We start from the raw sequence: 903,032 nt of genomic DNA on the forward strand, positions 1-903,032 counted from the left end.
CATACTGGTCACGGCGATGAGCCAGATCGTGCAGGATCTACACGGGCTGTTGTTCGGCGTTCAGCCCGGCGGCCGGCTTTCCGGCATGTTCTCGCTCGCCAATCCCATGCAGGCTCTGATCCCGGCGATCGGCGGCGCCCTGCTTGGGTTGACGGTGATATGGCTGCGGCTGCGCAAATTCCGCACCCCGGTCGATCCGATCGAGGCCAACGCGCTCTATGGCGGTCGCATGTCGCTGACCGACACCTTCATCATCGCCGGCCAGACGATGATCTCCAGCGGCTTCGGCGCTTCGGTCGGCCTGGAAGCCGGCTACACGCAGGTCGGCTCCGGCCTGGCGTCGCGGCTGGCGCGCATCTTCAGGCTGCGCCGCAACGATGTCCGCGTCCTTGTCGGCTGCGGTGCGGCCGGGGCCATCGCCGCCGCGTTCGACGCGCCGCTGACCGGCGCCTTCTACGGTTTCGAACTGGTCATCGGCATCTACTCGGTCGCCAATGTCGCACCTGTCATGACGGCCGCGATCTCCGCCTCGCTGACCGCGGAAATGTTCGGCGGCGTGCCGTTTCCGTTGGAGCTTTCTGGGCTGCCGCAACTGACCGCCAGCCAATATGTGCCGTTCCTGCTGCTCGGGCTGCTGGGCGGCGCGGCCTCGATCGCCATCATGCAACTGGTGACGCTGATCGAGCGCGGTTTCAACAGGCTGTCGGTCGATGCCTCGCTGCGCCCCGTCGTCGGCGGTGTCATCGTCGGCCTGCTGGGGCTGATCACGCCGCAGGTGCTGTCCAGCGGCCATGGCGCGCTGCACCGCGAATTCGCCATGAACTATGGGCTGACCGTGGTGGCCAGCGTCTTCGTGCTGAAATTGGCGGCGTCGGCCATCTCGCTGGGCTCCGGCTTTCGCGGCGGCCTGTTCTTCGCCTCGCTGTTCCTCGGCGCGCTGCTCGGCAAGGCATTCGCCGGGGTGATGGCGTTGGTTTCCCCGGCGACCGGTATCGACCCTTCGGTTGCCGCCGTCGTCGGCATGACCTCGCTTGCCGTCGGTGTCGTCGGCGGCCCGCTGACGATGACCTTCCTGGCGCTGGAATCGACCCGCGACCTGACGCTTACCGGGGTCGTGCTGGCCGCCTCGATCATGGCGGCGATCCTGGTGCGCGAAACCTTCGGCTATTCATTCTCGACATGGCGCTTCCATCTGCGCGGCGAGACGATCCGCAGCGCCCACGATGTCGGTTGGATGCGCAGCCTGACCGTCGGCTCGATGATGCGCAAGGACATCAAGACCATCGATGCCGCGACGACGCTGGCGGACTTCCGCAAGCAGATCCCGCTGGGTTCGGCGCAGCGCGTCATCGCCGTCGACCCGGGCGACCAGTATGTCGGCGTGCTGATCGTAGCCGAACTGCATAGCGATCCCGCCGGCGGCGAGGTGCCGGTGCGCGATCTCGCGCAGTACAAGGATGCCGTCCTGGTGCCCAGCATGAACGTGCAGACCGCCGCCGAGACGTTCCAGCGCGCCGGCGCCGAGGAACTGGCCGTCGTCGAGGATTTCACCGACCACATCGTGCTCGGTCTGCTCACCGAGGGCCACCTGATGCGGCGCTATGCCGAGGAACTCGAAAAGGCACGCCGGGACCTTTCGGGCGAAGGATAAGGCTTCTCCCCGCGCGTCCCCTTGTCAATCGGCTGCGCGGCTTACTCATGCGACCTCTCCGACTTGCAGGCTGGCCCAGCTAGTGGCGCCGTGCTGGCGCCCATGGATGGCTTGTCAGTTGTACAGTGGTACTGTACATAGTGTTAAGTGCGGTGAGGAGACGGCATGAGCAAGGGGTCGGACAAGGCTTCGGCGAAAACGGGCGAGACACCGGCCGCGACGCACGCCCACCAAGTGCTGGGCATGCGCCTCAAGAGCCTTCGCCTCGCCCGCAGGCTGTCCCTGCGGGAGCTTGCGGAAGCAACCGGGACGAGCGCCAGTTTCATCAGCCAGCTCGAACGCGGCCTGACAGGGGCCAGCACCGCCTCGCTCAACCAGATGGCCTCGGCGCTCGGCGTCAGCGTCGCCATGCTGTTCGAGGAAAGCACGGCGCAAAACCATGGCGTTCTGAGACGAAGCGAGCGGCCGAGCCTGCCGCCCAGCGACGGCTGCCGCAAGATGCTGCTGTCGCGTCCGCCGCTGAGCGATATGGAGGTCTATGTCGGGGAATTCGACATTGGCGGCTCGACCGGGCCCGATCGTTACACCCACGGCGACGCGCAGGAGATGCTCGTCGTGCTGCGCGGGGTCGTCGAGGTCTCGCTCGGCGACGCCCGTCACGTCCTCGAGGAGGGCGACAGCATCGAATACACGACTTCGACACCGCATCGCTCAGAGAACATCGGCAGTGGCCGAGCCGAAGTGATGTGGATCATCGCGCCGCCGACCTCGGTGCGCGCCGAGCTTGATCAATACACGGCCTGGAAACCGCTCGCGGCCAGGTAGGTCCAATCCAATGCGGGCATCAATGGGAGAATGACAATCATGCAGAAAACGAAAGCTTTGTATCTCAGCGCCGTGATGGCGCTTGGCGTGCTGGCAACCGCAGCGTTCGCACAGGAGAAGCCGGTTGCGGGTGAGGTCAAGGAGGGGTCGCTGAAGGGCAAGACCCTGACGTTCGTCTCCTATGGCGGCATCTACCAGGACGGCCAGGCGGCCGCGCTGAAGGATTTCGTCGACAAGTCCGGCGTCAAGCTGCTCAATGACGGTCCGACCGAGATCGCCAAGCTGCAGGCGCAGGTCGAGTCCGGCAATGTCACCTGGGATGTTGTGGATACCGACGACCTGCCGCCTTACGTCTATTGCGGCAAGCTGTTCCAGAAGCTGGATCTGACGAAGCTCGACGTCTCGAAAATCCCGGAAGGCCAGGTCGGCGAGTGCTCGGTGCCGGCGATGAACTACGGCGTCGTGCTGATGTACAACAAGGAGAAGTACAAGGATAACCCGCCCAAGAGCTGGGCAGACTTCTTCGATACGGCAAAGTTCCCGGGCGTGCGCGGGATCGACGGCTCCGGCAGCCCGACGGGCGGCTTGCTCGAACAGGCGCTTAAGGTCGCCGGCGGCGATCCGAAGGCGATGACGGTGGCCGATATCGACAAGGCCATCGATGTGGTCCGCAAGCTCGGCCCCGATACCATCTTCTGGAAGACGGGTGCTGAATCGCAGCAGCTGGCGGAGTCCGGCGAGGCCGACATGCTGATGATGTGGACCGGCCGCGCCATGACCGCGGTCAAGAACGGCGCCAAATACGCGCCGGCCTGGCAGGATTGGCTGGTGGTGATGGACCAGATGACGATCCCGGTCGGCGTCAAGGATACGGACGCATCCTACGCGCTGCTCAATGCGTATCTCGGCAAGCATGCACAGGAGGTTCTGGCGGAGCAGACGTCCTACACGCCGATCAACAGCGACGCGCAGCCCAAGGTCGACGCTTCCGTCTCCGCCTTCCTGACCAACACGCCGGAGCGCCAGAAGCAGGGCTACAAGCAGAATTTCAAGTTCTGGGTTCCGAACTTCGCGGTGGCGCAGGAAAAGTGGTCGGCGCTGATGGCCGGCAACTGACCGGCTGGCGGAGGCAAAGCCCGTGAGCGCGCTCGAACCGACAACGCCTTCCGTCCTGAAACGGGGTTGGCTATCGCGGCCGTTCGCTCTCACGCTGCCGGCGCTGATTCTGCTGGCAGCCGTCATCGGCTATCCGCTGCTCACCATCGTGTTGCGCAGCCTCTCGGAGCCGCAATGGGGCGTGCAGAATTACCTCTGGTTCTTCGGTGCGCCCGTCAATCTCACGGTGCTCCAACGCACCTTTGTCATCTCGGCATGGGTTACGATCGTCTGCGTGGTCTGCGCCTATCCTTATGCCTATCTGATGACCGCCGTCGGGCCACGTGCGCGGCTCGTCCTGGTGCTCTGCGTGCTCATCCCGTTCTGGGTGAGCGGGGTGGTTCGCACGCTCTCCTGGGTTATCCTCTTGCAGGATTCGGGTGTCATCAATTCGCTGCTGCGCGCGGCCGGGTTCGACGGCATCCGTCTGATCCGCACCCAGACCGGCGTGGTCATCGGCATGGCGCAGGTGCTGTTGCCCTTCATGATCCTGCCGCTCTATTCGGTGATGAAAGGCATCGACCTCAGGCTGATGCGGGCGGCGCAAAGCCTGGGCGCCCGGCCTTCGCGCGCGTTCTTTACGGTGTACCTGCCGCTGTCGCTGCCGGGCGTCTATGCCGGCGCGATCATCGTCTTCATCCTGGCGCTGGGCTTCTACATCACGCCGGCACTGCTCGGCGGCCCGCGCTCGACCATGCTGTCGACGCTGGTGCAGACCCAGGTGCTGAGCCTTTTGCAATGGGGCCGCGGCGGTGCCATGGGCGTGGTGCTTTTGGTCACCACCTTCGTGCTCCTGGCGCTTGCGGCGCCGGTGATGCGGTCCAGGTACCGGGAAGCGGGGCGGCGCTGATGGAAATGAAGCCGCTCACACGCGTCATCCTCGGCCTCGTCTGCCTGCTGGTGGCGATATGGCTTGTCGCGCCGACGCTGGTCGTCGTGCCGATGTCGTTCAACGAGAACAAGTCGCTCGCCTTCCCGCCGCAGGGTTTCTCCTGGCAATGGTACCAGAACTTCTTCACCAATCCGGACTGGATGTCGAGCTTCCTGAACTCGGTGAAGGTCGCCTCGATCGTGGCGGCGCTGGCGACAGTGCTCGGCACGCTTGCCGCCTTCGGCCTCGACCGCATGAAAGCGCGGCCGGCCAACCTCCTGCGCATGCTCATGCTGACGCCTATGGTGGTCCCCGGCGTTGTGCTGGCCATTGGAATCTACGCCGTTTATCTCGACGCCCATCTCGTCGGAACGCTGACTGGCTTTGTCCTCGCCCACACCATCCTTGCGCTTCCCTTCGTGCTGATCGCGGTCTCCGCCAGCCTCGAAGTGTTCGACCGGCGCCTCGAGACGGCGGCGGCGAGCCTCGGCGCGGGAGCGCTGACCGCGTTCCGCACGGTGACCTTGCCGCTGATCCTGCCGGGCATCCTGTCCGGCCTGCTCTTTGCCTTCGCCACCTCCTTCGACGAGATCGTCGTGTCGCTGTTCATCACCAACCCCTACCTCAAGACCTTGCCCGTGCAGATATTCTCTTCCATTACCCGCGACGCCGACCCGACGGTTGCCGCCGTCGGGACGATCCTGCTTTTGGCCACCACGATCCTGATCGGCGGCGGCATGCTTCTTCTTGGCCGCGAGCGGAAAGGACCCCTATGAAGCCGGGACAGGAGAGCAAGGGCGCGGCGATCGATCTCGAATCGATCAGCAAGGCGTATGGCGGCTTCAAGGCGTTGGACGGCGTGTCGCTGCGCATCGAGCCCGGCGAGTTCATGACGCTGCTCGGCCCGAGCGGTTCCGGCAAGACCACGACGCTGAATGTCGTGGCCGGCTTCACCGATCTGACGAGCGGCAAGCTGCTGGTCGGCGGCAGGAACGTCGTCGGCGTGCCGGCGCACAAGCGCAACATCGGTGTCGTCTTCCAGCACTACGCGCTGTTCCCGCATATGAGCGTCGGCCGCAACGTCGCCTATCCGCTGACGCTGCGCGGCGTCGATCAGGCAGAGCGAAAGGCGCGCGTGGCAAGGGCGCTCGACATGGTCAAGATGGGCGACTTCGCGCATCGCTATCCCAGCGAATTGTCGGGCGGACAGCAACAGCGCGTGGCGCTGGCCCGCGCCATCGTCTTCGACCCACCGCTGTTGCTCATGGACGAGCCGCTCGGCGCGCTCGACAAGAAGCTGCGCGAATGGCTGCAGCTCGAGATCAAGCGCATTCACCGCGAGCTCGGCACCACCTTCGTCTATGTGACGCACGACCAGGAGGAGGCGCTGGTTCTGTCGGACCGCATCGCCGTGTTCAATCGCGGGCGCATCGAGCAGGTCGGCACCGGCCGCGAACTCTACGACGAACCGGCGACGCTGTTCGTCGGCCGCTTCATCGGCGACTCCACGGTGCTGCGCGGAGAGGCGCGAAGCGACGGCACGAGCACGGCGCTGCGCATTGCCGGCGAGACGGTGACGGCACCGCGCCGGATCGCCGGCGAAGCCAGCCCGGTCATGTTGCTGCGCCCCGAAAAGCTCGCCATCCGCCGGTCCGGCCAGGACGCGGCAGGCACCACCAACCGGCTGCCGGGGACGATCGCGGAGGCCATCTATCTCGGCTCGGGATCGAAATACGAAGTCAGGCTCGCCGACGGCTCCGTGGCGATCGTGCGCTCACCGCTGACCGGCGACAGCTTCGGCCTCGGCGACAAGGTGGAGCTCTGCTTCGACGGTGCCGACGCCAAGCTTCTGGCCGACGACAGCTCGGCCGATGCGACGCTGACCTGATCCAATCAATTCGAAAGTCATCCCATGCAAGCCAAGCGCAACGGCGACATATCGTTCTGGTATGCGGACCTGGGAGGGGTTCCCGCGCCCCGGCCACCCTTGCCCGGTGATATCGAGGCAGATGTCGCGATCGTCGGTGCCGGCTATACCGGCCTGTGGACCGCCTATTATCTGAAGAAGGCGAGGCCCTCGCTGCGCATCGCGCTGATCGAGCGCGAGTTTGCCGGTTTCGGCGCTTCGGGCCGCAATGGCGGCTGGCTGTCGGGCGGCTTCTCCTGGTCGCGCGAAAAATATCTCAAGACCTCGACCCGGCAAGGTGTCAGCGCCATGCAGGCGGCCATGGCGGGCTGCGTCGACGAGGTGATCCGGGTGGCGAGCGCGGAAGGGATCGATGCCGATATCCGCCGCGTCGACAACCTGACGGTGGCCACCAATCCCGCGCAGCTAGAACGCGCGCGCGAAGAGTGCGAAACGATCCGCGCCTGGGATATCGATCCGAGCCGCGTCGAGATGCTGGATCAAGCGACGACGCGGGCGCGCATCAACATCCGCAATGTCATGGGCGGCTTCGTCGTCCACGGCCAGGCGCGGGTGCAGCCGGCCAAGCTGGTGCGTGGACTTGCCGCCGTCGTCGAGCGCCTGGGCGTGGCGATCTACGAACAGACGACGGTGACGGCCATCGCCAAGGGCAGCGTGACGACGAACCGCGGCACGGTGCGGGCGGAAACCATCATCCGCGCGACAGAAGGTTTTACCGCGGGCATTCCCGGCGAAGAGCGGACCTGGCTGGCGCTCAACAGCGCGCAGATCGTCACCGAACCGCTGTCCGAGGCGCTTTGGCGCCAGATCGGCTGGGAGGGTCACGAGCTTCTCGGCAATGCCGCCCACGCCTATTGCTATGCCCAGCGCACGCGCGAGGGGCGCATCACCATGGGCGGGCGCGGCGTGCCCTATCGCTACGGCTCGCGCACCGACGTCAATGGGCAGACGCAGCAGGCTACGATCGACCAGCTGCATCAGATCCTGACGACGCTGTTGCCGCAGACGGCGAGCTGCCGCATCGAGCACGCCTGGTGCGGCGTGCTCGGCGTGCCGCGCGACTGGTGCACGACCGTCGGGCTCGATACCGCGACCCGCATCGGCTGGGCCGGTGGCTATGTCGGGCTTGGCGTCTCGAGCTCCAATCTTTCGGGTCGCACGCTCGCCGACCTGATCCTCGGCCAGGACACCGAGCTTACAAAGCTGCCCTGGGTCAACCGCAAGGTCAGGCCATGGGAGCCGGAGCCGTTCCGCTGGCTCGGCGTGCATTCGATGTACCAGCTTTATCGCATCGCCGACGGGCGCGAGGCCGCCGGGCTTGCGCATACGTCGAAACTGGCCGCGCTCGCCGACGGCATTACCGGCCACTGACTGATGGAGACCAGTTTGATCGACCTTTCGACCTTCCACGATCTCGCCAAGGCCGACATCGGCGCGTTCTCACCCAAGCCCACCTCCATCGAGGGGGACCAGGTCGAGGCGGTGCGCTCGCTTTTCCAATCGCCGGACGGGACCGTCGACATCGGCATCTGGGAATGCACGCCCGGCCGCTTCACCGCCGACCGCACGGGTTCGTCGGAGATATGCCATATCATTTCGGGGCGGGTCGAGGTGAGCCGCGCCGACGGCGAGGCGCGTGAACTGGGGCCAGGCGACCTTCTCGTGCTGCCGCGGGGATGGAAGGGCGAATGGCGCATCCGCGAGACCACGCGCAAGCTCTACATGATCCAGTCGGCCGGCTGATCGGCTGATATCAGCTAGGCGGGGTCAGTGCTCGATCGGCCCCTTGGCCATCACCAGTGCTGTGCCGGCGGTGGTCGGACGCTCGATGACGCGACGCACGCGCGGCGGCTCGTCGCCGCTGTGCAGCGCCCGCAAGCGCTCGCCGACCATGGCGTCGGCATGGGTGATGCGGCCATTGTGGCGCACATATTCGAGCCAGGTCGGCGTGTGGTAGTGCTCGATCCATATCGAGGGATTTTCGAGATCGCGCGCCAGTGTCCAGTTGCGGGCGCCGTCGCGGCGGCGGATGCGGCCGCGTTCGGCCATGGTGGCGAGGAATTCCGCCTCGTCCTCGTGGCGGATGATGTATTCGATCATAATGGCGATGGGGCCGCTGCGCGGCTTCAGGTCGAGCGCCAGATGCGGCTCCTTGAAGCGGTTGAGCGGGTCGAGGTTCAGCACCTGCTGCTGCGGCAGCGGCAGGACAAGACCGATGGCGCCGCCGGCCAGCATGGCGATGGCGGCGGCGATCAGCGCCGTCTCGGCGCCATGCGCATCGGCGACGACGCCCCAGATCCAGCTGCCCAGCGCGATGCCACCGAAGGTCGCGGTCTGGTAGACCGACAGCACCCGGCCGACCACCCAGCGCGGCGTCGCCATCTGCACGGTGACGTTGAAGTGCGAGAGCGCGATCACCCAGCAGGCACCGCCGACCAGCAGGCCGAGCGACGTCTGCCAGGCGTGATGGCTGAGCGCGGCATTGAAGGCGCAGACGGCGAAGCCGGCGAAGGCACAGCGCACCATCGTCTCGCTGGAGAGCAGCTGCCGCAGCCGCACGCTGATCAGCGCGCCGCCGACGGCGCCGATGCCGAAGGCGCCCAGCATAATGCCGTAGGTCAAGGCATCGCCCTTGACGACGTCGCGTGCCACCAGCGGCAAGAGTGCCAGGACGGCGCCGGCGGAGAAGCCGAAGGCTGCGCCCCTGACCAGCACCTTGCCGATGTTGGGGGACATGGCGACATAGCGCAGGCCGGCACCCATGGCAGCGCCCAGCGACTCGCGCGGCAAGTTCGACACCGGCACATCCGGCTTCCAGCGGGCCATCACGATGATGAGGCCGATATAGCTCACCGCGTTCGCCGCGAAGGCGGCCGCGGCGCCGGCGGCCGCGACGATGATGCCGCCGATCGCCGGGCCGACGCTGCGTGTCAGGTTGAAGCCCATGGAGTTCAGCGCGACGGCCGCGGGCACCTTGTTGCGGGGTACCATGTCGCCGACGGACGCCTGCCAGGACGGGCTGTTGAGCGCCGTGCCGCTGTCGATCAGGAAAGTGAAGGCAAGCAGCGTCCAGGGCGTGAGCAAATTGTAATAGGTGAACACCGTCAGAAGCACCGAAACGACCAGCATGAAGGTCTGCGCCACCAGCATCACCTTGCGCCGGTCGAAGCTGTCGGCGATGGCGCCGGCGACAAGCGCGAACAACATGATCGGCAAGGTCGTCGAGGCCTGGACCAGGGCGACCTGATAGGGCGAAGTGGCGATCGTGGTCATCATCCAGGCGGCGCCGACGCCCTGGATCAGGCCACCGAAATTGGAAACGAGACTTGCCGACCAGACGGCGCGGAAAATGCCATGCCGAAACGGCGCCAGCGCCGAAACGCCTTCGCTGTCCGGTTTCTCGTCAATCATGGATGGGTTCCTGCCAGAGCGTGCTGATCCTTGCGGTTTCTCCGCATCGTTTGCCGAAACTATGGCATTGCGCCGCAAAGGGCGAACGTCATGCGCGGAAGATCATGGTCCAACAAGGGGATAGAGGAGGGCCAGCTTTGCTGTGAGGGGCCGGGTTCATCCGCGCGCAGCATGCCTTGCATGCCGCGATGAAATCGGCCGATAGCTGGAGCCGTTCTTTCGCGCCTTCATGTTCTGAAGCGGAATGTGCTTTTCCGCGACTTCTTCAGAACCCGTTCTGGATGCGCTGGAAGATGACGTTGGTGAAGGCCGATATCTGGCCGCCAATGAACGGGCCTGTGAGCGCCACCACCAGCATGATGGCGACGATCTTCGGCACAAAAGTCAGGGTGATTTCCTGGATCTGCGTCAGCGCCTGGATGAGGGCGATGCCGATGCCGACCGCCATGGCGACCAGCACCACCGGAGCGGACGCGGTCAGCACCGTCCACACAGCGTACTGGACGATGTCGAGGGCGTCGGCCTCGTTCATGCGGGCGGTTGGCCTAGCTTGCCGGCTTGATCGACACGCCCGGGCCGACGGGGACCTTGGTGCCATCCTGCAGCACCGCGATCAGTCCGCTGCTGGCGAGCGTCACCGAAGCCACTGTTCCGGTGGTCTTGCCGTCGGCCGACGTGATCGAGCGGCCGATGATCGCATCGGCCTGCGACAGCGCGGAGGACTGCATGATCTGGTCGAGCTTGGTGTTGGTCTGCACCGATTGCTCGACCTGCGAGAAGGTAGCGAGCTGGGCGACGTACTGCGTCGAGTCCATCGGCTTGGTCGGATCCTGGTTCTTCATCTCGGCAATCAGAAGCTTCAGGAAGGACTGGTAGTCGACCGCCGTCTTCGAGGTCGACGTGGTGGTCGAATTGGCGCCAACCGGTATCGTCGTCGTCATGTCCACGGTCATCAGTAGCGTGCTCCCACGGCCAGCGGGCGCGGTTCGCCCGGAACATCGTCATTGCCGCCAAGCGCGCGGCGTTCGAGAGGATAGAGCGAACGGATCGCCTTCAATGCCTCGTAAATATGATCCTCGCCGACCATACGGTCGATCTGCTTCAGTGCGCTGCAGATATCGGCGTCCTCGAAACTTGCGATGAGCAACGGCAGCGAGCGGCGGAACATTTCGCGGGCGTCATCAGCGCCGGCCGGGTTGATCAGCATGACCTGCACGATGAAGTAAAGCTGCCTGAGCGGCGTCGACGCCTGGTCGGCCTGAATCACATGACCTTCGAGCAGGAACTGCACGTCGTTCATCAGTTCAATGGTGACCTTACGGTCGACGCGGATGACCGCGCCGTTGATATAGATCTTCTCGTTGGGCTTCAGCGATATCTTCAGCGTGTTGGTCATTGAATGCCGTCGCGGATGATCTGGGACACTTCGATCAGCCCTTCGAAATTGTTTGTGCGGCCCTGGCGGATGTCCTCCGCCTCGCGCAGCAGCCAAAGGCCGATGGAAATCAGGTTGGCACGCAATTCCTTGGGAAGCGCATTGTCGCTGGAGCCAAGATCCTCGACGAAGATTGTCCAGACGCGGTTGGTGAAATTCAGCGCCTCGATCGCCTCCATCGAATCCTGGCCGGCCGTGGCGGCCGCCGACAGCATGTCGATCGAGCGAGTCAGGAGTTCGCGCTCACGGTCCTTGGCGTCCGAGACGGAGGTGCTTTGGACGTCGGCGTAGGAGAATTGATACATCGTCGGCTCTACCGTTCCGCTGGAAGTTGTCAGGTCAGGTAATTCAACAGGCTGAGCTGCTGCAGACGCGCTGTCAGGGCGAAGGACGTCTCGATATGCTGTGTCAGATCCGCGACTCTGGTGGCGGCCGTGGCCGGGTCGACGGCTTCGAGATCAAGGATATGGCGTTCGAACAGATCGATCTGCGTCTTCATGCGGTCGCTGGCATCGGAGACGCGCTTCTGCACGATACCGGTCTCCGACTGGACCTGGGCGATGCCGCTCAGCGCCTCGCCGACCAGTGTCTGCGAGTGGGTGACGATGCTGTCCTTCGCCGCCCGGCTGATGTTGCTGGACATCAGGCTGGAGACCATTGCCGCGGCCATGGCGAGCTTCCTGATGCCGTCACTGTTGGCGCTGGTCGAGGTCTCGGTGGTTTCGTTGAGCGCGATGCGGCTGACGATCTGCTGGTCGGTGGCGTTTGACATATTGGTCTGCCAGCCGGCGCCGAGGAACTGCGGCGCAACGTCGTTGGTGATGAAATCGTCCATCTGGGCGGCGGTGATGTTGGCCGCTGCCGGATCGTTGGGCGTGAAGCCGAATTTGGCGACGAAGGAGGCGTCGAAGGCGGCCTTGGCCGGTGAGCCGGCGGCCGTGAAATCGTTGATCGGCTTGACGTCGGTGTTGGTGCCGGCAAACAGATATTCGCCGTTGACGCTGGTGTTGAGGATCGAGGTCAGCTGCTGGAGGGTCGTCTGGCCGGTCGACTGCGTCAGGCTGTTGGAGTTGTCGCCCGATGATGCGGTGGTCAGGGCGGACAGGAAGGTCTGCGCCACGCCGGAGAGCTGGCCGAGCGACGTCTGCGTCGACGCAAGCCTTGCGGTGACCAGCCCGTTGGAATCGACGATCACGTTCAGCCGGTCGAGGTCGCGTGAAAAGGTGACGGACTGGGCGGTGCGTCCGCCCAATGCCAGGCCGACATCGGCGACCCTGCCGGTCGAGGATTCTTTCGTGGCTTTGACGAGGTCGGCCTGCATGCGCATCTGTTGATAGCGCATGGCGTTGGTGAGGGCGGCCGAAGAGACTGAAGTCATGGGTTATCCCACCGCGTTCAACAGGGCCGTCATCATGTCGTCGACGGTCTTCATCATCCGGGCCGATGCCTGATAGGTATGTTCGAGGTCGAGCATCAGCGACATTTCCTGGTCGACATTGACGCCGGTCGCATTGGATAGCGCCTCGGAGCTGCGCTGTGCCAGCGCTTCCTTCGCGTCGGCGGCGGTCGAAGCCTGCTGGCGCATGCCCTGCAGCCAGCCGATCGAATTGGCGGCGTAGTCGGAAACGCTTGATGTTGCCGAAATGCCGGCGGCGGGGTCGAACGTCATCGGCTGGTCGAGCCGGTCGCCATAGGCAATCAGAAGGCTGGAATAGGAAGCGCCGCCGCTGGTGTTGGCGACATAGGCCGCACCGTTGGCGCCGCCGTCGCGCAGCAATGTCGGATTGCCGCCGGCGCTCGGATCCATCGCCGCATTGATGCTGATCGTGCCGGCCAGGCCATTGACCAGCGTGCCCGCAGCCGGCACCGCCGGCGCGCCGGACCAGGTGAACAGGCCGGCGGCGTTGGGCATCGAGGGCGCGGTCTCGGCAAAGGCCGTGATCAGGCCGCGCGCGGTCTCGTCGAGCTGGCCCTGCATGGTCGAGGCGACGCCGTCGCGCAGCTGCAGCAGGCCGGCAAGCTTGCCGCTGGCGGTGGTGTTGCCGCCGCTTCCCGCCGAGACCGGCACATTGTCGATATAGATGGTGTTGCCGGGGGCACCGGCGGCATAGCCGGCCGCCGGCGTGAAGCTCACCGTGCGCGGTATCGTCTCGAACAGCGTGGTGCCGTCACCCGTGGTGATGACCATGTCGTTGTCGCCGCGCGTGAAGGTCGATATCGGAACATAGTCCGCGATCTTCTTCAGCAGCGCGTCGCGCTGGTCGAGCGCATCGGAAACATCGGTGCCGGAACGGGTTCCGGATATGACCGCCTGGTTGGCGTCCTGGAACTGGCCGAGCAGCGAGTTGAGGTCCTTGACCGCCGTGTCGATCTGGCCGTCGGTCTGGGTGCGGAAATCCTGAATGGCCTTGGAGCCTTCATTCAGGGAGCGCACGACCTGCTTGGCCGTGTCGATGACGCTGGAGCCGAGATTCTGGTTGGACGGCGAGGTGGCGTAGAGCTGCAGCGCCTGCTGCAGATTGGCGATGGCCGTCGAGGGCGAGGAGGCATTGTCGACGCCGTTGACCGAAACGTCCAGCTGATCCATGCCGCTGTAGAGCGCGTTCTGGCCGCTATAAGCCGACAAGGCACCGAGATTCTGCCGGAAGAGCAGGTCGTTGGCGACGCGCTGGATATCAACCGAACGCGCGCCGGGCGCCGTACTGGTGACGACGGCGATGCGGCGCGCATAATCCGGATTGGAGGCGTCCGAGACGTTGCGCGTGACAACGCTGGTCTGACGCGCGGTACTCATAAGCGCCGATTGGGCGATGCTCAATGCGGAAGATAACGACATGCTGGTCTTTCACGGGCCACGCCCGGTTTATCTCTTCAGGTTGACAAGGACGTCCATCAGGTCGGAACCGGTCTGGAAGACTTTCGAATTGGCGGTGTAGCTGCGCTGCGCCGCGATCATGTCAGTCAATTCCTCGGCGATATCGACGTTTGAATTCTCGAGCGCGCCGGAGATGATTGAACCGGCCTTGCCCTCATTGGCGAAGCCGACACGGATCGCGCCGGAATCGGTGCCTTGCGCATAGACATTGCCGGGCAGGGCCTTGAGCTGGTCCGGGCTTTGCACGTCGGCCAGAGGGATCTTGTAGAGCGGCTTGGTGGAACCGTCCTTGTACTGGGCGTAGATGGTGCCGTCCTTGCTGATCTGGACCTTGTCGATGGTGCTGGGCGCGTTGCCATTGACCTGGGCGTCGGAGACCGTGAAGCCTGTGCCGAGCTGCGTCAGCTTCGACAGGTCGAGATTGAGGCTCGCGCCACCCGGCACGGTGAATGAAACGCCGGTGGTCGCGCCGGTGAGCTTGCCGGTCGTGGTGTCGAAGGTCAGGTTGGCCGTGCCGAGGGCGCCGCCGGTGTAGGGGAACGATGTTCCTGGCGTCGCCTTCGACTGATCGAAAACCGCCACCTGCCAAGTGCCGGCACCGGTATTGGTGAAATAGACGTCGAGCAGTTTTTTGTTGCCGAGGTTGTCATAGGCGACCATCGACGATTTCGAGGTGTACTGCGCCGTGGCGGCGTTGGCGCCGGGCAGGTTGGCGGCGACGACCGGCGTCGCACCCGCTGGCAGATTGCCGCTGTAAGTACCCTGGGTGCTTGGTGTCGCGGTTAGGCCCTGGTCGGAGATGACGACCGGCTCCAGGCCTTCGAAGCCGTTCACCGTCGCCGCCGGGGTGCCATTGGCGTAGCTGTAAGCCATCAGCTGGAAGCCGGCCGCGTTGACCAGCCTGCCCTGTGCGTCGGGGACGAAGGCGCCGGCGCGGGTCAGGAAAGGCGTGCCGCTCGGATCCTGGACGACGAAGAAACCATCGCCGCTGACGGCAAGGTCGGAGACAGAGGTCGTGTACTGCAGCACGCCCGGATCGCTCACCGCCTGCCGGATCGTCGTGGTGACGCCGCCGGAATTATAGGCGCCGCCCGTCGACGGCATGATCAGGGTCGAGAATTCGGCCGAGGACCGCTTGTAGCCGGTGGTGTCGGAATTCGCGATGTTGTCGGCGGTTGTCGACAGGCGGTTGGCCTGGGCGTTCATGCCGGAAACGCCGGTCCGCATCATTCCGTAGAGGCTCATCGAGATGTCTCCGCAATATCCATGCCACTGGTGGCGAGGCTACGCGTCCTGTCTTGCGCGAGGCTGGCGCGGCGCGGCATCAGAAGACGAGCCGGTAGCCGAGGAAGCGTTTGGAATCGATCGGGTCGGTGCCCAGCTTCTCGCGCAGCTTCTTGCGCAATTTGCTGATGTGGCTTTCCACCACGTTCTCCTCGACCTCTTCGTCGAAGATGCCGTAGATGGCGTTGAAGACCTGGGTCTTGGTGACGCGGCGGCCGCGGTTGCTCGCCAGATATTCGAGGATGCGGCGTTCGCGGCGCGGCAGGGGCAGCGGCTGGCCGTCGATCTCCGGGTCGCGGCCGTCCATGAAGATGCGCATGGCGCCGATCTCGGTGTAGGCGACATCCTCATGGGCGCGCCGGCGGATGGCGGTGATGCGGGCCAGGATCTCTCTGATGTGGACGGGCTTGCGGATGACGTCGTCGACGCCGCTCTCGAACAACCGCAGCGTGTTTTCCAGGGAATGCTGCTCGCTGAGCGCAATGACCGGAGCGTCGGTGCGGTCGCGGATCTGGCGCGGAGAGATGGCGCCGTCGCGGCAGTCGCCGATCAGGAAGGCGCGCACCGATCGCAGGTCGGTGTCGGCGGCCGAGTTGACCCACTCGCCGAATTCGCCGGGCGCGAAGCCCGCGCAGGCGACGCCCTCGCGATCAAAAAGTGAATTGTATCCCTCAGTTACGAGCTCTCGCTCGTCAACGATCACGATCATCGGCCCCGCCTCCGAATCAGCACATTTGCCCCGTGGGGAAAGGCCTAACCGTTGGCGGGAATCCTGAACAACCGTCATTTCTTGTAACTAGTTTCTTGGGAGTCTGGAATCGTGCCGGTTGCATTAGCGTGCAACCAGATATGCTTGCGGGGGGAAGTTCTGGGTAAGTTAAAACGGCAAGCCCTGAGCAGTGCTACGGGCGTATTAGGGGCAGAAGATACGCTTAAGGGTTGCAGAAGGTGCGGGCGTTGGTTGTCCATTTGCCGAAACCGGTGGCGACCATATTGGCGATCACCCTGCAGACATAGACCTTCTGCGCCGGGTCGTTGTCGGGGCCGGCATGGTAGCGGGCGACGGCCATCGACCAGGTCTCGTGGCGGGCATGGAGACTGGCCAGGAAACGCGCCGCATAGTCGACGTTCTGGCGCGGGTCGAGCATGTCCTCGACGCTGCGGAAGTGCGAGGAATGATAGTGGTGGTTGATCTGCATGCAGCCGAGATCGATCAGTGTCTTGCCCTCGCGCTGGGCATTGGCGAAGGTGGCAAGCGCTTCGGCCCGGCTCCTGGGGAAGATCGCTTTTCCTTCTATATTCAATGCGTTAGGCTGAAGGCTGACTTTCTTGCCCGTCTCGGTCAAGCCGACGGCATAGAGGATGCCAGCGGGCACGCCATAGCGATCAGCGGCGCGCAGGATCTCGGGCTCGCAGGGATTGGTAGCGGCGAGGGCGGCGTTGGCGAGGCTAGATAAAGATATCGCCGCCAGCGCGCTCGCGAGATGGCGAAGCGGCGCGGCCGTGGGCTTGCGCGTCATCATGATTACCCCTTGCGGACTGCTGGCCCTGTTGCTGGCCGCCGGCTCCACCGTTGCCGCCACTGGAGTTTCCGGGCTGAAAGGCGGATTGGTCGCGGCCAGGCGCGGCCGTGAGCGGGGCGGTTGCATCCGTCCGGGTCGTAGCCGCAACTGCCACCGAAGGTTGCATGATGGTGACCTTATCAACCTCGAAGCCCAGCCCGCGCAGCGACTTGACGATTGCCTCGCTGTCGCTGGAAAGCCGGCGGTAGGCGTCGTGTGTTTCGGGCTTCAATTCAATCGAGAGTTGTTCTCCCGAGAGGCGAAGATGGGCGGTGACCATGCCCAGTTCGGCCGGGTGAAGTTCGATCTTCAACACATGTGTCGGAACGGCAACAGAGCCGGCCATCTGGGTGGTCGCGGCGGCGGTCGAAAACGCATGCTGCGGACCAACATCGGCCGCTACGGCGTTGATTACGTTGAGTGCTGCCTGGCTCATCGACGCCTGCGGCGGAGCAGGGAAGCTGCGCTCGGAAACCACGTCGACGCGCGCCTGGGCCGAGAGCTGTTTTCCTGGCTCCGACCGCAACGAGGACTGGACGTCGGCGATGGACTTCAGCTGCGGCGCCGCCTGCTTCTGTTCGACGCCCGGCACATCGGCGGTTGTGGTCTCGGGCAGCGGGCCGGCGGCCATTGCATTGTCACGCCGTGGCGCGCCAGTGCCGGCGCTCGCGTCGCGGCCGGATTGGCCGTCGAGCTTCTTCAACGGCCCGTCCACGAGTGAGACCTGCTCGGGCTTCGGCATCGGTTCGAGGTCGTCGTGCCCGGCGGCGGATGTCGCCCGATAGGCTTTTGACAGGAGCTGCCCGTCGAGCGCCGGTTCCTGTCCGGCCTCGCTTGCGTCGGCTGACTTGGCCGATGTCGAGAAATGGCGCAGGTCATGAAATGCCATCAGCAAAGGCAGATGATCGTCGAGCGGCATTGCGCTGGCTTCGGTCGCTGGCGTTTCGGTATCGGCGTCCTTGTCCGCCTCGACGCCCTTGGCGTCCTTCACGGATTTCGCTGCCGTCGATCCGGTGGGCGTGGTCCTCGCCCTGCCGGCCGGCATTGCCTCGTCCTCGCCTGCCTGTGCCGCAAGGCCGGCGGCAAGCTTGCTCCAGCGCGGGTCGCGCGCGCGTCCCTCGGTCGTCGGCTGCTTTTCCGCCTGGCCCGCGCTGCCATGCACCATCTTGCCGAAACCAGCATCATCCTTCTTGCCGGGGGCGGCCGGCTGCTCCGCCGTGCGCGCGGCGGTAAATCCTGGCAGGGCCGGGCCGAGACTGGGGGTCATTTCGGGGCGGCTCCAAGCATCTGGTCGATCAGGTCGAGCTGTCGACGGGTTTTCATCATGGCGGCGTCGGTCGGATCGGTCGTGTCGGGACCGGCAGAAGCTGCCGGCGCCGATGCCGGCAGGACCGTCGCCGAATCGGCTGAAGGCGCCGGCGCGCTCGGTGCGGCGGCCACCGTCCCGCCGGATGGCGAGGCGGCGGGCTGTTCGGAGACGGCACCCTCGACGGGCGGCAATCCGGCCGCGTCGGTGGCCTGTGTGGCGGCGACCTCGGATTTGGGCTGCGGTGCAAGGGGTGCAGACGCCGGAGTTGCCGCCGGAAGGGAAGCAGGCGGCGCCACCACCTCACCGGCGATCGCCTGTGCGGCGTCGAGCAGGGCACGGTCACCGTCCGATAGCTTGCTGCGGTCGATCTTGCCGAGCTTGGTGCGCACATCCTCGATCGTACCGGAAGTCACAGTGGACAGGCTCGAGTAAAGCTCGGCGCGCGGATCGCCCTGATTGGTGTTGCCGTCGCGGCCCTGCTCGGCCCGCGCGGAGGCAAAGGCCGACAATTCGCTGAGGCCGTCGATCGCGGCGCGGCGGGCGATACGCAGATAGATCACCTTCTCGCGCTCGGGATCCATCATCGAGGTGATGTCGGCGAGCTTGTCCTGGCTGATCGACATGTGCAGGGTAATGACGCCGGAGACGAAGGAATCGGCGAACTGGCTGGCATAGGGCGAATAGAGATAGCGCTCGACATATTGGGTGGAGGCACGTGCGAACCGTGCTGCGTCGCCTCTGGTAACGGCGATGCCGACCGAACGCCGCAGGGCCGCTTCCTCGACCAGTGTGCCGGGGCTGAGCAGCTTGGCCTCATCGAGCAGCGTGAGCGCCATCACCGGGTCATCCGTCGCCATTAGCGATCCCTTGACCAAGGCAAGAAAAGCGCCGAGGTCGCTGGGCAGCGTCATAGGATCGATTGGCCTCAGGACTTCGATCGCACCGGTGGGTCGGCCAACCAGATAGTTTATGACGCCCTTGGCGATTGAGAGGTCTTGGGCATCGACGGCCTTGGCACGAGAAACCGCCGCCTCGACGGTCACGGGATTGCCGCCGCTCATGCCGTAGACCAGCAGCGCGCGAAAATTCTTGGGGTCCTTGAAGTCCTCCGCATCCGCTTCGCGCAGCCGGGTATCAATCATCTCGAGCAGCTTCGCCTGCATCGGCATCGCGGCGTGATCGCCGGCGGCGATGCGGTCCTGGACCAGCTGCAGCGAGCGCACCAGCTGGTAGGGCTGCAGCGTGTCCTGGGCAAAGCCGGCCGACGGATATCCGGCTGCCAGCAGCAACAGGCCCATCAGCCGGCTGGTGACGGCCGCCCGCTTCATCCGCCGGTCGCCATCAGGATCTCGATGCGGCGGTTGGCCGCCGACAGGGGATCGGCCGGATCCTTCGGCTGGCGGTCGGCGAAGCCGGCGACCTCGGTGATGCGACGTTCGTCGACGCCGCCGCGCACGAGCATGTAGTAGGCGGAATGCGCGCGCGCCGTCGACAGCCGCCAATTGTCGTAGCTGGCGCTGCGGAAGGGGCGCGCATCGGTGTGGCCGTTGATGCTGATCGTGCCCTTCTGGCTGTTGACGATGCGGCCGATCTTTTCCATCGCCAGCACCAGTTCGCGGCTCGGCACCGCCGATCCGACTTCGAACATGCCGAAGTCGAGCTGGTCGGTGATCGAGATGACGACGCCCTTGTCGGTGGCTTCGACCGAGACGCCGTCGTGCAGCTTGTCGCCAGGCTTGAAGGCTTCGGCCAGCTGTTGCTTGACGTCGGCCGCGGCCTTCACGGCAGCGGCGGTCGGCTGCTTCTCCCCGGCTTTAGGCGCGGTCGTCTCTTGCACGGCGGCTGCACTATCCGCCTTGGCGGCAGCCACGGCCTTGCTGTCGCCCGCCTTGGCATCACCGGCATTGGCACCGCCGGCCTTGGTTTCGCCAGCCTTGGCCATCGTCGCGGCGGCGTCCTTGCCATCCTCGGCCAGGGGCTCGAGCGGGGCATCCTTGACGGGCGGCGCCGGCGGCACGGCCTTGACCTTGGCGACCTGCGTTTCGGCGGCCTTGTCGCCTGGCTTGAGCGGATCGCCCTCGATCTTGGGGCGTTGGGCGCTCGCCTCGGCGGCGGGTGTGGCCACCTGCTGCGACCAGAAGTCCGGCTCGAAGGGATCGCGGTAGGATGCGCCGCCCGAGGCGCCCGTCGCCGGCCCGGCGCTTTGCGCGCCGCCGTCGCCCTTCTGGCTGACATTCTGCATGACGCCGGTGTCGGTGGCGATTTCGGAGAGCACCGCATAGGGGTCGGCGAAGAGGTGATCGTCGGTTTGTTGCGGCTGTTGCTTGTCCTTCTTGGCGTCGGATGAGCCCGCGTCACCGCTGCCAGCCTGGCCGGGTTTGGCTTTCGTCTGCTGAGGTTTGTCGGCCGTCGAGCCAATGGCGCTTGGCCCGTCGCCCAGATCCTCCAGCCCCTTGCGACTCGAATTGCGGTCGACCAGCTTGACCGGGTTGAAGTAGCTGGCGACGGCCGCCTTGGTCTGTTCATTGGCGGCGTTGATGAGCCACATGACCAGGAAGAAGCACATCATGGCGGTCATGAAGTCGGCGAAGGCGATCTTCCAGACGCCGCCATGATGGGCCTCATCGTGGTCGTCATGACCCCGCCGCACGATGATGATCTCGTGCCTGCCGTGATCGGCCTCGGCGACACTCATGACAAGACCTCGGAAAGGGTTGTCGACCATTCGGCCATGCGTGTCTCGAACACGGCCTCGTCAATGGTCACGGTCAGGTCGAAACCTGGCGCCTCGACGAAGTCGAGATTTGCAGCGCGTGGTCCAAGAGATGCCTTCAGCGTTTCGAACAGCGACAGTGGCCCGCGGACGGCGATGCGCACCGCTTCGCCATCGCCGACGGCTTCGCGAACCGCGCCGGCGAGCGCTTCAAGCGAGCGCTTCTGCAGATCGTCGCTGACAATGGCGCCGATGATGCGGGCGACCGTGGCGGTGACAAGATCCGTTACGCGTGCCTCCATGGCGTCGATGCGCAGCGAGACCGCCTTGCCGATATCGCCGCCGAAGCTTTCGAGGAAAACCCTCGCTTCCTCGGCATGCGCCTGGCGCTCCGCTTCCAGCGCCGCGTCATTGGCAGCGACAAGCCGTTCCGCCAGCGTTGCCTCCGCCTGGGCAACCGCCTCGGCGATCAGCGTGCCGATATCGGCCTGCGGTGCGGATGCTTCCGGCCTGTGCTCGGATGCGGCCTGGGGCTGGCTGACGCGCGGCGTGCGCGTACCGAAATCAGGGAGAAGATCGAAAAGGGCTGCGGAGGCCATGGTTTACGCCGCGACTTCCTGGGCCGCCCATTTGCGCAGGATCTGCGCTGTGCGCTCCTCGTTAAGATCGACCATGCGGGCAAGCCGCTCCTGAGGCGCCGGCCTGATCTTCTGGCGAAGATCATCGAGTGGATTGGTGCCCGGCCGCGAGCTAGGCAAGGCGCCGATGGCGGCACCCGCATCGGCGGAAGCAGCCGCCTCGGGTGTCGGCAGCGACCGCTGGACTTCATCGAAGTTCGGGCCCGACAAAGCGGGCGCCGCTTTTGCCGTCAGCGCTGCCGCCATCGGCCGCAGACCGAAGAAGGCCACCAGGAACACCACGACGATGAAAGCGCCGGCGTTGATCAGCGTGCCGGCGTGCTGGCCGATGGAATCCAGCATTCCAGCCTGCGGGATCGCTTCGCCGTCGAGCCCGTCGATGAATTCGACCGCCGAGACGTCGATGACGTCGCCACGCTTGTCGTCGAGGCCGGTGGCCGACGTCACCATCTTCTGGATCTCGGCGACGCGCTTGGCGATCTGCTCCGGGGTCGCGTCCTTGCCCAGGATCGCCTTCAGCCGGTCCTGGTTGACGACGACGGCGATCGACATCTTGGTGACGGTGTAGCCGTTGGAGACGGTGGCAATCTTCTTGGAGTTGATCTCGTAATTGGTGATCTCTTCCTTGCGGTCGTTCGCCGAGGTCGTTTGCGGACCCTCGGTGCTGGCCGCCTGGGTCTCCGGCAGGTTCTGTTCAACGCTCGCCGGGGTCGAAGCCTGCTTCTGATTGCTGTTCTCATTGGCGCGCACCGACTGCACCGAGCGCTCGACACGCGAATTCGGATCGAAAATGGTTTCTTCCGTCTGGCGGGTGTCGGTGTTGACCTCGGCCTTGACGCTGGCGCGGAAATTGTCAGGGCCGAGGTATGGCGCCAGCGCGCGGCGGATGTTGTCGCCGATCTGCGCCTCGACCGTCTGCTCGACGCCGAGTGTGCGCGCCGCACTGGTGTTGGAGGGATCATCGCCGGCGGCCAGCAGATTGCCGTTGGAATCGAGCACCGTCACCTTGTCGGCCGACAGGCCAGGCACGGCGGCGGCGACGAGATGGCGGATCGACTGGGCGCTTTTCTCTGCGTCGATGCCGGCATAGCGGATGACCACCGATGCCGAGGGCTGCTGTTCGTCGCGGCGGAAGTTGGCGCGCTCGGACATGACAATGTGGACGCGAGCCGCCTTGATGCCTGATATGGACTGGATGGTGCGGGCGATCTCGCCTTCCAGCGCACGCACGCGGGTGATCTGCTGCATGAACGAGGTCAGGCCCATCGCACCGACATTATCGAACAGCTCGTAGCCGGCATTGGCGCTGGTCGGCAGACCCTTTTCGGCAAGCAGCATGCGCGCCTGCGCCGTGGTGCCGGCCGGCACCAGAACCGAGGTTCCGTCGGCGCCGACGTCGAAGCCGATGCCCGCCTCGCCCAGCACCAGGCCGATCTGGTTCACGTCGGAGCGGTCGAGCCCGACATAGAGCGTGTCGTAGGCCGGGCGGTTGAGGTAGACCGAGGCGATGCCGATGACGCCCATCACCAGAACGGCGATGCCCGCCAGCATGGCGAGGCGCTTCACACCAAAACCACGGAGATTCGAGATGATGCTCTGGATCTGTTCCGGCACGATAGAGCGACTCCCAGCATGATTGTCCGCCGGAACACTAACCCTCGAAGCTTGTGCGAAAATGAAATCGGGCCGCGCTTGCGGCGCGGCCCGTGAATTGGAGGGAGCAGTGTCTGCCAGCTACGGCCGGATCAGCCGTTCTTGAACAGCGACAGGATCGACTGCGAGGAGCTGTTGGCGATCGACAGCGACTGGATGCCGAGCTGCTGCTGGACCTGCAGGGCCTGCAGGCGGGTCGATTCCTTGTTCATGTCGGCATCGACGAGCTGGCCGACGCCGCGGTCGATGGAGTCCATCAGGCTCTGCGTGAAGGTTTTCTGCAGGTCGATGGAGCTCTTGGCGGCGCCAAGGATGGTGGCCTGGTCGGTCAGCTGGCTCATGACCTTGTCGATCTTGCCGATCATCTGGGTGATGATGTCGTCGGTCACGCCTGCTGCCGTGATGTCGAGATTGAAGGCGGAAACGTTGTCGATCCTGGGGACCACCGCGCCCGCAGCCGTCTGGCCAGCGGTGTTGGCGGCGATGTCCGTGCCACCGCCGGCGATCGCAGCCGCGTAGGCGGTGTCGTACAGGTTCTGGGCGGCCGCTGTCGCGTATACGGAAGTCTTGCGGTCGAGCGTGCCCTGGTTCTTGACGGCGGTGGAAAGACCGCTGTCGAACAGTTTCGTGCTCTCGACATTGATGTCGATCGTTCCGAGCGAGATGGCGCCGGAGGAGGAGCGATTGAAGGACGCGACGATTTTGGCGTCGGGTTGGACGCCGTCATTGGGGGCCGCGACCTGCGTCGATGTCACCGAAAGGAAATTCGAACCCGAGAAGGTGGCGGCATCGGCAAAGGACTTCATCTGCGCCTGGAGCGTGGTGATTTCCGTCTGCGTCTTTGCCTTTGCGGCATCCGTCTGGCCGACGGTGGAAAGCAGCTTGGTCTTGAGCTGGCCGATCGACGTCAGCACATTGTTCATGCCGGTGTAGGCGGTGTCGACCTTCGAGGCGCCGAGGCCGAGCGCATCCTGCACCGTCGACAGCGCCTGGTTGTCCGAACGCATCGTCGTGGCGATCGACCAGTAGGCGGCGTTGTCGGAGGCCTCGGAGACCCTGTAGCCCGTCGAGATTCGCGACTGTGTATGCTCAAGCGATTTGTTGGTGGCGTTGAGGCTTTGAAGTGCGGTCAACGCCGCAGCGTTTGTCATGATGCTCGCCAAGAAACTCGCTCCTTTTTCCCAGGCCGGTCTTTCTCAAAAAACCGGCATTGCCCTCGCGAGCCGGTGGCCCGCCCGTCGATTGCCGTCGCCCCGACCGGGCCGATTCGCCAATCCGTTGTAAGCTATGGTTAACCATGACTAACGCGTTATGGTTAACGGCCTGTTAAAGGCCCGCTTTCGAGGGTTAAGAAACGAGGGTTGTGCGGGGCTGGAGCAAACGCAAAACGGGCCGCGCTTTTGGCGCGGCCCGTTTGCCTGGTTTGGTCTGCTGCTAGAGCGATCAGCCGCGGAAGAGCGACAGGATCGACTGCGACGAGCCGTTGGCGATCGACAGCGCCTGGACGCCGAGCTGCTGCTGGACCTGCAGCGCCTGGAGGCGGGTCGATTCCTTGTTCATGTCGGCATCGACGAGCTGGCCGACACCGCGGTCGATGGAGTCCATCAGGCTCTGCGTGAAGGTCTTCTGCAGGTCGATCGAGCTCTTGGCGGCGCCGAGCTTGGTGGCGGCGGTCGTCATATCCTTGAGCGCGGCGTCGACAACGGTCATCATCTGCGAGATCTGACTGTCGCTGGCGGCCGTGGTACCAGAGAAGATGGCCAGGCTGGCGACCGAATAGGTATCGGTGGCCGCAGCCGCAGCGCCCAGCGTCGGGGCCGAAGCCGTGGCAGTCTCGGCGCCAGAGACGCCGAGACGATTGGCGTCCAGGATGCCCTTCGACGTAGCAGCGGTGCCGGCTTCATACAGCTTGATGCTTTCCACGTTGACGTCGATCGTCGAGATCGAAACCGCGCCAGCGGAGGTGCGGTTGAAAGCCGAAACGACCTTGACGTCAGCGGCGGTGGTGGCCGTCGCGCCGCTGTTCACCGACAGCATGTTGGTGCCGGAGAAGGTGGCGGAGTCGGCGTAACCCTTCAGCTGTGCCTGAAGAGCGGCAATTTCGACCTGGGTCTTTTCCTTGGCGGCGTCGGTCTGACCGTAGGACGCGGTCAGCTTCTGCTGGATCGCGTTGATGGTGGTGATCGCGCTGCTCATGCCGGTGTAGGCGGTGTCAACCTTGGAGGCGCCGAGGCCGAGCGAGTCCGAAACGGTGGACATGGCCTGGTTGTCGGAGCGCATCGTGGTCGCGATCGACCAGTAGGCGGCGTTGTCCGAAGCCTGGGAGACACGATAGCCCGTCGAGATGCGGGACTGGGTGGTGTCGAGGCTCTTTTGGGTGGCGTTAAGGCTCTGCAGCGCCGTCAATGCAGCGCTGTTCGTCATGATACTGGCCATGGCTACTCGTACCTTGTTTTTACAGGTGTTTTTTTGACATACCGGCTTTTCCGGTATGACGGAGCGGCATCATGCCAATGATCGTCGAGAGATCACCCGCCATCTGCGAGCGACTATGGCGGCGAGTTCCTACCAAAGGGCTAAATCGGACGGTTAATCGAAAATAATTCGAGAAGAAAACGACGATGTCCGGCGCACCGCCCGGTACTGTCGGCGGACGCGGCTTCGGGCCGGGATCGTGACGTCAGGTGAAGGAGCGCACCAGGCTGCCGACGAGCAGGTTCCAGCCATCGATCAGGACGAAGAACAGGATCTTGAACGGCAGCGACACCACAGTGGGGGGCAGCATCATCATGCCCATCGCCATGGTGATGGTAGCGACGATCAGGTCGATGACCAGGAATGGCAGCACGATCAGGAAGCCGATCTCGAAGCCGCGGCGGATCTCGGAGATCATGAAGGCGGGCACCAGGATGCGCAGGTCGACCGTCTCCTTGGCAACGACCTGGCCGCGCTCGCGGGCGAGGTCGGCGAAAAGGTCGAAATCCTTGTCGCGCACATTGTGCAGCATGAAGGTGCGGAACGGATCCGAAATCTTCTCGAAGGCCTCGGTCTGGCTGATCTGGTTGTCCATCAACGGCTTGACGCCGGTGTTCCAGGCCTGATCGAAGGTCGGCGCCATGACATAGAAGGTCATGAACAGCGACAGTGAAATGAGGATCAGGTTCGCTGGCGTCGACTGCAGGCCGATGCCGGCGCGCAGGATCGAGAAGGCGATGACGAAACGGGTGAAGCTCGTCACCATGATCAGCAGCCCGGGCGCCACCGACAGCACGGTCAGCAGGCCGAACATCTGGATGATGTAGCCGACGGTGGTGCCGTCGGCCTTGCCGATGCCGCCCAGGTCCAGCTGTTGCGCCGCCGCGACGGAGGTGGCGGCGCCGATCAGCGCCGCGGCGAGAAGGAACTTCTTCATTCGAGCAGCAATGTCCTGATGAGAACCTGTTTGGCGTGCCCCTGGCTGCGGATCGAGGCACGTTCCTCGATATCGGCTTTCAGGTGCTGGTAACCGCTGGCGCCCTCGACCTGATGCATCTTCAGCGTGCGCACGAAGGCCAGAAGGTCCTGATGGATGTCCTCCGTCATCGCCGGCGGCTGCGGCGCGTCGTAGACCACGGATACTTCCATCCTGATCCAGGTGTCGGCGGGGGAGGCGATATTGGTGGTGATCGGCGCCAGCGCGACAAGCGTCAGTCCCGTGCCAGGCTGTTGCGCGGCAGCGGGTTCGGCGATTTTGCCCTCATTTTCAGGTGCAGCCGGCACCGATGATGGTGCGCCGGCACCCTTGAGATAGCCGCCGGACATCCAGCCCATGCCGGTGGCGGCGACCGTCACCACCAGCAGCATGGCGCCCTGAACCACAAGGGATGGACCCTTGCGAGACTGGAGTTGTTCGACATTGGCCACGGCGCTTTGTTCTCCAATCCCTAGAACGGAAGAACCTGGTCGAGAACCTGCTGGCCGTAGGCCGGCTGCTGGATCTCGGTGATACGGCCGCGCCCGCCATAAGAAATGCGCGCCTCGGCGATGCGTTCGTAGGGGATCGTGTTCTCGGCGCCGATATCGGCCGGCCGCACGATGCCGGCGATGGTCAGCACCCTCAGTTCGGCGTTGACGCGCACTTCCTGCGACCCCGTGATCATCAGATTGCCGTTCGGCAAGACATCGGTGACGATCGCCGCGACATTGAGTTCAAGCGTTTCCGATCGCTTGATCTCGCCATCGGCCGTCGTGTCCGTGGCGGAGTTGAGCGTGCCAGCACCCTTGCCGGCGGTGCTCCACTTATCCCATTGTGCGCTGAGGTCGAAGCCGAGCTTGCGGTTGGCGGTGCGGCTTCTGTCGTTCTGGTTCTTGAAATTGGCGCGGTCGTTGATCTTGATCTTGACGGTCAGGATGTCGCCCTGCGAGAGCGCCCGGGGATCGGTGAAGAGGCGGCTCTGGCGATCGTCCCACAGCGAGAACTTCTTCACCGGTGCCCGAGGTGGCTCGGGGTATTTATACAGGGAAGACGTGTTGCCGCCGTCAATGCCCGAGCCGACCGGCGACAGCGACGGTTCCTTGCCGACTTCCCTGAGGTTGGTGCCGCAGCCGGACAGCGCTGCCACCGCGCACAGGATGAGCGTTCTGAGGATCATGACGGATCTACCCTTCGGGCTGCGCTGGCCATGATGCCGGTGAGCGTCGCCGCCGCCTTCTGGTCCATTTCGTTGAGAATGACGCCGGCCTTGCGTGAATCGAGCTTCATCAGGATGGCCGCGGCCAGGTCGGCGTTGACAATCGCCAGGCGTTCGGCCGCCGCATCGGGCTTCATGCCGGCATAGATCTTCACGACGCCGTCCTCGGCCCGGGCCAGGAACACTTCACGCCGCTTCAGCCAGGTCTCGTATTCGGCTTTCTTTGCGTCCAGCGCTTTCATGCGCTCGTCGATGCCGGCCTGCAGCTGCTTCAATTCCTCGGCCTGCAAGGCATAGCGGCGGTCGCGGGCGGCGTCGGCGATGTTGGAGCAGAAGCGCTCGATCTCGCTCTGGTCGGGCGCCTTCTCCCGCGCCAGTTGCTGCGGCGCCACCGCGGGCTGCGCTCCGGGCAGAACCTGGCGAACGACATCCTCGCCATGCGCGCCGCCACTGGCAACGGCCATGGCCGCGAGAGTCGCGGCCGCGAACAGGATTGCGCGGGAGGAGCGTCTGTCGCGGGATGGGAGGGAGGGGATCATCGGCATCGCCTATTGAAGAACCAGATCGGCTTGCAGGGCGCCGGCCGACTTGATGCCTTGCAGGATGGCAATGATGCCGTCCGGCTTGACGCCGAGGCGGTTGAGGCCGGAAACGAGGGTTTGCAGGTCGGGTCCATCGAGCACCGCGACGCGGGCATCGGGCCGGCTGGCGTCGATGGCGGTGAACGGCTCGACAGCGGTTTCGCCCTTGGAGAAGGGTTCGGGCTGCACGACGCGCGGCGCTTCGGTGATGCGCACCGTCAGCGTGCCGTGGCTGATGGCGACGCGCGAGATCTTGACGTCGTTGCCAATGACGATGGTGCCGGTGCGCTCGTCGATGACGACGCGGGCCGGGGTATCGGATTCGACCACGAGGTTTTCGATCTCGGCATAGAAGCGCGCGGCCGAAACGCCCTTTGGCCTTCTGATCTGCACGGTGCGGGAATCGCGCTCACCCGCGACGCGCATGCCGAAGCGCTGGCTGGTATAGTCGTTGATCGCGTCGGCGATGCGGATGGCGGTCGAGAAATCGGGATTGCGCAATTGCAGCGTCAGCGTCGACTGGTCGTCGAATTCGGCCTTCACCGAACGCTCGACGATGGCGCCGTTCGGCACCCGGCCGGCGGTCGGCACGCCTTGCGTCAATTGTTCGGCCTGGCCCTGGGCGGTGAAGCCCGAAACGATGACCGCGCCCTGGCCAACGGCGTAGATCTCGCCATCCGCCGCCTTCAGCGGCGTCATGATCAGCGTGCCGCCGGCCAGCGAGGTGGCGTCACCCATCGAGGAGACGTCGATGTCGATGCGGGCGCCCGATTGCACATAGGGGGGCATGTTGGCGGTGACGATGACGGCGGCGACGTTCTTGGCGCGCGCGCTGCCGCCTTCGGTGGCGATGCCGAGATTTTCCAGCATGGCGCGGATCGACTGCTCGGTGAACGGCGAATTGCGCAGGCTGTCGCCCGAGCCGGCGAGGCCGATGACCAGGCCGTAGCCGACCAGCTGGTTGTCGCGCGAACTCTGCAACTGGGCGATGTCCTTGATGCGCGAGGCGACCTGGCCGGGCGGCAGCGAGCTTGGCCCGGGCGAAACGCGGAACATGCGGGTGGTGGTCGCCGGATCATATTCCGGATCGTCGTAGACGCCGCCGTTCTTGGCGGCGAGTTCGCGCTTGGCCTTGGGCGTCAGGCCGTCGGCCAGCGCCGGCTGCAGGCCTAGCGTGGCAGCGAGCAGAAGGGCAAACGGGCGCATCATGAAGCGCTGACCTGGATGGTTCCGTCGGCCATCACCGTGCCGGAGAGGATCTTGCCGCTATCGCTGTTGCGAACCTTGATGAGGTCGCCGGCCGAACCTGGTTGCAAGGTTACCGCGGTGGCCGATATCGTCAGTCCGCCGGCGATGAAGAAGACCTGCACTGCAGCACCCTGTTCGACCAGCCAGGCCTCGCGGATGGCGGCGGTCGGGATGTAGCGACCGGGCAGCAGCGTGCGCTTGGCGATCTTGCCTTGAAGCTCCTCGGCGCGGGTCGCCATCGCATCGGGCTTGTGCTTGCCGGGGATGAGGGTCACCTGTTTCAGGGCGGCGAGTTCGATGGTCTCGCCGGGGTAGATGACGCGGCTGGGGATCAGCACGACCTCGCCGGCAGGCTGATTGCTGGCGATCTGCGTTGCCGATTGATTTGTCGATTGATTTGTCGATTGATTTGTCGATTCCTGGGCGAAAGCCGGCAAGCCGCCGGCCACCAGCGCAAGGACCAGCGCGGTGCGGCGGAATGCGGAGCAGGAGATCGGCATGGCCATCATCCCTACCTGATGTTCTTGGAGACGACCGAGGCCATGTCGTCGGCGGCCTGGATCACCTTGGAATTCATCTCATAGGCGCGCTGCGCCGAGATCAGCTCGGTGATTTCCTTGACCGGGTCGACGTTGGAGGCCTCGAGATAGCCCTGCTGGATGGTGGCGAAGCCGGGATCGCCGGGCACGCCGGCATTGGCCGGGCCGGAGGCCGTCGTTTCCTGGAACAGATTGTCGCCGAGCGGCGCGAGGCCCGCCTCGTTGGCGAAGTTGACGATCTGGAGCTGGCCGAGATTCTGCAGGTCGGTCTGGCCGTCGATGCGGGCAAAGACCTGACCGGTCTTGTTGACGATCACCTCGACCGCATCGGTCGGCACGGTGATGGCCGGAATGACATTGGCGCCATCCACCGTCACCAGCTGGCCGGTGGCGTTGGTGTTGAAGGCGCCGGCGCGGGTGTAGAGCGTGCCGCCATCGGCGCCCTCGATCTGGAACCAGCCCCTGCCGGTCAGCGCCATGTCGAAACTGTTGCCGGTGCTGGTCAGTTCGCCCTGGGTGTGCACGTTGCGCACGGCCGTCGTCTTGACGCCGAGACCGATCGAAACGCCTTCCGGCACCAGCGAGGCGTTGGAGCGATTGGGTACGCCTTGCGTGCGGTCGACCTGGTAGAGCAGGTCGGAGAATTCGGCGCGCGCCCGCTTGTAGCCGGTGGTGTTGATGTTGGCGATGTTGTTGGCGATGACTTCCAGATTTGTCTGCTGGGCATTCATGCCGGTGGCGGCGATGGAAAGTGCTTTCATGACCTGCTCCTCAGATACCCATGCGACTGACTTCGAGGTAGGCCGAAACGACCTTGTCGCGGATGGCGACGGCGGTCTGAAGCGCCTGCTGCGCGCTCATCACGGCATCGACGACCTGGCGGGTGTCGGCATCGCCCTTGAGCGCCTGGAGCGACACCTGTTCGGCATTCTGCAGCGTGTTGACGGTCTTGGAGGCTGCCTGGCTCACCGCTTCGGCAAAGGAGGTGCCAAGGTTGCCCGAAGTCGCCGGCGCGACACCGCCCTGAAGCAGGTCGGTCGCCGTATCGCCCAGCCCGGGCTTCAGGTTGAGCGCGCCGATGCCGTTCACGATCATTGGTTCCTCATCAGGTCGATGGTCATTGAAATGAGGTCGCGCGCCTGCTTCACGACTTGCAGGTTGGCCTCGTAGGAGCGGTTGGCCTCGGTCATGTCGGCCATTTCGATCAGCACGTTGACATTGGGCATCTTGACGTAGCCCTTCTCGTCGGCGGCCTCGTTGCCGGGCTGGAATTCAACGGGGAAGACACTCGGATCGCGGTCGATCGAGTTCACTTCAACCGTCGAGGCGCCGGAAGCCCGGTCAAGCTCGGAGACGAAGCTGATGGTCTTGCGGCGATAGGGGTCGGCGCCGGGCGTGGTGCCGGTCGACTGGGCATTGGCGAGGTTTTCAGAAACCACGCGCAGGCGCTCGGACTGGGCGCCGAGGCCGGATGCTGCGACTTTCAGGGCTGCGGTCAGTGCGTCCATGGTCAGCTCTTCACCGCCATCATCATCATCGAGTGGAAAGCCTTGACGATCGCCGTGTTGAGCTCGAAGGAACGGCGCACCTCGCCGGCCTTGAGGAGTTGGTCCTCAAGCACGACGGTGTTCTTGGACGGCATGACCACGCCGTCATCTTCCTGCGGCTTGATGGTGAAGCCGGCATTGGTCGCCGCGCTGCCGAGATGGCCGGCCTCGGTGGTCTGCAACGACACAGCCGTGCGGTCGAGCACCTTCTCGAAGGGCTCGACATCGTTTGCCGTGTAGCCCGGCGTGTTGGCGTTGGCGATGTTGCCGGCGATCGCCGACTGGCGCACGGAAAGCCACTGCGCTTGCTTGGCGGCGAGATCGAAAAGGGAAACGGGCTCCATGGGAATCTCCGGGCATGTGCCCAAAGACTAGGCCGCCAGTCTTGCGCGGACCTTGCGGGCAGCCGCTACCTGGAAAGCTGGATCAACTGGTTGGTGCTGGTCAGCATGACCCATTTGCCGTTGCGCTGCTCGATCGACGAGACCGTGCTGGAGTCCGGCAGTATCGAGCCGCGCTGGACGATCCACAGGCCGGTGTCGTCCTCGATCATGGCGCGGCCGTTGGCGACATGAACCATGCGGAATTTCGTGACATCGGCCGGGAAGGGCTGGTCGCCGGGCGGCTGCGCCGGGGTGGCCTCATCCTGCACCGTCCCGGTGGCGAGCAGGTCGATGCTGGTGTTGGGAAGGTCCTTGGCCGTCAGCGGCGCGCTGCGCGAGGTCACCACGCCGCCACCCTCGCGTCCCGAATTGGTGCCGGTGCCGCCAAACTTGATCGCCTGAACGCCGAACTGCTCCTGGTTGAAGAAGATATACCAGGGAAACAGGGCGCAGATCAGGCCGAGCGTGACGCCGAGCGCGGCGATGACGAAGTCGCTGCGCCGGTCCGCCTTCTTGCTCAATTTTGGAAATTGCGCCTTTGGCGGCTGCGGCCATTCGGTGACGGGAAACAGGCCGTCGATCAGCGATTCGCGGCTAGCCTGCGTCATCTCGGCAGGCTCGACGCGGGAAACCACAGGCGCGACGGGCGCAGCAGCCCGAGCCACGGGTTCGGATCGGGGTAGGACCGGCTTGACGGCTCTGGCCAGAACAGCCGCGGTCTTGGCTGCGATGGCGCTGGCGGCCTTTGCCTTGGCCCTCCTCTCCTCCTCGGCTCGAGCTACCTCGGCGGCGTTCGCCGCGGCGATCATCTCATTCAGGATGCGCTCGGTGTACTGGCGTTCAGTCTCCTGATTCGGCATTCAGCTTTCCCTTGAGATGGCGGGCGAGATCGGAGAACGGATCGGCGGATGGGCGGTCCCTGGGTGATTGCGTCAGCGCCTCGTAGATCAGCGGCACCTGGCGCACGGCGATGTCGAGCTCGACGTCGGCGCCACCCTGATAGGCCCCGAGCAGGCGGATGTCGCGCGTGTCCTCGAAGCGGGCGATCATCGACTTCAGCCGCGTCACCAAAGCGCGCTGTTCGACGCTCCAGGCCTTGCCGGCCAGGCGCGATATGGACGACAGCGGATTGACCGGCGGATAGCGACCCTGTTCGGCGATCGCGCGGTCGAGCACGACATGGCCGTCGAGGATGCCGCGCACGGAATCGGCGACCGGATCATTGTGGTCGTCGCCGTCGACCAGCACGGAAATGATGGCGGTAATCGACCCCTTGCCTTCGGCCCCCGGTCCGGCGCGCTCAAGCAATTTGGGAAGTTCGGTGAAAACCGAGGCGGGATAGCCGCGGGCGACCGGCGGCTCGCCGGTTCCTGTCGCCACCTCGCGCAACGCATGGGCGAAGCGGGTGATCGAATCCAGCACCAGGAGCACACGGTGGCCCTGGTCGCGAAAGTGCTCGGCGACGCGCATGGCGGTGTCGGGCGCGCGCCGGCGCATCATGGCGCTCTCGTCGCTGGTGGCGACGACGGCCACGGTCTTGGCCATGCTGTCGCCGATCGTGTCCTCGAGGAATTCGCGAACCTCGCGGCCGCGTTCGCCGATCAGCGCCACGACGACGGTGTCGAACGCGTCGGCGCCGGCGAGCATGGCGAGCAGCGTCGACTTGCCGACGCCCGAACCCGCGAAGACGCCCATGCGCTGGCCAAAGCACAGCGGCGTGAAGATGTCGATGACCTTGACGCCGGTCATGAAGGCGGTACCGACGCGCTGCCGCGCCATGGCGCCTGGCGTCGTGGCGCGGCCCGACAGGTCTTCGCCCCTGATCAGCGGCGGACCGCCATCGATCACCCGGGTGAGCGCGTCGATGGTGCGGCCGCGCCATGAAGCATGGGGTGCCACCGCCAGCGGCCCCCTGCGGAACACCGCATCGCCGATGCCGGCATCGGCGCTGCGTTCGAAGGGAGCAACGACCACTTCGTCGCGGCTGATTTTGACGATCTCGCCGCGGCGCGCGCCGGACTGGCCGCGCTGCTCGACGATGTCGCCCAGCCTGGCGAAATCGGAAAGGCCGCGCACCTTGTAGTGCGTGGACGTGACTTCGGTGACGAGACCGCCACGCTTGACCAGCCCGTCGGCGTTGCCGAAACGCCTGATAACCCGTTCCAGTGCGGCGAGCCGATCTTCGGGCGCCGGCTGCAACTGCCTTTCGGGTGCGCGGATGGAGGACCGGTCGAGCGACATACTATGACTTCGAGCCGAGCGTCTTGATCGCCTCGTCAGTGGAAGAATCCGTCTGCCGCATCAGGGCGGCAGTGTTCTCGAAGGCGCGCTGGACCATGATCAGGCGGGTCATCTCCAGCACCGGATTGACGTTGGATTCTTCGACGAAGCCCTGGGCGATGCCGACATCGGAGCGATCGGTGACCGGCTCGGGGGTGCGCGCCGGCACGATGCCGGAATTGCCGTAGCGCACGAAATTCTCGCCCGGGTCGAAATTGTAGAGGCCGATCGAGCCGACAAGCTGGTCGTTCTGGCGCAGCGAGCCGTCGGCGCCGGCCTTGGGCGGACCGTTGCGGGGGTCGAGCTGGATCGGCGCGCCGCCGGCGTCGAGCACCGGATGGCCTTCGATCGACATCAGCTCGCCATTCTCGTTCATCGAGAAGCGGCCGTCGCGGGTCATGACGGTGCCGGCCGGTGTGTCGATGGCGAACCAGGCGTCGCCCTGGATGGCGAAATCGAACGGATTGCCGGTCTCGGTCAGCGAACCGTGGGCGCCCGAAAGATAGGTCTTGCCCGACGAGGCGAAGGACACTGATTTCTGCCCAGTGCCCGACACCATGTCCTCGAATTTCACGCCGGTGGCGCGAAAGCCGACAGTGTTGGCGTTGGCGACATTGTCGGCGATGGTGTCGAGCCGGCGCTCGAGCGCCATCTGCGCGGAAAGGGCGACGTAAAGACTATCCTGCATGATCAGAACTTCAACTTCTGCATGGCCATCATCAGGTCGGTGGAGATGCCCGCCGTGACCGGTTGGGCAAAGAGCACGCTGACTGACGTCACGGCCGTCGAGGTCGGATTGTTGATCTCGTACATGCTGGTGAAGCGGGTCAGGAACTTGCCGAGTTTCACGGGGTCGGTGAAATCCGAGATGTCGAGCTTCTGTTCGAAGAGCTGCGCCTGCTTGTCGATGTCGGCAGTGGCGAAGGAATCGGGGAGCCCCAGCGCAGTGCGCACGACGCTCGCAAGGGCAGTGTCGGCGAGCACATCGTACCAGCTGGTGATGTCGGGCGCCTTGCGCTGGAAATAAAGCGCCAGCCGCACGCCCTCATTGGTCTTGCCGGCATCCTCCTCGAGCGTCTGGCGCATATACTTGTCGACAGTCGGCTGCTGCGCCGGATTGATGGTGGTGGCGGCTTCGCCGTACTGCTCGAAGTTGAAGGCCGAGGCCAATGCCGCGTAGGCCGGGTTTTTCTGTTTGTTGGCGACGCTGTTGGGGTCGCGCACGCCACCCTGCAGGACCTGTTTGATGAGGTCCTTGTTCTCCGTCGCCGAATCGAGACCGAACGCGGCCAGCGCGTAAGTGTAGAGCCGGCTGTTCGACATCAGGTCGTCGACCGATTTCACCTTGGTGATGTTGGCGAGATAGTAGGTCGTCTCGCCCTTCACGTAGTCCGAATTCGGATCCAGGCCGGCGATCTGCGCCTGCGTGGCGTAATTCTTCGTCACCAGCTGCTGCGCCTTGTTGTAGATGGTGGCGTCGGCGCCATTGGCGGCGAAGTTGAAGGCGCTGACGAATTGGGCATAGCGCTTGTCGGTCAGCTTGTTGGCGAAACTGTTAGGGTCGGTGACGCCTTCCTTGAGCGCCTTGACCATGAAGGCCTTGGCGTAGTCCATGTCCTCCAGCCCGTAGGCCTTCATGGCAAATTTGAAAAGCCGGTCATTGTTGACGAAATCATCGATCGATTTCACCTTGGTTATGTTGGCCAGGTAATATTTGGTATCGCGGTCGACAGTCGGCTGCTGCTCGATGCGGTCGATCGACTTGTTTATGTCCTTGGTGATCAACTGGTAGCTGGTAAAGGTATTGAGCAACGTCATGCCTCCGGCCGAAGCTTAATGTCGCGACAATAACCTCACTTCCTTGCGCGAAACTGAATCGCCCAACATTCGGTTCCGTGGCAGCCCGGATTCAAGCCTCACACAAGGCACGGGGACTATCCCTTGGACCTGTTGTGAAATGCGGAAGGACCTGTCGTGGGCATTCTGATTGGACTTGTGGTGACGCTCGGCTGCGTCCTTGGCGGCTTCATGGCCATGGGCGGGCATCTGCACGTGCTGGTCCAGCCGTGGGAAGCCGTGGTCATCTGTGGCGCCGCACTGGGGACTTTCCTGGTCGCCAACCCGATGAAGACGGTCAAGGATACCGGCAGGGGCATTCTCGAGGCCTTCAAGCAGGCAGTGCCGAAAGAACAGGACTATCTGGAAACGCTCGGCGTCCTGCACAGCCTCATGCGCGAATTGCGCTCGAAGTCGCGCAGCGAGGTCGAGGCGCATATCGACAATCCGGAAGAATCAGCGATCTTCCAGGCCTTTCCGACGGTGCTCAAGAATCACGATCTGATGAATTTCATCTGCGACTACTGCCGCATCATCATCATCGGCAATGCCCGCTCGCACGAGATCGAGGCGCTGATGGACGAGGAGATCCAGACCATCAAGTCCGACAAGATGAAGGCCTATCACGCGCTGGTCGCTGTCGGCGACGGCCTGCCGGCGCTGGGCATCGTCGCCGCCGTGCTTGGCGTGGTCAAGGCGATGGGCGCACTCGACCAGTCGCCGGAAATCCTCGGCGGCCTGATCGGCGCCGCGCTTGTCGGCACATTCCTCGGCATCTTCCTGTCCTATGCCGTGGTCGGGCCCGTCGCCACCAAGATCAAGACGGTGCGCGAGAAGAAGAACCGCCTCTACATCATCGTCAAGCAGACGCTGCTCGCCTACATGAACGGCGCGCTGCCGCAGGTGGCGATCGAATTCGGCCGCAAGACGATCTCGTCCTATGAGCGGCCGACCATCGACGCCGTCGAGCAGAGCACGATGAACACCGGCGGCGCCGAGAAGAAGGCCGCTTGAGCAATGCACGACAGATCGGTGCCGACACGGTCATGACCAGCCCAGGCAGCCCCGCGCAAGCGCGTTCGTTGATCATCGAGCGCCTGGTCGGCGACAGCGGCGAGGCCGATCAGGTCATCGACGCCGGCCGCGCCATGGCCGAACGCGCCGTGCCGCTGCTGCAGAAGGGCCTTTCGGACGAGCTCGGCGTTCCCGTCATCGTCGACCTCAAGGCCGTCGAGGTCAGCCGCGTCCCCGAGGCGCGCTCGCGCGCCGGCGACAATTTCGCCATGACAGTCGTCGGTTCGCCGGCATCCTCTGATGCGATGACGCTCGTCATCGACGCTGCCGCGATCGCGATCATGGTCTCGACGCTGTTTGGCGGCGATCCGGATATGCCGGCGTCGCCGATCGAGCGCGATCTGTCGCCGATCGAGGCCGATGTCTCGACCATGGTGTTCCAGGAGGTGGCGCAGGCGCTGAACGGATCCGGGCGGCGCTCGCTCGACCTGCGTCTGCCCGTGCCGCGGGCGATGTCGGGTACCGAGGCGAAACGGCATGTGCTGCGCGACGGCGCTGCCATCCGCATCGTCCTTGGCATCTCGACGCCGGTCGACAGCGGCTCCATCACGGTGACCATGCCGCAGCGTGTCGTCCTTGCCGGCCGCGACGGCACCGCCGGCCTCAGCGAAGACGATCATGGCAGCAGTTGGCGCGCACGCTTTTCGGAAGAGGTGATGCGCTCGACGGTGGCGCTCGAAGCCACCATGCCGCTGACGCGGCTGACGCTTGGCGACCTCGCCAATCTCCAAGTGGGCCAGGTCATCGACTTCGACGAAACGGCGCAATCACGAGCTCGCCTCAGCGCGCGCGGCCAGACGCTGTTCGTATGCGAGTTCGGCAAACTGGGGCAGAATTACACCGTCCGAATCAAGCATCCCTTCGATGCCGGGCAGGATTTCATCGATGGGCTCATGCCGGCCGGTGCCGGGCGCGCCTGAGCTTTTGGAGACAACGCATGGCCAAGACCAAAGTGGAAGCAGAACTCGACCAGCCGGACGAGCAGCTAGACCGCGCCATCGAGGAATTGCGCGGGGTCCTGCATGAAGAGGAGCAACGCCCAGATGCGGCTTTCAGGGCCGCCGCGGGCGCCAATTCAAACGTCATCATGAACATCCCCGTCGATGTCCAGATCATCCTCGGCAGCACCGAGATGGCGGTGGCCGACCTGATGGCGCTGCAGAAGGGTTCGACGGTGGCGCTCAACCGCCGCATCGGCGAACCGGTCGACGTCGTGGTCAACGGCCGCAAGATCGCCCGCGGCGAGATCACGGTGCTCGAAAGCGATCCCTCGCGCTTCGGCATCAGGCTGACCGAAATCATCGCCGGCACGAAGGGCGCCTAGACATGGCTGGTGGGGCTTGCCGGTTGCAGCGGAGGCGAGAGGCAGCATGACGCCGCTGACGACCTTGACGCGCGCGCAGAAGGCGGCCGCCATATTGGTGGCGATGGGCAAGCCGTCCGCCAGCCGCCTGTTGAAATTCTTCAAGCAGGAAGAGCTCAAGGCGCTGATCGAGGGCGCGCGGCTGCTCAGGACCATTCCGCAGAGCGATCTCGAGCGCATCGTCGCCGAGTTCGAGGCCGAATTCACCGAGGGTGCCGGCCTGCTCGATTCCGCCGACAGGATGGACACCATCCTCAACGAATCGCTGTCGCCCGAAGAAATGAACGCCATCATGGGCAACAAGAAGCCGGAGGCGGCGCCCGAAGGGCCGCCACCGATCTGGCCCGATCTCGAAAAACTCGAACCTTCGCGGCTGGGCACCTTCCTGGCCGGCGAACATCCGCAGACGGCGGCCATGGTGCTGTCGAAGCTGGCGCCGCAGGCGGCGGCGAGCGTGCTTTTGACGCTGACGAAGGAGATGCGCGGCGAAATCATCAAGCGCATGGTGACGATGGCCAATGTTCCGGCGGCCGCCACCAGGATCGTCGAAAACCGGTTGCGCACCAGCGTGCTGTCGGAAACCTCGACCAAGGACACTTCGGCCGGACAGGCGCGCGTCGCCAGCGTGCTCAACGAGCTGGACAAGCCGCTGCTCGAGGAGGTCATGCAGGACCTGGAAGCCGCCGGCACGCCCGACCTCGACGGTGTGAGGGCAAGGCTCTTTGCCTTCGACGACCTGCCGCTGCTCACCCAGAAGGCGCGCGTGCTTCTGTTCGACGGACTGTCGACCGAGCTTGTCACGCTGGCGCTGCGCGGTACATCGGCGGCACTCGCCGAAGCGGTACTCTCGGCAATCGGCGCACGGTCACGGCGCATGATCGAAGCCGAACTTGGACAAGGGTCGGAGGGAGTTCCGGCTGCCGACATACTGGCGGCGCGCAAGACCATCGTGACGACGACCATCCGGCTGTCGCGCGAGGGCGCATTCGAACTTCCCGCGACGCAGAACGCCGCCTAAGGCATGTCCGACGCCGCCGACAAGGACTCCAAAACCGAAGAGGCGACGGAAAAGAAAGTCCGCGAAACCATCGAACAGGGCAAGCTGCCCCATTCGAGGGAAACCGCGATCCTCGCCTCCTTCGTCGCCATACTGGTGTTCACCGTCTTCTATGCCAAGGACGCGGTCATCAACCTCGGCATGTTCCTGTCGATGTTCCTCGAGAAGCCCGAGGCCTGGCCGATGAACACCGAGACCGATGTCATCGATCTCTACAAGATCGTCATGCTGGAAGTGGGCCGCGCCGTCGTCAGCCTGCTGGTGCTTTTGACCGTCGCCGGCATCGGCGCCTCGGTGCTCCAGAACATGCCGCAATTCGTCGGCGAGCGGATCAGGCCGCAGCTGTCGCGCATTTCGATCACCAAGGGCTGGAACCGGATGTTCGGTGCCCAGGGCTGGGTCGAGTTCCTGAAATCCCTGGCAAAGGTCGGCTTCGCCATTGCCGTGCTCACCTTCACACTGTCGGAGGATCACCGCAAGCTGCTTGCCGGGATGATCACCAATCCGGTTGCTTTCGGCCTCGTCATCCGCGGCATCGCGGTCGACATATTGGTGGCGATCGTCTTCGTCATGGGGCTGATCGCGGCGATCGATATCGTCTGGTCGCGCTTCCACTGGAAGCAGGACCTGCGCATGACCAAGCAGGAGTTGAAGGACGAGTTCAAGCAGTCCGAAGGCGACCCGATCGTCAAGTCGCGGCTGCGCTCGCTGGCACGTGACCGCGCGCGCAAGCGGATGATGACGGCGGTGCCGCGCGCGACGCTGATCATCGCCAACCCGACCCACTTCTCGATCGCGTTGAAATATGTGCGCGACGAGGATTCGGCGCCGCTCGTGGTGGCCAAGGGGCAGGATCTGGTGGCGTTGAAAATCCGCGAGATCGCGAAGGAGCACAACATTCCGATCTTCGAGGATGTGACGCTCGCCCGCTCCATGTACAAGCAAGTTTCGGTCGATAATGTGATCCCGTCGCAATTCTACCAGGCCGTCGCCGAGCTGGTGCGGATCGTCTACTCGAAAAAGGCTGAGCGCAGACAGATTTCATGAACCGCCAACCACACGCAAAATCCCGCGAGATCATCGTCGCCAGCGCCATCGAGCAGGTGGTCGGCGAACTGAGATTGATCGATGTCGCCGACTACATCGCTTTCATCCGGCTGGAGCATTTCGCCTGCCTTTCGGATCTGGTCGATTCAGCGGTGGAGCTGTTCTTCATGCCCGGCACGCTCAAACTCGGTCATGGCGGCGAGGCGCATGTCGACTGGAGCGGCAGTCCGCGCATCGTGCTCGACCTGGAACTCAGGCCACCCGGTGTGACCGTCTATTTCCAGCTGACGCTGAGCGAGGCCGGCAATTCGGTCGCGGTCAATTACGTGTCGTTCGAAAAGCCCGGCGAGGACCCCGAGCACAATACGGCGCTGCTGGAGGCGGTGATCGAACAGGCCCGGATCCGCAAGGTCGAGCCGCTGGCCTTCTGAGGTCTGTTGATATTCAGGTGAGGCCGGCCTGCAATTGGTGGCTCCGTGCGCTTCCCCGTTCTACTGCGTCGCAGTAGAACTGAGCGCACGTACCCAAAAGTACGCTCCGCTCCGGTTCTCGGTATCAACCATTTTCGGCTCAGCCTGACCTGAATCTCAACAGACCTGAGCGCCTTATCAGCGATTACTCGATCAGGCCCAACCGCAGCGCCTTGGCGACCGCCTGGTTGCGGTTGACGGCGTTGAGCTTCTGGGTCGACTGGGTCAGGTACTGGTTGGCGGTATGCACCGACAGCTTCAGGAGCCGCGCGATCTCCTCGCTGGTGTTGCCGTTGGCGGTCAGCTTCAGGCATTCCAGTTCGCGCTTGGAGATGGCTCGCATCCTGCCGGCATCGCTCGGACGGATACGCGCGACAGCGGCGAAGAGGGAAAAACAGCGGGCGTGGATTTCGTAGAGTGCATCCTGCGGCAGCGCGATCTCCGATCCCAGGAAGACGACAAGGCCGCACTGACCGCGATCGGCGTGGACGGGAAAGGCAATGCCGCTGGTGCCGGGCGCCAGGGGAGATATCTGCGCGGTCCAGGCAAGGTTGCCGAACATTTCGGCCATGGCCGCGACGCCGTCATCCGTCCACCAGCGTGGCTCCGTCGAGTTGTGGGTGTGGCGCACGATCTCCTCGCCATTGGCGCCCGAGATGAACTTCGTCGCCACGGCAATGCCGGGATAGTCGGAATCGAAGCACGGCACCAGCCGCGCCCGTTCCGGCGACGGGCTGACGAAGTACAGGCCGAAGGCCGAGGCGTTGATGTCTACCGATATCCAGCGACAGCGGCGCACGGCATCGGGAATGGTGACGGCGTGATGTGTCTCGGAGCTGAGCGAGAAGGCGCCGAAGGGGCTGCGCTGCTCGTTGAAAAGGGCCTCCGCGGCGTCCTTGATGTCGGCGTGTTTCAAATGATGCCACTCCTGATCGCCGTGGCGATGGCCATCGCACGGTTCGAGGCCGCGAATTTCTGGATGGCGTGGGTGATGTAGCTGTTGACGGTGTTGGAGGAGACGCCAAGGATGACCGCCACCTCATCGGTGGTCTTGCCCTCCGAGACCCAGAACAGGCATTCGCGCTCGCGATCGGAGAGCGGATCCTGCATGGCGGCGGCGGCGATCAGCTGCGGGATATGCGAGAGCGCGTAGCAGCATTTCAACTGCGCCTTCATCAGCGCCGGCTGGTCGATATGGCCTGATGTCGCCGCCGAGAACAGGGCGAACAGACGCTGGCGGCCGACATTCAGCCGCAGCGAGTAGATCTCGGCATGGCCGAGCACGTCGAGAAGGCGGGCCTCTTCGCCGGAGACCAGCCCGTCGGCATCGGGCGCCTCGGCGGCCACCAGCGGTCTAGGCCGGATGCCGGGCGCGACCGTGAGGGCCCCTTGGGCAAGGCTGGCGATCAGCCGCTTGCCGATCAGTTCGATGGCGTCGAAGATCCAGTTCGAGGAGACGATGCGCGCGTCGTTGCGGTCCTGGTCATGGACGATGGCGACCAGCATGTAGCTGTCGGCGCCGATCTCGGCGATCAGCTCCATGAAAAAGCTGGTCAGATCACCGCGCGACGTCAGGCGCGAGCCCAATGTGTCGGATTGAAGAAGCGCGGCGGGACTGCTCATTTGTTGCTTTTGGCCGGAATCGTTTCTGCCGTCCGGATGCTGGAGGCCAGCCGCCGAACCCGAAAACGCGTTACTTTTACGAGACACACACGAGGCGCGGGGCCGCGCCCAACCAGACGGAATCCATTCAGGGAACGCGAAGACATCCGCGTCTGGCGCCGGAAGATTCCGGAACGTGAGACTTTGGGTGGTCGCCGCGCCCCCCAAGGACCGGCTGATTCGGGTCTAATCTACCCGCAGATGAATCCGACATCAAACGCGATTTGACAAAATCGAATCCGACGGACTCACATGCGACTCAGAGGTCGACTTTCGCGGCCTTCGAGCGTGCGAAAATGCCGGGACTGCGCAAGCCGGCCATATCCGCGCTCCGTCCGATGCGATAGATTCGCAAGCGCCGAAGGGGTGGGCACCTTCGGCAATGGAGTTCGTAGCTGCGTTACGGCCGCGGTCGTTGGCAGCGGTGCCATGCGGGCTCCCGGCATCTTTTGTTTCGGGGGAAACGATGAGCGATTCATTTCGGGAAGTTACTTCCGTCTCGTGGTTCGGACGGATCAAGCGCGCGGTCGGTGGGGTTATCTTCGGCCTGCTCTTGATCGTGCTGATGGTGATCGGGCTGTTCTGGAACGAGGGCCGCGCGGTGCAGACGGCGCGCTCGCTGGCCGAAGGCGCCGGCGCCGTGGTCTCGATTGGCGCCGACAGGGTCGATGCCGGCAATGACGGCAGACTGGTGCATGTCAGCGGGCCGGTGACGGCCGATAGCGGCCTGTCGGATCCGGATTTCGGCATCGCCGCGCAAGGACTGCGGCTGTCGCGCAGCGTCGAGATGTATCAGTGGAAGGAAGAGTCCAAATCCGAGACCACCAAGAAGCTTGGCGGCGGCGAGGAGACGGAGACCACCTACAGCTATTCGAAAGTGTGGGACGACAGCCAGATCGACTCTTCGGACTTCAAGAAGCAGGACGGCCATCAGAACCCGCCAATGGCGATCCACAGCCGCGCCTTCCAGATCCCTGAAGGCAAGCTCGTCGCATTCGATCTGGACACGCCGGTGCTCGACCGCATCGACGGCGACAAGGCGTATTCGCTGTCGGCCAGCCAGTCGGCGGCGATCAAGGCCGCCTATTCCGGCACGAAGCCGCTCAGCGTCGTTGATGGCAAGATCTATCTCGGCAGCGACAACACGACGCCCGCATTGGGCGACTACCGCATCGGCTACGAACTGGCGCCGCTCGGCGTGGTCAGCATTGTGGCGCGGCAGGCCGGCAGCCGCTTGGAGCCGTACCAGACGCAAGCGGGCGATGCGCTGCTGATGGTCGATACCGGCAACGTGCCGGCCGACAAGATGTTCGCCGAGGCGGTGAGCGCCAACACGCTGATCACCTGGCTGCTGCGCGCCGCCGGTCTTTTGCTGCTGACCATCGGCTTTGCCCTGTTCCTCGGCCCGATCGGCGTGATCCTCGACGTCATCCCGTTCCTCGGCAGCATGGCGCGGATGGGAACCGGCATCATCGCCTTCTTCCTGGCGATCCTGGTCGGCACGACGACGATCGCGATTGCCTGGTTCTGGTATCGGCCGGTTCTGGCGGCAGGCATACTGGCGGCCGGCGTCATCGCGGCGGCGGCGGTCTATTATCTCGGCCGCTCACGCAAGGTTGCCGCGCCAATGGCCACGCCGAGCACAGGTACCGCAACGTAGCTTGCAAAAAAGGGCTGATATGCCGCCCTTTTTCGTCGTACCTCTTATTGTCCGCTCCGGGTTTGTGGGCAGGCTTAGCGGTCCTCGAAACCGGTCAGCACGCCGACGGCGTTGATGCCGATCTCCTCGACGGCATAGCCGCCTTCCATGACGAACAAGGTGGGAAGGCCGAGCCTGGCGATGCGGCGACCGATCTTGGGATAGTCGGGGCTTGTCAGCTTGAACTGGCTGATCGGGTCCTTCTCGAAAGTGTCGACGCCGAGCGAAATGATGACGATGTCGGGCGCATAGGCGGCGAGCTTGGCGCAGGCATCCTCAAGCGAGGCGTTCCAGGCGTCCCAGCCGGTGCCGAACGGCATGGGATAGTTGATGTTGAAGCCTTCGCCCGCGCCCGCGCCGCGTTCATCGGCATGGCCGAGGAAGAACGGGTATTCGACCATCGGATCGCCATGCAGGTTGAGGACCTGCACGTCGGCGCGGTCGTAGAAGATTTCCTGCGTGCCGTTGCCATGGTGGTAGTCGACGTCGAGGATGGAGATGCGTTTGGCGCCCTGGTCGAGGAACCACTGCGCGGCGACCGCGGCGTTGTTGATGTAGCAATAGCCGCCCATGAAGCCGGCGCCGGCATGGTGGCCTGGCGGGCGGCAGAGCGCGAAGGCCGACCTCTCGCCGCCCTTGACCAGGCCGGCCGCGGTCAGCGCCACGTCATAGGACGATTTGATCGCGGCCCAGGTGCCTTCGACGAAGGTGGCGCCGGCATCGAAGGAATAGTAGCCGAGCAGGGCATCGACACGCTTCGGCGGCACGTCGCCACGCAGGCCGCGCGTCGGCCAGGTGAAGGGCATGGCCGTGCCCTCGTGGCCGGAGGCTACCCATTGCGGCCAGACCGTCGGCAGGAAGTCGATATAGTCTGATTTGTGGATGCGCTTGGCGGCGGCAAGATCGTGCTCGAGCGGCAGGACGATCGGACCGAGCTTCTCGCTTTCGACCCGTGCCTTGATGAATTCCGCCCGCGAGGGTTTTTCAAAACCCGGCACGATCGCCGAGGTGACCAGTTCCATCTGGCCGGCATGGCCAGCATGAAGCGGCGAATAGACAGTCTTCATGAAATTCCTCTCGAAATGCGAAATCAGTCAAGGTTGAGATAGGGGCTCACCAGAGCGAGCCACATGGTTTCCACATCGTCCTCGATGAGGTCGTATGTCCTGCGATCTCTCTTCAGTCCGACCAGCCGGCAGGCGTGGCCGACCTCCATCATCACCAGGCCAAGCCGTTTGGCGATCTTGTCTTCGAGAGCCGGATTCACATGCCGCAGCCAGGCGGCGTAAAGCGCGATGATCTGCTGATCATATTCGTCCTGGATAGGCCTGAGATCGGCGTTGCCGGATATGGCCTCGATCACCGGCATCAGGGTCGCGTTTTCGAGATAGATACTGGACGTGTCGATGAAGAGCTTGCGCACTTCGCGCCGAAATTCGTCGCGGTTGGTGGGCCGGGGGACCTTGATGCGCTTCTCGATCACTTCGGGAAAGGAGGACAGCCAGCGCCGGGCGAGGTCCAGAAGAATGGCTTCCTTATTGGGAAAGTATTGATAGACCGAGCCGACCGACAGGCCCGCGCGCTGCGCAATGGCGAGCGTCGTCGGCGTCCTGGTTCCTTGCTCCCGCGTCAAGATCAGCGCCGCGTCGAGAATGCGGTCGACCACCTTGCTCGACCGTTGCTGCCGAGGCTGCTTGCGCGGCTCGAGCGCTATCCTGGTTTTGCGGTCGAGACTGCGCTTCACTGCTCTATGTCCTCGTTCCCCGCCTGGTCCCAACACGAGCGCAGGGTGCTGTCCACAATACATTCTAAATTCCGCATGTTGACAAACGCGAATAATCAGTCGCATTCTTTATCCACGCTGTCCCTAGGGATAACAAGGGGAATTTCGAAGGCAGCGGACTGGCATCGTTTTTTGTTCCGTGGCGCCGCTCCGGTGGAGTGGCAGGTCGTTGAGCGCAGGGCTGTCGGTCTCAGTCGATCATCAAAAGCGCGGAGTCGCGATGTCTGCTACGGGTACGGGTCACAATGCGGATCTGATCGTCATCAATGGTCGTGTGCTGACCATGGACGGTGGCAATCCCGTAGCCGAGGCCGTTGCCGTCAAGGATGGCGCCATCATCGCCGTTGGCAGCCGGGTCGCCATCGAAGAACTCAAGGGAACGGCCACGCAGGTGATCGACGCCAAGGGCGGTTCGGTCCTGCCCGGCTTCATCGAAGCCCATATGCATCTGTTCTCGGGAGGGGCTGAGCTCGCGCATCTTCAGCTTGGCGGTGTCCATGGCTTCGAAGCGCTGCAAAAGGCGATCCGCGACTATGCATCGACCAAGCCCGACGCAAAAATGCTGGTCGGGCAGGGCGTCGACTACACGGTGCTCGGCGACGAGCGGGTGACGCGCCACCATCTCGATGCGATCCTGCCGGATCGCCCGTTCTGCATGGCGGCGCCCGATCATCACACGATGTGGGCCAACACCAAGGCGCTGGAGATGGCCGGCATCCTGCAGGGTCGCGCGCTTGGTCCGGGCAATGAAATCGTCATGGGCGAGGATGGCCTGGCAGCCGGCGAACTGCGCGAGGGCGAGGCCTTCGGCCCGGTGCTCGATCTTGCCGGCGAGGGCCGGGTGCGGCTGGGGCTGGCGACCGGCGGCGAGCCGGATCCAATGCCATCCGCAGCCGAACGCGCCGCCGACCGCGACATCATGCGGCGCGGCCTGGCCTGGTGCGCGCGTCACGGCATCACCTCCATCCAGAACATGGACGGCAATCTCTACCAGCTCGAGCTGCTGGCCGAAATCGAGGCCGAGGAGGGGTTGCCCTGCCGTGTGCAGATACCCTTCCACTACAAGAATTTCATGACGCTCGACATGCTCGACAAGGCATCCGTCATGTCCGAGCGCTACAACAGCGAGTGGCTGTCGTCGGGCATGGTCAAGGTGTTCTATGACGGTGTGCTCGATTCCTGGACGGCTGTGATGGTCGAGCCGTATGCCGACCGTCCCGGCTGGGTGGGCGAGCCGCTTTTCACACCGCAGCAATTCATCGATCTCGCCGTTGCCGTCGACAGGCGTGGACTGCAGATCGCGGTGCACTCGATCGGTGATGGCGCAGTGCGCGCGGTGCTCGACGGCTACGAGGCGGCGCAAAAGGCCAATGGCAAGCGCGACAGTCGCCATCGCATCGAACACATCGAGGTCACCACCACGGCGGACGTGCCGCGCTTCGCCGAACTCGGCGTCATCGCCTCGATGCAGCCGCCGCACCCGCCCGGCGCCATGGATTTCCCGCTCGAGCCGACCGTGTCGCGCATCGGGCCGGCCCGCTGGCCATTGAGCTATGCCTGGCGAACCCTGAAGAATGCCGGCGCGCATATCGTCTTCGCCTCGGATTGGCCGGTGTCGCCGATCGACCCGATCCTGGGCATTCAGGCGGCAGTGATGCGCAAACCATGGGCAGACAGCGACCCGGACCAGAGTTTTTCGCTGCAGGAATCGCTCGCCGCCTACACGGTCGAGGGCGCCTATGCCGAATTCGCCGAACACCGCAAAGGCACGCTGAAACCAGGCTATATGGCCGACCTGGTGGTGCTGTCGGCCGATATGGAAAAGACGGCGCCGGCCGATCTGCACAAGGTGCGCCCGGTGACGACGATTTGCGGCGGCAAGGTGACCTATCAGGCCTGACAATGGCATGAGGCTTGCTGGCTAAAGACGGACTGAACTGTGATTCAATGCCGGGCTTGCCAACCTACCGGGCGTGTGGTCACATCGAACAGGGGAACAGCTCCGCCAGCAAGAGCGGGGTCAACAGTGAGGCGTAATCGTGCCGGACAAACCGGATCGGAATGCGATTGAAGTAGTAAACGTCAGTAAAATTTTCGGATCGGGTGAGGGGCAGGTCGCCGCCCTCGACAAGGTGTCGGTATCCATTCGCGAGAACGAGTTCTTCACGCTGCTGGGACCGTCCGGCTGCGGCAAGACGACCCTTCTGCGACTGATCGCCGGCTTCGACTTTCCAACCGCCGGTGAAATCCTGCTCTACGGTCAGGACATCGCGCCGCTGCCGCCCTTCAAGCGGCCGGTCAACACCGTCTTCCAGTCCTACGCGCTGTTCCCGCATATGACGGTTGCCGACAATATCGGCTTCGGCCTGGAGATGCTCGGCAAGCCGAAGGGCGAGATCAAGGCGCGCATCGCCGAGATGCTCAAGCTGGTCAAGATGGAAGCGCTGGCCGGCCGCCGCACGGCCCAGATTTCCGGTGGCCAGCAGCAGCGCGTGGCGCTGGCCCGGGCGCTCGCGCCGCAGCCGAAAGTTCTGTTGCTCGACGAACCGCTCTCGGCACTCGACTACAAGCTGCGCAAGGAGATGCAGATCGAGTTGAAGCGGCTGCAGCACGAGACCGGCATCACCTTCATCTTCGTCACCCACGATCAGGAAGAAGCGCTGACCATGTCGGACCGCATCGCGGTGATGTCGTCGGGCAAGATCCTGCAGGTTGGCTCGCCCTGGGATATATACGACAAGCCGGCGGAGCGCTTCGTCGCCGACTTCATCGGCGAGACCAACTTCCTCACCGCCGCCATATCGGGCACCGGCAACGGCAAGACACGCGCGACGCTCAAATCCGGGACGACCATCGAGGCGACCGTTGCCGAAGGGTTCCAGCCGAAGGACAACGCCACGGTGGTGGTGCGGCCCGAGCATGCCAAGCTGACCAAGGACAAGGGAGACCTGTCTGGCACGGTCGAGAACATCGTCTATTTCGGCACCGACACGCATATCCATGTCCAGCTCGACAGCGGCGAGGCCTTCACCGTGCGCCAGCAGAACACACGCAGCGCAGGCTGCGGTTTCGAGCGCGGCGACAAGGTCGGCATCCTGATCGGCAACGACGCCGCGCAAGTGCTGAGGGACTGATGGCCACCGCGGAAGAAGTCGCCAAGGCAGCGGAACGGCGTGATGTCCGTGACCGCTGGCTTTTGTCAGCACCGGCGCTGCTGGTCATCCTGCTCGCCGCGACCGGCCCGTTGCTGATCGTGCTCGTCTACTCGTTCCTGACGCCCGGCACCTATGGCGACGTGAAATGGCAGTTTTCACCCGATGCCTGGGTGTCGGTGTTCATGGAACGTGACATTTTCGACGACACGCTTTCGCTTGCGGCGGCGCATGTCACCATCTTCTGGCGCTCGATCAAGCTTGCGGTGGTGACGACGCTGGCGACCTTGGCGCTCGGTTTCCCGACCGCCTATTTCATGGCGACGCGCAGCGAGAAGACCAGGGATCTCTGGCTGTTCCTGATCACCATCCCGTTCTGGACCAACCTCCTGATCCGGACTTTCGCGGTGCTGCAGATCATCCGCAACGAAGGCATCATCAACACGATCCTGCTCAAGCTCGGCATCATCTCGGCGCCGATCCAGATCCTCTACACCGACACCGCGATCCTGATCGGCATGGCCTATGTCTACCTGCCGCTGATGGTGCTGCCGATCTACGCCAGCATGGAGAAGCTCGATTTCCGCCTGGTCGAGGCCGGCTATGATCTCTACGCGACACGCTTCAAAGTGCTGCGGAAGATCATTTTCCCGCTGGTCAAGCCCGGCGTCATTGCCGGCTCGATCCTGGTCTTCATTCCGGCACTCGGCGCCTATGTGACGCCGGTCGTGCTGGGCGGCGGCAAGAACATGATGCTGTCCAACCTGATCGAATTGCAGTTTGGACAAGGACGCAACTGGCCGCTTGGCTCGGCGCTGTCGATCACGGTGATGGTCATCGTCATGCTGGCGTTGCTTGCCTATGTGCGCAACGCCGGCAAGTCAGGGGTGCGTCATGGCTAGCAACTTCTCAATCAAGCACCAGCCGGGCTTCACGGCGATCGCGGCGACCTGCTTCGTCGTGCTCTATTTGCCGATCATCGTGCTGGTCCTCTACGCCTTCAACGCGGCGAGCTCGACATCCGAATGGGGCGGCTTTTCGCTGAGATGGTTCCAGTCGGCCTACCAGAACACGCAGGTCATCGACGCAACGCTGCGCTCGTTCCAGATCGGTGCCATCGCGGCGGTGCTGTCGACCATCTTCGCCACGATGGCGGCACTCGCCACCACGCGCACCGCCCCCTATCCCGGACTCACCTTCAAATATGCGGCAATCAACCAGCCGCTGATGGTGCCCGAGATCGTCACCGGCGTGGCGCTGCTGATCTTCTTCTCGCGCATCAAGATCTTCACCGGCTATTCCGGCCTCGGTTACCTGATCGCCGCGCATACGGCGTTCTGCATTCCGTTCGCCTATCTGCCGATCCGGGCGCGGCTGGAGAATATGGACCTGACGCTCGAGCGCGCCGCGGCCGATCTCTACGCGACCCCGTGGAAGACCTTCCGCCGTATCACGCTGCCGCTTTTGTGGCCCGGTATCCTTGCCGGCCTGATGCTGGCCTTCGTCATCTCGCTCGATGACGTCGTCATCACCGAGTTCGTCAAATCGGGCGGCCAGGACACGCTGCCCACCTACATGCTCGGCCAGATCCGCCGTGGCGTCACACCCGAGATCAACGCGATATCGACCGCCTTCCTGCTGCTTTCGGTCGCGATCGTCACGTTGTTTTTCTTCGTCAGCAGGAAACGAGACTGAACCTGAAAATGGGAGTTAGAACGATGAACTGGAAGACAACGGCGACCGCCATGGGGTTGGCGCTGCTCGCTTCGACGGGCCTCGCCCGCGCCGAGGGCGTGCTCAACATCTACAATTGGGGCAACTACACCAGCCCCGACATGATCAAGAAGTTCGAAGACAAATACAAGATCAAGGTGACCATCACCGACTACGATTCCAACGACACCGCGCTTGCCAAGATCCGGCAGGGCGGCACCGGCTTCGACATCGCCGTGCCGTCGCAGACCTACGTGCCGATCTGGATCAAGGAAGGCCTCCTGCTCGAGACCGATCCGGGCAAGATGGAGAACTTCAAGAATGTTGCGCCGGAATGGGCCAATCCCGAATTCGATCCGGGCCGCAAATATTCGGTGCCGTGGGCCTGGGGCACGATCGGCGTCGTCGTCAACACCGATGCCTACAAGGGGCCGGCCGATACGTGGGGCATCGTCTTCAACACGCCCGACGAGCTGAAGGGCAAGGTCAACGTCGTTCCCGAGATGAATGACGTCATCTTTGCGGCGATCAAATATGTCGGCGGCCAGCAATGCACCGACGACAAGGCGGTGCTGAAGAAGGTGCGCGACCTTTTGGTGGCGGCCAAGCCGAACTGGATCGCGATGGAATACAACACCATCGAAAAGATGGGTGCCGGCGACTTCAAGGCAACCAGCGACTGGAACGGCTCGGCGCTGCGCCAGCGTCTGGCCAATGCGGCCATCCATTACAACTATCCGAAGGAAGGCTTTGGCCTGTGGAGCGACAATGTCGTCGTCCTGAAGGAAGCCAAGAACGTCGAGAACGCCAAGCTGTTCCAGAACTTCATCATGGATCCGGAAAATGCGGCTGGCCTCTCGGCCTTCCACCGTTACGCCAACGCCATCACCGGCTCGGACAAATACATGCCGGCCGACATGAAGGACGCGCCGGAAGTCGTCATTCCGGCCGACGCCAAGCCGAAAGGCGAATTCCAGAAGATGTGCGCGCCGGAAACGCAGGAACTCTACACCAAGATCTGGACCGAACTGCAGAAATAATCGCTGCATGCCAGACCCGGCGGCAAACACCGCCGGGTCTTTTCTTTTCCGGGAATGGCCTTTCATGGACTCCTATCGCAACAGCGATCCGCGGCCGCCGATCATGCAGGGCTCGCCGCCAGTCATGGTGCCGCCAAAGCTCGACTGGGACCGGCCGCCGTGGAACCGCTGGGCGTTCCAGCACATCAGGGAAATTCTGCCCACCGCCGAAGTCTGGCGCGGCAATGGCCATCGCCATCGGCTCCAACGCGCCGAGGTCGATCTCGACGGGCTGCCGGTCGAGGACAGCGAGGGCAGGCCCTCGACGCTCTCCGGGTTGCTGGACGAGACCTATACGGATGGTTTCCTCGTGCTCAAGCACGGCAGGATCGCCTATGAGCGCTATTTCAACGGCATGTACGTGCGCACGCTGCATCTGTCGCAGTCGATGGCCAAGTCCATCACCGGCTCGGTGTTCGGCATATTGGCCGGGCGAGGCCTGATCGATCCGGCCAGGCCGGTGACCGACTATTTGCCGGAACTCGGCGCCACAGGCTGGGCCGGCGCCAGCGTTCAGCATGTGCTCGACATGACGACGGGCGTGCGTTTTTCCGAAGAGTATGCCGACCGCTATTCCGATATCGGCCAGGTCGATGTCGCCACCGGCTGGAAGCCGGTGCCGCCGGGCAGCGATCCGGACTTCCGCTGGCCCTCGCATATGTTCGAGCTGATCCTGGGCTTGAGGGACACGGTCCGGCCGCACGGCGCGGCGTTCGAATACCGCTCGATCGAGACCGACGTGCTCGCCTTCATCATGGAGCGGGTGACGGGCAAGCGGCTGGCGCAGCTGGTGTCGGAGGAACTCTGGCAAAAGCTCGGCGCCGACGAAAGCGCCTGCTTCACCGTCGATAGCGCCGGCTATGCGCTGGCCGATGGCGGCTTCAACGCGACGCTGCGCGACTATGGCCGCTTCGGCCAGATGATCCTCGACAATGGCGGCGGCATCGTGCCGGCCGAATGGATCGAGGCGACACGCAATGGCAGGCATGGGCCTGATTTCTCCGCCAGCCTGCCGCAGGGCAGCTACCGCAACCAGTTCTGGATTGAGAATCCCGCCTCGCGCGCGCTGATGTGCCGGGGCGTGTTCGGGCAGATGATCCATATCGACTGGAACACGGGAATGGTCGTGGTGAAGCTTTCGACCTGGCCGGATTTCAGCAATCTCGCCTACTCCACGGCGACGCTGAAGGCCGTGCACGCCATCGCCGCCGCGCTGCTCTAGGCCCCCCACAAGAAACGACCTTAAAGGAAACGCCATGACCGGCAAGACTGCGTTCGAGATTCGCCACGGCTTCCGCCGCAACGAGGTGCTGCTTTCCAACTGGCGCGAAAGCCCGTTCAACCGATGGTCGTTCCAGAACCTTGGCGAACTGGTGCCGACGGCACGCGTGGCCGCGGCGTCGGCTGGTGCCGAGGCACAAGCGATGGATTTCGGTGGTTTGCTCGGCGAAAAGGTTTCGGTCGCCAGCGCGCCGGAGAAGGTCGCCGAATTCCTCATACGCTCCAGCACCGACGCGCTGACGGTGATGAAAGGCGGCAAGGTGATCGGCGACTGGTTCGCGCCGCACATGGATTTCGGCGCCCGCCACATCATCTTCTCGATCAGCAAGTCGGTGACCGCGATTATAGCCGGCATATTGGAAGGCGAGGGGGCGTTCGATCCGGAAGCGCCGGTGACGACCTACATTCCCGAAGCCGCCGGCTCGGCCCATGGCGATGCGAGCACGCGCCATGTGCTCGACATGAGCGTCAGCCTTGATTTCGAAGAGGCGTATCTCGATCCGGAAAGCGCCTTTGCCCGCTATCGCCGCGCCACGCTATGGAACCCGGGTGGCGGCACGGAAAGCCTGCGCGAATTCATCCTGTCCTTGCAGCGACTTGCCGAGCCGCACGGCCAGACTTTTCGCTACCGCTCGCCCAATTCCGACCTGCTCGGCCTGCTGCTTGAGCGCGCGTCCGGCCAGCGCTTCAGCGACCTGATGCGCGAGAAGCTGTGGCTGCCGCTTGGCGCTGTCAGCGAGGCCTCGATCGGCGTCGACATGGAAGGCACGGCGCGCACCGCCGGCGGCATTTCGGTGACGCCGCGCGACCTGGCGCGCATCGGCGAGATGATGCGGCAAGGCGGCACCGCCAATGGCCGCCGCATCGTGCCGGAGGCCTGGGTGCGCGATACGGTCAGCACTGGCGGCAGTGCGGAGGCCTGGCAGCGTGGCACGATGGCTTTCCTGTTCCCCCAAGGCCGCTATCGCAACAAATGGTACCAGACAGGCAAGCCGAGCGGTGCCTATTGTGGCATCGGCATTCATGGCCAATGGCTCTATGTCGATCCGAAGGCGGAGGTGGTCATCGCCAAGATGTCGTCGCAGCCGGTGCCGGTCGACGATCCGCTCGATGCCGAGATTGTAGCGTTCTTCGAAGCGCTGACCCAACTGGTCTGACCCGTCGGGCGCGGCTTCGTTGCCGCATGCTTTCCTGTGGACCGCCCGCGACGGTTGAAAACGTCGCGGTTGGCGAGACAGGCGTCTGCGCCTATGGTCGCCGCTCTTTTGATGAGAGCAGGAACGACATGGCATCCGACATCAAGCGCATCGCAGCCATTATCGCGGCAGAGATCAAGGCGCGGCCCGAACAGGCGGCGGCGGCGATCGAATTGCTCGACGAGGGCGCGACGGTGCCGTTCGTGGCGCGCTACCGCAAGGAGGTGACCGGCGGGCTCGATGACACGCAGTTGCGCGACCTTGCCGAGCGGCTCGCCTATCTGCGCGAGCTCGACGCCCGCCGCGACACCATCCTCGGCTCGATCCGTGAGCAGGGCAAGCTGACCGAGGACCTGGAAACCAAGATCGCTGCCGCCGCCACCAAGGCGGAACTCGAAGACATCTATCTGCCCTACAAGCCGAAGCGCCGCACCAAGGCCGAGATCGCCCGCGAGCGTGGGCTGGGACCGCTGGCCGAGGCCATCCTTGCGAACCGCGCGCTGGTGCCCGCCGAACTGGCGCTGGCCTATGTCACCGAGGAGGTCGCCGACGCGAAGGCAGCCCTTGAAGGCGCGCGCGACATCCTGTCGGAGCAGTTCGCCGAGAATGCCGATCTGGTCGGCAAACTGCGCACCTACATGAAGGACCGTGCCTTCATGCGCGCCCGGGTGGTCGACGGCAAGCAGGAGGCCGGCGCCAAATTCTCCGACTATTTCGACCATGTCGAGCGCTGGGCAAACGTGCCGAGCCATCGCGCGCTGGCCATGCTGCGCGGCCGCAACGAAGAGGTGCTGTCGCTCGACATCGAGGTCGATGCCGACGATGCGTCGCCGGTGAAACCGGTCGAACGGATGATCGCCAACGCCTATGCGATCGGCGCCAGCCTGCCCGGCGACCGCTGGCTGATGGAGGTCGCCGGCTGGACCTGGCGCATCAAGCTTTCGCTGCACCTGACGCTCGATCTGATGCGCGACCTGCGCGAGCGGGCCGAGGAAGAGGCGATCCATGTCTTCGCCCGCAATCTGAAGGATTTGCTGCTGGCCGCGCCGGCCGGATCGCGGCCGACGATGGGGCTCGATCCCGGCATCCGCACCGGCGTCAAGGTGGCCGTGGTCGACGGCACCGGCAAGCTGGTGGCGACGACGACGGTCTATCCCTTTCCGCCCAAGAACGATGTGCGCGGCACGCAGGCCGAACTCGCCAAGCTCATCCGCCTGCACAGGGTCGAGCTGATTTCGATCGGCAACGGCACCGGCAGCCGCGAGACGGAGAAGCTGGTGGCGGACATGCTCTCCGACATGCCTCCCGACGGCGGACCGAAGCCGCTCAAGGTGATCGTCAGCGAGGCAGGCGCCTCGGTCTATTCGGCGTCGGCGACGGCGGCGGCCGAATTCCCCGGCCTCGACGTGTCACTGCGCGGCGCGGTGTCGATTGCGCGCCGCCTGCAGGATCCGCTGGCCGAACTGGTCAAGATCGAACCCAAATCGATCGGCGTCGGCCAGTACCAGCACGATGTCGACCAGTACCGGCTCGGCCGCTCGCTGGAGGCGGTGGTCGAGGACGCGGTCAATGCGGTGGGCGTCGATCTCAACACCGCTTCGGCGTCGCTGCTGGCGCGGGTTTCGGGCCTTGGCGCATCGCTCGCCGACGCCATCGTCGCGCATCGCGATGCGACCGGCCCCTTCGCCAGCCGCAAGGACCTTCTGAAGGTGCCGCGGCTGGGACCGCGCGCCTTCGAACAGTCCGCCGGCTTCCTGCGCATCGCCAATGGCAGCGAGCCGCTCGATGCCTCGTCGGTGCATCCGGAAGCCTATGGCGTGGCCAAGAAGATCGTCGCCGCCTGCGGCCGCGACGTGCGCTCGCTGATGGGCGACAGTGCCGCGCTCAAGGCGCTCGATCCGCGCGTCTTCGTTGACGAGCGTTTCGGCCTGCCGACGGTGCGCGACATTCTGGCGGAGCTGGAAAAGCCCGGCCGCGACCCGCGCCCCGGCTTCAAGACGGCGACCTTCGCCGACGGCGTCGATGACATCAAGGACCTCAAACCCGGCATGCTGCTGGAAGGCACCGTGACCAATGTCGCGGCCTTCGGCGCCTTTGTCGATATCGGTGTCCATCAGGACGGGCTGGTGCATGTCTCCCAACTGGCCGACCGCTTCATCAAGGACGCGCATGAAGTGGTCAAGGCCGGCGATGTGGTCAAGGTGCGCGTCGTCGACGTCGACATCAAGCGCAAGCGCATCGCGCTCTCCATGCGCAAGGATGGCGGCGAGGGTGGTGCGTCGCGTGGTGGGCCGCGCGACAATGGTGGCGGTAGGCCGACGCCGCGCACGCCAGCGCCGCAACGCCAACCGGAACGGCCGGCCCAGCAAGGGGCCTTCGGTGCGGCGCTGGCGGATGCGCTGAAGCGCAAGTAGCTACCAGGCCAGAACAGCCGGCTCCTTCTCAACCTGCTCCAGCAGCCAGTCGCGAAAGCTGGCGACGGGGGGATGGTCGCGCTTGTCGTGCGGGACGACGAGGTAATAGGCGCTACGGCTTTGCATGGGCTGGCCGGGCGCCGGCACCAACTGGCCGCGCTGCAATTCGCCCGCGATCAGGAGCAGCGGCAGCAGCGCGATGCCAAGCCCCGCCGTGCAGGCCTGGGCGGCGGTGCCGAATTGTTCGAACTGCATGCCTGGTCCGGCCGGCGCGCTCAGGCCCTGATGCTCGAACCATTCGGTCCAGGCGCCGGGTCGCGTCGCCATATGCAACAGCGGCAGGCGGCCAATATCGGCCGGCGTGGCGATGGCGCGGCCGGCGAGGAATTCGGGCGACGCCACCGGCGCGACGGTTTCACGCACCAGCAGTGTCGAATCGGCCTCCGGCCAGTCCGGCAGGCCGTAATGGATGGCAGCGTCCAGCCTTTCCCTGGCGAAGTCGAAGCGGCCGACGCGGGTGACGAAGTTGATGGTGATGTCGGGATTGCTCTCGACGAAATCGGGGATCATCGGCATCAGCCAGCGCGTGCCGAAGGTCGGCAAAATGGCAAGGTTCAGGATGCCACTATGCCGATTGCTCATCAATCCAAGGGCCGCGTCGCGCAATTGGCCAAGCGCCGAACGCACTGCTTCGGCGTAGATTTCCCCAGCCGTCGACAGCCGGACATTGCGGCTGTCGCGCTCGAACAGGCGGCGGCCGAACTGGTCTTCGAGCAACCTGATCTGCCGGCTGACCGCGCCCTGGGTCAGATCCAGCTCTTGAGCAGCGGCAGTAAAAGACCCAAGCCTGGCCACCGCCTCGAAGGCGGCGAGGGCACTGATTTTGGGCAGGAGGCGGCGCTGGACACTCATGATCTATTCCTAACGCTCATTGATCCGTGAATCAATTTCGTTTGATTTTTTAAGGCTGCGGGCCGATAAGCCGGGCTTCACCCGTTTGAGGATCGACAAGCCATGGCCGCCGACAAGAATGCATTCGTCTGGGAAGACCCTTTCCTGATCGAGGACCAGCTTTCGGAAGAAGAGCGCATGGTGCGCGACGGCGCGGCGGCCTTCGCCGCCGACAAGCTCGCGCCGCGCATCGAGGATGCCTATCTCAATGAAAAGACGGATGCCGGCATCTTTCGCGAGATGGGCGAGGCCGGCTTGCTCGGCATTACCATCCCGGAAGAGTATGGCGGCCTCGGCGCCAATTATGTGACCTACGGGCTGGTCGCGCGGGAAGTCGAACGCGTCGATTCCGGCTACCGCTCGATGATGTCGGTGCAATCGTCGCTGGTAATGTATCCGATCCACGCCTATGGCTCGGAAGAGCAGCGCAAGAAGTACTTGCCAAAGCTTGCCAGCGGTGAGTGGATCGGCTGTTTCGGCCTGACCGAGCCGGATGCCGGCTCCGACCCGGGCGGCATGAAGACGCGCGCCGAGAAGACGGCAAACGGCTACAAGCTCAGCGGCTCGAAGATGTGGATTTCCAACGCGCCGATCGCAGACGTGTTCGTCGTCTGGGCGAAGTTGAAGGGCGAGAACGGCAAGGACGAGATCCGCGGCTTCGTGCTGGAAAAGGGCATGAAGGGGCTGTCGGCGCCGAAGATCGGCGGCAAGCTGTCGCTGCGCGCGTCGATCACCGGTGAAGTGGTGATGGAAGGCGTCGAGGTCGGCGAGGACGCGCTGCTGCCGAACGCCAAGGGCCTTGGCGGCCCGTTCGGCTGTCTCAACCGGGCTCGCTACGGCATCTCCTGGGGCTCGATGGGTGCGGCGGAAGATTGCTGGCACCGCGCCCGCCAATATGGTCTCGACCGCAAGCAGTTCGGCAAGCCGCTGGCCGGCACGCAGCTTTACCAGAAGAAGCTCGCCGACATGCAGACCGAGATCGCGCTGGGATTGCAGGCATCCTTGCGCGTCGGGCGGCTGCTCGATGCAGGCAAGATGGCGCCGGAAATGATCTCGATCGTCAAGCGCAACAATTGCGGCAAGGCGCTCGACATCGCCCGCCAGGCCCGCGACATGCATGGCGGCAACGGCATCCAGATCGGGTACCACGTCATGCGCCACGCGCAGAATTTGGAGACGGTCAACACCTATGAGGGCACGCATGACGTGCATGCCTTGATCCTGGGAAGGGCGCAGACGGGCATTCAGGCGTTCTTCTAAGTCATGCCTCAAGCTGGTTTCAGCTGCTTAAATTAGGTGCACCGCAACATCTGTGCTTGGAGAATGGCCAGCAGATGTGTCAGGGTTCGGCGAATTCGTTTGAAACGCCGATCTCCGGGGCCCCATGGCAATTCTGGCAGCCGTCTACCATCTGACCCATTACAAATACGACCGGCCGGTGGTTCTCGGGCCTCAGATCATCAGGCTGCAGCCGGCGCCGCATTCCCGGACAAAGGTGTTGAGCCATTCGCTCAAGGTCGAGCCGGCGAACCATTTCGTCAATCTGCAACAGGATCCTTACGGCAACTTCCTTGCCCGCTTCGTCTTCCCCGAGCCGGTGACGGAATTGAAGATCGAGGTCGATCTCGTCGCCGACATGACCGTCTACAATCCGTTCGATTTCTTCGTCGAGCCGTCGGCCGAGACGTTCCCGTTCGAATATCCGGAAGAGATCAGGGACGATCTCGCGATCTACCGGACGCCTGAGCCGGCAGGGCCGCTGCTTTCGGCCTTCCTGAGAACCATCGACACCAGCGCGAAAAACACCGTCAATTTTCTCGTCGACCTCAATGCGCGCCTGCAGCGCGAGATCGCCTATATCGTGCGCATGGAGACCGGCGTGTTCTCGCCGGAGGAAACGCTGGCCGCCGGCAAGGGCTCGTGCCGGGATTCGAGCTGGCTGCTGGTGCAGATCCTGCGCAATCTCGGCATCGCCGCGCGTTTCGTCTCCGGCTACCTGATCCAGCTGAAGCCCGATCTCATCGCGCTGGACGGTCCGGCCGGCACATCGGTCGATTTCACCGATCTGCATGCCTGGTGCGAGGTCTATCTTCCAGGTGCCGGCTGGATCGGCTTCGACCCGACCTCGGGCCTGCTCACCGGCGAAAGCCATGTGCCGCTTGCCGCAACCCCGCATTTCCGCAACGCTGCACCGATTTCCGGCATGGCGAGCTTTGCCAATGTCGAGTTCGGCTTCGACATGCGGGTCGACCGCATCGCCGAGCATCCGCGCATCACCAAGCCATTCTCCGACGAAAGCTGGCAGGCGCTCGACGCACTCGGCAACAAGGTCGATGCGGCACTTGGCGAAGGCGATGTGCGGCTGACGATGGGGGGCGAGCCGACCTTCGTGTCGATCGACGATTTCGAGTCCGCCGAATGGAACACCGCCGCTGTCGGTCCGACCAAGCGCGAAAAAGCCGATGCGCTGATCCGCAGGCTGCGCGAACGCTTCGCGCCGGGCGGCTTCCTCCACTACGGACAAGGCAAATGGTATCCTGGTGAGAGCCTGCCGCGCTGGACTTTCTCGCTCTACTGGCGTGCCGACGGTCAGCCGGTGTGGAGCGATCCGTCGCTGATCGCGCGGGAGAAGAGTTCGGCGGATGTCGGCCCGAAACAGGCCGAAAGCCTGCTGACTGCGATTGCCGGCGAGCTCGGCATCGACAAGGCCATGGTCAGCGAAGCCTATGAGGATCCGGCCGAGTGGCTGCTCAAGGAAGGCAAGCTGCCCGAAAATGTCGATCCGTCAAATTCGAAGCTCGAGGACCCGGAAGAGCGCAGCCGCATGGCAAGAGTGTTCGAGCGCGGGCTGACCAAACCGTCGGGCTATGTGCTGCCCGTGCAGCGCTGGAACAGCCAGGCGTCGGGACCGCGCTGGCGTTCGGAGAAATGGAAGACGCGACGCGGGCGGCTGTTCCTGGTGCCCGGTGATTCACCGGTCGGCTACCGCTTGCCCTTGGGCACACTGCCCTATGTGCCGCCGGCGCAATTCCCCTACATCGTGCCGGTCGACCCGTCGCTGCCGCGCGGCCCATTGCCGGCGCGCGAGGCGATCCTGCCCGCTGCGGCGCCGGCCGAACTGGAAGGCGCCGACGAGATGGCGCGCCGCCAGCAGGCGGCGTCGTTCACCGCCGCGACCGGCCAGCAGGACCGGGTCGAACAGGAGATCACCGAGATCGGCGGCGCGGTGCGCACCGCGCTCTCCGTTGAGCCGCGCGACGGCCGGCTGTGTGTGTTCATGCCACCAGTCGAGGCGCTGGAGGATTATCTCGAACTGGTCGCTGCCGCCGAGAACGCGGCGCGTGCCATCGGTCTTCCCGTGCATATCGAGGGCTATGGGCCGCCGCACGATCCGCGTCTCAACGTCATCCGTGTGGCGCCCGACCCCGGCGTCATCGAGGTCAACATCCATCCGGCTTACAACTGGCAGGATTGCGTGGCGACGACCACGGCGATCTATGAGGAGGCGCGGCTGACGCGGCTTGGCGCCGACAAGTTCATGATCGATGGCCGCCACACCGGCACAGGCGGCGGCAACCATGTCGTGGTCGGCGGTGCGACGCCCAATGACAGCCCGTTCCTACGCCGGCCTGATCTGTTGAAGAGCCTGGTGCTGCAATGGCAGCGGCATCCGTCGCTGTCCTATCTGTTCTCCGGCCTGTTCATCGGCCCGACCAGCCAGGCGCCGCGTTTCGACGAAGCGCGCCACGATTCGCTTTACGAACTCGAAATCGCCATGGCGCAGGTGCCGCATCCGAACCAGGGCGCGGCCCCCTTGCCATGGCTGGTCGACCGGCTGTTCCGCAATTTGCTGACCGACGTCACCGGCAATACCCACCGCTCGGAAATCTGCATCGACAAGCTGTTCTCGCCGGATGGCCCGACCGGCCGGCTGGGACTGGTCGAGTTCCGCGGCTTCGAGATGCCGCCCAATGCGCGCATGAGCCTCGCGCAGCAGCTTCTGGTTCGCGCCATTATCGCACGTGCGTGGAAAAACCCGCTCGACGGCCGCTTCGTACGCTGGGGCACTTCTCTGCACGACCGTTTCATGCTGCCGCATCATGTCTGGGCTGACTTCCTCGATGTGCTCGACGACCTCAAGCTCAACGGCTTCGAGTTCCGTCCCGAATGGTTCGATGCGCAGCTCGAATTCCGGTTCCCGTTCTGCGGCGAGGTCCAGCATGCCGGCATCAAGCTCGAGCTGCGGCAGGCGCTGGAGCCATGGCATGTCATGGGCGAACAGGGCGCGATCGGCGGCACCGTGCGCTTCGTCGATTCCTCGGTCGAGCGGCTGCAGGTCAAGACCGAAGGCCTCAACCCGGAACGCCATGCCATCGTCTGCAACGGCCGTATCGTGCCGATGAAGGTGACCGATAACCGCGAGGTCGCGGTCGCCGGCGTGCGCTTCAAAGCCTGGCAGCCGGCTTCGGGGCTGCATCCGGCGCTGCCGGTCAACACGCCGCTGGTGTTCGACATCTATGACCGCTGGTCGGGAAGGGCGATCGGCGGCTGCGTCTACCATGTCGCGCATCCCGGCGGCCGCAATTACGACACCTTCCCGGTCAACGGCAACGAGGCGGAGGCGCGGCGGCTCGCCCGCTTCGAACCGCGCGGCCATACACCATCGGCCTATGTGCTGCGCGAGGAACAACCGGCGGAAGATTTCCCGATGACCCTTGACCTCAGGCGACCGGCAAGACTCTGATCAGCGATGGCAAAGGGGAATCACAAGAGGATACGCGGCAAGCCGCAGATCCATAGCCTGCTGGAGCACTACCAGCCCATCGACGGCGTCGTCGACGAGATGGTCGACGCCGCAGGCAATCCCCGTCCGGTCTGGAAGCATTTCATCGAGGCGCTCGACGATCTCGGTGCCGAGAAGCTCGGCCAGCGTTTCGCCCGTGCCGACCAGTATCTGCGCGATGCCGGCGTCTATTACCGCGTCTACGACAAGGCCGGCGCCAATGAGCGCGAATGGCCGCTGGCGCATGTGCCGCTGCTTATCGAGGACAGCGAATGGGCCGCGATCAGCGCCGGTCTCGTGCAGCGCGCCGAGTTGTTCGAGGAAACCATCGCCGATATCTATGGACGCAACCGGCTGATCGAAAAAGGCATCCTGCCGGCGGGATTGATCGCGGCCAGCCCCGAATATTTGCGGCCTGTCGTGGGTACCACGCCGGCCGGCGGCCATTACCTGCATTTCTGCGCCTTCGAGCTCGGCCGTGGGCCTGACGGCCAGTGGTGGGTGCTGGGCGACCGTACGCAGGCGCCGTCGGGCGCCGGCTTTGCCCTGGAGAACCGCGTCGCCACGACGCGCGCGCTGTCCGATATCTATGGCGAGATGCATGTGCATCGCCTGGCCGGCTTCTTCCGCCGTTTCCGCGATGCGCTGATCGGCATGGCCAGGGAAAGCGAAGGCCGCGTCGCCATATTGACGCCGGGGCCGCTCAACGAAACCTACTACGAACACGCCTATATCGCCCGCTATCTCGGCATCATGCTGCTCGAAGGCGAGGACCTGACCGTCTCCGGCGGCAGGCTGATGGTGCGCACCGTTTCAGGCCTGATGCCGATCAGCGTGTTGTGGCGACGCCTCGATGCCGCCTTCGCCGATCCGCTCGAATTGCGGTCGGATTCGCAGATCGGCACGCCGGGGCTGGTGGAAGCCATCCGCCGGGGCGCGGTTGCGACCGTCAATGCGCTCGGCTCAGGGCTGATGGAAACACGGGCGCTGCTCGCCTTCCTGCCCAAGATCGCGCGCGAATTGCGTGGCGAGGAGCTGCTCTTGCCGAGCGTCGCGACATGGTGGTGCGGGCAGGCGACCGAACGCGCCCATGTGCTTGCCAATATCGACCGCATGGTGGTCGGCCCGGCGCTGTCGACGAGACTCGCCTTCGAGGATGATGGCCAGACCACGCTCGGCTCGACGCTGTCGGCCGGGGAGCGGGCCGAGCTGGTGGCGCGCATCGAACGCGATGGCGGCGCCTTTGTCGGCCAGGAAGCGGTGACGCTGTCGACGACACCGGTCTTTGTCGGCGGCTGGCTGGAGCCGCGGCCGGCGAGCCTGCGCGTTTATCTGGCGCGCACGCCCGAGGGCTGGACGGTCATGCCAGGCGGGTTCGCCCGCGTCGGGCTGTCGCTCGATCCGACGGCGATCGCCATGCAGCGCGGCGGCCAAGCAGCCGACGTCTGGGTGGTCAGCGACAGGCCCGTCGAGCGCGAGACGCTGCTGCCGCAAGAGGGCGACAGCTTCACGCGCACCAGGCCGGGCAGCCTGCCCAGCCGCGCTGCGGAAAACCTCACCTGGCTCGGCCGCTATATCGAGCGTTCGGAAGACACGGTGCGCATCCTGCGCGCCTATCACGTGCGGCTGGCCGAGACCTCCGATCCAGACATGCCGTTGCTGGCCGACGTCAGGGACTATCTCGAACCGTTCGGCATCGACGTCGAGACGGCGATCCCGTCAGGGCTGATCGGCACGCTCGACAGCGCCGTCTATAGCGCGGGCCAGATCCGCGACCGGTTTTCCCCCGACGGCTGGCTGGCGCTCAAGGACCTGTCGAAGACCATCCACCAGTTCGCGACGACGGTGGCGCCGGGCGATGACGCGACGCGGGCCATGACGGTGATCCTGCGCAAGCTCGCCGGTTTCTCCGGCCTGCTGCATGAGAACATGTACCGCTTCGCCGGTTGGCGGTTCCTTGAGATCGGCCGGCGGCTGGAACGCGGCATCCAGATCGCCCGCACGCTGTCCCGGCTGACCAGCCCCAAGGCGCCGGACGGCGCGCTCGACATGATGCTGGAGATCGGCGACAGCGTCATGACCCATCGCCGGCAATATCCGGTGCAGGCCGGCCGGCGCACGGTGATCGATCTTCTGGCGCTCGACCCGCTCAATCCCCGCTCGATCCTGTTCCAGTTGGAAAGGCTGAAGGCCGAGATCGGCCTGTTGCCGTCGGTCGGCGGCGAGGGGCACATGTCGCCGGCGGCGAAGGAGATCCTGCAGCTCAACACGGCCATAGCCATCAAGGAGCCTTCGGACATGACGGCAAAGGCGCTGGACGAACTCGCCTATGAAATCGGCGGTCTCTACAACAGCCTCGCCAAAGCCTATTTCGGCTAAGCAGGTTCCGCAAAAGTGTCTCACGGTTTTGCGGCAAGAACCTGCGGCAAAACAAGAAAAGTAGTCCATGCTTTACGACATCAGGCTTCATCTCCATTACGACTATGCAGCGGCGGCGGGCGGCGGTCGCCACCAGATCCGCGTGCTGCCATCGACGATATCGGGCGTGCAGCGCGTCATTGCCGCTTCCCTGTCTTTTGCCCCGGCGCCCAATGAACGGTCGGATTTCTCGGATTTCTTCGGCAACAACGTCACTTCGATTGCCTTTCGCGACGCGCATGACGCGCTCGACATCAGGATGAGTGCACGCGTTTCGGTGTCGCGGCCGGAGCCGGGGCTCGACGGGTCGCCCGATATCGGGCGGCTGCGGCAGGAACTGGCCGCGGTGCGGTCGCTGGCGTCTGACTCGCCGCACCATTTTCTGGCGGGAAGCGCTCACTCCGGCATCGATGCGGCGATCACTTCCTATGCGCAGGACAGCGTCGGCACCTCGGCCGCCGGCACGGCAATGGATCTGTGCAACCGCATCCATCGGGATTTCACCTATGACGGCGAGGCGACCACGGTGCGGACCCGCGCCAGCGATGCCTTCAGGCTGAAGCGCGGCGTCTGCCAGGATTTTTCGCACATCATGATCGCGGGCTTGCGCGGCCTCGGCATTCCGGCCGGTTATGTCAGCGGCTTCCTGCGCACCATCCCGCCCAAGGGCAAGCCGCGGCTGGAAGGCGCCGACGCCATGCATGCCTGGGTCAAGGTCTGGTGCGGGCGTGACGCCGGCTGGCAGGAGTTCGACCCGACCAACGGCATGCGGGCCAGCAACGACCATATCACCGTCGGCTACGGCCGCGACTATTCCGACGTCGCGCCGATCGTCGGCGTGCTGAAGACCACTGGCGGACAGGTCGGCGAGCAGGCCGTCGACGTTATTCCGGTTGCGCTCGAGAAGGTATGAAAGCGCGCTGAGAAGCGCGAAGCGTTCCGCTGCGTGGACGAAGCGACTTCTCAAACATCCAAGGGGCCGCTAATCTCTGTTCGTTTCGGCGCGGGCGCGGGGTCTTGTAATTGAAAGCGGTCAGCGTCGTCATCCCTGCTTACAATGCGGCGGCCACGATCGCGACAACGCTGGCGTCGCTTGGCAGTGAGGCCGAGGTCATCGGCGAGATCCTGCTGGTCGACGATGCATCGACTGACAACACGGCTGATGTGGCACGGCAGGCAGCGGCGCAATTGTCTTTGCCGCTGCGTGTGCTGCCGGCTGAATGCCGCGACGCCGGCGGCGCCCGTAACGTGGCGCTGGCGCAGGCGCTCCATCCCTGGGTGTATCTGATCGACGCCGACGATTTGCATCTTCAGGGCGGATTGCGCGCGCTGCTGCGGCAGGCGGAGAACCAGCCGAAAGCCGGCATGATCGTCGGCGCCTACCGGCGGCGGGTGAACGGGCAGGATCGGCAGATCAAGGTGCCGAACGGCTATCAGGCTGCGTGCCTGGCAAATGCTTCGGCCTATGTGAAAGGCGACATACGCTCCGTCGCCGTGGGCAGCGTGCTGGCGTCCCGGCAACTGATCGGCGATACACGGTTTCCGGTGGGCCTTGCCTATGACGAGGACACGCTGTTCTGGGCGCGGCTGATGAGCAAGGCTTCGCTGGCCATGATTCCGCAACCCGTCATGGTCTATGAGGTTTCGCCGGCTCGTTCCGACGACCGCTTCGCAATCAACCCGGTGCGGCGCTTCCTGGAGTGGCGCCGGGAATTGCGTACGCTCACCGATTGCGGCATCCCGGTCTCGGCGCTCAAGACCAGGGAAGGGCTTGTCGCCCTCAAGATCGCCCGCGTCCACTACGCACGTGGCGACCTCGACGTCGCCGCGCGCTTCCTGGCAGTGGCCGCGGCCGCGCCAAAGCGGCGGTCAGAAGCCTGGCGCTGCCTGCGTTACAGGCTCAAGCTCGCGGTGCGACGCCGGCTGTCGGCGCCGCGGGTAGAACTGCAGGGCGTCTTGTAGTCGTAAGGTTCCGCCATTCGCTTATCGCGGCCAGCCGACTTTCGCGCGGCGTGGAACCAGCTGTCGGCCAACAGCTTATCTACGCATATTTGCGTGGAGCTTACATGCTGCAGACATCCGGATTGCCGCACGGCCGGCCAACCGACGGCGCCGTTGCCCCGAAGAACGGGGCGCAAAGCGCGGCTGAGCACGCCGCGCTGACCTATGTCAGCGATGCCGAGCCCGGCATCCGCCGGCTGAAGACCGGCAAGGGATTTACCTACAAGGGACCGGACGGGAAAGCGGTCTCGGATGCCGCCAGGGCGCGTATCGAGGCGATCGTTATTCCGCCGGCATGGACGGATGTGTGGATATCGCCGGATGCCGACGGGCACATCCAGGCGACCGGCAGGGATCAGCGGGGGCGCAAGCAGTATCGCTATCATCCGCAATGGGCCGAAGAACGCGACGGCGCCAAATATTCGAGCCTCGTTGCCTTCGCCGAAAGCCTGGCCAAGCTGAGGCGCACGATCGACGGTGATTTGCGCCGCCACGGCCTGCCGTTCGAGCGCGTCGTCGCCGCGGTCGTCTGGCTGCTCGACAATACGATGATCCGCGTCGGCAATGCCGCCTATGCGCGCGACAACAAGAGCTTCGGCCTTACGACGTTGCGCGACCGCCATGTCGATATCAAGGGATCGAGCCTGCGCTTCGCCTTCAAGGGCAAGTCCGGCAAGGAATGGAAACTGAAGCTGGTCGATCGCCGTATCGCCGGCATCGTGCGGGGTGCGCAGGACCTGCCGGGCCAGAAACTGTTCCAGTATCTCGACGAGGAAGGCAACAGGCGCCCGGTCCGCTCCGACGACGTCAACCGCTACATCAGGGACGCCGCCGGCGATGCGTTCAGCTCCAAGCATTTTCGCACCTGGGGCGGCACCATCCATGCCGCGTCGCTGTTTGCGCAGACGGAGCTGCCCGAAGCCAAGGCCCAGCAAAAGCGGGTGATGAACAGCGTCATCGACAAGGTGGCCGAGCGGCTGGGCAACACGCGCGCTGTCTGCCGCAAGTGCTATATTCATCCGCAGGTTTTCGAAGCCTGGTCGCAGGGACGGCTGCTGACAGAAATGGCGGAAGCCAACAAGCGCAAGCGGCCCATGGAGGGTCTCGATGACGAGGAAGCGCTCGTGCTGAGATGGTTGAAGACGCACGAACGGTGACTGGCGGCAATTGACGGTCGCTCTATCCGTCTTTTTTTATCGACGTCGTGTCGGGATCGGTCATACTGTTTCGTCCTTTGATACAGAAAAGGACCGACCATGCTCTACGCCATACTCTGCTATGCCTCCGAAGACGTCGTCAGCTCCTGGAGCAAGGCGCAGGACGACGAAGTCATGGCCAATCTCATCAACGTTCAGGACAAGTACGCCAAGGCTGGCCGGCTTGGCCCGGTGGCGCGGCTTTTGCCGACGACAGCGGCGACGACGCTGCGGAAAGTGAAAGGCGAATCGGTCGTCATCGATGGGCCGTTCGCCGAGACCAAGGAGCAGTTCCTCGGTTTCTACACGCTCGAATGCGCCGATCTCGACGAGGCCGTCGAATTCGCCCGTGAGCTCTCCGAGGTCAACCCGAGCGGCGGATCCTATGAGATCCGGCCGGTCTCGGTGTTCAATCCCACTAAGGTGGTCGTATGACCGAACTTGCCTGGATCAGCTCCGCGATCAGCGCTGCTCGCCCGCAGGCAATGGGCGCGCTGCTGCGCTATTTCCGCGATCTCGATACGGCGGAGGAAGCTTTCCAGGATGCCTGTCTCCGGGCGTTGAAGAACTGGCCGCAGAACGGGCCGCCGCGCGACCCGGCGGCCTGGCTGATCTTCGTCGGCCGCAACAGCGGTATCGACGCGGTGCGCAAGCGCGCCAAGCAGGCGCCGATGCCGGAAGAGGACCAGATCTCCGATCTGGAGGACGCCGAGAGCGACATCGCCGAGCGGCTGGACGGCGCGCACTATCGCGACGACATATTGCGGCTGCTCTTCATCTGCTGCCATCCTGACCTTCCGGCAACGCAGCAGATCGCGGTCGCACTGCGTATCGTCTCCGGTCTCACCGTCAAGCAGATCGCTCGCGCCTTCCTGGTCGGCGAGAGCGCCATGGAGCAGCGCATCACCCGCGCCAAGGCGCGCATCGCCGACGCAGGCGTGCCGTTCGAGACGCCGGGCGCTGCCGAGCGCTCCGAGCGGCTCGCCGCGGTGGCGGCGATGGTCTACCTGATCTTCAACGAAGGCTATTCGACCAACAGCGGCGAGGCGCCGGCCCGCGCGCCGCTGTGCGAGGAGGCGATCCGGCTCGCCCGGCTGTTGCTGCGGCTGTTCCAGACCGAGCCGGAGATCATGGGGCTGACGGCGCTGCTTTTGCTGCAGCATGCGCGCGCGCCGGCCCGCTTCGACGCGGACGGCGAGATCGTGCTGCTCGAGGACCAGGATCGCAGCCTGTGGAGCCGCAAGATGATCGACGAGGGGCTGGCGCTGGTCGACAAGGCGTTGCGCCATCGCAAGCCCGGTCCCTACCAGGTGCAGGCCGCGATCGCCGCTTTGCATGCCCGGGCAGAGAAGGCCGAGGACACCGACTGGGTGGAGATCGACCTGCTCTACGGCCTGCTCGAGCAGATGCAGCCGTCGCCCGTCATCACGCTCAACCGCGCGGTGGCGGTCTCGAAAATACGCGGCCCGGAAGCCGCCCTTGCGATGATTGAGCCGCTGGAAGAAAGGCTTTCCGGCTATTTCCACTTCTTCGGCCTCAAGGGCGGGCTGCTGATGCAGCTCGACCGGGGTGAGGAGGCGCGGGTCGCCTTCGACCGCGCCATCGCGCTGGCCAACACGGCGGCGGAAGCAGCCCATATCCGCATGCATATCGACCGTTTGATGAAGGACGGCGCCGTGCGCGTGCCGGCGAAAAAGGCCAACTGAGCCGCGTTTGCCCATCTGGCTCAATCGTGTCGCCCGGGCTTAGACCATGCCGGGGTGGCGATTTTCCCTCGAAACGAGTAAGGCCACGCCATGACTGTGCCTGAAGTGCCTTTTCGGTACGCGGGCGAGATGGCGCGAGGCTTTGACCCGACGCCATATGATGACGACGGATCTGAAAGGGACAAAAATGACCATAGCGAAGGAAACGGCCGAGCTTCTGGCGAAACTGGGTGTGGCCAAGGACGCGCTAGTCGGCGGCGACCTGATCGTGCACAGCCCGGTGACGGGCGAACAGATCGCGGCCCTGAAGACCATCTCGCCGGCCGATGCGGCCAAGACCATCGATGCCGCCCACAAGGCGTTCCAGTCCTGGCGGCTGGTGCCCGGCCCGAAGCGCGGCGAACTGGTGCGGCTGCTCGGTGAGGAGTTGCGTGCGCACAAGGCCGAGCTTGGCCGGCTGGTATCGATCGAGGTCGGCAAGATCCCGTCCGAAGGCTTGGGCGAAGTGCAGGAGATGATCGACATCTGCGATTTCGCCGTCGGCCTGTCCAGGCAATTGTACGGCCTGACCATCGCCACCGAGCGTCCGGGCCATCGCATGATGGAAACCTGGCATCCGCTCGGCGTGGTCGGCGTTATTTCCGCCTTCAACTTCCCGGTCGCGGTATGGTCGTGGAATGCGGCGCTGGCGCTCGTCTGCGGCGACGCGGTGGTGTGGAAGCCCTCGGAAAAGACGCCGCTGACCGCACTTGCCTGCGAGGCGATCTTCAAGCGCGCGGTCAAGCGTTTCGGCGCCGACGCGCCGCAGGGGCTGGCGCCGGTGCTGATCGGCGACCGCGCCGTCGGCGAAATCCTGGTCGACCATCCCAAGGTGCCGCTGGTCTCGGCCACCGGCTCGACCCGCATGGGCCGGGACGTCGGCCCGCGTCTGGCCAAGCGCTTTGCCCGCGCGGTGCTGGAGCTCGGCGGCAACAATGCCGGCATCGTCTGCCCGACCGCCGATCTCGACATGGCGCTGCGGGCGATTGCCTTCGGCGCCATGGGCACCGCCGGCCAGCGCTGCACGACGCTGCGGCGCCTGTTCGTGCATGAGAGCGTCTACGATGCCTTGGTGCCGCGGCTGAAGAAGGCCTATCAGAGCGTGTCTGTCGGCAATCCGCTGGAGACCTCTTCGCTGGTCGGGCCGCTGATCGACAAGGCGGCCTTTGACGCCATGCAGAGGGCATTGACGGAAGCCACGGCCCATGGCGGCAAGGTGACCGGCGGTACGCGCGTCGAAAATGGCCACCCGGATGCCTATTATGTGCATCCGGCGCTGGTCGAGATGCAAAGCCAAGTCTCGCCGGTGACGGAAGAAACCTTCGCGCCCATCCTCTACGTGATGAAATATTCCGATTTCGACGCCGTGCTTGACGAGCACAATGCGGTGGGTGCTGGCCTGTCATCGTCGATCTTCACGCGCGATCTGCAGGAATCCGAGCGGTTCCTCGGTGTCGACGGTTCGGACTGCGGCATCGCCAATGTCAACATCGGCACGTCAGGAGCCGAGATCGGCGGCGCCTTCGGCGGCGAAAAGGAGACCGGCGGCGGCCGCGAAAGCGGCTCCGATGCGTGGAAGGCCTATATGCGGCGCGCCACCAACACGGTGAACTATTCCAAGGCGCTGCCGCTTGCCCAGGGCGTCTCGTTCGACATCGATTGAGAACGCCGAGGTCTGCCCAAGATCAGTGTCGGTGATGCTCGGCGAGCATCAATCGACACAGGGCGTACACGTCGCTGTAATGCTGGACAGCTTCTGACGCTTGTCCAGCATCGGCCCTTCGGATACCGCTCCGATCAGCGGGCCGGTCGTCGGACCAAAGGCTTCGGCGAAGCTTGGGCGCGGGCACAGCGATGCAATGCCGGATGAGCGGCAACGCTGGCCATCAATAGTGGGTGAATGTGTACAGTGGCCACAATCACGGACGCAGCTTCATTGCTACGCGGAAGCGCAAAATCGGTATCTCTTCTTGTCCGACCTGATTGCGGACGGAAATCCGCCTTACGCTTTCCCCAAAATCAGCCCTTGTGCAGGGCGCTGCTCAGTCACCGCCTTGCGATGGCGGAAAACAAGCCTTGAAGGCATTGTCGACGACAGCCAGCTTGGCGGCCTGCACGGTCATGTATTCCTCGTAGAACCCGTGCGACACCCACATCACCGAATGGCCGCGTTGGCCGAGCCAGCCAATGCTGCCGAGTTCCTCGGCGGTGCGCAGTTTGCGGCCGAGATGGGTCCGCGACAGCTTGAGCCATTTGGCGAAATCGCCGATCGAAACCACACTGGTCGGAATCCGCTCCAGGCCGGCGTGGTCCGGATCGATGCCGGACATCAGCCAGTCCATGACGATGCCGCCATTGTTGAGCCAGATGAAAAGGGAAAAGGTCTGGTTGGGTTCGCGCACCGGCTTTGAGGTCAGCAGGCCGTCAGCGATCAGCGGCTGCAGTGTGGCAAGCATGTCGGGCCGTTCCAGATATCTGCCCAGCCGGTCGCCGCCATCGATATGGTCAAGCGTGCGCAGATGGGCGGTCACCCAGCCGGTGAACCTCTCGATGGTGGCGGCCGTCGGTTGCAGGGGATGCGTGCGGCCGTCCCCGCCAGCCACATACTCGGCGATGTTGTAGTGCAGCATCTCCTTGATGAATGCATCCGCCGTATTGCGGCTGGCCACGGCGTTCTTGTGCACGACCTCGATAAAACGCGATACGGTCAGTTCCTTGCGGCGGTCGTTCCGGTCCCGCCGGAAGTGCATGGCAAGGCCGACATGGGCCATCAGCCAGCGCTGCTGCGTGGCAAAGATTGAAGCCAGTCGCGGGGTTTCCTCATAGATTCGGATCAGGGACTGCGACTGTTCCTGTACGTAGCGGTGCAAGGCCGGATGGGCGGCTATGTCTTCCAGATTCAGCGCGGATCTCCCGATCTCTTGAATCAACTGGGATAGCGAAATCACGTTCCCTATTTTTCAGCCTTCAACACCTGTGTCCAGACGTACCATTTGCGGACAACAGGGCCAGCCGAGGCATGGATCGACAGTGACGGGTTATGGCTTGGATAACAGCCGAAGGGCTGCCCGTTGAATTGACCTTCATCAGGCCAGGCATAGTTTCCGTCTCATCCGAGCGGCGGGGCGCGCGCCTTTCGGACATGAATGCAGACCAGCCGTGGTTTTGACGAGCGATAAGACATCGCGCGGCGGCGAAGCTTTGCCGCGTTCTACTTCGAAATGCGAGTGGCTGAGTGGATTATCGAAAGAGTATCGCAATTCCCGCCACTGCCAGGGCCTTGGCGACGCTTCCATCTGCACCATCGCCTCGGTCTAGTAGGCTTCCCGCCTTGCTTGCACCACTGTGCGAGGGCCGAGTGAAAAACCGGCGCCCCGAAATGGGGCGCCGAACGATCATAAGCGGTCCGCGTCAGCCATTCGGGTAATAGCCGCCATCGGAGCCGTCGCCCATGTATGTGCCGCCGCCCGTATCGACCTGCAGTTGCTGGTCGAGCTTCTCTATCTGGCCGAGCAAAGCTCGATATGCGCCGCCACCGGTGGCCGAGCGGTGAATGCTTTCGGCCTGCATCATCAGATCGTGCTCCTGCTGAGGGGTGATCGCCTTTGCATCCATGGCCTCGACGATCCCCTGCCTGACGCCCTGCAACTGGTCCAGGACCGCACTTGCCTCGACGGACATGCCGCCCGGTTCGACCCGATGGCGATGCACCGCGTAGGCGCTCGATAGTGGCACCGCCGCCAGAAGCGATGCGATTGCTATGACCTTCGGTGTAAAATTGCGCATGGTTGCGCCTCCCTTCAACGGGAAAAGCGGTAAGGCTATCGCTTTCCGATCGCGGGCAATCTGCTCCCGTCACGTCGCGATGATCCTCTCATCGCCGGCGGTTCGTGGCCCGTACCCATCGATATAGGGGCGTTCCAAACCGCTGGACGGCAAGGAACGCAAAGTTGACAGTTTGTGATCGGCGGAGAGCCGGCTCACTCTCCCGGTTGTATGCCTGCCTGCCAGGAGTACCGGGTCCGCGACGGCAATCGCCGGCACCAGCGACCAAAACGGTCGATATAGATGTAGATGACCGGCGTCGTGTAGAGGGTCAGGATCTGGCTCAGGATCAGGCCGCCGACGATGGCGATGCCGAGCGGCTGGCGCAGTTCCGCGCCCTCGCCAAGGCCGATCGCCAGCGGCACGGCGCCGAACAGCGCTGCCATGGTCGTCATCATGATCGGGCGGAAGCGCAGCAGGCATGCCTGGTAGATGGCGTCATGCGCCGATTTGTTCTCGTTGCGCTCCGCGGCCAGCGCGAAGTCGATCATCATGATCGCGTTCTTCTTGACGATGCCGATCAAGAGGATGATGCCGATCAGCGCCATGATCGAGAACTCGATGTTGAACAGGGTCAGCGCCAGCAAGGCGCCGACGCCGGCCGAGGGCAGGGTCGACAGAATGGTCAGCGGGTGCGCGTAGCTTTCGTAGAGAATGCCGAGCACGACATAGACGGCGATCAGCGCGGCGAGGATCAGCAGCGGCTGGTCGGAGAGGGAGTCCTGGAAGACGCGCGCCGTGCCCTGGAAACTGCCATGGATGGTGGCCGGCATGCCGATGCGGTCGGCCGCCGCGTTGATGGCCGCGACGCCTTCGCTGAGCGCGACGCCCGGCGCCAGGTTGAACGACAGGGTGGTGGCGACGAAGAGGCCCTGGTGGTTGACCGACAGCGGCGTGCTGCCGGGGCCATAATGCGCGACGGCCGACAGCGGCACCATGATCTCGGCTCCGGTGCTGACCGCCGAGCCGGTCGAGGCGGCCGTCCTGCCGGTGCTTGTGATGGAATTGTTGGCCTGGTTGCGCGCCGCGTCGGCGGCGACCGTCTGGGCGCTGGTGGACCGGCCTGGTGCGACGAATGTGCCGGCAACCGCATTGCTCGCCTGCGATCCTCCAACCGAACCGCCCGATGTGCTGACATAGACTTTTTTCAGCGCATCCGGGTTTTGCCAGTATTGCGGCGCCACTTCCATGATCACGTGGTACTGGTTGCGCTGGACATAGATGGTGGACACCTGGCGCTGGCCGAAGGCGTCGTAGAGCGTGTTGTCGATCTCGCTGGCCGATATGCCGAGGCGCTTTGCCGTGTCGCGGTCGATGGTGACGTCGGCTTCCAGGCCCTTGTTCTGCTGGTCGGAGTTGACGTCGGTGAGCCTGGGTTCCGTCTGCAGCGCGGCGGCGAGCTTCGGCGCCCATTCCGCCAACTCATCGAAACTGTCGCCTTGCAAGGTGTACTGGTACTGCGCGTTCGATTGCCGCCCGCCGACGCGTATATCCTGCACCGCCTGCAGGAAAAGCGTGGCGCCAGGCACACCAGCCAGTTTGGGCCGCAGCCGGGCGATGACCTGGTCGGCCGAGATCTTGCGCTCGGCCAACGGCTTCAGCGACACGAACATGAAGCCGGAATTGGTCTGACCGCCGCCGGTGAAGCCGACCGCGGCGTCGACCGCCGGATCCTTGCTGACGATGCCGGCGAACTGGATGAGCTTTTGCGACATCGACTGGAAGGAGGTCGCCTGGTCGGCCTGGATCGAGCCGGTCAGCCGTCCGGTGTCCTGCTGCGGGAAGAAGCCCTTGGGAATGGTGACATAGAGATAGCCATTCAGGCACAGTGTGGCCGCGAGCACCGCCATGATCAGCAGCGGATTGTCGAGTGCCCAGGACAACGACCGGCGATAGAAGCTCAGCATGGCCTCGAAGATGCGCTCGCTGAAGCGGTAGAGCCGGCCGTGTTCGCGTTCTCCCTCGGGGCGCAGCAGGATCGAGCACATCATCGGCGTGGTGGTGAGCGATATTGCGAGCGAGACCAGGATCGCCGCCGACAGCGTGACGGCGAATTCGCGGAACAGCCGGCCGACGATGCCGCCCATCAGCAGGATCGGGATGAAGACGGCGATCAGCGACAGGCTCATCGACAGCACGGTGAAGCCGACCTCCTGGGAGCCCTTGATCGCTGCTTCCATGCGGCCCATGCCGGAAGCGGTGTGGCGGGCGATGTTCTCCAGCACGACGATGGCGTCGTCGACGACGAAGCCGGTGGCCACCGTCATCGCCATCAGCGACAGATTGTCGATGCTGAAGCCGAGCAGATACATGACACCCAGTGTACCGACGAGGGACACCGGCACGGCCACGATCGGCACCAGCGCCGAACGCACGTCGCGCAGGAAGGCGAAGACGACGAGGATCACCAGGCCGATGGCGATCATCAGCGTCTGCGCGACCTCGCTCAGCGAAGCGCGGATGGTTGTCGAGCGATCGACCGCCAGCGACAGGTCGATGGCCGGCGAGATCGAGGCGCGCAGCGCCGGCAGCAACGCCTTTACCCGGTCCACCGTCGCGATGATGTTGGCGTTGGGCGAGCGGTTGAGGATGATCAGCACGCCCGGCTTGCCGTTGGCAAGACCGGCATTGCGAATGTTCTCGACGGAATCATTGACCTGGCCGACGTCGGAAAGCCTGACCGGCGCGCCATTGCGGTAAGCGACGATGAGGGAACGGTAGGCTTCGGCCTGGTTGGCCTGGTCGTTGGCGTAGATCTGGTAGCGCCGGCCGCCGACATCGACGGCGCCCTTGGGGCTGTGGGCGTTGGCCGAGGCGAGTGCGGCGCGCACATCCTCCAGCCCGATGCCGTAATCGTAGAGCACCTGCGGGTTGAGCTCGACGCGCACCGCCGGCAGCGAGCTGCCGCCGACCGACACCTCGCCGATGCCGTCGACCTGCGAGAGTTTCTGCGCCAGCACGGTGCTGGCGGCATCGAAGAGCTGACCCTTGGACAGAGTGTCCGATGTCATCGACAGGACGAGGATCGGGGCGTCGGCGGGATTGACCTTGCGATAGGTCGGGTTGGAACGCAGGCTGGACGGCAGGTCGGCGCGCGCGGCGTTGATCGCCGCCTGGACGTCACGCGCGGCGCCGTCAATGTCGCGGCCCAGCCCGAACTGCAAGGTGATGCGCGCGCTGCCGACGCTGCTCGACGAGGTCATTTCGTTGACGTCGGCGATTTCGCCGAGATGCCGCTCGAGTGGGCTGGCGACGGTGTTGGCCACCACCTGGGGGCTGGCGCCGGGCAGCGAGGCCGTCACCGAGATGACGGGGTAGTCGACCGCCGGCAGCGGCGCCACCGGCAATTGCGGAAACGCCACCAACCCGGCCGCCAGCAGGCCGAAAGTCAGCAGCGTCGTCGCCACCGGCCGCCGAATGAAGGGAACCGACAGGTTCATGGCCCGGCGTCCGCACCATTGGTGCGAGGAAGATTGGGGGCACGGGCAAGGTTGGGTTCGATGCCTCTGAGACGAGCCGAGAGACGATCAAACCAGAGATAGATCACCGGCGTGGTGAACAGCGTCAGCAACTGGCTGAGCAGCAGGCCGCCGACGATGGAGACGCCCAGGGGATGGCGCAGTTCCGAGCCGACGCCGGTGCCGAGCATAAGCGGCAAGGCGCCCAGCATCGCCGCCAGCGTCGTCATCAGGATCGGGCGGAAGCGCAGCAGGCAGGCCTGGTAGATGGCCTCGCGCGGCGTCTTGCCTTCATGGCGCTGCGCGTCGAGCGCGAAGTCGATCATCATGATGGCGTTCTTCTTGACCACGCCGATCAGGAGGATGATGCCGATGATCGAGATGATGGTCAGGTCCTGGCCGGCGATCATCAGCGCCAGCAACGCGCCGATGCCGGCCGAAGGTAGCGTCGACAGGATGGTGATCGGGTGGATGAAGCTCTCATAGAGCACGCCGAGCACGATGTAGACGGTGACCACCGCCGCCAGGATCAGGAACAGTGTGTTGTCGAGCGAAGCCTGGAAGGCGCGCGCCGCACCCTGGAAGCTGGTGATGATGCTGAGCGGCATGCCGATGTCGGCCTGCGCCTGCTGGATCGCGGTGACCGCCTCGCCGAGCGACACACCTGGCGCCAGGTTGAACGAGACGGTGGTGGCGGGGAATTGCCCCATATGGGTGATCTGCAGCGGCGTGGTGGCGATATGGGTGGCTGCCACCACCGATAGCGGCACCGGGGCGCCGCCAGTCGAGGAGGGCAGGTAGACGGAAGAGAGCGCCTTGAGCGAATCCTGCTCTGAAGGGGCGGCCTCGAGAATGACCCGGGACTGGCTTGACGTGGTGTAGATGGTCGACACCATACGCTGGCCGAAAGCATCGTAGAGCGCATTGTCGACGGTCGCCGGCGTGATGCCGAAGCGCGCGGCCTGGTCGCGGTCGATATCGACAAAGACGGCAAGGCCGCTGTTCGATAGGTCGCTGGCGACGTCGGCGAGCTGCGGCAGCGTGTTCAGCCTGGCAAGCAGCTTCGGCGTCCATTCTCCCAGCTCATCGGCATTGGCGTCCTGGAGCACGAATTGGTACTGGGTGCGGCTGACCTGGCCGTCGATGGTCAGGTCCTGAACCGGCTGCATATAGAGCATGACACCGGGCACGGCGCCGGCTTCCTGTTTCAGCCGCGCGATGACCTGCGTGATATCAGCGGTGCGCGCTTCATGCGGCTTGAGGTTGATCAGGATGCGGCCGACATTCATCGTCGTGTTGGTGCCGTCGACGCCGATGAAGGACGATAGGCTGTCGACATCGGGATCCCTAAGGATGATGGCGGCCAGCTGCTGCTGCCGGTCGGCCATGGCGGCATAGGAGATCGACTGTGGCGCCTCTGATATGGCCTGGATGACGCCGGTGTCCTGCACGGGGAAGAACCCCTTGGGGATGACCACGTAGAGGGCCGCCGTCAGCACCAGGGTGGCCGCCGCCACCACGAGCATCAGCGTCTGCCGGTCGAGTACCCAGGTCAGCGCCCGGCCGTAGCCGCGGATCACCCAGTCGAAGAAGTCGCGGCTGGCGCGCTGCAGGGCGTTTTCGCGCACCGCCGCCACCGGTTTGAGCAGCTTGGCGCAGGCCATCGGCACCAGTGTCAGCGACACCACCGCCGAGATCAGGATGGTGGTGGCAAGCGTGATGGAGAATTCGCGAAACAGCCGGCCGACGACATCGCCCATGAACAGAAGCGGGATCAGCACCGCGATCAGCGAAACGGTCAGCGAGATGATGGTGAAGCCGATCTGCTGCGACCCTTTCAGCGCCGCCTGCAGCGGCGTAGCGCCCTCCTCGACATAGCGGGCGACGTTCTCGATGACGACGATGGCGTCGTCGACGACGAAGCCGGTGGCGATGGTCAGCGCCATCAGCGAAAGATTGTCGAGGCTGAAGCCGAACAGGTACATGACGCCCAGTGTGCCGACCAACGACAGGGGAACCGACAGGCTCGGGATCAGCGTGGCGCGCGCGCTGCGCAGGAAGACGAAAATGACCAGCACGACGAGGATGATCGAGAGCGTCAGCTCGTATTCGACGTCGCGCACGGAGGCGCGGATGGTCGTGGTGCGGTCGGTCAGCACCTTCACGTCGACGGCGTTCGGCAGCGAGGCCTGGAGCTGCGGCAGCAGCGCCTTGATGCGGTCGACCACGTCGATGACATTGGCGCCGGGCTGGCGCTGGATGTTGAGGATGATCGCCGGCGTGCTGTTCATCCAGGCGGCAAGTCGGTTGTTCTCGGTGGCGTCGACCACGTCGGCCACATCGCTTAGCCGCACCGGTGCGCCGTCCTTGTAGGCGACGATCAGCGAACGGTATTCGTCGGCGCTCTTCAGCTGGTCGTTGGCATTGATGGTGTAGGCGCGCGACGGCCCGTCGAAATTGCCCTTCGGCGTGTTGACGTTGGCGCTGCCCAAAGTGGTGCGCAAATCGTCGAGGTTGAGGCCATAGGCGGCGAGCTTGCGCGGATCGGCCTGGACACGCACCGCCGGCCGCTGGCCGCCGCTGAGGCTGACCAGGCCGACGCCCGGCAGCTGCGATATCTTCTGCGCCAGCCTGGTGTCGGCAAGCTGCTGCACGTCGCGCAGCGGCATGGTGGCCGAGGTCAGGCCGAGGGTGAGCACCGGCGCGTCGGCCGGATTGACCTTGGCGTAGATGGGCGGCGCCGGCAGGTCTGCCGGCAAAAGATTACCGGCCGCGTTTATGGCCGCCTGAACCTCCTGCTCGGCGACATCGAGCGATATCGCCAGGCTGAACTGCAGCGTGATGACCGAGGATCCGGCCGAACTGACGGAGTTCATCTGGTTGAGGTTGGCGATCTGGCCGAGCTGGACTTCCAGCGGTGCCGTGACCGAGGACGTCATGACGTCAGGGCTGGCGCCGGGATAGAAGGTCTGCACCTGGATGGTGGGGTAGTCGACCTCGGGCAGGGCCGAGACGGGCAGATAGCGATAGGCCAGCAGGCCCGACAGCATGATGGCGACCATGAACAGCGATGTCGCCACCGGCCGCAGGATGAAGGCGCGCGACGGGCTCATTGCTGCTGCCCGGACTCCGCGTGACGATGCTTGCGGCCCTGGCCCTTGCGCTTGCCCGTGTCATCCGGCTTTGGCGCATCCGATGCGGGCTGGTCCGGCGCCGACGCCTGTGACTGAGGCGCTGTCCCGGCGGGCGTGGCAGCCGATGCCGGAGGTGACTGCGCCGAGACCGGTGCCGAGGGCTGTGCCGGGGCCGGCGCATCCTGCTGAAGGTTGACATGGGCGCCGTCGCGGAGCTTGTCGGCGCCGTCGACGACGACACGGTCGCCGGGGTTCAGGCCGGCGAGGATCTCGACGTGTTCGCCATTGGTGACGCCAAGCGTGACCTTGCGCACGGCGACCGTGCTGTCGGGGTTGACCAGATAGACGAAGGTGCCGGGCAAGCCGCGCTGGATCGCCGCGATCGGGGCGATCGCCACGTCCTTGTGCTCGTCGACGAGAAGCGCGACGTTGACGAACTGGTTCGGGTAGAGGACGCGCGTCTCGTTGGCGAAGCCCGCCCGCAGCTTGATGGTGCCGGTGCTCGGGTCTATCTGGCTGTCGAAGGTTTCGAGCTGGCCGTCGGCGAGCTTCTTGGCTCCGGCGCGGTCGAAAGCCGATGTGGGCAAAGTGGCTCCCTGCTGCATGCGCTGCGCGATCGCGGGCAATTCATCCTCGGGCACGGTGAACAACACACTGATCGGCTGGACTTGCGTGATGATGACGATGCCGTTGGCATCGCCAGGGGTGACGTAGTTGCCCTGATCGACCTGGCGCAGCCCGGCCCGTCCGTCGACGGGAGCCAGGATGCGGCAATAATCCAGATTGAGGGTGGCGGTCTGTATCATCGCCTGGTCGACCTGGACGGAACCCTGGTCCTGCGCGACAAGGGCGACCTGCGCGTCGAGGGTCTGCGGTGTCGCCGTCCCCTGCGCCACCAGTTTCTGGTCGCGGACGAGGTCGAGCTGGGCATCCCTGAGCATGGCCTGGTCGCGCACCAGCTGGCCCTGGGCCTGGGCGAGCGCCGCCTGATAGGGGCGGGGATCGATCTCGGCCAGCAGGTCGCCCTTCTTGACGTCCTGGCCCTCCTTGAAATTCACCTGGATGAGCGGGCCGGTGACCTGCGGCTTGACGGTGACGGTGGAGAGCGAGGTCACCGTGCCGAGCGCATTGAGGGTAACGTCTATCGTGCCCTTTTCGACGGCGGCGGAGCCGATCGTCGTCGGCTGCGCGCCGCGTCTGCCGCCGGGTTGCCTCGCCTCGACATGCGGACGCTGATAGAGATAGGCGGCGGTTGCGGCGACAATGGCAATGAAGATCAGCCACGGGATCCAGCGACGCGATCGGCGTGGCGCGACGGTCGTCTGCAGGGGCATTTCCAATTGCTGGTCCATGGCGGCATTCTTTCACCCCCATCCACCAATATGGCCGAAGCCTGACGAAGTCGAATTAACAGTTGGACAGGTTTGGCGCGGCCTCGCGGACCGCTCAATCACACGGGATTGCGGCTCACTCGGCCGCTTGAACGCGGCTCGCCTGGATGAGGGCGCGGATCTCCGACCGGCAGGAGCCGCAATTGGTGCCGGCCTTCAGCGCGCCGCCGATGGCTTCGACGGTGGTGCAGCCGGCTGCCACTGCCGCCACGATCTGGTTGGCTCCGACGCTGAAACAGGAGCAGACGGTCGCGCCCGCGTCCGGCCGTTCGGCACCGGCACGACCGGCGACGATCCTGAAGCGCTCGCGCTGGCTGGCGTGGACCTCTTCGAGCTGTTCGGCCGCCCAGCCGCGCGATACCGCGACCGGGCCCCGGGCGACGAACAAAGCACCCGTGAGGTGCTCACCGTCGAAGGCGGCGATGCGGTGCTGGCCGGCGTCGCGGTCGTGATAGGCGAGCATTTCGGCCGAGGGGGCCTCGAAGAGCGAGCCGGCGAAGGCTGTCCAGTCGGCGTCGTCGTTGGCAAAGGCAAGTTCAACCCGCCATCCGCCCCGGCACCTGGCAACCGCCCAGTAGTCAGCGGCAATCGCCTCGGGACGGCGGCGCATCACGGCGAACGCAAAGGCCTTTGCGACAAATTTCTCGATGCGGGCCGCGACATGTTTCAGCGCCGGCTGGCCTGAGACCGGATCGATGAGCGGTGCGGTCAATGCGTCGAGCCGGCCTTTTGCCGCGAACTGATCGGTCCAGTGCATCGGTGCGAAGACGCTGCCTTGGCGCTGGCGTGGCGTGATCAGGGCGCGGACCAGTACGTCGCCGCGCGGGCTGGAGATACGCACGATGTCGGCGTCGCCGATGCCGTGGTGCTGCGCGTCCAGGGGATGGATTTCGACAAAGGGCTCGGCGATGTGCTGGGACAGGCGCGGGCTTTTGCCGGTGCGCGTCATCGTGTGCCAATGGTCGCGGATGCGGCCGGTGTTGAGGATGAGCGGGAAGTCGGGGGTGGTGCGGGTTTCCGTCGTGGGACGGATGGCGATGAAGCGGGCTTTGCGGTCGGCTGTGTAGAAATGGCCGTTGGCGAAGAAACGGGTGGGGTGCTGCTCTGTCGTGCCGCCTCCTGGGCTCGGCGCTGGCCATTGGAACGGCGCCAGCCTTGCATAGCCCTCAGCATCAATTCCGGCATAAGCCCCAATATCGAAGTCCCGCCCACCATCATTCTCGAACCCCGACAGCGCGGCGTGCTCGCCAAAGATCTCCGCCGGCGTCTCGTGCGCGAACGCCTCGCCAAAACCCATCCGCCGCGCCACCTCCGCGATGATCCACCAGTCGGGCTTCGCCTCGCCGGGCGCCGACAGAAACGACCGCTGGCGCGAGATGCGGCGCTCGGAGTTGGTGACGGTGCCGTCCTTTTCGCCCCAGGCGGCGGCGGGCAGCCGGACATGGGCGTGACGCACTGTGTCGGTGCTGGCCAGGACATCCGAAACCACGACGAACGGGCAAGCCTTGATTGCTGCTTCGACGGCGTCCGCGTCCGGCATCGAATCGACCGGGTTGGTGGCCATGACCCACAGCGCCTTGATGCGCCCGTCGGCCACGCCTTGAAACATCTCGACGGCCTTCAGCCCGGGCTTTTGCGCGATGCCGGGCGCATTCCAGAAGCGCTGGACGCGGTCGCGGTGTTCGGGATTTTCGATCTCCATATGGGCGGCGAGCATGTTGGCCATGCCACCGACCTCGCGGCCGCCCATGGCGTTGGGCTGGCCGGTCACCGAGAACGGGCCGGCTCCCGGTTTGCCTATGCGGCCGGTGGCGAGATGGCAGTTGATGATGGCGTTGACCTTGTCGGTGCCGGACGACGACTGGTTCACGCCCTGGCTGTAGACGGTGACCGTCTTCGCGGTCGCGGCGAACAGGCTGTAGAAACCGCCGAGCTCGTCTTCGCTGAGGCCTGTGGCAGCGGCAACCCCGGCAAGGTCAAGCGCCGATGCGGCGAAAAGAGCTTGCCCGAAGCCGGTCGTGTGCGCCGTGATATAGGCGCGGTCGAGTGCATTGTGCTGGCCGAGCCAGGCGAGCAGGCCGGTGAACAGAGCGACATCGCCATCGGGCGCGATCGCCAAATGCATGTCGGCGATATCAGATGTCATGGTGCGGCGCGGATCGACCAGCACGATCTTCATCTCCGGCCGCTTTTCTCGGGCAGCGGCGATGCGCTGGTAGAGCACGGGGTGGCACCAGGCGAGGTTGGAGCCGACCAGCACGATGAGGTCGGCGCGTGCCAGATCCTCATAGGTTCCCGGCACCGTGTCGGAGCCGAAGGCGCGGCGGTGGCCGGCGACGGACGAGGCCATGCACAGCCGCGAATTGGTGTCGATGTTTGCCGAGCCGACGAAACCCTTCATCAGCTTGTTGGCGAGGTAGTAATCCTCGGTCAGCAGCTGACCCGAGACATAGAAGGCGACCGCATCCGGTCCGTGCTCGGCGATGGTTTGCGAGAAGGTCGAAGCGACGTGGTCGAGCGCCTCGTTCCAGCCTGTCCGGCGGCCGTGGATTTCGGGATGAAGCAGCCTGCCGTCGAGGCCGACGGTCTCGGCCAGTGCCGAGCCCTTGGAGCAGAGCCGGCCGAAATTCGCGGGATGATCGGGGTCGCCGCGGACGGACACTTGCCCGTCCGCGGCGACCTTCGCCAGCACGCCGCAGCCCACCCCGCAATAGGGGCAGGTGGTCCTCACCTCGCGTGCTGCGTCGATCTCCATGGTCAGGCGGCGCAGCTCGCCAGCGCTTCCAGCGCCAGGAACAGGCGCTCGCCCTCGACCTTGACTGGGATGGTGCGCACCGCGCCCTCATCGGCGCCGAGCGCCTTGCCTGTCTCCAGCGAGATCACCCAATTGTGCAAGGGGCAGGTTACCGCCGCGCCATGGACGATGCCTTGGCTCAGCGGCCCGCCCTTGTGCGGGCAATGGTCGTCGATGGCATAGACCTGATCGTCCTGGGTGCGGAAGACCGCGACCTTGCCTTGCGGGGTGGCGACACAGCGCGCACCACGGCGGGGGATGTCGGAGAGGGAGCCGATGGCGATCCAGTTCATTGGGCTCACTCCGCCGCCTGCGCAAACCCGACCGAAGCCATCGGCCGGAATTCGTGCTTGTCCTTGCCGGAGACGCGTTCCGACCATGGATCGACCTGGGCGAATTTCTGGCTGAAGACGAAGCGGTCGTAGTAGGCTTTGCGCTTGGCATCGTCGTCCATGATCTGGCGCTTGATCTCGGGGATGCCGATGCGTTTAGCCCATTTGTAGATGCGTTCGAGATATCGGCCTTGCTCACGGTACATCTGCGTCAGCGCCACGATGTGCTCCAGCGCCTCGTCTTCTGTCTTCACAAGGCCGAGCACTTCGGTGCCCTTGATGTCGAGGCCGGCGGCACCGGCGAAATGAATCTCGTAGCCTGAGTCGACGCAGATGACGCCGACATCCTTGCAAGTCGCCTCGGCGCAGTTCCTCGGACAACCGGACACCGCCATCTTGACCTTGGCCGGGGTCCACGACCCCCACATGAATTTCTCGATGCGAATGCCCAGCCCCGTCGAATCCTGCGTGCCGAAGCGGCACCAGTCGGAGCCGACGCAGGTCTTCACCGTGCGCAGGCCCTTGGCATAGGCATGGCCGGAGACGAAGCCGGCCTGGCCGAGATCGGCCCACACCGCCGGCAAATCTTCCTTGCGGATGCCCAGCATGTCGATGCGCTGGCCGCCGGTGACCTTGACCATCGGGATCTCGAACTTGTCGACGACATCGGCGATGGCGCGCAGTTCGGCGGCATTGGTGACGCCGCCCCACATGCGCGGCACCACCGAATAGGTGCCGTCCTTCTGGATGTTGGCATGCACCCGCTCATTGATGAAGCGCGACTGGTAGTCGTCGGCATAGTCGTCCGGCCAATCGCAGACGAGATAGTAGTTGAGCGCCGGCCGGCATTTGGCGCAGCCGCAGGAGGTCTTCCATTCCAGCTCCTGCATGACGGCGGGAATGGTCTTCAGGTGCTTGGCCTTGATCAGCCGGCGCACCTCGTCGTGGCCGAGCGTGGTGCAGCCGCACATCGGTTGCACGGCCGCAGGGTTGTAGGTGTCGCCGAGGGTCAGCACCATCAGCTTCTCGACCAGCCCGGTGCAGGAGCCGCAGGAGGCCGACGCCTTGGTGTGGGCGCGCACATCGTCGAGCGAGGTCAGGCCCTTGGCCGTGATCGCGCCGGTGATCTTTCCCTTGCAAACGCCGTTGCAGCCGCAGATTTCCGCATCATCCGGCAAGGCTGCAACGGCCGCCATAGGGTCCAGCGGGGCACCCCCCTGGTATGACTGGCCGAAGATCAACGTATCGCGCATTTGCGAAATGTCGGTCTGCTTCTTCTTGAGATCGTTGAACCAGGCGCCATCGGCCGTCTCGCCATAGAGCACGGTGCCGATGATGCGGTCGTCCTTGAGCACCAGGCGCTTGTAGACGCCGGCCGAGGCGTCGCGCAGCACGATCTCCTGGCGGTCGTCGCCATCGGCGAAGTCGCCGAGCGAGAATAGCTCGATGCCGGTGACCTTGAGCTTGGTCGGCGTGTCCGAATGGACGAAGGCAGCGGTCTCGTCGCCGGCAAGCTGGCTCGCCGCAACGCGCGCCATTTCGTAGAGCGGTGCGACCAGCCCGTAGACCATGCCGTTGACCTCGGCGCATTCGCCGAGCGCGTAGATGTCGGGGTCGTTGCTGCGCATGCCGGCATCGACGACGATGCCTCTGTTGACGGCGATGCCTGCCTCTTTCGCCAGCGCCGCATTCGGCCTTATGCCGACGGCCATGACCACCAGCGTCGCCGGTATGATCGTGCCGTCGGAGAGTTCCACCTGCTCCACCTTGCCATTGCCCGTGATCGCCTGCGTATTGGCCTTGGTGATGACCTTGATGCCGCGTTGTTCCACCGCGCGCTGCAGGAGGTAGCCGGCGGCCGGATCGAGCTGGCGCTCCATCAGCGTCGGCATGACATGCAGCACGGTGACGTCCATGCCTTGTGCGTTGAGACCCGCCGCCGCCTCCAGGCCGAGCAGGCCGCCGCCGATAACCACGGCCTTGGCCCGCGACTGCGCGGCGAGCATCATGGCGCGGACGTCGTCGAGATCGCGATAGGTCAGCACGCCGGGCAGATTGTGGCCGGGCACCGGAATGATGAAGGGCACCGAACCGGTGGCGATGACGAGCTTATCGTAAGGTTCGGTGACACCGTGATCGGAGGTGACGGTCTTCGCCTGCCGGTCGATGGCGACAATCTTGTGGCCCTTGTAGAGGGTGATGCCGTGCTTGATGTACCAGCCGTCACCGTGGATGATGATCTCCTCATAATCCTTCTCGCCCGACAGCACCGGCGACAGCATGATGCGGTCGTAGTTCACGCGCGGCTCGGCGTTGAAGATGGTGACCTGGTAGCGGCTGGGCGCCTTTTCCAGCAAATGCTCCAGCATGCGCCCGGGGGCCATGCCGTTGCCGATGATGACGAGTTTCTCGGTCATGTCCGGTCTCACTCTGCCGCGTAGGAAAGGGGTGACGCTTCGGCAGAAGCCGCGCGCTGCATCCTGCGGATGGAAAAGTGCATCCAGGCAAAGCCTGTGACGACGATGACGAAGAGCAGCATGAAGCAGCTCGACCACACGCCCGTGAGGTCGTTGAGCGCGCCGAAGGCGATCGGCAGGATGAAGCCGCCGAGCCCACCGATCATGCCGACCACGCCGCCGACCGCCCCAACGCTCTGCGGATAGTAGGCGGGGATATGCTTGTAGACGGCGGCCTTGCCGAGGCTCATGAAGAAGCCGAGCACGCAGGCGACGGCGATGAAGGCGAGCGGGCCGATCTCGAAATGGAAGGCGATCGGACCGCTAATGCCGCGCACGACGTAATCTGCCGAGGGGAGAGACAGAACTAGAGTCGCGACGGCACTGACCACGAAGGTCCAGTAGAGCACGGTGCGGGCGCCGATCCGGTCGGACAGCACGCCGCCATAGGCGCGGAAGACGCTCGCGGGAATCGAATAGGCGGCGCCGATCATGCCGGCGGTCGCAAGGCCGAAGCCGTAGACGCCGATCAGGTAACGCGGCAGCCACAGCGACAGCGCAACGAACGCGCCGAAGGCGAAGAAATAGTAGAAGGCGAAGCGCCAGACCTGCAGGTTCTTGAGAGGCGCGAATTCCTGCCAGAAGCTTCTGGTCGGTGCTGCCTTGCCGGCGCGGCGCTCGCGGATGACCGGATCGTCGCCGGTGGTGAACCAGAAGATGGCGGCCATGACGACGAGCGCGGCGGCCCAGATCAGCGCCACCGACTGCCAGCCCCAGGAGAGCAGCACGAAGGGCGCCAGGAACTTGGTTACAGCGGCCCCAACATTGCCGGCGCCGAAGATGCCGAGGGCCGTGCCCTGCCTGTCTGCGGGGAAGAAGCGCGAGACATAGGACACGCCGACGGCGAAAGAGCCGCCGGCGAGTCCGACGCCGAGTGCGGCAACCAGCATCTGCCCATAGGTGTGCGCAAAGGCCAGCAGGAAGGTCGCGACCGCGGCGGCAAGCATGGTCGCGGTGTAGACCAGCCGTCCGCCATAGCGGTCGGTCCAGACGCCGAGCACCATGCGCACGAGCGAGCCGGTCAGGATCGGCGTGCCGACGAGCAGGCCGAACTCGGTCTCGTTCAGCCCGAGTTCCTGCTTTATGCGCACGCCAATGATCGAGAAGATCGTCCACACCGCGAAGCAGACGGTGAAGGCGATGGTGGACATTACGAGTGCCTGCCGGGGAGCACTGTCCTGGCTGGGCGCGGCTGCGAGATTTGCGGTCATTGTCTGGCTCCGTTTTGCGGCGTGGGAGGCGCCGCGAATGTTTTGTGGGTCAATGATCAGCGGCGCGGCACCGATGCATGCAACGAGACCGAGCCCGCCGCGGCCAGGTTCTTGCTTTCAGTCTTGGCGCTGGCGGGAAATAAAAGGAGCGCGGCGGTGAATAGCGCCGCAGTCAGCGCGCTGCTGACGAGAAAGTCGCGGCGGGTGAAATCCTTCAGCGTCGTGGCCGTTCCGATCCGTACTGTCATCGTCGTCTCCGCCTGGCACCACTTGGGATCGGTGCCGCCGATTGCGTGAAAACAAAAAAGCCGCCGGCCAGGTCTTCGCGCCCGAGAGACCGGGAGCGCGTTTTGACCTGAGCGGCAGCTTTGCCTGTGGCGCCCGCCATTGGACGCCTGTTCCGTGACCCATAAAGGGCCTGGTTATTTCAAAGCAGGAACCGTGCCAGTTTAGATTGAAAGGAAAAACATAAATGAAATCAGCGATTCTTGTCCGTCGAGGGCGTGCAGCGCTACATGGCGAGCAGGCCAAAGATTGTTCATGAGGACCATTGTGCGCACAATTTTTGTGCAATGCACAAGAGTGGCGCGGAAATGATCAGGCTTCCGTGCGGACCGATTTCTGGCGCGCTATGTAGGTGTTGATCTCGTCGGGATCGAAGATCTGGCCGTCGAAGAAACCGTCCGGGCCGAGCACCAGGCCGGCGCCGGTCGCGCCGACGGCGGTTGCGGCCTTGAGCGCGCCCTCGACCTTCGCGTTGGCGCCGGGCAGTGCGACACCGAGCGGCTTCAGCGCCGAGCGGTAGAGATCGGGCCGGTAGCAGTCGCGCGCTATGGCGAGATTGCCGGGCGTGTGGGCGACATGTCCCCAGCGCACCATCTGCGTGTAGAACCACAGCGCATGGCTCTTCCACGGAAAGTTCGCCGCCTTGTCGAAAGGCACGAAGAAGTCGTCGATATCTCGCTCCGCCCCGCCGCCCAATTGCAGATGGCCGGTCAGGATCGGCATCTGCACCGCCGGCGGCTGGCCGAGGAAGCCGGGCTGCGCCATCACCGCGGCCAATTCGGCGTGGTTGGCCGGATCCTGGCACCAGCGCGCCGAATGGTGCAGCGCGCGCAGCAGCGCCGCCAGCGCCTCGGGATTCTCGTCGGCCCAGGCCTTGCGCACGCCGATCACCTTCTCCGGGCTGTTGCGCCATATCTGCGCCTTGACGGTGACGATATGGCCGGCGCCGGCGGCGACCGCGGCGCTGTTCCAGGGCTCGCCGACGCAGTAGCCGTCGATGCGCCCGGTGGCCAGCGCATCGGCCATGAAGGGCGGCGGCACAATGACGATCTCGATTTCGCGGTCTGGGTCGATGCCGCAAGCGGCCAGCCAGTAGCGCAGTTCGTAATTGTGCCCGGAATGCGGATGCACGACGGCAAAGCGCAGCGGTTCGCGGCCCGCGACCGCCCGATCGCGAATAAATGCGCGCAGTGCCGCGCCCGCGCGCGCGGGATCGAGATCGGCTTCGGCACCATGCGCCGCCATGCCGGCCCAGACAGCGTTGGAGACGGTGACGCAATTGCCGCCGAGCCCGAGCGAGAACGGCACGATGGTCTCGGAAGCGAGCGGCGTCAGCCCGAGATTGCAGGCGAGCGGCATAGGCCCCAGCATATGCGCGAGATCGAAGTGGCCGATGGCGATGCGGTCGCGGATGTTGGCCCAGGAGGTTTCGCGGTGCAGCGTCAGCCCAATGCCTTCGCGGGCGGCGAAACCAAGCTCGCTGGCGGCGACCAGCACGGCGCTGTCGAAAAGCGGCATGAAGCCGGCGGTGATCTGGTGCCTCATGCTCATTCGTCCTCCGCCGGCCCCAGCAGCCCGGCCGCCGTCACCAGGCTCTGGGCGATGTCGCTGATCTTGCGGTTCTGGTTCATCGCCGTCTTGCGCAGCAGCGTGTAGGCGGCCTCTTCGGAGAGGCCGCGCGACTTCATCAGAATGCCCTTGGCGCGATCGATGACCTTGCGGCCCTCAAGTTCACTGCGCGCCTCTTCCAGTTCGCGCGCCATGCGCGAGAAGGCATTGAAGCGGCTCACCGCCATGTCGAGGATCGGCTTGACGCGCTCTTGCCGCAGACCGTCAACGACATAGGCGGACACGCCGGCATCGACCGCGGCCTCGATCGAGGCCTGGTCGGAGCGGTCGACGAACATGGCGATCGGGCGCTTCACGGCGCGCGACAGCTGGAACATGTTTTCGAGCATATCGCGGTTGGGGTTTTCGAGATCGATGACGATGACGTCGGGTTCGATCTCGGCAATCCGCCGGGCAATGCCGGTCACGTCATGGATGACAGTGACAAGCTGATGGCCGGCCTCGCGCAGGCCGGCCTCGATGATCGAGGCGCGGATGCGATTTTCATCGATCACCAGGACGGCTAGGGAGGATCGGACCATGCCTGCATTGTGGGCAAGGCCGAGAAATTGTGCAATGCGGCATAGCACGCCGGTTGAAGGAGCGTGGCTATGCCGCACTATCGCTTGCCGCTGGATCGCCTGTGAAAACGGCGCGGCGCTTTTATTTCATGGGGGAGATCAGCCGCAGACGCGGACCTGCTCGATCACCTTGTGGTGGTGGCGCCAGTGCTTGACCAGTTCGATATGGCAGCGGTGATGGCGGTGGTGGCGTCGATAGTCGCCATTGTAGTTGCCATCATACTGCACGTTCTGGTCGTCGCCATACTGGTTGTCGTAATTCTGCCGGTGATGGCGGCGAACGACAATCTGGCCGTTGTCGGACTGATCGTCCGATGAATATTGGTTGCCATCGTCGGATTGGATAATCACGCTTGCGGCTTGCGTCGGCGCAATGACTGCGGCTGTGGCGGCCAATGCCACCATGGAAGCCAGAAATAGCTTTTTCACGTCTCGTCCTCCTGTGGTTCAATGCGTATCAACTCGCGGAGAGAATTAGCGTTCCAAAATGAATCGCGGCGCTTTTCGAAGCCGGGACGACAAGTCGGTTCTACAGGCGAACGAAGGCCGTGAGCGGGAGATGGTCGGAGGCGACGCGCGAAAGCGGCGTGTCGTGCGCTTCCACGGCTGCGATCATCCCGTGCCGGTTGGTCATGATCCTGTCGAGCGCCAAAAGCGGCAGGTTCGAGGGGAAGGTGGGAACCGCCGGTGGCTGCGGCCCGAACGTCGCGTGCAGCGTGTTGAGCGCCGAGCGGTTGCCGAGCCGCCATTCATTGAGGTCGCCAAGCAGCAAAGTCGGCTTTTCGTCCGGGCTGCTCATGAGATCGAGCACGACACGGGCCTGCTGCGAGCGCGAATGGCGCAGCAGGCCGAGATGGGCGGCGATAATGCGCAGCGTCTCGCTCCCGTTCAATTCGATCTCCGCCACCACCGCACCGCGCGGCTCCAGGCCCGGAAGCCTGATCTGATGCACGTCGCGGACGACGCCCTTCTTGAACAGGAGGACATTGCCGTGCCAGCCATGGCCCTTGCCGGTGGCCGAAATCGGCACCGGCACCAGGCCGGTTTCCCGCTCGAGGCGAGGCAGATCCAGCAGGCCATCACGGTCGCCGAAACGGTTGTCCGCCTCTTGTAGCGCGATCACGTCGGGGTCGATTTCGCGAATGACGCGGCTGGTGCGCTCTGGATCGAACTTGCGATCGACGCCGATGCATTTGTGGACGTTGTAGGAGGCGACCAGCGTTCCAGTGGCGGCGGTCGCCTTGTGCGCAGCCGCGTTTGCCTTGCGCATCCGCCTGTCGCGAATGGTCAAAAGCATGCTGGCCGGGAGGCTACGCCCGCTCATCCGCATCACATGTTCGCCATTTCAGCCGCTCTCACCACACACCTCAAATAGAGCCTTTGCGTCTATGTTCCATGACCGACGTCAAACTATTCGGCAAACACGTCTTTCTATTAAAGCCAGGGGTTCTAGAGATAGGGCGATCCCAGCCACAGAATACGATCGAACAGCCGGATGATGAATGGCCGAGCCCGCAAGGAGTCCAGCGTGACGGGAACGGCCGCTTCGATCGCCGATCCGATCCGGGCTTCGATCTCGCGGGCAAAGCCTGCGTCGAGGACCTCCAGATCGATCTCGAAGTTCAACCGCAGCGACCGGGCATCGAGGTTGGAAGAGCCGACATAGGCCCACACGCCGTCGATCGAAAGCAGCTTGGAATGGTCGAATGGGCCTTCCGTGCGCCATATGCGGCAATAATTCTTCAGGATCTGGTCGAATTGCGCGGTCATGGCGCGGTCGACGAGGAAGAGATTGTTGACCGCCGGCACCACTACATCGATCTCGACGCCGCGCCGGGCGGCGGTGATCAAGGCGCTGATCAGTTCGCGGTCCGGCAGGAAATAGGGCGACATCAAACGGATCGACTTGCGCGCCACCGAGAAGGCGCCGATCAGCAGCTTGTGATTGGTCTCGTTGCTGGCATCCGGCCCGGATGCGACCGCCCGCACCAGCATCGGCTGGCCGGGGGCCGGCGACAGCGGGGCAATTCGCCAGGCATCGCCCTTCAACGCTTCGTTGGTGGCGAAGCGCCAGTCTTCGGCAGCGACCGAGAACAGGTCGGCGACGACAGGTCCGGTGACCTTGAAATGCGTGTCCCTGGCGCTGTTGGAGCCTGCGAACTCAGCCGAAAATCCCTTGCGGATGTTCATGCCGCCGGTGAAGACAACCGTGCCGTCGACCACCAGGATCTTCCGATGGGTTCTGAGATTGGCGTAGGGCAGGCGCAGGCCCATGACGATATTGCCGTTGAAGACATCGGCGGGGATGTTGGCGCGGCGCAGATGGCCGAGGATGCTGGGAACGGAGTAACGGGCACCGACGGCGTCGATCAGCACGCGAACGGTAACGCCGCGCACGACGGCACCGGCCAGCGATTCGACGAAAAGCAGGCCGACGGCGTCATTGTCGAAAATATAGGTCTCGAGCAGGACGCTGCGCTCGGCGCCATCGATCGCCGCGCACATGGCGGCATAGGCCTCGTCGCCGGTCTCCAGCACGTCGATGGCGTTGCCCGGGTTGAGCGCGCGCCGCGCCACCCTGTCGCCCAGCGTCCGCAGGCCGGTGAAGCGCTGACCGTAGCGCTCGGCGATCAGGGCTTCTTCTGCGGCGATGTCGCGCTCATGCTTGGAGGATACCGCGTCGCCGGCAAGCGGGCGCTGCGCGGTGATCGTGGCGCGACGGATGCGGTTGATGCCGGCGACGGCATAGATCAGCACGCCGAGGATCGGTGACAGCACCATCACGCCGACCCAGCCGGTGGCTGCGCGCACATCCTCCTTGGTCATGACGGCATGGGCAATGCCGACGGTCGCCATGACCGCCGAGATGATCGCCAGGATTTGGGTCCAATGAGTCGCAATGGTCTCGAACATTGCCGGGACTATCCAGCGAGCGGTTGCAGAAGGCAATGCGGCCGGTTCATGCCGCGCATTCGCCGGGTGGCGGTCGCGACCCGGGTGGGGAGATCTAGTCCCAGGCAGAGTTTGAACCGATGAAGTTCCTCTGAACTCCCGCCTGGGAAAACCAACTTAACGCGAGGGAAAGCATAGAGATGGCCTGGTCCGGCATCGTCCTGGTCGTCCAGGGCTTCCTGTACTTTGGTACCACATCTGTTGTATATCAGGGGGAACGAAATTAGCGGTGTAACACTTTAATTGGAGGCGGGGGGAGCGCCGAATGATGAGATTCAACTTCAAGGGGCCTCCCGTGGGGGATGCCGACATGTCGGTCCAGTGCCAGGGCCAGTTGCTGCCTTTCGTCCAGGAAATCGTCCAGGCGGCGGTCGCGGCGGGCTGGAATCGGGACGATGTCCTCCTGGCCTTTGTCGAACTCACCTGGGATCTGTACGAGAAGCGTCGCGGTGATCCGTAGCCGCCGCTCGTGACCTGTTGGCTCGGCGCCCCATCTTGCCGCCGATTTCGGTGCCAAGAAAACGAAGCAATGGATTCTCGGAAGCCTCGCCACGGCTGATAAACGAAACTCGGGCATGGCGAACACCTGCCGTTCCCGTGGAATGGAATGCTCGTCAACTTCTTCGGTCGGTCATTTTTTCTGTCTTTTCGCGAATAAGAATTTTTCTTTGCGCATGGGAGTTCTTCCCTAGCCGAGACGCCTGCGTTACGTTGGTTCCGGGTTCGGGCAAAGGGGATTTCAGGCGGCGGCAAGGCGGCTGAGGCGACGCGAATGAAAAATGCGGGCGAAGCTCGGGAAAGCGGCGTTTCCCGAGGCGTCGATCGGGTAGCCCGATATGTCCTGGACATCATTCCAGAAAGTGCCGGTCCCAGAAGAGCCACCGCACGTGGCAGCGTCATCCATTCCGTCCGCGGTCCCGGGTCGCAGACGTTCCTGGCCAAGGAACATTCCACGGGCATCGTGCTGAAGCCCGGACGCAAATTCAGAGCCTCGCTCGGCAGCGACAAGATCACGGAATACGATGCGCCGGTCGGATGCCTTGTCATCAATCCCGCTGGAGTCGACAGCAGCCTCACCTGGTCGCAGACCAGGGAAAACGCCGTCGTTTCCATCTCTCCCGAAGCACTGTCGGAGTTGGCTGCGCACGAATTCGATCGTTCCGATGTGGAACTTGAACCGCCTGCGTTCGGCAAGGTCGACCTGAATGCGCTCAATATTCCCCAGATGATCCATTCCCCAGATGATCACCGCCGAGCTGACCGGCAAGCTGCCGCCGAACGATCTCTATCTGGACTCGCTGCTCACCGTGTTCGGCGTCCATCTGCTGCGCACCTACACCGGCCGCAGCCGGCCGGCGGCGTCGGCCAAAGGCGGGCTCTCCGCCGCTGGTGCTCGGCGCGTGCGCGAGTACCTCGACGAGAATTTCGTGCGAAAGGTCATGGTCGCCGAACTGGCGTCGGTCGCCGGGGTTTCCTCCAATCATTTCATAGCAAGGTTCGCCAGCACGTTCGGCATTCCGCCGCATCGCTACCTGATCAACCTGCGCCTGGACTTAGCCGAAAAGTTACTCGTTGACGGCGAGCTAGCAATCGCCGAAATCGCCTACCTCGCCAGGTTTTCGGATCAGAGTCATCTGGCCGCACCATGAAGAAATACAGGGGCAGAACACCGACCATGACCGGATATGCGCCGGGCAGAAACTGAAAGCCTGGGATGGCAAAGTGGCAACACCTGCCGTCCGATAATCCAAGACCGGAATTTCCTACAAGGCTTCCGGAGTTTTCCAAAATACGTCCGTCACCACTATGCCCCAGGCATTACCGGAGTCATTCGAAATAGCATGGAGCCTGTGCATTATTCGCCATCTGGCCGGACTGATCGAATGAACCGGAGCGACAATGCAGCAACAGCTCGATCAATCACGAATTGTTTTTGGGGGGAACGGGGAGGGCGGTCTCGGGTTGAAGTGCATCTGCGAAATATCAAGGGACCGAAAGATGCGGTCTGAAGATGGCCCTCCGGGATCGGCGTCCGGACCCGGTCCCGCGCGACTGCCGGCGCTGAACGTGAAAGGCGGCCTTTCCGCCCACAGCGCGCGCAAGGTGCAGGAATTCCTGGATCAGAATTTTACGCGCAAGATAGCGCTTGCAGAGATGGCGGCGGTTTGCGGGCTTTCATCCTATCATTTCGTGCGGGCTTTCTCCCGGACGTTCCGGGTGCCGCCGCATCAATATGTGCTTGATCTGCGGCTGGACTTCGCTGAGCGGCTGCTTGCCGAAAGCGGCATGACGATCGCCGATATCGCGCATTTGAGCGGCTTTTCGAGCCAGAGCCATTTTACTACCGTAATGAAGAAATACCGGTGATTGACGCCATTGCAGGCCCGCTTCGGCAAGCTTAATTCGAAGCTTAGGTGATATATTGATCGCTTGATTCTTTTACTTTGCCTTATTAAAGCACGAGCTAAAGTAACTATCCGTTAACTCCCGCGAAGTTGCCGCAGTTTTTCTGACAAAACAGCAATTTCCTGAAATACGGCAAACCAGAATCGTGGCTTTCTGCGAGTGCTGGAATTTGTCAGACATTTCCTGGCGGCTGGCGAACGGAGAGGACCATGACCGACAATCAGATTTCGAGTGGCTCGTTTGTTCAGCATCGCGCGGCGCATTTCGCCAGGCATTGGATAGCCGGGGCTGATGCCCGCTCTCGCTCGGTTCGCCGCCGGCTGATGGCGGTCCTGCGCATGGCGCATAGCGTGCTCGGCATGCGCCGCAAGCGCCTGCGCCTGGGAGCGCTGGGCGCCGGTGGGGCGCTCGGGGCTGTGGTGGGGATCATGATCCCGCAGGCGGCGCTCGCGCAAGTTGTCATTGGCAACGGGGTTCTGACAAACGCCGCGAACTGCACGAACCCCTCCGCAGGGGTGCAAAGCATAGCGATCGGTTGTGGCAACACCGCCCCCGGCGCCGCCTCAACCGCCGTTGGCAATAACGCCCACGTGAATGGCAATAACGGCGTGGCGTTGGGCACCGGTATCACCGCTACAGGCGATGCTTCGATCGCCATTGGCTATGCGATGGGTGCCAATGGCCTCAACGCCATAGGCATAGGTGTCTTCGCGAACGCGACCGGCATCAATGCTCTTGCCGTAGGCGGGAACGCCCGCGCACTCGTGGATGGAGCATCAGCCTTTGGCGTCAACAGCACCGCAAATGGGGCGAACGCCGTCGCCCTCGGCTCAACGGCCAGCGCTTCGGGTGGCGCCTCGGTGGCGATTGGATTGTCCTCCAACGCCTCATCGGCAAACGGTTCAGCCATAGCCATGGGCGTCGGCGCCAAGGCAAACGCTGGAGCGGGCGGCGGTTCTCCCGTTTCCATCGGCACGAATGCCAATGCAAGCGGCACCGCTCCTGCCGGCTTCACGTTCGAGGCCGTCGCGCTCGGCACAGCTTCAACCGCAACGGGGGCATGGTCGGCCGCGGTAGGCTCGAGCGCATCCGCGACCGGGACCGGGTCCAGCGCGTTCGGAACCTCCGCCACAGCGTCGGCGAACCAGTCCACGGCAATCGGTAACGGGGCGGCCGCCTCCGGTGTCGGGACCACGGCGATGGGTTACCTGGCCAAAGCCGCCGGGACGAATGCCGTTTCGGTTGGCAACCAGGCCAGCGCCGGAGGGTTGAACTCGCAAGCTCTCGGCAACGTCGCCAATGCTTCGGGCAACTTCGCGCTGGCGCTCGGCAATTCGGCCGTGTCGAGCGGAGTAGGCTCCGTCGCGGCGGGCTCAGGAGCCCAGGCCACGGGCGTGTCCGCCACCGCACTCGGCAACAACGCCGCGGCGACCGCTGCGAACGCAAGTGCGCTGGGATTGGGCGCCACTGCGGGCGGTGTAGACGGCACGGCGATCGGCAAGCAGGCCAATGCGAGCGCGCAAGACGCCATCGCCATGGGCACCACCTCAATTGCGAGTGGCACCGCCAGCACAGCGGTTGGCAACGTCGCCGTCGCCAGCGGCGCGAACGCCTCCTCGTTCGGGTCCGGCGCGAATGCCACAGGAGACAATTCCCTCGCTGCCGGCGTCAGCGCCAACGCCGGCGGACTCGACAGCACCGCTCTCGGCATCGGCACCGTAGCCAGCGCCGACAATTCCACTGCCGTCGGACGTGAAGCCCGCGCCACCGGACTCAACAGTACCGCACTCGGCCGCGGCGCCCAAAGCAGCGCCCTGAACTCCATCTCTCTCGGCGCTGGGACGAGGGCGACCGGGATAGGCGCCGTCTATGTCGGCTCAAGCACTTTTGCAACGAGCGCCAGTGGAGACAACGCCATCGGCATCGGCACGGACGTGACGGCGTCTGAGGACGACGCCATTGCAATGGGGCGCGACAGCCAGGCGACGGCAACCAACGCCATCGCTGTCGGTCTACAGTCCGCCGCGCTCTCCGCCGACTCCGTCGCCATCGGCACGGGCGCGACTACCGATGGCGGCAAGGCCGTGGCCATCGGCGCCGGCAACACAGCCTTTGGCGACGGCGCAGTCGCAATCGGCGATCCGAGTTATGCCAGCGGTACCGGCGCCTTTACCGGCGGCGCCAACAACATCGCCAACAGCGATGGCACGGCGAGCGCCACCGCGGCCAATATGGCGGCGGGCGCTGTCGCCATCGGCAACAACAACACGGCGATCGGGCAGGGCTCCGTTGCCCTGGGCAATGGCTCGACTGCTGGTGCTGCCGGCCTTGCGGGCAATGTCGCGCTGGGCAATGGCGCGACGGCGGCTGCGAGCTCCGGCGATGTGGCGCTTGGCTCTGGCTCGGTGACCGTCGCAGCGGTGGGCACGCCCAATGCCGTGATCAACGGCACGACCTATGCCTTCCAGGGCATCAATCCGACCTCGACGGTCAGCATCGGCGCGCCGGGTGCGGAGCGCACGCTCACCAATCTGGCGGCGGGGCGGATCCGCGGGTCCTCGACCGATGCGGTCAACGGCTCGCAGCTCTTCGCCACCAACCAGGCGGTCGATGCCATCGGCACCACGCTCAACAACATCAATGTCGGCGGCGGCATCAAGTATTTCCACGCCAATTCGGCCCTGCCGGATTCCCAGGCCCTTGGAACGAATTCCGTCGCTGTCGGACCCAACGCCGTGGCCAACAATGCTGGTGACGTCGCGATCGGCCTGAATTCGACGTCAGGAGCAACGACCAATGTCGGCGGAGCCACGATCGGCGGCGTGAACTACACCTTCGCCGGCGGCACGCCGGCGGGCGCCTTCTCGGTCGGGTCGGCCGGCGCCGAGCGTCAGATCCAGAACGTCGCGGCCGGACAGTTGAATGGCGGCTCGACCGACGCGGTCAACGGCTCGCAGCTCTTCGCCACCAACCAGCAGGTGACCGCCAACACCACAGCCATCGCCAATATCGGCAGTGGTGTCACCAATCTTGGCAACACGATCAACAACATCGCCGGCGACACCTCGACCGCCTATACCGACGCCAATGGCATAGGCATCCGCTACGCCCGCACCAACGAGGCCGGGCTGGCGCAAACCGATTCCTTCGCGCAAGGGGTAGGCTCCACCGCCGTCGGCTACCAGGCGACCGCGACCGGCGTCAGCGGGCTGGCGCTCGGCCGCGACACACTGGCCAGCATTGACGGCAGCGTGGCGCTTGGTTCGGGTTCCGTGTCCGACCGGGCCGTGGCGCCCGCAACCGGCCAGATCGCGGCCGGTCCTTCCAACTTCATCCAGTACAACACCACCGACAAGACGCTGCTCGGCGCCGTGTCGGTCGGCACCGCCACGTCCTACCGCCAGATCACCAATGTGGCTGACGGCACGCAGGCGCAGGATGCCGTCACCGTGCGCCAGCTGCAGGGTGTGATCGCCTCTGTCTCGGCGACGTCGACCAAGTATTTCCACGCCAATTCGGCGGCCGGCGACTCGCTCGCGGTGGGTGCCGAGTCGGTCGCTGTCGGCCCGACGACGGTCGTCAACGGCGACAATGGCGTCGGCATCGGCAACGGCGCCATTGTCGACCAGACAGCACCGGGCGGCACGGCCATCGGCCAGAACGCCCATGTCATGCTGGCCGACGGACTGGCCCTCGGCACCAATTCGCTGGCGTCCGGCATCCAGTCGGTGGCGCTTGGCGCCGGCGCCCAAAGCACCTTCATCAACAGCGTCGCGCTGGGCTCGCAGTCCATCACCACGGTCGGCGCCCAGGCCGGCTACACGGCCTTTGCACTCACCGCCCCACAGACCTCGTTCGGCGAAGTGTCGATCGGCGCCGCGGGAGCCGAACGCAAGCTCACCAATGTCGCGGCGGGCTCGGCCAATACCGATGCGGTCAACGTCTCCCAGCTTAAGGGCGTGTCGCAAAACGTCGCCAATCTGTTCGGCGGCAGCACCACGGTCAATCCCGACGGGTCTATCACCGGACCGACCTATACCATCCAGGGCAACACTTACTTGACCGTCTATGACGGGTTCACGGCCGTCAACAACGCGCTGACCAACATCAGCAATGGCGGCGGCATCAAGTATTTCCACGCCAATTCGACGCTGGCCGACTCCACCGCCAGCGGCACAGACAGCGTGGCGATAGGGCCGGCCAGCGTGGCCAGCGGCACCAACAGCCTTGCCGCCGGCAATGGCTCGACGGCCACGGGCCAAGGCGCGGTGGCGCTCGGCCAGGGCGCCAAAGCCAACAACGCCAATGACGTGGCGTTGGGTTCGGGCTCGGTGACGCAGACCGCGGTCGGCACCTCCAGCACCGTCATCAACGGCAAGACCTACGCCTTCGCTGGCACCACCCCGATCGGGACCGTCAGCGTCGGCGACGCAGGCGCCGAGCGCACGATCACCAATGTCGCCGCCGGACGGGTCAACGCCGGCAGCACCGACGCGATAAACGGCTCGCAGCTCTACGCCACCAACACGGCGGTCGAGGATTTGAAATCGGGCCTTGGATCGCTCACCCAGAATGCCGTCACCTATGACACCAATCCGGACGGCAGCAAGAAGAACAGCATCACGCTGCAGGGTGGCGACGTCAACGCGCCGGTGGTCATCTCCAATGTCGGCCCGGGTGTTGCCGGCACCGATGCGGTCAACGTCACCCAGATGAACAACCGTGTCGATTACGCCATCAACACGTCCAACAGCTACACAGACAAGGTGGCCGCCACGACCTTGCAGCAGGCCAACAACTATACCGACCAGAAGCTCAGCCAGCTCAACAGCGACTTGGGCGGCATACGCGACGAAGCCCGCCAGGCGGCGGCGATCGGCCTTGCGGCTGCCTCGCTGCGCTACGACGACCGTCCCGGCAAGCTGAGCGTCGCGGCCGGCGGCGGCTTCTGGCGGGATTCGAGCGCCTTGGCCTTCGGTGCGGGCTACACGAGCGAGGACGGCCGCATCCGCGGCAACGTGTCGGGCACGGCCGCTGGCGGTCATGTCGGCGTCGGCGCCGGCATCAGCTTCACCTTGAACTGAGGCAGGAATGAAAGGACTTGTCGTACTGACTTGCCTGGCGCTCTGCGGCGGCCTCGCGCCGGCCGCGGGGCAGGTTGCGTCGCCCTACAGGATCAAGCCTTCGGATGTGGTGCTGCCGCCCGACGTGAAACTGGGAACCTATCAGCGCACGATCCGTCCCTTCGAAAACTGGACGCTGATCTGCGACGAGAACCTCAAGGCGCGCAAGAAGGTCTGCAATGTCTCGCAGGTGATCGAGGACTCCTCGGGCAACATGGCCTTCAGCTGGTCGCTGGCCGCTACGCAGGACGGCAAGCCCTACATGATCGTCCGCACCGCGCCGAACGCCAGGAGCGACGGCCTGGTGTCGCTGAAGTTCGACGGGCGGGACCAGGCGATCGACGTCCACCTGAACGGCTGCAATGAAGTGGTCTGCGTCGGCATGCTGCCGGTCGGCCCCGTCATGCGCCAGCAGATCTCGCAGAACGCCACGCCGGCGATTTCCTATCCGACCGTCGACGGCAAGACGATCACCGTGACCGCAGCAACACTCAAGGGGCTGACGGCAGCCCTTTCGCCACTCAAATGACCGGGGCAGCACAATGAGCCAGCAGGACCAGTTCATGTCCGCAAAACGCAGCAGCCCGGCCGTCGAGGCGGATCGGCAGAAGCTCGTCGAACCGACGCGGCGGCGATGGCCGCGCGTCGTCGGATTTTCATTGTTGGGGCTCGTCGTGGCCGGCCTTGGCTTCGCCGCCGGGAACTATGCCGCGATCGCCAATCTGGTCGGCAGCGCGACGGCCGCACAGCCCGAGACGGCCAACCCGGCGCTTCCGGACACGCCCTTTCTCGAGCATGTCAAGCAGGCCGGGGTCCAGGCCTGTTCGACCATCTATCCGGTGCTCGGGCAGATCTTGACGACAGGCACGAAATACAGCGTCAAATCCTTGTGGAACGACCAGGCCGCCGACAAGCATGCGGTCCAGGCCTTCGTCGGCATGGACTATGCGACGGAACGCTATAGCGGGCCTGCCGCCGGCGTCGTTTTCGCATCGCCCACCGCTTCGGGTTGCGAAGGGACGATGGTGCGGGTGGCGCCGTTCGCCAGCCCGTGCGCCGACATCCCGTCCATTCTTCCGCAAGGCAGCAAGATCACCGACCATCTCGGGCAGGTCGAGGTGTACGAGCTCGGCGGCAATGCCGGTGAGGCCCTTCTCTTGCCGACGGGCAAAAGCTGCGTGGTGATCTCCGTCGCCTCAGCGGCGAAGTAGGCGAAGCGACCAGGATCAAGGAAAGGGATGCCGACCATGAGATTGCGGGCTTTGGCAGTTTTGGGCTTGACCTTGTTGTGGAGCGGACATGTCGTTTCGGCCGACCTGGTGGCGCCGTCGGAACCGCAGCAGGAGGAAAAAGGCATCTGGGCGGCCATCGCCTATTCGCAGTCCGACAGCAAATACGGCTTCTTCTGGGGGGCGGACAAGCGGCAGGAGGCGAAGGACATCGCGCAGAAACATTGCGAGAACGCCGGCGGCAAGGCGTGCAACGTCGTCTCCGTCTTCCGCAACCATCGCCATTGGACTGACGACGACGAAACCGGCTTTCCCTACAAGCACTGCGGCGCGCTGGCCATGGCCGACAAGGTCGAGAACCGTTTCACGCCCTGGGGCGTGAACTCGGCAGAGACCCGCCTGGAGGCCGAAGACCTCGCCTTGCAGGCCTGCGAGGCGTCAGGGGCCAAATGCAAGATCCGTGAATGGGTCTGCACATGAAGCGTGGCCTCAAGGCCGCCTGCGCATACGGGGCAATCGCATTCTCGTTGATGCCGCCAGCGTCGGCTGAACAGCAGACTGCGACTGCTCCAAATGGGCCGTCATCGCTGCGCGAAGTCTATCAGGACTGGAGCGTGGCTTGCTCTGTCCAGGAGAATGCGAGGGTCTGTACGGTTTCGCAGGACCAGGTCCAGCAGAACGGCCAAAGGCTGCTTGCCATGGAGATACAAAGGCGCGCGGACGGGTCGACGATGGCCACCCTGCTTCTGCCCTTCGGCATCTTGCTCGATCCGGGGGTGACGCCCCAGATCGACGATCAGCCGCCATTGTCCCCGCAGCGCTTCAGGACCTGCTTGCCGACAGGCTGCATCGCGGTGTTTTCCATTGACCGATCCGTGCTTGGAAAGCTGAGGGTAGGCGAGGTGCTGAAGCTCAATGTCACGACAGATGCAGAGACGCCTTTGACTTTCCCGGTGTCGCTGCACGGCCTGACCGCGGCGCTCGACCGCATGGTCGCGTTGAGCGCACGGTAGGGACAAGGACCTACGCCCCCGCTTGGGCTGCAGATGATTATTTTTCCCGCATCGCCCGGCGGAAGTTCTGCGTGATCGGCTCGGCGAGGTAGGAAAGCACGGTACGGGCGCCCGTCCGGATCATCGCCTCACTCGACATGCCGGGCAGCAGCTTGCGACCCTCCAGCTTGGCGAGTTCGTTTCTGTCGATCAACACCGTCGCGGCGAAATAGGGTGCGCCGCTGCGCTCCTCCACCATGCGGTCGGCTGACACGATCTCCACGACGCCGTCGAGCGGCGGCAGATTGTAGCGCGCGAAGGCCGGGAAGCTGACGTGCGCGGGCTGTCCGGCAGCGATCGTCTCGACATCCTCCGGTTTGACCATGGCCTCGACCACGAGTTGTTGTCCGAGCGGCACGATCGTCATCAATGTCTCACCGGGTTTCACAACGCCGCCAGCCGTGTGGACCTTCAGGTCCATGACGATGCCGTCGACCGGGGCGACGACATCGGTACGGGCAAGCACGTCCCTGGCGGAACGCTCCTCCTGTCTAAGATCGAACAATTCCGCTTCGACCTTACTCAACTCGTCGACGGCCTCGTTCAGCCGCACTGTGCCGAGATTCAAGATCTGCATGTCGATCTCGGCCATGGCACTTTTGGCACGGGCGATCGCGGCGATGTTGGTAGCGCGATCCCCCTCGATCTCCTGCTGTTGCCGCCTGAGCAAAAGGTTCCGTTCGCGCGTGGTCAGTCCCTTCGCGAGCAGGGTCTCGAGATCTTTGGTTTCACGCTCGATCGCGTCGATCTGCTTATCTTTGGTGACGATAAGCCGCTGCAGCCCTGTTATCTCTTCCTCGGTCTGGCGACGGCGCTGATTGAGAATTTCCTGCTCGTCCGTCAAGTTGTGATGCTTGGCCGCGAACACGTCACGCTGCGCTGCAACCGCGTCCTTCGCGGCGGTGGCGGGATTTGCGAGCAACGCCGGGTCAAACGCGATCACGTCCTTGCCGTCACGCTCGGCCCTGAGGCGCGCGGCCAGCGCCTCTCGCGTGGCGATCCGGTTCTGGATCAGGTAGAGCTGCGCCTTTGCCTGGGTGTCGTCGAGCCGGATGAGGACCGTGCCCGCCTTGACGATATCACCGTTGGCGGCATCGAGCTCCGCGATGATGCCGCCCTCGAGGTGTTGGATGAGCTTGCGGTCGCCAGCGACCTTGACGACGCCCGGTGCCACCGCGGCGCTGTCCAACGGCGCCAGGGCCGCCCAGCCGCCTGCCGCGCCGAAGAACAGGAACATGATCGCGAACCCGGTGCATGTCACGCCCGTTAGACGCAGGGGCACGGGTTCCAGCAGGGAGGGCGGCGGGACGGGTAACGGCACGACGTTCATAGCTGTTCTCATTTCATGCCTGGTTCGCCACGACAGCCGTGCTCATTGCGCTTTGACGCGACGTACGCTTTGAAGAGGGACGCGGCCGGTTGTCGGCGCCGATCACGGCGGCGGAGATTTCCGGCGCCGGATTTGCTGGTATCGCCGGATTTGCGGGTATCTGAGTGACCTGGCGGACGCGCGCGGCGAGTTCGTTGAAGACATGGTCGCGTGAACCGAAGAGGTCTTGTTGGCCCCGGTTGAGAACCAATATCTTATCGACCTTGTCCATCATGTTCGCCCGGTGCGCGATCAGGATAATGGTCGTGCCTGCCGCCTTCATCGCGCCGAGGGCGGCGATCAGAGCGTCCTCACCCTCGCGGTCGAGGTTGGAATTGGGCTCGTCCAGGATGATGAGTGCCGGATCGCCATAGAGTGCCCGCGCCAGACCGATGCGTTGGCGCTGGCCACCCGACAGCACCGCGCCGGCTTCGCCGATCTCGGTGGCGTAACCTTTCGGCAGTCCTTTGATCAGTTCGTGGACTCCCGCCAGCTGCGCTGCCTTGACCACGTTGTTGAAGACCGCCGGGGTGATAGTCGCGAAGCGGCAGATGTTTTCGGAGACGGTGCCGGCGAAGAGCTCGATGTCCTGCGGCAGGTAACCGACATAGTGGCCACGGTCCTCCGCCGCCCATTGGGCAACGTCCATGCCGTCCAGCAACGCACGCCCTCCGGATGGGCGCCAGGCGCCGGCCAGTATCCGCGCCAGGCTTGTTTTGCCGGCCCCGCTCGGGCCGATCAACGCCATGGCTTCACCCGGATTGAGCCGGAAGCTGATGCCTTTCAGGATGTGCTCGCCACCCGGTCGGGCCAGCACGAGGTTCTCGGCCTCGAACCTGCCTTTTGGACGGGGCAGCGGCAGAACCGGCGTCGCTTCCCGGTGGTCTCCGGCGACCGCGGTGAGACGCCGGTAAGCGGCACGCGCTCCGACCGTCGCCTTCCATGTGCCGATCGCTTGCTCGACCGGGGACAGCGCGCGCCCCATCAGGATCGAAGCGGAGATCATGATGCCGGGCGAAGCCTCGTTGCTAAGCACCAGGTAGGCGCCAAGGCCCAGTATGGCCATTTGCAGGGCCAGCCGGTGGCAACGGGCGATGGCCGCGATGACGCCGCCACGGTTGGCGGCAAGAACCTGTCCCTTGTTTGCCTCGTCCTGCTGCGCCTTCCAGCCCTCCAGCAGTGGCTTCAGCATGCCCATCGCCTGCACCACCTCGGCGTTGCGGATCGCCGCCTCGGCTTGCACATAGGCCCGCGACTGTGCGTTCGCGGCCTCGGTCAACGGCTTGCGTGTGAGGTATTCGTTGAGCACCGCCAGGGCAAACAGGACGACCCCGCCGCACAGCGCCAGCCAGCCCAGCCAAGGGTGCATGACGAATATGGCGGCGAAGAACAGCGGTGCCCAGGGCGCGTCAAGGATTGGGAAGATGCTTGGGCTGGTGAAGAAATTCCGGACTTGATCCAGATCGCGCAGCGGACGGGCGTTGGCATGGCCGGGCGCCGAGGCGGCATACTCCACCGATGCGGTCAGGAGAACCGGCGCCAATCGCGCGTTCATCCACGATCCGACGGTCGCCAGCAGACGCCCGCGCACCACCTCCAGCCCCGCCATTGTCACGAGCGCGGCTGCCGCCATCAGCGACAGCATCACCAGCGTCTCAAGGCTGTGGCTGGATAGCACGCGGTGGTAGACCTGCAGCATATAGAGCGCCCCGGTCAGCATCAGCACGTTGACGCCGCCGCTGAACCAGATAAGCGGCCGGATGGCGCGTCTGGCCTCTTTCATCACCACCTGCAGGGCAGGGGGCTGTTGTCTGTTTTTCATCATCGGGACGACATCTCCGTGCAACGGATCGCGGGAGGCAGTGCGGGGGCAGCCATAGCTGCCCCCGTTGGTCAAGCGTCAGGCAACATCTACAAAAATGTGCTGCAGCGCCGTCTGATCCAAGTCCGCGTCCGCCACGTGGAAGGCGAAGTCGAGATGGGCATCCGGCGTCGTGGTCTGCGTCGAGGTGAAGCCGATGTCCGTGATCTTCAGCACATCGTTGTCGGTGGGATCCCAGTTCTGTAGGGCGAAGGTCGTGCTACCACCACCGGAGCCCGTCGCCCGCTGCAGGTCGATCGCCGTCGGTGTCTCCTGAAGGCCGGCTAGGTTCGGGTTGCTATCGGGGCCGGTGAGACCGTTGCCAGACTGCATGATCTGGACACCCTGAAGTACCCAGTTCTCGCCTGCACCGTTGTAGTCGTTCCTCTCGACGATGACGAGACCGTCGTTGTTGTCGAGCGGGAAGTCGGCAGCGTAGGCGGTAGGTACCTGCCCTGTCTTGAAGATGTCGGCGTTTGAGACGTACATCGCCTTCGTGGTAAACGTGTCGGCGGCGGTGCCTGTGCCGCCCGCGACCCCGTCGGTACCGAAATTGACGAGGTTGAGGATCAGCATCAAGTCCTCGCTGTTGCCGATACCGTCGAACTTGATTGCCATATCGTTGGCCGTCTGGTTCGGGACGTTATTGGCACCGTCGTCGGTGACGATGCCGGGGCTGTGGTCGAAGAACCGCAACGTCAGCAACTCACCCTTCTGGATCGTGTCACCGGCAACCCCGTTCGTGGCTTGGGTTGCAGAAACCCAATCCTCGAAGTTGCTGCTGATCTGCTGGCCGGCATTGAAGATGGTGTCGTTAACACCGCCGACAACCGGATTGCCGTCACCCGTCGCGTTGAACCCGAAGGGGCTCCCGTTGGGGTTCGAGTTACCGGTGAACTGCACGAAGAAGTCCCGGTCAGTCTGATCGGTCGTGGTGCTAGCGTCGAAAAGCTTCTCCACCACGATGTTTGGGTGACCGACGTTGCTCACCGGCTCCTTGGACAAGAGCTCAGAGGTGTGCAGGATGTCCTTGGTGAAGCCCTCGACCGTGTCGTTCAATGTGATGGTGTAGGTGTCGGCAACCTTGTTGAAGACAAGGGTGCCACCCGCCGTGGCAGTCTGGTTGCCGGCCGTGTTCGGGTCACTATCGTACGAGATTTGCCAGTTGAACGATGCTGAGGTGTCGCTTTCCGACTGGAGCGTCGCGAACGAGCCAAGGAACGAAGTCGTCCCTGGTGCCGGCACAAGGCCGGTGAGGTTACCGGTGAGCCCGATCTGGATACCGGCAAGGGCTCCCTCGGCATCGACGAAGTCAGAGTGCGCGGCGTCGTAGAACGAGGCCGGATGGCCGTCCGTGCCGATGTCGTACCCGAAGGCTCCGGTAGCCGACGCGTTGAGCGTGTTGGCGAGAGTCTCGTGGGTCCCGGTGCCGTTGCCGGTGTTCTGGTCCCCGTCGAACGGCACCGTGATCGTCGGGCCGTCGTCCCTGATCTGCACCTTGTCGCCAATGGCGATGCTGGTGCTGTTGGTGTCGCCGTCGCCGTCGGTGGCGGTGATCACCGCCAGCAAGGCGCTGTCGAGCATCGTCTTCACATCATTGGGGTTGGTCGTGTCCGGATGGGCGATCGCGACATATTGCGCGATGCTGAGGATGCCGCCCTGGCTGATGGAGATGGCGATGGCGACGGGATCGCCAGTCGTGGCGCCGTCGTTGCCGACGTCGATCCGGCCAACGACGAGGCCGCCCTCGACGTTGAGCAGGATGTTGCGGCCGTCGAGCGAATCGAAGCCGGAATCGGCATTCGCGCCGCTGACGCCGAGCGAAAGCGTCTGGGTGCCGGGGCCGTCGGTGCCGAAGCTCGAATTGGGTGTGACCACCGCCGAGGCGCTGGCCGCCCAGCCGAGCGCTGTGCCGAGCGCCGCGAAGGCGGCGGGCAAGGCGCCGGCTTGGTCATTGGAGCCGGCATCGACGCCGGCCGTCTCGTCATGCAGCACCTTGGCCGCGTTCTCGGTCAAGGCCGCCGTCGGGCCGTCGTCCCTGATCTGCACCTTGTCGCCAATGGCGATGCTGGTGCTGTTGGTGTCGCCGTCGCCGTCGGTGGCGGTGATCACCGCCAGCAAGGCGCTGTCGAGCATCGTCTTCACATCATTGGGGTTGGTCGTGTCCGGATGGGCGATCGCGACATATTGCGCGATGCTGAGGATGCCGCCCTGGCTGATGGAGATGGCGATGGCGACGGGATCGCCAGTCGTGGCGCCGTCGTTGCCGACGTCGATCCGGCCAACGACGAGGCCGCCCTCGACGTTGAGCAGGATGTTGCGGCCGTCGAGCGAATCGAAGCCGGAATCGGCATTCGCGCCGCTGACGCCGAGCGAAAGCGTCTGGGTGCCGGGGCCGTCGGTGCCGAAGCTCGAATTGGGTGTGACCACCGCCGAGGCGCTGGCCGCCCAGCCGAGCGCTGTGCCGAGCGCCGCGAAGGCGGCGGGCAAGGCGCCGGCCTGGTCATTGGAGCCGGCATCGACGCCGGCCGTCTCGTCATGCAGCACCTTGGCCGCGTTCTCGGTCAAGGCCGCCGTCGGGCCGTCGTCCCTGATCTGCACCTTGTCGCCAATGGCGATGCTGGTGCTGTTGGTGTCGCCGTCGCCGTCGGTGGCGGTGATCACCGCCAGCAAGGCGCTGTCGAGCATCGTCTTCACATCATTGGGGTTGGTCGTGTCCGGATGGGCGATCGCGACATATTGCGCGATGCTGAGGATGCCGCCCTGGCTGATGGAGATGGCGATGGCGACGGGATCGCCAGTCGTGGCGCCGTCGTTGCCGACGTCGATCCGGCCAACGACGAGGCCGCCCTCGACGTTGAGCAGGATGTTGCGGCCGTCGAGCGAATCGAAGCCGGAATCGGCATTCGCGCCGCTGACGCCGAGCGAAAGCGTCTGGGTGCCGGGGCCGTCGGTGCCGAAGCTCGAATTGGGTGTGACCACCGCCGAGGCGCTGGCCGCCCAGCCGAGCGCTGTGCCGAGCGCCGCGAAGGCGGCGGGCAAGGCGCCGGCTTGGTCATTGGAGCCGGCATCGACGCCGGCCGTCTCGTCATGCAGCACCTTGGCCGCGTTCTCGGTCAAGGCCGCCGTCGGGCCGTCGTCCCTGATCTGCACCTTGTCGCCAATGGCGATGCTGGTGCTGTTGGTGTCGCCGTCGCCGTCGGTGGCGGTGATCACCGCCAGCAAGGCGCTGTCGAGCATCGTCTTCACATCATTGGGGTTGGTCGTGTCCGGATGGGCGATCGCGACATATTGCGCGATGCTGAGGATGCCGCCCTGGCTGATGGAGATGGCGATGGCGACGGGATCGCCAGTCGTGGCGCCGTCGTTGCCGACGTCGATCCGGCCAACGACGAGGCCGCCCTCGACGTTGAGCAGGATGTTGCGGCCGTCGAGCGAATCGAAGCCGGAATCGGCATTCGCGCCGCTGACGCCGAGCGAAAGCGTCTGGGTGCCGGGGCCGTCGGTGCCGAAGCTCGAATTGGGTGTGACCACCGCCGAGGCGCTGGCCGCCCAGCCGAGCGCTGTGCCGAGCGCCGCGAAGGCGGCGGGCAAGGCGCCGGCCTGGTCATTGGAGCCGGCATCGACGCCGGCCGTCTCGTCATGCAGCACCTTGGCCGCGTTCTCGGTCAAGGCCGCCGTCGGACCATCGTCGTCGGTGAACAGCTTGTCGCCGACCGATTGGGTCACCGTCACGCCTTGCGACAGGTCGACCCGGCCGACGTCGAATTTGCCGACCACCGCCGTCGCCTGGAAGCGGTTGAATGTTTCCACTGCCTGTGTGCTGCTCTTGTCGGTGAACCACTGCACCGTATAAGCATCGTTGAGGTGCTGGGCGGTTATGGTTCCGTCCGCGTTGAAGGTGACGAAGCTGTTCGACACCGTCGTGTCGGTGACCGGCTGCCCGTTGCCGTCCTTGATGACGACGCGAACGATAGCCACCGCCGCATCGTCGGCAAGCGCGCTTTGGCCGGCGTCGTTGCCAAGGTTGCTGCCGCTGCCGAGATTGTTGTCGATATAGCTTCGGCCTTGCTCGGGAGAGGTCGTCGCGCCGCCGGCGCTGAACGCGCCGATCTTGACGGTGAAGTTGGTGCCCGGACTGCCCTAGGTCTGCGAGATGAAGAGCTTGGCGTCGATGACATCGATGAAGTCGGTGTAGCTCATATTATCGATGTCGCCATAAGTGCCCGGTGCCTGACCTTTGACGAAGCTGAACACGGCCGTCTCACCCGGATCGAACATCTGGTTGTTGACGCCGATCGTGGCGCCAATGCCGCCCTGGCTGGTCTTGATGTTGTCACCTGAATTGTCGAGCGATCCGTCTGCCTGGATGACCGGATGTATGCCGCTCACCACCAATCCTGCGCCCGATGTGCCGACTGCCACGAACAGATGGTTGCCGGAGTCGAGATTGTCGAAATTGAATGAGGTCGATCCCGAAGCAGAGACATTGAGAAGGTTGGTCCAGTCGATCCGGTCATCTGGATTCGCGGTATTGGGATGAGCAATGGCCTCGAAGGTCACCATCTCGATGCTGGCGCTGAGATTGTCCCCGGCAGCTTTCAGGTAGAAAGCAGCGACCACATCGCCTACTCCTTCGGTGGCGCTGGTCGTGGCTAGCACGATCGTGCCGTTCGCATAGGAATGCAGATAGATGGCGTCGCCATCGACCGTTTGCAGCGGGCTGCCATTAAAGATGACCTGGTCGCCGTCAAGCGGCGCGCCGCTGCCATCGGAGAAGAACAGCTTGCTGATCGTCGCCCCGTCAGGATTGACCGTGACGAGGCCGGCCGCGCTGACCGCGGCCTCGACATTGTCGGCATAGGCGAGCTGGCCAGCAGACAGTTGCAGGTCACCGGCAAGGCCGTTCAGGAAAGTCTGGAAAGCGGAGGAAAGCCCACTGAGATTGGCGCCGATCACGGTGTCGTTGCCGTCTACCGGCGTCTGCTGCCCCGAAGTCTGATCAAGGATCAATGTGCCGTTGATGGTGATGGTGGTGGCCATGGTCGTCGTCCTCTTTGGCGAGGTTTGATGGCGAGGTTTTATTAGAACGATCCGCACGTCCGGTCATGCCGGAATGCCCCTACCCGAGTGCATCCGGTCGCGCACTGTGCGGCCCTCCTACGCGATTGTGCCGCCGACGCGGAGGACGCGTCCATTCCCGCTTCGATAGTGTTAGGGTGAATGGCCGTAGCTGATCGAACGATATATATCCTTCGATAGATCAGGTCGGCGCGCGGCTGCACTGTTGTCGCGGCCATTGCTATCAGGCGGCTTTCCGGCCCGTTGCGGGCATGTCGATGCCGGGTTGAAAGCGATAATCAGAGCAGGCCGGTTCGGCCTGTTCTTGGACGCTCGGCATCGTTGCCATTCGCTAGCCAGGCCAATTCCGCCCGGCTGCCGAGTTGCAGCTTTTCGTAGACGTGATGCAGGTGCATCTTCACGGTGCCTTCGGATACATGCAGCCGCTGTGCGATGGTCTTGTTGCGCAACCCGCGCGAGACGAGGTCGGCGATCTCGGTCTCCCGCCCGGTCAGCCTGGATTTCGGCTGGGGCTGCGATCGGGGCATCAGCAGTTGCTGGACGATCTTGTTGTCGATCCACTTCTTGCCGACCGCCACCGCATTCACGCATTCGACGAGATAGCGGTGACTGATGCCGTCGAGCAGCAGGCCGTCGCCGTCGAGCGCCTGTATTTCCTTGATGTCGAGCCTGCTGTTCGGTTGCACGATGAAGATGACGCCGAGCGTGCTGTTGCAGGCCTTAAGCCGGGAGGAAAGACCGATCGTCTGCGGATCCGCGATGTTCAAGCCGACGATGACGATATCGGGCCGATGGCGCGCTACATAAGGGAGAATGTCTGCAGGGCGGCGGCACTGGGCGACAACATCGTGTCCAGCCTTGCGCAGTACCCATTCCAGACCGGCGAGATACACCCCCCGCGGGTCCGCAACAACCAAAGTTGACATGCGAACCGTCCGTAAAAAACGCAACGAACTTGTCTAAAAATCCGTAGATCAGGAAACCAGAGCTTAGGCAGTTTGTCAAGAAATAGCTAATATATATTTTGCTATGATAGCAAGCCAATGCTTTTGAGGCAGCCGGCATGGACACTTCGCACGGCAGCAGGTCGGAATCGTCGTCGCGGCGAGGGCCTTTGAGCACACTCCGATGCATCAGGATCTTTGAGGATCCTCGGGTGCTTGGACTCAAAGGCCGCAGGCCGTGATCGTCGGCAACGGCCCAGCGCCTGGGGTTGCTAGGGGGACTGGCAGCGGAAGGCCGCTGGGCCTGACCGACAGGGGCCTTGAGGACGGGCGGCGCCGGCTGGCGGGAATATGCACTCCTATTGATATCCGCGAAACATGCGAATGAAGGAAGTCAAAGCCGGCTGAAGGCCGTGCGACATGTCACCGGCAAGGAAGTCGAGTTTATCGGATGAAGCGCCCCGCGGCCGGTACAGCCTCCTACTGCTGGGTAGCCCAACAGGCTTAGTTGCAAATTTGCTAATATATGGACAAACTCATTGGAGCGGGGAGGAACCCGAAAACTCACCGCAATGGCCGGTGCGGCGTCCGTCGCGCCCCAAAGCCCACCCGCACCGGCCATTCCCCACGGTTAGCCTACAGCCGATCGAAATCAGCGAGCCCGAGACGTCTTCGCTGACCCTCTGCATATGCCAGGGCAAACGACTCCAGTTCGAATGCTCGGGTTAGTTCCTCGTCGCCATCGACCACACGGACGAACCACTCCCCGCAGGCTTCGATCACTTCAACGCAAGGATTGACCTCGCCGTCACGCGCCACGCTATCCATCGCAAGCTCCTTAGAAAGCAATGGTGAACGTCGATTTTATAACGGTCGTCCGAATCCGTTTTCAATATCAAATGTGTATCGGGACATTCGTTGTCTCTAGGAATTTATCCGCGCGGCAGGACGGTGCCCTCCATCCTCAGCCGAAGATCAGGCCCCCCGATCGGCACGCACGCCTCTGTCTGAGAGCGCGGGCTTTAAACCGCCTCTTCAGCGACATCAGGAGGCGTTGGCTCCGGACGCGACTTGAAATCATCCACCCGGATGCAGTTGAGGGGATCCAGGTAGCTGATTCTTATTTGAAGAATTTGGTAGCGGGAGAGAGCTACCGCCAATACAGCGCTGCAACCGAGTTCATCTGCTGAAGGGACTTCGCAAGCGAGATCAGCAGAGTCAAATCCTGTCCCCGCAACCAATTTCATCATAAATCAATAACCGTCCCGGTCTAACCGGGGCGGTTTTTTGTTGGCTGGCGCAATCGTCGTCGTCTATCGTGGTAACGATCGGCGCGGTGACCAGTCGACAGCGGCGCGCGGCCAAACGCTCAGCGCGGAAGGGCTGCGGGGCCTAGATTATCAGCCCCATTCGCCCTGCATTGCAGCCCGCACAGCCTCCGCAATCTCCGCAGCCTTCTCGTCATAAGAGAGCCGGCGGCGGGACGGGTGCCATGTGGGAGTGCACGAAATGCGATGACGGGCGCAACAGGCGGCGGCGATCGTGCCCAGAGCTACGACCTTCCGCCCCTTCAGTTCATGGCGGGTGACGCCTTCAAACGACTCGTCGAGAAGGTGCCGGGGTATTCGTGATTCCGACCGCCGCTCCTTCGGCAGAAGATGCAGACACTGTGTGACGTACAAATCCGAGCGGCTCTTTTCCAGTATCACCAAGACCCGATTTAGAACCTGATTAAACGGCATGCTCTCCAGGAAGCCGCTCGCAGCGAGTTCGCCTTGATAGGCACGAGCGGAGAGCCCATCGAGCCAATGAGTGGCTAGCAGTACCGGACCAGCCGTGGACTTCGAGATACGCTGATATGGACTGACATAGGGACCATCCAATCCTGCGTCTGCCAACGTCTCAAAGTCGTCAGTGCCCTTCAATAGTCGACGAGCTGCGATGATTTCGTAGCGCTTCATCGGCTATATCCTCTCAATCCCGCTTGTCGAACGGACCCCGCCCGCCGCGCTCGTCGCCTTGACTGAGAGGCGACAATGTCGCCGCTGTCCAGGTCGATGATGAGCCGCACTTTATTTTGCGCTGACGATCGTCACGATCGCATACAGGCTGATGCTTCACCGCGTTTGGTCAGCCGCGGAAAGGCGTGCGCGTCGACCTCTAGAAATCGTCCATTTCGCGCGGATCGATGTCGAGCAGTTCGATTGCCCGGTCGACAACCGCGCGATAGCGCATGGATACCAAAGTCGACCAAGTACTCGCCGATGTTTGTCCCCGAGGTGACCGTATTCGACTCCAAGTGCGGCCTGTCAGCGTGGGTCGCGTTGACAACCACGAACGAGTGAGAGCCATTGCTCAGCGCCATCCGACACATCAGCTCGAAATTCGTTGCATCCCTCGGGTGCAGTGTCGCCACTAGGCTGAGCGTCGACGCCGAAAAGCTACCGGGGCGTGCAATTTCGCCGGAAAGGATTCGCGAAAAAATGATCCTCATCTCAGCATTGCTGATCCGGTCAGCGGTTCGCCAAAAGTGGGTCAGGAAATCGTCCGAAATCGGATGTGTATCGCCCCCAATTTTCGCCCCCCTCCCAGGAGCAGCAAGCTGCTCTGCCGCGATCGCCAATATCTCGGCGCGACCTTCCAACATGTTGGCATCTTCGCGCAGTCGATAATTCAGCAGGGCAGCGTAGATCTCGCGATGATCAATGCTGTCAATAGCCTGGACCATCTTGTTCGTTACGGCTTCATCGATCCGCGCCTTGAGAGTTCGGTTCTTTGCCCGGTCGAACGTTGTCGGAAACAGTCCTGAGAAACCCAGTTCCACAGCCCGCGCGAAAGATACGCCGGCCGAAGGGGGCAAGCTCGCGTCTACCTTCACCTTGCCAATCGGGGAATCCAGTTCGAAACCGCCCTTGTAACCCGCGTCCTCTTTGTCTCTGCTCATTTGACTCCTTCCGTCGCCGGGGTCTTCAGGCTTCGGCGCGTTGCTGGACATTCTGCTTACTCAGTGCACGGGCAGCGGCTTGCCACTGCCCGTGTTGCGAAGATGATAGTCGCCGGTAACACCGCGGGCCTCGCACCGCGAGCGGCAGGAGCACGATAACGCAAGTCTTAAGTCAACGATGCCTCACCTTGTCCTTAAAGGTTCGGCCGATGCGCCCTGCACCAATCTTGTTGAGACGAATAACGTCGTCCAGGATATGCGGGACTGCCGTAAGATCGTACCGATATTTGACCTGATAGTGCTGCGCGAGTTTCCTTCGAGCTTTCTGGTCGTCAGTCATATGCCAATCGAGGTTCCGAAGCGCCTTGGTCTTCATCTCCCTGCCCGCATGGGCAACCACTTCGTCCGGCGTTGGGCAGGCTACGCGACACAAATGCGTCGCGACGTATTTGATCGCTCGCGTGAAGAGAAGAAAATCATCCAAGATCAAGGCGTCAGGCTCGTTAGGAGCCTTAAGTCCGAAATCGACCGCGTAAACCGGTGACCAGTAATCCACTTCCTTGAGGGCCTTGTCGATCCCTGATGCCTTCTTGCGAGTATGCATAAATCGGTTTCTGACAGCCCGATAGTATTCAAGGATAGCATACAGTTCTACCCGTACCTTTCGGAGGTTGGCGGCTTTGCCGCCTGGTAAAACGTCTAGCGCCCAGTCCAGCGCGGCTTCTTTGTCAGTCCGTTCCCGTGACTTGCGACCGCAAACCTCATCTGACTCTTCAATCAGGTCGATTAGAAAGCTTTCAAGCTGTTGATATGCTCCGACGATGTAGAGGGTCGCCGCACGCGTTGGTAGATTTTCGATGTCTAGTTCATACGCGACGATTTTGTGGTGCGCGGATCGCGTCCTGATGTAACTGCCGAGATCACCCGACGCCTGAGCAGCCTCCAGGAAGTCGCGGCACGCGACTTCGATAACCTCCGCCATGCCGTCGCCATGGCCCAGATTATCTAGGAGCTCTCGATAGCATCGAAACCTCCAGTTCATCCGCGGACTGTTGTCCGGCATTCGTTCGAGTCGATCCTTATGCTTAAGGCTCTCACGCAGGACATCAAGGTCTGGCATATGAAAAGTACCCCTCCGAATAAAGATTTCGCACCACTAGCTTTTAGAACGCAAGCGTCCGGCGCCGCTTGCCTTCAATCCGTGCGCAGACGCAAGCCGCTCAGCAATTTCCGGTCCGCACACGTAGCTCCGATTGCAAAGAGATGCGGAAGCTATACTTGTTACGCTCCGCACCTGGCGCAGTCTGACGCCTGATTCGTTCGCTTGGTCCTTCGCGCCGGCTTGGGCGTGCATTCAGGCCGAAGCAGCCGACCGGAATCGCAGCGGCACACGAGCGGCAAATCGGCAGACTGCGCGTTTTCAAGGTGAGGTGCTCTTGACTAGGCATCTATGACCGGCCATTTTTGACCGGTCAAGGAGGCCTCATCATGCTTCGCTACAACCCGGACAAATTCGCTTCGCTGTCGGAGTCCGACGTCGGCCAACGCATTTGGTCGTTTCTGACGCGGCCTGCCACTATCGCACGCCTGGAGACGGCCTCTGAGCTCGGAAAGCCCGCAGTCGAAGGCATTGAGGAACAGCTTCTGGAAGAGTTCCGTGAAGAAATCCTGGCTGGCCGCGTCAAGCAGATGGTCGGCCATATGGTCAGGCAGATTGTAGAGCAGCGCGGCTGGGTGCTCGACCAAAGCGACGTGAAGGTTCAATCGGTGCCGTTCAGCAAGGCGGCACGCTACAGGCGGCCCGACTGGATCACCTTCCATGCCTTCCGCAATACGAAGGACCCCCGCGATGTCGTCATCACCGACCGACGGCAGAACGCGCCTTTGCCGAAGGACGCTCGCTGGACCTTCTACGCGACCTTTGCCAGCCCCCTGAAGGCAGCCATCGCATTCGGCATCAACGATACACCCAAGCTTCGCCAACAAGTGCAGACGCACGGTTTTCACCGTGTCCACATCCCGCGAATGCTTCGCCGCGCTTAATCGAGAGGGTATGAGGGCATGGTGCAATTCGACGACTGGTGTGACGGAGCCGATACTCCACTCGGTAATCACCAACTCCACATCAAGACCGGTCGCGCTGCCGACCGCTCGGCGGGCGTCCAGCTATCCGCCGCCGCGGTGCCTGGGTACTATGCGGCGGAAGAGCGCGTCGCACGCGCATTGCGTCGTCTCGGCAAACCCGGGGCTGCCGATCTGGTCACAGGATTGTTGCCTCAGACAAAGCAGATCCGGTCCGGCGATCTCGGGGAGATCTACGCGACCGAATGGATCGATGCGCATAGCAGCTATCGCGCCCCGATCAAACGTCTGCGATGGAAAGATCACCGCAACATGGCAATGCGCGGTGACGACGTGATCGGCATGGTTCTCGACCAAGCCACACAACGACTTCGCTTTCTCAAGACCGAAGCAAAGAGCCGAGCCTCTCTTCGCGCGCAGACCCTCACGGAAGCACGTGCTGGACTTGATAAGGACAATGGACGGCCATCATCGCATGCGCTCTCGTTCATTTCCGCGCGCCTTCTCGAACTTGCGAACGAGCCGCTGGTGGATGCAATCGATGATGCGCTGGTGCGTCATGGCATCCCTTTGGCCAGCGTGCAGCATCTGCTCTTCACGTTCTCGGGCAACTCGCCGCAAGCATTGTTGACGCAGTCACTTCAAGCCTACCCGGGGCCGATCAATCAGTGGGGCGTCGGTCTCCACGTCGATGGCCATGCGGCCTTTGTCGGCGCTGTCTATGATCGTGTGATCGCCAATGCCAACCAACCCTGACGCTATCTCGGCCGCCATCACTGACGCAGCCGCAGCTGGCTTTCGAGGCAGACTCATCGCGCAAGGGCAGGCCCGCGCCATGATATGGCGGGACGGCGTTCTGCCTGCCGACGCGCCACAGTTCTCGCCGCAGCTCAGCTTCGATCTTCATAGCTACGCCTACGGACTCCTCGGTCTTGGCCTTCGCATGCTTGAGATGGGTGGTGATGCCGATCAGGCTCGGGTCGCTTTTGCGCAAGCTGCGACCGCCCTTGAGTCGGTGATGGCCAAGGGTAATCGCGGCGAAGCGGATCGGGACTTCCATTTCGTCATGGCGGCCGCAAGCTATCATCTCGCGCAGCTTTCCGCCCGAGCCTACTCGCTTCTTGCGATCGTCATAAACGAGGAGAACTTCTCACCGCTCGAGCGCGCATTAGCGCAGCTGATGCGGCGGGATATCAATGGTCTCCGCGCACGGGTTCATAATTATCGCCTGGATGGAGAAGGCTCTGACGCGCGGATCACAGGCCTATTTCAAGAGCGACTCGCGCTCGAACCCATTCAGCAAGCTGACGAAGCAGCTCCCGACCGCGACGGCCATGACTTCCTGTGGGAAGGGCTGGATATTGCGCTCACTGACAATTTTTTCGGCGCCATCTCGATTTTCCTTTTAGCCCTCGACCGCGGCGAGCGTGCCTTGGTCGAGCAAGCAATCGCGCGGCTGCGGAACGCCCTTTCCATCTGTGCCGAACTCAACCTCCTCCCGCAATGGTGGGCGCATCGGGTGGCTATTCATCTGCTGTCCGACCTCTGGTCCAATACCTTTCATGAGAGGGTCCCTTTGGCTCCCACGAGCGGTGCGGCACCAGACTGGCTGCGCTTGCGATCGCTCTTGATTGCGTCGCTTTCCTGCCGATCAAGGGCGGAAATCGATCTATGGCCGTCGCAGACCGAGGCGGCGGCTCGCGCCGTCGATCAGTCCGATAATCTCGTCGTCTCACTGCCGACAAGCGCCGGCAAGACCCGTGTCGCGGAGCTGTGCATTCTCCGGTGTCTTGCAGGCGGCCGCAGGGTCATGTTTGTGACACCGCTGAGGGCTCTGTCAGCCCAAACGGAAGCGAATCTCCAACGTACCTTTGGGCCCCTCGGTAAGACGATTTCGGCTCTTTATGGGAGCATCGGCGTCTCGGGGTTCGACAAGGACGCTGTTCGGGGACGCGATATTGTAGTCGCCACGCCGGAAAAGATCGATTTTGCGCTTCGCAATGATCCTTCGCTGCTCGATGACGTCGGTCTGCTGATTTTCGACGAAGGGCATATGATCGGCCCAGGCGAACGTGAGGTTCGTTACGAAGTCCAGATTCAGCGCTTGCTTCGCCGACTCGACGCCGATCAGCGCCGGATCGTGTGCCTCTCCGCAATCCTGCCCGATGGCGACCAGCTGGAGGACTTCTCCGCATGGCTGCGCCGCGATCAGGCTGGCGGGCCTATCAAAAATGATTGGCGCCCAACGCGACTCCGGTTCGGGGAAGTGGGCTGGAATAGCCCAAATGCACGCCTGAACCTCCGGGTCGATGACGAACGCCCGTTCGTGCCCCGGTTCTTTACCGGCTTCATTCCGCAGCTTTTCATCAAGCCTAAGAGAAAGCGGACGAAGATCTTCCCTTGCGACCAACGGGAGCTTTGTCTCGCCACGGCTTGGCGCCTGGTCGAAGAGGGGCAAACGGTTCTCATCTATTGCCCGCAACGCCGGAGCGTGGAGCCATACGCCGAGGTCATCGTCGATTTGCATGAACGCGGCGCGCTGTCTTCGCTCCTGGCAGTGGACTCTGCGGCGCTCCAGACGGCCATCGCTTTGGGGGAAGAATGGCTGGGCCCGAATAGCGATATTCTCAAATGCCTCCGGCTCGGCGTTGCACTCCATCACGGCGCTCTCCCTACGGCCTACCGGAAGGAGGTAGAGCGCCTCCTCCGCGACGGCATCCTCAAAGTCACGATCTCGTCGCCTACGCTTGCCCAAGGGTTGAACCTGTCGGCCACCGCTGTCGTCATGCATTCGCTTTACCGGAACGGCGAGATGATCAAGGTCTCGGAGTTCAAGAATGTCATTGGGCGCGCCGGCCGAGCCTATATCGACGTCGAAGGCCTTGTCCTTTTTCCAATCTTCGAGGATCGACGGAGCAAAAAGCACAACGAATGGGTCCAACTGATTGGAGACCGGGGCGCTCGGGAGATGGAAAGCGGCCTGATCCAACTGCTCACGGCCCTTCTCCTGCGCATGCACAAAATCGTCGGCGGTGACCTCAATCATCTGACGGAGTACGTCGTCAACAACGCGGCTGCTTGGAACTTTCCGGAAGTGCCAGGCGAAAAGCCCAAAGACCGAGATGACGCACGCAAACAATGGGAAACGCACCTCGCGACGCTCGACACCGCGATCCTCAGCCTCATTGGGGAAGAAGAGGTTCCGGATGCCGACATCGAGGCGACGCTCGACGCGATCCTGCAATCATCTTTATGGCAGCGACGGCTTCTGCGAACATCGAACGAAGCTCGCATCGCTTTAGGATCGACGCTGCTTACCCGTAGCCGGCACATCTGGGCCAATTCCACCCCAGCAAAGCGCAGAGGCTACTTCCTCGCCGGCCTCGGCTTGGCAGCAGGCCAAGCGCTGGATGCCGTTGCGCTGGAGGCCAATCAGTTGCTTGTCCAGGCGAACGACGCCCTGCTTGTTGGAGACGGCGATGCGGCAATCGCTGCGATCACCGGCATTGCCGAGCGCATATTCCCTTTCCATCCCTTCTCGCCGGATCCGCTGCCCGGCAACTGGCGCGACATTCTGCGCTTTTGGCTTCGCGGAGAGCCTTTGGCGGCCTTGGTCGCCGATGGCGATGGTGACGGCTTGCGGTTCATCGAGGATGGCCTTGTCTACCGGCTGCCGTGGGCCATGGAAGCGCTACGCGTTCGAGCGGGTGCCAACGGCGATGTCGTTGGCGGTCTCGGCGCGGTTGCCTCGCTAGAAGATTATGAGCTTGGTCTAGCGCTGTCTGCGGTCGAAACCGGAACGATGAACCGGTCGGCGTCGATCCTGATGCAAGCTGGATTCAACTCACGACTCGCGGCTATCAAAGCCGTGCATGACACAGGGGCGATATTCGCCACTGGACAGGAGTTGAGAAACTGGCTCCGGTCGCCAGAAGTAGCCGCTTATGCCGCCCAGCCGGACTGGCCAACGCCCGAAACAAGGAGGATTTGGCACGATTTTGCGCAGGAGTTCGCGCCACGTGCCAGCCAGATCTGGTCGGAGCGCGCTTACTTGGCGAACGTAAACTGGACCAATCTGCCGCCACCTCCGGGGTCACCGGTTTCGCTGCATCACTGGAATGGCCAGCCTCTCGTCCTGTCACCCGAAGGATTGTCGCATGGCGTCCTCCCCTACGCATTGAACGCAGATCGCCGTGGACTTCTACGGGCCACAGTCGCAGCACAGGGTGGGCAACTCGATCTCGTCTATCTCGGCCCGGATGACCTCTGGAACGTGTAGGAGGACGTGTGACGAAGCCCCGCTCCGAACCATAGAAGGACTTTTGCTAATTGCGACTGCACGTGTCGATGGACGAGACGGACGGTGTGCGTCGACGGCTAGAGCCTCGAGATACTCAACCCTTCCTCAGGCGACTTCACCGCGTCGGCCACGAGGCAGGATCACTGTCGCCGTGGCTTCATCCAGAGCTCAAGAAACTCGGCCTGCCAGTCGTCTGCCTGGAGACGCAGCACGTGCGCGCCGCGATGTCGGCGCAGCGCAACAAGACCGACAAGGCCGATGCGCTCGGCATCGCCCATATCATGCGCACCGGCTGGTTCCGTCAGGCTCATATCAAATCGGAAAGCTGCTACCGAACGAAGCTTTTGCTGATGCACCGGCGCAACCTCAAGGCCAAGTTCCTCGACCTGGAGAACGCCATCCGCCATTCGCTGAAGGCATTTGGAATCCGACTGGGCAAGGTCGGGCGAGGGGCTTTCGAGAAAGCGGTGCGCACCGCGGTGGCGGAGGATCCGCTTTCTTCCGAACTGATGGACGCCATGCTGTCGGCGCGCGCAGCGCTGTGGAGACAGTATTGCCGGCTGCACGATCTCGTCGTCAAAATGGTGGCACGCAGCGAACTGTGCCGACGCTTCATGGCAATCCCTGGCGTCGGCCCCGTCACGGCACTTTCGTTCATGACGGCGATCGACGATCCGTCGCGGTTCCGCCGCTCACGCGATGTCGCGGCCTACTTCGGGCTGACGTCGCGGCGATGGCGGTCGGGCACCTCGATCGACGTTCAGGGTCGCATATCGAAAGCCGGCGACGCCGATGTTCGACGCTCGCTCTACGAGGCGGCGTCGGGGTTGATGACGCGCTTCAAGGGCGGGACAAGGTCAAGAGCTGGGGCCAGGCGATCGCCAGACGCTCCTGCCACCGCAAGGCCTGTGTCGCCGTGGCGCGCAAGCTGGCGGTGATCATGCACGCGATCTGGACCGACGGAACGTTCTATGTCGGCGATCCGGCGGCAAGCCAGGCGGATGCCGGCCGGCGTGCCCATGACAAGGCCCGCAAGCTGCTCGGAGCGCATCGATGAGTAGAAGACCGACAGTTGAAACGCATGGCGCCGGCACGTTGACGGACACCATCTGACACAAGGAATCCGCTCCGGCGGATGAGGACCGATGCAGACCAGGAACGACGGAACGCAAATTATCTTGCCTGCGGCCGCGCCGATCGCGAGACGGCCGGACCGCGCCGGATTGCCTGTGACGCTGCTCCGTCACTCCGATGGAAAAGTGCGCCACGACGGTTCCCGTGCTGCAAATAAGCAGCGCTGCTACGCCGTCGCAGAGCGCGGAAGACTGCACGGCGCATCGGCACTCAACGCAAGAGTACGGGATCGTGGCGTAGAGCATAGAATAGTGTATTATCGTAGGTTAGAAGAGGAGCGACGATGGATAGAAAGTCTATCAAAATACGACCGATTAAGACGGCAAGATAAAAGCGCGCACATTGTGCGGCGGTCGGTTGGTTGTTTTTGCTAGGATTTCTACCGTCCTCGGCACATTGTGAGCCTTTGTCGCAATGTGCGCTCCAATACGAAACAATTGTATTAGTTCAACAATTTGCAATGTGCGTCTCAATCGGCGTTTGCGATTGTCCACGGATATTTGGAAGTGGTTCCGCACCGCCTCGAGGTTAGGCCCTGGATGGCTGCCGCGTTGTCATGGGGGCAGCCTGCATCCTTGTCGACATCGCATCTTTGACCGTTGGTCTGCGACCTCGATCGCCCAAACGTGCGAACGTTGGACCGGCACCATGGATAAGCCGGCACCACGCTGTCTTAAAAGTTATCCAAATCGCTGATAGGCGGATGACGAGCGATGTGCATCACCAGCCGCTGCTGGCGGTGCGATATCGGCAACGATTGAATTGAGACCTATTTCGCCGTGCAGCTGACACGCCTTGAGCTCTACAATCGGGTCTGCGAGAGGCCTCTCAGCAAAATCGCTCCAGAGCTCGGAATCTCCGGCACGGTGCTAGCATCGATATGTAAGCGATATCAGGTTCCCTATCCTGGGTCGGGGTATTGGACGCGTAAATTGCTCGGGCTGCCGGTAGACTTGCCGCCGCTGCCGGAGGCATTGGACGAACTGATCGAGCTAACGGCGTCGACCCCAAAGCCTCGACGAAAGAGAACCGTCAAGGAAGGCTCTGTTCGCAAGGCCAGACCTGCCGCGAAACCCCATCGCCCGGCGCGCCATCGGCTGCTCTTCGGCGTTGAAGAGCACATGCGAAAAACACGCGACGTAAAACAGGGCGAGTTCCTTAGGCCCTACAAGAGAATCCTGCCGGATCTGATTTCCTCAGAGACCCAGTTGCTTCGCGCACTCTCGATCGCCAACGATCTCTATCTCGCGTTGGACAAACAGGGATGCCGCGTTCAAGTCGCGCCGCCTGCCGACGACCTTGATCGCATCCGCATCAAAAGACAGGAGGTGGAGAGCAAGGATCGCAAATACGGGCAATATCACTCAGGGAGCATCTGGGCTCCGGATCGACCGACTGTCCTCTATGTCGACACGGTGCCGATCGGGCTCGCCATCACCGAAATGACCGAAAGAGTGACGGTGCGATATTTCAATGGCGAATACCATCGGGAGGACAGCAGGCTCATCCGGTCCGCCAAGCCTTGGCAGCTAACGCATTCGTGGACAAACGAGCAGGACATGCCCTGCGGGCGCTTTCGGGTTGTTGCCTATTCGCCGAAAAAGGGCGTCGACTGGTCCGTGACCTGGCAAGAGACCGAGCATGAAGCGATTGGCGCTCTGATCCCGAAAATCGTGGAAACAGTGAAGGCGGCCAAGGGCACTGTTCAGCGCCTTATGGACGCCGAGGATGTGGCGGCGGCCAAAAGGAAGAAAGAAAGAGAGGAGGAGTGGGAGCGCTATCTAAAGCAGGAGGATGCCCGCAAGGTGGCTCAGGCACTAGCGGACAGCCAGCAGCAGCTCGCGGAAATTATTGAAAGGTGGGGCAGGGCGATGACAATAGAGCGCTTTTTCGTGGACGCCGAAAAGCGGTTGAACACTACGGACGATGAAGATCGCCGCAAGCGCCTGGAGGAGCGCCTGGCTCTCGCGAGAGCGATGATGGAAAGCGTCGACCCGCTGGATTTCATCGAAAGCTGGCTCGCACCACAGGAGCGATACCAGGCAAAATTCGCCTAGACGAGATATGTGCTGCCTAGACTTGTTCATGGCGGCAATGGGGCCGGGAGCAGACTGACGGCTCTTGGCTTTGAAACTTCAAAAGCGGACTTTCAAGAAAGCGCTTGTGGTGATCTGGCCAAGAAAGGACATTAATCCCACAATGCCTTGCCGGTACGCTCTGCAGCAAGCCGGCTTCGTATACTGCAGCCGCCACACCGCCCGGCTCTGTCGCCCGCCCGCTCCTGCCAGCACTTCGTGACGATCGTCGAGATGCGATAGTCGATCGGCACCGCTCACACCCCAGCCTATTCGCCTCGTCCCGTATCGGCATTGACCCGTATTATAACCCCCGTAAACTGGCTCTTGGATGAAAGCAACCTTCGTTATGTCTGACGAAAAGCCAATCCTGAGGCTTCCTCAGTGGGCAAAATGTTCGACTCGATGCAGCCTTTTCGGATGTAGGTTTCGAAGGACGCAGCCACCGAATGGGTTTGCGGCACTCGCGGCAGGCTCTATTGGGCGCGGCAGATAGTGTTATCGAGCTATCCGGAACAAGGTGGCCGGGTTGCTCCAAAGCTGGGCTGCTTTTCTTGAAGAAATATTGGACTCCGACGTTATTTCATGTATTGCTAATATGAGGGAAAAGATTGGGGACGCTACCCAAATAGGGGCAGCTCCGAAGAGATCAAGTTTGGGCGGTATTACTCCGTCTGGACTGGGTTCTTGTTGCCCCGAGGCGAGTGAGCCCCGCGCGTAAGAATCCCGAGCTACCCCCAATGCCGGGTAACCCCATGAGTAACATCAGGGGTATGTCCTATGGCCAACAAGTTGCCCAAAGCCACACCGCAGACCAGCTTTAGCGGCTCTGAAGATCATCTCATAACTGTCACCTTAAGCGGAACGGATCAGGATGGGACGGTCACGGGGTATATCCTGGCCTCGCTACCTTCCAACGGCACCCTCTACCTCGATGCTGCTCATACACAGCCCGCACTCATAAACTCTGTCTACTCGACCAATACCTTTTACTTCCTTCCTTCCGTCGATTTTAGCGGTACTGCCTCCTTCAATTTCAATGTCCGCGACAATCAAGGTGGCGTTTCGTCGAGTACTGGATCTATCACGATCAACGTTACTGCGGTGAATGATGCTCCGGTCGTGGATCTGAACGGGGCGGCTAGCGGCACATCCGCAAGCTTGAACTATTCGCCTGGTGGCGCAGCAGCAAAAATTGCCCCCTCTGCAACCGTTACAGACATCGACTCCTCGAAATTCGGCGGCGGATCGCTGCGCGTCTCGATTACTCAGAACAAGGCAACGTCTGACCAACTAACCATTGCCACCGACGCGACCGTCACGGTTTCGAACGGCTCTGTTTTTGTAGCTGGCACCAAGGTTGGCGCGGTTTCAGGCGGCAGCAATGGCTCGGATCTCATCATAAGCTTGGCAAATGGTGCAACGCCGAGTTTGGTCTCGACACTTCTCGAACATATTTCCTATTCGAATTCGTTAGGGACTCCTCCTTCGTCACCACGCACGGTCACGTTCACAGTGGTGGACGGCGGCGGAACGGCCAACGGTGGTAACGATACTGGCCTGGCAACAGCGACCATCAATATCGCCAGCGCCAATCATGCGCCGACGGGTTCGGTGACGGTTGCCGGGACAGCCACCGAGGATCAGGTGCTGAGCGCCTCGAACACCTTGGCCGACGCCGATGGACTGGGCACGATCAGCTACCAGTGGCAGCGCAACACCGGCTCCGGCTTTGCCAACATCGGTGGCGCCACCAATACCACCTATACGCTGGGCGACGCCGATGTCGGCGCGGCCGTGCGCGTCGTGGCGAGCTACACGGACGGGCATGGCACGGCGGAATCCGTGGCCAGTGCCGCGACCGCGGCGATTGCCAACGTCAACGACGCCCCGACGGGTTCGGTGACGGTTGCCGGGACAGCCACCGAGGATCAGGTGCTGAGCGCCTCGAACACCTTGGCCGACGCCGATGGACTGGGCACGATCAGCTACCAGTGGCAGCGCAACACCGGCTCCGGCTTTGCCAACATCGGTGGCGCCACCAATACCACCTATACGCTGGGCGACGCCGATGTCGGCGCGGCCGTGCGCGTCGTGGCGAGCTACACGGACGGGCATGGCACGGCGGAATCCGTGGCCAGTGCCGCGACCGCGGCGATTGCCAACGTCAACGACGCCCCGACGGGTTCGGTGACGGTTGCCGGGACAGCCACCGAGGATCAGGTGCTGAGCGCCTCGAACACCTTGGCCGACGCCGATGGACTGGGCACGATCAGCTACCAGTGGCAGCGCAACACCGGCTCCGGCTTTGCCAACATCGGTGGCGCCACCAATACCACCTATACGCTGGGCGACGCCGATGTCGGCGCGGCCGTGCGCGTCGTGGCGAGCTACACGGACGGGCATGGCACGGCGGAATCCGTGGCCAGTGCCGCGACCGCGGCGATTGCCAACGTCAACGACGCCCCGACGGGTTCGGTGACGGTTGCCGGGACAGCCACCGAGGATCAGGTGCTGAGCGCCTCGAACACCTTGGCCGACGCCGATGGACTGGGCACGATCAGCTACCAGTGGCAGCGCAACACCGGCTCCGGCTTTGCCAACATCGGTGGCGCCACCAATACCACCTATACGCTGGGCGACGCCGATGTCGGCGCGGCCGTGCGCGTCGTGGCGAGCTACACGGACGGGCATGGCACGGCGGAATCCGTGGCCAGTGCCGCGACCGCGGCGATTGCCAACGTCAACGACGCCCCGACGGGTTCGGTGACGGTTGCCGGGACAGCCACCGAGGATCAGGTGCTGAGCGCCTCGAACACCTTGGCCGACGCCGATGGACTGGGCACGATCAGCTACCAGTGGCAGCGCAACACCGGCTCCGGCTTTGCCAACATCGGTGGCGCCACCAATACCACCTATACGCTGGGCGACGCCGATGTCGGCGCGGCCGTGCGCGTCGTGGCGAGCTACACGGACGGGCATGGCACGGCGGAATCCGTGGCCAGTGCCGCGACCGCGGCGATTGCCAACGTCAACGACGCCCCGACGGGTTCGGTGACGGTTGCCGGGACAGCCACCGAGGATCAGGTGCTGAGCGCCTCGAACACCTTGGCCGACGCCGATGGACTGGGCACGATCAGCTACCAGTGGCAGCGCAACACCGGCTCCGGCTTTGCCAACATCGGTGGCGCCACCAATACCACCTATACGCTGGGCGACGCCGATGTCGGCGCGGCCGTGCGCGTCGTGGCGAGCTACACGGACGGGCATGGCACGGCGGAATCCGTGGCCAGTGCCGCGACCGCGGCGATTGCCAACGTCAACGACGCCCCGACGGGTTCGGTGACGGTTGCCGGGACAGCCACCGAGGATCAGGTGCTGAGCGCCTCGAACACCTTGGCCGACGCCGATGGACTGGGCACGATCAGCTACCAGTGGCAGCGCAACACCGGCTCCGGCTTTGCCAATATCGGTGGCGCCACCAATACCACCTATACGCTGGGCGACGCCGATGTCGGCGCGGCCGTGCGCGTCGTGGCGAGCTACACGGACGGGCATGGCACGGCGGAATCCGTGGCCAGTGCCGCGACCGCGGCGATTGCCAACGTCAACGACGCCCCGACGGCGGGATCTCTTTCGCCGCTCGCGCTAGCAGTGGCCAGTCCCTTGAGTTTTACGATCCCTTCGGACCTCTTTTACGATCCAGATCCGGGCGACCATCTCACGCTGACTTCAGCGCGGGCCAACGGAGATCCTCTGCCGTCTTGGCTCAGTTTTGATCCGGATACTGGTGCGTTTGCCGGCACGCCCTCAAACTCCGATGTGGGTACGATCGAGATTCGGATTACCGCCGTCGACACGTCCTCGGCCGAAGCGCATGTGGATTTTGCCCTCAGCGTGGTGAATGGAGCCATCGTCAACGGAACGCCCGGCGACGATACGCTAACCGGAACTATCGATGTGGATGCCATCTTCGGCCTTGCCGGCAACGATACGCTGTCTGGTTCGGCGGGTGACGATCTTCTGGACGGCGGCGCTGGCAATGACACGCTTAATGGAGGCTCTGGCAGTGATGTGCTGGTTGGCGGACTGGGTGATGACACCTTGAATGACGGCAGTGGCAACGATTCGCTTTATGGGGGAGACGGCAACGACAGTTTGAACCTGACGTATTCGGGGCCTTCGGGTGTTTCGCTGACGCAAGTGGCGGATGCCGGCGCAGGTAATGACGTAATCTCGCTGAACTCGGGTGGTGCATCGATTTCGTATGGGATTAACGGCGGCGATGGGGATAGCTTGCTGATCGCAAGTGTAAACAACTCAACAATCACTGGATCATTCGGTTCAGGGGCTGATGTGGCATTTATTGGGGGAGCATCAGTAAATAGTACGATCAGCTTGGAAATGGGCGATGGTAATAATATTTTTATTAGTAACAACTGGGATTATGGATTTCAGAGCAGTTCTTTTTCTTTGAATTTTGGATCAGGTAATGATTTTGTAGGGTACGGGTATGCTTACGGTGCTGTGCTGGGGAACTATTATTTTTATAGTGACTATGGATACCTTAGGGTCGGGGATTCTTCCCATATAGACCTTGGTGACGGAAACAATATTGCAAGATTGATCGGAAATGGTTCTGTAGAACTGATTTCCGGAGCAGGTGTCGATTCAATCACAATATCAGCAGTTACCCTGTCCGTTCAAACCGGCGGCGGCAATGATAACGTGAATGTGACCGGAGCGGGCTCTGTCTTCACCGGCGACGGCAACGACACAATCAACGCGGGCGGCTCCCTTTCGCTCGCAGCCGGAAACGGGGACGACATAGCGTACATCTCCGGATCGGTAACCGCCGATCTCGGCTCAGGCAACGATACGGTGCATCTTTCACTAACCGGCAACTCGACTCTCACCTTGGGTGACGGGAGCGACAAGCTTTACATTGATTCCTGGAATGGAACGGCTTCTGCAACTGTCACCGACTTCGTCGCCGGCGCAGGCGGCGAGACGCTCGACTACAATGCGCTGCTCAACCAACTGATCGGATGGGACGGCTCATCCAATCCGTTCGGCTCCGGCTTCATGCAACTGGTGCAAGATGGCGCCGACACTCTTCTCCAAGTCGACCGTGACGGCAGCGGCTCCAGCCAGGCCTACGCCACCCTGATCCGCTTTCAGAACATCGATCCTACAGAATTCACAGCGGCAAACTTCAATCCAGCATATCCAACAGATGGGACAACTCCTTCGGGTCAAGCGATCGATGGCACTCCAAATGACGATACTCTGATAGGCGGTGTCGGCCCCGACGCCATCTTCGGCCTTGCCGGCAACGATACGCTGTCTGGTTCGGCGGGTGACGATCTTCTGGACGGCGGCGCTGGCAATGACACGCTTAATGGAGGCTCTGGCAGTGATGTGCTGGTTGGCGGACTGGGTGATGACACCTTGAATGACGGCAGTGGCAACGATTCGCTTTATGGGGGAGACGGCAACGACAGTTTGAACCTGACGTATTCGGGGCCTTCGGGTGTTTCGCTGACGCAAGTGGCGGATGCCGGCGCAGGTAATGACGTAATCTCGCTGAACTCGGGTGGTGCATCGATTTCGTATGGGATTAACGGCGGCGATGGGGATAGCTTGCTGATCGCAAGTGTAAACAACTCAACAATCACTGGATCATTCGGTTCAGGGGCTGATGTGGCATTTATTGGGGGAGCATCAGTAAATAGTACGATCAGCTTGGAAATGGGCGATGGTAATAATATTTTTATTAGTAACAACTGGGATTATGGATTTCAGAGCAGTTCTTTTTCTTTGAATTTTGGATCAGGTAATGATTTTGTAGGGTACGGGTATGCTTACGGTGCTGTGCTGGGGAACTATTATTTTTATAGTGACTATGGATACCTTAGGGTCGGGGATTCTTCCCATATAGACCTTGGTGACGGAAACAATATTGCAAGATTGATCGGAAATGGTTCTGTAGAACTGATTTCCGGAGCAGGTGTCGATTCAATCACAATATCAGCAGTTACCCTGTCCGTTCAAACCGGCGGCGGCAATGATAACGTGAATGTGACCGGAGCGGGCTCTGTCTTCACCGGCGACGGCAACGACACAATCAACGCGGGCGGCTCCCTTTCGCTCGCAGCCGGAAACGGGGACGACATAGCGTACATCTCCGGATCGGTAACCGCCGATCTCGGCTCAGGCAACGATACGGTGCATCTTTCACTAACCGGCAACTCGACTCTCACCTTGGGTGACGGGAGCGACAAGCTTTACATTGATTCCTGGAATGGAACGGCTTCTGCAACTGTCACCGACTTCGTCGCCGGCGCAGGCGGCGAGACGCTCGACTACAATGCGCTGCTCAACCAACTGATCGGATGGGACGGCTCATCCAATCCGTTCGGCTCCGGCTTCATGCAACTGGTGCAAGATGGCGCCGACACTCTTCTCCAAGTCGACCGTGACGGCAGCGGCTCCAGCCAGGCCTACGCCACCCTGATCCGCTTTCAGAACATCGATCCTACAGAATTCACAGCGGCAAACTTCAATCCAGCATATCCAACAGATGGGACAACTCCTTCGGGTCAAGCGATCGATGGCACTCCAAATGACGATACTCTGATAGGCGGTGTCGGCCCCGACGCCATCTTCGGCCTTGCCGGCAACGATACGCTGTCTGGTTCGGCGGGTGACGATCTTCTGGACGGCGGCGCTGGCAATGACACGCTTAATGGAGGCTCTGGCAGTGATGTGCTGGTTGGCGGACTGGGTGATGACACCTTGAATGACGGCAGTGGCAACGATTCGCTTTATGGGGGAGACGGCAACGACAGTTTGAACCTGACGTATTCGGGGCCTTCGGGTGTTTCGCTGACGCAAGTGGCGGATGCCGGCGCAGGTAATGACGTAATCTCGCTGAACTCGGGTGGTGCATCGATTTCGTATGGGATTAACGGCGGCGATGGGGATAGCTTGCTGATCGCAAGTGTAAACAACTCAACAATCACTGGATCATTCGGTTCAGGGGCTGATGTGGCATTTATTGGGGGAGCATCAGTAAATAGTACGATCAGCTTGGAAATGGGCGATGGTAATAATATTTTTATTAGTAACAACTGGGATTATGGATTTCAGAGCAGTTCTTTTTCTTTGAATTTTGGATCAGGTAATGATTTTGTAGGGTACGGGTATGCTTACGGTGCTGTGCTGGGGAACTATTATTTTTATAGTGACTATGGATACCTTAGGGTCGGGGATTCTTCCCATATAGACCTTGGTGACGGAAACAATATTGCAAGATTGATCGGAAATGGTTCTGTAGAACTGATTTCCGGAGCAGGTGTCGATTCAATCACAATATCAGCAGTTACCCTGTCCGTTCAAACCGGCGGCGGCAATGATAACGTGAATGTGACCGGAGCGGGCTCTGTCTTCACCGGCGACGGCAACGACACAATCAACGCGGGCGGCTCCCTTTCGCTCGCAGCCGGAAACGGGGACGACATAGCGTACATCTCCGGATCGGTAACCGCCGATCTCGGCTCAGGCAACGATACGGTGCATCTTTCACTAACCGGCAACTCGACTCTCACCTTGGGTGACGGGAGCGACAAGCTTTACATTGATTCCTGGAATGGAACGGCTTCTGCAACTGTCACCGACTTCGTCGCCGGCGCAGGCGGCGAGACGCTCGACTACAATGCGCTGCTCAACCAACTGATCGGATGGGACGGCTCATCCAATCCGTTCGGCTCCGGCTTCATGCAACTGGTGCAAGATGGCGCCGACACTCTTCTCCAAGTCGACCGTGACGGCAGCGGCTCCAGCCAGGCCTACGCCACCCTGATCCGCTTTCAGAACATCGATCCTACAGAATTCACAGCGGCAAACTTCAATCCAGCATATCCAACAGATGGGAGCGGCATTAGCGGACAAAGTCTTTCTGGTTCTTCCATTGTCGGCACGATCGGTGACGATACGATAGCGGGCACGAGTGGAAACGATGTGCTCAACGGTGCAAACGGCAGCGATCATCTTACCGGAGGCGGTGGCAACGACACTTTGACCGGGGGATTTGGCGCGGACACCTTTGTCTTCGGAAATGGATTCGGCCATGACGTCATAACAGACTTCACCATCTCTTCCGCCGGCCACGACGTCATTCAGCTTGCCCAAGGCCTCTTTGCAGATTTCGCGGCGGTGCAGGCTGCGGCCGAACAAGTCGGTGCTGACGTTGTGATCACCCACGATGCGGATAGCACGATCACACTAGCGAACGTCGCTTTGGACCATTTAGGAAATAGCGATTTTGCGTTTGTGTGATCGAGGCTCGTAGGCCAAGGTCCACACAATGGATAGCGACTAAAGCGTTTCCTATTTTGAGAGAATCGTAGGATTTCCACAGAAGGGTGTTTGTGATTCAAGATGCTGGCTGGATGGAGGCCAGCATCTAATGACGCGAGCCCTTTCAAACGATCTTCGTGAGCGTGTTGTTGAGGCAGTTGGAGCGGGTGAGAGCCGTGCGGTGGTATCGCGCTTTGGCGTGAAGTGGTCGCAGCTTTGCCACCGGCTCGCTGGCGAAGGGCAAGACGGGCGGACACCGCAAGCGCGTTCTGGAGCCGCATCGGGCTTTCATTGTGAACTGGCGCCGCATCGGCTGAAGGACGGGTGGATGCGCGCGGGGTCAAGGTCTCGCACGACGGTCGAGTGTCGGTGAACCTGTGTGGCCGCCTATCGTTCTCGGAATGCCCGTTGGAATGAATCCACGAGCGGCTTGGTAAGGTAGGACAGGAATGTCCTTTCGCCGGTGGAGATAAAAGTCTCGACTGGCATACCCGGATAAATCTGTTCGGGCTTGATCTGCGCCGGCAGATGCTCCGCCATCCTGATCCGCACCGTATAGTAGGGCTGCCCGGTGTTCGGAGTGACTAATCTATCCGCTGAAATGTAGAACACCCTGCCTGATACCTTTGGAGTCGTTCGAGCGTTGAGCGCCGTGAACATCATGCTCGCATCCTGCCCAACCCGGATGGAGTCAACGTCTTCAGGCTTGATCTTGGCCTCGACAATGAACTGCTCCATCGTCGGGAGGAGTTCCATCGCGGATTCTCCCGCTCGGATGACGCTACCCACCGAATTATAAACGGAGTGGACCACGATGCCGTCGACGGGAGTTCGAATGGTTGTTCGGTCCAGCACCGATCGTGCGGCGTTGATCTGTTCTTCCAGGTCGGCCACCTCTGCACGGGCCTTGTTCAAATCGGTGACGGCATCCTCGACCCTGGCGGTCGTCAGCCGTTCGATTTGCTGACGATCCTCTTCAATTTGACTCAAGAAGCTCGCGATCTGCGCTTCCATGGCCGCGGCTTGGCCGACGAGGTCAGCGGTGCTGCGCAGCAAGTCAGTGTATTCGGATCGGTTCGTCAGCCCTTTGTCGAGCAAAGTCTTTTTTCGTTCCGTCTCCTCGTTAACAATCGCGAGTTGCTTTTCGACGGCCGCCTTCCGAGCCTGCATCCCGACAATCGCATCCTGGAGGGCCGCAACCTTTTGCTTCAGAATTTCCCGATCCGCCGTATAGCGGGCAAAGCGAGCCTCGAACTCCTTTTTTTGCTCGACGATAAATCCGCTGTAGCTGGGGTCGGTCGAATAAGGGCGGAGCTCATCGGGTAAATCAATCTCCTTCGAACCGTCCCGCTCCGCGTCGAGGCGGGCGACTTCAGCGCTTTGAGCAACCCATTGCTTCAGGACACGGTTGAGCTGGGCTTGTGCCAGGGTCGTGTCGAGAGTGATCAGCGCCTGGCCTTTTGAGACCCGATCCCCTTCTCGCACTCGGATGCTGGTGATGATCCCGCCATCAAGGTGCTGGATCATGACGTTCTGGCCCGCAGCCGCGACAACGCCCGGGGCGATTGTCGCTCCACCTATCGGCGCTGTGGCCGCCCAATACCCAAATCCAAGCAAGAAGACGGCCACACTCAAAAACCCCGCCAGGGACACTCGACCGGTGCGGGTATCGACATTCTCTTGCCAGTGATAAGCCCTGGCTACCACCGGGAGGGTTTGACTAGGCCCCGTCATTGGCAGCTTTCGCCTCAGTACGGGACGTTGACGGGAAGGCAACCACGCCTTCGTTGGCGACTGGCTGCGCCGCCGCTGTATGAGCCTGCTGATTCATTCGCTCGGCCAGCTGGGCTAATACGTCTTTGGTCGAGCCGTAAAGCTCTATCTGGCCATCCCGTATCACGAGCATACGGTCGCACTTGGATGCCAGTGAAGGGCGATGCGTTATGACCAGAACGGTCCTCTTGCGGGAACGTGCCTGAAGGATCGCGCGCTCAAGTGCGGCCTCGCCGTCAGCGTCGAGATTGGCATTCGGCTCGTCCAGTATGACAACCCTGGGGTCGCCGTAGAAGGCGCGAGCCAGCCCAATCCGCTGAAGCTCACCGCCCGAAAGCCGGACGCCGGTTGGACCGATCACCGTCGAGTATCCCTCGCGGTATCCCAGAATTAGCTCGTGCGCCTGTGCAAGTTGCGCCGCTTCAACCAATTTCTCGTCAGGAGCCGCGGGTTCAAAGCGCGAGATGTTCTGGCCTATGGTCCCTGGAAAGAGCTCTACGTCTTGGGGGAGATAGCCTACATGTCGGCCGAGCCTTTCAGGATCCCAGTTTCGAATGTCGCCGCCGTCGATGCGGATCGCACCCGAACGCGGTTCGATGGCACCAACAATCAGGCGCGCAAGGGTGGATTTGCCTGCCTGGCTCGGGCCGACAATCGCTACGGATTCCCCGGCTGCGACTTGAAAGCTCATGCGCTTGATCAGCGGCGGCGACCCGTCGGGCAATCCTGGAGGGTAGTAGACAACTTGATCGGCGCTCAAAGCCCCTAGCGGTGTTGGTAGCGCCACAATTTCCTTTCCCCTTGAGTTCGAATGGATGGTCCCCAGCCGTTTCCACGCAAGTTTCGCGTCCGTGATCTGGCGCCAGCTTCCAATGATTTGGTCGAGAGGCTGAAGCGCCCGGGCTGAGATCATCGAGGACGCGAATATCATTCCGGCCGTCATCTCACTGCGCAGGACCAGAACGGCACCGACACCTAAGATCGCGATTTGCAGGATCGACCGCGCAGTGCGGGAGACGCCGCCGTAAAACGCGTTGACACGAGCAACTCTATCGGAGGCCTTCACGGAACTGGAAAATCGGCTGCCCCAAAACTCCACCGTATGGGACACCATTCCGAGTGCTCGAACGGTCTCGAAATTACGTGCGAAGGTCTGAGCGGAGTTCATTGAGGCATTAAGGCTCTCGGAGGCCTCCTTGGTTGGTCTGGAGCTGGCAGCCTGATTAAGCAAGGCGATGACAGCCATCAGAACGGCGCCGACGACCGTGACGAGGAACAACAGAGGGTGGATGAAATAGAGAAGGCCCACAAAAATCGGCCCGAATGGAAGGTCGAAAAGAAAAAACAGAGCTCGCGATGCGACGAAACTCCGAAGCAGCGTCAGATCACGCAGTGCTTGAACATCGCCAAGCCCAGCACGAGGGCCGCTCATGGCAGCGAGAAAACACGTTGAACCCAAGGAGACATCGAGCTTGGCGGCGAGACGGCTCGCATACATCCCGCGGACGATTTCAAGGATGCCGAAAAGCACTAGGGAGGATAGAGCAATCAATGAGAGATAGACCAGCGTATCCAGATTGGAGGCCGGTAACACCCGATCATAAACCTGCAGCATGTAGAGGGGTAAAACCAGCAACAGCGCATTCATCAACGTCGAAAAGATACCCAGTTCGACGAGACTTCTCGACACGACAACGCGTGCGCCAGTTGTTGGCATTGGCGATCTGATCCCTCCCGACTAAAATCATATTAGAAAAAGCTGATATGTCATAGGCCATAGTGCCATCGATTCCGATATTTGATGGCGCGGGAGACATTCTGACCGGAGGGACTATCGACTTATTGTGAAGGCAGGGAAGTTCAAGCCCGTCCACTCGTGATGCGAGCGACGAGTTATAGGCCGAACTTGTGAGTGGGCGTTGACGCTAGACTTGCTCGCAATCTAGCGTTGTCTAGGTCCGCTTCTGGCGAAACCGCGGCTTCAAGCGATCGCCGGCGATGTTGATTTTGGGGAGCGGTAAAGCCGGTTTCCACAGCTGCCATGCGGCGCATCGCCGTTCGACAGCTTTGGGGCCGGAAGCGGACGGTCGTATTTTGGCAAGGTAGCTTTGAAAGCAGCCGTTCCGCATCGACCCCTTCAAAGACATTCGATCTCATCAGGTTCGATGACCGCAAGGCGTGCTAACTGACGTTTGGAATTTCCGCTGCTGGGTAATGCCCCTGCGGAACGCTGAATGGAGCGTCGACGGCAATTGTCTACGAGAAATACAGATTAATGGAAGACCACGAAGCTCGACCGAATTTCAAGATGATGTTGCGAGATACTCAACTCCGCCGCCTTCCCGCCCCGCCAGTTTGATGATTTCGGCGAATCTGGCGTCGTCGATCTGTCCGGCCATGCAGACTCCGTCGGTATTCCATCCTGGCCGCGACATTTCCTCAAATTCAGGGTCCTGCAGCCGCTCGGCCAGCCTGCGATTGGAACCGAGATAGGCGTCTTCGAACTGTCTTACGACATAGGGCGGCAACCCGAACGGCGGCCCTGGCAGATTTCGTTGAAGAGCCAAAAGCGCTTCTGACATCGGCGGTAGACCTCGCTCGTTGAGCATTCGCGCAACCTCGGTCATTTCGGCGTTAAGGCTCCGGTTCGTATGAATTTCCTGCACCTGATCGATCGTGTCGATGCCAATGCCCAACAGCATCTTGAACGCACTCAGCAGCGAACGCGGGCTGTAGTTTATCATCCGCATGGCGGCATCGGGGAATGCGCCGGCCCAGCTTTCGTAGAGACAATTCCAGTCAAGATAGGGAAAATATGCGGCGCCGGTTACAATATCGCTGCGACCGAGCGATTTGACATCCTGCGCATAGCCGCTAGCTGCCAGGATGTCCTGCCGCCTCAGGACACAAACGATCATGACGACGTCCACACCCTCCTTCTTGAAATATTCAGCCACGTGCAGCGGATTGCAGATATAAAAAAATTCGGACGATATGATCGAAACCAGATCGAACGAGAATAACGTCTCCCTCTGGTCAGGAAGGTTAGCGAGAAAAATGATATCTCCCATAGCTCGCCGGGACACATCCTGGACCAGGCTTCCGGCGACTTGATGGGAGGCCATGTCAGGAGCGACATGGAACCCGGCCTGTCGGAGGATGAAACTGTTGTATCGGAGCCAGTTCTGCAGGAACGTCGTCCCGGTCTTGGCGAGACCAATATGAAGGATTGCCTTGGGCATGAGTGCGAACTCTATGACGGACTTGTTTCTCTCTACACCTAGTCGGATCAGTTGAACAAGGATCGACGCTGCCTGTCCGTTCTCACGACCCGTGCCGACTGAGAACGGTCACAACACCGACCGGCGGCAGCACAATACTCCACATCTGCCCCTAAGCCCGGAACAAACGCCATGGGAGTCCTCAGGCTCCAAAACCCATCGCTGGAGTTTGAAGTTCCGGTCGACGCTTCCAGTTGTTGAACATCGTTGACGATAAATTTTGTGAAAAAAACGCGACCTTTAGGTCAGGCTTCGGATTGCCTAATCGTTTCTAGAATGTAGGTTGGCGGCAAACATCTTCAGAGAAAGATACCCGATGTCAGATATCGATATTGCCGGCATACTGGCCGAACAAGAGCCACTCGCCCGGTCGATCGCCGAAACGAAAAAGGTGGCTTATGAGATCAGCAAGGACGACATGCTGTTCGATTTTTTCGTCCGGGCCGTGTTCCCGACAGATCACCGGAAAGCAATTGAGGCTTATTTCACAGGGGGAGAAGATTGCGCCATACGCTTCGCCAACCTTTGCCGCGAGCACCTTTCACCCGGGCCATCCAGCGTCCTTGAGTTCGCGTCGGGTTATGGCCGCGTCGCGCGCTACGCGATGCACGTTCTACCGGATGCAGCATGGGTTTGCAGCGACATTCACCCTAACGCCATCGACTTCCTATCAAACAAAGTCGGTGTCAGGACACACCTCTCTTCCACAAAACCGGAGGACTGGACCATCGAAGGCGAGTTTGATGCTGTCTTCGCCCTATCTTTTTTTTCACACATGCCAGACGCCACTTTCGCGCCGTGGCTTTCCCGCGTTTTCACTGCGGTGAAGCCGGGGGGCATCTTAATTTTCACAACTCATGGGGCCGTCTCTCTTCGAAACATGAGAGCTGGGGGATTGTCTGCGCAATTTGATGACAACGGATTTTATTGGAACTCGAACAGTGACCAGCGCGATCTGGACGCTCGCGACTATGGAACAAGCGCCGTTTCCCCTGACTATGTTCAAAAAGCCGTATCTGATATCGAGGGCGCCGAGCTTATACGCTTCCAGCAGGCGTTTTGGTGGGGACACCAAGACCTTTATATCGTCCGGAAGCTCAATCAATGAGCTTGCTGTACAACCTTCTGATGCGTCGCACGAGGATCATGACGACTGCGACCTAGTGCGGCCGATCCGTCTTCTTTGCCACAGGCATCAGCGGCCCGTCAGCACGCGATCTAACTCTATGAAGGCATTTTCAGTACCCAACTTCAGTTACCAACTCGTGCCGGGCGCGCGCAAACCGGCGGTATCAAATCCTGCCTTGCGCGCAACAAACGGCATCAAGCGCTCGATCGCATGGAGGACGGTGCCGTCATAAGGAACGGGCTCCGATGGGTAATCATTCCAATCGAGACCCAGTTCGCGAAGCGGAAGCAATACCTTTGGTCGGCACCAGAACATGGTTCCGAGCGGGAAATCGAAAAAGTCTGCCAGCGGCATGCCGATGCCCATCCGTCTCGCCAAATCTTCAGCGATCTCCCTGTTGTCGTTCCAACCGACGAGGTGTGGATCCTCGGCCATCAAAAGACCTACCGCCGGTTTCGATGCGAAGACCGCCGCAGCCAGGTCCAGCATCGCGTGTTCGCCACCAACCAGGTTCTCCCAAAGGAAGTGGCGCCATGCCTCACCCATGGCCGCGTCGGTGCCCACGCTCCTCTTGGCGTGCACGTGCCCGATTAGATCGTAGCGACCATCAAGCAACCGCGGCAAGAATTCAGTAAGAAGCGGTCCCACATCTCGCCCTCTGTTGGGAACGATTGCGATTTCAACGGAACCGTGGTGGTCGCCGAACGCATCACGAAGATGTCTGGATTTCGCGTCGGTGTCTGTGGACAGGAACAAATCGCAGCGCGTGCGGTTACGCTTGAGCCGGAAGGCCAGGTCATCAGCCAGATCTTCATAGTAGAAATGGGCGTGAAGAGCTATACGTGGCATAGCTTCCAACGGCAGGTAAATGCCGTCGCCAGGATTGAAAACGTCCCGGGACCAGGGGCCGGCGGGGCGGCCGGCGCGGAGCCAATGGGCTAAGGGATGAGCTTTTCCCGGTCCGCACTCGTCTGGATTCGCATGTGCATAGCTTTGCGGATTGAAGCCCGCACAAGGACGACGGAACTGTGGATTGGCTGTCGAATCGCCCCCAAGGCCCATGATGCTCCATTGCAGGAGCGTGCGCCGCTCCGCCTCCAACTCGGCAACGGGCGCCATACCTGGAGGAAGAACCATTTCGATATCGACAGCAGCAGCCGCCATCAGGGTGGCAAGATCCTCGTCATGAAGTGCTGCCGCAGATGTTTTGCCCCACTCTTCGATTTGTTGCACATAGGCACTCATGTTGTAGGCCGCATGTCCAACTCGCGCCACTTCCGCTCCAAGGGCTTTTGCCTTGTGGCGGTCGTCCGCCAACCCGCACAAGATGGCGGCTGCGGCATAAGTATCGAGGTGAGGCGCAATGAGAGGACGGGTCGCAGCATCGGCCCCCAAGATTTCCGCCGTCCCACAGGCTCCTTGGAAGCACACAGTCGGGATGCCACGCAGAACTGTATCGATGGCTACGTTTGGCTGCGGATCAAGACGAGAACTGAGAAGGAAGGCGTCTGCAACGGCATATGCAGGTTCCAGGTCCGATACCGGATCAAGGATCACCAAAGTATCTCCCAGTTCTGACTGGGCTATCTGGTAGGCGAGATAAGCCGAGTAGCCACTGTCATGCTCTGGATCGTACCCATGACCGATCCAGACAAATCGAAAGCGAACATTCGGCCGCAGCCGCTTTGCTGTCGCAGCTGTGCTTATAAAAAGATCAACGCCTTTTCGAATGTGCACCATGCCCGCGCCAAGCACGAGAAAGGAGTCCTCCTCACCTTCGGGTCGCAAACGCAACAGGAACTCGCCACTTTCTTTGTCAGCCGGCTCATCGGCTGAGGACACTGGCGGCGGATCGCTGCGCCCCTGAGCCATGATATGAATTCCCGGGCGCCTTTCGAGGCCAGGAAAGGCATCGTAAGAAGACTGCGCAACGATCTCGGCAGGAAATACGACATTCTGCGCCCAGTCATAAACGTTACGCATCTTGGCCACAGGACGCGTGTAGGCGGCAAACTCATGCACCAAAGCAACGCTTGGCACCCCACAAGACGCCAAGGCAGGCACCATGATCTGCGTCTCTATGCTGTTGGCGATGGCATAAAGCGGCCTGAATTCCTCGGTGATCCGCCTGGCCAACCGGGTCGCGTCCGCCCAGTTCCAGTCCTCCCATGTCAACGGTCCAACGGACGAGGCGGCAACGGCGATGAAGTCTTTTTCCAGTTCTCCACCGCGCATCATCAGGGAAACCACCGTTGCCCTTTCTGCTAGTTTTCGGGCAAGGTTCCAGCCCAGCATCGGCGCACCTGTTCTCGAAGCCTCGTGCGAAATCAAAAGCACGACAGGCTTTTCGGACTGCGGCAAGGACGAAAACTCTAATCTATCAACGACTGAAACTCCTCGCCGACCTTCGCGCCTGCCATGGCGTTCGTAGTGCAAAAGAGGCGAAAACCCAGCGCTCGCGACTTCTGGATAACGTTCCCGATAATAAGCTGAATCAAACAGAGGCGATGCGCGCCAGCCCATCGGCTCACCAACCACCGCATAGTGCAATGCGGGATCCATACCGGCAGGTAAACGGCGGGCGTAAAATTCTGCATCGAAGTACGGCGACACTCGCAAGGCTGCAGCAAGATCTTCGGCTTCGTGCCTATTCGCGGGCAGCTGCCCTCCCAGAGCCGAAAGTTCTAACCAGACATAGGCAGGCGGTTTGAACATCCCTGCCGTCTCGTAGAAGGGACGCAAGAAATCGCCGTTGAATCGCGCATTTGGCTCCAATCCAATCCGCCAGCCAATTTCGGCGTAGTGCCCCGCTGGATCCCGCAGTTCCGGCCGGTTAAGGGCGGAACGGTAATAGTCGGCATCTACAAACCGTGCTGTTTCCAGGATATCGAGGAATTCGCGGCGAATTTCATCAGCCAATGTGCTTTCGCGACTATCCATCATGTGCGTCCCGGTCCAAGAACACGATTACGGACAAAGGCGCGGAGCGAGCGGGGAAAAAGCCGGGCCGCGCCAAGTATACCAAAGCGCTTCAGAATGGCCTCGAGGCGGCGGCGCAGGCCCAAGTAGCGCTGCTCCCATTCGGCAGCCCTGCGCTCCAAATCCGCAGCTCGGCCTTCGCACTCGGCATTTCGCTGGCGCAATTCTTGGGCCTCGGCGGCTTGCCTGAGACGCCATTCAGTAAGAAGGTTCGCGTGGCCCCGGAAAGACGTTCTCAAAACGTCCCGCTGCAAACATGCCGCGGCGAGTTCAGCGCGTACTTGAGCCAACTCGGATCGCAACCCGTCGAGTTCAGCCAAGCGTTCGGATGCCGGAAGCGGAATTTCGGTTGCCGTCGAATCAAACGTCCCGGTGGGCTGCTGCTGGTCCTTGGCATTCCCGGCGGTGCCCAGCGGCCCCTCAACGTCAACAACATACCCCGACTGGGCTAGGGCCAAAGCGGCTTCGGCTTTTTCGGCCCGTTCGACTTGAGCTTTGACGGTTTCACTAGCCGTTTCAATTTCGCGGCGGAAACCGGAAGCCTGCAATTCCGTCTGCTCCATGTGACTTCGAAGATCTGCGTGAGCGGCATGCGTTTCGGACTGAGCCATGGCCAAAGCAGCTTCCGCCTTTTCGGCTCGTTCGACTTGAGCTTTGATGGTTTCACTAGCCGTTTCAATTTCCCGGCGGAGACCGGAAGCCAGCAATTCCGTCTGCTCCATGTGTTTGCGAATCTCTGCATGAGCGGCGGCGGCACTCTTTGCTTGGGCCAGTATTTCACCGATCTCGCTCGTTTCGATGAACAGCGAATTAGGAATACTTGGAAGTTCTGATACCGACGCAACCGCAATATTGTAAGACGGTCGAGGCAACCCGTGACTGCCCTCGTAATGCGTTTCTCCTCGTCGCTCGAACGTTAGCGTTCTCGAAATTCCAGCCTCGTCATCTGCGATAAGCGTTGATCCGAGTAGCGGTCTTTGAAGGAGTATCAAGACATTGCGGAACACTCCCTTCAGCAGGGCCTCGAACTCCACACGCGAAAGCTCGTGCACGTGATAGGGATTAGCAGGGCTTCCGGGCGGAGAATAGACATCTCGTTCAGGGGACGAAAGGATGAGAAAACCAGTTGGCCGCAAAACCCGCTGAACCTCTGCAATGAACAGATCATGCTCAAAAAAATGCTCAAGCGTTTCGAACGATATGACCACGTCGACACTCGCGTCTTCCAAAGGCAACTTGCGAGCGTCTCCTTGCTGATAGCGAAGGTTGGGAGCGACATAGCCCCCCTGGGCGTGCGCTACCGCCTCCTCCGACAACTCGATGCCAACGACCGATCGCGCGACTTGGGCCAGGAGAGCGGAGCCGTAGCCCTCGCCTGATGCAACATCGACAACATCCAGGTCACGACAAAGAGCCCGGGCAAGAAAATAGCGATGAAGGTGCTCGATCTCTACCTGACCCGCTGTAGCGGTTGTCAACCGTTCGCCGGTCCACTCTAGTGCTTGCCGCGGCAGCACCCGTTCGAATATCTCGCCCATTTGATTGTCGCCAATTCCTCTCACCGGTCTAATGCGGCGCCACTTACAGCTGACCTGTCACGATGCGCTACACTACCACCAAGATCAGCGAGTGTTTGGCTCAAGCCTTCCGAAAAGGAGAGGATAGGTTGCCACCCCAGCGTCTCCCGAATGAGCGAAATATCGAGCACGCTCACTGGAACATCAAATTCCCGACCGCGCTCATAGCGAACGTCCAATCTGTGGCAGAGTTTTGTTTCAAGCTCGGCAATCACCCCGTTAAGGCTGACGCCCTCGCCACTCCCGATATTGAATACATGATGTGTGTCTAGCGGATGTGCGCGGGCCAGCGCGACCAAGCCTGCCGCTGCGTCGGAGATGTGAATAAAATCACGTATGACTTCGCCATCGCCCCAGACGACTATTGGTTGCTGCGACAATGCGTGGTGTAGGAACGTGGTTACCGCACCTAGGCCTTTTGCCAAATTCTGCCCTGCTCCAAACGGATTGGCTAGACGCGCCACACGACAATCGAGCCCGTAGAGAGCTCGATAGGTGCCTAGATACAGTTCAACAGCGGCTTTACCAGCCCCGTAGGCGGTGATCGGATTCAAACGGTGATCTTCGTGCACCGGAACGCGCAGCAGTTTGCCATAAACCGTACCACCGGACGAAGCGAAGATAAGCCTTGGTGCCTGCGATCCTTTTTTTCGGAGCGCCTCTAGCAAACCCAGTGTTGGCGCGACATTGGTTGACAGATCAAGGGTGGGATCGCTGTTGGCGCTGGCAGGGACGGATGACCATGCATAGTGGTGAATTACCGTGACCCCGTCGATCAGGCTATCCCATTGCGCGTTTGCGAGATCGAAATTACGCCATCCGACTCGCCCGTCAAGTGCAGGAGCAAATGTCGGCTTCGAAAGTGAGCGGCCGGCCAAAACGACCTCGCACCCACTTTGTACCAAGATCGCAGCAACATGTCGGCCAATGAAGCCGCTTCCACCAAGAATCAGATGGCGCTCTACAACGTTAGGCTTTACTAATTTAGATGACATGCTGATATACTGTGCTGTTCCCGAACACGGTTAACTGCGATTGCGGGAACAGAATATTGAACCGCAATTCTTGTTGGGCAAGAGTGCGAGTGGCCGTTCCCGAGTCGTTCCGTACCCTGACTGCGCCAGTGCGTCAAAGCATATTGGTTTGACAGCTTGACATTATCAGAGCGTCGCGCGCGCTCTGTTGCGAAAGCGATCTGCGAAGTGATGCACCGGCCGTCAAATGCGGTTCGTTCCGATCAAGAGCGTAGAGCAGCAGGACGTGCGCTTGATGACTCGGACCCGTGATCTCATGATTCGGCAGAAGACGATGCTCTCGAATGCCTTTGCGCTTACATGGCCGACGTCGGAAATCCCCGATGGCGCTTGCCTCGATATCCGGATCACGCTCCGGAAGAGGACGATCTGATCTCTTGCGACCCTTCGCGAGAAGGGATTCTGGTACTAGCGCAGGGATTGACTACGTGGCGACCTCCTCGTTACCGTTTCGGGGCAAGTATCGATGTTCAGGTGGTTTGAGGTGAATTTTCTGGAACGATGCACTACGCCCGCGTTTCGGGCTCAATATGAAAAGATTCGCGCGCAAGACCCCAGCATCGAAACCCTGTCCTACATGCTAGGCCCTCATCGAATCTTAGAATGGGCACATTCGGTCGGCGTCGCGACGAACGATGATCTAAAAAAGGTGGCTCCGCCCATACCGCCGTACAGTCTGAGATCGATTGTTGCAGCCTCCAGTGAGGCCTTGTTCCTTTGGACAGGCATTGTCGATGCCAGCAAGTTCATGAGCACGTATCTGCGGCATGCTGGGCCGACACCCGACAATGCGAGGATTCTTGATTTCGGGTGCGGCTGTGGCCGGATGACCCGATTTTTCGGGCAGGTCCCTGAAATCGATATTTCCGGTACTGATATCAATGCAGCCACTGTTGCGTGGTGCCAAGAGAACTTGAGGGGCGTAAAAACAGTCTCGAACAGGGAGAGACCGCCACTCGATTATGACGATGGCAGCTTTGACATGGTCTATTCCCTTTCGATCTTCACGCACCTGCCTGAGGGAGCTTCAAAGGCATGGCTTACCGAGATCGGGCGCGTCCTGGCGCCTGGCGGCGTTGCAATTCTAAGCACGCACGGGTATCCCGCGATCAACATTATTGTGGACTCCGAGACTCATCAGGGGATGTTTCGGCTACGCAAAGCTGATGCAGAACGAATGCGCGATGATCTTGAAATCAAGGGCTTTCAGTATATCCGTTGCGACCCAAAAACTCTGGCAGTGGCCAAAGCGGGCGACGACTACGGCCATAGCTTCGCGCATGAGCGGTATATCCACGAGGAGTGGCCGAAGGCCTCTGGCATGGAAGTAGTCGAATTTATTCCGGGCGGAGTGCGGGGCTGGCAGGACATGGTTGTTCTACGAAAACGAGCCTAGCCGAAAAACCGAATCTCCCAAAACTCGCTGTAGACACAGGCATAGCGCGCTGTTGATCGACCGCTGTCGGGTCACAGCTTGCTGGCTGCGCGGATCTCTATCTCTAGGATCTCTCCGTTCACGACGACCGGCGGTTTGGCAGTGCCTTTCTGTTTGAGCTACCGGTCTACGGAACCTCAAAAAAGGCACGGACCATGGTCTTCACTTCCTACACGCAGTCAGTTAAATGGCACATGGGCGGACAAAATCATCCGAGAGCGCTAATCCTTCCGCTCACTGGTTTGCGATTCTTCGCCGCCTTTGCCATTGTCCTTCATCACATCCAGGGGAACTTCGGTGTGCCGGTTACAGCGTTTCAAGGCTGGAACCTAGCTAACGGCGTCACCGTTTTTTTCGTTTTGTCGGGATTTGTCCTGACCTATTCCTACCCTTCGCTGAATAAGCTGGGCGAAACACGTCAATTCTATATCGGCAGAATTGCCAGGATTTTCCCGGCACATTTGGTGACCCTGCTGGCAGGGCTGGCATTAGGTGTGCCATTCGTTGCTTCGTATTTCTTCGCAAATGTCCTGTTGCTGCAAAGCTGGGTACCAACCGGCGATTACTTTTTCAGCTACAATGCGGTCAGCTGGAGCATCTCTACCGAGATGGGTTTTTATCTCGCCTTTCCGTTTCTAATCCGCAGTTTCGAGTCGACATGGCCCTGGAAGCTGGCAGCATGCTTTATAGCTTCGTCGGCGATTGGTCTCCTTGCCTCGCGACTTGGGCTGCCCTTTTACAGCGGCGGGAAAGATGTCGTCGTACAGGGCTTGGTTATGGTCAACCCGGCCGCAAGAATCTTCGAATTTTGTCTCGGCATGACGGCGGCATTGCTGTGGTCGCGTTCCAGCAACGATCTTGCCCATTTTAGATTTGGCACATGGGCCGCCATCGAACTGATCGGCGTCCTGCTGCTGACTTGGGGGGTTCACTGGATCAACGTGATCCTACAGCCATTCATGCGCTCGGGCGCAATGCAGTATTGGACGGCCCAGACACTCTCCCCTTCCGTTCCGGCGGCCTTGCTACTTGTTATTCTGGCGTCGAGCACCGGGCCGTTGGCGAAAGTGCTCGCCTGCCGGCCCGTGAGGTTCCTTGGCGAGATTTCATTCGCCATCTACCTGACACACCAGCTCGTCATCAGGTTTTTTGTCGGGCACCCACAGATATTGGACGACCTGTCACGACCAACGACGATTGGGGTGTTTCTGATCACCGTGCTTGCCGCATCAACAGCACTGCATTTAGTCGAAGGTCCGGCCAGAAAGATGATTCTCAGGTGGTTCGGTCGCACCCTAATGACGAATGCTGCGACCATCGACGACCAATCTTTAGTCAACCAGAGCCAAATCTAGGGTAAATTTGCCCTGTCATTGGGACCATCATGCTGACAACGACGGTTTTCGTCGCTCTGGCTGGACGCCTCAGATCGAGGGGATGGTTATCGACCGAGACCTTGAGCCTGTCAGGTTCTTGATTTTCGCAGTTGGCTATGGGGTACTAGCTGCGGCATTGCTCCCTCGTGATTCAATGTCAATTACCAGCCCGTGGGCGGACATCCGCCTGCAAACATCCGCCCAGCATGGACCGCGCGAAATGCACACTCCCGACGTTTCAATCATCGAGCGCGGCGGTGGCAGATGATTATAGCGCACTCAAAGAGATTTATCCTGATGTCGCCGTGGAAGACTGCGAGTTCTACGTGTCACGCAAGTCTAGGTCAGTACAATGAGGGCGAGTACCCCCGTTTCTTTTATTTCAATAGATTCCTCAATCGCGTTGTAACTCAACATGCCACCCTCGCTGATTTGACAGCGCTTCCCGAAGGCAAACTAGGATACAAAGTAGGAGCTTTTGTCAGGAACCCTTACGACCGTGCTTATTCAGGATTTATTCAAATACAGAGGGACTTTCAAGAGCAACCACAATTAGAAATTGAACCATCATGGATCACACAGTTAGTGAGAGCGCAGATCGCCGCCAACATGTCTCGAGTTATATCATCAGGTTTCAATTTTGACGCTTGGATCAACTTATTGCCCGAATATGAAGTATATGAACCCGGCTGCAACACAAACATGGTCCTGCACCCCTGCCACTACTGGACGCACGTGAATGGCCAGCAGCTCGCAGGGTTTGTGGGAAAAGTCGAGCAATTCGAGGACGACTTCCATCGATTTTGCGACTACGTGGACATTAAGCCGCCGGCTATTCAGCTATCAAATATCTCCGAACATGAGCCTGAACAACCGACGGGTGCCCCCTACAAATATGCCGGGAGAATGTCTCGGCGGGCACTAGACCGTATAAACGAACTCTTCGTCGAAGATTTCGAGCGTTTCGGATATGATAAGCTCTAGAATTTGCAGAAAATCGACGCCGCCTCCGCATTTTACTGATACTAGTCGAGGGCATCAGATTGACTCGGCAAATGAGGCGAACACCGGCGGTGAGGGTCCGGTTAAGGCTTGGTCACGGCAACAGCCATCGTCACCCGCGATGTCCGCTTCCGGGCAGAGGGAAGGTTTGCCTCTATGGCCGGGATGAGGCGCAAACCCGCTGCTCGCTCGCTACGGCGCTGTTTACGGCGCGCTCGCGAGCGGCTACGCGCGGACCTATTCTGAGTGACTGCCGTTCGCTTTGCGAATGAGTGCTTCCAGCTCCATTCCTAACGCGTCGGCGATGCGCCCAAGCACGCTTGCTGAAACATCAGCGCGTTCAAGGGCACTTATATGGCCGGCGATGAGGCCGCAGTTCCTCTTGAGTTATGTGCCGCCTGGTTCTGGATTACCGACTGGCTTAGAGCCTAGACCAGCCTCGACAAGTCGTCGGAAGGCCTCCGATCTGGTGGGTAGATCGGGCTGATTTCGGCGCCATTCGTCAACGCGGGCAAGCAAGTCACTCGTAAGCCGCAGTTCGAAGCGCTCAGTTTTGTTATCAATAGCATCGGGCGTGTTTGACAATGACTATGTCCGTAATGTACGGTATGTACGTAAATTGTGGTTTGCGCTTTGCGGCCGAACAACGTGCACGAACACGTCGCTCGGCCTGACCACAACCCAAGCTGATTGGAGCTCGGATCGTGATTGATTCCGACAATACCACGACTTTGCCTTTCGTCATCGGTCGCCAACGCGATGAGTTCGAGAGGCCCGGGCCCCAAGCCACAGATTCCGCTTTGAGACTATGGAGCGAGTGGCAACGAGCTCGATATGCCTCATTGCTGTTGTGTCGAATTCAGCAGCGGATGGAGGCGCGAATGATCGCTAATACCGGAATTCAGGTATTGACTGCGGGCGAGCCGATGCCGTGGCAACTATCAGTGTCTACTAGGGTTCCAGACTCTGAGCATGCCATAGCTTGCGAAGCCGAGGTCTTTGCGATGACCGAAGCTCTTAAGCTCCAAGATTCGATCCCCGAAGTCGCGGCTACATCGCTCGTCGGCGTCATCGCCAAGTTGGAAATGATCGTCGGCGCTGATCGAGATATCGGCGACCCTACCGACTTCCCGTGGCCGCACATAGGTTCCGTGCTGCGTGACTTGAAGGCGATCGCGGGAGGTTTGCCGGTTTGTTGCGGGAGCCGGGAAAGGACGCGGAGCGATATCGCCAAGCATTGGGAGTCCGCCGTCAAGCTGGTCGCCGCTCTGAAAGAGGAGGGCGAGGCGGAGCAGTCTGGCGATGTAGCGGACTTCCCACACGCCTTCTGAAGTGATGGCGCGCCTGGATGTCAGCATCAGGACGTTCCCACTTGTCGCCTGCAGCCCGACCTTAATGATTGAGACGAAACCGCACGACGCAAGTCATTGCACGCTGTGGCCCTACGATATGAACTTCGTGCTTTCCTTGGCAGTCCGAAGGACTCTGATTGCGGATCGATCCATAGTTGGGAGACCGCAATGGCAGAGGAAACCAGGACTGGCTCACAGGCTTTGGCTCCGGCGAACGACAACGGCGACCTCGCCGGCCTTGAAGGTTGCCCTGAAACCATGGTGGCGGCCAAGCTGGATGGGGTCGTGCTGGATATCGCCCGGCTGATCGGCCGGCAGCTGGCGCGGGAGGCATTCGAGGCGGGGCTGGCGGCCAACGACAATCGGCCGGGCCGCCGAGAGGGAGAGGGCAGGGTGCCGGATGGCAAACCCTCTGGGAACAGGAGAGAGGATCCGCCGCCATGACCCGTGTTGCACTCTATGCCCGCTATTCGTCCGACAACCAACGCGAGGCCTCCATCGAGGACCAACTGCGACTTTGCCGAGAACACTCAGTTAAAGAGAGATGGACTGTCGTTGGGACCTATGCCGATGCTGCCATCTCTGGTGCAAGCATAGTCCGTCGACCAGACATTCAGCGGCTGCTGAGTGATGCTCAAAGCGGGCAGTTCGAGATCGTTCTTGCCGAGGCGCTTGATCGCCTCTCACGCGACCAGGAAGATGTGGCTGGTCTCTTCAAACGGCTGCGCTTCGCCGGCGTCAATCTCGTCACCCTTTCCGAGGGTGCAGTCGACGAACTTCATGTCGGCCTCAAGGGAACGATGAACGCGCTCTTCCTGCGTGACCTTGCGGTTAAGATCAGGCGCGGACAAAGCGGACGAATATTGAATGGCTATGCAGCTGGCGGCCTTTCCTATGGCTATCGCGTGGTCAAAAAGCTTGATGAAAGCGGCGAACCGATCCGCGGTCTGCGCGAGATCGATGAGCATCAAGCCCAGGTCGTGCGCAGAATCTTTCAGGAGTTCGCGGTCGGTCGATCAGCGCGTGCGATAGCTGCTGATCTCAACAAAGAAGGTATCCCATCGCCCTTTGGTGGCGCTTGGGGCGCCTCGACGATCAACGGCAATCTCAAGCGAAGAAGCGGCTTCCTTTACAACGAAATCTATATCGGTCTGCTCGTTTTCAACCGTATAAAGATGGTCAAAGACCCAGAAACCGGCAGGCGCATCTCGCGGCCGAACCCGCCCGAAGCGTGGCAGGTCATAGAGGTCTCGCATCTACGCATCGTGGATGATGCGCTCTGGGAAGCAGCCCAAGCTCGCAAGAAGCTATATGGAGGTGCGAAACTCCATAATCGCCGACGGCCGAAACATATGTTCTCAGGGCTCGTACGGTGCGGCTGCTGTGGCGCTTCCTACACCGTGAAGAATCAAGACCAACTGGCCTGTGCTGCGCATCGTGAGAAAGGAACCTGCACCAACAGCAGGACGATCCGTGTTGGCGACCTCGAAAAGCGTGTGCTTGCTGGCGTCCAGCGGCGATTGCTGGCGCCAGATGCTATCGCAAGCTTCCTTGCCGAATATCACGCCGAGCAAAAGCGGCTGAATGCCATGAACTGCCAACGGAATAAGGAAGCTGAGAAGCGGCTCATCGGCATCGACAGGCAGATTGCCAATATCGTCGATGCCATTGCCGACGGTGTCTCGACGGCCAGCATGAGATCGAAGTTGCTGGACCTTGAGAGCGAGAAGGAAGGTCTAGCGCGAGAGCTACAAGCCATTGCAGCCGCTGAGAGCATCGTGGAGTTTCATCCGGCGGCGGTCGAGGCTTATCGCCGGAAAGTGTCAGAACTCCAGCGGACGCTGCAATCCGACGAAAGCGAGCGTCACGAGGCAGCGAGGATTGTCCGTTCGCTAGTTGCCACGATCGAGATCATTCCGACCGAGGGCAGGGGGCATATTGAGCTAAAGGTCCACGGCGCGCTGGCGGAGCTCCTCAACCTGGCAATCCGCAAACCAGGAGAGGCGCCTAACGCTGTATTGATGGTAGCGGGAGAGCGCTACCGCCTTTCCCCCCGCTCGGAAACCCCGCGATATTTTCTACAATGTCGGGCGTGATGCGCCTCTGTCTAGGTGGCGCAAAAGACCGGTCAACGGGAACACGTTGGCTTGGTCTATACCGCCGATACCAGCCCGACCGGCTACACTACCAGGGAGAAAAAGCCCGGTGCGGGGGGCGCGACCGGGCTCTTCCTTTTAGACGACAACGGCCGCGCCTAGTGATTTTGGCGCCAACGGTCCCAATGCTAAATTAGAAAGTCTGAATAAACCGTTGCAGGTCAAATCTGCCGGCGCCGCAACCCTGTCCCAAGACAGGTGGGCAAGTGACGGTCTTGCCGGGACAGCCTGTTCGGTGTGTGCCTCGCGGGCAGCATTTTCCGTCCGAGGCTACCCGTTCGCTGCAATCAAAGATTTTACCTGTACCCCCACAGCGAGGGCATCGAAACCGTCTGAAATCCGTCACAGACTGCCAGCCCCGGCTAACACACTTACGGTGCCAGCAACGGCGAAAGAGATAAGTTAGTCGCACCTAACGTGCCTACTTCCGCGCCTGACCCTCCGCTTGACGGAACATTAGTCATTCCTAAGCGATAGGGTGGTGCCCGCGTCCCCTTGCCGAAGATCGGTCTCCGATCGGTCCGCGCATCCCCGAGTGGCGCGGGCTTTCGACTGCCCAAGGGGAAAAGATGCCCGACACCAGCCTGCCACAACCTACATGGGCCGGTACTTGTAATTTAACTAAATTAGTTACAACTTATATACCTGTTCTCGGGATTGGCCAGGCGATGTATTTTCCGCAGTTTCTGGTGGGAATGCTGACGTCGTCTGGCGTCGTCGGGGCTTGGGTCTATGTGGCCACAGGATCTGTCTGGAAGGCTGTTGCCTGGTCCATTATCGCTGCGGTTTTGTTGCAGGTCGGGTACTTCGCGCTTGTGTTCAGGCTGGTCTATGGGCGGCGGCGAGACATGAAGCAAGAGCACATAGACGAGGCTACTCCGGTTCGCCCTTCCGCAGCCTCACCCCGGCGCCGCCGCCATTCTCGGGGATGAACTCGACGCCGGCCGCTTCGGATGGCGTCCAGGTTGCCCCTGGAACGCGTTGCCCCTTTTCGAATGAAAGGACGTCGGGATATCTTCGCGGCCTCAGCAAGGGCCGCTTGGTCTAGTTCAACTAGCCCGCTCTGCGTCGATGCCCTGCCCACTATCGAGTGCGGAAACCCCATAGTGTGGGATCGAGACGCTGACACGATCTTCGGTCACGCGCTTCCGCACGATCGCTGTGATCGCAACCTCGTCGCCGGCCTTGATGCCCTTCGCCATGCCACGATTCTGGCGCCGTGGGCGGCTTCGTCAAGCGGTCTACAATATCCGAACGAAAACTTGCTTGCCGGTCAGCCCGCGATCGCCATTTCAATGCCAACGCCAAGGCCGATTGCGAGGACCATGAGCTATTGCTAATTTAGTGAAATTTTAACCACTCACTTAGGACCAGGCTGGTAGGGATCGGCTTCTGTCCATATAGCGGTACTGAAAACGAATGTTTTTTCCGCGATTTCTGGTGGGGATGTTCACCACTACGGCCGTAGTGGCGATCTGGACTTACCTTGCAACGAGTCTAGTTGTTGAAAGCGCTGGCCTGGACCTTCCTCACTTTGATCGTATTGCAGGTTGGATAATCTGCTGCTGGGATTTGTGCTTTTCAATAGGTCCACGCCCGCGACGAAGGCGACCGAAGAAAAACCGGAACCGGTTCAGACCATTCGTCGAGACACCGGTGTTCATCACAGAGCCGATAATTCAGCGACAAGCCGGCCACAACCTACATCGTGAGCGTCTTCGACAAGCGAACTGGCGCAAGACTTTAGTCCTGCCATTTTCTAAGCTGAGGGAAATATAAGAACCTTAGCGCCTTGGTTCCTTCTCTCCCGGCTTTCGGCCTCTCGGAAGACCAGCAACAACATCAGCATTTCGGCGGTACCGGCAGGCGATCTGGGCGGCAGGTTCGCGGCGAGAGCTTGAAGCGTCAGGTCGTCCATTCTGCGAATATGCGCCTTTGTCTCGTCTATGACGGCGTCCAGCGCTGATAGGAATTCGGCTGACCTCTGCATCATTAGCTTTCCGTCGATCAGCCCCCCACCATTCCCAATATATGCAGCGACGCTCGCAGCTTTCTAGACGGACCTTGGTGCCACTTTAGCCCATCATAAGTCCTATTGTGCGCGTGGATATCTCCGAAACTTTCAAATACCTGACTTCTGCATCAGGTCGGCGACTCGCATGCCAAGCCTAGCGGTGAATTCGCCATTGTTGGCGACGAAATCCCAACAGAAGAAGGCTCCCAAGCAAAAAAGCAGAATGGAGAGTCGCATTAGCGTCGCGCCAAAATTCAGTGGGTAGGCATCACATCCACGAAACGGCTGGTTATTGCGTCTTTCCATCCGTCGACAGTGCGTCTGCAAGGGAACACGAGCACGTGGATCTCGTCCTCATCCAGAACGCCCAGTTCGAGGCTATAAAAGAAGGGGGCATTGAGTATGGTCTGCCACATGATCTCGACGAGGCCCTATGGGGAGAGGGATAATGGCTTCAGTTCGAATTTCCCTTCTTTGATTTTAGTCGGTGAAGAACGGCGACATCTTTGCCGGACAGGCCCTACAGGCCAGTTGTTATAATCCACGGGTTGGTGTCATATCCCAACCGTGGCTTTTCCGGCTTTGTTCCATCCGGCAATTTGGCTGTTCCGGTCAAGCTGCAGTCAAGCGCTGGCCTCGGCTTCTTGCTCGAATGTTTGGTAGAGCACAGGGCCGCAGCATCACTGACCCCCACCTTCTTCTCCTTGGCAACGGCGACACAAGTCGCAGCGATCACGAGCGCCGCGCAAACTATAACCACTCTCATCGTATTTCCCCACGGTTGCGCATCCCCAAGATGCCCCGGAGTGACGTAACGTCACTTTTATATTAGCGCAAGCGAATATTGATGACCTTTTTCGCGACAGGAGTCGCGGCTGCTTGGCCCGACTGTTCTTAGCTACCGACCAACGGCACGGTAACGGTTGTTGCGTAGTTGATGGGAAAGCTATTGAGGTAAGGGAAATCGACGACGAACGCATAGGTGGCGGTGAGATGCGCCATGCGGAAACCGCCGCTTGCCGGGTCTATGGCGATCGTCACGTTCACATCCTTCAAACCCAAGGCCTGCAATTTCTGCGTGGCGATCGATTGGATGTCGGCCTGGGTCAGCGTGTTCTGAAGCTGCAGCGAGCGCGATGATGTCTCCAGCGTATAGCGAACGCTGGAGACCGAATGCATCGACCAGCCCAGGGCGAAGATCCCGAACAGCAATATGATGAGGAACGGTGCGATCAGCGCGAACTCTAACCCGGATCCGCCTGATCGATCCCGCCCGAACCCCCTCGCCCTAGCGGACACGGATCACCTCCAGATGGCCGATGACGCTGGAGGCGGAAAAGACCCCGAAGGTGAAGGGCGGCGTCCAGGTGGCCGATGCCTGGATCTGAACATAGACCGACGGCACCTTTGGCCCGCTGCACAGAGTGGAGGCGTCTACCACGGTCGTCCCGCACATATAGATCCGGCTTAGCGTGACCTGGCCGTCCGCAGGCCGTTTCTCCCAGCTTGAAATGGCAACGGCCTGCGTCGCCGTATCATTGGTCGATCCTTCCATGATCAGGTTCGCGGCGGTCTTCACGCCGGCGCGCATCGACAGCGAACTCGTCACATAGGACCAGCCGTCGATGATGCCGAGCAGCGCCGCGCACAGGAACGGCAGGATCATCGCGAACTCGACCGCCGCGACGCCCGTATCGTCGCCAAGGATCCGTTTTGATCGGCGCTCCACGGACAGCTACTCGACCAGCGCGACGGACTGCGTCGCTGGAATGTCTCGCATTCCGAGGCTCGTGCAATCCTGGTTGATGGTTGAATTGCCGGACCACTGGATCGTATCGGCAACCACCTGGGTGCACCCGTTTTGGCCAGCGAAATTGCCGAGATAATTCACCTGCTGCTTGGGGAAATAGAGCGCACCAGTCAGCAGCGAGGTCGCCGTGCCGTTGAAGGTGCTCTGTCCGCCGGTGCCCGTCCTGTCACCATACATCAGCACGCCGGAATAGGTGCCGGACGTCGGTGCGCTCAGGGTAACGGTTGCGTTGCCGTTCATCGAGACACGCGAGGCACCGGCGAAGTAAATGGTGACGCCGTTGCCTGAGACGTTGGCGTTCGCATTCACTTTGAAGTCGCCACCCTGGATGACATAGACGCCAGGCTGCAATGTGACGTTGCCGCTGAGGCTGAGCCCGTTGCAATAAGTACCCGGCGCCAGGCTTGATTTGTTGGCGTTCTGACAGGGATTCGAAGCCGCGGGAGCGGGCAGGTCGGCAAATGGATCTGCGGCAGGCAGCGCCTGGGTTATCGGGGCCGGGCAGACGGTCGTAACGGGATTGCTGAGCGAGACACCGCCTCCCGAAATCAGGCAATCAGCCTGGAGGCTCGCCGAGCCCTGGAGCTTGATGGCGTCAGATGCGATAGAATTGGCCATCACTGAGCAGCCTGTGACTTTCACGCTGGTGTTTCCTGAAAACAGCGCTGCCTGCGAAGCGGATGGGTCGAGCGCGAGCATGCAGGCCTTCGAAGCGTTGGTAATCAGCGCCACAGCTCTCGCCTGCTCGGGTACCTGACCCTGCGTGAAGATCGAGGTGAAAATTCGGTCGAGGTTCTGGGCGACGATGACCTCGACCGCTTTCTTCGCCGTGTTCGGCCCGGACACCGGCGGCGTATTAACGACGATCGTGCCCGAGCCCAGCCCGTTCGTGGCCGCCGACCGAGTCGCGGCCGCGATGACCGTCGGCTTATCGGACCCAGAGATCTGTTCGAGCGCGCCGGCATAGGCCGCGGCATCGGCCGTCGCCTGCAATTTCAGGCTGTTGTAGTACCAGTAAGAGGTCTCGACACCAAAGCCGGCAGCGCCGACAACCATTGGCAAGGCCAGGGCGGCAATGATGGCAACATTTCCACTTGTGCCGCGGGCCGTTGCAATACGCCGAATCTGGACAAAGCCGTTGAATGCCATGGGATAAATTAGAAAGCACGCATATATGAATGAACCGCTAAACCGTCCTTTATATTTTGCCTCTGACATCGAGGGGCGAACGTTTGTTTACAAGCCATCGCTTAATTATTATTCAAGATGTCTAATTTAGAAATCGATTATGCGTTTTTCGATTCTGCTTTTTGGCTGGGCAGGTTTTTTTGGGTGGGACTTCGCCGCTAACCATGGCGAATTCACCGTCGGCCTCGGCATGAGAGTTGCCCATCTAATTCGCTAGCTTCTATACGGTAGGTTTGATGTCTTCAAACACGCGAAGAAATCCTGCGGAACTGCTGGCTACCCTTGTCGAGTGCATTGAAGACATGAACTCCCAAGTTTCTGAAATGAACGACGCTTCTCTCGAAAGACTTTTGGATTCGCTACCCGCTATAATAGCCGCAGGCAGCGCTGAAATGGTGTTGTCTGTGATGCTCTATCGGGAAATCCAGTCTCGTGATCGTGGAAACGTGGTGGCCTTCCCTATTGCCAAGCGGTAGCCATCGCCCTTCGCCTGTGTACAGGTTTGTGATGGTGCCGAGATGCCGCGCAGAGTCGGATAAGACTATTGCGGGGACCGCCAAACAGACGCACTGGGGTCGCGACCGCCCGCGGACAAGGCTGCTATACGTCATGTTTCTTGCACGACAGCGGCTAACACAGTGAAGGAAGTACCACTGTATATCGTGGGCTGATCATCTAACCGGCTGTCTCAAGAAATCGATCAGCGAAGTCAGCGAGTGCGTTCCAGTCAGTGAATTCGTGATCGCGCTCCGGGCTTGGATCGCCGCTCTTCATAACGACGAATTTGACGAACTGCTCCTGAAAGTAATCGTATTTGTTGAAGCGCAAAGCACCCCCGAGAAGGAGGGTCATGGATGGTTGCCACTCTGTCACGGAGACGAAGTGATCCACGTATTTTTGAGCTTGCGTCTTATGGTCCCTCAGCGCCGCCGAAAGACTGACGGATATGAAGGCCGAAGGCTTGTTGCTCAGCGCGTCGTGATGCGCAAATACGAAGTTCGTGACGGTTTCCTGGTGGTGCTCTTGGTGGACCGACGCAGCGATGATGAACGCGTCGAAGTGTCCGAGCTTCAAATCGGATGCGGGCGCTGCGCTGTCACGCAACTCCACCTGGTGCCCGCGCTCGCGAATACGCGTTGCCGTCCGTGCAGCAATTTTCCCCGTCTGACCTTCGGTCGTTCCATAGACAATCAGGATGTTCACGATATTCCTCCGACAACAGCGCCCCCGTCTTGTTTACCGAGAGGACCCGGGGCGCGAGCCAGGGAATAGGCTCTGCTAACCGCTGGCGAGCGCGGCGTCTGCGCAATTCAACCGTCAGGAAACCGATCTAACCTCGATCCGCTTTGCCGCTGCCTCCGGAGCTCTCGGGATGGCGAGGTGAAGCACACCGTCCTTCATGTTCGCCTCAATTCCATTGATGTCGAAATCCCCGGAGAGAGTGAACTGCCGCTCGAAATCGCCGACATCATACTCGCGATAGGCCTGGCTGTAGCCCTCTGGCGTATCCTGTTTGACGCGGCCATAGATCGACAGCACCCGCTTCTCCAATGTGACCTCCAAACCCTCGGGGCCAACGCCGGGCAGATCCGCAACGACGACAAGGCCCGTTTCGGTTTCGTAGATGTCAACTCGTGGCACGAAGACCAACTTCTCATGGGTCCGCTCGCCCGCGTCCTGCTCCGCGGGCAGCTTGCCTTCCAATTCCGGTTGGCTAGCCGGCGTGGCCTGAGAATGCTTGCTTCCCTTCGTTCCCGCTCCCGGGGCCTCTCTCTTAGCCATGACCCGCCTCCTTGCTCGCCTTCACATGAATGCGCTTTGGCTTGTCCTCTTCGGCCCGAGGAAGATCCAGAGTCAGTAGGCCATTGAGGAGATCTGCTCCAACCTTGTTCGGGTCCACCACAAACGGCAATGACACAGTCCGCGCAAACCGGCCTTGACGACGCTCGCGCCGGTGGTATGCCCGCCGGGCATCGTCAGCTTCGGTTTGCCGCTCTCCGCTGAGCGTAACGGAATCTCGGTGGATCAAGATGTCCAAGTCTTCTGATCTTACCCCAGGCAGTTCAGCGGTGATGATGACGCCGTCCTGGTTTACGAAGGCATTGACCGCAGGGAATTCCAGTCGGCTCACTTCGTCTTGGAGGCGGCGTATGTTGCGGAAAGGATCTGCGCCGAATAGCGTCCGTGCAATCATTGTCTCCTCCTCGGAAAGCCGCCCTGCAACGCCCTCAGATTTTCTGGGGCAGGGCAATCGCCGCTCTTCATCGCCCATCGGCGGAGCGCTGTGAGCCAAGTACCGAACCTACGGCTCCCACCTTGCAGCTCTTAACCCCAGAGTCGCCCAGGTGGTGCCGCAGGTTCGTCCATCATGTTTCACTGGCAATCTGGTTTACCTGACTGGATTCCCGTTCGCTTGAACGGTTCTCCATGTGTATGGCCAGGTTGTCTCCGCATGACGATCAAGAGAATGCTCCGCTAGCACTTTGTCGCCTTGACCTGAATCAATTCGAGCAGCACATTGGATGGTTCCACTCTGATCCTGTTTTGGCTAAAGCTGATTGACAACCCGTAACTCGCCGCCTCTGTACAAACCATTGCCGATCCGGATCATGTCGATTTAGGGTTCTCGGGCCGTACAGCGTCGTGTAACGCGGTGACGCGAAATGCTTCCTGTCTCACGGAAGTCAACTCGTGGCGCGGCCGCGACAGCAGCCGAAAGGTTTCAAGGACCAGCAGGCTCAACATGCCGTCGCGAGCGAAGTTCTGAGCGCAAACAAAAAAGTCCGCAGCTCGGAGCCAAGCGGGGGAATATCAATGCGAATTTGTACCGCGATGGGCGCGTGCGGGTCATAATCGCTCTTCATGACAAAGCGAGGGTCGCAGCGATGGCCTACACGGTGATTTGGTACGGCAAACAGGGCATAGTTGAAAAGGTGCCCTTCGATGCCGAGAAAGCCGCGCGGCATCATGCCCTCGCGACTTTTCCCGCTCGCAGGGAGGTTGACGGTATCGTGGCGGTGGAAGTTCGCAAGGAGGGCGGCACAGTTGTATTCAGCAAAGCAGGGGGCAGCTAAAATCTCAGCGCTTTGGGCTTAGGCCGATCTCCTCGCCCCTCACCTTTGTCGCCGATCTCTTTATCCAGCTTCCTATGCTTGTCCTGATTTTCAGTGCTGTTCGCCAACCCCGGCTGTTCGAACACGCTGACGACTACGTTCGTGCCGATTATTGGTCCTTCATAGTTTGTTGATCATATTAGCCGATGATAATAAGCGGACATGCTAGGTACTTCGTACATGCCACAATGGCCCTGGCGCATTCACCCTGGCGCCGGGGCTACAGCGCCGCTAGCCCGGCCGAGGCATGGCCGGCACAATAACACCTTGATCAGATCCAAATGCATACAGCTATGTTCCTCGCCCAACCGGTCGGCGAGCGCTGCACCAACGGCGGAACTTTCCGGCGACGACAATCTCCGGAATTAGCCGGCCAGCATATCATCGGTGACTTCGCGGCCAGTATGGCGAGGGACGATCAGGTTCGTGAGATCGAATCCCTGGCGCTTCGCTTCGGCAAGATATCGTTCGCGGGTATCCTGCGCCAGGTCTGGGCTGCGTGCGAGCAGCCAGAGATATTGCCTGTCGGGCGAACCAACGAGAGACACCTTGTATTCGGGATCGAGCTTCAGGACCCAGTAGTCACCGCTAGTGAACGGTATCCAGCGAATGTATTTCGGCAAGAAGGTTACTTTCAACCTGGATCGGGCGTCGTCGACCGGAGTGGCCTCGCCGATTGCCCGCGATGGTTTGCCGTGCTTGTCGAAACAGCGGTTGTCGACGCGAACCTTGACACTGTCGTTCAGTGAATAGTTGGCCGTGATGTCCGTCGCCGTTTCATCTTCATATTTAATCGGGAGCCGGCACAGTTCATACCATTTACCAAGATATTGGCTGAGGTTGATTGAGGTAATGGCCGTGACGGCCGAAGTGTCTGTCATGAAGGTCTCCTTGCCATCGATCCAACCCCTGAACACGCGTAGGGTTCCCAGAGGCCAAATCTTGCGATGTCAATCTCCTTTCTTCGTTCGAGTCGACAGATCCTAAGAGTTGTCCGACCGGTCGTTTGTCGCCAGAGCATTTTGGCTTGGAGAACCCGTGTGGCATAAACCAAAGGCAGAGCCGAAATCCACGACTTCGTGCGCAAGATTGACAAGCCGGACGATGCGACGATGGAGGCACAGCGGGCTGCCCTTGAACAACTTGGTGCCGTCTTCATCGAGGAGAACGGCGGCGGCATCGGAGTCCGGCTGAAGTTCACAGCGGCCGAGACCCGCTGCATAGCCACGGCAATCGATACTAGGCCGAGTGAATGCAATTTTCTCAAAAAACCCCGCTAGCTAAGAGCAAGCGGGGCAAGTTTTGACAGAAGATAGAAGTTAGAAACCGCCTAGTCGGTTGATCGTAGCCTGGTCCGAATCACTCCGGTGTCAACCAATCAAAAGATTATAGCTTGGCTACATGCAATCAGCTGTTGAAGGCCGACTCGACCTGGTGTGGCTGCGGTAGCTGTCCGTTAGGCGTCAGCTTGTCGACGATGCCGGGCAAGGCGGCGGACAGCTGCTTGAGCAGTTCCTGCTCGTCCATCCCTGTCCTTTGTGCGATCTCGCGAATAACTTGGGGCCCTATGGCGCTGCCTAGATCATTCGCATTGATCGGCTGGTTTTGCCCGGTCCCGACCCAAGAATCGGCAACACTGCCATGGCCCGCCTCTTTCAGCCTGCCGAGAAGGCCTCCGAGTCCTCCCAACAATCCTCCATCGGCAGGGGTCGTCCCGGAAGGAGCGGGACTTTGCTGTTGATCCGGCTGGCCGGCGTTTCGGCCGCTCAGCATTTTTCCCACCAAAAGCGCACCGAGCGCGACCATCAGTGGTTTGGTGATGTTTCCGCCAGGAACGGCGTTGTCAAAAAGTCCCATACCAAATCCTCCATTCAACCAAGCAAGCCCTTCGCAAACATGGCGCATCCCGGCGCATATTCAAGCTGGCTTGTGCTTTTGATGATCCTATGAAAATGATGAGCCTGCGGAGGATGGAAGAATGTCAATCATCAGTTGGATCATCCTTGGGGTTATCGCTGGCTTCCTGGGCAGCAAGATAGTCAACAAGACCGGTCAAGGTATTCTCCTCGACATCGTGCTCGGTGTCGTCGGTGCCATTGTCGGCGGACTTATTTTCAGCGCGTTTGGCGCTTCGGGCGTTACCGGCCTCAATATATACAGCTTGGTGGTTGCGGTCATCGGAGCCGTTATTGTGCTGTGGGCCTATCACCAGATCACTGGCAACCGCGCACCTTAGATCAGAATACTTCCAGCTGAGACGCCGGTTTTCCGAGCAACACGTCCGGTCGACGCCTAACCGGCGCTAGGCGGGTGCCCGTCCCTTTCCAACAGCGCGGCTGCGAATAACCTGACTCCTCCAGAAAGCCAGCTTTTGACTATCTCCTGGCGAGGAGGTCGCGAATTTCCGTGAGTAGCGCGACGTCGGCGGGCGGTGGAGCCGCTGGTGTTGCCGGTTTTTCACGCTCGAGCCTTCTGCGCAGATTGTTCACAGCCTTGACCATAAGGAAGATGATGAAGGCGAGAATGACAAAATTCAACGCCACGGTGATGAAGCTCCCGTAGGCAAAGACGGCACCTTGCTTCTTGGCGTCGGCCAGCGAAGTGGCATTGACCGCTGAGGAAAGGCCGAGAAAATAGTTATTGAAGTCCAACCCGCCAAAGATCGCACCGACAATCGGCATGATAATATCGTTGACCAGTGAATCAACGATTTTGCCGAAAGCTGCGCCGATGATGACGCCGACAGCCAAGTCCATCACATTGCCCTTGGAGATGAATTCCTGAAACTCCTTGAGCATCATCGTATCCTCCGGGTTACTGCCTGTTCGAGAGATTGAACTGAGGGCGATTGCGATAGTTGTAAGGATCCAGAACGAAACGGGGCCGGCGCGCAACTGCACCGGCCAAAGCGGGCCATGAGAACACGCTCTGAGCGTATCCTACCGCACATTATCATTGTCGCAAGTGAGACTGAGTGTCCAAGCGCCCACCCAATCTGAAACGCTCAGCCGGCCAACGCCATTCAAATACCAACGCCAAGGCCTCTAGCAAGGCCCACGAGTAGCTTCCCGGCAAAGTCTGGCGAAGGCCTGCTCGATCGGATTGAGGTCCGGAGAGTAGGGCGGCAGGCAGCAAAGCCTGGCGCCTGCAGCCTTGATCATCTGCCTCATGGCCGCCGACTTATGACTTCCCAGATTATCCATGACGACGATGTCGCCGGGCTTCAGAACGGTGACGAGATGCTGCTCGACATACGCGCGAAAGCATTGGCCGTTGATCGGTCCGTCGAAGACGGACCTTAGGGCCACTTTAGCCCATCATAAGTCCTATTGCGCGCGCGATATCTCCGAAGCTTTCCAATGCCTGACTTCTGCATCAGGTTGGCGACTCGCATGCCAAGCCTAGCGGTGAACATTGTTGGCGGCGAAATCCCAACAGAAGAAGGCCCCCAAGCAAAAAAAGCAGAATTCGAGAGGCGGAGGAAACCGCCGAAGCTGCGCAGGCGGCAATGCTCGTTGCGCGTAACAATATCAGGGCCGCCACCGGCCTGGCCGAACGTGCGTTCGATCGTTTCGAGAAGAAGGCGGTGATCACGCCCTTGCTGGTGAAGGAGGGGACCGGGTCGTCAAGGTCTTCCCCGGCAGCACTTACCCAGCGGCTACCGCTGACGAGATCGCCCTCGGAAAATTCTACGCCAACCAGGATGAATCCTCGCCAACAATCCCGTCGGGCGTCTGGCCACTGCGGCCTAAGCGGAGAACATCACCATGTCCGAACAAGCCGGCTCCGTCACGGCCAACACGACCGCCTTTGAGGCGGCGCTTGCTCGGGCGAAAGAGCGCGCTACCGAATGAGATGGTGAGGCAGTTCTTCATCGAATTTGCCGGATCGAGCGACGAGATGCGCGAGCGGCAACTAGCTGCGACCATCGCCAAGGTTGAACCGAAGGGCCAGGCCTGATGCACAACGCAACGAAAGAGGTAAGGGCATGAAAACGCTTCCCATCGGGGGCAATGAGGTCATCAGCCTCCCTGCCTACAACGTGATTTCATCACAAGCGGTTCGGGCTCTATCGAGCGACTTGGCGACAATCCTGGCGATCCATCATCTGGAACGAAGACGACGTTCACAGCCGATACGGCCATCGGCCCATTCCCAGGCTGGACCAGGCACATGCTGCGGTGCGTCCCGTCCAGTGCCGTTCAGTTACGACATCGCTACTGCCGATTTCCCGGCCGTCACATCGGCGATCGAGGCATCACAACTCTTTCCCAAGCAGACTATGACGCTCTGTCGCCTCCCGAGCCGGCAACGCTCTACCTGATCATGGGCTGATGGCTGCCCGGCTCGCCTTGACGCTTTCGGCCGGCGTCGTGCTGGCGCTTTGCGTGGCCCTCTAAAGAACGAAATCTGTGGGGCTTGCCTTGCCGCCGTCGTCTACCTGCGGATGTACCAGCGACTACGGGGACAGTCACAACGCCGCTTGGGGTCAAGTTCGAAGCCTAACGCCCCGTCCAATGATCGTCGTTTCGCCAATAAACTGTACGCCGCCCGCCTCAAGCGCCTGCTGAAGTGCGGAAACGGTCCTTCCCTGAGGGCCGGTTGTTGCGCCACGGTCAAGATTCGCTACGCAAGTGACAGAGACTCCCGCAGCCTTTGACAGTTCCTTTTGTGTCCACCCCAACAGCGTGCGCGCACTGCGGATTTGTTGTGGCGTAACCATTCGAATCACCCCTCCTAAAAGGTCGTCCTGATTTTCGACGCCTGCTAGAACTTTCAATTCGTGTAAAATGTTCCGGAAATTAGCACACGCTGATTGAGTCGCGTTTTGCGAGTGTGTGCATGCGTCTGAAGTTCATCGAGCCTCTGGAGATGATGGGCGGCTGAATCTAAGCCGGACTTCGAAAGCGGGCGTCTAGCGCGTCGCCAAACTGACACAGGCTGAATACGACGCTCTGTCGCCGGATCCGACGACGCTTTACCTGATCGTCGGTTGATGGATGCCTAGCCGGCCTTACAAATTGGTATGTGAACGTACAACCGAATCCGCTTGAAACACCGACTGGGGCAGATCTATAAAATTCGCTTGGTTCCCCATTGCTACGAGGCAACGGCGATGGACGGCGGGACGAATGGCAAGGTCCACCCTTGCGTTGAAGTGGTCGAAGCCTGCGGCGAATGGCACGTTCGCGTCGTCGACGGCGATCAAAACAAGACCCTGACTTTCGAACTGGAATCCTACGCCCTAGCCTATGCGGAAGGCCAGCGGATGCGGCTAGGGCTCGATAAGATCGAACGCTCTAGGGCTTTTTGAGTATCCGTGCTTCCCTCAAAAGAGAGGCCCAATTGTGCTGCCCCAGCAAGGCGACAAGCTCGCTGGCTTAGGCTTCAGTTATACCGGTTGCTTGCGTCAGGCGACGCGCGACAACGCCGCCCACTGTCTCTGGTGGCCTGCCCAAATCGTCAACCATGTCGGGTATCCTTCGCTGACCCAACGGAACTAGCGCGTTATGGTTCCGGCGACCGAGACGGTCAGCCCGCGATCGCCATTCCAATGCCAACGCCAAGGCCGATAGCAAGGCCCATGAGTCGAGGCATTGGAACCGAATCAGGGGCATGCGGCTTGTTAGCTTTCAACGAAGCTTACATGAGGCGCGCCTAATGTTCCGAGACAAAGAAACACGAGCTCTAGAAGCGGCGCTGATAGCCGCGGTGCCAATCTCGATCCTGATCGCGGTGGCGATGGTTCCCCTTACGTACGGTTGGTTTGGGTAATGAGCGCGCGCGGCACAGACTTGCTTACAAGTGGATATCAAAGCACGTCCCTAAAACGGCTGTCGCCGATGTCATCTCGGTCGCCGACCTTACCGAGCAGCTATTCGCGGACGCCAAGGCCGCAGGCATTAGCAGCAACGAGATCGAGGAAGACACTGGCAGCGTCTACGAGGCGATCCTTGATGCCATAGTGCATCACGAACCTGGCATGGCTGACTGACTTGTGCGCGGCTATGATCGCCCTCAATGACAAAGGGCTGGACGTTCCAAGAACTGATCGACGCCAGGATGACGGTGACGGCGTTCTGCAACAACCCGGCCTGCCATCATAAGCAAGAGCTCGACTTAGTGAAGCTCCGCGACCGCTTCGGCGCGGATGCGCCGGCAATGGAATGGGACATCAGGCCTAAGCTTCGCTGCAAGAAGTGCAACGGTAACGACGTTGGCTTGGTCTATACCCCCAATACCAGCCCGACCGGCTACGGCAAGACCACGGGTGAATAAAGGAGTGAGGGCTCAAGCTACATTGCTTCTGCGGGCGCGAAGAAGCAGTTTTCGTGCTCCTCGGTCGGGTGCAGGCAGATATGGAAATTGTCATCGCCGGAAGGAATTACGACATCATAGGGGACGAAATAGCGTTGTTGGTGAGTGACTCTACGGTGATCGCCAGGCTTCAAGATGACGACGTAACCATCAGGTCGTGGCGTCACAGATGTGCTGGGAATTTTGTCGCACTCCCCGTTCACCAGATCGCCATGACAGCAAGCGGGTGGATAGGTCCAGTTACTATCGGCGCTGTGCGCAAATGCAGGGACATCGTCAAGTGATGCGGCCGTGGCGATCACGAGGGCGAAGCTCCCAATGGGCCGATGTGCGATCCCGTGCAATCTAATGGTTCCCCAGAACGGCGACCCCTCGCTTTTCGTAATGAGAATATATTAGCGCGGGCTAATTGTCAGCCCCTCCAAGCTGAGGGAAATTAAGGACCTTTGCACCTTGGTTCTTTCTCTCCCGGCTTTCGGCCTCTCGGATGTACGCGCGATATCTTCGAAGCTTTCAAATCCCTGACTTCTGCATCAGGTTGGCAACTCGCATGCCGAGCCTAGCGGTAAACTCGCCATTGTTGGCGGCGAAATCCCAGCAGAAGAAGGCCCCGAGGCAAAAAAGCAGAATGGAGAATCGCATTAGCGTATTCTAATATAGGACATTGAATAAGCGTTAAGGCAAATGCGCCGTCTTGAGTGCCAGGGGGTAGCGATGTCTGAACAGCCGGAAACGACCTACGTGGTGAGCGTCTACGAGGCGCCGAATTGGCGCACAGTGCTAACGACCAACGATAAGGCCAAAGCACTCGCCTGGGCGAGAGAGATCGGCGACAACGTGCGCGTCGAGGAGATCACTCCGAAGCAAATTAAGCGCTAAAGCGCTCGGCGAAGTCGGCGACATATCCTGTGATAGATCGGCGAGCTTTGCAGGTCTCGGGCTGCGTGCGTAAGCAGCAACACGATAAAGAGAACCACCACTGCTGACGCGAAGCCGGTAACGAGAGCCATCCGTGAAAACGGCCCTGATGTCGGGAGGTTCCCTTGAAAGATGGCCGACACCTTGTTGGGCGGGGGCGTTGGGGTAAAGGCGCCGGCCAGGCGAAAATTTGTCCGCCGCGCAGCATATATGCCCGATTTGTCAGCCTTGGGTTATGGTGTGATCGCGGAAGGGGCTCACCCGAACTAGGCTTCCTTATCCTCTTCACCCCAATGTCGCCAGTGATTGGGCACCACATCTACTAAATGGCCGGTTATGGCGTCTTTCCATCCGTCGACAGCGCGTCTGCAAGGGAACACGAGCGCGTGCATACCATCCTCGTCCAGAACGGCCAGTTCCAGGCTATGAAAGAAGGGGGCATTGAGTATAGTCTGCCATGCAAAAACGATGCGCTCTGTCGTCTCCGCCGGCTTTGATTTTACGCAAATCCTTAAAAGCCCAACAGCGGCCGACTCGGAGAATGTTACATTATCGCTCCCGGGAACATTAGCTGCCTCTAATGGTTGAGCCGAGCGGCAGGTGGTGCCCTCCATCTCCTGCCGAAGATCGGTCTCCGATCGGCCCGCGCTCCCTCCGCCGATTAGGGGGTGCGGGCTTTAAGAAATATGGGAATAGCAATGGCAGACAAGTCGGGCACAACGTACATCGTCAGCGTCTTCGACAAGCCAAACTGGCGCACGATCCTCACCACAAAGGATGAAGCTGAAGCCCTGGCGCTGGAGCAGGCGATGTTTCAGGTTGGCGCGAAGACGCGCGTCGAGGAGATCAGGCCGAAGCCAAAGAAGCGGTAAGTCGGCTCACTTGCACCGCAACCGCTGGGGCAGCAGAGAAAAAGCCCAGTGCGGGGGCGCAACCGGGCTTTTCCTTAGATGCACGACAGTGGCGCCTACTGATTTTGGCGCTGACGGTCCAATATTAAATTAGAAATTCTGAATAAACCGTTGCAGGTCAAAGCGGTGGACGGCGCAACCGCATTCCATCTCCAAGGCCCGGCAGCGCTTCGATCACGCAATCTCTGGTTCTTACCTAAAACCGCGCCATTCCACTGCGCGAATTATCGGGCAACGCGTTCGAGCAAAGCAACGATTTGCTTGGCGATTGGATCAGCTTCATTGTTAAACAATTCAATCATTTGCTTAGCCGGTACCACAGGCGATTGATATCTATCGTTGAGCAAGGCGGCCACACATTGCTCGACTGAAATTGACCCATCGAAACCAAACTCAGGATGCCGCTCCGGATTCGCTGTAAACCATTCACGGAGAAGCACAGACAAGGTCGGTGGTTCAGATGAAGAGAGTGCGGTTTCGACAATCCGACGGACTGCTTCTGCCCTCGGCGGCAAATCAGGTTGGCTGCGTCGCCATTCGTCGACAAGCTTCAGGAACTCCGGATTCGCGCGCATTTCAAAACGTTCAGTCTTCATCATTGCGATATAGCCGTTTACGTGCATTCCGGCAAGTACGTACAAACCCGTTGACACATTAGCCATAGCGGGATGCCGAACACCCATGTTCCGGCACCTGGCGGAGCTATGCCCGCTATCTGCCGCATCTTCCGCCTTCGCCTAGCGCTCTCATGCTGCGCACTGCCAACCAGCTTTCCGACCATGCTGCTCATCAAGAGCTATGAGGGGAAGGATCGATGAACACTCATGTCCGCGCCCTGAAGCCCTACGGAATGCCAAAGGGGATGAACCCGCGCATATGGCGCCAGGAAGTCGAGAAGCGCCTGAACGACCTCCTAGACCGCGCTATGAGCCTGATTACCGCATCTCATGGAGGCCGATTGCGATCTGGAGGAAACGGCCGACGACGAGCCGTCGATCGGCTGGGCGGATCGAGGCCCGCAAGCTGGCGGACTCAACGACGATTGCGAAATGGACGACTCCGACCGAGAGGAAAGCGGCGACGAGCATGAGCCGTCGCTTGGCTGGTCCAGCGCGACCGACCAGAACCTAGCCTTGGCCGACTTCGGCACCGCGCGCGATGTCTGTTTCTTTGATGGTGAGCAGCACGGCGGCGATGCGCCCGAGCAGCCCAACTACTATTGAACGTCGCGGAAATGTTTTCCGCCAAGCAAGGCCCGCTGCCTCATCGTGGCGGGCCTTTAGTTTTGTGCCGTAAGGACGAGCGTTTTGACGGATTTAGTTGAGCCGCCGCCCCGCTCCAGGCAATGATCCGGAATGTTTGGCCACGTCGCGTTAGCGCACTCTATTTCCTTGACCACAGCCGCCCCGGCGGGTTGGGTCTCCTCAGAAGCATACGACATCATGAAAACGGTTTTAGTTACCAGGGTTGCCAAGACTGCAACCTGGACCATAAGGGCTACGAAAGCGATCTTTTCAAGCATACGCAATTAATGCGGATGCCACGCGCCGGTTCCATCTAACTCGATATTGTCGCCCTCCCGCTGCCTCACGGTGGCGGGCCTCTGTCACTGTGCGACGAAACTGGAATCGACAATTGTGCAGTTAGCGGTATTCAGAGAGCCTACCGCGATGGCGGTATTATGGCCGCCAAACCCATTCTTTGCGCGATATTCCATGAGCACAGTCCGGCAGCCGTTTGCATTTGGTGTTGACTTGGTCCTTACGTGCTCAAACGAATCCGGATCTCTCAATCTGTCCTTGACCTTCGCGACTAGATCGCTGCTCGATCCGTCCCAGACGCTGAAGCATTTTCCAGCTTCAATGCTGGCGTGATCACCCCCCGAGCAAGCCTTCGACGCGGCAAACACCGCAAACAAAATCGCCAAGGTGACACCAACCCTTTTGTTCCGGCCCACGTCGCTGACTGAAGTCGCACTAGCTGCTGGCTGCGCTTGCGGCTTGGGCGGGGGTGACTGAGCCGCGACCCGATATCGCTTTCTCAAAATGTCACGAGCAGCCTCAAAGTCGCTCTGGTCAACGTCGCCCCTTGCGCGCATGGCCGTCAGGTCAGCCATTGCTTTACTATATCTAGGATCTACCGCTTCCCGCTTGATTCCCCCAGACGGGGGAGACCCGCCCGAGAATCGCCCTCCCATAACCCCCTCCATGTCGCGTCCATGTCGCACGGACCTGCCGATAGTCGCAGGAAACTCTTGGAAATCAACCGGTGGTGGTTCGCCCAAATTCGCGGGCGTGCTGGCGTGGTCGCCGCTGTAGACGGCCCGGCCGCCGCACAGCTCTGGGTGACAAAGGGGGACGGCAACCGGGCCTTCCGGGAATGGAGATACCCGGCCCGTCAAATATGCACAAAGGCTAATGGAAGGGCAATCTGCACGTTCCGTTCAGGTCGGCTTGTCGACGAGTGGCTTCCTTTTCGTCGGCGGCACATAGCTTGTCACCAGCTTCACGGCTGCAATGTCGACCGTCACCGGCGGGGACAGATTCACAGTAACTGTATTCTCGTCGACCGGGAGGACATTGCCGGTGAGTTCTATCGGCTGGCCTTTCTTCAGAGTCGATGTCCGGTCCACTATCGAGTGTGGAAACCCATAGTGCGGGATCGAGACGCTGACCCGATCTTCGGTCACGCGCTTCCGCACGATCGCTGTGATCGCAACCTCGTCGCCGACCTTGATGCCCATCGCCATGCGATGATTCTGGCGCCGTTGGTGGCTTCGTCAAGCGGTCTCTAATATGCGAATGAAAACTTGCTTGCCGTTCAGCCCGCGATCGCCATTCCAATGCCTACGCCAAGCCTAGGACTGAGACACTACCTGCGGTCGCGCCGGTTGGCGAATACATACGCTTCTGCTAATATAAAAGCATTTTATCAATATACGTGAGCCCAAAAAGAACCAACGCCAAAGAAATGGGGGGTCGGCGACAGAGGGAAGGAGCGCAAATGGCCGCCCATCTTATCGCGGATGTAGATATAGAAGACGCTGCCGCGTTTGAGGAATACCGGCGGGATGTTCCAGCCACGGAGGAGCGCTATGGTGGGCGATATCTGGGTCGTGCCGGTGCGACCAAGGTTCTCGAAGGTGATTGGGAGCCACACCGCTTGGTTATCGTCGAATTCCCCGACATGGCTTCATTGATGGGTTGGTACAATTCGCCGGAGTACGCCCGCCTGATCGAAATTCGAAAACGTTGCGCCAGCACCAGGATCATTGCGCTGGAAGGGATCACACCACCCACTGCGTGACAATCCTGCGAAGCGGGCCTTTGGGCCGGCAAAACAAGGATCTCAGTCTCAAAATTGGCCGGAGATATGCCTATGGAATCCAATCATGGCAATAGGGATAGAGATATGGTCTGTTATGGCGCTTTCATCGCCAAGGCAGGCTACGATCACGTTCGATCAATGACGCTGTGCCGGCCGGATTGACCTTTCGATCTGACGCCGTCCTGTAAAGTGTCGATACCGGGGAACCTAGTCATGAGCGACAATAAGCCGACTGTAGACGTTACCAAGGACTGGCAAGCATCGCAGGGCCAGAAGTCCGGTGCCACGCGCCTTCGCCTTTTCGCAGTGCTGTCGTGGGTTGTTGCCATTGGCGGCGAGATCGCCGGCATTGTTTTGCTCTACCGGCACAAATTCGACCAGGACAACCTGCCGCTACTGATCGGCATTCTGATCGGGATCGCGATTTTTGCCATCGCCGGCAGCCTGCTTTGGAAGGCGGCCAACAGGCAGGACCCGGCTCGCGAATCCGAGCCATTCAGGTTCTTCGTCCAGAACCAGCTCGGCGCGATCATCGCGCTTATTGCCTTCTTGCCGCTGGTTCTGCTGATCCTCAACGACAAGAACATGGACCCGAAGAGCAAGAAAATTGCCGGCGGCGTCGGCGCGGTGCTCGCCGTGCTGGCGACGCTGATCGGGGTCAGCTACCAACCCCCGTCGGTGGAGCAGTACACGCAGGACATGAACGCGTGCGCTTCGCAGATCAAGTCGGGGCAGCCGACCACAGCCTGTTCCCCCGAGGTCGCCGCCCAGGCGCAGGCGATCGCCACCGACTCCACCACGGTGGCTGCTGCGACGAAGGACTCGGCACACCCCAATGGCCAGGATATCGTCTATTGGATCGCGCCGGAAAACGGCGCCGCCAAGTCCGGGACAGAGCATGTCTTCCACCTCTGCGCAGCCGTCAGTCCGCTGAAGGACAAGACCGTGAACAGCGGTACCGTGACGGAGGCCTACGCACAGAACGCCATCCGCATCACCAAGCAGATCGAGATGGAACAGAAGCAGTGCGGGTTCACGACCACGACCCCATAAATCCGCGATGAACTGGCCGTGCGAGGCGAGTATCTGGCTTGCGCCCCCGCGATGCGGTTCATTGAGGATACCGTCGTTCGAATACCGGAGCGCGTGATCCAGATCGCCACAGCGCAGTTGCGACTGAACGACGCCGGGGCCGCCTCCCCTTGCGTTGAAGTGGTCGAAGCCTGCGGCGAATGGCACGATCGCGTCGTCGATGGCGATCAAAACAGGACCCTGACGTTCGAACTGGAATCCTACGCCTTGGCCTAGCGGAAGGCCAGCCGATGCGTCTAGGGCTGGATAAACTCATGCGCCTTGTAGCGCATGTGGATGAGAACGTAAGGTGAAAACCAGCATGGGCTTTGCGGCGGGCAGCTACCCGGCGATTGCGGATAGTTGTAAGGACCCAGAACAAAACGGGGCCGGCGCAGTTGTTTAACCCCAACCCGTGCAACTGCACCGGCTAAAAGCGGGCCATGATAACCGCTCTAAGCACAGCCTATCGCAAATTAGTCCTGTCGCAAGAGAGACTAAGTGCCCAAGCGCCAGCTAAAGCGGAAATTGGCTCAGCCGGCCAACGGCATCCCAATGCCCACGCCAAGGCCGAGTGCAAGGCCCATGAACAGCTTGCCGGCAAAGCTATTTCAATGGCGCGGAAGGGCGCCACCTGGCGCTCCGAGGGCTTGTGATCGTGTCTATGGCCAGATTCTTAGATCGAAAGCCGGAACCTGTGAATCCCCTCGCTCCAACAAGGTCTCTCGGCTGGGAAACGCTACGGAAAGCACGTTGGGTAACGGTTGATTCAACCATTGCTGGTATTATCTCGTAGTTAGGTGGCGGCCCCGACGGTGCGGCAGGGGGTGCTGGGTTGTCGGAGCCGCCTGCGCAGTCCGGTTGGATTTGACCGCGCTGTTCCAAATTAGGACAGCGCGGTCAATTAACCGTTAAAATCTTTTGGAACTAATTAAGCGCATGCTAATTGAATCGCGGTTTGCGAGTCCTGTGTATGCGTTTGAAGTTCGTAGCTCCCCTAATGCCGACCCTTGTTGAGAAGCCTCCGGAGGGCGACGCCTGGATTCACGAAGTCAAGTTCGACGGCTACCGTTCGCAGTTGATCATCGATGAGGACCGGACGCGCATCTACACGCGCAATGGTCACGACTGGACAGCCAAATATTCCGACCTGGTGCAGGAGGCGAAGGGCCTCGGCGCCGAAAGTGCCATCATCGACGGCGAGATCATCGTCACGAACGAAGATGGGTTGTCCGACTTCCGTCCACTCCGCAAGGCGATCACCAGCCGGCAGCACCACCTCTATTTCGTGGCGTTCGATCTGTTGCACCTCAACGGATTCGATCTTCGCGATATGGCGCTGAAAGACCGCCGGGCTGGGCTCTACGCGATAATTCCGACCGGCCTTCGCATCCAATTCAGCGACGCGCTGCCCGGCGATGCCAAGGCGATCTTCGAACTGGTCGACAAGGCCGGGCTTGAAGGCATGGTCTCGAAGCGCAAAGACAGTAAGTATCGGAGCGGGAAATCGACGACCTGGCTGAAGATCAAGGCATATACCATCGACGAATATGAACTGCTCGGGGTCGAGTGTGAGGCCGGCAAGCCGGCATTCGCACTGATGGCGGATCGAAATGCCGGCCGCTATGTCGGCTCGGCTTTCATCAATTCGAGTCAGGCCATCCGCGAGCGGCTGTGGAAGCGTGTCCAGGAGCATGCCGGGCCGGCCCCGAAGGGCCTGAAGCGGCCGGCGACGCAATGGGTCAAGCCCGGCATCATCGGCCGTGTGAAGCATCTGCGGGGCGAGGAAGACCTCCGCCACGCTTCGTTGCAGGATTTCCGTGAGGAATGAGCACGCGAGGCAGCGATTTTGTCTACCATTGGATATCGGACCACTTATCCGACGATCCGATCAGTGACCACGTACTGCTGATCATTGAAATGGCTGTGGATGCGAAACGCGCGGCTGAAGCCCAAGGCATTCCCGGTCACGAGATCGACGAGGAAATTAGCACTATCTACGAATTCATCGTGCATGCGCTGCGCTGACCGCCGCTCGCCGGAGCCTAAGCGGCAGGGCGAACCTATCGCCACATGAGCAGCGCGGAATCAACTTCCTGCATCAGTGGATAGCCGACAACGTGCCCGAGCCCAAATAGGATCGGTGCGGCCACCTACGGTTGGTTGGCGTCAGCTCGAGTTTAACTCGTGCCCTTAGGAACGAAGAAACACGTCCATCTGAATCTATAGTAGGCTTGGAACTTTGTATGGGGAATGATCACTCGATAGAACGTCATTAAACGCTCACAGAGATGGTAGTGGTCATCAAGGGAGGCTTGGGCGCGTTCCCTGGGGATAAACCACTCCGGCTCTTGTGGCTCATTGAGATAGGCAGGGCGGGGCAGGCGGACGTAATAGCCGTCTTTGGTCTCCCTCACGGCGCGAGAGTCTATCGGATGGCAATCTTTGTTGCCGCAGCAATCATACTGCAACACCGGGTCTTTTTTGCCGGTATACCAATCGTGGGCATCTGCGTCGCCGGCCAAGAGAAGCCCTGCCAGCGCGATCCATCCCCGTGGCTGTTTCATGTTACCCCTCGCTTTTAAGGGGTAGAGTATATTAGCTATATCTAATTGTCAGCCTGCAGCTCGGACACCGTCACCGAAGGTTACCCGACACGGTTCACTACGTAGGCAGGCCGCCCAGCCAGGCGATGGGCGTCCCTGGTATGCGAGGCGCGGCTGTTGAAGGAGCTATAGCCGTATCGATCAATATTATTGTTGACTAAAGTAATGGAACGTTCAATGGACAAGACAGGAACCAAAACAGTCGCGCCCGACCTTAGTCTGTCAGGCGCAGGACTTTAGTCCTGCCATTTTATATTTAAGCACGCAAGTTAATGGGCTCGACATAGGGCCGCACCTCGTGGGATCAATAGCAGAATGAATTCGAGCAGCTATGGTGTGAACGCGGAAGGATCGCACTAGGCTTCCTCATCCTCTTCCCCCCAAAGTCGCCAGTGGGTTGGCTCTACATCCACGAAATGGCCGGTTATCGCTTCTCTCCAGCCGTCAACGGCGCGTCTGAAAGGGAACACTCCCTACGGCCACTGGTGTCGCTGGCGTCATCACATATCATTAGTCATTACTAATGTAGCCAGAAAGTGCGAATGGATAAGGGCACCGAAATCGAGGAGCTGGAGAAAGGAGCATCGCGGCTCTTCTTGGCAGTGCGTAGTGGCCACGTCGAGGCGACGGAACTGCTGATCAAGCGCCGTGCCGATGTCCACAAGGAGGCGGTTCTCGGGCTGCCGATGGCCGTTGCCGTGCTGAAGAACGCCGCCGACATGGTTAGGCTGTTGCTGGCGCATGGTGTCGACGCCAACGCCCGGACGCGGGGTTAACCGACGCTGACCCTCGCGGTCACCAATGGCTGCCTCGACTGCGTCAAGGCGCTGGTCGAGGCCGTCGCTGATGTCAACGCCGTATGGGTCCAAGTCTGACGAATCGCCAGGAGCCTTCGTCAGTCGGCGCAGGCGCCACCAGCGGGTTCGCGCGCCTATGGTAAGCATGGGCTGTCATTCTTTGACGTCGTGCCCGCGCGGTTGTCATGAGGAACTGGCAGCCGTGAAATCACTCCAATCCTTAGTGACTCTTTATCGTCCAGGCCTCTCTCCGATCGTGTCGCAATCGACGATCGGTCGTGAGCGGCTCCGATAAGTCGCGGGCTGCACGATAGTGGGCAAACCGGCAATTTCATTCACGAGCTTCTTGCGAATGGCGCTCGCAAAGCCCGCAGTGTTCTCGACCGTTATAGAGAAGGCACCAGAACCGCCAATGACACAACTCTCGTAATACAGCTCGATAAAGTGCGGCCCAAAGCTGTCCAGCGTGTCGGCAGCGCGCAGTGAGATAGCCAGTCCGTTGACGGTAACGCCGTCAGTTATGAGTGCGTCGTGCACGAGTTGAAGCGGTAGACCGGCATTGTTGGGTCCGTCGCCAGATAGGTCAATAACCCTGCGCGGGCTCCCTAAGCCACTCTTCGCGAACAAAGCATTCGCAGCCGACAATGCGCCGGAAATAGACGTTCCACGGCCTTCAGTCAACGGCAGCGCCGCGAGCCTGTCTGCCAACATCAGAGCGTCGTCGAGGCTTTCGACAATTGTCCATGGCATAACGACTGTTTGCTGACGTGGCCCTGCCCATTCGAGATAAAGCACTGCGATTCTGCCTCGCTCTCCAGACTTGATCGCCCTCGCGATATCGGCGTGACGGAAGGCCTCGACGTAGCCGTCGCGTTGCACCCTTTGCTCAGAACTGCTCATTGAAGGAGATACGTCCACGGCAAGGATCAATTGCAGATCGACTTCGGCCAAGCCGCCCGCGGGACGATCTGTCGAGTGAGCCTGCGGGGCTACCGCGAAGAACAGCGTCAGCAGGCAGGCGCCCATTAGCCGCAGCACCGGTCTTGCACCCATACTCCTAGCAATCCGCAATAAGTAACCCATGGCGAGACCCTCCCGTTGACAAGGGAATTGTCGGTCCTAGGCCCCTCCCAGGTCACGAATGCCTTCCGATCATTCGCCGAAATCTGCGTTCCCCGCCCGGTCTGGCCGATGATGGCTCTTCACGACGCGGAACCGTGCTAGGATCGAAGCATCGACTGCGGCTTCGTGCTTGAGGGAATCGGCTTGAGTAGCTCGCGCCCCACCACGTTCGTACTCAACGGCGTTACTGCCGATCTGAGCAGCGAGACGTTGCGCGACAAGTCCAACAGGACAATCGCACTACGCCACCAGACCTTCGCGGTGCTTCGTCACCTTCTGGAGAACGCTGATCGCGTCATCACCAAAGACGACCTGATGAAGGCAGTCTGGAATGGGATAGCCGTGACCGATGACAGCCTGGTGCAATGCATTCACGAGATACGTGCGGCGCTCAATGACAGTCGACAGGTTGTCGTGCAGACAGTGCCTAGACGCGGTTACAGGCTGGTCCTTCCCTCAAATTCCGGACCGAAAATGGCCACCATCCTGGCAGCCGAATTGGCCCCAGACGCCCGGCCGGCAGGCAAGGATGAGCGGATCTCTCCTGCAACCTTCCGGGCGTTCAGCGAGATCGTCGATCGGCTCCTGGTGCAACATGCGGCTCGCGTGTTCGCGAGCCCCGAAGGGAACGTCCTCGCCGAGTTCACGGGTCCTGTCGAGGCGCTGCGGTGCGCGAGCGAGATTCAGCTTGAGGTCAACGGCCGGAATCGCAATGTTCCCGAGATGGAGCGCCTGCGCTTACGCAGCGGCGTTCACCTGGGTTATGTCGTGGCCGAGGGCGATCATCTCACTGGCGAGGTGGTCGAGGTTGCGGCTGAACTGCAAAGCTTGTCTCGGCCGGGCGGGATTATTGTTACAGAGGCGATCCACGCCCAGGCTCAAGGTCGGCTCTCGCTGGAATTCGTCGATCTCGGCGAGTACGCGCTGAAGAACTCCGCACGCACCTTGCGCATCTACCGCGTGGCCCTTGCCCCGGAAGAACCGGTTAGGTCGCCGTTTCGCGGTCTCGACGCCTTCGAATTCGAAGACGCCGATCTCTTCTTTGGCCGGGCGCGGGCGATTGCTGCCTGCATTGCCAGACTGGAGCAGCAGGCAGCAAGCGGCACGGCATTCCTGCTCATTTACGGGATGAGCGGTTGCGGCAAGTCTTCCCTCCTGCGCGCTGGCCTGCTGCCGTCATTGACATTGCATGGAGCCGTGGCAGGCATATGCTTGTGGCGCCACTGCCTGATACGCCTCTCCGAGGGGCCTGATGCATTCACTGTGCTGGCTGCGGCGCTGCTTCACGAAGCTGCCGTGCCGGAGTTGTCCTGCGAAGTGACTGCTGCTGAGTTTGCTCGGCTCTGCAGAAGCACGCCGGATCGAGCCCTGGTGATGGTCCGACAGGCACTTCTCAAGGCCGCCGGGCCGGCCCGGTCGCAGATCAGATTGCTTGTCGCCATCGATCAACTGGAGGAACTGTTCACGTCAGAGAGACAGCCGGCGACGCGTGAGGCCCTTGTGCGGTTCATGGCGGTGCTGGCCGCCAGCGGACTCGTCTGGGTGATCGCAGCGATCCGTTCGGACTTCTATCACCGCTGCGGTGAGGTCCAGGGTTTCTCGGCGCTCAAAGACGGCCTCGCTAGCTACGAACTCCTGCCGCCGACTGGCACAGAGATTGGGCAGATCATCCGCGAACCCGCGCGCGTTGCCGGCCTTCGTTTCGAGGAGAATGCCGAGCGGGGGCGCCTCGATGATGTGCTGCAGGATGCAGCAGCTGCCGATCCCGGATCATTGCCGCTTCTCGAGTTTGTCCTCGACGCGTTGTACGAGGCGGGCCGCGACCGCCGAGTTCTCACCTTTGCGCACTATCGTGCGCTCGGCGGGCTCGAAGGGGCTATAGCGCGCCGCGCCGACGAAGTCGTGGACTTGCTGGCGCCCGATATCCAGGAGGTCTTACCCGCGGTGCTGCGCGCCCTAACCACGGCAAGTCCGGGCGATGGAACGATCACGGCGCGTCCAGCGCTGTTCACCGAAATTGCAAGCACTGCCGCGCGTTTGGCCCTCGTCAGGGCCCTGATCGACGCAAGGCTCCTCGTCAGCGATGAGGACGCAGGAGGGCATGTCTTCGTCCGCGTTGCACATGAAGCCCTGTTAAGGCGCTGGCCGCGAGCCGGTGACATTGTGAATACCAACCGGAACTTCCTCGAGACGCGCGAACGCCTCAGGGCTGACGCCCACCGATGGCACCTGGAGAACAGGAATCGAGAGCTTCTCCTTCCGCCCGGCAAACGTCTCGCGGAGGGCGAAGAGCTGATGCTGTCGAGACGAGAGGAGGTCGACGATGCCGTGCTTGAATACATAGAGGAGTCCTTGCATGCTCATCAGCAAAAAGAAGAGAAGGACCAACACGCAGCGCGTGCGCTGATCGCGGCCGCCGAAGAGGCAAAACGCGAGCGCCTGGAGCGCGAAGCCGAGCGCCGGAGCCTCGCGGCCGCCGCAGCAAACCGGCTTGCCCGACGTACTCGCAATGCCGCCGTTGTGGCGCTAACGCTCGCTCTGATGGCGGGCGCCGGTGCACTAGTCGCGTTCAGGGCGCAGGAGGAGGCAAGGTGGCAACGGGACCAGGCGCTGCGCAATCAGTACCTTTCGCTCTCCTTCCTTTCGGAGCAGTCCGCGTCGAGAGGCAACACGGAGGCTGCGATCCTGTTGGCGCTCGAAGCGCTGTCCCCGAAGGACCAATCCGAGCGGCCATATCTCTTTGAAGCGGAGGCCGCCCTCTACAAGGCTCTGCTGGCGCACCACCAGATCAAAATCTTCCGGCACCGCGCCGGCGTCGCGGACGCGGCATTCAATCCGACCGGCGATCGCATCGTCACCGCATCCTACGACAAGACTGCCGGGGTCTGGGAAGTCTCCAGCGGTGTCGAGACCGCAGTTTTAAAAGGTCATCAAGAGGTTGTGGAGAGGGCTGAATTCAGCCCGAGCGGAAGCCGTATCTTGACTGCCGCGAGGGACGGTACTGCACGTCTCTGGGACGCCGTCTCGGGAGAGCAGCTCTTCATCCTGCGGCCGGTAGGCAACTATCCAACCGCGATCTTCAGTCCGGATGGCAACCGGGTGCTGACGGCAGGACAGGACAGCGATGCAACGCTCTGGGACGCTCGGACCGGAAAGAAAGTCCTGAGTGTGAGCAGCGACGGATATACGCGTGCAGCCTTCAATTCAGTCGGCCATAGTTTCGCGACCGCATACAGGGGAGTCGTTTCGATCTGGAACACCGCGGATGGCGTACTGACACGGTCGATTCGAGTGAGCTGCTGGCCCTACAGCCTAGCCTTCAGCCCGGACGGGAGCCGGATACTGTCCGGCGCGTGGGGCCCGCTTACATACGGCGGCCCTTCCAGCCTCATCGATGTGTCGAAGGGAACCGAGATCGCAAAGTTGGCCGGCAACACGAGCGACACACAGTTGAACGGCGTGATCTTCAGTCACGGGGGTCAGCGGATCGCCACGGTATCCCTCGATGGCGCTGCCCGGATCTGGGATGGAGCGTCAGGCACACTGCATGGCCTGCTCGGCCAGGAGGTCTCGGGTTTGAGGCTGACTGATATCGGTGGCGATGAACGCGATGAGGAGATGAACGGTGCTTTCAGCCCGGACGACCGCTTCCTGGCGACCGCCTCGGTCAATGGCCCGATCCGCATCTGGGACGTTGAACGCGCCTCGCTGGTCACGACCATCGCCGGTCATGAATCCTTGGTAGAGCATCTGGAATTCAGCCCGATCGACAGCAACATCCTTCTAACTGCTTCACACGATGGCACCGCTCGGCTGTGGGATATCAACGGCGCTCTCACGACCACGCTCTCACATGAATATCAGCCGATTTTCGCGGTCTTCAGTCCTGACAATGTCCACCTGCTGACCGGTGGCGGCGATAGCGCGGCGCATCTGTGGAATGTCTTGAGCGGGCGCGAGACAACCCGGCTCGATACACATGAGATGGTTCAAAGCGCGACGTTCAGCCCGGATGGAAAGCGCGTCGCGACGGCATCTCTTGAGGGGCAGGTCCGTGTTTGGAATGTGGTCACGGGACACGAAACCGCCCAGTTTCGCTCACGTGGCGGACTGATAGATATCCAATTTGGTCCCGACGGCAAATCGCTTCTATCCGCATCGATACACGGTACCGCGCAGCTTTGGGACGTGGCGACCGGGACCGAGCAGGCCGCCATCAATACGAGCAGCAATCTGCCGCGGGCTGTTCTTAACCCTGGCGGAAATCTGATGCTCGCGGCCCAGGAAGACAATGCGGGCCACCTCCTGAAGACGAGCGGGGGTGAGCTTAAGGCACTTGTGGGGCATCAGGACCGCATCACGGCAGCCGCCTTCAGCCCAGATGGTCAACTCGTCGCCACAGGCTCGCGCGACCACACGGCCCGCATTTGGTCGACCTCGGACGGAGAAAACGTCAGAACGCTGAAGGGACATACCGGCGCGGTAACAGTGGTCGCCTTCAGCCCCGACGGTCAATCGCTGCTGACCGCCTCGCGCGATGGAACCGTGCGGATCTGGAGCGTCGCTGGGGGGCAGGAAAAGGTTCTTAGGGGCCACAGCGCTGCAGTGAACAGCGCCGAGTTCAGTCCCAATGGCTTGTACGTCGTGACCGCGTCGACCGAAGATCGAACGGTCCGGTTATGGGCGACACAATCGGGGCGCCAGATTGCAGTCCTTGGCAGTCAGGACGAAGCAACCGTTCTACCGGGCTTTCCACGCGCAGCTTTCAGCGCCGACGGCAACCATGTTGCTATTGTTTCCGGCGAAAAAAGGATCCGCATCGTTCGCGTCTTCCAGACACCCAGGGACCTCATTGACTTCGCCCGGCGCACCGTCCCTCGCGACCTCACCGCTTGCGAGCGGCGAAGCTTCTTCCTGCCTGAAGACCCGGCAAGCGGCACTTGTCCGGGCTGAAGTCGCAACGAGGTGGTCGATCTCGGGTGCTCGCCGGCTGGTGGAAACGTTTCTGTACCGGTTATGCGATACGGCGGCGAGGCGAAGCGAGGGGGCGTCAGATGCGGAGCGAGCACAACGATCATGGGCTGCGAAGGGTAGGCAGGCGTTCGATGTTGAACAGCGTGAAGAGCCGACGGGACGGCAACTTAGCCGACGAAGAACCCCAGTCGGTCGCCGATTACGCTTACTGCTGTGGGGCCGACAGCTGAACGTCGCAATCAATCTCAGCCCTGGAACATTACGTCTAGCTCAGCGATTGGTCGAGCACATCGATCAGCCGGTCGACTTCGACAATCGTGTTGTAGTGCACCATGGAAACGCGAATGACGCCGCTGGGCGACAGTCCAAGCGCTTCGGCCAGGCGGCGCGAATGGAAATCGCCGTGACGCACGCCGATCTTGGCCTGGTCGGTTCGGGCGACGATATCCTGAGGGGCGTGGCCGTCGACCGTGAAGCTGATCGTCGGCACCCGAAATGCCGCCTGCGAGTTCTGGTCGCCAACGATCCGGACGCCATTGCGCACGCGCAACCACGACAGCAGGCGTTCGCCGATCTCCGCCTCGTGCGCCGCGATCTGGTCAAATGCGCTCTCGATCGCATGACGGCCTTTGCCTCTGCCCAGTGCCTCCAGATAGTCGACAATGCCGGCGGCGCCCCAGACAAGTTCGTAGCAGGGATTTCCAGGCTCAAGTTTTCCGGGCACTTTGTCCTTGCCGTAGAAGTAATGGTAAAGCCCGTCGAGTTCGAGCAGCAGTTCATGGCGCCCATACATGACCGCGTAATGCGGCCCGTAGGTCTTGTAGAAAGAGAATACGTAGTAGTCGACGTCGAGTTCCTGGACGTCGAGGGTGCGATGCGGGGCGTAGGCGACACCGTCGACGCAGATGCGAGCCCCGCGCGCATGAACGAAATCTGCGATTTGCCGGATCGGATTGATGGAGCCGAGCAGGTTGGAGGCATGGGTCACGCAGACCAGCCGCGTGCGAACGCTCATCAGAGCGTCGAGCGTGTCGAGGGATGGCATAAGCGTTTCGGGATCAATCTCCCAAACCCTGAAGACGATGCCGCGCTGCTTGAGGATCAACCAGGGACCAATGTTCGACTCGTGATCGAAATTGGTCACGATAATCTCGTCGCCCGCCGTCAACTGGCTTGCCATGGCGGTTGCCAGAAAGCGCACGAGCACGGTGGTGGAAGGGCCGAAGAAAACCTCCTCGGGTCGCGCCGCGCCAACGAATGTGGCGATGCGGTCGCGTGCCTGCGCCAGCAGTTCGCTGGCTTTGACCGACGGCCCGTAAGAGGCGCCGGTCTGAACGCTGGTCGTTAGCATATATTCGGCGACTCGCTCGGCCACCGGGCGCAATACTTGCGAACCGCCAGCATTATCAAAGAACGCCCAGCCTGTTTCCAGCGCCGGAAATTGGGAACGAACAAATTCGATATCGAGCGACATGGATGGCCTCTTGGGGAAAGTCTTCAACGTTCAGATTTGGCGAGCCGCTTCTCCAGCATGCCGACAAGCCGGACCAGAGGAAGCAGGATGATGAGGTAGATGGCGGCTGCTACGATCAGCGGCGTCGGATTGGCTGCCAGCGCCTGCGCCTGGTTTGCCTGTTTGAGCAGATCCGGCATTGCCACCACGGAAGCCAATGCAGTGTCCTTCATGACGTTTATGGCGTTCGAGGTCAGCGGCGGCACGACAATCCTGATCGCTTGCGGCAAGATCACCTTGAGCATGGTCGAATAGAAGTGGAGCCCAAGCGCCCGTGCGGCTTCGAATTGACCTTTCGGAATAGCGACGATGCCGGCGCGGATGATTTCGGCGGAATAGGCGGCCGATATCATCGAGATCGAGGTTGACGCGGCGGTGAACGAACTGAACCGGATGCCGGCAAAGGGCAGCGCGTAGTAGACGACGAACAGCAGCACCAGAACAGGTATAGAGCGGAAGACGTCGATGTAGGCGACTGTCACAAACCGCACAGGCGAGGGCCCATAAAGTCGCAGCATCGCCAGACCAATGCCGACAAAGAACCCGACCAGGATGCAGACGACGCCAAGTGTCAGCGTGGTGGCAAGGCCACTCAGGATGAGCGGCAGCGTCTCCACGAAGACGCGGTAGTTCAAAAACGTATCGAAAATGGACATGTCCCAGCCTCTGCGTCACGGGAGAAGGAGGCCGCAACGCGATCTCCTTCCACACAATGACCGGGATCAGAGCTTCGGCATATCCAGGACAGTCGCCGTGGCAAGCCCTTCATCGGGCTTGGTGCCAAACCAGGTTTCGTGAATCTTTGCCAGCGTGCCGTCTTTCTTCAGAGCCGTGATGACGTCGTTGACCTTGGCGGCCAGCGGCGCATCCTTGGCAAACATCACGGAGTATTGCTCCGTGGTCTTGATGCGTTCGACGACCTTGAACTGCGGTTTGTCCTTCGAATAATAGAGCAATGCCGGAATGTCCGAGATGTAGCCGTCGATGCGCCCCGCCTGCAGATCCAGCATCGCCGGCTGCAAGCCCTCATATTTGTTGATGGTGGCGATTTTCGTCTCGGCCTGATGCGCGGTGGTCCAGATATCACCGGTCGAACCCGTATCGACGCCGACGGTCTTGCCAGCCATGCCGGCGAGGCCCGTGATGCCGCTGTCGCTCTTGACGGTCAGCGACTGGTCGCTGTCGTAATAGGGCTGGGCGAAGCTGACCGATTCAAGCCGCTTCTTGGTGATCGTGATCGATGAGACCGCGGCGTCGATCTGACCGGACTGAACGGCGGCGAACAGACCGGCAAACGGGATGTTCGTGAACTTGACGTCCATGCCGAGCCGCTTGCCGACCTCTGTCATCAGGTCGATTTCAAAGCCCACCATCTTGCCGTTGGCGTCCTGGAACTCCCAGGGAACATTGCCGATGTTGGCGCCGACATTGATCTCCGCAGCGTGCGAAATGGCGGCAGTTAAGGACCCCAAGGCAAGTGCTCCCGAGATCAGAATTGCTTTAAACACTCTCATTGAATTCCCCTTTTTGATGACTTTTTTGATTGAAGTGGTTAGACCGGTCTGACCAGTCCGACCAACCAATCATGTGCCCCTGAAAAATGCAAGGCATTCCGTCCGCCAGCAGGATCGGCTACCTCTGAAGCGACCAGAGGTTCAGCCTGATCGGCGCTGTCGTCCCAGAATGGAAGAAATTCGATGCTTTCGCGTGTTCCAGTACCCCACGCCGCCGCGAGGAAAATCCAGGGCATGATCCTGAGTGGAGAGCTAAGGTCAGGTGAGAAGGTGCCGTCCCAGCGCGAGTTCGCGCTCAGTCTCGGCGTCAGCCGCGCCTCATTGCGCGAAGCCCTTCTGACGCTCGAGACCCTGGGCTTGCTGAAGACAGAGCCGGGGCGAGGGACTTTTGTTTCGCAGGGAACGCCCTCGGCTTCACGCAATATGGCGCGCTGGCGCTATGCCGACAGCTATCCGGTCGCCGATGTCTTCGAAACGCGCATCATGCTGGAGGGGCGGATCGCAGGTCTGTCATCGCAGACGCTGACAGAGATCGAGTTTCAGGCTCTCGAGGCTGAAACGGATACGATGGAACGCAATTGGGAAAGCGGCGACCTGTTGGCCAACGTTGACGCTGATCTCGAATTTCACGCAATCATTGCATCTGCCTGCCCAAACAGAATGATCGTCGATCTCTACCAGTCCCTCCGTAACAAGCTGACCGAGACACAAATCCAGCCGATCCCAATCACAGACCCTGCTCGCATGCGAGCGTCGATCGCGGAGCACAGGCGCATCATCCGTGCCTTGCGAAGTCGCGATGCCGCAAAGGCAACGAGTGAGATGCAAAATCACATCAGCAACACAGCGCGGTGCGCCGGTATCTCAATCGCTTCAAGCGTCCCCAATTCGGGTTGAATATAGACGAGATAGACCGCTGTTAACATCCCCAGAGACGTCTTACATACGTCATTGCTCGACGCTCGCCCGTAGTTGGATCAGGCTGCGCCGAAGCCAGGTTCGCATTGTGTTGAGCGGCACGTTGTGACGCTTTGCAAGCTCTGCGTAGGAGACGCCCTCCTGATACGCGCCCCTAACCGCTGCGGCTTTGTCCTTGCTCAGACTGTCTATGCATCGGGCAAGACTGGCCTGCTGGTCGTTTTCAATCAGCATTCCTCGGCCCACGGCGTCGTGTCGGCTACATCGCCCGCGGCCGCCAGGTCGACAGCTGGAGGGCGGCGCGCTCTGATAAGATCGATCGAATGATTGCGCGCAATCGCCACAAGCCAGGAGATCGGGCTGAGTTGCGAGGTCGCATATCGATCTGCCTTGGACCATATCTTTACATAGACGTCTTGCATCGCCTCCTCGGCCTCCCCACTGTCGCCCAAAATACGCAGGCATACACCGAACAATTTCGCGCATGTATGCTTGTAAAGCAGATCGAACGCCGCCCGATCATGCATGCTTGTTCGCAAGATGAGCTTTGTTATGTCGTCTCGAGTCAGCATGACGCAGCACTTCCCCCAAGCGGCTCACGTCCGCCTGCCACTTCGACCTACGTGCCTTCTGCGAGATGGGAGGAGACGTCGCGACTGACCCGAGGCTCATGTCGAACAATATCGGCCTTGCGCGCCCGACCGCGTCCCCAGCAACCATCGCTCGGAGGAACCGACGCTGGTAGCCGGTCTACCGATGAACGCCAGCGTTGATCTATTTTCTCCAGCGCGGCTTCATCGAAAGCCGACGCGTGTTCCCAGTACCTCCCATGTTCGACAAAATATCCGAGTTCAGCCTCGAGCGTGTCGGCCGTCTCGATGGAAATCGGATCGATGGCGCCCTCAAGCATCGCTCTGAGCGCCTTGATCCGAAGCGGAGTAAGGCGTTCGATAAACCGCAGGTTCACACGCGGTATGGCAAGGCGACTTTCAGGAAGATTCGAAAGGTTTAGGCAGACTGTTCCGTAACGCAGGGCTTTGGCGAACAGCCTTCCAGACTTCGCTTCCAGGTCCCTCAACGTCAAATCGTCGCGTAGCGGGTCAGCTGTCCCAAAGCCATAGAAATGCGTCGGCGCGTTGTTGGGGTAAATCATATCGCAGCCTAGGAACGCTATGAAATCAGGCCGGAGGGCCTTCAGAACCCAATAGCCAGCGGTGAAGGCCATTGTGCCGCCCGCATAGACAAAACCACCGAATTCGTTTTGGGCGGGGACAAAGGCATCCGATTTTACGATCGACGCTGCTCGGGAACGTTGGTCGCTCGGCAGGCGTTCATCAGGAAAATCATCGGGGTGAATCAAATAGTCCCAGTCGGACCGCACTCTCCAAGCGTTGTTGATAACGACAATCGAGGAAAACGTCGTTCGAGGCCATTCCCTGCATCGAACCGCATCCGGGCCACTGCCGACGATCAAGACAATGTTTGGCATGTCAGGCCTCTTTCCTGTTTTACCTTGGATCAGCGTGCGCCGAACGGGTTCTGACCATGTTTGTTGCGATACGGCTGCCGGCGCGAACTGGATCACCCCTCACGCTAAAAACTTATAGGCTGATCGGACAAAAGTTATCTGGAATATCAAAAGTCGATCAAACCGCCTGGTCTTATTGCATGCCTTTCGTAGATTGATTGTGACGTTCAGCTGTCGGCCCCACAGCAGTCAACGTACAGTTCTACAATCGGGGATCGACTGGGGTTCTTCGTCGGCTAAGTTGCCGTCCCGTCGGCTCTTCACGCTGTTCAACATCGAACGCCTGCCTACCCTTCGCAGCCCATGATCGTCGTGCTCGCTCACCTTCATGGCTCTGCAGCTTGGCGCTGATCCAAAGCAGTGCGCCGTAGATGGTAGCGCGATCATCTTTGGTGAGCTCAACAATGCCTGCCTTGACGACAAGGCCACCGAGTTCGATCAGATGCCTGGTGCGCTTGCGCCGCTCGACCTGCCAGGCGCGCATGTCATTGCGAGCCTGTGCCGCCTGCCGGCGGTTGCGGGCTGCCCGGTTGCGCTGGAGTGCCGCGAGGGTTGCGCTGAGATGCCGGAGCAACTCGCCGGGACCGGCTCTCGAAAAACATCACCCCACGCTTGGCCCATGCCTCACGCTTTGCGGTGTCTTTTGTTTCAGCGATTGCGACGAGTGCGCCGGCCAGTTCGTCGGTGTTGAGCTGATCGGCGCCGGTGGAGATCACCAGCTCGCCAAGTTGCTGAAGCTTTCGCGTTTTGAGCTCTCGAGCCTTCTCTTCCAGTGCCTTCAGTTCCGCGTCGAAGTCGCGTGGTTTTCGCATGACTGTCTCCGTCGATTGTGGATGCGACGATAATAGTTGAGCGTCCGCCTGAAGGCTTCAGGGTTGCCGAGACAGCCCGGGACGGGCTGGTCCATCCCGAGAATTTTTCGAGGGAGGGCGCGCTTATACGTCGTGCCGACGTGCGCTTTGACGTGCAAATGATCCTGTCGCGATGGCGATCTATCATCTTCACGTCAAGGTCATTGGCCGCAAGGCAGGCTCGAGCGCTGTGGCGTCTGCCGCCTATCGCTCGGCTTCGCGGCTGCGCGACGAGCGGATCGAACGCAGCCACGACTTCTCCGCCAAGCGCGGTGTCGTTCATTCCGAGGTGATGCTGCCGGACGATGCACCGGAGGCCTGGCGCGACCGCGAGAGGCTGTGGAACGATGTCGAGGCGTTCGAGGTGCGCAAGGATGCGCAGCTTGCCCGCGAGGTCGAGTTTGCGCTGCCGCGTGAACTCAGCCAGGCGCAAGGCATCGAACTGGCGCGCGACTTTGTACAAGTCGAGTTTGTCAGTAAGGGCATGGTCGCTGATCTTAATGTGCATTGGGACAGGGCAGAAGATGGCAGCCCCAAGCCGCACGCTCATGTCATGCTCACCATGCGGTCCGTGGACGAGAACGGCTTTGGGTCAAAGGTTCGAGAGTGGAACCGCACCGAGTTGGTCGAGCGGTGGCGCGAGCGGTGGGCGGAGCTGGCCAATGAACGCCTGGCGGAACTCGACATCGACGCCCGCATCGATCATCGCAGTCTGGAGGCGCAGGGCATTGCCCTGGAGCCGCAAACGCAGATTGGTGCTCCGGCTCAACGCATCGAGGGCAGCGGCCTTGACGCAGGCGACAGTGAAGCAGATCGCGCCGAACTGCATCGCGAGATCGCGCGGAACAATGGCGCGCGCATCATTGCCGATCCTAACCTCGCGCTCGACGCCATCACGCATCAGCAATCGACGTTCACCCGAAGGGACATTGCGAAGTTTGCGCATCGGCACAGCGATGGAATGGAGCAGTTCAACGCGGTGATGGCCGCCATCAGCAATGCACCCGATCTGGTCGAACTCGGCAAGGATGGACGCGGCGAAGACCGCTTCACCACCCGGCAGATGATCGAGACCGAGCAGCGCCTTCACCGCGCGGCGCAGCGTATCGATTTGGACGAGCGCCACGCGGTGAGTGAGGCACATCGTGAGGCAGCACTGGCGCGAGCTGCGCAACGCGGGCTTGTCCTGTCAGGCGAGCAGGCCGATGCGCTTGCGCATATCACCGATGGTCGCGGTCTTGGTGTCGTTGTCGGCTTTGCCGGAACCGGTAAGAGCGCCATGCTGGGCGTTGCGTACCAGGCATGGGCAGCAGCAGGCTATGAGGTTCGAGGCGCGGCCCTCTCCGGTATCGCGGCCGAGAATCTCGAAAGCGGATCAGGCATCCCGTCACGCACCATCGCCAGTATGGAGCATAGCTGGGGACAGGGCCGGGATCTGCTCACCACGCGCGATGTCCTGGTGATCGATGAGGCCGGCATGGTCGGCACGCGCCAGTTGGAGCGCGTGCTCTCCCATGCGGCGGACGCTGGCGCGAAAGTCGTCCTCGTCGGCGATCCGCAGCAATTGCAGGCAATCGAAGCCGGCGCTGCATTCCGTTCCATACATGAGCGTCATGGCGGCGTCGAAATCGGCCAGGTGCGCCGGCAGCGCGAGGACTGGCAGCGCGATGCCACGCGCGATCTGGCAAGCGGCAGGATCGGCGCCGCGGTCGGCGCCTATGACGCGCAAGGCATGGTGCATCAGGCTGCAACGCGCGATGAGGCTCGAGGTGAACTCGTCGAGCGCTGGGATCGCCACAGGCAGGCCCAACCAGAGGCAAGCCGGATCATTCTCACCCACACAAACGACGAGGTGCGCGCACTCAACCAGGCAGCGCGCGACCGCATGCGCGCTGCCGGCGATCTCGGCGACGATGTCCACGTGGATGTCGAACGAGGTGCAAGGAATTTTGCAAGTGGCGACCGGGTCATGTTCATGCGCAACGAGCGCGGACTTGGGGTCAAGAACGGCACGCTCGGCATCGTGGAGGAAGTCACCACACAAAGCATGACGGTTCAAACCGACGACGGCCGTTCCGTGAGCTTTGACCTGAAAGACTACGCGCACATCGACCACGGCTATGCCGCGACCATCCATAAGGCCCAGGGCATGACCGTCGACCGCACCCATGTGCTGGCAACGCCGGGCATGGATGCGCATGGCAGCTACGTCGCCTTGTCGCGGCATCGAGATGGGATGGACCTGCACTACGGCGGCGACGACTTCAGTACGCACGAACGCCTCGTCCGGACGTTGTCACGCGATCGCGCCAAGGACATGGCGTCGGATTACGACCAGGTCGACCCGGCGCAGAGCTATGCCGAGCGGCGCGGCATCACGTTCCGCGAGCGCCTGGTCGAGATCGTGCGTCGGATCGTTCCGGAGAAGCTGCGCGACAGGATCGGCGGGCTGCTGGACGGGTTGCGCTCGCCCGGAGACAGCGAGCCCAGGCACGAACGTGGACCTGGGCCGGGAAGGGAGATTGTTGGGGTGCGGATCGGAGATGGCGCTGCCGCGCCGGAAAGGGAGAAGCCAGGGCCGGGTGTACAGCGCAACACGGAAGCACCGCTGGATCCGGAAGCTGCGTTGCGCGGCGCTCGTACGCAAGCGCTTGTGCGTCACGCGCGTGCGCTCGACGCGATCCTAAGTACCGGAAATGCGGACGGGCAGGGGACTCCCGAGCAGATGGGCGAATTGAGAGATGCGCGCAACGCTTTTGAGAAGGTTCGGCCTCATGGTTGGCGCGATGCCGAAGCGGCTTATGTGAAAAATCCCGAGCTGGTTCGTGAAGCGAGCTCCGGCCGCGTCAGCCGCGTCGTGCTTGCTCTCCAGCTTGAAACGGAAATCCGCACCGGGATGGACATCGATCCCGGCCGCCGTGCCGACCGTTTCGTCGAACGTTGGCAAAGGCTCGACCGTACGGGACAGGAGCAATATCAGGCCGGCGACATGTCGGGTTACAAGTCAACGCGTTCGGCCATGTCCGATATGGCCAAGAGCCTTGAACGCGATCCGCAGCTTGAATCCCTACTCGCCAATTATAAGAAGGCGCTCGGCATTCAGATCGAATCCGGCCGTCGTCTCGGAGCGGAACTCGCCTTTAACCACGGCATCGGGCTCGGCCGAGGCAAAGGCATCGGAATCTGACCATTCGATTTGCCGCCGTTTCCGCGCCGTAGGCGAGTGAGACGACAAGCCTGATTGCCTGCGGCATGGGTTCGTCCAGTCTGTCCCAGCAGAAATCAGCAGCAACCAGCGACGTGCAGGCAAGTTATGTCCGAGCCGGATCGTATCATACGCCTCAAAACCGTCCTTGCCCGGGTCGGCCTGTCCCGTTCAACCATCTATCGCAAGATAGCCGAAGGCACGTTCCCGGCTCAGATCAAGATCAGTGTCAACGGGGCTGGCTGGCGTGAATCCGAGATCAACCGATGGGTCGGAGATCCAGTTGCATGGCGAACAGAGCGTTAGGTCTGATTGCGAGACAGACGAACACCCGGCCCGCCGCCGTTCTCTGGGATGAACTCTATTCCCGCTGCTTCGAATGTGTTTCGTAGTGCAGAAACGGTAGTCCCCTTTAGTTGTTCTCCCCGCTCAAAGCGGGCAACAGTATCAGGTGAGACCCCGGCATTTCGAGCCAAGTCTCTCGTCCCCCACCCAAGGGCAACGCGCGCCATCTTGCACTGGATGACGTTCATTTCGTAACGTCGATACGATTTGCGTTGATCTGCATCGTCACTTGAGATATCGTAACCCTGATACGATTATGGGAGTCGCTTACTGCGGCTGCTGATGGTGTTACGACCACCCTCAGCAGCCTTGCCACGCCCCAAGCTGTTAGGAGCTCGGATCATGACTGATTCCGACAATAGCACGACTTTGCCTTCCGTCACGACCAGTCGCCGCGATCGGCAGACCGCAAGTGAGCCTGGACGTTTGGAGGATGCAGACCCAGCAATTCTGCTGATGCGAGGCTGGTCGCGGGCACAGCACGTTTCGCACGTCCTTTGCCGACTTCAGCAGCGCCTAGAGAGGCGCGTTCTCGACGCTGCAGACCCAGAAGGGATAGATGAGAAGGTCGGTTATTCAATCGCTTGCCAAGCGGAGGTAGAGGCCACAACTGCGGCTCTAAAGCTTCAGGACAAACTCCCTCACATACAGGCGCGGTCGCTTCTTGGCATCGTCGCCAAGCTCGAAATCATCGCTGGCGCGGATCGCGACATCGACGATCCAACAGACTTCCCCTGGCCGCACATCGCGTCGGTCCTCCGTGATTTGAAAAAGATCGCGGGCGGCCTTCCTCTTGAACGGCCTGAGCGATCCGTCGTTCAGGCTGACTGTAAGCGATTTCAAGCGAAAGCGGCCGATCTGCTCGGTCTGGAAAAGCATGCATCTAAATTGCGTTTGGGGGCGGCAACCGTCGTTGGCACCAGCTCAGGATAGGAATCCTTCTGTCCACCGTGTTTGTTCAACCGACGCGACTAAGTGATAACCCGCGTTTTTCGTTACGACAGGTTGAGCCAGAGTAGCGGATCAGGGCGAAGTATGTCCGAATAGCACGCCTTGCTATCCCTTTCTGCGAGCGCCCATTGTGGCGAATTCCCTTGTCTCGCGCATAAGCACATCTTGCGAGACATGGAGGAGCTACGTTTTCTTGGCAAACTTGCTGGCCCGCAGCCATCCTGCCGACTGCTATCGTTCCGGGTGTTGTGTCCCCCGCTATTATTGCCCCGTTGCAAGCTGTTCCTGCAATGGTGGTGAAGTCCCGGAAGCGCGTCTTGCGCAAGGCGCCCGACCGGGCGATTCTGCGCCTTGCAAGCGCGCTCGCTCGCCAAGCAGCCCGCGAAGACCATGCGCGAGAACAGGCCGAGAAAACTCACCATGAATCGGACCGCGATCTACGCACGCTTCTCAACCGACCTTCAGAATGAGCGATCGATAGACGATCAGCTCGCTTTATGCCGTGCATACGCAGAGCGTGAGGGATTGAACGTTGTCGCAACGTTTGACGATAGAGCACGCTCCGGTGGTTCCGTCCTGGGCCGTGACGGTCTACTTCACCTCATGGACAAAGCGCGTGAGCACGAATTCGACGTGCTCGTCGTAGAGGCACTTGATCGGCTCTCGCGCGACATGGAAGACCTTGCTGGCATTCACAAACGCCTTTCATTTCTTGGCATCGAAATTCGTGCCGTCCACGAAGGCGTAGTGAACACCGTCTTGGTCGGCCTACGCGGTCTTGTTGGCCAACTCTACCGGGAGGACATCGCTCACAAAGTCCGTCGGGGCCAGGCCGGTCGGGTCAAAAACGGACTCCATGCCGGTGGATTAACCTATGGCTACTCTTATGTGCTCGGCGACCCTGGAAAGCGGCTAATCGCCGAGGACGAAGCGGAGATCGTGCGTCGTATCTTCAGGGAGTATGTCGGTGGACAGACCCCGCGTGACATCGCCCACAAACTCAATTGCAACCACATCCCACCGCCTCGTGGGCGAGCCTGGAATGCATCTACTATCAATGGAAATGTGCAGAGAGGGACGGGGCTGCTTCACAATGAGCTTTATGCTGGCCGCTTGATCTGGAACAGGGTCAGAATGATCAAGGATCCTGACACGGGGAAACGTGTCTCGCGCCCAAATCCCAAGGGCGAATGGCGAGTGGTCGCAGTGCCCGACCTCGCTATTGTTCCGTCCGACCTGTTCGACGCAGCACAAGCACGCAAGAAGGCGCGTGCAACCACCCATCCAAGCCACCAGCGCCGACCACGGCACATGTTGGCGGGGCTCCTGAGGTGTGGTGCCTGTGGTGCGGGTATGTCGTCAAAAGGGGTGGACAAGTCGAAGCGCATTCGTATCCGCTGTTCCGCTGCGACTGAAAGCGGAACATGCGCCGATCCCAAGACCTTTTATTTGAATACGGTTGAAGCTGCAGTCCTGAACGGCCTTTCCGCCGAGTTGCGCCATCCCGAAGTGATTGCCCAGTACGTCCACACGTATCACGAAGAACGGAAGCGCCTGGCCGCCGACACCGATGCGAGGCGCAATCGTTTGGAGCGACGGCTTGAAGAGCTAACTCGGGAGATCGAGCGGCTGGTCAACGCCATTGCCAAAGGCCACGGCGACCCAGCTGTACTGGGACCGCAATCAACTACACTGAATGAGGAGCGCAAGGGCATCTTGGCCGAGTTGGATCAGGTACCCGCTGCGACCGGAGTGATCGCGCTGCACCCTGCGGTGCTCGCCCGCTACGAGGAACAACTGAACCAACTTCAGACCGGGCTTGCCAAGGGCATTGCTTCTGGCGATTCCGAATGTGCAGAGGCAATGCGTGACTTGGTCGAAACCGTCACGGTGTTTCGAGATCCATCGAGAACCGGCGGGGTTGAAGTCGAAATCGCTGGTCGGCTGACGGTACTCTTGGGCGAGAGTGCCTTCCCCCACGGCGTCAAAGGAGTGGGGGGAATGGTGGTAGCGGGAGAGGGACTTGAACCCCCGACCCCAGGATTATGATTCCCGTGCTCTAACCAACTGAGCTACCCCGCCAGGGCGGCGAAAGGCCCGAAATCCTCGTTAAATCGAAAGGCATTTCGAGGCGTTCGCCAAGGTCGCGCGGATATAAGGTTGGGAGGGCGAGCCTGTCAAGCTTCGAAGCATTCCATATCGCCGCATATTCTCATTGCCGAAAAAAGCTTTGCCGCATGGACATTTGGTTGCAACCGCCGGGGTTGAGTTCGAAGGGGCACGTCGCTATGTCTCGGCCACGAGTTTTTAGAGTTTGAAACAGATGAAGCCGCGCATTGCAGTCCTCGGTTGCGGATACTGGGGCAGCAACCATATCCGCACCCTCAAGGCGCTTGGCGCGCTGCACGCGGTTTCCGACGCCAACCGGGCGCGTGCCGAAGGCTTTGCCAGCGAACAGGATTGCCTGGCGATCGAGCCGGACCAGCTGTTCGGCCGGGACGACATCGACGCCATCGTCATGGCCTTGCCGCCACAATATCATGCCGACCTCTCCGTGCGCGCCGTCGAGAGCGGCAAGGACGTGCTGGTGGAAAAGCCGATCGCACTGACCGTGCCGGATGCCGAGCGCTCGGTGCAGGCGGCCAAGGACAATGGCCGCGTCTTCATGGTCGGCCATGTCCTGCGTTTTCATCCCGCCTTCGAGACGCTGAAGGGGCTGATCGACAATGGCGAGCTTGGCGAGGTCCGCTACATCCACTCGCACCGGCTTGGCCTTGGCAAGTTCCATACCGAGAATGATGCGCTGTGGGACCTGGCGCCGCACGATCTGTCGATGATCCTGGCCATCACCGGTACCGAGCCGATCGAGGTGCGCGGCGAGGGTGCGGCACTCCTCGACAATCTCAGCGACTTCGCGCATCTGCACATGCGCTTTCCCAATGGCCTGCGCAGCCATCTTTTCACGTCGCGGCTCAACCCCTATCGCGAAAGGCGGCTGACCGTGGTCGGCACCAAGGCGATGGCGGTGTTCGACGATGTCGAGCCGTGGGAGCGCAAGCTTGCCGTCTACCGACATGCGGTCTGGCAGGACAGCGGCCAATGGGCCTTCACCACCAACGAGCCGTCCTATGTCGCGGTTGCGCAAGGCATGCCGCTGACGCGCGAGCTTGAGCATTTCATCCACTGCATCGAGACACGGGCCGAGCCGCGCACCAGCGGCGAGGAAGCAATCAGGGTGCTGCGCATCCTGACGGCGGGGACGGTCACCCACACCAAGTCCTGAGACCGTTTGGAGATTCTACTCTGGCGGCCATCTGATGGCGTTTTCTGCGCTTCCCCGTTCTACTGCGTGCAGTAGACCTGAGCTCACGGACCCGAATGTCCGCTGTGCTCCGGTCCTCGAAACCACCACCATATGACTCGCCAGCGCGAATTTCGAAACGGTCTCTGAGAGGGTAGTGTTTATTCGGCGGGAATTTGCGCCGGCCTTGCTGCAAGCTTCGTCAGCATGGCTTCGGCCTCGGCGCCGCGCTCGGAGCGCTCGATGAAGCCGCCGCCGAAGACGCGCGCTTCGTTACCGTCGTCGGAATAGAGCACGCAGGCCTGGCCGGGCGCGATGCCGGACTCACCGTCGGCCAGTTCGACGGACGTCACGCCCGCGACGTGGCGCAGCACCGCCGGACGCGGCGGCCTGGTCGAGCGCACCTTGGCGAACAGTTCGAGGCCGCCTTCGGGAATATCGTCGAGCGGTCCGTCGCCAAGCCAGTTCATGTTGCGCAGATAGATCTTGTGCGTCTCCAGCGCCTCGCGCGGGCCGACGATGACGCGGGCCCGTTCGGCATCGAGATGGACGACATAGAGCGGCTCGCCCGACGCGATGCCGATGCCGCGGCGCTGGCCGATCGTGTAGCGCAATATGCCCTCGTGACGGCCGAGCACGCGGCCGTCGATATGGACGATGTCGCCCGGATTGGCGGCGGCCGGCTTCAGCTTGGCGATGATGTCGGAATATTTGCCCTGCGGCACGAAGCAGATGTCCTGGCTGTCCTGCTTGGCCGCCACGGTCAGCCCCATCTCCTCGGCTATGGCGCGAACCTGCGGCTTCGACAGGCCGCCCAGGGGAAAGCGCAGATAGTCGATCTGCGCCTGCGTGGTGGCGAACAGGAAATAGCTCTGGTCGCGATCGGCATCGACCGGCCGGTAGAGCGCGCGGTGGGCGCCATTGGCACCGGAGCGAATGTAGTGGCCGGTGGCGAGCGCATCGGCGCCCAGTTCCTTGGCGGTGGCCAGCAGATCGGCGAACTTCACAGTCTGGTTGCAGGAGACGCAAGGAATGGGGGTCTCGCCGGCGACATAGCTCTCCGCGAAGGGGTCGATGACCGCCTTGCGGAAGCGCTCCTCGTAATCGAGCACGTAGTGGGGAATGCCAAGCGTCTCGGAAACGCGGCGGGCATCGTCAATGTCCTGTCCGGCGCAGCATGAACCGGCCCGGTGCGTGGCCGCGCCGTGATCGTAAAGCTGCAGGGTGACGCCGACGACATCATAACCTTCGCGCTTCAACAGGCCGGCTACCACGGACGAATCCACGCCGCCCGACATGGCGACGACGATGCGGGTGTTTTCGGGACGTCCGGGAAGGTCGAGACTGTTCATGATGCTTTCATTCTGAGCGGCGTCTGAATGCCGATGTCGAGAATATAGGTCAAGCTTTCCGCCGGCGCCAGCTTGCAAGGCGATCGACGGTTTGCGGGCGATCCGCGATCGGCCGGATTTTTTCCAACCAATTCAAGGCTTCCAGCCGGATGTTTCAAATGCCTGCGAAAAGACTAACGCGGCGTTCACGATCCTTACCTAGTCATTAGGGTCTGCTTAGGCAATTTTTAAAGCTGTGGCGGTAACGTGGCGGGGATTGGGTCTTTGAGTTTTTTGTAGAGAGTACGATGACCGATCTGGTTAGACCTAGAGTTAAGTATGTTATCGGGCCTGACGGCAGCCCTCTCACGATTGCCGATCTGCCGCCGACCAACACGCGTCGCTGGGTTATCCGGCGCAAGGCGGAAGTGGTCGCGGCGGTGCGCGGCGGGCTTTTGAGCCTCGAAGAGGCATGCCAGCGCTACAAGCTGACCACCGAGGAATTCCTGTCCTGGCAGGCGTCGATCGACGAATATGGCCTTGCCGGGCTGCGCACCACGCGCATCCAGCAATACCGGCACTAGGGCCGGGCTGAAGAGACAAAAGGGCGCGGCATTCCGCGCCCTTTTGCTTTTAGGTCGTGTCTTCAGTTGTTCAAACCGTCAGCGCCACCTTGCCAATCGGCTTGGTGGCGAGAAAGGCGTGGGCGGCCCCGGCCTCTTCGAGCGGGAAGCTCTTGGCCACATGGACGGAGAGCTTGTTCGCGTCGATCAACCGGCCAAGTTCCACCAGGCCATCGCGGTCAGGCACGACAGACATGCGCTCGACGCGGATGTCGCGCGCGCTGGCCAGCGCCCTGGTGGTGTCGTTCAGGTTCAGCAAGGACACCAGCACGCCGCCGTTCCTGATGACCTTCAGCGAGCGTTCGGCATGATCGCCGCCGATTGGGTCCAGCACCAGATCGATGTCGCTGACCCGGCCGGTAAAATCGCCTTGGGTATAGTCGATGACGTCGTCGGCGCCGAGCTCGCGGACGAAATCGAGCTTGTTGGGGCTGGCGGTGGCGATGACGTAAGCGCCGCGCGCCTTGGCGATCTGCACCGCCAGGTGGCCGACGCCGCCGGCCGCCGCATGCACCAGCACGCGCTGGCCCGATTTCAAGGCGCCATGGCGGACAAGGCCCTGCCAGGCGGTCAGGCCGGCCAGCGGCAGCGCGCCTGCCTGGACATAGTCCGCCGCCTTCGGCTTCGGCGCGATCTCGTCGGCCGGCACTGCTGTAAGCTCGGCGTAAGCCGCCGCCTGCTTGGGGAAGCGTGGCATGCCGAACACCTCGTCGCCGACCTTGAGGCCGATGACGCCGGCGCCGAGCGCCTCGACGGTTCCCGAAATATCCCAGCCGAGGATGAAGGGCGGCTCTCCGAGAAGCTTATAGTGACCAGAGCGGACGGCGCCGTCGACCGGGTTGATGCCGGCTGCCTTGACGCGGACCAGCACTTCGCCGGCCTTGGGAGAGGGATCGATCTGGTTGGCGATGACAAGGACTTCGGGTCCGCCGAAGGAATTCTGGATAACGGCACGCATGGTATCTCTCCTGCTTGGTTGGTGTCGCTATCATTTGGATAGTAATATTCCCTTGTCCAGTATGTACCTTTTTGATATATACGCACCTCATGGATAGTAATGACGACTCCCCCTTCGGCTATGATGCGTTCCGGCGGACGTGTCCTTCCCACACCGTGCTCGAGATGCTGGCCAGCAAATGGGTCTATCTGGTGGTTTGCGCGCTGCGCAAAGGCCGGCTGCGCAATGGAGAGCTTGCCCGCAAGCTCGAAGGCATCACGCCCAAGATGCTGGCGCAGACATTGCGCGTGCTCGAGCGCGATGGCCTGGTGCGGCGTGAGATCTTTCCGGTCATTCCGCCGCGCGTCGAATATGAATTGACCGAGCTCGGCCATAATCTAGGGGAGCTGCTTACCCAGATCAGGGGATGGGCGGAGCAGCACGCGCCTGACATCAAGGATGCCCGTGCCAGGGCGATCGCCGTCAATGAAGGGGATTGGGCCGCCTAGAGCGGGGATCTCGCGGCAAGTGGGTGGCTCGGGCCGATGGCCCGATGAGCTCCCCGCCCGCGCCGGTGCCGATCTCGCCGGGTCAGCCGATCATGGCGCTGCGGCCGCCGGTTTCGGCTTCGCGGACCTTGGTGTCGCGCGATTCCAGCATTTCAGCTTTGGAAAGCTCCGCTTCAGCTTCGCCGAGTAATGATTCGGCAGTGCTTCGCTGTTGGGCGAGGTCGCTTTGCGAATTTCTGAGGTTGTCGCGGCGCAAGCGCGCCGCCTTGGCGAAGGTCGGATAGGCGAAATGATTGATGTCGGTGATGCCGGCTTTCTTTTCCTCGGCGGTGATCTGAAGCTCCAGTTCGACGGCCATGCGTTCGAACTCGGCGATCATCATGTCGAGCTGCAGCAGCTGCCGCCGCTTCTCATTCACCTGAAACTGTTTCAGCCGAACGAGGTTTTCACGTGACTTCATGATTCGGTACTCCCGGAAACGCACACCCGCACATATCGTCCAAACCACCTGGAAAGGCCCAGGCATTGCCCGTGTCCACCGGCATCTCCCGAACTATGGGAAACAAAACCCTAAAGTTTTTTGCCGGCGGTAACCATTCGTTTACGGGCATTGTTAATCATACGGGTCAGGACTTAAGGCCGGGTAAAAATTCCGGTCGCCGAAGCGAAGGCGCGTCGATGAGTCCCTGGAGTCGCTTAGTCCAGGTTGTTAATGTGTTGCATTAGGAATTTGGGTATGAGATTCGTTATTAGATTCAAGAGGGTGTAGATAGGGGTTAAAAAATCTGATACCGTCATGGACGGGAAATTAGGTTTTGTTAACCATTCAATGGCAGCCTCTGCACAAGGCAACCACTGCTCCGGGGCAGGACGGGTCGTGAAATGGTCCGGCAGCAGAAAAGGGGAATGAAATGCGTGTTCTGCTGATAGAAGATGACAGTGCAACCGCACAAAGCATCGAACTGATGCTGAAATCGGAAAGTTTCAATGTCTATACGACGGACCTCGGCGAAGAGGGTGTCGATCTGGGCAAACTCTACGACTACGATATCATCCTTCTCGATCTCAACCTGCCCGACATGTCCGGCTACGAGGTCTTGAGAACGCTTCGCCTATCCAAGGTAAAGACGCCGATCCTGATCCTGTCCGGCATGGCCGGTATCGAGGACAAGGTGCGCGGCCTCGGTTTCGGCGCTGACGACTACATGACCAAGCCGTTCCACAAGGACGAGCTGGTGGCGCGCATCCATGCCATCGTGCGGCGCTCCAAGGGCCACGCCCAGTCGGTCATCACCACCGGTGACCTGGTGGTCAACCTCGACGCCAAGACCGTCGAGGTCGGCGGCCAGCGCGTGCACCTCACCGGCAAGGAATACCAGATGCTGGAGCTGCTCTCGCTGCGCAAGGGCACCACGCTGACCAAGGAAATGTTCCTCAACCACCTCTATGGCGGCATGGATGAGCCGGAATTGAAGATCATCGACGTCTTCATCTGCAAGCTGCGCAAGAAGCTCGACGCGGCATCCGGTGGCCAGAACTACATCGAGACGGTCTGGGGCCGCGGCTACGTGCTGCGCGAACCCGAAGACATCCGCGTCAGCGCCTGAGCGGTAAGCGCCGCCCGAATCATTTTTCATCTTCAACAAAAAACCCGGCTTCGGCCGGGCTTTTTGCGTCATGGATCAGCGATGAGCGGCCTCTGCTGCCTCAAGCGGCGATTTTCAGGTTGCGAAAGCGCTCGAGCAATTGCGGGCGATTGAACGGCTTCAGGAGATAGCCCTGGGCGCCGGCGCGCTTGGCCCGCATGATCGAGGCGATGTCGAGCTCGACCAGCGAGATCAGGATCTGCGGCCTTATCGGGCTTTCCATGGCGCGCACGCGGCGGATGAGGTCAACCGCCTGCACGTCCGGCAGGGCACCGTCGACGACGATGATGTCGGGCATGTCGGCGGCGCACATCTCCAGTGCGTCAAGCCCGCTGGCTGCTTCGATGACCACCATGTCGGAGCCACCCAGGATGCGTTTTGCAACCTTCCTGATGACGCTTGAATCGTCGACGAACATGCAGCGTTTCATTTCCGGGTCCTCTTTGCCTTGGGGCAATCCGGTCGTGCGGGGCATCTGGCGACCACCCTAGGCCGATCTGGTAAAGAACCCGAAAAGTCTTTAGGTAAAATTTTTGGAAAGATGCCGCCCGAGAGGCTTTTCTTCACGAATGCTTCGCTGCCGCTGCGGATTGAGCCGTCACGGCAATATTACGCCGTTGAAATACTTTGTTCTCCCGGCAAGCCGGCCGGACGCTCAGGCTGCCGAAAGCACGATTTCTTCCGCCGTCGCATGGATCGATATCGTCATGCCGGCCTCGCGGGCCAGCAGCAGCGTGTAGTAGGGCTGCACCGAATGCGCATCGATCGGCTCTTCCGGCTTGTGACCGGAATGCAGTTCGAGGAATTTCGGCGGCACGCGCAGCATCGGACCGCTTGCCGAAAGAGAAATGCGCGGCTCGGTTTCGAGATTCTCGAGGGTGACGACCAGCTTGCCGCCACGCGGAATGGCGGCGTTGGCGACGAGGATCAGGTTGAGCAGCAACTTGACCTTGTTCTTGGGCAGCAGCGCGCGCGCCCCGTTCCAGGTCAGTTCCGGCTTTTCGTTCTTGAGGAAGGCGATCGCCACCGCTTCGGCGTCGCCGGTGTCTATAAGCATGCCAGCGGAGCCTGCCGCGCCGAAGGCGATGCGGGCGAACTGCAACCGGGCCGAGGCGTTCTTGGCGCTCTGGCGGATGAGCCGCATGGCGTCTTCGTCGGCGCCGCCCTCGTCAAGCAGTTCAAGCCCATTGTTGATCGCGCCGACCGGCGAGATAATGTCGTGGCAGACGCGGCTGCACAGAAGCGCCGCGAGGTCAGGCGCGGAAAGGGTGAACAGATCGGCCATCGGTGAAAATCCCTGCAAAATTCCACAATTCCTGGCCGAGCGATTGATCGTCGCGCCTGCCCACACGAATCACGCCTCAACCCGAGGCTTTCTGAATACACAGCACCCGTACGTACAGCAACAAATCCAAAATTGTCGTCGGCAAATGGCGCGTTTGCGCAGACTTTCAGCGCCGCGCGACCCCAAAAGCCAGCCTTCGAACCGCCATCTTCCTGTGGGAGTTAATGGTTGAAAAAGGATTACGGCATAGTTTGCCCCTAACAGTCATCCTTAACGGCCGCCTAAAGAGCCGGACCGGATGCGAGGCGTCGGCGAAAGTGCTCCATGACGGAGATTGGAAGCATGTTTTCCCGATTCTACGACCGGAGTTTCCTCCGTGTCATCTCAGGCCGGAAGTTTCTCCGTGTCTGCTCAATGGCGATCACGCTCATGGGCGTTCTCGTCTTCTCGACTTCAGCCCTGAGGGCCCAGGAGTACACCGCTCAGGAGATTGTCGATTCCGGTCACAAGTTCTTCGGCGCGACATCGGGTGGGCTCGCCACCGTCGTCGAGAAGATCTTCGCCTCCTACGGCCTGCCCAATGGCTATCTGCTCGGTGAGGAGGGGTCGGGCGCGCTGATCGGCGGCCTGACCTACGGCGAAGGCACACTCTACACCAAGAATGCCGGCGACCACAAAGTGTTCTGGCAAGGCCCGTCGCTGGGTTGGGATTTCGGCGGCGAGGGGTCCCGGGTGATGATGCTGGTCTACAATCTCGACGATGTCAGCAACCTCTACAACCGCTATGGCGGCGTCGCCGGTTCGGCCTATGTGGTGGCGGGCGTCGGCTTCAATGTGCTGAAGAACAACAATGTGCTCCTGGTGCCGATCCGCACCGGCGTCGGCGCCCGGCTCGGCGTCAATCTCGGCTATCTAAAACTGACCGAGCGGGCAACCTGGAATCCGTTCTAAAGTCCACCCGTCATGACCGCAATGCCAAGTTTTCGATGGGAATTGTAGCCCTTTGACCCTCCACACGCTGTGGCAAGCTCTTGCCGCAGCGCCGGATTTCCGCCATGCCAGTGTGATGCGGTCCAGTTCCGGCGGTTGCCGCCGATAGCGGGTAGTCCTTTGGTTCAGTCGGTCCTGTTCTTTGCCCTCGGCTTTCTCTGCGCCGGCTTCCTGGCGCTGATGGTGGCTCCGGCTGTCTGGCGCCGTGCCGTCGCGTTGACCCGCAGGCGCATCGAGGCCTCTATCCCGCTCACGCAGACCGAAATCCAGGCAGACAAGGACCGCATCCGGGCGGAATACGCCATGGCAAACCGCCGCCTCGAAATGAACGTCAAGGCGCTGCGCGAGAAAGCGGCCGAACAGCTCGTCGAGATCAGTCGTGGCCACGAGGCGTTGAAGGGGTTGGCGATCGAACGCACGGACAAGAACCACGCACTTGCCGAACTCGGCGCCAAGAACGAGGCGCTGCGGCAGCGCGAAGAGGAACTGCACCGGCTTTCGGAGCTGCTCAAGGAAACCGAACGCAAGCTGGAGAAGCGGGCGCTCGAGCTCGAGAAGCTGGAGCACATGTATGACGATGCCAGTTTTTCCTCCTCCAGCCGCCAGATCGAGCTCGTGGCGCGGGAGTCCGAATTGCAGAAGCTAGCCAGCGATATCGCGCTGCTGCGCGGCCAGCGCAAGGAAGCGGACCGGCGCCAGCAGGAGATCGCGGCCGAAAGCAAGGCCGCGCGCGACGCGCTGAAGGCGGAGAAGAAAAGGGTGGCCGAACTCGACAAGAAGGTCGAACGGCTGCTGGCGACGCTCGCCGATCGTGAGGACAAGCTCGACCGCCGCGAAAAGGAGCTGGCGCGGCTGCGCGAAAAGGCGAAGGCCGAGGATGGCGCACCGGCCTTGCGGCTGGTCGGCAAGCCGGATGAAGCGGGCAGGCATGACGAGGCCAAACAGCGCGATGATCTGGACCAGGCAATCGCCAAGCTCGATAGCGACCGCGAGCGGCTGGAGGCCAGGCTGACGGCACTGGCGCGCGAGAACAAGCGGCTCAAGGCGGATCTCGGCGCCGCGGCATCGTCGGGCACGGCGAATGCCAGTGCCGCGCTGCGCGAGCAGATGAACGAGCTGGCGGCTGAAGTCGTCCACCTGACGGCCAAGCTCGAGGGGCCTGATTCCCCGATCGCCAAGGCGCTGGCGGCGCCGCAGGACAGCCGATCCAGCGGCGGCGATCGCAGCCTCGCCGACCGCGTGCGGGCCTTGCAGAAGGCGGACGCGAACTGAAACGGCGGTGCGCCGCCGCCGCCCTTGCTCAACGATGCGAGAAGTGATGCAGGGCAATGGCTGACGCGGCGGCGACATTCAGGCTGTCGAAGCCTTTCGACATGGTGATCCGCACGGTTTGCAGGCGCGCCAGCAGGCTTTCTGGCAGGCCTTCGCCCTCGGTGCCGAGATAGAGCGCCAGGCGCTGGGCCGGCCTTGCGTCGCGTATGTCGGTATTTCCGCGCGGCGATAGGGCGAATTGTTCAAAACCCCGTTCGGCGAGCGTCGCCGTAAAGCCTGACGTGTCGGTGAAGGATGCAAACGGGATCTTGAGCGCGGCGCCGACGGAAACACGGATCGCCTTGCGGTAAAGCGGATCGCAGCATGTCGCATCCATCAGCACCGCATCGGCGCCGAAGGCGGCGGCGTTGCGGAAGATCGAGCCCATATTGTCGTGGTTGGCGATGCCGACGAGCACCACCACCAGGGCCTGGCCGGACAGGGCATCCAGCAACGGTCCGACCGCTTGCGGCGTCTCCTTGCGGCCGATGGCCAGGATGCCGCGATGCATGTGGAAGCCGGCGATCGCATCCATCACCGCGCTGGTGACGATGTAGACCGGCAGGTCCGCCGGCGCCTTGTGCAGGATGTCCTCCAGGCCGTCGAGCCGGTTTTCCAGGACAAGAATGGATTCGGCGCCGAAGCGGCCGGACGACAGAAGCAGGTCGAGGACCACTTTGCCTTCGGCGACGAAACGGCCTTGCCGGCCGGCAAGATCGCGCTCGCGGATATCGAGATAGGCGGCGACGCGCGAATCCCGTGGGTCGTCGATGCGGATTGGGTCCATGTCCTGCGCTCAAATATCGAGAGCGTGGTCCGCGCGTCGGGAGAGACGCACAAGCCACGCTCCGGAAATCGTCAGCGAGGTAAGCGGGCGCAGGAGCGTCCGGTCAAGTCCCGGCGCGGCGCAATCTCTGCGCCATCTGGGACAGGTCCTCCTTGCCGGTGCCGAAAATACCATCCAGCACGACAAGCAGTTCGCGCACCGCGTCGGATTTGCAGGAGTAGTAGATCATCTGACGGTCGCGGCGGGTTTCCACGAGGTCAAGCGCCCGCAGCTTGGCCAGATGCTGCGAGAGCGCGGATTGGCTGAGCATCACCTTGTCGGCGATGGCGCCGACCGACATTTCACCGTCGATCAGATAGCTCATAATCAACAGCCGCTTTTCGTTGCCCATGAGCATCAAAAATTCGGCAGCAGATTCGGCGTTTGCGATTAGCTTTGTCGAGACCATGAATGCCCCATGCTGTTTGCTCATCGAGGCGCCATGGGGGCAATGGTGCCTGAATCCATAAATTCACTTGCGAAAGGCCACCGACGAGTCAGCGCCCTCTCTGGAGGGTAGAACATTTCTTTCAAATCTCAAGTGTTGCTTTTGATCAAATGCAATTAAGTTTCATTATTTGCCTGCCCGGCCGCCCGGCCGCCCCTGGCCATTTCGACCAGAACGGGTCGCAATTCCCGCGCTGATACCAGCGGTTGTGGGAAGAATACGCGGCAAACATTGTCTCCCGACACCAGATCCATGCCATCAACGTCCAAACCGGCAATGCTCCAGCCGTCGCCAGATGCCCCGGCGTAATGATGCGCGTAAACGGCGACCGCGTCCAGATGGTCCGCGTTCATGTGCTCGACGGCGGATTGTTCGCCCGCCGCAAGCTCTTGGACGATGGGTCCGACGGTGACGAGATCGGAGCGATCGAGCAGATAGGCCTTGCCGAAACCGCCATTGAGGCTGGCGCGCTGGGGCTCGAGGCGAAAGATCGAGAAGTCGCCGAGCCCGGCATAGAGGCTCGCCTTGGGATTGCGGTTGAGATAGCGGCGCTCGGCGCGGGCGTGCGTGTCAGAGCCACGCTCGAGCCGCGACCCCTGGCAGATCAGCGTCAGGCGCGGATATGCCAGCGGGTCGCCCTTGCCGGGCTCGCCGAGCAGCAGGGAACAGCGTGGATCGGCAAGCATGGCGGGCGTGTGCGCCGAGAGCATCGAGACCAGGATCAGCGGTGCGCCATCGATATCGGTGGCAACACCAACCCGGCTCGCCAGCGGCGACCCGGTCTGCGGCTCCAGCACCGCCAGGGCGCCGAAGCGGGCGCTGCGCAGAAGCGTCTTCGCCAAGCGGATCGCCTCGGCGTCGGTCTGGCGGATCACGTCCTTCTTTTGATCGTCCAAGGGTCTCGTCCTGCTAAGTTGATTTTAATATTCCACTTATCAGACGATGATGCCGGTTTTGGCAAGCGTTCTATGCAAGCCGCCCAAAACCGCATCGCACTTCTGGACTTATACTACTTCGGCGCCATGCGGATGGCGCCGTCGAGGCGGATGGTTTCGCCGTTCAGCATCTGGTTTTCGATGACGTGCAGGGCAAGTGCGGCATATTCGGACGGTTCGCCGAGGCGGGACGGGAAGGGCACGGCGGCGCCGAGCGAATCCTGCACCTCCTGCGGCATGCCGGCCATCATCGGTGTCTTGAAGATGCCGGGTGCGATGGTGCAGACGCGGATGCCGGAACGGGCGAGGTCGCGCGCCACCGGCAGGGTCATGCCGACCACGCCGCCCTTCGAAGCGGAATAGGCGGCCTGGCCGATCTGGCCGTCATAGGCGGCGACCGAAGCGGTGTTGACGATGACGCCACGTTCGCCGCCCTGCAGCGGCTCGAGCCTGGCGGCGCGGTCGGCGACCAGGCGGATCATGTTGAATGTGCCGATCAGATTGACCTCGATCACCTTGCGGTATTGATCGAGCGGGTGCGGCCCGTCCTTGCCGATGGTCTTCATACCAATGGCGATGCCGGCGCAATTGACCAGGAGGCGCGGCTCGCCAAGCTTGCTCGCCGTCTCGGCGACGGCGGCGGCGCCACTGTCGGCGCTGCTGACGTCGCATTGCACGGCAATGCCGCCGATTTCGGCCGCGACCTTGGCGGCGCGGTCGATGCCGACATCGAAGATGGCGACGCGGGCACCCTTGGCGGCAAGGGCACGCGCCGTTGCCTCGCCAAGCCCGGAGCCGCCGCCGGTGACGATTGCGATCTGGCCGTTCGGGTTCATGGCGTCATCCTCTCCCGGAGCATTTCATTATTTCACGAAAGCGCCGAACCGTTTCACATCTTCCTAGAATTGCTCCAAGAAAACAGGGATGGATCAGGCCCGGATCGACGGTCAAGGTCAAGCCATCGCCTAGACGTGCTCGGCGACCCTGGCCTGGGTGGCATGGCCGACCTCGCCCGTGAGCCTGGCCACCGCGCCCGGCGTGATCTCGTGCGACAAAAGGCGGTCGAGATCGACAGGGCGCGGCATCGAGATCTGGCCGCGCGGGATGCGCTTGAAGCCGAGCGGCCCATAATAGGGCTCGTCGCCGACCAGTATGACGGCGGGCGCGCCGGCCTTTGCAGCCGCTTCGAGTGCGATCGCCACCAGCCGACGGCCGATGCCGAGATTCTTGAAGGCCGGCCGCACCGCGAGCGGCCCGAGCATCAGCGCGCGGCCGGCGCCGGCGGCGATGCGGGTCATGCGCACCGAGGCGACGACGAGATCGCCATCGACCGCCACAAAGGACAGCGCACGCTCGTGGCCGCCGGCTTCGCGGATCTTGTAGGCGGCCAGCACGAAGCGGCCGGGCCCGAAGGCCTCGTCATTGATGGCTTCGATTTCGGGGTCGTGCGCCGGAGTTTCCGGCAGGTATTTCACGTCGGCAAGGCTCATGGTCTTTGCGTTCCGGTAGAGGAGGAAAGGTTGCTGCAAACGGCAGCGTTCGCCAGTCAGCGCTTCATCAAGCGCGGGCGCCCTTTCGTCGTCGGTCAAACCGGATCAAAGCAAAGTCGAACATGCGGAGTGTCCGCTAGCATCAATTTTCGGCCGCCGCAATTGGCCTGATGTGTTCGCCGTCTCCGTCAAGTGACGGTCTGTTCAGCGCCTGATGTCTTCGGCGGGGCAAGCTTGCGCCTAGATAATGTGAAAGGACGCAAGGAGATTCGCATGGGATTGCTGGTCGAGGGCAGGTGGCAGGATCGTTGGTACGATACGGCGGACAATGGCGGCAGGTTCGTGCGGACGCAGTCGCAATGGCGTGACTGGATCACCGTCGACGGGGTGCCGGCCGAAGGCCGGAGGCGCGGCTTCAAGGCCGAGCCGGGCCGCTACCATCTCTATGTCTCGCTCGCTTGCCCGTGGGCGCATCGGACGCTGATTTTTCGCGCGCTGAAGAGGCTCGAAGGCATCATCTCCGTCTCGGTCGTGCATCATTTCATGGGCGCCAACGGCTGGACATTCCTGGCCGAGGACGGCGCCACGGGCGACACGCTTTACGGCTTGGATTTCCTGCACCAGATCTATGCCAAGGCCGATCCCGCCTATTCCGGCCGGGTGACCGTGCCGGTGCTTTGGGACAAGAAGGAGCAGACCATCGTCTCCAACGAGTCTTCAGAGATCATCCGCATGCTCAATTCGGCGTTCGACGCATGGGACGATGCAAGCCTTGATTTCTATCCCGAGGATCTGCGCAATGAGATCGACCGCGTCAACGCGCTGGTCTATCCCGCGGTCAACAACGGCGTCTACCGCGCCGGCTTCGCCACCACGCAGCGTGCCTATGAGGAGGCGTTCGGCGAATTGTTCGCGGCGCTGGATACGTTGGAGGAACGGCTGTCAAAACAGCGCTATCTCGTCGGCGACCGCATCACCGAGGCCGACTGGCGGCTGTTCACCACGCTGGTGCGCTTCGATCCGGTCTATGTCGGCCATTTCAAATGCAATTTGCGGCGCATCGCCGACTATCCGAACCTGTCGAACTATTTGCGCGATCTCTACCAGGTGCCAGGTGTCGCCGCGACCGTGAACCTCCATCATATCAAGGCGCATTATTACGGCAGCCACGAAACAATCAATCCGACACGGATCGTGCCGGTGGGGCCGGAACTGGACTATGGCGCGCCGCATGACCGGGCAAGGTTCGCGACCTGAGATCTGCAGTCCCCGCGGCGGGGATGGTCGCTATCGGAAGGTTTCCGTGTTGATGCGAGCCTGTCTGTCAAGCTCGGCCTTCAGGAAAGGCATGCTTACCAATAGGGCGACGCGGGTTCCTCCTCAAAAACCTCGGCGATACGTCGCAGCGTTGCCGGCGTCGTTCCCTCCGGCAAACCATCGAGCGGGAAGAAGCCGGCCTCGGCGATCTCGTGGTCCGGCAGCTTCGGTATCGTCTGACTGAATTGCTCGATGACGTAAAAGCCGACATGGTCGCGGCGGCTGGAGCGGCGGTTGAAGTGCATCGACTTCAGCACCGCCGGCGCGTTCAGCGCGATGTTGCCTTCCTCGGCGAGTTCGCGCACCAGCGCCTCGGCCAGCGTTTCTCCGACCTCGACGCCCCCACCGGGAAGCTGCCAGCCGGGCACATAGGTATGGCGGATCAGGAAAACGGAATTCGTCGCGGTATCATGGACGAGGCCGCGCACGCCGAGTGTCATTGGCCGCCGCAGTACGAAATAGAGATGGAACAACCTGGCCCGCAAACCCGACCAGCCGGTCTGGCGGAAGATGTCGTCCGGATTTGCCATCAGGTGCGAAACCGTGGGTGATAAGGAAACCTTGAGTGGAAAGCGGGGCGCTGGTCGCCTATGAGGGATGGATGTTCAGGCTCGCGCATATTTCAGATGTCCATCTGGGGCCGCTCCCCGATGTATCCTATCGCGATCTCGCCTCCAAGCGCGTGCTCGGCTACGTCAACTGGCAACGCAATCGCCGGCGCCATATGCATGACGCCGTCATCGACGCCATCACCGCCGACATCAAGGCGCAGAACCCCGACCACCTCGCCGTCACCGGCGACCTCGTCAATTTGGCGCTCGACGGCGAGATCGAGATGGCCAAGCACTGGCTGGAGACGCTGGGATCGCCGAACGACGTTTCCGTGGTTCCGGGAAACCACGACGCCTATGTGCCCGGCGCCTTCGACAAGGTCTGCCGCTCATGGGCGGCCTGGATGAGCGGCGACGGCGTCAACACGCCGGTCGACCGCAACGCGTTCCCCTATCTGCGCGTGCGCGGCAATGTCGCGCTGATCGGCGTCTCGACGGCGCGCGCCACGGCCCCCTTCATGGCCAATGGCTTCTTCATGGAAGGGCAGGCGGACCGGCTCGGCAAGATCCTGCGCGATACGGCCGGGCAAGGCCTGTTTCGCGCGATCATGATCCACCATCCGCCGGTGCGCGGCGCCGTTTCGCAGCACAAGCGGCTGTTCGGCATCGCCCGCTTCCACAAGGTCATTCGCAAGAACGGTGCCGAGCTCGTCCTGCACGGTCATTCGCATCTGCCGTCGTTGTTCCAGATCGGGCTGCGCAGCACCAAGGTTCCAGTGGTCGGTGTCGCCGCCGCTGGCCAGGCGCCGGGTGGCAAGCATCCGGCCGCACAGTACAATCTGTTCGATATCGATGGCGAAAAGGGCAATTGGCGCATCCGCCTGACGCGGCGCGGCCTGACCGGGCCGGCGATACCGCCCGCCGATCTGCAGACCTTGGAACTGGGTGTGGAGGCCAGCGCTTCTATGGCCGCAGGCTGAAAACCATCGCCACGAGGCGGTCCCAGAACAAGGCGACCGACACCGCCAGGCCGACCAGCGCGCCGGCGGCGACCAGGCCAAGGCCTGACAGGAAGGCCGACCAGCCCTTGCCGCGTTGCGGCGACCGCAGCGGCGGCTCGGCCTCAGCCACCTCGGCGCGCCTCATGGCGGCGACGGCCGGCTCGACCCCGCCCTCCATCATCCTCTGGCGCTCGACGATGCGCTCGGCGACATAGCGGGTCACGGAATCGGCAACTGGCTTCATCTCGGTCGATTCGGCAAGCACCACACGGCCGATGCGGGTGTCCTTGAGGAAGCGATAAGTGCGGCGGTCGCGCCCCATGGCGACATGGCTAACGGCATCGATCCACAGGCGCGGCTGCAGCCCTGACGAAACGACGAAGTCGAAATTGTCCATGTCGGCGGGCACATCGGCAAAGACGGGTGCGAGTTCGGCGGCCAGGAGATCGAGGCGCATGCGATGCGCCTCGCGCATGTCGACGACGACATCGTCGCGGTCGGCGAAGGCGTTCTTCACATCACGGATGGCATCGGACAGTTTTCTCGACGGATCGATCTTTTCGCCTGCGTCCTTCATCGGCGTCTGCCTCGCGGGTTTGGTTAACACGGGGTTAACACAGACGCCGGCAAAATGCACTGGCGAGATGAAGCGGACAGAGGCGGTCTGGGATGTTGCGCTGAAGCGCGTCGCGTTGCGCGACGCGCTTCAGATCTTTGTTTCATGCACGTCGTTCTCCCAAAACCGAGGTCACTTTTGGGCGACATGCATTAAGCAACTCAACTGGCCGCCGCGGCGAGTTTGGGGCGAACGGGCCTGGCGCGACGGTTCATATTGCGCCGGATGATGCTGGCGATCAGATCGGGCGCTTCCTCGATCAGCATATGGCCGGCCTCCAGCACGTGATGCACATGAAAGCGCGCCGGCAGGTCGTCGGCCTGGGCGAAGGGCAGCACCGCGTCATCACTGCCCCATACCACCATCACCGGTATGGCCAGCCTGTCCAACAGTTCACGCGGGATGACGCCTTGGCGGTCGTCCCTGGTCATGGCGGCGGCGATCTCGACGAGTTTTTCCGATTGTCCGGGCCGCTTGCGCATCTCGCAGAGCATATCGGCGATGTGATCAAAAGGTCGCGCCAGTGGACCCGACATAGCGGCAAGACAGGCGAGGATCTCGGATGGGCTCCGTGCGGCGGCATAGCGGCGCAACAGCGGCCCGTTGATCTCCGGGCCGAAGCCGCCAGGCGCCAGAAGCGTCAGCGAGGCCACCTTCTCTGGCTCGGCCAGAGCCATCAAGGTCGCCACCGCTCCGCCCATCGAATGACCAACGAGATGGATGCGTTTGACCTTGCGTGCCGCAAGGTCGGCAAGAACCGCCCTTGCTGCCACCTTTGCGGGCCCGGCACCGGCAAAGTCGAACGACAGGCCATGTCCCGGCAGGTCATAGGCAAGCGTGCACGCGGAAGGGGCGAGCGAGGCGATCACGTCGCGCCAGACGTTGTGGCTACCGCCAAAACCGTGCAGCAGGACGATGGTCTTCGAACCAGATCCTTGTTCGGCGGCATAGAGCGATGAAATCATGAAGGTGGGAGCTTGTTGCAGATTGTGAAAAGCGCGGACCTGACACCAAATGCGGCTGGATTGCGCTTCACCCAGCGTCATAGCCAGTAAAATTTTCGCGATTGTTCGCGAAGGCGAGCCTGTAATTCAATGGGGTTTGTCCAGCGGAAGCCGGCAAATCAGCCCGATTGGGGGCCCTTGTTCTCCGTGCGCGACCGCCCGGCAATTCCATTGGTCCAACGGCCGGTGTTTGTTCAACTTCAGCTGGCGTCGCCGAGCCCGGCGGCGCGCAAGGCGCCGACCAGCCGCTCGGTCAGGTCGGCCGGATATTTTCGGTCGATGAAGGTCGCGCGCGGATTGGCGGCGAATTTGGGGAATTTGGCGGTGAGTTCATCGAGCAGCTTGCGTGCCAGGCTGTCCTGACCGGAGATCCTGGCGCCGATCAGCCGGGCGGCAAGATAGTGCGATTTCGTTGCCGTGGTTCTCAGTGCGGAGCTGGCGATCGCGGCCTTGCTCGTGTCGCCGAGCATCAACTCGCCGGCGAAAAGCCCGAAATCCCACCATGTCGGATGGCCGCTGGAGGCATCCACCGCATGAGCCAGAAGGGGTGTTCCCTCGGCGTAGCGGCCGGCGAAGACCAACCCATAACCATAGGCGGCCGCCATGGAGACGTCATAGGGGTTGAGATCATGGGCCTTGCGCATCCAACGCAGCGCCTCGTCGGCATTGCCAAGACGCGAATTGATGTAGCCGTAGGAACGATGCGCATAAGGACTGGTCGGGCCCATCTGCACGGCGCGATGGGCGAATGTCATCGCCTTCTCGATCGTCGCATCCGGCGGATAGGCGTAATGGTCGTTCACGGCCTCGAGGTGCAGCGAGGCGAGCTCGGAGTAAACAAGCGACGATTTTGCGCCGTTCTCGGCAAGGGTTTCGAGGCAGCGATAGGCGGCCTCGTGGGTTCTGGCGTTCTGATCGAGATAGTATTTGCCGTTGAGCAGCAGGCACTGCGTCAGGCCGTTCTGAATGCCGCTCTGCTCGATATAGTTGTAGATCGTGCCGGACGCGGGCAGTGCCGAACTCAGGATGCCGGCGATACGGTCCTCGACGGCCGATGGCGCGCTGTCGGCGGCTGTCAGGTTGCGCGACAAAAGCACACGTCCGGTCGCCACGCTCTGCAGCTCGATGGTGATCTCGCCCGCGCCCGGTCCAGGCAGGACATCGAACATGAAGCTCGTTGCACTGGCGACCGGGTCGGTCTTGTCGACCGTGTCGCGGCCGATAAAGTCGATGGTATCGAAGCCGCTCAGGCCGGCACGCAACGACGCGGCGACGCGGCTGGCGTCCGCGCCGCTGGCCTTGACGGCGATGTAGACGAGCGGCAGGGCCTCGCTGGCCGGGGACGGTGCGATGCTGCTGGTCAGGCCGGCGCTCTCGAACGTCGCCGGCAGATCGCCGCCGGCGAGCAGCGCGCCGCCGCCCTGGCGCAGGATCAGGACGCCGAGCATGGCGATGACCACAACGATCGCCATCCAGAAGAACGTGAGATGGCGCGCCACAGAGGGCGCGGGTGCCGCCGCCGGCGCCAGCAACGCGGCGGGCGCAACGGCCTCGTCGGCAGTATTGGGGTGCTCGGCTGGAGCTGCTGCCGCTGGCGCCTGCTCGGCGGGTTTGGCCACTTCCGGCAGACGGATCGCGTTGAGCTCATAGGCCGGAACGTAGCCGCCGCGTGGGATGGCGATGCGGACGGGCTCGGCGATGCCTTCATTGGCGAAATACTGCTGCAGCAATTCGCGCAGCCGGCCTGCCTGCACCCGCACCACGGCATCGGTCGACGGATCGAAATCGCCGTCCTTGCCGAAGACGTCCATGGCGATGGAAAAGCCCTTGAGCCTGTCGGCTTCGCCGGCCTGCTCGCGTTCGACGAGATAACGGATCAGCTTGCGCGCGCGCTCGGACCGTCCGAACGTTTCGCTGGCAAGCAGTCGCTCCAGTGTCTCGCGCACTGCGGGGGCGGCAGGCGTGGCATGCTGCAAGTGTCGATCCTCTCGAAGTCGGCACAGGTTGAGGCGCGATCATATAGGGCTCGCACCACCACACAAGTATACACCCGTTATGCGATCGCGTACCTCACCGGATAATTTTCCGGTGGTTAATGACGCTGCCGATGCCGGCTACAGGATTGGTGTGCCGCCGGTGTCAGCCGTTTGAGGCCAAGGCCTTGTTCGGCTTGAAAAAATGGCTGGCGCGAGAGTGGCTGTGATCTCTCGCGCCAATCGTCGGTAGATGCTACCGCGGCTTGCGGCCGACGATGCGGTTGGCTGCCGACGTCACCGCTTCCAGCGAGGCGGCGACGATGTTGGTGTTGATGCCGGCGCCGAACAGCTTGCCGCCGGGATATTCCATTTCGACATAGGAAATGGCGGATGCATTGGAGCCACGCTGCATCGAGTGTTCGGAATAATCGAGCACCGACATCTCGACGCCGACATGGCGTGACAGTGCATCGACGAAGCCGTCGATCGGGCCTGTGCCGGTGCCTGATATGGTCACTTCCTTGCCCTTGTCGAGGATCACTGCCTCGACCACGCGCCGGCCCTTGACCACTGTATCGGGATAGGTGTGGTGGTCGAGGAATTTCAGGCGCGCGCCCGGCTGGTCGACATAGGTTTCGAGAAAGCGCTCATAGATGCGCTTGGCCGGCACTTCCTTGCCCTCGGCATCGGTGATCGCCTGGATCGCCTGGCTGAATTCGATCTGCAGGTTGCGCGGCAGATTGAGGCCGTAATCGGCCTGCAGCACATAGGCGATGCCGCCCTTGCCGGACTGCGAGTTGATGCGGATGATCGCCTCGTAGCTGCGGCCGACATCGGCCGGGTCGATCGGCAGATACGGCACTTCCCAGAGGCTGGTGTTGGCCTTTTTCAGCGCCTTCATGCCCTTGTTGATGGCGTCCTGGTGCGAGCCGGAAAAGGCGGTGTAGACGAGTTCGCCGACATAGGGGTGACGCTCGGGGATCTTCAACTGGTTCGAATATTCATAGACGTCCTTCATCCGGTTGATGTCGGAGCAGTCGATGCCCGGATCGACGCCTTGTGTGTACATGTTGAGCGCCAGCGTGACGATGTCGACATTGCCGGTGCGCTCGCCATTGCCGAACAGCGTGCCTTCGACGCGGTCCGCGCCCGCCATCAAGCCGAGTTCGGTGGTGGCGATGCCGGTGCCGCGGTCATTGTGCGGATGCAGCGAGATGATCAGGTTCTCTCTGGCGTCCAGATTGCGGCACATCCATTCGATGCGGTCGGCATAGATGTTGGGCGTCGACATCTCGACCGTCGACGGCAGGTTGATGATCAGCTTGTTGTCCGGCGTCGGCCTGACGATCTCGGTGACGGCGTTGCAGATCTCCAGCGCCACTTCGAGCTCGGTGCCGGTAAAGCTTTCCGGCGAGTATTCGAAGCGATAGCCGCCGCCGGCCTTGGCCGCCATGTCGGTGATCATCTTGGCCGCGTCGGTGGCGATGCGCTTGATGCCGCCGACATCCTTTTCGAAGACGACGCGGCGCTGCAATTCGCTGGTCGAATTGTAGAAATGCACGATCGGGTTGGTGGCGCCCTTCAGCGCCTCGAAGGTGCGCGTGATCAGCTCGGGCCGGCACTGCACCAGCACCTGCAGCGACACATCGGCGGGCACGTTGCCTTCCTCGATGCACCAGCGGGCGAAGTCGAAATCGGTCTGCGAGGCCGAGGGGAAGCCGATCTCGATCTCCTTGAATCCCATGTCGAGCAGCAGGCCGAACATGCGCGCCTTGCGCTCATGGCCCATCGGGTCGATCAGTGCCTGGTTGCCGTCGCGCAGGTCGACCGAACACCAGATCGGCGCCTTGTCGATGACCTTCGAGGGCCAGGTCCGGTCGGTGAGGCCAACGGTCGGATAGGGTTGATATTTGCGGGCCGCGTCGGGCATGCCGCGGGCTGGTTCGACATGCTTGCCTGCTACAGCGGCATCAGGGCGGATCTGTTCTCGTGCGTTCATCGTCTTGTTCTCCCGGCGGCCCTCGGATCCGTCTCGGACGGATGGCTGGCGAGTGGCGCCTTTACCAGATTTTTTCGTTCGCTTGATGTGACTGCCAATTTTGAGACTGGCTAAGGAGCATGCGCTTGCGCGGCGGTTCGACCGCCGGGCGCTCCTTCAGCGAACCCGGCGATCGCCGATAAGGCCGAGAAGAAGCAGGGTCGAGGCAAGCGCGCGCACGGTCTCGCCGGCAAAGCCGGTCTGACGGGAAGCGATGGTGGCGCGCGTGTTCATGCCGGTTCTCATACAGGAGCGCCCCGGCAGAGGCAAGCGGGGGCTGAATCCGTTGAACATTATCCCAAATGCCGGTGCTCTTCCCCAGGCGCCGCAAATGCGCCAGACTTGGATGCCGACGGGGCTGCGGTGCCCTGTCACCGGGAGGTGGTTGTCGATGAATTTCGTGTTCTTCTCGCCGCATTTTCCGACCAACGGCGCCGATTTCTGCGACCGGCTGAAGAAGGCCGGAGCCACCGTGCTCGGCATTGGCGATGCGCCCTATGACGCGCTTGACGGGAGGCTGAAGGCAGCGCTTTCGGAATATTACCGCGTCGCCGACATGGAGGACTACGATCCGGTGTTCCGGGCGATGGGGCATTTCATCCACAAATGGGGCCGCGTCGACCGGTTCGAATCGCTCAACGAACACTGGCTGGAGCTGGAAGCCAACATCCGCACCGACTTCAACATCTACGGCACCAAGCTCGATTTCGTGAAGAACCTGAAGCGCAAGAGCCGCATGCGCGCCTTTTTCCGCAAGAGCGGCGTCGAGACCATCGCGCAGCGCAAATGCTCCGACCGCGCCGGCGCCATGACTTTCATCCGCCGCGTCGGCTATCCCGTGGTGGTGAAGCCCGACAGCGGCTCTGGCGCTTCCAACACTTTTAAGATCTCCAACACAGGGGAGCTCGACCAGTTCTTCCGGGACAAGCCCGAGGACGTGACCTTCGTCATGGAGCAATTCATCGAGGGGCTGGTGGTGACCTATGACGGGCTGGTCAACCGCGACGGCGAGGTGGTGCTGGCGGCCAGCCACCGCTACGACCAGAGCGTCATGGAGGTGGTCAACAAGGACCGCCATATGAGCTACACCTGCTTTCCCCATATCAGGCCAGCGGTCGAGGAGGCCGGCCGCAAGATCCTGAAGGCGTTCGACGTGCGCGAGCGCTTCTTCCACATCGAGCTGTTCGAGACCAGGGACGACCGGATCATCGCGCTGGAGGTCAACATGCGGCCGCCCGGCGCCTGGATGACCGACGCCATCAACTACACGTTCGACATCGACGTCTACGCGGCATGGGCCGACATGGTGGTCAAGGACGCCGCCGGCGGGCCATATGAGGGCAAGTATTTCACCGCCTATGCCAGTCGCAAGCGGCACCTCCACTATTTGCACAGCCATGAGGACGTGCTAGCGGCGCACCGCGACAAGATCGTCCACCATCAGGCCATCGAAGAGGTTTTCAGCCGCGCCATGGGAAATTACGCCTATCAGATGCGCTCGAAGGATCAGGCGGCGCTGCGCGAGGCGGTCGCCTATATCCATGCGGAAAAGGCCTGAGGCGATGGACATCTCCTATCACAAGCATTTCTCCGGCAAGCTCGGCCGCGACATGGAATACAAGCGCTACGGTCATGCCGGCCGGCCCGTGGTGGTGTTCCCGACCTCGCAGGGGCGGTTCTACCAGTTCGAGGATTCCGGCGGGGTGGGCGCTTTGGCCGAGTTCATCGATACCGGCCGCATCCAGCTGTTCACGGTCGACGGCATCGATTCGGAATCCTTCTTCGACAAGCATGCCGACGCCGCGCATCGCATCGGCCGCCACGAGGCCTATTTCCGCTATATGCGCGAGGAGGCGCTGCCGGAAATCCTGTCCGCCGCATCGGCTGCCAATGGCGGGCGCAGACTGAAGCCGTTGTTTTCAGGCTGTTCGATGGGCGGCTACCATTCGTCGAATTTCGTCTTCCGCTTTCCCGAACTCGCCAGTGGCGTCATCTCGCTGTCGGGGGTCTATTCGGCTCGCGACTTCTTCGGCAAGGCGCTGGAGGGCGACATCTTCTACAACTCGCCGCTCGATTACCTGCCCGGCATCGTCGATCCGAAGCTTTTGGCGCGGCTGAAGGCGCTGCGGCTGATCTTCTGCTGCGGGCAGGGCGCCTGGGAAGAGCGCATGCTGGTCGAGACGCGCCAGCTGGAACAGATCCTGCGCGACAAATCCATTCCCGCCTGGGTCGACTATTGGGGCGGCGACGTCAGCCATGACTGGCCATGGTGGCACAAGCAGCTGGTCTATTTCTTCGGCCGCTGGCTGGATGATGATCTGATGCACAGGCTCGATTGATGACGACCCCCGACCCCATCCGTCGCTTTGTCGAGGCCACCAATGAAGGTGATACCGAAGCCTTTCTCAACACCTTTGCCGACGACGCATTCTTGAGCGACTGGGGACGATCGTTCCAGGGGCGCGAGCAGATCGCCCGCGGAACCAGTCCGACAATATCGGCGTGAAGTCGAACCTGAGCGTCGTCGGCATCACGCCGACGGAAGGCGTCTATCGCGTTCGCATCGCCGTCGAGGGCAAGGGCTTCAACGGCGAGGGCGACATGACCTTCACGCTGGATGGCGACCGTATAGCGAGCCTTGTCATCACCTGACAAAGGCTGAGCCAGCTATCCTTCCTGGCAAACCGGCACAGAAACAGGCTCGTGCTGCGCCGCCGATCCGCGACGCAGGCCGAGGAAGACGACGAGGGCGGTGACGATGGTGATTGCCGCCAGCACGATCAGCAGCCTGTCGAAAGCCGTCTCATAGGCCTGGACCAGGGTTGCGGCGTTGGCCGTTGGCAGATGCTGCGCCGTTTCACCGACATTGCCGGTCACCAGCAGCTGCGCCGCGGCGGCCGCATCCCTGGAAGATGCTCCTTGAGTAGCGAGTTGCGCCGCGGTGAAGCCTGACAGGGTCGCCATGACAATGGCCACCGCCACGCCCTCGCAAGCGACACGCGTGGTGTTGAAGATGCCGACCGCCATGCCGGCGCGCTCGCGCGGCACGACGCTGACGGCGAGCCCGTCCATCAGTCCCCAGGGCAAAGCGATGCCGATACCGATCAGCACAAGCGGCGCCACAAGCGCGACGGCGACCGGCGGCGTCAGGCTCAGCCAGAGGAGGCCGGCGGCGGCGATGAGCAGGCCAGCGCCGCAGATCGTGGCCGGAGCGATCCAGCGCGCCAGCTGGCCGGCAAGCAAGGGCAGGATCAGCAACGGCCCCGAAAGGCAGATCATCAATTGCCCGGCCTCGATCTCGCTCATCCCTTCAATGCCGATGAAGCGGATCGGCAGAAGCACCAGCAGGACGACGAAGCCATAGGCGGGCGCCGCCGCCAGGAACTGGACGCCGACGAAGCGGGGGAAGCGAAACAGCGTGAGGTCGAGCATTGGCCGGCGCACGCGTCGCTCGACGATAATGAAAGCGGCGAAGAAGAGGGCTGCCGCGGCGAGCAGCGTGACGACCAGGGGATCGGTCCAGCCGCTCTGCGGCGCCTGCAGTACACCATAGGTCAGCAAGGCCAGTGCTGTCGTGAAAGTGCCGGCTCCCGCCCAGTCGAGGCCGGTCGCATCCGGGTCGCGCGATTCCCGGATAGTGCGCATGCCAAGCACCGCCGAGGCAATCGCCAGCACTGCCACCAGAACAAAGATCGACCGCCAGCCGAATGCGGATATGAGCAAGCCCGAGGCGATCGGACCGAAGGCGAGGCCGATGCCGAAACTTGTGCCGAGGAAGGAGAAGGCGCGCAGCCGCAGCGGCCCTTCGAATTCCTGGGCAAGTGCGGAGGCGCCGCCGGCGAAGGCCAAGGCACCGCCGATGCCTTGCGCGGCCCTGAACATGTCGAACCAGACGATGCCGGGCGCCAGCATCGCGCCGAGCGACGCCAGGACATAGAGGCAGAGGCCGGCGAGGAAGATGCGCTTGCGGCCGTGGTTGTCGGCCAGCGCTCCAGCCGCCATCAGGCTGGCGCCGAAGGTCAGCATGAAGGCGTTCGTCACCCAGTTGAGCGCGATCGGGCTGCCGCCGAGATCGGCCGCGATGCGTGAGAGTGCGACGGCCGGGCCGGTGAAGGTCAAGGGCATGGTCATCGCGGCAAGGCATACCGACAAGAGCACGAGCCATCGCTCGGCTGGGCCGGTTGTGGTCTTCGAGGTCATGAATTTTCCTATCTGAAGCAGCATCCGTCGGCATGCGCGTGGGTCGCGGCGCCGTCGCAACGACAAGATAGGTCAGCAGCCTTTCCGGAAAAATGGTATTATATCTCCTGATATACCGGACTGAAACGCTCGAATGGAAGATTACGATGGATCGTCTCAGTGGCCTGTTGGCCTTCGCCCGCACCGCCGAGTTTGGCAGTTTCATCGCTGCTGGCCGGGCGCTCGGCATTTCGGCCTCCGCCGTCGGCAAGAGCGTCGCAAGGCTCGAACAGGAGCTCGGCGTGCGGCTCCTGCAGCGCAGCACGCGGCGCGTCGGCCTGACGGAAGAGGGCAGGCTGTTCAATGAGCGGGTGCGCCGCATCCTCGACGACATCGACGATGCCGAGGCGATGCTGTCGCGGACGCGGGAAACGCCGCACGGACGGCTGCGCGTCTCGACCCCGATTGTCACCTATCATCTGCTTTTGCCGGTGCTGTCGGAGTTCATGTCCCGCTATCCCGAGATCGAACTCGACATCGATTTCAACGACCGCGTGGTCGACGTCATCGAGGAAGGTATCGACGTCGCGATCCGCAGCGGCGAGCTGCCCGATTCACGACTGGTGTCGAGACCCGTTGGACCCTTTCGTATGCTTTTGTGCGCGGCGCCTTCCTATCTCGAGCGCCATGGCACGCCCGACAAACCGGCGGATCTCACCAGGCATTTCGGCATAAACTTTCGCTTTCTCAACAGCGGCAGGCTGCTGGAGTGGCCATTCACGACCGGAAGCGCCGAACCGCAGACCCGCTCGAAGCTGACCTGCAACAATATGGAGGCCTTGAAGGGTGCCACGGTCGCCGGGCTCGGCATCGCCTGCATGCCCGATTTCCTGGTCCGCGAGGCGTTGCTGGACGGAAGGCTGCGCACCGTGCTGGACGATCATATCGACGGCCGTGGCCAGTTCCGGATGCTGTGGCCCTCCAATCGCCATCTGTCGCCAAAGGTGCGGGTCTTTGTCGATTTCCTTCCCGAGCGGCTTGCGGCGGCTGCCGGCCGGTGGGGGTGAAGAGTGGGCACCGAAAGCGCTGCAGCCTGTCAGTCCCGGATGCTTCTGGCAACCAGCCGGGCGACGCTCGGGCCGACGAGCAGCACGACCAGGAACCGGGCCGATTGCAGCGCCATGACGAAGGAGATGTCGACGTTCTGCGCCGCGGCGGCGATGATGGCGACGCTGTCCATGCCGCCGGGGCTGGTCGCCAGATAGGCAGTCAGCGGATCGATGCCCAGGAGATGGCTGATCAGGAAGGCGAGCCCGCCGCAAAAGGCGATCAGCGCCACGATCGAGGCGATGATCTGCGGCAGAGCACGCGTCGCATGGCGCAGGATCGGCCTGGTGAAGTTCAGCCCGATCGACCAGCCGACCATGGCGTAGCTGATTGCCAGCAGCCAGGGCGGCAGCTGCATCTCGACGCCAAGGCCGAGATGGACGACGGTGCCGAAGATGAAGGTGCCGAGGAAGAAGGGCGAGGGCAGCCGGCACAGCTTCCCCGCAAGGCCGCCGACCAGCGCGATACCTGACGTGGCGGCGAAGGCTTGGGCATCGATCGGCGGAAACCAGATGATGGGCGGGACTTCGATGCCCGATGTGTCGACCCACATCTTGGCGACGATCGCCGCCGTCATCGAAACGAAGATGACCCGCAGATACTGCATGAAGGCGACGAGGCGCTGGTCGGCGCCAAAAGCGCCGGCCATCAGCACCATGGCGGTGGCGGCGCCAGGCGAGGAGCCCCAGACGGCGGTGGTGCCGGGCAGGATGCGCCAGCGGCTGATCAGCCAGCCAAGCAGGCTGGAGGCCGCGACTGTCGCAATCACCACGCCCAGGAACAGCGGCCACTCGGCATAGAAGACGGGAAAGATGTCGGCCGAGATCGACGCGGCGACGAGACAGCCGACAATGGCCTGGGCGGAGCCGAACAGCAGGCGCGGCACCCGCACCGTGGCGCCATTGGTGCCGGCGATGATCGCCGCCAGCATCGGTCCGATCAGCAGCGCCGCCGGCAGAGCGGCCAGTTCGAGCGCGCTGGCGAACAGGGCCGAGATGGTGAGCAGGACCAGCCATTGCCAGGGCTTGCCCATACGCGCCATGCGCTCGGTGGCAAGCTGGTCGGGAGGCTGCGCCGAGGAATCCATGTTTCGGTCTTAGACGCCAAGCACGGCGATGCGAACCCCGCCGTGCTGAAAAAGCTGCCCGAAGGCCTCAGCCCGTCTTGCCGTCAGGCAATCCGAAGCCGCCGACCGGATGGGTCTCCACCTGGAACTCGAAGCCGGCGATGAAGGGGCGCGCCTTGGCGATTGCCGCCTGAACTTCCGGAAGCTGCAGCGAGGCCTTGTGGCTTGCCTGGTCAGTCCACACTTCGGTCACCCAGATCGCATCGGCGTCGGCCGGGTCGGTGGCGACGATATAGCTCAGGCAGCCCGGCAGGGCGCCGGTGCTGGCGCGCAGCACGTCCATGACCGAGTCGCGCTGGCCGCGCGCCGCCCGCATCTTGCCGATCAGTCCGTACATTCAGCTGTCTCCCCTTCAAAGTCTTCGACAAGAGTATGCGGACCGTCAGTATGCAGATAGCCGGTCACGGCATCAACTGGCCGCCATTCACCTCGATCACCTGGCCGGTGATGTAGCCGCTCAGCAGGTCCGACGAGAGGAACAGGTAAGCGCCGACGCAGTCTTCCGCCGTGCCGGCGCGGCCCTGCGGAATGGTGGCGACCATGCCCTTGATCTGCTCCTCGGTCGAATAGCGCTCATGGAAAGGGGTGAGAATCGTGCCGGGCGCCACGGCGTTGACGCGGATGCCGAAGCCGATCAGTTCCTTGGCCATGCCGCGTGTGACATTGGAGACGAAGGCCTTGGCCGAGCCGTAGAGGCCGGCGCCGCCGCCGGCACCATTGCGCGCGGCAATTGACGAGGTGTTGACGATGAAGCCGCCCTGCTTCTTCAGCCATGGCATCGCCTTGCGCGAGGCTGTCAGCACCGAACGCGCATTGAGGTCCATAACCGCGTCGTAATGCGCTTCGGTCTGGTCGGCATAGGGTATGCGGCCGAGCATGCCGCCGGCATTGTTCACCAGCCCGTCGAGGCGTCCGAAATGCTGCGCGCTGTCCTCGACGACGCGCTCGACGTCGGCGGGAACGGAAAAGTCGCCCTGGACGAGGAACACCTCGCCGCCGCTGTCACGAATGGTCTTGGCGAGTTTCTCGGCGGCCTCCTGGCTCGAATTGTAATGCAGCGCCACCCTGGATTTCTGCGCGGCATAGGCCAGCGCGAGGGCCGCGCCGATACCGGTCGAGGCACCGGTGACCAGCACCGCCTTGCCGGCGAGATCGGGAATGCTGAGTGTATTGGTGGCTGGCACTGTTGTTCCTCCGGGATGTCTGCCGCCCTTCGTAGGCCTTTGCCACCCCGGTGTTCAAGCCTCAGGGGCGCAGATAGGCATAGCCCTGGCTTTGCAGTTCCGCGAGCTTCACGACGCCACCCTTGTCGGCGGCATGGAAGCCGTCGAGCAGGTCGGCAAGCGAAATATCCATGCCCCGCATGGTGTTGCCGCAGGCTTGCGGCTCGAGCCCTTGCTGCACCAGGCCGGCGAAGCGGCCGGAGATAGCGGCCGATATGCCCTTCGACTTGAAGCTCGCCAGGGCCGGGCCATGCACGACCAGCACGATGTCGGCATTGCCGCCGGTGCCCTCATAGTGGTTCTTGATGTTGCCGAGCACGAAGTTGACCTTGTCCACATCGCTCAGATGATAGGCAACCTTCAGCCGTGGGGTTTCCGTCGCCGCGGCCTGCGCGGCCCGCAGGCCAAGAAACGTCCCGGTTCCGGCAAGAACCGCGCGGAACATGTCGCGTCGGCGCATGGCATCCTCCTCAGATTTCACCGCTATTTGCGTGGCTGCGGCCGCAATACTAGCATAAGTTGACGCTACGTCCTGTCGATGCGAGGAGAGGTCACATGACGTTCAGGGCAAGGGAATGGAAGATAATCGCGGGCGCCGGATTTGGTGCCGCGCTGCTTGGTTTGCTGACAGGCACAGCCGTCGCTGACGACGCGCTCAAGCTCAGGGAACTCAGCCCGAGCGGGGCGGACGTCTGTTTCGGCCGGGTCTATGACGCGGCCCATCTCAAGGCGCATCCGAAGCAGAAGGTGGCACGGATCTTCTTCTACTATGGTCATGACCCGGTCAGCCGGCCGAACGAAGAGCCCACGGCAAACGCCGACACATCCTATAATGGCTTTCTCACCACGACGTTGCGTGGCGCCAAGGCGCCGCAATGGGCCGGCGGCTGGTGCAACCATGAATCCGAGGATGGCACATCAGGGCCGATCCGTTGCGGCATGGACTGCGACCGCACCATGGCCTCGCTGAAGGTCGATGACAAAGGCCGTCTGGTTGTCACCGATGTCTCGGCCGACCTTTATCTCGATGCCGGATCGGAAGAGGAACTCGGCAAGGCCGAATATGACAGGCAGGCGCTGGGCACAGAGGACGACAATTTCCGCCTCGACCCGATGCCGGCCGCGACCTGCAAGGCCGAGTTCGCGCGCATCGACCCGATCGATCCGGCGCTCGGCCTCCCGCTGCGCGAGCGGCTGAAGCCCGACCAGGCCTTCTGCTACGGCCGCGACTATGACGCGGCGCATCTGGCCTCGCATCCCGACCAGCGGACGCAGTCGATCCGAGTTTTCCGCGGGCCGGTGGAACTGGCGTCCTTCGCGTCGGGCGGTGACGTCGCCAACTGGCCTGACGGCGCCGACATCGCCGTTTCGGTGACCACCAGGCTGAAGTCGGGAAAGGTCACGCAGACCTATTCCTGCCAGGGCGAAGCCGACCAGTGGCGCTGCGCGGCAAGCTCGAAGATGAGCGATTTCTCCTGCGACATCGCGCAGAAGGAAATCTTCCTCAAGCGCGGCGCTAACGGCACGATGATGCTGGCCAATCCCAACAGCAGCCTGGCGATCGTCGATCTCTGCTCGAAGGCAGCGGACGGCAAGACGAAGTCGGACGACAAGGTCTATCGGCTGGTGCCAATGCCGCAATCGGCCTGTGCGCCTTGAATACCAGCGCGTGGTCATCCTATGGCGTAGCAAGGAGCGAAGCGACGCGGCTTAGACCATAGGATCCATGCCGGGACTCCTGAGCGCTGCTGCGGTGCAGAATTGTCTTCCGCCGTGTGCTTCATCCTAGGTCGCGGCATGGATCCTCGGGTCTCCGCGACGGAGCTTCGCTCCTGCTCCGCCCGTGGATGACGAAGTCGAGAGGCTTCGACTAATTTTTCCAAGGTCGCGCCGGCGAACCGCCTCACGCAAACGGTACGGCCGTCGTGCCTTTCGGCAGCTTGGCCTCGTCGTCGGGCTCGACATGGATGGTGACGCGCACCGAGGGGATTTCGGCTTTCAGCGCGTCTTCGATGCGGTCGCAGATGACGTGGCTGGCGCCGACCGACATGTCGGCGTCGACGACCAGATGGAACTCGATGAAGGTGGCGCGGCCGGCGATGCGGGTTTTCAGGTCGTGCACCTCCAGCGCGCCCTTGCAATTGGCCGAGATGACGTCGCGGATGCGCATGTGTTCCTGCGTGTCGACGGCACGGTCCATCAGGCCGTTCATCGACGAGCCGATGACGTGCCAGCCCTGCCACAGGATGTTGAGCGCGACGATGACGGCAAGCGCCGGATCGAGGATATGCCAGCCGGTCAGGATTGCCCCGACCAGACCGCCGAAGACGCCCACCGAGGTGACGACGTCGGTCATGATGTGGTTGCCGTCGGCGACGAGCGCCGGCGATTTCTCCGCCCGGCCGACGCGGATCAGCATCCAGGCCCAGAAGGCATTGATCACCGTGGCGACGCCGTTGACGGCAAGACCTTTCCAGGGCTGTTCGAGTGGTGCTGGCGTCTGCCAACTCCGCCAGACCTCGTTGAGGATCAACAGCGCGGCAACGACGATCAGCACGCCTTCGAGCACCGCGGAGAAATATTCCGCCTTGTGATGGCCGAATGGATGATCCTGGTCGGCCGGCTTGTAACTGACCTGGATCGCCCACAAGGCGGCGACCGAGGCAATGACGTTGACGATCGATTCCAGAGCGTCCGAATAAAGTGCGACGGAGCCGGTAATGTACCAGGCGGCCAACTTCAACGCGAGCACGACAAAGGCGACCACGATCGACCAGAAGGCAAGGTTGGCGACCCTGCGCTTCGCGGCCGCCTTGGCTGCGATCGCCATCGTGTTCTCGGCTTCGGCCATCTAGGTCAGGCTGCCTTTTCCTTCGCCTTGCGCGGCAAATGGGCGACGATGTTCTCGATGATGCGCATGCCGGCATTGTGGCCGAGCGTCATGATCGATTCCGGATGGAACTGCACCGCCGCGATCGGCTCCTTGCGGTGCTCGAAAGCCATGATAATGCCGTCCTCCGTCTCTGCCGTGACGATGAAATCATCGGGCAAGCGCACCGGATCGGCGAAGATCGAGTGATAGCGGCCGACAGTGACTTCCTTGGGCAGGCCGGAGAAGATGATGCCCGGCTTGGAGACGCGGATGCGCGAGGGCTTGCCGTGCATGGGAATATGCAGTTGCCTGAGTTCGCCGCCATAGGCCTCGGCCAGCGCCTGCAGGCCCAGGCAGACGCCGAAGATCGGCAGGTCGCGGGCGCGCGCTCGCCTGATGGTCGCGGCGCAATCGAAATCCTTCGGCGTGCCCGGTCCGGGCGAGAGCACGACCAGGTCCGGCTTCAGCCGCTCGAACACTTCCTCCGGCACCGGCGTGCGCACGGTCGAGACATTGGCACCGGTCTGGCGGAAGTAGTTGGCCAGCGTGTGGACGAAAGAGTCCTCGTGGTCAACGAGCAGGATGTTGACACCGTCGCCGACCCGCGCGGTGGTGCGCTCGGTGCTGGCGGAGTTGCCGGTCTTGGCGTCGCGGATGGCGGAGAGCATGGCGGATGCCTTCAGTTCGGTTTCGGCTTCTTCTTCCTCGGGGATGCTGTCGAACAGCAATGTGGCGCCGGCGCGCACCTCGGCGATGCCGTCCTTGATGCGGATGGTGCGCAGCGTCAGGCCGGTGTTCATGTCGCCGTTGAAATTGACCATGCCGATCGCCCCGCCATACCAGGCGCGCGGGCTCTTTTCGTTCTGCTCGATGAAGCGCATGGCCCACAGTTTCGGCGCGCCGGTGACGGTGACCGCCCAGGCATGGGACAGGAAGGCGTCGAAGGCGTCCATGCCTTCGCGCAGCCGGCCTTCGATGTGGTCGACGGTGTGGATCAGGCGCGAATACATCTCGATCTGGCGGCGACCGATGACGCGCACCGAACCGGGCTCGCAGACCCGCGACTTGTCGTTGCGGTCGACATCCGAGCACATAGTGAGCTCGGACTCGTCCTTCTTCGAATTGAGCAGTTTCAGGATCTGCTCGCTATCCGAGATCGCGTCGTCGCCGCGCTTGATGGTGCCCGAAATCGGGCAGGTTTCGACGCGGCGGCCGTTGACGCGCACGAACATTTCGGGCGAAGCGCCGATCAGATATTCGTTTTCGCCGAGATTGATGAAGAAGGAATAGGGCGAGGGGTTGATCGATTTCAGCTTGCGCGAAATGTCGGAGGGCTGCGTCTCGCAGCGCTCGTAGAACATCTGGCCGGGCACGACCTCGAACAGGTCGCCGCGCTTGAACGAGTCCATGGCGCGCCGCACCAGATTGGCATATTCGCCCGGCTCATGGTCGCCGCGCGGCGGGATGCGGTCTGCGGTCTTGAACGGCTCGGCGATTGCGTCGCGGGCTAAGCCTTCCGTCGAAAATCCTTCGCCCGAATAGTCGTAGCGGTCGGTCCAGGCCTTGGCGGAATAATGGTCGACGACCAGGATCTCGTCGGGCAGGAACAGCACGAGGTCGCGCTGGCTGGGCTTGCGCTCGAGCTTGTAGTCGACCGGGTCGAACTGGAAGGAGAGGTCGTAGCCGAAGGCGCCATAGAGGCCGAGATTGGCGTCTTCGTCGGTTTTGAACAAAGCGGTGATGGCGCGCAGCACGGTGAAGACCGAGGGCACGCGGCTGCGCTCTTCCTCGGTGAAGACGCGGCCGGGTTTGGCGACGTCGAGGCGGATCAGCGTCTTCGTCGTCTCGGCGATGGTGATGTCGGCAAGGCCGCCCAGCGTCTTGCCGATGACCGGCAACAGAGCCTCGCCGCGGCGGTTCAGCGCCTCGATGCGCATGGCGCGGCCCCGGGCGGAAATGACCAGCGGCGGATCGATGATGGCGGTGTCCCAGCGCGTGTAACGGCCGGGATATTCGTAATTCGAGGAAAACACCGCGCCCCGGCGCGAGTTCAGGCCATCGACATAGGCGTCGATCGCTCCCGCATACGGCCGGTCGTGGCGCTCACGCGTGATGGTGATGCCACCCGCGGTCACGAAGCTTTCAGCGCCGTTTTCCAGAACCTTCATCGTCATTGCCGTCTCCATCAGCTTGTTGGGGCAACGGACCCGGGACTGGCTTGGAAAAACAAATGGCCGCCCGGACTTTCCGTTGCGGCCACCCTCTCTTTTCACGCACGCGCGTTCGAACAGGCCGCTGTCAGCAGGCCCACCACCAAATGGTCTTGGTCGAACGCATGTTCATGGCGAAATCCATAGCGGCGAAAAACCGGATGCGCAACAGGTTTGAAACGTCTGTCCGGTGGCCGCCGCTTCAGGGGCTCATGGCACATCGCCAGGGCCGGCGGTCCCGGCTAGGCTGGACTTCCGACAATACCAAGACGGGAAACACCCATGACCGACCAGGCCGAGCGCGCGCGGACGTTCCATTCCCTTCACATCAAGGGCAACCCGATCGTTCTTTACAATGCCTGGGATCCGGGCTCGGCCAAGATCGTCGAGAAGGCCGGCGCCAAGGCCATCGCCACCGGAAGCTGGCCGGTCGCGGCCGCCTTCGGCTATGCCGATGGCGAGAAAATCCCGCTGGAACTGGCGCTCGACAACATCAGGCGCATCGTGCAGGCGGTCGACCTGCCGGTGACCATGGACCTCGAGGGCGGCTACGGCGTCGAGCCGGAAGTCGTCGCCCAGACGGTGACGCGCGCCTTGCAGGCCGGCGCTATCGGCTTCAATTTCGAGGACCAGATCGTCGGCGGCACCGGCCTGCACGACATCACCGTCCAGGTGAAGCGGGTCGAAGCGGCCGCGGCCGCCGTCAAGGCCTCGGGTATACCGGCCTTCCTCAACGCCCGCACCGACATCTTCCTCAAGGCGAAGCCCGATGCGCATGACAAGACGCTGCTCGAGCAGGCGATCGAGCGGGCGCATGCCTATGAAAAGGCCGGAGCGAGTGGTTTCTTTGCGCCGGGCCTTGGCGACGAGGGTCTCATCGAGGCGCTGTGCAGGGCAACAGGACTGCCGGTCAACATCATCGCATTGGCGCATGTGCCGCCGCGCCAGCGGCTGGCCGAACTCGGCGTTGCCCGCATCAGCCACGGTCCGGTGCCGTATCGGCAAATGGCGGAATGGCTGGAGGCCAAGGCGCGGTTGGCGATTTCGGGCTAGGTCAGTCCTCGAGCGTACCCGACCTGGCATCGGCGCTTTTCCTGTCGCCGACCAGCTTCAGCAGATCCTCGCCGGCGCGGATGATGCGACGCGAGCGGCGGGTCAGGATGATGCCGTCCTGCGGCGCGAACACTTCCGCGCGGCCATCGGTTTCGCCCGGCGCGTGGACGATGGTGGCGAGCCGATCGCCCCTGACGACACGGTCGCCGGGCTTCACGTCATAGAGCACAGCGCCAGCTCGGGGGGCGGGCATCATGTCGATGTTTTCCAACGGCGCGACGACGCCCTTGAATGGGCCGGGCGCAGGCAGCGCGCCGTCGACGACCACGCCGCGTGCCACCAGCAGCCGGTAGAGCCCTTCGGCGTCGGCTTTGGCCAGGGCGCCATCGACATCGAGGATGCCGCGATATTCGACCGTGGTGGCGACACGGCGGTCGAACTTCGCCACGTCGGCAGGAACGTTCTGGTAGGGCATGATCGAGGCGCCCTCGAAGGTGCCGTCGGTGTCCTCGCTCCACAGCACCACCGCATCGACGCCCATGGCGGCGGCGCAATCGGCCATGGCCGGCCACAGGCTGGTGTGGATGTAGAGATAGGCAAGGCCCTCATCGTCGCAATGCAGGTCGAGCACGATGTCGTGGCCGAGCGACAGCTGCACCAGGCGGGACTTCAGCCGCTGGTCGGCGCCGCCAAAGCTGGTGTCGGGCAAGAGCTTGGCGTCGGGCGCGGCGAGCAGCGGAAAAGCACGGTTGAAATTGGTGCGGGTGCCCAAATGAAAGCGGCCCTGATGCTCGCCGAAATGATATTGCGCGCGGCCGATCGGGTTGGCCCAGGGCACGATGGTGATGTCGCCCTTGATGCGGCCTTCGGCAGCGGCCTTGTTCAGCGCCGGCATCAGCGCGTCGATGGCGACGACCCCCGGCAACTCGCCGGCATGGAGGGCGGCCTGCAGATAGGCCGATAGCGCCGCCTTGTCGGCGCCGGCGAAGCGAAACACCGGGAATTCGTAGGAAACGCCCTCGCTGTCGCCGGCGATGCGTTCGATCGATTTCTGCATGACTTTCTCCAGTTAGAGCGAGAAGACATGCCTATTTGAGGGATCGCTGTCGATTGGTCCAGTCGGCCGCGCTATGGGCGCAAGATTTCCGTCGCTTTGGCGAATCGACGTCTATTCGGCGGCAGCCTGGAGCGGGACAGGCGCGCGCCGGTCCAGCGCTTGCGACAGCACCGCGACGGTGACCGCCAGCAAGGCGAGCATCGCGCCGACCAGCGGCAGTTGGGCGTAGGAGACGCCCGCCGAAAGCGCCACGCCGCCGATCCAGGCGCCTCCGGCATTGCCGACATTGAAGGCGCCCTGGTTCAGCGTGGCGGCAAGGTTCGGTCCTTCGGAAGCGGCCTCGACGACGCGGATCTGCAGCGGCGGCACGACGACGAAGATGAGCAGTCCCCAGAGGAAGACAATGCCGATGGCGACGCTGGCAATCGCGCCGAACTGCATGAAGCCGACGAACAGCACTGCCATCAACAACAGCGTGCCGATGACGGTCGGCATCAGCTTCCAGTCCGCCAGCCGCCCGCCGATGATGTTGCCGATGGTCATGCCGGCGCCGAACAACAGGAGCACCCAGGTGACTGCAGACGTCGACAGGCCGGACACTTCAGTGAGGTAGGGTTTTATATAGGTGAAAACGGCAAACAGGCTGGCCGAGGCCAGCGAGGCGATCAGCATCGCCAGCCAGACCTGTAGCCTGCCCAGCACCCGCAACTCGCCGCGCAGGCCGCCGCCGCTCGGTTCGGCGACATCCGACGGCACCAGCCAGGCGATGGCAGCGACCGAGATCAAGCCGATGCCGACCACGGCGATGAATGTGGAGCGCCAGCCGAAAGCTTCGCCAAGTGCAGTACCGGCTGGAACGCCCAGAATGTTGGAAAGCGTCAGGCCGGCAAACATCAGGGCCATGGCGCTGGCGCGTTTGTTGCGCGGCACCAGGCTTGCGGCAACGACCGAGCCGATGCCGAAGAAAGCGCCGTGGCCAAAAGCGGTGAAGACACGCGCCGCCATCAGTGTCCAATAGTCAGGCGCGATGGCGCAGAACAGATTGCCGACGACGAACGACGCGGCCAGCCCCACCAGCACCGGCTTGCGCGGCAGATGCGCGGTGGCCATCGCGACGATCGGGGCGCCGAAGACGACGCCCAGCGCATAGCCGGTGACCAGCAGGCCGGCCGAAGGGATCGACACGCGAAGGTCGGCGGCGACCTCCGGCAGCAGGCCCATGATGACGAATTCGGTGGTGCCGATGCAGAAGGACGCAATGGCAAGCGCAAGGATCGGCAGAGGCATGGGGCGTCCAGACTGAATCGGTTCAATCCGGAGATTGAACGAGGACACGAGCTATGCGCAATGCACATTGCTGCAATGCACCGATGCAGAAAGTCCCCAGCTCGAAGCGTTTCACGCCAGCGGTTTGAGTTCCTGGGCAATCGTCGGCAGCAGCTCCGAGACAGTGGGGTGGATGTGCGTCGCGCGCGCCAGCGTGTCGACCGGCGCCTTGGCGTACATCAGATCGAGCACACAATGCACCGCTTCGTCGCCGCCGGGACCGAGCACCGAACAGCCAAGGATTTCCCTGGTGTCGGCATCGACCAGGATCTTCATGAAGCCTTGCGTCTCGCCCTTTTCGACGGCGCGGCCGACACGTGTCATCGGCCGCTGGCCGACCAGCGCGCGGCGTCCGGATTTCTTCACCGCCGCCTCGGTCATGCCGCAGCGGCCGAGTGGCGGGTCGATGTAGAGCGCATAGGCCTCGATGCGGTCGCTGACCTTGCGTGGGTCGTTGTCGAGCAGGTTGGCGGCGACGATCTCGTAGTCATTGTAGGAGGTGTGGGTGAAAGCGCCCTTGCCGTTGCAGTCGCCCATCGCCCAGATGCCGGGCACGCTGGTGCGCAGCTGGTCGTCCACGATAACGGCGCCACGCTTGTCGAGGGCGACGCCGGCTCTGTCGAGGCCGAGATCGTCGGTGTTGAGCGTTCGGCCGAGCGCCAGCAACACATGAGAACCGACGGCGGGCGGCTTGCCGGCCGAGTAGGTCACGGCGATATCGTCGCCCTGTTTGGCGAAGCCGATGTCGTCGGCGCCGACATGGACTGTGATGCCTTCATTTTCGAGGATGGACAGGATGGCGGCAGAGACGTCCTCGTCCTCGCGGCCGGTCAGGCGCGGACTCTTCTCGATGACGGTGACTTCGCTGCCGAAACGGCGGAACATCTGCGCGAATTCGAGCGAGATGTAGCTGCCGCCCACGACGATCAGATGGCGCGGCAGGACCTCGAGATCCATCATCGAGGAATTGGTCAGATAGTCGATGTCGTGGATGCCGGGCAAATCGGGCACGGAAGCGCGGCCGCCGGTGTTGAGGAAGATCTTGTCGGCGGTCAGAAGGTCGTCGCCGACGCGCACCGTATTGGCGGATTCGAAGCGCGCATGGCCGCGATAGAGCGTGCATTTGTCCATGCCGGCGATCCAGCTTTCCAGCCCGGTGCGGGAGGCGCCTGAAACCTTGTCCTTGCGCGCCTTGATCTTGGCATAGTCGACGCCGACAGGGCCACTGAGCGTCACGCCATAGTCGGCGGCGCGCCGCGCCAGATGCGCGGCATAGGCGCTCGCCACCATCGTCTTGGTCGGGATGCAGCCGGTGTTGACGCAGGTACCGCCGACCAGCTTGCGCTCGATCAGCGCCACGCTCATGCCGGCTGCGTTCAGCCTTCCGGCGAGCGGTGTGCCGGCCTGGCCGGCGCCGATGATGATGGCGTCGAAAGTTCTTGCTGTCATGCCACCGCCGCCACGATCAGCAGGCCGCCGATGATCGCCACCGCGTCCTCGATGAAGGCGGCGGGCGGATCCTTGCCGAAGGCGGCCGCCAGCCGGCCGCGCCCTTCGGCGCCGCTCAACGTGCCGATGACCGCGCCGATTGCGCCGGCGATCAGGCAGACGATGGTGGCGCCACCGGTCGCGCCGATCACGGCGCCGGTGAAGGCGCCCATGATGATGCGGGCGCCGAACTGTTGCGGCACTTTACGGCTTGGCGTCGACGGCAGCTGGTCGGTGACGAGCTCGACGATGGCCAGGATCGTGAAGATGCCGACGGCGGCCCAATGGCTCATGAAGCTTGCCCAGGTGCCGGCAACCGGCAGCCAGCCGAGATAGGCGCCCCAGGCGACCGCGGCAGGCGCGGTCATGGCGCGCAGGCCGGCGATGACGCCGATCAGAAGTGCAAGAAGATAGAGCATGTTGATCCCCTCGATCACCAGGCCAGGACGGCCTCGAGACGGCAGGCTACCATAGGTCCAATATTTGACCAGTACTTGGCTTGGCGCTTTTCTGCTGGCCGCAACTATGCTTTGCAAGAACGTCAATCGGAGACCCGCCATGGCTGGAAGCGAGCGCGCGAAGATGGCGGCCGGCGAATGGTACACTTGCCTCGATGACGAGCTGGAGGCGCTGCGTGCCCTCGCGCGCGACGCGGTGTTCGAGCACAATTGCCTGCCGCCAAGGCAGCGCGGAAATCTCGGGCCGGGCCTCAAGGCATTGCTCGGCGGCGTGGGCGAGGGCGCCCGCATCGAGGCGCCGTTCCACTGCGCCTACGGCTTCAACATTCTTCTCGGCGATGGCGTCTTCCTCAACGCCGGCTGCATCATCCTCGACACGGCAGCCGTGCGCATCGGCAAGGGAACGCTGCTTGGCCCCAATGTGCAGATCTATTGCGCCGAACACCACAAGGAAGCTGCCGGGCGACAGGCGGGGCTGGAGATCGCCAGGCCGGTCGAGATCGGCGCCCGTGCCTGGATCGGCGGCAGCGCCATCATCCTTGGCGGCGTCAGCATCGGCGAGGGCGCCATAGTCGGCGCCGGCGCTGTGGTGACGCGCGATGTGCCTGCAAACGAGACGGTGGTCGGCAATCCGGCGCGACCGGTCAAGCGCGGTTGACGATCTGGCGCAAAGCGGTCAGGCCTGCGCCACCCGTTCGTCCCAATCTACCCGCCGGGAGAATTCGCGCCGATATTGCGCCGGCGATGTCCGGAGCCGCGCCGCGAAATGCTGGCGCAGCGAGGTGGCGCTGCCGAAGCCGGCCTCGAAGGCGACGATGTCCATCGATTTTTCCGTCGCTTCCAGCAGGCGTTGCGCCAGTTCGATGCGCTGGCTGGTCAGCCAGTCGCCAAAACTGGTGCCGATCGATTTCTGAAAGCGGCGTGTAAAGGTGCGCCGTGTCAGGCCGGCGGCCTCGGCGACGCTGTCCAGGCTGTGCGCCTCGCTGAGTGTCGTCCGGACCGCGTCCAGCGCCTGGGTGAAGCGGTCGGCATCCGCGCTCTTTGCCACGGGGCGTTCGATGAACTGGGCCTGCCCGCCCTGCCTGTGCGGTGAGAGCACGACGTGCCGCGCGAGCCGCAGTGCCGCTTCGGCGCCATAACGGGCGCGCACGATATGCAGGCAGCAGTCCAGCCCGGCGGCGACGCCGGCGGAGGTGACGATGTCGCCATCATCGACATAAAGCACGTCGGCATCGACCGAAATGTCGGGATGCAGGACACGCAGCTGGTCCGTATAGGCCCAATGCGTGGTCGCCTTCCGTCCCGAAAGCAGGCCGGCGGCGGCAATGGCAAAGGTGCCGAGGCACAGGCCGACAATCAGCGCCCCGCGCCGGTGCGCGCGGCCGAGCGCTTCGGTGAGCGGCTTGGCCAGCGGGGCTTCGAGATCCTTCCAACTGGGGATGATAATGATGTCGGCATCGTCGAGCGCGGACAGCCCATGCGGGACAAGGACGCTCAGCCCGGCGTCGGTCCGGATCATGCCTTGCTCGACCCCGCAGACACGGAAGTCGAAGCGCGGCAGGCCGAGCCTCGTGCGATCGGCGCCGAACACCAGGCAAGGCACGGAGAGATGAAACGGGCTGATGCCATCGAAGGCGAGGGTGGCAATGATCGGGGCGGTCATGGGCGTTTCCGGTTCGAAAGCTGGATTGTCCCAATTCTTTCGAATGATGTCAATCGGGCCACTTTTGGCTGCTCATCGAACGGCTTATTTTCGGCCCATCGCATTCAAGCCGGAAGGAAAACACCATGTCTGCCCCCGCCAACACCACACCGCGCCGCGCGCTCATCGTCATCGACGTCCAGAACGACTATGATGGCGGCAATCTGGCCATCCAGCATCCGCCGTTCCGCGACAGCGTCGTCAATGTGGCACGTGCCATGGATGCGGCGACGGCCGCCGGCATCAAGGTCGTGGTCGTCAAGCAGATGGCGCCCGAGACCTCGCCGATCTTCGCCAAGGGCAGTCACGGCGGTGAATTGCATCCCGAAATCGCCAGGCGCGGCCGCGACCACTATGTAGAGAAGATGCTGCCCTCGGCCTTCACCGGCACCGACCTCGAGGCGTGGCTGCGCGCCAACGCCATCGATACGCTCACGGTGGTCGGCTACATGACGCATAATTGCGACCTGTCGACCATTATCCATGCCGTGCATATGGGCTTTGCCGTCGAGTTCCTGTCCGACGCGACCGGCTCGGTGCCCTATGCCAACAGCGCCGGCTATGCCTCGGCCGAGGAGATCCACCGCGTGGTCACGATCATCCTGCAGTTGCGCTTCGCCGCGGTGCTGAAGACCGCCGACTGGACGGAATGCCTGAAGACCGGCGCCTTGCCGGAGCGCGACACGATCTACGCCTCCAACCAGCGGGCGCTGGCGCGCAACGCGGCTTAGGCCGTTCTGCAAACAGAAAGGGCGCCGCATCGCTGCGGCGCCCTTTGGCATTTGGGATTTTGAAGGGTTCTAGAACAGGCCTTCGATCTGGCCCATCTCGTTGAGGAAGATCTTTTCCGAGGACGGCGCCTTGGGCAGGCCGGGCATGGTCATGACCTCGCCGCAGATGATGACGACGAAGCCGGCGCCCGCCGAAAGCCTGACCTCGCGGACCGGCACGGTGTGGCCGGTCGGCGCGCCGCGCAGATTCGGGTCGGTCGAGAAGGAGTACTGGGTCTTGGCCATGCAGACCGGGAGGTTGCCGTAGCCGGCCTGCTCCCAGGCGTGCAACTGGTCGCGCACCGACTTGTCGGCAATCGCTTCCGAGCCGCGATAGATGCGCTGGACGATGGTGTTGATCTTCTCGAACAGCGGCATGGCGTCGGGATAGAGCGGCGCGAATTGTGAGGCGCCGGATTCGGCCAGCGCCACCACCTTGTTGGCGAGCTCCTCGATGCCGGCCGAGCCCTTGGCCCAGTGCTTGCACAAGACCGCCTCTTCGCCCATCGAGGCGACATAGTCCTTCATCGCCTGGATTTCGGCGTCGGTGTCGGAATAGAAGTGGTTGATGGCAACCACCGCCGGCACGCCGAACTGCCGGATGTTTTCGATGTGGCGGCCGAGATTGGCGCAGCCCTTCTTCACCGCCTCGATGTTTTCCTTGCCGAGGTCTTCCTTCTTGACGCCGCCATTCATCTTCATGGCGCGCACGGTGGCGACGATGACGGCGGCTGCCGGCTTGAGGCCCGCCTTGCGGCACTTGATGTCGAAGAATTTTTCGGCACCCAGATCAGCGCCGAAACCGGCTTCGGTGACGACATAGTCGGCGAGCTTCAGCGCCGTGGTGGTGGCGACGACCGAGTTGCAGCCATGCGCGATGTTGGCGAACGGGCCGCCATGGACGAAGGCCGGGTTGTTCTCCAGCGTCTGCACCAGGTTGGGCTGCATGGCGTCCTTCAGCAGCACGGCCATGGCGCCGTCGGCCTTGAGGTCACGGGCATAGACCGGCGACTTGTCGCGGCGGTAGGCGACGATGATGTCGCCGAGGCGCTTTTCCAGATCCTTCAGGTCGGTGGCAAGGCACAGGATGGCCATGACTTCCGAGGCGACGGTGATGTCGAAGCCGGCCTCGCGCGGGAAGCCGTTGGCGACGCCGCCGAGCGAGCAGATGATTTCGCGCAGCGCCCGGTCGTTCATGTCCATGACGCGGCGCCACACCACGCGGCGGGTGTCGATGCCGAGCTCATTGCCCCAGTAGATGTGGTTGTCGATCAGGGCCGAAAGCAGATTGTGGGCGGTGGTGATGGCGTGGAAGTCGCCGGTGAAGTGGAGGTTCATGTCCTCCATCGGCACGACCTGTGCGTAGCCGCCGCCGGCAGCACCGCCCTTGACGCCGAAATTCGGGCCGAGCGAGGCTTCGCGGATGCAGACGATCGCCTTCTTGCCGATGCGGTTGAGGCCATCGCCGAGGCCGACGGTGGTGGTGGTCTTGCCTTCACCGGCAGGCGTCGGGTTGATGGCGGTGACCAGGATCAGCTTGCCGTCCTTGTTGCCCTTCACCGATTTGATGAACTCGGCCGAGATCTTGGCCTTGTCGTGGCCATAGGGCAGCAGATGTTCGGTCGGGATGCCGATCTTCTGGCCGATCTCCTGGATCTGCTTTTTCTTGGCGGCGCGCGCGATCTCGATGTCGGACTTCACTTCGGCCATGACGGCTTTCCTCTGGATTGAACGGTGGAGGGGACGGGGTTGATCTCTATCGCATGCAGGTTGGAACCGGGCGCGCGGGCATGTTCTAACCCTGTCGCTGCCGTGGCGTCAACTTCCATGCAACTATGTTTCCTATAGAGAAAATTCCTGTGCGGCCGGCCGACCTGTCCTCGGTTCTTTCTGGCTCCGCTTGCCGCGCCGTATAGAAGCCAGAGCGGCGGCGTTTCCGCCGTCTCAAAACAGCCGCACAATGCACGGAATGCGACAGAGGCGACGGCGCAAATTCGCCATCGCTGGAACCGCGACAACCGAACGCTACTGCGTCAGGACGTTGCTGATTTCGACCATGTTGGAGCGCACGCGCAGGATGTAGAAGCCCATCGTCGTCAGATGCGTCGGCAGCAGCCAGCCATCCTCGCGGCCATTGGCGATGATGAACGGCTGTATGCGCAGGGCCGAGACAAATTGCGCGTCCATCGTGTCCCACAGGCTCTGCAGGTGCTTTTCCTTGATGACGTCCTCGAAGTCGGCCTGCGCGCCCTTCATCAGGCCATAATAGGCATAGAGCTGGCCATAGGCGAACCAGTAGCGGTCGTCGGCGCGCGTATCGAACCAGCCATTGTTGTGGTTCTCGGCACGCTCCTTGAGGATGGCGGAGGTCGAGCCAATGTCCGATGCGATGCGGTCGATATATTGCTTCAGATTGTCGGCGCGGGCATCGAAAGTGGCCTGGCAGGTGGCGAGGCGGGCATTGAATGAGCGCAGCTTGCGCACGGCGTCGCGATAGTAGCTCGGGGTCGGCGTCTTCGGGCCGAACGGGCTTACGCCGAAATACCAGGTGTATTCGTCGAACTGCAGATTGCCGCGCGCATCCTGCAGATCGGCATCGATCTGCGAGGTCGTGCGCACGCGGCCGAGATTGTCGGCGAGTTCGGTCGCCGTGCGCCGCACCGCCTGGTTGATGCCGCGCTGGAACGACGCCTTGTTGTCCATCCACGGCGTGTTGTCCCAGTCGATGCCGAACAGGCCGAGCTTGTAGAGGATCATCGACGAGATCCAGGCATTCTGGTTGACGTTGAAGTCGGTCAGATCGGCCGCGATCTGGGCAATGCCGGAGTTGCCGCAGGTCTTGGCCGTGTCGGTGCCGGTGCCGGCGGCCACCTGCTCGCCGGCGGAAACATTGCGCTTCTCGAACGTGTAGGTGTCCGGATAGTTCGGGTTGAAATTGTTCCACCACTGGGTGGCATAGAAGAAGTTGGCGTAGAGGCCGATCAGCACCAACAGGGCCAGGCCGAGCACGGCCTTGAGGATCCAGCCACGCTGCGTGTACCAGCGGCCGGCCCATAGGAACGGCCACAGGATGGCGCCAATCAGAAGGCCAATGCCGCGGCCGATCCACTGGAAAATCCGGGTGAAGAAATTGACGATCGGATCGAGCATGGCTGTGTCACCCCCTCAAAGCATGATGCCAAAAAGTTGCAGACTTTTTGGATAACATCATGCGCCAAAACAACAAGTTAGAACGAAATGACAGCTCATTTCGTTCTAGTCAGTCAGGCCGTAGAGGCGTGTGCGAAACGCCACCTTGTCCTTCAAATATGTGGTTTTCAGAACGTCCACAACATGCGATCTCCAGGCGTCGCTGAAGCCGTCATAGTCCTTGTAGAAGCCCTGCTTGTTGAAGATGTAGCGCGAGACGAAGTCCGTCGGCACGAAATCCGAGATCAGCCGGTTGGTCAGCCAGGCGTCCGGATGGTCCGGCTTGGCGCGGACCACAAGGAAGCGCTGCTGCGGGAACACATCCTCGATCTTGAGATGGCCAAGCTGGGCGATTTCGCGCTTGGCGGCGTTGAGGAAAGGGAAATTGCCGTCCTTGGTGATCAGGTCGGCATGGCTCTGGATCCAAGTCTGTAGCCAGACCTTGTCGACATCGGTCAGGTTGCGGTTTGGCTCGGCGTCGCGGATCAGCGCGCGCACCACCATCTCGGCGCGGTGCTCGAGATAGCCGGACGCTTCGATCCAGGAGGCGCGCGGCAGTTCGATGCGGCCGGTGCTGGCCAGGAACTTGAAGACCTTGTCGGCGTCGTTGATCGAGAGATAGCTCACCTGCCACGGCCGCGAGCGGCGAAAGCCCGGAGCCGCCGGATCGCTGATCACCGTCGTCATGTCGGGATCGACGAACACGTAGAGCCCGCCGAAATGGCTGGTCCAGTAGGCATTGTGGCGGAAGATCACCTGGTCCGGGACAAGCGCGTTCTCGCGGATGTCGCCGCAGATTTTCGCCAGCTCCACCATGCGGGTCAGCATGGCGTTGTCGCGCCAGGCGTCGGGCTCCTGCCTCAGCCGGTCGACAAGCTTGCCGAGTTCAGCGGCCTTACCCAGCACGTCCTCGGCTGACAGCACCTTGAACTCAACCTGGTTGATCGACAGCAGGTCTTCGATGTCGTTGACCTTGGGAACGGAATCCTCGATCTCGCCGTAGATGACATCCTTGATCGTCAGCGCGTCGATGGCGCGCTGGTTCTTGGACATGAACTCGAACATCAGCTGCGAGGTGTTGGAGAAGGCCGTGTGCACCACCGGCAGGTCGATCTGCGACGGCGTCAGGATGATGAAACGGCGATTGACCTCGTTGGGGTCGAGATAGTCGGGGTCGCCGCATTCGTCGGCGATCTCGGGCGAGAAGCCGGTGCGGTCGATCTGGAAGCTCTTCAGCTTGGTGGGAGGCAGGCCGAAGGCGGCCAGCGCCTTGTTGTAACGCTGGATGAGATGCGGCTCGTCGACGGTGAGCAGCCGGCCGTAGATGAGCTCGTTGTCGCGCAAGAGGTCGGGTTTTTTGGCGGGGTGGCTCATCTTGCCTTCTCCCCGTTCGCGGGGAGAAGGAAAGGCCGGTGTGGCTCACGCATTCCAAAGCCCCTTCTTCTTCATCTCCTCCATCTCGCGCGCCGCCCGCTCGCGCAGCCGCGCGTCGCGCAGCAGCTTTTCCACGGCGGCGTCGTCGGACTTGTCGGAATAGCGGAACTCGGAATCGGCGTAGCGGTTGATCTCCTGCATGACCATGTCCATCGAGAACGGACCGCGCAGTTCCTCGATCATGGCTTTCTTCTCGTCATAGCTCTTGTGCATGAAGGCTTCCGGCTTCTCGAACCAGTCGTCGGGAAGCTCGATGTCCATGGCGCGCATCTTGATGGCGTCGGTGACGTTCTTGATGGCGCGGCCGGTGAAGCGCGGCTCGGCGTCCTTGATCAGGTGCAGGTAGGTGCCGATGTCGGCCATGGTCTTGGGCGCGCCATTCTCCTTCATGTAGCGCTCGTAGACCTTCATCAGGCCGTCCTCCTGCGGCTTCTCATGCTCCTCATAGGCTTCGGTCACGGCGCGCTGGATTTCCTGCGCGGCGTAGAGCTCGTGCTTGCCCAGAGGGATTTCGTGGTTCTTGCCGGCGAGCAGCACGAAGATGTCGATATAGTCGTCGCGGGTCTGCGGGCCGTCGACCAGCCAGCGGGCGCCGGCGCGCTGGCGCAGCGCGTCGTCGACATTCTCGGGATAGTTGGAGAACATTCCGAACGAGCAGTTGCCGCGCACCACGGTGGCCGCGCCGGCGAAGGCATCCATCAGGACGCCGGTGATTTCCTGTTGGCCGGCAGAGGCGCGGTCGTCGGAGCGGCGCGCCGCCACCTGGTCGATATCGTCGATGGTGCCGAAGCCGATCACGCGCGGGTTGAGCACATTGTTGATGAACTGGCGGCAGTTCTGACCCGATTTGCCCTGATAGGACGAGATCTGGTCGACGCCGAAATTCTCGTAGGCGAAGGGATAGCCGGCGACCTGGCAGTAATGATTGACCAGGCCGGCGATCATCTGGATCAAAGTCGTCTTGCCGGTACCAGGCGCACCGTCGCCGATGAAGGTGAACAGGAAGCCGCCGAGCTCGACGAAGGGGTTCAGCTCGCGCTCGAAATCATAGGCCATCAGCATCTTGGCGAGCTTGACCGACTGGTACTTGGCGATGTGGTTGCCGACGACCTCTTCCGGCTTCTTGAAGGTCATCACCAGCGGCTTCGACCGCTTGCCGGGCGCGACGTCGAAGCCGTCGAGGGTGAAGTCGTCGGCATCGATGCGGATATGGGCGTTCTCGAACGGGCCGATACCGTCGAAGCGGCCTTTTCTGGCCAGCAGCCCATCGATGGCGACGCGGGCGAAGGCGCGGGCCCTGGTCGCCAGGTCGGCATCGTCCTTCGAGCCCGCGATCGCCTTGTCGAGGCCGGCGAGGATCGACTTCACCGCATCCTGCGGCGTGTCGAAAAGGAAGTCGGGTTCGGGGATGTCGTTGGGCGCCTCGCCGTCGCTGTCGATCAGCTGGAACAGGTAGGATGCCAGGCTGAAGGCCGAGATATAGGCCGAGGCGGAGAGCAGCTTCTTGAAGGTCGCCGCCTCGTCGCCCTCGAGCGGGGCGCGGGCGTTCTTCGCCTGCAGGCTTTCGAGGTCGGAGCCTTCGGCGAAGACATCCGATATGGCGAGCGCAATCGCCGTGCCACGGCGGGCGCGAAACAGAAGCGTGTGCTGCGGGATGGTCAGCAGCTGGTCGTCGGGATGGACGGCGCCGACGGTCTTCGACAGCTCTACCTCGCGCGTGCGGCGCACCGAGCCGACCGAGACGGTGGAGACGAAGCGGCGGTTGGTGCCGGCCAGCGCCGTGCCGGATTCGCGCGACGGGTCTTCCAGCACGACGATGCGGGTGATGAAGCTCTGCGCGGTGGCGCGGTGCTTCTCGATCGCCGCTTCCGGGATGGTGGTCAGGCCGGTGTCCATGAAGGATGCTCCGTGGTGTTACGGTCAGACGTCTGAAATGACCTGCCCGTTGGACAGGATGTGGACCTTGTAGCCGCCAAAGATCTTCTGTGCTTCGCCGGCGGCGTAGAGCGCCTGGTAGGCCTCGTGCGGGATCAGTGCATGGTTTTCGTAGCTCGACACGCCCTGGCGCGCGGCTTCCAGGTCGTCGGTGTTGATGAAGAATTCCTGCGTCGTCTTCTCGCTGGAAAACAGCCCCTTGCGGCCGGGCTTCTCGCCCTTGGAATAGACCTCCTGGATGGTCCAGGTCAGCAGCCAGGCGTTTTCCGGCTTGCGCACCTTGGCCAGCACTTCGGTCACCGTCGAATTGTTGTCGGTAATGCCCGCGGAATAGAACGGGCCAAGCACGACGCGGCGCAACTGCTTGGGGTGCAGCGGCTCGAAATCCTTGTCTAGGTTTACGGCAATCGTCGCCGGCGAAAGCGTGTAGGCGGAGTTCTTCTCGGTGAAATCGTCGAAACGGTGGGCGAGCTCGGGATTGAGCAGGCCGTCGACCGGCAGCGGGATGTCGACCTTGTCGTTGAGCTTGCCGTTCCGGTCGACGAGCTGGCGGACCATGTTCTCGGAGGAATCCTCCACCGTCACCATGTAGACCAGCGGCAAGTTGGCGCTGCCGTCGAAGGTCGCCCAATGGACGAGATAGTAGGGCAACGCCGTCTTCGGATTGACCGACACCTTGGCCGTCTGCGCCAGCGTGAACGGCCCGAAAGTCTGCTCGCTCTTGACGTCCTCGAGATAGAGACGCTCGGCCATCGACTTCTGCAGCGCCTCGGGGAACTCCTTGTGGCGCAGGATGAAGTCGGCCATCTCCTCGCGCAGCTCTCCGGCCAGCGGGATGTTGGCGAGCCGGCTGTCGGCCTGGCGGCGGTCGTTTTCCAGTTCGAGCAGGTTCTGGAACACCGGAAAACCGCTTTCGGCGCGCGAAATGCGGAACGTGTCCATGAAGCCCAGCCGGTTGCGCCAGCAGCCAAAGGACTTGTCGAGCCGGGCGATGTATTCGGCAACGATCTTGGCGACGATGCCGTGCCGGTAAAGCGGCGAGCGGTCGTCGCGCATGAACACTTCAAGGCCGCTGAGCGCGGCCGTGATTGCCGAGAAATACCGCGCCGCCGCGTCGTTTTCGGGGGTCATTCTGTCAGCCCTGGGATTGTCGCACCGGTGCGCGCGGCAATTATGACTGCACGTAGTTGGCCGAATTGTGCTTCTTCAGCACCTCGTCGAAGCGCCGGGCAAAGGCATCGTCGGCGAGCTTCTTGCGGCGCTGGATATCGGCGCTGGCGACCATGTTCTTCTCGTGCATTTCGAGCAGGTCGCCAATGTGCTTCTGCGAAGCGGCGCCGATGCCGGCCATGGTTTCTTCCGCCGTGTTGTCGACCTGGCTGCCCAGCGTGTTGATCTTGTGGGCGACGTCCTGCTGCGCGGCGGTCTTCAGCGAATCTTCCAGCGCCTTGTAGAGCACGATGCGCTGCTCGGTATCGATGGTCAGCTTGTTGATCAGCGTCGACTGCGCGGCGATCTGGTTGTTGAGCGAATCGACGAAGGTCTGGAACATCGAGGTGTAGCGCTCGAGCGTCTGGCTTTCGGCCAGCAGTTCCTGCTCCTTGGCCTGCTTCTCGTTGTATTCGGTGGCGAGCTTGGAGCGTTCGCCCTCAAGTTGGGTGCGGTCCTTCTGGCTGGTCGAGGCGGCGATCTTGTTTTCGATGTCGAGCAGCATCGGGTTGAGTTCCTCGATGCGTTTCTGCACGGCTTCGAGGTTCGACATGGTGGTCTTGCGGCGCTCGATCACCTGCGACAGGCTGGTCTCGGAGGTCTTGTAGCGCTGGTCGAGGACCTCCTTCTGCGCCTTCAGGATGCCGACGATGGTGTCGGACTTGGCCAGAAGTTCCTGCAGATTGCCGGCCAGCGACATGTTGCGGACGCGGTCGGTGCGCATACGCTGCTTGCGCTGGCTGGAGAAGACACCGACGAAGTTTTCCCAGCCGGTGTAGTTCTTCATGCTCTCGAACTCGGCGCCGAATACGTTGGTGGCGTCCTCGAGGCCGATGATCAGGTCGGCAATGTTGCCTTCCATCACCTTCTGCTGCTTCAGCACGTCCTCGATGCGGGCGTTCTCGATGTCGAAATTGGCGTCGCCGATCTTCTTGTCAGCGGTGGCAAGCGTGTCGAGCACGGTGCCGGACTGCTCGATCTTGGTGCGCATGTCCTGGACGACCTGCTTGGTCTTGGCAATTTCGGCATCGAAATTCTGCAATGTCGCCATAGGGGCCTCCCGCTTCGGCTTCCGGTCGCTGATTGCGAACAGCGGCGAATATATGTGGGGCATCCGGGGATTGAAAGACGTGAAGACAAGGGTCGTGTGAAAACAAAAGAATCCGCCAAGGCCTTGAAAGACAATGCAGGTGGGGTCATGGCGTGATTAGCCGGTCAGTCGGGACTAGTTCAGCTGTCATTGAACTTTCATGCCGGCAAGACAGTCAGCCCCGGCCGACGCGGAAATGCTGAATTCGGCAGGGGATTGAACCGGCTGCAGGCAAACATATCAGTGCGGCCGCACCGCACCGACGCGCACTCAGGGCTTCGGATCGGCCTTCAGATAGGCGATGACATTGGCGATGTCGTCATCATTCGTCAGACCACCAAAAGCCATTTTGTTGCCGGGAACTTTGAGCTTAGGGGCCTTGAGATACTCGGTGAGATTTGCCTCGTCCCAGACGAGACCGGCAGCGCCCGCACTCTTCATGGCTTCGGAATAATGGCCAAGGAAGCTTTCCGCGGTGCCTGCGGTGCGGCCGACGACACCCTTGAGATGCGGGCCAACCTTGTCGCGGTCGGTGGCCGCCTCATGGCAGGCCATGCAGCGGTTGAAGACGTGCTTGCCCTGCACCGGGTCGCCGCCGGCATGGGCGGCAATGGAGGTGGCAATGAGAAGAAGGCTGGCTGAGGAAACGGCTCGAAGCATGGCTGACCCCGGAGAGCTCTGGCTGACGGCCTTATAGGGCCGAGGCCTTAACAAACGCTGCACCGTGGCGAGTTGGCCGGTCGCACCCAATCCCGTGCGGAGACGACGATCTCAGGCTTGCTGTGCCAGGTCGCGGCGCAGGAAATCATGCAGCCGATCGACCGCCGGCGTGCTCGACAGCGGGTTGCGCAGGATGCCGATTTCGAGATCCGGCAGCACAGGAAGCCCTTCATTGCCGCCGATGATGCGCAGCGATGGGGGTACGCTGCGCTGCGCCAGACCGGCGACGGCGAGCCCGGCCTGCACGACCGCGATCAGGCCAAGCAGGGAGGCGCTGGAATAGGTGCAACGGTAAGACCGGTCAGCTTCGCCAAGCGCCTGCAGGACATTCATCCTGGCGGCACAGCCGGGCTCGAACAGGGCGACCGGCAAGGGATCGGTCTGCCAAGCGACATGGTTCGGCGAGGCGACCCAGACGAAACGCTCAAGCCGGATGACGTCGAGCGGCTGGTCCGGCAAGCGAGTGACGATCGCCAGGTCGAGCCGTCCTTCCGCCAGGGTTTTCACCAGCGCGGTCGACTGTTCGCAGATCAGTTCCACCGTCACCAGCGGGTGATCCTCGGCAAAACGCGATAGGACAGGTGGCAGAAGGAAGGCGGCGTAATCGTCCGGCACGCCAAGACGCACGCTGCCCGTCTCCTTCGGCCGCGTGACGCTCGCCCAGGCCTCATCCGACAGCTTCAGCAGCCGGCGCGCATAGATGAGAAAATCCTCGCCGATGGCGTTGGGGGTAACCGTTCTCGGTCCGCGCACCAGAAGCTGGTTGCCCACCATCTCCTCCAGCCGCTGCATCTGCATGCTGACCGCCGACTGGCTGCGGCCGACCCGGGGCGCCGCATTGGACAGGCTGCCGCTCTCGACGACGGCGACGAAGGTTTTCAGGAGGTTGAGGTCAAGCGGAGCAGCCATGGTGCTATCAGCATATCGAATAGCTTGATCCAAATCTATTCGCTTGTTTGAAAGCTATACTGGTGGCCAGATGGGTTTCGCCCGTCTGAGGGATTTTCGATGAAGGACATGCCAACTTCCCGTTTTCCGGCCGCGAGCCTGGCCTTGGCGATGACGATAGCCGGCACGGTTGGCGCCTTTGTCACGGAAGCGGGGCTTCATCCCGTGACAATCGTGTTCTGGCGCTGCGTGTTCGGCGCCATGTTCCTCGGCGCATGGTGCCTGCTGCGGGGCTATCTGCCGGACAGGACGCTGTCGCCGTCCCGCCTCGCGCTGGCTGCACTTGCCGGCGCCTGCATGGTGCTGAGCTGGACGGCTTTCTTCGCCGGCTTCGCCATGACGTCGATCGCCACGACGACGATCGTCTATCACGTGCAGCCGTTCTTCGTGGTCATCATCGGGGTGGTCTTCCTCAAGGAGCGTATCTCGCTCGACCAGATGCTGTGGATGCTTGGCGCGTTCCTTGGCGTCGTGCTGGCCAGCGGGCTGGTGGTTTCGCATGCGCAGGCCAGCACGGCATGGGCGCTGGGCATCGCGCTGACGCTGGTCGCCGCGCTGCTCTATGCGGTGGCGACGATCCTCGCCAAGGGCCTGGGCCGGCAGCGCGCGGAGGTCACCGTGCTTTGCCAGACGATCGTCGGGATCGTCATGCTCGCGCCCTTCGCCGATATCGGCCAGCATGTTCCCGTGCATGCATGGGTCTGGCTGGCCAGCATCGGCGTGCTGCACACCGGCATTGCCTATGTGCTGATGAACTCGGCCTTTCCGCGCCTGACGACGCCGGTGATCGGCATCATCACCTTCATCTATCCGGTCGTTGCCATCATCATCGACTGGGCGATCTACGGGCATCCGCTCGGGCAGGCGCAGGCCGCCGGCATGGCGCTGATCGCCGTGGCGACACTCGGTGTTCGGCTGGGCTGGCGGTTTCCGCTGAGGCGCGTCTCTGCGGCCTGACGCGAGTCGCAGGGAAGTAGGGTCAGGATTTCATGAAGCCGATGAAATCGTCGGGCGCGGCGCGGCCCATTTCTTCTTCCCAGTGACGGCGGCAGAGCGAGACATAGACATCCTTGCCGATCGCCACCTGTTCGCCCCGGTGGGCCACCTTGCCGTCCGGGCCGAGGCGCACGACCATCGTGGCCTTGCGGCCGCAGCGGCAAATGGTGCGCACCTCGCGCAGATCATCGGCGATCGCCAGCAGCGCGCGCGAGCCGGAAAACAGCTTGCCCTGAAAATCGGTGCGCAGGCCGTAGCACATGACCGGGATGTTCAACCGGTCGGCGATGCGGGCCAATTGCCAGACCTGCTCTTCCTCGAGGAACTGCGCCTCATCGACGAAGACGCAGTGCACGGTCGTATGGTCGTGATGTTCGGCGACGCGGGCGAACAGGTCGTCGCCGTCGCGGAACATCTCGGCTTCCGTCTCCAGCCCGATGCGCGACGAGATCAGGCCGCTGTCGCCCTTGCGGTAATGGCCGGCGACGAACAGCATCGTCGTCATGCCGCGTTCGCGATAATTATACGAGGCCTGCAAGAGCATCGTCGTCTTGCCGGCATTCATCGTCGCGTAGTTGAAGTAGAGCTTGGCCATGCCGCTCTTTTAAGCCGACTTGGCCCAAAGCGGGGAGGGGTCGCTGGCGCATTCCCCTGAAAAAGCCGGCTCGCCGCTGAAAAAGATAAGCGGCGTGACAAAAGCGTCAGCCGTGTCGCTGATTGGCCAGTCCGCGCCGTTGATCGTGATTGCCTTAACGCTTGAAACTACACCAGAATGGTGTTTGGCTGACGAAACAAGGCGGGCAGAGAAACCGTTTCCACGCTTCGCCAAAGAATCACAATGGGAGACTGTCTATGTCGCGTATGAATTCCTTCGTCGCCGGCCTCGGCCTGGCGGCTTTGTTGTCCACGAGCGCCGCCTTCGCCGGTGACGCCGAAAGCTGCAAGACCGTGCGTCTTTCCGATGTCGGCTGGACCGACATTCAGGCGACCACCGGTCTCGCTTCGGTGCTGCTCACCGCGCTCGGCTACGAGCCGAAGGTGATCCAGCTGTCGGTGCCGGTGACCATGGCTTCCCTGAAGAACAAGGACCTTGACGTCTTCCTCGGCAACTGGATGCCGTCGATGACCAACGACATCAAGGATTACACCGCCGATGGCTCGGTCGAGACCATCAGCACGAACCTGACCGGCGCCGGCTACGGCATCGTCGTGCCGACCTATGTCGCGGACGCCGGCGTCAAGTCGCTGACCGACCTTGGCAAGTTCAAGGACAAGTTCAACGGCAAGATCTACGGCATCGAAGCCGGCAATGACGGCAACCGCATCATCCTCGACATGATCAAGAACCCGAAGGACAATCTCGAGGGCTTCGAGCTGGTCGAATCCTCGGAGGCTGGCATGCTGACGCAGGCCGAGCAGTCGATGAAGAACAATGAGTGGATCGCCTTCCTCGGCTGGACGCCGCATCCGGTGATGGGCGCCATGAAGATCACCTATCTCGACGGCATGGGCGATAGCGGTTTCGGCGCGGCCACCGTGTTCACCAATGTGCGCAAGGGCTACACCACCGAGTGCCCGAATGCGGGCAAGTTCATCGCCAACCTGAAGTTCAATCTGGACATGGAAGGCCAGATGATGGACGCGATCCTCAAGGGCGGTGACGCCCAGACGGTCGCCACCGACTGGCTGAAGAAGAACCCGGACGCGGTCAAGCCATGGATCGCCGGCGTGACCACCTTCGACGGCGGTGACGCCGCGGCGGCGGTCAAGACAGCGCTCGGAAGCTGAGCCGACTTCGCATCCGGCATGACCGGATGAAGATGGGCAGCCGTTTGACAAAGGGCTGCCCTTTTTCACATCCTGTGACAAGATGACGTTGCGACAGCGCGGGGCCGAAGGCAGAGCCCTGGTGGAAGAGGGGTGAGATGGATCCGATTTCCAAATTCATGGTCGATCACAAGATCCCGATCGGCGCCTGGGGAAAGTCCTTTTTCGGGTTCCTGACCGATAATTTCGACACCATCTTCAGAGCCTTCTCCAACGGTCTGAATTTCATTCTCGACGGGCTGGTCGACCTCCTGCTGATGGTGCCGCCGGTGCTGCTGGCGCTGGTTATCGCTGTCATTGCCTGGTTGCTGCAGCGCTCGCGGCCACTCGCCATCGGCGTCTTCCTCGGCCTGATCTTCATCATCAACCAGAACCTGTGGAAGCAGACCGTGCAGACGCTGGTGCTGGTCGTCGCCGCCGCAGCCATGGCCATGGCCATCGGCGTGCCGCTCGGCATCTGGGCGGCGCACAAGCCGAAGGTCTACCGCATCATGCTGCCGGTGCTCGATCTGATGCAGACGCTGCCGACCTTCGTCTACCTGATTCCGGTCTTGACCCTGTTCGGCCTTGGTAACGCGCCCGGCCTCATCGTCACCATCATCTTCGTCATCCCGACCGCGGTCAGGCTCACGCATCTGGGCGTCGTCTCGGTGCCGAAGTCGATCATCGAGGCCGGCGAGGCGTTCGGCGCCACCAAGAGCCAGCTGTTGTGGAAGGTGGAACTGCCATCGGCGTTGCCCACCATCATGGCGGGTCTGACGCAGTCGATCATGCTGTCGCTGTCGATGGTAGTGTTCGCGGCCCTCATCGGCGCCGGTGGGCTGGGCACGGAGATCAACCGCGCGCTCGGCTCGCGCCGCATCGATCTCGGGCTTGAGGCGGGCCTCGCCATCGTCGTGCTGGCCATCGTGCTCGACCGAATGACCCGCATTGGCGTTGGAGGCAAGAAATGACCGTCGCCGTCGATTTCAAGAACGTCGATATCGTCTTCGGCGCCGACCAGGCCGGTTCGCTTGCGATGATCGACAAGGGCGCTACACGCGCCGAAATCCTGGAGAAAACCGGCAATGTGCTGGGCTGCGCCGACGCCAGCCTTACCGTGCATGAAGGCGAGATCTCGGTGCTGATGGGCCTGTCGGGTTCCGGCAAGTCGACCCTGCTTAGGGCCGTCAACAGGCTCAATGTGGTGTCGCGCGGCCAGGTGCTGGTCAAGGACGGCGACAAGATTGTCGACGTCGTCACCTGCGACGAGCCGACCTTGCGGCGCTTGCGCCAGAAGCAGGTGGCGATGGTGTTCCAGCAATTCGGCCTGCTGCCGTGGCGGACGGTGGAGGAAAATGTCGGGCTCGGCCTCGAACTTGCCGGCGTGCCGGACGCCGAGCGCAAGGAGCGCGTGCACAAGCAGCTCAAGCTGGTCAATCTCGACCAGTGGTCGAAGAAATACGCGCACGAGCTGTCGGGCGGCATGCAGCAGCGCGTCGGCCTGGCGCGGGCCTTCGCCACCGAGGCGCCGATCCTGTTGATGGACGAGCCGTTCTCGGCGCTCGACCCGCTGATCCGCACCAAGCTACAGGACGAATTGCTGCAGCTGCAGGCCGAGCTGAAGAAAACCATCATCTTCGTCAGCCACGACCTGGAAGAGGCGCTGAAGATCGGCAGCCACATCACCATCATGGAGGGCGGGCGCATCGTCCAGACCGGCGCGCCGGAAGACATCGTGCTGCGACCCGCCAACGACTATGTCCGCGACTTCATCGCCAATGTGAATCCGCTCTCGGTGCTGACCGCCTGGAATGTGATGCGCGACCGCCGCGACCTCGAGCACGGCGACAATGGCTGGGTGTGGCTCGACCGGCGCAAGACGACGCGCTTCAAGATCGACGATCACGGCCTGGTGGCGGCGGCCGAACGCGACGGCAAGCCGGCGGTCTGGGTGTCCTGCGCCGACGTCGAGGCCCAGTCGGAGGAAGCTGCGCAAGTGTTCTGGGCCAATCCCGGCACGTCGCTGAAAACCGTGATGCTGGCCATGCACCGCTCGCAGACGGCACCCGTGGCGCTGTTCGACGACCAGTCGCGCTTCGTCGGCGCCATCGGCATCAGGGATGTGCTGAGCGCGGTGTTGAGAAGATAGAGCGGTTCAGGTCGCCTGCGGCAGGCGCAGCTCCGTTACCAGCCCACCGTCCGGATGATTGGACAGGCGGATCTCGCCGCCGGCGGCGCGCGCAATGTTGCGGGCGATGGTGAGTCCCAGGCCGAGGCCGCCGGTCTGGCGGTTGCGGGACTGTTCGAGGCGCACGAAGGAGCCGAAGACGGCATCGATCTGCGCCTGCGGTATGCCAGGCCCTTCGTCGCGGATGGTGAGCGTGATCGTGCCGTCCGAGCGGTGCAGGCTGAGATGCGCCTTCTTGCCGTAGGTGACGGCGTTCTGCACCAGATTGGTGACGCAGCGTTTGAGCGCCACCGGCCGCGCGATGCAGATCAGGCCGCGCGAACGGGTGTCGTCATTGTCGAACGAGACCTCCGGATAGGGGTCGGCGATCGATTCCACGAGCGACCAGAAGTCGATGCGCTCGGCCTTCTCCTCGTTCACCTCGAAAGTGGCGAAGTCGATCACGGAACTGGCGATGCTTTCGACATCGGCGAGATCATGGGCCAGCGCCTCGCGAACCGCCGATTTGCGCAACAGTTCGAGCCGCAGCCGCATGCGCGTCATCGGCGTGCGCAAATCATGCGCAAGCGCCGCGGCGAGATGTTCGCGGTCCTCGACATATTCGCGCAGCCTCTTCTGCATGGCGTTGATCGCCCTGGCGGCGGCCCGCACCTCGCGGCTGCCCGACTCGGCGATCGGCGGGCTTTTCAGGTCCTTGCCGATCCGGTTCACGGCGGTTTCCATCATCCGGTAGGGCGCGGTCAGCCGGCGCAGCGACCAGATCGACATGATCACCACCAGGCCGGCGATCAGCGAATAGAGCGGCAGGCTGTCGAAGCTCAGGATCGGGCCGACGGGCGTGATCGGCTCGGTGAAGTTCAGCCACTGGCCGTCGGCGAAGCGCAAGGAGGCCGTCAGCTTGTCGCTCTGGGCGAAATCGGCGGCGAGCACCAGAAGGTCGCGCTCGACCTGGCCGATATCGGGGCCGGATGCTGTGCCGCTGGCGTCGTCGGCCTCACGCGTTGCCGGATCGCGCCGCACGCGCGCATCGGTGATGCCGAACTTCGACAGCCGGCCGACGAGAATATCCTCGAGTTCGGCCAGTTCGTCATCACCGGCGATCGAGGAGGTGACGGCGGGCGTGTCCGAGACGGTAAGGGCGTAAGTCGAGTTGAACAGGCCCGCCGCGGTTGCCTTGCGCTCCTCGGGCGTGGCGCCGCTCATCAGCTGCACCAAGGAGAAGGCGCGGTCGTTGAGCCGGTAGAGGTCGACCACATCGTTGGCGGCGGCGCGGTCGCGCGAGACGATATAGAGGGTCGCGACCTGGCTGATGAGAAGGCCGGCAATGACGATCAGCAGCACCCAGACAGGCAAGGTCTGCGGCAGGAAACGTCTCATTCGGAGGTCGTCTCGGGCAGGAACTGGTAGCCGCCGCTGCGCACCGTCAGGATCAGTTTCGGCGTTTTCGGGTCATCTTCCATCTTGCGCCGCAGCCGGCTGACCAGGATGTCGATGCTGCGGTCGAAGGAATAGTCGCTGTCGCCGCCGGAAAGCTCGATGAGCTGGTCGCGGGTCAGCACGCGCTGGGCGCTCTTGACGAAGGTCTGCAGCAGGTTGAACTCGGCCATGGTCAGCTCGACCCTGACATCGTCGGGCGCCGTCAACCGGCGCCGCGAACAGTCCATCGTCCAGCCGGCGAAATGGTAGATCTGCTTGGTGGTGGTGCGTTTCGGTTCCGAAGTACCATTGCGCCGCAGCACGGCACGGATGCGCGCCAGAAGTTCGCGCGGATCGAAGGGCTTGGGCACATAATCGTCGGCGCCCATCTCCAGGCCGACGACGCGGTCGGTGGTCTCGGTGACGGCGGTCAGCATGATGATCGGCGTCGAGTACTGGGCGCGCAGGTCGCGGCACAGTTCCAGCCCGCTCTTGCCGGGCAACATCACGTCGAGCACGATGAGGTCCACCTGCGCGCGGCGCAGGACAGCCTCCATCTCGGTACCGTCGGCGGCAACCGAAGTGTGCAGGCCCCGCTTCTGGAAGAACTCCTGAAGCAGGTCGCGGATGCCCTTGTCGTCGTCGACGATCAGTATGTGTGCGTCGGATTTCACGAGGTGCCCTGTCTCGATTGCCGGCCAAGTCATTCCTGGCAGGTGAGCCACACGATAGAATTCGGGCCATATGTTGGCCAGTGCCTTGCTTTTCAAGGGAGAACGAATTCGGCCTTCTCCACATGGAAAGCGATGGCCGTGCTGAAGCTCTTTGTTTCCATGCGTGCGGTTCCAAAACCGGGACCGATTTGGACGATACGCATGGGGCGGGCGGGCCAGACACAATCCAGAAACAAAATTCTACAATTGGGAAAAACTCCTGAAAAGGTAGGGCGGCATAACGGAGCCGTGGCGGTCAGATTACCGGCTGCGACGCAAAATCTCCGGGTTCACGGAAAAACCGATGCCAAGCTTGTCGATCAGTTTGTTGGGTGCGTTGCTGGGCCTTGGCCTGGTCACTGCCGCTGTTGGACAATCGGACGCAAAGGCGCCGCTCACCCGGAGCGAACGGTGCGCCAATCTCAGCCACCAATTTGATGAAGCCCTCGAAACCCATGCCACGGCAACGCAGGTCACCGCGGCAAAGGCACTTCAGAGAAAGGGCAACCGGTACTGCGCCGCCAAGAAACAGGCACAGGGCATCCGGATGCTCGCCAACGCTTTGAAGCTGCTTGGAGTGACACCGAACGACCCGGTCCAGTGACACTCAACTTGACCCGCATAAAAAGGAAATGAAGCCATGAAGAAGTCCATCCTCTCCGCCACTGGTCTCGCCGTCGCTCTGGCTTTCGCGATGCCCGCTCTTGGCAACGCCGCTGCCACCACGACCGCTGCTCCGGCTGCTGCTGCCACCACGACCACCCCGGCCCCGGCTGCTGACGCCACCGCCAAGCCCCCGGTGAAGAAGGTCGTCAAGAAGGTCAAGCACAAGAAGGCTCCGGCCAAGAAGGTTGTGAAGAAGGCGACGGACAAGGCTGCTCCGAAGAAGCCCTGATCGGCTCCGAAGCCCGTTTCTATCAAGGCCGTTCCAGCCGTAGCCGGCTGGGGCGGCCTTCTGCCAGGCACCTGATCGAGCGGCTGAATACCGGTGGCTTGCAGCCGGCCACCTCGATCTGACTTAACCCGTTTTCAACGCCGGCCATGTAGGACAATCCGCATGAAGAAGCGGCTTTCGTCCATTTTGCGTTCGATGGTGATTGGCGGCCTGGTTGCCACCGGTGTCGCCAGGGTGCTGATTCTGCTCACCGCCAGCCCCGTGCCCGATCCTGCCAGTGGCCGCACCGAGCCCTCGCTGTTCGCGCCGATAATTTCCAGCAACTGGGACTACATCACACCTGTCCAGGCGTGGCTGCTGATCGTGTTGCTTGCCGTGACGCTGGTCTGCGTCGTCGGATGGCCGATCGCGGCCTGGATGGAACGCCGGGCGGATGCCGGTGCCAACCGCCGTATCTTCGGCCGCCAGGGCCGTTGAACCGCGCCCGACAATTTCCCACATGATTGTGAATACCGGGCCGGCCCACCGGCCGCCCGCATGCCAATCAAAATGGACGATCGCTGCCGCCCGTGGCAAAATACCGGGTAAAGCCCGATCGCGAAACTGTCGGTTCCGATGCCAGAAATCACCACAAAACCGCGAACCAAGGTCAAGCCGCAGACCGAGCGGCCGAAGCTCTACAAGGTCATCCTCATCAATGACGATTTCACGCCGCGGGAATTCGTCGTCACGGTGCTCAAGGGCGAGTTCAAGCTCAGCGAGGACCAAGCGCACCGCATCATGATCACCGCGCATCGGCGTGGCGTCTGCGTGGTCGCGGTCTTCACCAAGGATGTCGCCGAGACCAAGGCGACGCGTGCCACCGACGCCGGCAAGGCCAAGGGCTACCCGCTGCTGTTCACGACCGAGCCGGAGGAGTAGAGGAGTGGCGCCTCTTCCTTCTCCCCTTGTGGGAGAAGGTGGCCTCGCGAAGCGAGGTCGGATGAGGGGTGTTCCAGCGAACACCAACGCCTCACTCCGCTGTAACAGCCCTCAACCGTCTCGGCGCTGCGCGCCGATCCACCTTCTCCCACAAGGGGAGAAGGAAGAGGCCCTGCGCTACCGCCCCTCGCGGTACCACATCGAGCCCATGGCCAGGAGCAGCAGGCCGAGGCCGAGGAAGCCGCCGAACAGCGGCACGCGCGAGACGGCCTTCAAGACGCTATCGTCGGTGGTGCGCAGGCCGATCCAGTCGCTGCCGGAGGCATCGCCGGCCGAGCGCACCGGCACGATGGACGGCAGGGTCACGTCGCTGCCCAGCGCCGTCGATGACGCCAGCCGGCGCACGCTGCCGCCGGTGGCTTCCGCCGGTGGCTTCAGCCGGTTTTCGGTGGAGACGACGTCGGCGAATTCCGGCGCGTTGACCGGTCCGACATGGGCGAGCGCGGTGAGATCGCCATTAGCGACCTGGAAGAGGCCGATCTCATTGGTCTGGACGCTGCCGAGGAAAACGCCGGGCTCGGATTTGTCGAGCTTGACGGTCACTGTCTTGCCTGAGGGCGTGATGATCTGCGCGGAGCCTGGATCGTCGGCCATGGTCTGGCGGCGGATCTCCAGCACCATGCCGCGTCCCTCGGCGGTCAGCCGCTCTTCCTCGAGTTCGGGCTCCTTCATCAGCCAGTGGGCGATGCGCCTGTAGAGCTGGACATGCGGACCACCGCCCTCGAAGCCGCGCGCCCACAGCCAGCCCTGGTCGGACAGAAGCATGCCGACGCGGCCTTCGCCCTTGCGGTCGAGCAGCAGCAGGGGCCGGTTGTCGGCGCCCTTCATCACCACCTCGCCTTGCGGATTCTGCACGCCGATGGTGCGGAACCAGCGGCTCCAGTGCGGCGGCTCGGTGGCCGAACCATCGAGACCGCGCGTCACCGGGTGACGCTGGCCGAGGTCGGTCAGGCGCGGATAGAAGGCCTTTTCCACCACTTCGCCGGTGGGCATGGCCGGCAGCGCTGACATCAGCGGCGTGCGCGCGATCGAAGCCTCGCCGGCATATTCGGGGCCGGCGGCGATCAGCAGCGCGCCGCCCTTTTCGACATATTCGGAGATGTAGTCGTAGTAGAGGATCGGCAGCACGTCGCGGTGCTGGTAGCGGTCGAAGATGATGAGGTCGAAATCCTTGATCTTTTCGACGAACAGTTCGCGCGTCGGGAAGGCGATCAGCGATAATTCGTTGATCGGCGTGCCGTCCTGCTTTTCCGGCGGCCGCAGAATGGTGAAGTGGACGAGATCGACCGAGGCGTCGGATTTCAACAGATTGCGCCAGGTGCGCTCGCCCGCATGCGGTTCGCCCGAAACGAGCAGCACGCGCAAATTCTCGCGGATGCCGTCGACCAGCGCGATGGCGCGGTTGTTGGTGTCGGTCAGTTCTCCGGGTTCGCGGTCGATGGCGAGTTCGATGATGTTGCGACCGGCGCCGGGGATGGTCACCTGCAGCGGCATGGCCTGGCCGACGGTGGCATGTTCGACCGAGACCTGCTCGCCATTGACCGAGACGCGCACATCGACCGGGGCGGCTTCGTTTTCAGTCGTGATGACGCGGTAGGTCATGTCGAGCGGCTTGCCGACGATGCCGAAACGCGGCGCGTTCTCGAAGCGGATGCGGCGGTCCTTTTCGTGGTCGTTGCCGGTGATCAAGGCGTGCAGCGGCGCGTTGAAGTCGGGCGCACCCGGGGGCGCGTCATGCACCTCACCATCGGTGATCATGATGGCGCCGCCGATGCGCGACGGCGGCACGTCGCGGAAGGCGCCTTCCAGCGCGCCGAACAGCCGTGTTTCGGTACGCTCCTCGGCGGCATCGGACTTGCCGGCCTCGACGACGCGGACGTCGAACTGCTTGAAGCGGCCTAGACGCTGCTGCAGTCCGGCGAGCGCTTCATCGGTCTGCTTGGTACGGTCGCCGATGTCCTGGCTCTGGCTGCGGTCGACGATCAGCGCGACGACGCTCTTCAGCGGCTCGCGCTCCTCATTGAGGAACACCGGGTTGAACAGGGCGGCGGCCAGCGCCAGCAGGGCGACGAAGCGCAGGACACCGCCGCGCTGGCGGAACCACAAGCCGACAAGCGCCAGCAGCGCCAGCGGCACCAGCACGAGGGCCAGCAATGGCCATGAGATCAGCGGTTCGAAGGAGATCGACCAGTTCATTGGTTACTGCCCCAGCCGTTCGAGCAGAATGGGGACATGCACCTGGTCGGATTTGTAGTTGCCGGTCAGCATATACATCATGATGTTGACGCCGGCGCGCAGCGCGTAGACGCGCTGCATCGGGTCGGCTGGCACGGTCGGCAGCAGCGGGTCGCCATTCTCGTCGACCGCCCAGGCGCCGGCGAAATCATTGGCGGTGATCATGATCGGCGAGACGCCGTCGCCGGTGCGTACCGGCCGGTTGTCGGCGTTGCTGGCGTCGAGCGAGGCCTCGACCCAGAGCGGGCTGCCGGCGAAGCGGCCGGGGAACTCCGGCAGGATGAAGAAGGACTTGGTCAGCACGTGGTCCGACGGCACGGGCTCCAGCGGCGGCACGTTGAGGTTGGCGAGGATGTCGCGCAGCCGCTCTGTCGCCGGGCTGGTCGAATCTGCGCCGATGCCGTTGGCGAACTGGTCGCGCGTGTCGAACAGCACCGTGCCGCCCTGTTGCATATAGGCGTCGATGCGGGCGATCGCGGCCTGGCTCGGCATCGGGGCGGCCGGATCGATCGGCCAGTAGATCAGCGGATAGAAGGACAGTTCGTCCTTCGCAATGTCGACACCCGCAGGCGCGCCGGGTTCCAGCGCGGTCTTTTCGATCAGGAAGCGGGTCAGGCCCTCGAGCCCGGCGCGGCTTATCGAATCGTCGCCCGGCACGCCGGTCAGCACATAGGCGATGCGGGTCTTCGAAATCGCCGTGATGGCCGCCTCGTCGCCCGGCTTGGCATCGTCGGCGCGGGCGAAATCGGCATGGCCGAACAGCGCGCCAAGCGCGATCACGACCGCCGCGGTGGTGGCCACAGCGCCGGCACGGCGCCGCCGGCGCGAGAACAGCCCGCCCATCCAGAACACGGCCAGCGTGTCGAGCAGCATCAGCACCAGGGCTGATGTGACCAGCGAACCTTTCAGATTGCGGGATTCATCGAAGGCGTACTGGATTGATGTGACCGGAACAGTGAGTTGCGGGCGCGCCAGCGGCACGAACGTGCTTGCGGCGTCGAGCAGGTTGTGGGCGAAGACGCCGGTATCCGAGCCGTAAAGGCCGGGCGGGTTCTCGAAGGTCACCCGCGCGCCGGCGCTCGGCACCAGCGGCCGTGCATCCGGCGTCGGCGGCACCAGCGAGCCGTCGGCCGCGATCATGCGGTAGGGTGCCAGCGATGTGGCGGCGGCTTCGGCATTGGCGATCGCCGCGCCCTGGTTGCGCGACAGCTGCACGATGCGGCGCAGCATCTCGACGAAGCTGCCCGAGATCGGCAGGTTCGACCATGTCGCCTCGGGCGTGACGTGGAACAGCACCAGCGTGCCCTTGCCCTTCTTCAGCCCGGTGACCAGCGGCGTGCCGTCGGCAAGAGCGGCCCAGGTGCGCTCGACGATATCGGGCGTCGGTTCGGCCAGCACCTGCCTGCTCACGGTGACTTCAGTGGGCGGCGCCAGATCGGCGAAGGGACCGGCCTTGGGGAATTCGGTGACCGGCTGCGGCGAGGTCCAGGACAGCGCGCCACCGAGCGAACGCTCGCCGGTGCGCAGGCGAACCGGCAGCAGATCGTCGTCATTGCCGGCGGCGGCCAGCCGCGAGCCGGCGAAACGCACCAGCGTACCGCCATTGTCGACCCAGTCGACCAATCGCTGCCGGACCTGCGCCGGAATGGTGCCGATGTCGGCCATGATGATCATCGCCGGCTTCTGGTCGAGGATCTGCGGGATGGCGTCGGCGAGATCGGCGCTGGAGGGTTCGACCAGATCGGCGAAGGGCTGCAGCGCGCGCCTGATATAGTAGAGCGGTGACAGAAGCGGCTGCGCCTGGTCGGCCTCGGCCTGCGATAAGAGCCCGACGCGGCGGCGCTTGGAGCTTTCGTCGAGCACGCGCACCGCACCCGCCTGGCGTTCGCCGTCGAGGGCGATCGAAGCGAAGTCGTTGCGCAGCTCGAACGGCACCGCCATGGTGCCGGTGGCGGTGGCTTCGCCGGGCGTGAAGGTCAGCGTCGCATCGGCGATGCGGCGGCCCTTGTCGTCGAAGGCGCCGGCGGTGACCTGCGCCGGTGCCGGGTCACCCGGCGCGCGGATGGCGGTGAGCGCGAAACCGTCGACCTGGTTGTCCGCGCCGGTGAGGCCGGTCAGCGAAAGCCGGTCGGCCGTTGCCCAAACCACGCGTGCCGCATTCTTCGACAACAGCGTGTTGAAGGCGGCCTCGTCGCCCTTGGCCGCGAGGCCGTCGGCCAGCACGGCGACACTGGCGCCGGGCAAGGTCTGCAGCACGCCGGCGACGCGGGCATAGACGGCGGGCCGGTCGGTCGGGATCGGCCGCGGCTTGGCGGCGCGCAGCCGGTCGAGTGCGGCGGCGGCATCGAAGGGGCCGATCTCCGCATTGGCCTTTTCGGCGGTGAAGGCGATGATGACCGGCACGCCGTTCGAGCCGGCATCCTTGATGAGCCGCTCGGCGGTGGCGACGCGCTTGTTCCAGTCGGCGGCGCTCGCCCAGTCATTGTCGATGACCAGTGCAAGGGCTGCACCCTCGGCCGGCAGTTTTTCGCGCGGGTTGAAGACCGGCTCGGCCAGGGCCGCGACGATGAGGCCCGCCATCAGCAGCCTGAGCAGCGTCAGCCACCAGGGGCTTTGATGCGGCGTCTCCTCGCGCTTCAAGACGCGCGCCAGGATCTTCAGCGGCGGGAAGATCTCGGCCTGCGGCTTGGGCGGCGTCAGCCTGAGCAGCCACCAGATCACCGGCAGCGCCAGCAGGCCCCACAGCACCGTGGGAGCGCCAAAGGAGAGCGGCAGCCAGCTCATGCGCCAACCACCTTTCCAGGTTGACCGCCAGCGGCGGTCGGCCCGAATTGACCAGCGCGGCCGCCGGCGCTAGGCCCGGCATAACCCCCATCGGCGGTCATGGCCATGTGCAGGCGCACCAGCGCGTCGGACGCGAGCCGATCGGTGTGGTTGACGGTAAAACTCCAGCCGAGCCGCTTGCACCAGCCGGCCAGCTCCTGGCGGCGGGCGGTGTAGAGCAGGCGGTATTCGTCACCGAGCATTTCGGCGCGTCCGGCGGTCAGCTTTTCGCCGGTCTCGGGGTCGGTGAACTCGGTGCGGCCGGCATAGGGGAAGGTTTCCTCGGCCGGGTCGGCAACCTCGATCAGATGGGCTCGCACGCCATGGCGGGCGAGCACGTCGAGCCATTCCATCGTCTCCTCGACCGGGTCGAGGAAATCGCTGGCGATGACGATGTCGCAGAAGCGCCTGATGTCGGTGAGGTCAGGCTTCGCCGGCAAGTCGCCGGCATGCATCAGCTGGGCGGCGATGCGCTCGGCGCCGTTGCGGGCGGTGAACGGATCGGTCAGGCCCGGCCAGGCGATGCGCTCGCCGCTGCGCGACAACAATTCGGCCATGGCCAGCGCCAGCACCAGCGCGCGCGACTGCTTGGAGACGCTGGCGCCGGTCGATTTGTAGAGCATGGACGGCGAGGGGTCGGCCCACAGCCATACCGTATGGGCGGCTTCCCATTCGCGGTCGCGCACATAGGTGTGGTCGTCGCGCGCCGAGCGGCGCCAGTCGATGCGTGAGGAGTCGCCCTCGACATAGGGCCGGAACTGCCAGAAATTCTCGCCGATGCCTCGTTTGCGGCGGCCATGCCAGCCGGCGATCACGGTGTTGACGATGCGCCGCGCCTCGACCAGCAGGTCGGGCACCAGCGAAGCCCGCAACCGGCCACGGGCGAGCGCGTCGCGCGTCGCTGCCGGAGCCTGGACCTCGCCGATACGCGCCATCAAATCCCTTTCACGAGTTTCGCCACCACGTCACGTACGCTGGTGCCTTCGGCGCGGGCGGCGAAGGTCAGCGCCATGCGGTGCTGCAGCGCCGGCTCGGCCAGCGCCCGCACGTCGTCGACCGAGGGCGCCAGCCGCCCATCGTAGAGCGCGCGCGCCCTCGTGCACAGCATCAGCGCCTGGCTGGCGCGCGGGCCGGGACCCCAGGCGACATGCTTGTCGGTCTCGGCATTGCCTTGCCCGGGACGCGCCGAACGCACCAGAGTGAGGATCGCCTCGACGACGCTTTCGGGCACCGGCATGCGGCGGATGAGCGTCTGGATCTCCTTCAATCGCGCCGGCTGCAGCACGTTCTGCGCCTTGGCGTCCTCGATGCCTGTGGTTTCCAGGAGGATGCGGCGCTCGGCCTCGATTTCGGGGTAGAGGATATCGACCTGCATCAGGAAGCGGTCGAGCTGGGCTTCCGGCAACGGATAGGTGCCTTCCTGCTCCAGCGGGTTCTGCGTCGCCAGCACATGGAAGGGGGCGGGCAGGTCATAGCGGGCGCCGGCAATGGTGACGTGGTATTCCTGCATGGCCTGCAGCAGCGCCGACTGGGTGCGCGGCGAGGCGCGGTTGATCTCGTCAGCCATCAGCAGCTGGGCGAAGATCGGCCCGGGGATAAAGCGGAAGGAACGTTTGCCGGTCTCGTCCTGCTCCATCACCTCGGAACCGAGGATGTCGGACGGCATCAGGTCGGGCGTAAACTGGATGCGGCGCGAATCGAGGCCGAGCACGATTCCCAGCGTTTCGACCAGCTTGGTCTTGGCGAGGCCGGGAACACCGACCAGCAGCGCATGGCCACCGGCCAGCAGCGCCACGAGCGTCCGCTCGATAACACTCTCCTGGCCGAAGATCACCCGGCCGACCCCGTCGCGGATTCTGGAAATGTCGGCCAGCGCCTTTTCGGCCTCGGCGATCATATCCGTTTCGCTGATCGGGCTTTCCTTGACCATCACGCTCATTCGGCTCGATCCCTTTGGTTGGAAATACCGGCCCGCACCATATCATAGGTTGCCGCGATTCGGCCTCGCGTAGCGCCTATGGTCGAACTTAAATCACAGACTTAGGCTGACAAGCGGAACAACAGTGACTATTTCGTGACGATGACGGAACACGACGAACATCGCCAACAAAGCCTTACGCAGGCAACCGAGGCGCGCGGCCTGGAAGCGCTGATCTCGCGCGCGGCGCGTGCCGGCAAGGGTGCGGCGCCCGTCGAACGCTGGAATCCCGACTTTTGCGGCGATCTCGACATGGAGATCAAGGCCGACGGCACCTGGTTCTATCTCGGCACGCCGATCGGCCGCATGCCGCTGGTGCAGCTTTTTTCCTCGGTGCTGCGCAAGGACGCGGACGGAAGGACTTATCTGGTCACGCCTGTGGAAAAGGTCGGCATCCGCGTCGCCGATGCGCCGTTCATCGCCGTCGAAATGGATGTTTCGGGCAGTGGCGACGAACAGATCATCACCTTCCGCACCAATGTCGGCGACGTGGTCGAGGCGGGGCCGGAACGGCCGCTGCGTTTCATCGACGAGAACGAGACCGGGGGCCTGAAGCCCTATGTGTTGGTGCGCGGCAGGCTGGAAGCGCTGGTCGGGCGGCCTGTCATGTACGAGCTGGTCGGGCATGGCGAGGAGATCGAGATCGGCGGCAAGGCGATGTTTGCCGTGCGCTCAAAGGGCGCGGTGTTCCCGATCATGCCGGCGGACCAGTTGAAACGGCTCAGCGTATGATGGACCGCGTGTCACTGATGCCGTTTTCATCGGCGGATTTTCGCGCGCGCTTCGCCGCCCAGCCGGATGCCCATGCCGGCGACGATTATGGCGACCATCGCTTCAATCCGGGCCATCCGCGGCTGAACCCGGGCAAGCCGCTGCGCAATGCGGCGGTGCTGATCCCCGTGGTCGATCACGAAGACGAAGCGACGGTTTTGCTGACCAAGCGGGCCGAAAAGCTGCGCAACCATTCGGGGCAGGTGGCCTTTCCCGGAGGCACCATCGATGCGACCGATGCCAGCCCGGAGGCGGCGGCGCTGCGCGAAACCTTCGAGGAGATCGGCCTCGATCAGGACCGCATCGAGATCATCGGCCGCATGCCCGACTATGTCGCCGGCAGCGGCTATCGCATCGCGCCGGTGCTGGGCATCGTGCGGCCCGGCTTCCAGCTCGACTTGAATGCCGACGAGGTCGATGCCGCCTTCGAAGTGCCGCTGCGCTTTCTGATGGATCCGGTGAATCACAAGCGCGACAGCCGCATGTGGAACGATCTCGAATGGTTCTTCTACGACATGCCCTATGGCGACCGCCGCATCTGGGGCGTCACCGCCGGCATCATCCGCACGCTCTATGAAAGGCTCTATGCGTGAGTGTTTCGATCGCGGGCAGGGCCGACTGGCTTGCCGACAAGCATTTGCAGCGCCTGCTTGCCGCCCTGGCAGAAGGCGGCGAGGAGGCCCGTGTCGCCGGCGGCGCCGTGCGCAACACGCTGATGGGCCAGCCGGTCGCCGATGTCGACATCGCCACTACCTGTTTGCCGGAGGAAATCATCCGCCGCGCCGAGACGGAGGGTTTCAAGCCGGTGCCGACCGGTATCGAGCATGGTACCGTCACGGTGGTCGCCGGCGGTAAGCCCTATGAAATCACCACTTTGCGCGCCGATGTCGAGACCGACGGCCGCCGCGCCAAGGTGTCGTTCGGGCGCGACTGGAAACTCGATGCCGAGCGGCGCGACTTCACCATCAACGCCCTCTACGCGGACGCGGATGGCTCCGTCGTCGACCTGGTCGGCGGCATCGCCGATATCGAGGTGCGACGGCTGCGCTTCATCGGTGATGCGGAGGCACGCATCCGTGAGGATTATCTACGCATCCTGCGCTTTTTCCGCTTTTTCGCCTGGTATGGCGAAGGCCGGCCTGACGCCGAGGGGCTGAAGGCCTGCGCCCGGCTGAAGGATGGCCTGGCGCAACTTTCGGCGGAGCGCGTCTGGTCCGAGCTGAAGAAACTGCTTTCGGCGCCTGATCCGTCGCGGGCGCTGTTGTGGATGCGGCAGGCTGGCGTTTTGACCGCCGCGCTGCCGGAAAGCGAGAAATGGGGCATCGACGCCATCCACGGGCTGACCAAGGCCGAGAAGGATCTGGGCTGGGCGGCCGATCCGATGCTGCGGCTGGAGGCGATCGTGCCGCCGGATGCCGCGCGCATGAAGACACTGGCCGAGCGGCTGAGGTTTTCGACCGCGGAATCAGACCGTTTGCGCTACTGGGCGATCTCCACGACCGTTGAGCCGAAGACGACCGAGGGCGAACTGGCGAAAAGGCTCTATCGCGGCGACCGGCAAGGATTTGTCGACCGCCTGCGGCTGTCGCTTGCCGGAGCCCGGATGCGCGCTGTCGAGGACAATAATGCGCTGCTCGAGGCCGGCGGCTTTTCGCGCCTGCTGGCCTTCGCGCTCAAATGGGAAAAACCGGTGTTTCCGCTGAAAGGCGCCGACCTGACGGCGCTCGGCGCCACGCCGGGGCCTAAACTGGGCGAAATCCTCAAGAACCTCGAGACGGAATGGATCGAGGCGGGATTTGCCCCTGATCGCGGCGCGCTGCTCGAACGCGCCGCGAAGGCGCTTGAAGCTTAGACTTGATCCTGGCCGGACGACCGTGCCGAAAGAAAAGCCATAACCGAGGCGACGATTTGACCGGGCGAAGCGTCGCTTTCCTACCTGATCGCCGTGGGAGCCAGCGCGCGCGAAAGGCTTGCCTCGCCCTTGCCGTAGACGGAGGCGTTGTAGTTGACCAGCGTGTCGGTACGAGCCGTGTTGAGCAGATCGTTGGTGATCTGGATTGGCGTGGCGCTGGTGAATTTGCTGCCGATGATCGCCGCATATCCTGAAATGATCGGTGCGGCGAAGGAGGTGCCATAAAGGCCTGTCTTGCTTCCATCGACACCAACAACGAGGAAGTGGCTTTGCACCAGCGGATTGGAGCCGGCGGTGTTGGAATACCAGGCAAGCTGGGCCTTGCTGGACGTCGTGCCGTTGGTGGACAGGGCGCCGACGAAGATCGCGGATGGTTTTCCGATCAGGGCAAGGTCGAGATAGTCCTGCTGGCCGTTCGTGATCCCACCCACGGCAACCGAATCGTTGCCCGCGGCCTTCGAAACAACAGCCGTTCCCCTGGTGGCATAGGAGATGATGGAGGCCTCTTCCGGGGCCCAGCCGATCTGGTTCGAGCTGTAGCCCGCCCTGGCGTACATGCCGTAGCTCAGATTGAGCACGTTCAGGCCGGGCGCCAGGCCAACGGCCGAACCGGTTGAGAAGTCCTTCGACCTGATGGTCGCCAAGGGCGCGATCATGCCGGCTTCCTCACGCGTCCATTCACCGTGGCGCTGGGTTTGAACGCCGACACCGAAATTGCCGGAGAAGCGCGATGTGCTGGAGAAATCGTCGACGATCGTGATCGTGACGCCCTTGCCCTTGTATCCCGCCGCCCAAGCGGCGCCTACGTCGGGGCTCATCCACCGCTGCACTGTTGGCGTGCCCGCGGCCGGGATCGTTGCGCTCACGCATGTGGACAGGCCGCCGCCGTGGCACAGCGCGGCCATCTCGTCCGCATTGACCGCCTCCTGTGCCGACGCCATCGGCGCCGACAGGATGGCGAGAGCCGTGGCGATACCGAATTTCAGGCAACTCCGGGACATGCTCTTACTCCGTTCCGACAAGAACCAAGACGGGTGATCGCGAACTTCGGGGCGAGATGATTTTCTCATTTACATCCTCCCGGCGATCAGAAAGTAACACGGTAATTCAGCCAGATGTGCTGGCTCTCCGGTTTAGCGTTAACCAGATATTTCAAGGTTTCCTCAGGCGCCATCTGGCTGGCCGCGAGCCGGCAATTGACGCTGTAGGTGCCAAAATCACCGTAGTCGGCTTCGCAGGACTTTTCGGTGAGCTTGCCGCCGATGGTCGTGGTGAGTGAAAGGGAAAGGGTGCTGTTCGGGTTCGGATGCATCTGAGTGAGGAAGCCAAGCTTGAGGCTGGGCTCGATCCGATACTTCTCGCCCTGTTCGCCGGTCCCAAATCCCCAAAGGATGCCGGTATCCTCCGTGATCTGGGTGAGCAGGTCCACATGCATGTCGACCCAGCTTGCCCGGTACCATTGGTTGAATGAGACAAAGGTCCCGTTCTGCAGTTCGTAGCCGCCATTGCCCAGGCTTCTCGCGCGATCACTGAGCGGCGAGCCCTGATGTATGTCGACCAACGATGTCGTCATGTCCTGGGCAGCAGCCGGGGACGCCCCGATGAGCGCGCCCAGCAGGAACACCATCGTGCCGAACCTCACTCGACTGCCGGACTTTTCGCGCATGCGCGAAACACCTCGCCCCACTGATTCCGGACCAGTGCCTGGTGGCGAAGGGCTTCTCTGGCAGCCCACTGTAGCCGGATTATCCGACCGACAGTGGCACGGGTTCGGTTACCGCGTGGTTTATTTTAGCTGAGGCAAATATGATTTTTTGACCCTGCGGGGTCTGGCTCGCTCGGCGTCCGCGATGGCGCTTCCATTCAATCTCGAAGCGCCAACGCGGCTGTTTTTCCGTTGCCGACGGCTCCTGGCCAGGGCAAAGCCTAGGCGGCGTCGCGCACCTTCTCTATGCGCGAGCGGATCGCTTCGATCATAGTTTCGCGGATTGTCGTCTCGCCATGCGTCTCGCGCATATGCTCGACGGCACGGCGCATCACTTCGGCTTCCTCGTCGGCACGGGTGTGCCACTCACAGCCGGGAACAAGCGAGCCGCAGTGGAATTGCTTCATCGGATTTCTCCTTTTCCTCCAGGGAGCCGGTCGAGGCTCCGCCACTTTTTTGGCCCACGGTCCATTCCCGGACGTGGGCGGGGCGAGAACTATAACACGGGAGGGGCGGTCTGGTTGCATCAAAGCATCGCGCGCCACCCGCCCTGTCTCCTCGACTTGACGCGATTCCGGACGGAATTGCTCCGGCTGATCCTACGGCCAGCGCACCTCCGGCGGCAGGCTGGACAGGATCGAGGCGACGTTGCCGCCGGTCTTCAGGCCGAAGATGGTGCCGCGATCGTGAAGCAGGTTGAATTCGACATAGCGACCACGGCGGATGAGCTGTTCGTCGCGGTCGCCGTCTGTCCAGTTTTCGTTGAAATTGGCGCGCACGAGGTGGCCGTAGACGACGAGGAAGGAGCGTCCGACGTCCTGGACGAAGTTGAAGTCGGCGTTCCAGCCGCCCTTGTCCTCGCCAGAATGCAGCCAGTCGAAGAAAATCCCGCCAACGCCGCGCGGCTCGTTGCGGTGCGGCAGGAAGAAATACTCGTCGCACCAGGCCTTGAATTTCGGGTGGTCGGCAATGGCGGCGTTCTTCTCGCATGCGAACTGCATGGCGCGGTGGAAGGCGACAGTGTCGGGGTCGTCCTGGGTGCGGCGGCGGTCGAGCACCGGCGTCAGATCGGCGCCGCCACCGAACCATTGCCTCGAGGTGACCACCATGCGTGTGTTCATGTGCACGGCCGGAACGTTGGGGTTCCAGGGGTGCGCGATCAGCGAGATGCCGGAGGCCCAAAAACGCGGGTCTTCCTCGGCGCCGGGCATCTGCTTCCTGAATTCGGGCGAGAACTCGCCGTAAACGGTCGAAGTGTGGACGCCGACCTTCTCGAAGACACGGCCATGCATCATCGACATGGTGCCGCCGCCACCCTTGCCGGCATCACGTTCCCAGGGTGTCTTTTCAAAGCGGCCCGGCGACCATGAGGCGAGAGGGCCCTGGAGATCCTGCTCGATCTGCTCGAAAGCGCCGCAGATGCGTTCGCGCAGCGCCTCGAACCACAGGCGCGCCTTCATCTTCTTTTCTTCGATGTCGGCGGGCAGGCCTACCAGTATTTCAGGTCGTTCCAAAATGTCGTCTCCGGTTGCGGGGCGACCGCCCCTACAAATGACTCGTCTTTTGCCGGCGCGATCCCTAATCTCTTAGGGAACAGGGTCAAGTCACTTTGCTTTTGCGCATGATCCTTTCCGAAACTCGGATTCCGATTTTCGGGTCATGCGCCAGGCGCAGGGAGTTGTTTGGTGCGCACCCCGGCAAGACCGCCGCTGGATGGCCTGAAGAAAAGGCTCGATCAAAGCCGGGCTGAGCGCGCACGCATGCCGCGCGACGGTTTTCTGCGTGAGACCTTCGTCCTGCCGCGCTCCGATGCGCGGCTCAAGGCCAAGGAGTGGTTCGAGCGCTTTCCCAAGCAAGCCTACTGGACCGAGATCGAAAGCTGGTTCGAACGCCCGGGCGACCTGATCGAGTTCACGATCAGGCGGTTGCCGGCGGCGGACTAAAGAACGTCACGAGAAAATAGGTCGCGCAATTTTGGAGAATCCAGGATCAGGTTCTCGCCAAGTAGCTTGCCGAATTTTTCAAAGCCCATTTTCCGCGCCTCGTCGAAGCTCAAGGACGTAAAGAGCGTTGGCATGCCGCCGGAGTCCACCCGGTAGATCGTAATGAGTTGTGTCTCTTCTTCAGGTTGGATTAGATGTCCCAGCACTGACGGTTCCTTCCGTATCGCCTCATAGTCGCATTGCTTTCATTCAGGTTGCAACCAACCTTCTCGCCCCAGTGCCTTCCTTCGCCAGCCGGTCGCCCTTGTTCCTGAGCGGGCATTTGTCGATCGACATGCAGCCGCAGCCGATGCAGTCGGTCAGCCCGTCGCGCAGTTTCTTCAGCTGGGCGATCTTGTGGTCGAGCGCGTCGCGCCAGGCGGTCGAAAGCAATCCCCAGTCGTCGCGCGTCGGCGTGCGGCCTTCCGGCAGGGAGGCCAGTGCCTCGCCGATTTCGGCCAGCGAGATGCCGACCTCCTGCGCGACCTTGATGATTGCCACCCGCCGCAGCACGTCGCGGCCATAACGCCTCTGGTTGCCTGACGTGCGGTGGCTGCGGATCAGCCCGCGCGTCTCATAAAAATGCAGCGCCGACACCGCGACGCCGCTGCGCATGGCCACCTGGCCGACCGTCAATTCCGTTACCGGTGCCATTTCTCACTTTCCGCTTGACCTCAAGTTAAGTTGAGCTTGTAGCGAAGAAATGTTGATTGGGCAATGACAGGAGAAGGCGATGTGCGCCTGGGTGAGAATGACCGGAGAAACCGCTGTCGTCGGCGACGACGAGGCCATCGATGGGCCGCCGATCCTATCCGAGCTGCCGGACGGCTTCGCCCGCCACCATGGCGACGGACAGCGCGACATTGATGCTGCGCGCGCTGCCCTGCATGGGGATGGTCAGCCGCGCATCCGCCGTCTGATGGACAGGATCCGGCACGCCCGCGGATTCGCGGCCGAACAGAAGCATGTCGCCGTCGGCAAAGCTGAAGTTGGTGTAGGGGGTCGCCGCCTTGGTCGACAGAAGCACCAGCCGGCGCCCGTCCTTCTTGCGCCGGTCCTCGAAGGCGTTCCAGTCGACATGCCGGGTCAGGGCAGCCATTTCGAGGTAGTCCATGCCGGCGCGCTTGAGCGCCTTGTCGGAAAGCGGAAAGCCGGCCGGCTCGATGATGTCGACGCCAAGGCCGAGACAAGCGGCGAAGCGCAGGATTGTCCCGGTATTGCCGGCAATGTCCGGCTGGTAGAGCGCGATGCGGAGACGACAGTTCATTTCCGCATCCTTCTAATAAGTGGCAGATCGGCCACAGGAGTTTCCCGGTTTTGGAAATTCCTGGACCTGCGGGTGGCCATTTTCTGCGAAGTCGGGTATGTCAGTCGCATTGTCAACCCGAACCGATGGAGGGGACACTCATGATGACCATGCACATCCAGCGCCCCTCTCGTGGGCTTGTACGCCTGCCGGCGGCTTCGGTTCGACGATTCTCCTGACTCTCTAAGACTTGATCGCACCGATTCCCGCCGAAACGATTTTTCGGCTCTCGAAGGAATCCTGCGATGTTTTTCAAAAAGTCAAAAGGGCTGAACGCCCCACCTGAACATGTCCGGACCGACTCGTTCAGTCGCGTCCGGACCGACACTTGTCGTGTCCAGACCGATGCCGAGCGTCGGTTGCGGACCGAGGCAATCCGTGCCTCCGGCCGAATGCCGGCGGACGATGTTGCTTGGCCTTTTCATCTCTATTTTCATACGGAGGACGGACCGATGTTCGATCCCTACAGAATACCGGGCTCGAGGAGCCTGCATATCCACCGACTGCCGACCTGGGCACTGCTGATCGGCGAGACCCATTCGTCGGCGGTCCATGCCGAAGTCCGGCGCCGGCCGCATCGCGGCATGCTGCCGGATGTCGATTTCTCGCACGCTGTTCCGGACCCCAGCCGGCCTTCGCTGGTGCGCCGGATCATCCGGCTGATCCGGCCGGGCGCGAAAATCCGGCTTGTCGACACCGCGCCGTCAGGATCAGCAAACGAGCCTGTCGGCGAAAAGCCCGCGAACCCCTATATAGCGCGAAGCAGGGCCGACGGTCCGGATGATTCCGGACCGTCGGCCCTCGGCGCCACACGGTCCGAGGACTTCGTACGTTCACGCGCCGCGTAAGCGGAAAACAGATTTTCACAGGCATGACCTATGTTGTTGTTCAGCTGGTTTGAAAGAAGGCTCGATCCGTTCCCCGCGGCGGAACCGGTCGAGCCGCCCAAGACTCTGGTGGCCTTCTGCCTGCATTATACGCGCGGCGCCTGGCCCTATATCCTTGTCGACGCGGTGCTGGTCGCGGCCATCGCCATCGCGGAAGTGTGGATGTTCGGCTTCCTTGGCCGCATCGTCGACTGGCTGTCGGGGCAGAATCGCGAAACCTTCCTTCAAACGGAAGGCTGGAAGCTTGCCGCCATGGCCTTCATCGTGCTGTTCGCACTGCCGAGCACGGTATGGGTGCATTCGCTGCTCAACCAGCAGACGCTGATGGGCAACTATCCCATGCGCATCCGCTGGCAGGTGCACCGCTACTTGCTCAACCAGTCGATGAGCTTCTACCAGGACGAGTTCGCCGGCCGCATCGCCACCAAGCTGATGCAGACCGCGCTCGCCGTGCGCGAATGCGTCATCAAGGTGATCGACGTGCTCAACTACGTCATCGTCTATTTCCTGGGCATGCTGTTGATCGTCGGCTCCGCCGACTGGCGGCTGGCCGCGCCGCTGGGCGTCTGGCTGGTCGGCTACATCCTGTTGCTGCGTTACTTCATCCCCCGCCTGGGCAAGGTCGGCGAGGAGCAGGCCAATGCGCGCTCGGTCATGACCGGTCGCGTCGTCGACAGCTACTCCAACATCCAGACGGTCAAGCTGTTCAGTCATGCCAAGCGCGAGGCGACTTTCGCCAGGGAAGGCATGATGGGCTTCCTCGACACGGTCTACCGGTCGATGCGGCTGGTGACGGTGCTTTTCGGCACGCTCTACATCCTGAACGCCCTGCTGCTGTTCTCGGTCACCGCCATTTCGCTGTGGCTGTGGATGGGGCAAGTGGTGACGATCGGCGCGGTCGCCGTGGTCATCGGCCTGGTGCTGCGGATGTGGGGCATGTCGCAGTGGATCATGTGGGAGATGTCGGGCCTGTTCGAGAACATCGGCACCGTGCAGGACGGCATCGCCTCGATCTCGCTGCCGCGCCTTGTCGAGGACAGGCCGGACGCGAAGGAGATCGCCGTTTCCAGGGGCGAGATCCGCTTCGAGGATATCCGCTTCCACTATGGCAAGCAGAAGGGCGTGATCGAAAACCTGTCGCTGACGGTGAAGCCGGGCGAGAAGGTCGGCATTGTCGGCCGCTCGGGCGCCGGCAAGTCGACGCTGGTCAATCTGCTGTTGCGCTTCTACGATCTGGAAAGTGGCAAGATCCTGATCGACGGCCAGGAGATCGCCGGCGTGAAGCAGGATTCGCTGCGCGCCCAGATCGGCATGGTCACGCAGGACACCTCGCTGCTGCATCGGTCGGTGCGCGAGAACATCCTCTACGGCCGGCCTGATGCTTCGGACGAGATGCTTGTCGAGGCGGCTCGGCGGGCCGAGGCGCTGGACTTCATTGGCGGGCTCGCCGATCACAAGGGCCGCAAGGGGCTCGACGCCTATGTCGGCGACCGCGGCGTCAAATTGTCCGGCGGCCAGCGGCAACGCATCGCCATTGCTCGCGTTATGTTGAAGGATGCGCCTATACTTATCCTTGACGAGGCGACGTCGGCGCTGGATTCCGAGGCGGAAGCGGCCATCCAGGAGAACCTCTACAAGCTCATGCAGGGCAAGACCGTCATCGCCATCGCCCACCGGCTGTCGACAATCGCGGCGATGGACAGGCTTGTGGTGATGGATCAGGGCCGAGTCATCGAGGAAGGTTCGCATGACGAACTGGTCGCCAAGGGCGGGCTCTACGCGCAGCTCTGGCAACGCCAGTCGGGCGGGTTCCTGCTCGAGGACATACCGGCCGAAATCGCCAATGACGTGATCGCGAAGGGGCAAGCCGCAGAATGATGGCCGCCGCATGATGACAGCCATCTATCGCTGGTTCGAGAACTGGGTCTATCCGTTCAGGGAGCCGGCGAATCTTCGGCCGCCGTCGAGCGTCGGCGGCTTTCTCTGGCACTATGTCGGCCAGGCGAAGTTCGCCTTCTTTGCCATGCTGGTCATTGGCGGCATCGCGCCGCTGGTCGAGGCCGGCCTGTTCTACTTCGTCGGGCGGCTGGTCGATATACTCGACCAGCTTCCCGGCGAGCGCAGCTGGCACGCGCTGTGGACCGCCGCCGGCCCCGAGCTGGTGTTCATGATCGCGGTCGTGCTGGTCATCCGCACCATCGTCGTCGGCCTGTCGGCACTGGTCGACGAGCAGACGATCACGCCCGGCTTCTACAATCTGGTGCGCTGGCAGGCGCACCGGCATGTGTCGCGCCAGTCCTATGCCTTCTTCCAGAACGATTTCGCCGGCCGTATCGCGACGAAAGTCTGGCAGGCGGGGCAAGCGACCGGCGACCTGATGGAGAGTTTCATCGAAGTCGTCTGGTTCATGGTCGTCTACACGGTGACGACGCTGGCGCTGGTCGCCGGACTGGATCTCAGACTGGCGGTGCTGGTGGTGATCTGGATCTCCGCCTTCGGCTGGCTGGCAAAGCTCTATCTGCCTGCGATCCGCAAACATGCCGAGGCGACCGCCGAGGCCGGCTCGATGATCAATGGCCGCATCGTCGATTCCTATTCCAACGTGCAGACGCTGAAACTGTTCACGGCCGACGGCGACGACCGCTACATCCGGAACGGCTTCGACATTTATCTCGACGCGCTGCGCCCCTTCACCCGCCGGCTGACCGGCGTGCGCATGGCGCTGACGACGCTGTCGGGCATCATGATCACGGCGATCGGTTGTTTTGCCGTCTATCTCTGGGTCGAGGGCTCGATCACCGTCGGTGCGGTCGCCTTCACGCTGTCGCTGGTGCTGCGGCTCAACATGCTGCTTGGCCGGCTGATGATGCAGCTCAACAGTATTCTGCGCAATCTCGGTGTGCTGGAGAATTCCAAGGCGCTGATCTCGCAGCCGCTGGGGCTTGTCGATGCGCCCGACGCCAGGGAGCTTGTCGTGGCCGGCGGTCGCATCGACGTAAAAGGGGTCGAGTTCCACTACGGCAAGGGGTTCGGCGTGCTGAACGGCATCGACCTCGTCGTCAAGCCGGGCGAAAAGGTCGGACTGGTCGGGCCATCGGGTGCCGGCAAGACCACGCTCGCCAATCTGATCCTGCGGCTCTACGACCTGGAGGGCGGGTCGATCACCATCGATGGCCAGAATGTTTCCGACGTGACGCAGAATTCACTGCGCGCCAATATCGGCGTCGTCAGCCAGGACACCGCGCTCTTCCACCGTTCGCTGCGCGACAACATCAAGCTCGGCATGCCTGACGCAACCGACGCCGACGTGATCGCCGCGGCAAAAAAAGCCGAGGCGCACGACTTCATCCTGGGCCTGCGCGACAACCGGGACCGAGCCGGCTACGAGGCCTTTGTCGGCGAGCGCGGCGTGAAACTGTCGGGCGGCCAGCGCCAGCGCGTGGCGATCGCCCGTGTCTTTCTGAAGGACGCGCCGATCCTGATCCTCGACGAGGCGACCTCGGCGCTCGATTCCGACATCGAGGCGGCGATCCAGGAGAATCTCGCTCGGCTGATGGAGGACAAGACGGTTATCGCCATCGCCCACCGGCTGTCGACCATCGCCGCGCTCGACCGTCTTGTGGTGCTGGACGGCGGCCGCATCGTCGAGCAAGGCACGCATGACGAACTGGTGGCGCTCGACGGGCTTTATGCGCGGCTGTGGAAGCGGCAGTCCGGCGGCTTCCTCTATCACGAGGAAAGCGTGCTCGAAGAGACGCGGCCGGCGGAGTAGGCGCATGGGCGGAACGCCGGAAGTCGGTTATGTGCTCAAGCGGCTGCGGCCGACCACGCCGGCCTTCGACAGGCTGAAGGATGAGAGCCGGCTGGAAGGCTACTGGATGCTGGTGCGCCTGGCGGATGGTTGGGCAAGCGGCCGCAACAAGTTCCTGAAGCGGGGCGAGGCGTTGTTCGGGGCGTGGCATGGCGCCGAACTTGCCGGTGTATGCGGGCTGAACATCGATCCCTATGTCGAGGGCAGGGACCAGGGGCGGGTCCGGCACCTGTTCGTCAGCGCGCCTCACCGCCGCGCCGGCCTTGGCCGCATGCTGGTCGAGACCGTCATCGATCGGGCACGCCGCTATTTCACTGCGTTGAACACCCGCGCGCCGCAGGACGCCTTCGGCTTTTATGAAAGGCTTGGCTTCCGGCGCGTGGAAGGCGAAGAATTCGTCACCCACCGCATGCGTTTCGGGAAGGGGAACTGAAATGTCCTTGCGTCCACCATCCCATCTTGCCGGCTCTTCAGCCGCTGAAGCGGCCTTTGACGCGCTTGGCCACGAAATCCTGGCCGAAAAGGCGGCCGCACTTGGCCGTGCCGGCCAAAAGGTCGAGGAAACGCTGGCCAGGTTGCGCGACAATGCAGATGAGGAGTTGCGCCCCAGGCTTCTCAAGGAGGCCGCCGAGGCGGTGCACGGCTATTTCATCCAGCGCGAGCTGTGCGGCTTGCGCAAGCACGATGGCGTCATCCGCGAATACGACATCCCCAGGGCTGTGCTGGTCAGGCTGGGCGCCCGGTAGGCTCGGAGCTTGCGGCGCTGATTTCCCTATGGAATCGCGCCAGGCGGATGGCGAGCGCTTCGGGATTCTCGTCGGCGACGAAGTGCCCGCTGTCGGCGATGATGTCGCCCACGACTTTTGAGAGCCCGGCCGCCCGCAGGCCATCGACATAGTCGCCGATCTCGCCGGGCTCGGCCGCACCCCTCAGATACAGCACCGGAACCGCGATCGGCTTACCGGCCCACTTGGCATTGGCCTCGGCATCCTCGGGGAAGGCGCGATACCAGCCGAAACCGGCCTGGAGGCTTTCGGGCCGGGAATAGGCCCTTGCGTAGATTTCCCTGGCATCGTCAGCGATCGAGGCCCCGTCCTTCGAAAGCACATCGAAGAAGAAGTCGAAATAGGCGCTCTGATGGCCGCTCACCAGCGTTTCCGGCAAGGCTGGAACGGCATGGAATGCAAAGTGCCAGATCCGCGGATTGCGAATGACCTTCTCCCATGGCGCTACGCCTGGAATGACGACATCCATGATCACCGCGCCGGACAGAATCTCCGGATGGTCGCGCAACAGGGCGAATACGATCTGGCCGCCGACATCATGGCCGGCAACCACCAGGTGCCGCAGCCCGCAAGCTTCGGCGACGCCTCTCATCAGCCTTGCCAGGGTCCGCTTGTCGCCGGCCCGGGGCATGCCTTGCGAGCCACCGATGCAGGGCAGGTCGGGGGCGACGACCCGGTAGTCGGCTGCCAGCCGGCTGATCACCCGTTCGAACGCGTAGGAGCTTTGCGGCCATCCATGCAGCAGGAGGAATGCCGGCGCTTCGGGCGGACCCGCCTCGCGGATGGCAATGCTCAGCCCTTCGATTTCGACGGTCGAGATTTGCATGTCCTGATCCTGCCGACTGCCTATGCCATAGATCTAGTCGGCAATCGGGAAATCGACAGGGCTATCAACCGTCACTCGAGCCACTTCGTGATGAACGTGCCGTTCTCGTGAATGTCGGTCGTTTCCAGCGGACCCGGACCGAGATTGGTGAATTTGTGCGGCGTGTGGGGTGGCACGATGACAATCTGGCCGGCGGAAGCCTCGATTTCCTTGTCGCCCACGGTAAACAGGCCAGTGCCCTGGCGGATGATGAAGATCTCGCTGTAAGGGTGGGAATGCAGCCGCGGGCCGCCGCCTTCATCAGGCAGGTAGTTGAAGATCAGGCAGGAGTTGGAGCCGTAGGCGCCGCCTTGCAGCTCGCCCTTCCAGTGGTCGGAGCGAACCGCCCATTCCTCACGGTCTATGACGTGTGCCATGCCTGGGAGGATAGATCACACCGGCGCCCTGTGTCGAGGCAAGCTGGAGCCCTTGGATTTACGGTTGTTTCCCGGTTGTTTAGCCGCCTTTTGCGGCCATTCGCCGTCCCGCCGGACAATAGGGGATTTTGTCCCCGCGACAATCTGCCCTTGTGCCTTGACCCGTCTGGACAAAAACGGGCTTCACGCATAAACCGAAGTCCAAATGCCGGAGGAATTCGCTAGCCTGTTCGCCATGCGCTGTCGGGTTGGCGTGATTGAGCGGGGAACAAGGCTCGGCCACCGGCGCGGAAGAGGCGAAAGGATCAGGCACCCGTGAGCGCAACCGATATCCACGATCCCAATCGTCGAGATTTTCTCTATGTCGCCACGGGCATGGCTGCCGTGGTCGGGGCCGGCGCCGTCGCCTGGCCTTTCATCGACCAGATGCGCCCCGATGCCTCGACGCTGGCGCTCGCCTCGGTGGAAGTCGATGTCGCCTCGCTGACGCCTGGCATGTCGCTGATCGTCAAGTGGCGCGGCAAGCCGGTCGTGGTGCGCAACCGCACCGAAAAGGAAATGAAGGACGGCGAGGCCGTCAACCTCTCCGATCTCAAGGATCCGATCGCCCGCAACGCCAATCTGCCGGCCGATGCGCCGGCGACCGACGCCAACCGCACCACGCCCGGCAAGGAAGCCTGGATGGTGATGGTTCAGGTCTGCACGCATCTGGGCTGCATCCCGCTCGGCCAGGAAGGCGATTTCGGCGGCTGGTTCTGCCCGTGCCACGGTTCGCAGTACGACACGGCCGGCCGCATCCGCAAAGGCCCGGCGCCCGAGAACATGGCTGTGCCGGTATTCAAATTCATTTCCGATACCAAGATCCTTATCGGTTGAGGCAGGGGATATTTCGATGAGCGAGGGACACTCGACCTATACGCCCAAGACCGGTATCGAACGCTGGTTCGACGCCCGCATGCCGCTGCCGCGGATGGTCTACGACAGCTTCATCGCCTATCCGGTGCCGCGCAACCTCAACTATGCGTGGACCTTTGGCGGCATCCTGGCGATCATGCTGGTGGCGCAGATCCTGACCGGCATCGTGCTGGCCATGCACTACACGGCCGACACCAATCTCGCCTTCGGCTCCGTCGAAAAGATCATGCGTGACGTCAACTCCGGCTGGCTGTTGCGCTATATGCATGCCAACGGCGCCTCGTTCTTCTTCATCGCTGTCTACATCCACATCTTCCGTGGCCTCTATTACGGCTCCTACAAGGCGCCGCGCGAGTTGCTATGGATCCTGGGCTGCATCATCTATCTCCTGATGATGGCGACCGGCTTCATGGGCTATGTGCTGCCATGGGGGCAGATGAGCTTCTGGGGCGCCACCGTCATCACCGGCTTCTTCAGCGCCATTCCGCTGGTCGGCGACTGGATCCAGCAGCTGCTGCTCGGCGGCTTTGCCGTCGACAACCCGACGCTGAACCGCTTCTTCGCGCTGCACTACCTCTTGCCGTTCATGATTGCCGGCGTCGTCGTGCTGCACGTCTGGGCACTGCATGTGGTGGGCCAGTCGAACCCGACCGGCATCGAGGTCAAGTCGAAGACCGACACCGTCGCCTTCACGCCCTACGCGACCATCAAGGACGCGTTCGGCATGATCGTGTTCCTGTTCTTCTTCGCCTATTTCGTCTTCTACCTGCCGAACTATCTCGGCCATCCGGACAATTACACGGTCGCCAACCCGCTGAAGACCCCGGCCCATATCGTTCCGGAATGGTACTTCCTGCCGTTCTACGCGATCCTGCGCGCCATCACCTTCAACATCGGGCCGATCAATTCCAAGCTCGGCGGCGTGCTGTGCATGTTCGGCGCCATCGTCATGCTGTTTCTGGTGCCGTGGCTCGACACCTCCAAGGTGCGCTCGGCGGTCTACCGGCCCTGGTACAAGCTGTTCTTCTGGCTGTTCGTGGCCGATGCCATCCTGCTGGGCTGGCTGGGCTCGCAGCCGGCGGAAGGCAGCTATGTGTTCATGGCGCAGATGGCGACGCTGTTCTACTTCGCCTTCTTCCTGGTCGCGCTGCCGGTGCTTGGCCTGATCGAGACGCCGCGCAGGCTGCCGAACTCGATCACCGAGGCGGTGCTCGAAAAGAACAAGGGCGGCAGCGGGCATCCGGCGGGCGCCACGGCCGCGCCAGAGACCAAGGGCTGAGCGGTAGAGAATCTAAGGGGATTTGGCATGAAAAAGATTCTCACCTCGCTGGCGCTGGTCGGCCTTGTGGCTGCCGGCACCGCAGCGTTCGCGGCCGAAGAGGCGCACAATGCGGCGGCACCCACGCATTTCCCGATCAACGAGCCGAAGGAAATGAGCTGGAGCTTCACCGGCCCGTTCGGCACCTATGACAAGGCGCAGCTGCAGCGCGGTCTGAAGGTCTACAAGGAAGTCTGCTCGGCCTGCCATTCGATGAACCTGGTGGCGTTCCGCACGCTGTCGGACCTCGGCTACAACGACGCCCAGATCAAGACGCTGGCCGCCGAATACACCATCCATGACGGCCCCAACGACGCCGGCGACATGTTCGACCGTCCCGGCAAGCCGTCCGACCATTTCCCGGCGCCGTTCGCCAATGAGGAAGCCGCGGCTGCCTCCAATGGTGGCGCCGCCCCGCCCGACATGTCGCTGCTGGCCAAGGCGCGCGGCGTCGAGCGTGGCTTTCCGCAGTTCGTCTTCGATATCTTCACGCAGTATGACGCGGGCGGGCCCGACTACATCCATTCGCTGCTGACCGGCTACGACCAGACGCCGCCGGCAGGAATGGTCATTCCCGAGGGCACGCACTACAACCCGTACTTCATGTCGGGTGTGTCGCTGAAGATGCCCAAGCCGCTCTCCGACGGCCAGGTGACCTATGACGACGGCTCGCCGCAGACCGTCGACCAGTATTCGCGCGACGTGGCTGCCTTCCTGACCTGGGCCGCCGAGCCGCACATGGAAGACCGCAAGAAGACGGGCTTCCGCGTGCTGGTGTTCCTGCTGCTCTTCGGCGCGCTGGTCTACCTGACCAAGCGCAAGGTGTGGGAAGGCGTGGCCCACTAAGCCGCGCAACCAACGACCAAGAAAGGCGCCGAAAGGCGCCTTTTTGCATTTCCGGCGACAGGTTGTGTCACATGGCCGTCACCGCCAACGGCGATCCTGCGCCATTCCCAACAAAGGATCGCACCCATGAAGAAATTCGCATCGCTGACCGCCGGTCTGCTGTTGCTGGTCATCGGCTCGGCCGCCCGGGCCGAAGACGCAAAACCCTTCGTCACGAACAAAGACATCGACTTAACGATGATCCTGCCGCCGCCACCGGCAAACGATTCGGCGCAGACCAAGGCCGAACTCGGCGAGGTGCTGACGCTGCAGGTGACGCGCACGCCCGAGATGGCAGCCAGCGCCGTTGCCGACTCCGAGGAGAATGTCTGGCGCTTCGCCAATGTGATGGGGCCGAATTTCAACAAGGAGAAGCTGCCGAAATTCAGCGCCTTCTTCGATCGCGTGGTCGAGACCGAAGGCGCTGTCGTCGATCCGGCCAAGGATGTCTGGAAGCGGCCGCGTCCGCATCAGCTCAGCGATCTCGTCAAGCCGGCGGTCAAGCTGTCGAGCTCCGGCTCGTGGCCGTCCGGCCACGCCACCGTCGGCACCATGATGGGCATCATCCTGGCCGACATGGTTCCGGAGAAGCGCGCCGGGATCATGGCGCGCGCGGCCGAATACGCCCACAACCGTGAGGTTGGCGGTATCCACTATGCGTCCGACGTAGAAATGGGCAAGATTTCCGGCAGCGTCATTGCCGCGGTCCTGCTCAACCGCGACGACTTCAAGGCCGAATATGAAGTGGCCAGGGCAGAGCTTCGTTCCGATCTCGGCATGTAATCTTCGTCAGCAGTCGGCTTCGACGCGAGGGGCGCTTCAGGCGCCCCTTTTCTTCTCACGGCCATGCTCGGCGGCAGTTCAGCAATTAGTCCGTTGGCAGGGCTGCATCGGATTGATATTCGAGGCATCGAAGGGCGGCGAATGTTGGCCCGCCACGGCCTTGGAAATCGATGATGCGACTCAACGACTGTCATAACTTTTCCGATTTCCGCCGCATGGCGCAGCGAAGGCTGCCGGGCCCGATCTTCGACTACATCGATGGCGCGGCCGACGATGAGGTCACCTATCGCCGCAACACCGAAAGCTTCGAGACCTGCGACCTCGTTCCCAACGTGCTGCGCGGGGTGGGCGAGATCGACATGTCGGTGACGGTGATGGGGCAGAAGCTGGCGATGCCGTTCTATTGCTCGCCGACCGCCCTGCAGCGACTGTTCCACCATCAGGGCGAGCGCGCGGTGGCCAAGGCCGCCGCCAAATACGGCACCATGTTCGGTGTTTCTTCGCTTGGCACCGTCAGCCTCGAGGAAGCGCGCGGGATCAGCGCCAGTCCGCAGGTCTACCAGTTCTATTTCCACCGGGATCGCGGCCTCAACCGGGCGATGATGCAGCGGGCGAAGCAAGTTGGCGTCGAGGTGATGATGCTGACCGTCGACAGCATCACCGGGGGCAATCGCGAGCGCGACAAGCGCACCGGCTTTGCCATTCCCTTCAAGCTCAACCTCGCGGGGATGGCGCAGTTCGCGCTCAAGCCGGCCTGGGCGATCAATTATTTCACCCATGAGGGGTTCAAGCTGCCGCAGCTCGACGAGCATGTCGACATGGGCGGCGGCACGATGTCGATCAGCCGCTATTTCACCGAAATGCTCGACCCGTCGATGACCTGGGACGATGTCGCCGAGATGGTCAGGCAGTGGTCGGGGCCGTTCTGCCTCAAGGGCGTCATGTCGGTCGAGGACGCCAAACGCGCCGTCGAGATCGGCTGCAGCGGCATTGTGCTTTCCAATCATGGCGGCCGGCAGCTGGATGGCTCGCGGGCGGCATTCGACCAGTTGGCCGAGATCGTCGATGCCGTCGGCGACCGGATCGACGTCATCATGGATGGCGGCGTGCAGCGCGGCACGCATGTGCTGAAGGCGCTGTCGCTCGGCGCCAAGGCGGTTGGCATCGGCCGTTACTATCTGTTTCCGCTGGCGGCGGCCGGCCAGCCGGGTGTCGAACGGGCGCTTGAACAGATGCGGGTCGAGATCGAACGCGGCATGAAGCTGATGGGCTGCAGTTCGATCGGACAATTGTCACGCGAGAACCTGCGCTTCCGGTGACCAGGAGAGCATCGGCGCGGACGGTCACTGCGCCGGTCCAGGCCAATCCTTTGCCGGACGCGCTTGTCTCGGCCGCCACATCGCGCTAGCCGTTGTCGGTCGCGGCGGGCTACGATCTGCCTCCCGCACGTTTCAAACCTGTCAGCTGGATCATCCGGAGCCGCCTCATGAAACCTTCGCTCGAAGACACGCTGCTGGCCGCGATCCGCACCATCCCGGATTATCCCAAGCCCGGCATCCTGTTTCGCGACATCACCACGCTGCTCGGCAATGCGCGCGCCTTCCGGCGCGCTATCGACGAACTGGTGCATCCCTATGCCGGCCAGAAGGTCGACAAGATCGCCGGTATCGAGGCGCGCGGCTTTATCCTGGGTGGCGCCGTCGCTCACCAGCTTTCAGCCGGCTTCGTGCCGATCCGCAAGAAGGGCAAGCTGCCTTTCGAGACGGTGCGCGTCGCCTACAGCCTGGAATACGGGCTGGACGAAATGGAGATGCACAAGGACGGCATTTCCCCTGGCGAAAAGGTGATCCTGGTCGACGACCTGATCGCCACTGGCGGCACCGCGGAAGCGGCGGTGAAGCTGCTGCGCCAGATCGGCGCCGATATCCTTGCCGCCTGCTTCGTCATTGACCTGCCGGACCTCGGCGGTCGCGCCAAGCTCGAGGCGCTTGGCGTGCCGGTAAGGACGCTGATCGGGTTCGAGGGGCATTGAGGCAGCAAAATACTGCACGGAGACAAGTACGGGGTCGAGCTTGATGTCCGCGGCCTGCCGGGTCCCCGCTGCTTCGCAGCGTCCCCGCGTTCGTCAGCCTTTCATCGTGCCACTGGCACGATGAATTCGCTTACGCGAACCGGCTACTCACCCACCTTCACCAGCACGGCGCTTTCAAACTCCAGCACCTTGTCGCCGGTCGAATCGAACGCTTCCGCGCGCAGCGACAGCATTCGCCAGCCGGGGCGCGAGGCGATGGCGCGATGGGACAGCGCGGTGCGGCTGAAGGTGATGGTCTCGCCGGCATGGACCGGCTTCAGCCACTTAAGGTTTTTGAAACCGGGCGAGGGGCCGAATTCCGGGACCGGGCCGGGGCCGTTCCAGCTGGCCCCCTCGGCATCCATGCTCGCTTCGAGGTTGAGCTTCATCCAGGTGGCGGAGGTGTGCCAGCCGGAGGCGCAGAGCCCGCCGAGCACGCTCTTCCTGGCAGCCTCCTCGTCGATATGGAAGATCTGCGGGTCGTATTTGCGGGCGAACGCCTTGATCGCTTCGGGTTCGAATGTGTGCGAGCCCAGCGTCACCGTGGTGCCGATGCGGAAGAATTCATCCAAGGTCATGCCTGATACCCCGCGGCATCGCGCGTCAGGAACATGACGGAATTCTCAAGCTCGAAGACGCTTTCGCCGCGCTGGTTGACCAGCTCGCTGCGCATGGTGATGAAGCCCAGTTGCGGTTTCGATCGCGACAGGCGTTTGGCCAGGACAACCAAATTGCCTCTGAGCGTATCGCCGGCCAAGACCGGTTTCTTCCACTTGACCTGGTCGACGCCGGGCGCCCCCTGGCAGGTGGAGTCCAGGAGGAAGGCATCGCACAACATGCGCATGAACATGGCGCAGGTGTGCCAGCCCGAAGCCGAGAGGCCGCCGAGGATGCTGGCCTTGCCGGCTTCCTCGTCGAGATGCATCGGCTGGGCATCGAATTCACTGGCGAACTCGATGATCTCGGCCGCACTCACCTGTTTCGTGCCGAGGTCGAACGAGGCGCCCTCGACGAAATCCTCATAGGCCCATGTCTTTGCGGTCATGTCGGCAATCCGGCTAAATCCCAAGGATCGGGCAACCCGGATGCAGGCCGGCAGCGATTTGGTCAAGTCCTTTCTGGTGAGCCAGGCCGAGGGCGCGGCTGCCCGTCGCGGCGCTCAGAGCCAGCCGCGGCGGCGGAAATACCAGAAGGGCAGGATCGCCGACAGGATCATCAGGCCGATGGCGAAGGGATAGCCAAGCTCCCATTTCAGCTCGGGAATAACGTCGAAGTTCATGCCGTAGATCGAGGCGACCAGTGTCGGCGGCAGGAAGATGACGGCGGCGACCGAGAAGATCTTGATGATGGCGTTCTGCTCGATCGAGATCATGCCGAGCGTGGCGTCGAGCAGGAAGGAGATCTTCTGCGACAGGAAGGTGGCGTGGTCGGCGAGCGACAGCACGTCGCGCGACAGGGTCTTGATGCGGGCGCGGACATCCTTGCTCATCTTGGTCTGGGTCGCGACATGGGCGAGGAAGCCGGCAAGGCGCTGCAGCGAGATCAGGCTGTCGCGCACGGACGAGGCGATGTCTTCCTTGCGGCCGATGGCCTTCAAGAGCTCCTGGAAGTCGCGGTTGCGCTTCGACACCTTGGTCGAGCGTGCCTCGAAAATGTCGCGCGAAATCGCCTCGATGTCGCGGCCGGCGCGTTCGAGGATGTCGGCGAGACGGTCGACGATCGCCTCCAGCAGGCCGATCAGGATGGTGTCGCCACTGGTGCAGCCGGTCGCCACTTTCTCGGCTCGCAGCGGGAAGGTCTTGAAGGCCTTCGGCTCATGGTAGCGAATGGTGATCAGCCTTTTGCCGGCAAGCGCGAAGGTGACCGGCGACATCAGGGGATCGTCGACCTCGGTCTGGGCAGGCAAAGTGGCGGTCATGAAGTAGGCGCCATCCTCGATGTAGAGACGGCTGGAAATCTCGATCTCCTCCATCTCCTCGCGGGTCGGGATGGCGACGCCGAGCCAGCTCTCGATGGTGGCTTCTTCTTCCTTGGTCGGACTGATCAGGTCGGCCCAGACGACCCTGTCGCCATCGGCCAGCAGGTTGTCGACGACGCGCAAGCGATCATTGTCCACGACAAATGCCTTGATCATCGCCAGATCTCCCCTGCGAAGGTTCGGATTGCGCGTCGTGTCGGATTGCACGGCTCTTCGTCGTGTGCGCGACCGTGTGGCAGCCGCTTAGACCCGTGCCATGACAAAATCAAGACAAGCCCTGGAGCCGGGCCGGGATCGGCCGCTCAGAAGAACTCGTCGAGCAGCCGATACCAGGAAAGCTTCGCCGGCTCGGTTTCCGGCGGCCCGTACCGTTGGAGAAGAGGCACTATCCAGGCCTCTGCGAGATTGTAGCGGATGCTCCGGCAGGCGAGCGCCAGATCCTGGTGGCGATCCGCCAGGCGTCAGGTATTGAACTTGAACAGCATGATGTCGCCGTCCTGGACGACATATTCCTTGCCTTCGTCGCGCGCCTTGCCGGCTTCCTTGGCCGCCACTTCGCCGCCCAGCGTGACGAAGTCGTTATAGGCGATGGTCTGGGCGCGGATGAAGCCGCGTTCGAAATCGGTGTGGATGACGCCGGCCGCCTGCGGGGCCTTGTCGCCCTTGTGGATGGTCCAGGCGCGCGTCTCCTTCGGCCCGACGGTGAAATAGGTGATGAGATGCAAAAGCTCATAACCGGCGCGGATGACCTTGTTGAGCCCCGGCTCGTCGAGGCCGAGCGAGGACAGGAATTCCATCTCTTCCTCGTCGGAGAGCTGGGCGACTTCGGCCTCGATCGCGGCCGAGATCACCACGGTGCCGGCGCCTTGCGCGGCGGCCATCTTTTCCACGGCCCTGGTGTGCTCGTTGCCGGTCGCGGCATCGGCCTCGGCGACATTGCAGACATAGAGCACGGGGTGCGAGGTCAGCAGGTTCAAGCCCTGCAGGATGCGCAAATCCTCGGCCGAGATGCCCTTGAGCAGGATGCGGGTCGGCTTGCCGGCCTGCAGCAGTTCGAGTGCCGCCTCCATCATCGGCAGCACGGTCGTTGCTTCCTTGTCCTTGCTGCCGGCGCGCTTACGGATCTGGACGATGCGGCGCTCGAGGCTGTCGAGGTCGGCGAGCATCAGCTCGGTCTCGACCGTCTCGGCGTCGGCGACGGGGTCGATGCGGCCCTCGACATGGGTGATGTCGTCATCCTCGAAGCAGCGCAACACATGCACGATGGCGTCGACCTCGCGGATGTTGGCGAGGAACTGGTTGCCCAGCCCTTCGCCCTTCGAGGCGCCGCGCACCAGGCCGGCAATGTCGACGAAGGAGATGCGGGTCGGGATGATCTCCTTGGACTTGCCGATGGCCGCGATCTTCTGCAGGCGCGGGTCGGGCACCGCCACCTCGCCGGTGTTAGGTTCGATGGTGCAGAACGGATAGTTGGCGGCCTGCGCCGCCGCCGTCCTGGTCAGCGCGTTGAAGAGCGTCGACTTGCCGACGTTGGGCAAGCCAACGATGCCGCATTTGAAACCCATTTTGTCCAGTCCTATCGGAAAAGCGAAATTTGATGAGGGCTATGGGCGATAGGGGTGATCAACGTCAAGCCCCGTAAGGCCGCATGCGTGCCCGCTCAGTCCTTGTTGCCGAAGAGTTTCTTCAGCATGGCAGCCATCGGGCCGGTCTCCGGCAGTTTGGCGGGTGCTTGTTGCGACCGCGCCTGGCGGATGTGGCTTTGTTGTTTAGGCTGCTGCTTCTGCGCCGGCTTTTCCAGCTCGGCTATCGCCTTGCCCTGGACGGCAAGGGCGGCCTTGTTCATGAAGCCGGATTCGTCGCCCTTGACGATCATGGCGGCGTTGTCGGCGATCGCGTCGAGCAGGGGATCGAGCCATTCGCGGTCGGCCTTGGCGAAATCGCCGAGCACATGGTGCTGGACCATTTCCTTGACGCCGGGATGGCCGACACCGATGCGCACGCGACGGTAGGCGTTGCCGACATGGCCGTCGATCGAGCGGATGCCGTTGTGGCCGCCGGCGCCGCCGCCGGTCTTGATGCGCAGCTTGCCTTCGGCAAGGTCGATCTCGTCATAGAAGACGGTGAGCGCGGAAAGCTCGAGCTTGTAGAAGCGCAGGGCTTCGCCGACCGACTGGCCGGACAGGTTCATGAAGGTCTGCGGCTTGATCAGGATGATCTTTTCGCCGGCAATCGTGCCCTCGGCGATCAGGCCCTGGAATTTCTTCGACCAGGGCGAAAAGGAATGGCGGCGGGCGATTGCGTCCGCCGCCATGAAGCCGACATTGTGCCGGTTGTTAGCGTATTTCGCGCCCGGATTGCCGAGACCTGCAAACAGCAGCATCGTCTGCTCCGGGCGGAAAGAGTTACTTCTCTTCAGCGGCAGGAGCCGCTTCAGGTGCAGCCACTTCAGCCGTCTCTTCCGTCTCCGGCTTCATCGCCGACGAACCGGCAATGGTCGCGATGGTGAAGTCGCGGTCGGAGATGACCGGCTTGACGCCGGCCGGCAGCTTGACCGCCGAGATGTGGATCGAGTCGCCGATGTTGGTGCCGGTGAGATCGATGGTGATGAATTCCGGGATCGCATTGGCCGGGCAGTGGAACTCGACTTCGTGACGCACGATGTTGAGCACGCCGCCGCGCTTGATGCCGGGCGACTTGTCCTCATTGATGAAGTGGACAGGCACGTCGACATTGACCTCGGTGTCCTTGCCGATGCGCAGGAAGTCGACATGGACAGGGAAATCCTTGACCGGGTCGAGCTGGAAGTCCTTGGGCAGGACCTGGATCTTCTTGCCGTCGACATCGATCGTGGCGATCGTGGTCAGGAACCCGCCGCCATGGATCTTGTAGTAGATGTCCTTGTAGGTGAGAGCGATCGCCAGGGGAGGCTGCTTGTCACCGTAGATTACTGCAGGCACTTTACCGTTGCGGCGAACTGCACGGGCGGACCCCTTACCGACCTGTTCGCGCGCTTCGGCCTTGAGCTCGTAAGTATCGTGGCTCATGGCTTTTCCTTTCGCGTGTTATGGAGCGTTTGCGGGAAGGCAATTTGCCCAAGCCGTAAACGTCGAAAGCCGCCAGACCTCGATGTCCGAATGCGGGCACCCGTTTTGAGACGGAGCTTTGTTCGGGATCACAAGGGAAGGCAGCCTTCCGCCGCGTTGCCTCCAAGGGTGTCTACGCGGGTGGCGGCTCTATAGCGGAAGGTGGCGAGAGGCGCAAGCGGTTGGGCTGGAAGGCATGAAGAGCCGTTCGAGGGTCGATCTTCATCTGACAGTCCGCCAGCGCTTGCCATGCCTGCGGCGGACAACCAGCGATGGCAGTCATCATTGCCGCGGCATATGTTTAGACAACCAGCGGCGAAGCTTTTGGATCAAAGTGCGTCTGACTCGCGCTCGGGAGCTGATCTGCACGCGCCAGTCCGGAATAACATTCTCGGATTCCGTGCTCCCCGCCCGAACCTTCTGCGCCAGCCATGTCATGTCGACGAGCGCGTATCCATTGGCTAGCAACCGGTTGGTGAGCATCAGCTCATTGAGAATAGCCCGAGCCTTGCTTTCGAAAAACGGTAGCGTTTCAGGTGTAAGATCGAACCTTGAATGCCAGATTACTCCCTCGCCAGCTCCGTCGCCGGTGAGCCAATGCAGCAAAGACTGCTGATATGCTCGCGAGATCGGTGCGTCATCACGGAAGGGCTGTCGAGGGTTGCCGGTGAAAATCGGCGTGTCCCTGCCGACGCTTACCAGGGATCCCAGGCTGCTGAGTTGCCGCGGGTTCATCAGGATGAACGAACTGCGGAGCCATGCCTGCGAGCGGATTCCGAAAATCGAGAAGGGCTCGCGGCGAGAATCAATGCAACCCAGCGCTCCCTGCAAACCAAGCAACGACCGCAACGAGCCACCATCAATCAATTTGAGATGGTCAGGTGCTGATGCCGCGAAAGCAGAAGTGGCCAAGTGGACCAGATCATACTGATGAAGTTTGGCGCCGGTATGATTGATGCCGCAGTCCCACGCGGAGAATTCCCAATCTTCATTCGACCCGCCGATCAGTTCGACCCCGCGGTCCAAATCAGAGCCATGACCGACTGGCAGCGAATTGTCGATCACGAGCATGCGATGCTCAACGTCCGGCATCTGGCGGGCGAACATAGCTCGCAAGTCCTGCCATGCGGTCGGATATTTTTCGGTGCCGTGACGCACCAGAAGGGTCAAAACACGAAGCGGCTGGGCGTGCATGGCGAATCCAGAAAAAGCGCAGAGAACGCAAGCAAGTCTTCAGAATTTCTCCGCTGCCGCAGGTCATGACGAAGCCACTTATCCTGGGGCTGATCACACCCATTCATCTCATCTTCGCCGCGGCATTCCCTATAGCAGAATCGAGAGCCTGTGGGTCAATTCCCCGCGACTCCGCATGCTCGAATTTCGTTTCATGCCAGCCTGGGCACGAGAAGCGAACTAGGGAGCATTTCGATGCCGTGCGAGCGCGGTCAAGTCGCGCCGAGGCAGTCAAGAGTCAGCCGGTGGCTACCGATCGCCGCTCAACGTATCGCGCAGCGCCTGGATTTGCCGGTTCAGCGTATCGAGCTCAGCCAGCGTCATGCCCGAGCGCTCGATCAAGGTCTCGTTGAGGCAGTTGCACTGGACGAGCAGCGCGCGCCCGGCCGATGTCAGGTCGACCTGGACCTGGCGCTCGTCCGCCTGGCTGCGCTGGCGGGTGACCAACCCGGCCTGTTCCATGCGCTTCACCAGCGGGGTGACGGTGCTCGATTCCAAAGCGAGCCGATGGGCGACCCCGCCGACCGACATGCCATCGGCCTCGCCCAGCGCGTTGAGCACGAGATATTGCGGATAGGTGATCCCCATCTCGTCCAGCATCGGCTTGTAAGTGCGGTTGATCGCCATCGAGGTGGCGTAGAGCGTGAAGCAGAGCTGATTGTCCAACGGGAGGGGCACGACGCATTCCTTTGCCGATTAATCACGAAATATGTACCACGAAAAATGATATCGCGATACATATTTTTGTGGACATGGCTTCCGCGCTGCGCTAGCCATATAGATATCGCGATATTGTTTATCGCGAAAACCAATCAAAGGAGATTGAGATGGCTTCGCAGGCAAAATCCGGTTCCGGCAGCGGCACGATCACCACCAAGGACGGCACGCAGATTTTCTACAAGGACTGGGGAACCGGTCAGCCCATCGTCTTCCATCATGGCTGGCCGTTGAGCAGCGACGACTGGGACGCACAGATGCTGTTCTTCCTGGCACAAGGCTACCGCGTCATCGCCCATGACCGGCGCGGCCATGGCCGCTCGACGCAGACGGATATCGGCAACGAGATGGATACCTACGCCGCCGATGTCGCTGAACTTGCCGCGCATCTCGACCTCAAGAACGCTATCCATGTCGGCCATTCGACCGGCGGCGGCGAGGTGGCGCGCTATGTCGCGAAGTACGGCTCGGGCGGCCGCGTCGCCAAGGCGGTGCTGATCGGCGCGGTGCCGCCAATCATGCTCAAGACGGCTGCCAATCCCGGCGGCCTGCCGATCGAGGTCTTCGACGGTTTCCGCGCTGCCCAGGCTGCCAACCGCGCCCAGTTCTTCCGCGACGTTCCTGCCGGTCCGTTCTATGGCTTCAACCGTCCGGGCGCCGAGGTTTCGCAAGGCGTCGTCGACAATTGGTGGCGCCAGGGCATGATGGGCGGCACCAAGGCGCATTACGATTGCATCAAGGCTTTCTCGGAAACCGACTTCACCGAGGATCTGAAGGCGATCGACGTGCCGGTGCTGGTCATGCATGGCGACGACGACCAGATCGTCCCGATCGCCGACTCGGCGCTGCTGTCGATCAAGCTGCTCAAGAAGGGCGAGCTCAAGGTCTACAAGGGTTTCCCGCACGGCATGGCGACAACCCACGCCGATGTCATCAACGCCGACCTTTTGGCCTTCTTCAAGGCATAGGTCGCACCCGGCACAACAGCGGCACCCGCCATTGCGGCGGGTGCTTCGGTCGGCTTCAGACGATGCTCATCGGACGCGCCTGGCAGCGCTGGCGGCCTGTCGCGGTCGCACTTCGCCCGGGCGTTGCATTGCGCGCGGCCGTGAACGATAGTTTCTTGACCGGACAGGCGTGAGACATCGGATCGAGCGTTTTTGCGCCCTCCGCCTCCTCCGGCATTCGTGATCCGGAGGGTGGAAAATGAACGCGGAATCGATCGACTACAACGGCCTGATGCAGGCTAACCTTGCGCGAGTATTCGGCGAACGCGATGCCGACCGGCGCCTTGTGGCGATCCGCGAACTTTACGCCGGCGATGCCGTGCTTTACGAGCCGGATGCTTCGGCAACGGGCCATGCCGCCATCAATCATGCGGTGAGTAAGCTGCTGTCGAGCCTACCGCCGACGTTCGCCTTCACGGCGACGGGCCCTGCCGTCGGCCATCACGGCGTCGGGCGGCTGCAATGGCAGTCCGGGCCGCTCAACGGCCCTGTCGCCGTCACCGGGATCGATGTCGCGCATTTGCACGGCAACCTGATCCACTCTCTTTTTGTTTTTCTTGATCCCGCCGGCACCTGATACGCCCGTTCACTGAACGAGTTGCCATGCCCGAAACCGGCCTTGGAGCCTTGCTTCGCCGCGTGAGAAGGAGGGCAACGCGGCGTATGATCTTATCCACGCCCACGCTGCCTCCGTCTTTAGCAACGACTGTCTAGGCTTTTCTTGCTTCCTTCATGTTGGGCAGGAACACCGTCAGCAGGCCCAGGAACGGCAGATACGAGCAGATCTGGAAGACGAAATCGATGCCCTTCATGTCGGCGACGACGCCGAGCACGGCGGCGGCAATGCCGCCCATGCCGAAGGCGAAGCCGAAGAAGATGCCGGCGATCATGCCGACGCGGCCCGGCACCAGTTCCTGGGCAAAGACGACGATGTTGGAGAAGGCCGACGAGAGGATGAGGCCGATCAGAACGGTCAGCACCATCGTCCATTCCAGATTGGCGTAGGGGAGCGCCAGCGTGAAGGGCAGCACGCCGACGATCGAGAACCAGATCATCGCCTTCTGTCCGTAGCGATCGCCGAACGGGCCGCCGAGCAGGATGCCCAGCGCCGAGGCGCCGAGGAACAGGAACAGCATCACCTGGCTCATCTGCACCGACACTCCGAACTTATGGATGGAGTAGAAGGTGTAGTAGCTGGCAAGGCTGGCGATGTAGGCGTTCTTGCTCAGCACCAGCAGCGTCAGCACGACCAGTGCGCTCATAACCTTGCGGCGCGGGAAGGGCGAGACGAAGCTTGCCGCCTTGCGGGTGCCTTGCGCGGCGCGCAAGCGGCTGTACCAGCCGCCGACCTGCCACAAAACGACGATGCCGATCAGCGAGCCGACGGCGAACCAGGAGATGCTGGTCTGTCCGAACGGCACGACGATGAAGGCCGCCAGCAGCGGCCCCATCGACTGGCCGAAATTGCCGCCGACCTGGAATAGCGACTGCGCCAGGCCAAACCGGCCGCCCGAGGCGAAACGCGCGATGCGCGAGGATTCGGGATGGAAGATCGCCGAGCCGACGCCGATCAGCGAGGCGCCGATCAAGAGCAGATAATAGTGCCCGGCATAGGCCAGCACGACCAGGCCGATCAGCGACGAGGCCATGCCGTAGGGCAGGGAATAGGGCATCGGCCGCTTGTCGGTGATCATGCCGATCACCGGCTGCAGCAAGGACGCCGTCACCTGGAAGGTGAAGGTCAGCAGGCCGATCTGCCAGAAATCGAGGCCGTAATTCTGTTTCAGAAGCGGATAAATGGCCGATAGCAGCGACTGCATGATGTCGTTGATGCAATGGCAGAAGCTCACCGCCAGGATGACGGTGAAGGCCGTCGCCTGGGCTGAGGCGTGACTGGCGGTCGCTGGTGACGCGACGCTGGCGGCTGTCGTATCGGTCAAGGCAGGCTCCGTGGTCTTTTTGGCGGGCACGCCCGCAGGCAATCTGGCGGACGCTCCCGCGGCCGCCTTAGGGACGGTTGCCTTATAGGCCGCTTGCCGCGCGACTTCTTTCGTGGTTTGGTCCAATAGTTTCGCAAGTGGGCCATACAAGATGCCGCATGGCAGGGAAATCTTCCGCGCCGGCAATGCCGATCTCGGCCAATTGCACCAGAGCCGCTGGCAATGGCTGGAGGAAGTCGCCGGACCGGCGGTGGCATTGCCGACCGAATATCCCGACGGCTACCACGTGCCGCAACACCGCCACAGGCGCAGCCAGTTGCTGCACGCGCTGGTCGGCGTCGTGCTGGTGACGACGCGGCATGGGCGCTGGATGGTACCGCCAGACCATGCGATGTGGATTCCGGCCGGCATCGAGCATTCCGTCGAGATGCTGGGCGATGTCTCGATGCGCTCGGTCTATGTCATGCCGGGCGCGATCCCGGGGCTGCCGGAAGGCTTGCGCGTCGTCGGCGTCACCGCGTTGATGCACAGCCTGATCGTGGAATCAGAGAAGCTGCCGCAAGGCGGCGAACTGGAAGGACGCGGCGGGTTGATCATGAAGCTGTTGCTGCATGAGATCCCGACCTTGCCGGAACGGCCGCTCGGTCTGCCATTCCCGTCCGATGCAAGGCTGGCGGCGCTGTGCCGCCGCTTCGTCGCCGCACCGTCACCGCATGCGACGATCGACGAATGGGCCGATGCCGCCGGCATGAGCCGGCGCTCCTTCACGCGCGCCTTCCAGCGCCAGACCGGCCTGTCGCTGTCGACATGGCGCCAGCAGGCCTGCCTGTTCGCGGCGCTGCCGCGGCTCGCCGATGGCGAGCCGATCACCCGGGTGGCGCTCGATCTGGGCTATGACAGCGTGCCGGCCTTCATCACCATGTTCAAGCGCATGCTGGGCTCGTCGCCGCGCGGCTATATGCGCGGCGCGCGAGACAATGGCGAAGGCATAAGGCGAGCCCCGCCTCGCCTTGAGGCTCCTGCGCCATAATAAGCGGCGCCGAGCGCACTGACGCCTAGTCCATCTGAACGCCGCTCGCCTTGACGATCGGCTCCCACTTGGCGAGTTCAGCCTTCACATGCGTTGCCAACTCTTCCGGGGTGGAGGCCACGATCGTGGCGCTGAATTGGCCCATGCGCGCAATCACATCGGGATCCTGCAGCGCCTTGGCTGCTGCCTTGTGAAGAACCTCGATCACGTCCGCCGGGGTGCCGGCGGGCGCGAACAGGGCGTTCCAGCTGTAGGTTTCATAGCCAGGAATGGTTTCGGCGATTGCCGGCACGTCAGGGAAGGAGGGAACGCGCTCCTTGGTGGTGACGCCCAGGGCCCTCAGCGTCCCGCCCTTGATATGCCCCGATGAAGACGGCAGGTTGTCGAACATCATCGGCACCTGATTGGCGATGACGTCGTTCAGGGCCGGCCCGGCGCCCTTATAGGGTATGTGCTGCATGCTCACGCCGGCCATCGTCTTGAAAAGCTCGCCCGAGAGATGCAGCGGGGTGCCGTTGCCCGATGAAGCGTAGGCGTATTTGTCCGGGTCCTTCTTCAATAGGTCGATCAGTTCCTTGACGTCCTTGGCTGGAAATTGAGGGTTCACGACCAGGACGTTCGGTACCAGCACAAGCAGCGATATCGGAGCAAAATCCTTCTCCGCATCGTAGGGCTTGGTCTTGAGGATGAGCGGGTTGAGTGCGTGTGTCGCAACCGTGCCCATCAGAATCGTGTAGCCGTCCGGATCCGCCCGGGCGACTTGGGCCGCGCCGATGCTGCCGCCGGCGCCGCCGACATTTTCAACGACAATCTGCTGGCCGAGGTTTTCGGACATCTTGTTGGCGACGAGGCGCGCTACCAGGTCCGTGGAGCCGCCCGCGGAAAAGGGAACAACCATCGTGATGGTCCGGTCCGGGAAATCGGCGGCCCAAGCCGTCGGCGCCGAAAAGAGAGCCGCGACGGAAACGGCAAGCCCGAGCAAAGTCCTTCGCCGGATTGGCATATGCTACTCCTCCATTGTCTACGGGGGCAGTATGCCACGGCGGGCGCGCCAGGAGAAATGTCTGCTCGCGAGGGGCGCAGACAAGGAGCCGACGGTAGGGGCGTACGCTCCGCCCGGCCGACGTTTCGTCGATCGCGGGGGGTTAGTCGAACAGGCTCGACACCGATTCCTCGGTCGCTGTGCGCGAAATCGCTTCGCCCATCAGGTCGGCGATCGAGATGACGCGGATGTTGGGGGCGTCGAGCACGCCTTGCGTCGGCTGGATGGAATCGGTGATCACCAGTTCCTGCAGCTTCGAGCCGCTGATGCGCGCGACTGCGCCGCCCGACAGCACGCCATGGGTGATATAGGCGGTGACGCTGGTGGCGCCGTTGGCCAAGAGTGCATCGGCGGCATTGCACAGCGTGCCGCCGGAATCGACGATGTCGTCGATCAGCAGGCAATCCTTGCCGGCGACCGCGCCGATGATGTTCATGACTTCCGATTCGCCCGGGCGCTCACGGCGCTTGTCGACGATGGCGAGCTGCGCGTCGAAGCGCTTGGCCAGCGCACGTGCCCGCACCACGCCGCCAATGTCGGGCGACACCACCACGACATTGCCGAGCTGCTTGTATTTCGCCTTCACGTCGCGCGCCATCACCGGCACCGAGAACAGATTGTCGGTCGGGATGTCGAAGAAGCCCTGGATCTGGCCGGCATGCAGGTCGAGCGTCAAAACGCGGTCGACGCCGGCGCGGGTGATCATGTTGGCAACCAGCTTGGCCGAGATCGGTGTGCGGCCCGACGCCCGGCGGTCCTGCCTGGCATAGCCGAAATAGGGAATCACCGCCGTGATGCGCTTGGCCGAGGAGCGCATGAAGGCGTCGATCATGATGAGCAGTTCCATCAAATGATCGTTGGTCGGGAAGGAGGTCGACTGCAGGATGAAAACATCCTCGCCGCGCACGTTTTCCTGGATTTCGACGAAGATTTCCTGGTCGGCGAAGCGCCTGACACTGGCCTTCCCCAGCGGGATGTTGAGATAGCGGGCGACCGCTTCGGCCAGCACCCTGTTGGAATTGCCCGCGAAGAGTTTCATGCACCGTTCCTGGTGGAGGATGGGAAGGCCTGACAGACTCTCCCGGACCTTTTAATCGGGCTTTTAGCGGCCCGCGCTGGTATTGCAAGCGCCGAGATCGGGAATCCGCCGGCTAAGCTGAAGAAAGGTTCGTGCCATCGCCGAGAGGCAACACTCAAGCATGCCTTGCTAGCCAGCCTTGCCACCCAGGAATGCCGCGAACTGGTCGATGGTCTGGTCGGCGATCGCCTGCATGGTGGCCGGAGAGACGCCCTTCCAACTGTCGGCGCCCGTGCCGGAGCTGACCGAAGGCGCCTTCATCTGGCCGTTGATGCGGTGCAACCGGTTGCCCGAGGGGTCGTAGACGTCCCAGACATAGATGACGGTGGTGTCCTTGCCCTCCGAAATCGCCGAGAAATAGCCTTTCAGCACATGGGTCGCGGTCTGGTCGGCGCTGCCGGCGAGCGTAATTCCACGCTGCCTGGCGCGCGTCTGCAGTTCCGCCGTCAGCGGGGTCGCGGCCTCGACCGAAGCACCGACGATCGGCGCGATCTGCAGCCGTGTCTTCGACAGGATGGCAGCACTTTGCGCCGAGGTGAGCGGCGTGGTGGTGGTTGCAGCAGGCGCGGTGGGTGACGCAACTGCAACGGTGGCCGTCGTGCTGCCCTGGGCTCCCGGCGCAACCGGCCCCGAAGTCGCCGGCGGGGTGATGGCGGAAGGTTCGAGAACGTCCTTTGCGTTGGTGCAGGCAGCCAGAGCCAATGCCACAAGCAATGACACGGTCGTCACATGCGATCGTCTCATTTGCCTTCTAACTCCTTGGCGAAGAACGCCTCCCATTATGGATTCACTGTACGATCAAGTCGAGATCATGGCGGGAAAGCGGCTTCGGCTGGGATTCGGTGGTCAGGTAGGTGCGGCCAAGCGTCATCGCCGTCTCGGTCTCGGAATCCATGATGATCATGTGGGCGAACAGCGTCATGTGCGGCGCGATCGGCTCGGGATTGCCCTGGTAGAACATCGGCATGTCCATCCAGGACGGCGTGAAGCGGGCGCCGACGGAGTAGCCGCAGGCGTTCAGCCGGTGCTTGGTCAGGCCGTGCGCCTCCATGGTGCGGGCGTGGGCGTCGAAGACGTCGCCGAACGTATTGCCCGGCGTCATCGCCTTTTCCACCGCGAGAAGGGCGGCACGCGCGGCGTCGAACAGCTCCTGATGGCGCTTCGACACCTTGCCGGTCAGCACCGTGCGCATCATCGGCGCATGGTAATGATGGAAGACACCGGCCCATTCGAGCGTCAGTTGGTCGTTCTTTGTGAGCTTGCGGCGGCCGGCCTTGTAGCGGCACAGCAGCGCATCGACGCCCGAACCGATGATGAACTCATTGGCGGGATAGTCGCCGCCGCCGGCAAAGATCGCGCCCTGCATGGCGGCCAGGATCAGCGCCTCGTCGCCGCCCTGCTTGATCAGCGGCAGTGCCGCGTCCAGCGCGTCGTCGGAGAGATTGGCGGCCTTCTCGGCCTTGGCGATCTCGGCCGGGCTCTTGAACAGTCGCAGCCGGCCGACAATGCCGGATGCGTCGGCGATCTGGCCGAAGGTCTGCAACTGCTCGTCCAGCCGGCGGCCATTGTAGGCGGTCAGGCCATGGGTATCGTATTCGACCCCAATGCGGGCGCCAAGCAGGTCGAGGTCGTTGAGCAGGTTGCGCAGGTCGACTGCCGGGTTGGCGCCGTTGCGGTCGGTCCACAGCACGATGTTGTCGATGATCGAGGTGTGGCGCGCCTGGCGCAGGTCGGCCGAGCGGGTCAAGAGCACCATCGAGCCGTCGGCCTTCACCACCAGGCACTGGAAGAAGCAGAAGCCGAACGTGTCGTAGCCGGTCAGCCAGTACATGCTTTCCTGCGCGAACAGCAGGATGGCGTCGAGCTTCTTCTCGGCCATCTCGATCATCAGCCGGTCGCGCCGCGCGTCAAATTCCGATCGTTCAAAATGCAGCGCCATTATTCACTCTCCAAAACGATGGCCGAAACCTGCCGGCCGTAATCGGGTTCCTTGCGGTGCGTGGTGCGCCGGTAGGAGTAAAACAGATCTTCCTCGGCATAGGTGCAGCGGCCGAGGCCTTCAGCGGTCACGCCGGCCCTGATGAGCCGGTCGACCGTGTAGCTGACGAGGTCGAACATGGCATGGCCTGATCTGGCGGAGGGCGCGAAATAGCCGATGTTCTCCGCGTCGGCCTCGACGAAGCGGGCGACGAATTCCGGCCCGACTTCGTAATTGGCGGGGCCGATCGAGGGGCCGAGCACGGCGACGATGTTTTCGCGCCGGGCGCCCAGGCTTTCCATGGCTGCAACTGTGTTTTCCAGCACGCCCGTAAAAGCGCCTTTCCAGCCGGCATGCGCCGCGCCGATGATGCGTGCGCCGGAATCGGCAAACAGCACCGGGCCACAGTCGGCGGTCGAGGCGCCGATGGCGATGCCCGGGCGGTCGGTGACGATGGCATCGGCCTTGGGCCGTTCGCCGGCAAAGGGTTCCCTGGCGACGATGACGTCGGGCGAATGGACCTGCCAGGCGGTCAGCAGATGGCTTGCCGGCACGCCCATCCAGGCGGCGACACGGGCTCGATTCTCGGCCACCAGCGCCTTGTCGTCATCCGACCCGGTGCCGATGTTGAGCCCCTGGTAGATGCCGGTCGAGACGCCGCCCCTACGGGTGAAATAGCCGTGGCGGATGCCTTGTGCCTGCGCCTTGTCCAGCAGCGGCGACCGAACGGGATCCGGTTTGGTCTGATTCAGCATGCGGGCGTTGTTGTCCGTGTGGGCGGTTTCGTCAAGAAAAAGTCGGGAAGCGAGACGGCCGGCGGTTCGGCCGCTCTTTTACCGGACGCGAGATTGGGAGGGGTAGCGGTGAAAAGTCAATCCGCCGTCGAAAAGGGCCGGATCGGCACTCCGCGCGGCAGGACGGCAAGCACCTTGAATAGTTCGCCCATGGCCTGCGGCCCGGCGAGACGCTCGACATCGCCTGATATCTTGTCGCGGGCCGCCTGGTCGCCATCGGCGCCAAGCCGGCCGGCGCGCTCGAGAATGCCCATGCCGAGCAGGAAATCGCCTTGCGTCGACAGATGGGCGTCGAGACCATATGCGCGCACGGTGGCGGCAAGGGCGGCGAAATCAACATGCGAGGTGAGATCGGCCTCGCCGGGGTTGGCCAGCACATCTTCGTGATTGTGCTGGCGCAGAGCCTGCAGCGTGTCGCCGACCCCCGGCTGCAGATGGCCATAGTCGAGAAACAGGCCGGCGCCTCCGTTTGGGGCCATGCGGCCGGCAATGGCGGCCATCAGCGCGGTGCGAGCCGGTGCCACTTCGACGATCGCGCCCTGCGGCGCTTCAGCGGCGTCGGGGGGCAGCAGCGTCGGGTCGACCGAGCCGGCGCCGGCGAAGAAACAGAGCGTGTCCTCGTCGTCGAGGCCGACCATGCGCTCGCGCCAGCCCGTGCCGGCGCGGACGAACTGGCGGACCGGCACGGCGTCGAACAATTCATTGCCGACGATGAGCAGCGGCTGATCGGGCAGGGTGTCGATGGTCTCGTGCCAACGAACCGCGAAAGGTGTCACGTCGAGCGTCTGCTTCTGGATTTCAGTCAGGCGCGGGCTGGTCTCGATCATGGCGAAGGCGGCGCCATTGGCCAGATCAGGATCGAGCCGCGACAGGGTGCGCAGCATGTCCTTCATCAGCGTGCCGCGACCGGGGCCGATCTCGGCGATGGTCACTGGCATCGGCCGGCCAATCGCTGTCCAAGCTTGATAAAGCCAGACCGCGACGAGTTCGCCGAACATCTGGCTGATCTCCGGCGCGGTGACGAAGTCCCCAGCGGCGCCGAAGGGCTCGCGTGTCGTGTAGTAGCCGTCCGCGGGGTCGAACAGGCACATGGCCATGTATTCGTTGACGGGAAGGGGGCCGAGCGCCTCGATCAGGTCGACGATGCGGGTCTTCAGCCGCGTCATGTCGCCTGCGGCTGTGCTTGCTTCACCGGCTTGGCTGTGGCCATCGCCCAAATGCCGGCCAACACCATCGGCGTCGACAAGATCATGCCCATTGTCAGCCAGTTGGTGCCGAGGAGGTAGCCGAGCTGCTGGTCGGGTTCGCGGAAGAACTCGACGAAGATGCGCGACAGGCCATAGCCGCAGATGAAGGCGCCGCCGACGAAGCGCGGCGTCTTCAGCTTGAGGCGCGAATGGGTGAGGATGCGCAGGACCAGGAACAGAACCAGGCCCTCGAGCAGGGCCTCGTAGAGCTGGCTCGGATGGCGGGTGAACGGCCCGCCATTGGGGAATTCTATTGCCCAGGGCACATCCGTCGGCCGGCCCCAGAGCTCGGAATTGATGAAGTTGGCGACGCGCACCAGACCGAGCCCAACCGGCACGCCGGCGGCCACGAGATCGAACAGCGACCAAGTGCGGATGCCGCGCTTGATGGAAAACAGCGTCATGGCGAGGATGACGCCAAGCAGGCCGCCATGGAACGACATGCCGCCTTGCCAGACGGCGAAGATGTCGAGCGGGTGCGCGATATAGCGCGCCAGGTCGTAAAACAGCACATAGCCGGTGCGACCGCCGAGGACGACTCCGATGGCCGCCCAGACGATGAAATCGTCGAGATCCTCCGGCTTCATAGGCAGGATACCGTCGGGCCAAAGCTTCGGATTGGCGGCGAGCCGCTTGGCATACCACCAGGCAAAGAGGATGCCGACGATGTAGCCGACGCCGTACCAGTGCACCGCCAGCGGCCCGATCTGGATGAGGATCGGGTTGATGTTTGGGAAGGGCAACGAGGCCAGCGGCAGCAGGAAATATTCGTTCAACGGGGAGCTCTCGGTTGCGGTCGCATTCGGGCGCGGACCATGCGGCAGGGTTTTGGCAGGGTCAAGGCAAGCTGGTCGCCGTCAAGTGTCGCGACGGGTCACCATTGCCAGCCATCGCGCCGTGGGGGTGGTGCGCTCAACCCTTTGCGGCCACCCATTGCCGCAATGCGTCGTTGATCCTGTCCTGCCAGCCTGGACCGTCTTCCTGGAAATGGTCGAGCACGGCCCGGTCGATGCGGATCGAAACAAGCTCGCGCACATTCGGGGCGGTCGAGGGTTCGCGAACGGGCGCTGCCGGCTTCTTGACCGGCTTGAAGGCCGCTTCGGCGGCCGCGAACGGATTTGTCGGTCGGCGTGGGGGCGTTGCCATTGGGTGACCCTGACTGGAGGTGACTCGTGCTTGGCGGAAGTCGCGATGAAAACGCCACAATAGGCGACTTAGCGCCAGCCCGTATAGGGCGCCTTCATGTTGTCAATTTTCCGGAAACAAGATCGTCTCGATGTCCATCGCACCATGTATTATGTGCAGTACCTCAACGGTGTCGGTGCCAACGCGATAGAAAATCAGATAGTTGCCGTGGACGCGTCGCCGGATGGCGATAAATGCCGCTCAAGGAGCGGATAGCGCTCCGGCATGGTGCACAGCTCCATACAATCGCGGCGCAATTCCTGGATAAACGTTATGGCCCGAAATGGACTGTTGAGCGCGATGTAATCACCAATGGCTTCAAGGTCTGCCTCGGCTTGATCTGTGAAGACCAATTGCCTCACTTGGTCTTCTCTGCCATTGCCCTGTATTTGGCTTCAAGCCTGTTCAGTACCTCGTCACCAGGCTTAACTCTGCCTGCATTGGCATCTGCGATGCCTTTGGTGAGGGCTGCATCGAGGGCGGCGAGGCGCTTCTCCCGCTCTTCGACGAGGCGAACGCCCTCACGCAGCACTTCGCTCTTCGAATTGTAGCGGCCCGTGCTGACGAGCTGGTTCACGACATCTTCGAGACGGCTGCCCAAGTCTGCGCTGATGGCCATGATGGCGCTCCTAAAAACATCCTAGAACAATAATAGTTATTGATCGAGTTTGCCAGTGATTTTGCCGGTGATTTGGTGAGGGATCCGACTTGATGCCGCACCGGCCCTCAACGTTCTTGCATTCGGCGCTCCGCGCCACTACGTCATTTCGAGCAAAGCGAGGATTTGCCATGTCGACCGGACCGAACCGCATTCTCGATGAATTCGCCAAGCTGATGACTGATGCAGCGGGTGCCGCGCAGGGCGTGCGCCGCGAGGTCGAGACCGCCTTCAAGGGCCAGGCGGAGCGCATCCTCAATTCGATGGACGTGGTGCAGCGCGAGGAATTCGAGGCCGCGCGCGAGATGGCCGCCAAGGCCAGGGACGAGAATGCAAGGCTTGCCGCCCGCATCGAAGCGCTCGAGGCCAAGCTCGCCGAATTCGCCGGTGATGCCGCACCAGCGGCGGCGGCGAAGCCCCGCGCAAAAAAATAATCGTTAAACTTTTCCACATAGTCCGATCCTGAAAATCGCTTTGCCGTGAATCGCTTAACGGCATTGCATGAATCTTTGTGACAGCGCCTTTCCACATGCGAATGACGCAGTGCGAAAAATTGGGCTGTTCACGCGACTCCCGATCAATAGACTGAATTTGTTGCATGATTCGGAGCAGGGTCATGCGGCCGGGCGGTGGGGTCCGGTCTGGGGTCTTTGCGTCGAGAAGTAGTCTTTAGCGCGAAGAAAGTCCTGGCCGTCCGAGTTCTAGATCAGATTGTTCGTTGTGTGTGCCCTCCCGCGGAGCGTGTGGCGGCGCTCCTCAGAACGACAGGAAGCATTCCATGGAACTTCTCGAACTCGAATTCTCCCGCGAAATCCATCCGGTGGATGTTATCGAGCAGGTGGCCCACAACAATGACTGGTCCTTCGAACGGGCCGGCGACGATGAAATTTCGATCTCGGTCGCAGGCAGCTGGACCGACTATCACGTCTCCTTCTCCTGGATGGAGGATTTCGAGGCGCTGCATCTGGCCTGCGCCTTCGATATCAAGGTGCCGGAGACCCGGGCGCTGGAAGTGATGCGGCTGTTGTCACTGATCAACGAGCAGATGCTGTTCGGGCATTTCGACCTCTGGGAGCAGGAAGGCGCGATCATGTTCCGTCAGTCGCTGCTTTTGGCCGGCGGGGTCGAGCCGTCGAGCCAGCAGGTGGAGGTGCTTTTGTCCTCGGCGCTGGAAGCCTGCGAATGCTATTTCCAGGCTTTCCAGTTCGTCGTCTGGTCGGGCACCTCGGCCAAGGATGCGCTGGCCGGCGTGCTGTTCGAGACCTACGGCAACGCTTGAGCGGCGGCGAGGCAGACAAGACGAGATGAGTTCGAGCAGCGAGCGTAAGCCTGAGATCAGTTTTGCCGATTTCGGTCGTGTCGACATCCGCGCCGGCACGATCGTCGAGGCCGAACCATTTCCGGAAGCGCGCAAGCCTGCCTTCAAGCTTAAGATCGATTTCGGACCCGACATCGGCATCAAGAAATCGTCGGCGCAGATCACCAAATACTATACGCCGGAGACGCTGGTCGGCCGGCAGGTGTTCGCCGTAGTCAATTTTCCGCCGCGCCAGATCGGGCCGTTCATGTCGGAAGTGCTGACACTGGGCTTTCCCGATGAGGAGGGCGCCGTGGTGCTTGGCGCCATCGAGCGCAAGGTGCCGGACGGCGGGCGGTTGTTTTAGGATGCGTTGATATTCAGGTGATGCCGACCTGCGAACGGCGGTCTCCTGCGCTTCCCCGTTCTACTGCGTCGCAGTAGAACTGAGCTCACGTACCAAAAGTACGCTCGTCCCCGGTTCCCGAAGAGCACCATTCTCGGCTCGGCCTGACCTGAATCTCAACACATCCCAGGCCACGATGTCCTTAGGCCGCCAGCTTGCGCGTCCTGCCGAGCGCTTCCTCGACCGTGTCGAGAAACATTTCCGCACAGGCTTTCCAGCTGTAGCGCATGGCGCGTTCTCGTGCCTGCGCACGGTCGACCTCGAGCGCGGCGAGCGCGGCTTCGCGCAAATCGTTGGAGACCGCGCCGCCAAAGCCGTCGCCGACAATGTCGATTGGCCCGGTCACCGGATAGGCGGCGACCGGCGTGCCGCTGGCCAGCGCCTCGATGATGACATTGCCGAAGGTGTCGGTGCGGCTGGGGAAGACGAAGACATCGGCCGAGGCATAGATCTCCGCCAGTTCGTCATTGGGACGATGGCCGAGGAAATGCGCGTTGGGGTAGCGGGACTTGAGCTTGGCAAGCTCCGGACCTTCGCCGACGATCACCTTGCTGCCGGGCAGGTCGAGGTCGAGGAAGGCGGAGAGGTTCTTCTCGATGGCGACGCGGCCGACGCAGAGGAAGACCGGGCCGGGGAGGCCGAGGTCCTTGCGCTTGTCCGGGCGGAAATGGTCGGTGTCGACGCCGCGCGTCCATGGCCTCAGCTTGTTGAAGCCGCGCGCCGAAAGGTCATCGGCGAGCGACTGGGTGGCGACCAGCGTGCCCTGGCCGGAATTGTGGAAGTCGCGCAGCCAGCGATAGGCCCAGCTTTCCGGCACCGGCAGGCGGGCGCTGAGATATTCGGGAAAGCGCGTGTGATAGCTGGTGGTGAACGGCCGGCCGGCATTGCGGCAATAGCGCCGCGCCATGATGCCGAGCGGCCCTTCGGTGACGATGTGGATATGGTCGGCCTTGTAGGCGTCGATCAGGCGCGCGACATGGCCTGGCGTGGTCAGCGCCAGCCTGATGTCGGGGTAGGTCGGCAGGGGGAGCGTGCGAAAGATGTTGGGTGTCAGGAAATCCACCGCGACGTCGAAGGACTTCAGCGTTTCGGTGAGCCGCTCCAGCGTGTGGACGACGCCGTTGACCTGCGGGCGCCAGGCGTCGGTGACCATCAATATGCGCATGGCGGCCCTTTGCTGGAAAGGTCGACGGTTGCCTTGAGACGATGCCGGAACGGCGACCAGCCGCCAGCCCTCGCTTCGCTCCAGCGCACCCGGGCGGGGACGGGATCGAAGCGAGGCGGCAAGGCCGAATCAAGTGAAGTCGCGCGTTTCATGCGCGCTCTTCACCATGATTTCATGACGGGCGGATGAAGCAGTCCTTCTGGGACCATGATCTTATCCGAAAACCGGTTTCCACTTTTCGGGATCATGCTCCGCCTAGGCTGGAACCTTGATCACCGCGCGCAGGCCGCCGAGCGGGCTGTCGTCGAGGGTGATGTCGCCGCCATGGCTGCGGGCGATGTCGCGGGCGATCGACAGGCCGAGCCCAGTGCCGCTGGCATCGAGGTTGCGGGCTTCGTCGAGCCGCACGAAGGGCTTGAACACGTCCTCGCGCCTGTCGGCCGGAATGCCGGGACCATTGTCGTCGACGGTGACCACGAGCGAGCCACGGCCGTGATCGGCGCTGACCTCCACCGTCTTGGCATAGCGGAAGGCATTGCCGATGACGTTGGACAACAGCCGCGCGAAGGCGTTCGGCCGCACATGCACGGTCGGATCACCCGAAAGCGTCGTCGACAGCTTGCATTTGCGCAAGGCGGCCTCGTCGCTGAGCTTCTGGAAATAGGCTTCGAGATCGAAACGTCCCGGGTCCTCCGAGGCCTCGCCGCGGGCAAAGGCGAGATAGCCTTCCAGCATCGACTGCATGTCGTCGATGTCCTGGTTGAGCGCCGCCTTGGTCTCGGCCTTGCCGCCGGCCAGCGCCAGCTGCAGCTTGAAGCGGGTGAGGATGGTCCTGAGATCATGGCTGACGCCGGTCAGCATGGCGGTGCGCTGGTCGATCTGGCGCTCGATGCGCTCGCGCATCTGGATGAAGGCAAAGCCGGCGCGGCGCACCTCCTCGGCGCCGCGCGGGCGAAAATCGCGCGGCATCGGCCGGCCCTTGCCGAAGCTTTCGGCGGCCTCGGCAAGCGTCAGGATCGGTCGGATCTGGTTGCGCAGGAAGGGGATGGCGATCATCAGCAGCACCAGCGAGGTGCCGACCATCCAGATCAGGAAGATGTGGGTGTTGGAGGCATAGGCCTGGCTGCGGCGCACGAAGACGCGCAGCACCTTGTTCTCGAGCTGGACGCGCACCTCGACGATGTTGGAATTGCCGACCGTGTCGATCCAGAACGGCCGGTTGATCTGGCGGGTGATCTCGGACGAGAGAACGTCGTCGAGGATCGAGAAGAACGGTTTGGGACCGGGCGGCGGCAAGGGATCCGGCGGCAGCAGGTCAACCTTCAGCTGCATGCGGTCCTGGGCGATGCGGATGACGTTGGCGTAGTCGGCGTCGTGCGGATAGGTCTCGATCAGGTCGATGATGGCGGCGATGTCGCGCACGGTGGCCTGCGACAGGCGCTGCGTCACCGTTGCCCAATGGCGCTCCATGAAGACGAAGGCGACCACCGATTGCAGCAGGATCATCGGCGCGATGACGATGATCAGCGAGCGCGCGTAAAGGCGCTTGGGCATGTAAAGCGAAACGAGGCGCCAGAACCGGTTCCAGATGCGCGGCACCGCCTTGAGCGTTCGCGTAGCGCGTGCGCTCAAGCCGTCAGGTCCCGGCCCTTCCAGTTCCGTCGTTGCCATTGGCTCTTTTCATTTCGCCCGCGGCCCTCGACCAGGAAGACGATTCCGTTAAATCGTCTTCCTGATCTAACTCTTTGTTGGAGCATGATCTTTTCCGAAAACCGGTTCCCACTTTTCGGGATCATGCTCCAGAGCCGCGGCCGGTATTCTATTCCACGCTGAGCCGATACCCAATACCGCGCACGGTCTGCAGCCAGACAGGATTGGACGGATCGCGCTCGATCTTGCGGCGCAGCCGGTTGATCTGCACGTCGATGGTGCGCTCGCCGACCTCCGAATCGTCGCCGACCAGTTCGTGGCGCGGGATGGTCTCGCCGGCCCGCGCGGCAAAGATGGCCAGGATCTCCTGCTCGCGGTCGGTCAGTTTCAGCGCCTCGCCGCCGCGCTTCAGTTCACGCCTGGCGATCTGGAACGTGTAGGGGCCGAAGACCAGCTGTTCGACCTTGGGCGTGGTCGCCGGGCCGCCGCGGCGCAGGATGTTGTTGATGCGCAGGATCAGCTCGCGCGGGTCGAAGGGTTTTGGCAGATAGTCGTCGGCGCCGGCCTCGAGCCCCAAGATGCGGCTGTCGGTTTCCGAAAGCGCGGTCAGCATCAGGATCGGCACGTTCTTTTCGGCGCGCAGCGATTTGGTGAGATCGACGCCGCTTTCGCCGGGCATCATGACGTCGAGCACAAGCAGGTCGAAGTCGAGGCCGGCGAGCTTGCGCCTGGCCTCGCCGGCATTGCCGGCGACGGTGACGCGAAAGCCGTTTTCAGTCAGATACTGTTTGAGAAGATTGCGGATGCGGGTGTCGTCGTCGACCACAAGCAGATGCGGCGCGTCGTCGTCCGGTGCGGCCGCCTGATCGACCCTCTCAGTGCTCTCCATGGCTTTTTCCTGACATTTTTGCGGACCCAACGTCGATCTGAGCTCTCAGTTCCGGATTGACCATCGCTTCGAGGAAGCGTTCCACCAAGGCCCGTTCGGTGGCGCCGGAATCTTCCAATGCAGCACGGATGCGGCGTGACTGTGGCCGCGCCAGGGCCAGCGCCAGCGCGCGGCCCTTGGCGGTGGGATAGAGTTCGCGCTGGCGGCGGTCGCGCGGACCTTGCAATTGCACGACATGGTCGGTGTCGATGAGCTGCTTGAGCACGCGCGCCAGGCTCTGCTTGGTGATCTTCAGCACGTCCAGCAGTTCGGCGACCGTCAGGCCCGGCCGGCGGTTGACGAAATGCAGCACCCGATGGTGGGCGCGACCGAAGCCATAGTCAGCCAGGATCTGATCGGGATCGGAGGTGAAGTCGCGATAGGCAAAGAAGAACAGTTCGATGATGGCGAAGTCTATGCCGTCCTCGATTGACATCGCGGTCCTGATCGGCTTTCCGGCGGCTGGGCTTCGATCCGTCATCATTTCTCCATGGGAACGGGAGATTATGTCAGTACTATTGACGTAATTTCCCTGCAATGGTAATTTTTGACAAGCTTTTGGGCGGATTGCGAACGAAAAGGCAAGGCAGGCCGGTTTTTCCGGAACTTCCTGAGTTTGCCAGAGCGCGATTATCCGCCTACGCTTCGTAACACCGGCCGGCGTCTCCAATCACACGGCGCGGCCAAAAAGAACACGCTACGACACTAAGGATATGCGGGCCGCGACCCGCGGGAGGTTACCATGGCATCCGTTCCCTTCGATCAACTGGACGGCTTCATCTGGATGAATGGCGAATTCGTTGCGTGGGGCGACGCCAAGATCCATGTTCTGACCCACGGTCTGCACTACGCCAGCGCAGTCTTCGAGGGCGAGCGCGCCTATGGCGGCGAGATCTTCAAGCTCAACGAGCACACCGAGCGCCTGCATGAATCGGCGCGCCTGCTCGGCTTCAAGATTCCCTATTCGGTCGCCGAGCTCAACGACGCCTCGACCACGCTGTTGAAGAAGCAAGGGTTCCAGGACGCCTATGTCCGGCCGATCGCCTGGCGCGGCAGCGAGCAGATGGGCGTTTCGGCGCAGAACAACCGCATCAACGTCGCCATCGCCATCTGGCAGTGGCCGAGCTATTTCGATCCGGCGCAGAAGCTGAAGGGCATCCGCCTCGATGTCGCGGAATGGCGCCGGCCCGACCCGCGCACGGCGCCGTCGAAGTCGAAGGCCGCCGGCCTTTACATGATCTGCACCATGTCCAAGCACGCCGCCGAAGCAAAAGGCTATGCCGACGCCATGATGCTCGACTGGCGCGGCCAGGTCGCCGAGGCAACCGGCGCCAACATCTTCTTCGTCAAGGACGGCAAGATCCATACACCCAAGCCCGATTGCTTCCTCGACGGCATCACCCGCCGCACGGTCATTGGGCTCGCCAGGGACCGTGGCCTGGAAGTGATCGAACGCGCCATCCTGCCGGAAGAACTCGAAGGCTTCGAACAATGCTTCCTGACCGGAACAGCGGCGGAAGTAACGCCGGTTTCGGAGGTCGGACCTTACCGATTCGAGGTTGGCGAAATCGCCAAGAATCTCATGAATGACTATTCTGCCGCGGTTCAGCCGAAGCACGCGATCGCCGCAGAATAACGATAGTCACAGCTTTTCGCGCAAGCAGGGGTGGTTTTCGGGCCGCCCCTTTTATTTCAGCGTTTCTGCATTTGACTTTCAGTCAATTCGGCGTCTCATGATGGTGTCGGCCCGGGAGGCTGGCAGCTATGGAGGGACTAATCATATGGAAACGCTTCTTCCGATCATTGTACAGGTGATTACGGGTATCATCGGTGGTCAGGCGGTCGGTGTTGCACTCAAGAACGCGGCGATGGGCCAGCTTCCCAAGATTCTGGGTGGCGCCATTGGCGGCGTCGGCGGCGCGGCAATCCTCGGCAGCCTGCTTGGCCACGGCGCGGTCGATCCGGCGGCGGCTGCTGCAGCGACGAGCGGTCTCGGCAGTGCGCTCAACCTCGACAACATCATCGGTGGCGCCGGCGGCGGCGCGATCCTGACCGGCATCATCGGCGCCGTCATGGGCGCCATGAAGAAGTAAGTCTGACGGTCTCGGGTTTGTTCAAATGGGCGGCTTCGGCCGCCCATTTCTGTTTGTGCAACGACTGACTGTTCGTCTTTCGAGGGTGGACGCCCTTCATTCGCGCCTCTACATCACCGCGTGAACATCGAAAGGACGATCATGGGTCAGCTCAATGCCGGCATCGTGCCGGTCACACCGTTTCAGCAGAACTGCACCATCCTGTTTGACATGGACGACAAGCACGGCGTCGTCGTCGATCCGGGCGGCGACATCGACAAGGTGCTGGCGGTGCTGAAGGACAATGCGATCACAGCCGAGGCGATCTGGATCACGCACGGCCATATCGACCATGCCGGCGGCGCCATGGAGCTGAAGGAAGCGCTCGGCCTCGACATCATCGGCCCGCATGCAGCCGACAAGCCTTTGCTCGACAATCTGGAGAAACAGGGCAGGCTCTACGGTATTGCCGGCGCGCGCAACTGCGTGCCCGACCGGTTCCTCACCGAAGGTGAGACCGTGTCGTTCGGCGGCCACGTATTCGAGGTGCTGCATTGCCCCGGCCATGCGCCCGGCCACGTCGTCTATTACAACCGCGCGGCCAAGTTCGCCCATGTCGGCGATGTTCTGTTTCGTGGCTCGGTCGGCCGCACCGACCTGCCCGGCGGTGACCACGCAACGCTGATCGCCTCGATCAAGGACAAGCTCTTGCCGCTCGGCGACGATATCGGCTTCATCTGCGGCCACGGCCCTGGCGGCCGTTTTGGCGAGGAGCGGCGGACCAATCCGTTCCTGGTCTAAGATCAGCGCCTCCACTCGAGGTCGTAGAGTCAAAACAAAGGAGCGCTGGCCTTGCGGTCAGCGCTCTTTTGTTTGGGGCAGGGAAGCCTCAGTTTGCAGTGCAAAAATGCTGCTCGCCGTCATTGCCGGTGAAGGTGCCGGTGCGGGAGTTGAAGCTGCGATAGCGGTCCGAGCAGTATTCGTACCAGTCACGCGTCCACGGCTCGGCATAGCGATTCGCATAGACCACCCGCGGTTCGACATAGTAGCGGCGAACCGGTGCCGGGCGGATCCGCACGTCACGATCGTAGTAACCGTCATTGTAGTAGCCGTCATCGTAGTAGCGGTTAGCATCAGGCGGTGGCTGGTCATTGGCCAGCGCGCCACCGATCAGGGCGCCGGCGGCGAGGCCAAGCACACCGGCGGCAATGGCGTCGCCATTGCCGTGGTGGCGGTGATGGCGCCATTCATCGGCGTTGGCCGCGGGCAAGGCCACAAGCATGGTGGCCGCCATGGCGGCGGACAGCACGGCTGTCTTGAAAATTCTGTTCATCTTGGTCTCCTTCGTACCGGGCCGTGCAGTTTTGCAGGGGATGCGGTCCGGCTTTACCCAAGACTAATATGCGACCGTGGCTGAACGGAGGCTGAACGGATTTCGACCTGCCGGTCCAAGAGAGGCGTCAAAAACCAGGCTCTGATCGAGCTGGCTGCGCTGCTGGAGCCGACAGTCTCAGCCGACCGACAGGTTGACGGCCTTGGGTCCCTTGCCGCGCTTGTCCGGCTCGGTGTCGAATGTTACTTTCTGCCCATCTTCGAGACCGGGAAGACCCGACGCCTGCACGGCCGAAATATGGACGAAGACATCCTTCGCGCCATCGTCCGGCGTGATGAAGCCGAAGCCTTTGGCATGGTTGAAGAATTTGACGGTGCCGGTCTGCGGCATGGGAAGCTCCTTTGATCCCATAAACTCCAGTCTCGGGCCGGCAAATGCCCGAGAGGAAATTTGTCCTTTATTTTAGCGTCATCGGCAAGAGAAAGTTTTGTGGGCACTTAAAGCGCGTCAGCTTTAAGCCCTTGTTATGATGCATGTCGTTGACACGGAGCAGGATCCACTTCTGGCCGACATGCACTTATGCTGCGCCACGGACATGAAAAAGGCGCGACGAAAATCGCCGCGCCTTTTTAAAAAATCTGTCTGCATGCCCACAGGCTGGGCAAGCTTCAAACCCTCGTTCGCCCGCCGTCAGGGACGCGCGGCGCCGATGGTTCAGGCAGCGCGGAGGTTGACCGCCTTCGGGCCTTTGCCCATGCGGTCCGGCTCGACGTCGAAGGTGACCTTCTGGCCGTCGACGAGCGTGCGCAGGCCCGATGCCTCGATCGCGGAAATATGGACGAACACGTCCTTGGCGCCGCCGTCGGGCGTGATGAAACCGAAGCCTTTGGTCGCGTTGAAGAATTTAACGGTGCCGGTCTGGGCCATTGGGGAAACTCCTTCACCCGTTCAGTCTTTGGTGGTCCTGCCCGCCACCTGGCGTCGAGGGCAGTTCCCGGTGGTTGCTTTCGGCAGTCATGCATTGGCGCATGGTCAAACCCCCCGCCGAAAAACGGGGCCGTCAGAGATTCACAGTATCGGGGAAAGGTCGTCCAAAACGTTCCGCTCTCCGGGTCGCAAATGCCCGAACACGGAATTTATCGCACGGAAACGTGAAGGTTGCAAGATAGCGCCGCGGGCCGCCACACAGAGCGCATCCCGACGCAAGAATCGACCGATCTGAGCGTCGACGGGCCGCAAATAGGCCTCGTTGCCGGGCCGGTCATTGACCCACAGAGAGGATCGCGCATGGGCCAGTGTTGCCGGCGGATGCCGGCCATGGCCGTAATCGCCGTTTCCGCCCCCGCGAACGCGGTTGCATCCGACAGGGTTGCATTTGACAGGGGAATGGCGAGGATCGTGATCGGGGATGGGATCGAGGGAGAAATCAGCATGAAATTCCTGGCGTCGGTTTTTTCGCGGCAAGGGTTTGCCGTCCTGTTCCTGTCGGCGCTTCTGGCCGCCTGCACCGTGGTCGTCGATGATGGGCCAGGACCACGCCCGCGGCCGCCGCGTCCCGAACCGGAATTCTGCACCAGGCAATACGAGCCCGTTTGTGCCCGGCGCGGCGGCGACCGCCAGACCTTTGCCAATGCCTGCCTTGCCGACCGCGCCGGCTACCGCATCGTGCGCGACGGCCCCTGCCGCGGCGACGGCGGCGATGGTGGTGGCGAAGAGCAGACGTTCTGCACCCGCGAATACGCGCCCGTCTGCGCCCGCCGCCATGGCGAGATGCGCAGCTTTCCCAATGCCTGCGAAGCCCGCGCCGCGGACTACCGCATCGTCGGCGATGGCCCGTGCTGAGAGGGCAGGTCCGCCTTCTCCCGGGAGAAGGTGGATGCTGCTTAGAACAAGAGTTAGACCTTGCCAGACGGCACTTTCGCCCGCCGGCAATAGGCAATGAAGTCGGCCGCGGGCATGGGCCTGGCGAACAGCCAGCCCTGGCCATAGTCGACATCGCGTTCCAAGAGGTAGTCGGCCTGGGCCCGCGTTTCGACGCCTTCGGCGACAATCTTCAGCTTCAGCGTCTTGGCCATGTCGATAATGTGCGGCGTGACCGAACTGGTGGCGGAATTCGTGCTGATCGTGTCGATGAACGACTTGTCGATCTTGAGCGCATCCAGCGGCAGCCCTTCGAGATAGGACAGGCTGGAATAGCCGGTGCCGAAATCGTCGATCGCCACCGCATGGCCAAGTTCGCGGGCACGCGTGAGCGTCGATCGCGCCGCCTCGATATCCACGAAGCCGCGCTCCGTTGCCTCGAGCCAGATCTGCCGTGGCTGGATTCCCGTATGCTGCAATGCCCTTGCGATAACCGGCAGAACCCGCTCCGTGCCGACGTCGGTGGCGCTGAGGTTGATGGCGATATGAAGGGAGCGATCGGCAACCAGAAGGCTGTTGAGGTCGGACACGACGAGCGCAATGACCTGATCGGTGATCGCCGTGATCAGTCCGCTCTCTTCGGCAAGTGGAATGAAATGATCGGGCTGGACCAGGGATCCGTCCGGCCGCGTCCAGCGCACCAGCGCTTCCGCGCCGATGCAAGTGCCGGTCCTGAGTTCGACGATCGGCTGATAGTGGACGATGAATTCGCGCTTGCGCACGGCGATCTGCAATTCGCCCAGGGGCGAAAGACGCCTCCGCGACAGCCAGACGACCATGCCGATGATGAAGGCGGCAATGAAGGCGCCGAGCGGGAGCAGCAGACGCTGCTGCCGGCGCACACCGTCCAGAATCTGGCTTTGCGGTTCGGTGGCGACGGCGATCCAGCCGGTCCCGCGCGCCGTGGCAAACAGGAGATCGTCGTCCAGGCCTTCTTCAGGACCGGCGACGATCTTGCCGATACGGGCGGGATCGGGGGCGTTCAGTGCGCCGACCAGGATGCCGTTTTCCGTCGTCAGGGCAAGTTGGACACCGGGGTCGACGATAATGTCGGCAAAACGCACCGGATCGACAAGGGCGTTGTGGTCCTTGTAGCGCAGCGCCATCAGCGTGTGGCCCGCGCTCATCACCGGCTGCATGCGAGCGGTGACGGCAATGCCGTCGCTGGTGACAAAGTCCGGCTTCGATTGCGCGACGCGACCGTCGGTCGGTCCCCATGACGAGCATTTGAGCAGGCCATTTTCGAAATAGCCCATTTCCTCGATGGTGCGTGTGTTGATGGTGAGCTGTCGCATGCGGGCGATGTGATCCGCCGAACAAGGGATGCCGGTGAAGCGGTCGATCTGCCGCAAGGCATCCCGCGCTTCGTTGAGCGACATGTCGGCCCTGGCGATGGCACGGCCGGCGAACAGATGCAGCCGTTCGTGTTCGTTCTGGACGGCCTGGGTCCATGAAAGGTGAAACATCGCCGCGATGGGCGCGATGGCGCCAGCCAAGCCCAGCACCACCGCCGTCACGAGGATGCGTAGCCTGTCCATACGCCTCCTGCCCCGGCCGTGGCTGGCGATCTTGCCAGCCGAAATAGTCTCGGGCCCCCGTTTTCGGCGGCAGGCGGATCTTATTGTCTCGTCCTTACACGAACTTTAATGAGACCCGCGGCAAGCACGGCTTCTTCGACAGCCGGCTAGGATGGATAAGCCCCGTCGGCCGGCCCGGCATAGAGCTCGCTGCCGTGCTCATCGGAAATGCGCAGGCGGTCGGGGATTTGCGGCATTGCGAGCGTGTGGAAGAGTGCGGCCGCGGCCTGCAAGGCGGCGCGCAAGGTCGGTGCTTCCAGCGACACCTTGTCGAGCGTTGCCTCCTCGGCGTCGCGTGACCGGTAAAACTCGATGACGAAGTTCAAGCAAGCCTCCGTGGCAGGACTTGGCATGGGCCTGTTGTCAGTTCATCGCCTGCCCAGGCAGGGGATGGGGCGCATGCGAAGCATCCCAAGGCTGTCAGCCCTTGGACTTCGGCTTCAGGCCGCTCTCCGCCTGCTTGACCGCCGAACCGAACGGGGAGGCGGGCTTGGCCAGGACCTTGTCCTTCTTCGGCTTGCGCGCTTCGCGATTGCTTCGCTGTTGACCTTTGGACATGGACTGCTCCTTGTGCGTTTTGGCTGGCGGTTCGGGATCTCAGACCGCTGGATTGTTGGCGACAGCCGGATTGTCGGCCGGTTCGAGATTGTCTTCCGTGGTGACCCGCTCGTGGGTCTCCTGCTCACTGCGGATACGGTATTGCGGCGAGCCGTCCTTGACCGGCAGCCTGCTCTTGATCTCGAACAGTTCGGCCGTCTTCTGGACGAGGCCGGTGCGGCTCTTCATGCGCACCGTCTGGCCGATGGCGAAAAGGTGCGAGGGCGTGTCGTTGCGCGGACGCGCATTCTGCTGGAAACGGATCATGCTGCATTCTCCCGGTCGCGCTTCAGCGCGGATTCGAGTTCGAGGTGGTCGATGGCGACAAGCTGGCTGGTCGTGGGGTTCTTTACCGCCCTTGCCGGCAGGTGGATAAAGGTGGCGACGCGGCGCCAGGCGATGCGTGACATGCCCTCGATCAGCTCTTCATCATGATCGATGTCGTAGTCGCCGGCCGGCAACGGTCCTTCCAGGCCTCCGAGCATGAAGGATGCCGTGAAATGGGCGATGGAATAGGTGGTACGGTCCGGCATTGTCCTGGCCTTGGTTGGTTCACACCTTGGGCGTCACGTAATAACAGCGGCCTGAACGCAAAAAAGCGGGGACGAGCCCCGCTTTTCTATTTCCGGCCATCGCTGGAAATAAGCCGCTTTCGAGAGCTGCCAGTACATCCGTGGTCAGCGTTCATCGAATTCGGCCGGATCAGATCAGTTGCAGATTGGCGGCCGACTCGCGGCCCTTGCCGTCACGCTCCAGGTCGAACTGCAGCTTCTGGCCTTCGGCGAGGCCGGGAAAGCCGGCGCGCTCCAGCGCACTGACATGGACGAAAACGTCCTTGCCGCCGTCAGCTGGTTGAATGAAGCCAAAACCCTTCTGGCCATTGTAGAATTTCACGATTCCCGTGGTCATATCTGTCTTTCGCGGATTGAAAGATCGTCGCAGGGCGAATGTGCCGTGCGTCATCGACGATTTGGAATGAGATTGGCGGGTCGAGAACCTCTGACGCCGCGAGATGCCAATTCTGGCCAAAACGATCCATCTTATGTAGATCGATTGGCGCGGATATTCAAGACGATTTGGAAATTAAACCCGTTCAATTTGAAAAATAGATGGCTACAGGCGCTCCGATATTTCTGCTATGGTTCAGCATATTTCTAAAAAATTCTTGAGAGCGTGTCGGAATTTTTCTCCGGCTCGGTATTTTTTATTTACTCCGGAACGAGGATAAAACCATGGTTTCCACAAGAGGCTCAAGGGGGAAGACCGTCGCGGTCAATCCGATCATCAAGCCAATCGCCATCCACGCCATTGCCGTTGGCCCGACCGGCCAGCCGATGATCGTCAAGTCGGCACGGCTGACGATCAGAAGCGATGAGGCGGCAAGGCGGACGATCTCCGATACCGATGGCACGGTGAGGCGGGCGAGGCAGGTTGCCGAGACCAACCGCCTGATCTGATCGCTCAAGGCATCCCAAAAGAGCTCGGAACCCCGCGAAGACTTGAACCTGCAGCGCCAATGGCCTAGATCGCGGCAGGCGGACAAACACGGCAGGTTTCCCATTAACAGAGATCAAAGACGAGCGGCGGGTGCGGGAACCAGGTCTGGCGCGGGCGGACAGCCGCCGCTGGGTCTCGACCAGTATGTGCAGCAGGCCCTGCAACTGCACCAGGCCGGGCGCCGGCAAGAGGCAGAATCGATCTACCGGCAAGTCTTGGCGCGCCAGCCCAAACACGCGGCGGCCGCGCATTTCCTGGGGCTGCTGCTGCACCAGGCCGGGCGCAGCGAAGAAGGGTTGGATCTCATCGAGCGGTCGGTGAGCCTGCAGCCGACGAATGCCGATTTCCTCAACAATTTCGGTACGGTGATGCGCGATCTCGGCCGCGTGGCCGCGGCAATCGACTTTTTCCGCGGCGCGGTGGATCTGCGGCCGGAGCAGCTCGCCGCGCGCGACAATCTCGGCTCGTCGCTGAAGCAGCTCGGCCGGTTCGAGGAGGCCGAAGAGATCTATCGCGGCACGGTCGCTCGCAATCCCTTCCATGTGCGCGCCCGCATCGGGCTTGCCGAAACCCTGCAGGAAGCCGGACGGCTGGACGAGGCGCTGGCTGTCTTCCGCGAGTCACTGACCATCCGCCCCAAGGATGCCGACCTGCTGCATGGGCTGGGCGTCGGAATGATGGAAAAGGGCAAGCTCGACGAGGCGGCCGAGCTGTTTCGGCAGGCGCTGGCGGTCAACCCGGGCATGGCAACGGCGTGGCTGATGCTGACGCAGGTCAAGCGCCAGAAGGAGCGCGACGCCGAATTGTCCGGCATGGAAGCCCAGCACGCCAAGGCGCCGCAAGACAGCCTGGCGCGCATGCAACTGTCGTTCGGCCTCGGCAAGGCCAATGACGATCTGAAGGACTATGAGAAGGCCTTCGACTATTTTGCCGAAGGCAACGCCATTCGCCGCAAGGGGATCGACTATGATCCCGTCAGGACGCGCGAGGAATTCGCGGCGATGAAGACGGTGTTCGATGCCGGCTTCTTCGAAAGGCACAGACCGAGCCCGATCACCGATGACGCGCCGATCTTCGTCGTCGGCATGCCGCGTTCGGGCACGACGCTGGTCGAGCAGATCATCGCCAGCCATCCGCAGGTCTATGGCGCGGGCGAGCTCAGCATCCTGAAGAACGCGGTCGGCAAGCAGTTCCCAGCGACCATGCCGGGTGGCTTTCCGTGGGGCGTATCGGATACGGACGATGCGGATTTCGCCGAGGCGGGCCAGGCCTATCTCGACATGCTGCATGCCCGCTATCCGCATATCAGCCACGTCACCGACAAGATGCCGGGCAACTTCCTGCTTGTCGGCTTCATCCACATGATGATGCCGAAGGCCAAGATCATCCACTGCGCCCGCGATGCGGCGGCAACCTGCCTGTCGATCTACAAGGTGCATTTCCGCGGCGACAGCCACCGCTACGGCTACGATCTCGGCGAGCTCGCCGACTTCCACAATCTCTACACCGACATCATGGCGCATTGGCACAAGGTGCTGCCCGGCGTCGTGCATGATGTGCGCTACGAGGATTTCGTCGCCGACCAGGAAGGGCAGAGCCGGGCGCTGATCGAGTATCTCGGCCTGCCGTGGGACGATGCCGTGCTGTCGTTCCACGAGACCGACCGGCCGGTGCGCACGGCTTCCGCCGCGCAGGTGCGCCAGCCGATGTATCAAGGCTCGGTCGACCTGTGGAAGCGCTATGGGGACCGGCTGAAGCCGCTGCTCGACAAGCTGGACTGAGATTGAGGTGAGGCCGGCCTGCGAACGGCGGTTCCCTGCGCTTCCGGTACTCACGTACTTAAGTACGTTCCGTTCCGGTTCTCGGAAACCACCATTCTCGGCTCGGCCTGACCTCAATCTCAACCAATCTTGGGGCAGAGCAATTCAAAGCTCGATGAAGGGCTGGAAGCCGCCGAAGATCATGCGCTTCATATCGAAGGGCATGGGTCCCAAATCGGGTGTCAAACGCGGATCGGCCATCACCTTGGCCATCACCGCGTCGCGGCTCTGCCTGGATTCATAGAGCGCCCAGGCGAAGACGACGATCTCGTCGTCCTTTGCCTGAACGGCACGCGGAAACGAGGTCAGCTCGCCATAGGGCACGTCATCGCCGATGCATTCGACATACGCCAGCGCGCCGTGTTCCATCCATATGGGGCCTGCGAGGTTGGCCAGCTTCTTGTAGTCATCGAGTTTGGCCTTTGGCACGGCAAGCACGAAACCGTCGACATAGGACATGGTGAACTCCTTTGCTGAAAAGCGGGCGCCGGGTCGGCGGGGATACGACCCGGCGCGGTGAGCGCGTCAGCCCTGACGGGGGACGCCTGCTCGCTACTTCACCGGTGCGTTCATCGCCCAGGCGACGCCGAACGGATCGTCCAGCTGGCCCCAGCGGTCGCCCCAGAACATCACCTGCAGCGGCGTGACCACTTCACAGCCGGCATCGACGGCGCGCTGCCACCAGAAGTCGATGTCGCCATCGTCGAGATGGAGCTGCAGCGTGTAGCCTTGAGCAGCCTTGTGCGGATGGCCGTGTTCGGGATAGGCGTCGCCCAGCATCAGCGTCGAGCCGTTGATGTGGAGATGGATGTGCATGGTGCGGCCTTTTTCATCCGCCGGATATGCAAACACCTGCTCGGCGCCAAAGGCCTTCTTGTAGAAATCGGCGGCCTTGAAGGCGCCGTCCACCTGCAGATAAGGGGTCAATCCGCCGAGCACTTCTGCCCTGGGCTGAATGGGGGTCTGGTCAGTCATGTCTTGCTCCTCTTTGCATTGGGCTTGGCCTAGCGAACCACAGGACGCACGAGGTGACGGCAATCCTACATGGCGGCGCAATTTTTTTTGCGGGCCGGGCCCGGACGGACCGGGCAGCCGGCGGGTTTGAGGGGCAATCGCATGGACAGGCTGGTCGCGGTCATATGACCTTGGCCGAGAAGGTTGTTGCACGGCGGCTGTTCTGCGCGTCAAAGAGTTCCGGGAAGCCGATGTCCTTGCGCAATTCGGCTGGCAGCGAGAGCAGGATGCGTTCGCTGCGATGCCGGGCACGTGCCGCCGCATATTGGGTTGCGATGCGACCGATGGATGAAAGGACCGACATGATGTTCTCTCCCTGGGTTGAAGCCGGCATCATCGTGTCGGCATCCCAAGGACGCGGCAGGTTCAGGCGATCCGACAGAGCGCTGGATCTTTTTTCGGGCAGCTTGAGACCGGCTGTTCCAGCGCGGTTTAATTCAGGCCGCTGTGTCCAAGCGCTCGATCGTTTCAAGGTCGGCTTTCTTGGCCTCTCCCTCTACGGCAAGGTCGTAGCTCGCCTGCATGTTCATCCAGAATTGCGGCGTGGTTCCGAAAAACTTGGCAAGGCGTAGCGCGGTGTCGGGCGTTACCGGTGTCGCCTCGCTTGCCAGGCGCTCGATGCGCGTGCGCGGCACATGCAGCTTTTTGGCTAGCGTGTAAGGCTTCAGGCCAAGCGGGACGAGGTATTCCTCTCGAAGGATTTCTCCGGGATGAATGGGAGGGTTGATGTTCAGCATTTGAGACCTCCTTCAATGGTAGTCAGTTATTTCGACATCCTCAGCCTGCCCGTCCACCCAGCGAAAGCAGATGCGAAACTGGTCGTTGATGCGGATCGAATGCTGACCGGCACGGTTGCCCTTCAAGGGCTCGAGCCTGTTGCCTGGGGGAGTCTTCAGGTCCGACAACTCGGTCGCGTTGTCGATCATGAACAGTTTCCGCTGGGCCGATCAAACAAGGTCCGACGGGAAGCCCTTTGGAGACTTGCCATTCGAAACGGCCTCGCTGGTCTTGTCCTTGAACGAGCGTATCATCAGTCGAATCCAAGAAACGTACCATGGCATGATACGTTTCGGGAGTCAACGATACGTCTCATGAAATGATACGAAATTCTGGCCTGCCGACGGCAAGCCGGAATTCTGCCTCGCCGCTCAGCCGCCGGCTTCGGCCACCTCGCGGAAAAAGCCCTCGGGGTCTTCGACCTCCGTCAGCTTCCGCTTCTCGATCAGCCAGAAGCGGTTGCCTATGGCGCGGATGAAGGAGCGGTCGTGCGAGGCGAGCACGCAGCTTGCCTGGTGCTTCAGCAATTCCTCCTCCAGCGCTTCCTGGCCATCGATGTCGAGATGGTTGGTCGGCTCGTCGAGCAGATAGAAGTTGGGGTTGGCGAGCCTGAGCGCCAGCATCATCAGCCGCGCCTTCTGGCCGCCGGACAGCACGCCGATCCTTTTCTCCTGCATCTCGATGACCACGCCGGCGCCGGCAAGCAGCGAGCGGGCGCGCTGTTCGCCGACATCGTAGCGGCGCGAGACCATCGCCAGCGGCGTGTCGTCGCCGCTGATGCCCGACAGCGCCTGGTCGCTGTGGCCGAGCACCGTGGACGGTGTCACCTTCACGTTCACGATCGTATCGGGTTCGGCGATGGCGTTGCGGATCAGGCTGACGAAGCGCGACTTGCCGACGCCATTGCGGCCGAGCAGCACGATGCGGTCGCCCTGGCAGATATGGCGCTTGCCGGTCCTGAACAGCAGCGTGCCGTCGGGCGTTTCCACCACCAGGTCGTCGAGTGTGATCAGCACCTTGGCGTGGGTGCCACGGTTGGCGAGCCGGATCGCTCCGGCCGACTTCTCGCGATGTGCCGATACCGCTGCCTCTTCGAGCTTCTCCGCCCGTTCCCTGAGCTGCTTGGTTTTCACCACCAAAAGGTCGCTGCCGGAATTGATGCCGATATTGTTGAGCTTGGCGGCCTGCTTTCGCAGCTGCTGGGCGACCTTCATGTCGCGCTCGAATTTTCGCGCTGTCGAGGCGTCGACCTCGTCGAGCGCCTGCCTGGCGCGGGAGTAGGGCAGCGCAAACACCGGCGATTGTTCCGGGCGCAGGAACAGCGTCCTGTTGGTGGTGGCGTCGAGGAAGGCGCGGTCATGGCTGGCGATGACGACGGGCACGTCGCGCGGCAGCGCATTCAGCCAACTTTCCAGCTGGCTGATGCGGGCAAGGTCGAGATGGTTGGTCGGCTCGTCGAGCAGCAGCACGTCGGGATCGGTCACCCAGACACGGGCGATCAGCGCCAGCCGCTGCCAGCCGCCGCTCAGCGCCTGCATTTCCCGCTCGCGCATCGTCTCGGGCACGTCGAGAGAATCCAGCACTACGTCGACGCGCCACATCTCGCTTTCGGCCTGCTCCGGCGGCAAGGCGTCGGCCACCACCTGATGAAAGGTGCGGCCGAGAAGGGCAGGGGGAACCGATTGCTCGACGTGGCCGACGCGCAAGCCGCGCGTGCGGGTGATGTCGCCTGATGTCGGCTCCATCTCGCCGGTCAGGCATTTGAGCAGGGTCGACTTGCCGCGGCCATTGGCGGCAACGATACCGAGACGGTCGCCGGCGCCGATGGTGAGGTCGAGGTTTGCGAAGAGCGGCGCACTCATGGTGACGCCGAGGGATTTGAGGCTGATCAGGGCCATTTGGATTTCTCTGGTCTTGCCGGAAACAACTCCGGATGCACTTTGACGGTGCGCGTGCTGGCCATCAGGCTCGGCGTTGCGGCACCACGAAGGGCAGACCAAAAAATCGAAGCGGGAAAAACCCGGACCGTCCCTGGTCAGCCCTGCAAGCTGGCTTGCAGGGCAGAAATCGGGCCACGCTGACGATGGTGACGATGAAACGTGAACACGTGAGCCCTCCTTTCAAGACGTTCGAGTGTGCGAAGCGATTACACCAAAGGCGGGGCGGATGGCAAGGCGGCCGCTTTCGCCCGGCGCGGGAACGGATCCAGCACCAATATGCAGCCGCCGATGATCGCCACCGCGCCGAAGGCCTGGATGATGGTCAGCGACTCGCCAAGCATGATGGTGCCAACCAGTACGGCGATCGTGGTCACTGCGAATTCGACGCTGATCGTCCTGGTCGCGCCGATGCTGGCCACCAGCCGGAAATAGACGACGTAGGTCAGCGCGCTCATCACGCAGGCGAGAAGGACGAGATAGAGGAAATCGACAGGACGCGGCATGGCCGGCACCGGCACGGCCAGCAGCAACGGCAGCGTCATCAGCCCGCCGAACAGGAAGGCGGCGCCGGTGAGTTCGAACGAGCCGGCCGAGCGCAGATGGCGATTGGCGTAGTTGCTGCCGAAGGCGGCGGAGAAGGAGCTGAACAGCGAGGCGGCGCAGCCGAATGCGAAGGACGGCGTGATCGGCACCGAAGGGAAGCCGACCAAGACCACGATACCCGCGGCGCCGAGCAGCAAGCCGGCAAGCCCGCGAACGGTGATGCGCTCGAGCCCCCATAACTGGCCAAGGATCATCGAGAACAGCGGGATCGCGGCAACGAGGATGGCCGCCATCGCCGTGCCGATACGCGGCGTGGCGTAGGACAAGCCGATCAGCTGCGCCGCGACGGTCGTCGCGCCGACGATGGCGAAGTGCCCCCAGCCGGCCCTGAAATCGAGCCGTCGCCGCGTTGCCGCCGCCAGCAGGAAGAGCGTGATGCCGGCGATCAGCGAGCGCAAGGTCACCGCGCCGACCCAGCCGAATGCGTGCACCACCTTGAGCAGCACGAGGAACGACAGGCCCCAGGTGACGGCAAGGAAGGCGTAGGCGGCGATGTCCCTGGGTTTCATGAGGTGGGGGCGGATGGGAGCTTTGCTGGCAGAGGCAGGATTGCAGCCGTGCTATCGCTTCCACCGCCTGGCGGCAAGCGCGAGCGCATAGTCCAGAGGCTGTTCCGATTCAAGGTGCGCCGATGGAGCGCTTTCCTTCTCCCCTTGTGGGAGAAGGTGGCCTCGCGAAGCGAGGTCGGATGAGGGGTGATCCAGGGAACACCAACGCTTCATTCTGCTGGAACACCTCTCAACCGTCTCGGCGCTGGCACGCCGATCCACCTTCTCCCACAGGGGGGAGAAGGAAGAGGCCGCTACTTCCCCGGCCTGCCCGTTTTCCCGGGCCGGCGCTTCTCCCGACGCGCGTCGCCCGGGTCCTCGTAGGAGCCGATGCCGGTGCGCTGGCGGATGATCGGTTTTTCGTCGCGATCCTTCGCGTCTATCCTGCCGGCGCCCACAGGGGGGGAGATCGGCTGGGGCTTCGCCGGCACTTTTCCCTCGACCGGTTTTTCCGTACGCCGCACGGTCATCTCGTCGAGCGAGTTCTTCTTGAACAGCGGCTTGACCGGCTCGCCGGGAATGCCGAAGTCGGAGCCGTGCGCTTCGGACGCCGACTGCTTCTTGAACAGCGAGCGCGACACCGCACCTGCCGGTGTCGGCATGTCGGTGCCAGGCCCCATGTCGTCGATCGAGGGTTTGGCGAACAGCGGCTTCTTCACCGGCACGGCGCCGTCGGCGCCCATCCCGTCGAGATCGGGCTTGCGGAAGAGGTTGGGCCGGGCAGCCTTGGCGGCCTCTTCGGCGGCGCGTGCTTCGTCGAGCTTGCGGAAACGCTCCTGTTCCTCTGCGGTGCGATGCTTGGCCACACCCTTGTTGTGCTTGCCCTTTTCGCGGCCCGAGACCGGGCTTTCCATGTCGGCGTATTTGGCCAGCGGGTCTTCGGAGATCGACAGTTCCATCTCGCGCAGCCGCTTGATCTCGTCGCGGATGCGGGCGGCCTTCTCGAAGTCGAGATTGGCGGCGGCATCGCGCATCTGTTTTTCCATCGCGTCGAGATGGGCCTTGAGGTTGTTGCCCATCATGGCGCCGGCGCTGTCGGTGAACTGCGAGATGTCGGCGCGGACATGGTCCTTCTCGTAGACCGAGTCGAGAATGTCGGAGATGCGCGACTTCACCGATTCCGGCGTGATGCCATTGGCGGCGTTCCATTCCATCTGCTTTTCGCGGCGGCGGTTGGTCTCGGCCATCGCCCGCTCCATCGAACCGGTGACCTGGTCGGCATAGAGGATGACCTTGCCGTCAACGTTACGGGCAGCGCGGCCGATGGTCTGGATCAGCGAGGTTTCCGAGCGCAGGAACCCTTCCTTGTCGGCATCGAGAATGGCGACGAAGCCGCATTCGGGAATGTCCAGGCCTTCGCGCAAAAGGTTGATGCCGACCAGCACGTCGAAAGCGCCGAGGCGCAGATCGCGCAGGATCTCGATGCGCTCCAGCGTGTCGATGTCGGAGTGCATGTAGCGTACGCGCACGCCTTGTTCGTGCAGGTATTCGGTCAGGTCCTCGGCCATGCGCTTGGTCAGCACCGTGACCAGCGTGCGGTAGCCGGCCTTGGTCGTTTCGCGGATCTCGCCGACGACATCGTCGACCTGGCTTTTGGCCGGGCGCACCTCGACCGGCGGGTCGATCAGGCCGGTCGGGCGGATAACCTGTTCGGCGAAGACGCCGCCGGACTGTTCCATTTCCCAGCCGCCGGGCGTCGCCGAAACGGCGACGGAGAGCGGACGCATGGCGTCCCATTCCTCAAAGCGCAGCGGCCGGTTGTCCATGCAGGAGGGCAGACGGAAGCCATATTCGGCCAACGTCGCCTTGCGCCGGAAGTCGCCGCGATACATGCCGCCGATCTGCGGGACGGTGACGTGGCTTTCGTCGATGAACACCAGCGCATTGTCGGGAATGTATTCGAACAAGGTCGGCGGCGGATCGCCCGGCTGGCGGCCGGTGAGATAGCGCGAATAGTTCTCGATGCCGGCGCAGGAGCCGGTGGCTTCCAGCATTTCGAGGTCGAAGCGGGTGCGCTGTTCCAGCCGCTGCGCTTCCAGCAGGCGACCGGCGCGCTCCAGTTCGACCAGACGCTGCTTGAGCTCTTCCTTGATCGACTTGATCGCTTGGTTCAGCGTCGGGCGCGGCGTCACATAGTGGGAGTTGGCGTAGATCTTGACGCTCTTCAGCTCGCCGGTCTTCTGGCCGGTCAGCGGGTCGAATTCGGTGATCTGCTCGATCTCGTCGCCGAACATCGAGATCCGCCAGGCGCGGTCTTCAAGGTGGGCCGGGAAGATCTCGATCGTGTCGCCGCGCACGCGGAACGAGCCGCGCACGAAATTGATGTCCTGCCGCTTGTATTGCTGGGCGACGAGGTCGGCGAGCAGAGCGCGCTGGTCGAGCCGGTCGCCGATCTGCATCTGGAAGGTCATCGCCGTATAGGTCTCGACCGAACCGATACCGTAGATGCAGGACACCGAGGCGACGATGATGACGTCGTCGCGTTCGAGCAGCGAGCGCGTCGCCGAATGGCGCATGCGGTCGATCTGTTCGTTGATCGAGGATTCCTTCTCGATGAAGGTGTCGGTGCGCGGAACATAGGCTTCCGGCTGGTAGTAGTCGTAGTAGGAGACGAAATACTCCACCGCATTGTCGGGGAAGAATTTCTTGAACTCGGAATAGAGCTGCGCGGCCAGCGTCTTGTTCGGCGCCAGGATCAGGGCAGGACGCTGCGTCTCCTCGATCACCTTGGCCATGGTGAAGGTTTTTCCCGAGCCGGTGACGCCGAGAAGCACCTGGGTGCGGTCATTGTTGTCGACGCCTTCGACAAGGTCCTTGATGGCGGTCGGCTGGTCGCCCGCCGGCTCGAAGTCCGACACCATCTTGATGGCGATGCCGCCTTCCGACTTTTCCGGCCGGGCAGGGCGGTGCGGCGTCCACAACACGCCGTCCTTGTGCAGCGGATTGCCGGATTCGATCAGCGCCGACAGGGCGGCCACCGTGGCGGTGACGCCACTGGAGGTCATCGTCTCGGCTTCTTCCAGCGAGATGTCGAGGCCGGCGACCGGATTGAGGCCGGCTGCGGTGCGCTCCCTGGCTGTCGCCGCGCCACCCATCGAGGTGCCGCGCGCGGTGCGGCCGGGGGAGGTCGAGCGCTCGGGGATCTTCTTCGACGGCTTTGGCGCTTTGCCGCCGTCGCCCTTGCCGGCCTGGCGCCCTTCGCGCTCCGCCTCCTGCTCGATCTGCTCGGCCCAGTCGGCGATCGAACCGGTCAGCGGCGTGCCCGACAGTTCGGCCTGCGGCATCTCGGCGAAGCCGCCTCTGTGCAGCGGTTCCGAGGCGTCGAGGAAATCGGTCAGCGGGCTGCGCCGCTTCGGCGCGGCGCGGTCGTCATTCGCCGTCGGCGGCGTTCTTTTCTCGGGGGATTTGGCCATGCCCCGAATATGGGAGGTCTTGGCGAAAATGGAAAGAGCGCGATGCGGTGGGGCGCATGCCTCGATGCGGCTCCTGACAGAAGGCTGTCAGGAGAAGGCAATTGCCGAGGGGGTACCTGCCCGCGGTCAGGCGCCGCGGGCGTTGTCCGTCGCCACCTGGGTCGGCGATCCGTTGAGGCGCGGGACCACGACGAGACGTGTGACCTTGCCCTTCTTGAAGGCGGCGAGGAAGCGGGCATAGTCCCTGAAGACGACGCAGCCATTGGACTCGGCGCGGCCGCCGCGCAGCATGTAGGTATGGGCGAGCAGGCCGTCGCGGTTGTATTTGTTGCCACCGCCGACCGGAGTCAGGCGCAGGGCCTCGACGCCATGGAAGCGCGATTCACGCAGCGACAGATTATAGGTGTTAGGCGGCGTCGGGCCACGATCCTTCACGTGGACATAGCGCGGCTGGTCGACCATGGCGCCGAGGCCGGAATGCGCCTCGAGCCGCTGGCCGTCCGGCATGTAGACGGTCTTGGCGCTGATGTCATAGACGGCGACGCCGTGGCCGGCTCCGCTTCCGCCGCTTGGTCCGTTGAAAAGATTCCTGAACGCCTGGCCAAGGCCGCCCGACGGCGTATCCGGCTTGGCATAGGCCAGCACATCGCCGCCCTCGCCAGACCGGCCGGCCCGGGCAGGCCTTGTGGGCTGGGCTTGCTGGACCGGCTTTGCCTGCGGCGCCGGCTTCTGCTGCGCGATCTTGGGCTGAGCAAACTTGGGCTGCGGCGCCGGCTCATCCTGTTCCACCACGGCCTTTGGCTGCCGCGGCGCGTCGTATTGCGGGCGGCGGGTCGGCAGCGGCACGTCGTCGGTCAGCGCATCCGGCAGCGAAGCGGCGTCGCCGGGCTGTTGCGGCTGGGTCTCGGCAGGTGCAATCGCGACATCGGCGGAGGATTCGGTCATCGGCAGCGGCGAGGCGAATGCTTCGTCCTCGACCGGCAGGGACTGGACGAGGGCCAGCGCCAGCTGCGTGTTGTCAGGCGTCTGCGACTGGGCGAGGCCCATCGGCGCCGGCGCGGTCTGGACGACGCCGGTATCGGCACGGGCAAAGCGTTCCGCCACGGGAGCCGGCATGTCGCTCGACAGGCTGGCCATCACTTGGACCGACGGAACTAGCGACGCCTCGGTAATCTGCGGTGCGGCCTGGGAAATCACCGGGCGGGCGTCGGCCGTGGCGACGGGCTTGCCGGCGCCGGCAAAGGCGGCGGCGAGCTTGGTCGGTGACAGCGACGCCTCCATGCGGTCGAAGCGCTCCTGCGCCTTCGACTTCAAGATTGGCTGTTCGGGTCTTGCATGGATCGTGAGGCGCGCGGATTTCTCACCCAGCGGGCTCACTCGGGCCAGCTTGAAGCAGCTAGCGCCGCATTGCACGGCATGGTCATGCAGGGCCTGAGCGCCGCCATGGGCATTGGCCAGCGCGAACGGCGCCGAAGACCTCAGGAAATGCTGTTTCAGCGGATCGGCCATCGCCAGCGAGCCGGGCATGGCCAGGGTCTGGGGCAGGCCGCTCGATGTCGCCGACAGCGAGGCGCCGACGGAACTGAGGCCGGCCATGGTGCCGATCAGCCAGAGGCCGACGGCGGCGCTGGCGCCGGGCACCGCGATCCAGCGGACGATCCGTTTCGGGTTGAAGGAAGGGGTGCGCTGCGCATCGACGAACTCGCCGCCCTCGCGCTGGTCCCGGATTATTTTGTGTTTACTCGACAACGCCATGCAACCAATCTCGCTCCAATCGGTTTTCCCCGTACGTGGCCTTGTCAGCCGCGACGACCATTCTGCGAGTGATCCCAGGGTGGTCCCCGACGCGTTTGCCGCGCCTGTCGTTGATTGCCGATTGCTTCAAAATATGGACAAAGTTGGTTAACCAATCCCTCTCAAAACCAACCGAGAGACGTGGACTTTGTGCCAAAAAAGGCTCGTCCACGATCATGCACGCGGTATTTCAGCCCTTCCGATACTGGTTTGCTGCCTGTTTTTGCCGACCGAGTCAAGCAAAACAGCCATTGCTAATATAAGACAACGCCGCCCCGGCGAGCCCTGCGGCAATGCGGCGCGCCGTTCCTCGGTCCTGAAAAAGCCGATGGCATCGACAAAACTGTTGCCCGCTTGCCACATTTTTTCGGCCTGCACGGTCGTCCCTCGACGCCCATTGACTCGTTTTGGGAGGCAGTGCAATCGGGTTGAAGTGCTTGGTTTTGGGGTGGCAAAGGCCACTTTTGGAGGCTTTTTCCATGAAGCGTCGGGATTTCTTGACGCTGTCGGCGGGTGCGGCGGCGTTCTCCATTCTTCCAGCCACGGTCAGGGCCAACGTGCCCGTGCCCTACGACCGCAACGCCGAAGTGCCGTTCAACGACAAAAAATCGTTCATCGACTGGATGGTGGCCAATCGCGGCGAGGATCCGAAGTTCTTGGCGCAGCGATTCGATCGCTTCCAGATCATGGTCTACAACAAGGACGTGCTGGACGATCGCAACAAGCGCGCCTTTCTTTTGACACCGCGCGAGGAATTCGTGCTGCCGCAGAATCTGGGCCGCGCCTACGACCATGCCTTCCTCGACATCGGCTATGGCGTGACGATTTCGGGTCCGCACCTGGTCGGGCGGATGACGACGTCGATCGACGTGCAGTTCGGCGAGGCGGTGCTCGAGATCGGCACTGGCTCGGGCTACCAGTCGGCCTATCTCGCCAACCTTACCGACAAGGTGCACACGATCGAGATCATCAATCCGCTGGCGCAGCGCACGCGGCGCACCTATGACGGGCTGGTCGAGCGCGGCTACAGTGAGTTCGGTTCGGTCACCAGCCGCAATGCCGACGGCTATTATGGCTGGGACAGCGTCGGCCCGTTCGACAAGATCATCGTCACCTGCGGCATCGACCACATCCCGCCGTCGCTGCTGCAGCAGCTGAAGCCCAATGGCGTGATGGTCATTCCGGTCGGCCCGCCGGGCGCGCAGCACGTGCTCAAGGTGACCAAGCAGCAGCTCGCCGACGGCACGTTCAACATCGTCCGCTCAGACATCTACAATGGCAAGGTGGTGCCGTTCGTGCCGTTCACCAAGCTGGAAGGCGACCAGATCGTCGGCACGCATAACGGCTGAGTTGCCGTGCCGGTCCAAGCCTGTCGGGCTAAACTGCCGCATCAAGGGGCCTGAATGACGGCTGTTGTATCGACCTCTCGACCTAGCATCGCCTCGCTGGAGGCGCCACGGCTCGTGCATTACCTCGCTGTCGGGCTGATCGCCGGCGCCATCATCGCGCTGCAGATCGCTGTCATGCGCGTGTTCGCCGTCGGCAGCTGGTCGCATTTCGGTTCGCTGGTGGTCAGCCTTGCCATGCTCGGCTTTTCGCTGTCCAGCGTCGTCATCTTCGCCGGCAAGGGCTGGTTCGACCGCCACTGGCAAGGTGCCGCCACCGCGGCCCTGCTGCTGATCGGCCCGCTCGCCGTGGGCTCCAACCTGGTCGCCCAGACGGTGCCGTTCAACGCCATCTTCCTAGTTTCCGACCCGGCGCAGAAATGGCGGCTGCTCGCCAATTTTCTGCTCTATCTCCTGCCGTTCCTGGCCGGTGCGTTCTTCCTCGGCATCGTCTTCCTGAAAAGCCGCACCGCCTTCGGCCGCGTCTATTTCGCCGACCTCACCGGTTCGGGGCTCGCCGGCCTCGCCGTGCTGGTGTCGCTCTATCTGTTCGCGCCGGAAACCATCATCGTCGTGCCGCTGCTGTTGTGGGCAGCCGGCTCGCTGCTGTGGTTCTTCGCATTCGGCGCCTGGAAGAGCGTCGTCGCCGGCGTGGCCGTGGCGGCGCTGTCGATATCAGGCTATCTCATGCTGCCCAACCTGCTCGGCATCCCCGACATTGCCGTGTCGCAATACAAGGGCGTCGCCTATGCCCGCAACTTTCCGGACGGCAAGCGCATCTACCGCAGCGTCTCACCCTTCGGCGACCTGCAGGTCTATGCCAGTTCCTACATGCATTTCGCGCCGGGCCTGAGCGACAATGCCGCCTTCGGCATGCCTGAAGTGCCGGCCAACACCTATGTCGGCATGTATCGCGACGGCGATGGGCCGGAAGGCATCATGCGCAACCTGGCGCCGGCCGAGCAGGTCTATTTCCGCTATCTGCCGATGCATTATCCCTATGTCATCAAGGACAAGCCCAAGACATTCGTCGTGCAGTTCGGCGGCGGCATCTCCACGCAGGCCGCGCTCAATGCCGGTTCGACCTCGGTGACCGTCGCCGAGAGCAATCCGATGACATTGCGGGCGTTCCGCGGCCCGGTGCTGAAGGACGTCACCGGCGATATCCTGGCCGAGCCGCGGCTCAAGGTCATCGATTATGACGGACGGCTGTTCCTCGCCAACACGAGCGAGCGGTACGACGTCATCGACCTCAGCCTCGCCGACAGTGTCGGCCTGTCCAATCCCGGCGGCTTCGCCATCTCGGAGAAATACGCCTACACGCGCGAAGCGATGCTGAGCTACATGCACGCACTGGCCGATGGCGGCGTGCTGTCGATCACCTTGTGGAACAAGGAAGAGCCGCCGAAATCGGTTCTGAAGCTCTATTCGACCGTCGCCGAGGCGGCGAAAACCTTCGACCCGCAGGGTGCCGCCAACGACATCTTCGCCGTGTCGAGCTATCTCTCGACCACGACCGTGCTGTTCAAGCGCGGCGGCTTCTCCGAGGCCGAAATCAAGACGCTGCGCGACTACACCAAGTCGATGTCGTGGGAGGAAGTCTATTATCCAGGAATGATCTATGACGGTTCGGGCGCGCGAAAGGTACTCGACGATTACCGCGCCTCGATCTTCGGCAGCGGACAGGACGCGACGCTGACGCAGCAGCCGGCCGCCGGCGCGACCGCACCGGCCGACCCGACCGCACCGGCAAATCCCGATTGCGACCCGACGGCGCCGGCCGATCCGACGCTCGACGCCTGCGCGGGGGCCGGCGGCGATGCCGGCCCGCTAATGCTGCCGGCGACGGAACTGCAGCGCATGACCTGGCACGCGCTTTTGACAGGCGGCTGGGAACAACTTGCCGGCGACTACGTCTTCGACGCGCGGGCGCTGAGCAACGACCAGCCCTATTTCGCCGCCTATGTGAAGGTCGCCGATTTGCCGCGCACGCTTGACCGGCTCGACCTGTTCCAGGACGATTGGGGCTATCTGTTGATCTGGGCGACGCTCGGCATTGCCTGCATTACGGCGGCGTCGCTCGTGCTGCTGCCGGTCATCTTCGGCTGGCGCATCGTGTTCTCGCGCTCGCGCGGCAAGCTCGGCACCATCCTCTATTTCGCCTGTCTCGGCCTCGGCTACATCATGGTCGAGGTCGGGCTGATCAGCCGCTTCACCGTCGCGCTGGCCAACCCGACGGTGTCGGCCTCGGTGCTGATCTCCTCGATGCTGGTGTTTTCCGGCCTCGGCAGCCTGTTTGCCGAGCGCATCTTCGACCGCGCCAGGACGGTGTTGCCGCTCGTGCTGCTGGCGGTGTGCGGGCTGCTGCTCGCCTATGGCTTCTATCTGTCGCCGGTGCTCGACCGGATCGGCGCCTATCCCTATACGGTGCGCCTGCTGCTCTGCTTTCTCCTGGTGTCGCCGCCGGCCTTCCTGATGGGCATGCCGATGGCCACCGCCATGACCTGGCTGGCGCGGCTCGGCAAGGAGCATCTTTTCGTCTGGGCCTGGGGCATCAATGGCTGTTTCTCTGTCATCGGCTCGGCCGCCGTGCCGATCGTCGCCACCAGCTTCGGCTTAAGCGCCGTGCTGCAATGGGCGGCGATTGCCTATCTCATCGCCATTCCGGCCTTCTTCGCCGTGCTGTTGCCGTCGAAGGCGCCGTCCATCCGGCTGGTGGCGGCCTGATGCCGGACCGGCGCGCCATCGTCGCCGGATTGCTGGCCACGGCGATGTTTCCGGTGGCCAGCCAGGGGGCGCGCTTGCGCAAGGCCATCTCCACCATCGTGCCGTTCAAGGCATCGCCCTTTCCCTACTGGGGCAAGCTGCCCGACGGCTCCGCGCCGTTTCTCGACGTCATGGCGGCGGACGGAAGGCGCGGCCACACCTCGCCGCGCGGCGGCATTTATTGGGAAGACGAGACCTATTCCGACCGCTCGACGCTGCTGGCCGTGCCGAAAGGGTTCGATCCGGCCAAGCCGGCGGTCATCGTGGTGTTCTTCCACGGCAATGGCGCCACCTTGCAGCGCGACGTGGTCGGCCGCCAGCGAGTGGTCGCGCAGGTCGAGGCGTCGGGCCTCAACGCCGTTCTGGTGGCGCCGCAATTCGCCAGCAACGCGCAGGATTCTAGCGCCGGTAATTTCTGGACGCCGGGCTATTTTGCCAAATTCATGGCCGAGGCTGCGCAAAGTATGGCCAGGCTGACCGGCGCCAAGGCGGCAAAGTTCGACGCCATGGCGGTGGTGCTGGTGGCCTATAGCGGCGGCTACAATCCGGCCGCTTCCATTCTCAGGAACGGCGACATCGGTGGACGCCTGCTCGGCGTCGTCCTGCTCGACGCCGTCTTCGACGAGGCCGACATTTTCGCTAACTGGATCGCGCAGCACCGGCAGAGCTTCTTCGTCAGCGCCTATGGCAAATCCTCGGCCTCCGGCAATGCCGGGATCCGGCAGTTGCTGGCGGGCCAGGGCATCGCCGCCAGTCCCGATCCGCCGCGCCGCCTCGAAGCCGGCACCATCGCCTTGCTTGCATCCGATGCCGCCCATGACACGTTCGTCACCCGTGCCTTCGTCGGCAACCCGCTGCAGTGGCTGCTCGCCCGGTTGCACGGGTTTCAGCGCTAGGACCTTTTGGCACTCCAGTCCCAGTTCTTATCCATGCTTCTGATTGCTATTGTCATCGCCCAGATGTTGGATCCGCTGCGGATCCTGCTGGTCGGGATCGCCTATTTCCTCAGCCGGTCGGTTAAGCGGCCGGGCGTGGCCTGGCTGGGATTGTGCGCGGCGATTATCGTCATCGCCGCTGCATTTCCGTTCGTTGTCCTTGGCCAATCCGGCGACATTGCCTGGACGACCACCGCGATCGGCGTGATATCGAACGCACTGATAGTAGCCGCCATGGCCGGGTTGCTGCGGCTCCAGCGATGGCTTTTCCAGCTTTTTGTTTGACGTAATTTCTACGGGAAAACCGTTTCACGATTTTCCCGTAATTGCTGGCGGACCCGGCGAATACGGGGCTCCTTTCCCCGCTTGGCGAGGGCAGGGACCCAGGTTCTCAGTTAAACCACAGCGCGAACGTCAAAAACCCGCCGCCGCCGAATTCGCGCTGGATCTGGTCGAAATCCTCGCCGGTCAGGATCCTGCCGCTTTCCAGATAGGGCGCGATGCCAGGGCCGGTGATCGACAGCACCAGGTCGAAAGGCTTCGGCTCGTCGAAGAAGCGCTTCATGTTGATGCCTTTGCCGGTGATGCGGAAATGCGGCAGCAGCGCGCGGCCTTCGAGCAGGTCCTCCGCCATGCTCAAGGTGGCCAGCCAGGCCTGCACCTGCTCCTCGCCGACTTCGAGGCCGGTCAGCGGGTTCTCGCCCTTCTGCTGCGGCCCGGGCAGCCATTCGCGGTCATTGTCGGTCTCGGCGCGGATTGCCTTCCAGTCTTCGCGTGACAGCCGGATCATTTCGAGCAATTCCTGGCGTGCCGCCTTGCGGCGCTCCGGCTCGACCACCGGCCAGTTGATCATGTGCACCATCGAGATGAAATCGGCGATGCGCCACTCCGAGGAGAAGATGCTCGAGCCCATCTCGCTGGGCGGCGGCACCAGGATGTCCTGCAATGGCAGTTTGGCGCGCGGGAACAGCATGTGAAAGGAGCCGTCGAAAGTGGTTCTGAAATCATGCGCCAGCCAGAAATCGGCCTGCGCCATCAGGAACTCGGCATAGCCTTGCAGCCAATAGCCGTCGGCGCGGTCGAAACGGAAGGTCAGCACCGGTGCGCTATCGCCCTGCGAAATGCTGCCGTGCGACAGCGCGGCCATGATGGCCGCCATGCTTTCGTCCGGTGCGATCATGCCGTCCTCGTTGAGGTCGATGCCGACATGGGTGAGATCGATGACCATGCCGATATCGGCATCGGCCGGCACCGAGCCCAGCGTCGCGGCGGATTTTGCCAGCCTGTCGCGGAAGGCGAACAGTATGGCGCGGAACTCTTCGTAGGTCAGCGGCTCGGGATTGGGATTGGAGGGCACCGGCAACTGCATCAGCGGCAGCATGAAGGATTGCGGGCTTTCGAAACCGTGGCGGTGCAGGCCGCTGGCGAGCAGTTCCAGTGCGGTGAAGAACTCACCGGCGCCGGCGGCATAGGCCGATGCCGGATCTTTCGGTGCGGCCGCCTCCAGCGTCGACAGGGCGCTGTCGCGCGCGGCCACGGTCTTCGCCTCGAAAAGCGCGGTTGCCGCTTCGGGCATGGCGGCTTGCGCCGAAGACAGCGGCACAAGCAGAATGAATGCGGATGCCATCAGGCTTGCTATTCGTGTCATCTTTCCCTCCCAAGCATTTGTCGCCGACGACCATACACAGATTTGCGGCTATTTGCGGCGTCGCGCCCGTCAGCGCCGATGCGCTGTCCACATCGTTGCATGATTGTCGAGGGATGCGCTTCAACCCGCCCGGCGGACGGTTTACAGAAGGCAAACGATTGGGCGTCGCGTGTCGAATTATCCGCTCTCCTACAAACTGTCCTGGCTGCCGCGTTTTCTGAAGCCGTCGCTTGGCGGTGACGGCAGCGGCTTTGCGCCGATGGCGGGGAGGTTGATGGAGCCGCCGCCAAAGCGGACGGTGCGGCTGGCCTTCATCGGGGATATCTCGGCCGTGGCCAACCGCCGGGCGCCGCACTGCGATCCGGCGATCAAGGCCCTGCTTGGCGCTGCCGATCTGGTGATCGGCAATTGCGAAAGCCCTGTCGTGGGCAGGCCGAGCGCGGTGCTCGGCACGAAGCTCGGCACGCATCATGCGATGAGTGAGCGGTTTCTGGCCGAGGCGCTCGCTGCGGCCGGCATCGCGCACGAAAGACTGGTGCTGTCGCTGGCCAACAATCACGTGCTCGACCAGGGCGTCGCCGGTTTCGACGAGACGGTGGCGGCGCTGAAGCGGCTCGGCATCCGCAGCATAGGCCTTGCCGCCGATGGCTCGGTGCAGCCGGTCAAGGTCGGGCTGTTGAATGTCGGCTTCGCGGCCTTCACGCTATGGCGCAATGCAGATGAGAGCCTGTTTGCCGGGCGTGTGTCGATGGGCAGCGATGCAGAGCGCTGGCCGCGCGGGTTCGACCTTATTTGCGCCGTGCCGCATTGGGACTGGGAGTTCCGGCATTTTCCGCAGGCCGGGACGAAGGCGCTGGCGAGGCGCCTGGCCGGGCAGGGCGTCGGGCTGATCGCCGGCCATCACGCCCATGTGGTGCAGCCGGTGGAACGGATCGGCGAGACTGTCGTCGCCTATGGGCTCGGCGATTTCCTCGGCACTGCGCTCGCCCGCCAGCCATGGCCGGGGCGCATTGGCGGGGTTTTTGTCGCGGATGTCAGCGCGGAGGAGGGGACGCGCGGTGCTGTTGCGGCTTACCAGGTGCATCCGTTCGCGCGGCTGCGGGACGGGGATCATGAGCGGCTTGTGCCGGTGGAGGCGTTGGACTGTGTGATAAGGGGAAAGATTGAAAGACGGATGAGAGCAATCTTTCCTTAGAGCTGCAAGCGGCGAGACTATTCTACAAGCGTCGTGCTTCCCCTCGTCCGCCTGCCGGCACCTTCTCCCCGTATAGTGACGGGGAGAAGGGAGATTAGCCGTGCCGGCGGCGCTCCACTTGCAACGCTGGCAATTGGCGAGACCATCGATGACGGCGTCCTTCGCCCCGTTTGCGGGGAGAAGTTCCCGGCAGGGCGATGAGGGGCAGCGCGAGCATCTGTTGTGGAGGCACCGCAGTCGATACATCCGACAAAACCAGCTATCATGAACTTGTCGAGGCGACGGGGGTGGCGGTGGAAGCAGCGGATTTCATGCCTGATGAGGCTGTCATCGCCGGCATCCGGAAAAACATCGAGGCCTATGAGGCGGCGCGGGCTTCGGCGGTGCGGCAGGTGCGCTGGCGGGTGCCGCTGTTCGTCGGCCTGGTGCTGGTGGCCGTGGCGGTGATCGCCTGGCTGTTCAACAAGGTCGCCGACCCCAACGAGCAATGGTTCTCGACGCCGCATGTATTCCTCTATTTCATCGGCTTTGCCGCTTCGATCCTGCTGTATTTCCAAGCCATGAAGCCGGCGACGCGGCTGCAGCAATCGTTCCGCGACACGCTGCTGCCGATCATCTTCGGTTTCATCCGTGACATCGGCTACCAGCATGGCGGCAGACCGAACTCGTTCGACCGGCTGCCGCGCGAGGCGGTCGGGCCCTTCAACCGGCAAGCCTTCGACGATGTCGTTTCCGGCCACTACGAAGGGTTTCCATTCGAGCTCTACGAGGCCGAACTGCGGGAAGGCACCGGCAAGGGCTCATCGACGGCCTTCAAGGGTGTCATCGTCGCCTTCGAAGCGGTCGAGCCGTTCCCGGGAATCCTGGTGGCGACGCGGCGGACCAATGCGGTCGTCGGCTTTTTCCGCGGCCTCTTCGGGTCCAAGCTGCAGGAACTGTCGTCGGGCGAGCCATTTCTCGACGCGGCCTACGAATTCCGCACCGACAATGTCGAGGCGGCGCGGCCGCTGGTGACCGGCCGTCTGGCGCAGGCGCTGAAATGGCTCGGCGAGACCTGGCCGGACGATCCGGCCCGCGTCGCGCTCAACGGCGGCGACGGATTCCTGCTGTTGCCGCAGGCGAAGAATTTCTTCGAACTGCCGGAGATTTCGGTGCCGCTCGACTACACCAGGCATGTCGCACCGATGATCTCCGACATGGGCGCCATGCTGGCGACGGCCGCGCTGGTGCGCAAGATCGGGGCAAAGGACGAGGCAAGCTAATCCGACCGGGCATAAGATCAACAATCGTAACCGGATTCCTCGTGCATGGTGTCTGCTTCTTCCTTAGATATTCTCTTGAACATCACACAGACGGTGAAGCTGCCGACTTGACGCCCGTCGCGTCTGTATCCCCAGTCGGAAATATCGTCCCTGGTGAATTCTATGTTCTGGCCGAGGACGACATTTCGCACTGCTACCGGTTCGTTTGCCAATATGCCGACGAAGCCGGTTTCGGTGCGTCGGAACGGGATGACCCAGAAGTGCTCGCTGATATCCCCATCGTGCACCTCGACCTTTAATTTGAACCTGTCCGTCCCCGAGGGCGGCGCTTCGGTCAGGGCCAGGAACTCATCCAAGCTGGCACGCGCCTTCGCAATCGCTACCGCCATCTCGGGATCGTCCCTAGCAAACATAACCGTTTTATCGCCGCCTGGCTCAGCGCCTTGTGCGCCGGCCAATCCCGGCGCCAGCGCCAGCATCAGGGATATCATGGTTCGGACTGCCAGTTTCATGGTGAGTTCCCCCTCGTCGTAGCGGTTGCAATGATCCTGTATCCATTTCGAATTTGCAACCACGGCGCGAATTTGTCCGCTTGTGCGGTGGCGGTTGAGCCGATCCATGAAACAAAATTTGTATCAACCGAAGGTCAGCGGGCTGTTGCGTGATGCAATCCGGGGCGGATTATGGCGGCTGCGAGATGGCCTCGATGCACCCGCCGCAATCGCCTAAACGATTCTTTTCGTGGGCGAACAGCGCTCGTCGAGGCAAACGAAACGGCTGGAAACCGCGCCAGTCGCAAGCAATGTGTCAGAATTAAGCCTATGATTTCCTTTGCGAAAAGTCACTCAATGTGATTTGCGGCCAGCAGACTTTCAGGCCCAGTGTCGGCTCGTTCGGTGCTGTCGTTGCCCAACGCGGCGGCCCCGGAAAAGTGAAACAGCACGGAGTGCAATCGATGAAGAAGACCCTCGCAACCACCGCCGCTCTGCTCGCCTTCCTCGGTACGGCCTATGCCGCGTCCGTTCAGGGCACCATCCAGGCGGTCGATCCGACGACCAAGTCGATTACGCTCGACGACGGCAAGATCTACCAGCTGTCGCCGGAAGCGAAGATCGGCAAACTGAAGGTCGGCGCCAAGGTGGCGGTAACCGTCGATGACAAGACCGGCATGGTGACCTCGATCAAGAAGGCTTCGTAGCCGCGAGCGTCATGCGTCGGCAGACCTGCTGACCGTACTTTTCAGCCCCTGCTCCAATCTTGGCCGGTTCCTTCGGGGATCGGCCATTTTCGTGCTCTTGGTCACTCACCGCCAGGCGGCCAGGGTGGCGGAACGCTGCCCCGACGGCGCCCCTATGGTTTTTGCCAAAGAGCCGCGCTATCCCTTGGCCAACGGGGGATCCGCATGGCTGACGAACAGAAGGGGTTTCGCCTGTCGCGCCGGCTGGTGCTCGGCGCGGCTGTCGTCGGCGGCGCGGTGCTGTGGGGCGGAACAACAATGGCGCGGCTGGCACGCGGACCGTCGGGGCCGAAGAATGCCGGGCGCATCGCCGACATCGATGGCATTGCCCTGCCGCTGAAACCGATCGCCAGCCCGCCGGCCTTTGATCCTTCGCTGCCCTGGTCGGCCAAGGGCGGCGACATCAACGATGCCAGCGGCCTGTCGCGGACGCCGGTCTATGGCGTGGTCGAGATCAGCGAGGAGGACCATATCGCCAAGGCGCTGGCCTTTGCCCGTGCCAACGGGCTGAAAGTGTCGCTGGCGGCTGTCCGTCATTCGATGGGCGGCCATGCCTTCGATGACAATGCGCTGGTGCTCGACCTCAAGAAATTCAACAAGGTCAGCGTCGATGCGGCGGCCAGGACCATGACGCTGCAGCCCGGCGCGCGCTGGCACGACATCCAGAACCTGCTGCATCCGCGCTTCGCGGTAAAGGCGATGCAGTCGACCGACATTTTTTCGGTCGGCGGCTCGCTGTCGGTCAACGCGCATGGCATGGACCACCAGGCGGGTTCGGTTGCCGGCTCGATCCGCTCGATGCGGATGATGCTGGCCGACGGGTCGGTGACGACCTGCTCGGCCACGCAGAACAGCGAGCTGTTCCGCCATGTCGTCGGCGGCTACGGCCTGTTCGGCGTGGTGGTGGAGGCAACGCTCGATATCGTCGACAATGCCGTCTACCGCACTTCGCGCGAAATCATCAAATCCGACGATTTCCCAAAGTTTTTTGCCGATGTGCTGGAGCCGAACAAGGATATCGGCCTGTTCTACGGCCATCTGTCGACGGCACCGGGCAATTTCCTCGAGGACATGATCGTCTATCGCTACGACAAGGTGGCCGAAGAGCCGCCGGCCGACCAGCCTGATATCGGCGAGCCGGGCTCGGTCGGGCTGAAGCGGGTGATCATCAATCTGGCGAAATGGGGCAGCGTGTTCCAGGAGCTGAAGTGGTTCACCGAAAAGACGCTTGAGCCGAAATTCGAGAACTGCACCGTGGCGCGCACGACAGCAATGGCGCAAGGCGAGGCCTGCCTCGTCACCCGCAACAACCCGATGCACGATTCGGTGCCGTATCTGTTCAACGATCTAAACGACGAGACCGACATACTGCACGAATATTTCATTCCGCGCGCCGCCTATGTCGAGTTCATCACCGAAGCGCGCGAGATCCTGCGCAACCAGTCCCTGCCGGTGCTCAATGCCTCGGTGCGCATCGTCCATAAGGAGGATGTGGCGCTGACCTATGCGCCGGAGCCGGCCTATTCGCTGGTGCTCTACATCAACCAGCCGACCGATACCGACGGCAATGCGAAGATGCGGGCGCTGACGCGGGCGCTGATCGACGTGACGATCAAGCATGGCGGGCGCTTCTTCCTACCTTACCAGCTACATTATACGGGCAAGGAGTTGCTGGCCTCCTATCCCGAACTGCCGGCCTTCCTTGCGGCGAAGCGGCACTATGACCCGACGGAACTGTTTTCCTCGACCTTCTACCGTGCCATCAAGGCGCTGAGCGGGGTGGCGTAGGAAGCAGGAGAACAATCGATGCGCATGCTATCGGCGGCAGCCCTTACTCTCATCGCGCTGTGCGCTGGACCGGCCGGGGCCGAGGACCTCAAGGCCTTCAAGCTGACCATCGACGGCGTGGCGGTCGATATCGATCCCGGCGAGAGCACGACCATCACGCTGCCCGGCGGCAAGCAGAGCAAGGTGACGCTCGAGCGCAACGACTTCGCCACCTTTTCAGGCGGTAGCTTCTCCTTCGTCCATCCGACCGGCATTTCGGTGACCAAGACCGATCTCGGCGAGAACATCACGCAATATCTGATGGCTTCGGCGCTGGGCACGATCGTCGTCGTGCAGGAATACGGCAAGATGAATCCGGTGTCGCTCAACCAGCTGATGCTGCAGGAGATGACCAGGGAATCGGTGCAGGCCGGTGCGACGCTGACGCAGCAGCCGACGACGCGCAAGCTCGCCGACGGCAAGGAACTCACCGGCATCCGCGCCGAGGTGAAGACGCGCACCGACACCGCGTATTTCGAGATCGTCGGCTACGGCCTGGCCGATCGGGGGCTGTTGTTCGTCACGCGCGTCGGCAGCGGGGATCTGGCCACCGAACAGCCGCTGATCGACAAATTCTGGGAGAGCCTGAAGCTCAAGATGTAAAGGGACTAAAGCCCCGTTGGCACCAGGCCAGCCAGCCAGTTCACTGAGCGTTTGGCCGCATCGGCGGTCGCGGAAGCTGCACGGCCAAGATCGGTCTTGACCACGGCATAGCCGTTCTTGGTGCGGTAGAGCACGCCGGTTCCGCCATCGACCACCTGTTCATAGGCGACGGGCCGGGCGGCATCCGCGTCGACGGTCGTCGTCGGCGAGCCGACGGGCACGCTCGGCCGATGGCTCAGTTCCGGAGGCAGCGGGCTTTCCGTTCGCACGATCCTGCTGGCGGGCTTGAGTTCCGGGCGGGATGCGGTGGCGGCCAGTTGCGAGGAGGATGACGAACCCTTGGGGCGGCAGATGCCGGACACCAGCGGATAGTCGAAATTGCGCTGGTGCAGGATCTGGCTCTTCATCGCGGCTTCGCATTCGGCGATGGTCGACCACTTGGCAGGCGTCTCGCCGATATATTCGCACAATTTGGCGTCGCAGTCGCAGCCGACAATGGTCATGGCGACAAGGGCGGTCTTGATCACGGTCTTGTCCCTTCGAGATGCCCCCCGGCAGCCCATTCAGGTGCATGTCGCCCGTCAGGCAACGTGCACCATTCCATCGCGCGCGAACAAGGCGGGATTTGGCCGCGATTGTGGAATGAGCATGGCCGCGCGTCTGATCTTGGCCGGGCGTGGCCGAAAGGCCTCAATAATCGTAGACGTGTTCGAGCTTGGCGCCGGCCTTCATCAGCGACGATAGCACCAGATGCAGCTTGCGCACGGCCACGACCATGCCGGTGCGGCGCGTCGAAGGATCGGCCGGCAGCGGATAGCTGAACAGGATGCGCATGCCTTCGGGGACGGCGATCGAGTCGGTCGACAGCATGGTGACCATGATCTCGTCATTGCCGCCGATCTCGACGAAGGAGACGCCCTTGTCGATCAGCCGCGGGATCATGTCGGTGAAGACCTGATAGCGCTTGGTGACGAAGATGGTGCCGTCAGGACCCAGGTCGCGCTCCAGCAAGGTGTCGGGCTCGTTGCGGGTGGCTTCGCCGACCGGGCCCTTGGCCCAGACATGGATGTCGAGGAAGGCCGGGTCGGAGGTCGCGGCGAGCGCCTTTTTGATCAGGTCGGCATAGCCCTGCTTGATGGTGTCGGCGAGGCCGAAGGCGAGCTTGCGTTCGCTGGTGCGGACGGAGCTGTCGCCCGGCGCCGGCTGCACGGCAAACAGGCCGGCGCGCTTTTCGGCATAGGCGAACTGGTACCACGGCACTTGGTCGAGAAAGCCTGCGTATTCGGCCGCCACCTTGGCCTGGTAGATGTCGGCGGCGGTGCGCTTGGCCGATGTCGCCTCGGTGACGCGGCCGACCGTGTTCTCATAGGCCCATTGCAATATGTGCTCGATCGAGTGGCTGGTGCCGATGATGACCAGCATCTGGTGGTTGGCATAGTTGAACTTGTATGGGGAACTGGCGCGGATCACGGTGGCGTAGTCCTGCCAGAAGCGGCCGACATAGGACCAATAGGGAAATCCGCTCGGCTGGTCCTTGGCGACGAAGCCGGCATATTCGCGCGCGGCGTAGACAATTGCCCATTCGGGATAGGTGAGGAAGGTCGATTCCTCAGGCCGTTGGTAGCCGGGGATTTCGGCGCGGACCTTGTCGGCCAGCGCCTTGGGCGGCGCGCCATCGGCAATGCCGGGCAGCGGCGTCTTGTCGAGCGACGGCGTCGTCAGGAAACCGTAGCTCAGCCCGACGATCGGGATGAGGATGATGATGACGATCAGCCAGACGATCGTCTTGATGACGCGCTTCAGCCAGCGGAACAGCAACATGGCCGGTCAGGCCGTGGCGAAGTGGTCGTATATGCGCTTCGACAGCCAGAAGCCGACATAGACGGCGAAGCCGCCGATGACGAGATGCGGCAGGTTGGCGAAGAAGCGGGTGGGGAACTCGATGTCGTTGAGGGAGCGGAAACCGTTGATGAAGATGCCGGCATCGAGGCAGCCGGAGCCGGTGATCAGCCCGAGCACCCCGTCGAACAGATAGACCGATCCGAACAGCTTGAAATAGAACACTGCCTGGCGATGCGAGATGAAGGCGGCGGCCAGCGCCCAGACGCCGGAGAAGGCGTGCAGCAGGTCGTCATACCATTGCAGCGAGAACAGGCCGAACAGATTGCCGTTGGCATCGTTGAACGCCGGTATGTAGCCGATGGCGACGACCGCGAAGAACAGGAAAGCATAGGCAACGGCAAGCTTCTGGATCAGCGTCATGAAGTATCCCCCCTCCTACGAGCCCGTTAAAACGGACTCTGGCGACGTTGGGATACTAACCGATTTTAGCGCGCGGTGAAGCGGCGCCCGCAAGATCGCCAGCAAAGGAGATCAAGGGCCAAAACGACAGTCGGCGCCGGGATTTCTCCCAGCGCCTCCCTGTCAGATCAGGACACGGTCGCGGCAGCAACTTCCGTAAAGTCGTCGCGCCATGCCGGCCTTGATTTTGACGGTCCTGCCAGCCACCACCCCAAGGCAGTGTCCGTTCCAGACCACGCTGGTCTTGGCCCTTGCGGGCTTTGCCCTGCGTGCCATCGAAGGTTTTTGCCGTCCTTCATGGCAGCATCGGTCCGCCGTCGGCGTTGGCACGCTTTCCGCGGCCCCGTAGGTCTCGGCTACCGTCCCTCGAAACAGGCAAGCCTGCTCTCGCTCCGGGCCGTACGGGCCTCAGGAAATCCGCCTTTCACTTTCGCCTTTCGGCTTGGCGATCGGTGGCCGCCTGAGATGGGTTTAACGTACGCCGGGTAAGGGGCCTGGGGAATGGCCATGGGCCTGTGGATAGCGGGATTATCGGGGACCGTTTGGCGAGGGCCCGGGACCTTCGGTGCCTGCTGCCTTAAACAGCCGTCCCCTCTTTTCGGCGCTCGGATCGACAGCGCCCCTTGCTCCGCCGCCGGGCGCGGGCTTCAATGCCGGCAAACGATCGGACATGGATGTCCGGCGCCGGGGAGGGTGCGTATTGAAAGTCGGGGTGGTTCTCAATCCGATAGCCGGTGGCGGCCGGCTGAAGCGGCATTGGCCTGAGGTTGCCGCCTCGCTGAAAAAGCACTTCGGCGATTTCGAGCTGCGCGAGACACAGGCCGAGGGCGATGCCGAACGGTTGGCCATCGACCTCGCGGCAAACGGCTTCGACCTGGTGATCGCCGCCGGTGGCGACGGCACCGCCAGCGAAGTGGCCGACGGGCTGCTGCAGGCATTCGAGGAGAGCGGCAGGACGACCGAGCTTGGCCTGCTGCCATGCGGCACAGGCATCGATTTCGCACGCGGTCTTGGCCTGCCGAAAGTGGTGGACGCGACCTTGAAGCGGATCGCCGGGGCAGAGGGCCGCAAGGTCGATGCCGGGCGCATCTGCTACATCGACGACCATGGCGCACTGGCCAGCCGCCACTTCATCAACATCGCAAGCCTTGGCCTGTCGGGCGCCACTGACCGCGCCGTCAATGCCGACAAGCGCAAGGGCAAGATGTCGGCCAAGGCGCTGTTCCTGTGGCGCACCGTGGTCGAGTTCATCCGCTACCGCTTCCAGCATGTGCGGATCACCGTCGACGACGGCGCGCCGGTTGAGGCGCGCATGGCGCTGGTGGCGGTGGCGAACGGCAAGTTCTTCGGCGGCGGCATGATGATCGCGCCGGATGCCGAGCTCACCGACGGAGAGTTCGACATCGTCATCCTGCGCGCGGCTGGCAAGCTGAAGCTGATCTGGGATATCCGCCTGCTCTATGGCGGCCGGCACCGCAACCATCCGGCGATCACGATCCTGCGCGGCAAGAAAGTGGTTGTCGAACCGCTCGACGATGTGGAAAAGAACGGCGCGCTGGTCGACATAGACGGTGAGTCGCCCGGACGCATACCGGCGACCTTCGAGATCCTGCCTGGCGCGCTGACGCTCAGATATTGAATCAAGGCGTTGCCAGATTGATTCAAGTCTCTTCGAAACTGAATCCGGCTATCGATTCAAGCAGATGAAATTGCTTGGTTTTCCGGTCTCCGGTCAGATTTCCAGTCTGGCTGGAAAACCAGGCGCGCGCAGGTCGGTGCCGACGGCATCTTCGAGCAATTTGACGATCTGGGTCGACCAGGCGCTGCCGCCATAGGCCGCCTTGCCCTGTTCGAAAATCGCATTGACGCGGGATGCCAGCTCCAGCGGCACGCCGAAATCCTTGCCCATGCCCAACGCAAAACCGAGGTCCTTCAGCGCCAGGTCCATGGTGAAGCCGATGTCATAGGAGCCGTTGAGGACGAGCTGGCTTTCGGTCTCGTGGACGAAGCTGTTGCCGGAGGAGGCAACGATGGCGTGGTAGGATTGGGCGAGGTCGAGCCCGCCCTGCTTGGCCAGCATCAGCGCTTCGCCGGCGGCGACGAGGTGGATGAAAGCCAGCATGTTGGTGATCACCTTGATCACCGCGGCCGAGCCGATCGGCCCCATCAGGAAGGAACGTGCGCACATTGCTTCGATGGCCGCGCGATGGCGTTCGTAAAGGGCTGCATCGCCGCCGACCAGGGCGGTGATTTTGCCGGCCGCCGCCAGATGCACGCCGCCGGTGACCGGGCATTCCAACGTCTCGACACCCTTGGCCGAGGCGAGGGCGGCAAGCCGCACGATCTCGTCGCGGCCATTGGTCGACATCTCGATCCAGGTGCCGCCCTTGGGCAAGCTCTCGAGCAAGCCGCCGGGTCCGGCAAGCACCGCTTCGCTGACCTTGGGCGAGGGCAGGCAAGTGATGGCGTTGCCGGCCCGCGCCGCCGCGTCGGCAGCGCTGTCTGCTGCCGTGGCGCCGAGCGCCACGAGGCGCTCGACGGCAGCCGGGTCGCGGTCGAAGACAGTGACCGCAAAGCCGTTGCGGATCAGGCTGGCGGCAAGGTTGCCGCCGAGATGGCCGAGGCCGATGAAGGCGTAGCTCTCGCTCACGGCATCAACGGGGTCTGCATCATCTGCAGATGCAGATCTTTGCCGGTGTAGGGATGCGCATCGCAGACCGCTTCGTTGAGCTCGACGCCCAGCCCCGGTTCCTTCGAGGGGATGACGTTGCCGTCCTGCCACTCGATCTTCTTCTTCAGGAGCGTGGCGTGGAAGCCGTCCCACTGCTTCAGCGATTCCAGGATGAGGAAGTTGGGCAACGTCACCGCCAGCTGGATGTTGGCCGCACCGACGATCGGCCCGCAATAGCAGTGTGGCGCGACCTGAATGTGATAGGCCTCGGCCATCGCCGCGATCTTCTTGGTTTCGAGAATGCCGCCGGAGCGGCCGAGATCCGGCTGCAATATGGTCGCGGCGCGGTTTTCGATGACGCGGGCGAATTCGAACTTGGTCGTCAGCCGCTCGCCGGTGGCGATCGGGATCGAGGTCGCGCGGGCGACCTGCGCCATCACTTCGGGCATGTCGGGCGGCACCGGCTCCTCGAACCACAAGGGATCGTAGGGCTCGATGGCGCGGGCCATGCGCAGCGCGCCCGACGCGGTGAACTGGCCGTGCGTGCCGAAGAGGATGTCGGCGCGGTTGCCCACCGCCTCGCGGATCGCCTTGACCATGCGGGTGGAGACGTCGATGTCGATGAGGCGCGGCTGATGGCCGTCGAAGGCGGTGTAGGGACCGGCCGGGTCGAGCTTGACGGCATTGAAACCCTGCTCGACATATTCGAGCGCGCAGGCCGCCGCCATTTCGGGGTCGTTGTAGACATTCCTGCCGTCCGGCGCGTCCTCGGAATGGACACTGCCGGTGTGCGGGTAGAGGTAGGTGTAGGAGCGCAGCGTCTCATGCACCTGACCGCCGAGCAGTTTGTAGACCGGCTTGTTGGCCTCCTTGCCGATAATGTCCCAGCAGGCCATTTCGAGCGCCGAAAAACAGCCCATGCCGGAAACATCGGGGCGCTGGGTGAAGCCGGAGGAATAGGCGCGGCGGAAGAAGTTCTCGATGTCGTGCGGATCGCGACCGACGAGATAGCGCTCGGCCATGTCCTCGACCATTTTCGCCGTGACATGGGCCGAGAAGGTGGCGTTGTAGGCTTCGCCATAACCGACCACGCCGCCATCGGTGGTCAGCTTGACGAAGATGAAATACTTGCCGCCGATGCCGGGCGGCGGGTTGCCGACAACCCAGGTCTTGACGTCGGTGATCTTCATTTTTGGTCCTCCAGAACCAGTTCGGCGCCCTTCCACCCGGTCATGACCGAGGCGGCGTTGGTGTTGCCGGTGATGTTGTCGGGAAAGATCGAGGCGTCGATGACGCGCAAGCCTTCAAGCCCGTGCACTTTCAGGCGCGGATCGACGACGGCGCGCGTGAGATCGGGCCCCATGCGGCAGGTCGAAACCGGGTGATAGACAGTGCCGGAGCGTTTCCTGAAATCCGTGATCAGGTCGGCGTCGGACTGGATCGACGGGCCGGGCAGGACTTCTTCCCTGATGATTTCGGCCATTGCAGGCATCGAGGCGATCTTGCGCACGAACTTCACCGCCGCCAGCATCTCCTCGACATCGGCATTGGTGGAATAGGCGTTGGCGGTGATCTTCGGATAGTCCAGCGGATTGCTGGAGCGGATCATGATCTCGCCCCGGCTCGACGGGCGGCAATTGGACAGGCCGATGGAGAAGCCCGGCCAGGGGTCGGGCGTCAGGATCGGCCGTTCGCCGCTCTTCGGGATGACGGTCGAGAAGGCCTGGAAATAGAGCTGCATGTTGGGGCGCGAGAACGCCGGGTCGGTGCGGAAGAAACCGCCGCCATGGTTCATCGACAGCGACAGCGGTCCCGAGCGCGTCAGTATGTATTGCATGCCGACCAGCAGCTTGCCCCACCAGGGACGCAGGATCTGGTTGAGCGTCGGCACCTTGCCCTTGAAAGTGTAGTTGATTCCGACATGGTCCTGCAGATTGGCGCCAACATTCTCGTTGGCGTGGACGATCGGGATGCCCAGCCCATTGAGCAATGCCGCAGGCCCGATGCCGGAAAGCTGCATGAGCTGCGGCGAGTTGATCGAGCCGGCGGACAGGATGATTTCACGGCCGGCCCGCGCCGTTTTGGTCTGGCCGTTCTGCAGATATTCGATGCCGACGGCGCGTTTGCGTTCGAACAGGATGCGGCTGGCCAGCGCATTGGTCTCGACGCGGACATTGCCGCGCGTCATCGCCGGGCGCAGGAAGGCGCGCGCCGCCGACATGCGGCGGCCGTTCTTGGTCGATATCTGGTAGGTGCCGACGCCTTCCTGGGCAGCACCGTTGAAATCGGGATTGAGCGGCAGGCCGGCCTGCTGGCCGGCGGCAAGATAGCGCTTTGTCAGCGGGTGGACGGCGTTCGCGGTGTCGCTGATGTGCAGGGGACCACCGGTGCCACGCCATCTGTCGGCGCCGGCCTCATTATCCTCGAGCGCCTTGAAGATCGGCAACAGCTCGTCATAGCCCCAGCCGGGATTGCCGGCGGCGCGCCAATCGTCGAAATCCTCGCGCGCACCCCGGATCCAGACCATGGCGTTGATCGAGCTCGAGCCGCCGAGCAGCTTGCCGCGCGGCCAGTGGTCGACATTGCCGCCGAGACCGGGGTCGGCTTCCGTCTTGTAGTTCCAGTTGACCGCCGGATCGAAGAACGTCTTGCCGTAGCCGAGCGGCATCTGCACGTAGAAGCGCTGGTCCGTGCCGCCGGCCTCCAGTACCAGAACTGAGAAGCGGCCCGAGGCCGACAGTCTGTCGGCGAGCACGGAGCCGGCCGAGCCGGAGCCGACGATGATGAAGTCAAAAGTCTGCATGATTGAAACGGGCGGCTCCGGAAATCTGGCCGCAGCCTAGACGCGAGGGGTTCGCCGCGTCGCCGGGCCTTCCGGCATGCGTTGTGAAAAATGCGACTGGAATGCGAGGTCGAGTTGCGGGGAATATCGACAATCGCGCTTGATAAGCATGGGGTCGACAGCCTATGCGAGGGCATTCGTTTGCTCTGGCCACTCTGCGGAAGGCAGGAAATCATATGCGGACCCTGTCGGATGCGTTCATTCCCGAACTGCCGGGTTACTACAAGGGCAAGGTCCGGGAAAATTACGATCTGGCCGACGGGCGGCGCATCATCATCGCCACCGACCGTCTCAGCGCCTTCGACATCATCCTGACCTCGATCCCGTTCAAGGGCGAGATCCTCACCCAGACGGCGCGCTACTGGTTCGAGGAAACCGCTGATATCTGTCCGAACCATGTGCTCGAATATCCCGACCCCAATGTCGTCGTCGGTACAAGGCTCGACATCCTGCCGGTCGAGATCGTCGTGCGCGGCTATCTGGCCGGAACCACGAGCACGTCGATCCTGACCCGCTACAAGCGTGGCGAGCGCGACATGTACGGCATGCGCCTGCCGGACGGTTTGCGCGACAATGAGAAGCTGGCCGAGCCTGTCATCACGCCGACAAGCAAGGCGGCGGATGGCGCCCATGACGAGCCGCTGTCCAGGGCGGAGATCCTCGAACAGGGACTGCTCACGCAGGCGCAATGGGACACCGTCTCGGATTACGCCTTGAAGCTGTTCGCGCGCGGCCAGGCGCGTGCCGCCGAGCGCGGCCTGATCCTTGCCGACACCAAATACGAATTCGGCACAGACAGAAGCGGCACCATCATCCTGGCCGATGAAATCCATACGCCCGACAGCAGCCGGTACTGGATCGCGGCGAGCTATGAACAGGCACTGGCCAGCGGCACGCGGCCGGACAGTTTCGACAAGGATTTCATCCGCTCCTGGGTGGCGGCGCGCTGCGATCCTTACAAGGACCCGATCCCCAGGATTCCAGACGAGATCGTCGAACAGGCCTCGCGCATCTATGCCCAAGCCTACGAGGCGATCACGGGCAAAGCATTCGTTCCCGATCTTTCCGGGGACACGGTTCTCGATCGCATCCGTTCGAACCTGGTGCGCTACTTCTAGCAGCCAGGCGAAGCTTTGCCCGGCGCGCGTTGACGCGTCCGCGCCATGACGCTACGGGATCGAGGGCAGTCGATCTCAAGCCTTCGACCTCGGGGGATTTCTCGCATGGTGCACTACGCGGACGGACGGCCGATCGGAGACCTCACATTGCGCACGCTGGCCATGCCTTCGGACGCCAACGCCGCCGGCGACATCTTCGGCGGCTGGGTGATGGCGCAGATGGACCTTGCCTGCGGCATCCGCGCCGCCGAGCGCGCCAGGGGCCGCGTGGTGACGGCGGCGGTCAAGGAGATGTCCTTCGCCAAGCCGATGAAGATCGGCGACACGCTGTGCATCTACACCCATGTCGAACGCGTCGGCCGCACCTCGATGACGCTCAAGGTCGAAGCCTGGGCGCAGCGCTATCTCTCCGATTTGATGGAAAAAGTCACCCACGCCGATTTCGTCATGGTGGCTTTGGACGGCGAGGGCAAGCCGAAGGCCGTTCCGGCCGAGGGTTGACGAGCCCATTCTCGCGTCCCGTTTTTCCAGCGCAGGGCAATTGTAACATCGCCCGTTCCAGCGATGCGCTCCGCGACATTCAATGGTTGCTTTCACGCCCGATTGTGCCGGCGTTGGGGGAGAGACAATGCGTCAACACATACTGAACAGCTGGCTCGTGGCAGCCCTTGTCGCTTTGGTCTGCCTGCTCGGCGTAACGGCCTATGCCGAAGTCAAAAACGACCTTCGGCCCATCGCCTGCCCGCAAGGCGACAAGGGTGACCGGAAGCCGGCCGCGACATGCGTGCCCTGAGCACGGCGCCCTGCGATGGCTTGGCGCCGAGAAGCTGAAGGAGTTCCTTTTGGTCCGCGATTGTCGTCGTCAAAGTAGCGTGTGTGCTGGTCTGCCACCGGCGCCATAGGACAAAGTTGCGAGCCCGCGTCAAGAGGACCACGACTTCCCTGCCGTCCAGGCAATTCCGCTCAACGCAAAACTCTGGATTCCTTGCCGTGCAAGGGTTTCAGCCATGCATGACGTCGAATTTTTCGCGTGCCTCGCGCACACGCTGCGTGTTCCTGCGTGCCCATTCGCCAAGCGCGCTGACCGGGATCAACAGTTCGTGACCGAGCTCGGTCAGTTCGTAGTCGACGCGCGGCGGAATGGTCGGAAACACGGTGCGGGTGACGAAGCCGTCGCGTTCCAGGCCGCGCAAGGTGGTGGTCAGCATCTTCTGAGAGATGCCGCCGACAGCGGCACGCAGCTCGTTGAAACGCAGTGGTCCGTGGCCAAGCTTGCCGACCACGAGCACGGTCCATTTGTCGCCGACGCGCTGCAGGATTTCCGAAATCGCGCGACAGTCTTCGGTGTTGTGCGGGTGCCTCAGTAACAAAACGGTGCCTCCTTGCGTCGGCAGTTGACAGTATCTCATATAGCGCCGGTATCTAAATGATACCAGCTTATTACCGGAATGGAGAGCCCCCCATGTCAAAGCCGAAAATCGCCATCATCGTCGGTTCGACGCGCGCCGCGCGCTTCGCCGATGTGCCCACGCAATGGATCGCCAAGATCGCCAAGTCGCATGCCGACATCGATGTCGAGGTCGTCGACCTCAGAGATTTCCCGCTGCCCTTCTTCGACGAAGTCGCCTCTTCCGCGTGGGTACCGTCGACCAACGAAGTGGCGCAGCGCTGGCAGAAGAAGGTCGCCGAATATGACGGCTTCATCTTCACCGCCGCCGAATACAATCACGGCCCGACGGCCGTGCTGAAGAACGCCATCGACTACGCCGCCAACGAGTGGAACAAGAAGCCGGCCGGCTTCGTCGGCTATGGCAGCGTCGGCGGCGCCCGCGCCGTCGAGCAGCTCCGCCTCCATGCCGTCGAACTGCAGATGGCGCCGGTCAAGTCGGCCGTCCATATCGCCTGGGGCGACTTCCTCGCCGTGCGCCAGGGCGAGAAGAAGCTCGAAGACCTCGACCACCTGAACCAGGCCGCCACCGCGCTGGTCAACGACGTCGCCTGGTGGGCCAAGGCGCTGAAGAAGGCGCGCGATGCCGACGTGGTCGACGAGGAAATCAAGGCGGCCTGATCGCCGGTCGAATTGTCCTCCCAAGGGATATGGGGCGGCGCTTGCGCCGCCCTTTTCAATTGTGAAACGCTTGTTGCCGGTTGCCGGTTGCCGGTTGCCGGTTGCCGGTTGCCGGTAGCCGCTAGCAATCCGATTGCCACACGCCCGACACCAGCCCGAACGCCTATGGGCAAGGCCAAGGGCGGGCGGTGAGAGGCCTTAGTGCCCCCTAGCTAGACCGGCACCGTCAGAGCGAACACATCGCGCCAGAAGCGGGTCCCGAGCCGCAACGAGCGTAAATCGGCCGCAAGGTCATCATATCCCGTCCAAGTTGTGGACACATCCTTTTTCAGGGCGCACTCTTCAAGCACGAAACCCAAGCAAGAGTTTCGCCCAATGCCTCACATGCTTGAGACGCGTCGCTGATTGCATGACCCATCCGGATATTTCCGGGTGGAAGTCGTTTCTTTGTGCGCCTGTCCGAGATCAGGCTACGGCCCAAATAGCACGCTGCAGCCCGTTCCGGATCAACTGGGAGGGAAACAGCATGCCTCATCTTCAACGCAGAGAACTTATCCAGGGAAGCGTGGCCGTTGCCGCAATCGCGGCTCTCCATGCCTCGCGGGCTTACGCTTTTCCGACACGGCCCGGCGAGGAAGTCGTCAAATGGCTCGATCAACTGCCGCCGAATCCGGTTCCGCAGGTCATCAAGAATCAGCTCGTCTGGGAGGATCTCGATGCCTGGGTAACGCCCAACGACAAATTCTTTTCGATCGCGCACTTCAACCGGCCGGTCATCGAGGAAAGCGCGTGGAAGCTGGAAATCGGCGGGCTGGTCAAAAAGCCGATGGCCCTGACGCTTGCCGACATCAAGTCCCGGCCGCGCGAGGAAGTCACCTTCACGATCGAATGTTCGGGCAATACCGGCCTGCCGTTTTTCAACGGCGGAATCGGCAATGCCCGCTGGGCGGGTACGCCGCTCGCTCCGATCCTGAAGGAGGCCGGGGTTCACGACAGCGGCATCGAGGTTGTCTTCTGGGGCGCCGACGAAGGTGAGATCAAACGCGCCGACGAGGTCACGTTCAAGCAGAATTTCGCGCGCAGCATGTCGCTCGCCGAAGCAATGGATCCAAAAAACATCCTTTGCTACGAGATGAACGGCGCTCCTTTGCCGCCCGACAACGGCTTCCCGCTGCGGCTGATAGCGCCGGGCTGGTACGGGATCGCGAACGCGAAATGGCTCAAGCGCATCGACGTGCGCGACCAGCGCTTCGAGAGCCGGTTCATGGGACGCGACTACGTCACGGTCCGCGAGGAAGACCATAATGGCGAGACCGTGTGGGCGGAAACCTCCGTCGGACGGGCAAGGCTCAAATCGGCACCGGCCAGGGTTACCCATATCGGCAACGACTACCGAATCGTCGGAGCCGCCTGGGGCGCGCCAGTCGACCGGGTCGAGGTGAAGATCGACGATGGGCCGTGGATGCCGGCGACCATCGACGACGCCGACAAGGCGGAGTTCGCCTGGAAGATGTGGTCTCTCGATTGGCCCAAACCTTCCGCCGGGGAGCACACTGTCACCTCACGCGCGATCGATACGAGCGGCAACATCCAGCCGGCGATGAGTGATCCGTGGATCGCCAAGAAACACACCTACTGGGAGAGCAACGGACAGGTGACGCGCCGCATTCAGATCGGTTGACGGTTGCGCCGGGCAAGTCCGCCGTCCATATCCTGGCGCGACTTCCTGGCCGTCCATCAGGGCGAGAAGAAGCTCGAAGACCTTGAGCACCTAAACCAGGCGGCCACGGCGTTGGTCAATGATTTCGCCTGGTGGGCAAGGCGCTGAAGAAGGCGCGCAATGCCAAGGGATACGGGGCGGCGTTTGCGCCGCCCTTCTAGTTATAGCGGCTCAAATCGAAAGCTGCCGCCCGACCGGACGACGCGGCCAATGCCGGGCGAGTCCAAATGCGCGCCGGCAACGAGGTAATGATCGTCCGCCGCAAGCGCCAGCAGCCGCAACCGGCTCTCGCGCGCCTGGTCCTGATCCGTATCGAATTCCCACGTCACCTCGGGCCGATCGAACTGCAGCGATGGGACGTGAACGGTATCGCCCCAGATCAAAATGCTCTCGCCGCCGCTCGAAGCGCGAAAGCAGCTGTGACCCACTTCATGGCCGTGAGCGCCGATAATGTCGACATGGGTCCCGAGACGGTCTCCGGCCTCGAACGGTTCCGCCATGTCGTGAAACCGCTCGAGCCGCGCTTCGGTGCGGAAGAGGTCGAGTTCCTGCCTGGGAACGAGCAGGCGCACCAGGCGCGGAAAAGCGTCCCGGCCGTCGGCAAGCACAAGACCCTGGATGTGGTCGAGATGCGTATGGGTGAAGCAGACGGTACGGACTTTTTCGACATCGATGCCGGCTTCGTCCAGCGCCTGGGGAAGCCGGCCCATGGTCGGGTGCCAGGCATTCGCAGCGCCGGTATCGATCAGTGTTATCTCATGTCCATCGTCAATCGCGAAGGCGTTGACGGAAAGCCTGAGTTGGCCGCCAACCAACGCGACTTGTTCGGGCAACTCATCGCCAAACGGCTTGTCGCCGCGTTGCCGAAGCCGCCCGACCGGCATGTCGACGTAGCCATCGCGCAAGGCGGTGATGCGCAGGTCACCAAGAGTGTAGGTCCGATAAAGTTCGCCCGAAGCTATGCGGTGCATTTGCCGATCCGTTTCTGCAGACAATCTGTGACGGGCAGCCGGCGTCGGCAACCCGGCAAGTCAATTCGATCTAGGCCATAAGCGCGTGCTGCGCCTGCCGCGGCCGGATGATGCAGTCGGCGAGACGATGCTTCTCGTCCAGCGCATCAGCATGGTGCTGGCCCCATTGGCAGAGCGCCAGCAGGATCGGCTCGAGGCTGAGGCCGAGGCTGGTCGCCGAATATTCGACGCGGGCGGGCACTTCGGCGAAGATCTCGCGGCTGACGAGGCCATGCTCCTCCATTTCGCGCAGCTGCTGGATCAGCACTTTCTGGGTGATGCCAGGCATCATCGCCTTCAGCGCCGACAGCCGCCTTGGACCATCGAAGAGATGGTAGAGGATGACCGCCTTCCAACGCCCGGCGATCACCTTCAGCGCGCGCTCCGCCGGCAGCATCGGCAGTCGCTTGATCGGCATCTTGCTGGCTGGGCCGGCCATGGTCACCTCCTGGTCAGCAGGGGAGAAATGAGTGTGTAGTCGCGGGCTCGCAGATAGTGGCAAACCACCGCCGATGCCAGTGCGATCGGAGTTTGCCATGAAAGCCGTTCAATTCAGCCGCTTCGGCGGCCCCGAGGTGCTCGAGATCGTCGAGCTGCCGGCGCCGGTCCCGCAGGCCGGCGAGGTGCTGGTCCGCGTTCACGCCGCCGGCATCAACTTCTTCGAGGTGCTGATGCGCGCGGACCGCTACGCGGTGACGCCGCAACTGCCGATGTTTCCCGGCGTGGAAGTGGCTGGTATCGTCGAGGCCGTCGGCGAAGGCGTGGATGCTGCGCTTCTGGGGAGACGTGTCGCGGCGCCGCTGTTTGCCTCGCAGCGCCCTTATGGCGGCTATGCCGAGCAGCTCACGATATCAGCCGATCTGACCGTGCCGCTGCCGGATGACGTCTCTTTCGAGGAAGCGACAGCGCTGATGGTGCAGGGGCTGACGGCACTGCATTTGCCGCGCCAGAGCCCGCCTGAGGGCAGGACGGTGCTGGTGCCTGCCGCTGCCGGTGGCGTCGGATCGCTGCTTGTCCAGCTTGCTAGGGCAAAGGGCGCGGCCAAGGTGATCGCGGCCGCCGGCGGCGCGGGCAAGATCGAGCTTGCTCTGTCGCTCGGCGCCGATGCCGCCGTCGATTACATCGGATCGGACTGGCCCGCGCGCGTCCGCGCGCTGACAGGCGGGGAGGGTGCAGACATCATCTACGACACGGTTGGCGGCGCGCTGACGGCTTTGTCACTGCAGGCTTTGGCGCCCGGCGGCGAACTGGTGTTCGCTGCACTCGGCCGCTATGGGCTCGAACCTTCCGATCTGGAAGCCATGATCGGCCGTAACCAGTCGCTGAGGGGTTTCGCGCTGCTGCCGCTGCTGTCGCCGCAGGTGTTGCGGGCGAGCCTGTCGGAACTGTTCCAGCTGGCGGCGAGCGACCGGTTGCGGGTCGCGATCGGTGGCCGGTTCCCGCTCGGCCATGCCGGCGAGGCGCACCGGCTGCTGGATGAGCGACGCTCGACCGGCAAGGTCGTGCTGGTGCCCTGACGGTATTATTCCCTGGAGAGGCCATCGAGCAGCCAAGCGGGAGAGGACTTTATCAACTCACCCCGACGGCACGTCGCGCTGCGTTCTCCAGCGCCGCAGCCATGATTTGGCGGCGGCGCCACTACCCCTTGGGCCTATCTCATTTCCCCGATCTGCACTCGTTCCCCCGATCACGCCCGAGTGACTTGCATAATGCAACTAACTTGGCTATGTGTCACTTTCATTTTGAAAGAGACTTCCGGCCATGGTTGCAAAAACAAGCTTCGAAACTCGCCCGTGCCCCATAGCGCGTAGTCTCGACGATGTGGGCGAATGGTGGAGCATCCTGTTGCTCAGGGACGCGTTCCAGGGGCTGACGCGCTTCGACCAATTTCAGAAGAGCCTGGAGATCGCGCCCAACATTCTCACGCGCCGGCTGAACAGCCTGGTCGAGCGCGGCCTGTTCGAAAAGCGCGCCTACTGCGAGCGGCCGCTGCGCCATGAATATGTGCTAACCGCCAAGGCGCGCGATTTCCGACCGGTGCTGCTTTCGCTGCTCGCCTGGGGCAACAAGCATCTGGCGCCCGAAGGCCCGAGCCTTGTGGTGGTGGACAGGGCGGACGGGCGCTGGGCCGAGCCCGTGCTGGTCGACCGCCAGACCGGTCGAGAACTCGACGGCGAGGGCTTCACCATGGCGACAGCCCCCCGGGCCACCGACCGCATGCGGCAGCGCTATCGCTTCAGCACGGAGGGTTCGGGCCTGCCGCTCATCGACAATGTCGATCAAAGCCGTGAAGAGGCGCGGGGCAAATGAACAAGGTTCTCTCCGCCGCCGAGCTGCAGCCGGCGCAGCCATCCGCCGTCCAGATCCCCGCGCCCGCCAAAAGCCGCCGCAAGCCGTTCGTCATGCTCGGCGCCGCGATCGCCATCGGCGTCGCCGGCTGGTATGGCTTTCAGTGGTGGCAGGCCGGCCGGTTCCTGATGTCGACCGACGATGCCTATGTGGGCGGCAATGTCACGCCGCTGGCGCCACGTGTTGCCGGGCATATCGATCAGATCCTGGTCGAGGACAACCAGCATGTCGACGCCGGCCAACTCATCATCCGCATCGACGACCGGCCGTTCAAGGCGGCGGTGGAGCGTGCGCGGGCTTCCGTCCAGCAGCAGCAATCGGCGCTCGACAATCTTCGCGCCCAGATCTCGCTGCAGAATTCGCTGATCGAGCAGGCGCAGGCCGATCTCGAAGCCAAGAGTGCCGCCGCGACGTTCACCGCACAGGACGCCAAGCGCTATGAGGTGCTGGCCAGCACCAGGGCCGGCTCGCAGCAGGACGCCCAGAGAAGCCTTGCCGCCGATGGTCAGGCCAAGGCTTCCGTTTCCGCCTCGCGTGCCGGGCTTGCCGCCGCCAGGCAACAGCTCGACGTGCTCAACACGCAGATATCGGAAGCGACCGCCGCCGTTCTGGCCGCAAAGGCGGATCTCGACACGGCTGAACTCGATCTCGGCTTCACGCAGATCCGCGCTCCCATCGACGGTATCATCGGTAACAGGCTGGCGCAGGTCGGCACCTATGTCTCGCCGGGCAGCTATCTGCTGACGATCGTCCCGCAGAGCGGGTTGTGGGTCGATGCCAATTTCAAGGAAGATCAGTTGCGGCGCATGGCGGATGGACAGGCGGCGACGGTCTATACCGACATCGCGCCCGACCAGCCGCTCAAGGGCCATGTCAGCAGCCTGGGGCCGGCGACGGGCGCGATCTTCAGCGTGATCCCGGCGCAGAACGCGACCGGCAATTTCACCAAGATCGTCCAGCGTGTTCCCGTCCGCATCACCATCGACCCGGACCAGGCGCACAAGGTCGCGCTGCGGCCGGGCCTCTCCACCGTCGTGACGGTCGATACCGGCGCGCACTGAGGGCATCATGTCGGAGCGCCCGCAATCCTTCTTCGCCAGCATCCTGCCGTTCATGGTGATGTGCGTGGGGATGTTCATCGCGCTGCTCGACATCCAGATCGTCGCGTCGTCGCTGCAGGACATTGGCGGCGGCCTGTCGGCGGCGCAGGACCAGATCGGCTGGGTGCAGACCTCCTATCTGGTGGCGGAGATCATCGTCATCCCGCTGTCGGGCTGGTTGACACGGGTGTTCTCGACACGCTGGCTGTTCACCATCTCGGCGGCCGGCTTCACGCTGGCAAGCATGCTGTGCGGCTTCGCCTGGAGCATCGAAAGCATGATCGTGTTCCGCGCGCTGCAGGGGCTGCTCGGCGCGTCGATGATCCCAACCGTGTTCACCTCGTCGTTTCACTATTTCCAGGGGCCGAGGCGGGTCTATGCGGCCGCGGTGGTCGGCAGCATCGCCTCGATCGCGCCGACGCTCGGGCCCGTCATCGGCGGCTGGATCACCGATACGCTCAACTGGCACTGGCTGTTCTATGTCAACGTCATTCCGGGCACCATCATCACCATCCTGGTTGCGGCTCTGGTCAAGATCGACAAGGCCGATCCGTCGCTGCTGAAGGGCGCGGACTATATCGGCATCGTGCTGATGGCGGTCAGCCTGGGCACGGCGGAATACGTCCTGGAGGAGGGCTCGCGCTGGAACTGGTTCGACGACGCGACCATCCGCAATGGCGCTATCGTCGCCGGCATCACCATGGTTCTGTTCGTCATCCGCAGCCTGACCTATTCGCAGCCGGTGGTCGATTTCCGCGCCTTCGGCAACCGCAATTTCGCCATCGGCTGTTTCCTGTCTTTCGTCACCGGCATCGGCATCTTCGCCACGATCTATCTGACACCGCTGTTCCTTGGCTATGTCAGGGGCTACGACGCCTTGCAGACCGGGCTCGCCGTGTTCTCCACCGGCGTCGCCTCGATGATCGGCGTTCCCGTCTACATCTTTCTCGCCAAGCGCTTCGATACGCGCTGGCTGATGATGTTCGGTCTGGCCTCCTTCGGCGCGTCGATGTGGAGTTTCAGTGCCATCACCAGCCAGTGGGGCGCGGCCGAACTGCTGATCCCGCAACTGTTCCGTGGCTTCCCGCAGGTCTTCGCGGTGGCGCCGATCGTCAATCTCGGCCTCGGCAGCCTGCCGCCCGAGCGGCTGAAATACGCCAGCGGCCTGTTCAACACGATGCGCAATCTCGGCGGCGCGGTCGGCATCGCCATTTGCGGCGCGATCCTGAACGACCGCACCAACTTCCATTTCCTGACGATCGCCTCGCATCTGACGCCGCAGAACGAGGCCGCGATGCGGCTCGTCGACAACGTCGCGCTGCGCTATGGCCAACTACCCGGCGCTGTCGCCGATGGCCATACCGCCTCGCTGAAGCAGCTGTGGGCTCTCGCCTATCGCGAGGCTTCGACCATGGCCTATGCCGATGCATTCCTGGTGATCATGGCCGCCTTCGTCATCGCGACCGCGCTGGTGCCGTTCCTGCGTAACGTCACGCCGAAGGCACCGCCGCCAGACGCCCATTGAGGTGGACCACCGCACCGGCTTGCGGTGGATGCAGGCCTATGAGCTAGTCGCCCGCGCGGGCGAGCAGCAGCGCGCGCTCCCTGTCATTGCCGGTCAATTCTGCAGCCTGGCGGAACGCGGCACGGGCTTCCGCCTGATGTCCGAGTTTCTCCAGAAGATCGCCGCGCACCGTGGGCAGAAGATGCGAGTCCTTCAGGCGCGGCTCGTCCTTCAGCGCCTCGACGATGGCGAGGCCCTGCGCAGGCCCGAACGCCATGCCAACGGCCACCGCCCGGTTGATTTCGACGATGGGCGAGGGGGCCGCCAAGGCAAGGGCCTGATAATAGGCTGATATTGCAATCCAGTCGGTGTCGGCTGGTGTCGCGGCGCGGGCATGGCAGGCGGCGATCATCGCCTGCAAGAGATAAGGGCCTGGTGTCGATGTCAGGGTCATGGCGCGGTTCAGGCCGTCGAGGCCGCGCCGGATAAGCGACCAGTTCCAGCGCGTGCGGTCCTGGTCGAGCAGCAGGATCGGCTCACCCGCCCGGCCGGTGCGGGCAGGGAAACGCGAGGCGTTGAGTTCCATCAGCGACACCACCCCCTGCACCTCGGGCTCATCAGGCATCAGCGCCGCCAGGGAACGACCAAGGCGCAGCGCCTCGCCACAGAGATCGGCACGCAGCCAGTCCGGTCCAGCGGTCGCCACGTAGCCTTCGTTGAAGATGAGATAGACCACCTCCAGGACCGCGGCGAGGCGTTCGCGCCGCTCTTGCCCGCGCGGCGTCTCGAACGCGATGGCGGCATCGCGAAGTGCCCGCTTGGCGCGCACGATGCGCTGGGCGGCGGTGGCTTCGGGCACCAGGAAGGCGCGGGCGATCTCAAGCGTCGACAGCCCGCCCAACAGGCGCAGGGCGAGGGCTGCGCGCTGCTCGGCCGGCAAGACGGGATGGCAAGCGGTGAAGATCAGCCGCAAAAGGTCATCGTCGATATCCTCGTCGAGCGCCGACTCGATGTCGGGCATCTCGCGCTCCAGCTCGGCGAGGTCGATAGCGAGTTCGCGGTGCTTGCCGTCGATCATGGTGGTGCGGCGCAGCCGGTCGAGCGCCCGGTTCCTGGCGACCTCAGTCAGCCAGGCCGCCGGGTTGCGCGGGATGCCGTCCCGGGGCCAGCGCTCCAGCGCCAGCAGGAAGGCATCGCCGGCGACCTCCTCGGCCAGCCCGATATCCCTGAGATAGCGGGCAAGCCTGGCGGTGAGCTTCGGCTGCTCGATGCGCCAAACCGCTTCGATGGCACTATTGGCCGTCAACCCTTCAGCTCGCTGAAGCCTTCCACCACCTTCTGGACGTCCTCGGGGAAATCGCTCATCTCAAAGACGCGTCGAACCTCGATCACCTCATTTTCCCCTGCGGGGCAGCGGCGGGCCCATTCGATGGCTTCCTCACGTGAGCGCACGTCGATGACCCAATAGCCCCCCAGCACTTCCTTGACCTCAGCGAACGGCCCGTCGGTGACGACGGGCTTGCCGCCCTTGAAGCTGACCCGCGCGCCCGATGACGGCGGATGCAGCCCATCGAGCGCCAGCAACACGCCGGCCTTCTTGAGCTCCTCATTGTATTTCATCATCCCCTCCACCCCCTTGGCGTCGGGCCTGACGTCGGGCGCCGCCGCTGCGTAGCCGCCGGGGATCATCAGCATCATGAACCGCATGGTCTCTCTCCTTGGTTGGGTTGGTTCGATGATACGACGAACGAGGGGCGGCGGAATCGACAGGGGTGCGAAGAAAAGTTCGAATCCCTGATCGTCGGCCGAAGACGCTCCGGGGCTTCGGCTCCCCGGCCTCTCGTTGGCGGATGTCCGTCACGGCGCATTGTCGGCGATGCGGTCAATGGCGTCGATCAGCCGTTTCCGCTCCTTGTTTATCCACTGGCCCTCCGCGTAGTTCTGGAGAAACGTTTCGACAAACTCGACGGGGTTGTCGCCGACGATCGCGCGGATCGGGGTTCCGTGCGCCGCGCTCTGCTCGAAGAGGTCGGCGAGATCCTCCAGCATCGACACCATGGTGTCCCCGTCCGTGATCGCCCCGAAATACATGAGGTACCGGTCCAGCGCCTCGATCGCCGCGCGATAGTTCGCCGGAAGCTTTTCCGTGCGCGCCTTGTACTGCCGGTAGCGCTTCTTCTGCTCGATCGACCCTGTGATCTTCTCGATCCATCCTGTGACCATGTCTATTTCCTTTCCGTGTTGAGCTGTTCGAGCCGTTCCGCGAGGAAGGTCCACGTCCTCCAGAACTCTTCGAGGTAGTCCCGTCCCCGGGCGTTGATCGAGTACACCTTGCGGGGCGGGCCCTTCTCGGACGGGATCTTCTCCACGTCGACGAGGCCCTTTTGCTCGATCCTGACGAGCAGGGCGTAGACGGTGCCTTCGGCGATGTCCGAGAAGCCCTGATTTCGCAACAGCGCCGTGATCTCGTAGCCATAGGCGCGCCGCGCGGACAGGATCGCGAGAATGATCCCCTCCAGCGTGCCCTTGAGCATCTCCGTCATCTGCTTGCCCATGGAATACCTCTTCATGCTACTCAGTGTTGATGAGTACTGGTACTTAGCATCGCTTATTAGTGATCGTCAAGCCCTGCAACGACAATGACAAAGCAGGATGTCGGCATGTTCACTTGCGGCTCGACCGGTCGGAGCCGGCGGCAGGACCGGACAAGTTGAAAGGGCTGCCTTGGGTGACCGGTTGGACCGCCATATGGTCGGGGCTGCCATCTGGCCCCGTCCTTTTGCCCTGATATGTCAGCTGCATCCGTCATCGAGAAAGCCCGCGTGAAATCATCCAGCCTGGCCGGCGCCGTTTCCCCCACGATCCCGGTGCTCGTCTGCGCCTTCGGCATCTTCCTTCTGTCCGGCATGGATGCGGCGATGAAGGTGCTGGTCATCGCGGTCGGCGTTTACAACACGGTGCTGTGGCGCAGCATGCTGGCGACATTGGTCGCCGGCACTGGCTGGCTGGCGGGGCCGCGCTCGCTTCCCGCCGCCTCGGTGCTGAGGCTGCATGCGCTGCGCGCGGTGGTTGTCGGTATTGTCCTGCTGTCATTCTTCTGGGGGCTTGCAAGGCTGCCGCTGGCGGAGGCGGTCGGGCTCAGTTTCGTGGCGCCGCTGTTCGCGCTCCTGCTGGCCGCGCTGCTTCTGGGCGAAAGGATACAGCGCAAGGCGATCTGGGCGTCGCTCGCCGGCATTGCGGGCGTCGCAATCATCGTGGCGGGCCAGTTCGGGCAGAAGACCTATGCCGGCGATGCGCTGCTCGGCACCGCTGCGGTGCTGGTCTCGACGGTGTTCTATGCCTACAATCTGATCCTCGCGCGGCGACAGGCGATGCTGGCCAAGCCAATCGAGATCATACTGTTCCAGAACCTTTGTGTCGCGGTCATGCTTGGTCTTGCCGCGCCCTGGCTCGCTATTGCGCTGCCCGGCAATCTTTGGCTTCCGCTTGCCGGGGTGACGGCTCTGTCGCTCGCCGGCCAATTCCTGATGAGCTGGGCCTATGCGCGGGCCGAAGCGCAATATCTGATCCCGACCGAATATTCGGCCTTCATCTGGGCGATCGCGCTCGGTTGGTTCTTCTTTGACGAGGCGGTGACCTGGACCACGCTGGCGGGAGCCGGCCTCATCGTGGCCAGCTGCCTGATCGCCGCGCGCTCCAATCCCAGACTTGCCGAGCCGATCGAAGTCGCGGTTTGAGGGGAAGTGCCATCCCGGCGTGTCGTCGCATTGTTGCCAAAGCGGAAATCGCACGACCCTGTCAAAAGCAGGGAGCGCTTTTGCAAGTAGATCCGCGCCTATTGTAAAATTTTATTAAATATTTCGCCGGTCGAATTACGGCCTGTAGACCATTCGTCGGGTTGTTGTGCTTCCAGTCCCGGAAAACGTCACTCAACGGTCGATGTCATGGTGAACTATGTGGCAAGTTCCTGGAACGGTATCGTGCATGGCAATTTTGGTCCGGATGCGGTCGCCTGGAACTCGTATCGAGCGATCCGAGCAGGCCAGGCATCACGAGGAGGATTTATCCGATGAGCTTCTTCGTCAATGCCCTAGGCGTTCCTCTTCCCTATAGCGGCGCTTCCAACCATTGGTACTCTGCGGCAGGGTCCGGGCCGGACCTGTATGGCAGCTCCGGAAACGACTCATTCTACGGAGCATCCGGTGTCAACGTCACCATGCACGGAGGCACAGGCGATGACATCTATTACCTCTATGCGGCGGGCAACAAGGTGGCGGAAGCCGTTGGGGCAGGCATCGACACGATCAGCACATGGATGAGCTATAAGCTCCCCGACAACGTCGAGAATCTCGTCGTCACAAACGCCAACAACTATGCTTTCGGAAATGGGTTGGACAACATCATCACCGCCAAGGCCGGGCACCAGACTCTGGACGGCGGCGCGGGAAACGATGTGCTGATCGATGGTGGCGGCGGTTACGACACTTTCATCGTCTCGAAAGGCAACGGAAGCGACCTGATAGCGAATTTTGCCGCCACCGATACGGTCCGCCTTAATGGCTATGGGTTCACGTCGTTCGACGCCATCCACTCAAGCATGATCCAGGCGGGATCGAACGTGCTGTTGAACCTCGGGTCCGGCGAGATCCTCGCGTTCAAGGACACGACCATCGACAAGCTGCAGCCCAGCCAGTTCGAATTGCCGATCGACAAATCCGGGATGCAGCTCTCCTTCAGCGACGATTTCAACACGCTGAACCTTCACAATAGCCAGGGCGGCACGTGGGATTCCAACTTCTGGTGGGGAGCGCCGAATGGCAGCACCTTGAGCAGCAACAACGAGCTGCAATGGTATATCGACGCCAACTACGCACCGACGAGTTCCGTCCATCCGTTCAGCGTGAACAACGGCGTGCTCACCATCACCGCGGCGCAGGCGCCGGCGGACATCAAGCCGCTGATCAACAATTACGAATACACCTCCGGCATCCTGACGACCCACGATTCCTTCTCGCAGACCTATGGCTATTTCGAAATACGGGCTGATCTGCCGGAGCACGCCGGCGCCTGGCCGGCCTTCTGGCTGCTTCCGGAAGACGGTTCATGGCCGCCGGAACTCGATGTCGTGGAGACGATCGGCCAGGCCCCGAACTCATTGATCATGACGGCGCACTCGAATGAAACGGGGACGCACACCAAGGTCACGTCGATAGTGAGTGTCTCGAACCCCGACGGCTTCCACACCTATGGCCTGCTCTGGACGCCGGACAAGCTCGTCTGGACCTATGACGGCGTGCAGGTCGCGGAAACGGCGACGCCGTCCGACATGAACAAGCCCATGTACATGCTGGTCGATCTTGCGGTCGGCGGCTTGGCCGGCACCCCTCCGGATCATCTGGCCACGCCGGCCGAGATGAAGATCGACTATGTCCGCGCCTATACGCTGGACAATGCGCCGGCAAACGCCCTGAACATCACCAGCACCGCCCAGCACAGCACTGCAACGCACAGCAACAGCTTGGCGCACGGCGGCTCCGAGTTCGGGGGCCACGCGTAAGGTCTCGGGAACATGCAGTGTCGGGGAATGTGGAAATGACTGGACCGGCTGGCCTGCGTCCGGTCTTCATGCGCGCCATCGCCGATGTCGGCGTCTTCTCGCTGTTGATCAACGTCCTGCTGTTGGTGATTCCGCTCTACCTGCTGCAGGTCTATGACCGCGTGCTACCGTCCTCCAGCGTCGAGACGCTTGTCTATCTTTCGGCCATTGCGGTTCTCACGCTCGCTTTCCTCGGGCTTCTGGACGCGATCCGCGCCGTTTACACGCAACGCGTTGCGGCGACCCTCGACCAGAAACTGGGCGCCAGCACATTCGCCGTTTCGCTTGGCGCGAAATATGCCGGCGGCCTGTCGCCGCTGCGCGACCTCGCCTCGGTCTGCGCCTTCATCAGGTCGCGCGGCGTGGCGGTGTTGTTCGACCTGCCTTTCGCCCCTGTCTTCCTCGCCTTGCTCTATCTCATCCATCCGGTGCTGTTCTGGGTGACGGTCGCCGGCGCGGCGCTTCTGCTTTTGCTGGTCGTGGCCAACCAGCTTGCCATCGGCAGGAACGACGCCTTGTCCGCGGAGCGTTCGGCCTTGGCCAGCCAGGCGGAACAGGCATTTGCCCGCAATGCGGAGACGCTGCGCGCCATGGGCATGGTGGAGAACGCCGCGCGGGTCTGGGGACGGCACGTGGCGGCAGCGCTCACCTTGCATGACCGTTCCTCGAGTGCCAATGCGATCTTCAGCGGCGCCTCGCGGGCGCTGCGCATGATGCTGCAACTGGCGATCCTGGGCGCCGGCGCATGGCTGGTGCTCAAGGGGCAGATGACGGCAGGCATGATCTTCGCCTCCTCGCTGGTGTCGTCGCGCGCGCTGCAGCCGCTCGACCAGTTGATCGGCGCCTGGCGGCAGATCGCCGACGCCCGGCGGGCGTGGAAACGGCTTGAGACGGCGTTTGCGGCGCGTCCGGCTGAAGCGCGCAAACTGCTCCTGCCCGATCCGGCAGGCGCGATTTCCGTGCAGGACGTCTTCTTCATGGCGCCGAATGCGCAGCCCGGCACCGAACCCATCCTCAAGCGGCTGAACTTCCAAATCGGCGCCGGCGAAGCGTTGGCCATCGTCGGCCCGAGCGGCGCCGGCAAATCGACGCTGGCGCGGTTGCTTGTCGGTGCTGCCCGGCCGACCGGCGGTGCCGTCAGGATCGACGGCGCCGACCTCAGGACCTGGGACGAAAACCAGCTCGGAAAGCATGTCGGCTACCTCGCGCAGGTAGTCGAGCTCTTTCCAGGATCGATCGCGCAAAACGTCGCCCGCTTCGACCCCGATGCGGATGACGCCGCGATCATCGAGGCAGCAGGGCGGGCTGAGGCGCATGAGCTGATCCTGGCGCAGCGGGACGGCTACCAGACATTGATAGGCCCGTCGGACAGAACGCTGTCGGGCGGTGAACGCCAGAGGATCGGGCTGGCGCGCGCCTTCTACGGCAATCCCAGAATTCTCGTCCTGGACGAGCCCAGCACTCATCTCGACGGCACCGGCGAGGCGGCGCTCGAGGCGGTACTCGCCGCCGCGAAGGCGGCCGGCGTCACGATGGTCGTGATCACGCATCGCCCTTCGATTGCCGCGTCCTGCGACCGCGTGATGCTTCTGCGCGGCGGCACGATCGAAGCCTTCGGCCCAAGCAGCGAGGTGCTGCGGCATTCGGTCGTTGGCAAGGGCCTTCCCACGCAGCCGAATACGGTGGTGACAGGGTCATTCGCCACGACGATCCGCACGCATAACATCCGTTTTGGGTCGTAGATGATGGTGGTGCAGAGCCTCGCCTGGGAGGGCAGCCCGCGTACCAACATAAGACGCGTGGCATTCGCCGGATACGCGGCAACGGCGCTGTTGGTGGGTTGCTTTGGCTATTGGGCCGTCAGCGCACCCTTATCCGGAGCGGTGATGACGCAAGGCACGATCTCGGCGACCGGCGGCAACATACTGATCCAGCATCCCGACGGCGGCATCATCGAGGCGTTGCTGGTCCATGACGGCGATCGCGTGCAACAGGCCCAGGATCTGATCGTGCTGGATCCGACAGCCGCGCAGGCCGAGCTCAACCGGCTGACGAGACAGTCGATCGCGCTCAGGGCGGCTGCGGCGCGGCTGGAGGCGGAACGCGACGGGTTGGACAGGCTCGCGCCGATCACCAAACCGGCGCCGGCATCGCTCCAGGCCGATTTCGAAGCCCTGATCCGAGAACAGCAAAAGGAATTCGACGCCAGACTCGCCCGCTTCCGATCGGAACAATCGATCCTCGCCCAACGACTGGCGATGCATCGGCAGTCCGTGGTGGGATTGCAGTCCCAGAAAGAGGCCGTTCGGCAACAAGCCGAAATCGTTAAGAAGGAACTCGGCATCAAGACAAGCCTGCTGGACAAGGGCCTCACCAATCGTACCGAATACTCGCAGCTTTTGCGCAGCGAGGCCGATCTCGTCGGGCAGGCCGGGGCGCTGGAAGCCAATCTGGCGGCGGTCAACACCCAGATCGTCGAAGCCCAGGAGCAGATCGAGCGCCTGACCACGCAACGCGTGGAGGAGGCGCTGACGAAGCTGGACGAGGTTCGTTCCAACCTGGCCGACATCGAGGAACAGATCAGGGCGGCCGAGGCGGTGCTGCGGCGGACGACGATCAAGGCACCGGCCGCGGGCATCGTGGTGTCCTCGACCTACAATGCCAAGGGCAGCGTGATTGCCCGCGGTGAGAAGATCATGGAGATCCTGCCTACGGCACCGGGTCTGATTGTCGATGCAAGGCTGCGGCCGAAAGACGTCGATCAGGTCCGTGTCGGCCAGCCGGCGAAACTGCGATTGTCCGCCTTGAACATGCGGCTCACCCCCGAGGTTTCAGCCACCGTGGCGCAAATTTCCGCGGACCGGCTCGTCGACGAGGCGACGCACGAGCCCTATTTCCGCGTCAAACTCAGGATTGCCGCCGACCTGCCGCCCGGCGTGAAGCCCGAGCAGCTTTATCCCGGAACGCCGGTCGAGGCGTTCATTAGCACTGGCGACCGGACTTTCTTCGAGTATCTGGCGCGGCCGATGCTCGATTCCTTCGCTCGCGCGTTCACGGAGCGGTAGTTGCAGCCGGCCGCGCAATCCGCCGGCCAACCGTCAATGACCGCCATGGTGCAAAGCCGACATTCAGACAATCACCGCACCGCCTCGCGGTGGGTGCCGGGCAGGCGGGTGGCGATCAGCTTGTCGATGCGGCGGCCGTCGAGGTCGACCACCTCGAAGCGCCAGCCTTGCGCGTCGACGCATTCGCCTGTCGCCGGCAGGCGGTGCATATGCGACAGCACATAGCCGGCAACGGTCTCGTAGTCGCGGTTTTCGGGCAGGTCGAAGCCCAGAATCTCGGCCATCTCGTCGGCCTGCATATAGCCGGCGAGCAGCCATGAGCCGTCCTCGCGCTTGACGGCGTTTTCCTCGTCACCGGCATCGAGGTCGGCGCGGAACACGCCGGTGATGGCTTCGAGAATATCGGCCGGCGTGACGATGCCTTCGAAATGGCCGTATTCGTCATGCACCAGCGCCATCGGCACGTCGGATTCCTTGAGTTTGTGCAGCACGTCGAGCGCGTCGGCCTGGTCGTAGACGATGGGCGCGGCGCGCACATGCTTGCGCGGGTCGAGCGTGCGGCCGGCAAGGATCGCGGCCAGCACGTCGCGCGTCTGGACGACGCCGACCATCACATCGACGCCGCCGTCACCCGCCGGCAGGCGCGAATGCTGGGTTTCCATGAGGAGCTTGCGGATCGTCGTGTCGTCGGACTGCAGGTTGATCCAGTCGACCTCGGTGCGCGGCGTCATCACCGCGCGCACGGCGCGGTCGCCAAGCCGCATGACCCCGGCGATCATGCGCCGCTCGTCGGATTCGATGGTGCCGTGATGCTCGGCCTCGGCGACCAGCATCTTGATTTCCTCGTCGGTGACCTTCTCCTCGCTTTCGCCGCGCTGGCCGAGCAGCCACAATATGGCGCGGCCGGAAATGTCGAGCAGGAACACCAGGGGCGCCGAGACGGTGGCGAGGATGGTCATGGCTGGGGCAGCGCGGGCGGCGACGCGCTCGGGATCGCGTAGCGCGATCTGCTTGGGCACCAGTTCGCCGACGATCAGCGAGAAATAGGTGATGATGGCAACGACGATGCCGACGCCGAGCGGATCGGCGACACTTTCGCGCATGCCGGTCGTGGCCAGGAACACGGACAGCCGGTCGCCCAGCGTGGCGCCGGAAAAGGCGCCGGAAAGCACGCCGACCAGCGTGATGCCGATCTGCACCGAGGACAGGAACTTGCCGGGATTGGAGCCAAGATCCAGCGCCCGGCCGGCGCCGTTGACACCACGGTCGATCATCGCCTTGAGCCGTGCCGGGCGCGATGAAACGATGGCGAGTTCGGACATTGCCAGAAGGCCGTTCACACAAATGAGGACGACCACGATAGCGATTTCGACGTATAGCATGAGGGCTCAATAGCATTGCGACGGGTCGCTCGAAAATAGTCCGGCAGCATTTTTAGAAAATGACAGTTCGGGCTGATGAAGCGGTACGGTTACGCGGCGTCGCACGGACCATGCATTGTTAGACCGCTTCCGACCACGGCCCTCTCTTAAGGTACATTTCACTGCGGCTGCTTCAGCACGCCGATGATTGCCTTGCCGTCGGTGAAATAGGGGTCGCCGCCGCCGTTGCGGCCGGTCCTGGTGGCGCCGATCCCGGCCATGTCGCTGGTCGATGCCAGCTGGCCGGCAGCCTTGAGGTCGCCGATCAGGAAGTCGCGTTCGGCGTCGATATCGGGACCGATATGATGGGTGATGGCGCCAGTGTCGTGGCTGAGGCCGACGCCGCGATCGAAGCTGGCGGCACCCAGCCAGAGCGGGCGGCCATCGTCGCCGACCGTATCGGTCTGCCAGAAACGGACGTGATGGCGCCGGTCGGCGCTGTCGCCCACCGGCTTTTCGAAAGCGAGATCCTGGGCGCGTCCCTCGAACAGCAGGCGGCTCATCGGCGCATCGGGATAGGGGCGGGAAAACAACACACTTTCGCCGATGTCGATCGCCGTTCTCAAGGTGACGGCGTCAGCAGTGTCCCAACCGGCAATGGCGAAGGCATGGACCACCTCCCTCTCGGTGCCGACAAGGCCGACATTGATCGGGTCGCCAGGAATGCCTTGCGGCGTGTGCGTCAGCATTTCGAAGCGCTGGTCGCGAAAGCCGCGCTCCCGGAATGTCCAGAATTCCGGCGCCGCGACATAGGCAAGCGCCAGATAAGCGGCCAGCAAGGACGCCAGCCAGATTGTCGCGCGTCGCCGAAGGCTTCGTTGGCTCATGAAGAAGGCTCGATCCGTACGGTATCTGTTGCCTGACAGCCTTTGGAAATCAATGGCCAGGAATGCGCAGCCGGTCTATTGTCAGCCATCGTTTTTGCGCGGGGGCAGGAATGAAGGGGAAACCGACAAGCCGCGGACCGATGGCGTTGACCGCCGACCTTGTCGCGAGGGTCGAGCGCATCGAACCGGATCCCGGCCCCGAGCCTGGAACAGCCGAGCATACCGACGCGGAGTTCGACGGCCTTGTCGAGCAACTCCTGTCGCAATACCGGCCTGAAGCGCTGTGGGTGTTTGCCTACGGCTCGCTGATCTGGAATCCTGAATTCGTTCCTGTCGAGCAGCGCCCGGCCACGGCGCCAGGGTGGCACCGCTCATTCTGTCTGAAACTGACCCGCTGGCGTGGGACCCGCGAGTTGCCTGCCTTGATGCTGGCTCTCGACCGTGGTGGCAGTTGCAACGGCATTGTTTACCGGCTGCCGGTGGAAGATCATTTCGGGCAACTCGGCCAGTTGATGCGCCGCGAGATCGATGCCAACCCGCCAACCAACGTGCCGCGCTGGATCAAGGTCCGGACGAGGGACGGTCCGCTGCGCGCCCTGGCCTTCGTCGCCGCGCCAGATGGCAGGGCCTATGCGGGACGGCTGCCGCCGGAGCAGGTTGCGGATACGCTGGCGCGGGCCGCCGGACATTGGGGCTCGTCGGCGCAATATCTGTTCAGGACCGTCGCCAAGCTGGAGGAAAGCGGTATCCACGACCGGAATCTCTGGCGCGTCCAGGATCTGGTGGCACGGCACATCATCGCTACCACCGCTGGCGCCGGGCCTGACTGATCATCTGCTAGCGACAGGCGCGGTAACCGTTCCTGCGGTTCTTGATGTCGAAGTGGAAATGGTTGCGGTGGTCGTAATTGTAGCCGGGCCCGAGCACGGTGGTGAAATACTGGCAGCCGTCGGCGCGCACATTGTTGAGGAAACCGCGCGTGCGGAAGGCGAACAGGCCGGGCTTGCGCACGTCGATGTCGTCGCCATTGTTGAGCTCGATGCTCATCACGTCGAGCGCGTTGCCCTTGCCGTGCTCGGACAAAACACCTTCGCCGGCGATGTTGCGGCAGGAATAGCTCGAGCCCTGGTGGATGGTCTTGACGCCGGAGAAGTAGCGCCAGCGGGCGGAGGGAACGAGTTCGTTCTTCGTCCAGGCGGCGAAGGTGGCGGCCATGTCGCAGGTCAGCGTCGCGGCGGGCTTCATCTCGACACTGCCGATGGCCGTGACTTTTACGGGATAGTCGATGCCGCACTGGCCTTCACGGATCGGCGCGAGGTCGGTATAGGCGACATCGAGGCGCTTCAACTGCTGGCGGCAGTCGACTTCGCTGGCCGGTATCTGCTCGACCGGCGACATCGGCTCATCCATGCGCGGGTAGGCGGCCTGCGTCATGTAGGGATTGGACGGAACAAGCCGCTGCATGCCGGTATATTGCGGCACGGCCGCGGTTTGCGCGCCGACATCGACCGCCGGCTGCAGCGACAGCACGCTGCCGGTGTTGCAGGCCGAAACCGCCGCGAGGGTAAGGCCGGCGGCCAGCAGCGTCGCGGGTTTCGATCGGCGCGCGGTGGCGAAAAACACGGCGCGAAATTTGCCGGCCATTGGCGGAATCCTGTCCCCGAACCTGATCCCGATCAGGTTCTACCTTTTGCCTGACCATGATCTTTTCCGAAAACCGGTTTCCACTTTTCAGGATCATGGTCGGATATCCGGCATTTTAACGATCAAGGGTAAAGGAAAACTCAGCGAGCGCGTTCACGTCTGCGGCGGAAATGCGGCGGCGATCCTTGAGGACCTACTGGCAGAACGTGCCGCCATGCCTGCGCGGTTCGAGATCGAGGTGGAAGTGCAAGGCGTGGTCGGCGTCGGCGCCCGGTCCGAGCACGGTCTTGAATGGACCGCAGGCGGCCTTGCGCACCGCGTTGAGGAATTTGGCGTCCTTTTCAGGCGGTGTTGGGCCGACCTCGACCTTTCTGCCATCGGACAAGGTGAAGCTGGCGATGTCGAGCGCATTGCCGAAGGCGTGCTCGGACAGTTTCCTGGTGCCGTGGCGCGGACGGCACACGAAGGCCGATGCCTGGCCGATCGATTTGAGGTCGGCGCCGAGTTCGGTTTTCGCCGCCGGCTGGATGACGTCGGCGGCAAATCGCGCCGCCGCTTCGGCCATCGGGCAGTTGAGCTCGGTGCCGGGTGCGATGGCGATCGACTTGCCAAGGCGCTTCAGCACCAGGGGGTAGGGGATGGAGCAGCCGATTTCGGGATTGCTTTCCGCACTGTGCTCCTCGAATTCGACGCCGAGCGCCTTCAGCCGATCGCGGCAGGCGACTTCCTCGGGGGGCATCTTTTCTCCGGGCCGGTCGGCCGAGCGCGGATCGGGAAGCATTTTCTCATCGCCGGCATCCGCCGGTTTTGGCGGCGGCTGCGGGGCTACGGCAGGAGGCCCAACCTCTGGTTCCGTAGTTTCGGGCCTTTGTGTCGGGATCGGCACCTCGGCTGGCGGCTCCGGCTCGCTTTCCGTTTCGGTTGACGGCTCTCGGGACGAAGGTTCGGGGGCTGACGGCTCGGTATGTGCCTGCTTTGCCTGACGAGACTTTTCCTCATTGAGCTGTTTTGAGGCGTCCGGGGCCTTTGGAACTTCCGTCTTTTGCCCCTGCGCCGGTGCGGCGTCGGCCTTTGGCGCGTCCGTGGGACGCGGCTCGGGCACTGGCACCTGGGCGGGCGAGGCCTGCTGCTCCTGCGTTTCCTGCGGCGTCTGCTTTGGCGCGATCTGCTGCTTGCCGCGTGATCTGCCGCGGTGCTTGCTTTTCGGCCTCAATGGCTGGTCCAGACGCTGCGTCGACGACTGATCCATCCGAGGGGACAGCGGCTGGTAATGCCTGTGACGATGTCTGGCGTCGGCCGGCGTCGCCAGCAGAACCGCGGCCGCCAGAGGCAGCGCCAAGATGCAAAGTCGGGAAAAGCTCAGCGTTGCCATCGCTCCGAAACGGCGCCAGCATGCTGAAGTTGCCTGGACGGACGCTTTCCGTCGATCACAATCGGTTACCGCGGCGTTACGCGCCGATCGCTTCGAGGCCTTCCTCCAGCCAGTCGGCGAGCAGCGGCATGCCAAGCAGGTACTTGGCCGTGCGCTTGTTGGCGCGTTCGCGCGCCGCCGTCACGGCATCCACCCATTCCGAGGCGTCGTAGTCGCCGCGGCCGACCCAGGCGAGCGCGACCAGTTCGGCGGCTTCATCGACATTGAGGTCGTTGATCAGCTCGCGCAGTTCCTCTTCGGTCAGGTTTTCCGAGCTTTCCTCGGCAAGGCCGTCATGGTGATGATTGTCGTGCGTATCGCCGTCGAACTCGATCTCGTGTTCGGCGCCGTCGGCATAGTCCTCGTTGACGGCGGCACTCAGCGCCTTGGCCTTGAGGATGAACAGGCGCACGGTGTCGGGGCCGATCGAGAGTTCCCAGTCCTTTTCAAGCCGCCGCTGCACGGGCCGTCTCCGTCAGTCGTTTGCCCGGATGATAGCGGATTTCAGGCATCCGTCACCTGATGTTCTCCACGTGAATTTTTCCGGGATGAAACGCGGGACGCTTAGCGTTAGTGTTGCATTCTCACCCCTCAAGGAGGCTTCGATGCACAAAAGAATGCTGATCCAGGCCGCGACTGCCCTTGTCGCGCTGCAGTTCTTCGCTGTCCCGGTATTCGCGGCGGGCAGTAGCGGTGGTGGCAGCGACCAGACTGTCACCCAGTGCAAGAAGGGAGAGGTCTGGGACAAGAAGAAGAAAAAGTGCGTCGCACCCCAGGAAGGCATGCTGGATGACGACAGCATCTATGATGCCGGCCATGCGCTGGCGATGGCCGGGCGCTATGACGAGGCGATCTCGGTGCTCACCCTTGCCGCCAACAAGCAGGATCCGCGCATTCTCAACTATCTCGGCTATTCGCACCGCCATTCCGGACGTGTCACCGTCGGCCTCGGCTACTACGAGGAAGCGCTGCGCATCGACCCGAACTACACGCTGGTGCGCGAATATCTCGGCGAGGCGCATCTGCAGATCGGCGACCTGGCCGGCGCCCAGCAGCAACTGATGGAAATCGAGAAGCGCACGGGCAAGGGCTCGCGCGAATACGGCATGCTGTCCGAGCAGATCGAGCATTTCATGCGGAGCTGATCAGCCCCCAAAGAGTTACCGAAGCGGCCGCGAGCGATCGCGGCCGTTTTTGTTGCCTCCCGCCTCGTTCGCCGCTTCTTCAGGTGAAAGCGGGGATGATTTTTGCAAAACCGATTTTTGGGCGTGAAAAACCCGCGAAGATTGCTATATTAGGGCAAATTGCGGTGAAACGGTTCCGTTAGCCCGAGGCTGCCGGACCGTTTTCTTTTTGTACCCAACGACAAGGCCTCCCCCGAAACGCGGGGGCGGCGGCAGGAAAGGTCAGGCATCATGAACAAGGTCCCGATGACAGGCGAGGGGTTCGCGTCATTGAAGGAAGAACTGCGCTGGCGCCAGCAGGAAGAGCGGCCGCGCATCATCGAGGCGATCTCCGAGGCGCGCTCGCATGGCGACCTGTCCGAAAATGCCGAATACCACGCCGCCAAGGAGGCGCAGAGCCTCAATGAGGGCCGTGTCAACGAACTTGAGGACCTGATCGCGCGCGCCGAGGTGATCGACGTCACCAAGCTCAGCGGCGACAAGGTCAAGTTCGGCGCCACCGTCGTGCTGGTCGACGAGGACACCGAGGAAAAGAAGACCTACCAGATCGTCGGCGACCAGGAAGCCGACGTGAAGTCCGGCCGCATCTCGATCTCCTCGCCGATCGCGCGCGCATTGATCGGCAAGGAAGTCGGCGACGCCATTGAGGTCAATGCGCCCGGCGGTGCCAGGGGGTATGAGATCGTCCAGGTGCAGTTTATTTAGGACCTTTTGATAATTCTACTCTGGCGGCCGACTAGCGCGGTTTTCTGAGCTTCCGGTGCTCACGTACTTTAAAGTACGCTCCCGCTCCGGTTCTCGAAAACCCCGCTATTCGACTCACCAGAGCGAATTCTGAAAAGGTCCTAGGCTGGCGCTTGTAATTTAAGATTAAGCAGCCTGTCCGCCTCCGCCACTACCTCAGCCGGCGTCAGACGCTCACCAGGCGCGGCCAGCAGTGTCATGGCAAACTGCCCGCGCGGGCCTGTCAAACCCGGCTCCGTCGCCAAAAACACCGCGACCGTCGGCAGGCCGAAGGCGCTGGCCAGGTGGGTCAGGCCGGTGTCGGCGCCGATGACCAGCGTCGAGCGGCCAAGGATGGCGGCGATGTCGGCCAGCGGCGATTTCGGCACCACGACCGTCGACGGCACGGCCCTGGCGATGGCTTCGGCAACAGACTTCTCACGTTCGTTCGACCAGGTGGTGACCGGTGTCATGCCGCGCTTGATCAGCAGGCGGGCGGTTCCGATCCAGTCTTCTACAGGCCATTTCTTGTCCTCGCGGCTGGTGCCGTGCAGCAGGAAGGCGGTCTTTCCGGTGATGGCGGCGAGAGCACCGGGTGGCGGCACGATGCCTGAAGCGAGCGTCGACAGATCGGGCTGGTAGCTAAGCGCCAGCCCGAACAGCCGCCGCGTCCGTTCGATGGCGTGCAGGTCGCGCGGCACGCCGTAGGTGACGTCGTAGAACAGCGTGGCCGAGGGTTCGCGCGCGCTCGACCGGTCGAAGCCGGCGATCGGTGCGCGCGCCTGGCGCGCCACCAGGGCCGATTTCAACAGGCCCTGTGCGTCGATGACCAGATCATAGCGGCATTCGCGCAAGGTTCGGCGCAGCGCGGCAGCCTCGCGCCAGGTGCTGCTCTTCAACAGCGCCTTGCGCCAGCGCCGGATGGCCACCGTGTGGATCCTGCCGATCGCCGGGTGCAGGGCGACGATGCCGGTAAACGCCTCCTCGACGCACCAGTCGAAGGATACGTCGGGCCGGTGCAGGCTGGCATCCTCGACGGCCGGAAAGGTGTGGATGACATCGCCCATGGACGATGTCTTGACGATCAGGACCTTCATGCCGCGGCCGGGATTTCCAGCAGCCGCTCCGCCGCCGCCGCGACCTGCCCGACTTCCAATGTCTTCAGGCAGTTGAGATGGCCGAGCGGGCAGACCTTCTGGTGGCAGGGCGAGCAGGAGAGGTGCAGCCAGACCAACTCGCGCCGTTCCGCCAGCGGCGGCGTGTTTTCGGGCGAGGTCGAGCCGTAGACGGCGACTATCGGCGTGCCGACGCCCGCCGCGACATGCATCAGCCCGCTGTCGTTGGAGACCGCCAGCCTTGCCGCTGCGATCAGGTCGATGGCATCCTCCAGACGCGTCTGGCCGGCGAGGTCGACGACGCCGGGAGCAAGGGCCGCGATCTCCGCGGTGACGTCGCGGTCGTTCTTCGAACCGAACAGGGCGATCTTCAATCCCTTATCCATGAATTCGCGGGCAAGGCCGGCATAGCTTTCGCTCGGCCAGCGCTTGGCCGGGCCGAATTCGGCGCCAGGCATCAGGGCCGCGAATTTCTGCGGCGCCAGCCCGAAACGATCGAGCAGGGCGGCCTGGTTGCCGGCATCCACGGTCAGATGGGGCGCGCGGAAACTGCCGCCCTTGGCGAGGCTGAAATAGGCCTGCGCGGTGCGCCGTTTCACGGCGTCCGGCAGCGGCACGATGTCGGTCAAAAGGCCATAGCGCATCTCGCGCAGATGGCCGACACGGCGCGGAATGCGGGCAAAGAAGGGGATCAGCGCCGATTTCCAGCTGCCGGGCAGGATATAAGCCATGTCGTAGCGGCCGCGCAGCAGGCGGCCGAAGCGGCGGCGATGGGTGAATTCGAGCGCGCCGGGCTTCAGCGGGAAATCGATCTGCTGGCGGATCTCGGGCATGCGCTTGACCAGCGGTGCCGCCCAGGCCGGCGCCAGCACGTCGATCGCGGCGTTGGGATGGAGCTCTTTCAGCGCCGAAAACAGGCACTGCGCCATCACCATGTCGCCCACCCAGCGTGGGCCGATCACGAGGATCGTTGGGCTTTCAGCCATTCGACATAGTCTCTGACACCGGTTTCCACTGTCCGGAACTGGCCGTTGTAACCGGCCGCGCGCAAACGGGACATATCAGCTTGCGTGAAGCTCTGGTAGCTGCCCTTGAGGTGGTCGGGGAAGGGGATGAACTCGATCTCGCCCTTGCCCAACGTGTCGATGACGGTTTCGGCGATAGCGCGGAACGGCTGGGCGTGGCCGGTGCCGCAGTTGAAGATGCCGTTCGCGCCTCGCTTCCACAGCCACAGATTGACGTCGGCGACATCGCCGACATGGATGAAGTCGCGGCTCTGTTCGCCGGGGCCGAAACCGTCATAGGCGCCGAACAGTTTCGGATTCTCGCCGCGCTCGACCTGGTTGAACAGATGGAAAGCGACCGAGGCCATGACGCCCTTATGCGCCTCGCGCGGGCCATAGACGTTGAAATAGCGCAGGCCGGCGACCTGCGAATGATCGGTGTCGAAGACGGTGCGCCTGACATAGTCGTCGAACAGTTTCTTCGAATAGGCATAGACATTGAGCGGCCGCTCCAGCGCCGGATCCTCGCGAAACTCGGAACCGCCGCCATAGACGGAAGCCGAGGAGGCGTAGAGGAAAGGCACGCGCAACGCCTGGCAGGCATGCAGCAGCCGCTTCGAATAAGCAAAATTCACCTCCATCATGAACTTGCCGTTCCACTCGGTGGTGGTCGAGCAAGCACCTTGGTGGAACACGGCCTCGACGCGGCCGAGCGACCCGGCCTCGATGCGCGGCAGGAAGTCATCCTTGTCGAGATAGTCGGCTATTTTCAAATCGGCGAGATTGGCGATCTTGTGGCCGTCGGTGAGATCGTCGACGACGAGGATGTCGTCATGGCCTTCGGCATTGAGCGCGGCGACGATGTTGGAGCCGATCATGCCGGCGCCGCCCGTGACGATGATCATGAAGGCCTCTGGTTGCTTGCGATTCCGGTCCTTATAAGGGAGGCCAGCCGGGCTGTCGACAAAGCAGGTGCAGGCGTCACAGTGGCGCCGCAAAGCTTCCGCTCAGTCAGCACCGATCATGAGGGACAAAAATGCCGTCGACCGAACTGCTCATCGCGTTCTTCGCCACCACGGCGATCTTCGCCTACATCCCCGGTCCGGCCATGCTTTATGCGGCGGCGCAGACGATGGCGCGCGGGCGCTGGTCGGGCCTGACGGCGGCACTTGGCATCCATCTCGGCGGTTATGTCCATGTCTTTGCCGCCGCCGCGGGCCTGTCGGTGCTGTTCCATGCCGTGCCGCCGCTCTACATGGCGGTCAAGCTGGTCGGCGCGCTTTATCTGATCTGGCTCGGTGTCTCGCTGTTTCGCAAGCGTGTTGAGGGCGACGTGGCGCTGCCCGCCATCGAGCGCAAATCGGCCCGCCGCGCCTTTTTCGAGAGCATCACCGTCGAGGTGCTCAATCCGAAAACCGCGATCTTCTTCATGGCGTTCCTGCCGCAGTTCATCGATGCCTCGGCGGCCTTGCCGGTGTGGCTGCAATTCGTAGTGCTGGGCACCATCGTCAATTTGATGTTCTCCTCGGCCGACATCGTCTGCGTGTTCCTGGCCGGCCTCGTCATCGGCCGGCTGCGGCGATCGAGCCGGGCGCAGCGGCTGATGCAGCGGGCTGGTGGGGCCGTGCTGGTCGGGCTCGGCGTCCACGTTGCCCTGCAGAAGACCTGACGCGGCGCCGCCGTTGCGCCGGTTCGAATTGCGGTATATCGGCAGGCATGAACGACCGCCAGCCGACACCCTATATGTTTCAGCGACTGTTTTTCCCCGCGCGTTGCCAGTGATATGATCAAGCACAATCCGCCTTCTCCCGAACCCTTGCATCGAGCCATTGCCCGCTTTGGCGGCGTCACCGTGCTGGTGGTCGGCGACCTTATCCTCGACCGCTTCGTCAACGGCGTCATCGAGCGGATTTCGCCGGAGGCGCCGATTCCCGTGCTGCATGGGCGCGGCGAGACCTCGGCCATGGGCGGCGCCGGCAATGTCGTGGCCAACATCGTCTCGCTTGGCGCGCGGGCCATCCCGGTTTCGGTGATCGGCACGGACACCGCCGGCGACAGCCTGGTGCGCATGCTCGGCGAGCTTGGCGCCGAGACAGCGGGACTTTCGCAGCAGCGCGGCCGCATGACCTCGTCGAAGAGCCGCTTCAGCGCGCTCAACCAGCAGGTGCTGCGCTTCGACGAGGAAGAGATCAAGCCGCTGCACGAGACAGAGCGGACAGGGCTGATCCGGCATTTCCGCGCGGCACTGACGGGGGCCGACATCGTCATCCTGTCCGATTACGGCAAGGGCATCCTGCTCGACGGCGTCGCCGCCGAACTCATCGCCATCTGCCGCCAGGCCGGCAAGCCGGTGCTGGTCGATCCCAAGGGCCGCGACTATGCGCGCTATGCCGGCGCGACCGCCATCACCCCCAACCGCAAGGAGCTTGGCGAGGCCGTCGGCCATGCGGTGTTCGCCGATGACGAGATCGTGGCTGCGGCGCGCGAACTGATTTCGGCGCATGGTTTCGACTTCGTCGTCGCCACGCGCAGCGAAAAGGGCATGAGCGTGGTGGGCCCGGACGAGGCGCGCCATATCGCTACCCAGGCGCGCGAAGTGTTCGATGTCTCGGGCGCCGGCGATACGGTGATCGCGACGTTCGCGCTGGCGCTTGCATCGGGGGCTGATCCGGTCGCGGCGGCCTCGATCGCCAATGCAGCCGGCGGCGTCGTGGTGGGAAAGCGCGGCACCGCGCGGCTGACGGTCGAGGAGCTTACGGGCGCGCTGTTTCGCTCGCACGGACCGACCGCCCACAAGGATGCCATCCTCGATGCCTCGTCGGCCGCGCGCATGGTGGCGGCCTGGAAGGAAGAGGGCCTGAGCGTCGGCTTCACCAATGGCTGCTTCGATATTCTGCATGCCGGCCATGTCAGCCTGCTGCACGCGGCGCGCAGCCAGTGCGACCGGCTGGTGCTCGGCCTCAACAGCGATGCTTCGGTGCGGCGGCTGAAAGGGCAGGGCCGCCCGGTCAACGACCAGCATGACCGCGCCTGCGTGCTTGCCGCCCTTGCCTCGGTCGATGCCGTCGTTGTCTTCGAGGAGGACACGCCGCTGGCGCTGATCGAGGCGCTGCTGCCCGACATCCTGGTCAAGGGCGCGGATTATACGATCGACACCGTGGTCGGCGCCGATGTGGTGCAAAAGGCCGGCGGGCGCGTCGTGCTGGTCGATCTCGTCGCCGGCAAGAGCACCACCGGCACCATCGGCAAATTGCGCGCCGGCTCTACAAGCTGAGGTTTTGATGTCTGAACTGAACGACTATCTGGCCCGCTCGGCGGCCGCGATCACGGCGATGGTCGAGCGTGACCTGACCGGCGAGATGGAGCGGGCGGCGAACGCCGTGGTGACGGCGCTCTCGTCGGGCAAGGCCTTGTTGATCGCCGGCAATGGCGGTTCGGCGAGCGACGCCATCCACATCGCCGGCGAACTGGTCGGCCGCTTCCTCAAGGAGCGCAAGGCCTACAATGTCATCGCGCTGCCGGCCAATGCAGCGGTGCTGACGGCCTGGGGCAATGATTACGGCTTCGACACGGTGTTCTCGCGCCAGGTCGAGGCGCATGGCGCGGCCGGAGGCGTGCTTCTGGCGATCTCGACCAGCGGCAATTCGCCGAGCATCCTGGCCGCCGCCGAACAGGCGCGGATGATGGACATGACGGTGATCGGCCTGACCGGCGACACCGGCGGCAAGCTCAAGCCGCTGTGCGACATCCTGCTCAACGTGCCCTCGACCTCGACGCCGGTCATCCAGCAAGGGCATCTGTGCCTCTACCATCATCTCTGCGAAGTGGTCGAAGCGCGTCTCAGCAATGGCTGACAGGACGGCCACGCCACATCCGCTGACCGAGCCGGGCGTGTGGATCGAGCGGATTGGAGACCGGGTTTTCCCGCCGCATCTGCCGGCGCTGTTCCTCGACCGCGACGGCACCATCAACGTCGATACCGACTATCCCAGCGACCCGGCCGAGATCGAGCTCAGGCCGCAGATGCTGCCGGCGATCGCGGCCGCCAACCGGGCGGGAATCCCGGTTGTCGTGGTCACCAACCAGTCCGGCATTGCGCGCGGCTATTTCGGCTGGAGCGTCTTTGCGGCGGTGAATGGCCGCGTGCTCGACCTGTTGCGCGATCAGGGCATGTTCGTCGACATGGTGCTTGCCTGCGCCTACCACGAGGCCGGTGTCGGACCACTTGCCATTCCCGATCATCCGATGCGCAAGCCCAATCCGGGCATGCTGGTCGAGGCGGGCAAACGCCTTGCTCTCGATCTCCAGCGCTCGCTGATCGTCGGCGACAAGCCAGCCGACATGCAGGCGGGAGAGCGCGCCGGTCTGGCACGGGGCTGGCTGGTCGACGGCGAGGCGGCGGTCCAGCCCGGCTTCGCCATCAGGCCCTTGCGGGACAGCAGCGACCTCGGTGACCTGCTCGCAGCCATTGAAACGCAAGGCCGGGACAACAGGTCCTGATCCAGGCCTGACTGCTCACACGGGATCGTTGCGTTCCGAGGCTTCGTAGAGCTTTGCCTCCGTGGCGAAGGAATAGATCATCACCGACATCGAGTAGACGAAGCCATGCCGGCCGCACAGGAAATAGCGCTTGGCCAGGTAGAATTTCAGGAAGTTGCCGAACGGCGACAGCACCAGCCGCACCAGGCCGGGCTTCTTGCCCTTCTCGACCAGCGTGACGGCCTTGAGGCTGGAATAGGCGTTGGCCCGGGCAAGATCCTCCTCGACCGATATTTCACGGCGATGCAGCAGGACACCCTCTTCGATCGTGCCGGTCTCGCCGGGCACCTGGAAGGCTTCGTGCACCCGCGCGGTGAGATCGATGGTGGCGCCTTCCCGGCGGAAAAGCCGCATCAGCCTGTTGTGCAGCACCCAGCGGTGCGCATAGCCGTAGCCCTTCAGCCAATCGCGGCGGCGGATGTACCAGCCGCGGATCTTGTCGTCGGCGGCCTGAGTGATGGCCACGATCGACTGCCGCAACTGGTCGTCGACGCGCTCGTCCGGGTCGATCGAAAGGCACCAGGGCTGGGTCGCGTGGTCGAGCGAGAATTGCCGCTGACGGGGAAAACCCGGCCAGTCATTGTGCAAGAGCCTTATCGGGTAGCCCTTGGCGATATAGCTTTTCACGCATTCAATCGTGCCATCCGTCGAACCGGAATCGACGATGATGATCTCGGCGCAGAAGTCGATGCTTTCCAGGCACGGGCCGATCATATCGGCCTCGTTCACACAGATGATAAGCGCCGAGACCGGGCTTGCAAATCGAGTCATGGTCCCCTTCCCATGGCGGGCCGCCCCCAGAGCAACGCTGCTTTCGCCATCTGTACCCAAGCAAATCCGCGCGGAAAACCGTTACACACTTTTCCTGGAATCGTTTGAGAAACCAATCAAGCGGTCAGTCAAGCGACGAAGTCCGGCAGAGCCGTCCAGCCTTGTACATCAGCGTCTGTCGAATACCAACGCGGTGTCGATGTGGCGAAGGCCAGGAATTCACCGGCGCGCAGGCGTTCGTCAGACCTCAGGGACGCTCGAAGGAAACCAGGCCTTCATCCTTGACCCTGCGGATGGTGAGCGCGGTCCGCACCGTGTCGACATTAGGGGTCGAGGTCAGCTCCTCGATGACGAAGGTCTGGAAGGCGCCGAGGTCGCTTGCCACGCAGTGCAGCAGGAAATCGGATTCGCCCGAGACCATCCAGGCATCGCGCACGATCGGCCAGCCGCGCGTGCGCTCGGCGAAGGTGCGCAGTTCGGCATCGGCCTGGTGATGCAGGCCGACCAGGCAGAAGGCGACGACATCGAGGCCAAGCGCCGGGGCATTGAGCAGCGCGCGGTAGCCGCGGATGATGCCGGCCTCCTCCAGCCGCTTTACCCTGCGCAGACAGGGTGGGGCCGAAATGCCGACGCGGTTCGACAGCTCGACATTGGTCATGCGCCCATCCGCCTGCAACTCGCGCAGGATCTTCCAGTCGATGGCGTCGAGGTCGGCTTTCAGGGGCATGGCGGTCTCAGCTCGGCGCAAGAATCTTTCGCGATTTTGTAATTAAACGACTTTTGTGTTGGCGCCAGCCCTCATCAACGCGATTTTTGAACGGTAACGAAAGCGGCAATGACGCGAATAACCGCTTGGGCCGAAGCTTTCCGGGGACGACGGCCCGTTCGTCTTGCTGGCGTGGTTGGCAACCCTTACATTAAGCGCGAATTCCAAGTCTTTTCCCACGGCACTGTCTGCCCCGCAGAGGTTTTAGATGACCACCAAGCACGCGCCCGTTCTCATCATCGGTTCCGGCCCCGCCGGCTATACTGCGGCGGTCTACGCCGCTCGCGCCATGCTGAAGCCGATGCTGGTTGCCGGCCTGCAGCAGGGCGGCCAGCTGATGATCACCACCGATGTCGAAAACTATCCCGGCTTCGCCGATCCCATCCAGGGACCGTGGCTGATGGAACAGATGCTGAAGCAGGCCGAGCATGTCGGCACCGACATCATTAACGACATCATCACCGAGGTCGACCTCAACGTGCGGCCGTTCCGCGCCAAGGGCGATTCCGGCACAACCTACACCGCCGACGCGCTGATCATCGCCACCGGCGCGCAGGCCAAGTGGCTGGGCATTCCGACCGAGCAGGATTTCATGGGCTTCGGTGTCTCGGCCTGCGCCACCTGTGACGGCTTCTTCTATCGCGGCAAGGATGTCGCGGTGGTGGGCGGCGGCAATTCGGCGGTGGAGGAGGCGCTCTATCTGTCGAACCTCGCCAAGAGCGTCACGGTCATCCATCGGCGCAGCGACTTCCGCGCCGAGCGCATCCTGCGTGAGCGGCTGCTGCAGAAGGACAATGTCCGCGTCATCTGGGACACCGTGGTCGACGAGATCACGGGCCGCCCCGGCAAGGCGCCGCTGCCGCCGTCGGTTGAAGGGCTGAAGCTCAAGCATGCGGTGACCGGTGCCGAAAGCCACCTCAAGGTCGACGGCGTGTTCGTGGCGATCGGCCATGCGCCGGCGGTCGAGCTGTTCGTGGGCAAGCTGAAGCAGAAGCCGAACGGTTACTTGTGGACGGCGCCGAATTCGACCCGCACCGACGTGCCTGGCGTGTTCGCGGCCGGCGACGTGACCGACGATGTCTACCGCCAGGCGGTGACGGCGGCGGGGCTCGGCTGCATGGCGGCACTCGAAGCGGAAAAGTATCTGGCCGGCATCGAGGTGCATCGCGAAGCAGCCGAATAGCGGCCGCTCTGAACTGTTAAAAAAACGGCTTAGAAACGCCGTGTAAAAGCCTGATTTTTCATTCAGACGCCAACAGAACGAGGGGAATCATGGCGTTGGACTGGGACAAGCTACGCGTGTTTCACGCTGCGGCGGAAGCGGGGTCGTTTACGCACGCGGCCGAGACATTGCACCTGTCGCAATCGGCGATCTCGCGGCAGGTCAGTGCGCTCGAGCACGATGTCGGCGTGCCGCTGTTCAACCGCCATGCGCGCGGCCTGGTGCTGACCGAACAGGGCGAGATGCTGTTCCGCACGGCGCATGACGTGCTGATGAAGCTCGAGACCATCAAATCGCGCCTGACCGAGACCAAGGACCGGCCCTCCGGCGTGCTTCGCGTGACGACGACCGTTGGCCTCGGCGCCGGCTGGCTGACCGAACGGGTGCAGGAGTTCATCGAGCTTTATCCGGAAATCAGCCTGCAGCTGATCCTCGCCAATGAGGAACTCGACCTCACCATGCGTCAGGCCGATTGCGCCATCCGGCTGCGCCAGCCACAGCAGCCGGACCTGATCCAGCGCCGCCTGTTCACCGTTCATTTCCATCTCTATGCGGCCCCTTCCTATGTCGCCAAGCATGGCAAGCCGGCCTCGGTCTCGGAGCTGAGAAATCATCGCATCGTCACCTTCGGCCTGCCGGTGCCGTCGCATCTGTCGGAGTTGAACTGGCTGGAGACGGTCGGCGATTTCGAGGGCGGCCAGCGCGTGCCGTCGCTGCAGATCAACGACATCTTGTCGATCAAGCGCGCCGTGCAGGGTGGCGCCGGCATCGCCATGCTGCCCGACTATGTCATCAACAAGGACTCCGGCCTGGTGCAGCTTTTGCCGGAAACCGAGGTGCCGTCCTTCGACACCTATTTCGCCTATCCCGACGCGATGAAGAACCAGGCCAAGCTGCACGTGTTCCGCGACTTCATTATCGCGAAAGCGCGCAGTTGGTCATTCTAGCCCTAGCGGACGATCGGCGGCACTGGTGATCTGTTCGCCCCGCCAGGGCGTCAGGCGCGGCAGCCAGCCGGGGACGTTGCGGCGGTAGGTTTCATAGTCGGCGCCGTAGCGGCGGGCGAGCGTCGGCTCCTCGTAGAATTTGACAAAGGAGCCCATAACAACAGCGCCGATGACGGCATAGGCGACAAGCGTCCAGCTCGAGAACAGCAGCGCCTGGCCGAGGATGATCGACAGCACGGCGACATACATGGGGTTGCGGACATGGCGGTAGATGCCGCCGATCACGAGCTTCTCCGTCGGCGCGACCGGGGCCGGCGTGCCCAGCCCCTCGAGCGCGAAACGGGCGAAAGCATGCAGCAGAACGGCGGCAGCAGCGGCGATGAGGACGCCGCCGGCAGGAACAAAGCCCGGCACGGTGGACCACGGCAAGCGATAATGATCGCTGAGCAGCCAGGGAACCAGCCCGGCGACCACGCCGGGTGCCACGATGAAGAAGGCCATGCTGCCGGCAATCGCCGAAAACGTCCGCATTGGCTGCTTTCTCTCCGATTGCCTCAGAAATGAACGTCTGCTGCCTGCTTCTACATCATTGCGTAGTTTTGGTGGCTTGGGGCGAAAACCGGCCGCGATTCACGCTTCTGTAGTGACGATTGCGTGGTTGAGCGCCCCATTTTTGAAGATTCTGCTGGTCCTATTGGCTTCTGGAGTGGGTTGGACCACAGCCTATGTCTTTTTGCATGCGTGTGTTGCAAAATAGATGCTTGTTTCTTGGGCATGTTGAGCACATATATAGATCATCTCCTGGGCGCGTTCTCCTCCCATTAGCGCCCTCGAGTGTTCCCCTCTGGAGGTTAGCCTTAACAGGCACTTCCAATCAAACTCAGCCGGATCTTCATTGATCCGGCTTTTTTGTTGCGCGGACCCTGCCGGGATGGCTGAGAATTTCACGAGAGTTGCCGCGTAACAGTGTCATGTAACCTCTGGTAACATGACAACGATGGCTTCTGCTGCTATGAAGGGCGCAGGACGCGGTGTGGTTCGAACGGGAGATGGGGGCATCACTCGTACGGCCCGGGCTCAGGCGGCTACCGCGTCCCAACCCCTTTCCGCCGAAAGCGGCGACTGTACATGCGGCGGACCTGCCGTTTCCCCTCCCAAGAAAACGGTCCGCAAACAAAACGGCGTCCGGCTTCCCGGGCGTCGTTTTTGGTTTTTGTCCCCTCGAACAAGGGTTCGAGGGGATGGTGCGTCAAGATCAGGATCAGGCTGCCTTGCCGTTGGTATTCATCGCTTCGTCGGCGAGACGGCCGGTGAGTTCGGCCATATGGTCGAAGACGGCGCGATAGCTGGCGACGCCCGCGGTCGCCGAGCGCAGTTCGATGATCAGGTCGCCGATCTCGGCCTGCGGCATGGTCGCCTCGACGACATCCCATCCCGGCCATCCCGGCCGCGCATCATAGCCGAGGATCTGCCCGCGCCGCTGCGGGATCAGCGCGATGATCTTCGACGTCGCGTCGGACGGCGTGACGATCTCGACCTTCATCACCGGCTCCAGCAGCACCGGCGAGCAGGCGGCCATGCCTTCCTTCATCGCGAGCTTGGCCGCCATCTGGAAGGCCATGTCGGAGGAATCCACCGCATGGTAGGAGCCGTCCGACAGGTTGACGGCGACGTCGACAACGGGGAAGCCGAGCGGGCCGTTCTTCAGGTAATCGCGTATGCCTGTCTCGACCGACTGGATGTAGGTCTTCGGCACGACGCCGCCGGTGATGGTGTCGGTGAACTGGAAGCCGGAGCCGCGCGGCAGCGGCTTGATCTCGATCACCACATCGCCGAACTGGCCATGTCCGCCCGACTGCTTCTTGTGGCGGCCGCGCTGCTGCGCCGATTTGCGGATCGTCTCGCGATAGGGCACCGCCGGCGCGTGGCCTTCGACCGGGATCTGGTTCTTGCCCTCCAGCCGCTCGCGCACGACGCGCAGATGCATTTCGCCGTGGCCTGACAGCACCGTCTCTGCCGAGTCCTGGTTGTGGCGCAGGCTGAGCGAGGGATCTTCCTCGGCCAGCCGCTGGATGGCGGCCGACATCTTGACCTCGTCCTTGCGTTCCTTCGGCCGCAGCGCGAAGGCGAAGACAGGCTGCGGCGGCTCGAACGTAAACAGCTGCTTGGTGCCGCCCTTGGCCGAGGTCAGCGTCTGGCCGGTCTTGACCTCGTCCAGCTTGCCCAGCGCCACCGTGTCACCGGCCTTGGCGGCGGCGAGCTTGAACTGATCCTTGCCGAGCATCTTGTAGATGCCGGAAACCTTGGCGGTGTCGCCGCCGGGCAGCCACAGCTCGGAGCCGTCTGCGACCTGGCCGGACAGGATGCGCGACACCGACAGCTTGCCGCCATGCGGGGTGTGGATGGTCTTCATCACCTGGACCACGGTGGCGCCGCCGTCCGAGGCACCAAGCCGCTTGCGGGTCGCCTCGATGTCGGGCGCGTCGTGGCGGATCGCCTTCAAGAGGCGCAGCACGCCGTTGCCCCTCTCGGCGGTGCCGATCAGCACCGGCGTCACCACGCCTTCGCGCAGGTCGGCGGCGAGATCATCGAAGATCGCGTCCTTCGGCGGCTCGATCTCCTCGAGCAACTGTTCCATCAACTGGTCGTCATGGTCGGCCAGGGTTTCCAGCATCGAGAAGCGCGCTTCCAGTTCGCGGGCCTTGTCGTCACCCGGTATCTGAGCCACCTCGCTTTCGGCATATTCGCGGTAGATGTAGGCACGCTCCAGCGCCAGGTCGATCGAGCCGATGACGACGCCGTCCTTGCGCAGCGGAATCTGGCGCAGCAGGAGCGGCACCGAGCTTGCCGGCTGCAGCATCTTCAGCGTGTCGCGCACGCCTGATATCGCCTTGTCGACCTTGTTGAGGAAGAGGATGCGCGGCACGCCGAGATCGTCGAGCTTGCGCATGATGAGCTGCAGGGCAGGAATCTTCTTTTCGTCCGCCTCGGCCACGACCACCGCGAGGTCGCAGGCGGCCAGCACCGGCTCGGCCTCGAAGGAGAATTCGATCGAGCCGGGACAATCGACGAAGGTGATCTGCTCGCCCATGAATTCGGTGGTTGCGATCGTCGCCTCGACGCTCATGGCGTGGGCGCGCGCCTCCGGCGAATGATCCGAGACGGTGCTGCCTGATGAAACGGGATTTTGTCGGGGGATGGCGCCCGTACGGGCCAATATGGCTTCGAGAAGTGTCGTCTTACCGCTTGCAAAGGGACCGACTATGGCAATGCATTTCGGTCCCGTGCGTCGTCCTCCGGCGCGAGTACCCATGGCTGACCTCCACTCAGGCGTTTCCCTAGGGACCGACTGGCATGCATGGTTCAGGCGTGGTCAATCGGTCCTTAGCGGCGGCCGGCCTGTTCGACCGTCGCGGGCGGGGTTCTTTTCCTGTTGCCACCTGCCCTGAAGCATCGTCCCACTTGTTTGCCGGCAGGGCAAGGGAAATAGAAATCCGCTGCCGTGCGGTGGGGTCTCAGGCGCTCAGCGCCAAGGGTTCGGCATCGATGGCGCGCAAGGGCGCCACCTTGTCGCGGGGCGCCGGCCTGCCGAAGAAGTAGCCCTGGAAACGGTTGCAGCCGGCGGCCTTGGCCAGCGCGAACTCTTCCTGCGTCTCGACACCTTCCGCCACGATGGTGACGTCCTGGATGCGCGCGATCTGCGCCAGCGCCGAAACGAAGATCTGCGCCACTTGGTCATGGGCAAGGCTGCGTATGTAGGAGCGGTCGATCTTGATGCTGTCGATGGGCAGGGTTTTCAGATAGTTGAAGCCGCAATGGCCGGTGCCGAAATCGTCGAGCGCAATGTGGAAGCCGAGGCCGCGCAACACTTCGAGGCGCCGCAGGATTTCGGGCGTGGCGGCGGTCGCCACGGTCTCGGTGATCTCGATGATGAACTGCGTCGCCGAGCAACCGGTTTCCTTCAGCACGCGGTCGCACATGGTGACCATCTCGTCGCGATTCAGCTGCTCGCCCGAAACATTGATGGAGATGCGGCGCCCGGGGAAATGGCCGACATCGGTGCAAGCCCGCTTAAACACCCATTCGCCGAGCATGTCGATCAGGGTCGAGCGTTCGGCGATGGGGATGAACTCGGCCGGCGAGATCAGCCCGCGAACCGGATGACGCCAGCGGATCAGCCCTTCGAGAGCATAAGCGGACCCGTCCGGATTGACGATCGGCTGGTAGTGCAGTTCGAGTTCGCCCAGATAGACCGCCGCGCGCAACTCCCGCTCGACCAGGCGCCGGTAGCGCTTGTCGGACAGCATCTCCTCATCGAATACGGTGACGCGGCCACGGCCGGCCGCCTTGCTTTCGTAGAGCGCCAGGTCGGCAACCAGCATCAGTTCCGCCGTGTTGGAGGCATGAGCCGGCGCCAGTGCCACGCCGACCGAGATGGAGAGCGGAATGGTCTTGCCTTCATGCGATTTGCCGGCTCGCATCGTATCGAGCAATTGCCTGATGTCCTTGTTGATGGCGGCGAGGTCGCCATGCGGAATGATGACGCCGAATTCGTCGCCGCCCAACCGTCCGACCATGCCACCGGCAAAGACGCGTTCCGACGTCTTGACCAGGTGCACCAGGGCCAGGTCACCGAACTGGTGCCCGAACGTGTCGTTGAGCTGCTTGAAATGATCGACATCGATCAACAGCAAAGTCGCCTCGCGCCGGTCGCGCATGGTGCCCAAGCTATCGCGCAGCGCTTCGAGAAAGTAGCGCCTGGTCATCGCCCCGGTCATGGCGTCCCTGGTCAGGAAATGATGTTTTTCTGCTTCCGCCGCTTCCGCCGAGCGCAAGCGATGGACGACGCTGCTGCGCATGTACATCAGTGCCAGCAAGGCAAGGCCGGTGGCCAGGCTCGAGACGGCGAAGGCGCCGCCCGAGGGCAGGTTGCGCGAGATGTCGAAAGCGCCGAATGCGGCGGCGCCGATGCTCAGCAAAAGCAGGGCCTGGATGCCGCGATAGATCCGGCCGCTATGGTCCTTGATCGTCGCCAGTATGCTCATCCGACGGCCCCCGCAATGCAGGCTCACGGCTAGTGGCGAGCCGTTAAGAAGACATTGAATTCGCCGTTGCTTCGCCCCGTGCCGTCATGCGCGAAAGGTTCATGGTTAAGGAGAGAAAACCGCTTCTTCCTCCAGACAGCCGAAACGGCCGGTTGCGCCTCGGGCGATATCGGCGGACAATGTTTTTGCCTCGACGAGCAGCGGCGTTTGCCGCCGGTCGCTTCACCACCAGTTTCAGGATCAGACGATGAAGATCATTGCTTGCGGCAGCGTGCCGACCATCATAGCGCCGGAGAAATACTTCACCGGCCGGGTTCTGCAGACGCCGATCATCGAGGCAGAGGCGCCGGCGCGGCTGAGAGCGACACTGGTCAGCTTCGAACCGGGGGCGCGCACCCACTGGCACACACATCCGCTCGGCCAGACGCTTTATATCACCTCGGGCGCTGGGCTTGCCCAGACATGGGGCGGCCCGGTCCAGGAGATCAGGGCAGGCGACGTGATCTGGTTCGCGCCCGGTGAGAAGCACTGGCATGGTGCCGGGCCGAAGACGGCGATGACGCATATCGCCATGCAGGAAGCGCTCGACGGCGTCCATGCCGACTGGCTGGAGGCGGTTTCCGGCGAGCAATATGGCAGCTAAGACCTGACCAGCCGCGGACGGCGGGCCTATTTGGGTCGCACCATGCTCAGGAACAGCGCGGAAAGGTTTGCCGCGAGTTCGCTGCCGTCGCGCACGCCACCTTCGATGGCGTGATCGACTGCGCCGTGCAGCCCGTTGAACAGGACGATCGCGGCGAGGTCCTGGTCGTCGACGGACCAGGCGCCGGCTTTCGTGCCGGCCGCCAGCAGGGCAGAGAGATCGCCGAGCAGCGGGTTGTCGCCTTTCATCTGCCGCTGGTCGGGGCGATGGTCGTGGAAGACGACGTCGTGCAGCCGATGGTCATCGAGATAGGCCTCGATGCCGGCGCTGACGAAGCTCTTCAGGCGCCCGGTCCAGTCATCAGTCGGGCAGGCCTCCATGGCGCTCAGGATGCGGGCGCGAAACCCCGCCACGAACCGCTCGCGCAGGGCGGCAACGACATCCTCCTTGGAGGTGAAGTAGAGATAGAAGGTGCCTTTGGCGACTTCGGCCCTGGTGGCGATCTCGTCGATCGTCGTGGTGCCGACGCCCTTGGCAACGAACAGCGACGTGGCGGCCCGCAAGATATCGTCACGGCGCACCTCGGCTGGCTTGGTGCGTGGTTTCAGTGCCTTCCTGGCAATGACAGGCATAGGGTTCGGCTCACCGTTCGGGTCTTTCCGCAGCACTGGCTTATCGATTTTCATTAACCTGCTTCTAACGGCCTAGACAAGCTTTTTATAATGATTCCAAAGTGACTTATCCATATTGACTGACCGTCGGTCAGTGGCATAGATGGCTGCATGTTTCATGTTGGGATAGACCATGCCGAAGAACCGCCTGCCGCTCGTCGCCGCCGTCTATCTCGGCACGTTTGTCGCCTTGCTCGACGTCAGCATCGTCAATGTCGCGCTGCCGACCATCCAGCAGGCGCTGCACACCGATTTCGGCGGCATGCAATGGGTGGTCGATTCCTACACGCTGTGCCTGTCGGCCTTCATGCTGTCGTCGGGGCTGATCGGTGACCGCTATGGCCGCAAGCGCTCATGGCTGGCCGGCGTCGGCATCTTCGTTGCCGGTTCGCTGATCTGTGCCGTCGCGCCCAATTTGCCGGCGCTGCTCGCCGGCCGCGTGGTGCAAGGCATTGCCGGCTCGCTGCTTATTCCTGGCGCGCTGTCGATCCTGACGCAGGCTTTTTCCGATCCACGCGAGCGGGCCGGCGTCATCGGCGGCTGGGCCGCGTTCGCCGCCGTTTCTCTGGTCGTCGGCCCGGTGCTGGGCGGCATTCTGGTGCAGACAGTCGGCTGGCAGAGCATCTTCCTGATCAATCTGCCGCTCGGCCTTTTCACCATCACGCTGGGCGCCGTGTCGATCGAGGAGACGGCGCATCCCGAACATGCCCATCTCGACCTTGTCGGCTTGGCGCTCTCGATCCTGTGGCTCGGCGCGCTGACCTTCGGCCTGATCTCTGCCGGCGAGAACGGCTGGGGCGATGCCGGGACCATCACGGCCATCATTGCCGGTGTCGTTGGCCTGGCGGCCTTCCTTGGCTTCGAGGCGCGCACGCCACGGCCCATGCTGCCGCTCGGCCTGTTCCGCGACGTGCGCTTTGCCGTCGCCAACGTCGCCTCGTTCGCACTCGGCTTCACCTCCTACAGCTGCGTCTTCTTCTTCTCGATGTTCCTGCAGCAGGTGCAGGGCTGGTCGCCGACGCAGACCGGCCTGCGCATGGCGCCGGCCTTCCTTGTCCAGATTGTCGTGTCACCCTGGATCGGCCGGCTGAGCGGCCGCTATGGGCATTCGCTCTTGATGACGACGGGCTATGTGCTGATCGGGCTTTCGATGCTCGGCATGTGCTGGGCCGGGCCGTCGACGCCATACACGTTGCTCTGCGCCCTGTTCATCATCAACGGTCTCGGCAATTCGCTGGCGATCCCGACCGGCAGTGCCGCCGCCATGTCCTACGCGCCACGCGAGCGCTCCGGCATGGTGTCGGCCGTCATCAACGCCACCCGCCAGAGCGGGCTGGCCATCGGCATCGCGCTGCTTGGCGCCTTGATGAGCATGCGGGCGACGAGCCTGTTGACCGGATATCTCCGCGATGCCGGTGTCGGCAATGCCGAAGCGGTGGCTCGTGCCGCCATATCACGGCATGATTTCGCAACCGACGCGGCAATCGGCGAGGGTGGCGTGCATCGGCTGTTCGCCACCGCCTATGCCGGCGGCTTCCACGCCGCGATGCTGACGGCGGCGATTGCCGCCTTCCTCACCGCCGCTCTGCTGATCATGGTCCTGGCGCCGGCCGAGGCGCGTTCGGCCAGGCAAGCAAAGCAACAGGCGTAAGCAGCCTCGCCTCCCAACAAAAACCCGGCGATGATGGCGCCGGGTTTCTTTTGTCGCCAGATCGATCCGATCAGGTCAGCGATGCCGTGAAGCGCTGGATGCGCGTGCAGGCTTCCTCCAGCAGCGACTCCGAGGTCGCATAGGAGATGCGGAAGTTGGGGCCGAGGCCGAAGGCCGAGCCGAACACCACCGCAACACCTTCCGCCTCGAGCAGTTCCGAACAGAAGGCCTCGTCGGTGTCGATCACCTTGCCGGCCTTGGTCTTCTTGCCGATCAGCTGGGCGCAGGACGGATAGACATAGAAGGCGCCTTCCGGCGACGGGCACGTGATGCCGCGCGCCTGGTTGAGCATCGATACGACGAGGTCGCGCCGCCCCTGGAAGATCGCCTTGTTCTTCGCGATGAAGTCCTGCGGGCCGTTGAGCGCCTCGACGGAAGCCCATTGGGCGATGGTGCAGGCGCCCGAGGTCTGCTGGCCCTGGATCATGTCCATCGCCTTGATCAGCTGGACCGGACCGGCTGCATAGCCGATGCGCCAGCCGGTCATGGCATAGGCTTTCGACACGCCGTTCATGGTCAGCGTGCGCTCATAGAGCTTCGGCTCGACTTCGGCGATGGTCTTGAAGACGAAGTCGCCATAGGTCAGGTGCTCGTACATGTCGTCGGTCAGCGTCCAGACATGCGGATGCTTCAACAGCACGTCGGCCAGCGCGCGCAGTTCGGCTTGCGTGTAGGCCGCGCCCGACGGGTTGGACGGCGAGTTCATCAGCAGCCATTTGGTCTTCGGCGTGATCGCCTTCTCCAGCACTTCGGCCGTCAGCTTGAAGCCATTGTCGATCGAGGTGTCGGCGAACACCGACGTGCCGCCGCAGATCGCCACCATTTCGGGGTAGCTGACCCAGTAGGGGCGGGGGATGATGACCTCGTCGCCGGGGTTCAGCGTCGCCATGAAGGCGTTGAACAGGATCTGCTTGCCGCCGGTGCCGACAATGGTCTGCTCGGGCTTGTAGTCGAGATTGTTCTCGCGCTTGAATTTTTTTGCGATCGCCTCGCGCAGCGGCACAATGCCCGAAACCGGCGGGTACTTGGTTTCGCCACGGCGGATGGCTTCGATCGCCGCATTCTTGATGTTGTCGGGCGTGTCGAAATCCGGTTCGCCGGCGCCGAGGCCGATAATGTCACGGCCGGCATTTTTCAGCTCGCGCGCTTTCTGCGTCACCGCGATGGTGGCGGAAGGCTTTACGCGGGAAAGGGTGTCGGCAAGAAAGGCCATGACCAGATATCTCTCCTTGGGAAGATCGGCGCGGCCAGGAGCGGCCGCGGCGCTTCTCATGTCGCATGATTTCGCTCAGTGCAAGCATTGTCGGCTGATCCAGGCCTCAACGAGCCGTGATTGCCACCTGTAGGCGGCAACAAAAAATTCATTAACGGGCGGTAAGGGCTTGAGTGGCAGGATCGCAATCCATTCCGCCATTTCGCGGAGCGAGGGAACCCTTGTCGCGCAGCATCGGGCTTGCCCATATCATCCGTCATGATGACGGCACCTCGTCAGGTGTCTGGGGCATCTACACGCTGCAAAGCGCCTTCCAGCCGATCTTCGCGTTCAAGGAGGGCAAGCTGTCGGTTGCCGCCTTCGAAGGGCTGATCCGGCCGTTTCGCGACGGCGAGCCGCAATCGCCGATGGCCTTCTTCTCGACCTGTCCGGCCGCCGACCGCCTGCATGTCGAGGCGCTGACCAGAACATTGCATCTGCTCAATGCCGGCGCCTGCCTGCCGCAGGAGGCGTCGATCTTCGTCAATTTCGACCCGTCGGTGTTCACCGAGCGGTCGATCGCCGACAATGCCCTGCGCGAAATGCGGCTGGTGCTGCACGAGGCCGGCATCGATCCGGGCCGTGTCGTGTGCGAGGTGACCGAGCAGAGATCGGCATCGCAGGAGACCCTGCACAGCTTCGTCGCCGCACTCAAGGGCAACGGGTTTCGCATCGCCGTCGATGACTATGGCGCCGACGATTCCGACATCAACCGCATCAAGGAGTTGCGGCCCGACATCGTCAAGTTCGACGCCACCTGGATCACGCAGCTGATGGAGTCCGGCGCCGGCTTCGCGCTGTTGACGACGATGGTCAAAAGCTTCGAAGAACAGGGCATCCGCACGGTGTTCGAGGGCATCGAGGAAGGGTGGCAGCTGGAGCTCGCCGAAAAGTCCGGCGCTTCCATGGTCCAAGGTTTCGTGCTGGCGCGGCCGGAACTGGCGCCGACGAGTTTCCGTGTTTTCGGGAAAACTCCGGACCCGGTTGCCGCCGCAAGTGATGCGTCCACTGCCTCCACCGTCGCTCCGCGTACGGCGCGGCCGGCAAAAGCGTTCGGGCGCAGGGTCGCGCCATGAGGATCGAGCGGCGGCGCAATGTCGGCGAGGCGATCTTCGTTGACGAGATCGGCATCGAATACGGCGTCCATGGCGAGTTCCGCCTGCGCAGCGCCTACCAGCCGATCTTCGCGCCGCTTGGGCGTTCGCTGCACGCAGTGGCGGTCGAGGGCCTGATCGAGCCGCACCGCGCCGGCAGGGCAGGGTCGGCGCGGGCGTTCTTCGAAAGCGTTGCCCCGGCTGACCGGGTGTTTGTCGAGACCATGTGCCGGGTGCTGCATCTCAGGAATTTCCACAATATCGGCGTCGACGGCCTCGATCTGTTCTTCAACTACAATCCGATGGTCAACGACCATTCCGGGCGGGCGCTGGCCGAGATCAGGCTGATGAGCCGGCATCTCGGCGAACTCGGCCTCGCCCCCGGCATGCTGGTCTGCGAAATCACCGAACAGGCGGCGGACGAAGCGCTTCTGGCCCAGCTGGTGCGTGAAATGCGGCGCGACGGCATCCGCATCGCCATCGACGACTTCGGTACCGGCCATTCGACCGAGGAGCGGGTGAGCCTGCTTCAGCCCGACATCGTCAAGATCGATGGCGGCTGGTTCGCGGAGTTCTGCCGCCATGCCGCCGCCGAACGCTTCTTCCGCCCGCTGGTCTCCAGCCTGCATGACCGCGGCGCCAGGGTGCTTGTCGAAGGCATCGAGCAGCCCGTCCATCTGCGCGTCGCGCTCGACGGCGGCGTCGACCTGCTGCAGGGCTATCTTCTCGCACGGCCGGCGCTGGCCGGCACCATCTTCAACGAAGTACCGCTCGTTATCGATGCGCTGCTGGGCAGGGAGAACAATGTCGTGCCGCTGTTCGGCTAAGCGACTTCGGCGACTGGCGAAAGCGGTGCCACAGCGTCCTTCTCCCCGTTCTACGGGGAGAAGGATGCTCTCATCAGCGCCGCTGATTGTCCCACCAAAACAAATCATTGGTTGAAGGCACGGCGGCTGCGATAATCGCCTGGTCAAGGCAGCTCCGGGGACCGATCCATGATACTCTACAGCATGATTGACAGCGGCAATTGCTACAAGCCGCGCCTGCTGATGGCCAAGCTTGGCCTCGCCTTCACCACGATCGAGGTGAGTTCGCATACCGGCGACACGCGCAAAGCCGATTTCGTTGCCAAGAACCCGAATGCCATGGTGCCGCTGCTCGAACTCGACGACGGCCGCCGGCTGGCCGAGTCCAACGCCATCCTGCTCTATCTCGCCGAAGGCACGCGCTTCCTGCCGGCGGACAAGTATGAACGTGGGCTCGCCTATCAATGGCTGTTCTTCGAGCAATACAGCCACGAGCCCTATATCGCCGTGCGCAAGGCCCTCCTGACCTTTCCCGAACGCGCCAGGGATGCGACGCCCGACCGGCTGGCGATGACGCTGGAGCGCGGCCATAAGGCGCTCGGCGTGATGAACAGATATCTGGAGAACAACGCCTTCTTCGCCGGCACTGCCTTCAGCGTCGCCGACATCGCGCTCTATGCCTACACGCATACGGCCGAGCAGGGCGGCTTCCAGCTCGACGCCTATCCGGCTGTCGTGGCCTGGCTTGGCCGCGTCGAGGCGGATCCGGGGCACGTGCCAATCGAGTGGGTGGGTTGAGACCTTCTCAATAATTCAACTCCGGCGGCCACCTAGCGCGGTTTTCTGCGCTTCCGGTGCTCACGTACTTAATCGTACGCTCCGCTCCGGTTCTCGAAAACCACGCTATCTGACTCGCCAGAGCGAATTCTTGAAAAGGCCTCGGCGCTGCGGCTAAAGACGTCGAAAGTTTCCGGCTCGAACTTCGGCCAACGCCTTTTTGGCAGACTCGTCCAGTCGACCTGCCTTTGCATCGGCCTCGATCATCGGGGTTGCAAAGTTAAATGGCTGAACCCAGACAAACAAAAAGGCGGGATAAATCCCGCCTTCCCATGCTTGGTAGCCTGATTGGGAGCGTCCGGTCCGGGCTGGCAGCTATCTGCTGTTCCAGCTTGTCGGGTCTTTCCGCTCCGGGCCCGCTTCTCGCGCGACCGTCAGTACATCCGTGACTTGCCGCGCGCCCCGAGCTCTCGCCCGGCGCGCGCCATTCGCAAAATCAGGCTGCCTTGCTCAGAGATCCAGCGGACGACTTGCCAGTGCGGCGGTCCTGCTCGATCTCGAAGTTGATCTTCTGGCCTTCGACCAGGGTCGACAGTCCAGCGCGCTCGACAGCGGAGATGTGGACGAAAACGTCCGCGCCGCCCGCGTCAGGCTGGATGAAGCCGAAGCCCTTGGTGGCGTTGAACCACTTGACCGTTCCAGTTGCCATAAAAATAGTCCTTGCATTTGCTTTGGTTTGACCGGACCGAAGTCCAGCCGGTGTGCATCGAGATTTTGGAGATAGACGTCAGCAAACGCGAAGATCGCGAGGCCCGGATCGATCGGCCGAAATATCAATGGGGCTGATATAGGCTGCTTTCGTTCCAAAAACAAGACTGCGTGAGAAAGCTGTGATTGAAGGCCTGCCCAACGGCCGCCCCAATCTGGTGGAACCGTCGCGGCGGATCGCGCTGTCCGTGGGCGGCGGATCAGGGGAGGAAACCATGAAAACCATAGTGCTTGCCGCCTGTCTGACGCTGGTGGCCGCCGAGGCGCAGGCGATCTCGCGCTATGACCCGACGCATATGAGCTGCGGCAAGGTGCAGTCGACGATCGCCAGGCAAGGCGCGGTCATCCTGCGCTACCAGTCGAAACGCGTGCCTGGGCTGCCGCTCTACGACCGCTATGTGCAGAGCCAGCAATTCTGCACCATGGGCGAGGTGCGGACGCGCGCCTATGTGCCGAGCGCCGACACCAGTTCCTGCCCGGTCTACAACTGCAAGCGGCCGGACAATGACCGGCATTTCCGCCGGCGATTTTTCCACAACAATTAGGGCGACGCCAAGTAGGGGCAGCGCTCGCGCCGGCGGTTCAGAACCCGAAGGACACCTGCGCCGGCGGCGGCGGGCCGACGCGCACGCCTTCCATGGCCAGCATCTTCTCCTTGGTAACGGAGCCGCCGGGCGCCGAGAAGCCGCCGATCTTGCCGCCGGCCGCCAGGATGCGGTGGCAGGGGATGACCAGCGGCACCGGATTGGCGCCGAGGGCCGCACCGGTTTCGCGCGGCAGGCCGGCATGACCGGCGCGCTTGGCGAGTTCGCCATAGGTGATGGTCTCGCCATAGCTGAGTTTTCGTGCCGCGTCGTAGATGGCCAGGCGGAAATCGTCGACGCCGTCGAGATCGACCGGCACATTGGAGAAATCGACGTCCTCGCCGGCGGCGTATGCCTTGATCGAGGCGATCAGCTCGACCACCCATGGCGGCTGCGCGGTGGAGGCGGAAACACCGCTATGGCGCAGCAGCCGCCGCTCCACCGATTCACGGCTGCGTTCGGGCAGGCAGAGCCGGATCAGGCCCTTTTCGCTCCAGGCGATGCCCATGAAACCGATCACTGTTTCTAACACTGCGTGGCCAGCTGTGATCGACGGTGTCGTTTCCATGATGCGCTCCTTTCCGCAAAGTGGCGAAATCCGGGATTCCTGCCGGTACATATCAGGAACAATATGGCATCACCGCCCGCGTCTCGCCACCCGAAAACCACCGGATGGCCCCGATTGCTACCCTGGAATCGCTGGTGTAAGGGATTTCTTAACACCCCGACGAACCGGACCCGAGCGCGGCTTGCCAGCAAAACAAACCCTTATCGCGATCGGCGTGATCGTGGCGGCAGCCGGCATCAGCGGCTGCACCTCGACCTCGCAGATGAAGCCTGCGCCGTCCCTGACCGAAACCGCGACCGTTGCCGGCAGCGATGCCGGCTTCACCATACCACTGCCGGAGACGGTTTCGGTGCTGCCGCAATCCTCGGGCATCGCGCCAGTCCAGGCCGCCGAATTGACGCCAGGTGCGGCGACCGCGCCGGCGCTTGATCCCGCCGCCCAACCGGCCGCGGCGACCGCCGCCTTTGCCGGATCGACGCCGGCCGCACCCGCCGTGCCCGCTGTCATGACCGCCAATGCCTGGCAGGCGCCGCCGCCGGCCAGGGCGGGTAAGCCCGTAAAGGCGGCTCAAACGGCTCAGACCTACACCACCGCCGGGCTCATTGTGCCGGCGGTCGCCAGCAGCGGCCAGAAACTGCCGGGGGTGCAACAGGTCGCCTATGTCGTGCCGCAGAACCCGGCTTCCCTGGTGCAGTTCCCCTCCGCGCCGGTTGGTCCGGCGCAGGAAGAGCACACGGGCATGCGTGGCGATGTCGACCGTCTGATCGTCAAATACGCCGCGCTCTACCAGGTGCCGGTGGATCTGGTGCGCCATGTCGTCAACCGCGAGAGCACCTTCAATCCCAAGGCTTACAACAATGGCCATTGGGGGCTGATGCAGATCAAGCACGCGACGGCGCGCGGCATGGGCTATGACGGGCCGGCCAAGGGCCTGTTCGACGCCGAGACCAATCTGAAATACGCGGTCAAATATCTGCGCGGCGCCTGGCTGGTGGCCGGCGGCAACGCCAAGAAGGCCGACTGGCTCTACCAGACCGGCTATTATTTCGACGCCAAGCGCAAGGGCCTGCTCGAGGCGACCGGCCTCGGTGTCGACCGCAAGCGACGTCCACAGCCCGACGCCTGAGCGCGATGCCTGAACCGCGCCCGCCGGCCCTCAACGACATCCGGCTGCGCAAGATCCTCGACGAGACGCTCGTTGCACCGCACTGGCCGGAAGGTTTTGCCATGCGCTGCTTCGAGCCAGGCGACGCACGACCCCTTCATGCGCTGCTGAGCGAGGTGTTCGACGACGGCGCCGACGGCCCGTTCGACGAATGGTGGCCACGCATATCGGATGATCCCGAATTCGACCCGGCGCTGTGCTTCCTCGTCATCGACGGCAAGGGCCGGCTGGCGGCAGCGTCGCTGTGCTGGACGTCTGCTTTCATCAAGGATCTCGCCGTTCACCCCGAGGCGCGCGGCAAGGGCATCGGCGAGGCGCTGATGTGGCAAGCCTTCGCCACCTTTCGCGACCGCGGTGCGGCCCATGTCGACCTCAAGACCAACACGGTCGAGAATGCCGCCGCCGTGCGGCTCTACGAGCGGCTGGGGATGATGCCCGTAGCCTGGGAAGGCTAAGGGCCGATCGCTTCCTGCCGGTTGGTGCCGGCCGATTTTCCCGCCGCCGAGCGGAAATCCCGGCGCAATGTGAACAGCTTCACATAAGCGGCCGTCGGTCCATGCTAACGAAGCGTCATGACGCCAAACGGCTGATCTGGATCGTCGATCAGCTGGGCACAGGAGGAAGCCGCACCGGCATGTGTCGGCGCCTCCAAGGCAGGTCCCGCGCTGGGGTTTCGGGGCCTGCCTTCATGCGCGATCTTCTCCCTAAATATCCGGCGCATTGCCGATCTTCTGCTTGATCTCCAGCGCCCAGGCACGGCCTTCGTCGCCACCCCACAGCAGCCAGGCGATATAGCCGGCCGACGGGTTGTCCTCATTGCCGTAATTCTTGCCGCGCTTGTCGACCTCGTGGCGGGCAAAGTAGCTGACCATGCGGCGGATGGTGGACGGTGCGAGCTTTTCGCGGTTCTTCATTTCGGTCGCCCGCGCCACGCCGATCTCGGTGCCGCCACGGCCGAACTCTCCGCGCAGCCGCAAGCCCTTGGCCGCATTGTCGGCCACCACTTGCGGGCAGCGCAGGTCAATCTCGTCGGCTTCGTGCATTTTGTCCGCCACGGCTCGCTTTACCTTGCCGTGAGAATGCCGGGAAGCCTGGGAGGTTCCCTTGCAATGAATCGCCGCGCCATCCGAAGAAATGTCGGGAATCGGTCGTCGCCAAACGTCCTTGGGTCGCAGAACAACAGCGCCGGGACGCCGGCGCCGACTTAAGGGAGCCGATCATGATCACCTTTCCCAACGAATCCGCGAAATATCGCACCGCCCGCGAAAAGCTTCTGAAGAAGGAAATCGAGCTGCGCCGCGCTATGGAAGCCGTGGCCGAGGCGCGGCGCGCGCTGCCGCCGGGCGGGCTGATCCGCCAGGACTATGTCTTCGATGCGCTCGGTGCCGACGGCAGGCCGGCGAAGACAAAACTGTCGGAACTGTTCGCGCCGGGCAAGGATTCACTCATCCTCTACCAGATGATGTTTCCGCGCCATCCCCAGGAAACGCGCGACGTGGCGGTGAGCGGCGGCACGGCCAAGCTCGCCCGGCCGGACCAGCCATGCCCGTCCTGCACGGCGCTGCTCGACCAGTGGGACGGCGCCGTCGGGCATCTCGAAGCCGCCGGCTTCAATTTCGCCGTGGTGGCGAAAACCGCGCTGGAAAACCTGATCACGCTCAGCCGCGATCGCGGCTGGAAGAACATGCGGCTGGTGTCGTCGGCCGCCAACAGCTTCAAGCGCGACTACAATGCCGAGGACGCCGATGGCGCGCAGATCCCGCTGCTGTCGGTGTTTCACCGCGACGGCGACGCTATCCGCCATTTCTGGTCGTCCGAGCTCGGCTTCGTGCCGCCGGAGCCCGGCCAGGACCCGCGCGCCATCGGCACCTGTGAGATCCTGTGGAACCTGATGGATTTCACCCCGCAAGGCCGGCCGGATTGGAGCGAGCAGCTGCAGTATGGCGAGGCGTGCTGTCACTGAGCCCAGGACGTGTCGGCTTCAGTCGCCGCGCTTCAGCTTGGAACGGCTTTTCGGCAAGTGGTCGCTATCCCACCTGCTCGACGAGCCAGGCGGTGCTGGTGCCTGCTTCGGCCGGAACATCGGAAGGCCCGCCGCATTGATAGGAGACGGTTTCGACCCCCTTCACGGATTCGAAATGCGACCGACAACAGTCAGCAGCCTGTGGGACTTGGTGCGAGAAAGCCTGGTTGGCTTTGTCAACGACAATGCCCTTAGCCACGGCGCGGCGATGGCCTTTTATGCCGCCACGTCGCTGGCCCCGGTTCTGATAATTGTCGTCGCGATAGCAGGCATTGCGTTTGGGCATGACGCAGCGCAGTTGGCTTTGTCTGCTCAGATCTCGGGGCTGATGGGTTCAGACAGCGCGGCGGTCCTTCAAACCGCGCTCGAAGGGGCATCCAGCAAATCATCGGGGACCCTGGCGGCCATCATCGGCACGGCCACTTTGCTCGTCACCGCCTCCGCGGTGTTCGGCGAGATGCAGCAGGCCCTGAATGCAATATGGAAGGTTGAAGCGAAAGGGAGTTCGCTGTCGCGGCTCTTGCGCGCCCGTGCGGCAAGTCTTGGCCTGGTCGCCGCCCTTGGCTTTATGTTGCTGGTCTCTTTGGTGGCGAGCGCGGCGATCTCGGCTTTGGGCAATTTGATCAGCGCTCAATTGCCGTTCGGCGAATTTGTTCTGAGCGCGATCAACACCCTGATATCCTTTTCCCTGATCACCGTGATGTTTGCCGCGATCTACAAAGTCCTCCCGGACCGTGCCTTGGAATGGCGGGATGTCTGGATCGGCGCTGTCGTGACCGCCGCTCTGTTCACGTTGGGGAAGTCGCTTATCGGTTGGTATATCGGCACAAGTGCAATCGCTTCCTCATATGGCGCGGCCGGAGGGCTGCTCGTCATACTGCTCTGGGTCTACTATTCATCACAAATCTTTCTACTCGGTGCGGAGTTGACCCGCGCCTATTCCGTTCGGCATGGCAGCAGGTCCGACTTGTACGGACTGGTTCACAATGCTCCCGCTTCAGAAAACCTTGTTTCAATTCGCCGCAGGACCGGCGCTTCGGGCGCCGTTGCGTTGTTGGCGGTGGCGTGCGTGAGCGCAACCATGACGGCCTTCCTACTGGGGCCTCGTCGCCCGTAGAGCAGGGGTCACGCTGCAATCGTGAGGCCGCTTTTCATCCTTCGGACTGGAGAAGCGGCGCGTCGGCAACCTCACCGCCTCTGCCGCGTTGGGCCTTCGAGGACACCTCTCACGGAGCGCTTCGATGAAACCGCATCTCGCCACCGCCATGCTGGCCCTTCTCGCCGGAACGCCTTCAGCCTTTTCCCAACAGCCGTCCAGCGACGTGCCGCCCGTTTCTGAGAACAAGGTCGACACCGAAACCTTCACCAGGACCCTGGCCAGCGCCAACCGCTTCGAGATCGAAAGCGGCAAGCTGGCCGAGAAAAAAGCCGTCGCGGCCGATGTGAAGGATTTCGCCGCACTGATGGTCAAGGATCACACCAAGGCCGGCGAAGATTTCAAGGCGGCGCTTGATAAGAGCCAGACCACGGCGTCCGTCACCCCGCAAGGCCCGCCGTTGCAGCCGAACGACCAGGCGATGCTCGACCAGCTCAAGGCGCTCGACCGCGACGCCTTCCAGGCCAAATACATCACCTTGCAGACGCAGGCACACAAGCAGGCCGTGGCGATGGTTTCCACCTATGCGCAATCCGGCGACGACCCGGCGCTGAAGGAATTCGCCAAGAAGACGCTGGAAACGCTGAAGATGCACGAGATGCATTTGAAGGATTTGGCGGCGGTGCATTAGGGCGCGGCTTGACCCTTTTCGGGCGTCGAACGCCTTGAGCCATGCGAAGGGCCGGGGGTGGCCGATCCACCTGCCGGGTCCCCGCTGCTTCGCAGCGTCCCGGCGTTCTCCGGCCTTTCATCGTGCCACTGGCACGATGAATTCGCTTACGCGAACCGGCCGCTCACCCCACAAGGGGAGAAGGGAAGAACGACGCTGGCGTTCGCTGGCCGCCACGATAAGCTCCCTGCCAACCCAGGGAGCATCACCATGAAAAAACAAGTCATCGAAGTGCCTGTCATGTCGGACAAGGTGCGCTCGCTCGGCCTGCCTTGTTCGACGGCGGTGAAGGCCAATGGCTTCGTCTTCATCTCGGCGACGCCGCCGGTGGACATGGTGACCGGCGAGATGGTGCGCGGCGACATCGAGGTGCAGACCGAGGCGTCGCTGAAGGCGCTGAAACATTGCCTGGAAGCGGCCGGCACCTCGCTCGACAATGTGGTGATGGTGCGCATCTACGCCGTCAATTCCGGCTTCTACAATGCCATCAACCGGGTATACGCCAGGTATTTCTCCACCAACCCGCCGGCGCGGAGTTTCGTGCCGGTGGCGTCCTGGCCGATGGAGTTTGATATCGAGATCGAGTGTGTGGCTGTGGCGTGAGTTTCCTCTGCGAACCGGCATCCATGCTGGCCGTTTCCTGAAATTTTGGGTCTGCAAAAAACGCCGCTTCATGGTGACGCGTGGTTTCCACTACGCGGCGACTTCCAGACGACAATGCCGAGAGCGCTGGCGTTCAGCCTCGAGCGAGATAAGCTCGCCGTAACCGCAGGGAGATCGCCATGACCAAGGAAATCGTCGAAGTGCCGGTGCTGTCGGCGGCTGTGCGCGCGCTGGGCGTGCCGTTGTCGCTGGTGACCAAAGCCGCCGGGCTGGTCTTCGTCTCCGGCACGCCACCGCTCGATCTTACGACCGGCAGACTGGTCAAGGGCGACATCGAGGTGCAGACCGAGGCGTCGCTCAAGGCTCTGAAACACTGCCTGGAAGCGGCCGGCACCTCGCTGGACAATGTAGTGATGGTCCGCATCTACGCCGTCAATTCCGGCTTCTACGGCGCGGTCAACCGGGTTTATGCCAAGTATTTCCCGGAAAACGCGCCATCGCGGACGTTTGTGCCGGTGGCGTCCTGGCCGATGGAGTTTGATATTGAGATTGAGTGTGTTGCGGTGGGGTGAGTTCTTGTGGCATTTTGATGGTACAGAGCAAACACTTGCGGCATTATTCGATCTGGAGGTAGGATCGGACGGGTTTGGTTGCCCTGCGAAATTGTATTGGCGAATAGATGATATTTTCGAAGCTCGTTTTGAACGGATGGCGTCAATTTGAAGAAATTGATATCATTTTCCATCCAAGACTAACAATCATAACAGGTGCAAATGGTGCTGGAAAAAGCACATTGCTACGCCTGATCTCTCAGCATTATGACTGGGGTCAGCCTTTGCTGTCTACGCCAACCTACAGCAAAGAAGGGATAGTTCGATATGTTTCTGGACTATTCCCTTGGCTAAAGAATAGGGCCGAGTCACCGAGCGAAAGCGTTGGCAAGTTCATTTACTCAAACGGCATAGAGGCTAACCTAATCGTGCCTGCAGTAAGCTCGATAATGTACAACGTAGAGATTCGCCCGCAGCCAGGGGTTCAAGGCCTTCACATCGGATCGCATCGGCCCGTTCCTACCTATCAGCAAGTTGGCAATATTCCAACAAATGCAATTGGGGCGGAGCAAGCTTATCAAATTTATCATCAGGAGGTGATTCAACGGCAGCAAAATGCCTATACTCAATTTAGCCCTATCTACAGAATGAAAGAGGCCATCATATCGATGGCCACATTTGGACCTGGAAATCGCTATGTTCAAAGGAATGAAATCGTAGCTAAGCTTTTTGAAGATTTTAAGAATGTCCTCAGCAAAACGCTCCCTCCATCGATCGGGTTCAAAGATATTAGCATCAGGATTCCTGATGTAATAATTGTCACGGATACCGGAGATTTTGTTATTGATGCTGCCTCTGGCGGCTTGATGTCGCTGATAGATTTGTCGTGGCAGATTTTCTTGTATGCTCATGACAAAAAAGAGTTCGTAATCACGATAGATGAGCCCGAGAATCACCTGCATCCGTCAATGCAAAGAGCGTTGCTAAATCGGCTAATTTCCGCCTTTCCAAATGCTCAATTTATAATCGCAACGCATAGCCCCTTTATTGTTTCTTCAGTAAAGGATTCCTCTGTTTATGTTTTAGGTTACAATGCTTCGGCAGAGTCGAGCGACTCTGGCGTTAAGGCAAGGGTTTCTTCTTTGAAATTGGATCGAGCGAACAAAGCTGGAACTGCTAGCGAAATCCTTCGCGATGTTCTTGGAGTGCCTGTAACCTTACCGGAGTGGGCAGAAGCTGATATACGTACAATAGCAAATGAATTTCAGATTGAGAATTTAGATTCCGAAAATATCGTTCTTCTGCGACAACGATTAATTGAAGCGGGACTGGGGGAATATTATCCAGAGGCATTGCGGCAGATTGCGGGGCCTCAATGATCCGCCTAACAAAAGTGGCAAAACCAAAGATTCTCGAAGACAATGAGGCAGTATGGACTGCAGCTATAGTAAATAAGCTTAATGCCGGTGAAGCTCCGACAAATACCGAGAAAACGCGATACCGAAACCCTCAGATTAAGACCGCGCTTGTCGCAGAAACTCATGGGAAATGCGCGTACTGTGAGAGCAAACTTCTGCATATACACCATGGCGACGTCGAGCACATTTACCCGAAATCGCTAGATCCGTTAAGAACGTTTGAATGGAATAATCTTACCTTGGCATGTGAAATTTGCAATCAAAATAAATCTAACAAAGACCCACTTCTTGAGCACATTATTGATCCCTATGTTACCGAGCCATCTGACCACTTGATTTTTAGCGGCCCATTAATTTTTCCGCGAGGTACAGCAGCAGGAACTAGTACACGAGCACTACTTGATCTTAATCGTGGAGAGTTGTCAGAACGTAGAAAGGACCATCTTGAGAAGATAATGGGGATCATTGATACTGTCTCACGCGCAGACCTTCCTGTCGCCACGCGGCGCGCGATTTTCACTGACTTGCGTGACCGTGAGGGGCATCCAACTGCGCCATATGCAGCGATGGTGCAAACTGTTATCGGCCAGGTTGTGGCGTCTCTTCCTGTCGAGGTAACAAATTAGAAAGCTACCTTCGTCCATTCGTCGTGTCGTTTGGACACGGGCGTGTCGGGTTTGTTCGCGTCTTTGTCCCTGAAGCTCACAAGGCGCTCCACCCTGCCCAAGGTCAGCTAGTCCCTCAAGCAAAATACTCCTGCAGCGGCCTGACCTCGAGGCTCCCCGCCTTCAGCGCCGCGATCGCCTCGGCCACGGCCGCCGCACCTGAAAGCGTCGTGTAGTACGGCACCTTCTGCATCAGCGTCGCCCTGCGCAGCGACTTTGAGTCCGACACCGCCTTCTGGCCGTCGGTCGTGTTGAAGACGATCTGGACCTGGCGGTTGCGGATGGCGTCCTCGATGTGGGGGCGGCCTTCGAGCACCTTGTTGATCTTTTCGGCCACCACGCCGTTTTCGGCGAGGAAGCGCTGCGTGCCTGAGGTCGCCAGCACCTTGAAGCCGAGGCCGGCGAGGCGCTTGACCGCAGGCAGGATGCCTTTCTTGTCCTCGTCGCGCACCGAGACGAACAGCGTGCCGGAGCGTGGCAGGTCGACGCCGGCGCCGAGCTGGCTCTTGGCGAAGGCCAGCGCGAAATCGCGGTCGAGGCCCATGACCTCGCCGGTCGAGCGCATTTCCGGTCCGAGCAGAATGTCGACGCCGGGGAAGCGGGCGAAGGGGAAGACGGCTTCCTTGACCGCGATATGGCCGGGATTTCTGGGATCGGGCATGGCGCCGTAATGGGCGAAGGCGTCTTCCAGCGTCTCGCCGGCCATGATGCGGGCGGCGATTTTGGCGATGGGACGGCCGATGGTCTTGGCGACGAAGGGCACGGTGCGCGAGGCGCGCGGGTTGACCTCCAGCACATAGACCGTGCCGTCCTTGATCGCGTACTGCACGTTCATCAGCCCGCCGACATTGAGCGCGCGGGCGAGGGCCGCCGTCTGGCGCTCCAGCTCGTCGACCAGCTCGGAAGGCAGCGAGTGCACGGGCAGCGAACAGGCCGAGTCGCCCGAATGGATGCCGGCCTCCTCGATGTGCTCCAGAATGCCCGACACAAAGGTCGCCTTGCCGTCGCAGAGGCAGTCGACATCGACCTCGATGGCGCCGGACAGATAGGTGTCGAACAAAAGCGGGTTCTTGCCCAGAAGCGTGTTGATCTGGCCGGTCTTGTCGTTGGGGTATTTCTGCTTGATGTCCTCCGGCACCAGGCCGGGCACGGTGTCGAGCAGGTAGCTCTGCAGCATGCTCTCGTCATGGATGATCTGCATGGCGCGGCCGCCGAGCACATAGGACGGGCGCACCACCAAGGGGAAACCGAGCTCGCCGGCGACGAGGCGGGCCTGTTCGACCGAATAGGCGATGCCGTTCTTCGGCTGGCTGAGGCCGAGCTTGTGCAGGAGCTTCTGGAAGCGGTCGCGGTCTTCGGCGAGATCGATCATGTCGGGCGAGGTGCCGAGGATCGGGATGCCGGCCTTCTCCAGCGCATCCGCCAGCTTCAGCGGCGTCTGGCCGCCGAACTGGACGATGACGCCGACCAGTTCGCCTGAAGCCTGCTCGGCGCGCAGGATCTCCAGCACGTCCTCCGCCGTCAGCGGATCGAAATAGAGCCGGTCCGACGTGTCGTAGTCGGTCGAGACCGTCTCCGGGTTACAGTTGATCATGATCGCTTCATAGCCGGCATCGCGCAGGGCGAAGGCGGCATGGCAGCAGCAATAGTCGAACTCGATGCCCTGGCCGATGCGGTTCGGTCCGCCGCCGAGGATGACCACCTTCTTGCGCGACGAGACCTGCGCCTCGTTGGCGAGGCTGCCTGCGAACGGCACTTCATAGGTCGAGTACATGTAGGCGGTGGGCGAGGCGAACTCGGCGGCACACGTGTCGATGCGCTTGTAGACGGGATGAACGTCGAGTTTTTCGCGGATCTTCGTGACCACTTCGGCGTCGGTCCTGGTCAGCGACGCCAGGCGGGCGTCGGAGAAACCCATGGCCTTCAGCATGCGCAGGTTGACGGCATCCTGCGGAATGCCGTGCTCGCGGATGCGGGCTTCCATGGCCAGGATGCCGGCGATCTGTTCGAGGAACCACGGGTCGATCTTGCACATTGCGTGCACGTCTTCCAGCGAGGTGCCCATGCGGATCGCCTGCGCCACCATGCGCAGCCTGTCGGGCGTCGGCGTGCCGAGCGCGGCACGGATCGCGTTGCGGTCGTCGGCGTGGTTGGCAACCGTCGCCCCGTGGCCGAGGCCGGGGATTTCGATCTCGTCGAGGCCGGTAAGGCCGGTTTCCAGGCCACGCAGCGCCTTCTGCAGCGATTCCTGGAAGGTGCGGCCGATGGCCATGACTTCGCCGACCGACTTCATGGCGGTCGTCAGCACCGGCTCGGCGCCGGGGAATTTTTCGAAGGCAAAGCGCGGGATTTTGGTGACGACGTAGTCGATCGACGGCTCGAACGAGGCCGGCGTGGCGCCGCCGGTGATGTCGTTCTCCAACTCGTCCAGCGTGTAGCCGACGGCAAGCTTGGCGGCGATCTTGGCGATGGGGAAGCCGGTCGCCTTGGAGGCGAGTGCGGAGGAGCGCGAGACGCGCGGGTTCATCTCGATGACGACGAGCCGGCCATCGGCCGGGTTGACGGCGAACTGCACGTTGGAGCCGCCGGTCTCGACGCCGATCTCGCGCAGCACCGCGATCGAGGCGTTGCGCATCATCTGGTATTCTTTGTCCGTGAGGGTCAGCGCCGGGGCGACGGTAATCGAGTCACCTGTATGCACGCCCATCGGGTCGATGTTTTCGATCGAGCAGACGATGATGCAATTGTCCGCCTTGTCGCGGACGACCTCCATCTCATACTCCTTCCAGCCGAGCACGCTCTCCTCGATCAGCACTTCGGTGGTCGGCGAGGCGTCGAGGCCGGACTGGACGATGTCGTAGAATTCGGCCCTGTTGTAGGCGATGCCGCCGCCGGTGCCGCCCATGGTGAAGGAGGGGCGGATGATGGCGGGTAGGCCGACATGGTCGAGCGCCTGGGCGGCGATCGCCATGGCATGGCTGATGTAGCGCTGCTTGCGGTCGCCTTCGCCGAGGTTCCACCGGGTTTCCAGCGCGTCGAGTTCGGCGTCGAGATTCTCCGGCTTCTCGGCCTTGAGTGCGGCGCGCTCCGCCTCGTGCGTCTTGCGGTCGGCGTTCTTGACGTCGGTGGCATTGGCCAGCATCGACTTCGGCGTTTCCAGGCCGATCTTGCTCATCGCCTCGCGGAACAGCGCGCGGTCCTCGGCCTTGTCGATTGCCGTGGCGTCGGCGCCGATCATCTCGACATTGTAGCGGTCGAGCACGCCCATGCGGCGCAGCGACAAAGCGGTGTTGAGCGCGGTCTGGCCGCCCATGGTCGGCAGCAGCGCGTCCGGCCGCTCCTTGGCGATGATCTTGGCCACGACTTCCGGCGTGATCGGCTCGATATAGGTGGCGTCGGCCAGTTCCGGGTCGGTCATGATGGTGGCCGGGTTGGAATTGACCAGGATGACGCGGAAACCTTCCTCCTTCAGCGCCTTGCAGGCCTGGGTACCGGAATAGTCGAATTCGCAGGCCTGGCCTATGACGATGGGGCCGGCCCCGATGATCAGGATCGACTTGATGTCGGTGCGTCTTGGCATGTCATAGGTCCGTTCGGCGGGCGGCTTGCACAAAAAACCGGGACGGGAAGACCCGGCCGGTTGTGCTCGCGATTCTGGTATCAGGCTAGGTGGGCCTTATAGGGAAGAGTTTTGGCGGATGTAACCCCGAAAATGCGGGATTAGGCAGCAGGAAATAGGCAGTAGGGGTTGGGCAGGAGGCAGTAGGGCTTTTCAAGCGCCTTGGACGTACGTCCCTACTGCCTATTCCCTACTGCCTACTGCCTAATCCCTAACGTCCAAACGCCACCGTGTCGGTGATCTCGAAGCGTTCGGAGACGCCGATGCGGATCATGCTCAGGCTGCCCTCGCGGGTGAAGCGGAAATCGCCCTTGGTGTCCGAGCCGGCCGGCAGGCCGGCATAGAAGGAGATGAGGCGCGTACCGCCGTCGGGCCAGGTCACGGTGATATCGGCCTTGTCGGCGCCCTTGTGGACGATGGCTGCCGCGCAACGCTGCATCGGCTGGCCGACATAGCGGGCGCAGGGGATTTCGACGCCACCACCCTGGGCAAGCGAGGTCGGCTGCGGCGGCAGTTCGGCGACGGTCTGCGTGTCGACGGCGGGCGCGGCGCCGTCAGGACGCGGCGTGGGAACGGGAAGCGATCCCGCCGCCGAGCCGCTATCCGCGGCCGCATCCTGGGCGAGGGCGGGGATTTCGCCAGTCGACGGGGTTTCATTCGCCGCCAGCGCCAGGCCATAGGCATCCTGCATGGCGATCTCGGCGGTGGATTTCATCGGGGCTTCTGGCGCGACGGGGTGGGCCGCGCCGCCAAGCCGCGCCGTCAGGTCGGGCTGTGCCGCCGCCGGCGGCGTCGCCGCATCGGGCGCCGCGCCGGCATCCGCCTGGTCGAGGGGCACGGTCGCCGGGTTGAGGGGAACGAGATAGCGCGCAGGAGCCCAGCCGATGGCTTTGGGATTGTCAGACTGGACCTTGCACCAGGGGTGTCCGTCAATGTCGTTGCAGCCGAGGTTCCTGACGCTGGCGCCGGCGGCCAGACGTGCCTCGGTCTTGCCGATCGCCGACGGTTTGGCGCGGATATTGAGCAGGTCGTCAGGCGCTAGGCCAGTGACGACGGAGATGAAGGGCGTCTCTTCGGCATGGGCCGGGACAACGGTGGACCACGCCGCCATCAGCAGCGGAGCGGCCATCAGCGCCAACAGCGTTGTCCGCAGCGTAATTCGGCGCCTCGTCACTTGGCTGTCGGCGATCAATTGCATTCCCAAAGGCACCGCCAGAACCCAAAACGCTGCCGCACGCGAAGCCGGTTTTATAAGCGACGCTGCGCCGCCGTGTCTATAAGCGAGATGTTTTACGCCTTGAGTGTGGCCGCGAAGGCGTTTCATCAGGGTCGGATGAGGTTGCGTTCAGCCGGGGCATGAACGCGAGGCATTCCCCCGGGGCATGAGCTTCGTTCAGCCCGGCATGAAGCAAGCTTCAGCCTGGCATGAAGCAAGCTTCAGCCTGGCATGAAGCCGGTCCTCAGCGCGTGGGCCCATTCCGGGCGCCCCGCCTGTTCGGCCTGTCGTGCCGCCGCTTCGTGATCGTAGTCGACGGCGATCGTCTCGAAACGATCGGGCCGGCCGGCGCCGCCCAAGGTGACGATGCCGTAGCGCGCATGCGGCGAGCCCTGTTCGGAAACATGCGACGGCGGGGTGGAATCGTCATAGGCGGGGCAGCCGATGCTGCCCGGATTGAAGATGACCGGACCGTCGGGGATGCGGACCAGTTCCGGGCGGTGACTGTGGCCGCACAGCGCGATGCGACAGGCGGGGTCGAGCGCTTTCAGCCGCCGCCTTATCGCCGCCAGCGGCGCGCGCACCAGCTGGCCGTCGACGACCGCGTCGAGCAGATATTTCTCGTCATGGTCGGGGCGGGCATGGAAGGCGACGATGCCGGGCGCGATCTCCAGCGTCAGCGGCTGCGCGAACAGCACCTGGCGCTGCGCCTGCGTCAGCCGCTCCTGCGCATAGACGTCGGACGCCCACATGGTCTCGTCGGCCGGATCGACCGCGACGCGGCGGTCATGGTTGCCGCGCACCGTCGGCAGGTTCAGCGCTTCCAGGCGCTCAAACGTCTCGCGCGGCCAGAGCGGGCCTGAAACGCTGTCGCCGAGATTGATGGTGAGCTCAGCGCCGCCGCGCTCACGCAGATCCTCGAGCACGGCGTCGAGTGCCAGGACGTTGCCGTGGATATCGGCGAGGACGGCTATGCGCATGCGGCGTGCTCCCATGGTGCGGCCCCATCGGGACTCCGGCCCGTCTTCGTTATCAACCCGCCGCCTTTGTTATCAAGTCCCCGCTTTCGTCATCAGTCGTTGAGTTCGGGGCAAGCGGGGCACTGCGCGGCCCGCCCACGGCTATCGCGGTAGCACTCCATCTGCTACCGTCCACGCCGTCCCAGTTCATCTATCTACGTAGACAGCTTCGGAAGGCACAGGCGATGACCCGTGACCAGATGTTCGCTCACCTCCGCGCCGCCAATGACGTGGCGCGCGAGGCCGCCGCGCACGGGCACCATCCTTTCGGCTGTGTGCTCGTCGGCCCCGATGATCGCATCCTGATGCGGCAAGGCAACATCAACACCGTGCGCCACGCCGAAACCGAGCTCAGCCGGCGTGCCGCGGACGCCTATCCGCCGGATTTCCTCTGGTCCTGCACGTTGGTCACAACTGGCGAGCCCTGCGCGATGTGCACCGGAACGCTCTACTGGGCAAATATCGGCCGGCTGGTCTACGGCTTCGAAGAGACCAAGCTTCTCGCGCTGACTGGCGACCACGCCGAGAATCCGACGATGAACCTCTCGTCACGCACGGTCCTCGGCTCCGGGCAGAAGCCGGTCGAGGTCCACGGCCCCATCCCGGAGATGGAGGAGGAACTTCTCGCGCCGCATATCGGTTTCTGGCAGCGCTAGCGGCGACAGAGCTTTAGCTTGGAACCTGCAGATCTAGGCCGGCACCTCAATATCGTGGCCGCCGACCGCCGGCAGAGCGGGGTCGTCGACGGCGGCGGCGATGACGCTGTCGAGCAGGCCGGGGAAGCGGGCGTCGAGGTCGGCGCGGCGCAGCGTGATCATGCGGTTGGTGCCGACCACTTCGGCGCGGGTGACGCCGGCCTCGCGCAACTTGGCGAGGTGGTAGCTGAGATTGGTCTTGGAGCCGAGATCGAGGAACTGGCTGCAGTTCAGCGCCACGCCTTCCTTGCTGGCGAGATAGCGCACGATGGCGAGCCGCGTCGGATCGCCGAGCACGCCAAGCACGATCGGCAGGCTGATCTGGTCCGTATTGGGATGAGGTAGCGTCATGGCTGGAACCTAAGCGCAGTTCGGGCCGATTTCAACGCATCCGTCCTCGCTGGCCCGTACACACTGTTTCTCCATTTCGATCCGTGCCGAACGACCGTGCTGACACAGGGCTGTCAGGATGGTTCAGCTATTTTGCCCTGGCTTCATTGACATCATGCCCTGCTATGTCCAATTGTTCAATAACTTTTGAACTAAGGACACATGCCATGGACAAGCGGATCTTTTGGCTTGCGCTCGGATCGTTTGCGATCTCGACCGAAGGCTTCGTCATCTCCAGCCTTCTGCCCGACATCGCCAGGGATGCCGGCATTTCCATTCCACTCGCCGGCACGCTGATCACCGCCTTCGCGCTCGCCTACGCCATCGGCACGCCGATCCTGGCGACGCTGACCGGTGAATGGGACCGCCGCCGCGTCATCCTGTGGACGCTGGTGTTCTTCGTCATCGGCAACATCGCCGCCGCCCTGAGTTCCTCCTTCGAAGTGCTTCTGATCGCGCGCATCATCATGGCGCTGTCGTCGGGGCTGTTCGCCGCGACCGCGCAGGGCACTGCGGTGGCGCTGGTCGATGACCATCACCGGGCACGCGCCATCGCCGTCGTCGTCGGCGGCACCACGGTGGCCGTCGCCGTCGGGGCGCCGCTCGGCGCGCTGGTCGCGACGATCGCCGGCTGGCGCGGCACCTTCTATGCCATTGCCGGGCTCGGCGCGCTCGCCGGCGCCATCCTGTGGTACCGGCTGCCGCGCGGCATCGTCGGCACAAGGCTGCCGCTGAAGCGCCGGCTGGCGGCCGCCATGCGGCCCGGCGTGATGCCGATCCTGGTGACGACATTGCTGGCGCTGACCGGCGCGTTCACCGTCTTTGCCTATGTCGCGCCGCTCGCCATCGAGGGCGCCGGGCTCAGCCAGATCGCGCTGCCCGGCATGCTGCTCGCCTTCGGCGTCGGCGCCGTCATCGGCAACATTGCCGGCGGCCAGGCGGCCGACCGCTTCGGCGCCACCCGCACCGTCGGCTGGTCGCTGACGCTGAGCGCCGCCATGCTGGTGATGCTGTCGGTCGTGCCGGCCTTCCTGCCGCAGCATATTGCCGGTCCAGCGCTGATGGCGATGATGGTGCCGTGGGGCATCGTCGGTTGGGCGTTCCCGCCGGCGCAGGCCAGCCGCATCATCAAGCTGGCGCCCGATGCCGCGCCGATCGTGCTGTCGCTCAACGGTTCGGCGCTCTATCTCGGCGTGGCGCTGGGCGCGGTGGTGGGCGGTGGCGTGCTGCGCTACGGCTCGCCGGTCGATCTCGGCCTGGTTGCCGCGGCCTTCCCGATCGTCGGGCTGGGTATCGTGCTGGCCGGCCGCTGGGCGGCACGGCCGGTCGCGATGCCGGCCGAATAGTCTCTTCGAAAGCCGTCGGCGGCCAATCCATTTTGACGCAATTCCCAAGGGAAAGCGCTACTCGCTTTCCCGGGAAAACCGTTTCACACTTTTCCTGGAATTGCTTAGGTAGCCGGCGGCAAATCAAAATCCAGCGCGCTGATGTCATCCAGCACCGCGCGCAGGCGTTCCGCCTTTTCCTTGCCCACCACATCCTCGAAGCGCTGCTGGGCGGTCTGCCACAGCTTCATCGCCTCATCGAGCTTGGTCCGCCCTTGCTGGGTCAGCCGCACCCGCTTGATGCGGCGGTCGTCCGGATCGGCGAAGGTCTCGACAAAACCGTCGCGGATCAGCGGCTTCAGCGTGTGGCCGAGCGCCGAAAGGTCCATGACCAGGGCAGCGGCAATGGCGCCCATGGCCGGTTCGTCGCCGATATGGATCTGGTAGAGCAGGCCCTGCTGCGTGGCCTTGAGGCCGGATGGGGCCTGCACGTCATCATAGAACTGGCCGAGCTTGCGCGTTGCTCGCCGCAGCATGGCGTAGTTGCAGGCTGTCAGCCCGGGCAGGGTGTCTTTCGGCATGGTGGTTCCTCGGCGCCGGAGAAAATCCTGTCCGGTCGCTGCCCGACAAATAATCCCGAACGCACTCATTGACAAGATAGTGGCATATGCCTATTTCGTCGAAAGTGGTATATGCCACTAAATCAATCAGGCGGCATGTCGGCGCGCCGAGGCGAATGGCCTGCGGTGCCGGCGGCCAGGTCGAAGCGAACAGAGATAGAAGGAACAGGACAATGAGTGGACAGGCAAACAAGGGCACGGCGGTCGTCACAGGCGCCTCATCGGGCATCGGCGCGGTCTATGCAGACCGGCTGGCCGGGCAGGGCTATGATCTGGTTCTGGTGGCGCGGCGCGCCGACCGGCTCGAGGAACTGGCCGAGAAGCTGCGCTACGCCTACGATCGCAAGGTCAGCTTCATCGCAGCTGATCTGTCCGACGACGACGATGTGCGCCGTGTCGAGCGGATGATATCTGCCGATGACAGCGTGACGCTGCTGGTCAACAATGCCGGCCTTGGCGGCCAGCAGGTGGTGGCAACGGCCGACGCCGACGCGGCCGAACGCATGATCAAGGTCAATGTCATTGCCTTGACCCGCCTGACCCGTGCCGTGCTGCCGGGGCTTCTCGCGCGCAACCGCGGCGCCATCGTCAACATAGCCTCGGTGCTCGCCTATGAAACGTCGTTCGGCGGCATCTACAGCGGCACCAAGGCCTATGTCGTCAACTTCACCGAAGCGCTGCAGCGCGAGGTCGCGGGCACGGGTGTGACGGTGCAGGTGGTGCTGCCGGGGGCGACCCGGACCGATTTCTGGGAACTGGCCGGCAGCGATATCGACCAGCTTCCCAAGGAAATCGTCATGTCCGCCGACGATATGGTCGATGCCGCGCTTGTCGGCCTGGCCAGGGGCGAAGCCGTGACCGTACCGGCACTTGCCGATGCCGCCAAACTGGACACGTTCCTCGGCGCCCGCCAAGCCTTCTACGGCAGCCTGCACGCCGACAAGCCGGCGGCGCGCTACGCGGCTTGAGGGCTATCCATGCTTGGGTTCCTCGCCCCCACGAATGTGGGGGAGAGGTGGCTCGGCGAAGCCGAGACGGAGAGGGGGATTGGCGCAATCCTGTCCGTGAATTGGCTTCAAGAAGCCCCTTCCAGCCGCTGGCGCCCCCTCTCCGACCGCTTCGCGGCCACCTCTTCCCCGCTCTAGCGGGGGCGAGGAGCCCAGGTCCTGCTAGGACGGTGTTCTAAGCCGACCGCCACATCGGGATGATCGACGCGGCCAGCACCAGCGCCAGCACGATGTTGAGGGCGCGCCATTGCCATTCGGTCTTCAGCAGCCGGGCCAGGACCATGCCGGCCATGCACCAGAAGGACAGGGAGATGGCGGCGGTGAGGCCGAAGGTCGAGCCGAGCAGCAGAGCGAGTTGTCCCGGGCCGTCGGCCAGTGCGGCGAACGACGCCGCCGCGCCCAGCCCCATCGCCCAACCCTTGGGGTTCATCCACTGGATGCCGGCGCCGCCGAGAAAGCTGTTCGGTTTGGCCATCGCCACGTCGAGATTGGGTGGCCCGGCACGGCCGATCTTTACGGCCAGCCACAGGAGATAGAGCGAGCCAATCACCTTCATCGCCAGTTGCAGCGACGGCACCGCAAGCAGCAGGCCCGCAAGCCCGGCCGCGGCGGCAGCCGTCACCGTAGCGAGGCCGGCGGCGCTGCCGATCATCAGCGGAACCGAACGGCGAAAGCCGAACTGCGCGCCCGAGGCGGTCGACAAGGTCGTGGCGATGCCGGGCGTGGCGGTGGCCACGAAGGCAAACAGGATGAGCGGCAGGATAGGCTGGAGCATGGGGCGTCCTTGTCGTAGCTCCATGGTAGGCCCGTTCTGGCATCAGTAAATGCAATGTTTGCGATATTCGGCATTAGCATCTATAATGCTGAGATGATCCGCAATCTCGATACGGCGCTGCTGCGCACCTTTGTCACCGTCGCCGACAAGGCCAGCATGACGGCGGCCGCCAACGCGCTGCATCTGACGCAAGGCGCCGTCAGCCAGCAGGTCAAAAGGCTGGAGGAGACGCTTGGCTGTGGCCTGTTCGAGCGTGACCGGCGCGGCCTGCGCCTGACGCGGTCCGGCGAGCGGCTGTTCGACAAGGCAAGGCGCCTGCTCAGCCTGAATGACGAGATCTGGGCCGAGATGGCGGGCTCGGTCGTGGCCGGCCAGGTGCGGCTCGGCGTGCCGTACGATCTGGTCGGCACCTTGCTGGCGCCGGTGCTGAAGACCTATGCGGAAACCTATCCGCAGGTCGAGATCTCGCTGGTCTGCGCGTCATCGCCGGAATTGGCGTCAGCGCTTGCGGCCGGAACCATCGACCTTGCGGTGATCGAGGAGCGGGTCGGCCCGACATCGGGCGAATGCCTGGCCATCGACCGGCTGGTCTGGGTCGGCGCCCGAGGCGGCACTGCCCGCGCCAAGCGCCCGCTGCCGGTGTCGATCGTCGCCGACACCTGCGCCTTCCGCCCGGTGGTGCTTGCGGCGCTCAACGAGCATGGGATGGAATGGCGCACCGTGTTCGAGAACGGCAACATCGACGCCACGACGGCGACGGTGCGCTCCGATCTTGCCGTCACCACCTGGCTGGCCTCCACCGTGCCGGCCGATCTCGACATCTTGCCGTTCGATGTCGGGCTGCCGCCACTGCCGAATTTTGCCATTAATTTGCATCTGCCGCGGCACGGCGTCGGCCCGGCCGCGCAGGAGTTCGCGCGGCATATCAGGGATGGGCTGGCGCGGCGGCCGGCGGCGGCTTGAGACCGTGCGGAACTTGGGTTCCTCCCTCCGGAGGGAGAGGAAAGGTCCCAAGGCCGTCCGCTACTTCCAGTTCCTGCGCCGCTCCAGCTCGGCGACGGACGGTTCGCCCGTGACAAAGGAGCCGACCTCGATTTCGCCTGATCGTTCGTAGGTCGCGATGATGACGCCGGTGCTGGACGTCTGCGACTTCACAAGCTTGAACGCGGCCGGCATTGCGCCATCGCCGAACAGACGCTTGCCCTTGCCCAGCAACAGCGGGAAGATCATCAGCCGGATTTCGTCGATCAGCCCGTTGGCGAGCAAGGTCTGGATCAGGTCGGCCGATCCCTGGATGAGCAGGTCGGGTCCATCCTGCTTGCTGAGGCGGCGTAGCGCCGCGACGATATCTTCCCCAAGCCATTGCGTGTTCTGCCAGGTGAGTGTGTCAGGCCGATGCGTGGCCACATATTTGGTCGCGGGGTTGAAGGCATCGGCGATAGGATCCTTCTGGTACGGCCAATAGGCGTTGAAGATGTCGTAGGTTCTGCGGCCGAGCAGCAGGGCGAAAGGTTTGGAGAAGAGTTCGTCCATTGCCGCGCCGCCCACCTCGTCAAAGTAATGGAAGGTCCAGCCGCCGAACTTGAAGCCGCCGACCGGATCCTCTTCCGGCCCGCCGGGTGCCTGCATAACACCGTCGAGGCTGACGAAGGTGGCGGCGATGATCTTTCTCATGGGTCTCTCCCTTGTTCCATCCACGCCGTCGCCGGCGGATTGTGGCCCAAGGACGGCTGGCCCGCACCCACCCCGACAGGGCCTGAGAAATTTTGGCCAAATCCGCGCATCGATGCCTCAGCTGCCGGGTTTGGCACGGACGTCTTTCGTCGAGAACCAGACGTCGCCGAAGATCGCCGTGGCGGTGCGATCCGGCGCCTTGTGCTGCGTAAGCCAGATCGAGCGGCTGCGCATGGCCTGCTCGCGTGTCGGGATCTTTGCCGCAAGATCCGCAACCGAGGCACCGATGCAGGGGATGAACCAGGAGCGCATGAAGGGATCACAGGCAAAGCCCTTCTCGGTGCGGGTCACCATCACCGCCAGCGGGACGCGTTCGGACGGGCGCCAGGGGAAGATCATGCGACCGCCGGGGCGCAACGCCTTCAGCCATCCGACCGGCGGGGCGATGACGCCGGCGTTGACATAGATGATGTCGGATGGCGGCAAGGGCGTGGTCACGGCGTCGCCATGGACCACCGTCGCATTGCCGTAGATTTCGAGATTCTTGCGCGCCAGCTCGGCCAGCCTGCCGTCGAGCTCGAAGGCGGTGACGGTGCCGCGAGGTGAAACCAGCCTGGCCAGCACGGCGGAGTAGTAGCCGGTGCCAGCGCCGATATGCGTGACGGCCTCGCCGGCTTTCGGCGCCAGTTTCCCGATCCACATGGCGTGCAGGAACGGCTCGCCATTGTTGATGCCCTTGTCGGCATCGAGCGCCACGAGCACGTTCTGGTAGATATGCGCCGGGTCGGCGCTCGGCGTGGTGACCTTGCCGCTCCCGGCGACGATCGTCCATGGTCCCGGGCCAAGAAAGGCTTCGCGCGGAACAGTGGCGAAGACCTCCTCCAGGCGTGGATCCGATGAGGCGGCATTGGCCGCCATCAGCCGGGCGTAGAATTTCCTGATGTCTTCAATGTTGCTCATGACGCCAGCAAAGATAGCGCGATTTGGCGGTTTGTCGCGCTGTCTGGCGGAATTCTAGCTGACCCCGAACAGCGTGTCGTAGAGCAGCTTGAAGTTGAGCACGAGGATGATCGCCGCGACCACCCAGGCGAGTGCGGCCACGCCGCGCGGAATGGCGAGGTTGCCCATCTTCTTCTTGTCGGAGACGAACTGCACCAGCGGCACCACCGCGAAGGGCAATTGCATCGACAGGATCACCTGGCTGAACACCAGCAGCTGGCCGGTACCCTTCTCGCCATAGAGCGCGGTCACAACCACCACGGGAATGATGGCCAGGCCACGCGTCAGAAGCCGGCGCGCCCAGTTGGGGATGCGCAGGCGCAGGAACCCTTCCATGACGATCTGGCCGGCAAGCGTCGCCGTCACTGTCGAATTCAGGCCGGAAGCGAGCAGCGCCACGGCAAACAGGATCGAGGCAATGCTGAGGCCGAGCAGCGGTGACAGCAGCTCGAAGGCCTGGTCGATCTCGGCCACATCCTGGTGGCCGGTGTTGTGGAAGGCGACAGCCGAGACGATCAGGATAGCGGCGTTGACGAACAGAGCCAGCATCAGGGCGATGGTGGAGTCCGCCGTCGCCCATTTGATGGCGTCGCGCTTGCCCTTTTCGGTGCGCTCATAGGCGCGGGTCTGCACGATCGAGGAGTGCAGATAGAGATTGTGCGGCATGACCGTGGCGCCGATGATGCCGATGGCGATGTAGAGCATCGCCGGATTGGTGACGATCTCCGAGGACGGCACGAACATCGAGTGCAGGATCGTGCCGGCCGGCGGCGCGGCAACGAAGATCTGGATGGCAAAGCAGCTGAAGATGATGATCAAAAGCGCGATGACGAAGGCTTCGAGATAGCGGAACCCCTTGTTCATCAACATGAGCACCAGGAACGCGTCGAGCGCGGTGAGGATCGCGCCGCCGATCAGCGGAATGCCGAACAGAAGCTTCAATGCGATCGCGGTGCCGATGACTTCGGCGAGGTCGCAGGCGATGATGGCGAGTTCGCAGGCGATCCACAGCACGAAATTGACCGGGCGCGGATAATAGGCGCGGCAGGCCTGGGCGAGGTCGCGGCCGGTGGCGATGCCAAGCCGGGCGGCCAGCGCCTGCAGCAGGATCGCCATCAGGTTGGACAGCATGATGATGAACAGCAGCGTGTAGCCGAACTGGGCGCCGCCGGCGAGGTCGGTCGCCCAGTTGCCCGGGTCCATATAGCCGACCGAAACCATGTAGCCCGGGCCTATGAAGGCGAACAGCCGGCGGAACCAGACGCCCGAGCTCGGCACGGCGATGGTGGAATTGACTTCGCGTAGGCTGGGCTGATCGTCCTCGTCCCGTCCGGCGAACCGCCATGAGGATCGAGGGGCTGTGGCTTCTGCGTCTGACATGAAAAGGCTTTCCGAGACTTCCGGGGATATCCATAAGCTATGCCATGGCTCAACATTATGCAATATGCTATATTTCATTGTTTGTGCTTTTTGCCCGACGTTCGGCCGGGTTTGCGAAACCGCAATCGGAAACGCCGGTTGCGCCTGTGGGGGAATGCAAATAAACGGCCTGAAGAATCAGAGCCCGTGCTATAAAGCAGGAACGGCTAAACTCCCGAGGAGGAGCGCATTGGCGCTGAAGAACAGACCTGTCCCGCGTGAGCCATTGCCCGACGCCGATGTCCATTCGGAAGGGTTCCGGCAGCAGCGCCAAGCGCGCCGCAGCGCGCTAGTCGAAGATTATGTCGAGCTGATCGCCGATTTGATCGAGGACGGCAACGAGGCACGCCAGGTCGACATCGCCGCGCGGCTCGGCGTCGCGCAGCCGACGGTGGCCAAGATGCTGACGCGCCTTTGCGCCGACGGGCTGGTGTCGAGAAAACCCTATCGCGGCGTGTTCCTGACCGAGGCCGGCCGCAAGGTCGCGGAGGAAAGCCGCATCCGTCACCAGACGGTGGAAGCTTTCCTGCGCTCGCTCGGCGTCAGCGCCGAGACCGCGCGCATCGATGCCGAGGGCATCGAGCACCATGTCAGCGCCGAGACGCTGGAAGCTTTCCGCAAGGCGATGACGGTGTCGCGCTGAGGCGCCCGATCGTTCCTGGGGAGGTGGAACCGCAGCCCCTTGCGCACGTTGCTCCTGACATAGCGCGATATCGCACCAAGGGAGGAAGCAATGGGCGTCGAACAAGCACCAACCGCTAAGGGCAAGCAGGCCGCCAAGGGATTGAAGCAGGCCGCGGCGAAGGACGAGCGCAAGACCGAAGCCGAGACCGGCCATCCCCTGAAGAAGGGTGCGGCGCGTTTCGAGGAGCGCTCGAAAAGCTCCGATGGCAAGAGCGCCGGCGCCAAGCAGAAAAGCTGAGGCCGCGCCGACGTCGGCGGCAGGCGGAAGCTGTCTGTTCAGCTGCCGGTTGCCCTCCTATGGCTCCGGGCGTTCGAGCCCTTTCAGCCGGCGGTGCAGATATAGTCCTCGCGGCAGGGATGCGCCTTGTCGCAGGCGCGCAGGCCGGCGGTCTTGGTGAATTCCCTGGTGCAGAATTTGTGGTCCTTGCCCGAGGCGATGCAGTCGTTGAAGCCGGTCTTGGCGAGACGGCCGCAGGTCGCCTCTTCGGGAAGCTTGTCGCAGCTCGCCTTGCGCAGCATGCCGCCGGGAAAGCCGCCGGTCTTCTGATCAGGATTGTCGTAGCGCTGGCGCGCCGCGCCATAGCCGGCGAGTTTGACCAGTGGTTTCTTGTCCCGCGCGGGATCGATGGCGCAGGCCTTGGCGGTGGCCGGCGAGAGGCGGCAATACTTGTCGTTGCCCCATGACGACATTTTGATCTCGCCGAATTCGACGGGATCGCCGACCGCGGTGCCCTTCTCGCTGACGCAGGTGCCGAAGCCCGGATGGATGGCGCTTTCGTGGACGCCGGCGCAACGCAGGCCGGCACCGCAGGTCCAGTCCTTGAAGCTTGCGTCGTCACCGCGATAGCAGATCGAGCCCCAGCCATTGTAGAGATCCGTGCCGTTCAGCGCTTCAGCATATTTCTGGTCCGGGCGGGCGGCGAAACCTCTGGTGAAATCGGGATGGCCGCCGGCGGCGAATTGTTCGACGATGGCGCGGCGGCGCGGCAGGTCAGCGAAGAACACAGCGGAGCCCGGCACGAAGACGGCGTTGCGGCGCGGTTCGCTGGCCGGGTCGGCGCCGGTGTAGTGGAAGCCGGCAATGCCATGCGTCTGATGGCAGCCGGTGCAGCTCATTTCGTTCAGCCGCAAATTGAAGCCAGCGACCGACTTGATGGTGGCCAGGGTATTGCCTTTGGCGACATAGTCCTTCAGCGCCTTGTCGATGTCGGCGTCGTCGAGCAGCCCATAGGCGATGTTGTTCTGCGAGCGGCTCAGGCCGCCGGGCGCGACGGAAACGGCGTTCTTGGCCAGGAATTTTTCGTCAATGACGAGCCGGCCATGGTCGAGATCGTAGATGTTGCGGTCGGTGAGCAGCCATTTGGCGAAGGACTTGCCGTCGGCCAGCACCGTGGCGCGGTCGATCTGGTTCTCCATCTTCGCTTCGTAAAAGCTCGAGGTCGCCGGATCCCATTTGAAGATCTTCAGGAGATATTCGGCATGGCCGCCGAAATCGCGCCGTGTCGAAGCCGACAGCCGCAGCACCTGCATGTTGAGTTCGAGCCGCATGATCTGCGAGGAATTGAGCATGGCGCCGGACAGCGGGCCTTCGTCGGAGCGCAGCCAGGCGGCCAGTTGCTCGGGCGGCAGGTCCTTCTGCCCGGCGGCGAGCCAGCGTTGGGCGACGTCGGCGCAGGATACGTCGGTGGCACTTGGCAGATCCTTCGAGGCACGCGCCTGCACACGCTTCGGCTTGGCGTTGAAGACCAGGCTCATGGTCAGAGGCAGGCGCGAGGAGATGCGCTGCGCCACCTTGCCCTTGGCCGGCTTTTCGGTGACCGAATAGTGGAAGCGGTAGATCAGCCTGATCTCGCCGCATTCGGTGTGGCCGAGATAGCCGCGATCCATGCGGTTGACAACGCCGGTCAGGTCCAGCGTCGAGCCGTCATCGTCGATGTATTTCGGGTTGAATTTCTGGCTGGTGTCGTTCGACTTCGCCATATCAGCGACATAGGGGTCGGGACTGGTCTTCGGCTCGTCCAATATCTCCTGCTTGACCGTGTCGCGCACCGTGGCCAGCGCCGGCACGGAAAACAGGCCGCGATTGTCGACGTCGCGGGTGAGGCCGAGCGCGGGGCCGAGCAGGCGGCTGATCGACAGCCCGCCGCGCTCCAGCGCCTGCAAGGTGGCCGGATCGGTGACGGCGACGCTGGAATCAAGCGTCACGGCGCCGGCCGGCCCGAGGCCAAGGCAAAGCAGCGATGCAAGCAGCGACAGGAATTGGCCGATCGTCCTCAAGTCTCGCTCATCCCCCCATGTGGACGATGCTACAGACCTTAAGCGCGCGGGGCCAGAGCGATGTCCATGTGGTACCGGCATCGAAAAACACTGTGACTTGGCGCAACCATTGGGATAATTGTTTGTTGGGTTGAGCCGGCCTTGCCGGAGCAACGAGGAAGTTCATCACGGGGAGTTGCCATGCTCTGGAGAGGCCGTCGTCAGAGTGACAATATCGAGGACGACCGCAGCGACAGCGGCGGTGGTGGGATCGGCGGCGGCGGCGGGTTCCAAATTCCTATCGGCGGCCGGACCGGTGGCGGCGGCAGCATCCTCCTCGTCATCCTGGTGGTGATCGCGGGATGGTATTTCGGCTTCGATCCCTCGGCGATCCTGGGCGGTGGCGATGGCGGCCTACTGCCGGGTGGCGGTGGCCAGATATCGGACAATAGCGGCGGCCAGGGCGGCGGCACGGCACCCGCCAATGACGAGATGAAGCAATTCGTCGCGACCGTACTGGCCGAAACCGAAGACACCTGGACTGGTATCTTCAAGTCGCAAGGCCTGACCTATGAGGACCCCAAGCTGGTGCTGTTTTCCGGCCAGGTTCGCTCGGCTTGCGGCTTTGCCTCTGCGGCGGCCGGGCCGTTCTATTGTCCGGGCGACCACAAGGTCTATCTCGACATGACCTTCTTCCAGCAACTCGACCAGCAATTTGGTGCCTCGGGCGAGTTCGCGCGGGCCTATGTCGTCGCGCATGAGGTCGGTCACCACGTGCAGAACCTCACCGGCATCATGTCCAAGTTCAACCAGATGCGGCAAGGCATGAGCGAGGCCGATGCCAACCAGCTTTCGGTGCGCATCGAACTGCAGGCCGACTGCTTCGCCGGCGTGTGGGCACATTACACGGCGCAGAAGGGCATATTGGAGCAGGGCGACATCGAAAGCGCGCTCAACGCCGCCAAGCAGATCGGCGACGACACGCTGCAGAAGAGGACGCAGGGCTATGTCGTGCCGGAAAGCTTCAACCACGGCACTTCGCAACAGCGGCAGACCTGGCTGGCGCGCGGCTACAAGAGCGGCAAGCTTTCGGACTGCAACACGCTGAGCGGCCCGATCTAAGCACTCGCCTCACGGGGCTGGCCTAACGACGAAGTCGTCGTCAGGGAGAGTCAGGATCAACGATTCCTGGCTGTTCTCGCATTGTTCCTTTTTGCGCGCTCGCCTATAAGGTTCGTCCGCCTGCGCCCCGGGCGACCAGAGGAGCCTGACCCATCATGATCGACCCCAAAACCGCCAGGCGGGGCCTCGCGCTGGTTTTCACCACGCTGCTGCTGGATATTATCGGCTTCGGCATCATCATGCCGGTGCTGCCGGCCTATTTGCAGGAATTGTCCGGTGTCAGCATCAGCGGCGCGGCGATCGAAGGCGGCTGGCTGTTCTTTGTCTATGCGGCCATGCAGTTCTTCTTCGCGCCAATCATGGGCGGGTTGAGCGACCGGTTCGGGCGGCGGCCGATCCTGCTTGCCTCGGTGCTGACCTTCTCCATCGACAATCTGATCTGTGCCGTCGCCTGGTCCTATCCGATGCTTTTCATCGGCCGTGTGCTGGCCGGCATTTCGGGCGCCAGCTATTCGACGACGTCGGCCTTCATCGCCGACATCTCGAACGACGAGAACCGGGCGAAGAATTTCGGCCTGCTCGGCATCGCCTTTGGCGTCGGCTTCGTCATCGGCCCGGTGCTGGGCGGGCTGCTCGGCACGTTCGGGCCGCGCGTGCCGTTCTTTTTCGCCGCCGGGCTCGCCTTGGTGAACTTCCTGATCGCGATGGTCTTCCTGCCCGAAACGCTGGATGAAAAGCATCGCCGCCGCTTCGAGTGGAAACGCGCCAACCCGGTCGGCACGCTGCTGCAGATGCGCCAATACAAAGGCATCGGCTGGATCGGCCTGGTCTTCTTCCTGATGACGCTCGGGCACATGATGTATCCGGCGGTGTGGTCGTTCGTCTCCAGCTACCGCTACGGCTGGAGCGAGCAGCAGATCGGCTTTTCGCTCGGCGCCTTCGGCCTGTGCGGCGCGATCGTCATGGCTGTCGTGTTGCCGCGTGTGATCCCCTGGCTCGGCGAATGGAAGACGGCGGTCATCGGCCTGACGTTCACGGCGGTGAGCGCCTTCGGCTATGCCTTCGCTTCGCAGGGATGGATGATCTATGCGGTGATCGTCGTCGGCTGCCTGGAAGCGCTGGCCGACCCGCCGCTGAGAAGCCTCGCCGCCGCCAAGGTTCCGCCTTCTGCACAAGGCGAGCTGCAGGGCGCGATGACCTCGCTCTTCTCGATCACCTCGATCATCACGCCGCTGCTCTACACGGCGATCTTCTCCTGGTTCACCGGGCCAAGCGCGCCCGTGACTTTCGGCGGCGCGCCCTATCTGGTCGGTGCGTGCTTCCTGGTGCTGGCGCTCATCGTCTTCGTCACCAAGGTGGCGAGGCCGGCGACGATGACAAACGCCACGACCGTCGTCGCGGAAGATGGAGCGCAGGCATGAGCCATGACGGCCGCATCGCGCTGACCAGGGACGGGGTATCGCTGTCGCGGCTGGTCTTCGGCGCCTGGCGCCTGCTCGACGGCGGTGTCCGCCCGGATGCCGATCAGGTCGCGCGGCTGATTGGCACCGCCGTCGATCTCGGGCTGACCAGTTTCGACCATGCCGACATCTATGGGAACTACGAAGTGGAGGCGGCGTTCGGCGCCGGGCTGTCGCGCTGGAAGGGCAAGCGCGATCAGATCGAGCTGATCTCGAAATGCGACATCATGCTGGCCTCGGCCAACCGGCCGCAGAACCGGCTGAAGCATTATGACACCAGCGCCGCCCACATAACCGCATCGGTCGACCGCTCGCTCGCCAATCTCGGCACCGACTATCTCGACCTGTTGCTGCTGCACCGGCCGGACCCGCTGATGGACGCCGACGAGACGGCGGCGGCACTGGCCGGGCTGGTCAAGGCAGGCAAGGCGAGGGCGGTCGGCGTTTCCAATTTCACGCCGTCGCAATTCGATCTCCTGGCCTCGCGGCTGCCGTTCGCGCTCGTCACCAACCAGATCGAGATGTCGGTGCTGAAGACGTCCGCACTGGCCGACGGCAGCCTCGACCACGCGCAGCGCCTGGCCTACGCGCCGATGATCTGGTCGCCGCTCGGCGGCGGCTCGCTGTTCACCGGCAAGGAAGGCCGGGAGGCAAGGGTGCGGGCGGCGCTCGCGGCGGTCGCCGCCGAGGTCGGCGCCGGCGATCTAGCCGCCGTCGCCATCGCCTGGCTGCTGCGGCATCCGGCCCGGCTGGTGCCGGTGCTGGGGTCGATGAAGCCGGAACGGCTGGCGGCCATGGTCAAGGCGCTGGAGATCAATCTCGACCGCCAGCAATGGTTCGCCATATTGGAGGCGAGCGAGGGGCGGCCGGTGGCTTAGGATCAGGCCCGTTCGGCCAGCAATTCCTCGCCGCGCTTTTGCCGGATCAGGTTGACGAAGCGGCGGAACAGATAGTGCGAGTCCTGCGGGCCGGGCGAGGCTTCCGGATGATGCTGGACCGAGAACACCGGACGGCCGGTGAGTGCGATGCCGCAGTTCGAGCCGTCGAACAGCGAGACGTGGGTTTCCTCGACGCCCTCGGGCAGCGAGTCCGCGTCGACGGCAAAACCGTGGTTCATCGAGACGATCTCGACCTTGCCGGTGGTGTGGTCCTTGACCGGATGGTTAGCGCCGTGATGGCCCTGGTGCATCTTGGCGGTCCTGCCGCCGAGCGCCAGCGCCAGCATCTGGTGGCCGAGGCAGATGCCGAACACCGGAATGTCGGTCTTCAGCAGATCCTGGATGACCGGCACGGCATAGTCGCCGGTGGCTTCCGGATCGCCGGGGCCGTTGGAGAGGAAGATGCCGTCCGGCTGCATCGCGAGGATTTCTTCCGAACCGGTGTTTGCCGGAACGACAGTCACCTTGGCGCCGAGGCCGGCAAGCAGGCGCAATATGTTGCGCTTGACGCCGTAGTCGATGGCCACGACGTGCAGCGATGGCTCGGCCTGTTCGCCAAAGCCTTCGTTCCACACCCAAGGCGTCTCGCGCCAGACCGAGGACTGGCCCGAGGTGACTTCCTTGGCGAGGTCGAGCCCGATCAGGCCCGACCATGCGGCGGCGCGTTGCTTCAGATCGTCGAGGTCGAACACGCCGTCCGGCGCATGCGCGATGACGGCATTGGGCATGCCCTTTTCGCGGATCAGCGCGGTCAGCGCGCGGGTGTCGATGCCCGAGAGCGCGACGATGCCGCGCTTCTTCAGCCACTGGTCGAGGTGGCCGGCGGCGCGGTAGTTGGACGGGTTGGTGACATCGGCCTTGAACACGGCCCCGACTGCGCCGGCGCGGGCGGCCGGATTGAGGTCCTCGATGTCCTCGCCATTGGTGCCGATATTGCCGATATGCGGGAAGGTGAAGGTGACGATCTGGCCGGCATAGGACGGATCGGTGAGGATTTCCTGGTAGCCGGTGAGCGCGGTGTTGAAGCAGACTTCGGCGACGGCGGAGCCGGTGGCGCCCAGGCCGCGGCCCTCGATGACGGTGCCGTCGGCCAGCACCAGAAGGGCGGTCGGCTTTTCGGTGGCCCAGGCGGGCGTCATCTCGGCCATGGCGGCACTCCTATCTGGCTGTGCGCTTCGATGACGGACCATCCGCGCAGCAAACGGCGTGGCAGCGATTTCTCGAGCCTCAGCACGTCAATTCATTGTCTTATGCAAGGCCGAGTACATAGGGGAAGGTGCCAGAACGGTCAATAATGCAGCCAAGGCCCCGCATCGATTTATTTCGTCGAACAATATCAGTGGTTTGTCGGTCAGTTCAAGATTTGCCTTGTGCTCCCGGCGAGGTTATGGTCCGCGCCGTTTGTAGGAGAAGAGCACGATGCGCGGAAAGATCGCCGAATCCCTGAAGAGCGCGATGAAGGCGCAGGACAAGCACCGGCTGCCGACATTGCGGCTGATCCAGGCCGCCATCCACGACCGCGACATCGCCAATCGCGGGTCGGGCAAGGATCCCGCCAGCGATGAGGAGATTCTGCAGATCCTGGCCAAGATGGTGAAGCAGCGCGAGGAATCGGCGAAGGCATTCGAGGACGGCAAGCGCCCGGAACTGGCCGCACAGGAGCGTGGCGAGATGGAGATCATCCGCGGCTTCCTGCCGACGCAGCTTGACGACGCAGCGATCACGGCGGCGGCGCGCGAGGCCATCGCGGCGACGGGTGCCGCCAGCCAGAAGGACATGGGCAAGGTGATCGCCGCGCTGAAACAGAAATATGCCGGCCAGATGGATTTCGGCAAGGCCAGCGGCATCGTCAAAGGGCTGCTGCAGTAGGGCGTCGCCGACACGATCCAGCCGTCGAACCATGTTCAAAGAGGTCGACATTGCCCGCCTGAACTGGGACGGTGTGCGCATCGCGCATCGCGCATTGCCGGCTGCCGCCTTCGCAGGCGCATGAACTCGTTCCGGCTTCGGAGCCGGGTGCGATAGCGACAGGCTACAACGGCCAGCGCCAGGCCGTGGTCCAATTGGCCAACGGCAGGACCGTCGCCCGCACCATACCGCGCGGCACGATCGGGCTGACGGGTGCAGAGCCCATCTACTGGCTGCGAACGCAGCGATCCGCGGAAATCCTGTAGATCAGCGCGTCGCCGGATTTGCGGCGCGAGATCGCGACGGCATTGGGTGTCGGCAACCATGCTGATCTGGCCGACATGCATGGCTGGGCGGACCGTCATGCATGGGCGATCCTCGACCGGTTTCGCGCCGCTGCACGAAATCGGCTGGCCTTGTCCGATGTCGTGCGCGATGGCCTTGTGCGGCAGCTTTATAACAGGGTCTACTGCGCGAAGTTTGGCGGTCGCGCCGACGGCTGGCGCGGATCGCCGCTGGACGGCCGCGGGCTCGGCCGCACGCTGGAATTCATCGAGGCGCATGTCGATGCGAGCTTGAGCATAGCAGCGCTCGCCGCCGTTGCCGCCTACAGCCCGTTTCACTTCGCGCGCTCGTTCAAGCTGACGACGGGATGGTCGCCGCACCAATATGTGATGGCCAGACGGCTCGAGCATGCACGGGCGCTGTTGTTGGAAGGGAACAGGTCGACGGTGGAGTCCATCGCCTACCGCTGCGGCTTCACCAATCTCAGCCATTTCCGAGGGCTGATGCGCTCGCGGTTGGGCGTCCTGCCCAGTGAGGTCGTGAGCTAGTTCAAAACAGCAAGATTCGACCTGTTCGCCGTCCGCCCGATCGCCCTACCGTGCCTTGCAATTCATTCTGGCAACGCGAACCGGGGTTGGCTCATGGCAACGACAAATGCTCCCCTTTCAGGCAAGGTGGCTGTTATCACCGGCAGCGCGCGCAATATGGGGCGCGCTTTCGCCGTCGCGCTGGCGCGGCTCGGTGCAGACATTTCAGTCCATCATCATGGGACCGCTTCAAAGAGCGATGCCGAGGAAACGGCACGGCTGGTGCGCGAACACGGCACGCGCACCATCATCGTCGACGGGGACCTGACCGACACCAAGGTCGTCAAGCACTTGTTCGAGGCGACCCTCGGCGCGTTTGGCCGCGTCGATATCGTCATCAACAATGCCGGGCTGGTGATCAAGAAGCCGTTCACCGACATCAGCGAGGCCGAATTCGACCGCTCCTTCGGCATCAACGCCAAGGCCGCCTTCTTCGTCATGCAGGAGGCAGCACGCTGCATCGCCGATAATGGCCGCATCATCAACATGGGCACGACCATCCTGGGCGCGACCATTCCCTTCTATTCGGTCTATGCCGGGGCGAAGGCCGCGCTCGAAGATTTCACCCGTGCGCTGGCCAGGGACATCGGCGGGCGGGGCGTCACCGTCAATGTGGTCGCGCCCGGGCCGATCAACGATCCCTTCTATCACGGTGCCGAAACGCCGGAGTCGGTTGCACGGGCAACGACCGCCAGCGTCGTCGGCCGGCTGGGGCATATCGAAGACATTGTTCCGGTGATCGAGTTCCTGGCTTTGCCGCAATCGCAATGGATCACAGCGCAGACCCTTTTCATCAATGGCGGTTACCTGGCCCGATAGGGTCAGCAGGCCGAAATGCGTACTGTCCGGCCGCGCCGGCGGCGATAGGGACTGTCCTTGCCATGACTTTGGCTCTCGCCGCCCCACACAAGGGTTGCGGGGCCAAATAGGTGTTCTCACACTACCTTGCATAAACAGGTAGCGTGCTATATACAGGTCGCGAATTCGAGGCCTGCCATGACCGACTCCATCCTCGTCCAGTTGCGAAAAGGCGCGCTTGATCTGTGCGTCCTGGCCGTGCTGTCGCGGGGTGAGAGCTATGGCTATGAAATCGCCAGCACGCTGGTTGCCGCGGTGAACATGGGGGAAGGCACGATCTATCCCCTGATGCGCCGGATGCAGAATGACGGGCTGGTCGCCACCCGCATCGTCGAGTCGAGCAGCGGGCCGCCGCGTAAATATTACCGGCTCACGCTACTCGGCCAGCAGGCTTTCGAAGCTCACCGCCGCGACTGGCGATCCTTCGCGGGGGCCGTCGACAAACTTCTCGAGGATTTGCCATGACCAGGGATGCCTTCTTGCGCACGCTGAGACAGGGACTCGCCGGCCTGCCGCCGCAGGAGATCGAGGATATCGTTGGGGACTATGCCGCCCATTTCGCCGATGCTTCGGGCCGCGGCGAAGCGGAGGTCGCGGCGGCCCTGGGTGATCCGACAAGGATCGCCCGCGAGCTGCGCGCCGAGGCCGGCCTGCGCCGTTTCGAAGCGCATTGGAGCGTGTCGAACATGCTGGCGGCGACAATCGCCCTGGCCGGCCTTGCCTTCGTCGACATCGTCTTCCTGTTGCCGTTGCTCATCACGGCGGTCGTGCTTGCGCTCGGGCCTGGTATCACGCTCGTTGCCATCGGCGTGCTCGGCATCAAGATCATTCTCACCACGCTGATGTTCGAGCCGGGCACTGCCTTCTCGCTCACACTGGGACGCCTCTTCATCGGCGCTGGACTGGTGAGCGGCTTCCTTGGCGGCGGCGCCTTGCTGCTGCTGGGCATGGGCGCGGGCATACGGGTTGTCGGGCGCTACGCCCGGCTGCATTCCCGCATTGTCCAGCCAGACCGCTCCGTTTGAGCGCCGCCAAGCGCTTGCAATTCGTCATCACGTTGAAGGAAACGGATCATGACTGGAAAACTGGCACTTGTCGCAACTGCCGGGTTGGTCGGCGCAGCCCTGTTCTTGGCCGTTGGCATCGGGCTTGCAGGACCGGATTGGGTCAACGCGGGAGGATCGTGGATCAGCGGCCAATCCACCTGCGGCGCGATCACGTCCGTCAGAAAGGAAGTTACGCTGCCGTTCAGCGCCAATGACAGCTTCACCATCGCTTTGCCGGCTTCGGTCCGCTACCAGCCGGGCGACAAGGCCGAAGCTGTCGTCAGCGGCGATTCCACGCTGATCGATCATGTGCGCATGGAGGGCAGCCAGCTCAGCCTGGATTGTGAGACGGGCTGGTTTTCGCCCCGGCTCGACGTCACCGTTTCGGGACCGGCGATTTCGGACTGGAGACTGGTCGGCAGTGGCGAGCTAACCCTGTCGCAGGTCAACCAGCCCGAGCTGCGGCTGAACATTCGCGGCAGCGGCAGCGTGGTTGCCAATGGCACCACCCAAGCGGTCGATCTTGAGATCTCCGGTTCAGGCTCGGGGCGGCTCAAGGACCTGATCGCCCAATCCGCGCAGGTCGAGATCCGCGGCAGCGGCGACGCGGAGGTTACCGCACAGGCGGATGCGGATGTCTCGATTTCCGGCAGCGGTGACGTCGATCTCTATGGGCACCCGACCATGCGGCGGTCGCAGTTCAGAGGCAGCGGCAGCATCACGCAGGTGCCGTAGCCGGCGGCCTGCAATCCTCGAAAGGCTGGATCGTGACAGGCTTTAGGGCTAGCCAGCCTGGCCCGGGGAGCGCTCGGCATCTCTTAGGGGATTTTCCGAGGCTCCAATACGCGGCGCAAGGCCGGCGCTTTCTGCTGGATGTGATCCCATAGCCGGTTGGCGACCGGCCCGTGCGGCCGGTCGCGGCGGCGCGCCACCACCAGTTCGTCGGTGCGGCCCGGCATATGGCGGCCGGCAATGGAGCGCAGGCGTCCGTCGTGTAATTCGTCCTCGATCAGGAAGCGGGGCAAGTGGCCCCAGCCAAGGCCCTGCAGGATAATCTCCTTCTTCATGCCCTGGTCAGGCACCAGGCATTGCGGCGCGCCTTCGACCATGAAGTAGTCCTGCCGTGGCGAATGGCGGGCGGTGTCGCGCATGACGCATTGGGTGAGCGCCCGCATCTGGTCCAGTGTGATCGGCTGCGTGAGGCGCTCGGGCAGGAAGCCCGGCGCCACCACCGGAATGAACGGCACCTTACACAGATCGATCCATTCCACCCGCGCGTCGCCCTTGTCGATCCAGTGCAGGATCAGATCGGCCTCGTCATCGAAAAGCCGCTCCCAAGGGCCGCCGACGGCTTCGAAATGCAGATGCAGCCGCGTGCCCGGGCATTGGGCGAAGAACCGTCCGAGCATGCCCAGCACCTGCGGCCGCGGGCAGAGGTCGCCGATCACGACATGGATCTCGCTTTCCTCGCCCATCGAGAGCTGGGCGGCATGGACGCGCAGGCCTTCCAGTTCGCGCAGCAGCGATTGCGCCCGGCGGTGGAACGACAGTCCCGCCTCGGTCGGGCGCACGCGATAGCCGGTGCGATCGAGCAGAACGAGGTCGAGCTGTCGTTCGAGCTTGGCGACGGCGGCGAACACCGCCGGGTGCGAGCGATGCAGCAGTGCCGCCGCAGGCTGAAAGCCGCCGGTGCGGATCACCGCATCGAAGCACTGCAAATCGTGCAAGGTGAATTCGGCCATGTCGGATTCAACTACAGAGTTTGTCCCATCTTTGTAATATCAACAAAAGCCCGCCACGACTACGTTCCGCCTCATTCAACCTTCCAGAAGGACTCTTCATCATGAGTGAGCTGAATTTCGTGACTGTCGGCGACGGCACGCGCATCGCCTATCGCTTCGATGGCGATGCCGCAAAGCCGGTGCTGGTGCTGTCAAACTCCATCGGCACCACGCTGCACATGTGGGACGGGCAGGCCGGCGAGCTTTCAAAACATTTCCGTCTTCTGCGCTACGACTTTCGCGGCCATGGCGGGTCAAGCGCCCCGGTTGGTGCCTATTCGCTCGACCGGCTTGGCCGCGACGTGATCGAACTGCTCGACGCGCTCGGTCTTGGGCGGGTGCATTTCCTCGGACTGTCGCTCGGCGGCTTCGTCGGGCAGTGGCTTGGCATCCATGCGCCGGAGCGGATCGACAGGCTGATCCTGAGCAACACCTCGCCGCATCTGGCGCCGGCAAGCTATTTCGACGAGCGGATTGCCGTTGTCCGACAGGCGCCCGACATGGCTGAAACCGCCGAAATGTTCCTCGACAACTGGTTCCCCGCGCGGATGGTGGCGGCCAACGAACCGGTCATCGAGGAATTTCGCACGATGCTGCTCGCTATCGACCGGCAAGGCCTGGCTGGCCTGTTCGCCGCCGTTCGCGATGCCGACCTTCGCCGCACGGTGGCGCTGATCAACCGGCCGACGCTGGTGATCGCCGGCGAGCATGACACGGTGACGGCCGCCAGCCACAGCGAACTGATCGCAGCGGCCGTGCCCGGCGCGAAGCTGATTGTGCTGCCGGCGGTCCACCTGTCGAATGTGGAGTATCCGGCGGAGTTCATGGAGGCCGTGCTCGGTTTTCTGCGCTGACCGAGAGTCTACTCCCGTGGGGTCTGCTGTGGAGCGGACCTCACGGCCCCTTGCACATCGGTACCGGCTGCGGTGGCGGTGCCGGGTGGTCCTGCTTGTATTGGGCGATGATCGGTTCGAGGGTTTTTCGCGGCCAGAATTTCGGCGTGCCGATTTCCTTCAGGCAGGATGCGTTCCAATAGGGTGCTTCGCCCGATGGCGAATGGCTTTTTGCCGCCTGCGCGACAGCCGCGATGTCACGCGATTCCGGATAGATGTAGAGCGTCGTCGGATTGTCCTTGACCATCGCGATGATCTGCTGCGCATCCGTTGGCGACCAGCTGGTGCAGCCATTGCTGCGGCCGCCGGCATAGTCCACCAGCTTGCCGAACGGCACCAGGCCGTCATGGTCGGCGTAGGAGCTGTCGGGGCTTTTGCGCATGCACATGCCGCGCAGCACCTGCGCCGCATGGCCGCCGATCACCCGCTGCCTGGCATTGGCGGCTTCGCCTTCGCCGTCGAACTGGATGAAGGTGCGCTGGAAAGCCACGTCCTGTTTCGCACCGGTGCGATAAAAACCCTTGAAGGATGTTTTCGCCTCGCTGGTCATGTAGGCGCCGCCGGCGGTCAGCTCGGAATCCATGGCGTTGCCGAAATTCTTGGAGCACCGCCTGCCGTTTGAAAAGTCGACCGTGCCTTTCAGATTCCGGCCGCCGCCGTGACCCGACGAGATGGCGTGAAACGACTGGCTGGCCTCGCAAATGACGTAGTACCGGCGTCCGAGCACGCCATTGCCCATGTCGCCGGGACGCGTCGCATCCATGGCGAAGTAACAGGGATTCCTGACCGCGCCTTGCGCCACCTTTTTCAGGTAGAGCGCGCGCGCCCGCTCCAGCACCACGGTCGAGATCTGGCCATCGCTGTCGCCGACATGGGCCTGCAGCCAGGCCGGGATGGCCGAGGGCGCGGCAATGGACCGGGCCGTCGCGGTCAGGGCAATGACGATGACGAGAAAGCTGAGGGTGACGACCACACCCAGAGGGAAAAATCTCAACCGCACCGGTTCAAGTCTCCTGCCGAGGCCATGCGAATCCCTGCGGTGTTATATCCGCAATCCATCATAAAATGTCTCGCGGCAATCGGCGAAACACATCTTGTTTAGCGCGCCGCAAGTCCGCACGAAGAACCGGGGCCGGCGCGCACCGCCCATAGGCCGGGATGCTGGTCCAAGGCTTGCGGCTCCACCGACATGCGCGATTTTCGATCCGCAAGGGTTGAGCTATGATGTGATTCTGGCGTGGCCCACGCCTCCTCCCTCCAATGGGAAGCATCTGTTCATGCGGGGCACTCTCATCACCGAACCGACTGTTCGAGCGCAAGGCATAAGGAGGGGTTGCGAAAACGGCTCGCACCGGGAGGTTTGCCATGAAACTATCCGCGCCCATCTACCATCTGAAACGTCAGGCCAGGCTGTTGTCGCGCCAGGCAGGGATTCCGCTCCACCAGGCGCTTGATCGCGTTGCCGCGCAGCAAGGTTTTACCAGCTGGAGCCTGTTGGCGGCCAAACTGTCCGAGGCAGCGCCCGCCGGCGGATTGTTCGAGCAACTGAGACCCGGCGACCTGGTCCTGGTCGGCGCGCGACCCGGCCACGGCAAAACGCTGATGAGCCTCGAACTCGCGGTCGAGGCGATGAAGTCAGGCCATCGCAGCGTGTTCTTCACGCTGGAATATACGCAACGCGATGTGCTGGACCGGTTTCGCGCCATCGGCGTCGAGCCGGCCCGGTTCGACCAGTTGTTCGAATTCGACACTTCCGATGCCATCAGCGCCGACTACATCGTCAGGATCTTGCGATCGGCGCCACGCGGCACGCTGGCGGTCATCGACTACCTGCAATTGCTCGACCAAAGACGTGAGAACCCCGGCCTGATGGAACAGGTGTGCACACTGAAGGCTTTCGCGCGCGACAGCGGCGTCATCCTGGTTTTCATCTCGCAGATCGACCGATCCTACAATCCCGAGACCAAGCCGGTTCCCGATATCGGCGACATCAGGTTGCCCAACCCGCTCGATCTGTCGCTGTTCGACAAGACCTGCTTCCTGAACAAGGGCGAGATCCGCTTTCAGGCGGCTTGAGCACAGCGCTGGCCACGGCTATGCCTGCCGCCAGGGAGTATGCACCATGATCGAGATCGTCAAACCCGCGCTTGAACATCTGCCGTCCTACAAGGCGGCGCTCGAGCGCGGCTGGTCGCCGGATAATGTCCGGCTCCAGGAGGCGGCGCGCGAGCAGTTGGCGGCGATAGAGCAGGATCCGGTCGCCTTTCTGGCCAGCCTCGACGATGCCGAGGCCAGGGGTGGCCCGATCACCTTGCCCGACGGCACGCAAGTGCCGCGCCTGCCGGGCTTCCGCCGCTGGATCTGGGATGGCGAGGCATCGGGCTCGATCGGCTTTCGCTGGCAGAAGGGCACGGCGGAACTGCCCTCGCATGTGCTTGGCCATATCGGCTATGCGGTGGTGCCGTGGAAGCGACGGCGCGGCTATGCCACCGAAGCCTTGCGGCAGATGCTGGACGAGGCGAGGTCGGTCGGCCTGCCCTATGTCGAGATCACCGCCAAGCCAGGCAATCCGGCGTCGCACAAGGTGATCCTGGCCAATGGCGGCAAGCTGGTCGAGCGCTTCTTCGAGGACGCCGCCTATGGCGGGGTGGAGAGTTTGCGGTTCCGGATCGAGCTGTAGGTCGCCTTCTGGGCGACATTAGCTAGCGTTGCTGATCGCGCAGCCAGTCGGCCAGCGATGCGCGATGCTTGCCGGCCCTGCCGGTGAAGGCCCCGGCGGACAGCATGGAGTTCAACACCGCCTCGTGCGTGGCTTCCGCCGCCGCGCGAAAAAGGATGTCGATGCGCGCCTCATTGAGCGCGAGCAGGGGCACCAGATCGCGGCTTTCATCGTGGTCGACCAGATTGCCAGTGCTGAAGGCGATGGCGATGTCACCACTGCCATGGCCCCAGAAGGAGCCGAGCCTGGCGATGCCGGCTCCGGCGCGGCGCGCCACTCTTTCAAGCTGGCGGTGTTCGAGCGGCACATCGGTTGCCAGCACGATCATGACCGAACCGCGCTCGACCCCGGCCGGTTGTCCGGGGTCCGGCCGGCGCCCATCGGGCAGAACGAGGTCTCCGGATCTGCCGAAATTCGACAGAACGAGAACACCGAGGTGATAGCCGCCGCCGAGCGCGATTCTTCTGGACGCCGAGCCGATGCCGCCCTTGAAGCCGAAGCAAGTCATTCCCGTTCCGGCGCCGACATTGCCTTGTTCGACTTCGCCCTCATGCGCGTCCGCCAGCGCGGCGAGGGCGTGTTCCTCTGATATCGCCAGAGCCTGGATGTCGTTCAGCGGACCGTCGTTGCATTCGCCGACCAGCGGATTGACGGTTCCGGTGGAGCGGCCGATATCCGGGTTCTGGCGGATGGCGTCGCGGATCAGCGCCGTGGCGCAGGTGCCGACCGAGAGCGTGTTGGTCAAGAGAACAGGCGTTTCGATGGTGCCAAGCTCCTGCACTTGCGTCAGGCCGATGGTCTTGCCGAAGCCGTTGATGACATGGCTTGCCGCCGTCACCTTCTTGCGAAACAGATTTCCGCCATGCGGCAGGATCGCGGTCACGCCGGTGTTGGTGTCGCCGTTGCGCAGCGTGCAATGGCCGACGCGTATACCGGGCACATCGGTGATCGCATTGCGCGCGCCCCCCGGCAAGATGCCGCAGCTCAGGCCGAAATCGCTGACAGTGCTCGCCATGTCTGCTCCTGGTCTCACGAGCGCACGCGCCCAAGCCGAGGTCCGCGCCGGACCGGATTTCGCTATCAGACGTGCTCGTCCGCACACAGCGCATGGTCGGACAGCGCGCGAATGACGTAGCAGTCGCCGACCGTCTTGCCGTCGCAGCAGGAGGCGATGCGCTCCAGCTCGGTTTCCAGCCGCTTCAGTTGGGCGATCTTTTCGCGCACCGAAATCAGCTGTTCCTGCGCGATCTTGTCGGCATGGCCGCAGGGCTGCTCGGGATGACCGCTGAGATCGATCAGGGCGCGGATGTCTTCGACGGCGAAGCCGAGGTCGCGGGCGTGGCGGATGAAGGCCAGCCGTTCCAGCTCGTGCCGGGAGTAGCGGCGCTGGTTGCCTTCCGAGCGCTCGGCCGCCGCGACCAGGCCCATCTGCTCGTAATAGCGGATGGTCGGCACCTTGACCCCGGTGCGGCGGGAGAGATCACCGATCGAAAACATGCATTTTGCCTCTTGAAGCTCTAGTGACTAGAGCAATTACAGTGCCTGGCATCAGGGTTCAAGACCCGTGCGGCGGCACGCCGCGTGGGTGAGAAAGCAGACGGGTGATGGCATGACTTCTCCTCTAACGCAGACACGGTTCAAGATCGGCGGCATGGATTGCGCGTCGTGCGCGGCCAAGATCGACACGGCGGTGCGCCGTCTCGACGGTGTCGCGGATGTCTCGGTTTCGGTGACCGGCGCCAGCATGACGGTCAGCCATGGCGGGCCGCTCAACGACGACAAGGTGCTGCGGCAGGTGGCGCGGCTGGGCTACGGCATCGTCAAGGCGGAGGCCAGGACCGATGGGCCGGAGACCAGGGCGCATGATCATGCCGCTCATGATCACGAAGGCCATGACCATGGCGGCGGCCAACAAATCACCAAAGAGGCCGCCGGGTCGTCCCATCTGCACAGCCACCCCGCACGGCAGGCGTGGTGGCGTACCCGCCGTGCGGCGCTGACGCTGGCTTGTGCCGCAGCGGTGCTCGCCGCCTATGGCATAGGCCATCTGTTTCCTTCGGCCGAGCGCTGGGCTTTCCTGGCGGCGTTGCTGGTCGGTCTCGTGCCGATCGCGCGGCGCGCGCTGATGGCTGCCTTGGCCGGAACGCCGTTCTCGATCGAGATGCTGATGACCATTGCCGCTGCTGGTGCGGTGATGATCAATGCAACGGAAGAAGCCGCCGCCGTGGTGGTGCTGTTCCTGATCGGCGAGCTTCTGGAAGGGGTCGCCGCCGGCCGGGCGCGGGCCAGCATACAGGGCCTGGCCGATCTGGTGCCGAAGACGGCGCTGGTCGAGCGGGGAGGCGGCACGGTCGAAGTTCCCGCCGAACAGCTCGCCGTGGGCCACGTCATCGTGGTGCGGCCGGGCGACCGCATCCCGGCCGATGGCGAGATTGTGGAAGGCTCGAGCGACATTGACGAGGCGCCGGTGACCGGCGAAAGCACGCCGAAGCGCAAGGGTGTCGCGGAACCCGTCTTCGCCGGCACGATCAACAGCGATGGCGTGCTGAAAGTGCGCGTGACAGCGGCGGCTTCCGACAACACCATCGCCCGCGTCGTGCGCCTGGTCGAGGAGGCGCAGGAGGCCAAGGCGCCGACCGAGCGCTTCATCGATCGCTTCTCGCGATACTATACCCCGGGCGTGCTGGCGGTCGGCGCGTTGGTAGCCGTGCTGCCGCCGCTCATCGCCGGCGGCGACTGGAGCGAATGGATCTACAAGGGCCTGGCGATCCTCTTAATCGGCTGCCCCTGCGCGCTGGTCATCTCGACGCCCGCCGCGATCGCCGCCGGTCTGGCGACCGGGGCGCGGCGCGGCCTGCTGATGAAGGGCGGCGCGGTGCTGGAAGGCTTTCGCCGGATCACGGCGGTGGCCTTCGACAAGACCGGCACGCTGACCGCGGGCAAGCCTGCCATTACCGACATCGTTGCCTATGGCCGCGATGAGCGCAGCGTGCTGGCGCTGGCGGCAGCGCTCGAACAAGGCTCCAGCCATCCGCTGGCGGTGGCGATCCTGGACAGGGCCAGCGCCGCCAAGGCGCCGGTGCCGATGCCGCCGGCGCTGGCCGCCAGAGCGATCTCGGGCAAGGGGGTTGAGGGCAGTGTCGGCGGCGTGACTGTCTTCCTCGGATCCGGCCCGGCGGCGGACGAACGCGCAGATATTACGGAAGCACAGCGCCTTGCCATCGACAGCCTCAACGGCCAGGGCAAGACCGTGTCGGTGCTGGTCGCCGATGGCGTGGTGGCCGGGCTGATCGCCGTGCGTGACGAGCCACGGCCGGATGCGGCGGCTGGCATTGCGGCGCTCAAGGCGGAGGGCATCCGCGCGGTGATGCTGACCGGCGACAATCGCCGCACGGCGCAAGCCATCGCCGCTTCGCTCGGCATCGAGGCGCGGACGGAACTGCTGCCGCAGGACAAGCAGCGCATCGTCGGCGAATTGCAGCGCGAGGGGCTGAAGGTGGCCAAGGTCGGTGATGGCATCAACGACGCGCCGGCGCTCGCCGCAGCCGACATCGGCATCGCCATGGGCGGCGGCACCGACGTGGCGCTGGAGACGGCGGACGCGGCGATCCTGCATGGCCGCGTCATGGACGTTGCCCGCATGGTGCGGCTGTCGCGGGCGGTGATGGCCAATATCGGCCAGAACATCACCGTGGCGCTGGGACTGAAGGCGGTGTTCCTGGTCACCACCATTTCAGGCATTACCGGCCTGTGGCCGGCGATCCTGGCCGACACCGGCGCCACCGTGCTGGTCACCGCCAACGCCATGCGCCTGTTGCGCTGGCGCGGGTGAGGCTACTCCGCCGGTGCCGTCAGCGGCGGCGTGGCGTTGCTGCGCGCTTCCCAGACCTGGGAGATGGCAGCCACCACCACGGCGACCAGCATGGCGAAAGCGCCCACCACGGGCAAGCTGCGGTAGCCGTAGCCGGCATTGAGCATGGCGGCGCCCAGCGACGCGGCCAGCGCGATGCCGACATTGAAGCCGGACGGGATCAGTGATGAGGCAAGATTGGACGCGTCGGCCGTCCAGGCCAGGATGCGGGTCTGGATCGGCGTGCCGATGGCGAAGTTGAGGCCGCCCCAGATGACGATCGCCACGATCATCGGCACGGGGTAGGGGCTGACGGCATAGATGACCGCCAGCGTCACCGCTTGCAGGGCCAGCATGGTGATGAGCGACGGCATCAGCTTCCAGTCCGACAGCTTGCCGCCGAGGAAGACGCCAAGCGTCGCGCCGACGCCGTTGAGCAGCAGCACCCAGGGCACCAAGTCTTCGTCGAGCCCGGTGACCTCAAGCAAGGTCGGCGTGATGTAGGTGAACAGGCAGAACTGGCCGAGCATCAGCATGAGCATCAGGATCAGCGAGGTCCAGACCTGCTGGCGCGCCAGCACGCGGACCTCACGCGCCAGGCCGGCGGGCTTGGCCTGATACCCGGCGGTGCGCGGCAGAAGGGCAGTCATCGCGAGCGTTGCCGCCACGCCGAGCGCACACATCACCCAGAAGGTGGCGCGCCAGCCCCAGATGTTGCCGATGGCGGTGCCCGCCGGCACGCCGATGACGTTGGAGACGGTGAGGCCGGACAGGATGACCGCGACCGCCATGCCGCGTTTGTCCTCGGGAACCAGGCCGACGGCGACCACCATGGCGACGCCGAAATAGGCGCCGTGCGCGACTGCCACGGCGATGCGCAGCAGCAGCATCGAGGTAAAGTCGGGCGCCAGCGCGCAGGCCGCCTGGCCGATGGTGAAGACGATGGCGAGGCCGAGCAGCAAGGTCTTGCGCGGCAGGGATTTGGTGGCGAGCGCCAGCAGCGGGCCGCCAATGGCGATGCCGCAGGCATAGCCGGAGACGAGATAGCCGGCGGATGGAACCGAAACGCCGAGCCCTTCCGCCACTTGCGGCAGCACGCCGGCAATGACGAATTCGGTGGTGCCGAAAGCGAAAGCGGCGATGAACAGGGCAATGAGCGGAAGCGACATGGGAAAGCCTTGGCTGGAACGGCGTCAAACCACGGATGGGCGGCGCGGGCAATCCAGAAATTTTTGTCGCGACTTTAGGTTTTCTTGACCGAATTCCCTCGCGTCAGCCGCTGGCTTGGCAATCGGCAGTGCATGCCGGCAGTGGGCAAGCTGCTAGACCGGGGTCCTGCGCCCGTAAGGGATCTTCAGCCATGCGCGCTCATGAAAATAGTAGAGCAGCGACTTGGTGAAGACCTCCGTCACGCCGATGGCGGCCGCCAGCTTGATGCTGCCAGTCACCACAAGCGAGATGATCATCGTGTCGATGGTGCCGGTTATGCGCCAGGAAAGCGCCTTGGCGAAACTGCGCGAATGGGTGTCCATCGATTTCCTCCCGGGGGCATCAGATGCTTAGCCGACGGGCGGGAGGGTGAGCAAAGACTAATTTTGCCGTCCGAGCCGGAACGACGCAAGCTTGTTCCCAAATTGACGCCGCCGTGGCAAATCCCTTCTCGTTAGCTGGCCTTCAGTCGTGATCCTGTGAGAAGGCCGCGCTCTTCGAGCACCGGATAGGCCATCGAGGCCAGCAGTGAATTGATCTGCTTCAGGTCGCGGATGGTGTCGAGGTGGATCGAGCTGGTCTCGACGCTTTTGGCGGTGCCTTCGCGCAGCCGCAGGAAATGGCTGGCGCTGGTTTCCTTCTCGCGGTCGCGCAGTTGGTCCTTCTCCAGCACCAGCTGACGCGCCGTTTCGGGGTCGCGCGAGACCAGCACGTTGAAGGCAAGCCTTGCATTGGCCAGCACCGAGCCGTGGAAGGCGCACAATTCGCTCCAGCCCTCGTCGGTGAACTCCAGCCCGCGATCGACCTTCTTCTTCACGTGCACCAGCATGTTGCGCACGATGATGTCGCCGACCTGCTCGAGCTTGACGCAGGCGCCGATCAGTTCCTGGCAGCGCAGCGCCTCGTCCTCGGTCAGCGGGTTCTTGGTGACCTTGGCGAGGTAGAGTTTGATCGCCGCATGCTTGCGGTCGACACGGTCGTCGAGGGCGGCCAACGCCTTGATCTTGTCGGTGTCGGCACTCTCGTAGAGCTCGATGATGCGCTTCAGCATGATCTCGACTGTCTCGCAGACCCGCACCACCTCGCGCGTCGCATTGGCCAGCGCCTGGCTCGGCACATCCAGCGCGCTCTCGTTGAGCGCGGACAATTCGATGACGTCGAGCGAGGCGGCCGGCGCTGCCTTGGTGCCGAGCGCGACGATCTTCTCCGAGGCGCGGTAGACGAAGCCGGCCAGCGGTAGGCCGGCCAGCAGGATGATGACGTTGAACAGGATGTGGGCGTTGACTATCTGGTCGGCCGCCGTCGCGCCGAGGAAGCCGACATGCGGCCGGACGATCATGAACAGGACCAGCATGACCAGCGAGCCCAGCCCGCGCATCAGCAGATTGCCGATCGGCACGACGCGCACAGCGGGCCCGGCTGACCGGGTCAGCATCGGGGCGATGATGGAAGAGCCGAGATTGACGCCGAGGATGAGGACGACGCCGAGTTCAGGGCTGATCAGGCCGCGGCCGGCCAGGGTCGCCATCAAAAGCACCGCGGCGATGCTGGACTGGAACAGCCAGGTGATCAGCGCCGCCAAGAGATAGGCGGTGATGGAATCGCTGGAGAAGTAATTGATGATGACCGGCATGAGCTGGCTGTTGCGCAGCGGCTCCGACGCCTGGCCGATCATTTCCAGCGACAGGATCAAGAGGCCGATGCCGACCAGGATGCGGCCGGTCTGGCGCCAGTCGCGACGCTCGGTGGCCATAAACATCACCGTGCCGGTGATCAGGCAGAGCGGCACCAGCAGCGTGAGGTCGAAAGTCAGCAGCTTGACCACCAGCGCCGAGCCGATCTCGGCGCCGCGCACGGCCAATTGGCCGGCGGCGCCCGAGACGATACCAGAACCGGCGAAGGAGCCGACCAAAAGCGTCACGGCAGTCGAACTCTGCAGGGCGATGGCAAGGCCGGTGCCGGCCAGCACCGCCATGATCGGATTGCGCATGGTGGCGCGCAGCCTGTGGCGCAGCACATCGCCATAGGCGCGCTCGACGCCGGTCTTCACCATGCGGGTGGCAAACAGCATCAGCGCCACGGCGCCGGCCAGATGCAGAAGGACGACGGAGCCGCTCATTTCGGCGCCTGCATGAGGACAGGGCACGCAGTGCGGGCGGCGCGGCGAACAGGCGGAAAAGCAAGGGTTCGAATCATGATCATGACACTGTGAATAATAGCGGGAATATTTTAGCCGGATAATAAAACTTTGTCGATTTCAAGAGGCCGCCGCGTGGCGACAGGCCGTGTCGGGAAATGGACGGGTACGCAAATGGTTGCACAGCCGGGCTTTGGCCGATCCGGAGAACGGCTGCTTTTGCCGAGTGGCCGACACTCGTCTTTGCGATGATGTTCAAATATCTGCAATAAGCAGAAGATTTCATTACACAATTGTAATGCCGGCGTTCAGTTTCAGTTCATCCGTCGGCCGCTATTCCTCGGGCATCGACAACCAAGGAGATTTCTCATGAAGCGCATTGTTCTTTCTGTCCTCGCCGTCTCGATGCTGGCCGCCACCTCACTTGCCGGCCAGGCCGCGCCGATGAACGCGCCGGTCGCGCCGCAGTCGAATTACACCAAGGTCGACTGGCAGAAGCCGGGCCACCACAATGATGTGAGGAAGCGCGTCTTCAAGAAGAAGGTCGTCGTGAAGCGGAACCACTGGCGCAACGGCCAGAAATATTCGGGCTGGAGGCAGCACAAGCCGATCCGCGACTATGGCCGCTACGGCCTGCATCGTCCCGGCCGCGGCCAGGAATGGATCCGCGTCGGCAACGACTATGTGCTGGTGAGTGTCCTATCCGGCATCATCTTCGGCGCGATCGCCGCGCATTAAGCTTCCAGCATTGGCCTGGAAAAGAGGGCGGCCCGCAACGGCCGCCTTTCTTTTTGCCCTGTGGAAACCGGGTATGGCCGGTATTGGGGGTCGTCGGATTTCGCTGGCATGATTATATGGTGGGGAAACGAGTTCCCTCAATGCGCTTTCCGCCCGCCTTTCTCGACGAGATCCGCGACCGCGTGCCGATTTCATCGGTTATCGGCCAGCGCGTCGCGTGGGATCGCAGGAAGACCAACGCGTCGCGTGGCGACTTTTGGGCCTGCTGCCCGTTCCATGGCGAGAAGAGCCCGTCTTTCCACTGCGAGGACAAGAAGGGCCGCTACCATTGTTTCGGCTGCTCGGTCTCGGGCGATCATTTCAAATTCCTGACCGAACTCGACGGAATGAGTTTCCCCGAAGCGGTCGAGAAGATCGCCGACATGGCAGGCGTGCCGATGCCGGTGCGCGACGCCCAGGAAGAGCGGCGCGAGAAGGAACGCGCCAGCCTGACCGACGTCATGGAGATGGCGACCACCTTCTTCCAGGAGCGGCTGCAGGGGCCTGAGGGGGCAAAGGCCCGCGCCTATCTCAGGGACCGCGGGCTGACGCCGGCGACGCAGCAGTCGTTCCGGCTGGGCTACGCCCCGGACAGCCGCAACGCGCTCAAGGAACATCTTGCCGCCAAGGGCGTGCCGAAGGCCGATATCGAAGCCTGTGGGCTGGTGCGGCACGGCGACGACATTCCGGTCTCCTATGACTGGTTCCGCGACCGCATCATGTTCCCGATCCCGGATTCGCGCGGCAAGATCATCGCTTTTGGCGGCCGGGCGCTGGCGCCCGATGCGCTGGCCAAGTACATGAACTCGCCCGATACCGAGCTCTTCCACAAGGGCAACGTGCTTTACAATTTCGCCCGGGCGCGCAAGGCGCTCGCCAAGGATGGCACGGTCATTGCCGTCGAAGGCTATATGGACGTCATCGCGCTGGCGCAGGCCGGGTTCGAGAATGCCGTGGCGCCGCTCGGCACCGCGCTCACCGAAAACCAGCTCGAACTGTTGTGGCGCATGGCGCCGGAGCCGATGCTGTGCTTCGACGGCGACAAGGCCGGGCTGAAGGCGGCATGGCGTGCCGCAGATCTGGCATTACCGTCGGTGCAGGCCGGGCGCTCGGCACGTTTTGCGCTGCTGCCGGAGGGCAAGGATCCCGACGACCTGGTCAAGGCCGAAGGGCCGGACGCGTTCCGCGCCGTGCTCGCCGACGCGCGGCCGCTGGTCGACCTGTTGTGGATGCGGGAGACTGCGGGCGGTGTCTTCGACACGCCGGAGCGCCGGGCGGAACTGGGAAAGACGCTGCGGGAGTTGACCAGCCGCATCCGCGACGAAAGCACGCGCTATCACTATCAGCAGGAAATGCGTGAGCGGGAAAAGAGCTTCTTCGGCTCGCAGCGCGATACACGGCAAGGGCGCCAGGACTGGAAACCGGGGCAGGGCAAGGCAGCCGCACCCGGTGGGCAGTTCGCCAAGCCTGGTGGCGGCCGCATGGCGATCACCGAAAGCCTCGGCCAGTCGGCGCTGGTCAAGCGCGGCAGCGAGGGCATGTCGGTGCGCGAGGCGACGATCATCGTGGCGCTGGTCAACCATCCGGCGCTGATCGACGAGAATTTCGCCCATGTCGAATTTCTCGACCTCGCCAATTCCGAACTGCAGCGGCTGCACGCCGCCATCCTCGACGCGATGGCGCATGACATGGCCAATGACCGCCACGCCTTGGTGGCGACGATCGAGCGTGCCGGCTGCGCCGAGATCTGGGAGCGCGCCGTCGGCCTGATCCGGCGGGCACGGCAATGGCCGGCGCTGGAGACGGCAGCACTCGACGACGCCCGCGACGCTCTGAACCAGGCGCTGCACTTGCAGCGCAGCGCGCGCACCTTACATAAGGAGCTGAAACAGGCGGAAGCGGCGCTCGAAGCAGATCCATCGGACGAAAACTTCCGCCATCTGATCGAAATTCAGGCGCAATTTCAGGATGTACAGGCGACGGAAGCGCTGATCGAAGGATTCGGCGTTTCGTCGGGCAGGGCTGGGCGAGCCTAAGTGCAACTGAGTGCAGGAATGAGAGCGTGGCCGGGCTTCCCAGGGGAGCAAGGCGCGCTAAGTCGGGTAATTGATTCGCTTTTTTCATGCGAATCATGCCAGAGGCGCTTGACCTTCAGACAGAATGGCGGAATCAGGACGATTCGAAACGTTAACCCGCACCCGCGCCGACGGGAAATGAGCGATGTGAGGTACTGGTCACTGGACAGGCAGGCCGCCTGCCACAGATATCAGGGTTAATCTGGACTTAACGATCAATGAAGTTAGTGGCCCGGTGAAGCGCGTTTCGAAACGAGCCTATCCGATTTGACTGGTCCGACAGCTTACGCGGCCCCGATGCCCGGCCGCTAGGAGAAGATAAAAATTATGGCGACTAAGGAAAAGGAAGAGGTCGAGACCGAACGCGAAGGCGCCACCGATGGCCCTCTGCTCGACCTTTCCGATGATGCTGTCAAGAAGATGATCAAGGCCGCCAAGAAGCGCGGCTATGTCACGATGGACGAGCTGAATTCGGTGCTGCCTTCCGAGGAAGTGACCTCCGAGCAGATCGAGGACACGATGGCGATGCTGTCCGACATGGGCATCAACGTCGTCGAGGATGACGAGCAGGGCGAAGAGGCCGAGGCCGGCGACACCGCGGCGGACGCCGAGGAAGACGCCAACGAGCTGGCCGAACAGACCGGCACGGCGGTCGCCGCCACCACCACCAAGAAAGAGCCGACCGACCGCACCGACGATCCGGTGCGCATGTATCTGCGCGAAATGGGCTCGGTCGAGCTGCTGTCGCGCGAGGGCGAAATCGCCATTGCCAAGCGCATCGAGGCCGGTCGCGAGACGATGATCGCGGGCCTGTGCGAAAGCCCGCTGACCTTCCAGGCCATCATCATCTGGCGCGACGAGCTCAACGAATCCAAGATCCTGCTGCGCGAGATCATCGATCTCGAAGCGACCTATGCCGGCCCGGAAGCCAAGCAGGCGCCGGTGGTCGAGCGCATCGAGGAAGCGCCGAAGGCCGAGGAAAAGCCGCGCCGCGGGCGTGACGATGAAGACGACATCACCAATGTCGGCGCCGATACGCGCGGCATCGGGGACGATGACGAGGAAGACGAGGACGAGGCGAGCCTGTCACTGGCGGCGATGGAAGCCGAACTGCGTCCGCAGGTGATGGAGACGCTCGACGTCATCGCCGACACCTACAAGAAGCTGCGCAAGCTGCAGGACCAGCAGGTCGAGAACCGTCTGGCCGCCGCCGGCACGCTGTCGCCCAGCCAGGACCGCCGGCTGAAGGAGCTGAAGGACCAGCTGATCAAGGCGGTGAAGTCGCTGTCGCTCAACACGGCGCGCATCGAGGCGCTGGTCGAGCAGCTTTACGACATCAACAAACGCCTGGTGCAGAACGAGGGCAAGCTGTTGCGCCTCGCCGAAAGCTATGGTGTGCGCCGCGAGGAGTTCCTGAAGGAATACCAGGGTTCCGAGCTCGATCCCAACTGGACGCGCGCGATTGGCAATCTGACCTCGCGCGGCTGGAAGGAATTCACCAAGAACGAGAAGGATGCGATCAAGGACCTGCGCGCCGAGATCCAGCACCTGGCCACCGAAACGGCGATCTCGATCCTGGAATTCCGCAAGATCGTCAACCAGGTGCAGAAGGGCGAGCGCGAAGCCGCGATCGCCAAGAAGGAAATGGTCGAGGCCAATCTGCGCCTCGTCATCTCCATCGCCAAGAAATACACCAATCGCGGCCTGCAGTTCCTCGACCTGATCCAGGAAGGCAATATCGGCCTGATGAAGGCGGTCGATAAGTTCGAATACCGCCGCGGCTACAAGTTCTCGACCTACGCGACATGGTGGATCCGGCAGGCGATCACGCGTTCGATCGCCGACCAGGCGCGCACCATCCGCATCCCGGTGCATATGATCGAGACGATCAACAAGATTGTGCGCACCTCGCGCCAGATGCTGCACGAGATCGGCCGCGAGCCGACGCCGGAAGAGCTGGCCGAAAAGCTCGCCATGCCGCTCGAAAAAGTGCGCAAGGTCTTGAAGATCGCCAAGGAGCCGATCTCGCTCGAAACGCCGGTCGGCGACGAGGAGGATTCGCATCTGGGCGATTTCATCGAGGATAAGATGGCGATCCTCCCGATCGACGCGGCGATTCAGGCCAATCTGCGCGAGACCACCACGCGGGTTCTCGCCTCGCTGACACCGCGCGAGGAGCGTGTGCTGCGCATGCGCTTCGGCATCGGCATGAACACCGACCACACGCTGGAAGAAGTCGGCCAGCAGTTCTCGGTCACCCGCGAGCGTATCCGCCAGATCGAAGCCAAGGCGCTGCGCAAGCTCAAGCACCCGAGCCGGTCGCGCAAGCTGCGCAGCTTCCTCGACAGCTGAGACAGACCGACAGCAAAATCTAGAAGGGCGCCACTGGCGCCCTTTTTCGTTTGTGGCGCGCGCTCTTGCAGCTCGCAGCCTTCGGGAGGATAATTTCCAGGTCGGATGCATTTTCTGGGCGACAACCCGGATGCCCGCCCCGGCGAAGATGCCGTGCTCCGTGGCCCCGGAGGGAGGTGTGCCATGACAAGCTACATCGTGCTGATGAACTGGACGGAGCAGGGCGCGAAGAACGTGCGCGACTCGCCGAAGCGGCTCGATGCCGCCAGGAAGCAGCTGGGCGACATGGGCGGCTCGTTCAAGGCGTTCTACCTGACGATGGGTGAATACGACATGGTGGCGGTGGTCGAAGCACCCGACGATGCCGTCCTGGCACGTTTCTCGCTGATGCTTGCGGCGGCCGGCAACATACGGACGCGGACGCTGAAAGCCTTTCCCGAATTCGCCTACCGCGAGATCATCTCGTCGCTTGGATAGCAAGCGGCAGGTTTGAAGGCGATGACAAGGGTATCCGGCCTGACGGCGCTTTGCCGCAGGACAGGACGCTTCGCCGTGATAGACTGCGGCCAGGGGAACGCGATGAAGAAAGTCTCGATACTGGCTGCCAGCCTTGCCTTGATATCGTCGATGCCTTTCGCCGCAGGTGCTGCCGCGCAAAAACCGGTCGGCATGGCCAATCCGGCATCCGCCCATTGCGGCGAGATCGGCGGGCGCCTGGTGATCAGGAAGGACAGAGCCGGCAACGAATACGGGTTTTGCCGGCTGCCCAAAGGGCGCCTGTGCGAAGAGTGGGCGCTGTTTCGCGACAACAAATGCATCGGGCCAAAGGCGGCGATGGGCGGCAAATGAAATGCGCGCTGTCATAGGGTGAGATGATGTCCGAAACACATTCGCATCTTTGGCCCGGCGTGCCGCTCGCCCTTGGCTCGGCCGCTCTGTTCGGCGCGACGCCGCCGCTTTCCAAGCTGCTGCTCGATGCCGTGAACCCCTTCATGCTGGCTGGCCTGCTCTATCTCGGCGCCGGTCTCGGCCTCGCTCTCTATCGCTTGCTTCGCGGCAAGCAGGCGGCGGCTGGCGAACCGCAACTGGCCGCCCGGGATATCCCTTGGCTGGCGCTTGCAATCGGCATGGGTGGCATCCTCGCGCCGGTGCTGTTGATGTTCGGCCTCAGCCTCAACACGGCATCCAGTTCAGCGCTGCTGCTCAACCTGGAAGGGTTGGCGACGATGGCGATCGCCTGGCTCGTCTACCGCGAGAATGTCGACCGGCGCCTGCTTTTCGGCGCCTTCGCCATCCTGGCGGGCGCGGTGCTGTTGTCGTGGGACGGCGGCGGCGTTGCCTTCAACCCGGGCGCCCTGCTGGTGGCGGGGGCTTGCGTGGCCTGGGGGCTGGACAACAATTTCACGCGTAGGATTTCAGCCACCGACCCCGTGGTGATCGCCATGCTGAAAGGCCTGGTGGCGGGTGCAGCCAATGTCGGGTTGGGGCTGGCTGCCGGGGCGTCGTTTCCCACGACGCCCATTGTCGCGGCCACGGCCGCGGTCGGCTTCCTCGGCATCGGCGTCAGCCTGGTGATGTTCATCCTGGCGCTGCGCCATCTCGGGACGGCGCGCACAGGCGCCTATTATTCGCTGGCTCCGTTCATTGGTGCGCTGCTGGCCATCGCCATGCTGGGCGATGCCGTCACACTCAAGCTGGGGATCGCGGGGCTTCTGATGGGCGTCGGCCTGTGGCTGCATCTGTCGGAACGCCACGACCATGAGCATGACCATGAGGCGCTAGAACACGAGCACAGCCATGTGCATGACGAGCACCACCAGCACGATCATGACGGGCCTGTGAGTGAGCCGCATTCGCATTGGCACCGGCATGCGCCGATGCGCCACCGGCATCCGCATTATCCGGACCTGCATCATCGGCATAGCCACGGCTGAGCATGCCAAGATCATGCTCAAGCAAACACCCAAGCCTGAACTGACCGTCTGGTACAACACGCGTTGCCCTGTCTGCGATGCGGGCATCATCTGGCAAAAGCGGCGGCTGATCGAAGCGGTCAAGGCCGGGCGGATCGAGTTTCGCGACATCAATCTGGAGCCGGCGGCGCTTGGCCGTTTTGGCGCCTCGCTGGAAGACATCCGCCGCCGGCTGCACGCCACCGACGCGGCCGGCCGGCTGCTGGTCGGCGCTGATGTCGCGATTGCCATATGGCGGGCGACACCGGGCGAGGGCTGGCTGGCCACGCTTTTCGGCAATCCGATGGCCTTGCCGCTGACACGCCTTGCCTATGATCGCTTCGCCGACCTGCTCTACGCCTGGAACCGGCGCAAGGGCCGCTGGTAATCCTTGTCTTGCCTGTCGCCTCTCGCAGCGTTGACTTCAATCAATGCTGCCCCGCTCGATAGCACCGACTATGGAACCATCACTTTTGATGAGGGTCTGGGATGGAGAAGATCGACTTCAAAAAAATCATGAAGGCGTTCTGGCAGCCTCCTGCCGGTGTGTTTTCCCTGGTCGATGTTCCCAAGCTGCAGTTTGCGATGATCGACGGCAAGGGTGACCCGAATACCTCCGAAGAATACCGGCATGCGATCGAATGGCTCTACTCGGTGAGCTATCCACTGAAGTTCATGTCGAAAAAGGAACTCGGCAAGGATTATGGCGTGGCTCCGTTGGAAGGCCTCTGGTGGGCCGAGGACATGTCGAGCTTCCTGACGGGCGACAAGGATCTCTGGTCGTGGACCATGATGATCATGCAGCCGGACTGGATCCCAGCCGAAATGTTCGAGGCGGCTCTCGAAAAGGCGCGCGCGAAGCTCGGCCAGCCGCCCGAAAGTCTCAGATTGCAGTCCTTTCACGAAGGGCTGGCGGTGCAGATCATGCATATCGGACCCTATAGCGCGGAAGGGCCTACGATCCTGCGCCTGCATGAGGAATTCCTGCCCGCCAACGGTCTCGTCGAAAGCGGGAAGCACCACGAGATCTACCTGGGTGACCCCCGCAAGGCGGCACCAGAAAAACTGAAAACGGTGATCCGCCAGCCGGTCACGAAACGATAGACCTGACGACACCGCAGGTCGAAGGGGCCTGAAGGTACCTTCGAGCCCGATGTCAGACGCTCGCGCAATGGTCGTCGACCCGCGAAGCGCCTTCTAGCCGCGTGTCCGGCGAAAGCAAGCCTCTGGTTCCATGCCTCGATACATCGTAAGATATATCTTGACTCCGAAAGGGAAGCTGCTTAATTAAGATATATCGTAAGATAGAACTCAAGGAGCAAACATGCACAGACATAGTCATTTCGGCGAACGCATGTTCATGCACATGGCCGGCAAATTCGGTGGCAGAGGGGGCGGCGGCTTTGGTCCGTTCGGCCATGGCGGTCGTGGCGGCGGACGTGGTGGTCCGGGCGACATGTTCCGCGCCGGCCGCATGCTGGCCGACGGCGACCTCAAGCTGATCACGCTGTCGCTGCTGGCCGAGGCGCCGCGCCATGGCTACGACATCATCAAGGCACTGGAAGAGCGCACCAGCGGCATCTACAGCCCGAGCCCGGGCGTGGTCTACCCGACGCTAACCTTCCTGGAAGAGGCCGGCTATGCCGTCTCGTCGAGCGAAGGCAACAAGAAGGTGTTTTCCATCACCGAGGCCGGACAGGCGCATCTTGCCGACAATCGCGAGATGATCGACGGCGTGCTCGACCACCTCGAGCGCTTTGGCCGCAAGATGGCCAAGGCGCGCGATTGGTTCGGCTGGAACGATGATGGCGAGGACCGCCGCGGCGGCCGGGGCGGCCGTGGCGAGCGTTCGGAGACGCGCGACGAATTCCGCGCCATCCGCCACCGCCTGCGCGCTGCGCTGGGCGACATCGTCGATGCCCCGGCCGAAAAGCAGGCCGAGGCGATCGCCATTCTCGAAGCCGCGGCGGAAGCGCTGGAAGCGCTGACGCACCGCTGATCCAGGCGCAACAAACGCATGAAAAAAGCCCGGGGCGACCCGGGCTTTTTTGCGTCAGCGCAGATGCGGATCATTCCTTGCCGACATATTCGCTGATCAGCTTTTCGTTGCGGGCCTTCTCGATCTTGGCGGTCATCTCGGCCGACAGGCGCTCATCGGTGCGGTACTTGACCAGGTTCACGAGGCTGCCCGTGAGCAGAAGGATGCCCATGGCCCAGTAGCCCTTGGTCGACAGGTCGACTGGCGCCAGCCACAGCGACAGGCCGAGCATGAAATAGGCGGCTCCGACCGAGGCGGTGTTGAACATGATGTAGGTCTGATTGGCGTTCATTGGAGTTGTCCGTGGGTTCGATGGTGTTGGGTTGATGGAGTCAGGTCTGCAAAGACCGGTTTCAGTTGATGGTCTTCAGGCGCTCGAGCACGTCCCTGGCGCGCACCCTCACCGCCGGACCGTGTCCAGCATCGGCAAGGCGATCGCGGATCGCTTCGTGACGCAGTTCGCCGTCGATCTCGTCGAGAATGCCTGCCTCCTCGAACGGATCGCTGGCTGCCTTGATGCGGGCGAGCAATTCCTCGGCGTCGTTGAGGCTTGCCGAATGGCCGATCGACCTGACGAGGCGTGACTGCGCCTTGCGCTCGGCATCGATGGCGCGGGCCGAGATCATACCCTGGTTCAAGTCGATGATGCGGCGATGCGCCCGCTCCACCGAAACGCGCATCCGTAACGTCTTTTCGCCAAGGCTCTGCACCGTGGCGCGGCGGACTTCGCGCTCATTCTCCAGTTCGGCGATGGCGGCGGCACCGCTTTCGGCAAGCCCGGTGTTGCCGGCGGCCAGCGCGCTGAGCGTGCGGCTTTCGAGATCGGCGTGGCGTCGTTCGAGCTGGTCGAGACCGGCCTGCTCGGCGCGCTGGCGAACGATCAGCGTGGCGAGTGTCTGCTTGGCGGCGGCAAGGCCCGTCTCGGCGTCGCGGATGCGTTGCGCCAGAAGGTCGATGGCGAAGCGATCCTTCAAGCCGTCCTCGGCCCGTGCGCTGGCGCCGTCGAGCAATGTTCTGATCAGGCTAAGCATGGGTCTTCTCCCTTCGAGTGTTGCCGTGAACAATGTTCACGAAGCCAACATAGCAGGAAATGAACATTGTTCAAGAGGATTTTTGAACGCTGTTCACGAAATCCCGGATGTGGTAAACGGAGGGGCGATCGTGGTTCGAACAGCCCGGGTCGAGGGCAAGGGCATCCATAAGGACAAACATGGCACTGGACAGGGAAGAAATAGGCGAGCGGGTGCTGGCGATTGCCGAGGTGCTGCTCAACGAGGGCGGCATGGACAATCTGAAGGCCAGGACCATCGCCGAGCAGGCGGGCATTTCGGTTGGCTCGGTCTACAATCTGTTTTCCGACCTCGACGGGGTGCATCGTGCCGTCAACATGCGGCTACTCGAACGGTTGGGCGCGGCAGGGGCGGCGGCGATGGCCGATCTTTCCCAGCGCGGCATCACCGATGTGCGCCAGCGCCTGCTGGCACTGGCCAGCGCCTATGTGCGTTTCGTCGAGGCGCATCCGGGCAGCTGGCCGGCGCTGCTCGCCTTCAACAGGCGCCGTCCGACGCTGACCGAGCCGGATGCCTATGAGGCGCGGCTCGACCAGCTGTTCGAGATCATCGCCGGCGTGCTCGCCGGCGGCGACTTCGACCTCGACGACCACACGCGCCGGATCGCGGCCCGCACATTGTGGTCAAGCGTGCATGGCATCGTCACCAGCGGCTATGCCGGCAGGTCCGTTCGCCGGCAGGCCGACGAGATCGACCAGCAGATCGAGCTGCTGGTCGCCGTCTTCATCAGGGGGCTGGAGCACGGCGGCGCATTCGCGCATGCTGGGACAACAGCGTAGTGGCTTGACGTCGAGGGTTGACGCGTCGCTCGGATTCGCGAACGTGGCAGAGCGGGGCAATGAAGAGCCGGATGATGACGACAGTCAACGATTCTACCCCAGCAGCGCGGGAATTATATCTTGATCTCCTGGTCAGGATATTGCTCAACACCATTTACCGGGATCCCGCCATCAACCCGGGGGTCCGTCCGATGGTGGTCGAGCCGTTCAACTCGAAAACCCGCGCGATCGGCAAGGATTGGCCAACCCAAGCTCACACGATGGTCGGCCAGGCTCGCCTCGAGAACTTGCGCAATCTATCGCAGCAGGTGCTGGACGACGGCATCGTTGGCGACTTCATCGAAACGGGCGTCTGGCGCGGTGGCTGCTGCATCCTGATGCGCGGGGTTCTTGCCGCGAACCAGATCCATGACCGCAAGGTCTATGTCGCGGACTCATTCGCCGGCCTGCCGGCGCCAAACGAAGAGCTCTATCCCCGGGATGCCGGATGGAACCTTAACGTGTTCAAGGAGCTGGCAGTCTCGCTGGAGACGGTCAAGGACAATTTCTCACGTTATGGGCTGCTCGACGAGCAGGTCGTGTTCGTGGAAGGGATGTTCAGCGACACGCTGCCGTCGCTGTCGGCCGGGCCGTTCGCGCTGCTGCGGCTCGATGGCGATCTGTACGAGTCGACCATTGTGGCGCTGAATTCCCTTTACCCCAAATTGTCCCGGGGCGGTGTTGTCATCATCGACGATCGCGCCCTCGATCCATGCCAACGCGCGGTGATCGATTTTCGCGATCGACACGGCATCACGGCACCGATGCAGGAGGTCGACTGGACCGGATCCTGGTGGCGCAAGGAATGAAAGTTGTTAGCGAACGCGACGGAGATAGCCGTTGACGTTCCACGTCACATTGGTGCCGAAGTGGTCGCAAAGGCCGGTATCGATTTCATAGTCCTGTCCACGATCGCGCAAGAACAGCTCGACCGCACGGCGCGGGCCGCCCATCAGCCTGGCGACATATTCAGGGCCATAAAGATCGTCGACAATACCGTCCTCGACGACAATATACTCTCCGGCAACCAACCAACGATCGAAGAAGCGGAGCACGGCGAGCGTCGTCTCGCAATGATGGTCCGCGTCCTCGATGACGAACATCGGTCTGAGGAGGTTCTCCATCAGATCCGCCGGTAAGGTTGCCGCCAGGTTGCGACCGTCGCCACGATGAAACGTCACGTCCGGCACGCTGATCGAGGGCGGCGTGATGTCGATCGAGTGAATGACGCAGTCGACCCCGAAGCTGCGCAGGATATCGGCAAACCAGAGCGCGCTGCCGCCCCATTTGGAGCCGATCTCGATCAATGTCCGGGGCTTCTGCTGCCAAAGCAGCATTTGGTACAGCGCCAGATCGAATGGATTTTTGTAGGTGGGCACGCCCTTGTAAGTGTAGCGCATCGCGCCGTCTTGAATGCGCGCAAGCGGTGCACCAAGCAATGCACTTCCGATGGCAAGACGTTCAATCATACGGTTGTCCTTCAAGCCGACGTCAAACCCGATTATCCGGTATGCCGCCGAGAAAAAGCGTGAGCGGGACACTCTTCGATTGGCGGTTCAGAAGGCAGTTGCGGAAGAAACTCGTTGGCCATGAACGGCTTACTGGTACGAAATATCGTCACCCATATTCAAGGACATTCATGGCAGGCAGCGGTATATTGCCGATCGCGATTGAATTCCCATGCGCCCCCCGCAACCCACACCGGTCACCAGGACAGGGGGGAACAGTGAGAGGGGGCTGGAACGCGGCGGCACATTCGCGCATGCTGGAACAACAGCGCCGTGAATCGCGAACTGGGCAGGCCGCGATTGCAGGGCGAACAAGGAGATTTGAGCGATGTCTTTTTTGAAACGTCTTTTCGGCGGCGGCGGTGAAGCGGCCGAGCCCAAGAGTGCGGCACCCGCCAAGCAGGTCGAGCACAAGGGTTTCCTGATCAGCGCCACGCCCTACAAGAACGATGGCCAGTACCAGACGTGCGGCATCGTCTCCAAGGAGATCGACGGCGTGGTGAAAGAGCACAAATTCATCCGCGCCGACCGCTTCGCCGGCCTCGACGACGCCGTCGACATCTCGATCAAGAAGGGCATCCAGCTGGTCGATGAACAGGGCGAGCGGATGTTCGGCTAGGGCTCGGCCACGTGCCGCCAGCATAAATCCAGCTTATCATCACCCCTAGTTTTTGAAGACGTTACAGTGTCTTTCGCCATCTGTAGCTTCGACGCTACAGATGGGAAATGACTGGGATTTGGTGGGTCGATGCAGACACATGCGCGGGTGGTGATTGTTGGCGGCGGGTGCGTCGGCGCGGGCATCCTCTACGGTCTGGCGAAGCGCGGCTGGACCGACATCGCGCTGCTCGAACGCACGCAGCTGACGGCCGGCTCGACCTGGCATGCGGCCGGCCTCGTCCCGTCCTATGCCCGCAACATCAATATTGGCCGGATGATCAACAAGACCATCGAGATCTATGAAGGGCTCGAGGCCGAGACCGGGCAGCCGGTCGGCTGGCACAAATGCGGCCAGCTGCGCATTGCCAATTCCAGGGACCGGCTCGACGAATACAAGAGCTATATGAGCGTGGCCGAGGTTCAGGGCATGCGGGCGCATTTGCTGTCGCCGGCGGAGGCGAGGGCGCTCTGCCCGCTTCTCGACAACAAGCAGATGCTGGGCGCGCTCTATCATCCCGATGACGGCCATATCGCGCCGGCCGACGTGACCCATGCCATGGCCAAGGGCGCGCGGGATCTGGGCGCCAAGATTTATCTGAACACCGAGGTCACCGGCTTTCAGCGAACCGCCGGCGGCGAATGGCGGGTCCAGACGAACAAGGGCGACATCATCTGCGAGCATGTGGTCTGCGCGACCGGCAATTACGCGCGCCAGACCGGCGCGCTGCTCGGCCTCGACATCCCCGCCATCCCGATCCTGCACCAGTACTGGATCACCGAGCCCGTGCCGGAGATCGTCGAGCGCAAAAAGCAGGGACGCGCGGAAATGCCGATCCTGCGCGACGAGGGTTTCGAAGGCTATCTGCGCGAGGAGGGCGACGGCTTCATGTTCGGGCCCTACGAGCGCACCGAACACCTCAAGCTGTTTGCCGAGGATGGCGTTCCAGCCTGGTTCGGCGCCGATCTCGTCGAAGAGGATTTCGAGGCGGTGTCGTGGAACTGGGAGCAGGCAACGCAGCTCGTGCCGGCGCTGGGACGCGCCGGGATCAAGGCCAATGTCCGTGGCCCCTTCCAGATGACGGCGGATGAGCTTCCCCTGATGGGACCGGCCTGGGGCCTGCCCAATGTCTGGCTGGCCGAGGGCGTGCCGGGCGGCATATTGTGGGGCGGCACGATCGGTTATTATCTGTCGGAGCGGATCGTCGAGGGCGGCAACAGCCTCGACATCTCCGATCTCGATCCGCGCCGCTTCGGCGACTACGCCAACAAGGCCTGGACGCGCGAAAAGGTGCGCGAGGCCTGGGGCACGCATGCGGAGCAGAAATATCCGGGACAGGACATGCCCGCCGCCCGACCGCAGAAGACCGCACCGTCCTATGCGCGGCTGACCGAACTGGGTGCGGTCTGGGGCGTGCTCAACGGCTGGGAAATGCCCAACTGGTTCGCGCCCAAGGGCGTCGAGGCCAAGGACCAGTACAGCTGGCGCTGGACCGAAAAGGGCGTGTTCGTCGGCGAGGAGGTGCAGGCCGTGCGCAACGCCGTCGGCCTGGTCGAGATGACGCCGATGACCAAGTTCGAAGTGTCGGGGCCAGGTGCGGCCGCCTGGCTCGACAGGATTCTCGCCAACCGGTTGCCGGCGACCGGACGGGCCGTTCTGGCGCATCACCTCACCGCCGCCGGTGGCGTGCAGGCGGAATATATGGTGGCGCGGCTTAGCGACGATAGTTTCTACCTGATTTCGACGCCGCGCGCCGAGCGCTGGAATTTCGACGATCTCACAAAACTGCTTCCCGCCGATGGCAGCGTCAGCCTGAAGAACGTCACCAACGAGCGCGGCTGCTTCACGGTCGTTGGGCCAAAGGCACGCGAAGTTCTACAGCCGCTGACCGAGATCGACCTGTCGAATGCGGGCTTTCCCTGGTTCGGCGTGAAGAGCGGCAGCGTGGCGCTTGCCAGCGACGTGCGGCTGTTGCGCGTCAACTACGAAGGCGAGCTCGGCTGGGAACTCTATCATCCCATGGCCTACCAGCGGCAATTGCTCGACGCGATGCTGGGAGAGGGCGAGAAACATGGCATGCGCCTCGTCGGCCTGCATGCGCTGGAATCGCTGCGGCTGGAGAAATCCTACCGCGCCATGTATCGCGACATGAATCCCGAGCTCAACGCGCTGGAGAGCGGGCTTGAACGCTTCATCCGTCTCGACAAGGGCGATTTCGTCGGCCGCGACGCGGTCCTGAAATACAAGGCGAGGAACGATCAGCGCAGATCGGTGACGCTCAGAATAGAGACCGACGGCGCCAGCACGCTCGCTTCCGAAGGTCTGTACATCGGCGGCGAGCTGGTCGGGCGCATCACGTCGGGCGGCTATGGCTACACGCTCGGACATGATGTGGCGCTGGCGCTGCTGCCGGAACGTCTCGGCACGCCCGGCACGAGGCTCGACGTCGCGATCCTGGGAGAATGGAAGACCGCTGAGGTCATCGCGGATTCGCCCTATGATCCCACCTCGGCCAGGGCGCGGATGTAGCGCGCCCGCCCTGAAGCGTTGATGCCTCAAACCGCCAGCGAATAGCCCAGATCGCGCAATGGCAGCTGGCGCACGCGTTCTCCGGTGGCGGCGAAGATGGCGTTGCCAAGGGCTGGCGCCAGCGCCGGGAAGGCGGGTTCGCCCATGCCGGTCGGCGGATTGTCCGACTGGATGAAATAAGGATCGATGGTCATCGGCGCGAAGGGCATGCGCAGGATCGGATAGGCGTTGTAGTTCTGCTCCTGTATCAGGCCATTTTCGATGTTGATCTTGAGCCCCATGGCGGTCGAGAGCGCGTCGGTCGACGCGCCCTGCGCCTGGGCTTCGGATCCGGCCATGTCGATGATCGGGCCGACATCGAGCACCACCAGGATGCGTGCGATCTTGATCCGCTTGTTGGCGTCCACGCTGAGTTCGACCGCCTGCGCGACATGGCCGGCATGGGAATAACACCAGGCCAGGCCCAGTCCGCTGCCCTTCGGCAGCGTCTTGCCCCAGCCAGCCTTGTCGGCGCACATCTTGATCACGCCGGTGGCCCGGCTGGGGCTGAAGTTGACGGTTCTGTCCTTGGGCACCAGTTCAGGCACGTCGCGGTTCACCGCGTCGAGAAGGAATTCGACATGGTCGCGACCCGATGCAAGCGACAGTTCATGCATGAAGCTTTGCGCGGCGAAGACCTGGGCATTGTCGCCCGGCGCGCGCCAGGCGCCGGTGGGGATCCTCAGCGGGAACATGGTCTTGGCGCGGCGCAGGTTCGGCGCCTTGATCGAGTATCTCAGATTGTCGGTAAGGTTGGCGCCTGAAGCCTCTTTCTTCCCGTCGGCGGTGAAGGTGATGAAGTGTTCCTGCCAGGCGTCGAGCCTGCCCCCCTTGTCGATCGCGCCCTTGAACTGGTGGTAACCGGCGGGCCGGTAGAAGTCGTGGGCGAAATCGTCTTCCCGGGTCCACTGCAGCTTGACCGGGTCCTTGACCCTTTTGGCGATGGCTGCTGCCTCGCAGGCATAGTCGTTGACCAGCCGCCGCCCGAAACCGCCACCGACCCGGGTCTGGTGCATCACCACTTTTTCCGGCGCAATGCCTGCCACCTTGGCGACTATCGGCAAGCCCCGATCGGGTTGCTGGGTGGGCACCCACATTTCCATCACCCCGTCATGCCAATGCGCGGTGGTGTTCATCGGCTCCAGAGGCACATGCGCGGCGAAGGGATATTCGTAGTAGGCCTCCACGGTCTTGGCGGCATTGGCGAAGGATTTGTCGACGTCACCGATGTTGTCGTCGGGCTTTTGCGGGAAATTGGCCGCCTGCTTTCTGGCCTCGGCAGAGAATTGCGACGTTGAGTCCCTTGAAGCTTCGCTCAGATCCCAATCCACCTGAAGCTTGTCCTTGGCCTGGAACGCGCTCCAGGTATCCCTGGCGATGATGGCGACGCCCGGCATCACTTCGACCATCATGCCGGTGCCGTCCACAGCGAAAGCGTCGAGGACGCCGTGCAGGGCCTTGATCTCGTTCGCATTGAAGGACCTGACCTTGCCGCCGGCAGCCGGACATTTGGTGTAGGTGGCATAGACCATGCCGGGAAGCTGGACATCGATACCGAACAACGGCTGGCCGCTGACCACCTTGGGATCGTCGACGCCGCGATAGCGCTTGCCGATCAGGCGGTAGTCTGCGCGGCTCTTAAGCTTCAGGCTCTTGGGATCGGGCACGGGCATTTTCGCGGCGGCGACGGCAAGCGACCCATAGGTCGCGGACCTGCCGCTGGCGGCATGGGTCAAGACGGAATCCCTGGCGGTAATCTGCGAGGAATCCACCGCCCATTGCCCGGCGGCCACGGCGACCAGCATCGCCTTGGCACCGGCACCGGCCTGGCGCAGCTGGTCCCATGCATGCGGGATGGAGGTCGAGCCGCCAGCGCCCTGGCTGCCATAGACCTTGGGATTGATATCGGCCTGTTCCATGACGACATGGTTCCAGTCGGCGTCGAGTTCGTCGGCAATGATCACGCCGAAAGAGGTCTTGATGCCCTGGCCGATCTCCGGGCATTTGGAATAGATGGTGATCGTGTTGTCCGGAGCGATACGGATGAAGGCGTTCATCGCCTGGTCCTTGCCATCAGGCTCATCGACGTTCGCCGTTTCGGCGGCGAACGCTGTACCTCCCAGACGGAACCCCAGCACCAGCCCTGCGGCGCTTGCGCCGGCCAGCTTGAAGAAGGTGCGCCGTCCCATGGTCAGCGACACCCCGGCTGGCGGCACCGAACGGACCTCGCGTATCAGTGCCGAGAGGTAGGCGTCGGATTGGGCAAACTGTGTGTCAGCCATTGGGTGCCTCCTTGGATTGCTGCGCCGCCTGCTGTCGCAAAGCGCTCACATCCTTGCCTGTTAAGTCAGCGCCTTTGGCGCCGAACCGAGCGGTGACGTAGTTGGCCACCGCCGCGATGTCGTCGTCCGAATAGCCAGCGCCAAAGGCCGGCATGAAGATCCTGCCGTCGGTGGTCTTGCGGTTGACGCCGTTGATGACGGTCTGCGCCACATTGGTGGCGCTGGGGTCGTTCACCGCGCGCACGCCGGTCAGCGTGGCAAAGCCGGTGACCGGGCTGACACCGGTCCAGTCGTGGCAGGAGGCGCAGGCGCCGGCGAAGATCTTTTCGCCCCGCGAATTGGCATCCGCCGCCACGCCTTCCCTGTACGAGGCAGGTGCTGCGGTGGTGACGGTGCGCGGCAGGTCGCTCGCATGGGCGGGGATGCTGCGCAGATAGGTCGCCAGGGCACGGGTGTCGTCCGGCACGAGATAGCTCAGACTGTCGTCGGCGGCTTCACCCATCGGGCCGGCGGCGCCGCCATGACCATTGGCATGACCGGTGGACAGATAGGAAGTGAGATCCTCGTCGCTCCAGTCGCCGAGGCCGGAAACGTTGTCGCCGGTGATGTTGTAAGCGCGCCAGCCGGCGGTAAGGGTGCCGGCGAATTTGCCATGATTGTCCAGCGCAAAGGCCAAATTGCGCGGAGTATGGCAGTCGCCGCAATGGCCCATCGCTTCGGCAAGATAGGCGCCCCGGTTCCATTGCGGGCTCTCACTGGTGTTGGGGCGGAAGCGTTCATCGGGATTGAACATGACGTTCCAGAGCGCCAGCAGGCTGCGCTGGCTGAAGGGCCAGGAAAGCTGGTTTTGCCTGGCCGGGGCATTCACCGGCGCCAGCGTGAAGAGATAGGCCTTGATGGCCAGCGCGTCGGCATCCGTCATGTAGGTGTAGGAGCTGTAGGGCATGGCGGGATAGAGTTTCGCGCCGTCGGCGCGAATGCCCTTGTGCACGGCCGCGAGAAACTGGGTGTCAGTATACTTGCCGATGCCGGTCTGCTTGTCCGGCGTGATGTTGGTCGAATAGATCGTGCCGAACGGCATGTTGAAGGCGAACCCGCCCGCAAAGGGCGCGCCGCCCGGAGCGGTATGGCAGGCCTGGCAGTCCGCCGCATGAGTCAGATATTCGCCGCGCTTCACCAGATCGGCGCTGGCAAGCTGAGCCGGGACGCCGGTGACATCGGCGCCATGGTAGTCCGCCAACGCCACGGTCGAGCCGCCGGCAAAGGACATCGGATCGCGGCCGAGATAAAGCCAGCCCGCGAAACCAAGTGCGACGACGACGATGACCGCAACGACGATGCCGATGATTTTCTTCATGGTCAGGCCGATTTGGCGGCGGCGTTCTTGATGGCCCGGCGGATGCGGATATAGGTCCCGCAGCGGCAGAGATTGCCCGCGATGGCGGCGTCGATGTCGGCATCGTCGGGCTGCGGGTTCGCGTCCAGCAGCGCCGTGGCCGACATGATCTGGCCGGCCTGGCAATAGCCGCATTGGGGAACCGCGGCTTCCATCCAGGCCTTCTGCACCTTGGCGCCGTTGGGCGTGCTGCCGATCCCTTCTATCGTGACGATGGCGCGGGTGCCGACATCGCCGACGGTCAACTGGCAGGAGCGCACCGGCTTGCCGGCCACATGCACCGTGCACACGCCGCATTGGGCGATGCCGCAGCCATATTTGGTGCCGACGAGGCTGAGATGGTCGCGCAGCACCCACAGAAGCGGCATGTCTTCCGGCACATCGACGTCTCGCGACTGTCCGTTGATTGTAAGCGTGAGCATGTGTCCATCCCTGGCTGACGGCGTAATCGATCGAACGACAGATTTGCTCGTCAAAATGATAGGGGAGGGATGGCCGGCAAGTAGGGAACGGATCGTACACATTTCCGGCATCGCCGCTGCCGGGCGGCCGAGCAGAAGCAGAGGGTTGGCTTCGTCAGCCGCGGTTCTTTTGCTATCCCGTGCCGCGCGTCTCCGGCCCACTTCGCCAGTTCCCGTTCCAGGCCCACCAGAGCTGATACCAATGCAAGAAGGGGACCGTTAGCAAAAATCGTGCGCCAACCAGTTTCGCACACGTCAATTTCAGTGCCCCGCGCCCTCGTTAGATAAAACCAAAGCCGGCCACCGCCGGATAATCTCCGGTCGCCCGGAACAAAGCTGACTGGCGCAGGTTAGGTCCCCAGCACATGTGTGCATGAAAGGATCCTTCCCATGAAAACGCGCCTACTTCTGGCCTCACTGGCCACAGCTACAGCCATGGCTTTTGCCTTGCCCGCGCTTGCCGCCGACAGCGCACAGGACTTCGTCGACAAGGCCGCGGCCGGCGGCATGTTCGAGGTCGATTCCAGCAAGCTTGCCGAAAGCAAGGTGCAGGATAAGAGCGTCAAGGATTTCGCCCGCAAGATGATCGACGATCACGGCACCGCCAACGCAAAGTTGGAAACAATCGCCGGCGAGCAGAAGCTGACGGTTCCGAAGGAGCTGGATGCCAAGCACAAGGGTGACGTCGACACTCTGCAGAACGGCAAGGATCCGATCGACGGCCCCTATGTGCAGATGCAGCGCGACGCGCATGCCGATGCCGTCAAGCTGTTCGAGAGTTACGCCAAGGACGGCGACAACGTCGAGCTGAAGACATTCGCCCAGCAGACCGTGCCGACGCTCAAGATGCACCAGGAGATGATCGAAAAGATCGCGGCGACCATGGGCACCCAGTCGTCAAGCTCGCAGACGCCAAAGGTCACGGTTGGTGACAAGCCCGAGCAAGCTCCTCCGCTTCCCGGTGCGAACAGCTTCACCGAAGACCAGGCGAAGGGCCGCATCCAGGATGCCGGTTTCGCCGATGTGTCAAAGCTGACCAAGGACGACCAGGGCATCTGGCGTGGCCAGGCCAACAAGGACGGCAAGAACACCACCGTGGCGCTGGACTACAAGGGCAACGTCGTTGCCGGCACCAACTGAAACTAAGATCCAGGAGATCGAAATCATGAAGACCGTAACCGGACTGTTCGACAATTATGACGATGCTTCCGACGCCGTCGGTGAATTGGAAGCCAGCGGTGTGCCGCATGACGATATCAGCATTGTTTCCAGCAATGCCGACAATCAGCACGACGATGACGGCTCCAAGGCCGCGGATGACGCCGCCGGCGGCGCAGGACTGGGAGCAGCGATCGGCGGTGCCGGTGGACTGCTCGCCGGACTTGGCCTGATGGCTATTCCCGGCGTTGGTCCCGTGGTGGCTGCCGGATGGTTGGCTGCCACTGCGGTTGGAGCCGTTGGCGGCGCGGTGGTTGGCGGCGCGGCTGGCGGCATCGTCGGGGCGCTCACCGATTCCGGTATCCCCGAGAATGATGCCCACGTCTACGCCGAGGGCGTGCGTCGCGGCGGCACGCTGGTCACTGCCAGGGTCGATGATCAGCTGGTGCCGGCGGCCGAAAGGATCCTGGGCCAGGCTAAGTCCGTCAATCTCCAGGAACGGCGTGGCGAATACCAGGCCGACGGTTGGACCGGCTTCGATCCGGACGCGGAGAATTACCGCTCGAATGAAATCGGCCGCGACGGCGCTCGCGACGTGAACCGAGTTTGATCGACAGGGCCTCGCTGCCGAAAGGCGGCGGGGCCTTTCTGCCGAAGCTTGGGTCAGCGCATCAAGCCGGCCGCACGAAGCGCATCTTCAATGACCTTGCCAACGCCTGTAGCAGAAGCGCGTGAACCATCGGCCTCCGGTTGTTCGACAGGTTCCACACGCGCTGGCCTCGGCCTTTCCGGCGCAACATAGGTGCGCAAGGCCGCAGCCGCCGTGGGATGCGTCGCCGTAGCGTCAACCGTCGCCTCGCTTCGGGCATCGGCGCCTGCGAGATTCCAAAAAGCCGCCATGCGTCTCGTCGACGATATTCCAACATCCAGCATGAACGGCGCTGCGTGGCCCAAACCGTCCGGTCCCACCGTGTTCAAGGGGGTGCCATGGCCCATGCCGGCAATGGTGTATTTTTCGATCACCTCATTGCCATCGGCGTCGCACCAGACCTGTCGCCTTTGCCCGTCGACAGTCTCCGTTCGACCATGGCCCGCATCGACGCGGTGAACGCCTTGCCATTGGGCGACAAGGGCATCCGCGTTGGACGGCGCCACCGTGCGATCGGCCGTGCCCTGCCAGATCGAAATCTTCGGCCAACGCCCTTCGTGCGATGACGCCTGCGCCAGGCGCCGCTGGAGTTCCGACTTAGTCGGGCCACCATGCCCGCGCATGCGATCGAACGCTTCCGGAATCGTCGATGCGCTGCCATAGGCAAGGCCCGCAATGATCGCGCCGCCGGCGAACACGTCCGGATAGGTTGCCAGCATTGCCGCTGCCATGGCGCCGCCCGCTGAAAGACCGGTGATGAAAATGCGCTCTCGGTCCAGGCCATGCTTCGTCACCATGGCTTCGATCATCCGGCGGATGGAAAGCGCTTCACCGCGATCGCGGGTTACATCTTCGGGCACGAACCAGTTGAAGCAGAGATTGGCATTGTTGGCTCGCTGCTGTTCGGGGAACAACACCGCAAACCCTTCTTCGGCCGCCAGGCGCGACCAGCCAGCGCTGTGATCGTAGCCCGCCGCGGTCTGCGTGCAGCCGTGCAGGACGACAACCAAGGCTGCTCCCCTCGGCAAGTCCTCGGGTGCGTACAAACGCGCCCGCAGGGCACCCGGATTGGATCCGAACTCGGCGAGATCGGACAGACTGTCGGGGTGGTTTTGTTGGGAAAATGCCGTCCTGCCTCGCATGGCCGAAAGGCGAAAGATCGTATCTGAGATATTCCGCAAATCGAAATCCTAGCCGCCGGAGTGGCGGAAGCCCGAGCACAATGCACTTGCAGCAACATCGCTGCTGCACTGCACAATAACAAGCTTACGCAGGGGTAGGTGAGAGGCGGATGCTCCGTTCGAGGCCGTTCCGATTCTACTGGTCCGAAAAACTCACGCTCACGCCGCGCTGGCGAAAATAGGCCTGCATCAATTTGCGGCCCGAGCGGTTGTTTTGCGCCAACTTGGCCGGATCGAACACAGCCTGTTTCATCCCCTCGCGTGTCAGCGCGGCCTTGAGTGTCGCGATATGTGCGTCGATGTCGGCATTGTCCGCCCGAAGCGATGCATAGATATTCTCGGTCGCCTCGGCCACGGTCAGTTCGCTCACAGCTGTCGTCCTCTTGTTGATTGGGCGGCGGCTTAGCACAGATTCGCGGCGCCGCCGATACCGATGCGTAGCGGCCAGACTGGTCAGCCACAGGGATCCGATCGGCGCCGCGCCCTAGGCCGGGCTGTTCTTGGCCGACTTCGCCAGTTCCTGCTCCAGATCCACCAGTTCCTTGCCGCCTGCCATCAGGTTGAGCAACTGGTCGCGGGTGATTTCGCCCTTGGCGTAGGTGCCGGTGCTCCGACCTCGCTTCAACAGCGTGAAGCGGTCGCCGACGACATAGGCGTGATGGACGTTGTGGGAAATGAAGATGACGCCGATGCCGCGCGCCTTGGACTGCACGATGAGCTTCAGCACCACCGATGCCTGGTGGACACCTAGCGCCGAGGTCGGCTCGTCCAGGATCAGCACCTTGGCGCCGAAATAGACGGCGCGCGCTATAGCCAGGCATTGCCGTTCACCGCCCGACAGCGTGCCGACCGGCTGTTCGGGGTCGCGCAGTTGGATGCCCATCGCCGACATTTCGTCATAGGCGGTGCGGTTGGCGAATTCGGCGTCGAACTGGCTGATCGGCCCGAATTTGCGCATCGGCTCGCGCCCGAGGAAGAAGTTGCGCGCCACGCTCATCAGCGGCACCAGCGCCAAGTCCTGGTAGACGGTCGCGATGCCGCTGTCGCGCGTATCGGCGGGCGAGGCGAACCGCGTCGGCTTGCCCTGCACGCGGATTTCGCCTTCGTCCGGCGTGTAGACGCCCGACAGGGTCTTGATCAGCGTCGACTTGCCGGCGCCATTGTCGCCGAGCAGGCAATGCACCTCGCCGGGGCAGACATCGAAGGACACGTCCTTCAGCGCCACAACTGAGCCGAAATATTTGCTGACCGATTTCAGTTCGACATAGGGCTCGGCCATCACCGGCTCCTCATGGCGCGGTTGCGCACATAGCTGTTGAACAGTACCGCGATGACCATCATGGCGCCCATGAACAGCTTGAACCAGTCGGTGTCGATGCCGGTGTAGAAGATGCCCATCTGAACCACGCCGAAGATGAGGGCGCCGAACATGGCGCCGATGGCTGACCCGTAGCCACCGGTGAGCAGCGTGCCGCCGATGACGACGGCGATGATGGCCTCGAATTCCTTTTGCGTGCCGCGCAGCGTGTCGGCGGAGCCGGTGACCAGCACCTGGATCGCCGCGAACAGGGCGGCCGCGAGTGCCGTCATGACGAACAGCGTGATCTTGGTGCGCGCCACCGGCACGCCGAGATTGCGCGCGGCATTGGCTTCGCCGCCGGCGGCGAAAATCCAGTTGCCGAAGCGGCTCCGCGTCAAGAGCCAGGTGCAGGCCAGTGTCAGCACGATCCACCACACGATCGACACCGGAATGCCTGATATCGACGGCATTCCGTCCGCCCGCTTGCCGATCAGGCCGAGGTCGGCCAACCAGGCGATCAGGCCTGAGAATACCTGGCCAGAGAACAGGCTGTTGAGCGGATCGTTCTGCGCCAGCTCGTGCACGCCCGACACCTGGGTCCGCCCTGAAATGCCGCGCGTGAGGCCAAGAGTGAGGCCGCGCAGCATGAACAGGCTGCCAAGCGTCACGATGAAGGAGGGCAGTCCGGTCCTGACGACGGCGAGTCCGTTCAGAGCGCCAATGCCGCCGCAGACGGCGAAGGTGAACAGCAGCGAAAGCCAGATCGGCCAGCCCCAGAACACGGCGGGGATGGCGATGAGGATGCCGGCAAAACCGATCATCGAGCCGACCGACAGATCGAACTCGCCGGCGATCATCAGCAAGGCCACGGGTGCGGCGAGAATGCCAAGCTGGGCCGAGACTTCGAGGAAGTTGACGATGCCCTTGGCGCTGAACAGTCCCGTGTTTCCCGCCGTGATGGCGAAGAACACGAAGACCAGCACGGTGCCGGCGGCCGCGCCAAGCTCCGGCCTGCTCAGCAGGCGGCTGAGGCGTGAGACGGACCGGACCCGCTCGTCGCGAATCTCTGAAACCATGGCTGCTTGCCCTTCACATAGAGCCGTTCACCGTTTCACGGAAACGCCGAACAGGACTATCTCCTTGCCTTGACGCAATTCCGGACGGAAAACCGTTCACACTTTTCCTGGAATTGCTCTGATGAAACGGCCGGGGCGGGACCCGGCCGTCTGTGTTAGCGCTTGCCTTGTTTCGACAGCTCGATGACCGAGGCGGCGGTGTCCTTCGTGACGAAGCCTGGGCCGGTCGGATAGTCGGCGATCGGCATGATCTTGTACTTCTTCCAGAGATCGAACATCGCGACCGGGATATAGCCCATGGCATATTGCTGGGCGTCGATGCCCCATTCCATCTTGCCGCCGACGACGGCCTGCAGGATCGTGGGCGAAAGATCGAACGTGCCGGTCTTCACCTTGCCCGACAGGCCCAATTCATCAAGCGCGGCCAGCGTCGGTTCGGCGCCGCTGGCGCCGACGGCGAGGATGAATTGTGTATCGGCATGAGCGGTCATGTAGGCGATCACGCGGTTCTTCATTTCGGTCGGGTCGATGACGCCGTTCATCACCGGCACGTCGACGCCCAGACCCTTGGCGAAGCCGGCGCAGCGGTCGTCGAGGCTCGAATTGCCGACCTCGTGGTTGGCGCAGACCGCCTTGGTGAGGCCGAGCGCCTTGATGCGCTCGCCAGCCATGACGCCCGCCTGGAATTCATCCTGCCCCATGAACAGCAGGCCGCCAAGGTCGTGGGTGAGCTTCGAGCCGCCGGAATCGATGACGATCACCGGGATGCCGGCGGCGACGGCGTTCTTGACCGGAGTTGTAAGGGCGGCCGCGTCGGGGATCGAGACGACCAAGCCGTCGGGCTTCGAGGCCGCGATGGCGTCGATCATTTGCCCCATCTTGGCCATGTCGAAGGTTTCGGGCGCCAGATATTCGGCCTTGACGCCGAGCGTCTTGGCGGCATCGTCCATGCCGTTCTTGACGACCGACCAGTAGGGATCGCCGCTCTGGCCATGGGTGACGAACACCACCCGCGTTTGGTCGGCGGCCGCAAGGGTCGTGGCCGCCGCCATCATCGTGAAGCCGGCCAGCAGGCCGAGCGCAGGCTTTATTAATTTCGCAAGCACAGACATAACAACCTCCTGTTTGTTTTCCGCCGCCGCAATTACGGTCGGCAGTCCAGTTGCCCCTTTAAGCTGTGTTGATATTCAGCTGATGCCGGCCTGCAAATGGCAGCTTTCTCCGCTTCCGGTGCTCACGGACCTAATGTCCGCTCCGCTCCGGTTCTCGAAAGCCGTCATTTTCGGCTCGACCTGACCTGAATCTCAACACACCTTTTCCAGTTTCATTCCTCAGCACTGGTTCCCTGGAGGCCGAACAGTGGCCTCGATCATTCCATGACGGTAAATCCGGCTTGCCTCGCCATGCGCGACAGGTTCTTAAATCCCATCGTCGCATAGGTCAGCGGGTTGGCCTTGTTGGGGTCCTGCTCGGCCTCGACGACCAGCCAGCCGCTGTAACCATTATCGGCCAGCACGCGCAAAATGGCGGGATAGTCGATGAAGCCGTCGCCAGGGACGGTGAAGATCCCTTCCATGACGGCGCCCATGAAACTCATGTCCTCGGCGCGGGCACGCTCGAGCACGGGTTTGCGCGCGTCCTTGCAATGCACATGCACGACGCGTTTGACCTGCGCCTTGATCAGGGCGAGCGGGTCGCCGCCCGAGAAGATCGAATGGCCGGTGTCGTAGAGCAGACCGACCGCCTCGCCGGTATGCCGCATCAGCAGGCCAACCTCGGCATCGGTCTCGACGATGGTTCCCATATGATGATGAAAGGCCATGCGCACGCCGAAATCCGCCATCCTTTCGGCGAGTGCCGTCAGCTTGCGGCCATAGGCCGGCCATTCTTCCGGGCTCAGGGCCGGGCGTTGCGAGATCGGTCCCCAGATGGCGTTGTGGCGCCCGCGCGAGGTGTCGGCATAGACGACATGGGTAGAGCCCATATCCTTCAAGAGCTGGAGATGCGGCGTGATCGCATCCATTTCCGCGCTGACGTCCTTCTCGTCGCAGCGGCCATCATACCAGCCGGAAATCACCGCGAGGCCATAGCGGTCCATGATCGGCTTCAGCTCGGCCGAGCGGCGCGGAAACTTGCCGCCAAGTTCGGTGCCGGCATAGCCGGCCTGCCTGGTTTCGCTGAGGCAGACTTCAAGCGGCGTATCGCCGCCGAGTTCCGGCACGTCGTCATTGGTCCAGGTGATCGGATTGATGCCGATGCGAACCGTCACGGGCGAACTCCTGATTGCTTCGATTGGGCGAGGTGGTGGCGGGTCAGCCCAGCCAGCAGCGTCATGTCGCGGCGCGCATGCTCGGCGGTGTTGCGCACCGGCGTACCCTCGACGATTGCCGACCAGAAACCCTTCAGCTCCTCGACGAAAGCCTCTTCATAGCCGCTGCGGATGTCGCGGCTGGAAAGCGTGTGGCCGTCGCCGGTGCGGACGGTCAGCCGCGTCGGCTGGTGGTTGAGATAGGGCGAGGGAAATTCCAGTTCGAGCGAGGCGTCGTCGAAATGGAGCGTGATGCGCTCGCGGTAATCGGGCAGGCCCGGAGTGGCGATATGCACCATGGTCCACAATGCCTGGCCGCCGAGCAGCCGGACAGTGCCCTGGCCAGCTTCGCCTTTGGCGAAGAGCGAGGCACCGACGATTTCGCCATCGGCGACGCCGAGCGCATCGAGCAAGCCATGGACGGCGTTGACGTCGTGCACGATCGACGAGGAATAGGCGCCGACAAAGCCGCGAAAGGCGTGGGGATCGTCGATCCCGGGCACCGCGCGGTCGACCTGCTCGCGCTGCCTGGCTTCGGTCGAGGCAATCAGTTCCGGCGCGACGTCGTCACCCCGGCAAGTGGAGGCGTGCCGGATGAAGGGCCAGGCGTCGGGATCGTTGACCTCGACCGAAACGGAGCGAAGTGTCCGCGCCGTGCCGGGCAGCATGGTCAGCGCCGCCTCGTAGCTCGGGTCGAAACGCTTCATATAGCCGACCTGGAGGACCTTTCCGGCGCGATCCCTCGCGGCGATCAATTCGTCGATGTCCTGCGCGCCGTAGCAAAGCGGCTTTTCGCAGAAGACATGCAGGCCCCTGGCAAAGGCAGCGAGGCTCTGTTCGCGGTGCAGCGCATCCGGCGAGGCGATGACCACGGCGTCAAGCGGCATGGCGAGCAGCGCGTCGAGATCGGAAAATGTTTCGAGGCCGAATTCCTGTGCGACGAAAGCGCGGACTTTTCGCGACGGATCGTAGACGCCAAGGATCTTGAACTGCCGGTGCAGCTTGAGCAGGTTCGGAATGTGCTCGACCTGGGCGACGCCGCCTGCCCCGATCACTCCCACCCTTATGCACTGCATCGGCCAGCCCCATCTGAACCCGAACGCTTTTTTCTTGAGGGTAGGCCTCCTTTGGTTCCATTGTTAGAACCAGATTCTATTGATTTTCGGGAACCAGATGAAGACCAGCTTTCCCGTCGACGGCATCGCCCTGGATCGCGACAGCCCCGCCAATCTGCACCGGCAGCTCTATGTCCAGTTACGCGGCCTGATCGAACGGCGCGTGCTGCCGAGCGGCCACGCACTGCCCTCGACACGGGTCATGGCGCGGGATCTGAATGTCGGGCGTAACACGGTGATTGCCGCTTGCGACCAACTGGCGCTGGAGGGCTATCTGGCGATACGTCCGCGCAGACCCTCAGTGGTGATGGACCTACCGACGCGTTCGGCAGTTGCGGAACAAATGTCGGTGGAGGACGCCAATCCGCTATCGCGGCGCGGGCAGACCATGCTTGCCCAACCCTATCATCATGGCCGGCCGGGTATGCTTGCCTTCCATCCCGGCATGCCGGATCCGGATAATTTTCCGTTCAACACCTGGTCGAAACTGCTCAGCCGCCGCGCTAAGTTCGCCCATATCGATCTTTTCGGCACCTATCACGTCAAGGGCTATCCGCCGCTTTGCGAAGCCATAGCGCGCTATCTCACCGCCTCGCGCGGCGTGAAGTGCACCGCCGAGCAGATCGTCGTGACCAATGGCGCACAGTCGGCTTTCGATCTCCTGGCTCGGCTGCTGATCGATGATGGCGACACGGTGTGGATGGAGGAGCCTGGCTACTACGGCGCCGGCTCGGCCTTCGTCTCAGCCGGGGCGAAACTGGCGCCGCTGCGTGTCAGCAATGCCGGCTGGGATCTCGATCCGCCTGATGTCGTGCCCCGCATGATCTTCGTGACGCCCTCCTGCCATCACCCGCTCGGCATAACCATGCCGATGGAGCAGCGGCTCAACCTGCTGCACATGGCCGAGACCTGGCGCTCGTGGATCATCGAGGATGATTACGACGGCGAATATCGTTTTCAGGGCCAGCCCATTCCGGCACTGCAGGGCATCGGCGCGTCGAACCGCGTGGTCTATGTCGGCACTTTCGCCAAGATCCTTTTCCCGGCCATGCGTCTGGGCTTCATGGTGGCGCCCAAGGCGATCGACCATACGATCGTCTCGGCGCTGAGCGTGAGCGGCCAGTTCGCCCCCTTGCTGACCCAGGCCGCGCTGGCGGACTTCATGAATGAGGGGCACTTCACCCGCCATCTCAGGCGGATGCGGCGGCTCTATGCGGAGAGACGGCAGTTCTTCCTGGAAAGCGCGCAACGGCACCTCGGAGAATGGCTGGATTTCCACGCGACCGAATCCGGCATCCAGGTCGTCGGCATTTTCCGCGACACATGCAGCGACAGGGCGGTTGCCGAGGCGGCGCTCCAGCAAGGCATCAACGTGTCGGCGCTGTCGATCCAGTACCGCCACGGCACGCAGCAGAACGGCCTTGTCATGGGCTTCGCGGCCGCCGATGCGCAGACGACCGAAAAGACGATGCAAAAGTTTCGCACCGTGCTGCAAAGCCATTTTTCGCGAATGAACAATTCAAGATAAGAAATTGAGATTATGTGCTTTTTAAGCCTGCATCGTGCTGCTGGCGGTGCTAGCCTAGATCTGCCATCCGTTCCCGACAGCGCACCTCGTCGATCGGCCTGCCAAGCGCAGCGAAGCGTGTGGCTGCTTCCTCGAACGCCGCGACCGCCCGGGTTTTGTTACGCTCGGCCCGGCGCTGCACGCCGCGTGCTTCCCACACGGCCGCCACCCAGGGGCCGCCGTTCCACATGCCGGCGACCCGCTCAGCCTCGTCGAGCCGGCGATTGACCTGTTCGATCTCGCCCGCCTCGGCCAGGGCAACGGCGGCCGCCGTACGGAAGGTCATCGAGCAAGGCTGGCAATTGCAGCCCGATGACAGCATGCGGTCACCTTCGCGAATGGTCTCGGCGATCCTCTCGGAGGTGGCGGCGGCGCGCACCTCAAGCCCTTTCAGGCTGATCAGCAGGTGCGGCGCCAGCCAGGAAGAACGGGCAAGGGTGGTGGCGCGGTGGATCAACCGTCCTGCCTGCCATTTCTGGTGGCGGGCAAGCGCGAGTTCCGTCAGGCGCTGGAGCGCCAGTACGCGGCCGGCCACGGTTCCCACCTGCGCGTAGAGTCTTTCAGCGTCGGTCAACATGCGTTCGGCCTCGGCCAGCTGGCCCGAGAAGAGCGCTGCCTCGCCCAGCACGAGCGAGGCCAGGCCGCGCCCGGCGACCGAGCCGGCGCCTTCGGCCACCGACAGGAGCTCTCGTGCAGAGGCGGCTATGTCGTGGTGGCCCTTGGCACTGCAGAGGCAGAATTCGGCCAGGCACAGATGCCCGTCAAAAACGTTGGAGACGAAGGCTGGCTTGGAGCGGACCCATTCGATGAACTCCGCCCTGAACAGTTCGCGCCACTGGCCCTGCATGTGCGCCACCAGGCCGATCAGGGCGCTGGCCTCGCCAACCTCGCGAGCCAACCCCGCGCCCATGGCCAGTTCGCGGGTTTCCCGGCCAACCTGGCCGGCCTTGGCGAAGTCGCCGCTTTGCAGGTGCAGCAGGCCCCAGGCCAGCGAGGCGCGGATGCGGTCGCTCAAGCCGACGGGGTCTACAGAGGGCACGGCCAGCGCCTTTTCGTACAGCTTCACGGTTTCGGCGCCCGGGCCGACGCCGAGGTCGATCCGCAGGCTTTCGCTCAGCTGGTTGAACAGCCGGATCGCCTCGGCGCGGTTGCCGGCGTCGAGCGCCGATTGCATCAGGGCGCATTGTGCCTGCTCGTCGGCCGGGTCCAGCGCGATCAGGCGCTGCCAGAGCTTGCCGGCCCGCAGCACCTCGGCATAGCGCTGCCGCAGGGACTGGCGGGGCGTTTCGAACCAGTCGACATAGGGGTCGTCCGGCAGCAGGTCTCCCGTGTAGAGATCGGCGGCCGCTTCACAGGCGGCGGGATCTTCGCCGCGCAAGGCAAGCCTGGCGGCGGCCTCGAAGGTCTCGACGTCGATCTCGAGGTCGGCGGCCGGGGCGAGGGCAATGATATCGGCCGCCTGCTCGATGAGGTCATGGGCGCCCAGCGCGCGGCGGGCAAAGTGGATGGCCTTGCGCAGATTGGCGCCCGCGGCCTCCGGATCGAGATCGGGCCAAAAGGCCTCCATGACCTGTTCGCGGTGGATACGGTGGGAGCGGGCGACGGCCAGCAGCTTCACCAGCGCGGCGCCTCGATCCCGGCGCCACGCCGCGGCCGCTACGACCTGATCGTCCAGACTGACGCTGAAGCCGCCAAGCAATTGAATTCGGACACGCAATCGAAAGGCCCTTTCAGGATGCGAGGCCCGCGCGTGCCCGAAATCCGGCCGTCACAAACACCTGCGCGGCGGGGAACGCTGGCGGAACATAGGTTGCCTAGTCTGCACCCGTAGTCAATTCCAACCGTCTCTCACAGGAGGATCAAATGTCACTTCGTATCGCCGACATCGCGCCCGACTTCACCGCCGAAACCACCCACGGCCCAATCAGCTTCCACGACTGGCTGGGCAATTCATGGGGCATCCTGTTTTCTCATCCCAAGGATTTTACCCCCGTCTGCACCACTGAACTCGGTTACATGGCCAAGCTGAAGCCCGAGTTCGACAAGCGTAACGTCAAGATCATTGGGCTTTCCGTCGATCCGGTCGAGCGTCATGCCGGATGGGCTGATGACATTGCCGAGACCCAGGGACACGCGCCGAATTTCCCGATGATCGGCGACCCGATGCTGGCCATTGCCAAGCTCTACGATATGCTGCCCGCCACGGCCGGCGACAGCGCCGAGGGGCGTACGGCGGCCGACAACCAGACGGTGCGCCATGTCTACGTCATCGGGCCCGACACGAAGATCAAGCTGATGATCGCCTATCCGATGACCACCGGCCGGAACTTCGACGAGATCCTGCGTGTGGTGGACTCCATGCAACTGACCGCCAAGCATCGCGTCGCCACGCCGGTGAACTGGCGGCAGGGCGACGACGTGATCATCGCGGGTTCGGTATCGAACGACGAAGCCAAGGTGCTCTACCCCGAGGGCTGGAAGCAGCCCAAGCCTTATATCCGCATCGTGCCGCAGCCTCACAGCAACGCCTGAGCGTTCCCGAAGACATCAGGCAACAGGAGGTGACAGTATGAAAACCCGTATCCTTATCCTCGGCGCCGGTTTCGGCGGGCTCGAGCTCAGCACGTCCTTGTCCGAAGCTTTGGGTGACAGCATTGCTGTCACCCTGATCGACAAGTCGGATTCCTTCGTGTTCGGCTTTGCCAAGCTTGACCTGATGTTCGGCCGCGCAACCGAAGCGGCTGTGCGGCTGCCCTACGCCGACTATGCCAAGGCTGGCGTCACGATGAAGCGCGAGACCGTCACCGCCATCGACCCGGAACGGCGGCGCGTGACGACGGATAAAGGTGTGCATGAGGCGGACATATTGGTGATCGCTCTCGGCGCCGACTATGATGTCTCGGCCACACCAGGCATCACGCTCGGCCGCAACGAATTCTACTCGGTTCCGGGCGCCGCCCATATGGCCAAGGTGCTGCCCGGTTTCACCCACGGTCATGCCGTGATCGGCGTCTGCGGCGCGCCTTACAAATGCCCGCCCGCGCCCAGCGAATGCGCCTTGATGCTGCATGACTACCTGACCGAGAGGGGCGTCCGGGGCGACTGCCAGATCACCTATGTGAACTCAATGTCGAGCCCGGTGCCGCCTTCTCCCGAAACGTCGAAGGCGCTTCTGGCCGCCTTCGCCGAGCGCGGCATCACCTTCATCCCCAGCACCCGGGTGGTTTCCGTGGACGAGGGCCGCAAGGTTGTGACGCTCGACAATGGCGGCGAACTGCCCTGCGATCTGTTCCTGGGCGTGCCCCGGAACCGCGCGCCCGATGTCGTCGTCGAGGCCGGCATCACGGAGGGTGGCTGGGTCACAATCGATCCGCGCACACTCGAAACCCGCTTTCCCGGCGTCTACGCGCTGGGGGATCTGGCCAATACGGGTGCGCCGAAGGCGGGCGTCTTTGCCGAGGGCGCCGCACGCACCGTTGCTGCGAACCTGATCGCCAGGCTCCGCCATGAGGAACCGACGGCCAAGAACCCGGGGGCAGGATCCTGCTACATCGAGTTTGGTGCCAACCGGATCGCCAGGGTGGATGTGGATTTCTTCTCCGGCCCAAAACCCACCGGTGCTTTCTATGAACCGTCTGAGGCTTTGCGGGTCGACAAGGTGAATTTCGGCTCCAGCCGCAAGGCCCGCTGGTTCGGGCATTGAGCTTCGACAAAAGCGGGCGCCGATGAATTGTCACCAGCGCCCGTCGATCCGCTTCAGGCCAACTGCAACTGCCTGCGCGGCAGGGGTGGGAAGGCGATCGCTATGCCCGCGGCGCCCAGGCCGATAAGGGCCGAGCCGATGAACAGCCAATGGTAGCTGGCATAGGCGTCGAACACCATGCCGCCGGCGAGCGGGCCGAGCGCCATGCCGAGGCTGGACAGCATGGTGGCGGCGCCGAACACGGTGCCGAGGATGCGCTGGCCGAAATATTCGCGCGCCAGCACGGCATAGAGCGGCATGACGCCGCCATAGGTGGCGCCGAAGATGACGGCCAGCACATAGAACTGGTCGAGCTGGCTGACCGAGAGATAGGCGGCAATGACGATCGCCTGGATTACCAGACCCGCGATCAGCACCGGCTTGACGCCGAGCCTATCGGCCAGCACGCCGTAGAGAAGCCGGCCGCCCAAGCCAGCGAGGCCCTCGACACTATAGATTGTGACGGCCGCCATGGGGGCGACGCCGCACAGCATGGCGTAGCTGACCATGTGGAAGATCGGCCCGGAATGGGCGGCACAACAGGCAAAAAAGGTCAGCCCGAGCACGATGAATTGCGGCGAGCGCAGTGCCTGGGCCACGCTCATGCCGGTGCCCTCGGCGACCGGCGCGGAAGCCCCGCCCGCCACGGCGGGCTTTGGCGGCTGACGCACCAGAAGCACCGCCGGCAGCAGCAGCACCCAGGCCATGATGCCGATGTCGAACATGGCGGTGCGCCATTCATAGGCCGAGATCAGCCAGCGGGCGAAAGGCGAGATCGTCATGGGGGCAACGCCCATGCCGGCCGAGACCAGCGAAACCGCAAGGCCGCGGTTGGTGTCGAACCAGGCCGTGGTCAGCGCGATCATCGGTGCGAAGAAGGCGCTGGCGGCAAGCCCGACGAGGACGCCATAGCTGATCTGGAAGGTCAGCAGCGAGCCGGCGCGGCTCGCCACCACAAGTGCCAGGCCGAGCAGCACGGCACCGATCGCCACGACGATGCGGGCGCCGAAGCGGTCGGACAGCGCGCCCCAGGCGAAACCGCCGAGGCCCATGACCAGGAAGTTGAGCGTCATGGCGCTCGAAATGCCGGCGCGCGACCACTGCGTGTCGATCGCCATCGGTTCGAGAAAGATCGCCAGCGAAAACATCGTGCCGATGGCGACACAGGACATCAGCGCGCCTGCCGCGACGATGACCCAACGATAGGAAAGTTCCATGCAAATCTCCCATGCCAGAGGGCAGCGCTGCGCGCTGCTTGCGTCCGAAGGACGATGGCACCGAAACCGATCCTACAATCTGGTTGCATTTTTTATCCAGTCCGAAACGCTGCTCCAGGCATGCGGGCCGCTCTGTGGCACCAGTCAGATCGGCAGTTCCGACGTGTACTTGATCGTCCAGCTCGGCACGTCGGTCTTGACGTTCTGGACGCCCTTGATGCGGCTCAGATGCTCCGACTGGAAGCGGCGATAGTCGTTGACGTCGGCCGCCACCACGCGCACCAGGGCATCGCAGTCGCCGAGCATCAGGTAGCATTCCATGACCTGCGGCAGCTTGGCCACTTCGGTGGCGAAGTGCTGGATCGTGTCCTCGTCCTGCGTCTTCAGCCAGATGCGGGTGAAGAAGGTGAGGCCCTTGTCGATGCTGGCCGGGTTGAGCACGGCGACATAGCGGTCGATGACGCCTGCTTCCTCCAGCAGCTTGACACGACGCAGGCAAGGCGAGGGCGACAGGCCAACCTCGTTGGCCAAATCGTTGTTGGCCATGCGGCCGTTGCGTTGCAGCGCCCGCAGGATGCGCCTGTCGATGTCGTCGAGTTTCATGGCTCTGGATTCCATATCTTTAATAATATGTGACATTCAGTGCCAAAAATGGAGGAATTGCAACAATCTTCGCAACCAAATTGCGGAGAAGTGTGGGTATGTTTGCCGCCGGTATCATGAGAGTTCAAAACCCAGGGAAGCGGCGGCCGCGAGGCCGGCCGGCGGCAGAGCATGAGCATTTCACAGGCAGTCGAAGCGGCGGGCGATGGTTCGGCATCCGAGTTCCGCCGGGGCGTGGCGTCCTGCGCGCCGGTGCTGTTGGGCACCATCCCCTATGCGCTGGTGCTTGGCGCGCAGGCAACCCAGAAAGGGTTGAGCACGCTCGAACTGTCCATGATGACGGGGCTGAACTTCGCCGGCGGCTCGGAATTCGCTGCGATCCAGTTGTGGACGTCGCCGCCGCATATCCTGCTCATCGTCGCCATCACCTTCCTGGTCAACAGCCGCCATCTGCTGATGGGAGCAGCACTTGCGCCGTTCCTGCGCGATCTGCCGCGACGCAAGGTGTTTCCAGCACTTTTCGTCCTGTGCGACGAAAGCTGGGCGCTGGCCCTGGCCGATGCCAAACAGCGCGCCGCGGCGGGCATCACGCCGGCCTTCAGCCCGCGCTACTATATGGGCGCGGCACTGGCGATGTACCTGACATGGTTTTCCTTCACCACGCTTGGCGCCTTGCTCGGCCCGATGCTCGGTCATGTCGAGACCTATGGTTTCGACATGGCGTTTCCAGCCGTCTTCCTGGTGCTGATGCGCGGCATGTGGAAAAGTGTTTCGGCGGCGCGGCCCTGGCTGGTCAGCCTGGTCATTGCTGCCCTTGTCTATCTCTTCATTCCTGGTGCCTGGTATGTCGCGGCGGGCGCGGTGTCGGGGCTGCTTGCCGCCTGGCTGATGGCAGGTGACGCATGATCGACACGGCGACGCTTCTCACCATCGTGCTGATGGCCGGCGTCACCTATCTCACGCGGATCGGCGGCTATGTCGTGCTGCGCAACCGCGTGCTCAGCGCGCGTGCGACCGCGGTGATGGAGGCGGCGCCCGGTTGCGTGCTGATCTCGGTCATCGCGCCGGCCTTCGTGTCGCGCAATCCCGCCGACCTTCTGGCGCTGGCCATCACCTTCATCGCGGCGACGCGGCTTCCCATGCTGCCGACCGTGCTGATCGGCATCGCTTCGGCGGGGCTGCTCAGGCATTTCATCGGCTAAAATGAAAAAGGCAGGCGCGAACGCCTGCCTTTCGAGTTCAGATGATCGAGAGCCTTACGCGGCAACTGCGGCCTGCTGGCTGGCGACCACGGCGTCGACCTTGGCGGTCGCCTTGGCGAGCGCCGCGGTGACCGCGTCAGGACCCATGCCGACGCCTTCGATGCGGATGACGTCGACATCGGTCATGCCGAGGAAGCCGAGCACGCCGCGCAGATAGGGAATGGCGTGATCGAACTGAACGGCCGCACCTTCCGAATAGATGCCGCCCGAAGCCAGCACGATATAGACCTTCTTGCCGGTGACGAGGCCCTTGGGGCCGTTCTCGCCATAGGCAAAGCTCCGGCCGGAGCGGGCGATGTGGTCGACCCAGGACTTCAGCGTCGAGGAGATGTTGAAGTTGATGAAGCCGGTGGCGAGGATCACCGTGTCGGCGGCGAACAGTTCGTCGAGCACGACGTCGGAGACGCCAACGACTTCAGCCTGGCGCGGGGTGCGCGCTTCAACCGGCGTGTAGATGCCGGTCGCGTAGTCGGCATCGATATGCGGCAGCGGGTTGGCGACGAGGTCACGCACGACAAGTGTGTTCGACGGATCGGCGGCCAGGAGCTTTTCGGCGAATTCGGTGGCGATGCGGGTCGAGTGCGAGGCGGCGCCGCGCGGGCTCGAGGTAACGAGAAGAATGGACATAGCGGGTTTCTCCAGTGGAATGAATTGTCTCGCTAGATATGGGATATCCATCCATCAGATAAACTGGTATATTTTATATACGATCCATCCACAAAATAGATACAGCGATGCAGCCCAATCCGACACTCGACCAGCTTCAGATATTCGTTGCCGTCGCCGACAGCGGGAGTTTCTCGGCCGCCGGCCGCAGGCTCAACCGGGCGCAATCCGTCATAAGTTATGGCATCGCCAATCTCGAGGCGCAGCTGGGGCTGAAGCTGTTCGAACGCGAGGGCACGCGCGAGCCGCAACTGACCGAGATCGGTCGGTCGATGCTTGAGGATGCAAGGCGCATGATCGGGGTGCTGCAGCGTATGCGGTCGCGCGTCGATGGCCATCATCATGGACTGGAGGCCGAAGTGGCGCTGTCGGTCGACGCGACGTTGCCATCGCCCGTGCTGGTGCGGGTGCTGAAGGCGTTCGAGGCGCAGTTTCCGACCGTGATGATGCGCCTGCATATAGGCTCGCTTGGATTGATCCCGGACCACGTCGTCAATGGACAGGCCGATCTCGGCATTGGCGGTCTGCTGGGCGAGGTCGACGTCCATCTCGTGCGCATCGGCTTCATGTCGATGGTGCCGGCGGCGGCCCCCGGCCATCCCCTGGCGCTGCTGCCGAAGCCGGTGAAGATCGAGGATGTGCGCGAGCACACGCAACTTGTCGTCACCGATCAGTCCGAACGCACCAAGGGGCGCGACTATGGCGTCTTTGCCTACCGCACCTGGCGGCTTTCGGACATGCGCACCAAGCATACGCTGATGCGCGAGGGGCTGGGCTGGGGTGGGCTGCCGCGCTGGCTGATCGCCGACGATCTGGCCACCGGCCGTTTGGTGGAACTTGATCTCGAACCCTACGAGGAAATCAGTTCGCCACTGTTTGCCATGCATCGCAACGATCGCAGCCCGAAACCGGCAGCCGCCTGGCTGATCGAACGGTTCAAAAGCGAACTCGGCTGCTTCAACGAGTTCAAGCCGGGCGAGGTGCCTACAGCGCCGCGCGTCCCTGGGGACGCGCAAAGGACGCTGTAGAACCTTGATTTTGCGCATGATCTCCAGCGAACGTCGATTCCGATTTTTGCTGATGCGAACCTTTGGTTCGGGGTCATGCGCTGGGACGAGTCGGAGACAATCCGTCAATCAGCGCCATGAGCACGGCGCGGTAATCCTGCGCCGCGGCGCCGGCCTCGATGGCAAGTGCGGCGCGGTCGAAGGCGGAGGCAAGCAGCGCGGTCAATGCATCCACCGGCAGTCTCGTCATCGCGTTGGCCCGCATCGCCGCGACCAGGCCCTCGCGCAGCGAGCGGTTGCCGTGGCGGTTGTCGATCGCATCCATGGCGGCGCGGCCAAGCACGGCGGGGCCGTCAAGCAGCAACAGCCGCGTGCGGCCGGGCGCGCGCATGGCGGCGAGATAGGCGTCGGAGCCGGCGATCAGCGCATCGCGGGCCTCGAGCGAGGGTGGCGAAGCGCGCTCGATCTCTTGCGCCACCGCCTGCGCCTCCTGCTCGACCACGGCGGCGAACAGCGCCTGCTTGTCGGCGAAGTGGTGGTAGAGCGCGCCGCGCGTCACGCCTGCCGCGGTGACGATCTCCGGCGTGCCGGTCTCGGCATAGGATTTTTCCGTGAACAGCTTTCGCGCCGCCGCGATCAAATCGGCGCGCGTCGCCTCGGTGCGGTCGCGGTTGGAACGGCGCGCGGATTCCTGTTGCATACATGCAGCCTGTATGTTAGTTCGATTTACATACAGACTGTATGTTATGCCCAGGGAGAAGGAAAGATGAAGACCACAAGCTATTATCCTGTGCTGATGACCGGCGACGTCGCCGGGACGGCGGCCTTCTATGTCGAGCATTTCGGCTTCCGGCCGTTGTTCGAAAGCGACTGGTATGTGCACCTGCAATCGGTGGATAATAAACGCGTCAATCTCGGCATCGTCCAGGGCGACCACGAGACGATCCCGGAGGAGGGGCGGGGGCGCAGTTCGGGCCTGTTGATCAATTTCGAGGTCCGCGACCCCGATCCGGTCTATGAGCGGATCCTCGCCGCTGGCCTGCCGATCCTGCGAACGCTGCGTGACGAGCCCTTCGGCCAACGCCATTTCATCACCCGGGACCCCAACGGCGTGCTGATCGATGTCATCAAGCCGATCCCGCCCAGCGAGGAATTTCTGGCGCAATATGCCGAGGGCGCAGCGGGGGTTTGACCCTCAGCCCGCCCTTGCCGCCGGCGTCACCGCCACCTGGCTGACGCCTGTGCGGCGCACCACCGTGCACAGCGTCTCGCGGCCGATGCGGTCGGCGTCGAGCATGCGCACAAGGTCGTCGACGCCGGTGACCGGGCGCCCGTCTATTGCCGCGATGATGTCGCCCTCTTTCAGCCCCGCCTTGGCCGCCGGGCCGGTCTTTTCGACGCTGCGCAGCCGCACGGCGGTGCTGGTCGACACTTGCGACAAGAGCGCCGCGCGGCGCGGCAGATTGGTTGTATCGGCCGAGACGCCGATGAAGGCGCGCCGCACGCGGCCGAAGCGGATGATCTCCGAAATGACGAAATTGGCGGTGTTGGAGGCGACCGCGAAGGCAATGCCTTGCGCGCCGTGGATCATGGCGGTGTTGACGCCGATGACCTCGCCGGCCGACGACACCAGCGGCCCGCCGGAATTGCCGGGATTGAGCGCGGCATCGGTCTGGATGACGTCGTCTATCAGCCGGCCCGTCGAAGCGCGCATCGAGCGGCCGAGCGCCGAGACGACACCCGAGGTGACCGTCCATTCGAAGCCGAGCGGATTGCCGATGGCGATGGCGATCTGGCCGCGCCGCAGCCGCTTGGAATCGCCGAGCGGCGCGACGTCAGTGAAGCTGCCATCGGCGCGCACCAGCGCGATATCGGTGTCGGGATCGCGGCCGAGCACGCGGCCCTCGCTTGAGGCGCCGTCCGGCATCGACACGCGCACCGTCCTGGCATCTCCGACGACATGGAAATTGGTGACGACCAGCCCGTCCGGCGCGATGACGAAGCCCGAGCCATGTCCACCCTGGCCGCCAATGCGCTCGATGCGGCAGACGGCCGGACCGATGCGGTCGACCGCGTCGGCGACCGTCATCGAATAGGCGTCGAGCAACGTCTCGTCAGATTGGAATTTGGCGGCGGCGAGGGCCATGGATGGGCTCCGTGTTTTCAGGCTTGATCGTGATTTTCCTGTTCGTGCCGTCATCCCAAAACCGCTGAGCACTTTTGGGCGGCACGCACTATATGTGCGGAGCGGCTGGAACGGCCGCGACCTGACCAGATGGCCAGTCAAACCGCCAACTAGCCGTCAGGCGAGTACCTCCAAGGGCGCCGTCGGGCGATATCTGGGACATGACGAACCCCAGGAGACATCCATGAGTGATTTCAATCTGAATGCGTTTTCGCAAGCCGTTGCCGACCTTGCCGGGAAGGCTGCGCCGGCAATGGCGAGCTTCGCCACCCATCACCACCGCACGGCAAGCGCCTTCCACTGGAGCGACGGCTATTTCGTCACCGCCGAGGAGGCTGTCGAGGCCGGCGAGGAGATCGAACTGACGCTGGCCTCTGGCGGGACGGTGAAGGCCGAATTGGTCGGTCGGGATCCGTCGACGGGCGTTGCCCTGTTGAAGCCCGCGGATGCGGCCGGCGCGCCTGTCCTTACCAGGGCGGATGCCGTTCGGCCGGGTAACATCGCCATTGCCATCGGCAACAGCCAGGGTTCCGCGCTGGCGGTGTCGGGCTCGGTCGGCGAAGTCGGCCCGGCCTGGCGCTCGATGCGCGGCGGCACGATCGACCGCCGCATCCATCTGGCTGTCGGCGCCGGCGGCCGCTTCGAGGGCGGCCCGGTGCTGGACGCCAAGGGCGCGCTGATCGGCATGCTGTTATTCGGGCCGCGCGGCCGTGCGCTGGTCATGCCCTATGAGACGATCGAGCGGGCAGTGGCGACATTGCGCGAAAAGGGCCATGTCGCGCGCGGCTATCTCGGCGCCGGCCTGCATCCGGTGCGCGACCGCGACGCCCATGGTGCGATGGTGATGAGCCTCGACGACGCCGGTCCGGCCAAGGCCGCCGGCCTGTCGCTGGGCGACATCATCGTGGCATGGAACGGCGAGGCCGTGCATGGCCCGCGCGACCTGATCCGTCGGCTCGGCCCTGACAGCGCCGGTGCTTCCGTGACGCTTGGCGTTGTGCGTGGCGGTGAACAGCGCGATGTGACATTGACCATCGGCGAAAAGCCGCTGAGCTGAGAGGATCGATGGAAACGCTCGCCGGCGACCGGATCGTGAGCAACAGCGCCGCTTCGCGGCGGCTGGTGGTGCTGGTTGCGCTCGGCGATGCCGCGCGCGCCGAGCGCCTGGCCGCCACGCTTGCCGCCAGCGACGACCTGCTGCCAGTGGTGGCCGGCGGCGGCAGGGCCGATGTCGCCATCATCGATGACAGGAGCGGAGATGCCGCGCCGGCCTCCATACCGCGCGTGCTGCTGTCAGGACGCACCGGCGGCGAGCGGCCCGCCGGCGAGGTGTTCGCGGTCATGCCCGCGAGCGCCGACGATCTGCTGATCGCCGCGGCGGTGCGGCTGGCGGCGGCCGGCTATCGCGTCACGGGCGAGGGCAGAAGCGGGCGCCATGAGGATTTCCATGCCGGCCAGGACGAGCCGTTCGAGGATGAGGTCCTGGACGAGCATGCCGCCCGTCCAGCGCTGTCGCCGCGCGAGGCCGAAGTGCTGGCGTTGCTCGCCGAAGGCGCGCCCAACAAGGTGATCGCTCGGCGGCTCAACATTTCCGTGCACACGGCGAAATTCCATGTCGCGGCGATCCTGATCAAGCTGGGGGCGGCCAACCGCACCGACGCCATCGCCATTGCGATGCGGCAGGGGCTGGTGCTGGTTTAGCCTCCGCTGCGTAACCCACATCCGGGCATCTCGGGCCTTGCGCTGTGGTCGCCCGCCGCGCAAAGGTTCGCGCCTGCCATGTAGCAAGGGAGGCGCAAGGAATGTCGCTCAAGGGAAAGACGCTGTTCATCTCCGGCGGGTCGCGCGGCATCGGGCTGGCGATCGCGCTGCGGGCGGCGCGCGACGGCGCCAATGTGACGATCGCCGCCAAGACCGCCGAACCGCATCCCAAGCTGCCGGGCACGATCTACAGCGCGGCGCAGGAGATCGAGCAGGCCGGCGGCAAGGCGCTGCCTGTGCTTTGCGACATCCGCGAGGAGGCGCAGGTGGCCGAGGCTGTTGCAAAGACGGTCGAGAAATTCGGCGGCATCGATATCTGCGTCAACAATGCCAGCGCCATCCAGCTCACCGGCACGCTGGAGACCGACATGAAGCGCTACGACCTGATGCACCAGATCAACACGCGCGGCACCTTCCTGGTCTCCAAAATATGCATTCCACACCTGAAGTTAGCCAATAATCCTCACATCCTGAATCTGGCGCCGCCGCTCGACATGAAGGCCAAGTGGTTCAAGAACCATGTCGCCTACACCATGGCCAAGTTCGGCATGTCGATGTGCACGCTCGGGATGAGTGCGGAGTTCGCCAAGGACGGCATCGCGGTCAATTCGCTGTGGCCGATCTCGACCATCGACACGGCGGCGGTGCGCAACCTGCTCGGCGGTGCGACGGTCGCGGCGATGAGCCGTTCGCCCGACATTATGGCCGACGCCGCGCATGCCATCTTCATGCGGCCCTCGCGTGAGACATCAGGCAATTTCTACATCGACGAAGAGGTGCTGCGCGCCGAGGGCGTCAGCGACTTTGCAATCTATGCGCCCGGCGCGACCGGACCGCTGGCCGGCGACTTTTTCGTGCCGGACGAGGTGTTTGCGAATTCGGAGACGAAGGTCAGAAGCATTTACTGACTGGAACCACGCCCTGCCGGCGCTGCCCTTCATCCGCGTGCCGGCACCTTCTCTCCGTCTAGTGACGGGCGAGAAGGGAGCCTCACACCTCTTCCTTCTTGCCTTTGCTCAAACCCATCAGCCTGTCGATATAGGCGAGCATCAGCGCCGAGACGACGAAGGCAAGGTGGATGATGGTCAGCCACATCAGCTGGTCGGTCGAATAGGAGGATGAGTTGAGGAACACCTGCAGGAGGTGAATGGAGGAGATCGCGACGATGGTCGAGGCGACCTTGACCTTCAGCGAGCCGACATCGATCGTGCCCAGCCAGTGCACGCCGCCGCCGTCCTGGTCGTCGAAGCGGCTGACGAAGTTTTCGTAGCCCGAGATGATGACCATCACCACCAGCGAGGCGACCAGGGCGGCATCGATCAGGCCGAGCATCTTCAGGATGGTGTCGGTGTCGCCGAGCATGAATACCGTGGTGATGAATTCGTAGAGCTTCTTGCCGAAGGACAAGGCATAGACGGCCAGTGCCAGGCCGAGCCCGATATAGAAGGCGACCAGCAGCCAGCGCGAGGCGAGGATGATCGATTCGATGGCGAGTTCGAGACGCTTCATGAATGGTTCCGGTTGTTCCCTGGTCGGTGGCTGTATTTCGGCCAGGCCGATGCTTTTTGCAAGATAGCAAAAAACCCCGCCGGAGAGGGCCGGCGGGGCTCAATGCGTCCCGCTGGAGTCGGGACGGGGCAGGGAACGCCCAGCCCTGAATCTGGGGTCAGCAAGCCTGTGATTCAATGAGCCGGTTCCGATGCCGGTACAAATCTTCTTGAGCCCGGTGCCGGGATCCGAAGCTCTCCCATCCCCGATCGAGTCGGGGATGGGTGCTTCTCGCCTTGAGTCCGCAAACCAGGTCATGGTTTTGAAATCATGACCTAATTGTTGCTGGCGACCGGTGCCACCAGCGAGGTGATGCGGCGGATGGCGACGCGCCGGTTCTCGCGGTTGGGCGCCGAGGTGTTGACCTTCAGATACTGCTCGCCATAGCCCTGCGTCGTCAGGTTCTCCGGTGGGATGCCGAAGGCATTGGTCAGCGCTTCGGCAACCGCTTCGGCGCGGCGGTCCGACAGGGCAAGGTTGGCTTCCGGCGTGCCGACGGCGTCGGTGTGGCCCTCGATCAGGAAGGTCTCGGCCGGGTTCTTCTTCAGCAGTTTCTCCATGGCGCGAGCGACGCCCTCGAGCTTCTGCACCTCGGTGTCGGAGATCGAGGAGGAGCCGAATTCGAAGTTCAGCGTGTCGAGGTCGACGCGGCGTGCGATGTCGCGCACGCGGGCCGAACGCTTGACCTCGTCGATCGAATAGAGACGCTGGACCCTCTCCACTGGCGGCTGGTCGAGGAAGGTGTAGTAGTCGTCATCGCTTTGGACATCCTCGGAATCGAGGATGTACTGCCGGCGTGGGATGTTGAGCCGCATCGGCGGCAGGTCGTCGCCGGGATCGCGCCAGTCGCCGTCATCCTGATAGTTCCGCTCGTCGACATAGCTCAGCACATATTCGCGCCCATCCGGCGTGATGCGCGAACGCTGGATGACATCGCCGTAACGGTTGCGGATGGTGACGATCTGGACGCCATTGTCGCGCTGGACCGTCTCGCGTGTACGGCCCTGCGACAGATCCTCATAATAGACGTCCTTGGCGCCGCGGTTCATCCGCGAGCCCTCGTTGCTCTGGACGATCGTCTGGCCGCCGAGCTGGATGATGACGCGGTCGCCGATCTCCTTGAGCACGTCGACGCCCTTGGGGCGACGGCGGTCGCGGATGTTCTCGTCGGGCGCCCGGTCGAGGCGCTTGCCCTTCTCTTCCGTTACCGGGACGAGCTTTTCAGGCTTGATCTCCTGCTGGGCTGCCTTGTCGTCGGTTGGAGGCGGACCCTGGTCGACAGGAGCAACCACCGGCTTCTGGCCCTGGTCGCCGCCTTGCTGGGCGTTCTGGCCACCATTCTGCTGTTCGCCATTCTGCTGGCCGTTCTGGTCGCCATGCTTGCGGCCGCCGCCCTTGCGCTGGGCATCCTTCTGGCTGTCGAGGATGGGTGCAGCGTTCTTGTCGGCGGGCGCTTCGCCCTGCACGGGGTTTTCGCCCTGGGCAGGCGCGGCCGTGTTGCCATTGGCGGGCTGTTCACCGGTTGCCGGCTTCACGCCATTGGCCGGTTGCTCGCCCGTCGCGGGCTGCTTGCCCGTCTGCGGTTGTTCGCCTGTCGCCGGCTGCTCGCCATTGGCGGGCTGTTCGCCCGCGGGCTTCCTGCCGTGCTTCTTTGTCTTGTCCTGGGGCTGCTCGCCCTGGGTCGCGGGCTGTTCGCCGGCAGGCGCGGGTTCAACCTTCGGCGTCACGGCTTCGCCGGCCGGAGCTTCCTTCGGCGTGGGGGCGGCTTCCGGCGTCACCGCCGGGGCAGCAGGCGCCTCCTTCTGCTGCTCCTGCTTGTGTTTCTTGCCGGGCTTGACTGGCTGGTTGTCGTTGGCGGGCTGTGTCTCACCAGCCGGAGCCTGTTCGGCCGGCGCCTGCTCGGTCTGCTGCTGCTGATCGCGCTTCTTCTTGCGCGGCTGCTGCTCTTCTGCGGGTGCCGCCTGTTCGGCCGGCGCCTGCTCGGTCTGCTGCTGCTGGTCGCGCTTCTTCCTGCGCGGCTGCTGCTCTTCTGCGGGTGCCGCCTGTTCGGCCGGCGCCTGCTCGGTCTGTTGCTGCTGGTCACGCTTCTTCTTGCGCGGCTGCTGCTCTTCGGCGGGTGCCGCCTGTTCGGCCGGCGCCTGCTCGGTCTGCTGCAGGTCACGCTTCTTCCTGCGCGGCTGCTGCTCTTCGGCGGGGGCTGCCTGTTCGGCCGGCGCCTGCTCGGTCTGCTGCTGCTGTTCGTGCTTCTTCTTGCGGGGCTGCTGCTCCTCGGCGGGTGGAGCAAGCTGTTCGGCGGCCGGGGCTGCCTGCTCGGCCGGCGCCTGTTGGGCCTGCTGATCGCGCTTCTTCTTGCGCGGCTGCTCCTGGTCGGTCGGCTGTGCCTCGTCGCTCGGTGCGTCCTGTGCCAGGATCAGCGGCGTTCCACCGCCTTGCGTGGGGTCGAACGCGGCACTTCCCTGAAGCGGGAACGCGCCCAACGGCGCGGATGCCATCAACAGGCCAAGTGCGGTGCCTGCCAGAATCCGTGGTTGGCGTTTCATCGAAAACTCTCCTTGTGGGGTCCCATCCTTGCCGAAACCGATCTTAGCCCGATTGGTTCCAGTTTGGCGGGGATAGACGCCGTACAGGGCGATTGGCCGGCCTTTTGAAGGCAACTTCGTGTCATTCGGCCCCGTTGCGGCCGCATTTCAACCGTTGTCGCGCTTGACCTTGGCGACGGCTGGGGCCACATCCCCAGAATGGAAACGCCGTTCTGGAAAACAAAGACGCTGGAGCAGCTGAGCCCGACCGAGTGGGAATCGCTGTGCGATGGCTGCGGCAAATGCTGCCTGTCGAAGCTCGAGGACGAGGACACCGGCGAGATTTACTGGACCAGCGTCGGCTGCCGGCTGTTCGACGCGCAGACCTGCCGCTGTTCAGACTACGCCAACCGGCTGGCGCGCGTCCCCGATTGCGTTGGGCTGACGCCGCAGAATGTGCGCACCATCAGCTGGTTGCCAAGCACCTGCGCCTACCGGCTGGTGGCCGAGGGCCGCGATCTCTATTGGTGGCACCGGCTGGTGTCGGGCAGCGCCGAGACCGTACACGAGGCCGGCATCTCGATGCGCGGCCGGGTGAAGGCGAGCGAGACCGACCTGGCCGAGCCTGAAGATTATTTTGATTATATGCTCGACCACGAGCCTTGAGGTCCGTTCCGCACAGCTCCGAACAAGGAATACGAGCAACAACGTTTTGAGCGCGCATTGCTCGAAACCTGGCGAAGATTTCTTTTTCCCGCCATATGAACCGCAGATGAACGGCGGGTTCGTAAACAGTTCAGACAGGCTGGTGCATTCTCCCATCATCGCTTTCAAGAGGACGGGCACAAGCCCGCAACAAGGAGAGAAGACCATGTTCAACACGGTGAAAACGGCAGCCCTCTCGGCCCTGGTCGGCCTCAGCGCGCTGACAGCCATTCCCGCCCATGCCGACAGCCTCTATCTCGGCTTCGGCAACAACCAGGATCCGCGCTTCGGCGTCTACGCCGGCGACGACGGCTATCGGCATCGCCGCGATGAGCGCCGTGACGACTGGCGCGGTGACGATTGGCGCCGCGACGGCTGGCGCCGCGGCTGTTCGCCGGATCGCGCCCTCGACAAGGCGGAGCGCATGGGCCTCTACCGAGCCCGCATCGTCGACGTCAACCGCCGCGTGGTCAAGGTCATGGGCCGCCAGGACGGCGACCGCGTCGTCGTCGTGTTCGCCAACCAACGCGGTTGCCCGGTTATCTATCGCTGAGGCTGCAAATCGGAGTGGCATCATCTTCTTCGAAGATGAGCCTGGAGACGTGATCTCTACGGGGTCAGTCTGGAGACACGACCTTCTATGAAGGTCGGTCTGGAGGCATCATCTTCTTCGAAGATGAGCCTGGAGACATGACCCCTACGGGGTCAGTTTGGACTAGCGGAGCCCCCTGTCCCATCGGGCGGGTGCGGCTCGAAAAAACCCCGCGGGAGCGATCCCGCGGGGTTTTTCATACATGCGCCGGCCGACAATCCATGGCTGGGCGAAGAGCCCGGCCAGGGATTGTCGGAGCTGGTTACTTCAGTTCGAAGGTGACGGTCACCTGGACGTTATAGGCGTTCTCGCCGGCCTGCACCGGCGCGGCGCCTGCCGCGGCGTCGAAAGCCTTGGCGTTGATCGGCATCGGTGCCGGCCTGATGTTCTGATCCGTGATCTCGAGCACCTTGCCGAGGCTGACGCCGGCCGCCGCGGCAAGCGTCTTGGCCTTGGCCACGGCGTCGGCCACCGCTTTCTTGCGCGCCTCGGTGACGGTGGCCGCCGGATCGTCATTGGTGAAGGCGATGCCGCCGCCCTGGTTGACACCGAGCGAAACAGCCTTGTCGAGGATCTCGCCCGTCTTGTCGATGTCGCGCACGCGGACCGAAAGCGTGTTGGTCACCTGGTAGGCGACGAGCTCGCCTTCCTGGCTGCCATCGGGTTTGTTGGTGTAGTTGTAGCGCGGGTTGATCTGGATGCCCGCCGTCTGCAGGTCGCGATCCTTGATGCCTGCCGCCTTCATCGCCGCGATCACGGCGGCCATGGCGTCGTTGTTGGCATCGAGTGCGGCCCGCGCCGTCTTGGCTTCGCGCATCACGCTGAGCGACAGCAAAGCCAGGTCGGGAGGGGTGGTCGCTTCGCCTTCACCCGAAACAATGATGCGGGCGGGCGTCGGCGAATCGGCGGCTCCAGCCATCGCCGGAAAAGCGATTGCAGCGGCGAGCGCGAGGGGCAAAAGATGTCTGGTCATGAAAATCTCCTTGGTCTGCGATCCAGTCGCAAGAGGTCGCGTAGGGCGCGATTATGGGTTGATTTGGGCGTTCCGCGAAAGCCCGTCGGGAAAGCCTTGTGCCGGAAAGCGAAAGACATTAATCCAGCCCACGTGGGGCCTGTAGCTCAATGGTTAGAGCCGGCGGCTCATAACCGCTTGGTTGGGGGTTCGAGTCCCTCCGGGCCCACCATCGTCCTCTAGACCCTGTGTAAATCCTACAAACTGCTGTTTCCAAAGCGCTTTCCGCCCTGTATGGTTCCAACATCGGCTCCAACATTTTGGTGGTTTGCGTGGCAAAGTCGCTGGTCTTGTACGAAAGAAAAGCGCCTATTTTTACGTGCGCAGGATACCCGAAGAGGTCCGCTCGCTGCTTGGCGGCAAGCAACAGGTAACCCGGAGCCTCAACACCACGGACTTTCGTGTCGCTTCCGATAGGGCGAGGAGGAAGGCAGCGGAAACGGACAAGGTTTTCGCTGATGCGCGTCTGGGCAAAGCGCCAAGCGCGGCGGCAAGCCGTCGCGTCACGCGCGAACAGCTTTTCGATGCTGCCCGGCTGCACCTATGAGGCCTGGACCAAACCTGCACGACGGGCCGCTTTCAAAAATGCCCTTCTTGCTTGTTGCGGAGCCCGCCATCCGTCCAAGGAGTCGCGGCAAGTGCGGCAGGCAGCTCGATAGCTTGGTCCTCTCGCCCATTCTGGCCATTGGTCATGAAGGCACTCAAGTGCTTCCCAACTGCTGGCAACCACCCGCTCCCTTGAGGGTCTCACGCGCAGTCTCACTGGTTCGGAAAATCGAATATCCCTCATAGCTTTCTCCGTTCCCACGGACAGATTACATCGGCTTGTTGTAGGGGCCTGTCGAAGCGGCTCCGAAAGCGCCGACTGCCTTGGCCGCGACGATGTCGCCTGCGTCCGGTACAAGCAGATCCATGCGGCGGGCGAAGGCAATAAAAGTGCTGCGAGCGGTTTCGGCATCCACCTCGCCGGCGAGGGCTGCCCGACAGGCATTGAGCGCCACGCCATGAGCAGGGTTTCGCTTCGATGGCGGCCATTCATCCAGCAGGACAAAGGCGTCTTTTACGCTTTGAATGTTGGTCGGAAACCCAAGACCCACGAGCACCCTCACGGGATGCTGAAATTGATTGTGTTCCATGCTTTCCTCCGTTTCACGTGATTGGCTCAGTCGATCGGAAGCCGTTCCCACGGCGCGTGCGCGATAGATTGCGTGCGTCGCGCCTTAGCCTGCCGAACTCCCGTTTCCAGGAGGGCCTTTGCTGTCGGTAAGATTCCGCGCAGCCAGAAACATCACCGTGTATGCCGCTTTGCGCCGGTCCCAACCCGCGGCCTCTGCTCTGTCGAGCAACTCGACCAGTATCGGGTCAAGCGCAACCTTCAGGTCTGCTTCGTAGTTCAGATCGGTGGCCGCACGCGACGGCGGGGGGATTACGTTCAAGTTCATCACGTTCATGGCTCTACCCATTTGTCAGGGTGTCCGCGCCCACCGGGCGCGGACACAGCCGTTACCATCAGAAGTCCATGCCACCAGCCGGCATTGCCGGAACGGCGGGTTCCTTCTTCGGCTTCTCGGCAACCATCGCTTCCGTGGTTACCAGCAGGCCGGCAACCGATGCCGCATCCTGGAGTGCGGTCCGCACCACCTTCACCGGATCGATGACGCCCTCGTTGTAGAGGTCACCGAAGGCGTTGGTCTGCGCGTTCCAGCCCCAGCCGAACTCCGGTTTCTCACGCAGCTTGCCGACGATGATCGAGCCTTCCGCGCCGGCGTTCTCGGCGATCTGGCGCACCGGCGCCTCGATCGCGCGGCGCACGATCTCGATACCGTGTTTCTGGTCCTCATTCTCGGCCTGCACGCCGTCCAGTGCCTTGGCGGCGCGCAGAAGCGCCACGCCGCCACCTGGCAACACACCTTCCTCGACCGCAGCGCGCGTCGCATGCATGGCATCGTCGACGCGATCCTTGCGTTCCTTGACCTCGACCTCGGTCGAGCCGCCGACGCGGATGACGGCGACGCCGCCGGCGAGCTTTGCCAGCCGCTCCTGCAGCTTTTCCTTGTCGTAGTCGGAGGTGGTCTCCTCGATCTGCGCCTTGATCTGACTGACGCGGCCCTGGATCTCGTCCTTCGAACCGGCGCCGTCGACGATGGTGGTGTTCTCCTTCTCGATCGACACCTTCTTGGCGCGGCCCAGCATGTTGAGCGTGACATTCTCAAGCTTGATGCCGAGATCTTCCGAGATCGCGGTGCCGCCGGTTAGGATGGCAATGTCCTCCAGCATCGCCTTGCGGCGGTCGCCGAAGCCGGGCGCCTTGACGGCGGCGACTTTGAGGCCACCGCGCAGCTTATTGACGACCAGCGTCGCCAACGCCTCGCCCTCGACATCCTCGGCGATGATCAGCAGCGGTTTGGACGACTGCACAACAGCCTCCAGCACCGGAAGCAGCGCCTGCAGATTGGACAGCTTCTTTTCGTGGATCAGCACATAGGGCTCTTCCAGCTCCACGCGCATCTTGTCCTGGTTGGTGATGAAGTAGGGGCTGAGGTAGCCACGGTCGAACTGCATGCCTTCGACGACTTCCAGCTCCGTTTCCGCGGTTTTCGCTTCCTCGACGGTGATGACGCCCTCATTGCCGACCTTCTGCATCGCTTCCGCAAGGAAGCGGCCGATCTCGGCATCGCCATTGGCCGAGATGGTGCCAACCTGGGCGATCTCATCATTTCTGGTCACCTTGCGGGCGTTGGTCTTCAACTCCTGGACAATCGCCTCGACGGCCTTGTCGATGCCTCGCTTCAGGTCCATCGGGTTCATCCCCGAGGCAACGGCCTTGGCGCCTTCCTTGACGATCGCCTGCGCGAGAACGGTCGCGGTCGTGGTGCCGTCCCCGGCGATGTCGTTGGTCTTCGAAGCGACTTCGCGGACCATCTGCGCGCCCATGTTCTCGAACTTGTCCTCAAGCTCGATTTCCTTGGCGACGGTGACGCCGTCCTTGGTGATGCGCGGGGCGCCGAACGACTTGTCGATGACGACGTTGCGGCCCTTGGGGCCGAGCGTCACCTTCACCGCGTCGGCGAGGATGTTGACGCCGCGCAGCATGCGCTCACGGGCGTCGGAATGAAATTTCACTTCCTTGGCAGCCATTGGATCACTCCTTCAATAGGCAGCTTCATTGACTGGATTGCGGTTGAAGCCTCGGTCAGGCGGCCTTCTTGACCGCCGAGATCTGCTCGATCACGCCCATCACGTCGCTTTCCTTCATGATCAGCAGGTCCTCGCCATTGAGCTTGATCTCGGTGCCGGACCATTTGCCGAACAAGATGCGGTCGCCGGCCTTGACATCGAGCGGCGTGAGCTTGCCGCTCTCGTCGCGCGCACCCGGGCCGACGGCGATGACTTCGCCCTCCTGCGGCTTCTCCTTGGCAGTGTCGGGGATGATGATACCGCCGGCCGTCTTCTCTTCGGCCTCGATGCGGCGAACCAGGATACGATCGTGCAATGGACGGAACGTCATGTCGTTCTCCTTCAGGACAAACAGATTTTTGAGGTTCCTCCACACCGGACCGGCAATATCGGACCGGTGCAGGGCGTCGCGACCCCTTTCTCAGGCATCGCGCGCATATCGAGCTAGTTTTGGAATTTTCGAGTTTCAAGGGCTCGCCAGAAAAATTTTGGCGCTCTGCATTCGAGAGTGCTAGGGACATGAATTCATGAAGCTATTTTCGCTGGGACGCGCGATTCCAGGTCTTGAAATTCGACCCGAACTCATCGAAATTTTTTGCGGTTGGAGTCCCGAAAGGGATCACTGCAACACCAACGGTGCCAAGGAGATTGTCAGGAAACGGAGACCATCGATGGAACGAACCTTGTCGAAAATGCCCTTGATCGCCCCTGAGGCCTCTGATCCTTCGCTTGACCGCCTGCTGTTTCCGGCGCGGCACTTTAATCACCCCGATGAGGTGGTGGACGACCGCACGCTCGACACTCAGGAAAAGCGCGCCATTCTTGCCTCATGGGCATCGGATGCTTGCGCTGTCGAATCAATGCCCGCGCTGCGAAAGCCACCGGGTGCTCCTTGCCCGGTGACGTTCGACGCCGTCATGGATGCACTTCGCCGACTGGACGATAGTCGCGCCGAGCTTGCCAGTGACTTCAAGGAACGGCGGGACCGAGAACGCCCGCAAAACCTTGACGCCTGAATGCAACAAGGAAGGAGAGACGCATGGTCAGCAGGGAATTCCGGCTGCAGATGGAGGGCTACGGTCTCACAACCGCGGAGATCCACTACCATCTCCCCGATCATCCAAGCCTTTTGCAGCTCTACGTTTGGCAGGAATACGATCTCGCACCGGAATTCCCCACTCTGAAAGGGTTTCTGAATTACTGGGAGCGCGAACTCGAAGGCGCGCTCCATTCCGTGCGCGTTGCCCATCACCGCTTGATCCGGCCTTCCGAATGGCAGGCGGTAGACGGCATTTTTACCATTCAATAGCCGGCGCCCAATCGTGGCGACCAGCGCCACCCGTCCGGCTGCCGACACCCCTTGAGCCCAAAAGAGGTCTTTCCAATCTCTTTCTATGTCGAGCGCAGCTTGGCGGATGTCGGGCAGAATTCCGTCTTGTTTGCTATGGCGTCCAAGCTCGTCGACTTGCCGGATCCTTGCCACGCAGAGGCGAGGCAGGATCGGTTGCCACACTGTTTGAAGGGAGGTCACCATGGAAGATGGAATGTTCAAACAGGCGATCTTCGTACGAGATGATAGCTTCGCTCTCCGAAGGATCGCTTGTGTCATGGATGCGATAGAGTTTCTTGAGGAATGGCCGCTCGAAAGGCGCGGCCTGCTTCACGCAGCGGCGAGTGACACTTGCTACTCCGCATATGATGGTCGAAAGTCCGTCGATGCGGCACACAAGACATTTACGACTTGGGCACGCAGGGTCGGTGTCATTGAGGATGTTCCCGCGGCGCCGCCTTGGATGACAGGGCCCAAGATTGGCGGTGCAGGCCGTCGCGCTGACGGTTGATCTCGCGTGCGGCGGCGGTCGTGCCGCGCACCCGATCGATAACGTCAGCGGTGCCACGGGGTGAGGAATCGACCAGGATCCTGGACGATTGTGGGCATCTCCGATCGATAGGGAAGCTGGACATCGAAAGCTGAGCGAACTCGCCAAACTCGTCGGCAGTTTGCCCTTCGCCTCATGAACACGAGCGGAAACTACGCCATTGCCCGATACCTCGCGCTGCGGCGCACCTGTTGACTGTGTGCCAAAGCTGCCCCCGACCAAGGATTAGTAGCTGGTCTTGCGATCGTGCTTGCTGCTGAAGTGCCAGCCGGATCGAGGCAGGCCACTTGCTACAGCACGGCAGGGCGACGGATGAAACGCTCCCGTTGAAGCGCATGATGGTTCCGGTCGTTGCCCAAGGCGTGTCACCCCTGAGGCCTGCGCGATGCGTCGGGTCTTGATGTCAAAATGGCGCCAAAATCGTTGGCGATCAAAATGCAATGTGCCCTTTTTGGGCTGGCATTGAATGGAGGTTAGCAATGATCCGCAAAGTCGCAATCGCCAGTGCTCTTGTCGCCATTTTCAGCATCCCTGCATTTGCAGCCACGGAGTACTGGGTGGCTAAGGATGCGGCGACCAAGAAGTGTGAGGTGGTGACCAAAAAACCGGACGGCACAAAACTGACCGATGCCGGCAATAAGACCTATACAAGCAAGGCCGATGCCGAAAAGGCATTGAAGGAACTGGCTGCTTGCAAATGAACTGATGGCTAGTGAGGGCCGCTCTGGCCTACTCCTGGGCGGCCTACACTGTCGGCCAATAGTCGTCTTCGCAGTCTTTCAGGAATAAGGGCTGGCAAGACACTTGCAGCGACGGCCTCGCGAACTGTCATGCCAACGACACACCGTTGTCGGGCGAGGCCGTCCAAATCTGCGAGCATTCTCAAGACCTTAAACGGCGCGCTTGGAATCGTTGGAATAGCGTGGCGATCCATGCATCTCTGATCAACTACCGACGCCCGGATGCGCCCGGGCCGGATCTGCCACGTCGCCTTCGTCATCGGGCTCGATCAGGTCGATTAGCGCTGCCACCCGTGTTCCCGGCAGCGGTCGTCCCTGGCTCATCAACGCCTCGTCACCGAAGGCCCAGGCCCATGCCTCTCTCAACTCCTCAAGCGAGGCACCGGACGCGATGATTTCCGCAATCGTCGCGTTGTCCACGGGTCCGAGAACCGAGACAACGTCTTGGCGTGTCATGGGCATCCTTTTTCCTCCGTTCGAAATACCAGCGAAGCAGATGGGTATTCGATGGAGCGCTTGCCACCAGCCATTTCGAAGGCGGTCGCGAAAATGCCTTGGCGGTCCCTCTTGACGCAGCGGAAGTCAATTCCCAACTCATTCCTCGTCGGTCGCCGCACAAGGGGCCGATGTGTCAGGGAGCGCCATGCTTCTTGGCGTTCCCTCGTACCTATGTTGCTCCAAGGAGGATGTAGTTATGAGAACGAACCTGGACTTTTCCCCCTTCTATCGGTCGAGCATCGGCTTTGACCGCATCTTCAACCTGCTCGAAAACGCCAGCCCGCCACAGAACGCGGACAACTGGCCGCCCTATGATATCGCCAAGCTCGGCGAAGACACCTACCGCATTGTCCTCGCGGTCGCCGGCTTCGGGGAAGATGAGCTTACGATCACGCAGGAGCCAAATATGCTCGTGATCGAGGGCGCCAAGACAGAGGACGACGAGGTTCAGTACCTCCATCATGGCTTGGCGTTGAGGTCGTTCGCGCGCCGCTTCGAACTAGCCGATCATGTGACCATTGTCGGGGCAAAGCTCGAAAACGGTCTGCTGATCATCGACCTCAAGAAAGAAACTCCCGAGGAGATGAAGCCGCGCCGCATCGCGATCAATGTCGAGACCGACAAGAAGGCGGCGTCCAAGCGCATTGAAAGCGCGGCGGCCTGATCTTTGGCGGTCGGCCCGCACCCCGTCCTGTCGTGGGTGGGGTCCGGGTGCGACCCAACACGGAAAGGAGAAGGATCAAATGAGCGTACGTGACTTGATTCCCTGGAGCCGTGGCGGCAGCCAGGCACCGAGCATTTATCGCGGTGACGACATGGATCCGTTCCTGTCGTTGCACCGCAATGTCAACCGGCTATTCGACGAGGTGTTCCGCGGTTTTGACACGCCTTCGGCGCTGGGCCGCATGGCCCCTCTCAACGGCACTTGGCCAAGCGTGGAGTTCTCGGAAACCGATCAGGAAATCCGGGTGACGGCCGAAATCCCTGGCCTCGATGAAAACGACGTCGAGGTCATGCTGGATGATGGTGTTCTGACACTTCGCGGCGAGAAGAAGGCGGAGACCGAGGACAAGGACCGCCAGTTCAGCGAACGCTATTATGGGCGTTTTGAGCGGCGCTTTAGTCTCGGCCGTGAGGTTGAAGACGACAAGGTGGCGGCGACGTTCAAGAACGGTGTGCTCACCGTGACATTGCCCAAGTCCAAAAAGGCGCAGGCAAACACCAAGCGCATCGCAATCAACGGCAACAAATGACGGTCGCGAAGCAAGGCCGGGGCTCGATGAGCCCCGGTCCTCGCAGATGGCGAGGAACGTCAAATGACGTCCAACAGCCTCAAATGAAAGAGCCGTCATGGGATGCTGAATCAACCTTGCAACCCCAGGGAGTTAACAAATGACCAGTCTGGCTTTCCTTGCCCCCGTGCAGGTTAAGACCGGTGACGTGATACACGACATCGGATCGGTGCGGGAGGCGCTCGTATACTTGAATCAATGGCCGACGGCCCGTCGGGGGCCGGTATACAACTGCGCGGTGAGGAGCTGCAACGCCGCAATCGCCGAGCAGATGACAACCGAAGAGGCGCGACAGGCATTTGTCAGCTTTGCCAGGATAGCCGGGGTGCTGGCCAGATCCGATTTTTCGCCACTGGCCGGGGCTGATCAAAAGCTGTCCGTTTCTGGGCGCAGTCTCTGACCTTCTGTTCAGGACTTTTCTAGGGCGCGTATAGGCCAGTGAAATTAGACTGGACGAGGTCGATAACGGAATCACACGGAACGATACGGGAAGATTTCTGATTTTGGCCCACGAAAAAGCCAATAAAATCAATGATCTTAATGTCCTCCGGGCCCACCAATTCTATCATAAATCTATAACCGTCCCGGTCTAACCGGGGCGGTTTTTGTGTTTCAAAGGACCACCGCCTGGGTGTAATTTAGTCTGGGGAACCTGGATTCGACCAGGACTAAGAAGTCAGAGTGTTTTGATATTCTTTGATTTTAAACGCTAATCAGCCAATCCGTTGCCATGAAATGCGTCGTACAGGCTGCACTAGGCGGCAATCAATCGGCTTTCGATGGCTTTCATGGCAGCGCCATCGGCGGACTTCCGGCAACCATCAGGGATGCGATTCCAAGCTTATAGTGTTTGAAGGCGACGCCCTACCGGTGTTCGTCCTATTGCTTAGTCACCTTGCCATCCTCGCCGGGCTCTAAACTCGGCCCAGAACGGGGAACCCGCGTTTCTTCGGCGATCACCACAAGCGCCTCCAATGTGACTGCGATTCCAGACATCAGCGCGGAAATATCCGTGTTCCCACCGGGCAACGCCAGTTCGCTAGCCCTGCTTTGCATGCTCGCACTCAAGTCCTTGAGTTTCAGCCGCAGGTCGTCGTCCATGTTTACTCTCCGGTTTAGGCCCTCAGAGGAACGCGCTTATGAGCAACCAGTTCCGTTGATTTGTGGCGTTGTGAGCTGTTCAAACCCGCGTATTTCCAGCGGTGGCACTTGAGCCTGAAACAGGTCAACCAAGTGAGCCCGAGGATGCCCCTGACCCCTGCGCGGAACAAATTTCGCCCATACAAGTTAGGAGGTGGTAGTTACGGGGGATTCCGCGATGCTTCTTGCCTTGGACGACGCGAGATCGACGGCTGTATTGGCCGGCAAAGGAGCAGATGCGGAAATCTTCGGCGTGATCGATCTCACCAGTAAAAAGGAAACACGGATCGGCGGCATCAGCTTGGGGTGCGCTATCCAATTCGTCGCCAACGCGTCCGTGCTTGGCTACGATGTTCGCAGTGCAATGGTCCTATACGGGGAACCTGGAACGCCTAGCTTGAGGGTATGGGACTGCGAACATCTATGGACGCAATATGGTGGCGCTCTGCTCCAGCCATCCGAACCAGGGAAGGGGCTTGGACAGGCCTAGGCGCGGTTGCGCAACAGCACGCACCGCCGGATTGGCGTTGTTTTTGATTGCATTGCTATTTTAGTAGCCCCTTAATATCGCGCGTTGATTTTCAGCGCTTTTTGGGGAGAAGTGTCATGCCTAAGGTTTCGAATCTCTTTTTTAAAACGGCCGTTGTGTGGCTTATCCTGGGGATCGGCGCCGGCTTGCAGATGGCAATCTCCGGCGACCACGGTTCCTTCCCGGCCCATGCTCACATCAATCTGCTCGGATGGGTCACCAGCGCTATATTCGGTGGGTACTACGCGCTCAACCCGGCTAAGGCGGAGCGGAAAATCGCAATGATCCACTACGGTCTCTATAACGTTGGACTGGTGATCATGCTGCCTGCGCTGTATCTGATGCTGCATGGAGGGTATTCAGCGCTTGAGCCGGTCGTCGCTGCCGGCTCGCTGTTGGTGGCTACTGCTGTGCTGATATTTGCCTTTGTGGTTTTCTCCAGCACGAGCGTGCGATCGGTGTCGGGGCTATCTCCAGCCACCCGCTGAGGTCGCCAGAAGCGGCTTGAGCGACGATGCTACCCTTTGGCAACCAACCCTTCGCTGCCGTTGACCTATGATGGGTTGATCCGTAGCCAGCTGTTGGCCCGCCCTCGGTTCCCATTGCGGGCGGGCTCTTTCTTTGCCCTGTGATCGGCGGTACCCGGCTTGTTACTTCTTTCGAGAAAACTCGAGAATCGTCGCAACGGTTTCGGGGTCTAGAGGCTCGTGCCCTCTTCATGCCAGAAGACTTGGCGTAAGTCGCGCTGATCGACCTTCTGGCCGCAGTTCGGGCAGTTGTAGAAATGGCCCTCTTCGCGGATGAGGACGCCACCGTGCAGCTGGCCGGGAATGAGTGGCACAAGGTCTGATAGCTTCGTCATGGCGATGCCGACCCTCGACGAATACGAGCTGCTCGGCGTCGAGCGTGAGGCCGGCAAGCCGGCATTTGCCCTGATGGCCGATCGCAAGACCGGCTGCTATGTCGGCTCGGCTTTCATCAACTCCAGCCGCGCCATCCGGGAGCGGCTGTGGAAACGTGTCCAGGAGCACGCAGGGCCGGCGCCAAAGGGCATGAAGCGGCCAGCGACGCAGTGGGTTAAGCCCGGGTTGATCGGCCGTGTGAAGCATCTGCGGGGGGAAGACGACCTCCGCCACGCCTCGCTGCAGGACTTTCGGGAGGAATGAGCACGCGAGGTAGCAATGATCCACCATCCATAGTCGGAATTCTGCTCCCTTTCCTTACATCTTTGTAAGGTCTGCGTCATGTGAACGGATGACGATCGATCAGGACGAGTGAAATCTATTAGCAAGCCCAAAACGGAGGTTGTTGTGATGGGCGGTTCTCATGGTGATGTATTGACCGAGCGGTCACTCGAGGGGAGCGCTTATACCGATTACCGATCGAGCCATCAGAAGCCAGGCTACGGCACCGATTACGCCGAAACCTTCCGTTCCGGCTACTATGCTGCCTTGTGGTCGCGGATCGAACGCCCCCTGGTGGAAGGCATTCTCAGCCCTCTTGGCGGGCCGGTTCGCAGCTGCCTCGACTTCGCGTGCGGCACGGGCCGCGTCGCAGCTGTTGCAAGTCCATTGTTCGGTGAGGTCGTTGGCGTTGACGTCTCTCAATCCATGCTTGCTTGCGCGCGGGTCCCGGGCAACGTCAAGCTGGTGAAAGCCGATCTGACGGTTGCCCCCCTTTCGAAAAGATTCGACGTGGTTACAGCTTTTCGATTCTTCTTGAACGCTGAAGACACTCTTAAGCGGGACGCACTGTCGGCCATTCATGAGCATTTGAACGACGGTGGGTTGCTGGTTTCGAACATCCACATGAACGCAACCTCGCCGATGGGGCTGGTCTACCGCTTTCTCAACCGATTTCAGGGGCGCGTGGTTCGCAGTACGTTGAGCATCCACGCATATCGCCAAATGCTCGTTTCCAAGGGGTTTGTCGTCGAACGGGTTATCGGTTATGGGTTTTTGCCGCGACCCGGGTGGCTGTTGCCGACGCTTTGCGAAATACTGGTCGGGCCTGTTGAGACGATATGCAGGAGAGCTGGCGTCCCAGCACGCTTTGCTCAGAATTTCTTAGTGGTCGCCAGAAAACGATAGTGAAGCGCGCCAGGAAGATCATCGAAATCGACTAACGGAACCGAAGACCGCTCGCGAGCTTAATTCTCGATGAGCTCGCGCGGAATCAACTTCCTAGATCAATGGCTGGCCAACAACGTCCCTGAGACGACCAAGGCCGACGTCATCTCGGTCGACGAACTGACCAATAAGCTGATCGCCGACGCTAAGGCGCTCGGCATCAAGCGGGCAGAGATCGACGAAGAGGTCGACAGCCTCTACCGCACTATCCTCGACGCGATTGTGCATTACGACCCCGGCCTAACCGACTAGCCCTTGTCAGAGAGCTCGATCAGAGGAATATAATCCTCCCGTTGCGGCGACCCTTCATTCAAACGGAGATCGCCAATGGCCAGAACCAAACCTTCCAAGCAGTTATCGCAAGCTGAAATCGAAATCTTCCTGGTAGCAGCGGAAGCGCTGCACAAGAGCATCGTGAAGCCGCTCATCTCACCTACATGCGATCACTACCGCGCAACGCGAACCCTGCATGAGGTGCTGTTGAAGACGGTGCGAGAAGTGACTGGGAAAGAAGTCGAGTTCGTCCGCTGGTTTGGGGGCGGCTCGGCCTAAGCGTTTTAGCGCCGCCCACTTGAATCAGAATACATCAGTTTTGGCTAAAATACGGAACGTCCAACGAATGTTACCGGAACCAAAGTGGTAACGTCAGACCTTCGCTGGGCAAGGAGCAAGACCTTAGTCTTGCCCATAGATCACCGCTCTTCTGGGGATAGAGGAAAAAGCCCGGCGCGGGGGCGCAACCGGCCTTTTCCTTCGGTGAACGACAGTGGCGCCTACGATCTTGGCGCCGACGGTCAAACATTAAATTAGAAAGTCTGAATAAGCCGTCGCAGGTTGAACCCCTCGCACGGCACACATACCCTCGAATATTGGCGAATGAGGCGCGCTATCATCTCCGGGAACATTAGCTGTCTCTGAAAGTTGATCAGCGCGGCAGGTGGGGTGCCCTCAATCGCCTTCTTGCCGAAGATCGGTATCCGATCGGCCCGCGCTCTCTCCGCCAGAGGAGTGCGGGCTTTCGACGTTACGGGGCAGCGATGGTCGACAAGCCTGCAACGACAAGACAAGCCGCAACGCTCGACACGGCGAAGGAGATCGGCGACAAGGTGCGGGTCCAGGAGATCACGTCGAAGCCCAGGGCAGTGCTAGGCTAAGCGGTGGTAAGATCTTCCGGCGGCGTGAAATCACCGTTGTCTTAGGTGGCGTTCGAACATCGCCAGCTTGTATTCGTAGCCAATGCGCACCTTCGCCTTGCAGCCGTCGCATTTGAAACTGCCGATCGTTGTTACCCACGAACCCATTTTTTTCGTCGAGTGTGAACAGGCCGGACATTGAAACTCTATCGCCACGTCGCGCAGTTCATTGGACAGGGGCATCGCATCTCTCCGATTGACGAACCGCCGCCCATTTTACGGCAGCGGCAGACGGCCAAGGATCGCGGGACTTGCTGAAGTGTTGGAACGCCGCCCGCTCTGGCAACCTTTAGCGAGGTCTAATGTTCCAGCGCCTCGGAACCAAAGCCGCAACACCAGACCTTGTTAACTGCTTCTCTATGACAACCATGCCATTTTGCCTTCTTAGCGAGTTTCCACCCCAGCAACGCGCCGCGCTTCAACGACCCCACATTTGGCGAGGGCACTCGATCCGACCTGCTCGCTCGTTCTGGCTTCTAAGGCAGGCCCGGCCGGCCGATTTCACGATCAAGCTTCGTCCCGCTGGCGTGAACTCAGCGTGATTTTGACAGGGGACACCTAAAGGCGGCTGTCTGCGGCGACCAACCGGCAAGCGTTGGCGCGATTAGTAATTGCCAATTCGTAAGGGCGCAGCCGGGAACCGGTTCGGGCAAATGGACGTTTCTTTTATAGGTCACGTCTTGTTGAATCGTGACAGGAGGATACTCAGATGAACATCAAGATGCTCACAGTGGGCGCGATTGCGCTTTCCATGATGACCGGTTCGGCTCTTGCCGCTGGCAACACATCTGCACTCGACGATCCGGCAAAGATGTCGCCGTTCTTCACCGATGCCGGCATGAAAACATTGAAGACGGAAAAGGATTTCAAGACCGCATGGGCGGCCATGAAACCCGATGAACAGAAAGCGGTGTTGAAAGATTGCGGCGATACCACGCTCAACAAGTCGCACGCAGATTTCTGCGCCATGGCAAAGAAGATGGGCGGCTGAATCTAGCCGGACGTCGAAGGCGGGCCCAAGGTCCGCCTTCGAGCAATAGCAGAGGAAGCGCTGCACAAGAGCATCATGAAGCCGCTGATATCGCCTACATGTGATCACTACCGGGCAACGCGTGTTCTGCATGAGACTCTGTTGAAGACGGTGCGAGAAGTGACCGGCAAGGAAGTCGAGTTCATTCACTGGTTTGGAGGCGGTTCGGCCTAAGGTATCACCGGCGACGATCCTCCGTTCATCCGATGGAATGGGAACAGGACCTGGCGCGGCCGCCTGCGGCGTAGGTCAACAGGCTTAATTGCGGGATGGCTTACGTAGGGGTAAGTCAATTACGCGGGGAGGAACCCGAGCCCCCACCGCAATGGCCGGTGCGGTGTCCGTCGTGCCCCAACGCCCCCACCGCACCGGCCATTCCCCAACGTTGGCTACAGCCGATCGGAGACAGGAAGCCCGAGGCGTCGTCGTTGGCCTTCGGCGTACGCCAGGGCGAACGAATCCAATTCGAATGATCGGGTCAGTTCTTCGTCGCCATCGACCACACGGACGAACCACTGCCGGAGGCTTCGATCAGCAGGAATCAACCAGAGAAACATCTCAACGAACCAGCGGTTTATCGTTTTCTCAGGTGGCGCTCAAAAATCGCCAGCTTGTCTTCGTAGCCAATCCTCACCTTCGTCTCGCAGCTTTCGCATTTGAAGCTGCCGACCGTTCTCAGCCAGGATCCCTTTCTCACCGTCGGATATGAACAGACCGGACAGTGAAACTCGATCGCTACATCGCGCAGTTCATCGGACAAGGGCATGGCACTTCGTCTCTTCCACTCGGGCAAAACCGGTGCTCAAAACGAATGGAGGAGCCGATGGGTTTCATCGGAATCAGAATTTTCGTACAAGCACTCGCACCAGCCAAGTAGATCGGCGACAGGTGCGGGTCGAGGAGATCAAGCCGACGCCGAAGAAGCGTTGACGGTGCGCGATGGAACATTCGGCGCCGCGTATGGTTTCTGATGCGGCCGAGGCCACCCGCGTCGGCAAGAGCTTCAATCGCCGCCCAGCCTTGAAGGGGCACTTTTGCCGAACTTAGGGTTTTGGTCGCCTGGTACGCCATTGAACGCCGAGCCGGGGCTTTCTTCCGCCTGACTGTTCCATTGCGTTTTTGGCAGTTCGATGAACAATTCAAAGACAGACCATCCCACCGCCATAACAAAAACGGTAGCCGCGATGATTGGAAGGATGCCCATCCGTGGGGGTTTCTCTTCTGAACCATCGGGGGTTATCGAAATCACACTCTGGTCCTGCCACCAACCAAACGGATGCCGTGTTAATCCAGCACGCGTCGAAATGTTCCAGGGGGTAAGCTAAAGGCTCCCTTTCGGATGCGCTTGACGATTTCAGGCAACTTTTTGGAGGGCGGGCTCGTAAAGCAATTTAGTCGCCCTGTTATGTCCCTCATGCCGGGGCGGCTGGCTCGCTGAGATTTCGTTGGGGTTATTCTCGGCGAGCCTACATCTCGCAATTTTCGATGATGCCTGCTTCACCGTCGGGAAGCTTGTGGCCCGGCTCCTTCCTAAGCCTCACCCCAGCACCACCGCCATTCATCGGAATCCCGATTAGACCCTAAAATGGCCTGCCGGCGCGCATCATGGCCCGAGCGATTGCGAGCTGTGTTTCCGTCCTCGCGTTCTCTTTCTGAGTCATATTGTCCGCTGCGATCAGCCGCTTCAGTGACCGCAGCATGCAATCAACGATGGCCTGGAAGCCGGGCTCCATCGCCTCCTGGCAGTCGATGACTCGGTCTGGATAATCGTTCGCTTCTCTTGGTCGACTGATCATCTCACCCCCGCCAAATAGCTGTCGCCGTGTTCGCGATGTTCGAAACAGACCAATGTGATGATTGTCGGCTTTGCAAATCCGAACGGCGCGCGCTTCCCGCACACGTCAAACTCGCAGACATGATTTTCGATCCGTCCACTTTGCCGCGCCGCCGTCATGCCTTCGGCAAGCTTGATGGGTTCGTCGCTCACAGCGGATTGATCGGTCCGACCAGGGCAGGGTGATCATTCGGCTGCCTGTTTATGACGGTCGAATTGACGTCGCGCCCAACTCGGTTGAACTGCAACTGGCCGTCGATGTCGTGGCTGAGGATATCTTTCAGATATTCCTTCGGCGTCCCCGGGTCGAGCCATGCGTCGTAATAGGCCTGGTCGAGGATTGCCGGCTGCCGGTCGTGGGTTTTTCATTCGGCTCGCCGGCCGGCTGGGGATGATTGTGCAGCTGGCGACATCGAGATTAGTGTTATACGCCCAGAGCCCGACGAACGAAAAAGGCGCGTAGTCCGTAGATGTGCCAAGGATCTTTCTTGCCGCCGGCCGACGAGATCGTTCATTCGTAGAAGCCATCGGCAGGGATCAGGCAGCGTTTCGACTTGAAGGCCGCAGCGGTATCGATGCCTTCAATCCTGGCGTTGAACATGGCCGCCTTAGGCATCTCTTTTGCCCAGAACAGAACAAGCCACCAGCGGCCCTCGCACACGCTATGGCTGCCGTTTTCGGCGGCGGTGACCTCGACTCAAACGATTGGAACATTAGCGATCCTTAAGGGTTGTCTCGGAGAACCCTTTTGGTGGAACCCATGGCCGAGCTGACATTCGCTTTCGTTTATTATTTAGGGCTGACGGGCAGCGATATGGTCGGCGCTGCCGTGTCATTAGCCGCGGGCCTGCTTGTCTATAACGCCATGCGCGAAGATCAGCCACATCGATAGTGCACCCGGCGCACGAGTAGGCTTCGACTATTCTATCTGCCCAAACGTACATTGGCTTGGCTCCTTGTCCGGGCGCCAGCGCAAAAGCTTCGTTCCATGCCGGAAGCGGTTGCCCGTGACCTGGTCGAAGCGAACCTCCACGACCAGCTCCGGTCTGACCGGCTCCCATTCGCCACTACGCTCGGTGCTCCAGCGGCTCGGGCCGCCCGGCGCCTTGCCGGTGAAGCCGGATCCGCCAAGCAGATGTCCCAGCCTTTGCGTCAGCACCGCACGCTCGTCATTGGCGATGGTTGATGTGAAGCCGACATGGTCGAGCAGACCATCGCCATTGTATAGCCCGAGCAGCAGCGATCCAACCTGTCGTTTGCCCTTTTGATAGCGGAACCCACCCACTACGCAGTCGGCCGTGCGCAGGGGCTTTACCTTCACCATCGCACGTTCGCCCGGCTTGTAGGGATCGTTGAGCAGCTTGGCCACGACGCCGTCCGTGGCACCGCCGGTACCAGCACCCTTCAACCACTTGTCCGCCGTCGCCAGGCTCGTGGTGGCCGGCGAAAGCCGCAAGGTCTTGGTCTTTGCCTTGGCAACCAAGTCTTCAGCTTCTGCGCGCCGATCGTGCAATGGCAGTTCGACCAGCAGCCGACCTCCCGGGGCCACAAGCATGTCGAAGACGACCAGCTGCGCGGGAGTTTCTCGACTGAGCTTGCGGATGCGGCTCTCTGCGGGATGAAGCCGCATCTGCAGCGCGTCGAAAGAGGCACGGTCCTCGATCTCCACTATGATTTCACCGTCGATGACGAATTCGGTTGCCGCAAGCGCACTCAAGGCCGCCATCAGTTCTGGAAAATAGCGACCGAGCGGTTTGCCGGATTTTGCCCTGAGGTCGACAGCCTTGCCGCTCTTGAAGCCGATGCAGCGGAAGCCATCCCATTTCGGTTCGTACTGCCAGAGACCGTCTTCTCGCGGCAACGCCTCCGCCGTGCGTGCCTCCATAGGCTGCGTGTTCAAGGGTAAGGGAAACTCGACGTCAGATGCCGTTACCATTGCTCTTCCGTATTGCGATGGGGCAGGTTGCCGACGCCCGCTTTTCGTTCCATTGACTGGCTGTCGAGCGATTTCGGCGGGCCTCTCCTCGATCGACGTGGAGTGACAAGCGCAAAAGACTAGCAGCTATTTCGTTGTGGTGTTGAATTCACGATTTGCAGCGTAGTTGATCATGAAGGTGCCTGGAGGGGCACGAACGCCTTCCCTCACATTCGAGAGAGTGACTGTCGTGCTCTGTCCTCTTTCGTCGGTGATGCTCCATCTGCGCAGATCGAGTGATTTCCTATCGAAGACCATAGTGATGTTCGAGTTTCCGAAGGCCGACTTGTCGGCCAGCTTGATGGTAACCTGGGCGCCATCGTCTTTGATGCCTTTGAGGCGATTGCCAGAGAATTTGACCTTGTCGTCCAGTAGAAGCTTGAGCGGCGTCTTCGAAAGAGCATAGAGGCGCGATGTCTTCAGCTTTTTGTTGTAGATTACGACGGATTGTCCATCTGCGATTAAGCTGATCCCTGATTGGCCGGTATAATTGAACCGAATCTTTCCCGGGCGTTGGAGAATAAATCTACCGCTGGTCTTTTCACCTCTTGGGTCAGACTGGACGAAGTCCCCGGACATGGATTTTACGGATGAGAAGTGGTCGGCAATCGCCACCGCATCTACAGGCGCGGCCGAGACCGCAGGGGTAAGTTCGAAATTTATCGCGCTAGCGCTGACGACCACAAAGCAGAAAGCCAGCAATCTCCTGATCTTTTCCATTCACGTATCCAACTTCAAGCGGGTGCTTGATCGAAACAGATGGGGCTCCAGCGCAAATCTGGTCTTGCCGATTGCGATACAATGCCCGGCTTCGCTGGCGTGCCGAAGACAGCTGGATGGCTCTCGGACCGCTCCGCCAGCAACCGCCGCCTATTGAGCCGCCGCCCTGCTGCGCACCCAAGCTCCCGGCGAAGAACATGGTGACCAGCGCCATGGAGTCGGTTTCGTGCTGCTTTCGCGGCCGCTCCACTCACTAAATCGTACGTGCGTGATGCCCGGCTCTCCAGTTTGAGAGCCGGGCCAAAAGGCTTCGGTCAATATCCGTTGTTGTCCTCCTGCTGAATGACAACGTGGCGGTGACGATGGTGCGATCTATCCATCGGCCCTCGGATAATGACGGCGTCGGAGCGGTGATGACGGCGGCCGTGGTCGTAGAATGCAATATCCCCATGGCGGCGGTGATGGAGACGATGTCCTTCACGGTAGACAACCACGCGGTCATTGTTCCAGTGATGGTGTCGGTGATGTCGATGAGTCTGGACTACGATCGCGTCGGCCGAGGCCACGGACGGTACGAGAAGGCACAGTGCCAAAGCACCAAGTATGACGGCTTTCATTTAAGATCCTCAACTAATTAAGACGGCCCTTCGCCTGCTTAACATTGTGCGATCGCTTTGGTTCCGACATGAAAAGCGTGCGCAGGCTGTTCTTGCCGAACTTTGGATGCTCATGATGGAGAGCCAAAACGCGGAGGCCTCTTAACAAGCTGACTTATGAACAGCAGCGTCGAAAGTCCGTCTGCGGTAACTGTGCCGAGACAAAGATTCCTGTCGATTCCCCCACCGAAGCGAGGGCAATCAGTTTGGCTCACCGTTTCAGCAGAAACCGTTGGAGAGCCGCCACGTAGCCCGGCCTTTTATATCCGAGTCACACACGCAATTCCGGCCACTCAAATATTGCAACATTAGGCACTCGGCGTCGGGGGTGCCGCGGAGGCGTTCCTGCCAGATCACTGGTTGATGGAAACGAGGACTGCCTTGCAGAGATCTTGAAGGGCCCGTGGCAAGACATCAAAGCTGTTGTGCAAACATTCCAGAAGCTGGCTCGGCTTCCAGGCTTCCTCGGTCACGATCCGGCACTGTTCGGGCAATGGGAGATCGCCGGCGGCCATGGAAGCGCCGAGCGCGTCAAGCTTCGAGATCTGCTCGGCTGGTGGGCACTATGAAGGATCGTCGAGAATCGTCCTCACCTTTTCGGCAAGGTCTTCAAGGCTGAAAGGCTTAGGCAAAAGCTGCGTTCCAGGATCGAGGATTCCGTTGTGAACGATGGCGTTGCGCGTGTAGCCCGTGGTGTAGAGAACCTTGAGCTTGGGATTGCCCCTGCGCAAGATATCCACCAACTGACGTCCGGACATCTCCGGCATAACCACGTCGGTGAAGAGCAGGGACAATTGCTGTCCAGCTTCAATCATCTTGATCGCTTCGTTAGGACCACTGGCTTCGACGACCGTATAGCCAAGTTCGCGCAATGCTTCGGCCGATACTGCGCGGACGCGATCCTCGTCTTCAACCACCATGACGATTTCGCTTGGCACGCCGCCATCTATCGACCTTGATTTGAGCTCGGGAGAATCCTGCTCGGTGCCGCCATAATGCCGTGGCAGATAGATCTTGATCGTCGTGCCAACGCCGGGCTCGGAGTATATTCTTACGTTGCCGCCCGATTGCCGGACAAAACCGTAAACCTGGCTCAGGCCAAGCCCGGTGCCCTTGCCAACGCCCTTGGTCGTGTAGAAGGGATCGAAGGCCTTGGCGAGGACGTCCGTGGTCATACCCGTGCCGGTATCGGTAACTGCAATCAGCACGAATTGTCCGGCCGCAATGGCGGACTCACGAGCGTATCGCTCATCGACATAGGCGTTCGACGTCTCGATGGTCAGCTTACCGCCGTTGGGCATGGCGTCGCGTGCGTTGACCGACAGGTTGAGCAGGGCACTTTCAAGCTGACTGGGATCGGCCTTGACCTGCCAGAGGCCGGCTCCGAACGCCGTCTCGACCTTGATCGTTTCCCCAAGTGTGCGCATCAACAGCTCGGTCATTCCGCCGACCAGGCGGTTGGCGTTGATAGGCTCCGGCTTGAGCGGTTGTTGTCGTGAGAAGGCCAGCAGCCGCTGGGTGAGGGCGGCGGCGCGGTGGGCCCCATCCATGGCGCCTTCGACAAACCGACCGACGTCTGTCTCACCTTTGGACAATTTGCGCTGAAGCAGATTGAGCCCACCGATGATGACGGCAAGCATGTTGTTGAAGTCGTGCGCAATGCCACCTGTCAACTGACCGACCGCATCCATCTTTTGAACCTGCCGCAGCTGTTCCTCTGCCTTCGAACGTTCCGCCACTTCGTCGATGACGCGTTGTTCCAGCGTGGAGTTGAGCGTCTGCAGTGCGGCCTCGGCACGCCGCCTTTCAGACAGCTCGCGTTCGGCTGACTGGAAGAGGCGGGCATTGTCGATCGCGGTTGCGGCATGGCCGGCGATGCCCAGAAGGGCACTTTCGTGTTCAGGACCAAACTTGCCGGTCTCCGCGTGTCCAAAGAACAAACCGCCTAGAACTTCGCCGGAGTTCGACACGACTGGCACGGCCAGATAGGAGCGAACCGGGAGATGGCCTTCCGGCATGCCCTTGTGCGGCGCATTCTTGCCGTACCGCCGATCCTTGAGGATATCGTCCGACCTAACCACGCCTTTCCCGAGGAAAGTCGGTTCGAACACCGCGGTCGCACGTGGCATGGGGTAATTCTGGAAGGCCGAGCGCGGAGCGCCTGACAGGGCATAGAGCATGTAGCTGCCGCCCTGAGCGTCGAGCACGTTGTAGAAGAAAGCCCCAAACTGGGCTCCGGAAAGCTCGACGCCGGCATCGGTGGTGATTTGCACGATCTTGTCGAGATCGAGTTCCGCAGCGACCGCCGCGCCGGTATCGTTCATGATCTTGAGGTGGCGCTCTGCTTTTTTGCGATCCGAAATGTCGATAACCGTGCCGATAAATCGAACGGCCTTGCTGGCTTCGAAAATGGCATGGCCGCTCGCCGCCACCCAACGCTCTATCCTGTCCTCCAGGCCAATTGTTCGGTACTCGATGTTAAATCCTTCAAGACTGTCTGGAGCGATTGCTCGCCGGACCGCCTCATCTGCCCGGATACGGTCATCTGGATGGAGGCCGGCGATGAAGGAGCCCTCATAGGTAACCTCATCGTCCGACGTAATGCCGAACAACGCCCGGCATTGTGCGTCCCACCGCAAATGGTCAGCGACCGGGTCGTAATCCCAGATGCCGATTGCGGCCGCCTGGGTAGCCAGGCTCAAGCGTTCCGCGGTCTCGGCAGCGCTCTGATCCGACCTCACCCTTTCTATATGCGCCCACGACCGCTCCGTTACCTCTGTGAGAAGTGCAAGCTCATTCTGAGTCCAGACCCGCGGAGCGCTGTCGTGGATCGCCATCAGCGCGGTCAGGCGCCCCTCCTTGACAAGGGGCATGCAGATGGTGGCGGCGATGCCGATGTCCTGGAACGTCGCAGCTTCTTCGAGCGGCAACTCGACGTGATTGTCGTTGACGATCAGAGGCAGGCCCTGATGGAGCTTGCCCACGGCGAGCTGGCCAAAATCCCGAAGACTGTAGTAGCCGACGATGCTCGAAGACCCTTGCCGGTGCCAGTCTCCCCGGATCGTGAAGTGGTCCTGGTCAGGCTCCATATCGGCATAGGCACAGATTGCGACGCCGAGATACTCGCCAAGCATCCTAGTCGTGATCTCGAGCACCGCGTCCGCGTCCGAACTTTTCGAGGTTTCTTTCCCCAGTGCGTCGAGGAAGCGCAAGCGAGCTTCATTCTGTCGCAACTCCGCCTGCGCGCGCCGTCGTTCGACTGCGGTACGCGTTCGCTCCGCCATCTCGCGAACGAATTCGATCTCTTCTGTCGACCAGGATCTAGGCCTGTTGTGATTGAGGTAGAGCAGGGCCACAAAGCCAGCCCGTTCGGTGACCGGCATGTTGATCAGGGATTGAGCGCTGATCGCTTTCAGTGCCTCTGGGTTCTGGCTTGTCCGCGGATCTGTGTCAGCATCCTCAAGGACAACAGTGATGCCGCGCTTCAGGTCATCGATATACGTGCCGTAGTCGCGGAAATGCAGCACCCCGGCCAAACTCTTGATCCCCGGGGCGTTCCAGTCGCGTTCGATGGAGATGGTCTCGTTCGCGAGATCGATCGTTCCATATCCGGCCCGGCTTACATCCAGTTCCCGCCCAATGATTTCGGCTGCGGCGTAGGCCAGGTCGTCAGGGTCTTCGACCAGCCGCACGAGGTCCCCAAGCTCAGCGAGCGCAGCACTCCGCTTTCTCGCACGAAATGTCTCGGTGACGTCAAACCCTTCGCAGAATATCCCTGTGATGAGGTTCCCGCCGTCGTAGAGGGGAGCGTAGATAAACGTCAGGTGGCGCGTCTCCTCGGGACTATCCGCCGAGCGGCGAAATCGGACCGGAAGGCCCTGCGCTTCAAACGTCGTACCGCTGCGGAAGACGTCGTCGAGGCGTTCAAAAAAACCTTGTCCCTCCAGGCTGGGAACGGCATCTCGAATGGGTCTCGAGAGCCAATCACCGCTGTTGAAAACCTGGCGATGGGCGTCATTCACGAATTCAACGACATGGTCGCGACCGCGCATGATAATGATGAAGCCTGGTGCTTGTTCGAACAGATGGATCTGACGTTCAGCAGCGAGGCGTTCGCGCTTTTCGGCCAGAAATCGATCCGTGGTTTCCGTGCAGACGCCAAACAGACCGCCGGTTGTCCCAGTCTCCGGCTGCGTTATGGGGTTGTAGGAGAACGCGAAATGGGTCTCTTCCGGCGCACCGTGCTTGTCGATTCGGATTTCAATGTCGTCCATATGTACAGATTGGCCCTGGTAAACCAGATCAAACATCGGGCCGATCGTCTCCCATGCCTCTGCCCAGACCTGTTGGCTGGGCAGCCCGAGAGCGGTCGGGTGCTTGCGGCCAAGGATAGGGATGAAGGCATCGTTGTAGAGCCAGATGCGGTCCTGGCCCCAGACGACGAACATAGGTTGTGCAGAGCCTAGAATTAGATCGACGAGTGTCTTCAGCTCTGTGGGCCATGAAGAGACCGGCCCGATAGATGTAGCGCCCCAACCAAACGAACCGATACGCTCAGCCATTTCTCCGGCGCTGCGAAACGCGGCGCTCGCCCTGTCCTTGCTGGATGGTCCCAAGATATCCCCCGAAATATCGAACCGGACAAAACGGCGGAACTCGGTTTTGGTTGCACGGCAAGGGGTAGGGCAGCGGGCGCCGCATGAAAGCAGACGCGGTATCGACATCGCTGTTCAATTTTTCCTTGAAAGCACGTTGTCTCAGGTGACCCCAGCAGACCAGACGCTGACAGGACCCGAACACGCATTCTCGCTGACAGTGCGTGTTCGTTAGATAGTCAGTCTGCGGTTTTGCCCAAAGTGTCCGCTACCACGGCACCCCGCTTGCCCATGGGCAGTGGAGGGCCGGTGGTCGAGTCCACTGCTGTCTGGTGCTCCATCTCGGCATTGATGGCTGCGCCAGCAATGAGGATGATGACGGAAATCCACGTCCACATCATCAAACCGACAACAGCGCCGAGCGACCCGTAGGTGGCGTTGTAGTTGGCAAAATGCTGCAGATAGAACGAGAACAGCCACGACGCTGCGATCCATGCTGCGGTCGCAATCAAGGCGCCCCAACTCAGCCAGCGCCACTTGGCGCGTTCGCGGCTCGGTCCGAAGCGATAAAGCAGGGATATTCCGGTCAGCATCGCGGCGACCAGGATCGGCCACCGGGATACTGCGACAAGCGTCTCTGCCCACGCATCAAGATAGAAATAGCGCAAAAGTGCGGGAACGACGCCCACGGTCAGGAGCAGCACGATGCCGATAAGCAACGCTCCGACGGTGAACAGGATCGACATCAGGTTGAGCGTGATGAAGCTGCGTTTCTCCCGTTCCTCATAGGCGATGTTCATCGCATCAAAGAGGGCCTTCATGCCGCTGTTGGAACTCCACAGTGCGATACCAAGGCCGATGAAGAAGCCTATGCCAAGAGCACCGGGCTTCTGCATGGCCAAGGCTTGCAGCTGACCTCGAATGAGGTCCAGCCCCCCTGACGGAAGCAATCCGCCGAGATATGCGACATGGTCCGCAACCGTAACCGGGTCCGCGACAAAGCCATAAATTGAAATGAACGCAGCCAAAGCCGGGAAGAGCGCCAGCAGCAAGTAGAACGTGGCACCGGCCGCGACGAGCAGAACCCGGTCCTTGTTGAATTCCTCCCACAGGCGCCAGAAAATATCCTTCCAGCCTAGGGCTGGTATCTGGGATGGCCACGCCGCGTCGCGCCCGCGATCGCCATCCTCTGATCTCAGAGCCGCCTTGCTCTGTTCAGTTGTTGATGCAGCGCGACTTGCGGCTTCTCCGTCGATCAACGACGCATCATTGCCGGGTGCTGTCCTCACTTTGCGCCACATTCGGCCAGAACTCTATGGCGAGCGACCAGTGGGCTGCCACGACCCGGGCCTGGGTTGCGGTCGAGCGCTTCCACCAATTCGCCTCCTAAATGCCCTGACTCATGTCCTCAACGTCGTGAGCGGCAAAGCTGTTCCCGCTACGCCTCAAAGAGCGACCACGTCGTCGGGCTGCAGAATGATTTTCGGCAGGCGCGCATCTTTTTCAGACAAATCGACGTTCGAACAAGTGCCCATCAGAGGATAAAAAGTTGAAGCGTTGAGTGAAGCCGATCTCACATCGAGGCGGTGCTCGAGGAAGCTACCGATCAGATCGTCAACCGAACGGCTCACTTTTTCGGCGCGTGAAACATCCGCGGTCAGTTGGCGGACTTCTTCTTGGCCGCCGCTGGATTTTGACCGGTCGCCGCCGACGTCTTGGCGTCCTTGGAATGAGCCGCGATAGCTGGGCCGGCGCCGGTTGCCTTGCGCATGTCTCCACTCGATTTGTCGGCTGGCGCCTTGCGACCCAGGCCGGAGAAGAATCTGCTGAAAAAGCCCACGTCATACTCCTGTTCGCGCCCTGAGACGCCGATGCGTTGATTGTTTGGATGAGCCTGGCGAACAATTGACCGAGGCTTCTACAACGCGATGAACCCGTTAAGCCGCATCTGCTGCGACGTTGACCGCCGACTCCGCGAGCTTGCTAAGCGCGACGTGCGTCCTCTTCTCCTGGTTTGTTGCCTTCTCAATCAAGGCACAGGAGGAACTTCACGCTTGCCGACTGGTTCCGGCATGAAAGCCAAAAAGCGACGTCAGGATGTTGAAGCGGCCCATCCAACCGACGCGCCTTTTCGGACAGCTAGGTTGACGGGAAGTCAAAGTCAGGCAGGAATGACTGTGAGTTATGAACTAGGATCACATACGAGCGGTGCGTGAGTTGCTCTCCAGGGGAGCGGTCCATAGGAGGGAGGAGCTTTGAGGCAACCGATCCTGGTTTCGGCATCCTGAAGCGTAAATTTGTTTGGTGATCTGCGAGGGTCATGTCGGCTCATGCTGCGACTGGGCGCAATCCCAATTTGCCCGTGCGTCGACCGAGCTTCGGGCTATCGTCGCGTGGGATCCACAATGCAACACTGGCGGACCAGCGGGCGAATGTTCTGGTGAAACACTTGCGTGGCGAACAGGTTTTGCGGCACGCTTCCTTGCAGGGTTATTGGGAGGAGAATGATGCCAATTCGGAGAAAGGCGACTGAGGCTGGTATTTTTGATCCGGCCGAAATGGCTCTGCTGGGCCGGGTGTTCGAGCAGCTGAAGCTCGAAAATCAATCACCCGACGAGCGTGACGCAATCGCCTCCAGAATTATAGGCAACTACATGGCAGGCGTCGTCGATGAGGATGAGCTGGTTTCGCTATCCAGGCGACCGTTGGGCCGTTAGAGGAAACGCGGAACTTAAACCTTGCGGTCGAGCTTATCGCGCCATGAGTGCACGCGGAATCGACTTTCTGGATCAATGGATCGCTAACAATGTCCCCAGGACGATGAAGGCAGATGTCCTCCTGGTCGATGAACTCACGCACAAGCTAATAGCGGACGCCAAGGCGCTCGGGATCAAGCGGGCCGAAATCGATGAAGAGGTCGACAGTCTTTACCGCACGATCCTCAATGCTATCGAGCATCCCTTGCCTGATTTTCCCAAGTGACCCGTCACGGTTCGCAGCGGTCGATGCGTGCGACTTTCGATCCGCTGGTCTGGAACATATGTGACTTCCGAGGGTTGGTGATGCGGCAGGCAACGCTCCCTCGCGCCACTGCTGAAGATCGGGCCAGAAACCTTGATCGGCCCGCATTCTTCGATAAGGCGCGGGCTTCCCCTTTTTGGAAGAGATCGCGCATGTCCCAGACCATTCAACCGCCGATATTGCCGGAAGGAAGTCCGGATCGGGCGGTCAACTGTGAGGTGGCCCTGGAAGCGGCGTTCGCGGCCTTGGTGGCTGAATCAGAGGCCCAGGGATGGACAGCGCAAGAGACTGCGGAAACCCTGCTCAAAATTGCGACCGAACATATCAATCTGCTCGGAGCGGCCGTCGATCCTAAGGCCTAAGCAGAGGTCGCGCCAAAGGAGGCGTTGCTATGCCCGGCCTTGACCGCCTTGCGCTACTCGGCGGATCCATTGATTGTGAATGGTGAAGCGCTGGGGACGCACTGCAGGGTCCAGCCCGTCGACGTTGGCTGCTTCTGGTATTCGGCAATGGCGGCCGTGCATTGTTCCCGCTTGTCGAAAGTGCTCGGCAACACCGCCATGCCGCCCTGCGGGCCGGCAATTACCAGATACCAGATCAGCGCTGCTGTCGAAGTCATGGCGGTTCCTTGTTCCAACCCCGACGCCATAGCCGCTGGCGGCCGGATCACCTTAGGCCAATGGCCAGGAATGGGCTAATCGTCATTAAGAAAAGGCGGCGATCAGGTCGGCGCCGTCAATCAGACTCCGCCATCACCGATGCGACCTTTCGAAACACCTTCATGTCGCCGCGGTAATGTTCACGTCCGTGAACTTTGTTCTCAGCTTTGCAGCAGGCGTTTCCAAAGATGAGATCTTGCATCTTATGACCGTCAGTTGGACCCGTCGCCGGGAGAGGCGACGGGCTTTGGCCGGCAAGGCCGGTCAGTCGTAGATTTTGATGACCTTGTGGGTGGTTGGATCGACCAGAACGGTCCGGTTGTCGATCACGACGTAGCGGTATTTGACGTTGGGAACTTCGCGAAGTTCGACCGTGTCAGGCAGCGCCGTGCCGATGTTGAGTTCCACTCCGGGAACCTTCACCGAAGCAAGCGGCTGCTTCTTCACATATTCACGGATGACCGTTTCCTGCTCCGGCTGAATGATGATGTCCTCGGCCGCCGCGACGCCGACGCCTGCGAGCAGAAAAAATGCCGCGGCTGCGGCAGACAGATGCAATTTCATAATCTTACTCCTCGTGAGATTGGCTCCGATCGGTGGTGTCGAAGCTCAGCTGCCAACTTGGCGTGGATGCAATCGTTCCCTTGGGAGGACTTCAGTCGGAGGAGGTGGTTGGACCAAAGTCCGGTCGAATTCCGCAATGGTCTTGCCGTCGGTGCAGCTTGGAACGGTCATCTGTCGCGGAAGTTGTCAGCCACGGAACTGAAGGAAAGAATTCATGGACAGAAGTGTTGGTCAAGCGCGTTGGTTGCTGGCGCCAGTTTTCGTCTTGGCCATATCCCTGCTCGTCATCGGAATATCCCATGGCTGAACCTGGACAGTCCACATTTCAAAATCCGCGCAGCTATGTCCCTTCCTGCGTTGATAACGGTTCGCTCGCTGCTTTGGCGGCGAGCGAACCCGTCAACTTCAATTTAGCCAGCGACGGGTGGTTGGATGTTCAATGACAAAAAGACTCGCCTCATAGAGGCCGGTTTCCTCCTGGCAGTGCCCATTTGCGTGGCTCTGACCGCGCTGGTAGCCGTATTCGCTCTGGCCAGGATATGATGGTGTGGTTGTATCCACTTCGGCGTTTGGCGCAGGAACGAGCTACGGCTTCACAATCATGGAGCCGCTAGAATGAACCGGATCCTGTTTATGACGGCCGACTTCCTTTCCCGGCCGCCAGGCTTCTACGTCATGATGGTCGCAATGGTATTGTGCACCGCGCTGGTGCCATTCGGACTGACCAACGCGGTCACTTATGTCCTTTCGGTGGCCGCCATCGTGATCACTGGTGTTGTCCTGATACAGGGCTATCGCGATACCGCGGCCATTCACGCCAAGCTCGATGAGATCGTCGTTTCGCTTAGGGAGACCAGAAACGACGTGGTCGGCCTGGAGCATGCCGAGCCGGAGGAGATCCGCGAAAAGCTTGCCATGCTCGAACAAGAAGCAGCGCAACGAAATGGGCGAGCCACCTGATTATTAAACGCCAGCTTTCTTCGACTATCAGCAGGCTCAAGGCCCTCGTGCAACCAGATCGGCGCTCGCGGGTTCTTGACCTAATGAAACGGCGCCTCGATCTCCTCCGAAACCGGTCAATTCATGGACGTCTCGATTACGCAAACATCGGCCGATAAAATCAAAGCAGGTAAGAGCGGCCTGCTGCTGATTTCTGACAATTACGATGCGTTCGCCGCGCGTGTTTTAGCGGCGAGGGGCGCGGCTCGCACTCTCGATCTCATGTACTATCTCTGGCATGACGACCACACGGGGCGCTTGCTTTTGCAGGAAGTTGTCCGGGCGGCCCAGCGAGGCGTACGGGTCAGAATGCTGCTCGACGACGTCAATCCGCGCAAGAGCGATGCCGCCTATTTGGCGCTGAGCAACCATCCAAACATCGAACTCAAATTGTTCAACCCGAGCGGCATCAGAGCGCGCGGCCTCATGCGCGGCGCGGAAGTCCTCTTGCGGCTTTTTGCATTGACAAGGCGGATGCACAACAAGGCGTGGATTGCCGACGACAACATCGCAATTGTCGGTGGGCGCAATGTCGGCGATGCATATTTTGACGCGGCGGAGACGAATTTCCGTGACCTCGACATGCTGCTTCTCGGTCCCGCCGTCCAGCAAACCGCACAGATCTTCCAAACTTTCTGGGTATGCCAGGACGCGAAGCCAATAGCTGAACTCGGTGCAGCCGCTCCAGGCTCGCATGCCCCCTATTTCGAGGGAAGAGAGGAGAAAACCGAGTCGACGCTTCTGAGCGGGGTCAGGGACAAGGGCTCCATCGCCGAGTTCATATCGGCGAGCAGCAACGTACATTGGGTCGAGCGCGTGCGCGTGATCTCCGACCCTCCGGAAAAGGTCCGAGGCTGGAGACCGCGCGGTTGGCTGATGAAGGAGTTGCTCCCAATCATTCAGTCGGCGCGCAAGCGTGTGGAAATCGTGTCCCCGTATTTTATCCCCGGCAAGAAGGGATCAAAAATCCTCGGCGACCTCGTCGACGACGGGGTGCAGGTCGCTGTGTTGACCAACTCCTTGGCCGCGACCGATGTCGCCGCGGTCCACGGGGCATACGCCAACTATCGCAAGCGCTTGCTGAGAATGGGCGTGCAGCTTTTCGAGCTCCAACCCTTTAGCCGGCAGCCCAAGATTTCCGTATTTGGATCCAAGGGCGCCAGCCTGCACACCAAAGCGTTCAGCGTCGACAACAGGATCGGTTTCGTCGGATCTTTTAACTTCGATCCTCGGTCCGTATCCCTGAATTCGGAAATGGGAGTGCTTTTTGAAGACGAGAATCTGGTCGCGGAACTGCAGCATAGGTTCAAATCGGAGATAGCGCCGGAAGCGAGCTACCGGCTCGAATTGAAGAACGAGGTTCTTCGCTGGCATGGCAGCGATGAAGGCAGACTGCAAACCTATACGCGCGAACCCGAGGCAGCATGGTTGCGCCGCATCCTGGCCGCCCTGGTCAGGCACCTCCCCATCGAATCTCAGCTTTAGCCGTACGTCGACAGATTCTGGAAATGTAGACGCTCTCTCCCAACGCAATTCAAGCGGGTTCCCATCCGCCTGAACCTTGCCGAAAGGAATAACTGGCTGAGGTTTCGAACCCGGACTGCAAAGACTGCCATGCCCGACATTCGATAGAGATCCTCGGGTGCTCGATGCGAATGATGTTAAACGAATTTGCAGCTTGTCGTACCCGCGAAGAAACCGCCGTCCCCGCTTGAACAAGCAGCGCCGCATAGCCGTCGATGAGGTAGCGCCGTGCGCTCGAACCAGCGCGGTGAAGATGCTGGTGCCCAGACAATATGACATCTACGCCGTTGCGCGAGAAGGCATCCATTGCCAGATCGGCGCGGCCCACGATGCCGTCGTCGTTTTCCAGGTCTAGCCCTTCGAAAGGATGATGCGTGACCACTATCCGGGTAACGTCATCGGACATATGTGCGAATTTTTCCGTCGCCGCCTCGAGTTGACGGACGTTGATCCTGCCGTCCTTGATCGTCAGGGATCGTGCTGTGTTTATCCCGACCACAGCGACTTCGCTATCGGCGTAGAACGGGTCCGTGTCCGCCTCGATGTAGCGCCTGTAACGCGACAGAGGCGTCACCGCACGCGCGAAGACATTCCAGAGCGGCACGTCGTGATTGCCTGGCACTACGATGCGGGGGCCAGGGAGGGAATCGAGAAACGCGCGCGCCTGCAGGAATTCGTCTTTCCGGGCGCGCTGCGTAAGATCCCCCGAAACGACGAGCAGATCAGAGTCGACTGCAAGAACCTCTGCCGTGATCGCGTCCACAAGCTGGCTCTCTGTCTTTCCGAAGTGCAAATCCGAAAGATGGACCAGGGTTCTCACTGAAGTTCTCCGCTTTCAGCTACGGTCGCCGGTTTTGTTCGTTCTGGCTGGTGCGATGACTTTCAGGGCCGCCGGCCGAACCTGAAAATTCAGGGGCGTGTCCATGCTGACGGCTTCGCCGTCCAGAGAAACCAGCATGGCGTGGCGATGCGATGTGATTTGCAGCGAGTTGGCGCGATAAATTTCAAGATCTCGGGTCGCGTCGATCATGCCGAACGCGATTTTGAACGGAAGCAATGCCAGCCCAAACCACGACTGCTGCTTGACGACGTAAACGCAGAGTTCCTTTGACGAGAGGCTGCGGCGATGGCCAAGATCGGCGATGTCGTAGAAATTGTTGCCGACGAACACGCAAGGCGTCCGCAGCCTCTCGCGGGTGCCTTGGGCAGCGACGTGGACAGCCTGCCACGAGGCGGATCTCAACGTTCTCATCAGGGCGGGTCCGATGGCGGCAAGCTTGCCGAACCCGCGGCGGCGCTGTTCGGTTGAACGCTTTGCAACAAAGAACGGATAGATCCCAATCGATGAATTGTTGAGAAAGACTCGGCCGTTGACCTCGGCGACATCGACAGTGACAGGCTTGCCGGTCGCGATTGTATCGATCGCCGCCGTCAGGTCGAGCGGCACACCCAAATCCTTGGCAAAGTGGTTCAATGTGCCGAGCGGAAGGACGCCAAGCACCACATCCGTCCCCGCTAGCGCCGAGGCCGCGCTGCCGAGAGTGCCGTCGCCACCGCCCACCACCAATATCGATCCATGGCCGGACCTCGACTTGTTTTCGGCAACGAAGCGCTGAGAGAGCTCTCCAATCTCTCGCCCTTCCACCAGTCGCACATCGGCCTCGACGCCACGTTCGGCGAACCCATCCCGCACGGCTCGCTCGATGTCGCCCTTGCGCGCCACGGCGCCGGCACTTTTGTTGATGAGCGCCACAACCTTCAAGTCTTCAGTCTCCGCTCCGGCCATTCCTGAAACCATAAAGCGACCATCCAACACAGGATCGCCCAGCCAGAACCAATGCACCATCCGGCCAAGACATCCGTCGGATAGTGGACCGCGAGATAGACCCTGCTTACGCCAACGGCCAGCGTCAGAAAGACGGCGAGGGCCATGAAATACACTTTGAGGCGGAAATCCTGATTTGCGTGTGAAAGAAGGGCGCCCACGGTCAGAAACGTGATCGCCGAAAGCATAGCATGGCCACTCGGGAAACTTGCAGTGAACACCCGCGTGACATGAGGAATCTCCGGCCTGGGGCGGTTGAAGCTTAGCTTGAGGATCGTGCCAAGCAGTTCCCCGCCGGCCACCGCCACTGCCATCCAAATGGCCAGAGCCCGCTTGTGGACAAGAAGCAGATAGGCAACCCCTGCCATCAACACGAATCCAAGAAACACCACGCTGCCGATCGAGGTCACATCTCTGGCCGCTTCCTGAAGCCATGGCGGACCGATCGGGTAGGCCTGATCGGCCCCACGCAGGGTCGACATGATCGCCAGATCAAATTTGGTCGTATCGCCTTCCAGGACCTCCTCGGCGAGCACTCCGAAGCCGAGAACGAGGCATGCAACGAGCATCCCCACGATGAGCCTGTTCTTGCCTTGCGGAGAACGCCCGAAGGGCCGGCGCTCGATATCTGGGACTGGTTCGCTCAAGCGCCGGACCTCATTGGTGAGGCACAACGGCGTCGCGAGTACGAGGTTCCCTCAGCCATCACTGCGGTCAGGACGGCAGAAATCTGCGGCGGCGCTTCGCGACAGCCCGGACACGACGTCGTTGGAATGGCCGTGAGAGCCTCACTTCAAGAGGGAACCATTGAAAATTCTATCCGTTGAGGTGTTCACGAAAAGCAAGCGGGGCAACGTGGATCAAGACGACGCTTCACCAATATCATCTGGCGTGGAAGGCCTCGACTATGTCCTGCGAGGCGGATACGCAAAATTTCGTTCACATCTTGTAGAGGGCAGGCCTGGTTCAGGTAAGACCACACTTGGTCTGCAGTTTCTGATCAAAGGCGCGTCGGATGGCGAGAAATGCCTCTATATAACGCTGTCCGAGAGCAAGCGTGAACTGCACTCAGTCGCGGAACGGCATGGATTTTCTCTTGACGGCATCGAAATCCTCGAGCTGGTGCCACCGGAGTTGAGCCTCGACCCATCGCAGTTACAGACTCTGGTTCATTCGTCCGATCTTGAACTCGGTGAGACCGTGCAGTCCGCGCTTGCCGAGATCGAGCGCATGAAGCCGGATCGCGTGGTGTTCGATTCCCTGTCGGAAATTCGCCTCTTGTCGCAGGGCTCGTTACGCTATCGGCGGCAGGTCCTGGCTTTGAAAAGCTTTTTCCTGCTCAACAATGCAACGGTGCTTCTGCTCGACGATCTCACCGCTGAACATGACGATCTAAACCTGCATTCGATCAGTCATGGCGTCATCCGGATGGAACAGCTTTCACCGATCTATGGCGGAGAGCGGCGGCGGCTGCGCATCATCAAGATGCGCGGCGTTCAAATTCGCGGCGGCTTCCACGACTTCGTCATTAGACCGGGCGGCGTGATGGTGTTTCCGCGCTTGGTTGCCTCCGAACATGAGATGGCCGAACATGGAACGCCGGCAACCGGTAATGGATCTGTCGACACACTCGTGGGTGGCGGGCTGGACCGCGGCACCAGCACTCTCCTGATGGGACCTTCTGGTGTCGGCAAGTCGACCATTGCATGCAGCTATTGCCATGCTGCTCTCAAGCGCGGCGAACATGTGCTGGTGCTTCTGTTCGATGAAACCAAGCGGATTTTCCTGGCGCGCGCGTCTGGCCTCGGCATGGATCTGGGGCCATTCGCCGTCAATGGAAGTTTGCTGCTGGAACAGGTGGATCCGGCGGAATTGTCGCCTGGTGAATTGTCGTCGCGCATCCAGTCGGCTGTGGAGCGCTCAAGTGCAAGGATCGTCGTCATCGACAGCCTGACCGGGTATCTCAATGCCATGTCGGAGGAGCAGCATCTTGTGCTGCAGATGCACGAGATCCTGACATACCTTAATCAAAAGGGCGTTGTGACGATCCTGCTGTTGGCCAATCATGGGCTGATCGGTCAAATGTCAGCCCCCGTCGACATGACCTATCTCTGCGATTCCGTAATGCTACTGCGTTTCTTCGAAAGCGGCGGCCGTCTGAGACGAGCTATTTCCGTGGTCAAAAAACGCGTCGGGCCGCATGAGGACACCATTCGCGAATTCAAGATAAGCGCGACCGGCCTGGCCGTCGGCGAACCACTAGAGGAGTTCCGAGGGATACTGACTGGCGTGCCCACCTACGAGGGTAAGCAAGGCAACCTGCTGCAAGACAAGTCATCGTGATGCCTTCAGACCGCAGTGTGCTCGTGCTGGCGCCGGTCGGGCGCGACGCGAAGGTCGCGTCTGCAATCCTCACGGAGAACGACATCAAGTCCCACATCTGCGCCACGCTCGACGAAGCAGTTCCGCTGTTGGACCAAGCTCACTGCCTTTTGGTTACAGAAGAAGCCTTGATCAGTTCCAATCGAAATCAGTTTGCATCGTGGCTCAATCATCAACCGACGTGGTCGGATTTTCCGATCGTGTTACTGACGATGCGAGGAACGGAGATCGACAAGCGACTCGCCTTTCTGGATCGCTATCTGATCGTTCTCGAGAGGCCTTTCCTGGCGTCGAGTCTTGCAAATTCGGTGCGCTCGGCTTTGCGAGCCCGCGCCCGTCAACTCGAGGTCAAGTCATATATCGAACAGAAGCAAGAGGTCGCCGACCGGCAAAAGCTGCTGATCAGGGAACTCCATCACCGCGTCAAAAACACGCTCGCAAATGTCCGGGCGATGATGGGGGCAACCGCCAAATCGAGTGGTAGCGTGGATGATTTCGTGCGCGATTTCTCTGCCAGGATCGTCTCGCTCGCCGACACGCATTCGATGCTCACCGATGACTATTGGCAGATGGCTTCCTTGCACAAGCTGCTGGAGTCGGAACTGCGCCACTACGATACGACCGACAAGTCGCGCGTAGTGCTCGAAGGGCCGAACGTCGCGCTGGTCGCCGATATCGCGATCCCGATCGGGATGGCGTTTCATGAACTCGCGTCCAACTCATCGAAATATGGCGCGTTGTCCCGCCCCACAGGGCGTCTCGAAGTCCGGTGGTCGGTGAGCAATTCGGAAGGAGAGCGAATGCTCAATCTGGATTGGCTTGAAAAGGGCGGGCCGAAGGTCGAGCAACCAAGACGGCGCGGCTTCGGTACGACGTTGCTGGAGAAAGTCGTCGCCGTGCAGTGCCAAGCCAAGGTTGAGTTGAACTATCATCCTGACGGTCTGCGGTTCGCAATGGCCTTGCCGCTACGCGACACGAGGCTTGTCCCCGCCTACTGACCTCAGCAAGGTGGCGCTCCGCTTCGGTGGTGGCCTATATGCTCCATCGCTGATACTGATGACCTTTCCTTACAGCGTAGGCGTAAAATGATATCGGATACAGGGAAGCCCGAGGCGGTCGAGCAACTGCTCGATACGCCCGAACTCGCGACCGCGCTGGAGAGCGAACAGTTCAAGAAATTCCTCGACCAGGTGCCTATTGCGATCGCCGTTTCAGACCTGATCGAAACGGAGCGCGTCGTTTATGCCAATCCGGAATTCGAAAAACTCTCCGGCCTGAAGGCCGCCAGTCTGGCGCGAAAAAACTGGGCAGCGCTGTCCGGGACTGGGATCCGTGAGCAGAAGGACAGGGCGCTGGCCGAGAGCGTTATCAATGAAACGGATTTCGTCGGCACTTTCCGGCTGGAGCGCGGCGTCGGGGGACCGGCAGTCGTTGACGCCTACTCAAATTTGATTGTGGACGATGATGGCAAGACTTGTTTCCGGCTGGTCGCCTTGGTGGACGTATCCTCTCACGGCGAGGAGGCGCCCTCGGTAGAGGAGCGTGTCCGGGAAAAGGATACATTGCTGCGGGAACTGCAGCACAGGGTAAAAAACAATCTCCAGATGATCACCGCACTCATCCGGCTGGAGACCCGCAATGCGGCGGAGCCCGACCAGAAACGGTTCGAGAGGTTGGCCGGCCGCGTCGACGCTCTTGCGATACTCTACCAGGCGCTGTCGAACGACGAGCAGAAGGATGAGATCGATCTTGGTATCTATCTCAGCCAGATAGCATCCGCGGTAATGGCTTCGCATGCGGTGGAAGGCATACGCCTGGACATGAAGGTGGATACCTATCCCGTGTCGATTAACGTTGCGATGCCCACGGGGCTGGTTGTGAACGAATTGCTGACCAATGCGCTCAAACACGGCTTCAAGGGACGAGAAGGCGGCACGATAACGCTTCACAGCGTGGTCGATGGCGACGGATGCCGCATCACCATCGCCGATGACGGGGTTGGTTTGCCGGAGGGCGAGACATGGCCGAAGCCCGGCAAGCTCGGTGCTCTCATCGCGCGCTCCTTGACCGAGAACGCCAAAGCGCAATTCGAAGTCAAATCCAGCGCCACTGAAGGGACCAGGGTCACCATCGTTTTCAAGCGATCGGCAGCGACGAGCTGACGATGTTCTATGCTGCGGTTTGAGTGGCTTGGGCGGCCCAAATAGACGCCGACCGTGCAAGGCGATTTCGATGGCGGCTCTGTTCATGGCGACTTGCTCGTCCATGCGACTGTCATGCTTGGACCTGACGTCAATATCGTGGCTCCGGCTGCAGGCCGCGGCTAACTAGGTGGCGGCACTACATTTTCTATCTCTTGTGCTGAACGCCTCGTAAGATCCTTTGGGATCTCGCCTACCAGCACGGCCGAACGTTTCTGGTGGTAATGCTTGCGAAGTTCACCAAGCGTGCGTGGGGCAGCGATGACGATCAGATTGGCAATTTGATCGCCGAGGACCTGACGATTGAGCAGATCGGCGGTACCGGCCGCAAAAGCCGCGTCTTCTCGTCCACCGGCTTGAACACGGGCGGAAGGAACTGATGCCGCAGCCTGATCGTATCCATGACGTCACCAACTACGGTGACGAAGAGTTCGTTCTCGAACAGCCGGTACATTTCGGTCTCGTCGTCATAGAGGCGCTTCGATGCGGTCATGAGGCCTGACTCCAACCGGTCGTGGATTGTGTGTTGTGGGAAGGCCCTTGGCCTCCGCGGATCCGGCAACAACGCCACTCAATGTCCTACCCTTCATTCCGACGGCAGCCCGGTCTTGTTTTGTTCTACAGTCCGTTCCCTGGCAGCGAGGAAAATGCCGCACCATAGATCGACCTTTGCCCTTGCCTCAGTGTCAAATGACATCAGGCTCGGCCTTTCTCTGTAAACGTCCATGCATGGCGACGCGGGTGATGGAGTTGTCGGGCGGGGCAGGGCGCTCCTGAAGCCGAATGCCCTTTGCCCAGAGCCGCAGCGCCTCCCAATGGATGCCGACGGTCACCTTGAGTGTCAGCAGAGGATACGAGATGAATGCGCGCAGCAGACTGGCATCGCTCAGCGCCCGCCGCTTGCCGGCGAAGCTTGCCACCATCAGCGGCCCTTGGTCGTCGCTGGCAGTGATGTGTATCGCGACGTTTTCGCCGGGGAGGCCGATGCGGAAGCGATAGTTCAATCCCATGGCCATGAAAGGCGAAACGTAGAAGCGCTTGTCGCAATGTTGCCTGACAGTCTCGTCGTGCCGCTCGCCGACAGGGATCAGGTAGCTGTGGCGCTGCCCAAAGGTGTTGTTGACTTCGTAGAGGATCGCGACGAGGTCGCCCTGCCGGTTATGGCAGAAATAGATGCTGATCGGATTGAAAGCGTAGCCGAGCGTGCGCGGCATCGAGAGCAGTCGGATTGGCCCCGCATCCGTCTCGATCCCTGCCGTCTCAAGCATATCTTCGACATAGGCTTTCAGCGATCCGCCCGAGCCATCGCCGTGATCCGTGTCAGCGAAGCCAAACAGATTAAACCGGTTGTGTGACAACAGGCGAAGCCGCTTGCTCACCGCATCGATCTCGTCGAGGTCGAGCAGAAGGAAGAAAATGCGGTAGGAAAGGCGGTGCCGCCGCGGCTTCAGCCGCTGGTGCATTACTTTGCCAGAGTAGAGGGCCGATTTCAGCTCCGGCATCACGCCGCCTCGAGGTTGCGCCGCGCCACGGCGTCGATGATGTGAATGCGCGCTGACTCATTCGCGACGCTCCAGGGCCGGCGTACACCGCCAAGCGCCTCAGCCACCGCAAGCCCGGCCTGCAGGCCGTCCTCGTGGAAGCCGGCGCCGAAATAGGAGCCGCAGAACCAGGTTCTTCGACTGCCCTGCAGCGACCACAGCCTTTGCTGCGCGCGCATCGCTGCGGCGTCGAAAGCCGGATGTTCATAGGTCTCGCGATGCAGAACGGTATTGGCCGCCGGTTCTACGACAGGATTGAGGGTGACGAAGAGCTGCTGGTCATCAGGCAACGATTGAAGCCTGTTCATCCAGTACGAAACAGACAGTTTTCGGGTTTCACCCTGGCCCTGTGTCAAATAGTTCCAACTCGACCAGGCGCGCTTACGCCGCGGCATCAGGCGCGCATCTGCATGCAGCACCGCCTCGTTGCGGCTGTAGCCAAAACTGCCGAGCAGCCGCGTCTCGTCGTGGCTCGGATCGTCAAGAATGCGCAGCGCCTGGTCGGCATGGGTGGCGATAACGACGTGGTCGAAGCGGTGCTCTACGCCTTCGCAGTCGGTAAGCCAAGCCGCGCCCCCGCGCCTGGAAATCAAGCGCACGCCGCGCCCGGCATATGAACGGCCGGCGACGCTCCTCGCCAGTTGCTCGACATATTTGCGGCTGCCGCCATCGACTGTGCGCCAGGTTGGCCGGCCTGCCAGCTTCAGCAGGCCATGGTTCTGGCAGAACCGGATGAAGGCGGTCGCTGGATAGTTGCCGACATCAAGCGCCGGAGTCGACCATATGGCTGCCGCCATAGGATAGAGATGATCCTCGCGGAATGCGGCACCGTAGCCCCTGGCATCGAGATATTCGGCCAAGCTGATCTCGCCGATACGCGCGATGTCGTGGGGGGCCTCTCGATAGAAGCGCAGCAATTCCTTCAGCATTTGCCAAAAACGCAGCCTACCGACATTGGACGGCTGTGCGAGCAGCCCGCCCAATCCGGTTCCCGAATACTCAAATCGTCCGCCGTCGAGCGAGACGGCAAACGACATGTCCGACGCCTTAGTGCGCACGCCGAGATGCGAAAACAGCGCCGTCAGGTTGGGATAGGTTACTTCGTTATAGACGATGAAACCGGTGTCGACCTGTGTGCCGCCGACATCGACGGTATTGCTGTGGCCGCCGAGCCGCCGGTCCGCCTCGAATAGCGAAACCTTGTGGCGCGTTGAAAGCAGCCATGCTGCGGACAGGCCGGAGATGCCGCTGCCGACGATGGCGATGTCCATCGGCTTGTCCGCTTCGAAATAGCCGCCGATCGTCATTCGTGCCCTCCGATTTGCTATGGAAGGGACTGACGTCCTCCCCTAGGTTTAATTTCTACGCAGCGGTGCGGGCTGTGGATCACCGTGTGCAGCAATCGCTGCGCGGCCAGTGATCCGAAAGGGATTGCCGCGCGTAACAGGGCTTATGAATGCAGGACATCATTTCATTGCCGACAAAGCGCTTCTTGCTTTCGATCTCGCGGAGAGCGGATTGGCGGTGACCATACGCGACGAGGGGAGCCTGTCGGCGCCGGAAGCGACCCGTTTGATGGCGGCAGTCGCGGCGAACCGCGATCGAGTGGCATTCGCGGCACTGTTCGGCTTCTACGCGCCGCGGCTGAAGGCTTTCCTGAAGCGTTCGGGGATGACGCCGTCCGCCGCGGAGGACGTCGTGCAAGAAACCATGCTGCTTGTCTGGAAAAAGGCATCGTATTTCGATCCCGCGCGTGCCGGGGTGTCGACCTGGATCTTCACCATCGCCCGCAACGCGCGCATCGACCGGCTGCGCCGCGAAAGCCGGCCGGCGGTCATTGCCGAAGCCTTTGATCCGTCCGATCAGCCTGATGCGCCGGTTTCGGGCGAGCAGGCGATCATCGCGGTGGAGCGCGAGGACCGGGTGCGGGAGGCGCTCGATCTTCTGCCGCGGGAACAGGCCGATATCCTGAAAATGTCATTCTTTGGCGAGGTAACGCAATCCGAGATCGCCGACGCGATCGGCATCCCCCTCGGCACCGTCAAATCACGCGTGCGGCTGGCCCTTGGCCGGCTGCGCCAAATCCTGGACGACCTCAAATGATCAAGCATCATCCGAGTGATGAGACGCTCTTCCGTTATGCCAACGGCTCGCTCGAATCCGGGCCGCGCATCGTCGTGGCCGTCCATGTCGGCGCCTGCACGGCTTGCGCCGAGCGCATTGCCGGATTCGAAGCGCTTGGGGGCTCCCTTCTGCACGATATCGAGCCGGAGGACATGGAAGCTGGGGCCCTCGATCATGTGATGGCGATGATCGACACCGGTGAGGCCGGTCGCGGCAAGGCCGCGCCGGCTCAGAGGCTTCCGCGCGCCGATGTGGGCATCCGCTTGCCTGAGGTGCTTGACGACTGTGGCATCGGGCCATGGCGCTGGATCGGGCCGGGCGTGCGCTGGAGCCGCGTGACGCTGCCTGATGACGACAGCGCCAACGTCATGCTGCTGAAGGTCGTGGCCGGCCGCAAGCTGCCGGAGCACACGCATGCGGGCTATGAATACACCCACATACTGAAAGGGGCCTTCTCGGACGCGCGCGGCCGCTATGGCCCGGGGGATCTCGACGAGGCCGATGACGACGTTCAACATCAGCCGATCGTCGACAAGGACGGCGAATGTATCTGCATTGCCGCGCTCGAAGGGCAGATGAAACTGAGCGGCTTCTTCGGCAGGCTGATCCAGCCTCTGTTCGGCGGCTGAGGTCCGGCAATGAGCGTCGTCTCGGCTATCGTTCTAGCGGCGGTCGCTCTTTGTGCCACCATGGCGGTGGCTTGGCTGGTCGCGATACGGACTGGCAGCTCCGGCTGGGTCGATGCGATCTGGTCTTTCGCCGTCGGCATCATCGGTGCCTTCCTGGCGCTCGTCCCATTTGTTGAAGGCGACAACGATCATAGGCGATGGCTGGTCGCGCTTTTGGCGCTGGTCTGGTCGCTGCGGCTCGGCGTTCACATCGCTGGCAGGACGATGGGCGACAGCCGCGACGATCCGCGCTATCGCCAGCTCAAGCAGCAATGGGGCGCCAGTTCCTCAAGCCGGCTGTTCTGGTTCCTTCAGGTCCAGGCGGCCGCGGCTTTCCTGCTTGCAATGTCGATCATGGCTGCCGCCCACAAGCCGGCTCCGGGGCTGGGGCCCGGCGACTGGATCGGAGTTGCGATCTGGGTGGTGGCGATTGGTGGCGAGGCGCTGGCGGACAGGCAACTGAATGCTTTTCGAGGCGATCCTCGCAACAAGGGCAAGGTCTGCGATGTCGGCCTGTGGCGCCTATCCAGGCATCCCAATTACTTCTTCGAATGGCTGGGCTGGCTGGCATACATGGCCTTCGCGATAGGCTCCCCCTCGGCCTATCCATGGGGCTTCGCCGCACTTGCGGGTCCCATATTGATGTACTGGCTGCTGGTCCATGTCTCCGGCATCCCGCCATTGGAGGCACACATGCTGCGCTCGCGTGGGGTACAGTTCCGCCGTTATCAGGAGCGCGTAAACGCGTTCTGGCCGGGCGTGCCGATGGCGGCAACAACCCGGGAAGGGACATGACAGTGAGCCTGATCTCATCCGCAATCCGTGCCGTCGAGAGCACGCCGATTCCCGATACCGCCACACGCTTTGGTATCGGCGTCCTGGTAGGAAAAACGCGCCGGCGGCTTGCCAAGGCGGGGTCGGTCGACGCGAAGCGGTTTGCTTGTGCCATGGCGGACTATTCCATCGCCGAGCACGCGCAAGCCGCAAACGAGCAGCACTACGAACTTCCGCCCGAATTCTTCGCGCTGACGCTCGGTCCCAATCGGAAATACTCCTGCTGCCTCTATCCGAATGGGGACGAGACCTTGGCCGAGGCCGAGATCGCGGCGCTGGAGCAGACTGTCGAACATGCCGGCCTTCGCGATGGCCAATCCATTCTCGAACTTGGCTGCGGCTGGGGTTCGCTGACGCTTTACATGGCTAAGCGTTTTCCGGCCGCCCGCATCGTGGCGATGTCGAATTCGACGCCGCAGCGCATGCATATCGAAGCGGAAGCGGCGGCGCGCGGGCTGCGCAATGTCGAGGTCATCACCGCCGACATGAACGGCTTCGAGCCGCGAGAGCGCTTCGACCGCATCGTGTCGGTCGAGATGTTCGAGCATATGTCCAACTGGCGCGACCTGCTTGCCCGTATCCGAAGCTGGCTGGAGCCCGAAGGCAGGCTATTCGTCCATGTCTTCAGCCACCGCCACAGTCCCTACCGCTTCGATCATCGCGACGACGCCGACTGGATCGCACGGCATTTCTTCACCGGCGGCATCATGCCGAGTCACGGGCTGATCGGTCACTTTGCGGACTGTTTCGCCATCGAACGCGACTGGCGTTGGAACGGCATGCACTATGCGCGCACCGCGCAGCAATGGCTTTCGCGCTTCGATGACAATTACAAGCGCATCGGCGAGATCCTTGCCGATGTCTACGGGCGGGATGCGGCGCTTTGGTGCCGGCGCTGGCGGCTGTTCTATATGGCCACCGAAGGTCTGTTCGGTCACGATCAGGGCAGGGAATGGGGCGTCAGCCACTATCTGCTGCGGCCGGCCTGGTAACATGGAAGGACTTGCACGGCTATGGCGCCGGGTCGCCGGTTACGCGGCGCATCCCGACCCCTTGACCAGCGCGGCCAATTGGATTGCACTGGTCGTTGCCTGGAACCAGCCGTTCTACCCGCTGTACCTTTGGGCGGCGGTCGGCGCCGACAAGATAGCTCCTTCGTTTCTCACGTTCATGTCAACGCCGATCTTTCTGGCTGTTCCGGCTGTTGCCAAACGGCATGCGCTGGCCGCCCGCGTCCTGCTGCCGCTGACTGGCATCGCCAACGAGATCGTGAGCACCAAGGCGTTCGGCGTTGGATCGGGCGTGGAGATTTTCCTGGTTCCCTGCGCGCTGATCGGTGCCGCGCTGTTCAGGCCGTCGGAGCGGGCGATCGGGCTCTTTGTGGTGGGGCTTAGTGCGATGGCCTATTTCATCCCGCATCGCTTTTTCGGCGAGCCGCTGGCCGGTTACACGGCCGCCGATAACAGCGCCATGGCCGGCTTGAATGCCTTGAGCGCCGCGACGTTGATCGTCTTCATCGGCTGGCTGTTGTCGGGTGCTGTGCCGGCCCCGCAACAGCCTGGCGATCAGGCGCCGCGCAGATAGTAGCGGGTCACCAGGAAGCCCACAGTGGCCGCAACCGCACTGAGCAGCGAACCCCAGCAGATATCCGCCACAGTGATGATCGTCGGCCAGCCGCGGATCGTGGCCTGGTTGGTCAGATCGTAGGTCGCGTAGGTGAAGAAACCATAGAGCGCGCCATTCAGCGCGGCCGTTGTCCATTTGCCGCTCGAAAAAGCCGGCGACGTTGCGAAGATTATGAGACCCACGACATAGATCAGGTAGAATGCCGCAGCAGGAACAGGGTTGAATACGTCAACCAGTATGTCCCCGACATAGCGGCGGTAAAGGCGCTGCGACATCGTCGTGAGCCATACCGCGTCAATGGCCAGGAAAGCGATCAGAGTGGTTGTGTAGGCGACGGCATACCGCATCATGAAAACCTTCCCGTTGTTGTTTGATCCACTGGCTCAATCCTTTAAGGACTGATAGACGATCAATGCCCTTTCTCGTGCCGCACCGTGGTCTACGATCGGATTGGGGTAGGTCTTGCCGAGCACGATGCCTTTGTCCTTCAGCACGGCAGCGGGAGCCTCCCATGGCCGATGAATATAGCGGTCGGGCAATGCAGAGATTTCCGGGACGTGCTGACGAACGTAGTCGCCGTGAGGGTCGAACTTTTCGCCCTGCAGCACCGGATTGAAGATGCGAAAATAGGGCGCCGCATCAGCTCCGGATCCGGCCACCCACTGCCAGCTGGCCGGATTGTTTGCGGCGTCCGCGTCGACCAGAGTGTCCCAAAACCACTTTTCGCCGTGGCGCCAGTCGATCATGAGGTCCTTGATGAGGAAGGACGCCACGATCATGCGCACGCGGTTGTGCATCCAGCCCGTTCGCCACAATTCGCGCATCCCGGCATCCACGATTGGATACCCTGTCAGGCCGCGCTGCCATGTCCGAAGCGCCCGTATGTCGTCCCGCCACGACATTGCGTCAAACTCCGGCCGGAAGTTGCGCACTGAAAGATCGGGATTATGAAACAGCATATGATATGAAAATTCCCGCCAGCCGATCTCCGCACGAAACTTCGAAGTTCCCGAGCTTTTCGATCTGCGCAACGCGGCGAATATCTGGAATGGCGTGATCTCGCCGAAGGTCAGATGCGGGGAAAGTCGCGATGTTGACGGCTGGCCAGGATAGTCACGTTGGCGTTCATAATTGGCCAGGTCGTGCTCAATGAATTGACCAAGCCTGGCCTGAGCGCCTTTTTCGCCTGGTGTCCAAGTCTCGCGCAAGCCAGACGCCCAGTCGGGTTTGCTAGGCAGCAAGTCAAGCTCGTCCAGGCGCAAGCCGCCAAGCTCACCCCTCCAACCATCAATCTGTCCCGGGGTATCGATCGGATCGCGAACATCGACCTTGTACGCCATCGCCTTCCAAAATGGCGTATAGACTTTGTAGAAGCCGCCGGAGCCAGTCTTGAAGAGCGAAGGTTCATGCAGGAGCGCGCCATCGAAGCTGAGTGCCGTGAGCCCCTTTTCGCGCAGGGCGGCTTTCAGCCTGGCATCGACCCCCGCCTCCGAGGGGTCGTAACGCCTGTTCCAGAACACGCAATTCGCGCCGCTGGCGTCGATCGCCTTGGCGACGGCGTCTTCGGTGCGTCCATGTGCCAGAAATAGATTCGCTCCAGCCTTGCGAAGCAGATCGCCAAGGGCCGCGAGCGAGTGATGGAGCCACCAGCGGCTGGCCGCTCCCATGGCCCTTAGACCTTTGGTTGTCTCGTCCAGGATATAGAGCGCCACGACGGGAGCGCCGCGATCGGCTGCCGCCGCGAGCGCGGCGTTGTCACCAATGCGCAGGTCGCGCCGGAACAACACAATGGTGGGAGCTTGGGCTTGTCGGCTCATTCCGTCTCGCAGATCATTTTGCCGGGGTCCAGCGCACGTTCTTGCAAATCAAGCCTGCGCCTATGCAGCCCCGCGTGGTGAGGCCCCCTTTCTTCACCGTCAATGTCATTGAATAGGTACGGTTTCGCTTGGGGTCGTAAGCCTTTCCGGCCAGCGTGCCTTGTGACGCCGGTCTTAGCGTCATGATCAGCTTGTCGCCGGCCTGTTCACCCTTGCTGGTGTCGCCGACCCACAGATTGGTCGCGCACAATTGCTGTCCACAAGGCGCGATTGAGACCTTGGCGTTGCCGTCGTCTCGCATCCATATGCCGCGGCTGTCCGAGAATGCGTCGGCTTGTGCCGCCGACCCGAGAAACACGGCACAAAGGAATGCGATTGTCCCTTGCATCGTCCCAATCTCCACTAACTGGCTAGATCTGTTGATTCTACGCTGCTCCGGGACGTTTGGATCACCGGTCCCGATTGGCGGCGGCAGGGACCAAGGACCGCCGGGGTTCATTTCCGGCAAAGGTGGAAACTTCACCGGGTCAGCGCCGAGAGATTAGCGGCAATCTGACATTGCGAACTGACATTTCGCTTGTGGCCCGACAGCCGTCGGTTAGCCAAGCGCCCCATGAACGCGGGTAGAGATTAGCTTCGCCACGGGCCTAAATGGTGACGTGGCCAGCAACCGGGTTTGCATTTTCTTCTGCCGGGATGTGAGTGCTTCCGATGAGGCCCACCGCGCCGCCGCGCATCACTCAGCATAGTTCTTCGCTGGTCTTCAATGATCCTCCCGAAACTGATCGTTATGATCCATGTCAATGAGCGGGTGGAATACAGTTCAGCCTTCGGCTCTATCCGGCCTTAGAAGGAAACGTACGGGTGAGGTAGTGTTGGATTGTGTCGACGAGGCGGTCCGAATCGGCGCCCCAGATCAGGTGGTCATCGCCCGGGAGCTCGATCAGCGTGGCGCCAACAATGCGCTCGGACAGGTAAAGTGCTTCTTCGACCTTGACCCATCGATCGCCTTTCCTGTGGAGTATGAGAGTGGGCACATGAATCGCGTGGAGGATACTACGGACATCGACTTCGGCGCCCCAGCGCCATAGTGCGATCGCGTCGGAAGGAGACGCCGAATTCCTCAGATAGGCTGCAAACCATTGTTGCTCGTGCGCATCGTTCGCCAAGCTCGGCGCCCCTCTTCCCAAATCCCAAGGCTCTCCCCACTTGCGTTCGATTTCGGCCAGTTCTTCTTCCATGTCCTCTCTAGTCTTTGCCCAAGGATAGTCCGGTGACCAAAGTCCTTGAGCATAAGCACCGTGAAGAATGAGTGCCTCGGTTCGTTCGGGATAGGTCGCCGCAAAAAGCATGCATAGGACGCCCCCTTCGGAACTGCCGAATAAGACTGTCCGTCGCGATCCAATTGCATCGAGTACCGCCCGCAAATCGTCCGCCCGCTCCTGCATCGTTGGAAAGCCCACGTTGCGATCGGAAAGCCCAGTGCCTCGCTTGTCGATGCGGACCAGCCGGCAAAATGACCCAAGCCGCCGCAGCACATGCGTAAGCCGAGGAGATTCCCAGGCATAGTCGAGGTTGGAAACCCAGCCCTGTACGTAGACGAGGTCGAACGGCCCCCCGCCGGTTACCTGATAGGCAACGCTGACCCCGCCCGACTTTACATAGTGTGTTTCTGGGCGCAGCGAGGCTGGCACCGGGTTATCGACTGGATTTCCCTCATAACTTAAGCACGGTGTTACGCTCGGTTTGGACGGTACGAAACGGCTAGCACGGAGCCTGTCGTTCAGCTCACGCGTCTCCTTCTCCGGTTCCACCTGGAGGTGCTTGCGAAGGACCTCGCGGCATTGGGCATACTGCCTCAGTGCCATGTTCAGTCGGCCTTGGCGGGCGTAGATTTGCATGAGGCCTCGGTGGATGTCTTCCCTAAGAGGATCAGACCCGATCAAGCGCCTCGCTGCCTGGACATATGCGGCCAGATTGTTCTCGACCGAATAGTGATGAAGAAGTTTTTCCAGAACGCCGATCCAAATCGTCCTCAATCTCTCACGTTCCACCCTGAGCCAGTCGTTGAACGGTTCTTCCTTCAGGGCGAAGCCATCGAGCAAGTCACCGCGATAGACAACGACGGCTTGCTCAAGCTGCTCGAGGGCTATACCTGACGCTAGGCGCTCGAACCGTGCCACATCGATCTCAAGATCGTCGAGCTTGAGGGTGACATTGTCGCCGTGTGCCAAAAGGCGTCGGCCGTCTACCGATGGCAACGCCTTCCTGATCGCCGACAGAGCCTGTCTAAGGTTCATCCGCGCCTGCGGCTCCCCAGTATCGCCCCATAGAAGCGCGGCGAGTTTCTCGCGCGAATGGGACTGTCCAGGATTGAGTGCGAGATAAGTCACCAAACCACGCGCTTTGCGGCTCAGCGCTGCATTGGCAAGCTCGCCTCCAGCAAGAGTGAAGCCGCCGAATAACAGAAGTTGTGTTTGCGCCACCGTTCGCAAGCCATGTTGGACACTCGATTGTTCCCCGGACCTGGTGCGACTTCAACTGCAATCTGGCTGGACAGACGCTTTTCACGAACCAATCACAGTTCTTCGTACGCATCCCTCACGGCCATAGGAGAGGCTCTCAAATCAACACTTCGCAAGGGAAACGCTATGCTTGGCCCCAGCCTTTCCGATTGGCCCATTCGATCCAGGAGATCGTCAACGGTAGAACAGCCCCCCGGCGACATTCGGTTATCCCGTTATGACCTTGCACTGGCATCCTACCTGGAACAACAAGAAGCCCATCGCGCAGCGATCATGGCATCTCGACAACATGCGCAGATACGTCTGGGCACTCTGGCGCTCCTGCGTCTATCGAGGGTCGGCCGCTTCTTGAAACGGACAGCCCCGCCGCGATAAGACCTGTTGCGCTTCATCCGTGACAAAGCAGACAGTCTGCGTGCGGCCCCATTTCGGTCATTCACTACAAGGGAGTTCCTGGCGACCTGCGGCTAAATCGGCGATATCTCGAAGCCTGTAATTAGTCGCGTTCATCGTCCTTAGGTTCGCCAGACCATACGAGAGAATACGAAGGAAATGGGCTGGCGAACCACCCGCTAACGTATTGATTTTGTGTGGAAAACGTTGACCCTCAGCGACTAACTTAATCGTTATTTGCCAATGGGTTACGAAGCGGTTCGCCCAAATTGATTCAAGAAGCTGATCCAGCCACTCGCTGATCGCATTTACCTTCTGCCGAATGGCAGCTTTGCGCCTCATATTTGCGTGACAGCCGTCGAACCTTGGTAGCAGATTTTGCTAACGCCTCGGCCGAAATCGTTTCCGACCGAGCTGCTGTTTCGATTGCATCCGCGATCTCGTCCAGTTGGGTGCCGGTATCAGCGAGTAATAGGAAATCGCAACCGGCGTTAAGCGCATCAATTGCCACCGCAGCAACGCTATCGCCACGCATGGTGGCCATGGAGTCCAAGTCATCGGCCATAACGATACCATCAAAGCCGAGCGTCTTCTTCAAAACTTGGACTACGGTTTGCGACCGCAGCGCCGCTTTTGCATGATCGTAGGCCATCACAATGGCGGGGCCGACCATTATCATTTCCACCCCGGCAGCAATGGCAGCTCTAAAGGGTGCCAGTCCTGCCTCGACATCGGACAGAGCAAGGGGATTGATTGCATTCTCATCGACGGCCGGGTCGCCAGTCGTCGTGCTGTAACCTGGAAAATGCTTGGCAGTTGCCGCGACGCGTCCACTCTGTACGCCACGGATATAGGCCGCAGACAGGGTCGCGACCAACTCTGCGTTGTTTGACCATGTCCGCCCTTCCAACCATTTGTTCGGACCGGTCAATACGTCGACCACTGGCGACAGGAAGACATTGATGCCCATGCTGCTGGCCCCGGTTGCGATCAGCTTTGAAATCTCGGCTATCTCTTCTTCGGAGGCAAAGGGCAGATCGCGCAGCGCAGGAAACTGCGGAACCAAATCATGCAGGCGGCAAGTCCCGCCCATCTCCTGGTCCACTGCAGCAAGGAGCATGCCTGACCGTGCGCGGGCGGCATCGGTTACCCTCTGGAGGGTCTCCGCTGTCTCGGAATTTCGTCGCGAATCACTCATCCGGCGGGCCAGATATTCGTCGCGGCTTTCTCCCAGCAAGAGAGAGATTCCCCCACCGTCCAGAAACCGCTTTGTCGCATCACTGAGCAGCGTCCCGTCGAAGGCCGGGAGGAGAACCGCGCGTGCATCCTCGGTGATCGTGAAGGTCATAGGTCACTCCATCTAGATCCATCTCAAACGCTGCCTACTTCCGCAGAGCAAGGCTTGATGTCAAGCAGAAACGTGTATAATCAGGCGTTGAGAGATGAATGATTGTGCGAGAACACGGCACGGAAGCCGCCTGGTTTTGCATGTTCTGTAGTGCAGGTCGAACTCGTAACACACAGGGCTGGGCTCACTTGGCATAGGCTGCCTTGCATGGACTGTTCAGCTGTCCGCCCGGAGGATCAATGGTCAAGTTTGCACATATCGCGCTGTGGACACGCGATATCGATCGCGTCTGCGCATTCTGGGAGCGGATTTTTGATGCTGAGATCGGACCGCTTTACGAAAGCCGCAACCGGCTTGGTTTTTCATCGAGATTTCTTTCGCTGAAAGGCGGCATCATCGAAGTGATGTCTGGCCCCTGGGTCGCCGATAGGACGCCGAGCATGTAGGCTATGCCCACATAGCGATTTCGGTGGGCACTCGCGATGCAGTTGATCAGCTTGCTTCGAAGATGGAAAAGGAAGGTGTTCTGGTCGCCGCGCCGCGCCGCGCCGCGATTGACGGGAGACGGCTTTTATGAGGCGGTGATAGAGGATCCTGATGGCAATCTGATTGAAGTCACGACGTGAACGACAGAAGATGCGTATCGTGGCAGGAGATTCTGAGTGGCGAGCAAATTGGCGGACGAACTTCCTTTGGGCAGGCGAGACATTATTACCGCTCGGCTTGACCAGGGTCAGCCTGTCGTATCCGCGGCACTTGCGGTCGAGTTCGATATCTCCGAAGACGCCATACGACGGGACTTGAGGGCGATTGCAGCGGCGGGGCGCTGCCGCCGCGTCTATGGTGGAGCACTCCCGCTTCTTGCAAGCAGTGTTCCAATGTCAGTCCGAATGGACACCCGGCATCGACAAAAACAGGCGCTTGCGCAAACCGCCGCGACGATGATCCAGCCTGGAGAATTCATATTTCTGGACAGCGGTAGCACCAATCTGGCGCTGATCGATTTCTTGCCGAAAGGCTACGATCTGACCTTGGCCACCAATTCCATAGATATTGCCGGCGCAGCGCTGCGAAGACAGGACCTGAGACTAATCATGCTCGGCGGGACGGTCGATCTTGCAGTCGGCGGTTGCGTTGATGCGGCGGCCATAGGAAGTCTCTCGCAGATGAATATCGACAGATCTTTCCTCGGCGTCTGTTCGGTTTCTCCGACATCCGGCCTAAGTGCATTCGACATTGCTGACGCGACCTTCAAGCGGGCACTGCTGGCGGCTAGCGATTATACTATCGCCTTGGCTACGACAGATAAGCTCGAGGTGCGAGCGCCGCACCGCGTATCCGAGATCAGCGAGATTGGCTGTGTCGTGCTTGAACATGATGCGCCAAAAAACCACCTCGACGATCTAGTGCGAGCTGGAGCCAATGTTGTAAAGGCCCTTCAGCCTTTCTGACATCAGCGGATAACGCGTCTATAGTGCGTCTGACACCATCTCGATCCTCTCTTCGGTGACCGCGTCGAAAAAGTGAAGCCGGTGATGCAGCAATGTCAGTTCAAGGTTGTCGCCGGCAGTTGGGCAGACCGTCTGATCCGAAGCGCGCTGTGTGATGGGGCCTATTTTCGTTTCAGTGAACACCAGACGCTCGTGTCCGAGGTTTTCGGTAACTGCCACCCTTCCTGTGATCGTCGGGCCCCCGCCATGCGCGCCGACAACCACGTGCTCCGGCCGTATGCCGACGATCACCTTGGATGGCAGGGCTCGCTTTGCCTTGACGGCAATATCCTGGTCCCCGATGCGTATGGTTGTCTGACCTGAACTCTCCGCTTCGAACGTATTCATTTTAGGAGAGCCGATGAAACGGGCGACGAAGAGGTTGGTCGGCTTGCTGTAGACCATATCAGGCGTGTCATACTGCATCAGATTGTGGGTGCCCTTCACCGCAATCGGGGCAAGCACCGCGATCTTGTCGCCCATGGTCATCGCCTCGACCTGGTCGTGCGTGACATAGATCATCGTTGCTCCCAGCCTCTTGTGCAACTGGCGCAGTTCCAGGCGGATCGAAGCGCGGAATTCCGCGTCCAGGTTCGACAGCGGCTCGTCGAACAGAAACACCTTGGGATGACGAACGATGGCGCGGGCCAGTGCGACGCGTTGGCGTTGGCCGCCGGAAAGCCTTCCGGGGCGCTTGTGCAGATGATCCGTCAATCCAACCATCTTCGCCACCTCACGAACGGCGCGATCGATTTCGGTGGCATCGATTTTCCGGATCTTCATGCCAAAGGCGATATTCTCGAAGACCGACATGTTGGGATAAAGCGCATAGTTCTGGAAAACCATTGCGACATTGCGGTCGGCAGGATTGGCTGCCGAAACATTGTCTTCATCGATGAATATGTCTCCGCCCGAATGCGGCTCAAGCCCTGCTATGAGGCGCAGGATCGTGGATTTGCCACAGCCGGAGGGACCGACCAGGACCGTGAACTCACCGTCGGCGATCTCCATTTGCAGCGACTTGACGATGGTTGCGGACCCGTAGGCGATGTCGATGTTCCGAAGCGAAACGTTGGCCATTTTCCAGTCCTTGTGAAATCTGTGCACTGTTGGGTTGCGGCCCCAGCCCGCTAGTGTGGGCTATTTGACCGCGCCCAGGCTCAACCCCTGCACGATGCGACGCTGCGCGACGATTGCAAAAAGCGCCATGGGCAAAATGACGATGATGGATGCGGCCGACATCGCGCCCCAATCTATTGAGGCGTAGCCACGGAATCCCGCTACGGCCAGCGTGACTGTCTGTGCCCGGTCGAAAGTCAGAGCGAGGGCAATGGTCAACTCGTTCCACATTTTAATCGAGTTGAGGATGGCGGTTGCCGCGAGTCCTGGAGCCGCGATCGGAACGTAGATCTTCCAGATGATCTGTGCGGTCGACGCGCCTTCAAGCTGAGCAGCCTCAGCCAGGGACGAAGGCACATCGGCAAAGAAGGCACGCACGAGCCAGATAGTGAACGGCAAGGTAAAAATCTGATAGACGATCGCCAGTCCGATCACCGTGTCGTATAGGCCGACATATTGATAGAATACATACATCGGGATCACGAAAAGGAACTCGGGGAGCATGTAAGATATTAGCAGCCAGACCAGAATGGCCTTCTTTCCCGGCACGCGGCGTTTGTTCAGGATGTATGCGGCGGGGATGCCGACGGCGAAAGCTATAAGGTTGCCCATCACACACACGAGCACGCTATTGAAAAATGCGCCCGAAAAACCACTAGTGGTCCAGGCGCGTTGAAAATGCTCCCAAACCGGCGAGAAAAACCAGACCGGCGGAATGGCGAAGGCGTCGGTGCGGGTTTTCAGAGCGATCATCAAGATCCACAGGATTGGGAAGATCGAAATAATCGCAGCGAGAATTGCCGCGGCGTAGCGCCAGGCGATGCCGATGGATGACGGTTTCACGATGCGTCCTCTTCGGTGGTGTCGAGCCGCAGGTAGGCAAGGCAAAGCACCAGGATGATCACGGAAAAGACCACCGAAAGTGCCGCGGACTCGCCGAAGCGATGAAACTTGAATGCGGTCTGGTAGGCCAGCGTTTGCACGACTTCAGTGGCACGGAGCGGTCCGCCACCCGTGGTACCGAAAACAATGTCAAAGATCTTGAGCGTGTCCACCGTGCGGAAAATGATCACCGTGATCAGCACCGGCTTGAGCATCGGCAAGGTGATGTGCCGGAACGTTGCCCAGGGACTGGCGCCCTCAAGCTGCGCGGCTTCGAATGGCTCGGCCGGCAAGCCCTTGAGCGCGGAGGACAGGATGATGAAGGAAAAGGCCGTCTGCCACCACGTGTCGATCATAATGATGGAAGGCATAGCGGTGGGCACGGTACCCAGCCAGGCAGGACCGGCGATGCCAATTTGGGAGAGGAAGTAATTGATGATCCCCTGGGTCGGGTCGAGCAGCACTTTCCATACCAGGGATACGGCGATACCGGAAACCATAAGAGGCATCAGAAGAATGGTCCGGATTATTCCCGCACCCACGGAGAGGCGATTGATGACCAGCGCCAGACCGAGTCCGAGCAGGGTCTCCACGACAACGGCAGAAACTGAAAAGATAACGGTGTTGAAGAATGCGCCGCGAAACTGAGGTTTGGTCAGGACGTTGATAAAATTTGTCAGTCCGACGAAATTGCTGGTTTTGCCCCAGTTCCAGTCGGTAAAGGACAGATAGACTGAATAGATCACCGGATAGAACGTGTTGACCGCCAGCATCAACAATGCCGGGACCAGAAGCCAGTAGGGGCTAAACGCCGTACGCCGCATGGTCTTCTCCAACATCAGGGGCATTTGTAGGCCGGCGCGGCGGGCGAGGCATCGCCCCGCCCGTGGCAAGCATTATTGGAACGTGCCGGCCAGCGCTTCCTGCAAGCCGTTAGCAGCATCTTGCGGAGGCGTGCCCGCGACCATCGCGTGGATTGTGTCTACAATCTGCAGGACGACTTCACTCCAGCCTTCGCGAAAGACGGAGGTTGAACGGGTGTGCTGCATCTGAGTCTGGACCGCCTCGATATAGCCTGGGTTGAGTGCGGCCTTATATCCCGCGTCGGCCCAGGACGAGAGGCGCGGAGCGCCGCCGGTGTTTTTGCCAAGTTCGGCGGTCATGGCAGTGCCCGTCGCCCATTCGACGAAGAGCCAAGCGGCGTCTTTCTTCTTCGAGTTCTTTGGGATCGAGATGCCCCACGACCAGTGACCGCTATAGCCGATGTTGCCAGCGGATGGGGGAAGGGGCGCATAGCCGACCTTCCCGGCGATCTTGGATGAAGCAGGGTCTTCGAAGCCAGGGCCAAAGACCGAAGCGTCAACGAAAAAGGCAGCGTGCCCTTCGGAAAAGAAGCGACTGGCGTCTTCCCAGCCATACGACAAGACACTTGGTGGGCCGGCCTTCAGCAGGCCCGCATAGTAGGACAGGCCTTTGGCAATGCGCGGATCGTTGAACCGCGGCTTGGCCCAATCGCCATCGAACCAGATGTTTTCCGGCAGCGCCGCAGGCTGGTCGCCCCAGGCATCAAGCACGATCCCGGTCATCGTGTCGACAAGCTCGGCCGATCGCTTGCCGCGCATCGCGGCGCCGAAATCTTGCCCACCGCCAGCCGCTGTTACCTTCGCGGCATCGGCCATCAGCTCATCCATCGTCGCCGGGACCTTACCGTCCAGATACTTCTGGACGAGGTCCTTATTGTAGAAAAGCGTATAGGCTTCGAAGGAGATCGGGATCGAATAAAGCTGCGCCGCTGAATCGTTTACCGGAAACGTGGCGCCAAGTCGGAAGCCAGCAGGGTAGTCCTGCAGGTTGTAAGTGGGGTCTGTCTTGGCGTCGTCGTTCAGGTAGGGCGTGAGTGGCTCAACTGCGTCTGCGCTCCATTGTTCGAACAGTGCCGAGTCCATCTGGACCATGTAGGCATCGGCGACAGATTCCGTGGAGCGAACCGCGAGGTTCATGCGATCGGAGTAAAGGTCCTCGGCGAACGCTGAGATATTCACCTTAATGCCGGTCAAAGCCTCGAACTGGGAAATGTTCTTTCTCAGTGCAACGGTCCAAGGGTGCTCACTGAGAAGAACGGTTATTTCCGTGCCCGACTGAGCTTTCCAGTCGATGGCGAAAGCCGGGGCTGCCGCGGTGGTCAGAGCAGCGAGGGCTGCGGCGAGAATTTGCGCATGTCTTGTCAAACTCACTCTCTTCGTACTCACTTCGGACCCTCCTAAGGCAGCGTTACGTTGACAGCTTGTATTAACATGCTAATATCCTAATGTCGAGTCATCAAAACAGACGAATCGAGGAGCCGGCAAATTGAGTGAGCGAGGGTTCCGTAAGATGGGGGTTCGCAGGACCGGGGGCGTACCGATGTACGCGCAGGTGTCCGACATTCTAGCGGCGGACCTTGAGAGCGGCGCTAGGAGCGAAGAAGGCCCGCAACTGCCTTCGGAAAGCGCGCTCGCCAAGGAGTTCAAAGTATCCCGGGTGACGGTGCGGCAAGCGCTGAAGCGGCTTGAGGCGCGAGGGCTAATATACAGCGAACAGGGCCGTGGGTATTTTAAGACTGCGACACGCTTGGGGGGCGTCTCCGGATTTCACAGCTTCACCCAAGAAGTTCGCAAAACGGGCGACACGCCTGGCACCATCGTCCTTGAACGGCAAATTGTGGCGTCCTTGCCCCAGGATATGCAGAACCATTTGATAATTCAGCATCCGGCAAATGTTTCCCTCGTCTATCTCAAGCGCGTTCGCACGATAAACGAGGTGCCGATTGCGATCGAGGACGTCTACCTGCCGGTCGATATGTATTCCGGTATCGAGGGACTGAGCGTCGGAGAAGGCTCTCTCTACAGCCAGATCGAAGAGCGTTGGGGCGTGGTCCCAGCCTGGACCGATGCCCTGTTTGAGCCCGTCGCAGCAACCGAGGAGGAGGCGCGGGTGTTGAAGGTTCCCGTCGGGAGTCCGCTTTTGGTCGTTTGGCGTGTCACCCTGACAGAGAGCGATGACGTAGCGGAGTATGTGAAGTCCACCTATCGTGGGAGCGATTTCAAACTGCATGTCAGTCGCTATCGACTGGCGGACTGAGCCCGCATGACCGAGAAACTTGTCATCGGCTTGGACATTGGCGGAGGAAGCACGAAGCTTGGGCTCGTCTCGCCTGGCGGCACGATCGTCGCGCGTCGGCGGCTGACCTACGCTAAGGCGGCTACCGGCGATAAGATCCTCTCCGACTACGCCAGTGCCATCGACGATCTGATGCGCGGTCAAAAGGTCGAGCGGCTAGCCGGGATCGGCATCGGCTACCCCGGTCACATTCTCCCGGATCATATCAGTGGGGACGACAGCAATGTGCTGGCACTTGATGGTATGCCGATCGCCGAAATTCTGAAGCGCCGTTTTCAGTGCCCGGTCGGGCTCATGAACGATGCGGATGCGGGAGCGATTGCCGAGTATCGCTTCGGAGCCGGTCGTGGGGTCGATCGGCTGTTGATGGTCACCGTCGGCACCGGTATCGGTCTGGCTTTCCTGGCGGATGGTGTGCCGACAAATACTGCGAACGGGTGTCTTGGCGACGCCGGCCACGTCATTGTTGTGCGCGACAATCCAGTCCGGTGCCGGAAAGGCTGTCTGGGATGCCTCGAATCCGTTGCCTCAGGCCAGGCAATCGAAAGGCATGCTCGTCGGCTTCGGTCTGATCATAAGGCCACAAGTGCTACCGCCGCGCTCGTGCGCGATGCCCTGGGCGGCAATGCTTCAGCGTTAGGCATAATAGCCGAAGCCGGGAACTGGATCGGCATGGCTGCAGCCAGCTGGTGCAATATTTTTGCCCCGACAACGCTCTTGATCGGCGGCGGTATCAGCGCAGCAGGCGCGGTCCTTGTTGACGCCATCCTTCTTGAAACGAAGCGTCGCGGCATGCCCTCCAACGTCGAAAATGTGCGATTTGGGATCGCCGAACTCGGCAACGATGCGGGGATTATTGGAGCGGCGGCACAGATGTTCTGAGGCAGCTTTTCCAGGCCCGTCTCATATCTCGAAATTTACGGATGGAGTTGTCATGACTGTTGCAAAGAACTTCTTGGCCGATATCCACGAACAGCCCGCAGCAATACGCCGCGCCTTGGCCGGAGTGACGGGAGAGAAAGCTGCTCAAATAGAGGCACTCTCATCTGCTGTGGCCAACGGCAGGATACGCCACATCATCTTGACCGGAATGGGGGGATCGCTTTTCAGCGCTTACGGAAGTTGGCAGCGCTTGGCGCGTTTCATGCCCGTGCCAGTGTCCCTTTGGGACACTTCCGAACTTATCCAGCAGGCCCCAGAGCTCCTGCGTAGCGATACGCTGGTAATCGCAATTTCGCAGTCGGGAGAGAGCGTCGAGCTGAAGAAACTGTCCGAGGGCCCGATCCGACCATTCTTTCTAATCTCAATCACGAACGGACCGACAAATTCCTTATCGGAATGGGCCGATTGCGCTGTAGCAACAGATGCCGGCAAGGAAGACGCGGTCTCAACCAAGACCTATGTGGCCGGACTAGTGGCGCTTTACGTTGTCGAGCGGCTTTTCCTCGGTAGATCCGAGCATACAGTGGTTGACGTTGAGGCCGTGGCTGAGGCCGCGGCTGCCAGTCTTGGCAAGTTTGAAAGCCGCAGCCACGAGATTTTCGAATTCCTCGGTCATGACAAACCGCTTACCTTTATTGGCCGCGGTGCGAGCTATTCCAGCGCAGCCATGGGGGCATTAATGACTGCCGAAGCCGCGAAGCTCGACTGTACAGCGTTGACTGGTGGACAGTTCCGCCACGGTCCGCTGGAGCTCGTAAGAGAGGGCTTTCGCGCGGTGCTATTCCTCGGAAGTGGTCCAGAACGCGAGCTAAACGAACTAACGGCATTGGATATCGCTCGCTTCGGAGGGCGCTGTGTTGTCGTCTGCTCCAGTCCTCCGGATGAATTACGAAGGCCGGAGATTGAAATTCTGGAGTTGCCTTACGCGACCGAAGCCTTGTTGCCAGCTCTGGAGATCATTCCGCTGCAGTTCATGATGGTGCCTTTGGCCGTAGCCCGTGGGTTTCCGCCCGCAGTTTTCCTCAATGGCACCAAGGTGACGGTCATCGAGTAGCCAGCCTCCGGACCAAACTTATTGCACCCAAGGACTCGGTTTATGAGTAACAAATCCAACGAATACGACTATGTCATCGTGGGGGCAGGGTCCGCAGGTTGCGTTCTGGCCAATCGCCTGACGGAGGACCCCAACGTCTCGGTCTGCCTTCTGGAGGCGGGACCCTCGGACCGAAGTCTCTTTATCCAGATGCCAGCCGCGCTGACGTTCCCCATAGAAAGTGACGTCTACAACTGGAAATTCGAAAGTGAGCCTGAATCCGCCTTGCATGGTCGCAGGATCGGCCAGGCGCGCGGCCGCTGCCTTGGTGGCAGCTCGTCGATCAACGGCATGGTCTTCGTCCGCGGCAACCCCAAGGACTATGACCAATGGGCCGGGGTTGGCGTCGAGGGCTGGAGCTTCGCCGACTGTCTGCCATATTTCATCAAGATGGAGAGCTTTGAGGACGGCCGCGATCCCAACAGGGGCGGCTCTGGCCCGTTGAGCGTAACCCGAAGCGAGGCCAAGCATCCGTTTTACGATGCTTTTCTGCGGGCAGGTGAGCAATATGGGCTCGGCAACGCCGGTGACTATAACAGCGGCAGCCAGGAAGGCGTGCACGTAACTCAGGCCACGATCCGCAAAGGCGTGCGCTGTTCGACCGCCGCAGCCTATCTGCGCCCGGCGATATCGCGCCCCAACCTGACCGTCAAAACCGGCTGTCTCGTTGAGAGGATCGCTTTTGACGGCACGACGGCAAAAGGCGTCGCCTATGGCCGCGATGGTCAGGCCGAAAAGGCGATTGCTGGGCGTGAGGTGATCCTGTCTGCCGGAACGATCGGTTCACCTCATCTCCTGATGCTCTCGGGTGTGGGTGAGGCCGGTCACCTGCGCAGCCATGGTATCCCGTTGGTCGCGCATAGCCCAGGTGTCGGGCAGAACCTGCAGGATCACGTCGTGGCCTCATTGCGCTTCCGTTCCAACGGCGCCGACGCCATCAACCGCAAACTGGAAGGTCTCGGACGGGTCAAACTTGGTCTGGAATGGCTGCTGTTCAGGTCCGGGCTGGGTGCTACCAGCTTCTTTGAAGTAGGCGCCTTTTTCGATGGCGGCAGCGGCACGGACTATTTCAACCTGCAGCACGAATTCTTGCCCTTTCTGGCCGACTTCCAGTCCGGAAAGGTGGTGCTTGGAGACGGCTTTCAATATTTTGTCAGCCAAATGCGCCCGTTCAGCCGCGGCGCGATCCGACTAAAATCAGCGGACCCAAAACAATATCCGGCAATTCGCTTCAACTATTTCGATGACCGGCGCGATATGACCGAAATGGTAGACGGTGTTCGCAAGACTCTGGAAATGGCCGGACAGGCTGCCTGGAGCAGGCACAGCGCGGCGCAACTGGACGATGTCAGTCGAAATTCAACCGATGCCGATATCGAGGTCTTTATCCGAAATGTCGCGAACACAGAACATCATCCAATCGGCACGTGCCGGATGGGCACGGACGGTGACGCGGTAACGGATGCCGTGGGTCTGGTGCATGGAATTGACCGTCTGCGCGTAGTAGACGGCTCAATCTTGCCGAAAATCCCCTCGGCCAACGTCAATGCGCCTATTATCATGGCTGCTGAGAAAATAGCAGCGGCGATTGTCAGGTCACATTAGAGAGAGCCGAATTCGCTCGCAGGAATAGACTCGGCATTGGATGGCGAAGTCCAAAGCCCGGCCCAGACAATCGAAAATGGGTACTGACTCAAGAGGGCGAGTGCGTCGCTCTGCGTCGGGTAAGAGGTCTCTGCGAAGTTGCCGTGGGAATTCAACTGATGTCGTCTGTCCCTTCTGGCGGCTAGCTATGATCGCGCCTTGGGGGTAGCGATCCAAGGTGTCACCTGCCAACAACGTTGTTAGCCGATCAGCGTATCAAAGTCAGGGCGGCTCTAAGAGGTAGGATGTTGGCAAACAGGGTTATCGAAATGCCGACTGCGATACGCAGCGGCCGATTCTACTGCAACCTGTTTTTCTTCGCTGCCGGCATCGGTCTCGGGTCGTGGGCTTCTTGCCTGCCCGTCCTCAGTGCTCAGAACAGTCTGGAGAAGGGCGAGCTCGGGCTGATACTCCTTTGCTTCGCACTGGGCGCCATCGTGGCGATGACGAATGTTGGACGGCTTACGGCGCGCTATAGCTGCAGCACGCTCAGCTTAGGCGGAGCGGTGACGTTCGGCGCAGCGCTTGTCATCGTCCCATTTGTGTCGGGCAATGCCTGGCTAGCCTCCATCGTATTTGTTGCAGGTTCCGGCTTCGGCACACTGGATGTCTCGATGAACACCGATGCATCCGCCCTGGAGCGTCGCTCCGGCCGGCATCTGATGTCTTCATTTCATGCAATGTTCAGTTTTGGTAATCTGGCTGGCGCTTTCACTGTCGGCCAGATCTTGTCTCACGGCGGCGCGCTGGCGGTTTGTCTAGGCGCGACCGGCATCGGCGTGGCCGTATTTGCGATCGTCGCCAACTTAGGCTCATCGCGAAATGCTGACCCGACCGATGCCCTTCGAGCTCGAGCCAGCAGCGGCGGCAGGCTCGACCGTGTGCAGAAAGCGTATCTTTATCTGATCGGGGCAATCGCCTTCCTGTCCATGTTGGGTGAAGGCGGAATCATGGATTGGAGCGCGATCTATATTGTCAATGTGTTCAGTGGAACCGAAAGCGCCGGCGCCTACGGTTTTGCGGTCTTCGCAACGATGATGGCGTTCGGCCGCCTGTTCGGCGACGCAATCACCACCCGCATAGGTTCGACGCGGCTCCTGTACTATTGTTCGATCATTTGTGCGGCTTCGGTAGGGTTGCTGGTGCTGGCAGGCAACCTCGTCGTCGTCTTCCTTGCCTTGGCCCTATGCGGGTTGAGCGTTGCCAATCTCGTACCTTTGGCATTCGCTGCTGCCGGCCGTTCAGGCGGCGCAGCCGCCGGCCGCGCGATGTCAATCGTGACGACGATGGGCTATGCTGGCTTGCTGACGGGACCTGCGGTGCTTGGTTTCGTGGCGCAGGCATATTCTCTTTCAGTCACCTTCATATTGATCGCCGTGGCGTTTATCCTGGTTGCACTGGCTACGCGGGTGCTTCGCAAAGACTGACGCGGCCATTGCCGGACGCAGAACAGCTAGCCGTTGATCAGCGCCAGTGCTTCCTCGTGTAAACGGCGGTTTGCCGAAGCCAACACCGCGCCACCATTTTCTGCCGGCTTTCCGGCTAGATCGCTAACGACGCCTCCCGCCTGTTCGATGATTGGGATCAGTGCCGCGATGTCATATGGCTGCAGGCTTGGCTCGAGGCAGAGGTCGATCTGGCCGGCAGCCAGCATTGCGAAGGCATAGCACTCGCCGCCGTATCGGGTCATTAGTGCGGCGTCCTTGAGACGAGAGAAATTGATGTCGGGAAAATCGGGGAAGCGGTCTGGTGAATTGGTGTGAAGGATCGCTGTGGCCAATGAGCCCGCGGCCTTCGTCCGGAGCCGGCTCGGGCCTGATGCCCCGCTGGTCCATGCTTCATTCCCCGTTGCCCAGAACCGTTCGCCGGTAAAGGGCTGGCTCATCATGCCCATGCAGGCTCTCCCCTCGACCGTGAGCCCGATCAGGGTGCCCCACACGGGAATGCCGCAGATAAACGGCCGAGTTCCGTCGATTGGATCGATGACCCATTTGACCGGGCCCTGGCCGCTTTCGCCAAACTCCTCGCCAAGCACCGCATGGTCCGGGTATTCCGCTGCGATCAGGGCACGGATAACCTGTTCCGCCTTCTTGTCGGCAATCGTCACCGGGTCGAAGCGATAGCCCGGCTTGACCTTCTCCTCGACCTCCATGGGCTTGCGATAGTAGGCTAGGGCGACGTCTGCGGCTGCGTCAGCGAGCCGATGGAAGAAGGAGATGTCTGGCAGATTGTGCATGGCGTCCTACCATTCGCTGCGGGAAGGGATGCTGGGATGCGGTCGTCAGGCGCCGACAAGGCCCCGCATGAGCGCGTTGAGGCTGCGGGCCACGTCGTAGCTGTTTTCCTGATGCTGCCGTCGGCAGAACAGCTCGCAGCTCCACCAGCCGTCATAGCCCGTCGACTTCACCGCATCGACCCATTCTTTGAGGTTCAGCACCCCACGTCCCGTTGGCACGTCCCGCAGCACGCTTTCGTCAGGGACACCGCCGGCAAAGGAGAGGGAATCGCAGATGTGGACGCCGTAGAGAATATTCTTGTCCAGCCGCGCGATGCGCTCGGGCGTGTCGCCGGACGTGTAGCAATGCCAAAAGTCGATCACGAGCCGAATGTTATCGCGATTGGCGATCTCGATTGTCCGAAGCTGCCTGTCGATCGTGTTGAGCGGCGTCCAGGACAGGGCCTCCAGGTAGATCAGCAGCCCATACTGTGCCGCAAGGTCGGCGACCGCTGCCAGATTTGAAGCGGTGAGATCGATCTGCGTCTCGAGCGGCAGACCGACGACACCGCGGTAAAGGCCCGGGGTCGCGACGGCGGAAGCGTCATCCAGAGCTTTCAGGCTGAGCGGGCCAGTGATGACCTGTACGCCCTTTATGCCGGCACTGGCGGCAAGCTGAAACAGGCTGTCGGCTTCCCGCATCAGCGCGGCCCTGCCTTCACTCTGGCGCTCGATATCGACAAGGAAGCCCGTCCCCGGCACGTACATGCCGTCAAAGGCCTTGTTCAGATCCTTGGCCGTGAAGCCGGCATCCAGGAAAGCGCGCATCTTGGCGGCCGAGACTTCCAGCCCGTCGAACCCGATCTTGCGCACGATGTCGAGATCGATCGCCAGCGTCGAATGCCGGGCGGCAAGGGAGTGAAAGAGGATCGGATTTTTCTTCGTCATGATCAAACGTCCGTCTGGCCCCTGTGGTTTGTTGGCGTGACGCCGCGCCCGCCGGCATGTGGCGCTAGGCTTGAATCGGAACCGTCCGGCGCCTTTTCGCTGATATGACAATGGCCTCTGCGGTTCGTAGCGCGATCACGCTATCGACGCCCTGCGCCAGCCAGGATGGTTCCTGGCCGCGCGAATTCACGAATTCCCTGATGGTCGCCAGGCTGAAGTCGTGGTCGCGAACCGGGACAAGTTCGCTCTTGCCGTCGATGCGTCGAACCAGTGTTCCCGCCCGGCCATTCAACGTGCCTTGCGCGATCAGGGCGCCCCTGTCGCCGGCGACCAGCACCATACTTTCGATATCGGCGGTCCTGAAGCTCTCATGGGCTTGAAAGAGACTGCCATCGTGGAGCCGCACCAGATAGGCCACGTGACCTGGCGTCTTCTGGTCCTGCGTGCCCAGCGCGGACACTTCGACAGGCTCTGCCCCGGTCAGGAAACGCGCCAGGTCGATGTCCTCCACGGTGACGTCGAGGTAAATGCCGCTGCCCTCGTTGAAGTCCCGGGCTCTTCGGTTGGGAGGGGCCTGATAGGGCCCTCCACGTATCAGAACGATCGATTGAACCGCGCCGATGTCGCCATCGACGATCAGCCGGCGCATCGTTTGGTGGATGGTCGAGGCCCTTAGTCGCTGGTTGACCGCCAGCAACGCTCCGCTTTCCTCGCAAAGCCGCACCAGTGTGATGGCCGTCTTGCTGGTCCCCGAAATAGGCCCGTCGCACAGGATGTGCTTGCCGGCCCCGGCCGCGGCCGAAATGTAATGAGGCCGGCGCTGGAGCCTTGCGCTGATATAGGCAAACCTGACGGTTGGATCCTCAAGGACAATCGCCAGGTCTGTCGTGGCATGCGGGATACCGAGATCTTGCGCGAAATAGGCGGCATCCGTCTTGCTTCGGCTCACCACCCACAAGGGCGAATGGTCGACGGAGCGGATGGCTTCGACCATCAGCTCCGTGGCGATGGTTCCCGTGCCCATGAAGGACCAACCCGCCTTGGTGCCTGTTGCCACTGGAACATTCCTCTCTGGCCATTCGTGCGAACTATGCAGTCGGCTTCCGCTGTCATCAACTTCGCAGCCCATTGAAGTCCTTCTCACTTTGACGTAGCGATAGCGCCTTGTTGCTTCATAGCGCTGAGGAGAAACGCGCAGTGAATTACATGGGCGAAGATACTGGCGCGCTGGCGGAGAACCTCAGGACCCTGTGCGACCGGCACGGTTCGGTTGCTGCAGTCTGTCGCAAGATCAACGTGAATCGCCAGCAGTTCAACAAGTACCTTTCCGGGGCCCATGTCCCCTCCGCATCCAACATCCGGATAATCGCCAACTATTTCGGGCTGAGCGTGCCGATTCTTTTTTCGGATCCCGATGAGTTTCGGACCCTCGTGGATGGTAACTTCTTTCACGCGATGGCGACCGCGCGGCAATTGCCCGAGTTTTCACGGTTCATTTCCAACATGATCGTCGAGAACAATTCGCAGGACTCGGAAATCGCCGGTGTCTACGACCGCTACCAGTTTTCGTCGATCTACAAGGGATTTGTTCTGAAGTCCGCGTTCTGCATCTACAGGAACCGGGAGTTTTTGCAGCACTATTACGTCGAGCGGTTTCCAAGTTTCGACAATCCACGAAAGATCGAGTACATCTTCAAATATTACGGTTTCTGCTTTCCGCTGGCGGATAGACTCTTCACGGCGGATTTCGAGGGCATTCAGTGCAATGAACTTACGTTCGGCGTCTATGCGCAGGTGAAGCGCAACGCCAAGCGGTTCATGTTCGGCATTTCCAGCGGCATCGCCGCGAACGTCTTCCGCCAACCCTATTCGACCAAGGTGGCCTTGCATTACCGCGGGCCGGGTCTGCTGCGCCGAGAACACCTCAGTGAACTAACGGTCATGGATCGCAACGATCCGGCGATTCCGCGCGAGGCCCTGCAGTATCTGGGGGATGGGCTGGACATGATCCAGATGTGAGGCCTGTGGCCTCGGCGGCCACAGGGAAAGTTCCTCGCAACGATGCTCAGGGATGAAGTTCGATCGCCAGCCAGACCGAGTCGGTGTCGGCATAGTAGCGATGCCAGGGATACGTCCACTGGTTCTTGCCCGTCACCCGGCAGAACGGATCGTGCGAATAGCCGACCGGCATCACCACGTCCTCATACATCGTCGACGCCGATCGTTGCCTGAACTTCTGCATACGGCCGCTGCCATGGATCTGCGTATGGGTTTCCAGGAACGGATGCTCGTTGTGAATGAAGCAGTCCGTATCGCCCGGCGACCACCACAGATTGAGTTTCAGCCTGAAGGTCTGCTGTGCCTCGGCTGTGCGACGCTCATTGGTGAACACATAGGGATCGGTGGTTACCGTGCCGATCTCATCCTGGGGCGAAATGAAAAGCGGCGTGTCGCGCGGGAAACTCTTTATGCGGTTGCCGAGCCAGTCCCAGCCGCGGAACATGCAGCCGCCGAGATTGACGGCATTCTTAACCCTGAGAAGTGCTGCACGCTCCGCCGATTTGATGCGTCCTCCCTTCAACTGGGTGGATTTCCAGGCAGGGACGACCGCTGGATGCTCGTCGCCGGTGATCATGGGCGAGGGGCTGATGTTGACGACGACGGCGTCCTCGACGTCATATTCGACGACGTTCTCGACGAGCATGGCGAAAATGAAGTCGTCGGCGAACGATAGGTCTCTGGCCTGGTTCTTCATCATCGTATCTGGTGCATGAATTGTCATGAGACCAACAAGCCACACGGGCGTAGCCGGCGGAAGTGCGCGGATCGATGAATTAATTCGCAGGATGACGTCGGATATGCGTCATATTGCGTCGCTTCGACCGTCGAGACCCGGTGCTCCTGCTGTTCGGCACGGGGCGTGTCACGATAGCCGATGTCGAATGCGGTTAGCCCGTTATCCTTCTGATCGTTTGGCGTAAGAACTGATCGGCCGAACGGGTCTGATGCACTTCTTCTCGAATGGTGCGTCATCTCGCGTCAAGGAAACGCATTCTGCGAACTTGTCACAAGCCCTCGATTGTTTGCCTACTTGCGCTATCACCGAGGGCCGGCTTTCAGGGACCCTCATCTTGAGCAGACGATCGCTTGAGGCAAAAGAGCAAAAAAATCAGAGGGTCGAACAGATGAAGCTGACGGGCGGTCAAATCGTTGCAAGGGCACTCAAGGAGTATGGCGTCGAGTACGTGGCTGGCGTTCCCGGCCACGGCATCTGGTCGCTGTTTGACGCCTTCCTGGAAGAGGGGTCGACCCTTCCGTTCATCCAGGTCATGCATGAGCAGAGCGCCGTCCACATGGCTGACGGCTTCTTCCGGGCCAGCGGCCGCCCGATGGCCTGTTCGACCTCGATCGGTCCCGGCGCGACCAACACGATCATCGGCCTCGCGACCTGCTATGCCGACTCGATTCCAGCCTTCTATGTCTCCGGCGGACCGGCCACCCATATGAAGGGCCACGGCGTGATGCAGGAGATCGAACGGCAGAACGAGAACGCCTTCCCCCGCATCACCGAGCAGGTCACCAAGCGTTCCTACAAAGCTGGCCGCGTGGATGAACTGCCCTTCATCATGCATCGCGCCTTTAACACCATGCTCAGCGGCCGCCCAGGACCCGTGCATGTCGAGGTTCCGATGGACATCCAGGTCGAGGCAGCCGATGTCGAGATTCATCCCCTCGACCTTCGCATGGCACGAGGCGTTTCCTATCCCGACCCGCAAGCGGTCGAGCGCGCCGTGAAGCTGCTGCTCTCGGCCGAACGTCCGGTGATCGTGGCGGGCGGGGGCGCCATCTCGGCGAACGCATCGAGCGAACTCACCAGGCTGGCGGAAAAACTGGGCGCGGCGGTTTCCATTACCTGGAACGGCAAAGGTGCGATCTCCGAAGACCACGCGCTGTTCATCGGCGCCGTCGGCCAGACCGGCACCACCTGCGGAAACAGCATCACCGCCTCGGCGGACGTCGTCATGTCGGTGGGCTGCCGTTTTACTGACTGGTCGGCCTCCTCCTACGCCAAGGGCGTCAGCTTCTCGATCCCGCCGGGCAAGCTCATCCACATCGATCTCGATCATCACGAGATCGGCAAGAACTATCCGACTGAAGTCGGCATCGTGGCCGACGCCAGGGCGTCGCTTGAAGCGATGCTCGCAATGATCTCGGACGCGGAGTCGGCAAAGGCGGTCTCGCGACGTGAGGCGTTCCTGGCCGATGTCCAGAAGGCAAAGGCTGACTGGGAGGCAATGCTTGCGCCGCGCCGCGACAGCCGCGAAGCGCCGTTCACGTCACAACGGCCGCTTGGCGCATTGCGCAAGGTCATGAACCGTGACGGCATCGTCGTCGTCGGCTCGGGCAACACTCAAGGCGCGGTCAAGCAAACGTTCCCGATCTACCAGCCCCGGACACATCTCACTTCCGGCTCGTTCTCGCCGATGGGCTGGGCCGTTCCCGCTGCCATGGGCGCGAAGCTGGCAATGCCGGATCGTCAGGTTGTCTCCATCACCGGAGATGGCGATTTCATGATGTCGCTGCCCGAACTCGGGACGGCCGCGATGAACAACATTCCGGTCGTGTTCCTGGTCCAGAACAACCAGGGTTACATGTCGATCCGCGGCGGCCAGCGCAAGTTCATGGGCCGTCACATCGCCTCCGAGTTCAACCGTCACAAGGGCAATGGCGAACCCTATAGCGCCGACATTGCCGCGGTAGCCAAGAATTTTGGCGTGGAGAGCTGGAAGGTCACCTCCGACGAGGATCTGGAGAAGTCGCTGAAGGCCGCACTTGATTGCGGCGGTCCGGCACTGGTTGAAGTCATGACATCACGCGATGCAGCCGGCCCGTTTGCCACCGGCTGGTGGGATTTTCCATCGCCCGCCTACTACGAGAAAGAACAGGCGGCTTACACCGAGAAGCGCGTGCTCGAACAGCACATGTAGCCGTGCCTGGGGCGAGCAGCCCTGGCTGCTCGCGCTTCATTCCATCGATTCAGACCGCAGTGCGGGGCGTAGGCCCTGCAAACGAAGAGCCATTGCCATGATACGCACCATCAAGTCGGCTCGAGGCAGCGTTGTAAACGGCGGCAACGGTGCCGTGACGAGCGCGGTCCAGACACTCCTCGATCAGGTCGAGCAGGAGGGCGACAGGGCCGTCCGCGAACTGTCGATCCGTTTCGACAAGTTCGACCGGGACTCCTATCGCCTGACCAAGGCCGAGATCGACGCTTGCATCAACTCGCTGACCGGGCGTGAACGCGAAGACCTTGATTTCGCGCAGGACCAGATCCGCAAGTTCGCCGAGGCGCAGCGCGCAACACTGCTCGATCTTGAGATCGAAACGCTGCCGGGCGTCGTCCTTGGGCATCGCAACGTGCCGATCCAGAATGTCGGCTGCTACGTGCCGGGCGGAAAGTATCCACTGCTGGCCTCGGCGCACATGACGGTGCTCACGGCAAGGGTTGCCGGCTGCGAGCGCATCATCACCTGCGCACCGCCCTTCCAGGGCAAGGTCGCCGAAAAGATCGTGGCCGCCCAGGCCCTGGCCGGGGCCGACGAGATCTACTGTCTCGGCGGCGTCCAGGCGATCGCGGCCATGGCGTACGGGACCGAGACGATCGCTCCGGTCGACATGGTGGCGGGGCCAGGCAATGCCTATGTGGCCGAAGCCAAGCGCCTTCTGTTCGGTAAGGTCGGCATCGATCTCTTTGCCGGTCCAACCGAGACTCTGGTGATCGCCGACGACAGCGTCGATGGCGAGCTGGTTGCGACCGACCTGCTCGGCCAGGCCGAGCATGGCGTGAATTCGCCGGCGGTGCTGATCACCAACTCCGAAAAGCTGGCACTGGACACAGTCGCCGAAATTGAGCGCCTGCTGACGATCCTCCCAACGGCGGCGATCGCGGCAAAGGCCTGGGAGGATTTCGGCGAGATCATCCTGTGCGAGACGATCGAAGAGATGGTGGCCGAGGCCGATCGTCTCGCTTCCGAACATGTCCAGGTGATGACGCGCGACCCCGACTACTTCCTGAACTCCATGAGGAACTATGGCGCGCTGTTCCTGGGGGCTCGCACGAACGTGTCGTTCGGCGACAAGGTCATAGGCACCAACCACACCCTGCCGACCAACAAGGCGGCCCGCTACACCGGCGGGCTCTGGGTAGGCAAGTTCCTCAAGACCTGCACCTATCAGCGCATCCTGACGGACGAGGCCTCCGCGCTCATCGGAGAGTACGGCTCGCGTCTCTCCCTCATGGAGGGCTTCGTCGGCCACGCCGAGCAATCCAACATCCGGGTCCGCCGCTACGGGGGGCGAAACGTCGGCTATGCCATGCCGGTCGATCCACGCTGACTGCCACCGCCCGATAACAGCCGAACGGGCGACCGGGCATTTCAACATCAACAAGGGGAATGACGATGACTGAACTCAAGAAAATTCTGTTGGCCACGACGCTCGGCCTGTCCTTTGCGGGCCAGGCAACCGCCCAAACCAAGATCGAGGGTCTGCACGTATGGACCTCGGCAAGCGAGGTCGGCGCGCTGAAGGTGCTCACCGACAAACTCAAGACCATGGGTTTCGAATGGCAGGACAGCGCGGTCGGCGGCGCCAATGGCGCCAACGCCCAGCAGGCGCTGCGTACCCGCGTTGCCGCCGGCAACCCGCCTGCTGTGATGCAGTTCCTCGGCTTTGAAGGACTGGGCTGGGCCAAGGAAGGTGCGTTGCGTTCATTGAATGATCTGTATGCCAAGAACGGATGGAAGGCGGATCTGCCGCCGGTCATGCTGCAATTCCTGGAACAGGATGACAGCTTTTTCTCGACCCCGATCAACATGCATCGTCAGAACTGGGTCTGGGCGAACAAGGCTGTCTTTGACAAGGCAGGAGTCGCCATTCCCACGAGCTGGGATGAACTGATTGCAAGTGGTGAAAAGCTGAAAGCGATTGGTGTTACCCCGATCGCGATGAGCGATGAAAGCTGGCAGATCGAAGAACTGTTCGAATCGATGCTGATCGATGTCAACGGCCCCGATTTCTACAAGAAAGCCGCAATCGATCTTGATGAAACGGCGCTCTCCAGCCCGGAGATGATCAAGACCTTCGAACTTCTGGGCAAGGTGCGTGGATTGCATGATGCCGGCTTCACCGGCCGTGACTGGGCGGCAGCGACGAACTTGGTTGCTAACGGCCAGGCTGGCATGCAGATCATGGGCGACTGGGCGAAGGGCGAATTCCTCGCCAAGGGCATGAAGCCGGGCGTCGATTTCCTGTGCTTCCCGACGCCGACCGCCACGCCGAACTACAAATTCGTGTTCGATACATTCGGCGGCTTCAAGATCGATAATGCCGATATTGCAAAAGGGCAGGACGCGGTCGCGGAAGCGATCATGGACCCGGAGGTTCAGAAAAAGTTCAACCTGATCAAGGGTTCGATCCCGGCTCGTCTCGACGTGGCGATGGACGATTTTGACGACTGCGCCAAGCGCAGCTTTTCGGACCGCGTCGAAGCCATCAAGAACAACGCCATATACGGATCGCTCACTGACGGCTTTGCCGTCGAGCCGCGCTTCTCCGGCGTGTTCCAGGATGTGGTCGGCAAGTTTTTCGTCACAGACATGAGTGCGGAAGACGCGGTCAAATCCCTGGTCGACGGCATTAACAACGCACGCTGAGGCGCGCGTTCAGCTGCCGGGGCATTTCCTCCCAGTAATGTCCCGGCAGCGCATTTCCTCGCCGCTCCACTGACCAAACCACAGGGCAAGTCGATGAGCAGACCCACCCCATTGTCGGACCGTATTGCGAATTGGCTGCCGCGGCTGGTTCTGGCACCCAGTCTTCTGGTTGTGCTGGTTGCGGTCTACCTTTTCATCTGCTGGACCGGTTGGATTTCGCTCTCATCTTCCATGATCGTGCCGAAATACGATTTCGTCGGCTTGAATCAATATGTCCGCCTGTGGTCGACGCCGCGCTGGCATACGGCGGTGTTCAATCTGTTTGTCTTTTCAGCACTGTTCCTCGGCCTGACCACGGGCCTCGGACTGTTGATGGCGATCCTTCTTGATCAGAAGATACGTGTCGAAGGCACCTTGCGTGCGATTTTTCTCTACCCGATGGCGCTGTCCTTCATCGTCACAGGTACCGCCTGGAAATGGATCCTCAACCCCGCTCTGGGCGTGCAGAAGGTGGTCAATGATCTGGGCTGGACCAGCTTCGTGTTTGACTGGATCGCGCAGCCGACTTTCGCGATTTATTGCGTCGTGATCGCCGCCGTATGGCAGTCCACCGGCTTCGCCATGGCGATTTTCCTGGCCGGCCTGCGCGGCATCGACAATTCGGTCATCAAGGCCGCACAGATTGAAGGTGCAGGGTTGCCGCGGATATATCGAACCATCGTCGTTCCGATGCTGCGGCCTGCCTTCCTGAGCGTGATCGTTCTGCTCAGCTACATCGCGATCAAGAGCTTCGATCTCATTCTGGCGCTGACAAACACCGGGCCCGGTTCCTCGACCGAAATGCCGTCGACCTTCATGTACTCGGCCACCTTCAGGCGTGACCAGATGGGCGTTGGTGCGGCCAGCGCCATGATGATGCTGATGACAGTCGCGGCCATCATTGTTCCCTACCTCTATTCAGAGCTGAAGGAGCCCCGCGATGGCCACTAATGCAGCGTCTCTCCGTCGACAGCATGGAATCGGTCGTGCCTTCATATACGGCAGCCTGTTTTTCATGGCTGCATTCTACCTGATGCCGCTCTGGGTGATGATCACCACTTCGGTGAAGCATCTGGATGAGATATATGCCGGCTCCTTTATTGGCCTGCCGACGCAAATCAGCTTCGACGCCTGGCGCAGCGCCTGGTCCGAGGCTTGCAACGGAACTGCCTGCAGGGGCCTCAAACCTTACTTCATCAACTCGCTGCTGGTGACAGTCCCGGCGGTGATCCTGTCGACCGGCATTGGCGCGATCAACGGCTACGTGATCACCAAATGGCGGTTTCCCGGCTCAAACGTTATTTTCGGGCTGCTGTTGTTTGGCTGCTTCCTGCCGTTTCAGGCGGTGATCCTTCCCATGGCGCAAACCTTGGGCATCCTTGGTCTCGCCGGTACGCTTCCGGGGCTGGTGCTTGTTCACACAGTCTACGGCATCGCGTTCACTACGCTGTTTTTCCGCAATTATTTCGTCGGCATTCCCGATGAACTTGTAAGGGCAGCGCAAATCGACGGTGCCGGGTTCATTCGGATCTTTGTGTCGATCATGCTGCCAACGGCGCTGCCGATCATCGTCGTGTCCTGCATCTGGCAGTTCACCCAGATCTGGAACGACTACCTGTTCGGGGCGTCTTTTACCGCCGGCGAAAATGCCCCCATCACCGTAGCCCTCAACAACATCGTCAACGTCTCGATGGGACGCAAACAATACAACGTCGACATGGCCGCCGCCATGATCGCCGCCCTGCCTACCCTCATCGTCTATGTTGTTGCGGGACGTTACTTCGTGCGCGGCCTGACGGCCGGCGCAGTAAAAGGTTGATCCAAATGGCAACTCTCGAAATCGATCGCGTTCGAAAATCCTACGGCGCAGTTGACGTCCTGAAGGGTGTCAGCATTTCGATCACCGATGGCGACTTTCTTGTTCTGCTTGGCCCATCGGGCTGCGGTAAATCCACCCTGCTCAACATGATCGCCGGGCTTGAAAGCATCACGTCGGGCGAAATCCGGATCGCGGACGAAGTCGTCAACGATCTGCCGCCGAAAGATCGCGACATAGCCATGGTGTTCCAGTCCTACGCGCTTTATCCGACCATGACGGTGCGTCAGAATATCGAATTCGGCATGAAAATCCGCGGTGTGCCGCCCACTGAACGTGCGAAGGCAACTCTAGCGGCAGCCGAGATGCTACAGATGAGCCATTTGCTCGACCGTCGCCCAGGTCAGCTGTCGGGGGGCCAACGCCAGCGTGTGGCGATGGGGCGTGCTGTTGTTCGCCAGCCGAAGCTATTTCTGTTCGATGAGCCGCTGTCCAATCTCGACGCCAAGCTGCGCGTCGACATGCGCACCGAGATCAAGCGGCTGCATGCACGGCTTGGAACCACGACTGTCTATGTGACGCATGACCAGATCGAGGCGATGACCCTGGCGACCCGCGTCGCGGTCATGAAAGACGGTGTTGTGCAGCAACTGGCCGACCCACAGACGGTCTATGACAGGCCGGCAAATGTCTACGTCGCCAGGTTTGTCGGCTCGCCCTCGATGAGCCTGATACCGGGAAAGCTGGAGATCGACTCGGCGACTGCCGTTGCGGTTCTCGACGTCGTCAACAGGGAGCCAGTGCGTATTTCCGGCATTCCGATCACGAAGGAAAGCGCTGCAAAATTCAACGGGCGCAAAGTCCTCGTCGGCATACGGCCTGAACTGTTCAGTGTCTCTGCCGTCGAGCCGGGCAGGACACTCTCGGTCCATATTGATGTCGTCGAGCCAACCGGCCCAGATACGCTGGCGCTGTTCCAGATTGGCGGCGTCGAAGTCACCGCCCGCGTCCCTCCCAAGACGGTAGAGGCCCGCAAGACAGCCACCTTGTCGGTCGATACGAGCAAGATCGTTTTATTTGACGCCCAAACCGAAGAGCGGATCGACTGAGGGCCCGATGATGGACCACACCGCAGACATTGTCATCATCGGTTCCGGCATCGGCGGCAGCTCGCTTGCCTATAGCCTCGCCGACACCGGAAGACGCATCGTGATCCTGGAACGCGGGGAGCACCTCAGGGATACGCCAGAGGCGCGCGACGATATCGCCATCTTCCAGAATGGCTTCTACAGATCGAGCGAGGAATGGCTGGCGACGGACGGCGAGAGCTTCCTGCCTGGCAATTACTACTATGTCGGCGGCAATTCGAAGTTCTTCGGCGCAGTGATGTACCGCTACAGGCAGGAAGATTTCAATCCGCGCGCCCACATGGGCGGGCACTCGCCTGGCTGGCCGATCTCCTACGCTGAACTTGAGCCGTGGTATGAGCGTGCGGAGATCCTGTTCGGGGTTCGCGGCGATGCCAGGCAAGACCCGACCGAGCCGCCGCGTAACCGACCATACAGTTATCCCCCCGTTCCCGACGAACCTGCAATCGCGACTGTACGCCGGCGGCTGCGGCAGACCGGAATCCATCCGGCAAGCCTGCCGCTCGCCGTCGATATCGACGCGTGGCTGCGGCGGGCAAAAACAGGCTGGGACGCTTTTCCGAATACCGGCAAAGGCAAGATCGATGCGGAGGTCGGCCCGCTCACACAGGCGTTGGAGCATCCGAATGTCACGCTGATCACCGGCGCCAATGTTCAGCGCCTGGTAACGGACGCGTCAGGGCGGAGGGTGATGGCTGCGGTTTTCATCAAGGATGGTGTCGAGCACAGCATAGTTGCCGACGTCTTCGCCGTGGCTGCCGGCGCTGTGCAAAGTGCTGCGCTGCTGCTTCGGTCGTCGAATTCGGTTTATCCGAACGGTCTTGGAAACAGTTCCGATCAGCTCGGCCGCAACTTCATGAACCACAACACGACGGCGATGCTGGCCATCGACCCTTTTCGTCGAAACACCGCCGTCTATCAGAAAACGCTGGGATTCAACGATTTCTACAACAAGGACCCGCTGGGCAGCTTTCCGTTGGGCAACGTACAATTGCTCGGTCACATCACCGGCAATATTCTCAAAGCCAACGCGCCGTTGCTGCCACGCTGGCTGGCCGGTCTCGTCGCGCGAAACTGCTACGGCTGGTTCCTAACCAGTGAGGATCTGCCCAATCCCGAAAGCCGTGTGACCATCCGCGACGGGCGCATCGTCATGAACTGGGTCCGCAGCAATATGGGTGCGCACGAGACATTAATCAGGCGGACGCGGGCAGTGATGCGCCAAGCCGGCTTCCCTGTTGTTCTCACCCGAACTTTCGGCCGCAAGACAACTTCGCATCAGTGCGGCACGGCCAGGCTCGGCAGCGACTCGAACACATCTGTCGTGTCGCCTGATTGTCGGTCGCACGACATTGCGAACCTCTATGTCACAGACGCATCTGTGCTGCCGACATCGGCGGCAGTAAATCCTGCGTTGACTATAGCGGCTCTGGCTCTGAAAGCCGGAGCGGCGATCAGGGCGATGTGAACCATGGCGAATTTTGGATCCGCTCGATGGGGAATTCTGCCGCGATCCGAGACAGCCGCAGGCAAGTGCGACTACATCGTCGTCGGTGGCGGCTCAACCGGCTGTGTCGTTGCTTCCCGACTGTCCGAAAATGCTGATGTCTCCGTCGTCCTGCTCGAGGAGGGGCCGAATGATATCAACCCGTACATACATATACCGGGGGCATATTATAAAACTGCCCAAGGGCCTTTGCTGAGGAGAATCCCCTGGGTGCCGACGGCCGGGCAATCGCCCGATGCAACGCCTACAATGGTCCAGGCGAGCGTCCTGGGCGGCGGCAGTTCCGTCAATGCCATGATCTATATCCGCGGCGTTCCTTCAGACTATGCGCGTTGGGAAGAACTTGGCGCCAGCGGCTGGAACTATGGCGATGTTCTGCCGTATTTTCTTCGCTCGGAAGACAACAACAGGTTCTGCAACGAAGCGCATGCAATTGGCGGCCCGCTGGGGGTCTCCGACATCGACAACATTCATCCGCTGACACGCGCTTGGCTCCAGGCATGCCAGCAGGCGGGTCTCCCTTATAACCACGATTTCAATTCTGGCGATCAGGCCGGATCTGGCCTCTACCAGATCACGGCCAGAAACGGTCTGCGCAGCAGTGCCGCTACTGCTTTCCTGAAGCCTGCTCGCCGTCGCCCGAACCTGCAGGTTCGGACACGCGCACGCGTCAGCCGGATCATCGTCGAACAAGGCAGGGCGACCGGCGTCGAGTATTTCGTGAACGGTCGCAGGTGGGTTCTCCACGCAGAGCGCGAGGTCATCTTGTCGACAGGCGCAATCTCTTCGCCGAAACTATTGATGTTGTCGGGCATCGGCCCGGCGGACGCACTGCGCAGACATGGGATCCAGGTGGAGATGGATCTACCAGGCGTAGGCCAGAATCTGCAGGACCATATTGAGATGTCGCTGGTCTACCAGCTCAACGGACCGCACAGCTACGACAAATACAAGAAGCTGCACTGGAAGGCCGCGGCAGCACTGAACTACCTTCTGTTTCGTGGCGGGCCGGCTTCATCGAATCTGATAGAAGGCGGCGCCTTCTGGTGGGGAAACAAGAATGAAACAGTGCCCGACGTCCAGTTCTTCATGGTGGTAGGTGCCGGTATCGAGGAAGGCGTCGATGCCGTTCCTGGCGGCAATGGCTGCACCGTCAACCTTGGTCAGATAAGACCGCGCTCTCGCGGCGAAGTCACGCTTCAGAGTGCGAACCCTGCCGAAAATCCGCGAGTCGCGCCCCGATATTTCTCCGATCCTTACGATCTTGACGCGGTGACCGAAGGCACCATGGCTGCGCTCGACATCATGGAGAAGCCGGCAATCAGCCGCTATATCGCGGCGCGGCAAACGCCTGCGCCCACGATGAAGACCCGCTCGGACATCAGAAACTTATGCCTTGAAACGGCCCATGCTGCGCTACACCCAGCCGGCACCTGCCGGATGGGCCAGGACGAAATGGCGGTTGTCGGCCCGGATCTTCGTGTCCGCGGGATTGACGGACTACGCGTGGCGGATGCCTCGGTCATGCCGACGCTAATCTCGGGAAATCCCAACGCCGTTTGCATCATGATAGGCGAGAGAGCGGCATCGTTTCTGTCAGAGGCGGCTTGACTATCCTTGTCATTGCTTGCCGGGAGGCACCTTTGCTTCACGCCGCGTCAAAAGGATTGACACTGCGAAACTGTCCGACATGGCACGGTGCTGTTCGATACCGAAGTCGCGACCGTGGAGATTGGGGCGGGAGTAAGGGGATGGGCTGGTGAAGTCGAGGTTCATTAAAGATGAGAGGACAGTCGTCGACGCCGGCAATTACGGCGACGCCGGCGAGAAGGTAGTCAGGATCGACAATGAAGGCCGGGGCCTTGCTGGCATCCTCAACAGGCCTTGCGGCATCGCAGCGCCGGCTGTCGTTCTGATGCTGCACGGATTCACGGGTCAGAAGAATGAATTCCAGCTCGCCAAAAGGGGTATTGGACTGTTCGCCTATGCTGCTGCCAAGCTAGCCGAGCAAGGTATTGCAACGCTGCGAATCGACTTCAACGGTTCGGGCGACAGCGCTGGCAATTGGATCGACACGACGTTTTCGGGCCAGATTAACGACGCGATGCTGGCTTACGACTACCTACAGGCGCTGCGCGACGTCGACGGCAGCCGTGTCGGCATCCTCGGCTACAGCCAAGGCGGTCTGGTCGCCTCACATGTTGCCGCGCTACGACCGCAGGCATCGGCGGTAGTACTGTGGGCGCCGGTGACGAACCCAATGTCGACTTTTTCAAACCTCGTTGGCGCCGAGACCGTGGCCAGGGCCATCGCGGGAGAAGCCTCAGAGGAGATCAGAACCAAGCTTTCCTGGGGAGGCGAGACAATCCTGAAGGCGGCGTTTTACAAGGAACTGCCGCTGTTTGCTCCTGCCGTCGCAATCTCGAAATATCACGGTCCACTGCGGGTCGTCGTCGGCATGCGGGAAATGATTGTGGCGCCGCAGCCAGCGGAGGGACGGTCGCTGCTGACCCATCACGGTGGGGTCAATGATCTCGTCGAGGTGGATTCCGGTCATGACTGGAATGCCGAAACCTCGCCGGATACCGTAGAGAATGTTCTCATTCCGAGCACTGTCGAGTGGTTCGGCAGATATTTGAACGTCTGACCTGTCTTGGGACCTTTGCGAGCCAGGCCAGCTTAGCCGTCACCCATGCCCCAATGAGCGCAGGGGACGATGTTTCTTGCGTCGTCTGGTTCGTACCGGAAAACCATAGGAGATGATTTTGCGCCTTGAAGACATGTCGGTAGAGGGAGCGGCGCATGGCAGCATCGCCGTTAACGGCGGCACCGCGTCTTTTCGTTCTGACGGGAAGACGGACTGGTTTTTCTCACCCACAGGCGCGACACGCATGGCCAATGTGCCGCGGCTGGTGTGGGAAGTAAATGAACCGGTATTTTCCCTGTCGGCCAAGGTGTCGGTTGATTTTGGATCCGCGTACGACGCAGGAGCGCTTTTTATCGAAGCCGATGAGGAAAATTGGGCGAAGGTCGCTTTCGAGTATTCTGCCCATCAACTGCCTACTATCGTCAGCGTCGTCACCCGTACCGCGTCGGACGATTCGGATGGTCCGAAATTTTCCGGAGCTTTCGTTTATCTTCGGATTTATTGCGACGGCAAAACGAGTGCCTTGCATTTCTCCGACGACGGGAAATTCTGGAAGTTTCTGCGCTGGTTCACGATCACCGGCCTAGATGAGCGGCCGGTCAAGATCGGACTGGGCGCGCAGTCCCCCACTGGCACGGGCGTAACTGCGACATTCAGCGACGTGGAGCTGAATTTTGACGTCATCGCGGACCTGCGCAACGGGCAGTAAAGCGAGCTCGCCCAACCCTAATGTCCACCGGAAGCGACAAGGGGCGGTTGACGGGAACCGCTCCTGATGAATGAACCTCAGACCTGCACCGATCGGCCGGTCTTTGCCGCTTCGCGGGCGGCCAGAGCAAACTTCAGTGATTTCAAACCCTCGCGGCCTGTCACCGTTGGTGAGCCATTACCCGCCATGGCTGCATTGAAGTCACGGACGACCTTGTCGTAGGCGTTTTTATGATCGATCTGTTCTTCGGCCTCTTCGCCATTCCTGCGCACGAATATACGTCCACCACCACGCTGGAGAAGAACGTCGTCTGCAAACACGAAAGCCTTCGTGCCAAAGAGCTCAACCGTCGTTCTGGCGTGATCAATGGCAAAGCTCTCGGTGAACTGCACCATTGTGCCCGTCTTCATCCGTGCAATGATCGCCACCGTATCCTCGACTTCTGTCGACGTTATTCCGTTGTTGGCAGTCATAGCGACGACCTCCTGAGCCTCCGTGCCCAGGATGTAGTGCAACAGATCCGCGTCGTGGACGGTCAAGTCGAAGAACACGCCAGCGCCGGCGGCGACGGAATCGGTTCTCCAGCCGCGGTTGGCGACCGGAAGCAGCACACCGAACGTCATGCGGGCCGCGACGATCGTGCCCAGCTCGCCATTCTTGACCAGGTCGTGGAGACGGATATGGGTCGCCATATTTCGCAGATGGTGATTGATACCGAGAACGCGTCCGTGCCTGTCGGCCGCCGCGATCATGGCTTCGGCTTCCGTGGCGGTCACCGCCATTGGCTTTTCCCCAAGCACGTGCTTGCCTGCAGTGAGCGCCGCGATCGCATGCGGCGCATGCTTCTCGTTGGTGTTGCTGATGTAGACGGCGTCGACGTCCGAATTTAGGAGCGAGTCGATCGTCTCGTGCACATCAGGAATCCCGTTGCGGTCGGCATAGGCCCTGCCGCGCGCAGCATCAGAAGTGAACACCGCTGTGACTGCGCTGTCGAGCGTGCTGTTGATCGCCGGTATCAACCACTCCTCGGCGATGCGGCTCGCACCAATCAAGCCCCATTTGTAACGTTTGCTCATCGATGTCTTCCCTGCTGAAGTTTGCGTCAATGAAGGTGTTGTGCCGACCCGGCCGGCGCAATTGTCTCGGCCTTTTGTCCGTCGAACAAAGAGGCGGGGGCTGGTCGCGATCAGCCGATCCGGTTTCCGGTCTGCTTGTTGAAAGCGATCAGTTTCGTGGTGTTCAACCGGAGCCGGCTTTCGCCGAGGCCCGTTATCGAGCCGGCACGGAGTCGCGCCGTCATTTCGCTTCCCGCGTATTTGAAGATGATGACGTCGTCGGAGCCAGTCGGCTCTATAAGCTCGATTATGACGTCGATATCGACGTCGTTTTCTCCAAGGCTTGCCGTGTCGGCCATAGCGAAGTTTTCTGGACGGATGCCGAACGTGAGGGAAGAACCAGACTCCGCAACGTGAGGTACAAGTGCGGCGGGCAGGGCGATCGCATCCGGCGCATTGCCAAACCTTGCCGTCAGGCTGTTTCCGGACCGGACCACTTTGCCGTCGACCAGATTGATGCGCGGCGCGCCGATGAATGTTGCAACGAAGATGTTGGCCGGCCGATCATAGACCTCGTTGGGCGTGCCGACCTGCTGAAGCGCGCCCTTGTCGAGAATTGCAATGCGCGTGGCCAGGGTCATTGCCTCGATCTGGTCGTGGGTGACATAGACTGTGGTCTTGGCCATCCGCTGATGCAGCTTCTTCAACTCGGTGCGCATCTCGACCCTGAGCAGCGCGTCGAGGTTGGACAGAGGCTCGTCGAACAGGAAGATGCTGGGTTCGCGCACGAGCGCGCGACCGATGGCGACACGCTGGCGCTGGCCGCCGGATAGTTGCGACGGCTTGCGGTCCAGCAGGTGCTCGATTTGCAGGAGCTTGGCGACATCCAGTACGGCGCTGGCCCGTTTCCCGGCGGGAACCTTCCGCATCTCCAAAGGGAACGCGATGTTCTGGCGCACGGTCATCGACGGATAGAGCGCATAGGACTGGAACACCATCGCAATGTCGCGATGCTGGCAGGGCAGGTCGTTGATCACCTTGCCGTCCAGCCTGATCTCGCCCGAGGTCACGCCATGTAGGCCGGCTATCGCGTGCAGCAGGGTGGACTTGCCGCAACCGGATGGACCGAGCAGCACCAGGAATTCGCCGGAATCGATATGCAGGTTGATGTCCTTCAGCACCGCGAGGTTGGGGCCGTAGAATTTGTTGATCTGGTTGAGTGCGAGGGATGACATCGACGTACCTTATGTAGAGGCAAGTGGCCTAGTGGGCCAACTGCGACAGGAAAAAAGCACAGGCTTCGCGCTCCGTCGGAGCACGGTTCAGGTATGGCAGCCGATTGGACCAGAATTCGAGAGCGTGACGGTTGCGGCCGGGAGCGGGACTAGCTTTCGGGCCCTCCCATCTTGTTGATCAGAACGGTCGGTCCGGACCTCTTCCAGTCGAGAACGGCATCGAAGCCCAGCAATCTGCGCCGGGACAGGGTCAAATGGTCAAACATGGCCTCGTAAGCCTGAAGCGGCTCCCGGGCCGCGATGGCGTCGACGATCAATGCATGTTCGTGGCGAACGATTTCCAGTCGGGTCTGGGAAGCGGCGGTGGCGAACTGGCCGGTCAGCCGCATGCCGAACACGATCTGTTTGTGCAGCATCGACATGGTGCTGGCGTACATGGAGTTCTGCGAGGCCCGCGCGACGGCGATATGGAAATCCAGGTCGAGATCGCCGAAGGCCTCGTCGCTCATGCCTTCCTCGAAAGCATTGTGTGCGGCGATGATGATATCCATGTCCTCATCGCGGCGGCGAAGGGCAGCCACCGCCGCTGCGTCGCATTCGATGGTGAGCCGGAACTCGAATGCATGAATGAGATCGGCGATGTTCTCGATTGGGCGGAAACCTTTCGCAGGCGCTTCTGAGCCGTTCAGCACATAGCTGCCTGAACCCCGCTTCGAGTTGATGATGCCGTCATTGCGCAGCCGGATGAGGGCTTCGCGCACCACAGGGCGGGAGACGCCATGCTGTTCGGCAAGCTCCATCTCGGTCGGTATGCGTGTCCCCTCGGACCATTCTCCGCTGTCGACGAGTTGCCTCATCGTCTCGTAGAGCCGTTCCGAAAGTTTTGTCCTCTGGGGGTAAGCCATCCTGGCGCCTCATTACATATTTGTAAATCTACACGGCATTTGTAAGATTTCAAGCTTGATTTATGCCTAAAAGTCAGACATTGTCATTTTGTTTGATGCTGAGCACGGTGTGAAACCTCCCTTCCCACCAGCCTTGCAGCAAACCGCCCGCCGGGACGCATTGCCAGAGGCCTGACACGGAGAATCCGCGTTTAGCACAGCATTGTGCGGATGCGGCAACGGCGGCCCCATGCACTGCATCGGGCAATCCTGAGACAGGACCGGCAATGGTTCCGGCGGGCGCGATCCGCCGCAACGGCCGCTTCGGTTCAAAGACGCGTGGCGATCAACCTGAGGGCGTTCCCAATGAACCTGCTGCGGCCGCTCTATGAGGGGATATTCGGCACCACGGCGCATTGGAACTATCATGCGTGGCTGATGTTCACGATCTGGATCGTGCTTATTCCTGCCGTCCTGCTGCTGACGCGTTTCGGCAAGCCGGCGCCGACGCTGGAGGGTATCCCGAAGGGAAGTGCCAAGCTGGGCCGCAAGCTGTTCTGGTTCACAATGCACCGGGTCGGCTTGTCGGCGCTCGCGACGGCCAGCGTTGTCGGCGGTCTCGTCGCCATTGCCGCCAACGGAGGTTTCAGCGCCACGCTCCATTCCGTGTTCGGCATCGCGACAGTGGTCCTGAGCGTAATGCAGATCGTCAGCGCCTGGTTCCGAGGCTCGCACGGCGTCAGCAAGACCGTAGCTTCAGTGACTGCCGAGCCTCCTGCTACGCACGGCGATCACTATGACATGACGGCACGGCGGCGCTGGTTCGAGGCCTATCACAAGACGGTCGGATGGGTGACAGTCGCCAGCGCGCTGGGCGCGGTCACCACCGGGCTTTCCCAGTATTGGGTGTCTGGCATGGGTACGGTTATGGCATCTCTGGCCGTGCTGTACGCACTGATCGCCGTCGTCCTTGAAGCACGGGGCTACCGTCACGACACCTATATGTCGAATTTCGGCACGGGCGCGCATCACCCGTTCAACAGGCAGAGGATAGAGGAAATGTCGCGGCAATAGCCTCGACAATTTCGAAACTCCCGCGGAGTGTCGGCCTGACTTGCACGCTTCGGAGCGCGCCCCAAAAGCCTGCCCTATATTCAGGTGTCGAGCTGGTTGACGCGATCGGCTTCGATCCTCTCGCCTTCGCGCTCGCCGGCCGGCCCATATCCACCACCACCGGGCGTCTGGACGACCAGTGTATCGCCGGCCGGCACCAGCTGCTTGCCTTTGCCACGCAGCCGCGTCCCCGATTTCAGACCAACATAGCCGGCACGGCCCTGTTCTCCGCCAAACCGGCCGCGTGCAGGATGCTCGATGCGATCGAGTGCGGCATAGATGTAGAACGGGTGGTTGTCGCGGTGGCCGATCTCGATGGTCTGGCCGAGCCCACCCCTGAACCGCCCGTGTCCGCCGCTTCCGGGTGTCAGTTCCTTGCGCCAGAAGACCAGCGGCGTCATGGTTTCCAAAATCTCGATCGGCACGCCGGAAACGCCGCTGGGAAAGGCGGTCGCGCTGAGCCCGTCGTCGCTCGGGCGGGCGCCGGTTCCCCCGGTCTGGACGGACAATGCCGAGAACCTCGCAGTGTGTCCGATGCCTTGGGTCAGACAGGCGTCATGCGCGTCCTCGAGGATGAGATTCCAGAGCGAGGATGCGCCCTCGGCCAGCACCTTGTCGGGTACGATCTGAGCCAGGCAGCCGTAGACGACGTCGGGAAGCATCTGGCCGATTACATGCCGTGAAGAGACCGGGGCAGGGCGCTGCGCGTTGACGATTGTGTCTTCCGGGGCGGTTACTTCGACCACAGAGAGCGACCCCGAATTGTTTGGCACCTGGGGAAAGAGCGCGCAGGCGATCGCATAGGTGGAATAGGCCTGTGCATAGCTCAGAGGCACGTTGATTCCGCGCGCCGAAAGGCCGGACGTGCCCGTGAAGTCGACTCTGATCAGGTCGCCGGAGATAGTCGTCGTCGCAATCAGGGAAACAGGCTTGTCGTAACCGTCGATCACCATCTCGGCGGTGGTCCTGCCGGCCGGCAATCCTGCTATGGCCGCAAGGGCTGCCTCTCGGGAGCGGCTGACGATCTGGTCGCAGAGCGGCGTTAGATCGCCCAGCGGAAATTCGCGCAACATCTCGCGCAAGCGGTCCACCCCGATCGTATTGCAGGCGGCAAGCGACATGAGGTCGCCTTCCATTTCAGCGGGGTAGCGCGAGTTGCTTCGCGCAAGCGTCATCAAGGTTTCGTCAAGCTTGCCCTCGGCGATCATCTTCATCGGAGGAACATAGAAACCTTCTTCGAAGACGTCGCGGCCGTCAGGTCCGAAGCCGATTCCGCCGACATCCATGAAGTGGCAGGTAGAAGCGAAAAGCCCGACCATCGAGCCTCCAAAGAAAGCCGGCGTGACGGCGACGAAATCATGCAGGTGTCCAGTGCCAAGCCAGGGATCGTTGGTGATGTGGACGTCCCCGTCCTTCATGGATGCCGCGGGAAAGCGCGCGAGGAAGTGACGAACCGATGCGGCCATCGTGTTGACGTGCCCCGGCGTACCGGTGACAGCCTGCGCGATCATCCGGCCATCCGGGTGGAAGAAGCCGGCGGAAAGGTCACCGGACTCCCGTACGATCGGACTGAAGGCGGTGCGCCGAAGCACCTGGGCCTGTTCCTCGACGACGGCGATCAGGCGATTCCACATGATCTGGAATTCGATCTCGTCGATGGCGGGCCGTTCTATCTGCTGCATGGAAGTCTCCATTATTCCGCGGCCGCCGCGACGCCGAAGGCCGTGTTGGTCAGTTCAAGATGGCCCAGCCAGTCGACAGCGACTTCAAAATGAGCCGGCACTACCGTATTGGTCTCGGATTCGGTGATGACGGCGGGGCCGGCGATGGAATGACCTGAGGCAAGATCTGCGCGCAAATAAACCGGCGCCTTGACCGATCTCCCGTCGAAATCGACAAAATCCGTCCAGCCGCTCGGTCTGGGCTTGGCGCTCACGGAGTGAATTTCCTTGAGCGTCTCGCGTGAGGGCTGGTGCGCTGTCGCGGTGACGGCCCAGGTCAGAATCTCGATGGCGTGGTTCTGCAGGAAACGGCCGAACACCGCCCTGTAGTGCTCTTCGAAAAGCTGGCGCAGCCTTGCGGAATCGATGGCGGCCGAATCTCCGAGCGGCAGATCGATTTCCAATTCGTGGCCTTGGCCGACATAGCGCAGAAATGCCGACGTGCGCAGTTCGACCGGGCGGCCGTTCGCCGCCGGCTCGACCACCGACAGGGCTTCAGCATGCATCCGCAGTATTAGGTCGCGAATGGCGCCGTCGTTGACGTCGACCAGACGGCTGTGGCGGCTGTGCACGATCTCATAGGCGAGCGGCGCTTCCAGGAAACCAATTGCCGAGCCGACGCCTGCGCCCATCGGCACGATAACCTTTTCCAGACCGAGCTTGCGGGCTAGTTGGGCCGCATGCATCGGCGCCGCGCCGCCAAACGCGATCATGGTGCGCTTGCGCAGGTCCTTGCCATGCTCCGCCGCATGGACGCGGCTCGCGTTAGACATGTTTTCCTCGACGATGGCCGCGACCGCCGAGGCCGCGACTACCGATTGTAGCGACAGTGGGGAGCCGACATGATCGCCCAGCGCCTTTTCGGCAAGGTCGCGGCGCAGCCCGACCTTGCCGCCGGCGAAGTTCGTGGCGTCGATGCGGCCGAGAACCAGATCGGCGTCGGTGACCGTGGGACGGTCGCCACCCCGGTTGTAGCAGGCCGGACCCGGTTCCGACGACGCACTTTCCGGCCCTACGGTCAGGCGACCAAGGCTGTCGACCTGGGCAATGGAGCCGCCGCCGGCGCCGATCTCGACCATTTCGATGACCGGGATGCGGACCGGAAGGCCGCTGCCTCTCAGGAAGCGCTCGGTGCGGTCGACCTCGAAGCTGCGGGACTTCAGCGGAGTGCCGTTGTCGATCAGGCAAAGCTTGGCGGTGGTGCCACCCATGTCGAAGGACACGATTTCCTTCAGGCCGCAGTCGGCGGCGATCTTGGATGCAAGGATGGCGCCGCCGGCAGGGCCGGATTCCACAAGGCGTATCGGGAAGGCCGCAGCCTGGTCGACCGTCGTCAGCCCGCCGCCCGACGTCATTAGTAGCAGGGGCGCGCGCAGGCCTCGACGGGCAAGTTCCGTCTTCAGCCGGCCGAGGTAGCCAGCCATGATCGGACGGATATAGGCATTCGCCACGGTGGTGGAGGCACGCTCATATTCGCGCACCTCCGGACAAACCTCGCAGGAGAGCGAGAACGTCACCTGCGGCAGGGCGGCGGTCAGGATTTCCCGGACCTTGAGCTCATGCGCCGGGTTCGCATAGGCGTGGATGAATGAGATGGCGACGCTTTCGATACCGGCGCCCTTCAGTGCCTCGCCAAGGTCGGCCACCTTGTCCTCGGGCAAGGTTTTCAGCACCGTGCCATCGGCGGCAACCCGCTCCGCAATGACGAACCGGTGTTTCCTGCCCACCAGAGGCTGCGGCTTCCTGATAAAGATATCGTATTGATCGTGACGGCTTTCCGAACCGATCTCGATCGTGTCGCGAAAGCCATCCGTAGTCACAAGGGCTGTTTTCGCCCCGCGCCGCTCGATGATGGCGTTTGTGGCCAACGTCGTTCCGTGCAGGAAGAGATCAAGATCCGCAAATGAGAGCGACTTCTGCTTCAGGAGGCTTTCGACACCTTCCAGCACCGCTTCCTCAGGCGCCCGCTTGGTCGTCAACACCTTTGTGGAAGAGCGTTCGCCCGCTATTTCGAGCACGACATCTGTGAAGGTACCGCCGATGTCGACGGAGACACGGTTCATTTGCGCGTTCATGGCCTACCCTGGGAAACGGAATTGACTATAATTTGTCTGACTAAGATCGCTATGTCAATCCTGTAGCTCCATCAACCCAGAAACGTGCTTGAAGCGCATATTTCTGAGTGCCTATTTCCTTTCCGTTGAAAACATTCAATTTATTTGAGATTTCTGATATCATCGAGCCGGCATTTGAAGTTTCTACCTGGTCCGACCTTTTCAGATTTCGCATGACAAACCGAATTTCAATTGACAAATATGTAAAAACAAAAGACTGTAGAGGCGACCGGCACTGCGCCGGGTCGGAGGAGTGGTTGGTGTGGCTCTAGGCATCGCCGGAAAGGCAGCTTCGCAACTCACCGGGCAGCATTGTTCCTGGTGCAGGATGGCGACATGCTTGGAGCCGGAGGTTGGTTTGGCTTACCGGCCCGCCTGCGAGGCCCTGGAGCTTGCAAGGAATTCAGAATTGTTCGGAAATTGAGATGACATTTGCGACGACAAGAAATTTCGGCAACTGGATAGATGGAAGCTGGCGTCAGGCAGCGGGGCGCGAGATCAATCGCCGCAATCCAAGCAATGGCGCACTAGTCTCGCGGTTTCGGGATTCCACCGAAGCCGATGTCGATATGGCGGTATCGTGCGCGAAGCACGCGTTCAGGACGAAGTGGGCTGGTGCGACCGGGGCCGAGCGTTCGGCAGTCCTCGTGAATGCGGCCGATATCATCCGGCGCCGTGCGGACGAACTCGCTTTTTTCGAAATGGCCGAAAGCGGCAAGCCCGTAAAGCAGGCGCGCGTCGAAATTGAGCGGTCTTCCATGCTTTGGGATTATGCTGCGACGCAGGCGCGTTCCATCACAGGCGAGAGTTTTGGCCAGCTCGGCGAGTTCTATTTCGCGGCGACGGTGCGTGAGCCCCTCGGCGTTGCGGCCATCATCACGCCCTGGAACTTTCCGTTTCTGATCATTAGCCAGAAACTGCCATTCGCTCTGGCGGCGGGCTGCGCCGCAGTGGTCAAGCCTAGCGAACTGACGAGTGCGACGACCTTGCTGCTCGGCGAAATTCTCAAAGACGCGGGCCTGCCGGACGGTGTCCTCAACATCGTCGCCGGGTCGGGTGCGACCTGCGGCGATCTGCTCCTGCGTCATCCTGGCATCGACATGATCTCGTTCACCGGCTCTACCAAAGTGGGCAAGCATGCCATGCGGGTCGGCGCCGACGGCATGAAGAAGGTGTCGTTGGAGTTGGGCGGCAAGAACGCGCACATCGTCATGGCGGATGCCGATCTGGACGATGCGTTGGATGCTGCTCTGCACGGAGCATTTCTTAACGCAGGTCAATCCTGCAACCAGGGCAGCAGACTTCTAATCCAGGCCTCCATCGCGCCGGAATTCATCAGGAAATTCGTCGATTGCGCCCGGCAGGTGAAAGTGGGTGACACGCAGGCTGAGGGCGTGCTGCTCGGCCCGATCATCAACAAGGATCAGTACGACAAGATCGTCGACTACATTGCCGTCGGCAAGGCGGAGGGGGCGACCCTGGCGCTGGGCGGCAAACACCGGGAAGAAAATGGCGGGTATTTCATCGACCCTACTGTCTTCACCGGCGTGAAGCCGCATATGCGCATCGCGCGCGAAGAGATTTTCGGTCCGCTCGTGTCGATCCTCGAATTCGAGGCGCTGGAGGACGCAATCGCTCTGGCGAATGAGTCCGTCTACGGCCTGTCCGCCGGCATCTGGACCGGAAATGTGTCGGCCGCGATGAGGGCGGTGCGTTCGCTCAATGCCGGCACGGTCTGGGTCAACACCTATCTCGAAGGCCCAGCCGAGCTTCCTTTCGGTGGTGTGGGCGAAAGCGGCATCGGCCGTGAAGTCGGCAAGCTCGGCGTCGAGGAATTCACCGACATCAAGACGGTCCAGATACGCAGCGGCGGCTATTCCCGGCGCTGGATCGGACAGGCGATTGAGGCTCCCAATGCCTGACACGGCGATCAAGCCCGAATATGACTACATCGTTGTCGGCGGCGGTTCGGCTGGCTGTGTCGTGGCCTCACGTCTGAGCGAGAATCCGGATGTGACGGTGCTGCTGCTGGAAGCTGGCGCCAGGAACGATACACCGCTGGTGCGTTGGCCGGCCGGCTATTCCCGCTTGCAAGGCAACAAGGTGCGCTGGGAATGGTCGACGGTGCCGCAAAAGCACCTCAACAATCGGAAATTGCTGTTCCCGCAAGGCAAGCTTCTCGGTGGCGGCAGCTCAGTCAACTCGATGGTGTACATCAGGGGCAACCGGAAAGATTACGATTCCTGGCGCGAGCAGGGCAACGAAGGGTGGGGCTATGACGATCTGCTGCCCTATTTCCGTCGGTCGGAAGACAATGAGCGTTTTGCCGACGCTTTCCACGGCACCAGTGGGCCGATGGGGGTTTCGGACCAGCGCCTGCCGATCGACCTGACCCGGAAGTTCGTCCGCGCGGCCCAGGAGGCCGGGTTCAATCACAATCCGGACTTCAATGGACGCGATCAGTATGGCGTCGGCTACTACCAGGTGACGCAGCGGGCCGTTCGCCGCAGCAGCACCGCAGCCGCCTTCATCTATCCGAACCTGTCACGGCCAAACCTGACCGTGGTAACCAAAACGCGGGTGACCGGGATTGACGTGGAACATGGCAGGGCGCGGTCGGTCACTTATCTCGCGCCAGGTACCAACCGAACCGCCAGCGTTCGGGCGGGCAGCGAGATCATCGTTTCCGCAGGCGCGGTCAATTCGCCGAAACTGCTGTTGCTTTCGGGGATCGGACCAGCTTCGGAGCTGCGCCAGACAGGCGTGGAAACGGTCGTCGACCTTCCGGGTGTTGGCAAGAACCTCCAGGACCACATGGATGTCTATTGCTGCGTCAGCCTGAATGAGCGCGCGTCGTACAACGGGCACGACCGGGGCCTGATGGCCGCTTGGCACGGCCTGCAGTTCCTGATGTTTGGAACTGGTCCGCTCACCAGCAATGTGTGCGAGGGCGGCGCCTTTGTCAGCACAACCGGCAACAATGACTGGCCGGACATCCAGATGCATTTCCTGCCGGCCTACGTCATCGATCATGGCCGCGTGCGCGTTGCCGGGCATGGAATGACGTTAAACACGGCCTATCTTCGCCCGGAAAGCCGCGGCCAGGTGACGCTGGCGTCGACGGACCCCATGGACGATCCGCTTATTGACCCGGATTTCCTGTCCAATCCGAACGACCTGCGCCACAGTATCGACGGCTTCAAGCTGGCGCGCGAAATCCTGTCGCAACCGAGCTTCACCAGACTGTACAAAGCCGAGCATCTGCCCGGAAAGGATGTGCGCTCTGACCAGGAGATCACCGAATACATAAGGCAGTGGTCCAAGACCGATTTCCATCCGGCTGGAACCTGCAAGATGGGAAGCGACGACATGGCGGTCGTCGATAGGGATTTGAAGGTGCGTGGCGTGGACGCACTGCGGGTCATCGACGCTTCGATCATGCCGACGCTTGTCAGCGGCAACACTAACGCCCCCTCCATCATGATCGGAGAGCGAGGCGCGGACGCCATCCTTGGAAGGCGGGAACAGGCGACAAAGCCATCGGCCACGCTGCGCAGGCTTTCGCAGGCAGGCGCGACCGTCAGCGTGGCTTGAGAGAATGACTGTGAGCCAGAGCCGCCCATTGATCCTTCATATGTTTCACACCGCGCCGGCATTGGTTGCGGTGTTCGAAAGCCTTGCGAAGGAACTCGCTCCCGGCATCGTGCTCAAGCACACGGTGCGGGAAGATCTGCTGAAATCGGCGATCGAGTGTGGCAGTGCTACGCCCGAGATCATAGGCGCGGCCGCCGAAGCCATGCGGGCGGAATTCCGGCTGGGAGCGGATGCCGTAATCTGCACCTGCTCCACGATCGGGGCAGCCGCCGACGTCGCCCATACGACTTCGGACAGGCCCGTGCTGCGCATTGACCGGCCCATGGCGCGCGAAAGCGTCAGGACTGCAAGCCGCATTCTGGTCCTAGCGACGGTCGGCACGACAATCGCCCCGACGGTCGCACTGATCGGGGCCGAATCCAGGGCCGCAGGACGTAAGCCCGATATCGATTCAATCGTGCTGGAAAGAGCGCGACAGCTTTTTCTGAGCGGTGACATCGAGGCTTATCTCGACGCGGTGGCGGAGGGCATCGCCGCGGCCACGCTCGACGCCGACGTGGTAGTTTTGGCACAGGCCTCTATGGCTGCCGCATTGCCACTCGTCGGCAAGACCGAGGTTCCGATCCTGACCAGTCCCCGCATCGGGTTCATCGGCGCGCTTCGCGATCTCGAGCCCGGCGGCGCGTGGGGGGCTTAGGCACAAGTGAAGGCTTCCAACAGAATGATAGACCTCCGCAGCGACACGATCACGACCCCGACCCCGGAGATGATCGAGGCGATGTCGCGCGCCGAGCTCGGCGACGATTTCTTCCGCGACGATCCGACTGTGCTCGACTTTGAGGCGCAGGTCGCTGATCTGCTTGGAGTGGAGAGTGCGATGCTGGTGATCAGCGGCACGATGGGAAACATCGTATCAGCCATGGCGCTGGCGCCGCGCGGCACCTCGATCATCGTAGAGGCGACCGCACATATCCACATCAACGAAAGCGGCTGGCCGTCGACGATTGCCGGCCTGACACCACGTCCTGTCCAGGGCATAGGCGGCATGATCTCCGCGACGGCGCTCACTGACGCCATCGCTGCGGGGCAGTCGCGGTTGAGCGCTCCGACGAGCTTGCTGTGCCTGGAAAACACTCACAACGCGGCTGGCGGCAGGGTCATGAGCCCGGAGGATCTCGCAGTTTTGGCCGGCATCGCCCACGACAACGGCCTTAATGTCCATCTCGATGGTGCGCGCATCTTCAATGCCGCCATATCCCTCGGCCGATCGGTCAGCGATTTCGTTCAGCCGGTGGACACGACCACATTCTGCCTGTGCAAAGGCTTGAGTTGCCCCCTCGGTGCGGTGGTTGCCGGGAGTTCCGAAATCATTGAGAAGACCCGGCGCTGGAGGCAGATTATTGGCGGTGGCATGCGTCAGGCCGGCGTGATAGCCGCAGCCGGACGCGTCGCGCTGCGTACGATGGTCGCTCGCCTCGAGGAGGATCACCAGAACGCAAAACTTCTGGCGACACGATTGAGAGATGCCGGTCTGGATGTCGATCCATCCGCTATTGAGACCAACATCGTGTTTGTCAATCTGCCGTCGGGTAACTTCGATACGGCCTACCTGCATTCGGAAATGCTTGAAAACGGCGTGCGTATATCGCCGCCCAAGGCAGGCCGCTTGCGCCTCGTCACCCACCGGGAAATTACGCAATCGGAGGCTCTAATGGCTTCGGATCTCATCGCCAAGACCTGCGAGGCGGCGCGGGGACGACAGTTGTCTAGCGTGAACAACGCCGGCATGGACGCGATCTACTAGAGCGCTTCCGATGTCTCCATTTCACAAATTGCAGTCTCGCGGAGTGCCTCATGCTTCTCGGCATCATCGCTGACGATTTTACCGGCGCGAGCGATATAGCCAACACGATCGCCAAGGGCCTTCACGGCCAGGGCGGGCTCAAGACTGTCCAGTTCCTCGGCGTTCCGGTACAGGATCCGTTGCCTGACATCGAGGCTGGCGTCATTTCACTGAAGACCAGGTCCATCCCGGCCAGGGAAGCAATCGACCAGTCGTTGGCGTCACTTGCATGGTTGCGGAAGCAGGGATGCGAGCAGTTCGTGTTCAAATACTGTTCAACCTTCGATTCCACGGCGGAGGGCAACATAGGGCCGGTCGCAGAGGCGATCGCAAAAGCGCTTTCCGTCAGGGGTGTCGTCGCCTGTCCGGCGTTTCCGACGGCGGGCAGAACCGTCTATCAGGGTCACCTGTTTGTCGGCGGCCGGCTTCTCCACGAATCGGGTATGCAGCATCATCCTCTGAACCCGATGACCGACCCGGACATAAGGCGCTGGCTCCAGCAGCAGTGCGGAAGCGTGGTTGGCTATGTCGACTGGCCTACGGTCAAAGCGGGCGGCGACGCTATCGCGAATGCGCTCAGGGCGTCGGCGGCAAAAGACGAGGTGCTGGCGATTGTCGACGCCATCGACGATGCGGATTTGCTTGCGATCGGCGCCGCCGTCAGAGACAGCCGGTTTGTAACCGGCGGATCCGGTATTGCGCTCGGCCTCCCCGCCAATTTCATCGCACAGGAAAAGGCTTCGGGCACGCTGCCCGAGAAAGCAGCAGTCGAGGGTCCTGAGGCGATCCTTGCCGGCAGCTGTTCCAGTGCGACGCGCGGCCAGATCGACTTCCACCTGCAATCACATCCCGGCCTCGCAGTGGCGGTCGACGAGGTGATGGCCGGCGCGATGACCGAGCGGGATATCGTGGCATTCGCCCTGGCAAATGAAGGGCGTGCGCCAATCGCATATTCTTCCGCCACACCGGCTGACGTGGAAGCGGCGCAAGCCCGATACGGTCGGCAGGCGGTGGCCGACAGACTGGATCGATTGTTTGCGAGTGCCGCCCGAGACCTCGTAGATGCCGGTGTCAGGCGGCTGGTCGTCGCGGGCGGCGAAACCTCCGGCGCGGTCGTCAGCGCGCTTGCGGTTCAGAGCGTCGCAATTGGCGAGGAAATCGATCCCGGCGTGCCTGTCCTTTCAGTGGCAGCGCCGGTTTCCATGGCGCTCGCGCTGAAATCCGGCAACTTCGGGTCACGCGACTTCTTTTCCAAGGCACTTCAACGAATGGCGGGGCGATGACAAACGAAGATCAAGCTCGGGCCGACATTGTCAGGCTGGCAAAGTCGCTCTTCGACCGGGGTTTTTCCGTCGGATCGGCAGGGAATATTTCCTGCACGGTGGAAGACGGCATTCTGATCACGCCGACCAATTCCTCGCTGGGATTCCTCAGCGCGGACAGGATTTCCAAGATCAGCCGGGATGGCCGGCACATATCTGGCGACAAGCCGTCAAAGGAAATCTTCCTGCACCGTGCCTTTTACGAAAGTCGACCTTCGACCGGCGCGGTCGTCCATCTCCATTCCACCTACTGCACCGCACTCTCGTGCCTGGCCGATGTCGATCCGCAGGACTGTATCCCTTCGCTGACGCCTTACGTGATCATGAGGGTCGGGCAGGTCCCTATTGTTCCCTATGTCAGGCCCGGCGACGAGAAGGCAGGCAGGTTAATCGATAATCTGCGCGGGAAATACGCCGCCGTTCTGCTCGCCAATCACGGGCCGGTCGTCGCCGGCAGGAATCTGGAATCCGCCGTGTTCGCAGCGGAGGAACTAGAAGAGACGGCCAAGCTGCTCATAATACTTCGGACCATGAAGGTGCGCTATCTGACCGAGGCTCAGGTCGAGGAACTGGCCGCCGCCTTTGGAAAACCGTAGCGAACGGGATGCGGGCAGCTAGCGGCTGAATCAGCCCTGCAAGATGGCATCCACACCCTTCTTGGCCAGATCGATGTCTTCCTGCGTGGAGAGACCGCTCACCGCGACGGCCCCGACGACCGTCCCATCGACAATGACAGGAAGCCCACCGCCAAAGCCGGTGTAGCGGCAGTCGCCATAGGAGCCCATGTCAAAACCCGCGCCCCGGGCTCTCGCGGCCTGCCCGATATCCATCGAGGGCCGCCGCTCGCGCGCGGCGGTCCACGCCTTGTTGGCTGCGATCAGGATGGACGGATAGGGCGCGCCATCGAGGCGCGACAGGGCGATCAACTCGCCCTGCTGGTCCGCCACGGCGATCACCGCGCATTTGCCATCGGCCAGGATCGCATCGACGATGGCCCTGATCGCACGTGCCGCGTCGGCGTGGCCAAGCGAGGGAACAGTCAGCATGATCCGGTCATCCAGCTTCAGGCCTGTTCGATCGAAATCGTTCGTCCCGTCGCGGCCGCTTCGGCGACGGCCTTTGCCAGCTTCAGACTCCAGACGCCGTCATCGCCGGACGAGGATGGCTTGCCCTTGTCCTGGATTGCCGCGATGAAATCGGAGATGCCGCGCTCGTAGGCCACTTTCAGGTCGAGGGGAATTTCCCGGTCGCCGTCCTTCGTGCGCAGGATCACGCGGCCGCCAGGCGCCTGGGACATGACGTCGATGCCCAGGATGCTGCCCTCACTGCCATGGATTTCGACGCCACGCGGTCCGTAGCCGACAACGAAACTGTCATGGCATTGCACAAGGATATCGCCCGGAAATTCCCAGACCGACATCACGCTGTCCTCGATGTGTTTCGGACCGGCTCCCGAGGTCGCGGCGATGGCCGCTATCCTGATTGGGTTGCCGTCAAGGTAAAAGCGAAGAAGGTCGCCATTGTGAACGGTGATGTCATAGATGACGCCGGCGCCGGCAGCCTTGTCGTGCAGCCGCCAGGTCTTCAGGCTGTCCGGCAGTTCCCCGGCGTGGAACACGCGAATCGAATTGACCTTTCCGATCGCGCCCTGGTCGATCAGGCTCTTGATGGCGCGATGGCTCTCCATATTTCGAAGATGGTGGTTGGTCGCTAGAACGACGCCCTTCTTTCGGGCCGCATCCACGATTGTCTGGGCATCCGAGGGTTCAAGGGCCAGAGGTTTCTCGCACAGGACGTGCTTGCCAGCCTCGATCGCGGCCAAGGAGTCTGGCAGGTGGCGGTCGTTGGTCGTGCTAATGTAGACGGCTGCTATTTCAGGGTCCGCGAGCATGGACTCCACTGAGGCATAGCCGGCAGCAATAGCCTTGTGGTGGGCGAAGGCCTTCGCCCTGTCCAAATCCGAACTTACAATCGCTTTCACCTTCCCGGACGGGTGTTTCCGGATTGAATCCACCATCCATTCGCGTGCAATCGTGCTTGCGCCGATCAAGCCCCAGGTAACGGTATCGGCCATCCTGTTTCCTTCCCTGCTGGTTTCCCGCGACGCGCAGGCCCGCGTCGCAGCTCGATTGACGATTTGTCTGACAATGACGGTGTTTGTCAATTAGTCTTTTGGAAAAGATGGAGGTCGCAGCATCAGCTAAATGCCATTTTTCGCATATTTTTCAGCACGATATTGGCTTCTTAGAGCACTCGTCTCTAAAAAATTTCGAGCGCAGGTCACTTTGATCGCACCCAGTTATTGACAGATATGTAAATTGTAAACATGATAGTCAGACATTGGTGGCCAACTGGGAGGTGCAGCTCGCCGGCACGCGATGCGAGCACATGACCGAGCGGATAGAAGGTGAGGCCAGTCTGCACGCACAAGCGGCGATCGACCCGGCAATGCCAAATGCCGCTGAAACACAATGTCGTCAGTCTTAAGCGCTGGATGGCTGATTCAAGTTCGCAAGTTGTCAGAAAAACTAAAAAAGGGGAATTCAGATGATTACGCGCAGTTTTGTCATTGCTTCCATCATGCTTTCGGTATCCACGTCAGTGTCATTTGCGGGAGGAGAAAATGTTGAAGTCATGCACTACTGGACCAGTGGTAGCGAGGCGGCTGGTCTGGATGTATTGAAGCAGCTGCTGGAGAAGCGCGGCGTCGCCTGGTCTGACTCTCCGGTTGCCGGTGGTACCGGAATGAACATGGTGCAGGTCCTTCGTGCACGCATCGCGTCCGATACCGCGCCGTCCGCCGCGCAGATGCATGCACAGCAGGTACAGGCCTGGGCTGCCGAGGGTGTACTAACCGATCTCAGCGATCTGGCCAAAAAGGAGGACTGGGCCAAGATCATCGCTCCGGAACTGGTGCCGCTAATATCCTATGACGGCAAGACCGTCGCTGTGCCGGTCAATGTCCACCGGTCAAACTGGCTCTGGTACAACAAGAAGGTATTCGACAAGGCCGGCGTCCAGCCGCCGACTACGTGGGACGAATTCAACCAGGTCTCCGAAAAGCTTCTGGCCGCGGGCGTGACGCCACTGGCCCTTGGTGGGCAGCCCTGGCAGGAAGCCGATCTGTTCGAGAACGTCGTGCTTGGCCTCGGCGGCGCCGACTTCTACCGCAAGGCTCTGATCGAGCAGGACGAGGCGTCGATCAAGAGCGATACGATGGTCAAGGTGTTCGACCAGCTTCGGCTCATGAACAAGTTCGTCGACAAGAACTATCCCGGCCGCGACTGGAACCTGGCGACCCAGATGGTGATCAAGGGCGAAGCCGGCATGCAGATCATGGGCGACTGGGCCAAGGGCGAACTGTCGCTCGCCAAGATGGAGCCCAATGTCGACTACGGCTGCTCGCCGGCGCCCGGCACCAAGGGCGACTATGTCTGGCTGACCGACAATTTCGGTTTCTTCACCACCAAGGACGAAAACCGGGTCAAGGGCCAGATGGAGATGGCGTCCGCCATCCTCGACAAGGACTTCCAGGAAGCCTTCAACATCAAGAAGGGCTCGATTCCGTCTCGCGTCGACGTCTCGATGGACAAGTTCGATTTCTGCGGCAAGGCGGCCTATGCCGACCGTGCCGAAGCGCAGAAGACCAACACGTCACTGCCTTCGCTCACGCATAATGCGGCGACGGGCGCGACCAAGACCGGCGTCTTCCTGGACGTGGTCTCGACCTTCTTCGAAACGCCCGGCATGACCTCGCAGCAGGCCATCGACCAGCTCGTAGCTGGGCTGAAGTCGGCCGAGTAAGAGCGGCCCAGCAACACGACGCCCTCGAACCGGTGTTCGGGGGCGCCTCCTCAAGCATTTCGCAGCTCGCGCCGTGATTGCCGGCTCGCCGCACCGCGGGGCCGTATCCGGAGCAGGCAGAGAGGCCAGACCGTGGCGATGAGTTTTCCCGATACCGGCGCTTTGGCCGCATATGGCGGGCACAGGTCCGGCACTCGGCTGTGGCTGGCCAAGAACGCGTCGCAGCTGGCGCTGGCTCCGTCGGTGGTCATCGTTCTAGTAGTCATCTACGGCTTCATGGTCTGGACCGGCGTGATCTCGCTCACCGCGTCCAAAATGCTGCCCAATTACAACTTTGTCGGATTTGACCAGTATGGTCGTCTCTGGTCCAACCCGATCTGGCAGATCGCCGTATCGAACATCTTCATATTCGGCTTTCTGTTCATCGGGTTCTCGACGACAATCGGCCTAGCTCTGGCGATCCTGATCGACCAGAAAATCCGCGCGGAAGGGTTGCTCAGGACTGTCTATCTCTACCCGATGGCGCTGTCCTTCATCGTCACCGGGACGGCGTGGAAATGGATCCTCAATCCAGGTCTCGGGTTGGAGCGCATGCTTCACATATGGGGCTGGGAGAGTTTCAAGTTCGACTGGCTGGTCAACACCGAATATGCCATCTACACCCTCGTCATCGCCGGCGTCTGGCAGTCTTCGGGCTTCGTAATGGCACTGTTTCTGGCGGCGTTGCGGGGCGTCGACGACGACCTTGTCAAGGCCGCAAGGCTGGACGGGGCAGGGGCGACTCAAATCTACCGGCGCATCATCATACCCCAGCTTGGCCCGACCTTCATGACGGTGGGCGTCATCCTGATGCAACAGGCTGTAAAGAGCTTCGATCTCGTCGTCGCCCTGACGTCGGGCGGGCCCGGGAACAGCACAAACCTGCCCGCGACCTTCATGTATACCCAGACCTTCGGGCGTGACCAGATGGCGGTCGGTGCAGCCAGCGCCATCATGATCTTCATGACGGTGACCGCGATCGTCGTTCCCTATCTCTATCTCGATATCAGGAACAACCGCGATGATCGGTGATGGCATCATTCTGCAGCGCGGGCCGTCGCATCATGTCGCCCGCATCTTCATCTACATGTGCCTCATCATCGTCGCCATGGTTTATCTCCTGCCGCTGCTGGTCGTGGTCCTGACCTCTGTCAAGGACCTCGACGACATCCGCAACGGATCGATTCTTTCGCTTCCGCAGCGTGTCACCTTCGAGCCTTGGCGCCAAGCCTGGTCCGAGGCCTGCATAGGGCTGCGCTGCTCCGGTCTCAAGGGTTTCTTCGTCAACTCGATCGTGATGATCGTGCCCGCCGTAACGATTTCCACAGCGGCTGGGGCGATCAACGGCTACGCACTGACGCAGTGGAAATTCCGCGGTGCGGATCTGATCTTCGCTATGCTTCTGTTCGGCGTGTTCATTCCATTCCAGATCATCCTGATCCCGATGGCGCGTACCCTGGGCGCAATCGGGATAGCCAACACCGTGGTAGGACTCATAACCGTCCACGTGGTTTACGGCATCCCGTTTACCACCTTGTTCTTCCGGAATTATTTCCTGTCGCTGCCGTCGGATCTGGTCAAGGCAGCACGGGTAGACGGCGCCGGCTTCTACCAGACCCTTTGGCGCATCATCCTGCCGATTTCGGTGCCCTGTTTCGTCGTGTCGATCATCTGGCAGTTCACCAACATCTGGAACGATTTCATCTTCGGCACGACGTTTACGTCGGGCGACAACGTTCCGGTCACGGTAGCGTTAAACAATGTTGTGAATACGACAACGGGCGTCAAAGCTTACAATGTCGATATGGCCTCTGTAGTCATGACCGCTTTGCCCACTCTGGCGATATACGTGTTCGCTGGCAGATATTTCCTGCGCGGTCTCATGGCCGGCTCGATAAAGGGGTAGGCCGTTCTCTGGCCGGTTCGCAGGGCTGAAGTACGCCCCGGCGCGCGTAAAGCGGATTCTCGTGACGTCGACCGTCTCCTGAAATGCCGCGCAACCCAAGCGCTGGGCGTGACCAACGATATCGTAGCTGCGCCTGGTTTTCGTAGTGCTATCCAACCAGTGGTCACAAGAATTCTGTTTGCCAAACCAGGCCAAAGGGAGTGCGGGATGGTTCCTGGGAAAGATATTCACCGTGGTCACTCATGGACCGTGAAGGCTGCCTCGGTAGCGATAGTGGGCGCCCTAATTTTTGTATCTTGGCCACACATCCTTCTCTTGCTTCTGGAGCAAGGCAGAAACAGGGAGATGTCGGCAATTGCTCAAAAATCGATGGTTTCCCAGCTCTTGAATCAAAAGCCGTAGCGACTGAGACGAAGAATGCGCAGCTTGGAAATTGTCATTGAATCGGAGCCCTGTGAAGCCTGACATGAAATTGCGCGACCTACAGCAATGCCTTTGGTACGAGACAAAAGTGCAAGCGATAGCGATGCGCTTGGTCGACAAATGGGGTTTTGCGAATGCTCAGACGCGTGCACAGGCGGTGGCTCACCGCTGTGCTGGAACGCGCGCGAAGATTGCCAGAGATATTGCTGTGTCGGTAACCGACTGCAACCGCTTGGATATTTACTATCACTGACAAGGGGCTAGCGGCTAGGCACGCACTGCCGGCAAAGTTCTTTCGACTCCTCCAGGCATATATGTGCAGTCGGATGGAATGGCATATCGGAAAGAGAACTCACTGCGCATACTAGTCCTCCTGGTCCGTAGGTTCGCCTGACCATACGAGAGAATACGAAGGAAAAGGCTTGGCGAACCACCCGCTAACGTATTGATTTCCTGTAGAAAACGGTGACCCTCAGCGACTAACTTAATCGTTATTTGCCAATGGGTTACGAAGCGGTTCGCCCAAGTTGACTCAAGAAACTGATCGAGCCACTGGCTGACCGCATTATCTTCTACCGTAGAGGGCAAATTTCGCGGTCGCCCGGAAGCAGACATCTCCGGCGACCGCGCTAGAAGCCGGACACCGGCTCCAGTTGGGCATCGCGCCGAGCTACCGTCCATCAGTAGCTGTCGATGAAACGCGCAGTCTCCCGCGGTGCTTTCGCGCCATGTTCCAGAGGGCCTTCGGCGATTGTATTAGCGTCTGACGACAGCCGTACTTCCCCTGACAATCAGCCTGATGGCCAGCTCCCGTTGTCTGAGATGCAGTCGCTGCGATGGCGACGCCAAGATGTAGTCGGCGGCAATCCGGCCCATGTCGCGCGCGGGCACCTCCAGTGTGGTCAGTTCGGGCGAGGTGAGTTCCGCAATCTCCAGATTGTCGAATCCGACAACCGAGACCTCCTTCGGGACTGCGATGCCTTCGGCGTGGCAGTACTTGATGGCGCCGGCCGCAAGGATATCACTGCCGCAAAATACCGCAGTAGGTCTTCTGACGTCGTCCATTAGCCGCTGCATGCAGGTGCGGCCGTCATCCAGCCTGTACGCTCCCTCGACGACTGGAACCATGCCCTGATCGATGCCTGATCGTTCGAGTTCATTCAAGAAACCGTCGCGGCGGCCTGCCGCGCGATCATTGTCTTGGGTGATGCCGGCGATCATCGCGAATTTGGTGTGGCCGAGGTCGAGCAGGTAACGGGCGGCGGTTCGCCCTGCCTTTTCGTTGTCGAACCCCACGGCCGCACCTGCCTCGGTCGCCTTTGACGTGTAGGTATATACATAGTTGATGCGCTTCTGTTCGAACATGGCCAGAGTGGCTGGTCGGTGCGTTGACCCGACAAGGACTACAGATTCGACCCCGCGCTCGACCAGCAGACGTGCCTGCTCGTATTCATGATCGATGTCGTAGCCCGAGGTGTTGATAATGAGCGAAACGTCTTTTTCGGAAAGACGCGCCTGAAGTCCATCGACCATCGTGGCATAGATAGCGTGGTCCAATGTGGGGATGATCGCGCCGACCAACCTTGTCCGGGTCGACCGCAGCGCCCTGGCGGAACCATTGGGTACATAGCCAAGATCGCGCGCCGCCCGGACAACACGATCCCGCACGACCTCGTTCACGTTGGGATTGCCGTTGAGCACGCGGGAGACGGTAGCCGGCGAACAGTTTGCAAGCCTGGCCACGTCAATCAGCTTTGCGCCGCCATCCTCGATATCCATTGAGCCTCGAATCCGACGGTTTTCGAGAAACCGTTTTCCAGATGACACACTTCTTTTCTGAAGGCTACACCATCTCTCTGTGAGAAACCCTTTCAAATTGGGCTTGACAGCTATGAGAAAAGGCGTGAAAACGATTTCACAATGCGCAACTCATAGCGCAGAACCAAGGGAAGAGAAATGCTCAGCGGCATCAAAGTCGTCAGCTTCTGCCATTTTCTGCAGGGTCCTGCAGGCGCCCAATATCTCGCGGATATGGGAGCGGACGTGGTCAAGGTCGAACCCATCGACGGCGCCCATGAACGCCGCTGGTCGGGTGCGGACGTCTATGTGGAAGGGATCAGCGGCTTCTATCTCTGCGCCAACCGCAACAAGCGCTCCATCGGCATTGATCTGAAGAGCACTGAAGGCAAGCACGTCGCCCGACGTCTGATCGCCGGGGCCGATGTGGTGATGGAGAATTTCCGGCCGGGCGTGTTCACCAAGCTTGGCTTTGACGAGGAAACGCTCCGCGAAATCAACCCCAATCTGATTTTCGCCTCGGCGAGCGGTTTTGGCGCAACAGGCCCGATGGCGACGAAGCCCGGCCAGGATCTTCTCGCCCAGGCGCGCTCCGGTCTGATGAGTGTCACCGGAACCCCGGAACGTGGCCCCACGCCGGTCGGTGCGGCGATCGTCGACCAACATGGCGGGGCACTTCTGGCGATGGGTATTCTGGGTGCATTGGTGCGCCGCTTGCGGGATGGAAAGGGGACTCGTGTCGAGGCAAGCCTGATCAACTCGGCGATCGACCTGCAGGGCGAGGCGCTGGTCAATTACTTCGCCGGCGGCTTCAGCCGAGAGGTGCTCAACCGCGAGGCGAATCTGGCGACGTGGTTCCATGCCGCGCCCTACGGTGTCTATCCTGCCTCCGACGGCCATGTGGTGGTGTCGCTGTGCGATTCTTCCGTGCTGGCCGAAGCGCTCGACAGCGACGGTCTGCGCGAGGTAGTCGGTGTCGACCGCTACGTCGAACGCGACGACTATGCTCGCCGGCTGGCCAGCGCCACCGCCCGCTTTACGGTGGCCGAACTCGCCGAGCGCTTTGACCGCCATGGCATCTGGTGGGCGCCCATCAATTACTATGACGATCTGCTGGCCGACGCGCAGCTCAGCCACGCGCAAGTGTTTCGGCAGGTGAACGTGCGTGGCCGAACGATCCACCTGGTCAACCATCCCAACCGCTACGACGGCGAGGTGCCCGCGCTGCGATACCTCGCTTTGGAGATCGGCGAGCACACGCACGAGATTCTGGACGAGCTTGGCTATGCGGATGACGAGGTTCAGCGCCTGCTGGCGTCAAAGGCAGTGGTCGCTTCGCGTGAAAAGGGTGATCGCATGGCAAGGAAGGCGTCGTGATGCTGGACCAAGCCTCTTCCACCGCAGGCGCCTCCGCGTTGCCTGAAAAGCCGGCATCCCTCAACCGCGGACTTGCCATTGTGACGGGCGGCCGTCGCGGCATCGGGCGGGCCATCTGTTGTGAGCTTGCGCAGGCGGGTTTCGATATCGCTGTCGTCGACATAGTCGACGATGAGAATGCCAGCGAGACCGTCAACCTTGCCCGCACGCACGGACGAAATGCCGCCTTTTATCGCAAGGACATATCCGAGACCTCGGACAATGCGGCGTTCATAGAGCGCATCGAAGCCGATCTGGGGGGAACCACTTGCCTGGTCAACAACGCCGGCGTCCAGGTTTCCGTGCGCGGTGATCTTCTCGATGTTACCGAGGAGAGCTTCGACCGGCTGGTCGGCATCAATTTGCGCGGCACGTTCTTCTTCACCCAGGCGGTAGCGCGCGCGATGATTTCACGGCCGCAAGCCCGGCTCGAACGGTCGGTGGTGACAATCACCTCTGCAAACGCTGGCTTGGTCTCTCCGGAAAAGGGGCCGTACTGCATATCCAAGGCCGGACTGTCGATGGCTTCCCAGCAATTTGCCATTCGTCTGGCGGATGCAGGCATCCGGGTACACGAGATTCGCCCAGGCCTGATCCAGACCGACATGACCGCCGATGTCTACGACAAGTATTCGGGGCAGGTCGAGGCCGGACAACTCTCGGCAATCAGGCGGTGGGGGCAGCCCGAAGACATCGCCCGCGGCGTGGCGACATTGGCCGTCGGTGGCATGCCATTCAGCACCGGGGACATCTACCACATCGGCGGCGGCATGCAGATGCATCGCCTGTGAGCTTTTTTTGAGAAGCCGAGAAAACGATTTCTCGGTTTGGGAGACGACGTGATGAAGGACGCAGTTCTCGAAATGCGCGGCATCCACAAGCGCTTTCCGGGTGTGTATGCGCTGAACAATGTCAGCTTCGCCGTCAGCAGGGGAAGCGTGCACGGCGTCATCGGTGAAAACGGCGCCGGCAAGTCGACATTGATGCGTGTCCTCTCTGGCGCGTTCCTGGCCAACGAGGGTGAAGTGGCCATCGACGGGGATGTGGTGGCTGCGCCGACGCCTGAGCGGATGCTCGAGCTCGGAATCGCGGTCATCTATCAGGAGCTCGCCCAGGCTCCGCATCTCACGGTGGCTGAAAATATCTTTATCGGCCGCCTGCCGAAGACGCGTCTGGGCACGATCGACTGGCGCCGGGCAAAAGCCGCCGCCCAGGATGTACTCGACAGGCTTGGCTTCCGTGTCGATCCGGCAGCGCGCATCGACACAATCAGCGTCGCGCAGCGCCAGATGGTGGAGATCGCCAAGGCGATTGCCCGCGAGGCTCGCATCGTCGTGCTTGATGAGCCGTCCGCTGTTCTGGGCGACGCCGAGCTTGAGCATCTCTTCAAGACGATCAGGCGGCTGAGCAGCGAGCACGGCGTTTCGTTCATCTACATCACCCATCGCCTGAAGGAACTCTATGAGATCTGTGACGAGGTCACCGTGCTGCGGGACGGCCAGGTCGTCGCCTCGATGCCGCTTGGCCAGACGACCACAGCCGATCTCATCAGGCATATGGTCGGGCGCGAACTCAAAGACGTGTTCCCACCGCGCTCGCAGCCCGGCGACGAGATCCGCTTAGACGTACGCAACCTGTCGCGGGCCGGCGTGCTGAAGGATATCTCCTTCAATGTCAGGCGCGGCGAGATTGTCGGCATCTGCGGCCTTGCCGGCGCGGGCCGGACCGAGGTGTTGCGTGCCATCGCCGGCGCCGATGCGCTCGACGGCGGCGAAATCAGGATCGACGGCCAATTGGTCGCCATCGACGGGCCGCGCCGCGCGCTTGCGCACGGCGTCGGCCTGTTGCCGGAGGATCGCAAGACCGAGGGGCTCTTCCTCGACCAGTCGGTCGCATTCAACGTCACCGTTTCCCAAATGGCGTCGTTGACCCGCGGCGGCCTGATCAGTGGCTGGCGCGAGCACGACGCTGTCTCCCGGTTCATCCAGCAGATGCGCATCAAGACGCCGAGCCCCAGCACCAAGGTCCGCACGCTGTCGGGCGGCAATCAGCAGAAATGCGGCATCGCCCGTCAGCTGCATGCGGGGACGGAAATCCTTCTGGTCGACGAACCGACGCGCGGCGTCGACGTGGCAGCCAAGCGCGAAATCTACGACCTGCTCGCCGAATTGACATCCAAGCGCGGCGCAAGCGTCGTGATGGTCTCGTCCGAATTGCCGGAAATCCTTGGCCTCTGCAATCGCATCATCGTCATGCGCGAGGGCGCCATCTCGGCGGTTCTAGAAGGCGAGGACGCAACCGAAGAAACAATCATGGCCCATGCGGTTTGGCAGTGAGGAACGACATGAGCACGCGTAGCTATCAACAATTTATCGGCGGTCGGTTTGTCGATGGTTCGGGTTCCGGTTCGATTGATCGCCGGTCGCCGGCCACAGGTGACGTGGTCGCCCGCTATGCTGATGGCACACCCGAAGATGTCGATCTTGCCGTCGAGGCGGCGCGCATCGCCTTTGAGGATGGGCCGTGGCCGCGTATGAGCGGCATGGAGCGCGCCGAGGTCCTGAACCGTCTTGCCGATCTGATCCGCACCAACCGCGACCGGCTGGTCAGGATTGAGGTCGAGGAGGTCGGCAAGCCAGTTCGTTTTGCGCGTGGCGATATTGATGGTGCCGCCGGCCTGACACGCTATGCAGCTTCGCTGGCCATGCAGATGGCGGGCCTTACCTACACGAACATCGGCGATGGCAAGACGGCGCTGATCAGCCGCGAACCAGTGGGCGTCGTGGCGCTGGTCACGCCATGGAATTTCCCGGCGCTGATCCTGTCGCAGAAAGTCCCGTTCGCGCTCGCCGCCGGCTGCACGGTGGTGCTGAAGCCATCGGAGTTCACGTCAGGCTCAGCGTTCGAGATCGCCGCGCTGGCGAGCGAGGCCGGCGTGCCGGCCGGCGCCTTCAATGTCGTCAGCGGTTATGGCGCCAGCGCCGGCGACCACCTGACGGGGCATGCGGGCATCGACTTCGTTTCCTTCACCGGTTCGACGCGCACCGGCAGCCGTGTCGTCGGCAACACGTCCCGTCATCTGGTCAAATCCTCGGTCGAACTGGGCGGCAAATCGGCCAATATCGTCTTTGCCGATGCGGATCTGGACGCCGCGGCGGACGGCGCGCTGATGGGCGTGTTCTTCAACAATGGCGAGTGCTGCGTTTCGGGGTCACGGCTGTTCGTACAGTCGTCCATCGCTGACGATTTCATCGCCAAGGTGGTGGCGCGCTCCCGCAAGATGAAGGTCGGCGATCCGTTCGACGACGACACGGATGTCGGCGCGCTGATCGACCACAATCATCTGGCCAAGGTGACCGGCTTTGTCAAAAGCGGGATCGAGGAAGGTGCCCAACTGGTACTCGGCGGCGATGTAGCGGCAGGGGCGGTCGGTCATTTTCACGAAGCGACCATTTTCGACCGGGTCGAGCCGCATATGACCATCTTCCGCGAAGAAATCTTTGGCCCGGTGCTCAGCATCACACGGTTCGATACGGTGGATGACGCGGTGCGGTTGGCCAATGACACTGCCTATGGCCTGTCCAACTACATCTGGTCGAAGAATATCGACACGGTCCTGACCGTCGCCAAGCGGTTGAAAAGCGGCTGGGTGCAGGCCAACACAATCATTGACGGCGCCCCGCAGCTGCCGCTCACCGGGGTGAAGGGATCCGGCTTCGGCTACGAGATGGGCCAGGCGGGCTTTGAAGAGTTCACCCAACTCAAGACGCTTCTCATTCAGACCGGGCCGCGCGCTCCGGTGTTTCCGGTCTGAGGCGGGTCATGACCATTCCGCGCCTTATCGTCACCGATGTCGACCGCACCTTGCTGACGCACGACCATGTGCTTCCGCAGAGTGTGGCCGACGCTCTGCACGTGGCACGAGAGGCCGGCATCATGATTGTTCTGGCAACGGCGCGCTCGCCACTCGGGCTAAAGCCCTATGCGGAGAAGCTTGGGATTGCGGGCCTCGCCATCTGCTTCAACGGTGGCTGGATCGGTAATGTCTCGACCGGCGTTGCGCTGTCCGAGCAGCGGATTGGCCGCACCGATGCGCTGCACACCATGGCCACGGCGCAAGCGGCGGGCGTTCGGCCAATGTGGTTTACCGGCCACGCCATTTACGCACTTGCCGAAGACCCGATCATCGTACGCGAAGCCGGCGTGACCGCAGAGCCCTTGATCGTGGCGAAGGCGCTGGAAGACCTGCCGGGGGAACCCGGCAAGATCATGTGTGTCGCCGCGCAGCCCACGGACCGTGAAGCCTTTGGAGCTCTCCGCGTGCAGCTTGCCGGGTGCCTGTCGGTATCGGGATCGCATCCACGTCTGCTCGAGATCGGTCCGCTCGGCATCTCCAAGAAGACCGCCATCGCGACCGTTGCGGCTGACCTCGGAATGGCGGCGCAGGACTGCGCCGCCGCCGGCGACGCCGAGAATGATCTCGAGATGCTGGCCTGGGCCGGAACGGCGGTCACGGTCGAAAACGCGGTCCCGGAAGCCAAGCGGCTCGCGCATTTCGTTGGACCGTCGTGCGACGAGGGCGGGCTGGCCGATGCGGTGGCCTGGCTGCTGCAACGGCAATCGACCCTCGCAATGGCAGACGAAACGGGAGGAAGGAATGGCTGAGATGACAACGGGACAAGGGTTGGCGTCGATCCGGCCGGGGTCGGTGGGTCGGTTGCGAGGCTGGGCGCAAAGCCTTGGCCTGCTCTGGGTCCTGATCGTGTTGTGTGCTTTCGCGGTGTATCTGTCGCCGAGCTTCATCCAGACCGGCAACATGTTGAATGTCGGCCGCCAGGTCGCGCTGTTTGGCATCGTCAGCGTCGGCATGACCTTCGTCATTCTGACACGCGGCATCGATCTCTCCGTCGGTTCCATCGTCGGTGTCGTCGCGGTTGCCACAGCGCTGATGCTCTCATCTGGCGTTCCAATCCCGTTGGCGATGATCGCGGCGCTGGGGATGGGAGCCGTGTTCGGCGCCATCAATGGAGCTGGCGTCGTTTTCTTCGGCATGCCGCCCTTCATAATGACCCTCGGCACGCTGGTGATGGGGCGCGGCATTGCCATGACAATTGCCAACGGCGAGCCGAAGACGCTTGGCGATGCTTCGGATGCTTTCTCCTATCTGGGCAGCGGTTTTCTCTTCGGCATTCCCGTACCGATCTGGATCTTCGTTGCCATCGCCGCCGCGGCTTTCGTGGTCCTGCGACACACCCCGTTCGGTCGCCAGATCTACGCGGTCGGTTCAAACACCGAGGCGGCGCGGCTTGCCGGCATCAACGTGCCGCGCGTGCTGATGTCGGTCTATGCGATCTCAGGAGTGCTGTCGGCGCTGACCGCCCTGGTTTTCGTCTCGCGGCTGACCGTTGGTGAGCCCACCGCTGGTACCAATCTCGAACTCGAGGCCATCTCGATCGTCGTCATCGGCGGCACCAGCCTGTTTGGCGGCGAAGGCGGCGTCATCGGCACCGTGATCGGCGCCGCAATCATCGCTGTCATGGCTAATATATTGAATTTGCTAGGAATATCGCCGTTCACGCAGCAGGTCGTGAAGGGCGCCATCATCATCGCCGCGGTGATGTTCGAGGTCTACCGTCACAAAAGACGGTCCTGACATCCGTGCGCGGCGGCACTTGCCAGACGGCTGACCGTCGCGCTTTGGAGCCTGAAATGAAAAACAATGGAGGAGTGAAGAAATGACCAGTCGCAGACATTTCCTACGCACCACGGCACTTGCCGCAACCCTGGTACTGGGCGCCATGATGCCGGGCGCGGTCCTGGCTCAGGACAAGATCAAGATCGGCTTCAGCCAAGGCACCATGAACCATCCTTGGCGCGTCGCCATGGTGGAGGGCAACAAGAAGTACGCCGCCGAGCATTATCCAGATGTCGACCTCATCGTTACTGACGGCAACAACGATGCTTCCAAGCAGGTGGCAGACGTCGAAAGCCTGATCGCACAAGGCATCAAGGTGCTGATGATCTCGCCGCTGACAGAGCAGGCACTGACCCCGGTCGTCAAGGAAGCAATGGATGCCGGGATCAAGGTTGTGACTCTCGACCGCAAGGTCAACACGCCAGTGACCGTTCATGTCGGCGGCGAGAACCTGCCGCTCGGCGTTGGCGCGGGAGAGTTCCTTGCCAAGAAATTGAATGGCAAGGGCAACATCATCGAGTTGCAGGGGACGGCGGGGGCATCGGCTACCATCGATCGCAACAAGGGGTTTGCGGAAGCAATCGCAAAGCACCCGGACATGAAGGTGGTCGCATCGCAGAACTGTGACTACACCCGCGACAAGGCGGTGAAGTTCATGGAAGACATGGTGCAGCGGTTTGGTCCCGGCCAGATCCAGGCGGTGTACGCGCACAATGACGAGATGGCACTCGGGGCAATCCAGGTGCTGGAGGCCGCCGGCCGGCTCAATGAAGTGGCGGTGGTCGGTATCGACGGCCAGGAGACTGCTTTCGAGGCGGTCAAACAGGGCAAGCTCGCCGCAACCTTCGTTTATCCATTCGTGGCGCCGGAAGGGATCGAGACCGCCTACAAGGTGGCCAAGGGTGAAGAGGTCCCGGAGACGATCACCTTGCCAACGGTTTCAGTGACGCCGGACAATATCGCCGACATGATCGGCAAGGGCTTCTAAGTCCTGCCTGGGCAACGGGACGCCGCACTGGCGCGGCGTCCCGAAATTTCTAATAGGAACTGAATGATGAGCGACAAGAAACCGTTTGCTGCCCATGGCGTCATTCCCGCCTGCCTGATGCCGTTCACCGCCGATCTGGCTGTCGATGAGAGCGCCTACCGCAAGCACCTCGCTGACGTCTCCTCGGTCGAAGGCATTTCCGGCATCACCATCAATGGTCATGCGGCCGAAGTGCACGCGCTCACCATCGACGAGCAATACCGCGCGATCGTGGTAACCAAGGATGTGTTGCAGGATCAGGTTCCGACCATTGTCGGTGTCTATACAAACTCCAGCCTCGAGGCCGCGCACATCGCCGCTTATGCTGAGCGGGAGGGCGCCGACGCGCTGCTGGTTTTCCCGCCGGACTTCATGACGCTCGGTGGGCATCTGCGGCCAGAGATGATCGTCGAGCATCTGAAGCGCATCACCGATGCGTCCAACCTTCCCATCATCCTGTTCCAGTATCCGCTGGTATCGAACCTTGCCTACCCGCTACAGACATTGCTCGACCTCTGCCGTCGTTTTCCCTCGATCGTCGCGATCAAGGACCAGTGCGGCGATGGCAATTTGCATGAACGCCAGATCCGCGAACTGAAAGCGCTCGACCGTCCGGTCAACACCCTCACCACCCACAGCGCCTGGCTACTCGGCTCGCTGGCGCTTGGCTGCGACGGGCTCCTGTCGGGCGCCGGCAGCGTCATCGCCAGCCTTCAGGTTGCGCTGTTCCGCGCCGTGCAGGCGAACGATCTCAAGACTGCCAAGGCGATCAATGACCGCATCTATCCGACGGTACGGGCCTTTTATGACGCGCCGCTTCTCGATATGCACAATCGCATGAAAGAGGCGCTGGTGCTGCTCGGGCGACTGGACGAAGCTCACGTCCGGCCCCCACTGATGAAGCCAGACCCCGCCGAGATCGAGAAGATCCGGGGACTGCTGGCTGCTGCCGGATTGAGCGCGGAGACGCTTTACAGGAAGGTCGCCTAATCGATGATGGACCGCCTCGTTCAGGCAGTGGAACCGGCGCCCGGCATCCGACTGCTGACGCTCAACCGGCCGGACAAGCTGAACGCGTTGTCCAAAGCGCTGCTGGCCGAATTGAGCCACCTGCTTGCTGGCTATGACGCCGACAAGGAGGTCGGGTGCGTGGTGCTGACGGGTGCCGGTCGCGCCTTCGCGGCTGGCGCCGACATTTCTGACATGCTGGAACGCGGCGTCGCCTCCTATACCGATCCGGAGCGCCTGGCATGCTGGCGCGCCATTGAGGGCTTCTCCAAGCCGATTATCGCCGCCGTGAATGGCTATGCGCTGGGCGGCGGGCTGGAGCTTGCGCTGCTGTGCGACATCATCATTGCCTCTCAGGCAGCTCAATTCGCGACGCCTGAAATCAAGATCGGCTCGTTCCCCGGCGATGGCGGCACACAGCGTCTGCCGCGCCTCGTTGGCAAATCCTTTGCCATGCAGATGGTCCTGACCGGCGACATGGTTGATGCGACGCTCGCCGAGCGCAAAGGACTGGTCAGCGAAGTCGTGGCGGCCGACAGGCTCCTGCCACGGGCGCTGGAGATCGCCACTGCGATCGCCGCCAGGTCGGTTGCGATCACGCCCTATGCCAAGAAGGCCGTTCTGGCGGCATTCGAAACCGAACTGCAAAGCGGACTCGAGATCGAGCACCGGCTGACCGTCGAGGCATTCGGCAAGGAGGACCGGATTGAAGGGCTGCGAGCCTTTGCCGAGAAACGGGCGCCGGTCTTCAGGGGCAAATAGGACTGAGGAGCAAGGTCCGCGGCCGGATTTCGTCGCGCGACGGGACGACGCCTTCGGGCGCAAGTGGAGGCAGAATATGTGGGATTACATCATTGTCGGCGCGGGCTCGGCCGGTTGCGTGCTGGCAAACCGCCTGTCGGAGGATCCTGACGTCAAGGTCCTGCTGCTGGAGGCTGGCAGCCGGGATTGGAATCCGATGATCCATATTCCTGGCGGCATCGGCAAGCTGTTCGGGTCGGGCGTCAACTGGCGGTTCCACACGGTGCCGCAGAAGAACCTCGACAACCGCTCCATCTGGTATCCGCAAGGCAAGACCCTTGGCGGCTCAAGCTCGATCAACGCGATGATCTACATCCGATGCCAAAAGGAGGACTACGACAATTGGGCAGCACTCGGAAACGACGGTTGGGCTTATGAGGATGTCTTGCCCTATTTCCGTAAATCCGAGGACAATGATCGGCTCGCCAATCGCTATCACGGGCAGGGCGGTCCGCTCGCAGTTTCGGATCAGGTCGGTCCGCACCCATTGACCCGGGCCTTTGTCCGTGCCGTGCAACAATATGGCCTGCCGTTCAATCCCGACTTCAACGGCGACACTATGTATGGCGCCGGCTTCTACCAGGTCACCTGTCGCGATGGCCGCCGCCGCTCGTCCGCCGTCTCCTATCTGCATCCCGTCAGCGGGAGGCCCAATTTGACAGTCAGGACCCATGCCCGGGTCACAAGGATCGTTGTCGAGAACGGCCGCGCCGTCGGCGTTGAACTTTCCGAGGGCAAATCGCGGAAACTGCTGCGGGCCGAAAGCGAGGTGATCGTATCGGCAGGGGCCATAAACTCGCCGCGCCTGCTGATGCTGTCCGGCATCGGTCCGGCCGACGAGTTGAAAGCTCTCGGGATCGCTCCGGTCGCCGATCTCACCGGTGTCGGTCGGAACCTCCAGGACCATCTCTGCACCAATGTCCATCTGACGCTCAAGGATCCGATCAGCTATGACGGCCAGGATCGCTATCCCAAGGCGCTCCTGCACGGCATTCGCTGGTTGCTCTATCGCAACGGCCCTGCCGCCTCGGTCATCGTCGAGGGTGGCGGCTTCTTCCAGAGCGAGGGAGCGAAGCGGCCCGACCTTCAGATTCACATCGCGCCAGCGATGGTGGTGCGCGGCGGCCAGACGCGGCTCGACGGGCATGGTTTTACCATCAACTCGACATTCCTTCGGCCACGTAGCATCGGCTCGGTGAAGCTGCGCTCGTCGAACCCCGCCGACGAGCCGCTGGTCGACCCCAACTATCTATCTGATCCCTACGATCGCGGCATGGCACTGAAATCGGTTCGCATCATCCGCGACGTGCTGGCGCAAAGTGAAATCGCCAAATTCGTCAAGGTCGAACGGCTGCCTGGGCCGGCTGCGAAAACCGACGAGGAACTGATGGCCTACATCAGGCAATATGCCTGCTGCGACTATCACCCTGTTGGCACCTGCAAGATGGGTGTCGACGAGACCGCAGTCGTCGATCCCGAACTGCGTGTGCGCGGACTCGACGGTTTGCGGGTGATCGACTCTTCGATCATGCCAGTCCTGATCAGTGGCAACACCAATGGGCCAACGATGATGATCGGCGAAAAGGGCGCCGATCTGGTCAAGGGGGTCCGGTCTGCACATGCCCGCCACGTGATCGCAGCAGTAGCGTAAGTCTTCGGAGACCAGGCCGATGCAATTTCTTGTTTTGTCTCGCCGTCGAACGGACCAATTCAGCGACGCCGATTTCGAACGCCTAGTGGCCAGCGAGGGTGCACAAGCTCGCCATCTCTATAGCATCGGCTTCACGCGCCAGATCTGGCATCGCGGCGACATGCCCGGCGCTTGCCAGGTCGTTGAGGCAAAGGATGAGGGTGAAGTTCACGAGACGCTGGCGACGCTGCCGCTGGCGAGGGCAGGGATGCTCGATTTCGAAATCGTCCCGCTTAAGCCCTATGCCGGTTTCAGTCTGCCGTAAGGTCTGCTGTTGTCGCCGAGTGTACAACGCCGCCTATGGCGCGAAGCGTCCTGGCTCGGACAACCGACAGTAACTTAGTACGGCTAATATTGCGTCGCTGGCGGAATGCGCCTCTCGGGCCAGTCCTTTCCGGAAGCGGACCGTCTGCTTCCGGCCCAGTTCGGACTTCAACTCACTATTCCCGATAGCCGCTCCCTGATCCGCGCCTATTGCTCGACCGATCCAGAACTCCTGATCAGCCGGTCGCCGCGCTGAGCAAATAGCCTAGGCTCCGGGCACCGTCCGAATTCGACCGGAAACTACTCCATCGCCGATGGCTTTCAAAGTTCATGGTAGGCTTTCAAACTGTTCCAGCGTCGCAATCGATTGCTCGGCCGCAGCGGCGGCTATGGAACAAGAATTAATAGGGTTGCGTTCGTTCACCGTTATCTCTCGACCCTGCCCAGAGAACCGACAGCGGCGCTGTATCACCGCCTAGGGTGGCAGGTGGTGCACGGCAATTCGGACTATCGCAAATTAATTGCGGACTTATGATTATATATGGTCCGGTTCGGCAAGGGTATCTTCGCGTCATTAGACACGAAAGGAGATCGCCATGAAAACCGCGCTTATCACTGGAACCTCGTCGGGCTACGGCCTCGAAACCGCCAGGCTTTTTCACGCCAAGGGCTGGAATGTCGTCGCCGCCATGCGCACGCCGCGTGAGGATGTCCTACCCAAATCCGACCGCATCCGGATTATCCCGCTCGACGTTACCAATGCGGACAGCATCAAGGCAGCGGTCGAAGCGGCAGGCCCGATCGACGTGCTGGTCAACAATGCCGGCATCGGCATGTTCGGCGCCTTCGAGGCGACGTCGATGGACACGGCCCGCCAGGTCTTTGAGACCAATACGTTCGGTGTCATGGCCATGACCCAAGCGGTGATTCCCCGGTTCCGCGCCCGCGGTTCGGGCACCCTCATCAACGTCACCTCCAGCGCCGTGCTGGTCCCGATGCCGCTGGTCGCCATCTACACGGCCAGCAAGACGGCCATCGACGGCTTCACCGCGTCGCTCGCTAACGAACTCAATCACTTCGGTATCCGCGTGAAGATGGTTCAGCCGGGTTACGGGCCGACGACGGCGTTCTCCCGCGATGCGGGTTCCTATGTCGAGCGCTTCATTCCCGAAGCCTATGCCGGCTACGCCAGCGAGATCTTCGCAGAGATGACCCGGCCGATGGCACACACGGTGCCTGAAGACGTCGCCGAGGTTGTCTGGCAGGTCGCACACGACGACTCCGCGACGATCAGCTTTCCCGCCGGGCCCGATGCGGTGGCGATGAGCCAAGCGCGCCATGCGGCCGCTGCCTAGTTCCGTCGCCATATCTGCCGCACCCGGTGAATTTGCCGTCAGGTGCGGCAGAGGCTCTTCGCACGATACCCGCAGGATCATAGTCGCCGTCGCCGGGTGGCCGCAGCCTTCTTGGGCTCTCGGCCTGGGGGGTAACGCAGCTGCTGTTCTTCCCTGTCGCTCACCAAGGAGCGAATTCCGCGGAACACCAGCGTGATGGCTTCGTCGCGTCCGATATCGTCGGCGACCGCCTTGCGCAGCCAAAGCCCATCGATCAGCGCGGCAATGATAAGGCTCGCTTCGTGCAGGCGCGCCGCATCGAACATCCCGTCAAACACTGAAGCCAGATTGGAGCGCAGCCGCCGGTGGAACAGCTGCTGGAGCCGGGCATATTGCTCGTTCACGCCGGCTTCCGCGCAAACCGACATCCAGGCGCTGGCGATGGCGCGGGTAAAAGCCTGGCTGGGAAAGTTCCCCTCGACGATCGCTTCCAGCCGCGCCCAATTGGTCGGCGCCGCGCTGAGCCGCGCGATGACGTCTTCCATCAGCAGGCGGTTGTTGTAGCGCACCATGCCGAACAGGACTTCGTCCTTGCCCTTGAAATAATAGGCAAGAATGCCGGGCGACATGCCGGCTTCGCGGCATATGCGGGCCGAGGTCATGCCTTGCAATCCATGCTCGAGGAACACGCGATGCGCGGCCGCGATCAGCTCGATGCGCCGGATGTCTTCGATTCTGGTTCGCTTGCCTTGAGTCGCCATTTCCCTTTTTAGCAAATAAGATTTTTGTATGCTCGTACAAGATTCTGTATTGACATATAGCGCCGAGGCCATAGCGTTGGCGGGCAGTCGTCTCATCAAGAAAACGGGGAACCAAAAATGCGTACGACAGTCATTCTTGCCTTGCTTTCAGGGTTGATCGCATCGCCCGCCATGGCCGCCGATGCGGCGCAGTGCCAGAAGGTCCGCATGGCGGATTTGGGCTGGACCGACATCGCACTCACCAACACCACCGCCGAGGTGATCCTCGACGCCTTGGGCTATGACGCCTCGCAGACCTTGCTCGGCCTTGGCGTCGCCTATTCGGCGCTGAAGGAAAACGACATGGATGTGTTCCTGGGCAACTGGCGACCGGTGCAGGACGAGGAATACAAATCCTATTTCGACGAGGGATCGGTCGAAGTGCTCGGCGTCAATCTGGAAGGCGCCAAATACACGCTCGCCGTCCCGCAGTATGTCGCTGACCAGGGCATCAAAAGCTTTGACGATCTCGCAGCCCATGCCGACAAGTTCGGCAGCAAGATCTATGGCATCGAGGCAGGCTCGAACAAACCGTTGCTCGACATGGTGGCGGCCAACCGGCACGGGCTGGGCAACTGGCAGATCATCGAGTCCAGTGAGGCGGCAATGCTGACGCAGGTCGCAAACTCGGTGGCCGACAAGGGCTGGGTAGTGTTCCTCGGCTGGGAACCGCATCCGATGAACCTCGACTACAAGATCACCTATCTTTCCGGTGGCGACGTCGAGTTCGGACCGAATTTCGGCGGTGCCACCGTGCGCACCATCGCCCGCAAGGGCTTTTCGACAGAGTGCTCCAACGCAGCCAAGCTGTTCGCCAATCTGGCCTTCGATCTCACCTATGAAAACTACGGCATGCGCATGATCCTGGGGGAGGGGAAATCCGCCGACGAAGCCGCCCGCGAGATGATCAAGCGCAATCCGGACAAGCTCGCGAAATGGCTGGACGGCGTCTCGACCTTCGACGGTCAGCCAGGCTTGCCGGCCGTGAAAAGCGCGCTGGGTCTGTAGATGAGCCACAGCATGCTGGCCGCCGTGCTGGAGATGCCATGTGAGCCGCTGCGCATAATGAATGTGCCGCGGCCGGAACCGGGTCGCGGTGAAATACTGGTTCGCCTCGAGGCGAGCGGCATTTGCCATACCGACGTGCATGTTTGGCAAGGGCATCTGCGGCCGGCGTCGGGCCAGCTTCCAACTGTCCTCGGCCATGAGGGCGTGGGCAGGGTGGTGCAGTTGGGCACTGGCGTCACGAACTGGCGCCATGGCGAGCGCGCCGGCGTCGCCTGGCTTCACGATACCTGCGGCCGCTGCGACGAATGCCGTTCCGAAATGGAATCCTTCTGCCAACACCAGCGTGCGCACGGCTTTGATGTTGCAGGCACCTTTGCCGAATATGTCGTTGCCGATGCACGCTTTGCTGCGCGACTGCCGGATGAGGGCGATGCGGCGGTGCTGGCGCCACTGATGTGCGCTGGCTTGACCGCTTTTGGCGCCGTGCAAAGGGCAGGGGTCAAAGCCGGAGAGATTTGCGCCGTTTTCGGCTGTGGTGGCTTGGGCCTTTATGCGATCCAGATCGCCCGGCGGCTCGGCGCAAGGGTTGTCGCCGTTGATACGGACGAGGCCAAGCTCCAGCTCGCAACCTCGCTTGGCGCCGAGCATACGCTACTTTCCTCGCCTGGTCTGGCCGACAGCTGGCCGGCGAACCTGCGTGCCCATGTCTGCATCAATTTTGCGCCGACGCCAGCAACCTGGGGCGCGATGATCGCGGCAATCCGCCCGCGAGGCAGGATCGTCGCGGCGGCGATGGTGTCGCAAACGGTGCCCCTCAGCCAGGAGTGGCTTACAGCCACCGGCGTCTGGATAACGGGGACAAGCGTGGGAACGCGCGCGCAGATGCACGAACTGATGCAACTGCATCAGGCGCAACCTCTCGATACACAAATAGAGCGCGTCGCGCTTGCGGAGGTGAGCAGCGCGCTGGACCGGTTGAAAGCGGGAAACGCCGAAGGACGACTGGCGATTGTCTTTGGACCGCATCTGCCATAGCGGGAAAAATCGCGGCGACCTGGGTGAACTGACTGTCCCGGTCGGTTTCTTTCGACCGCCAGCGGCAAGCACCGCCAACCCGACCAGCCGCGGGATTTGGCCAAGCTAAGTTGATTTTTAGGACGATTCACAATTGAAAAGTGCTATTTGTTAGCTAGGGTCCAAGAATGACCGACCCACTCTGCGAAGTCATTGAACTGCTCCGGCCTCGGGCCGTGTTCACCAAAGGCATCAGCGGTGCTGGCCGCTGGGGCGTCCGCTACGATGATTTCGGGCACCCGAGCTTTGCCGTGATCCTCGACGGGGCGTGCCGCCTTGTGGTGGACGGCCAGGAGCCGCTGATGCTGGAAGCCGGCGACTTCGTGCTGCTTCCAAGGACCCCTGGCTTTGTCATGTCGGGCTTCGAGGCCGTCATCCCGGACTTCATAGATCCGCACATCGCGGCCCAGGCCACGGGCGAGGTGCGTCACGGGACGCAAGATGGGCCACCCAGCGTGCGCATCCTTGGCGGCTACTTCATCTTCGATAGCGAGGATTCAGGCCTTCTCGTCTCGCTGCTGCCGGCGCAGGTCCATGTCCGCGGTGTCGAGCGGCTTTCGATCTTGGTGAAGCTATTGATTGACGAGGCGGCACAGCGACATTCCGGACGCGATCTGGTGCTGACCAGACTCGTCGAGATTCTTCTGGTCGAATCCCTACGGCTGACACAAACATCCGACGCGCCGGCCGGGCTGCTGCGCGGTTTGGGGGATGTGCGGCTAGCCGAGGCTATCCGGCAGATGCATACCGATCCGGGGCGCCCCTGGACGATGGCGCAACTCGCAAAGGAGGCCGCACTTTCCCGATCGTCATTTTTTGACCGTTTCAGCCGCAGTGTCGGGGTGCCGCCGATGGAGTATCTCTTGGCTTGGCGCATGGCCATGGCGAAGGATCTGCTGCGCCGTCAGGAGATCCACATCGCCGAGGTCGCCGAGCGCGTCGGCTATGGCTCGGCAAGCACCTTCAGCACGGCCTTCAGCCGCTATGTCGGTCAGCCGCCCGGCCGCTACTCCAAGACGACACCACATTAGACGCCAGTCATCCCGTATTTTTGAGCAAGCTCGCCCCAATGGAACCTTTAGCTGCTGTTCTTAGCCTACTTGCACCGCGCATGGTCTTTGCGAAATTTTTTGATGGCGCCGACAAGTGCGCTGTGCGGTACTGCGATTCTGGCGATACAAAAGCTATGCAGTGCTCTCGGCCTCTCGGTTGCGAAGAAATGGCGTGCTAAGCGACTAGTGCCCGTCATACGTCGCAGCGATTTCGGCAGATTGGGATGGTCGGCCAGGGAGCACTCCATTGCCTATCTGATCCAACTCGGGCAGCAGGAAGATTCCGTCGCGCACGGTACCGGCGGCGCCACGAGCTACAGTGTCGGCTTCACTTCCGGCGACCTCAATAGGCGGCAACGTCAAACCGTGCAGCAAGTTGGCCCCAAGAACCGCTTCGACCTTCTTTTGAACTCTCGGAAACAAGACAGCCAGTGGGCCGCCGAGGACTATCCGAGCCGGGTTCAGTATGTGGATCAGATTGAGCACACCAACAGAGATGACTGCTGCCCATGTGTCGAGCGTGGTCTCAAGGGCTCCACCGGGGTTGGGTATAGCCGCCAAATTTGCCAGCCCTTCTGCGATCGATTGCTCATCGGATAGAAGTGACAAGAAAGGGCCGTAGCCTCCAAGCAGGCCTAGGGTCTGCGATTTGGCGTCTTCGGGTTTGGCGGAGAGGACCATATGACCTATTTCGCCAGCAAACCCACTGACTCCTTCAGCAACACGCCCGTTGCGAATGATAGCCGCGCCAACGCCTTCCGACAGCAATACGACCAGCAAGTCCTCCGTGTCATGCGTATCCAGCGCACCGATGGCCGCGGAAAGCGCTACGGCGTCGTTGCACACCCGGATCGGCCAGGGTGCTCCAAGCGAGGTTGCGACCAGCGGTCCGATATCGATATCCTCCCACTCCAGCAGTTTTGCCGATACCACGACCCCGTTGCGATCCACGATGCCGGGGACGGAGATTCCTACGCCCCGCACCCGCTTCGTATCGACTCCCGCCCCCACGACGAGACGGCGGGCCAGGTCCGCAATTGTTTGAGCAACAGGGCCCGCATCGCGAAAATTCTTGCTGTTGGGGACGACTATCTTGTTGAGCAAAGTCCCGCCGAAATCGACAAGCACGCCGGTCAGCCACGTGCTCGACACGTCGATCCCGATGAAGAAGGCTCCCTTCGGGTTTAGCGCGACCCGTATTCCCGGCCTGCCGACCTTGGGGGCCTCCTGCGGTTCGGTCAGTTCCATCGCCAGATCTGCCTGGAGCAGCACTGCAATAACGTTGCCAGCGGTTGCGCGGGTTAAGCCGAGTTCGCGGGCAATGTCGGCGCGCGAAAGAGGGGAAGCCCTTCGCAACAAGCGCAGACACCTCGTCTCATTGACGTGTCGGATGAGGTTGGTGGTTTTCAAGTTGCTCGTCTTTTCGATCGTCTGTTCGGTTGCAATCGTCCTGTTAACGTCAGGCAGCCGGTCGCGTCCAGCGTGATTGGACGCCCCCCACTTCAGAGCCGTGGCAACTCGCATCGAAATTGCCCATTGACGACCACTGAAGCCTATTAGTATAGGTTCAATGCAAATACAAGATAAGACCTCGATAGCGAACAATTTTGACGACCGCTGACCAAACCTCTGGCTGATGGGTGACCTGCGCACTCATCAGGCGAAAACCCCAATCCAAAAAAGGACATCTGCCATGCTGAAGGGTATTGATCCCGTGTTGTCACCCGATCTTCTCCGTGCGTTGCGGTCCATGGGGCATGGCCACGAGATCGCAATCGTGGATGCCAACTATCCCTGCGATAACGACGCCCACATCATTCGCCTGGATGGTGTCCTGGGCACTCGGATCCTCGAAGCTATCCTCTCGGTGATGCCGCTTGAAAGTGCCGATCCACATGCGGCGTGCCGCATGATTGTCGATGAAAATCCTGAAACCGAGCTGCCGATATTCGGCGAATTCCTGGAAATCGTCTCGAAGCATGCCAGTCGGTCGTTGGCGTTGGCGCCGATTACACCGGCCGAGTTCAAGGCTCGCGCCAAGAAAGGCTTTGCAATCGTCCTGAGCGGCGACGGGCGGCTCTATGGAAACATCCTGTTGAAGAAGGGCGTTGTCGCCCCTGCGAACTAACGAGCTCGTTGCATTCGCTGGGGGCTTGCGTTTTTCTTGTTTCGAGAATATGTATTGATTGTAAACAAATTCGGCGTTGGCTTTCTGGGAGGACATTTATCCGCAGCCTGCGCACCAAACCTGGGAGGATGGATAAAATGAGCACAAGGATCTTAACGACAGCCCTGGCAGTTGTCGGCTCTCTGCTGATGTCGGCCCCGTCATGGGCAGCCGACAAACATCTGACCATCATGCTGTCGAGCCCCGATCTCGCGTTTCCTTTCTCGGTCCACATCATGAAAGAGATGCAGGATGAAGCTGCAAAACTCGGCAATATTGATGTGGTGGTGAGTGACGGTCAGCGCAATTCCAGCAAACAGAGCGCCGACATCGAGGCTGCAATCACCAAGGGCGTCGACGGCATCGTTATCAGCCCGAATGACTCCGCAGCGCTGGCGCCGGCAATCCAGGAGGCGATCGATGCCAAGATTCCGGTTGTGACCGTCGATCGCTCTGTCGACAGCGTCAAGGGAATTCTCGCCCATGTCGGTGCCGACAATGTGAAAGGCGGCGAGGTTCAGGGCCAACTCATCATCAAGCTGTTTCCGAACGGAGCCAATGTGATGAACCTGCAGGGGCAGCCGGGCACCAGCGCAGCAATTGACCGCAACAAAGGTCTACACAACGCACTTGATCCACTGGCGACCAAATACAAGTTCGTCTTCGAGGACACCGCCGGATTTGATCGTGCCAAAGGTCTTTCCGTTACTGAGTCTGCCTTGGCGTCGATGGGAACGCCGCCGGACGCGATTGCCGCGGCAAACGATGACATGGCGCTCGGGGCCTTGGAGGCGCTGAAGGGCCGCGAGTTGACTGGCAAGGTAAAACTGATCGGATTTGACGCCCTGCCTGAATCCCTCGGCAAGGTTCGCGATGGAAGCATGACCGGGACCATCGAGCAGATGCCGGGCAAGCAGGGCAGGCAGGCGGTTGATATTCTGGTGGCCTTTGCCCGCGACGGAAAAGCGCCGGAAAACAAGATCACCCTTCTGACCCCGATCGCTGTGACGAAGGACAACCTGGATGCAGGCGAGCGCCTGGGCGAACTCAAGTAGCCATCCGGCGGTCTGCGCGCGAACGCAAATTCCTCCCAATTTCGATCGCGGGCATGGGTGAGGCCGCCGAGAGCGGCCTCACCCTGAACGGCTCACAGCCTCACGCGCTTTCCGGGCCACTGCTTTTCATTTGGATACTCCTATGTCTCAGACTCTCTTGCAGATGAACGGCATCACCAAGTCGTTTGGCGGCATTTCCGCACTCAGGTCGGTGGGCTTGCGTGTGGACACGGGTGAGGTCCACGCACTGCTGGGAGAGAACGGTGCCGGCAAGTCAACCTTGCTCAAGATCCTATCGGGCGCTCAGCTGCCAGACGGTGGCGAGGTTACCTTTCTCGGCGTGAAGGCGGCGTTCAATTCTCCCCAGGATGCACAGCGCTGTGGCATCGCGACGATCTATCAAGAATTGACGCTCGTTCCTGGAATGTCGATTGCCGAGAACATCTTTCTGGGTCGTGAACCGGGTTGGGCAAACCTCGTGAACTGGCGAAGGTTGTTGAACCAGGCGCAAGGTTTGATGGCGAGGGTCGGGCTGGAGAAAGATCCTCTCACCCCCGCCCGTGACTTGTCGGTGGCCGAACAGCAACTGGTCGAGATCGCGCGCGCCCTTTCGATGAGATCGAAACTTATCATCATGGACGAACCGACCGCAGCCCTTTCAAATGCTGAAGTGGACCGGCTCTTTGATATCGTGAGCGGGTTCAAGGCCGATGGTCTCAGTGTCATCTTCGTCACGCACCGCCTGGAAGAGGTGATGCGCGTGTGCGACCGCTTCACCATACTTCGGGATGGCAGGTTCGTTTGCGATGGAAACGTTGCCGGCACATCCATCGATGCAATTATTCACCACATGGTTGGCCGCGAAATCACGGCAACGCAACGGCGTCCGGCGCCCGCGGCGACCGCTGCGGTCGTTCTCCGTGTCGAGCATCTTTCGCGGCGCCGGGGTGCTGAAGGGCTCAATGCGATGGCCCTTAGTGACATTAGCCTCGAGGTTCGACGTGGGGAAATTCTGGGGATTGCCGGCTTGGTTGGCTCCGGCCGGACGGAAACCGCGAGAGCTATCTTTGGCGCTGACCCCTTCGATTCCGGGAAGGTCTTCATCGACGGGGTTTTGTTGCAGGCGACGTCACCGCAAGACGCAATTCGCCAAGGCATCGGATTGGTTCCGGAAGACAGAAAGCAGCAAGCCCTGTTCCTGTCGCTGTCGATACGCGCAAACCTCACAGTAGCTGCGCACGACAGAGTTTCCCGGCTGGGTGTCTTCATCAATTCAAACGCCGAGGACACATTAATCGCGCAATATAAGAAACTGCTTCGCATCCGAATGGTGGGACCGGAGCAGATTGTATCCGACCTCTCCGGCGGCAACCAACAGAAGGTTGTTCTGGCGCGCTGGCTCGCTTTAGGTCCCAAGGTCCTTATCGTCGATGAGCCCACCCGCGGAATTGATGTCGGCGCCAAGGCGGAAGTCCACAATTTGTTGTTTCAAATGGCAAGCAGTGGGATCGCGATCGTCGTGATCTCTTCGGAACTGCCTGAGGTGCTGGCGATAAGCGACCGGATCATCACGATGCGCGAAGGCCGAGTAACGGGCGAAGTGCAGGCGAATGCCGCCAGTCCTGAGATGCTCATGGCTCTGATGACCGTGGATGCGGTTGCGGCATGAGGCAGGATGAATCAGGGGAGAAGAACATGGTACAAGTGACGGCAGGTGAGGCGGTCGGAAGGCGGCCCCAGTTTCGGCCAATCAATGTTGCGGCACGTTTTGCGCCGGTGCTTTTCTTAGTTGTTCTCATGATCGGATTCTCGATCCTTGAGCCGCGCTTTCTCACAGCGCTGAACCTCTTCAATGTCCTTCGACAAGTCTCCATCTACGGATTGCTGGCGATCGGAATGACGTTCGTCATCCTCACGGCCGGCATTGACCTTTCAATCGGCTCAATTCTCGCGATGGCTGGCCTGGTTGCTGCGGTGGTGGCAAAAGGTGGCCTCGACAACCGTTTCAGCGTCGGTGATGGCTCTGCCTCGTTGGGACTGGGTTGGGAGTTCGCCGCACTTGCAGCGATCGGTGTCGGCGTCGCAGCCGGTCTTGTTCAAGGGCTTGCCATCACCCGGTTCAAGGTGCCGCCTTTTGTTGTGACGCTCGGGGGCATGTCAGCCTTTCGCGGCGCGGCTTTGCTCTTTTCTGGAGGTGGCCCCGTAAGCGGATTCGACGATGCATTCGTTTGGTGGGGCCAAGGCAAAGTTGGACCGGTCCCGGTTCCAGTTCTGATCTTTGTCGTGTTCGCCGTCATTGCCCACATGACATTGAGCTACACCCGCTATGGTCGACAGATTTACGCCGTCGGTGGGAACCCTGAGGCCGCACGTCTCGCGGGCCTCAATGTCCGCAAGATAATCCTCAGCGTCTATATCATCACTGGCTTTTTTTCGGGGCTGGGAGCCTTCGTCCTCGCCGCACGGCTGAACTCGGCTGAAGCTGTGGCGGGGACCGGTTTTGAACTGACTGTCATCGCCTCGGTCGTGATCGGTGGGACCAGTCTGTTTGGTGGCACCGGCACGATATTCGGCACGGTCATCGGGACCGTTCTGATCGGTGTGTTGCTCAACGGCTTGGTCCTTCTCGACGTCTCCGCCTACGTCCAGCAAATCATCATCGGCGTCATCATCGTTCTGGCGGTCGCGTTCGACACCTTCGTGAAATCCCGGCGTAGAGCCTTGTGAGGGCCGGTGCGAAACGCTCGAGCGCTACCCACCGCTCTTGGAGTTTCGCCAGTTCGCAAACACCCAAGCACTGCCTGGTCGAAAAGCCTCGTGACCTATGGAGTCCCTTGAGATGACAAAAAGTTCTCTGCCCAATTTTGGTCTTGACGGGAAGGTCGTGATGGTGACAGGCGCCGGGCGCGGCATCGGTCGTGCCTGCGCGCTGGCATGCGCCGAGGCCGGAGCCGATGTCGTGGCAATTGTTCGCGACAACAGTGCCGGCGCAGATCTGGTTCCTGCCATCGAAGCACTCGGGCGCCGCACTCTGCTCGTCAGGCTGGACATATCCCAGACCCGGCAAATCGAGCACAGTGTGCGAGATGCGGTAGCTCATTTCGGACAGATCGATGTGTTGGTCAACAATATCGGGATATCGCGCCGAAGCCCGGCCGAGTCCGTCAGTGAAGAAGACTTCGATCTGGTTCTCGGCACGAATCTGAAAGGCACGTTCTTCCTGACGCAGGCTGTTGCAAAGACGATGATCGAGCGAAGGGCCGGCCGCATTCTGAACATAAGTTCGCAAGCTGGGACCGTCACATTGCGTGGGGAAGCGATCTACTGCATGTCGAAAGCAGCGATCAATCACCTGACCCGGTGCCTGGCAGCAGAGTGGGGGCCACTGGGAATAGCCGTGAACAGCATTTCACCGACCTTTATCTGGACAGACTCAACCCGTCCATATCTGAGCGACCCTGCAGCTCACCAGCAGACGCTCGCACATATCCCATTGGGTCGAATTGGGGAGACGGAAGATGTCACCGGAGCCGTCATCTACCTGGCCTCACAGGCAGGCTCTCTTGTCAACGGGGCGAACCTGATGATCGATGGCGGCTGGTCAATTGCGTGAAATCAATGGACGCCTAATGGGATCGTTGCCACGATCCCGTTCGGCTGCTTTTGTAAAGCAGGGCCGGTTGCGCACGACCGGCTCGCCACGTGAAGCGTGATCCAGCGGATCGAGGCAAGACTACGCGTAGAGCCGAACTGAAATGTCTTCTGGACGTGTTTCGTGTCGGCTGCGCTTGATATCTCACGCCCGGGCCGATGGCAGCCGGGGCGTGAGCTTGTCGGTAGAGATCAGTTGGCGACCTTCCCGCAGGTGGTGAGGGCGTCTTGCGGCGTGCAGACTTCGGTGCCAGTCTTGATGAACGGTTCGACGGTGCCGCCTTTGCTCAGCTTGTCCAGTGCCATGATGGTCTCGTAGCCCATGTCATAGGGGCGCTGGCCGATATTGTAGTGGCTGAGGCCGGCGGCAAGCAGCGGCAGCTGCGGACCGAAATTGTCGCCGAAGACAACGACCAAATCCTTGCTGTCGAGACGCGCCTTGAGCGGCGTCATCGCCTGCTTGTAGGCTTCCGGCGCGTATTGCGCCCAACCGCCGACCGCAACGAAGGCGCTGAGACCTGGATTGTTGGTCATGACGTCGCGCACCTGCTGGGCGGCAAGCGTGATGTCGTCATTGTTGTAGACCGGGCAGCCCGACGGCTCGGTCCAGCCGTTCTGGCCGGTCAGGCTCTCGACGCCCTTGTCCTTGGTGACGCCGGCGAGCGTGTCGCGAATGCCTTGCACGCGCGCCTTGAGGTTTTCGGAAGCCGGCGCGCCGGACTGGATGCACACCGTGCCGCTCTTCTTGTGGGCGAGCACCTTTTGCGCCAGCGCCACGCCGAACTCGTAATTGTCGGTGCCGATATAGGTCGAGCGCAGGCCCGCATCCTCCGGCAGCACGTCGGTGTCATAGGTGACGACAGGAATGCCCTTTTCCTTGGCCATCTTCATGATGCGGGCCATGGCCTTCGGATTGCCGGCCGAGATGCCGAGGCCGGCGACGCCGCGCGTGACCATGTCCTGCGCCAGTTGCACCTGCTTGGCCTCGTCATATTCCGTCGGTCCGAGATAGGTGCATTTGACGTCGCCGAGCTTCTTGGCGGCGGCTTCGCAACCGGCCTGGATCGGCGGGCTGAAGGCGTTGTTGAGGACCTTGAAGACGAGCGCGAATTCCCGCTCTTCGGCCTTGGCCTGGACCGCCGTCATACCGATTGCAAGGCAGGCGATGGAAAGCGTGGTTCTAAGCGTTTTCGACAGCGACATTGTTTCCTCCATTTGGGTTCGCCGTGACGTGTCCGCCCTAACTCTTTGTTGGAGCATGATCTTTTCGGATTCATGCCCTAGCGTCGCACAGAGCGGATTCTTTCCAGGAGGACGGCTGCAAGGATGAAACATCCCACAAACGTGCCCTGCCAGAACGGGTTGACGCCTGCCAGAAGCAGCGCGTTGCGAATGGTTTCTACGAGAATGGCGCCGATGCCGGCGCCAAGTGCCGAGCCAAAGCCGCCGGTCAGCGAAGCACCGCCGATCACGGTCGACGCGATGACCTGCAGCTCATAGCCGGTGCCGATCGAGTTGGTCACCGCGCCCAGCCAGCCGACTAGGAAGATGGCGGTCACCGCAACCATGAAGCCGCTGAACGCATAGGCCGAGATCTTGATCAGATCGACCGGGATGCCCGACAGGCGCGCCGCTGGTTCATTGCCGCCAATGGCAAAGAGATAGCGGCCCCAGCGCGACATGGTCAGCAGGAAATGCAGGACGATGACGCCGATGACCAGGGCGTAGACCACATTGGGCAGGCCGAATGTGTAGCCGCCGCCAAGCGCGACGATCGCATCGCTTGCCCGGCCGAATTCGTAGAACACCTGGTTGTTGGTCAGCACCAGCGCCAGGCTACGGCCGATCGACAGCGTCGCCAGGGTGACGATGAATGGCGGCAACTTGACGTAAGAGATAATCGTACCGTTGACGGTGCCGCACAGCACGCCCATCGCCAGCGTCGCCGCGATGCCGACGACCAGCGGCATGTCGGCGTTCAGCACGATGCCGAGCGTCACGCCGCACATGCCCAGGATCGAGCCGACCGAGATGTCAATGCCGCCGCTGATGATGACCGGCGTCATGCCGATGGCCATGATGCCGACGAAGCAGGCGTTCTGGAAGATGTTGAGCAGATTGCCGGGCGTCGCAAATTTCGGCGCGATCATCGACACGACGAGACCGAGCACCAGTATGGCAATGGCGATCCAGGTTTCCTGCGCCAGAAGCACGCGGTTCAACAGCGTGCGGCTCGACCCTTTCAGAAGGTCAATCTCCATTCCGGGATGGTCGTCGGGGGCGCTCATGGCATGGCTCCGTGGCGAGGCTGTTTCAAGCGGCCTGGATGGCGCCGGTGATCAGGCCGGTCACTTCCTCGGGGCTGGATTGGGCGATCGGCTTGTCGGCGACCTTGCGGCCGCGGCGCATCACCACCACGCGGTCGCAGACCTCGAACACGTCGGGCATGCGGTGGCTGATCAGGATGACCGAAAGGCCCTGGTCCTTCATGCGGCGGATCAGGGCCAGCACTTCGGCAACCTGCCTGACGCTGATCGCCGCAGTCGGCTCGTCCATCAGCACGATCTTGGACTTGGCCAGCCGGGTCCGGGCGATGGCCACTGCCTGCCGCTGGCCACCCGACATGCGCACGACCAAATCGGCGGGCCGTGTCTCCGACTTCAACTCGCGGAAAATCTCGGCCGAGCGGGTGTTCATGCTCTTGTGGTCGAGCACCTTCAGCGGCCCAAGCTGCCTCATGATCTCTCGGCCGAGGAAGACATTGGCCGACGCGGTCAGATTGTCGCAAATCGCCAGGTCCTGATAGACGACCTCGATGCCGTGCCTGCGTGCATCCGCAGGCCCCGACAGCAGCACCGGTTTGCCTTCGAGAACATAGGTGCCGGACGTCGGCTGGAAATTGCCGGCAATGGTTTTAACCAGCGTCGATTTGCCGGCGCCATTGTCGCCCATCAGGCCGAGAACTTCGCCCTCATTGATGTCGAGCGAGACATTGTCCAGCGCGCGGACGGCACCGAAATCCTTCACGATATGTTCGAGACGCGCTAGAACCGGCATCGCATCCTCCCATGCAAATTTGTAAGTTTTGGATACAAATCATCGTTTGAAACTTGGGTCAATAGGCGCGGAAGGGCAAATATTTTGTTGCACTGCACCCAATTTTGGCCCTTTCAAATCGCAGAGAAAGTCAATTAGTATGTCAATCAAACAAATCGCGGAGGAAAACGTGCTGGTGTCGACCGATCTTCGGCCGAATGAAACGCGGGCCCTTGCGGCGCTGTTTCGTGCCGGCGCGTTGAGCCGGGCAGCGCTAGCACGCGATCTCGGCCTGACCCGCTCGACCACGGGCGCCCTAGTGCTGGGCCTGACGGAAGCCGGTCTGGCGCGGGAACGGTCAGACGGAGCGGATGACGAGCAGGACGGCGAGGGCCGGGTGGGCCGCCCCGGTATCCTGGTCGAGATCGAAGGCGATGGCGGCTTCTTTCTCGGCGCCTATATCGGCGTCAACTGGATCGCAGCCGTGGCTGTCGATCTTGCCGGCGCGCAGCGTGCCAGCGCCTCGAGAGCTTTTGCCGGCCGGGGCAGCACGCCTGAAGCCGCGGTCGCCATTATCGAGGAACTCGTCGGGGAGATCCGTTCGCAATTGCCTAAGGGCACGCGCCCCTACGGGCTCAATGTCGCGGTACCCGGCTTCCCAGCCGCCGACGGGGTTTCATATCACGCCACCATCCTTGGCTGGCACGGGGTCAACCTCGCGGAGCTCTTGGGCAACGCCTTTCGCGAAGATTTTCCGATCCTGTTGGAAAACGATGCCAACGCCGTCGCGGTGGCCGAGACATACCGGGCACAGCCGGGCAGGGACGATGAGGATGCTCTGGTCATCCTGATCGAGAACGGCGTTGGCGGCGGCATTATCAATGCCGGCAGACTGCATCGCGGTCGGCTTGGCGGCGCCGGCGAGATCGGTCATTTGCGCATTGGCGATGAAGGCTTCGTCCACGATGCGAAGCGGCCTGGCCGGCTGGAATCCTATGTCGGCAAGGATGCGCTGCTCGCCCGCTACTTCCACATAAGCGGGCAGCGCGCCGGTGTGGATGAGTTTGTCGCAGCGCTTGCCGGCGGCGATCCGGCGGCCGTCGCCACGGCGCGCGACTGGGCGCTCTGGTTCGGCCGCGGCCTGGCGACGCTCGCCTGCACCTTGCAGCCGGAACGCATCATCCTCTCCGGCTCGGTCAATGCCGTCTATCCCTTTGTCGCCGAACAGGTGGAAGCTTTCCTGCTGGACTTCCTCGCCGAAGGTTATCCTGTTCCCAGGATCGAACTGTCGCGTGTCGGCGCAGACGGTCCGGCACTGGGCGCTGCCTGTCTGCTGCATCAGGCAGCTTTGTCGGGCGATCCGCAATTTCAACTTCGCGGCCTCGCCGCGCGCTAATCAGGAGAGATTCCATGCCTCGCAAAGACGAAAAGCGGCTGCGTGTCGGAGTGCTCGGCTGTGGTCCGATTGCGCAGGCAGCGCATTTCGAATCCTGCACCAAGGCGCGCAATGCCGATCTCTATGCCATCTGCGATGTCGCCGACGATCTGCGCGACAGGATGGCGGCCACTTTCGCGCCCGAAAAATCCTATGCCGATTATGGCCAGATGCTGGCCGATCCCGACCTCGATGCCGTCATCATCGCGACATCGGACACGTTCCACGTCAAGGCGGCGGAACTGGCGCTGGATGCCGGCAAGCATGTGCTGTGCGAGAAGCCACTGGGCGTTTCGGTCGAGGAAGTCGAAGGCTTGCGAGCGGCGGTCGACAAGAGCGGCAAGGTGCTGCAGGTCGGCCACATGAAGCGCTTCGATCCCGGCATCCAGGCGGCGAAGGCTTTCGTCGACGACGAGATGGGCGAGCGGCTGGCGTTCAAAGGCTGGTATTGCGACAGCACCCACCGCTATCCCATGACCGATGCGGTGCAGCCGCTCATCATCACCAGCGCCAAGGCGCGCAAGCCTTCGGTTAATCCCAAGGCAGATCTGCGCCAGTACTACATGCTGGCGCATGGCAGCCATCTCCTCGATACCGCCCGCCATCTGCATGGTCCGATCGAGGCCGTCGAGGCCCGGCTTACCGAGCGCTACGGCGCCTATTGCTGGTTCGTCACCACCATCTTCGCCGACGGTTCGGTCGGCCATTTCGACCTGACGGTCGCCGTGCGCATGGACTGGCACGAAGGGTTCCAGATCTACGGCCAGAACGGCAGCGTTCTCGCGAAGACCTTTAACCCCTGGTACTACAAGAGCAGCGAGGTCGACATTTTCCGCGAGGCCGATGGCAGTTGGCATCGCACGCTTGGCGCCGACGGTCACTTTTATCGCCGCCAGCTCGAAGGCTTCGCCGATGTCGTACTGAATGGCGCGCCCATGGTCGGCGCCGGCATCGAGGACGGCATCGCATCCGTCAGGGGCATGGCGGCAATCGCCCGCTCCGCCGCTGCCGGCGGCCGTATCGTCGACCTCGCCGATGTCGACGGGGTTGTCTGATGCAGCTTGGGATTTTCGCCAAGACTTTCGCTGCCACCGGCGCCTTGCCGGTGTTGCGCGCGGTGGCGGATGCCGGCTACGCGGCGGCGCAGTTCAATATGGCGTGCCTTGGCCTGCCATCGATGCCGGACAGCATCGATCCCGATGCGGCCAGATCCATCGCTGAGGGCAGCAGCAAGACCGGCGTTTCGATCGCGGCGGTTTCGGGAACCTACAATATGATCCATCCGGATCGCTCGGTTCGTGTGTCAGGTCTTGCCCGGCTTGAGGTGTTGGCCGCCTCATGCGCCGATATGGGTACGCGACTGATCACGCTGTGCACCGGTACAAGGGACGCGCAGGATCAGTGGCGCTGGGATCCCGACAATGCCACAGAGGCGGCTTGGAGCGATCTCCGCACCGAGATGGAGGCGGCGATCGCGATTGCCGACCGCTTCGACATCGAGCTTGGCATCGAGCCCGAACTGGCCAATGTCGTCTCCAGCGCGCGGTCCGCGCGCCGCCTGCTCGACGAGATGAAGAGCAAGCGCCTGCGCATTGTGCTCGATCCGGCCAATCTGTTCGAAGTGGCCGACGCAGCCGAGCGTCATCGCCTCATCGACGAGGCCGTTGAGTTGCTGGCCGCGGAGATCTGCATGGCCCATGCCAAGGACCGTCACGCGGATGGCAGTTTTGCCGCCGCTGGACAGGGCGTGGTCGACTTCCCGCATTTCATCACCCGCCTGAAAGCCGCCGGCTTCGACGGTCCGTTGATCACGCATGGCCTGACAGAGGCCGAGGCGCCCGGCGTCGGTGCGTTTCTGCGCACCGTGCTGGAAGAGAGCGACGACAAGTGAAACAGACCTTCGGTCGTAACGGCATCGACCTTGCCTACCGGGATGTCGGCGCCGGCCTTCCCGTCGTCTTCCAGCATGGGCTGGGCGGTGATGAAGCGCAGGTCGCCGACGTGTTTCCCGATCTGCCGCAGACACGGCGGGTGACGCTGGAATGCCGGGGTCAGGGCGGATCCGGCTACGGGCCGGTCGAGCGGCTTTCGATCGCCACGTTTGCCGAGGACGTCGAAGCGCTCGCCGAGGCTATCGGCATCGGTGCGGCTGTCGTCGGCGGCATCTCGATGGGCGCCGCGCTGGCGCTGCGTCTGGCGGTGCACAAGCCGGCTCGCGTGCGCGCACTGGTGCTCGCCCGGCCTGCCTGGGTGTCCCAGGCTGCACCGGCCAATATGAAGCCCTATGCCGTGGTCGGCGATCTCTTGATTCGCTATTCGCCCGAACACGCCAGGCGTCTGTTTGATGACAGCACCACGGCCGCCGAACTGGCGAGGCTGGCGCCGGACAATCTCAGCAGCCTGCAAGGCTTCTTCAATCGCCCGGACCCGGTTCTGTTCGGCAGGCTGCTGGCGGCAATCGCCGGCGATGGTCCCGGCATGAGCGAGGCCGACATCCGTTCCATCGCGGTTCCGACCCTGGTCATCGGTCACGACCATGACCTCGTCCATCGACTGGCCGACGCGCAGGCGCTGGCCGGGCTCATTCCGTCAGCCCGGCTTTGCACAATCACCGCCAAATCGCAGGATCGCGAAGCCTACCGGCGGGAATTCCGCGCCTGTCTTTCGGAATTTCTGGAAACGCTCGCATGACCGACAATACGACGGACGACACGATCGCCGTGGTCGAGATCGGCGGCACGTCGGTCAAGGTCGGCTTTGCCGACCATGGCTTCCCGGTGGATTTTGCCCGCACCTACCCCACTGCGCAGCTGCGCCAGGGAGCGCCGGTGGCGGGGTTGGCCGATGCGGTCACCGCGGCCTGCCGCGATGCAGGCCTCAAACCTGCGCGCGTCGTTGCGACCGTGCCGGGCTTCATCGACCGCGACTTCGACACGGTGCTGCACACCGCCAACATTCCTGAACTGAACGGCATCCGGCTGGGCACCGAACTTGCTCAGAGGCTCGGCGTTCCCGTCCGGCTCGAACGCGATGTCGTGCTGCAATTGCTGGGCGAAAGCGTTGCCGGCGCGGTGAAGCGGCAAAAGGAGGTTCTGGCGGTCTATCTCGGCACCGGCATCGGTGCGGCCTATCTCGGCAAGGACGGCATTTTCAGGGGTGGCGGCTGGGCGCTCGAGATCGGCCACATGCCGATCTACCGGCCCGGCGATGGCGAACCACCAAGCCGGGTCGAGACCTATGCGTCAGGGGCAACGCTCGTCGAACTCGCGACGGACTACGATATCCCCGTGGCCGAGCTGTTTTCGGCGACCGGGCAGCCGCCGTCGTTGCGCGAATGGCTCGATGAGATCGTCTGGCAGCAGGCGGTGACCATCGCAACGGCAGCCGCCCTGCTTTCCCCGCAGACGATCCTGATCGGCGGCGGCATCGTCGACATGAAGTCCTATCCCCGCCAGACGCTCAAGCAGCGCATCGCCGACAGCCTGCCGCATTCGCTTCTTGTCCAGCCTCTGGACATACGCTGGGCGGCCCTGGGCTGGCAGGCGGCCATTCATGGCGCTGTGCTGCTCGCCGCAGTGTGATCGCGCGGTGCACGCGCCATTTCAAAGCAACGCGGTTTCTGCGAAGTTCACGATTTTGGTCATGAAACGGCGGACTACGTCTTGCCAGTCATGCTCTTGGCGGAATCCGAGTAGCGCGGGCAGGGCGGTCCGATATTTGCCTTCGTGGATCCCGAGAGCGACGATCTCGTCGCTTTGCTCGCATCATAACGGACGGCGTCTATAAAGCGATGACCATTGTCAAGGCCAGTTGGCGTGGCACAGGACGCCTTGTTGACGGGGAACGTGTTGAACGATCCCGCGGGCCAAACGGCAGCTTACTTACAGATTGTGCCGAAACCGGACTGGCAGCAAACGGCCCGTTTTGGTCATTCACTACAAGGGAGTTCTACCTGCGGCTAAATCGGCGGTATCTCGAAGCCTGTAATTAGTCGCTTTCATCATCCTTAGGTTCGCCAGACCATACGAGAGAATACGAAGGAAACGGCTTGGCGAACCATCCGCTAAGGTATTGATTTCCCGTCGAAAACGACGGCCCTCCGGGCCCACTAACTTATTACAAATCAGTGGCTTACGCTTAATTCTTCGATCTTGAATAGAGTGTTGTCGCGTAAATCTCTGCCTTTGGGGTGAAATGATCGACCTCCCAGGCTTCATTGTTGCCGAGATCCTCGGCGCCCTTGTCGCCTTGTTCCTTGCGGGCAGGTTGTTGGCCGGGCCGAAGCCCGTCACTTCCGCTGCAAAACAGTTCCTCGTCCCAAATCGGCATGGACCTGGATTTCCATCGCAGGATCTGGGATCGTCTCAGCGATTTGGATGAGCTCGCCCACCATGGCGTGATTGCCGGCTACACCGCAAGACTGACCCGTGCAGTCTCGCGCAGATGCTCGAGGAAGGCCCGCACGGCCGGGTTGGTTCGCCTGCTCGACGGCCACAGCGCGGTGATGTTGTCGCGCTCAACGGCAAAGTCGCCGAGTACTAAGGCCAGTTCACCCCGCGCGACGTAAGGGGCGGCGACGAAAGTTGCGCTGATGCCGATACCGCCGCCGGCGACCAGGGTTGCCATCACCCCTTCGCTGGCGTCGACGATGATCCTTGACGTTGGCACAATCTCAATTTCGCGCTCGCCAATCCGAAAGGGCCAGCGGAAGGCTTGGCCGCTGCTCTGATACCTCAGATTGACCGTGTCGTGTGCTGCCAATTCGTCCGGATGCGTAGGCGTGCCCCGCGCCGCCAGATAGGCAGGCGCGGCGTACGCGCAAAGCCGCAACGGGGAAAGCCGGCGCGACAACAAACGAGAGTCCGCGAGTTCTCCGATGCGAACCGCGATATCAATGCCCTGTTCGACGATGTCGACCAGCCGGTCGTCAATTCGAAGGTCGATGCTCACCTTTGGGTGAAGCTTGCGGAAGGCGGGCAAGGCGGGCGCGACCAGATGGAGCCCGATCGGCAGCGACACTGCAATCCGCAAGGTGCCGGTCGGCTCAGCGCGAACGGCTTTGGCGACCTGTTCGATCTCCTCCGCGTCACGCAACAGCCTTACAGCCCGCTCATGCAGCTCCCGGCCCTCGGGCGTCAGCGTGAGGGACCGGGTAGTCCGGGTAAACAAGGAAACGCCCAGTTGCTGTTCGAGGCGCTGGACACTCTTGCTGACAGCGGACGGGGAAATTCCAAGCGAGCGGGCAGCCGCCGTGAAGCTCCCTAACGATCCGGCCCGGGCGAAAGCAATCAAACCCGTCAGCCGATCCAGTGCGACTTGTTCCTTCATGGAACAATTAAATCAAATCGGGCGGCAATTATCAACTTGGAGTCGAGCCTCTATGTCCACGTCCTGTGAATGCACTCGGTGGAGAGTTCCCATGACCAAAATAATGAAAGCGGTTCGCCTGCACGCGTTCGGTGGCCCTGAACAACTGATCTACGAGGATGCTCCAAAACCGGCGCTCAAATCCGGAGAGGTGCTCGTCCGCGTTCATGCCGTCGGCCTCAACCCGCCCGACTGGTACCTGCGCGAGGGCTATAAGATGCTCCCGGCTGAATGGCAGCCCAAAGTTTCGTTCCCGATCGTGCCCGGCACCGATGTCTCAGGTGTCGTCGACGCGGTCGCCGACGACGTGCAGGGCTTCGCGGCCGGCGACGAAGTCTATGCGATGGTGCGCTTCCCCGCTGGGCTGGCTGGTAAGAGCAGCGCCTATGCGGAATATGTCGCAGTGCCGGCGACGGAACTTGCTCTGAAGCCCTCCGGCATCGACCATGTTCACGCGGCGGGCGCGCCGATGTCGGTGCTCACCGCATGGCAGTTTCTGATCGACCTCGGGCACAACGAGCCCAATCCCCTCCAGCCGCACCAGCACGAGCCGGTCCCGCTCGCGGGAAAGACGGTGCTGGTCAACGGCGCGGCAGGCGGAGTCGGCCATCTTGTGGTGCAGCTAGCGAAATGGCGCGAAGCGCGAGTGATTGCGGTGGCGTCCGGTGGCCACGAGACGTTCCTCCGCGACCTCGGCGCCGACGATTTCATCGACTATGGGAAGGTCAAGCCCGAGGAAGTGGTGGGCGACGTGGACCTCGTCGTCGATGCGGTCGGCGGCCCAGCGACGGCCCGCTTCCTGCCAACGCTGAAACCGGGCGGCGCTCTTTACCCGATCTTCCCGCTTGGCTTCGACGGCAGCGACGAAGCCAAGCGGCTAGGCGTCACCGTCTCCACGACTCAGGTCCGTTCTAACGGCGCGCAGCTTGCAGAGATTGTGCCGCTTCTGGACAGCGGCCTGATCCGCGTTGGAGTCGACAGCATCTTCACCCTGGCCGAGGCCCGCAAGGCCCACGAGCGCGCTGCTGCCGGTCATATTCGCGGCAAGATCGTCCTGACGGTGGCACGCGGTCAACTGGCGTGAGCGCCTCGCCGAAATTCTCTCACGGCACCATGGCATGGTTCGAAATGGTCGGCACATTGATGTGCGCCGCCACAGCTCGAGCAGGCCTCGAGCCCGACCTGAATTGGTCGCTCGTGGAGCGCTATGTCGACGGCGCGACACTGCCGGACGGGCGTATTCAAGGCATTCGTTTTGACATTGTGAACGGGGTGCCAGCGTTCCGAATAGGCGTTGACAAGGACGAGCGGGGCGACGTGACGATCGAGGTATGCTCCACTACGGCCCGCGAGCTGAACCTGCTTTACGCCGCCGATCCGGCGTATGAAGCTTTTCGCGACCGGGCTATACGCCAGGGCCGGATCCGGGTCGATGGAGATCTTGGTGCGATGGCCCATTGGCTCGCTGCACTCCACGACCCAATCGTTGACCACACAAGCTGAGTTACGTTGGCTACGAGAACGAATCGACGCGCCAGCAGTCTAAGCTGGGCGAATTTGGTCGGTTGCTGTTTTTCCTGCCTCGGAGACATTGCGCATCGAAGTTACGCCGCTAACTGCTGGAGTTCATGGCCCGTTTGGATACCCACAAATCGCCTGGAAACCCCGTCGATGGCTTTGCGGCTCGACGGGTATTATCTGCCCTACGCATCGGCCTCACCGCAGGCTGGCACACAAACTGCGGGCGGACGAGCGGGAAACCCGGGCTGAAGGCGGTGCCGACTGTCCTGCCGCGCTCAAGCATTCTAGGGATTTGATTGAGGGTTGCGAGTGCGCTGACGCCGAAGCCTATGTCCGCGAGACACTTTGCAGGTTGTGACGCTCTGCCGGCGCCGATTGCAGGATGACCGTCTCTGGAACCTGATTGCAACGTAGCTCTGAGACCTGCGGCCACCACAGATGCTGGTCTGGGCCACACAAGGATATGCCGAGGGCAGATGCCTGCGGAAGTGCGGCCAGCGACAAGAAGCCCGGCTTCTCGACAGTAAGCGAGAGGTCCCTTGCGCCCTGCCGGGCCGGCCGCCCGTTGAACCATCTACAGCCTGGAGGATGCGACCGCATGCATGACCTCGTTTCGCGCCCTGGAATACAGCGCATGGACCACCGTCGCCGATGGCCTTCGCCCGCTGGACACGCTGGTGTTCACGGCCGGCATTGGCGAAAACGCGCCGTTGGTCCGGGAAAGGATCGGCGCCGCCGCGGCCTGGCTTGGAGTCGGCCTCGACGAGAAGCGAAATCGGAGAGGCGAGGATGTTGTCAGCAATCCCAATTCCAGCGTCGATGTCCTGGTCGTTCCAGCGGATGAAGAACGTGCTGTCGCGGCGGAGATGTCGATCTTGCGATCTCTGTGGAATCAGGATGGACCAGGCCTCTAACCGGCTGCGCGCGCCCCTAGTTCCCGCCGAACCAGGACGAGCGTCGCATCGTCGGGGTCAGTCGTGACCGTGAAACCCATGTCGCGCTCGACCTCTATCGCGGCACGGTTTTCACGGCTCTCGATCGACTCGATCGCTTCGAGGCCAAGTTTTTCGGCATATTTCGAGATATGGGCGAGCAGGTTCCAGCCAACGCCCAGATGCTTGCGATCCGCGCGAATGCAGATCGCGACCTCGCCGGTTCGGTCGGCGCGATCGCTTGCCAATGTAGCAACGGCGATCAACATCCCGTCGGTCGAGAACGCCACGAAATTATGGATGTGGGCATCGTCTGAACGCGTCATCGCCGCCAGCCGTTCATGCGAAACTTCCTTCACGGCGCCGAGAAAGCGGAAACGCAGGTCTTCCGGGGTGACATGCGTGAAGAACTCGGCCAGCGTCGGCTCGTCCTCAGGGCGGGCGCGACGCACTTCGAAGCGAAATCCCGTGTGGGTGGTAAGTGTATCGTTCATGACAATAGGGTCCCTGATCTGAGGCTGACGTTACGCTGTCTGCTTGGGAGGGCTCATTCGCCCATGGTCTGCAACACGTCCTGCTTGAGGATTTCGACGCTGCGCAGGTTGAGCAGGCGGATCACGCCCTTGTCCTTCAGCCGGGTGAAAACCCGCGACACGGTCTCAATGGTGAGGCCGAGATAGTCGCCGATGTCCGTGCGCGACATCGGGAGCTCCACCTGCCGCAGACCGCCTTGGCGCTCCACCATGTCGACCAGGAAGGCGGCCACGCGTTCGATGGCGTTCTGGCGACCCAGGACGAGGAGGTGTTCCTGGGCTCTGGTCAACCCCTTGAGCGCCAAGGGCAGCAACTGATGCGACATGTCAGCCCCAGCATTGAGGCGGAAAACGCGAACACCGGTGGCATTGATCGCTTCGGCGAAGAAGTGGTGCGTCGCGCCGGCTTCGAAGCCGAATGTCTCTCCAGCAAGATGGAAGGCGCTGATCTGCCGGCGTCCGTCAGCGAGCAGGCGGTAGATGCGCACGGCGCCGAATTCGACTTGATAGAAGGCACCAGCTTTCTCGCCCTGGGCATAGATTTCTGAACCGGCTGGAAAGAAGCTGATCGGCTGGACCGGTCCGGAACCGAGTGTCGCTGGCAGAGCCGGCTGAGCAAGATGCGACGACAATGAAATCCTGGAGGAGGTGTAGGCTTGCATGGCTGTCTTCCCGGTTGATCCGTGGCACAGCAATCGCGCAAATCGACGGGCGCCGAAATTCGGTTATGTCCCTACGGGAAACTACCTAGGCCAGGCCCGGGAGGCAGGCGGAGACGTTGATAATGGCCGGTGCATGCCTCGAACGTGCGCCGCAAGTCATTTCGGCGATCTACCGTGCCTGGGTCTAATGTTGCAGCGTCGCGATGTAACCCGCCAGGTTGTGGATGCGTTCGGTGGTCACCACCTCGCCGCCGTTAGGGCCGTAGGTTTTGGCATCGTCTTCAAGGAATACCCGACCCCAGACAGGCATCTCGCGTTTGCCATGGCTTGATACGGCATAGCGACCGTCAATTGTTGCAAAGACCCTGGAATAGGGAAACGTCCCACCATTCCGTTGGGAAAGATGCGTCAGGTCAGCCGGTCGCTTGACCAGCAGGTTGCGCAAGGGACCGTCACCCTTGCCGTCGATACCGTGACAAACGGCGCAGGAGTTCAGATATTCTGCCTGGCCGTAACTCATCTCCTGCGACCTGGACGCTTCGCAGGCCAGGGTCGCCAAGGCTGCTGCGATCAGAAATCTCATGTGCGCATCCGCCGATTGATCGGCTGAGCCTACCGCGTAAATCCGCAGACATGTTGATCCGGATCAACTGGGCGTCCGCGTGGTCTTGATTCAGCGCAATGAGCGCGGCGAACGGTCTGGCTATCGTCGTCACGGAATTTGGCCAAGAACAGGAGCAACTGCCATGGCTTTCAAGACGATCCTTTCGGTTACGGGCCCGCATATGAGCGACGACGATCTCAAACTCGCTGCCGACCTTTGCGACGAAATTGGTGCCCATCTTGCCGTTCTTGCTGTTGCCATCGCCGCGCCGCCACCGGTCGGAGAGTATGCGGCAATCGTTTCGGAAGACTGGCTGAAGGAGCGGCAGGTCGACGAGACGCTCCTGAAGAAGCGAGTGACTGCCGTGTCGGCCTTTCTCGCCGGCAGGGCGCTTTCGGCCGATGTCTCCAGCGAATATCCGGAGGTTGGCGGGGCTGACGAAAGAATCGGTCGTCGTGCACGCTACGCCGACATTACGGTGATCGGGCCGGAGTTGCTCGCTGGCGAGACGTTGAAAGGCAAGGTGATCGAGGGCGCCTTATTTTCGTCCGGGAAGCCGCTGCTGATCGTTCCCTCGGGGAGTCGCGCGACACTGAAGCCGAAACGGGTGCTGGTCGCGTGGGACGCCCGCCTGGAGGCATCGCGCGCCGTCCGTGAATCACTCGAAATGTTGATCGGCGCCGACCAGGTGCGCCTGGTCATGGTCGATCCGGTTGAGGACGAATATCACCATGGTCAGGAACCCGGTGCCGATGCCGCCGCCTATCTCGCGCGACACAGCGTGAAGGTTATGATCGACCGGCTGCCGAGTTCAAACCATTCCATCGCCGACGTTCTTCGCCAGCACGCGATCGATATCGCAGCCGACCTGATGGTGATGGGCGCCTATGGCCATTCGCGATTGCGCGAGCGCATCTTCGGTGGCGTGACCAGGTCGATGCTTGAGGAGCAGTCGCTGCCGATCCTGATGGCGCGATGAAGTCTGACCGAGGCGTCGCGGCTGCATTCTTGGATCGTTTGCTGGCAATGAACCGCCTCGGCTTTCTTCTTACTCGCATCGGACCAGGCGAGTGCAGGATCGCGGCAAGGGATTGATCCGACCCAGAGCAGTTCCTCCTCATTCGCGCCCCTCATCGAGCGTGTCGATCGGGACGGCACAAAGGGATCCATTCGACCGTTTTGCCAGGCATCGGACTTCAGTCGCGTCGCTCCACCAGGCTATCGTCGACAAGGGTGTCGGATGGGTGGACGACGACGCTCGCGCCGGGTTTCAGACCCGTCAGCACTTCCGCAGTATCGTCATTCATATGCCCGATTCCAATTTCGGTTTGTTTGGCGCGGCCGCCATCGGCTACGAAGACGTTCCACCGGTCGCCGTTCCTGAACAGCGCCCCGATCGGCACCTGGATGCATCGGACGCACTCCCAGACGGTCATTTCGACGAAGACCCGATAGCCGTGGCCGAGCCGGACATCCGTATCTTCCAGATCCAGAACGACGGTAACCCTCTGCTCCTCGATCCCGAGCGCGGAAACCTTGGTGAATGCGGCCGGATCGACGCGTCTCACTCTCGCATGCAAAGCATGATCCCCGCCCCAGTCACTGATCTCAGCCTTTGTCCCAGGGGCGATGCGCACCGCGTCAGTCGACAGCAGGTCGACAGCGATCTCCAGATCGTGGACGTTGCCGATTTCGGCGATCTTGGCGCCGGCCGTTACGGCTTGTTCGCTCCTCGCCATGACGGAGAGAACGTTTCCGTCGATGGGAGCCAGAAGATTGACGCAGCAGCTTTTACCGGTCGGGTCCGCCGGATCAGGCTGCAACAGGCGGGCCTCGGCGTTCGCAAGTTCCGCATTTCTGAGTCCTATGACCGCTTTCGCCGCGTCGACAGCGGCTTTTTGCAGGTCGACTTCGTTGGTGAGCCTCTGCAAGGCGCTCTCCGAGACAAAACCGGACCCGAACAATTTGATTGTCCGAGCCAATTCGTCCTCCGCCAGCTTCAATGCCGATTGCGCACGCTGCAAGTCGATCTCGGCAACACCGACACCAGCGCGCGCCGCGTCTCGGCTGGCAAGCAGTTCGGCTTCCGCGCGCCGGTCGATCAGTGGCGGGTCGAGCGGATGGATGGCGGCAACAACGGTATTGTTCGCTCTCACCAAGTCGCCTTCGTTCACCACCGTGCGCGTCAGATGACCGGCAATCGGCGCCGATACCGTGTAGACGTCGCGCACGCGCGTCATACCTTCCTCACGGACCGTGACTCGCATTGGCGCTGCGGTCACTTCGGCCAAATCCACCAACGCCGGCCGCGTGCGCAAAGCCCAACCAAAGCCGGCGACGACCGCAACGGCAAGGAGCGCAAGCCCGACGCGTTTGATCCAGATCGACTTCATTGGACTAATCCCTTGTCTTGAGGACACGCACGAGATCAAGGCTGTCGATACGACGCCGAACGATTAGCGCCGAAAGCGTGGCCACGGCGAGCACGACCAGGCTGGCAAGCGCGAAGGTGGACCGGTTCACCACGAACGGAATGCGGAAGAGGTCGCTCTCGAAACCCCTGACGACCGACCACGAGAAGAGATAGCCGAGGATCCAGCCAAGCGGTTGCGCCAAAGCGACGATGCTGGCCAGTTCGATGAGCAGGACACTCGACACTTCACTCCTGGTGAAGCCGAGCACGCGCAAGCCGGCGAGTTCGCGGGCGCGCTCGGAAAGCTGGATACGGGCGGAGTTGTAGACGACGCCGAAGGCAATGATGACGGCAAGTGCCGTGTAGACGCTGGTCATGATCGTGATGTTCTCTCCGATTGTCTCGCGGAAGCGCTGGCGCGATATGCCCTGCAGCGCGATTGAAGCGATAACGGGCGTCTGCTTGATGGCTGTGTAGAGGTCACCGAGGCGTGCCGAATCGATCGCTACCCTGACCCCGGAAATGCGGGGTCCGCCGCCGACCAGCCCGTCGAGCGCCTCGGCGCGCATGTAGACGGCGAGCCCGACATAGCTCTGGACGATGCTGGTCACGGGAACGCGGACCACTTGATGCGCCTTTTCGAGCAGTTCGACCTCGGCCAGATCACCGATACGCAGGTGGAGCAGCGAGGCGACCCTTTCGGACAGCATGAGGCCGGCCGGCGGCGGGTCGATTGGATCGAGATTGAGATCGAGAACCCGCGCGAGGTCCGCCTGTCGGGGAACACTCGAGATCACCAGCCGGCGCTCACGATAGCCATGGTGCAGGATCACAGCCGTTGCCCGGAACGGCTCCGCGCGCAGCACGCCCGGCATGGCTGCGACAGACTGCAGGGCGCGCGGCGGTTGCTCGACACCGAACGACAAGGTCGCATCCTGTCGCTCGGCACGGAAGAAAACCGTGTCGACCATGAACGCTATGGAATCGAAGGAGAATAGCGCCGTGACCAGGAGAGCGACGGCGAGCGAGGTCCCCAATGTCGTCAGCAACGAGCGCACCGGCCAGCGCACCAGATGCCTGAACGCCATGATGGTCAATTGCGAGAAAGCCGACAGGAGATTTCCGTCGCTCGTGAGGAAGGCCCGGTATCGGGCGGGGGCGGGGGGTTGCATGGCGACCGCCGGCGGAAGCGTCACGACGCTCCAGATCGCCCGCGCCGCGCCCAACAGCGCTGCCAGTGCGCTTGTGGCGGCGGCGATGGCATAGAGATCGAGGCTTTGCTGGAAGATGAGGAAAGGAAAGGAGAAGAACCGGGCATAGAGCCTGGTGAGGCCGTGGCCAAGCCAGTTGCCGGCACCGGCGCCGATGGCGATGCCGATCAACGCGATCACCAGCGTCAGCTTGGCATAATGCCAGCCGATTGCCCCCGATCCGTAGCCAACGGCCTTCATCAGCCCGATCTGTTCGCGCTCGAGCACGATCAACCGCGACAGGATCATGTTGACCAGGAAGGCCGACACAAACAGGAACACCGGTGGAATGACGGTGGCCATGGCGCGAAGCTGGATCAGCTCATTGTCGAGGAAGGCGTGGGATATCTGGTCGGCGCGCCCGTGCGCACCGGTTCCACCGAACGGCTTCAGGATACGGTCGACCGCGTCCTCGATCGCCTGGACGTCGGCACTGCGCTGGGCGCGTATGGCAACATCGTTGAATGCGCCATCCATGTCGAAGATGCCGGCAAGCACGGCTCGCGGCATGAAGAAGACGCCGAAGCGCCGCGGGTCCGGCACCATGTCGCCAGGGCCGAGCGCGTAGATGTATTCGGGCGTGAGTACGATGCCGGTGACGGTGAGCGTCCGCTTTCGGCCGTTCAGAATGGCGTCGAACGTGCTGCCGGGTGCCATGCGATGTGCGGTGGCGAACCGTTCAGTGACCGCTACCTCGCCGGGGCGTCCGGGTTCAGGCAGTCGGCCGATGCGTAGGTAAAGTCTGTTGGCAGCGGGCACGCCGCGGTCGGGGATCGAGACGGCGATTGCGGTTGCCGGTTCGGCCATGCCAGGCATATCCAGCAAAACCGGCTTGACGATGCGCAGTTCGAGGCCGCTGACCCCCGCGATCGATGCCATGCGTTCGCGAAGGTGAAGCGGCGCGCGCGTCAGCCCCGAGAAGACGGTGGCAAACCGGTAGCGGTCATAGAATGCGGTGCGGGTTTGCTCCAGCGAGCGATAGCCTCCGACTGCGATGACGATCGTTGCAACGCCGCAGGCCATGACGAGCGCGATGGCGAGGACCTGCGCCCACATCCGCAGGATATCGCGCAGAAGCTTGCGATCGAGGACCGGCACGGCACTACCAGCTTACTTCGGCGGGCCGTGCCCGCTGGTCGTTGACCGCGGCATCGGCAATGCGACCGTCCTTGAAAGTGAAGACGCGGTGCGCGATCTGCCGGATGCCGGCATTGTGCGTGATGATCGCCATGGTCGTCTTCATCTCCTCATTGATCCGCGACAGCGCTTCGAGGACCAGAATGCCTGTCTTCGAATCAAGGGCGCCGGTCGGCTCGTCGCACAGCATGACTTCCGGGCGTTTGGCGATCGCACGGGCAATCGCCACCCTTTGCTGCTCGCCGCCGGAGAGTTGGGCGGGGAAATGCGCCATGCGATCCCTGAGGCCGACCATCTCCAGCGCCTCATCGGGCTTCATTGGATTGGACGAGATCTCGGTGACCAGTGCGACGTTCTCCCAGGCGGTGAGGCTCGGGATCAAATTGTAGAACTGGAACACAAAGCCGACATGGTCACGCCGGAAGCGGGTGAACTGCCTCTCGGAGAACGCGGTCAGATCCTGGCCGCGAAAGCGGACCTCACCTGCGGTCGCGCGGTCAAGCCCGCCCATGATGTTGAGCAGTGTCGACTTGCCACTGCCTGATGGTCCAAGCAGGACCGCGATCTCTCCCTCATAGAGATCGAGATCGACACCGCGCAGGGCGAACACCTCGACCTCGCCTGAGCGGTAGACCTTGGTCACCCCATGGGCAGAAAAAATCGGAGACTGCATGCTTCCCGGGCCTTGTGTGTCCCGCCGACAGTCGCGGCATTTGCGACTGGAAACCTTGATGCTCGTCAAACCTGCCGACGGGCCTGCCGGATGGAAAACAGAATTTGGAGCAGCTCAAGCAGGCCGGGAGCTTGGTCGTCTGCGGGAGGAGTCTGCGCTTCAGCGCGCCGCCGCGGTCGACGCCAGCTCCACGCCGTGCGCACGATGTCGTCCATGCTCCACGGGGTTCCCAACCGAGCACTTTGCGAACGCGGCTGCGTAGTTCACGGCCGTGCCTTGTTTGATAGGATATTTTTCCTATATGCGGGTCACCCATGTCCTCCCCTGACATGGGGAAGCGATGGGTTATCCTCCCTGATCAGTCGCGATGCTGAGCCCGCTGCCACCTCCCTCCGGCAGCGGGCTTCCTTTTGTCGATGCATCTGATTGAGTGCGGTGGGACTCGACGGCGAGGCCATCCATGCAGTGCATGAAATTGCTGATTACGGATTCCCCTGGCGCGGACGCAATCTTGTAGGTCCGCATTTCGGTGTTTGAATCTGGGCGTGCAAAATGCACCTCATAGACCCCAGCAATCACTGCCCTGATGAAAGCCGCGGCGACAAGAGGGTCTTGTGTCGTCGCCATGAGGGTACCGTCGTCATAGTTTTCGTAGTCCAAATGGCCGAGCGAATTGAATGTGCGCGAGCTGAACGCAGCGTCTGAAATCCGCACTATTTGATATGTGCCTGATGGGGTGAGGTCGGCCGCGCCCATCAGAAAGCCGGCCAGAACCGTTCCGTCGAATTTGTTGTAACCGGCAATCGTTATGAACTTGACGGCTTCCCGCGATGGCGGGTTGCTGACGTCTAGGACGATCTCGCATACCCGTGCTTCTTCGCTCTCGTCGGCCCAATTGCTGTATGCCACCCGCGTCGGAAAGATCGTCGAGCCGGCGCCCTGGCTGGCGCCGAGCAGAGTTAAGGCGGTCAAAAGGCGAAGTGCGACGAACATGCGTTCAATTTCTCCGCGCTATCCGGCTCAGCCGGCGCCGCGATCAGGACGCAATGGAGGCTATCTGGACATCATTCCAGGACCGAAGCCCGAGCGCCCCATGCCCATGCCCATCATCGGCAGGACGATATCGTCGGCGGCCCGCCTCTGCTCATCGCTCAGCTTTGCGTATAGTTTCTCGACTGCCGCCCTCACGGTCTTCACCTGTTCCAGACGCGCTTCGAGATGGCTCTGTTGGTAGGCCAGTCGCTCGGGCAGGGGTTTCTTCACGAACTCGCCGTCCTGGAATTCCTTGAGCATGTCCTGCATCAACGCGTTGTGAGACTCGGCCGTGCTGCGGATGACACCGGCAAGTTCATCCCAGGACGGCATCTGCTCCTCGGTGATCTTCAGTTCAGTCTTGAGGAAGGCGAGGCGTCCATCGACTCGATCGAGCATCTGGTCTGAATCATAGCCACCCATGGGGCCGCCCATGCCCCATTGACCCATCATCATGCGGCCCAAGCCCCAGCGAGGCCACCAACCGGAATCGTTCTCGTCAGCCCCGGCCACAACAGGCATCGCGACAAGGCTCAGCATCAGGCCGGCGACGACACTACTGCGCAAATTGGACATCGGTCGTCTCCTTCACAGCGGATTCGAAGTGTCAAAGAAATCACACGGCGGCGCTGAAGGCCTTGACCTGCATCAATGGGTGCCGTCGATACGGCCATAGCTGTAGGTGTGGATTGCTCGGGAGAGCTTTAGTAAGAGAGTGGCTTGAAGCTACGGAAGTCCCGCGCCATCTGAAGCACGCCTTTATGCGACAGACGCATCGGCGGGATTAGACGCGGGCAATTTGGCTGTGATATGTGGGTGCACGGACGAACAGGGAAGCCGCTGCGGCTGCTTATGTGATGAGTGGATAAGCGGATCGCCCGCCTGAATATCGAGCATTTTCGCCAGCGCTTGGCAGAGGAGCAAGATCAACTCAAGCGGAAGGCGTTGCTTGATCTGCTGGAAAAAGAAGAAGAAAAGCTCCGAAAGGCCGAGGAGGCCGACAAGGGAACAAACGGGCACAGCAACAAATAGAAAAACGCGGCAATGCCGCTAGACATCTGTCTTGTCAGGTTTCCATGTTCTCCAATGGGTAGGTGAGATGTCCAGCCGTTCCTTCGTGGCCGACTTGGTCCAGCCTGCCAGTATGCGCCTGCAGGGAAAAACGAGGGCGTGAACGCCGTCCCCGTCCATGACGGCCAATTCCAAATCCCGATCAAAAGGGGCGGTCGATATTGGTTGCCACATAGATTCATTCTTGGAAGGAACGGCCAAAGCGTCCTTGACGCAGGTCAAATCCAAAGACCAGGCATCTTGCTTGCCGGCCACGTGAATGCCGTCCAAACGGCGATCACTAGTCGAGTTTCCCGTAGTTGGGCTGCCACGTTCCGCAAGGTCTGCCATTTCATCATCTCGCTGCTATGCAGGTCCGGCACGTTCGATCGTGTCTCCCCTGCTTTGGGGGGTGACACGCGCGGGAGAGCTCTCGGTGGCGAAGCTGACTTCACCAAGATCGAAACGACGATCTGCCTCTGATGACATCAATGGCGCAATGTCTGGCATTGCGAAATTCGGTTTGATCCTTACGGGGTTTCACCTAGCCAGCCGCAGCGGACCTGCGTTGGCGTAAATGGCTTTGAGCGGCCCGCACTTGGGTGTAGAATGTCGTTGTCCTGGCAATTGAGGAACGTCATGGACCGCTTTATTGCGCGTGCCAACATCGCCCACTTTCAGGATCTGCTCGCGCGCGAGACGGACCCCGAACAAAGGCGTGTCATCGAAGGTTTGCTGGCGTTGGAGCAGAAGAAGCTTGAGATAGCGGAAAGTCAGGCTCGCGATCACTCCCGCGTGCCCGGCAAACTAGGAAGCGTGGTCAAGCCCTCGCGTTGATATAGCGAGGCGATGCGGCGGTAAGTCGAAATGGCTGCGCTATCCCGACTGGGGTAACCACCTAAATGCTACTTGGGATATCGCATTTAGTGAAGGTCTCAGCGCGCCGGACTGACGCGCTGAGACGGACAACGTTCAGCACGCAGGTTATGCAGCCTTGACCGTAATCTTCTTCTCGGCCTTCTGGGCTTCGGCTGTCTTGGGCAGCTTCACCGTCAGTACGCCCTTGGTGAAGCTTGCATCGATCTTGTCGGCGTCGACGCCTTCAGGCACCTGGAAGGAACGCTGGAAGGAGCCGTAGCGGCGCTCGGACAGATAATAGTCCTTGTCCTTCTCTTCCTTTTCTTCCTTCTTCTCGCCCTTGATCGTCAGCGTGTGATTGGAGAGCTTGATCTCGACATTCTTCTCGTCGATGCCGGGCAGTTCGGCCGTGATCTCATACTCCTTGTCCTTTTCGACGAGGTCCATCGCCGGCGCCACTGGCCAGTCCGCGCTGCGTAGCGACGGCAGTTCTCGACCGAAAAGGGAGCGGGTCGAGGGCAGCCGGAAATCGAAAGCGTGGAAGTCGTCGAACAGTCGGTCGATTTCGCGGCGCAGGCTTTCGAACGGTGCCGTCCAGTTGTCGGACCGGGCAGGGGCAGTGCTCTTCTCTGTCTTGACGGGGAGTTTGGTGGCAGCTTCAGCCATGGTTCTTCTCCTTTGGTGAGTTGGTCGGCAGGTATCGCCGCCTCCACTCTTCCACCTTTAGGTCTCCCATGAGGCGCTAGAGCTGGAGGTCAACGAACCCGCTCGCCGGGTGTCGTCGCCGAACTGGTCCATTGCTGCGCGAACCCGCGGTCTTGCCGCGATTTATCGCGCCCGCGTCACCACGTCCGGCTCAGCCTGACGAGGACTGCATCAAAGCCGCTGCACAAGAGAGGCTCATTGATTGGGATCAATGGCGAGAGAAAAAACCGTGCGCCGGAGCTCGAATTTAGAGGCGACGACCAAAAGATCCCGAGGCGATTTGAAACCGCCCTCGGCACCGCGCGGCAGCCCGATGATCAAAGGTGCTGGCGCTCAAGTTCGGCGCAGGAGTAGCCGAGTGCGGACAGTCCATCTGCAAGATGGTCCGCGAGCAATGGCGTCCCACAGAGATAGTCGGCTACATGCGCATTATGAGCGTGGACTGCCTGCTGGCGAACACTTCGCCATTCATCGGCCGAATGGTCGTCGCGGCCCAGCCACATCAGGGCGACCAGGTCGATCTGTGCGTCGAACGAAAGCTCGGAAATCAGCGACTGCAGTTCTTCAAGAACCGGGTCGTCGGCATGATCCTCCAGGATCGCTGCGGACCGGTCGTCGGAAGGATTGGAGGCAGGGTTGGGTTCGGTGACCGGATCCTTGGCGTCGAATTCGCGCGCCTTCATGATGATGAAGCATACGGTGTCGAGGGGAACTTCGAGTTCCGTTTCACCATTGCCAACGCTCTTCGCGGCTCTTTTCATCATGCCGTTTCCTTCAGTTGCTGGTCACTTTCGCGCCCCCTTACGACGCGTTTGCCGAGCATCGGACCACGTGTCTCGGTGACGACCGTGCAGCGCCCTTCCGGCTGGCCTTCGGCCTGGAAATAGATCACGACCCAGTCGCGCGTCTTCGCCAGTTCGTGCGCCAGCCTGGTGTTCGAGAAGAACGCGGTGAAATGCCAGTTGTCATGGCGCGCATGCAGCACCGGCAACCAGGCCTCGCCTTTCGGGTTGAAGCGTTTCGGTGCAATCTTGCGAAGCGCGCCAGCCGCTGCCTTTTCGCGATACATGTGATCGACTTCGAGCAGCATCGACACTGGCGGCAGGGGGTGGGACTGATAGGCCCTTGTTGTGCGAACCCTTCCCAGCCGCTCCGCGAGGGCTGCCGCCAGCATCTCCTTGCGCCTGTGACCGATACCCTTGATATGAAGTGCGCCGCTATGAAGCGCGTTCTCCAGGTCTTCGAGGGTCTCGAGCTGACCGTCCTCGGCGAGGCGGTGCGCGTATCGTGGTCCGATTCCGGGGATTGAGCGAAACAGCGCCTCCGGCTCCATCTCGCCGCGCAGCCGCTCCAGTTGGGACCAGCGCCCGGTCGCAACGATCTCGGAAATCGCCCCGGCCAGGCCTGTTCCGATTGCCGGGAGGGCGACGAGGCCATCGCGTCCCTCCCTTGCCAGGATTTCGCTGACGGGCCGTTCCAGTCTGGACACGACCTCCGCCGCCCTCCTGCAGGCCCGTGCGCGGAAACCATCAGCGCCCTGGCTATCGAGGAGATCGGCAAAATCCCGGAATTTTCCCGCGACCCCGATGTTCTCGGGAAGTGGTGTCGTCGCCATCGCCGTCATTGGCTTCATGCCAGCGTCTGGCGTAGTGGTCTGCAGAGGCTCCGGCATGACTTTTCTCGGCGCAGGAGTTCAAGTGTCGATCGATCCTCCTAGGCCGTTCGTTGGCTCGTATCCTTGACCGGCGTCAATCCATCGGACTTCGAAGCCGGATAGAAGAAACACATGGTTCTTCGCGCTCGAAGGTTCGGAGCAACTCGGCGCGGCAACGGTGAGTTCGGTTCGTGCGACGAGAATGAGTGAGAGTGAGGGGAACCATTCGATGGAACCGCCGGACGTATCGGCCACCACACGCCGCCAACCCTACGACTTTCTCAGAAGCTTGGGCCCAGGCCTGATCACGGGCGCGGCTGATGACGATCCAAGTGGTATCGCCACCTATAGTCAGGTGGGCGCGCAATTCGGCTACACGCTCGCATGGACCATGCTCTTCAGCTATCCGCTGATGGCTGTAACTCAAGGGATCAGTGCCGGGATCGGCGCGGTAACCGGCCAAGGTATCGCGCGCAATCTGCGTCGGCACTACTCTCCCTGGCTGCTGCGTTTCGCCGTTCTTCTGCTGCTTGTCGCCAACGTCATCAACATCGGCGCCGACCTCGGCGCCATGGGGGCGGCGCTTAAATTGCTCTTGGGTGGCCCGCAGTCCTTGTATGCGGTCCTGTTCGCTTTGATTTGCAGTTTCCTGGAAATCTTCGTGAGCTATCGGCGCTACGTGATGGTGCTTAAATGGCTGACCATGTCCCTGCTTGCCTATGTGGCGGTGGTGCTGTCGGTTCATGTGTCGTGGGGCACGGCACTCTATGGCACGCTGGTTCCGCAGATCGCCTTCGACGGCGATCACGCCATGGCGCTGGTTGCCGTTCTTGGCACGACAATCAGTCCTTACCTCTTCTTTTGGCAAGCCGGAGAGGAAGTCGAGGAGCAGCACCGGCAACATCGTCAACGGCTGGGCGCCAACTCTCACGCTGCCGGGCCGGAGCTGTCGCGCATCCGGGGCGACACACTGTTCGGAATGGGCTTTTCCAACCTGGTGGCCATTGTCATCATCATCGCCACCGCGGCAACGCTCCATGCCAACGGGATCACGCAGATCCAAACCTCATCGCAGGCGGCCGAAGCACTCAGGCCCGTCGCCGGGGAGTTTGCCTTTGCCGTTTTCGCCATTGGCATCATCGGCACGGGCATGCTTGCCATCCCCGTGCTTGCCGGCTCCGCCGCCTATGCCGTTGCCGAGATGTTTCGTTGGCCCGAAGGCCTCGATCGACGCCCGCAAGATGCCAAGGCCTTCTACGGCACGATTGCGGTCGCAACGCTGGGTGGAGTGTCCCTGACTTTTGTCGGCATGGACCCCATAAGGGCACTTTACTGGAGCGCTGTCGTTAATGGGGTTCTGGCCGCGCCACTGATGGCAATCATGATGATGATTGCCACGAACCCGCGGATCATGGGTCACCTTACATTGCCGCGCTGGATGGTCTTCGGCGGAGCGCTCGCCACGGCGGTCATGGCCCTGGCCTCAATCGGCTTCTTCGTGCTGTGACAATTGCCGCTGAAGGCAAGGTAAAGGCCGAAATCACCAAGGCGCGTCTTCAGGACATCAACACGATCTTCGCGAACCTCAAGGCCGGCAAGGGCGAGGGACGGAGGATGCTTGATCTTTCTGAGCCCGTTCGCAAGCCGGTGGCTGAATGCAAGGCCGTTCCCGCTTGACGAAAGTCGGCTGCGCGCAGCGACGCCTCCTACCGATGGCACCGTCGCAGACAGCAGGGCGAGCGAAAGTCGGCGACTGTTGAGCCAGATCAATGCGTCGCTCTGTCGAGGATGCTGTGTTTTGGGTGGGGGTGAAAAGCCCCCATACAAAAGGAGACGGATCATGACGGATTTAACATTGCGTCAGAACATTCTCGATGAGTTGGAGTTCGAGGCGAGTATCGACGCCGCCCACATTGGCGTCGCCGTGGAAGAGGGCATCGTCACCCTCACCGGACATGTTTCTTCCTACTGGGAAAAGACCACCGCCGAAAATGTGGTCAAGCGAGTCAAGGGCGTGAAGGGTATCGCCGAGGAAATCGAAGTCCGGCTGATTGGACAGAAGGGGACTGCGGACGACGAGATCGCCAGGCGTGCGGTCGATGCGGTCACCTGGAATGTGTCCATCCCGAGGGACAAGGTGCAGGTCAAGGTCCAGGACGGCTGGATCACGCTGACCGGGAAAGTTGAATGGCAATACCAGAAGAACGCGGCGGCCGAGGCTGTGCGCGGGCTGGCCGGTGTCGTTGGCGTGGCCAATCAGATCGAAATCACCCCACGTGCCTCGGTACCCGACGTCAAGAAGCGCATCGAGGATGCGCTGAAACGTGATGCGGAAGTCGAAGCCCAGGCGATCCGCGTCAATGTGCGGGATGGCAGGGTGACGCTTGAAGGCAAGGTCAAGGCCTGGTCCGAGCGCCAGGCAGCGGAACGTGCCGCCTGGTCGACGCCGGGCGTCCGGATGGTGGAAGACCGGATCGCGATCGTCTGATGGCTCGACCTGGTTGACGCGGCGGCTCAAGCGGCCGTCGCGCCGATAGTCCGAGGCACGCGCCACCGCGAAGTGCATCTGGCGGTGAAGACCGCGGCCAATGATGGCGAGGCAACGCCTTCGATCTATGTCAAAGGAGAAACAACATGATTATGACCACTGGCACGCTGGTCGCGGTAACCGACGGCGAGAAGTTGCGCCTGTTTCGCAACAAGGGCCACGAACCCCAGATCGATCTGGTTGAGTTGGGCGAGCCGACGCTTCAAGCGGCCAACACCGGCTCGGGCGGTCGCCACCGCAGTTCCACCGCCAATCCCGACGACTCTCGTCTGCGGGAAGATGATTTTGCCGCTGCCGTGGCCGAGTATCTCAATCGCGAGGCGCTCGCGGGAGCGTTCGAGCATGTGGTGGTGGTTGCCGATCCGCGCACGCTGGGCGAACTGCGCAAGCACGTCGAGCCTTCGCTTAAAGCGAAACTGGCGGGTGAACTCGGCAAGGATCTCGTGAAGCACTCAGTCGAAGCCATCGAAAATACGTTGGCGGCGGCTTGAGCAATCCGCACAGCCAGGCTGCTACCGACGACCGCCACGGGTGGTATGGATGCCTCGCGCTGCCTAAGATTGGTTGGGAAGGGCACTGCCGGCGGCGGCCGAGATTGTCGCCAGTGGTGCTAGCGCGAAATCTTCAGTCAAGAGCGCCGCGGTAGCGCCGGAGCCCCGATGGCCAACAGCTCCTGCGCTAAAGGAGAGAGAAAGTCCGACCCGAAGAAGACGAGAAACTGTCCAGTGATCAAGGGAATTCGCAGTACAGGACCATCGTCGCTGGAAGTTGCTACGCTTCGGCGTCAGTTCGACATAAGCCGATTGAGCCAAACCTCATCCAACAGCGAACGGGTAACTCCGCCAAACACCCATTCCCTTAGTCGGCTATGCCCGTAGGCGCCCGACACGACTAGGTCTGCTTTGACGGAAGCCAAGAAGTCTATGAGTCGATTTCCTTCCTCTTCCGACTTTAGAATTTCGGTTCGCGCTTTTATGCCGTGCCCAGCGAGGAAGCTGGAGACGTCCTTGATGCCGTCTCCAATCCAATCATCCGGATTGGTACCAACCGCCACCACAGTGACTTCATTGGCTATGGCCATCAGTGGCACCGCATCCGCCACGGCGCGCCTTGCTTCGCGCGTGTCCTTCCAGGCGACGACGACCTGGCCAAGTGGCAAGCTCGCCGCGCCACGGGCGGCGACCAGCACAGGTCTACCGGCGCGCAGCACCAAACTGCCCGGATCAGCCATCCGGTAGCCGTCACCCGTCGATGCGCCCAAGGAGGCGCCAGTGACCACAAGGTCGGCAAGAAGAGAGGCTCTGACGAGGACGTGATCTGGGTTCTCGACCGTTTCACGCCATTCCGCCTTGACCGTTCCGACGACGAGCTCGTCGAACTTGGAGTGCCGATCATTCAGCCTTTGCCGGATTTCGTTCCTCGACTGCTCCCAAATCTCTGCGGCAATCGCTGCGCCCTCGGGCGCCATCGTCACCGGCATTGGAGCGTCGGCGGCGCAGAAGCCAATCAGCTTTGCATCGAAACGTTCGGCAAGTTCGATGCCGATCCGCGTCAGCGGTTCGACTGAGCCATCAATGCCAAGGTTCAAGAGAATGGATTTATAGCTCATCGGGCGCTTCCGGTTCGAGAGTTTCGGTGCACCGAAGCTAGTTTTGCAGGAACGTTCTCACCTTGATGTCGATCAAAATGTAGCGGCTCAGGGGATGCGGGATTCGAAATGGACCACTTCGCCGTCCACAACGAAGGCGCCATTTCCGATGTGATGGATCGTCTTCGGTTTCGGTTGAACCGGGTCGATCCAGGCTTTCAGGACCTCGAGGACAAACAGGTTATATCTGTTCACCAGGCGTGTATCGACGACCCGGCATTCGAGATTGGCGAAGCATTCGGCGATCAGGGGAGCCGAAACGCGCTCGGCGGGAAGCGGCGTCAGCCAGGCTGTCGCGAACTTGTCAATCTCGCGTCCGGAGCAGTTTCCAACCTTGACGACTTTTTCTGCGAGGCCAATGGCAGGGATGGCGATCACGCATTCCTTGGTTTGACGCAAGGCGAAGAAGGAGAAGTCGTCGCTCGATACGACGCAGGCCATGGTCGGCGGCGCGATCCTCGTCATCATGTGCCAGGACATGGTCATGACGTTCGCGCGGCCCTGTTTTGACCTGGTTGTCAGGAGGACAACGGGACCAGGCTCGATCAGCCGATAGACTTCGGCAAGCGGCAGTTCCTTCATCGCGTCCTCGTTTCTGCCTTTTACAAGGCAATTGTTCCGGCGATGTCGTGACAGGCAATGCCCTTTGTCGCCTTGATCAATGTCAAAGACGGGAAGCGGGGACGAGAAGGGGAATGCAGGAGGTCGACGCAGGTTTGCGCCTAGCGGGCGATTGATCGGGATCAATGCATGCCGGAATCGACCTTGCGATGTTCGATTAGAGCCACACGAGGATCAGTTCATGTCCGCTGGAGGCATTCTCTTTTGGGGCATCCTGCTTTGCCTCGTTTGGATCGCCGGTGTCGGCATCTACTTCGAAATGGCGTCTTCCAAGAGACGCAAGCTCGGTGCGGTGAGTCATGGCTTTGGCCGCCGCTCAAGGCCGCGCCATCCAAAGATGAGACAGTGAATGCCGAGATCGAGGAGGCCATCATGATTTGGAATGCGGAAGAATTCTGCGCGCCGGAATTGTCCCTGTCTGTCAAGGCAGGGCAGAAGCTGTTGGAGGCGACCACCGCGCTGCAGATGCATTCCATCAAAGCGTTGTTCCGCTGCCAGATTGAAGCTGCGTCCTTTCTTCGCCGGCGATTTTGGGACGATCTGAAGCTGATCGAAACGCTGAGGGATAGCGATGAATTCGCCGATAGCTTCGACGTGTTCGCCAATTTTTGGCAGAATGCCGCATCCGACTATCTGAAGGAGGTGGGCGAGTTCGCGTGCATCGGCGCCAAGCTCGCGATGGAGACGGCCGGACAAGTCCGTAAAGAGGCGGATACGGCGATCGACGACATGGCAGCGGCAACCCTGACGCCCTGAAGTGTTGCAATCAAACAAGAAGGCGAAATCGATAGCTGGACGAACTGAGGTTCCGATCAGTCGTCTGCGTATCGTGGAGGAAGCGCTCATTGGCGTTTGAGCCAAGTCAAGGCGCTGCATATCTTGATGCCGTATGCGACGACTATGAAACGCAAAACGCTGTTGAAGATTTTCATCGTTGCGCCCATGCTCGCAGGCACGCCGGCAGCTTGGGCAAACGACAATCTCCAGGTTTCCCATGGCCGAAGGATAGTGGAAGCGAACTGCGCACGGTGCCATGCAGTCGGTCGGACTGGCGTTAGCTCACATCCGGACGCACCGCCTTTTCGCATGCTGCATCTGCGCTACCCGATCGAAGACTTGGAGGAGGCGCTGGCGGAGGGGATCTCGACTGGTCACCCGGACATGCCGGAGTTTGTCGCCGATCCCCAGCAGATCGGGGCGATCGTCGCCTACATCCGTACGCTTGACCGTTGATTTGGCTGCCGCGTTCGACTGAAATCCGAAAACCAGTCCTGGCAATCCGAGGGGCTTGTTCTCGAGGATTCCTCAGAATGTATGCGCAACGTCGTGATCGTCAAAGGGATAGAAGTGGGCCGCCTTCAACGTCAACGGGACGTCATGGCCCTCGATGAGCACCTTGACCCATTGGTCCCCGAAATCGTCTTGCCAGGAGTCGGTAACGCGACATCTTGCGGCGAGGTCCATGCCAATCTCTATCTTTTCGGTTCTCTTTGCCATCCTGAACTCCTGTCGTACCAGCGCGATCTGCCAATCGCGATCTGCCCTTTCAGCGTCTTTCGCGCTGACCATATCAACATGGTCAATCTGTTTAGCCGGGCCGCCGCGGACTGGCATTGATGCGCATCAATTGCAGATCTGGCGGCGTTGATCGTGATCAATGACGTTCGGGCGCTCGGCTGATCTTTTGTCGCGCATCGGGAGACCACTATGCGCACCAACGAAACACCGCATTACGATGCCAGCGTGAACACCACGGGTTGCTGCCCCAAATTCAACCCGGGCGGCTGGGACGATCAGGAGTTGCACTTCAAAGACAAGCCGTTCGTGAGGGCGACAACCCATAGCGTCCTGCATGTTCCAGTGAACATGGGCAGCGTCTTTGCCCGTGTCAGCGAGCATATCGACGGCGCCGGCGTCTCTGCCGAAGGTCAATACATTGTCCTAAGCCGCGATCTCTCGCCGTGGACGAGCGAGCATCTTTTCTCGGTTTCGAAAGCCGTGCCCGAGGAGGAAATGACCAGGCTGACAGGCGACTTCGTCACCAAATTGTTCGAGGGGGCGTTCGAGCAGGTAAGGGGCTGGCACGAGGAAATGCTTGAACTCGCGCGCCAACGCAACCCCAAGGCCAGCGACGTGTATTTCTTCTACACGACCTGCCCGAAATGCGCCGCGGCGTACGGCAAGAACTACGTTGTCGGAGTAGCCAAGATTTCCTGAGCCCGGCGAGGCTAGGGCTCGAACCAGGTGCCCTGACGCCGCTTGACGATCTCCGCCGCGTCCTCGAGCCGGCCGATCGCCGAGGGATTGCCCGTCGCCTGGACGAACTCGATTGCCGCACCGATCTTGGGTCCCATCGAGCCGGCGGGGAAATCCTTTGCCGAAAGTTCAGTTGCTCCGACATTGCGCAGTGCGCGGGCATCCGGCGTGCCGTAGCCCACATAGACCGCATCGACATCCGTGAGCATCAGCAGCATATCGGCCTTCAACTGGCGCGCCAGCAGCGAGCTGGCCAGGTCCTTGTCGATGACGGCTTCGACGCCGACCATAGCGCCATCGTCGCGCGCGACAACGGGCACGCCGCCGCCGCCCGTGCAGACGACGATGACGCCATGGTCGACGAGGAAGGAGATGACGGATGCCTCCAAAATCTCGATCGGGCGGGGCGAGGGCACGACCCGGCGCCATTTATCGCCATCGGGCGCTATGCACCAGCCGCGCTCTGCTGCGAGCTGCCGCGCTGTCGCTTCGTCATAGACCGGGCCGATCGGCTTTGTCGGACTGGAAAATGCAGGGTCGTACGGGTCGACTTTCACCTGTGTCAGCAGTGTAGCGTAAAATCTGTGAGAGGCGAGGTTGGCGAGCTCCTGTTCGATCATGTAGCCGATCATGCCGGCGCTCTCCGCGCCGAGAACATCGAGCGGGAACGCGCCGCCAGGCGAGGCCGCCGACTGGAGCGCAAGCAGGCCGACCTGCGGACCGTTGCCATGCGTGATCACGAGCGAATGGCCCTCGTCAATCAGTGCGGCCAGGGCGGAGGCGGCACGCTTCACGTTCTTGCGCTGATTTTCGGCGGTCATCGGTTCGCCGCGCCGCAACAGCGCGTTCCCGCCGAGGGCTGCAACGATCAGCATCTCAGTTGCCGATCGTGGCGACGAGCAACGCCTTGATCGTGTGCATGCGGTTCTCCGCCTGGTCGAAGACGATCGAGGCGCCGGACTCGAACACCTCGTCGGTCACCTCCATGCAGTCGATGCCGAATTCGCGCGCGATATAGGCGCCGACCTCGGTCTCGGTGTCGTGGAATGCCGGCAGGCAATGCATGAATTTCACATGCGGATTGCCGCTGGCCGCCATCACTTCCTTCGTCACCCGGTAGGGCGTCAGAAGACGGATGCGCTCCGGCCAGCCGGACTTGTCCTCGCCCATCGACATCCAGACGTCGGTGTAGATGAAGTCGGCATCCTGGACGCAGCCCTTCATGTCTTCATCGAGCCGGAAGCGGCCCCCGCTGCGCTCGGCGAGTTCCTTGACATGGTCACGGAATTCCTGGTCGGGCCAGAGCTCCTTCGGCGAGGCGATGCGCATATCGATGCCGACCTTGGCGGCTCCCAATGCCAGCGAAAGGGCGACATTGTCGCGTCCCTCGCCGACGAAAGCGACGGTCATGTCCGACAGATGCTTGTGCGTGAACTCGCGCATCGTCATGAAATCGGCGAGGATTTGCGTCGGGTGCGCTTCATCGGTCAGGCCGTTGTAGACGGGCACGCCGGCGTGCGCCGCCAGCATTTCGGCCTGGTGCTGGGCAAAGCCGCGATACTCGATGGCGTCATACATCCGCCCGAGCACGCGGGCGGTGTCCTTCATGGATTCCTTGTGCCCGATATGGCTACCGGACGGACCGAAATAGGTGACGTGGGCACCCTGATCATAGGCCGCCACCTCGAAGCCGGTTCGTGTGCGCGTCGAGTCCTTTTCGAAGATGAGGGCGATGTTCTTGCGAACCAGGCGCGGTATCTCATGCCCAGCCTGCTTGGCGGCCTTCAGATCGGCGGCCAACTTCAGAAGGAAGCGGATTTCTTCGGCCGAAAGGTCATCCAGTGAAAGCACCGAGCGGCCATGCAGGTTGATCGACATTGGATATCCTTTCAGATCGGGTCGCGTGCAATGGGGCAGGTCATGCAATGACCGCCGCCGCGGCCGCGGCTGAGTTCGGCACCCTCGACGGTGATCACCTCGATACCCGCGCGCCGCAGAAGCGTGTTGGTGTAGACATTGCGGTCGTAGCCGATGACGACGCCCGGCTCGACCGCGACGACGTTGTTGCCGTCGTCCCACTGCTCGCGCTCGGCCTCGTAGCGGTCGCCGCCGGTGGCGATGATGCGCAGCGATTTCAGGCCGAGCGCTTCCGCCACAACCTTTGTGAAGGGGGCGTTCTCTTCCCTGACCTCGACCGCCGCATCGCCGTCTCCGGGCCGGATCGAGAAGGTGCGCAGCCTGTCGACCACGGGCGGATACATGGTGGCAAGGTCCCGGTCGCAGAAGGTGAATACGGTGTCGAGATGCATGAAGGAGCGGTCGCGCGGCATCAGCGCCGCGATGACATGCGTGGCTTCGCCGGCTGCGAACAGACTGCGGGCCAGATCACCGACCGCCTGCGGGGTGGTGCGCTCTCCCATCCCGACGAGAACGACGCCCCCGCCGACGGGCATGACGTCGCCGCCTTCCAGGCTGATACCTGTTCCTGCCTGGGGCGATACGAACGGAATGCCGCTGTCCCGGAAATGCGGGTGGAAGCGGTAGACCGCCTCGACATTGGCCGCTTCCGGTCGCCTGGCAGGCCAGTACATGGCATTCACGGAGACAGAGCGGTAGATCCAGCAGGAGCTGTCGCGGGTGAAGAGCTGGTTGGGCAATGGCGGCAGGACGAAGTCCTGAGGCGCCAGCGTTCTTCCAGTCAAACCCTTGGGCTCGAACGGCAGCTCGGCGCGAGCGATGCCGCCTATCAGACAGGTTGCCAGCAGGCCGGCCGACATCTCGTCCAGCCAGCCCCGAATCTCGTCGACCATGTCGAGGCCGACCACGCCGGCATGCACCCGGCGATCGAGAAGCCAGTCGCGGGCCTTGCCGATGCCCATCGTCTCGGCGAGGAGCTCGCCGAACGAATGCACCGCCACGCCGCGCTCACGCAAGGCATCGACGAAGACGTCATGCTCCTGGCGCGCCCGCTTCACCCACAGCACGTCGTCGAACAGCAGCGACTTGCAGTTGTCCGGCGTCAGCCTGCGCAGGCTGAGATCCGGCCTGTGGACCATCACCTCGCGCAGGCGACCGACTTCCGAATGAACCCCCAGATTTGCCATGGGACGGCTCTCAAAGCGCGCTGACGGCGCCGGTCCACATCTCGTAGACGGCAAGGATTGCGACAGCGACGAGCGCGACTGCGATGACGGCCTCCACCGGGTGGAAGGCACGCTGATTGGCCTCGCGGCGGGCCCAGACGTAGAAGATGATGCCCGGCGCATAGAGGATGGCGCACATGAACAGATACGCCGGTCCCGCGGCATAGACGAGCCACAGGCCGTAGATCGTGGCCAGAATGCCGGCAACGAGCGGTCCCGTTCGGCTTTCGCCGCTTTGATAGCTTTCCCCAGTCAATGCCAACTTGGCGGCAAAGGCGCCCGAGAAGATGTAGGGGACGAGAATTGCCGCCGAGGCGATGTAGAAAAGCGCCTGGTAGGTGCTCTGGGCAAAGAGTGTGATCACCAGGAAGGCCTGGACAAGCAGGTTTGTGATCAGCAGGGAGGTCGAGGGAACGCCGCGTTCGCTCTCATGGCCGAAGAATTTCGGCATTGTACCGTCCTTGCCGGCGACATGCGGAATCTCGGCGGCAAGCAGGGTCCAGCTCAGGAACGCGCCGACGACCGAGACGACCAGCGCAAGATTGATGAGCACGGCGCCCCAGGGCCCGACAACCGCTTCCAGCACGCCCGCCATCGAAGGGTTCTTCAGCGCGGCCAACTCGGGTTGGCTGAGGATGCCGAGCGAAAGCAGCGATACCAGCGCATAAAGCGCGAGACACGTGAAGAAGCCGAGCACCGTCGCAGTCGCGATGTCCTTGCGGCGCTCTGCGCGTGCTGAGAACACGCTGGCGCCCTCGATGCCGATGAAGACCCACAGCGTCACCAGCATCGTGCTCTTCACCTGAGCGGCGATCGTACCCAGAGAGGCGTTGCCGAGCCCTGTGAAGTCGAGCGACCAGACATTGAGCTTGAAGGCTACCGCGACGACGCCGACAAAGAGGACGACAGGAGCAATCTTGGCGATGGTCACGACAGTGTTGACGATCGCAGCCTGGCGAATGCCTGCAAGAACGAGGAAATGAATGATCCACAAAAGGATCGATGCGCCGAGCACCGCCTGCCAGGTATTCCCGTCACCGAAGGCGGGGAAGAAATAGGACAGCGCGCTGAAGACGATTACCGCGTAGGACACATTGCCGACCCATGCGCTGATCCAATAGCCCCAGGCGCTGTTGAAGCCGATGAAGGGGCCGAAGCCGGCTTTGGCATAGGCGTATGGGCCGGCATCGAGTTCGGGCCGACGCACCGCCAGCGACTGGTAGACGAATACCAGCGCGAGCATGCCGGCGGCCGTGACGGTCCAGCCGATCAGGATAGCAAGCGGACCAGCGCCGGCCGCCATATTCTGTGGCAGGATGAACACACCCGAGCCTACCATCGAGCCGATGACGAGCGCGGTTAGCGATCCCAGTCGCAGCTTGGTCGTGGCCGGACTGGCAGATTCTTCCCGCATAGGGATATCGAGGTCTGTTGTGGCCATGAGGCCCTCCCACCTTTGGAATGATAGGAGCAGTTCAACAGGAATGGGGCCTGGCAGCCTTGACGCCGGTCAAATCTGGATTGGCGCCGGAGCCGACCGCAAATCGCGCCCCCTAGAGGAACCGCATGGTGCAATAGCCCGCAGTCGCAGCGGTCAAGGTCATGCCGGCCAGCGGTAGCCAGAATTTCACCGGCCCTGCGGACATCGCCAGGCACAGGCGTCCAATGGCGTTCGCCATCAGCGCCGTCAGCACGGCTTGCCCGATGGTTTCGATGGAAATCGAGTGCTTGGCCAGCCGCAAGGCGCTGAGCACCGAGGCATCGACATCAAATGCACCCGCGATCGCGGAACTCGCCAGCAGGCCCTGTTCCTTGAATTGGAGTGCCAACGCGGCGCTCGCTGTCGAGGCGAATGCGAACAGGAGTGCAAAGATCAGCAACGGCATCAGTTCGAATGGATTGCGCGTCGCGCCAGGGCTTTCCGGTTTTTGCCCGGGGATTGCCAATGCGATTGTTCCGCAGACGCCGAATGTCAGCGCCGCGGCGAGCGCGGGTAAGGCGATGAACGCGGTCACGCCCGGGGCGAGTATCAGAACCACGAGGCAGACACGCAGGATCGAGACCATCGCGGCCAGCGAGGCCGCGCCTGACAGGGACAAGGAATTGTTCGACGCGCTTGCAGTACGAGCCAGTGACAAGGTGACGGCAGTTGATGACACGACTGCACCGGCAAGCGCGCTCACAATCAAACCGCGGGCGTTTCCGAGGACACGTACGGCGACGTAACCAGCGAACGAAATTGAGGCCATCAGCACCGTCAGGAGCCAGATCTCCCGCGGGTTGAAGCCTTCCCATGGGTCAAACGTGCGGTTCGGCAGCAGGGGCAGGATTATGGCGGTCATCACCGCCAGGACCAATGCCGAGCGAAGCTCGATCCAGGTCAGGCGTTTCAAAAGCCCATGCAGGATTTCGCGGCTGGCGAGTAACGTCGCCAGCGCCGTGCCGCCCGCGGCGGCCACGCGAAAATCGCCGGCCACGCAGAGCGCGCCAAGGGCAAACACAGCCAGGCCCGCGATAACGGTCGTGACACTGAAATCCTCATCGTGCGCGGCTTCGCGTGCCTTGTACCAAGCGAAGATCCCGGCGAAGGCGAGGAAGCCGGCGATCAAGACGGAAATCGCATTGAGCGCTTCGGCCAACGCCGCGATAATGCCGCCGAGAAGTCCCGCAATGCCGAATGTCCGAATACCCGCCGTGCGGCTATGAGCCGGCGCGTCGCGCTCCTGCCAGCCGCGCTCCAGGCCGACGAGCAACCCGATCGCCAAAGCGACGCCAAGTTGGACTATGAGAGAGTCCATGGTGGGCATGCCCTTGGCCGGATTGCGGATGCATCCAGCCGGTGTCGACCAGCAGTCATACAGCCTGCTTTCCGCCATGCGCGCCGCGCCAAGTCAAGCCTCCATCGCCTCACGGCCCGAGACTTCCACGATGAATATCCTGAAGAACACATGCGGGAGATGTTCGGCGACCGAGGACGTAGCCGGCTTGAGCGCGCCAGGCTCCCACCAGTCGGTGTGCCTGCTCAGCAATGACCATGCGTGATCAAGTTGCACCTTGTGGCCGATCCGGTCCGGAAGTTCCTCATACCTGCCATTGACGATGACGCTCTTCCAACCTCGGGCAGCGCCATGTTCGTCGACCTGCACGGACACGAGCGGATTGGCGCGCATCCAGTCGATCTTCTTTCCCGGCATGGAAAAGGCATAGAGGTGGTTGTCGGCATGGGCGTAGTAGAAGGGCACGATATAGGGTTGCCCGTCCTTCGCGCAGGCAAGGCGGCCGACGCGATTGGCCGTCAGCATTTTCGTGCATTCCAGAGTCGAAAGCGTGCGGATCTGCATCGGTATAACTCCTAAGTGCCGGCTTTGTGCCGCGATTTGCCCGCGGCGTTTGCGCCGGAGTGTCTTTTTTCGGCAACATGGCGCCGATCCTCGCGCGCCATAGCCATCATCTCGAGGACCTCGCTGTCGGAGAGCTGCGGAAAGCTGCCATAATAATAGCCGAGCGCTCGAAATCGGGCAGGCTGAATGAGACAGATCGTCAAATCTGCTTCCTGCGCCAGCTCTTCCACGGTCTCCGGCGGCGCGACAGGAAGTGCGACGACGATCTGTCGCGGCGACCGTCGCTTCAACGCCCGGATGGCCACTTTCATCGTCGTTCCGGTCGCCGCTCCGTCGTCAACGACAATCGCGGTTTTGCCGGCCACCGACTGGGGCAGCTCTTTTCCGCGAAATATTTCCCGACGCCGCTCCAACTCCGGCCGTTCCTGCGCGATCAAAACACGTAATGCGCTGTCGCCGAGAGCGTAGGCCTCCACGATCTCACGGTTAAGAACGACGTCCGGCGGATCTCCGTCCACGATGGCGGCCACCGCCAGTTCCGGATTGCCAGGTGCTCCGACTTTTCGAACGATCATCAGATCCAGCGGTGCCTTCAAGACCTTGGCAATCTCGGCGGCGACGGGAACGCCACCGCGTGGCAAGGCCAGCACGATCGGATCCCTCAGCTGAAGCGCCTCCAAAGAGGCTCCGAGCTTCTGTCCAGCGTCCTGCCGATCGCGAAACATCGCTCATCCCTCCGGCCAGAGTTGGCGCAGCGACTTCTTCATCGAGTTTCGGACCTGGACGATTTCGCCATGCGAAATGTGACGGTCGAGAAGTCGGAACACCGCACCAATAGCCTTGTCGACGTCGATCTCCGGCTCGTAGCCAAAGCTGTCGCGAACGCAAATGACGAAGTCGCGCTTCTTGCGTTCCCACGCCGGTTCGGCCGGGTTCCACCCTTCGAAATAGATGCCTCTGATCAACGTCGGCAACTGGGCGGACAGATCGGCCATTTCTTCAGGCGAGAGCCAGTCGCGCAAGGTGTGCAGGACGGCCTTCAACAGCCGGAACGCGCTTTGTTCGTTCCAGTCCAGATCCTTGGCGAGCTCGTTTACCCATTGCTGGGCCTGCTCGGCGGCATGTGTGATTGAAGCGTGCGAAACAGAATGTGTCATGGCTGCGATCCTTGAACGTGGTTCCTTCTCCTCCATTGGAGCTTCGCGCATTGCGCTGGACCAAAGTTCGACGTCGTCGATTTCAGCCGCCCGACGTTGCCGTCAGCAGCGGAACGATCCGGTCGCTTTTGGCGACCGAGGGCCGTCCTGCCGAGCCGTAGGGAATGCCGAGCGCGTCCCATGTCTCGACCAGCGCGTCCTGCAGTCCAGCGATCAGCGCATCCGAATGGAACGGCGTCGGCGTGATGCGCAGCCGCTCGGTGCCGCGCGGCACGGTCGGGTAGTTGATCGGCTGGATGTAGATGCCGTGCACGCCGAGCAGGCGGTCGCTGGCCATTTTGCAAAGCTCGGGATCGCCGACCAGCACCGGCACGATATGGGTTGGCGAGTCCATCACCGGCAGGCCGGCGGCGGCAAGCACCTGCTTGGTCCGGGATGCCTGCTGCTGCTGGGCATCGCGCTCGGCCTGCGAGCGCTTGAGATGCCGGATCGAGGTGGTGGTGGCCGCGGCGATCGCCGGCGGCAGCGCCGTGGTGAAGATGAAGCCGGGCGCATAGGAGCGCACCGCGTCGATCACCGCGCTGGTGCCGGTGATATAGCCGCCCAGCGTGCCGAAAGCCTTGGCCAAGGTGCCCTGGATGATGTCGATGCGGTCGGCCAGGCCCTCGCGCTCGGTGATGCCGCCGCCGCGCGGTCCGTACATGCCGACAGCATGGACCTCGTCGATATAGGTCATGGCGTTGTAGCGCTCGGCGAGCTCGACGATTTCCCGGATCGGCGCGATGTCGCCGTCCATCGAATAGACGCTTTCGAAGACGATCAGCTTGGCGCGTTCGCGCCCCGCCGCCTGCAGCAGGCTTTCCAGATGCGCGACGTCATTGTGGCGGAAGATCTTCTTCTCGGCGCCCGAGCGGCGCACGCCTTCGATCATCGAGGCGTGGTTCAACTCGTCCGAGATGATCAGGCAATTGGGCAAAAGCCGCGCGATCGTCGAGATCGAAGCTTCGTTGGAGACGAAGCCGGAGGTGAAGACCAGAGCCGCGTCCTTGCCGTGCAGGTCGGCAAGCTCATGCTCGAGCTCGACCAGCGGGTTGGAGGTGCCGGAAATATTGCGGGTGCCGCCGGCGCCCGAGCCCATCTTGCCGGCCGCGTTCTGGAACGCGGCGATGACATCGGGATGCTGGCCCATGCCGAGATAGTCGTTGGAGCACCAGACGGTGATTTCCTCGGCGCGGCCGTTGGAGCGCCAGATGGCGCGCGGAAACTTGCCCGCGATGCGCTCGAGGTCGGCGAAGACACGATAGCGACGCTCGGCGTGGAGCTGGTCGATCGCTTCTTCGAAGAACCGCTGGTAGTTCATGATGAACTCCTGTTCGGGATGCCTTGGCCGGTGGCGGCAGGCCTTATCCTCAGGGTCACCATACTCGGCTTGCGAGCCTTGACTTTGAGCCACATCAATTCGCAACTCCAACTCGATTAAAGCGATAGAACGGAAGTCATCGAGTGTTTGCTGGGTCTTGAAAGGCGGCATTCCTCCACAATCCACCCGCCCGCCCAAACGGAGACGCAGGCTGACTTTCCTGGCAGGGCCGCGTCCGCGTTGGTCTGGTCGGGGCGGACTTTTATGCTCCATCTAAAATTCGGCTAAAGGTAGCCGGCTTGGTCCGAAATCACTTGCAAAACTGATTCAAATCAAAGCGCGCGGCGGCGTCTCGATTCACGATGATCGGATGTGGAATCCAATTGCAAGCGCCCCGTTTGGCCGAAGCCTCGAACTAGCCGTTCTAGACGAGGATGGCCTGCACGCGCTTGTTTTTCCTTGCGAAAAGGGCCGAGAAGGATGGGTGGATGTCGCTAAGCGCGTTCGTGTCGACATCAGGCCGACCCACTGGCGAGACTGGAATCCAAAAGAGCGGCGTGCGAGCTTGCTGCGAGACCTGTCCTGACGGTTGCCTCAAAGCGTAGCGGTGTCAGGAATCAAATATCGCCTTAGTGTCTGGGTTCGGCGATCAACGCCATGCGCACCAAGTGTGAGAGACTGCCCGCACCCATCTTGCTCATGACATTGGCACGATGGATTTCAACCGTGCGCGGGCTGATCCCGAGATCGTAGGCAATCGTCTTGTTCGGCAGACCGGAGACGAGCCCGTCGAGCACCTGGCGCTCACGTTCCGAAAGAGTGGCAAGATTCTTCCGGATCTCAGTTGATTGCGGGTGTGCCGCGATGGGATGGCTGCGGTGGTTCAGGGCCGAACGCAGCGAATCGATGAGAATCTGGTCGTCGAACGGCTTTTCGATGAAGTCGGCGGCGCCTTCCTTCATCGCCTGGACGGCAAGCGCGACATCGGCGTGCCCCGTCATCACAATCACCGGCACGCTCAACCCGCGGGATTTCAGTTGCCGCAGGAACTCGATGCCATCGATACCGGGCATGCGCACATCGGTGACAATGCAGCCCTCGACTTCCTTCGGTTCTGTCGCCAAAAACGCGGTCGCCGACTCATAGAGGCGCACGGCAAAGTCGGCCGTCGCGAGAAGAAAGCCTAACGATTTGCGGACATCGACATCATCGTCGACCACATGCACGACATCACTGGCCACTATCGACCTCTTCCTTTTCTACTGCGCGCAGAGTGAAGCGGAAGGCGGTTCCGCCACCAAACATCGACTCAGCCCAGATATGACCGCCGTGCGACTCGACGATAGTGCGACAAATAGACAGTCCGACGCCCATCCCCTGCTTCTTCGTGGTGACGAAGGGCTGGAAGAGTTGGGCCGAAACCTCCGGCGCCAATCCCGGCCCGGTATCGATCACACCAACCTCTGCCATCCCGTCATGCCGGGCCGTGGTAGTGACACGCAGCTCGCGGCGCGCCGCGCCCTGCATGGCCTCGACGGCGTTCCTCATAAGGTTCAGCAACACCTGCTCAATCTGAATTCGATCGGTCAGGACGAGTTCGGCCGCCGGGTCGAGATCGTAGGTGACACGCACATCTGCCTCCCTCGCACCGACCAGAGCGAGGGATGAGGCGTCCTCGATAAGGGCTGGCAGGCGTTCGACCTGGCGCTCGCTTTCTCCTCTGGCAACGAAGTCCCTGAGACGACGAATGACGTCGCCGGCGCGCAAGGCCTGCTCCGCTGCTTTTTCGACAGCCTCTCGCAACATGGTCGCGTTCTCGTCGTTGCTTTTATCGAGCAGGCGGCGACTGCCTTTGAGGTAATTGGTGATGGCTGTCAGCGGCTGGTTGATCTCATGCGCCAATGTCGAGGCCATTTCCCCCAGCGCGGTGAACCTTGCCATGTGGAGCAGCTCCTGCTGCTGTTCCTGCATCCTCGCTTCCGTTCTATGGCGCTCGGTCAGGTCGCGACAGAAGCCCGTGAAGAAACGGCCCGTTCCCGGATGCATTTCGCCCACGGCTAGTTCCATTGGAAAGGTCGAGCCGTCCTTGCGCATCCCAGTCACAGTGCGTCCAAGTCCTATGATGCGGCGTTCGCCGGTGGAGAGGTATCTGTGCAGATAGCCGTCGTGCTCCTCCCGATAGGGGGCGGGCATCAGCAAACTGACATTTCGACCGATGACTTCGCTGGATTTGTAGCCGAACAGCGTTTCGGCAGCCGTGCTGAAGGACTGCATCAGCCCCTGTTCGTCGATTACGACCATGGCATCGGGCACGGTCGCCAGGATCGAACGCAGGTGATCCTCACGCAGCTGCAGCGCGGCGTTAGCGAAGGACAGCTCGCTGACGTCCGTGCCTTGAACGAATATCGCCGTGATCCGGCCGTCCTTTGCTCTAATGGGCTGATAGACGAAGTCGAGGATGCGTTCTTCCGCAACGCCCGTTTCGACGTTGCGATAGACGACCTTGACGCTTCGGCCCACATAGGGTTCGCCGGTCTCGTAGACGCGATCCAGCAATTCGAAGAAACCTTGGCCCTCGAGATCGGGAAAGGCTTCGCGCATCGATCTGCCAATGACTTTTCGCTGGCCAACCATTCGCTTGTAGGCGGCATTCGCCAGCTCGAATACGTGCCCGGGCTCTCTGAGCAACGTCATGAAACCTGGTGCCTGCTCGAACATCGATGCAAGCAAATCATGTTCCGGCAAATCGTCACCTCGCGGCAAGCCGCTTGGCGGGGCGGCCGCTTCGGCGATGATTTCCGCGGAAGCTGGGTTCTTCTGGGTCACATTCATTCTGCATCAGGAGGAACACTGGCGATCGCTGGTTTAGCATCCATGCAGGCATTCGCAAACATGGAGCTGCCGGAGTTTGATTAGCGTCAAGGTCATGCACCTCGCGGAATGGCACTCATCAACCAATCATCATCTCCTGAAGGTGCCGCATGTCCTACAAAACGATTGTCGTCAACTTGGCCGTCGATGCCGATCCCGCGCCAATCGTTAAGCTTGCGGGAGAATTGGCGCACCGCTTCGATGCTCACCTCGTCGGCTTCGCTGCCGCGGACGTTCCGCCTTTGGTAACCACGGGTGAAGGCCTAGTCTACGAAGGCGAGGTCATGCAGGTCAAACGGCAGGAGATCGAGAAGCGCCTTGCCGAACTGCGCGACATTTTCGAAAGCCGCGTCCCGCACTCCATCAGCAGCGAATGGAAACAATATATTTGCGGTCCGACTCGCGCTCTCGGGCTGGTAGCCCGTTCAGCTGACCTGATCGTGACAGCCGATGGCGGCGAGGATGTCTTCCGCGCCCTCGATATAGGAAGCCTAGTGCTCGGGGCCGGTCGCCCCGTGCTGGTCGCGGCTGGCTATGCCGAACACCTGATAGGGAAAACCGTACTGGTCGCTTGGAAGGACAGCCGGGAGGCACGAAGAGCCTTGTCCGATGCCTTGCCGCTCCTCGCCAAGGCTGAAGAAGTTGTCGTCGCCACAATGGAAGCCGCCTCGGAAACGGATGTTCGAGACAGCCTCGCCGACGTCGCGCTGTTTCTGGAACAGCATGGCATCTTGGCGCGGACCGAAGTGATCGCCGGTGCCGCGGATGGCGAGGGGCTCATTGCGTTTGCTCGCTCGGTGGGCGCCGACCTGATCGTTTGCGGGGCCTACGGCCACAGCCGGCTCAGGGAATGGGCCTTTGGCGGCATCACACGCTCTCTGATTGGCGAGAGCGGCATCAGCCGCCTGTTTTCGAATTGACTGCACGACCATGGTGACAACAACGGCAGATAGCCCGGATCGGCTGGACGGCGGTCCAGGTGAGGAGCGACCGATCAGCCGCTTTTCCGGCCATGTCGAGGCTGCATACTGGTCGCTCGCCACCGATGAGCTTGTGGGCCGGCTGGAAACCTCAACTTCCGGCTTGTTAAGCGTTGATGCTGCTATCCGGCTGGCCAAATTCGGTCGCAATGCACTGGCGCCTCGGGCCGGCGGATCGGCGCTAAGCGTATTCGCGCGGCAGTTTCGCAGCCCGTTGGTCCTGATCCTGGTCTTTGCCGCCGCCGTTTCGGCGTTCGTGGGGGAGGGGCATGAAGCTGCAATCATCGGCGTGATTGTGCTTGCCAGCTGCGCCCTCAGCTTCACTCAGGAATATGGGGCATCTCGAGCGATGGAGGTGCTGCAGCAGCGCATCTCCCGCAAGTCGACCGTGCTGCGGGACAGCTTCGAACGCACCGTCGATGTCGAGGAGATCGTTCCCGGCGACGTTGTCTGCCTGTCGGCTGGCTATCTCATCCCTGTCGACGGCGTCATCCTGGAGTCGCGGGATTTCAACGTCAGCGAATCCGTTCTGACCGGCGAAACTTTTCCCGTCGTGAAGTCCACCGGCCGCTCCGCGCCCGAAGCCGGCATCGCGCAACGGACCAATGCCGTATTCACCGGCACCTCGGTTCGCAGCGGAACGGCAAAGGTGCTGGCAGTCGCCACGGGGGCGCGCACCGAATTCGCATCGATCGCCGAAGCATTGGAGCGACGGATACCTGAGACCGAATTTGCCCGCGGCATCAGGATGTTCGGATATCTGATGACCGAGATCATGCTAGTGATCGTCATCCTGGTGTTCTTTGCCAATGTGATGCTCAACCGGCCCTTCGTCGAATCCCTGTTGTTTTCACTGGCGCTGGCGGTTGGTCTGACGCCCGAACTGCTTCCGGCGATCATCAGCGTGACCTTGGCCCGGGGCGCCCGGACGATGGCCGCCGGCGGTGTCATCGTGCGACGTCTCGAGGCGATCGAGAATCTCGGCAGCATGGACCTGCTGTGCACCGACAAGACCGGGACGCTGACCGAGGGCGTCATTCACCTCGATGGATCGTTCGACGTCGAGGGCAATGCGTCGACCGACGTCCTGCTTTTCGCCCGGCTCAACGCAACTTTGCAGACGGGCCTGAAGAATCCTCTTGACGAGGCGATTGCGGGCGCACCGCATGGACAGGAGGATTTGTCCGGCTTCACCAAGATCGATGAGATCCCCTACGATTTTGTGCGCAAGCGCCTGTCGGTCGCCGTGCAGGACAGCAAGCGCGAACTGATACTTATCACCAAGGGAGCCGTACAGAACGTCCTCGATGCTTGCGGCTTCGTGCAAGGTTCGCATGGCTTGACGCCCCTGGGCGCGACGGAACGCAAGGCGATCGACGAACGATTCAGACGCTGGAGCGCGCAAGGCTATCGGGTTCTCGGCTTGGCGACCCGGCGATTTCAGAGCAAGGCGGGCGTCAGCCGTGACGACGAGACTGAAATGGCGTTCGCGGGGTTCCTGCTGTTTCTCGATCCGGCAAAGCAGGGGGTGCGGGAGACATTGTCGGCGCTTGCCGACCGAGGCATCGGCGTGAAGGTCATTTCCGGCGACAACCGCTATGTCGCGGCGCATCTGGCCGAGGCCGTGGGCCTGCGGGCCGACAGGATCATGACCGGCGAGGATCTATCGAAGCTGACGAAGAACGGGCTTCTGGCCGGCGTCCGCAATACCGATCTTTTCGTCGAGATCGACCCGAACCAGAAAGAGCGCATTGTCGAGGCATTGCGCCGGAGCGGCCATGTGGTCGGCTATCTGGGCGATGGCATAAACGACGCGCCAGCGCTTCATGAGGCAGACATCGGCATTTCAGTCGATACGGCTGTCGATGTGGCTCGCGAAGCCGCGGACATCATCCTGCTCAAGCGCGACCTGAGCGTGTTGGTGAGGGGCGTCGACGATGGCCGCAAGACCTTCGCCAACACGATGAAGTACATCTCCATCACGACCAGCGCCAATTTCGGCAATATGATCAGCATGGCCGCCGCCTCGCTTTACCTGCCGTTTCTGCCGCTGCTGGCCAAGCAGATCCTGCTGAACAATTTCCTCTCCGACATACCGGCCCTCGCGATTGCGGGTGACAATGTCGATGTTGATCAGGTGCGCCGTCCGCGTCACTGGGATATTCATTTCGTGAGACGTTTCATGGTGAGTTTCGGACTGGTGAGCTCGCTCTTCGACTTTGCAACCTTCGCGTTCCTGCTTCTGGCCGTTCATGCCACGGCAGCTACATTCCAGACCGCGTGGTTCGTGGAATCCGTGCTCACCGAGCTCGCTATCGTGCTCGTCGTGCGGACCCGCAGGAGACTCTGGCGCAGCCGTCCGAGCCTGTTGCTTGCTTGCCTGGCCGTCGGCGTCGGTGTTGTCGCCATCGCCATTCCTTTCGCCCCGTTCGCCGGCTGGTTCGGGTTCGTGCCTCTGGCAACACCGGTACTGGCAGGGCCGCTCGCGATCACAGCGCTCTACGTGCTCGTATCCGAGCTTACAAAGAGCTGGCTTTTCGACCACGGCAGCCGAACCAAGCCCAGCCGAAAAACCGCGGCCTCAAATCCGCACCGGGCCGCGCCAATCCGCATCCCGGGCTGAGCCGAAGGATGCGGTTCGATGTGGACGGCCCGATGTCCTGAAGTGCGAGGTCAACCGCCGACGGCGGCCTTGGTGACGTTCACGCCGAGGTCGTAGACCAGCTGCCCACCAAAATAGGCTGTTACCGTGACCAGGGCGGCGCCTGCGATTTCAATGGCGGGTATGGCCGGCCCCAGCGTTTTCAGCTCGCGATTGCGCACCCACAGTGCGAGGCGGAACAGACCCCAGCCCAGAAACGCCAGAGCGCTAACCTCGCCCAAGCCTTCGTGAATCTCCGCTATCTGGCTGCTGAACCCCGCCGCCTCGGCATGGTCGAGGGCGATGCCGCCAAAGAACCAGGTGCCGACGGCAAAAAATCCCGCGGCTGCCGCCGCAAAGCTGGAAATCGTACCCACACCAGTGCGCTTCGTAACGGCGTTGCGGTTCGCGAGCGCGGCGACGTCGATGATCACGAGCGTGTACATCAGCACGATGGGAAAATGCACCAGAATGGGATGGATATGCTGAATTTCAGGCATTGCAAATATTCTCCAGGAAGGTTGAGGCTATTGGTCAGTCAGGCGTCTGATCGGTTGTTAGTCGTCGCTGTCGTCAAGTTCTTCGTCACCGCGCCCGGTGGACCTGTCGCCGCCACATTCGTCTTCGCCGACGCTTTTGACCGCCTTGGGACCGATGGCGCTCATCATGGGGATGGCCTCAAGGTCGATTGTCGGGGAAGACGTGGCGGGTGCGGTTGCGCATGATCCATGGTCGGATTCCGCGGCGACGGGTATGACAAAGGCGGCTAGACCTCCAAGAGCGACAATTAGGACAGGAAGATTGCGCATGGTTTCAGCTCCTTCTCTGCGCGACCACCATCGGGCGCGGCGGCCCTTGATAGAGACGTGTTCCTTGCTGCCGGCTGACGATGGTTGACAGCGGTTTGACAGCTTCGGCATGCGACAGGCCTCTTCGATGAAAATCGTGTTGATGCGCCTGGCCGCTCTGGGGATCGCCGCACTTGTGCTGGCCACGCCCGTTGGCCGCCAGGGCGCACAATGACGACGATGAGGTCGCCGCCGGCGCCAGGACCGGATCGGCAAGGGGGAAACGGGGTGACCCGCGGCAACGCTGTCTGCTCTGCCGCCCCTGCGTGTCGATCAGATCGTTGTCGGGAAGCTTGCCCGCTTGATCCCATACATAAGCCCCGGACGAGGCGACCACGAAGGAGACAAGGCGATCTGTTCCACAAGCGCTGTTCCAGTTTCGAGCTCGGCGCAATCGGCTCGAGAGCCGGCGGCGCCAATGTGCTGAAAGCCACTGCCCGCGTCACTTTTTGGGGAGTGCTGGCAATGGCATTGACCGCAGGCATTGGGGCAATATTCGGTACCGCCAGCTAGGTTTCTGGGCGAGAAGATCGGCCCGTCGGGCGAAGCAATTTCACGAAATGCATAGCCCTCCTTGATCGAGATCAACGTCGCGAGCCGCCTGGGATGGCAATGAATTGTCATCTGAGGAGTATGACGACATGAGCTTTCTGGAATATCTGATCGGGGTTGACGCCAGAACTGCCTTGATGGAACGGATGATGCAGAAGATGGGCGTCGACAGGCAGCTGAAAGTTGTGGCGGATCACGCAGCCGTGACCAGTCGTGCCGGTGACCGGTGCAGGTCTTGCGGCCATCAGGACGAATGTGCGGTCTGGCTCGACGAAACCGAGCATGCCGACCATCCGCCGGCCTATTGCCGCAACAGCGACCTGATCGCTCGATTGCAGTCCCTCCGCTGACCCCTTGGCGGCCCCGTCGGCGTGAACTCGAAGGACTTAAGGGATGACGCGCAAGCGATTGTCGGTGATCTTGGCGGAACTGCTCTTCCTGGGCGCTGCTTTCGGACTTACCTTCGATGCGCTCGGCCTGCTGGCAGGAAAGCGCGAGCAAATAGCGGCCGACTGATGTCGAACAGCCTGTTTCTTCTGGAAGCCTTTCTGCTCTTTGTCGCTCCGGGGCCAACCAACGCTCTCCTGATGGCGGGCGCGGTCAAGCGCGAGCAGGCGACCAAACTACTGGCGGCACAGGCGTGCGGCTATGGAATGGCGGCGGGTTTCTGGCTTTTGTCGCGTCCCTTGATGCCGCCTGACGCCATTGAGATGCTCAAATTCGTCGCGGTTGGATGGCTTTCGATCCTGGGGCTGCGCCTGATAGCCAGCAATTCGATCGACGTATCGCAACGCCGCGATGGCCTGTCCGTGCTGGCAACCACCGTGCTCAATCCCAAGGCTTTCGTCTATTGCCTGGCGATGGTGCCGATGGATGCCGGTCCGGGTAATCTCGGCATCTTTTGGATGCTGCTCGTAGGGACCACCGCGCTTACAGGATCGCTATGGGTTTTGCTGGGCAAGCGGCTTCGCGGAAGCAGGCGGATAGCCGACAAGGTCGCGGGCGCGGCGCTTTTTGGATTTGCCCTGCTGCTGCTTCGACCGTTGTTGATAGCGGCTGCGGTCTAACGTTCTACAGAAAGCGATAAGGCCGATGCACGCTCGTCAGGAGACGAGCACGACCGACAGCGGTCCGGCGTAGAAGAGCTTGTCGGTGACTTTCTTGACCCCGGCGACGTTCTCCGCGGCAACGATAGCGGCCTTTCGCTGGCGCTCGTCGAAAATGGCGCCATTCAGTTCGACCTCTCCTTTTTTGACGGTGACGCCGATGAGGTCGCCGCCGACACTCCAGGACTGCCCCTGCAACTCGGCGAGAATGTTCCTGCGTATGACCTCGTCGTCGACAGTCGCGGAGCCTGACCTGGGCAGAGTGCGAAGCAGGACACGCATCAGATCGGAGCGGCTGACGATGCCGACGATCTTCCCCGCGTCAAGGATAGGCACGTTCTTGATGTCGTGGGTCGCCATGAGGTCTACAATCTCGGCGAGCGAAGCGCCAGGCGCTGCCGAAACGACGCTGGTGCTCATAACCTCGGCCACTCGGCGGCTGCTCGACCGGACATACTCGTCGGCGAGCTTGCCAGGACCGACAAGAAATTCTAGCCAGCGAGGCCGCGCCCTTCTGATGCCAAGTTCGCTGCGGCGCAGGAAATCGCCCTCGCTAATGACGCCAGCCAGCGATCCATCGTCTCCCAGGACCGGCAGGCAGCGGATGTTTCTGGTCAGCATCAGATTGGCCGCTTCGGCGACTGAGGCAGAGGCGGTGATCGTGACCACCGGCGTCGTCATGATGTCCCGAACTTGCATAGAAATCTCCCGCTTTTGATCAGCTTCTTTTTCGGATGCCGGAAGCGGCGCTGCCTTGATCTACGTCAGTTTGTTCGGTGGCCTTCGCTGTTTTGCCGGTCAGGCTCGATCAGTATCCGCTCGGCAGCTCCGTCGAGATCCTCGTACTGGCCGCTGCGCAGAGCCCAGAGGAAGCCAGACAAGCCGAGCGCGCCCAGAAACAGGGCCACTGGTATGAGATGGACGTGAGTGGTCATGGACGAGCCGCGTGGATGACATCGGTGCGGCGTCGGGCCGTCACAGCTTCAGGCGCGGCTTCCGCCACTGTGTGAAGCCGCATCGCATTTGTAATAACGATCAGTGAAGAGGCACTCATCGCGATCGCCGCGATGAGCGGCTCGACAAGCTGCAGCTCGATTGCGTTTTGGATCCAAGTCGGCTGCCGCCTTGGCCGGCATTTGCGATGGATCAAAGCTCGATCGTTCTTCGCCGGATAGATCGATGACGACCGGTCTTGACACCGAGCCGTCGTGAACCGGTGGCAGCGTCGATGCGTTGTGCCTCAGCCGGATCGGCTTAAACCATCGAAGGAGTCGGAAAATGACCGAGCGTCCCAGCGCCAATCGCTTGTCTACCCAGGAATTGCACGACATAGATGCCTACTGGCGCGCCGCCAACTATCTCACCATCGGGCAGATCTATCTGCTCGACAATCCGCTGCTGCGCGAGCCGCTTCGGCTGGAGCATGTCAAGCCGAGGCTGCTTGGCCATTGGGGAACGTCGCCGGGCCTCAGTTTCATCTATGCGCATTTGAACCGGGTAATCCGGCAACGCGACGCCAATGTCATCTATGTCTGCGGTCCCGGCCATGGCGGACCAGCGATGGTCGCCAACACCTATCTCGAAGGCGCTTACAGCGAGATCAATCCAGATATCGCACCGGGCGAGGCCGGAATGAAGAGGCTCTTCCGGCAGTTCTCGTTTCCCGGCGGCATCCCAAGCCATGCCGCGCCCGACGTGCCCGGCTCAATCCATGAAGGCGGCGAGCTAGGCTACGCGCTTTCGCATGCCTATGGCGCGGCCTTCGACAACCCGGATCTGATCGTCGCGTGCGTCGTCGGCGACGGCGAGGCGGAAACCGGGCCGCTCGCCGCCTCCTGGCACTCCAACAAGTTCCTAAACCCCGCGCTTGACGGCGCGGTGCTGCCGATCTTGCATCTCAACGGCTATAAGATCGCCAATCCCACCATTCTCGCCCGCATCCCCGAGGAAGAGCTGCGTGCGCTGTTCATCGGCTATGGCTACGAGCCACTGTTCGTCGAAGGCGACGACCCCGCCTTGATGCATGAGCGGATGGCCGTCGTGCTCGACGATGCGCTCGATCGCATCAAGGCGATTCAGGACGCGGCCCGCAGCGGCGCGAAGCCCGCGCAGTCTCGGCCGAAATGGCCGATGATCGTGCTGCGAACCCCGAAGGGCTGGACCGGTCCCAAGGAGGTCGACGGACTGAAGACCGAGGGGTTCTGGCGCGCCCACCAGGTTCCACTCTCCGGCCTCGCCGAAAACCCCGCGCATCTGAGGATGCTCGAGGAATGGATGAGAAGCTACAGGCCTGAAGAGCTTTTCGATGCTGCCGGCGCGCCTGTGGCTGCGATCCGCGCCACCGCGCCGGAAGGAAACAGGCGCATGAGCGCCAACCCGCATGCCAATGGCGGCCTGCTGCGCCGGTCCCTGGAACTGCCCAGCCTGCAAGAGCATGCCGTCCTGGTCGAGCGGCCCGGGGGCATCAAGGCCGAGTCGACCCGCGTGATGGGCCGTTTCCTGCGCGACGTCATGGCGTTGAACCAAAGCGCAAGGAATTTCCGCATCGTCGGGCCCGACGAGACGGCTTCGAACCGGTTGCAGGACGTCTTCGAGGTGACGGAGCGCGCCTGGATGGAAGAGATACTTAGCGAGGATGTCCACCTGGCACGGGAAGGCAGGGTTCTGGAAATTCTATCCGAGCATACGTGTCAGGGTTGGCTGGAAGGCTACCTGCTTACCGGGCGTCACGGCTTCTTCTCCTGTTACGAGGCCTTCACGCACATTGTCGATTCCATGTTCAACCAGCATGCGAAATGGCTGGATGCCTGCCGCAAGCTCGCCTGGCGGCGCCCCATCGCTTCGCTGAACTATCTGTTGTCCAGCCATGTCTGGCAGCAGGAGCACAACGGTTTCAGCCATCAGGATCCGGGCTTCATCGACGTGGCGTTGAACAAGAAGGCGGACGTCGTGCGCGTCTATCTACCGGCGGATGCCAACAGCCTGCTTTGCGTGACCGACCACGTGCTGCAGACATGGAACCGCATCAACGTCATCGTCGCCGGCAAAGCCAATTCCTGGCAGTGGCTGTCCATCGAAGAGGCGAAAGTCCACTGCAACGCCGGCATCGGCATATGGGAGTGGGCCTCGACCGACGGTGCGGCCGAGCCGGATGTGGTGATGGCCTGCGCCGGCGACGTGCCGACGCTAGAGATGCTGGCCGCAGTTCAGATCCTGAAGCACTACATTCCCGATCTCAAGGTCCGTGTGGTGAACATCGTCGACCTGATGACGCTGCAGCCGAAGGAACATCATCCGCACGGGCTGTCGGATCGCGAGTTCGATGCGTTGTTCACCAGGGATAAGCCTGTCATCTTCGCCTATCACGGCTATCCATGGACCATCCATCGCCTTACCTACCGGCGGACCAATCACGACAACATCCACGTGCGCGGCTACAATGAGGAAGGGACGACGACGACGCCGTTCGACATGACGGTGCTCAATGGGCTCGACCGCTATCATCTCGTGCTCGGCGTGCTCGACCGCATTCCCGGGCCGGCCAGCGCGCACATCCAACTGAAACAGGCCATGGAAGGCAAGCTGATCGAGCATGGAGCCTATATCCGCGAGCACGGGCAGGACATGCCCGAGATACTCGGTTGGAAATGGGAGGGGTAGTCGATGACGATGGGCCAGGCTGGCAGGATACGATCCGCAAAAGCGGCTGGGACCGCTCGGCAATGACCGATGCAATTCTCGTTCTCAATGGCGGCTCATCGAGCCTGAAGTTCGCCGCCTTTCAAGGGGGCGACGAACTTCATCTGCTGGTGCGCGGCAGCGTTTCGTCAATAGGCGAGCGGCCCCGACTCCACGTTGCGCCCACGGCAACGACGCCGCCCTTCGACAGGAGCCTGGGCGAACAGCCGATCTCCATCGGCAAGGCATTCGAGGCCGTCGCGTCCTATCTGGCGGACCGCGGTCTGTTGCAACGGGTGCGCAGGGTCGGGCATCGCATCGTTCATGGCGGTCGGGAGTTTACCCGCGCAACCTTAATCGACGAGCGCACACTCGATGCCCTGCGCAAGCTCAAGCCGCTCGCCCCAATTCATCAGGCGATAAACCTCGAACTCGTCGACCTGGCCAACCGCCTTCTGCCCGGCGCCATGCAGGTAGGCTGCTTCGACACCGCCTTTCATGCGATGCAGCCCGAGCTTGCAAGACTTTATGGCCTGCCGCATGAGCTGTCGCAGCAAGGCATCGTGTCCTACGGTTTCCATGGGCTCTCCTACAGCCACATCGCCAGCGAGCTCCACAACCGTTACGGCGCTGCCGCCGGCGGCCGAACGATCGTTGCCCATCTCGGCAGCGGAGCAAGCCTGTGCGCGATGACGGAGGGCGTAAGCCGCGCCACCACAATGGGTTTCTCAACCCTTGACGGCCTTGTCATGAGCACGCGTTGCGGAGCGATCGATCCCGGCGTCCTCCTGCATCTTCTGCAGGATCGGAAGCTGTCGCCTGATGAGCTGATGGACTTGCTCTACGAGCGATCCGGCCTGCTGGGAGTATCCGGCATCTCCGGGAGCATGCAGACGCTGCTTGCGTCGAAAGACCCGGCGGCGATGCGTGCCGTCGATCTTTTCGTCTACCGTGTCGGGCGTGAGATCGGATCACTTGCCGCGGCGATAGGCGGGCTCGACACCCTCGTGTTCACTGCTGGCATCGGCGAGCATGCGCCCGTGATCCGGCAGAGAATCTGCGAAGCAGCCGGATGGCTGGGCGTCGCGCTCGACAAGGAGTTGAACGCCAACAGCGAAGAATTGGTCAGCGCCCCGGATTCCCTCGTCGACGTGCTTGTCATTCCAGCCGACGAGGAACGTGCGGTGGCCGCCAAGATAGAGCGCTTCGGCACCTCTGTGGGCGGTGGACCGTTCTAGCCTGGCAACTTGGCGCCGAGCTTCCGCTGAACAAGGACGAGCGACGCGTCGTCGGAGTCCGTCGTGACGGTGAAGCCCATTTCACGCTCGAGTTCGATCGCTGCGCGATTTTCGCGGCTTTCGATCGACTCGATCGTCTCGATGCCATGGTCGTCGGCATAGCGCGCGACATAGCCGAGAAACTCCCAGCCGACGCCAAGATGCTTGCGATCCTCGCGAATGCAGATGGCGACTTCGCCACGCCGGTCGGCCGGATCGCTGGCAAGCGTTGCCACCGCGATCAGCATTCCGTCGGTCGAAAAGGCGAGAAAATTATGGACGTGCGGATCGTCGGAGCGGGTCATCTCCACCAGTCGCTCATGCGAAACTTCCTTCAAGGCTCCGAGGAAGCGGAAGCGCAGGTCCTCCGGCGTCACATGGGTGAAGAACTCGGCAACGATCGGCTCATCGTCGGGGCGTGCACGGCGCACTTCGAAGCGAAATCCGGTGTGGGTTGTAAGTGTGGTTTTCATTTTCCGCCCCTTTCAGGATTGATGCGCGGGATTGGCTTAAATGGCCTCATTCCCCCATTGCCAGCAGCGTATCGCGCTTGAGAATTTCGATGTTGCGCAGGCTGAGCAGGCGGATAACGCCTTTCTCCTTCAGGCGGGTGAAGACTCGCGAAACGGTTTCGATGGTGAGGCCGAGATAGTCGCCGATGTCGTTCCGCGACATTGGCAATTCCACCTGCCGCAAACCGCCCTGACGCTCCGACATCTCGACGAGGAATGCCGCGACGCGCTCAATGGCGTTCTGACGGCCAAGCACCAGGAGATGTTCCTGCGCCCGGGTCAGGCCCTTGAGCGCGAGAGGCAGCAGCTGGCGGGACATATCCGTGCCTGATGGAGCGCGGAAGGTCCGGACACCGGTTGCGTTGATCGCTTCGGCGAAGAAGTGGTGAGTGGCGTCGGCCTCGAACCCGAAGGTTTCTCCCGCCAGATGGAACGCGCTGATCTGCCTGCGGCCGTCGGCGAGCAGGCGGTAGATGCGGACCGCGCCGAATTCGACTTGGTAGAGGGCACCCGCCTTTTCGCCCTGGGCGTAGATCTCGGCGCCTGCCGAGAAGAAGCTCACCGGCTGCACGGTCGCGCCGTCAAAGATGGCGGCTGGGTTCTGCTGGGGGAGGTATGACGGCAGTTCGATCTTGGCGGAGGCGTACATGGCTGTGGTCCCGGTTGATCCGTGACAACAGCAATCGCGCAAAACCGGCAACGCCGAAATTCGGTTATGTCCCTACGGGAAACTACCTAGAGCCGAGCTCGAGAGCACCCGATCGATCCAGGTCTTGCCGTCCTAGTTGCGCTCTCTGTGCGATTGACCGCGATCAAGGCTGGCATGCCTCGGCAAGGCAACTATCGAGTCGGAACCAACCATCCAACCAAGGGAATTTGGTCATGACCTCCGACACCGTCGAAATCTGGGCTGGGATACTCGGCCTTGCCTATATTGCCGCCTTGGGCCTTTATTCGGAAATGCTTTCCGCCCGGAAGCGCAGTCGCGTTGCCGCGAGCTACGGCTTCGGTCGCCACACCAGGCCGCGCGCGGCGAGGAGCAAGCACTCGCGATAATACCGTTCCCCGTCGGACAGAGCGTTCAACTCCTCATTTCGAGGATACGTCATGAAGGCAATGGTATTGGAGAAGCCCGGTTCGCCGTTGAAGGCTATGGATCGCCCCGACCCTACGCCGCGACCGGGCGAAATAAGGCTCAGGGTCGAAGCCTGCGCCGTCTGCAGGACCGACCTGCATGTCGTTGACGGCGATCTGCCGCGGCCGAAGTTGCCGCTTGTGCCCGGCCACGAAATCGTCGGCATCGTGGACCTTGTTGGCGAGGGCGTGTCACAGTCTCGGCTTGGCCAGAGAGTAGGCGTTCCGTGGCTGGGACATACTTGCGGGCATTGCCCCTATTGTGTCGCCGGTGCCGAGAACCTTTGCGATCTGCCTTTTTTCACCGGCTACACACGTGATGGCGGCTTCGCCAGTCATGTCGTTGCCGACGAGCGTTTCGCCTTCGATCTCGACGCCACGGCGGATCCAGTGTCGCTAGCGCCACTCCTATGTGCAGGGCTGATCGGCTGGCGCTGTCTCAAGAAGGCGGGCGGCGGCAGGCGGCTAGGGATCTACGGCTTCGGCGCCGCCGCGCATATCATCACGCAAGTCGCGGTCTGGCAGGGACGTCAGATCTTCGCCTTCACGCGGTCCGGCGATGCTCAAGCACAGGAATTCGCGCGCTCGTTGGGCGCTGTCTGGGCAGGGTCGTCCGAGGAATTGCCCGCTGCCGAGCTCGACGCGGCGATCATTTTCGCCCCGGTCGGCGACCTGGTGCCAGCGGCTTTTCGGGCTGTGCGCAAAGGCGGCCGCGTGGTTTGCGGCGGTATCCATATGAGCGACATCCCGCCGATGCCTTACCGACTTCTCTGGGGAGAAAGAGAGTTGGCTACAGTCGCCAATCTTACTCGCCGTGACGCGGAGGAATTCTTCCCGATAGCGAAGCGCGCTCAGGTGCGCACGCACACAAAGGTCTATCCGCTGGAGCAGGCCAACCAGGCGCTGGAGGATTTGCGGATGGGCAGGCTGAGCGGCGCAGCGGTTCTGCGGCCATGATGCCTTGGATGAGTTGGCCGGCCAGTTTGACTTGGCGCAAGGACAGCACGCGACCGCGCAAGCAGGATAGGCTGGGAATGTAAATGCTTGTCCTGCCACCCGGATGGAGGATCGTCATGAAGACCATATTCAAGCTTGGACTTGTCGCAGCCATACTCATCACCTGCAATACCGGCGCCGTTCGAGCTGCTTCACTCGTCAAGGTCTCCCTTTGGGACAAAGGCGCAAGTACTGAGATGCCAATCGGCCTCGTCTATGCGACGCCAGGACTGGACATGACAAAAGCCACCATGGGCATGAAGGTTTCGCCCGGTGCCCTGAAAGCCGGAAGGGTCACCTTCAAGGTGAAGAATGATTCCAAGGATACCGTTCACGAAATGATCGTGATGTTTCTCGCCGACCCGAAGAAGTCCCTTCCTTACATTGACGCCGAGAACCGGGTCGACGAAGACAAGGCAGGCGACAAGGGCGTGGTTTCGGAACTGGATCCCGGCAAATCTGGATCATTTGACCGTTGATCTGAAAGCGGGAAAATACCTGCTCATCTGTAACGTGCCAGGCCACTACGGCGCCGGCATGTGGGCCGAATTTACAGTTGATCCATAGGCTGGTGGCTCTCGGCTGAAATCCGCGACCGCTTTAGCTTCGCAGCTTGGGTGAAATCGCCAGTTTCGCTCGAAATTTAGGGCACCCTGCCAAGAAGTGGCTCGGCATTTGTCGGCCGGAGCCAGCACTCCCGATTGCTCTCGCGATTGTTACGGCCACCGACCTCAAAGCCCTCGCTCGCCGAGCAGACGCATTTGCCCGATCCACTTCGCCCGTTTCGCCTTGCTCGTGCTGGCGACCATGCCGAACAGCGTTTCCCTTACTGGCCTGATGCCGACAAAGTTGAGGATGCTGCGTCGCATGCCGGCAATCCCGTGGCTGAGGAACCAGATCCGGTAGACGGCCGCGGGCATTCCCATGGTCACGACCAGGCGGGCGGAGCGACCACGCAACAACGATTTGGCGAAACCCTCGCCTTTGGCTGGGTAGGCGAACGCCGTGCCTGGTCGCATCACCTGCTCGAGGAAAGCCTTCAGCATCGCCGGCACTGTGCCCAGCCAAAGTGGGAAGACAAAGACGAAATGCTCCGCCCAGACGACCGCCTCGGCAGCTTCCTTGAGACTGTCGGGGATCGCTCCGTGCTCGAACTCCTGCATCGTCCGAAGGAGCGGAATGTCCAGCAAGGCCAGATCGATCCTGCGTACGATATGGCCCGCACGTTCAGCACCATCGGCGTAAGCAGAAGCCAGAGCCCGGCAGAGCCGCTCCGGTGATGGATCGGGGTGGCCGATGACAACGAGGATATGGCGAGGCACCACTTGGCTCCTACCAACCAAGAAACTGCTAGGGCCGTTCCACGCGGGCGACCTGGTAAGTGTGCATGGCTCCGTTGCGCCTTATCGAGACATACTCGCCGGTCACGAAGCATTCGTCGTCGAGGTGAAATCCGGCCTCGTCGTCACGGTCGCCCTCGGTATAGTCGAAAAACCATTGTCCGCCCGGCTTGCGGCGCAAGCGCCCGATAAGATCGTCTTCGCCGGCTCGGAAATGGCGGACGCGGCAGAGCGCCTGGTGTGATTTCCATTCCTTGGCGTCCAGTCGTCCTTCGTCTGTGAGCGGTGCCAGCACATCATAGCCTTCCTCGCGGTCGCCTTCCGGATGGCCTTTTTCGCGAGCAAGAAGCAGGCGGATATTTCTGAATTTGGGGGTGAGGTCGTGCAATGCGGTCATGGCAAACTCCTTCGAGGCCATTCCTATCGCAGCGTCCGAGCTGGGCCTTGATCAAGGTCAAATGGCCTGACTTCGCGAAAGGTTAGCTCGTGCCTGTCGGAATATGCTCGCGAACCCAGCCAACGATCTGGCTGGCGCTCATCGCGCCCGAGATTCGCGCTATTTCTTTCTGACGATGAAACAAGATCATCGTCGGGATGCCGCGAATACTCAGTCTCGCCGCGATAGCCTGCTCTTTGTCGGAATTCAGCTTGATCAGCCGAACGTGAGGCTCAAGGGCCTTGGCGGCGGCTTCATAGGCCGGCGCCATCATCTTGCAGGGACCGCACCAGGGAGCCCAGATGTCGACTAGCACGGGCAGACTGCCGCGCCCGACCTGGCGATCGAAGTTTGCCCCATCGATGTCCTGCGGCAATCCCGAAAATAGCGGCGCACCGCACTTTCCACATTTCGCGTCGGTGCCATTCCGGCCGCGCGGCACGCGGTTGACCACCCCGCATTTGGTGCAAACCACCAGATTCTCCTGCGACATGACCTTTCGGCGCTCCTATTTCCGACTGTGCCCTAAACGCCCCTCGCCAAGCGCACGCAGCGCATTGAGGATGACGGCGACGTCTATCCCCTCCTGAAGCAACGCGCCTGCCACTGGCGTCAGGTGCCCCATGGCGGCCGCGATCATCGCAGCGCCCGAAAGCGCCAGTCCCACAATGATGCTCTGCAGGGCGATACCGCGCGTGCGCATGGCGATCCGCAACGCCTCCGCAACCGGCTGCAGGCTATCGGTCAGCACGACAACATCGGCGGCTTCCGATGAGGCCGTACCGCCGCGAGCTCCGAGCGCGACGCCAACGGTCGCCGCGGCAAGCGCAGGAGCGTCGTTGATGCCGTCGCCGACCATCATCGTCGGCGCCGTCGCCTTCTCGACCTTGACCGTTTCGACCTTGTCCGCCGGCGTGGCATCGGCAAACACGGCGTCGAATTTGAGCGAAGCGGAAACTTTTTCGGCGGCCGCGCTGTCGTCGCCGGTGAGCATGACTATCCGCGTGACGCCTACCGCACGCAAAGCGCCAACCGTTTCGATAGCATCTTCGCGTATGGCGTCTCCGAATGTGAAGATACCGGCAAGTCGGCCATCCAAAGCCACGAACACCCTCAGCACTTGCGCGCTCCGGTGCCGTTTTTCAGCACTTTCCGCCCATCCTGGCAGCGGCCCGCCCCCAAGAACGAGCGGCCTCGACCCGGCGGCGACCGACATCCCGTTCACCAGACCCTTGAGGCCTTCTCCACGATGCTCGCGGACATCACAAGGTTGGGAAAGCGTTAGCTTTCTACGGCGGGCGATGCGGACGATCGAATCCGCAAGGACATGGTGGGAGGCCTGTTCGAGCGAGGCCAGCAGCCGCAGCACTTCATCGGCTTGCCGATCTGGAGCGACGTCGATCTCGATCAGCTCGGCGCCGCCCAGCGTCAAAGTTCCCGTCTTGTCGAAGATTGCGGTGCGTATCTGGGCGAGCGCCTCCAGCGCCGCGCTGCCTTTCATAAGAATGCCGGCGCGGGCAGCGCGCGATACGCCCCCGATGAACGCAACCGGCGCCGCGAGGATCAGCGGGCAAGGCGTGGCGACCACCAGAACCGCGAGCCCTCGGATCGGGTCACCCGAAAGTCGCCAGGCGATACCCGCGAGCAGGAGAGTGACCGGGAGCAGGAGCAGCGCGAAACGATCAGCGATGCGTATGAATGGCGCTTTGGCCGTTTGCGCTGCCGCGACCATGCGCACGATCGCGGCATAAGTGCTGTTGTCGGCGATGGCCGAGGCCCGCATGAAAAAGGCTTCGCCGGCATTGACTGTGCCGCTGCGCAATGCGTCGCCGGTGCCGCGACGCTCCGGCAGGGGCTCGCCGGTGACTGTCGATTCATCCAACACGGCCGAAGCGTCGATCAGGAATCCGTCGACCGGCAGCAACTCGCCGGCGCGCACCAGAAGCTCGTCGCCGACCGCTACTTGCTCGATCGGAACCGTCTCGGTGCCCTGTGCGCATTTACGATGCGCGACGCGCGGCGCCCTATCGGTCAGCGCTCTGAGATTACGTTCCGCCCTACCACGCGCGAAGTCTTCCAGCACCGTGCCACCGGCATACATGATGGCGACAACCACCGCTGCCAGAGCCTGCCCCAGCAGCAGAGCCGCCGACATCGAAACCAGCGCGATCGCGTCGACGCCGATCCGGCCGATCCAAAAATCCCGCAAGATGGAGATGGCGAGTACGACAACGACCGGCAGGGTCGCCACTGTCCAGATTGTGTCGGGCGAGAGGGGACCAGTACCGCTCCGCCACACGCCCAACCCAAGTGCCAGACCCGTTATGGCGATGAGCAGCAGCGCGCGCCGCAGTACGGACTCGTCCATGGCGTCAGCCATCAAAGTTCGCTGATCAATTCCTGCAGCGCCCGCCATGCGAAATGCGGATTGCAGGCGCCGGGGATCATGTAGGGCTTGAAGTCGACGCCCAGCTTGACCTTCATCGTGTGCTGGATATCGATCCTCGTCAGGATGCCGAAGCCCTTGCCAGCAAGCTTTTTGGTGACATGTTCGATCGCCGCGGCAAACGGCATGTCGAGGTTTTTGCTGAGATAGTAACGCATAGGAGCCTCCTTCGACGGAATACCTTCGCCCACAGAGCAGCTTGGTCGCAAGCGTCGCTTTAGCTAGCCGCAGGAGGCCGGTGCCGCTTTGATCCAGCGCAATGAATGCTCGCCGCCTTCGGTGAATGTGACGGCAAGGAGTTTTCCGGGATGACGATCCGAAATCTTGAATACGCGATCTCACCGAAATCCGTCGTTGTCGTCGGTGCGACCGGGCGCGAAGGCTCTGTCGGTCGCATTGTCCTCGACAACATCGTCGGCGGCGGCTTCGAGGGAGAGATTTGGCCGGTTAATCCCAAACACTCGCAGGTGGCCGGCCACCGTTGCTACGGTAGGGTTGCCGACCTGCCGGGCATTCCCGATTTGGCCGTGATCGTTACCCCTCCCGACACCGTCCCCGCTATCGTGCGTGAGTTGGGCGAAAAGGGGACGCGAGCTGCCGTCGTCATCACCGCGGGGCTCAATCACGCCAATGGTCTGCGCCAGGCGATGCTCGATGCGGCCAAGCCCTCGCTTATGCGCATCATTGGGCCGAACACCGTCGGGCTGATGGTCCCTCCAGCGAAGCTCAACGCCAGTTTCGCCCATATGGCGGCGAGGCCCGGGAACATTGCGCTGATCTCGCAATCCGGCGCGATCGCCACGTCGCTGATCGACTGGGCGGCCGAGAACAATGTCGGCTTTTCCCGGATCATTTCCCTCGGCGACATGGCGGACGTCGACGTCGGCGACTGCCTGGACATGCTGGCGGGCGATTTCCACACGCGCGCCATCGTGATGTATCTCGAAACGGTACCCAATCCGCGCAAGTTCATGTCGGCCGCGCGGGCGGCGGCGCGCCTCAAGCCGGTCATAGCAATCAAGCCTGGCCGGCACGAACAGGCGGCCAGGGCGGCGGCGACACACACAGGCGCGCTTTCTGGCGCGGACAGGGTGGTGGACGCCGCCTTGCGACGGGCAGGGGTGCTTCGTGTGGATGATCTCGCGGAGTTGCTCGATGCGGCCGAGACGGTCGCGCGCCACGCTCCCCTCGAGCGAGCACGCGTCGGCATCGTCACCAATGGCGGCGGGGCCGGCGTTCTTGCCGTCGACAAGCTCGTCGATCGTGGAGGCGAGTTGGCTGAACTTGCGCCTTCGACGATCACGCGGCTCGACCATCTGCTCCCGCCGACCTGGTCGCGTGCGAACCCGATCGACATCGTCGGGGACGCGGCGCCGGAGCGCTACGGGGCGGCGCTCGAGGCCTTGGCGGCGGATCCGGGAACGGACGTCGTCCTGGTGATGAACTGCCCCACCGGACTTGGTTCTTCGGCAGGCGCGGCCAGGAAGGTGGCCGAGCTCGGCGACGAGGGCGAGATCGGAGGAAAACCGCTTCTGGCGTGCTGGCTGGGCGAGCACACCGCGCGAGAGGGCCGGCGCGTCCTGACGGAAGCCGGTATCGCCTGCTTCGAGACGCCGGAGGACGCCGCGATCGCGGCGTCCTATCTCAGCAAATGGTCGCAGGCGCAGCGGGCGCTCCTGCGGACGCCCTCGAGCCAAGGTGATGACCGGGCCGACGGCAAGGCCGCCGCACATGCGATTTTCCGGCAGGTGGCCAGCGAAGGACGGCGCATGCTGACGGAGCCGGAAGCAAAAGCGGCGATAGCCGCCTACGGTATCGCCGTGCCTGAAACCATTGTCGCCGGCACCGTCGCGGAAGTGGCGCGGGCAGCCGGCGAGCTTCTCGAAAGCTCGGAAAGAGTGGTCGTCAAATTGCTGTCGAAGGTGGTTTCACACAAGTCCGATGTCGGCGGCGTGGTCCTCGACATCGCGACCGCCGAGAAGGCGGCGGAGGCCGCCCGGTCGATCGAGGCACGCTTGAGCGCGCAGGCGGCGGGGTCGAAGCCGGACGGCTACACCGTGCAAGCAATGGTCGCGCGCAAGCATGCGCAGGAACTCATTTTGGGCATGAGCGTGGATCCGATGTTCGGGCCGGTCATTCTGTTTGGCGCCGGCGGCACAGCTGTCGAGATTGTGAACGACACCGCGATCGCCCTGCCGCCGCTTGACGACGTGCTGGCCGCGGACGCGATCGACGCGACCAGAATAGGCCGCCTGCTTGCCGGCTATCGCGATCGCAGGCCAGCCGACCGAGCCGCGATTATCGCCGCGCTCAACGGTCTGTCGCAAATGATCGTCGACTTTCCCTGCCTGGTGTCCCTCGACATCAACCCACTGCTGGCGGACGCAGAGGGCGTGATAGCGCTCGACGCCCGCATCGAAATCGACCCGCGCCGGGTGGATGAAACGACGCCAAATCCGGCTCTTGCGATCAGACCCTATCCGTCAGGATGGAGTCGCGATCTTCTCTCCGACGGCCTCTCCTTCCACATCCGGCCGATCATGCCGGCGGACGTAGCGCTCTATCCTGCGTTCCTGGCCAAGATTTCACCCGATGATCTGCGGCTACGGTTCCTGTCACTCCGGAAGAACTTTCCGGATCAGATGTTGAAGCGGCTCACCCAGCTGGATTATGATCGCGACATCGCCTTCGTCGCGCTGGAAAAGGACACGGGAGCGCTGGCCGCAATCGGCCGGCTTTCCTGCGACCCCGATCACAGGACCGGCGAATATGCCTTGCTCGTTCGGTCGGATCTTCAGGGCCATGGCCTCGGATGGGACTTGCTGAAACAGCTCATCGACTATGCGAAGGCTGACGGCATCGGTCGTATCGAAGGCACAATCCTCAACGAAAATTGCAAGATGATCACAATGTGCCGCGAGTTCGGCTTCTCGATTGCGCACCATGCCAGCGAGCCGGGCCTGTCTGTAGCGAGGCTGGAGGTCAGCTAAGCGACGGCAGTGTCTATCTCATCCTGTCTTTCTGAAGCTGACCGCGGTTGAAGCCATGCCTTCCATCAAGGCCACCATCTCGGCGGTGATTTCGGCCACCTTGCGGTCCGCCTCGATCTTGCGCCAGGTCAAAGCACCGGCGTCGCGCTGCAATTGCCGTGACAGGATGTCGACCGTGGCATCCGACGGGCCGCCCTTGCGCTCGCCGACCCGGCGCCAAAGCACGGACGGATCGGCGGCCAGCCAAAATCCTGCAAACGGGACATTCGCCTCGTTCGCGGCGCGTTCGACCTTGTCGCGATCCTTCGGTTTGTCGAATACCGCATCGGCGACGACGGAGCCGCCTTCGGCAAGGATCAGTCCCGAACGCCAGGCGATCTGGCGATAGACGCGTTCAGAGACGCCGGGCCGGTAGGCCTTGTCCGGCAGTCTTGTTTCAGCGGGCACGCCATGCATTGCCTTGCGGATGCGGTCGCTCTCGACGATCCGGGCGCCAGGCGGCGCGCCGATCCGCGGTGCAAGCGCCTCGGCGATCGTCGTCTTGCCCGAGCCGCTCAGACCACCGATCGCGATGAGCCGAGGCGGCGTTTCGGCAAGCAGGACTTGCGCAAGCTGGAAATAGGATCGTGCGTCGGCGACCAGCTTTGTTGAGTCCTGGCTGCCCTCCTCGACCTGTGTCGCGGTCACGTGAGCACGCACAGCCGCCCGCACCGCCATGAAGAAGGGCAGCAGGATGAAGCCGTCCTCGTCGTCGGCGTCGTCGAGATAGCGATTCATCACCAGATTGGCGAACTCCGGAAAACCGCGATGCCACAGGTCCATCAGCAGGAATGCGAGATCGTAAAGGACATCGACGGTGGCGATCTGATCGTTGAACTCGATGCAATCGAAGAGGCGAGGCTCGCCATCGAAGACGCAAATGTTGCGCAGATGCAGGTCGCCATGGCAGCGACGGACCCGGCCTGTCGCCTCGCGCCGGTCAAGCAGAGCGGCATGGCGGGCGAGGGCGGCGCGAAACGCCGCGTTGAGCGTATCGATCTCCGTTTCATCGAACACGTGGCTTGTCGCAAATCCGGCTGAATTGATTGCAAGCACGCCGCCGATGTTCTCCGATCCGCCGGCGGCATGGATCACGTCGGCACTGCGGTGGTATTGCGCAATCCTGCGCGCCACATTCGTCATCAGCGCCGGGGTCAACGTCCCTGCGGCGGCCATGCGATCGAGGAGGTTCGACTGATCGAAGCGAACCATCTCGATAACGGCATCAACCAGTTCGCCCGATCCATCCAAGGCAAGCTGGTCTCCCGCGCGCGTGATGCGGTGGACATCGAGATAGAGACCGGGAGCCGTTCTGGAGTTCAACTCCACTTCCTTTTCGCACGCGGCGACCCGCCACTCCGGCGTCGAAAAATCGACATAAGGCAGCTTGACCGCGCGCTTCATCTTGAATGCGCGTTGGCCGACAAGGAATATCCGGGAGATATGGGTTTCGATCGTCTCGACCGGGCCAGCGTCGCCATAGGTGGCGGGGTCCTTCAGCATGTCGACCACGGTGTCTTGGTTCTGAACGATCATCGCCTGTCGCCTTGACTTTGGTTGCCTTATCCTTCGAGTCGCCAGCTCCGCGTGTCGTGCTAGCGCTGGAGGGTCTTGACGTAACCGGCGAGGTTTTGAATCCGTTCCGTGGTCACGGCCTCCCCACCGTAGGGACCGTATTTCTTCACGTCGTCAGGCAGGAACTGATTGCCCCAGACCGGCATGTCGCGCTCGCCATGCTCCGGAACGAGGCCGCGGCCGTCGATTGTCGCGTAGACCCGCCAGTAGGGGAACTCCCCGCCATTGCGCCTCGTGAGCGTGGTCAAATTCGCAGGGCGCTTCCGCAACAATTCAGCCATCGGTCCGTCACCCCTGCCGTCCACGCCGTGGCAGACGGCGCAGGAATTCAGATATTCCTGCTCTCCGTTGCTGATCTGCTGTGCCGCCGCGGCGCTCAGCGTCAACGCGAAGAAACCCATCGTCGTCCGGAATCTCATTTGATCCGCCTCCAGCCTTTGGGTCAGGCTAAGGCGTTCCGCGCGCGCAGACGTTGATCGGGATCAATCTCGAGTAGGCCTTGCCGTGTTGCCGTTGGTCATTCCTCGTCTACTGGCCCGATGGCTGGGCGCTGCGCCCGGATCGAAGATCCACAGAAACGATGGCTCGACCTCGCGGCTCGTGCCGGACACGGCCTCCCTTACGTTCTCCTCATCACGCTACCATTGAGCGGGTGGTACGCCGCCTCCCGGCTGGCGAGAAACGGGCGCGATCCAAAAGTATCTGCGCCTTCAGGATAACTGGGCTGAAGCCTTTCGATCTTTCGGCTGAGAATTGCGCTTGATTGATAGTGGCGAGGTCCAGCTTGGCCGCCGCTGTCCCGCCGCAAGTGAGGGCAAGTGCCGCAGCCGCGACGAGAAGGAGCCTGACCATCGATGCACTCCACCAGAACCAGTTCGTACGACGCAGCAAGGCCGATATGGTTCACCGGCCCCACTCTAGGACCTGCTCCGCAAAACCCCGCAAGCCAGCGAGCGCCGCCTCGCCAGCTGGCAATTTGCAGCTGAGGCGGCGGCGCGGGTCTTCGCTGGCCTAACGTTTGGCACTCAACCGTGCGCCATTAAACTTCTCAGCCATGCGAGAACCTTGCTGCCTCCAAGCGTCCTGCGCACCCTGCCGGCCGCCCAGTCGGCCCGCATCGTGGCACCGGCGTGGCAACTGCAGACGATGTCGTGCAACTGCCAGTCGGACAGTTCGAAGAAGCGCTTGGCTTCGCCGTAAGTGTCCGATTTCAGGCCCGATTGACGCAGCAATGAATCATCGAAGGCAACCGTGATCGGCGACCCGGTTGCCCGTGCCTCTTCGCGGAGCCCGGAGTTAAGATGCTCGGTACCGGTGAGCGCGGTCAGGCAGCGCGACGGATTCATTTCGAGCAGTTCCGCCCACCGTTCGATCCGCTGCTCTCTGGTCATCAGCAGGGCCGGCGCCATCGGATTGATGTCGGCGATCGACTGCAGTTCCTCAAGTGTCTGGTGTTTCATGACTAGCTCCTGTTCTTAGTTTTGTTCTTAGCTTTCAGCGGCGTCCGCAGCCTGTCGTCTTCGACCTACGGTCTTCAGCTCGACGTCCAAGAGCTCGCGGCTAAGAGATCATGGGCGCAAGCCGCTCGGGTTGCTCAAGCGACCTTCAGCCGACAGCACGCAGCGGCATATAAAGCGAAAGAACCGTCATCGATCTCTAATGTTCCAACGGCAGGGACAGATTTCGTGCAGCCGGCGCACAATGGCTCAAGCCAGGGCAGATCGGCGGTGTGAAGCGTGTGCGCGGGGACGAGGAGGCGCGCCACGCATCGCTTCAGGACTTCACGGAAGGGCCAGAAAAAGCCCTGCAACAAAACCTAGTTTCAGCGGCTCCTTTGTTTGGAGGAACCCATGTGGCCGACATTCGATAATGGGGATGAGCGCACGGCAGGTTGACGTTATGTGTCGAGGCCGACTCGAACCGCTCGCCAAGCAAGGGCAAGTGCTCTATGCTCCCATCTCCTGCGGTATCGAGATAGGTTGTCCTGGCGGGGGCGTTCCATGTTCGAAGTCGTCGCATTCTGTCGAAAAGTGCGCGCGAAGGCCGCAGCCTTTAGCTTGGTCCTTGCCGCGCTGTTGGGCTTGCTGTTGCTCGAACCGCACGCCGCCAACGCCGCGCCGAACTGGACGCTCGATCCTGACGCCTCGGTGCTCACCTATCAGTCGGTCAAGAAGAACACGATCGTCGAGACCAACAAGATCAGGAATATCACCGGCACGCTGAGTTCCGCCGGTGACGCCAAGGTCAGCTTCGATCTCAATTCCGTCGACACGGGCGTCGACCTGCGCAATGTGCGCATGCGCTTCCTGTTCTTCGAAACATTCAAATATCCGACGGCCGAGCTGACGGCGAAGGTCGACCCGGCCGCATTTGCCGACTTGCCGGCCAAACGCCGGATCAAGGCAAGCTTGCCGTTCCGGCTGAGCCTGCACGGCGTCGATAAGGATCTGGAGGCGAGCGTCGTCGTAACCATGATCAGCGACACTCAGGTTTCTGTCGCCTCAGAGGCTCCCGTCGCGGTGCATGTCGAGGATTTCGGCCTGCTGCCGAACGTCGACAAGCTGCAGCAGGCCGCCAATGTGACGAACATCGTGCCCACCGCCTCGGTGTCCTTCGACTTCGTCTTTGTCGCCGACGGCAGCAAGCCGGCCGCGGTGCAGACAGTCGCTGCCGGCACCACCGGTGTCGGTCCCGTGGCCACCGACGCCGCGAAGGCCAATTTCAGCGACGAGGAGTGCCTCAACCGGTTTGCCGTGTTGTCGCGCACCGGCGCCATCTACTTTCGTCCGGCTAGCGCCCGGCTCGATGCCAAGAGCCGTCCGCTGCTCACCGAAGTTGAAGGTGTCGTCGGCAAATGCCCGACCCTGAAGGTGGAGGTCTCCGGCTACACGGACTCGGACGGCTCGCCCGAGGCCAACAAGGCGCTCTCCGAACGGCGCGCGCAGGCGGTTGCCGATGCGTTGGTCGCCGGTGGCGTGCCGCGTCAGCAGATCAGTGCCGCCGGCCATGGCGAGGAGAGCCCGGTTGCCGCCAATGACACGCCGAAAAACAAGGCGCTCAACCGGCGGATCGAATTCTCCGCCACGAAGCTCGCGAACTGAGGTCGGGGTGGGTTCCCGTACAATCGCGTTTTGCGCCGCCTTGCTTCGCGGCGCCGGCCTTGTCGCGCTCGTCCTGCTTTTGACTTTGACGGCCGCCAGTGCCGAGCGCCGTATCGCGCTGGTGCTCGGCAACTCGCAATATCAGCACGCCGCGCCGCTCGCCAATCCTGCACGCGATGCCCAGGCGATGGCCGATCGCCTGCAGAACCTTGGTTTCGAGGTGGTCTCCGGCTTCGATCTCACCAAGCAGCAGACACAGACCACGGTCGCCCAGTTCGCCAAGCAGGTGCGCGGCGCCGATGTGGCGCTGTTCTTCTATGCCGGCCATGGCCTGCAGGTTTCAGGCAAGAACTATCTGCTTCCGGTGGATGCCGCGCTCGAGGACGAGACCTCGCTCGACTTTGAGGCCGTGTCGGTCGATTTCATCTTGCGCCAGATGTCTCGCGAGACAAGCATAAGGCTGGTGTTTCTGGACGCATGCCGGGACAATCCTCTGGCCGATGTGCTGGCAAAGACCGCCGGCATCAAGGGTGCAAGCAGCGGCCTTGCGGAAATTCCGATCGAGAATGGCGGCGCCGGAACGCTCGTCGCCTTCGCCGCCAGTCCCAACCAACTCGCCTATGACGGGTCCGGCGACCACTCGCCCTTCACGACGGCATTGCTTCAGCACATTGGGGAATCCAATGTCTCCATCACCGAAGCGATGAACAGAGTGACCAGCGACGTCTTCAAGGCGACCGCCGGCAAGCAACGCCCCTGGATCAATGTCTCTTTGACCACCGAGGTCGTCCTGCACAAGGTCGATCTCAACGCGCCGTTGATCGTCGGCGAGGCGAGCACCCCGCAAGCTGAAGCCGGATCCGACACGCGCAACACCGGCGCTTCGCCAGGCCAGAACACCGACCAGCTTGCGCTTGATACGCTGCGTGCGAAAATCCCGAAGCTCGCTACCGACGGCCCTATCCTTTTCGATCGTCCCGTCAAGTTTGGCGACCCGGCGATCGACGGCAAGAGCATCGCCCAACTGATCAAGAGCGAACCGCTTTTCAGTCCGGTGGAAGGCCTCGACAAATCGGTCTGGGAAGGCAAGCACTGCGACAACTGCCATGAGTGGAATGAGGTCCGCCTTTGCGAGCAGGCGAAGAATTTCGCCGCCAACGACGTCTCGGTCCTGCGCCTGCAGCATCCGCTTGGTACGCGCTTCAAGGTCGCGCTGGCCAGATGGGCGCAAGGCGGCTGCAAATAATGCCGGCCTGAGGCCAGCAATGACGGGTGGCGCGTAGGGATCGGCGAATGCCGTTACGCCTCCATCTCCGCCATCTGGATGCCCATTTCGACAAAGGCCGAAAGCACGGAAAACCGGTCCGCCAGCGAGGCGCGGGCCAACCCGGCCAGAATTCCGGCATTGACGGCATGAGCGGCAGGAAATCCGGTCGACACCATGTCGAGAGTCGGGTCGCGCCACACCGCTGCCAGAGCGATCCAGGCGGCCGGTGTTGCCGGCGGCAGGTCAAGGGAATTGCTCAGGACGGCTTGATGGTGGGGATTGTCAGGTTCGCCGACGCGGTCATGGACAAGCGCCAGCAATTCGAGATCCCGGTCCGCGAGGAGCTCGGCGAGATTGCTCAGGCACTCATGTCCCCACCAGACGGCGGCTCGCTCGGGCAGAAGGTAGGCACAGAACGTGACTGCTTCTTCCGGCACGCGCCCGGCAAGCAGGGCTCGGCAAAAATCAAGCGGCGGCTGGCCCGTGGCCAGCGATTTCATGTCCCTGGCGATGGCGGGACAAGCAAGAAACAGATCCCGTGCCGTTCTGTATCCGAGTTCATTGGCCATGGCTGCCACACCCCAAGAACCACCAGAACAGCACTCAAGCCTGTGGCCGAGCGCCGGTCAAGCGTCAGTCGTTGGCAGATGGCGGCCACGAGCGGCATGCGTTTGTTCACAGACAATCGCTTCCCGATTTGATATGATGCGCGCCAGCGAAATCCTCTTAGACAGGAGTGACGGTCATGCGATGGGGCAGTTCAGCCTTGGCATTGGCGGCCATGCTTCTTGCAACGCACGTCTTTGCCGATCCGCTTCAGAAATCAGAAGACATCGTCAAGTTCTTCGCCGGACAGTCCGGCAATCTGGGTGCCGCGCGCGGCATCTGCGTCGGCACCGAGGAAGAGTGCAAGAGCAAGGCCGAGAAGACTGGCTCAGCTGCACAAAAGACCGGTCTCGACATGATGATCAATTTCGCCCTTGATTCCGCGCAACTCGACCAGACGGCGCGCACCGAACTCGACGAGTTCGCCAAGGCGCTGAAGGACAATCGGCTGAGCACGTTCAGCTTTGTCGTTGAAGGTCATACCGATGCAACCGGCCCCGATCGCTACAACCAGGACCTGTCGCAGCGCAGGGCCCAGTCGGTGGCCGCTTTCCTCGAAGCGAACGGCGTTGAATCGGCGCGGCTCGAAGCGATCGGCCTGGGCAAGTCGCACCCGCGGGTCGCCAATCCTTACGATCCGGTCAACCGGCGCGTGGAAATGCGCATCAGGACCGAGTAAGCGGTCGCCGCCAGGCCGATCCGGCAACAGCGATAGCGGCAAAAGGGAACTCGTCCAACGCGGGTTCCCTTTGGCTGACTATGATCAATATCTCATCGCACCGCCGATCACGACGCCGCTGCCGAAAATCAGCGCCTTGGTCAGGAAGTCATTGTTGTCTCTCCGCGGCTCGTCGCGCATCACAATCTCCCTGTTGCGCCAGCGCTCGACGATCTGCTGTCTTCGCGGTTTCCGCTGCGCCATCGGTTTCAGCGTGCGGGTCTTGTGCACGACCTGTTTCTTCGGTGGTGCGGTGCGGACCTGGTCGGCGGCCGAGGTGCGAACGGCCGAGCCGGGATTCGCGTTCGCATCGTTCGTGTCGAGCGACGCGACCTGCTTGCCCGCCTCGGGGCCCTTCAACTGGTCGATGTCGAGCCTTGCCACCGTGGCGAAGCGGCCGCTTGGAAACTGGTCGAGATAGGCCTCGTAATAGGGAATGGCATTCTTTTTCGAAGCCTCGTCCCAAAGCCGCTGCTCAACCTGCCAGGACGGCGGATCGCTTGCGATCGGCGCGGGGGCGGGCGAGGCCGTCGTCCTGGCTGCATCGGCGATCGGCGCCCCCGCGGCCTGTGCCGACGGCTTGCCAAGGAAAACCTCGCGTCCCAGCGATGCGTTGTGCCATGGGCGCTGCCGGCCCTGCGTGGCTTCCGTCACGTCGCCGCGCACGCGCGTCAGCGCGCTCTGAATCTCGACACCGGGTTCGGTCAGGTGCTTGGCCAACGCCAGGGAGTAGGGGCTGTCGACGCCGTCGCCGTCGAAAGCGATAGCGCCGGGATCGGTTGCGTAGGCGATCAAGACACCGCCGGTGCCGACGCCGTCTGCCTTTGCATCCACCGGCGCGAGGCCGGCGCCAAGCGAGCGGCTCTTGGGCAGAGCCGCAGCCAGGGTACGACCCAGCGGATTGTCGCGGCAGGCATCGAGAATGATGATGCCAACGGCGGGATCGGCAGGCAGCGCCGCCATGAACTCGTCGATCTGAACCGTGCGGGTCTTGAGATAGGCGGGCGAGGTCAGGTCGGCATCGACCGGTATGAGATAGTTCTTGCCGTCGACCTGCATGCCGTGGCCGGCATAGAAGATGACCGCGAGGTCGGCGTTGTAGGATTCTTCGGTGAATTTGCTGATCAGGCCATGCATACCGGCATTGTCCTGGTCGACACCTTCGATCACGTCGAAGCCGGCGTTGCGCAACGTCGACGCAATCAGGTGGGCATCGTTCGCCGGGTTGGGCAAGGCAACGGCGTTGACATATTTGCTGTTGCCGATGACCAGCGCGACACGCTTGCTCTCGGCTGTTGCGGCCTGGACGCCGAAGGCGGCAAGGATGGAAAGGACAACTCCGCTCAAAAGGATGGCAAACAGTTTCATGGATCAGCCCTCCTGCCCATCGGGGCACGCTATGGATCTCTGCGCATGCTCAATTCGTCAGCGACGAAGTCGCTTCGGCCAAAAATGGCTCTCAGGCTTGTGTAGCCCCGACGACAGCTTAGGTTCACCGGATCCCCCGGCTTCCGCAGATATTTGTCGAAACCGATCGACCAGGCGATCGTGCCGCCTTTGAGCCGGGACGGCCACTAGAACCGTTCACCGTTTCACGGAAATGGTGAGCCGTTCTGTTCACACTTTTCCTGGAATTGCTCAGCCCGGCTCAAGCGTCTCTTGGATTGAATTGAGCAACGCGGTTATCGCCTGCTTGTATTTCTCGAACTCCGGCGACGTCTGCCGGACCTCGGTCGTGGTTGTCGCCGGCTGGCTCTGATCGGTCACCACGCGCGGCACTTTCTGCCCCATTTTCCGCTCGGCCCAATCGATGACGTAGCCGACGGTCTTGCCGGTCAGGAACGGGTTGGCCTGGATCACGGCTGCGCCCAGAACAGCGCTCAATTGCGACGAGCCGGACGCGGCCAGCACCTGGTGTGCCCCCTCCATGCCGAGGAAATGGCAAAGATACAGGCGACCGGCGGTTATCTGGTGGCCGCGGGCGCGCAGATAGGCCTCGCCTTCGCGCGCCAGGTTGCGCACCATTTCGCGTGACAGCGTCGCGTCATAGCGAAGCGCGAGCAGGTCGGCGGTCGAAAGCGATCGGGCAAGGTCGGGACGATAGGTGTTCATCATCCGGATCCAGGTCTTGGTGATGAACTGGCCGGCGCCGGTTGCCGACGAGTTGGGGTTCTTGGCGCGGGCGCTGCCGCCGCTTTCGACATGGACGATCCGGTCGGTCAGCGTCTCGACCGCGGAATCGCCGGGCCCGCCGGAACTGACGGAAACGGCGGTGGCGACGGTGGTGACTGTCCCGAGCGGGTCGATCGCCTCGCCGTTCTCGTAGAGCTCGAAATGCAGATGCGGGCCGGTCGAAAGCCCCGTCGTGCCGATATAGCCGATGACGTCGCCGGCCTTCACCTTGGTGCCGACACCGCTGGCGATGGCGAATTTTTGCATATGCGCGTAGCGCGTCTCGCGGCCGTTGGCATGCGTGATCTTCACCAGATTGCCGTAGCTGCCGCCATCGCCCTGGAAGGAAATCTCGCCGTCGAAGGCCGCCATGACCGGCGTCCCGACCGGAGCCGCCCAGTCGACACCCTTGTGGATCCGAACCGTGCCGAGGATCGGATGCTTGCGCGGGCCGAAGGTCGACGTCATCACCCCGGCGACCGGCGTGACCATGCCGTTGGTGACGTTCAGCGAGCGAACCTGATCATCGCCGGTCACGCAGGCATACTGGCCGTCACTTTGCTGGAAGACGAAGCAGTCGAGGTTCTTGTCCTTACCCAGGACGCCGACGTAAAGCACCCGTCCGGAGATCTCGCCTTGGTCGCGCGGCGTCTGCGAGTAGATCATCACCAGGCGCTGGTCCTCGCTGGCGAAAGCGTCGAGATCCTGTCCCCTCGACAGATACATGATCGCTTCGCCGATCACGCTGGTCGGCACCTTGTTGCGCGCCGCGGTCGAGTAGATTGCGTCGAGCAGCCGGTACTGCCGCTTGGGTCCGCCCTGGTCGGAGGCACCCGAATAGTTGAAGAGGTCCTCGCGAACCCAGGGGTCGACGCCGGAAACGAAGGCGCCCGCTGCGTTGCGCGTCAGCGTGCCGACATAGACGTTCCTTGCGTAGACCGAGACCTGCATCAGCGACATGGTCGTCGTCTCGCGATTCGGCCGGAAGCCGCGCATGGCGACCACGAAACCGGACTCGAGCCCGTCGCGCTTGAACAGCGCTTTCAGCGCCTCGCCCGCAAGCCTGGCGTCGTCCGCTGAGAAATGCGCGTCGAGCACCACGCTATCCAGGCTGCGGTCGTTGAGGATTTTCACGAAAGTGTCCTCTGTCGCCGCGAAGCGCTGATATTCGCTGGTGACGGTCGCGACGGTGGTGTTGTTCTCGATCGCGGTTTTCTTGAAGGCGGGGAGCGCTGCCTCGCCCTGGTCGATGGTCTCCCCCCAGCCGGCCTCGGGGTCGTCTGCGTCGGCCTTGGGCGCCGAACCGGCGGGGGGCTCGCCCGCGTCCGGCGGCGCCTGCAGGTCGTTCGCCAGATCGCCCGGTTGGTCGTTGGGCGCCGCAGCAGGTGCGGGCGAGGTCGGTTGCTGATCGTCTGGTGCTGCGGTTGAAGGCTGCCGCTGCGCCTTGAAGAAGGCAAAATCCTCCTGCGTCGACGGGATCGTCGTCATGAACTTCTCGCTGGCGCTCAGCATCACGTCGGACAGAATCTCGATCTGCGGCGAGGCCCCGGAACTGTCGAGTTCGGCCGGGCGCGCAACCGTGTGGCCCTTCGTGGCGGTGTCCGCATCGGGCGCCAGCGTGATCCACATCGGATCACCGGCAAGGTCGATGATGGCCGGCACATAGACCGAGGCGTCGGGCGGCACGTCCTCCATGCCTTCGACGGGATGCAGTTCCTCATCCTCGTCGCCGAACGACCAGTTGTCCTTCGTAAGATAGAAGCCGGTGGCGATCGCGATGACGGTGAGCGTTGCAACGCCAGCAAGAACGCGGCGCCAGAGTTTGCGTCTGCGCTCGGCCAGGCGTGCCAGCTTCTTCTGTTTGAAGCTCGTGTCGATGCTGTGCGTCACGGGCTGTTTCCGGTCAGGAAATAGGTCCAGCGCACCTGCTCCAGCGTGTCGACCTCGACGAAACGCGCCGCGATATGACCGCGCTGCCAGCACTCCTCGATGCCACGGATGGAGAAGCGGCGCCGATCAACGCACATCTCGGTCGATCCGTTGAGGATCGCATGGCCGAACACGTCGGTCGCGTAGAGGTAGATGTAGCGGTTGGCCAGTTCCTCGCGGATGACGTTCACGCATTGGTTGGCGCCGATGGTCCACCAGCCATCGGTCTGGTCGGCATTGTCGACCTTCTGTCCGACGGCGAGGTTGACGACGTCGAGCGTCTGGTTGCAGACGGTGAATTCGGCATGCGCGCTTCTGGTCGAGAAGATAACGAGCAGCGCCGCGCCGAACAGCGCGGAAAATGCCAAGCGGTCGGAGAAGTCCGCCAATAATCGAAACCAGCTACGCTTTGTGCGTGACGAAGGCTGGCAAAATGAATGCGAGGGGCGAAGGTCCATCGGCGTTCATATCTATCCGCCGAGCTGGAAATATTTGGCGGTGGCGGAGAACTGCGGGCCGTCGGCGCCGATCTCCTCGAGGATCTTTGGCAAAAGCTCGGAGACCGGTGTCGGTCTCGAGAACATCGCGGCCTGAACGTCCTTTGGTCCGGTGATCACCAGCATGATCTGCGGCAGGGGTTTGCCGGCCGCCTTGTCGGCGGCGCCTAGACCGATCGGGATGTTGAAGGTCGCCTTGTCGGTCTGCGCCACGATGCGATCATCGAGGTTGAAGGCGATGCCCCTGTGGTCGATTAACATGACGTTGGAAACCAACCCGCCACGCGTTACCAGAGTGCCGCTGATCGGCGCGCCATCCGGCACCGATGTCCGGTCGAGAACGAGCCGCGGACTTTCCACACGGTTCCGGTCGAGGACGCGCAGGAAGTTGGTCACTTCACACTGGGGCTGTTCGATGAGACGGACATTGATGTCCGGCTCGAGATGGAACCTCGAGCGAAAATCATTGAGCATCTGCTCGAAGGGCTGCACGGCTGTTGCGAGGCCTTCGATGGCGGCGGAGCTGGCGGTTTGCGATGTCAGCGACGCATAGAAACAGTCGCCGCCGCTGAAGTCGCGCACCCATGAGGCGCGTTGCGCCGCCTCGTCGACCGGCTTCGCCGGCGGAACCGCCGGCTTTGGCACATTGATCGCCACTTCGGTATTTTCGGGCCGTGTGGTTACCGGCGGCTGCGGTCGCTGGGACGGCTGCGCTGCCTGTGTCGGCTCTTGGGGCGAGGTTGGTGGTGTCGGCTCGCTGGCGGCCGGGGGCGGGGCCACCGGTTTAGCCGGCGGGCTGGTCGGCTGGGCCGGCAACCGGCTCTCCGAGGTCGGTGGCGAGGAAGCCTCCGGCTTGGCCAGCTTGGAAAGGATCTCGACCAGGTCCGTTGCGCTGGGTTCTGTCGCCGGCGGGTTTGCCTGCTGCGCCGGCTTGCTCTCTGCCTCCGCCTGGCTTGGCGTGGACGTCTTCGGTGGGTTAGCGGTCGGGTTTTGGGCAGGCTTGGTCTCGACCGGGGGCGCTTGCGCCTGACTGTTGGCCGTGGTTTCGGGCGGCGCAGGCTTGCCGACGGGCGGCGCTACCGGCGCCTGCTCGGCGGGTGGCCGTGCTTCTGTTGCCGGCGGCACCTCGGGCCTGGTGGTCGGCATGGGGATTTCGGTAGGCTTGGCCGCCTCCGGTTTCTGCTGGCCCGTAGCGTCCGCCTGGTTCTCGGCCGGCACTGGGGTCTTCACCTCTGCATCCGGTAGGGCAGGTGGGTTCACCGTCTCGATAGTGGCGGCATTGTCGGGTTTTGAAGGCTCTGGCTGAGGCTGCATCGGCGGCTGAGGGTTCGATGCTTCCGGCTGCGGCGTTTGAGCCACCGGCTTGGGGGCTTCAACAACGGGTTTGGGCACCGGCTTCGGTGTCAACGGTTTGAGTTTCTCTTCGGCAGGCGGAGGCGCCAGGATGCCGCTGAAGTAAAGGCCGCCGCCCAACAGGACCGCCAGCGTCACGAGGCCGCCGGCGACAGCCGGCATCCGCGACAATTTTCGCGGCGCAGCCGGCATGGGCGTGCTGGCCGGCGCGGGCGCTGGCGCAGGCCGTGGTTGTGACAGATGCGCCGGTCGCACATGTTCAACAAAGTGCTTTTCGCCCGCGGACGTCGAAGGCTGCGGCCCGGTGTCGGACAGCGCCGTCCAGCCGGCGCGCGGCAAGCCCGCGCGGTCACGCGGACCATACGATGCCGGCGGCAATGTCACGTCGACATCCTCGCCACGCGTTGCCCTGGCGATCTCGGCCATGCTGGCAGGCCGATCCCGCGGATCCGGCTGCAGCATCGCGGCAATGAGCTCTTGGAAATCGGGGTCGATGTCAGACAGGTCCGGCACGGTCCGGCGTTTCTCGATCACCTCGTATTGCGAGCCGCTCATATCGAGCGGCTTTCCGCGCAATGCCGCGGCGAGCACCAGTCCGAGACTATAGATATCGGACTGCTCGCTGACCTCACCGCCATAGAGACCGAGCTGTTCGGGCGAGACGTAATTGTATTTGCCGGCGAACTTCCCGCCGATCAGCGTTTCACCGCCTGCGGTCGCCGACCGGGCTATGCCGAAATCGATGATCTTGGCGCTTTCCACCTGCCCGCCAGGCAGGATGATGTTGTCCGGCGAGAGGTCGCGGTGAACCGCGCCCGCCCGGTGCACGGCCGCGAGCCCCGACGTCAGGCGATGGCAAAGTCGCCGCACTTCTTCCGCCGGCATCGGTCCGCGACGCATTACGTCGAATAGCGACTGGCCGTCCACGAACTCCATCGCCAGATAGGGGCGGCCGATCCTCGGATCGATGGTGAAGACGTGATAGCGCACCACTGCGTCATGCGACAGGTGATTGAGGATCGACGCTTCCTTGCGGAACAGCGACAGGATCGTCTGATCGCGGGCGAATTCGGGCAATACGATCTTGATCGCCACATGGTCGCCGGTTTGGATGTTGTGGCCGCGATAGACCTCTCCCATGCCGCCGGAGGCGATCCTCTCGTCGAGTTCGTAAATGCCGCTGAGCTGAGTGCCGACGCCGGCATAGATGTCGTTCGTCGATATCCGGGTCTTGTCGTCGTCGCTCATCTCGCCAGGCTCTCCGCTCCGGACCGATCCGAATGGAGCGCGCCGTTGCGACCGCCGCCGATCTTCACGAGTACGATGGTCACATTGTCGGTTCCGCCGCGCGCCAGCACCGTCTCCAGCAGGCTTCGGCACGCCGCTTGCGGCGTTGCGGATATCACTGCGGCTTCGATCTCGGCGTCGCTGACATGCGCCGTCAGTCCGTCGGTGCTCAGGACGAAAACATCCCCCGGCATCAGCTCGCCCTGCTGGAAATCGATCTCGAGCTCATCGCTGACGCCGACGGCATGGGTGATGACATGGCGGCGCGGCCAGGTAAGCGCTTCCTCCGGGCTGATCATGCCGCGGTCCAGCAGTTCCTGGACCTCGGTGTGATCCTTCGAGACCTGAAAGATCACACCGTTGCGGACCAGATAGATGCGGCTGTCGCCGGCCCACAGGCCAGCGAAGCGTCCGTCCATTGCAAGCAAGGCCGCGAAGGTGGACCCGATGGTGATGCCGCGGGATCGCGAGATGTCGCGGATCTCGGAATTGGCGCGGCTCAGCCGGTCTTCGAAGCGCGCGCGAAGGTCCGGCGCCGAGCTTGCAATGCCGATCGTTGCCAGATGATCGACGATGCTGGCCGATGCGACCTCGCCGGCCTCGTGCCCGCCCATGCCATCGGCCACCACCCACAGGCCGGTCTGCGGCTCTATCAGGTAGTTGTCCTCATTGTGGTCGCGCACGCAGCCCTTATGGCTTACGCCGAAGCTTTCGATGGGAAGGGCGACAGAACTCAATTTGCCACCAAGCGCTTCGCGAGCGTCCTCTGTGACCAATCATGGGCGGCGTGCCGATGCCACTTTGCCACAAGCGCATACGTTAGAGTACCGAAATGAGGGCTGCGGCCGGCGGCGCGCTGGAACACAGCCATGTCAGAACGCCTTTGGACAGCTGAAGCCGGACAGGGCCGGTAGCAGGAATGGATTGGCCCCCGGTCCGGTCTGCATCGTGTAAGCGACGTCTCGTCCGCCGATCACGAAGCGAGCTTCGGTGTTGGCGCCATTGGCGGTGATGGTCGCCTTGTCCAACAGACGCTTCAAGGCCCACGGTCCTTCGAATTTGAGAGCGGAGTCGCGGCCTGGCATTTCCGGCATCAGGCTTAGGCTGGCGGAACCAGAGGCAGTGCTGTTCGGCCAGGTCACTGTGCTTGGCGCGTTCCCCGTCTGGCTGCTCTGGACGGTCTGGCCGTCAATGTCGAGAACTGCGTTGTCTGCGTCGCTATTCAGCGAAAAAGGCGTGATGGTGATCGAAACCGACGGCACCGAGCCGCCGGAAGGGAAGAAGGCGCTGCGGATTTCGGCGGCCGCCTGAAATGATTTCAAGGTCGACTTCGCCAGGTCGCGGCTGGAGCGGGCGTCCTGTCTCCAGGTCCATTCCTGGCCGGTCATGTCGATCAGCGGCGCAAGGTTCTGCGCGAAGAAGCGGTCCATCAGCCCGCCCGGCGCGAAGAGCTTGGCGAAATCCGCTATCGAGATCTCTTCGGTGCCGTCACTGACGAAGGGATAGCGACCGTTGACCGCCTCTTCGCAGGCTCGTGTGACCGTCTGGTCGAGGTTCTGGTTGAGGTTGGCCACCGAAGCTTCCGCGACATTGCCTTCAAACTCGTCCGCTGCCGCGTTGACCATGCGCGCAAGCGGCTTCGGAAGGCGCGAGGCGTTTGCGCGCAGCGTGGAGATCTGCAGCTGCAGGTTGGCGTTGACGCGTTCGGTCTGGGAAGGGACATCGGCCGAAAGCTTGAGGCTTTGAAAGATGTCGCGGAAATTCCGCGTCAACGCATCGAGCGGCCGCCGTCCACTGGCGCCGCTGACCAGGGCCTGGAACGGTCGAAACTGTGCCTCGACGCTCGCACCGGCATTCTGCGCGACAGCCGGGTCCAATCCGGCTCGGCTCTGCGACTTGCCGCCAGCGATCTGCAGGCCGATGCGTGCCAGACCTTTGGCCATGCTGGCGGGGTCTTCTTGCGCTGCGCTCTCGCCCTCGGCCGTGGTGTTCTGCTTCGTCAATGCGGTCTCATCGGCGATCGCGGTGAACAGCTGATCGAGAGGCGAGTCCGGCGCGGCGAGGGCGGAAAGCGCGAGATATTGCGGCTTGTCCTTGAGCAACGCCTTGAACTTGAGCTGGTCGAGCACGCGGTTCCATGCGGAAGAGAATTCCTTGCCGTAGCGGTCGATCAGTTCGGGGCCGAGCTTGGGCAGGTCCTGGTCGATGCCGCCCTGTTCGCCGCCTCCGCCGAGCACCCACTGGTCGTTGACGAGCATTTGCGCGATGCGCGAGAGCTGCGGCAGGAAGAAGCGGTTGAAGCCCGCGCGCGTGTAAAGTCCAGGAACGTTGAGATCGGCGAGGTCGCTGCCATCCATGCGTTCGAACAGCAGCTGCGTCTCGGGACCGGCTTTCGCGGCGACGGAGAGGTCCTCCAGCCTTGCGGCGTAGACGGCCGACCTGATCAGCGCCGAAGCGCGGTCGGCAAGGCTCATGCGCCCAAGCGAGCGTTGCGCGGCTTCGATCAGTGGCTGGTTGAGCTCAAAGACGGGATCGTAGGCGTCGTCGAGCGCGAGCATCGCACGCAGATGCTTTTCGAGCTGCGCGCGGCCCTCGCGGTTGTTCTCGCCGGGATAGCGGTTCTCTTCCCAATCCTGCCTCATCCAGGAGACAATCAACTCGTCATCGACCTTCGGAGCCTTGCCGCCCAGCATCAGGTAGATCTTCAGCGGTTCGTAAAGCGCGATCGGATCGGCCATCTTGGCCTGGATGGTGCGCTCGGCCTGCACCAGCAGCCGGGAGCGGAATGTCCGCTCGAGCGCTTGTCGGTAGGCGGTCCTGGAGGCCGACAGCAGCCTCTCGCGCTGGCTGAGCCCGAACGTCTCCTCGATCGGCTTTGCCTGGTCGCCGTTCTCGTAGCCAGCCGGCAGGTTGCGCAACTGGTCGAGCGGGCCGATGACGTTTTCGAGATCAACGTCGGTCACCGTCGTGCTCTTCAGCAGTGAATCGGCGCTGTCGCGATACTGTGCCATCGCCTGCCGGGTGGAGGCGATCAGCGACTTGTTGGCGAAGAAGCTGAGGCCAAGCACGCCGAGAGCCGCCAAGGCCGCCAGCGCAATGGCGGCGAGGCCGCCAAATCTCGCGAGCCTGGCGCGCCGTTCGGCCGCTCGGTCGAAGGATACCCAGCCCGATTCCGGGAAGATCACATTGGTCAGCAGATCGTGCAGGAAGAAGCTCTTGCCGATGCCGGAAAGATGCGCCTGCGAGGTGCTGCCGAAGCTGCGGCCGATCGTGCCCAGCACCTGGTCGAACGGGGTTCCTTCCTGAGTACCAGAGGAGAAATAGAGGCCCCGCAGGCTGACATTGACATGCGATCGAGAGGCATCGAACAAGCTACCGATAAAATGCGCTATCCGGTTCCCCAGCGCACCGAACTGTGCCGGGAAGCCGAAGATGGCGATGCGCGCCACCGGGTCGGCCTCCTCCTGCAAGCGATCGACAACTTCTTCCGCCAAGCGCTTCGCCAGCCCGTCGAATTCGGCCGGCGCCTCGCCGGCCATGTTCCTTGTGCGATCGGCGGTCTGGAACGTCGCGCCCCACACCTTGCGCCTGCCTGCTTCGTCGAATTGGCCGAAATAATCCATGAAGCCGGAGACGAGATCGGCCTTGGTGAAAAGCAGATAGACGGGAAACTGGATCTTCAGCGTCTCGTGCAATTCGCGCAGGCGGCTTCTTATCTCGGTCACATGCGCCTCGATTTGCTGGTCGTCGAGGCCAATGAGATCGGCGAGGCTGATGGCCAGGATCACGCCGTTGATCGGCTGCCTTACGCGGTTTTTCTTGAGCAATCCGAGGAAAGCAAGCCAGCTTGCCTTGTCGCGCTCGCGGTCCGATTCCTGCGTCGTGTAGCGGCCGGCCGTGTCGATCAGCACCGCCTCATCGGTAAACCACCAGTCGCAAGACCGCGTGCCGCCGACGCCGGCCACCGGCTGGGCATTGCCGGAGCCCGCAAGCGGAAATTTCAGCCCGGAATTGACCAGAGCCGTCGTCTTCCCGGCGCCTGGCGGGCCGATGATGATGTACCAGGGAATATCATAGAGGAAGTTGCGCTTTCCGCTCGTCCGCTTCAGCGTCGCGATGGCCTCGCTCATGCGCGCTTCGAGCACCTGTGCATCGTCGTTGCGCTCGTCGCTGCGCACGATGGCCGCTTCGAGCGCCCTTTGCGCCTTGCGCCTTTGCCAGAAGCCGATGCCGTAGAACAACGCCAGCACGGCCACCGTTACCCCGATGATGACCGCCCTGAGCCACACGGATCCGAGCGGGCGGGTATCGGCGAAGCGGATCAGCGGTCCGGCATACCAGACGGCGGCCGAGAAGCCGGCCAGGGCGAGCACGCTGAATATCCGCAGCACCCAGCCCATCAGTTGCCGTTCTCCGCCGAGCCGGTCTGCAAGGTCTCCTGTTTCGGGATCATCACGTCGACGCGGCGGTTCTTGGCGCGGCCGTCCGCCGTCGCGTTGTCGGCGATGGGTTCGTCTTCGCCCTTGCCGTCCACGCTCAGACGCGACGGATCCTTCAATTGCCTGGCGATCATCGCCTGCACGGCCTTCGCGCGGGCGACCGAGAGATCGAAGTTCGATTTGAACGTGCTCGACTTCTTCGGCTTCACATTGTCGGTGTGGCCGACGATCTTGATCGGTCCGGCTTCGGCGTCGAGCGCCGTGGCGATATCGGCCGCGATCGGCTGGAACTGTGCCTTCAAATCAGCCTGGCCGGATGCGAACAGAAGCTGGTTGCTGATCTCGACGACGATGAAGTCGCCCTTCGTACCGACGTTCAGTCCGCCAGCGGCGATCTCCTGGGCGAGTGCCGCGCGGATGCGGTCGATCTGCGTGGTGTCCGGGGGAGAGGGTGGCGGCGGGTTGGCTTGCACCGGTTCGGCGGGCGCCGTCACGCTGGCGCGTTCAATGGTGACCGGGGTGGAAGGATTGAGCGCCAGCAGCGCGCCGGCGGTTGCATCGCCTTCATCGGTGATCAGGATCCGTAGCCCGAAAAAAGCCGCCGTCACCAGGGTCGCCGCGGCGGCTGCGATCGCCCATAGAGGCAGCCGCCCTCTTGGCCTGGTCATTGCCGCCGCCATGCCTTGCCACCGGGGCGAAATGTCCTCGGCGGCGCGCGGCCTGAAATAGCGCAGCGTGTCGTAGACGTCGCGCCGGACGCGCTCGAGTGTGTTGCGTTCGCTGGACAATCCCCGATACTGGCCCTCGAACCCCAGCGACAGGCAGGCATGCATCAATTCGAGCAGGTCGTAATGCGCTTCAGGCTTGGCGAGGAGGTTGTTCAGCGCTTCATAGAAGCCGGTGCCTGTCGGTCGTGTGTGGAAGAACCGCGCCACCAGACTGTGCTGAAGCCAGGTTTCCTTGTTCGGCCAGGGCAGGTTGCCGACGAGATCGTCGGCGGTTTCGCAAAGCGCGAATTTCGCGATCCGTGCGTCTTCTTCCCCAATGCCGGCTTTGGCGATGGTGTGGTCGAAGGTCTCGATGGCGTCTGCGATGTGCTCCGCCAAGGCCGCGGCTTGCCGTTCGACCGGTATCAGCCGCAGCTGACCGAACAGCATGAGCAATGGGGCTGCGGCGGATAGGATAGGATTTGTCGCGGCATACTTCACGCCAGCTGTGGCGTCGAGCAAGGCGTCCTGCTGCAACGCCGGTGCCGCCGCGGGCTCAGCCCCGTGGCCGGCTTCCTGAAAGACCACGGTTCCGGACGACCAGCCGGGGGGCATTTGTCGGCCGAGGCCGGGGTCGAACACTGTCGATTCCCTGGCGGGTGATGGCGCACCGGAACGATCGGGAGCCACGCGCGGCTTTTGTCTTGGCCGTGGTGCGCGGATGACGGTTTTATCCGGCGGCTCGGAGGGATCGTCCTTCGAGCTCATCGGCGCACCACCGTCGAGGTGCGCGTACCAGGCTGGGTATCAACAGCGAGCCGGATGGAAAGACTGATCTTGCCGAAACATGACATTCCTGCACACGCCCCAAGCCACACCGCTTTGCCAGCCAGGCAAGCGCCCATGCGCTATCCTAGTCGCACGGCAAGCCGATTGAAATCGGAAAGCAGGATGATCAAGGAAGCGGCTTCTTCCACGGGGTCCCTCACACAGCCCGTAAGAGCGTTGCTGACGACATTTGCCGAGCGCGGCTATTTCTGCTTGCCTGCCTTGGCGTAGGCTTCGGCGAAATAGGCGAGGAAGACATCCAGCATGCCGTTTTCGTGCTTGTCCTCCATCGTCCGCCACGTTGCGACGAGCGCGTCCCAGGCCTGGCTTTTCCTGGACGAAAAGGACGCAGGCGGGATTCTTTTGGCGATCGCCTCCGGCGACAGGTCGTCGAGGAGCCGCGAGAGCGCGGCCTGCATGGCGGCGTAGGTTGCGATTTCGTGGGTCTTCAGGTCGCGGAACGCATCCTCGATGCTGTGCCTGGCATCGAGATAGCCGGCCCGGCGCTTGGCAAACATGATCTCGAGTATGTCGTCGGTGCCCGGCACGAATTTCAGCGGGTTGTTGTCCTCGGCGCCGATCATGGTGCGGTGCGCGCTTTTGGCGAGCACCTTGGCCGCCGCCCGCGCCTTGAGCAGCAAGGACAGCTGCTCGACCGTGGTTCTCAGCACCGCACCGATCTCCGCAGCGACGTCATGCGGGTCGCGCGACTGCAACAGCTCCGGCGATAAGCCGGCCGCCCTGGCGATATCGCGCAGTATCCCGTCCGCTTCCGCCGACTGCTTGACCGGGACAGCGGGGCCGGGCTGCAGCGCCGAAGACGTCGGCACCGGCGTTGACCCGGCCGGGCGCTGCCCCGCTGGATTGTGGAATGGCGCGCTGCCAAGTTCCAGCGGCCTTCCCGTCGAGGGCGGCAACTCGCGTTGCGTTGAACCGGTCCTGGCTTGCGGATGGCCGGTGGCGGCGCGCTCTTCGTCGACCGAAACGGCGACGACATAACGGCCGATCAGCAGCCGGTCGCCTTGGGTCAGCCGATGCGGCGCATTCATGCGCTGGCTGGAGCCGTTGACGAAAGTGCCGTTGCGCGAGACGTCATGAAGCCAGAACGAGCCCGCCTGATAATGGACTTCGCAATGCCGGCCTGAGATGAACTTGTCGGGGTCGGTAAGTGTCCAGTCGCAATTTTCGCGCCCGATTTCGAAGCTGCGGTCGCGGGCGGCATAGCTCGCCGAAATGCCTGGCGGCAGTCTGTCAACATTGCTGATCTGGAGCGAAATGAACATTCGACGCCACTGGCAAACCTGAAATCCTAGGCATTCTAGCATCTTGCCAGCGCAGTGGGAGAGGTGCGCGTCACATGAATGCACGCCACGGTTTAGACATTGCTTCTGTTTGGCCTCCATCAAACATATGCTAGGCTTGCAGAGGTCCGATGCGGTGAATTCGAAAACCTTCCGTGCGTGATGCAATTTACGGAGCGGGGGCTTCAATCCATCACACTGGCGGCTGCGTCGAGGAGGGGCACGCCCCATGGCGAACGAACGTGCCACGGTTGTACACACGCCGGTTGGCGCCGATGTGCTGACCTTCACCCATCTCGTCGGTCGTGACGAGATCAGCCGAAGTTTTGCCTACACCGTCGGGTTCGTCAGCAAGAGCCGAGACGTCGATCCGCTGAAGATGCTGGGCGGCGTCGTTTCGGTCGAAGGTGAATCCGATCCAAAGCGTTGGTTCAGCGGCCTGGTGTCGGATTTCAAGCTTACGCGCATAGAGGACCGGCTGGCCTACTACGAGGCCACCGTCAGACCGTGGCTCTGGTTCCTCGGAAATACCACCGATTGCCGCATTTTCCAGAACATGACGGCTGTGGAGATCGTCGAAAAGATCTTTTCGAAATACGGCATCGCAAAATTCGAGAAGCGCCTGCAGGGCTCGTATCCATCGCGCGAATACTGTGTCCAGTATGACGAGAGTGATCTCGATTTCGTACAGCGGTTGTTCGAGCACGAAGGCATTTTCTATTTCTTCGAGCATGATGAGGACAAGCACACGCTCGTGCTGTGCGATGCGATGAGCAAGCTGAAGCCGGCTCCAGGCTACGAGAAGGTGCTTTATAATTTCGAGGGCTATGGCTCGCGACGCGACGTCGAATACATCACCGAATGGATCCCGGGCAGTGCGGTGCGGCCAGGCGCCTACGCCCATACGGACTATGACTTCGAGAAGCCCGGCGCCGATCTGATGGCGAAGTCCGCCCAGCCCTTCAGCCACAAGGAGGCTTCGGGCGAAAACTACCGCCAGCCCGGAGCGCATCTCGATGTCGGGCGCGGCGACACGATCGCGGGGATCCGCCGCGAGGAACTTCAGGCAGTGCACCATCGCAACACCGCCGTCGGTACGGTGCGCGGCCTTTTTTCCGGCTGCAAGTTCACGCTCGAAAGCTTTCCGCGCGACGACCAGAATACGGAATATCTGGTTGTGAGCGCCGAATACCGCCTGTTCGATCCGGGCTACCGGACCCAGAACGAAGCCCACATCGAGAATTTCAAGGTGGTGCTGGGCGTAGCGCCCACGAAATTGCCCTATCGGCCACCGCGCATCACGCCCAGACCGATCATGCGCGGCCCGCAGACGGCAACGGTGGTCGGCCCTTCGGGCGAAGAGATATTCACCGACAAATATGCGCGGGTGAAGGTGCAATTCCACTGGGACCGCCTCGGCAAGAAGGACCAGAACTCGTCCTGTTTCGTGCGCGTGTCTCAGACCTGGGCTGGCAGCGGCTGGGGCTTCATCCAGATCCCGCGCATCGGCCAGGAGGTCATCGTCGATTTCATCGAGGGCGACCCGGACCTGCCGATCATCACCGGTCGCGTCTACAATGCCTCCGAGATGCCGCCCTACGCGCTGCCTGCCAACGCCACGCAATCGGGCTGGAAGTCCAATTCCTCGAAAGGCGGCGGCGGCTACAACGAGCTGATGTTCGAGGACAAGGCCGGTTCCGAACTGGTCAATTTCCAGGCGCAGAAGGACCACCATCTGCTGATCAAGCACGACCGCAACAAGACGGTACAGCACGACCAGTCCGACCGCATCGACCATGACGCCAAGCACTCCGTCGGCCATAACCTCGACGAGGACGTCGGCAACAACAAGACCGTCAAGGTCGGCGTCGACCAGACGACGAACATCGGGTCGAACGACACCGAAACGGTGGGCGCGAACCGGTCGCTAACGGTGATGGCGAACGAGACGATCCACGTCGTCGCCAATTCGACGGAAAACATCGACGCCAGCCACTCGCAAACGGTCGGGCTGGTGCAGACGGTGACGGTCGGCGCGGCGCGCGTCGATACCGTGGGCGCCACCGAGACACGGAGCGTCGGCGCGGCGCAAACGAATACGATCGGGGCGTCGCGGAGTGTGACGGTGGGGGCGGGGCAGAGCCACGATATCGGGGCGGATGATGGCTGGAACGTAGCGGCCAGCCAAAGTATCGAGATCGGCGCCGATCAGGGCCTCAAAATCGGCGGCGCGCAGAACACCGAGATCAGCAAGACATGGACCGTCAAGGTCGGCCAGGATGCCTCGACCCAGATCGACGGGGCGCACGAACTCAAGATCGGCAAGAAGAGCCTCACCCAAGTCGGCGAGGATGCGGGGATGGTGGTCGGCAAGAACCTGACTATCGAAGCCAAGGACTCGATAACGATCAAGACCGGTAGTGCAGAGATCCTTATGAAGAAGGATGGAACGATCACCATCAAGGGAAAGGACATTACGATCAAAGGTTCGGGAAAGATCAATGTCGACGCTTCGAGCGATATCGTCATGAAGGGCAGCAACATCCTGCAGAATTGAGGTTCGAAATGGTTGCGTTGAAATCGCGGATCGAGGGTGTCGTTATCGGGGTTCTGTTGGGCTTCGAGGAGGCCACGCCGCTGGTCGTATTTGCAGGCAATCCAAAGGAGACCGCACTCAAGGCGAAGAGCCTCGTCGCGCTGGGTCCGGACGCGATCGCCTCCGAAGTGGCACTGTTGTTCGAGGAGGGGGATCCACTACTTCCGCTGATCGTCGGACGCATTGTCGATCCGACCCGCGACCCGCGCCCGCGGGCGTTCAGTGACGGGCGCCAGGTGCGGATCCATGGCGAGGAACGCGTCGAACTCCGCTGCGGCAAAGCGACCATCATCCTCGAAAAAGACGGTCATATCACCATTCGCGGCACATATGTCACCAGCCATGCCAGTGCGGCAAATCGTATCCGCGGTGGCTCGGTCAACCTCAACTGATGCCGCGCGCACCCGTCCTTCCGAAAATCGTGCGCCAGCACGCGGAGATGGCGGCGTTCCTGTGGACAGTCTACGACCGGCACCTGCTGCACCCGGACGAGAATCCCGACATGGACGCTGAGCGGCTCGCGCGGCTGGTCGAGCGGCTGGAGGCGCATTTGGACGGGCTGTGGGTGGCGGGACCGGAGGGCAAGCGAATCGCTCAGGAACGGTTCGCCGAATATCCCGAAGCGGGCGAGCTGTTCGTCGTGCGCATGCTGGAGGCGAAGCGCCCGATCCCGGTCACAGAGCTGGACCTTAAAAAGGTCAGAGAATATCTCGGGGCGAACGGGGTGTAGATCGCTAAGCGAGCTGCCGCGCCCGCTTATCCGTCGTGGCGCACTTCTTCCCATACGTCGTCCGGCAGGTCCGTGATGACCCAGGCGTTTTGCCGCCGTTTGGCGACCCCCTTGTGATCGAAATACCACAGCACGCCATCCGCGACATCAATGAGCAACGGGCTCTGCAGTTCGTCCGGCAGGGCAATCTCCTCTTCCAACTGCAAATCCTTGCCGAGGACATGGATCACCGTATCGCCAAGAAGGTGGGGCCGGCCACCGACTAGGCAGATGGAATAGTAGTTCTCGGCGAAGCCCGGCTGCGAGAAATCCTCGAAGCCATCGGGATCCCGACCTGCGACGATCAGACCACCGCCGCCCGCCGCTAGAAAGCGACCGTCCTCTAGCACGATAACATCCTCAAGATAGGTGCTGCCGGGTAGGTCCACGCCTGTCCAGCGGCGTTTATTCCGCACGTACAGGCAGCCGATTTCGCCTGCCAACTGGGTCTCGAAGCGCTCCTTCGCGGCAAGGTATTGTGGCATCGTGCCTGTCTCTGCGATCCGGTCGAGTTCGGCTTGCTCGGCGGCGGTCGGCTCACGGAAGGCTGCGGCGGTGTTGCCGCATGCCGCCCACTCCCCATTCGCGTTTCGCGCCACGGCCTCGAATGCGTTGTCGCCCAAAGCCTCGTCATCCGAGTCGGCTATTCTTGTCCACGCGTCCCGTGTGTCGCGCACATAGACTTGCGAGCCGTATCCGCAGGCAATCAGTTCGTCGCCCAATTGCCGAATTTGGCTCATCGAGCCACGGCCCTCTTCGTCGTCACCGGCGCCCGCCTCCGGAATCTGCTCGCTGGCAAATTGCTGGCCGACGAAAGTGACATCGCCGTCGATGCCGAGGGCCGCGAGCAGCGCCCCGTGACGCCAGCCGTCGAGTCTCGTCAGCCACACGAGCGTCGATTCGAAATGCACATAGTTCCATTCAGGCATGCCCGGCGCTCGGTGGAGCGTAAGCCTGCTGAACTGCGGCCCGTCCTCGAGCAGGCCGGTCGAAATTGCGAAGCCGTCGGCAGACAGCGCACAGGCCGCCCAGATATCGTAGTTGCTCATGATATTGTCGTGTTCAGCATTTTGCTCGCCGCCGCCTTGTTAGGAAGAGTACCTGATGTGCGGCCGACCTGGTTCGGCCCGATGTTTGCGGTCTGCCTGGTTACCGCGGCCTTTGCCTTCGCGATGCACGCGGCCGTTGGATTGCCATTCTTATCCTGCTTGATGTCGCTTATCGACTTCTTCGACTCAGCGATAATGTCACCGAGGTTCGCGGTGTTCCAGGTGCCGTTGCTTTTCATGGTCTCAATATGCGCCTTCTTGGCCGCGCCTTTCAGATTGGCCGGTACCTTCTGCCCGAGCTTCTTGAGTGCTGCCCGCTCCTTCTTGTGGATCTTCTTGTGCGCCGACTTGCTGACACAGATGCAGACGCCTTCACCGATCGACGGCGCGTTCTTCACGCGCTCGCCGATGTTCCGCTTCTGCCTGCCGAAGGTCCGCGTGATGGTCGAGGCGCCGGCCGCCCCAGCGGCGATCGCCTGGTCCCGCGTGCCCGTGCGGTAGGCCTTGTCCGGAACGATATGATGCGCCTCGCCGGGAGGCTTCGCGTTCGCGCAGGCAGCGGCGATGTCATCATAGGAACCGACGAGGCAGTCCGCGTCCTGGCCGGGTTTCAGGTCGGCGGCCGCGACCTTCGGCCAGGGCGGTGCATTGCCGACCGGCGAGGCATGGTTATTCGTTGAGATGTCGGTAAACCGGCTGATCGGCTCTCCATCCATCTTGACGTTGCCGGACCAAGCTTCGGCGTACTCCTTGCCGGTGTTTTGCGAGCTGACGACGCCCTTTTTCGGCGCACACCCCGCTTCGGTCCCCATGGTCTTGGTGTAGTAGGACTGGTTCTTCTGCGTGACGGTCTTGCCGCCGATCTTGACTGTGCTCGTCCCTTTGTCCGTGTCGGAATCCGTACCAAAGCTTGGGTAGGGAATCGGCACGCCGGGCGGCGTGGCCGGCGTCTGCGGCGGCGTGAAACAGACATCTGGAAAAGCCGCGATCACCTGATTGGTCTGCGCCTTGCAAGCGATCTCGAGCCCATTCGCGAACACGGTCATGCGGCGACCCGCCTCCGCGGCATTCGGCCCGCGGTCAACAGCATCGCACCGCAGGCACCGTCGTCGCCCGAAGACTCGATCAGCACCGGATCGCCTCGGTCGTACCCTTTCATGGCAGCTGTCATGGCCATGCCAACCGTCATCGGCACGACAGCGGCTCCGACATTGCCGAGACTTTCAGCTGGGCTCCAGAAGTCTTGGAAACCATGATGGCCTCGGACGAGCCGCAACGAGGCAATCGCTGCCTGCTTGAAGAAATAGCTCTCGCCGATCAGATCCGAAATCCGGTAACCGATATCGCGCATTTCCATCCCCGAGGCGTCCAGAGCCATGCGGTAGGCTGCGGTCATGCCGTCGCCGCGGAGAGGAAGATCGGTATGGTTGTAGATATAGGCCGGCTCGCGGGCCAGGCCGAGGCCGAGGAGGCGCATGGTGCCGCTGCCTGGGCGGGTGCAGAGGATAGCAGCGGCAGCTTCGCCGGGGATGAAGCCATTAGGGTTGTCTGGGGTGAGCAGGCGTCGTTCGGCCAGATAGTGGTCGATCGTCAGTCCCGCCAGGTAGCTGTCGACGCCGCAGATCATCACGTAAGGTACGCTGCGGTCGGCCAGCAGCCGACGGGCCTGGTCGAGTGCGACGTGGCCGGAGGGCCGGCCGTGGGCGACGATTCGCGTTCGGTACGGTGAGGCGATGCCGGTGATCTCGGCGATGCGCGCAGCGAGGCGTGCGGCTTCCGGGGCGAGCCGGCCGGGCCGGTCTTCTTCGGGGAGGCAGAGGATGAGCGCTGCTGTGCCATGTGCCTCAGGAACGGGCTCGAAGGCCTCGAGGATGGCGGCCGCGGCCATGTGGGCCAGCCGTTTCTCTCCTGTGAACTTGCGCGGCAGCGGCACCGGGGCGCCGACCAGCCAGCCGCCGCCGGGGCCGACGAAGCGGGTTTCCTGGAACCCGTCGAGCTTGGCGCGCATCGCGGCGCATGCCGAGGGGGCGTCGAGACCGACCGCGGTCACCATGCCGATCGAAACGATGTCGAGCTCGAGTGTCATGCCTCCTCGATTTCTCCTTCCGCGTCAGCACCGTTTGCACGGACATAGGTTCGCCCGGTCGCTCGTGCGCGCAGCATGGATTGCGTCGGCGGCCCGATCCAGCATTCCGAAAAATCGAGGATCGTGCGCTTGAGCCGCTGCTGCAACCGCCAAACCAGCGAGAATCGTCGATTTTCTAGATCGAACAGGATGGTGTCCGGAGACAGTTCACCGTCGAACACCTTGTCCTGCTCCTTAAACAAGGTCATCGGCAACGCCGTCGCCGGCAGGCGGAAAACCTCCTTGCCCATCGGCGTCAGATTGATCAGCTGCACGTCCTCGCCGCCGCGCGGATGGTCGATCTGCTGGTCAGGCGGCGCCATCTGGAAATAGCGCTCATCGAAATCCGGTGGAAGGAACGGAAAAATATTGTCGATCCAGTTCTGGTCGTAAGTGCCGCCATATTCGATGCGTCCCGGCCAGCCGCGGCCCATCGGCCCAAAGCTCATCGGCTTGTAGTCGCCAAAGGGTGAGCGCACTTCCTCGCCGACCGCCTGCGTGTTGGGCAGGCGCAGGCCTGGGACTAGGCGCTGGTTCTTGGTGCGCGACCATCCGGTTCCGACCGGGTTGTATTTGTAGCTGGCCGGAAGCTTGTCCTCCGGATCCAGCCTGTCCACGCCACCCCAGGCAACGTCATAGGAGATGGGCAGTTTCAGGAAGGGTTGCGGCGACGTGGCGGTAAAGACCGGACCGATGGAGCGCCATTCGCGGTGGCCAACCACCTCGAACAGCTTCGACCAGTTGCCGACCTTGATCCCGACCGGCACGCGCTCGACCGGCCGTCCGCCCGGCGCATAGGCGCAGCCATTGGCGATCACGTCGCAGCGCGGCTTGCGGAAGGCGAAATCTGTCTCCCACAGCGTCGCCGAATAGCCAGGCACACCGGTCTGGGTGTCGGCCATGACCAGCGGAACCTGTTCGGCCGATTTCTGCACCAGCCCGCCAGGCTTCGTTGGAAAATCGAAAGTGCCCTTGACCACGACCACGATCCACTCGTGGCCGGCCTTGTCCATGCCCATGGTGAACTGATGCGGAAAGCCCATCTGGTTCCAGATCTGCATCAGCTGGTCTCCCAGCTTGCGGCGAAGATCTGCTCCAGGGTCGGCTGCGGCGCTTGCTGATCGACATCGAAAATATCCGTATGCGCCGTCCACGCCACGAACTCGTCGATGAGATCGCCCTCGCCATCGACAAGCGGAACGGGCAGGGCGGCCAGTGCCGCGTCGAGTTCGTCGGGTGTCAACTCTCCTCGCTGCGCCGCCAAGGCGAGGGTTTCGATGCTTTCGAACCATGCGTCCGCAAAAGCCAGCTTAAGGGGCGCCTCCGGGAGCCTTGCGACGACGCTCAATGGAAATTGCCGGCCGACCCTGTCGGCGCTTTGCAGTAGGATGCCGGCCGAGGCGCCGAAGGAGCCAGGCCCGCTGAGGAAACGCAGCGCAATGTGCTGCGGCCAGGTTTTAAGTCCGAACAGCGGCACGATATGCTGCGCCAGCCAGCGGTCCCATCCACGCACGAAATCCGCCGGCAGCCGCCGGGTCACGAAATCGCCGGTGGCGGGCATCTTGCCATAGAAGCCGGGCACGATCAGATCTGCGGCGGACATGTGAACTTCTTGAACATTTCGAGCGTGTAGGGGTTCTCGACGCTGGCGGCTTTGAGTTCGAAATCGGCCCACATCCCCTTCGTGCCTAGCCGCAGGCTATAGACGTCGGTGAGCTTGGTCGCGGCGAAGCGGCCGCCGCGCAGCATTCTGAGCCACGCCCAGCTGCCGGTCTCGTTCAGCATCACTTCGGGCGAGCCGTCGACCGGCTGGAAGGCGAGCGAGATCACCCCGGTGCCATCCTTGCCGGGCCACGTCATCGGTTGCGGCCTGGTGGCGTTGTTGTAGTAGACGAGGTTCTGGCCATCGAGGTTGAGCGTGACACGCGCCACGTTGGGGGAGAGGTCCTTGGGCTCCAGCGTGAAGTTCATCACCGGGCCGGTGCCGCCCGGAAACAGATCGTCGCGGATATGCCTCGCCTGTTCGAACGCTGCGAGCGCCGCTGGGTCGAGGCCGAAATCGGCACGCCATTTCCACGGCTCGCTGGCGGTGTCGACATAGTTGATCAAATGGTCGGTGGTGAAGGCATCGATCAGGCCGGTCGGCCCGAACAGACGTTGGAAGTCGCGCACATTGACATCGACCGCGCTGTCCGGGCTGAACGGATAGCGGTTGTTGAGCGCCGCCTGGCAGAAGGGCAGTATATCGGCCCGCCAGATGGCGTTGAGCTCGTTGGTTACGGCTTTCTGCGACAGCCCGCTGGTGTCGCCGGCAATGCCGCCCAGCCACTCGTTGATCGGCGAAGGCAGGATCTGCGCCTGCCTGGCGACGGCACCCGTCAGTTCGGCGAGGCCGCCCTGCTTCTTGATCGCATCCTGCGGGTTGGGATTGGCGGTCACCGTCTGCAACACATTCGACAGCGCCGTCAGCGCCACGACGGCGGCGTCGAGCGCCGGCGGCTGGCCGTCGACCTGGGCGATGGTGCCTTTGAGCGGCTTGAAATGCTCGGCAACCAAGCTGCCGGTCATGTCCACCTGGTTGGCGGAGCCGGCGCGCGGCAGGAGCTTGGCGCCCGAGGTCACCACCTTGCCCAGCTTGCCGAGTTTGCTGAGCAGCTTGGAGCCGGTCTTGGCGGCAGCGCCACTTTTGTCGTCGGCCGGCGCATCGTCGGAGCGGGTGAGGTCGGTCTCCTGCACCACTGCCGTCAACAGGCGCTTCAGCGCGGAGTCGGCGCTGGAAAGATCCTTGAGGTTTTCACTGGCGATGTTGAGATCGGTAAGCGGCGCAAGCCGCATGTCACGCAGGAAAGAGTCCCACTGGGCGATATAGTCGTCATAGTAAAGCTTCAAGATGTCCTGCGAGAGCGCCGAGACCGACGTCTCCGAATTCTCCGAGCAGCCGCCGGCAAACACCGCGCGATCGAGGGCCGCCTGTCCCGCCACATCCTCGACCCGGTCGAGGATCGCGTCGTGGAAACCGGCATAGGTGTAGGGGCCAGAAACACCGACGCGCAACGTCTTGTCGGAGCGGCGCGCGAACACCTTGGCGCCGTTCGGCCCGGCGAAATTGGCCGGCACCCATTCCTTGACGGCGGCTACCTCCGGGTCGGCCAGGAGCTGCTTGTAGGCGCGCTGCGGCAGTGAGATCGTGCATACAGTCTTCAGCGCCTCCGCGACCAGTGCCTTGTCCGGGGCGATGTAGCTGTCGTCGACGGCCATGCGGCGGATGGCGGCGATTTGGTGGTCTTCGGCGTCGGCCGTGGGGAAAGGCGGAGCCGGCGCGAATTGCGGCAGGCTGTTCACCCACCAGTTCTGGACGAAATCGGTGTCCATCTGCGACAGGCCGGTCATCATCCGGTAGGTCTTCAGCGCGCCGAGCATGAAATCCGGATCGCGGATTTGCCGCCACATCGTGGCCTCGAGCAGGGCGACCATATGCGGCTCGAGCACGTTGCGCAGCGCATGGTCGTAGGTATCGGTCTGTGCGCGCACCAGCTCCGGCGAAGCGGTCGGGCCGAGCAGGTTATGGACGGCGCCTGGCGGCGGCGTTCGGGCGGTCGCCACCGCGTCCATCGCCGCCAGCGCGCCATCCATGGTCGGCTGCTCGACCGCGGCCGGCGTGGCGGCGACTTGGGTGAGCGGCCCTTGCAGGGCTTCGAACTGGCCGGCCTGTTCGGTGATCGCATTGCGGTTGTCGAGGTAGGACCAGGTGAACAGTCCGCCGGCCAGCAGGGCCGCGAGCGCACAGGCGGCGGCGGCGCCGCGCCAGATCCAGGCGCGGCGGCGCTGCGCCAGCGGATCGAATGTGCCAAGGCCAGCCTCCTTGAAGATCACTTCGGTGAGAAGGTTCCTGAGGAAGAAGCTGCGCTTCTCGACGCGCGCCGCCGGCATGGCGCGGCGCGGCGGCAGCCCGAAGGACGATGACAACGCTGCGGTCAGGCGGTCGATGGGGGCACCTTCCTGTGTCGCCGATGTCAGATAAAGGCCGCGCAGCCACGCGGCTTCCTCGTAGCGGCTTTCGCCGAACATCGCCTCGATCAGCACCTGGATCGGCCCGCAGAGGCTCGCCAACTGCGCCGGAAAGCGAAAGATCTCGGCGCGCGAGCCAAGCTTGTCTTCGTCTTCAAGGCGCGGCACCAGCCTTCGCTCCAGCTCGGTGCCAAGCCTGGCCAGCTCAGCCTGGATCATGCTTGCGTTGACGCGGGCATCCAGCGCAAAGGTGGTTCCCCACACCTGCTCGCGCGCACTCGTCGACAAGCCGCCGAAGAAGGCTTCGAACCCTTTGATCAGGTCGGCCTTCGTCAGCATCAGGTAGACAGGCAGACGAATCTCCAGTCGATCGTTGAGCTCCGCCAGTCGGCGGCGGATCTTGCGGCCGTGCGCCTTGATTGCTTCGTCGCCCTCCGAGAGGGCATCGATCGACAGCGCGACGATGACGCCGTTGAGCGCACGCCGGCCCCGGTGCTTCTTCAGAAGGTCCAGGAAGCCCAGCCATTCCGCGGCGTCGACGTCCGGCTGGCTCTCCTGCTGGACGTAGCGGCCCGCGGTGTCGATCAGCACCGCGTTCTCGGAGAAAAACCAGTCGCAGTTGCGCGTGCCGCCGACACCCTGCAGATCATCGGTCAGATCGATTGGAAAATTGAGGCCCGACTGGCGCAATGCCGTGGTCTTGCCGGTGGCCGGAGGCCCGACGATCACATACCACGGCATCTCGCGCAGGAACTTCCGTCCGCCGAGCTTGCGCCGCTTGAGCTCGGCCATCACCTCGCCGAACTTGGCGCCGACGGCTGCAACGCTCTCTTCGCCGGGGGTGAGCTGCTTTTCGGCCACGGGTGCCGAGATCTCGGCGACGAACATGCGGTTGGCGCGGATCGCGCGCCGTTGCGCGATGATCAGCCAGATCAGCCACAGGATGATCAGCCCCGCGATGATGGCGATGCGCACATTGTCGGATTCGAACGGCGAGTACGGGCCGACCTGGACGATCGGGCCGAACACCCAGATCAAAAGCGAAAGCAGCGCAATGCCGATCAGCGTCCAGAGAAAGCGCGAGGTGATGACCGCCCAGAGGAAGCGCAGGATGAACATCTCAGAGCCTCTTCTCGACCAGGACCTCGACGCGCCGGTTGAGCGCGCGGCCCTCGCGCGACGAGTTGTCGGCCACCGGATCGGAGTCGGCGCGGCCTTCGGAATGGATGCGCTCCTGTGGCACGCCAGCCTGCACCAGGAGGTCCGCTATGGTTTGGGCACGTGCCTCCGAGAGCCGCTGGTTGCTCGCGAGCGGGTTGGACCGTTGCAGGCGCACATTGTCGGTATGGCCGACGATCGTGATGTTGCCGATCAACTCCTGATTGGCGAGGATCACCTTGGCGATAGACTGGATCAGGGGCTCGTAGCCCTGCGACAGTGTCGGCCGCGAAGACTGGAAGAGCTCGGGGTTGGAGGACTGGATGATCAGCTTGGCCAGCGAGACGCTCTCGGTACCGCTGAGCGCGCCCTTGAGGCTCGCCGGCGCTTCGGCCTTGAACGCGGGCAGCAGCGCGAAATCGACCGGCTGTGGCGGTTCGGGTGCGGGCGCATCCTGCTTGGGTGCGGCGCGGGTAACGTCCGCGCGCGAGGCCGGCGGCAGCGTGCGCACGAGGGCGGAGAGTTCGACCGCCTGGCTGCTCAAGCTCATCGACAGACCGATATAAGCGACGGCGGCGGCGACAACCGCGGCAAGTGCCATCACCCAGATCGGAACGATGAAGCGCTGCGGCTCGTCGGAAGCGATCACGCCTTTCCAGTTCGGCGACAGCGGCGCGTCCTCGGCGTCGGCATTGCGCAGGAAGCGCGCGGCTGCCACACGCACGGCATTGAGCGAGCGGTCGCCGGCGCGGCCGGGCACCCGATACTTGCCGCGGAAGCCGAGCGCCAGGCAGTAATACTGAAGCTCAAGCATCTCCCGGTCGCGGTTGGGATGGCGCTCCAGCTCGTCAAGGCGGGTGAAAAACTGGGTGCCGGCATCGACGTCGCCACGCAGCATGACCACCAGAGGCTGGCGCGGCCAGGCGCTGGCGCCGCCCCACGGCGTGTTCAGCGCGAGGTCGTCGAGCAACGCCGCCACGGCCCAGGCCGCCTGGTCGGCGCGCTCCAGCGAGGAGCCCGCTGCCATGGCGGCGTCGCGCGCCTGAACCAACTCGTCGAGCAGGCGCGTGCGCATCGCTTCCGGGTTCTCCGGCGCCAGCGCGCTTTCGAGCTCCGGCGCGAATTCGAGCAACGGCGCGAAGATATTGATGAGCGTGTTGGGATGGGCGCGCGCCCTTTTGACCGGCGCGCCCGGTGCCAGCGGCGCCATCGGCCGTGGGGCGGCGCCCGCCAGCCTGATGCGTGTGCGTTCGCGATCCTCCGACAGTCCGAAAGGATCATCCCGGCTCATGGCCTCACCTGTTCACTGAGTAGCAGTCGACCTGCGGCTCGCTCGGCAGGACACCGGAAACGCCGATGACGAAGCCGGGGGCGTCGAGCAACGAGGCCCAATGCTCGCTCTTCTGGTCAAGCTCCAGGCACAGCCGGTCGCCATCATAGGGAATCTCGCGCGGCTGCGAATGAAGCGGTTTCAGCGGAATGCCCGGCAGGCGCGACTTCCAAAGGCCTTCGAACTGGTCAGCCGCGCCGACTGTCGCCTGGTTGACGAAAATCTTGCGCAGCGCGTCCTCCGACAGTTCCGATCCGACGCGGATGACGATGCGGCTGGCGACCAACAGCTTCGGGTTGTCGATGCGCACTTTCCAGACATTGGTCGCGTGCCGCATGACCGGCAGCGCGCGCGATTTCGGCTCGATGTAGCGCAGGCTGAGGATGAGCGAACGCAACGCGTCGGCCAGCGCCATATAGGCCGGGCCGGGCGCCATGTGGTCGTAAGCCGGCAATTCGCCGAGCCGCCGCGAGCTCGAGCCGTAGGTAGCCATCTCGCCGGCCAGTCCGGCCAGTTCGAGATAGAGTTCGGCCGGATGAAAGACATCCTGCGCGAGCATGTGGGCAAGCCGCGGGCGAGCGGCATTGGCGAGGTGCAGCATCAAAAGGTCTTCGACGCTGCGGCCGGCGCCGCCCATCACCATCTTGCCATGCGCTTCGGCGATCTGGTCGAGGCCGGTCACCACTTCCTGCAGCAATTGCCGGTACCAGTGGACCGCGCCGGTGATCAGCGTCGGCGGCAGGAACGTCTCATCGAGCGAGATGCCGCCGTCGGCGCGCACGCCCTTTATGTCGGCGATCGGCAAGGCGGTATAACCGCCGACCGATTTGCCGGGCGCGAGCAGGGCGGCTTGCGGGCGGGCGATCTCGATCTCTTCGGGATCGGCGCCGCTCTGGACGGCGTCGCGCACCGAAACGATCTTGCCGTGGTAGCGCGCGCCCGTCGATGCCGCATGCGCCGGATCGAACCCGACGCCACCGGGTGGCTCGAGCGGCAGTGCCACCAGCACCGGACCGGCGCCGGTGTCGGCCGTGACCGGCAGCGGCTTGGGCGCATCCATCAGTTCCGGGATGGAGAAGGGCGTGCCGTCCGGGAAAATACCCCGGGCGGACACGATCGAGACCTGGCCGGCGTCGAGCAGCGACTGGTCGAGGGTCAGTTGCTGGAAGCCGAAAGTATGGAGCTGGCCGGCCTGCAATGCGCCGCGCACCATGCCCTCGAAGAACCGATCCTGCTGCTGGAAGTGCTGGGTCCTGAGAAACAGGCCCTCCGACCACAGCACCCTGTTTGCATCGCTCATGCCACTACTTTCTGCCCACAACCATCCGTGGCCCCTGTCGCTAGGCGGAAATGCCGCCCTTGCCGAGGCTGACATTGACGGTGAATTTCGACCCTGGCGATACCGACTTGGTCGTGCGCCAGTTGCGTCCGCCCGGCTCGCGGATCAGCGCCACGAAGCCGAGTGCCGTGGCGTTCGGCTCGACCGTGATGGTCTTGGCCGCCGTCTTGCCTGGCGCGACCGAGATCGTGTCGGAGCCGATGAGGTCGGCACCGAGCGCCGAGCTCGCATCGCCCTGCAGCGCGAAATAGTCGGCCGAGTTGAACTTGCCGGTGCTGGCAAGCCGCATCACCAGTACCGTCACCGGCCTGTCGCCGCCGCCCGGTCCTGGATTCATGCCGGCGCCTCCGGTCACGTTGACCGAGATCACCGATGGTTTCGGCGGGCCGCTCTGGCAAGCCGCAAGCAGCCCCGTAGCGCCGAGGGCAACGACGAATTCGCGTCTGTCGATCATGTCCTACTCCTCCTCTTCATATGCGTCCCTGAAGTCTGCGCCGATCTCGCCCAGGAAACTCGATTCCGCGCTCTGGGCGATGTCGCGATGGCGTTTCTGGTAGAGCTCCCACAGCTTGGCATTACGTCCGCCGGAGAGCAGATTGCCGATGGCGGAATTGGACTTGAGCTCTTCCTCGATCGCGGCCGGATCGAAACGGTCGATCATGCGCCGAAGCGCGGCCTGAACGCCGCGCCAAGCGCGTACGTGATGCTGTGCAAGGTCCTTTACCGCATCGTTGATCGCCGCCTCGCCGGAGAGAAAGCCCGGACTGCGTTCCGAGATGATGGTGACAATGACATCCTCGGCCGTCGGCAGGAATTTGAGCGGGTTGACTTCGGAGGCGCCGACCACCGTCTGGGCGACGCGCGCGCTTCCCTTCTCCTCGGCGCGCTTGCGCAGGAGTTGCATCAAGCCATCCAGCATCAGCCGGTATTCACGCCCGAATTTTTCCATTTCGGCGATCGGATCGCGGCCGGGAAAATCAGCCTCCTCGACGCCCATGCCGCGCAAGAATGCGGCGCGAAGCGACATATCGCCGGATGCGGGCTGCGCCGGACGCGCAGGCTTGGGCGCTGGAACGGCGCGTCGCGGCGGCGGTGGCTCGGCCGGCTGCACCGGCAAATCCCAGGCATGCCCGGCTCGTGGCTTTTCAGCCTGATGCTGCACACGTCCTGCCGGGGCGGCGCCGTTGGCGAGAGGCGGGGTCGCTGCCGGCCCAAAGCTGAAATCGTCATCGAAGCTGGCCGGCTTTGCCGCATGCCCGGACGCATCGTTGCGCGAAGGCATTTCGCCGAACCCGAACGGATCTGGCTGACCTGGAGCAGCGACATCACCGGATTGCGACGTCGCCACCGGGTCGAGGCTGAACGGGTCGTCAAAGGCAGGCGAACTGCGTTGGCTCGATGGGCGATCATAAGCCCCGGGAACAGGCTGCTCGAACGGGTTCGGCAGGTCCGCCGGGCGTGGCTGGCGTGGTTCTTCCTCGACCTTAGCCGAGAAGAAGTCGTCACCGCCGATGCTGGCAGGCGTTCTCGCTCCTGGCGATGACCACGCAGGCGCGGGATGGCCGGCGACAGGGGCTGGACCGACCGACGTCCGGTTCGCTTTGGATTGAACCTCGACGTGGAAGATATAGTCGCCCATGCGCAGCCGCATGCCGTTCTGCAGCCGCATCGACCTGCCAGGTCCCAGGGGGCTGTCGGAGTCATCGACGAACAATCCGCTGCTCGACGTGTCGGTAATGAAATAGCCATCCCGGTCGCCGCTGATCCTGCAATGCGCGCGCGAGACGAACATGTCCGGGTCGTCGATCTGCCAGCCGGCATCGGCGCTGCGCCCGATCACCAATTCGCCCTCGTCCAGCCGGGTCTGCCTGACCACTTGCGAGCGCGGGCCTTGTTCCAGCGTCAGCAGCAGGCTCATGCGGCCGCCTCCGCCATTTCCGGCCGCCAGCCGACGATGGTGTGCAATCTGAGATCGTCGGCGTCACCCTTTTCGGAGGGCCGCGCCAGCCAGGCCGTCCGGCCAAGCTGGACAGTTCCGACCCGTGGCAACGGCACGGCTTCGCGCGCGAGCACGATGCGCAAATCGACGTCGAGCGTCTCGCCGATCATGTCGCGCACCGCCTTCTTGAACAGGCCAAGACGCCGTTCGCCGGGCAGGAACGACCTGAAGTCGTCAAGGCTCAGCGGACCAACGCGCAATTCGATCCTGCTTTGACGGCTGAACACCCGCGGCCCGATCGTCGCGCCGCGTCCAAGCCCGGCATGGGCCTTGCCGAGACGCGTCTGCAGTGCCGTCGGTATGGTGATCCAGGCGGCGACGAATTCCTTGATCTGCACCGGCACCTTGAAGGCGGTGGCGAGAAACAGCGTCAGCCGCTCCACGCCGTCGACCTGGTTGGCGAGCGATCCAGCCTGTCGCAGTCGCACAGTGTCGAGTTCGGGATCCTGCGTGCCGGGAAGGCCGATCCCGGACATTGCCTCCAGCATGGCGCGAACTCGCCCGCCGACGGACCGCTCGACCTGCACCGCCGGATGCGCGTCAGCCCAGGCGCGATAGTAAAGGGCCATCATGCGGTGTTGCAGGATGTTGACGAAATCGACGAAGGTCGTGTCGCTGGTCTGCTCGGCATCGGCCCCGGTGAACCAGCGCTGCGACAGCCGGTCGAGCACCCAGCGTGTCAGATGCAATGGCATCGGTCCTTCCGGTCCAAGCAGCCCGAGATTGGCGACGGTCACACGGGCGGAGGCCCCGACGCCCTGGAACTTGACGACGTCGCGGGCCGAGAAGCTCAGGCGGACATGCTGGCCAAGTCTCGCCGGCTCGCGGTCGGCCGTTCCGGAATGGCCGAACAATGCACCGCGCTGTTCCAGGCGCCGCAGCAGCTCGAAAAAATCGAAGTTCTCCAGCGACGGTTCAGCAGCGACCGTTGCGGGCTCCGCTAGATCAGGCAGCGATTGCCGGGCGTCATCGGCCATGGCACATCCTCCTGCTTCTGCAGCAACCGGGTACGGGTCCGCACAAATCCGTTTATCCCTGCATGGCGGGCGAACAGCCGCGAAAGCAGGGCCGAAAGCAGCAGCGAACTTTGCCCCGCCAGCACGGACTGGTCGACATGCAGTGTCACTTCGGTGCCGCGTCCGAAACACATTGGCCCGTCGATCTGGAGCCGCTCGATCACCGGGCGTGAATCGATGCGCACGATCGAATGCACGTTGCGGGCAAGGCTGGGATCGCCGCGATCGGCATAGAGGTCGAGCAAGGCATGCAGCGGATCGACGCCACGGCCTTCCTGGGCAAGGCTGAGGAAGTTGAGAGAGAGCTGCGCCACCAGCCGCCAGGCGAGATTGTCGGCGCGGGATTCGCCTGCCGCGCTGGCCGGGAGGGACGCCGGGATTGCCGGCTGCGGCGCCCGCAGCGCTCCAAGCAAGCGCACTGCTTCGACAGGATCGGCCGTCTCCAGCGTCAGCGTCGGCGTGTCGTCCAGGATCGGCAGGTCGCGGTTGGTGCACAGCGCCGTGATGTCGAGACGCTTGAGCGGCCGGTTTGGCGAGCTTCCTGCCGGCCGCGAGACGGCGATGAAGACATCGTCGCCCGTGTAGGAGGTGCGGGTCAGACCTTCGCGCCGCTCGTCTTCGGTGGCTCGGCGCGGACGTCGCTCGATCGAATAGACCCAGCCGCTGCCGCGGTTCTGCCCCAGGCTGAACAATTCTGGAATTGTCGCCTCGCCGCTCTCCGCGTCGGCGTCCTCGACCCGGGTGACCCGGAAGATCTCGAAATCCCGCGCCCGGGTGCGGTCGGCGTGCAGCACCTGACGCGTTTTGCGCGGATCGATCTCGATGACGTTGCATTCGCGTTCGAAGAGATTGATGACCGGTGTCACGAACAGTTCGAAGTCGGCTACCGTCACATCGGCGAGCTCGGGCACCGGACGCCGGAACAGGAAGATGATCTCGATCCCCGCATCGCACTTGCGCACCACCGGCTGGAGGCCGGCGACCCGCACATAGTGGAAGCGCTCCGGGATCATAAAATATTCGCGCAGCAGCCTGTATCCTTCGAAGGTCGGACGGGTGCGCGGCATCAACGCTTCGTCGTCGCGGATGCCGATCATTTCGGGCTCGGGCAGCGCCGTCAGCGGATTGGTCTTGCCTTCCGCCCGCGCGCCGAGAGCCGAGCAGGCGCCGAAGATCGCATCGAAAAGCAAGGGTGCCCTGGCACGCCCGGCGAAATAGAGGTCGAGACGGTCGAGCGACAGTTCGCTGAGCTTACCCTTTCCCGTCCGGGCAAGGGTGACGCGAAACGCCGCCTCGCCGCGCGCGTCGCCGATCATCGCGATTCCGGCAGCGGCGAGCGCGCTGCGATCCTGGAAATATCCGACCGAGGCGATCGCGATCGGCCACAGCGTGACCTCCTGCGCGGTGGTGAACGTCGAACGCGTCGAAAGCCCTGGATTGAGGCCGGAGACCAGTCGTGTGCCACGCGGGACGGCGTGGCCGGCAATCATCGACTGGACCTGCTGGCCGGGTTTCAGCACAGCCATCGCCGTCGCGGGCGCCGGCGTCACCAGATCCGGGTAAAGCACATCGAGCACGGCGCGCGAGAAGCGCGAGCGCTCCGCGTCGACCTTGAGACGGGTGCGCGCGGCCAGGAAGGCCACGCCGTCAAGCAGCCGTTCCACATAGGGGTCGGGGCAGGGGACCGTGTCGAGGGAAAGATTGCGGGCGACCGCCGGATGCATGTCGGCGAATTCCGCGGCCAACGCCCGGATATGGGTCAGTTCTTCTTCGTAATACTCCACGAAGACCCGATCCATCTCAGGTCTCCCGGAATTCGGTTCGTGCCAGGCCGTTGTCGAGATTGATCGTGGTGCGCAGCCGCATACGCTCCGGTGTCGGGGTCATGATCAGCACCGCGTCGATCTCGATCTTGAGGCCGACGGTTTTGTCACCGAGCGTGACGTTGACGGTCGTGGCGCTCTCCTTCAGGCGCGGCTCGAAGGTGGCAAGCACCGTGCGGATTTCGCGCGCCAGCGCATCGCGGTCGAAATCCCGCGAAGAGCGGCCGGAAAAGGAGGGCACGCCATAATTGACGACGCTGCGGCGCACCTCGGGAAAGTCGGCCAGTGATGGCAGTTCGTCCAGCGGCTGTTCGTGTTCGGCATCGGAAAGCATCGGCACGGATTCGAAGCGCTCGGTGTTGAACAGCGCCTCGATGTCGCGCCGCACGGCTTCTCTCAACACGCGTGCCGAAACCACCACGCCGCGGCTTTCGATCTCGGCGCGATGCTCGGTCTGGAAGGCCAGCCGGTGCAGGCGCCGTCTCTGCTCAGGCGTCAGTTCGGCGTCGGTATCGATGGCGCGCGCGCTGCCGTCAAGAAGAGCCCCGACGCGCTCGGCGCCGAGTTCTTCATCCAGCAGACGGCGCAGCCCGTCGATCTCCGACGCCACACCCGGCAAGTCGTTGACGAGGCGGTCCCACAGCGAAGGCTGGACCGCCTCGCGCTTTGCCCGCGAACTGCCGGCAAGCTGCGGCTTCGCGCCAGGCCGCTTGGCCTCACTTGCCGACATAGACGTCCATTTCGATCTCGTCGTCCTTGTCGTAGACGAACTTGATCTTCTTGTAGGCGAAGCTGACTTCTTCCTCGATAAGATCGGCCTCGTCGGCGGCCTGCCGCATATCGTACTCCATGACCGAGGCGTCGGTGAGCGTCACGACCAGATAGTCGCTGGTCTCGCCGTCAATGGTGCGGCGTGCCGAGAACACCACCTCGTCGAGCGCCTTGTTCTCGAACAGTGCCTTCTTCAGATACGGCGACGACTTGTCGTAGTGCTTGATGAACTTGATCATTCCCATCGACACACGGCCGCGTCGCGAAAGCGAATTCGGGTCGTAGGGCGCTATCATCTTGTAATCGACGCCATGCACTTCGATCTCGTCTTCATGGCCGTCGCGCTTGCTCGGGCCCTTGATGTCCGGGACTTTCAAAAAACCATCGATCTTCATGGAAGGAGCCTCGCTTCTCTCTGTGGTCGGCATTGTCTTTCTCCACCGCTTTCAAACGAAACAAGATGACTTCGCTGCGACTTCAGCCCTTCACTGACGGCAGTTCCGACACCAGCCGGAGAGAGGCGTTGATGCCTTCCAACTGGTAGTGCGGACGCAGATAGAAACGGGCATTGTAGTAACCGGGCCGGCCTTCGACGCTGTCGACCTGAACCTCGGCCGCGGCAAGCGGACGCTTGGCCCGCGCCTTGTCGTCGGCGAAGGCCGGATTGGCCAGCACGTACCGGTTGATCCATTCGGTCAACCAGATCTCCATATCGGTGCGTTCCTTGAACGATCCGATCTTGTCGCGCGCGATCGCCTTGAGGTAATGCGCGAAGCGCGACACCGGGAAGAGGTAGGGCAGGTTGGCGCTCAGCCGTTCGTTCGACTGGGCGTCGGGGTCGACGAGGCGCCCGGCGCGCGTCTCGTCATCCTGGAGCGAGTGCGCGCCGATGAAGGCCGCGAGATCGGTGTTCTTGCGGTGCAAGATCGGCATCAGGCCGAGCTTCGCCAATTCCGCCTCGCGCCGGTCGTCGATGGCGACCTCGGTCGGGCATTTCATTGCGATCGAACCGTCGTCCGTCGGGAAAGCGTGCACCGGCAGGTTGAGCACCGTGCCGCCATTCTCGACGCCGCGGATCTGCGTTCCCCAGCCATAGAGCTTATGGCTGCGGTTGATGTTGACGCCCATCGGGAAGGCGGCGTTCATCCAGACATATTTGTTGTGGTCGCCGCCCACCTCTTCCTCGAAGGTGAAGCCCTTCACCGGAACGGTTTCCGAGCCGTAGGGCAGGCGTGCCAGCACGCGCGGCATGGTGAGCCCGATATAGCGGGCGTCCTCGCTCTCGCGCAGCGACTGCCATGAGGCATAGGCCGGGTTGTTCACGATCATCTGCAGGTCTTGCGGGTTCGGCAGCTCCTGCCAGCTGTCCATGCGGAACAGCCGCGGCGAGGCGGCCGCGATGAATGGCGTGTGCGCCGAGGCACAGACACCCGAGATGTTGCGCAGCAGGCCGACGTCGCGCGGATGGTTGGAGAATTCGTAGGCGCCGATGATGCAGCCGATCGGCTCGCCGCCCAGCATCGAATACTCGTCCGTGTAGACTTTCTTGAAGATCGGGCTCTGGTCCCACATCTGACCTTCATAGTCTTCGAGCGTGTCGGCCAACTGCTCCTTGGAGATGTTCATCACCCGGATCTTCAGCTTGGTGTCTGTCTCGGTGTTGTTGATGAGGTACCAAAGGCCTCGCCAGGTGCCTTCCATCTCCCGCACTTCCGGGGCATGCAGGATCTCGTTGACCTGCGTCGTCAGCATCTTGTCGATGCCCGCGATCAGCGACTTGATCGACTTGATCGCGTTGGACGAGATGGTCGTCGTCTCGGAACGGGACTGAGCGGCCAGCGCCAGGTTGCGCACCAACTGCTGCAGTTTCTCGCTGTCGTCCTTCTTGACCTTGAAATCCTTTTCAAGGAGGCCGCTGAATTCGCCAAGATCGATGGCTTCGGCCTCGGCGGTAGCGGCTGCGGTCTTTTGCTGTTCGGCCATGACTTACTCCTCGCCCTTGCCGTCAGAAATCGCCTGGCCGGCGATCTTGCTCAGCAGCGGCTCGTTGTTCAGAAGCTGCGCGATGCGCTTTTCGGCGTCGACCCGGCCATCCATGAAGCCCAGCAGTTCCTCGAGTTGACGCCGCATCTTGAGGATCTCGGCCAGTTGCGGCACCTGCTCGGCGATCTTGTCCGGCGCGAAATCACCCATTTTGGAAAAGGTGAGATCGATCGCCAGTTCCTCGTCCCGCTCGGCGCCCTCAGCTTGCGGCAACGTGTTCTTCACGCGCGCCTTCACGCGCGGTCCCATCGCTTCCATGAATTTGGGGAAGCGATTGGCGTCGGTTTCGACGAAATTGCGGTCCAGAACCGACTTCGACGCTTCCTTGGTCTGCGAGGCGCCCGAAAGGTCGGCCATGACAGCCATGACGAACGGCAACTCGATCGTCGTGGGGCTGCCGTAGGTTTCGACGTCGTAGGCGATCTGCACGCGCGGGGCGCGGTTTCTTTCGATGACCTTGGCTTTGCTCTCTGCTGGCATGCTGGTTACCTCTCATCCTTCTGGGCCGGCTTCTTGGGATCGGCGACACCGGCAAGCAGCCGGAATTCCTTCAGCCCCGACGGGGCGAGATCTTCCATCAGTTCCACGAAATCCATGTGCACCATCCTGCGCACGCGCCGGGCGAGGTGCGGGATAGGGCTGGACGGTTCAGTGCGGTCGTAGAAGGCGACCACGAGATCGAGGCATTTGACGACATCGTCGCGCGAGTTGATCCGGTCAGGCAGGCCGGCGCTGGGTTCCACAGAGCTTGCCACACTTGCCATCGTCTCGGCTCCATGACCGTTTTGGGTGGGCGTCGATGCCGGTTGGGCCGGCTGCTGGGCAGGCTTTGCCGCACCGTTGGCCATGGCGCCGGCGCTGGAGTTCCGCTCCAGCGTCGTCAGCAGGCGCTGCAGGAACTTCTTCAGATCCGGAACGGCCGCGCCATTGCCCTCGATGCGGGCATTGAGCGCGGTATCCACCGCCTCCAGCGCCGAAATCGCGGCGCGCGCATCGGCCAAAAGTGTCGTGACAGTGTCGGCGGCCTGATCGATCTGCGCCGCGCATGCTGTGCGCACCCGGTTCAGCAGCTGGTTGTGGGCGGCCGCCAGCGCCGCCTTTTCGGCGGTTCCGAGGCCCGAGGCAGCTTCCTGGAGCATGACGCGCTCGTCGAGCGCTGCCTGTTCCAGGTCTCGCCCGCTGATCGGCCCGATGGCGCGCGGTGAGAAGAAGACGGTCTGCCTGAGGTTCGCCAGCAGGCCTTCCTGGCCGTTCTGGAGGTCAAGCAGCGCATTGATGCGTCGCAGCGCCGCGTCGCGCGGCGTGGCACCCGTCCGCAAAGCCGGATGCATCGTATCCCAGTACTGGTCGAGAGTCCTCGCGATCAGGGTCAGCCCTTGGGCGAGGCCGGCGAGCTTCTCTTCATTGGCCAGCGCGCGCGTGACGATGACCAGAAGGCGCAAATCCCGGCCGCGCGACTGCAATTCTTCCGATTTTTCGAGGACTGCCGCCCAGTCGACAGCGCTGGTTGACTGCGAAGCCTTGTTGCCACCGTCGTGGACGACCTTGAGCTGGGCTTCCGTGAGCCGCTCCAGCTCATGAAAAGCCGGGTCGTTGCGTAAGTCCTCTCCCGACGGGTTCGCGCCGTCCAGAGGATTCAGCCAGAGTGCGAGATCAATCACACCTACCCCCAGCAAAGGGCCCTGTGACCCATGTGACGCAACGTTATCATCGGTCCCATGCCACGACAATTGAGCACTTCCCCAAAAACTAACAGAAGCTGAATCTCCCGCAATCTTTCAACCAAACCCATTGCGCGATTGGCGGGCCGCGCATGCGAAATGGCTCGCATGGTTTGGACCCCAGGTGCGGGTTTGTTTGAGGAGTTTGCAGGGCTTGTGTAACCACGAGGTGCCGCCCGAACCGGGTCGGAAGGCCTCTTTCGTCACGCGGCTTTGTCAAGCGGCCGCTTCTATGGCAGGGTACGGTCAGCAGATTTCGGGGGCAGGTTCAATGGAACAGCGCCGATCGTCGCAGAGTTTCAAGCGCAAGGAACTCGTTGCAAAGCTCAATCCCACGGGGGTGCGCGCCTTCAAGGCCGCCGCGGACACGGCCAAGATGCGCGGCAATCCCTATGTCGAACTCGTGCATTTCGTCCAGCAACTGGTGCTGTCCGAGCGCTCGGATGTGCAGATGATCGTCGCCGATGCCGGGCTGGATGTCAGCCGGCTGACGGCCGATATGACCCGCGCCATCGACAAGCTGCCCTACGGCGCGACCTCGGTGGAGGAATTCTCCGATCACATCTTCCACGCCATACAGGAAGGTTGGAGCCTGGCCACACTGCAATTCGGTGTCGAGGAGGTGCGTAGCGCGCATATTCTTCTCGCCTGTCTGAAGACACCGGCGCTGGAAGGGCTGGTTTCGAAAATCAGCGCCGAATTCGACAAGATCGACGCGGACGGGGTCATCGCCCGCTTCGCCGACGTCACCGAGGGCTCGCTCGAAGCCGGTCCACCTCCTGCCGCGGCTGCGACCGAAACACCGATGAAACGCGGCCCGGGCGGGGATTCGGCGCTCGCCAAATACGCCACCGACCTGACCCAGCGTGCCCGCGACGGCAAGATCGATCCGGTCGTCGGCCGCGATCCTGAAATCCGCCAGATTGTCGATATCCTGATGCGCCGCCGGCAGAACAACCCGATCCTGACCGGCGAGGCAGGTGTCGGCAAGACGGCGGTCGTCGAGGGCTTTGCCTTGCGCATCGCCCAGGGCGACGTTCCGCCGACGCTTCAGAATGTCAGCGTACGCATGCTCGATGTCGGGCTGATGCAGGCGGGCGCCAGCGTCAAGGGCGAGTTCGAAAAGCGGCTGAAGGCTGTCATCGACGAGGTCCAGGCCTCCGAGACGCCGATCATCCTCTTCATCGACGAGGCGCACACGCTGATCGGCGCCGGCGGCGCGGCGGGAACCGGCGATGCGGCCAATCTCCTCAAGCCCGCGCTCGCGCGCGGCGAGCTTCGCACCATCGCCGCCACGACCTGGGCCGAATACAAGCAGCATATCGAGAAGGATCCGGCGCTGACCCGTCGGTTCCAGGTGGTCAAGATCGAAGAGCCTTCCGAAACGGTGGCCGTGCTGATGTTGCGCGGTGTCGCCGGCGTTCTCGAGCAGCACCACAAGGTGCAGATCCTCGACGAGGCGATCGAGGCCTCGGTTTCGCTTTCGCACCGCTACATTCCGGCCAGGCAGCTGCCGGACAAGGCGGTCAGCCTCCTCGACACAGCCTGCGCCCGCGTTGCCGTCTCTCAGCACGCTACGCCCGCGGAGGTCGAGGACATTCTGCGCCGCCGCCAGGCGCTCGAGGTCGAGGAAGGCATCATCGGCCGCGAGGCGGCGATCGGCATCGAAGTGGCCGACAGGCAGGCTCGCGTGGAGGCCGGGTTGGCGGAAACCGAGACGACGCTTGCAGCAGCGCAAGCGCGCTGGGATCGGGAAAAGGCGCTTGTCGCCGAGATACTCGACCTGCGCGCCAAACTCCGAGGCGAGGGCGTGCCGCTTGACGCGGTGGAGGGCGGGGAAGCCGCTTCGGGCGAGGCCGTCGATGCGTCACCTGCCACGGCGCATGAAAGCAAGGCACCTGAGGCCAAAACGCCGAAACCCGAGACAGCCGAACCCAAGGGCTCGAACACCAAGGCCAAGAAAGCAAAGGCGGCAAAGACGGAGGCTGCTGCTGCGCACGAGCCCGTGCCGGATTCCGCTGCCGACCTGGCGCGACTGCGCGAATTGATGGCGGAACTTGCCGAGGCGCAGGGCGAGACCCCGCTGATCCTGCCGTCGGTCGATCGCAACGCCGTGGCTGCCGTCGTCCAGGACTGGACCGGCATCCCGACGGGACGGATGCTGTCCAGCCAGACCGAGAAGGCGCTCAAGCTCGCCGCGACCTTGTCTGAGCGCGTTGTCGGTCAGGACCATGCGATGGAGATGATCGCGAGGCGAGTGCAGACCAGCCGCGCCGGCCTCGGCGCGCCGGAGAAGCCGGTCGGCGTGTTCCTGCTTTGCGGCCCCTCAGGCGTCGGCAAGACCGAGACAGCCCTGGCGCTTGCCGAAACGCTTTATGGCGGCGAGCAGAACCTGATTTCGATCAACATGTCCGAATTCCAGGAGGCGCACACGGTCTCGACGCTGAAAGGCGCGCCACCCGGTTATGTCGGCTACGGCAAGGGCGGCATCCTGACCGAGGCCGTGCGGCGCAAGCCCTATTCGGTGATCCTGCTCGACGAGGTCGAGAAGGCGCATCCGGACGTACACGAGATCTTCTTCCAGGTCTTCGACAAGGGCATGATGGACGACAGCGAAGGCCGCCGGATCGACTTCAAGAACACGCTGATCCTGCTCACCTCGAATGTCGGCTCCGAGGTCATCATGGACCGCACGAAGAACGGCACCTTGCGCACCGGCATGGACGACCTGGACACCGCCTTGCGCGGCCCGCTGCTGAAAGTGTTTCCGGCCGCCTTCCTCGGCCGCGTGGTGACAATCCCTTACTATCCGCTCTCGGACGCGATGATCGAGGCGATCACCAGGCACCAGTTCGGCAAGATCGCGCGGCGCCTCAAGGCAACCAACGATGCCGAGCTGGTGATCGGCGACGGCGTCATGGACATGGTCAAGGCGCGCTGCACCGAGATCGAGTCCGGCGGACGCATGATCGACGCCATCCTCACCAACACGCTGCTGCCGGAACTCAGCCGCGGCGTGCTCAATCGCTCGCTCGAGGGCAAGAAGATGACAAAAGTCACCGTCGGTGCCTCGTCGGAAGGATTTACCTACTCTTTCGAATAGAGCTCGTTGGGATTTGCCGTTCGTGCCCTAGCGCCGACCAAAACGCATTCCATTCCTATGACTGGTCAGGCCAATCATTGGCGCACCGGCACTCCTGGAGTTGCTCTAGATCACCGTTTCTCCTCCATCGACAACCAGGATCTGACCCGTCATGTACGAGGATCGGTCAGACACCAGAAACAGCACTGCCTCGGCGATCTCCTCGACGCTTGCCCAACGGCCAAGCGGCACCCTTTCGCGGATGTAGGCTTCGATGGCCTCCCGGCCTCCCATCTGAGCGATGAAAGGAGCATTGAAGGGCGTGTCTACCCAACCTGGGCAAAGCGCGTTGACGCGAATGCCGAAGCGGCCATAGTCGCCGGCCATCTGCCTGGTCATCGCGATCACCGCGTGCTTGGTCGTCGTATAGGCGATCATCTCGCGGTCGTAGAGCACGCCGGAACTCGACGACGTGTTGAGGATGACGCCGCGGCCTGCCTTCTTCATGAATGGCATGACGATGCGGGCACCGAGGAAGTGAGCCCGCACATTGAGCGTCCAGGAGGTGTCGAAGCCTTTCACGCTCACACCGAGCACGTCGCCTTCGACCTGTACGCCGGCATGATTGTGCAGGATGTCGATCCTGCCCTGGGTGTGGATGAAATCGTGAAAACCGGCTTCAAGCGCCTGATCGTCGGTCAGGTCGAACACAAGCGCCTTTGCCCGGCCACCGGCGGCAAGAATCTGTTCGACTGTCGCGCTGGCGCCGTCGGCGCTACGATCCGCCACGCCGACGACCGCACCCTCGCGCGCGATGATCAGCGCCGCCGCCCTGCCGATGCCGGATCCCGCGCCGGTGACGATCGCGGTCCTGTCCTTCAGGATCATCCCTCTTCACCCTTTCTCGCCGGCTTGTAATCCTGCATCATCCGGCGGGCGGGCCTCGCCCGCTCCGGTGCGCGCCGATCAACCTTTGAGGACAAGACAGGCATGTACGACTTCGGCCCCTTCGAGTTCGAGTCGAAGCAGGATTTTTTCGACAAGGCAATGCGTTTCTGGAATCCCGACAAGACCAGGTTCTGGCAGAAGGCCGGGATCGACCTGGTGATCGGCAGGCGGGAAGGTTATTTCCTCTACGACATGTCGGGGCGCCGCCTGATCGACCTGCACCTTAATGGCGGCACCTACAATCTCGGTCACCGCAATCTGGAGCTGGTCGAGACGCTGAAGAGCGCGCTCGACTATTTCGACATCGGCAACCATTGGTTCCCTTCCGTGGCGCGAACGGCGCTGGCCGAATCCCTCGTCAGTGTCTCGCCCGGAATGAATTACGCGATCTTCGCGCCGGGCGGCGCGGAGGCGGTGGACATCGCCATCAAGAGCGCCCGCTATGCCACCAAGCGGCGCAAGATCGTGTCGATCATCAAGGGCTATCACGGGCATTCGGGGCTAGCCGTGGCGACCGGCGACGATCGCTTCACCAAGATCTTTCTCTCCGACCAGCCGGAGACGTTCATCCAGGTTCCCTTCAACGACATCGACGCCATGGAACGGGCGCTCAAGGGCGAAGACGTCGCGGCGCTGATCATGGAGACAATTCCCGCCACTTACGGCTTCCCGATGCCGAAGGATGGCTATCTCAGCGCCTGCAAGGCGCTGTGCGAAAAGCATGGCGCGATGTACATCGCCGACGAGGTTCAGACCGGCCTGATGCGCACCGGCAGCATGTGGGGCTGGCAGGCCTACGGCGTCCAGCCGGACATCATGGTGACGGCAAAGGGCCTGTCCGGCGGCCTCTATCCGATCAGCGCGGCGCTGGTGAACGACAGAGCCGGCGGCTGGCTCAACGAGGATGGGGCCGCCCATATTTCGACCACCGGCGGGGCCGAGCTCGGCTGCGTCGTCGGCCACAAGGTCATCGAGATGCTGCAGCGGCCCGAACTGGTGGCCAATGTCGGCACCGTGACCGAGTTTATGGCGCAGGCCATGCGCGAGATGCTGGTTCGTCACGGTGACATCTTCACCGGGGTACGCCAGAAAGGCGTGATCCTTGGCCTGGAATTCAGCAATCACCCGGAAGGCGCCGTCTTCGTGTCGCGTGCGCTCTACGAGCAGGGCGTCTGGGCGATCTTCTCATCGCTCGACAAGCGGGTGCTGCAGTGGAAGCCCGGTATTCTCCTGGACCGCGAGACCTGCCGGGACATTATGGATCGCTTCGACGCGGCAATGCCGCGCGCCCGGGAGTTGCTGCATCAGGCAGGCAAGGCGAGTTGACATGGTCCAACCCTCGTTGAAACTGCCAGGCGTCCAGTTCGAGCTGGCGGCTGGGCTTGCCGAGATCGCTCGGGTTCCGCCAGGGGACAGGTGTGCAAGGATGGGGCAGGACGGACAGTGATGGATTTCGACGCGCTCACCCACGACCAGCAACTCGGCATCCTGCAGGAAACGGCGGAGGCGGCCACCGCCAACTACGATCTGCCGGCGGATGTTTCCGTCGAGATGATCAACCTGTCGGAGAACGCGACCTACAAGATTGCGGCTCGCGACGGCCGGCGCTGGGCGCTCCGCATCCATCGCGACGGCTACCATTCAAGGACGGCCATCCAATCCGAACTGGCCTGGCTGACCGATCTGCGCCAGACCGGGATCGTCCCCACGCCCGTGCCGGTCGCGGGCAAGGACGGCGAACAGATCCAGCGTGTCGGCCATCCAAGATTGGCGCAACCACGCCATGTCGTGTTGTCGCAATGGGAGACCGGTTCGGAGCCGGGCATAGGCGAGGCGCTTGGCGAACCTTTCGAACTGCTGGGCGAGGTCACGGCGCGCATGCACATCCACGCCCGGCAGTGGAAGCGCCCTTCCTGGTTCAGCCGCCATGTGTGGGATTTCGAAACAAGCCTCGGCGAGGAGAGGCCGCTTTGGGGACGGTGGCGTGACGGCATCGGCGTCGACGCCGCGAAAGCCAGGCTCTTTGGCCGCACCGCGGAGCTGGTCGGCCGCAGGCTCACTGCCTTCGGCAAGGGCCATGACCGCTTCGGCCTCATCCATTGCGATCTGCGGCTCGCCAACCTTTTGATCGACGGCAAGACGGTGAAGGTCATCGACTTCGACGACTGCGGCTTCGGCTGGTATATGTACGACGCGGCGACGCCCATCTCTTTCTATGAGCACGAGCCACAGGCAGCCGATCTCATCCGGTCATGGACGACCGGCTATCGCCGTGTGCTTGACCTGCCGAGCGCGGACGAAGACGAGATCCCGACCTTCGTGATGCTGCGCCGTCTGCTCCTGGTCGCGTGGATCGGCTCGCACGCCGAGACCGACCTCGCCAAGTCGATGGGCCTTCCCTATACCGAGGGAACGGTCGGGCTGTGCGAGGCCTATCTGAGCAAGTTTTGAACCATTCTATGCCAGTGCCTCCAGGCTCTCCGGCAGGATCTGGCCGCCATCGACAATGATTGTCTGTCCCGTCACGTAGCCGGCTTCCCTCGACGCAAAGTAGAGCGCGGCGTAGCCGATGTCCTCCACGGTTCCGAGCCGCTTGAGCGGGATCGAGGCGGCCATGGTCTTCTGGTAGTCCTCGCCCAGGCCGACAAGGCCCTCGGTCACGATGTTGCCCGGCATGACGGCGTTGACGGTGATGCCGTATCTCGCCAGTTCGATGCAGGCCGTTCGCATGAAGCCGAGCTGTCCCGCCTTGGTGGCACCGTAGTGCGACCACCCGGGAAAACCGGTGATCGGGCCGGTGATCGACGACGTCAGCACGATGCGGCCCTGGTCGGATGCCTTGAGATAGGGAACCGCTGCCTTGACCGCGTGGAAGGTGCCCTTGAGGTTGGTGTCGACAACCTCGTCCCATTGCTGCGAGGTCATGTCCTCGAGCCGTGCCTGCGGGAAGATGCCGGCATTGGCGCACAAAACATCGATACTACCGTTTCTGGCGGCTGCCGCTGCAAGCGCGCGCTCGATGCTGGCGAGCGAGGTAACGTCGCCAACCACGCCAAAGGCGCCATGGCCGATCTCGGCGGCCGCGGCTTCGGCCTGGTCGGCATGGCGCGCAACGATGGCGACCTTGGCACCCGAGAGCGCGAACACCCGCGCTATGCCCTTGCCGATGCCTTTCGACCCGCCGGTAACGACGACGGACCGACCCCTCAAAGACTGGGTCATGACTTGAAGCTCCAAAATGAGACGGGGACAGAGTGATGCTCCGTCCCCGTTGAGGCAAGAAATCCAGGGCGAGGAATGCCTTAGAACGTTTCACCGTTTCATGGAAACGGCGAACCGCTCTAACTCTTTGTTTTAACGCAATTCCGGACGGAAAACCGCTCACACTTTTCCTGGAATTGCTCTAGCCCTCGTTCACCATGTGACCGATGTTCTCATAGGCCTTGGGGTTGGCCGACTTCAGCACGAAGCCCCAGATCAGGCCGACGACAAGGATCGCAAGCCCGACATAGGGGATGCTCCTGGCAAAACCATTGGTGCCGCCCAAGGTCGCCAGATTGGCGACCAGCGTGTAGACGAGGACCAACTGCACAACCAGCGAGATCAACGGCGCGATGACAGTCGTCAGCATGCTGCCGCCGCCGTTCTTCTTGAACCACATATAGATGGCCAGCGAGACAACCGCCTGCAGCACCAAAAGCAGTCCGGTGCCAAGCACGGCAAACAGCGTATAGACGCCAAGCCAGGCCTGTCCCGACGGATCGTCGAAGCCGTAGGCCAGACCGTAGAGCAGCACCCATACCGCCGCCAGCACCGACTGCAGCGCCGAGGCCTTGTGTGGGCTCTTGTGGTGGTCATGCGTCTCGGCGATCACCTGCGGCAGGACGCCTTCGCGCGCCAGCGAATACAAATAGCGGGAAGCGGTGTTGTGGAAAGCCATGCCGCAGGCGAAGGAACTGGTCAGGATGAGCAGCGACATCAGCTGGTAGCCCCAGCCGCCGACAAAAGCCTGCACCGGTGTCAGGAAGAAGTTCACGCCGTCGGAGAAGGCCTTGGCTACCATATCGGCCTCGGTCGGATAGGCCGCCACCGCGCACCAGCTGACGAAGGTGTAGAACAGGCCAAGGCCGATGACCGAAATCAGCAGCGATTGCGGAATGATGCGCTTCGGATCGCGGGATTCCTCGGCATAGTTCGGCGCCATCTCGAAGCCGACCCACGACCAGAACGCCATGAAGATGCCGACGGCCGCTTCGCCCGCCGGTATGGCGACGGTGCCGACCTTCTGCTCGGCGACAGGAGTGAACACCTTGAACACATTGAGCGAATCGCCGGAAAAATTCGTCCCGCCATGGGCAAAGATCACGCCGAGCGAAAAGATCACCAGCATGATCACTTCAAGAATCAGGGCTATGCCGAGCAGTCGTGCCGACACTTTCACGTCGCGGTAGGCGAGCGCTGCGATGACCACGATCATGGCGAGCGCCAGCACGATCCACGGAACGTTGATGCCGAAATGCTGGGAAAGCCAAAGATTGCCGAAAAAGGCGAACAGTCCGGTGAGGGAAGCCTCGAACAGCGAGTAGCAGGCGAGCGAGCCGATGCCCGCCGACATGCCCACCTCGCGGCCGAGCCCCTGGCTGATGAAGGAGTAGAAGCCGCCGACCGACGATACGCGCGATGCCATCGCGGCATAGCCGACCGAGAAGATGGTCAGCACGATCGTCGCCATCAGGAAGGCTGCCGGCGTGTACTTGCCGATGCCGTAGCCTGCCGCGAACGGGACATTGCCCAGCATCGCCGACATTGGCGCCGCGCCGGTGACGGCCAGAAAGAGCACACCGGCGAGCCCGACGGCCTTCGAGTGCAAAAGATTGATGCTGTTACTCTTCGAGACGTCGATCGTCCCGCGTGCAGTTTCTATCGCCATGAAGCCCTCTCCATTCGTGACAGCTGTATGCAGTTCCCCGCACCGGGCGGCCGATGTGTCCCAGCCTGCTCGTGCAGCCATGACACTACGGACGCAGCGTCACTTTGCCAAGGCCATGATTTTGCATAGCTCGCCGCTCGACATGACGTGGCAATAGATCATGTTGATGATTTCGAGCTCCTTGCGATGAAGCTCCTCGGTCGCCGCGGCGCAGCAATCCTCGAGCACGATGACCGCATAGCTCTCGTCCGCCAAGCTGCGCACTGTCGAGGACACGCACTGGTCCGTGAAGATACCGCAGCAGATGACATTGCGGATGCCGAGATTGTGAAGGATCAGGCGCAGATTCGTTCCCGTCAGCGCGGAATCGGTGGTCTTGGTCACCACGATCTCGTCGCCGGCCGGCTGAAGCTCGGCGACCAGCTGCGACGGTGCGTCGTTCTTTGGCAGCAGCAAATTGTTCCAGCCCGGCATTTTCTGAGAGAGTGAGCGGTCACGCCCGTCCTTGGTGTGGCAGGCGATGCGGGCAAAAAGGCATTCGATGCCGTTTTGCCGTGCCAGCGCCAGCAGTCTTGCCGTGTTCGGTATGACCGTGCCGTGCATGCGCTCGTGGAACGGCGTCCACAGATCGTAGCGTTGCTGTTCCTGCGGCGACAACGATGCGCGATCCGGCCGTTCCAGGTAGGTGTTCTGAACGTCGATGACCAGGATGGCGGTTTGCGCCGGCACCAGCACCGGATCATCCGGCTCGGGTGCGCCGAGATAGTAGAGCGAACGGAATCCGGTTTTCCAGCTCATGCGGTCCTTTCAGAAGCGGAACGTGAAAAGGCCGCGAGCCGCGTAGGTCTCGGCGGCTTCCTCGATGAAACGGGCGATGCGTTCGGCCTGGTAGGTATCGCGCATGGTGGCTGCGGCCTGGAGCAATTCTTCCTTGGATTTGGCGCGACCGGGGCGCAGCAGTTCATAGACCTGCATGATGAAATCCTGCGGCACCTCGACAAGCTCTGCCCCACGCTCGAAGTTGAGTGCCAGTGTCGGCCGTCCGACATCGCGCGCCACATCGGCCTGTGCCTGCAGCGCTTGTGGGGTGATGCGAAGGTCTTCCATCGTCACGTCGCCCGCAAGCACCGAATCCAGCGTTATCTCGGCAAGCGACTTGCCGCGCTTGCCCGTCACGGCGCCGGGCTGTGTTTCGGCGAGCGGATAGTCGGCGCGTGTGTGGGTCACGATTTCACCCCCGTCAGGATGACGTCGACCTCTTCGGGAGCCGCACCAGCCTCGGTCAGTCCGGTTTCGATGGCGTAGATGAGGGCGACGCGGGCGTGGTAGCGAGACCCCATGGCCTCGCCCCGCTGCGGCACCACGACAGGCTCCGGCATTTCACCCAGCGCATAGGCCGCCGCATTGGCACCCAGCGCGCGATAGTGCTCGAGCCTGGTGATCGGCGCATTGGAAAACAGTTCCAGATTGTTGTGCGGCTGGCGGCCACGCTGGTGGATGACGGCCGTGCCCTTGGCCTGGATGCCGATGCCGATGCCGCTGCCGGCCATCCGGGCGGCGGACAGGCCGAGGAAGGAGGTATCGGCCGTATGGCGGAAGCGGACGACGCGCGCCTTGAGCCCGCGTGCGCGGATTGCATCGAGCATGGCGCCGAGCACTTCGGAGAGCCGATGTCCGGCCGTCGTCCGATAAAGCTTGAGCCCGAAAGCCGGGCTGATGCCGATGACCACATCGTCCTTCGCCGATCCGTTGGCCGCCGGCCCAAGGTTGCGATAGCGGATGTGCCTTGCTTCGTCCTTCTCGTGCAGGGCTTCCGAGCGCAACACTTCCTTCTGGTCCAGCACATCGCGGATGTCGTTGAGCTGCAGGCGCCGTTCTTCGGACACACGGTAGCCGGAACCCGGGCCGAGATAGTCGTTTGGATCGTTGACCGCACTGACGATCCGCCCATTGCGGATCATCGCCGATGTCTGGAGATAGTCACCGGAAAGGCGCAGCTTGACCACGTCGAGGAGGTTCTCCGCCTCTTCTCGGAAGCCACGCTTGGCCAGCGCCTTGACCACATCGATCACGGTGATGCCGCGCTCCTTGATGGCTTCGCTGATAAAGCTGACGTCACGCGGCATCAGGCTGCGCGTATCGTCGGAACCGGAAGCGTAGACCACGCTGCTCTTCATATCCTCGGTCGGTGAGGAAAGGCCGAGTTCCTCGAACACGGCGGCGATCGCTTCCACCGCGCGCTCGCGCAGCTCGATCGCGCGTGACTCGGGCAGCGGCGTCAACCCGCCATCGGCCTCGAAATCGCGCTGCAGCACAAGATAATCTTCCAATTCCTCGCCGTTGATCAGCGACGGGTTGAACGAGTTGTCGTATTTCAGGATCGATCCCATCCCGGAGCAGATCAGGTCCGAGCCGGCAATCAGGTAGGGAAGGATTTTGGCGCCGACGCGAATTTCCGATTCGGTCGAGCGCGCGTCATTGCCAGACGCGCATTCGAGATCGAGCCAGACGGCGATGAGGTTCTCGGCCATCAGCTCGCGAACACCGCCGGGTATGGTGGCGGTCAAAGGCGCTCCGTCGATGCCGCCATTCTGCGTGCCTTGCACCCCCATGCCGCGCTGCAGGCAGAGGCAGCGCGCTTCCAGGTAGAGCAGCGACTTGGCTTCATGGAAGCCCATCAGCAACTCGGAGCCGGCACCCGACGTACAGCGCATCTTGACGCCGCGCGAGGCGTAGGCGGCGGCCAGAAATGCCTTGGACCACGGTGTGTCGTCGCCATCGGTGAACGACTTTTCAGTGCCGTAGACGGAAACGGTTTCGGCGTAGGAGGTAAAGCCGGCCATGGCGATGCGCAGCTCTTCGGCTTCCTCGCTGGAGCATTGGAACAGCGTTCCCCAGCGACCGACCGCGCCGCCTACCGCGCACGCCACCGCGTTGGACCAGGCGTTGCGCGAAACGCGCATCGTCGTCTCGATCTCGTCGAAGCCAAAGGCGACGGCGGTCGCGGCATCGGCGGCGAGCTGCAGCGGATCGTCCTTGGCGTTGGTGACGTGTGCCTGGTTGCCCGGCGTCTTGCGGGCCCGCATCTTCGAGTAGGCGAAGGCGATCTCCAGGGCGTTGAGCTGCGACACGACCTCAGCGAGTTTCGCAGGTGTCATGCCGTGGGCAAGCCGCACCAGCGTCTCGCGCGGCACGTTCATGTCGACCAGCCAGCGTGCGACGGTCGCCGACTCCAGCGCCATCGCTTCCGGCGCCACCTCCGGATCGATGTGATGGCGGGCGATGAAGCGGTCGATCATGTCGTAGTCGTGTTCGAGCACCCCATCGAGGGATACGACGCGCCCGTCCTTGATGCCGATGCCTGGTTTCGGATCGGCCGGACTGGAGAAAGCGGAGAAGCCGTTGGCGGGGTCTTCCGCCGCAAACTTGTCCAGCCGCAACGGCCGCTCGTCCCAGTCGGCGAAGCGCTTCCAGCGGTTCAGTTTCGGCGTCATGCGTGCGATCCTCGACCCGGCCGAAAGACTAGTGAATGCTTACCCGCCGCACAATGACCCTGGATCGACCGCCGGCCAAGGGGGCGCACGCCACAGGCTCGAAATACCCGAAGCTCCTCGCCATCCTGTCGATCTTCAGCAGAGGCGCGATGTGTTTCGGCATCGAGTTCGGCCGCCAAAGGTCAGGTTTGGCCGGGCACATCTGAAGCCGCACGTCTCACCGGCCCGACCGCTCCGCTGCCATGAGCAACGAGGTAAACATGTGCGCGTAGTTCTCCGCCTGCACGCTCCAATCCCACTCTCGGATCGTCTCGATCATACGGGCGGCCATCCGCGACCGGAGCGATGGCGTGTCCCGCAACAGGGCGAGTTTGTTCGCAAGCCCTTCCGCGGTTCCATCGAAGAACAGCCCGTTGTCGCCATCCCGAACCAGCTCGGGCATGTTTCCCACACGGGTCGTCACCAAGGGGACACCGCACGCCGCCGCCTCCAAGCAAGGATTGGGAGTGCCTTCGCTGCGACTGGCGCAGACATAAACGTCGAGATCCCGGTAGAAGTCGAGCATTTCGTCATGGTTGCGCCAGTGTTGCTCCCGAATCGCAGTCTGCAGTCGCACGCCCGGCACGGCAGCGACCGCGGGCTCGATGACGTCGTGGAAGCCGCGATGTGCCGGACCATGGTTGCCGAGACTTCCCGCCCATCCGACGCGGAGCTCGCCAGAATAAGGTTGCGGCTCTGGCGGGGGGCAAAAGAATGTCGTGTCGACTCCATTGGGCGTGTAGTGGACCGGAATACGCAGCAGAGGGGCGTATTCGTGCTCGAGCTTCCGATTGTTGACAAAGACAGCGCGCGCCAACCGCTGCAGGATAGCGAGCCCGGGCTCGCGGAATTCGCCCTCCATCTCTCTGTGACTGCAGATCCCGATGACCAGCCTGTCAGACCGCCGGGCGAGGACCGATTCCGGCAGGGGCAGCTTCGCGATCTGGAACCAATAGAAAATGAGCACGATATCCGCGGCGTTCACGTCGGACTCAGTCACATCATGCTGAAATCGTTGGACGATCTCGAACCTTCTTGCCAGCACGCGCCGAAGGTTCTGGGCCTTTCTATCGATCGCCCAGCCGGGTCGGTCCGCGATCGCCAGTATGCGGGGTAGGTGTCCATCGCTCACGAGGCGTACCGCGCAAGCCAGTGCGCCAACCATGGATTGGCCTCGTCCAGATCATCGTCCGTCGCAGTGGTTCGCACCTGGGTAGTGTCGGGCAGTTGGATATCGCCTGGTCGCAAGCGGGGTCGCCATCCGTGCCAACCACGACCGTCGACCTCCTCGCTCAGGAACCGCCGGCCGCCATACTTGCGCGCGGCGTGCTCTGCGCTCAGGAACAGATAATGCTTCATCCGAAAACGCTCGGGGGAGAGCCTCACCGACCCCTCGAAGCGTACGCGATGGCCGCCTGACCACGCGATCTCCATGGGGCCGTCCTGTTTCTGGTACGCACGGACGCAGTGTGGGGAGGTCGGCCGGAACGGGTAGTAGGTGCGCAGCGTGTGTTGATAATTGGGATTGTCATGATCGGGGGCTTCCCTGGTGGGAATGAACGTGAACTCGGAAGACTCGATCGCATTGAAACCGAGTGCGTCGGCTGCCGCAATGGCGGAGACCAACGATGAGTACGAAGTCGGCGGAAGATGGATCTCGTCAGCGTCAAGATGCATGAACCAGTCAGCCTCGAGCGATTGAAATAGTTCCTCTTTGCGACGAAGAAGCTGCTCCCAGCAATACCAGCCGTTGTGCGGGATGCTTTCGATTCCTATCAATCCGGCCCCGAGGTAGCGCTGGGCAATCTCAAGCGTTCGGTCAGTCGACTGATTGTCGCAAATGTAGACCTGTACGCCTTGACGAAAGAGGTTCTCGAGACATCCGGCAACGAACCGTTCCTCGTTCCGTGTTGTAAGGACCGCGACGACTCGCGGGGAGTTCCGATCACGCGCAGCACGCCCAATGTGGGTGTTGGGATCGACCAAGTTCTTCAATCCTTCGTTGTATGCTTCCGGATGCCATGCTGGCCGGTCAACTGGCGCATTACTGAACTTGGCCGAAATGACAAGTCTAAAGACTCAGCGCTGCCGATGCCAACGCGCCGTCACCTGAAGTGCAACACGCTCATAGCGGTTCCCGTCGCGATCGCAAGTCTCGGGAATATGCGTATTCGGAAACACTCCAGACCGCCGGCTCGAGCCGGCTAGCGGCCCCAGATGACGGCATTCTCGTGCCGTTTTATGATGTGTTTCAAATTCTCGAAAGCGGTCGTGACGTGGCCCGCGAAGCGCTCCGCCGCCGGAGAGCGCGGCCCGCCAACCCGGCGCAGGATGCCCAGTGAGCGGCTGGGCTGCGGGATTTCATAGGGCAGCACTGTCACCCGGTTCTCCTTGCGCTGCGCGAAGACCACGGAAAATGGCAGCACGGCCAATGCATCTGTTTCTGCGAGGAAGTTGATCACGCTCATCAGCGAGCCTCCCGAATAGCGCACGTTCAGGTCCGACATGCCGATGCTCATCAGGATCATCTGCAGGTCCGACATCAGCGGAGAGCCGGGCAGGGGCGCCACCCAGGGAAAGCTGGTCAGGTCATGCGCCCTGAGGCGGCGATTGCGCAGCAGCGGATGGTCCGGCCGGCAAGCCACGACATTGCGTCCGGGCAGGATCTCGGTGAATTCGAAGCCGGGTCCGAGGTCGAGCACGCCGATCGGCACGATCCCGAGGTCGATCTGGTTGCTCTCCAGCGCCGCGACCATCTCGGGCAGGTTCATATAGCTTTGCTGGACGGTGACCTCGGGCTCGAGCTTCTGGAACTCGCCGATCATCCGGCTGATCATCGCATCCATGAAGAAAGGCACGCCGCCGACGCGGACGACACCCTTGGTGCCTTTCATGAACCCCTGCACCGCATCCGACGCCTTGCGCGAGGCCGTGATGATCGTGCGGCCCTGCGCCGCCAACTGGAAACCGAGCGGTGTCGGCTGCAGCGGCCGGCGGCCCTTCAGGAAGAGCGGCTCGCCGACCCGCGCCTCCAGCATGGCCAGCGATCGGCTGACCGCAGGCTGGGTCAGGCCCAGCATGGCGGCTCCTTCCGACACGCCGCCTGCATCCAGTACCGCGGCGAGCTGCATCAAGTGGCGCTCGTTCAGCTTCATAGCAAAACGCTATACAAGGGCCACCACATCTCATCAAGCATCGTCTCGGGTCGTGTTATCCCGTTTGGCAAGGGGAAGGAGGCCCCGGCGAAATGGACGGCCAGCACGACCCCCAGAGGGATGAACTCCCCAAGGCGATCTCGACGCAGGCCGAAGAATTCGCGCGGCGTCTGGCGGCAATGGGCCAGTCCCGCCTGGCGGCGGCGGCACAGGCCGCGGTCGATGGGTTGCACGCACTGATCGTGGAGTTGCGACCCTCCGGCGAGGAATTCCGGCTGGCGATCGATTTTCTGACCGAGGTAGGCCATTACGCCGATGCGCGGCGCCAGGAGTGGGTGCTGTTCGCCGATGTGCTGGGCGTGTCCTCGCTGATCGAGGATCAAAACAGCCCGCGCCCCGCCGGGGCGACCCCCAACACCCTGGCGGGACCTTTCTACCGGGCCGATGTGCCGGAAATGCCGCTCGGCGGGAACATTTCGCGCGATCACAAGGGCGAGCCGCTGGAGGTTACGGGGCGGATCGTGACGCTCGGCGGCGCGGGGATCGGCGATGCCATGGTCGAGATCTGGCAGGCCAATGCCGAGGGCCTGTACGAGAACCAGGAACCGGACAGGCAACCGGAATTCAATCTGCGCGGACGCTTCCGTGCCGATCCGCAGGGGCGGTTCCGCTTCATGACGGTGAAGCCGAAGGGCTACACGCTGCCGGCGGATGGTCCGGTCGGTCAATTGATGTCCGCGCTCGGTCTTGGCCTCGAGCGACCGGCCCACATCCATTTTCGCGTTTCGGCACAGGGCTTCGAAACGCTGACGACCCACATCTTCGACCGGTCGGACCCTGCGATCGGCCGGGATGCCATTTTCGGGGTCAAACCCGAACTCATGGCCGAGTTCCGCGCGCTGCCGCCCCATGGAGGAAAGCGCAAGCACGCACTCGACCTCAATCTCGTGCTCTGCCCGCAGCGGCCGGGCGAAACCGAAACCTCTGGGAGGAGATGACCGATGGCCCGTATCAGCGGCTACCACCATCTGACACTGTCGACCGACGGCGCTCAGGAAGATTTTGATTTCTATACCAAGGCACTCGGCCTGCATTCGGTGAAGCGCACCGTCCTGTTCGACGGCGTCATCCCCGTCTATCACCTCTATTACGGCTCGCCCGACGGCGATGCCTCGACGATCATCACCACTTTCCCGTTCCGCAAGCCGGGCGTCTATGGCCGCCGAGGCACCAACCAGTCGCGCACCATCATGCAATCCATTCCCAAGGGGGCCGCGGATTTCTGGGTGGACCGGCTGAACGCGCGCGGCATCAAGGCCACCAAGATCACACGCTTTGGCGCCGACCGCGTGGCTTTGGCGCATCCCTGCGGCATCTCGCATGAACTGGTGGAAAGCGACAGCGATCCGCGCGCGCCCATCACCAACGAGGCACAGGACATCGGCAAGGCCCACGGCATCAAGGGCATCTACGGCGCGGTCGTGGCGGTGATGGATCGCACCGCGATGGACGACTTCCTGACCATCGCATTGCCGCTGGAGAAGGAGGCGGACAATCACGAAGGGCTGGTGTTCCGCGTGCCGGACGCGAGCGGCGTCAATCAGCGGGTCGAGGTGATCGTCGATCGCGACAGCGCACAGGGCACCTGGACGCTGGCGGGCGGGACGATCCACCACCTCGCCCTCAACACGGGCGACGAAGATAACCAGTTGAAGCTGCGCGCTCATATCGAAGGCCTCGGCTTCACCGATATCTCGGAGCAGAAGGACCGCAACTATTTCAAGTCCTGCTATGTCCGCTCGCCCGGCGGCGCGCTGTTCGAACTTGCCTGGACCACGCCGGAAGGCTGGGCCAAGGACGAACCCCCGGGCCAGATCGGCAAGACGCTGGTCTTCCCGCCGTGGTTCAAGGACCGCGAGGGCGAATTGCAGGCCGGTCTGGAACAGGCGGATTTCGCGTGAGCTCAGGCAGCGGTCCACTCCGGCTCGGGCCAAAGGGCGCGGAAGCGAAGGCGATCTGCGTCTTCGTCCACGGCCGCGGCCAATCGCCGGAGGAGATGCAGTCCCATGTGCTGTCGCGGCTTTCCGCGCCGGCCGTGGCATTCATCCTGCCGCGCGCGCCGCTCGGCGCGTGGTGGCAGGCGCGCGCCGTCGACCCGTTGACGCCGGTCGCCCGCGCCCACCTTTCCGACGCGCTCGATCATTTGGCGGCCGCTGTGGTGGCGGCGCGGGCGGAATTGCCCGGACTGCCGCTGCTTCTGGCGGGCTTCTCGCAAGGGGCATGTCTGTCGATCGAATATCTCTGCGCCGGGCTGCCGCCGCCGGACGCGCTTGCCGCCTTCACGGGCTGCCGCGTCGGTGTGCCAACGGACGGGCGCTCCGAAGCCGTGCCGGCCGGCGTGCCGGTCTATCTTTCCGGCAGCGATTCCGATCCCTGGATTCCGGTTTCGGCCTTTGCCGACACGGCGCAGTCGCTGGGCCGCGGTGGCGCGAGCCTGCGGGCCGATCTGTTCCCCGGCCGGAGCCACGAGGTTTCGGATGCCGAGATTGCAATGCTGGGCACCATCATCGCCGACCTGGAAGCCGGCCGGGGTGCACGCATGGGAGCGGCGCGATGATGGACAGTTTCACCTTTCCCGGGCTGACGACGCGGGTGATCTTCGGTGCCGGCACGATGGGCCGCGCGGAGGAGGAGGTGCGGCGGCTCGGCCATGACAAGGCGCTGGTGCTGTCGACGCCCCATCAGAAGGCCGATGCGGACAAGCTGGCTCAAAGCCTTGGCGGCCTCGCCGCCGGGGTGTTTGCCGGCGCGGTCATGCATACACCCGTCGAGGTTACGGAAAAGGCCGTCGACGCCTTCCGCGCCAGCGGCGCCACGGCGGTCGTCAGCCTCGGCGGCGGCTCGACCACCGGGCTCGGCAAGGCCATCGCCGTGCGCACCGGCGCCGATCAGGTGGTGATCCCGACCACCTATGCCGGCTCGGAAATGACCGACATCCTCGGCGAGACGGCGGCCGGCGAGAAGACCACCCGCCGCTCGCCGGACATCCGCCCCGAAACTGTGATCTACGACGTCGATCTGACAATGAGCCTCCCGGTTGGTCTCACCGTCACCTCGGCGATGAATGCGATCGCCCACGCCATGGAGGCCTTCTACGCCCCCGACCGCAACCCGGTGATCGTGCTGATGTGCAGGGATGCCATGGCTGCGTTCCGGGACGGCATTCCGCGGCTGATCGAGGATCCGCAGGACCGCGCCGCGCGGACACAGGCGCTCTATGCGGCCTGGTGCTGCTCGTCCGCGCTCGGTTATGTCTCGATGGCGCTGCATCACAAGCTGGCGCATGTCTTCGGCGGCTCGTTCGACACGCCGCATGCCGAGACCCACGCCATCCTGCTGCCCTACACGACCGCCTTCAACGAAGTGGCGGTGCCGGATCTGCTGCGGCCGATCGCCGATGCCTTCGGCGGCGGCTCGGCGGGCGGCGGGCTCTGGGATTTCGCGCGTTCCGTCGGCTCTCCGCTGAGCCTGAAGGAGATCGGCATCAAGGAGACCGATCTCGACCGTGCGGCGGCGATCGCGGTGAAGAACGCCTATGCGAATCCGAGGCCGATCGATCCGCGATCGATAAGGGAACTCCTCCAGGCGGCGTTTGAGGGACGCCGTCCAGGGAGCTGAAAAGAGGCAAGAGGGAGGAAGAGCAGATGATTACGAGACGGAGCTTACTGAAAGCGTCGGCGGCGACAGGCCTGGCGCTTGCCGGTTCCCGGCTGGCGACGCCGGCGCTGGCGCAGGGCGCCAAGATTCGCCTGGGCTATGTTTCGCCGCAGACGGGGCCGCTCGCCGGCTTCGCCGAAAGCGATGCCTACAACATCAAGGCTTTCCTTGCGTCCGAGGCGGGCAAGAATTTCGACGTCATTGTCAAGGACAGCCAGTCGAACCCCAATCGCGCGGCCGAAGTGGCCAAGAACCTGATCGTCGACGACGAGATCAACCTGATGCTGGTCGGCTCGACGCCCGAGAACACCAACCCGGTCGCCACCACCTGCGAGGCGGAGGGCGTGCCGGTCATCTCGACCATGGCGCCGTGGCAACCCTGGTTCATTGGCCAACAGGGCAATCCGGGCGACCCGTCGTCATGGAAGCCCTTCAAGTTCGCCTATCATTATTTCTGGGGTCTCGAAGACATCATCGCCGTCTACACCGGCATGTGGAAGCAGCTTTCCACCAACGGCAAGGTGGGCGGGCTGTTCCCCAACGATGCCGACGGCAATGCCTGGGGCGATCCGAAGAACGGGCTGAAGCCCGGCCTCGATGCCGCCGGCTTCGGCCTCAGCGATCCCGGCCGCTATCAGAACCTCTCGGACGATTTCACCGCGCAGGTCAACGCCTTCAAGGCGGCAAATGCCGAGATCGTCACCGGCGTGGTCATCCCGCCCGACTTCACCACTTTCTGGAACCAGGCCCGCCAGCAAGGCTTCAAGCCCAAGGCGGTGACGGTGGCCAAGGCCATCCTCTTCCCGCAATCGGTCGAGACGCTCGGCGATGCCGGCCACAACCTCTCGTCCGAGGTCTGGTGGTCGGCCTCGCATCCGTTCAAGTCGTCGGTGACGGGCCAGAGCTCGGCTGACCTTGCGGCGGATTTCACCGCCAAGACCGGGCGTCCGTGGACCCAGCCGATCGGCTTTGTCCATTCGCTGTTCGAGGTGGCGGCCAATGTCATGGGCCGCGTTTCGGATCCGACGAATGCCGAGGCGATCGCGGCGGCGATAGCCGCCACCGACATGACGACCGTGGTCGGAAAGGTGGCCTGGAGCGGTGCGGGGCTGCCGCCTTTCGCGGCAAAGAACGTCTGCAAGACGCCGCTCGTCGGCGGCCAGTGGCGCAAGAAGGCCGGCGGCGGCTTCGATCTGGTGATCGTCGAAAACGCCACCGCGTCTGAGATCCCCACCGCAGGCAAGATGGAAGCCCTGGCCTGACGCCGCCGGGGCGGCGGATGCCGCCGCCCTCGTTCGGCGCGACCCGAGGATGACAGTGATGATACTCAGGCTGGAAAACGTCTCGAAGTCTTTCGGGGCCCTGAAGGTTACCGATGGCGTGACCGTCACGGTGCCGCGCGGCGAGGCGTTGGGCATCATCGGTCCGAACGGGGCGGGGAAGTCGACGCTCTTCAACCTGATCACCGGCAATCTGCTCGCCAATGAGGGACGCATCGAATTCCTCGGCCGCGACGTCACCCGCGCCCCAGCCATGGATCGGGTGCGCATGGGTGTCGGCCGCAGCTTCCAGATCCCGCAGCCCTTCGAGGGGCTGAGCGTGTTCGAGAACCTCCTGACCGCCGCCGCTTTCGGCCGGGGCGGCCGCGAGGCCGAAATGGTCGACGATTGCGCCGGTATCCTCGAAGAGACCGAACTTCTCCGGAAGGCCAATGTGCTCGCCGGATCGCTGAGCCTTCTCGACCGCAAGCGCCTGGAGCTCGCCCGCGCCCTGGCGACGGGACCCGAGCTGCTGCTTCTGGACGAGATCGCCGGCGGGCTGACCGAGGGCGAATGCAAGGCGCTGGTCGCGACGATCAAGGCGATCCACGCCAGGGGCACGACGATCATCTGGATCGAGCATGTGCTGCACGCCCTGAGATCGGTGGTCGAACGGCTTCTCGTGCTGGATTTCGGGCGCGTGATCGCAATCGGTGAGCCGGATCAGATCATCGCCTCGAAAGAGGTTCGTGAAATCTATCTGGGGCTCGAGGTCTGATGCTGCTGGAGACGCGCACCCTCACCGCGAATTACGGCCAGTTCCGGGCGCTGTTCGGCGTGGATATCACTGTCGCGGCGGGCGAATGCGTGGCGATCATCGGCGCCAACGGTGCCGGTAAATCCACGCTGATGCGTTCGATCACGGGCGTGATCCGCAACGAGGCCGCCATGGTTCTGCACCGGGGCGAGCCCATAGGCGCGCTGTCCTCGGCCGAGATCATGAAGCGCGGCATAGCCATGGTGCCGGAAGGGCGCCGGCTCTTTGCCTCGCTGAGCGTCGAGGAAAACCTGCTGATCGGCGGGCAGGCGCGCAAGGCGCCCGGGCCGTGGGGCCTGGAGGCGGTTTACGAGCTCTTCCCGATCCTGCGCGAGCGGCGCAAAAACCCCGGCACGGCGCTCTCGGGCGGCCAGCAGCAGATGGTCGCGATCGGCCGGGCGCTGATGTCCAATCCTGAATTGCTGCTCTGCGACGAGATCAGCCTCGGCCTCGCGCCCGTCGTCATCCGCGACATCTACGCAGCACTTCCCAAGATCCGTGAAGGCGGTGCCGCGATCGTGCTGGTCGAGCAGGATATCGGCAAGGCGCTGGCGGTGGCCGATCGCGTCTATTGCATGATGGAGGGCCGGGTGACGTTGGTCGCCAAGGCGGCCGAGGTCACGCGCGAAGAAATCCATTCCGCCTATTTCGGGGTGGCGGTATGACGAGGCAGCCCCGCATGCCCCGGCAAATTTCCCGCCGCCTGACGACGGGGGCGCGGCGATGATCTGGCTGGACACCCTCGTGCAGGGAATGCTGCTGGGCGGGCTCTATGCGCTGTTCGCAGCCGGACTGAGCCTCGTCTTCGGCATCATGCGGCTGGTGAACCTCGCCCATGGCGACCTGATCGTCTTTGCCGCCTATCTGGTGCTGATGGGCGTCACCTTGCTTGGCCTGTCGCCCTGGGTCGCTGCGCTCATCGCCATGCCGGTGATGTTTACGCTTGGCTGGCTGCTGCAGGCCGCCGTGCTGAACCGGGTGCTTGGCAAGGATATCCTGCCGCCACTCCTCGTCACGTTCGGCCTGTCGGTTGCCGTGCAGAATGGGCTGCTCGAGGCCTTTTCCGCCGACAGCCGGCGCATTCCGGCAGGCGCATTGGAGGGGGCATCGCTCGATCTCGGGCTGGTCACCTTGGGGGTCATGCCGCTGATGACCTTTGCGTCCGCGATCCTCGCCATCGTGGCCTTGAACAGGCTCTTCTATCACACCGCCCTCGGCCGTGCCTTCCGCGCCACTTCGGACGACGCCGTGACGGCGGGCCTGATGGGGATCGAGCCGAAGCGAGTGTTCGCCGTCGCCACCGGGATCGCAATGGTCGTGGTGACACTGGCGGCGCTCTATCTCGGCATGCGGGCGAACTTCGATCCCTCGATCGGGCCGGCGCGGCTGATCTATGCCTTCGAGGCGGTGATCATCGGCGGCCTCGGCAGCCTGTGGGGAACGCTCGCGGGCGGGATCATCATCGGCGTGGCCCAGACGGCCGGCGCGGCGGTGAATCCGGAATGGCAAATCCTGGTGGGCCACATCGCCTTTCTGGTCGTGATGCTGCTCAAGCCGCGGGGCCTGTTCCCGCGCGCAGTGGATTGAGGGCGGCATGTATCGGCTGACAACCCGCACCCGCGCCGGAACTGCCACGGAAATCGCCGTGTTCGTTCTCGTCCCGGCCGGGCTCGCCTTGCCCGCCGTGACCTCGCGCGGTGTCATACAGGACCTGTTCTTCATTCTCACCATGCTGACGCTGGCGCAGATCTGGAACCTGCTGGCGGGCTATGGCGGTCTCATCTCGGTGGGCCAGCAGGCCTTCGTCGGCATCGGCGCTTATGCGATGTTCGCTGGCGTGATCCTGCTGGGCTGGAACCCGGTTGCCGCGATCCTGCTGGGCGGCCTTGCGGCGCTGGCCCTGGCCGTTCCCACGGCCTTCTTCGCCTTCCGCCTGCAGGGCGCCTATTTCGCCATCGGCACCTGGGTGATCGCCGAGGTGACGCGGCTGCTGATCGCGCAATGGAAGGCGCTCGGCGGCGGCACCGGCACCTCGCTGCCGCGCGAGGCGACCAGCAACATCATGGGCACGGATGCGATCCAGGCGCTGTTCGGCGTGCGCGAGGCGGCCGCGCGCGACATTCTCGCCTATTGGCTGGCGCTGGCGCTGGTCGTGGTCGTCACCGGCTGCATCTACTGGCTGCTGCGCAGTCGCCTCGGGCTGGCGCTGGCAGCCGTACGCGACAATGTCGAGGCGGCCCAATCGGTCGGCGTCGATGTCGGGCGGCTCAAATGGGCGGTGTTTCTGATCGCCGCGGCCGCCACCGGACTGACCGGCGCGCTGATCTTCGTGCAGACGGCCCGCATCTCGCCGGAGGCGGCCTTCGCCGTCACCGACTGGACGGCCTACGTGATCTTCATCGTCGTCATCGGCGGCATCGGCACCATCGAGGGACCCATAGTCGGGGTGCTGGTCTTCTTTGCGCTGCGTTCGGCGCTGGCCGACTACGCCAGCTGGTACCTGATGACACTCGGCCTCGCCGCCATCGCGGTGATGCTGTTCGCACCGAAGGGGCTGTGGGGGCTGATATCAGCCCGCAGCGGCCTGCACCTGTTTCCGGTCCGCCGCAGGCTGGCCGGTCTGAAGATCGAGGGAGGAAATTGATGGCGGATATCGAAACCGACGTACTGGTCGTGGGCACGGGCCCGGCCGGCTCGGCCACGGCGGCACTTCTCGCCAGCTCCGGCGTGGCCAACATGGTCGTGAACCGCTACCGCTGGCTGTCGAATACGCCGCGTGCCCACATCACCAACCAGCGCACCATGGAGGTGCTGCGCGACCTCGGGCCGGAAGTCGAGGCCGAGGCTGTGATGCACGCCTCGCCGCAGGAACTGATGGGCGAGAACGTGTTCTGCGAAAGTCTGGCGGGCGAAGAGCTTGGCCGGATGAAGAGCTGGGGCACCGACCCGCTCTCCAAGGCTGAACATCTCCAGTCGTCGCCGTCCTTCATGAACGATCTGCCCCAGACCTTCATGGAACCGATCCTGTTCAAGACGGCGTGCGCGCGCGGCACGCAGGCGCGCATGAGCACCGAATATGTCAGCCACGTCCAGGATGCGGACGGCGTCACCACGACCTGCCGCGACAGGCTGTCGGGCAAGGACTTCACCGTGCGGTCGAAATTCCTCGTCGGTGCCGATGGCGGCAACTCCCTGGTGGCCGAGCATCTGGGCCTGCCGTTCGAGGGCAAGATGGGCGTCGGCGGGTCGATGAACATCCTGTTCCGGGCCGATCTTTCGAAATACGTCGCGCACCGGCCAAGCGTCCTCTACTGGGTCATGCAGCCCGGCGCCGATGTCGGCGGGATCGGCATGGGTCTCGTTCGCATGGTGCGGCCGTGGAACGAGTGGCTCATCGTCTGGGGCTACGACATCAACCAGCCGCCGCCCGATGTGACGCCGGAACTGGCCACTGAGGTCGCCCGCCAGCTGGTCGGAGATCCCGGGCTCGAGATCGAGCTCCTGGGCGCCAACACCTGGACCGTGAACAACTGCTTCGCCACGCACATGCAGAAGGGGCGAGTGTTCATCATGGGCGACGCCGCGCATCGGCATCCGCCCTCGAACGGGCTTGGCTCCAACACCTCGATCCAGGACGGGTTCAACCTCGCCTGGAAACTTGCCAAGGTCGTCAAGGGGCAGGCGGGGATCGGGCTGCTGGAAAGCTATTCGGCCGAGCGTGCGCCGATCGCGCGCCAGATCGTGACGCGCGCGAACCAGTCGATCGCCGAATTCGGTCCGATCTTCGAGGCGCTCGGCATGGATGGCGGCGTGGATCACGACAAGATCCAGAAGAACATGGAGGCCCGCGCCGACGCCACACAAGCCGCCGAAACGCAACGCGAGGCGCTGCGCAAGGCCATCGCCTTCAAGAAGTACGAGTTCGACGCCCATGGCGTCGAGATGAACCAGCGCTATGCGTCGGGCGCCGTCGCAAGCGACGGCCAGCGCGAGCCGGCCTTCGAGAAGGATCGCGAGCTCCACTATGCGCCCACGACCTGGCCGGGCGCGCGTCTGCCGCATGTCTGGGTGTTCGAGCGCTCGGGCCGGAAGATCTCGACGCTCGACCTTTGCGGACATGGCGAGTTCACGCTGTTGACCGGCATTGGCGGCGAGGCCTGGGTTGCCGCTGCCGACGCGGTGGGCGCGGAACTCGGTCTGCCGATCCGCACATATGTGATCGGCCCGCGCCGCGCGGTCGAGGACCATACCGGCGACTGGGCGCGCGCACGCGAAATCCGCGACGCGGGATGCCTGATTGTGCGTCCCGACCACCACATCGCCTGGCGCGCCGAAACGCTGGCGGCCGATCCGGCGGCGGAGCTGCGCCGCGTCTTCAAATCCGTTCTGGCGCGCTGAGGAGGATCCCATGACCGACGACCACGAACACGGCTATTTCACCGAAACCAACTCGGCCGAAGTCGTCGTGGCGCGCAACAAGAACGCCAAGGACCAGCGGCTCGGGCAGGTCATGGAGGTCATCACCCGCAAGCTGCACGAGGCGGTGAAGGAGATCGAGCCGACGCAGGAGGAATGGTTCGAGGCGATCATGTTCCTGACGCGGACGGGCCAGATCTGCAACGAGTGGCGGCAGGAGTACATCCTTTTGTCGGATGTCCTCGGCGTCTCGATGCTGGTCGACGCGATCAACAACCGCAAGCCGTCGGGCGCCTCGGAATCCACCGTACTGGGGCCATTCCATGTCGCCGACGCGCCCGAACTGCCGATGGGCTCGAACATCTGCCTCGACCAGAAGGGCGAGCCGATGTTCGTGCATGGCCGCATCCTCGACACCGAGGGCAAGCCGATCGCGGGCGCCAAGATCGATGTCTGGCAGGCCAATGACGAAGGCTTCTACGACGTCCAGCAGAAGGGCATCCAGCCCGACTTCAACCTGCGCGGCGTCTTCCGCACCGGTGCGGATGGACGCTACTGGTTTCGCGGCGCAAAGCCCAAATACTACCCGATCCCGGATGACGGGCCGGTCGGCAAGCTGCTCGGCGCGCTGGGACGCCATCCCTACCGCCCGGCGCATCTCCACTACATCGTCGAGGGCGAGGGCTTCGACGCGCTGACCACGCACATCTTCGATCCGGACGACCCGTATATCGATACGGACGCCGTCTTCGGCGTGAAGCAGAGCCTGCTCGCCGAATTCCGCAAGGTCGAGGATGCCGACGCCGCGGCGAAGGCCAAGGTTGCCGCGCCGTTCTACGACGTGGAATTCGATTTCGTGCTTTCGCGAAAGAAGAAGTGAACCGCCGCGCCGCGGGTGCCGCGAAGGCGCCCGCACGCAGGCCGGTATCGTGCAAATGGGAGGAAACTGATGGCCGCACTTGAGAAGATGTTCGATGTCAGAGGCAAGTCGGTGATCGTCACCGGCGGCGCCAGCGGCATTGGCCAGGCCTATGCAGAGATCATGGCCGAGCATGGCGCGAAGGTCTGCATCTTCGACCTGAACCCCGCCGGGCTGGAGAAGACCGTCGCCGCGATCAGGGCTTCGGGCGGCGAGGTCTGGGGCCAGGTCGTCGATGTCGGCGACCGCGCGGCGATGGCTCGAGCCTTCGACAAGGTGGCCGAGAAGGCGGGTTCGATCGATGTCGTGTTCGCCAATGCCGGGATCGACGCCGGCCCGGGCTTCAACACCCCGACCGGCGAGAGGAACCCCGAGGGCGCCATCGAGAACCTTCCCGACGAGCACTGGGACAAGGTGATCGAGATCAATTTGACCTCGGTCTACACCACCATCAAGCATGCCGTGCGGCACATGAAGCCGAATGGCGGCGGCCAGATCATCGTCACATCGTCCATCGCCTCGCTGATCAACGAGAGCATCGTCGGCACCCCCTACATGCCGGCCAAGGCCGCGGTGAACCATCTCGTTCGCCACATGGCGATGGAACTCGGCGCCTACAACATCCGCATCAACGCCATCCTGCCCGGACCGTTCATCACCAACATCGCCGGCGGCAGGCTGCGCAACCCGGCGGACCGCAAGGCCTTCGAGGCCCAGTCGCTCGTCGGCCGCATCGGCGATCCGGAGGAGATCAAGGGTTTGGCGCTCTACCTGGCGTCGCCCGCCGCGTCCTACGTCACCGGCTCGCTGATCGTCATCGATGGCGGCTCGCTGCTGCGGATGACCTGAACAAGTTTTGAACTGACGCCGGTCTCGTCGAGGGGACGGGCCGGCTTAACCAAGGGAGGAAATGACCATGACCTACTACAACAAACTCGTGAAATCGGGCTTGCCCAGCCGCCGGACCGTGCTGAAGGGGCTTGGAGCTGGTGTTGCCGCCGCCAGTACGCTGGCCATGCCGCGCTATGCGCGCGCCGCGACGGCGGGCAAGATCAAGCTGGGTTATCTCAGCCCCACCACCGGTCCGCTCGCCCTCTTCGGCGAGACGGACGGCTACACCTTGCAGAAGATCCGCGCCCTGCTCGGCGGCCAGCTGCAATGCGCCAACGGCAATACCTACGAGATCGAGATCCTCGACCGCGACAGCCAGTCCAATCCGAACAAGGCATCGGAAATCGCCGGCAACCTCATCCTGAACGACGAGGTGCACCTGCTCGTTCCGGCCTCGACCACCGATACGATCCTGCCCGCGGCCGAACAGTCCGAACTCTATGAGACGCCCTGCATCTCCTCGGGCGCGCCCTGGCAAGCGGTGATCATGCCGCGCGGCGGCGGCAAGCAGACCTTCGACTGGACCTACCATTTCTTCTGGGGTCTCGACGAAGCGCTGAACACCTTTGTCGGGCTCTGGAACCATCTGGAGACCAACAAGAAGGTCGGGATGCTGTTTCCCCAGAACATCGACGGCGAGACCTGGGGGAATGACGAATACGGCCTGCCGGCACCAACCCGCAAGGCCGGCTACGAGGTCGTCGTGCCCGGCTACTTCCAGCCGCGCACCAATGACTTCTCCGCGCAGATATCCGAATTCAAGAAACAGGGCTGCGACATCATCGGCGGCATCACTTATCCGGACGATCTCAAGACCTTCGTCACCCAGTGCAACCAGCAGGGCTTCAAGCCGAAGGCGGTCACGGTGGCGGCAGCACTCTTGTTCCCGGGCGGCGTCGAGGCGATGGGTCCGCTCGGCAACGGCATGTCCTCCGAGGTCTGGTGGACGCCCGCCTTCCCGTTCAAGTCGTCGCTGACTGGCCAGGTCAGCAGCGACATCGCCAGCCAATGGGAAGCCGATTCGAAGCGGCAGTGGACACAGCCGCTGGGTTATTCGCATGCCCTGCTCGAGGTCGCGCTGGACATATTGAAGCGCTCCTCCAATCCGCTCGACCGGACGGCCAACCGCGACGCGCTGGTCGCCACCGATCTGCAGACGCTGGTCGGCCATATCAAGTTCGACGGTTCGGCGCACAAGAACATCTGCAAGACGCCGATCTTCGGCGGCCAGTGGGTGAAGGGCGAGAAATGGCCCTACGACCTGAAGATCGTCGACAACACGGTCAATCAGCTCTTCGCGCCGCAACAGGCGATCAAGCCGATCGCCTGGTGACATGAGCAGGGACGCGGACGGATCGATGGATAGGGAAATCCTGCTGACGGCGCGCGGCGTGTCGAAGTCCTTCGGCGCCGTCCGCGTCCTGCATGAGGTGAGTTTCGACGTGCGTCGGGGCGAGGTGCTGGGCATCCTCGGCCCGAACGGGGCGGGCAAGACGACGCTGTTCAACATGATCAGCGGCGATTTGAAGGCGTCCGGCGGCGAGATCCAGCTCGGCGACACGGCGCTGCGCGGCGAGCCGCCCTTCCGTCGCTGCCAGATGGGGATCGGACGGACCTATCAGATCCCGCGTCCCTATTCCGGCATGACCACTTTCGAGAACCTGCTGGTCGCCGCCGCGTTCGGCGGCGGCCGGTCGGAGAAGCAAAGCTATGCCTTCTGCGCCCAGGTGCTGCGCGATTGCGAGCTTTCCGACAAGGCCAATGTCTCGGCCGGTGCCCTGACGCTGCTCGACCGCAAGCGGCTGGAACTGGCGCGCGCGCTGGCGTCGGATCCGAAGCTGCTGCTGCTGGACGAGATCGCGGGCGGGCTGACCGACGATGAATCGAAAGCGCTGGTGGCGCTGGTGCGCCGCATCCGCGACCGCGGCATCACCATCGTCTGGATCGAGCACGTGCTGCATGCGCTGCTGGCGGTGGCCGACCGGCTGTTGGTGCTGAACTTCGGCGAGAAGATCGCCGAAGGCGTGCCGGCCGAGGTGATCGCGCTGCCCGAGGTCCAGCGCGTCTATATGGGGATCGAGGCATGACGGCCGTTCTTTCCACCCACGGGCTCTTGGCCCGCTATGGCGATTTCCAGGCGCTCTACGGCATCGACATCGAGCTGCACCAGGGTGAGGCCGTGGCCCTGATCGGCGCCAACGGGGCAGGCAAGTCCACCCTCCTGCGTTCGATCATGGGCCTGCTCCCGGTCGGACGCGAGATGGTGCGGCTGCACGGCGACCCTGTCGGCGGCACCGCGACCGACCGCATGGTGCAGAAGGGCGTCGCCATCGTGCCGGAGGGCCGCCGCCTGTTCACCGGCATGTCGGTCGAGGACAATCTGCGCGTCGCCATCGACCAGGCCGCGCGCATGGGCGCCAAGGGCGGATGGACGCTGCCACGGCTGCACCAGCTGTTCCCGATCCTCAAGGAGAAGGCCCGCACGCAGGTGCAGAGCCTCTCGGGCGGGCAGCAGCAGATGGTGGCCATCGGCCGCGCGCTGCTGTGCCAGCCGCGCGTGCTGCTCTGCGACGAGATCAGCCTCGGCCTTGCACCCAAGGTGATCCGCGAGATCTATGCCGCTCTGCCTGAAATCCGTGCCACCGGCACGGCGATGATCGTGGTCGAACAGGATGTCGGCCTCGCCCGGAGCGCCTCGGATCGCCTCTACTGCATGCTGGAGGGGCGCGTGACCCTGACCGGCAGGTCGGCCGAAATCACGCGCGAGCAGATCGGCAAAGCCTATTTTGGAGCGGGCCATGGAGTGGTTTGACGCCTTGGTGCAGGGGATCCTGCTGGGCGGCATGTATGCCCAGTATGCGCTCGGAATGGCGCTGATGTTCGGCGTCATGCGCATCGTCAACATCAGCCATGGCGACCTGGTGATCCTGCTGTCGCTGATCGGCATCTCGATGGCCTCGGCCTGGGGTCTGGGACCGCTGCCTGTGCTGATCGTCTTGGTGCCGCTCGCGGTGCTGATGGGCTGGGTGCTGCAGAAGGCCGTGCTGAACCGGGTTGTGGGCAGCGATCCGCTGCCTTCGCTGATCGCGACCTTCGGACTGTCGATCGCGCTGCAGAACCTGATGCTGCAAATCTGGTCCGCCAACAGCCGGTCGCTGCCCGGCCATGGGATCGAGAGCCAATCCATCGAGATCGGCAGCGTCTATATCGGCCTGCTGCCGCTGATCGTGCTGGCGGTCGCCACGGGTCTGACCTGGGGCCTCGATCTGACGTTGAAGCGCACGCGCTTCGGCCGGGCGCTGCGCGCCGCGTCGGCCGATGTCGAGGCGGCGGCGATGACCGGCATCAACCCGCGCGCCGTCTATGCGATGGCGACGGCGGCGGCGGTCGGCATCCTGGGCTTTGCAGCCGTCTTCCAGGCGCTGCGATCGACCGTCGCGCCGGCCGATGGACCGGCCCAGCTGATCTACGCGTTCGAGGCGGTGATCATCGGCGGCATGGGTACGGTTTGGGGCGCCTTCGTTGGCTCGATGGTCCTCGGCATCTCGCAGGCCATCGGCTTCCGCATCGATCCGGGTTTTGGCGTGCTCGCCGGACACATCGTCTTCCTGATCGTGCTGGCGACCCGCCCCCAGGGCCTGTTCGGAAAGGCATTGGCATGAGCGCGATCCCCTACACGGAAGCTGAGGCGCCCGAGGTGCTGGTGCAGCGCCAGACCCGGTCGGGCCGCGTCGCGATGACGCTGGCGGTGCTGGCGATGATCGCTGTCGCGGCCATGCCTTGGTGGGCCTCGACCGGTACGATCCGCTCGATCCTGGTGTTATGCTGCTACATCGCAGTCGCGCAGATGTGGAACCTGCTCGCCGGCTATGCCGGCCTTGTCTCGGTGGGCCAGCACGCCTTCATGGGTGCGGCCGGCTACGCGCTTTTCGTGTTGGCGCAGACCTACGGCATCAATCCGTTCGCGGCGGTCTTCCTGTCGCTGCTGGTGCCGGCGGCGCTGGCCGTGCCGATCTACCTTTTGCTTCATCGCCTGGACGGTCCGTATTTCTCGATCGGCACATGGGTGGTGGCCGAGGTCTTCCGGCTGACCGCCTCGAACCTGCCACTGGTCAATTCCGGCGCGGGCATGTCGCTGCGCGTGATGAAGGATTATTCGGCCTTCGAGCGCAATGTCGCCATGTCACTGCTCTGCGCCGGCATGCTGCTGGTCACGCTGGGCGGCAGCTACTGGCTGCTTCGCTCGCGCTTCGGCCTTGCGCTGATCGCCATGCGCGACAATCCGGTTGCGGCTGCCAGCCAGGGCGTGAATGTCGCAAAGCTGCGCTTCCTCGTCTACGTCGCGTCGGCGGTCGGCTGCGGCCTTGCGGGCGCGATCTACTTCATGGCGCAGTTGCGGATCACGCCGGGTTCGGCCTTCGATCCGATGTGGGCGAATGTGGCGATCTTCATCGTCATGGTCGGCGGCATCGGCTCCATCGAGGGCGTTCTGATCGGATCCCTGATCTTCTTCATCGCTGACCGCTGGTTCGGTGAATACGGCGCAACCTATTTCGTTGTCCTCGGCCTGATGACGCTGCTGGTGGCGCTCTACGCCCGCACCGGCATCTGGGGCCTGATCTCGAAACGGTGGGATGCGCCATGGTTCCCGATCCGACGCAAGCTCGTCGATCCGGACCGCTGAGAGGGAGGGTTCTATGAAAGCAGCCATCTTCGATACGGTCGGCAGTCCGCTGCGCGTCGGCACGGTGCCGGACCCGACCCCGGCGCCCGACGAGGTCGTCCTGCGTGTCGCCGCTTGCGGCATCTGCGGCAGCGACTTGCACATCACCGAGGATCCAGCGCCTTTCGGCATCGTTGGAGGCTTCGTCCTCGGCCATGAATTCGCCGGCGACGTCGTCGCGCTGGGATCACGGGTGGCCGACCTTCGGATCGGTGACCGTGTCGCCGTCGTGCCGATGCGCGGCTGCGGGCACTGCCAGGCTTGCCGGCGCGGCGATCCAGGCCGCTGCCCCGACATGGTGCTGATTGGCGGCGGCTATGCGCAATACGCGGCCGTCGCCGCGCGCCAATGCCATGTCCTGCACGAAGAGGCGGCGATAGAGGATGGCGCGCTGGCCGAGCCGCTCTCGGTCGCGCTGCATTGCATCGTGCGCTCGGGCATGAAGCCGGGAGACCGGGTCGCGATCCTGGGCGCCGGACCGATCGGCCTGCTCGTCGCCTTCTGGGCGCGGCGGATGGGGGCGTCGTGCGTGGTCGTGGCCGATATCCACAGCCATCAGCGGGACCGCGCGCTGGCGCTTGGCGCGACCGGTTTCGCGCTATCGGGCAACAAGCTGGCCGAGAACCTTGCCGATCTCTGCGGCGGCGCGCCCGATATCGTCTTCGAATGCGTCGGCAAGCGCGGCCTCATCGACGCGGCGGTCAAGGCCGTCCGGCTGCAGGGCACGGTGGTCGGCGTCGGCCTGTGCATCGGCGGCGACGAATGGGACCCGTTCGTCGCGCTGACCAAAGAAGTGAACCTGCTGTTTTCGGTCTTCTTCCATCAGCGCAACGAGTTCGGCGTCGCCCTCGATGCGCTGCGCGGCGGACCTTTCGCGCCGCAGGCGCTGATCACCGAGCGGATCGATCTGTCGCCGGTTCCGCAGGTCTTCGAGAGCCTTCGCCGCCGCACGACGCAGTGCAAAGTGCTGATCCAGCCCGACCTTGTCTGAGGAGGAATAGAATGACCGTCCAGTTCGAAACGCTCGAATACGATGTCGGCGGCATAAAAACGGTGGTGAAGGCCATCGGCAAGGGCAAGCCCGTGCTGTTCCTGCACGGCGCCTCGACGCTGGAAGGTTTCGACTTTGCAGCAGGTCTCGCCGACCGTTTCCGCGTTCTGTGCCCCAGCCATCCGGGCTTCGGCTTTTCGGGTGCCGCGCCGCATGTGGTTGGCATGTCCGACATGGTTCTGCATTATCTGAACCTGCTCGATGCCCTGGACCTGCCGGAGAAGCCTCATCTCATCGGCTTTTCCATGGGTGGCTGGATGGCGACCGAGCTGGCTGGCCTTGCCCGCGAGCGTTTCGACAAGGTGGTGCTGGTCGCGCCGGCCGGGCTCAACGATCCCGCGCATCCGGCGACGGATTTGGGCGCGGTGGCGCCGCAGGAACTGCCGGCCTATCTGGCGCATGACGTCTCGGTGGCGTTGCGCTATTTCCCCGACGGCTCGGACCCGGCCTTTGCGGAGGCCTTCGGCGCCGATCGCGCCCGTGAGGGCGAGACGCTGGGTCGCCTGCTGGCGCCATTCGGCATGGGCCACCCGAATCTGCGCCGTTTCCTGGCGCGCATCACCAATCCGGCGCTGGTCGTCTGGGGCACCAGGGACCGTCTTCTGCCCGCCGGCCAGGCGCCACTCTTCGTCGAGGCGCTCCCGGATGCACGCCTGATCCAGGTCGAGGATGCCGGCCATTTCGTCATGCAGGAAAAACCCGAAACGCTGAGCAAGATCGGCGACTTCCTCGCCGGCTGATCACATTTCAAACAAGGAGGAGAAAACGATGAACAAACCCATCAAGCATGGCTCTTGGGGAACGACCGTCGACCATCGCGACCTGCTGAAGAAGATCGCGGAGATCGGGCCGATCTTGGAAGCCAATGCCGCCGACGACGAGGAGAGCGGCGAACTGACCCAGGCTAGTTTCGAGGCGCTGAAGCCGCTGCGCATGTCGCATATCTTCGCCGCCGAAAGCCTTGGCGGCGCGCAGTTGCCACCCACGCAGGGCCTTGAACTGATCGAGGCGATCACCTGGCATTCGGGTGCGGCGGGCTGGGTTTCGATGGTGCATTGCTGCATCGGCGCGATGTCGGCGGCCTTCCTGCCTGACAGTGCGGTCGCGCGGCTTTTCGCGCCGGGCACCGACAACCGCTTCTCGGGGCAGGGCGCGCCGCTGGGCATGCTGAAGAAGGTCGACGGCGGCTACCGGCTGAACGGCAAGTGGAGCTATGGCAGCGGATTCAGCCACGCCACCTACAGTCACAGCGCCGCCTTCGTCGACGACGGCTCCGGCAAGCCCGCCAAGGACGAGAACGGCAATGTCATCGTCATGTGCGCCCATGCGCCGATCTCCGAGCACAAGCAGCTCGGCAATTGGGACGTGCTGGGCCTTGGCGGCACGGGCAGCATCGACTACGCGGCCGAGGACGTCTTCATCGCCGATGATCTCGTCTTCCCGATCCTGACCGCGCCGCCGCTGCGCCAGAAGGAGTTCTTCAGCCTCGGTGTCGTGGGCCTCGCCGCCATCGGCCATACCGGCTGGGCGCTGGGTGCCGGCCGGCGGATGCTAGACGAGATCGCCAAGTTCGCCCGCTCGAAGTCGGGCCGCGCCGGGCTGATCGGCGAGAGCGAGAAGTTCTGGCACGACTACGGCCGCGCCGAGGCTCGCTATCGTGCCGCCCGCGCCTTTGTCTTCGAAACCTGGCGCGACGTCGAGGCGACGGTCGAGGCAGGCAACAGGATGTCGACGCGACAGATCAGCCTTGTCCATCTGGCCAAGTCCGAGATTCACGAAGTCGGCGTCGATATCTGCAACTTCGCCTACCGCGCGGGCGGCGGCGCGTCGCTGCGCGCCGGCGTGATCCAGCGCACCTTCCGCGAGATGATGGTGGCGGCCAACCACTTCACGATCGCGCCGTCGATCGTCACCTCGGCCGGCCGCGATATCGGCGGCATGTGGAGCGACCGCGTCTGGCAGTTCTACGACCTGATCGAGAAGAAGTAGTCCGAAGGGCCGGGCGGGGGACGCCGCCCGGCCCCTTTTTCCAAGCAGCAGAAGAGACATGTCGATGAACGCGCCGCATCCGATGACCAACGCCTTCCGCGAAGCCTTTCGCCGCCATCCGGCGGGGGTCGCCGTGATCACGGCCGACCCCGGCGACAGGCCGGTGGCGATGACCGTGTCCTCGCTGATCTCGGTGAGTGCGGCGCCGCCGGTCGTCGCCTTCTCGCTTTCGATGAAATCGACCTCGTCCGAGCCCCTACTGCGGGCCGAGACCATGGTGATCCACCTGCTCCGCTTCACCGATATCGACCTGGCGCAACTCTGCGCATCGAGCGGCGCGGAACGCTTTCCGCCCGGGGGCGCCTGGGCACGGCTGCCGACGGGCGAGCCGCGCTATACCGGCGTTTCGACCTGGTTCCGCGCGCGCCGGCTCGGCCTGCTGCCGATCGAGGGCGCGACGCTGGTCGCGGCGGAGCTGCTGGAAGGCGACGTACAGCCGGACGAGGTCCCTCCGGAGGCGCATTCGCTGGTCTATCTCGACCGTCGCTGGCATCGCCTGCACAAGGAACTGGACGGCGTGGCCGAGCTGCTTGATTCGTCACGTTTTCTTTGAGCCCGCCCGTAGGCGAGTCGGGCTCAAAATATCGCGCGACGCTGCGGCGAGAGGCCATCGCGCCGCCGGAAGGGGCTGCCACCCGCCGCGGGTGATCCCTGCGCTAATTTGGGTTCCCCAAGCCGTTTGCTTTGCGCCACGCCTCGTATTCTGCGCGGGCGTCGTCATGCAGCGGATAATAGCGTTGCAAAGGAGCGCCCTGCATAAGCTTCTCTCGCGAGAACTCTTCCCAATCGTGATGTGTCTTTGCTTCTTCGATGACCTTTGCGGCCATGGCGACGGGAACCACCACGACGCCGTCATCGTCGGCAACGATGATGTCGCCGGGGATCACCGCGACACCGCCGCAGGCAATCGGAACGTTGACGGCATTGGGGTAAATGCTGGTCTGAACATGATAGTTGGGCGTCCAGCCGCGCAGCCAAAGCGGCAGGTCGAGCTTCTCGACATTGGGCCTGTCGCGCATGCATCCGTCGATGACGATGCCCGCGCCGCCTCTGCCCTTGAAGTAGGTCGACATCATGTCGCCGAAGACACCCGAGCTCATGTCGCCGCGCGCGTCGACCACGACCACGTCGCCCTCCTGGGCGTGATAGAGCACGTGGCGGTGCAGTTGCGTCTCCGGATCGGCATATTCACCCTCGTTGAAGAGATCCGGCCGTTGCGGCAGGAATTGCAGCGTCAGCGCCGGCCCGACGATCGACTTGCCGTGATTCTGCGCCACCGGACCGACCATGTGGGGATTGCGGAAGCCCATATGGCCGAGCGTGCCGGCAACGGTCGCGGCACCGATCTCCCTCAATCCCTCGATCAGGTCCTTGGGCGGCCGAATGATGTCGGAGGTATGCGTCATGGTGGACTCCGGTTGAAATTGAACTACCAGTTGGTGACAGAACCGTCGCGGCGCTTGAGGTGGGGTGCCTCCCAGAAACGGAAACTCTGTGCCTGGATCGCCGTCTCGTTGACCTCGACGCCGAGCCCCGGCAGATCGCCGACCGGATAGGCGGGGCCGTCGAGTTGTGGTTGCACGGGGAAGAACTCGGAACTGTCGAAGCCCAGCTTCCTTTCGGGCACCCTGGTCTCGAGCCAGGCGAAATTGGGGACCGCGGCGGCGAGATGCACTGTCGCGGCCGTGCACACCGGGCCCAGCGGATTGTGCGGCATCAGGTCGACATAGTGCGCCTCGCTCCAGCCGGCGACCTTCATCGCTTCGGTGAGCCCGCCGACATTGCAGACATCGAGCCGGTTGAACTGATGGATGCCGCGCTCGATGTAGGGCAGGAACTGCCACTTGCTGGCAAATTCCTCGCCGATGGCGAACGGGATGTCGGTCATCGTGCGCAGGGATTCGTAGGCTTCCGGTGTTTCGTCGCGTATCGGCTCCTCGAGGAAATCGAGCACGCCGCGGCCGAGCTTGTTGCAGAAGCTCGCCGCCTCGGCCACCGACAGCCGATGATGATAGTCGATGCCGAGGACGACCTCGTCGCCCAGCGCCTCGCGGGCCTTGTTCAGCATCCGGGCGGTCACGCCGATCGACTCGCGCGGCTCGAAAATGTCCTTGCTGCTTTGCCCGGCGGGGAAGAAGCGGATCGCCTGCCAGCCCTGCTTGTACAGCTCGCGGGCCCGTTCGATGGCGACATCGCCCTCGGCCTCGTCACCGGTCGAAGCGAAGGTGGGGATGCGGTCACGCTGCTTGCCGCCGAGCAGTTCGTAGACCGGCACCCCCAGCGCCTTGCCCTTGATGTCATGAAGCGCGATGTCGATGGCGGAAATCGCCGCCTGCAGAACGCGCCCGCCTTCAAAATACTGGCTGCGATAGGCCTCTTGCCAGATCCGGCCGATCTGCAGGGGATCGCGGCCGATGAGGAATTCGCGATAGTGCTCGACCGCGCCGGTCACGGCCCTTTCGCGGCCGCTCAAGCCGCTCTCGCCCCAGCCGAATATGCCCTGGTCGGTCTCGACCTTCACCAGCATCTGGTTGCGCGTTCCCACCCACACCGGGTAGGGCTTGATCGCCGTGATCTTGAGCTTCGTCGTCATCCACGCCCACGTCCCAATCGCATCCGCCCTGTCTCAGGCGGCCTCGAGTGCCATTTCAGTTTCGCCGTCGAACAGGTGCATCCGCTCCTGGTCGAACTCGAGCCAGATATGCTCGTCAGGTTTGACGGCAATGTTGGGGGACACGCTGATGTTGACGATGGCGCCGGAGAGGAGCGCCTGCACGAAGGTGACGTCTCCGGTTGGTTCCACCGTATAGGCCTTGGCCGGGATGGCGCCGGGGACCGCGCTTTTGTGGAGTTTGATCGTCGAGTGTCGCGCACCGAGCACGACCTTCCTGGTGGTCGCGCTCTGGGCCTTGCGCGCGTTGCGTTGCGACAGCTGGAGGCTCCAGCCTTCGGCGCTCTTCAGGACGGTGTCGCCGTTTGCCGTCGATGCCTCCAACGGAATAAGGCTCATCGCCGGGCTGCCGACGAAGCTGGCGACGAACATGTTGGCGGGATGCGCGAAAACCTGCGCCGGCGAATCATATTGCTGCAGAAAGCCGCCGTTCATCACAGCCATCCTGTCCGCCATGGTCACGGCTTCGAGCTGGTCGTGCGTCACATAGACGATCGTCGCCTTGAGGTCCTGATGGAATCGCTTGATTTCGGAGCGCATCTGGACGCGCAGCTTGGCGTCGAGATTGGACAGCGGTTCGTCCATCAGGAACACCGCGGGGTCTCGAACAAGCGCCCGGCCAAGCGCCACGCGCTGCTGTTGACCGCCCGAAAGTTCGCGCGGCTTGCGCTCGAGCAACTGCGTCATGTCGAGCACACGCGCCGCTTCGCGGACCTTCTTGTCGATCTCGGCCTTGGGCAGCTTGCGCATCTGCAGCGGGAAGGCGAGGTTCATATAGACCGACTTTTGCGGATAGAGCGCGTAGTTCTGGAACACCATTGCGATGTCCCGGTCCTTGGGGTCGAGATCGTTGACCACCTGGTCGCCGATGACGATGTCGCCCGATGTGATCGGGATCAGCCCGGCAATGAGATTGAGCGTTGTCGTCTTGCCGCAGCCCGAGGGGCCGACGAGCGCGACGAACTCACCATCATTGACCGTCAGCGAGACCTCGTTGACGGCTTTGAAGCTGCCATAGGTCTTGACGAGATCTTTGAGGACCACATGGGCCATCGGCAACTCCCTAATGCTTGACCGCGCCTTCTGTAAGGGCGCGTACGAAGTATCGTTGCAGGACGAGGAACAGCACCACGACGGGCACGCTCATGATGAAACTGGCCGCCATCAGGCCCGGAAAGTCCGTCGTGTTTTCCGAGAAGAAGCGCTGGATGCCGACCGGCAGCGTCAGCTGTTCGTTCTTGGAGAGGAAGGTGTAGGCGTAGATGTACTCGTTCCACGCGCCGATGAAGGAATAGATCGCCGTGGCGATGATGCCCGGCGTCGACAGCGGCATCACGATCAGGATGAAGGCCTGGAACCGCGTTGCGCCATCGATGCGCGCCGCCTGCTCGAGCTGCACCGGGATGTTGTCGTAGAAGCCCTTGAGCAGCCAGATCGCCAGCGGCAGGCCGAAGGTGAGGTAGGTGAGAACGAGCGAGCCATGCGTGTTCACCAGCCCGATCGCGCGCATCAGGATGAAGAGCGGCACGAGAAAGATCACCGCCGGGAACATGTTGCGCAGCAGGACGGTGAAGAACAGGAAGTTCCGGCCCGGGAAGGTGAAGCGCGAAAACGCGTAGGCCGCCGGAACCGCCACGATCACCGAGAGGACAGTGGTGGCGGTGGAGACGAAAAGGCTATTCCAGAAGAAGCGGAGGAAGTCCTGGCCGACGCTGTTCTGCGGATCGAGCAGCTTCTGGTAGCTGGCAAGGGTCGGTTGGTCAGGCCACCATTGCGGCGGGAATTGCATCGCGGCAAAGCCCGACTTGATCGAGGTGAGCAGCATCCAGACCATCGGCAACGCGGTGTAAAGCAGCATGAACACGAGGAAGATGCGTCCGCCCCACCGCCATCCGTCGAAGCGCAGGCGGCGACGGGCCTGGCCTCGAGCGGCTGTCTCGGCGATCGTGCTCATGCACTGCCATCCTTCCTGTCGTTGCCGCTTAGCGCGCGGACGTAGAAGTAGCCGAACGTCATCAGGATGATGAACAGCAGCACCGAGTAGGCCGACGCCACCCCCCAGCGCTGCCGGCCGAAGGCGAGTTCATAGATGTGGGTGATCCAGATATGCGATGCGTTCGACGGACCGCCGCCGGTCATGATCCAGGGGATGATGAAGGAATTGAAGTTGGCGACCGCCAGCAGCAGGATCGTCACGGTCGAGACGTTTCTCAAATGCGGGAAGGTGACGTGCCAGAAGCGCTGCCACGCATTGGCCCCGTCGACTTTGGCGGCGCGCAGCAACTGGTCGGGGACCGTCTGCAGGCCGGCCATCATCATGATCATGGCAAACGGAAATTCGCGCCAGATGTTGACGACGATAAGGGAGGGCAGCACCGTCGAGACGCTGTCGATGAAATTCGGCGGCCGGTCGGCCAGTCCGAGGCCGACCAGCACCGCGCCGATGATGCCAAAGTCCGAGTGGTAGATCCACTTCCAGATATAGGAGGCGGCGACCGCGCTGATGACCCAGGGAATGATCAGGATGGCGCGCAGCACACCACGGCCGAAAAAGTCACGGTGGAGCGCCAGCGCGGCGGCAAACCCCAGGACGAAGGAGATGCCGGTGGACCCCACCGTCCAGATCAGCGTGTTCCAGGTGACCTTCCAGAACACCGCACTGGTGAGGATGGCGGTGTAATTGTTGAAGCCGACGAAGGTCTTGTCGCGGAGCTGCAGGCCAGGCGGCGTATTAAAGAACGACAGCTCGATCGTGTAGTAGATCGGATAGGCGATGACGACGAGCATCACGGCGATCGCGGGCAGCACGTACGCATAGTCAGCGCGATGCTCCCAGATCTTGCGCAGCACACCGGATTTACCGGGTTGCAATCTTCGGCGAGCCTCGGTCTTGCCGGTCACGATCGTCACTTTGGCGTGCCCTTGTTCTTCGGAACGAACCGGCTGACCCTTGGGGCAGCCGGTCAGGATCGCAGGTCAGGCTCGGACTAGAGTCCGCCCATCAGGTCTTTCACCTTCTTGGCCGCGTCGTCCGCTGCCTGATCGACGGTCATCGCTCCAGTCAGGGCATTCTGCAGCATGTCCGGGATGATGATGTTCATGATCTCGGGAGATTGCGGCAGCGCCGGGAACGGGATGCCGTATGGCAACATCGAGGTCGTGACATCGAGGAACTTGATGCTGTCCAGACGCTCTTTCATCCATTTGGTCTTGAAGCCGTTGAGATTGCCCGGGTTCGAGCCGGCATAGGCCATCTTCAGCGACCATTCCGGGCTGGTCCACATGCAGATGATAGCCTTCGCGGCCGGTTCGTCCACCTTGCCGCCCTCGACATATTCGGGCTTTAGGATGTGGATGTTCGAACCACCGAAGACGACGGCGCGCTTGCCGTCGGGGCCGGTCGGGATCAGGCCGTAGCGCATGTTGTCGATGACGGTCTGCGCCTTGTCCTTGTCGGTGCCGGTCGCCTTCTTCTGCAGGTCGAGCATGACATTGTAGTCGGACGGGTGCGAGATCATCATGCCGAGCTGGCCGGCGAGGAACAGCGGCTGGTTGTCGGCCTGCTGGTTGGTGAGTGCCGAGACCGGAACCGACTTGTCGCGGACATACATGTCGTAAGAGGCTTGCAGCGCGGCCTTGCTCTGCGGGCTGTCGAGCTCGATCTGCTGATAGGTCGGGTTCGCCGAGGTTTCGTCGAAGACGCCGCCGCCATAGGCCCATAACTGAGGCATGAAGCGGTACGGGGTATTGCCGGCATTCTTGCGGGCCACGAGGCCGTAACCGGCAATGCCGAGCTTGTCATGGATCTGCTTGGAATACTTGACGACGTCGTCCCAGGTTGCCGGAGCCTTGTCCGGATCGAGGCCCGCGCGCTTGAAGATATCGGCGTTCCAGATGAACGCCATCGTCTCATTGTTGGTTGGAATGCCGTAGGTCACGCCGTCCCAGGTCACGGCTTTCATGGCGCCGGGCCAGAAATCATCCGCCGAATACCCTACATCCTCGGGCTTGAGCGGCTGCAGATAGCCCTTTGAAGCGAACTCGGTGCCACCCAGGATTTGCAGGCGGACCGCCATCGGCGCCGCATTGCCAAGGAGCGCCGTGCGGAATTTGTCCAGGAGATCGTTGTAGGTGAGGGCCTGTTCCTCGAGCTGGATGTTCGGATAGGTCTTGCGGAAGGTCTCGAAGAAATCCTTGTAGTACTGGCGCAAGAGATCGGGGTCGCCCTCGAACACGCCCTGATACCAGAAGGTCAGTCGCCCCTTGTAGTCGAGCGGGGTGACCTTGCCGCAATCGGCGGCCGTGTCAAATTCCTGCGTGCCCGCAATGGAGCGCACATATTCCGGCGACCACTTGCTCAAGTCGACCGGCGCCGCGCCCAGGGCCGGTGCGGACATCAACGATGCGATCAATGCAGTGGAGACAGTGCCGCGCAGGACGGCACCGCCGAGTGTGATCCTCGTCATAGGTATCCTCCAGGTTTCTCTCCCATGCCGCTCTGCATCGAGGCGAGCGGCCTTACTCGTCGGTCGCGGGGACATCTCCTCAAATGTATCCCTTCGAGCAATTTATACGTTTTCAGATCGCAGATTGGCTGTCAACGCAACAAATCGTACATTGTTTATGGAAATCGTGCGTGATATCGAGAAAGGTGTGTATTCATGGAAGGGGGAGCCGGCCTTGGCCGACACGCGGGAATTTAAAGCAGAGCCACCCGAGGGGATCGATCCTCTCGGCGCCTCGAGCGAGGGCGCCTCGCTTTATGAGCTGATCAGGGAGGACATCATCGAGGGCCGGCTCGCCGCCAACGAGCGTCTGGTGGTCACCGATCTGGCCCGGCGTCACGGCACCTCGACCAATCCCGTGCGCGAGGCCCTGCAACTGTTGCGCGGGGAAGGCTTTGTCACCTTTCTGCCCAATCGCGGGGCACGCGTGCGGCCCATAGATCAGGATTTTGTCCGCGATATCTACGAGATCGGTGTGCTGATCGAGCCGGCCCTGACGCGATGGTTCGTGAGCATGGCCACCGACGAGGACATCGCCGAACTCGAACGTCTTCAAGGTCTGATCGAAGAGAACAATTTTGCCGACACGTTCAGGCACAGCGAGCTGGACACCGCTTTTCACACCGTGATGTACCAGAGGCACTACAACCGCCATGCCGCCGAGCTTTGGTGGAAACATCGCGAAGTGCTGCGCGCCGTGAGCCGTCGTTTCAATTTCACGCTCGCCCGGCGTGCCGCCATCATCCGCGAGCACCGCGAGCTCATCGCGCATGTGAAGGCGGGAAATGCCGACGAGGCAGCCGAACTCATTGCGCGCCATGTCGAGGGCTCCGGGCGGCATGTCCTTGAACACATGCGCGCGCGCAACGCCGCGCGGGCAGGGTAGATCAATCGGCCCGGAACACCGCTCTTTAGGTCATCCAGATGAGGATAGTTGAGAGATGAAAATCACGAGCATTCGGCCGTGGCTGATCAAATCCGATGCCTCCTATTGGGGGGAGTACCTGTTCGTCGAAGTGACGACCGACGACGGCGTGAGCGGCTGGGGGGAGATCACCACCACGACGAAGCTTGCCAACCGTGCGCTCTGCACGATCCTGCGACAGATCGGTGCCTCCGTGACCGGCGAGGACCCGGCGCGCATCGAGCAGCTGTGGCACAAGATTTTCCGCAGCTTCACCTATATGGGCAGCCGCGGCGCCGCCGTCGAATGCGTGAGCGCCATCGACATAGCCCTCTGGGACCTCCGTGGCAAAGTCCTCGGCAAGCCGATCTACGAGTTGCTTGGTGGTCCGGTGCGCGAGGAAATCGCGCTCTACACCCATCCCAACCAGGCCAAGTTCACCAGCAAGGAGGCTGTGGTCCGCGAAATCAGGGACATCGTCGAGTCCGGGCACACAGGGCTCAAGTTCGACCCTTTTCCGCATCAGGGCCGCGGCCCCGATGGGCTGTCGCGCGAGCAGCGGGACGGCTACCTCGATGGCAGCATGACCCGCAAGGACGAGCGCGAAGCGGCCGAACTCACGGCGCTGATCCGCGAAACGGCGGGTCCTGACGTCGATATCCTCATCGATGCGCATGGCCGCTTCGACGTTCCCACCGCCATTCGCCTCTGCCGCAGCCTGGAGGAAGCCGGCCAGATCGACTGGTTCGAGGAGCCCTGTCCGCCCGAAAGCCTCAACGCGCTCAAGCAGGTGCGTGACAAGGTCAGTGCTCCAATCTCATGGGGCGAGCGCGGCCACACGAAATGGGATTTCGTGCCGGTGCTCGAGAACAAGCTCGCTGACTACATCATGCCTGACGTCACCTGGACCGGCGGCATTACCGAACTCAAGAAGATTTCCGCCCTGTGCGAAGCCTACTACATCCCGGTCTCGCCGCATGACGCCGCGGGGCCGATCAACGTGGTCGCGGGGGCGCAGGTGATGATGACCGTTCCGAACTTCTACAAGCTCGAAACGTCGGAATGGAACCTGGGCAAATACGATCATCTCATCGACAGACCGCTCGACGTTTCGAACGGCAGCCTCAAGCTGACGTCGAAGCCTGGTCTCGGTGTCGAGATGAACCGCGATTACCTGCAAGCCCACGAGATCGAGCTGAGCTAGCAACGCTCAATGCCGGGCGGCGTTCGCGGCGCAAGCCCCCGACCAGAACGAGGATAGATCATGCCAAAGACGGGTGGAGCCGGCGAGGCTCTCAATCGGGTCAACACGAATTCCAAGCCATCCGACCTTCGCATCACCGACATGCGGGTGGCCGAAATCGTCGGCGCGCCATTCACCTCGGCGCTTCTCAAGATCTACACCAACCAGGGCATCGTCGGGCTCGGCGAGGTGCGTGACGGCGCCAGCGCCACCTTCGCGTTGATGCTGAAAAGCCGGCTGCTTGGCGAGAACCCTTGCGATATCGATCGCCTGTTTCGCCGCATCAAGCAGTTCGGCGGGCACGGCCGGCAAGGCGGCGGCGTGTCGGCGGTCGAGATCGCGCTGTGGGATCTCGCCGGCAAGGCCTATGGCGTCCCCATCTACCAGATGCTCGGCGGCAAGTTCCGCGATCAGGTGCGCGTCTATTGCGACACCGACGCCGAGAAACCGAGCGGCACCGAAACCGGAAAGCGCCTCAAGCAGCGCATGGATCGCGGTTTCACCTTCCTCAAGATGGATCTGGGCTTGATGCAGATCGCCCATGTCCCGGGCGCCGTGTCCGCGCCAGCCGGAGCGCTCGACGGGTTTCATGCCAATCCACGCGGCCGTGGCGGCACGCTTGAGGAGCGCAAGGCCCGCAATCTCGCCTACGACGCGCAGAACGTGCAGCACCCGTTCACCGGCCTGCATTTCACCGAAAAGGGGATCGATCTGCTCGAGGAGTACATCCACCAGGTTCGCGAGGTGATCGGGTATGAGATCCCGCTCGCCATCGACCATGTCGGCCACATCTCGCTGCAGGACGGCATACGCCTGTCGCGCCGTATCGAGAAATACGTTCCGGCCTGGCTGGAGGATGTGATCCCCTGGCAATATACCGAACAGTACCGGCTATTGCAGCAGGCCACCACGGTGCCGATCTGCACCGGCGAGGACATCTACCTCAAGGAAGGCTTCGAGCCGCTGCTCAAGAGCGGCCTCTCGGTCATCCACCCGGACCTGCTCACCAGCGGGGGCATTCTCGAGACCAAGAAGATCGGCGACATGGCGCAGGATCACGGTGTCGCCATGGCGATCCATATGGCCGAAAGTCCGATCGCCGCGATGGCCGCCGCGCATGTCGCGACCGCGACGGAGAACTTCATGGCGCTCGAATACCACTCCGCCGATGTCGACTGGTGGGACGATATCGTCACCGGCCTGCCCAAGCCGCTCGTCAAGGACGGCTTCATCACTGTGCCCGACAGACCTGGGCTGGGCATAGATGATGTGGTCGACGAGGTGATCGGCCAGCATCTGCAGCCCGGTGTCACGGGGATATGGCAATCCACCGAGCATTGGGACAATGAATATAGCTGGGACCGGACCTGGAGTTAGCCCAGGCCCCCTGCCATCATTCCCCTCAGGCTCACAGGGCCTACGACCGACCATTGGTGTCGACCTCTCCCAAGGGAGAGGCGAAGAAGGAACGGACGAAACCATGATCTACGAACTGCGTATCTATGACTGCCTGCCGGGCAGGCTGCCGGCTTTGCTCAAGCGCTTTTCCGAGCAAACGCTGGCCATCTGGGAGAGGCATGGCATCCGCCAAGCCGGGTTTTTCACCACGGCGATCGGCGAAAACAGCAATCGCCTCACCTATTTCATCGCCTGGGAATCGCTGGCCGAGCGTGAGGCGAAATGGGCGGCTTTCGTCACCGATCCGGCATGGCACAAGGCCCGGGACGAGTCGGAGCGCGACGGGCAGATCGTTGCCAATATCAGCAGCCAGCTGCTCACGCCGACAGCTTTCTCGTCTGTGAAATAGGACTGCGCCATGAAGATCACCGACCTGCGCTGCGCCGTCATCGGCAAGCACCCGATCGTCCGCATCATCACGGATGAAGGCCTCCATGGCCTTGGCGAGGTCGAGTTCACAAAGACCTACCTCAAGCCGTTTGTGCTGCATTTCCGCGAGGCGTTGATCGGCGAGGATCCGACCGACGTCGAGCGGGTGATGTTGAAGATCCGCCAGCGCGGCTCGTTCAAGCCTTATGGCGCCGCCGTCTCCGCCATCGAGCACGCCTTATGGGACATCGCCGGCAAGGCGGCGGGCGTGCCGGTCTATAAACTGCTTGGCGGCAAGGTGCGCGACAAGGTGCGCGTCTACAACGGCTCGATCCGCCGGAAACGCGCCGGCGACCGGCCGGAGGATTACGCCGCCGACGTCAAATGGATGATGGAGCAGCCGCAGAATTTCTTCATGGTCAAGCAGGGAATCTCGTTCCACTCCAACATGAAGGACAGCATCGAAGGCTTCCATTACGGCGTGACGCAGAAGAAGGCCGGTTATCACGGCGCCATGGATCAGGGCGTGATCAGCGAGCGCGGTTTCAATCACATGCTCGACTGCGTGATCGCGATGAAGGAGGTGCTGGGCGACAAGGTCAGCCTGGCGCTCGACTGCGGCCCGGGCTGGATGCTGCCCGATGCGATCAAGTTCGCCCGCGCGGTCGAGAAGTACAATCTGATGTGGCTGGAGGACATGCTGACCGGCGACTATGTGCCGTGGGTCAATCCGCAGGCCTATCGCGAGCTGACCACCTCCACCTCGACGCCGATCCATACCGGCGAGCAGATCTACCTCAGGCACAATTTCAAGGAACTGATCGAGACGCAGGCGGTGCGGGTCATCGGCCCCGATCCGGCCGATATCGGCGGCATCGCCGAACTCAAATGGGTCGCCGAGCACGCCTACATGCACTCGATCCTGATGGCGCCGCACGGCACCGCGAACGGCCTGCTCGGCCTCGGCGCGCTGATCAATGTCTGCGCCACCTTGCCGGCCAATTACGTGGCGTTCGAATATCCCAGCGCCTCGGACCCGTGGTGGGAGGAACTGGTGATCGGCCTGCCGGCGCAGATCGTCAGGGATAGCATGGTGGACCTGCTGGAAGCGCCTGGCCTGGGGCTCGATATCGACGCCGAAGCGGCCAGGAAGTATCTCAGCGAAGAGGATGCGGGCTTCTTCGACTGAACCATCCTTCTTTCACCATGCGAGCCGGTGCCTGGCGCCGGCTTCCGACAGCCGCTCGGGCGACGTTTGCGGTGCTCGCCGCCGGCATGGGCCCAAGCTCATCTTTCCTTGTTGAGGTCGACCGCGCCGGGAGTAATAGTCGCGGCGGAGTTCGTTTGGAGGACGAGATGACGCTGAGCTTCGACCCGAGGGCGAAGGCCACGACGCTTTACCATGGCGAATTCCGGCCGATGTTCATCGGCGGCAAGTGGGTCGCGGCGCAGTCCGGCCAGGAGATGCAGGCGCTGAACCCGGCGACAGGCGAGGTGCTGGCCACGGTGCCGCGCGGCGGGACGGCCGATGTCGACGCGGCGGTGGCCGCCGCACGCGCCGCCTTCGAAGGGCCGTGGTCGAAACTCTCGCCGTACGAGCGGCAATGCGTGCTGTTGCGCATCGCCGATCTGTTCGAGACGCATTGGGAAGAGCTCAGCGTTTCCGACACGCTCGACATGGGACTGCCGATCACCCGCACGCTGGCCAACCGGCGCCGCGTCATCGGCATGCTGCGCTTCTATGGCGGGATGGCGACGGCGCTGCATGGCGAATCCATCGACAATTCGATCCCTGGCGAGATCGTCTCCTTCACGCGGCGCGAGCCTGTCGGTGTCGTCGGCGCGATCATTCCCTGGAACGCGCCGACCGCCGCCTCGATCTGGAAGATCGCGCCGGCGCTCGCCACTGGCTGCACCATCGTGCTGAAGCCCTCGGAGGAGGCGTCGCTGACGCCGCTGCTGATCGCGCGTCTGATGCAGGAAGCCGGCGTGCCTGACGGCGTCGTCAACATCGTCACCGGCACCGGAGCCGAGGCCGGCGCGCGGCTCGCCGAGCATCCCGACGTCAACAAGATCGTCTTCACCGGCTCGACGCTGACCGGACAAGCGATCGCGCGGGCGGGTGTGGCCAACCTCAAACGGGTTTCGCTGGAACTCGGCGGCAAGTCGCCGATCATCGTCTGCCGCGACGCCGACATCGACAAGGCCGTTCCGGTCGCGGCGATGGCGGTGTTCGTGCATTCGGGCCAGATCTGCATCGCCGGCTCGCGCCTGTTCGTGGCGCGCGAAATCCACGACGAGTTCGTGCGCCGCGTCGCGGAATTCGCCGGCAGGCTGCGCATCGGCCACGGCATCGAGGCGGAGACCGAAATCGGGCCGCTGATCAATGCCAGGCAGGCCGGCAAGGTGGAGGGCTATATCAAGGCCGGCAGCGACGAGGGCGCGAAACTGGTCGCCGGCGGCTCGCGGCTGACGGGCGCGCTCTATGATGGCGGCAACTTCATTGCGCCGACCGTCTTCGGTGCTGTATCGGACAAGATGACCATCGCGCGCGAAGAAATTTTCGGGCCGGTCATTTCCGCCATGCCCTTCGACACGCTCGATGAGGCCGTGGCGCGCGCCAATGCGACGCCCTTTGGGCTCGCCGCCGGCATCTTCACCACGCATCTCGGCACCGCGCACAAGCTGGCGCGCCGCATCAAAGCCGGCTCGGTCTGGGTCAATATGTACCACGCCATCGACCCGGCGGTGCCGTTCGGCGGCATGAAGATGTCCGGCTATGGCCGCGAAGGCGGCATCGAGCATCTGCATGAGTATCTGGAGACCAAGTCAGTCTGGATCCAGACCGACTGATATTCAGGTGAGGCCGGCCTGCGAACGGCAGCTTCCTGCGCTTCCGGTGCTCACGTACTGTAAGTACGCTCCGCTCCGGTTCTCGGAAGCTACCGTTCTCGACTCGACCTGAGCTGAATATCGACACACCCTGGCGCGTGTGGGGGTGATGCGCTGCGCAGTTTGCCCCGGCGGCCAGGCAAATCGCGGGCCAGGCAAACCGGTGCCAGGGAACCTTTGTTCTGCTGGTGATTTTTGCCTATATAGAAATGCGAACGGCCAGGAGGGTGTTGCCGATGACGACAAAACGGTTTGCGATCTGCGCTCTTGCCGTGGCAATGGCCTGCGGCATGTCAATTTCGGCCTTCGCCGGGTCCAGGCATCGCCACCACCAGGCCGAGCCGGAACGCTACGTTCCCGCCGATGACGATTTCATCGGCTTCCTGTTCGGCGGTCCGCGCTACTACGACCAGCAGCTGTTCACGACGGCGGCGGGCGCCTGCTCCTACCACCGGGTCGGGCCGGATGCGAACGCGTTGAACAAGATCAACGATCATCATTGCGGGAAATAGCTGGGCCGCGCAGCGCAAGCCAGTTGTCGCCAATTTCCGGCAACCTGGGGCAACTTTCAGCGGCCTGAAACTGGCTGATTTCAACGGTTTGTATCTGGATCCGCCAGTTCTGCGCGAATCTCGGCGCCGTGTTCGTCGCGCGCGGGACCTTTGGTCGGCGTCTTTTGCGCCCATCCGGAAAAGCGCGGAGCAGCGGCTGCCTGCAGGACGCCGTCCACCGCCAGCCAGGAACCACGCGCGGCCATGTGCGGATGCCGGGCTGCTTCCCATGGGCTGAGCACCGGGGAGACGCAGGCATCCGAGCCTTCGAACAGGCTGGTCCATTCGTCGCGCGGTTTGGCGGCAAAGATCGCCGCCAGCCGGTTGCCGAGCTCCGGCCAGAGATCGCGGTCGAATTGCTTGGCGAATTGCGGATCGGCGGCGAGGCCGAGCCTGTCGAGGAACAGCGCGTAGAATTTCGGCTCGATGCACTGGACGCTGATGAAACCGCCGTCGGCGGTGCGATAGACGCGGCACCAGTGCGGGCCGTCGAGAAGGCTTTGGCCGCGTTCGGCGACGAGCCCGCCGGACTGGCCGAGCACCATCAGCAGGTTCATCATGTGGGCCGAGCCGTCGACGATGGCCGCGTCGACCACTGTGCCTTGGCCGCCGGCACGCGCGTTCATGATGGCGGCCAGCATGCCGATCACCAGATAGAGCGCGCCGCCGCCTATGTCGCCGGTGAGCGTCGGCGGCGCCATGGGCGGCTCGCCCGGCAAGGAGGCATACCAGAGCGCGCCCGACACACCGGTATAGTTCATGTCATGGCCGGCAGTGCCGGCCAGCGGACCGTCCTGGCCCCAACCGGTCATGCGGCCATAGACCAGCTTTGGATTGACCGCCAGGCAGGCATCCGGACCGAGCCCGAGGCGTTCCATGACGCCGGGCCGAAATCCCTCTATCAGGCCGTCGGCGGTGGCGATGAGGCGCATCAGCACGGCGACATCCCCGGCATCCCTGAGATCGAGCGCGATGGAGCGCTTGCCGCGATCGAGCAGCGAGCGTTCGGGCAGGCCAGGCATGGGCGCCTGCTTGCGGTGGACGACGATGACATCGGCGCCGAGATCGGCGAGCAACATGCCGGCGAAGGGCGCTGGCCCGAGCGCCTCGATCTCGACGATACGCGTCCCCTTCAGCATTCCACCCTCCACGGCGTTCAACCCTAGAGTATGGGCGCAAGGTGACGGTGTGTAACCCCGCTGTTTTGGCATTGAAGCAAGTGCCGCCCGCATATACTTCAGGGCCATGAAAAAAATCGGTTTTCTATCATTCGGGCACTGGACGCCCTCGTCGCAATCGCAGGTGCGCTCGGCTTCCGACGCGCTGCTGCAGTCCATCGATCTCGCCGTCGCGGCCGAGCAGCTCGGCGCCGACGGCGCCTATTTCCGCGTGCATCATTTCGCCCGCCAGCTCGCCTCGCCATTTCCGCTGCTGGCGGCGGTCGGCGCCAAGACCAGCCGCATCGAGATCGGCACGGCGGTCATCGACATGCGCTACGAGAATCCGCTCTACATGGCCGAGGACGCAGGTGCCGCCGACATCATCGCCGGCGGCCGGCTGCAACTCGGCATCAGCCGTGGCTCGCCCGAACAGGTGATCGATGGCTGGCGCTATTTCGGCTATCAGCCGCAGGAAGGCAAAAGCGACGCCGACATGGCGCGGCATCACGCCGAGGTCTTTCTTGACACGCTGCGCGGCCAGGGGTTCGCGCAACCCAATCCACGGCCGATGTTCCCCAACCCGCCCGGGCTGCTTCGGCTCGAGCCGCATTCGGAAGGCCTGCGCGAGCGCATCTGGTGGGGTGCGGCCACCAACGCCACCTCGGAATGGGCGGCCAAGCTCGGCATGAATCTGCAGAGCTCGACGCTGAAATTCGACGAGAGCGGCAAGCCGTTCCATATCCAGCAGGCCGAACAGATCCGGATCTATCGCGAGGCCTGGAAAGCGGCCGGGCACGAGCGCGAGCCGCGCGTCTCGGTCAGCCGCAGCATCTTCGCGCTGGTCGACGACCGCGACCGCGCCTATTTCGGCCGCGGCAATGAGAGCCGTGACCAGATCGGCTTCATCGAGGAGAATACGCGGGCGATCTTCGGCCGCAGCTACGCCGCCGAGCCCGACGTGCTGATCAAGGAATTGGCGCAGGACGAGGCGATCGCCGAGGCCGACACGCTGCTGCTCACCGTGCCCAACCAGCTCGGCGTCGACTACAACGCCCATGTCATCGAGGCGATCCTGACCCATGTCGCGCCGGCCCTGGGCTGGCGCTGACGGCCGCGCCATGTAACCATCGATCGCGGCGGGCGATTCAGGAGGTTACGGCATGGGGAAGAAGGCTTTGATTGCCTGGGGCGGTTGGGAAGGCCACACGCCGGAACGCAGCGCCAACGTCATTCGCGCGCTGCTTGAGCGCAACGGCTTCGATGTCACGCTGGGCCAGGGCACGGCGATGTTCGCCGATCCGGAACTGCCTTCCTTCGATCTCATCGTGCCTGCCATCACCATGTCGACGATCGAAAAGGCCGAGCTGCAGAACCTGACTGCCGCGGTTCGCGAAGGAACAGGCCTTGGCGGCTTCCACGGCACGATGGGCGACAGTTTCCGCAACGAGCCCGATTACCAGTTCATGACCGGCGGCCAATGGGTCGCGCACCCCGGCAACATCATCGACTATCGGGTGGTGATCACACAACCCGACGACCCGATCACCAAAGGCGTCGGTGATTTCGCCTACCGGTCGGAGCAGTATTACATGCATGTCGACCCTAGCAACGAGGTGCTGGCGACCACCACTTTCAGCGACGCGCATTTCCCGGGCATTGACGGGGTCGTGATGCCGGTGGTCTGGAAGCGTCGGTATGGCGCGGGAAAGGTTTTCTACAGTTCGCTTGGGCACACGGCGGATGAGTTCGCGGTGCCGGAAATGGCGGTGATTGTCGAGCGTGGTTTGCTTTGGGCGGCGCGGGGATAGCGGCAATGGTGGTGCTCTGCGGCGCCCACCTTCTGTGACGGTCGGTCGAGACCAACCATGGCTTAGAAACAAATGGGATTTGCAAGAAAACTTCGAACCATGCTCGGCCTTCGACGAGCTCCAAAGCCGGAAAACATACCGCAGCATGCATCGATTGGCCGTAGAACACTCTTCTACACAAAGCCCAGCAATATCTTTGGCTGTGACGAGACCTCACCGCTTGAGATAGGAGCGTTCTGCTCCATAGCGGAGGAGACGCTATTCCTTTGTCGTGCCAATCATCCGACGCACTTTGTCTCGACTTTTCCATTCGAAGTCCACATGACAAATTCGATCGCGGCCTATGATGATCTGGTGGTCAACGGGCCGACAAAAATCGGCAACGATGTCTGGATTGGACGACGCGCAATCATCCTGCCGGGAATAACCATTGGAGACGGTGCCGTTGTCGGAGCCGGCTCGATCGTCACGAAGGACGTCGCACCCTACGCGGTGGTCGCCGGAAATCCTGCCAGGTTGATCCGGAACAGATTTACGGATGACCAGATCGCCAGTTTGCTCGCTATTCGCTGGTGGGAGTGGAGCGACGAGAAGATCAAGGCCGAACTGCCGACGTTCTTCGGATCGATTGATGCCTTCATCGCCGCCAACCGTGCATCATAGCCCAGCCCTCACCCAATTCCGCCCGTGACCACATAGGCGCCAACGGTGCGTCCATCCTCAAGCCGCACCACCGCGGTTACGATCGAGCCATACGAACCACACCAGACGCTGTGGAACCGCTGATGCTCGGCGGCCGGCACAAACACACGCCCGCTGAAGTGCGGGCCGCTCCGCTGCATCGCGACCGTCTGTCCGTTGACATGCACTTTGATGCTGGCGTTCTCCGCCTCGGCCGGCAGGTCGAGCGTGATGGTGATCTCATGCTGATCGCCTGAGGTCAGCGTCTCTGCGGCAAGCGCGATTGCGAGCGGACGTGCCTCACCGTTGCCAGCTTGGCTGGGTCGACCTGAAAACACATCGTCGGCGAGTTCAGGCGTGCGGGGCGGGCTTGTGCGGCGCTGGGTGGCGGTCTCGTAGTCGCCGGCCATGCGCAGCAGGCTTTCGTCGTCATAGGCCTTGCCGGCGAAGGTCAGGCCGACCGGCATGCCGATATCGGCCATCGTGCCCATCGGCACGGTGACGGTCGGAATGCCGAAATGGCGCCAGACCAGATTGCCGTTGGCGACCCAGGTGCCGTTGCGCCAGGCAAGGTCCGCCGACGCCTCGTTGATGTCGGCGTCGGCCGGGCCGACATCGGCGGCGGCGGGCAGCACCACGGCGTCGATGCCTTGCGCGTCGAGCCAGTCCTCGAAATCGATCCGCCGTGTCGCTTCCAGCCCCTTCAGGCCCTCTTCAAGCGTCGGGATATCCCTGAAGGGCGTGACGCCGGATTTGGCGCGCTCGACATACTCCGCCAGGTCGAAGCCGCCCTCGTAGCGATCAGGCAATGTGCCCGGCGGCTGCGGGAAAATCCTTGGGCCATCCACCGAAGCGAGATCGGGGATGTTCGGGTCGGCGTTGGCGCGCAGGAAATCGTCCCAGCCCCACATGCAGAGATCCCAGATTTCGCGGTCGGCGAAATCCGGCGGCACCAGCCCGCGCTCGACCATGGTGCGGGCGCCGGGACGGTCGCGCTCGTAATTGGAGACGACGGGAAAATCGACCTCGACCACCTCTGCGCCAAGCCGCTTGAGATCGGCCGCCGCCTGCTCCCACAGGGCAAGCACCGAGGCGCGGGTTTCGATCGGTTTGTCTGCCTCGCTGTCGCGGCCGATATACATTCTTGGAACGCCGAGCCGCTTGCCCTTTAGCGAGCCCGAAAATACCAGATCGGTATAGCGTTGCGGCCGTAGGTCGGCGCTTTTCGGCAGTTCGACCCAGGGCTGCGCGCGCCAGAAATCGCCCCGCGTCTGCGGGTCGTCGGCGACGATCACGTCGAGCAACTCCAGCATGTCTTGCATGGTCCGCGTGTGCGGCACCACGACATCCATCGTCGGCACCAGCGGCCAGTTCCCGCGCACGGAAATGACGCCGCGCGACGGGGTGTAGGCGACGAGCGCATTGTTGGTGGCCGGCGCCCGGCCGGACGACCAGGTCTCCTCGCCGAGACCGAAGGCGCAGAAGCTGGCGGCCGTTGCAGTGCCCGAACCATTCGATGACCCCGACGCGAAGGCGGCGGTCAGGTAATCGGCATTGTAGGGGCTTTCGGCGCGGCCATAGACACCGCGTTGCATGCCGCCATTGGCCATCGGCGGCATGTTGGTGAGGCCGATCAGCACCGCCCCGCCGGCGCGCAGCCGGGCGATGGTGAAGGCGTCCTCATTGGCGACCAAATGTTCGAAGGCCGGCGAGCCGGACGCGACCGTCAGGCCTTTGACTTTGTAGCTGTTCTTGGCGGTGTAGGGGATGCCGTCGAGCGGCCCGAGTACAGCACCTTCGCGCCGCCGCTGGTCGGAAGCGGCGGCTTCTTCGAACATAGCTGGATTGAGCACGGGGACGGCGTTGAGGCTGATACCATGCCGGTCGAAATGCGCGATGCGCCTGAGATACGCCGCGACCAGCTCGACACTGGTGACCGTGCCGTCATCGAGGGCGCGGCGCAGTTGGTCGATCGTCGCTTCGACGAGGTGAAGGCTGGCATAGGTCATCACTGGTTCCAGGCTGTTGTCCGCACGCCATGGATGAGCGAGCCCGCCGGCTTCGGCAAGGGCCAATCGGCAGTCTTTGTCGGAACGTATTGTTCCTGCCTGTACCTTGCCGGCAGGGCTCAGGCGTCCCCGCCGCTCTCCTTCATCCTCTCGATGATCCCGGCCATCAGCGCCAGGTCGCGGCGGGAATCGGCGAGGTCGGTCAACGGCTTGGTGCCTTCAGCGATGTGGCGGTGGAAAATCTCCAGTTCGTTGGAGAAAGCATCGCCATAAAGCGGGCCGAAGCTTTTCGTCACCGGGCCGAGCGGGCCGGCTTCGGTCACTTCCAGCCGGGTCGGCAGGCTGCGGATGTAGGGCGTGTCGTAGATGATGCGCACGCGCCGGGTGTTGGAGCGCACTTCGATCATGGCGTCGAACAGGCCGAGATCGTCGACCACCGCGTCATAGAGGCAAGCGAAATGGCCGTAATCGAAGGTGACCGAGGTGTTGGCGCCGCCATTGGTGCGGTGCGCGGCGACCACGCCCTTGGGCTCGCCAATGAGCCCGCGCATCGCCGAGATGTGGTGCGAGGACAACGCCGTCAGCCCGCGATAGGCGCGCACCAGGTCAGCCGGCGCGTCGGTGCCGACAACCTCGCGGATCAGCGCGTCGCGCTCCCTGGCGCCGCGCGCCAGTAGGGCAGGGTCGATGTCGTTGGGGTAGAGGATGTTCCGGCTCTTCTTCAGGAAATGCCGGCCCTCCGAGATCAGGTCGAAGATGCGGACATGGGTAATGTCGGCATGGGCGGGCAATTCGTCCCGGGCCGCCAGGTAGGCCGGCGCGTAGCGGCGCATATAGCCGACGAACAGGGTCTTCCTGTAGGCCGGCATCAGCGCCAGCAACTCGTCGATCTCACGCACCGTGAGACAAGCGGGTTTTTCCAGCAAAATGTGCTTGTCGGCTTGCATGGCCGCGCGCACAAAGCGGCTGTGAGTGTCGTCCGACGACAGAACGAAGACGACGTCGATGTCGGGTGAATTGATCAGCGCCTCGGCCGTGTCGAAGGCTCTGGCGGCATATTCGGATGTGACGAGCGCCACCAGGCTCGGAGAGACGTCGAAGACGCCCGCGATTGCCCAGCAGTCGCGCTGGTCAGCCAGAACAGGCAGATGGATCGACTGCGCGACCTCCCCAAGACCCACAAGCCCGACACGAAGTGGTGCCACTCTCAAACTCCCTTGATTTCATTTTGTAGGGTTGGCCGAAGCGGCCAACGATTGATTTCACGGTTGGGCAGATCACGCCGCTCCGGTGACCAGCGCGACCAATTCGTTGCCTGACGTCTCCGAGGCACGCACGGTCGCCGCCATCTTTCCCGCCCGCATCACCCAGATCTGGTCGGACAGGCGCCGCACCTGATCGAAATTATGGCTGACCAAGATGACCGAGACCGACTGTTCGCGCAGGCGGCGGATCAACGCCTCGACATTGGCGGTCTCCTGCACGCCAAGCGCTGCCGTCGGTTCGTCCATCACCACCAGCTTGGCGCCGGAGCCGACGGCGCGGCAGATCGAGATCGCCTGCCGCTGGCCACCCGACAGGCGGCGCACACGTTGATTGATCGACGGCACGTTGATCGACAGGCGCGACAGCATGGAACGGGCCTCGCGCTTCATCGCCTTGCGGTCGAGGAAAGCGAAGGGGCCGATGCGGCGCACGAGCTCGCGGTTGAGGAACAGGTTCTGCGCCACCGTCAGTTCGTCGATCAGCGCCAGGTTCTGGTGCACGGTCTCGATGCCGGCCTTGCGCGCCCCGTCCGGGTTGGAGAAGGGGTGCTCGCGACCGTCAAAGACGATCGAGCCGGCATCCGGCACATGCACGCCGACCAGGCAGCGGATCAGCGTCGACTTGCCAGCGCCATTGTCGCCAATGACGGCGGTGACCTCGCCGCGGCGCGCCTGGAAGGCGACGTCGGTGAAGGCGCGCACGCCGCCGAAATGCTTGCTCAGGCCATTGCAGGCGATGATCGAGTCCGAGGCGGAGGAAAGGCTGACGGCGCTCATTTCTGGTACCGCATGATCAGCGCTGCCAGCACCACGATGGCGCCCACGGCAAGCGGTTGGTAGAAGGCCGAGACGTTGAGCAGCGTCAGCCCGTTGACCAGCGCGGTGAGCATCAGCGCGCCGATGGCCGGGCCTAATATGCTGGCGCGGCCGCCGAACAGGCTGACGCCGCCCAGCACCACCGCCGCCACGGAATTCAAGAGCAGGCTGGTGTTGATCTGCGGTTCGGCCGAGCCGATGCGGGCAACCAGCAGGATGGCCGCAATGCCGGCGCAGAAGCCGGAGATGGTGTAGGCGGCGATCTTGACGCGGTTGGTGCGAATGCCGAGCGCGCCGGCGCTTTCGACCTGGCCGCCGGTCGCCAAGAGATGGACGCCGAAGCGCGTGTGGTAGAGCGCGATATGGGCCACAATCACGGCCGCGATCGCCACCCAGACCGGATAGCCGAACGGCCCGAACGAGCCCGAAGCGAGTTTCAGCAGGAAGGTCGAGCCGACCATCGTCGGTTCGCCGCCCGACAGGATCAGGCCAAGCCCGGTGATGCCAGACAGCGTGCCGAGCGTCACCACGAAATCGGGGATCTTGCCGGCGGTGATGATGAGGCCGTTGAGGAAGCCGATGGCGCTGGTGGCGAGCACCGCGAGCACGCAGGCGATGAAGATGCCGTAGCCCGCCGCGTTGACGAGACCAAGGATGATGGCGCCAAGCATGACGGCCGCCGCCAGTGACAGGTCGATGCCTGACGTCGCGACGACGAAGGTCTGGCCGATCGACAACACGACCAGGATAGCCGCCGCCAGCAAGAGCGCCTGCAGATTGGCGACGCTGAGAAAGACCGGCTGGGCGATGCCGAAGACGATGACGAGACCGACCAGGCCGACGACGGACGCCCAGTCGGCCCAGAAGGAAGGATCCAGGAGGAGAGCCGACAGGGAGGGGCGGCTCTCCTCCGCCGCGCCCGCCGAATGGGCGACGGGCGCGTTGTCCGTGGGATTGCTCACTTCAGCATCTCGCGGAAGGGATCGGGATAATCGCCGCCGGGACGCGGAAAGTTCTTCAGCGAGGCGTCGGCATTGGCCTTGTTGATCAGGAGCACGGGTGCGGGCACGTTGGCGGGCAGTTCCTTGCCCTTGGCGGCCAATGCACAGGCTTCGACACCCATGGCGCCGACGACATAGGGATATTGCGCGACGGTGGCCGTGAGTTCGCCTGCCGCGATCGATTTCAGCGCGTCGACGATGCCGTCGAGGCCGATCACCTTGACGTCCTTGCCCGAGGTCTGCACGGCGCGTTCGACGCCGAGCGCCATGATGTCGTTGGCGGCGAAGAAGCCGGCAAGATCCGGGTGCGCCGCGAGGATGTCGGTGGCGGCGGTCAACGCCTTCTCACGATCCCAGTCGGCGCTCACCATCACCACGACCTCGAGCTTGCCCTCGACGGCCTGCTTGAAGCCCTTGATGCGGGCATTGGAGCCGACATCGCCCACGATGCCGGCGATCAACGCCACCTTGGCGCCCTTGGGCACCAGCTTCAGCATTTCCTCGCCGGCCAGCGCGCCGGCGGCGACATTGTCGGTGCCGATATAGGTCGAGACGGCAAAGCCGGCGGCCTTGGCCTGTTCGGCGTCGATGGTCGAGTCGATGTTGACGATCGGCTTCTTCTTCTGGGCGACCGGCACCAAAGCCTGGACGAGGTTGGAGACGCTGATCGGATTGACCAGGTAGCAATCGAAGTCCTGCATGGCCATGGCGGTCAGGCGGTCGGCCTGGCCGGTGGCGTCGCCCATATTGGCGGCGGCCTGGACGCTGACATTGACGCCACTGGTCTTGCCTTGCTCCTCGATGCCCTTCTGCATGGTCTGGAAGAAGGGGTTGTCGAGGCCCTTGACGATGGCCGCGACCTTGGCCGCGTCCTCGGCATGGGACGGCGCCGTGACGATGGTTGCCAGCAGGCCCGCGCCAAGCGTCAGGCCGTTGAAGATGCGCATTTTGTTCCTCCGCTTCTTGATTGTTGGATGTGTCTTGTCGGCAAGCCCACGGACGCCCGTGGCCGGTGCTGCGAGAGCCATGCTTGCATCGGCAACGCCACGCGGCCTGCGGCCCGGCGAACGCCAAACGTCTCGCGGACGACGGACCCCGGTCGGGACCTTTTCCATGTCAGGCATTTCTCCTCCCAGAGCGCTGACCTAGCCCCATCAGCGTTTGCGCATGTTTTATAAAAAATTGACACGCGTCAAGATTTAAAATGGTGCGAAGCGATTTTCGCTCGTTGGGCCGCAGCGCGCGCGCTTCACAAGTTCACCCCGGCAAAAAAATTCCACCCTCATGCAACCTCTGATGGGCGCGTGCGTTACAAGGCTCCCCGGGATGGTGAGGTTTGCATTGGCAAACCATGGGTGCTGCCGTCGCTGTCGTCGCCGAGCAACTGTCAGAAAAATAATGCAGATCAGACACATCGAAACGGCTTGCAAGCGCAGGCTAAAGCTCGCAGAGGTTGTGCAAAAAAGCGTGCCGTTTGAGAAGACTTAATACCGTCATCCAGCATGAAAGGGGAATCATGCCTGACCAGAATGCCCTGATCCGCGCAGCCATCGGACGGCTGTTATCCGAAAAGACCGGAGTCGCGGTCATTTCCATGAGAGAGAGTATCACAGAGTTGCTGGCAGTGACCGGCGTGGCGCTCACCATCGAAACCCTGCAGGACATGCTGCTGGAAATGGCCGAGGTGCGCGGCATGACGGTCGTGCTCGACGTTTAGAGCTTAACCTTGTCTCGGAAACCGCAAACCCCTCCAACGCAATTCCTGCGGGAAAGCAGGCCTGCACTTTTCCTGGAATTTGCTCAGGCTCCGTCTCTTTGTTTTTGACGCAATTCCCAACCGGAAAGCGCTACGCGCTTTCCCGGGCGGCAGCGGGTAGCCGTTCAGCCGCGACCGGGCCAAGGCGTTCTGCTTTGCCGGCTGGTGCAAGCGTGCCATCACCGTAGATCATGCGGCCGGCACGGAAGGTGGCGCGGACGCGTGGCACGGGATGGCGGTCGGCCACCACGAAATCGGCCAGAAGGCCGGGCTCGATGACGCCGCGATCGGTGAGCCCCAGGGCGTTGGCCGGGTTGGCGCTTGTCAGCGCCGCCGCCGCCGCGAGGCCATCGCCCCGCAGTTCCGCCAGGCCGAGCACGGCCGGCAGGATGGAGGCCGGATGATAGTCACTGGCCAGCATGTCGAGCAGCCCGGCTTCATAGGCCTGCCGGGCGGAAAGATTGCCGGAATAGGACTCGCCGCGCAGCGCGTTGGGCGCCCCCATGGCGGTATGCATGCCGAGCCTGCGGGCTTCCTGCGCCGCTTCCAGGGTCACCGGGAATTCTGAGAGCGCTGCGCCCAGGCCATGCACCAGTTCGACCTTTTCGAGCGTGTCGTCGTCATGCGAGGCGAGCACGATGCCGGCGGCCTGGGCTCGCGCCGACAGGTCCTGCAGGGCGTTCAGCACATCGCCCTGGCCATTGCGGCCCGCCATGCGCTTGCCGACGACCTCGGAGGCCGCGGCAACGGACATGCCGCGCTCCTTGGCGATGCGGGCGATGTAGAGCTCGACGTCGCGGTACTGGCCCTGTCCGGGCGTGTGGTCCATCAGCGAGATCAAATGCAGCCTGCCGGCGTCCATCAGCTTCTGCAGCGTGGGAATCGCCGGGGTGAAGGTCACTTCGAAGCGGGCGTGGATGCGGTGGTCGACCAACAAATGGTCCTTCATCCCGGCAATGGTGTCGATGATAACAGTCGTATGGTCTTGCGAGCGCAGCACGCCGCTGGTGACGCTGGCGCCGATGAAGGAAAGCGCGGCATAGGCCGTGGTGATGCCGCAGGAGGCGAGCTTCTTGTCGAGCTCTGCAATGCCGATCCGCATCGGCACGTGCACGCCGATGCGCGGCTCGACTTCCCTCTCCACCATGTCGCCATGCATGTCGATGAAGCCGGGCAGCAGCAGGCGGCCGCCACCCTCGATATCGGCATGCCCGACAGGCTTCTCGCGGATCTCGGCGATCCGGCCGTTCTCGATCCTGACGGCGCCGTTCGGGATGACGCGGTCGCGCAGGACAATTTCGAATTCACTCAGCCACATGTCATGTCTCTTGCAAGGCAGTGATTTCAAGGTGGATTTCGCGAGCGACAAGGTCGGCGACATCGTTGGGGCGATGGACGACGCCGATCATGGCGATGATGCACCGGCTTGCCGACGCCTCGATCACGATCTCTCCAGGACATGTTTTCTAGTTCACTCGAATGCCGGTTTCCATTTGATTTTTATGACATTTTCATGAAAGCCGGCGCCTCCCGGAGTGCCTGCCTCAGCCGGTGCAAGCCCGTTCCGACAGCCATTCGGCGGTTTGCTGGCTGGCCCGTTCGGCGGAAAGCTCCAAACTCAGCCCCTGCAGCAGGCCGTGCAGGAAGATCCCGGTGAAGCAGTCGCCGGCGCCGATCGTGTCGGGCACGGAAACCTGCTTCAGCGGCGTGACGTGATTGAGTGTCTTGCCGTCATAAAGCGAGATTGGGCGCAGTCCGTCGGTCAGCACCAGTGTCCTCAGGCGAGGCCCGGCAATCGGCGACGCTCGCTCCCAGATCCCTCGCGTGTCCTCGCCGGGAAAGTCGGCGCGCGATCCGATGACAATGTCGGCCGGGCGGTTCGAGGCGCTGCGCAGCGGAAACTGCGAGACGACAAGCGGGATCGTCCGCAGCGAGGCGACGAGGCCGTCGTCGAGCACCAGGGCGTTGAGATAGGCGGCGTCGCCCCTGACAGGCTCCGGCGCGGCGAAGGGAGGGCGCAGCTGGCCGCCGGTGTTCAAAATGGTGCGCTCACCGTTCGGCTCGAGTAGGATTTCGGTGAACTGGGTTTCACCGGGCCATAGGGTGACGTAGCCGGTGTCGATGCCGCTCGCCTGCAATTTGGCGAGTGCTTCCCGGCCATGGTCGTCGTCCATCAGATTGCTGATCAGCCGGACATTGTTGCCCAGCTTCGCCAACTGCGTGCCGGTGTGGAAGCCGCCGCCGCCAAGCCTGACAACCCGATCGGAATAGGTGATGCGCGAGCCCGAGGCGAGGGGCGATGACAGCGACCAGACCTGGTCGTGATTGACGTGGCCGACAACGATGACTGTGCTCATGTTCCCCCGCTTTCGGTCTTCGGTTGCCCAGGCCTGGCGCCAGTGCATCGGCGATGAGGCCGCGCGGGCACGCTCTTGGCGTACTATGACCGGGGTCGGCGTCACCGTCGACAAGCGCTTCTTCGTCAAGCGCTCCGGCGTCGGCGTGGACGCAGACACCGTCCACGCCATGGGCTTGCGCTCTCCGCGCGCACCGCCACCAAGCGTCTCCCCAAATTCCGTGAAAACGGGGGACACTGCTTCAACACCGACCAACGCGACTTCGTCGCCGTCTTCAGCCGTCAGCCCTGCACGAATTCGTAGGCCTGGGACACCAGGCCGTCACCGATCTTTCGTGTGTTGACCAGTTGCAGCGGCTTCTTGTCGCTGGTCTCGTCGAAGAGACGCTGGCCGGTTCCCAGCACGACCGGGAACACTGTCAGCCGCAGTTCATCGGCCAGGTTCTGTTCTATCAGTGTGCGCACCAGCTGATAGCTGGCATAGACCAGGATTTCCCCGTCCACTTTCCGCTTCAGCGCCGAAATCTCCTTTACCGCATCGCCATTGAGGACCGTGGTGTTGCTCCACTGAGGATGGTCGAGTGTCGAGGACACGACGTATTTGGGGATGCCGTTCATTCTGGCCGCCCACTTGCTGCCTACGCGGACGTCCATAAAGGGCGTCCGGGACGCGAACCACTCGAAGCTGCGCCTGCCCAGCAGCAGCGCCTCGGCACCCAGCACTTCCTCCGTCTCGTTGGCGGTCCAGTCTTCGAGGTCCTTGGCCCCTGCGGACTGGCGGAACCAGCCACCCAGCTCGAAGCCTTCCTGGCCGTCCGGATCCTGGACCACTCCATCGAGTGTGGCATTTGTGCTGATGACGATCTTTCCCATTTCGGTGCTCCTTTGACGATATTGTCGCTGGTGTAGACGCCGCGGCATCGCAAAAGGGGGCGCTCCGCGACCGCCCCTTTTGAGCCCTGGCCGGCGTCCATACAGTATGGAACTGCACAGAAGGAGGCGTGGCGTTGGCGAGAACGGACCTGATGTCGAGGGCGCGGAGCGGCGACGGCGAGGCATTCCGGGCACTGACCGAGCCGCATCGTCGCGAGCTGCAGGTGCACTGCTACCGGATGCTCGGATCGTTTCAGGATGCCGAGGACGCTCTCCAGGACACGATGCTCGCTGCCTGGCGAGGTCTCGAACGTTTCGACGGACGTGCCTCGCTTCGCACCTGGCTGTACCGCATCGCCACCAACCGCTGCCTCGACGTGCTGCGCTCCGCTCGCCGACGTCCTGCAAAGCAGTGGGATATCCCGGGTATCGAACCGCCCGAACCCACTGGACTCGGCGAAATTCCCTGGCTCGAGCCCTATCCCGACGCCCTTCTGGACGGCGCGATCAGCGTGCCGCTCGGTCCGGAGGCGCGCTACGAGCAGACCGAATCCATTTCCCTGGCCTTTGTGACCGCCCTGCAGATCCTGCCGCCTCGCCAGCTCGCCGTCCTCATCCTGCGCGATGTCCTTGGATTCCACGCGCACGAGGTCGCCGACATGCTGGACACGTCAGTTGAATCGGTCAAAAGCGCTCTCAAACGCGCGCGTGCGGGAATGCAGCGCCGACTGCCGGTAACCACTGACCGAGAGCCGCCGCCAGCCGGCAACTCACCTGGCGAGGACGCGATCGTGGCGAAGTTCGTCAGCGCCTACGAATCCGCCGACATCGATGCGATGGTGGCTCTGTTGACCGACGACGTCTTCTTGTCGATGCCGCCGGTGCCGCTGGAATATCGGGGCCGAGACATTGTGGCCCGCTTCTTTGCCCCCATCTTCGGCTCGGGACGGAGATACGAACTGGTGCCGACGCGCGCCAATTGTCAGCCGGCATTCGGCGTCTACCGGCATACCCCCACAGGTATCCACGGTTCAGGCCTCTTCGTGCTGGCTCTCGCCGACGACCGGGTCTGCGCCATGACCGCCTTCGAAAAGACGGTCCTGCCCAAATTCGGCCTGCCGCAATCCCTCCCGGGTGCACAGTAGATCGCCTTCGGCCTGACCGCAGAACCGCTCAGGGTTTTCCTATAGCCGCTGGAAGGCGCGAAACGGCCAGGGGACGAAGGTCACCTCTCAGCCGAATACAGCCGACAAGTCACGCAGGCGTTCCCAGATGCCCACGCCGCCTGCTTACCCGCGCTTCTCAATCACCGCATACAGGACGTTGCGGTTCTCGCCGAAGAACACCTTGGCCTCCACCGCGTTGCGGTCGACGCTGGCGTTGACGATGTTCCACATGTCGACCTCCGAGCGCAGCAGCAGCACCCAGTCCATGAAGGTTTCCCGGTAGCCGGCGTCAGGGGTGCCCTCGGCGTAGTTGGCGAACAGGAATGTGCCGTTCGGCTTCAGCATCTGCAGGCAGGTCTTGGTAAGTTTCACGGCGACATTGTGCTGGAGGTAGTCGTAGAGGCCCGAGGCGTAGATGAGATCGAACTTGCCGAGCTTGTGGCCCCGCGTCAGCACGGTCCGCACCGAGCCGTCGATGGCCTCGACCGCGGTGCCCTGGAAGTCGCGTGCGATCAGTCCGACGCTTTGCGGGTCCTGGTCGAGCGCGACCCAGCGCTTGAGACCGCCCTCGGCCAAGGCGACGGAGCGGTTGGCTTCGCGCAGATGGCCTGCGGCGATGGCGAGCACCTCGGTTTCGGGTCCGTTCTTGGCCGCCGTCTCGTCGACATAGCGGGTCAGGAGATTACGCCGTTCGCGTGCCGCCACGCATGACGGAACGTTCTGGGTATGGCTGTAAAGCGCCTTGCCGATCTCCGAGGCGCTGGCCACGCTCTCGGCCACGTGCGGGTCGCAATAGATGTAGTCGAGCAGCTGCGCGTCGCCGGAATAGCCCCTGGGCTTGGTGAACGACCAGTGCGTCAGCGGATCCTGGAGAAAATACTCCAGGATCGGGTGGTTCTGCGCCACCGGTATCAAGGCCTGCCAGACGTCCGAATGCACCTTGGCCCGCAACCCGCTGAGCATCGACAACAGCCGGCGAACGATCTCGGCGGGATACTTTTGCTGCTCGATCTGCTGCTGTGTGGCGTGGAGGATCAGTGCCAGTTCCGCGCGGGCGGTTTCGAACTCTTCGCCATGATGCTCGAGCTTACCTCGGCGCAGACTGTCGGCGATGATTTCTGCGGTAATCAGGCTTTGGCCATCAAACACGGTTTGCACACCAGGACTCCTTGGTTAACAGTCAGTTAACTTATTGCGTAGAATGCTCCATTTGCCAACGGCGCTTCGGACGCATTTTATTGTTATGATTAATTTCCCGCTAACCATCTCAATTTATTAGCGATCTTGCAGATAAGATTCTGGGTTCGAGTTAACGCAAACTTGTCTGGCGCCATCGCATTTTACCGCGTGGCAATCGTGTCGCGTCCCAAGGAGTCGTCCTGCGTGGGGGCAGAAGCTGGAAAAGAGTTCGGAGCGCAAAATCCCCCAACACTGGGATTTGTGAGCGAACGCGCGTCGTCCAGATCGGCCGATACGGTTGATGTGGAGCCGTATGATCCGCGCCAGGAACTGGGGGCGGCGGAACTGCGCATCCTTTACCGCGCCGAAGCCCTGGCGAAGCGACGGAAAGACGCCAGGCCTGGGCTCTGGATCGCCGTCGTCATCTACGTGCTGTTTTCGGTATCGGACCTGCTGCTGATACCTGACGTGGCGGCCTACACGATCACGGCGCGCTTCGCGGTCGGATTGGCCGCTCTGCTGACCCTGGAAGCACAGCTTCGCCGGGGCGTGGCGACGGAGTGGCTCGACGTGACCTGCGCCGCGGCGATCATCTTCGGCTATGTCGGCTGGTTGTTCCCGGCATCCCTGGGCGCCAACAAGGAAACCGTTGCCTACTACATGGTGTTCGGCACCATTTTCATGATGAGTGCCAATCTATTTTTCACGTTCAGCTTCAAAGTGTCGATCATAACGTCGACGATCATATTGTGCATCCTGTACGTGGTGAACTATTTCCTGCCCGCCTCGCTGTCATACAAGATGGTGTTCGGGACGTTCTATGTTTCGTGCTTCACCTTCACCTCCTATGTGAACTGGAAGCTGAATGAAGAGCGCTACAACGTCTTCCTGAACGCGCTGGAAGCCAAGATCCAGCACAAGGAGGCCACCGAACGCGGCAAGGCCCTGCTCAGACTGTCGCGGACGGATCCGCTCACCGGCCTGGAAAACCGGCGCGCCATCGACGAGAAGCTGCGCGATTACTGGAGCGACTGGCAGAAGCTTGGCAACGGCTTCGCGGCCATCCTCATCGACGTCGACTTCTTCAAGAAGTTCAACGACTGCTACGGCCACCAGGAAGGCGACCGCTGCCTGATCCATGTCGCCAACGCGCTGAGCGACCTGATCAGGGACTACAATGGCTCGATCGGGCGTTATGGCGGCGAGGAATTCATCGTGCTCGCCCGCATGGACAAGAAGGACCAGGTCGCGGAACTGGCGGAAGCCATTTGCCGCACGGTGGAGACCCTGGCGATCACCCATGAGTTGCGGCGCGACGGTATTTCGATCGTGACGGCGAGCGTGGGTGCTGCGTTCACCAGGACGCAGGCCGGCGCCAAGCTGGAGAAGATCATCCACGAGGCGGATCGCGCGCTCTATCTGGCAAAGGCCAGCGGCCGCAATTGTGCCAGGCTGTTCGACCCGACCGATCCGCAGAGCAGCGACGAGAGCGAGAACCTCGCGGCGCTGCTGAAGATCGCGATCGGCCAGGGCCTCGTTTCACTCGTCTACCAGCCCATCCAGGATGTCGTGTCGGGCCGCGTCGAAGCGGTGGAGGCGCTGATGCGTCTCAAGATGCTGGACGGAACCCTGGTTCCACCGAGCCTGTTCATTCCCGTGGCGGAACGCACCGGCGCGATCCTGGAACTCGGCCGCTGGGCAATACGGACGGTGTGCACCGAGCTGCTGGCGGACGATCACGTCCCTCTCGTCAGTGTCAACGTCTCGCCGATCCAGCTCAAGACGCCTGGCTTCGCCGCGTCCGTCGCGACCATTCTGGGCGAGACGGGCGTGACCGGCAACAGGCTGGCCTTCGAGATCACCGAAGGTCTCGAGATGGAGATGCACTCGGACATCCTGCGCTGCATCAGCGACCTGAAGCTGCTTGGCATCAAAATCTGGCTCGACGATTTCGGCACCGGCTTCGCCGGCCTTTCGTGGCTGCGTCTGATCGATTTCGACACGGTGAAGATCGACCGCTCGTTCCTGCACGATTGCGGCACTCCGAAAGGCATGGCCATGCTGCAGGACATCATCGCGCTGGTGCGCAATCGCGGCCACCAGATCCTGGTCGAAGGCGTGGAAACCGACGAGCAGATCGCGCTGATGCGCGAGTTCGGCATCGACAGGATCCAGGGTTTTCGCGTTGGCCGTCCGGTTCCTGCCGCGAGCTTCCAGGCAAGGCGGGGCGTCCAGAAGCGTCCGTTCCTCAGGTCCGCATAACAGAGGCGGGCGAACTCACCCCAGCAGATTGCGCGCCGTGCGCATGAAGATCCTCGAGCCGATCGGGATCAGGTCGTCGGGAAAATCATAGTCGGGATTGTGCAGGGAAGGGTGCCGTTCGCCGGCACCGAGGAAGAACATCGCCGATCTCGCGCTATGGCCGAACAGGCCGAAATCCTCCGAGGCGCGCATCGGCAGGGCTTCCTGCCCGTGCACGACGCCTTCCTCATCGAGCGCGCGTTGCAGGTGCTCCACCGCGTCCGGGGCGTTGACGCTGGCGACGAAGATTTCGTGATAATCCCAGCGTGCGGAGAGGCTATGGCGGGCCGCGATCTCGGTGACCAGCGCTTGCGCCGCGGCGCACAGATCCGCCATGCGCTCGTCGCGGCGGGTGCGCAGCGTCGCCCACACCTCGGCATGTGCGGGCGCGATGCCGAACACGGCTTCGCCCATCGCGGCATGGGTGACGGTGACCATGGAAAAATCGTCGTCGGCGAAGGTGGCGCGGCCGAGCGCGGGCAGCGCCGGCATCAGTTCCGAGATCGCCGGCATCGGCGAAATGCCGGTCTCGGGCATGGAGGAATGCGCGGTCTTGCCCTCGAGCACGATGCGCATGCCGCGCGAGGCGCAGTTGACCACGCCGGGCTTGAGCCGCACCTCGCCGAACGGCACGCCGGGCAGATTGTGCAGCGAGAAGGCGAAATCCGGCGCGATCTCGCCATAGCGCGGATCGGCGACGACGCCGGCAGCACCATTGCCGGTCTCTTCCGCCGGCTGGAACATCAGCACGACGCGGCCGCTGGCCGGGCGCTCGCGCCCGAGCTGGCGGCCAAGGGCGGCCAGGATCGCGGTGTGCCCGTCATGGCCGCACATATGCGACTTCCCCGGCACTTGCGAGGCATGCGGCACGCCGGAAAGTTCCTCGATCGGCAGTGCGTCGAGTTCGGAGCGGAACAGCACGGTCGGCCCGGCCTTGCCGCTGTCGTAGACGGCCGCCACGCCATGCCCGCCGAGGCCGGTCAGGACCTTGTCCGGCCCGGTGTCGGCGAGGAAGGAGACGACTTCCTTCGCCGTCTTTTCCTCCTCATTGGAGATTTCCGGCTGCCGGTGCAGCTTGCGCCGCCATTCGGTCAGCTCGACGATATCCCGGTTGGTCAGGGTCATGCGTTTGCGCCTCCGTTTGTTCCGATCGGCACAGTGTCGCAAACGCCGCTAGCGCACGCGATTGGGGCAGAGCGCTTTGAACTGGTCCAGCGTCACATCGTATGACGAGGCGCCGGAGCCATCGAGCACCACATTGTCATCGATCGATGTGATCAGGTAATCCGTGGTCACCTCACTGCCCTTGTTGCGGCCCTGGAACAGCATGTTGGCGCCATAGAAGGTGGTGAATTTACCGGTCTTGCAGTTGGCCGTGATTTCGAAGTGCAGCGGCGACTTCATTTCCGCGTCAATGCACTCCTTGGAGAAATCGTGGCCATATTCGCGGCAGTAGACGCCGGCCTTCTGCCTGTTGTGCTTGGCCAGGATGCTGGCCTGCTCGGAGCCGATGCCCGACCTTTTGACGATGGTGAGTTCCATTCCCACCTTGTTGCCGTAGTAGATGGTCCTGGCTTCGGCAGAGGTGGCCAGCAGCAGGGCGGGAAGCACGAGCAGAAGACGTCGCATGAAAAATCCTCCCTTTGGCCGGGAGGATTTCACGCACGCGATCGCACGGTCAAGGCCTCAACGCACAACCGCCGCCGATGGGCATGTCATCGGCGGCGGCGCTACGCAGTTTCTGGACTGGCCTTACTGATTGATCTCCGGCTCGACCAGCTTTGCCAGGTTCCGCAGCGACTCCTGCCAGCCGAGATAGCAGGCCTCGACCGGGATGACGTCGGGAATGCCGGCCTGGGTGATGTCGATCTCGGTGCCGACCGAGACTTTTTTCAGGATCACCGTCACCTGGATCTCGCCGGGCAAATTGGGATCGTCGAACCTGTCGGTGTAGCGCAGGCGCTCGCCCGGAACGAGTTCGAGATATTCGCCGCCGAAGGCATGGCTGCCGCCGGTGGTGAAGTTGCGGAACGACATCTTGAACGTGCCGCCGACCTTGGCCTCGAGATGATCGACCGTGCAGGTGAAGCCGTTCGGCGGAAGCCATTTGGCCAGCGCGTCGGCTTCGACGAAGGCGCGATAGACCTTTTGCGGGCTGGTGGTGAGAACGCGGTGCAAACGTACGGTACCGGGCATATCGTGTCCTTTCATGATGCCAGTTCGATGTCCCAAGGACGAACGGGGCTTGACCGATCCGACACGGGCTCGCAAATTTTTCGAGAACCCGGCCACGGGGCTGTCACGAAGGCGTAGGGCAAAACAGGTCGATTTGGGACTCGATTTTACGGTGGCTGGACTAATCGTCGCAAACGACGAACCCGATAGCCATTATGAGGAGAGTGTTTATAACGGTCGCTGAAATCGCGATATCCAAGGGGAGACGATGCGCTACATACGTCCGCTTTCAATCGAAGATGCCGTCGGCCAATTGGCCGGATCGGCTGGCACGGCAGCCATTCTGGCCGGAGGCAGTGACCTCTTGGTGAGGATGAAGGGGGGCTTCGTCGAGCCCGACCTGATCGTCGACATCAAGTCGATCGCCGGCTTGAGCGACATCCGCGAAACCGCCGACGGCTTCAGCATCGGTGCTGCCGTTCCCTGCGCCGTGCTGGGCGAGAATGCCGCCCTGAAGAAATCATGGCCGGGCGTCGTCGAGGCGGCCAAGCTGATCGGCTCCAAGCAGGTGCAGGGACGCTGCACCATCACCGGCAATCTGTGCAACGCCTCGCCGGCGGCGGACAGCGTGCCGGCATTGGTGGCCGCGGGCGCCAAGGCGGTGATTGCCGGACCCTCGGGCAAGCGCACCATTGCCGTTGAGGCCGTGCCGACCGCGCCGGGCAAGACCTCGCTCGCCAAGGGCGAGATCATCGAGGCGATCCTGCTCGACAAGCGCTCGCCGCGCTCGGGCGATGCCTATCTGCGCTTCATTCCGCGCACCGAGATGGACATCGCCGTGGTCAGCGCCGGGGTGAACCTGACGATCGACGAGCATGGCGTCGTCACAGCCGCCCGCGTGGCGCTGGGCGCGGCGGCACCGACCGTGCTGCTGGTCGACGAGGCCGCCGAGGCGCTTATCGGCAGGAAGCTCGACGAGGCAGCTCTCGAGCGGTTGGCAAAAGTCTGCGCCGGCGCCTGCCGCCCCATCGACGACAAGCGCGGTACCATCGAATTCAGACGGAAAGTCGCGGGTGTGCTGGCCAGACGTGCCGCAACGACCGCCTACGCACGTGCAGGAGGCAAATAATGGCTGGCATTGCAGTCTCGACGACAATCAACGGCGACAATATCGAATATCTCTGCCAGCCTGACGAGACGCTGCTCGACGTGCTGCGCGACCGGCTCGGCCTGACCGGCGCCAAGGAAGGCTGCGGCACCGGCGACTGCGGCGCCTGCAGCATCATCCTCGACGACCGGCTGGTCTGCTCGTGCCTGGTGCTCGGCGCCGAGGCCGAAGGCCGGCGCATCGAGACCGTCGAAGGCATGGCGCATGGCGACCAGCTGCATACGCTGCAGCAGAAATTCCTCGAGCACGCCGCGCTGCAATGCGGCATCTGCACGCCGGGCTTCCTGATCGCGGCCAAGGACCTTTTGGCGAAAAACCCCGACCCGACCGAGGAGGAAATCCGCTTCGGTCTCGCCGGGAACCTCTGCCGCTGCACCGGCTATGACAAGATCGTGCGCGCCGTCCAGGATGCCGCAATTGTGATGAAGGGAGCCTGAAGATGAATTTCGATCCGCGTTTTTCCGGGCGTAAATTCGCATCCGTCGGCACGCGCCCCATCCGCCCCGACGGCGTCGACAAGGTGACGGGCCGCGCCCGCTACGGGGCCGACTTCAACATGGCCGGCCAGCTGGTCGGGCGCGTGCTGCGCAGCCCGCATGCGCATGCGAAAATCCTCAAGATCGACATTTCGAAGGCGGAAAAGCTGAACGGCGTGAAGGCGGTGATCACGGCGAAAGACCTGCCCGACCTCACCGATGGCGATGCCGCCATGTACGACATCCTCGACAATTGCATGGCGCGCACCAAGGCGCTCTATGACGGCCATGCGGTGGCCGCCGTCGCGGCGATAGATGCCCGCACGGCAAGGCAAGCGCTGAAGCTGATCGAGGTCGAGTACGAAATCCTGCCGCATGTCACCGATGTCGACGAGGCGATGCAGCACCACGCCCCGCTGATCAACGACACGATCTTCACCGAGGGGCTGGAGGAAAAGCCGGTAAAGCCCTCCAACGTCACCAAGCGCAGCCAGTTCGGCCATGGCGACGTCCATCAGGGCTTTGGGCACGCCGATTTCATCGTCGAGCGCTCCTTCAAGACCGAGCAGACGCACCAGGGCTATATCGAGCCGCATGCCTGCGTGGCGAGCGTTTCGTCCGACGGCACCGCCGACCTCTGGGTCTGCACGCAGGGCCATTTCGTCTATCGCCAGCATTGCGCCCAGCTGCTCGGCATGGAAGCCTCGAAGCTGCGCGTCACCTCCTCCGAGATCGGCGGCGGCTTCGGCGGCAAGACCCATGTCTGGGCCGAGCCGGTGGCGCTTGCCCTGTCACGCAAGGCAGGCCGGCCGGTGAAGCTGGTCATGACCCGCGACGAGGTTTTCCGCGCCTCGGGTCCGACCAGCGCCACCTCGATCGACGTCAAGATCGGCGCCCGCAAGGACGGCACCATCACCGCCGCCGAAGCGACGCTGCGCTACAGCGCCGGCCCCTATGCCGGCTCCTGGGCCGAGATCGGCGCCATGACGGCGTTCGCCTGCTACAAGCTCGATAACGTCAAGACCGTCGGCTACGAAGTGCTGGTCAACCGGCCCAAGACCGCGGCCTATCGCGCGCCCTCGGCGCCGATGGCGGCCTTCGCGGTGGAAAGTGCCGTCGACGAGCTCGCCAAGGAGCTTGGCATGGATCCGGTCGACTTCCGCATCAAGAACGCCGCGCAGGAAGGCACGCGCTCGTCCTACGGCCCGGTCTATGGGCCGATCGGCATCGGCCCGACGCTGGAAGCGGTGAAGCACCATCCGCACATGAAGGCGCCGCTCAAGAAGAACCAGGGCAGGGGCATGGCCTGCGGCTTCTGGTTCAATTTCGGCGGCCAGACCTGCGTGGACCTCAACATCGGCATGGACGGCTCGGTGTCGCTCGCCGTCGGCACGGTGGACGTGGGCGGCTCGCGCGCGTCGCTGTCGCTGGTGGCGGCGGAGGAGCTCGGCATCGACTATGCCCAGCTCAAGGCGGTGGTCGCCGACACGTCCTCACTCGGTTACAACGACATGACCGACGGCAGCCGCGGCACCTTCTCGTCCTCCATGGCGACCATCTCGGCCGCCCGCAACGCGATCAAGATCCTGCGCGAGCGTGCCGCGCAGATGTGGGACATTTCCGTCGACGACGTGGTCTGGGAACTGGGCCACGCGGTCGCCAAGGGCGAGAAGCACGGCAATCTCGGCAAACTGTCGCTGAAGGAGATCGCGGCCGAATCCGGCAAGACCGGCGGGCCGATCGCCGGTCACAGCGAGCTCGTCGCCGACGGCGCCGGCGTCTCCTTCGCCACCCATATATGCGACATCGAGGTCGACCCCGAGACCGGCTCGACCCGGGTGATCCGCTACACGGTGGTGCAGGATGCCGGCAAGGCGGTGCACCCGACCTATGTCGAGGGCCAGTACCAGGGCGGTGCCGCGCAAGGCATCGGCTGGGCGCTCAACGAGGAGTATATTTACGGCAAGGACGGAAGGCTGCAGAACGCCGGCTTCCTCGACTACCGCATCCCGGTGTGCTCCGACCTGCCGATGATCGACACGCAGATCCTGGAAATCCCCAACCCCAACCACCCCTATGGCGTGCGCGGCGTCGGTGAAACCTCGATCGTGCCGCCGCTGGCCGCCATCGCCAACGCGGTGTCGAACGCCGCCGGCGTGCGCATGACCCACATCCCGATGTCGCCCCCGCGCATCCTGGCGGCCATCGAGGCGGAACGGGGAGGCTGAGCATGATGCCGAAAAGTGCGAAGCGGTTTTCGGATAACATCATGCTCCATCAGGAATAGAGGTCTGGCGAATGGTCGAAGTCACCCTTTGGGGCGCGCTCGGCCAGCTCGCCGGCGGCAAGAGCAAGGTCGAGGTCGAAGCCAAGGACATCAGGGAACTGTTCAGGAAACTGGCTGAACAGTATCCCGGGTTTGAACCGTGGATCGATCGCGGCATAGCAGTTGCGATCGACGGGACGATTTATCGGGATACGTGGTCGAAGAAGCTGCCGGAGGGGGCGGAGATTTTTCTGCTGCCGAGGTTGGCTGGGGGGTGAGGGGGCAGTGGCTCGCTGCCATCATTTGGCGCGTCAAGGTGTCGAACGTCTTGGTAGGGGCCGAAAGCAGGCCGTCCGGTATCCGACTGCACCCGGAGACAAGCTGCCGTTTAGCTTGTGGCCCTACAACAAACGTTGGAGCACTGTTGAATTACCGCGTCAGACGTGGGCTCTGGCGAGGCGTTGCAATGCCGCAGACAAGCTCAGATTCGTGCCTTAGCCCGCACGCCTCCACCATCCGACGGGATGGTAAGTTCGTTGGTGAGATAAGCTCGTAGACGTGGGTCGCGTTGAGATCGCGGAATACGCTGACAATCATACGCGCGTTGACATAGCTGCCCAACCCTTTACCCCGCTGCGCTTCCGCCACAGCAACAAGCCCGCCCCAAGCATATTGGTGATAGGGGCTGAAGGAGTTGTGTGGCAGGTAGCCGTGAGCCGCTGCCACTACAGTGCCGTCCTTTTCACCAATCGTCATAGTGGATGCGGGGCCTACGCCGCCCGTCAGCATTGAGCCTGAAAACGGCACCACGCCCGCATCATTCATAAGGGTCTGAATTCTAGCCATGTCCCTACCCTGCGGGTCGGCCGGCCGCTCAAGCTCCCTAAATTCGTCCGGTAGACCATGTGACAGGATTGCCTCCGAAGCTGCGAGAGCGGAACGGCGATCAGCGAGGAAAACGTCCCATCTATCGAAGCGGAAACCCTGCGCTTCCAGATGGGACTGTAGCTTGTCCGCATTGCTGGATGGGATAAGACGGAAGCCGCAGACGCCGTCGCGATCGAGAAATTCAGCAATCCGTGCCCAGCCCAGTCGCTCGGGGTCGTCGCAGCCCATGGTACGCCCTGTCTGGCAGGCACCGGCTGTTACGTTGATGAACTCAGCACTCGCCTCCGCCTGGGCCTGCAGGCGCTGCTGTATCGGCGTGCCGAAATAGCCTGTCATGATTGTTCCCTCCGAGGGTTCAACCTACCCAGAGAGAAATAACTTGCCAAGCAACCGTCGCCACGAACGCTAGCCGTCCCATCGCAAACATGCGGAGCCATACGCATGGCCACGGCGCCTCAGCCGTCCCGTCTGTTCGGTAATTGGCACGGCCACCGGTTTCATCACGATGTATTGTGTCCGATCTAATCGGACACGTTATGGTCCACGAGCTAGGATCGCATCGAAATTGCAATCAACGAGTCGGCGACGCGGTCGAGGCGGCAGGAGTTGTCAGCGTTGGCGACGGCGCAGCCCTCGTCGCCGGCCAGATTACTGAATGGCGGCTTTGGCAACATAGAATCGCGGCACGAATGACTGACTTGAGGCGCGAAGCTGTCCGGCAGCTTGGCCGGACGACAACCATGCGGTCCCGGCGTTGAAGGCAGCGGAGCGGACCTGCCGTCGACCTCGTGTCGACATTCCGCCGAAGCCAACCGTCGAATTGTTGAAGCTTTATCGTCGCCGATGAGTTATCCCCCAACCAACACTGTTCGACACGGAGTTGCGACCAATTGAGCGTAGCCTTTGCCAAGGAGGAAAGTGCTGAGGCAGCGTCGGAAACCATCCTGCCGGCTCGGCCTATTTCCGATCGGATCAACCTCGTCACCGAGGCCGGTCTCAGGATGCTGCATGGTGAATTGGCGCGCGCCCGGCAGGCGCTTGAGGCCGCCAGCGTGCTGGAAGACGTCAATGAGAGGCGGCGGCAGTCGGCGGTTCCGGTTCGCGATGTCACCTATTATGCCGAGCGCGTCCGTACGGCGCAGCTCATGCCGGCGCCGGCGTCCAATGACGTGGTCGCCTTCGGGCACACCGTTACCTTCGCGCGCGATGATGGCCGCACCCAGACCTTCCGCATCGTTGGTAAGGATGAGGCCAACCCCGCGCAAGCTTCCATCTCGCATGGTTCACCGGTGGCGATCGCGCTGATCGGCAAGAGCGTTGGCGATGTTGTCCAGCTCGGGCAGCGCGAGCTCGAGATCCTGTCCATTTCCTCGTAGACTCCCCTCCTAGGAGACCACCCCCGCCGCCTTTGCCCGCAGATACGCCAGCCCCGCCACCGCCAGATCCCCCACGGCCATCCCCCGGAACACGAACGCCGTGGCCTCGCTTGGGCCCTGCCGCCCCGCAAAATCGCCGCAGACCAGGCCGGTCAGGTCGCCGGTGACCAGCGCGGGGTCGACCATGGGTTTGGGCATCTGCTTCTCCTGCTCCAGATCGTCGACGACGATGCGGTCGAGGCGACGCATCGTTGCGGGCAGCCAGGGCAGTGCCAGGTCGGTGATGGCGGTGAAGCTTCCCGGTTTCAGCCAGTTGGCGTCGAGGAACGGTTCGGGTTCGGGCACCAGCGTCACCGTCGACACCACCATGTCGGCGCCCTCCACCGCGGCCCTTGCGGTGTCGCAGGGGATTGCGTTCAAGCCCCGCGACCGCGCCATCTCGCAAAGCGCGTCGCGATTGCTTTTGCCGCGACCGAAGGCGCGGATTTCGCGCAGCGGAAAGAGGTCGGCGAACGCTTCGAGGTGGCCGCGCGCTTGCACCCCGCAGCCGATGAAGGCGACGGACGACGCATCGGGCCTTGCCATGCGCCGGGCGGCGACGGCGCTGAGGCCCGCCGTGCGCTTGGCCGTCACCCAATTGCCGTCGACCAGGGCCAGCGGCAGGCCCGTCTCGGCGTCGAGCAGGGTGATCAGCGAATTGATCGTGGCCAGTCCGCGCGCGGCGTTGCGCGGGTTCACCACCAGCGACTTGGTGGCCAGAACCGGCGGCACGGTGGCGACGCCCAGCGTGGCCATGAAGTAGCGGTCGTCGCCCGGCCATACGGCCGCCTTCGGCGCACACCAGACCTCGCCTCGTCTCTGGCCGACGATCTGGCGTTCGATCTCGTCGACGATTTCTGGCGTGGAGATCGCCAGGCGATCGAGAACCGCCGATGACAGATAGGGCAGGGTTTCGGCAGTGTTCATCGTGTCATGTTTCCCCAGGAAAACCATCAGACTACACGATGCGCGCGGGGTCGAAAGCCTCGCGCCGCGAGCGGTGTTGCGGCACGCGAGGTCAGGCCGCGCCGCTCAGGCGTCTTGCGGCGGGGTCGAACAGCGCTTCCGCCGCCAGCGTCTGGCTGGAATGGGCTGCCTCGTAGGCAAGCGCCTCGGGCGCGGGGAGGGCGGGCGAGAAGAGAAAGCCTTGCGCGACCATGCAGTCGAGCGAGCGCAGGATCAGGCGGTCGGCGTCCGTCTCGACCCCCTCGGCCATGACCTCTATGCCCAGCGTTCGGCCGAGATCGATGACCGTCTTGACCAGCGCCTGGTCCTCGACGGACTTGGCCAGGTCGCGCACGAAATGCTTGTCGATCTTGATCTTGCTGATGCGGCTGTCCTTCAGCGCCACCAGTGTCGAAAAGCCGGTGCCGAAATCATCGAGCACGATCGAGATGCCGGCGTCGGCGAGGCGGCCGATCTTTTCGTCGACCCGTTCGCGGTCGACCGGCGCTTCCTCGGTGATCTCGATCTCGAGCATCGCCGCGGGCAGGTTCCTCGCCCTCAGCATGTCCAGGATCATGTCGTCGACATTGCCGGCCTCGAGCTCGCGCGGCGACAGGTTCATGGCGACCCGCACATCGCCGCGGCCGTTCTTCACCAGGGCCTCGATCATGGCGCAGCAATTGCGGAACACCGTTTCCGTCAGCAGCGGAAGCAGGCCGGTCTCGCGCGCCGCGTTGACGATCTCGGGCGGCGCGATCGCGCCATGGAGCGGGTGCTGCCAGCGCAGCAGCGCCTCGAAGCCGACCACGGCGTTGGTGTCCAGGCGCACCAGCGGCTGGAACCATGAGCTGAGCGCGCCGGCCTCGGCGGCGCCGCGCAGGTCGCGCTCGATGCAGTGCTTGCGCTCCAGCGCCTGGTCGAGCCCGGCATCGAAGAGACAGTATTCGTTCCTGCCCTTGCGCTTGGCGGCATAGAGCGCGAAATCGGCCCGCAGCAGCATTTCCGTCAGCCGCGGTTTTTCCGAGATGTAGATGCCGATCGAGGCGCCGACGCGCACGGAGTTCAACTGCGGATCCGGTTGCGCGATGGCCGCGATGAGGGCTGAGGCGAGCGCGCCGGCCGCTTGCCAGGATGTCGCGGCGGGGAACAAGAGCACGAACTCGTCGCCGCCTATGCGCGCGATCGTCGCGCCTTGCGGCGCATGGTCCTCGATCCTGCGCGCGACCTTGACCAGCAGATCGTCGCCGATGTTGTGGCCGTAGGTGTCGTTGACGGATTTGAAGCCGTCGAGGTCGATCAGCATGGTCACGAACGGGCCGTCGGAAGGCCCGAGCTCACGGATCGCCTGCTCGAGCCCGTACCGGTTGAGCAAGTTCGTCAGCGGGTCGCGCCTGGAATTGCGGTCCATCTCGGCGGCTAATTCCGTCGCCTCGTATTTGAGGCGGCTGGCCTCGCGGAAGCTGGCCTGCCCGATCAGCGCGCTCCTGACCATTCCGCAGAGGAAAAGCACGATGGTGAAAGCCAGGACATAATTCTCGATGCCGCCCTTGGCCGCCACGCATCCGGCGGCGACCAGAAGCGGCATTGTCATGAAATTGATCGGCGCCGGCGCGTATGAGGCCGAGTAGGTGACCGCGCCCGCCGACAGCCCCGAGAGCACGATCAGATAGAGCGGCGCCTGGGCCGTGGTGTATCCGTCCGCCAGCAAGGCCAGGAAAGACCAGGCTATTCCCGACAGCAGGGCCAATGCGCCGTAGAGGGACAGCCAGGCGCCGACCCGCCTAGGGTCTCCGTCGGAAATGTTCGGCCGGAAGACGGCAAGCACCAGGCGCGCGCCGTTGATGATGCTGACCGTCGCGAACCACAGGACCGCGTCAAGACCGCCATGCGAAAGCAACTGCACGACCAGGACCAGCGCCGACAGCACCGTGCCCACAGGCATGGAAATGAAGATCCCTTTCCTCAGATCAGCGAACTGATCGCGGAGGATCCCCGTTGCCACGGCTTCGCTCTGCCCCTTGGGAGGGGGGCCAGCAAACAAGCGCTGGAAATGCCTTGCCATGGCATCGTGGTTAGGACAGCGGAATGAAAATCGTGTTAAGGATTTCAGCGGTTTACGGCTTGCCTTGCAAATAAAGGCAGACGCCGTTCCGCGGCCGAGGTTCGCAATGCCCCCCTCGGTAGCGCTGGGTCATGCGGTCGTTTTCCGGCACCGGCTGGTGGTGGATCAGGCCTTCCAGCGCGCCGACCTCGCGGTCCCTGCGCTCGAGCGGCTATCGAGAGCCATGTTCCCGGCCGTGCAGACGACCCCGGGCAGCGGACCTTGCTTAAACCCTTGTTCTTGGGCTGAATGGCGCAACGCAGCCACGCTGCGAGGGAGGGTATCGAGATGACCCAAGACAGTCCAAGACCGCTTGCCGAGATCGCCAGCTATCACGCCCATATCTATTTCGACGGGCCGGCCGAGCGGCAACATGCCGAATGGCTGCGCCTGCGCATCGGCGAGCGTTTCCGCGTGCGCCTGGGCAATTGGCACGAGGGGAAAGTCGGCCCGCATGACCAGGCCATGTACCAGGTCTCCTTCGCCAACGAGATTTTCGGCGCGCTGGTTCCGTGGCTGATGCTGAACCATGGCGGCCTGAGCATCCTCATCCACCCGAATACGCAGAACCCCAAGCGCGACCATCTGGTCGATCCGGTCTGGATCGGCCGGCCGCTGGGGGTGCATGGCGAGGTGCTTCCGGATGAGCATGAGGCGGAAGAGGCGCTGGAGCCGAACACCGAGCCGACGCTGCCGGCGTAGGGCCTGGCCAGCTATCCGTCGCACGGGATCGGGCGTTCGCAAAAAGCCGACAAGTAAGGTACCGTGCCTAACCGAGCAGCCCCTGGATGGTGGCCGCCACGGCTTGCGGCGCGTACGGCTTGGGCAGGAAGACGCCGCCGGTCGGCATGGCGTCCCGGGTCGGCTGTTGCTTGCCTGAGGTGATGATGATCTTGACCGGCGGCCAGCGGTCGCGCACCGCTGCGGACAAGCGCAGGCCGTCCATGGAGCCGGGCATGTCGATGTCGGTGAACAGGATGGCGATGTCCTGACGGCTTTCCAGTATTTGGATCGCCTGGTCGGCATTGCTCGCCTCCAGCACGCCAAACCCCGCCTCGCGCAGCTCGTCGGCGATGGCGAACAGCAGAAAGGCTTCGTCTTCGACGACGAGGACGGTGACAGGCGTCTGAATGGTCATAGCATGCCTTATGTAGTCAGTACGGTGCTGTCGGCAATTGGGGTGCCGGTGCGTTCAGCACGCATTCGACGCCGTCGGGGTGGTAGTCGATCTTGACCGATCCGCCGAAGTCGGTGCCGAAGACGCGCTCGATCAGGAACCGGCCGAAACCGCGCCGGCTCGGCGGCGTCACCGGCGGCCCGCCGCTTTCGCGCCAGCGCCAGATCAGCCTGATGCCGCCCGAACTCTCGTGCGACGGTCGCAGCGACCATTCGATGACCACCTTGCCTTGCGGGGTCGACAGCGCGCCATATTTCAGCGCGTTGGTGGCCAGCTCGTTGACGGCGAGCGCCAGCGTCAGCGCCATCTTCGGGTTGATCGGCAGGGCCGGGCCGGAAATCGAGATCTGTTCGAGCGGGAAGGTGGCGATGGTGTTGTCGACCACTTCGCGGATCGAGGCGCTGGTCCAGCGGGTCTTGTTCAGTATGTCATGGGCGTTGGCCAGTGCGCGCAAACGCTCGTTGAAGGTCGCGCTCGCGGTGGCGATATCGGTGTTGCGCAGCGTCTGCGAGGCGATGGCCGCGACCATCGCCAGTATGTTCTTGATGCGATGTTCGAGCTCGTGGGTCAGCAGCTCCTGCCGCGCCTGCGCCTCGCGCCGGTCGGTGACGTCCTGCATGACGCCGAACATCTTGACCGGCTTGCCGGTCTCGTCATGGACGAAATCGATGTGGCGCGACAGCCAGCGCAATTCGCCCGTGTCGGGACGCCGGATGCGGTATTCCACGGCGGGCACGGCGGTGCCTTCTTCTCGCGTACGCGGGTTGGAGCGGACATCCTTGTCCTCCGGAATGACGATGTCTTCCAGCACCGAGATGTGCACGCTGTCGCGCGGCGACAGTCCCCAGAGACCCCAGAAGCCCTCGGAGCCGACCACGGTTCCGCTGGCAATGTCGAGTTCGAGGGCCGCGATGCCGGCGGCATTCTGCGACAGCTGCAAGCGGCGCTCGCTCTGCAGCAGGGCCTGGGCCGCCTGCTTCTGGTCGTCGATATCGGTGTTGGTGCCGATCCAGCGCAGTATGGCGCCGTCGGCATCGCGGATCGGGACGGCGCGGGCAATGAACCAGCGATAGATGCCGTCATGCCGACGCAGCCGGAACTCGGTTTCGTAGAAGGTGCCGGCGGCCAGCACGTGCTGCCACTTTTCCCCGGCCGCGACGATGTCGTCGGGGTGCACGATGTCGGCCCAGTCATGACCGTCGAGCTCGCCCGGTGTTGCACCGGAATAATCGTAGACGCGCGGGTTGAACCAGTCGAGCAGCCCCTCCGGCGTCGCCGTCCAGACGTGATTGGGCATCGCCTCGGCGAAGGTACGGAACTGGGTCTCGCTCTGGCGCAGCGCCTGTTCGGCAAGCAGCCGGTCGGTGACGTCGACACCTTGCACGAAGATGCCGAAAACCTCGCCAGCGGGATTGCGCACCGGCTGATAGACGAGGTCGATGAAGCGGTCTTCGATCGCCGCACCCGGCGTGCGCTGCAACTCGGCCCTCAGCGCGTGGCCGACGAATGCCTCGCCGGAGTTGAAAACCTGGTCGAGCAGTTCGAAGAAGCCTTGGCCTTCGACCTCGGGCAAGGCCTGGCGGATCGGCAGGCCGATGATGTCGCGGTGGCCGACGAGCTGCATATAGGCGGCATTGGTCAGTTCGACGACATGCTGCGGGCCGGACAGCATGGCCATGAAGCCCGGCGCCTGTTCGAACATCTGGCGCTGGCGGTCGCGCTCTCCGGCGCGCCAGCGGTCGGCGGCAACCTTGGCGGTGGTCTCGATGACGATGGCAACGACGCCGGCCGGTTCGCCGCTTTCGTCGAGCACCGGCGAATAGTCGAGATCGAGCCAGACCTGTTCGGGCCTGCCGGTGCGGTTGAGCGTCAGCACCTGCTCGCGATAGGCCAGCGTGTCGCCGCCCAGGCACACCTTCATGATGTTGTCGTTGAAGTCGGCGACTTCGGGCCAGCCTTCGCGCACTTTCGAGCCGAGCAATTGCGGATGGCGGCCGCCGGCGAATTCCGAATAGCCGTCATTGTAGATCATGACGCCATCCTCACCCCACAGCATGACGATCGGCACCCTGGAGCGCAGGATCAGCGAGACCGCCGTCTTCAGGCTCTGCGGCCAGACCTCGATCGGTCCGATCGAGGTCTGAGCCCAGTCGAAAGCCGCGATCAGCCGGCCGAGCTCTCCGCCGCCGGCGAGGAAGGCATGACGACGATCTCCTATCGCGTGTGTACTGGTCGCTGGCATGGCGTCTCGTGGATCGGTCGGCGTTTATTCGGGTTCAGTCGGGTCGTCGCTAGGATTTCGGGCGTCGCCGTCAACGATTGCCCGCCATCGGTCGTCCCACCCACGTGACTTCGCGCCACCGGCGCGCCGCCGAACTGTCTCGCGTTCGATGAGATTGTGACCATGCATGCCCCGACCTGCAGAACCCGGGACGGGGCCGATCGGTTCCCGACGCGCGGAAATTTCCTTGGAATACAGGGCCTCGCCGCGCAATGGTCGGCGATTCTACCGAATTTCTTTGCAACCCGTTAATTTGGCCATGCTGTCAATAAGCGTTTGCTAATGCATGCCGGCCGGGACCGCGTAGCGGTTTGGGATAACGGCATGCGCGAAACTGATTGGTTTGACGCGGGGTACGCAATGACCAAGAATCTCGGCAACGCACGTTATGTGCCGCCCAAGGACATGAAGGTTTCCTTCTTCGGCAAGGTGGCCCCAGCGCTGTTTCCGCTCGTCGCGGCGGCGCTGGGATACATGATCGGGCGACAGTTCTTCGGCCTGTAGGTTCCGATCGCTCGGCCGAAATATCAGCCACTGATTTCGGCTGCCGCGTCCTCGGCATTGGCATCGGCCCGCTTGACGCGTTCGCTGGCCAGCAGCACGACCGGGCAGGCGACCGCGGCGAGCACGGCTGTCGCCGTGTCGCCGAAGAACAGCTCTTCGCCCGGCCGTTGGGTGACACCCATGACCACCATCGCGGCCCCTTTGGCCACCTCCCTGGCGATCGCCCTGTCCGCCGTGGCTCGCGTGCGGATCGCGGTGTCGACGGCGACGCCGTAGCGGTCCGCGAGATCGGCGACATCCTTGAGCACGGCTTCCTCCCGCCGGTGCGAGACCGTGCCCGGCCCGCTGCCTTGCCTGGCTTGCGAGACATAGAGCACCTTGACGCGGGCCCGGTGCGGCCGCGCCAGCGCCAGCGCGAAATCGGCGGCGCGGCGCGCGACTTCGGTGCCGTTGACGGGGACCAGTATCGTCGTTCCGGCGCGCAGCGCCGGCATCTTTCCATTGGCCTTGGCGCCGTTCAGCACTAGGCAGAGCGGGCCGTCGAAACCACTGCTGATGTCCTTCAGCGCGCCGCTGAAGGTGCCTTTGTCGGTCAGCGTGTTCTCCAGTCCGACCAGCAGAAGCCCATAGCCCTTGCGGGCTTCCGCGGCGATTGTCTCGGCGCTGGCTTGAAGCTCGGTGCGGGCGGTGAGATGGACCTTGTCGACAAGCGTGTCCTCGGCCTTGCTGACGGCCCTCGCACTCCTGGCCGCGCCTTTCTTGACCTCCCTCGACGCCCGCTCCGAACCCTTGTCGCCGACCTGCCCGGCGAGCTCGCCGTCCTGAAGATGAAGCAGTGTGGTCGGCATGCCGCTGCCGCCGCCGACCAGGCCTGCGAGATAGGCGGTGAACTTGCCGACCGGGCTGTCGTCGACCAGCAGCAGCAAGCGCTCCAGCCTGGAGACGAAGCCGCGCTCGTCGAGCAGTTCGCGCTCGACGCGCTGCTTCTCGGCATGGCCGACCGGCAGGCGGCCGAGCGCCCAGCGCAGCATGGGCGGCATGGCGAGCGTGGTGATGACGGCCATGGTGACGATCATCGTGAACAGATTGTGGGACAGGATGTTCATCGACAGGCCGATGCTGGCGACGATAACCTCGGTCGAGCCGCGGGCGTTCATGGCGCTGCCGACGGCGGTGGCTTCCTTCAGCGACATGCCGGCCAGCCGGCCGCCGAGGAAGGCGCCGCCGAACTTGCCGATGCTGGCGATGGCGACCAGTGCCACCGTCAGCAATGCCAGCGTCGGATCGGTGAGCACGGTGAGGTCGGCGGACAGGCCGGCCATGCCGAAAAACACCGGCATGAACAGCGCGGTGATGACGCCGCGCAGCTGGCTCTCGATGTGGTCGGACAGGATCGGCGATTCCCCGACCAGTATGCCGGCGACGAAGGCGCCGAGCACCGTGTGGACGCCGATCAGGTTGGTGATCAGCGCCATCACGCCCATGATGATGAGGATGACCGTGATGACGGCATATTCGCTGCGGAAAGAGTCGTTGCTCCAGCGGATCAGCGTGAAGACAAGCCGGCGGCCGACGGTGAAGGAGAACACCATGAACAGCGCCACCGAGACCACGGTGGTGATGAGCGGCACGACCTGCAGGCTGCCATGGGTGGCTATGCCGAAGGTGATCGCGATGACCAGCCAGCCGATCGTGTCCTCGATGATGGCCGAGGAGATGATGACCTGGCCGAGATTGCGGCGCATGAAGTTCATCTCGCGCACCACCATGGCGACGATCTTGACCGAGGAGATCGACAGGGCCGTGCCGAGGAACAGTCCCGCGACGACGCGCTGCCGCGGGTCGGGCAGCAACGAGTCCGGCAGGAAATGCGCCAGCGCGAAGCCGAAGGCGAAAGGCACGACGACGCCGGTGATCGAGATCGAAAAACAGGCCGCCCCGACGCGGCGCACCAGGCGCAGATCCGTCTCCATGCCGGTCAGCAGGAGCAGCAGCAGGATGCCGAGCTGGGACACCGCATCGATCATGCCCTTCTGCGCCGGATCGCTGGAGAAGATCAGGTGCTGGGCGTCGGGCCATATCCAGCCGAACAGCGAGGGGCCGAGCAGAATGCCGCCGATCAGCTGACCCATGATCGCCGGCTGGCCGTAGCGCTGGAAGATTTCGCCGAGGCCGCGGCCGACCAGCAGGAGAAGCACGATCTCCGCGACGAACAGGCCCTCGGCCGAGCCGCCCATGCCCGAGGCATGTCCGGGCGGCTGGGCGGCGAAAGCGCGGCTTGCCGATGCCAGGGCAAGGGTAGCCAGCACGAGGGTGGCCGCGAGACGGCCTGACGTCGTTGCCGGTTGCCGGTTCATGGGTTCCCTCAAGCGTCGCGGCGGACTGACCATGACAACGCATGGTCGGCCTTTGCGTTGCAGCCGCCCGTTGCCGCATTTGGAAGTTATCGAGGTCAGACGTGGACATCACCGAAGGCGAGCTCGCCGTCGCCGCCGGACGCGAAAAGGACGATGGCGAACAGCCAGGCATAGAATGCAGCCACGCCGACCACGATCACCACGCCAGGAATGGGGCCAAGGGCGGCGCTGTCGACGGCATAGCGGAGCGAGCCGACGAAGCCGGTTCCGGCACCCCCGACCTGAAGGCTTGGCGTCGATATTTTCAGCACCCATGCCAAGAGCAGGATCAGGAAGAGGTAGATGTAATTGCGGCGCAGGCGCCGCGCCAAGGCGGCGCGTTGCGACAGCAGGAATTTCGGCGCGCGCAGGCCTTCGCCGACGATAAGCAGCCAATCCGAGGCGAAGTCGGGTTGCGGGGAGAAGATCTGCGCGAAATAGTGGCGCTCGAACTGGCGCACGCGGGCGCGGTAGAAGTCGAAGAAACGGTAGCGGCGCGCCTCGATCCACAAAAGCAGCAGGATCAGCAGCATGGCGAACAACAAGACGCCATGATGGGCGCTGGCCGTCGACAGTGAGACCGAGAGCATCGCTGCCACCACGGTGATCGCCCAGTTCGTGGTCCTGTCGAGCCGATCGCGCCAGCCCGCCATGCGCGCGATTTCGGCGCGATGGAAATGCGACAGCGTGTTCACGCGCTCCGTCGATGAAAGGACGGGACCCGCGGGCGTCGCCGACGCATCGTTCATGGCATCCTCCGGCAAGGACTAAAACAGTTTGCCGGCAACATTGTTCCCCTGGGTCACCTGGCGTGATTGTAAGAACGCCCGGTCATTCCGGCCCGCCGATCCAGTCGACCAGCAGGGCGGCGGCGCCAAAGACTGCGCTGATGGCGCACACGCAAGTCCAGCCGCCCCAAGTCCAGGCAACTCCGGCCAGCAAGGAGCCGATGGCGCCGCCGATGAAGAAGATGCCGACGAACAGGCCGTTGAGCCGGCCACGTGCCTCGGGCTGAAGCAGATTGACGGCACGGCGGCCGAGCGTCTGGTCGCCGGTGACGCCGATGTCAAGCAGCACGGCGCTGATGCCCATCAGCGCCAGCAATTGCCATGACGCTTCGGACTGAGAGGCGCCGGCCCAGGCGGCGAGTGCCATCGCGCCGATCAGCACGAGGTGACAGACGATGGTGGCGGATCGCGTCCAGCCATGGTCGCCGGCGCGGCCGAACAAAGGCGTGACCACGGCGCCGCCGGCGCCGACGAGCGCGAAGAGGGCAATGCCGCGCTGGCCAAGGCCGAAGGGCGGCTGTGCGAGGCGCAAGGCGACCGCCGTCCAGAACAGGCTGAACGCCGCCATCACCAGCGCCGCGGTCAGTGCGCGCCGCCGCAGCACCGGCTCGTCGCGCAGCAGCCCGAACAGTGAGGCGATCAGCGCGCCATAGGTCGATTTCGCCTCCGGTCGCCGCTGCGGCAAGGTGAAGGCGAGCACGCCGGCGAGCAGGACGAGCGCGGTAGCACTGAGGCCGTAGAAGGCGCGCCAACCCCACGCGTCGGCGACGAGGCTGGCCAGCGGCCGCGCCAGCAGGATGCCGATCATCAGCCCGCTCATCACATCGCCGATGACCCGGCCGGCCTCGCCGGGCGGCGCCATCGAGGCGGCGATCGGCACAAGGATCTGGATCGCCGAGCAGGCAGCGCCGAGGATGAACAGGACGATCAGCAGCGAGGCGATGGTGGGCGCGAAGGCAGCGACGCCCGCCGCAAGGGCGGCCGCGGCCAGCATGCGCAGGATCAGGGCGCGATTTTCGGTAAGGTCTGCCATCGGCACCAGGAAGAACAGGCCGGCGGCATAGCCGAGCAGCGTGGCCATGGCGACAAGGCCGACGCTGGCGGCGCTGGCGCCGAGCGACCGGCCGATCAGCCCGACCAGCGTCTGCGGCGCGAACAGATTGGTGACGATGATGCCGGTGGAGGCGGCGAAGAGCAGCGTCTGCGGGCCGGTGATGGTGCCGGCGGGCAGCCGCTCGCACAGCTGGCCATCATTGGTATCAGGCATGGAGTCCTCAGGAAGTTGCATATTGTGGGAGGACTTTATGCCGAAGCAATATCATGCTACAATTCAATCAATTCGATAATGATTATGCGAGATGTGCATGAATATCCATGACCTCGAAGCCTTCATCGCCGTGGTGGAAACCGGCTCGATCGTCGGCGCCTCGGCTAGGCTCAACCTGACGCAGCCGGGCGTCACGCGCCGCATCCAGAATCTCGAGGATGGGCTGGCGACAGCGCTGCTCGACCGCCAGTCGAAGCCTCTGAAGCCGACGGCGTCCGGGCGCGAGGCCTATGAGCATGGAAGGCGCGTGCTGCGCTCGCTGGAGGATCTCAGGGCGGGCGTGTCGCCGCAAGGCGAGGTCAAGGGCGAGTTCCGCCTGGGCGTCATGCCCTATCTCTCCGACGCGGCACTTGCGCTGCCGCTCGACACTTTGCGCGCCGCCTTTCCGCAACTGACGCTGCGCATCACCTCGGGCTGGTCGCCAAGGCTGGTGGAGCAGGTGGCGCGCAGCGAACTCGACGCCGTGGCGGTGTGCCTCGCCGAAGGCCTGGCGCCGCCGGACGAGCTGGTCTGCGACGATCTCGGCGTGCAATCGGTGCTGCTGGTCGCATCCCCCAGCCTCGGCGTGCCGAAGCCGGCGAATCTCGCCGACCTGTCGCGCTTTGCCTGGGTGATGAACGAAAACGGCTGCGGGTTTCGTGCCTTCATCCGTCAGAGTTTCGAGGCGGCCAGACTGCCGTTCCAGGTCGGGGTAGAGGCGCTCAGCGTCGACCTCAGAATGTCGCTGGTGGCACGCGGCCATGGCATCGGCATCGTCACGCCCGGCGCCTTTGCCGACAGCCGCTGGCGCGATAAGGTGGAGGTCATCGACTGCCCCGACTTCAAACCGCAAGTGCGCGCCTGGCTGCTGCACCGCCCGCCGGCGGGACGGCTCGCCCGTCCGATCGCGCTGTTTCGAGATGCGCTGATCGACGGGCTGAAGGTGCCGATGCCGCTGGTGTCGTAGGGAGGCTGACGACCAACTGGATGTGCACCTTCTACCAGTCGCAATGACGGTCGACATCGCCGACGATCACTTTGCATTACCAGGTCTTGACCCCTCCGCAACGAACCCCAGATCGACCATGCCGCCGCCAGATGAGCCGGTGCAGACTCGGGCGTCAGCTCCATGGGCGGCGGTCTTGTGACCGTCGAACTCGGGCATCATGTGCCGGAGCGTTACAGGAGACCCGCGACCGGGCGAGGGCGTTCCCAAAGGTTGAGCGGATCGGACCAGAAGCAGAGCCAAAAAAGCAGCACAGATGGGGCGGGGGAGCGATGCCGGCTTCAGACGGCGCGTTGTCCTCCGGAGCATGGCAGCCACAGCATACAAACGTGCCAGAAACAGGATCAAGAAGGAGAAAGTGCAATGACCATTCGTGATCTCATGCCGTGGAGCCGCGACACCAGCCAGTCTCCGACCCTCTTTCGCGAAGGCGATCGGGACCCGTTCATGGGCCTGCATCGCGAGATGAGCCGCCTGGTCGACGACATGTTCCGCGGCTTCGAGTCGCGGCTTCCGTCCATGGGCAGGTTGTCTTTGGCCGGCACCGGTTGGCCCAGCGTGGAAATCTCCGAAACGGACAAGGAGATCCGCGTGACAGCCGAGATACCCGGCATGGAGGAGAAGGACATCGAGGTGTTGCTCGATGACGGCGTCCTGACGTTGCGCGGCGAAAAACACTCCGAGACCGACGACAAGGAGCGTCAGTTCACCGAGCGGTTCTATGGCCGCTTCGAACGTCGCATCCCGATCGGCTTCGAAGTCGCGGAGGACAAGGTCGCCGCCGACTTCCGCAACGGCGTACTGTCCGTGAGCTTGCCGAAGTCCGAGAAGGCGCAGAGCAAGGCAAAGCGCATCCCCATCGGCGGCAAGAGCACCAAGCACTAGAACAGACCTGCCGGGCGCGCGTGCCGCGCACGCCCGGCATTGACCGGCGGATTTCGCGCCGGTCGCCCTTGAGAATCCCCCAGCGTTCGGCAACATGGCGGCAAGGCTGGGAGCGCAAGGATGAACAAGGCCATTTCCGCCGCACCGGGCAAGTCCGTACCGCGCAAGGCGCCGATGGCGCTGACCGAGGCGCTGGTGGCGCGGACCATGCGGGTGGTCGAGGATGCCGGGCCGACGCCGGGCATGGTCCATATGCAGGACGCCGACTATGCGCGGTTTCGCGACGAGATCCTGGCCTCGGCACCGCCCGGACCGCTGAAGCTGTTCGCCTATGGCTCGCTGCTGTGGAAGCCGGCCGGCGAGGTCAGGGGTGGCGAACGCGCGGTGGCGCGCGGCTGGCACCGGTCGTTCTGCTTCACGGTGCAGCGCTTTCGCGGCACGCTCGAGCAGCCCGGCCTGATGATGGCGCTCGACCGTGGCGGCCAGTGCCGGGGCATGGTGTTCGAGATCGCCGCGCCGGTCGCCGCCAATCTGGAAGCGCTGCTGCGCCGCGAGATGACCATCCTGCCCGCCGTCAACGTGCCGCGCTGGCTGCAGGTCAGCACGGAAGGCGGGATGAGCCAGGCGCTCGGCTTCGTCGTCGATCCCGCCAATCCGCGCTATGCCGGCAAGCTCGACAAGTCCGCGGTCGCGGCGACTTTGGCCAGGGCCGTCGGCCACTGGGGTTCGGGCGCGCAATATCTGTTCGAGACGATCCGCCATCTCGACGCCTGCGGCATACGCGACCGCAATCTCTGGCAGTTGCAGGAACTGGTGGCGCAGGAGATTGGGCGCGACCATGCGGCTGTCTAGCCGTTCGCGGGTCTACCGGGGACCGTGCGAACCAGGAAATCCCGAAAGCTTTCCGGCGGCTTACCCGTAAGCGTGGTGAAATCGCTGGAGGTCGAGGTGTAACGGCCCTCGGCGATCGAGGCGCATAGTGTGGCGAAAGCCTGTGGCCAGGGGCTGTCGAGGCGCGCCGACGCCGAAGCCAGATAGTCGCTGAGGGCGCAGGGACGATAGCGCAGGGGCCGTGCTGTCGCCTCGGCATAGAAGGCAGCGATCGCGTCGAAGCCCTGCGCCCGATCTCCGGTGATTGTGTAGAGGGTGCGGGATGTGTCGGTCTTTGCCGCCGCCGCGGCGACGGCCGCCGCCACGTCGTCGCGCGAAACCGGCGCGACCAGGCCCTGTCCGGCAGGCAGCGCCAATTCCCCCGAGGCGGGCTCAAGCCAGGTGTCGAGAATGAAATCGCTGTAGAGGCCGCAGCGCAGGATGGTCGAGGGCACGCCACAGGTGGCCAGCCGGCGCTCGGCGTCACGGTAGACCGGTGCGTAGTAGAAGGGCGAGGGTTCACCGATATCGACGATGCTGGTGAAGGTGATGTGGCGGACACTGGCGGCCGCTGCGGCCGCGATGGCGTTGGCGTGATGGCACATGACCGCCTCCGCAGCGCCATCGCTTGAAATCAGGACCAGCTCGTCGATGCCGGTGAAGGCTGTCTTCAGCGCCGAGGCATCCTCATAGTCGCCGACGCGCAGCGCTGTTTCCCGGGGCAGGCGCCCTTGCGCGGCCTCAGGCTTGCGGACCAGCGCGGCCACCTCGTGGCCTGATGACACCAGCCTCGAGACGACCGCGCGTCCGACATGGCCGGCGGCTCCGGTGACGAGGATCATCAGGGTGCTCCATCTTCTGCTCAGTCCAGTCTTGTGCCAGTCCAATCTTGCACTTGACGAACATATATCCCTGCGGTTATACGTCAACCAATAGCCAACGGGTTATCGATCTGACATGCCGGATACCCATGACATGCTCTTCAGGACGCTCGCCGACCCGACCAGGCGGGCGATCTTCGAACGGCTGTGCCGCCAGGGCGAGCAGACGGTGGGAGCGCTGACGAGCCAGTCCGGCGTCTCGCAGCCGGCCGTGTCGAAGCATCTGGGCGTGCTCAAGCAGGCTGGGCTGGTGCGCGACCGCCACGAGGGTCGCCAGACGCATTACAGCGCGCAGCTTGGCGCGCTGGCGCCGCTGATGGACTGGACACGCGAGATGGCCGGGTTTTGGGAGGCTCGGTTCGATGATCTCGAGGATTTGCTCAAAAGGATGGACCAGTGAACGATAGTGCCACTGAAAACCGCACTGTCGTCGTCGAGCGGCAGATCTCCCATCCGCCGGAAAAACTTTGGCGCGCGCTGACGCAACCGCATCTGATCGAGGAGTGGCTGATGAAGAACGATTTCAAGCCCGCTGTCGGCCACCGCTTCAACATCAGCGCCGATTGGGGCGGCGTGCTCGACTGCGAGGTGCTGGCGGTCGAGCCGAACAAGACGCTGTCCTACACCTGGAACCTTGCGCACCAGGATCCGGCGTTCGATCTCAGGAGCGTGGTGACCTTCACGCTCACCCCGACGCCAACCGGAACGCATCTGCGCATGGAGCAATCCGGCTTCCGGCCCGAGCAGCGGCGCGCCTATGGCGGCGCCAAGATGGGTTGGCCGCGATTCTTCGAGAAGCTGGAGCAGCTTCTCGACCGGACGGACTGAAATCCACCGGCCGATTTGAAAAACCGAAGCTGACTTCACCGGGCGGCCCACCGCCAGCAAAACCTATGGAGAAAGACGATGAAGATCAAACTGACCAGCATCTATGTCGACGACCAGGAAAAGGCGCTTGCCTTCTACACCGGCGTGCTCGGCCTGACCAAGAAGGCCGATTTCAGCAATGGGCCGTTCCGCTGGCTGACGGTCGCCTCGCCGGACGAGCCCGAGGGCACAGAGCTGCAGCTGGCGCTCAACGACAAACCGGCGGCCAAGGCCTACCAGCACGCGATGTTCGAGCAGGGTCAGCCGGCGGTGATGTTCTTCACCGACGACATCAAGGGCGATCATGAGCGCATCAAGGCGCGCGGCGGCAATTTCGCCATGGCGCCGACCGAGGTGACCGGCTCGACCATCGCCAAGCTCAACGATGGCTGCGGCAATCTCATCCAGATCACGCAGCTGGCGCGCTGGTAGCGCGCCCGGTTTTCACACATTTTCACGGGAGGTAAAATTGGACTGGAGCAAATGGATCAGGCAGGCGCATCGCTGGCTGTCGATCATCTTCACGGCGACCGTCGTCGCCAATTTCGTCACCATGGCGTTTGGACAGCCGCCCGCCTGGGTGGTTTATTCGCCACTGCCGCCGCTCTTCCTTATGCTGTTCAGCGGCCTCTATATGTTCGTGCTGCCCTATGTCGCGAAAGGACGCAGCGCACAGCGGGCCAACGGATAGGAGGAAGCGCATGGCCAAGTCGACGGCCGCCAAGGCTGAGCCGAAGCTGCTTTCGGGCGGCAATCCGCAGATCGCCAAGGGCTACGGCGATGCTCCCGTGCGGGCCTATATCGCGGCCATGCCGGGCTGGAAGCGCGAGATCGGCGGGCGGCTCGATGCGCTCATCGAGCGCGCCGTGCCCGGCGTGCATAAGGCGGTCAAATGGAATTCGCCTTTCTACGGCGCCGAAGGCGAAGGCTGGTTCGTCAGCTTCCATTGCTTCACCAGATACATCAAGGTGGCCTTCTTTCGCGGCCTGTCGCTGGATCCGGTGCCGCCGGGCGAATCCCGGAGCCGGGACACGCGCTACCTCGACATCCACGAGGACGACGCGTTCGACGAGGCGCAATTCAGCGCCTGGGTGAAGCAGGCCAGCCAATTGCCTGGCGAGCGCATGTGAGCGCGCTATTGTTCATGGTTTGAGGAGAAACAGCATGACCGGATCGCAGGAGAGCAAATCTGCCTCCGAACTGATCGACGGCAGGATCAAGGAACTCGGCGACTGGCGCGGCGACATGCTGGCCCGGCTGCGCGCACTCATCCATCAGGCCGATCCCGATGTGATCGAGACCTGGAAATGGCGCGGGGTTCCCGTCTGGGAGCATGACGGCATGATCTGCACCGGCGAGACCTACAAGAGCATCGTCAAGCTGACCTTCGCCAAGGGTGCTGCGCTGCCCGATCCCGCGCGCCTGTTCAACTCCAGCCTCGACGGCAATACGCGGCGGGCCATCGATTTTCAGAAGGGTGAGGAGGTCAATGAAGAGGCGTTGAAGGCGCTCGTGCGGGCCGCCGTGGCGCTGAATACTTCCAAGGCTCGAAAGTAACTGCGTCATGGGCAGTTATCCTACGGTCGACGTTAGCGCTGCCCCTCACTGTCCTGCCGGACATCTCTCCCCGTAAACGGGGCGAGAGGGCCTGGCCGCAACGCCGGCGCATTTTCTGCAACGCTGGCGATTGGCGAAATCGGCCACAACAGCAGCGTCCCTCGTCCCGTTTACGGGGAGAGGATGCCGGCAGGCAGGTGAGGGGCAGCGCCGGCGTTGGAAGTTGTGGCGATTTCGACGCCCACGCGACCATGGGATCTGCCGGAAGGCAGCTGCTGATATCGCCTCGCACACCGCAAACCAGCCGTGTTTACGATCTGGGAAGCTTGACGGTGCTAGATAGCGCCGGATGATGGCTGGCCGCCTTGGCCGGCCCCCGGATGGATTTGCCATGAACAGCCCGATGCGCATGCCGTGGGTGGACACGGCCAAAGGCCTCTCGATCATCCTCGTGGTCATGATGTACGCGGCCTACAACACAGGCGAGTACACTGGCGGCGTCGGCTTCATGCACTATGTCATCGGCTTCGCGACGCCGTTCCGCATGCCGGAATTCTTCCTGATCTCCGGCCTGTTCCTGTCGCAGGTGATCGACCGGCCGTGGCGGCGCTACATCGACCGGCGCGTCGTCCACTATCTCTATTTCTACGTGCTGTGGGCGATCATCTCGATCGGGCTCAAGATCGGCATCTTCAGCCGCGATCCCGCAGGCATGCTGCACGATCTGGCAATGGCCGTCGTCCAGCCCTATGGCGTGCTGTGGTTCATCTACATGCTGGCGGTGTTCGGCCTTGTGGCCAAGCTCTTGCGGCAGTTCGGCGTGCCCGCCTGGATTGTCATCCCGGGTGCTGCCGCATTGCAGATGTGGGCTCGGCATCCGGACAGCTATGCGGTCGAACAGTTCGCGGCCTATTTCGTGTTCTTCTATGTCGGCTTCGTCATGGCGCCGCTGGTGTTCCGGCTCGTCGAATGGACACAGCCCCGCCCGATGCTGGCCGTCGCCGGTCTGCTCTTGTGGGCTGTCGCCAACGGCCTGCTCGTCTATTCGCCGGGCTATGCCATGCAACCGGTCGGCATGCAGATGGGGCTGGCGGCGTGGCCGCCGCTGCATCTTACTCTGGCCGTCGCCGGTGCGGTGGCGCTGTGCGTGCTTGGCGGCGTGCTGTCGCAATTCGCCTCGATGGAATGGCTGCGCTGGCTCGGCGAACATTCGCTGGTCGTCTATGTCGCCTTCACCATTCCGATGTCGCTCTTCCGCGGCGCCGCACTGGCAAGCGGCCTGCTGACCGACACCGGCATGCTCAGCCTGGCGGTACTGATGGTCTCGATCATCAGCCCCGTCGTACTCTATCTCATCATCCAGCGCGTCGGCTTCGGCATGTTCCTGTTCGAGCGGCCGGCCTGGGCGCATATCGACAACAGCGCGCCGCTGGCGGCACCGAGCGCGGCGCTGCCTGCTGCCGCCGCTCAATCAAGCCGGACATAGCCGAGCCTGAGCAATTCCAGGAAAAGTGTGAAGCGGTTTTCCGTCCGGAATTGCATCAAAACAAGAGCCTCAGCCGTCCCGCAGCCACACCAGCATCTCGCCGGGCTCGCGATTGTCCCAGGCGTAATAGGGGATGGCGGTCAGGCGCGTCTCGACGCTGGCCGGCGGCTCACGTCGGTAGAGCCCGTCCTGCCAGCCGTCGCCGGCATCGGCACGCGCCGTGGCTGAAAGCGTCACCACGCCGCCCAGCAGTTCGGGCGCTTCATGCGCCTCGATGCCTGCCGTGCGCGGCAGGGTCAGGCGATGCAGCCGGCTGTCATTGTCCGATGCCTCGACGCAGTAGATCAGCGGCCCGCGCGACAGCGCGACGCGGCCGGCATCCTGCCGGACCTCCGGATTGGCGTAGAGCCGCTCGATCGGCATTTCGAGGTCGAGCCGGACGCGGTCGCCCTTTTTCCAGCTGCGCCGGATCGCGGCATAGCCGTCGCTGGTCATGTCTTCGAGGTCGACCGCCTCGCCATTGATCTCAAGCGTCGCGCTGCTGCTCCATGCCGGGATGCGCAGATGCAGCGTGAACTCCAAGGGCGCTTGCGGTTCGACCGTGATCTCGACCGCGCCGTCCCAGGGATAGCGGCTCGCCTGCGTGAGCTGCACCGGCGTACCCGCAATGTCGAAGCGGGCGGTGGAGTCGCCGTAGAGATGCACGGCCAGCGCATCGTCCGCCAGGCTGTAGAAATAGCTGCCGATCGAGGCGACCATGCGCCCGACATTGGGCGGGCAGCAGGGGCAGCGGTGCCATTTCCACCTGTTGTGCCGGCCCCGGCTTTCCAGCGGGTTCTCGTAGAAGAACAGCGAGCCGTCGAGCGACAGGCCGGAGATCGAGCCATTGTAGAGCGCGCGCTCCATCATGTCGGCGTAGCGGGCGTTCGGCCCCATGCCGAGCATGCGGCTTGCCCAGAACACGAGGCCTACCGCCGCGCAGGTCTCGGCATAGGCGCTCTCATTGGGCAGGTCGTAGTCGCTGGTGAAGCCCTCATTGTGCGCCGACGGGCCGAGCCCACCGGTGATGTAGAGGTTTTTCGTGGTGAGGTCGTCCCACAGCCGGTCGAGCGCGACGCGCAGGCTAACGTCGCCATATTCGGTCGCGATGTCGGCCATGCCCGAATAGAGGTACATGGCCCGCACCGCATGGCCGACGACCTTGTCCTGTTCGCGGACCGGTCTGTGCGACTGGCTGTATTCATAGGTCTTGAAATGATAGGCCTTGGGGTCGGCGCCACGGGCGCGCGCTTCCTCGTCGAAATAATGCGGCTGTTGGCCACGCTGGTCGATGAAGTACTTCGCCAGATCCATGTATTTCTGCTCGCCCGTCACCCGCGCCAGCTTGACCAGCGCCAGCTCGATCTCCTCATGGCCGCAATAGCCCTTCTTTTTGCCGGGCTCAGGCCCGAGCACCGAGGCGATGTGGTCGGCGTAGCGGCACATAATGTCGAGCAGCTTGCGCTTGCCCGTCGCCTGGTAGTAGGCGACCGCGCCTTCGATCAGGTGGCCGGCGCAATAGAGCTCGTGGCAGTCGCGCAGGTTGGTCCAGCGCTTGCCGGGCTGGATGCGCTGGTACCAGCTGGAGAGATAGCCGTCCTCCTGCTGCAATTTGCCGTACATGTCGATGACGGCGTCGATCTTCTTCTCCAGTTCGGGGTTCTTGCGCCGATAGAGCGAATAGGCTGCGGTCTCGATCGTCTTGCCGAGATCGGAATCCCAGAACATCTGCGTCGTCACCGTCGAGCCGGTGAATTCGGCGCCCTGGCGGTCCGCTTCATCGGGCGAAGGCGAGTGGAAGGGGATGACGATGCCGGGCGAGGGGCGGTCCGGATCGATCTGCTCCAGCATGCGCGCCTCGACGCAGCGCTCGTAAAGGATGTCGGCGGTGCGGGTCGCCACCGCGTCGGCGCGGTCGCCCCAGAAGCCGTGCACATCGACCTGCGGCACCGGCAGCGGCCGGAAGGCGAGTTTCGGCTTTTCCTTCGTGGCGGGGCGGGGGGATGGCGATGCGGTCATGAACTCACTCCATTCAGTCTGTCTATTTAACGGCCCCGGCCATCAGGCCGCGGATGTAGAAGCGCTGCAAAGCAAGGAACAGGATCAGGCACGGCACCATCATCACGGTGACGCCCGCCTGCACGGCGCCCCAGTCGATGGCGCCGAAGCGGCCCGACTGCAGTGCCGTCATCATCACCGGCAGCGTGAATTTGGACTGGTCGGTCATCAGCACCAGCGCGGCGAGGAACTCGTTCCAGGCGCCGAGGAAGGCGAACAGCGCGATGGTGACGACGCCCGGCCAGACCAGCGGCAGCATCACCTTCAAAAGCATGGTGGCGTTGCCGGCGCCGTCCATGCGCGCAGCCTCCTCGATCTCGCGCGGCACGGCGTCGAAGGCGTTGCGCATCATGAAGATCGAAAACGGCAATTGCAGTGTCACATAGACGCCGACCAGGCCGGTCAGCGTGTTGTGCAGGCCAAGCTTGGTCAGCACCAGGAAGATCGGCGTCAGGATCGACTGGAACGGGATCATGATCGTCGACAGGATGAGGACGAAGAACAGGTCCTTGAACGGAAAGCGGAAGCGCGAAAAGCCGTAGCCGGCCAGCACGCTGACGATGACCGACAAAAGGACGGTCATCACCGAGACATAGATGCTGTTTTGCGCCGAGGCCCAGAGCCCGTCGCCGAAGGAGTTGAGCGTGGCATAGTTTTCCAGCGAGAAGCCCGTGGTCGGCCATGGCGGCAGCGGCGGCAGGCGCGCCTCGGCCGCCGGCTTGAAGGCCGACAGCGCCGTCCACACGATCGGCGCGACGAACAACACCGAGGCGATGATGCCGGTGGAGTGCCTGGCGAGGCGGGCGGCAAACTTGCCCCGGGCTGAAATCGCCTGCGCCATCAGTCGAGCCCCTCGGGCTTGCGCAGCAGCCACAGCTGGATGAGGCTGAGCGCCACCAGGATGACCAGCAGCACCATGGAGAGTGCCGCGCCATAGCCCAGCTTGAACGACACGAAGGACTGGTTGAAGATCCAGTAGACCGCCGTCAGCGTCTGGTTGCGCGGCCCGCCGCGCAGGATGATGTAGAACTGGTCGAAGGCAAGGATCGAGCCCGCGACCGACAGGATCAGCGCCAGCGCCAGCGTGCGGCGCATCAGCGGCAGCGTGATCGCCCGGAACCGCGCAAACGGCCCGGCGCCGTCGATCACGGCGGCCTCCTGCAGGTCCTGCGGGATCGATTGCAGGCCGGTCATCAGGATGATCATGGTGAAGCCGGCGACTTTCCACACCACCATGGCGATGATCGACCAGAAGGCCGGCTGGAAGGTGGCGAGCAGGTTGAACTTCCTGTCGATCAGGCCGAGGTCGTAGGCGGCCGGGCTGAACAGGCCGGAATCGACGTTGAGCAGCCATGACCAGAGCAGGCTCGCCGAGGCGAAACCAACCACCGCCGGCATGAAGAAGAACGTGCGGTAGAGGTTGGTTAGCGGCCGCGGCTTTTCGATGAAGATCGCCAAGGGAAAGGCGACGGCGAAGATCGCGATGGTGACGATCACCGTGTAGTAGCCGGTGAATTTCAGGGCATTCCAGAACCTGGTGTCGCGCAGAATCGCCCAGTAATTGTCGAGGCCGATGAAGGCATGCTCGCCCATCAGCGGCCAGTTGTGCAGCGACATCCACGCCGTCATGCCGAGCGGGATGACGAAGAACACCATGACCAGCGCCACGGCCGGCGCGACATAGATGAGGCCGATCCATTGCCGGCGTCCGGCGCCGACGAGTTTTCGGGCGCGGGGCGGGGCGGCGGTGCTTGCGGCGATGGTGGTCATGCTTTGCCTGTTCTTACGTCGGATCCAATTGGACGCCCTACCTCCCCCTTGTGGGGAGGTCGGACCGCAGGTCCGGGTGCGGGACTGGCGCTGACCCCCACCCCGCTGCTTCGCAGCGACCCTCCCCACAAGGGGGAGGGTAAGGAATTGCCGGCCACCCGCCCAGGGAGAAAGGCGGGCGGCCGGCAGGCGGCCGCTACTTCTGCGGCGCCTGGTCGATGATCGACTGCATGGTCTCCTGCGCGTTGGCGATGGCGCCATCGACATCGTCGCCGAAGAAGACCTCGTTGATCATCTGCGTCCACGGGCCGTTGGCGGAGTTGATCAGATCGTTGAACACCACCGAATAAGGCGTCTTGCCCTTGGCCATGGCCTCGGCGGCGATCTGGTAGCGCGGATCGAGATCCTTCAGCGCATCCTTGGCGATGTCGCCGCGCACCGGCAGGCTGCCATATTTGGCGAGGATGGTCTGGCCTTCCAGCGAATAGGCGAAATCCAGGAATTCCTTCACCACGGCGAGCTTCTTGGTGCCCTTGGTGACGACGAAATTGTCGCCGCCGGCGAAGGACGACCAGCCGCCATCCTTGCCCGGCAGGAAGGTGACGCCGTAATCGACATTGGGATACTGGGTGTTGAGCGCACCGATGGCGAAGGCGCCGGAGGGCGAGATGCCGATATTGCCGGCGGCGAAGGCGGCAAAGAAGTTCGCGCCGGTGTCGGTCTGCGCGCCTGCCGGCACCAGATCCTTCTTGACCATCGAGCGGTAGAGATCGATGGCGCCGCGCAATTGCGGGCTGTCCAGCGTCGCCTTGGAGCCGTCCGCGCTCAGGATGTCGCCACCAGAGGCCCAGATCAGCGGCGTGAAGGTGAAGATGTTGCAGCCGCCGCAATTGCCGGAGAAGTAGAAGCCCTTGATGTTGCCGCCGAGCGCATTGACCTTCTCGGCGTCGGCGGCGATCTCGGCCCAGTTGGTGGGGCCTTTTTCAGGGTCAAGGCCGGCCTGCTTGAACAGCTTCTTGTTCCAGATCAGCACCGAGGCGTCGGCCGAGAAGGGCAGGCCGTAAATGTGGTCCTTGTAGGTGCCGGTCTTGACATGCGCCGGCGACAGGCTGGCGAAATAGGGCAGGGACTTGGCCCAGTCGGTGATGTCCTCCAACTGGCCGGCGGCGGCGAAGGAGGGGGTGTAGATGAGGTCGAGCGACAGCGCGTCGGGCGCCGTGCCGCCGGCGGCGGCCGCGCCATATTTCGGGATGATCTCGGCATTGGGGATGATGTCGAGCTTGATCTGGTCCTTATGCGCCTTGTTGTAGGCGTCGACGATGCGCGGCATGAAATTCGAGCCGTCGGCCCGCACCCATATGTTGGCGGTGTCGGCGGCGGCAGCGCCGAGACCGCTGCCGAGAACGGCAGTGGCCAGGGCCAGTTTGGCAATCAGGTTCCTCATGTTTTCCTCCTCCAAGGGTTGGCCGCTGTGCGCGGCTTGGCGCCGGTCACGCGGCGCTTTCGTTTTCAGCCGTCCGGTGAGCGGCCGCAGGACTGACGCACCACCAGCCGGCACGGCAGTTTTCGAATGCCCGGCGCGGCGGGCTGACCGCCGACCAGGGATAGCAGGGTCAGCCCGGCCTCGCGCCCGAGGGCGACCAGGTTCATGTCGACCGAGGTCAGCGGCGGGCGCGTCGCTTCCGCGACGATCTCCCAATTGTCGAAACCGATGACGCCGACATCCCCGGGAACGTCGAGGCCGCGCTCGCGCAAGGCATCGATGACACCGCGCGCGATCTGGTCGTTGCCGCAAAAGACGGCGTCGGGCCGTTCGCTTTTGCCGTCGAACAAGTGCGCCACCGCTTCATGTCCCCAGGCTTCCGACCAGGCGCCGAGCAGCGGATCGGTGACCGGCAGCCCGTTTTCGGCGAGCACGTCGCGATAGGCCTGGGCGCGGGCGTGCACCACGGCAAAGCTCGCCGGTCCGCTGACATGGGCGATGCGCCTGCGGCCAAGCCGGTAGAAATGTTCGACCGCCAGCCGCGCGCCGCCGGCGTCGTCCGAGACGAAGGCGACGGCGTCGGGATCGGGCTGGGTGAAGGCATAGATCACCGGGATGCGCAGATTGGCGAGATCGACGGGCAGATGGCGGTCGATGCGTTTTCCCGTGGCGATGATGCCGTCGACGCGCTTGTCGAGCATGGCCTCGACATGCAGCTGGCCCAGCCGCGGGTCCTCCTCGACATTGCACAGGAAAACCGAGACGCCATTGTCGACGAGCGCGTCCGAAATGCCCGACATCAGCGGCAGCGAGAACCGGCCATAAGTATCGTTGGTGAGCAGGCCGACGGTGAAGGAGCGACGCCTGAGCAGGCTCTGCGCCAGGCTGTTGGGGCGGAAGCCCAGGCTGCGCGCCGTCTCGCGGATGCGCTCGCGCGTCTCGGCGGTCATGCGCCCCTGGTCGTTGAGTGCCTTCGATGCGGTGGCAACGCTGACGCCGGCCCGCGCCGCCACGTCACGCAAGGTGACGGGCTTGGGGAAAACCGGAACAGGCTGATCGTCCGATACCATCGAGGATCCTTAGTTGGGAAAAGGTTTTCTCTTACAGGCCGGAACAAGGCCCGGCCAATGGCCGAGCCCGATCGAAACTGTTTGGAAAAACCTTTTCTCATGTCGAGGCTAAGCCAGATCGGGGGATCGTTCAAGGGGAAAGTTGACGTCGGCGATCGCTTCACCGCAAGCTTGGCATCGACGGATTTTCGCCGGAGATTCCGCTGCCGCTCCGGAAGTGTCAGCTAAGTGTTAATCGCTCCTGCGCCATGGTGGCTGTCCGCCAAGACAGCAGAGCCCCGCAATGTCCGACACACCCTACAATCCCAAAGGTCCGGCGCGGCCCGTCGCTTCGGCACGAAACGGGGAGGGTGGGCAGGATGCGCGTCGGGCCGAGCGTCGCCGCGATGCCGACATCTCCAAGCTCAACGCCGAACTCGCCGCGCAGGCGGCGCTGATCGCCGGCCAGGAGGTTGCGCTGGCGCACAGCCGCAAGATCTTCGACCGCGCCTCGGTCGCCGCGCGCATCGGCGTGTGGGAATGCAGCCTGCCCGGTGAACAATTGCACTGGACCGATGTGGTCTACGACCTGTTCGATCTGCCTCGCGGCACGGCACTCGACCGCTCGGAGATCATCAAGTGCTATCCTGCGGAGTCGCGCAAGGCGCTGGACAGTTTGCGCAGCCGCGCGATCGCCGAGCGCAGCGGCTTCACCCTCGACGCCGAGATCACCACCTTCGCCGGCCACAGCCGATGGATCCGCATCACCGCGACCGTGGAGTGCGAGGAAGGCGTGCCGGTGCGCATCTTCGGCATGAAGCAGGACATCACCGAGGAAAAGATCCTGTCGGACCGGATGCGCTATCTCGCCGAATTCGACGCCATGACCGGGCTTGCCAACCGCGCCCGCTTCCAGGCGCGGCTGGCGCAGGTGGATGCCAGCCGTCCACTGGGCGCGCTGCTGCTGATCGATCTCGACGGCTTCAAGGCGGTCAACGACACGTTCGGCCATGTCGTCGGCGACGAGTGCCTGAAGGCGGCGGCCGAGCGCCTCGCCGAAGGCTGCGGCGAGGCGGATCTGGTGGCGCGCGTCGGCGGCGACGAGTTCGCGGTGCTGCTTGGCTCGCATCTCGACCGGGCTGCCGTCTCCGGCGTGGCGCGCGAGATCGTCGAGAGCATGGGCAAGCCGGTCGCGATCCGCGGCCAGTCGCTGCGGCTGGGCGCCTCGGTCGGCATTGCATTTGCCGGGCAAGGCGCGCCTTGCGACCTGTTCGCGCAGGCCGACACCGCGCTCTACGCCGCAAAGGCGGCAGGGCGCAACACGTTCCGCATCTTCAAGACCGAGGCCGGCGGGAAAGGCCGCAGCGCTGCGGCGTAAAGGCCTGAGTTTTTCAGGGAAGGCCTGGATGGCTTCCCCTTGGAATTGTTTGCGAACAAAGAGATAGGGCTGTGATTTGAAGCTCTGAATCGCCTGACGGCACACTGCGTGTCGGTCATTTATTGTCCGCGCAACCTGGATACTCACCTCCCAGTGGCACCGCTCGCACCTTCGGGATTTCGGGCCACAGAGTCTGCCGAAGAGCGACGCCAGGCGACATTTTGCAAAGTGCCGACAGAACAGCCGTGGGACTTAACGTTTCCGCAAGCATTTCCCCGTTAGGTCGGTTGCAATGGCCTCGTGGCGGAGCGGCTACGCTGGAGACGGCAAATCTCTGAAGCCTCGGTTCGATCCCGAGGCGAGGCCTCCAAAAATCTTATCGCCGAGACCCTGGTGCCCGACCTCTTGTCGCGGCCGATTTGCGCGGTTGCGGCCATTGTCGCATCCGACGATCATGGCCACGAAGATGTAGGGCCGACGTTAAAACCACCCATCTGCATTTGGCATGCAGGTCGCTCACGAAAAGAGTGCTATGGCAGGAGCGCGAGCCTGCTCGCTCCGATCTTCCCCGACATTCGAGGTCATTTTCGTGCGTGAACCGCCATCGCTGCCGGTCTTTGGAAAACTCGGCGTCAAGCCATCCGTCGCCGTCGTGGCGGCGCCAGCCGCCTCGGTAGGCATCGTGCCGCGCTTGCGGGAGGTTGTGGCCGCGCATGGCGGCATGGCGCTGAAGCTGTCGGTGATCGCGTGGACGATTCTGGTCCTGGGTACGGTGTTTTTCATGTTGCAGGGCTGAGGATCATGGCAAACCGCTACGCGCTGCGCATGGATCTGCCCCAGAGCTGGGCCATCGTCGATGTGTTCACCGGCCAGCCAGCCGTGATCAGGCAAAAGGTGATGGTTGGCATGAGCCCGCGCGAGGCCGAGGACATGGTCGTGCAGATGAATGTCGGCGACATCAGGCGTCGGGAGAGGGCGGAGCGCAAGGGTTGAACGTTCCGGCCGCCGGCCCACAGGACCAAGGCCCGCAACACCAAAACCAAGAGGATTCCCGTGAGAGCGAGCCTGAGGCAAAAGATACTGGAGGTCTGCGACCGCAAGATTTCCGAGAAAGGGCCTGCCGTGGGCGTGTCGTTCTACGCGTTTTTCGCCAACAGGAATGACGATCCCGAGCTGCTGATGGAAGCAGCGGAATGGTGGATCAGGACCCACCGCCTCGACCATTTCGAAAAAGCCGCGAAGATACGGACGATGATCGAGGACATGGACCTCGGCTGATCAGCCGAAGTCGTCTGATGTCAGCACATACATGCTCTTGCGCGTGCGGCCGTAGGCCTTCGACGCAACATCGCGAATGACGCTGCTCTCGGTGTCGAACGTTGCGAGGTAGCCCGCTTCATCGGCGCTGGTTCGCGGCTGGATCTTGGTCATCGCATCGGCGGCGACCGAGAAGGAAATCTGGAACATCCCGTCATGGCCGACGAAGCGGATGCGCTTGCCGGCTTCGTCATAGCTTCGGCTGCGGTTGGGGAAGGTCAGGCTCATGTTTTTGCCTCCGTTGCGGCGGCCTTCTTGGTCGCCCGCTTCTTCTTCGGCGTCGGGTTCAGGGCTTCGGCGACGCGGTCTGCCTCTTCCTTGGCCAGGCGCAATGTCCTGAGCTTTGCGGTCTTGATCTCCCTGGCCTTCGCCTCGGACATGTACTCGGCGGTTGCCTTGTTGCGCTCCGCCGTCTTCTTCTGCTTGTCGACGAAGCGGGCTTCAGCTTTTTCCATGATCGTCTGGTTGCCGTCGGCCATCGCATAAATCTCCTTGGTGCTGGAATCGTGAAAATGAACTTGTCCGATAAATAGGCACTCGACCGGCAAAATTCAATTTTTTGAATTATTTGACCGCCTTCGGATATCACGAAACGGCAAGGCGAAATAATACTTTTCAATATTTATCGGGTCCGCGAATAATTTTTGGCACTCCTATCTATCGAGTGCCAAAGCGCCTATATGGGGGAAGCGGCCGCCTAAGCCGGCCCCAGAAAGAAGTTTTCATGAAGTTTCGGCCACTCCACGACCGCGTCGTCATCCGGCGCGCCGAAGGCGATACCAAATCCAAGGGCGGCATCATCATTCCCGACAATGCCAAGGAAAAGCCGCAGGAAGGCGAAGTCATCGCCGTCGGACCCGGTGCACGCGACGAAAACGGCGCGCTTGTGCCGCTCGACGTCAAGGCCGGCGACCTGATCCTGTTCGGCAAATGGTCGGGCACCGAGGTCAAGATCGATGGCGAGGACCTTCTGATCATGAAGGAAGCCGACATTATGGGCGTCATCGAGAAGAGCGTCGAAGCCAAGAAGGCCGCCTGACTGGTGCGCCGCGCCTTCCGCGCGGGGTTCGTCCACTCCAAATTCGAACGGGATTGAAAAAATGTCTGCCAAGGAAATCAAATTCGCCACCGACGCGCGTGACCGCATGCTGCGCGGCGTCGAGATCCTCACCAATGCGGTGAAGGTCACGCTCGGCCCCAAGGGCCGCAACGTCATCATCGACAAGGCCTATGGCGCGCCACGCATAACCAAGGACGGCGTCACCGTCGCCAAGGAAATCGAGCTTGCCGACAAGTTCGAGAACATGGGCGCGCAGATGGTGCGCGAAGTGGCCTCGAAGACCAACGACCTCGCCGGTGACGGCACCACCACCGCGACCGTGCTGGCCGCCTCGATCCTGCGCGAAGGCGCCAAACTGGTTGCCGCCGGCATGAACCCGATGGACTTGAAGCGCGGCATCGACCAGGCGGTTGCCGCAGTTGTCGTCGAAATCAAGGCGAAAGCCAAGAAGGTCAAGTCGTCGGCCGAGATCGCGCAGGTCGGAACCATCGCCGCCAATGGCGACGCAACCGTCGGCGAGATGATCGCCAAGGCGATGGATAAGGTCGGCAATGACGGCGTCATCACCGTCGAGGAAGCCAAGACCGCCGAAACCGAACTCGACGTCGTCGAGGGCATGCAGTTCGACCGTGGCTATCTCAGCCCGTATTTCGTCACCAATGCCGACAAGATGCGTGTCGAGCTGGAAGAGCCTTATGTGCTCCTCCACGAGAAGAAGCTTGGCAATCTGCAGGCGATGCTGCCGATCCTCGAAGCCGTGGTGCAGAGCGGCAGGCCGCTGCTGATCATCTCCGAGGACGTCGAGGGCGAGGCGCTTGCCACGCTGGTCGTCAACAAACTGCGCGGCGGCCTCAAGGTCGCGGCCGTCAAGGCGCCGGGCTTTGGCGATCGCCGCAAGGCGATGCTGGAAGACATTGCGGTGCTGACTTCAGGCCAGATGGTCTCCGAGGATCTCGGCATCAAACTCGAAAACGTCACCATCGAGATGCTCGGCCGCGCCAAGCGCGTGCTGATCGAGAAGGATACCACCACGATCATCGACGGCGCCGGCACCAAGGCGACCATCCAGGCGCGCGTCGCCCAGATCAAGGGCCAGATCGAGGAGACGACCTCCGACTACGACAAGGAGAAGCTGCAGGAGCGGCTGGCCAAGCTGTCGGGCGGGGTTGCCGTCATCCGCGTCGGCGGCGTCACCGAGTCGGAAGTGAAGGAAAAGAAGGACCGCATCGACGACGCGCTGAACGCGACGCGCGCGGCGGTCGAGGAAGGTATCGTGCCCGGCGGCGGCGTCGCTCTGCTGCGCGCCCGGTCGGCGCTGTCGGGCCTCAACGGCGCCAATGCCGATGTCACCGCCGGCATTTCGATCGTGCTCAGGGCGCTGGAAGCGCCGATCCGCCAGATCGCCGAGAATTCCGGCGTCGAGGGCTCGATCGTCGTCGGCAAGCTCGCCGACAGCAAGGACCACAATCAGGGCTTCGACGCCCAGAACGAGACCTATGTCGACATGATCAAGGCCGGCATCGTCGATCCGGCGAAAGTGGTGCGCACCGCACTGCAGGACGCCGGCTCGATCGCGGCTCTGCTGATCACCGCCGAAGCCATGATCACCGACGTTCCGGCGAAAGATGCCGCGCCTGCCGGTGGCGGCGGCATGGGCGGTTACTAAGAACTCGGCCTGCCTGCGGGGGCGGCTTCATCGAAGCCGTCTTCCAGGTCTGAGCTGAATCCACGCCGGTTTTTGCAGCCGGATACGATCGCCGGGGGATCTCTCCCGGCGCACAGGCCTCTAGCCCAGGAGATCGATCCATGATCGTGTTCGCGCAGAAGCCACAGACGGTCGTCACGACCGAAACCACCGAGGAAAGCCGCTTCGACCGCATCCGCAGGATTGCCGCCGACAAGCACAAGAAATCGGATTCCGACACGGCAACGCCACAAAAGGGCGAACCCAAGCGCCCGATGTAAGGTTGCACCGCGCCGCTACTGGCCGTTCAACCTCAGCACCACACATCGCGCGTCAACGGCGCGAGCTCGATGCCGTTGGCCGAGCGGGGTCCAGCCAGACACCTTCCTGTCGGCAGTATCGGCGCGTCCGGTATTGTCATTATATTAGCTTAAGCGCATATTCATCTGGCAGTAGGCCCTTGGCCGCCAACGCGTCCCAGGGCGCCTGCAATTGTTCCGAAAAATAAATCACTCCGTGCCGCTCGAATTATGGAGCCGCACGAGACAATGACATTTGGAGGAAATACCCATGAAAGTGACTATCTTGGCAAACTATGCGCCTCATGCCGCCAAAGGATTGATGCAAGGCTCCGACAGGCAGGCTGCGGTCAAGGCGCTTTTCGAAAGCGTTGGCGGCAAGGTGAGCAGCGTGATGTTCACGCGCGGCATCTATGACGTCGTTGTCAATGGCGAGGTGCCGGACCAATCAGCGGGGATTGGCATGTCCCTTGCCGTGCGAGCGAGCGGCTCACTGACCGAGATGGTTGTGCTGGAAGAACTCGACATGAAGGCAGTGCTCGCAGCCGCCAAAAAGGCTGCCGGCGCTTACAAACCCGCCGGCTGATGGACTTGCCTGCTTGATCAAGGCAGCACGGTTTGATGGACGTGCCGTGCTGCCGACTGACGGACAGGGCATCTTCTTGCGACTTTCGCGGCGACTGGAATTCAAGCTAGTATCGTCGAGTGGTCGTTTGGTGCAGAGAGCTTGCGGAAACGGAACCGCGATTCCCAGTTCGGAGACAAGCCATGTTCGCCGCCAAGGCCATCGACACCTCGGACAAAGCCGCGTTCTATCGCGACCTCGCCGCTCAGCTGAAGGCACTGCTCGACGGCGAGAGCGACTCGATCGCCAATGCCGCCAACACCGCGGCGCTGATCTTCCAGATGGTGCCGGACCTCAACTGGGCCGGCTTCTATTTCCTGGCCTCGGACGAGGAGCTGGTGCTGGGACCGTTCCAGGGCAAGCCGGCCTGCGTGCGCATCGCGGTCGGCAAGGGCGTGTGCGGAACCGCGGTCGAACTCGGCACCTCGATGCTGATCAAGGACGTGCATGATTTTCCCGGCCACATCGCCTGTGATGCCGATTCACGTTCGGAACTGGTCGTGCTGCTCGAGGACGATGAAGGCGTGTTCGGCGTGCTCGATCTCGACAGCCCGCTGCCCGGCCGCTTCGACAAGGCCGACCAGGCCGGCATCGAGACGCTGGCCGCGATCTATGCGGCCGCGAGTTCGTTCGAGGATTGAGCGCGCATTTTTTTTCCGGGCCGGCTGTCTAGGCACGATCCCCTAGGCGGAAGAACATCGCCAGCTTCAGGCTCGTCGCGATCCGTTCGGCCCGGTCGCCGAACACCGCGGCGATTTCCGGCCCAAGGAGTTCGGCCGCCGTCTGGCTGAACATGGCCAGCCAGATGTCGAAATCGGCCTCAGTCACGTCCCCGAGCTTCAGGTGCGCCGGGACCGGGCGGCCATGATAGTCGCCCGTCTTGAGGATGACCGAGCACCAGAAGTCGGTCATCTTCTCGAGATGCGGTTCCCAGTCGCCGGGGATCTCGCGCGCGAAGATCGGTCCGAGACGTTCGTTCTTGCGCAGTCGCGCATAGAATTCGCGAACGAGCCGGCCGATCGCAGCGCGATCGACGCCTGCATGATGCAACGGCTTTTCCGGGGCCGGACGCGCATGATCCGCCAGCGACGATTTCAATGTCATTGCAGAAGTCCTGTTGTTGTCGTGATCAGGAAAGCCGAAGCCAGCGGATGGCGGCTTGCACGAGGTTGAGCCGGTCGCGCACGAGGCGGAATCCCAGATTGTCGGGCGGCGTGCCGACGGCGCAACCGCCGCTTTTCCCGTCCCTGATGAAGTTCGACATATAGGTGCGATGGAAACCTTCCACGACATGAACGCCGCAATTGTCGATCGAGCTTGCTATGCCGGCGCCGTCGGCGGCTTCCGTCGTATGGACGTAACAGGTCGAAGTCCACTCCCAGACGTTGCCGGCAATGTCGCCCACCCCCTTGGAGTTGGGTCCAAATCCGCCCCTGATCCTCGGCTGCGGGTCCGGTTGCCGCCCGAGTGAAGCCTCGGCGCGATATTGGACGAGCCAGCGCTGCGCCGGGTTGTTGGGGTCGGTCTCGCCACCTTCGATGTCGCCGCGAAAGCGTTCGCCCGCCGCATAGGCCCATTCCACGTCCGTCGGCAGGCGCCATGCCGATCCGGTCTCGGCCGAGAGCCAGTCCGCATAGGCCTCGGCATCGATATGGCTCACGCCCGTAACCGGAACATTGCCGCTGCCGCGGCCATCGGCCGGCTTGCAGGCGCCGGCCATGACGCAGCGCCGGTAGTCCGAAGCGCTTACCTGGTATTTCATGATCTCGAAGGGCGCTGCCACCGTTGCCCGCACCACGGGAGCACTGACGGGGTGGTTCTGCCTGAGGAATTCCCCGGGCAGCGGATGAGCGAACGATCCGGGCGCGAGGGTGACGAGTTCGGAGCGCGCCAGGAACTCCCGATCCGGCACCGGGAGCCAGCCGACGGCGCCTGTCGCGCCCAGCGTGAACAGCGCGCAAGCCAGACCTCCGAGAGCCAGGATGGGGTTGAGGGGCATGGCAGTTTTCCCGCGTTCGCGGCCCTGCAGGAATGTCGCAAGGCCGCGTCTACCTTAGGACCCGAGGCGGCAGCTAGGACGCAATCGCCCTTGGGGCTTCAACCTGCATCATCAGGTCGTCGTCCCAGCTTCCGTCGACCGTGAAATGCGCGGTCGCGCCGAGTTCCACCGCCTCGATCAGATTGTGGTTGACGTAGGCGTAGACGCCCGGCTGCAGGAATGTGTAAAGGGCAGCGCCGGCCGAACCCCCGCGAATGAACCAGGTTTCGAGGTCCTTTGCCGGCGGGTTCGCGAACTTGCCCTGTTCCCATACATGGTCGCCATGTCCACCAATCAGGTGCGGACGTGTGTCGCGATTGGCCTGCGAATGGACGATCAGGACAGTCTCGCCGACCTTGGCCTTCATGGCGTTCTCGCCGGTCAGCGATCCTGCCTTGCCGTTGAACACGACGTGGGTGGGGATCAAGCCACGCATGACCTTCACCGTGTCGTCGTAATTGTCGCCGGCCGAGTCATACTTCTTGAATTTACCCTGCTCGTCGCGGGGAATGTAGAAGTCGCTTTCGCCGATATAATAGATGTGGTCATAGCGGACCGGCTTGCCCTTGTCGTCCTTGAGCCCGTCGCGCGGCAGGATCATGATCGCTCCGTTCATGCCCGAAACGACATGCCAGGGGATCATCGGACCGCCGGGCGCGCAGTGGTAGACGAAGGTCCCCGAGCGCGTCGCCTTGAAGCGAAGCGTCGTCTGCTCGCCGGGATTGACCAGGGTCAGCGCACCGCCGCCAAGCCCTCCGGTGGCGGCATGGAAGTCGATGTTGTGGGCAAGCGTATTGGTGTCGGGGTTGATCAGCGTGAGTTCGACATAGTCACCCTCATGCACGACCATCAGAGGTCCCGGGATCGAGCCATTGTAGGTCATGGCGTTGAGCTGGGTGCCGTCGGCGTCGATCACCATCGGCTTCTCTTCTATGGTCATCGTGAATTCGACGACCTTGGGACCGCTTTTGGCCACCTGGTCGTGGGCATGGACGAAAGGCGGCGCGACCAATGTCACCTTCTCCCGCGGCAAGCCAGCGACTTCCTTGGCGCTGGCCATAGCCGGCATCGAGCCGACCGTCGCGACGGCCGCAGCCGCAAGAACAGACCCTAACAGGGCTTCGCGTCTCGTAAGCATTTCCCGCTCCTTTTTTTGAACCGTTCGATACTTGGAGAATAAGCCTTTCCACGAGGACTTCTTTGCGCTGGCGCAAACTTGAGATTCATTTGTCTTGATCTGGTTCTGCCGGGGGAGCGATGCCTGTTCGGGAGACCGGCAACTGCCGGTGAATGGAAATGCCCGCACGGCGCCGGGCGCCAAAACGTCGTGTGGGAGTGACGGCGCCGAAGCCGCCACTCCCACAGGACTTTGCAATTCCGATGTCGAGCGCGGACAAAACCTGTCTGTCCGCCCGGCATTCGGCCTCGATCAGTTCGCCTTCGTCACCTGGGCAAACAGCGTGGGGAACACGGTCTTGGCCTTGCCGACCTGCTTGACCGCCTGCGCCGCGTCGAGGTTCACGGGCTTGCCGACCACGATCAGAGCCACCATGCCCATCCCGTAATGCGGGCTGCACTTGACGCCGTAGACGCCTTCCTGCGTCATGGTGACAGTGGTCGTTTCACCCATCTTGCTTTTGATTTCCTGGGCGCCGTCGGGGGCCATTCCCTTGATGGTTTCGACATTGTGGGTCTTGTCGCCAGGCACGAACTTGATCGTGTCGCCGGGAGCCGCCTTGATGAAATCAGGCTGGAAGACCATGGACCCCTTGTCTCCCTTGGTCAGCAGCTGCACGACGTGCTCTTCGGCGTTTGCGACGCCGGCAAGCGCAAGCAGGGCGGCGGCCGCGGCGATCAGGTGGAATTTCATGGGTAAGTCCTTTCTTGGGTGCATCACGGCTCAAACCGTTGCAGCCTTCTAGCCGACCGCACGGACAGGCGATTTGCGCTGGCGCAAACTGGCGCACGAAATATAGACTGGGTGCCGGCGTCATCTGGAGCCGTGGGCAGCGAGGGTTTGGGGTTGCCGCTTGACCGGTCGATCATCGCGAGGCTTTCGCTGTTCGAGGGCCTGGGGCCCGCGGAGCTGGACAGCATTCTGCGGGATGCCCGGTCCGTGCGCTTTGCCAAGGAAACTGCAATTTTCGAGCAGGAGGCCGAGGCGCGTTCGTTCTACGTGCTCTTGGCGGGACATATTCGCGTCGTGCGGACCACGCCCGACGGGCGCCAGGTGATCGCCCGCTACATCAGTGAAGGCGAGATATTCGGCGTTGCCGCCGCACTCGGCCGGCTGACCTATCCGGCAACCGCGATCGCCGCGGTCGACTGCGTGGTTCTGGTCTGGCCGAATGCCGTGTGGCCGGATCTGTCATCCCGGTTTCCCGTTCTTGCCGCGGGAACGTTCAAGACGGTCGGCGCGAGGCTGCAGGACACGCAGGCGCGCGTCATGGAACTGGCCACCGAGCAGGTCGAGCAACGCGTTGCCAGCGCGCTGCTGCGGCTGGTGAAGCAGACGGGGCGCAAGACCGATGCCGGCATCGAGATCGACTTCCCGATCTCTCGCCAGGACATCGCCGAGATGACGGGGACGACCTTGCATACGGTGAGCCGGCTGCTGAGCGCCTGGGAGGAACGCGGGATCATCGTCAGCGGCCGCCAGCGTGTCACCATCACCGACGCGCATCGCCTGGTGATGCTGGCGGAGCATCGGGACGGCTGACCGGCCCGCCGGCGATGGCGCGTTCAAGGCCTTTCAGGAAATCGGCTTCGTCAATTCGATGATCCCGGCAGGCCTCGGCGATCGAATGGAACGGGGCGATGTGGCAGCCCACGCAGTGCATGCCGTGCCGGATCAGCACGGCGATGCTTGCCGGCCATCGTCTCATGACGTCGTCCATGGACATGTTCGGATCGATCCGCATGGGCGTCTCCTTCGTGGTTCTCCCCACTTCGACCGTAGCAGAGGCGTTTGGCCGGTCGTTGTGCTGGCGCAAGGAAGGAGCGTGTCGGAAAATGGAATGAGATGCGGCCAGGCAAACAGCCGACGTCTCTGCGAACGCCGGTATGCGAACCTCGTGGAAAGCTTGCCGAGCTAAGCGAACTTCACCAGCATCAGGCTGAATCCGCCGATGAACAGGAAGGCGCAGAAGGCGAGCGCCAGCGGACGCAGGCCGCGCGAGCGCAGCTGCGAAATGTCGGCCTGCAGGCCCATGGCGGCAAGCCCCATGGTCAGCATGATGGTGGTGGCGAGCGCCATCGCTGATTTTACTTCCGCCGGTATGGTGACCAGGCTGTTCAACGCCACGACGGCGATGAAGGCAGCAACGAACCAGGGCATGGGCGGCCGTGCCGCCGATTGGTCGCGGCTGCCGCGCCGCGCCATCAGGCCGAGCGCGATGACCATCGGCGCCAGCATGGCGACGCGGGTCAGCTTGGCGACCGTGGCGATCTCGCCGGACTGGGTGCCGTTCTGGAAGCCGGCGCCGATGACCTGCGCCACCTCGTGGATTGAGGCGCCGGCCCATAGGCCGAAAGCGTGCTGGTCGAGGCCGAGCAGTGGCGCCAGCAGCGGGAAGCCGAGCATGGCGACGGTGCCGAACAGCGTGATCGAGGCAACGGCGTAGGTGACGTCCTCGTCGCGCGCATCGGTGACGATGTTGGTGGCGACGATGGCGGAGGCGCCGCAGATCGAGGTGCCGGCGGCAATCAACTGCGCCAGCTTGCGGTCGACGCCGATCAGCCGGCCGAGCGTGACGGTGAAGAGGAAGGTGGCGCCAAGCGTCGCCGCCACGATGCCGACGCCGCCGGCGCCGATCGAGACGACCTGGCCGAGCGTCAGCTGGAAGCCGAGCAGCACGATAGCGAAGCGCAGCAGGCGCTTTTGCGAGAAGGCGATGCCGGCCTTGGCGTGCACCGGCGTGCCGAGCACGTTGGAATAGACCATGCCGGCGACGACGGTCAGGATCATCGGGCTGAACAAGGCGAAGCCGGAGACATTGTGCGCCGAGAAGGCCACGGCCGTGATCATCGCCACCAGCACAATGCCGGGGATAATGCCCTTCCACACCGAATCGAGCCGCTTGCGGCTTGCGGCCAGGTCTGCCGATATCAGGCTCTTCGGAATATCGTTCGCGATGTGGGTGGCGGAAGACAATGCAATGCTCCAGGCAGGTATACCGGAGGAATGCCATTCCTGAAACGATCTTTCCAACGAATTGTTATGGTCAGAATGATCGATTTTTACGAACGATCAGCAATCATTGACAAGCGTTGGCGCTGCCCCTCATCCACCTGCCTGCCGTTCGTCTCTCGAAAGCCAAGCAATTGGCTTTTTGTCCGCTGTGCGGATCAGTCCTCAGCTCCCCGTACAACGGGGAGAAGGGAACTGGCCGCGTCAGAGCTGCGCCTCGATGGCCGCCTTGTCGATGACCGACCAGACGTTCCTGATCCGGTCGTTCAGAAATTCATAGAACACATTCTCGCTGAACGAGACCTTTTTGCCGTTGATGGGCAGGCCGAAGAAGGTTCCCTTCGGCGTGCAGTTGAACTGCAGGCGGCTTGCGATGAAGGGCGGGTCGGAGACCAGCAGCTGGACGTCGAAATAGAGATCCGGGATTTCGCGAAAATCCCGCTCCAGCATGGCGCGGTAACCTGACAGCCCGACACGGTCGCCATTGTAATGCACCTCGTCGTGGACGAAGCGATGCAGCCTTTGCCAATCCTGGTTGTTGAGGCAGTCGATATAGCCTCGGTAGAGGTCAGTCTCGGTCACGGCGACGGTTCCGGGTTTTCTTCAATCGCGTTCCGGCAGGAAGATAGAACGGCTGCGAGCGCAGTCCAGTCGTTCTAGCCGCGGTAGCGCAGCGCATCCACCAGCAGCGAGAAGGCCGGCGTCGCCTGGCGACGGCTGGGGTAATAGAGGTGGTAGCCGGGGAAGGGTGGGCACCAGTCTGCCAGCACCCGCACCAGCCGGCCGTCGGCCAGATGCGCGCGCAGCTGGTCCTCGGGCAGATAGGCAAGGCCGAGGCCGGCCAGCACCGCGTTCATGCGTAGCCTCGCCGTGTTGAAGATCAGCTGGCCCTCGACGCGCACTTTCAGTTCGCGCCCGGCCTTTTCGAATTCCCAGGCATAGAGCCCGCCATAGGTCGGCAGGCGCAGGTTGATGCAGTTGTGGGTGGTGAGCTCCTGCGGCGTGCGCGGCTTCGGCTGTCGGGCGAGATAGGCGGGCGATCCGACCACGGCCATGCGCATGTCCGGGCCGATGCGCACCGCGATCATGTCGTGCGCCACCTGTTCGCCAAGCCGCACGCCGGCGTCATAGCGCTCGGCGACGATGTCGGTCAGGCCGTAGTCGACGATGATCTCGACCTTGATGTCGGGATAGTCGGGCAAAAGCCCTGCGATCGCCGGCCACAGCACCGCCTCGGCGGCGTGCTCGCCGGCGGTGATGCGGATGGTGCCGGCGGGCTTTTCACGCAGGGCGCTCAGCGCGGCGAGCTCGGCCTCGATCTCGTCGAGCCTTGGCCCGACGGAGCGCACCAGTCGCTCGCCGGCCTCGGTGGGCGCCACGCTGCGCGTGGTGCGGGTCAGCAGCCGCACGCCCAGCCGCTCCTCCAACGCGCGCACCGTGTGGCTGAGCGCCGATTGCGAGACGCCGAGCTGTGCCGCCGCCCGGGTGAAGCTTTTTTCCCGCGCGACGGCGAGGAAGGCGGTCAGCTCGTTCAGATTGTCTCGCGGCATTGATGAGTCCTCCTCATAAGTACATGCCGGATATAGCATCTAATCCAGATCAATCGCAGGCGCTAAATAGAGGCCATTACAATCGGGCTGTCGGAATCGGCGGCCTTGAAGGCCTGGGGCAGCGTGCTGTCCGGCGTCTAGAAGGAGAAACCATGGACATCAAGCGAAGCGGCTCGCAGCCTTCCGCGAAAGGTCCAGCCGACTACTTCACCGGCACGGTGCGCATCGACGCACCATTCAAGGGCAGCGAGCCGACCCGCGTCGGCGGCGCCACCGTGACTTTCGAACCCGGCGCGCGCACCGCCTGGCACACGCATCCGCTTGGCCAGACGCTGATCGTCCTGTCGGGCGCCGGCCTGGTCCAGCGTGAGGGCGGCCCGGTCGAGCCTATCCGCCCCGGCGACATCGTCTGGTTCGTGCCCGGCGAGAAGCACTGGCATGGCGCGGCACCGACCACGGCGATGACCCACATTGCCATCGCCGAGGCCCTCGACGGCAAGGTCGTCGACTGGATGGAGCATGTCACCGACGAACAATACGCGGTTTGAGCAAGCATCAGCGCTTTGCGCTCGGACCGATACCGCAACGAAGGAAACCAAAATGATCGATAAACCAGTGCCGCACAGGAATCCGTTCTCCGATATCGCGCCCGCGCTCGGCAAATACACCGACGATGTGTTGTTCGGAGATGTCTGGAAACGGCCCGGCCTTTCGCCGCGCGACCGCAGCCTCGTCACCGTCAGCAGCCTGATCTCGAACTACCGGGTCAACGAGATGCCTTTCCACATGAAGCGGGCGCTCGACAATGGCGTCACCCGCGACGAACTCATCGAAACCATCACACATCTCGCCTTTTACGCCGGATGGCCGGTTGCAAGCACGGCGATCGGCGTTGCCCGCAAGGCTTTCGAGCAGGCGGATGCCGAGAAAAAGGAATAGGAAAATGCCTTGGTCGAAGGACGAACTCGAGAGGATCGCGGCAACCGACGATCTGCATATTTCGCCTTTGCGCGATGACGGCGTGACCCTGGGCACGCCGACCTGGATCTGGTCGGTCGTTGCCGACGGCACGCTTTATGTGCGCGGCTACAACGGTCAGCAGTCGCGCTGGTATCGGGCCGCGATCAGGCAGAAGGCCGGACGCATCACTGCCGCCGGCCTGACCAGGGACGTTGCCTTCGAAGCAGTCGAGGGAACCGTCAACGCCCGCATCGACGACGCCTACCGGGCGAAATACGCAGCCAGCCCTTATCTCGCACCGATGATCGCGGCGCGCGCCCGCGCCGCCACAGTGCGGATCACACCGAAGGAGAATTGAAATGCAAAAGCGCACACTTGGAAAGAACGGTCTCGAAGTCTCGGCCATCGGCCTCGGCTGCATGGGCATGAGCCATTCCTACGGGCAGCCGATGGAGACGCCGGATGCCGTTCGCCTGATCCGCTCCGCGTTCGAGCGCGGCATCACCTTCTTCGACACAGCGGAGGTCTATGGGCCGTTCAAGAATGAAGAGGTCGTCGGCGAGGCGCTGCGGCCGATCCGCGACCAGGTGGTGATCGCCACCAAATTCGGCATCGACATCGCCGGCACGGCCGGACATGAGGGCATGGACAGCCGGCCGCAGCATATTCGCGACGTCGTCGAGGCCTCGCTCAAGCGGCTGAGGACCGACCGCATCGATCTTCTCTACCAGCACCGCGTCGATCCGGTCGTGCCGATCGAAGAGGTGGCGGGGACGGTGAAGGACTTGATCGGCCAAGGCAAGGTCAAGCATTTCGGCCTCTCCGAAGCGGGCGTGCGCACCATCCGCCGCGCCCATGCGGTGCAGCCGGTCGCCGCGCTGCAAAGCGAATATTCGCTGTGGTGGCGCGAACCCGAGGAGGCGATCCTGCCAGTGCTCGAAGAACTGGGCATCGGCTTCGTGCCCTTCAGCCCGCTGGGCAAGGGTTTCCTCACCGGCGCCATCAATGCCGATACGCGGTTCGACAGCAGCGACTTCCGCAACACCGTGCCGCGCTTCGCGGAGGAGGCGCGCAAAGCCAACCAGGCGCTGGTCGACGCGATCGTCGCGATTGCTGCGCAGAAGAAGGTGACCCCGGCGCAGGTCGCGCTCGCCTGGCTGCTGGCGCAAAAACCCTGGATCGTCCCGATCCCCGGCACGACGAAGCTCAATCGCCTCGAGGAGAACATCGGATCGGCGGCCGTCGCGCTGACGGCCGAGGATCTTGCCGACATCGAAAACGCGGTCTCGGCGATTGCCGTGCAAGGCGAGCGCTATTCGCCGCAACAGGCGGCCAGGATCGATCGCTGAGGCGGAAGGAAAATCCCATGACAGACAACATCAAGAACAAGGTCGTCGTCATCACCGGCGCCAGCAGCGGGCTGGGTGAAGCCGCCGCGCGGCTGCTGGCCAAGGAGGGCGCGAAGCTGGTGCTGGGCGCGCGCCGCCTCGACCGGCTCGAGGCGCTGGCCGCCGAGCTTTCGCTGGGCAAGGATGCCATCATGCAGACCGACGTCACCGATGTCGGCCAGGTCCGGCGGCTCGTCGACCATGCGGTGAAGACGCATGGCCGCGTCGCCGTGATTATCAACAATGCCGGACTGATGCCGCATTCGCCGCTGGAGCGCGGCAAGGTCGAGGATTGGGACCGGATGATCGACGTCAACATCAAGGGCGTGCTCTATGGCATCGCCGCGGCGCTACCGCACATGAAGACGCAGAAGAGCGGCCACATCATCAACGTATCGTCGGTCGCCGGCCACAAGGTCGGGCCGGGCGGCGCGGTCTATGCCGCCACCAAGCACGCGGTGCGCATCATCTCGGAAGGGCTGCGGCAGGAAGTGAAACCCTACAACATCCGCACCACCATCATCTCGCCCGGCGCCGTGGCGACGGAACTGCCCGACACCGTCACCGAGCCCGATGTCGCCCAGGGCGTGCGCGCGCTCTACGACCGGGTGGCCATCCCCGCCGATTCCTTCGCCAGGACGGTGGTGTTCGCCATGAGCCAGCCCGACGAGGTCGACATCAACGAGATCCTGTTCAGGCCGACGGCGCAGGAGTATTAGGCGCGCGACGGGGACGTCTGACGTTCGTTCGCATCACGCCTTTGGCGATTGGCTGAAGCACCAACACTTCGTCATCCACGGGCGGAGCAAGGAGCGCAGCGACGCGGCGCAGACCCGAGGATCCATGCCGGGACCCCAACGCGCCACTACGGTTCGGAATCCTGCTCCGCTGCGCCTGTCAGCAAGGTCGCGGCATGGACCTCGGGTCTCCGCGACGCCGCTGCCGCCCCTCGCTCCGCCGGTGGATGACGAAGTCGCGGGCTTGGGCCAATCCCGAAATCTTGACGCGCCGCGCCTCATGCTCCAGCTTGGCGTCATGTTCGCCCTCGCGCCCACAAATACACAGCGACGCCGCCACTGCACAGTGCGGAGCGGCGAGCTGATTGCGCGACGACAAAGGCCGGCAGGATAGATCCGGTTCGTTCGTTTCCAGCCCCGCCCGCGACGCCGCCGGCGGGGGTTTTCATGTCTGGAGCATTGTCATGACCATCAATTCTTCCATCCGGTTTCGGCCGGCCGAACCCGCTGACGCCGCCGCGATCAGGGACATCGTGCGATCAGCCTATGGCAAATGGGTGCCGGTGATCGGCCGCGAGCCGCTGCCGATGGGCGCCGACTACGGGAAGGCCGTTGCCGAGCATCCGTTCGAGCTCGCCGTCGCCGACGGCCGCATCGTCGGCATGATCGAAACCATGCTGGCCGGTGATCATTTGTGGATCGAGAATGTCTGCGTCGCGCCGCAGGCGCAGGGCAGGGGGATCGGCCGGCTGCTGCTGGAGCGGGCCGAGCGGAAGGCGCTCGAAGCAGGCCGCCTTGAGCTGCGCCTGCTGACCAATGGCGCCTTCGAGGCCAATGTGTTGTTGTACAAAAGGCATGGCTATACGATCGACCGGGAGGAGCCGTTCATGGGCGGCATGACGGTCTATATGAGCAAGAAATTGATGCGATAGCCGGCAAATCGGAGGCATGGACAAGACGATGGCTGCCAGGGTCAAATTGAGGCAACTTCCCGGCTCGTACGCGATTTCGCGGCTCGGGGCGGGTGACGGCATTCCCGGCTGGGCGGACGGGCCGGGCTTCGTCAGCATCACCAGGACCGACGACGAGCTTTCGATCACCTGCCTGCAGGATCGTGTTCCAGGCACGGTCAAGCACGATGGCGACTGGGTCGCCTTCAAACTGCAGGGACCCTTTGCTTTCGACGAAACCGGCATCGTGCTGTCGGTCATCCAGCCATTGTCGGAAAACAAGCTGGGCATCTTCCTGGTGTCCACCTTCGACGGCGATCACCTGCTGGTGAAAGCGGCGGACCAGGAAGCGGCGCGCCAGCATCTGGTCGAGGCAGGACACACGCTGCTGTAATCCATCCCATGCCGTCGAAAACGGCTGGGTTCTCTGGCCCAACGCCTCTGGCTCAATCACTGGCGCGCTGGCTCAACCACTTCGGGGGTTGCCTTTGACGGTGCGGTTCGCGCATCGTTATTTCTAGCTGGATATCACGGTCGGAACGGCCCTGCGGCACCCCAAGGAGAAACCATGTCACACAATCTGCAGTTCTATATCGACGGCGCGTGGGTCGATCCTGTCGTACCGAACACGCTCGATGTCATTGATCCCTCGAATGAGGATGCCTTCGCGCAGATTTCGCTCGGCTCCAAGGCCGATGTCGACAAGGCGGTGGCTGCCGCCAAGCGCGCCTTCAATTCGTTCGGCTTCACCTCGGTCGAAGAACGCCTCGATATCCTGAACCGCGTCATCGCGGTCTACAAGAAGCGCAGCAAGGAACTGGCGCTCGCCGTGTCGCGCGAAATGGGCGCGCCGCGCCAGATGGCGCTCGACAGCCAGGTTGGCGTCGGCCTGGCGCATCTGGAGAAGATGGCGGAGACGCTGAAGACATTCCAGTTCCGCCACGCCAAAGGTTCCTCGCTGATCGTCAAGGAGCCGATCGGCGTCGTCGGCCTGATCACGCCGTGGAACTGGCCGCTGAACCAGATCACCTGCAAGGTCGGCCCGGCACTTGCCGCCGGCTGCACCATGGTGCTGAAGCCGTCTGAGATCGCGCCGCTCGATGCCATCATCTTCGCCGAGATCATCGACGAGGCCGGCGTGCCGAAGGGCGTGTTCAACCTCGTCAATGGCGACGGCCCCGGCGTCGGCCAGGCGCTGTCCAGCCACCCCGACGTCGACATGATGTCGTTCACCGGCTCGACCCGGGCCGGCATATTGGTGGCCAAGGCCGCCGCCGACACGGTCAAGCGCGTGCACCAGGAACTGGGCGGCAAGTCGGCCAACATCCTGTTCCCGGATGTCGACCTGGCCCGCGCCGTCACCAAGGGCGTCGCCGGCTGCTTCGGCAATAGCGGCCAGTCCTGCAATGCGCCCACCCGCATGTTCGTGCCGCGCGACCGCCATGACGAGGCCGCCGGTTATGCCAAGGCGGCGGCAGAAAAGTTCGTGGTCGGCCCGGCCGACGGCGCCAACACCAAGCTTGGCCCCGTCGTCAGCCAGGTCCAGTTCGACAAGATCCAGGACCTGATCCAGGCCGGCATCGACGAGGGTGCGACGCTGGTCGCCGGCGGCCCTGGCCGCCCCGCCGAACTCAACCGCGGCTACTATGTCAGGCCGACGGTGTTCGCCGACGTCACCCACGACATGCGCATCGCGCGCGAGGAAATCTTCGGGCCGGTGCTGGCGATCCTGCCCTACGACACGGTCGAACAGGCCGTCGAGCAGGCCAACGACACCGTCTACGGCCTTGCCTCCTACATCCAGGCCAAGGACATCCAGAAGGCGCGCGACGTGGCCGCACGCATGCGCTCCGGCAATGTCTACATCAACTATCCGGCCTGGGACGCCGGCCTGCCCTTCGGCGGCTACAAGCAGTCGGGCAACGGCCGCGAATATGCCGAATACGGGCTCGAGGATTTTCTGGAGATCAAGGGCATCGCGGGGTATGAGGCGGCGGAGTAGGGACGACGGCATTGATCAGCGGACCGGCCGTTGGTAGGCCGGTCGCCGGAATGATTTTTGGGAAAGACCAAGCCGGCAGGCTCTTACAGATGGGCTACCAGTGTTACTGCGCTATGTGAAGCCGTGCCTGTGGATTTGGCCCGCGCGATCTAGCTTGCTGGGCGGAACATGCTCGAACTGTCTGAGATCGATTAGCGCACCTTTTACTTCGAGATCGCAGCGCTCTGGCACCCATCGCCATTGTTGACCCAAGCGAGGGTGTGGATTGTCGCGCCAACGCTTCACCTCTAGGCCGCCCACGTTGTTGCGTTCAAACTCGGCTGGCCAAATCTTTGCCGATGGCATTGTCAACGACGTCAACAACTCTGGCTCAGACATCTCAACCGCGCCGCACCGCGGCATGGGCGCGCGGGATGCTGCTTCGAGAAGTTTAGGCAAAAGCACTTTGATCAAATGCTGCGTCGCTGCGTCTCCAATTTCCGGACCTTGCCAATAGCAGGCGCGAAGTCCACTGCGGCCACTGAAAAACAGATCGCATAGTTCAGGCGGGTCCAGCCTAAGAGTGAAGACGGCTCGGCGCGCCTCCTTCTCCTGAGCTGTCTTCCCTGAGTAGTACGGTTCTAGCCCGGGATCCAAAACGGTCGAACCACGGGCTATCCGATCAGCGACCTCTTCAAATGGGACTTGCTGTGAGAGAAACGTCTTCCGGCGCTCTGGCAAACCGAGATAGTACCATTCACTTTCAGGAATGAGGCCTGGGGGCATCGTATCGCACCGAGAAGGGCTTTATCGGGAATACTTCGGGTTGCTCCTATATAGAACAATGCCCAGCCGTAGCCATGCCTGCATCTGACACATGTGTCTCTGGAGGATGACGACGTTTTCGAAATTGAACGCGCATCCTCATCCTTGCCAATTGGCAAATGCATGCTATATCTCTGCCAACAGCAGGGTGAGCAACATGCAGCTTCAGTCCATCGTCACCACGCCGGCCGCGGTCGGGTCAGCCATTTCGGATGAAGAGGCGGGCGCGCTGGCGCGCACCACGGTCAATCTGTTCAAGGCGTGGAACCTGACAGACCTCGAGGCCTGCATCCTGCTCGGCGGCATGTCGGCGCGCACCTGGGCACGTTGGAAGACTGGGGCACGTTGGAAGGAAGGCGGCATCGGCCGGATCGACCGTGACCTGCGCACCCGCATGGCGCATCTGATGGGCATCCACAAGGGCCTGCGCTATCTCTTCACCGAGCCGGCGCGCGGCTATGCCTGGATCCGCAAGCCCAATGCCACGTTCGGCGGCCAGTCGGCGCTCGACCTGATGCTGCGCGGCGAAATCTCCGACCTTGCCGCCATGCGCGAATGGCTCGATGCGGAGCGCGGTGCATGGTGAGTGGGCTCGCGGTCCGGCGCCGCGTCCACTGGCCCCAGACGTTTCGCATCATCCGCTCCATCCATCCGCCGATCGACCTGTTCGAGGACATTGCCGATCCGCGCGACTGGGAGGCGCTGGCCGCCGTCGAGGAGAAGACCAACCCGCGCATAAGGCTGGAGATCGGCGATCTCGGCAAGGTCACGGCGGCAAGGCGGGTGTCAGGCCCCGGCGCCAGCTTCGTCATGGCGCCCTTCGTGCATTGTTCGACGCTGCGGCCCGGCCGCTTCTCGGATGGCAGCTACGGCCTCTATTATGCCGGCGACAGCGAGGATGTGGCGCTCGCCGAAACCATCCACCACCACCAGAATTTCATGCGTGCCACCAATGAGGATCCCGGCTGGACGGCTGACTTTCGCGTGCTGATCGGCAGCGTCGACCGCGACCTCGATGACGTCAACGGCGTGCCCGGCGTGCTCGACCCGGACGATTACACCGCCTCGCAGGCGGCGGGGCGGGCGCTGCGGGCAGGGGGCAGCGACGGGCTTGTCTGGAACAGCGTGCGCATGCCGGACGGGCAATGCATCGGCATCTTCTGGCCCGACGTCATCCCCGTGCCGGTGCAAGGCCGGCACTACTCCTACCACTGGGACGGCAAGCGCGTGGATTTCGTGCGCCAGCACGATACGGGCAAGGTCCTGGCGGTGACATGAGGGGATAGCGGCGCATTCGCCCGCGGAGGCTGGCGCCCGGCGGCGCTATTTCGGTTTCATGCTGTGTCCGGAGACCAACGTGCTCCGATTGCCTTCGAAAATGGCATGGATTTCCTGCCATATCGGCTCTACCCGATCTATATATCGGTTGAGATCGATGCGAGGTGAAGATGGACCGCGACATCATATTGAAGGCACTGGCGCATCCGTTTCGGCGCGATGTCCTGGCGTGGCTGAAGGAGCCTGAACAGCACTTCGCTGCGCAGGCGCATCCGCTCGAGATGGGTGTCTGCGCCAGCCAGTTCGACCATCGCGGCCTGGCGCAGTCCAGCGTCTCGGCGCATCTGGCGACGCTGGCATCGGCCGACCTCGTGACCACGCGTCGGGTCGGCCAATGGGTGTTCTACAAGCGCAACGAAGAAACCATCGCCGCCTTTCAGGCCGCCTTGTCCGATCTCTGACGATCCTCCCCCGATCCCCGAATGCATGAAAGGCATTTCTCATGACTACCCTCTTTGATCCCTTGCGGGCCGGCGACCTGACGCTGGCGAACCGCATCGTCATGGCGCCGCTGACGCGCAATCGCTCGCCCAATGCGGTGCCCAGCGACCTCTCGGTGACCTATTACAGCCAGCGCGCCACGGCTGGCCTGATCGTGACTGAAGCCACCGCCATCAGCCATCAGGGCCAGGGCTACGCCAACGTGCCCGGCCTCTATGGCGCGGATCAGCTTGCCGGCTGGAAGCGTGTCACCGACGCCGTCCATAGGGGCGGCGGCAAGATCGTGGTGCAGCTCTGGCATGTCGGACGCATCTCGCACAACACATTGCAGCCCGGCGGAGGCAAGCCGGTGGCGCCGTCGGCGATCAGGGCAAACTCCAAGACGTTCCTGGTCAAGCCGGATGGCAGCGGCGAATTCGCCGAGACCTCCGAGCCGCGCGCGCTCGATGCGGCCGAACTCCCCGGCATCGTCGATGATTTCCGCCGCGCCGCCAAGGCGGCGATAGAGGTGGCGGGTTTCGACGGCGTCGAGATCCATGGCGCCAACGGATATCTCATCGACCAGTTCCTGCGTTCGGGCACCAACCATCGCGGCGATGCGTATGGCGGGTCGATCGAGAACCGGACGCGCTTCCTGTTCGAGGTGGTCGACGCGGTCACGGGCGCTGTCGGCGCCGGCAGGACCGGGATCAGGCTGTCGCCGGTGACGCCCGCCAACGACGCTTCGGACAGCGATCCGCAGCCGCTGTTCAACCATGTGGTGACGGGCCTCGGCAGCCGGGGCCTCGCCTATATCCACATCGTCGAAGGCGCGACCGGCGGCGCGCGCGACTTCAGCCAAGGCGACAGACCGTTCGACTATGCGGAGCTCAAAGCCACCTATCGCAAGGCCGGCGGCACCGGCGCCTGGCTGGTGAACAATGGCTACGACAAGGAACTGGCCGAAAAGGCCGTCGGAGACGGCTATGCCGACCTTGTCGCGTTCGGCAAGCTGTTCATCGCCAACCCCGACCTCGTCAGCCGGCTTAAGCGCAATGCCGACCTGAACGCCCCCGACAAGGCGACGTTCTATGGCGGCGATGCCAGGGGCTATACGGATTACCCGACGGCGGCCTGAGCCGCCCACCTCAGACGGTGTGCCCTTTCGCTTCCAGCGGAAGGGCAGCCGCTCGCCCGGTCCATGATCGGACTGAATATTTGACCCGAACGGCGTACAGATCCGTTGCACCGCAACGCTAACGGCCGCCGGACTGATCGACGGCCTTTCGCCGCCCTCAGTGCCTTAAAATCTTGCTCAGGAAGGCGCGGCTGCGGTCGGTCTTGGGGTGTGAGAAGAACTCGGCGGGCGTGCCGCTTTCGACGATGGCGCCGGCGTCCATGAACACAACGCGTTGGGCGACCTTGCGGGCAAAGCCCATCTCATGCGTCACCACCATCATGGTCATGCCTTCCTCGGCGACGGCGACCATGACGTCGAGCACTTCCGAGATCATTTCGGGGTCGAGGGCGGAGGTCGGTTCGTCGAACAGCATGATCTTGGGCCGCATGCCGAGACAGCGCGCGATCGCCACGCGCTGCTGCTGGCCGCCGGAGAGCTGCGCCGGATAGGCGTTGACCTTGTCGGCGAGGCCAACCTTGGCCAGCAGTTCGCGCCCGGCATGCTCGGCCTCGGCGCGCGGGATCTTGCGGACATGGATCGGAGCGAGCGTGACGTTTTCGAGCGCGGTCTTGTGCGGGTAGAGGTTGAAGGACTGGAAGACGAAGCCGATCTCGGTGCGAAGCTGCGTCATGTTGGTGGCGGGGTCGCCGACGCGCTGGCCGTCGACGACGAGGTCGCCATCCTTGATCGTCTCCAGGCCGTTGATGCAGCGGATCAGCGTGCTCTTGCCCGAGCCGCTCGGGCCGCAGACGACGACCACTTCGCGCGGCTCGACGCTGAGCGTGATATCCCTGAGCACGTTGAGCGCGCCGAACCATTTGTTGACGCCGCGAAAGTCGATCATGCCGGTCTTGGTCAGGCCCGGTTGGGTCATGCCCGCTTTGGTCATAGTGCTTGGCCCTTTGGGGTTCGATGTCACAGCTGCACCTCGCCATGCGCCGCGCCCATGCGGCGTTCGAGCCGGCGGGCCAGCATGATCAGCGGATAACAGACGATGAAATAGCCGACGCCGACCAGGAAGAAGACCAGCAGCCCATTGGGGACACGTTGCACCACCAGCCAGCCGACGCGGGTGAGGTCGGTCAGGCCGATGGCCGAGACGACGGAGGAATCCTTGATCAAGAGCACATATTGCCCGACCAGCGGCGGCAGCACGATGCGCATCGCCTGCGGCAGCACCACCTGGCGCATGCGCTGCCAGCGCGACAGGCCGGATGCCAGCGCTGCCTCGACCTGGCCCGTCGGCACCGAACGGATGCCGGCGGCGACGATCTCGCAAATGAAGCAGGCGGCGAGATTGGTCAGCGCGATGATGCCGGCGGTGAAGGCGTCGAGCTCGATGCCGAACTCCGGCAGGATGAAGAAGATCAGGAAGATCTGCACCAGGAACGGCGTGCCGCGGATGAGGTCGACCCAGGCGCCGATGACGCTGGAGATCAGCCGGTTGCCGCCGGTGCGCAGGATGCCGAGACCGAAGCCGAGCAAGGTGCCGAGCACCAGGCTGATCAGCGACAGCACCACCGTCATGCCGAGACCGCGCAGAGCCAGCGGATAGGAGCCGGCGAGGCTGAGGAATTGTTGCCAGATCATGCGCGCGCCCCCGCCGTGCCGAGCCAGCGGCCGGAGAGAACGGCCAGTGCCTTCAGGCCGTAGTAGAGCAGCAAATAGAAGGCGGCGATGGTGAGAAAGCCTTCCGCCGGCATGAAGCGGTCGGACGCCAGCAGTTGCCCGGCGCGCGTCAGCTCGGCAACCGAGATCAGCGACAGCAGCGCGGAATCCTTGACCAGCACGATCGCCTGGCCGAGCAGCGGCGGGATCGTCACCTTGAAGGCTTGCGGCAGGACGACCAGGCGCATGCGCTGCGTGTAGGTCATGCCCGAGGCGACGCTGGCCTCGACCTGGCCGCGCGGGATCGACAGGATGCCGGCGCGAATGATTTCAGAGATATAGGCGCCGCTGTTCAAGGACAAAGCGAGGATGCCGACGACGAGTTCCGGCAGCACGAAGCCGAGTCGCGGCAGGCCAAAATAGAGGAAATAGAGCTGCGCCAGCAAGGGCGTGGCGCGCACAGCGTCGATATAGGCCTTGGCCGGCGCGCGAAACAGCCAGCCGCGCTGCAAATTCATGGCGCACAGCACGATGCCGACGACGAGTGCGCCGACAAAGGACAGCGCCGACAGCCAGACGGTCGTGACCAGGCCCTGGCCGAACAAAGGCAGGTATTCGACGATGGTGCGGAAACTGAAATTTTCGAGCATGGCGCGCAGCGGTGTGAGTAGGCAGTAGGCAGTAGGCAGTAGGGGAGTGTGTCGGAATGGAATGGCTATTCACCACTCACTATTCCCTACTGCCTAATTCCTATTCGCTAATTCCTCAGTGGTCTTTCTTCCAGGCGTCGGAATTCACCCAGTAGTCGAGGTTCTTCTGCAGGCGGCCGTCGATGGTGACCTGATTGAGGAACAGGTTCATCCAGATAAGCAGGTCCGGCTCGTCATAGCGGGTGGCGAAGGCAAGCGGCTCCTTCGACAGCAGCTCCGGCATGATGGTGAAGGTGCCGGCCGGATAGGCGGTCGACTGGCCCTTGACCGCCGAGACGTCGTTGACGCCGCAATCGGCCTGGCCGTTGTTGACCGCGTCGAGCAGCAGCGGACCGCCGCCCTTGTAGCTCTTGATGTCGGCATCGGGGAAGGCGGCCTTGGCTTCCTTCTCACCGGTGGCGCCGAGCAGCACCGCGATCTTGGCGCCCTTGGCCTTGCAGTCCTCGGTGGTCTTGAACTTGCTGTCGGCCTTGGTGAAGACGGTGCTGCCCGTGTACATGTAAGGCGTGGTGAAGGCGACCTTCATGCCGCGCGCCAGCGTCGGCGTCATGTCGGCGACCAGAAGATCGGCCTTGCCCGACAAGAGCGCCGGGATCAGGCCGTCCCAGTCGAAGTCGAGGAAGGTGATCTTCACACCCATTTCCTTGGCCATCAGCTCGGCGAGTTCGACCGAACTGCCGGTGCGTTCGCCATTGGCGCCGACAAGCGAGAAGGGCGGACCTTGCGTCTGTACGGCGACGCGCAATTCGCCGCGCTTGGTGATCTCGTCCAGCGTTCCGGCGCTGGCGGCAGCGGTCAAGCCCGCGAGCGCAAGTCCGGCAATGAAAAGTCTGGCAATCTTCATTCTGGCATTCCTCCCAGTTGTTGTTTGCCCGCGGATTCCCTTGGGCGCTTTTTTGAGCGGCGGCGCCGTTTGCCGGCGGCGGCCACCGTTCGAAAATCCTCAGTCCCAGGCCACCGTCTCGGCAATTTTGATGCCGCGTTTGGCCAGTTCGTCGAAGAAGGGTTCGTCGGGAACGTCGAGCAGCGGGTTCAAAAGGCCCGGCGTGGTGATCTCGCGCCGCGCCAGCATCTGCGCCACGATGCTGGCGGGATAGCCGACGCCGAGGCTCATGCCGAACAGGCCCGAGGTCAGGTCGCGCTCGATAATCAGGTCCGATGTCACGGTCTTGGCGCGGCCGCCTTCGAGGCCGGAAAAGACATTGCGCATCACGCAAAGGTCCTTCTCGCCGGGGCCGTATTGCAGTTGCGGGCCGAGCAGCCGGCCGAGGAATTCGCGCGGGCTGCTGGAGGTGCCGGGCACCTTGTCCTCGGAGAGAAAACCAAGCTCCTTCAACGGCGCCCAGAAGGCCGACCATCCCGGCCAGCGCAACGTGTAGCGGCCGGAGCGGCGCAGCCCGTTTGCGGAGGGAAGCATCTCGACATAATGCAGCGCGTCACCATTGGGGAAGGCTTCCAGCCGGCCGAGGCCGGGGACTTCGATCTCATGGATGAAAGGGCTGTCATGCTGGCGCGCGGCGGGTACTTCGACGCGCTTGCCGTCCTCGATCATGACGCTGTCGCGGTTCTGGCTGACCAGGACCATGTCGAAGTTCCAGCTCACCTTGTAGCAAAGCGGCTTGGCCATCGCCTTCGGCTCGGGGATGCCGCCGCAATAGGAATCGATTGATGTGATCGCATCGAACTGTTTTGCGGCGCGGGCGTAGAGCACGAGGTCGATGCCGGGGTCGAGCCCGCATTCGGTCATGATCGAAACACCGGCGCGTTCGGCTTCCGGCGCCAGATCGGCGATGGCCTTGCCGTAATTGGTGGTGACCAGCGGCGTGCGGGTCGCGATGGCGGCTTGCACCGCCTCGCGCATCAGCGGCTGCGGCAGCAAATCTATGACGGCGTCGGCGTCAGCCAGCACATCGGCCAGCGCCGGCCCGATCGCGCCGTTGGGCATGACGAAGCGCACGCGGGAAAGGTCGGTCAGATCAGCCAGCCGGGCCGCGCCGTCCGGCGTGGTATCGACGCAGATCACCTCCTCGACGCCACTGGCGACAAGATCGGCGATGGCCGCCCGGCCTTGCAGGCCGAGGCCGCCGAGAACCGCGATCCTCATGCCGGCTCCTTGCGGTCGTCCGACCAGCAGCCTTCCGGCAGGCTGACCCATTTGTTGCAGGACGCCATGACGACGAAGGTCTCGCTGCGCACGACCTCGCCCGGCTCGCCGGCGCCGGGGATCAGTTCGCTGGTGACGCGGTAGAGATCGGCGACGTCACCGGCCACCGTCACGTCGACGATGATGTCGAAGCGCCCGGTGACCACCGAAGCCGAGTTGACGAAGGGCAGTTCGGAAATGCGCTGCGCCAGTTCACGGGCCCGGCCGCGCCCCTGGGCATTGATGCCGACAATGGCCGAGATCAACTCGGGCCGTTCGGTCAGGTTCAGCAGGCCCACGATCTTGAGCAGGTTGCGGTCGAGCAAATTGCGCAGCCGCGAGCGCACAGTGGGCACCGAAATCGCCAAGATCTCGGCGAGCCGGTTGATGCCCGGCTGCGCGTCCTGCGACAGCTGTTTCACCAGCCGCCGATCGGTCAGATCGAGATGTTCCCGCAAAAGCCAGTCTTTCACAAATGAGAGAAGTAGATGCTATTTTCTTTCTTATGTGAAAAGACAGTATGGGAAATTTTTAATAACAGCAAGGCTCGTATCGCCTCTGGGCTGTGACCCTCTCTTCTTCCATGCAGGCAGGTGGGATCAAGCGCCTGGTGGTAGATCGGTCGAAGCCGACGCAGGGGCCGCTCGAGGGCGCGGCGCATGGGCTGGCAAGGCGTGGTCTTCGCCTTGCTGTTGCATCTTCGAATTCAAGGGGTCAGGCGAGCTCGGTGGGCTCCGGCGTGGCGCGCAGGCGGCCGACATCGCGCACCGGCGGTGCGCCGAAGAGGCGGGCATATTCGCGGGAGAACTGGGAAGCGCTTTCATAGCCGACGGAGAAGGCGACGCCGGCCGCATCGCCCGACGTGGCGAGCAGGCGGCGGCGCGCTTCGTTGAGGCGGATGCGCTTCTGGTACTGGATCGGCGTCATCGCCGTGACCGCCTTGAAGTGGCGGTGGAACACCGAGGCGCTCATGCCGCCCATGCGGGCAAGATCCTCGACGCGGAACGGCTCCGCATAGTGGTCGCGGATCCAGGCCAGCGCGCGGCGAATCTGCGACAGGCGGCTATCGGCCCCGGCAATCTGGCGCAGCATGGCGCCTTGCGGCCCCTGCAGCAGCCGAAACAGGATTTCGCGTTCGAGCAAGGGTGCCAGCACTGGGATTTCGGCCGGATGATCGATGAGCTCCATCATGCGCAGCCACGCATCGACCAGCGCCTCGTCGGCCCGGCTGACGGCAAAGCCATGGCCGATCGGCGCCTCGGCAACGGGCGGCATGTCGAGCAGCAGCGGAGCGATCAGCGTGGTGTCGAGGGCCAGGCTGACCGAGAGGTAGGGATGCTGCGGGCTGGCCTGCAAAACCTTGCCGACGGCCGGCACTTCGACCGCGGCAATGAAGTAGCGGCCGGCGTCGTAATGCAGCAGCTGATCGCCGATCATGACGGATTTGGCGCCCTGCAGGACCAGGCAAAGCCTTGGGTCGTAGAGCCCCAGCAACGGCCCGGTCGTCGCCTCGCCCTTCATGATGGCCACGCGGGGAATCCCGGTTTCGGTCAGCCGGCCGCGCGCATGCCGCATCACCAGCGCTTTGAGGTCGTCGAGCGATTTCATCACAGCCTGTAGATCGCATCGGCGCGGCCGGCAATCAAGCTCCCGGCAGGAATAGGCAAGAACTCACCAGTTTTCGGCACGCGGCGGCCAGCGGTCCGCCCCATCTCTGCCGCAGACCAACCACAGATCAAACTGGAGATGGACATGACCGACAAGACCGCACTGGTAACCGGTGCCAACAAGAGCATCGGCTACGAAACCGCGCGCCGGCTGGGCGAAGCGGGCTACAGGATCTGGCTGGGCAGCCGCGACAGGGAACGCGGCGAAGCTGCGGCGGCCGAGCTCAGGCAAAAGGGGCTTGATGTGCGCATGCTGGAAATCGACGTCGCCAGCGACGCCAGCGTCGAGGCCGCCGCGCTGCGCGTTTTTGAGGAGGACGGACGCCTCGATGCGCTCGTCAACAATGCCGGCATCCTGGGCTCCATGCTCGCTCCCAGTGAAGAGCCCATAGCCATCATCAAGGATGTCTACGAGGTCAACGTGTTCGGCCCGATCCGTACCACGCAGGCCTTCCTGCCGCTGCTCAAGGCTGCCCCGCGCGCCAATGTGGTGATGGTTTCCAGCGGGCTGGGGTCACTCGGCGGGTTGACCGATCCGGCCAGTGAATTCTATGCGATCAATATCCTTGGCTACAACAGCTCCAAAACGGCGCTCAACGCCGCCACCGTTGCCTTCTCGAAGGAGTTTGCCGCAGCGGGTATCAAGGTCAATTCGGCCGATCCCGGCTATACCGCGACGGACTTCAACGGACACAGCGGGTACCGCACCGTGGGGCAGGCGGCCGAGATCATTGTTCGCTTGGCGACCCTGGACGAAAACGGTCCGACCGGCGGCTATTTCTACGATGAGGGTCCGTTGCCCTGGTAACGGCCCGGCAGGCCACCCGTTTCGGCTCCGGCCAGGGCCGCGGCCAGCAGCTTTGCCTGCGGTGTCAGTTCGTCGAAGCTGCGGGCGCAGAGGTTGAGCTGCCGCGTGGCCCAGTCGTCGCTGAGCCGCAGGCTGCGCACCGTGCGGGCCGAGCGGCGGGCGGCACTCTCCGGCACGATAGCGATGCCGGCGCCTTGCGCGACCAGCCGGCAGACATTGTCGAGGCCGGGCACGCGGATGCGGATGTGCAGATGGCCGCCCAGGCGCGCGGCCTGACGGGTGATGTGCTCCTGCAGGGCATGGCCGAGGCTGAGGCCAACGAAGGATTCGCCCAGCATGTCTGCGAGGCTGGCGCTATGCAGGCCGGCAAGCCCCGGCCAGTTCCGCGCGGCGATCACCACCAGCCGGTCGACGAAGAACGGCTTCTGTTCGAGATGCGAGAGGCCGGCCCAGGTCGCGGCGATGCCGAGATCGGCCGCACCGCTGGCCACCGCCTCGGCGATCTCGTGGCTGGGGCGCTCGTCCAAATCAATGTCGATGCCGGGGTGGCCCACCAGGAAGGCCGGCAAGGTATCGCGCAAAAGCTCGGCCGTGGCGGCGGTGTTGGCCACCAGCCGGACACGGGCGCGCAGGCCGCCGGCATAGGCGCCGAGGTCGCCGGCCATCGCCTCTATCTGGTTCTGCACGGCGCGCGCATGATGCAGCAGCGCCTGGCCGGCCGCCGTCGGCACCACGCCGCGGCGGCGGCGTTCCAGCAGCGGCGCGCCGAGCCGCTCCTCCATGCCCTTGATGCGGGCGCTCGCCGAAGCCAGAGCCAGCCCGGCAAGCTCGGCGCCATGGGTGATGCTGCCGCGCTCGGCCACCAGCAGAAACAGCCGGAGATCGGTGAGATCGAAGCGCATTTCTTGCTCCCCGCTAGGTGCACGGCGTTGGCTTCAGCCTTCGTCCTGGACGAAGGCTGACAGCGCAACTTCCACATTGTGCGCGGGCCCGATGTCCGTCAAATCTTTTGCGATGGAGATTTGCGATGAGCGAAAAAGCGCGGGCCGGCTCGGTATTCTTGAAGGGCATGGCGATCGTGCTGGCGGTCGCCGTGGCCTCGCTTGCCATGGCGCAGGCACAGCCTGGCCCGCGCGGATGCACGACGGCGGTTCTCGTCAATCACGATGCCGTGCCGGCGAAACCGGATGCCGATGCCGCGGACATGCTGCTGCATGATTGATCCCGTGGGCATGCTCAGCGCCAGCTCCATCGCCTGGATCGGCGCGATCTTCTTCGCCGCCGGTTTCGTCAAGGGGGTCGTCGGCATGGGCCTGCCGACCGTGGCGATGGGCCTGCTGGCGGTGACGATGCCGCCGGCCGAGGCCGCCGCCTTGCTTCTGATCCCGTCGCTGGTCACCAATCTCTGGCAGTTGTTCACCGGCCCCGCCTTCGGCGCCCTGTGCAGGCGGCTGTGGACGATGATGGCCGGCATCATGCTGGGCACCGTCGCGGGGGCAGGGGTGCTCACAGGCGCGCATGCGGGCGCGGCCTCTGTGGGGCTTGGGGCAGCGCTTGTGCTTTACGCCATCCTTGGCCTGTTCAAGCTCAGCTTCACCACGCCGGCGCGCCACGAGGCCTTGATGTCACCGCTGGTCGGCGTGGCGACCGGGCTGGTCACCGGCGCGACCGGCGTCTTCGTCGTTCCGGCAGTGCCCTATCTGCAATCGCTGCGGCTGGAGAAGGAAGATCTCATCCAGGCGCTCGGCCTGTCCTTCACCGTCTCGACGGCGGCCCTTGCCATCGGCCTGTTCAGGACGGGCGCGCTGGCATCGCCGGCGGCGCAGCTGACAGGCTCGATCCTGGCGCTGCTGCCCGCGCTGGCCGGCATGTTCATCGGCCAGGCGCTGCGGCAGGCGATGGGCGTCGAGACTTTTCGAAAGGTGTTTCTTGTCGGGCTGCTGACGCTGGGAGTGTATCTGGTGCTGGAGGCGTTGCGGTGAGGTTGGTCTCACTCGGCAATCGACCGGATAACCCGCGCCGGGTTTCCGCCGACAAGCGTGTTCGCGGGAACGTCTTTCGTGACCACCGAGCCCGCCGCGACGACGGCGTTTTCGCCGATGGTCACGCCGCCGATCACCGTAGCGCCGGCGGCGATCCAGACGTTGCGTTCGATGACGATCGGCTTCGCGTTGGTGAAGGCGCGGCGCCGTGACGGTTCGAGCGGATGGCCTGATGTGATGAGGCTGACATTCGGCCCGATCAGCACGTCGTCGGCAATGTCGAGCCCGCCAAGATCATAAAAGGTGCAGTTCTGATTGATGAAGACATTGCGCCCCACCCGGGTGTCGGCCCCGCCGGTCGCGTAAAAGGGCGGGATCAGCAGGAAGCTGTCGTCCACTTGTCTGCCGATCAGTTCGCTGAACAGGGCGCGGACCTCGTCCGCGTCGTTGAACGTCAGACGGTTGAGACGGGCGGTGATCGCCATCGTCCGCTTGACGTCCACCAGCATGGCCGCCGATTCCGACGTTCTCCGGGGGATTATCCTGGTACGATCCTCACGCGCCATTCGTCGTTTCCTCAGAGGCCCGGTCGAACGAATGTTGGCGCGCGATGGCCGCGCCGGGATGCGCCCCTTGGCTGTCTACTTGAGCATGATTCCGAAAGCCGGTTCCAGCTCTCGGGGTCACACTAACTCTTTGTTTTAACGCAATTCCCAAGGGAAAGCGCTTTCGCGCTTTTCCCGGCAAAACCGTTTTACACTTTTCCTGGAATTGCTTTAGCGCACGACGAGCACCGGGATTGCGGTGTAGGACAGCACTTCCGCCGTCTGGCTGCCGAGAAGCAGCTTGCCCAACCCGCGGCGGCCATGCGAGGCCATCACGATCAGGTCGCAGCCTTGCGCCTGCGACAGTTCCAGGATCGCCTCGGCGGGCCGTTTGTCCTCGACATGCACAAGCTTGGCGGACACGCCGGCCGCATCGGCCGAGGCCTTGCACTTGGCCAGAACCTCCTTGCCATATTTGCGCGCCTCTTCCTGGTAGACCGCCAGTTCGTCGCCCGCCGCATAACCGGCCATTGCGCCGCCCCAGGCGAAGATGGGGAACGGTTCCGAGACCGTGACGAAGGTGACGGCGGCGCCGATGCCCTTTGCCAATGTGAGGCCATGGGCAACGCCCTTGTCGGCCAGTTCCGATCCGTCGGTGGCGATAAGCAGATGTTTGTACATGATGATCTGACCTATTGTGCAAGGGCTGGGGCCCTTGGGGGTGGCGGGAGCCTTGGTGGCTCCTCCTGATATAGTTGCGCCGCCGGTCTGCTCACAGGGCAAGCGTCATGTGGATCAGGGCCAGGCGAGGGGGCGCCGCGGCGATCTTCCGGTACCCCTGTTGGCTTTGGCTCGGTTGCGCCGCGACCGAGGTGGTTGCGAAGAAGAGCAGGCTCCGAAGACCACGCGCGGGAAGGTCGACCTTAGTGGCTACCTTACGAATTCGTATATCCGCGGCGAGGCGGCGGTAAGTTACGACATCCAACATTGAGATCATCCGCTGCCTTTGACTGACACGTCCCACCGAGAATACAGCAAATGATGATTGCCATGGGCGCTCCGCGGCCATTACGGCCAACAGGCCCAATAAAACGGTCGCCCTCCAAGTTTCGGCGCAAGCTGAACAATTGGGTGCATGAAAGCAAATGGGCGGCGCTTCGGTGGATGTTCCGGCGCGATATCGCCGCCATTCGATCGGCCCTCGGTGCTGAGCCGTTCACTGCAATCCTTGCTCAATATCCCGACATTGCGCTGAAGCCGGTTCGGCCGTATCTCGCCGCCAATTTGATGCGTATCCATCGTTGTGCAGCCGTCATTGGTCACTACACCGCGGCGGCGCGTCTTTTGACCGAGGCCGCCCTGGTCGAAAGCCACACGCGCGGTCGTCATCTCCTGGCAATGTCGACCGTTGCCGGTGAAGTCACGGTGGAACTGACGGGCCAGGCAGGTTTGTACCGAGAGGGGGAATGGCGCCTTCTCCTGCGCCTGGAAGGACGTCCCGTCATCGAAATGGCGCTCGCGATTGTGGACCGGTCGCTTCTACGTCTCGGTGGCGGCGGCAAGATCCTCTATATCGGCGCTCTGAAGTCGACGTCGACCGGTGTGCAAGGTCTCGAGGATTCCCGGATACTGACCAAAGCCATGGAAGGTCTGCGGCCGAAAACCCTGCTGCTCCTGGTCGCCCAGACTTTGGCATCCTCACTCAAACTGCGTGGCCTTGTGGCGGCATCAAACGCAGGCCACGTCTTTTCGAGGGACTATGCTCTGCGCCGCCGCATCACCGCGGACTATGACAGCTTCTGGGTGGAGTCCGGGGGTAGGCCAATACGTCGGACGATGTATGCCTTGCCCCTGGTGAAGGCTCAACGCGATCCAGCCGACTACAAGCCGAACAAACGGGCGCAAATACGCAAGCGTCAGCGCCGCGAGGTCGAAATCGCGCGTTCTGTCAGCGAATCCGTCAGGCTGTTGCTCCGAAGCTGAACGCCTTGCCGGGCCTGCATCCAGCCAGGTGGCCCACCGCAGGCGCTGGGCAGCTCGCCGAGCATGCCCGGCGGGCCAATCGCGAAACGGTATGATCCTTGGCTTAGAACGGTGCCGCCGGCAGCTCCTGGGTGCCTTCGAGCTTCACAGCCTGGAGTTCGTTCGCGTCATAGCCAAGAGCTCGCAGGATGGTGGGAGCTACCTGCGTCGTCTGCACCAGAGCGGGCACCGACCTCGGCTTGAGCGAAGGACCGCTGATGAGAAGCGCCACGTTGCGATCGTTCGCATTGGCGCCGCCGTGCTCGGCAATCTTCGAGCCGGATGTGTAGACCACACCCGGATTGACCGTGGCTATGAAGTCCGGCGTACGGCTGTCGGTGGCCGGATCCTGATAGGCGAGAGCAAGGGCATTCGGCGGCTGGATCTGGGCGATGCCTTCAGCCTTGCTCGATTTCTCGAGATAATCCTGCGCGGCCGCGAGGTTTTTGACCCTGTCTTGCGGCTTGAGCCAGATCAGCGCGGCGTCGTCGGCGATGTGGAAGGCATAGCCCGGTGTCTTCGTATAGGGATCATCGTCCAGTGGCTGGAACGACGCCGGGTCGATGGGCGACTGGCCATGCTTCGAGGCAAGTATGATCAGGGTCGAATTGGCGAGTTTGTTGTCCTTGAGTGCGGCCATCAGTTCGCCGACAGCGCCATCTACATAGGCGAGCTGGCCGGCGAGACCATTGCCAGGCGTGCCGCTGGCATCCAGATAGCCGCCCACCAGACCGGCCTCGTCGCCGGGACCGGCCTTGGGAAGCTTCTGGCCCACGCTCACCGCCTGGAAATTCATGCCGAAAAGCGTGGGAACCGCCGCGGGATGCGAGCCGGTGCTGTCGAGGCCTTTGATTTCGTTGAGCACCGCCTGGACCCGCGCTTCATCGAAGTCGCGCTCGGCCTTGAAGCTTCCCGTCGTCTTGACCTTGGTGCCCGGAATCAGGCTGTCCTGTTCCAACGCGTAGAGGTCGTCGATGCCTTTGCCCGAAGGTCCGTTCAGCCATTCATAGGCGGGGTGCTTGTCGGACCAGGCCGTGCGGCCGCCATGCGCTTTCACGATTTCGAAGACGTTGTTGACCCGCACGAAATCATGCGGATAGACCACCGAGCATTTGCCGTTGATCAGCGTCATCGGCAGCTTTGACGGGTCGATCTGGCTGCGGTAATCGCCTGGCTTGCCACCACCATCAAGGCGCGTCGAATCGACGTCGATGTTCTCGGCGAAGGCCACCTCGGCACCCGGCTCCCCCTTGCAGTCCGAAGCCGGCGCGAAATAGGTGCGGTCGTAGCTGTCGTCGTAGAACACGCCCGTCGATCTGGGTGTGCCGCCGGTTACCTGTGCCACAAGGCCAGGAAACGAGTCGGACGGGGCGCTGGCGAGCGCATTCGGATAGAAAATCCCGGTATCGGCGAGCGCGGCGAGCGAGCTTTTCGGATTTGCGGCGACATAGTTTGCCAGATCGAGCGCATGAAGCCCGTCGACGCTGATGAGCAGTACGTGCTTGTAGGGCGCGGCGATGGCGCTGGAATTAGACAGCGCGCCAGCCAATGCCGCCGTCAGCGTACCGGCAGCCAACGCCAGAGATAGTGTTTTCATTGAAGTGTCCCTCGTCTCGCAGCCCGCGATGGATCAAGGATAGGCGAGTGCACATGACAGGTTCATGAAAACTCGTTGGCAAAGGACCTTACGGATTGGTAAGCCAGCGGTGATGCAGCGGAACCGCCGCCGCCAAGCTGCGACGCGCAGGCGGCGAAACGGCGCTCAAGTGCCGCGATGGCCGCCGGGTCTTTCGCTCCCTTGCGCCGACCGCTACAGCTTTGGCCCGACATCAACGAGGGGCCGAGCGTATGAGCAGCGTGTATCCGCAAATCCATCTGGTGCGGCATGGCGAGACGGCGTGGAGCCTTTCGGGGCAGCATACCGGTCGCACCGACATGCCGCTGACGCCGGCGGGCGAGGCCGCCGCGCGGGGCGTGGCGGAGCGGCTCAAGGGTCAGTCGTTCTCGGCGGTGTGGTCGAGCCCCTCGCAGCGCGCCTACAACACCAGCGTGCTGGCCGGCTTTGGTGCGCAAAGCGTCAGAAACGACGATCTGCAGGAGTGGGACTACGGCGCCTATGAGGGGCGCACCACCAAGGAGATCCTGGCCGAGCGGCCAGGCTGGAACGTGTTTCGCGACGGCTGCCCGCAAGGCGAGATGGCCGCCGATGTCGGCGCCCGCGCCGACCGGATCATCAAACAGCTTCGCGAAGCCGGCGGCTCGATCCTGATCTTTTCCAGCGCGCATTTCCTGCGCGTGCTCGCCGCCCGCTGGCTCGGCCTGCCGCCGGAAGGCGGCGCGCTGTTCGTGCTCGATACGGCCAGCATCAGCGTGCTCGGCTACGAGCATGATCTCAGCGAGCCGGTCGTGCGCAAGTGGAACCTGAAGTAGCGGCGGCTACTTCTCGAACTTCCGGATCGCTTCGGCCGTCACCGGCGTGAAGAAATTCACCAGATTGCCGTCGGGGTCGCGAAACAGCAGCGAGCGGTTGCCCCAGGGCATGGTGGTCGGCTTCTGCACGGTCGTGTCCCTGATGAAGTCCGACAGCCTGATGAATTCGGCATCGACATCGTCGACGCGGAATTCGAGGATGGCGGTGTGGTTGTCGGCCGGGCGGGCGATGTCGCCGCCGAACAGCATCAAGGTGCGCGTGCTGCCGATCGCCAGCGTGCAGGAAGGGGTCGCGAGTTCCGCGAAGTCCTCGGTGTAGACCGTCACCGGCATGCCGGTGATCTCGCCGTAGAAGCGCGCGAGGCGCTGAACATCCGAGGTGATGATGCGGACAGAGACGAAATTCATTATTGGCTCCTTGATCGTCGAAGCCGCGGCCGGGCTTCCCGGCCGCTCTATAGGCCAGGCCTCCTGACAGCTTTCCGTCAGCAGAGGATTGCGACGGCTACGCTTCCGGTCCGGACCAGACCGGCGGCAGGCCGAAGGCGGCGAACAGGCCGGGGCCGAGCGGGGCGACATAGACCGTGAGCGATACGATGCCGCCATCGGCCGGCTCGATGACATGCAGGGATTGCGCGCGCCATTCCGGCTCCTGATGGCGCCGGGCATAGATCGCGACCGCCGGCTGGCCGTTGGCCCGTGTCGCCACGGCGCGGTAGCCGGCGAAATTGCTCCACACCGTCTTGAAGAAACCATGGATCGCCTGACGTCCCCGGTACCAGTCGCGCCATGGCGGCATGTGGTAGGTGGCGTCCTCACGCAGCAGCGCGACCAAGCCGTCGAGATTGGCGGCCTGCCAGGCGCTGAGATAGCGTTCGAGCAGCACGCCTTCCTGCGGGTTGGGCTGCGATCGTTGCTGGGGGCGTCCCTGCGGATAGCGCTCACCCAGCGTCGCGCGCGCCCGCTGCAGCGCGCTGTTGACCGAGGCGGTCGAGCCGCCCAGCAATTGCGCGGTCTCCAGCGCCGACCAGCCCAGCACGTCGCACAGCAGAAGGGATGCGCGTTGCCTCGGCGGCAATAGCTGGATGGCGGCGACGAAGGCAAGCCGCACGGCCTCGTTTGTCTCGTAGCGCGCATCCGGGCCGGGCTCGCCATCGACAAGGTCCGGCAGCTCGGCGTCGGGGTAGGGCTCCAGCCAGGAGAGCTCGGCGGCGGCCGGCCCGGCGGCGGCGCGCCCTTTGCTCGGCGGCCGTGCGGGCTCTTCTAGGATGCGGTACGCCGACGACCGCGCCTTGATGGCGTTGAGGCAGGCGTTGGTGGCGATCGAATAGAGCCAGCCGCGCGGCGAGCCGCGCCCGTCGAATTGCGCGCGGCCGCGCCAGGCCTTGAGGAACGTCTCCTGGACGAGATCGTCGGCCTCGTGCAGCGAGCCCATCATCCGGTAGCAATGCAGCTTCAGCGCCCGGCGGTGGGCCATCGTCAGGCGCTCGAAGGCAGGCCGATCGAGGATCGGCCCGCCTGTCGGGTCCAGCGGCTCAAGCGGGCCGGGAGCGTCTGTCATATCGAGCCTGCCGTGCGGAGTTCGTCTCGCATCCTGCGCGCCTCATGCCGCAGCGGCAAGGCCGCTGCCGCTGACCGTGAAGGCGATGCCTAGCACCTTGCCGCCGGCCAGCGCCACCACGGCGCGCCCGACATCGGCGGGCGTCTGCACATCGCCCATGCTGGCCAGGAAATCCGCCGGGCTGATGCCGAGATAGGCGGAGATGCTCGAAATGCCGCGCTGGCCGACGCCGGTGCCGGCCATGATGCGCATCGGCGCCAGCGCCATGAAGCGCAGGCCAAGGCCAAGCCGGTCGGCCTCCTTCTGGCTGTGGGCGGCGAGGAACATCTGCATTTGCTTGGCGCCGGAATAGCCGCCGGAGTTCGGCGGTCCGCCGCTGAATGCCGCGCCGCTGGAGATCAGCACGACGCGGCTGCCCGGCTTCAACCGGCCCTGAAGTGCTGCCCTGCAGAACAGGAACGATGCCTTGACGTCCGTCTCCCAATTCGCCGAGAAATCGTCCCAGCTCTGGTCCTGGATGCAGGCCGACGGGGCAAAGGCGCCGGCGCAGATCACCAGCACGTCGGGCTGCAGCGCGGCGAACACCGTGTCGGGCGCCGTGTCCTGCGTGGCGTCGGCGGCCAGCGTCCTGACTCCAGACGCCTCCCAGGCGAGCTCCTTCAGGGCTTCCGCGCCGCGGGCGACGGCAAGCACATCTGCGCCTTCGCCGAGCGCAGCTTCGACGATCGAGCGGCCGACACCCCGGCTGCCTCCGACCACGACGACATTTTGACCTTGCAACGATCCCATGGATCACCTCGCTTTTCCGGCCCGGACAATTCCGGCGCCTGTAGGTGAAGACAGGGGAGGCGGGCGGAAATCATCGGTGGGGCGGCGAAAATCTTTCGCGGGCGCGGATCAGGCGGCTCTCATTCGTTGGTAGTGGGGTCAATTTGAAACTCTTACATGAAAAAGGCCGCTGGTGGAGAGCGGCCCTGCCGACGACGGGAGTCGAACCCGCAGTCTAATTAAAGACATGGTTTGCCATGGCCTTACCATTCGGCCGAACGCCGGCTGGCTCAATCTATCAGGCCGCGCTCTTTTTGTAAGGCCGCGCTTTGGCGGCGGACAACCCCAACGACGTCACCGTGACGCATGATTTCGCCAGTGCCGCCGAAGCGCAGGCCTTCATCAAGAACCCAAAATTGAAGGAGGCGATGGCGAGCGCTGGCGTGGTCGGCGCGCCAAGCATGTGGATCACCAACAAGGCTTGATGGGCCGCCGCCCATCTCCTCGTTCCAACGCAAACTCCCGACGGAAAACTGAGCCTGGGCCGCTTGCGGTCTGGCCGGCGGGACGCTTGCTCAGCCGCCCAGCAGCGCCAGCTCCTCCGGCGTCAAATGCCGCGCGGTGCCCTTGGCGAGGCCGCCCAACGGCAGCCGGCCGATGGCGATGCGGATGAGGCGCTTGACCTCGATGCCGTGCGCGGCGAGCAGCCGGCGGATGTGGCGGTTGCGCCCCTCGTCCAGCACGATCTCCAGCCAGGCGGTGCGGCCGCCGCTGCGCAAAAGCGCGATCGAATTGGCGGCCAGGGTCTCGCCGTCGACGCTGACACCCGCACGCAGCGTTTGCAGCATCGCTTCGTCAGGCACCGTGCCGACCTGGACGTGATAGGTCTTGGGCAGATGCGAGGCCGGGTCCATCAGCCGGTTGGCGAAATGGGTGTCGTTGGTCATCAGCAGCAGGCCTTCGCTGGCCTTGTCGAGGCGGCCGACCGGCGAGACAAAGGGCAAATCGAGTCCTTCCAGGCAGGTATAGACGGTGTCGCGCTGTTGCGGGTCGTCGCGGGTGGTGACCAGCCCGCGCGGCTTGTTGAGCATGACATAGACCTTGCGTTCGGCAACGACAGGCGCGCCGTCGACGACGATGCGGTCGCGGTTCAGGTCGACGCGCAGCGCGGCATCGCGCACCACCTTGCCGCCGACGCGCACGCGGCCTTCCGCGATCAGCACCTCGGCCTGCGTGCGCGAGCACAGGCCGAGTTTCGACAGCGCGCGGTTGAGGCTGACGCCGGGCGGCTTGGTCGTGGGCGATGTCGGTCGTGCTGCCATTCTGCTGCGGGTCGGTCCTTTGTATCGGACAGATGGCATGGGAGGCGCGGGAATCGCAAGCGATGGCCTTGTCCTGGATCAAGGTCGCGGTCGGCAGGCAATCGTGTAATCGGTCCGACAGTCGGGCGGCCGCTTACACGGCGTTCCCGACCAGCGCGCCGATGCCGGCGGTGAGCGCCATGGCGAAGGCGCCCCAGAAGGTCACGCGCAACGTTGCGCGAAGGATGTTGGCGCCGCCCGCCTTGGCGCCGATGGCGCCCAGCAGGGCAAGGAAAAGCAGAGACGCAAGCGAGACCGCCAGCACCAGCATGGAGGCGGGCGACACCAGCACCATGAGCAGCGGCATTGCCGCGCCCACGCTGAAGGTCGCCGCCGAGGTCAGCGCCGCCTGGATCGGCCGTGCCGTGGTCATTTCCGAAATGCCGAGTTCGTCGTGGGCATGCGCGGCCAGCGCATCCTTGGCCATGAGCTGGTCGGCGACCTGGCGGGCCAGGTCCGTCTCCAGCCCACGCTTGACGTAGATTTGCGCCAACTCCTCGCGCTCGAATTCGGGCTGGGTCGCGAGTTCCTGGCGTTCGCGGGCGAGGTCGGCATTCTCGGTGTCCGACTGGGAGCTGACCGAGACATATTCGCCGGCCGCCATCGACATGGCGCCTGCCACCAGGCCGGCTATGCCGGCGACCAGAACCTGCGAAGCCGGCGCTGCGGCCGACGCCACGCCGACGATCAGGCTCGCGGTCGAGACGATGCCGTCATTGGCCCCCAGGACGGCGGCGCGCAGCCAGCCGATGCGCGACACCTGGTGGTTTTCGACATGCAGCCGGCTCATGCTTTTCTCCTGATCTTGCCTTCGAGTTTCGTGGCGGCGGCGACTGTATTGGAAATCGTGCCGTACTTGCGGACATTCTTGTGCAGCAACTCCAGCCGCTGGTCGGTTTCATCGGTGTCGACGACAAGCTCGTAGTCGATCGAGGCAATCCCCGGCGGGCTGTCGCGCCGAACGGCATGCAATGCGACCATGACGCCGCGCAGTTTGAAACCGAGCATCGGGGTGACTCGTTCGATGCCCTTGATCATGCAGCCGGCGATCGCCGCCAGAAGCAGTTCGGCTGGATTGAAGGCATCGGCCCGGCCCTCGAGACTGGTGTCGAGAACGAGTGCGGCGTCCTTGGTCGTGGCTGCGCTGCCTCGTGCATCGGTCCGTCTGGCTTCGACGCTGTATTCGAACATGGGGCCACCTGCTTCGCCGCCCGCGCGGCGGGCGCCATTCAGGCGTTTCTAGCCTCTTTTCAGGAATCCGGTTTTGATCCACGTCAGAATCCGGCCCTGCTGGCCCCGTTCACGTGCACGGCACCCCGCTGGTTGCGGGCGAGGCCGCCATTGTGAAGGCGATAGTGCCTCAACCGGCCTGTTGAGCCATGACGATGAAGTTGCCGCAGGTGTCGTCGAAGAAGGCGGCGCTGACCGGCCCCATGCGCCGGGGCGGCCCGAGAAATTTCACGCCGCGCCCGGCGAGGCGGTCGAAGTCGGCCTGGATGTCGCGGCTGGTGATCAGGGCCGCCGGGAATTGGGCATCATGGAGCGCTTGCTGCGCAGCACGCGCCGGCGCATCGCGATTGGGCTCGAGAACCAGTTCAGCGCCGTCGGCCTCGTCCGGAGACACCACCGTCAGCCAGCGGGCCTTGCCGCCGTCGTAATCATGCTTTTTCACGAAACCGAGGACCGACGTGTAGAAGGCCAGCGCCTTGTCCTGGTCATCGACCTTGATGAGGATATGACGAAGCCGCATGGTCAAATTTCCTTTTGTTCGCGTCGGGTCAGCGTCCGCGCTCAATCTCGCCCGTTGAAGAACGCCGTCAGCACCGGCGCATGCGCGGCGGGTTTCAGCATGTGGTTCTGGCCGGCCAGCGTCTGGTAGCGCGCATTGGGCAGGGCCTGTGCCAACGCCTTGTTGCCATGGCGCATCCACGACGGGCTTTTTCCGCCATCGGTCACCAATGTCGGCACGCCGAGCGTGGTCCAGCGTGCGGGATCCAGCGGCTTGCCGAGCTGGTCGCCGGCGACGATGGCGCCGTCATAAGGCAGCGTATGCGCCACTGCCTTGAGCTTGCGCCAGATCGGCGTCAGCTTCATGACGGCGATCAGCAGGCCGGGCATGCCGACCGATTTGAGGAAGGCCCTCACGGCGTCGCCGCGCCTGTCGTCCGCGATGGCTTGGCGGATCGTTGCCCAGTCGCCTTGCGTGGTCGTGCGGCTGTCGTCGACGATCAGCGGCGCTTCGTAGAGCGCAAGCCGCCTGATGCCGGGCAGGCGGGCTGCCGCCATCAGCGCCAGCATGGCGCCGGAAGACATGCCCCAGACATAGGCTTCGCCGCCGGCCGCCCGCAGCACGGCCTCGATGTCATCGATCTCGCGCTCGACCGTGTAAGGCGTGGTGTCGCCGCTGTCGCCACGGCCACGGCGGTCGTAGCGAAACACGGTGAAACCGCCTTCCAGCGCCTTGGCCAGCGGGCCGCTTGGACCCATGGTGCGCGAGCAGAGCGCGCCGTCGACGAGGATGAGCGGATGGCCCTGGCCGCGCCGCTCGCAGGCGATCGGCGTTCCATCCCGCGACAGCACGGCTTGCGTGGTCGGTTTGGCGTTCTCAGCCAGCATCGTCGGCTCCCTTGCCTATCAGCAGTTCCAGCCGGTCGAAGCTCTGCATCCAGCCGCCGCGCATGCCGAGCGCCAGCAGGCGTTCGCGGTCGGCGGCAGTCGCCAGCGTCACCTCGAAATGGACATGGGTGCGCGCGCCGTCGGGCGTGAAGCTCACCGTGTGGCGGCTCCGGCCCGGCGGCTTGCCGGCCCATTCGCGGATTTCAGGATCCGGTTCGTCGTGGTAGCTCAGCCTGGCGTTCTCGACGACTTCGAGATAGCTGCCCTGGTTGCGGTAGAGCGCGCCACTGGCGGTCAGCATGTCGATGCGCCAGCAGCCGCCGACGCGCACGTCGAGCACGCAAAGGGGAATGGTGCAGTCCCTGATGCCCCACCATTGCGCCACCAGGAGCGGATCGGTCCACAGCCGGAAGACGCGTTCGACCGGCGCGTTGAAAATGCGCTCGATGGCAAAGCTGCGGTCGGTGGTTGCGGGCGCGGTCATTCCGGCCTGTCCGCGCCGCGCCGCAGCAGGTCTTCCATGCGGTCGAAGCGGCCTTCCCACAGCTTGCGGTAGTCGTCGAGCCAGCGGTCGATGTCGCGCAGCGGCTTGAGCTCGATGCGGCTGAGATGTTTTTGCGCCGCCCGGCTGCGGGTGACGAGGCCGGCCTGCTCCAGCACGCCGACATGTTTGGAGACCGCGCGCACGGTGAGCGCGAAGGGCTGCGCCAGTTCGGCAACCGACGCTTCGCCGTCGAGCAGCCGGGCCAGTATCGCCCGGCGCGTGGGATCGGCGAGGGCGGCGAATGTGTCGTCGAGGGAGGTTTGATGAGCCATTGCGGAACCAATCAGTTCTGGAACTAGTTGGTTCTAATAAATGGTTTTAGCTGAGCCGTCAACGCGCTTTACGGGACTGGGAGAGCTCGGGGAAATACGGCGTGAAGCCCCAGGCTCCCGTCTTTTTGTCCGCGATGCCGTTCAGCACTTCGAGCGCGTCGGCCGGCAACTCCAGTTCGGCCGCCGCCAGATTTTCCCTGAGGCGGCCCTTTTACGTGCGCAGCACCCGGTAGATCGCGGGGATGCCAGCACCGTCAGCGGCGTCGAGGAGAGGCCAGGCCGAACAGCAGCGAGATCGCCAGCTCCTGGAAGATCGGATCGGTCAGGATCACCGCCGCGCCGATCATGGCGGCAAGCGCGGTCAGCAGGATCGGCTTGAACCTGATCGCGCCGGCTTCGATCAGCGGCGCGCTGGTAGCATGGGGTGCCTCGTTTCGTCTCCGATGGCCAAGCGCTGTCTGGACCTCATGTTGCCACAATCGGGAAATGCGATGGAACAGGCATCAGCAATGGGTCCAACACGTTGAAGAGCACTGTATTTCGTGCCCTCGTGGCGCTCCTCGGTACGGCGTTGCCGGCGCGGGCAGATGAGGCATGCATGGCCAATATGGGACGGTTTGAGCTCGGGCAATATGCCTGCCTGAGGGTCGGCGAGACGAGCCACCTGGCTCGCTGCGAGGTCAACCTCGATATCTTGTCCTGGAACGAGGTGCTTGACCATTGCCCGGGCGGCACCGCGCCGAAACCCGCGGCGGCTACGTCTGTTTGCCGGGCCAACGGCAAGTTCATCCCGGGCGGCGGGTTTGCTTGTCTCGTCGTGGCCGGCAGCACGCACCTGGCGCGCTGCGACACCGTGCTCAATGCTCCGTCTTGGACCAAGGTGCAGGAGGGATGCCCCGGCGCACCGCTGCCGGAAGCCACTCCGGATGCCCAGGTGCATCCTGGGCTCAAAAATCTGTTGTCAGGTCCTCGCCGCCTGTTTGAACGGCTGCGAGACGCACTCTGAAGTCAGTGACGATTGGCGGTGGCGCTGTGCTGATCCTGGTTTGGCTGGACCGCCTGTTTGGCGTGGAGAGATTTCGCGTGATCCATGTGATAATCCGGCCCGCCGTCACCTTCACGTGCGCAGCACCCGGTAGATCGCGGGGATGACCAGCACCGTCAGCAGCGTCGAGGAGGCCAGGCCGAACAGCAGCGAGATCGCCAGCCCCTGGAAGATGGGGTCGGTCAGGATCACCGCCGCGCCGATCATGGCGGCAAGCGCGGTGAGCAGGATCGGCTTGAACCTGATCGCGCCGGCCTCGATCAGCACCTCGCTCAACGGCCTGTCGGGCGACGCCGCATGGCGGATGAAGTCGACCAGCAGGATCGAATTGCGCACGATGATGCCGGCCAGCGCGATGAAGCCGATCATCGATGTGGCCGTGAACGGCGCCCCGAACAGCCAGTGCCCACCGAGGATGCCGATGAAGGTCAGCGGGATCGGCGTCAGGATCACCAGCGGAACCTTGAACGAGCCGAACTGGGCGACGACGAGGATGTAGATGCCGAGCAGCGCGACGCCGAAGGCCGCCCCCATATCGCGGAAGGTCGCCCAGGTGACTTCCCATTCGCCGTCCCACAAAAGCGTCGGCCGGCTTTCATCCTCCGGCTGGCCGTGCAGCGAGATCGCGGGCTTCGGCAGTCCGGTCCAGTCCTGCACGTCGATGGCCTTGCTGACGGCGAGCATGCCGTATAGCGGCGCCTCGAAGCTGCCGGCAAGCTCGGCCGTCACCATTTCGGCAGCGCGGCCATTGTGCCTAAACACCGGGAACGAAGCGCGCTCCGGCGTCACCCGCACGACATCGCCGAGTTCGACGACGCCGCGGTCGCCAGGCAGCACATTGGCCGGAATGGGGGTGGTCAGGAAGCGCTCGTCGAGCGTCCTTTCGCCCTTCGGCCGCTCGATGCGGATCGGGATCGGCTGGCGGCCACCGCCGCGATGCGAATAGCCGACGGTCTTGCCCCCATTGAGGATGGCAAGCGTGTCGAAGACGTCGCTTTCCTCGACATGAAAGAACTCCGCATCGTCGGTGGAAATCGTGGCGCGAAGCCGGCGTGCCGGCTGTCCCCAGGAATTGTCGACGTCGACGATGAAGGGCACGGAGCGGAACGCCGTTTCGATCCTGGCGGCGACCTTGCGGCGGGTCTCGCCGTCGGGTCCGTAGATCTCGGCCAGCAGCGTTGCCATCACCGGCGGGCCGGGCGGCGGCTCGACCACCTTCAGGCTGGTGCCTTGCGGTACGGGGATCGTGGCGATGCGCTGGCGGACGTCGAGCGCGATCTCATGGCTGGAGCGGGTACGGTTCGCCTTCGGCAGCAGGTTGAGCGCCACGTCGCCCTGCTGCGGCTCGGTGCGCAGGACGGCATGGCGGACGAGGCCGTTGAAGTTGAAAGGTGCCGCCGTCGCGGCATGTGTCTGGACCGATCGGACCTCCTTCAATTCGAGAACCCTGGCGGCGACGGCCTGCGCCACCGCATCGGTGGCCTCGACGGAAGACCCTTCCGGCAGGTCGATGGTCACCGACAGTTCGGACTTGTTGTCGAAGGGCAGGAGCTTGACCGTGACATGCTCGGTGTAGAACAGCGCGAGCGAGCCCAGGGTCAGCACGCCGACGACGAGCAGGAAGGCCCAACTCGCCTTCTTCGAGGCCAGGATCGGCCGCGCGACGGCGGTGTAGGCGCGGCCGAGCGGGCCGCCATTGCCATGATCCTGATGGGCATGCACCGGCGCCCGCCCGGCAAGTTTAAGCATCAACCACGGCGTCACCATCACCGCAACGAAGAAGGAGAAGATCATCGCCGCCGAGGCATTGGCCGGAATCGGGCTCATATAGGGGCCCATCATTCCCGAGACGAACAGCATCGGCAGCAGTGCGGCGACCACGGTCAAGGTGGCGACGATGGTCGGGTTGCCGACCTCCGCCACCGCCTCGATTGCCGCCTGCCGGCGATCGCGGCCGCCGCCCATGGCCCAGTGGCGCGAGATGTTCTCGATCACCACGATGGCATCGTCGACGAGAATGCCTATCGAAAAGATCAGCGCGAACAGCGAGACGCGGTTCAGCGTGTAGCCCATGACGCGCGAGGCAAACAGCGTGAGCAGGATGGTCACCGGAATGACGACGGCCACGACCATCGCTTCGCGGCGGCCGATGGCGACCCAGACCAGTACGATGATCGAGATCGTCGCCAGGCCGAGATGGTAGAGGAGCTCATTGGCCTTGTCGTTGGCGGTCTCGCCGTAATTGCGCGTCACGTCGATCGAGATATCGCCTGATATCAGCCCGCCCTGGAGCAATGCGACCCGGTGCAGAATGGCGTCGGCGACGGCGACCGCGTTCGATCCCGCGCGCTTGGCGATGGCGAGCGTGACCGACGGCACGCGCTCGACACCAACGCCGGCCCTGGTGACCGTCGACACCAGCGTATCGCCGGCGTCGGTGGCGAAGGCGACGTCGGCCACGTCGCGGACATAGACAGGGCGGTTGTCACGCGAGGTCAGAAGCAGGTTGCCGATCTGGTCTGGCGAGGCCAATGTCTCGCCGGCGACGATGTCGATCTGCTCGCCCTTGTCGCGAACACGTCCGGCGGGAAAGGCCTTGTTGGCGCCCGACACCTTGGCGGCGAGCTGCTGCAGGGTGACGCCGTAGAGGGCGAGCTTTTCGGGGTTCGGATTGACGCGGATGATCTCACCGGTGTCGCCGACCAGGTAGGTCAGGCCGACATTGTCGATCTTGGCGATCTCGGTGCGGAGTTCGCGCGCGACGCGGGTGAGGTCGTTGGCCGTCATGCGCGCGGCTGCCTGCGGCTTCGGCGACAGCGTCAGCGTGACGATGGCGACGTCGTCGATGCCGCGGCCGACGATCAGCGGCTCGGGCACGCCGACGGGAATGCGGTCCATGTTGGCGCGCACCTTGTCGTGGACGCGCAGCACGGCAGCGTCCGACGAGGTGCCGACGATGAAGCGGGCGGTGACCATCACCTGGTCGTCCCGCGTCTGCGAATAGACGTGCTCGACGCCGTCGATGCCCTTGACGATCGTCTCCAGCGGCTCGGTGATCAGCTTGACGGCGTCGTCGGCCTTCAGTCCGTCGGCGCGCACGAAGATGTCGACCATCGGCACCGAGATCTGCGGTTCCTCCTCGCGCGGCAGCGTGAGCAGCGCCACCAGCCCGAAGGCGAAGGCGGCGACCAGGAACAGCGGCGTCAGGGGCGACGCGATGAAGGCCCGCGTCAGCGCGCCGGCAATGCCGAACGAGGCGGGACCTTTCATGGCGTGACCACGACGTCGCCAGCCGCAAGACCGGTCAGGATCTCGACATAGTCGCCGTCGGCGCGTTTGGTCCGCTCGCCCGCGACCACCGCGCGCTCGACACTGCCGCCGCCTGCGGCGACGCGCACGAAGTCGATCCCCGAACGGGTCTGGATTGCCGAAGCCGGCACCAGCAGCGCGGAGCGCTCGGCGACCGGCAGCTCGACCAGGACACGGGCATCGATGAAATTGGTATCGAGATCATCGACCTCGACGTCGGCGATGACGCGGCCATTGTCGATCTGCGGATAGATCTTTGCGAGGCGGCCGGGGGCCTCCTTGCCGCCGGTATTGATGCGGATGGCGGCGCCCGCTCTCAGCGACGCCGCGTAACGCTCCGGAACGGCAAGCCGCAGGAACACCCCGCCGCCGCCAATGGTGGCCACAACCTCACCGGCCATGATGACCGCGCCACGCGTCACCGGCACGGTCAGCACGCGGCCGTCGCCGGGCGCAAAGACATCGCCCTCGGCGCCCTGCTGCACGATCACCGAACGCTGCGCCTCGGTCGCGGCAAGCTGGTTGCGCGCGACGTCGACTTCGGTGCGCAGCTGATCGAGACGCTGCGCGGTCATCACGCCCTTGTCGACCAGCGTCTGGCCACGGGTAAGTTCGGACTGCGCCGTCTCAAGCTGCGCCTGCAAGGCACGAAGCTGGGCGTCCAGAGCGGCGACCTGAAACGCGATCTTGTCGTCCTGGACGGTCGCGATCTTCTGCCCCGCCTTGACCAGTTCGCCCTCCGTGACGGCCAGATCGACGACAAGGCCGCCGATACGGGCGCGCGCAGGAACGGTGTCGCGTGCCTCGACACGGCCATAGACCGCCTTCCATTCGGTCACCGTCGTCGGCGCCAGTGTCAGCGTGCCGGCAAACGCCGGAGAGGCCGCCAGCAACGCGGCGAACAAAAGGGGCATGCGCATGCGGATTTTCCTCAGAACGCGCATCCCGGCTTGATGCCGAGCTTGCGGAAGACCATCGCCGCGGGGCAGAAGCCGGTGAACGCCGACTGCAGCATGTTCAAGCCGACGAAGACCGTCAGCCATACGAACAGCGGCGAGACAAAGGCGGTGAGCACGACGGACAGCAGCACCATGACGCCGGCGAAGGCGAGAACGGAACGGTCGAGGGACATTGTCATCTCCATTTGTATATGATGATATCTAAATATATGAATATTACCACTGACCGCAAGAGGCGATGCCAGATTTGTCGCTGGCGGTGCACCGCGCCCGCCAACCACCGTCCGCAAAGGCTAGCGCGGGTCAGGCTCCCGGGACGTCGGTTGATGCCTCGACCTTGATCTGCTTGAGCTTATCGATCCCAAGCGCCTGCAGTGCGAGGCGCTCATAGAAGGGTTCGGACTTGCCGGCCCTTATCTTGTGCAGGAAATACTTCTCGAAACCGACCTTAGCGGTGTGCACCCATTTGCCGGAGGACGACCAGTTGACATTGCGCGGCGGGATCTGCGGCTGCGCCACGAAGGCGACGCCGGAATCGCCGAAATCGGCGAGGCAGACCGCATTCCATGTGCCCTGGGCGTCAGGCTGCTTGCCCTCCACCAGCCGGCCGATGTTTCGCGCCGTCGCCGTGACCATGGATTCGATCATGAAGCCGGTCTTGGGCACGCCAACGGGGACCGGCGTCTTGCCGATCGGCGGGATGGCGACGCAGACGCCGACCGCGAATATTTCGGGGAACGCCGGGTTGCGCTGGTGCTTGTCGACAAGGATGAAGCCGCGCGGATTGGTCAGGCCCTCGATGCCGCGCACCGCCGCCACGCCGCGAAAGGCCGGCAGCATCATGGCATAGGCGTGCGGCAATTCATGCGCCTGCCTGACCGACCCGTCGTCGGCGAGTTCCTGGACGAACATCTTGCCGGGCTCGACCTTGTCGACCTTGGCGTTGCAGATCCACTTGAAGTGATGCTGGCGCATCTCGCTCTCGAGCAGGCCCTTGGTGTCGCCGACGCCGTCGAGGCCGAGATGGCCGATATAGGGTTCGGAGGTGACGAAGGTCATGGGCACGCGGTCGCGCACCCTGGCGTCGCGCAAGGCCTTGTCGAGGATGAAGGTGAATTCGTAAGCCGGCCCGAAGCAGGACGCGCCCTGGACAGCGCCGATGACGACCGGACCCGGCTTGGCGACGAGCGCGTCGAAGGCCGTCCTGGCCTTGAGCGCGTGATCGATGTGGCAAACGGACTGGGTGTTGTGCTCCGGCCCGAGACCCTCAATCTCGTCGAAAGCGAGTTCGGGGCCGGTGGCGATGACCAGATAGTCGTAGGAGACGGATGAGCCGTCGTTGAGTTCCACCGTGCGCTCGACGGGATGGACGCGCCTAGCTCCCTGCGGATGAAAACCGATCTTGCGCCGTGCCAGCACCGGAGCAAGGTCTATTTCGACCGCTTGCCTGTCGCGCCAGCCGACGGCGACCCAGGGGTTGGACGGCACGAATGAATAGTGGCTGCCATTGTTGACGACGGAGACCTGGTGTTCCCCGGCCAGTCCGTCGCGAAGCTCGTAGGCCATGATGGTGCCTCCTAGCCCGGCACCCAGGACGACTATATGCGCCATGTTCTTCCTCCGTTGCGGCGTCGCTTTGGCGCAACGCCGACACTGCCGATCCCTTGCGGGATTGGTTGATCTTGCGCCATTGTGGCGGGCTGCGACTTGACGCTGATCAAGCGACGTTGACGGAGCGAAGCATCGGCATCGATCCATCGACTTGACAGGCAGCCGTGCCAGGCTAATATTATTTGTAAATCTTAATATGATAATGTGTTCATATGCGCAACATAAAAATAGCCGAACTGGACAAGCAGGCGCGCGAAGCGTCCGAACTGCTCGCCGCGATGGCAAATGAAAAACGGCTGATGATCCTGTGCCATCTGCTGGACGGCGAGACGAGCGTGAACGAACTGGCCGAACTGGTTGGGATGAACCAGTCGGCGCTGTCGCAGCAGCTTTCAAAGTTGCGCGCGCTCAAGCTCGTGGACACGAGGCGCGACGCCCAGCAGGTCTACTATCGGTTGGCTTCGGTGGAGGTCGAGCGAATCCTGCAGACGCTCTACGGCATCTATTGCGAACCGCAGACACGGATCGCCAGGGTCGGCAGCCGGTAGCTGCCGACCGACGGCAGCAATGCCTTATGCCGCTTGCTCGGCTTCACTGCCGATGCCGTTCAGCACTTTGAGCGCATCGGCCGGCAGGTCGAGCTCGGCCGCCGCCAGGTTCTCGCGGAGATGACTGAGCGAGGAGGTGCCGGGGATGAGCAGGATGTTGGGCGCGCGGCGCAGCAGCCAGGCGAGCGCCACCTGCATCGGCGTCGCGCCGAGTTTCCGGGCGACATTGGCCAGCGTGTCCGACTGCAGCGGCGTGAAGCCGCCAAGCGGGAAGAACGGCACATAGGCGATGCCGTCGGCGGCAAGCGCGTCGATCAGCGCATCGTCGTCGCGGTGCGCGATATTGTACTGGTTCTGCACGCAGACGATCTCGGTGATGCTGCGTCCCTGGGCGATCTGGGTCGATGTGACGTTGCTCATGCCGATATGGCGGATGAGGCCCTGGCGCTGCAATTCGGCGAGCGTGTTCAACTGCGGCTCGAGGGATCCTTCGGCGGGGCCGTGGATGCCATGCATGGAGCGCAGGTTGACGACCTCGATCACATCAAGCCCGAGATTGCCCAGATTATCGTGCACGGCCTCGGTCAGTTCCTTGGGCGACATTGCTGGAAGCCAGGATGCATCGGCGCCGCGCCGGGCGCTGACCTTGGTGACGATGGTGAGGTTGGCGGGGTAGGGGTGCAGGGCCTCGCGGATGATCTGGTTGGTGACGTGCGGGCCATAGAAATCCGATGTGTCGATGTGGTCGACGCCGCTGGCGATCGCCTCGCGCAGCACGGCGAGGGCTGCGTCACGATCCTTCGGCGGGCCGAAGACGCCCGGTCCCGCCAGTTGCATGGCGCCGTAGCCGAGGCGCTTCACGGTGCGGTCGCCGAGTTTGTAGGTTCCGGCCTTGCTGATGTCGGTCATGGTCTCATCTCCTTTGGATCGGCCCAATGTAGACAAAGCGCGCCTGCGCGATAATATGGCGCAATCGGCACAGCCTGTGCGGAAAGGCGAACAATGGCAGCGGATCTTGGCGACCTACAGGCGTTCATCGCGGTGGCGCGCGCCGGCGGCTTTCGCGAAGCGGCCCGGGTGGGCAATGTCAGCGCCTCGAGCCTCTCGGAGACGGTGCGGCGGCTGGAGACCGGGCTTGGCGTACGGCTGCTCAACCGCACGACGCGCAGCGTCGCCCCCACCGAGGCCGGCGCGCGCCTGCTCGAGCGGCTCGGCCCGGCGCTCGGCGAAGTCGAGGCGGCGCTCGACGTGGTCAACGGCTTTCGCGGCCGCCCGGCCGGCACGCTGCGGCTCAACGTGCCGGTCGTCGCGGCGAAACTGGTGCTGCCGCGCCTGTTGCCGCCCTTCCTCGCCGCCTATCCCGACATTCGCGTGGAAGTCACCGCCGAGGACAGTTTCGTCGACATATTGGCGAGCGGCTGCGACGCCGGCATCCGCTATGAAGAGCGGCTGGAGCAGGACATGATCGCCGTGCCGATCGGCCCGCGCCGGCAGCACTACGCCACCGCCGCCGCACCTTCCTATCTCGACCGGCACGGCCGCCCCGAGCACCCGCGCGACCTGTTGCATCACGCCTGCCTGCGCGGCCGCTTCGCCAGCGGCCTGACGCCGCCCTGGGAATTCGAACGCGACGGCGAGGTGGTGAGCGTCGAACCGACCGGCCCGCTTCTGGTCAGCACCGGCACGGCGATGGCGCTTGCGCTCGAAGTGGCGGTCGCCGGCGGCGGCATCGTCTCGCTGTTCGAGGACTGGCTGCGCCCCTATTTCGACGATGGCCGGCTGGAGCCGGTGCTGGAACCCTGGTGGCAGGAATTCTCAGGCCCGTTCCTCTACTATCCCGGCCGCCGCCTCACACCGGCGCCGCTCAGGGCGTTCATCGATTTCGTCGGCACGATGCGCTGGGGCTGATTTCGAGCCGATATCGCGCCGCCGGATGGCCATGCCCGTTGGCCCTGCTTGTCTGGTTCCTTCGACAAAGAGTCAAAAGCCTGACGTAACACTTTGTTGTCATTGAGGGACTATCGAGGGGGCGATACGGCGAAAGCCCGGTGACAGGAAAGGCGCGCAATGGGTTCGCCCTGGTCCGAATTGCTGGCCAATCTCGCGGTCGTTGCGATGTTCGTTTCGGTCTGGATCCACACGCATGTGTGGCTGGATCGCAGGCCGGCCCCGGTAAAAGCCGCGGCCTTCGGCTTGCTTATGGGCGCCGGCGCCATCGTCGTGATGCTGACTCCCATGCAGTTGCAGCCGGGCGTGCTGGTCGATCTCAGGGCGACGATGATCGCCATTGCCGGCTTCTTCGGCGGTCCCGTCGCCGGCATTGTCGCCGGGGTCATGGCCGGTGCTTTCCGGACTTTCGAGGGTGGCATCGGCGCCTTCGCTGGAGCGGTCGGGATCGCGGCCACCATGCTGGTGGGCGTTGCCGGCAATCTTGCACTCAGGGGCCGCCGGCCCAGCATGGCCGACATCATGATCCTGGGTGCCGCAGCCGCGTGTGGCTCGCTGCTCGGCCTCAGCGTCCTGCCGCGCTCGGTCGTACAGACGGTTCTGCCGCAGGTGGTGTTTCCCTCCAGCCTGCTCATCTTTGTCTCCGTGGCAATGTCGGGGCTGGCGCTCTACCAGGAGCGGCGTCGCTTGGAGGCGCTGCAATCGAGGCGCATCTTCAAGGCGGTGGTCGAGACATTGCCCGACTGCCTAAACGTCAAGGATCTCGACGGACGCTTCATCGCCGCCAATCCGGCAACCGCCGAGTTGATGCACGCAGCCAACGCGAAGGCGCTGATCGGCAAGACGGACTTCGATTTCTACCCCAGCGAAACGGCGCGGGCATTCCGCGAGGACGAGCTCGCCGTCCTGGCATCCGGCACCGCCTCCACCATCGAGCAGCATCTTCACCACGAGGACGGCACCGATGGCTGGCTGGCGACACTGAAGGCGCCGTTTCGCGATAGGACCGGGGCCGTCATCGGCCTGATCACGCACAATCGCGACATCACCGAGCGCAAGCGGCTGGAGACCGAGCTGGCGGAAAGCCAGGCAAGGCTGGGAGACGCGCTCACGCACATGGCCGACGGGCTGGTGATGTTCGATCCCGCCGGAAAGCTCATTCTGTGCAACGCCCAGTATCGGGCCCTGTTTCCGAAGACGGCCGACATCAGGGTGCCCGGCACCGACTATCGCGACATATTGCGTGCCTCGGTCGCACGCGGCGAAAGCATCACGCCGCCCGACGCCGTCGAGGGCTGGATTGCCGAGATCATGGTCACGCAAACGCATGCCAGCCACCGCCAGATCCGGCTCGCCGACGGGCGCTGGCTCGACGTGCGGACCCGGCCGACCGGCAATGGCGGCAGCCTGAGCGTGTTTTCCGACATCACCGAGGCCAAGCAGGTCGAGGCGGAATTGCTGGCCGCCAACGAGAAGCTGAACCTCCTCGCGCATCGCGACGGGCTGACCGAACTGTTGACCCGGCGGGCCTTCGACGAGGCGCTGGCGCGCGAATTCGCCCGCGGCCGGCGCAACGCCACACCGCTCAGCCTGCTTATCATAGACGTCGACTGGTTCAAGCGGTTCAACGACCATTATGGCCATCCGGCCGGCGACGAATGCCTGCGCGCCGTCAGCGGCTGCATCGAGGCGACGGCGCGGCGGCCGGCCGACGCGGCGGCCCGCTATGGCGGCGAGGAGTTCGCGATCGTCCTGCCCGAGACCGACGCCAGAGGCGCCTTCGTCATCGCCGAGACCCTTAGAGGCAAGGTGCGCGACCTCCGGCTTGCGCATGCCGGCAGCGAAAAGGGCATCGTCACCGTCAGCATCGGGGTAGGCACTTTCGACGGGAGTGCCGACATCGAGATTGCCGATCTGCTGCGGCGCGCCGACGAGGCCCTCTATGGCGCCAAGGCCGCCGGGCGTGACCGCGTGCATGGCTGGCGCCCGCATCTGAGCGAACCACGCACGACGGGTTCCCGGCACAAGGCGTGAGCCCTGGTCGTCACACCACTGTCATGGTCCGCTGCCACTAATCCATACATCTGGATAGATGGATTGATGGACAAGACAACAGCATTGCTGGCGCTCGCAGCACTCGGCCAGGAAACCAGGCTGGAGGTGTTCCGGCTGCTGGTGCGGGCCGGGGACGAGGGCGTGCCGGCAGGCGAGATCGCGACGCGGCTCGGCACGGTGCAGAACACCATGTCGGCGCATCTGAAGATCCTCGGCCAGGCCGGGCTGGTCCATGCCGAGCGCGAAGGCCGCAGCATCCGCTATACGGCCGACATGACCGGGTTTCGCGATCTGCTGGCCTATCTGATGGAGGATTGCTGCAATGGCGCGCCGGAGCTTTGCCAGCCGATCCTCCAGGCGGTGACCTGCAAATGCTGAGCTTGACATGACCGATCTTCGTCGCCGCCTCGCAGCCGAAGCCTTGGGCACCGCCATGCTCGTCGCCACGGTGGTCGGTTCGGGGATCATGGCCAGACGGCTGACCGGCGATGTCGCACTTTCGCTGCTCGGCAACACCCTTCCCACCGGCGCCATTCTGGTGGTGCTGATCACCACGCTGGGGCCAATCTCCGGCGCGCATTTCAACCCGGCTGTTACCCTGGTTTTCGGCCTGCGGCGCGACATTGGCTGGCTGGCCGCGCTGGGCTATATCACTGTCCAGATTCTCGGCGGCCTCGCCGGCACGCTGGTCGCGCATGCCATGTTCGAGCTGCCGCTGCTGCAGGTGTCGGCGACGGTGCGCAGCGGGCAGGGGCAGTGGCTGGCCGAACTGGTCGCGAGTTTCGGTCTGGTCTTCACCATCCTTGCCGGCTTGCGCTTCCGCAGCGACGCCATCCCCTGGCTGGTCGGGCTCTACATCACCGCAGCCTATTGGTTCACGGCCTCGACCTCCTTCGCCAATCCGGCGGTGGCCATAGCGCGTGCCTTCTCCAACACGTTTGCCGGCATCCGGCCCTCCGATGTGCCGGCCTTCATAGCCGCGGAACTGGCGGGTGCGTTGCTGGCGCTGGCGCTGGCCGGCTGGCTGCTGGCTGAACCCAAGACCTTCACTGACTAGACCGTTACTGAGATGAAAGGCCCGCAATGACCATCACCATCTATCACAACCCGGACTGCGGCACGTCACGCAACACGCTGGCGATCATCCGCCAGTCCGGCGAGGAGCCGCAGGTGATCGAATATCTGAAGTCGCCGCCGTCGCGTGACAGGCTCGTCGAATTGCTCGAGGCGATGGCGATGACACCGCGCCAATTGCTGCGCGAGAAGGGCACGCCCTATGCGGAACTCGGCCTAGGCGACCCCAAATGGAGCGACGACGAGATCCTCGATTTCATGCTGGCGCATCCGATCCTGATCAACCGGCCGATCGTGGTGAGCCCGCTGGGCGTCGTGCTGGCCCGGCCGTCCGAAAAGGTCCTCGACATCCTGCCAAATCCGGAGATCGGCGCGTTCACCAAGGAGGACGGCGAGGTCGTCATCGACGCGAGCGGCAAGCGGGTCGTCTGAAGCCTATTTCGATATTCTTCGAAATAGGACTTGACGGTTTCCGTCGCCGGCCATATGCTATTTCCATGAAACTCGAACAAGCAGCGAAGCAGCTGGAAGCGCTCGGTAATCCGACGCGGCTGAACCTCTATCGTATCCTGGTGCGGGCCGGCGAAGCGGGCCGGCCGGTCGGCTTCCTGCAGGAGAGCCTCGGCATCGCCGCCTCGACGCTGTCGCACCATCTGCACCGGCTGATCCTCACCGGGCTGGTCAGCCAGGAGCGGCAGGCGACGACGCTGATCTGCCGCGCCAACTATCCCGTGATGAACGATCTCATCGGTTTCCTGGCCGACGAATGCTGCGCCGATGCCGCCTGCAGCCCGGCAGCGGGGGACGCGGCCGCCTGATTTTTTTGCCTGTTATTTCGATAGTACCGGAAGGATAGAAGCTGATGCAAAACGATCTGCCCATCGCCGTCATCGGCGCCGGTCCGGTTGGTCTCGCCGCCGCTGTTCATCTCATGGCCCGGGGCCTGCCGGTGAAGCTCTATGAGGCCGGCAGCGGTGTCGCGGCAAATCTGCGGGATTGGGGCCATGTGCGGGTGTTCACGCCCTGGCGCTATTGCGTCGACGAGGCGGCCAGGAAGCTGCTCGAAGCCCATGGCTGGCGGATGCCGGACGCGGAAGCCTTTCCCACCGCCGATGAACTCGTCGCGCACTATCTCGAGCCGCTCGCCAACCTGCCGGAACTGGCGCCAGCGATCGAAACCAAGGCGCGTGTCGTCGCCATATCGCGCTGGGGCGCCGACAAGGTGCGCGGCAGCGAGCGTGGGACGCGGCCCTTCATGCTCGTGGTCGAAACCGCCAATGGCACCAGGCGCGACAGCGCCCGCGCGGTCATCGATGCCTCGGGGACATGGCGCACGCCCAATCCGCTCGGCGCCGGCGGCATCGCCGCCGAGGGCGAGGCCAACTTCGCCGACCGCATCGCCTACGGCATCCCCGATGTCCTTGGTCGCGACCGTGCGGTCTATGCAGGCCGCACGACGCTGGTCGCCGGTTCCGGCCACTCGGCGGCCAATGCCTTGCTCGACCTTGCCAGGCTGGCGGAGGCCGCGCCCGGCACCGCCTTCATCTGGGCGGTGCGCGGAACCGACCTCGTACGCATCTATGGCGGCGGCGACGCCGACCAATTGCCGGCGCGCGGCGAACTCGGCGCCGATATCCGCGACCTCGCCGAAAGCGGCCGCGTCCAGCTGGTGACGGGCTTTGCGACGCTTGCGATCCGCGAGCGTGACGGAAGGCTGATCGTCGAGGGGCAAAGCGAGGACGGATTGCTGCAACTCGGCCCCGTCGACCGCATCATTGCCGCGACCGGGCAGCGCCCGGACCTGTCGCTGACCCGGGAGCTCAGGCTCGATCTCGATCCGTGGCTGGAAGGCGTCAAGGCGCTCGGTCCGCTCATCGATCCCAACGAGCATTCCTGCGGCGACGTGCCGCCGCATGGCCACCGCGAACTCAGCCATCCGGAGCCAGGCTTCTACACGGTCGGCATCAAGAGCTATGGCCGCGCGCCGACCTTCCTGCTGCTCACCGGCTACGAGCAGGTGCGCTCGGTCGCGGCGGCGCTCGCCGGCGACATGGCGGCGGCCGACGCGGTGCAATTGGTGCTGCCCGAAACCGGCGTCTGCACGGTGCCGGCTGGCCGTGCGTCGCAGGGCTGCTGCGGCGGGCCGGCGCCGGCGGCGATCGATGCGTGCTGCGTGGCGGATGCCGACGCCAAGGCCGCCGGCAAAAGCGGTTGCGGCTGCGCGGGCAAGATGGAAGCCGCCGAGTGAGCGACGCCAAGATCCCCGCTTGCGCCATCTGGGCGCTGGGCACCACGCAGATCGTCGGCTACGGCACGCTCTACTACAGCTACAGCATCCTGGCGCCGGCGGTGGCGGCGGAACTCGCCTGGTCGCAGCAATGGGTGTTCGCGGTGCTGTCGGTGTCGCTGCTGGCAAGCGCCATACTGGCGCCGTTCGCGGGCAGCCTGGCGGACCGGGTCGGGGCAGGGCGCCTGATGGTGCCGGGATCGCTGGCGGCGGCGGGTGCGTTGCTGTTGTGCGCGCTGGCGCCGGGGCGCGCCGGCTTTGCGCTTGGCGTGCTGGCCATGGAACTCGCCTCCTGCTTCGTGCTCTACAGCACGGCCTTCGTCGCCATCGTGCAGCTCGGCGGTGCGCGGCGCGGCATCACCCATCTCACCTTGATCGCCGGCTTCGCCTCGACCCTGTTCTGGCCACTGACGACGCTCCTGCACCAGCATCTCGGCTGGCGCGAGGTTCTCGCTCTCTTTGCCGCGCTCAACGCCTTTGTCTGCCTGCCGATCCATTGGTGGCTGGCCCGGCTTTCCACCCGCATCGGCAAGGCGAGGGAGCGGGTCGTCCCGGTCACGGCGGGCCTATCAGGGCCAGCGCCCGACCGGCGATGGTCGCTCCTGTTCGTCCTGGTGCTGGCCGGCTTTGCCATAGAAGGTTTCATGCTTTCGGCAATCCTCGTGCAGATGGTGCCCTTGCTCACTCTGGTCGGTCTCGGCGGGGCCTCGGTGCTGGTCGCCAGCCTGTTTGGCCCGTCGCAAGTGGCGAGCCGGCTGGTGAACATGCTGTTCGGCCGCGGCCTGTCGCAGACATCGCTGGCGCTCGGTGCGACCGCCGGACTGGCCGGCGGCCTTGCGGTGCTGCTGATGGTGGCGCCCTCCGTTCCCGGCGCCATGCTGTTTGCCGTGCTTTTCGGCTTCGGCTCGGGCCTGATGAGCATTGTCGGCGGCACGCTGCCGCTCGAATTGTTCGGCCAGGAGCGCTACGGCTCCTATGTCGGCTGGATCACGGCGGCCCGCCAGTTCAGCTCCGCCTTCGCTCCGTTCGGCCTGACCCTGATGATATCGGGCCTCGGCGTCTTCCCGGCCTTGTGGCTCAACGTCGTGGTCGGCCTGTTCGGCATCGCCGCCTTCGCACTGATCAGCCGGCAATCGCGTAGGGGTGAAAAGGGCGGCACGGCCGATGCGACGGCGCCGGGCGCGGACAGTTTTGCAGCAGCGCCAGGTTACGTGTCAGGTGCTCGCCTGAAAACGCTGAACTGAAAGGACTGAGAGGAGCCCCATGGCGTCAGATGCAGATGGTCGAGTGTGCGAAACAGTGCAAAGCCGGATCCAAGGACTTGGGCGAGCTTGCTTGCATCGTATCGTTGAACGGGCAGGCCGCTGCATTTCTCCGGCCCGTCGAGCGCGAAAGTCGCGATCATCGCGTAGCCATTCGGTGCGAGTGCCCGTCCGAGTGTTGAGAGGTAAGCGTCACGATCCGCTTCTTCGACCATGAAATGGAAGGCAGCCCTGTCATGCCAGACATCGTAAAGTCGCCTCGGCGACCAGGTGCGAATGTCAGCCACGATCCAATCGATTTGGCCGCCTGTCCCGGCCAGTCGACCGCGAGCCGCCGCGATCGCCGCCGCAGACAGATCCAGGACAGTGACGTCCTCAAAGTGTTGTTCCTGAAGATTATCCACCAATCGAGAGGCGCCGCCCCCTACGTCAATGATGGCAGAGCTGCGATCGGCAATCTCTTTTATCAACGAAAGAGAGGGCTCGGGATTATCTTGGAACCAACTGACGCCGTCCTCGCGTTTCGATTCATATGTTGCGTTCCAGTGCAACTGCGATGCCTCTTTCTCCATCGGGCCGGGCCTCACTTTTGGTGACACCCTTCAGCATATCAGTCGCGGTCGCCGGCCGGTGATCAAATTGTGGGCACGATTATTCAGACCGGCAAGGATTGATCCAGCAGGGCTGTTCCCGCCAAGGCGCAAATTGCCGCCAGCTGAAATTGCGCGGAAGTGCCAACCGATATTGCGTTACGCTTTCCCCCGGCAGTCGCGGTAAATGCGGGGACGACCGATCCCTCCGCGCCGATCGTCAAAACCATCGTTATCGAGGCAGCGCCGGCTGAGGTCTGGCAGGTGCTGACGACGCCCGCGATGATCCGGCAATGGATGTCGGACGAGGAACTGACCGGCAGGCTGGAAGGGCATGCCGGCGGCGCGATCGTGATACGCGGGCTGCTGCATGGCATGCGGTTCGAGAACTATGGCACGGTCCGGGCGTTCGAGCCGGAGCGGCTGTTCTCCTACAGCTACTGGAGCACGCTGTCGGCCTCGCGCCTAGCGGACGTGCCCGAAAACCATACGCTGGTCCGTTTCGCCCTGGCATCGGCGGATCAGGGAACGCAGCTGACGCTGACGCTCAGCGATTTCGCCGAACCGGCAATCCGCCCGCATGCCAATCTCTACTGGGGGCCGACCTTGCAGATCCTGAAGGCGGTGTGCGAGCGTCCTTGACGAAGACGCCGCGCAATGAGCCCAGCCTTTACCCCTTTGGACGCCGCGCCAAAGCCCGGATGCGGTCGGCGACCTTGCTGTCGATCGGGTTGTAGACCGTCAGGTTCAAATCCGGCCGGCCGTCGACCGCGAAGGACGAGTATTCCAGCTCGATGTCACCCAGTTCCGGGTGTTTTAGGCGCTTTGTCCCGTCGCCATGGGCGAGCACGTCATTCTCCTGCCACAGCGCGGCGAACTCGGCGCTGCCGCTGCACAGTTCGTCCACCAGCTGGGTGACCTCGGAGACGGCGCCGGCACGCGCCGCATCGGCCCGGAAAGCGCCGACGACGAAACGGGCAAGGTTTTCCCAATCATGCTGCTTGGCGCGGATGTGGGGCGTGAGGAACATGAAGCGCAATATGTTGCGCCGGCCGGCGGGGATGGTGCCGTAGTCGGTCAGCACGATCTCGGCGGCTCGGTTCCAGGCGACGACGTCCCAGGTGGCGGTCTTGACCAGAGCGGGGCTGGCCTCGAGCGTGTCGATGAGGCGCTGCAGCCGGGGGCTGACGCCCTCGTCGCCCCGGTAGCGGACCTCGGGCGGACGGCCGAGTCCCAGCATGAAGAGATGTTCGCGCTCCGCCTCGGTCAACAGCAGCCCCTTGGCGATGCGGTTCAGCACATCGGCCGAAGGCGCGCCGCCACGGCCCTGTTCCAGCCATGTGTACCAGGTCGGGCTGATGTTGGCGCGCTGGGCGACTTCTTCGCGGCGCAGCCCCGGCGTGCGCCGGCGCCCGGAGAAGCCGAACGAGGCGGGATCGAGCCGGGTGCGCCGGTCTTTCAGGAAGGCTGCGAGCGTGCCGGCTGAGTTTGTGGGCATCCTGTTAGCCATTATACCATGATAAGATCACTACTTTAATGGAATAATAGACCGGGGATACTGCGCGGGCAACTGTGCAGGAGATTTTGCATGCGTATCTTTTTGACCGGCGCCACCGGTTTCATCGGCTCGGCGCTCGTTCCCGAACTCATCCAGGCCGGCCATCAGGTGATCGGCGTCACCCGTTCCGATGCCGGCGCGGAGGCGCTGGCCGCCGCGGGCGCCGAAGTGCATCGCGGAACGCTCGAGGATCCGACAAGCCTGCGCAGAGGCGCGGCCGAAGCGGACGCCGTGATCCACACCGCCTTCGACCATGATTTCTCGCGCTTTGCCGAGAATTGCGAAAAGGACAGCCGTGTGATCGCAGCACTCGGCCAGGCATTGGCCGGATCCGACCGGCCGCTGGTCATCACGTCGGGCGTCGGCATGGGCAGCCCCGGACATGGCCAACTGGCGGTCGAGGACGTCTTCAACGCCAGCCATCCCAATCCGCGCATCGCATCGGAACTCGCCGGCAATGCCTTGCTGGAGGCCGGCATCAATTTGTCGGTCGTTCGCCTGCCGCAGGTGCACAATCCGGTCAAGCAGGGGCTGATCTCGCCGCTCATCGAGATCGCGCGCGAAAAAGGCGTCTCGGCCTATGTCGGCGAAGGCCGCAATCGCTATTCGGCGGGGCATCTCTCCGACGCCGCGCGGCTCTACCGGCTTGCTGTCGAAAAGCGCCGGCCGGGCGCGCGCTATCACGCGGTCGGCGAGGAAGGCGTCGAGGTGCGCGCCATCGCCGAGGCGCTTGGCCGGGGCCTCAACCTGCCCGTCGTCTCTATCGCGCCGGAAAAGGCTGCGGAGCATTTCGGCTGGATGGGAATGTTCGCCCCCATGGACCTGCCCGCGTCCAGCGCGCTGACCCAGGCACGGCTCGGCTGGCACCCGACCGGCCCGACGCTGATCGCTGATCTCGACGCCATGCGCTATTGAGGCGCTGCGGCCTCAGCCAGGGCTGACGGCGTAGCGCAAGTGGATCAGCCCATGCGCCAACGTTTCGCAGCTTGTCAGCGACAGCTGCATCTTGCCGGCGAGGCCGCTTTCGCCGAACTCGACAAAACCCTGGTTTCCCGCCCGCGCGTCGAGCGCGGGCGCGACGAGCAGGCTTAGTTCATCGACAAGCCCGGCCGCGAAGAAGGAACCGTTGATGCCGGCGCCGCCTTCGAGCAGCAGACGCCTTATGCTGAGCTCACGCCCGAGCACGTCGAGCATGGCGGCGAGATCGATCTCGGCCGTCTCCGACACGATGTAGGACACGCCGTCGGCGGCGAGCTCGGCCAGATGGCTGTCAGAGACGTCACGCCCAAGCAGCACCACGACATGGTCGCCGCCGACATCGGGCTTGGCGAAGTGGAGCTTGCCGGAGGTATCGAGCGCCACGGCATAGGTTCCCGCGTCGCGTTGCGCGAAATGATGCGGCCGCTCGACCTTGCCGGCATGCGCCGGCGGGTGCGCGCCGGCCTTGCTCATCTCGGCCATGGTGATACGCCCGACGATCCAGGCGTCGCCCTGGAGATCGCCGTGGATCTGCTCATAGAGGCCTGACCACCCGGCCCGGGTTCCGTCCCGGCTGGCGGTGTAGCGGCTCGGATGAAGACTGCCGTCGAGCGAGGCGAGCATATGGCAGATGATATGCGGCTTCATGCAATTCTCCAGGGACGGACTGATCTTCAGAAGGACTCGGGGGTTCAAACTAGGGCCGCAGCCCCGGAATGGAAGCCGAGGCAAGTCGGTTTGATCAAAATTCCGACAATTCCGATAATTCGCCTCCAGCACTGTTATATCGATGTTGCACAAATGGTTGACCCTGGGTTAGCATTCCCTTGCTGATGCCGATGGGAGGCAGTTTTTGCAACGGCGATCAGCTGGAGCGGCATGCGCTGTCCTGCGCAAGGAGGATGCTCCAACACTTTGAACCGACGCATGATCCTTCCTGAAACCGTCCCGGTTTCCGGGGCGTGCGTTCTTGTGGAGGAGATCAACCATGAACAGACGTGAATTCCTGATGACGTCCGTGGCCGCCGGCGCCATGATGCTTGCAGCACCTTCGGCGTTCGCCGAGGACAAGCTGACCATACTGGGCTCGGTGCCCAATCTCGGCTTTCCGTTCTTCGTGCACATGCTCAACGAGATCAAGGCCGAAGCGCAGGCGCAAGGCGTTAACCTGACCGAAAGCGACGGCCAGAATTCAGCCACCAAGCAGACCGCCGACATCGAAGCGGCGCTGGTGCAGAAGGTCAACGCCATCGTGATTTCGCCGCTCGACGTCAACGCGCTGGCGCCGGCGATCGAGGAAGCGGTCAAGGCCGGTGTTCCCGTGGTGACGATCGACCGCCGCGTCGACGGTGTCCAGGGCATCCTCGCCCATGTCGGCGCCGACAATGTCAAGGGTGGCGAGGCGGAGGCGCAAGCCATGGTGGCGGCGTTCCCCAACGGCGCCAAGCTATTCCATCTGCAGGGCCAGCCGGGTGCTGGTCCGGCGATCGACCGCAACAAGGGCGTGCACAATGTGCTCGATCCCCTGAAGGACAAGTACCAGATCATCTTCGAGCAGACCGCAAACTTCGCCCGCGCCGAGGCGTTGTCGGTGACGGAAGCCGGGCTCGCCGCCAATGGCAAGCCGGACGCCATCATCTGCGCCAATGACGACATGGCGCTCGGCGCGCTCGAGGCTTGCGCGGCGCGCAACTTCACCGACGTCAAG

895 protein-coding genes, 3 tRNA genes and 9 pseudogenes (2 of these 907 only partly in view) are annotated in these 903,032 nt (G+C 62.7%); 440 read left to right on the plus strand and 467 right to left on the minus strand.

The genetic code is table 11. The annotated features are described in order from the left end of the window. The 8 genes from JG747_RS10555 to JG747_RS10590 form a co-directional block, all read left to right on the plus strand. Positions 1 to 1,651, plus strand: partial view of a chloride channel protein gene (locus JG747_RS10555; RefSeq protein WP_019860990.1) — the 3' portion only. Its footprint begins 131 nt before the window's first position; the window shows 1,651 of its 1,782 coding nt (coding positions 132-1,782); the start codon falls outside the window, past its left edge; it ends in the stop codon at positions 1,649 to 1,651. Between the two features lie 165 nt (positions 1,652 to 1,816). After that, complete coding sequence (locus JG747_RS10560) at positions 1,817 to 2,476, plus strand: helix-turn-helix domain-containing protein (protein WP_019860989.1); 660 nt, start codon at positions 1,817 to 1,819, stop codon at positions 2,474 to 2,476. Positions 2,477 to 2,515: 39 nt separating this feature from the next. Continuing rightward, the gene (locus JG747_RS10565; protein ID WP_202361731.1) at positions 2,516 to 3,592 is read left to right on the plus strand and encodes an extracellular solute-binding protein; all 1,077 of its coding nucleotides are present in this window, start codon (positions 2,516 to 2,518) and stop codon (positions 3,590 to 3,592) included. A 22-nt stretch (positions 3,593 to 3,614) separates the two neighbouring features. Beyond that, positions 3,615 to 4,481, plus strand: a complete 867-nt coding sequence (locus tag JG747_RS10570; RefSeq protein WP_038649343.1) for an ABC transporter permease — start codon at positions 3,615 to 3,617, stop codon at positions 4,479 to 4,481. Further along, entirely contained in the window at positions 4,481 to 5,278 is a 798-nt protein-coding gene (locus tag JG747_RS10575) for an ABC transporter permease (RefSeq protein ID WP_038649340.1), read from the plus strand. Before JG747_RS10570 ends, JG747_RS10575 begins: the two co-directional genes overlap by 1 nt. Further along, a complete protein-coding gene (locus JG747_RS10580; RefSeq protein ID WP_019860981.1) occupies positions 5,275 to 6,390 on the plus strand; it encodes an ABC transporter ATP-binding protein in 1,116 nt (371 codons plus the stop codon). Before JG747_RS10575 ends, JG747_RS10580 begins: the two co-directional genes overlap by 4 nt. A gap of 24 nt (positions 6,391 to 6,414) precedes the next feature. After that, positions 6,415 to 7,800: an NAD(P)/FAD-dependent oxidoreductase gene (locus tag JG747_RS10585; RefSeq protein WP_202361732.1), complete on the plus strand. Its 1,386-nt coding sequence runs from the start codon at positions 6,415 to 6,417 to the stop codon at positions 7,798 to 7,800. A gap of 3 nt (positions 7,801 to 7,803) precedes the next feature. Further along, positions 7,804 to 8,172 (plus strand): cupin domain-containing protein, encoded by a 369-nt coding sequence (locus JG747_RS10590; RefSeq protein WP_019860978.1) that lies wholly within the window; start codon positions 7,804 to 7,806, stop codon positions 8,170 to 8,172. Positions 8,173 to 8,196: 24 nt separating this feature from the next. Here the strand turns inward: JG747_RS10590 and JG747_RS10595 are convergent, their stop codons facing one another. From JG747_RS10595 to JG747_RS10745, 31 genes are all read right to left on the minus strand, one after another. Continuing rightward, the gene (locus JG747_RS10595; protein WP_202361733.1) at positions 8,197 to 9,840 is read right to left on the minus strand and encodes an MFS transporter; all 1,644 of its coding nucleotides are present in this window, start codon (positions 9,838 to 9,840) and stop codon (positions 8,197 to 8,199) included. Positions 9,841 to 10,105: 265 nt separating this feature from the next. Then, the gene (gene fliQ, locus JG747_RS10600; protein ID WP_010911298.1) at positions 10,106 to 10,372 is read right to left on the minus strand and encodes a flagellar biosynthesis protein FliQ; all 267 of its coding nucleotides are present in this window, start codon (positions 10,370 to 10,372) and stop codon (positions 10,106 to 10,108) included. Between the two features lie 13 nt (positions 10,373 to 10,385). Next, entirely contained in the window at positions 10,386 to 10,793 is a 408-nt protein-coding gene (gene flgD / locus JG747_RS10605) for a flagellar hook assembly protein FlgD (protein ID WP_019860975.1), read from the minus strand. Then, positions 10,793 to 11,236, minus strand: coding sequence for a flagellar biosynthesis repressor FlbT (flbT, locus tag JG747_RS10610; RefSeq protein ID WP_038649334.1), 444 nt, complete (start codon positions 11,234 to 11,236; stop codon positions 10,793 to 10,795). Before flbT ends, flgD begins: the two co-directional genes overlap by 1 nt. Next, positions 11,233 to 11,580 (minus strand): flagellar biosynthesis regulator FlaF, encoded by a 348-nt coding sequence (flaF, locus tag JG747_RS10615; RefSeq protein ID WP_019860973.1) that lies wholly within the window; start codon positions 11,578 to 11,580, stop codon positions 11,233 to 11,235. The genes flbT and flaF overlap by 4 nt, the downstream gene beginning before the upstream one ends. A gap of 29 nt (positions 11,581 to 11,609) precedes the next feature. Next, positions 11,610 to 12,653, minus strand: coding sequence for a flagellar hook-associated family protein (locus tag JG747_RS10620; RefSeq protein ID WP_019860972.1), 1,044 nt, complete (start codon positions 12,651 to 12,653; stop codon positions 11,610 to 11,612). A 3-nt stretch (positions 12,654 to 12,656) separates the two neighbouring features. Beyond that, positions 12,657 to 14,111 carry a flagellar hook-associated protein FlgK gene (flgK, locus tag JG747_RS10625; RefSeq protein WP_019860971.1) on the minus strand — a complete coding sequence of 485 codons (1,455 nt, stop codon included), beginning with the start codon at positions 14,109 to 14,111 and terminating at the stop codon, positions 12,657 to 12,659. A gap of 27 nt (positions 14,112 to 14,138) precedes the next feature. After that, positions 14,139 to 15,395, minus strand: coding sequence for a flagellar hook protein FlgE (locus tag JG747_RS10630; RefSeq protein ID WP_019860969.1), 1,257 nt, complete (start codon positions 15,393 to 15,395; stop codon positions 14,139 to 14,141). 79 nt (positions 15,396 to 15,474) lie between these two features. Continuing rightward, positions 15,475 to 16,143 carry a response regulator transcription factor gene (locus JG747_RS10635; RefSeq protein WP_202361734.1) on the minus strand — a complete coding sequence of 223 codons (669 nt, stop codon included), beginning with the start codon at positions 16,141 to 16,143 and terminating at the stop codon, positions 15,475 to 15,477. 223 nt (positions 16,144 to 16,366) lie between these two features. Beyond that, entirely contained in the window at positions 16,367 to 16,954 is a 588-nt protein-coding gene (locus tag JG747_RS10640) for a transglycosylase SLT domain-containing protein (RefSeq protein WP_202361735.1), read from the minus strand. Beyond that, positions 16,884 to 18,263: a flagellar hook-length control protein FliK gene (gene fliK, locus JG747_RS10645; protein WP_202361736.1), complete on the minus strand. Its 1,380-nt coding sequence runs from the start codon at positions 18,261 to 18,263 to the stop codon at positions 16,884 to 16,886. The genes JG747_RS10640 and fliK overlap by 71 nt, the downstream gene beginning before the upstream one ends. Further along, positions 18,260 to 19,633: a chemotaxis protein MotC gene (locus JG747_RS10650; protein WP_202361737.1), complete on the minus strand. Its 1,374-nt coding sequence runs from the start codon at positions 19,631 to 19,633 to the stop codon at positions 18,260 to 18,262. The genes fliK and JG747_RS10650 overlap by 4 nt, the downstream gene beginning before the upstream one ends. Beyond that, positions 19,630 to 21,000 (minus strand): MotB family protein, encoded by a 1,371-nt coding sequence (locus tag JG747_RS10655; RefSeq protein WP_202361738.1) that lies wholly within the window; start codon positions 20,998 to 21,000, stop codon positions 19,630 to 19,632. Before JG747_RS10655 ends, JG747_RS10650 begins: the two co-directional genes overlap by 4 nt. Further along, positions 20,997 to 21,617, minus strand: a complete 621-nt coding sequence (locus JG747_RS10660; RefSeq protein WP_019860962.1) for a hypothetical protein — start codon at positions 21,615 to 21,617, stop codon at positions 20,997 to 20,999. The genes JG747_RS10655 and JG747_RS10660 overlap by 4 nt, the downstream gene beginning before the upstream one ends. A gap of 3 nt (positions 21,618 to 21,620) precedes the next feature. Further along, entirely contained in the window at positions 21,621 to 23,270 is a 1,650-nt protein-coding gene (fliF, locus tag JG747_RS10665; protein WP_019860961.1) for a flagellar basal-body MS-ring/collar protein FliF, read from the minus strand. Between the two features lie 131 nt (positions 23,271 to 23,401). Next, positions 23,402 to 24,472: a flagellin N-terminal helical domain-containing protein gene (locus JG747_RS10670; RefSeq protein WP_019860960.1), complete on the minus strand. Its 1,071-nt coding sequence runs from the start codon at positions 24,470 to 24,472 to the stop codon at positions 23,402 to 23,404. A gap of 280 nt (positions 24,473 to 24,752) precedes the next feature. Beyond that, positions 24,753 to 25,745 (minus strand): flagellin N-terminal helical domain-containing protein, encoded by a 993-nt coding sequence (locus tag JG747_RS10675; RefSeq protein WP_019860958.1) that lies wholly within the window; start codon positions 25,743 to 25,745, stop codon positions 24,753 to 24,755. Positions 25,746 to 25,989: 244 nt separating this feature from the next. After that, the gene (fliP, locus tag JG747_RS10680) at positions 25,990 to 26,721 is read right to left on the minus strand and encodes a flagellar type III secretion system pore protein FliP (RefSeq protein WP_019860957.1); all 732 of its coding nucleotides are present in this window, start codon (positions 26,719 to 26,721) and stop codon (positions 25,990 to 25,992) included. After that, entirely contained in the window at positions 26,718 to 27,212 is a 495-nt protein-coding gene (locus tag JG747_RS10685; RefSeq protein ID WP_019860956.1) for a flagellar basal body-associated FliL family protein, read from the minus strand. The genes fliP and JG747_RS10685 overlap by 4 nt, the downstream gene beginning before the upstream one ends. 20 nt (positions 27,213 to 27,232) lie before the next feature. Then, positions 27,233 to 27,940 carry a flagellar basal body L-ring protein FlgH gene (gene flgH, locus JG747_RS10690; RefSeq protein WP_019860955.1) on the minus strand — a complete coding sequence of 236 codons (708 nt, stop codon included), beginning with the start codon at positions 27,938 to 27,940 and terminating at the stop codon, positions 27,233 to 27,235. Beyond that, positions 27,937 to 28,524 carry a MotE family protein gene (locus JG747_RS10695; RefSeq protein ID WP_019860953.1) on the minus strand — a complete coding sequence of 196 codons (588 nt, stop codon included), beginning with the start codon at positions 28,522 to 28,524 and terminating at the stop codon, positions 27,937 to 27,939. Before JG747_RS10695 ends, flgH begins: the two co-directional genes overlap by 4 nt. A gap of 3 nt (positions 28,525 to 28,527) precedes the next feature. Continuing rightward, on the minus strand, positions 28,528 to 29,769 hold the full coding sequence (locus JG747_RS10700) for a flagellar basal body P-ring protein FlgI (protein WP_019860952.1): 1,242 nt from the start codon (positions 29,767 to 29,769) through the stop codon (positions 28,528 to 28,530). After that, positions 29,766 to 30,314: a flagellar basal body P-ring formation chaperone FlgA gene (flgA, locus tag JG747_RS10705; RefSeq protein ID WP_167626432.1), complete on the minus strand. Its 549-nt coding sequence runs from the start codon at positions 30,312 to 30,314 to the stop codon at positions 29,766 to 29,768. Before flgA ends, JG747_RS10700 begins: the two co-directional genes overlap by 4 nt. Positions 30,315 to 30,319: 5 nt before the next feature. After that, a complete protein-coding gene (gene flgG, locus JG747_RS10710) occupies positions 30,320 to 31,108 on the minus strand; it encodes a flagellar basal-body rod protein FlgG (protein ID WP_019860950.1) in 789 nt (262 codons plus the stop codon). 10 nt (positions 31,109 to 31,118) lie between these two features. After that, positions 31,119 to 31,442 (minus strand): flagellar hook-basal body complex protein FliE, encoded by a 324-nt coding sequence (locus JG747_RS10715; RefSeq protein ID WP_019860949.1) that lies wholly within the window; start codon positions 31,440 to 31,442, stop codon positions 31,119 to 31,121. Beyond that, positions 31,439 to 31,855, minus strand: a complete 417-nt coding sequence (gene flgC, locus JG747_RS10720; protein ID WP_010911274.1) for a flagellar basal body rod protein FlgC — start codon at positions 31,853 to 31,855, stop codon at positions 31,439 to 31,441. The genes JG747_RS10715 and flgC overlap by 4 nt, the downstream gene beginning before the upstream one ends. 2 nt (positions 31,856 to 31,857) lie before the next feature. After that, entirely contained in the window at positions 31,858 to 32,238 is a 381-nt protein-coding gene (gene flgB / locus JG747_RS10725) for a flagellar basal body rod protein FlgB (protein WP_019860948.1), read from the minus strand. A 65-nt stretch (positions 32,239 to 32,303) separates the two neighbouring features. Further along, positions 32,304 to 33,137: a hypothetical protein gene (locus tag JG747_RS10730; RefSeq protein ID WP_019860947.1), complete on the minus strand. Its 834-nt coding sequence runs from the start codon at positions 33,135 to 33,137 to the stop codon at positions 32,304 to 32,306. Further along, entirely contained in the window at positions 33,118 to 34,518 is a 1,401-nt protein-coding gene (gene fliI, locus JG747_RS10735) for a flagellar protein export ATPase FliI (RefSeq protein WP_019860946.1), read from the minus strand. Before fliI ends, JG747_RS10730 begins: the two co-directional genes overlap by 20 nt. Before the next feature lies 1 nt (position 34,519). Continuing rightward, positions 34,520 to 35,245 carry a flagellar basal-body rod protein FlgF gene (flgF, locus tag JG747_RS10740; protein ID WP_019860945.1) on the minus strand — a complete coding sequence of 242 codons (726 nt, stop codon included), beginning with the start codon at positions 35,243 to 35,245 and terminating at the stop codon, positions 34,520 to 34,522. A gap of 2 nt (positions 35,246 to 35,247) precedes the next feature. Continuing rightward, entirely contained in the window at positions 35,248 to 36,369 is a 1,122-nt protein-coding gene (locus tag JG747_RS10745) for a DUF1217 domain-containing protein (RefSeq protein WP_038653309.1), read from the minus strand. Between the two features lie 162 nt (positions 36,370 to 36,531). Between JG747_RS10745 and motA the strand changes: the two genes are divergently transcribed. The 6 genes from motA to JG747_RS10775 are packed head-to-tail and all read left to right on the plus strand — an operon-like array spanning position 36,532 to position 41,365. After that, positions 36,532 to 37,407, plus strand: a complete 876-nt coding sequence (gene motA, locus JG747_RS10750) for a flagellar motor stator protein MotA (RefSeq protein WP_019860941.1) — start codon at positions 36,532 to 36,534, stop codon at positions 37,405 to 37,407. 32 nt (positions 37,408 to 37,439) lie between these two features. Continuing rightward, positions 37,440 to 38,387 (plus strand): FliM/FliN family flagellar motor switch protein, encoded by a 948-nt coding sequence (locus JG747_RS10755; protein ID WP_020629030.1) that lies wholly within the window; start codon positions 37,440 to 37,442, stop codon positions 38,385 to 38,387. Positions 38,388 to 38,404: 17 nt separating this feature from the next. Further along, the gene (fliN, locus tag JG747_RS10760) at positions 38,405 to 38,791 is read left to right on the plus strand and encodes a flagellar motor switch protein FliN (protein ID WP_019860938.1); all 387 of its coding nucleotides are present in this window, start codon (positions 38,405 to 38,407) and stop codon (positions 38,789 to 38,791) included. A 46-nt stretch (positions 38,792 to 38,837) separates the two neighbouring features. Continuing rightward, the gene (locus tag JG747_RS10765) at positions 38,838 to 39,848 is read left to right on the plus strand and encodes a flagellar motor switch protein FliG (protein ID WP_019860937.1); all 1,011 of its coding nucleotides are present in this window, start codon (positions 38,838 to 38,840) and stop codon (positions 39,846 to 39,848) included. 3 nt (positions 39,849 to 39,851) lie between these two features. Continuing rightward, complete coding sequence (gene flhB, locus JG747_RS10770) at positions 39,852 to 40,934, plus strand: flagellar biosynthesis protein FlhB (RefSeq protein ID WP_202361739.1); 1,083 nt, start codon at positions 39,852 to 39,854, stop codon at positions 40,932 to 40,934. Next, positions 40,931 to 41,365 carry a hypothetical protein gene (locus JG747_RS10775; RefSeq protein ID WP_038649297.1) on the plus strand — a complete coding sequence of 145 codons (435 nt, stop codon included), beginning with the start codon at positions 40,931 to 40,933 and terminating at the stop codon, positions 41,363 to 41,365. Before flhB ends, JG747_RS10775 begins: the two co-directional genes overlap by 4 nt. Before the next feature lie 184 nt (positions 41,366 to 41,549). Here the strand turns inward: JG747_RS10775 and JG747_RS10780 are convergent, their stop codons facing one another. Together JG747_RS10780 and JG747_RS10785 are read right to left on the minus strand one after the other, a co-directional pair. After that, positions 41,550 to 42,320, minus strand: coding sequence for a helix-turn-helix transcriptional regulator (locus JG747_RS10780; protein ID WP_019860934.1), 771 nt, complete (start codon positions 42,318 to 42,320; stop codon positions 41,550 to 41,552). After that, positions 42,317 to 43,027, minus strand: coding sequence for a helix-turn-helix transcriptional regulator (locus JG747_RS10785; RefSeq protein WP_027047354.1), 711 nt, complete (start codon positions 43,025 to 43,027; stop codon positions 42,317 to 42,319). The genes JG747_RS10780 and JG747_RS10785 overlap by 4 nt, the downstream gene beginning before the upstream one ends. A gap of 505 nt (positions 43,028 to 43,532) precedes the next feature. On the opposite strand from JG747_RS10785, the gene JG747_RS10790 reads away from it, so the two are divergent. Further along, positions 43,533 to 44,726, plus strand: a complete 1,194-nt coding sequence (locus JG747_RS10790) for a TMEM43 family protein (RefSeq protein ID WP_236952242.1) — start codon at positions 43,533 to 43,535, stop codon at positions 44,724 to 44,726. Positions 44,727 to 44,800: 74 nt separating this feature from the next. Here JG747_RS10790 and JG747_RS10795 read toward each other — a convergent pair whose 3' ends face one another. Next, complete coding sequence (locus tag JG747_RS10795; protein ID WP_064980712.1) at positions 44,801 to 45,832, minus strand: histone deacetylase family protein; 1,032 nt, start codon at positions 45,830 to 45,832, stop codon at positions 44,801 to 44,803. A 23-nt stretch (positions 45,833 to 45,855) separates the two neighbouring features. Beyond that, complete coding sequence (locus JG747_RS10800) at positions 45,856 to 46,614, minus strand: TetR/AcrR family transcriptional regulator (RefSeq protein WP_244748363.1); 759 nt, start codon at positions 46,612 to 46,614, stop codon at positions 45,856 to 45,858. 154 nt (positions 46,615 to 46,768) lie between these two features. Here JG747_RS10800 and JG747_RS10805 point away from each other — a divergent pair, with 154 nt between their 5' ends. From JG747_RS10805 to JG747_RS10840, 8 genes are all read left to right on the plus strand, one after another. Further along, positions 46,769 to 48,448: an amidohydrolase gene (locus JG747_RS10805; RefSeq protein WP_202361741.1), complete on the plus strand. Its 1,680-nt coding sequence runs from the start codon at positions 46,769 to 46,771 to the stop codon at positions 48,446 to 48,448. A gap of 139 nt (positions 48,449 to 48,587) precedes the next feature. Continuing rightward, complete coding sequence (locus JG747_RS10810) at positions 48,588 to 49,682, plus strand: ABC transporter ATP-binding protein (RefSeq protein ID WP_019860926.1); 1,095 nt, start codon at positions 48,588 to 48,590, stop codon at positions 49,680 to 49,682. Continuing rightward, positions 49,682 to 50,602: an ABC transporter permease gene (locus JG747_RS10815; protein WP_202361742.1), complete on the plus strand. Its 921-nt coding sequence runs from the start codon at positions 49,682 to 49,684 to the stop codon at positions 50,600 to 50,602. Before JG747_RS10810 ends, JG747_RS10815 begins: the two co-directional genes overlap by 1 nt. After that, positions 50,595 to 51,395: an ABC transporter permease gene (locus tag JG747_RS10820; RefSeq protein ID WP_019860924.1), complete on the plus strand. Its 801-nt coding sequence runs from the start codon at positions 50,595 to 50,597 to the stop codon at positions 51,393 to 51,395. The genes JG747_RS10815 and JG747_RS10820 overlap by 8 nt, the downstream gene beginning before the upstream one ends. Positions 51,396 to 51,418: 23 nt before the next feature. Beyond that, complete coding sequence (locus JG747_RS10825) at positions 51,419 to 52,453, plus strand: ABC transporter substrate-binding protein (RefSeq protein ID WP_202361743.1); 1,035 nt, start codon at positions 51,419 to 51,421, stop codon at positions 52,451 to 52,453. Positions 52,454 to 52,517: 64 nt separating this feature from the next. Continuing rightward, positions 52,518 to 53,714 (plus strand): serine hydrolase domain-containing protein, encoded by a 1,197-nt coding sequence (locus JG747_RS10830; protein ID WP_202361744.1) that lies wholly within the window; start codon positions 52,518 to 52,520, stop codon positions 53,712 to 53,714. Between the two features lie 34 nt (positions 53,715 to 53,748). After that, entirely contained in the window at positions 53,749 to 54,930 is a 1,182-nt protein-coding gene (locus JG747_RS10835; protein WP_202361745.1) for a serine hydrolase domain-containing protein, read from the plus strand. A 128-nt stretch (positions 54,931 to 55,058) separates the two neighbouring features. Further along, positions 55,059 to 57,383, plus strand: coding sequence for a Tex family protein (locus JG747_RS10840; RefSeq protein ID WP_202361746.1), 2,325 nt, complete (start codon positions 55,059 to 55,061; stop codon positions 57,381 to 57,383). Here JG747_RS10840 and JG747_RS10845 read toward each other — a convergent pair whose 3' ends face one another. Then, on the minus strand, positions 57,384 to 58,295 hold the full coding sequence (locus JG747_RS10845) for a LysR family transcriptional regulator (RefSeq protein WP_019860917.1): 912 nt from the start codon (positions 58,293 to 58,295) through the stop codon (positions 57,384 to 57,386). 102 nt (positions 58,296 to 58,397) lie between these two features. Between JG747_RS10845 and JG747_RS10850 the strand changes: the two genes are divergently transcribed. The 9 genes from JG747_RS10850 to amaB all read left to right on the plus strand — a co-directional run bounded on the left by JG747_RS10850 (position 58,398) and on the right by amaB (position 72,140). Next, entirely contained in the window at positions 58,398 to 59,594 is a 1,197-nt protein-coding gene (locus tag JG747_RS10850) for an acyl-CoA dehydrogenase (RefSeq protein ID WP_038649275.1), read from the plus strand. A 124-nt stretch (positions 59,595 to 59,718) separates the two neighbouring features. Next, entirely contained in the window at positions 59,719 to 63,078 is a 3,360-nt protein-coding gene (locus tag JG747_RS10855) for a transglutaminase family protein (RefSeq protein WP_202361747.1), read from the plus strand. A 6-nt stretch (positions 63,079 to 63,084) separates the two neighbouring features. Next, the gene (locus tag JG747_RS10860) at positions 63,085 to 65,496 is read left to right on the plus strand and encodes a circularly permuted type 2 ATP-grasp protein (RefSeq protein ID WP_019860914.1); all 2,412 of its coding nucleotides are present in this window, start codon (positions 63,085 to 63,087) and stop codon (positions 65,494 to 65,496) included. 67 nt (positions 65,497 to 65,563) lie between these two features. After that, positions 65,564 to 66,448 (plus strand): transglutaminase family protein, encoded by an 885-nt coding sequence (locus tag JG747_RS10865; protein WP_202361748.1) that lies wholly within the window; start codon positions 65,564 to 65,566, stop codon positions 66,446 to 66,448. Between the two features lie 110 nt (positions 66,449 to 66,558). Further along, positions 66,559 to 67,497 carry a glycosyltransferase family A protein gene (locus JG747_RS10870; protein ID WP_019860912.1) on the plus strand — a complete coding sequence of 313 codons (939 nt, stop codon included), beginning with the start codon at positions 66,559 to 66,561 and terminating at the stop codon, positions 67,495 to 67,497. 104 nt (positions 67,498 to 67,601) lie between these two features. Beyond that, complete coding sequence (locus JG747_RS10875) at positions 67,602 to 68,693, plus strand: DNA topoisomerase IB (protein ID WP_202361749.1); 1,092 nt, start codon at positions 67,602 to 67,604, stop codon at positions 68,691 to 68,693. Between the two features lie 99 nt (positions 68,694 to 68,792). Beyond that, positions 68,793 to 69,167, plus strand: a complete 375-nt coding sequence (locus JG747_RS10880; RefSeq protein ID WP_064980706.1) for a YciI family protein — start codon at positions 68,793 to 68,795, stop codon at positions 69,165 to 69,167. Then, entirely contained in the window at positions 69,164 to 70,438 is a 1,275-nt protein-coding gene (locus tag JG747_RS10885) for an RNA polymerase sigma factor (RefSeq protein ID WP_064980704.1), read from the plus strand. The genes JG747_RS10880 and JG747_RS10885 overlap by 4 nt, the downstream gene beginning before the upstream one ends. Positions 70,439 to 70,625: 187 nt before the next feature. After that, entirely contained in the window at positions 70,626 to 72,140 is a 1,515-nt protein-coding gene (gene amaB / locus JG747_RS10890; RefSeq protein ID WP_064981659.1) for an L-piperidine-6-carboxylate dehydrogenase, read from the plus strand. Between the two features lie 379 nt (positions 72,141 to 72,519). Here the strand turns inward: amaB and JG747_RS10895 are convergent, their stop codons facing one another. From JG747_RS10895 to JG747_RS10965, 15 genes are all read right to left on the minus strand, one after another. Next, positions 72,520 to 73,434 (minus strand): hypothetical protein, encoded by a 915-nt coding sequence (locus JG747_RS10895; RefSeq protein ID WP_244748425.1) that lies wholly within the window; start codon positions 73,432 to 73,434, stop codon positions 72,520 to 72,522. Between the two features lie 454 nt (positions 73,435 to 73,888). Beyond that, positions 73,889 to 74,263, minus strand: a complete 375-nt coding sequence (locus tag JG747_RS10900) for a hypothetical protein (RefSeq protein ID WP_069093034.1) — start codon at positions 74,261 to 74,263, stop codon at positions 73,889 to 73,891. 194 nt (positions 74,264 to 74,457) lie between these two features. Next, entirely contained in the window at positions 74,458 to 77,742 is a 3,285-nt protein-coding gene (locus tag JG747_RS10905; RefSeq protein ID WP_202361750.1) for an efflux RND transporter permease subunit, read from the minus strand. Further along, positions 77,739 to 80,873 (minus strand): MdtB/MuxB family multidrug efflux RND transporter permease subunit, encoded by a 3,135-nt coding sequence (locus JG747_RS10910; protein WP_202361751.1) that lies wholly within the window; start codon positions 80,871 to 80,873, stop codon positions 77,739 to 77,741. Before JG747_RS10910 ends, JG747_RS10905 begins: the two co-directional genes overlap by 4 nt. Continuing rightward, on the minus strand, positions 80,870 to 82,246 hold the full coding sequence (locus JG747_RS10915; RefSeq protein ID WP_202361752.1) for an efflux RND transporter periplasmic adaptor subunit: 1,377 nt from the start codon (positions 82,244 to 82,246) through the stop codon (positions 80,870 to 80,872). The genes JG747_RS10910 and JG747_RS10915 overlap by 4 nt, the downstream gene beginning before the upstream one ends. Before the next feature lie 115 nt (positions 82,247 to 82,361). After that, on the minus strand, positions 82,362 to 85,040 hold the full coding sequence (locus JG747_RS10920) for a nitrate reductase (protein WP_202361753.1): 2,679 nt from the start codon (positions 85,038 to 85,040) through the stop codon (positions 82,362 to 82,364). Positions 85,041 to 85,042: 2 nt separating this feature from the next. Further along, positions 85,043 to 85,372 (minus strand): nitrite reductase small subunit NirD, encoded by a 330-nt coding sequence (gene nirD / locus JG747_RS10925; RefSeq protein ID WP_019860900.1) that lies wholly within the window; start codon positions 85,370 to 85,372, stop codon positions 85,043 to 85,045. A gap of 5 nt (positions 85,373 to 85,377) precedes the next feature. After that, on the minus strand, positions 85,378 to 87,828 hold the full coding sequence (nirB, locus tag JG747_RS10930; protein ID WP_038649237.1) for a nitrite reductase large subunit NirB: 2,451 nt from the start codon (positions 87,826 to 87,828) through the stop codon (positions 85,378 to 85,380). Between the two features lie 8 nt (positions 87,829 to 87,836). Beyond that, complete coding sequence (locus tag JG747_RS10935) at positions 87,837 to 89,138, minus strand: MFS transporter (protein ID WP_019860898.1); 1,302 nt, start codon at positions 89,136 to 89,138, stop codon at positions 87,837 to 87,839. Between the two features lie 56 nt (positions 89,139 to 89,194). Next, positions 89,195 to 89,386 (minus strand): twin-arginine translocation signal domain-containing protein, encoded by a 192-nt coding sequence (locus JG747_RS10940; RefSeq protein WP_038649231.1) that lies wholly within the window; start codon positions 89,384 to 89,386, stop codon positions 89,195 to 89,197. 349 nt (positions 89,387 to 89,735) lie between these two features. Further along, positions 89,736 to 90,974, minus strand: coding sequence for a CmpA/NrtA family ABC transporter substrate-binding protein (locus JG747_RS10945; RefSeq protein ID WP_202361754.1), 1,239 nt, complete (start codon positions 90,972 to 90,974; stop codon positions 89,736 to 89,738). Beyond that, positions 90,971 to 91,573 carry an ANTAR domain-containing response regulator gene (locus JG747_RS10950; RefSeq protein ID WP_027047351.1) on the minus strand — a complete coding sequence of 201 codons (603 nt, stop codon included), beginning with the start codon at positions 91,571 to 91,573 and terminating at the stop codon, positions 90,971 to 90,973. The genes JG747_RS10945 and JG747_RS10950 overlap by 4 nt, the downstream gene beginning before the upstream one ends. Positions 91,574 to 91,711: 138 nt before the next feature. After that, positions 91,712 to 92,041: a hypothetical protein gene (locus tag JG747_RS10955; RefSeq protein WP_038649225.1), complete on the minus strand. Its 330-nt coding sequence runs from the start codon at positions 92,039 to 92,041 to the stop codon at positions 91,712 to 91,714. Between the two features lie 100 nt (positions 92,042 to 92,141). After that, entirely contained in the window at positions 92,142 to 92,942 is an 801-nt protein-coding gene (locus JG747_RS10960; RefSeq protein ID WP_027047350.1) for an endonuclease/exonuclease/phosphatase family protein, read from the minus strand. A gap of 119 nt (positions 92,943 to 93,061) precedes the next feature. Continuing rightward, positions 93,062 to 94,525 carry a phospholipase D-like domain-containing protein gene (locus tag JG747_RS10965; protein ID WP_038649222.1) on the minus strand — a complete coding sequence of 488 codons (1,464 nt, stop codon included), beginning with the start codon at positions 94,523 to 94,525 and terminating at the stop codon, positions 93,062 to 93,064. A gap of 304 nt (positions 94,526 to 94,829) precedes the next feature. On the opposite strand from JG747_RS10965, the gene JG747_RS10970 reads away from it, so the two are divergent. After that, complete coding sequence (locus JG747_RS10970; protein ID WP_064980687.1) at positions 94,830 to 95,024, plus strand: hypothetical protein; 195 nt, start codon at positions 94,830 to 94,832, stop codon at positions 95,022 to 95,024. Positions 95,025 to 95,303: 279 nt separating this feature from the next. Here the strand turns inward: JG747_RS10970 and JG747_RS36880 are convergent, their stop codons facing one another. Beyond that, on the minus strand, positions 95,304 to 95,798 hold the full coding sequence (locus tag JG747_RS36880; RefSeq protein ID WP_244748364.1) for a hypothetical protein: 495 nt from the start codon (positions 95,796 to 95,798) through the stop codon (positions 95,304 to 95,306). A 7-nt stretch (positions 95,799 to 95,805) separates the two neighbouring features. On the opposite strand from JG747_RS36880, the gene JG747_RS36885 reads away from it, so the two are divergent. The 7 genes from JG747_RS36885 to JG747_RS11005 all read left to right on the plus strand — a co-directional run bounded on the left by JG747_RS36885 (position 95,806) and on the right by JG747_RS11005 (position 104,335). Then, complete coding sequence (locus tag JG747_RS36885) at positions 95,806 to 96,213, plus strand: helix-turn-helix transcriptional regulator (RefSeq protein ID WP_244748365.1); 408 nt, start codon at positions 95,806 to 95,808, stop codon at positions 96,211 to 96,213. Positions 96,214 to 96,463: 250 nt separating this feature from the next. After that, positions 96,464 to 96,931 carry a helix-turn-helix transcriptional regulator gene (locus JG747_RS10980; protein ID WP_202361755.1) on the plus strand — a complete coding sequence of 156 codons (468 nt, stop codon included), beginning with the start codon at positions 96,464 to 96,466 and terminating at the stop codon, positions 96,929 to 96,931. 248 nt (positions 96,932 to 97,179) lie between these two features. Next, on the plus strand, positions 97,180 to 102,054 hold the full coding sequence (locus tag JG747_RS10985) for a beta strand repeat-containing protein (RefSeq protein WP_202361756.1): 4,875 nt from the start codon (positions 97,180 to 97,182) through the stop codon (positions 102,052 to 102,054). A 7-nt stretch (positions 102,055 to 102,061) separates the two neighbouring features. Then, the gene (locus tag JG747_RS10990; protein WP_019860888.1) at positions 102,062 to 102,622 is read left to right on the plus strand and encodes an invasion associated locus B family protein; all 561 of its coding nucleotides are present in this window, start codon (positions 102,062 to 102,064) and stop codon (positions 102,620 to 102,622) included. 13 nt (positions 102,623 to 102,635) lie between these two features. Beyond that, positions 102,636 to 103,304: a hypothetical protein gene (locus tag JG747_RS10995; protein WP_202361757.1), complete on the plus strand. Its 669-nt coding sequence runs from the start codon at positions 102,636 to 102,638 to the stop codon at positions 103,302 to 103,304. 36 nt (positions 103,305 to 103,340) lie between these two features. Further along, positions 103,341 to 103,802, plus strand: coding sequence for a DUF4189 domain-containing protein (locus JG747_RS11000; protein ID WP_202361758.1), 462 nt, complete (start codon positions 103,341 to 103,343; stop codon positions 103,800 to 103,802). Next, positions 103,787 to 104,335, plus strand: coding sequence for an invasion associated locus B family protein (locus JG747_RS11005; RefSeq protein WP_202361759.1), 549 nt, complete (start codon positions 103,787 to 103,789; stop codon positions 104,333 to 104,335). Before JG747_RS11000 ends, JG747_RS11005 begins: the two co-directional genes overlap by 16 nt. A 37-nt stretch (positions 104,336 to 104,372) precedes the next feature. Here the strand turns inward: JG747_RS11005 and JG747_RS11010 are convergent, their stop codons facing one another. The 9 genes from JG747_RS11010 to JG747_RS11050 all read right to left on the minus strand — a co-directional run bounded on the left by JG747_RS11010 (position 104,373) and on the right by JG747_RS11050 (position 117,556). Then, a complete protein-coding gene (locus JG747_RS11010; protein ID WP_202361760.1) occupies positions 104,373 to 105,704 on the minus strand; it encodes an HlyD family type I secretion periplasmic adaptor subunit in 1,332 nt (443 codons plus the stop codon). A gap of 13 nt (positions 105,705 to 105,717) precedes the next feature. Further along, positions 105,718 to 107,565, minus strand: a complete 1,848-nt coding sequence (locus JG747_RS11015) for a type I secretion system permease/ATPase (protein WP_244748366.1) — start codon at positions 107,563 to 107,565, stop codon at positions 105,718 to 105,720. A 78-nt stretch (positions 107,566 to 107,643) separates the two neighbouring features. Next, entirely contained in the window at positions 107,644 to 111,585 is a 3,942-nt protein-coding gene (locus tag JG747_RS11020) for a DUF5801 repeats-in-toxin domain-containing protein (RefSeq protein WP_202361761.1), read from the minus strand. Between the two features lie 162 nt (positions 111,586 to 111,747). Beyond that, entirely contained in the window at positions 111,748 to 112,647 is a 900-nt protein-coding gene (locus tag JG747_RS11025; protein WP_202361762.1) for a hypothetical protein, read from the minus strand. Between the two features lie 317 nt (positions 112,648 to 112,964). Further along, the gene (locus JG747_RS11030; protein ID WP_069093020.1) at positions 112,965 to 113,612 is read right to left on the minus strand and encodes a response regulator transcription factor; all 648 of its coding nucleotides are present in this window, start codon (positions 113,610 to 113,612) and stop codon (positions 112,965 to 112,967) included. A gap of 654 nt (positions 113,613 to 114,266) precedes the next feature. Next, positions 114,267 to 114,458, minus strand: a complete 192-nt coding sequence (locus JG747_RS11035; protein ID WP_064981656.1) for a hypothetical protein — start codon at positions 114,456 to 114,458, stop codon at positions 114,267 to 114,269. A 572-nt stretch (positions 114,459 to 115,030) separates the two neighbouring features. Beyond that, positions 115,031 to 115,591 carry a hypothetical protein gene (locus JG747_RS11040; protein WP_202361763.1) on the minus strand — a complete coding sequence of 187 codons (561 nt, stop codon included), beginning with the start codon at positions 115,589 to 115,591 and terminating at the stop codon, positions 115,031 to 115,033. A 131-nt stretch (positions 115,592 to 115,722) separates the two neighbouring features. Beyond that, entirely contained in the window at positions 115,723 to 116,574 is an 852-nt protein-coding gene (locus tag JG747_RS11045; RefSeq protein ID WP_202361764.1) for a DUF2806 domain-containing protein, read from the minus strand. A gap of 172 nt (positions 116,575 to 116,746) precedes the next feature. Then, positions 116,747 to 117,556, minus strand: a complete 810-nt coding sequence (locus JG747_RS11050) for a hypothetical protein (RefSeq protein WP_202361765.1) — start codon at positions 117,554 to 117,556, stop codon at positions 116,747 to 116,749. Between the two features lie 506 nt (positions 117,557 to 118,062). Here JG747_RS11050 and JG747_RS11055 point away from each other — a divergent pair. From JG747_RS11055 to JG747_RS11085, 7 genes and pseudogenes are all read left to right on the plus strand, one after another. Continuing rightward, positions 118,063 to 118,617: a hypothetical protein gene (locus tag JG747_RS11055; protein WP_202361766.1), complete on the plus strand. Its 555-nt coding sequence runs from the start codon at positions 118,063 to 118,065 to the stop codon at positions 118,615 to 118,617. Between the two features lie 18 nt (positions 118,618 to 118,635). Beyond that, the gene (locus JG747_RS11060; RefSeq protein WP_202361767.1) at positions 118,636 to 119,412 is read left to right on the plus strand and encodes a Hachiman antiphage defense system protein HamA; all 777 of its coding nucleotides are present in this window, start codon (positions 118,636 to 118,638) and stop codon (positions 119,410 to 119,412) included. After that, positions 119,396 to 122,935 (plus strand): DEAD/DEAH box helicase, encoded by a 3,540-nt coding sequence (locus tag JG747_RS11065; RefSeq protein WP_202361768.1) that lies wholly within the window; start codon positions 119,396 to 119,398, stop codon positions 122,933 to 122,935. Before JG747_RS11060 ends, JG747_RS11065 begins: the two co-directional genes overlap by 17 nt. Before the next feature lie 116 nt (positions 122,936 to 123,051). Next, positions 123,052 to 124,013 (plus strand): annotated as a pseudogene (locus tag JG747_RS11070) (IS110 family transposase); the annotation flags it as partial. Positions 124,014 to 125,022: 1,009 nt separating this feature from the next. Beyond that, a complete protein-coding gene (locus JG747_RS11075) occupies positions 125,023 to 126,147 on the plus strand; it encodes a hypothetical protein (RefSeq protein ID WP_244748367.1) in 1,125 nt (374 codons plus the stop codon). A gap of 798 nt (positions 126,148 to 126,945) precedes the next feature. Next, on the plus strand, positions 126,946 to 134,505 hold the full coding sequence (locus JG747_RS11080; RefSeq protein WP_202361770.1) for a putative Ig domain-containing protein: 7,560 nt from the start codon (positions 126,946 to 126,948) through the stop codon (positions 134,503 to 134,505). Positions 134,506 to 134,635: 130 nt separating this feature from the next. Further along, positions 134,636 to 134,883, plus strand: a pseudogene (locus tag JG747_RS11085) (IS630 family transposase); the annotation flags it as partial. A 30-nt stretch (positions 134,884 to 134,913) separates the two neighbouring features. Here JG747_RS11085 and JG747_RS11090 read toward each other — a convergent pair. The 3 genes from JG747_RS11090 to JG747_RS11100 all read right to left on the minus strand — a co-directional run bounded on the left by JG747_RS11090 (position 134,914) and on the right by JG747_RS11100 (position 139,541). Beyond that, positions 134,914 to 136,260 (minus strand): HlyD family type I secretion periplasmic adaptor subunit, encoded by a 1,347-nt coding sequence (locus tag JG747_RS11090; RefSeq protein WP_202361771.1) that lies wholly within the window; start codon positions 136,258 to 136,260, stop codon positions 134,914 to 134,916. After that, positions 136,247 to 138,016 carry a type I secretion system permease/ATPase gene (locus JG747_RS11095; protein WP_202361772.1) on the minus strand — a complete coding sequence of 590 codons (1,770 nt, stop codon included), beginning with the start codon at positions 138,014 to 138,016 and terminating at the stop codon, positions 136,247 to 136,249. The genes JG747_RS11090 and JG747_RS11095 overlap by 14 nt, the downstream gene beginning before the upstream one ends. A 586-nt stretch (positions 138,017 to 138,602) precedes the next feature. Beyond that, a complete protein-coding gene (locus JG747_RS11100) occupies positions 138,603 to 139,541 on the minus strand; it encodes a hypothetical protein (RefSeq protein ID WP_202361773.1) in 939 nt (312 codons plus the stop codon). A 355-nt stretch (positions 139,542 to 139,896) separates the two neighbouring features. Between JG747_RS11100 and JG747_RS11105 the strand changes: the two genes are divergently transcribed. Next, on the plus strand, positions 139,897 to 140,688 hold the full coding sequence (locus tag JG747_RS11105) for a class I SAM-dependent methyltransferase (RefSeq protein WP_202361774.1): 792 nt from the start codon (positions 139,897 to 139,899) through the stop codon (positions 140,686 to 140,688). A 147-nt stretch (positions 140,689 to 140,835) separates the two neighbouring features. Here the strand turns inward: JG747_RS11105 and JG747_RS11110 are convergent, their stop codons facing one another. The 3 genes from JG747_RS11110 to JG747_RS11120 are packed head-to-tail and all read right to left on the minus strand — an operon-like array spanning position 140,836 to position 146,260. Then, on the minus strand, positions 140,836 to 143,649 hold the full coding sequence (locus JG747_RS11110; protein ID WP_202361775.1) for a rhamnan synthesis F family protein: 2,814 nt from the start codon (positions 143,647 to 143,649) through the stop codon (positions 140,836 to 140,838). Further along, on the minus strand, positions 143,649 to 145,226 hold the full coding sequence (locus tag JG747_RS11115; protein WP_202361776.1) for a class I SAM-dependent methyltransferase: 1,578 nt from the start codon (positions 145,224 to 145,226) through the stop codon (positions 143,649 to 143,651). Before JG747_RS11115 ends, JG747_RS11110 begins: the two co-directional genes overlap by 1 nt. Before the next feature lie 20 nt (positions 145,227 to 145,246). After that, positions 145,247 to 146,260 (minus strand): NAD-dependent epimerase/dehydratase family protein, encoded by a 1,014-nt coding sequence (locus tag JG747_RS11120; protein ID WP_202361777.1) that lies wholly within the window; start codon positions 146,258 to 146,260, stop codon positions 145,247 to 145,249. A 523-nt stretch (positions 146,261 to 146,783) separates the two neighbouring features. Between JG747_RS11120 and JG747_RS11125 the strand changes: the two genes are divergently transcribed. The 6 genes from JG747_RS11125 (at position 146,784) to JG747_RS11150 (ending at position 153,560) form a co-directional block, all read left to right on the plus strand. Beyond that, positions 146,784 to 147,695, plus strand: a complete 912-nt coding sequence (locus JG747_RS11125; RefSeq protein WP_202361778.1) for a class I SAM-dependent methyltransferase — start codon at positions 146,784 to 146,786, stop codon at positions 147,693 to 147,695. A 194-nt stretch (positions 147,696 to 147,889) separates the two neighbouring features. After that, positions 147,890 to 149,089 (plus strand): acyltransferase family protein, encoded by a 1,200-nt coding sequence (locus JG747_RS11130; protein WP_202361779.1) that lies wholly within the window; start codon positions 147,890 to 147,892, stop codon positions 149,087 to 149,089. 318 nt (positions 149,090 to 149,407) lie between these two features. Continuing rightward, positions 149,408 to 150,094 (plus strand): sulfotransferase family 2 domain-containing protein, encoded by a 687-nt coding sequence (locus tag JG747_RS11135; RefSeq protein ID WP_244748368.1) that lies wholly within the window; start codon positions 149,408 to 149,410, stop codon positions 150,092 to 150,094. An 899-nt stretch (positions 150,095 to 150,993) separates the two neighbouring features. Continuing rightward, positions 150,994 to 151,443: a hypothetical protein gene (locus JG747_RS11140; protein ID WP_202361781.1), complete on the plus strand. Its 450-nt coding sequence runs from the start codon at positions 150,994 to 150,996 to the stop codon at positions 151,441 to 151,443. A gap of 189 nt (positions 151,444 to 151,632) precedes the next feature. After that, positions 151,633 to 151,908, plus strand: coding sequence for a hypothetical protein (locus JG747_RS11145; RefSeq protein WP_202361782.1), 276 nt, complete (start codon positions 151,633 to 151,635; stop codon positions 151,906 to 151,908). After that, the gene (locus tag JG747_RS11150; RefSeq protein ID WP_202361783.1) at positions 151,905 to 153,560 is read left to right on the plus strand and encodes a recombinase family protein; all 1,656 of its coding nucleotides are present in this window, start codon (positions 151,905 to 151,907) and stop codon (positions 153,558 to 153,560) included. Before JG747_RS11145 ends, JG747_RS11150 begins: the two co-directional genes overlap by 4 nt. A gap of 1,109 nt (positions 153,561 to 154,669) precedes the next feature. Here JG747_RS11150 and JG747_RS11160 read toward each other — a convergent pair. The 4 genes from JG747_RS11160 to JG747_RS11175 all read right to left on the minus strand — a co-directional run bounded on the left by JG747_RS11160 (position 154,670) and on the right by JG747_RS11175 (position 158,593). Next, entirely contained in the window at positions 154,670 to 154,822 is a 153-nt protein-coding gene (locus JG747_RS11160) for a hypothetical protein (RefSeq protein ID WP_202362399.1), read from the minus strand. A 1,706-nt stretch (positions 154,823 to 156,528) separates the two neighbouring features. Beyond that, the gene (locus JG747_RS11165; protein WP_202361784.1) at positions 156,529 to 156,933 is read right to left on the minus strand and encodes a TadE/TadG family type IV pilus assembly protein; all 405 of its coding nucleotides are present in this window, start codon (positions 156,931 to 156,933) and stop codon (positions 156,529 to 156,531) included. Next, the gene (locus tag JG747_RS11170; RefSeq protein WP_202361785.1) at positions 156,923 to 157,363 is read right to left on the minus strand and encodes a TadE/TadG family type IV pilus assembly protein; all 441 of its coding nucleotides are present in this window, start codon (positions 157,361 to 157,363) and stop codon (positions 156,923 to 156,925) included. The genes JG747_RS11165 and JG747_RS11170 overlap by 11 nt, the downstream gene beginning before the upstream one ends. 6 nt (positions 157,364 to 157,369) lie before the next feature. After that, complete coding sequence (locus JG747_RS11175) at positions 157,370 to 158,593, minus strand: pilus assembly protein TadG-related protein (protein WP_202361786.1); 1,224 nt, start codon at positions 158,591 to 158,593, stop codon at positions 157,370 to 157,372. 275 nt (positions 158,594 to 158,868) lie between these two features. Between JG747_RS11175 and JG747_RS11180 the strand changes: the two genes are divergently transcribed. Then, positions 158,869 to 159,108 carry a hypothetical protein gene (locus tag JG747_RS11180; protein ID WP_202361787.1) on the plus strand — a complete coding sequence of 80 codons (240 nt, stop codon included), beginning with the start codon at positions 158,869 to 158,871 and terminating at the stop codon, positions 159,106 to 159,108. Between the two features lie 199 nt (positions 159,109 to 159,307). Here the strand turns inward: JG747_RS11180 and JG747_RS11185 are convergent, their stop codons facing one another. The 3 genes from JG747_RS11185 to JG747_RS11195 all read right to left on the minus strand — a co-directional run bounded on the left by JG747_RS11185 (position 159,308) and on the right by JG747_RS11195 (position 160,826). Further along, positions 159,308 to 159,835 (minus strand): flavodoxin domain-containing protein, encoded by a 528-nt coding sequence (locus JG747_RS11185; protein ID WP_202361788.1) that lies wholly within the window; start codon positions 159,833 to 159,835, stop codon positions 159,308 to 159,310. Positions 159,836 to 159,949: 114 nt separating this feature from the next. Then, positions 159,950 to 160,336 (minus strand): Hsp20/alpha crystallin family protein, encoded by a 387-nt coding sequence (locus JG747_RS11190; protein WP_244748369.1) that lies wholly within the window; start codon positions 160,334 to 160,336, stop codon positions 159,950 to 159,952. Between the two features lie 70 nt (positions 160,337 to 160,406). Further along, positions 160,407 to 160,826: an Hsp20/alpha crystallin family protein gene (locus JG747_RS11195; RefSeq protein WP_064981654.1), complete on the minus strand. Its 420-nt coding sequence runs from the start codon at positions 160,824 to 160,826 to the stop codon at positions 160,407 to 160,409. A gap of 691 nt (positions 160,827 to 161,517) precedes the next feature. On the opposite strand from JG747_RS11195, the gene JG747_RS11200 reads away from it, so the two are divergent. Next, positions 161,518 to 161,706, plus strand: a complete 189-nt coding sequence (locus JG747_RS11200) for a hypothetical protein (protein ID WP_147377464.1) — start codon at positions 161,518 to 161,520, stop codon at positions 161,704 to 161,706. Between the two features lie 404 nt (positions 161,707 to 162,110). Here the strand turns inward: JG747_RS11200 and JG747_RS11205 are convergent, their stop codons facing one another. Further along, entirely contained in the window at positions 162,111 to 162,626 is a 516-nt protein-coding gene (locus JG747_RS11205) for a lipocalin family protein (protein ID WP_064981652.1), read from the minus strand. Positions 162,627 to 162,824: 198 nt separating this feature from the next. Between JG747_RS11205 and JG747_RS11210 the strand changes: the two genes are divergently transcribed. Then, positions 162,825 to 163,025 carry a hypothetical protein gene (locus tag JG747_RS11210; RefSeq protein ID WP_202361790.1) on the plus strand — a complete coding sequence of 67 codons (201 nt, stop codon included), beginning with the start codon at positions 162,825 to 162,827 and terminating at the stop codon, positions 163,023 to 163,025. A gap of 127 nt (positions 163,026 to 163,152) precedes the next feature. Here the strand turns inward: JG747_RS11210 and JG747_RS11215 are convergent, their stop codons facing one another. Beyond that, on the minus strand, positions 163,153 to 163,602 hold the full coding sequence (locus tag JG747_RS11215; protein WP_202361791.1) for a YidB family protein: 450 nt from the start codon (positions 163,600 to 163,602) through the stop codon (positions 163,153 to 163,155). A gap of 121 nt (positions 163,603 to 163,723) precedes the next feature. Between JG747_RS11215 and JG747_RS11220 the strand changes: the two genes are divergently transcribed. Continuing rightward, positions 163,724 to 163,981 (plus strand): GlsB/YeaQ/YmgE family stress response membrane protein, encoded by a 258-nt coding sequence (locus JG747_RS11220; RefSeq protein WP_202361792.1) that lies wholly within the window; start codon positions 163,724 to 163,726, stop codon positions 163,979 to 163,981. Between the two features lie 139 nt (positions 163,982 to 164,120). Here the strand turns inward: JG747_RS11220 and mscL are convergent, their stop codons facing one another. Both mscL and JG747_RS11230 read right to left on the minus strand, forming a co-directional pair. Next, positions 164,121 to 164,543 carry a large conductance mechanosensitive channel protein MscL gene (gene mscL, locus JG747_RS11225; protein WP_202362264.1) on the minus strand — a complete coding sequence of 141 codons (423 nt, stop codon included), beginning with the start codon at positions 164,541 to 164,543 and terminating at the stop codon, positions 164,121 to 164,123. A 276-nt stretch (positions 164,544 to 164,819) separates the two neighbouring features. Then, positions 164,820 to 165,038: pseudogene (locus JG747_RS11230) on the minus strand (transposase); the annotation flags it as partial. An 880-nt stretch (positions 165,039 to 165,918) separates the two neighbouring features. On the opposite strand from JG747_RS11230, the gene JG747_RS37790 reads away from it, so the two are divergent. Continuing rightward, positions 165,919 to 166,080, plus strand: a complete 162-nt coding sequence (locus JG747_RS37790) for a phage upper tail fiber protein (RefSeq protein ID WP_446720462.1) — start codon at positions 165,919 to 165,921, stop codon at positions 166,078 to 166,080. A gap of 154 nt (positions 166,081 to 166,234) precedes the next feature. On the opposite strand, the gene JG747_RS11235 is transcribed toward JG747_RS37790, so the two are convergent. Then, the gene (locus JG747_RS11235; protein ID WP_202361793.1) at positions 166,235 to 166,468 is read right to left on the minus strand and encodes a helix-turn-helix domain-containing protein; all 234 of its coding nucleotides are present in this window, start codon (positions 166,466 to 166,468) and stop codon (positions 166,235 to 166,237) included. A gap of 208 nt (positions 166,469 to 166,676) precedes the next feature. Between JG747_RS11235 and JG747_RS37795 the strand changes: the two genes are divergently transcribed. The 4 genes from JG747_RS37795 to JG747_RS11250 all read left to right on the plus strand — a co-directional run bounded on the left by JG747_RS37795 (position 166,677) and on the right by JG747_RS11250 (position 168,024). Continuing rightward, positions 166,677 to 166,742 (plus strand): phage upper tail fiber protein, encoded by a 66-nt coding sequence (locus tag JG747_RS37795; RefSeq protein WP_446720470.1) that lies wholly within the window; start codon positions 166,677 to 166,679, stop codon positions 166,740 to 166,742. Between the two features lie 53 nt (positions 166,743 to 166,795). Next, positions 166,796 to 167,059, plus strand: a complete 264-nt coding sequence (locus tag JG747_RS11240; protein WP_244748370.1) for a hypothetical protein — start codon at positions 166,796 to 166,798, stop codon at positions 167,057 to 167,059. A 453-nt stretch (positions 167,060 to 167,512) separates the two neighbouring features. Then, positions 167,513 to 167,740, plus strand: a complete 228-nt coding sequence (locus tag JG747_RS37800) for a DUF768 domain-containing protein (RefSeq protein WP_446720613.1) — start codon at positions 167,513 to 167,515, stop codon at positions 167,738 to 167,740. A 26-nt stretch (positions 167,741 to 167,766) separates the two neighbouring features. After that, entirely contained in the window at positions 167,767 to 168,024 is a 258-nt protein-coding gene (locus JG747_RS11250; RefSeq protein ID WP_202361794.1) for a hypothetical protein, read from the plus strand. Positions 168,025 to 168,041: 17 nt separating this feature from the next. Here JG747_RS11250 and JG747_RS11255 read toward each other — a convergent pair whose 3' ends face one another. Beyond that, positions 168,042 to 168,365 carry a hypothetical protein gene (locus JG747_RS11255; RefSeq protein ID WP_202361795.1) on the minus strand — a complete coding sequence of 108 codons (324 nt, stop codon included), beginning with the start codon at positions 168,363 to 168,365 and terminating at the stop codon, positions 168,042 to 168,044. A gap of 412 nt (positions 168,366 to 168,777) precedes the next feature. Between JG747_RS11255 and JG747_RS11260 the strand changes: the two genes are divergently transcribed. Further along, a complete protein-coding gene (locus tag JG747_RS11260; protein WP_202361796.1) occupies positions 168,778 to 168,942 on the plus strand; it encodes a hypothetical protein in 165 nt (54 codons plus the stop codon). A gap of 737 nt (positions 168,943 to 169,679) precedes the next feature. Next, on the plus strand, positions 169,680 to 169,853 hold the full coding sequence (locus JG747_RS11265) for a hypothetical protein (protein ID WP_167470428.1): 174 nt from the start codon (positions 169,680 to 169,682) through the stop codon (positions 169,851 to 169,853). Positions 169,854 to 170,116: 263 nt separating this feature from the next. Here the strand turns inward: JG747_RS11265 and JG747_RS11270 are convergent, their stop codons facing one another. Next, complete coding sequence (locus JG747_RS11270; protein ID WP_147377463.1) at positions 170,117 to 170,491, minus strand: hypothetical protein; 375 nt, start codon at positions 170,489 to 170,491, stop codon at positions 170,117 to 170,119. 348 nt (positions 170,492 to 170,839) lie between these two features. Between JG747_RS11270 and JG747_RS11275 the strand changes: the two genes are divergently transcribed. After that, on the plus strand, positions 170,840 to 171,115 hold the full coding sequence (locus tag JG747_RS11275; RefSeq protein WP_202361798.1) for a hypothetical protein: 276 nt from the start codon (positions 170,840 to 170,842) through the stop codon (positions 171,113 to 171,115). A 383-nt stretch (positions 171,116 to 171,498) separates the two neighbouring features. Here the strand turns inward: JG747_RS11275 and JG747_RS11280 are convergent, their stop codons facing one another. Both JG747_RS11280 and JG747_RS11285 read right to left on the minus strand, forming a co-directional pair. Then, complete coding sequence (locus tag JG747_RS11280) at positions 171,499 to 172,008, minus strand: hypothetical protein (protein ID WP_202361799.1); 510 nt, start codon at positions 172,006 to 172,008, stop codon at positions 171,499 to 171,501. 327 nt (positions 172,009 to 172,335) lie between these two features. Next, positions 172,336 to 172,641 carry a hypothetical protein gene (locus JG747_RS11285; protein WP_202361800.1) on the minus strand — a complete coding sequence of 102 codons (306 nt, stop codon included), beginning with the start codon at positions 172,639 to 172,641 and terminating at the stop codon, positions 172,336 to 172,338. A gap of 254 nt (positions 172,642 to 172,895) precedes the next feature. On the opposite strand from JG747_RS11285, the gene JG747_RS11290 reads away from it, so the two are divergent. From JG747_RS11290 to JG747_RS11310, 5 genes are all read left to right on the plus strand, one after another. Continuing rightward, positions 172,896 to 173,198 carry a DUF1330 domain-containing protein gene (locus JG747_RS11290; RefSeq protein WP_064980664.1) on the plus strand — a complete coding sequence of 101 codons (303 nt, stop codon included), beginning with the start codon at positions 172,896 to 172,898 and terminating at the stop codon, positions 173,196 to 173,198. Positions 173,199 to 173,432: 234 nt separating this feature from the next. Continuing rightward, complete coding sequence (locus JG747_RS11295; RefSeq protein ID WP_202361801.1) at positions 173,433 to 174,272, plus strand: hypothetical protein; 840 nt, start codon at positions 173,433 to 173,435, stop codon at positions 174,270 to 174,272. A 93-nt stretch (positions 174,273 to 174,365) separates the two neighbouring features. Further along, on the plus strand, positions 174,366 to 174,527 hold the full coding sequence (locus JG747_RS11300) for a hypothetical protein (RefSeq protein WP_202362400.1): 162 nt from the start codon (positions 174,366 to 174,368) through the stop codon (positions 174,525 to 174,527). 736 nt (positions 174,528 to 175,263) lie between these two features. Continuing rightward, positions 175,264 to 176,121 (plus strand): ATP-dependent DNA ligase, encoded by an 858-nt coding sequence (locus JG747_RS11305; protein WP_202361802.1) that lies wholly within the window; start codon positions 175,264 to 175,266, stop codon positions 176,119 to 176,121. After that, on the plus strand, positions 176,118 to 176,318 hold the full coding sequence (locus JG747_RS11310; protein WP_010915370.1) for a DUF768 domain-containing protein: 201 nt from the start codon (positions 176,118 to 176,120) through the stop codon (positions 176,316 to 176,318). Before JG747_RS11305 ends, JG747_RS11310 begins: the two co-directional genes overlap by 4 nt. A gap of 152 nt (positions 176,319 to 176,470) precedes the next feature. On the opposite strand, the gene JG747_RS11320 is transcribed toward JG747_RS11310, so the two are convergent. Next, the gene (locus JG747_RS11320) at positions 176,471 to 176,857 is read right to left on the minus strand and encodes a hypothetical protein (protein WP_202361803.1); all 387 of its coding nucleotides are present in this window, start codon (positions 176,855 to 176,857) and stop codon (positions 176,471 to 176,473) included. Between the two features lie 581 nt (positions 176,858 to 177,438). Here JG747_RS11320 and JG747_RS11325 point away from each other — a divergent pair. Both JG747_RS11325 and JG747_RS37665 read left to right on the plus strand, forming a co-directional pair. Continuing rightward, a complete protein-coding gene (locus JG747_RS11325) occupies positions 177,439 to 177,672 on the plus strand; it encodes an ankyrin repeat domain-containing protein (RefSeq protein WP_244748371.1) in 234 nt (77 codons plus the stop codon). 6 nt (positions 177,673 to 177,678) lie between these two features. After that, on the plus strand, positions 177,679 to 177,771 hold the full coding sequence (locus JG747_RS37665; protein WP_342215571.1) for a hypothetical protein: 93 nt from the start codon (positions 177,679 to 177,681) through the stop codon (positions 177,769 to 177,771). Between the two features lie 153 nt (positions 177,772 to 177,924). On the opposite strand, the gene JG747_RS11330 is transcribed toward JG747_RS37665, so the two are convergent. Beyond that, positions 177,925 to 178,746, minus strand: coding sequence for a DUF1194 domain-containing protein (locus tag JG747_RS11330; RefSeq protein ID WP_202361804.1), 822 nt, complete (start codon positions 178,744 to 178,746; stop codon positions 177,925 to 177,927). A gap of 213 nt (positions 178,747 to 178,959) precedes the next feature. Here JG747_RS11330 and JG747_RS11340 point away from each other — a divergent pair, with 213 nt between their 5' ends. Beyond that, positions 178,960 to 183,768 (plus strand): nSTAND1 domain-containing NTPase, encoded by a 4,809-nt coding sequence (locus JG747_RS11340; RefSeq protein WP_244748372.1) that lies wholly within the window; start codon positions 178,960 to 178,962, stop codon positions 183,766 to 183,768. Between the two features lie 286 nt (positions 183,769 to 184,054). On the opposite strand, the gene JG747_RS11345 is transcribed toward JG747_RS11340, so the two are convergent. The 3 genes from JG747_RS11345 to JG747_RS11355 form a co-directional block, all read right to left on the minus strand. Next, positions 184,055 to 185,263, minus strand: coding sequence for a cysteine desulfurase-like protein (locus JG747_RS11345; protein WP_202361805.1), 1,209 nt, complete (start codon positions 185,261 to 185,263; stop codon positions 184,055 to 184,057). Between the two features lie 23 nt (positions 185,264 to 185,286). Beyond that, a complete protein-coding gene (locus tag JG747_RS11350; protein ID WP_064980659.1) occupies positions 185,287 to 185,958 on the minus strand; it encodes an amino acid ABC transporter permease in 672 nt (223 codons plus the stop codon). Between the two features lie 66 nt (positions 185,959 to 186,024). After that, positions 186,025 to 186,816, minus strand: coding sequence for a transporter substrate-binding domain-containing protein (locus tag JG747_RS11355; protein WP_064980658.1), 792 nt, complete (start codon positions 186,814 to 186,816; stop codon positions 186,025 to 186,027). Positions 186,817 to 186,999: 183 nt separating this feature from the next. On the opposite strand from JG747_RS11355, the gene JG747_RS11360 reads away from it, so the two are divergent. Next, entirely contained in the window at positions 187,000 to 187,713 is a 714-nt protein-coding gene (locus tag JG747_RS11360; RefSeq protein WP_202361806.1) for a FadR/GntR family transcriptional regulator, read from the plus strand. A 51-nt stretch (positions 187,714 to 187,764) separates the two neighbouring features. Here the strand turns inward: JG747_RS11360 and JG747_RS11365 are convergent. The 4 genes and pseudogenes from JG747_RS11365 to JG747_RS11380 all read right to left on the minus strand — a co-directional run bounded on the left by JG747_RS11365 (position 187,765) and on the right by JG747_RS11380 (position 190,074). Continuing rightward, positions 187,765 to 188,303 (minus strand): annotated as a pseudogene (locus tag JG747_RS11365) (sigma-70 family RNA polymerase sigma factor). Positions 188,304 to 188,353: 50 nt separating this feature from the next. Further along, on the minus strand, positions 188,354 to 189,223 hold the full coding sequence (locus JG747_RS11370) for a hypothetical protein (protein WP_202361807.1): 870 nt from the start codon (positions 189,221 to 189,223) through the stop codon (positions 188,354 to 188,356). A gap of 241 nt (positions 189,224 to 189,464) precedes the next feature. Then, entirely contained in the window at positions 189,465 to 189,746 is a 282-nt protein-coding gene (locus JG747_RS11375) for a conjugal transfer protein TraD (protein WP_202361808.1), read from the minus strand. 1 nt (position 189,747) lies between these two features. Next, positions 189,748 to 190,074, minus strand: coding sequence for a conjugal transfer protein TraD (locus tag JG747_RS11380; RefSeq protein ID WP_202361809.1), 327 nt, complete (start codon positions 190,072 to 190,074; stop codon positions 189,748 to 189,750). A 172-nt stretch (positions 190,075 to 190,246) separates the two neighbouring features. On the opposite strand from JG747_RS11380, the gene traA reads away from it, so the two are divergent. Continuing rightward, the gene (traA, locus tag JG747_RS11385) at positions 190,247 to 193,300 is read left to right on the plus strand and encodes a Ti-type conjugative transfer relaxase TraA (protein ID WP_202361810.1); all 3,054 of its coding nucleotides are present in this window, start codon (positions 190,247 to 190,249) and stop codon (positions 193,298 to 193,300) included. Between the two features lie 126 nt (positions 193,301 to 193,426). After that, on the plus strand, positions 193,427 to 193,624 hold the full coding sequence (locus JG747_RS11390; RefSeq protein WP_202352590.1) for a helix-turn-helix transcriptional regulator: 198 nt from the start codon (positions 193,427 to 193,429) through the stop codon (positions 193,622 to 193,624). Here the strand turns inward: JG747_RS11390 and JG747_RS36900 are convergent. Further along, a complete protein-coding gene (locus JG747_RS36900; protein ID WP_244734471.1) occupies positions 193,621 to 193,851 on the minus strand; it encodes a helix-turn-helix domain-containing protein in 231 nt (76 codons plus the stop codon). The genes JG747_RS11390 and JG747_RS36900 overlap by 4 nt on opposite strands. A gap of 154 nt (positions 193,852 to 194,005) precedes the next feature. Here JG747_RS36900 and JG747_RS11395 point away from each other — a divergent pair, with 154 nt between their 5' ends. Together JG747_RS11395 and JG747_RS11400 are read left to right on the plus strand one after the other, a co-directional pair. Beyond that, positions 194,006 to 194,596, plus strand: coding sequence for a hypothetical protein (locus JG747_RS11395; protein ID WP_202361811.1), 591 nt, complete (start codon positions 194,006 to 194,008; stop codon positions 194,594 to 194,596). Between the two features lie 438 nt (positions 194,597 to 195,034). Then, entirely contained in the window at positions 195,035 to 196,663 is a 1,629-nt protein-coding gene (locus tag JG747_RS11400; protein ID WP_202362267.1) for a recombinase family protein, read from the plus strand. Here the strand turns inward: JG747_RS11400 and JG747_RS11405 are convergent. Further along, a tRNA-Met gene (locus JG747_RS11405) sits at positions 196,620 to 196,696 on the minus strand. The two genes, JG747_RS11400 and JG747_RS11405, sit on opposite strands and share 44 nt — an antisense overlap. A gap of 241 nt (positions 196,697 to 196,937) precedes the next feature. On the opposite strand from JG747_RS11405, the gene JG747_RS11410 reads away from it, so the two are divergent. Beyond that, a complete protein-coding gene (locus JG747_RS11410) occupies positions 196,938 to 197,897 on the plus strand; it encodes a Gfo/Idh/MocA family protein (RefSeq protein WP_019860760.1) in 960 nt (319 codons plus the stop codon). Between the two features lie 179 nt (positions 197,898 to 198,076). Here JG747_RS11410 and mnmA read toward each other — a convergent pair whose 3' ends face one another. After that, the gene (mnmA, locus tag JG747_RS11415) at positions 198,077 to 199,267 is read right to left on the minus strand and encodes a tRNA 2-thiouridine(34) synthase MnmA (RefSeq protein ID WP_202361812.1); all 1,191 of its coding nucleotides are present in this window, start codon (positions 199,265 to 199,267) and stop codon (positions 198,077 to 198,079) included. Between the two features lie 287 nt (positions 199,268 to 199,554). Here mnmA and sciP point away from each other — a divergent pair, with 287 nt between their 5' ends. Continuing rightward, positions 199,555 to 199,830 carry a CtrA inhibitor SciP gene (gene sciP / locus JG747_RS11420; protein ID WP_006203587.1) on the plus strand — a complete coding sequence of 92 codons (276 nt, stop codon included), beginning with the start codon at positions 199,555 to 199,557 and terminating at the stop codon, positions 199,828 to 199,830. Between the two features lie 70 nt (positions 199,831 to 199,900). On the opposite strand, the gene JG747_RS11425 is transcribed toward sciP, so the two are convergent. Beyond that, positions 199,901 to 200,827 carry an NADP-dependent oxidoreductase gene (locus JG747_RS11425; protein ID WP_202361813.1) on the minus strand — a complete coding sequence of 309 codons (927 nt, stop codon included), beginning with the start codon at positions 200,825 to 200,827 and terminating at the stop codon, positions 199,901 to 199,903. Between the two features lie 89 nt (positions 200,828 to 200,916). Between JG747_RS11425 and JG747_RS11430 the strand changes: the two genes are divergently transcribed. Beyond that, the gene (locus JG747_RS11430) at positions 200,917 to 201,315 is read left to right on the plus strand and encodes a winged helix-turn-helix transcriptional regulator (RefSeq protein ID WP_038649207.1); all 399 of its coding nucleotides are present in this window, start codon (positions 200,917 to 200,919) and stop codon (positions 201,313 to 201,315) included. Positions 201,316 to 201,397: 82 nt separating this feature from the next. On the opposite strand, the gene JG747_RS11435 is transcribed toward JG747_RS11430, so the two are convergent. Continuing rightward, positions 201,398 to 201,775, minus strand: a complete 378-nt coding sequence (locus JG747_RS11435) for a flagellar export protein FliJ (protein WP_027047321.1) — start codon at positions 201,773 to 201,775, stop codon at positions 201,398 to 201,400. A gap of 451 nt (positions 201,776 to 202,226) precedes the next feature. On the opposite strand from JG747_RS11435, the gene ctrA reads away from it, so the two are divergent. After that, on the plus strand, positions 202,227 to 202,922 hold the full coding sequence (gene ctrA / locus JG747_RS11440) for a response regulator transcription factor CtrA (protein WP_006203583.1): 696 nt from the start codon (positions 202,227 to 202,229) through the stop codon (positions 202,920 to 202,922). A 100-nt stretch (positions 202,923 to 203,022) separates the two neighbouring features. Here the strand turns inward: ctrA and JG747_RS11445 are convergent, their stop codons facing one another. Both JG747_RS11445 and chpT read right to left on the minus strand, forming a co-directional pair. Then, the gene (locus tag JG747_RS11445; protein WP_019860755.1) at positions 203,023 to 203,391 is read right to left on the minus strand and encodes a response regulator; all 369 of its coding nucleotides are present in this window, start codon (positions 203,389 to 203,391) and stop codon (positions 203,023 to 203,025) included. 225 nt (positions 203,392 to 203,616) lie between these two features. Continuing rightward, complete coding sequence (chpT, locus tag JG747_RS11450) at positions 203,617 to 204,246, minus strand: histidine phosphotransferase ChpT (RefSeq protein ID WP_019860754.1); 630 nt, start codon at positions 204,244 to 204,246, stop codon at positions 203,617 to 203,619. A gap of 414 nt (positions 204,247 to 204,660) precedes the next feature. Here chpT and JG747_RS11455 point away from each other — a divergent pair, with 414 nt between their 5' ends. Next, positions 204,661 to 205,197 carry a DUF1134 domain-containing protein gene (locus JG747_RS11455; protein ID WP_223217862.1) on the plus strand — a complete coding sequence of 179 codons (537 nt, stop codon included), beginning with the start codon at positions 204,661 to 204,663 and terminating at the stop codon, positions 205,195 to 205,197. A 159-nt stretch (positions 205,198 to 205,356) separates the two neighbouring features. Beyond that, complete coding sequence (locus JG747_RS11460) at positions 205,357 to 206,508, plus strand: hypothetical protein (RefSeq protein WP_202361814.1); 1,152 nt, start codon at positions 205,357 to 205,359, stop codon at positions 206,506 to 206,508. Between the two features lie 28 nt (positions 206,509 to 206,536). On the opposite strand, the gene JG747_RS11465 is transcribed toward JG747_RS11460, so the two are convergent. The 5 genes from JG747_RS11465 to JG747_RS11485 all read right to left on the minus strand — a co-directional run bounded on the left by JG747_RS11465 (position 206,537) and on the right by JG747_RS11485 (position 210,246). After that, entirely contained in the window at positions 206,537 to 207,334 is a 798-nt protein-coding gene (locus JG747_RS11465; RefSeq protein WP_064980644.1) for a TrmH family RNA methyltransferase, read from the minus strand. Between the two features lie 103 nt (positions 207,335 to 207,437). Continuing rightward, positions 207,438 to 207,782, minus strand: a complete 345-nt coding sequence (locus JG747_RS11470; protein ID WP_027047319.1) for an ArsR/SmtB family transcription factor — start codon at positions 207,780 to 207,782, stop codon at positions 207,438 to 207,440. 155 nt (positions 207,783 to 207,937) lie between these two features. Then, positions 207,938 to 208,717, minus strand: a complete 780-nt coding sequence (locus tag JG747_RS11475; RefSeq protein WP_202361815.1) for a HugZ family pyridoxamine 5'-phosphate oxidase — start codon at positions 208,715 to 208,717, stop codon at positions 207,938 to 207,940. 113 nt (positions 208,718 to 208,830) lie between these two features. Then, positions 208,831 to 209,592, minus strand: a complete 762-nt coding sequence (locus JG747_RS11480) for a 3-hydroxyacyl-CoA dehydrogenase (protein WP_019860749.1) — start codon at positions 209,590 to 209,592, stop codon at positions 208,831 to 208,833. A 129-nt stretch (positions 209,593 to 209,721) separates the two neighbouring features. After that, on the minus strand, positions 209,722 to 210,246 hold the full coding sequence (locus tag JG747_RS11485) for a GNAT family N-acetyltransferase (RefSeq protein ID WP_038653290.1): 525 nt from the start codon (positions 210,244 to 210,246) through the stop codon (positions 209,722 to 209,724). 273 nt (positions 210,247 to 210,519) lie between these two features. Here JG747_RS11485 and JG747_RS11490 point away from each other — a divergent pair, with 273 nt between their 5' ends. Beyond that, the gene (locus tag JG747_RS11490; RefSeq protein WP_202361816.1) at positions 210,520 to 211,503 is read left to right on the plus strand and encodes a glutathione S-transferase family protein; all 984 of its coding nucleotides are present in this window, start codon (positions 210,520 to 210,522) and stop codon (positions 211,501 to 211,503) included. A gap of 95 nt (positions 211,504 to 211,598) precedes the next feature. On the opposite strand, the gene JG747_RS11495 is transcribed toward JG747_RS11490, so the two are convergent. After that, complete coding sequence (locus JG747_RS11495) at positions 211,599 to 212,093, minus strand: NUDIX domain-containing protein (RefSeq protein WP_019860745.1); 495 nt, start codon at positions 212,091 to 212,093, stop codon at positions 211,599 to 211,601. Positions 212,094 to 212,164: 71 nt separating this feature from the next. On the opposite strand from JG747_RS11495, the gene JG747_RS11500 reads away from it, so the two are divergent. Beyond that, on the plus strand, positions 212,165 to 213,094 hold the full coding sequence (locus tag JG747_RS11500) for a metallophosphoesterase family protein (RefSeq protein ID WP_027047316.1): 930 nt from the start codon (positions 212,165 to 212,167) through the stop codon (positions 213,092 to 213,094). On the opposite strand, the gene JG747_RS11505 is transcribed toward JG747_RS11500, so the two are convergent. The 4 genes from JG747_RS11505 to leuA all read right to left on the minus strand — a co-directional run bounded on the left by JG747_RS11505 (position 213,078) and on the right by leuA (position 218,710). Then, complete coding sequence (locus JG747_RS11505) at positions 213,078 to 213,692, minus strand: hypothetical protein (protein WP_027047315.1); 615 nt, start codon at positions 213,690 to 213,692, stop codon at positions 213,078 to 213,080. The two genes, JG747_RS11500 and JG747_RS11505, sit on opposite strands and share 17 nt — an antisense overlap. Positions 213,693 to 213,892: 200 nt before the next feature. Next, the gene (locus JG747_RS11510) at positions 213,893 to 214,696 is read right to left on the minus strand and encodes an alpha/beta fold hydrolase (RefSeq protein ID WP_202361817.1); all 804 of its coding nucleotides are present in this window, start codon (positions 214,694 to 214,696) and stop codon (positions 213,893 to 213,895) included. Between the two features lie 239 nt (positions 214,697 to 214,935). Next, positions 214,936 to 216,711 (minus strand): tetratricopeptide repeat protein, encoded by a 1,776-nt coding sequence (locus JG747_RS11515; protein WP_019860741.1) that lies wholly within the window; start codon positions 216,709 to 216,711, stop codon positions 214,936 to 214,938. A gap of 253 nt (positions 216,712 to 216,964) precedes the next feature. Beyond that, positions 216,965 to 218,710: a 2-isopropylmalate synthase gene (gene leuA / locus JG747_RS11520; protein WP_081295866.1), complete on the minus strand. Its 1,746-nt coding sequence runs from the start codon at positions 218,708 to 218,710 to the stop codon at positions 216,965 to 216,967. Positions 218,711 to 219,140: 430 nt separating this feature from the next. Here leuA and JG747_RS11525 point away from each other — a divergent pair, with 430 nt between their 5' ends. The 4 genes from JG747_RS11525 to JG747_RS36910 are packed head-to-tail and all read left to right on the plus strand — an operon-like array spanning position 219,141 to position 221,401. Beyond that, positions 219,141 to 220,307 (plus strand): ATP-grasp domain-containing protein, encoded by a 1,167-nt coding sequence (locus tag JG747_RS11525; protein ID WP_027047314.1) that lies wholly within the window; start codon positions 219,141 to 219,143, stop codon positions 220,305 to 220,307. A 4-nt stretch (positions 220,308 to 220,311) separates the two neighbouring features. Continuing rightward, positions 220,312 to 221,088, plus strand: coding sequence for an esterase family protein (locus JG747_RS11530; protein ID WP_027047313.1), 777 nt, complete (start codon positions 220,312 to 220,314; stop codon positions 221,086 to 221,088). Continuing rightward, the gene (locus JG747_RS36905) at positions 221,088 to 221,255 is read left to right on the plus strand and encodes a nuclear transport factor 2 family protein (protein WP_223217863.1); all 168 of its coding nucleotides are present in this window, start codon (positions 221,088 to 221,090) and stop codon (positions 221,253 to 221,255) included. Before JG747_RS11530 ends, JG747_RS36905 begins: the two co-directional genes overlap by 1 nt. Beyond that, positions 221,252 to 221,401: a hypothetical protein gene (locus tag JG747_RS36910; RefSeq protein WP_223217864.1), complete on the plus strand. Its 150-nt coding sequence runs from the start codon at positions 221,252 to 221,254 to the stop codon at positions 221,399 to 221,401. Before JG747_RS36905 ends, JG747_RS36910 begins: the two co-directional genes overlap by 4 nt. Before the next feature lie 15 nt (positions 221,402 to 221,416). Here JG747_RS36910 and JG747_RS11540 read toward each other — a convergent pair whose 3' ends face one another. After that, positions 221,417 to 222,949, minus strand: a complete 1,533-nt coding sequence (locus tag JG747_RS11540; protein ID WP_202361818.1) for an MFS transporter — start codon at positions 222,947 to 222,949, stop codon at positions 221,417 to 221,419. Between the two features lie 146 nt (positions 222,950 to 223,095). Here JG747_RS11540 and JG747_RS11545 point away from each other — a divergent pair, with 146 nt between their 5' ends. Then, positions 223,096 to 223,995 (plus strand): LysR family transcriptional regulator, encoded by a 900-nt coding sequence (locus JG747_RS11545; RefSeq protein ID WP_202361819.1) that lies wholly within the window; start codon positions 223,096 to 223,098, stop codon positions 223,993 to 223,995. A gap of 29 nt (positions 223,996 to 224,024) precedes the next feature. On the opposite strand, the gene JG747_RS11550 is transcribed toward JG747_RS11545, so the two are convergent. From JG747_RS11550 to JG747_RS11565, 4 genes are all read right to left on the minus strand, one after another. Then, entirely contained in the window at positions 224,025 to 225,122 is a 1,098-nt protein-coding gene (locus JG747_RS11550) for an AbrB family transcriptional regulator (RefSeq protein ID WP_019860735.1), read from the minus strand. A gap of 67 nt (positions 225,123 to 225,189) precedes the next feature. After that, entirely contained in the window at positions 225,190 to 225,498 is a 309-nt protein-coding gene (locus JG747_RS11555; RefSeq protein ID WP_019860734.1) for a putative quinol monooxygenase, read from the minus strand. A 64-nt stretch (positions 225,499 to 225,562) separates the two neighbouring features. Continuing rightward, positions 225,563 to 226,345 carry an SDR family NAD(P)-dependent oxidoreductase gene (locus JG747_RS11560; protein ID WP_019860733.1) on the minus strand — a complete coding sequence of 261 codons (783 nt, stop codon included), beginning with the start codon at positions 226,343 to 226,345 and terminating at the stop codon, positions 225,563 to 225,565. A gap of 61 nt (positions 226,346 to 226,406) precedes the next feature. Next, positions 226,407 to 226,844, minus strand: a complete 438-nt coding sequence (locus JG747_RS11565; RefSeq protein WP_019860732.1) for a DsrE family protein — start codon at positions 226,842 to 226,844, stop codon at positions 226,407 to 226,409. Positions 226,845 to 226,939: 95 nt separating this feature from the next. On the opposite strand from JG747_RS11565, the gene JG747_RS11570 reads away from it, so the two are divergent. Further along, positions 226,940 to 228,043, plus strand: a complete 1,104-nt coding sequence (locus JG747_RS11570; protein WP_069093007.1) for a hypothetical protein — start codon at positions 226,940 to 226,942, stop codon at positions 228,041 to 228,043. Positions 228,044 to 228,287: 244 nt separating this feature from the next. Here JG747_RS11570 and JG747_RS11575 read toward each other — a convergent pair whose 3' ends face one another. Then, positions 228,288 to 229,235, minus strand: a complete 948-nt coding sequence (locus tag JG747_RS11575) for a cation diffusion facilitator family transporter (RefSeq protein ID WP_019860730.1) — start codon at positions 229,233 to 229,235, stop codon at positions 228,288 to 228,290. A gap of 5 nt (positions 229,236 to 229,240) precedes the next feature. Beyond that, positions 229,241 to 231,430, minus strand: coding sequence for an anthranilate synthase (locus JG747_RS11580; protein WP_064981644.1), 2,190 nt, complete (start codon positions 231,428 to 231,430; stop codon positions 229,241 to 229,243). Between the two features lie 318 nt (positions 231,431 to 231,748). Between JG747_RS11580 and JG747_RS11585 the strand changes: the two genes are divergently transcribed. After that, on the plus strand, positions 231,749 to 232,519 hold the full coding sequence (locus tag JG747_RS11585; RefSeq protein ID WP_064980633.1) for an isocitrate lyase/PEP mutase family protein: 771 nt from the start codon (positions 231,749 to 231,751) through the stop codon (positions 232,517 to 232,519). Between the two features lies 1 nt (position 232,520). Here the strand turns inward: JG747_RS11585 and JG747_RS11590 are convergent, their stop codons facing one another. The 4 genes from JG747_RS11590 to JG747_RS11605 all read right to left on the minus strand — a co-directional run bounded on the left by JG747_RS11590 (position 232,521) and on the right by JG747_RS11605 (position 236,809). After that, on the minus strand, positions 232,521 to 233,576 hold the full coding sequence (locus JG747_RS11590) for a succinylglutamate desuccinylase/aspartoacylase domain-containing protein (protein ID WP_064980631.1): 1,056 nt from the start codon (positions 233,574 to 233,576) through the stop codon (positions 232,521 to 232,523). Positions 233,577 to 233,687: 111 nt separating this feature from the next. After that, positions 233,688 to 234,863 (minus strand): MFS transporter, encoded by a 1,176-nt coding sequence (locus JG747_RS11595; protein ID WP_038649164.1) that lies wholly within the window; start codon positions 234,861 to 234,863, stop codon positions 233,688 to 233,690. Between the two features lie 111 nt (positions 234,864 to 234,974). Beyond that, entirely contained in the window at positions 234,975 to 236,351 is a 1,377-nt protein-coding gene (locus JG747_RS11600; RefSeq protein ID WP_202361820.1) for an FAD-containing oxidoreductase, read from the minus strand. Beyond that, positions 236,348 to 236,809 (minus strand): DUF4126 domain-containing protein, encoded by a 462-nt coding sequence (locus tag JG747_RS11605; protein ID WP_202361821.1) that lies wholly within the window; start codon positions 236,807 to 236,809, stop codon positions 236,348 to 236,350. Before JG747_RS11605 ends, JG747_RS11600 begins: the two co-directional genes overlap by 4 nt. Before the next feature lie 139 nt (positions 236,810 to 236,948). Between JG747_RS11605 and JG747_RS11610 the strand changes: the two genes are divergently transcribed. Further along, positions 236,949 to 237,506, plus strand: a complete 558-nt coding sequence (locus JG747_RS11610) for a sugar O-acetyltransferase (protein ID WP_020629013.1) — start codon at positions 236,949 to 236,951, stop codon at positions 237,504 to 237,506. 18 nt (positions 237,507 to 237,524) lie between these two features. Here the strand turns inward: JG747_RS11610 and JG747_RS11615 are convergent, their stop codons facing one another. Further along, positions 237,525 to 238,511, minus strand: a complete 987-nt coding sequence (locus JG747_RS11615) for a helix-turn-helix domain-containing protein (RefSeq protein ID WP_202361822.1) — start codon at positions 238,509 to 238,511, stop codon at positions 237,525 to 237,527. A 125-nt stretch (positions 238,512 to 238,636) separates the two neighbouring features. Between JG747_RS11615 and JG747_RS11620 the strand changes: the two genes are divergently transcribed. Then, positions 238,637 to 239,281, plus strand: a complete 645-nt coding sequence (locus tag JG747_RS11620; protein ID WP_202361823.1) for a cysteine hydrolase family protein — start codon at positions 238,637 to 238,639, stop codon at positions 239,279 to 239,281. Between the two features lie 69 nt (positions 239,282 to 239,350). On the opposite strand, the gene JG747_RS11625 is transcribed toward JG747_RS11620, so the two are convergent. From JG747_RS11625 to JG747_RS11660, 8 genes are all read right to left on the minus strand, one after another. After that, positions 239,351 to 241,030: a formate--tetrahydrofolate ligase gene (locus JG747_RS11625; RefSeq protein ID WP_019860716.1), complete on the minus strand. Its 1,680-nt coding sequence runs from the start codon at positions 241,028 to 241,030 to the stop codon at positions 239,351 to 239,353. Positions 241,031 to 241,345: 315 nt separating this feature from the next. Beyond that, positions 241,346 to 242,470, minus strand: coding sequence for a DUF2333 family protein (locus tag JG747_RS11630; RefSeq protein WP_019860715.1), 1,125 nt, complete (start codon positions 242,468 to 242,470; stop codon positions 241,346 to 241,348). Between the two features lie 105 nt (positions 242,471 to 242,575). Further along, the gene (locus JG747_RS11635; RefSeq protein ID WP_202361824.1) at positions 242,576 to 243,883 is read right to left on the minus strand and encodes a DUF6638 family protein; all 1,308 of its coding nucleotides are present in this window, start codon (positions 243,881 to 243,883) and stop codon (positions 242,576 to 242,578) included. Positions 243,884 to 243,928: 45 nt separating this feature from the next. Further along, positions 243,929 to 245,839: an AAA family ATPase gene (locus JG747_RS11640; RefSeq protein ID WP_202361825.1), complete on the minus strand. Its 1,911-nt coding sequence runs from the start codon at positions 245,837 to 245,839 to the stop codon at positions 243,929 to 243,931. A gap of 24 nt (positions 245,840 to 245,863) precedes the next feature. Next, positions 245,864 to 247,009: a hypothetical protein gene (locus JG747_RS11645; RefSeq protein WP_038649149.1), complete on the minus strand. Its 1,146-nt coding sequence runs from the start codon at positions 247,007 to 247,009 to the stop codon at positions 245,864 to 245,866. Positions 247,010 to 247,049: 40 nt separating this feature from the next. Beyond that, positions 247,050 to 248,138: a hypothetical protein gene (locus JG747_RS11650; protein ID WP_027047308.1), complete on the minus strand. Its 1,089-nt coding sequence runs from the start codon at positions 248,136 to 248,138 to the stop codon at positions 247,050 to 247,052. Between the two features lie 309 nt (positions 248,139 to 248,447). Further along, on the minus strand, positions 248,448 to 248,837 hold the full coding sequence (locus tag JG747_RS11655) for a c-type cytochrome (protein WP_064980616.1): 390 nt from the start codon (positions 248,835 to 248,837) through the stop codon (positions 248,448 to 248,450). Positions 248,838 to 248,948: 111 nt separating this feature from the next. Further along, the gene (locus JG747_RS11660; protein WP_010911153.1) at positions 248,949 to 249,806 is read right to left on the minus strand and encodes a LysR substrate-binding domain-containing protein; all 858 of its coding nucleotides are present in this window, start codon (positions 249,804 to 249,806) and stop codon (positions 248,949 to 248,951) included. A 99-nt stretch (positions 249,807 to 249,905) separates the two neighbouring features. On the opposite strand from JG747_RS11660, the gene JG747_RS11665 reads away from it, so the two are divergent. Next, the gene (locus JG747_RS11665) at positions 249,906 to 250,802 is read left to right on the plus strand and encodes a DMT family transporter (protein ID WP_202361826.1); all 897 of its coding nucleotides are present in this window, start codon (positions 249,906 to 249,908) and stop codon (positions 250,800 to 250,802) included. Positions 250,803 to 250,824: 22 nt separating this feature from the next. On the opposite strand, the gene JG747_RS11670 is transcribed toward JG747_RS11665, so the two are convergent. Then, positions 250,825 to 251,436 carry a thymidine kinase gene (locus JG747_RS11670; RefSeq protein ID WP_038649140.1) on the minus strand — a complete coding sequence of 204 codons (612 nt, stop codon included), beginning with the start codon at positions 251,434 to 251,436 and terminating at the stop codon, positions 250,825 to 250,827. Between the two features lie 257 nt (positions 251,437 to 251,693). Between JG747_RS11670 and JG747_RS11675 the strand changes: the two genes are divergently transcribed. From JG747_RS11675 to choV, 3 genes are all read left to right on the plus strand, one after another. Further along, positions 251,694 to 252,629 carry a choline ABC transporter substrate-binding protein gene (locus tag JG747_RS11675; RefSeq protein WP_020629012.1) on the plus strand — a complete coding sequence of 312 codons (936 nt, stop codon included), beginning with the start codon at positions 251,694 to 251,696 and terminating at the stop codon, positions 252,627 to 252,629. Positions 252,630 to 252,766: 137 nt separating this feature from the next. Further along, positions 252,767 to 253,621, plus strand: coding sequence for a choline ABC transporter permease subunit (gene choW / locus JG747_RS11680; protein WP_019860705.1), 855 nt, complete (start codon positions 252,767 to 252,769; stop codon positions 253,619 to 253,621). Then, the gene (choV, locus tag JG747_RS11685; protein WP_019860704.1) at positions 253,618 to 254,799 is read left to right on the plus strand and encodes a choline ABC transporter ATP-binding protein; all 1,182 of its coding nucleotides are present in this window, start codon (positions 253,618 to 253,620) and stop codon (positions 254,797 to 254,799) included. Before choW ends, choV begins: the two co-directional genes overlap by 4 nt. Positions 254,800 to 254,805: 6 nt before the next feature. On the opposite strand, the gene JG747_RS11690 is transcribed toward choV, so the two are convergent. Then, complete coding sequence (locus JG747_RS11690) at positions 254,806 to 256,215, minus strand: ATP-binding protein (protein ID WP_019860702.1); 1,410 nt, start codon at positions 256,213 to 256,215, stop codon at positions 254,806 to 254,808. Beyond that, entirely contained in the window at positions 256,212 to 256,928 is a 717-nt protein-coding gene (locus JG747_RS11695; RefSeq protein ID WP_064981642.1) for a response regulator, read from the minus strand. The genes JG747_RS11690 and JG747_RS11695 overlap by 4 nt, the downstream gene beginning before the upstream one ends. 343 nt (positions 256,929 to 257,271) lie before the next feature. Between JG747_RS11695 and JG747_RS11700 the strand changes: the two genes are divergently transcribed. From JG747_RS11700 to clpS, 4 genes are all read left to right on the plus strand, one after another. Continuing rightward, a complete protein-coding gene (locus JG747_RS11700) occupies positions 257,272 to 257,571 on the plus strand; it encodes a hypothetical protein (RefSeq protein ID WP_019860700.1) in 300 nt (99 codons plus the stop codon). A gap of 36 nt (positions 257,572 to 257,607) precedes the next feature. Further along, positions 257,608 to 257,862 (plus strand): hypothetical protein, encoded by a 255-nt coding sequence (locus JG747_RS11705; protein ID WP_019860699.1) that lies wholly within the window; start codon positions 257,608 to 257,610, stop codon positions 257,860 to 257,862. 162 nt (positions 257,863 to 258,024) lie between these two features. Beyond that, positions 258,025 to 258,339, plus strand: coding sequence for a hypothetical protein (locus tag JG747_RS11710; RefSeq protein WP_032920723.1), 315 nt, complete (start codon positions 258,025 to 258,027; stop codon positions 258,337 to 258,339). 138 nt (positions 258,340 to 258,477) lie between these two features. Then, on the plus strand, positions 258,478 to 258,783 hold the full coding sequence (clpS, locus tag JG747_RS11715) for an ATP-dependent Clp protease adapter ClpS (RefSeq protein WP_010911143.1): 306 nt from the start codon (positions 258,478 to 258,480) through the stop codon (positions 258,781 to 258,783). 177 nt (positions 258,784 to 258,960) lie between these two features. Here the strand turns inward: clpS and JG747_RS11720 are convergent, their stop codons facing one another. The 4 genes from JG747_RS11720 to JG747_RS11735 are packed head-to-tail and all read right to left on the minus strand — an operon-like array spanning position 258,961 to position 265,840. Further along, positions 258,961 to 261,039, minus strand: a complete 2,079-nt coding sequence (locus JG747_RS11720; protein WP_202361827.1) for a hypothetical protein — start codon at positions 261,037 to 261,039, stop codon at positions 258,961 to 258,963. A 3-nt stretch (positions 261,040 to 261,042) separates the two neighbouring features. Beyond that, on the minus strand, positions 261,043 to 263,862 hold the full coding sequence (locus JG747_RS11725) for a DUF4159 domain-containing protein (RefSeq protein WP_064980613.1): 2,820 nt from the start codon (positions 263,860 to 263,862) through the stop codon (positions 261,043 to 261,045). Further along, positions 263,859 to 264,836, minus strand: a complete 978-nt coding sequence (locus JG747_RS11730) for a DUF58 domain-containing protein (protein ID WP_038649130.1) — start codon at positions 264,834 to 264,836, stop codon at positions 263,859 to 263,861. Before JG747_RS11730 ends, JG747_RS11725 begins: the two co-directional genes overlap by 4 nt. After that, positions 264,836 to 265,840: an AAA family ATPase gene (locus tag JG747_RS11735; RefSeq protein WP_019860694.1), complete on the minus strand. Its 1,005-nt coding sequence runs from the start codon at positions 265,838 to 265,840 to the stop codon at positions 264,836 to 264,838. The genes JG747_RS11730 and JG747_RS11735 overlap by 1 nt, the downstream gene beginning before the upstream one ends. 141 nt (positions 265,841 to 265,981) lie before the next feature. On the opposite strand from JG747_RS11735, the gene JG747_RS11740 reads away from it, so the two are divergent. From JG747_RS11740 to JG747_RS11750, 3 genes are read left to right on the plus strand one after another with little or no spacing between them, the layout of a single operon-like run. Next, positions 265,982 to 266,611, plus strand: coding sequence for a DUF1285 domain-containing protein (locus tag JG747_RS11740; RefSeq protein ID WP_064980612.1), 630 nt, complete (start codon positions 265,982 to 265,984; stop codon positions 266,609 to 266,611). Next, positions 266,611 to 267,243 (plus strand): CoA pyrophosphatase, encoded by a 633-nt coding sequence (locus JG747_RS11745; RefSeq protein WP_038653270.1) that lies wholly within the window; start codon positions 266,611 to 266,613, stop codon positions 267,241 to 267,243. The genes JG747_RS11740 and JG747_RS11745 overlap by 1 nt, the downstream gene beginning before the upstream one ends. After that, positions 267,240 to 268,502 (plus strand): CCA tRNA nucleotidyltransferase, encoded by a 1,263-nt coding sequence (locus JG747_RS11750; protein WP_202361828.1) that lies wholly within the window; start codon positions 267,240 to 267,242, stop codon positions 268,500 to 268,502. The genes JG747_RS11745 and JG747_RS11750 overlap by 4 nt, the downstream gene beginning before the upstream one ends. Before the next feature lie 80 nt (positions 268,503 to 268,582). On the opposite strand, the gene JG747_RS11755 is transcribed toward JG747_RS11750, so the two are convergent. The 4 genes from JG747_RS11755 to hemF all read right to left on the minus strand — a co-directional run bounded on the left by JG747_RS11755 (position 268,583) and on the right by hemF (position 271,781). Further along, positions 268,583 to 269,563 (minus strand): S8 family serine peptidase, encoded by a 981-nt coding sequence (locus tag JG747_RS11755; protein ID WP_202361829.1) that lies wholly within the window; start codon positions 269,561 to 269,563, stop codon positions 268,583 to 268,585. Between the two features lie 86 nt (positions 269,564 to 269,649). Further along, positions 269,650 to 270,228, minus strand: coding sequence for a hypothetical protein (locus tag JG747_RS11760; RefSeq protein WP_064980610.1), 579 nt, complete (start codon positions 270,226 to 270,228; stop codon positions 269,650 to 269,652). A gap of 260 nt (positions 270,229 to 270,488) precedes the next feature. Next, complete coding sequence (locus JG747_RS11765) at positions 270,489 to 270,674, minus strand: DUF1059 domain-containing protein (RefSeq protein WP_027047304.1); 186 nt, start codon at positions 270,672 to 270,674, stop codon at positions 270,489 to 270,491. A 192-nt stretch (positions 270,675 to 270,866) separates the two neighbouring features. Further along, complete coding sequence (gene hemF / locus JG747_RS11770) at positions 270,867 to 271,781, minus strand: oxygen-dependent coproporphyrinogen oxidase (protein WP_019860687.1); 915 nt, start codon at positions 271,779 to 271,781, stop codon at positions 270,867 to 270,869. A gap of 171 nt (positions 271,782 to 271,952) precedes the next feature. Here hemF and JG747_RS11775 point away from each other — a divergent pair, with 171 nt between their 5' ends. Beyond that, positions 271,953 to 272,210: a hypothetical protein gene (locus JG747_RS11775; RefSeq protein ID WP_023770299.1), complete on the plus strand. Its 258-nt coding sequence runs from the start codon at positions 271,953 to 271,955 to the stop codon at positions 272,208 to 272,210. Here the strand turns inward: JG747_RS11775 and JG747_RS11780 are convergent. The 3 genes from JG747_RS11780 to JG747_RS11790 all read right to left on the minus strand — a co-directional run bounded on the left by JG747_RS11780 (position 272,207) and on the right by JG747_RS11790 (position 273,516). Further along, a complete protein-coding gene (locus JG747_RS11780; protein WP_019860686.1) occupies positions 272,207 to 272,416 on the minus strand; it encodes a hypothetical protein in 210 nt (69 codons plus the stop codon). The two genes, JG747_RS11775 and JG747_RS11780, sit on opposite strands and share 4 nt — an antisense overlap. A 43-nt stretch (positions 272,417 to 272,459) precedes the next feature. Beyond that, positions 272,460 to 272,903: a redox-sensitive transcriptional activator SoxR gene (soxR, locus tag JG747_RS11785; RefSeq protein WP_019860684.1), complete on the minus strand. Its 444-nt coding sequence runs from the start codon at positions 272,901 to 272,903 to the stop codon at positions 272,460 to 272,462. 154 nt (positions 272,904 to 273,057) lie between these two features. Continuing rightward, positions 273,058 to 273,516 carry a tRNA (cytidine(34)-2'-O)-methyltransferase gene (locus JG747_RS11790; RefSeq protein ID WP_019860682.1) on the minus strand — a complete coding sequence of 153 codons (459 nt, stop codon included), beginning with the start codon at positions 273,514 to 273,516 and terminating at the stop codon, positions 273,058 to 273,060. A gap of 491 nt (positions 273,517 to 274,007) precedes the next feature. On the opposite strand from JG747_RS11790, the gene JG747_RS11795 reads away from it, so the two are divergent. The 5 genes from JG747_RS11795 to JG747_RS11815 are packed head-to-tail and all read left to right on the plus strand — an operon-like array spanning position 274,008 to position 278,999. Then, positions 274,008 to 274,403, plus strand: coding sequence for a hypothetical protein (locus JG747_RS11795; protein ID WP_080643980.1), 396 nt, complete (start codon positions 274,008 to 274,010; stop codon positions 274,401 to 274,403). Positions 274,404 to 274,433: 30 nt separating this feature from the next. After that, positions 274,434 to 276,320: an ABC transporter ATP-binding protein gene (locus JG747_RS11800; RefSeq protein ID WP_202361830.1), complete on the plus strand. Its 1,887-nt coding sequence runs from the start codon at positions 274,434 to 274,436 to the stop codon at positions 276,318 to 276,320. Positions 276,321 to 276,330: 10 nt separating this feature from the next. Further along, positions 276,331 to 278,214, plus strand: coding sequence for an ABC transporter ATP-binding protein (locus tag JG747_RS11805; RefSeq protein ID WP_038649108.1), 1,884 nt, complete (start codon positions 276,331 to 276,333; stop codon positions 278,212 to 278,214). A gap of 4 nt (positions 278,215 to 278,218) precedes the next feature. Beyond that, positions 278,219 to 278,686 carry a GNAT family N-acetyltransferase gene (locus JG747_RS11810; protein WP_051726863.1) on the plus strand — a complete coding sequence of 156 codons (468 nt, stop codon included), beginning with the start codon at positions 278,219 to 278,221 and terminating at the stop codon, positions 278,684 to 278,686. Between the two features lies 1 nt (position 278,687). Next, positions 278,688 to 278,999, plus strand: coding sequence for a DUF6665 family protein (locus tag JG747_RS11815; RefSeq protein WP_019860676.1), 312 nt, complete (start codon positions 278,688 to 278,690; stop codon positions 278,997 to 278,999). Here the strand turns inward: JG747_RS11815 and JG747_RS11820 are convergent. After that, positions 278,980 to 279,864, minus strand: a complete 885-nt coding sequence (locus JG747_RS11820) for an alpha/beta fold hydrolase (RefSeq protein ID WP_202361831.1) — start codon at positions 279,862 to 279,864, stop codon at positions 278,980 to 278,982. The two genes, JG747_RS11815 and JG747_RS11820, sit on opposite strands and share 20 nt — an antisense overlap. 71 nt (positions 279,865 to 279,935) lie before the next feature. Further along, positions 279,936 to 280,280 (minus strand): cupin domain-containing protein, encoded by a 345-nt coding sequence (locus tag JG747_RS11825; protein ID WP_019860674.1) that lies wholly within the window; start codon positions 280,278 to 280,280, stop codon positions 279,936 to 279,938. A 375-nt stretch (positions 280,281 to 280,655) separates the two neighbouring features. On the opposite strand from JG747_RS11825, the gene petA reads away from it, so the two are divergent. The 6 genes from petA to JG747_RS11855 all read left to right on the plus strand — a co-directional run bounded on the left by petA (position 280,656) and on the right by JG747_RS11855 (position 286,213). Next, positions 280,656 to 281,156 (plus strand): ubiquinol-cytochrome c reductase iron-sulfur subunit, encoded by a 501-nt coding sequence (gene petA, locus JG747_RS11830; protein ID WP_236952375.1) that lies wholly within the window; start codon positions 280,656 to 280,658, stop codon positions 281,154 to 281,156. 16 nt (positions 281,157 to 281,172) lie between these two features. Next, positions 281,173 to 282,474 carry a cytochrome b gene (locus JG747_RS11835; RefSeq protein WP_019860673.1) on the plus strand — a complete coding sequence of 434 codons (1,302 nt, stop codon included), beginning with the start codon at positions 281,173 to 281,175 and terminating at the stop codon, positions 282,472 to 282,474. A gap of 27 nt (positions 282,475 to 282,501) precedes the next feature. Further along, positions 282,502 to 283,359: a cytochrome c1 gene (locus JG747_RS11840; RefSeq protein WP_019860671.1), complete on the plus strand. Its 858-nt coding sequence runs from the start codon at positions 282,502 to 282,504 to the stop codon at positions 283,357 to 283,359. 126 nt (positions 283,360 to 283,485) lie between these two features. Continuing rightward, positions 283,486 to 284,181: an acid phosphatase gene (locus tag JG747_RS11845; protein WP_202361832.1), complete on the plus strand. Its 696-nt coding sequence runs from the start codon at positions 283,486 to 283,488 to the stop codon at positions 284,179 to 284,181. Between the two features lie 173 nt (positions 284,182 to 284,354). Then, positions 284,355 to 285,500 (plus strand): alpha-hydroxy acid oxidase, encoded by a 1,146-nt coding sequence (locus JG747_RS11850; RefSeq protein WP_027047300.1) that lies wholly within the window; start codon positions 284,355 to 284,357, stop codon positions 285,498 to 285,500. 167 nt (positions 285,501 to 285,667) lie between these two features. After that, positions 285,668 to 286,213 carry an adenine phosphoribosyltransferase gene (locus tag JG747_RS11855; protein ID WP_027047299.1) on the plus strand — a complete coding sequence of 182 codons (546 nt, stop codon included), beginning with the start codon at positions 285,668 to 285,670 and terminating at the stop codon, positions 286,211 to 286,213. A gap of 143 nt (positions 286,214 to 286,356) precedes the next feature. On the opposite strand, the gene JG747_RS11860 is transcribed toward JG747_RS11855, so the two are convergent. From JG747_RS11860 to JG747_RS11895, 8 genes are all read right to left on the minus strand, one after another. Beyond that, complete coding sequence (locus tag JG747_RS11860) at positions 286,357 to 286,830, minus strand: MaoC family dehydratase (RefSeq protein ID WP_064980604.1); 474 nt, start codon at positions 286,828 to 286,830, stop codon at positions 286,357 to 286,359. Next, positions 286,827 to 287,297, minus strand: a complete 471-nt coding sequence (locus tag JG747_RS11865) for a MaoC family dehydratase (protein WP_019860666.1) — start codon at positions 287,295 to 287,297, stop codon at positions 286,827 to 286,829. The genes JG747_RS11860 and JG747_RS11865 overlap by 4 nt, the downstream gene beginning before the upstream one ends. Positions 287,298 to 287,411: 114 nt before the next feature. After that, positions 287,412 to 288,386: a magnesium/cobalt transporter CorA gene (gene corA, locus JG747_RS11870; protein WP_064980603.1), complete on the minus strand. Its 975-nt coding sequence runs from the start codon at positions 288,384 to 288,386 to the stop codon at positions 287,412 to 287,414. A 305-nt stretch (positions 288,387 to 288,691) separates the two neighbouring features. Beyond that, entirely contained in the window at positions 288,692 to 289,795 is a 1,104-nt protein-coding gene (ychF, locus tag JG747_RS11875; protein WP_019860664.1) for a redox-regulated ATPase YchF, read from the minus strand. 95 nt (positions 289,796 to 289,890) lie between these two features. After that, the gene (gene pth, locus JG747_RS11880; RefSeq protein ID WP_019860663.1) at positions 289,891 to 290,613 is read right to left on the minus strand and encodes an aminoacyl-tRNA hydrolase; all 723 of its coding nucleotides are present in this window, start codon (positions 290,611 to 290,613) and stop codon (positions 289,891 to 289,893) included. Between the two features lie 22 nt (positions 290,614 to 290,635). Continuing rightward, the gene (locus JG747_RS11885; RefSeq protein WP_019860662.1) at positions 290,636 to 291,277 is read right to left on the minus strand and encodes a 50S ribosomal protein L25/general stress protein Ctc; all 642 of its coding nucleotides are present in this window, start codon (positions 291,275 to 291,277) and stop codon (positions 290,636 to 290,638) included. A 321-nt stretch (positions 291,278 to 291,598) separates the two neighbouring features. Then, positions 291,599 to 292,510, minus strand: a complete 912-nt coding sequence (locus JG747_RS11890) for a hypothetical protein (protein ID WP_202361833.1) — start codon at positions 292,508 to 292,510, stop codon at positions 291,599 to 291,601. A gap of 288 nt (positions 292,511 to 292,798) precedes the next feature. Next, positions 292,799 to 293,227, minus strand: coding sequence for a MarR family winged helix-turn-helix transcriptional regulator (locus JG747_RS11895; protein ID WP_019860659.1), 429 nt, complete (start codon positions 293,225 to 293,227; stop codon positions 292,799 to 292,801). 149 nt (positions 293,228 to 293,376) lie between these two features. On the opposite strand from JG747_RS11895, the gene JG747_RS11900 reads away from it, so the two are divergent. Together JG747_RS11900 and JG747_RS11905 are read left to right on the plus strand one after the other, a co-directional pair. Next, positions 293,377 to 294,234, plus strand: a complete 858-nt coding sequence (locus tag JG747_RS11900; protein WP_069092984.1) for an alpha/beta fold hydrolase — start codon at positions 293,377 to 293,379, stop codon at positions 294,232 to 294,234. A 238-nt stretch (positions 294,235 to 294,472) separates the two neighbouring features. Continuing rightward, the gene (locus JG747_RS11905) at positions 294,473 to 294,850 is read left to right on the plus strand and encodes a nuclear transport factor 2 family protein (protein ID WP_019860654.1); all 378 of its coding nucleotides are present in this window, start codon (positions 294,473 to 294,475) and stop codon (positions 294,848 to 294,850) included. 133 nt (positions 294,851 to 294,983) lie between these two features. Here JG747_RS11905 and JG747_RS11910 read toward each other — a convergent pair whose 3' ends face one another. Further along, a complete protein-coding gene (locus JG747_RS11910; RefSeq protein ID WP_064981639.1) occupies positions 294,984 to 296,213 on the minus strand; it encodes an MFS transporter in 1,230 nt (409 codons plus the stop codon). Positions 296,214 to 296,364: 151 nt separating this feature from the next. Between JG747_RS11910 and JG747_RS11915 the strand changes: the two genes are divergently transcribed. Continuing rightward, a complete protein-coding gene (locus tag JG747_RS11915) occupies positions 296,365 to 297,243 on the plus strand; it encodes an AraC family transcriptional regulator (RefSeq protein WP_019860652.1) in 879 nt (292 codons plus the stop codon). A 25-nt stretch (positions 297,244 to 297,268) separates the two neighbouring features. Here the strand turns inward: JG747_RS11915 and JG747_RS11920 are convergent, their stop codons facing one another. The 11 genes from JG747_RS11920 to JG747_RS11965 form a co-directional block, all read right to left on the minus strand. Then, positions 297,269 to 298,246: a Bug family tripartite tricarboxylate transporter substrate binding protein gene (locus tag JG747_RS11920; protein ID WP_027047297.1), complete on the minus strand. Its 978-nt coding sequence runs from the start codon at positions 298,244 to 298,246 to the stop codon at positions 297,269 to 297,271. A gap of 142 nt (positions 298,247 to 298,388) precedes the next feature. Continuing rightward, complete coding sequence (locus JG747_RS11925) at positions 298,389 to 299,324, minus strand: ribose-phosphate pyrophosphokinase (protein ID WP_019860650.1); 936 nt, start codon at positions 299,322 to 299,324, stop codon at positions 298,389 to 298,391. 168 nt (positions 299,325 to 299,492) lie between these two features. After that, on the minus strand, positions 299,493 to 300,107 hold the full coding sequence (locus tag JG747_RS11930; RefSeq protein ID WP_019860649.1) for a hypothetical protein: 615 nt from the start codon (positions 300,105 to 300,107) through the stop codon (positions 299,493 to 299,495). A gap of 43 nt (positions 300,108 to 300,150) precedes the next feature. Further along, entirely contained in the window at positions 300,151 to 301,302 is a 1,152-nt protein-coding gene (locus JG747_RS11935) for a M24 family metallopeptidase (protein WP_019860648.1), read from the minus strand. Further along, positions 301,302 to 302,096, minus strand: coding sequence for a peptidoglycan editing factor PgeF (gene pgeF, locus JG747_RS11940; RefSeq protein WP_019860647.1), 795 nt, complete (start codon positions 302,094 to 302,096; stop codon positions 301,302 to 301,304). The genes JG747_RS11935 and pgeF overlap by 1 nt, the downstream gene beginning before the upstream one ends. Before the next feature lie 116 nt (positions 302,097 to 302,212). Continuing rightward, complete coding sequence (locus JG747_RS11945) at positions 302,213 to 303,301, minus strand: class I SAM-dependent methyltransferase (RefSeq protein WP_027047296.1); 1,089 nt, start codon at positions 303,299 to 303,301, stop codon at positions 302,213 to 302,215. Continuing rightward, positions 303,298 to 304,158 (minus strand): prolipoprotein diacylglyceryl transferase, encoded by an 861-nt coding sequence (gene lgt / locus JG747_RS11950; protein WP_202361834.1) that lies wholly within the window; start codon positions 304,156 to 304,158, stop codon positions 303,298 to 303,300. Before lgt ends, JG747_RS11945 begins: the two co-directional genes overlap by 4 nt. Positions 304,159 to 304,294: 136 nt before the next feature. After that, the gene (locus JG747_RS11955) at positions 304,295 to 304,528 is read right to left on the minus strand and encodes a BrnA antitoxin family protein (protein WP_019860643.1); all 234 of its coding nucleotides are present in this window, start codon (positions 304,526 to 304,528) and stop codon (positions 304,295 to 304,297) included. 102 nt (positions 304,529 to 304,630) lie between these two features. Continuing rightward, the gene (locus tag JG747_RS37670; protein WP_317452361.1) at positions 304,631 to 304,759 is read right to left on the minus strand and encodes a type II toxin-antitoxin system RelE/ParE family toxin; all 129 of its coding nucleotides are present in this window, start codon (positions 304,757 to 304,759) and stop codon (positions 304,631 to 304,633) included. Then, complete coding sequence (locus tag JG747_RS11960; protein ID WP_342216789.1) at positions 304,723 to 304,929, minus strand: type II toxin-antitoxin system RelE/ParE family toxin; 207 nt, start codon at positions 304,927 to 304,929, stop codon at positions 304,723 to 304,725. Before JG747_RS11960 ends, JG747_RS37670 begins: the two co-directional genes overlap by 37 nt. Further along, complete coding sequence (locus JG747_RS11965; protein ID WP_019860642.1) at positions 304,926 to 305,186, minus strand: type II toxin-antitoxin system ParD family antitoxin; 261 nt, start codon at positions 305,184 to 305,186, stop codon at positions 304,926 to 304,928. Before JG747_RS11965 ends, JG747_RS11960 begins: the two co-directional genes overlap by 4 nt. Positions 305,187 to 305,356: 170 nt before the next feature. Between JG747_RS11965 and JG747_RS11970 the strand changes: the two genes are divergently transcribed. From JG747_RS11970 to JG747_RS11980, 3 genes are all read left to right on the plus strand, one after another. After that, positions 305,357 to 305,659 carry an accessory factor UbiK family protein gene (locus JG747_RS11970; RefSeq protein ID WP_019860641.1) on the plus strand — a complete coding sequence of 101 codons (303 nt, stop codon included), beginning with the start codon at positions 305,357 to 305,359 and terminating at the stop codon, positions 305,657 to 305,659. Positions 305,660 to 306,003: 344 nt separating this feature from the next. After that, complete coding sequence (locus JG747_RS11975; protein WP_013893499.1) at positions 306,004 to 306,504, plus strand: YbjN domain-containing protein; 501 nt, start codon at positions 306,004 to 306,006, stop codon at positions 306,502 to 306,504. Between the two features lie 25 nt (positions 306,505 to 306,529). Continuing rightward, positions 306,530 to 306,889, plus strand: a complete 360-nt coding sequence (locus JG747_RS11980; RefSeq protein ID WP_202361835.1) for a tRNA-binding protein — start codon at positions 306,530 to 306,532, stop codon at positions 306,887 to 306,889. 181 nt (positions 306,890 to 307,070) lie between these two features. Here the strand turns inward: JG747_RS11980 and JG747_RS11985 are convergent, their stop codons facing one another. The 4 genes from JG747_RS11985 to JG747_RS12000 all read right to left on the minus strand — a co-directional run bounded on the left by JG747_RS11985 (position 307,071) and on the right by JG747_RS12000 (position 311,152). After that, positions 307,071 to 308,093 (minus strand): glycosyltransferase family 4 protein, encoded by a 1,023-nt coding sequence (locus tag JG747_RS11985; protein ID WP_202361836.1) that lies wholly within the window; start codon positions 308,091 to 308,093, stop codon positions 307,071 to 307,073. Positions 308,094 to 308,348: 255 nt separating this feature from the next. After that, a complete protein-coding gene (locus JG747_RS11990) occupies positions 308,349 to 309,764 on the minus strand; it encodes an ATP-binding protein (RefSeq protein ID WP_019860635.1) in 1,416 nt (471 codons plus the stop codon). 148 nt (positions 309,765 to 309,912) lie between these two features. Then, positions 309,913 to 310,632 carry a response regulator gene (locus tag JG747_RS11995; protein WP_019860633.1) on the minus strand — a complete coding sequence of 240 codons (720 nt, stop codon included), beginning with the start codon at positions 310,630 to 310,632 and terminating at the stop codon, positions 309,913 to 309,915. Next, positions 310,619 to 311,152: a MarR family winged helix-turn-helix transcriptional regulator gene (locus tag JG747_RS12000; protein ID WP_027047295.1), complete on the minus strand. Its 534-nt coding sequence runs from the start codon at positions 311,150 to 311,152 to the stop codon at positions 310,619 to 310,621. The genes JG747_RS11995 and JG747_RS12000 overlap by 14 nt, the downstream gene beginning before the upstream one ends. 261 nt (positions 311,153 to 311,413) lie before the next feature. On the opposite strand from JG747_RS12000, the gene JG747_RS12005 reads away from it, so the two are divergent. The 3 genes from JG747_RS12005 to JG747_RS12015 all read left to right on the plus strand — a co-directional run bounded on the left by JG747_RS12005 (position 311,414) and on the right by JG747_RS12015 (position 313,544). Then, positions 311,414 to 312,307, plus strand: a complete 894-nt coding sequence (locus JG747_RS12005) for a branched-chain amino acid aminotransferase (RefSeq protein ID WP_019860631.1) — start codon at positions 311,414 to 311,416, stop codon at positions 312,305 to 312,307. Positions 312,308 to 312,452: 145 nt separating this feature from the next. Continuing rightward, entirely contained in the window at positions 312,453 to 312,764 is a 312-nt protein-coding gene (locus JG747_RS12010) for a hypothetical protein (RefSeq protein ID WP_019860630.1), read from the plus strand. A 141-nt stretch (positions 312,765 to 312,905) separates the two neighbouring features. Next, positions 312,906 to 313,544 (plus strand): MBL fold metallo-hydrolase, encoded by a 639-nt coding sequence (locus JG747_RS12015; RefSeq protein ID WP_027047294.1) that lies wholly within the window; start codon positions 312,906 to 312,908, stop codon positions 313,542 to 313,544. Positions 313,545 to 313,632: 88 nt separating this feature from the next. On the opposite strand, the gene JG747_RS12020 is transcribed toward JG747_RS12015, so the two are convergent. The 3 genes from JG747_RS12020 to JG747_RS12030 all read right to left on the minus strand — a co-directional run bounded on the left by JG747_RS12020 (position 313,633) and on the right by JG747_RS12030 (position 315,003). Next, a complete protein-coding gene (locus JG747_RS12020; protein WP_019860628.1) occupies positions 313,633 to 314,076 on the minus strand; it encodes a BA14K family protein in 444 nt (147 codons plus the stop codon). Positions 314,077 to 314,253: 177 nt separating this feature from the next. Beyond that, complete coding sequence (locus JG747_RS12025; protein WP_008877668.1) at positions 314,254 to 314,466, minus strand: cold-shock protein; 213 nt, start codon at positions 314,464 to 314,466, stop codon at positions 314,254 to 314,256. A 324-nt stretch (positions 314,467 to 314,790) separates the two neighbouring features. Continuing rightward, entirely contained in the window at positions 314,791 to 315,003 is a 213-nt protein-coding gene (locus JG747_RS12030; protein ID WP_006202520.1) for a cold-shock protein, read from the minus strand. Positions 315,004 to 315,507: 504 nt separating this feature from the next. Between JG747_RS12030 and JG747_RS12035 the strand changes: the two genes are divergently transcribed. Then, on the plus strand, positions 315,508 to 315,918 hold the full coding sequence (locus JG747_RS12035; RefSeq protein WP_027047293.1) for a Kazal-type serine protease inhibitor family protein: 411 nt from the start codon (positions 315,508 to 315,510) through the stop codon (positions 315,916 to 315,918). Positions 315,919 to 315,971: 53 nt separating this feature from the next. Here JG747_RS12035 and JG747_RS12040 read toward each other — a convergent pair whose 3' ends face one another. The 6 genes from JG747_RS12040 to JG747_RS12065 all read right to left on the minus strand — a co-directional run bounded on the left by JG747_RS12040 (position 315,972) and on the right by JG747_RS12065 (position 319,079). Further along, positions 315,972 to 317,534 (minus strand): EAL domain-containing protein, encoded by a 1,563-nt coding sequence (locus tag JG747_RS12040; protein ID WP_202361837.1) that lies wholly within the window; start codon positions 317,532 to 317,534, stop codon positions 315,972 to 315,974. A gap of 146 nt (positions 317,535 to 317,680) precedes the next feature. Next, positions 317,681 to 317,899 carry a hypothetical protein gene (locus JG747_RS12045; protein WP_019860622.1) on the minus strand — a complete coding sequence of 73 codons (219 nt, stop codon included), beginning with the start codon at positions 317,897 to 317,899 and terminating at the stop codon, positions 317,681 to 317,683. Between the two features lie 94 nt (positions 317,900 to 317,993). After that, complete coding sequence (locus JG747_RS12050) at positions 317,994 to 318,131, minus strand: hypothetical protein (protein WP_019860621.1); 138 nt, start codon at positions 318,129 to 318,131, stop codon at positions 317,994 to 317,996. 39 nt (positions 318,132 to 318,170) lie between these two features. Continuing rightward, positions 318,171 to 318,437: a hypothetical protein gene (locus JG747_RS12055; protein ID WP_019860620.1), complete on the minus strand. Its 267-nt coding sequence runs from the start codon at positions 318,435 to 318,437 to the stop codon at positions 318,171 to 318,173. Continuing rightward, entirely contained in the window at positions 318,434 to 318,703 is a 270-nt protein-coding gene (locus JG747_RS12060) for a hypothetical protein (RefSeq protein ID WP_019860618.1), read from the minus strand. Before JG747_RS12060 ends, JG747_RS12055 begins: the two co-directional genes overlap by 4 nt. A 169-nt stretch (positions 318,704 to 318,872) precedes the next feature. Then, positions 318,873 to 319,079, minus strand: a complete 207-nt coding sequence (locus tag JG747_RS12065; protein WP_010911078.1) for a cold-shock protein — start codon at positions 319,077 to 319,079, stop codon at positions 318,873 to 318,875. Positions 319,080 to 319,402: 323 nt separating this feature from the next. Between JG747_RS12065 and JG747_RS12070 the strand changes: the two genes are divergently transcribed. Next, positions 319,403 to 319,627, plus strand: coding sequence for a hypothetical protein (locus tag JG747_RS12070; RefSeq protein ID WP_019860617.1), 225 nt, complete (start codon positions 319,403 to 319,405; stop codon positions 319,625 to 319,627). Positions 319,628 to 319,813: 186 nt separating this feature from the next. Further along, entirely contained in the window at positions 319,814 to 321,448 is a 1,635-nt protein-coding gene (locus JG747_RS12075) for a tetratricopeptide repeat-containing sulfotransferase family protein (RefSeq protein WP_202361838.1), read from the plus strand. 144 nt (positions 321,449 to 321,592) lie between these two features. Here the strand turns inward: JG747_RS12075 and JG747_RS12080 are convergent, their stop codons facing one another. The 10 genes and pseudogenes from JG747_RS12080 to JG747_RS12125 all read right to left on the minus strand — a co-directional run bounded on the left by JG747_RS12080 (position 321,593) and on the right by JG747_RS12125 (position 331,954). Next, entirely contained in the window at positions 321,593 to 321,946 is a 354-nt protein-coding gene (locus JG747_RS12080; protein ID WP_202361839.1) for a DUF1428 domain-containing protein, read from the minus strand. A gap of 93 nt (positions 321,947 to 322,039) precedes the next feature. Continuing rightward, positions 322,040 to 322,462, minus strand: coding sequence for a VOC family protein (locus JG747_RS12085; protein WP_202361840.1), 423 nt, complete (start codon positions 322,460 to 322,462; stop codon positions 322,040 to 322,042). Between the two features lie 160 nt (positions 322,463 to 322,622). Next, positions 322,623 to 322,805, minus strand: a complete 183-nt coding sequence (locus tag JG747_RS12090; RefSeq protein ID WP_032920719.1) for a hypothetical protein — start codon at positions 322,803 to 322,805, stop codon at positions 322,623 to 322,625. Positions 322,806 to 322,938: 133 nt separating this feature from the next. Continuing rightward, positions 322,939 to 323,238: a HigA family addiction module antitoxin gene (locus tag JG747_RS12095; protein ID WP_019860611.1), complete on the minus strand. Its 300-nt coding sequence runs from the start codon at positions 323,236 to 323,238 to the stop codon at positions 322,939 to 322,941. 12 nt (positions 323,239 to 323,250) lie between these two features. After that, positions 323,251 to 323,532, minus strand: a pseudogene (locus JG747_RS12100) (type II toxin-antitoxin system RelE/ParE family toxin). 117 nt (positions 323,533 to 323,649) lie between these two features. Beyond that, positions 323,650 to 325,176, minus strand: a complete 1,527-nt coding sequence (locus JG747_RS12105) for an ABC-F family ATP-binding cassette domain-containing protein (RefSeq protein ID WP_202361841.1) — start codon at positions 325,174 to 325,176, stop codon at positions 323,650 to 323,652. A 248-nt stretch (positions 325,177 to 325,424) separates the two neighbouring features. Beyond that, a complete protein-coding gene (locus tag JG747_RS12110; protein WP_202361842.1) occupies positions 325,425 to 326,330 on the minus strand; it encodes a DMT family transporter in 906 nt (301 codons plus the stop codon). A 293-nt stretch (positions 326,331 to 326,623) separates the two neighbouring features. Further along, complete coding sequence (gene uvrB, locus JG747_RS12115; RefSeq protein WP_244748373.1) at positions 326,624 to 329,782, minus strand: excinuclease ABC subunit UvrB; 3,159 nt, start codon at positions 329,780 to 329,782, stop codon at positions 326,624 to 326,626. Positions 329,783 to 329,908: 126 nt separating this feature from the next. Then, positions 329,909 to 331,537, minus strand: coding sequence for a DUF2778 domain-containing protein (locus JG747_RS12120; protein ID WP_019860606.1), 1,629 nt, complete (start codon positions 331,535 to 331,537; stop codon positions 329,909 to 329,911). Positions 331,538 to 331,750: 213 nt separating this feature from the next. Beyond that, entirely contained in the window at positions 331,751 to 331,954 is a 204-nt protein-coding gene (locus JG747_RS12125) for a hypothetical protein (protein WP_147377462.1), read from the minus strand. A gap of 101 nt (positions 331,955 to 332,055) precedes the next feature. On the opposite strand from JG747_RS12125, the gene JG747_RS12130 reads away from it, so the two are divergent. The 4 genes from JG747_RS12130 to JG747_RS12145 are packed head-to-tail and all read left to right on the plus strand — an operon-like array spanning position 332,056 to position 336,947. Continuing rightward, a complete protein-coding gene (locus JG747_RS12130) occupies positions 332,056 to 332,925 on the plus strand; it encodes a protein-L-isoaspartate O-methyltransferase family protein (RefSeq protein WP_038649039.1) in 870 nt (289 codons plus the stop codon). A gap of 54 nt (positions 332,926 to 332,979) precedes the next feature. Continuing rightward, positions 332,980 to 335,688, plus strand: coding sequence for a hypothetical protein (locus JG747_RS12135; protein ID WP_202361843.1), 2,709 nt, complete (start codon positions 332,980 to 332,982; stop codon positions 335,686 to 335,688). Then, positions 335,688 to 336,623: a hypothetical protein gene (locus tag JG747_RS12140; protein ID WP_202361844.1), complete on the plus strand. Its 936-nt coding sequence runs from the start codon at positions 335,688 to 335,690 to the stop codon at positions 336,621 to 336,623. The genes JG747_RS12135 and JG747_RS12140 overlap by 1 nt, the downstream gene beginning before the upstream one ends. A 33-nt stretch (positions 336,624 to 336,656) precedes the next feature. Further along, entirely contained in the window at positions 336,657 to 336,947 is a 291-nt protein-coding gene (locus JG747_RS12145) for a hypothetical protein (RefSeq protein WP_202361845.1), read from the plus strand. 106 nt (positions 336,948 to 337,053) lie between these two features. Here JG747_RS12145 and JG747_RS12150 read toward each other — a convergent pair whose 3' ends face one another. Then, complete coding sequence (locus JG747_RS12150; protein ID WP_202361846.1) at positions 337,054 to 338,310, minus strand: hypothetical protein; 1,257 nt, start codon at positions 338,308 to 338,310, stop codon at positions 337,054 to 337,056. Positions 338,311 to 338,479: 169 nt separating this feature from the next. On the opposite strand from JG747_RS12150, the gene JG747_RS12155 reads away from it, so the two are divergent. Together JG747_RS12155 and JG747_RS12160 are read left to right on the plus strand one after the other, a co-directional pair. Beyond that, on the plus strand, positions 338,480 to 339,505 hold the full coding sequence (locus JG747_RS12155; protein WP_202361847.1) for a CapA family protein: 1,026 nt from the start codon (positions 338,480 to 338,482) through the stop codon (positions 339,503 to 339,505). Between the two features lie 311 nt (positions 339,506 to 339,816). Next, positions 339,817 to 340,767, plus strand: a complete 951-nt coding sequence (locus tag JG747_RS12160) for a DUF3137 domain-containing protein (RefSeq protein WP_167470427.1) — start codon at positions 339,817 to 339,819, stop codon at positions 340,765 to 340,767. A 17-nt stretch (positions 340,768 to 340,784) separates the two neighbouring features. Here JG747_RS12160 and JG747_RS12165 read toward each other — a convergent pair whose 3' ends face one another. Further along, positions 340,785 to 341,387: a YegJ family protein gene (locus tag JG747_RS12165; protein WP_244748374.1), complete on the minus strand. Its 603-nt coding sequence runs from the start codon at positions 341,385 to 341,387 to the stop codon at positions 340,785 to 340,787. Positions 341,388 to 341,722: 335 nt separating this feature from the next. Between JG747_RS12165 and JG747_RS12170 the strand changes: the two genes are divergently transcribed. The 3 genes from JG747_RS12170 to JG747_RS12180 all read left to right on the plus strand — a co-directional run bounded on the left by JG747_RS12170 (position 341,723) and on the right by JG747_RS12180 (position 344,434). Next, positions 341,723 to 341,965: a DUF1344 domain-containing protein gene (locus tag JG747_RS12170; RefSeq protein WP_027047290.1), complete on the plus strand. Its 243-nt coding sequence runs from the start codon at positions 341,723 to 341,725 to the stop codon at positions 341,963 to 341,965. A 204-nt stretch (positions 341,966 to 342,169) separates the two neighbouring features. Beyond that, positions 342,170 to 343,792: an FAD-binding oxidoreductase gene (locus JG747_RS12175; protein WP_019860593.1), complete on the plus strand. Its 1,623-nt coding sequence runs from the start codon at positions 342,170 to 342,172 to the stop codon at positions 343,790 to 343,792. 18 nt (positions 343,793 to 343,810) lie between these two features. Continuing rightward, on the plus strand, positions 343,811 to 344,434 hold the full coding sequence (locus JG747_RS12180; RefSeq protein WP_019860592.1) for a hypothetical protein: 624 nt from the start codon (positions 343,811 to 343,813) through the stop codon (positions 344,432 to 344,434). Between the two features lie 5 nt (positions 344,435 to 344,439). Here the strand turns inward: JG747_RS12180 and JG747_RS12185 are convergent, their stop codons facing one another. The 3 genes from JG747_RS12185 to JG747_RS12195 all read right to left on the minus strand — a co-directional run bounded on the left by JG747_RS12185 (position 344,440) and on the right by JG747_RS12195 (position 346,696). Then, positions 344,440 to 344,961: a hypothetical protein gene (locus tag JG747_RS12185; protein ID WP_027047289.1), complete on the minus strand. Its 522-nt coding sequence runs from the start codon at positions 344,959 to 344,961 to the stop codon at positions 344,440 to 344,442. Positions 344,962 to 345,124: 163 nt separating this feature from the next. Further along, a complete protein-coding gene (locus JG747_RS12190; RefSeq protein WP_019860589.1) occupies positions 345,125 to 346,255 on the minus strand; it encodes a hypothetical protein in 1,131 nt (376 codons plus the stop codon). 6 nt (positions 346,256 to 346,261) lie between these two features. Continuing rightward, positions 346,262 to 346,696 carry a DUF4383 domain-containing protein gene (locus JG747_RS12195; RefSeq protein WP_202361848.1) on the minus strand — a complete coding sequence of 145 codons (435 nt, stop codon included), beginning with the start codon at positions 346,694 to 346,696 and terminating at the stop codon, positions 346,262 to 346,264. A 739-nt stretch (positions 346,697 to 347,435) separates the two neighbouring features. On the opposite strand from JG747_RS12195, the gene JG747_RS12200 reads away from it, so the two are divergent. Then, positions 347,436 to 348,374, plus strand: a complete 939-nt coding sequence (locus JG747_RS12200) for a diacylglycerol/lipid kinase family protein (protein ID WP_202361849.1) — start codon at positions 347,436 to 347,438, stop codon at positions 348,372 to 348,374. A gap of 93 nt (positions 348,375 to 348,467) precedes the next feature. On the opposite strand, the gene JG747_RS12205 is transcribed toward JG747_RS12200, so the two are convergent. The 3 genes from JG747_RS12205 to JG747_RS12215 are packed head-to-tail and all read right to left on the minus strand — an operon-like array spanning position 348,468 to position 352,209. Next, a complete protein-coding gene (locus JG747_RS12205; RefSeq protein WP_202361850.1) occupies positions 348,468 to 349,385 on the minus strand; it encodes an NAD(P)-dependent oxidoreductase in 918 nt (305 codons plus the stop codon). Further along, a complete protein-coding gene (locus JG747_RS12210) occupies positions 349,382 to 350,596 on the minus strand; it encodes a mandelate racemase/muconate lactonizing enzyme family protein (protein ID WP_019860584.1) in 1,215 nt (404 codons plus the stop codon). Before JG747_RS12210 ends, JG747_RS12205 begins: the two co-directional genes overlap by 4 nt. Next, the gene (locus JG747_RS12215) at positions 350,593 to 352,209 is read right to left on the minus strand and encodes a GMC family oxidoreductase (RefSeq protein WP_202361851.1); all 1,617 of its coding nucleotides are present in this window, start codon (positions 352,207 to 352,209) and stop codon (positions 350,593 to 350,595) included. The genes JG747_RS12210 and JG747_RS12215 overlap by 4 nt, the downstream gene beginning before the upstream one ends. Before the next feature lie 215 nt (positions 352,210 to 352,424). Here JG747_RS12215 and JG747_RS12220 point away from each other — a divergent pair, with 215 nt between their 5' ends. From JG747_RS12220 to JG747_RS12230, 3 genes are all read left to right on the plus strand, one after another. After that, positions 352,425 to 353,366 carry a phosphoribosylaminoimidazolesuccinocarboxamide synthase gene (locus tag JG747_RS12220; RefSeq protein ID WP_202361852.1) on the plus strand — a complete coding sequence of 314 codons (942 nt, stop codon included), beginning with the start codon at positions 352,425 to 352,427 and terminating at the stop codon, positions 353,364 to 353,366. 105 nt (positions 353,367 to 353,471) lie between these two features. After that, positions 353,472 to 353,867: an acyl-CoA thioesterase gene (locus JG747_RS12225; protein ID WP_010911043.1), complete on the plus strand. Its 396-nt coding sequence runs from the start codon at positions 353,472 to 353,474 to the stop codon at positions 353,865 to 353,867. A 127-nt stretch (positions 353,868 to 353,994) separates the two neighbouring features. Continuing rightward, positions 353,995 to 354,159: a hypothetical protein gene (locus JG747_RS12230; protein WP_019860580.1), complete on the plus strand. Its 165-nt coding sequence runs from the start codon at positions 353,995 to 353,997 to the stop codon at positions 354,157 to 354,159. Between the two features lie 208 nt (positions 354,160 to 354,367). Here JG747_RS12230 and JG747_RS12235 read toward each other — a convergent pair whose 3' ends face one another. Then, a complete protein-coding gene (locus tag JG747_RS12235) occupies positions 354,368 to 354,736 on the minus strand; it encodes a winged helix-turn-helix transcriptional regulator (RefSeq protein WP_027047286.1) in 369 nt (122 codons plus the stop codon). Positions 354,737 to 354,828: 92 nt separating this feature from the next. Here JG747_RS12235 and JG747_RS12240 point away from each other — a divergent pair, with 92 nt between their 5' ends. The 3 genes and pseudogenes from JG747_RS12240 to JG747_RS37805 form a co-directional block, all read left to right on the plus strand. Continuing rightward, entirely contained in the window at positions 354,829 to 355,434 is a 606-nt protein-coding gene (locus JG747_RS12240; protein ID WP_019860578.1) for an NADPH-dependent FMN reductase, read from the plus strand. 526 nt (positions 355,435 to 355,960) lie between these two features. Next, complete coding sequence (locus JG747_RS12245) at positions 355,961 to 357,115, plus strand: sulfite oxidase (RefSeq protein ID WP_202361853.1); 1,155 nt, start codon at positions 355,961 to 355,963, stop codon at positions 357,113 to 357,115. Beyond that, positions 357,112 to 357,315: pseudogene (locus tag JG747_RS37805) on the plus strand (FMN reductase); the annotation flags it as partial. The gene JG747_RS12245 and the pseudogene JG747_RS37805, both read left to right, overlap by 4 nt. Here the strand turns inward: JG747_RS37805 and JG747_RS12250 are convergent. Both JG747_RS12250 and JG747_RS12255 read right to left on the minus strand, forming a co-directional pair. Continuing rightward, complete coding sequence (locus JG747_RS12250) at positions 357,316 to 358,125, minus strand: MBL fold metallo-hydrolase (RefSeq protein ID WP_019860576.1); 810 nt, start codon at positions 358,123 to 358,125, stop codon at positions 357,316 to 357,318. Between the two features lie 70 nt (positions 358,126 to 358,195). Further along, positions 358,196 to 358,603: a winged helix-turn-helix transcriptional regulator gene (locus JG747_RS12255; protein WP_019860574.1), complete on the minus strand. Its 408-nt coding sequence runs from the start codon at positions 358,601 to 358,603 to the stop codon at positions 358,196 to 358,198. A gap of 97 nt (positions 358,604 to 358,700) precedes the next feature. Between JG747_RS12255 and JG747_RS12260 the strand changes: the two genes are divergently transcribed. The 4 genes from JG747_RS12260 (at position 358,701) to JG747_RS12275 (ending at position 363,138) form a co-directional block, all read left to right on the plus strand. After that, entirely contained in the window at positions 358,701 to 359,681 is a 981-nt protein-coding gene (locus tag JG747_RS12260) for a quinone oxidoreductase family protein (RefSeq protein ID WP_202361855.1), read from the plus strand. 244 nt (positions 359,682 to 359,925) lie between these two features. Next, entirely contained in the window at positions 359,926 to 360,474 is a 549-nt protein-coding gene (locus JG747_RS12265; protein WP_027047284.1) for a winged helix-turn-helix transcriptional regulator, read from the plus strand. Beyond that, positions 360,471 to 361,574, plus strand: coding sequence for an HlyD family secretion protein (locus tag JG747_RS12270; protein ID WP_019860571.1), 1,104 nt, complete (start codon positions 360,471 to 360,473; stop codon positions 361,572 to 361,574). The genes JG747_RS12265 and JG747_RS12270 overlap by 4 nt, the downstream gene beginning before the upstream one ends. Before the next feature lie 7 nt (positions 361,575 to 361,581). Beyond that, positions 361,582 to 363,138 carry a DHA2 family efflux MFS transporter permease subunit gene (locus JG747_RS12275; protein ID WP_202361856.1) on the plus strand — a complete coding sequence of 519 codons (1,557 nt, stop codon included), beginning with the start codon at positions 361,582 to 361,584 and terminating at the stop codon, positions 363,136 to 363,138. 43 nt (positions 363,139 to 363,181) lie between these two features. On the opposite strand, the gene JG747_RS12280 is transcribed toward JG747_RS12275, so the two are convergent. The 4 genes from JG747_RS12280 to JG747_RS12295 form a co-directional block, all read right to left on the minus strand. Continuing rightward, positions 363,182 to 364,423 carry an RNA polymerase sigma factor gene (locus JG747_RS12280; protein WP_019860568.1) on the minus strand — a complete coding sequence of 414 codons (1,242 nt, stop codon included), beginning with the start codon at positions 364,421 to 364,423 and terminating at the stop codon, positions 363,182 to 363,184. Further along, on the minus strand, positions 364,420 to 364,824 hold the full coding sequence (locus tag JG747_RS12285; protein ID WP_019860567.1) for a YciI family protein: 405 nt from the start codon (positions 364,822 to 364,824) through the stop codon (positions 364,420 to 364,422). Before JG747_RS12285 ends, JG747_RS12280 begins: the two co-directional genes overlap by 4 nt. Before the next feature lie 150 nt (positions 364,825 to 364,974). Next, the gene (locus JG747_RS12290) at positions 364,975 to 365,340 is read right to left on the minus strand and encodes a DUF1048 domain-containing protein (protein WP_019860565.1); all 366 of its coding nucleotides are present in this window, start codon (positions 365,338 to 365,340) and stop codon (positions 364,975 to 364,977) included. A gap of 2 nt (positions 365,341 to 365,342) precedes the next feature. Next, positions 365,343 to 365,672, minus strand: a complete 330-nt coding sequence (locus JG747_RS12295) for a PadR family transcriptional regulator (protein WP_019860564.1) — start codon at positions 365,670 to 365,672, stop codon at positions 365,343 to 365,345. A 234-nt stretch (positions 365,673 to 365,906) separates the two neighbouring features. Between JG747_RS12295 and JG747_RS12300 the strand changes: the two genes are divergently transcribed. From JG747_RS12300 to JG747_RS12315, 4 genes are all read left to right on the plus strand, one after another. Further along, entirely contained in the window at positions 365,907 to 366,854 is a 948-nt protein-coding gene (locus tag JG747_RS12300) for a DMT family transporter (RefSeq protein WP_202361857.1), read from the plus strand. Positions 366,855 to 367,186: 332 nt separating this feature from the next. Further along, entirely contained in the window at positions 367,187 to 368,674 is a 1,488-nt protein-coding gene (locus tag JG747_RS12305; protein WP_202362270.1) for a family 16 glycosylhydrolase, read from the plus strand. Between the two features lie 35 nt (positions 368,675 to 368,709). Next, positions 368,710 to 370,455, plus strand: coding sequence for a type I secretion system permease/ATPase (locus JG747_RS12310; RefSeq protein ID WP_019860561.1), 1,746 nt, complete (start codon positions 368,710 to 368,712; stop codon positions 370,453 to 370,455). 3 nt (positions 370,456 to 370,458) lie between these two features. Continuing rightward, complete coding sequence (locus JG747_RS12315) at positions 370,459 to 371,778, plus strand: HlyD family type I secretion periplasmic adaptor subunit (protein ID WP_064981635.1); 1,320 nt, start codon at positions 370,459 to 370,461, stop codon at positions 371,776 to 371,778. 71 nt (positions 371,779 to 371,849) lie between these two features. Here the strand turns inward: JG747_RS12315 and JG747_RS12320 are convergent, their stop codons facing one another. Then, a complete protein-coding gene (locus JG747_RS12320) occupies positions 371,850 to 373,160 on the minus strand; it encodes a hemolysin family protein (RefSeq protein ID WP_202361858.1) in 1,311 nt (436 codons plus the stop codon). A gap of 158 nt (positions 373,161 to 373,318) precedes the next feature. Next, a complete protein-coding gene (locus tag JG747_RS12325; protein ID WP_202361859.1) occupies positions 373,319 to 374,026 on the minus strand; it encodes an LssY C-terminal domain-containing protein in 708 nt (235 codons plus the stop codon). Between the two features lie 110 nt (positions 374,027 to 374,136). On the opposite strand from JG747_RS12325, the gene JG747_RS12330 reads away from it, so the two are divergent. After that, positions 374,137 to 374,856 (plus strand): gamma-glutamylcyclotransferase, encoded by a 720-nt coding sequence (locus JG747_RS12330; protein ID WP_020629006.1) that lies wholly within the window; start codon positions 374,137 to 374,139, stop codon positions 374,854 to 374,856. Positions 374,857 to 374,863: 7 nt separating this feature from the next. Here JG747_RS12330 and JG747_RS12335 read toward each other — a convergent pair whose 3' ends face one another. The 3 genes from JG747_RS12335 to JG747_RS12345 all read right to left on the minus strand — a co-directional run bounded on the left by JG747_RS12335 (position 374,864) and on the right by JG747_RS12345 (position 377,544). After that, positions 374,864 to 375,670 carry an extensin-like domain-containing protein gene (locus JG747_RS12335; protein ID WP_019860555.1) on the minus strand — a complete coding sequence of 269 codons (807 nt, stop codon included), beginning with the start codon at positions 375,668 to 375,670 and terminating at the stop codon, positions 374,864 to 374,866. Positions 375,671 to 375,863: 193 nt separating this feature from the next. After that, positions 375,864 to 376,919 (minus strand): extensin family protein, encoded by a 1,056-nt coding sequence (locus tag JG747_RS12340; protein WP_202362271.1) that lies wholly within the window; start codon positions 376,917 to 376,919, stop codon positions 375,864 to 375,866. 199 nt (positions 376,920 to 377,118) lie between these two features. Next, on the minus strand, positions 377,119 to 377,544 hold the full coding sequence (locus JG747_RS12345) for a DUF3775 domain-containing protein (RefSeq protein ID WP_019860553.1): 426 nt from the start codon (positions 377,542 to 377,544) through the stop codon (positions 377,119 to 377,121). Positions 377,545 to 377,686: 142 nt separating this feature from the next. On the opposite strand from JG747_RS12345, the gene JG747_RS12350 reads away from it, so the two are divergent. Both JG747_RS12350 and greA (JG747_RS12355) read left to right on the plus strand, forming a co-directional pair. Next, positions 377,687 to 378,226, plus strand: a complete 540-nt coding sequence (locus tag JG747_RS12350) for a tetratricopeptide repeat protein (protein WP_038648984.1) — start codon at positions 377,687 to 377,689, stop codon at positions 378,224 to 378,226. Between the two features lie 270 nt (positions 378,227 to 378,496). Next, complete coding sequence (gene greA, locus JG747_RS12355; protein WP_008877613.1) at positions 378,497 to 378,970, plus strand: transcription elongation factor GreA; 474 nt, start codon at positions 378,497 to 378,499, stop codon at positions 378,968 to 378,970. Between the two features lie 140 nt (positions 378,971 to 379,110). Here greA (JG747_RS12355) and waaC read toward each other — a convergent pair whose 3' ends face one another. From waaC to rfaD, 3 genes are read right to left on the minus strand one after another with little or no spacing between them, the layout of a single operon-like run. Then, on the minus strand, positions 379,111 to 380,085 hold the full coding sequence (waaC, locus tag JG747_RS12360; RefSeq protein WP_038648980.1) for a lipopolysaccharide heptosyltransferase I: 975 nt from the start codon (positions 380,083 to 380,085) through the stop codon (positions 379,111 to 379,113). Continuing rightward, positions 380,082 to 381,089, minus strand: a complete 1,008-nt coding sequence (gene waaF / locus JG747_RS12365) for a lipopolysaccharide heptosyltransferase II (protein ID WP_202361860.1) — start codon at positions 381,087 to 381,089, stop codon at positions 380,082 to 380,084. Before waaF ends, waaC begins: the two co-directional genes overlap by 4 nt. Beyond that, positions 381,062 to 382,012, minus strand: a complete 951-nt coding sequence (gene rfaD, locus JG747_RS12370; RefSeq protein WP_038648977.1) for an ADP-glyceromanno-heptose 6-epimerase — start codon at positions 382,010 to 382,012, stop codon at positions 381,062 to 381,064. The genes waaF and rfaD overlap by 28 nt, the downstream gene beginning before the upstream one ends. Positions 382,013 to 382,143: 131 nt before the next feature. Here rfaD and JG747_RS12375 point away from each other — a divergent pair, with 131 nt between their 5' ends. The 4 genes from JG747_RS12375 to gmhB all read left to right on the plus strand — a co-directional run bounded on the left by JG747_RS12375 (position 382,144) and on the right by gmhB (position 385,607). After that, complete coding sequence (locus JG747_RS12375; protein ID WP_019860549.1) at positions 382,144 to 382,776, plus strand: LysE family translocator; 633 nt, start codon at positions 382,144 to 382,146, stop codon at positions 382,774 to 382,776. A gap of 114 nt (positions 382,777 to 382,890) precedes the next feature. After that, positions 382,891 to 384,381 carry a D-glycero-beta-D-manno-heptose-7-phosphate kinase gene (gene rfaE1 / locus JG747_RS12380; RefSeq protein ID WP_019860548.1) on the plus strand — a complete coding sequence of 497 codons (1,491 nt, stop codon included), beginning with the start codon at positions 382,891 to 382,893 and terminating at the stop codon, positions 384,379 to 384,381. A gap of 7 nt (positions 384,382 to 384,388) precedes the next feature. Then, positions 384,389 to 384,961 carry a D-sedoheptulose-7-phosphate isomerase gene (locus tag JG747_RS12385; protein WP_019860547.1) on the plus strand — a complete coding sequence of 191 codons (573 nt, stop codon included), beginning with the start codon at positions 384,389 to 384,391 and terminating at the stop codon, positions 384,959 to 384,961. Further along, the gene (gene gmhB / locus JG747_RS12390; RefSeq protein ID WP_019860546.1) at positions 384,954 to 385,607 is read left to right on the plus strand and encodes a D-glycero-beta-D-manno-heptose 1,7-bisphosphate 7-phosphatase; all 654 of its coding nucleotides are present in this window, start codon (positions 384,954 to 384,956) and stop codon (positions 385,605 to 385,607) included. Before JG747_RS12385 ends, gmhB begins: the two co-directional genes overlap by 8 nt. Positions 385,608 to 385,622: 15 nt before the next feature. Here the strand turns inward: gmhB and JG747_RS12395 are convergent, their stop codons facing one another. Next, on the minus strand, positions 385,623 to 386,417 hold the full coding sequence (locus JG747_RS12395; protein WP_019860545.1) for a glycosyltransferase family 2 protein: 795 nt from the start codon (positions 386,415 to 386,417) through the stop codon (positions 385,623 to 385,625). 247 nt (positions 386,418 to 386,664) lie between these two features. Continuing rightward, positions 386,665 to 387,144, minus strand: a complete 480-nt coding sequence (locus JG747_RS12400; protein WP_019860544.1) for an Lrp/AsnC family transcriptional regulator — start codon at positions 387,142 to 387,144, stop codon at positions 386,665 to 386,667. Between the two features lie 247 nt (positions 387,145 to 387,391). On the opposite strand from JG747_RS12400, the gene trxB reads away from it, so the two are divergent. Further along, entirely contained in the window at positions 387,392 to 388,366 is a 975-nt protein-coding gene (gene trxB, locus JG747_RS12405; protein ID WP_019860543.1) for a thioredoxin-disulfide reductase, read from the plus strand. A gap of 89 nt (positions 388,367 to 388,455) precedes the next feature. Continuing rightward, positions 388,456 to 389,352: a LysR family transcriptional regulator gene (locus JG747_RS12410; RefSeq protein ID WP_010911008.1), complete on the plus strand. Its 897-nt coding sequence runs from the start codon at positions 388,456 to 388,458 to the stop codon at positions 389,350 to 389,352. Here the strand turns inward: JG747_RS12410 and JG747_RS12415 are convergent. The 3 genes from JG747_RS12415 to JG747_RS12425 all read right to left on the minus strand — a co-directional run bounded on the left by JG747_RS12415 (position 389,344) and on the right by JG747_RS12425 (position 394,397). Next, positions 389,344 to 389,883 carry a methyltransferase family protein gene (locus JG747_RS12415; RefSeq protein ID WP_019860542.1) on the minus strand — a complete coding sequence of 180 codons (540 nt, stop codon included), beginning with the start codon at positions 389,881 to 389,883 and terminating at the stop codon, positions 389,344 to 389,346. The genes JG747_RS12410 and JG747_RS12415 overlap by 9 nt on opposite strands. Before the next feature lie 730 nt (positions 389,884 to 390,613). After that, the gene (locus JG747_RS12420; protein ID WP_019860541.1) at positions 390,614 to 392,665 is read right to left on the minus strand and encodes an elongation factor G; all 2,052 of its coding nucleotides are present in this window, start codon (positions 392,663 to 392,665) and stop codon (positions 390,614 to 390,616) included. 202 nt (positions 392,666 to 392,867) lie between these two features. Continuing rightward, positions 392,868 to 394,397, minus strand: a complete 1,530-nt coding sequence (locus JG747_RS12425) for a putative bifunctional diguanylate cyclase/phosphodiesterase (protein WP_202361861.1) — start codon at positions 394,395 to 394,397, stop codon at positions 392,868 to 392,870. A gap of 247 nt (positions 394,398 to 394,644) precedes the next feature. Between JG747_RS12425 and JG747_RS12430 the strand changes: the two genes are divergently transcribed. Then, the gene (locus tag JG747_RS12430; RefSeq protein ID WP_202361862.1) at positions 394,645 to 395,040 is read left to right on the plus strand and encodes a (R)-mandelonitrile lyase; all 396 of its coding nucleotides are present in this window, start codon (positions 394,645 to 394,647) and stop codon (positions 395,038 to 395,040) included. 26 nt (positions 395,041 to 395,066) lie between these two features. On the opposite strand, the gene JG747_RS12435 is transcribed toward JG747_RS12430, so the two are convergent. Continuing rightward, complete coding sequence (locus tag JG747_RS12435) at positions 395,067 to 395,726, minus strand: TetR/AcrR family transcriptional regulator (protein ID WP_081295864.1); 660 nt, start codon at positions 395,724 to 395,726, stop codon at positions 395,067 to 395,069. Between the two features lie 118 nt (positions 395,727 to 395,844). On the opposite strand from JG747_RS12435, the gene JG747_RS12440 reads away from it, so the two are divergent. Next, positions 395,845 to 397,362 (plus strand): MFS transporter, encoded by a 1,518-nt coding sequence (locus JG747_RS12440; RefSeq protein ID WP_019860537.1) that lies wholly within the window; start codon positions 395,845 to 395,847, stop codon positions 397,360 to 397,362. 70 nt (positions 397,363 to 397,432) lie between these two features. Here the strand turns inward: JG747_RS12440 and JG747_RS12445 are convergent, their stop codons facing one another. After that, entirely contained in the window at positions 397,433 to 398,635 is a 1,203-nt protein-coding gene (locus JG747_RS12445; RefSeq protein WP_027047279.1) for a pyridoxal phosphate-dependent aminotransferase, read from the minus strand. 221 nt (positions 398,636 to 398,856) lie between these two features. On the opposite strand from JG747_RS12445, the gene JG747_RS12450 reads away from it, so the two are divergent. The 3 genes from JG747_RS12450 (at position 398,857) to JG747_RS12460 (ending at position 401,372) form a co-directional block, all read left to right on the plus strand. Beyond that, complete coding sequence (locus JG747_RS12450) at positions 398,857 to 399,750, plus strand: EAL domain-containing protein (RefSeq protein WP_038648962.1); 894 nt, start codon at positions 398,857 to 398,859, stop codon at positions 399,748 to 399,750. Beyond that, positions 399,747 to 400,595, plus strand: coding sequence for an EAL domain-containing protein (locus tag JG747_RS12455; RefSeq protein WP_202361863.1), 849 nt, complete (start codon positions 399,747 to 399,749; stop codon positions 400,593 to 400,595). Before JG747_RS12450 ends, JG747_RS12455 begins: the two co-directional genes overlap by 4 nt. A 168-nt stretch (positions 400,596 to 400,763) precedes the next feature. Next, complete coding sequence (locus tag JG747_RS12460; protein WP_019860534.1) at positions 400,764 to 401,372, plus strand: glutathione S-transferase family protein; 609 nt, start codon at positions 400,764 to 400,766, stop codon at positions 401,370 to 401,372. Positions 401,373 to 401,847: 475 nt separating this feature from the next. On the opposite strand, the gene JG747_RS12465 is transcribed toward JG747_RS12460, so the two are convergent. Further along, positions 401,848 to 402,060: a cold-shock protein gene (locus tag JG747_RS12465; RefSeq protein ID WP_010910991.1), complete on the minus strand. Its 213-nt coding sequence runs from the start codon at positions 402,058 to 402,060 to the stop codon at positions 401,848 to 401,850. Between the two features lie 274 nt (positions 402,061 to 402,334). Between JG747_RS12465 and JG747_RS12470 the strand changes: the two genes are divergently transcribed. Then, positions 402,335 to 402,664 carry a hypothetical protein gene (locus JG747_RS12470; RefSeq protein WP_027047277.1) on the plus strand — a complete coding sequence of 110 codons (330 nt, stop codon included), beginning with the start codon at positions 402,335 to 402,337 and terminating at the stop codon, positions 402,662 to 402,664. A 37-nt stretch (positions 402,665 to 402,701) separates the two neighbouring features. On the opposite strand, the gene JG747_RS12475 is transcribed toward JG747_RS12470, so the two are convergent. Beyond that, positions 402,702 to 403,271 (minus strand): methylated-DNA--[protein]-cysteine S-methyltransferase, encoded by a 570-nt coding sequence (locus JG747_RS12475; RefSeq protein ID WP_202361864.1) that lies wholly within the window; start codon positions 403,269 to 403,271, stop codon positions 402,702 to 402,704. Between the two features lie 181 nt (positions 403,272 to 403,452). Between JG747_RS12475 and JG747_RS12480 the strand changes: the two genes are divergently transcribed. Beyond that, a complete protein-coding gene (locus JG747_RS12480) occupies positions 403,453 to 404,397 on the plus strand; it encodes a lytic transglycosylase domain-containing protein (protein ID WP_202361865.1) in 945 nt (314 codons plus the stop codon). Positions 404,398 to 404,402: 5 nt separating this feature from the next. Further along, positions 404,403 to 404,891, plus strand: a complete 489-nt coding sequence (locus tag JG747_RS12485; protein ID WP_038648949.1) for a GNAT family N-acetyltransferase — start codon at positions 404,403 to 404,405, stop codon at positions 404,889 to 404,891. A gap of 249 nt (positions 404,892 to 405,140) precedes the next feature. On the opposite strand, the gene JG747_RS12490 is transcribed toward JG747_RS12485, so the two are convergent. Then, entirely contained in the window at positions 405,141 to 405,479 is a 339-nt protein-coding gene (locus tag JG747_RS12490; RefSeq protein WP_202361866.1) for a hypothetical protein, read from the minus strand. 176 nt (positions 405,480 to 405,655) lie between these two features. Between JG747_RS12490 and JG747_RS12495 the strand changes: the two genes are divergently transcribed. The 7 genes from JG747_RS12495 to JG747_RS12525 all read left to right on the plus strand — a co-directional run bounded on the left by JG747_RS12495 (position 405,656) and on the right by JG747_RS12525 (position 411,483). After that, a complete protein-coding gene (locus JG747_RS12495) occupies positions 405,656 to 406,399 on the plus strand; it encodes a DUF899 family protein (protein ID WP_202361867.1) in 744 nt (247 codons plus the stop codon). A 37-nt stretch (positions 406,400 to 406,436) separates the two neighbouring features. After that, on the plus strand, positions 406,437 to 407,576 hold the full coding sequence (locus tag JG747_RS12500) for a YihY/virulence factor BrkB family protein (protein ID WP_446720614.1): 1,140 nt from the start codon (positions 406,437 to 406,439) through the stop codon (positions 407,574 to 407,576). Positions 407,577 to 407,700: 124 nt separating this feature from the next. Further along, positions 407,701 to 408,246, plus strand: coding sequence for a DUF4142 domain-containing protein (locus JG747_RS12505; RefSeq protein WP_202361868.1), 546 nt, complete (start codon positions 407,701 to 407,703; stop codon positions 408,244 to 408,246). A 249-nt stretch (positions 408,247 to 408,495) separates the two neighbouring features. Beyond that, positions 408,496 to 408,888: a Rid family hydrolase gene (locus JG747_RS12510; RefSeq protein ID WP_202361869.1), complete on the plus strand. Its 393-nt coding sequence runs from the start codon at positions 408,496 to 408,498 to the stop codon at positions 408,886 to 408,888. 179 nt (positions 408,889 to 409,067) lie between these two features. Continuing rightward, positions 409,068 to 409,460: a RidA family protein gene (locus JG747_RS12515; protein ID WP_202361870.1), complete on the plus strand. Its 393-nt coding sequence runs from the start codon at positions 409,068 to 409,070 to the stop codon at positions 409,458 to 409,460. Between the two features lie 107 nt (positions 409,461 to 409,567). Further along, complete coding sequence (locus JG747_RS12520; RefSeq protein ID WP_202361871.1) at positions 409,568 to 410,818, plus strand: AAA family ATPase; 1,251 nt, start codon at positions 409,568 to 409,570, stop codon at positions 410,816 to 410,818. After that, positions 410,815 to 411,483, plus strand: coding sequence for an HNH endonuclease (locus JG747_RS12525; protein ID WP_202361872.1), 669 nt, complete (start codon positions 410,815 to 410,817; stop codon positions 411,481 to 411,483). The genes JG747_RS12520 and JG747_RS12525 overlap by 4 nt, the downstream gene beginning before the upstream one ends. Before the next feature lie 115 nt (positions 411,484 to 411,598). On the opposite strand, the gene carB is transcribed toward JG747_RS12525, so the two are convergent. The 3 genes from carB to JG747_RS12540 form a co-directional block, all read right to left on the minus strand. Further along, positions 411,599 to 415,102: a carbamoyl-phosphate synthase large subunit gene (carB, locus tag JG747_RS12530; protein ID WP_202361873.1), complete on the minus strand. Its 3,504-nt coding sequence runs from the start codon at positions 415,100 to 415,102 to the stop codon at positions 411,599 to 411,601. Between the two features lie 250 nt (positions 415,103 to 415,352). Next, a complete protein-coding gene (locus tag JG747_RS12535) occupies positions 415,353 to 416,339 on the minus strand; it encodes an SH3 domain-containing protein (RefSeq protein WP_244748375.1) in 987 nt (328 codons plus the stop codon). Positions 416,340 to 416,578: 239 nt separating this feature from the next. Beyond that, positions 416,579 to 417,337: a metallophosphoesterase family protein gene (locus JG747_RS12540; RefSeq protein ID WP_038648934.1), complete on the minus strand. Its 759-nt coding sequence runs from the start codon at positions 417,335 to 417,337 to the stop codon at positions 416,579 to 416,581. A gap of 224 nt (positions 417,338 to 417,561) precedes the next feature. Between JG747_RS12540 and JG747_RS12545 the strand changes: the two genes are divergently transcribed. Then, positions 417,562 to 418,032, plus strand: coding sequence for a nucleoside deaminase (locus JG747_RS12545; RefSeq protein WP_019860517.1), 471 nt, complete (start codon positions 417,562 to 417,564; stop codon positions 418,030 to 418,032). Between the two features lie 33 nt (positions 418,033 to 418,065). Here the strand turns inward: JG747_RS12545 and JG747_RS12550 are convergent, their stop codons facing one another. Next, positions 418,066 to 418,422, minus strand: coding sequence for an ArsR/SmtB family transcription factor (locus tag JG747_RS12550; RefSeq protein WP_038648931.1), 357 nt, complete (start codon positions 418,420 to 418,422; stop codon positions 418,066 to 418,068). Positions 418,423 to 418,628: 206 nt separating this feature from the next. On the opposite strand from JG747_RS12550, the gene JG747_RS12555 reads away from it, so the two are divergent. Further along, entirely contained in the window at positions 418,629 to 419,807 is a 1,179-nt protein-coding gene (locus JG747_RS12555; protein ID WP_019860515.1) for an MFS transporter, read from the plus strand. A 104-nt stretch (positions 419,808 to 419,911) separates the two neighbouring features. Here JG747_RS12555 and JG747_RS12560 read toward each other — a convergent pair whose 3' ends face one another. Beyond that, the gene (locus JG747_RS12560; RefSeq protein WP_038648928.1) at positions 419,912 to 420,367 is read right to left on the minus strand and encodes a MarR family winged helix-turn-helix transcriptional regulator; all 456 of its coding nucleotides are present in this window, start codon (positions 420,365 to 420,367) and stop codon (positions 419,912 to 419,914) included. 212 nt (positions 420,368 to 420,579) lie between these two features. Between JG747_RS12560 and JG747_RS12565 the strand changes: the two genes are divergently transcribed. Next, positions 420,580 to 421,374 (plus strand): SDR family NAD(P)-dependent oxidoreductase, encoded by a 795-nt coding sequence (locus JG747_RS12565; RefSeq protein WP_069092938.1) that lies wholly within the window; start codon positions 420,580 to 420,582, stop codon positions 421,372 to 421,374. A gap of 214 nt (positions 421,375 to 421,588) precedes the next feature. Here JG747_RS12565 and JG747_RS12570 read toward each other — a convergent pair whose 3' ends face one another. Next, complete coding sequence (locus JG747_RS12570; protein WP_064980504.1) at positions 421,589 to 422,188, minus strand: LysE family translocator; 600 nt, start codon at positions 422,186 to 422,188, stop codon at positions 421,589 to 421,591. 93 nt (positions 422,189 to 422,281) lie between these two features. On the opposite strand from JG747_RS12570, the gene JG747_RS12575 reads away from it, so the two are divergent. Then, entirely contained in the window at positions 422,282 to 423,151 is an 870-nt protein-coding gene (locus JG747_RS12575; RefSeq protein WP_244748376.1) for a LysR substrate-binding domain-containing protein, read from the plus strand. A 60-nt stretch (positions 423,152 to 423,211) separates the two neighbouring features. On the opposite strand, the gene JG747_RS12580 is transcribed toward JG747_RS12575, so the two are convergent. The 3 genes from JG747_RS12580 to JG747_RS12590 all read right to left on the minus strand — a co-directional run bounded on the left by JG747_RS12580 (position 423,212) and on the right by JG747_RS12590 (position 426,241). Next, a complete protein-coding gene (locus tag JG747_RS12580; RefSeq protein ID WP_038648920.1) occupies positions 423,212 to 423,862 on the minus strand; it encodes a dihydrofolate reductase family protein in 651 nt (216 codons plus the stop codon). 117 nt (positions 423,863 to 423,979) lie between these two features. Beyond that, positions 423,980 to 424,822, minus strand: a complete 843-nt coding sequence (locus JG747_RS12585) for a protein-L-isoaspartate O-methyltransferase family protein (protein WP_202361876.1) — start codon at positions 424,820 to 424,822, stop codon at positions 423,980 to 423,982. A 54-nt stretch (positions 424,823 to 424,876) separates the two neighbouring features. After that, positions 424,877 to 426,241 (minus strand): Nramp family divalent metal transporter, encoded by a 1,365-nt coding sequence (locus tag JG747_RS12590; protein WP_202361877.1) that lies wholly within the window; start codon positions 426,239 to 426,241, stop codon positions 424,877 to 424,879. A gap of 229 nt (positions 426,242 to 426,470) precedes the next feature. Between JG747_RS12590 and mntR the strand changes: the two genes are divergently transcribed. Together mntR and JG747_RS12600 are read left to right on the plus strand one after the other, a co-directional pair. Beyond that, a complete protein-coding gene (mntR, locus tag JG747_RS12595) occupies positions 426,471 to 426,923 on the plus strand; it encodes a manganese-binding transcriptional regulator MntR (protein WP_202361878.1) in 453 nt (150 codons plus the stop codon). Between the two features lie 90 nt (positions 426,924 to 427,013). Continuing rightward, positions 427,014 to 427,202, plus strand: a complete 189-nt coding sequence (locus tag JG747_RS12600; protein WP_019860505.1) for a hypothetical protein — start codon at positions 427,014 to 427,016, stop codon at positions 427,200 to 427,202. A gap of 83 nt (positions 427,203 to 427,285) precedes the next feature. Here JG747_RS12600 and JG747_RS12605 read toward each other — a convergent pair whose 3' ends face one another. Beyond that, positions 427,286 to 429,241: a hypothetical protein gene (locus JG747_RS12605; RefSeq protein ID WP_244748377.1), complete on the minus strand. Its 1,956-nt coding sequence runs from the start codon at positions 429,239 to 429,241 to the stop codon at positions 427,286 to 427,288. 180 nt (positions 429,242 to 429,421) lie between these two features. On the opposite strand from JG747_RS12605, the gene ypfJ reads away from it, so the two are divergent. The 3 genes from ypfJ to JG747_RS12620 all read left to right on the plus strand — a co-directional run bounded on the left by ypfJ (position 429,422) and on the right by JG747_RS12620 (position 432,680). Next, positions 429,422 to 430,342 (plus strand): KPN_02809 family neutral zinc metallopeptidase, encoded by a 921-nt coding sequence (gene ypfJ, locus JG747_RS12610; protein WP_069092933.1) that lies wholly within the window; start codon positions 429,422 to 429,424, stop codon positions 430,340 to 430,342. A gap of 155 nt (positions 430,343 to 430,497) precedes the next feature. Further along, positions 430,498 to 431,763, plus strand: coding sequence for a TCR/Tet family MFS transporter (locus JG747_RS12615; protein ID WP_202361879.1), 1,266 nt, complete (start codon positions 430,498 to 430,500; stop codon positions 431,761 to 431,763). Further along, the gene (locus JG747_RS12620; RefSeq protein WP_202361880.1) at positions 431,760 to 432,680 is read left to right on the plus strand and encodes an aldo/keto reductase; all 921 of its coding nucleotides are present in this window, start codon (positions 431,760 to 431,762) and stop codon (positions 432,678 to 432,680) included. Before JG747_RS12615 ends, JG747_RS12620 begins: the two co-directional genes overlap by 4 nt. A 2-nt stretch (positions 432,681 to 432,682) precedes the next feature. On the opposite strand, the gene carA is transcribed toward JG747_RS12620, so the two are convergent. After that, on the minus strand, positions 432,683 to 433,888 hold the full coding sequence (gene carA / locus JG747_RS12625; RefSeq protein ID WP_019860501.1) for a glutamine-hydrolyzing carbamoyl-phosphate synthase small subunit: 1,206 nt from the start codon (positions 433,886 to 433,888) through the stop codon (positions 432,683 to 432,685). Between the two features lie 271 nt (positions 433,889 to 434,159). Between carA and JG747_RS12630 the strand changes: the two genes are divergently transcribed. The 7 genes from JG747_RS12630 to JG747_RS12660 all read left to right on the plus strand — a co-directional run bounded on the left by JG747_RS12630 (position 434,160) and on the right by JG747_RS12660 (position 438,159). Further along, complete coding sequence (locus JG747_RS12630; RefSeq protein WP_019860500.1) at positions 434,160 to 434,609, plus strand: GatB/YqeY domain-containing protein; 450 nt, start codon at positions 434,160 to 434,162, stop codon at positions 434,607 to 434,609. Between the two features lie 71 nt (positions 434,610 to 434,680). After that, entirely contained in the window at positions 434,681 to 434,914 is a 234-nt protein-coding gene (locus JG747_RS12635) for a hypothetical protein (protein ID WP_202361881.1), read from the plus strand. Positions 434,915 to 434,932: 18 nt separating this feature from the next. Further along, positions 434,933 to 435,481: a helix-turn-helix transcriptional regulator gene (locus tag JG747_RS12640; RefSeq protein WP_202361882.1), complete on the plus strand. Its 549-nt coding sequence runs from the start codon at positions 434,933 to 434,935 to the stop codon at positions 435,479 to 435,481. A gap of 93 nt (positions 435,482 to 435,574) precedes the next feature. Further along, positions 435,575 to 436,339, plus strand: a complete 765-nt coding sequence (locus JG747_RS12645; protein WP_202361883.1) for an SDR family oxidoreductase — start codon at positions 435,575 to 435,577, stop codon at positions 436,337 to 436,339. Positions 436,340 to 436,516: 177 nt separating this feature from the next. Further along, a complete protein-coding gene (locus tag JG747_RS12650; protein WP_027047270.1) occupies positions 436,517 to 436,843 on the plus strand; it encodes a PadR family transcriptional regulator in 327 nt (108 codons plus the stop codon). Beyond that, positions 436,840 to 437,403 carry a DUF1700 domain-containing protein gene (locus JG747_RS12655; protein ID WP_202361884.1) on the plus strand — a complete coding sequence of 188 codons (564 nt, stop codon included), beginning with the start codon at positions 436,840 to 436,842 and terminating at the stop codon, positions 437,401 to 437,403. Before JG747_RS12650 ends, JG747_RS12655 begins: the two co-directional genes overlap by 4 nt. Positions 437,404 to 437,451: 48 nt before the next feature. Beyond that, entirely contained in the window at positions 437,452 to 438,159 is a 708-nt protein-coding gene (locus tag JG747_RS12660) for a GIN domain-containing protein (protein ID WP_202361885.1), read from the plus strand. An 83-nt stretch (positions 438,160 to 438,242) separates the two neighbouring features. On the opposite strand, the gene JG747_RS12665 is transcribed toward JG747_RS12660, so the two are convergent. Continuing rightward, positions 438,243 to 439,166 carry a LysR family transcriptional regulator gene (locus JG747_RS12665; RefSeq protein WP_202361886.1) on the minus strand — a complete coding sequence of 308 codons (924 nt, stop codon included), beginning with the start codon at positions 439,164 to 439,166 and terminating at the stop codon, positions 438,243 to 438,245. A gap of 101 nt (positions 439,167 to 439,267) precedes the next feature. Here JG747_RS12665 and JG747_RS12670 point away from each other — a divergent pair, with 101 nt between their 5' ends. After that, positions 439,268 to 440,059 carry an alpha/beta fold hydrolase gene (locus tag JG747_RS12670; RefSeq protein WP_202361887.1) on the plus strand — a complete coding sequence of 264 codons (792 nt, stop codon included), beginning with the start codon at positions 439,268 to 439,270 and terminating at the stop codon, positions 440,057 to 440,059. A 40-nt stretch (positions 440,060 to 440,099) separates the two neighbouring features. On the opposite strand, the gene JG747_RS12675 is transcribed toward JG747_RS12670, so the two are convergent. Then, the gene (locus JG747_RS12675) at positions 440,100 to 441,098 is read right to left on the minus strand and encodes a hypothetical protein (RefSeq protein WP_019860494.1); all 999 of its coding nucleotides are present in this window, start codon (positions 441,096 to 441,098) and stop codon (positions 440,100 to 440,102) included. A gap of 365 nt (positions 441,099 to 441,463) precedes the next feature. Here JG747_RS12675 and JG747_RS12680 point away from each other — a divergent pair, with 365 nt between their 5' ends. Then, positions 441,464 to 442,174: a DNA helicase gene (locus JG747_RS12680; protein WP_202361888.1), complete on the plus strand. Its 711-nt coding sequence runs from the start codon at positions 441,464 to 441,466 to the stop codon at positions 442,172 to 442,174. A gap of 46 nt (positions 442,175 to 442,220) precedes the next feature. Continuing rightward, positions 442,221 to 442,778 (plus strand): GNAT family N-acetyltransferase, encoded by a 558-nt coding sequence (locus tag JG747_RS12685; RefSeq protein ID WP_202361889.1) that lies wholly within the window; start codon positions 442,221 to 442,223, stop codon positions 442,776 to 442,778. A gap of 22 nt (positions 442,779 to 442,800) precedes the next feature. On the opposite strand, the gene JG747_RS12690 is transcribed toward JG747_RS12685, so the two are convergent. Further along, entirely contained in the window at positions 442,801 to 443,832 is a 1,032-nt protein-coding gene (locus tag JG747_RS12690; protein ID WP_202361890.1) for a DmpA family aminopeptidase, read from the minus strand. A 65-nt stretch (positions 443,833 to 443,897) separates the two neighbouring features. After that, on the minus strand, positions 443,898 to 444,314 hold the full coding sequence (locus JG747_RS12695) for a MerR family transcriptional regulator (protein ID WP_069092920.1): 417 nt from the start codon (positions 444,312 to 444,314) through the stop codon (positions 443,898 to 443,900). 112 nt (positions 444,315 to 444,426) lie between these two features. Between JG747_RS12695 and JG747_RS12700 the strand changes: the two genes are divergently transcribed. Then, positions 444,427 to 446,649 carry a heavy metal translocating P-type ATPase gene (locus JG747_RS12700; RefSeq protein WP_202361891.1) on the plus strand — a complete coding sequence of 741 codons (2,223 nt, stop codon included), beginning with the start codon at positions 444,427 to 444,429 and terminating at the stop codon, positions 446,647 to 446,649. Positions 446,650 to 446,651: 2 nt separating this feature from the next. Here JG747_RS12700 and JG747_RS12705 read toward each other — a convergent pair whose 3' ends face one another. The 3 genes from JG747_RS12705 to JG747_RS12715 form a co-directional block, all read right to left on the minus strand. Beyond that, positions 446,652 to 447,836 (minus strand): MFS transporter, encoded by a 1,185-nt coding sequence (locus JG747_RS12705; protein WP_019860488.1) that lies wholly within the window; start codon positions 447,834 to 447,836, stop codon positions 446,652 to 446,654. Between the two features lie 153 nt (positions 447,837 to 447,989). Then, a complete protein-coding gene (locus JG747_RS12710; RefSeq protein ID WP_019860487.1) occupies positions 447,990 to 448,199 on the minus strand; it encodes a DUF2061 domain-containing protein in 210 nt (69 codons plus the stop codon). A gap of 131 nt (positions 448,200 to 448,330) precedes the next feature. After that, positions 448,331 to 449,995: a Na/Pi cotransporter family protein gene (locus tag JG747_RS12715; RefSeq protein WP_019860486.1), complete on the minus strand. Its 1,665-nt coding sequence runs from the start codon at positions 449,993 to 449,995 to the stop codon at positions 448,331 to 448,333. Between the two features lie 387 nt (positions 449,996 to 450,382). Here JG747_RS12715 and JG747_RS12720 point away from each other — a divergent pair, with 387 nt between their 5' ends. From JG747_RS12720 to JG747_RS12760, 9 genes are all read left to right on the plus strand, one after another. Further along, entirely contained in the window at positions 450,383 to 450,751 is a 369-nt protein-coding gene (locus tag JG747_RS12720) for an RcnB family protein (protein ID WP_202361892.1), read from the plus strand. 140 nt (positions 450,752 to 450,891) lie between these two features. Continuing rightward, entirely contained in the window at positions 450,892 to 452,826 is a 1,935-nt protein-coding gene (gene dnaG, locus JG747_RS12725; RefSeq protein ID WP_202361893.1) for a DNA primase, read from the plus strand. Positions 452,827 to 453,192: 366 nt separating this feature from the next. Further along, positions 453,193 to 455,217, plus strand: a complete 2,025-nt coding sequence (gene rpoD, locus JG747_RS12730; RefSeq protein WP_019860483.1) for an RNA polymerase sigma factor RpoD — start codon at positions 453,193 to 453,195, stop codon at positions 455,215 to 455,217. Between the two features lie 183 nt (positions 455,218 to 455,400). Further along, the gene (locus JG747_RS12735) at positions 455,401 to 455,694 is read left to right on the plus strand and encodes a GYD domain-containing protein (RefSeq protein ID WP_027047268.1); all 294 of its coding nucleotides are present in this window, start codon (positions 455,401 to 455,403) and stop codon (positions 455,692 to 455,694) included. Positions 455,695 to 455,796: 102 nt separating this feature from the next. Continuing rightward, on the plus strand, positions 455,797 to 456,066 hold the full coding sequence (locus JG747_RS12740) for a putative hemolysin (protein WP_064980474.1): 270 nt from the start codon (positions 455,797 to 455,799) through the stop codon (positions 456,064 to 456,066). 26 nt (positions 456,067 to 456,092) lie between these two features. After that, a complete protein-coding gene (locus JG747_RS12745) occupies positions 456,093 to 457,151 on the plus strand; it encodes a DMT family transporter (RefSeq protein WP_027047267.1) in 1,059 nt (352 codons plus the stop codon). Between the two features lie 13 nt (positions 457,152 to 457,164). Then, positions 457,165 to 457,557: a thiol-disulfide oxidoreductase DCC family protein gene (locus JG747_RS12750; RefSeq protein WP_027047266.1), complete on the plus strand. Its 393-nt coding sequence runs from the start codon at positions 457,165 to 457,167 to the stop codon at positions 457,555 to 457,557. Positions 457,558 to 457,658: 101 nt separating this feature from the next. After that, the gene (locus tag JG747_RS12755; RefSeq protein WP_064980472.1) at positions 457,659 to 458,273 is read left to right on the plus strand and encodes a GyrI-like domain-containing protein; all 615 of its coding nucleotides are present in this window, start codon (positions 457,659 to 457,661) and stop codon (positions 458,271 to 458,273) included. Positions 458,274 to 458,493: 220 nt separating this feature from the next. Then, positions 458,494 to 459,168, plus strand: coding sequence for a PadR family transcriptional regulator (locus tag JG747_RS12760; protein ID WP_064980470.1), 675 nt, complete (start codon positions 458,494 to 458,496; stop codon positions 459,166 to 459,168). A 70-nt stretch (positions 459,169 to 459,238) separates the two neighbouring features. On the opposite strand, the gene JG747_RS12765 is transcribed toward JG747_RS12760, so the two are convergent. Both JG747_RS12765 and JG747_RS12770 read right to left on the minus strand, forming a co-directional pair. Then, entirely contained in the window at positions 459,239 to 459,499 is a 261-nt protein-coding gene (locus JG747_RS12765) for a YiaA/YiaB family inner membrane protein (RefSeq protein WP_019860476.1), read from the minus strand. Positions 459,500 to 459,560: 61 nt separating this feature from the next. Then, positions 459,561 to 460,238: a PspA/IM30 family protein gene (locus tag JG747_RS12770; protein WP_064980468.1), complete on the minus strand. Its 678-nt coding sequence runs from the start codon at positions 460,236 to 460,238 to the stop codon at positions 459,561 to 459,563. 179 nt (positions 460,239 to 460,417) lie between these two features. On the opposite strand from JG747_RS12770, the gene JG747_RS12775 reads away from it, so the two are divergent. After that, positions 460,418 to 461,056, plus strand: coding sequence for a TetR/AcrR family transcriptional regulator (locus JG747_RS12775; RefSeq protein ID WP_038648867.1), 639 nt, complete (start codon positions 460,418 to 460,420; stop codon positions 461,054 to 461,056). A gap of 71 nt (positions 461,057 to 461,127) precedes the next feature. After that, entirely contained in the window at positions 461,128 to 461,904 is a 777-nt protein-coding gene (locus JG747_RS12780; RefSeq protein ID WP_202361894.1) for a TylF/MycF/NovP-related O-methyltransferase, read from the plus strand. A 6-nt stretch (positions 461,905 to 461,910) separates the two neighbouring features. Here JG747_RS12780 and JG747_RS12785 read toward each other — a convergent pair whose 3' ends face one another. Next, positions 461,911 to 462,564 carry a CmcI family methyltransferase gene (locus JG747_RS12785; protein WP_240564805.1) on the minus strand — a complete coding sequence of 218 codons (654 nt, stop codon included), beginning with the start codon at positions 462,562 to 462,564 and terminating at the stop codon, positions 461,911 to 461,913. A 367-nt stretch (positions 462,565 to 462,931) separates the two neighbouring features. Here JG747_RS12785 and JG747_RS12790 point away from each other — a divergent pair, with 367 nt between their 5' ends. Continuing rightward, positions 462,932 to 463,222 (plus strand): HlyU family transcriptional regulator, encoded by a 291-nt coding sequence (locus tag JG747_RS12790; protein WP_019860471.1) that lies wholly within the window; start codon positions 462,932 to 462,934, stop codon positions 463,220 to 463,222. A 129-nt stretch (positions 463,223 to 463,351) separates the two neighbouring features. After that, a complete protein-coding gene (locus JG747_RS12795; RefSeq protein WP_202361895.1) occupies positions 463,352 to 465,790 on the plus strand; it encodes a GcvT family protein in 2,439 nt (812 codons plus the stop codon). Positions 465,791 to 465,816: 26 nt separating this feature from the next. Here JG747_RS12795 and JG747_RS12800 read toward each other — a convergent pair whose 3' ends face one another. From JG747_RS12800 to JG747_RS12810, 3 genes are read right to left on the minus strand one after another with little or no spacing between them, the layout of a single operon-like run. After that, a complete protein-coding gene (locus tag JG747_RS12800) occupies positions 465,817 to 468,111 on the minus strand; it encodes a xanthine dehydrogenase family protein molybdopterin-binding subunit (RefSeq protein ID WP_202361896.1) in 2,295 nt (764 codons plus the stop codon). Further along, positions 468,104 to 469,468 (minus strand): c-type cytochrome, encoded by a 1,365-nt coding sequence (locus JG747_RS12805; RefSeq protein ID WP_064980462.1) that lies wholly within the window; start codon positions 469,466 to 469,468, stop codon positions 468,104 to 468,106. Before JG747_RS12805 ends, JG747_RS12800 begins: the two co-directional genes overlap by 8 nt. A gap of 2 nt (positions 469,469 to 469,470) precedes the next feature. Then, entirely contained in the window at positions 469,471 to 469,929 is a 459-nt protein-coding gene (locus tag JG747_RS12810; protein ID WP_202361897.1) for a (2Fe-2S)-binding protein, read from the minus strand. Between the two features lie 429 nt (positions 469,930 to 470,358). Here JG747_RS12810 and JG747_RS12815 point away from each other — a divergent pair, with 429 nt between their 5' ends. Next, positions 470,359 to 471,108, plus strand: coding sequence for a DUF4142 domain-containing protein (locus JG747_RS12815; RefSeq protein ID WP_038648856.1), 750 nt, complete (start codon positions 470,359 to 470,361; stop codon positions 471,106 to 471,108). A 25-nt stretch (positions 471,109 to 471,133) separates the two neighbouring features. Then, entirely contained in the window at positions 471,134 to 471,736 is a 603-nt protein-coding gene (locus tag JG747_RS12820) for a general stress protein (protein WP_019860465.1), read from the plus strand. Positions 471,737 to 471,789: 53 nt separating this feature from the next. Here JG747_RS12820 and JG747_RS12825 read toward each other — a convergent pair whose 3' ends face one another. From JG747_RS12825 to JG747_RS12855, 7 genes are all read right to left on the minus strand, one after another. Next, the gene (locus JG747_RS12825) at positions 471,790 to 472,956 is read right to left on the minus strand and encodes an extracellular catalytic domain type 1 short-chain-length polyhydroxyalkanoate depolymerase (RefSeq protein ID WP_202361898.1); all 1,167 of its coding nucleotides are present in this window, start codon (positions 472,954 to 472,956) and stop codon (positions 471,790 to 471,792) included. Between the two features lie 136 nt (positions 472,957 to 473,092). Next, complete coding sequence (locus JG747_RS12830) at positions 473,093 to 473,326, minus strand: hypothetical protein (protein ID WP_027047260.1); 234 nt, start codon at positions 473,324 to 473,326, stop codon at positions 473,093 to 473,095. A gap of 114 nt (positions 473,327 to 473,440) precedes the next feature. Beyond that, entirely contained in the window at positions 473,441 to 474,235 is a 795-nt protein-coding gene (locus JG747_RS12835; protein WP_202361899.1) for an ATP-binding cassette domain-containing protein, read from the minus strand. After that, complete coding sequence (locus tag JG747_RS12840; protein ID WP_019860461.1) at positions 474,235 to 475,332, minus strand: ABC transporter permease; 1,098 nt, start codon at positions 475,330 to 475,332, stop codon at positions 474,235 to 474,237. Before JG747_RS12840 ends, JG747_RS12835 begins: the two co-directional genes overlap by 1 nt. 155 nt (positions 475,333 to 475,487) lie before the next feature. Next, positions 475,488 to 476,444, minus strand: coding sequence for a rhizopine catabolism ABC transporter substrate-binding protein (locus tag JG747_RS12845; protein ID WP_019860460.1), 957 nt, complete (start codon positions 476,442 to 476,444; stop codon positions 475,488 to 475,490). Positions 476,445 to 476,701: 257 nt separating this feature from the next. Beyond that, the gene (iolE, locus tag JG747_RS12850; RefSeq protein ID WP_019860459.1) at positions 476,702 to 477,601 is read right to left on the minus strand and encodes a myo-inosose-2 dehydratase; all 900 of its coding nucleotides are present in this window, start codon (positions 477,599 to 477,601) and stop codon (positions 476,702 to 476,704) included. After that, on the minus strand, positions 477,598 to 478,695 hold the full coding sequence (locus tag JG747_RS12855) for a Gfo/Idh/MocA family protein (RefSeq protein WP_244748378.1): 1,098 nt from the start codon (positions 478,693 to 478,695) through the stop codon (positions 477,598 to 477,600). The genes iolE and JG747_RS12855 overlap by 4 nt, the downstream gene beginning before the upstream one ends. Positions 478,696 to 478,813: 118 nt before the next feature. Here JG747_RS12855 and mocR point away from each other — a divergent pair, with 118 nt between their 5' ends. Then, positions 478,814 to 480,283 carry a rhizopine catabolism transcriptional regulator MocR gene (gene mocR, locus JG747_RS12860; RefSeq protein ID WP_019860457.1) on the plus strand — a complete coding sequence of 490 codons (1,470 nt, stop codon included), beginning with the start codon at positions 478,814 to 478,816 and terminating at the stop codon, positions 480,281 to 480,283. 49 nt (positions 480,284 to 480,332) lie between these two features. Here the strand turns inward: mocR and JG747_RS12865 are convergent, their stop codons facing one another. Next, on the minus strand, positions 480,333 to 482,039 hold the full coding sequence (locus JG747_RS12865) for an AfsR/SARP family transcriptional regulator (RefSeq protein ID WP_202361900.1): 1,707 nt from the start codon (positions 482,037 to 482,039) through the stop codon (positions 480,333 to 480,335). Between the two features lie 146 nt (positions 482,040 to 482,185). Here JG747_RS12865 and JG747_RS12870 point away from each other — a divergent pair, with 146 nt between their 5' ends. Beyond that, positions 482,186 to 482,854 (plus strand): peroxiredoxin, encoded by a 669-nt coding sequence (locus JG747_RS12870; RefSeq protein WP_019860454.1) that lies wholly within the window; start codon positions 482,186 to 482,188, stop codon positions 482,852 to 482,854. Positions 482,855 to 482,891: 37 nt separating this feature from the next. Continuing rightward, complete coding sequence (locus JG747_RS12875; RefSeq protein WP_202361901.1) at positions 482,892 to 484,025, plus strand: NAD(P)/FAD-dependent oxidoreductase; 1,134 nt, start codon at positions 482,892 to 482,894, stop codon at positions 484,023 to 484,025. 53 nt (positions 484,026 to 484,078) lie between these two features. Here the strand turns inward: JG747_RS12875 and JG747_RS12880 are convergent, their stop codons facing one another. Together JG747_RS12880 and JG747_RS12885 are read right to left on the minus strand one after the other, a co-directional pair. Continuing rightward, positions 484,079 to 485,281 carry an MFS transporter gene (locus tag JG747_RS12880; protein WP_064980450.1) on the minus strand — a complete coding sequence of 401 codons (1,203 nt, stop codon included), beginning with the start codon at positions 485,279 to 485,281 and terminating at the stop codon, positions 484,079 to 484,081. A gap of 144 nt (positions 485,282 to 485,425) precedes the next feature. After that, the gene (locus JG747_RS12885; protein WP_064980448.1) at positions 485,426 to 485,884 is read right to left on the minus strand and encodes an Lrp/AsnC family transcriptional regulator; all 459 of its coding nucleotides are present in this window, start codon (positions 485,882 to 485,884) and stop codon (positions 485,426 to 485,428) included. 171 nt (positions 485,885 to 486,055) lie between these two features. Between JG747_RS12885 and JG747_RS12890 the strand changes: the two genes are divergently transcribed. Next, on the plus strand, positions 486,056 to 486,790 hold the full coding sequence (locus tag JG747_RS12890) for an AzlC family ABC transporter permease (RefSeq protein WP_038648828.1): 735 nt from the start codon (positions 486,056 to 486,058) through the stop codon (positions 486,788 to 486,790). Next, positions 486,787 to 487,086: an AzlD family protein gene (locus tag JG747_RS12895; RefSeq protein ID WP_038648827.1), complete on the plus strand. Its 300-nt coding sequence runs from the start codon at positions 486,787 to 486,789 to the stop codon at positions 487,084 to 487,086. Before JG747_RS12890 ends, JG747_RS12895 begins: the two co-directional genes overlap by 4 nt. A gap of 54 nt (positions 487,087 to 487,140) precedes the next feature. Here the strand turns inward: JG747_RS12895 and JG747_RS12900 are convergent, their stop codons facing one another. Then, a complete protein-coding gene (locus JG747_RS12900; protein WP_019860448.1) occupies positions 487,141 to 487,773 on the minus strand; it encodes an FMN-dependent NADH-azoreductase in 633 nt (210 codons plus the stop codon). A 107-nt stretch (positions 487,774 to 487,880) separates the two neighbouring features. Between JG747_RS12900 and JG747_RS12905 the strand changes: the two genes are divergently transcribed. Then, a complete protein-coding gene (locus tag JG747_RS12905; protein WP_202361902.1) occupies positions 487,881 to 488,840 on the plus strand; it encodes a LysR family transcriptional regulator in 960 nt (319 codons plus the stop codon). A gap of 73 nt (positions 488,841 to 488,913) precedes the next feature. On the opposite strand, the gene JG747_RS12910 is transcribed toward JG747_RS12905, so the two are convergent. Next, positions 488,914 to 489,519: a TetR/AcrR family transcriptional regulator gene (locus tag JG747_RS12910; RefSeq protein ID WP_202361903.1), complete on the minus strand. Its 606-nt coding sequence runs from the start codon at positions 489,517 to 489,519 to the stop codon at positions 488,914 to 488,916. Positions 489,520 to 489,585: 66 nt separating this feature from the next. Between JG747_RS12910 and JG747_RS12915 the strand changes: the two genes are divergently transcribed. Continuing rightward, positions 489,586 to 490,011 (plus strand): VOC family protein, encoded by a 426-nt coding sequence (locus JG747_RS12915; RefSeq protein WP_019860445.1) that lies wholly within the window; start codon positions 489,586 to 489,588, stop codon positions 490,009 to 490,011. 3 nt (positions 490,012 to 490,014) lie between these two features. On the opposite strand, the gene JG747_RS12920 is transcribed toward JG747_RS12915, so the two are convergent. Then, positions 490,015 to 490,965: a S1C family serine protease gene (locus tag JG747_RS12920; protein ID WP_202361904.1), complete on the minus strand. Its 951-nt coding sequence runs from the start codon at positions 490,963 to 490,965 to the stop codon at positions 490,015 to 490,017. A 223-nt stretch (positions 490,966 to 491,188) separates the two neighbouring features. On the opposite strand from JG747_RS12920, the gene JG747_RS12925 reads away from it, so the two are divergent. From JG747_RS12925 to JG747_RS12935, 3 genes are all read left to right on the plus strand, one after another. Further along, positions 491,189 to 492,061: a S1C family serine protease gene (locus JG747_RS12925; RefSeq protein WP_202361905.1), complete on the plus strand. Its 873-nt coding sequence runs from the start codon at positions 491,189 to 491,191 to the stop codon at positions 492,059 to 492,061. An 8-nt stretch (positions 492,062 to 492,069) separates the two neighbouring features. After that, positions 492,070 to 492,705, plus strand: a complete 636-nt coding sequence (locus tag JG747_RS12930) for a helix-turn-helix transcriptional regulator (protein ID WP_038648811.1) — start codon at positions 492,070 to 492,072, stop codon at positions 492,703 to 492,705. 101 nt (positions 492,706 to 492,806) lie between these two features. Continuing rightward, complete coding sequence (locus JG747_RS12935; protein ID WP_064980438.1) at positions 492,807 to 493,673, plus strand: SDR family oxidoreductase; 867 nt, start codon at positions 492,807 to 492,809, stop codon at positions 493,671 to 493,673. A gap of 82 nt (positions 493,674 to 493,755) precedes the next feature. On the opposite strand, the gene JG747_RS12940 is transcribed toward JG747_RS12935, so the two are convergent. Beyond that, positions 493,756 to 494,274 carry a TIGR00645 family protein gene (locus tag JG747_RS12940; RefSeq protein ID WP_019860440.1) on the minus strand — a complete coding sequence of 173 codons (519 nt, stop codon included), beginning with the start codon at positions 494,272 to 494,274 and terminating at the stop codon, positions 493,756 to 493,758. A gap of 314 nt (positions 494,275 to 494,588) precedes the next feature. After that, on the minus strand, positions 494,589 to 496,853 hold the full coding sequence (locus tag JG747_RS12945) for an OmpA family protein (protein ID WP_202361906.1): 2,265 nt from the start codon (positions 496,851 to 496,853) through the stop codon (positions 494,589 to 494,591). 198 nt (positions 496,854 to 497,051) lie between these two features. Here JG747_RS12945 and JG747_RS12950 point away from each other — a divergent pair, with 198 nt between their 5' ends. Then, on the plus strand, positions 497,052 to 497,498 hold the full coding sequence (locus JG747_RS12950) for a YcgN family cysteine cluster protein (RefSeq protein ID WP_202361907.1): 447 nt from the start codon (positions 497,052 to 497,054) through the stop codon (positions 497,496 to 497,498). Positions 497,499 to 497,703: 205 nt separating this feature from the next. Beyond that, positions 497,704 to 498,090 carry a hypothetical protein gene (locus JG747_RS12955; protein ID WP_083246865.1) on the plus strand — a complete coding sequence of 129 codons (387 nt, stop codon included), beginning with the start codon at positions 497,704 to 497,706 and terminating at the stop codon, positions 498,088 to 498,090. A gap of 301 nt (positions 498,091 to 498,391) precedes the next feature. On the opposite strand, the gene JG747_RS12960 is transcribed toward JG747_RS12955, so the two are convergent. Then, the gene (locus JG747_RS12960) at positions 498,392 to 499,102 is read right to left on the minus strand and encodes an SIMPL domain-containing protein (protein WP_019860435.1); all 711 of its coding nucleotides are present in this window, start codon (positions 499,100 to 499,102) and stop codon (positions 498,392 to 498,394) included. Between the two features lie 135 nt (positions 499,103 to 499,237). Between JG747_RS12960 and JG747_RS12965 the strand changes: the two genes are divergently transcribed. Together JG747_RS12965 and JG747_RS37810 are read left to right on the plus strand one after the other, a co-directional pair. Beyond that, positions 499,238 to 499,313 (plus strand) — tRNA-Ile (locus JG747_RS12965). A 147-nt stretch (positions 499,314 to 499,460) separates the two neighbouring features. Beyond that, a complete protein-coding gene (locus JG747_RS37810; RefSeq protein WP_120145503.1) occupies positions 499,461 to 499,688 on the plus strand; it encodes a DUF6538 domain-containing protein in 228 nt (75 codons plus the stop codon). Here the strand turns inward: JG747_RS37810 and JG747_RS12970 are convergent. From JG747_RS12970 to groES, 5 genes are read right to left on the minus strand one after another with little or no spacing between them, the layout of a single operon-like run. Then, on the minus strand, positions 499,683 to 499,931 hold the full coding sequence (locus JG747_RS12970) for a DUF982 domain-containing protein (RefSeq protein ID WP_081295965.1): 249 nt from the start codon (positions 499,929 to 499,931) through the stop codon (positions 499,683 to 499,685). The two genes, JG747_RS37810 and JG747_RS12970, sit on opposite strands and share 6 nt — an antisense overlap. Positions 499,932 to 499,956: 25 nt before the next feature. Continuing rightward, positions 499,957 to 500,328 (minus strand): DUF982 domain-containing protein, encoded by a 372-nt coding sequence (locus tag JG747_RS12975; protein WP_394811847.1) that lies wholly within the window; start codon positions 500,326 to 500,328, stop codon positions 499,957 to 499,959. A 33-nt stretch (positions 500,329 to 500,361) separates the two neighbouring features. Continuing rightward, the gene (locus tag JG747_RS12980) at positions 500,362 to 500,592 is read right to left on the minus strand and encodes a hypothetical protein (RefSeq protein WP_019859969.1); all 231 of its coding nucleotides are present in this window, start codon (positions 500,590 to 500,592) and stop codon (positions 500,362 to 500,364) included. A 58-nt stretch (positions 500,593 to 500,650) separates the two neighbouring features. Next, entirely contained in the window at positions 500,651 to 502,279 is a 1,629-nt protein-coding gene (gene groL / locus JG747_RS12985) for a chaperonin GroEL (RefSeq protein ID WP_064982207.1), read from the minus strand. A gap of 55 nt (positions 502,280 to 502,334) precedes the next feature. Then, complete coding sequence (gene groES, locus JG747_RS12990) at positions 502,335 to 502,649, minus strand: co-chaperone GroES (protein ID WP_064982230.1); 315 nt, start codon at positions 502,647 to 502,649, stop codon at positions 502,335 to 502,337. Positions 502,650 to 502,989: 340 nt separating this feature from the next. Between groES and JG747_RS12995 the strand changes: the two genes are divergently transcribed. From JG747_RS12995 to JG747_RS13010, 4 genes are all read left to right on the plus strand, one after another. Next, entirely contained in the window at positions 502,990 to 503,334 is a 345-nt protein-coding gene (locus JG747_RS12995) for a hypothetical protein (RefSeq protein ID WP_020628966.1), read from the plus strand. A 23-nt stretch (positions 503,335 to 503,357) separates the two neighbouring features. Next, positions 503,358 to 503,627 (plus strand): usg protein, encoded by a 270-nt coding sequence (locus JG747_RS13000; protein ID WP_019859963.1) that lies wholly within the window; start codon positions 503,358 to 503,360, stop codon positions 503,625 to 503,627. A 298-nt stretch (positions 503,628 to 503,925) separates the two neighbouring features. Further along, positions 503,926 to 504,159, plus strand: coding sequence for a DUF982 domain-containing protein (locus JG747_RS13005; protein ID WP_236952387.1), 234 nt, complete (start codon positions 503,926 to 503,928; stop codon positions 504,157 to 504,159). A gap of 518 nt (positions 504,160 to 504,677) precedes the next feature. Beyond that, entirely contained in the window at positions 504,678 to 504,899 is a 222-nt protein-coding gene (locus tag JG747_RS13010; RefSeq protein ID WP_064982205.1) for a hypothetical protein, read from the plus strand. A gap of 243 nt (positions 504,900 to 505,142) precedes the next feature. On the opposite strand, the gene JG747_RS13015 is transcribed toward JG747_RS13010, so the two are convergent. Further along, positions 505,143 to 505,394: a hypothetical protein gene (locus JG747_RS13015; protein WP_120145507.1), complete on the minus strand. Its 252-nt coding sequence runs from the start codon at positions 505,392 to 505,394 to the stop codon at positions 505,143 to 505,145. Between the two features lie 238 nt (positions 505,395 to 505,632). Here JG747_RS13015 and JG747_RS13020 point away from each other — a divergent pair, with 238 nt between their 5' ends. From JG747_RS13020 to JG747_RS13030, 3 genes are all read left to right on the plus strand, one after another. Beyond that, positions 505,633 to 506,100, plus strand: a complete 468-nt coding sequence (locus tag JG747_RS13020; RefSeq protein ID WP_202362273.1) for an Hsp20 family protein — start codon at positions 505,633 to 505,635, stop codon at positions 506,098 to 506,100. 79 nt (positions 506,101 to 506,179) lie between these two features. Further along, entirely contained in the window at positions 506,180 to 506,689 is a 510-nt protein-coding gene (locus JG747_RS13025; RefSeq protein WP_064982201.1) for an Hsp20/alpha crystallin family protein, read from the plus strand. 139 nt (positions 506,690 to 506,828) lie between these two features. Then, positions 506,829 to 507,128 (plus strand): DUF982 domain-containing protein, encoded by a 300-nt coding sequence (locus JG747_RS13030; RefSeq protein WP_019859956.1) that lies wholly within the window; start codon positions 506,829 to 506,831, stop codon positions 507,126 to 507,128. 479 nt (positions 507,129 to 507,607) lie between these two features. Here JG747_RS13030 and JG747_RS13035 read toward each other — a convergent pair whose 3' ends face one another. Next, positions 507,608 to 507,829: a hypothetical protein gene (locus tag JG747_RS13035; RefSeq protein WP_019859955.1), complete on the minus strand. Its 222-nt coding sequence runs from the start codon at positions 507,827 to 507,829 to the stop codon at positions 507,608 to 507,610. A gap of 645 nt (positions 507,830 to 508,474) precedes the next feature. On the opposite strand from JG747_RS13035, the gene JG747_RS13040 reads away from it, so the two are divergent. Continuing rightward, positions 508,475 to 508,885, plus strand: coding sequence for a hypothetical protein (locus JG747_RS13040; protein ID WP_202361908.1), 411 nt, complete (start codon positions 508,475 to 508,477; stop codon positions 508,883 to 508,885). 209 nt (positions 508,886 to 509,094) lie between these two features. Here JG747_RS13040 and JG747_RS13045 read toward each other — a convergent pair whose 3' ends face one another. Further along, entirely contained in the window at positions 509,095 to 509,259 is a 165-nt protein-coding gene (locus tag JG747_RS13045; RefSeq protein ID WP_019859952.1) for a hypothetical protein, read from the minus strand. On the opposite strand from JG747_RS13045, the gene JG747_RS13050 reads away from it, so the two are divergent. The 4 genes from JG747_RS13050 (at position 509,258) to JG747_RS13065 (ending at position 511,078) form a co-directional block, all read left to right on the plus strand. Next, positions 509,258 to 509,563, plus strand: coding sequence for a hypothetical protein (locus JG747_RS13050; RefSeq protein WP_240565470.1), 306 nt, complete (start codon positions 509,258 to 509,260; stop codon positions 509,561 to 509,563). The genes JG747_RS13045 and JG747_RS13050 overlap by 2 nt on opposite strands. 147 nt (positions 509,564 to 509,710) lie before the next feature. Continuing rightward, on the plus strand, positions 509,711 to 510,487 hold the full coding sequence (locus JG747_RS13055; protein ID WP_202361909.1) for a class I SAM-dependent DNA methyltransferase: 777 nt from the start codon (positions 509,711 to 509,713) through the stop codon (positions 510,485 to 510,487). Positions 510,488 to 510,556: 69 nt separating this feature from the next. Then, positions 510,557 to 510,778 (plus strand): DUF768 domain-containing protein, encoded by a 222-nt coding sequence (locus JG747_RS13060; RefSeq protein ID WP_064982195.1) that lies wholly within the window; start codon positions 510,557 to 510,559, stop codon positions 510,776 to 510,778. Between the two features lie 75 nt (positions 510,779 to 510,853). Then, positions 510,854 to 511,078, plus strand: a complete 225-nt coding sequence (locus JG747_RS13065) for a hypothetical protein (protein WP_069092836.1) — start codon at positions 510,854 to 510,856, stop codon at positions 511,076 to 511,078. A 632-nt stretch (positions 511,079 to 511,710) separates the two neighbouring features. On the opposite strand, the gene JG747_RS13070 is transcribed toward JG747_RS13065, so the two are convergent. After that, positions 511,711 to 511,902: a hypothetical protein gene (locus tag JG747_RS13070; protein ID WP_027047172.1), complete on the minus strand. Its 192-nt coding sequence runs from the start codon at positions 511,900 to 511,902 to the stop codon at positions 511,711 to 511,713. 526 nt (positions 511,903 to 512,428) lie between these two features. Here JG747_RS13070 and JG747_RS13075 point away from each other — a divergent pair. Next, positions 512,429 to 512,710 carry a hypothetical protein gene (locus tag JG747_RS13075; RefSeq protein ID WP_019859945.1) on the plus strand — a complete coding sequence of 94 codons (282 nt, stop codon included), beginning with the start codon at positions 512,429 to 512,431 and terminating at the stop codon, positions 512,708 to 512,710. 1,042 nt (positions 512,711 to 513,752) lie between these two features. On the opposite strand, the gene JG747_RS13080 is transcribed toward JG747_RS13075, so the two are convergent. The 5 genes from JG747_RS13080 to JG747_RS36925 form a co-directional block, all read right to left on the minus strand. Further along, positions 513,753 to 513,953, minus strand: a complete 201-nt coding sequence (locus tag JG747_RS13080) for a hypothetical protein (protein WP_202361910.1) — start codon at positions 513,951 to 513,953, stop codon at positions 513,753 to 513,755. 376 nt (positions 513,954 to 514,329) lie between these two features. Then, a complete protein-coding gene (locus JG747_RS37675; protein WP_064982228.1) occupies positions 514,330 to 514,545 on the minus strand; it encodes a hypothetical protein in 216 nt (71 codons plus the stop codon). Continuing rightward, a complete protein-coding gene (locus JG747_RS13085) occupies positions 514,542 to 514,736 on the minus strand; it encodes a hypothetical protein (RefSeq protein ID WP_202361911.1) in 195 nt (64 codons plus the stop codon). The genes JG747_RS37675 and JG747_RS13085 overlap by 4 nt, the downstream gene beginning before the upstream one ends. Next, positions 514,733 to 514,924: a hypothetical protein gene (locus tag JG747_RS36920; protein WP_244748429.1), complete on the minus strand. Its 192-nt coding sequence runs from the start codon at positions 514,922 to 514,924 to the stop codon at positions 514,733 to 514,735. The genes JG747_RS13085 and JG747_RS36920 overlap by 4 nt, the downstream gene beginning before the upstream one ends. A 170-nt stretch (positions 514,925 to 515,094) precedes the next feature. After that, a complete protein-coding gene (locus tag JG747_RS36925; protein ID WP_244748379.1) occupies positions 515,095 to 515,199 on the minus strand; it encodes an SOS response-associated peptidase family protein in 105 nt (34 codons plus the stop codon). Positions 515,200 to 515,343: 144 nt separating this feature from the next. Between JG747_RS36925 and JG747_RS37510 the strand changes: the two genes are divergently transcribed. Then, positions 515,344 to 515,475 (plus strand): hypothetical protein, encoded by a 132-nt coding sequence (locus tag JG747_RS37510; RefSeq protein ID WP_020628965.1) that lies wholly within the window; start codon positions 515,344 to 515,346, stop codon positions 515,473 to 515,475. A gap of 27 nt (positions 515,476 to 515,502) precedes the next feature. Here the strand turns inward: JG747_RS37510 and JG747_RS13095 are convergent, their stop codons facing one another. Then, positions 515,503 to 516,519, minus strand: a complete 1,017-nt coding sequence (locus tag JG747_RS13095; protein ID WP_064982191.1) for an ATP-dependent DNA ligase — start codon at positions 516,517 to 516,519, stop codon at positions 515,503 to 515,505. Positions 516,520 to 516,645: 126 nt separating this feature from the next. Further along, complete coding sequence (locus JG747_RS13100) at positions 516,646 to 517,278, minus strand: outer-membrane lipoprotein carrier protein LolA (RefSeq protein WP_202361912.1); 633 nt, start codon at positions 517,276 to 517,278, stop codon at positions 516,646 to 516,648. A gap of 350 nt (positions 517,279 to 517,628) precedes the next feature. Here JG747_RS13100 and JG747_RS13105 point away from each other — a divergent pair, with 350 nt between their 5' ends. Beyond that, positions 517,629 to 517,916: a hypothetical protein gene (locus JG747_RS13105; protein ID WP_032920686.1), complete on the plus strand. Its 288-nt coding sequence runs from the start codon at positions 517,629 to 517,631 to the stop codon at positions 517,914 to 517,916. Positions 517,917 to 518,497: 581 nt separating this feature from the next. Here the strand turns inward: JG747_RS13105 and JG747_RS13110 are convergent. The 4 genes from JG747_RS13110 to JG747_RS13125 form a co-directional block, all read right to left on the minus strand. Beyond that, positions 518,498 to 522,658: a GAF domain-containing protein gene (locus tag JG747_RS13110; RefSeq protein ID WP_202361913.1), complete on the minus strand. Its 4,161-nt coding sequence runs from the start codon at positions 522,656 to 522,658 to the stop codon at positions 518,498 to 518,500. 110 nt (positions 522,659 to 522,768) lie between these two features. Beyond that, entirely contained in the window at positions 522,769 to 523,830 is a 1,062-nt protein-coding gene (locus JG747_RS13115) for a YihY/virulence factor BrkB family protein (protein WP_202361914.1), read from the minus strand. Between the two features lie 144 nt (positions 523,831 to 523,974). Next, positions 523,975 to 524,160: a hypothetical protein gene (locus tag JG747_RS13120; protein ID WP_027047170.1), complete on the minus strand. Its 186-nt coding sequence runs from the start codon at positions 524,158 to 524,160 to the stop codon at positions 523,975 to 523,977. Positions 524,161 to 524,186: 26 nt separating this feature from the next. Next, positions 524,187 to 524,369: a hypothetical protein gene (locus tag JG747_RS13125; protein WP_010915337.1), complete on the minus strand. Its 183-nt coding sequence runs from the start codon at positions 524,367 to 524,369 to the stop codon at positions 524,187 to 524,189. 667 nt (positions 524,370 to 525,036) lie between these two features. Here JG747_RS13125 and JG747_RS13130 point away from each other — a divergent pair. The 3 genes from JG747_RS13130 to JG747_RS13140 all read left to right on the plus strand — a co-directional run bounded on the left by JG747_RS13130 (position 525,037) and on the right by JG747_RS13140 (position 525,912). Beyond that, the gene (locus JG747_RS13130; protein ID WP_027047169.1) at positions 525,037 to 525,246 is read left to right on the plus strand and encodes a hypothetical protein; all 210 of its coding nucleotides are present in this window, start codon (positions 525,037 to 525,039) and stop codon (positions 525,244 to 525,246) included. Between the two features lie 43 nt (positions 525,247 to 525,289). Beyond that, a complete protein-coding gene (locus JG747_RS13135) occupies positions 525,290 to 525,511 on the plus strand; it encodes a DUF768 domain-containing protein (RefSeq protein ID WP_038648757.1) in 222 nt (73 codons plus the stop codon). A gap of 191 nt (positions 525,512 to 525,702) precedes the next feature. Continuing rightward, a complete protein-coding gene (locus JG747_RS13140; RefSeq protein WP_019859928.1) occupies positions 525,703 to 525,912 on the plus strand; it encodes a hypothetical protein in 210 nt (69 codons plus the stop codon). A gap of 53 nt (positions 525,913 to 525,965) precedes the next feature. Here the strand turns inward: JG747_RS13140 and JG747_RS13145 are convergent, their stop codons facing one another. Next, positions 525,966 to 526,169, minus strand: a complete 204-nt coding sequence (locus JG747_RS13145) for a hypothetical protein (protein WP_027047168.1) — start codon at positions 526,167 to 526,169, stop codon at positions 525,966 to 525,968. Positions 526,170 to 526,473: 304 nt separating this feature from the next. Beyond that, positions 526,474 to 526,773, minus strand: coding sequence for a DUF1236 domain-containing protein (locus JG747_RS13150; protein ID WP_202361915.1), 300 nt, complete (start codon positions 526,771 to 526,773; stop codon positions 526,474 to 526,476). 299 nt (positions 526,774 to 527,072) lie between these two features. On the opposite strand from JG747_RS13150, the gene JG747_RS13155 reads away from it, so the two are divergent. The 3 genes from JG747_RS13155 (at position 527,073) to JG747_RS13165 (ending at position 529,257) form a co-directional block, all read left to right on the plus strand. Continuing rightward, a complete protein-coding gene (locus JG747_RS13155) occupies positions 527,073 to 527,216 on the plus strand; it encodes a hypothetical protein (RefSeq protein ID WP_155772686.1) in 144 nt (47 codons plus the stop codon). 172 nt (positions 527,217 to 527,388) lie between these two features. Then, positions 527,389 to 527,733 (plus strand): low affinity iron permease family protein, encoded by a 345-nt coding sequence (locus JG747_RS13160; RefSeq protein ID WP_010915342.1) that lies wholly within the window; start codon positions 527,389 to 527,391, stop codon positions 527,731 to 527,733. A gap of 123 nt (positions 527,734 to 527,856) precedes the next feature. Beyond that, positions 527,857 to 529,257, plus strand: a complete 1,401-nt coding sequence (locus tag JG747_RS13165) for a phospholipase D family protein (RefSeq protein WP_202361916.1) — start codon at positions 527,857 to 527,859, stop codon at positions 529,255 to 529,257. A 49-nt stretch (positions 529,258 to 529,306) separates the two neighbouring features. Here the strand turns inward: JG747_RS13165 and JG747_RS13170 are convergent, their stop codons facing one another. Genes JG747_RS13170 through JG747_RS13180 form a run of 3 tightly spaced genes read right to left on the minus strand, consistent with a single transcriptional unit; the run spans position 529,307 to position 531,768 of the window. Then, positions 529,307 to 530,116, minus strand: a complete 810-nt coding sequence (locus JG747_RS13170) for a metallophosphoesterase family protein (protein WP_038648749.1) — start codon at positions 530,114 to 530,116, stop codon at positions 529,307 to 529,309. 15 nt (positions 530,117 to 530,131) lie between these two features. Next, a complete protein-coding gene (locus JG747_RS13175) occupies positions 530,132 to 531,049 on the minus strand; it encodes a diacylglycerol/lipid kinase family protein (RefSeq protein WP_223217925.1) in 918 nt (305 codons plus the stop codon). A 5-nt stretch (positions 531,050 to 531,054) separates the two neighbouring features. Beyond that, entirely contained in the window at positions 531,055 to 531,768 is a 714-nt protein-coding gene (locus tag JG747_RS13180; RefSeq protein ID WP_019859920.1) for a phosphatase PAP2 family protein, read from the minus strand. A 208-nt stretch (positions 531,769 to 531,976) separates the two neighbouring features. Between JG747_RS13180 and JG747_RS13185 the strand changes: the two genes are divergently transcribed. From JG747_RS13185 to JG747_RS13195, 3 genes are all read left to right on the plus strand, one after another. Further along, positions 531,977 to 533,464: an ATPase domain-containing protein gene (locus tag JG747_RS13185; protein WP_032921249.1), complete on the plus strand. Its 1,488-nt coding sequence runs from the start codon at positions 531,977 to 531,979 to the stop codon at positions 533,462 to 533,464. After that, complete coding sequence (locus JG747_RS13190; RefSeq protein ID WP_081295962.1) at positions 533,461 to 534,501, plus strand: sensor histidine kinase; 1,041 nt, start codon at positions 533,461 to 533,463, stop codon at positions 534,499 to 534,501. Before JG747_RS13185 ends, JG747_RS13190 begins: the two co-directional genes overlap by 4 nt. An 87-nt stretch (positions 534,502 to 534,588) precedes the next feature. Next, positions 534,589 to 535,665 carry a histidine kinase dimerization/phosphoacceptor domain -containing protein gene (locus tag JG747_RS13195; protein ID WP_202361918.1) on the plus strand — a complete coding sequence of 359 codons (1,077 nt, stop codon included), beginning with the start codon at positions 534,589 to 534,591 and terminating at the stop codon, positions 535,663 to 535,665. A gap of 161 nt (positions 535,666 to 535,826) precedes the next feature. On the opposite strand, the gene JG747_RS13200 is transcribed toward JG747_RS13195, so the two are convergent. The 4 genes from JG747_RS13200 to JG747_RS13215 form a co-directional block, all read right to left on the minus strand. Further along, positions 535,827 to 536,015, minus strand: a complete 189-nt coding sequence (locus JG747_RS13200) for a baeRF12 domain-containing protein (RefSeq protein ID WP_084791644.1) — start codon at positions 536,013 to 536,015, stop codon at positions 535,827 to 535,829. Beyond that, on the minus strand, positions 535,973 to 536,197 hold the full coding sequence (locus tag JG747_RS13205) for a hypothetical protein (RefSeq protein ID WP_038648741.1): 225 nt from the start codon (positions 536,195 to 536,197) through the stop codon (positions 535,973 to 535,975). Before JG747_RS13205 ends, JG747_RS13200 begins: the two co-directional genes overlap by 43 nt. Before the next feature lie 193 nt (positions 536,198 to 536,390). After that, positions 536,391 to 537,209, minus strand: coding sequence for a DUF1365 domain-containing protein (locus JG747_RS13210; RefSeq protein ID WP_202361919.1), 819 nt, complete (start codon positions 537,207 to 537,209; stop codon positions 536,391 to 536,393). Next, positions 537,206 to 538,552 carry an NAD(P)/FAD-dependent oxidoreductase gene (locus JG747_RS13215; protein WP_019859911.1) on the minus strand — a complete coding sequence of 449 codons (1,347 nt, stop codon included), beginning with the start codon at positions 538,550 to 538,552 and terminating at the stop codon, positions 537,206 to 537,208. Before JG747_RS13215 ends, JG747_RS13210 begins: the two co-directional genes overlap by 4 nt. A 145-nt stretch (positions 538,553 to 538,697) precedes the next feature. Here JG747_RS13215 and JG747_RS13220 point away from each other — a divergent pair, with 145 nt between their 5' ends. From JG747_RS13220 to JG747_RS13240, 5 genes are all read left to right on the plus strand, one after another. Then, positions 538,698 to 539,348 (plus strand): sigma-70 family RNA polymerase sigma factor, encoded by a 651-nt coding sequence (locus JG747_RS13220; protein ID WP_120145501.1) that lies wholly within the window; start codon positions 538,698 to 538,700, stop codon positions 539,346 to 539,348. Next, positions 539,345 to 539,998, plus strand: coding sequence for a ChrR family anti-sigma-E factor (locus JG747_RS13225; RefSeq protein WP_038648739.1), 654 nt, complete (start codon positions 539,345 to 539,347; stop codon positions 539,996 to 539,998). Before JG747_RS13220 ends, JG747_RS13225 begins: the two co-directional genes overlap by 4 nt. 9 nt (positions 539,999 to 540,007) lie before the next feature. Then, positions 540,008 to 540,832, plus strand: coding sequence for a DUF1295 domain-containing protein (locus JG747_RS13230; RefSeq protein ID WP_038648736.1), 825 nt, complete (start codon positions 540,008 to 540,010; stop codon positions 540,830 to 540,832). A gap of 2 nt (positions 540,833 to 540,834) precedes the next feature. After that, a complete protein-coding gene (locus JG747_RS13235) occupies positions 540,835 to 541,863 on the plus strand; it encodes an SAM-dependent methyltransferase (protein ID WP_027047164.1) in 1,029 nt (342 codons plus the stop codon). A gap of 61 nt (positions 541,864 to 541,924) precedes the next feature. Further along, entirely contained in the window at positions 541,925 to 542,455 is a 531-nt protein-coding gene (locus tag JG747_RS13240) for a hypothetical protein (protein ID WP_223217885.1), read from the plus strand. Here JG747_RS13240 and JG747_RS13245 read toward each other — a convergent pair. From JG747_RS13245 to JG747_RS13265, 5 genes are all read right to left on the minus strand, one after another. After that, positions 542,437 to 542,847 carry a DUF2177 family protein gene (locus JG747_RS13245; protein WP_019859902.1) on the minus strand — a complete coding sequence of 137 codons (411 nt, stop codon included), beginning with the start codon at positions 542,845 to 542,847 and terminating at the stop codon, positions 542,437 to 542,439. The genes JG747_RS13240 and JG747_RS13245 overlap by 19 nt on opposite strands. Before the next feature lie 33 nt (positions 542,848 to 542,880). Beyond that, positions 542,881 to 544,314, minus strand: a complete 1,434-nt coding sequence (locus tag JG747_RS13250) for a cryptochrome/photolyase family protein (RefSeq protein WP_202361920.1) — start codon at positions 544,312 to 544,314, stop codon at positions 542,881 to 542,883. A gap of 13 nt (positions 544,315 to 544,327) precedes the next feature. Continuing rightward, the gene (locus JG747_RS13255) at positions 544,328 to 544,702 is read right to left on the minus strand and encodes a DUF2147 domain-containing protein (protein WP_064982223.1); all 375 of its coding nucleotides are present in this window, start codon (positions 544,700 to 544,702) and stop codon (positions 544,328 to 544,330) included. A gap of 448 nt (positions 544,703 to 545,150) precedes the next feature. Then, positions 545,151 to 546,800, minus strand: coding sequence for an alpha/beta hydrolase (locus JG747_RS13260; RefSeq protein ID WP_202361921.1), 1,650 nt, complete (start codon positions 546,798 to 546,800; stop codon positions 545,151 to 545,153). Positions 546,801 to 547,506: 706 nt separating this feature from the next. Continuing rightward, entirely contained in the window at positions 547,507 to 548,580 is a 1,074-nt protein-coding gene (locus JG747_RS13265; protein ID WP_202361922.1) for a glycoside hydrolase family 3 protein, read from the minus strand. Positions 548,581 to 548,819: 239 nt separating this feature from the next. Here JG747_RS13265 and JG747_RS36935 point away from each other — a divergent pair, with 239 nt between their 5' ends. The 3 genes from JG747_RS36935 to JG747_RS13275 are packed head-to-tail and all read left to right on the plus strand — an operon-like array spanning position 548,820 to position 550,031. Beyond that, the gene (locus JG747_RS36935; RefSeq protein WP_244748380.1) at positions 548,820 to 549,026 is read left to right on the plus strand and encodes a hypothetical protein; all 207 of its coding nucleotides are present in this window, start codon (positions 548,820 to 548,822) and stop codon (positions 549,024 to 549,026) included. A gap of 36 nt (positions 549,027 to 549,062) precedes the next feature. Beyond that, positions 549,063 to 549,206 (plus strand): hypothetical protein, encoded by a 144-nt coding sequence (locus JG747_RS36940; protein ID WP_244748381.1) that lies wholly within the window; start codon positions 549,063 to 549,065, stop codon positions 549,204 to 549,206. A 36-nt stretch (positions 549,207 to 549,242) separates the two neighbouring features. Further along, on the plus strand, positions 549,243 to 550,031 hold the full coding sequence (locus JG747_RS13275; RefSeq protein WP_244748382.1) for a DeoR/GlpR family DNA-binding transcription regulator: 789 nt from the start codon (positions 549,243 to 549,245) through the stop codon (positions 550,029 to 550,031). Between the two features lie 18 nt (positions 550,032 to 550,049). Here JG747_RS13275 and JG747_RS13280 read toward each other — a convergent pair whose 3' ends face one another. The 4 genes from JG747_RS13280 to JG747_RS13295 all read right to left on the minus strand — a co-directional run bounded on the left by JG747_RS13280 (position 550,050) and on the right by JG747_RS13295 (position 554,299). After that, on the minus strand, positions 550,050 to 551,081 hold the full coding sequence (locus JG747_RS13280) for an ABC transporter ATP-binding protein (protein ID WP_244748383.1): 1,032 nt from the start codon (positions 551,079 to 551,081) through the stop codon (positions 550,050 to 550,052). A gap of 129 nt (positions 551,082 to 551,210) precedes the next feature. Beyond that, positions 551,211 to 552,032, minus strand: a complete 822-nt coding sequence (locus JG747_RS13285; RefSeq protein WP_202361924.1) for a carbohydrate ABC transporter permease — start codon at positions 552,030 to 552,032, stop codon at positions 551,211 to 551,213. Then, positions 552,029 to 552,895, minus strand: coding sequence for a carbohydrate ABC transporter permease (locus JG747_RS13290; RefSeq protein ID WP_202361925.1), 867 nt, complete (start codon positions 552,893 to 552,895; stop codon positions 552,029 to 552,031). Before JG747_RS13290 ends, JG747_RS13285 begins: the two co-directional genes overlap by 4 nt. 72 nt (positions 552,896 to 552,967) lie before the next feature. Beyond that, positions 552,968 to 554,299 carry an ABC transporter substrate-binding protein gene (locus JG747_RS13295; RefSeq protein WP_202361926.1) on the minus strand — a complete coding sequence of 444 codons (1,332 nt, stop codon included), beginning with the start codon at positions 554,297 to 554,299 and terminating at the stop codon, positions 552,968 to 552,970. A 175-nt stretch (positions 554,300 to 554,474) separates the two neighbouring features. Here JG747_RS13295 and JG747_RS13300 point away from each other — a divergent pair, with 175 nt between their 5' ends. From JG747_RS13300 to JG747_RS13320, 5 genes are all read left to right on the plus strand, one after another. After that, entirely contained in the window at positions 554,475 to 555,191 is a 717-nt protein-coding gene (locus tag JG747_RS13300; RefSeq protein ID WP_202361927.1) for a GntR family transcriptional regulator, read from the plus strand. A gap of 6 nt (positions 555,192 to 555,197) precedes the next feature. After that, a complete protein-coding gene (locus JG747_RS13305) occupies positions 555,198 to 556,112 on the plus strand; it encodes an ROK family protein (protein ID WP_202361928.1) in 915 nt (304 codons plus the stop codon). 52 nt (positions 556,113 to 556,164) lie between these two features. Beyond that, positions 556,165 to 557,226: an SIS domain-containing protein gene (locus JG747_RS13310; protein ID WP_202361929.1), complete on the plus strand. Its 1,062-nt coding sequence runs from the start codon at positions 556,165 to 556,167 to the stop codon at positions 557,224 to 557,226. A 42-nt stretch (positions 557,227 to 557,268) separates the two neighbouring features. Then, on the plus strand, positions 557,269 to 558,870 hold the full coding sequence (locus JG747_RS13315; RefSeq protein ID WP_202361930.1) for a GMC family oxidoreductase: 1,602 nt from the start codon (positions 557,269 to 557,271) through the stop codon (positions 558,868 to 558,870). Positions 558,871 to 559,154: 284 nt separating this feature from the next. After that, positions 559,155 to 560,336: an MFS transporter gene (locus tag JG747_RS13320; RefSeq protein WP_244748384.1), complete on the plus strand. Its 1,182-nt coding sequence runs from the start codon at positions 559,155 to 559,157 to the stop codon at positions 560,334 to 560,336. 26 nt (positions 560,337 to 560,362) lie between these two features. On the opposite strand, the gene hisN is transcribed toward JG747_RS13320, so the two are convergent. From hisN to JG747_RS13335, 3 genes are all read right to left on the minus strand, one after another. After that, a complete protein-coding gene (gene hisN, locus JG747_RS13325) occupies positions 560,363 to 561,145 on the minus strand; it encodes a histidinol-phosphatase (protein WP_202361931.1) in 783 nt (260 codons plus the stop codon). A 45-nt stretch (positions 561,146 to 561,190) separates the two neighbouring features. After that, positions 561,191 to 562,072, minus strand: a complete 882-nt coding sequence (locus tag JG747_RS13330) for a sugar phosphate isomerase/epimerase family protein (RefSeq protein WP_202361932.1) — start codon at positions 562,070 to 562,072, stop codon at positions 561,191 to 561,193. A 64-nt stretch (positions 562,073 to 562,136) separates the two neighbouring features. After that, positions 562,137 to 563,129 carry a Gfo/Idh/MocA family protein gene (locus JG747_RS13335; RefSeq protein ID WP_244748385.1) on the minus strand — a complete coding sequence of 331 codons (993 nt, stop codon included), beginning with the start codon at positions 563,127 to 563,129 and terminating at the stop codon, positions 562,137 to 562,139. A 149-nt stretch (positions 563,130 to 563,278) separates the two neighbouring features. On the opposite strand from JG747_RS13335, the gene JG747_RS13340 reads away from it, so the two are divergent. Next, the gene (locus tag JG747_RS13340) at positions 563,279 to 564,091 is read left to right on the plus strand and encodes a helix-turn-helix domain-containing protein (RefSeq protein ID WP_244748431.1); all 813 of its coding nucleotides are present in this window, start codon (positions 563,279 to 563,281) and stop codon (positions 564,089 to 564,091) included. A gap of 46 nt (positions 564,092 to 564,137) precedes the next feature. On the opposite strand, the gene JG747_RS13345 is transcribed toward JG747_RS13340, so the two are convergent. Beyond that, positions 564,138 to 564,827 (minus strand): hypothetical protein, encoded by a 690-nt coding sequence (locus JG747_RS13345; RefSeq protein ID WP_202361935.1) that lies wholly within the window; start codon positions 564,825 to 564,827, stop codon positions 564,138 to 564,140. Positions 564,828 to 565,257: 430 nt separating this feature from the next. On the opposite strand from JG747_RS13345, the gene JG747_RS13350 reads away from it, so the two are divergent. From JG747_RS13350 to JG747_RS13395, 10 genes are all read left to right on the plus strand, one after another. Further along, positions 565,258 to 567,060 carry a thiamine pyrophosphate-binding protein gene (locus JG747_RS13350; RefSeq protein ID WP_202361936.1) on the plus strand — a complete coding sequence of 601 codons (1,803 nt, stop codon included), beginning with the start codon at positions 565,258 to 565,260 and terminating at the stop codon, positions 567,058 to 567,060. Positions 567,061 to 567,157: 97 nt separating this feature from the next. After that, positions 567,158 to 568,468, plus strand: coding sequence for a histidinol dehydrogenase (gene hisD / locus JG747_RS13355; RefSeq protein ID WP_202361937.1), 1,311 nt, complete (start codon positions 567,158 to 567,160; stop codon positions 568,466 to 568,468). Positions 568,469 to 568,686: 218 nt separating this feature from the next. Continuing rightward, complete coding sequence (locus tag JG747_RS13360) at positions 568,687 to 569,787, plus strand: ABC transporter substrate-binding protein (protein ID WP_244748432.1); 1,101 nt, start codon at positions 568,687 to 568,689, stop codon at positions 569,785 to 569,787. Between the two features lie 93 nt (positions 569,788 to 569,880). Next, positions 569,881 to 570,777, plus strand: coding sequence for a carbohydrate ABC transporter permease (locus JG747_RS13365; protein WP_202361939.1), 897 nt, complete (start codon positions 569,881 to 569,883; stop codon positions 570,775 to 570,777). Further along, on the plus strand, positions 570,767 to 571,645 hold the full coding sequence (locus JG747_RS13370; RefSeq protein ID WP_202361940.1) for a carbohydrate ABC transporter permease: 879 nt from the start codon (positions 570,767 to 570,769) through the stop codon (positions 571,643 to 571,645). Before JG747_RS13365 ends, JG747_RS13370 begins: the two co-directional genes overlap by 11 nt. Before the next feature lie 5 nt (positions 571,646 to 571,650). After that, complete coding sequence (locus JG747_RS13375; RefSeq protein WP_202361941.1) at positions 571,651 to 572,751, plus strand: ABC transporter ATP-binding protein; 1,101 nt, start codon at positions 571,651 to 571,653, stop codon at positions 572,749 to 572,751. Positions 572,752 to 572,761: 10 nt separating this feature from the next. Beyond that, complete coding sequence (locus tag JG747_RS13380) at positions 572,762 to 574,258, plus strand: GMC oxidoreductase (RefSeq protein ID WP_202361942.1); 1,497 nt, start codon at positions 572,762 to 572,764, stop codon at positions 574,256 to 574,258. A gap of 3 nt (positions 574,259 to 574,261) precedes the next feature. Next, positions 574,262 to 575,908 carry a GMC family oxidoreductase gene (locus tag JG747_RS13385; protein ID WP_244748386.1) on the plus strand — a complete coding sequence of 549 codons (1,647 nt, stop codon included), beginning with the start codon at positions 574,262 to 574,264 and terminating at the stop codon, positions 575,906 to 575,908. Positions 575,909 to 576,056: 148 nt separating this feature from the next. Continuing rightward, entirely contained in the window at positions 576,057 to 576,944 is an 888-nt protein-coding gene (locus JG747_RS13390; protein ID WP_202361943.1) for an alpha/beta hydrolase, read from the plus strand. A 118-nt stretch (positions 576,945 to 577,062) separates the two neighbouring features. Continuing rightward, positions 577,063 to 577,653: a DUF1349 domain-containing protein gene (locus tag JG747_RS13395; protein ID WP_244748387.1), complete on the plus strand. Its 591-nt coding sequence runs from the start codon at positions 577,063 to 577,065 to the stop codon at positions 577,651 to 577,653. Between the two features lie 77 nt (positions 577,654 to 577,730). Here JG747_RS13395 and JG747_RS13400 read toward each other — a convergent pair whose 3' ends face one another. The 3 genes from JG747_RS13400 to JG747_RS13410 all read right to left on the minus strand — a co-directional run bounded on the left by JG747_RS13400 (position 577,731) and on the right by JG747_RS13410 (position 580,848). Further along, positions 577,731 to 578,729, minus strand: coding sequence for a Gfo/Idh/MocA family protein (locus tag JG747_RS13400; protein WP_202361944.1), 999 nt, complete (start codon positions 578,727 to 578,729; stop codon positions 577,731 to 577,733). A 110-nt stretch (positions 578,730 to 578,839) separates the two neighbouring features. Then, on the minus strand, positions 578,840 to 579,943 hold the full coding sequence (locus tag JG747_RS13405) for an ABC transporter ATP-binding protein (protein WP_202361945.1): 1,104 nt from the start codon (positions 579,941 to 579,943) through the stop codon (positions 578,840 to 578,842). Positions 579,944 to 580,092: 149 nt separating this feature from the next. Continuing rightward, the gene (locus tag JG747_RS13410; protein WP_202361946.1) at positions 580,093 to 580,848 is read right to left on the minus strand and encodes a FadR/GntR family transcriptional regulator; all 756 of its coding nucleotides are present in this window, start codon (positions 580,846 to 580,848) and stop codon (positions 580,093 to 580,095) included. Positions 580,849 to 581,193: 345 nt separating this feature from the next. Here JG747_RS13410 and JG747_RS13415 point away from each other — a divergent pair, with 345 nt between their 5' ends. Then, positions 581,194 to 581,901, plus strand: coding sequence for a hypothetical protein (locus tag JG747_RS13415; protein ID WP_202361947.1), 708 nt, complete (start codon positions 581,194 to 581,196; stop codon positions 581,899 to 581,901). Between the two features lie 80 nt (positions 581,902 to 581,981). Here JG747_RS13415 and JG747_RS13420 read toward each other — a convergent pair whose 3' ends face one another. After that, a complete protein-coding gene (locus JG747_RS13420; RefSeq protein WP_202361948.1) occupies positions 581,982 to 583,622 on the minus strand; it encodes a hydantoinase B/oxoprolinase family protein in 1,641 nt (546 codons plus the stop codon). 11 nt (positions 583,623 to 583,633) lie between these two features. Continuing rightward, positions 583,634 to 585,736: a hydantoinase/oxoprolinase family protein gene (locus tag JG747_RS13425; protein WP_202361949.1), complete on the minus strand. Its 2,103-nt coding sequence runs from the start codon at positions 585,734 to 585,736 to the stop codon at positions 583,634 to 583,636. Between the two features lie 464 nt (positions 585,737 to 586,200). On the opposite strand from JG747_RS13425, the gene JG747_RS13430 reads away from it, so the two are divergent. From JG747_RS13430 to otnC, 6 genes are read left to right on the plus strand one after another with little or no spacing between them, the layout of a single operon-like run. Continuing rightward, positions 586,201 to 587,697, plus strand: a complete 1,497-nt coding sequence (locus JG747_RS13430) for an aldehyde dehydrogenase family protein (protein ID WP_202361950.1) — start codon at positions 586,201 to 586,203, stop codon at positions 587,695 to 587,697. Beyond that, the gene (locus JG747_RS13435) at positions 587,690 to 589,369 is read left to right on the plus strand and encodes a GMC family oxidoreductase (protein WP_202361951.1); all 1,680 of its coding nucleotides are present in this window, start codon (positions 587,690 to 587,692) and stop codon (positions 589,367 to 589,369) included. The genes JG747_RS13430 and JG747_RS13435 overlap by 8 nt, the downstream gene beginning before the upstream one ends. 10 nt (positions 589,370 to 589,379) lie before the next feature. Continuing rightward, positions 589,380 to 590,066 carry an aspartate/glutamate racemase family protein gene (locus tag JG747_RS13440; protein WP_210384461.1) on the plus strand — a complete coding sequence of 229 codons (687 nt, stop codon included), beginning with the start codon at positions 589,380 to 589,382 and terminating at the stop codon, positions 590,064 to 590,066. A 24-nt stretch (positions 590,067 to 590,090) separates the two neighbouring features. Further along, the gene (locus JG747_RS13445; protein WP_202361953.1) at positions 590,091 to 591,173 is read left to right on the plus strand and encodes a threonine aldolase family protein; all 1,083 of its coding nucleotides are present in this window, start codon (positions 590,091 to 590,093) and stop codon (positions 591,171 to 591,173) included. Positions 591,174 to 591,223: 50 nt separating this feature from the next. After that, positions 591,224 to 592,495: a 3-oxo-tetronate kinase gene (gene otnK, locus JG747_RS13450; protein WP_202361954.1), complete on the plus strand. Its 1,272-nt coding sequence runs from the start codon at positions 591,224 to 591,226 to the stop codon at positions 592,493 to 592,495. Further along, positions 592,492 to 593,130, plus strand: coding sequence for a 3-oxo-tetronate 4-phosphate decarboxylase (gene otnC, locus JG747_RS13455; protein WP_202361955.1), 639 nt, complete (start codon positions 592,492 to 592,494; stop codon positions 593,128 to 593,130). Before otnK ends, otnC begins: the two co-directional genes overlap by 4 nt. Positions 593,131 to 593,160: 30 nt before the next feature. On the opposite strand, the gene JG747_RS13460 is transcribed toward otnC, so the two are convergent. After that, entirely contained in the window at positions 593,161 to 593,580 is a 420-nt protein-coding gene (locus tag JG747_RS13460; protein WP_202361956.1) for a GlcG/HbpS family heme-binding protein, read from the minus strand. Positions 593,581 to 593,597: 17 nt separating this feature from the next. Continuing rightward, positions 593,598 to 594,551 carry a Gfo/Idh/MocA family protein gene (locus JG747_RS13465; protein ID WP_244748433.1) on the minus strand — a complete coding sequence of 318 codons (954 nt, stop codon included), beginning with the start codon at positions 594,549 to 594,551 and terminating at the stop codon, positions 593,598 to 593,600. Here JG747_RS13465 and JG747_RS36945 point away from each other — a divergent pair. The 5 genes from JG747_RS36945 to JG747_RS13485 all read left to right on the plus strand — a co-directional run bounded on the left by JG747_RS36945 (position 594,460) and on the right by JG747_RS13485 (position 598,959). Beyond that, a complete protein-coding gene (locus tag JG747_RS36945; protein ID WP_244748456.1) occupies positions 594,460 to 594,702 on the plus strand; it encodes a hypothetical protein in 243 nt (80 codons plus the stop codon). The genes JG747_RS13465 and JG747_RS36945 overlap by 92 nt on opposite strands. A 466-nt stretch (positions 594,703 to 595,168) precedes the next feature. Further along, the gene (locus JG747_RS13470; protein WP_202361958.1) at positions 595,169 to 596,338 is read left to right on the plus strand and encodes an ABC transporter substrate-binding protein; all 1,170 of its coding nucleotides are present in this window, start codon (positions 595,169 to 595,171) and stop codon (positions 596,336 to 596,338) included. A 132-nt stretch (positions 596,339 to 596,470) separates the two neighbouring features. Next, on the plus strand, positions 596,471 to 597,409 hold the full coding sequence (locus JG747_RS13475; protein WP_244748388.1) for a carbohydrate ABC transporter permease: 939 nt from the start codon (positions 596,471 to 596,473) through the stop codon (positions 597,407 to 597,409). After that, positions 597,399 to 598,283, plus strand: coding sequence for a carbohydrate ABC transporter permease (locus JG747_RS13480; protein WP_202361959.1), 885 nt, complete (start codon positions 597,399 to 597,401; stop codon positions 598,281 to 598,283). Before JG747_RS13475 ends, JG747_RS13480 begins: the two co-directional genes overlap by 11 nt. Positions 598,284 to 598,749: 466 nt before the next feature. Then, the gene (locus tag JG747_RS13485) at positions 598,750 to 598,959 is read left to right on the plus strand and encodes a hypothetical protein (protein WP_202361960.1); all 210 of its coding nucleotides are present in this window, start codon (positions 598,750 to 598,752) and stop codon (positions 598,957 to 598,959) included. A gap of 503 nt (positions 598,960 to 599,462) precedes the next feature. On the opposite strand, the gene JG747_RS13490 is transcribed toward JG747_RS13485, so the two are convergent. Continuing rightward, on the minus strand, positions 599,463 to 600,485 hold the full coding sequence (locus JG747_RS13490; RefSeq protein ID WP_006205605.1) for a LacI family DNA-binding transcriptional regulator: 1,023 nt from the start codon (positions 600,483 to 600,485) through the stop codon (positions 599,463 to 599,465). A 177-nt stretch (positions 600,486 to 600,662) separates the two neighbouring features. Between JG747_RS13490 and JG747_RS13495 the strand changes: the two genes are divergently transcribed. From JG747_RS13495 to JG747_RS13550, 12 genes are all read left to right on the plus strand, one after another. Further along, positions 600,663 to 601,880 carry a CaiB/BaiF CoA transferase family protein gene (locus tag JG747_RS13495; protein WP_202361961.1) on the plus strand — a complete coding sequence of 406 codons (1,218 nt, stop codon included), beginning with the start codon at positions 600,663 to 600,665 and terminating at the stop codon, positions 601,878 to 601,880. After that, positions 601,880 to 602,710, plus strand: coding sequence for a 3-ketoacyl-ACP reductase (locus JG747_RS13500; RefSeq protein WP_202361962.1), 831 nt, complete (start codon positions 601,880 to 601,882; stop codon positions 602,708 to 602,710). The genes JG747_RS13495 and JG747_RS13500 overlap by 1 nt, the downstream gene beginning before the upstream one ends. Positions 602,711 to 602,761: 51 nt before the next feature. Continuing rightward, positions 602,762 to 604,255 carry a sugar ABC transporter ATP-binding protein gene (locus JG747_RS13505; protein WP_202361963.1) on the plus strand — a complete coding sequence of 498 codons (1,494 nt, stop codon included), beginning with the start codon at positions 602,762 to 602,764 and terminating at the stop codon, positions 604,253 to 604,255. A gap of 8 nt (positions 604,256 to 604,263) precedes the next feature. After that, positions 604,264 to 605,733: an aldehyde dehydrogenase family protein gene (locus JG747_RS13510; protein ID WP_202361964.1), complete on the plus strand. Its 1,470-nt coding sequence runs from the start codon at positions 604,264 to 604,266 to the stop codon at positions 605,731 to 605,733. 8 nt (positions 605,734 to 605,741) lie between these two features. Continuing rightward, positions 605,742 to 606,584: a Cof-type HAD-IIB family hydrolase gene (locus JG747_RS13515; RefSeq protein WP_202361965.1), complete on the plus strand. Its 843-nt coding sequence runs from the start codon at positions 605,742 to 605,744 to the stop codon at positions 606,582 to 606,584. Continuing rightward, positions 606,577 to 607,572, plus strand: a complete 996-nt coding sequence (locus tag JG747_RS13520; RefSeq protein WP_202361966.1) for an ABC transporter permease — start codon at positions 606,577 to 606,579, stop codon at positions 607,570 to 607,572. The genes JG747_RS13515 and JG747_RS13520 overlap by 8 nt, the downstream gene beginning before the upstream one ends. Positions 607,573 to 607,654: 82 nt before the next feature. Beyond that, on the plus strand, positions 607,655 to 608,602 hold the full coding sequence (locus tag JG747_RS13525; RefSeq protein WP_010909835.1) for a substrate-binding domain-containing protein: 948 nt from the start codon (positions 607,655 to 607,657) through the stop codon (positions 608,600 to 608,602). 66 nt (positions 608,603 to 608,668) lie between these two features. Further along, on the plus strand, positions 608,669 to 609,631 hold the full coding sequence (locus JG747_RS13530; RefSeq protein WP_244748389.1) for a dihydrodipicolinate synthase family protein: 963 nt from the start codon (positions 608,669 to 608,671) through the stop codon (positions 609,629 to 609,631). A 3-nt stretch (positions 609,632 to 609,634) separates the two neighbouring features. After that, positions 609,635 to 610,411 carry an enoyl-CoA hydratase-related protein gene (locus tag JG747_RS13535; RefSeq protein WP_202361968.1) on the plus strand — a complete coding sequence of 259 codons (777 nt, stop codon included), beginning with the start codon at positions 609,635 to 609,637 and terminating at the stop codon, positions 610,409 to 610,411. A 76-nt stretch (positions 610,412 to 610,487) separates the two neighbouring features. Beyond that, complete coding sequence (locus tag JG747_RS13540) at positions 610,488 to 612,101, plus strand: GMC family oxidoreductase (protein ID WP_202361969.1); 1,614 nt, start codon at positions 610,488 to 610,490, stop codon at positions 612,099 to 612,101. Positions 612,102 to 612,120: 19 nt separating this feature from the next. Beyond that, a complete protein-coding gene (locus tag JG747_RS13545; RefSeq protein ID WP_202361970.1) occupies positions 612,121 to 612,405 on the plus strand; it encodes a muconolactone Delta-isomerase family protein in 285 nt (94 codons plus the stop codon). Positions 612,406 to 613,000: 595 nt separating this feature from the next. Further along, the gene (locus tag JG747_RS13550; RefSeq protein WP_202361971.1) at positions 613,001 to 613,759 is read left to right on the plus strand and encodes an SDR family oxidoreductase; all 759 of its coding nucleotides are present in this window, start codon (positions 613,001 to 613,003) and stop codon (positions 613,757 to 613,759) included. Between the two features lie 77 nt (positions 613,760 to 613,836). On the opposite strand, the gene betI is transcribed toward JG747_RS13550, so the two are convergent. Further along, positions 613,837 to 614,595, minus strand: coding sequence for a transcriptional regulator BetI (betI, locus tag JG747_RS13555; RefSeq protein WP_202361972.1), 759 nt, complete (start codon positions 614,593 to 614,595; stop codon positions 613,837 to 613,839). A gap of 21 nt (positions 614,596 to 614,616) precedes the next feature. Here betI and choX point away from each other — a divergent pair, with 21 nt between their 5' ends. The 3 genes from choX (at position 614,617) to JG747_RS13570 (ending at position 617,651) form a co-directional block, all read left to right on the plus strand. Continuing rightward, positions 614,617 to 615,546, plus strand: coding sequence for a choline ABC transporter substrate-binding protein (gene choX / locus JG747_RS13560; RefSeq protein ID WP_202361973.1), 930 nt, complete (start codon positions 614,617 to 614,619; stop codon positions 615,544 to 615,546). Then, a complete protein-coding gene (locus tag JG747_RS13565) occupies positions 615,547 to 616,581 on the plus strand; it encodes an alcohol dehydrogenase catalytic domain-containing protein (RefSeq protein WP_202361974.1) in 1,035 nt (344 codons plus the stop codon). Positions 616,582 to 616,748: 167 nt separating this feature from the next. Beyond that, entirely contained in the window at positions 616,749 to 617,651 is a 903-nt protein-coding gene (locus tag JG747_RS13570; protein WP_202361975.1) for an AraC family transcriptional regulator, read from the plus strand. 204 nt (positions 617,652 to 617,855) lie between these two features. Here the strand turns inward: JG747_RS13570 and JG747_RS13575 are convergent, their stop codons facing one another. Beyond that, complete coding sequence (locus tag JG747_RS13575) at positions 617,856 to 619,082, minus strand: ROK family transcriptional regulator (protein ID WP_202361976.1); 1,227 nt, start codon at positions 619,080 to 619,082, stop codon at positions 617,856 to 617,858. Between the two features lie 283 nt (positions 619,083 to 619,365). Here JG747_RS13575 and JG747_RS13580 point away from each other — a divergent pair, with 283 nt between their 5' ends. The 5 genes from JG747_RS13580 (at position 619,366) to JG747_RS13600 (ending at position 624,507) form a co-directional block, all read left to right on the plus strand. Next, on the plus strand, positions 619,366 to 619,800 hold the full coding sequence (locus JG747_RS13580) for an RbsD/FucU family protein (RefSeq protein ID WP_202361977.1): 435 nt from the start codon (positions 619,366 to 619,368) through the stop codon (positions 619,798 to 619,800). A gap of 137 nt (positions 619,801 to 619,937) precedes the next feature. After that, positions 619,938 to 620,894, plus strand: coding sequence for a substrate-binding domain-containing protein (locus tag JG747_RS13585; protein ID WP_202361978.1), 957 nt, complete (start codon positions 619,938 to 619,940; stop codon positions 620,892 to 620,894). Positions 620,895 to 621,036: 142 nt separating this feature from the next. Further along, entirely contained in the window at positions 621,037 to 622,563 is a 1,527-nt protein-coding gene (locus JG747_RS13590; protein ID WP_202361979.1) for a sugar ABC transporter ATP-binding protein, read from the plus strand. A 26-nt stretch (positions 622,564 to 622,589) separates the two neighbouring features. Further along, entirely contained in the window at positions 622,590 to 623,621 is a 1,032-nt protein-coding gene (locus JG747_RS13595) for an ABC transporter permease (protein WP_202361980.1), read from the plus strand. A 112-nt stretch (positions 623,622 to 623,733) separates the two neighbouring features. After that, entirely contained in the window at positions 623,734 to 624,507 is a 774-nt protein-coding gene (locus JG747_RS13600) for an SDR family NAD(P)-dependent oxidoreductase (RefSeq protein ID WP_202361981.1), read from the plus strand. 230 nt (positions 624,508 to 624,737) lie between these two features. On the opposite strand, the gene JG747_RS13605 is transcribed toward JG747_RS13600, so the two are convergent. From JG747_RS13605 to JG747_RS13615, 3 genes are all read right to left on the minus strand, one after another. Continuing rightward, positions 624,738 to 625,748 carry a sugar-binding protein gene (locus JG747_RS13605; protein ID WP_064982473.1) on the minus strand — a complete coding sequence of 337 codons (1,011 nt, stop codon included), beginning with the start codon at positions 625,746 to 625,748 and terminating at the stop codon, positions 624,738 to 624,740. A gap of 77 nt (positions 625,749 to 625,825) precedes the next feature. Then, a complete protein-coding gene (locus JG747_RS13610; RefSeq protein ID WP_202362280.1) occupies positions 625,826 to 626,806 on the minus strand; it encodes an ABC transporter permease subunit in 981 nt (326 codons plus the stop codon). A 52-nt stretch (positions 626,807 to 626,858) separates the two neighbouring features. Next, on the minus strand, positions 626,859 to 627,602 hold the full coding sequence (locus JG747_RS13615; RefSeq protein ID WP_202361982.1) for an ATP-binding cassette domain-containing protein: 744 nt from the start codon (positions 627,600 to 627,602) through the stop codon (positions 626,859 to 626,861). Between the two features lie 139 nt (positions 627,603 to 627,741). On the opposite strand from JG747_RS13615, the gene JG747_RS13620 reads away from it, so the two are divergent. From JG747_RS13620 to JG747_RS13640, 5 genes are read left to right on the plus strand one after another with little or no spacing between them, the layout of a single operon-like run. Continuing rightward, the gene (locus JG747_RS13620; protein ID WP_202361983.1) at positions 627,742 to 628,977 is read left to right on the plus strand and encodes an ROK family transcriptional regulator; all 1,236 of its coding nucleotides are present in this window, start codon (positions 627,742 to 627,744) and stop codon (positions 628,975 to 628,977) included. Positions 628,978 to 628,991: 14 nt separating this feature from the next. Beyond that, positions 628,992 to 630,071, plus strand: a complete 1,080-nt coding sequence (locus tag JG747_RS13625) for a Gfo/Idh/MocA family protein (RefSeq protein WP_202361984.1) — start codon at positions 628,992 to 628,994, stop codon at positions 630,069 to 630,071. Further along, positions 630,071 to 630,907 carry a sugar phosphate isomerase/epimerase family protein gene (locus JG747_RS13630; protein WP_202361985.1) on the plus strand — a complete coding sequence of 279 codons (837 nt, stop codon included), beginning with the start codon at positions 630,071 to 630,073 and terminating at the stop codon, positions 630,905 to 630,907. The genes JG747_RS13625 and JG747_RS13630 overlap by 1 nt, the downstream gene beginning before the upstream one ends. Next, positions 630,904 to 631,707 carry an alpha/beta fold hydrolase gene (locus JG747_RS13635; RefSeq protein ID WP_202361986.1) on the plus strand — a complete coding sequence of 268 codons (804 nt, stop codon included), beginning with the start codon at positions 630,904 to 630,906 and terminating at the stop codon, positions 631,705 to 631,707. The genes JG747_RS13630 and JG747_RS13635 overlap by 4 nt, the downstream gene beginning before the upstream one ends. Further along, complete coding sequence (locus JG747_RS13640; RefSeq protein WP_202361987.1) at positions 631,704 to 632,597, plus strand: ROK family protein; 894 nt, start codon at positions 631,704 to 631,706, stop codon at positions 632,595 to 632,597. The genes JG747_RS13635 and JG747_RS13640 overlap by 4 nt, the downstream gene beginning before the upstream one ends. A gap of 556 nt (positions 632,598 to 633,153) precedes the next feature. Here JG747_RS13640 and JG747_RS13645 read toward each other — a convergent pair. Both JG747_RS13645 and JG747_RS13650 read right to left on the minus strand, forming a co-directional pair. Beyond that, complete coding sequence (locus JG747_RS13645; RefSeq protein WP_038648726.1) at positions 633,154 to 633,345, minus strand: hypothetical protein; 192 nt, start codon at positions 633,343 to 633,345, stop codon at positions 633,154 to 633,156. Between the two features lie 78 nt (positions 633,346 to 633,423). Continuing rightward, the gene (locus JG747_RS13650; protein WP_202361988.1) at positions 633,424 to 634,344 is read right to left on the minus strand and encodes a LysR family transcriptional regulator; all 921 of its coding nucleotides are present in this window, start codon (positions 634,342 to 634,344) and stop codon (positions 633,424 to 633,426) included. Positions 634,345 to 634,435: 91 nt separating this feature from the next. Between JG747_RS13650 and JG747_RS13655 the strand changes: the two genes are divergently transcribed. The 3 genes from JG747_RS13655 (at position 634,436) to JG747_RS13665 (ending at position 636,818) form a co-directional block, all read left to right on the plus strand. Beyond that, on the plus strand, positions 634,436 to 635,467 hold the full coding sequence (locus JG747_RS13655; RefSeq protein ID WP_202361989.1) for an NADP-dependent oxidoreductase: 1,032 nt from the start codon (positions 634,436 to 634,438) through the stop codon (positions 635,465 to 635,467). After that, positions 635,464 to 635,886: a hypothetical protein gene (locus tag JG747_RS13660; protein ID WP_244748391.1), complete on the plus strand. Its 423-nt coding sequence runs from the start codon at positions 635,464 to 635,466 to the stop codon at positions 635,884 to 635,886. Before JG747_RS13655 ends, JG747_RS13660 begins: the two co-directional genes overlap by 4 nt. A gap of 620 nt (positions 635,887 to 636,506) precedes the next feature. Continuing rightward, complete coding sequence (locus tag JG747_RS13665) at positions 636,507 to 636,818, plus strand: acetate/propionate family kinase (protein ID WP_202361990.1); 312 nt, start codon at positions 636,507 to 636,509, stop codon at positions 636,816 to 636,818. Here the strand turns inward: JG747_RS13665 and JG747_RS13670 are convergent. The 3 genes from JG747_RS13670 to JG747_RS13680 form a co-directional block, all read right to left on the minus strand. Further along, a complete protein-coding gene (locus tag JG747_RS13670; RefSeq protein ID WP_019859892.1) occupies positions 636,815 to 637,330 on the minus strand; it encodes a GNAT family N-acetyltransferase in 516 nt (171 codons plus the stop codon). The two genes, JG747_RS13665 and JG747_RS13670, sit on opposite strands and share 4 nt — an antisense overlap. Before the next feature lie 53 nt (positions 637,331 to 637,383). After that, positions 637,384 to 638,031 (minus strand): helix-turn-helix domain-containing protein, encoded by a 648-nt coding sequence (locus tag JG747_RS13675; RefSeq protein ID WP_019859891.1) that lies wholly within the window; start codon positions 638,029 to 638,031, stop codon positions 637,384 to 637,386. Between the two features lie 184 nt (positions 638,032 to 638,215). Next, on the minus strand, positions 638,216 to 638,614 hold the full coding sequence (locus tag JG747_RS13680; protein ID WP_019859890.1) for a c-type cytochrome: 399 nt from the start codon (positions 638,612 to 638,614) through the stop codon (positions 638,216 to 638,218). A 163-nt stretch (positions 638,615 to 638,777) separates the two neighbouring features. Here JG747_RS13680 and JG747_RS13685 point away from each other — a divergent pair, with 163 nt between their 5' ends. Next, a complete protein-coding gene (locus JG747_RS13685; protein WP_038648705.1) occupies positions 638,778 to 639,614 on the plus strand; it encodes a universal stress protein in 837 nt (278 codons plus the stop codon). A 217-nt stretch (positions 639,615 to 639,831) separates the two neighbouring features. Here JG747_RS13685 and JG747_RS13690 read toward each other — a convergent pair whose 3' ends face one another. From JG747_RS13690 to JG747_RS13710, 5 genes are all read right to left on the minus strand, one after another. Then, positions 639,832 to 641,028, minus strand: coding sequence for an efflux RND transporter periplasmic adaptor subunit (locus JG747_RS13690; protein WP_019859887.1), 1,197 nt, complete (start codon positions 641,026 to 641,028; stop codon positions 639,832 to 639,834). A gap of 4 nt (positions 641,029 to 641,032) precedes the next feature. Beyond that, positions 641,033 to 643,396, minus strand: a complete 2,364-nt coding sequence (locus JG747_RS13695; protein WP_038648700.1) for an ABC transporter permease — start codon at positions 643,394 to 643,396, stop codon at positions 641,033 to 641,035. A gap of 4 nt (positions 643,397 to 643,400) precedes the next feature. Then, on the minus strand, positions 643,401 to 644,108 hold the full coding sequence (locus JG747_RS13700; RefSeq protein ID WP_038648698.1) for an ABC transporter ATP-binding protein: 708 nt from the start codon (positions 644,106 to 644,108) through the stop codon (positions 643,401 to 643,403). A gap of 345 nt (positions 644,109 to 644,453) precedes the next feature. Further along, positions 644,454 to 645,101, minus strand: coding sequence for a hypothetical protein (locus JG747_RS13705; RefSeq protein ID WP_202361991.1), 648 nt, complete (start codon positions 645,099 to 645,101; stop codon positions 644,454 to 644,456). A 60-nt stretch (positions 645,102 to 645,161) separates the two neighbouring features. Continuing rightward, complete coding sequence (locus JG747_RS13710) at positions 645,162 to 645,716, minus strand: Spy/CpxP family protein refolding chaperone (RefSeq protein ID WP_244748392.1); 555 nt, start codon at positions 645,714 to 645,716, stop codon at positions 645,162 to 645,164. Positions 645,717 to 646,001: 285 nt separating this feature from the next. On the opposite strand from JG747_RS13710, the gene JG747_RS13715 reads away from it, so the two are divergent. Both JG747_RS13715 and JG747_RS13720 read left to right on the plus strand, forming a co-directional pair. Next, positions 646,002 to 646,172: a hypothetical protein gene (locus JG747_RS13715; protein WP_155249125.1), complete on the plus strand. Its 171-nt coding sequence runs from the start codon at positions 646,002 to 646,004 to the stop codon at positions 646,170 to 646,172. Positions 646,173 to 646,829: 657 nt separating this feature from the next. Beyond that, positions 646,830 to 647,027 (plus strand): hypothetical protein, encoded by a 198-nt coding sequence (locus tag JG747_RS13720; protein ID WP_069092814.1) that lies wholly within the window; start codon positions 646,830 to 646,832, stop codon positions 647,025 to 647,027. 147 nt (positions 647,028 to 647,174) lie between these two features. Here the strand turns inward: JG747_RS13720 and JG747_RS13725 are convergent, their stop codons facing one another. The 3 genes from JG747_RS13725 to JG747_RS13735 form a co-directional block, all read right to left on the minus strand. Next, positions 647,175 to 647,714: an Hsp20/alpha crystallin family protein gene (locus tag JG747_RS13725; RefSeq protein WP_038648691.1), complete on the minus strand. Its 540-nt coding sequence runs from the start codon at positions 647,712 to 647,714 to the stop codon at positions 647,175 to 647,177. Between the two features lie 356 nt (positions 647,715 to 648,070). Further along, a complete protein-coding gene (locus JG747_RS13730) occupies positions 648,071 to 648,517 on the minus strand; it encodes a DUF3775 domain-containing protein (protein WP_342216800.1) in 447 nt (148 codons plus the stop codon). Beyond that, positions 648,514 to 649,377, minus strand: coding sequence for a DNA-binding protein (locus tag JG747_RS13735; RefSeq protein WP_244748393.1), 864 nt, complete (start codon positions 649,375 to 649,377; stop codon positions 648,514 to 648,516). The genes JG747_RS13730 and JG747_RS13735 overlap by 4 nt, the downstream gene beginning before the upstream one ends. Before the next feature lie 259 nt (positions 649,378 to 649,636). Here JG747_RS13735 and JG747_RS13740 point away from each other — a divergent pair, with 259 nt between their 5' ends. The 3 genes from JG747_RS13740 (at position 649,637) to JG747_RS13750 (ending at position 652,446) form a co-directional block, all read left to right on the plus strand. Further along, on the plus strand, positions 649,637 to 650,914 hold the full coding sequence (locus JG747_RS13740; RefSeq protein WP_202361993.1) for an NRAMP family divalent metal transporter: 1,278 nt from the start codon (positions 649,637 to 649,639) through the stop codon (positions 650,912 to 650,914). Positions 650,915 to 651,247: 333 nt separating this feature from the next. Further along, positions 651,248 to 651,895 (plus strand): BON domain-containing protein, encoded by a 648-nt coding sequence (locus JG747_RS13745; protein WP_202362284.1) that lies wholly within the window; start codon positions 651,248 to 651,250, stop codon positions 651,893 to 651,895. Between the two features lie 146 nt (positions 651,896 to 652,041). Beyond that, positions 652,042 to 652,446: a host attachment family protein gene (locus JG747_RS13750; RefSeq protein ID WP_027047156.1), complete on the plus strand. Its 405-nt coding sequence runs from the start codon at positions 652,042 to 652,044 to the stop codon at positions 652,444 to 652,446. A gap of 293 nt (positions 652,447 to 652,739) precedes the next feature. Here the strand turns inward: JG747_RS13750 and JG747_RS13755 are convergent, their stop codons facing one another. Beyond that, the gene (locus tag JG747_RS13755; protein WP_202361994.1) at positions 652,740 to 653,564 is read right to left on the minus strand and encodes a universal stress protein; all 825 of its coding nucleotides are present in this window, start codon (positions 653,562 to 653,564) and stop codon (positions 652,740 to 652,742) included. An 87-nt stretch (positions 653,565 to 653,651) separates the two neighbouring features. Further along, a complete protein-coding gene (locus JG747_RS13760; RefSeq protein ID WP_019859870.1) occupies positions 653,652 to 654,185 on the minus strand; it encodes a flavin reductase family protein in 534 nt (177 codons plus the stop codon). A 384-nt stretch (positions 654,186 to 654,569) separates the two neighbouring features. Between JG747_RS13760 and JG747_RS13765 the strand changes: the two genes are divergently transcribed. The 4 genes from JG747_RS13765 to JG747_RS13780 all read left to right on the plus strand — a co-directional run bounded on the left by JG747_RS13765 (position 654,570) and on the right by JG747_RS13780 (position 656,441). Continuing rightward, positions 654,570 to 654,980 carry a hypothetical protein gene (locus JG747_RS13765; protein ID WP_019859869.1) on the plus strand — a complete coding sequence of 137 codons (411 nt, stop codon included), beginning with the start codon at positions 654,570 to 654,572 and terminating at the stop codon, positions 654,978 to 654,980. Between the two features lie 96 nt (positions 654,981 to 655,076). Next, entirely contained in the window at positions 655,077 to 655,457 is a 381-nt protein-coding gene (locus JG747_RS13770; protein ID WP_202361995.1) for a c-type cytochrome, read from the plus strand. An 81-nt stretch (positions 655,458 to 655,538) separates the two neighbouring features. After that, positions 655,539 to 655,841 (plus strand): hypothetical protein, encoded by a 303-nt coding sequence (locus JG747_RS13775; protein WP_155772685.1) that lies wholly within the window; start codon positions 655,539 to 655,541, stop codon positions 655,839 to 655,841. A gap of 90 nt (positions 655,842 to 655,931) precedes the next feature. Further along, entirely contained in the window at positions 655,932 to 656,441 is a 510-nt protein-coding gene (locus JG747_RS13780; protein ID WP_202361996.1) for a hydrolase, read from the plus strand. An 11-nt stretch (positions 656,442 to 656,452) separates the two neighbouring features. On the opposite strand, the gene arcC is transcribed toward JG747_RS13780, so the two are convergent. From arcC to JG747_RS13835, 11 genes are all read right to left on the minus strand, one after another. After that, the gene (gene arcC / locus JG747_RS13785; RefSeq protein WP_202361997.1) at positions 656,453 to 657,355 is read right to left on the minus strand and encodes a carbamate kinase; all 903 of its coding nucleotides are present in this window, start codon (positions 657,353 to 657,355) and stop codon (positions 656,453 to 656,455) included. Between the two features lies 1 nt (position 657,356). Beyond that, a complete protein-coding gene (gene argF, locus JG747_RS13790; protein ID WP_202361998.1) occupies positions 657,357 to 658,358 on the minus strand; it encodes an ornithine carbamoyltransferase in 1,002 nt (333 codons plus the stop codon). Positions 658,359 to 658,369: 11 nt separating this feature from the next. After that, positions 658,370 to 659,584, minus strand: a complete 1,215-nt coding sequence (locus tag JG747_RS13795) for an arginine deiminase (RefSeq protein ID WP_202361999.1) — start codon at positions 659,582 to 659,584, stop codon at positions 658,370 to 658,372. 10 nt (positions 659,585 to 659,594) lie between these two features. Further along, the gene (gene arcD / locus JG747_RS13800) at positions 659,595 to 661,064 is read right to left on the minus strand and encodes an arginine-ornithine antiporter (RefSeq protein ID WP_202362000.1); all 1,470 of its coding nucleotides are present in this window, start codon (positions 661,062 to 661,064) and stop codon (positions 659,595 to 659,597) included. Positions 661,065 to 661,176: 112 nt separating this feature from the next. Further along, the gene (locus JG747_RS13805; protein ID WP_202362285.1) at positions 661,177 to 662,421 is read right to left on the minus strand and encodes an MgtC/SapB family protein; all 1,245 of its coding nucleotides are present in this window, start codon (positions 662,419 to 662,421) and stop codon (positions 661,177 to 661,179) included. A 93-nt stretch (positions 662,422 to 662,514) separates the two neighbouring features. Next, positions 662,515 to 662,964: a pyridoxamine 5'-phosphate oxidase family protein gene (locus JG747_RS13810; RefSeq protein WP_038648680.1), complete on the minus strand. Its 450-nt coding sequence runs from the start codon at positions 662,962 to 662,964 to the stop codon at positions 662,515 to 662,517. 11 nt (positions 662,965 to 662,975) lie between these two features. Next, positions 662,976 to 663,689 carry a phosphoribosyltransferase gene (locus JG747_RS13815; RefSeq protein ID WP_202362001.1) on the minus strand — a complete coding sequence of 238 codons (714 nt, stop codon included), beginning with the start codon at positions 663,687 to 663,689 and terminating at the stop codon, positions 662,976 to 662,978. Between the two features lie 3 nt (positions 663,690 to 663,692). Beyond that, positions 663,693 to 664,121, minus strand: coding sequence for a DUF2267 domain-containing protein (locus JG747_RS13820; protein WP_027047151.1), 429 nt, complete (start codon positions 664,119 to 664,121; stop codon positions 663,693 to 663,695). 82 nt (positions 664,122 to 664,203) lie between these two features. Continuing rightward, positions 664,204 to 665,481, minus strand: a complete 1,278-nt coding sequence (gene hemA / locus JG747_RS13825; protein ID WP_202362002.1) for a 5-aminolevulinate synthase — start codon at positions 665,479 to 665,481, stop codon at positions 664,204 to 664,206. A gap of 629 nt (positions 665,482 to 666,110) precedes the next feature. After that, positions 666,111 to 666,725, minus strand: a complete 615-nt coding sequence (gene fixJ / locus JG747_RS13830) for a response regulator FixJ (RefSeq protein WP_081296227.1) — start codon at positions 666,723 to 666,725, stop codon at positions 666,111 to 666,113. Continuing rightward, a complete protein-coding gene (locus tag JG747_RS13835; RefSeq protein WP_274609715.1) occupies positions 666,712 to 668,199 on the minus strand; it encodes a PAS domain-containing sensor histidine kinase in 1,488 nt (495 codons plus the stop codon). Before JG747_RS13835 ends, fixJ begins: the two co-directional genes overlap by 14 nt. A 263-nt stretch (positions 668,200 to 668,462) precedes the next feature. Between JG747_RS13835 and JG747_RS13840 the strand changes: the two genes are divergently transcribed. After that, positions 668,463 to 669,272 carry a universal stress protein gene (locus tag JG747_RS13840; RefSeq protein WP_038648674.1) on the plus strand — a complete coding sequence of 270 codons (810 nt, stop codon included), beginning with the start codon at positions 668,463 to 668,465 and terminating at the stop codon, positions 669,270 to 669,272. 10 nt (positions 669,273 to 669,282) lie between these two features. After that, the gene (mgtA, locus tag JG747_RS13845) at positions 669,283 to 671,955 is read left to right on the plus strand and encodes a magnesium-translocating P-type ATPase (RefSeq protein ID WP_202362003.1); all 2,673 of its coding nucleotides are present in this window, start codon (positions 669,283 to 669,285) and stop codon (positions 671,953 to 671,955) included. Positions 671,956 to 672,005: 50 nt separating this feature from the next. Here mgtA and JG747_RS13850 read toward each other — a convergent pair whose 3' ends face one another. Together JG747_RS13850 and JG747_RS13855 are read right to left on the minus strand one after the other, a co-directional pair. After that, the gene (locus JG747_RS13850; RefSeq protein WP_202362004.1) at positions 672,006 to 672,473 is read right to left on the minus strand and encodes a DUF2231 domain-containing protein; all 468 of its coding nucleotides are present in this window, start codon (positions 672,471 to 672,473) and stop codon (positions 672,006 to 672,008) included. A gap of 57 nt (positions 672,474 to 672,530) precedes the next feature. Next, positions 672,531 to 672,782, minus strand: a complete 252-nt coding sequence (locus tag JG747_RS13855; RefSeq protein ID WP_171903306.1) for a hypothetical protein — start codon at positions 672,780 to 672,782, stop codon at positions 672,531 to 672,533. 423 nt (positions 672,783 to 673,205) lie between these two features. On the opposite strand from JG747_RS13855, the pseudogene JG747_RS36960 reads away from it, so the two are divergent. The 4 genes and pseudogenes from JG747_RS36960 to JG747_RS13875 all read left to right on the plus strand — a co-directional run. Next, positions 673,206 to 673,334: pseudogene (locus JG747_RS36960) on the plus strand (VIT1/CCC1 transporter family protein); the annotation flags it as partial. A 128-nt stretch (positions 673,335 to 673,462) separates the two neighbouring features. Beyond that, positions 673,463 to 673,723 carry a DUF6455 family protein gene (locus tag JG747_RS13865; RefSeq protein ID WP_019859843.1) on the plus strand — a complete coding sequence of 87 codons (261 nt, stop codon included), beginning with the start codon at positions 673,463 to 673,465 and terminating at the stop codon, positions 673,721 to 673,723. Between the two features lie 43 nt (positions 673,724 to 673,766). Continuing rightward, complete coding sequence (locus tag JG747_RS37520) at positions 673,767 to 673,889, plus strand: hypothetical protein (protein WP_274609708.1); 123 nt, start codon at positions 673,767 to 673,769, stop codon at positions 673,887 to 673,889. Between the two features lie 71 nt (positions 673,890 to 673,960). After that, entirely contained in the window at positions 673,961 to 674,440 is a 480-nt protein-coding gene (locus tag JG747_RS13875; protein ID WP_244748394.1) for a hypothetical protein, read from the plus strand. 36 nt (positions 674,441 to 674,476) lie between these two features. On the opposite strand, the gene JG747_RS13880 is transcribed toward JG747_RS13875, so the two are convergent. Further along, the gene (locus tag JG747_RS13880) at positions 674,477 to 675,178 is read right to left on the minus strand and encodes a CBS domain-containing protein (RefSeq protein ID WP_019859840.1); all 702 of its coding nucleotides are present in this window, start codon (positions 675,176 to 675,178) and stop codon (positions 674,477 to 674,479) included. A gap of 65 nt (positions 675,179 to 675,243) precedes the next feature. Then, a complete protein-coding gene (gene ccoS / locus JG747_RS13885) occupies positions 675,244 to 675,414 on the minus strand; it encodes a cbb3-type cytochrome oxidase assembly protein CcoS (protein ID WP_202362006.1) in 171 nt (56 codons plus the stop codon). A 343-nt stretch (positions 675,415 to 675,757) separates the two neighbouring features. Here ccoS and JG747_RS13890 point away from each other — a divergent pair, with 343 nt between their 5' ends. Both JG747_RS13890 and JG747_RS13895 read left to right on the plus strand, forming a co-directional pair. Next, complete coding sequence (locus JG747_RS13890; RefSeq protein WP_202362007.1) at positions 675,758 to 678,139, plus strand: phosphoketolase family protein; 2,382 nt, start codon at positions 675,758 to 675,760, stop codon at positions 678,137 to 678,139. A 62-nt stretch (positions 678,140 to 678,201) separates the two neighbouring features. After that, the gene (locus tag JG747_RS13895) at positions 678,202 to 679,395 is read left to right on the plus strand and encodes an acetate/propionate family kinase (protein WP_027047147.1); all 1,194 of its coding nucleotides are present in this window, start codon (positions 678,202 to 678,204) and stop codon (positions 679,393 to 679,395) included. On the opposite strand, the gene JG747_RS13900 is transcribed toward JG747_RS13895, so the two are convergent. Both JG747_RS13900 and JG747_RS13905 read right to left on the minus strand, forming a co-directional pair. After that, positions 679,392 to 679,907: a GNAT family N-acetyltransferase gene (locus tag JG747_RS13900; protein ID WP_019859834.1), complete on the minus strand. Its 516-nt coding sequence runs from the start codon at positions 679,905 to 679,907 to the stop codon at positions 679,392 to 679,394. The two genes, JG747_RS13895 and JG747_RS13900, sit on opposite strands and share 4 nt — an antisense overlap. Positions 679,908 to 679,953: 46 nt before the next feature. Next, the gene (locus JG747_RS13905; RefSeq protein WP_064986077.1) at positions 679,954 to 680,595 is read right to left on the minus strand and encodes a helix-turn-helix domain-containing protein; all 642 of its coding nucleotides are present in this window, start codon (positions 680,593 to 680,595) and stop codon (positions 679,954 to 679,956) included. 233 nt (positions 680,596 to 680,828) lie between these two features. Between JG747_RS13905 and JG747_RS13910 the strand changes: the two genes are divergently transcribed. From JG747_RS13910 to JG747_RS36965, 4 genes are all read left to right on the plus strand, one after another. Continuing rightward, a complete protein-coding gene (locus JG747_RS13910) occupies positions 680,829 to 681,002 on the plus strand; it encodes a hypothetical protein (protein WP_019859831.1) in 174 nt (57 codons plus the stop codon). Between the two features lie 51 nt (positions 681,003 to 681,053). Beyond that, the gene (locus tag JG747_RS13915) at positions 681,054 to 682,037 is read left to right on the plus strand and encodes a zinc-dependent alcohol dehydrogenase family protein (protein WP_019859830.1); all 984 of its coding nucleotides are present in this window, start codon (positions 681,054 to 681,056) and stop codon (positions 682,035 to 682,037) included. Positions 682,038 to 682,153: 116 nt separating this feature from the next. Further along, entirely contained in the window at positions 682,154 to 682,555 is a 402-nt protein-coding gene (locus tag JG747_RS13920) for a hypothetical protein (RefSeq protein WP_020628957.1), read from the plus strand. Beyond that, the gene (locus JG747_RS36965) at positions 682,545 to 682,643 is read left to right on the plus strand and encodes a sulfocyanin-like copper-binding protein (protein WP_236952301.1); all 99 of its coding nucleotides are present in this window, start codon (positions 682,545 to 682,547) and stop codon (positions 682,641 to 682,643) included. The genes JG747_RS13920 and JG747_RS36965 overlap by 11 nt, the downstream gene beginning before the upstream one ends. Positions 682,644 to 682,807: 164 nt before the next feature. On the opposite strand, the gene JG747_RS13925 is transcribed toward JG747_RS36965, so the two are convergent. The 5 genes from JG747_RS13925 to JG747_RS13945 form a co-directional block, all read right to left on the minus strand. Beyond that, positions 682,808 to 683,398 (minus strand): NAD(P)H-dependent oxidoreductase, encoded by a 591-nt coding sequence (locus tag JG747_RS13925; protein WP_027047146.1) that lies wholly within the window; start codon positions 683,396 to 683,398, stop codon positions 682,808 to 682,810. 28 nt (positions 683,399 to 683,426) lie between these two features. Next, a complete protein-coding gene (locus JG747_RS13930) occupies positions 683,427 to 683,813 on the minus strand; it encodes a hypothetical protein (protein ID WP_032921232.1) in 387 nt (128 codons plus the stop codon). A gap of 82 nt (positions 683,814 to 683,895) precedes the next feature. Then, complete coding sequence (gene trxC / locus JG747_RS13935; protein WP_202362008.1) at positions 683,896 to 684,345, minus strand: thioredoxin TrxC; 450 nt, start codon at positions 684,343 to 684,345, stop codon at positions 683,896 to 683,898. A gap of 15 nt (positions 684,346 to 684,360) precedes the next feature. Further along, positions 684,361 to 686,220, minus strand: coding sequence for a heavy metal translocating P-type ATPase (locus JG747_RS13940; RefSeq protein WP_202362009.1), 1,860 nt, complete (start codon positions 686,218 to 686,220; stop codon positions 684,361 to 684,363). A gap of 11 nt (positions 686,221 to 686,231) precedes the next feature. Next, the gene (locus JG747_RS13945) at positions 686,232 to 686,456 is read right to left on the minus strand and encodes a DUF302 domain-containing protein (protein ID WP_202362010.1); all 225 of its coding nucleotides are present in this window, start codon (positions 686,454 to 686,456) and stop codon (positions 686,232 to 686,234) included. A 150-nt stretch (positions 686,457 to 686,606) separates the two neighbouring features. On the opposite strand from JG747_RS13945, the gene JG747_RS13950 reads away from it, so the two are divergent. Continuing rightward, entirely contained in the window at positions 686,607 to 689,288 is a 2,682-nt protein-coding gene (locus tag JG747_RS13950) for a bifunctional acetate--CoA ligase family protein/GNAT family N-acetyltransferase (RefSeq protein WP_202362011.1), read from the plus strand. A gap of 18 nt (positions 689,289 to 689,306) precedes the next feature. Here JG747_RS13950 and JG747_RS13955 read toward each other — a convergent pair whose 3' ends face one another. From JG747_RS13955 to JG747_RS13965, 3 genes are all read right to left on the minus strand, one after another. Continuing rightward, on the minus strand, positions 689,307 to 690,863 hold the full coding sequence (locus JG747_RS13955) for a bifunctional aminoglycoside phosphotransferase/ATP-binding protein (protein WP_202362012.1): 1,557 nt from the start codon (positions 690,861 to 690,863) through the stop codon (positions 689,307 to 689,309). A 59-nt stretch (positions 690,864 to 690,922) separates the two neighbouring features. Then, a complete protein-coding gene (locus JG747_RS13960; protein WP_051726851.1) occupies positions 690,923 to 691,321 on the minus strand; it encodes a c-type cytochrome in 399 nt (132 codons plus the stop codon). Positions 691,322 to 691,927: 606 nt separating this feature from the next. Beyond that, positions 691,928 to 692,362, minus strand: coding sequence for a hypothetical protein (locus tag JG747_RS13965; protein WP_019859818.1), 435 nt, complete (start codon positions 692,360 to 692,362; stop codon positions 691,928 to 691,930). Positions 692,363 to 692,902: 540 nt separating this feature from the next. Between JG747_RS13965 and JG747_RS13970 the strand changes: the two genes are divergently transcribed. Further along, a complete protein-coding gene (locus JG747_RS13970) occupies positions 692,903 to 694,003 on the plus strand; it encodes an OmpA family protein (RefSeq protein ID WP_019859817.1) in 1,101 nt (366 codons plus the stop codon). Between the two features lie 7 nt (positions 694,004 to 694,010). Continuing rightward, a complete protein-coding gene (locus tag JG747_RS13975; RefSeq protein ID WP_244748395.1) occupies positions 694,011 to 695,249 on the plus strand; it encodes a caspase family protein in 1,239 nt (412 codons plus the stop codon). Positions 695,250 to 695,302: 53 nt separating this feature from the next. Here JG747_RS13975 and JG747_RS37815 read toward each other — a convergent pair whose 3' ends face one another. Further along, a complete protein-coding gene (locus JG747_RS37815) occupies positions 695,303 to 695,839 on the minus strand; it encodes a DUF6931 family protein (RefSeq protein WP_156315148.1) in 537 nt (178 codons plus the stop codon). 212 nt (positions 695,840 to 696,051) lie between these two features. Between JG747_RS37815 and JG747_RS13985 the strand changes: the two genes are divergently transcribed. Beyond that, positions 696,052 to 696,555, plus strand: a complete 504-nt coding sequence (locus tag JG747_RS13985; RefSeq protein ID WP_019859816.1) for an OmpA family protein — start codon at positions 696,052 to 696,054, stop codon at positions 696,553 to 696,555. An 84-nt stretch (positions 696,556 to 696,639) separates the two neighbouring features. Here the strand turns inward: JG747_RS13985 and JG747_RS13990 are convergent, their stop codons facing one another. The 8 genes from JG747_RS13990 to tagH (JG747_RS14025) all read right to left on the minus strand — a co-directional run bounded on the left by JG747_RS13990 (position 696,640) and on the right by tagH (JG747_RS14025) (position 711,089). After that, positions 696,640 to 697,962: a caspase family protein gene (locus JG747_RS13990; RefSeq protein WP_202362013.1), complete on the minus strand. Its 1,323-nt coding sequence runs from the start codon at positions 697,960 to 697,962 to the stop codon at positions 696,640 to 696,642. Between the two features lie 270 nt (positions 697,963 to 698,232). Continuing rightward, positions 698,233 to 700,656, minus strand: a complete 2,424-nt coding sequence (locus tag JG747_RS13995; RefSeq protein ID WP_202362014.1) for a M23 family metallopeptidase — start codon at positions 700,654 to 700,656, stop codon at positions 698,233 to 698,235. Continuing rightward, on the minus strand, positions 700,653 to 701,153 hold the full coding sequence (locus JG747_RS14000) for a DUF1036 domain-containing protein (protein WP_019859812.1): 501 nt from the start codon (positions 701,151 to 701,153) through the stop codon (positions 700,653 to 700,655). Before JG747_RS14000 ends, JG747_RS13995 begins: the two co-directional genes overlap by 4 nt. Before the next feature lie 12 nt (positions 701,154 to 701,165). Continuing rightward, entirely contained in the window at positions 701,166 to 703,793 is a 2,628-nt protein-coding gene (locus JG747_RS14005) for a serine/threonine-protein kinase (protein ID WP_202362015.1), read from the minus strand. Continuing rightward, a complete protein-coding gene (locus tag JG747_RS14010; protein ID WP_069093485.1) occupies positions 703,790 to 704,569 on the minus strand; it encodes a PP2C family protein-serine/threonine phosphatase in 780 nt (259 codons plus the stop codon). Before JG747_RS14010 ends, JG747_RS14005 begins: the two co-directional genes overlap by 4 nt. Positions 704,570 to 704,704: 135 nt before the next feature. After that, positions 704,705 to 708,232, minus strand: a complete 3,528-nt coding sequence (gene tssM, locus JG747_RS14015; RefSeq protein ID WP_202362016.1) for a type VI secretion system membrane subunit TssM — start codon at positions 708,230 to 708,232, stop codon at positions 704,705 to 704,707. After that, on the minus strand, positions 708,232 to 709,746 hold the full coding sequence (gene tssL / locus JG747_RS14020) for a type VI secretion system protein TssL, long form (protein WP_202362017.1): 1,515 nt from the start codon (positions 709,744 to 709,746) through the stop codon (positions 708,232 to 708,234). The genes tssM (JG747_RS14015) and tssL (JG747_RS14020) overlap by 1 nt, the downstream gene beginning before the upstream one ends. Before the next feature lie 263 nt (positions 709,747 to 710,009). Next, entirely contained in the window at positions 710,010 to 711,089 is a 1,080-nt protein-coding gene (gene tagH / locus JG747_RS14025) for a type VI secretion system-associated FHA domain protein TagH (RefSeq protein WP_202362018.1), read from the minus strand. Between the two features lie 247 nt (positions 711,090 to 711,336). On the opposite strand from tagH (JG747_RS14025), the gene tssI reads away from it, so the two are divergent. The 3 genes from tssI to JG747_RS14040 are packed head-to-tail and all read left to right on the plus strand — an operon-like array spanning position 711,337 to position 714,433. Further along, on the plus strand, positions 711,337 to 713,664 hold the full coding sequence (tssI, locus tag JG747_RS14030; protein WP_019859806.1) for a type VI secretion system Vgr family protein: 2,328 nt from the start codon (positions 711,337 to 711,339) through the stop codon (positions 713,662 to 713,664). 8 nt (positions 713,665 to 713,672) lie between these two features. Further along, entirely contained in the window at positions 713,673 to 714,095 is a 423-nt protein-coding gene (locus tag JG747_RS14035; RefSeq protein WP_019859805.1) for a DUF6484 domain-containing protein, read from the plus strand. Beyond that, positions 714,095 to 714,433, plus strand: a complete 339-nt coding sequence (locus JG747_RS14040) for a hypothetical protein (RefSeq protein WP_019859804.1) — start codon at positions 714,095 to 714,097, stop codon at positions 714,431 to 714,433. The genes JG747_RS14035 and JG747_RS14040 overlap by 1 nt, the downstream gene beginning before the upstream one ends. Before the next feature lie 26 nt (positions 714,434 to 714,459). Here JG747_RS14040 and JG747_RS14045 read toward each other — a convergent pair whose 3' ends face one another. The 17 genes from JG747_RS14045 to tssA form a co-directional block, all read right to left on the minus strand. After that, positions 714,460 to 715,521 (minus strand): hypothetical protein, encoded by a 1,062-nt coding sequence (locus tag JG747_RS14045; protein WP_202362019.1) that lies wholly within the window; start codon positions 715,519 to 715,521, stop codon positions 714,460 to 714,462. Then, on the minus strand, positions 715,518 to 716,567 hold the full coding sequence (locus JG747_RS14050) for a DUF4150 domain-containing protein (RefSeq protein WP_019859801.1): 1,050 nt from the start codon (positions 716,565 to 716,567) through the stop codon (positions 715,518 to 715,520). Before JG747_RS14050 ends, JG747_RS14045 begins: the two co-directional genes overlap by 4 nt. Then, complete coding sequence (locus JG747_RS14055) at positions 716,564 to 717,607, minus strand: 3-oxoacyl-ACP synthase (RefSeq protein WP_019859800.1); 1,044 nt, start codon at positions 717,605 to 717,607, stop codon at positions 716,564 to 716,566. Before JG747_RS14055 ends, JG747_RS14050 begins: the two co-directional genes overlap by 4 nt. Continuing rightward, complete coding sequence (locus JG747_RS14060) at positions 717,604 to 718,707, minus strand: DUF2169 family type VI secretion system accessory protein (RefSeq protein WP_019859799.1); 1,104 nt, start codon at positions 718,705 to 718,707, stop codon at positions 717,604 to 717,606. Before JG747_RS14060 ends, JG747_RS14055 begins: the two co-directional genes overlap by 4 nt. Further along, entirely contained in the window at positions 718,707 to 719,249 is a 543-nt protein-coding gene (gene tagF / locus JG747_RS14065; RefSeq protein ID WP_019859798.1) for a type VI secretion system-associated protein TagF, read from the minus strand. Before tagF ends, JG747_RS14060 begins: the two co-directional genes overlap by 1 nt. Next, a complete protein-coding gene (gene tssM, locus JG747_RS14070; RefSeq protein ID WP_019859797.1) occupies positions 719,231 to 722,773 on the minus strand; it encodes a type VI secretion system membrane subunit TssM in 3,543 nt (1,180 codons plus the stop codon). Before tssM (JG747_RS14070) ends, tagF begins: the two co-directional genes overlap by 19 nt. A 1-nt stretch (position 722,774) precedes the next feature. Next, positions 722,775 to 724,103 carry a type VI secretion system protein TssL, long form gene (gene tssL / locus JG747_RS14075; protein WP_019859796.1) on the minus strand — a complete coding sequence of 443 codons (1,329 nt, stop codon included), beginning with the start codon at positions 724,101 to 724,103 and terminating at the stop codon, positions 722,775 to 722,777. 4 nt (positions 724,104 to 724,107) lie between these two features. Next, positions 724,108 to 725,442: a type VI secretion system baseplate subunit TssK gene (tssK, locus tag JG747_RS14080; RefSeq protein WP_010910851.1), complete on the minus strand. Its 1,335-nt coding sequence runs from the start codon at positions 725,440 to 725,442 to the stop codon at positions 724,108 to 724,110. Between the two features lie 40 nt (positions 725,443 to 725,482). Next, positions 725,483 to 725,935 (minus strand): type VI secretion system lipoprotein TssJ, encoded by a 453-nt coding sequence (tssJ, locus tag JG747_RS14085; RefSeq protein WP_019859795.1) that lies wholly within the window; start codon positions 725,933 to 725,935, stop codon positions 725,483 to 725,485. 3 nt (positions 725,936 to 725,938) lie between these two features. Continuing rightward, positions 725,939 to 727,399 (minus strand): type VI secretion system-associated FHA domain protein TagH, encoded by a 1,461-nt coding sequence (gene tagH / locus JG747_RS14090; RefSeq protein WP_019859794.1) that lies wholly within the window; start codon positions 727,397 to 727,399, stop codon positions 725,939 to 725,941. Continuing rightward, the gene (tssG, locus tag JG747_RS14095) at positions 727,396 to 728,457 is read right to left on the minus strand and encodes a type VI secretion system baseplate subunit TssG (RefSeq protein ID WP_038648616.1); all 1,062 of its coding nucleotides are present in this window, start codon (positions 728,455 to 728,457) and stop codon (positions 727,396 to 727,398) included. Before tssG ends, tagH (JG747_RS14090) begins: the two co-directional genes overlap by 4 nt. Continuing rightward, positions 728,421 to 730,295, minus strand: a complete 1,875-nt coding sequence (gene tssF, locus JG747_RS14100) for a type VI secretion system baseplate subunit TssF (RefSeq protein ID WP_038648614.1) — start codon at positions 730,293 to 730,295, stop codon at positions 728,421 to 728,423. Before tssF ends, tssG begins: the two co-directional genes overlap by 37 nt. 1 nt (position 730,296) lies before the next feature. Beyond that, positions 730,297 to 731,049 (minus strand): type VI secretion system baseplate subunit TssE, encoded by a 753-nt coding sequence (gene tssE, locus JG747_RS14105; RefSeq protein ID WP_019859791.1) that lies wholly within the window; start codon positions 731,047 to 731,049, stop codon positions 730,297 to 730,299. Then, positions 731,036 to 731,485: an Hcp family type VI secretion system effector gene (locus JG747_RS14110; protein ID WP_027047140.1), complete on the minus strand. Its 450-nt coding sequence runs from the start codon at positions 731,483 to 731,485 to the stop codon at positions 731,036 to 731,038. Before JG747_RS14110 ends, tssE begins: the two co-directional genes overlap by 14 nt. Before the next feature lie 82 nt (positions 731,486 to 731,567). After that, a complete protein-coding gene (gene tssC, locus JG747_RS14115) occupies positions 731,568 to 733,073 on the minus strand; it encodes a type VI secretion system contractile sheath large subunit (RefSeq protein ID WP_010910844.1) in 1,506 nt (501 codons plus the stop codon). A gap of 3 nt (positions 733,074 to 733,076) precedes the next feature. Next, positions 733,077 to 733,613 carry a type VI secretion system contractile sheath small subunit gene (gene tssB, locus JG747_RS14120; RefSeq protein ID WP_019859789.1) on the minus strand — a complete coding sequence of 179 codons (537 nt, stop codon included), beginning with the start codon at positions 733,611 to 733,613 and terminating at the stop codon, positions 733,077 to 733,079. A gap of 5 nt (positions 733,614 to 733,618) precedes the next feature. Beyond that, positions 733,619 to 734,794 carry a type VI secretion system protein TssA gene (gene tssA, locus JG747_RS14125; protein WP_019859786.1) on the minus strand — a complete coding sequence of 392 codons (1,176 nt, stop codon included), beginning with the start codon at positions 734,792 to 734,794 and terminating at the stop codon, positions 733,619 to 733,621. A 331-nt stretch (positions 734,795 to 735,125) separates the two neighbouring features. Between tssA and tssH the strand changes: the two genes are divergently transcribed. Further along, positions 735,126 to 737,957: a type VI secretion system ATPase TssH gene (tssH, locus tag JG747_RS14130; protein WP_202362020.1), complete on the plus strand. Its 2,832-nt coding sequence runs from the start codon at positions 735,126 to 735,128 to the stop codon at positions 737,955 to 737,957. Between the two features lie 105 nt (positions 737,958 to 738,062). Here tssH and JG747_RS14135 read toward each other — a convergent pair whose 3' ends face one another. Beyond that, on the minus strand, positions 738,063 to 738,824 hold the full coding sequence (locus JG747_RS14135; RefSeq protein WP_019859784.1) for an SDR family NAD(P)-dependent oxidoreductase: 762 nt from the start codon (positions 738,822 to 738,824) through the stop codon (positions 738,063 to 738,065). A 102-nt stretch (positions 738,825 to 738,926) separates the two neighbouring features. Here JG747_RS14135 and JG747_RS14140 point away from each other — a divergent pair, with 102 nt between their 5' ends. Together JG747_RS14140 and JG747_RS14145 are read left to right on the plus strand one after the other, a co-directional pair. After that, positions 738,927 to 740,210, plus strand: a complete 1,284-nt coding sequence (locus tag JG747_RS14140) for a class-III pyridoxal-phosphate-dependent aminotransferase (RefSeq protein ID WP_202362021.1) — start codon at positions 738,927 to 738,929, stop codon at positions 740,208 to 740,210. Positions 740,211 to 740,330: 120 nt separating this feature from the next. Further along, positions 740,331 to 741,335, plus strand: a complete 1,005-nt coding sequence (locus tag JG747_RS14145; RefSeq protein ID WP_038648598.1) for a phosphotransferase enzyme family protein — start codon at positions 740,331 to 740,333, stop codon at positions 741,333 to 741,335. A 6-nt stretch (positions 741,336 to 741,341) separates the two neighbouring features. Here the strand turns inward: JG747_RS14145 and fabG are convergent, their stop codons facing one another. The 8 genes from fabG to JG747_RS14185 form a co-directional block, all read right to left on the minus strand. Further along, complete coding sequence (gene fabG, locus JG747_RS14150) at positions 741,342 to 742,106, minus strand: 3-oxoacyl-ACP reductase FabG (RefSeq protein ID WP_069092782.1); 765 nt, start codon at positions 742,104 to 742,106, stop codon at positions 741,342 to 741,344. 181 nt (positions 742,107 to 742,287) lie between these two features. Next, positions 742,288 to 743,814 (minus strand): APC family permease, encoded by a 1,527-nt coding sequence (locus JG747_RS14155; protein WP_019859778.1) that lies wholly within the window; start codon positions 743,812 to 743,814, stop codon positions 742,288 to 742,290. Positions 743,815 to 743,913: 99 nt separating this feature from the next. Then, on the minus strand, positions 743,914 to 744,612 hold the full coding sequence (locus JG747_RS14160; RefSeq protein ID WP_019859777.1) for a cysteine hydrolase family protein: 699 nt from the start codon (positions 744,610 to 744,612) through the stop codon (positions 743,914 to 743,916). A 9-nt stretch (positions 744,613 to 744,621) separates the two neighbouring features. Continuing rightward, on the minus strand, positions 744,622 to 745,041 hold the full coding sequence (locus JG747_RS14165) for a diol dehydratase small subunit (RefSeq protein ID WP_019859776.1): 420 nt from the start codon (positions 745,039 to 745,041) through the stop codon (positions 744,622 to 744,624). Beyond that, positions 745,038 to 747,308, minus strand: coding sequence for a propanediol/glycerol family dehydratase large subunit (locus JG747_RS14170; RefSeq protein WP_202362022.1), 2,271 nt, complete (start codon positions 747,306 to 747,308; stop codon positions 745,038 to 745,040). Before JG747_RS14170 ends, JG747_RS14165 begins: the two co-directional genes overlap by 4 nt. 217 nt (positions 747,309 to 747,525) lie before the next feature. Further along, positions 747,526 to 748,512, minus strand: coding sequence for a glycosyltransferase family 4 protein (locus JG747_RS14175; RefSeq protein WP_027047137.1), 987 nt, complete (start codon positions 748,510 to 748,512; stop codon positions 747,526 to 747,528). Next, complete coding sequence (locus tag JG747_RS14180; RefSeq protein WP_244748396.1) at positions 748,476 to 749,333, minus strand: glycosyltransferase family 2 protein; 858 nt, start codon at positions 749,331 to 749,333, stop codon at positions 748,476 to 748,478. Before JG747_RS14180 ends, JG747_RS14175 begins: the two co-directional genes overlap by 37 nt. 218 nt (positions 749,334 to 749,551) lie before the next feature. After that, on the minus strand, positions 749,552 to 750,502 hold the full coding sequence (locus JG747_RS14185; protein ID WP_019859771.1) for a LysR family transcriptional regulator: 951 nt from the start codon (positions 750,500 to 750,502) through the stop codon (positions 749,552 to 749,554). Positions 750,503 to 750,594: 92 nt separating this feature from the next. Here JG747_RS14185 and JG747_RS14190 point away from each other — a divergent pair, with 92 nt between their 5' ends. The 21 genes from JG747_RS14190 (at position 750,595) to JG747_RS14290 (ending at position 770,897) form a co-directional block, all read left to right on the plus strand. Next, the gene (locus tag JG747_RS14190; RefSeq protein WP_019859770.1) at positions 750,595 to 751,500 is read left to right on the plus strand and encodes a dioxygenase family protein; all 906 of its coding nucleotides are present in this window, start codon (positions 750,595 to 750,597) and stop codon (positions 751,498 to 751,500) included. Between the two features lie 3 nt (positions 751,501 to 751,503). Further along, positions 751,504 to 752,463, plus strand: a complete 960-nt coding sequence (locus JG747_RS14195; RefSeq protein WP_202362024.1) for a VOC family protein — start codon at positions 751,504 to 751,506, stop codon at positions 752,461 to 752,463. Further along, positions 752,460 to 753,119 (plus strand): alpha/beta hydrolase, encoded by a 660-nt coding sequence (locus tag JG747_RS14200; protein ID WP_019859768.1) that lies wholly within the window; start codon positions 752,460 to 752,462, stop codon positions 753,117 to 753,119. The genes JG747_RS14195 and JG747_RS14200 overlap by 4 nt, the downstream gene beginning before the upstream one ends. Beyond that, on the plus strand, positions 753,116 to 754,180 hold the full coding sequence (locus JG747_RS14205) for a maleylacetate reductase (protein WP_202362025.1): 1,065 nt from the start codon (positions 753,116 to 753,118) through the stop codon (positions 754,178 to 754,180). The genes JG747_RS14200 and JG747_RS14205 overlap by 4 nt, the downstream gene beginning before the upstream one ends. 26 nt (positions 754,181 to 754,206) lie before the next feature. Next, positions 754,207 to 755,481, plus strand: a complete 1,275-nt coding sequence (locus JG747_RS14210) for an ABC transporter substrate-binding protein (protein WP_019859766.1) — start codon at positions 754,207 to 754,209, stop codon at positions 755,479 to 755,481. A 58-nt stretch (positions 755,482 to 755,539) separates the two neighbouring features. Further along, positions 755,540 to 756,256 (plus strand): ABC transporter ATP-binding protein, encoded by a 717-nt coding sequence (locus tag JG747_RS14215; RefSeq protein ID WP_069092772.1) that lies wholly within the window; start codon positions 755,540 to 755,542, stop codon positions 756,254 to 756,256. Beyond that, a complete protein-coding gene (locus JG747_RS14220) occupies positions 756,253 to 756,960 on the plus strand; it encodes an ABC transporter ATP-binding protein (protein ID WP_202362287.1) in 708 nt (235 codons plus the stop codon). Before JG747_RS14215 ends, JG747_RS14220 begins: the two co-directional genes overlap by 4 nt. A 58-nt stretch (positions 756,961 to 757,018) precedes the next feature. Beyond that, a complete protein-coding gene (locus tag JG747_RS14225; protein ID WP_202362026.1) occupies positions 757,019 to 757,882 on the plus strand; it encodes a branched-chain amino acid ABC transporter permease in 864 nt (287 codons plus the stop codon). Between the two features lie 7 nt (positions 757,883 to 757,889). Continuing rightward, entirely contained in the window at positions 757,890 to 758,939 is a 1,050-nt protein-coding gene (locus tag JG747_RS14230) for a branched-chain amino acid ABC transporter permease (protein WP_202362027.1), read from the plus strand. Next, entirely contained in the window at positions 758,939 to 760,693 is a 1,755-nt protein-coding gene (locus JG747_RS14235) for an FAD-dependent oxidoreductase (protein ID WP_064985999.1), read from the plus strand. The genes JG747_RS14230 and JG747_RS14235 overlap by 1 nt, the downstream gene beginning before the upstream one ends. 10 nt (positions 760,694 to 760,703) lie before the next feature. After that, entirely contained in the window at positions 760,704 to 761,591 is an 888-nt protein-coding gene (locus tag JG747_RS14240) for an intradiol ring-cleavage dioxygenase (RefSeq protein WP_202362028.1), read from the plus strand. 69 nt (positions 761,592 to 761,660) lie between these two features. Then, positions 761,661 to 762,479 (plus strand): SDR family NAD(P)-dependent oxidoreductase, encoded by an 819-nt coding sequence (locus JG747_RS14245; protein ID WP_019859757.1) that lies wholly within the window; start codon positions 761,661 to 761,663, stop codon positions 762,477 to 762,479. Between the two features lie 67 nt (positions 762,480 to 762,546). Continuing rightward, positions 762,547 to 763,854, plus strand: coding sequence for an ABC transporter substrate-binding protein (locus JG747_RS14250; protein WP_019859755.1), 1,308 nt, complete (start codon positions 762,547 to 762,549; stop codon positions 763,852 to 763,854). Between the two features lie 25 nt (positions 763,855 to 763,879). Beyond that, positions 763,880 to 764,608, plus strand: a complete 729-nt coding sequence (locus JG747_RS14255) for an ABC transporter ATP-binding protein (RefSeq protein ID WP_019859754.1) — start codon at positions 763,880 to 763,882, stop codon at positions 764,606 to 764,608. Further along, positions 764,605 to 765,333, plus strand: a complete 729-nt coding sequence (locus JG747_RS14260; RefSeq protein ID WP_019859752.1) for an ABC transporter ATP-binding protein — start codon at positions 764,605 to 764,607, stop codon at positions 765,331 to 765,333. Before JG747_RS14255 ends, JG747_RS14260 begins: the two co-directional genes overlap by 4 nt. Continuing rightward, positions 765,320 to 766,183 carry a branched-chain amino acid ABC transporter permease gene (locus tag JG747_RS14265; protein WP_019859751.1) on the plus strand — a complete coding sequence of 288 codons (864 nt, stop codon included), beginning with the start codon at positions 765,320 to 765,322 and terminating at the stop codon, positions 766,181 to 766,183. Before JG747_RS14260 ends, JG747_RS14265 begins: the two co-directional genes overlap by 14 nt. Further along, positions 766,180 to 767,205: a branched-chain amino acid ABC transporter permease gene (locus tag JG747_RS14270; protein ID WP_202362029.1), complete on the plus strand. Its 1,026-nt coding sequence runs from the start codon at positions 766,180 to 766,182 to the stop codon at positions 767,203 to 767,205. Before JG747_RS14265 ends, JG747_RS14270 begins: the two co-directional genes overlap by 4 nt. Positions 767,206 to 767,218: 13 nt before the next feature. Next, positions 767,219 to 768,235 (plus strand): zinc-dependent alcohol dehydrogenase, encoded by a 1,017-nt coding sequence (locus tag JG747_RS14275; RefSeq protein ID WP_202362030.1) that lies wholly within the window; start codon positions 767,219 to 767,221, stop codon positions 768,233 to 768,235. 11 nt (positions 768,236 to 768,246) lie between these two features. Beyond that, positions 768,247 to 769,035, plus strand: coding sequence for an alpha/beta fold hydrolase (locus tag JG747_RS14280; protein ID WP_202362031.1), 789 nt, complete (start codon positions 768,247 to 768,249; stop codon positions 769,033 to 769,035). A 28-nt stretch (positions 769,036 to 769,063) separates the two neighbouring features. After that, positions 769,064 to 770,284, plus strand: a complete 1,221-nt coding sequence (locus tag JG747_RS14285) for an acyl-CoA dehydrogenase family protein (RefSeq protein WP_202362032.1) — start codon at positions 769,064 to 769,066, stop codon at positions 770,282 to 770,284. A gap of 58 nt (positions 770,285 to 770,342) precedes the next feature. Further along, a complete protein-coding gene (locus tag JG747_RS14290) occupies positions 770,343 to 770,897 on the plus strand; it encodes a flavin reductase family protein (RefSeq protein WP_244748397.1) in 555 nt (184 codons plus the stop codon). Between the two features lie 103 nt (positions 770,898 to 771,000). Here the strand turns inward: JG747_RS14290 and JG747_RS14295 are convergent, their stop codons facing one another. The 6 genes from JG747_RS14295 to JG747_RS14320 all read right to left on the minus strand — a co-directional run bounded on the left by JG747_RS14295 (position 771,001) and on the right by JG747_RS14320 (position 777,481). Beyond that, positions 771,001 to 771,750, minus strand: a complete 750-nt coding sequence (locus JG747_RS14295; protein WP_069092763.1) for a ribonuclease activity regulator RraA — start codon at positions 771,748 to 771,750, stop codon at positions 771,001 to 771,003. 23 nt (positions 771,751 to 771,773) lie between these two features. Next, positions 771,774 to 772,937 (minus strand): mandelate racemase/muconate lactonizing enzyme family protein, encoded by a 1,164-nt coding sequence (locus JG747_RS14300; RefSeq protein ID WP_202362033.1) that lies wholly within the window; start codon positions 772,935 to 772,937, stop codon positions 771,774 to 771,776. 33 nt (positions 772,938 to 772,970) lie between these two features. Continuing rightward, complete coding sequence (locus JG747_RS14305) at positions 772,971 to 774,068, minus strand: ABC transporter ATP-binding protein (RefSeq protein ID WP_202362034.1); 1,098 nt, start codon at positions 774,066 to 774,068, stop codon at positions 772,971 to 772,973. A gap of 10 nt (positions 774,069 to 774,078) precedes the next feature. Beyond that, positions 774,079 to 774,969 (minus strand): carbohydrate ABC transporter permease, encoded by an 891-nt coding sequence (locus JG747_RS14310; RefSeq protein WP_019859740.1) that lies wholly within the window; start codon positions 774,967 to 774,969, stop codon positions 774,079 to 774,081. Next, positions 774,966 to 775,925 carry a carbohydrate ABC transporter permease gene (locus JG747_RS14315; RefSeq protein WP_019859738.1) on the minus strand — a complete coding sequence of 320 codons (960 nt, stop codon included), beginning with the start codon at positions 775,923 to 775,925 and terminating at the stop codon, positions 774,966 to 774,968. Before JG747_RS14315 ends, JG747_RS14310 begins: the two co-directional genes overlap by 4 nt. A 77-nt stretch (positions 775,926 to 776,002) precedes the next feature. After that, positions 776,003 to 777,481, minus strand: a complete 1,479-nt coding sequence (locus JG747_RS14320) for an ABC transporter substrate-binding protein (RefSeq protein WP_019859737.1) — start codon at positions 777,479 to 777,481, stop codon at positions 776,003 to 776,005. A gap of 214 nt (positions 777,482 to 777,695) precedes the next feature. On the opposite strand from JG747_RS14320, the gene JG747_RS14325 reads away from it, so the two are divergent. From JG747_RS14325 to JG747_RS14355, 7 genes are all read left to right on the plus strand, one after another. Continuing rightward, positions 777,696 to 778,406: a GntR family transcriptional regulator gene (locus JG747_RS14325; protein ID WP_027047133.1), complete on the plus strand. Its 711-nt coding sequence runs from the start codon at positions 777,696 to 777,698 to the stop codon at positions 778,404 to 778,406. A gap of 55 nt (positions 778,407 to 778,461) precedes the next feature. Further along, positions 778,462 to 779,628 (plus strand): mandelate racemase/muconate lactonizing enzyme family protein, encoded by a 1,167-nt coding sequence (locus tag JG747_RS14330; RefSeq protein ID WP_202362035.1) that lies wholly within the window; start codon positions 778,462 to 778,464, stop codon positions 779,626 to 779,628. Positions 779,629 to 779,688: 60 nt separating this feature from the next. Further along, entirely contained in the window at positions 779,689 to 781,044 is a 1,356-nt protein-coding gene (locus JG747_RS14335; RefSeq protein WP_202362036.1) for a mandelate racemase/muconate lactonizing enzyme family protein, read from the plus strand. 103 nt (positions 781,045 to 781,147) lie between these two features. Then, positions 781,148 to 781,474, plus strand: a complete 327-nt coding sequence (locus JG747_RS14340; protein WP_019859733.1) for an NIPSNAP family protein — start codon at positions 781,148 to 781,150, stop codon at positions 781,472 to 781,474. A gap of 9 nt (positions 781,475 to 781,483) precedes the next feature. Then, positions 781,484 to 782,683: a mandelate racemase/muconate lactonizing enzyme family protein gene (locus JG747_RS14345; RefSeq protein ID WP_038648575.1), complete on the plus strand. Its 1,200-nt coding sequence runs from the start codon at positions 781,484 to 781,486 to the stop codon at positions 782,681 to 782,683. Between the two features lie 167 nt (positions 782,684 to 782,850). Continuing rightward, positions 782,851 to 784,347 (plus strand): aldehyde dehydrogenase family protein, encoded by a 1,497-nt coding sequence (locus tag JG747_RS14350; RefSeq protein WP_038653098.1) that lies wholly within the window; start codon positions 782,851 to 782,853, stop codon positions 784,345 to 784,347. 275 nt (positions 784,348 to 784,622) lie between these two features. Continuing rightward, positions 784,623 to 784,898, plus strand: a complete 276-nt coding sequence (locus JG747_RS14355) for a hypothetical protein (protein WP_038648571.1) — start codon at positions 784,623 to 784,625, stop codon at positions 784,896 to 784,898. Positions 784,899 to 784,978: 80 nt separating this feature from the next. Here the strand turns inward: JG747_RS14355 and JG747_RS14360 are convergent, their stop codons facing one another. Beyond that, positions 784,979 to 786,076 carry a CaiB/BaiF CoA transferase family protein gene (locus JG747_RS14360; protein ID WP_038648570.1) on the minus strand — a complete coding sequence of 366 codons (1,098 nt, stop codon included), beginning with the start codon at positions 786,074 to 786,076 and terminating at the stop codon, positions 784,979 to 784,981. A gap of 106 nt (positions 786,077 to 786,182) precedes the next feature. Between JG747_RS14360 and JG747_RS14365 the strand changes: the two genes are divergently transcribed. From JG747_RS14365 to JG747_RS36980, 3 genes are all read left to right on the plus strand, one after another. Next, the gene (locus JG747_RS14365) at positions 786,183 to 787,205 is read left to right on the plus strand and encodes an LLM class flavin-dependent oxidoreductase (protein ID WP_010910824.1); all 1,023 of its coding nucleotides are present in this window, start codon (positions 786,183 to 786,185) and stop codon (positions 787,203 to 787,205) included. 52 nt (positions 787,206 to 787,257) lie between these two features. Then, positions 787,258 to 787,905 (plus strand): ThuA domain-containing protein, encoded by a 648-nt coding sequence (locus JG747_RS14370; RefSeq protein WP_019859725.1) that lies wholly within the window; start codon positions 787,258 to 787,260, stop codon positions 787,903 to 787,905. Between the two features lie 321 nt (positions 787,906 to 788,226). After that, positions 788,227 to 788,568, plus strand: coding sequence for a CatB-related O-acetyltransferase (locus tag JG747_RS36980; RefSeq protein ID WP_019859723.1), 342 nt, complete (start codon positions 788,227 to 788,229; stop codon positions 788,566 to 788,568). 8 nt (positions 788,569 to 788,576) lie between these two features. Here JG747_RS36980 and JG747_RS14380 read toward each other — a convergent pair whose 3' ends face one another. The 5 genes from JG747_RS14380 to JG747_RS14400 all read right to left on the minus strand — a co-directional run bounded on the left by JG747_RS14380 (position 788,577) and on the right by JG747_RS14400 (position 794,624). Next, positions 788,577 to 790,595 carry an amidase gene (locus tag JG747_RS14380; protein WP_038653095.1) on the minus strand — a complete coding sequence of 673 codons (2,019 nt, stop codon included), beginning with the start codon at positions 790,593 to 790,595 and terminating at the stop codon, positions 788,577 to 788,579. Between the two features lie 119 nt (positions 790,596 to 790,714). After that, a complete protein-coding gene (locus JG747_RS14385) occupies positions 790,715 to 791,800 on the minus strand; it encodes a Gfo/Idh/MocA family protein (RefSeq protein WP_038648567.1) in 1,086 nt (361 codons plus the stop codon). A 72-nt stretch (positions 791,801 to 791,872) separates the two neighbouring features. After that, positions 791,873 to 792,637 (minus strand): ATP-binding cassette domain-containing protein, encoded by a 765-nt coding sequence (locus JG747_RS14390; protein WP_038648565.1) that lies wholly within the window; start codon positions 792,635 to 792,637, stop codon positions 791,873 to 791,875. Beyond that, positions 792,634 to 793,638, minus strand: coding sequence for an ABC transporter permease (locus tag JG747_RS14395; RefSeq protein ID WP_019859719.1), 1,005 nt, complete (start codon positions 793,636 to 793,638; stop codon positions 792,634 to 792,636). Before JG747_RS14395 ends, JG747_RS14390 begins: the two co-directional genes overlap by 4 nt. Then, on the minus strand, positions 793,635 to 794,624 hold the full coding sequence (locus JG747_RS14400) for a sugar ABC transporter substrate-binding protein (protein ID WP_027047129.1): 990 nt from the start codon (positions 794,622 to 794,624) through the stop codon (positions 793,635 to 793,637). The genes JG747_RS14395 and JG747_RS14400 overlap by 4 nt, the downstream gene beginning before the upstream one ends. Before the next feature lie 569 nt (positions 794,625 to 795,193). Here JG747_RS14400 and JG747_RS14405 point away from each other — a divergent pair. Beyond that, on the plus strand, positions 795,194 to 795,394 hold the full coding sequence (locus tag JG747_RS14405) for a hypothetical protein (RefSeq protein ID WP_202362037.1): 201 nt from the start codon (positions 795,194 to 795,196) through the stop codon (positions 795,392 to 795,394). A gap of 130 nt (positions 795,395 to 795,524) precedes the next feature. Here the strand turns inward: JG747_RS14405 and JG747_RS14410 are convergent, their stop codons facing one another. The 4 genes from JG747_RS14410 to JG747_RS14420 form a co-directional block, all read right to left on the minus strand. Further along, a complete protein-coding gene (locus tag JG747_RS14410) occupies positions 795,525 to 796,751 on the minus strand; it encodes an alpha-D-ribose 1-methylphosphonate 5-triphosphate diphosphatase (RefSeq protein WP_202362038.1) in 1,227 nt (408 codons plus the stop codon). Between the two features lies 1 nt (position 796,752). Beyond that, positions 796,753 to 796,878 (minus strand): hypothetical protein, encoded by a 126-nt coding sequence (locus JG747_RS37525; RefSeq protein WP_274609709.1) that lies wholly within the window; start codon positions 796,876 to 796,878, stop codon positions 796,753 to 796,755. A gap of 99 nt (positions 796,879 to 796,977) precedes the next feature. Beyond that, positions 796,978 to 797,790, minus strand: a complete 813-nt coding sequence (locus JG747_RS14415; protein ID WP_038653091.1) for a PfkB family carbohydrate kinase — start codon at positions 797,788 to 797,790, stop codon at positions 796,978 to 796,980. Between the two features lie 281 nt (positions 797,791 to 798,071). Next, positions 798,072 to 798,662 (minus strand): dihydrofolate reductase family protein, encoded by a 591-nt coding sequence (locus tag JG747_RS14420; protein WP_038648557.1) that lies wholly within the window; start codon positions 798,660 to 798,662, stop codon positions 798,072 to 798,074. 128 nt (positions 798,663 to 798,790) lie between these two features. On the opposite strand from JG747_RS14420, the gene JG747_RS14425 reads away from it, so the two are divergent. After that, on the plus strand, positions 798,791 to 799,807 hold the full coding sequence (locus JG747_RS14425) for a sigma-70 family RNA polymerase sigma factor (protein WP_244748398.1): 1,017 nt from the start codon (positions 798,791 to 798,793) through the stop codon (positions 799,805 to 799,807). A 144-nt stretch (positions 799,808 to 799,951) separates the two neighbouring features. Here JG747_RS14425 and JG747_RS14430 read toward each other — a convergent pair whose 3' ends face one another. Next, positions 799,952 to 800,986: a class I SAM-dependent methyltransferase gene (locus tag JG747_RS14430; protein ID WP_019859708.1), complete on the minus strand. Its 1,035-nt coding sequence runs from the start codon at positions 800,984 to 800,986 to the stop codon at positions 799,952 to 799,954. 282 nt (positions 800,987 to 801,268) lie between these two features. On the opposite strand from JG747_RS14430, the gene JG747_RS14435 reads away from it, so the two are divergent. After that, positions 801,269 to 803,269 (plus strand): putative bifunctional diguanylate cyclase/phosphodiesterase, encoded by a 2,001-nt coding sequence (locus tag JG747_RS14435; protein WP_202362040.1) that lies wholly within the window; start codon positions 801,269 to 801,271, stop codon positions 803,267 to 803,269. Between the two features lie 15 nt (positions 803,270 to 803,284). Here the strand turns inward: JG747_RS14435 and JG747_RS14440 are convergent, their stop codons facing one another. The 3 genes from JG747_RS14440 to JG747_RS14450 all read right to left on the minus strand — a co-directional run bounded on the left by JG747_RS14440 (position 803,285) and on the right by JG747_RS14450 (position 805,504). Next, positions 803,285 to 804,433 carry an amidohydrolase gene (locus JG747_RS14440; RefSeq protein WP_202362041.1) on the minus strand — a complete coding sequence of 383 codons (1,149 nt, stop codon included), beginning with the start codon at positions 804,431 to 804,433 and terminating at the stop codon, positions 803,285 to 803,287. Between the two features lie 48 nt (positions 804,434 to 804,481). Then, entirely contained in the window at positions 804,482 to 804,937 is a 456-nt protein-coding gene (locus JG747_RS14445; protein ID WP_202362042.1) for a hypothetical protein, read from the minus strand. A gap of 123 nt (positions 804,938 to 805,060) precedes the next feature. After that, positions 805,061 to 805,504, minus strand: coding sequence for an SRPBCC family protein (locus tag JG747_RS14450; protein WP_038648550.1), 444 nt, complete (start codon positions 805,502 to 805,504; stop codon positions 805,061 to 805,063). Positions 805,505 to 805,751: 247 nt separating this feature from the next. Here JG747_RS14450 and JG747_RS14455 point away from each other — a divergent pair, with 247 nt between their 5' ends. The 4 genes from JG747_RS14455 (at position 805,752) to JG747_RS14470 (ending at position 809,671) form a co-directional block, all read left to right on the plus strand. Continuing rightward, positions 805,752 to 806,612 carry an FAD binding domain-containing protein gene (locus JG747_RS14455; RefSeq protein ID WP_202362043.1) on the plus strand — a complete coding sequence of 287 codons (861 nt, stop codon included), beginning with the start codon at positions 805,752 to 805,754 and terminating at the stop codon, positions 806,610 to 806,612. Next, complete coding sequence (locus JG747_RS14460) at positions 806,612 to 807,088, plus strand: (2Fe-2S)-binding protein (protein ID WP_010910805.1); 477 nt, start codon at positions 806,612 to 806,614, stop codon at positions 807,086 to 807,088. Before JG747_RS14455 ends, JG747_RS14460 begins: the two co-directional genes overlap by 1 nt. A 2-nt stretch (positions 807,089 to 807,090) precedes the next feature. Beyond that, positions 807,091 to 809,355 carry a xanthine dehydrogenase family protein molybdopterin-binding subunit gene (locus JG747_RS14465; RefSeq protein WP_202362044.1) on the plus strand — a complete coding sequence of 755 codons (2,265 nt, stop codon included), beginning with the start codon at positions 807,091 to 807,093 and terminating at the stop codon, positions 809,353 to 809,355. Between the two features lie 70 nt (positions 809,356 to 809,425). Continuing rightward, positions 809,426 to 809,671: a MoaD/ThiS family protein gene (locus tag JG747_RS14470; RefSeq protein WP_019859698.1), complete on the plus strand. Its 246-nt coding sequence runs from the start codon at positions 809,426 to 809,428 to the stop codon at positions 809,669 to 809,671. A 151-nt stretch (positions 809,672 to 809,822) separates the two neighbouring features. Here the strand turns inward: JG747_RS14470 and JG747_RS14475 are convergent, their stop codons facing one another. Then, a complete protein-coding gene (locus JG747_RS14475; protein WP_038644648.1) occupies positions 809,823 to 810,617 on the minus strand; it encodes a GNAT family N-acetyltransferase in 795 nt (264 codons plus the stop codon). A gap of 554 nt (positions 810,618 to 811,171) precedes the next feature. Here JG747_RS14475 and greA (JG747_RS14480) point away from each other — a divergent pair. Continuing rightward, positions 811,172 to 811,657: a transcription elongation factor GreA gene (greA, locus tag JG747_RS14480; RefSeq protein WP_202362045.1), complete on the plus strand. Its 486-nt coding sequence runs from the start codon at positions 811,172 to 811,174 to the stop codon at positions 811,655 to 811,657. 9 nt (positions 811,658 to 811,666) lie between these two features. Here greA (JG747_RS14480) and JG747_RS14485 read toward each other — a convergent pair whose 3' ends face one another. Further along, a complete protein-coding gene (locus tag JG747_RS14485) occupies positions 811,667 to 812,623 on the minus strand; it encodes an ornithine cyclodeaminase family protein (RefSeq protein WP_202362046.1) in 957 nt (318 codons plus the stop codon). Positions 812,624 to 812,714: 91 nt separating this feature from the next. After that, complete coding sequence (locus tag JG747_RS14490) at positions 812,715 to 814,583, minus strand: putative bifunctional diguanylate cyclase/phosphodiesterase (RefSeq protein ID WP_244748399.1); 1,869 nt, start codon at positions 814,581 to 814,583, stop codon at positions 812,715 to 812,717. A gap of 447 nt (positions 814,584 to 815,030) precedes the next feature. On the opposite strand from JG747_RS14490, the gene JG747_RS14495 reads away from it, so the two are divergent. Then, positions 815,031 to 815,444, plus strand: a complete 414-nt coding sequence (locus JG747_RS14495; protein WP_069092743.1) for a DOPA 4,5-dioxygenase family protein — start codon at positions 815,031 to 815,033, stop codon at positions 815,442 to 815,444. 67 nt (positions 815,445 to 815,511) lie between these two features. On the opposite strand, the gene JG747_RS14500 is transcribed toward JG747_RS14495, so the two are convergent. Beyond that, positions 815,512 to 815,880, minus strand: coding sequence for a response regulator (locus JG747_RS14500; protein WP_069092742.1), 369 nt, complete (start codon positions 815,878 to 815,880; stop codon positions 815,512 to 815,514). Positions 815,881 to 815,896: 16 nt separating this feature from the next. Continuing rightward, complete coding sequence (locus JG747_RS14505) at positions 815,897 to 818,161, minus strand: PAS domain S-box protein (RefSeq protein WP_202362048.1); 2,265 nt, start codon at positions 818,159 to 818,161, stop codon at positions 815,897 to 815,899. Between the two features lie 363 nt (positions 818,162 to 818,524). Between JG747_RS14505 and JG747_RS14510 the strand changes: the two genes are divergently transcribed. After that, a complete protein-coding gene (locus JG747_RS14510; RefSeq protein WP_202362401.1) occupies positions 818,525 to 818,704 on the plus strand; it encodes a hypothetical protein in 180 nt (59 codons plus the stop codon). 23 nt (positions 818,705 to 818,727) lie between these two features. Here JG747_RS14510 and JG747_RS14515 read toward each other — a convergent pair whose 3' ends face one another. From JG747_RS14515 to JG747_RS14525, 3 genes are all read right to left on the minus strand, one after another. Further along, positions 818,728 to 820,941 (minus strand): cation:proton antiporter domain-containing protein, encoded by a 2,214-nt coding sequence (locus JG747_RS14515; RefSeq protein WP_202362288.1) that lies wholly within the window; start codon positions 820,939 to 820,941, stop codon positions 818,728 to 818,730. A gap of 215 nt (positions 820,942 to 821,156) precedes the next feature. After that, positions 821,157 to 821,849 carry a DUF2270 domain-containing protein gene (locus JG747_RS14520; RefSeq protein WP_202362049.1) on the minus strand — a complete coding sequence of 231 codons (693 nt, stop codon included), beginning with the start codon at positions 821,847 to 821,849 and terminating at the stop codon, positions 821,157 to 821,159. Positions 821,850 to 821,931: 82 nt separating this feature from the next. Further along, positions 821,932 to 823,155: an MFS transporter gene (locus JG747_RS14525; RefSeq protein WP_064985945.1), complete on the minus strand. Its 1,224-nt coding sequence runs from the start codon at positions 823,153 to 823,155 to the stop codon at positions 821,932 to 821,934. Positions 823,156 to 823,252: 97 nt separating this feature from the next. On the opposite strand from JG747_RS14525, the gene JG747_RS14530 reads away from it, so the two are divergent. From JG747_RS14530 to JG747_RS14540, 3 genes are all read left to right on the plus strand, one after another. After that, positions 823,253 to 824,161 (plus strand): LysR family transcriptional regulator, encoded by a 909-nt coding sequence (locus JG747_RS14530; RefSeq protein ID WP_019859685.1) that lies wholly within the window; start codon positions 823,253 to 823,255, stop codon positions 824,159 to 824,161. Positions 824,162 to 824,563: 402 nt separating this feature from the next. Continuing rightward, a complete protein-coding gene (locus JG747_RS14535) occupies positions 824,564 to 825,085 on the plus strand; it encodes an Hsp20/alpha crystallin family protein (RefSeq protein WP_202362050.1) in 522 nt (173 codons plus the stop codon). A 120-nt stretch (positions 825,086 to 825,205) separates the two neighbouring features. Next, positions 825,206 to 825,937, plus strand: coding sequence for a gamma-glutamylcyclotransferase (locus JG747_RS14540; protein WP_069092739.1), 732 nt, complete (start codon positions 825,206 to 825,208; stop codon positions 825,935 to 825,937). On the opposite strand, the gene JG747_RS14545 is transcribed toward JG747_RS14540, so the two are convergent. Further along, positions 825,934 to 826,797 (minus strand): NAD(P)H-binding protein, encoded by an 864-nt coding sequence (locus JG747_RS14545; protein WP_069092738.1) that lies wholly within the window; start codon positions 826,795 to 826,797, stop codon positions 825,934 to 825,936. The genes JG747_RS14540 and JG747_RS14545 overlap by 4 nt on opposite strands. A gap of 115 nt (positions 826,798 to 826,912) precedes the next feature. On the opposite strand from JG747_RS14545, the gene JG747_RS14550 reads away from it, so the two are divergent. The 7 genes from JG747_RS14550 to JG747_RS14580 all read left to right on the plus strand — a co-directional run bounded on the left by JG747_RS14550 (position 826,913) and on the right by JG747_RS14580 (position 830,746). Continuing rightward, positions 826,913 to 827,236 carry an ArsR/SmtB family transcription factor gene (locus JG747_RS14550; RefSeq protein ID WP_010910781.1) on the plus strand — a complete coding sequence of 108 codons (324 nt, stop codon included), beginning with the start codon at positions 826,913 to 826,915 and terminating at the stop codon, positions 827,234 to 827,236. Next, complete coding sequence (locus JG747_RS14555) at positions 827,233 to 827,664, plus strand: SRPBCC family protein (protein WP_064985936.1); 432 nt, start codon at positions 827,233 to 827,235, stop codon at positions 827,662 to 827,664. The genes JG747_RS14550 and JG747_RS14555 overlap by 4 nt, the downstream gene beginning before the upstream one ends. A 78-nt stretch (positions 827,665 to 827,742) precedes the next feature. Next, positions 827,743 to 828,135 carry a VOC family protein gene (locus JG747_RS14560; protein ID WP_064985934.1) on the plus strand — a complete coding sequence of 131 codons (393 nt, stop codon included), beginning with the start codon at positions 827,743 to 827,745 and terminating at the stop codon, positions 828,133 to 828,135. A gap of 37 nt (positions 828,136 to 828,172) precedes the next feature. Beyond that, positions 828,173 to 828,394, plus strand: a complete 222-nt coding sequence (locus JG747_RS14565) for a hypothetical protein (protein ID WP_019859676.1) — start codon at positions 828,173 to 828,175, stop codon at positions 828,392 to 828,394. Positions 828,395 to 828,404: 10 nt separating this feature from the next. Then, positions 828,405 to 828,833, plus strand: a complete 429-nt coding sequence (locus JG747_RS14570; RefSeq protein WP_202362051.1) for a DUF1801 domain-containing protein — start codon at positions 828,405 to 828,407, stop codon at positions 828,831 to 828,833. A 34-nt stretch (positions 828,834 to 828,867) separates the two neighbouring features. Further along, positions 828,868 to 829,260 (plus strand): DUF1801 domain-containing protein, encoded by a 393-nt coding sequence (locus tag JG747_RS14575; RefSeq protein ID WP_019859673.1) that lies wholly within the window; start codon positions 828,868 to 828,870, stop codon positions 829,258 to 829,260. 391 nt (positions 829,261 to 829,651) lie between these two features. Further along, on the plus strand, positions 829,652 to 830,746 hold the full coding sequence (locus JG747_RS14580; RefSeq protein WP_202362052.1) for an acyltransferase family protein: 1,095 nt from the start codon (positions 829,652 to 829,654) through the stop codon (positions 830,744 to 830,746). A 69-nt stretch (positions 830,747 to 830,815) separates the two neighbouring features. Here the strand turns inward: JG747_RS14580 and JG747_RS14585 are convergent, their stop codons facing one another. The 5 genes from JG747_RS14585 to JG747_RS14605 all read right to left on the minus strand — a co-directional run bounded on the left by JG747_RS14585 (position 830,816) and on the right by JG747_RS14605 (position 837,166). Continuing rightward, positions 830,816 to 832,804: a glycoside hydrolase family 127 protein gene (locus JG747_RS14585; protein WP_202362053.1), complete on the minus strand. Its 1,989-nt coding sequence runs from the start codon at positions 832,802 to 832,804 to the stop codon at positions 830,816 to 830,818. Positions 832,805 to 832,826: 22 nt separating this feature from the next. After that, entirely contained in the window at positions 832,827 to 833,684 is an 858-nt protein-coding gene (locus tag JG747_RS14590) for a carbohydrate ABC transporter permease (protein ID WP_038648472.1), read from the minus strand. Further along, entirely contained in the window at positions 833,684 to 834,613 is a 930-nt protein-coding gene (locus JG747_RS14595) for a carbohydrate ABC transporter permease (protein ID WP_064985921.1), read from the minus strand. The genes JG747_RS14590 and JG747_RS14595 overlap by 1 nt, the downstream gene beginning before the upstream one ends. 196 nt (positions 834,614 to 834,809) lie before the next feature. Then, complete coding sequence (locus JG747_RS14600; protein WP_202362054.1) at positions 834,810 to 836,057, minus strand: ABC transporter substrate-binding protein; 1,248 nt, start codon at positions 836,055 to 836,057, stop codon at positions 834,810 to 834,812. A gap of 65 nt (positions 836,058 to 836,122) precedes the next feature. Then, positions 836,123 to 837,166 carry a LacI family DNA-binding transcriptional regulator gene (locus tag JG747_RS14605; RefSeq protein WP_064985918.1) on the minus strand — a complete coding sequence of 348 codons (1,044 nt, stop codon included), beginning with the start codon at positions 837,164 to 837,166 and terminating at the stop codon, positions 836,123 to 836,125. Positions 837,167 to 837,449: 283 nt separating this feature from the next. Between JG747_RS14605 and JG747_RS14610 the strand changes: the two genes are divergently transcribed. From JG747_RS14610 to JG747_RS14625, 4 genes are all read left to right on the plus strand, one after another. After that, positions 837,450 to 838,523, plus strand: a complete 1,074-nt coding sequence (locus tag JG747_RS14610) for a diguanylate cyclase domain-containing protein (RefSeq protein ID WP_202362055.1) — start codon at positions 837,450 to 837,452, stop codon at positions 838,521 to 838,523. 589 nt (positions 838,524 to 839,112) lie between these two features. Next, positions 839,113 to 839,319, plus strand: a complete 207-nt coding sequence (locus JG747_RS14615; RefSeq protein ID WP_236952322.1) for a hypothetical protein — start codon at positions 839,113 to 839,115, stop codon at positions 839,317 to 839,319. A 5-nt stretch (positions 839,320 to 839,324) separates the two neighbouring features. Further along, a complete protein-coding gene (locus JG747_RS14620; RefSeq protein ID WP_019859663.1) occupies positions 839,325 to 839,516 on the plus strand; it encodes a hypothetical protein in 192 nt (63 codons plus the stop codon). Positions 839,517 to 839,576: 60 nt separating this feature from the next. Then, the gene (locus JG747_RS14625) at positions 839,577 to 839,801 is read left to right on the plus strand and encodes a DUF6500 family protein (RefSeq protein WP_010910767.1); all 225 of its coding nucleotides are present in this window, start codon (positions 839,577 to 839,579) and stop codon (positions 839,799 to 839,801) included. On the opposite strand, the gene JG747_RS14630 is transcribed toward JG747_RS14625, so the two are convergent. Both JG747_RS14630 and JG747_RS14635 read right to left on the minus strand, forming a co-directional pair. Next, on the minus strand, positions 839,802 to 840,068 hold the full coding sequence (locus JG747_RS14630) for a DUF1488 domain-containing protein (protein ID WP_019859662.1): 267 nt from the start codon (positions 840,066 to 840,068) through the stop codon (positions 839,802 to 839,804). Beyond that, positions 840,065 to 840,319 carry a hypothetical protein gene (locus JG747_RS14635; protein WP_010910765.1) on the minus strand — a complete coding sequence of 85 codons (255 nt, stop codon included), beginning with the start codon at positions 840,317 to 840,319 and terminating at the stop codon, positions 840,065 to 840,067. Before JG747_RS14635 ends, JG747_RS14630 begins: the two co-directional genes overlap by 4 nt. Before the next feature lie 245 nt (positions 840,320 to 840,564). On the opposite strand from JG747_RS14635, the gene JG747_RS14640 reads away from it, so the two are divergent. The 5 genes from JG747_RS14640 (at position 840,565) to JG747_RS14660 (ending at position 844,149) form a co-directional block, all read left to right on the plus strand. Continuing rightward, complete coding sequence (locus JG747_RS14640; protein ID WP_019859661.1) at positions 840,565 to 840,879, plus strand: co-chaperone GroES; 315 nt, start codon at positions 840,565 to 840,567, stop codon at positions 840,877 to 840,879. A gap of 61 nt (positions 840,880 to 840,940) precedes the next feature. After that, positions 840,941 to 842,566: a chaperonin GroEL gene (gene groL / locus JG747_RS14645; RefSeq protein ID WP_202362056.1), complete on the plus strand. Its 1,626-nt coding sequence runs from the start codon at positions 840,941 to 840,943 to the stop codon at positions 842,564 to 842,566. A gap of 140 nt (positions 842,567 to 842,706) precedes the next feature. Then, positions 842,707 to 842,865 carry a hypothetical protein gene (locus tag JG747_RS14650; RefSeq protein ID WP_019859659.1) on the plus strand — a complete coding sequence of 53 codons (159 nt, stop codon included), beginning with the start codon at positions 842,707 to 842,709 and terminating at the stop codon, positions 842,863 to 842,865. Positions 842,866 to 843,154: 289 nt separating this feature from the next. Further along, positions 843,155 to 843,469: a GYD domain-containing protein gene (locus tag JG747_RS14655; protein ID WP_019859658.1), complete on the plus strand. Its 315-nt coding sequence runs from the start codon at positions 843,155 to 843,157 to the stop codon at positions 843,467 to 843,469. Positions 843,470 to 843,651: 182 nt separating this feature from the next. Then, the gene (locus tag JG747_RS14660; RefSeq protein WP_038648446.1) at positions 843,652 to 844,149 is read left to right on the plus strand and encodes a GAF domain-containing protein; all 498 of its coding nucleotides are present in this window, start codon (positions 843,652 to 843,654) and stop codon (positions 844,147 to 844,149) included. 28 nt (positions 844,150 to 844,177) lie between these two features. Here the strand turns inward: JG747_RS14660 and JG747_RS14665 are convergent, their stop codons facing one another. The 4 genes from JG747_RS14665 to JG747_RS14680 all read right to left on the minus strand — a co-directional run bounded on the left by JG747_RS14665 (position 844,178) and on the right by JG747_RS14680 (position 847,416). Further along, positions 844,178 to 844,612 carry a group III truncated hemoglobin gene (locus JG747_RS14665; protein WP_202362057.1) on the minus strand — a complete coding sequence of 145 codons (435 nt, stop codon included), beginning with the start codon at positions 844,610 to 844,612 and terminating at the stop codon, positions 844,178 to 844,180. A 25-nt stretch (positions 844,613 to 844,637) separates the two neighbouring features. Next, positions 844,638 to 845,507, minus strand: a complete 870-nt coding sequence (locus JG747_RS14670) for an SUMF1/EgtB/PvdO family nonheme iron enzyme (RefSeq protein WP_202362058.1) — start codon at positions 845,505 to 845,507, stop codon at positions 844,638 to 844,640. Positions 845,508 to 845,580: 73 nt separating this feature from the next. Next, complete coding sequence (gene nirK / locus JG747_RS14675) at positions 845,581 to 846,684, minus strand: copper-containing nitrite reductase (protein ID WP_038648438.1); 1,104 nt, start codon at positions 846,682 to 846,684, stop codon at positions 845,581 to 845,583. A gap of 291 nt (positions 846,685 to 846,975) precedes the next feature. Next, a complete protein-coding gene (locus JG747_RS14680; protein ID WP_038648435.1) occupies positions 846,976 to 847,416 on the minus strand; it encodes a pseudoazurin in 441 nt (146 codons plus the stop codon). Between the two features lie 153 nt (positions 847,417 to 847,569). Here JG747_RS14680 and JG747_RS14685 point away from each other — a divergent pair, with 153 nt between their 5' ends. Next, complete coding sequence (locus JG747_RS14685) at positions 847,570 to 848,265, plus strand: Crp/Fnr family transcriptional regulator (RefSeq protein WP_038648432.1); 696 nt, start codon at positions 847,570 to 847,572, stop codon at positions 848,263 to 848,265. Here the strand turns inward: JG747_RS14685 and JG747_RS14690 are convergent. The 4 genes from JG747_RS14690 to JG747_RS14705 all read right to left on the minus strand — a co-directional run bounded on the left by JG747_RS14690 (position 848,216) and on the right by JG747_RS14705 (position 851,285). After that, entirely contained in the window at positions 848,216 to 848,467 is a 252-nt protein-coding gene (locus tag JG747_RS14690; protein ID WP_202362059.1) for a DUF1858 domain-containing protein, read from the minus strand. The genes JG747_RS14685 and JG747_RS14690 overlap by 50 nt on opposite strands. Before the next feature lie 170 nt (positions 848,468 to 848,637). Beyond that, entirely contained in the window at positions 848,638 to 849,699 is a 1,062-nt protein-coding gene (locus JG747_RS14695) for a YeiH family protein (RefSeq protein WP_202362060.1), read from the minus strand. 240 nt (positions 849,700 to 849,939) lie between these two features. Beyond that, entirely contained in the window at positions 849,940 to 850,317 is a 378-nt protein-coding gene (locus JG747_RS14700; protein WP_202362061.1) for an ester cyclase, read from the minus strand. Between the two features lie 74 nt (positions 850,318 to 850,391). After that, positions 850,392 to 851,285, minus strand: a complete 894-nt coding sequence (locus tag JG747_RS14705; RefSeq protein ID WP_202362062.1) for a LysR family transcriptional regulator — start codon at positions 851,283 to 851,285, stop codon at positions 850,392 to 850,394. A gap of 152 nt (positions 851,286 to 851,437) precedes the next feature. Here JG747_RS14705 and JG747_RS14710 point away from each other — a divergent pair, with 152 nt between their 5' ends. From JG747_RS14710 to JG747_RS14765, 12 genes are all read left to right on the plus strand, one after another. Continuing rightward, on the plus strand, positions 851,438 to 851,833 hold the full coding sequence (locus JG747_RS14710; RefSeq protein WP_202362063.1) for a (R)-mandelonitrile lyase: 396 nt from the start codon (positions 851,438 to 851,440) through the stop codon (positions 851,831 to 851,833). A gap of 52 nt (positions 851,834 to 851,885) precedes the next feature. After that, positions 851,886 to 852,224, plus strand: a complete 339-nt coding sequence (locus JG747_RS14715; RefSeq protein WP_019859642.1) for a carboxymuconolactone decarboxylase family protein — start codon at positions 851,886 to 851,888, stop codon at positions 852,222 to 852,224. Between the two features lie 4 nt (positions 852,225 to 852,228). Beyond that, on the plus strand, positions 852,229 to 852,603 hold the full coding sequence (locus JG747_RS14720) for a DUF2255 family protein (RefSeq protein WP_019859640.1): 375 nt from the start codon (positions 852,229 to 852,231) through the stop codon (positions 852,601 to 852,603). Between the two features lies 1 nt (position 852,604). Further along, positions 852,605 to 853,594 carry an aldo/keto reductase gene (locus JG747_RS14725; RefSeq protein ID WP_202362064.1) on the plus strand — a complete coding sequence of 330 codons (990 nt, stop codon included), beginning with the start codon at positions 852,605 to 852,607 and terminating at the stop codon, positions 853,592 to 853,594. Positions 853,595 to 853,611: 17 nt separating this feature from the next. Next, the gene (locus JG747_RS14730) at positions 853,612 to 854,352 is read left to right on the plus strand and encodes an SDR family oxidoreductase (protein WP_202362065.1); all 741 of its coding nucleotides are present in this window, start codon (positions 853,612 to 853,614) and stop codon (positions 854,350 to 854,352) included. Between the two features lie 482 nt (positions 854,353 to 854,834). Then, on the plus strand, positions 854,835 to 855,302 hold the full coding sequence (locus JG747_RS14735; protein ID WP_202362066.1) for a GNAT family N-acetyltransferase: 468 nt from the start codon (positions 854,835 to 854,837) through the stop codon (positions 855,300 to 855,302). Positions 855,303 to 855,330: 28 nt separating this feature from the next. Then, positions 855,331 to 855,714, plus strand: coding sequence for an ACT domain-containing protein (locus JG747_RS14740; RefSeq protein ID WP_202362067.1), 384 nt, complete (start codon positions 855,331 to 855,333; stop codon positions 855,712 to 855,714). 174 nt (positions 855,715 to 855,888) lie between these two features. Next, positions 855,889 to 857,322, plus strand: coding sequence for an aldehyde dehydrogenase family protein (locus JG747_RS14745; RefSeq protein ID WP_202362068.1), 1,434 nt, complete (start codon positions 855,889 to 855,891; stop codon positions 857,320 to 857,322). Between the two features lie 961 nt (positions 857,323 to 858,283). Beyond that, entirely contained in the window at positions 858,284 to 858,712 is a 429-nt protein-coding gene (locus JG747_RS14750) for an MbcA/ParS/Xre antitoxin family protein (RefSeq protein ID WP_064985898.1), read from the plus strand. Beyond that, positions 858,706 to 859,404 (plus strand): RES family NAD+ phosphorylase, encoded by a 699-nt coding sequence (locus JG747_RS14755; RefSeq protein WP_202362069.1) that lies wholly within the window; start codon positions 858,706 to 858,708, stop codon positions 859,402 to 859,404. The genes JG747_RS14750 and JG747_RS14755 overlap by 7 nt, the downstream gene beginning before the upstream one ends. 170 nt (positions 859,405 to 859,574) lie before the next feature. Next, the gene (locus JG747_RS14760) at positions 859,575 to 859,865 is read left to right on the plus strand and encodes an ArsR/SmtB family transcription factor (RefSeq protein ID WP_032931173.1); all 291 of its coding nucleotides are present in this window, start codon (positions 859,575 to 859,577) and stop codon (positions 859,863 to 859,865) included. 41 nt (positions 859,866 to 859,906) lie between these two features. Continuing rightward, on the plus strand, positions 859,907 to 861,022 hold the full coding sequence (locus JG747_RS14765; protein WP_027047115.1) for an alkene reductase: 1,116 nt from the start codon (positions 859,907 to 859,909) through the stop codon (positions 861,020 to 861,022). Between the two features lie 157 nt (positions 861,023 to 861,179). Here the strand turns inward: JG747_RS14765 and JG747_RS14770 are convergent, their stop codons facing one another. From JG747_RS14770 to JG747_RS14800, 7 genes are all read right to left on the minus strand, one after another. Then, on the minus strand, positions 861,180 to 861,953 hold the full coding sequence (locus JG747_RS14770) for an amino acid ABC transporter ATP-binding protein (protein WP_274609710.1): 774 nt from the start codon (positions 861,951 to 861,953) through the stop codon (positions 861,180 to 861,182). A 26-nt stretch (positions 861,954 to 861,979) separates the two neighbouring features. Continuing rightward, on the minus strand, positions 861,980 to 862,654 hold the full coding sequence (locus JG747_RS14775; protein ID WP_019859628.1) for an amino acid ABC transporter permease: 675 nt from the start codon (positions 862,652 to 862,654) through the stop codon (positions 861,980 to 861,982). Then, complete coding sequence (locus tag JG747_RS14780) at positions 862,651 to 863,322, minus strand: amino acid ABC transporter permease (protein WP_019859627.1); 672 nt, start codon at positions 863,320 to 863,322, stop codon at positions 862,651 to 862,653. Before JG747_RS14780 ends, JG747_RS14775 begins: the two co-directional genes overlap by 4 nt. Positions 863,323 to 863,437: 115 nt before the next feature. Next, positions 863,438 to 864,226, minus strand: coding sequence for an ABC transporter substrate-binding protein (locus JG747_RS14785; RefSeq protein ID WP_202362070.1), 789 nt, complete (start codon positions 864,224 to 864,226; stop codon positions 863,438 to 863,440). 99 nt (positions 864,227 to 864,325) lie between these two features. Then, positions 864,326 to 865,486, minus strand: coding sequence for a saccharopine dehydrogenase family protein (locus JG747_RS14790; protein WP_202362071.1), 1,161 nt, complete (start codon positions 865,484 to 865,486; stop codon positions 864,326 to 864,328). Next, the gene (locus JG747_RS14795; protein ID WP_010910740.1) at positions 865,483 to 865,983 is read right to left on the minus strand and encodes an Lrp/AsnC family transcriptional regulator; all 501 of its coding nucleotides are present in this window, start codon (positions 865,981 to 865,983) and stop codon (positions 865,483 to 865,485) included. The genes JG747_RS14790 and JG747_RS14795 overlap by 4 nt, the downstream gene beginning before the upstream one ends. A gap of 256 nt (positions 865,984 to 866,239) precedes the next feature. Then, a complete protein-coding gene (locus JG747_RS14800) occupies positions 866,240 to 867,136 on the minus strand; it encodes an AraC family transcriptional regulator (RefSeq protein ID WP_202362072.1) in 897 nt (298 codons plus the stop codon). Positions 867,137 to 867,271: 135 nt separating this feature from the next. Here JG747_RS14800 and JG747_RS14805 point away from each other — a divergent pair, with 135 nt between their 5' ends. Beyond that, positions 867,272 to 868,000 carry an SDR family oxidoreductase gene (locus JG747_RS14805; RefSeq protein WP_019859622.1) on the plus strand — a complete coding sequence of 243 codons (729 nt, stop codon included), beginning with the start codon at positions 867,272 to 867,274 and terminating at the stop codon, positions 867,998 to 868,000. On the opposite strand, the gene JG747_RS14810 is transcribed toward JG747_RS14805, so the two are convergent. After that, complete coding sequence (locus tag JG747_RS14810; protein ID WP_202362073.1) at positions 867,973 to 868,902, minus strand: LysR substrate-binding domain-containing protein; 930 nt, start codon at positions 868,900 to 868,902, stop codon at positions 867,973 to 867,975. The genes JG747_RS14805 and JG747_RS14810 overlap by 28 nt on opposite strands. A 125-nt stretch (positions 868,903 to 869,027) precedes the next feature. Between JG747_RS14810 and JG747_RS14815 the strand changes: the two genes are divergently transcribed. After that, positions 869,028 to 869,222, plus strand: a complete 195-nt coding sequence (locus tag JG747_RS14815; RefSeq protein WP_069092720.1) for a hypothetical protein — start codon at positions 869,028 to 869,030, stop codon at positions 869,220 to 869,222. Between the two features lie 10 nt (positions 869,223 to 869,232). Next, positions 869,233 to 869,982, plus strand: coding sequence for a sulfite exporter TauE/SafE family protein (locus tag JG747_RS14820; protein WP_202362290.1), 750 nt, complete (start codon positions 869,233 to 869,235; stop codon positions 869,980 to 869,982). 8 nt (positions 869,983 to 869,990) lie between these two features. Here the strand turns inward: JG747_RS14820 and JG747_RS14825 are convergent, their stop codons facing one another. The 3 genes from JG747_RS14825 to JG747_RS14835 form a co-directional block, all read right to left on the minus strand. After that, a complete protein-coding gene (locus JG747_RS14825; protein WP_202362074.1) occupies positions 869,991 to 870,548 on the minus strand; it encodes a sugar O-acetyltransferase in 558 nt (185 codons plus the stop codon). Positions 870,549 to 870,758: 210 nt separating this feature from the next. Further along, positions 870,759 to 871,208 carry a universal stress protein gene (locus tag JG747_RS14830; RefSeq protein ID WP_032931162.1) on the minus strand — a complete coding sequence of 150 codons (450 nt, stop codon included), beginning with the start codon at positions 871,206 to 871,208 and terminating at the stop codon, positions 870,759 to 870,761. 91 nt (positions 871,209 to 871,299) lie between these two features. Then, the gene (locus tag JG747_RS14835; protein WP_202362075.1) at positions 871,300 to 871,515 is read right to left on the minus strand and encodes a hypothetical protein; all 216 of its coding nucleotides are present in this window, start codon (positions 871,513 to 871,515) and stop codon (positions 871,300 to 871,302) included. A 50-nt stretch (positions 871,516 to 871,565) separates the two neighbouring features. Between JG747_RS14835 and JG747_RS14840 the strand changes: the two genes are divergently transcribed. After that, complete coding sequence (locus JG747_RS14840; RefSeq protein ID WP_223217899.1) at positions 871,566 to 872,510, plus strand: VirK/YbjX family protein; 945 nt, start codon at positions 871,566 to 871,568, stop codon at positions 872,508 to 872,510. Between the two features lie 103 nt (positions 872,511 to 872,613). On the opposite strand, the gene JG747_RS14845 is transcribed toward JG747_RS14840, so the two are convergent. Then, on the minus strand, positions 872,614 to 874,146 hold the full coding sequence (locus JG747_RS14845) for an alkaline phosphatase family protein (RefSeq protein WP_202362076.1): 1,533 nt from the start codon (positions 874,144 to 874,146) through the stop codon (positions 872,614 to 872,616). Between the two features lie 251 nt (positions 874,147 to 874,397). Between JG747_RS14845 and JG747_RS14850 the strand changes: the two genes are divergently transcribed. Then, a complete protein-coding gene (locus tag JG747_RS14850) occupies positions 874,398 to 874,979 on the plus strand; it encodes a histidine phosphatase family protein (RefSeq protein WP_202362077.1) in 582 nt (193 codons plus the stop codon). 6 nt (positions 874,980 to 874,985) lie between these two features. On the opposite strand, the gene JG747_RS14855 is transcribed toward JG747_RS14850, so the two are convergent. The 4 genes from JG747_RS14855 to JG747_RS14870 all read right to left on the minus strand — a co-directional run bounded on the left by JG747_RS14855 (position 874,986) and on the right by JG747_RS14870 (position 877,594). After that, a complete protein-coding gene (locus tag JG747_RS14855; RefSeq protein ID WP_202362078.1) occupies positions 874,986 to 875,387 on the minus strand; it encodes a VOC family protein in 402 nt (133 codons plus the stop codon). A gap of 97 nt (positions 875,388 to 875,484) precedes the next feature. After that, a complete protein-coding gene (locus JG747_RS14860) occupies positions 875,485 to 876,540 on the minus strand; it encodes a sigma-70 family RNA polymerase sigma factor (RefSeq protein WP_202362079.1) in 1,056 nt (351 codons plus the stop codon). A 42-nt stretch (positions 876,541 to 876,582) separates the two neighbouring features. Continuing rightward, entirely contained in the window at positions 876,583 to 877,329 is a 747-nt protein-coding gene (locus JG747_RS14865) for an SDR family NAD(P)-dependent oxidoreductase (protein ID WP_202362080.1), read from the minus strand. Between the two features lie 186 nt (positions 877,330 to 877,515). Further along, positions 877,516 to 877,594: transfer RNA gene (locus tag JG747_RS14870), tRNA-Gly, on the minus strand. Positions 877,595 to 877,640: 46 nt separating this feature from the next. On the opposite strand from JG747_RS14870, the pseudogene JG747_RS14875 reads away from it, so the two are divergent. After that, a pseudogene (locus JG747_RS14875) lies at positions 877,641 to 877,793 on the plus strand (cyclase); the annotation flags it as partial. Positions 877,794 to 877,883: 90 nt separating this feature from the next. Here the strand turns inward: JG747_RS14875 and JG747_RS14880 are convergent. From JG747_RS14880 to JG747_RS14915, 8 genes and pseudogenes are all read right to left on the minus strand, one after another. Beyond that, positions 877,884 to 878,630 carry a pseudouridine synthase gene (locus JG747_RS14880; RefSeq protein ID WP_202362082.1) on the minus strand — a complete coding sequence of 249 codons (747 nt, stop codon included), beginning with the start codon at positions 878,628 to 878,630 and terminating at the stop codon, positions 877,884 to 877,886. A gap of 133 nt (positions 878,631 to 878,763) precedes the next feature. Then, positions 878,764 to 879,459 carry a VIT1/CCC1 transporter family protein gene (locus tag JG747_RS14885; RefSeq protein WP_202362083.1) on the minus strand — a complete coding sequence of 232 codons (696 nt, stop codon included), beginning with the start codon at positions 879,457 to 879,459 and terminating at the stop codon, positions 878,764 to 878,766. After that, positions 879,456 to 879,860 carry an OsmC family protein gene (locus JG747_RS14890; RefSeq protein ID WP_019859606.1) on the minus strand — a complete coding sequence of 135 codons (405 nt, stop codon included), beginning with the start codon at positions 879,858 to 879,860 and terminating at the stop codon, positions 879,456 to 879,458. Before JG747_RS14890 ends, JG747_RS14885 begins: the two co-directional genes overlap by 4 nt. 169 nt (positions 879,861 to 880,029) lie before the next feature. Further along, a complete protein-coding gene (locus tag JG747_RS14895) occupies positions 880,030 to 880,419 on the minus strand; it encodes a VOC family protein (protein ID WP_038648359.1) in 390 nt (129 codons plus the stop codon). Between the two features lie 41 nt (positions 880,420 to 880,460). After that, the gene (locus tag JG747_RS14900) at positions 880,461 to 881,285 is read right to left on the minus strand and encodes an alpha/beta fold hydrolase (protein ID WP_202362084.1); all 825 of its coding nucleotides are present in this window, start codon (positions 881,283 to 881,285) and stop codon (positions 880,461 to 880,463) included. After that, positions 881,275 to 881,769 carry an SRPBCC family protein gene (locus tag JG747_RS14905; protein WP_202362085.1) on the minus strand — a complete coding sequence of 165 codons (495 nt, stop codon included), beginning with the start codon at positions 881,767 to 881,769 and terminating at the stop codon, positions 881,275 to 881,277. The genes JG747_RS14900 and JG747_RS14905 overlap by 11 nt, the downstream gene beginning before the upstream one ends. Next, complete coding sequence (locus tag JG747_RS14910) at positions 881,766 to 882,101, minus strand: ArsR/SmtB family transcription factor (protein ID WP_019859602.1); 336 nt, start codon at positions 882,099 to 882,101, stop codon at positions 881,766 to 881,768. Before JG747_RS14910 ends, JG747_RS14905 begins: the two co-directional genes overlap by 4 nt. A 211-nt stretch (positions 882,102 to 882,312) precedes the next feature. Beyond that, positions 882,313 to 882,505, minus strand: a pseudogene (locus tag JG747_RS14915) (hypothetical protein); the annotation flags it as partial. Positions 882,506 to 882,699: 194 nt separating this feature from the next. Here JG747_RS14915 and JG747_RS14920 point away from each other — a divergent pair. Further along, positions 882,700 to 883,107: a hypothetical protein gene (locus JG747_RS14920; RefSeq protein ID WP_155249216.1), complete on the plus strand. Its 408-nt coding sequence runs from the start codon at positions 882,700 to 882,702 to the stop codon at positions 883,105 to 883,107. 111 nt (positions 883,108 to 883,218) lie between these two features. Here JG747_RS14920 and JG747_RS14925 read toward each other — a convergent pair whose 3' ends face one another. The 4 genes from JG747_RS14925 to JG747_RS14940 form a co-directional block, all read right to left on the minus strand. Beyond that, positions 883,219 to 886,416, minus strand: a complete 3,198-nt coding sequence (locus JG747_RS14925) for an efflux RND transporter permease subunit (RefSeq protein WP_202362086.1) — start codon at positions 886,414 to 886,416, stop codon at positions 883,219 to 883,221. Further along, positions 886,413 to 887,375, minus strand: a complete 963-nt coding sequence (locus JG747_RS14930) for an efflux RND transporter periplasmic adaptor subunit (protein WP_038648350.1) — start codon at positions 887,373 to 887,375, stop codon at positions 886,413 to 886,415. Before JG747_RS14930 ends, JG747_RS14925 begins: the two co-directional genes overlap by 4 nt. A gap of 11 nt (positions 887,376 to 887,386) precedes the next feature. Further along, positions 887,387 to 887,587 carry a YgaP family membrane protein gene (locus JG747_RS14935; RefSeq protein WP_027047108.1) on the minus strand — a complete coding sequence of 67 codons (201 nt, stop codon included), beginning with the start codon at positions 887,585 to 887,587 and terminating at the stop codon, positions 887,387 to 887,389. 130 nt (positions 887,588 to 887,717) lie between these two features. Continuing rightward, positions 887,718 to 889,025, minus strand: coding sequence for an NAD(P)/FAD-dependent oxidoreductase (locus tag JG747_RS14940; RefSeq protein WP_202362087.1), 1,308 nt, complete (start codon positions 889,023 to 889,025; stop codon positions 887,718 to 887,720). Positions 889,026 to 889,237: 212 nt separating this feature from the next. Here JG747_RS14940 and JG747_RS14945 point away from each other — a divergent pair, with 212 nt between their 5' ends. Beyond that, the gene (locus JG747_RS14945; RefSeq protein ID WP_202362088.1) at positions 889,238 to 889,573 is read left to right on the plus strand and encodes an ArsR/SmtB family transcription factor; all 336 of its coding nucleotides are present in this window, start codon (positions 889,238 to 889,240) and stop codon (positions 889,571 to 889,573) included. Between the two features lie 24 nt (positions 889,574 to 889,597). Here the strand turns inward: JG747_RS14945 and JG747_RS14950 are convergent, their stop codons facing one another. Next, positions 889,598 to 890,482: an aldo/keto reductase family oxidoreductase gene (locus tag JG747_RS14950; RefSeq protein WP_202362089.1), complete on the minus strand. Its 885-nt coding sequence runs from the start codon at positions 890,480 to 890,482 to the stop codon at positions 889,598 to 889,600. Between the two features lie 93 nt (positions 890,483 to 890,575). Here JG747_RS14950 and JG747_RS14955 point away from each other — a divergent pair, with 93 nt between their 5' ends. The 8 genes from JG747_RS14955 (at position 890,576) to arsK (ending at position 898,180) form a co-directional block, all read left to right on the plus strand. Then, the gene (locus JG747_RS14955) at positions 890,576 to 891,481 is read left to right on the plus strand and encodes a LysR family transcriptional regulator (RefSeq protein ID WP_019859592.1); all 906 of its coding nucleotides are present in this window, start codon (positions 890,576 to 890,578) and stop codon (positions 891,479 to 891,481) included. 159 nt (positions 891,482 to 891,640) lie between these two features. Next, positions 891,641 to 893,554 carry a diguanylate cyclase gene (locus JG747_RS14960; RefSeq protein ID WP_019859590.1) on the plus strand — a complete coding sequence of 638 codons (1,914 nt, stop codon included), beginning with the start codon at positions 891,641 to 891,643 and terminating at the stop codon, positions 893,552 to 893,554. Positions 893,555 to 893,620: 66 nt separating this feature from the next. Then, on the plus strand, positions 893,621 to 893,953 hold the full coding sequence (locus JG747_RS14965) for an ArsR/SmtB family transcription factor (RefSeq protein ID WP_019859588.1): 333 nt from the start codon (positions 893,621 to 893,623) through the stop codon (positions 893,951 to 893,953). Between the two features lie 7 nt (positions 893,954 to 893,960). Further along, positions 893,961 to 894,632, plus strand: coding sequence for an aquaporin (locus tag JG747_RS14970; protein ID WP_202362090.1), 672 nt, complete (start codon positions 893,961 to 893,963; stop codon positions 894,630 to 894,632). 26 nt (positions 894,633 to 894,658) lie between these two features. Further along, positions 894,659 to 895,081: an arsenate reductase (glutaredoxin) gene (gene arsC / locus JG747_RS14975; protein WP_202362091.1), complete on the plus strand. Its 423-nt coding sequence runs from the start codon at positions 894,659 to 894,661 to the stop codon at positions 895,079 to 895,081. 65 nt (positions 895,082 to 895,146) lie between these two features. Then, a complete protein-coding gene (locus tag JG747_RS14980) occupies positions 895,147 to 895,467 on the plus strand; it encodes an ArsR/SmtB family transcription factor (protein WP_019859585.1) in 321 nt (106 codons plus the stop codon). Positions 895,468 to 895,511: 44 nt separating this feature from the next. After that, positions 895,512 to 896,897 carry an NAD(P)/FAD-dependent oxidoreductase gene (locus JG747_RS14985; protein WP_202362092.1) on the plus strand — a complete coding sequence of 462 codons (1,386 nt, stop codon included), beginning with the start codon at positions 895,512 to 895,514 and terminating at the stop codon, positions 896,895 to 896,897. Next, on the plus strand, positions 896,894 to 898,180 hold the full coding sequence (arsK, locus tag JG747_RS14990; RefSeq protein ID WP_202362093.1) for an arsenite efflux MFS transporter ArsK: 1,287 nt from the start codon (positions 896,894 to 896,896) through the stop codon (positions 898,178 to 898,180). Before JG747_RS14985 ends, arsK begins: the two co-directional genes overlap by 4 nt. Here arsK and JG747_RS14995 read toward each other — a convergent pair. Beyond that, positions 898,144 to 898,770, minus strand: a complete 627-nt coding sequence (locus tag JG747_RS14995) for a class I SAM-dependent methyltransferase (RefSeq protein ID WP_202362094.1) — start codon at positions 898,768 to 898,770, stop codon at positions 898,144 to 898,146. The genes arsK and JG747_RS14995 overlap by 37 nt on opposite strands. A gap of 159 nt (positions 898,771 to 898,929) precedes the next feature. On the opposite strand from JG747_RS14995, the gene JG747_RS15000 reads away from it, so the two are divergent. Further along, positions 898,930 to 899,430 (plus strand): SRPBCC family protein, encoded by a 501-nt coding sequence (locus JG747_RS15000; RefSeq protein ID WP_244748400.1) that lies wholly within the window; start codon positions 898,930 to 898,932, stop codon positions 899,428 to 899,430. Between the two features lie 28 nt (positions 899,431 to 899,458). Here the strand turns inward: JG747_RS15000 and JG747_RS15005 are convergent, their stop codons facing one another. Beyond that, positions 899,459 to 900,286, minus strand: coding sequence for a helix-turn-helix transcriptional regulator (locus JG747_RS15005; RefSeq protein ID WP_032920671.1), 828 nt, complete (start codon positions 900,284 to 900,286; stop codon positions 899,459 to 899,461). Between the two features lie 90 nt (positions 900,287 to 900,376). Between JG747_RS15005 and JG747_RS15010 the strand changes: the two genes are divergently transcribed. After that, positions 900,377 to 901,261, plus strand: a complete 885-nt coding sequence (locus tag JG747_RS15010; protein ID WP_202362096.1) for an SDR family oxidoreductase — start codon at positions 900,377 to 900,379, stop codon at positions 901,259 to 901,261. 12 nt (positions 901,262 to 901,273) lie between these two features. Here JG747_RS15010 and JG747_RS15015 read toward each other — a convergent pair whose 3' ends face one another. Continuing rightward, complete coding sequence (locus JG747_RS15015; RefSeq protein WP_202362097.1) at positions 901,274 to 901,972, minus strand: RibD family protein; 699 nt, start codon at positions 901,970 to 901,972, stop codon at positions 901,274 to 901,276. Positions 901,973 to 902,312: 340 nt separating this feature from the next. On the opposite strand from JG747_RS15015, the gene JG747_RS15020 reads away from it, so the two are divergent. Continuing rightward, positions 902,313 to 903,032: the 5' portion of a substrate-binding domain-containing protein gene (locus JG747_RS15020; RefSeq protein WP_027047106.1), read on the plus strand. The gene runs 228 nt beyond the window's last position; the window shows 720 of its 948 coding nt (coding positions 1-720); it begins with the start codon at positions 902,313 to 902,315; its stop codon lies off the right edge, out of view.

This window comes from Mesorhizobium sp. 131-3-5, from assembly GCF_016756575.1.
Taxonomy (GTDB): domain Bacteria; phylum Pseudomonadota; class Alphaproteobacteria; order Rhizobiales; family Rhizobiaceae; genus Mesorhizobium; species Mesorhizobium jarvisii.

Coding starts and splice junctions, on each gene's coding strand:
- JG747_RS13990 (WP_202362013.1), bottom strand. CDS start 697,962: ATGAAACTGTTTGCCATCCTTTTGAGCGGAGTTGTCCTTTCCATCCTT.
- JG747_RS10655 (WP_202361738.1), bottom strand. CDS start 21,000: ATGAGTGTCGCCGAGGCCGATCACGGCAGGCACGAGATCATCATCGTG.
- JG747_RS13435 (WP_202361951.1), top strand. CDS start 587,690: ATGCCTGACACGGCGATCAAGCCCGAATATGACTACATCGTTGTCGGC.
- JG747_RS14980 (WP_019859585.1), top strand. CDS start 895,147: ATGAAACTCGAACAAGCAGCGAAGCAGCTGGAAGCGCTCGGTAATCCG.
- rfaE1 (WP_019860548.1), top strand. CDS start 382,891: ATGATCAAGCACAATCCGCCTTCTCCCGAACCCTTGCATCGAGCCATT.
- JG747_RS12600 (WP_019860505.1), top strand. CDS start 427,014: ATGGGCGTCGAACAAGCACCAACCGCTAAGGGCAAGCAGGCCGCCAAG.
- clpS (WP_010911143.1), top strand. CDS start 258,478: ATGCCAGAAATCACCACAAAACCGCGAACCAAGGTCAAGCCGCAGACC.
- JG747_RS11625 (WP_019860716.1), bottom strand. CDS start 241,030: ATGGCCGAAGTGAAGTCCGACATCGAGATCGCGCGCGCCGCCAAGAAA.
- JG747_RS13280 (WP_244748383.1), bottom strand. CDS start 551,081: ATGGAGATCGCCGACGGTGAGTTCACGGTCCTGGTCGGTCCCTCCGGC.
- JG747_RS14920 (WP_155249216.1), top strand. CDS start 882,700: ATGGCCAATATGGGACGGTTTGAGCTCGGGCAATATGCCTGCCTGAGG.
- JG747_RS12570 (WP_064980504.1), bottom strand. CDS start 422,188: ATGCTCCAGCCTATCCTGCCGCTCATCCTGTTTGCCTTCGTGGCCACC.
- JG747_RS10765 (WP_019860937.1), top strand. CDS start 38,838: ATGACGCCGCTGACGACCTTGACGCGCGCGCAGAAGGCGGCCGCCATA.
- JG747_RS13480 (WP_202361959.1), top strand. CDS start 597,399: ATGATCGGTGATGGCATCATTCTGCAGCGCGGGCCGTCGCATCATGTC.
- JG747_RS12790 (WP_019860471.1), top strand. CDS start 462,932: ATGTCTTTTTTGAAACGTCTTTTCGGCGGCGGCGGTGAAGCGGCCGAG.
- JG747_RS14730 (WP_202362065.1), top strand. CDS start 853,612: ATGACAGACAACATCAAGAACAAGGTCGTCGTCATCACCGGCGCCAGC.
- JG747_RS14630 (WP_019859662.1), bottom strand. CDS start 840,068: ATGAGCCTGACCTTCCCCAACCGCAGCCGAAGCTATGACGAAGCCGGC.
- JG747_RS12385 (WP_019860547.1), top strand. CDS start 384,389: ATGTCTGAACTGAACGACTATCTGGCCCGCTCGGCGGCCGCGATCACG.
- JG747_RS11540 (WP_202361818.1), bottom strand. CDS start 222,949: ATGACCTCGAAGACCACAACCGGCCCAGCCGAGCGATGGCTCGTGCTC.
- JG747_RS11465 (WP_064980644.1), bottom strand. CDS start 207,334: ATGGACCCAATCCGCATCGACGACCCACGGGATTCGCGCGTCGCCGCC.
- JG747_RS11930 (WP_019860649.1), bottom strand. CDS start 300,107: ATGAGACGATCGCATGTGACGACCGTGTCATTGCTTGTGGCATTGGCT.
- JG747_RS13905 (WP_064986077.1), bottom strand. CDS start 680,595: ATGTACGCCTCCGCCAAGATCGAACTGCCGTCATACCTCCCCCAGCAG.
- JG747_RS11360 (WP_202361806.1), top strand. CDS start 187,000: ATGCTTTCGCGTGTTCCAGTACCCCACGCCGCCGCGAGGAAAATCCAG.
- leuA (WP_081295866.1), bottom strand. CDS start 218,710: ATGAACGCACGAGAACAGATCCGCCCTGATGCCGCTGTAGCAGGCAAG.
- JG747_RS14845 (WP_202362076.1), bottom strand. CDS start 874,146: ATGAAAACACTATCTCTGGCGTTGGCTGCCGGTACGCTGACGGCGGCA.
- JG747_RS14170 (WP_202362022.1), bottom strand. CDS start 747,308: ATGACGCCGAAACTGAACCGCTGGAAGCGCTTCGCCGACTGGGACGAG.
- JG747_RS13150 (WP_202361915.1), bottom strand. CDS start 526,773: ATGAAATTGCATCTGTCTGCCGCAGCCGCGGCATTTTTTCTGCTCGCA.
- JG747_RS14725 (WP_202362064.1), top strand. CDS start 852,605: ATGCAAAAGCGCACACTTGGAAAGAACGGTCTCGAAGTCTCGGCCATC.
- JG747_RS14890 (WP_019859606.1), bottom strand. CDS start 879,860: ATGTTCGAATACAGCGTCGAAGCCAGACGGACCGATGCACGAGGCAGC.
- JG747_RS12680 (WP_202361888.1), top strand. CDS start 441,464: ATGAAACTATCCGCGCCCATCTACCATCTGAAACGTCAGGCCAGGCTG.
- JG747_RS12970 (WP_081295965.1), bottom strand. CDS start 499,931: ATGAGGGATATTCGATTTTCCGAACCAGTGAGACTGCGCGTGAGACCC.
- JG747_RS11735 (WP_019860694.1), bottom strand. CDS start 265,840: ATGAGCGTGATGGTCAAGGAAAGCCCGATCAGCGAAACGGATATGATC.
- JG747_RS12555 (WP_019860515.1), top strand. CDS start 418,629: ATGGACAAGCGGATCTTTTGGCTTGCGCTCGGATCGTTTGCGATCTCG.
- JG747_RS12615 (WP_202361879.1), top strand. CDS start 430,498: ATGATCGACCCCAAAACCGCCAGGCGGGGCCTCGCGCTGGTTTTCACC.
- JG747_RS13060 (WP_064982195.1), top strand. CDS start 510,557: ATGAGCTCGCGCGGAATCAACTTCCTAGATCAATGGCTGGCCAACAAC.
- JG747_RS12810 (WP_202361897.1), bottom strand. CDS start 469,929: ATGCTCACGCTTACAATCAACGGACAGTCGCGAGACGTCGATGTGCCG.
- JG747_RS10640 (WP_202361735.1), bottom strand. CDS start 16,954: ATGACGCGCAAGCCCACGGCCGCGCCGCTTCGCCATCTCGCGAGCGCG.
- flhB (WP_202361739.1), top strand. CDS start 39,852: ATGTCCGACGCCGCCGACAAGGACTCCAAAACCGAAGAGGCGACGGAA.
- JG747_RS14465 (WP_202362044.1), top strand. CDS start 807,091: ATGAATTTCGATCCGCGTTTTTCCGGGCGTAAATTCGCATCCGTCGGC.
- JG747_RS11640 (WP_202361825.1), bottom strand. CDS start 245,839: ATGGACACCGGCCTGACCACCATCCCGGAAGCGGCGATCGAGAAGCAC.
- JG747_RS14520 (WP_202362049.1), bottom strand. CDS start 821,849: ATGAACGATGCGTCGGCGACGCCCGCGGGTCCCGTCCTTTCATCGACG.
- JG747_RS14280 (WP_202362031.1), top strand. CDS start 768,247: ATGACCGTCCAGTTCGAAACGCTCGAATACGATGTCGGCGGCATAAAA.
- JG747_RS14045 (WP_202362019.1), bottom strand. CDS start 715,521: ATGAGCAACTACGATATCTGGGCGGCCTGTGCGCTGTCTGCCGACGGC.
- JG747_RS13245 (WP_019859902.1), bottom strand. CDS start 542,847: ATGATGCGGTATGCCGTCGCCTACACAACCACTCTGATCGCTTTCCTG.
- JG747_RS10865 (WP_202361748.1), top strand. CDS start 65,564: ATGCTTTACGACATCAGGCTTCATCTCCATTACGACTATGCAGCGGCG.
- JG747_RS12140 (WP_202361844.1), top strand. CDS start 335,688: ATGCCGGACCGGCGCGCCATCGTCGCCGGATTGCTGGCCACGGCGATG.
- dnaG (WP_202361893.1), top strand. CDS start 450,892: ATGCGCTTTCCGCCCGCCTTTCTCGACGAGATCCGCGACCGCGTGCCG.
- JG747_RS12995 (WP_020628966.1), top strand. CDS start 502,990: ATGGAACGAACCTTGTCGAAAATGCCCTTGATCGCCCCTGAGGCCTCT.
- JG747_RS13710 (WP_244748392.1), bottom strand. CDS start 645,716: ATGTCCAATTTGCGCAGTAGTGTCGTCGCCGGCCTGATGCTGAGCCTT.
- JG747_RS12620 (WP_202361880.1), top strand. CDS start 431,760: ATGAGCCATGACGGCCGCATCGCGCTGACCAGGGACGGGGTATCGCTG.
- JG747_RS10825 (WP_202361743.1), top strand. CDS start 51,419: ATGAACTGGAAGACAACGGCGACCGCCATGGGGTTGGCGCTGCTCGCT.
- JG747_RS13410 (WP_202361946.1), bottom strand. CDS start 580,848: ATGGCTTACCCCCAGAGGACAAAACTTTCGGAACGGCTCTACGAGACG.
- JG747_RS14585 (WP_202362053.1), bottom strand. CDS start 832,804: ATGACCGCATCGCCATCCCCCCGCCCCGCCACGAAGGAAAAGCCGAAA.
- JG747_RS12835 (WP_202361899.1), bottom strand. CDS start 474,235: ATGGCCGAGCCCTATGTCGAACTGAAATCGGTCAGCAAATATTTCGGC.
- JG747_RS11065 (WP_202361768.1), top strand. CDS start 119,396: ATGCCAACCAACCCTGACGCTATCTCGGCCGCCATCACTGACGCAGCC.
- choX (WP_202361973.1), top strand. CDS start 614,617: ATGCGTACGACAGTCATTCTTGCCTTGCTTTCAGGGTTGATCGCATCG.
- JG747_RS10630 (WP_019860969.1), bottom strand. CDS start 15,395: ATGAGCCTCTACGGAATGATGCGGACCGGCGTTTCCGGCATGAACGCC.
- JG747_RS12375 (WP_019860549.1), top strand. CDS start 382,144: ATGCCGTCGACCGAACTGCTCATCGCGTTCTTCGCCACCACGGCGATC.
- JG747_RS11455 (WP_223217862.1), top strand. CDS start 204,661: ATGGCGATCACGCTCATGGGCGTTCTCGTCTTCTCGACTTCAGCCCTG.
- JG747_RS11010 (WP_202361760.1), bottom strand. CDS start 105,704: ATGAACGTCGTGCCGTTACCCGTCCCGCCGCCCTCCCTGCTGGAACCC.
- ypfJ (WP_069092933.1), top strand. CDS start 429,422: ATGCTCTGGAGAGGCCGTCGTCAGAGTGACAATATCGAGGACGACCGC.
- JG747_RS13585 (WP_202361978.1), top strand. CDS start 619,938: ATGAGCACAAGGATCTTAACGACAGCCCTGGCAGTTGTCGGCTCTCTG.
- JG747_RS14055 (WP_019859800.1), bottom strand. CDS start 717,607: ATGACACTCGAGCTCGACATCGTTTCGATCGGCATGGTGACCGCGGTC.
- JG747_RS11630 (WP_019860715.1), bottom strand. CDS start 242,470: ATGCTCGATCCGATCGTCAATTTCTTCACCCGGATTTTCCAGTGGATC.
- JG747_RS13425 (WP_202361949.1), bottom strand. CDS start 585,736: ATGAACGCGCAAATGAACCGTGTCTCCGTCGACATCGGCGGTACCTTC.
- JG747_RS11590 (WP_064980631.1), bottom strand. CDS start 233,576: ATGCAGAAATCGATCGAACGCATCGCCGGCGACAGCGAGGGCGTTTCC.
- JG747_RS14410 (WP_202362038.1), bottom strand. CDS start 796,751: ATGTGGCTGAGTGAATTCGAAATTGTCCTGCGCGACCGCGTCATCCCG.
- JG747_RS12120 (WP_019860606.1), bottom strand. CDS start 331,537: ATGGCGTTGTCGAGTAAACACAAAATAATCCGGGACCAGCGCGAGGGC.
- JG747_RS11990 (WP_019860635.1), bottom strand. CDS start 309,764: ATGGCAACGACGGAACTGGAAGGGCCGGGACCTGACGGCTTGAGCGCA.
- JG747_RS11720 (WP_202361827.1), bottom strand. CDS start 261,039: ATGAACTGGTCGATCTCCTTCGAACCGCTGATCTCATGGCCATTGCTG.
- JG747_RS11565 (WP_019860732.1), bottom strand. CDS start 226,844: ATGCGCCGACGCGACATGTTCCGCGCGGTTCTTGCCGGAACCGGGACG.
- JG747_RS11840 (WP_019860671.1), top strand. CDS start 282,502: ATGAAAAAGATTCTCACCTCGCTGGCGCTGGTCGGCCTTGTGGCTGCC.
- JG747_RS12475 (WP_202361864.1), bottom strand. CDS start 403,271: ATGGAAACGACACCGTCGATCACAGCTGGCCACGCAGTGTTAGAAACA.
- JG747_RS12760 (WP_064980470.1), top strand. CDS start 458,494: ATGCACAGACATAGTCATTTCGGCGAACGCATGTTCATGCACATGGCC.
- JG747_RS10835 (WP_202361745.1), top strand. CDS start 53,749: ATGACCGGCAAGACTGCGTTCGAGATTCGCCACGGCTTCCGCCGCAAC.
- JG747_RS14750 (WP_064985898.1), top strand. CDS start 858,284: ATGCAGCTTCAGTCCATCGTCACCACGCCGGCCGCGGTCGGGTCAGCC.
- JG747_RS11280 (WP_202361799.1), bottom strand. CDS start 172,008: ATGGCTGACCTGACGGCCATGCGCGCAAGGGGCGACGTTGACCAGAGC.
- JG747_RS11470 (WP_027047319.1), bottom strand. CDS start 207,782: ATGGTCTCGACAAAGCTAATCGCAAACGCCGAATCTGCTGCCGAATTT.
- JG747_RS13030 (WP_019859956.1), top strand. CDS start 506,829: ATGACCAGTCTGGCTTTCCTTGCCCCCGTGCAGGTTAAGACCGGTGAC.
- JG747_RS11645 (WP_038649149.1), bottom strand. CDS start 247,009: ATGACCCCCGAAAACGACGCGGCGGCGCGGTATTTCTCGGCAATCACG.
- JG747_RS12650 (WP_027047270.1), top strand. CDS start 436,517: ATGACCGACTCCATCCTCGTCCAGTTGCGAAAAGGCGCGCTTGATCTG.
- JG747_RS10885 (WP_064980704.1), top strand. CDS start 69,164: ATGACCGAACTTGCCTGGATCAGCTCCGCGATCAGCGCTGCTCGCCCG.
- JG747_RS10880 (WP_064980706.1), top strand. CDS start 68,793: ATGCTCTACGCCATACTCTGCTATGCCTCCGAAGACGTCGTCAGCTCC.
- JG747_RS11670 (WP_038649140.1), bottom strand. CDS start 251,436: ATGGCCAAGCTCTACTTCAACTACGCGACGATGAATGCCGGCAAGACG.
- JG747_RS12305 (WP_202362270.1), top strand. CDS start 367,187: ATGAGCTTCTTCGTCAATGCCCTAGGCGTTCCTCTTCCCTATAGCGGC.
- rpoD (WP_019860483.1), top strand. CDS start 453,193: ATGGCGACTAAGGAAAAGGAAGAGGTCGAGACCGAACGCGAAGGCGCC.
- JG747_RS13610 (WP_202362280.1), bottom strand. CDS start 626,806: ATGGAGATTGACCTTCTGAAAGGGTCGAGCCGCACGCTGTTGAACCGC.
- tssL (WP_019859796.1), bottom strand. CDS start 724,103: ATGAGCCGGGATGATCCTTTCGGACTGTCGGAGGATCGCGAACGCACA.
- JG747_RS11635 (WP_202361824.1), bottom strand. CDS start 243,883: ATGAGCCACCCCGCCAAAAAACCCGACCTCTTGCGCGACAACGAGCTC.
- JG747_RS13100 (WP_202361912.1), bottom strand. CDS start 517,278: ATGGAAAAGATCAGGAGATTGCTGGCTTTCTGCTTTGTGGTCGTCAGC.
- JG747_RS12910 (WP_202361903.1), bottom strand. CDS start 489,519: ATGCAACAGGAATCCGCGCGCCGTTCCAACCGCGACCGCACCGAGGCG.
- JG747_RS11545 (WP_202361819.1), top strand. CDS start 223,096: ATGGATCGTCTCAGTGGCCTGTTGGCCTTCGCCCGCACCGCCGAGTTT.
- JG747_RS11025 (WP_202361762.1), bottom strand. CDS start 112,647: ATGGCCACCACCATCACCATCAACGGCACATTGATCCTTGATCAGACT.
- JG747_RS12670 (WP_202361887.1), top strand. CDS start 439,268: ATGAGTGAGCTGAATTTCGTGACTGTCGGCGACGGCACGCGCATCGCC.
- JG747_RS14805 (WP_019859622.1), top strand. CDS start 867,272: ATGGACATGACCGACAAGACCGCACTGGTAACCGGTGCCAACAAGAGC.
- JG747_RS13545 (WP_202361970.1), top strand. CDS start 612,121: ATGCAATTTCTTGTTTTGTCTCGCCGTCGAACGGACCAATTCAGCGAC.
- JG747_RS12245 (WP_202361853.1), top strand. CDS start 355,961: ATGCCTCATCTTCAACGCAGAGAACTTATCCAGGGAAGCGTGGCCGTT.
- JG747_RS11765 (WP_027047304.1), bottom strand. CDS start 270,674: ATGAAGCAATTCCACTGCGGCTCGCTTGTTCCCGGCTGTGAGTGGCAC.
- JG747_RS12435 (WP_081295864.1), bottom strand. CDS start 395,726: ATGAAAATCGATAAGCCAGTGCTGCGGAAAGACCCGAACGGTGAGCCG.
- JG747_RS13500 (WP_202361962.1), top strand. CDS start 601,880: ATGCTGGACCAAGCCTCTTCCACCGCAGGCGCCTCCGCGTTGCCTGAA.
- JG747_RS14735 (WP_202362066.1), top strand. CDS start 854,835: ATGACCATCAATTCTTCCATCCGGTTTCGGCCGGCCGAACCCGCTGAC.
- JG747_RS14350 (WP_038653098.1), top strand. CDS start 782,851: ATGACGCTGAGCTTCGACCCGAGGGCGAAGGCCACGACGCTTTACCAT.
- JG747_RS13370 (WP_202361940.1), top strand. CDS start 570,767: ATGGCCACTAATGCAGCGTCTCTCCGTCGACAGCATGGAATCGGTCGT.
- ccoS (WP_202362006.1), bottom strand. CDS start 675,414: ATGACCACTCACGTCCATCTCATACCAGTGGCCCTGTTTCTGGGCGCG.
- tssL (WP_202362017.1), bottom strand. CDS start 709,746: ATGAGCTCGAAGGACGATCCCTCCGAGCCGCCGGATAAAACCGTCATC.
- JG747_RS14285 (WP_202362032.1), top strand. CDS start 769,064: ATGAACAAACCCATCAAGCATGGCTCTTGGGGAACGACCGTCGACCAT.
- trxC (WP_202362008.1), bottom strand. CDS start 684,345: ATGTCGCAGGAGAATCTGGTGGTTTGCACCAAATGCGGGGTGGTCAAC.
- JG747_RS11690 (WP_019860702.1), bottom strand. CDS start 256,215: ATGAGACGTTTCCTGCCGCAGACCTTGCCTGTCTGGGTGCTGCTGATC.
- JG747_RS14300 (WP_202362033.1), bottom strand. CDS start 772,937: ATGACGACGAAGCTCAAGATCACGGCGATCAAGCCCTACCCGGTGTGG.
- JG747_RS12770 (WP_064980468.1), bottom strand. CDS start 460,238: ATGCTTAGCCTGATCAGAACATTGCTCGACGGCGCCAGCGCACGGGCC.
- JG747_RS14295 (WP_069092763.1), bottom strand. CDS start 771,750: ATGACGCATACCTCCGACATCATTCGGCCGCCCAAGGACCTGATCGAG.
- JG747_RS12350 (WP_038648984.1), top strand. CDS start 377,687: ATGCACAAAAGAATGCTGATCCAGGCCGCGACTGCCCTTGTCGCGCTG.
- JG747_RS13025 (WP_064982201.1), top strand. CDS start 506,180: ATGAGCGTACGTGACTTGATTCCCTGGAGCCGTGGCGGCAGCCAGGCA.
- JG747_RS11900 (WP_069092984.1), top strand. CDS start 293,377: ATGGCTTCGCAGGCAAAATCCGGTTCCGGCAGCGGCACGATCACCACC.
- JG747_RS11730 (WP_038649130.1), bottom strand. CDS start 264,836: ATGGCGCGTATCGGCGAGGTCCAGGCTCCGGCAGCGACGCGCGACGCG.
- JG747_RS10860 (WP_019860914.1), top strand. CDS start 63,085: ATGGCAAAGGGGAATCACAAGAGGATACGCGGCAAGCCGCAGATCCAT.
- nirK (WP_038648438.1), bottom strand. CDS start 846,684: ATGCTTACGAGACGCGAAGCCCTGTTAGGGTCTGTTCTTGCGGCTGCG.
- tssC (WP_010910844.1), bottom strand. CDS start 733,073: ATGGCCGAACAGCAAAAGACCGCAGCCGCTACCGCCGAGGCCGAAGCC.
- JG747_RS14490 (WP_244748399.1), bottom strand. CDS start 814,583: ATGCCTGTGGGCACGGTGCTGTCGGCGCTGGTCCTGGTCGTGCAGTTG.
- greA (WP_008877613.1), top strand. CDS start 378,497: ATGAACAAGGTCCCGATGACAGGCGAGGGGTTCGCGTCATTGAAGGAA.
- JG747_RS13130 (WP_027047169.1), top strand. CDS start 525,037: ATGCCAATTCGGAGAAAGGCGACTGAGGCTGGTATTTTTGATCCGGCC.
- JG747_RS12950 (WP_202361907.1), top strand. CDS start 497,052: ATGGAAACGCCGTTCTGGAAAACAAAGACGCTGGAGCAGCTGAGCCCG.
- JG747_RS14390 (WP_038648565.1), bottom strand. CDS start 792,637: ATGAGCGCCGTCAGCCTTTCCTCCGCCTCGGACTCGATCATCGCCTGC.
- JG747_RS13485 (WP_202361960.1), top strand. CDS start 598,750: ATGAAATTGCGCGACCTACAGCAATGCCTTTGGTACGAGACAAAAGTG.
- JG747_RS12710 (WP_019860487.1), bottom strand. CDS start 448,199: ATGGACACCCATTCGCGCAGTTTCGCCAAGGCGCTTTCCTGGCGCATA.
- JG747_RS12495 (WP_202361867.1), top strand. CDS start 405,656: ATGATCACCTTTCCCAACGAATCCGCGAAATATCGCACCGCCCGCGAA.
- JG747_RS14885 (WP_202362083.1), bottom strand. CDS start 879,459: ATGAGCCGGCTGCATGTCGAAAACCACCAGGTGTCGCGCATCGGCTGG.
- JG747_RS11580 (WP_064981644.1), bottom strand. CDS start 231,430: ATGACGATGAAGGTTCTGGAAAACGGCGCTGAAAGCTTCGTGACCGCG.
- JG747_RS10830 (WP_202361744.1), top strand. CDS start 52,518: ATGGACTCCTATCGCAACAGCGATCCGCGGCCGCCGATCATGCAGGGC.
- JG747_RS14810 (WP_202362073.1), bottom strand. CDS start 868,902: ATGCGCTTCGATCTCACCGATCTCCGGCTGTTTCTGCTGGTGGCCGAG.
- JG747_RS12400 (WP_019860544.1), bottom strand. CDS start 387,144: ATGCCCCTGAAAGCCGACCTCGACGCCATCGACTGGAAGATCCTGCGC.
- JG747_RS12560 (WP_038648928.1), bottom strand. CDS start 420,367: ATGCCGAAAGACACCCTGCCCGGGCTGACAGCCTGCAACTACGCCATG.
- JG747_RS11110 (WP_202361775.1), bottom strand. CDS start 143,649: ATGGATAGTCGCGAAAGCACATTGGCTGATGAAATTCGCCGCGAATTC.
- JG747_RS11605 (WP_202361821.1), bottom strand. CDS start 236,809: ATGCTCTATCTTCTTGCACTTCTGATCGGCGTCATCGCCGGCCTGCGC.
- JG747_RS14470 (WP_019859698.1), top strand. CDS start 809,426: ATGGTCGAAGTCACCCTTTGGGGCGCGCTCGGCCAGCTCGCCGGCGGC.
- JG747_RS13215 (WP_019859911.1), bottom strand. CDS start 538,552: ATGACGATCGGCGGCTATTTCGAAGCGGACAAGCCGATGGACATCGCC.
- soxR (WP_019860684.1), bottom strand. CDS start 272,903: ATGGCACCGGTAACGGAATTGACGGTCGGCCAGGTGGCCATGCGCAGC.
- JG747_RS11270 (WP_147377463.1), bottom strand. CDS start 170,491: ATGATGAAGACTGAACGTTTTGAAATGCGCGCGAATCCGGAGTTCCTG.
- JG747_RS13700 (WP_038648698.1), bottom strand. CDS start 644,108: ATGCAGTCTCCGATTTTTTCTGCCCATGGGGTGACCAAGGTCTACCGC.
- JG747_RS12180 (WP_019860592.1), top strand. CDS start 343,811: ATGCGCATGCTATCGGCGGCAGCCCTTACTCTCATCGCGCTGTGCGCT.
- JG747_RS14580 (WP_202362052.1), top strand. CDS start 829,652: ATGAACAGCCCGATGCGCATGCCGTGGGTGGACACGGCCAAAGGCCTC.
- JG747_RS13755 (WP_202361994.1), bottom strand. CDS start 653,564: ATGAGCTATAAATCCATTCTCTTGAACCTTGGCATTGATGGCTCAGTC.
- JG747_RS10580 (WP_019860981.1), top strand. CDS start 5,275: ATGAAGCCGGGACAGGAGAGCAAGGGCGCGGCGATCGATCTCGAATCG.
- JG747_RS13080 (WP_202361910.1), bottom strand. CDS start 513,953: ATGGGCATCCTTCCAATCATCGCGGCTACCGTTTTTGTTATGGCGGTG.
- JG747_RS12090 (WP_032920719.1), bottom strand. CDS start 322,805: ATGTCGGTCCTTTCATCCATCGGTCGCATCGCAACCCAATATGCGGCG.
- JG747_RS12815 (WP_038648856.1), top strand. CDS start 470,359: ATGAAAACGCGCCTACTTCTGGCCTCACTGGCCACAGCTACAGCCATG.
- JG747_RS11005 (WP_202361759.1), top strand. CDS start 103,787: ATGGGTCTGCACATGAAGCGTGGCCTCAAGGCCGCCTGCGCATACGGG.
- JG747_RS13320 (WP_244748384.1), top strand. CDS start 559,155: ATGTTGGCAAACAGGGTTATCGAAATGCCGACTGCGATACGCAGCGGC.
- tssK (WP_010910851.1), bottom strand. CDS start 725,442: ATGAGCGATGCAAACAGGGTGCTGTGGTCGGAGGGCCTGTTTCTCAGG.
- fliP (WP_019860957.1), bottom strand. CDS start 26,721: ATGAAGAAGTTCCTTCTCGCCGCGGCGCTGATCGGCGCCGCCACCTCC.
- JG747_RS12655 (WP_202361884.1), top strand. CDS start 436,840: ATGACCAGGGATGCCTTCTTGCGCACGCTGAGACAGGGACTCGCCGGC.
- JG747_RS11035 (WP_064981656.1), bottom strand. CDS start 114,458: ATGGATAGCGTGGCGCGTGACGGCGAGGTCAATCCTTGCGTTGAAGTG.
- JG747_RS13795 (WP_202361999.1), bottom strand. CDS start 659,584: ATGGCAAATCTGGGGGTTCATTCGGAAGTCGGTCGCCTGCGCGAGGTG.
- JG747_RS11295 (WP_202361801.1), top strand. CDS start 173,433: ATGAGCGACAATAAGCCGACTGTAGACGTTACCAAGGACTGGCAAGCA.
- JG747_RS11425 (WP_202361813.1), bottom strand. CDS start 200,827: ATGCGTGCCGTTATCCAGAATTCCTTCGGCGGACCCGAAGTCCTTGTC.
- JG747_RS11060 (WP_202361767.1), top strand. CDS start 118,636: ATGGTGCAATTCGACGACTGGTGTGACGGAGCCGATACTCCACTCGGT.
- JG747_RS12845 (WP_019860460.1), bottom strand. CDS start 476,444: ATGTCTGTGCTTGCGAAATTAATAAAGCCTGCGCTCGGCCTGCTGGCC.
- JG747_RS12715 (WP_019860486.1), bottom strand. CDS start 449,995: ATGAGCGGCTCCGTCGTCCTTCTGCATCTGGCCGGCGCCGTGGCGCTG.
- JG747_RS11530 (WP_027047313.1), top strand. CDS start 220,312: ATGGACATCTCCTATCACAAGCATTTCTCCGGCAAGCTCGGCCGCGAC.
- JG747_RS12485 (WP_038648949.1), top strand. CDS start 404,403: ATGCCTGAACCGCGCCCGCCGGCCCTCAACGACATCCGGCTGCGCAAG.
- waaC (WP_038648980.1), bottom strand. CDS start 380,085: ATGAAGGTCCTGATCGTCAAGACATCGTCCATGGGCGATGTCATCCAC.
- JG747_RS12065 (WP_010911078.1), bottom strand. CDS start 319,079: ATGACCACGGGAATCGTGAAATTCTACAATGGCCAGAAGGGTTTTGGC.
- JG747_RS12905 (WP_202361902.1), top strand. CDS start 487,881: ATGCAGCCCAATCCGACACTCGACCAGCTTCAGATATTCGTTGCCGTC.
- JG747_RS11955 (WP_019860643.1), bottom strand. CDS start 304,528: ATGGCAACGCCCCCACGCCGACCGACAAATCCGTTCGCGGCCGCCGAA.
- JG747_RS12060 (WP_019860618.1), bottom strand. CDS start 318,703: ATGCCGGACCGTACCACCTATTCCATCGCCCATTTCACGGCATCCTTC.
- JG747_RS11970 (WP_019860641.1), top strand. CDS start 305,357: ATGTCGACCGGACCGAACCGCATTCTCGATGAATTCGCCAAGCTGATG.
- tssM (WP_019859797.1), bottom strand. CDS start 722,773: ATGTTCATCCTGCGCTTCCTCTGGGCGGTCATCACCTCGCGCTTTCTC.
- JG747_RS14445 (WP_202362042.1), bottom strand. CDS start 804,937: ATGCGACGTCTTCTGCTCGTGCTTCCCGCCCTGCTGCTGGCCACCTCT.
- fliQ (WP_010911298.1), bottom strand. CDS start 10,372: ATGAACGAGGCCGACGCCCTCGACATCGTCCAGTACGCTGTGTGGACG.
- JG747_RS14670 (WP_202362058.1), bottom strand. CDS start 845,507: ATGCCCCTCAACCCCATCCTGGCTCTCGGAGGTCTGGCTTGCGCGCTG.
- JG747_RS13225 (WP_038648739.1), top strand. CDS start 539,345: ATGATCAAGCATCATCCGAGTGATGAGACGCTCTTCCGTTATGCCAAC.
- JG747_RS10560 (WP_019860989.1), top strand. CDS start 1,817: ATGAGCAAGGGGTCGGACAAGGCTTCGGCGAAAACGGGCGAGACACCG.
- JG747_RS12935 (WP_064980438.1), top strand. CDS start 492,807: ATGTCGCTCAAGGGAAAGACGCTGTTCATCTCCGGCGGGTCGCGCGGC.
- JG747_RS11985 (WP_202361836.1), bottom strand. CDS start 308,093: ATGCGCATATTGATGGTCACCGACGCCTGGCGCCCGCAGGTCAACGGC.
- JG747_RS12260 (WP_202361855.1), top strand. CDS start 358,701: ATGAAAGCCGTTCAATTCAGCCGCTTCGGCGGCCCCGAGGTGCTCGAG.
- JG747_RS13665 (WP_202361990.1), top strand. CDS start 636,507: ATGACCTCGTTTCGCGCCCTGGAATACAGCGCATGGACCACCGTCGCC.
- JG747_RS12110 (WP_202361842.1), bottom strand. CDS start 326,330: ATGAAACCCAGGGACATCGCCGCCTACGCCTTCCTTGCCGTCACCTGG.
- JG747_RS13345 (WP_202361935.1), bottom strand. CDS start 564,827: ATGAAGAACCAGGCCAGAGACCTATCGTTCGCCGACGACTTCATTTTC.
- JG747_RS11700 (WP_019860700.1), top strand. CDS start 257,272: ATGCCAAGCTTGTCGATCAGTTTGTTGGGTGCGTTGCTGGGCCTTGGC.
- JG747_RS10875 (WP_202361749.1), top strand. CDS start 67,602: ATGCTGCAGACATCCGGATTGCCGCACGGCCGGCCAACCGACGGCGCC.
- JG747_RS14235 (WP_064985999.1), top strand. CDS start 758,939: ATGGCGGATATCGAAACCGACGTACTGGTCGTGGGCACGGGCCCGGCC.
- JG747_RS13750 (WP_027047156.1), top strand. CDS start 652,042: ATGATTATGACCACTGGCACGCTGGTCGCGGTAACCGACGGCGAGAAG.
- flgD (WP_019860975.1), bottom strand. CDS start 10,793: ATGACCGTGGACATGACGACGACGATACCGGTTGGCGCCAATTCGACC.
- JG747_RS13745 (WP_202362284.1), top strand. CDS start 651,248: ATGACGGATTTAACATTGCGTCAGAACATTCTCGATGAGTTGGAGTTC.
- JG747_RS14250 (WP_019859755.1), top strand. CDS start 762,547: ATGACCTACTACAACAAACTCGTGAAATCGGGCTTGCCCAGCCGCCGG.
- JG747_RS12945 (WP_202361906.1), bottom strand. CDS start 496,853: ATGAAACGCCAACCACGGATTCTGGCAGGCACCGCACTTGGCCTGTTG.
- JG747_RS13915 (WP_019859830.1), top strand. CDS start 681,054: ATGAAGGCAATGGTATTGGAGAAGCCCGGTTCGCCGTTGAAGGCTATG.
- JG747_RS11345 (WP_202361805.1), bottom strand. CDS start 185,263: ATGTCGCTCGATATCGAATTTGTTCGTTCCCAATTTCCGGCGCTGGAA.
- JG747_RS14660 (WP_038648446.1), top strand. CDS start 843,652: ATGTTCGCCGCCAAGGCCATCGACACCTCGGACAAAGCCGCGTTCTAT.
- JG747_RS14355 (WP_038648571.1), top strand. CDS start 784,623: ATGACGACAAAACGGTTTGCGATCTGCGCTCTTGCCGTGGCAATGGCC.
- JG747_RS14335 (WP_202362036.1), top strand. CDS start 779,689: ATGCCAAAGACGGGTGGAGCCGGCGAGGCTCTCAATCGGGTCAACACG.
- fliI (WP_019860946.1), bottom strand. CDS start 34,518: ATGTCGCTCGACCGGTCCTCCATCCGCGCACCCGAAAGGCAGTTGCAG.
- JG747_RS12895 (WP_038648827.1), top strand. CDS start 486,787: ATGATCGACACGGCGACGCTTCTCACCATCGTGCTGATGGCCGGCGTC.
- JG747_RS10660 (WP_019860962.1), bottom strand. CDS start 21,617: ATGGCCTCCGCAGCCCTTTTCGATCTTCTCCCTGATTTCGGTACGCGC.
- JG747_RS13400 (WP_202361944.1), bottom strand. CDS start 578,729: ATGAGCAAACGTTACAAATGGGGCTTGATTGGTGCGAGCCGCATCGCC.
- JG747_RS14310 (WP_019859740.1), bottom strand. CDS start 774,969: ATGAGCACGATCGCCGAGACAGCCGCTCGAGGCCAGGCCCGTCGCCGC.
- JG747_RS12130 (WP_038649039.1), top strand. CDS start 332,056: ATGAAGCGTCGGGATTTCTTGACGCTGTCGGCGGGTGCGGCGGCGTTC.
- JG747_RS11370 (WP_202361807.1), bottom strand. CDS start 189,223: ATGCCAAACATTGTCTTGATCGTCGGCAGTGGCCCGGATGCGGTTCGA.
- JG747_RS14420 (WP_038648557.1), bottom strand. CDS start 798,662: ATGGGAAAGATCGTCATCAGCACAAATGCCACACTCGATGGAGTGGTC.
- JG747_RS10565 (WP_202361731.1), top strand. CDS start 2,516: ATGCAGAAAACGAAAGCTTTGTATCTCAGCGCCGTGATGGCGCTTGGC.
- JG747_RS13460 (WP_202361956.1), bottom strand. CDS start 593,580: ATGCTGACTGTTCCCTCGCTTGGCCACGCCGACGCGGCACGTGCGATC.
- argF (WP_202361998.1), bottom strand. CDS start 658,358: ATGTCGATCAACCTGCATGGCCGCTCGGTGCTTTCACTGGATGACCTT.
- JG747_RS11740 (WP_064980612.1), top strand. CDS start 265,982: ATGACGGAACACGACGAACATCGCCAACAAAGCCTTACGCAGGCAACC.
- JG747_RS11495 (WP_019860745.1), bottom strand. CDS start 212,093: ATGGCAAATCCGGACGACATCTTCCGCCAGACCGGCTGGTCGGGTTTG.
- JG747_RS12915 (WP_019860445.1), top strand. CDS start 489,586: ATGAAGACCACAAGCTATTATCCTGTGCTGATGACCGGCGACGTCGCC.
- JG747_RS14740 (WP_202362067.1), top strand. CDS start 855,331: ATGGCTGCCAGGGTCAAATTGAGGCAACTTCCCGGCTCGTACGCGATT.
- JG747_RS14190 (WP_019859770.1), top strand. CDS start 750,595: ATGGACGGCCAGCACGACCCCCAGAGGGATGAACTCCCCAAGGCGATC.
- JG747_RS13360 (WP_244748432.1), top strand. CDS start 568,687: ATGGGTTTCGAATGGCAGGACAGCGCGGTCGGCGGCGCCAATGGCGCC.
- JG747_RS12310 (WP_019860561.1), top strand. CDS start 368,710: ATGACTGGACCGGCTGGCCTGCGTCCGGTCTTCATGCGCGCCATCGCC.
- JG747_RS15005 (WP_032920671.1), bottom strand. CDS start 900,286: ATGCCCACAAACTCAGCCGGCACGCTCGCAGCCTTCCTGAAAGACCGG.
- JG747_RS14575 (WP_019859673.1), top strand. CDS start 828,868: ATGACCGGATCGCAGGAGAGCAAATCTGCCTCCGAACTGATCGACGGC.
- JG747_RS11945 (WP_027047296.1), bottom strand. CDS start 303,301: ATGACGCGGCTGAAGACCCGCATCGTCGACCTGATCGAGGCGCTCGGC.
- JG747_RS13505 (WP_202361963.1), top strand. CDS start 602,762: ATGAAGGACGCAGTTCTCGAAATGCGCGGCATCCACAAGCGCTTTCCG.
- JG747_RS14765 (WP_027047115.1), top strand. CDS start 859,907: ATGACTACCCTCTTTGATCCCTTGCGGGCCGGCGACCTGACGCTGGCG.
- JG747_RS11050 (WP_202361765.1), bottom strand. CDS start 117,556: ATGGCGGAGGTTATCGAAGTCGCGTGCCGCGACTTCCTGGAGGCTGCT.
- JG747_RS12880 (WP_064980450.1), bottom strand. CDS start 485,281: ATGGAACTTTCCTATCGTTGGGTCATCGTCGCGGCAGGCGCGCTGATG.
- JG747_RS12580 (WP_038648920.1), bottom strand. CDS start 423,862: ATGAGAAAGATCATCGCCGCCACCTTCGTCAGCCTCGACGGTGTTATG.
- JG747_RS11105 (WP_202361774.1), top strand. CDS start 139,897: ATGTCAGATATCGATATTGCCGGCATACTGGCCGAACAAGAGCCACTC.
- JG747_RS10965 (WP_038649222.1), bottom strand. CDS start 94,525: ATGTTCGAGACCATTGCGACTCATTGGACCCAAATCCTGGCGATCATC.
- JG747_RS12240 (WP_019860578.1), top strand. CDS start 354,829: ATGTCAAAGCCGAAAATCGCCATCATCGTCGGTTCGACGCGCGCCGCG.
- JG747_RS11480 (WP_019860749.1), bottom strand. CDS start 209,592: ATGAACCCGAACGGCCAGATCGCAATCGTCACCGGCGGCGGCTCCGGG.
- JG747_RS13070 (WP_027047172.1), bottom strand. CDS start 511,902: ATGCCCCTGTCCAATGAACTGCGCGACGTGGCGATAGAGTTTCAATGT.
- JG747_RS11030 (WP_069093020.1), bottom strand. CDS start 113,612: ATGTCAACTTTGGTTGTTGCGGACCCGCGGGGGGTGTATCTCGCCGGT.
- JG747_RS10590 (WP_019860978.1), top strand. CDS start 7,804: ATGGAGACCAGTTTGATCGACCTTTCGACCTTCCACGATCTCGCCAAG.
- JG747_RS11600 (WP_202361820.1), bottom strand. CDS start 236,351: ATGACAGCAAGAACTTTCGACGCCATCATCATCGGCGCCGGCCAGGCC.
- JG747_RS14230 (WP_202362027.1), top strand. CDS start 757,890: ATGTATCGGCTGACAACCCGCACCCGCGCCGGAACTGCCACGGAAATC.
- JG747_RS37520 (WP_274609708.1), top strand. CDS start 673,767: ATGACGCGCAAGCGATTGTCGGTGATCTTGGCGGAACTGCTCTTCCTG.
- JG747_RS11810 (WP_051726863.1), top strand. CDS start 278,219: ATGGGCGGAACGCCGGAAGTCGGTTATGTGCTCAAGCGGCTGCGGCCG.
- JG747_RS11795 (WP_080643980.1), top strand. CDS start 274,008: ATGTTCGATCCCTACAGAATACCGGGCTCGAGGAGCCTGCATATCCAC.
- JG747_RS10990 (WP_019860888.1), top strand. CDS start 102,062: ATGAAAGGACTTGTCGTACTGACTTGCCTGGCGCTCTGCGGCGGCCTC.
- JG747_RS11395 (WP_202361811.1), top strand. CDS start 194,006: ATGACTGATTCCGACAATAGCACGACTTTGCCTTCCGTCACGACCAGT.
- JG747_RS14525 (WP_064985945.1), bottom strand. CDS start 823,155: ATGCCTGATACCAATGATGGCCAGCTGTGCGAGCGGCTGCCCGCCGGC.
- hisD (WP_202361937.1), top strand. CDS start 567,158: ATGATACGCACCATCAAGTCGGCTCGAGGCAGCGTTGTAAACGGCGGC.
- JG747_RS14485 (WP_202362046.1), bottom strand. CDS start 812,623: ATGAACACTGCCGAAACCCTGCCCTATCTGTCATCGGCGGTTCTCGAT.
- JG747_RS14320 (WP_019859737.1), bottom strand. CDS start 777,481: ATGACGAGGATCACACTCGGCGGTGCCGTCCTGCGCGGCACTGTCTCC.
- JG747_RS13820 (WP_027047151.1), bottom strand. CDS start 664,121: ATGACACATTCTGTTTCGCACGCTTCAATCACACATGCCGCCGAGCAG.
- JG747_RS13305 (WP_202361928.1), top strand. CDS start 555,198: ATGACCGAGAAACTTGTCATCGGCTTGGACATTGGCGGAGGAAGCACG.
- JG747_RS11400 (WP_202362267.1), top strand. CDS start 195,035: ATGAATCGGACCGCGATCTACGCACGCTTCTCAACCGACCTTCAGAAT.
- JG747_RS11045 (WP_202361764.1), bottom strand. CDS start 116,574: ATGAGCAGAGACAAAGAGGACGCGGGTTACAAGGGCGGTTTCGAACTG.
- JG747_RS14755 (WP_202362069.1), top strand. CDS start 858,706: ATGGTGAGTGGGCTCGCGGTCCGGCGCCGCGTCCACTGGCCCCAGACG.
- JG747_RS12940 (WP_019860440.1), bottom strand. CDS start 494,274: ATGAAGCGTCTCGAACTCGCCATCGAATCGATCATCCTCGCCTCGCGC.
- JG747_RS14000 (WP_019859812.1), bottom strand. CDS start 701,153: ATGGACCTTCGCCCCTCGCATTCATTTTGCCAGCCTTCGTCACGCACA.
- JG747_RS11485 (WP_038653290.1), bottom strand. CDS start 210,246: ATGAGCCTTGCCGACGTGAAATACCTGCCGGAAACTCCGGCGCACGAC.
- JG747_RS10800 (WP_244748363.1), bottom strand. CDS start 46,614: ATGCGACTGATTATTCGCGTTTGTCAACATGCGGAATTTAGAATGTAT.
- carB (WP_202361873.1), bottom strand. CDS start 415,102: ATGCCAAGACGCACCGACATCAAGTCGATCCTGATCATCGGGGCCGGC.
- JG747_RS13855 (WP_171903306.1), bottom strand. CDS start 672,782: ATGCGCAATCTTCCTGTCCTAATTGTCGCTCTTGGAGGTCTAGCCGCC.
- JG747_RS12660 (WP_202361885.1), top strand. CDS start 437,452: ATGACTGGAAAACTGGCACTTGTCGCAACTGCCGGGTTGGTCGGCGCA.
- JG747_RS13735 (WP_244748393.1), bottom strand. CDS start 649,377: ATGACGGCGATGGCGACGACACCACTTCCCGAGAACATCGGGGTCGCG.
- JG747_RS14690 (WP_202362059.1), bottom strand. CDS start 848,467: ATGCGGATCGATCCGAACATGTCCATGGACGACGTCATGAGACGATGG.
- JG747_RS13895 (WP_027047147.1), top strand. CDS start 678,202: ATGACCGATGCAATTCTCGTTCTCAATGGCGGCTCATCGAGCCTGAAG.
- JG747_RS13095 (WP_064982191.1), bottom strand. CDS start 516,519: ATGGTAACGGCATCTGACGTCGAGTTTCCCTTACCCTTGAACACGCAG.
- JG747_RS11980 (WP_202361835.1), top strand. CDS start 306,530: ATGAGTTCGAGCAGCGAGCGTAAGCCTGAGATCAGTTTTGCCGATTTC.
- JG747_RS12900 (WP_019860448.1), bottom strand. CDS start 487,773: ATGTCCATTCTTCTCGTTACCTCGAGCCCGCGCGGCGCCGCCTCGCAC.
- JG747_RS13540 (WP_202361969.1), top strand. CDS start 610,488: ATGTGGGATTACATCATTGTCGGCGCGGGCTCGGCCGGTTGCGTGCTG.
- JG747_RS14050 (WP_019859801.1), bottom strand. CDS start 716,567: ATGACCGTGTTCGCGAATGGGCTCGAGATCGCTTGCAAGGCGCAGACC.
- gmhB (WP_019860546.1), top strand. CDS start 384,954: ATGGCTGACAGGACGGCCACGCCACATCCGCTGACCGAGCCGGGCGTG.
- JG747_RS13775 (WP_155772685.1), top strand. CDS start 655,539: ATGCGCAACGTCGTGATCGTCAAAGGGATAGAAGTGGGCCGCCTTCAA.
- JG747_RS36925 (WP_244748379.1), bottom strand. CDS start 515,199: ATGCCTAAGGCGGCCATGTTCAACGCCAGGATTGAAGGCATCGATACC.
- JG747_RS12295 (WP_019860564.1), bottom strand. CDS start 365,672: ATGGGCAAGCAGATGACGGAGATGCTCAAGGGCACGCTGGAGGGGATC.
- JG747_RS11525 (WP_027047314.1), top strand. CDS start 219,141: ATGAATTTCGTGTTCTTCTCGCCGCATTTTCCGACCAACGGCGCCGAT.
- JG747_RS12720 (WP_202361892.1), top strand. CDS start 450,383: ATGAAGCGCATTGTTCTTTCTGTCCTCGCCGTCTCGATGCTGGCCGCC.
- JG747_RS12630 (WP_019860500.1), top strand. CDS start 434,160: ATGCGCGGAAAGATCGCCGAATCCCTGAAGAGCGCGATGAAGGCGCAG.
- JG747_RS37675 (WP_064982228.1), bottom strand. CDS start 514,545: ATGATCAGTCGACCAAGAGAAGCGAACGATTATCCAGACCGAGTCATC.
- JG747_RS10805 (WP_202361741.1), top strand. CDS start 46,769: ATGTCTGCTACGGGTACGGGTCACAATGCGGATCTGATCGTCATCAAT.
- JG747_RS12035 (WP_027047293.1), top strand. CDS start 315,508: ATGAAATTCCTGGCGTCGGTTTTTTCGCGGCAAGGGTTTGCCGTCCTG.
- JG747_RS12515 (WP_202361870.1), top strand. CDS start 409,068: ATGACCAAGGAAATCGTCGAAGTGCCGGTGCTGTCGGCGGCTGTGCGC.
- JG747_RS12335 (WP_019860555.1), bottom strand. CDS start 375,670: ATGGCCGGCAAATTTCGCGCCGTGTTTTTCGCCACCGCGCGCCGATCG.
- JG747_RS14540 (WP_069092739.1), top strand. CDS start 825,206: ATGAACAAGGCCATTTCCGCCGCACCGGGCAAGTCCGTACCGCGCAAG.
- JG747_RS13115 (WP_202361914.1), bottom strand. CDS start 523,830: ATGTGGCGCAAAGTGAGGACAGCACCCGGCAATGATGCGTCGTTGATC.
- JG747_RS11660 (WP_010911153.1), bottom strand. CDS start 249,806: ATGGCTGCTCCGCTTGACCTCAACCTCCTGAAAACCTTCGTCGCCGTC.
- hisN (WP_202361931.1), bottom strand. CDS start 561,145: ATGCACAATCTGCCAGACATCTCCTTCTTCCATCGGCTCGCTGACGCA.
- JG747_RS11835 (WP_019860673.1), top strand. CDS start 281,173: ATGAGCGAGGGACACTCGACCTATACGCCCAAGACCGGTATCGAACGC.
- JG747_RS11055 (WP_202361766.1), top strand. CDS start 118,063: ATGCTTCGCTACAACCCGGACAAATTCGCTTCGCTGTCGGAGTCCGAC.
- JG747_RS11615 (WP_202361822.1), bottom strand. CDS start 238,511: ATGACCGCCCCGATCATTGCCACCCTCGCCTTCGATGGCATCAGCCCG.
- JG747_RS13075 (WP_019859945.1), top strand. CDS start 512,429: ATGAACATCAAGATGCTCACAGTGGGCGCGATTGCGCTTTCCATGATG.
- JG747_RS13645 (WP_038648726.1), bottom strand. CDS start 633,345: ATGCCGATTTGGGACGAGGAACTGTTTTGCAGCGGAAGTGACGGGCTT.
- JG747_RS14775 (WP_019859628.1), bottom strand. CDS start 862,654: ATGATCTGGCAACAATTCCTCAGCCTCGCCGGCTCCTATCCGCTGGCT.
- JG747_RS13250 (WP_202361920.1), bottom strand. CDS start 544,314: ATGAGCCGACAAGCCCAAGCTCCCACCATTGTGTTGTTCCGGCGCGAC.
- JG747_RS11195 (WP_064981654.1), bottom strand. CDS start 160,826: ATGATTGCACGGACGCTATTCGGCGCAGATCCTTTCCGCAACATACGC.
- JG747_RS11275 (WP_202361798.1), top strand. CDS start 170,840: ATGGAGGCCGATTGCGATCTGGAGGAAACGGCCGACGACGAGCCGTCG.
- JG747_RS14510 (WP_202362401.1), top strand. CDS start 818,525: ATGCGCGAAACTGATTGGTTTGACGCGGGGTACGCAATGACCAAGAAT.
- JG747_RS11220 (WP_202361792.1), top strand. CDS start 163,724: ATGTCAATCATCAGTTGGATCATCCTTGGGGTTATCGCTGGCTTCCTG.
- JG747_RS11820 (WP_202361831.1), bottom strand. CDS start 279,864: ATGCAAATCTCGACCGTCGAAATCGAAGGGCTGAGCATTGCCATCCGC.
- JG747_RS37790 (WP_446720462.1), top strand. CDS start 165,919: ATGCTGCGGTGCGTCCCGTCCAGTGCCGTTCAGTTACGACATCGCTAC.
- JG747_RS11755 (WP_202361829.1), bottom strand. CDS start 269,563: ATGTCCCGGAGTTGCCTGAAATTCGGTATCGCCACGGCTCTCGCCATC.
- JG747_RS36940 (WP_244748381.1), top strand. CDS start 549,063: ATGCAGTTGATCAGCTTGCTTCGAAGATGGAAAAGGAAGGTGTTCTGG.
- JG747_RS14635 (WP_010910765.1), bottom strand. CDS start 840,319: ATGGCCGACGGCAACCAGACGATCATGGAAAAAGCTGAAGCCCGCTTC.
- JG747_RS13960 (WP_051726851.1), bottom strand. CDS start 691,321: ATGAGATTCCGGACGACGATGGGTTTCTTCGCGTTGACGCTGAGCGCC.
- JG747_RS11800 (WP_202361830.1), top strand. CDS start 274,434: ATGTTGTTGTTCAGCTGGTTTGAAAGAAGGCTCGATCCGTTCCCCGCG.
- JG747_RS12700 (WP_202361891.1), top strand. CDS start 444,427: ATGACTTCTCCTCTAACGCAGACACGGTTCAAGATCGGCGGCATGGAT.
- JG747_RS12430 (WP_202361862.1), top strand. CDS start 394,645: ATGAAGATCATTGCTTGCGGCAGCGTGCCGACCATCATAGCGCCGGAG.
- JG747_RS13040 (WP_202361908.1), top strand. CDS start 508,475: ATGCCTAAGGTTTCGAATCTCTTTTTTAAAACGGCCGTTGTGTGGCTT.
- JG747_RS11665 (WP_202361826.1), top strand. CDS start 249,906: ATGAAGGACATGCCAACTTCCCGTTTTCCGGCCGCGAGCCTGGCCTTG.
- tssE (WP_019859791.1), bottom strand. CDS start 731,049: ATGTCGGCAAGTGAGGCCAAGCGGCCTGGCGCGAAGCCGCAGCTTGCC.
- JG747_RS13630 (WP_202361985.1), top strand. CDS start 630,071: ATGCAGCTTGGGATTTTCGCCAAGACTTTCGCTGCCACCGGCGCCTTG.
- JG747_RS14785 (WP_202362070.1), bottom strand. CDS start 864,226: ATGAAGATTGCCAGACTTTTCATTGCCGGACTTGCGCTCGCGGGCTTG.
- JG747_RS13600 (WP_202361981.1), top strand. CDS start 623,734: ATGACAAAAAGTTCTCTGCCCAATTTTGGTCTTGACGGGAAGGTCGTG.
- JG747_RS12285 (WP_019860567.1), bottom strand. CDS start 364,824: ATGCGGTTCATGATGCTGATGATCCCCGGCGGCTACGCAGCGGCGGCG.
- JG747_RS13045 (WP_019859952.1), bottom strand. CDS start 509,259: ATGACGAAGCTATCAGACCTTGTGCCACTCATTCCCGGCCAGCTGCAC.
- JG747_RS13515 (WP_202361965.1), top strand. CDS start 605,742: ATGACCATTCCGCGCCTTATCGTCACCGATGTCGACCGCACCTTGCTG.
- JG747_RS14850 (WP_202362077.1), top strand. CDS start 874,398: ATGAGCAGCGTGTATCCGCAAATCCATCTGGTGCGGCATGGCGAGACG.
- JG747_RS12455 (WP_202361863.1), top strand. CDS start 399,747: ATGAGGATCGAGCGGCGGCGCAATGTCGGCGAGGCGATCTTCGTTGAC.
- groL (WP_064982207.1), bottom strand. CDS start 502,279: ATGGCTGCCAAGGAAGTGAAATTTCATTCCGACGCCCGTGAGCGCATG.
- JG747_RS14610 (WP_202362055.1), top strand. CDS start 837,450: ATGTCCGACACACCCTACAATCCCAAAGGTCCGGCGCGGCCCGTCGCT.
- JG747_RS14175 (WP_027047137.1), bottom strand. CDS start 748,512: ATGGTTGGCGCACTGGCTTGCGCGGTACGCCTCGTGAGCGATGGACAC.
- JG747_RS11150 (WP_202361783.1), top strand. CDS start 151,905: ATGACCCGTGTTGCACTCTATGCCCGCTATTCGTCCGACAACCAACGC.
- JG747_RS12705 (WP_019860488.1), bottom strand. CDS start 447,836: ATGTCGCTTCCGCTCATTGCCCTGTTCATCGCCGCTTTCGCTTTCGGC.
- JG747_RS13000 (WP_019859963.1), top strand. CDS start 503,358: ATGGTCAGCAGGGAATTCCGGCTGCAGATGGAGGGCTACGGTCTCACA.
- JG747_RS14570 (WP_202362051.1), top strand. CDS start 828,405: ATGGCCAAGTCGACGGCCGCCAAGGCTGAGCCGAAGCTGCTTTCGGGC.
- JG747_RS11325 (WP_244748371.1), top strand. CDS start 177,439: ATGGATAAGGGCACCGAAATCGAGGAGCTGGAGAAAGGAGCATCGCGG.
- JG747_RS12510 (WP_202361869.1), top strand. CDS start 408,496: ATGAAAAAACAAGTCATCGAAGTGCCTGTCATGTCGGACAAGGTGCGC.
- JG747_RS10755 (WP_020629030.1), top strand. CDS start 37,440: ATGACCAGCCCAGGCAGCCCCGCGCAAGCGCGTTCGTTGATCATCGAG.
- JG747_RS14820 (WP_202362290.1), top strand. CDS start 869,233: ATGCTCAGCGCCAGCTCCATCGCCTGGATCGGCGCGATCTTCTTCGCC.
- JG747_RS12735 (WP_027047268.1), top strand. CDS start 455,401: ATGACAAGCTACATCGTGCTGATGAACTGGACGGAGCAGGGCGCGAAG.
- JG747_RS14950 (WP_202362089.1), bottom strand. CDS start 890,482: ATGACCGACATCAGCAAGGCCGGAACCTACAAACTCGGCGACCGCACC.
- JG747_RS12135 (WP_202361843.1), top strand. CDS start 332,980: ATGACGGCTGTTGTATCGACCTCTCGACCTAGCATCGCCTCGCTGGAG.
- JG747_RS12920 (WP_202361904.1), bottom strand. CDS start 490,965: ATGGCCCTCGCCGCCGCCAAATTCCAATCTGACGAGACGTTGCTCGAC.
- fliN (WP_019860938.1), top strand. CDS start 38,405: ATGGCCAAGACCAAAGTGGAAGCAGAACTCGACCAGCCGGACGAGCAG.
- JG747_RS10945 (WP_202361754.1), bottom strand. CDS start 90,974: ATGAGCATGAGGCACCAGATCACCGCCGGCTTCATGCCGCTTTTCGAC.
- JG747_RS11865 (WP_019860666.1), bottom strand. CDS start 287,297: ATGACCGCAAAGACATGGGCCTATGAGGATTTCGTCGAGGGCGCCTCG.
- JG747_RS13550 (WP_202361971.1), top strand. CDS start 613,001: ATGAAAACCGCGCTTATCACTGGAACCTCGTCGGGCTACGGCCTCGAA.
- JG747_RS12210 (WP_019860584.1), bottom strand. CDS start 350,596: ATGAAGATCACCGACGTCAAGACCTGGGTTGTCGGCAACCCGCCGCCC.
- JG747_RS13865 (WP_019859843.1), top strand. CDS start 673,463: ATGAGCTTTCTGGAATATCTGATCGGGGTTGACGCCAGAACTGCCTTG.
- JG747_RS11090 (WP_202361771.1), bottom strand. CDS start 136,260: ATGACGGGGCCTAGTCAAACCCTCCCGGTGGTAGCCAGGGCTTATCAC.
- JG747_RS11855 (WP_027047299.1), top strand. CDS start 285,668: ATGAAACCTTCGCTCGAAGACACGCTGCTGGCCGCGATCCGCACCATC.
- JG747_RS11285 (WP_202361800.1), bottom strand. CDS start 172,641: ATGGCGATGGGCATCAAGGTCGGCGACGAGGTTGCGATCACAGCGATC.
- JG747_RS13205 (WP_038648741.1), bottom strand. CDS start 536,197: ATGACCGCATCGAAGCGCCTCTATGACGACGAGACCGAAATGTACCGG.
- JG747_RS12890 (WP_038648828.1), top strand. CDS start 486,056: ATGAGCATTTCACAGGCAGTCGAAGCGGCGGGCGATGGTTCGGCATCC.
- JG747_RS11380 (WP_202361809.1), bottom strand. CDS start 190,074: ATGCGAAAACCACGCGACTTCGACGCGGAACTGAAGGCACTGGAAGAG.
- JG747_RS12980 (WP_019859969.1), bottom strand. CDS start 500,592: ATGAACGTGATGAACTTGAACGTAATCCCCCCGCCGTCGCGTGCGGCC.
- JG747_RS12805 (WP_064980462.1), bottom strand. CDS start 469,468: ATGAAGAAAATCATCGGCATCGTCGTTGCGGTCATCGTCGTCGTCGCA.
- JG747_RS14035 (WP_019859805.1), top strand. CDS start 713,673: ATGGTTGCGTTGAAATCGCGGATCGAGGGTGTCGTTATCGGGGTTCTG.
- JG747_RS12780 (WP_202361894.1), top strand. CDS start 461,128: ATGATGACGACAGTCAACGATTCTACCCCAGCAGCGCGGGAATTATAT.
- JG747_RS12440 (WP_019860537.1), top strand. CDS start 395,845: ATGCCGAAGAACCGCCTGCCGCTCGTCGCCGCCGTCTATCTCGGCACG.
- JG747_RS13805 (WP_202362285.1), bottom strand. CDS start 662,421: ATGGACTCTCTCATAGTCCAACTTGGCGTCGCTTTGGCGATCGGGTTG.
- JG747_RS10700 (WP_019860952.1), bottom strand. CDS start 29,769: ATGATGCGCCCGTTTGCCCTTCTGCTCGCTGCCACGCTAGGCCTGCAG.
- JG747_RS13035 (WP_019859955.1), bottom strand. CDS start 507,829: ATGGACGACGACCTGCGGCTGAAACTCAAGGACTTGAGTGCGAGCATG.
- JG747_RS13005 (WP_236952387.1), top strand. CDS start 503,926: ATGGATGCGATAGAGTTTCTTGAGGAATGGCCGCTCGAAAGGCGCGGC.
- JG747_RS11095 (WP_202361772.1), bottom strand. CDS start 138,016: ATGCCAACAACTGGCGCACGCGTTGTCGTGTCGAGAAGTCTCGTCGAA.
- JG747_RS14140 (WP_202362021.1), top strand. CDS start 738,927: ATGTACGACTTCGGCCCCTTCGAGTTCGAGTCGAAGCAGGATTTTTTC.
- JG747_RS13420 (WP_202361948.1), bottom strand. CDS start 583,622: ATGCAGCAGATAGAACGGCCCGCCATCGACGAGATCGAATTCCAGATC.
- JG747_RS13495 (WP_202361961.1), top strand. CDS start 600,663: ATGCTCAGCGGCATCAAAGTCGTCAGCTTCTGCCATTTTCTGCAGGGT.
- JG747_RS14530 (WP_019859685.1), top strand. CDS start 823,253: ATGAATATCCATGACCTCGAAGCCTTCATCGCCGTGGTGGAAACCGGC.
- nirB (WP_038649237.1), bottom strand. CDS start 87,828: ATGACCGAGAAACTCGTCATCATCGGCAACGGCATGGCCCCCGGGCGC.
- JG747_RS12190 (WP_019860589.1), bottom strand. CDS start 346,255: ATGTTGCTGTTCCGCTGGCTGAAGCGCGTCATCAAGACGATCGTCTGG.
- JG747_RS11725 (WP_064980613.1), bottom strand. CDS start 263,862: ATGAGCTGGCTGCCGCTCTCCTTTGGCGCTCCCACGGTGCTGTGGGGC.
- JG747_RS11015 (WP_244748366.1), bottom strand. CDS start 107,565: ATGAAAAACAGACAACAGCCCCCTGCCCTGCAGGTGGTGATGAAAGAG.
- arsC (WP_202362091.1), top strand. CDS start 894,659: ATGACCATCACCATCTATCACAACCCGGACTGCGGCACGTCACGCAAC.
- JG747_RS12550 (WP_038648931.1), bottom strand. CDS start 418,422: ATGACGCTACCTCATCCCAATACGGACCAGATCAGCCTGCCGATCGTG.
- JG747_RS12775 (WP_038648867.1), top strand. CDS start 460,418: ATGGCACTGGACAGGGAAGAAATAGGCGAGCGGGTGCTGGCGATTGCC.
- JG747_RS11595 (WP_038649164.1), bottom strand. CDS start 234,863: ATGCCTCTGCCGATCCTTGCGCTTGCCATTGCGTCCTTCTGCATCGGC.
- JG747_RS12215 (WP_202361851.1), bottom strand. CDS start 352,209: ATGCAGACTTTTGACTTCATCATCGTCGGCTCCGGCTCGGCCGGCTCC.
- JG747_RS12410 (WP_010911008.1), top strand. CDS start 388,456: ATGGCGTTGGACTGGGACAAGCTACGCGTGTTTCACGCTGCGGCGGAA.
- JG747_RS14440 (WP_202362041.1), bottom strand. CDS start 804,433: ATGACCCTGACCAACCGGGATATCGTCGAGCTGACCGAATGGCGGCGC.
- JG747_RS13685 (WP_038648705.1), top strand. CDS start 638,778: ATGGCTTTCAAGACGATCCTTTCGGTTACGGGCCCGCATATGAGCGAC.
- JG747_RS10910 (WP_202361751.1), bottom strand. CDS start 80,873: ATGAGCCCGTCGCGCGCCTTCATCCTGCGGCCGGTGGCGACATCGCTG.
- JG747_RS11650 (WP_027047308.1), bottom strand. CDS start 248,138: ATGGCGACATTGCAGAATTTCGATGCCGAAATTGCCAAGACCAAGCAG.
- JG747_RS11890 (WP_202361833.1), bottom strand. CDS start 292,510: ATGCACGCCCAGCCGCTTCGTGTTTTGACCCTTCTGGTGCGTCACGGC.
- JG747_RS13445 (WP_202361953.1), top strand. CDS start 590,091: ATGATAGACCTCCGCAGCGACACGATCACGACCCCGACCCCGGAGATG.
- JG747_RS11975 (WP_013893499.1), top strand. CDS start 306,004: ATGGAACTTCTCGAACTCGAATTCTCCCGCGAAATCCATCCGGTGGAT.
- JG747_RS10905 (WP_202361750.1), bottom strand. CDS start 77,742: ATGAACCTGTCGGTTCCCTTCATTCGGCGGCCGGTGGCGACGACGCTG.
- JG747_RS14620 (WP_019859663.1), top strand. CDS start 839,325: ATGGCAAACCGCTACGCGCTGCGCATGGATCTGCCCCAGAGCTGGGCC.
- tssG (WP_038648616.1), bottom strand. CDS start 728,457: ATGGCCGATGACGCCCGGCAATCGCTGCCTGATCTAGCGGAGCCCGCA.
- JG747_RS11825 (WP_019860674.1), bottom strand. CDS start 280,280: ATGGCACACGTCATAGACCGTGAGGAATGGGCGGTTCGCTCCGACCAC.
- JG747_RS14930 (WP_038648350.1), bottom strand. CDS start 887,375: ATGCGCATGCCCCTTTTGTTCGCCGCGTTGCTGGCGGCCTCTCCGGCG.
- JG747_RS13165 (WP_202361916.1), top strand. CDS start 527,857: ATGGACGTCTCGATTACGCAAACATCGGCCGATAAAATCAAAGCAGGT.
- JG747_RS11805 (WP_038649108.1), top strand. CDS start 276,331: ATGATGACAGCCATCTATCGCTGGTTCGAGAACTGGGTCTATCCGTTC.
- JG747_RS12545 (WP_019860517.1), top strand. CDS start 417,562: ATGACCCGTGACCAGATGTTCGCTCACCTCCGCGCCGCCAATGACGTG.
- JG747_RS11200 (WP_147377464.1), top strand. CDS start 161,518: ATGGCCTACACGGTGATTTGGTACGGCAAACAGGGCATAGTTGAAAAG.
- JG747_RS11705 (WP_019860699.1), top strand. CDS start 257,608: ATGAAGAAGTCCATCCTCTCCGCCACTGGTCTCGCCGTCGCTCTGGCT.
- JG747_RS13195 (WP_202361918.1), top strand. CDS start 534,589: ATGATATCGGATACAGGGAAGCCCGAGGCGGTCGAGCAACTGCTCGAT.
- JG747_RS14680 (WP_038648435.1), bottom strand. CDS start 847,416: ATGAAATTCCACCTGATCGCCGCGGCCGCCGCCCTGCTTGCGCTTGCC.
- JG747_RS10915 (WP_202361752.1), bottom strand. CDS start 82,246: ATGGACCAGCAATTGGAAATGCCCCTGCAGACGACCGTCGCGCCACGC.
- JG747_RS14830 (WP_032931162.1), bottom strand. CDS start 871,208: ATGTACAAACATCTGCTTATCGCCACCGACGGATCGGAACTGGCCGAC.
- JG747_RS11130 (WP_202361779.1), top strand. CDS start 147,890: ATGGTCTTCACTTCCTACACGCAGTCAGTTAAATGGCACATGGGCGGA.
- JG747_RS10970 (WP_064980687.1), top strand. CDS start 94,830: ATGATGAGATTCAACTTCAAGGGGCCTCCCGTGGGGGATGCCGACATG.
- JG747_RS12800 (WP_202361896.1), bottom strand. CDS start 468,111: ATGGCTGACACACAGTTTGCCCAATCCGACGCCTACCTCTCGGCACTG.
- JG747_RS12540 (WP_038648934.1), bottom strand. CDS start 417,337: ATGCGCATAGCCGTCCTCGCCGATATCCACGGCAACGTCCTGGCACTC.
- JG747_RS10985 (WP_202361756.1), top strand. CDS start 97,180: ATGACCGACAATCAGATTTCGAGTGGCTCGTTTGTTCAGCATCGCGCG.
- traA (WP_202361810.1), top strand. CDS start 190,247: ATGGCGATCTATCATCTTCACGTCAAGGTCATTGGCCGCAAGGCAGGC.
- JG747_RS13620 (WP_202361983.1), top strand. CDS start 627,742: ATGTCAATCAAACAAATCGCGGAGGAAAACGTGCTGGTGTCGACCGAT.
- JG747_RS11265 (WP_167470428.1), top strand. CDS start 169,680: ATGGCAGACAAGTCGGGCACAACGTACATCGTCAGCGTCTTCGACAAG.
- JG747_RS11815 (WP_019860676.1), top strand. CDS start 278,688: ATGTCCTTGCGTCCACCATCCCATCTTGCCGGCTCTTCAGCCGCTGAA.
- JG747_RS14960 (WP_019859590.1), top strand. CDS start 891,641: ATGGGTTCGCCCTGGTCCGAATTGCTGGCCAATCTCGCGGTCGTTGCG.
- mocR (WP_019860457.1), top strand. CDS start 478,814: ATGAAGACCAGCTTTCCCGTCGACGGCATCGCCCTGGATCGCGACAGC.
- JG747_RS10960 (WP_027047350.1), bottom strand. CDS start 92,942: ATGCGGATGAGCGGGCGTAGCCTCCCGGCCAGCATGCTTTTGACCATT.
- JG747_RS13290 (WP_202361925.1), bottom strand. CDS start 552,895: ATGCGGCGTACGGCGTTTAGCCCCTACTGGCTTCTGGTCCCGGCATTG.
- JG747_RS12315 (WP_064981635.1), top strand. CDS start 370,459: ATGGTGGTGCAGAGCCTCGCCTGGGAGGGCAGCCCGCGTACCAACATA.
- JG747_RS12010 (WP_019860630.1), top strand. CDS start 312,453: ATGGAAACGCTTCTTCCGATCATTGTACAGGTGATTACGGGTATCATC.
- JG747_RS12255 (WP_019860574.1), bottom strand. CDS start 358,603: ATGGCCGGCCCAGCCAGCAAGATGCCGATCAAGCGACTGCCGATGCTG.
- JG747_RS13510 (WP_202361964.1), top strand. CDS start 604,264: ATGAGCACGCGTAGCTATCAACAATTTATCGGCGGTCGGTTTGTCGAT.
- JG747_RS13595 (WP_202361980.1), top strand. CDS start 622,590: ATGGTACAAGTGACGGCAGGTGAGGCGGTCGGAAGGCGGCCCCAGTTT.
- JG747_RS36980 (WP_019859723.1), top strand. CDS start 788,227: ATGACAAATTCGATCGCGGCCTATGATGATCTGGTGGTCAACGGGCCG.
- JG747_RS14210 (WP_019859766.1), top strand. CDS start 754,207: ATGATTACGAGACGGAGCTTACTGAAAGCGTCGGCGGCGACAGGCCTG.
- JG747_RS14590 (WP_038648472.1), bottom strand. CDS start 833,684: ATGGCGCAGGCGATTTCAGCCCGGGGCAAGTTTGCCGCCCGCCTCGCC.
- JG747_RS14940 (WP_202362087.1), bottom strand. CDS start 889,025: ATGGCGCATATAGTCGTCCTGGGTGCCGGGCTAGGAGGCACCATCATG.
- groES (WP_064982230.1), bottom strand. CDS start 502,649: ATGACGTTCCGTCCATTGCACGATCGTATCCTGGTTCGCCGCATCGAG.
- JG747_RS11205 (WP_064981652.1), bottom strand. CDS start 162,626: ATGACAGACACTTCGGCCGTCACGGCCATTACCTCAATCAACCTCAGC.
- JG747_RS14945 (WP_202362088.1), top strand. CDS start 889,238: ATGCGCAACATAAAAATAGCCGAACTGGACAAGCAGGCGCGCGAAGCG.
- JG747_RS14665 (WP_202362057.1), bottom strand. CDS start 844,612: ATGACATTGAAATCGTCGCTGGCGGATCATGCGCGTCCGGCCCCGGAA.
- JG747_RS12750 (WP_027047266.1), top strand. CDS start 457,165: ATGCTCAAGCAAACACCCAAGCCTGAACTGACCGTCTGGTACAACACG.
- JG747_RS11995 (WP_019860633.1), bottom strand. CDS start 310,632: ATGGAGAGCACTGAGAGGGTCGATCAGGCGGCCGCACCGGACGACGAC.
- JG747_RS14260 (WP_019859752.1), top strand. CDS start 764,605: ATGACGGCCGTTCTTTCCACCCACGGGCTCTTGGCCCGCTATGGCGAT.
- JG747_RS14265 (WP_019859751.1), top strand. CDS start 765,320: ATGGAGTGGTTTGACGCCTTGGTGCAGGGGATCCTGCTGGGCGGCATG.
- JG747_RS12745 (WP_027047267.1), top strand. CDS start 456,093: ATGTCCGAAACACATTCGCATCTTTGGCCCGGCGTGCCGCTCGCCCTT.
- JG747_RS13985 (WP_019859816.1), top strand. CDS start 696,052: ATGCTTCTTGCAACGCACGTCTTTGCCGATCCGCTTCAGAAATCAGAA.
- JG747_RS12165 (WP_244748374.1), bottom strand. CDS start 341,387: ATGGATCGGCTCAACCGCCACCGCACAAGCGGACAAATTCGCGCCGTG.
- JG747_RS10695 (WP_019860953.1), bottom strand. CDS start 28,524: ATGCCGATGATCCCCTCCCTCCCATCCCGCGACAGACGCTCCTCCCGC.
- rfaD (WP_038648977.1), bottom strand. CDS start 382,012: ATGATCATCGTCACGGGCGGCGCCGGCATGATCGGCTCCAACATCGTC.
- JG747_RS12575 (WP_244748376.1), top strand. CDS start 422,282: ATGATCCGCAATCTCGATACGGCGCTGCTGCGCACCTTTGTCACCGTC.
- tagF (WP_019859798.1), bottom strand. CDS start 719,249: ATGTCCGCCGCAGATCTGATCGTGCCCGGCTTCTATGGCAAGATGCCC.
- JG747_RS14205 (WP_202362025.1), top strand. CDS start 753,116: ATGATGGACAGTTTCACCTTTCCCGGGCTGACGACGCGGGTGATCTTC.
- JG747_RS14135 (WP_019859784.1), bottom strand. CDS start 738,824: ATGATCCTGAAGGACAGGACCGCGATCGTCACCGGCGCGGGATCCGGC.
- JG747_RS14760 (WP_032931173.1), top strand. CDS start 859,575: ATGGACCGCGACATCATATTGAAGGCACTGGCGCATCCGTTTCGGCGC.
- JG747_RS11510 (WP_202361817.1), bottom strand. CDS start 214,696: ATGATTTCATCGCTCTATGCCGCCGAACAAGGATCTGGTTCGAAGACC.
- JG747_RS12685 (WP_202361889.1), top strand. CDS start 442,221: ATGATCGAGATCGTCAAACCCGCGCTTGAACATCTGCCGTCCTACAAG.
- JG747_RS13580 (WP_202361977.1), top strand. CDS start 619,366: ATGCTGAAGGGTATTGATCCCGTGTTGTCACCCGATCTTCTCCGTGCG.
- JG747_RS14770 (WP_274609710.1), bottom strand. CDS start 861,953: ATGACCAAAGCGGGCATGACCCAACCGGGCCTGACCAAGACCGGCATG.
- JG747_RS12050 (WP_019860621.1), bottom strand. CDS start 318,131: ATGTCCAAAGGTCAACAGCGAAGCAATCGCGAAGCGCGCAAGCCGAAG.
- JG747_RS12470 (WP_027047277.1), top strand. CDS start 402,335: ATGAAAACCATAGTGCTTGCCGCCTGTCTGACGCTGGTGGCCGCCGAG.
- JG747_RS13880 (WP_019859840.1), bottom strand. CDS start 675,178: ATGCAAGTTCGGGACATCATGACGACGCCGGTGGTCACGATCACCGCC.
- JG747_RS14060 (WP_019859799.1), bottom strand. CDS start 718,707: ATGCAGATCTGGAACCAGATGGGCTTTCCGCATCAGTTCACCATGGGC.
- JG747_RS13525 (WP_010909835.1), top strand. CDS start 607,655: ATGACCAGTCGCAGACATTTCCTACGCACCACGGCACTTGCCGCAACC.
- JG747_RS11885 (WP_019860662.1), bottom strand. CDS start 291,277: ATGAGCCACGATACTTACGAGCTCAAGGCCGAAGCGCGCGAACAGGTC.
- mgtA (WP_202362003.1), top strand. CDS start 669,283: ATGGTGACAACAACGGCAGATAGCCCGGATCGGCTGGACGGCGGTCCA.
- mnmA (WP_202361812.1), bottom strand. CDS start 199,267: ATGAACAGTCTCGACCTTCCCGGACGTCCCGAAAACACCCGCATCGTC.
- JG747_RS13680 (WP_019859890.1), bottom strand. CDS start 638,614: ATGAGATTTCTGATCGCAGCAGCCTTGGCGACCCTGGCCTGCGAAGCG.
- JG747_RS11710 (WP_032920723.1), top strand. CDS start 258,025: ATGAAGAAGCGGCTTTCGTCCATTTTGCGTTCGATGGTGATTGGCGGC.
- JG747_RS10585 (WP_202361732.1), top strand. CDS start 6,415: ATGCAAGCCAAGCGCAACGGCGACATATCGTTCTGGTATGCGGACCTG.
- JG747_RS13385 (WP_244748386.1), top strand. CDS start 574,262: ATGGCGAATTTTGGATCCGCTCGATGGGGAATTCTGCCGCGATCCGAG.
- JG747_RS10620 (WP_019860972.1), bottom strand. CDS start 12,653: ATGACTTCAGTCTCTTCGGCCGCCCTCACCAACGCCATGCGCTATCAA.
- JG747_RS12420 (WP_019860541.1), bottom strand. CDS start 392,665: ATGGGTACTCGCGCCGGAGGACGACGCACGGGACCGAAATGCATTGCC.
- JG747_RS13625 (WP_202361984.1), top strand. CDS start 628,992: ATGCCTCGCAAAGACGAAAAGCGGCTGCGTGTCGGAGTGCTCGGCTGT.
- JG747_RS14935 (WP_027047108.1), bottom strand. CDS start 887,587: ATGTCCCTCGACCGTTCCGTTCTCGCCTTCGCCGGCGTCATGGTGCTG.
- JG747_RS12055 (WP_019860620.1), bottom strand. CDS start 318,437: ATGATCCGTTTCCAGCAGAATGCGCGTCCGCGCAACGACACGCCCTCG.
- JG747_RS11145 (WP_202361782.1), top strand. CDS start 151,633: ATGGCAGAGGAAACCAGGACTGGCTCACAGGCTTTGGCTCCGGCGAAC.
- JG747_RS14365 (WP_010910824.1), top strand. CDS start 786,183: ATGAAAAAAATCGGTTTTCTATCATTCGGGCACTGGACGCCCTCGTCG.
- tssM (WP_202362016.1), bottom strand. CDS start 708,232: ATGGGCTGGGTGCTGCGGATATTCAGCGTGCTCGCCCTGGCCGGCTTC.
- JG747_RS13920 (WP_020628957.1), top strand. CDS start 682,154: ATGAAGACCATATTCAAGCTTGGACTTGTCGCAGCCATACTCATCACC.
- JG747_RS13135 (WP_038648757.1), top strand. CDS start 525,290: ATGAGTGCACGCGGAATCGACTTTCTGGATCAATGGATCGCTAACAAT.
- JG747_RS10815 (WP_202361742.1), top strand. CDS start 49,682: ATGGCCACCGCGGAAGAAGTCGCCAAGGCAGCGGAACGGCGTGATGTC.
- JG747_RS14155 (WP_019859778.1), bottom strand. CDS start 743,814: ATGGCGATAGAAACTGCACGCGGGACGATCGACGTCTCGAAGAGTAAC.
- flaF (WP_019860973.1), bottom strand. CDS start 11,580: ATGTATCAATTCTCCTACGCCGACGTCCAAAGCACCTCCGTCTCGGAC.
- JG747_RS12275 (WP_202361856.1), top strand. CDS start 361,582: ATGTCGGAGCGCCCGCAATCCTTCTTCGCCAGCATCCTGCCGTTCATG.
- JG747_RS12820 (WP_019860465.1), top strand. CDS start 471,134: ATGAAGACCGTAACCGGACTGTTCGACAATTATGACGATGCTTCCGAC.
- JG747_RS10820 (WP_019860924.1), top strand. CDS start 50,595: ATGGCTAGCAACTTCTCAATCAAGCACCAGCCGGGCTTCACGGCGATC.
- JG747_RS12000 (WP_027047295.1), bottom strand. CDS start 311,152: ATGACGGATCGAAGCCCAGCCGCCGGAAAGCCGATCAGGACCGCGATG.
- JG747_RS37815 (WP_156315148.1), bottom strand. CDS start 695,839: ATGGCCAATGAACTCGGATACAGAACGGCACGGGATCTGTTTCTTGCT.
- JG747_RS10785 (WP_027047354.1), bottom strand. CDS start 43,027: ATGAGCAGTCCCGCCGCGCTTCTTCAATCCGACACATTGGGCTCGCGC.
- JG747_RS13535 (WP_202361968.1), top strand. CDS start 609,635: ATGATGGACCGCCTCGTTCAGGCAGTGGAACCGGCGCCCGGCATCCGA.
- JG747_RS13650 (WP_202361988.1), bottom strand. CDS start 634,344: ATGAAGGAACAAGTCGCACTGGATCGGCTGACGGGTTTGATTGCTTTC.
- JG747_RS12590 (WP_202361877.1), bottom strand. CDS start 426,241: ATGTCAGACGCAGAAGCCACAGCCCCTCGATCCTCATGGCGGTTCGCC.
- JG747_RS14985 (WP_202362092.1), top strand. CDS start 895,512: ATGCAAAACGATCTGCCCATCGCCGTCATCGGCGCCGGTCCGGTTGGT.
- arcC (WP_202361997.1), bottom strand. CDS start 657,355: ATGCTGATCGTTGCAGCCCTCGGCGGGAACGCGCTGTTGCGGCGCGGC.
- JG747_RS12170 (WP_027047290.1), top strand. CDS start 341,723: ATGAAGAAGACCCTCGCAACCACCGCCGCTCTGCTCGCCTTCCTCGGT.
- JG747_RS14215 (WP_069092772.1), top strand. CDS start 755,540: ATGATACTCAGGCTGGAAAACGTCTCGAAGTCTTTCGGGGCCCTGAAG.
- JG747_RS14195 (WP_202362024.1), top strand. CDS start 751,504: ATGGCCCGTATCAGCGGCTACCACCATCTGACACTGTCGACCGACGGC.
- JG747_RS10775 (WP_038649297.1), top strand. CDS start 40,931: ATGAACCGCCAACCACACGCAAAATCCCGCGAGATCATCGTCGCCAGC.
- JG747_RS10920 (WP_202361753.1), bottom strand. CDS start 85,040: ATGGAGATCGACGCAGCACGCGAGGTGAGGACCACCTGCCCCTATTGC.
- JG747_RS12505 (WP_202361868.1), top strand. CDS start 407,701: ATGAAACCGCATCTCGCCACCGCCATGCTGGCCCTTCTCGCCGGAACG.
- JG747_RS13940 (WP_202362009.1), bottom strand. CDS start 686,220: ATGGACGAGTCCGTACTGCGGCGCGCGCTGCTGCTCATCGCCATAACG.
- JG747_RS12755 (WP_064980472.1), top strand. CDS start 457,659: ATGGAGAAGATCGACTTCAAAAAAATCATGAAGGCGTTCTGGCAGCCT.
- JG747_RS13875 (WP_244748394.1), top strand. CDS start 673,961: ATGGCGGGCGCGGTCAAGCGCGAGCAGGCGACCAAACTACTGGCGGCA.
- JG747_RS14650 (WP_019859659.1), top strand. CDS start 842,707: ATGATCGTGTTCGCGCAGAAGCCACAGACGGTCGTCACGACCGAAACC.
- JG747_RS13760 (WP_019859870.1), bottom strand. CDS start 654,185: ATGAAGGAACTGCCGCTTGCCGAAGTCTATCGGCTGATCGAGCCTGGT.
- tssF (WP_038648614.1), bottom strand. CDS start 730,295: ATGGATCGGGTCTTCGTGGAGTATTACGAAGAAGAACTGACCCATATC.
- mscL (WP_202362264.1), bottom strand. CDS start 164,543: ATGCTCAAGGAGTTTCAGGAATTCATCTCCAAGGGCAATGTGATGGAC.
- JG747_RS14640 (WP_019859661.1), top strand. CDS start 840,565: ATGAAGTTTCGGCCACTCCACGACCGCGTCGTCATCCGGCGCGCCGAA.
- JG747_RS13465 (WP_244748433.1), bottom strand. CDS start 594,551: ATGGTGGATTCAATCCGGAAACACCCGTCCGGGAAGGTGAAAGCGATT.
- JG747_RS13220 (WP_120145501.1), top strand. CDS start 538,698: ATGAATGCAGGACATCATTTCATTGCCGACAAAGCGCTTCTTGCTTTC.
- JG747_RS10980 (WP_202361755.1), top strand. CDS start 96,464: ATGCAGCAACAGCTCGATCAATCACGAATTGTTTTTGGGGGGAACGGG.
- nirD (WP_019860900.1), bottom strand. CDS start 85,372: ATGAACTGGATCGCCATCGGCTCCCTCTCCGACATCCCCCGCCGTGGT.
- JG747_RS12320 (WP_202361858.1), bottom strand. CDS start 373,160: ATGCTATACGTCGAAATCGCTATCGTGGTCGTCCTCATTTGTGTGAAC.
- JG747_RS13140 (WP_019859928.1), top strand. CDS start 525,703: ATGTCCCAGACCATTCAACCGCCGATATTGCCGGAAGGAAGTCCGGAT.
- JG747_RS12925 (WP_202361905.1), top strand. CDS start 491,189: ATGAGTGATTTCAATCTGAATGCGTTTTCGCAAGCCGTTGCCGACCTT.
- JG747_RS10995 (WP_202361757.1), top strand. CDS start 102,636: ATGAGCCAGCAGGACCAGTTCATGTCCGCAAAACGCAGCAGCCCGGCC.
- JG747_RS12490 (WP_202361866.1), bottom strand. CDS start 405,479: ATGCACGAAGCCGACGAGATTGACCTGCGCTGCCCGCAAGTGGTGGCC.
- JG747_RS14840 (WP_223217899.1), top strand. CDS start 871,566: ATGATGATTGCCATGGGCGCTCCGCGGCCATTACGGCCAACAGGCCCA.
- tagH (WP_202362018.1), bottom strand. CDS start 711,089: ATGTTCATTTCGCTCCAGATCAGCAATGTTGACAGACTGCCGCCAGGC.
- otnC (WP_202361955.1), top strand. CDS start 592,492: ATGACAAACGAAGATCAAGCTCGGGCCGACATTGTCAGGCTGGCAAAG.
- JG747_RS13375 (WP_202361941.1), top strand. CDS start 571,651: ATGGCAACTCTCGAAATCGATCGCGTTCGAAAATCCTACGGCGCAGTT.
- JG747_RS11375 (WP_202361808.1), bottom strand. CDS start 189,746: ATGCGCGCCTGGCAGGTCGAGCGGCGCAAGCGCACCAGGCATCTGATC.
- JG747_RS13705 (WP_202361991.1), bottom strand. CDS start 645,101: ATGTTCGTCGCACTTCGCCTTTTGACCGCCTTAACTCTGCTCGGCGCC.
- JG747_RS36900 (WP_244734471.1), bottom strand. CDS start 193,851: ATGAACGTCATCCAGTGCAAGATGGCGCGCGTTGCCCTTGGGTGGGGG.
- JG747_RS12535 (WP_244748375.1), bottom strand. CDS start 416,339: ATGCAATTGATCGCCGACAGCCAAGTGACGAGGCGCCGAATTACGCTG.
- pth (WP_019860663.1), bottom strand. CDS start 290,613: ATGCTGCTGTTTGCAGGTCTCGGCAATCCGGGCGCGAAATACGCTAAC.
- tssJ (WP_019859795.1), bottom strand. CDS start 725,935: ATGATCGACAGACGCGAATTCGTCGTTGCCCTCGGCGCTACGGGGCTG.
- JG747_RS12220 (WP_202361852.1), top strand. CDS start 352,425: ATGCGGACCCTGTCGGATGCGTTCATTCCCGAACTGCCGGGTTACTAC.
- JG747_RS13160 (WP_010915342.1), top strand. CDS start 527,389: ATGAACCGGATCCTGTTTATGACGGCCGACTTCCTTTCCCGGCCGCCA.
- JG747_RS14110 (WP_027047140.1), bottom strand. CDS start 731,485: ATGAAGATCGATGGTTTTTTGAAAGTCCCGGACATCAAGGGCCCGAGC.
- JG747_RS13965 (WP_019859818.1), bottom strand. CDS start 692,362: ATGAAACACCAGACACTTGAGGAACTGCAGTCGATCGCCGACATCAAT.
- JG747_RS12460 (WP_019860534.1), top strand. CDS start 400,764: ATGATACTCTACAGCATGATTGACAGCGGCAATTGCTACAAGCCGCGC.
- JG747_RS11140 (WP_202361781.1), top strand. CDS start 150,994: ATGATCGCTAATACCGGAATTCAGGTATTGACTGCGGGCGAGCCGATG.
- JG747_RS15015 (WP_202362097.1), bottom strand. CDS start 901,972: ATGAAGCCGCATATCATCTGCCATATGCTCGCCTCGCTCGACGGCAGT.
- JG747_RS11760 (WP_064980610.1), bottom strand. CDS start 270,228: ATGCGCGAAAAGTCCGGCAGTCGAGTGAGGTTCGGCACGATGGTGTTC.
- JG747_RS11215 (WP_202361791.1), bottom strand. CDS start 163,602: ATGGGACTTTTTGACAACGCCGTTCCTGGCGGAAACATCACCAAACCA.
- JG747_RS12270 (WP_019860571.1), top strand. CDS start 360,471: ATGAACAAGGTTCTCTCCGCCGCCGAGCTGCAGCCGGCGCAGCCATCC.
- JG747_RS12645 (WP_202361883.1), top strand. CDS start 435,575: ATGGCAACGACAAATGCTCCCCTTTCAGGCAAGGTGGCTGTTATCACC.
- JG747_RS10850 (WP_038649275.1), top strand. CDS start 58,398: ATGGCCGCCGACAAGAATGCATTCGTCTGGGAAGACCCTTTCCTGATC.
- flgC (WP_010911274.1), bottom strand. CDS start 31,855: ATGGACGCACTGACCGCAGCCCTGAAAGTCGCAGCATCCGGCCTCGGC.
- JG747_RS14535 (WP_202362050.1), top strand. CDS start 824,564: ATGACCATTCGTGATCTCATGCCGTGGAGCCGCGACACCAGCCAGTCT.
- JG747_RS14400 (WP_027047129.1), bottom strand. CDS start 794,624: ATGCGCATCTTCAACGGCCTGACGCTTGGCGCGGGCCTGCTGGCAACC.
- JG747_RS11435 (WP_027047321.1), bottom strand. CDS start 201,775: ATGAAGTCACGTGAAAACCTCGTTCGGCTGAAACAGTTTCAGGTGAAT.
- flgF (WP_019860945.1), bottom strand. CDS start 35,245: ATGCAGGATAGTCTTTACGTCGCCCTTTCCGCGCAGATGGCGCTCGAG.
- JG747_RS13730 (WP_342216800.1), bottom strand. CDS start 648,517: ATGATGAAAAGAGCCGCGAAGAGCGTTGGCAATGGTGAAACGGAACTC.
- JG747_RS11100 (WP_202361773.1), bottom strand. CDS start 139,541: ATGCCCAAGGCAATCCTTCATATTGGTCTCGCCAAGACCGGGACGACG.
- JG747_RS12250 (WP_019860576.1), bottom strand. CDS start 358,125: ATGCACCGCATAGCTTCGGGCGAACTTTATCGGACCTACACTCTTGGT.
- JG747_RS11445 (WP_019860755.1), bottom strand. CDS start 203,391: ATGAAACGCTGCATGTTCGTCGACGATTCAAGCGTCATCAGGAAGGTT.
- JG747_RS14160 (WP_019859777.1), bottom strand. CDS start 744,612: ATGAGCTGGAAAACCGGATTCCGTTCGCTCTACTATCTCGGCGCACCC.
- JG747_RS14600 (WP_202362054.1), bottom strand. CDS start 836,057: ATGAGGAACCTGATTGCCAAACTGGCCCTGGCCACTGCCGTTCTCGGC.
- JG747_RS13380 (WP_202361942.1), top strand. CDS start 572,762: ATGGACCACACCGCAGACATTGTCATCATCGGTTCCGGCATCGGCGGC.
- JG747_RS13565 (WP_202361974.1), top strand. CDS start 615,547: ATGAGCCACAGCATGCTGGCCGCCGTGCTGGAGATGCCATGTGAGCCG.
- JG747_RS13145 (WP_027047168.1), bottom strand. CDS start 526,169: ATGACTTCGACAGCAGCGCTGATCTGGTATCTGGTAATTGCCGGCCCG.
- JG747_RS14855 (WP_202362078.1), bottom strand. CDS start 875,387: ATGAATTTCGTCTCTGTCCGCATCATCACCTCGGATGTTCAGCGCCTC.
- JG747_RS13340 (WP_244748431.1), top strand. CDS start 563,279: ATGGGCGAAGATACTGGCGCGCTGGCGGAGAACCTCAGGACCCTGTGC.
- JG747_RS14255 (WP_019859754.1), top strand. CDS start 763,880: ATGGATAGGGAAATCCTGCTGACGGCGCGCGGCGTGTCGAAGTCCTTC.
- JG747_RS12445 (WP_027047279.1), bottom strand. CDS start 398,635: ATGGCCTTTCTTGCCGACACCCTTTCCCGCGTAAAGCCTTCCGCCACC.
- JG747_RS11355 (WP_064980658.1), bottom strand. CDS start 186,816: ATGAGAGTGTTTAAAGCAATTCTGATCTCGGGAGCACTTGCCTTGGGG.
- JG747_RS11120 (WP_202361777.1), bottom strand. CDS start 146,260: ATGTCATCTAAATTAGTAAAGCCTAACGTTGTAGAGCGCCATCTGATT.
- JG747_RS12930 (WP_038648811.1), top strand. CDS start 492,070: ATGGAAACGCTCGCCGGCGACCGGATCGTGAGCAACAGCGCCGCTTCG.
- JG747_RS10730 (WP_019860947.1), bottom strand. CDS start 33,137: ATGCCGAATCAGGAGACTGAACGCCAGTACACCGAGCGCATCCTGAAT.
- JG747_RS11575 (WP_019860730.1), bottom strand. CDS start 229,235: ATGGCCGAAGCCGAGAACACGATGGCGATCGCAGCCAAGGCGGCCGCG.
- JG747_RS10855 (WP_202361747.1), top strand. CDS start 59,719: ATGGCAATTCTGGCAGCCGTCTACCATCTGACCCATTACAAATACGAC.
- JG747_RS11790 (WP_019860682.1), bottom strand. CDS start 273,516: ATGAACTGTCGTCTCCGCATCGCGCTCTACCAGCCGGACATTGCCGGC.
- JG747_RS12885 (WP_064980448.1), bottom strand. CDS start 485,884: ATGAAACTCGACGACATCGACAGGCGCATCCTGCGGGCGCTGCAACGC.
- JG747_RS13530 (WP_244748389.1), top strand. CDS start 608,669: ATGAGCGACAAGAAACCGTTTGCTGCCCATGGCGTCATTCCCGCCTGC.
- JG747_RS12585 (WP_202361876.1), bottom strand. CDS start 424,822: ATGAGCAACATTGAAGACATCAGGAAATTCTACGCCCGGCTGATGGCG.
- JG747_RS13780 (WP_202361996.1), top strand. CDS start 655,932: ATGCGCACCAACGAAACACCGCATTACGATGCCAGCGTGAACACCACG.
- JG747_RS12795 (WP_202361895.1), top strand. CDS start 463,352: ATGCAGACACATGCGCGGGTGGTGATTGTTGGCGGCGGGTGCGTCGGC.
- JG747_RS11505 (WP_027047315.1), bottom strand. CDS start 213,692: ATGAAGGACGCAGGCGAAAAGATCGATCCGTCGAGAAAACTGTCCGAT.
- JG747_RS14900 (WP_202362084.1), bottom strand. CDS start 881,285: ATGCTGGCTGAGAACGCCAAACCGACCACGCAAGCCGTGCTGTCGCGG.
- JG747_RS12160 (WP_167470427.1), top strand. CDS start 339,817: ATGCCTGATGAGGCTGTCATCGCCGGCATCCGGAAAAACATCGAGGCC.
- JG747_RS14370 (WP_019859725.1), top strand. CDS start 787,258: ATGGGGAAGAAGGCTTTGATTGCCTGGGGCGGTTGGGAAGGCCACACG.
- JG747_RS36880 (WP_244748364.1), bottom strand. CDS start 95,798: ATGGATCATCTGGGGAATATTGAGCGCATTCAGGTCGACCTTGCCGAA.
- JG747_RS12325 (WP_202361859.1), bottom strand. CDS start 374,026: ATGAGCCAACGAAGCCTTCGGCGACGCGCGACAATCTGGCTGGCGTCC.
- JG747_RS12875 (WP_202361901.1), top strand. CDS start 482,892: ATGAAAACCCGTATCCTTATCCTCGGCGCCGGTTTCGGCGGGCTCGAG.
- JG747_RS13810 (WP_038648680.1), bottom strand. CDS start 662,964: ATGCAGATCCGCACGCTTTCGACTCTGGAATGCACGAAAATGCTGACG.
- JG747_RS11620 (WP_202361823.1), top strand. CDS start 238,637: ATGTCTGCCCCCGCCAACACCACACCGCGCCGCGCGCTCATCGTCATC.
- flgG (WP_019860950.1), bottom strand. CDS start 31,108: ATGAAAGCACTTTCCATCGCCGCCACCGGCATGAATGCCCAGCAGACA.
- JG747_RS12085 (WP_202361840.1), bottom strand. CDS start 322,462: ATGACTGACCAGACCCCCATTCAGCCCAGGGCAGAAGTGCTCGGCGGA.
- JG747_RS14825 (WP_202362074.1), bottom strand. CDS start 870,548: ATGGCGCGTGAGGATCGTACCAGGATAATCCCCCGGAGAACGTCGGAA.
- JG747_RS13835 (WP_274609715.1), bottom strand. CDS start 668,199: ATGTTCGAGCAGGCACCAGGTTTCATGACGTTGCTCAGAGAGCCCGGG.
- JG747_RS36905 (WP_223217863.1), top strand. CDS start 221,088: ATGACGACCCCCGACCCCATCCGTCGCTTTGTCGAGGCCACCAATGAA.
- JG747_RS13300 (WP_202361927.1), top strand. CDS start 554,475: ATGTACGCGCAGGTGTCCGACATTCTAGCGGCGGACCTTGAGAGCGGC.
- hemA (WP_202362002.1), bottom strand. CDS start 665,481: ATGAACTACCAGCGGTTCTTCGAAGAAGCGATCGACCAGCTCCACGCC.
- JG747_RS13900 (WP_019859834.1), bottom strand. CDS start 679,907: ATGAAAACCACACTTACAACCCACACCGGATTTCGCTTCGAAGTGCGC.
- JG747_RS13690 (WP_019859887.1), bottom strand. CDS start 641,028: ATGAAGTCGATCTGGATCAAACGCGTCGGGCTTGCGCTCCTTGCCGTT.
- JG747_RS13970 (WP_019859817.1), top strand. CDS start 692,903: ATGTTCGAAGTCGTCGCATTCTGTCGAAAAGTGCGCGCGAAGGCCGCA.
- JG747_RS14275 (WP_202362030.1), top strand. CDS start 767,219: ATGAAAGCAGCCATCTTCGATACGGTCGGCAGTCCGCTGCGCGTCGGC.
- JG747_RS11115 (WP_202361776.1), bottom strand. CDS start 145,226: ATGGGCGAGATATTCGAACGGGTGCTGCCGCGGCAAGCACTAGAGTGG.
- JG747_RS12145 (WP_202361845.1), top strand. CDS start 336,657: ATGCTTCTGATTGCTATTGTCATCGCCCAGATGTTGGATCCGCTGCGG.
- JG747_RS11555 (WP_019860734.1), bottom strand. CDS start 225,498: ATGTACGGACTGATCGGCAAGATGCGGGCGGCGCGCGGCCAGCGCGAC.
- JG747_RS13910 (WP_019859831.1), top strand. CDS start 680,829: ATGACCTCCGACACCGTCGAAATCTGGGCTGGGATACTCGGCCTTGCC.
- JG747_RS13890 (WP_202362007.1), top strand. CDS start 675,758: ATGACCGAGCGTCCCAGCGCCAATCGCTTGTCTACCCAGGAATTGCAC.
- JG747_RS11500 (WP_027047316.1), top strand. CDS start 212,165: ATGTTCAGGCTCGCGCATATTTCAGATGTCCATCTGGGGCCGCTCCCC.
- JG747_RS37510 (WP_020628965.1), top strand. CDS start 515,344: ATGGCCGAGCTGACATTCGCTTTCGTTTATTATTTAGGGCTGACGGGC.
- JG747_RS12330 (WP_020629006.1), top strand. CDS start 374,137: ATGAAGGGGAAACCGACAAGCCGCGGACCGATGGCGTTGACCGCCGAC.
- JG747_RS12740 (WP_064980474.1), top strand. CDS start 455,797: ATGAAGAAAGTCTCGATACTGGCTGCCAGCCTTGCCTTGATATCGTCG.
- JG747_RS13945 (WP_202362010.1), bottom strand. CDS start 686,456: ATGCGTTACTATCTCAGCAAAAACCTCGACATGCCGTTTGCCGCGGCG.
- JG747_RS14380 (WP_038653095.1), bottom strand. CDS start 790,595: ATGACCTATGCCAGCCTTCACCTCGTCGAAGCGACGATCGACCAACTG.
- JG747_RS12785 (WP_240564805.1), bottom strand. CDS start 462,564: ATGATTGAACGTCTTGCCATCGGAAGTGCATTGCTTGGTGCACCGCTT.
- JG747_RS11655 (WP_064980616.1), bottom strand. CDS start 248,837: ATGCTTCGAGCCGTTTCCTCAGCCAGCCTTCTTCTCATTGCCACCTCC.
- JG747_RS12150 (WP_202361846.1), bottom strand. CDS start 338,310: ATGACACGAATAGCAAGCCTGATGGCATCCGCATTCATTCTGCTTGTG.
- ctrA (WP_006203583.1), top strand. CDS start 202,227: ATGCGTGTTCTGCTGATAGAAGATGACAGTGCAACCGCACAAAGCATC.
- JG747_RS13815 (WP_202362001.1), bottom strand. CDS start 663,689: ATGTTTCGCGATCGGCAGGACGCTGGACAGAAGCTCGGAGCCTCTTTG.
- JG747_RS15010 (WP_202362096.1), top strand. CDS start 900,377: ATGCGTATCTTTTTGACCGGCGCCACCGGTTTCATCGGCTCGGCGCTC.
- JG747_RS13265 (WP_202361922.1), bottom strand. CDS start 548,580: ATGACCTTCACGATCACCGAGGATGCACGCGCGGTTCTCCTCCCGGCC.
- JG747_RS11080 (WP_202361770.1), top strand. CDS start 126,946: ATGGCCAACAAGTTGCCCAAAGCCACACCGCAGACCAGCTTTAGCGGC.
- JG747_RS12040 (WP_202361837.1), bottom strand. CDS start 317,534: ATGGACAGGCTACGCATCCTCGTGACGGCGGTGGTGCTGGGCTTGGCT.
- JG747_RS10575 (WP_038649340.1), top strand. CDS start 4,481: ATGGAAATGAAGCCGCTCACACGCGTCATCCTCGGCCTCGTCTGCCTG.
- JG747_RS11175 (WP_202361786.1), bottom strand. CDS start 158,593: ATGGCATTCAACGGCTTTGTCCAGATTCGGCGTATTGCAACGGCCCGC.
- JG747_RS12690 (WP_202361890.1), bottom strand. CDS start 443,832: ATGGCGAGCACTGTCAGCGATTTCGGCCTGAGCTGCGGCATCTTGCCG.
- JG747_RS11915 (WP_019860652.1), top strand. CDS start 296,365: ATGCCGCATGGCAGGGAAATCTTCCGCGCCGGCAATGCCGATCTCGGC.
- JG747_RS11390 (WP_202352590.1), top strand. CDS start 193,427: ATGTCCGAGCCGGATCGTATCATACGCCTCAAAACCGTCCTTGCCCGG.
- JG747_RS11040 (WP_202361763.1), bottom strand. CDS start 115,591: ATGAAGCGCTACGAAATCATCGCAGCTCGTCGACTATTGAAGGGCACT.
- JG747_RS11925 (WP_019860650.1), bottom strand. CDS start 299,324: ATGAAACTCTTCGCGGGCAATTCCAACAGGGTGCTGGCCGAAGCGGTC.
- JG747_RS14560 (WP_064985934.1), top strand. CDS start 827,743: ATGAAGATCAAACTGACCAGCATCTATGTCGACGACCAGGAAAAGGCG.
- JG747_RS12870 (WP_019860454.1), top strand. CDS start 482,186: ATGTCACTTCGTATCGCCGACATCGCGCCCGACTTCACCGCCGAAACC.
- chpT (WP_019860754.1), bottom strand. CDS start 204,246: ATGGCCGATCTGTTCACCCTTTCCGCGCCTGACCTCGCGGCGCTTCTG.
- JG747_RS11290 (WP_064980664.1), top strand. CDS start 172,896: ATGGCCGCCCATCTTATCGCGGATGTAGATATAGAAGACGCTGCCGCG.
- JG747_RS12395 (WP_019860545.1), bottom strand. CDS start 386,417: ATGACTCGATTTGCAAGCCCGGTCTCGGCGCTTATCATCTGTGTGAAC.
- tssH (WP_202362020.1), top strand. CDS start 735,126: ATGGAACAGCGCCGATCGTCGCAGAGTTTCAAGCGCAAGGAACTCGTT.
- JG747_RS13405 (WP_202361945.1), bottom strand. CDS start 579,943: ATGTCATCCCTCGCACTCAACCAGATCAACAAATTCTACGGCCCCAAC.
- pgeF (WP_019860647.1), bottom strand. CDS start 302,096: ATGCTGAATCAGACCAAACCGGATCCCGTTCGGTCGCCGCTGCTGGAC.
- JG747_RS10900 (WP_069093034.1), bottom strand. CDS start 74,263: ATGCGCAATTTTACACCGAAGGTCATAGCAATCGCATCGCTTCTGGCG.
- otnK (WP_202361954.1), top strand. CDS start 591,224: ATGCTTCTCGGCATCATCGCTGACGATTTTACCGGCGCGAGCGATATA.
- JG747_RS14330 (WP_202362035.1), top strand. CDS start 778,462: ATGAAAATCACGAGCATTCGGCCGTGGCTGATCAAATCCGATGCCTCC.
- JG747_RS13590 (WP_202361979.1), top strand. CDS start 621,037: ATGTCTCAGACTCTCTTGCAGATGAACGGCATCACCAAGTCGTTTGGC.
- JG747_RS14970 (WP_202362090.1), top strand. CDS start 893,961: ATGACCGATCTTCGTCGCCGCCTCGCAGCCGAAGCCTTGGGCACCGCC.
- tssI (WP_019859806.1), top strand. CDS start 711,337: ATGGCGAACGAACGTGCCACGGTTGTACACACGCCGGTTGGCGCCGAT.
- JG747_RS14545 (WP_069092738.1), bottom strand. CDS start 826,797: ATGATCCTCGTCACCGGAGCCGCCGGCCATGTCGGACGCGCGGTCGTC.
- JG747_RS14240 (WP_202362028.1), top strand. CDS start 760,704: ATGACCGACGACCACGAACACGGCTATTTCACCGAAACCAACTCGGCC.
- JG747_RS14515 (WP_202362288.1), bottom strand. CDS start 820,941: ATGGGCGGCTCGGCCGAGGGCCTGTTCGTCGCGGAGATCGTGCTTCTC.
- flgB (WP_019860948.1), bottom strand. CDS start 32,238: ATGGAGCCCGTTTCCCTTTTCGATCTCGCCGCCAAGCAAGCGCAGTGG.
- JG747_RS13720 (WP_069092814.1), top strand. CDS start 646,830: ATGGACCGCTTTATTGCGCGTGCCAACATCGCCCACTTTCAGGATCTG.
- JG747_RS13740 (WP_202361993.1), top strand. CDS start 649,637: ATGGAACCGCCGGACGTATCGGCCACCACACGCCGCCAACCCTACGAC.
- JG747_RS11160 (WP_202362399.1), bottom strand. CDS start 154,822: ATGGCGAAGGGCATCAAGGCCGGCGACGAGGTTGCGATCACAGCGATC.
- JG747_RS13255 (WP_064982223.1), bottom strand. CDS start 544,702: ATGCAAGGGACAATCGCATTCCTTTGTGCCGTGTTTCTCGGGTCGGCG.
- JG747_RS13490 (WP_006205605.1), bottom strand. CDS start 600,485: ATGGATATCGAGGATGGCGGCGCAAAGCTGATTGACGTGGCCAGGCTT.
- JG747_RS14705 (WP_202362062.1), bottom strand. CDS start 851,285: ATGCCGCGAGACAATCTGAACGAGCTGACCGCCTTCCTCGCCGTCGCG.
- JG747_RS12765 (WP_019860476.1), bottom strand. CDS start 459,499: ATGAACGCCAATCAGACCTACATCATGTTCAACACCGCCTCGGTCGGA.
- JG747_RS14905 (WP_202362085.1), bottom strand. CDS start 881,769: ATGACCGCGCCCGCAACCACCGACCGCAGCTTTGCCATCGAGCGCATT.
- JG747_RS14305 (WP_202362034.1), bottom strand. CDS start 774,068: ATGGCCCATGTGGTCCTCAAAGATCTCGTCAAGACCTATGGCAGCTTC.
- JG747_RS12175 (WP_019860593.1), top strand. CDS start 342,170: ATGGCTGACGAACAGAAGGGGTTTCGCCTGTCGCGCCGGCTGGTGCTC.
- flgH (WP_019860955.1), bottom strand. CDS start 27,940: ATGATCCTCAGAACGCTCATCCTGTGCGCGGTGGCAGCGCTGTCCGGC.
- JG747_RS13365 (WP_202361939.1), top strand. CDS start 569,881: ATGAGCAGACCCACCCCATTGTCGGACCGTATTGCGAATTGGCTGCCG.
- JG747_RS12070 (WP_019860617.1), top strand. CDS start 319,403: ATGGTTTCCACAAGAGGCTCAAGGGGGAAGACCGTCGCGGTCAATCCG.
- arcD (WP_202362000.1), bottom strand. CDS start 661,064: ATGGCCACAACAGACCTCGATATCCCTATGCGGGAAGAATCTGCCAGT.
- JG747_RS13675 (WP_019859891.1), bottom strand. CDS start 638,031: ATGCAAGCCTACACCTCCTCCAGGATTTCATTGTCGTCGCATCTTGCT.
- JG747_RS12960 (WP_019860435.1), bottom strand. CDS start 499,102: ATGACCAGACATCTTTTGCCCCTCGCGCTCGCCGCTGCAATCGCTTTT.
- flbT (WP_038649334.1), bottom strand. CDS start 11,236: ATGACCAACACGCTGAAGATATCGCTGAAGCCCAACGAGAAGATCTAT.
- JG747_RS13950 (WP_202362011.1), top strand. CDS start 686,607: ATGACGATCCGAAATCTTGAATACGCGATCTCACCGAAATCCGTCGTT.
- JG747_RS12340 (WP_202362271.1), bottom strand. CDS start 376,919: ATGGATCAGTCGTCGACGCAGCGTCTGGACCAGCCATTGAGGCCGAAA.
- JG747_RS14720 (WP_019859640.1), top strand. CDS start 852,229: ATGCCTTGGTCGAAGGACGAACTCGAGAGGATCGCGGCAACCGACGAT.
- JG747_RS14780 (WP_019859627.1), bottom strand. CDS start 863,322: ATGCTCGAAAATTTCAGTTTCCGCACCATCGTCGAATACCTGCCTTTG.
- JG747_RS12230 (WP_019860580.1), top strand. CDS start 353,995: ATGCGTCAACACATACTGAACAGCTGGCTCGTGGCAGCCCTTGTCGCT.
- JG747_RS11410 (WP_019860760.1), top strand. CDS start 196,938: ATGAAGCCGCGCATTGCAGTCCTCGGTTGCGGATACTGGGGCAGCAAC.
- JG747_RS14340 (WP_019859733.1), top strand. CDS start 781,148: ATGATCTACGAACTGCGTATCTATGACTGCCTGCCGGGCAGGCTGCCG.
- JG747_RS11850 (WP_027047300.1), top strand. CDS start 284,355: ATGCGACTCAACGACTGTCATAACTTTTCCGATTTCCGCCGCATGGCG.
- JG747_RS11860 (WP_064980604.1), bottom strand. CDS start 286,830: ATGACCTTGGATGAATTCTTCCGCATCGGCACCACGGTGACGCTGGGC.
- JG747_RS14790 (WP_202362071.1), bottom strand. CDS start 865,486: ATGAGGATCGCGGTTCTCGGCGGCCTCGGCCTGCAAGGCCGGGCGGCC.
- JG747_RS12020 (WP_019860628.1), bottom strand. CDS start 314,076: ATGAACAGAATTTTCAAGACAGCCGTGCTGTCCGCCGCCATGGCGGCC.
- JG747_RS11550 (WP_019860735.1), bottom strand. CDS start 225,122: ATGGATTCCTCGGCGCAGCCTCCCGACCAGCTTGCCACCGAGCGCATG.
- JG747_RS14895 (WP_038648359.1), bottom strand. CDS start 880,419: ATGCGGCTTCGTCATATCCTCATCAAGGTCGATGACCAGGACAAGGCG.
- choW (WP_019860705.1), top strand. CDS start 252,767: ATGGATCCGATTTCCAAATTCATGGTCGATCACAAGATCCCGATCGGC.
- JG747_RS14270 (WP_202362029.1), top strand. CDS start 766,180: ATGAGCGCGATCCCCTACACGGAAGCTGAGGCGCCCGAGGTGCTGGTG.
- JG747_RS13155 (WP_155772686.1), top strand. CDS start 527,073: ATGGCTGAACCTGGACAGTCCACATTTCAAAATCCGCGCAGCTATGTC.
- fliK (WP_202361736.1), bottom strand. CDS start 18,263: ATGACCCCCAGTCTCGGCCCGGCCCTGCCAGGATTTACCGCCGCGCGC.
- JG747_RS14910 (WP_019859602.1), bottom strand. CDS start 882,101: ATGGCTCATCAAACCTCCCTCGACGACACATTCGCCGCCCTCGCCGAT.
- JG747_RS12300 (WP_202361857.1), top strand. CDS start 365,907: ATGTCAGCTGCATCCGTCATCGAGAAAGCCCGCGTGAAATCATCCAGC.
- JG747_RS12265 (WP_027047284.1), top strand. CDS start 359,926: ATGGTTGCAAAAACAAGCTTCGAAACTCGCCCGTGCCCCATAGCGCGT.
- JG747_RS14925 (WP_202362086.1), bottom strand. CDS start 886,416: ATGAAAGGTCCCGCCTCGTTCGGCATTGCCGGCGCGCTGACGCGGGCC.
- JG747_RS13640 (WP_202361987.1), top strand. CDS start 631,704: ATGACCGACAATACGACGGACGACACGATCGCCGTGGTCGAGATCGGC.
- JG747_RS13065 (WP_069092836.1), top strand. CDS start 510,854: ATGGCCAGAACCAAACCTTCCAAGCAGTTATCGCAAGCTGAAATCGAA.
- JG747_RS14345 (WP_038648575.1), top strand. CDS start 781,484: ATGAAGATCACCGACCTGCGCTGCGCCGTCATCGGCAAGCACCCGATC.
- flgA (WP_167626432.1), bottom strand. CDS start 30,314: ATGGCCATGCCGATCTCCTGCTCCGCATTCCGCCGCACCGCGCTGGTC.
- JG747_RS12025 (WP_008877668.1), bottom strand. CDS start 314,466: ATGCCGCAGACCGGCACCGTCAAATTCTTCAACCATGCCAAAGGCTTC.
- JG747_RS13615 (WP_202361982.1), bottom strand. CDS start 627,602: ATGCCGGTTCTAGCGCGTCTCGAACATATCGTGAAGGATTTCGGTGCC.
- JG747_RS14865 (WP_202362080.1), bottom strand. CDS start 877,329: ATGGGATCGTTGCAAGGTCAAAATGTCGTCGTGGTCGGAGGCAGCCGG.
- JG747_RS11610 (WP_020629013.1), top strand. CDS start 236,949: ATGGCTGGAAGCGAGCGCGCGAAGATGGCGGCCGGCGAATGGTACACT.
- JG747_RS14745 (WP_202362068.1), top strand. CDS start 855,889: ATGTCACACAATCTGCAGTTCTATATCGACGGCGCGTGGGTCGATCCT.
- betI (WP_202361972.1), bottom strand. CDS start 614,595: ATGAGACGACTGCCCGCCAACGCTATGGCCTCGGCGCTATATGTCAAT.
- JG747_RS10790 (WP_236952242.1), top strand. CDS start 43,533: ATGAGCGATTCATTTCGGGAAGTTACTTCCGTCTCGTGGTTCGGACGG.
- groL (WP_202362056.1), top strand. CDS start 840,941: ATGTCTGCCAAGGAAATCAAATTCGCCACCGACGCGCGTGACCGCATG.
- JG747_RS13850 (WP_202362004.1), bottom strand. CDS start 672,473: ATGCCTGAAATTCAGCATATCCATCCCATTCTGGTGCATTTTCCCATC.
- JG747_RS14860 (WP_202362079.1), bottom strand. CDS start 876,540: ATGACAGACGCTCCCGGCCCGCTTGAGCCGCTGGACCCGACAGGCGGG.
- JG747_RS13330 (WP_202361932.1), bottom strand. CDS start 562,072: ATGACGAAGAAAAATCCGATCCTCTTTCACTCCCTTGCCGCCCGGCAT.
- JG747_RS11330 (WP_202361804.1), bottom strand. CDS start 178,746: ATGGGTGCAAGACCGGTGCTGCGGCTAATGGGCGCCTGCCTGCTGACG.
- JG747_RS12225 (WP_010911043.1), top strand. CDS start 353,472: ATGGTGCACTACGCGGACGGACGGCCGATCGGAGACCTCACATTGCGC.
- JG747_RS13670 (WP_019859892.1), bottom strand. CDS start 637,330: ATGAACGATACACTTACCACCCACACGGGATTTCGCTTCGAAGTGCGT.
- JG747_RS14880 (WP_202362082.1), bottom strand. CDS start 878,630: ATGGCAGCACGACCGACATCGCCCACGACCAAGCCGCCCGGCGTCAGC.
- JG747_RS13415 (WP_202361947.1), top strand. CDS start 581,194: ATGAACCTGCTGCGGCCGCTCTATGAGGGGATATTCGGCACCACGGCG.
- JG747_RS12840 (WP_019860461.1), bottom strand. CDS start 475,332: ATGGTTTCAGAGATTCGCGACGAGCGGGTCCGGTCCGTCTCACGCCTC.
- waaF (WP_202361860.1), bottom strand. CDS start 381,089: ATGGCTGAAAGCCCAACGATCCTCGTGATCGGCCCACGCTGGGTGGGC.
- JG747_RS14245 (WP_019859757.1), top strand. CDS start 761,661: ATGGCCGCACTTGAGAAGATGTTCGATGTCAGAGGCAAGTCGGTGATC.
- JG747_RS11490 (WP_202361816.1), top strand. CDS start 210,520: ATGGGATTGCTGGTCGAGGGCAGGTGGCAGGATCGTTGGTACGATACG.
- JG747_RS13110 (WP_202361913.1), bottom strand. CDS start 522,658: ATGTCGATACCGCGTCTGCTTTCATGCGGCGCCCGCTGCCCTACCCCT.
- JG747_RS11935 (WP_019860648.1), bottom strand. CDS start 301,302: ATGGCGCTGCATTTTGAACGATCGGAATTTGACGCGCGGCGCGACCGG.
- JG747_RS14500 (WP_069092742.1), bottom strand. CDS start 815,880: ATGACCATTCAGACGCCTGTCACCGTCCTCGTCGTCGAAGACGAAGCC.
- JG747_RS13930 (WP_032921232.1), bottom strand. CDS start 683,813: ATGACCGCATTGCACGACCTCACCCCCAAATTCAGAAATATCCGCCTG.
- JG747_RS11745 (WP_038653270.1), top strand. CDS start 266,611: ATGGACCGCGTGTCACTGATGCCGTTTTCATCGGCGGATTTTCGCGCG.
- JG747_RS11845 (WP_202361832.1), top strand. CDS start 283,486: ATGAAGAAATTCGCATCGCTGACCGCCGGTCTGCTGTTGCTGGTCATC.
- JG747_RS10795 (WP_064980712.1), bottom strand. CDS start 45,832: ATGAAGACTGTCTATTCGCCGCTTCATGCTGGCCATGCCGGCCAGATG.
- JG747_RS13570 (WP_202361975.1), top strand. CDS start 616,749: ATGACCGACCCACTCTGCGAAGTCATTGAACTGCTCCGGCCTCGGGCC.
- JG747_RS12030 (WP_006202520.1), bottom strand. CDS start 315,003: ATGGCCCAGACCGGCACCGTTAAATTCTTCAACGCGACCAAAGGCTTC.
- JG747_RS12955 (WP_083246865.1), top strand. CDS start 497,704: ATGTTCAACACGGTGAAAACGGCAGCCCTCTCGGCCCTGGTCGGCCTC.
- JG747_RS11260 (WP_202361796.1), top strand. CDS start 168,778: ATGTCTGAACAGCCGGAAACGACCTACGTGGTGAGCGTCTACGAGGCG.
- carA (WP_019860501.1), bottom strand. CDS start 433,888: ATGGCCGAGATGACGCCCGCCTGGGCCACCGAAAAGCCGACCGCCCTT.
- JG747_RS13050 (WP_240565470.1), top strand. CDS start 509,258: ATGGCGATGCCGACCCTCGACGAATACGAGCTGCTCGGCGTCGAGCGT.
- JG747_RS14455 (WP_202362043.1), top strand. CDS start 805,752: ATGCGCTACATACGTCCGCTTTCAATCGAAGATGCCGTCGGCCAATTG.
- JG747_RS11235 (WP_202361793.1), bottom strand. CDS start 166,468: ATGGTTACGCCACAACAAATCCGCAGTGCGCGCACGCTGTTGGGGTGG.
- tssB (WP_019859789.1), bottom strand. CDS start 733,613: ATGCCAGCAGAGAGCAAAGCCAAGGTCATCGAAAGAAACCGCGCCCCG.
- JG747_RS13055 (WP_202361909.1), top strand. CDS start 509,711: ATGGGCGGTTCTCATGGTGATGTATTGACCGAGCGGTCACTCGAGGGG.
- JG747_RS14475 (WP_038644648.1), bottom strand. CDS start 810,617: ATGACAGGCTATTTCGGCACGCCGATACAGCAGCGCCTGCAGGCCCAG.
- JG747_RS12095 (WP_019860611.1), bottom strand. CDS start 323,238: ATGCTGAACATCAACCCTCCCATTCATCCCGGAGAAATCCTTCGAGAG.
- tagH (WP_019859794.1), bottom strand. CDS start 727,399: ATGAGCCTGCTGCTGACGCTGGAACAAGGCCCGCGCTCGCAAGTGGTC.
- flgK (WP_019860971.1), bottom strand. CDS start 14,111: ATGTCGTTATCTTCCGCATTGAGCATCGCCCAATCGGCGCTTATGAGT.
- JG747_RS14595 (WP_064985921.1), bottom strand. CDS start 834,613: ATGACCACCATCGCCGCAAGCACCGCCGCCCCGCCCCGCGCCCGAAAA.
- JG747_RS11000 (WP_202361758.1), top strand. CDS start 103,341: ATGAGATTGCGGGCTTTGGCAGTTTTGGGCTTGACCTTGTTGTGGAGC.
- JG747_RS13010 (WP_064982205.1), top strand. CDS start 504,678: ATGATCCGCAAAGTCGCAATCGCCAGTGCTCTTGTCGCCATTTTCAGC.
- JG747_RS14450 (WP_038648550.1), bottom strand. CDS start 805,504: ATGCCCGGTACCGTACGTTTGCACCGCGTTCTCACCACCAGCCCGCAA.
- JG747_RS13655 (WP_202361989.1), top strand. CDS start 634,436: ATGACCAAAATAATGAAAGCGGTTCGCCTGCACGCGTTCGGTGGCCCT.
- JG747_RS12425 (WP_202361861.1), bottom strand. CDS start 394,397: ATGAGCATACTGGCGACGATCAAGGACCATAGCGGCCGGATCTATCGC.
- JG747_RS10675 (WP_019860958.1), bottom strand. CDS start 25,745: ATGGCCAGTATCATGACGAACAGCGCTGCATTGACGGCGCTGCAGAGC.
- JG747_RS13520 (WP_202361966.1), top strand. CDS start 606,577: ATGGCTGAGATGACAACGGGACAAGGGTTGGCGTCGATCCGGCCGGGG.
- JG747_RS10595 (WP_202361733.1), bottom strand. CDS start 9,840: ATGATTGACGAGAAACCGGACAGCGAAGGCGTTTCGGCGCTGGCGCCG.
- JG747_RS14605 (WP_064985918.1), bottom strand. CDS start 837,166: ATGGTATCGGACGATCAGCCTGTTCCGGTTTTCCCCAAGCCCGTCACC.
- JG747_RS11675 (WP_020629012.1), top strand. CDS start 251,694: ATGTCGCGTATGAATTCCTTCGTCGCCGGCCTCGGCCTGGCGGCTTTG.
- JG747_RS14715 (WP_019859642.1), top strand. CDS start 851,886: ATGATCGATAAACCAGTGCCGCACAGGAATCCGTTCTCCGATATCGCG.
- JG747_RS12195 (WP_202361848.1), bottom strand. CDS start 346,696: ATGACGCTGATCCAGAAGCTTGCCGTTGCCTATGCTTTCCTGTTCTTC.
- fabG (WP_069092782.1), bottom strand. CDS start 742,106: ATGACCCAGTCTTTGAGGGGTCGGTCCGTCGTCGTTACCGGCGGGTCG.
- JG747_RS14955 (WP_019859592.1), top strand. CDS start 890,576: ATGGCAGCGGATCTTGGCGACCTACAGGCGTTCATCGCGGTGGCGCGC.
- JG747_RS11570 (WP_069093007.1), top strand. CDS start 226,940: ATGACGTTCAGGGCAAGGGAATGGAAGATAATCGCGGGCGCCGGATTT.
- JG747_RS14460 (WP_010910805.1), top strand. CDS start 806,612: ATGGCTGGCATTGCAGTCTCGACGACAATCAACGGCGACAATATCGAA.
- JG747_RS11430 (WP_038649207.1), top strand. CDS start 200,917: ATGGATAGTAATGACGACTCCCCCTTCGGCTATGATGCGTTCCGGCGG.
- JG747_RS13020 (WP_202362273.1), top strand. CDS start 505,633: ATGAGAACGAACCTGGACTTTTCCCCCTTCTATCGGTCGAGCATCGGC.
- JG747_RS11305 (WP_202361802.1), top strand. CDS start 175,264: ATGCGTTTGAAGTTCGTAGCTCCCCTAATGCCGACCCTTGTTGAGAAG.
- JG747_RS13840 (WP_038648674.1), top strand. CDS start 668,463: ATGTCCTACAAAACGATTGTCGTCAACTTGGCCGTCGATGCCGATCCC.
- JG747_RS11350 (WP_064980659.1), bottom strand. CDS start 185,958: ATGTCCATTTTCGATACGTTTTTGAACTACCGCGTCTTCGTGGAGACG.
- JG747_RS12465 (WP_010910991.1), bottom strand. CDS start 402,060: ATGGCAACTGGAACGGTCAAGTGGTTCAACGCCACCAAGGGCTTCGGC.
- JG747_RS14655 (WP_019859658.1), top strand. CDS start 843,155: ATGAAAGTGACTATCTTGGCAAACTATGCGCCTCATGCCGCCAAAGGA.
- JG747_RS14185 (WP_019859771.1), bottom strand. CDS start 750,502: ATGAAGCTGAACGAGCGCCACTTGATGCAGCTCGCCGCGGTACTGGAT.
- JG747_RS14965 (WP_019859588.1), top strand. CDS start 893,621: ATGGACAAGACAACAGCATTGCTGGCGCTCGCAGCACTCGGCCAGGAA.
- JG747_RS12015 (WP_027047294.1), top strand. CDS start 312,906: ATGGGTCAGCTCAATGCCGGCATCGTGCCGGTCACACCGTTTCAGCAG.
- JG747_RS13955 (WP_202362012.1), bottom strand. CDS start 690,863: ATGATCGTTCAGAACCAAGACACCGTGGTCGACATGCTGAAGGACCCC.
- JG747_RS14550 (WP_010910781.1), top strand. CDS start 826,913: ATGCCGGATACCCATGACATGCTCTTCAGGACGCTCGCCGACCCGACC.
- JG747_RS11965 (WP_019860642.1), bottom strand. CDS start 305,186: ATGGCCATCAGCGCAGACTTGGGCAGCCGTCTCGAAGATGTCGTGAAC.
- JG747_RS11180 (WP_202361787.1), top strand. CDS start 158,869: ATGTCTTCAAACACGCGAAGAAATCCTGCGGAACTGCTGGCTACCCTT.
- choV (WP_019860704.1), top strand. CDS start 253,618: ATGACCGTCGCCGTCGATTTCAAGAACGTCGATATCGTCTTCGGCGCC.
- JG747_RS11905 (WP_019860654.1), top strand. CDS start 294,473: ATGAACGCGGAATCGATCGACTACAACGGCCTGATGCAGGCTAACCTT.
- JG747_RS14710 (WP_202362063.1), top strand. CDS start 851,438: ATGGACATCAAGCGAAGCGGCTCGCAGCCTTCCGCGAAAGGTCCAGCC.
- JG747_RS14290 (WP_244748397.1), top strand. CDS start 770,343: ATGTCGATGAACGCGCCGCATCCGATGACCAACGCCTTCCGCGAAGCC.
- JG747_RS14835 (WP_202362075.1), bottom strand. CDS start 871,515: ATGTTGGATGTCGTAACTTACCGCCGCCTCGCCGCGGATATACGAATT.
- JG747_RS12005 (WP_019860631.1), top strand. CDS start 311,414: ATGGCATCCGTTCCCTTCGATCAACTGGACGGCTTCATCTGGATGAAT.
- JG747_RS14040 (WP_019859804.1), top strand. CDS start 714,095: ATGCCGCGCGCACCCGTCCTTCCGAAAATCGTGCGCCAGCACGCGGAG.
- JG747_RS11920 (WP_027047297.1), bottom strand. CDS start 298,246: ATGCCAATCCGGCGAAGGACTTTGCTCGGGCTTGCCGTTTCCGTCGCG.
- JG747_RS12290 (WP_019860565.1), bottom strand. CDS start 365,340: ATGGTCACAGGATGGATCGAGAAGATCACAGGGTCGATCGAGCAGAAG.
- JG747_RS11320 (WP_202361803.1), bottom strand. CDS start 176,857: ATGAAACAGCCACGGGGATGGATCGCGCTGGCAGGGCTTCTCTTGGCC.
- JG747_RS14495 (WP_069092743.1), top strand. CDS start 815,031: ATGACCCAAGACAGTCCAAGACCGCTTGCCGAGATCGCCAGCTATCAC.
- JG747_RS10845 (WP_019860917.1), bottom strand. CDS start 58,295: ATGAGTGTCCAGCGCCGCCTCCTGCCCAAAATCAGTGCCCTCGCCGCC.
- JG747_RS13015 (WP_120145507.1), bottom strand. CDS start 505,394: ATGACACGCCAAGACGTTGTCTCGGTTCTCGGACCCGTGGACAACGCG.
- JG747_RS12525 (WP_202361872.1), top strand. CDS start 410,815: ATGATCCGCCTAACAAAAGTGGCAAAACCAAAGATTCTCGAAGACAAT.
- JG747_RS14225 (WP_202362026.1), top strand. CDS start 757,019: ATGATCTGGCTGGACACCCTCGTGCAGGGAATGCTGCTGGGCGGGCTC.
- JG747_RS10840 (WP_202361746.1), top strand. CDS start 55,059: ATGGCATCCGACATCAAGCGCATCGCAGCCATTATCGCGGCAGAGATC.
- JG747_RS13310 (WP_202361929.1), top strand. CDS start 556,165: ATGACTGTTGCAAAGAACTTCTTGGCCGATATCCACGAACAGCCCGCA.
- JG747_RS11135 (WP_244748368.1), top strand. CDS start 149,408: ATGTCGCCGTGGAAGACTGCGAGTTCTACGTGTCACGCAAGTCTAGGT.
- JG747_RS13605 (WP_064982473.1), bottom strand. CDS start 625,748: ATGTCGCTGTCGAAAACGCTTAGAACCACGCTTTCCATCGCCTGCCTT.
- JG747_RS12415 (WP_019860542.1), bottom strand. CDS start 389,883: ATGCGGACGTTTTCGGCGATTGCCGGCAGCATGGCCTTCTTCATCGTG.
- amaB (WP_064981659.1), top strand. CDS start 70,626: ATGACCATAGCGAAGGAAACGGCCGAGCTTCTGGCGAAACTGGGTGTG.
- JG747_RS13315 (WP_202361930.1), top strand. CDS start 557,269: ATGAGTAACAAATCCAACGAATACGACTATGTCATCGTGGGGGCAGGG.
- JG747_RS36935 (WP_244748380.1), top strand. CDS start 548,820: ATGGTCAAGTTTGCACATATCGCGCTGTGGACACGCGATATCGATCGC.
- JG747_RS14995 (WP_202362094.1), bottom strand. CDS start 898,770: ATGGAGAAAGAGGCATCGCAGTTGCACTGGAACGCAACATATGAATCG.
- JG747_RS12695 (WP_069092920.1), bottom strand. CDS start 444,314: ATGTTTTCGATCGGTGATCTCTCCCGCCGCACCGGGGTCAAGGTGCCG.
- JG747_RS11250 (WP_202361794.1), top strand. CDS start 167,767: ATGACAAAGGGCTGGACGTTCCAAGAACTGATCGACGCCAGGATGACG.
- JG747_RS13430 (WP_202361950.1), top strand. CDS start 586,201: ATGACATTTGCGACGACAAGAAATTTCGGCAACTGGATAGATGGAAGC.
- JG747_RS14505 (WP_202362048.1), bottom strand. CDS start 818,161: ATGCCAGCGACCAGTACACACGCGATAGGAGATCGTCGTCATGCCTTC.
- corA (WP_064980603.1), bottom strand. CDS start 288,386: ATGATCAAGGCATTTGTCGTGGACAATGATCGCTTGCGCGTCGTCGAC.
- petA (WP_236952375.1), top strand. CDS start 280,656: ATGGCTGCCGTGGTCGGGGCCGGCGCCGTCGCCTGGCCTTTCATCGAC.
- JG747_RS10940 (WP_038649231.1), bottom strand. CDS start 89,386: ATGACAGTACGGATCGGAACGGCCACGACGCTGAAGGATTTCACCCGC.
- JG747_RS12565 (WP_069092938.1), top strand. CDS start 420,580: ATGAGTGGACAGGCAAACAAGGGCACGGCGGTCGTCACAGGCGCCTCA.
- JG747_RS13725 (WP_038648691.1), bottom strand. CDS start 647,714: ATGGCTGAAGCTGCCACCAAACTCCCCGTCAAGACAGAGAAGAGCACT.
- JG747_RS13470 (WP_202361958.1), top strand. CDS start 595,169: ATGCACTACTGGACCAGTGGTAGCGAGGCGGCTGGTCTGGATGTATTG.
- JG747_RS14005 (WP_202362015.1), bottom strand. CDS start 703,793: ATGAGCGACGACGACAAGACCCGGATATCGACGAACGACATCTATGCC.
- JG747_RS14405 (WP_202362037.1), top strand. CDS start 795,194: ATGCCTGACCAGAATGCCCTGATCCGCGCAGCCATCGGACGGCTGTTA.
- JG747_RS11585 (WP_064980633.1), top strand. CDS start 231,749: ATGACCGACCAGGCCGAGCGCGCGCGGACGTTCCATTCCCTTCACATC.
- JG747_RS36885 (WP_244748365.1), top strand. CDS start 95,806: ATGATCACCGCCGAGCTGACCGGCAAGCTGCCGCCGAACGATCTCTAT.
- JG747_RS13350 (WP_202361936.1), top strand. CDS start 565,258: ATGAAGCTGACGGGCGGTCAAATCGTTGCAAGGGCACTCAAGGAGTAT.
- JG747_RS10635 (WP_202361734.1), bottom strand. CDS start 16,143: ATGATCGTGATCGTTGACGAGCGAGAGCTCGTAACTGAGGGATACAAT.
- JG747_RS11310 (WP_010915370.1), top strand. CDS start 176,118: ATGAGCACGCGAGGCAGCGATTTTGTCTACCATTGGATATCGGACCAC.
- JG747_RS14360 (WP_038648570.1), bottom strand. CDS start 786,076: ATGCTGAAGGGGACGCGTATCGTCGAGATCGAGGCGCTCGGGCCAGCG.
- JG747_RS14415 (WP_038653091.1), bottom strand. CDS start 797,790: ATGAGCACAGTCATCGTTGTCGGCCACGTCAATCACGACCAGGTCTGG.
- ychF (WP_019860664.1), bottom strand. CDS start 289,795: ATGGGTTTCAAATGCGGCATCGTTGGCTTGCCCAACGTCGGCAAGTCG.
- JG747_RS14815 (WP_069092720.1), top strand. CDS start 869,028: ATGAGCGAAAAAGCGCGGGCCGGCTCGGTATTCTTGAAGGGCATGGCG.
- JG747_RS10650 (WP_202361737.1), bottom strand. CDS start 19,633: ATGAAGCGGGCGGCCGTCACCAGCCGGCTGATGGGCCTGTTGCTGCTG.
- JG747_RS10715 (WP_019860949.1), bottom strand. CDS start 31,442: ATGATCGTGAACGGCATCGGCGCGCTCAACCTGAAGCCCGGGCTGGGC.
- JG747_RS12665 (WP_202361886.1), bottom strand. CDS start 439,166: ATGGCCGAATTCACCTTGCACGATTTGCAGTGCTTCGATGCGGTGATC.
- JG747_RS12080 (WP_202361839.1), bottom strand. CDS start 321,946: ATGTCCTATGTCGACGGTTTCGTGCTTGCCGTGCCAAAGGCCAAACTC.
- JG747_RS12105 (WP_202361841.1), bottom strand. CDS start 325,176: ATGGCCCTGATCAGCCTCAAATCCCTCGGCGTCACCATGAGTGCGCCG.
- JG747_RS12520 (WP_202361871.1), top strand. CDS start 409,568: ATGATATTTTCGAAGCTCGTTTTGAACGGATGGCGTCAATTTGAAGAA.
- JG747_RS10935 (WP_019860898.1), bottom strand. CDS start 89,138: ATGACCGCAAATCTCGCAGCCGCGCCCAGCCAGGACAGTGCTCCCCGG.
- trxB (WP_019860543.1), top strand. CDS start 387,392: ATGACCACCAAGCACGCGCCCGTTCTCATCATCGGTTCCGGCCCCGCC.
- JG747_RS14145 (WP_038648598.1), top strand. CDS start 740,331: ATGGATTTCGACGCGCTCACCCACGACCAGCAACTCGGCATCCTGCAG.
- sciP (WP_006203587.1), top strand. CDS start 199,555: ATGACCGATCTGGTTAGACCTAGAGTTAAGTATGTTATCGGGCCTGAC.
- uvrB (WP_244748373.1), bottom strand. CDS start 329,782: ATGGCCAAATCCCCCGAGAAAAGAACGCCGCCGACGGCGAATGACGAC.
- JG747_RS13230 (WP_038648736.1), top strand. CDS start 540,008: ATGAGCGTCGTCTCGGCTATCGTTCTAGCGGCGGTCGCTCTTTGTGCC.
- JG747_RS10950 (WP_027047351.1), bottom strand. CDS start 91,573: ATGGTCCGATCCTCCCTAGCCGTCCTGGTGATCGATGAAAATCGCATC.